831 protein-coding genes, 7 tRNA genes, 7 pseudogenes and 1 riboswitch (1 of these 846 running past the window's edge) are annotated in these 900650 nt (G+C 69.5%); of the genes and pseudogenes, 477 read left to right on the forward strand and 368 right to left on the reverse strand.

The annotated features are described in order from the left end of the window. On the forward strand, nt 1-840 hold an 840-nt coding region (gene pgk, locus ASC76_RS00005; protein WP_157615156.1), incomplete at its 5' end, for a phosphoglycerate kinase. Nucleotides 841-931: 91 nt separating this feature from the next. Beyond that, a complete protein-coding gene (gene pyk, locus ASC76_RS00010; protein ID WP_056460555.1) occupies nt 932-2362 on the forward strand; it encodes a pyruvate kinase in 1431 nt (476 codons plus the stop codon). Between the two features lie 19 nt (nt 2363-2381). Here the strand turns inward: pyk and ASC76_RS00015 are convergent, their stop codons facing one another. Continuing rightward, nucleotides 2382-3149 (reverse strand): YdiY family protein, encoded by a 768-nt coding sequence (locus ASC76_RS00015; RefSeq protein WP_056460558.1) that lies wholly within the window; start codon nt 3147-3149, stop codon nt 2382-2384. A gap of 113 nt (nt 3150-3262) precedes the next feature. Between ASC76_RS00015 and ASC76_RS00020 the strand changes: the two genes are divergently transcribed. From ASC76_RS00020 to ASC76_RS00035, 4 genes are all read left to right on the forward strand, one after another. Further along, entirely contained in the window at nt 3263-4489 is a 1227-nt protein-coding gene (locus ASC76_RS00020; RefSeq protein WP_056460560.1) for a threonine ammonia-lyase, read from the forward strand. 97 nt (nt 4490-4586) lie between these two features. Further along, nucleotides 4587-5648 (forward strand): class II fructose-bisphosphate aldolase, encoded by a 1062-nt coding sequence (gene fba / locus ASC76_RS00025; RefSeq protein WP_056460563.1) that lies wholly within the window; start codon nt 4587-4589, stop codon nt 5646-5648. A 234-nt stretch (nt 5649-5882) separates the two neighbouring features. Next, nucleotides 5883-6797, forward strand: a complete 915-nt coding sequence (locus ASC76_RS00030; protein ID WP_157615158.1) for a phosphoribosylaminoimidazolesuccinocarboxamide synthase — start codon at nt 5883-5885, stop codon at nt 6795-6797. After that, a complete protein-coding gene (locus ASC76_RS00035) occupies nt 6794-7894 on the forward strand; it encodes a hypothetical protein (protein WP_056460566.1) in 1101 nt (366 codons plus the stop codon). The genes ASC76_RS00030 and ASC76_RS00035 overlap by 4 nt, the downstream gene beginning before the upstream one ends. Before the next feature lie 28 nt (nt 7895-7922). Here ASC76_RS00035 and ASC76_RS00040 read toward each other — a convergent pair whose 3' ends face one another. After that, nucleotides 7923-8870, reverse strand: coding sequence for a tetratricopeptide repeat protein (locus ASC76_RS00040; protein ID WP_056460571.1), 948 nt, complete (start codon nt 8868-8870; stop codon nt 7923-7925). Between the two features lie 120 nt (nt 8871-8990). On the opposite strand from ASC76_RS00040, the gene purE reads away from it, so the two are divergent. From purE to ASC76_RS00070, 6 genes are all read left to right on the forward strand, one after another. Then, nucleotides 8991-9455: a 5-(carboxyamino)imidazole ribonucleotide mutase gene (gene purE / locus ASC76_RS00045; RefSeq protein ID WP_056462942.1), complete on the forward strand. Its 465-nt coding sequence runs from the start codon at nt 8991-8993 to the stop codon at nt 9453-9455. Further along, complete coding sequence (locus ASC76_RS00050; protein ID WP_056460574.1) at nt 9452-10621, forward strand: 5-(carboxyamino)imidazole ribonucleotide synthase; 1170 nt, start codon at nt 9452-9454, stop codon at nt 10619-10621. Before purE ends, ASC76_RS00050 begins: the two co-directional genes overlap by 4 nt. A 2-nt stretch (nt 10622-10623) precedes the next feature. After that, nucleotides 10624-11604, forward strand: coding sequence for an L-threonylcarbamoyladenylate synthase (locus tag ASC76_RS00055; RefSeq protein ID WP_056460577.1), 981 nt, complete (start codon nt 10624-10626; stop codon nt 11602-11604). A 47-nt stretch (nt 11605-11651) separates the two neighbouring features. Continuing rightward, on the forward strand, nt 11652-12614 hold the full coding sequence (locus ASC76_RS00060) for an SGNH/GDSL hydrolase family protein (protein ID WP_056460580.1): 963 nt from the start codon (nt 11652-11654) through the stop codon (nt 12612-12614). Nucleotides 12615-12803: 189 nt separating this feature from the next. After that, nucleotides 12804-13964, forward strand: coding sequence for an SGNH/GDSL hydrolase family protein (locus tag ASC76_RS00065; RefSeq protein ID WP_056460582.1), 1161 nt, complete (start codon nt 12804-12806; stop codon nt 13962-13964). 25 nt (nt 13965-13989) lie between these two features. Beyond that, complete coding sequence (locus ASC76_RS00070) at nt 13990-14682, forward strand: OmpW family protein (RefSeq protein ID WP_056460585.1); 693 nt, start codon at nt 13990-13992, stop codon at nt 14680-14682. 3 nt (nt 14683-14685) lie between these two features. Here ASC76_RS00070 and dacB read toward each other — a convergent pair whose 3' ends face one another. Further along, the gene (gene dacB, locus ASC76_RS00075) at nt 14686-16143 is read right to left on the reverse strand and encodes a D-alanyl-D-alanine carboxypeptidase/D-alanyl-D-alanine-endopeptidase (RefSeq protein ID WP_056460588.1); all 1458 of its coding nucleotides are present in this window, start codon (nt 16141-16143) and stop codon (nt 14686-14688) included. A gap of 106 nt (nt 16144-16249) precedes the next feature. Between dacB and tsaB the strand changes: the two genes are divergently transcribed. The 3 genes from tsaB to ASC76_RS00090 are packed head-to-tail and all read left to right on the forward strand — an operon-like array spanning nt 16250 to nt 18280. After that, nucleotides 16250-16981, forward strand: coding sequence for a tRNA (adenosine(37)-N6)-threonylcarbamoyltransferase complex dimerization subunit type 1 TsaB (gene tsaB, locus ASC76_RS00080; RefSeq protein WP_056460591.1), 732 nt, complete (start codon nt 16250-16252; stop codon nt 16979-16981). After that, entirely contained in the window at nt 16978-17505 is a 528-nt protein-coding gene (gene rimI, locus ASC76_RS00085; protein WP_056460594.1) for a ribosomal protein S18-alanine N-acetyltransferase, read from the forward strand. Before tsaB ends, rimI begins: the two co-directional genes overlap by 4 nt. Continuing rightward, nucleotides 17492-18280, forward strand: coding sequence for a uracil-DNA glycosylase family protein (locus tag ASC76_RS00090; RefSeq protein WP_056460597.1), 789 nt, complete (start codon nt 17492-17494; stop codon nt 18278-18280). Before rimI ends, ASC76_RS00090 begins: the two co-directional genes overlap by 14 nt. Here the strand turns inward: ASC76_RS00090 and glmU are convergent. Next, nucleotides 18258-19667, reverse strand: coding sequence for a bifunctional UDP-N-acetylglucosamine diphosphorylase/glucosamine-1-phosphate N-acetyltransferase GlmU (gene glmU, locus ASC76_RS00095; protein ID WP_056460602.1), 1410 nt, complete (start codon nt 19665-19667; stop codon nt 18258-18260). The genes ASC76_RS00090 and glmU overlap by 23 nt on opposite strands. Nucleotides 19668-19710: 43 nt before the next feature. Between glmU and ASC76_RS00100 the strand changes: the two genes are divergently transcribed. Next, nucleotides 19711-20577, forward strand: coding sequence for a DUF6279 family lipoprotein (locus ASC76_RS00100; RefSeq protein WP_056460605.1), 867 nt, complete (start codon nt 19711-19713; stop codon nt 20575-20577). A 10-nt stretch (nt 20578-20587) separates the two neighbouring features. Here ASC76_RS00100 and ASC76_RS00105 read toward each other — a convergent pair whose 3' ends face one another. Genes ASC76_RS00105 through ASC76_RS00120 form a run of 4 tightly spaced genes read right to left on the reverse strand, consistent with a single transcriptional unit; the run spans nt 20588 to nt 23326 of the window. Continuing rightward, nucleotides 20588-21208 carry a DUF4136 domain-containing protein gene (locus ASC76_RS00105; protein ID WP_056460608.1) on the reverse strand — a complete coding sequence of 207 codons (621 nt, stop codon included), beginning with the start codon at nt 21206-21208 and terminating at the stop codon, nt 20588-20590. Between the two features lie 31 nt (nt 21209-21239). Further along, on the reverse strand, nt 21240-22142 hold the full coding sequence (ttcA, locus tag ASC76_RS00110) for a tRNA 2-thiocytidine(32) synthetase TtcA (protein ID WP_056460611.1): 903 nt from the start codon (nt 22140-22142) through the stop codon (nt 21240-21242). Continuing rightward, nucleotides 22139-22540, reverse strand: coding sequence for a dihydroneopterin aldolase (locus tag ASC76_RS00115; RefSeq protein ID WP_056460614.1), 402 nt, complete (start codon nt 22538-22540; stop codon nt 22139-22141). Before ASC76_RS00115 ends, ttcA begins: the two co-directional genes overlap by 4 nt. Nucleotides 22541-22552: 12 nt before the next feature. Further along, nucleotides 22553-23326, reverse strand: a complete 774-nt coding sequence (locus ASC76_RS00120) for an SDR family oxidoreductase (protein ID WP_056460617.1) — start codon at nt 23324-23326, stop codon at nt 22553-22555. A gap of 18 nt (nt 23327-23344) precedes the next feature. Between ASC76_RS00120 and ASC76_RS00125 the strand changes: the two genes are divergently transcribed. From ASC76_RS00125 to ASC76_RS00155, 7 genes are all read left to right on the forward strand, one after another. After that, nucleotides 23345-24463 carry a class I SAM-dependent methyltransferase gene (locus ASC76_RS00125; protein ID WP_056460620.1) on the forward strand — a complete coding sequence of 373 codons (1119 nt, stop codon included), beginning with the start codon at nt 23345-23347 and terminating at the stop codon, nt 24461-24463. 27 nt (nt 24464-24490) lie between these two features. Next, the gene (locus tag ASC76_RS00130; protein ID WP_056460623.1) at nt 24491-24685 is read left to right on the forward strand and encodes a DUF2905 domain-containing protein; all 195 of its coding nucleotides are present in this window, start codon (nt 24491-24493) and stop codon (nt 24683-24685) included. 45 nt (nt 24686-24730) lie between these two features. Then, the gene (locus ASC76_RS00135; RefSeq protein WP_056460626.1) at nt 24731-27085 is read left to right on the forward strand and encodes a xanthine dehydrogenase family protein molybdopterin-binding subunit; all 2355 of its coding nucleotides are present in this window, start codon (nt 24731-24733) and stop codon (nt 27083-27085) included. A 207-nt stretch (nt 27086-27292) separates the two neighbouring features. Next, nucleotides 27293-28912, forward strand: a complete 1620-nt coding sequence (gene ggt, locus ASC76_RS00140) for a gamma-glutamyltransferase (protein WP_235580340.1) — start codon at nt 27293-27295, stop codon at nt 28910-28912. Nucleotides 28913-28951: 39 nt separating this feature from the next. Further along, nucleotides 28952-29572 (forward strand): carboxymuconolactone decarboxylase family protein, encoded by a 621-nt coding sequence (locus ASC76_RS00145; protein ID WP_056460632.1) that lies wholly within the window; start codon nt 28952-28954, stop codon nt 29570-29572. 16 nt (nt 29573-29588) lie between these two features. Continuing rightward, entirely contained in the window at nt 29589-30404 is an 816-nt protein-coding gene (locus tag ASC76_RS26470; RefSeq protein WP_162247043.1) for a phytochelatin synthase family protein, read from the forward strand. Nucleotides 30405-30434: 30 nt separating this feature from the next. After that, nucleotides 30435-31667, forward strand: coding sequence for a serine hydrolase (locus ASC76_RS00155; protein ID WP_056460635.1), 1233 nt, complete (start codon nt 30435-30437; stop codon nt 31665-31667). A 10-nt stretch (nt 31668-31677) separates the two neighbouring features. Here the strand turns inward: ASC76_RS00155 and paaZ are convergent, their stop codons facing one another. From paaZ to ASC76_RS00205, 10 genes are all read right to left on the reverse strand, one after another. Beyond that, on the reverse strand, nt 31678-33726 hold the full coding sequence (paaZ, locus tag ASC76_RS00160; RefSeq protein ID WP_056462948.1) for a phenylacetic acid degradation bifunctional protein PaaZ: 2049 nt from the start codon (nt 33724-33726) through the stop codon (nt 31678-31680). Nucleotides 33727-33744: 18 nt separating this feature from the next. Next, complete coding sequence (gene paaE, locus ASC76_RS00165; protein WP_056460638.1) at nt 33745-34827, reverse strand: 1,2-phenylacetyl-CoA epoxidase subunit PaaE; 1083 nt, start codon at nt 34825-34827, stop codon at nt 33745-33747. Nucleotides 34828-34850: 23 nt separating this feature from the next. Continuing rightward, nucleotides 34851-35366: a 1,2-phenylacetyl-CoA epoxidase subunit PaaD gene (gene paaD / locus ASC76_RS00170; protein WP_056462951.1), complete on the reverse strand. Its 516-nt coding sequence runs from the start codon at nt 35364-35366 to the stop codon at nt 34851-34853. Further along, nucleotides 35363-36136 (reverse strand): 1,2-phenylacetyl-CoA epoxidase subunit PaaC, encoded by a 774-nt coding sequence (gene paaC / locus ASC76_RS00175; RefSeq protein WP_056460641.1) that lies wholly within the window; start codon nt 36134-36136, stop codon nt 35363-35365. The genes paaD and paaC overlap by 4 nt, the downstream gene beginning before the upstream one ends. 13 nt (nt 36137-36149) lie before the next feature. Continuing rightward, a complete protein-coding gene (gene paaB / locus ASC76_RS00180; protein ID WP_056460646.1) occupies nt 36150-36446 on the reverse strand; it encodes a 1,2-phenylacetyl-CoA epoxidase subunit PaaB in 297 nt (98 codons plus the stop codon). Continuing rightward, on the reverse strand, nt 36443-37444 hold the full coding sequence (gene paaA, locus ASC76_RS00185; protein ID WP_056460650.1) for a 1,2-phenylacetyl-CoA epoxidase subunit PaaA: 1002 nt from the start codon (nt 37442-37444) through the stop codon (nt 36443-36445). The genes paaB and paaA overlap by 4 nt, the downstream gene beginning before the upstream one ends. Nucleotides 37445-37455: 11 nt before the next feature. Then, the gene (gene paaK, locus ASC76_RS00190; RefSeq protein WP_056460653.1) at nt 37456-38760 is read right to left on the reverse strand and encodes a phenylacetate--CoA ligase PaaK; all 1305 of its coding nucleotides are present in this window, start codon (nt 38758-38760) and stop codon (nt 37456-37458) included. A 25-nt stretch (nt 38761-38785) separates the two neighbouring features. Continuing rightward, on the reverse strand, nt 38786-39238 hold the full coding sequence (gene paaI, locus ASC76_RS00195; protein WP_056460656.1) for a hydroxyphenylacetyl-CoA thioesterase PaaI: 453 nt from the start codon (nt 39236-39238) through the stop codon (nt 38786-38788). Then, nucleotides 39231-40754 (reverse strand): 3-hydroxyacyl-CoA dehydrogenase, encoded by a 1524-nt coding sequence (locus ASC76_RS00200; protein ID WP_056460659.1) that lies wholly within the window; start codon nt 40752-40754, stop codon nt 39231-39233. Before ASC76_RS00200 ends, paaI begins: the two co-directional genes overlap by 8 nt. A gap of 167 nt (nt 40755-40921) precedes the next feature. Next, nucleotides 40922-41551, reverse strand: coding sequence for a tRNA-uridine aminocarboxypropyltransferase (locus tag ASC76_RS00205; RefSeq protein ID WP_056460663.1), 630 nt, complete (start codon nt 41549-41551; stop codon nt 40922-40924). A gap of 125 nt (nt 41552-41676) precedes the next feature. Here ASC76_RS00205 and ASC76_RS00210 point away from each other — a divergent pair, with 125 nt between their 5' ends. Beyond that, nucleotides 41677-42045 (forward strand): DUF1428 domain-containing protein, encoded by a 369-nt coding sequence (locus tag ASC76_RS00210; RefSeq protein ID WP_056460666.1) that lies wholly within the window; start codon nt 41677-41679, stop codon nt 42043-42045. 27 nt (nt 42046-42072) lie between these two features. On the opposite strand, the gene ASC76_RS00215 is transcribed toward ASC76_RS00210, so the two are convergent. Beyond that, nucleotides 42073-43200, reverse strand: coding sequence for a CaiB/BaiF CoA-transferase family protein (locus tag ASC76_RS00215; RefSeq protein ID WP_056460669.1), 1128 nt, complete (start codon nt 43198-43200; stop codon nt 42073-42075). A gap of 221 nt (nt 43201-43421) precedes the next feature. Here ASC76_RS00215 and ASC76_RS00220 point away from each other — a divergent pair, with 221 nt between their 5' ends. Continuing rightward, the gene (locus ASC76_RS00220) at nt 43422-44582 is read left to right on the forward strand and encodes an acyl-CoA dehydrogenase family protein (RefSeq protein WP_056460672.1); all 1161 of its coding nucleotides are present in this window, start codon (nt 43422-43424) and stop codon (nt 44580-44582) included. 65 nt (nt 44583-44647) lie between these two features. On the opposite strand, the pseudogene ASC76_RS00225 reads toward ASC76_RS00220, so the two are convergent. The 3 genes and pseudogenes from ASC76_RS00225 to ASC76_RS00235 form a co-directional block, all read right to left on the reverse strand. Then, a pseudogene (locus tag ASC76_RS00225) lies at nt 44648-44866 on the reverse strand (mandelate racemase); the annotation flags it as partial. Nucleotides 44867-44956: 90 nt separating this feature from the next. Then, nucleotides 44957-45613, reverse strand: coding sequence for a DUF6064 family protein (locus ASC76_RS00230; RefSeq protein ID WP_056460678.1), 657 nt, complete (start codon nt 45611-45613; stop codon nt 44957-44959). Nucleotides 45614-45763: 150 nt separating this feature from the next. Then, nucleotides 45764-46648 carry a LysR substrate-binding domain-containing protein gene (locus ASC76_RS00235; RefSeq protein ID WP_082548593.1) on the reverse strand — a complete coding sequence of 295 codons (885 nt, stop codon included), beginning with the start codon at nt 46646-46648 and terminating at the stop codon, nt 45764-45766. Nucleotides 46649-46746: 98 nt separating this feature from the next. Here ASC76_RS00235 and ASC76_RS00240 point away from each other — a divergent pair, with 98 nt between their 5' ends. The 10 genes and pseudogenes from ASC76_RS00240 (at nt 46747) to dctA (ending at nt 55968) form a co-directional block, all read left to right on the forward strand. Beyond that, nucleotides 46747-47286 (forward strand): DUF4865 family protein, encoded by a 540-nt coding sequence (locus tag ASC76_RS00240; RefSeq protein ID WP_157615163.1) that lies wholly within the window; start codon nt 46747-46749, stop codon nt 47284-47286. A gap of 121 nt (nt 47287-47407) precedes the next feature. Continuing rightward, complete coding sequence (locus tag ASC76_RS00245) at nt 47408-48769, forward strand: HD-GYP domain-containing protein (RefSeq protein ID WP_056460687.1); 1362 nt, start codon at nt 47408-47410, stop codon at nt 48767-48769. Between the two features lie 56 nt (nt 48770-48825). Further along, nucleotides 48826-49383 carry a hypothetical protein gene (locus tag ASC76_RS00250; RefSeq protein ID WP_056460690.1) on the forward strand — a complete coding sequence of 186 codons (558 nt, stop codon included), beginning with the start codon at nt 48826-48828 and terminating at the stop codon, nt 49381-49383. Nucleotides 49384-49574: 191 nt separating this feature from the next. After that, a pseudogene (locus ASC76_RS26475) lies at nt 49575-49742 on the forward strand (VOC family protein); the annotation flags it as partial. Nucleotides 49743-49774: 32 nt separating this feature from the next. Further along, nucleotides 49775-50047, forward strand: coding sequence for a hypothetical protein (locus ASC76_RS25975; RefSeq protein WP_056460693.1), 273 nt, complete (start codon nt 49775-49777; stop codon nt 50045-50047). 252 nt (nt 50048-50299) lie between these two features. Beyond that, nucleotides 50300-51160 carry a MaoC family dehydratase N-terminal domain-containing protein gene (locus ASC76_RS00260; protein ID WP_056460695.1) on the forward strand — a complete coding sequence of 287 codons (861 nt, stop codon included), beginning with the start codon at nt 50300-50302 and terminating at the stop codon, nt 51158-51160. Between the two features lie 13 nt (nt 51161-51173). After that, nucleotides 51174-52352, forward strand: coding sequence for a CaiB/BaiF CoA-transferase family protein (locus ASC76_RS00265; protein ID WP_056460698.1), 1179 nt, complete (start codon nt 51174-51176; stop codon nt 52350-52352). A gap of 1 nt (nt 52353) precedes the next feature. After that, a complete protein-coding gene (locus ASC76_RS00270) occupies nt 52354-53178 on the forward strand; it encodes a CoA ester lyase (RefSeq protein ID WP_056460701.1) in 825 nt (274 codons plus the stop codon). Between the two features lie 31 nt (nt 53179-53209). Beyond that, entirely contained in the window at nt 53210-54556 is a 1347-nt protein-coding gene (pcaB, locus tag ASC76_RS00275; RefSeq protein WP_056460704.1) for a 3-carboxy-cis,cis-muconate cycloisomerase, read from the forward strand. Between the two features lie 80 nt (nt 54557-54636). Then, nucleotides 54637-55968, forward strand: coding sequence for a C4-dicarboxylate transporter DctA (gene dctA, locus ASC76_RS00280; RefSeq protein ID WP_056460707.1), 1332 nt, complete (start codon nt 54637-54639; stop codon nt 55966-55968). A gap of 23 nt (nt 55969-55991) precedes the next feature. Here dctA and ASC76_RS00285 read toward each other — a convergent pair whose 3' ends face one another. After that, nucleotides 55992-56921 (reverse strand): LysR family transcriptional regulator, encoded by a 930-nt coding sequence (locus ASC76_RS00285; protein WP_056462954.1) that lies wholly within the window; start codon nt 56919-56921, stop codon nt 55992-55994. A gap of 93 nt (nt 56922-57014) precedes the next feature. Here ASC76_RS00285 and ASC76_RS26405 point away from each other — a divergent pair. The 10 genes and pseudogenes from ASC76_RS26405 to ASC76_RS00325 form a co-directional block, all read left to right on the forward strand. Then, a pseudogene (locus ASC76_RS26405) lies at nt 57015-58061 on the forward strand (4-oxalomesaconate tautomerase); the annotation flags it as partial. A gap of 48 nt (nt 58062-58109) precedes the next feature. Next, a complete protein-coding gene (locus ASC76_RS26410; RefSeq protein WP_305815375.1) occupies nt 58110-59081 on the forward strand; it encodes a tripartite tricarboxylate transporter substrate binding protein in 972 nt (323 codons plus the stop codon). Nucleotides 59082-59136: 55 nt separating this feature from the next. Next, entirely contained in the window at nt 59137-60231 is a 1095-nt protein-coding gene (locus ASC76_RS00295; protein ID WP_056460711.1) for a porin, read from the forward strand. Between the two features lie 111 nt (nt 60232-60342). Further along, nucleotides 60343-60603, forward strand: a pseudogene (locus ASC76_RS00300) (shikimate kinase); the annotation flags it as partial. A gap of 451 nt (nt 60604-61054) precedes the next feature. Next, nucleotides 61055-61294 carry a PepSY domain-containing protein gene (locus tag ASC76_RS00305; protein WP_056460717.1) on the forward strand — a complete coding sequence of 80 codons (240 nt, stop codon included), beginning with the start codon at nt 61055-61057 and terminating at the stop codon, nt 61292-61294. A 16-nt stretch (nt 61295-61310) separates the two neighbouring features. Beyond that, entirely contained in the window at nt 61311-61982 is a 672-nt protein-coding gene (locus ASC76_RS00310) for a response regulator transcription factor (protein ID WP_056460720.1), read from the forward strand. Then, nucleotides 61979-63310, forward strand: a complete 1332-nt coding sequence (locus ASC76_RS00315; protein WP_056460723.1) for an ATP-binding protein — start codon at nt 61979-61981, stop codon at nt 63308-63310. The genes ASC76_RS00310 and ASC76_RS00315 overlap by 4 nt, the downstream gene beginning before the upstream one ends. A 75-nt stretch (nt 63311-63385) precedes the next feature. Then, entirely contained in the window at nt 63386-63754 is a 369-nt protein-coding gene (locus tag ASC76_RS00320; RefSeq protein WP_056460725.1) for a hypothetical protein, read from the forward strand. Nucleotides 63755-63757: 3 nt separating this feature from the next. Continuing rightward, entirely contained in the window at nt 63758-63922 is a 165-nt protein-coding gene (locus tag ASC76_RS24980) for a hypothetical protein (protein WP_157615166.1), read from the forward strand. 56 nt (nt 63923-63978) lie between these two features. Further along, nucleotides 63979-64188, forward strand: a complete 210-nt coding sequence (locus ASC76_RS00325; RefSeq protein WP_056460728.1) for a hypothetical protein — start codon at nt 63979-63981, stop codon at nt 64186-64188. Nucleotides 64189-64480: 292 nt separating this feature from the next. Here the strand turns inward: ASC76_RS00325 and ASC76_RS00330 are convergent, their stop codons facing one another. Continuing rightward, nucleotides 64481-65392 carry a LysR family transcriptional regulator gene (locus ASC76_RS00330; RefSeq protein WP_082548597.1) on the reverse strand — a complete coding sequence of 304 codons (912 nt, stop codon included), beginning with the start codon at nt 65390-65392 and terminating at the stop codon, nt 64481-64483. Between the two features lie 62 nt (nt 65393-65454). Here ASC76_RS00330 and ASC76_RS00335 point away from each other — a divergent pair, with 62 nt between their 5' ends. The 3 genes from ASC76_RS00335 to ASC76_RS00345 all read left to right on the forward strand — a co-directional run bounded on the left by ASC76_RS00335 (nt 65455) and on the right by ASC76_RS00345 (nt 68498). Then, nucleotides 65455-66342 carry a class I SAM-dependent methyltransferase gene (locus tag ASC76_RS00335; RefSeq protein ID WP_056460734.1) on the forward strand — a complete coding sequence of 296 codons (888 nt, stop codon included), beginning with the start codon at nt 65455-65457 and terminating at the stop codon, nt 66340-66342. Further along, the gene (locus ASC76_RS00340) at nt 66339-67376 is read left to right on the forward strand and encodes a tripartite tricarboxylate transporter substrate-binding protein (protein ID WP_056460737.1); all 1038 of its coding nucleotides are present in this window, start codon (nt 66339-66341) and stop codon (nt 67374-67376) included. Before ASC76_RS00335 ends, ASC76_RS00340 begins: the two co-directional genes overlap by 4 nt. A gap of 78 nt (nt 67377-67454) precedes the next feature. After that, nucleotides 67455-68498, forward strand: a complete 1044-nt coding sequence (locus ASC76_RS00345) for a PEP-CTERM sorting domain-containing protein (RefSeq protein WP_056460740.1) — start codon at nt 67455-67457, stop codon at nt 68496-68498. Nucleotides 68499-68813: 315 nt separating this feature from the next. On the opposite strand, the gene ASC76_RS00350 is transcribed toward ASC76_RS00345, so the two are convergent. Beyond that, on the reverse strand, nt 68814-69245 hold the full coding sequence (locus tag ASC76_RS00350; RefSeq protein ID WP_056460743.1) for a MarR family winged helix-turn-helix transcriptional regulator: 432 nt from the start codon (nt 69243-69245) through the stop codon (nt 68814-68816). 78 nt (nt 69246-69323) lie between these two features. Between ASC76_RS00350 and ASC76_RS00355 the strand changes: the two genes are divergently transcribed. Then, nucleotides 69324-69698 (forward strand): cupin domain-containing protein, encoded by a 375-nt coding sequence (locus tag ASC76_RS00355; protein ID WP_056460746.1) that lies wholly within the window; start codon nt 69324-69326, stop codon nt 69696-69698. A 72-nt stretch (nt 69699-69770) separates the two neighbouring features. On the opposite strand, the gene ASC76_RS25810 is transcribed toward ASC76_RS00355, so the two are convergent. Beyond that, nucleotides 69771-69995, reverse strand: coding sequence for a hypothetical protein (locus ASC76_RS25810; RefSeq protein WP_056460749.1), 225 nt, complete (start codon nt 69993-69995; stop codon nt 69771-69773). A gap of 59 nt (nt 69996-70054) precedes the next feature. On the opposite strand from ASC76_RS25810, the gene ASC76_RS25815 reads away from it, so the two are divergent. From ASC76_RS25815 to ASC76_RS00400, 8 genes are all read left to right on the forward strand, one after another. Next, on the forward strand, nt 70055-70543 hold the full coding sequence (locus ASC76_RS25815) for a glycosyltransferase (RefSeq protein WP_056460752.1): 489 nt from the start codon (nt 70055-70057) through the stop codon (nt 70541-70543). Beyond that, entirely contained in the window at nt 70540-71673 is a 1134-nt protein-coding gene (locus tag ASC76_RS00370; protein WP_056460755.1) for a hypothetical protein, read from the forward strand. The genes ASC76_RS25815 and ASC76_RS00370 overlap by 4 nt, the downstream gene beginning before the upstream one ends. A gap of 36 nt (nt 71674-71709) precedes the next feature. Further along, nucleotides 71710-72438: a bifunctional 2-polyprenyl-6-hydroxyphenol methylase/3-demethylubiquinol 3-O-methyltransferase UbiG gene (locus ASC76_RS00375; protein ID WP_056460758.1), complete on the forward strand. Its 729-nt coding sequence runs from the start codon at nt 71710-71712 to the stop codon at nt 72436-72438. Between the two features lie 634 nt (nt 72439-73072). Next, nucleotides 73073-74389 (forward strand): MFS transporter, encoded by a 1317-nt coding sequence (locus ASC76_RS00380; protein WP_056460761.1) that lies wholly within the window; start codon nt 73073-73075, stop codon nt 74387-74389. A 19-nt stretch (nt 74390-74408) separates the two neighbouring features. After that, nucleotides 74409-75173 carry an aspartate/glutamate racemase family protein gene (locus ASC76_RS00385; RefSeq protein ID WP_056462959.1) on the forward strand — a complete coding sequence of 255 codons (765 nt, stop codon included), beginning with the start codon at nt 74409-74411 and terminating at the stop codon, nt 75171-75173. Next, nucleotides 75170-76600 carry a dihydropyrimidinase gene (gene hydA / locus ASC76_RS00390; RefSeq protein ID WP_056460764.1) on the forward strand — a complete coding sequence of 477 codons (1431 nt, stop codon included), beginning with the start codon at nt 75170-75172 and terminating at the stop codon, nt 76598-76600. The genes ASC76_RS00385 and hydA overlap by 4 nt, the downstream gene beginning before the upstream one ends. A 24-nt stretch (nt 76601-76624) precedes the next feature. Then, nucleotides 76625-77380 carry an aspartate/glutamate racemase family protein gene (locus tag ASC76_RS00395; RefSeq protein ID WP_056460767.1) on the forward strand — a complete coding sequence of 252 codons (756 nt, stop codon included), beginning with the start codon at nt 76625-76627 and terminating at the stop codon, nt 77378-77380. A gap of 58 nt (nt 77381-77438) precedes the next feature. Next, nucleotides 77439-78149: a GntR family transcriptional regulator gene (locus ASC76_RS00400; RefSeq protein WP_056460770.1), complete on the forward strand. Its 711-nt coding sequence runs from the start codon at nt 77439-77441 to the stop codon at nt 78147-78149. A 345-nt stretch (nt 78150-78494) separates the two neighbouring features. Here ASC76_RS00400 and ASC76_RS00405 read toward each other — a convergent pair whose 3' ends face one another. Further along, nucleotides 78495-78902 carry a hypothetical protein gene (locus ASC76_RS00405; protein ID WP_200947078.1) on the reverse strand — a complete coding sequence of 136 codons (408 nt, stop codon included), beginning with the start codon at nt 78900-78902 and terminating at the stop codon, nt 78495-78497. 280 nt (nt 78903-79182) lie between these two features. Between ASC76_RS00405 and ASC76_RS00410 the strand changes: the two genes are divergently transcribed. Both ASC76_RS00410 and ASC76_RS00415 read left to right on the forward strand, forming a co-directional pair. After that, on the forward strand, nt 79183-79989 hold the full coding sequence (locus ASC76_RS00410; protein WP_162247044.1) for an alpha/beta fold hydrolase: 807 nt from the start codon (nt 79183-79185) through the stop codon (nt 79987-79989). A 383-nt stretch (nt 79990-80372) separates the two neighbouring features. Next, complete coding sequence (locus ASC76_RS00415; RefSeq protein ID WP_056460776.1) at nt 80373-81335, forward strand: tripartite tricarboxylate transporter substrate binding protein; 963 nt, start codon at nt 80373-80375, stop codon at nt 81333-81335. 10 nt (nt 81336-81345) lie between these two features. On the opposite strand, the gene ASC76_RS00420 is transcribed toward ASC76_RS00415, so the two are convergent. The 4 genes from ASC76_RS00420 to ASC76_RS24990 all read right to left on the reverse strand — a co-directional run bounded on the left by ASC76_RS00420 (nt 81346) and on the right by ASC76_RS24990 (nt 85260). Next, nucleotides 81346-82353: a LysR family transcriptional regulator gene (locus tag ASC76_RS00420; protein ID WP_056460779.1), complete on the reverse strand. Its 1008-nt coding sequence runs from the start codon at nt 82351-82353 to the stop codon at nt 81346-81348. Nucleotides 82354-82842: 489 nt separating this feature from the next. Next, entirely contained in the window at nt 82843-83262 is a 420-nt protein-coding gene (locus tag ASC76_RS24985) for a hypothetical protein (protein ID WP_157615168.1), read from the reverse strand. Between the two features lie 124 nt (nt 83263-83386). Further along, complete coding sequence (locus ASC76_RS00425; protein WP_056460782.1) at nt 83387-84880, reverse strand: ATPase domain-containing protein; 1494 nt, start codon at nt 84878-84880, stop codon at nt 83387-83389. Continuing rightward, nucleotides 84877-85260, reverse strand: coding sequence for a hypothetical protein (locus ASC76_RS24990; RefSeq protein ID WP_157615170.1), 384 nt, complete (start codon nt 85258-85260; stop codon nt 84877-84879). The genes ASC76_RS00425 and ASC76_RS24990 overlap by 4 nt, the downstream gene beginning before the upstream one ends. Before the next feature lie 218 nt (nt 85261-85478). Between ASC76_RS24990 and ASC76_RS00430 the strand changes: the two genes are divergently transcribed. Both ASC76_RS00430 and ASC76_RS00435 read left to right on the forward strand, forming a co-directional pair. Continuing rightward, nucleotides 85479-86729, forward strand: a complete 1251-nt coding sequence (locus ASC76_RS00430) for an MFS transporter (RefSeq protein WP_082548603.1) — start codon at nt 85479-85481, stop codon at nt 86727-86729. Nucleotides 86730-86791: 62 nt separating this feature from the next. Further along, nucleotides 86792-87799, forward strand: coding sequence for a PD40 domain-containing protein (locus tag ASC76_RS00435; RefSeq protein WP_162247045.1), 1008 nt, complete (start codon nt 86792-86794; stop codon nt 87797-87799). Nucleotides 87800-87904: 105 nt separating this feature from the next. Here the strand turns inward: ASC76_RS00435 and ASC76_RS00440 are convergent, their stop codons facing one another. The 3 genes from ASC76_RS00440 to ASC76_RS00450 all read right to left on the reverse strand — a co-directional run bounded on the left by ASC76_RS00440 (nt 87905) and on the right by ASC76_RS00450 (nt 93458). Next, the gene (locus ASC76_RS00440) at nt 87905-90616 is read right to left on the reverse strand and encodes a LuxR C-terminal-related transcriptional regulator (RefSeq protein ID WP_056460788.1); all 2712 of its coding nucleotides are present in this window, start codon (nt 90614-90616) and stop codon (nt 87905-87907) included. Nucleotides 90617-90689: 73 nt separating this feature from the next. Then, the gene (locus ASC76_RS00445) at nt 90690-91754 is read right to left on the reverse strand and encodes a bifunctional nicotinamide-nucleotide adenylyltransferase/Nudix hydroxylase (RefSeq protein ID WP_056460791.1); all 1065 of its coding nucleotides are present in this window, start codon (nt 91752-91754) and stop codon (nt 90690-90692) included. Between the two features lie 3 nt (nt 91755-91757). After that, a complete protein-coding gene (locus ASC76_RS00450; protein ID WP_056460793.1) occupies nt 91758-93458 on the reverse strand; it encodes an NAD+ synthase in 1701 nt (566 codons plus the stop codon). Nucleotides 93459-93563: 105 nt separating this feature from the next. On the opposite strand from ASC76_RS00450, the gene ASC76_RS00455 reads away from it, so the two are divergent. Further along, nucleotides 93564-95024, forward strand: a complete 1461-nt coding sequence (locus ASC76_RS00455; RefSeq protein ID WP_056460795.1) for an RNB domain-containing ribonuclease — start codon at nt 93564-93566, stop codon at nt 95022-95024. A gap of 2 nt (nt 95025-95026) precedes the next feature. Continuing rightward, entirely contained in the window at nt 95027-96451 is a 1425-nt protein-coding gene (locus ASC76_RS00460; protein WP_082548604.1) for a serine hydrolase, read from the forward strand. Here ASC76_RS00460 and ASC76_RS00465 read toward each other — a convergent pair. Further along, the gene (locus ASC76_RS00465; RefSeq protein ID WP_056460798.1) at nt 96420-97478 is read right to left on the reverse strand and encodes a class I SAM-dependent methyltransferase; all 1059 of its coding nucleotides are present in this window, start codon (nt 97476-97478) and stop codon (nt 96420-96422) included. The two genes, ASC76_RS00460 and ASC76_RS00465, sit on opposite strands and share 32 nt — an antisense overlap. Before the next feature lie 159 nt (nt 97479-97637). On the opposite strand from ASC76_RS00465, the gene ASC76_RS00470 reads away from it, so the two are divergent. Together ASC76_RS00470 and ASC76_RS00475 are read left to right on the forward strand one after the other, a co-directional pair. Beyond that, nucleotides 97638-98588 carry a 2-dehydro-3-deoxygalactonokinase gene (locus ASC76_RS00470; RefSeq protein WP_056460801.1) on the forward strand — a complete coding sequence of 317 codons (951 nt, stop codon included), beginning with the start codon at nt 97638-97640 and terminating at the stop codon, nt 98586-98588. Nucleotides 98589-98605: 17 nt separating this feature from the next. Continuing rightward, complete coding sequence (locus tag ASC76_RS00475) at nt 98606-99226, forward strand: 2-dehydro-3-deoxy-6-phosphogalactonate aldolase (RefSeq protein WP_056460804.1); 621 nt, start codon at nt 98606-98608, stop codon at nt 99224-99226. Here the strand turns inward: ASC76_RS00475 and ASC76_RS00480 are convergent. Together ASC76_RS00480 and ASC76_RS00485 are read right to left on the reverse strand one after the other, a co-directional pair. Then, complete coding sequence (locus tag ASC76_RS00480; protein WP_056460807.1) at nt 99189-99515, reverse strand: hypothetical protein; 327 nt, start codon at nt 99513-99515, stop codon at nt 99189-99191. The genes ASC76_RS00475 and ASC76_RS00480 overlap by 38 nt on opposite strands. Nucleotides 99516-99633: 118 nt before the next feature. Then, the gene (locus ASC76_RS00485; protein ID WP_157615175.1) at nt 99634-100119 is read right to left on the reverse strand and encodes a hypothetical protein; all 486 of its coding nucleotides are present in this window, start codon (nt 100117-100119) and stop codon (nt 99634-99636) included. Between the two features lie 138 nt (nt 100120-100257). Between ASC76_RS00485 and ASC76_RS00490 the strand changes: the two genes are divergently transcribed. The 5 genes from ASC76_RS00490 to ASC76_RS00510 all read left to right on the forward strand — a co-directional run bounded on the left by ASC76_RS00490 (nt 100258) and on the right by ASC76_RS00510 (nt 105129). Then, on the forward strand, nt 100258-101436 hold the full coding sequence (locus tag ASC76_RS00490; protein ID WP_200947079.1) for a glycosyl hydrolase: 1179 nt from the start codon (nt 100258-100260) through the stop codon (nt 101434-101436). Then, complete coding sequence (locus ASC76_RS00495; RefSeq protein WP_056460813.1) at nt 101433-101690, forward strand: MoaD/ThiS family protein; 258 nt, start codon at nt 101433-101435, stop codon at nt 101688-101690. Before ASC76_RS00490 ends, ASC76_RS00495 begins: the two co-directional genes overlap by 4 nt. A gap of 70 nt (nt 101691-101760) precedes the next feature. Next, complete coding sequence (locus tag ASC76_RS00500) at nt 101761-102897, forward strand: glycoside hydrolase family 26 protein (protein WP_056460816.1); 1137 nt, start codon at nt 101761-101763, stop codon at nt 102895-102897. Nucleotides 102898-102951: 54 nt separating this feature from the next. After that, the gene (locus ASC76_RS00505; protein ID WP_056460819.1) at nt 102952-104031 is read left to right on the forward strand and encodes an alpha/beta fold hydrolase; all 1080 of its coding nucleotides are present in this window, start codon (nt 102952-102954) and stop codon (nt 104029-104031) included. A gap of 123 nt (nt 104032-104154) precedes the next feature. Next, the gene (locus ASC76_RS00510; protein WP_056460822.1) at nt 104155-105129 is read left to right on the forward strand and encodes a hypothetical protein; all 975 of its coding nucleotides are present in this window, start codon (nt 104155-104157) and stop codon (nt 105127-105129) included. Between the two features lie 13 nt (nt 105130-105142). On the opposite strand, the gene ASC76_RS00515 is transcribed toward ASC76_RS00510, so the two are convergent. Next, nucleotides 105143-105820 carry a DUF4286 family protein gene (locus ASC76_RS00515; protein ID WP_056460825.1) on the reverse strand — a complete coding sequence of 226 codons (678 nt, stop codon included), beginning with the start codon at nt 105818-105820 and terminating at the stop codon, nt 105143-105145. A gap of 6 nt (nt 105821-105826) precedes the next feature. Continuing rightward, nucleotides 105827-106837, reverse strand: a complete 1011-nt coding sequence (locus ASC76_RS00520; RefSeq protein WP_056460828.1) for a TRAP transporter substrate-binding protein — start codon at nt 106835-106837, stop codon at nt 105827-105829. Nucleotides 106838-107076: 239 nt separating this feature from the next. Here ASC76_RS00520 and ASC76_RS00525 point away from each other — a divergent pair, with 239 nt between their 5' ends. The 4 genes from ASC76_RS00525 to ASC76_RS00540 all read left to right on the forward strand — a co-directional run bounded on the left by ASC76_RS00525 (nt 107077) and on the right by ASC76_RS00540 (nt 111749). Next, nucleotides 107077-107310, forward strand: coding sequence for a DUF2789 domain-containing protein (locus tag ASC76_RS00525; RefSeq protein WP_056460831.1), 234 nt, complete (start codon nt 107077-107079; stop codon nt 107308-107310). Between the two features lie 9 nt (nt 107311-107319). Beyond that, nucleotides 107320-110355, forward strand: a complete 3036-nt coding sequence (locus ASC76_RS26480; protein WP_056460834.1) for a PAS domain-containing protein — start codon at nt 107320-107322, stop codon at nt 110353-110355. A 115-nt stretch (nt 110356-110470) separates the two neighbouring features. Further along, nucleotides 110471-110761, forward strand: coding sequence for a hypothetical protein (locus ASC76_RS00535; RefSeq protein WP_056460837.1), 291 nt, complete (start codon nt 110471-110473; stop codon nt 110759-110761). Nucleotides 110762-110846: 85 nt separating this feature from the next. Continuing rightward, nucleotides 110847-111749, forward strand: coding sequence for a crotonase/enoyl-CoA hydratase family protein (locus tag ASC76_RS00540; protein ID WP_056460840.1), 903 nt, complete (start codon nt 110847-110849; stop codon nt 111747-111749). A 42-nt stretch (nt 111750-111791) separates the two neighbouring features. Here ASC76_RS00540 and ASC76_RS00545 read toward each other — a convergent pair whose 3' ends face one another. The 3 genes from ASC76_RS00545 to glmS are packed head-to-tail and all read right to left on the reverse strand — an operon-like array spanning nt 111792 to nt 114246. Next, entirely contained in the window at nt 111792-112163 is a 372-nt protein-coding gene (locus tag ASC76_RS00545; RefSeq protein ID WP_056460843.1) for a glutathione S-transferase family protein, read from the reverse strand. Beyond that, nucleotides 112163-112357 carry a glutathione S-transferase N-terminal domain-containing protein gene (locus ASC76_RS25990; protein ID WP_056460846.1) on the reverse strand — a complete coding sequence of 65 codons (195 nt, stop codon included), beginning with the start codon at nt 112355-112357 and terminating at the stop codon, nt 112163-112165. Before ASC76_RS25990 ends, ASC76_RS00545 begins: the two co-directional genes overlap by 1 nt. A gap of 2 nt (nt 112358-112359) precedes the next feature. Then, nucleotides 112360-114246, reverse strand: a complete 1887-nt coding sequence (gene glmS / locus ASC76_RS00555; protein ID WP_056460850.1) for a glutamine--fructose-6-phosphate transaminase (isomerizing) — start codon at nt 114244-114246, stop codon at nt 112360-112362. Between the two features lie 134 nt (nt 114247-114380). Between glmS and ASC76_RS00560 the strand changes: the two genes are divergently transcribed. Beyond that, the gene (locus ASC76_RS00560; protein ID WP_056460853.1) at nt 114381-114869 is read left to right on the forward strand and encodes an Lrp/AsnC family transcriptional regulator; all 489 of its coding nucleotides are present in this window, start codon (nt 114381-114383) and stop codon (nt 114867-114869) included. 14 nt (nt 114870-114883) lie between these two features. On the opposite strand, the gene ASC76_RS00565 is transcribed toward ASC76_RS00560, so the two are convergent. The 5 genes from ASC76_RS00565 to ASC76_RS00585 all read right to left on the reverse strand — a co-directional run bounded on the left by ASC76_RS00565 (nt 114884) and on the right by ASC76_RS00585 (nt 119315). Then, nucleotides 114884-115849: a tyrosine recombinase XerC gene (locus ASC76_RS00565; RefSeq protein ID WP_056460856.1), complete on the reverse strand. Its 966-nt coding sequence runs from the start codon at nt 115847-115849 to the stop codon at nt 114884-114886. 11 nt (nt 115850-115860) lie between these two features. After that, complete coding sequence (locus ASC76_RS00570) at nt 115861-116559, reverse strand: DUF484 family protein (protein ID WP_056460859.1); 699 nt, start codon at nt 116557-116559, stop codon at nt 115861-115863. Nucleotides 116560-116584: 25 nt separating this feature from the next. Further along, complete coding sequence (gene dapF, locus ASC76_RS00575; protein ID WP_056460862.1) at nt 116585-117451, reverse strand: diaminopimelate epimerase; 867 nt, start codon at nt 117449-117451, stop codon at nt 116585-116587. 92 nt (nt 117452-117543) lie between these two features. Beyond that, nucleotides 117544-118419, reverse strand: coding sequence for a lysophospholipid acyltransferase family protein (locus tag ASC76_RS00580; protein ID WP_056460865.1), 876 nt, complete (start codon nt 118417-118419; stop codon nt 117544-117546). 32 nt (nt 118420-118451) lie between these two features. Beyond that, the gene (locus ASC76_RS00585) at nt 118452-119315 is read right to left on the reverse strand and encodes a lysophospholipid acyltransferase family protein (RefSeq protein WP_056460868.1); all 864 of its coding nucleotides are present in this window, start codon (nt 119313-119315) and stop codon (nt 118452-118454) included. A 174-nt stretch (nt 119316-119489) separates the two neighbouring features. On the opposite strand from ASC76_RS00585, the gene metK reads away from it, so the two are divergent. The 3 genes from metK to ASC76_RS00600 are packed head-to-tail and all read left to right on the forward strand — an operon-like array spanning nt 119490 to nt 122359. Next, nucleotides 119490-120671: a methionine adenosyltransferase gene (metK, locus tag ASC76_RS00590; protein ID WP_056460871.1), complete on the forward strand. Its 1182-nt coding sequence runs from the start codon at nt 119490-119492 to the stop codon at nt 120669-120671. Between the two features lie 17 nt (nt 120672-120688). Next, entirely contained in the window at nt 120689-121228 is a 540-nt protein-coding gene (locus ASC76_RS00595; protein WP_056460874.1) for a GNAT family N-acetyltransferase, read from the forward strand. 33 nt (nt 121229-121261) lie between these two features. Continuing rightward, entirely contained in the window at nt 121262-122359 is a 1098-nt protein-coding gene (locus ASC76_RS00600; protein WP_056460877.1) for a DNA glycosylase AlkZ-like family protein, read from the forward strand. Between the two features lie 9 nt (nt 122360-122368). On the opposite strand, the gene ASC76_RS00605 is transcribed toward ASC76_RS00600, so the two are convergent. Then, nucleotides 122369-123592, reverse strand: coding sequence for a YbfB/YjiJ family MFS transporter (locus tag ASC76_RS00605; protein WP_056460881.1), 1224 nt, complete (start codon nt 123590-123592; stop codon nt 122369-122371). A gap of 177 nt (nt 123593-123769) precedes the next feature. Between ASC76_RS00605 and ASC76_RS00610 the strand changes: the two genes are divergently transcribed. Next, nucleotides 123770-124627: a transglutaminase family protein gene (locus tag ASC76_RS00610; RefSeq protein ID WP_056460884.1), complete on the forward strand. Its 858-nt coding sequence runs from the start codon at nt 123770-123772 to the stop codon at nt 124625-124627. On the opposite strand, the gene ASC76_RS00615 is transcribed toward ASC76_RS00610, so the two are convergent. Further along, nucleotides 124614-125438 carry an HAD family hydrolase gene (locus tag ASC76_RS00615; RefSeq protein WP_056460887.1) on the reverse strand — a complete coding sequence of 275 codons (825 nt, stop codon included), beginning with the start codon at nt 125436-125438 and terminating at the stop codon, nt 124614-124616. The two genes, ASC76_RS00610 and ASC76_RS00615, sit on opposite strands and share 14 nt — an antisense overlap. A gap of 60 nt (nt 125439-125498) precedes the next feature. Beyond that, nucleotides 125499-125586: riboswitch (S-adenosyl-L-homocysteine riboswitch) on the forward strand. 75 nt (nt 125587-125661) lie between these two features. Between ASC76_RS00615 and ahcY the strand changes: the two genes are divergently transcribed. From ahcY to metF, 3 genes are read left to right on the forward strand one after another with little or no spacing between them, the layout of a single operon-like run. After that, on the forward strand, nt 125662-127101 hold the full coding sequence (gene ahcY / locus ASC76_RS00620) for an adenosylhomocysteinase (protein ID WP_056460890.1): 1440 nt from the start codon (nt 125662-125664) through the stop codon (nt 127099-127101). A gap of 3 nt (nt 127102-127104) precedes the next feature. Then, nucleotides 127105-127872: a TlyA family RNA methyltransferase gene (locus ASC76_RS00625; protein ID WP_056460893.1), complete on the forward strand. Its 768-nt coding sequence runs from the start codon at nt 127105-127107 to the stop codon at nt 127870-127872. Between the two features lie 11 nt (nt 127873-127883). Then, nucleotides 127884-128726 (forward strand): methylenetetrahydrofolate reductase [NAD(P)H], encoded by an 843-nt coding sequence (metF, locus tag ASC76_RS00630; RefSeq protein WP_056460896.1) that lies wholly within the window; start codon nt 127884-127886, stop codon nt 128724-128726. 31 nt (nt 128727-128757) lie between these two features. On the opposite strand, the gene ASC76_RS00635 is transcribed toward metF, so the two are convergent. Beyond that, a complete protein-coding gene (locus tag ASC76_RS00635) occupies nt 128758-129339 on the reverse strand; it encodes a 5-formyltetrahydrofolate cyclo-ligase (protein ID WP_056460899.1) in 582 nt (193 codons plus the stop codon). Between the two features lie 49 nt (nt 129340-129388). Here ASC76_RS00635 and ASC76_RS00640 point away from each other — a divergent pair, with 49 nt between their 5' ends. Then, nucleotides 129389-129814: a TfoX/Sxy family protein gene (locus ASC76_RS00640; protein WP_056460902.1), complete on the forward strand. Its 426-nt coding sequence runs from the start codon at nt 129389-129391 to the stop codon at nt 129812-129814. Between the two features lie 53 nt (nt 129815-129867). Here the strand turns inward: ASC76_RS00640 and ASC76_RS26485 are convergent. After that, nucleotides 129868-130263 (reverse strand): annotated as a pseudogene (locus tag ASC76_RS26485) (DUF2917 domain-containing protein); the annotation flags it as partial. On the opposite strand from ASC76_RS26485, the gene ASC76_RS00645 reads away from it, so the two are divergent. Then, entirely contained in the window at nt 130145-131101 is a 957-nt protein-coding gene (locus tag ASC76_RS00645; RefSeq protein ID WP_056460905.1) for a LysR substrate-binding domain-containing protein, read from the forward strand. The pseudogene ASC76_RS26485 and the gene ASC76_RS00645 overlap by 119 nt on opposite strands. Here ASC76_RS00645 and ASC76_RS24220 read toward each other — a convergent pair. Next, nucleotides 131098-131655: a 5-formyltetrahydrofolate cyclo-ligase gene (locus ASC76_RS24220; RefSeq protein ID WP_082548606.1), complete on the reverse strand. Its 558-nt coding sequence runs from the start codon at nt 131653-131655 to the stop codon at nt 131098-131100. The two genes, ASC76_RS00645 and ASC76_RS24220, sit on opposite strands and share 4 nt — an antisense overlap. 24 nt (nt 131656-131679) lie before the next feature. Between ASC76_RS24220 and ASC76_RS00655 the strand changes: the two genes are divergently transcribed. Then, entirely contained in the window at nt 131680-133722 is a 2043-nt protein-coding gene (locus tag ASC76_RS00655; RefSeq protein WP_082548607.1) for a lytic transglycosylase domain-containing protein, read from the forward strand. Nucleotides 133723-133829: 107 nt separating this feature from the next. Continuing rightward, nucleotides 133830-134510 carry a glutathione S-transferase family protein gene (locus tag ASC76_RS00660; RefSeq protein WP_056460911.1) on the forward strand — a complete coding sequence of 227 codons (681 nt, stop codon included), beginning with the start codon at nt 133830-133832 and terminating at the stop codon, nt 134508-134510. Between the two features lie 75 nt (nt 134511-134585). Here ASC76_RS00660 and ASC76_RS00665 read toward each other — a convergent pair whose 3' ends face one another. Next, on the reverse strand, nt 134586-135131 hold the full coding sequence (locus tag ASC76_RS00665) for a PEP-CTERM sorting domain-containing protein (RefSeq protein ID WP_235580295.1): 546 nt from the start codon (nt 135129-135131) through the stop codon (nt 134586-134588). A gap of 160 nt (nt 135132-135291) precedes the next feature. Here ASC76_RS00665 and ASC76_RS00670 point away from each other — a divergent pair, with 160 nt between their 5' ends. The 4 genes from ASC76_RS00670 (at nt 135292) to ASC76_RS00685 (ending at nt 138769) form a co-directional block, all read left to right on the forward strand. Then, the gene (locus ASC76_RS00670; protein ID WP_056460917.1) at nt 135292-136524 is read left to right on the forward strand and encodes a multifunctional CCA addition/repair protein; all 1233 of its coding nucleotides are present in this window, start codon (nt 135292-135294) and stop codon (nt 136522-136524) included. A gap of 294 nt (nt 136525-136818) precedes the next feature. Further along, nucleotides 136819-137586 carry an SDR family oxidoreductase gene (locus ASC76_RS00675; RefSeq protein WP_056460920.1) on the forward strand — a complete coding sequence of 256 codons (768 nt, stop codon included), beginning with the start codon at nt 136819-136821 and terminating at the stop codon, nt 137584-137586. Nucleotides 137587-137650: 64 nt separating this feature from the next. Then, entirely contained in the window at nt 137651-138064 is a 414-nt protein-coding gene (locus ASC76_RS00680; protein ID WP_056460923.1) for an MbcA/ParS/Xre antitoxin family protein, read from the forward strand. Next, nucleotides 138065-138769, forward strand: a complete 705-nt coding sequence (locus ASC76_RS00685; RefSeq protein ID WP_056460926.1) for an RES family NAD+ phosphorylase — start codon at nt 138065-138067, stop codon at nt 138767-138769. A gap of 3 nt (nt 138770-138772) precedes the next feature. Here ASC76_RS00685 and ASC76_RS00690 read toward each other — a convergent pair whose 3' ends face one another. After that, nucleotides 138773-140563 carry an acyclic terpene utilization AtuA family protein gene (locus tag ASC76_RS00690; RefSeq protein ID WP_056460929.1) on the reverse strand — a complete coding sequence of 597 codons (1791 nt, stop codon included), beginning with the start codon at nt 140561-140563 and terminating at the stop codon, nt 138773-138775. 116 nt (nt 140564-140679) lie between these two features. On the opposite strand from ASC76_RS00690, the gene ASC76_RS00695 reads away from it, so the two are divergent. The 14 genes from ASC76_RS00695 (at nt 140680) to ASC76_RS00760 (ending at nt 151083) form a co-directional block, all read left to right on the forward strand. Next, the gene (locus ASC76_RS00695) at nt 140680-141138 is read left to right on the forward strand and encodes a (2Fe-2S)-binding protein (RefSeq protein WP_056460932.1); all 459 of its coding nucleotides are present in this window, start codon (nt 140680-140682) and stop codon (nt 141136-141138) included. Between the two features lie 13 nt (nt 141139-141151). After that, nucleotides 141152-143368: a molybdopterin cofactor-binding domain-containing protein gene (locus tag ASC76_RS00700; protein WP_056460935.1), complete on the forward strand. Its 2217-nt coding sequence runs from the start codon at nt 141152-141154 to the stop codon at nt 143366-143368. Then, nucleotides 143368-143787: a sulfur oxidation c-type cytochrome SoxX gene (gene soxX / locus ASC76_RS00705; protein WP_082548609.1), complete on the forward strand. Its 420-nt coding sequence runs from the start codon at nt 143368-143370 to the stop codon at nt 143785-143787. Before ASC76_RS00700 ends, soxX begins: the two co-directional genes overlap by 1 nt. Then, complete coding sequence (locus ASC76_RS00710) at nt 143784-144257, forward strand: SoxY-related AACIE arm protein (protein WP_056460942.1); 474 nt, start codon at nt 143784-143786, stop codon at nt 144255-144257. Before soxX ends, ASC76_RS00710 begins: the two co-directional genes overlap by 4 nt. A gap of 11 nt (nt 144258-144268) precedes the next feature. After that, complete coding sequence (locus ASC76_RS00715; RefSeq protein ID WP_056460945.1) at nt 144269-144601, forward strand: thiosulfate oxidation carrier complex protein SoxZ; 333 nt, start codon at nt 144269-144271, stop codon at nt 144599-144601. Further along, entirely contained in the window at nt 144598-145356 is a 759-nt protein-coding gene (gene soxA, locus ASC76_RS00720) for a sulfur oxidation c-type cytochrome SoxA (RefSeq protein WP_056460948.1), read from the forward strand. The genes ASC76_RS00715 and soxA overlap by 4 nt, the downstream gene beginning before the upstream one ends. 110 nt (nt 145357-145466) lie before the next feature. Next, nucleotides 145467-146789: a C4-dicarboxylate transporter DctA gene (locus ASC76_RS00725; protein ID WP_056462974.1), complete on the forward strand. Its 1323-nt coding sequence runs from the start codon at nt 145467-145469 to the stop codon at nt 146787-146789. 22 nt (nt 146790-146811) lie between these two features. Then, nucleotides 146812-147510, forward strand: coding sequence for a GntR family transcriptional regulator (locus ASC76_RS00730; protein WP_056460951.1), 699 nt, complete (start codon nt 146812-146814; stop codon nt 147508-147510). 98 nt (nt 147511-147608) lie between these two features. Further along, nucleotides 147609-148154, forward strand: coding sequence for a hypothetical protein (locus ASC76_RS00735; protein WP_056460954.1), 546 nt, complete (start codon nt 147609-147611; stop codon nt 148152-148154). A 104-nt stretch (nt 148155-148258) separates the two neighbouring features. Further along, entirely contained in the window at nt 148259-148726 is a 468-nt protein-coding gene (locus ASC76_RS00740) for a hypothetical protein (protein WP_056460957.1), read from the forward strand. A 6-nt stretch (nt 148727-148732) separates the two neighbouring features. Continuing rightward, entirely contained in the window at nt 148733-149371 is a 639-nt protein-coding gene (locus tag ASC76_RS00745; protein ID WP_056460961.1) for a TetR/AcrR family transcriptional regulator, read from the forward strand. Nucleotides 149372-149403: 32 nt separating this feature from the next. Then, nucleotides 149404-150186: an alpha/beta hydrolase gene (locus ASC76_RS00750; RefSeq protein ID WP_056460964.1), complete on the forward strand. Its 783-nt coding sequence runs from the start codon at nt 149404-149406 to the stop codon at nt 150184-150186. Between the two features lie 93 nt (nt 150187-150279). Continuing rightward, nucleotides 150280-150471, forward strand: a complete 192-nt coding sequence (locus ASC76_RS00755; protein ID WP_056460967.1) for a hypothetical protein — start codon at nt 150280-150282, stop codon at nt 150469-150471. Between the two features lie 129 nt (nt 150472-150600). Next, nucleotides 150601-151083 carry a hypothetical protein gene (locus tag ASC76_RS00760; RefSeq protein ID WP_082548610.1) on the forward strand — a complete coding sequence of 161 codons (483 nt, stop codon included), beginning with the start codon at nt 150601-150603 and terminating at the stop codon, nt 151081-151083. Nucleotides 151084-151092: 9 nt separating this feature from the next. Here ASC76_RS00760 and ASC76_RS00765 read toward each other — a convergent pair whose 3' ends face one another. Both ASC76_RS00765 and ASC76_RS00770 read right to left on the reverse strand, forming a co-directional pair. Then, complete coding sequence (locus tag ASC76_RS00765; protein ID WP_371262081.1) at nt 151093-152079, reverse strand: Bug family tripartite tricarboxylate transporter substrate binding protein; 987 nt, start codon at nt 152077-152079, stop codon at nt 151093-151095. A gap of 2 nt (nt 152080-152081) precedes the next feature. Beyond that, entirely contained in the window at nt 152082-153635 is a 1554-nt protein-coding gene (locus ASC76_RS00770) for a class I adenylate-forming enzyme family protein (protein ID WP_056460973.1), read from the reverse strand. A 281-nt stretch (nt 153636-153916) separates the two neighbouring features. Between ASC76_RS00770 and ASC76_RS00775 the strand changes: the two genes are divergently transcribed. From ASC76_RS00775 to ASC76_RS00795, 5 genes are read left to right on the forward strand one after another with little or no spacing between them, the layout of a single operon-like run. After that, nucleotides 153917-154780, forward strand: a complete 864-nt coding sequence (locus ASC76_RS00775) for a branched-chain amino acid ABC transporter permease (protein ID WP_056460977.1) — start codon at nt 153917-153919, stop codon at nt 154778-154780. A gap of 11 nt (nt 154781-154791) precedes the next feature. Further along, a complete protein-coding gene (locus ASC76_RS00780) occupies nt 154792-155802 on the forward strand; it encodes a branched-chain amino acid ABC transporter permease (protein WP_056462977.1) in 1011 nt (336 codons plus the stop codon). 4 nt (nt 155803-155806) lie between these two features. After that, nucleotides 155807-156604, forward strand: a complete 798-nt coding sequence (locus ASC76_RS00785; RefSeq protein WP_056462980.1) for an ABC transporter ATP-binding protein — start codon at nt 155807-155809, stop codon at nt 156602-156604. After that, complete coding sequence (locus ASC76_RS00790) at nt 156591-157298, forward strand: ABC transporter ATP-binding protein (protein WP_056460980.1); 708 nt, start codon at nt 156591-156593, stop codon at nt 157296-157298. The genes ASC76_RS00785 and ASC76_RS00790 overlap by 14 nt, the downstream gene beginning before the upstream one ends. 49 nt (nt 157299-157347) lie before the next feature. Beyond that, nucleotides 157348-158505 carry an ABC transporter substrate-binding protein gene (locus ASC76_RS00795; protein WP_056460983.1) on the forward strand — a complete coding sequence of 386 codons (1158 nt, stop codon included), beginning with the start codon at nt 157348-157350 and terminating at the stop codon, nt 158503-158505. 63 nt (nt 158506-158568) lie between these two features. On the opposite strand, the gene ASC76_RS00800 is transcribed toward ASC76_RS00795, so the two are convergent. Both ASC76_RS00800 and ASC76_RS00805 read right to left on the reverse strand, forming a co-directional pair. After that, complete coding sequence (locus tag ASC76_RS00800) at nt 158569-159549, reverse strand: tripartite tricarboxylate transporter substrate binding protein (protein WP_056460986.1); 981 nt, start codon at nt 159547-159549, stop codon at nt 158569-158571. A 51-nt stretch (nt 159550-159600) separates the two neighbouring features. Further along, nucleotides 159601-161307 carry a long-chain fatty acid--CoA ligase gene (locus ASC76_RS00805; protein ID WP_056460989.1) on the reverse strand — a complete coding sequence of 569 codons (1707 nt, stop codon included), beginning with the start codon at nt 161305-161307 and terminating at the stop codon, nt 159601-159603. 95 nt (nt 161308-161402) lie between these two features. Here ASC76_RS00805 and asd point away from each other — a divergent pair, with 95 nt between their 5' ends. Further along, nucleotides 161403-162254, forward strand: coding sequence for an archaetidylserine decarboxylase (asd, locus tag ASC76_RS00810; RefSeq protein WP_056460992.1), 852 nt, complete (start codon nt 161403-161405; stop codon nt 162252-162254). Here asd and ASC76_RS00815 read toward each other — a convergent pair. Together ASC76_RS00815 and ASC76_RS00820 are read right to left on the reverse strand one after the other, a co-directional pair. Beyond that, nucleotides 162239-162661 carry a DUF3037 domain-containing protein gene (locus ASC76_RS00815; protein ID WP_056460995.1) on the reverse strand — a complete coding sequence of 141 codons (423 nt, stop codon included), beginning with the start codon at nt 162659-162661 and terminating at the stop codon, nt 162239-162241. The two genes, asd and ASC76_RS00815, sit on opposite strands and share 16 nt — an antisense overlap. Continuing rightward, a complete protein-coding gene (locus ASC76_RS00820; RefSeq protein WP_157615181.1) occupies nt 162639-163445 on the reverse strand; it encodes a HipA family kinase in 807 nt (268 codons plus the stop codon). Before ASC76_RS00820 ends, ASC76_RS00815 begins: the two co-directional genes overlap by 23 nt. Before the next feature lie 92 nt (nt 163446-163537). Here ASC76_RS00820 and ASC76_RS00825 point away from each other — a divergent pair, with 92 nt between their 5' ends. The 4 genes from ASC76_RS00825 to htpG all read left to right on the forward strand — a co-directional run bounded on the left by ASC76_RS00825 (nt 163538) and on the right by htpG (nt 167427). Continuing rightward, entirely contained in the window at nt 163538-164608 is a 1071-nt protein-coding gene (locus tag ASC76_RS00825; protein ID WP_056460998.1) for a flavodoxin family protein, read from the forward strand. Between the two features lie 55 nt (nt 164609-164663). Then, nucleotides 164664-165101 carry an OsmC family protein gene (locus ASC76_RS00830; protein ID WP_056461001.1) on the forward strand — a complete coding sequence of 146 codons (438 nt, stop codon included), beginning with the start codon at nt 164664-164666 and terminating at the stop codon, nt 165099-165101. A gap of 13 nt (nt 165102-165114) precedes the next feature. Then, complete coding sequence (locus ASC76_RS00835; RefSeq protein ID WP_056461003.1) at nt 165115-165465, forward strand: hypothetical protein; 351 nt, start codon at nt 165115-165117, stop codon at nt 165463-165465. An 81-nt stretch (nt 165466-165546) separates the two neighbouring features. Beyond that, on the forward strand, nt 165547-167427 hold the full coding sequence (gene htpG / locus ASC76_RS00840; RefSeq protein ID WP_056461006.1) for a molecular chaperone HtpG: 1881 nt from the start codon (nt 165547-165549) through the stop codon (nt 167425-167427). 18 nt (nt 167428-167445) lie between these two features. Here the strand turns inward: htpG and ASC76_RS00845 are convergent, their stop codons facing one another. From ASC76_RS00845 to ASC76_RS00855, 3 genes are all read right to left on the reverse strand, one after another. Beyond that, entirely contained in the window at nt 167446-168522 is a 1077-nt protein-coding gene (locus ASC76_RS00845) for a serine/threonine protein kinase (protein ID WP_056461009.1), read from the reverse strand. Between the two features lie 34 nt (nt 168523-168556). Continuing rightward, nucleotides 168557-169393: a DUF2726 domain-containing protein gene (locus tag ASC76_RS00850; RefSeq protein ID WP_056461012.1), complete on the reverse strand. Its 837-nt coding sequence runs from the start codon at nt 169391-169393 to the stop codon at nt 168557-168559. A 170-nt stretch (nt 169394-169563) separates the two neighbouring features. Then, complete coding sequence (locus ASC76_RS00855; protein ID WP_056461015.1) at nt 169564-170259, reverse strand: GNAT family N-acetyltransferase; 696 nt, start codon at nt 170257-170259, stop codon at nt 169564-169566. Between the two features lie 240 nt (nt 170260-170499). Here ASC76_RS00855 and rplM point away from each other — a divergent pair, with 240 nt between their 5' ends. The 5 genes from rplM to erpA all read left to right on the forward strand — a co-directional run bounded on the left by rplM (nt 170500) and on the right by erpA (nt 173002). Beyond that, complete coding sequence (gene rplM / locus ASC76_RS00860) at nt 170500-170928, forward strand: 50S ribosomal protein L13 (protein WP_056461018.1); 429 nt, start codon at nt 170500-170502, stop codon at nt 170926-170928. A 12-nt stretch (nt 170929-170940) separates the two neighbouring features. Continuing rightward, complete coding sequence (gene rpsI / locus ASC76_RS00865; RefSeq protein WP_056461020.1) at nt 170941-171333, forward strand: 30S ribosomal protein S9; 393 nt, start codon at nt 170941-170943, stop codon at nt 171331-171333. 101 nt (nt 171334-171434) lie between these two features. Beyond that, nucleotides 171435-172145 (forward strand): DUF6776 family protein, encoded by a 711-nt coding sequence (locus ASC76_RS00870; protein ID WP_056461024.1) that lies wholly within the window; start codon nt 171435-171437, stop codon nt 172143-172145. Nucleotides 172146-172180: 35 nt separating this feature from the next. After that, nucleotides 172181-172576, forward strand: a complete 396-nt coding sequence (locus ASC76_RS00875; protein ID WP_056461027.1) for a polymer-forming cytoskeletal protein — start codon at nt 172181-172183, stop codon at nt 172574-172576. Nucleotides 172577-172612: 36 nt separating this feature from the next. Beyond that, the gene (gene erpA, locus ASC76_RS00880) at nt 172613-173002 is read left to right on the forward strand and encodes an iron-sulfur cluster insertion protein ErpA (protein WP_056461030.1); all 390 of its coding nucleotides are present in this window, start codon (nt 172613-172615) and stop codon (nt 173000-173002) included. 76 nt (nt 173003-173078) lie between these two features. On the opposite strand, the gene ASC76_RS00885 is transcribed toward erpA, so the two are convergent. Further along, entirely contained in the window at nt 173079-174203 is a 1125-nt protein-coding gene (locus tag ASC76_RS00885) for an anhydro-N-acetylmuramic acid kinase (RefSeq protein WP_200947080.1), read from the reverse strand. 63 nt (nt 174204-174266) lie between these two features. Next, a complete protein-coding gene (locus tag ASC76_RS00890; protein WP_235580296.1) occupies nt 174267-175643 on the reverse strand; it encodes a M23 family metallopeptidase in 1377 nt (458 codons plus the stop codon). Between the two features lie 234 nt (nt 175644-175877). Here ASC76_RS00890 and tyrS point away from each other — a divergent pair, with 234 nt between their 5' ends. Genes tyrS through dtd form a run of 4 tightly spaced genes read left to right on the forward strand, consistent with a single transcriptional unit; the run spans nt 175878 to nt 178850 of the window. After that, a complete protein-coding gene (gene tyrS, locus ASC76_RS00895) occupies nt 175878-177137 on the forward strand; it encodes a tyrosine--tRNA ligase (protein ID WP_056461036.1) in 1260 nt (419 codons plus the stop codon). A gap of 6 nt (nt 177138-177143) precedes the next feature. Beyond that, nucleotides 177144-177515, forward strand: coding sequence for a DUF5329 domain-containing protein (locus ASC76_RS00900; protein ID WP_157615183.1), 372 nt, complete (start codon nt 177144-177146; stop codon nt 177513-177515). A gap of 4 nt (nt 177516-177519) precedes the next feature. Continuing rightward, nucleotides 177520-178410 carry a cation diffusion facilitator family transporter gene (locus ASC76_RS00905; RefSeq protein WP_256364439.1) on the forward strand — a complete coding sequence of 297 codons (891 nt, stop codon included), beginning with the start codon at nt 177520-177522 and terminating at the stop codon, nt 178408-178410. Beyond that, nucleotides 178407-178850, forward strand: a complete 444-nt coding sequence (gene dtd, locus ASC76_RS00910; RefSeq protein ID WP_056461046.1) for a D-aminoacyl-tRNA deacylase — start codon at nt 178407-178409, stop codon at nt 178848-178850. The genes ASC76_RS00905 and dtd overlap by 4 nt, the downstream gene beginning before the upstream one ends. Before the next feature lie 6 nt (nt 178851-178856). Here the strand turns inward: dtd and ASC76_RS00915 are convergent, their stop codons facing one another. The 9 genes from ASC76_RS00915 to ASC76_RS00955 form a co-directional block, all read right to left on the reverse strand. Then, nucleotides 178857-179828, reverse strand: a complete 972-nt coding sequence (locus ASC76_RS00915) for a tripartite tricarboxylate transporter substrate-binding protein (RefSeq protein WP_056461049.1) — start codon at nt 179826-179828, stop codon at nt 178857-178859. A gap of 118 nt (nt 179829-179946) precedes the next feature. After that, nucleotides 179947-181218, reverse strand: a complete 1272-nt coding sequence (locus ASC76_RS00920) for a phenylacetate--CoA ligase family protein (RefSeq protein ID WP_056461052.1) — start codon at nt 181216-181218, stop codon at nt 179947-179949. A 16-nt stretch (nt 181219-181234) separates the two neighbouring features. Further along, a complete protein-coding gene (locus tag ASC76_RS00925) occupies nt 181235-181504 on the reverse strand; it encodes a hypothetical protein (protein WP_056461055.1) in 270 nt (89 codons plus the stop codon). A 15-nt stretch (nt 181505-181519) separates the two neighbouring features. After that, entirely contained in the window at nt 181520-182332 is an 813-nt protein-coding gene (locus ASC76_RS00930; protein WP_056461058.1) for an ABC transporter ATP-binding protein, read from the reverse strand. A gap of 12 nt (nt 182333-182344) precedes the next feature. Beyond that, complete coding sequence (locus ASC76_RS00935) at nt 182345-183661, reverse strand: ABC transporter substrate-binding protein (protein ID WP_056461061.1); 1317 nt, start codon at nt 183659-183661, stop codon at nt 182345-182347. Nucleotides 183662-183686: 25 nt separating this feature from the next. Further along, nucleotides 183687-184751 carry a branched-chain amino acid ABC transporter permease gene (locus ASC76_RS00940; RefSeq protein WP_056461064.1) on the reverse strand — a complete coding sequence of 355 codons (1065 nt, stop codon included), beginning with the start codon at nt 184749-184751 and terminating at the stop codon, nt 183687-183689. A gap of 7 nt (nt 184752-184758) precedes the next feature. Beyond that, a complete protein-coding gene (locus ASC76_RS00945) occupies nt 184759-185688 on the reverse strand; it encodes a branched-chain amino acid ABC transporter permease (protein ID WP_056461067.1) in 930 nt (309 codons plus the stop codon). A 2-nt stretch (nt 185689-185690) separates the two neighbouring features. After that, a complete protein-coding gene (locus tag ASC76_RS00950; RefSeq protein ID WP_056461071.1) occupies nt 185691-186476 on the reverse strand; it encodes an ABC transporter ATP-binding protein in 786 nt (261 codons plus the stop codon). Beyond that, nucleotides 186476-188422 carry a long-chain fatty acid--CoA ligase gene (locus ASC76_RS00955; RefSeq protein WP_056461074.1) on the reverse strand — a complete coding sequence of 649 codons (1947 nt, stop codon included), beginning with the start codon at nt 188420-188422 and terminating at the stop codon, nt 186476-186478. The genes ASC76_RS00950 and ASC76_RS00955 overlap by 1 nt, the downstream gene beginning before the upstream one ends. A gap of 139 nt (nt 188423-188561) precedes the next feature. Here ASC76_RS00955 and ASC76_RS00960 point away from each other — a divergent pair, with 139 nt between their 5' ends. Then, complete coding sequence (locus tag ASC76_RS00960) at nt 188562-189290, forward strand: Crp/Fnr family transcriptional regulator (RefSeq protein WP_056461075.1); 729 nt, start codon at nt 188562-188564, stop codon at nt 189288-189290. Between the two features lie 25 nt (nt 189291-189315). Here ASC76_RS00960 and ASC76_RS25820 read toward each other — a convergent pair whose 3' ends face one another. Continuing rightward, nucleotides 189316-190569, reverse strand: coding sequence for a PEP-CTERM sorting domain-containing protein (locus ASC76_RS25820; protein WP_200947081.1), 1254 nt, complete (start codon nt 190567-190569; stop codon nt 189316-189318). 118 nt (nt 190570-190687) lie between these two features. Here ASC76_RS25820 and ASC76_RS00970 point away from each other — a divergent pair, with 118 nt between their 5' ends. The 3 genes from ASC76_RS00970 (at nt 190688) to ASC76_RS00980 (ending at nt 195560) form a co-directional block, all read left to right on the forward strand. Continuing rightward, a complete protein-coding gene (locus tag ASC76_RS00970) occupies nt 190688-191629 on the forward strand; it encodes a LysR family transcriptional regulator (RefSeq protein ID WP_056461081.1) in 942 nt (313 codons plus the stop codon). Next, nucleotides 191622-192608 carry a tripartite tricarboxylate transporter substrate binding protein gene (locus ASC76_RS00975; protein ID WP_235580297.1) on the forward strand — a complete coding sequence of 329 codons (987 nt, stop codon included), beginning with the start codon at nt 191622-191624 and terminating at the stop codon, nt 192606-192608. Before ASC76_RS00970 ends, ASC76_RS00975 begins: the two co-directional genes overlap by 8 nt. A gap of 141 nt (nt 192609-192749) precedes the next feature. Beyond that, nucleotides 192750-195560, forward strand: coding sequence for an NB-ARC domain-containing protein (locus ASC76_RS00980; RefSeq protein WP_056461083.1), 2811 nt, complete (start codon nt 192750-192752; stop codon nt 195558-195560). A 49-nt stretch (nt 195561-195609) separates the two neighbouring features. Here the strand turns inward: ASC76_RS00980 and ASC76_RS25995 are convergent, their stop codons facing one another. The 15 genes from ASC76_RS25995 to gspG all read right to left on the reverse strand — a co-directional run bounded on the left by ASC76_RS25995 (nt 195610) and on the right by gspG (nt 210318). Continuing rightward, the gene (locus tag ASC76_RS25995; protein ID WP_056461086.1) at nt 195610-196308 is read right to left on the reverse strand and encodes a PEP-CTERM sorting domain-containing protein; all 699 of its coding nucleotides are present in this window, start codon (nt 196306-196308) and stop codon (nt 195610-195612) included. A gap of 216 nt (nt 196309-196524) precedes the next feature. Then, nucleotides 196525-197418 carry a 5'-nucleotidase gene (locus ASC76_RS00990; RefSeq protein WP_056461089.1) on the reverse strand — a complete coding sequence of 298 codons (894 nt, stop codon included), beginning with the start codon at nt 197416-197418 and terminating at the stop codon, nt 196525-196527. A gap of 36 nt (nt 197419-197454) precedes the next feature. Further along, nucleotides 197455-198426, reverse strand: coding sequence for a tripartite tricarboxylate transporter substrate binding protein (locus ASC76_RS00995; protein ID WP_056462990.1), 972 nt, complete (start codon nt 198424-198426; stop codon nt 197455-197457). Between the two features lie 85 nt (nt 198427-198511). Further along, nucleotides 198512-199513, reverse strand: coding sequence for an AAA family ATPase (locus ASC76_RS01000; protein WP_056461092.1), 1002 nt, complete (start codon nt 199511-199513; stop codon nt 198512-198514). Between the two features lie 161 nt (nt 199514-199674). Then, complete coding sequence (gene gspF, locus ASC76_RS01005; RefSeq protein WP_056461095.1) at nt 199675-200889, reverse strand: type II secretion system inner membrane protein GspF; 1215 nt, start codon at nt 200887-200889, stop codon at nt 199675-199677. Between the two features lie 3 nt (nt 200890-200892). Then, nucleotides 200893-202314, reverse strand: a complete 1422-nt coding sequence (gene gspE / locus ASC76_RS01010; protein WP_056461097.1) for a type II secretion system ATPase GspE — start codon at nt 202312-202314, stop codon at nt 200893-200895. A 13-nt stretch (nt 202315-202327) separates the two neighbouring features. Further along, nucleotides 202328-204577 carry a type II secretion system secretin GspD gene (gene gspD, locus ASC76_RS01015; protein ID WP_235580298.1) on the reverse strand — a complete coding sequence of 750 codons (2250 nt, stop codon included), beginning with the start codon at nt 204575-204577 and terminating at the stop codon, nt 202328-202330. Nucleotides 204578-204579: 2 nt separating this feature from the next. Beyond that, nucleotides 204580-205476: a type II secretion system protein N gene (gene gspN / locus ASC76_RS01020; protein WP_235580299.1), complete on the reverse strand. Its 897-nt coding sequence runs from the start codon at nt 205474-205476 to the stop codon at nt 204580-204582. After that, nucleotides 205473-205985: a type II secretion system protein GspM gene (gene gspM / locus ASC76_RS01025; RefSeq protein WP_082548611.1), complete on the reverse strand. Its 513-nt coding sequence runs from the start codon at nt 205983-205985 to the stop codon at nt 205473-205475. The genes gspN and gspM overlap by 4 nt, the downstream gene beginning before the upstream one ends. After that, complete coding sequence (gene gspL, locus ASC76_RS01030) at nt 205982-207247, reverse strand: type II secretion system protein GspL (protein WP_056461104.1); 1266 nt, start codon at nt 207245-207247, stop codon at nt 205982-205984. Before gspL ends, gspM begins: the two co-directional genes overlap by 4 nt. A 117-nt stretch (nt 207248-207364) precedes the next feature. Then, nucleotides 207365-208336, reverse strand: a complete 972-nt coding sequence (gspK, locus tag ASC76_RS01035) for a type II secretion system minor pseudopilin GspK (protein WP_056461107.1) — start codon at nt 208334-208336, stop codon at nt 207365-207367. Beyond that, nucleotides 208333-208992, reverse strand: coding sequence for a prepilin-type N-terminal cleavage/methylation domain-containing protein (locus ASC76_RS01040; protein WP_056461110.1), 660 nt, complete (start codon nt 208990-208992; stop codon nt 208333-208335). Before ASC76_RS01040 ends, gspK begins: the two co-directional genes overlap by 4 nt. Continuing rightward, nucleotides 208989-209351, reverse strand: a complete 363-nt coding sequence (gene gspI / locus ASC76_RS01045; protein WP_056461112.1) for a type II secretion system minor pseudopilin GspI — start codon at nt 209349-209351, stop codon at nt 208989-208991. The genes ASC76_RS01040 and gspI overlap by 4 nt, the downstream gene beginning before the upstream one ends. After that, the gene (locus tag ASC76_RS01050; protein WP_082548612.1) at nt 209348-209854 is read right to left on the reverse strand and encodes a Tfp pilus assembly protein FimT/FimU; all 507 of its coding nucleotides are present in this window, start codon (nt 209852-209854) and stop codon (nt 209348-209350) included. The genes gspI and ASC76_RS01050 overlap by 4 nt, the downstream gene beginning before the upstream one ends. Next, nucleotides 209854-210318 carry a type II secretion system major pseudopilin GspG gene (gene gspG / locus ASC76_RS01055; protein ID WP_082548613.1) on the reverse strand — a complete coding sequence of 155 codons (465 nt, stop codon included), beginning with the start codon at nt 210316-210318 and terminating at the stop codon, nt 209854-209856. Before gspG ends, ASC76_RS01050 begins: the two co-directional genes overlap by 1 nt. Nucleotides 210319-210376: 58 nt before the next feature. Here gspG and ASC76_RS01060 point away from each other — a divergent pair, with 58 nt between their 5' ends. Further along, nucleotides 210377-210988 carry a hypothetical protein gene (locus ASC76_RS01060; protein ID WP_200947082.1) on the forward strand — a complete coding sequence of 204 codons (612 nt, stop codon included), beginning with the start codon at nt 210377-210379 and terminating at the stop codon, nt 210986-210988. A 17-nt stretch (nt 210989-211005) separates the two neighbouring features. Here ASC76_RS01060 and ASC76_RS01065 read toward each other — a convergent pair whose 3' ends face one another. Together ASC76_RS01065 and ilvA are read right to left on the reverse strand one after the other, a co-directional pair. Continuing rightward, nucleotides 211006-212079, reverse strand: coding sequence for a nicotinate-nucleotide--dimethylbenzimidazole phosphoribosyltransferase (locus ASC76_RS01065; protein WP_056461117.1), 1074 nt, complete (start codon nt 212077-212079; stop codon nt 211006-211008). A 79-nt stretch (nt 212080-212158) separates the two neighbouring features. Continuing rightward, nucleotides 212159-213727, reverse strand: coding sequence for a threonine ammonia-lyase, biosynthetic (gene ilvA, locus ASC76_RS01070; protein WP_056461121.1), 1569 nt, complete (start codon nt 213725-213727; stop codon nt 212159-212161). A gap of 293 nt (nt 213728-214020) precedes the next feature. On the opposite strand from ilvA, the gene ASC76_RS01075 reads away from it, so the two are divergent. Further along, nucleotides 214021-214443 carry an OsmC family protein gene (locus tag ASC76_RS01075; protein WP_056463005.1) on the forward strand — a complete coding sequence of 141 codons (423 nt, stop codon included), beginning with the start codon at nt 214021-214023 and terminating at the stop codon, nt 214441-214443. A 3-nt stretch (nt 214444-214446) separates the two neighbouring features. Here ASC76_RS01075 and coq7 read toward each other — a convergent pair whose 3' ends face one another. Further along, nucleotides 214447-215079, reverse strand: coding sequence for a 2-polyprenyl-3-methyl-6-methoxy-1,4-benzoquinone monooxygenase (gene coq7, locus ASC76_RS01080; protein WP_056461124.1), 633 nt, complete (start codon nt 215077-215079; stop codon nt 214447-214449). Nucleotides 215080-215301: 222 nt separating this feature from the next. Between coq7 and ASC76_RS01085 the strand changes: the two genes are divergently transcribed. The 6 genes from ASC76_RS01085 (at nt 215302) to ASC76_RS01110 (ending at nt 222139) form a co-directional block, all read left to right on the forward strand. Continuing rightward, nucleotides 215302-216339, forward strand: coding sequence for a porin (locus ASC76_RS01085; protein WP_056461127.1), 1038 nt, complete (start codon nt 215302-215304; stop codon nt 216337-216339). A 200-nt stretch (nt 216340-216539) separates the two neighbouring features. Beyond that, the gene (locus ASC76_RS01090; RefSeq protein ID WP_056461130.1) at nt 216540-217523 is read left to right on the forward strand and encodes an ABC transporter permease; all 984 of its coding nucleotides are present in this window, start codon (nt 216540-216542) and stop codon (nt 217521-217523) included. A gap of 42 nt (nt 217524-217565) precedes the next feature. Next, entirely contained in the window at nt 217566-219140 is a 1575-nt protein-coding gene (locus tag ASC76_RS01095) for an ABC transporter substrate-binding protein (protein WP_056461133.1), read from the forward strand. Nucleotides 219141-219159: 19 nt separating this feature from the next. After that, nucleotides 219160-220101, forward strand: coding sequence for an ABC transporter permease (locus tag ASC76_RS01100; RefSeq protein WP_056461136.1), 942 nt, complete (start codon nt 219160-219162; stop codon nt 220099-220101). An 11-nt stretch (nt 220102-220112) separates the two neighbouring features. Then, a complete protein-coding gene (locus ASC76_RS01105; protein ID WP_056461141.1) occupies nt 220113-221096 on the forward strand; it encodes an ABC transporter ATP-binding protein in 984 nt (327 codons plus the stop codon). Beyond that, nucleotides 221093-222139 carry an ABC transporter ATP-binding protein gene (locus ASC76_RS01110; RefSeq protein WP_056461144.1) on the forward strand — a complete coding sequence of 349 codons (1047 nt, stop codon included), beginning with the start codon at nt 221093-221095 and terminating at the stop codon, nt 222137-222139. The genes ASC76_RS01105 and ASC76_RS01110 overlap by 4 nt, the downstream gene beginning before the upstream one ends. A 6-nt stretch (nt 222140-222145) precedes the next feature. On the opposite strand, the gene lysA is transcribed toward ASC76_RS01110, so the two are convergent. Both lysA and ASC76_RS26490 read right to left on the reverse strand, forming a co-directional pair. Further along, the gene (gene lysA / locus ASC76_RS01115) at nt 222146-223420 is read right to left on the reverse strand and encodes a diaminopimelate decarboxylase (RefSeq protein ID WP_056461147.1); all 1275 of its coding nucleotides are present in this window, start codon (nt 223418-223420) and stop codon (nt 222146-222148) included. Next, complete coding sequence (locus ASC76_RS26490) at nt 223417-223602, reverse strand: lipoprotein (protein WP_157615185.1); 186 nt, start codon at nt 223600-223602, stop codon at nt 223417-223419. The genes lysA and ASC76_RS26490 overlap by 4 nt, the downstream gene beginning before the upstream one ends. Nucleotides 223603-223647: 45 nt before the next feature. Between ASC76_RS26490 and cyaY the strand changes: the two genes are divergently transcribed. Next, nucleotides 223648-223983, forward strand: coding sequence for an iron donor protein CyaY (gene cyaY, locus ASC76_RS01120; protein WP_056463008.1), 336 nt, complete (start codon nt 223648-223650; stop codon nt 223981-223983). Between the two features lie 9 nt (nt 223984-223992). Here cyaY and ASC76_RS01125 read toward each other — a convergent pair whose 3' ends face one another. Next, a complete protein-coding gene (locus ASC76_RS01125) occupies nt 223993-226383 on the reverse strand; it encodes a penicillin-binding protein 1A (RefSeq protein ID WP_056461150.1) in 2391 nt (796 codons plus the stop codon). A gap of 315 nt (nt 226384-226698) precedes the next feature. On the opposite strand from ASC76_RS01125, the gene ASC76_RS01130 reads away from it, so the two are divergent. The 18 genes from ASC76_RS01130 to ASC76_RS01215 all read left to right on the forward strand — a co-directional run bounded on the left by ASC76_RS01130 (nt 226699) and on the right by ASC76_RS01215 (nt 246421). Beyond that, entirely contained in the window at nt 226699-227736 is a 1038-nt protein-coding gene (locus ASC76_RS01130; RefSeq protein WP_056461153.1) for a pilus assembly protein PilM, read from the forward strand. Continuing rightward, the gene (locus tag ASC76_RS01135) at nt 227733-228365 is read left to right on the forward strand and encodes a PilN domain-containing protein (RefSeq protein ID WP_056461156.1); all 633 of its coding nucleotides are present in this window, start codon (nt 227733-227735) and stop codon (nt 228363-228365) included. The genes ASC76_RS01130 and ASC76_RS01135 overlap by 4 nt, the downstream gene beginning before the upstream one ends. A 6-nt stretch (nt 228366-228371) precedes the next feature. Next, a complete protein-coding gene (locus ASC76_RS01140; RefSeq protein WP_056461159.1) occupies nt 228372-229064 on the forward strand; it encodes a type 4a pilus biogenesis protein PilO in 693 nt (230 codons plus the stop codon). Between the two features lie 29 nt (nt 229065-229093). Continuing rightward, nucleotides 229094-229615, forward strand: coding sequence for a pilus assembly protein PilP (locus tag ASC76_RS01145; protein WP_056461161.1), 522 nt, complete (start codon nt 229094-229096; stop codon nt 229613-229615). Then, nucleotides 229612-231792 (forward strand): type IV pilus secretin PilQ, encoded by a 2181-nt coding sequence (gene pilQ, locus ASC76_RS01150; RefSeq protein WP_056461164.1) that lies wholly within the window; start codon nt 229612-229614, stop codon nt 231790-231792. The genes ASC76_RS01145 and pilQ overlap by 4 nt, the downstream gene beginning before the upstream one ends. A 55-nt stretch (nt 231793-231847) precedes the next feature. Further along, nucleotides 231848-232246: a hypothetical protein gene (locus tag ASC76_RS01155; RefSeq protein ID WP_157615191.1), complete on the forward strand. Its 399-nt coding sequence runs from the start codon at nt 231848-231850 to the stop codon at nt 232244-232246. Between the two features lie 55 nt (nt 232247-232301). Next, entirely contained in the window at nt 232302-232871 is a 570-nt protein-coding gene (locus tag ASC76_RS01160) for a shikimate kinase (protein WP_305814894.1), read from the forward strand. A 49-nt stretch (nt 232872-232920) separates the two neighbouring features. Then, the gene (aroB, locus tag ASC76_RS01165) at nt 232921-234015 is read left to right on the forward strand and encodes a 3-dehydroquinate synthase (RefSeq protein ID WP_056461170.1); all 1095 of its coding nucleotides are present in this window, start codon (nt 232921-232923) and stop codon (nt 234013-234015) included. A gap of 5 nt (nt 234016-234020) precedes the next feature. Further along, on the forward strand, nt 234021-235193 hold the full coding sequence (locus tag ASC76_RS01170; RefSeq protein WP_056463013.1) for a deoxyguanosinetriphosphate triphosphohydrolase: 1173 nt from the start codon (nt 234021-234023) through the stop codon (nt 235191-235193). 18 nt (nt 235194-235211) lie between these two features. Next, on the forward strand, nt 235212-235886 hold the full coding sequence (locus ASC76_RS01175; RefSeq protein ID WP_056461173.1) for a transposase: 675 nt from the start codon (nt 235212-235214) through the stop codon (nt 235884-235886). Between the two features lie 131 nt (nt 235887-236017). Next, nucleotides 236018-240793, forward strand: coding sequence for a glutamate synthase-related protein (locus ASC76_RS01180; protein WP_056461176.1), 4776 nt, complete (start codon nt 236018-236020; stop codon nt 240791-240793). Between the two features lie 36 nt (nt 240794-240829). After that, nucleotides 240830-242308, forward strand: coding sequence for a glutamate synthase subunit beta (locus tag ASC76_RS01185; protein WP_056461179.1), 1479 nt, complete (start codon nt 240830-240832; stop codon nt 242306-242308). Between the two features lie 68 nt (nt 242309-242376). Next, nucleotides 242377-243225: an ABC transporter ATP-binding protein gene (locus ASC76_RS01190; RefSeq protein WP_056461183.1), complete on the forward strand. Its 849-nt coding sequence runs from the start codon at nt 242377-242379 to the stop codon at nt 243223-243225. Between the two features lie 2 nt (nt 243226-243227). Beyond that, nucleotides 243228-244007, forward strand: a complete 780-nt coding sequence (gene mlaE, locus ASC76_RS01195; protein WP_056461187.1) for a lipid asymmetry maintenance ABC transporter permease subunit MlaE — start codon at nt 243228-243230, stop codon at nt 244005-244007. 19 nt (nt 244008-244026) lie between these two features. Beyond that, nucleotides 244027-244533 carry an outer membrane lipid asymmetry maintenance protein MlaD gene (gene mlaD / locus ASC76_RS01200; protein ID WP_056463016.1) on the forward strand — a complete coding sequence of 169 codons (507 nt, stop codon included), beginning with the start codon at nt 244027-244029 and terminating at the stop codon, nt 244531-244533. Further along, nucleotides 244530-245387 (forward strand): VacJ family lipoprotein, encoded by an 858-nt coding sequence (locus ASC76_RS01205; protein ID WP_157615193.1) that lies wholly within the window; start codon nt 244530-244532, stop codon nt 245385-245387. The genes mlaD and ASC76_RS01205 overlap by 4 nt, the downstream gene beginning before the upstream one ends. A gap of 101 nt (nt 245388-245488) precedes the next feature. Then, nucleotides 245489-246115, forward strand: coding sequence for a phospholipid-binding protein MlaC (locus ASC76_RS01210; RefSeq protein WP_056461190.1), 627 nt, complete (start codon nt 245489-245491; stop codon nt 246113-246115). Between the two features lie 12 nt (nt 246116-246127). After that, the gene (locus tag ASC76_RS01215; protein WP_056461193.1) at nt 246128-246421 is read left to right on the forward strand and encodes an STAS domain-containing protein; all 294 of its coding nucleotides are present in this window, start codon (nt 246128-246130) and stop codon (nt 246419-246421) included. On the opposite strand, the gene ASC76_RS01220 is transcribed toward ASC76_RS01215, so the two are convergent. From ASC76_RS01220 to ASC76_RS01245, 6 genes are all read right to left on the reverse strand, one after another. Continuing rightward, nucleotides 246364-247062 (reverse strand): sulfite oxidase heme-binding subunit YedZ, encoded by a 699-nt coding sequence (locus ASC76_RS01220; RefSeq protein ID WP_056461196.1) that lies wholly within the window; start codon nt 247060-247062, stop codon nt 246364-246366. The two genes, ASC76_RS01215 and ASC76_RS01220, sit on opposite strands and share 58 nt — an antisense overlap. Before the next feature lie 2 nt (nt 247063-247064). After that, entirely contained in the window at nt 247065-248057 is a 993-nt protein-coding gene (msrP, locus tag ASC76_RS01225) for a protein-methionine-sulfoxide reductase catalytic subunit MsrP (protein WP_056461199.1), read from the reverse strand. 75 nt (nt 248058-248132) lie between these two features. Next, the gene (locus ASC76_RS01230; protein ID WP_056461202.1) at nt 248133-248468 is read right to left on the reverse strand and encodes a hypothetical protein; all 336 of its coding nucleotides are present in this window, start codon (nt 248466-248468) and stop codon (nt 248133-248135) included. 21 nt (nt 248469-248489) lie between these two features. Continuing rightward, a complete protein-coding gene (ccsB, locus tag ASC76_RS01235) occupies nt 248490-249860 on the reverse strand; it encodes a c-type cytochrome biogenesis protein CcsB (RefSeq protein WP_056461205.1) in 1371 nt (456 codons plus the stop codon). Beyond that, complete coding sequence (locus ASC76_RS01240) at nt 249860-251995, reverse strand: cytochrome c biogenesis protein ResB (RefSeq protein WP_056461208.1); 2136 nt, start codon at nt 251993-251995, stop codon at nt 249860-249862. Before ASC76_RS01240 ends, ccsB begins: the two co-directional genes overlap by 1 nt. A 97-nt stretch (nt 251996-252092) precedes the next feature. After that, complete coding sequence (locus tag ASC76_RS01245) at nt 252093-252722, reverse strand: cytochrome c (protein WP_056461211.1); 630 nt, start codon at nt 252720-252722, stop codon at nt 252093-252095. 64 nt (nt 252723-252786) lie between these two features. Between ASC76_RS01245 and yihA the strand changes: the two genes are divergently transcribed. Together yihA and ASC76_RS01255 are read left to right on the forward strand one after the other, a co-directional pair. Continuing rightward, nucleotides 252787-253476, forward strand: a complete 690-nt coding sequence (yihA, locus tag ASC76_RS01250; RefSeq protein WP_056461214.1) for a ribosome biogenesis GTP-binding protein YihA/YsxC — start codon at nt 252787-252789, stop codon at nt 253474-253476. A 72-nt stretch (nt 253477-253548) separates the two neighbouring features. Next, nucleotides 253549-254454: an alpha/beta fold hydrolase gene (locus ASC76_RS01255; protein ID WP_056461217.1), complete on the forward strand. Its 906-nt coding sequence runs from the start codon at nt 253549-253551 to the stop codon at nt 254452-254454. Nucleotides 254455-254533: 79 nt separating this feature from the next. Here ASC76_RS01255 and groL read toward each other — a convergent pair whose 3' ends face one another. Together groL and groES are read right to left on the reverse strand one after the other, a co-directional pair. Continuing rightward, nucleotides 254534-256186 carry a chaperonin GroEL gene (gene groL / locus ASC76_RS01260; protein ID WP_056461221.1) on the reverse strand — a complete coding sequence of 551 codons (1653 nt, stop codon included), beginning with the start codon at nt 256184-256186 and terminating at the stop codon, nt 254534-254536. 27 nt (nt 256187-256213) lie between these two features. Beyond that, nucleotides 256214-256504 carry a co-chaperone GroES gene (gene groES, locus ASC76_RS01265; RefSeq protein ID WP_056461224.1) on the reverse strand — a complete coding sequence of 97 codons (291 nt, stop codon included), beginning with the start codon at nt 256502-256504 and terminating at the stop codon, nt 256214-256216. Nucleotides 256505-256784: 280 nt separating this feature from the next. Between groES and ASC76_RS01270 the strand changes: the two genes are divergently transcribed. The 6 genes from ASC76_RS01270 (at nt 256785) to ASC76_RS01295 (ending at nt 263090) form a co-directional block, all read left to right on the forward strand. After that, nucleotides 256785-257339 carry a GAF domain-containing protein gene (locus tag ASC76_RS01270; protein ID WP_157615195.1) on the forward strand — a complete coding sequence of 185 codons (555 nt, stop codon included), beginning with the start codon at nt 256785-256787 and terminating at the stop codon, nt 257337-257339. A 46-nt stretch (nt 257340-257385) separates the two neighbouring features. Beyond that, nucleotides 257386-258375, forward strand: a complete 990-nt coding sequence (locus ASC76_RS01275; protein WP_056461230.1) for an NAD(P)-dependent oxidoreductase — start codon at nt 257386-257388, stop codon at nt 258373-258375. 42 nt (nt 258376-258417) lie between these two features. Then, entirely contained in the window at nt 258418-259605 is a 1188-nt protein-coding gene (gene pobA / locus ASC76_RS01280; RefSeq protein WP_056461233.1) for a 4-hydroxybenzoate 3-monooxygenase, read from the forward strand. Nucleotides 259606-259748: 143 nt separating this feature from the next. Further along, complete coding sequence (locus ASC76_RS01285; RefSeq protein ID WP_056461236.1) at nt 259749-260978, forward strand: acyl-CoA dehydrogenase family protein; 1230 nt, start codon at nt 259749-259751, stop codon at nt 260976-260978. Nucleotides 260979-261057: 79 nt separating this feature from the next. Beyond that, nucleotides 261058-261909, forward strand: a complete 852-nt coding sequence (locus ASC76_RS01290; protein WP_256364440.1) for a DUF6502 family protein — start codon at nt 261058-261060, stop codon at nt 261907-261909. Continuing rightward, nucleotides 261906-263090 carry a DUF4382 domain-containing protein gene (locus ASC76_RS01295; protein WP_056461242.1) on the forward strand — a complete coding sequence of 395 codons (1185 nt, stop codon included), beginning with the start codon at nt 261906-261908 and terminating at the stop codon, nt 263088-263090. Before ASC76_RS01290 ends, ASC76_RS01295 begins: the two co-directional genes overlap by 4 nt. 24 nt (nt 263091-263114) lie before the next feature. Here ASC76_RS01295 and ASC76_RS01300 read toward each other — a convergent pair whose 3' ends face one another. From ASC76_RS01300 to ASC76_RS01310, 3 genes are all read right to left on the reverse strand, one after another. Continuing rightward, a complete protein-coding gene (locus ASC76_RS01300; protein ID WP_056461245.1) occupies nt 263115-264044 on the reverse strand; it encodes a hypothetical protein in 930 nt (309 codons plus the stop codon). Nucleotides 264045-264151: 107 nt separating this feature from the next. Further along, nucleotides 264152-265762: an amidase gene (locus ASC76_RS01305; protein ID WP_056461247.1), complete on the reverse strand. Its 1611-nt coding sequence runs from the start codon at nt 265760-265762 to the stop codon at nt 264152-264154. Continuing rightward, a complete protein-coding gene (locus tag ASC76_RS01310) occupies nt 265759-266694 on the reverse strand; it encodes a LysR family transcriptional regulator (protein WP_056461250.1) in 936 nt (311 codons plus the stop codon). The genes ASC76_RS01305 and ASC76_RS01310 overlap by 4 nt, the downstream gene beginning before the upstream one ends. Nucleotides 266695-266807: 113 nt before the next feature. Between ASC76_RS01310 and ASC76_RS01315 the strand changes: the two genes are divergently transcribed. The 4 genes from ASC76_RS01315 to ASC76_RS01330 all read left to right on the forward strand — a co-directional run bounded on the left by ASC76_RS01315 (nt 266808) and on the right by ASC76_RS01330 (nt 271970). Next, on the forward strand, nt 266808-267881 hold the full coding sequence (locus ASC76_RS01315; RefSeq protein WP_056461252.1) for a phosphotransferase: 1074 nt from the start codon (nt 266808-266810) through the stop codon (nt 267879-267881). A 78-nt stretch (nt 267882-267959) separates the two neighbouring features. After that, on the forward strand, nt 267960-269660 hold the full coding sequence (locus ASC76_RS01320; RefSeq protein WP_056461255.1) for an AMP-binding protein: 1701 nt from the start codon (nt 267960-267962) through the stop codon (nt 269658-269660). After that, on the forward strand, nt 269657-271240 hold the full coding sequence (locus ASC76_RS01325) for a wax ester/triacylglycerol synthase family O-acyltransferase (protein WP_056461258.1): 1584 nt from the start codon (nt 269657-269659) through the stop codon (nt 271238-271240). The genes ASC76_RS01320 and ASC76_RS01325 overlap by 4 nt, the downstream gene beginning before the upstream one ends. Nucleotides 271241-271271: 31 nt before the next feature. Continuing rightward, the gene (locus tag ASC76_RS01330; RefSeq protein ID WP_056461261.1) at nt 271272-271970 is read left to right on the forward strand and encodes a helix-turn-helix transcriptional regulator; all 699 of its coding nucleotides are present in this window, start codon (nt 271272-271274) and stop codon (nt 271968-271970) included. Here the strand turns inward: ASC76_RS01330 and ASC76_RS01335 are convergent. Beyond that, entirely contained in the window at nt 271948-272544 is a 597-nt protein-coding gene (locus tag ASC76_RS01335) for a DUF938 domain-containing protein (RefSeq protein WP_056461264.1), read from the reverse strand. The genes ASC76_RS01330 and ASC76_RS01335 overlap by 23 nt on opposite strands. Before the next feature lie 60 nt (nt 272545-272604). On the opposite strand from ASC76_RS01335, the gene ASC76_RS01340 reads away from it, so the two are divergent. After that, nucleotides 272605-273207 (forward strand): phosphate acetyltransferase, encoded by a 603-nt coding sequence (locus tag ASC76_RS01340; RefSeq protein WP_056461268.1) that lies wholly within the window; start codon nt 272605-272607, stop codon nt 273205-273207. Nucleotides 273208-273219: 12 nt separating this feature from the next. Here the strand turns inward: ASC76_RS01340 and ASC76_RS01345 are convergent, their stop codons facing one another. The 8 genes from ASC76_RS01345 to ispB form a co-directional block, all read right to left on the reverse strand. Beyond that, nucleotides 273220-273444, reverse strand: coding sequence for a DNA gyrase inhibitor YacG (locus ASC76_RS01345; RefSeq protein ID WP_056461271.1), 225 nt, complete (start codon nt 273442-273444; stop codon nt 273220-273222). Then, complete coding sequence (zapD, locus tag ASC76_RS01350; protein WP_056461274.1) at nt 273441-274196, reverse strand: cell division protein ZapD; 756 nt, start codon at nt 274194-274196, stop codon at nt 273441-273443. The genes ASC76_RS01345 and zapD overlap by 4 nt, the downstream gene beginning before the upstream one ends. A gap of 79 nt (nt 274197-274275) precedes the next feature. Beyond that, nucleotides 274276-274902 (reverse strand): dephospho-CoA kinase, encoded by a 627-nt coding sequence (gene coaE / locus ASC76_RS01355; protein ID WP_056461277.1) that lies wholly within the window; start codon nt 274900-274902, stop codon nt 274276-274278. Further along, a complete protein-coding gene (locus tag ASC76_RS01360; protein ID WP_157615199.1) occupies nt 274884-275738 on the reverse strand; it encodes an A24 family peptidase in 855 nt (284 codons plus the stop codon). Before ASC76_RS01360 ends, coaE begins: the two co-directional genes overlap by 19 nt. A 2-nt stretch (nt 275739-275740) precedes the next feature. Continuing rightward, the gene (locus ASC76_RS01365; RefSeq protein WP_056461281.1) at nt 275741-276961 is read right to left on the reverse strand and encodes a type II secretion system F family protein; all 1221 of its coding nucleotides are present in this window, start codon (nt 276959-276961) and stop codon (nt 275741-275743) included. Nucleotides 276962-277013: 52 nt separating this feature from the next. Further along, nucleotides 277014-278747, reverse strand: coding sequence for a type IV-A pilus assembly ATPase PilB (pilB, locus tag ASC76_RS01370; protein WP_371262076.1), 1734 nt, complete (start codon nt 278745-278747; stop codon nt 277014-277016). A 291-nt stretch (nt 278748-279038) separates the two neighbouring features. Then, nucleotides 279039-279115, reverse strand: a tRNA-Pro gene (locus tag ASC76_RS01375). Nucleotides 279116-279156: 41 nt separating this feature from the next. Further along, on the reverse strand, nt 279157-280098 hold the full coding sequence (gene ispB, locus ASC76_RS01380; RefSeq protein ID WP_056461285.1) for an octaprenyl diphosphate synthase: 942 nt from the start codon (nt 280096-280098) through the stop codon (nt 279157-279159). Nucleotides 280099-280338: 240 nt separating this feature from the next. Between ispB and rplU the strand changes: the two genes are divergently transcribed. From rplU to proB, 4 genes are all read left to right on the forward strand, one after another. Further along, nucleotides 280339-280650 (forward strand): 50S ribosomal protein L21, encoded by a 312-nt coding sequence (rplU, locus tag ASC76_RS01385; RefSeq protein ID WP_056461288.1) that lies wholly within the window; start codon nt 280339-280341, stop codon nt 280648-280650. Between the two features lie 14 nt (nt 280651-280664). Next, nucleotides 280665-280922 carry a 50S ribosomal protein L27 gene (gene rpmA / locus ASC76_RS01390; protein WP_056461291.1) on the forward strand — a complete coding sequence of 86 codons (258 nt, stop codon included), beginning with the start codon at nt 280665-280667 and terminating at the stop codon, nt 280920-280922. 106 nt (nt 280923-281028) lie between these two features. After that, the gene (cgtA, locus tag ASC76_RS01395; protein ID WP_056461295.1) at nt 281029-282102 is read left to right on the forward strand and encodes an Obg family GTPase CgtA; all 1074 of its coding nucleotides are present in this window, start codon (nt 281029-281031) and stop codon (nt 282100-282102) included. Beyond that, nucleotides 282099-283217: a glutamate 5-kinase gene (gene proB, locus ASC76_RS01400; protein ID WP_056461298.1), complete on the forward strand. Its 1119-nt coding sequence runs from the start codon at nt 282099-282101 to the stop codon at nt 283215-283217. The genes cgtA and proB overlap by 4 nt, the downstream gene beginning before the upstream one ends. Nucleotides 283218-283230: 13 nt before the next feature. Here proB and ASC76_RS01405 read toward each other — a convergent pair whose 3' ends face one another. Then, complete coding sequence (locus tag ASC76_RS01405) at nt 283231-283842, reverse strand: RNA pyrophosphohydrolase (protein ID WP_056461301.1); 612 nt, start codon at nt 283840-283842, stop codon at nt 283231-283233. A 167-nt stretch (nt 283843-284009) separates the two neighbouring features. On the opposite strand from ASC76_RS01405, the gene ASC76_RS01410 reads away from it, so the two are divergent. Further along, nucleotides 284010-285755 (forward strand): proline--tRNA ligase, encoded by a 1746-nt coding sequence (locus tag ASC76_RS01410; protein ID WP_056461304.1) that lies wholly within the window; start codon nt 284010-284012, stop codon nt 285753-285755. Continuing rightward, the gene (locus tag ASC76_RS01415; protein WP_056461307.1) at nt 285752-286402 is read left to right on the forward strand and encodes a lytic transglycosylase domain-containing protein; all 651 of its coding nucleotides are present in this window, start codon (nt 285752-285754) and stop codon (nt 286400-286402) included. The genes ASC76_RS01410 and ASC76_RS01415 overlap by 4 nt, the downstream gene beginning before the upstream one ends. Before the next feature lie 4 nt (nt 286403-286406). Here ASC76_RS01415 and ASC76_RS01420 read toward each other — a convergent pair whose 3' ends face one another. From ASC76_RS01420 to hemA (ASC76_RS01445), 6 genes are all read right to left on the reverse strand, one after another. Then, a complete protein-coding gene (locus ASC76_RS01420; protein WP_056461311.1) occupies nt 286407-286982 on the reverse strand; it encodes a UbiX family flavin prenyltransferase in 576 nt (191 codons plus the stop codon). Then, a complete protein-coding gene (gene grxD / locus ASC76_RS01425; protein ID WP_056461314.1) occupies nt 286979-287299 on the reverse strand; it encodes a Grx4 family monothiol glutaredoxin in 321 nt (106 codons plus the stop codon). The genes ASC76_RS01420 and grxD overlap by 4 nt, the downstream gene beginning before the upstream one ends. Nucleotides 287300-287411: 112 nt before the next feature. Beyond that, entirely contained in the window at nt 287412-288026 is a 615-nt protein-coding gene (locus ASC76_RS01430) for a hypothetical protein (protein WP_056461317.1), read from the reverse strand. A gap of 104 nt (nt 288027-288130) precedes the next feature. Then, nucleotides 288131-288973 (reverse strand): peptide chain release factor N(5)-glutamine methyltransferase, encoded by an 843-nt coding sequence (prmC, locus tag ASC76_RS01435; protein WP_056461319.1) that lies wholly within the window; start codon nt 288971-288973, stop codon nt 288131-288133. Continuing rightward, nucleotides 288970-290055 carry a peptide chain release factor 1 gene (gene prfA, locus ASC76_RS01440; protein WP_056461321.1) on the reverse strand — a complete coding sequence of 362 codons (1086 nt, stop codon included), beginning with the start codon at nt 290053-290055 and terminating at the stop codon, nt 288970-288972. The genes prmC and prfA overlap by 4 nt, the downstream gene beginning before the upstream one ends. A 76-nt stretch (nt 290056-290131) precedes the next feature. After that, complete coding sequence (gene hemA / locus ASC76_RS01445; RefSeq protein ID WP_056461324.1) at nt 290132-291418, reverse strand: glutamyl-tRNA reductase; 1287 nt, start codon at nt 291416-291418, stop codon at nt 290132-290134. 68 nt (nt 291419-291486) lie between these two features. Between hemA (ASC76_RS01445) and ASC76_RS01450 the strand changes: the two genes are divergently transcribed. Beyond that, the gene (locus ASC76_RS01450) at nt 291487-291768 is read left to right on the forward strand and encodes a hypothetical protein (RefSeq protein WP_056461328.1); all 282 of its coding nucleotides are present in this window, start codon (nt 291487-291489) and stop codon (nt 291766-291768) included. 18 nt (nt 291769-291786) lie between these two features. Here ASC76_RS01450 and miaB read toward each other — a convergent pair whose 3' ends face one another. Together miaB and ASC76_RS01460 are read right to left on the reverse strand one after the other, a co-directional pair. Then, nucleotides 291787-293199 carry a tRNA (N6-isopentenyl adenosine(37)-C2)-methylthiotransferase MiaB gene (gene miaB, locus ASC76_RS01455; protein WP_082548618.1) on the reverse strand — a complete coding sequence of 471 codons (1413 nt, stop codon included), beginning with the start codon at nt 293197-293199 and terminating at the stop codon, nt 291787-291789. Next, nucleotides 293157-293546, reverse strand: coding sequence for a hypothetical protein (locus tag ASC76_RS01460; protein WP_056461331.1), 390 nt, complete (start codon nt 293544-293546; stop codon nt 293157-293159). The genes miaB and ASC76_RS01460 overlap by 43 nt, the downstream gene beginning before the upstream one ends. 96 nt (nt 293547-293642) lie before the next feature. On the opposite strand from ASC76_RS01460, the gene ASC76_RS01465 reads away from it, so the two are divergent. Beyond that, a complete protein-coding gene (locus tag ASC76_RS01465; protein ID WP_056461334.1) occupies nt 293643-294257 on the forward strand; it encodes a LysE family transporter in 615 nt (204 codons plus the stop codon). On the opposite strand, the gene fahA is transcribed toward ASC76_RS01465, so the two are convergent. The 5 genes from fahA to ASC76_RS01490 are packed head-to-tail and all read right to left on the reverse strand — an operon-like array spanning nt 294235 to nt 299771. Beyond that, entirely contained in the window at nt 294235-295557 is a 1323-nt protein-coding gene (gene fahA, locus ASC76_RS01470) for a fumarylacetoacetase (protein ID WP_056461337.1), read from the reverse strand. The genes ASC76_RS01465 and fahA overlap by 23 nt on opposite strands. Continuing rightward, entirely contained in the window at nt 295554-296849 is a 1296-nt protein-coding gene (gene hmgA, locus ASC76_RS01475) for a homogentisate 1,2-dioxygenase (RefSeq protein ID WP_056461340.1), read from the reverse strand. Before hmgA ends, fahA begins: the two co-directional genes overlap by 4 nt. 3 nt (nt 296850-296852) lie before the next feature. Next, entirely contained in the window at nt 296853-297059 is a 207-nt protein-coding gene (locus ASC76_RS01480) for a DUF2783 domain-containing protein (protein WP_056461343.1), read from the reverse strand. Nucleotides 297060-297070: 11 nt separating this feature from the next. Beyond that, nucleotides 297071-298807, reverse strand: a complete 1737-nt coding sequence (locus ASC76_RS01485) for an FAD-dependent oxidoreductase (RefSeq protein WP_056461346.1) — start codon at nt 298805-298807, stop codon at nt 297071-297073. Between the two features lie 4 nt (nt 298808-298811). Further along, nucleotides 298812-299771, reverse strand: coding sequence for an MBL fold metallo-hydrolase (locus tag ASC76_RS01490; protein WP_056461348.1), 960 nt, complete (start codon nt 299769-299771; stop codon nt 298812-298814). A gap of 110 nt (nt 299772-299881) precedes the next feature. On the opposite strand from ASC76_RS01490, the gene ASC76_RS01495 reads away from it, so the two are divergent. Further along, on the forward strand, nt 299882-300721 hold the full coding sequence (locus ASC76_RS01495) for an IclR family transcriptional regulator (RefSeq protein ID WP_082548619.1): 840 nt from the start codon (nt 299882-299884) through the stop codon (nt 300719-300721). Between the two features lie 20 nt (nt 300722-300741). On the opposite strand, the gene ASC76_RS01500 is transcribed toward ASC76_RS01495, so the two are convergent. The 6 genes from ASC76_RS01500 to ASC76_RS01525 form a co-directional block, all read right to left on the reverse strand. Next, entirely contained in the window at nt 300742-301299 is a 558-nt protein-coding gene (locus ASC76_RS01500; RefSeq protein ID WP_056461350.1) for a hypothetical protein, read from the reverse strand. Nucleotides 301300-301434: 135 nt separating this feature from the next. Beyond that, the gene (locus ASC76_RS01505; protein ID WP_056461353.1) at nt 301435-301920 is read right to left on the reverse strand and encodes a DoxX family protein; all 486 of its coding nucleotides are present in this window, start codon (nt 301918-301920) and stop codon (nt 301435-301437) included. Continuing rightward, nucleotides 301917-302696: a DNA-binding domain-containing protein gene (locus tag ASC76_RS01510; RefSeq protein WP_200947083.1), complete on the reverse strand. Its 780-nt coding sequence runs from the start codon at nt 302694-302696 to the stop codon at nt 301917-301919. Before ASC76_RS01510 ends, ASC76_RS01505 begins: the two co-directional genes overlap by 4 nt. Continuing rightward, the gene (locus ASC76_RS01515; protein ID WP_056461356.1) at nt 302684-303532 is read right to left on the reverse strand and encodes a DUF692 domain-containing protein; all 849 of its coding nucleotides are present in this window, start codon (nt 303530-303532) and stop codon (nt 302684-302686) included. The genes ASC76_RS01510 and ASC76_RS01515 overlap by 13 nt, the downstream gene beginning before the upstream one ends. Before the next feature lie 17 nt (nt 303533-303549). After that, entirely contained in the window at nt 303550-303840 is a 291-nt protein-coding gene (locus ASC76_RS01520; RefSeq protein WP_056461362.1) for a DUF2282 domain-containing protein, read from the reverse strand. A 118-nt stretch (nt 303841-303958) separates the two neighbouring features. Beyond that, nucleotides 303959-305314, reverse strand: a complete 1356-nt coding sequence (locus ASC76_RS01525; protein WP_056461365.1) for an MATE family efflux transporter — start codon at nt 305312-305314, stop codon at nt 303959-303961. 150 nt (nt 305315-305464) lie between these two features. Here ASC76_RS01525 and ASC76_RS01530 point away from each other — a divergent pair, with 150 nt between their 5' ends. From ASC76_RS01530 to ASC76_RS01540, 3 genes are read left to right on the forward strand one after another with little or no spacing between them, the layout of a single operon-like run. Then, nucleotides 305465-306427: a tripartite tricarboxylate transporter substrate binding protein gene (locus ASC76_RS01530; protein ID WP_235580301.1), complete on the forward strand. Its 963-nt coding sequence runs from the start codon at nt 305465-305467 to the stop codon at nt 306425-306427. A 9-nt stretch (nt 306428-306436) separates the two neighbouring features. After that, nucleotides 306437-306919, forward strand: coding sequence for a tripartite tricarboxylate transporter TctB family protein (locus ASC76_RS01535; RefSeq protein WP_056461372.1), 483 nt, complete (start codon nt 306437-306439; stop codon nt 306917-306919). Nucleotides 306920-306926: 7 nt separating this feature from the next. Next, on the forward strand, nt 306927-308423 hold the full coding sequence (locus ASC76_RS01540) for a tripartite tricarboxylate transporter permease (RefSeq protein WP_056461375.1): 1497 nt from the start codon (nt 306927-306929) through the stop codon (nt 308421-308423). A gap of 7 nt (nt 308424-308430) precedes the next feature. On the opposite strand, the gene ASC76_RS01545 is transcribed toward ASC76_RS01540, so the two are convergent. Then, nucleotides 308431-309999: a right-handed parallel beta-helix repeat-containing protein gene (locus ASC76_RS01545; RefSeq protein ID WP_056461378.1), complete on the reverse strand. Its 1569-nt coding sequence runs from the start codon at nt 309997-309999 to the stop codon at nt 308431-308433. Nucleotides 310000-310480: 481 nt separating this feature from the next. Between ASC76_RS01545 and ASC76_RS01550 the strand changes: the two genes are divergently transcribed. Genes ASC76_RS01550 through ASC76_RS24230 form a run of 3 tightly spaced genes read left to right on the forward strand, consistent with a single transcriptional unit; the run spans nt 310481 to nt 313537 of the window. After that, a complete protein-coding gene (locus ASC76_RS01550; RefSeq protein ID WP_056461381.1) occupies nt 310481-311107 on the forward strand; it encodes a sugar transferase in 627 nt (208 codons plus the stop codon). A 21-nt stretch (nt 311108-311128) separates the two neighbouring features. Further along, nucleotides 311129-312274, forward strand: a complete 1146-nt coding sequence (locus tag ASC76_RS01555) for a glycosyltransferase family 1 protein (protein WP_056461383.1) — start codon at nt 311129-311131, stop codon at nt 312272-312274. Nucleotides 312275-312280: 6 nt separating this feature from the next. Continuing rightward, on the forward strand, nt 312281-313537 hold the full coding sequence (locus ASC76_RS24230) for a glycosyltransferase (RefSeq protein WP_082548623.1): 1257 nt from the start codon (nt 312281-312283) through the stop codon (nt 313535-313537). Nucleotides 313538-314706: 1169 nt separating this feature from the next. Here ASC76_RS24230 and ASC76_RS01570 read toward each other — a convergent pair. Genes ASC76_RS01570 through ASC76_RS01620 form a run of 12 tightly spaced genes read right to left on the reverse strand, consistent with a single transcriptional unit; the run spans nt 314707 to nt 325739 of the window. After that, entirely contained in the window at nt 314707-315936 is a 1230-nt protein-coding gene (locus tag ASC76_RS01570; RefSeq protein WP_162247047.1) for an oligosaccharide flippase family protein, read from the reverse strand. A 56-nt stretch (nt 315937-315992) separates the two neighbouring features. Further along, nucleotides 315993-318161: a GNVR domain-containing protein gene (locus tag ASC76_RS01575; RefSeq protein WP_056461394.1), complete on the reverse strand. Its 2169-nt coding sequence runs from the start codon at nt 318159-318161 to the stop codon at nt 315993-315995. Then, nucleotides 318158-319276 carry a polysaccharide biosynthesis/export family protein gene (locus tag ASC76_RS01580; protein WP_157615203.1) on the reverse strand — a complete coding sequence of 373 codons (1119 nt, stop codon included), beginning with the start codon at nt 319274-319276 and terminating at the stop codon, nt 318158-318160. Before ASC76_RS01580 ends, ASC76_RS01575 begins: the two co-directional genes overlap by 4 nt. A 20-nt stretch (nt 319277-319296) precedes the next feature. Further along, nucleotides 319297-320031 carry an SDR family NAD(P)-dependent oxidoreductase gene (locus tag ASC76_RS01585; protein WP_162247048.1) on the reverse strand — a complete coding sequence of 245 codons (735 nt, stop codon included), beginning with the start codon at nt 320029-320031 and terminating at the stop codon, nt 319297-319299. A 28-nt stretch (nt 320032-320059) separates the two neighbouring features. Beyond that, on the reverse strand, nt 320060-320728 hold the full coding sequence (locus ASC76_RS01590; protein ID WP_235580302.1) for a PIG-L deacetylase family protein: 669 nt from the start codon (nt 320726-320728) through the stop codon (nt 320060-320062). Next, nucleotides 320725-321501, reverse strand: coding sequence for a sugar phosphate nucleotidyltransferase (locus ASC76_RS01595; protein ID WP_056461403.1), 777 nt, complete (start codon nt 321499-321501; stop codon nt 320725-320727). Before ASC76_RS01595 ends, ASC76_RS01590 begins: the two co-directional genes overlap by 4 nt. Then, nucleotides 321498-321770, reverse strand: coding sequence for a winged helix-turn-helix domain-containing protein (locus ASC76_RS25825; protein WP_200947096.1), 273 nt, complete (start codon nt 321768-321770; stop codon nt 321498-321500). The genes ASC76_RS01595 and ASC76_RS25825 overlap by 4 nt, the downstream gene beginning before the upstream one ends. Beyond that, nucleotides 321659-322879, reverse strand: coding sequence for a DUF4910 domain-containing protein (locus ASC76_RS01600; protein WP_200947084.1), 1221 nt, complete (start codon nt 322877-322879; stop codon nt 321659-321661). The genes ASC76_RS25825 and ASC76_RS01600 overlap by 112 nt, the downstream gene beginning before the upstream one ends. Beyond that, on the reverse strand, nt 322830-323414 hold the full coding sequence (locus ASC76_RS01605; RefSeq protein WP_056461406.1) for a dTDP-4-dehydrorhamnose 3,5-epimerase family protein: 585 nt from the start codon (nt 323412-323414) through the stop codon (nt 322830-322832). Before ASC76_RS01605 ends, ASC76_RS01600 begins: the two co-directional genes overlap by 50 nt. 13 nt (nt 323415-323427) lie before the next feature. Next, the gene (locus ASC76_RS01610) at nt 323428-324705 is read right to left on the reverse strand and encodes a methyltransferase domain-containing protein (protein WP_371262077.1); all 1278 of its coding nucleotides are present in this window, start codon (nt 324703-324705) and stop codon (nt 323428-323430) included. Continuing rightward, on the reverse strand, nt 324702-325169 hold the full coding sequence (locus ASC76_RS01615) for a hypothetical protein (RefSeq protein WP_056461409.1): 468 nt from the start codon (nt 325167-325169) through the stop codon (nt 324702-324704). The genes ASC76_RS01610 and ASC76_RS01615 overlap by 4 nt, the downstream gene beginning before the upstream one ends. Before the next feature lie 54 nt (nt 325170-325223). After that, on the reverse strand, nt 325224-325739 hold the full coding sequence (locus ASC76_RS01620) for a glycosyltransferase family 2 protein (RefSeq protein ID WP_056461413.1): 516 nt from the start codon (nt 325737-325739) through the stop codon (nt 325224-325226). Nucleotides 325740-326065: 326 nt separating this feature from the next. On the opposite strand from ASC76_RS01620, the gene ASC76_RS26000 reads away from it, so the two are divergent. After that, nucleotides 326066-326461 carry a hypothetical protein gene (locus tag ASC76_RS26000; protein ID WP_235580304.1) on the forward strand — a complete coding sequence of 132 codons (396 nt, stop codon included), beginning with the start codon at nt 326066-326068 and terminating at the stop codon, nt 326459-326461. Continuing rightward, complete coding sequence (locus ASC76_RS01625) at nt 326383-327108, forward strand: NAD(P)-dependent oxidoreductase (protein WP_235580346.1); 726 nt, start codon at nt 326383-326385, stop codon at nt 327106-327108. Before ASC76_RS26000 ends, ASC76_RS01625 begins: the two co-directional genes overlap by 79 nt. Before the next feature lie 61 nt (nt 327109-327169). Here ASC76_RS01625 and ASC76_RS01630 read toward each other — a convergent pair. Then, nucleotides 327170-327246 (reverse strand) — tRNA-Met (locus ASC76_RS01630). 105 nt (nt 327247-327351) lie between these two features. On the opposite strand from ASC76_RS01630, the gene ftsY reads away from it, so the two are divergent. Then, the gene (ftsY, locus tag ASC76_RS01635) at nt 327352-328542 is read left to right on the forward strand and encodes a signal recognition particle-docking protein FtsY (protein WP_056461416.1); all 1191 of its coding nucleotides are present in this window, start codon (nt 327352-327354) and stop codon (nt 328540-328542) included. A gap of 27 nt (nt 328543-328569) precedes the next feature. On the opposite strand, the gene ASC76_RS01640 is transcribed toward ftsY, so the two are convergent. Next, on the reverse strand, nt 328570-329280 hold the full coding sequence (locus ASC76_RS01640) for a DUF2726 domain-containing protein (protein WP_056461418.1): 711 nt from the start codon (nt 329278-329280) through the stop codon (nt 328570-328572). 46 nt (nt 329281-329326) lie between these two features. Continuing rightward, on the reverse strand, nt 329327-330703 hold the full coding sequence (gene ffh, locus ASC76_RS01645; protein WP_056461421.1) for a signal recognition particle protein: 1377 nt from the start codon (nt 330701-330703) through the stop codon (nt 329327-329329). Between the two features lie 63 nt (nt 330704-330766). Between ffh and ASC76_RS01650 the strand changes: the two genes are divergently transcribed. The 8 genes from ASC76_RS01650 to ASC76_RS01685 all read left to right on the forward strand — a co-directional run bounded on the left by ASC76_RS01650 (nt 330767) and on the right by ASC76_RS01685 (nt 341339). Continuing rightward, nucleotides 330767-331612, forward strand: a complete 846-nt coding sequence (locus ASC76_RS01650; protein WP_235580305.1) for an inner membrane protein YpjD — start codon at nt 330767-330769, stop codon at nt 331610-331612. Between the two features lie 12 nt (nt 331613-331624). Next, nucleotides 331625-331876: a PP0621 family protein gene (locus ASC76_RS01655; RefSeq protein ID WP_056461423.1), complete on the forward strand. Its 252-nt coding sequence runs from the start codon at nt 331625-331627 to the stop codon at nt 331874-331876. Continuing rightward, nucleotides 331873-333822, forward strand: coding sequence for an ATP-binding protein (locus tag ASC76_RS01660; protein ID WP_056461425.1), 1950 nt, complete (start codon nt 331873-331875; stop codon nt 333820-333822). The genes ASC76_RS01655 and ASC76_RS01660 overlap by 4 nt, the downstream gene beginning before the upstream one ends. Nucleotides 333823-333841: 19 nt before the next feature. Continuing rightward, on the forward strand, nt 333842-335389 hold the full coding sequence (locus tag ASC76_RS01665) for a sigma-54 dependent transcriptional regulator (RefSeq protein WP_056461428.1): 1548 nt from the start codon (nt 333842-333844) through the stop codon (nt 335387-335389). Beyond that, nucleotides 335386-335979 (forward strand): 1,6-anhydro-N-acetylmuramyl-L-alanine amidase AmpD, encoded by a 594-nt coding sequence (gene ampD / locus ASC76_RS01670; RefSeq protein ID WP_056461431.1) that lies wholly within the window; start codon nt 335386-335388, stop codon nt 335977-335979. The genes ASC76_RS01665 and ampD overlap by 4 nt, the downstream gene beginning before the upstream one ends. A gap of 442 nt (nt 335980-336421) precedes the next feature. Then, nucleotides 336422-339304 carry a ribonucleoside-diphosphate reductase subunit alpha gene (locus tag ASC76_RS01675; RefSeq protein ID WP_235580306.1) on the forward strand — a complete coding sequence of 961 codons (2883 nt, stop codon included), beginning with the start codon at nt 336422-336424 and terminating at the stop codon, nt 339302-339304. Between the two features lie 178 nt (nt 339305-339482). Next, a complete protein-coding gene (locus tag ASC76_RS01680) occupies nt 339483-340661 on the forward strand; it encodes a ribonucleotide-diphosphate reductase subunit beta (protein ID WP_056461436.1) in 1179 nt (392 codons plus the stop codon). A gap of 252 nt (nt 340662-340913) precedes the next feature. Next, the gene (locus ASC76_RS01685) at nt 340914-341339 is read left to right on the forward strand and encodes a histone H1-like DNA-binding protein (protein ID WP_056461439.1); all 426 of its coding nucleotides are present in this window, start codon (nt 340914-340916) and stop codon (nt 341337-341339) included. 78 nt (nt 341340-341417) lie between these two features. Here the strand turns inward: ASC76_RS01685 and ASC76_RS01690 are convergent, their stop codons facing one another. From ASC76_RS01690 to dusB, 17 genes are all read right to left on the reverse strand, one after another. Continuing rightward, on the reverse strand, nt 341418-342323 hold the full coding sequence (locus ASC76_RS01690) for a carbohydrate kinase family protein (RefSeq protein WP_056461442.1): 906 nt from the start codon (nt 342321-342323) through the stop codon (nt 341418-341420). A gap of 59 nt (nt 342324-342382) precedes the next feature. Then, nucleotides 342383-343339 (reverse strand): zinc-ribbon and DUF3426 domain-containing protein, encoded by a 957-nt coding sequence (locus ASC76_RS01695; RefSeq protein WP_056461444.1) that lies wholly within the window; start codon nt 343337-343339, stop codon nt 342383-342385. 26 nt (nt 343340-343365) lie between these two features. Continuing rightward, nucleotides 343366-344268 carry a 50S ribosomal protein L11 methyltransferase gene (gene prmA / locus ASC76_RS01700; protein WP_056461446.1) on the reverse strand — a complete coding sequence of 301 codons (903 nt, stop codon included), beginning with the start codon at nt 344266-344268 and terminating at the stop codon, nt 343366-343368. A gap of 2 nt (nt 344269-344270) precedes the next feature. After that, the gene (accC, locus tag ASC76_RS01705) at nt 344271-345620 is read right to left on the reverse strand and encodes an acetyl-CoA carboxylase biotin carboxylase subunit (RefSeq protein WP_056461448.1); all 1350 of its coding nucleotides are present in this window, start codon (nt 345618-345620) and stop codon (nt 344271-344273) included. 7 nt (nt 345621-345627) lie between these two features. Further along, a complete protein-coding gene (gene accB, locus ASC76_RS01710) occupies nt 345628-346092 on the reverse strand; it encodes an acetyl-CoA carboxylase biotin carboxyl carrier protein (RefSeq protein ID WP_056461450.1) in 465 nt (154 codons plus the stop codon). 276 nt (nt 346093-346368) lie between these two features. Continuing rightward, entirely contained in the window at nt 346369-346893 is a 525-nt protein-coding gene (locus ASC76_RS01715; RefSeq protein ID WP_056461453.1) for a TlpA disulfide reductase family protein, read from the reverse strand. Further along, nucleotides 346890-347492 carry a hypothetical protein gene (locus ASC76_RS01720; RefSeq protein ID WP_056461455.1) on the reverse strand — a complete coding sequence of 201 codons (603 nt, stop codon included), beginning with the start codon at nt 347490-347492 and terminating at the stop codon, nt 346890-346892. Before ASC76_RS01720 ends, ASC76_RS01715 begins: the two co-directional genes overlap by 4 nt. A 22-nt stretch (nt 347493-347514) precedes the next feature. After that, nucleotides 347515-348294 carry a transglycosylase domain-containing protein gene (locus ASC76_RS01725; RefSeq protein ID WP_056461460.1) on the reverse strand — a complete coding sequence of 260 codons (780 nt, stop codon included), beginning with the start codon at nt 348292-348294 and terminating at the stop codon, nt 347515-347517. Further along, entirely contained in the window at nt 348291-349148 is an 858-nt protein-coding gene (gene aroE, locus ASC76_RS01730; RefSeq protein ID WP_056461463.1) for a shikimate dehydrogenase, read from the reverse strand. Before aroE ends, ASC76_RS01725 begins: the two co-directional genes overlap by 4 nt. Further along, on the reverse strand, nt 349145-350005 hold the full coding sequence (locus ASC76_RS01735; protein ID WP_056461466.1) for an energy transducer TonB: 861 nt from the start codon (nt 350003-350005) through the stop codon (nt 349145-349147). Before ASC76_RS01735 ends, aroE begins: the two co-directional genes overlap by 4 nt. A 12-nt stretch (nt 350006-350017) precedes the next feature. Continuing rightward, nucleotides 350018-352072 (reverse strand): ribonuclease catalytic domain-containing protein, encoded by a 2055-nt coding sequence (locus ASC76_RS01740; RefSeq protein ID WP_056461471.1) that lies wholly within the window; start codon nt 352070-352072, stop codon nt 350018-350020. 245 nt (nt 352073-352317) lie between these two features. Then, a complete protein-coding gene (gene ruvC, locus ASC76_RS01745; protein ID WP_056461474.1) occupies nt 352318-352866 on the reverse strand; it encodes a crossover junction endodeoxyribonuclease RuvC in 549 nt (182 codons plus the stop codon). Nucleotides 352867-352876: 10 nt separating this feature from the next. After that, complete coding sequence (locus ASC76_RS01750) at nt 352877-353845, reverse strand: phosphatidate cytidylyltransferase (RefSeq protein ID WP_056461478.1); 969 nt, start codon at nt 353843-353845, stop codon at nt 352877-352879. After that, complete coding sequence (locus ASC76_RS01755) at nt 353846-354463, reverse strand: 1-acyl-sn-glycerol-3-phosphate acyltransferase (RefSeq protein WP_056461481.1); 618 nt, start codon at nt 354461-354463, stop codon at nt 353846-353848. It abuts the gene before it with no gap. A gap of 10 nt (nt 354464-354473) precedes the next feature. Beyond that, entirely contained in the window at nt 354474-356069 is a 1596-nt protein-coding gene (purH, locus tag ASC76_RS01760; protein ID WP_056461484.1) for a bifunctional phosphoribosylaminoimidazolecarboxamide formyltransferase/IMP cyclohydrolase, read from the reverse strand. Then, entirely contained in the window at nt 356066-356305 is a 240-nt protein-coding gene (locus ASC76_RS01765; protein WP_056461487.1) for a helix-turn-helix domain-containing protein, read from the reverse strand. Before ASC76_RS01765 ends, purH begins: the two co-directional genes overlap by 4 nt. Further along, entirely contained in the window at nt 356302-357342 is a 1041-nt protein-coding gene (dusB, locus tag ASC76_RS01770; protein WP_056461490.1) for a tRNA dihydrouridine synthase DusB, read from the reverse strand. Before dusB ends, ASC76_RS01765 begins: the two co-directional genes overlap by 4 nt. A gap of 108 nt (nt 357343-357450) precedes the next feature. Between dusB and ASC76_RS01775 the strand changes: the two genes are divergently transcribed. Continuing rightward, nucleotides 357451-357936: a YqaA family protein gene (locus ASC76_RS01775; protein ID WP_056461493.1), complete on the forward strand. Its 486-nt coding sequence runs from the start codon at nt 357451-357453 to the stop codon at nt 357934-357936. Nucleotides 357937-357941: 5 nt separating this feature from the next. Then, entirely contained in the window at nt 357942-359426 is a 1485-nt protein-coding gene (locus tag ASC76_RS01780) for a carboxypeptidase M32 (RefSeq protein WP_200947086.1), read from the forward strand. 15 nt (nt 359427-359441) lie between these two features. Here the strand turns inward: ASC76_RS01780 and ASC76_RS01785 are convergent, their stop codons facing one another. Together ASC76_RS01785 and ASC76_RS01790 are read right to left on the reverse strand one after the other, a co-directional pair. After that, entirely contained in the window at nt 359442-360659 is a 1218-nt protein-coding gene (locus tag ASC76_RS01785) for a patatin-like phospholipase family protein (RefSeq protein ID WP_056461495.1), read from the reverse strand. Nucleotides 360660-360760: 101 nt separating this feature from the next. Beyond that, on the reverse strand, nt 360761-361303 hold the full coding sequence (locus ASC76_RS01790; RefSeq protein WP_056461503.1) for a phasin family protein: 543 nt from the start codon (nt 361301-361303) through the stop codon (nt 360761-360763). Nucleotides 361304-361466: 163 nt separating this feature from the next. Here ASC76_RS01790 and ASC76_RS01795 point away from each other — a divergent pair, with 163 nt between their 5' ends. Continuing rightward, nucleotides 361467-363464, forward strand: a complete 1998-nt coding sequence (locus ASC76_RS01795; protein ID WP_056461505.1) for an SDR family oxidoreductase — start codon at nt 361467-361469, stop codon at nt 363462-363464. Here the strand turns inward: ASC76_RS01795 and ASC76_RS01800 are convergent, their stop codons facing one another. Genes ASC76_RS01800 through ASC76_RS01815 form a run of 4 tightly spaced genes read right to left on the reverse strand, consistent with a single transcriptional unit; the run spans nt 363465 to nt 366630 of the window. Then, nucleotides 363465-364091, reverse strand: a complete 627-nt coding sequence (locus ASC76_RS01800) for a membrane integrity-associated transporter subunit PqiC (protein WP_056461510.1) — start codon at nt 364089-364091, stop codon at nt 363465-363467. After that, nucleotides 364088-365074 carry an MlaD family protein gene (locus ASC76_RS01805; RefSeq protein WP_056461514.1) on the reverse strand — a complete coding sequence of 329 codons (987 nt, stop codon included), beginning with the start codon at nt 365072-365074 and terminating at the stop codon, nt 364088-364090. Before ASC76_RS01805 ends, ASC76_RS01800 begins: the two co-directional genes overlap by 4 nt. Next, on the reverse strand, nt 365071-365862 hold the full coding sequence (locus ASC76_RS01810; protein ID WP_056461517.1) for an ABC transporter ATP-binding protein: 792 nt from the start codon (nt 365860-365862) through the stop codon (nt 365071-365073). The genes ASC76_RS01805 and ASC76_RS01810 overlap by 4 nt, the downstream gene beginning before the upstream one ends. A gap of 3 nt (nt 365863-365865) precedes the next feature. Then, entirely contained in the window at nt 365866-366630 is a 765-nt protein-coding gene (locus tag ASC76_RS01815; protein WP_056461519.1) for an ABC transporter permease, read from the reverse strand. Nucleotides 366631-366741: 111 nt separating this feature from the next. On the opposite strand from ASC76_RS01815, the gene argB reads away from it, so the two are divergent. The 14 genes from argB to tatC are packed head-to-tail and all read left to right on the forward strand — an operon-like array spanning nt 366742 to nt 375130. Next, nucleotides 366742-367677: an acetylglutamate kinase gene (gene argB / locus ASC76_RS01820; protein ID WP_056461522.1), complete on the forward strand. Its 936-nt coding sequence runs from the start codon at nt 366742-366744 to the stop codon at nt 367675-367677. A 4-nt stretch (nt 367678-367681) separates the two neighbouring features. Then, the gene (locus ASC76_RS01825; RefSeq protein WP_235580307.1) at nt 367682-368587 is read left to right on the forward strand and encodes a DMT family transporter; all 906 of its coding nucleotides are present in this window, start codon (nt 367682-367684) and stop codon (nt 368585-368587) included. Then, nucleotides 368584-369336 (forward strand): pyrimidine 5'-nucleotidase, encoded by a 753-nt coding sequence (locus tag ASC76_RS01830; RefSeq protein WP_056461525.1) that lies wholly within the window; start codon nt 368584-368586, stop codon nt 369334-369336. The genes ASC76_RS01825 and ASC76_RS01830 overlap by 4 nt, the downstream gene beginning before the upstream one ends. Beyond that, nucleotides 369333-370016 carry a nucleoid occlusion factor SlmA gene (slmA, locus tag ASC76_RS01835; RefSeq protein WP_082548626.1) on the forward strand — a complete coding sequence of 228 codons (684 nt, stop codon included), beginning with the start codon at nt 369333-369335 and terminating at the stop codon, nt 370014-370016. Before ASC76_RS01830 ends, slmA begins: the two co-directional genes overlap by 4 nt. 11 nt (nt 370017-370027) lie before the next feature. Beyond that, a complete protein-coding gene (pdeM, locus tag ASC76_RS01840) occupies nt 370028-370717 on the forward strand; it encodes a ligase-associated DNA damage response endonuclease PdeM (RefSeq protein ID WP_056461530.1) in 690 nt (229 codons plus the stop codon). A gap of 34 nt (nt 370718-370751) precedes the next feature. Beyond that, the gene (locus tag ASC76_RS01845) at nt 370752-371630 is read left to right on the forward strand and encodes an ATP-binding protein (protein ID WP_056461533.1); all 879 of its coding nucleotides are present in this window, start codon (nt 370752-370754) and stop codon (nt 371628-371630) included. After that, nucleotides 371627-372064: an NUDIX domain-containing protein gene (locus ASC76_RS01850; RefSeq protein WP_056461538.1), complete on the forward strand. Its 438-nt coding sequence runs from the start codon at nt 371627-371629 to the stop codon at nt 372062-372064. Before ASC76_RS01845 ends, ASC76_RS01850 begins: the two co-directional genes overlap by 4 nt. Beyond that, nucleotides 372061-372459 (forward strand): phosphoribosyl-AMP cyclohydrolase, encoded by a 399-nt coding sequence (gene hisI, locus ASC76_RS01855; RefSeq protein WP_056461541.1) that lies wholly within the window; start codon nt 372061-372063, stop codon nt 372457-372459. The genes ASC76_RS01850 and hisI overlap by 4 nt, the downstream gene beginning before the upstream one ends. A gap of 8 nt (nt 372460-372467) precedes the next feature. After that, nucleotides 372468-372809, forward strand: coding sequence for a phosphoribosyl-ATP diphosphatase (locus ASC76_RS01860; RefSeq protein ID WP_235580308.1), 342 nt, complete (start codon nt 372468-372470; stop codon nt 372807-372809). Further along, on the forward strand, nt 372806-373195 hold the full coding sequence (locus ASC76_RS01865; RefSeq protein WP_056461547.1) for a hypothetical protein: 390 nt from the start codon (nt 372806-372808) through the stop codon (nt 373193-373195). Before ASC76_RS01860 ends, ASC76_RS01865 begins: the two co-directional genes overlap by 4 nt. Nucleotides 373196-373202: 7 nt before the next feature. After that, nucleotides 373203-373550 carry a histidine triad nucleotide-binding protein gene (locus ASC76_RS01870; protein WP_056461550.1) on the forward strand — a complete coding sequence of 116 codons (348 nt, stop codon included), beginning with the start codon at nt 373203-373205 and terminating at the stop codon, nt 373548-373550. Between the two features lie 51 nt (nt 373551-373601). Further along, nucleotides 373602-373844, forward strand: a complete 243-nt coding sequence (tatA, locus tag ASC76_RS01875; protein ID WP_056461553.1) for a Sec-independent protein translocase subunit TatA — start codon at nt 373602-373604, stop codon at nt 373842-373844. Between the two features lie 7 nt (nt 373845-373851). Further along, on the forward strand, nt 373852-374337 hold the full coding sequence (gene tatB, locus ASC76_RS01880; protein WP_056461556.1) for a Sec-independent protein translocase protein TatB: 486 nt from the start codon (nt 373852-373854) through the stop codon (nt 374335-374337). A 4-nt stretch (nt 374338-374341) separates the two neighbouring features. Continuing rightward, nucleotides 374342-375130 carry a twin-arginine translocase subunit TatC gene (gene tatC / locus ASC76_RS01885; RefSeq protein ID WP_056461559.1) on the forward strand — a complete coding sequence of 263 codons (789 nt, stop codon included), beginning with the start codon at nt 374342-374344 and terminating at the stop codon, nt 375128-375130. Nucleotides 375131-375133: 3 nt separating this feature from the next. Here the strand turns inward: tatC and ASC76_RS01890 are convergent, their stop codons facing one another. Next, the gene (locus ASC76_RS01890; RefSeq protein WP_056461562.1) at nt 375134-376318 is read right to left on the reverse strand and encodes a trypsin-like peptidase domain-containing protein; all 1185 of its coding nucleotides are present in this window, start codon (nt 376316-376318) and stop codon (nt 375134-375136) included. Between the two features lie 103 nt (nt 376319-376421). On the opposite strand from ASC76_RS01890, the gene pdxA reads away from it, so the two are divergent. After that, nucleotides 376422-377456: a 4-hydroxythreonine-4-phosphate dehydrogenase PdxA gene (gene pdxA, locus ASC76_RS01895; protein ID WP_056461565.1), complete on the forward strand. Its 1035-nt coding sequence runs from the start codon at nt 376422-376424 to the stop codon at nt 377454-377456. Between the two features lie 9 nt (nt 377457-377465). Here pdxA and ASC76_RS01900 read toward each other — a convergent pair whose 3' ends face one another. Next, on the reverse strand, nt 377466-379991 hold the full coding sequence (locus ASC76_RS01900) for a DUF1631 family protein (RefSeq protein ID WP_082548629.1): 2526 nt from the start codon (nt 379989-379991) through the stop codon (nt 377466-377468). Nucleotides 379992-380103: 112 nt separating this feature from the next. After that, entirely contained in the window at nt 380104-380544 is a 441-nt protein-coding gene (mscL, locus tag ASC76_RS01905; protein WP_056463055.1) for a large conductance mechanosensitive channel protein MscL, read from the reverse strand. 169 nt (nt 380545-380713) lie between these two features. Between mscL and petA the strand changes: the two genes are divergently transcribed. From petA to ASC76_RS01935, 6 genes are all read left to right on the forward strand, one after another. Continuing rightward, nucleotides 380714-381313, forward strand: a complete 600-nt coding sequence (gene petA, locus ASC76_RS01910; RefSeq protein ID WP_056461571.1) for a ubiquinol-cytochrome c reductase iron-sulfur subunit — start codon at nt 380714-380716, stop codon at nt 381311-381313. A 68-nt stretch (nt 381314-381381) separates the two neighbouring features. After that, nucleotides 381382-382782 carry a cytochrome bc complex cytochrome b subunit gene (locus ASC76_RS01915; protein WP_056461574.1) on the forward strand — a complete coding sequence of 467 codons (1401 nt, stop codon included), beginning with the start codon at nt 381382-381384 and terminating at the stop codon, nt 382780-382782. Between the two features lie 25 nt (nt 382783-382807). Further along, nucleotides 382808-383578, forward strand: coding sequence for a cytochrome c1 (locus ASC76_RS01920; protein WP_056461576.1), 771 nt, complete (start codon nt 382808-382810; stop codon nt 383576-383578). 137 nt (nt 383579-383715) lie between these two features. Continuing rightward, nucleotides 383716-384327 (forward strand): glutathione S-transferase N-terminal domain-containing protein, encoded by a 612-nt coding sequence (locus ASC76_RS01925; RefSeq protein ID WP_056461579.1) that lies wholly within the window; start codon nt 383716-383718, stop codon nt 384325-384327. Nucleotides 384328-384339: 12 nt separating this feature from the next. After that, a complete protein-coding gene (locus ASC76_RS01930) occupies nt 384340-384870 on the forward strand; it encodes a ClpXP protease specificity-enhancing factor (RefSeq protein ID WP_056461581.1) in 531 nt (176 codons plus the stop codon). A 50-nt stretch (nt 384871-384920) separates the two neighbouring features. Further along, a tRNA-Thr gene (locus tag ASC76_RS01935) sits at nt 384921-384996 on the forward strand. Between the two features lie 7 nt (nt 384997-385003). On the opposite strand, the gene ASC76_RS01940 is transcribed toward ASC76_RS01935, so the two are convergent. Together ASC76_RS01940 and ASC76_RS01945 are read right to left on the reverse strand one after the other, a co-directional pair. Beyond that, nucleotides 385004-387262, reverse strand: coding sequence for a hypothetical protein (locus ASC76_RS01940; RefSeq protein ID WP_056461585.1), 2259 nt, complete (start codon nt 387260-387262; stop codon nt 385004-385006). Continuing rightward, a complete protein-coding gene (locus tag ASC76_RS01945; RefSeq protein ID WP_235580309.1) occupies nt 387259-387588 on the reverse strand; it encodes a DciA family protein in 330 nt (109 codons plus the stop codon). The genes ASC76_RS01940 and ASC76_RS01945 overlap by 4 nt, the downstream gene beginning before the upstream one ends. Before the next feature lie 16 nt (nt 387589-387604). On the opposite strand from ASC76_RS01945, the gene ASC76_RS01950 reads away from it, so the two are divergent. The 3 genes from ASC76_RS01950 (at nt 387605) to ASC76_RS01960 (ending at nt 393378) form a co-directional block, all read left to right on the forward strand. Beyond that, a complete protein-coding gene (locus tag ASC76_RS01950) occupies nt 387605-388567 on the forward strand; it encodes a M23 family metallopeptidase (RefSeq protein WP_056461588.1) in 963 nt (320 codons plus the stop codon). A 197-nt stretch (nt 388568-388764) separates the two neighbouring features. Further along, entirely contained in the window at nt 388765-391509 is a 2745-nt protein-coding gene (secA, locus tag ASC76_RS01955) for a preprotein translocase subunit SecA (protein WP_056461591.1), read from the forward strand. Nucleotides 391510-391596: 87 nt separating this feature from the next. Next, a complete protein-coding gene (locus tag ASC76_RS01960; protein WP_056461594.1) occupies nt 391597-393378 on the forward strand; it encodes an ATP-binding protein in 1782 nt (593 codons plus the stop codon). Between the two features lie 18 nt (nt 393379-393396). On the opposite strand, the gene ASC76_RS01965 is transcribed toward ASC76_RS01960, so the two are convergent. Next, on the reverse strand, nt 393397-394344 hold the full coding sequence (locus ASC76_RS01965) for a crotonase/enoyl-CoA hydratase family protein (RefSeq protein WP_056461597.1): 948 nt from the start codon (nt 394342-394344) through the stop codon (nt 393397-393399). Continuing rightward, nucleotides 394341-394988 (reverse strand): iron-containing redox enzyme family protein, encoded by a 648-nt coding sequence (locus tag ASC76_RS01970; protein WP_056461600.1) that lies wholly within the window; start codon nt 394986-394988, stop codon nt 394341-394343. Before ASC76_RS01970 ends, ASC76_RS01965 begins: the two co-directional genes overlap by 4 nt. Before the next feature lie 186 nt (nt 394989-395174). On the opposite strand from ASC76_RS01970, the gene argJ reads away from it, so the two are divergent. From argJ to ASC76_RS01985, 4 genes are all read left to right on the forward strand, one after another. Continuing rightward, entirely contained in the window at nt 395175-396404 is a 1230-nt protein-coding gene (argJ, locus tag ASC76_RS01975; RefSeq protein WP_056461604.1) for a bifunctional glutamate N-acetyltransferase/amino-acid acetyltransferase ArgJ, read from the forward strand. Nucleotides 396405-396526: 122 nt separating this feature from the next. Next, nucleotides 396527-396703 (forward strand): hypothetical protein, encoded by a 177-nt coding sequence (locus ASC76_RS25005; RefSeq protein WP_157615207.1) that lies wholly within the window; start codon nt 396527-396529, stop codon nt 396701-396703. A gap of 152 nt (nt 396704-396855) precedes the next feature. Then, nucleotides 396856-398208: an MFS transporter gene (locus ASC76_RS01980; RefSeq protein ID WP_056461607.1), complete on the forward strand. Its 1353-nt coding sequence runs from the start codon at nt 396856-396858 to the stop codon at nt 398206-398208. Nucleotides 398209-398222: 14 nt separating this feature from the next. Beyond that, a complete protein-coding gene (locus tag ASC76_RS01985) occupies nt 398223-398810 on the forward strand; it encodes a GNAT family N-acetyltransferase (RefSeq protein WP_056461610.1) in 588 nt (195 codons plus the stop codon). Here ASC76_RS01985 and ugpQ read toward each other — a convergent pair. The 5 genes from ugpQ to ugpB all read right to left on the reverse strand — a co-directional run bounded on the left by ugpQ (nt 398807) and on the right by ugpB (nt 403803). Continuing rightward, nucleotides 398807-399559, reverse strand: a complete 753-nt coding sequence (ugpQ, locus tag ASC76_RS01990; RefSeq protein WP_056463062.1) for a glycerophosphodiester phosphodiesterase — start codon at nt 399557-399559, stop codon at nt 398807-398809. The two genes, ASC76_RS01985 and ugpQ, sit on opposite strands and share 4 nt — an antisense overlap. 5 nt (nt 399560-399564) lie before the next feature. Next, complete coding sequence (locus ASC76_RS01995; RefSeq protein ID WP_056461613.1) at nt 399565-400632, reverse strand: sn-glycerol-3-phosphate import ATP-binding protein UgpC; 1068 nt, start codon at nt 400630-400632, stop codon at nt 399565-399567. A 21-nt stretch (nt 400633-400653) separates the two neighbouring features. Beyond that, nucleotides 400654-401505, reverse strand: coding sequence for a sn-glycerol-3-phosphate ABC transporter permease UgpE (gene ugpE, locus ASC76_RS02000; RefSeq protein ID WP_056461615.1), 852 nt, complete (start codon nt 401503-401505; stop codon nt 400654-400656). Between the two features lies 1 nt (nt 401506). Beyond that, nucleotides 401507-402391 (reverse strand): sn-glycerol-3-phosphate ABC transporter permease UgpA, encoded by an 885-nt coding sequence (gene ugpA / locus ASC76_RS02005; protein ID WP_056461618.1) that lies wholly within the window; start codon nt 402389-402391, stop codon nt 401507-401509. A gap of 86 nt (nt 402392-402477) precedes the next feature. Continuing rightward, complete coding sequence (gene ugpB / locus ASC76_RS02010) at nt 402478-403803, reverse strand: sn-glycerol-3-phosphate ABC transporter substrate-binding protein UgpB (protein ID WP_056461621.1); 1326 nt, start codon at nt 403801-403803, stop codon at nt 402478-402480. A 234-nt stretch (nt 403804-404037) separates the two neighbouring features. On the opposite strand from ugpB, the gene ASC76_RS02015 reads away from it, so the two are divergent. The 15 genes from ASC76_RS02015 to xrtB all read left to right on the forward strand — a co-directional run bounded on the left by ASC76_RS02015 (nt 404038) and on the right by xrtB (nt 421077). After that, nucleotides 404038-407931, forward strand: coding sequence for a DUF3683 domain-containing protein (locus ASC76_RS02015; protein WP_056461624.1), 3894 nt, complete (start codon nt 404038-404040; stop codon nt 407929-407931). Nucleotides 407932-408025: 94 nt separating this feature from the next. Continuing rightward, nucleotides 408026-408937 carry a 2OG-Fe(II) oxygenase gene (locus ASC76_RS02020; RefSeq protein WP_056461628.1) on the forward strand — a complete coding sequence of 304 codons (912 nt, stop codon included), beginning with the start codon at nt 408026-408028 and terminating at the stop codon, nt 408935-408937. A 2-nt stretch (nt 408938-408939) separates the two neighbouring features. Beyond that, complete coding sequence (locus ASC76_RS02025; protein ID WP_082548631.1) at nt 408940-410871, forward strand: HAD family hydrolase; 1932 nt, start codon at nt 408940-408942, stop codon at nt 410869-410871. A gap of 4 nt (nt 410872-410875) precedes the next feature. After that, nucleotides 410876-411121 (forward strand): acyl carrier protein, encoded by a 246-nt coding sequence (locus tag ASC76_RS02030; protein WP_056461635.1) that lies wholly within the window; start codon nt 410876-410878, stop codon nt 411119-411121. Next, nucleotides 411118-412398 carry an MBOAT family O-acyltransferase gene (locus ASC76_RS02035; RefSeq protein ID WP_056461637.1) on the forward strand — a complete coding sequence of 427 codons (1281 nt, stop codon included), beginning with the start codon at nt 411118-411120 and terminating at the stop codon, nt 412396-412398. Before ASC76_RS02030 ends, ASC76_RS02035 begins: the two co-directional genes overlap by 4 nt. Then, complete coding sequence (locus tag ASC76_RS25010; protein ID WP_157615209.1) at nt 412395-412553, forward strand: hypothetical protein; 159 nt, start codon at nt 412395-412397, stop codon at nt 412551-412553. The genes ASC76_RS02035 and ASC76_RS25010 overlap by 4 nt, the downstream gene beginning before the upstream one ends. A gap of 1 nt (nt 412554) precedes the next feature. Beyond that, the gene (locus ASC76_RS02040; RefSeq protein ID WP_056461640.1) at nt 412555-413673 is read left to right on the forward strand and encodes a hypothetical protein; all 1119 of its coding nucleotides are present in this window, start codon (nt 412555-412557) and stop codon (nt 413671-413673) included. Between the two features lie 102 nt (nt 413674-413775). After that, a complete protein-coding gene (locus ASC76_RS02045; protein ID WP_056461643.1) occupies nt 413776-414195 on the forward strand; it encodes a gamma-butyrobetaine hydroxylase-like domain-containing protein in 420 nt (139 codons plus the stop codon). Nucleotides 414196-414205: 10 nt separating this feature from the next. Beyond that, complete coding sequence (gene ubiE, locus ASC76_RS02050) at nt 414206-414937, forward strand: bifunctional demethylmenaquinone methyltransferase/2-methoxy-6-polyprenyl-1,4-benzoquinol methylase UbiE (protein ID WP_056461647.1); 732 nt, start codon at nt 414206-414208, stop codon at nt 414935-414937. After that, entirely contained in the window at nt 414918-415646 is a 729-nt protein-coding gene (locus ASC76_RS02055; RefSeq protein ID WP_162247049.1) for a Tim44-like domain-containing protein, read from the forward strand. The genes ubiE and ASC76_RS02055 overlap by 20 nt, the downstream gene beginning before the upstream one ends. Before the next feature lie 274 nt (nt 415647-415920). Further along, entirely contained in the window at nt 415921-416937 is a 1017-nt protein-coding gene (locus ASC76_RS02060) for an EpsD family peptidyl-prolyl cis-trans isomerase (RefSeq protein ID WP_235580310.1), read from the forward strand. 54 nt (nt 416938-416991) lie between these two features. Continuing rightward, nucleotides 416992-417819, forward strand: a complete 828-nt coding sequence (gene epsE, locus ASC76_RS02065) for a polysaccharide export protein EpsE (protein ID WP_056461654.1) — start codon at nt 416992-416994, stop codon at nt 417817-417819. 14 nt (nt 417820-417833) lie between these two features. Further along, nucleotides 417834-419261: a chain length determinant protein EpsF gene (gene epsF, locus ASC76_RS02070; protein ID WP_056461657.1), complete on the forward strand. Its 1428-nt coding sequence runs from the start codon at nt 417834-417836 to the stop codon at nt 419259-419261. Next, nucleotides 419258-420169 (forward strand): chain length determinant protein tyrosine kinase EpsG, encoded by a 912-nt coding sequence (gene epsG / locus ASC76_RS02075; RefSeq protein WP_056461660.1) that lies wholly within the window; start codon nt 419258-419260, stop codon nt 420167-420169. The genes epsF and epsG overlap by 4 nt, the downstream gene beginning before the upstream one ends. Further along, the gene (gene xrtB, locus ASC76_RS02080; RefSeq protein ID WP_056461664.1) at nt 420166-421077 is read left to right on the forward strand and encodes an exosortase B; all 912 of its coding nucleotides are present in this window, start codon (nt 420166-420168) and stop codon (nt 421075-421077) included. Before epsG ends, xrtB begins: the two co-directional genes overlap by 4 nt. 8 nt (nt 421078-421085) lie before the next feature. Here the strand turns inward: xrtB and epsI are convergent, their stop codons facing one another. After that, nucleotides 421086-421781 (reverse strand): exosortase-associated protein EpsI, B-type, encoded by a 696-nt coding sequence (gene epsI / locus ASC76_RS02085; RefSeq protein ID WP_082548638.1) that lies wholly within the window; start codon nt 421779-421781, stop codon nt 421086-421088. 264 nt (nt 421782-422045) lie between these two features. Between epsI and ASC76_RS02090 the strand changes: the two genes are divergently transcribed. The 13 genes from ASC76_RS02090 to ASC76_RS02150 all read left to right on the forward strand — a co-directional run bounded on the left by ASC76_RS02090 (nt 422046) and on the right by ASC76_RS02150 (nt 435804). Beyond that, entirely contained in the window at nt 422046-423569 is a 1524-nt protein-coding gene (locus tag ASC76_RS02090; protein WP_157615211.1) for an O-antigen ligase, read from the forward strand. A gap of 32 nt (nt 423570-423601) precedes the next feature. Beyond that, nucleotides 423602-424960: an oligosaccharide flippase family protein gene (locus ASC76_RS02095; RefSeq protein ID WP_157615213.1), complete on the forward strand. Its 1359-nt coding sequence runs from the start codon at nt 423602-423604 to the stop codon at nt 424958-424960. A 98-nt stretch (nt 424961-425058) separates the two neighbouring features. Next, nucleotides 425059-425973: a bifunctional 2-polyprenyl-6-hydroxyphenol methylase/3-demethylubiquinol 3-O-methyltransferase UbiG gene (locus ASC76_RS02100; protein ID WP_162247050.1), complete on the forward strand. Its 915-nt coding sequence runs from the start codon at nt 425059-425061 to the stop codon at nt 425971-425973. Then, on the forward strand, nt 425973-426932 hold the full coding sequence (locus ASC76_RS02105) for a glycosyltransferase family 2 protein (protein ID WP_200947087.1): 960 nt from the start codon (nt 425973-425975) through the stop codon (nt 426930-426932). The genes ASC76_RS02100 and ASC76_RS02105 overlap by 1 nt, the downstream gene beginning before the upstream one ends. A gap of 12 nt (nt 426933-426944) precedes the next feature. After that, on the forward strand, nt 426945-427484 hold the full coding sequence (locus tag ASC76_RS02110) for a serine O-acetyltransferase (protein WP_056461682.1): 540 nt from the start codon (nt 426945-426947) through the stop codon (nt 427482-427484). Next, complete coding sequence (locus ASC76_RS02115) at nt 427481-428470, forward strand: glycosyltransferase family 2 protein (protein WP_056461684.1); 990 nt, start codon at nt 427481-427483, stop codon at nt 428468-428470. The genes ASC76_RS02110 and ASC76_RS02115 overlap by 4 nt, the downstream gene beginning before the upstream one ends. After that, complete coding sequence (locus tag ASC76_RS02120; RefSeq protein ID WP_200947088.1) at nt 428470-429705, forward strand: glycosyltransferase family 4 protein; 1236 nt, start codon at nt 428470-428472, stop codon at nt 429703-429705. Before ASC76_RS02115 ends, ASC76_RS02120 begins: the two co-directional genes overlap by 1 nt. After that, complete coding sequence (locus tag ASC76_RS02125) at nt 429702-430913, forward strand: glycosyltransferase family 2 protein (RefSeq protein ID WP_056461687.1); 1212 nt, start codon at nt 429702-429704, stop codon at nt 430911-430913. Before ASC76_RS02120 ends, ASC76_RS02125 begins: the two co-directional genes overlap by 4 nt. Continuing rightward, on the forward strand, nt 430897-432036 hold the full coding sequence (locus ASC76_RS02130) for a WecB/TagA/CpsF family glycosyltransferase (RefSeq protein ID WP_056461690.1): 1140 nt from the start codon (nt 430897-430899) through the stop codon (nt 432034-432036). Before ASC76_RS02125 ends, ASC76_RS02130 begins: the two co-directional genes overlap by 17 nt. A gap of 4 nt (nt 432037-432040) precedes the next feature. Then, nucleotides 432041-432640, forward strand: coding sequence for a serine O-acetyltransferase (locus ASC76_RS02135; RefSeq protein WP_157615215.1), 600 nt, complete (start codon nt 432041-432043; stop codon nt 432638-432640). Beyond that, nucleotides 432637-433929 (forward strand): glycosyltransferase family 4 protein, encoded by a 1293-nt coding sequence (locus ASC76_RS02140; protein ID WP_056461693.1) that lies wholly within the window; start codon nt 432637-432639, stop codon nt 433927-433929. The genes ASC76_RS02135 and ASC76_RS02140 overlap by 4 nt, the downstream gene beginning before the upstream one ends. A 117-nt stretch (nt 433930-434046) precedes the next feature. Then, on the forward strand, nt 434047-434934 hold the full coding sequence (locus tag ASC76_RS02145; RefSeq protein ID WP_200947089.1) for a hypothetical protein: 888 nt from the start codon (nt 434047-434049) through the stop codon (nt 434932-434934). 21 nt (nt 434935-434955) lie between these two features. Beyond that, nucleotides 434956-435804: a hypothetical protein gene (locus tag ASC76_RS02150; RefSeq protein ID WP_157615217.1), complete on the forward strand. Its 849-nt coding sequence runs from the start codon at nt 434956-434958 to the stop codon at nt 435802-435804. Here the strand turns inward: ASC76_RS02150 and ASC76_RS02155 are convergent. From ASC76_RS02155 to ASC76_RS02205, 10 genes are all read right to left on the reverse strand, one after another. Further along, nucleotides 435795-436166, reverse strand: a complete 372-nt coding sequence (locus ASC76_RS02155) for a hypothetical protein (protein ID WP_056461701.1) — start codon at nt 436164-436166, stop codon at nt 435795-435797. The genes ASC76_RS02150 and ASC76_RS02155 overlap by 10 nt on opposite strands. Nucleotides 436167-436236: 70 nt before the next feature. Then, the gene (locus tag ASC76_RS02160; RefSeq protein ID WP_157615219.1) at nt 436237-437535 is read right to left on the reverse strand and encodes a DUF1996 domain-containing protein; all 1299 of its coding nucleotides are present in this window, start codon (nt 437533-437535) and stop codon (nt 436237-436239) included. A 530-nt stretch (nt 437536-438065) separates the two neighbouring features. Beyond that, on the reverse strand, nt 438066-438956 hold the full coding sequence (gene rfbA / locus ASC76_RS02170) for a glucose-1-phosphate thymidylyltransferase RfbA (protein ID WP_056461710.1): 891 nt from the start codon (nt 438954-438956) through the stop codon (nt 438066-438068). 29 nt (nt 438957-438985) lie between these two features. Then, nucleotides 438986-439882: a dTDP-4-dehydrorhamnose reductase gene (gene rfbD / locus ASC76_RS02175; RefSeq protein ID WP_056461713.1), complete on the reverse strand. Its 897-nt coding sequence runs from the start codon at nt 439880-439882 to the stop codon at nt 438986-438988. Further along, nucleotides 439882-440946: a dTDP-glucose 4,6-dehydratase gene (gene rfbB, locus ASC76_RS02180; protein WP_056461716.1), complete on the reverse strand. Its 1065-nt coding sequence runs from the start codon at nt 440944-440946 to the stop codon at nt 439882-439884. The genes rfbD and rfbB overlap by 1 nt, the downstream gene beginning before the upstream one ends. 37 nt (nt 440947-440983) lie before the next feature. Next, nucleotides 440984-442285 (reverse strand): nucleotide sugar dehydrogenase, encoded by a 1302-nt coding sequence (locus ASC76_RS02185; RefSeq protein ID WP_056461719.1) that lies wholly within the window; start codon nt 442283-442285, stop codon nt 440984-440986. A gap of 16 nt (nt 442286-442301) precedes the next feature. After that, nucleotides 442302-443750: a mannose-1-phosphate guanylyltransferase/mannose-6-phosphate isomerase gene (locus tag ASC76_RS02190; protein WP_235580311.1), complete on the reverse strand. Its 1449-nt coding sequence runs from the start codon at nt 443748-443750 to the stop codon at nt 442302-442304. Nucleotides 443751-443777: 27 nt separating this feature from the next. Then, nucleotides 443778-444800 carry a UDP-glucose 4-epimerase GalE gene (galE, locus tag ASC76_RS02195; RefSeq protein WP_056461726.1) on the reverse strand — a complete coding sequence of 341 codons (1023 nt, stop codon included), beginning with the start codon at nt 444798-444800 and terminating at the stop codon, nt 443778-443780. Beyond that, nucleotides 444797-446089, reverse strand: a complete 1293-nt coding sequence (locus ASC76_RS02200) for a hypothetical protein (protein WP_056461729.1) — start codon at nt 446087-446089, stop codon at nt 444797-444799. Before ASC76_RS02200 ends, galE begins: the two co-directional genes overlap by 4 nt. Nucleotides 446090-446168: 79 nt before the next feature. Beyond that, on the reverse strand, nt 446169-447563 hold the full coding sequence (locus tag ASC76_RS02205; RefSeq protein ID WP_082548643.1) for an undecaprenyl-phosphate glucose phosphotransferase: 1395 nt from the start codon (nt 447561-447563) through the stop codon (nt 446169-446171). A gap of 233 nt (nt 447564-447796) precedes the next feature. Between ASC76_RS02205 and ASC76_RS02210 the strand changes: the two genes are divergently transcribed. From ASC76_RS02210 to clsB (ASC76_RS02245), 8 genes are all read left to right on the forward strand, one after another. After that, nucleotides 447797-448312, forward strand: coding sequence for a hypothetical protein (locus ASC76_RS02210; protein ID WP_056461732.1), 516 nt, complete (start codon nt 447797-447799; stop codon nt 448310-448312). Nucleotides 448313-448385: 73 nt separating this feature from the next. Beyond that, nucleotides 448386-449933, forward strand: a complete 1548-nt coding sequence (gene ubiB, locus ASC76_RS02215) for a ubiquinone biosynthesis regulatory protein kinase UbiB (protein WP_056461735.1) — start codon at nt 448386-448388, stop codon at nt 449931-449933. 92 nt (nt 449934-450025) lie between these two features. Next, nucleotides 450026-450370 (forward strand): FmdB family zinc ribbon protein, encoded by a 345-nt coding sequence (locus ASC76_RS02220; protein ID WP_056461739.1) that lies wholly within the window; start codon nt 450026-450028, stop codon nt 450368-450370. A 25-nt stretch (nt 450371-450395) separates the two neighbouring features. After that, nucleotides 450396-451058: a DUF502 domain-containing protein gene (locus ASC76_RS02225; protein WP_082548644.1), complete on the forward strand. Its 663-nt coding sequence runs from the start codon at nt 450396-450398 to the stop codon at nt 451056-451058. 132 nt (nt 451059-451190) lie between these two features. Further along, on the forward strand, nt 451191-452984 hold the full coding sequence (gene aspS / locus ASC76_RS02230) for an aspartate--tRNA ligase (protein ID WP_056461742.1): 1794 nt from the start codon (nt 451191-451193) through the stop codon (nt 452982-452984). 82 nt (nt 452985-453066) lie between these two features. Further along, complete coding sequence (gene nudB, locus ASC76_RS02235; RefSeq protein ID WP_056461744.1) at nt 453067-453537, forward strand: dihydroneopterin triphosphate diphosphatase; 471 nt, start codon at nt 453067-453069, stop codon at nt 453535-453537. Further along, entirely contained in the window at nt 453534-454343 is an 810-nt protein-coding gene (locus tag ASC76_RS02240) for an endonuclease/exonuclease/phosphatase family protein (RefSeq protein ID WP_235580312.1), read from the forward strand. The genes nudB and ASC76_RS02240 overlap by 4 nt, the downstream gene beginning before the upstream one ends. Beyond that, the gene (gene clsB / locus ASC76_RS02245) at nt 454340-455602 is read left to right on the forward strand and encodes a cardiolipin synthase ClsB (protein ID WP_056461747.1); all 1263 of its coding nucleotides are present in this window, start codon (nt 454340-454342) and stop codon (nt 455600-455602) included. Before ASC76_RS02240 ends, clsB (ASC76_RS02245) begins: the two co-directional genes overlap by 4 nt. On the opposite strand, the gene ASC76_RS02250 is transcribed toward clsB (ASC76_RS02245), so the two are convergent. Then, the gene (locus ASC76_RS02250) at nt 455599-456021 is read right to left on the reverse strand and encodes a DUF805 domain-containing protein (RefSeq protein WP_082548647.1); all 423 of its coding nucleotides are present in this window, start codon (nt 456019-456021) and stop codon (nt 455599-455601) included. The two genes, clsB (ASC76_RS02245) and ASC76_RS02250, sit on opposite strands and share 4 nt — an antisense overlap. Before the next feature lie 108 nt (nt 456022-456129). On the opposite strand from ASC76_RS02250, the gene ASC76_RS02255 reads away from it, so the two are divergent. The 3 genes from ASC76_RS02255 (at nt 456130) to ASC76_RS02265 (ending at nt 459699) form a co-directional block, all read left to right on the forward strand. Beyond that, nucleotides 456130-457185, forward strand: a complete 1056-nt coding sequence (locus ASC76_RS02255) for a ligase-associated DNA damage response exonuclease (RefSeq protein WP_056461750.1) — start codon at nt 456130-456132, stop codon at nt 457183-457185. A gap of 94 nt (nt 457186-457279) precedes the next feature. Continuing rightward, nucleotides 457280-457990, forward strand: a complete 711-nt coding sequence (locus ASC76_RS02260) for a glycosyltransferase family 25 protein (protein ID WP_056461753.1) — start codon at nt 457280-457282, stop codon at nt 457988-457990. Beyond that, nucleotides 457987-459699, forward strand: a complete 1713-nt coding sequence (locus ASC76_RS02265; RefSeq protein WP_056461756.1) for an ATP-dependent DNA ligase — start codon at nt 457987-457989, stop codon at nt 459697-459699. The genes ASC76_RS02260 and ASC76_RS02265 overlap by 4 nt, the downstream gene beginning before the upstream one ends. Here the strand turns inward: ASC76_RS02265 and ASC76_RS02270 are convergent. Continuing rightward, a complete protein-coding gene (locus tag ASC76_RS02270) occupies nt 459685-460722 on the reverse strand; it encodes an asparaginase (RefSeq protein WP_056461759.1) in 1038 nt (345 codons plus the stop codon). The genes ASC76_RS02265 and ASC76_RS02270 overlap by 15 nt on opposite strands. 63 nt (nt 460723-460785) lie before the next feature. Here ASC76_RS02270 and ASC76_RS02275 point away from each other — a divergent pair, with 63 nt between their 5' ends. Further along, the gene (locus ASC76_RS02275; RefSeq protein WP_056461762.1) at nt 460786-461637 is read left to right on the forward strand and encodes a ChaN family lipoprotein; all 852 of its coding nucleotides are present in this window, start codon (nt 460786-460788) and stop codon (nt 461635-461637) included. A gap of 4 nt (nt 461638-461641) precedes the next feature. Here the strand turns inward: ASC76_RS02275 and ASC76_RS02280 are convergent, their stop codons facing one another. Further along, complete coding sequence (locus ASC76_RS02280; RefSeq protein WP_056461765.1) at nt 461642-463141, reverse strand: S10 family peptidase; 1500 nt, start codon at nt 463139-463141, stop codon at nt 461642-461644. A gap of 26 nt (nt 463142-463167) precedes the next feature. Here ASC76_RS02280 and ASC76_RS02285 point away from each other — a divergent pair, with 26 nt between their 5' ends. From ASC76_RS02285 to ASC76_RS02295, 3 genes are all read left to right on the forward strand, one after another. Next, the gene (locus ASC76_RS02285; protein WP_056461768.1) at nt 463168-463989 is read left to right on the forward strand and encodes a hypothetical protein; all 822 of its coding nucleotides are present in this window, start codon (nt 463168-463170) and stop codon (nt 463987-463989) included. Between the two features lie 69 nt (nt 463990-464058). Next, on the forward strand, nt 464059-465522 hold the full coding sequence (locus ASC76_RS02290; RefSeq protein WP_056461771.1) for a potassium/proton antiporter: 1464 nt from the start codon (nt 464059-464061) through the stop codon (nt 465520-465522). After that, complete coding sequence (locus ASC76_RS02295; RefSeq protein ID WP_056461773.1) at nt 465519-468029, forward strand: ligase-associated DNA damage response DEXH box helicase; 2511 nt, start codon at nt 465519-465521, stop codon at nt 468027-468029. The genes ASC76_RS02290 and ASC76_RS02295 overlap by 4 nt, the downstream gene beginning before the upstream one ends. 12 nt (nt 468030-468041) lie before the next feature. Here the strand turns inward: ASC76_RS02295 and rocF are convergent, their stop codons facing one another. Genes rocF through ASC76_RS02315 form a run of 4 tightly spaced genes read right to left on the reverse strand, consistent with a single transcriptional unit; the run spans nt 468042 to nt 471472 of the window. After that, nucleotides 468042-468956 (reverse strand): arginase, encoded by a 915-nt coding sequence (rocF, locus tag ASC76_RS02300; protein WP_056461776.1) that lies wholly within the window; start codon nt 468954-468956, stop codon nt 468042-468044. Nucleotides 468957-468972: 16 nt separating this feature from the next. Beyond that, on the reverse strand, nt 468973-469878 hold the full coding sequence (locus tag ASC76_RS02305; protein WP_056461778.1) for an LOG family protein: 906 nt from the start codon (nt 469876-469878) through the stop codon (nt 468973-468975). Between the two features lie 30 nt (nt 469879-469908). Continuing rightward, nucleotides 469909-470700: an inositol monophosphatase family protein gene (locus ASC76_RS02310; RefSeq protein ID WP_056461781.1), complete on the reverse strand. Its 792-nt coding sequence runs from the start codon at nt 470698-470700 to the stop codon at nt 469909-469911. After that, nucleotides 470693-471472 (reverse strand): GntR family transcriptional regulator, encoded by a 780-nt coding sequence (locus ASC76_RS02315; RefSeq protein WP_056461784.1) that lies wholly within the window; start codon nt 471470-471472, stop codon nt 470693-470695. The genes ASC76_RS02310 and ASC76_RS02315 overlap by 8 nt, the downstream gene beginning before the upstream one ends. A 119-nt stretch (nt 471473-471591) precedes the next feature. On the opposite strand from ASC76_RS02315, the gene ASC76_RS02320 reads away from it, so the two are divergent. From ASC76_RS02320 to ASC76_RS02340, 5 genes are read left to right on the forward strand one after another with little or no spacing between them, the layout of a single operon-like run. Beyond that, the gene (locus ASC76_RS02320; RefSeq protein WP_056461788.1) at nt 471592-471873 is read left to right on the forward strand and encodes a UxaA family hydrolase; all 282 of its coding nucleotides are present in this window, start codon (nt 471592-471594) and stop codon (nt 471871-471873) included. A gap of 17 nt (nt 471874-471890) precedes the next feature. Next, entirely contained in the window at nt 471891-473066 is a 1176-nt protein-coding gene (locus tag ASC76_RS02325) for a UxaA family hydrolase (protein ID WP_056461791.1), read from the forward strand. 5 nt (nt 473067-473071) lie between these two features. Continuing rightward, nucleotides 473072-473998: a hydroxyacid dehydrogenase gene (locus ASC76_RS02330; RefSeq protein ID WP_056461794.1), complete on the forward strand. Its 927-nt coding sequence runs from the start codon at nt 473072-473074 to the stop codon at nt 473996-473998. Further along, entirely contained in the window at nt 473998-475005 is a 1008-nt protein-coding gene (locus tag ASC76_RS02335) for an Ldh family oxidoreductase (protein ID WP_056461797.1), read from the forward strand. Before ASC76_RS02330 ends, ASC76_RS02335 begins: the two co-directional genes overlap by 1 nt. Before the next feature lie 14 nt (nt 475006-475019). Then, nucleotides 475020-475991: a tripartite tricarboxylate transporter substrate binding protein gene (locus tag ASC76_RS02340; protein ID WP_056461799.1), complete on the forward strand. Its 972-nt coding sequence runs from the start codon at nt 475020-475022 to the stop codon at nt 475989-475991. Nucleotides 475992-475996: 5 nt separating this feature from the next. Here the strand turns inward: ASC76_RS02340 and ASC76_RS02345 are convergent, their stop codons facing one another. After that, a complete protein-coding gene (locus ASC76_RS02345; RefSeq protein ID WP_056461803.1) occupies nt 475997-477025 on the reverse strand; it encodes a LacI family DNA-binding transcriptional regulator in 1029 nt (342 codons plus the stop codon). Nucleotides 477026-477190: 165 nt separating this feature from the next. Here ASC76_RS02345 and ASC76_RS02350 point away from each other — a divergent pair, with 165 nt between their 5' ends. The 7 genes and pseudogenes from ASC76_RS02350 (at nt 477191) to ASC76_RS02380 (ending at nt 483878) form a co-directional block, all read left to right on the forward strand. Continuing rightward, nucleotides 477191-478012, forward strand: coding sequence for an ABC transporter permease (locus ASC76_RS02350; RefSeq protein ID WP_056463084.1), 822 nt, complete (start codon nt 477191-477193; stop codon nt 478010-478012). Beyond that, nucleotides 478012-478794: an ABC transporter permease gene (locus ASC76_RS02355; protein ID WP_056463088.1), complete on the forward strand. Its 783-nt coding sequence runs from the start codon at nt 478012-478014 to the stop codon at nt 478792-478794. Before ASC76_RS02350 ends, ASC76_RS02355 begins: the two co-directional genes overlap by 1 nt. A gap of 27 nt (nt 478795-478821) precedes the next feature. Next, nucleotides 478822-479619, forward strand: coding sequence for an ABC transporter ATP-binding protein (locus ASC76_RS02360; RefSeq protein ID WP_056461806.1), 798 nt, complete (start codon nt 478822-478824; stop codon nt 479617-479619). A 27-nt stretch (nt 479620-479646) separates the two neighbouring features. Continuing rightward, on the forward strand, nt 479647-480705 hold the full coding sequence (locus ASC76_RS02365) for an ABC transporter substrate-binding protein (protein WP_056461808.1): 1059 nt from the start codon (nt 479647-479649) through the stop codon (nt 480703-480705). A gap of 80 nt (nt 480706-480785) precedes the next feature. Further along, a complete protein-coding gene (gene hisD, locus ASC76_RS02370; RefSeq protein WP_056461813.1) occupies nt 480786-482099 on the forward strand; it encodes a histidinol dehydrogenase in 1314 nt (437 codons plus the stop codon). Continuing rightward, nucleotides 482096-482848, forward strand: a pseudogene (locus ASC76_RS02375) (SDR family NAD(P)-dependent oxidoreductase); the annotation flags it as partial. The gene hisD and the pseudogene ASC76_RS02375, both read left to right, overlap by 4 nt. Before the next feature lie 28 nt (nt 482849-482876). Further along, complete coding sequence (locus tag ASC76_RS02380; RefSeq protein ID WP_056461819.1) at nt 482877-483878, forward strand: galactitol-1-phosphate 5-dehydrogenase; 1002 nt, start codon at nt 482877-482879, stop codon at nt 483876-483878. Here ASC76_RS02380 and ASC76_RS02385 read toward each other — a convergent pair whose 3' ends face one another. The 3 genes from ASC76_RS02385 to ASC76_RS02395 all read right to left on the reverse strand — a co-directional run bounded on the left by ASC76_RS02385 (nt 483879) and on the right by ASC76_RS02395 (nt 486669). Continuing rightward, nucleotides 483879-484628: a HesA/MoeB/ThiF family protein gene (locus ASC76_RS02385; RefSeq protein WP_056463090.1), complete on the reverse strand. Its 750-nt coding sequence runs from the start codon at nt 484626-484628 to the stop codon at nt 483879-483881. It lies immediately after the preceding gene. Nucleotides 484629-484693: 65 nt separating this feature from the next. Beyond that, nucleotides 484694-486139 (reverse strand): S41 family peptidase, encoded by a 1446-nt coding sequence (locus ASC76_RS02390; RefSeq protein WP_056461821.1) that lies wholly within the window; start codon nt 486137-486139, stop codon nt 484694-484696. 200 nt (nt 486140-486339) lie between these two features. Next, complete coding sequence (locus tag ASC76_RS02395) at nt 486340-486669, reverse strand: hypothetical protein (RefSeq protein WP_157615224.1); 330 nt, start codon at nt 486667-486669, stop codon at nt 486340-486342. Nucleotides 486670-486948: 279 nt separating this feature from the next. Here ASC76_RS02395 and ASC76_RS02400 point away from each other — a divergent pair, with 279 nt between their 5' ends. From ASC76_RS02400 to boxA, 5 genes are all read left to right on the forward strand, one after another. Next, complete coding sequence (locus ASC76_RS02400) at nt 486949-487725, forward strand: cupin domain-containing protein (RefSeq protein ID WP_162247051.1); 777 nt, start codon at nt 486949-486951, stop codon at nt 487723-487725. A 15-nt stretch (nt 487726-487740) separates the two neighbouring features. Beyond that, nucleotides 487741-488379, forward strand: coding sequence for a heme oxygenase (biliverdin-producing) (locus tag ASC76_RS02405; protein WP_082548649.1), 639 nt, complete (start codon nt 487741-487743; stop codon nt 488377-488379). Nucleotides 488380-488459: 80 nt separating this feature from the next. Next, nucleotides 488460-490118 (forward strand): 2,3-epoxybenzoyl-CoA dihydrolase, encoded by a 1659-nt coding sequence (gene boxC / locus ASC76_RS02410; RefSeq protein ID WP_056461830.1) that lies wholly within the window; start codon nt 488460-488462, stop codon nt 490116-490118. A gap of 12 nt (nt 490119-490130) precedes the next feature. Next, nucleotides 490131-491564, forward strand: coding sequence for a benzoyl-CoA 2,3-epoxidase subunit BoxB (gene boxB, locus ASC76_RS02415; RefSeq protein ID WP_056461833.1), 1434 nt, complete (start codon nt 490131-490133; stop codon nt 491562-491564). A 10-nt stretch (nt 491565-491574) separates the two neighbouring features. After that, nucleotides 491575-492858, forward strand: a complete 1284-nt coding sequence (boxA, locus tag ASC76_RS02420) for a benzoyl-CoA 2,3-epoxidase subunit BoxA (RefSeq protein ID WP_056461836.1) — start codon at nt 491575-491577, stop codon at nt 492856-492858. A 6-nt stretch (nt 492859-492864) separates the two neighbouring features. Here boxA and ASC76_RS02425 read toward each other — a convergent pair whose 3' ends face one another. The 14 genes from ASC76_RS02425 to bchF all read right to left on the reverse strand — a co-directional run bounded on the left by ASC76_RS02425 (nt 492865) and on the right by bchF (nt 510651). Further along, a complete protein-coding gene (locus ASC76_RS02425) occupies nt 492865-495051 on the reverse strand; it encodes a GAF domain-containing protein (protein ID WP_056461839.1) in 2187 nt (728 codons plus the stop codon). Then, nucleotides 495051-496481 carry a transcriptional regulator PpsR gene (ppsR, locus tag ASC76_RS02430; RefSeq protein WP_056461844.1) on the reverse strand — a complete coding sequence of 477 codons (1431 nt, stop codon included), beginning with the start codon at nt 496479-496481 and terminating at the stop codon, nt 495051-495053. Before ppsR (ASC76_RS02430) ends, ASC76_RS02425 begins: the two co-directional genes overlap by 1 nt. 63 nt (nt 496482-496544) lie before the next feature. Next, nucleotides 496545-497321 (reverse strand): putative photosynthetic complex assembly protein PuhE, encoded by a 777-nt coding sequence (gene puhE / locus ASC76_RS02435; protein ID WP_056461847.1) that lies wholly within the window; start codon nt 497319-497321, stop codon nt 496545-496547. A gap of 6 nt (nt 497322-497327) precedes the next feature. Continuing rightward, entirely contained in the window at nt 497328-498410 is a 1083-nt protein-coding gene (gene acsF, locus ASC76_RS02440) for a magnesium-protoporphyrin IX monomethyl ester (oxidative) cyclase (RefSeq protein WP_056461850.1), read from the reverse strand. Between the two features lie 15 nt (nt 498411-498425). Next, nucleotides 498426-498905, reverse strand: a complete 480-nt coding sequence (gene puhC, locus ASC76_RS02445; protein ID WP_056461852.1) for a photosynthetic complex assembly protein PuhC — start codon at nt 498903-498905, stop codon at nt 498426-498428. 4 nt (nt 498906-498909) lie between these two features. Further along, nucleotides 498910-499614 carry a photosynthetic complex putative assembly protein PuhB gene (gene puhB / locus ASC76_RS02450; RefSeq protein WP_157615226.1) on the reverse strand — a complete coding sequence of 235 codons (705 nt, stop codon included), beginning with the start codon at nt 499612-499614 and terminating at the stop codon, nt 498910-498912. Further along, entirely contained in the window at nt 499611-500384 is a 774-nt protein-coding gene (gene puhA, locus ASC76_RS02455; protein ID WP_056461856.1) for a photosynthetic reaction center subunit H, read from the reverse strand. Before puhA ends, puhB begins: the two co-directional genes overlap by 4 nt. Before the next feature lie 23 nt (nt 500385-500407). Then, nucleotides 500408-501862 carry a PucC family protein gene (locus ASC76_RS02460; RefSeq protein WP_056461857.1) on the reverse strand — a complete coding sequence of 485 codons (1455 nt, stop codon included), beginning with the start codon at nt 501860-501862 and terminating at the stop codon, nt 500408-500410. Then, nucleotides 501859-502560 carry a magnesium protoporphyrin IX methyltransferase gene (gene bchM / locus ASC76_RS02465; protein ID WP_056461860.1) on the reverse strand — a complete coding sequence of 234 codons (702 nt, stop codon included), beginning with the start codon at nt 502558-502560 and terminating at the stop codon, nt 501859-501861. Before bchM ends, ASC76_RS02460 begins: the two co-directional genes overlap by 4 nt. Then, on the reverse strand, nt 502560-503483 hold the full coding sequence (gene bchL / locus ASC76_RS02470; RefSeq protein ID WP_056461863.1) for a ferredoxin:protochlorophyllide reductase (ATP-dependent) iron-sulfur ATP-binding protein: 924 nt from the start codon (nt 503481-503483) through the stop codon (nt 502560-502562). Before bchL ends, bchM begins: the two co-directional genes overlap by 1 nt. After that, nucleotides 503480-507283, reverse strand: coding sequence for a magnesium chelatase subunit H (locus ASC76_RS02475; protein WP_056461866.1), 3804 nt, complete (start codon nt 507281-507283; stop codon nt 503480-503482). Before ASC76_RS02475 ends, bchL begins: the two co-directional genes overlap by 4 nt. Further along, entirely contained in the window at nt 507255-508838 is a 1584-nt protein-coding gene (gene bchB / locus ASC76_RS02480) for a ferredoxin:protochlorophyllide reductase (ATP-dependent) subunit B (protein WP_056461869.1), read from the reverse strand. The genes ASC76_RS02475 and bchB overlap by 29 nt, the downstream gene beginning before the upstream one ends. A gap of 2 nt (nt 508839-508840) precedes the next feature. Further along, nucleotides 508841-510127, reverse strand: coding sequence for a ferredoxin:protochlorophyllide reductase (ATP-dependent) subunit N (locus ASC76_RS02485; RefSeq protein ID WP_056461872.1), 1287 nt, complete (start codon nt 510125-510127; stop codon nt 508841-508843). Beyond that, nucleotides 510124-510651 (reverse strand): 2-vinyl bacteriochlorophyllide hydratase, encoded by a 528-nt coding sequence (gene bchF / locus ASC76_RS02490; protein ID WP_056461874.1) that lies wholly within the window; start codon nt 510649-510651, stop codon nt 510124-510126. Before bchF ends, ASC76_RS02485 begins: the two co-directional genes overlap by 4 nt. 294 nt (nt 510652-510945) lie before the next feature. Between bchF and ASC76_RS02495 the strand changes: the two genes are divergently transcribed. The 8 genes from ASC76_RS02495 (at nt 510946) to hemA (ASC76_RS02530) (ending at nt 518971) form a co-directional block, all read left to right on the forward strand. After that, the gene (locus ASC76_RS02495) at nt 510946-511866 is read left to right on the forward strand and encodes a B12-binding domain-containing protein (RefSeq protein ID WP_056461877.1); all 921 of its coding nucleotides are present in this window, start codon (nt 510946-510948) and stop codon (nt 511864-511866) included. Nucleotides 511867-511947: 81 nt separating this feature from the next. Next, nucleotides 511948-513405, forward strand: a complete 1458-nt coding sequence (gene ppsR, locus ASC76_RS02500; protein ID WP_056461880.1) for a transcriptional regulator PpsR — start codon at nt 511948-511950, stop codon at nt 513403-513405. A gap of 73 nt (nt 513406-513478) precedes the next feature. Beyond that, a complete protein-coding gene (gene chlG / locus ASC76_RS02505; RefSeq protein ID WP_082548652.1) occupies nt 513479-514354 on the forward strand; it encodes a chlorophyll synthase ChlG in 876 nt (291 codons plus the stop codon). Further along, nucleotides 514351-515694, forward strand: a complete 1344-nt coding sequence (locus tag ASC76_RS02510) for a BCD family MFS transporter (RefSeq protein ID WP_056461885.1) — start codon at nt 514351-514353, stop codon at nt 515692-515694. Before chlG ends, ASC76_RS02510 begins: the two co-directional genes overlap by 4 nt. 5 nt (nt 515695-515699) lie before the next feature. Further along, complete coding sequence (locus tag ASC76_RS02515; RefSeq protein ID WP_056461888.1) at nt 515700-516905, forward strand: geranylgeranyl diphosphate reductase; 1206 nt, start codon at nt 515700-515702, stop codon at nt 516903-516905. Further along, entirely contained in the window at nt 516902-517378 is a 477-nt protein-coding gene (locus ASC76_RS02520) for a TspO/MBR family protein (protein ID WP_056461890.1), read from the forward strand. Before ASC76_RS02515 ends, ASC76_RS02520 begins: the two co-directional genes overlap by 4 nt. A gap of 10 nt (nt 517379-517388) precedes the next feature. Beyond that, nucleotides 517389-517691: a hypothetical protein gene (locus ASC76_RS02525; protein ID WP_056461893.1), complete on the forward strand. Its 303-nt coding sequence runs from the start codon at nt 517389-517391 to the stop codon at nt 517689-517691. Beyond that, entirely contained in the window at nt 517688-518971 is a 1284-nt protein-coding gene (hemA, locus tag ASC76_RS02530; protein WP_056461897.1) for a glutamyl-tRNA reductase, read from the forward strand. The genes ASC76_RS02525 and hemA (ASC76_RS02530) overlap by 4 nt, the downstream gene beginning before the upstream one ends. Before the next feature lie 10 nt (nt 518972-518981). Here the strand turns inward: hemA (ASC76_RS02530) and ASC76_RS02535 are convergent, their stop codons facing one another. Next, nucleotides 518982-520298: a DUF3422 family protein gene (locus ASC76_RS02535; protein WP_056461900.1), complete on the reverse strand. Its 1317-nt coding sequence runs from the start codon at nt 520296-520298 to the stop codon at nt 518982-518984. A gap of 65 nt (nt 520299-520363) precedes the next feature. Beyond that, the gene (locus tag ASC76_RS02540) at nt 520364-520684 is read right to left on the reverse strand and encodes a high-potential iron-sulfur protein (protein WP_056461901.1); all 321 of its coding nucleotides are present in this window, start codon (nt 520682-520684) and stop codon (nt 520364-520366) included. Nucleotides 520685-520797: 113 nt separating this feature from the next. On the opposite strand from ASC76_RS02540, the gene bchI reads away from it, so the two are divergent. From bchI to bchO, 3 genes are read left to right on the forward strand one after another with little or no spacing between them, the layout of a single operon-like run. Further along, a complete protein-coding gene (bchI, locus tag ASC76_RS02545) occupies nt 520798-521814 on the forward strand; it encodes a magnesium chelatase ATPase subunit I (RefSeq protein WP_235580313.1) in 1017 nt (338 codons plus the stop codon). Continuing rightward, on the forward strand, nt 521811-523622 hold the full coding sequence (locus ASC76_RS02550; protein ID WP_056461906.1) for a magnesium chelatase subunit D: 1812 nt from the start codon (nt 521811-521813) through the stop codon (nt 523620-523622). The genes bchI and ASC76_RS02550 overlap by 4 nt, the downstream gene beginning before the upstream one ends. A gap of 15 nt (nt 523623-523637) precedes the next feature. Beyond that, nucleotides 523638-524558: an alpha/beta fold hydrolase BchO gene (bchO, locus tag ASC76_RS02555; protein ID WP_056461909.1), complete on the forward strand. Its 921-nt coding sequence runs from the start codon at nt 523638-523640 to the stop codon at nt 524556-524558. An 11-nt stretch (nt 524559-524569) separates the two neighbouring features. On the opposite strand, the gene ASC76_RS02560 is transcribed toward bchO, so the two are convergent. The 5 genes from ASC76_RS02560 to ASC76_RS02580 all read right to left on the reverse strand — a co-directional run bounded on the left by ASC76_RS02560 (nt 524570) and on the right by ASC76_RS02580 (nt 530427). Next, nucleotides 524570-525238 (reverse strand): type 1 glutamine amidotransferase domain-containing protein, encoded by a 669-nt coding sequence (locus tag ASC76_RS02560; RefSeq protein WP_056463096.1) that lies wholly within the window; start codon nt 525236-525238, stop codon nt 524570-524572. A gap of 69 nt (nt 525239-525307) precedes the next feature. After that, a complete protein-coding gene (locus ASC76_RS02565) occupies nt 525308-526111 on the reverse strand; it encodes a transglutaminase family protein (protein ID WP_056461912.1) in 804 nt (267 codons plus the stop codon). 125 nt (nt 526112-526236) lie between these two features. Beyond that, nucleotides 526237-526749, reverse strand: a complete 513-nt coding sequence (locus ASC76_RS02570) for a hypothetical protein (protein WP_056461915.1) — start codon at nt 526747-526749, stop codon at nt 526237-526239. Between the two features lie 105 nt (nt 526750-526854). Next, nucleotides 526855-529386: an excinuclease ABC subunit UvrA gene (locus tag ASC76_RS02575; protein ID WP_056461917.1), complete on the reverse strand. Its 2532-nt coding sequence runs from the start codon at nt 529384-529386 to the stop codon at nt 526855-526857. 117 nt (nt 529387-529503) lie between these two features. Continuing rightward, nucleotides 529504-530427 (reverse strand): LysR family transcriptional regulator, encoded by a 924-nt coding sequence (locus ASC76_RS02580; RefSeq protein ID WP_056461919.1) that lies wholly within the window; start codon nt 530425-530427, stop codon nt 529504-529506. 113 nt (nt 530428-530540) lie between these two features. Here ASC76_RS02580 and ASC76_RS02585 point away from each other — a divergent pair, with 113 nt between their 5' ends. Continuing rightward, nucleotides 530541-531164 carry a pyridoxamine 5'-phosphate oxidase family protein gene (locus ASC76_RS02585; protein WP_056461921.1) on the forward strand — a complete coding sequence of 208 codons (624 nt, stop codon included), beginning with the start codon at nt 530541-530543 and terminating at the stop codon, nt 531162-531164. A 12-nt stretch (nt 531165-531176) separates the two neighbouring features. Here ASC76_RS02585 and ASC76_RS25645 read toward each other — a convergent pair whose 3' ends face one another. Then, nucleotides 531177-531533: a hypothetical protein gene (locus ASC76_RS25645; RefSeq protein WP_162247041.1), complete on the reverse strand. Its 357-nt coding sequence runs from the start codon at nt 531531-531533 to the stop codon at nt 531177-531179. Here ASC76_RS25645 and ASC76_RS02590 point away from each other — a divergent pair. Genes ASC76_RS02590 through ASC76_RS25650 form a run of 3 tightly spaced genes read left to right on the forward strand, consistent with a single transcriptional unit; the run spans nt 531523 to nt 532942 of the window. Continuing rightward, complete coding sequence (locus ASC76_RS02590) at nt 531523-531828, forward strand: YciI family protein (RefSeq protein WP_200947090.1); 306 nt, start codon at nt 531523-531525, stop codon at nt 531826-531828. The two genes, ASC76_RS25645 and ASC76_RS02590, sit on opposite strands and share 11 nt — an antisense overlap. 60 nt (nt 531829-531888) lie before the next feature. Then, nucleotides 531889-532452 carry an ATP-binding protein gene (locus ASC76_RS02595; protein ID WP_056461927.1) on the forward strand — a complete coding sequence of 188 codons (564 nt, stop codon included), beginning with the start codon at nt 531889-531891 and terminating at the stop codon, nt 532450-532452. A gap of 37 nt (nt 532453-532489) precedes the next feature. After that, nucleotides 532490-532942, forward strand: coding sequence for a cupin domain-containing protein (locus ASC76_RS25650; RefSeq protein ID WP_162247052.1), 453 nt, complete (start codon nt 532490-532492; stop codon nt 532940-532942). A 49-nt stretch (nt 532943-532991) separates the two neighbouring features. On the opposite strand, the gene ccmI is transcribed toward ASC76_RS25650, so the two are convergent. Genes ccmI through ccmA form a run of 9 tightly spaced genes read right to left on the reverse strand, consistent with a single transcriptional unit; the run spans nt 532992 to nt 540083 of the window. After that, complete coding sequence (ccmI, locus tag ASC76_RS02605; RefSeq protein ID WP_056461933.1) at nt 532992-534233, reverse strand: c-type cytochrome biogenesis protein CcmI; 1242 nt, start codon at nt 534231-534233, stop codon at nt 532992-532994. After that, nucleotides 534230-534706, reverse strand: a complete 477-nt coding sequence (locus ASC76_RS02610) for a cytochrome c-type biogenesis protein (RefSeq protein WP_235580314.1) — start codon at nt 534704-534706, stop codon at nt 534230-534232. The genes ccmI and ASC76_RS02610 overlap by 4 nt, the downstream gene beginning before the upstream one ends. Beyond that, entirely contained in the window at nt 534703-535227 is a 525-nt protein-coding gene (locus ASC76_RS02615) for a DsbE family thiol:disulfide interchange protein (protein ID WP_056461936.1), read from the reverse strand. Before ASC76_RS02615 ends, ASC76_RS02610 begins: the two co-directional genes overlap by 4 nt. Further along, a complete protein-coding gene (locus tag ASC76_RS02620) occupies nt 535224-537263 on the reverse strand; it encodes a heme lyase CcmF/NrfE family subunit (protein WP_056461939.1) in 2040 nt (679 codons plus the stop codon). The genes ASC76_RS02615 and ASC76_RS02620 overlap by 4 nt, the downstream gene beginning before the upstream one ends. Continuing rightward, nucleotides 537260-537733: a cytochrome c maturation protein CcmE gene (ccmE, locus tag ASC76_RS02625; RefSeq protein WP_056461941.1), complete on the reverse strand. Its 474-nt coding sequence runs from the start codon at nt 537731-537733 to the stop codon at nt 537260-537262. The genes ASC76_RS02620 and ccmE overlap by 4 nt, the downstream gene beginning before the upstream one ends. Further along, nucleotides 537730-537918: a heme exporter protein CcmD gene (gene ccmD / locus ASC76_RS02630; RefSeq protein ID WP_056461944.1), complete on the reverse strand. Its 189-nt coding sequence runs from the start codon at nt 537916-537918 to the stop codon at nt 537730-537732. The genes ccmE and ccmD overlap by 4 nt, the downstream gene beginning before the upstream one ends. Beyond that, nucleotides 537915-538664, reverse strand: a complete 750-nt coding sequence (locus ASC76_RS02635) for a heme ABC transporter permease (protein WP_056461946.1) — start codon at nt 538662-538664, stop codon at nt 537915-537917. Before ASC76_RS02635 ends, ccmD begins: the two co-directional genes overlap by 4 nt. Before the next feature lie 22 nt (nt 538665-538686). Beyond that, a complete protein-coding gene (gene ccmB, locus ASC76_RS02640; protein ID WP_371262078.1) occupies nt 538687-539403 on the reverse strand; it encodes a heme exporter protein CcmB in 717 nt (238 codons plus the stop codon). After that, nucleotides 539400-540083, reverse strand: a complete 684-nt coding sequence (gene ccmA / locus ASC76_RS02645) for a cytochrome c biogenesis heme-transporting ATPase CcmA (RefSeq protein WP_082548656.1) — start codon at nt 540081-540083, stop codon at nt 539400-539402. Before ccmA ends, ccmB begins: the two co-directional genes overlap by 4 nt. 99 nt (nt 540084-540182) lie before the next feature. On the opposite strand from ccmA, the gene ASC76_RS02650 reads away from it, so the two are divergent. The 3 genes from ASC76_RS02650 to ASC76_RS25020 are packed head-to-tail and all read left to right on the forward strand — an operon-like array spanning nt 540183 to nt 542963. Continuing rightward, nucleotides 540183-541760: a phytoene desaturase gene (locus tag ASC76_RS02650; protein WP_056461948.1), complete on the forward strand. Its 1578-nt coding sequence runs from the start codon at nt 540183-540185 to the stop codon at nt 541758-541760. Beyond that, a complete protein-coding gene (locus ASC76_RS02655) occupies nt 541720-542820 on the forward strand; it encodes a phytoene/squalene synthase family protein (protein WP_235580315.1) in 1101 nt (366 codons plus the stop codon). Before ASC76_RS02650 ends, ASC76_RS02655 begins: the two co-directional genes overlap by 41 nt. After that, on the forward strand, nt 542817-542963 hold the full coding sequence (locus ASC76_RS25020) for a hypothetical protein (RefSeq protein ID WP_157615230.1): 147 nt from the start codon (nt 542817-542819) through the stop codon (nt 542961-542963). Before ASC76_RS02655 ends, ASC76_RS25020 begins: the two co-directional genes overlap by 4 nt. A gap of 6 nt (nt 542964-542969) precedes the next feature. Here the strand turns inward: ASC76_RS25020 and ASC76_RS02660 are convergent, their stop codons facing one another. Together ASC76_RS02660 and crtD are read right to left on the reverse strand one after the other, a co-directional pair. After that, nucleotides 542970-543785 (reverse strand): carotenoid 1,2-hydratase, encoded by an 816-nt coding sequence (locus tag ASC76_RS02660; RefSeq protein ID WP_235580316.1) that lies wholly within the window; start codon nt 543783-543785, stop codon nt 542970-542972. A gap of 47 nt (nt 543786-543832) precedes the next feature. Beyond that, the gene (gene crtD, locus ASC76_RS02665) at nt 543833-545413 is read right to left on the reverse strand and encodes a 1-hydroxycarotenoid 3,4-desaturase CrtD (RefSeq protein WP_056461954.1); all 1581 of its coding nucleotides are present in this window, start codon (nt 545411-545413) and stop codon (nt 543833-543835) included. A gap of 136 nt (nt 545414-545549) precedes the next feature. Here crtD and ASC76_RS02670 point away from each other — a divergent pair, with 136 nt between their 5' ends. The 14 genes from ASC76_RS02670 to ASC76_RS02730 all read left to right on the forward strand — a co-directional run bounded on the left by ASC76_RS02670 (nt 545550) and on the right by ASC76_RS02730 (nt 560512). Next, nucleotides 545550-546422 carry a polyprenyl synthetase family protein gene (locus ASC76_RS02670; protein ID WP_235580317.1) on the forward strand — a complete coding sequence of 291 codons (873 nt, stop codon included), beginning with the start codon at nt 545550-545552 and terminating at the stop codon, nt 546420-546422. Nucleotides 546423-546435: 13 nt separating this feature from the next. Further along, nucleotides 546436-547614, forward strand: a complete 1179-nt coding sequence (locus tag ASC76_RS02675; RefSeq protein WP_056461962.1) for a methyltransferase — start codon at nt 546436-546438, stop codon at nt 547612-547614. A gap of 109 nt (nt 547615-547723) precedes the next feature. Continuing rightward, the gene (gene bchC, locus ASC76_RS02680; RefSeq protein WP_056461966.1) at nt 547724-548662 is read left to right on the forward strand and encodes a chlorophyll synthesis pathway protein BchC; all 939 of its coding nucleotides are present in this window, start codon (nt 547724-547726) and stop codon (nt 548660-548662) included. A gap of 85 nt (nt 548663-548747) precedes the next feature. Beyond that, a complete protein-coding gene (locus tag ASC76_RS02685; protein WP_056461969.1) occupies nt 548748-549740 on the forward strand; it encodes a chlorophyllide a reductase iron protein subunit X in 993 nt (330 codons plus the stop codon). Nucleotides 549741-549743: 3 nt separating this feature from the next. Next, on the forward strand, nt 549744-551300 hold the full coding sequence (gene bchY, locus ASC76_RS02690; protein WP_056461971.1) for a chlorophyllide a reductase subunit Y: 1557 nt from the start codon (nt 549744-549746) through the stop codon (nt 551298-551300). A 73-nt stretch (nt 551301-551373) separates the two neighbouring features. Continuing rightward, nucleotides 551374-552852: a chlorophyllide a reductase subunit Z gene (gene bchZ, locus ASC76_RS02695; protein ID WP_056461974.1), complete on the forward strand. Its 1479-nt coding sequence runs from the start codon at nt 551374-551376 to the stop codon at nt 552850-552852. Nucleotides 552853-552972: 120 nt separating this feature from the next. Beyond that, on the forward strand, nt 552973-553203 hold the full coding sequence (pufB, locus tag ASC76_RS02700; protein WP_082548658.1) for a light-harvesting antenna LH1, beta subunit: 231 nt from the start codon (nt 552973-552975) through the stop codon (nt 553201-553203). A gap of 11 nt (nt 553204-553214) precedes the next feature. After that, nucleotides 553215-553418: a light-harvesting antenna LH1, alpha subunit gene (gene pufA, locus ASC76_RS02705; RefSeq protein WP_056461980.1), complete on the forward strand. Its 204-nt coding sequence runs from the start codon at nt 553215-553217 to the stop codon at nt 553416-553418. Between the two features lie 118 nt (nt 553419-553536). Beyond that, complete coding sequence (pufL, locus tag ASC76_RS02710; RefSeq protein ID WP_056461985.1) at nt 553537-554364, forward strand: photosynthetic reaction center subunit L; 828 nt, start codon at nt 553537-553539, stop codon at nt 554362-554364. Nucleotides 554365-554392: 28 nt separating this feature from the next. Beyond that, nucleotides 554393-555373, forward strand: a complete 981-nt coding sequence (gene pufM / locus ASC76_RS02715; RefSeq protein ID WP_056461989.1) for a photosynthetic reaction center subunit M — start codon at nt 554393-554395, stop codon at nt 555371-555373. After that, nucleotides 555370-556440: a photosynthetic reaction center cytochrome PufC gene (gene pufC / locus ASC76_RS02720; protein WP_056461992.1), complete on the forward strand. Its 1071-nt coding sequence runs from the start codon at nt 555370-555372 to the stop codon at nt 556438-556440. Before pufM ends, pufC begins: the two co-directional genes overlap by 4 nt. Before the next feature lie 102 nt (nt 556441-556542). Beyond that, nucleotides 556543-556710 (forward strand): DUF2256 domain-containing protein, encoded by a 168-nt coding sequence (locus tag ASC76_RS24235; RefSeq protein ID WP_082548659.1) that lies wholly within the window; start codon nt 556543-556545, stop codon nt 556708-556710. Further along, nucleotides 556703-558256: a cryptochrome/photolyase family protein gene (locus tag ASC76_RS02725; RefSeq protein ID WP_056461995.1), complete on the forward strand. Its 1554-nt coding sequence runs from the start codon at nt 556703-556705 to the stop codon at nt 558254-558256. Before ASC76_RS24235 ends, ASC76_RS02725 begins: the two co-directional genes overlap by 8 nt. 63 nt (nt 558257-558319) lie before the next feature. Further along, nucleotides 558320-560512 (forward strand): ATP-binding protein, encoded by a 2193-nt coding sequence (locus ASC76_RS02730; RefSeq protein WP_157615232.1) that lies wholly within the window; start codon nt 558320-558322, stop codon nt 560510-560512. An 11-nt stretch (nt 560513-560523) separates the two neighbouring features. Here ASC76_RS02730 and ASC76_RS02735 read toward each other — a convergent pair whose 3' ends face one another. Then, the gene (locus tag ASC76_RS02735; RefSeq protein ID WP_056462000.1) at nt 560524-561207 is read right to left on the reverse strand and encodes an alpha/beta family hydrolase; all 684 of its coding nucleotides are present in this window, start codon (nt 561205-561207) and stop codon (nt 560524-560526) included. Between the two features lie 2 nt (nt 561208-561209). Beyond that, complete coding sequence (locus ASC76_RS02740) at nt 561210-562301, reverse strand: LacI family DNA-binding transcriptional regulator (RefSeq protein ID WP_082548660.1); 1092 nt, start codon at nt 562299-562301, stop codon at nt 561210-561212. Between the two features lie 68 nt (nt 562302-562369). On the opposite strand from ASC76_RS02740, the gene araD reads away from it, so the two are divergent. From araD to ASC76_RS02790, 10 genes are all read left to right on the forward strand, one after another. Further along, nucleotides 562370-564103, forward strand: a complete 1734-nt coding sequence (araD, locus tag ASC76_RS02745) for an L-arabinonate dehydratase (RefSeq protein WP_056462006.1) — start codon at nt 562370-562372, stop codon at nt 564101-564103. Nucleotides 564104-564117: 14 nt separating this feature from the next. Further along, complete coding sequence (locus ASC76_RS02750; protein WP_056462009.1) at nt 564118-564924, forward strand: HpcH/HpaI aldolase/citrate lyase family protein; 807 nt, start codon at nt 564118-564120, stop codon at nt 564922-564924. A 2-nt stretch (nt 564925-564926) separates the two neighbouring features. Then, nucleotides 564927-566000 carry an ABC transporter ATP-binding protein gene (locus ASC76_RS02755; RefSeq protein WP_056462011.1) on the forward strand — a complete coding sequence of 358 codons (1074 nt, stop codon included), beginning with the start codon at nt 564927-564929 and terminating at the stop codon, nt 565998-566000. 73 nt (nt 566001-566073) lie between these two features. After that, complete coding sequence (locus ASC76_RS02760) at nt 566074-567354, forward strand: ABC transporter substrate-binding protein (RefSeq protein WP_056462013.1); 1281 nt, start codon at nt 566074-566076, stop codon at nt 567352-567354. 34 nt (nt 567355-567388) lie between these two features. Then, complete coding sequence (locus tag ASC76_RS02765; protein WP_056462015.1) at nt 567389-568288, forward strand: carbohydrate ABC transporter permease; 900 nt, start codon at nt 567389-567391, stop codon at nt 568286-568288. After that, nucleotides 568288-569163, forward strand: coding sequence for a carbohydrate ABC transporter permease (locus tag ASC76_RS02770; RefSeq protein ID WP_082548661.1), 876 nt, complete (start codon nt 568288-568290; stop codon nt 569161-569163). Before ASC76_RS02765 ends, ASC76_RS02770 begins: the two co-directional genes overlap by 1 nt. 85 nt (nt 569164-569248) lie before the next feature. Beyond that, the gene (locus ASC76_RS02775) at nt 569249-570379 is read left to right on the forward strand and encodes a porin (protein ID WP_056462017.1); all 1131 of its coding nucleotides are present in this window, start codon (nt 569249-569251) and stop codon (nt 570377-570379) included. A 57-nt stretch (nt 570380-570436) separates the two neighbouring features. Continuing rightward, nucleotides 570437-571549: a Gfo/Idh/MocA family protein gene (locus ASC76_RS02780; RefSeq protein WP_082548662.1), complete on the forward strand. Its 1113-nt coding sequence runs from the start codon at nt 570437-570439 to the stop codon at nt 571547-571549. A gap of 7 nt (nt 571550-571556) precedes the next feature. Continuing rightward, a complete protein-coding gene (locus ASC76_RS02785; RefSeq protein ID WP_056462021.1) occupies nt 571557-572333 on the forward strand; it encodes an SDR family NAD(P)-dependent oxidoreductase in 777 nt (258 codons plus the stop codon). Nucleotides 572334-572420: 87 nt separating this feature from the next. Then, entirely contained in the window at nt 572421-573581 is a 1161-nt protein-coding gene (locus ASC76_RS02790) for an HD-GYP domain-containing protein (protein ID WP_056462024.1), read from the forward strand. A 9-nt stretch (nt 573582-573590) separates the two neighbouring features. Here the strand turns inward: ASC76_RS02790 and ASC76_RS02795 are convergent, their stop codons facing one another. From ASC76_RS02795 to ASC76_RS02810, 4 genes are all read right to left on the reverse strand, one after another. Continuing rightward, nucleotides 573591-575279: a PAS-domain containing protein gene (locus ASC76_RS02795; RefSeq protein WP_056462025.1), complete on the reverse strand. Its 1689-nt coding sequence runs from the start codon at nt 575277-575279 to the stop codon at nt 573591-573593. A gap of 173 nt (nt 575280-575452) precedes the next feature. Further along, complete coding sequence (locus ASC76_RS02800; RefSeq protein WP_056462027.1) at nt 575453-577153, reverse strand: hypothetical protein; 1701 nt, start codon at nt 577151-577153, stop codon at nt 575453-575455. A gap of 51 nt (nt 577154-577204) precedes the next feature. Continuing rightward, nucleotides 577205-578998, reverse strand: coding sequence for an ATP-binding protein (locus tag ASC76_RS02805; RefSeq protein WP_056462029.1), 1794 nt, complete (start codon nt 578996-578998; stop codon nt 577205-577207). Nucleotides 578999-579041: 43 nt separating this feature from the next. Then, nucleotides 579042-579908, reverse strand: coding sequence for a LysR family transcriptional regulator (locus ASC76_RS02810; protein ID WP_235580318.1), 867 nt, complete (start codon nt 579906-579908; stop codon nt 579042-579044). A gap of 183 nt (nt 579909-580091) precedes the next feature. Between ASC76_RS02810 and ASC76_RS02815 the strand changes: the two genes are divergently transcribed. Together ASC76_RS02815 and ASC76_RS02820 are read left to right on the forward strand one after the other, a co-directional pair. Continuing rightward, nucleotides 580092-580958 (forward strand): sterol desaturase family protein, encoded by an 867-nt coding sequence (locus tag ASC76_RS02815; RefSeq protein ID WP_056462035.1) that lies wholly within the window; start codon nt 580092-580094, stop codon nt 580956-580958. A gap of 151 nt (nt 580959-581109) precedes the next feature. After that, nucleotides 581110-583311, forward strand: a complete 2202-nt coding sequence (locus tag ASC76_RS02820; protein ID WP_162247053.1) for an SLC26A/SulP transporter family protein — start codon at nt 581110-581112, stop codon at nt 583309-583311. Here ASC76_RS02820 and ASC76_RS02825 read toward each other — a convergent pair. Next, on the reverse strand, nt 583298-585895 hold the full coding sequence (locus ASC76_RS02825) for a fused MFS/spermidine synthase (RefSeq protein ID WP_056462041.1): 2598 nt from the start codon (nt 585893-585895) through the stop codon (nt 583298-583300). The genes ASC76_RS02820 and ASC76_RS02825 overlap by 14 nt on opposite strands. A 174-nt stretch (nt 585896-586069) precedes the next feature. Between ASC76_RS02825 and ASC76_RS02830 the strand changes: the two genes are divergently transcribed. From ASC76_RS02830 to ASC76_RS02875, 10 genes are all read left to right on the forward strand, one after another. Continuing rightward, the gene (locus ASC76_RS02830; RefSeq protein WP_056463112.1) at nt 586070-586852 is read left to right on the forward strand and encodes a SapC family protein; all 783 of its coding nucleotides are present in this window, start codon (nt 586070-586072) and stop codon (nt 586850-586852) included. Between the two features lie 19 nt (nt 586853-586871). Continuing rightward, nucleotides 586872-589535 carry an AAA family ATPase gene (locus ASC76_RS02835; RefSeq protein ID WP_056462045.1) on the forward strand — a complete coding sequence of 888 codons (2664 nt, stop codon included), beginning with the start codon at nt 586872-586874 and terminating at the stop codon, nt 589533-589535. A 208-nt stretch (nt 589536-589743) separates the two neighbouring features. Next, nucleotides 589744-613176 carry an OmpA family protein gene (locus tag ASC76_RS02840; protein WP_056462048.1) on the forward strand — a complete coding sequence of 7811 codons (23433 nt, stop codon included), beginning with the start codon at nt 589744-589746 and terminating at the stop codon, nt 613174-613176. Nucleotides 613177-613210: 34 nt separating this feature from the next. Next, on the forward strand, nt 613211-614005 hold the full coding sequence (locus ASC76_RS02845; RefSeq protein ID WP_056462050.1) for a SapC family protein: 795 nt from the start codon (nt 613211-613213) through the stop codon (nt 614003-614005). A gap of 63 nt (nt 614006-614068) precedes the next feature. Continuing rightward, nucleotides 614069-615937 (forward strand): HlyD family efflux transporter periplasmic adaptor subunit, encoded by a 1869-nt coding sequence (locus ASC76_RS02850; RefSeq protein WP_056462052.1) that lies wholly within the window; start codon nt 614069-614071, stop codon nt 615935-615937. A 13-nt stretch (nt 615938-615950) separates the two neighbouring features. Continuing rightward, nucleotides 615951-618110 (forward strand): hypothetical protein, encoded by a 2160-nt coding sequence (locus ASC76_RS02855; protein ID WP_056462054.1) that lies wholly within the window; start codon nt 615951-615953, stop codon nt 618108-618110. Beyond that, a complete protein-coding gene (locus tag ASC76_RS02860; RefSeq protein WP_056462058.1) occupies nt 618103-620127 on the forward strand; it encodes a preprotein translocase subunit SecA in 2025 nt (674 codons plus the stop codon). Before ASC76_RS02855 ends, ASC76_RS02860 begins: the two co-directional genes overlap by 8 nt. Continuing rightward, entirely contained in the window at nt 620124-620984 is an 861-nt protein-coding gene (locus ASC76_RS02865) for an efflux RND transporter periplasmic adaptor subunit (RefSeq protein ID WP_082548664.1), read from the forward strand. The genes ASC76_RS02860 and ASC76_RS02865 overlap by 4 nt, the downstream gene beginning before the upstream one ends. A gap of 169 nt (nt 620985-621153) precedes the next feature. Next, nucleotides 621154-652911, forward strand: a complete 31758-nt coding sequence (locus ASC76_RS02870; RefSeq protein ID WP_056462064.1) for an LEPR-XLL domain-containing protein — start codon at nt 621154-621156, stop codon at nt 652909-652911. Nucleotides 652912-653057: 146 nt separating this feature from the next. Then, entirely contained in the window at nt 653058-653654 is a 597-nt protein-coding gene (locus ASC76_RS02875) for a DapH/DapD/GlmU-related protein (RefSeq protein ID WP_056462066.1), read from the forward strand. A 145-nt stretch (nt 653655-653799) separates the two neighbouring features. Here ASC76_RS02875 and ASC76_RS02880 read toward each other — a convergent pair whose 3' ends face one another. Continuing rightward, entirely contained in the window at nt 653800-654615 is an 816-nt protein-coding gene (locus ASC76_RS02880) for a DVUA0089 family protein (protein ID WP_235580348.1), read from the reverse strand. Between the two features lie 28 nt (nt 654616-654643). Beyond that, nucleotides 654644-654718 (reverse strand) — tRNA-Arg (locus ASC76_RS02885). Between the two features lie 203 nt (nt 654719-654921). On the opposite strand from ASC76_RS02885, the gene ASC76_RS02890 reads away from it, so the two are divergent. Next, nucleotides 654922-655131: a hypothetical protein gene (locus tag ASC76_RS02890; protein WP_056462073.1), complete on the forward strand. Its 210-nt coding sequence runs from the start codon at nt 654922-654924 to the stop codon at nt 655129-655131. A 25-nt stretch (nt 655132-655156) separates the two neighbouring features. Here ASC76_RS02890 and ASC76_RS02895 read toward each other — a convergent pair whose 3' ends face one another. Genes ASC76_RS02895 through ASC76_RS02905 form a run of 3 tightly spaced genes read right to left on the reverse strand, consistent with a single transcriptional unit; the run spans nt 655157 to nt 662393 of the window. Next, entirely contained in the window at nt 655157-659338 is a 4182-nt protein-coding gene (locus tag ASC76_RS02895; RefSeq protein WP_056462076.1) for a translocation/assembly module TamB domain-containing protein, read from the reverse strand. Then, nucleotides 659338-661224, reverse strand: coding sequence for an autotransporter assembly complex family protein (locus ASC76_RS02900; RefSeq protein ID WP_056462080.1), 1887 nt, complete (start codon nt 661222-661224; stop codon nt 659338-659340). Before ASC76_RS02900 ends, ASC76_RS02895 begins: the two co-directional genes overlap by 1 nt. Further along, nucleotides 661221-662393: a VWA domain-containing protein gene (locus ASC76_RS02905; protein WP_056462083.1), complete on the reverse strand. Its 1173-nt coding sequence runs from the start codon at nt 662391-662393 to the stop codon at nt 661221-661223. The genes ASC76_RS02900 and ASC76_RS02905 overlap by 4 nt, the downstream gene beginning before the upstream one ends. A 190-nt stretch (nt 662394-662583) precedes the next feature. On the opposite strand from ASC76_RS02905, the gene ASC76_RS02910 reads away from it, so the two are divergent. Next, on the forward strand, nt 662584-663759 hold the full coding sequence (locus tag ASC76_RS02910) for a diguanylate cyclase (RefSeq protein ID WP_056462086.1): 1176 nt from the start codon (nt 662584-662586) through the stop codon (nt 663757-663759). 7 nt (nt 663760-663766) lie between these two features. Here the strand turns inward: ASC76_RS02910 and ASC76_RS02915 are convergent, their stop codons facing one another. From ASC76_RS02915 to ASC76_RS02930, 4 genes are read right to left on the reverse strand one after another with little or no spacing between them, the layout of a single operon-like run. Further along, complete coding sequence (locus ASC76_RS02915; protein ID WP_056462089.1) at nt 663767-665788, reverse strand: S9 family peptidase; 2022 nt, start codon at nt 665786-665788, stop codon at nt 663767-663769. Between the two features lie 40 nt (nt 665789-665828). Beyond that, nucleotides 665829-666563 (reverse strand): DUF3667 domain-containing protein, encoded by a 735-nt coding sequence (locus tag ASC76_RS02920; protein WP_162247054.1) that lies wholly within the window; start codon nt 666561-666563, stop codon nt 665829-665831. A 7-nt stretch (nt 666564-666570) separates the two neighbouring features. Continuing rightward, nucleotides 666571-667167, reverse strand: coding sequence for a GNAT family N-acetyltransferase (locus ASC76_RS02925; RefSeq protein ID WP_056462095.1), 597 nt, complete (start codon nt 667165-667167; stop codon nt 666571-666573). Then, nucleotides 667164-668006, reverse strand: a complete 843-nt coding sequence (locus ASC76_RS02930) for a MoxR family ATPase (RefSeq protein WP_056462098.1) — start codon at nt 668004-668006, stop codon at nt 667164-667166. Before ASC76_RS02930 ends, ASC76_RS02925 begins: the two co-directional genes overlap by 4 nt. Nucleotides 668007-668103: 97 nt before the next feature. Here ASC76_RS02930 and ASC76_RS02935 point away from each other — a divergent pair, with 97 nt between their 5' ends. Then, nucleotides 668104-668760 (forward strand): cytochrome c, encoded by a 657-nt coding sequence (locus ASC76_RS02935; RefSeq protein WP_056462101.1) that lies wholly within the window; start codon nt 668104-668106, stop codon nt 668758-668760. A gap of 45 nt (nt 668761-668805) precedes the next feature. Here the strand turns inward: ASC76_RS02935 and ASC76_RS02940 are convergent, their stop codons facing one another. Next, a complete protein-coding gene (locus tag ASC76_RS02940) occupies nt 668806-671028 on the reverse strand; it encodes a cation-translocating P-type ATPase (protein ID WP_056462104.1) in 2223 nt (740 codons plus the stop codon). A gap of 122 nt (nt 671029-671150) precedes the next feature. Between ASC76_RS02940 and ASC76_RS02945 the strand changes: the two genes are divergently transcribed. The 3 genes from ASC76_RS02945 to ASC76_RS02955 all read left to right on the forward strand — a co-directional run bounded on the left by ASC76_RS02945 (nt 671151) and on the right by ASC76_RS02955 (nt 674129). Beyond that, nucleotides 671151-671351, forward strand: coding sequence for a heavy-metal-associated domain-containing protein (locus ASC76_RS02945; protein WP_056462107.1), 201 nt, complete (start codon nt 671151-671153; stop codon nt 671349-671351). A gap of 104 nt (nt 671352-671455) precedes the next feature. Further along, nucleotides 671456-673048 (forward strand): ABC transporter substrate-binding protein, encoded by a 1593-nt coding sequence (locus ASC76_RS02950; RefSeq protein ID WP_056462110.1) that lies wholly within the window; start codon nt 671456-671458, stop codon nt 673046-673048. Between the two features lie 13 nt (nt 673049-673061). Further along, on the forward strand, nt 673062-674129 hold the full coding sequence (locus tag ASC76_RS02955; RefSeq protein WP_056462112.1) for an MBL fold metallo-hydrolase: 1068 nt from the start codon (nt 673062-673064) through the stop codon (nt 674127-674129). A gap of 177 nt (nt 674130-674306) precedes the next feature. On the opposite strand, the gene fliR is transcribed toward ASC76_RS02955, so the two are convergent. The 13 genes from fliR to fliF all read right to left on the reverse strand — a co-directional run bounded on the left by fliR (nt 674307) and on the right by fliF (nt 685394). After that, complete coding sequence (gene fliR, locus ASC76_RS02960) at nt 674307-675068, reverse strand: flagellar biosynthetic protein FliR (protein ID WP_056462115.1); 762 nt, start codon at nt 675066-675068, stop codon at nt 674307-674309. Nucleotides 675069-675073: 5 nt separating this feature from the next. Next, nucleotides 675074-675343, reverse strand: coding sequence for a flagellar biosynthesis protein FliQ (fliQ, locus tag ASC76_RS02965; protein ID WP_056462118.1), 270 nt, complete (start codon nt 675341-675343; stop codon nt 675074-675076). A 4-nt stretch (nt 675344-675347) separates the two neighbouring features. Then, on the reverse strand, nt 675348-676100 hold the full coding sequence (gene fliP / locus ASC76_RS02970) for a flagellar type III secretion system pore protein FliP (protein ID WP_056462121.1): 753 nt from the start codon (nt 676098-676100) through the stop codon (nt 675348-675350). Between the two features lie 22 nt (nt 676101-676122). Continuing rightward, complete coding sequence (locus ASC76_RS02975) at nt 676123-676488, reverse strand: flagellar biosynthetic protein FliO (RefSeq protein WP_056462124.1); 366 nt, start codon at nt 676486-676488, stop codon at nt 676123-676125. Nucleotides 676489-676495: 7 nt separating this feature from the next. After that, complete coding sequence (gene fliN, locus ASC76_RS02980) at nt 676496-676933, reverse strand: flagellar motor switch protein FliN (RefSeq protein ID WP_056462127.1); 438 nt, start codon at nt 676931-676933, stop codon at nt 676496-676498. Continuing rightward, entirely contained in the window at nt 676923-677927 is a 1005-nt protein-coding gene (gene fliM, locus ASC76_RS02985) for a flagellar motor switch protein FliM (protein ID WP_056462130.1), read from the reverse strand. Before fliM ends, fliN begins: the two co-directional genes overlap by 11 nt. Before the next feature lies 1 nt (nt 677928). After that, complete coding sequence (gene fliL, locus ASC76_RS02990) at nt 677929-678591, reverse strand: flagellar basal body-associated protein FliL (protein ID WP_056463116.1); 663 nt, start codon at nt 678589-678591, stop codon at nt 677929-677931. 160 nt (nt 678592-678751) lie between these two features. Next, nucleotides 678752-680020 carry a flagellar hook-length control protein FliK gene (locus ASC76_RS02995; protein WP_056462133.1) on the reverse strand — a complete coding sequence of 423 codons (1269 nt, stop codon included), beginning with the start codon at nt 680018-680020 and terminating at the stop codon, nt 678752-678754. A 16-nt stretch (nt 680021-680036) separates the two neighbouring features. Beyond that, on the reverse strand, nt 680037-680504 hold the full coding sequence (locus ASC76_RS03000) for a flagellar export protein FliJ (RefSeq protein WP_056462136.1): 468 nt from the start codon (nt 680502-680504) through the stop codon (nt 680037-680039). Between the two features lie 13 nt (nt 680505-680517). Then, nucleotides 680518-681945 (reverse strand): flagellar protein export ATPase FliI, encoded by a 1428-nt coding sequence (gene fliI / locus ASC76_RS03005; RefSeq protein WP_056462139.1) that lies wholly within the window; start codon nt 681943-681945, stop codon nt 680518-680520. Beyond that, the gene (locus ASC76_RS03010; protein WP_056462142.1) at nt 681942-682703 is read right to left on the reverse strand and encodes a flagellar assembly protein FliH; all 762 of its coding nucleotides are present in this window, start codon (nt 682701-682703) and stop codon (nt 681942-681944) included. The genes fliI and ASC76_RS03010 overlap by 4 nt, the downstream gene beginning before the upstream one ends. Next, nucleotides 682690-683688 carry a flagellar motor switch protein FliG gene (fliG, locus tag ASC76_RS03015; RefSeq protein WP_056462145.1) on the reverse strand — a complete coding sequence of 333 codons (999 nt, stop codon included), beginning with the start codon at nt 683686-683688 and terminating at the stop codon, nt 682690-682692. The genes ASC76_RS03010 and fliG overlap by 14 nt, the downstream gene beginning before the upstream one ends. A 32-nt stretch (nt 683689-683720) precedes the next feature. Continuing rightward, on the reverse strand, nt 683721-685394 hold the full coding sequence (fliF, locus tag ASC76_RS03020; protein WP_056462147.1) for a flagellar basal-body MS-ring/collar protein FliF: 1674 nt from the start codon (nt 685392-685394) through the stop codon (nt 683721-683723). 171 nt (nt 685395-685565) lie between these two features. Here fliF and fliE point away from each other — a divergent pair, with 171 nt between their 5' ends. Together fliE and ASC76_RS03030 are read left to right on the forward strand one after the other, a co-directional pair. Then, the gene (fliE, locus tag ASC76_RS03025) at nt 685566-685889 is read left to right on the forward strand and encodes a flagellar hook-basal body complex protein FliE (protein ID WP_056462150.1); all 324 of its coding nucleotides are present in this window, start codon (nt 685566-685568) and stop codon (nt 685887-685889) included. Nucleotides 685890-685921: 32 nt separating this feature from the next. Then, nucleotides 685922-686347, forward strand: a complete 426-nt coding sequence (locus tag ASC76_RS03030) for a cupin domain-containing protein (protein ID WP_056462153.1) — start codon at nt 685922-685924, stop codon at nt 686345-686347. A 10-nt stretch (nt 686348-686357) separates the two neighbouring features. Here the strand turns inward: ASC76_RS03030 and ASC76_RS03035 are convergent, their stop codons facing one another. The 7 genes from ASC76_RS03035 to ASC76_RS03065 all read right to left on the reverse strand — a co-directional run bounded on the left by ASC76_RS03035 (nt 686358) and on the right by ASC76_RS03065 (nt 691804). After that, complete coding sequence (locus ASC76_RS03035) at nt 686358-686609, reverse strand: hypothetical protein (RefSeq protein ID WP_056462156.1); 252 nt, start codon at nt 686607-686609, stop codon at nt 686358-686360. Between the two features lie 137 nt (nt 686610-686746). Beyond that, nucleotides 686747-687508: a flagellar brake protein gene (locus ASC76_RS03040; RefSeq protein WP_235580320.1), complete on the reverse strand. Its 762-nt coding sequence runs from the start codon at nt 687506-687508 to the stop codon at nt 686747-686749. Between the two features lie 13 nt (nt 687509-687521). Next, entirely contained in the window at nt 687522-687824 is a 303-nt protein-coding gene (locus ASC76_RS03045) for a flagellar protein FliT (RefSeq protein ID WP_056462160.1), read from the reverse strand. A gap of 41 nt (nt 687825-687865) precedes the next feature. Then, nucleotides 687866-688282, reverse strand: a complete 417-nt coding sequence (gene fliS / locus ASC76_RS03050) for a flagellar export chaperone FliS (RefSeq protein ID WP_056462163.1) — start codon at nt 688280-688282, stop codon at nt 687866-687868. Nucleotides 688283-688458: 176 nt separating this feature from the next. Continuing rightward, the gene (fliD, locus tag ASC76_RS03055; protein WP_056462164.1) at nt 688459-689877 is read right to left on the reverse strand and encodes a flagellar filament capping protein FliD; all 1419 of its coding nucleotides are present in this window, start codon (nt 689875-689877) and stop codon (nt 688459-688461) included. 79 nt (nt 689878-689956) lie between these two features. Beyond that, nucleotides 689957-690778 carry a flagellin gene (locus ASC76_RS03060; protein WP_056462166.1) on the reverse strand — a complete coding sequence of 274 codons (822 nt, stop codon included), beginning with the start codon at nt 690776-690778 and terminating at the stop codon, nt 689957-689959. Between the two features lie 207 nt (nt 690779-690985). After that, nucleotides 690986-691804 (reverse strand): flagellin, encoded by an 819-nt coding sequence (locus ASC76_RS03065; RefSeq protein WP_056462168.1) that lies wholly within the window; start codon nt 691802-691804, stop codon nt 690986-690988. 394 nt (nt 691805-692198) lie between these two features. On the opposite strand from ASC76_RS03065, the gene flhD reads away from it, so the two are divergent. The 8 genes from flhD (at nt 692199) to ASC76_RS03105 (ending at nt 699422) form a co-directional block, all read left to right on the forward strand. Further along, complete coding sequence (gene flhD, locus ASC76_RS03070; RefSeq protein WP_056462170.1) at nt 692199-692522, forward strand: flagellar transcriptional regulator FlhD; 324 nt, start codon at nt 692199-692201, stop codon at nt 692520-692522. A gap of 35 nt (nt 692523-692557) precedes the next feature. Beyond that, entirely contained in the window at nt 692558-693094 is a 537-nt protein-coding gene (flhC, locus tag ASC76_RS03075) for a flagellar transcriptional regulator FlhC (protein ID WP_056462173.1), read from the forward strand. A 263-nt stretch (nt 693095-693357) separates the two neighbouring features. Then, on the forward strand, nt 693358-694218 hold the full coding sequence (motA, locus tag ASC76_RS03080; protein WP_056462176.1) for a flagellar motor stator protein MotA: 861 nt from the start codon (nt 693358-693360) through the stop codon (nt 694216-694218). Next, nucleotides 694218-695171, forward strand: a complete 954-nt coding sequence (gene motB, locus ASC76_RS03085; protein ID WP_056462179.1) for a flagellar motor protein MotB — start codon at nt 694218-694220, stop codon at nt 695169-695171. Before motA ends, motB begins: the two co-directional genes overlap by 1 nt. Before the next feature lie 47 nt (nt 695172-695218). Then, nucleotides 695219-695617 carry a response regulator gene (locus ASC76_RS03090; protein WP_056462183.1) on the forward strand — a complete coding sequence of 133 codons (399 nt, stop codon included), beginning with the start codon at nt 695219-695221 and terminating at the stop codon, nt 695615-695617. A gap of 23 nt (nt 695618-695640) precedes the next feature. After that, the gene (locus ASC76_RS03095; RefSeq protein WP_056463122.1) at nt 695641-696273 is read left to right on the forward strand and encodes a protein phosphatase CheZ; all 633 of its coding nucleotides are present in this window, start codon (nt 695641-695643) and stop codon (nt 696271-696273) included. A gap of 42 nt (nt 696274-696315) precedes the next feature. Further along, nucleotides 696316-698133 carry a diguanylate cyclase domain-containing protein gene (locus ASC76_RS03100; RefSeq protein ID WP_082548668.1) on the forward strand — a complete coding sequence of 606 codons (1818 nt, stop codon included), beginning with the start codon at nt 696316-696318 and terminating at the stop codon, nt 698131-698133. Between the two features lie 125 nt (nt 698134-698258). Beyond that, nucleotides 698259-699422, forward strand: a complete 1164-nt coding sequence (locus tag ASC76_RS03105; protein ID WP_056462189.1) for a flagellar biosynthesis protein FlhB — start codon at nt 698259-698261, stop codon at nt 699420-699422. A gap of 40 nt (nt 699423-699462) precedes the next feature. Here the strand turns inward: ASC76_RS03105 and ASC76_RS03110 are convergent, their stop codons facing one another. The 3 genes from ASC76_RS03110 to ASC76_RS03120 all read right to left on the reverse strand — a co-directional run bounded on the left by ASC76_RS03110 (nt 699463) and on the right by ASC76_RS03120 (nt 701992). Continuing rightward, nucleotides 699463-700218 (reverse strand): Sir2 family NAD-dependent protein deacetylase, encoded by a 756-nt coding sequence (locus ASC76_RS03110; protein ID WP_056462192.1) that lies wholly within the window; start codon nt 700216-700218, stop codon nt 699463-699465. A gap of 54 nt (nt 700219-700272) precedes the next feature. Continuing rightward, nucleotides 700273-700419, reverse strand: coding sequence for a hypothetical protein (locus ASC76_RS25025; protein WP_157615236.1), 147 nt, complete (start codon nt 700417-700419; stop codon nt 700273-700275). 109 nt (nt 700420-700528) lie between these two features. Beyond that, nucleotides 700529-701992 (reverse strand): NCS1 family nucleobase:cation symporter-1, encoded by a 1464-nt coding sequence (locus ASC76_RS03120; RefSeq protein ID WP_056462198.1) that lies wholly within the window; start codon nt 701990-701992, stop codon nt 700529-700531. A 238-nt stretch (nt 701993-702230) separates the two neighbouring features. Here ASC76_RS03120 and flhA point away from each other — a divergent pair, with 238 nt between their 5' ends. The 7 genes from flhA to ASC76_RS25030 are packed head-to-tail and all read left to right on the forward strand — an operon-like array spanning nt 702231 to nt 709698. Continuing rightward, entirely contained in the window at nt 702231-704315 is a 2085-nt protein-coding gene (gene flhA, locus ASC76_RS03125; RefSeq protein WP_056462201.1) for a flagellar biosynthesis protein FlhA, read from the forward strand. Further along, on the forward strand, nt 704312-705820 hold the full coding sequence (gene flhF, locus ASC76_RS03130; RefSeq protein ID WP_056462203.1) for a flagellar biosynthesis protein FlhF: 1509 nt from the start codon (nt 704312-704314) through the stop codon (nt 705818-705820). The genes flhA and flhF overlap by 4 nt, the downstream gene beginning before the upstream one ends. Nucleotides 705821-705854: 34 nt before the next feature. Beyond that, nucleotides 705855-706646 (forward strand): hypothetical protein, encoded by a 792-nt coding sequence (locus ASC76_RS03135; RefSeq protein ID WP_056462205.1) that lies wholly within the window; start codon nt 705855-705857, stop codon nt 706644-706646. Nucleotides 706647-706663: 17 nt separating this feature from the next. After that, nucleotides 706664-707377, forward strand: coding sequence for an RNA polymerase sigma factor FliA (locus ASC76_RS03140; protein ID WP_056463126.1), 714 nt, complete (start codon nt 706664-706666; stop codon nt 707375-707377). Nucleotides 707378-707387: 10 nt separating this feature from the next. Then, nucleotides 707388-708734, forward strand: a complete 1347-nt coding sequence (locus ASC76_RS03145) for a methyl-accepting chemotaxis protein (protein ID WP_235580321.1) — start codon at nt 707388-707390, stop codon at nt 708732-708734. A 21-nt stretch (nt 708735-708755) separates the two neighbouring features. Next, nucleotides 708756-709514: a class I SAM-dependent methyltransferase gene (locus tag ASC76_RS03150; RefSeq protein WP_056462208.1), complete on the forward strand. Its 759-nt coding sequence runs from the start codon at nt 708756-708758 to the stop codon at nt 709512-709514. Between the two features lie 31 nt (nt 709515-709545). After that, nucleotides 709546-709698, forward strand: a complete 153-nt coding sequence (locus ASC76_RS25030) for a putative quinol monooxygenase (RefSeq protein ID WP_157615238.1) — start codon at nt 709546-709548, stop codon at nt 709696-709698. Between the two features lie 15 nt (nt 709699-709713). Here ASC76_RS25030 and ASC76_RS03155 read toward each other — a convergent pair whose 3' ends face one another. Further along, nucleotides 709714-710601 (reverse strand): alpha/beta hydrolase, encoded by an 888-nt coding sequence (locus ASC76_RS03155; RefSeq protein WP_235580322.1) that lies wholly within the window; start codon nt 710599-710601, stop codon nt 709714-709716. Nucleotides 710602-710714: 113 nt separating this feature from the next. On the opposite strand from ASC76_RS03155, the gene ASC76_RS03160 reads away from it, so the two are divergent. Together ASC76_RS03160 and ASC76_RS03165 are read left to right on the forward strand one after the other, a co-directional pair. Then, a complete protein-coding gene (locus tag ASC76_RS03160) occupies nt 710715-711416 on the forward strand; it encodes a VIT family protein (RefSeq protein ID WP_056462211.1) in 702 nt (233 codons plus the stop codon). A 60-nt stretch (nt 711417-711476) separates the two neighbouring features. Continuing rightward, nucleotides 711477-712004 (forward strand): cytochrome b, encoded by a 528-nt coding sequence (locus ASC76_RS03165; protein WP_056462217.1) that lies wholly within the window; start codon nt 711477-711479, stop codon nt 712002-712004. Nucleotides 712005-712017: 13 nt separating this feature from the next. Here the strand turns inward: ASC76_RS03165 and ASC76_RS03170 are convergent, their stop codons facing one another. Together ASC76_RS03170 and argH are read right to left on the reverse strand one after the other, a co-directional pair. After that, nucleotides 712018-712839, reverse strand: coding sequence for a class I SAM-dependent methyltransferase (locus ASC76_RS03170; protein WP_056462219.1), 822 nt, complete (start codon nt 712837-712839; stop codon nt 712018-712020). Between the two features lie 43 nt (nt 712840-712882). Beyond that, entirely contained in the window at nt 712883-714280 is a 1398-nt protein-coding gene (gene argH / locus ASC76_RS03175; RefSeq protein WP_056462223.1) for an argininosuccinate lyase, read from the reverse strand. Between the two features lie 90 nt (nt 714281-714370). Here argH and ASC76_RS26015 point away from each other — a divergent pair, with 90 nt between their 5' ends. From ASC76_RS26015 to ASC76_RS03190, 3 genes are read left to right on the forward strand one after another with little or no spacing between them, the layout of a single operon-like run. Further along, on the forward strand, nt 714371-715438 hold the full coding sequence (locus tag ASC76_RS26015; RefSeq protein WP_235580323.1) for a sensor histidine kinase: 1068 nt from the start codon (nt 714371-714373) through the stop codon (nt 715436-715438). Beyond that, a complete protein-coding gene (locus ASC76_RS26020; RefSeq protein ID WP_056462225.1) occupies nt 715435-716226 on the forward strand; it encodes a LytTR family DNA-binding domain-containing protein in 792 nt (263 codons plus the stop codon). The genes ASC76_RS26015 and ASC76_RS26020 overlap by 4 nt, the downstream gene beginning before the upstream one ends. 1 nt (nt 716227) lies before the next feature. After that, nucleotides 716228-717418 (forward strand): hypothetical protein, encoded by a 1191-nt coding sequence (locus ASC76_RS03190; protein ID WP_056462228.1) that lies wholly within the window; start codon nt 716228-716230, stop codon nt 717416-717418. Here ASC76_RS03190 and ASC76_RS03195 read toward each other — a convergent pair. Together ASC76_RS03195 and ASC76_RS03200 are read right to left on the reverse strand one after the other, a co-directional pair. After that, nucleotides 717415-717660 carry a hypothetical protein gene (locus ASC76_RS03195; protein ID WP_056462231.1) on the reverse strand — a complete coding sequence of 82 codons (246 nt, stop codon included), beginning with the start codon at nt 717658-717660 and terminating at the stop codon, nt 717415-717417. The two genes, ASC76_RS03190 and ASC76_RS03195, sit on opposite strands and share 4 nt — an antisense overlap. A gap of 15 nt (nt 717661-717675) precedes the next feature. Then, on the reverse strand, nt 717676-718575 hold the full coding sequence (locus ASC76_RS03200; RefSeq protein WP_056462234.1) for a LysR family transcriptional regulator: 900 nt from the start codon (nt 718573-718575) through the stop codon (nt 717676-717678). A 141-nt stretch (nt 718576-718716) separates the two neighbouring features. On the opposite strand from ASC76_RS03200, the pseudogene ASC76_RS25830 reads away from it, so the two are divergent. From ASC76_RS25830 to ASC76_RS03210, 3 genes and pseudogenes are all read left to right on the forward strand, one after another. Next, nucleotides 718717-719661: pseudogene (locus ASC76_RS25830) on the forward strand (hydroxymethylglutaryl-CoA lyase); the annotation flags it as partial. Nucleotides 719662-719733: 72 nt separating this feature from the next. Then, on the forward strand, nt 719734-720843 hold the full coding sequence (locus ASC76_RS25835) for a CaiB/BaiF CoA-transferase family protein (RefSeq protein WP_056463138.1): 1110 nt from the start codon (nt 719734-719736) through the stop codon (nt 720841-720843). 37 nt (nt 720844-720880) lie between these two features. After that, on the forward strand, nt 720881-721858 hold the full coding sequence (locus ASC76_RS03210) for a tripartite tricarboxylate transporter substrate binding protein (RefSeq protein WP_056462237.1): 978 nt from the start codon (nt 720881-720883) through the stop codon (nt 721856-721858). Here ASC76_RS03210 and ASC76_RS26025 read toward each other — a convergent pair. Continuing rightward, nucleotides 721830-722777: a DUF4394 domain-containing protein gene (locus ASC76_RS26025; protein ID WP_056462240.1), complete on the reverse strand. Its 948-nt coding sequence runs from the start codon at nt 722775-722777 to the stop codon at nt 721830-721832. The genes ASC76_RS03210 and ASC76_RS26025 overlap by 29 nt on opposite strands. Nucleotides 722778-722911: 134 nt before the next feature. Next, on the reverse strand, nt 722912-725743 hold the full coding sequence (ppc, locus tag ASC76_RS03220; protein WP_082548673.1) for a phosphoenolpyruvate carboxylase: 2832 nt from the start codon (nt 725741-725743) through the stop codon (nt 722912-722914). An 82-nt stretch (nt 725744-725825) separates the two neighbouring features. On the opposite strand from ppc, the gene hemC reads away from it, so the two are divergent. The 5 genes from hemC to ASC76_RS03245 all read left to right on the forward strand — a co-directional run bounded on the left by hemC (nt 725826) and on the right by ASC76_RS03245 (nt 730039). Next, nucleotides 725826-726770 (forward strand): hydroxymethylbilane synthase, encoded by a 945-nt coding sequence (gene hemC, locus ASC76_RS03225; protein WP_056463144.1) that lies wholly within the window; start codon nt 725826-725828, stop codon nt 726768-726770. 19 nt (nt 726771-726789) lie between these two features. After that, complete coding sequence (locus ASC76_RS03230; RefSeq protein WP_056462243.1) at nt 726790-727560, forward strand: uroporphyrinogen-III synthase; 771 nt, start codon at nt 726790-726792, stop codon at nt 727558-727560. Further along, the gene (locus ASC76_RS03235; protein WP_082548674.1) at nt 727557-728675 is read left to right on the forward strand and encodes a uroporphyrinogen-III C-methyltransferase; all 1119 of its coding nucleotides are present in this window, start codon (nt 727557-727559) and stop codon (nt 728673-728675) included. The genes ASC76_RS03230 and ASC76_RS03235 overlap by 4 nt, the downstream gene beginning before the upstream one ends. Before the next feature lie 6 nt (nt 728676-728681). Continuing rightward, nucleotides 728682-729929, forward strand: coding sequence for a heme biosynthesis HemY N-terminal domain-containing protein (locus tag ASC76_RS03240; protein WP_056462246.1), 1248 nt, complete (start codon nt 728682-728684; stop codon nt 729927-729929). Between the two features lie 33 nt (nt 729930-729962). After that, nucleotides 729963-730039 (forward strand) — tRNA-Arg (locus ASC76_RS03245). Nucleotides 730040-730104: 65 nt separating this feature from the next. Here ASC76_RS03245 and ASC76_RS03250 read toward each other — a convergent pair. Beyond that, nucleotides 730105-730488, reverse strand: a complete 384-nt coding sequence (locus ASC76_RS03250; RefSeq protein ID WP_056462249.1) for a 4a-hydroxytetrahydrobiopterin dehydratase — start codon at nt 730486-730488, stop codon at nt 730105-730107. A 172-nt stretch (nt 730489-730660) separates the two neighbouring features. On the opposite strand from ASC76_RS03250, the gene ASC76_RS03255 reads away from it, so the two are divergent. The 7 genes from ASC76_RS03255 to fae (ASC76_RS03285) all read left to right on the forward strand — a co-directional run bounded on the left by ASC76_RS03255 (nt 730661) and on the right by fae (ASC76_RS03285) (nt 737272). Then, on the forward strand, nt 730661-731671 hold the full coding sequence (locus ASC76_RS03255) for a beta-ribofuranosylaminobenzene 5'-phosphate synthase family protein (protein WP_056463149.1): 1011 nt from the start codon (nt 730661-730663) through the stop codon (nt 731669-731671). A 43-nt stretch (nt 731672-731714) separates the two neighbouring features. Further along, complete coding sequence (locus ASC76_RS03260; RefSeq protein WP_056462251.1) at nt 731715-732641, forward strand: NAD(P)-dependent methylenetetrahydromethanopterin dehydrogenase; 927 nt, start codon at nt 731715-731717, stop codon at nt 732639-732641. A gap of 12 nt (nt 732642-732653) precedes the next feature. After that, entirely contained in the window at nt 732654-733793 is a 1140-nt protein-coding gene (locus tag ASC76_RS03265) for an ATP-grasp domain-containing protein (RefSeq protein WP_056462254.1), read from the forward strand. Further along, nucleotides 733790-734794, forward strand: a complete 1005-nt coding sequence (gene mch / locus ASC76_RS03270; RefSeq protein WP_056462259.1) for a methenyltetrahydromethanopterin cyclohydrolase — start codon at nt 733790-733792, stop codon at nt 734792-734794. Before ASC76_RS03265 ends, mch begins: the two co-directional genes overlap by 4 nt. A gap of 30 nt (nt 734795-734824) precedes the next feature. Further along, entirely contained in the window at nt 734825-735742 is a 918-nt protein-coding gene (locus ASC76_RS03275; RefSeq protein ID WP_235580324.1) for a RimK family alpha-L-glutamate ligase, read from the forward strand. Continuing rightward, a complete protein-coding gene (locus ASC76_RS03280) occupies nt 735739-736632 on the forward strand; it encodes a triphosphoribosyl-dephospho-CoA synthase (RefSeq protein ID WP_056462265.1) in 894 nt (297 codons plus the stop codon). Before ASC76_RS03275 ends, ASC76_RS03280 begins: the two co-directional genes overlap by 4 nt. A gap of 127 nt (nt 736633-736759) precedes the next feature. Further along, the gene (gene fae / locus ASC76_RS03285; protein WP_056462270.1) at nt 736760-737272 is read left to right on the forward strand and encodes a formaldehyde-activating enzyme; all 513 of its coding nucleotides are present in this window, start codon (nt 736760-736762) and stop codon (nt 737270-737272) included. A 59-nt stretch (nt 737273-737331) separates the two neighbouring features. Here the strand turns inward: fae (ASC76_RS03285) and ASC76_RS03290 are convergent, their stop codons facing one another. Continuing rightward, on the reverse strand, nt 737332-737823 hold the full coding sequence (locus ASC76_RS03290) for a dihydroneopterin aldolase (protein ID WP_371262079.1): 492 nt from the start codon (nt 737821-737823) through the stop codon (nt 737332-737334). A 195-nt stretch (nt 737824-738018) separates the two neighbouring features. Between ASC76_RS03290 and ASC76_RS03295 the strand changes: the two genes are divergently transcribed. The 5 genes from ASC76_RS03295 to ASC76_RS03315 are packed head-to-tail and all read left to right on the forward strand — an operon-like array spanning nt 738019 to nt 743292. Continuing rightward, the gene (locus tag ASC76_RS03295; protein ID WP_056462277.1) at nt 738019-740058 is read left to right on the forward strand and encodes a sigma-54-dependent Fis family transcriptional regulator; all 2040 of its coding nucleotides are present in this window, start codon (nt 738019-738021) and stop codon (nt 740056-740058) included. After that, entirely contained in the window at nt 739991-740620 is a 630-nt protein-coding gene (locus ASC76_RS03300; RefSeq protein ID WP_056462280.1) for a flavoprotein, read from the forward strand. Before ASC76_RS03295 ends, ASC76_RS03300 begins: the two co-directional genes overlap by 68 nt. Then, nucleotides 740599-742029, forward strand: coding sequence for a DUF6513 domain-containing protein (locus tag ASC76_RS03305; RefSeq protein ID WP_056462283.1), 1431 nt, complete (start codon nt 740599-740601; stop codon nt 742027-742029). Before ASC76_RS03300 ends, ASC76_RS03305 begins: the two co-directional genes overlap by 22 nt. Beyond that, nucleotides 742022-742603 (forward strand): DUF447 domain-containing protein, encoded by a 582-nt coding sequence (locus ASC76_RS03310; RefSeq protein WP_056462286.1) that lies wholly within the window; start codon nt 742022-742024, stop codon nt 742601-742603. The genes ASC76_RS03305 and ASC76_RS03310 overlap by 8 nt, the downstream gene beginning before the upstream one ends. Next, entirely contained in the window at nt 742603-743292 is a 690-nt protein-coding gene (locus ASC76_RS03315) for a (5-formylfuran-3-yl)methyl phosphate synthase (protein WP_056462289.1), read from the forward strand. The genes ASC76_RS03310 and ASC76_RS03315 overlap by 1 nt, the downstream gene beginning before the upstream one ends. Here ASC76_RS03315 and ASC76_RS03320 read toward each other — a convergent pair. From ASC76_RS03320 to ASC76_RS03330, 3 genes are read right to left on the reverse strand one after another with little or no spacing between them, the layout of a single operon-like run. After that, entirely contained in the window at nt 743277-743876 is a 600-nt protein-coding gene (locus ASC76_RS03320; protein WP_056462292.1) for an aspartate kinase, read from the reverse strand. The genes ASC76_RS03315 and ASC76_RS03320 overlap by 16 nt on opposite strands. Continuing rightward, nucleotides 743876-744991, reverse strand: coding sequence for a hydantoinase/oxoprolinase family protein (locus tag ASC76_RS03325; RefSeq protein ID WP_056462296.1), 1116 nt, complete (start codon nt 744989-744991; stop codon nt 743876-743878). The genes ASC76_RS03320 and ASC76_RS03325 overlap by 1 nt, the downstream gene beginning before the upstream one ends. After that, nucleotides 744978-745925: an ATP-grasp domain-containing protein gene (locus ASC76_RS03330; RefSeq protein WP_056462300.1), complete on the reverse strand. Its 948-nt coding sequence runs from the start codon at nt 745923-745925 to the stop codon at nt 744978-744980. Before ASC76_RS03330 ends, ASC76_RS03325 begins: the two co-directional genes overlap by 14 nt. A 60-nt stretch (nt 745926-745985) precedes the next feature. Between ASC76_RS03330 and ASC76_RS03335 the strand changes: the two genes are divergently transcribed. The 9 genes from ASC76_RS03335 (at nt 745986) to ASC76_RS03375 (ending at nt 755939) form a co-directional block, all read left to right on the forward strand. Next, on the forward strand, nt 745986-746696 hold the full coding sequence (locus ASC76_RS03335; RefSeq protein ID WP_056463151.1) for a HisA/HisF-related TIM barrel protein: 711 nt from the start codon (nt 745986-745988) through the stop codon (nt 746694-746696). A 203-nt stretch (nt 746697-746899) separates the two neighbouring features. Further along, nucleotides 746900-748162, forward strand: a complete 1263-nt coding sequence (locus tag ASC76_RS03340) for a hypothetical protein (protein ID WP_056462303.1) — start codon at nt 746900-746902, stop codon at nt 748160-748162. After that, nucleotides 748159-749841, forward strand: a complete 1683-nt coding sequence (locus ASC76_RS03345; protein ID WP_056462306.1) for a formylmethanofuran dehydrogenase subunit A — start codon at nt 748159-748161, stop codon at nt 749839-749841. Before ASC76_RS03340 ends, ASC76_RS03345 begins: the two co-directional genes overlap by 4 nt. Next, nucleotides 749838-750761: a formylmethanofuran--tetrahydromethanopterin N-formyltransferase gene (fhcD, locus tag ASC76_RS03350; RefSeq protein ID WP_056462308.1), complete on the forward strand. Its 924-nt coding sequence runs from the start codon at nt 749838-749840 to the stop codon at nt 750759-750761. The genes ASC76_RS03345 and fhcD overlap by 4 nt, the downstream gene beginning before the upstream one ends. Beyond that, the gene (locus ASC76_RS03355; RefSeq protein ID WP_056462311.1) at nt 750758-751579 is read left to right on the forward strand and encodes a formylmethanofuran dehydrogenase subunit C; all 822 of its coding nucleotides are present in this window, start codon (nt 750758-750760) and stop codon (nt 751577-751579) included. Before fhcD ends, ASC76_RS03355 begins: the two co-directional genes overlap by 4 nt. Before the next feature lie 62 nt (nt 751580-751641). After that, nucleotides 751642-752175 (forward strand): formaldehyde-activating enzyme, encoded by a 534-nt coding sequence (gene fae, locus ASC76_RS03360; RefSeq protein WP_056462314.1) that lies wholly within the window; start codon nt 751642-751644, stop codon nt 752173-752175. Between the two features lie 7 nt (nt 752176-752182). Further along, nucleotides 752183-754003 carry an aminodeoxychorismate synthase component I gene (gene pabB / locus ASC76_RS03365; RefSeq protein ID WP_056462317.1) on the forward strand — a complete coding sequence of 607 codons (1821 nt, stop codon included), beginning with the start codon at nt 752183-752185 and terminating at the stop codon, nt 754001-754003. Then, entirely contained in the window at nt 754000-754680 is a 681-nt protein-coding gene (locus ASC76_RS03370) for an HAD family phosphatase (protein ID WP_056462320.1), read from the forward strand. The genes pabB and ASC76_RS03370 overlap by 4 nt, the downstream gene beginning before the upstream one ends. A 161-nt stretch (nt 754681-754841) precedes the next feature. Further along, nucleotides 754842-755939 (forward strand): methyl-accepting chemotaxis protein, encoded by a 1098-nt coding sequence (locus tag ASC76_RS03375; protein ID WP_235580326.1) that lies wholly within the window; start codon nt 754842-754844, stop codon nt 755937-755939. Here the strand turns inward: ASC76_RS03375 and ASC76_RS03380 are convergent. The 3 genes from ASC76_RS03380 to ASC76_RS03390 form a co-directional block, all read right to left on the reverse strand. Next, nucleotides 755888-756583, reverse strand: coding sequence for a M48 family metalloprotease (locus ASC76_RS03380; RefSeq protein ID WP_056462328.1), 696 nt, complete (start codon nt 756581-756583; stop codon nt 755888-755890). The genes ASC76_RS03375 and ASC76_RS03380 overlap by 52 nt on opposite strands. A 107-nt stretch (nt 756584-756690) precedes the next feature. Further along, on the reverse strand, nt 756691-757320 hold the full coding sequence (locus ASC76_RS03385) for a response regulator transcription factor (protein ID WP_056462330.1): 630 nt from the start codon (nt 757318-757320) through the stop codon (nt 756691-756693). Then, entirely contained in the window at nt 757317-758696 is a 1380-nt protein-coding gene (locus ASC76_RS03390; protein WP_235580327.1) for an ATP-binding protein, read from the reverse strand. The genes ASC76_RS03385 and ASC76_RS03390 overlap by 4 nt, the downstream gene beginning before the upstream one ends. 206 nt (nt 758697-758902) lie before the next feature. On the opposite strand from ASC76_RS03390, the gene pqqA reads away from it, so the two are divergent. The 5 genes from pqqA to pqqE are packed head-to-tail and all read left to right on the forward strand — an operon-like array spanning nt 758903 to nt 762080. After that, nucleotides 758903-758977 carry a pyrroloquinoline quinone precursor peptide PqqA gene (pqqA, locus tag ASC76_RS24250; protein WP_082548750.1) on the forward strand — a complete coding sequence of 25 codons (75 nt, stop codon included), beginning with the start codon at nt 758903-758905 and terminating at the stop codon, nt 758975-758977. 29 nt (nt 758978-759006) lie between these two features. Continuing rightward, complete coding sequence (gene pqqB, locus ASC76_RS03395) at nt 759007-759927, forward strand: pyrroloquinoline quinone biosynthesis protein PqqB (protein WP_056462334.1); 921 nt, start codon at nt 759007-759009, stop codon at nt 759925-759927. A gap of 7 nt (nt 759928-759934) precedes the next feature. Then, nucleotides 759935-760693: a pyrroloquinoline-quinone synthase PqqC gene (gene pqqC / locus ASC76_RS03400; RefSeq protein ID WP_056462337.1), complete on the forward strand. Its 759-nt coding sequence runs from the start codon at nt 759935-759937 to the stop codon at nt 760691-760693. After that, nucleotides 760690-760968 (forward strand): pyrroloquinoline quinone biosynthesis peptide chaperone PqqD, encoded by a 279-nt coding sequence (gene pqqD / locus ASC76_RS03405; RefSeq protein WP_056462340.1) that lies wholly within the window; start codon nt 760690-760692, stop codon nt 760966-760968. The genes pqqC and pqqD overlap by 4 nt, the downstream gene beginning before the upstream one ends. Next, complete coding sequence (gene pqqE / locus ASC76_RS03410; protein ID WP_056462342.1) at nt 760965-762080, forward strand: pyrroloquinoline quinone biosynthesis protein PqqE; 1116 nt, start codon at nt 760965-760967, stop codon at nt 762078-762080. The genes pqqD and pqqE overlap by 4 nt, the downstream gene beginning before the upstream one ends. A 10-nt stretch (nt 762081-762090) precedes the next feature. On the opposite strand, the gene ASC76_RS03415 is transcribed toward pqqE, so the two are convergent. The 11 genes from ASC76_RS03415 to ASC76_RS03465 all read right to left on the reverse strand — a co-directional run bounded on the left by ASC76_RS03415 (nt 762091) and on the right by ASC76_RS03465 (nt 771163). Beyond that, a complete protein-coding gene (locus ASC76_RS03415) occupies nt 762091-762627 on the reverse strand; it encodes a thioredoxin family protein (RefSeq protein ID WP_157615243.1) in 537 nt (178 codons plus the stop codon). Further along, a complete protein-coding gene (locus ASC76_RS03420; RefSeq protein ID WP_082548679.1) occupies nt 762624-763472 on the reverse strand; it encodes a quinoprotein dehydrogenase-associated SoxYZ-like carrier in 849 nt (282 codons plus the stop codon). The genes ASC76_RS03415 and ASC76_RS03420 overlap by 4 nt, the downstream gene beginning before the upstream one ends. A gap of 20 nt (nt 763473-763492) precedes the next feature. Beyond that, nucleotides 763493-764446 (reverse strand): MBL fold metallo-hydrolase, encoded by a 954-nt coding sequence (locus ASC76_RS03425; protein ID WP_056462348.1) that lies wholly within the window; start codon nt 764444-764446, stop codon nt 763493-763495. An 8-nt stretch (nt 764447-764454) separates the two neighbouring features. After that, on the reverse strand, nt 764455-765003 hold the full coding sequence (locus ASC76_RS03430; RefSeq protein ID WP_056462351.1) for an SRPBCC family protein: 549 nt from the start codon (nt 765001-765003) through the stop codon (nt 764455-764457). A 30-nt stretch (nt 765004-765033) separates the two neighbouring features. Next, nucleotides 765034-766005, reverse strand: coding sequence for a YncE family protein (locus ASC76_RS03435; protein WP_056462354.1), 972 nt, complete (start codon nt 766003-766005; stop codon nt 765034-765036). Between the two features lie 4 nt (nt 766006-766009). Further along, the gene (locus tag ASC76_RS03440; protein WP_082548680.1) at nt 766010-766861 is read right to left on the reverse strand and encodes a quinoprotein dehydrogenase-associated SoxYZ-like carrier; all 852 of its coding nucleotides are present in this window, start codon (nt 766859-766861) and stop codon (nt 766010-766012) included. Nucleotides 766862-766868: 7 nt separating this feature from the next. Continuing rightward, entirely contained in the window at nt 766869-767228 is a 360-nt protein-coding gene (locus ASC76_RS03445; protein ID WP_056462357.1) for a hypothetical protein, read from the reverse strand. Between the two features lie 33 nt (nt 767229-767261). Next, on the reverse strand, nt 767262-767960 hold the full coding sequence (locus tag ASC76_RS03450; protein ID WP_200947091.1) for a hypothetical protein: 699 nt from the start codon (nt 767958-767960) through the stop codon (nt 767262-767264). Between the two features lie 4 nt (nt 767961-767964). After that, a complete protein-coding gene (locus tag ASC76_RS03455; protein WP_056462364.1) occupies nt 767965-768819 on the reverse strand; it encodes a quinoprotein dehydrogenase-associated putative ABC transporter substrate-binding protein in 855 nt (284 codons plus the stop codon). Then, nucleotides 768816-769226, reverse strand: coding sequence for a cytochrome c (locus tag ASC76_RS03460; protein ID WP_056462368.1), 411 nt, complete (start codon nt 769224-769226; stop codon nt 768816-768818). Before ASC76_RS03460 ends, ASC76_RS03455 begins: the two co-directional genes overlap by 4 nt. Nucleotides 769227-769342: 116 nt before the next feature. After that, nucleotides 769343-771163: a methanol/ethanol family PQQ-dependent dehydrogenase gene (locus ASC76_RS03465; RefSeq protein WP_056462371.1), complete on the reverse strand. Its 1821-nt coding sequence runs from the start codon at nt 771161-771163 to the stop codon at nt 769343-769345. A gap of 530 nt (nt 771164-771693) precedes the next feature. Here ASC76_RS03465 and ASC76_RS03470 point away from each other — a divergent pair. From ASC76_RS03470 to greB, 11 genes are all read left to right on the forward strand, one after another. Beyond that, the gene (locus ASC76_RS03470) at nt 771694-772716 is read left to right on the forward strand and encodes an ATP-binding protein (RefSeq protein WP_056462374.1); all 1023 of its coding nucleotides are present in this window, start codon (nt 771694-771696) and stop codon (nt 772714-772716) included. Continuing rightward, the gene (locus ASC76_RS03475; RefSeq protein WP_056462377.1) at nt 772713-773357 is read left to right on the forward strand and encodes a response regulator transcription factor; all 645 of its coding nucleotides are present in this window, start codon (nt 772713-772715) and stop codon (nt 773355-773357) included. Before ASC76_RS03470 ends, ASC76_RS03475 begins: the two co-directional genes overlap by 4 nt. Nucleotides 773358-773446: 89 nt before the next feature. Beyond that, nucleotides 773447-775939: a TonB-dependent receptor gene (locus ASC76_RS03480; RefSeq protein WP_235580328.1), complete on the forward strand. Its 2493-nt coding sequence runs from the start codon at nt 773447-773449 to the stop codon at nt 775937-775939. Between the two features lie 130 nt (nt 775940-776069). Next, nucleotides 776070-777092, forward strand: a complete 1023-nt coding sequence (locus ASC76_RS03485; protein ID WP_056462381.1) for a MoxR family ATPase — start codon at nt 776070-776072, stop codon at nt 777090-777092. A gap of 1 nt (nt 777093) precedes the next feature. Beyond that, nucleotides 777094-777963, forward strand: coding sequence for a DUF58 domain-containing protein (locus ASC76_RS03490; RefSeq protein WP_056462384.1), 870 nt, complete (start codon nt 777094-777096; stop codon nt 777961-777963). After that, nucleotides 777960-778856, forward strand: a complete 897-nt coding sequence (locus ASC76_RS03495; protein WP_157615245.1) for a hypothetical protein — start codon at nt 777960-777962, stop codon at nt 778854-778856. Before ASC76_RS03490 ends, ASC76_RS03495 begins: the two co-directional genes overlap by 4 nt. Further along, a complete protein-coding gene (locus tag ASC76_RS03500; protein WP_056462388.1) occupies nt 778853-779890 on the forward strand; it encodes a vWA domain-containing protein in 1038 nt (345 codons plus the stop codon). The genes ASC76_RS03495 and ASC76_RS03500 overlap by 4 nt, the downstream gene beginning before the upstream one ends. Further along, the gene (locus ASC76_RS03505) at nt 779881-780438 is read left to right on the forward strand and encodes an MxaK protein (RefSeq protein ID WP_157615247.1); all 558 of its coding nucleotides are present in this window, start codon (nt 779881-779883) and stop codon (nt 780436-780438) included. The genes ASC76_RS03500 and ASC76_RS03505 overlap by 10 nt, the downstream gene beginning before the upstream one ends. Next, the gene (locus ASC76_RS25845; RefSeq protein WP_056462396.1) at nt 780435-782132 is read left to right on the forward strand and encodes a vWA domain-containing protein; all 1698 of its coding nucleotides are present in this window, start codon (nt 780435-780437) and stop codon (nt 782130-782132) included. The genes ASC76_RS03505 and ASC76_RS25845 overlap by 4 nt, the downstream gene beginning before the upstream one ends. 90 nt (nt 782133-782222) lie before the next feature. Continuing rightward, entirely contained in the window at nt 782223-782531 is a 309-nt protein-coding gene (locus ASC76_RS03515; protein ID WP_056462398.1) for an EthD family reductase, read from the forward strand. Nucleotides 782532-782576: 45 nt separating this feature from the next. Beyond that, nucleotides 782577-783158, forward strand: a complete 582-nt coding sequence (greB, locus tag ASC76_RS03520) for a transcription elongation factor GreB (RefSeq protein WP_056462401.1) — start codon at nt 782577-782579, stop codon at nt 783156-783158. Here the strand turns inward: greB and ASC76_RS03525 are convergent. From ASC76_RS03525 to ASC76_RS03540, 4 genes are all read right to left on the reverse strand, one after another. Further along, entirely contained in the window at nt 783155-785431 is a 2277-nt protein-coding gene (locus ASC76_RS03525) for a bifunctional (p)ppGpp synthetase/guanosine-3',5'-bis(diphosphate) 3'-pyrophosphohydrolase (RefSeq protein WP_056462403.1), read from the reverse strand. The two genes, greB and ASC76_RS03525, sit on opposite strands and share 4 nt — an antisense overlap. A 91-nt stretch (nt 785432-785522) precedes the next feature. After that, on the reverse strand, nt 785523-785726 hold the full coding sequence (gene rpoZ / locus ASC76_RS03530) for a DNA-directed RNA polymerase subunit omega (RefSeq protein WP_056462407.1): 204 nt from the start codon (nt 785724-785726) through the stop codon (nt 785523-785525). A 37-nt stretch (nt 785727-785763) separates the two neighbouring features. Then, on the reverse strand, nt 785764-786384 hold the full coding sequence (gmk, locus tag ASC76_RS03535) for a guanylate kinase (RefSeq protein ID WP_056462410.1): 621 nt from the start codon (nt 786382-786384) through the stop codon (nt 785764-785766). A gap of 14 nt (nt 786385-786398) precedes the next feature. After that, a complete protein-coding gene (locus tag ASC76_RS03540) occupies nt 786399-787343 on the reverse strand; it encodes a YicC/YloC family endoribonuclease (RefSeq protein WP_056462413.1) in 945 nt (314 codons plus the stop codon). Nucleotides 787344-787370: 27 nt separating this feature from the next. On the opposite strand from ASC76_RS03540, the gene ASC76_RS03545 reads away from it, so the two are divergent. The 5 genes from ASC76_RS03545 (at nt 787371) to hemW (ending at nt 791951) form a co-directional block, all read left to right on the forward strand. After that, nucleotides 787371-788339, forward strand: coding sequence for a serine/threonine-protein kinase (locus tag ASC76_RS03545; protein WP_056462415.1), 969 nt, complete (start codon nt 787371-787373; stop codon nt 788337-788339). 14 nt (nt 788340-788353) lie between these two features. Further along, nucleotides 788354-789268, forward strand: a complete 915-nt coding sequence (locus ASC76_RS03550; protein ID WP_056462418.1) for a PP2C family serine/threonine-protein phosphatase — start codon at nt 788354-788356, stop codon at nt 789266-789268. 89 nt (nt 789269-789357) lie between these two features. Continuing rightward, the gene (gene rph, locus ASC76_RS03555) at nt 789358-790095 is read left to right on the forward strand and encodes a ribonuclease PH (protein WP_056462422.1); all 738 of its coding nucleotides are present in this window, start codon (nt 789358-789360) and stop codon (nt 790093-790095) included. 4 nt (nt 790096-790099) lie between these two features. After that, entirely contained in the window at nt 790100-790729 is a 630-nt protein-coding gene (gene rdgB / locus ASC76_RS03560) for an RdgB/HAM1 family non-canonical purine NTP pyrophosphatase (protein WP_056462425.1), read from the forward strand. Beyond that, nucleotides 790722-791951 (forward strand): radical SAM family heme chaperone HemW, encoded by a 1230-nt coding sequence (hemW, locus tag ASC76_RS03565; RefSeq protein WP_157615250.1) that lies wholly within the window; start codon nt 790722-790724, stop codon nt 791949-791951. The genes rdgB and hemW overlap by 8 nt, the downstream gene beginning before the upstream one ends. 4 nt (nt 791952-791955) lie before the next feature. On the opposite strand, the gene ASC76_RS03570 is transcribed toward hemW, so the two are convergent. Genes ASC76_RS03570 through ASC76_RS03580 form a run of 3 tightly spaced genes read right to left on the reverse strand, consistent with a single transcriptional unit; the run spans nt 791956 to nt 794647 of the window. After that, the gene (locus ASC76_RS03570; protein ID WP_082548685.1) at nt 791956-793035 is read right to left on the reverse strand and encodes a chemotaxis response regulator protein-glutamate methylesterase; all 1080 of its coding nucleotides are present in this window, start codon (nt 793033-793035) and stop codon (nt 791956-791958) included. Nucleotides 793036-793077: 42 nt separating this feature from the next. Continuing rightward, the gene (gene cheD, locus ASC76_RS03575) at nt 793078-793749 is read right to left on the reverse strand and encodes a chemoreceptor glutamine deamidase CheD (RefSeq protein ID WP_056462431.1); all 672 of its coding nucleotides are present in this window, start codon (nt 793747-793749) and stop codon (nt 793078-793080) included. A 19-nt stretch (nt 793750-793768) separates the two neighbouring features. Then, nucleotides 793769-794647: a CheR family methyltransferase gene (locus ASC76_RS03580; RefSeq protein ID WP_056462434.1), complete on the reverse strand. Its 879-nt coding sequence runs from the start codon at nt 794645-794647 to the stop codon at nt 793769-793771. A gap of 222 nt (nt 794648-794869) precedes the next feature. On the opposite strand from ASC76_RS03580, the gene ASC76_RS03585 reads away from it, so the two are divergent. Genes ASC76_RS03585 through ASC76_RS03595 form a run of 3 tightly spaced genes read left to right on the forward strand, consistent with a single transcriptional unit; the run spans nt 794870 to nt 796787 of the window. Further along, nucleotides 794870-795598, forward strand: coding sequence for a GGDEF domain-containing protein (locus ASC76_RS03585; protein WP_235580329.1), 729 nt, complete (start codon nt 794870-794872; stop codon nt 795596-795598). Next, nucleotides 795595-796389 carry a MinD/ParA family protein gene (locus ASC76_RS03590; RefSeq protein ID WP_056462440.1) on the forward strand — a complete coding sequence of 265 codons (795 nt, stop codon included), beginning with the start codon at nt 795595-795597 and terminating at the stop codon, nt 796387-796389. Before ASC76_RS03585 ends, ASC76_RS03590 begins: the two co-directional genes overlap by 4 nt. Next, nucleotides 796386-796787, forward strand: a complete 402-nt coding sequence (locus tag ASC76_RS03595; protein ID WP_056462444.1) for a group II truncated hemoglobin — start codon at nt 796386-796388, stop codon at nt 796785-796787. The genes ASC76_RS03590 and ASC76_RS03595 overlap by 4 nt, the downstream gene beginning before the upstream one ends. On the opposite strand, the gene ASC76_RS03600 is transcribed toward ASC76_RS03595, so the two are convergent. Beyond that, nucleotides 796740-797429: a Smr/MutS family protein gene (locus ASC76_RS03600; RefSeq protein WP_056462446.1), complete on the reverse strand. Its 690-nt coding sequence runs from the start codon at nt 797427-797429 to the stop codon at nt 796740-796742. The genes ASC76_RS03595 and ASC76_RS03600 overlap by 48 nt on opposite strands. A 10-nt stretch (nt 797430-797439) precedes the next feature. Beyond that, on the reverse strand, nt 797440-798114 hold the full coding sequence (gene radC, locus ASC76_RS03605) for a DNA repair protein RadC (RefSeq protein WP_056462449.1): 675 nt from the start codon (nt 798112-798114) through the stop codon (nt 797440-797442). 93 nt (nt 798115-798207) lie between these two features. Between radC and ASC76_RS03610 the strand changes: the two genes are divergently transcribed. Next, on the forward strand, nt 798208-798657 hold the full coding sequence (locus ASC76_RS03610) for a peptidylprolyl isomerase (protein WP_157615252.1): 450 nt from the start codon (nt 798208-798210) through the stop codon (nt 798655-798657). Continuing rightward, nucleotides 798657-799622, forward strand: a complete 966-nt coding sequence (gene ispH / locus ASC76_RS03615; RefSeq protein ID WP_056462454.1) for a 4-hydroxy-3-methylbut-2-enyl diphosphate reductase — start codon at nt 798657-798659, stop codon at nt 799620-799622. Before ASC76_RS03610 ends, ispH begins: the two co-directional genes overlap by 1 nt. A gap of 6 nt (nt 799623-799628) precedes the next feature. On the opposite strand, the gene ASC76_RS03620 is transcribed toward ispH, so the two are convergent. From ASC76_RS03620 to ASC76_RS03630, 3 genes are read right to left on the reverse strand one after another with little or no spacing between them, the layout of a single operon-like run. After that, nucleotides 799629-799883 (reverse strand): hypothetical protein, encoded by a 255-nt coding sequence (locus ASC76_RS03620; RefSeq protein WP_056462457.1) that lies wholly within the window; start codon nt 799881-799883, stop codon nt 799629-799631. A gap of 3 nt (nt 799884-799886) precedes the next feature. Beyond that, a complete protein-coding gene (locus tag ASC76_RS03625; RefSeq protein WP_056462459.1) occupies nt 799887-801773 on the reverse strand; it encodes a ferrous iron transporter B in 1887 nt (628 codons plus the stop codon). Nucleotides 801774-801783: 10 nt separating this feature from the next. After that, nucleotides 801784-802038, reverse strand: coding sequence for a FeoA family protein (locus ASC76_RS03630; RefSeq protein ID WP_056462463.1), 255 nt, complete (start codon nt 802036-802038; stop codon nt 801784-801786). 181 nt (nt 802039-802219) lie between these two features. On the opposite strand from ASC76_RS03630, the gene bfr reads away from it, so the two are divergent. The 4 genes from bfr to ASC76_RS03650 all read left to right on the forward strand — a co-directional run bounded on the left by bfr (nt 802220) and on the right by ASC76_RS03650 (nt 804491). After that, the gene (gene bfr, locus ASC76_RS03635) at nt 802220-802696 is read left to right on the forward strand and encodes a bacterioferritin (protein ID WP_056462466.1); all 477 of its coding nucleotides are present in this window, start codon (nt 802220-802222) and stop codon (nt 802694-802696) included. 22 nt (nt 802697-802718) lie between these two features. Further along, on the forward strand, nt 802719-802979 hold the full coding sequence (locus tag ASC76_RS03640) for a bacterioferritin-associated ferredoxin (protein WP_371262080.1): 261 nt from the start codon (nt 802719-802721) through the stop codon (nt 802977-802979). Between the two features lie 73 nt (nt 802980-803052). After that, nucleotides 803053-804366 carry a serine--tRNA ligase gene (gene serS / locus ASC76_RS03645; protein ID WP_056462472.1) on the forward strand — a complete coding sequence of 438 codons (1314 nt, stop codon included), beginning with the start codon at nt 803053-803055 and terminating at the stop codon, nt 804364-804366. A 37-nt stretch (nt 804367-804403) separates the two neighbouring features. After that, nucleotides 804404-804491: transfer RNA gene (locus ASC76_RS03650), tRNA-Ser, on the forward strand. Between the two features lie 57 nt (nt 804492-804548). Here the strand turns inward: ASC76_RS03650 and ASC76_RS03655 are convergent. Continuing rightward, on the reverse strand, nt 804549-805208 hold the full coding sequence (locus ASC76_RS03655; RefSeq protein WP_235580330.1) for a protein-L-isoaspartate(D-aspartate) O-methyltransferase: 660 nt from the start codon (nt 805206-805208) through the stop codon (nt 804549-804551). Nucleotides 805209-805349: 141 nt separating this feature from the next. On the opposite strand from ASC76_RS03655, the gene ASC76_RS03660 reads away from it, so the two are divergent. Further along, complete coding sequence (locus ASC76_RS03660; RefSeq protein ID WP_056462474.1) at nt 805350-806195, forward strand: GNAT family N-acetyltransferase; 846 nt, start codon at nt 805350-805352, stop codon at nt 806193-806195. A 39-nt stretch (nt 806196-806234) separates the two neighbouring features. Here the strand turns inward: ASC76_RS03660 and ASC76_RS26345 are convergent, their stop codons facing one another. After that, nucleotides 806235-806360, reverse strand: a complete 126-nt coding sequence (locus tag ASC76_RS26345) for a hypothetical protein (protein WP_256364441.1) — start codon at nt 806358-806360, stop codon at nt 806235-806237. Between the two features lie 42 nt (nt 806361-806402). On the opposite strand from ASC76_RS26345, the gene ASC76_RS03665 reads away from it, so the two are divergent. From ASC76_RS03665 to ASC76_RS03680, 4 genes are read left to right on the forward strand one after another with little or no spacing between them, the layout of a single operon-like run. Next, nucleotides 806403-807437 carry a M14 family zinc carboxypeptidase gene (locus ASC76_RS03665; protein WP_056462477.1) on the forward strand — a complete coding sequence of 345 codons (1035 nt, stop codon included), beginning with the start codon at nt 806403-806405 and terminating at the stop codon, nt 807435-807437. Continuing rightward, a complete protein-coding gene (locus ASC76_RS03670) occupies nt 807434-808219 on the forward strand; it encodes an alpha/beta fold hydrolase (RefSeq protein ID WP_056462481.1) in 786 nt (261 codons plus the stop codon). The genes ASC76_RS03665 and ASC76_RS03670 overlap by 4 nt, the downstream gene beginning before the upstream one ends. Beyond that, the gene (locus ASC76_RS03675; protein ID WP_056462484.1) at nt 808216-809046 is read left to right on the forward strand and encodes a UDP-2,3-diacylglucosamine diphosphatase; all 831 of its coding nucleotides are present in this window, start codon (nt 808216-808218) and stop codon (nt 809044-809046) included. The genes ASC76_RS03670 and ASC76_RS03675 overlap by 4 nt, the downstream gene beginning before the upstream one ends. After that, a complete protein-coding gene (locus ASC76_RS03680) occupies nt 809043-810113 on the forward strand; it encodes a glycosyltransferase family 1 protein (RefSeq protein WP_082548687.1) in 1071 nt (356 codons plus the stop codon). Before ASC76_RS03675 ends, ASC76_RS03680 begins: the two co-directional genes overlap by 4 nt. Here ASC76_RS03680 and ASC76_RS03685 read toward each other — a convergent pair. The 8 genes from ASC76_RS03685 to ASC76_RS03720 all read right to left on the reverse strand — a co-directional run bounded on the left by ASC76_RS03685 (nt 810064) and on the right by ASC76_RS03720 (nt 819272). Further along, nucleotides 810064-811077: a transporter gene (locus tag ASC76_RS03685; RefSeq protein ID WP_056462487.1), complete on the reverse strand. Its 1014-nt coding sequence runs from the start codon at nt 811075-811077 to the stop codon at nt 810064-810066. The two genes, ASC76_RS03680 and ASC76_RS03685, sit on opposite strands and share 50 nt — an antisense overlap. A 64-nt stretch (nt 811078-811141) precedes the next feature. After that, on the reverse strand, nt 811142-812251 hold the full coding sequence (locus ASC76_RS03690) for a hypothetical protein (RefSeq protein ID WP_200947092.1): 1110 nt from the start codon (nt 812249-812251) through the stop codon (nt 811142-811144). A gap of 43 nt (nt 812252-812294) precedes the next feature. Beyond that, nucleotides 812295-813980, reverse strand: coding sequence for an alkaline phosphatase (locus ASC76_RS03695; RefSeq protein WP_056462490.1), 1686 nt, complete (start codon nt 813978-813980; stop codon nt 812295-812297). Nucleotides 813981-814103: 123 nt separating this feature from the next. Then, nucleotides 814104-814487: a cupin gene (locus ASC76_RS03700; RefSeq protein ID WP_056462492.1), complete on the reverse strand. Its 384-nt coding sequence runs from the start codon at nt 814485-814487 to the stop codon at nt 814104-814106. Nucleotides 814488-814503: 16 nt separating this feature from the next. Further along, entirely contained in the window at nt 814504-814893 is a 390-nt protein-coding gene (locus tag ASC76_RS03705) for a VOC family protein (RefSeq protein ID WP_056462495.1), read from the reverse strand. A gap of 15 nt (nt 814894-814908) precedes the next feature. Then, nucleotides 814909-817479: a DNA ligase D gene (ligD, locus tag ASC76_RS03710; protein ID WP_056462498.1), complete on the reverse strand. Its 2571-nt coding sequence runs from the start codon at nt 817477-817479 to the stop codon at nt 814909-814911. Between the two features lie 3 nt (nt 817480-817482). Then, the gene (locus tag ASC76_RS03715; RefSeq protein WP_235580331.1) at nt 817483-818346 is read right to left on the reverse strand and encodes a tetratricopeptide repeat protein; all 864 of its coding nucleotides are present in this window, start codon (nt 818344-818346) and stop codon (nt 817483-817485) included. Continuing rightward, nucleotides 818343-819272 carry a Ku protein gene (locus ASC76_RS03720; protein ID WP_056462501.1) on the reverse strand — a complete coding sequence of 310 codons (930 nt, stop codon included), beginning with the start codon at nt 819270-819272 and terminating at the stop codon, nt 818343-818345. Before ASC76_RS03720 ends, ASC76_RS03715 begins: the two co-directional genes overlap by 4 nt. A gap of 578 nt (nt 819273-819850) precedes the next feature. Between ASC76_RS03720 and pepA the strand changes: the two genes are divergently transcribed. Next, nucleotides 819851-820663, forward strand: coding sequence for a flocculation-associated PEP-CTERM protein PepA (pepA, locus tag ASC76_RS03725; RefSeq protein ID WP_056462505.1), 813 nt, complete (start codon nt 819851-819853; stop codon nt 820661-820663). 1 nt (nt 820664) lies between these two features. On the opposite strand, the gene ASC76_RS03730 is transcribed toward pepA, so the two are convergent. Beyond that, nucleotides 820665-821033 (reverse strand): DUF779 domain-containing protein, encoded by a 369-nt coding sequence (locus ASC76_RS03730; RefSeq protein ID WP_056462507.1) that lies wholly within the window; start codon nt 821031-821033, stop codon nt 820665-820667. Beyond that, nucleotides 821033-822553, reverse strand: coding sequence for an aldehyde dehydrogenase (gene adh / locus ASC76_RS03735; protein WP_056462510.1), 1521 nt, complete (start codon nt 822551-822553; stop codon nt 821033-821035). Before adh ends, ASC76_RS03730 begins: the two co-directional genes overlap by 1 nt. 255 nt (nt 822554-822808) lie before the next feature. On the opposite strand from adh, the gene ASC76_RS03740 reads away from it, so the two are divergent. The 4 genes from ASC76_RS03740 to ASC76_RS03755 all read left to right on the forward strand — a co-directional run bounded on the left by ASC76_RS03740 (nt 822809) and on the right by ASC76_RS03755 (nt 827016). Beyond that, entirely contained in the window at nt 822809-823597 is a 789-nt protein-coding gene (locus ASC76_RS03740) for a quinoprotein dehydrogenase-associated SoxYZ-like carrier (RefSeq protein WP_056462513.1), read from the forward strand. Further along, nucleotides 823594-824583, forward strand: coding sequence for a quinoprotein relay system zinc metallohydrolase 1 (locus ASC76_RS03745; protein ID WP_235580332.1), 990 nt, complete (start codon nt 823594-823596; stop codon nt 824581-824583). The genes ASC76_RS03740 and ASC76_RS03745 overlap by 4 nt, the downstream gene beginning before the upstream one ends. Before the next feature lie 217 nt (nt 824584-824800). Further along, entirely contained in the window at nt 824801-826609 is a 1809-nt protein-coding gene (locus ASC76_RS03750; protein ID WP_056462516.1) for a PQQ-dependent methanol/ethanol family dehydrogenase, read from the forward strand. Between the two features lie 89 nt (nt 826610-826698). Then, nucleotides 826699-827016, forward strand: a complete 318-nt coding sequence (locus ASC76_RS03755) for a high-potential iron-sulfur protein (protein ID WP_157615254.1) — start codon at nt 826699-826701, stop codon at nt 827014-827016. A 13-nt stretch (nt 827017-827029) separates the two neighbouring features. Here ASC76_RS03755 and ASC76_RS03760 read toward each other — a convergent pair whose 3' ends face one another. The 9 genes from ASC76_RS03760 to pqqB (ASC76_RS03800) all read right to left on the reverse strand — a co-directional run bounded on the left by ASC76_RS03760 (nt 827030) and on the right by pqqB (ASC76_RS03800) (nt 834138). Next, nucleotides 827030-827500 carry a hypothetical protein gene (locus ASC76_RS03760; RefSeq protein ID WP_157615256.1) on the reverse strand — a complete coding sequence of 157 codons (471 nt, stop codon included), beginning with the start codon at nt 827498-827500 and terminating at the stop codon, nt 827030-827032. Continuing rightward, the gene (locus ASC76_RS03765) at nt 827481-828560 is read right to left on the reverse strand and encodes a hypothetical protein (protein ID WP_157615258.1); all 1080 of its coding nucleotides are present in this window, start codon (nt 828558-828560) and stop codon (nt 827481-827483) included. Before ASC76_RS03765 ends, ASC76_RS03760 begins: the two co-directional genes overlap by 20 nt. 53 nt (nt 828561-828613) lie before the next feature. Next, nucleotides 828614-829747 (reverse strand): hypothetical protein, encoded by a 1134-nt coding sequence (locus ASC76_RS03770; RefSeq protein ID WP_056462525.1) that lies wholly within the window; start codon nt 829745-829747, stop codon nt 828614-828616. Next, nucleotides 829734-830510, reverse strand: coding sequence for a hypothetical protein (locus tag ASC76_RS03775; RefSeq protein WP_157615260.1), 777 nt, complete (start codon nt 830508-830510; stop codon nt 829734-829736). Before ASC76_RS03775 ends, ASC76_RS03770 begins: the two co-directional genes overlap by 14 nt. A gap of 170 nt (nt 830511-830680) precedes the next feature. Continuing rightward, nucleotides 830681-831409: a hypothetical protein gene (locus tag ASC76_RS03780; protein ID WP_056462530.1), complete on the reverse strand. Its 729-nt coding sequence runs from the start codon at nt 831407-831409 to the stop codon at nt 830681-830683. Further along, complete coding sequence (locus ASC76_RS03785) at nt 831409-831903, reverse strand: hypothetical protein (RefSeq protein WP_056462534.1); 495 nt, start codon at nt 831901-831903, stop codon at nt 831409-831411. Before ASC76_RS03785 ends, ASC76_RS03780 begins: the two co-directional genes overlap by 1 nt. Further along, nucleotides 831900-832511 carry a hypothetical protein gene (locus ASC76_RS03790; RefSeq protein WP_056462537.1) on the reverse strand — a complete coding sequence of 204 codons (612 nt, stop codon included), beginning with the start codon at nt 832509-832511 and terminating at the stop codon, nt 831900-831902. The genes ASC76_RS03785 and ASC76_RS03790 overlap by 4 nt, the downstream gene beginning before the upstream one ends. After that, nucleotides 832508-833206 carry a hypothetical protein gene (locus tag ASC76_RS03795; RefSeq protein ID WP_235580333.1) on the reverse strand — a complete coding sequence of 233 codons (699 nt, stop codon included), beginning with the start codon at nt 833204-833206 and terminating at the stop codon, nt 832508-832510. The genes ASC76_RS03790 and ASC76_RS03795 overlap by 4 nt, the downstream gene beginning before the upstream one ends. After that, nucleotides 833203-834138 (reverse strand): pyrroloquinoline quinone biosynthesis protein PqqB, encoded by a 936-nt coding sequence (gene pqqB / locus ASC76_RS03800; RefSeq protein ID WP_056462540.1) that lies wholly within the window; start codon nt 834136-834138, stop codon nt 833203-833205. Before pqqB (ASC76_RS03800) ends, ASC76_RS03795 begins: the two co-directional genes overlap by 4 nt. Before the next feature lie 297 nt (nt 834139-834435). Here pqqB (ASC76_RS03800) and ASC76_RS25035 point away from each other — a divergent pair, with 297 nt between their 5' ends. Then, nucleotides 834436-835350 (forward strand): hypothetical protein, encoded by a 915-nt coding sequence (locus tag ASC76_RS25035; RefSeq protein WP_056462543.1) that lies wholly within the window; start codon nt 834436-834438, stop codon nt 835348-835350. Between the two features lie 12 nt (nt 835351-835362). Here the strand turns inward: ASC76_RS25035 and ASC76_RS03810 are convergent, their stop codons facing one another. Then, on the reverse strand, nt 835363-837498 hold the full coding sequence (locus tag ASC76_RS03810) for a sigma-54-dependent Fis family transcriptional regulator (RefSeq protein ID WP_082548697.1): 2136 nt from the start codon (nt 837496-837498) through the stop codon (nt 835363-835365). Nucleotides 837499-837821: 323 nt separating this feature from the next. Between ASC76_RS03810 and pedF the strand changes: the two genes are divergently transcribed. From pedF to ASC76_RS03835, 5 genes are all read left to right on the forward strand, one after another. Beyond that, a complete protein-coding gene (gene pedF / locus ASC76_RS03815) occupies nt 837822-838262 on the forward strand; it encodes a cytochrome c-550 PedF (protein WP_056463188.1) in 441 nt (146 codons plus the stop codon). Further along, on the forward strand, nt 838259-839119 hold the full coding sequence (locus ASC76_RS03820) for an ABC transporter substrate-binding protein (protein ID WP_056462548.1): 861 nt from the start codon (nt 838259-838261) through the stop codon (nt 839117-839119). The genes pedF and ASC76_RS03820 overlap by 4 nt, the downstream gene beginning before the upstream one ends. Nucleotides 839120-839195: 76 nt before the next feature. Continuing rightward, nucleotides 839196-841343 carry a TonB-dependent receptor gene (locus ASC76_RS03825; RefSeq protein ID WP_056462549.1) on the forward strand — a complete coding sequence of 716 codons (2148 nt, stop codon included), beginning with the start codon at nt 839196-839198 and terminating at the stop codon, nt 841341-841343. Between the two features lie 13 nt (nt 841344-841356). Beyond that, entirely contained in the window at nt 841357-841950 is a 594-nt protein-coding gene (locus ASC76_RS03830; protein ID WP_056462552.1) for a cytochrome b, read from the forward strand. Beyond that, complete coding sequence (locus ASC76_RS03835) at nt 841947-842903, forward strand: beta-propeller fold lactonase family protein (protein ID WP_235580334.1); 957 nt, start codon at nt 841947-841949, stop codon at nt 842901-842903. Before ASC76_RS03830 ends, ASC76_RS03835 begins: the two co-directional genes overlap by 4 nt. 13 nt (nt 842904-842916) lie before the next feature. Here ASC76_RS03835 and ASC76_RS03840 read toward each other — a convergent pair whose 3' ends face one another. The 4 genes from ASC76_RS03840 to ASC76_RS03855 all read right to left on the reverse strand — a co-directional run bounded on the left by ASC76_RS03840 (nt 842917) and on the right by ASC76_RS03855 (nt 846345). After that, nucleotides 842917-843825, reverse strand: coding sequence for a lysylphosphatidylglycerol synthase domain-containing protein (locus ASC76_RS03840; RefSeq protein WP_235580335.1), 909 nt, complete (start codon nt 843823-843825; stop codon nt 842917-842919). Nucleotides 843826-843910: 85 nt separating this feature from the next. After that, nucleotides 843911-845113 carry a cardiolipin synthase ClsB gene (gene clsB / locus ASC76_RS03845; protein WP_056462558.1) on the reverse strand — a complete coding sequence of 401 codons (1203 nt, stop codon included), beginning with the start codon at nt 845111-845113 and terminating at the stop codon, nt 843911-843913. Next, entirely contained in the window at nt 845110-845871 is a 762-nt protein-coding gene (locus tag ASC76_RS03850; protein ID WP_056462561.1) for an endonuclease/exonuclease/phosphatase family protein, read from the reverse strand. The genes clsB (ASC76_RS03845) and ASC76_RS03850 overlap by 4 nt, the downstream gene beginning before the upstream one ends. 105 nt (nt 845872-845976) lie before the next feature. Next, nucleotides 845977-846345, reverse strand: coding sequence for a PRC-barrel domain-containing protein (locus ASC76_RS03855; RefSeq protein ID WP_056462564.1), 369 nt, complete (start codon nt 846343-846345; stop codon nt 845977-845979). Between the two features lie 267 nt (nt 846346-846612). Between ASC76_RS03855 and ASC76_RS03860 the strand changes: the two genes are divergently transcribed. Beyond that, nucleotides 846613-847239 (forward strand): hypothetical protein, encoded by a 627-nt coding sequence (locus ASC76_RS03860; protein ID WP_056462567.1) that lies wholly within the window; start codon nt 846613-846615, stop codon nt 847237-847239. Nucleotides 847240-847260: 21 nt separating this feature from the next. Here ASC76_RS03860 and ASC76_RS03865 read toward each other — a convergent pair whose 3' ends face one another. The 3 genes from ASC76_RS03865 to ASC76_RS03875 form a co-directional block, all read right to left on the reverse strand. Then, the gene (locus ASC76_RS03865; RefSeq protein ID WP_056462570.1) at nt 847261-848472 is read right to left on the reverse strand and encodes an MFS transporter; all 1212 of its coding nucleotides are present in this window, start codon (nt 848470-848472) and stop codon (nt 847261-847263) included. Between the two features lie 98 nt (nt 848473-848570). Further along, the gene (locus tag ASC76_RS03870) at nt 848571-850271 is read right to left on the reverse strand and encodes a DUF418 domain-containing protein (RefSeq protein WP_056462573.1); all 1701 of its coding nucleotides are present in this window, start codon (nt 850269-850271) and stop codon (nt 848571-848573) included. Nucleotides 850272-850311: 40 nt separating this feature from the next. After that, a complete protein-coding gene (locus ASC76_RS03875; RefSeq protein ID WP_056462576.1) occupies nt 850312-850680 on the reverse strand; it encodes a hypothetical protein in 369 nt (122 codons plus the stop codon). A 181-nt stretch (nt 850681-850861) separates the two neighbouring features. On the opposite strand from ASC76_RS03875, the gene ASC76_RS03880 reads away from it, so the two are divergent. The 4 genes from ASC76_RS03880 to ASC76_RS03895 all read left to right on the forward strand — a co-directional run bounded on the left by ASC76_RS03880 (nt 850862) and on the right by ASC76_RS03895 (nt 855056). Then, nucleotides 850862-851452, forward strand: a complete 591-nt coding sequence (locus tag ASC76_RS03880) for a Spy/CpxP family protein refolding chaperone (RefSeq protein ID WP_056462579.1) — start codon at nt 850862-850864, stop codon at nt 851450-851452. Between the two features lie 101 nt (nt 851453-851553). Beyond that, a complete protein-coding gene (locus ASC76_RS03885; protein WP_056463194.1) occupies nt 851554-852273 on the forward strand; it encodes a response regulator in 720 nt (239 codons plus the stop codon). 49 nt (nt 852274-852322) lie between these two features. Further along, the gene (locus ASC76_RS03890; protein WP_056462582.1) at nt 852323-853693 is read left to right on the forward strand and encodes a HAMP domain-containing sensor histidine kinase; all 1371 of its coding nucleotides are present in this window, start codon (nt 852323-852325) and stop codon (nt 853691-853693) included. A 46-nt stretch (nt 853694-853739) separates the two neighbouring features. Then, complete coding sequence (locus ASC76_RS03895) at nt 853740-855056, forward strand: trans-acting enoyl reductase family protein (protein WP_082548700.1); 1317 nt, start codon at nt 853740-853742, stop codon at nt 855054-855056. Here ASC76_RS03895 and ASC76_RS03900 read toward each other — a convergent pair. Then, entirely contained in the window at nt 855040-855498 is a 459-nt protein-coding gene (locus tag ASC76_RS03900) for a DUF3717 domain-containing protein (protein ID WP_056462592.1), read from the reverse strand. The genes ASC76_RS03895 and ASC76_RS03900 overlap by 17 nt on opposite strands. 63 nt (nt 855499-855561) lie before the next feature. On the opposite strand from ASC76_RS03900, the gene ASC76_RS03905 reads away from it, so the two are divergent. Genes ASC76_RS03905 through ASC76_RS03915 form a run of 3 tightly spaced genes read left to right on the forward strand, consistent with a single transcriptional unit; the run spans nt 855562 to nt 857159 of the window. Then, on the forward strand, nt 855562-856191 hold the full coding sequence (locus tag ASC76_RS03905) for a pyridoxamine 5'-phosphate oxidase family protein (RefSeq protein ID WP_056462595.1): 630 nt from the start codon (nt 855562-855564) through the stop codon (nt 856189-856191). 18 nt (nt 856192-856209) lie between these two features. Beyond that, nucleotides 856210-856671: a protease inhibitor I42 family protein gene (locus ASC76_RS25655; protein ID WP_056462602.1), complete on the forward strand. Its 462-nt coding sequence runs from the start codon at nt 856210-856212 to the stop codon at nt 856669-856671. A gap of 8 nt (nt 856672-856679) precedes the next feature. After that, on the forward strand, nt 856680-857159 hold the full coding sequence (locus ASC76_RS03915; RefSeq protein ID WP_056462605.1) for a GNAT family N-acetyltransferase: 480 nt from the start codon (nt 856680-856682) through the stop codon (nt 857157-857159). 16 nt (nt 857160-857175) lie between these two features. On the opposite strand, the gene ASC76_RS03920 is transcribed toward ASC76_RS03915, so the two are convergent. The 3 genes from ASC76_RS03920 to flgA all read right to left on the reverse strand — a co-directional run bounded on the left by ASC76_RS03920 (nt 857176) and on the right by flgA (nt 858883). Beyond that, nucleotides 857176-857565 (reverse strand): hypothetical protein, encoded by a 390-nt coding sequence (locus ASC76_RS03920; protein WP_056462612.1) that lies wholly within the window; start codon nt 857563-857565, stop codon nt 857176-857178. 61 nt (nt 857566-857626) lie between these two features. After that, a complete protein-coding gene (flgM, locus tag ASC76_RS03925) occupies nt 857627-858022 on the reverse strand; it encodes a flagellar biosynthesis anti-sigma factor FlgM (protein ID WP_056462614.1) in 396 nt (131 codons plus the stop codon). 108 nt (nt 858023-858130) lie between these two features. Then, the gene (gene flgA, locus ASC76_RS03930) at nt 858131-858883 is read right to left on the reverse strand and encodes a flagellar basal body P-ring formation chaperone FlgA (RefSeq protein ID WP_235580336.1); all 753 of its coding nucleotides are present in this window, start codon (nt 858881-858883) and stop codon (nt 858131-858133) included. Nucleotides 858884-859036: 153 nt separating this feature from the next. On the opposite strand from flgA, the gene flgB reads away from it, so the two are divergent. The 7 genes from flgB to ASC76_RS03965 all read left to right on the forward strand — a co-directional run bounded on the left by flgB (nt 859037) and on the right by ASC76_RS03965 (nt 864522). Then, nucleotides 859037-859441 (forward strand): flagellar basal body rod protein FlgB, encoded by a 405-nt coding sequence (gene flgB / locus ASC76_RS03935; protein ID WP_056462616.1) that lies wholly within the window; start codon nt 859037-859039, stop codon nt 859439-859441. A gap of 11 nt (nt 859442-859452) precedes the next feature. After that, complete coding sequence (flgC, locus tag ASC76_RS03940) at nt 859453-859869, forward strand: flagellar basal body rod protein FlgC (RefSeq protein ID WP_056462619.1); 417 nt, start codon at nt 859453-859455, stop codon at nt 859867-859869. 23 nt (nt 859870-859892) lie between these two features. Then, the gene (locus tag ASC76_RS03945) at nt 859893-860543 is read left to right on the forward strand and encodes a flagellar hook assembly protein FlgD (RefSeq protein WP_056462620.1); all 651 of its coding nucleotides are present in this window, start codon (nt 859893-859895) and stop codon (nt 860541-860543) included. Nucleotides 860544-860589: 46 nt separating this feature from the next. Continuing rightward, entirely contained in the window at nt 860590-861843 is a 1254-nt protein-coding gene (flgE, locus tag ASC76_RS03950; RefSeq protein ID WP_056462622.1) for a flagellar hook protein FlgE, read from the forward strand. Nucleotides 861844-861868: 25 nt separating this feature from the next. Then, nucleotides 861869-862597, forward strand: a complete 729-nt coding sequence (gene flgF / locus ASC76_RS03955) for a flagellar basal-body rod protein FlgF (RefSeq protein ID WP_056462624.1) — start codon at nt 861869-861871, stop codon at nt 862595-862597. A 73-nt stretch (nt 862598-862670) separates the two neighbouring features. Next, complete coding sequence (locus ASC76_RS03960) at nt 862671-863267, forward strand: ATP-dependent Clp protease proteolytic subunit (protein WP_056462626.1); 597 nt, start codon at nt 862671-862673, stop codon at nt 863265-863267. Nucleotides 863268-863271: 4 nt separating this feature from the next. Further along, complete coding sequence (locus tag ASC76_RS03965) at nt 863272-864522, forward strand: MFS transporter (RefSeq protein WP_056462628.1); 1251 nt, start codon at nt 863272-863274, stop codon at nt 864520-864522. Nucleotides 864523-864528: 6 nt separating this feature from the next. On the opposite strand, the gene ASC76_RS03970 is transcribed toward ASC76_RS03965, so the two are convergent. After that, nucleotides 864529-865737: an MFS transporter gene (locus ASC76_RS03970; RefSeq protein WP_056462630.1), complete on the reverse strand. Its 1209-nt coding sequence runs from the start codon at nt 865735-865737 to the stop codon at nt 864529-864531. 182 nt (nt 865738-865919) lie between these two features. Between ASC76_RS03970 and flgG the strand changes: the two genes are divergently transcribed. The 9 genes from flgG to ASC76_RS04015 all read left to right on the forward strand — a co-directional run bounded on the left by flgG (nt 865920) and on the right by ASC76_RS04015 (nt 876423). Next, nucleotides 865920-866702, forward strand: coding sequence for a flagellar basal-body rod protein FlgG (gene flgG, locus ASC76_RS03975; protein ID WP_056462633.1), 783 nt, complete (start codon nt 865920-865922; stop codon nt 866700-866702). 8 nt (nt 866703-866710) lie between these two features. Further along, nucleotides 866711-867406, forward strand: coding sequence for a flagellar basal body L-ring protein FlgH (locus tag ASC76_RS03980; RefSeq protein ID WP_056462635.1), 696 nt, complete (start codon nt 866711-866713; stop codon nt 867404-867406). Nucleotides 867407-867444: 38 nt separating this feature from the next. After that, nucleotides 867445-868575 (forward strand): flagellar basal body P-ring protein FlgI, encoded by a 1131-nt coding sequence (locus ASC76_RS03985; protein ID WP_056462640.1) that lies wholly within the window; start codon nt 867445-867447, stop codon nt 868573-868575. A 2-nt stretch (nt 868576-868577) separates the two neighbouring features. Beyond that, nucleotides 868578-869465, forward strand: coding sequence for a flagellar assembly peptidoglycan hydrolase FlgJ (gene flgJ, locus ASC76_RS03990; RefSeq protein WP_056462643.1), 888 nt, complete (start codon nt 868578-868580; stop codon nt 869463-869465). Nucleotides 869466-869475: 10 nt separating this feature from the next. Beyond that, a complete protein-coding gene (gene flgK, locus ASC76_RS03995; protein ID WP_056462646.1) occupies nt 869476-871416 on the forward strand; it encodes a flagellar hook-associated protein FlgK in 1941 nt (646 codons plus the stop codon). A gap of 17 nt (nt 871417-871433) precedes the next feature. After that, nucleotides 871434-872630, forward strand: coding sequence for a flagellar hook-associated protein FlgL (gene flgL, locus ASC76_RS04000; protein ID WP_056462649.1), 1197 nt, complete (start codon nt 871434-871436; stop codon nt 872628-872630). A gap of 24 nt (nt 872631-872654) precedes the next feature. Beyond that, complete coding sequence (locus ASC76_RS04005) at nt 872655-873860, forward strand: EAL and HDOD domain-containing protein (RefSeq protein ID WP_056462655.1); 1206 nt, start codon at nt 872655-872657, stop codon at nt 873858-873860. Between the two features lie 12 nt (nt 873861-873872). After that, the gene (locus ASC76_RS04010; protein ID WP_056462659.1) at nt 873873-875696 is read left to right on the forward strand and encodes a PAS domain-containing protein; all 1824 of its coding nucleotides are present in this window, start codon (nt 873873-873875) and stop codon (nt 875694-875696) included. Between the two features lie 130 nt (nt 875697-875826). Beyond that, nucleotides 875827-876423 (forward strand): two-component system response regulator, encoded by a 597-nt coding sequence (locus ASC76_RS04015; RefSeq protein ID WP_056462663.1) that lies wholly within the window; start codon nt 875827-875829, stop codon nt 876421-876423. Nucleotides 876424-876432: 9 nt separating this feature from the next. On the opposite strand, the gene ASC76_RS04020 is transcribed toward ASC76_RS04015, so the two are convergent. Next, nucleotides 876433-877488: an ATP-binding protein gene (locus ASC76_RS04020; protein WP_162247055.1), complete on the reverse strand. Its 1056-nt coding sequence runs from the start codon at nt 877486-877488 to the stop codon at nt 876433-876435. A gap of 452 nt (nt 877489-877940) precedes the next feature. Between ASC76_RS04020 and ASC76_RS04025 the strand changes: the two genes are divergently transcribed. The 3 genes from ASC76_RS04025 to ASC76_RS04035 all read left to right on the forward strand — a co-directional run bounded on the left by ASC76_RS04025 (nt 877941) and on the right by ASC76_RS04035 (nt 882272). Then, complete coding sequence (locus ASC76_RS04025) at nt 877941-878372, forward strand: Hpt domain-containing protein (protein ID WP_056462669.1); 432 nt, start codon at nt 877941-877943, stop codon at nt 878370-878372. Then, nucleotides 878369-880627 carry a bifunctional diguanylate cyclase/phosphodiesterase gene (locus tag ASC76_RS04030; protein ID WP_056462670.1) on the forward strand — a complete coding sequence of 753 codons (2259 nt, stop codon included), beginning with the start codon at nt 878369-878371 and terminating at the stop codon, nt 880625-880627. Before ASC76_RS04025 ends, ASC76_RS04030 begins: the two co-directional genes overlap by 4 nt. 70 nt (nt 880628-880697) lie before the next feature. After that, the gene (locus ASC76_RS04035) at nt 880698-882272 is read left to right on the forward strand and encodes a GGDEF domain-containing protein (protein ID WP_235580337.1); all 1575 of its coding nucleotides are present in this window, start codon (nt 880698-880700) and stop codon (nt 882270-882272) included. A gap of 4 nt (nt 882273-882276) precedes the next feature. Here ASC76_RS04035 and ASC76_RS04040 read toward each other — a convergent pair whose 3' ends face one another. Beyond that, nucleotides 882277-882645, reverse strand: a complete 369-nt coding sequence (locus ASC76_RS04040) for a hypothetical protein (RefSeq protein ID WP_056462674.1) — start codon at nt 882643-882645, stop codon at nt 882277-882279. A 96-nt stretch (nt 882646-882741) separates the two neighbouring features. On the opposite strand from ASC76_RS04040, the gene aroQ reads away from it, so the two are divergent. Then, entirely contained in the window at nt 882742-883182 is a 441-nt protein-coding gene (aroQ, locus tag ASC76_RS04045) for a type II 3-dehydroquinate dehydratase (protein WP_056462684.1), read from the forward strand. A 105-nt stretch (nt 883183-883287) separates the two neighbouring features. Then, complete coding sequence (locus ASC76_RS04050) at nt 883288-883686, forward strand: YXWGXW repeat-containing protein (RefSeq protein WP_056462687.1); 399 nt, start codon at nt 883288-883290, stop codon at nt 883684-883686. Nucleotides 883687-883716: 30 nt separating this feature from the next. On the opposite strand, the gene ASC76_RS04055 is transcribed toward ASC76_RS04050, so the two are convergent. Beyond that, nucleotides 883717-883998: a hypothetical protein gene (locus ASC76_RS04055; RefSeq protein WP_056462691.1), complete on the reverse strand. Its 282-nt coding sequence runs from the start codon at nt 883996-883998 to the stop codon at nt 883717-883719. A 101-nt stretch (nt 883999-884099) separates the two neighbouring features. Here ASC76_RS04055 and ASC76_RS04060 point away from each other — a divergent pair, with 101 nt between their 5' ends. Continuing rightward, a complete protein-coding gene (locus ASC76_RS04060) occupies nt 884100-885026 on the forward strand; it encodes a J domain-containing protein (RefSeq protein WP_056462694.1) in 927 nt (308 codons plus the stop codon). 20 nt (nt 885027-885046) lie between these two features. On the opposite strand, the gene ASC76_RS04065 is transcribed toward ASC76_RS04060, so the two are convergent. The 10 genes from ASC76_RS04065 to ASC76_RS04110 form a co-directional block, all read right to left on the reverse strand. Further along, a complete protein-coding gene (locus ASC76_RS04065; RefSeq protein ID WP_056462697.1) occupies nt 885047-886264 on the reverse strand; it encodes a CaiB/BaiF CoA-transferase family protein in 1218 nt (405 codons plus the stop codon). Nucleotides 886265-886377: 113 nt separating this feature from the next. Beyond that, complete coding sequence (locus ASC76_RS04070; protein ID WP_056462700.1) at nt 886378-886896, reverse strand: hypothetical protein; 519 nt, start codon at nt 886894-886896, stop codon at nt 886378-886380. A gap of 162 nt (nt 886897-887058) precedes the next feature. Beyond that, complete coding sequence (locus ASC76_RS04075; protein ID WP_056462703.1) at nt 887059-887298, reverse strand: hypothetical protein; 240 nt, start codon at nt 887296-887298, stop codon at nt 887059-887061. Beyond that, the gene (locus ASC76_RS04080) at nt 887295-887552 is read right to left on the reverse strand and encodes a hypothetical protein (protein WP_056462706.1); all 258 of its coding nucleotides are present in this window, start codon (nt 887550-887552) and stop codon (nt 887295-887297) included. Before ASC76_RS04080 ends, ASC76_RS04075 begins: the two co-directional genes overlap by 4 nt. A 128-nt stretch (nt 887553-887680) precedes the next feature. Continuing rightward, nucleotides 887681-887929, reverse strand: a complete 249-nt coding sequence (locus ASC76_RS04085; protein ID WP_056462710.1) for a hypothetical protein — start codon at nt 887927-887929, stop codon at nt 887681-887683. Nucleotides 887930-887934: 5 nt separating this feature from the next. Next, entirely contained in the window at nt 887935-888165 is a 231-nt protein-coding gene (locus tag ASC76_RS25660; RefSeq protein ID WP_056462713.1) for a hypothetical protein, read from the reverse strand. 20 nt (nt 888166-888185) lie between these two features. Further along, complete coding sequence (locus tag ASC76_RS04095; RefSeq protein WP_082548705.1) at nt 888186-890783, reverse strand: hybrid sensor histidine kinase/response regulator; 2598 nt, start codon at nt 890781-890783, stop codon at nt 888186-888188. 39 nt (nt 890784-890822) lie between these two features. Further along, nucleotides 890823-890912: transfer RNA gene (locus tag ASC76_RS04100), tRNA-Ser, on the reverse strand. A gap of 44 nt (nt 890913-890956) precedes the next feature. Next, nucleotides 890957-893098, reverse strand: a complete 2142-nt coding sequence (locus ASC76_RS04105) for a TonB-dependent receptor (protein WP_082548706.1) — start codon at nt 893096-893098, stop codon at nt 890957-890959. 126 nt (nt 893099-893224) lie between these two features. Next, nucleotides 893225-893704: a hypothetical protein gene (locus tag ASC76_RS04110; RefSeq protein WP_056462720.1), complete on the reverse strand. Its 480-nt coding sequence runs from the start codon at nt 893702-893704 to the stop codon at nt 893225-893227. Between the two features lie 160 nt (nt 893705-893864). Here ASC76_RS04110 and ASC76_RS04115 point away from each other — a divergent pair, with 160 nt between their 5' ends. The 5 genes from ASC76_RS04115 (at nt 893865) to ASC76_RS04135 (ending at nt 899178) form a co-directional block, all read left to right on the forward strand. Continuing rightward, entirely contained in the window at nt 893865-894368 is a 504-nt protein-coding gene (locus ASC76_RS04115; RefSeq protein ID WP_056462723.1) for a copper chaperone PCu(A)C, read from the forward strand. 78 nt (nt 894369-894446) lie between these two features. After that, nucleotides 894447-896696, forward strand: coding sequence for a hypothetical protein (locus ASC76_RS04120; protein WP_056462726.1), 2250 nt, complete (start codon nt 894447-894449; stop codon nt 896694-896696). Nucleotides 896697-896759: 63 nt separating this feature from the next. Further along, nucleotides 896760-897599, forward strand: a complete 840-nt coding sequence (locus tag ASC76_RS04125) for a peptidyl-prolyl cis-trans isomerase (protein ID WP_082548709.1) — start codon at nt 896760-896762, stop codon at nt 897597-897599. Further along, nucleotides 897596-898546 (forward strand): HupE/UreJ family protein, encoded by a 951-nt coding sequence (locus ASC76_RS04130; RefSeq protein ID WP_056462728.1) that lies wholly within the window; start codon nt 897596-897598, stop codon nt 898544-898546. Before ASC76_RS04125 ends, ASC76_RS04130 begins: the two co-directional genes overlap by 4 nt. Continuing rightward, entirely contained in the window at nt 898543-899178 is a 636-nt protein-coding gene (locus ASC76_RS04135) for a putative 2OG-Fe(II) oxygenase (RefSeq protein WP_200947093.1), read from the forward strand. Before ASC76_RS04130 ends, ASC76_RS04135 begins: the two co-directional genes overlap by 4 nt. A 5-nt stretch (nt 899179-899183) precedes the next feature. Here the strand turns inward: ASC76_RS04135 and ASC76_RS04140 are convergent, their stop codons facing one another. Continuing rightward, nucleotides 899184-899987, reverse strand: coding sequence for a symmetrical bis(5'-nucleosyl)-tetraphosphatase (locus ASC76_RS04140; RefSeq protein ID WP_056462733.1), 804 nt, complete (start codon nt 899985-899987; stop codon nt 899184-899186). Between the two features lie 95 nt (nt 899988-900082). Here ASC76_RS04140 and ASC76_RS04145 point away from each other — a divergent pair, with 95 nt between their 5' ends. Beyond that, nucleotides 900083-900650, forward strand: the 5' portion of a protein-coding gene (locus tag ASC76_RS04145; protein ID WP_056462736.1) for a hemolysin family protein. It continues 746 nt past the right edge of the window; only the first 568 of its 1314 coding nucleotides appear in the window; it begins with the start codon at nt 900083-900085; its stop codon lies beyond the right edge, outside the window.

Genomic DNA, 900650 nt, shown 5'->3' on the forward strand with positions numbered 1-900650 from the left:
GCCGAGGCCTCGACCTACGGCATCGCCCAGTACGCGCCGATCGCCTGTGCCGGCCCGCTGCTGGCGGCCGAGATCGACGCGATCACCAAGGCCCTGGCCCACCCGAAGCGCCCGCTGGTGGCGATCGTCGCCGGCAGCAAGGTCTCGACCAAGCTGAGCATCCTGCAGGCGCTGGCCAAGAACGTCGATCAGCTGATCGTCGGCGGCGGCATCGCCAACACCTTCATGCTCGCCGCGGGCCTGCCGATCGGCAAGAGCCTGGCCGAGCCGACGCTGCTCGACGACGCCAAGGCGGTGATCAAGGCGATGCAGGCGCGCGGCGCGGCGGTGCCGATCCCGACCGACGTGGTCACCGCGAAGGAGTTCAAGGCCGACGCCAAGGCGACCGTCAAGGCGGCCACCGACGTCGCCGCGGACGACCTGATCCTGGACATCGGCCCGCAGACCGCGAAGGCGCTGGCCGAGCAGTTGATGAAGGCCGGCACGATCGTCTGGAACGGACCCGTAGGCGTGTTCGAGTTCGACGCGTTCGCCGGCGGCACCGAAGCGATCGCGCGCGCGATCGCGAAGTCGGACGCGTTCAGCATCGCCGGCGGCGGCGACACGCTGGCGGCGATCGCGAAGTACGGCATCGAGAAGGACGTGGGCTACATCTCCACCGGCGGCGGCGCCTTCCTCGAGGTGCTGGAGGGCAAGACGCTGCCCCTGGCGGCGATCGCGAAGTACGGCATCGAGAAGGACGTGGGCTACATCTCCACCGGCGGCGGCGCCTTCCTCGAGGTGCTGGAGGGCAAGACGCTGCCGGCGTTCGAGATCCTGCAGAAGCGCGCGGCCGCATAACAATCATTCCCGCGTGCCGCGCTTGTAATCGCGCGGTAACCGCCGGGCGCTCCGATAATCCGCCGACCAGAACAATACGGAGACTCCGCCCATGCCCCGCGCCACCAAGATCGTCGCCACCCTCGGCCCCGCGTCCAGCTCACCCGAGGTGCTGGAGCGCATGATCCGCGCCGGTGTGGACGTGGTGCGGATGAACTTCTCGCACGGCAAGGCGCAGGACCACATCGACCGCGCGACGCTGGTGCGCGAGATCGCCAAGCGCTGCGGCAAGGAGGTCGCGATCATGGCCGACCTGCAGGGGCCGAAGATCCGGATCGGCAAGTTCGACGGCGACAAGACGATGCTCGTGGTCGGCCAGTCGTTCGTGCTCGACGGCGCGACCACCGCGCTGGGCACCAACGAGCGCGTCGGTCTTGACTATAAGGAACTGCCGCGCGATGTGCGCGCCGGCGACATCCTGCTGCTCAACGACGGCCTGCTGAAGCTCGTGGTCGATGCGGTGCGCGGCGACGAGGTCCACACCACCGTCGTCGTCGGCGGCGAGCTGTCGAACAACAAGGGCATCAACAAGGCCGGCGGCGGCCTGACCGCGCCCGCGTTGACCGCGAAGGACATGGACGACATCAAGACCGCGATGAGCTTCCAGTGCGAATACCTCGCGGTCAGCTTCCCGAAGACCGCGACCGACATGGAGATGGCACGCCAGCTCGCCAACGTGGCCGGCGAACCGTGGCGCCACAAGCCGCAGCTGATCGCGAAGATCGAGCGCAGCGAGGCGATCCCGGTGCTCGACCAGATCCTCAAGGCGTCCGACGGCATCATGGTCGCGCGTGGCGACCTCGCAGTCGAGGTCGGCAACGCCGCGGTGCCGGCGCTGCAGAAACGCATGATCAAGATGGCGCGCGAGATGGACCGCGTCGTCATCACCGCGACGCAGATGATGGAGTCGATGATCGTCAACCCGGTGCCCACCCGCGCCGAGGTCAGCGACGTGGCCAACGCGGTGCTCGACGGCACCGACGCGGTGATGCTCAGTGCCGAGACGGCTGCCGGCAAGTACCCGGTCGAGACGATCGAGATGATGGCCAGCATCTGCGTCGAGGCCGAGAACGCGGAGGAGATCGCACTCGACGCGAGCTTCACGAACAAGACCTTCGCGCGGATCGACCAGTCGATCGCGATGGGCGCGCTGTTCACCGCCTACCACCTCGGCTGCAAGGCGATCCTGGCGCTGACCGAGTCCGGCTCGACCGCGCTGTGGATGAGCCGCCACCGCATCCACGTGCCGATCTACGGCCTGACCTCGCAGGTGCGCAGCCAGCGCCGCATGGCGCTGTACCGCAACGTCACGCCGATGCTGATGCCCAACTTCAGCGACCGCGACCAGGCCCTGGCCGAGGCCGAGGCGCTGCTGGTGCAGAGCGGCGTGCTCGACCCCGGCGACACCTACGCGATCACCTGCGGCGAGCCGATGGGCCACCCGGGCGGCACCAACATGCTGAAGGTCTGCCGGGTGGCGTGACCCGCGCCACGCGGGTCGGTCAGTCGAGCTTGACCGAGATGCCGGTGACGAATAGGGTGTCGCCCTTCTTCAGGCCGGCGCCCGGGTCGCTGTTGTAGCGGTAGTTCAGACCGGCGGTCAGGCTCAGCGCGTTGGTCATCGCGACCGACAGGCCCGAATCGAACACGCCGCGGTAGCCGCCGCCGCTGCGCAGCGCCGGGTAGAGCGAGAGCTTCTGGTGGAAGCTGGTCGTCTCGGTCCACTGGTGGCGCGATTCCTCGGCCAGCAGCGCCTCGGCGCGGCCGTAGCGGCTGCGGAATCCGCCGTTCACGTCCGCCGGGTCGACGTACCGGTCCTCGGTGTAGCCGAGGCCGGCCGAGAGGTCGAAGGTCAGCGTGTCGGTCTTGACCACGTGCCGGCCGACGCCGCCGAACAGCGACGCGCGGGACGACACATTGGCAGGCTTGTCGCGCAGGAAGTCGGCCTTGCCGAAGCCGAACCACGCGGGCGTGATGTCTTGGTCGTACTGCGTGCCCAAGGCCAGGTTCTCGACCGTCGTGACGCCGTCGGTGCGGCCCCAGTTCGCCTTGCCGCCGAGCTGCCACTTGCTGTCGGCGGTGGCGCGCACCGCGTCGCCGCTGAGGTTGACGCTGGACGCGCTGGTGTTGCCGGAGGCATAGCTCGCCCCCGCGCCGAAGGCGGAACGGAACTGGCCGTCGGGCTTGATCGTGGCCTGAGCCTGCGCGAGTGCGAGTGTCGGCGCGAGGAGCAGCAGCGCCGTGAGCGGGAAGGCGGGACGAAACATCATGGGGTTCCTTCGATCGAACTGCAAAAGTGGTCGAGGCTACAGACGCCGCTGCCGCGCGTATGTAGGACCCCAGGCAGCGTGTGTGGCGTGAACCGGCCGCGCCACAATGCGGCATGACCGCGACCGACTCGACCCCGACGCTGACCCTCGCCGACATCCAGGCCGCCGCCGAGCGCCTGCGCGGCGAAGTGATCGACACCCCGTGCATGCCCTCGCGCACCCTGTCGGCGCTGACCGGCTGCGAGGTGTTCCTCAAGTTCGAGAACCTGCAGTTCACCGCGTCGTTCAAGGAACGCGGCGCGCTCAATAAGATGGCGCAACTGACGGCCGCCGAGCGCGCCAGCGGCGTGCTCGCGGTCTCGGCCGGCAACCACGCGCAGGGCGTGGCCTACCACGCGCAGCGCATGGGCATTCCGGCGACGATCGTGATGCCGCGCTTTGCGCCGGCGGTGAAGGTCGAACGCACGCGCGGCTTCGGCGCTACCGTGGTGCTCGAGGGTGACACCTTCGACGACGCCCGCGCCCATGGCCTGCAGCTCGCGCAATCGCGCGGGCTGACGCTGGTGCACCCGTACGACGACCTGGCGGTGATCGCCGGGCAGGGCACGATCGGCCTGGAGATGCTGGCGCAGCAGCCGTCGATCGACACGTTGGTGGTCGCGATCGGCGGCGGTGGCCTGATCTCGGGCGTCGCGACCGCGGCGCGCGCGCTGCGGCCCGACATCGAGGTGATCGGCGTGCAGACCGAGCGTTTCCCCGCCGCGTGGAACGCCCAGCACGGCCAATCGCGCGAGAGCGGGCAGGCGACGATCGCCGACGGCATCGCGGTCAAGTCGCCGGGCGCGCTGACCGTGCCGTTGATCAAGCAGCGCGTCGACGACATCGTTCTCGTCAGCGAGGACGACATCGAGCAGGCGATCCTGATGCTGCTCGAGATCGAAAAGACGGTGGTCGAAGGCGCCGGTGGCGTCGGCCTGGCCGCCTTGCTGAAGCATGGCGATCGTTTCAAGGGCCGCAGGGTCGGGCTGATCCTGTGCGGCGGCAACATCGAGCCGCTGGTGCTGGCCGAGATCATCGAGCGCGGCATGGTCAAGTCCGGGCGCCTCGCGCGATTGCGCTTCGACGTGCGCGACGTGCCCGGCGCACTGGCCGACGTCGCGACGCTGCTCGGCAAGCTCGGCGCGAACATCGACGAGGTCCAGCACCAGCGCGCGTTCACGTCGCTGTCGGTCGAGCGGGCGCAGATCGAGGTCGTGGTGCAGACGCGCGGCGTCGCGCACATCGAGCAGATCCTGGTCGCGATGCGCGCGCAGGGCTACCACGCCGAGCGCATCGGATAGCCCGCGCGGAGCGGTCGGTTGCAGGGTGCTCGGTACAATTCGCCGAGTTACGGCGCAGTTTCACGCCGGCCCCACTCATCGCTCACAGGAGACTGCCATGCTCGTTTCGTTGCGCCAGCTGTTGGACCACGCCGCCGAGAACGGCTACGGCATTCCGGCCTTCAACGTCAACAACCTGGAGCAGGTGCAGGCGGTCATGACCGCCGCCGACGAGGTCGGCTCGCCGGTCATCCTGCAGGCCAGCGCCGGCGCGCGCAAGTACGCTGGCGAGCCCTTCATCAAGCACCTGATCCTCGCGGCCGTCGAGCAGTGGCCGCACATCCCGCTGGTGATGCACCAGGACCACGGCCAGAGCCCCGAGGTCTGCAAGGGCGCGATCGAGCTGGGCTTCAGCTCGGTGATGATGGACGGCTCGCTGCAGGCCGACGGCAAGACCATCGCGAGCTTCGACTACAACGTCGACGTGACCCGCCGGGTCGTCGACATGGCCCACAAGCTGGGCGTCACGGTCGAGGGCGAGCTCGGCTGCCTCGGTTCGCTCGAAACGATGAAGGGCGACAAGGAAGACGGCCACGGCACCGAGGCCACGATGACCCGCGACCAGCTGCTGACCGACCCGGAAGAGGCGGCCGAATTCGTCAAGCGCACCCAGCTCGACGCGCTCGCGATCGCGATCGGCACCAGCCACGGCGCCTACAAGTTCACCCGCAAGCCCACCGGCGACATCCTCGCGATCGACCGCATCAAGGACATCCACAAGCGCATCCCGAACACCCATCTGGTGATGCACGGCTCCAGCAGCGTGCCGCAGGACCTGCTCGCGGTGATCCGCGAATACGGCGGCAACATGAAGGAGACCTACGGCGTGCCCGTCTCCGAGATCCAGGAGGCCATCAAGCACGGCGTGCGCAAGATCAACATCGACACCGACGTGCGCCTGGCGATGACCGCGGCGATCCGCAAGTTCTTCGCCGAGAACCCGGAGAAGTTCGACCCGCGCGACTACCTCAAGCCGGCCCGCGAGGCCGCGAAGAAGATCTGCCGCCAGCGCTATGTCGAGTTCGGCTGCGAAGGGCAGGCGGGCAAGATCAAGGCGCAGAGCCTGCCGCAGGTCGCGCAGCGCTACGCGGCCGGGGAGCTGGCGCAGACCGTCGTCTGACCCCGCGCGCTTCGCGCCGTGCCCTTCGAGACCCCGCCCCGGCGGGGTCTCCTGCTTGGGACGTGCAGTCGTGTGCGAAACGCGCGACGACAATGCAAACAATATTGAAAGCAATCGTTGTGGCGCCGTCCGCCGCGCATGATCCGGTGCCCCCGGAAGCGCGCGGACCGGCTCCCTACAATTTGAGCCTCCCCTCCACGCGTTTCCAGGCGTGCCTCGCGGCACGAACCGACCATGATCCACGACCTGACCGCCACGCCCCCGCTGCTCGAAACCAGCCTGCATTCGCTGCCGCTGCTGGCGCGCGGCAAGGTGCGGGACAACTATGCGGTCGGCACCGACCGCATGCTGATGGTCGCCACCGACCGGCTCAGCGCCTTCGATGTGGTGATGGGCGAGCCCATCCCCGGCAAGGGCGCGCTGCTGACCGCGATGGCGATGTTCTGGTTCGCGCACCTCGAAGGCATCGTGCCGAACCACCTCACCGGTGACGATCCGCTGAGCGTCGTCGCGCCCGACGAGCGCGAGCAGGTGCGGGGCCGCTCGATGCTGGTCAAGCGCCTCAAGCCGTTGCCGATCGAGGCGGTGGTGCGCGGCTACCTGGCCGGCAGCGGCTGGCAGGAGTACCAGAAGAGCCAGTCGGTCTGCGGCGTCGCGCTGCCGCCGGGCCTGAAGAACGCCTCGAAGCTGCCGGCGCCGATCTTCACGCCGGCCACCAAGGCCGAGATGGGCGACCACGATGAGAACATCGACTTCGCGCGCATGACCGAGATCGTCGGTCCGGCCCTCGCGAACCAGGTGCGCGACACCGCGATCAAGCTGTACACCGCCGCCGCCGCGCTCGCCCTGACCAAGGGCATGATCATCGCCGACACCAAGTTCGAGTTCGGACTCGACGCCGACGGCACGCTGGTGCTGATGGACGAGGTGCTGACGCCCGACTCCTCGCGCTTCTGGCCGGTCGAGGGCTACGCCGAAGGCAGCAACCCGCCGAGCTACGACAAGCAGTTCGTGCGCGACTGGCTCGAGCAGGTCCGCGTCGACGGCCAACCGTGGGCCAAGCGCCCGCCGGCCCCGGCACTGCCGGCCGCAGTGATTGCACAGACCGCCGGGCGCTACCGCGAAGCCCTGGAACGGCTCACCACATGAAATCGCGCCTCCTGAGTCGACTCGATACCGACATCAGGGAGGCGTCCCACCCGCTGGCCGCCGACAGCCTGCGCTGCGAACGCGCGGCCTACCTGGCCCGGCTCGGCGATTTTGACGAAGCGCGGCGCGAGATCGCGGCGCTGCGCGAGCGCTACGGCCCGCAGCCAAGCACCGCGATCAGCGCCTGGCTGCATCTGGCCGAGGCGCTGGTCGGCCACTACACCAATCTCGGGCCGGCCGTTCGTGACAAGCTGGCGCGTGCCCATGCGCTGAGCGCCGCTGGCGGGCTCAAGCCGTTGCAGGCGCTCAGTGCGGCCTGGCTCGCGCACCTCGACTACCTGGCCATGGATGCGACGGCGCTGGTGCGGCGTGCGTCCGAGGCGCTGTCGCTGGCCGAGGCCGACCACCACGCGGCGCTGGCCCGGGTCAAGCTCGTGATCGCGCAGGCTTACCACGAGGCCGGCCGCTACGACCGGGCTCAGCCCTGGTACCAGCAGGCGCGCCGCCACGCGACCGCCGACGGCGACGACGCGACCTTGAGCGCGATGATGTGGAATATGGCCTCGTTGCGCGTGGCCGCCTGGCGCCAGCTGGCGGCGCGTGGCACGCCAGGGGCCGACAGCGAGATGCACCTGCTGCTCGGCGCCGAATCGACGGCCCATTTCGACGCGATGGTCGGCGTGCGCAGCCTCAGCGCGCTGCAGCCGATCCTGCGCGCGCAGGTGTGCGCGCTGCTCGGTCGCGACGACGAAGCGCTGGCGCTGTTCGAGGCGCATCTGGACGATTCGCTGCGCCAGGGCATGGAGCCGGTCGCCGGCATCCTGCTGGCCGACCGGGCCTGGTGCCGGTTGCAGGCGCGGCATGCGGTCTCGGCACGCGCCGACGCGACCGCCGCGGCGGCGGCACTCGACCGGCCCGGCAGCGCCTGCGACCGCGCCCCCGGCCACACCCGCCTGGCGCAGGTATCCGAGGCGCTGGGCGATTCGGCGGCCGCCCGACGCCAGCATGCGCTGGGGGCCGCAGCGTGGTCGGACCTCGAGAACGACCAGGCCCGCCTGATCGCGGCACTGGACGCTGCCGCGTTCGTCCCGGGCTGAGATCGCACCCGGGGCCGCGGCGCCGGCGTCAGAACAGCGTCATGCTGAGCTTGCGGCGATAGCCGTCGACGACCGGGTCGGCGGGCGTCACCGCCGCCTGGCCGGCCAGTTCCAGCTTGCCCTTCGGCGCGGCGGCGGCCTCGGCCTTGGTCGGCGCCGGCTTGGTCATCAGCTCGAGGATCGCGACGAAGGTCTTGCGCGCGAGTTCGTCCTTCCAGGCCTTGTCGCGCATCAGGATCTCGAGCAGCTCGTCGAGCGCCTGGGTGAAGCGCTGGGCCGCGAAGTGGCCTTGCGCGAGCTCGAAGCGCGCGTCGAAATCGCGCTTGTTGGCGGCGATCGCGGCGGCGAGCTGGTCGGGCGAGCGCGCTGCGCCGGCCTGTTCGCAGGCCTCGAGCCAGCGGCCCGCGGCGGCCAGGCGCGCGTCGAGCATCACCTTGGTCGCGACCGGCTCGTAGGCGCGGCGGGCTTCCTCGATGCGGCCGGCGCCGAGCAGCGCGCGCAGGTAGTCGTAGCGGGCGGCGTCGTTGCCGGGGTTGACGGCGACCGCCTCCTGCAGCTTCTCGAGCGCGCTGTCGGTGTCGCCATCGGCCAGCAGCGCCTGCGCCTCCTCGACGTCCTCGGCCGCCGCGACTGCCTCGCTGCTGGGCACGTGCTTGTCGAGGAAGGCACGCACTTGCGCCTCGGGCAGCGCGCCGACGAAGCCGTCGACCGGCTGCCCGCCCTTGAACAGCACGCAGAACGGGATGCTGCGCACGCCGAACATCTGCGACAGCTGGCCGGCGATCTCGGGCTGCTCGTCGGAGTTGAGCTTGGCCAGCACGAAGCGGCCCCCGTAGTCGGTCTCGAGCTTCTCCAGCACCGGGCCGAGCGACTTGCACGGGCCGCACCACGGGGCCCAGATGTCGAGCAGCACCGGCTGCTGCATCGAGGCGGTGATCAGGTCGGATTCGAAGTTCTGCAGCGAAATGTCTTGCATGGCGGGAGGTTCCGGAGCGGCGGCACGAGGCGGGGAGATGGCGCCGCGCCGCCTACAATTCAAGTTCATCAGCACCTGGAGCGAGCCTTGAGCAGCGCCCCCGTGGTGGTCGGCGTGGTGATGGGTTCCAGCAGCGACTGGGACACCCTGCGCGCGGCCACCGAGATTCTCGCCGAGTTCGGCATCGCCCACGAAGCCCGCGTCGTCTCGGCCCACCGCATGCCGGACGAGATGTTCGCGTACGCCGAGCAGGCTGCGCCGCGCGGCCTGAAGGCGATCATCGCCGGCGCCGGCGGCGCCGCGCACCTGCCCGGCATGCTGGCCGCCAAGACCACCGTGCCGGTGCTCGGCGTGCCGGTCGCGAGCCGGCATCTGCAGGGTGTCGATTCCCTGCACTCGATCGTGCAGATGCCCAAGGGCATCCCGGTCGCGACCTTCGCGATCGGGATCGCCGGCGCCGCGAATGCGGCGCTGTTCGCGGTCGCGATGCTGGCCAACGAGGATCCGGCGCTGCGCGCGAAGCTCGATGCCTTCCGCGCGCGCCAGACCGACGCCGCGCGGGCCATGTCGGCCGAGCTGAAATGAGCGCTTCATTCATCGCGCCGGGCGCAACCCTGGGCGTCATGGGCGGTGGTCAGCTCGCCCGCATGTTCGTGCACGCCGCGCAGCGGCTCGGCTACGCGACCGCGGTGCTCGATCCGGATCCCGACAGTCCGGCCGGGCTCGTGTCGCACCACCATATCCGGGCCGACTATCTGGACGGGAATGGCCTCGACGAACTGGCCGAACTGAGCGCGGCCGTGACGACCGAGTTCGAGAACGTGCCGGCGCAGGCGCTGGCGCGGCTGGCCGAGCGGCGCCCGGTCGCGCCGGCGGCGGCCGCCGTCGCGATCTGTCAGGACCGCGCGACCGAGAAAGCCCACTTCGCCCGCAGCAACGTGCCTTGCGCGCCGTACACCGTGCTGGCCGGCGTCGGCGAGCTGGTCGGTGTGCGCGGCGACTTGCTGCCGGGCATCCTCAAGACCGCGCGCCTGGGCTACGACGGCAAGGGCCAGGTGCGCGTCGGCACGCGCGCAGAGTTGTCCTCGGGCTGGGCGGCGCTCGGCAGCGTCGCCTGCGTGCTCGAGAAGATGCTGCCGCTGGCGCACGAGATCAGCGTGATCGTCGCGCGCGGGGCGGATGGCGCGCTGGTGAATCTGCCGGTCCAGCAGAACCTGCATCGCGACGGCGTCCTCGCCGTGACGCAGGTGCCGGCGGCGGCCGTGCCGGCCGACGTGCAGCAGCGTGCGGCGGCCAGTGCGAGGCAGATCGCCACGGAACTCGGCTATGTCGGCGTGCTGTGCGTCGAGTTCTTCGTGTTGCGCGACGGCAGCCTGATCGCCAACGAGATGGCGCCGCGCCCGCACAACTCCGGCCACTACAGCATCGACGCGTGCGACATCTCGCAGTTCGAGCTGCAGGTGCGCGCGATGACCGGCGCGACGCTGCCCGAGCCGCGCCTGCATTCGCCGTGCGTGATGCTCAACCTGCTCGGCGACCTGTGGTTCGACGACCAGGGCGAGGAGCGCCCGGCCGGTCCCGACTGGGCGGCCGTGCTCGCTTTGCCCGGCGTGCACCTGCACCTGTACGGCAAGTCGCAGGCCCGCTCCGGCCGCAAGATGGGCCACCTGACGGTCACCGCGCCCAGTCTCGAGGCGGCCGACGCCGTCGCGCGCGAGGCCGCGGTGCGTCTCGGTATCGAGGGCTGGTAGGCGTGTTGCTGGACGGGCTGCTGGCGAGCGCCATCGACGCCGCCGCCGCGCGGCTGGCCGACGGCGAACTCGTCGCGTTCCCGACCGAGACGGTCTACGGCCTCGGTGCGCGCGCCGACCGGGCCGACGCGGTCGCGAAAATCTTCGCGGCGAAGGGCCGGCCGAGCGATCACCCGCTGATCGTCCACGTGACCGGCCCGGCGCAGATCGACGTGTTCGCGAGCGCGGTACCGCCGGTTGCGCGGCGCCTGATCGATGCGTTCTGGCCCGGCCCGCTGACGCTGATCCTGCCGCGCCGGGCCGACATCGCGGAAGCCGCCGCGGGCGGCCAGGACAGCATCGGTCTGCGCTGCCCGTCGCATCCGGTCGCGAAGGCCCTGCTGCAGGCCGCGGAACGCCTGGGCGTGCCGGGCGTGGCGGCGCCGAGCGCGAACCGCTTCGGCCGCGTCAGCCCGACGCTCGCGGCCCACGTGGTCGAGGAATTCGGTGCCGATCTGCTGGTGCTCGATGGCGGCGCGACCGAGGTCGGCATCGAGTCCGCGATCGTCGACTGCTCGCGCGGGCATCCGGTGCTGCTGCGCCCCGGCACGCTGACCCGCGCGCAGATCGAGGCGGCGGCCGGCGAGCCGCTGGGCGCGCCGGATGCCGATGCGCCGCGCGCCCCGGGCACGCTGGCCGCGCACTACGCGCCGAACGCCCGGCTGCGGCTGATGTCGTCCGCGATGCTTCACACGGCTTTGCAAGTCCTCGGCGATGAGCCGCTGAAGCTGGCGGTATATTCACGCGGCGCGCCGCCGGCCGCGGCCCGTGGCGTGCGGTACCGCCGCATGCCCGCGCAGGCGGCGCAGGTGGCGCATGAATTGTTCTCGGTGCTGCGCGAACTCGATGCCGAAGGCGCGCAGCTGATCTGGGTCGAAACGCCTCCGCCCGAGTCCGAATGGGACGGCGTTCGCGACCGCCTCACGCGGGCCGCCGCCGCCTGATACCTCCCCGCATCCTTGCCTGATCGCCTGACCCTCCGGAGCCCCGAATGAAGTTGAACCTGAATCGAACCGCACGCGCCGTCCTCGGCGCCGGCCTGCTGGCCTCGGCGGCATTGCTGGCGGCGTGTGGCGGCGGCGAGCAGGTGCAGCGCTTCTACCCGAGCCGAGTGCTCGCTTTCGGCGACGAGTCGAGCGTGATCAATGCCAATGGCACCAAGTACACGATCAACGCACTCGTCAGCGGCAGCACCACCCAGATCGAGTGCAGCCTGAATCCGATCTGGATCCAGTCGCTCGCCGGCAATTACGGCCTCGCGTTCCCGGAGTGTCCCGGCACCGCCGTGACTGACCCGGTCAGCCGCATCTACGCCGCCAACGGTGCCAAGGTGGCCGACATCGCCGCGCAGATCGACAATCACCTGACCAACGGCGGTGGCTTCGTCAACGGCGACATGGCCACCTTGCTGGTCGGCGCGAACGACGTGATCGCGCAGTTCCAGCAATACCCGGCCGTCGGCGAGGACCAGCTGTCAGCGAACCTGACCGCGGCGGGTGCCGCGCTGGCCGAGCAGGTGAATCGCCTGGCCGCCCTCGGCGCGAAGGTGCTGATCGTGACGATCCCCGACATGGGCCGAACCCCGTTCGCCGGAGACCGAAGCCCCGGCTCGACCGACGGCAATCCGGCGCTGCTGACGCGCCTGTCGACCAAGTTCAACGATGCGCTGCTCTCCAACATCCTGAACGACGGCCACCAGATCGGGCTCGTGCAGCTCGACCAGTACCTGCTTTCGGTCGACACCGCGACGATCAACAAGTACTCGGGCGCGAGCTACAGCAACACGACGCAAGCCGCCTGCGCGGTCGCACTGCCCAACTGCACGACCAACACCCTGGTCGCCGATGCGGTCAACAGCTTGTGGCTGTGGGCCGACGACCGGCATCTCAGCGCGGCAGGCCAGAACGCACTGGGCTCGCTGGCTGTGACGCGATCGCAGAACAACCCGTTCTGATCGCACATCGAAGCGGCGCGCGCGGTACGCGCACGCTGCGTTTGCACGCGTTTCGCGCGCGGCTGCCTGCTCTCCGGGGTTTGCCCGGACGCGACCCGGTCTGACGCCACCCTAGAGTTTCCTTTCGAGGACGGACATCGGTTCGTCGGTGCTGCCTGACAGGGCGCATGGGACCTTCAGGGGCACGGCATGAAACAGAATCGATCCTGGGCGTCGGGCGCCTGCGCGGCGCTGGTCGCCGCCCTCGTTTCCGCTTGCGGGGGCGGTGGGAGCAACACGACGCCGGCCGCGGCGATCACCTCCGTCAAGGTGATGGGCGACAGCCTCGCCGACAGCGGCACCTTCGGCTTCAAGTTCACCGTCAACGGCACGTCCTCGCAGATCTACCCCGAGCGCATCGCGGCCACCTACGGCCTCACGCTCTGCAACGCCTACGTAGCGACCGGCGCGTCGACCTTCATCCCCAACCCGGCACAGGCCGGCTGCACCAACTACGCGATCGGCGGCGGGCGGATCAACAACTACAGTGCGCCGACCTCGCCGCTGTCGATCGTGCAGCAGCTCAAGGACGCATCTGCCGCCGGCGACTACACCGCCGGTGACCTGCTCGTGATCGACGGCGGCGGCAACGACGCGGCCGACCTCGTCGGCGCATTCCTGAACGCGCCGGCGGATGGCGGCGCCGCCTATATCGCCCTGCTCGGCACGGTGCTGCCGCCGGCGACGATCGGTGCCGCGGTGAGCGCGGGGCAACCGGGTCTCGAGCGCGTGGGCGCCACCTACCTGAGCGCGCTGGCCGACAACTTCCACGCCGCGATCCAGACCCACGCACTCGACCAGGGCGCCCAGCGCATCGCCGTGCTCAACATGCCCGGCATCACCAACACGCCGCGTTTCCGGATGGTGCTCGACAGCATCGCCGCCGCGTATGGCGGCGGTGCGGCCGGCGCCTCAGCCCGCGCCCACGCACTGGGGGTGTTCGACTCCTGGATCACCGCGTTCAACACCGAACTTGCCACCAAGTTCGCCGGCAACGCGAACGTGGTCGTGGTGGATTTCCACGCCTCGTTCGACGACGAGGTGGCGAACCCGGGCCTCTACGCGCTGCAGAACGTCGCGACGCCGGCCTGCCCGATCACCGGCGTCGGCAGCGACGGCCTGCCGACCTACACCTTCCCGACCTGCACCGACGCCGCGCTCTCGGCGGTCCCGCCACCCACGGGCGCGACCGGCGGTGCCGACTGGTGGAAGTCGTACGCGTTCTCCGACGGCTTCCACCCCACGCCGTACGGGCACGACCTGCTCGCGCGCTACATCTCGCGCTCGCTCGCCCAGGCCGGCTGGCTCTGACCCGTTGCATCGAGGAGAACCCGCCATGACGCAACGTTTCCCTGCCCGCACCGTCCTCAGCGCCACGCTGGTCGCCTCGCTCGCGCTGCTCGCCGCCGGCGCCGCGTCGGCCCAGACCGCCGGCACGCTGCTGGTGCGTGCCGGCGCGACCCAGATCAAGCCGAACGTCGACAGCAGCGACCTGACCGCCCCGGCGATGGTCGGGTCGAAGGCCGACATCCGCGCCAGTTCCCGCCTGTCCGGTGGGCTGAGCTACATGGTGACCGACCACCTCTCGGTCGACGTGCCGCTCGCGCTGCCCTTCAAGCACGAGATCGACGGGGCGGGGGCGATCGCCGGCGTCGGCAAGATCGGCGAAGTCCGGGCGGCACCGATGACCGTGCTGGGCCAGTACCGCTTCCTCGAGCCGGGGTCCGCATTCCGCCCCTACGCGGGGGCGGGCCTGAGCTACGTCAAGTTCTACAAGGCGCGCGGCACCGCCACGCTGACGGCTCTGAGCGGCGGCACGCCGGCGAACCCGACCACGCTGACGGTCGAATCGAAGTTCGCCCCCTCGCTGCAACTCGGCGCCACCTTTCTCGTCGACGCGCATTGGGTCGTCGACGCGACCGTGTTGCGGACCTTCCTGAAAACCCGCACGACCCTGTCGACCGGGCAGACGCTCGACGCGACGCTCGACCCGACGACGGTGTCGCTCTCGGTGGGCTACGCGTTCTGAGGTTCAGTTCGCCGGTTCGGCGGCGGTGACCGGCAACGCCGCGTCACCGGCGGCCCACTGCACCAGCGCATCGAACGCCGGCCGCGCGGCGTTCGCGTTCGGATGGTTCGCGATCATCACGACGACGTAGCGCCGGCCCGAGTTCGCGAGCACCTGACCGGCGATCCCTGCCACGTCGCGCAGCGAGCCCGTCTTCAGGTGCGCGCGCCCCAGCGTCGCGCGCGAGCGCTTCAACGTGCCGTCGACGCCGCTGACCGGCAGCGAACTCAGCAGCTCCGGCATCACCGGGCTGGCCCAGGCCGTGACCAGCAGCCGCGCCAGCAGTTCCGCGGTGACGCGCGCCTCGCGCGACAGGCCCGAGCCGTTGTCGAGCACCAGCGCGCCGGCCGCGCTGCCCAGACGCGCGGTCGCCCACTGGCGCAGCACGTCGCGCGCCGCATCCGGCGTGCCGGCGCCGCTTTGCGTCAGGCCGAGCGTCAGGAACAGCTGTTGCGCCATCACGTTGTTGCTGTACTTGTTGATGTCGCGCACGATGTCGGCGAGCGGCGGCGAGATCGACTCGAACGTCGGCGGTGTGTCGGGTGCGGTCCCATCGCGCACGCGGCCGGTGATGCGGCCGCCGAGTTCCTTCCACATGCCCAGCAGCGCGCGCTCGTTGAAGCGGGCCGGCTCGGCGTGCGCCACCGCCCAGCTCTTCTCGCCGCACGCGGCCGCGAGCCTGCCGGCGAAGCGCGCATGCAGCGGGTCGGTGAAGTCGGCCCGCAGCGCACCGCGCCAGTCCTCGCACGGCCCGGCAGCGAGCGCCACGCTCGCGTCGTGGCGCACGCCGGCCAGCGGCGGGTCGGCCGAGACCAACGCGATGCCGCGGGCCGGGTCCGGCGTGAACGTGTAGACGACCGCGCGGTAGTTCAGCATCAGCGCATCGGCGCGCACGTTGTAAGGCCGCAGCGCTTCGCCGTCGAAGTCGCCCGCGGCCTGCTCCGGCACCGAGAAGGCGCTGCGGTCGAGCACGATGTCGCCCCGGATCTCGCGCACGCCCAGTTGCTGCACGCGCCGCAGCAGCAGCCACAGGCGTTCGACGACGAGCTTCGGATCGCCGTTGCCCTTGATCACCAGGTTGCCGTCCAGCACGCCGGCCCGCACGCTGCCCTGCAGCCACACCGGGGTGCTCCAGGTCCACGCCGGGCCCAGCAGGTCGAGGGCCGCGAAGGTCGTGAGCAGCTTCATCAACGACGCGGGGTTGACCGGCTGTTCCGTCTGCCAGGCCAGGCGCGGGCGGGCGCCGCTCACCTCCTGCACGATCGCGACGACCGACTCGCGCGGCACCTTGGCACGGTCCAGGGCGTCGAGCACGGCGGCCGGGAGCGCGTCGGCGGTCGTTGCGGGCGCCGCCGCCGCCAGCGGCGCGAGCAGCGCGAGCGTGGCCGCGGCCAACGCTCGGCGGACTCGGGAAACAGGCATGCGCGATGATCGCATGCAGGCGCGGCGGCTAAACTCGATCCATGAGCCAGAAGCCCCTGCGGCCGCGTCGCCGCGGCGCCCTTCCAGAGGCCGGCCGGCGCCGCGCATGACGGCCACCCTGCTGGCATTCGACACCGCGACCGAACACCTGAGCATCGCGCTCCTGTCCGGTGGCGGCGTGCACGTGCACGAGGGCGCGGGCGGTGCGCAGGCGTCGGCCACGTTGATCCCGTCGATCCTGGCGCTGCTCGCACGCACGGGGATCGCGCTGAAGGACCTGGATGCGATCGCGTTCGGCCGCGGCCCCGGCGCCTTCACGGGGTTGCGCACGGCGTGCTCGGTCGCGCAGGGCCTCGCGTTCGGCGCTGGCAAGCCGGTGTTGCCGATCGACACGCTGCTCGCGGTCGCCGAGGACGCGCGCGCGGGCGAGGATCGTCCGCAGCGCGTCTGGGTCGCGATGGATGCGCGCATGAACGAGGTCTACGCGGCGCAGTACGCGTGGGCGGCGGGCCGCTGGACCGTGCTGGACGCGCCGATGTTGATCGGCCCCGACGCGCTCGATGCGCGCTGGCAGGCGCTTGCGCCGGAGCATGTGGCCGGCAACGCGCTGACCGCGTTCGCGGGCCGGACCTGGACCACGGGCACGGCGCGCCTGTCGCCCGACGCGTTGCCGCGCGCCGGCGCGATGCTGCCACTCGCGCAGGCCCTGTGGGCCGATGGTGGCGCGGTCGACGCGGCCGCGGCGCTGCCCCTGTATCTGCGCGACAAGGTCGCGCAAACCACCGAGGAGCGCGCCGCCGTGCGCGCCGCGAAAGACGCGCTGGAGGCCGCGCGATGAGCGCGCTGTGGCGCGGCCCGGCGCGCCGTATCGCCGGCGATGCCCCACTGCTCGTGCCGATGACGATCGCGCAACTCGACGCGGTGATGGCGATCGAGGTGGCCGCCTACGCGTTCCCATGGAGCCGCGGCAACTTCATCGACTCGCTCGCCGCCGGCTACCCGGCGCGCACGCTGGTCGACGGGCACGGCGCACTCCTCGGCTACTTCGTTGCGATGGGCGGCGTCGACGAGATGCACCTGCTGAACATCACGGTCGCCCCGGCGGCGCAGGGACGCGGGTACGCGCGGCGCATGATCGATGCGCTGGTCGGGCTGTGCCAGGCCCTGCCGGCCCGCTCGCTGTGGCTCGAGGTGCGCGCGAGCAACACGCATGCGCGTGCACTGTACGAGCACCTCGGCTTCGTGCAGGTGGGGCTGCGCAAAGGCTATTACCCGGCGCCGTTCGGGCGCCGCGAGGATGCGATCGTGATGAGCCTGGCGATCGAACCCGCCGCCTCGGGAGGCCCCGATGCGCTGGGATGAGCGACAACGCGCGATGCTGCGCGAGATCGGCGTGCACGCTTGGTGGCCGGTCGACGACGGGGTCGCCACCGAGGAGCGGCCTGCCGTCGAGGCCCGGGAGGACGCCGCGCCCGCGATCGTCCCGGGCCGCGAACCGCCGCCCGCCGTGCCGCGCGCGGCGGCGGAACCCGGCGTCGCGGCCGGTCTCGACTGGCCCGCCTTGCGTGCGGCCGTTGCCGCCTGCACGGCGTGCCCGCTGAGTGGCAGCCGCCGCCAGACCGTGTTCGGCGTCGGCCACGAGCAGGCGCACTGGATGATCGTCGGCGAGGCGCCGGGCGAACAGGAGGATCGCGAGGGCGAGCCCTTCGTCGGCAAGTCGGGCCAGCTGCTCGACAACATGCTGCGCGCGATCGGGCTGACGCGGGGTGCGGCCGAGCCGGCACGCCAGGTGTTCATCGCCAACACGCTGAAGTGCCGCCCACCCGGCAACCGCAACCCCGCGCCGGACGAACTGGCGCAGTGCGAGTCCTTCCTGATCCGGCAGGTGCAGCTGGTGCAGCCGCGCATCATCCTCGCGATGGGCGCGTTCGCGGTGCAGAGCCTGCTGCGCAGCAGCGAGCCGGTCGGGCGCCTGCGCGGGCGCGTGCACCGCTACCAGGGCGTGCCGCTGATCGTGACCTACCACCCGGCCTACCTGCTGCGCAACCCGGTCGACAAGGCCAAGGCCTGGGACGACCTGTGCCTCGCGGTCGAGACCGCGGCGGCGACCGCCGCTACGTCGACTTCGGCACCTTGACCGGCCGCTTCCAGCCGGCCAGCGAGAGCTGCTTCGCACGCGACACGGTGAGCTGTCCGGCCGGTGCGTCCTTCGAGATCGTCGAGCCGCCGCCGATGGTCGCGCCCGCGCCCAGCGTGACCGGCGCGACCAGCACGCAGTTGCTGCCCACGTGCACGTCGTCGCCGATCACGGTGCGGTGCTTGTTCGCGCCGTCGTAGTTCGCGGTGATGCTGCCGGCGCCGTAGTTGACCCGCGCGCCGACTGTCGCATCGCCGAGGTAGGCGAGGTGGTTGGCCTTCGCGCCGCGGCCCAGCGTCGAGTTCTTGACCTCGACGAAGTTGCCGATGTGCACCTCGTCGCCCAGCACCGCGCCCGGCCGCAGCCGCGCGAACGGGCCCACCTGCGCGCCCGCGCCGACCTGCACGCCGAGCGCTTCGCCGTCGATGTGCGTGAAGGGCTGGATCAGCGCGCCGGCCGCGATGGTCGCGTTGCGGATCACGCAGTTCGCACCGATGCGAACCCCGTCGCCGAGGACGACGCGGCCCTCGAACACGCCGTTCACGTCGATCTCGACATCGCTGCCGCAGTCCAGGGTGCCGCGCAGGTCGAAGCGCGCCGGGTCGGCCAGGCGCACGCCGGCCTCCATCAGCGCGTCGGCCTGGCGGCGCTGGTAGCGGCGCTCCAGGTCGGCCAGTTGCAGCGGGCTGTTCACGCCCAGCACCTCGGTCTCGCTGGTGGCGCGTTCGGTGACCACGGCGACGCCGTCGGCCACCGCCAGCGCCACCACGTCGGGCAGGTAGTACTCGCCCTGCACGTTCTCGTTGCGCAGCGCGCCCAGCCAGCGCTTGAGCGCCGCGGTGGGCGCGGCCATCACGCCGGTGTAGACCTCGCGGATCAGGCGCTGCGCGGGGCTCGCGTCCTTGTGCTCGACGATGCCCTGCACGCGCCCGCCTTCGGTCGCGGAGCGGCCGGCCGGATCGCCGCGCACGATGCGACCGTAGCCGCTCGGGTCGTCGAGCAGCACCGTCAGCAGCGCGAGGCGCTCGCCGCCGCAGGCGGCGACCAGCGCGGCAGCGGTCGCCGGTTCGATCAGCGGCACGTCACCGTTCAGGATCAGCGTGGTGCCCGCGTCGTGCAGCAGCGGTGCGGCCTGCTGTACCGCATGGCCGGTGCCGAGCTGCGGCATCTGGCGCACGAATTGCACCTGCGGCGCGGCCACCGCGGCCTCGACCGCGTCGGCGCCGTGGCCCGTGACGACCACGATCCGGTCTGCCCCCAGCGCGGCAACGTTTTGCAGAACATGCTGCAATAGGCTGCGCCCGGCCAGGTTGTGCAGCACTTTCGGCAGGCTGGAGCGCATGCGGGTGCCTTTGCCCGCGGCCATGATCACGATGTCGAGCGCCATGTTGGGTTTCTTTCGAACGGTCGGGTCCAGGTCGTTGATTATCGTGGCGCTGTGCAGCCTCCTCGCTGCGGTGTCGGGCTGCAGCGCGCTGCGCATCGGTTATGCCACCGCGCCCGATCTCGTCTACTGGTGGCTCGACCGCTATGTCGACCTCGACGACGTGCAGACGCCCAAGGTGCGCGCCGCGATCAAGCAATGGTTCGCCTGGAACCGCCGCACCCAGGTGCCCGACTACGCGGCGCTGCTCGCGCGGGCGCAGGCCGAGGTGCTGGCGGACACGACGCCGGCGCGCGTCTGCGAGTGGCAGGGCGACGCGGTCAGGCGCGCGCACGTCGCGTTCGACCAGATCGCCCCGCAGATCGCCGAGCTGATGCTGACGATCACGCCACAGCAGGTGCGCCACATCGAGCAGCGCTACGGCAAGATCAACACCGAGTTCCGCGACGACTTCCTGCAGCCGGACCCGCGCGAGCGCGCCGACGAGGCCCGCAAGCGCGTCGTCGACCGGGCCGAGATGCTCTACGGCCGGCTCGATGACGCGCAGCGCGAGCGCATCGACGACGGCCTGAAGCGCTCGCCGTTCGACCCCGAGCTGTGGTTCGCCGAGCGCCGCTTCCGCCAGCAGGAGGTCTTGCAAGGCCTGCGCCGCTTGCAGACTCAGGAGGGCCGCGCGAGTCGCGAACAGGCGCTGACGATGCTGCGCGGCTATGTCGAACACCTCGAGCGCTCGCCCCGCGACAACTACCGCCGGTACTACGAGCGCCTGACCGAATTCAACTGCGGGTTCGCCGCCGCGTTGCACAACGCAACGACCGCGGCACAGCGCAAGACGGCAGCGAGCCGGCTTGCGGGCTGGCAGGGCGACCTGCGGGCGATCGCCACGGCCGCCGAGCCGGCCACCGCGCCGTAGCGGGCGCCGCTCAGGCGGGCGGCTTCTTCGAGATCTGCGTCGTGACGCTGCGCGGCGCCGGGCTGACGTTCGGAAAGTCCTTCAGCGCCGCTTCGAACATCGCCGGCAGCAGGTAGTCGATCGACGGCGACGGCCCGTTGTTGTTGGCGCGGGCCTCGTAGAGCAGCTGTCCGGTGCGGCGGTCGCGGATCAACAGCGCGACCTCGCGCTCGAAGCTCTGGCTCTCGTACGGCGATCCCCAGCCCCACCCCCAGCCGGGGCCCCAATAGCCGCGGCCGTAGCGCCACGGGTGGCCGTTGAAGGCGGCGCCGCGCCAGAACAGCGGGTCGTTGAAGATCCAGGGGTCGTTGCTGGTGACGCGCGCACCGACCTGCATCAGGTACTGCGCATCGTTCGGATCGGCGGCGGCGCGGAACCCCGCCGCCTCGAGTGCGCCACGGGCCGCATCCTCGAGCTGCTGGCGCCGCTCCGGATGCGCCTGCTGCGAGGGCAGGCGCTCGAACACGAAGGTCGCGGGCTGGCGATCGGCCGGCCAGCTGCCGTAGGTCGAGACCTCGTTGCTGAGGTTGTTGAACGCGGCGCAGCCGCCGAGCGCCACGGCGACAGCGGCGGCAGTGAGCAAGCGGATCATGGCGGGTCTCCTTCTGGCGAGCGCAGGCGGGTCAGGTCGACGGGCGGAACGTGATCGTCGAGGCCGCGGGGGGCGCGCAATCGTCATCGTCGTCGAAAGCGCGGTCGCCTGCTGCATCGGCCACGCCCGTGGCTTGGAGCGTCGTGAACGGGTAGAGGTTCCGGTCCATCAGGTGCGACGGGACGACGTGGGCCATCGCGTTGAACATGTTCTCGATCCGGCCCGGGAAGCGCCGGTCCCAGTCGCGCAGCATCTGCTTGGTCTGAACGCGCTGGAGGTTCTCCTGGCTGCCGCACAGCGTGCACGGGATGATCGGGAACTGCCGGTGCACGGCCCAGCGCTCCAGATCCAGCTCGTTCACGTAGGCCAGCGGGCGGAGCACGACGTTCCTGCCGTCGTCGCTGACCAGCTTGGCGGGCATGCCCTTCAGTTTGGCGCCGAAGAACATGTTCATGAACAGCGTCTGCAACATGTCGTCACGGTGATGCCCGAGTGCGATCTTGGTCGCGCCCAGCTCGCCGGCCACGCGGTACAGGATGCCGCGGCGCAGCCGCGAGCACAGGCTGCACATCGTCTTGCCCTCGGGGATCACGCGCTTGACGATCGAGTAGGTGTCCTGGTTCTCGATGTGGAACGGGATGCCGAGCGATTCCAGGTACGCCGGCAGCACGTGCTCGGGGAAGCCCGGCTGCTTCTGGTCGAGATTGACGGCGACGATGTCGAAGCGGATCGGCGCGCGCGCACGCAGGTTGATCAGGATGTCGAGCAGCGCGTAACTGTCCTTGCCGCCCGAGACGCAGACCATGACCTTGTCGCCCTCCTCGATCATGTTGAAGTCGACGACCGCCTGGCCGACCTGGCGGTGCAGGCGCTTGCTGAGCTTCTGCAGTTCGACCGACAGCTTGTTCGTCGGCGTGTCGAGCACGGCGCTCATTCGTTCTTCTCCTTGAGGCCGAAGACCTCGCAACCGACCGAGACGCAGTCGGGGTAGACATCGGGTTTCTGGGTCGAGACGCGCGCGGCGCGCACCTTCGGGTGCGCCAGCATCAGCGCGAGCAGGTCGTCGACCAGCGTCTCCTGCAGCTGGATGTGGCCGCGGCTGACGCGCTCGGCGATGCTGCGGCGCATGAAGTCGTAGTCGACGACTTCGTCGAGCTCGTCGGTCTTGGGCGTCGACAGCGCGAGCGGCACGTACAGGTCGACGTTGATCAGCACGCGCTGTTCCTTCGTCTTCTCGAACGCGTGCACGCCGATGTTGATGAAGACCTCGTAGTCGCGCAGGAACAGGCGACGGCAGTCCATCAGGCTGGGGTGGCTGAGCAGGCTTTGCATGCGGGTGTCCGGCTAGTGCTTCGCGAGGTAGAGCACGTCGCGCGGCTGTGCGCTCAGGTGCTGGCCGCCGTCGACCAGCAGGGTGGTGCCGGTGATCGCGGGCGATTCGATCAGGAAGCGCACGGCGCGGGCGATGTCCTCGGGCGTCGACGAGCGCTCCAGCGGCGTCATCCTGTGCGCCGCCGCGAACTCGTCGGCGCTCATCGGCCCCGACAGCAGCGTGACACCGGGCGCCACGCCACACACTCGCAGCCGCGGCGCGAGCGCCTGCGCGAGCATCACGGTCGCGCTCTGCAGCGCGGCCTTGGACAGCGTGTACGAGAAATAGTCGGGGTTCGGGTTCCAGAGCTTCTGGTCGATCAGGTTGACGACGCAGCCGCGCCGGTTGGCGTCGGCCAGGTGCTCGTGCAGTGCCTGCGCCAGGATGACCGCCGGCGCGGTGTTGGCACGCCAGTGCTTTTCCATCATCGCGACGCTGAAGCTCGTCGGGTCGTCGTGCTCGAAGGTCGACGCGCTGTTGACGACCGCGTCGAGGCGACCGAAGTGGGCGGCGACGGCGGGCACCAGCGCGCGACAAGCCGGCTCGTCCGACAGATCGGCCTGGAACGCCTGCGCCCGTGCGCCGGCCGCGCGCAGATCGTCGACCGTGGCGTGCGCGTCGGCCTCGGAACCGCGGTAGTGCACCGCCACGTCGAACCCATGCGCGGCCAGATCGAGCGCCATCGTGCGACCGAGCCGCCGGGCGGCGCCGGTGACGAGGACGACGGGTCGTGAAGCTGCGGTCATGGTTTCTACAATGCGGCGATGCAAGCGCCCGAAGCCGCCAGTGTATCGGCGCCCCTCTCCCGGCTGATCCATGCGGCCATCGCGCGCGACGGCGGCTGGCTGCCGTTCGACCGCTTCATGGCGCTGGCGCTGTACGCGCCGGGCCTCGGCTACTACGCGAACCACGGCCGCAAGTTCGGGCTGATGCCGCAGTCGGGCAGCGACTTCGTCACCGCGCCTGAACTGTCGCCGCTGTTCGGCCGCGCGCTGGCCCGCCAGGTTGCCCAGGCGCTGGTCGCCAGCGGAACGCGTGAACTCTGGGAGTTCGGGGCCGGCTCCGGCGCGCTCGCGGCGCAGTTGCTGGAGGCGCTGGCGGACCTCGGTCAGCCCCTCGACCGCTACACGATCGTCGATCTCTCGGGCACGCTGCGCGAACGGCAGCAGGAGCGTCTCGCCGCTCACGACGACACGGTGCGCTGGGTCGACGCGCTGCCTGACGCGATCGACGGCGTGATCGTCGGCAATGAGGTGCTCGACGCGATGCCGGTGCAGCTGCTGCACTTCGACGGCGCGCAGTGGCTGGAGCGCGGCGTGAAGGCGCGCGACGGCGGGTTCGGGTGGAGCGACCGCCCGACCACGCTGCGCCCGCCGGTCGACGGCCCGTTCGTCCCCGGCACCGTGACCGAGGTGCACCCGCAGGCCCGCGCCTTCATCACCACGCTCGCCGAGCGCCTGACCCGCGGCGCGGCCTTCTTCATCGACTACGGCTTCCCCGAGGCCGAGTACTACCACCCACAGCGCACCGGCGGCACGCTGATGTGCCACCGCGCGCACCAGGCAGACACCGACCCGCTGGTCGATGTCGGGTTGAAGGACATCACCGCGCACGTCGACTTCACCGGCATCGCGCTCGCCGCGCAGGAGGCCGGTCTGCGCGTCCTCGGCTACACCTCGCAGGCACACTTCCTGTTCAACTGCGGCGTGATGGAACTGCTCGACGGCGCCGATCTGATCGCTCGTGCGAACGCGCAGAAGCTGCTGGCCGAGCACGAGATGGGCGAGCTGTTCAAGGTGATCGGCTTCGCGAAGGGCTGCGACGCGAACTTCCTCGATGCGCCGCTCGGCTTCGCGCACGGCGACCGGACGCACACGTTGTGATCCGCTCGCGACGTTGAAAGCGCCCTCGTGATCCGCTGGCTGATTGTTGTCTTCATCGCGCTGATCCTGTTCAGCGGCCTGCGCCCGTGGCTCGAGAAGCTGGGCCTCGGCCGGCTGCCGGGCGACTTCCGTTTCCGCCTGTTCGGCCGCGAGTGGTTCGTGCCGTTTGCCAGCAGCGTCGTGCTGAGCCTGCTGGCGATGGCGTTGATGAAGTTGCTGTAGCCTGCACGCGAAGCGTCCTATCGAACATCCACGGAGAGAGTCACGATGAGCACCGTCACCAGCAACGCCACCCGCTTCGGCAGCGGCCAGGCCGTCAAGCGCGTCGAGGACGCGAGCCTGCTGGTCGGGCGCGGCCAGTTCACCGACAACGTCGTGGTCGAAGGGACGGTCCATGTCGCCTTCCTGCGTTCGCCGTACGCGCATGCGCGCATCGTCTCGGTCGACACGACCGCCGCGGCCGGGATGCCCGGCGTGATCGCGGTCTACACCGGCGCGCAGCTCGTCGCGGCCGGCGTCAAGCCGATGCCCAAGGCGGCCGGCTTCCAGCGCGCGAACGGCCAGCCACCGGCGTCGGCGGCGCGCCATGCGCTGGCGGTGGACACGGTGCGCTTCGTCGGCGAGGCGGTCGCTGCGGTCGTGGCGGAATCGCGCGACGCCGCGAAGGATGCGCTCGAAGCGGTGCTGGTCGACTACGAGGAACTGCCGGCCGTCGTCGACCCGGTGCGCGCCACCGCGCCCGGCGCGCCGGTCATCTGCCCGGACGCGCCCGACAACATCGCTGCCGAGATGCGCCACGGCAGCGTCGCCGCGACCGAGGCGGCGTTCGCGTCCGCGGCGCACCGCGTCTCGCTCGATCTGGTGAACCAGCGCCTCGCGCCGAGCCCGATGGAACCCCGCAGCATCGTCGCCGCGTTCGACGCCGCCGCGAACCACCTGACCGTGCGCCTGAGCAGCCAGATGCCGACCGGCACGCGCGGGTCGCTGGTCGATGCGATTCCCGGCCTCACGCTCGAGAACACCCGGGTCGTCGTCGGCGATGTCGGTGGCGGCTTCGGCATGAAGACCGGCATCCACCCGGAGGACATCGTCGTCGCGTACGCGGCCAAGGACTTGAAGCGCCCGGTGCGCTGGCAGGCCGAGCGGGTCGAGGAGTTCCTGTCCGCGGTGCACGGCCGCGACGTGGTCAGCCACGCCGAGATGGCGCTCGATGCGCAAGGCAAGGTGCTCGCGATGCGGGTGCGCTCGCTCGCGAACGTCGGCGCTTACGCGATGGGCGTCGGCGTCGCGATCCAGCTGCTGATCGGGCCGTGGGTCTCGACCAGCATCTACGCCATCGAGACGATCGACCTGCACTTCCTCGCGGTGATGACCAACACCACGCCGACCGGCGCCTACCGCGGCGCCGGTCGACCGGAGGCGATCTACATCACCGAGCGGCTGTTCGACGCGGCCGCGCGCGAGATGAAACTCGACCCCGCCGAGCTGCGCCGCCGCAACCTGATCGCGCCCGAGCAGATGCCGTACAAGAACGCGATGGCGCAGACCTACGACAGCGGCCGCTTCGAGCAGATCCTCGACCGCGGCCTCGCGCTCGCGGACTGGAACGGCTTCGCGGCCCGCCGCGCTGCGAGCGAGGCCAAGGGTCTGCTGCGGGGCCGCGGCCTGGCGAGCTTCCTCGAGTGGACCGGCGGCAACGTGTTCGAGGAGCGCGTGACGGTCGACATCTCGGCCGACGGCTTCATCGAGATCGTCTCGGCCACGCAGGCGATGGGGCAGGGCATCGCGACCAGCTACGTGCAGCTCGCGGTCGACGTGTTCGGCGTGCCGGTCGAGCGCATCCGCATCGTGCAGGGCGATACGGACCGTGCCAACGGCTTCGGCAGCGCCGGCTCGCGCTCGCTGTTCACCGGCGGCTCTGCCGTGCGCGTGGCCTCGGAGCGCACGATCGACAAGAGCAAGCAGCTGGCCGGCGAGGTGCTCGAGGTGGCGCCGGCCGACATCGAGTACCTGGAAGGGCGCTTCAAGGTGGTCGGCACCGATGTCGGCATCGACCTGTTCGAGCTGGCCGCGAAGCAACCCGAGCAGCACATCTTTGTCGACTCCACCAGCGCGGTCGGCGGGCCGACGTGGCCGAACGGCTGCCATGTGTGCGAGGTCGAGATCGACCCGGCCACCGGCCATGTCGACGTGGTCGCCTACAGCTCGGTCAACGACATCGGCCGCGTCGTCAGTCCGGCGATCGTCGCCGGCCAGATCGAGGGCGGCGCGGTGCAGGGCATCGGCCAGGCGCTGACCGAGCAGATCGTCTACGACCCGGACTCGGGCCAGATCCTGACCGCCAGCTACCAGGACTACGCGATGCCGCGCGCCGACATCGCAAGCCGGATGTTCACCACCGAGTTCGACACCTCGATCCCGTGCACGACCAACCTGCTCGGGGTCAAGGGCGTCGGCGAGCTCGGCACGATCGGCGCGACACCGGCCGTCGTCAACGCGGTGATCGATGCGCTGGACCATGCCGGTCACGGCCGCAAGGCCGAGCTGATCCAGATGCCGCTGACGCCGCCGCGGGTCTGGCGCGCGCTGGCCGGCGAGTTCGATCCGTCGCCGTTCGCCTGACGCCTGCGACCGGTGTAAACGCCAGCGCGCCGGGGCGCGGGCGACTCCTATAGTTCCACGGTCGGCCCTGCCGACCTTCATTCACCGTCTCAAGAGCGCCCCATGAAATTCGATTCACCCGCCCGATCGCTGCTCGCCGCAGCCCTCGTCGTCTGCTTCGCCAACGTCCACGCTGCTTCGCAGCCACCCGTGGCGGCCGAGAACGGCATGGTCGTGACCGCTCAGCACCTGGCCACCCGCGTCGGTGTCGACGTGCTGAAGGACGGCGGCAACGCGGTCGATGCCGCGGTCGCGGTCGGCTACGCGCTGGCGGTCGTCTACCCGGCGGCCGGCAACCTCGGCGGCGGCGGCTTCATGACGATCCAGCTGGCCGACGGCCGCAAGACCTTCCTCGACTTCCGCGAGAAGGCGCCGCTGGCGGCGACCGCCAACATGTACCTCGACAAGGACGGCAACGTCGTCAAGGGCCTGAGCACCAACGGCCACCTCGCGGTCGGCGTGCCGGGCACCGTCTCGGGCATGGAGCTCGCGCTGAACAAGTACGGCACGATGAAGCGTGCGGCGGTGCTCGCCCCGGCGATCAAGTATGCGCAGGACGGTTTCGTGCTCGACCAGGGCGATATCGACATGTTCCTCACGGCCACGGAGGACTTCAAGAAGGACCCGGTCTCGGCCGCGATCTTCCTGAACGGCGGCGAGCCGTTCCAGGTCGGCCAGAAGATCGTGCAGAAGGACCTGGCGCAGACGCTGAAGGCGATCAGCGACAAGGGCGAGGACGGCTTCTACAAGGGCCCCGTCGGCGCAGCGATCGTGGCCAGCAGCCAGGCCGGCAAGGGCATCATCACGCAGGCCGACCTCGACCAGTACAAGACCCGCGAGCTGAAGCCGGTCGAGTGCACCTACCGCGGCTACGGCGTCGTCTCGGCACCGCCACCGAGCTCGGGCGGCGTGGTGATCTGCGAGATCCTGAACATCCTCGAGGGCTATCCGCTGAAGGAACTGGGCTTCCGCTCGGCGCAGTCGGTGCACTACCAGATCGAAGCGATGCGCCATTCATACGTCGACCGCAACAGCTACCTCGGCGACCCCGACTTCGTGAAGAACCCGCTCGACCGCCTGCTGTCGAAGGACTACGCCGCCAAGATCCGCGCCGTGATCGACCCGGCCAAGGCCGGTGTCTCGAAGGACATCAAGCCCGGCGTCGCGCCGCATGAAGGCAGCAACACCACCCACTACTCGATCGTCGACAAGTGGGGCAACGCGGTCTCGGTCACCTACACGCTGAACGACTGGTTCGGTGCCAAGGTCACCGCCGCGAAGACCGGCGTGCTGCTGAACAACGAGATGGACGACTTCACCTCGAAGATCGGTGTGCCGAACCTGTACGGCCTGGTGCAGGGCGAGGCCAACGCCATCGCCCCGGGCAAGCGCCCGCTCAGCTCGATGAGCCCGACCATCGTCACGAAGGACGGCAAGCCGGTGATGGTGGTCGGCACGCCGGGCGGCAGCCGCATCATCACCGCGGTGCTGCACACGATCATCAACGCGATCGACTACGGCATGAACGCGCAGGAGGCGGTCGACGCGCCCAAGTTCCACCAGCAGTGGCTGCCCGAGGCGACCAACGTCGACAACTTCGCACTCAGCCCCGACACCCGCAAGATCCTCGAAGGCTGGGGCCAGAAGTTCGGCAACCCGCAGCCGGTGAATCACCTCGCGGTGATCCTGGTCGGCGCGCCATCGCTGGGCGGCAAGCCGGTGGGCAAGAACCGCTATTACGGCGCCAACGACCCGCGCCGCAACAGCGGCCTGGCGCTCGGCTACTGATCCGCGCCCCTGCGCCCGAACACCAACCGAGAGACACTGATGCACCTCAAACCGCTGGCCGCCCTGATGCTGACCTCCCTGCTCGCCACCGCCGTACACGCCGCCGAACGGCTGCCGACGATCCCGCCCGCGCAGTACAGCGACGAGCAGAAGAAGGCCGCCGAGGACTTCCTCGCCGCGCGCAAGGTGCCGGTGTTCGGCCCATTCGAGCCGCTGATGCACAGCCCGCAGGTGATGAACCAGGCGCGCGCGATGGGCGATTACCTGCGCTACAACTCGGCGATCGGCAACACGCTGAGCGAGCTGGCGATCCTGGTGACCGCGCGCGAGTGGACACAGGACTATGAGTGGTACGTGCACCAGCCGATCGCGTTGAAGATGGGCATCAAGCCGGAAGTGGCCGCCGCGATCGCCGACGGCCGGCGCCCGGCCGTGATGACCGAGGACGAGGCGATCGTCTATGACTTCTCGGTAGAACTGCACCGCAACAAGCGCGTCTCCGACGTCACCTTCGAGCGTGCCGAGAAGCGCTTCGGCAAGAAGGGCGTGGTCGATCTGACCGGCATCAACGCCTACTACGCGCTGCTGGCGATGCAGCTGAACGTCGCGCAGTACCAGCTGCCCAAGGATGGCAAGCGGCTGGTGCGGCTGCCCGAGTAGTCGCGCAGCGCGCCCGATGCCGACGATCCCGATCTGGCTGGCCCGTGCGGCCGGCGCCGTGTTGGTGGGCGCGGTGCTCGGCTGTCAGGCGCCGCGCACGATCACCGCACCGGCACCCGTTGCCGATGCGGCCCTGGTCGCGATGGCCTCGGACGAAGGCCTGGCGCGCCTCGGCCGCGCGACCGCGAAGGCGGATTTCGCGGCGCTCGCCAACCAGTTCGAGGCGCAGATCAACGGCGCGTTCTGCGGCCCGACCAGCGCCGCGATCGTGCTGAACGCGGTGAGCAGCCGCAGCGCCACGCTGCCGCGCGACCACGACCGGCTGCGGCCCGATGATCTGCGCCACCTCCCGACTGGCGCCGACCCGATCGTGCCGCGCTACACGCCCGACCTCGTGATCGCGAAGGGCGCGAAGACCCGCGCGCAGGTACTCGGCGAACCGGTCGTGATCAACGGCAGGACGACGCGCGACTTCGGCTACCAGCTGCGCCAGTTCGACGAGATGCTGCGCGCCAACGGCCTGGCCACGCGCGTCGTCGTGGTCGACGAGGCGAAGCCCGAGGCCGAAATCCGCGCCGACCTGATCGCCAACCTGATGCACGCCGACGATTACGCCATCGTCAACTACCGGCGCGAGGCGGTGGGGCAGAAGGGCGGCGGCCACATATCGCCGCTCGGCGCGTACGACGCCGCGTCCGACTCGTTCCTCGTGCTCGACGTGAACCCGGCCGCCGCGAGCTGGGTCTGGATGCCGACCGCGACGCTGGTCAAGGGGATGCGCACCTTCGACACGGTCGAGAACCGGGGTTACGTGCTCGTGTCGCCGCGCTGACGCGGCATTTCTCGCTGCGAAGGGGATCGCATGAAGTTCAAGAACATCGCGCTCGGCCTGCTGGCCGCGCTGGGCGTGGCCGCGGCGGTCGGCTGGTCCAGCCTCGACAAGGAAACCCGCGCGCTGCTCGCGACGCTGCCGACCAACCGCGACCTGCTGTTCTGGAGCCAGGCGCAGCGCGACGCCGGATTCCGCGCGCTCGACCGGTTGCCGATCCTCGCCAAGTCGCACGTCGTGGCGGCCGGCCCGACACCGTCGCCGCTGCCACCGGGACCGCCGCTGAAGCTCGCGGTCGATGTCGACGCCTACATGGCCGGCCAGCGCAGCGCCGCGCTGCTGGTGCTGCACGACGGCAAGCTCAGGCTGGAGCGCTACGGTCTCGGCTTCGACCGTGACGGGCGCTGGACCAGCTTCTCGGTGGCCAAGTCCGTGACCTCGACGCTGGTCGGCGCCGCGATCCGCGACGGCTTCATCCGCAGCATGGACGACAAGGTCAGCGACTACCTGCCGCAGATGAAGGGCTCGGCGTACGACGACGTGAGCCTGCGCCAGCTGCTGACGATGACCTCCGGCGTGCGCTGGAACGAGGACTACGCCGATCCGAACTCCGACGTCGCCCGCTTCAACAACCACCAACCCGAGGACGGCGTCGACGCGCTCGTCAGCTACATGCGCCGCCTGCCGCGCGAGGCGCCGGCCGGGCAGCGCTGGCACTACAGCACCGGCGAGACCAACCTGGTCGGCGTGCTGCTCGCCGCGGCCGTGAAGAAGTCGCTGGCGACCTATCTGTCCGAGAAGATCTGGGTGCCGGCCGGCATGGAGCAGCAGGCCACCTGGCTGCTGAGCCGCACCGGCAAGGAGATCAGCGGCTGCTGCCTGCAGGCCGCGTCACGCGACTTCGCGCGGCTCGGGCAGTTCATCCTGAACGGCGCGCGCGTCGACGGCCAGAGCATCGTGCCCGACGGCTGGCTGCTGGAAGCGACCACCGAGCGCACCGGCATCGGCCAGCCGGGCCGCGGCTACGGCTACCAGTGGTGGACCTACACGGACGGCAGCTTCGCCGCCCGCGGCATCTTCGGCCAGGGCATCTTCATCGACCCGAAGCGCAAGCTCGTGATCGCCTCGAACGCCGACTGGGGCGCCGGTGCGACCGACCGCACCGCGAGCCAGGCGCGCGACGCGTTCTATCGCGCGGTGCAGCAGGCCATCGACGACGAGCCCGCGAGCGCGGGCGCGGCGGTCAACGCCGCCGCGGCGCGTTGAGCGCGCGCGCTCAGCCCCGCTTCGCCACCAGCGTCAGGATGTCGTAGCTCGCGACGACCTCGTCGTTCTGGTTGGTGACTTCCACGTCCCACGCGACGACGCCCTGGCCCACGCCGTTGGCGTCCTTCTTGTTGCGGTCGATCTTGCGCTTGGCGGTCAGCCGCGCGCGGATCGTGTCGCCGATGCCGACCGGCTTGATGAAGCGCAGCGTGTCCAGCCCGTAGTTCGCGAGCACCGGGCCGGGCGCCGGCGAGACGAACAGGCCGGCCGCGGCCGAGAGCACGAAGTAGCCGTGCGCGATGCGCTTGCCGAACGGGCTCTCCCTGGCCGCGATCTCGTCGAAGTGCATGTAGAAGTAATCGCCCGAGATGCCGCCGAACGCGACGATGTCGGCCTCGCCGACAGTGCGGCGGTGGGTCAGCAGCGAGTCGCCGATCTTCAGGTCCTCGAAGTGGCTGCGGAACGGGTGGATCGGCGTGTCGTTCACCTTCGCGCCGCGGATGTGCTCGCCGGTCACCGCCGCGAGCATCGTCGGCGAGCCCTGCACCGCCGCGCGCTGCAGGTAGTGCTTGACGGCGCGGATGCCGCCCAGCTCTTCGCCGCCACCGGCGCGGCCCGGGCCGCCGTGCTTCAGCAGCGGCAGCGGCGAGCCGTGGCCGGTCGATTCGGCGGCAGCCTCGCGGTCGAGGATCAGCAGCCGGCCGTGCAACGCGGCGGCGGCCGGGATCACGCGCGCGGCGATCGCCGGGCTCTTCGTGACCAGCGACGCGACAAGGCTGCCCTTGCCCTTGGCGGCGAGTGCGATGGCCTCGTCGATGCCGTCGTACGGCATCAGCGTGCTGACCGGACCGAAGGCTTCGACGTCGTGCACCGCGTCGTGCGTCATCGGGTGGCGGCTGAGCAGCAGCGTCGGCGCGAAGAACGCCCCTTCGGCCACGCCGTCGCCGAGCGGCGCGAAGCCGTCGCGCGCGCCGTGGATGAGCTCGGCTCCCTGCAGCAGCGTGGCGACCCGCTCGGACACGTCGTCGAACTGCGCGCGCGAGGCGAGCGCCCCCATCCGCACGTCCTCGCGCGACGGGTCGCCGATCACCATCTTCTTCAGCCGCGCACTGAGCTTCGCGGCGACAGCGTCGAGCTGCGCGCGCGGCACGATCGCGCGCCGGATCGCGGTGCACTTCTGGCCCGCCTTGACGGTCATCTCGCGCGCGACCTCCTTGACGAACAGGTCGAACTCCTCGTCGTCGGGCGTCACGTCGTCGCCGAGGATCGCGCAGTTCAGCGAGTCGGCCTCGGCGTTGAACGGGATCGAGTGGCGCACCAGGTTCGGGTGCACGCGCAGCTTGGCGGCCGTGTCGGCCGAGCCGGTGAAGGTGACGACGTCCCGGCCGTCGAGCCGGTCGAGCAGGTCGCCGGTGCCGCCGATCACGAGCTGCAGCGCGCCCTCGGGCAGGATGCCGGATTGCTGGATCAGCCGCACCGCCGCTTCGGTCAGGTAGCTCGTCGCGGTCGCGGGCTTGCCGATGCACGGCATGCCGGCGAGAAAGGCCGGCGCGAACTTCTCGAGCAGGCCCCAGACCGGGAAGTTGAACGCGTTGATGTGCACCGCGATGCCGCCGCGCGGCACCAGGATGTGGGTGCCCTGGAAGCGACCGGTCTTGCCGAGCAGAACAGCCGGCCCCTCGTGCACGAGGTTGCCGGAGGGCAGCTCGTTGCTGCCGACGCTCGCATACGCGAACAGCGTGCCGCTGCCGCCCTCGATGTCGATCCAGCTGTCGGTGCGGGTGGCGCCGGTGTGGGCCGAGATCGCGTAGAGCGTCTCCTTGTGCTCGTTCAGGTACTTGGCCAGTGCCTTCAGGCGCTCGGCGCGCTGCTGGAAATCGAGTGCCATCAGCGCGGGCAGGCCGACGTGGCGTGCGTGCGCGACCGCCTCGCCGAAGTCGATCGCCTCGGCGTGCGTGCTGTAGACCGGCTTGCCGTTGATCGCGCTGTGCAGCGCCTGCGCAGCCTGGGTGCCGAGCCAGCGGCCGCCGATGTAGCTTTGAAGCGTGGGGGTGGTCATCATCGATTCCTGTATTGATCAGCGCTCGTCGAACGACAGCGTCACGGTCGGGGTCAGCGGATGCGCCTGGCAGGTCAGCACGAAGCCGTTCGCGACCTCGTTCTTGTCGAGCGCGAAGTTGCGCTCCATGCGCACCTCGCCGGAGATGCACTTGGCGCGGCAGGTGCCGCACACGCCCGAGGTGCACGAGAACGGCACTTCGAGCCCGGCCGCCGAGGCCGCGTCGAGGATGCTCGGCTGGTCCTTCGTGAAGCTGATCTCGCGCGACAGGCCGTCGCGGATGATCGTCACGCGCGCCGTCTCGGCGTCGCCCGGCTTCGCCTCGTGGATCACGGCGCCGACGGCTTGCGCTTGCGGCGCCAGCCCGAAGCGCTCGATGTGGATGCGCTCCTCCGGCACACCGGCCGCGAGCAGCGCCGCCTCGGCCTCGTCGTTCATCTGGAACGGGCCGCAGACGAACGCGTGGTCGATGCTCTCGGCCGGCACCACGTTGCGCAGGAACTCGCCGATCTTGTCGCGGTTCATCACGCCCATGTTGAGCGGCGCGTCGGTGTGCTCGTCGGAGAAAACGTGGTGCAGGGTCAGGCGCGTCAGGTACTTGTTCTTGAGGTCCTCGATCTCTTCCTTGAACATCGTCGACTTGAGCTGGCGGTTGCCGTAGATCAGCGTGAAGCGGCTCAGCGGTTCGCGCGCGAGCACCGTCTTCATCGTCGACAGGATCGGGGTCACACCGCTGCCGCCGGCGATGCCCACATGATGGCGGCGCGCGGCCGGCTCGATCGGCACGAAGAAGCGGCCCTGCGGCGCCATCACGCTGATCGTGTCGCCGTGCGCGAGGTGCTCGTTGATCCAGTTGGAGAACACGCCGCCCCTGACCTTGCGCACGCCGACGCGCAACTCGCCGTCGTCGACGCCGGCGCAGATCGAGTACGAGCGGCGCAGATCCTGGCCGTCGATCTCCTTGCGCAGCGTCAGGTACTGCCCTTGCGTGAAGCTGAAGACATTACGCAGTTCGTCCGGCACGTCGAACGAGACGACGACGGCCTCGGCCGTGTCGGGCAGGATCGCGCGCACGCGCAGCGGGTGGAAGATGACGCTCATCGTGGTGGTCTCCGCCGGACTTGTCAGATCGGCTTGAAATGTTCGAACGGTTCCAGGCAGGCGAGGCAGCGCCAGGTCGCCTTGCAGGCGGTGGAGCCGAACGCGGCGAGTTGCTCGGTGTTCTGGCTGCCGCAGCGCGGGCAGGCGAGGGGCTTGAGGCGCGGGCGGCCGATGAAGCGGATGGGCACGGCGCCATCGTCACGCGTCGGCGATGGCGGCGCGATGCCGTAGGCCAGCATCTTCGCGCGGCCCTCGGCGCTGATCCAGTCGGTCGTCCAGGCCGGCGCGCGGCGCAGCGTGACGCGCGCGGCGCCGAGGCCGGCCGCGGCGATGGCCTTCAGCACGTCGGCCTCAATCACCTCGGTCGCGGGGCAGCCCGAGTAGGTCGGCGTCAGCACGATCTCCAGGCCGTCGTCGTGTTCGATCACGTCGCGCACGATGCCGAGGTCCCGCACCGAGACGGCGGGGACTTCGGGGTCGAGCACGGTGGAGAGCACCTCCCACGCGCGCGCGACCCGCGACGCCGTGGACAGGTTCACCACGCGCCTCCGGGATACGCACGCTGCAGATACTGCATCTCGGTCAGGATGAAGCCCATGTGCTCGCTGTGCACGCCGCGCGTGCCGGTCGGGCGGAAGCCCGAGGCGGGGGGCAGCGCGAGGCCGGCTTCGTCGAACACCGCGGTGATCTCGGCGATCCAGGGCTCCTGCAGATCGGCCCAGCGCGGACCGAGGCCCGTGGCGAGCGCGTGGTTGTCGACCGCGTCGGCGCCGAACAGTTCGCTGGTGTAGCGCCACAGGTCGTCGAGCGCGGTGTCGACGCGGCGGCGCGCCTCCTCGGTGCTGTCGGCGAGCCGCACGACCCAGTCGGCGGCGTGCTGCTGGTGGTAACGCACTTCCTTGACGGCCTTGCCGGCGATCGCGGCGACCTCGGCATCGGTCGAATCGAGCAGCCGCTCCCACAGCAGCTTGGACCAGGTCGCGATGAACAGGTTGCGCAGCACGGTGAACGCGAAGTCGCCGCGCGGCAATTCGACCAGCGTCGCATTGAAGTAGTCGCGCTCGTCGCGCAGGAACGCGAGCTGGTCCTCGTCGTGGCCGCGGCCTTCGAGCTCGCCGGCCCGCGTCAGCAGCGCGCGCGACTGGCCGACCAGGTCGAGCGCCATGTTCGACAGCGCGATGTCTTCCTCGAGTGCCGGCGCATGGCCGCACCATTCGGCGATGCGCTGCGCCAGGATCAGGTTCGTGTCGGCGATGCGCAGCAGGTACTGGACCTCGGGCGCACGCTGGAGTTGGATCGAAGCGGTCATGGTCGGCACGCGCTCACATGTGGTCGAGCGACTTGGGCAGCTCGTAGAAGGTCGGGTGGCGGTAGACCTTGTCCTCGGCCGGGTCGAAGTACATCGCCTTGTCGGCCGGATCGCTCGCGACGATCTGGTCCGAGCGCACCACCCACACGCTCACGCCTTCCTGGCGCCGCGTGTAGACATCGCGCCCCATCTGGATCGCCATCTTCGCGTCAGCGGCGTGCAGGCTGCCGCAGTGCTTGTGGTCAAGGCCCGCCTTGCTGCGGACGAACACTTCCCACAGCGGCCATTCGTGTTGCAGATCGGCGCTCATGCGGCCTCCTTCATCGTTTGCTTGTTGGCGTGGACCATGGCCGCCTCGCGCACCCAGGCCCCGTCGTCCCAGGCCTTGACGCGCGCAGCGAGGCGCTCCTTGTTGCACGGTCCGTCGCCGGCCAGCACGCGCTTGAATTCGCTCCAGTCGATCGCGCCATAGTCGTACGACTGGCGCGCCTCGTTCCACTTCAAATCGGGATCGGGCAGCGTGACGCCGAGCAGCTTCGCCTGGTCGACCGTGGCGTCGATGAACTTCTGGCGCAGCTCGTCGTTGCTGACGCGCTTGATGCCCCAGCGCATCGACTGCGCGCTGTTCGGGCTCTGGTCGTCCGGCGGCCCGAACATCATGATCGACGGCCACCACCAGCGGTTCACCGCGTCCTGCACCATCGCCTTCTGCGCGTCGGTGCCGTGGGTCATCATCGTCAGCAGCGCCTCGTAGCCCTGGCGCTGGTGGAAACTCTCCTCGCGGCAGATGCGGATCATCGCGCGCGCATACGGGGCGTACGAGCAGCGGCAGATCGGCACCTGGTTCATGATCGCCGCACCGTCGACCAGCCAGCCGATCGTGCCCATGTCGGCCCAGCTCAGCGTCGGGTAGTTGAAGATCGAGCTGTACTTGGCCTTGCCGGAATGCAGCGCGTCGAAAAGCTGGTCGCGGCTCGTGCCCAGCGTCTCGGCGGCGGCGTAGAGGTACAGGCCGTGGCCGCCCTCGTCCTGCACCTTGGCCAGCAGAATCGCCTTGCGCTTGAGCGTCGGCGCGCGGCCGATCCAGTTGCCCTCGGGCAGCATGCCGACGATCTCGGAGTGCGCGTGCTGGCTGATCTGCCGCACCAGCGTCTTGCGGTAGTGCTCGGGCATCCAGTCCTTCGCCTCGATGAAATCGCCGGCGTCGATGCGGGCATCGAAGCGTTCCTGCAGCTGCAGTTCCTCGGCCGAACGCAGCGCCTTCGGCGCCTCGTCCTTGCCCATCGTGTCCATTGCTTGCGTATACATGGCGTCGTCCTTTACTTGGGTCGCTTGTCGATGACGCGGCGGGCCTTGCCCGTCAACGTGCGTTCGATCGAATCGGGCGTCAGCACCTTCACCTTGGTCGAGATGCCCACCAGCGTCTTCACGCGGTGCTGCACCCACACGGCGATCTCGTTCGCATCGCCGTCGGCGCCGGGTTGCATCTCGCAGTGCACCTCGACCTCGTCCATCAGCCCGTCCCGGCTCACGTGCACCTGGTACTGGCCGGAGAGCTTGTCGTGCGCCAGCACGATCTCCTCGATCTGGGTCGGGAAGACGTTGACGCCGCGGATGATCAGCATGTCGTCGCTGCGGCCGACGATCTTGCCCATGCGGCGGAATGCGCGCGCGGTCGGTGGCAGCAGGCGCGTGAGGTCGCGCGTGCGGTAGCGGATGATCGGCAGCGCCTCTTTCGTCAGCGAGGTGAACACGAGTTCGCCCTCGCTACCGTCGGGCAGCACCTCGCCGGTGTCGGGGTCGATGATCTCGGGCAGGAAATGGTCTTCCCACACCACCGGGCCGTCCTTGGTTTCGACGCACTCGCTCGCCACGCCCGGGCCCATCACTTCGCTGAGGCCGTAGATGTCGACCGCGTCGATGCCGGCCTTGGTCTCGATCTCGCGGCGCATCGCCTCGGTCCACGGCTCGGCGCCGAAGATGCCGATCTTCAGCGAGGTCTCGCGCGGGTCGATGCCGCGGCGCGTCATCTCCTCGATGATCACCTGCATGTAGCTCGGCGTGACCATGATGATCTTCGGCTGGAAGTCCTGGATCAGCTGGATCTGCTTCTCGGTCTGCCCGCCCGACATCGGGATCACCGTGCAGCCCAGCCGCTCGGCGCCGTAGTGCGCGCCCAGGCCGCCGGTGAACAGGCCGTAGCCGTAGGCGATCTGGATGATGTCGCCCTTGCGCCCGCCGGCCGCGCGGATCGAACGCGCCACCAGGTCGGCCCAGTTCGAGATGTCGTTCGCGGTGTAGCCGACCACGGTCGGCTTGCCGGTCGTGCCGCTCGACGCATGCAGCCGCACCACCTCTTCGCGCGGCACCGCGAACAGGCCGAACGGGTAGTTGTCGCGCAGGTCCTTCTTGACCGTGAACGGGAACTTCGCCAGGTCGGCGAGCTGCTTCAGGTCGTCCGGGTGCACGCCTTTCGCATCGAACGCCTGCTTGTAGTGCGGCACGTTCGCGTAGGCGCGCTGCAGCGTCGTCTTCAGGCGCTGCAGCTGCAGCGCGGCGATCTCGTCGCGGCTGGCCGTCTCGATCCGGTCGAGTTCTCCGGGCGCGGGGTGTCGGGCTGACATGGTCGATGGGTCTCCTGTGCGTGGGTCAGCCGGCGGTGCGGTCGGGGACCGCCGGCTTGCCCTTCATCGTGTACGAGCGGCCGCGGAACAGCGCGACCCGTTCGCCGCGCTGGTTCGTGACCTCGGTGTCGTAGACGCCGGTGCGGCCGGCCTTGGTGACCTCGCTGCAGCGCGCGGTCAACACGTCGCCGCCGCGGCCCGGCGCAACGAAGTCGACCGCGAAGCCGGAGGCCACGGTCAGCTCGTCGTACGAGTTGCAGGCGAACGCGAAGGCCGAATCGGCGAGCGTGGCGATCAGCCCGCCGTGGCAGATGTCGTGGCCGTTCAGCATGTCGTCGCGCACCGGCATCGTCAGCGTCGCGCGGCCGGGGGCGATCTCGACGATCGTCATGCCGAGCATCTTGGTCGCGCGGTCGTTCGCGAGCATGCCGTCGCGCACGTGCTCGGCGGTCGCTTGAGCGTCGCGCGGCTCAACCATGGAAGCGCGCGCCGGTGTGCTGCAGCCGCGACAACCGGGGCGCACGCCGGTAACGCACTTCGCCGTAGTGCGCCTGCAGGTTCGCGAGCACGGTCGCGACGCGCGCCGCGCCGAGTGCATCGGCCCAGGCCAGCGGGCCCACCGGGTACGCGGTGCCGAGCACCATCGAGGTGTCGATGTCCTTCGCGGTCGTGCCGGTCCAGGTCATCACGTCGGCGCCTTCGTTCGCGAGGCAGCAGACGATGCGCATCAGCGCCAGGCCGGCCACGTCGTCGAGTTCGATCAGCGCGATCTTCGCGGCCTGCAGCAGCCCCGCCAGGGCCGGCAGGCGCGCGGCGGCCGCCGGGCTGGCGGTGGCGCCGAGCGTCGTCGTGGTCGAGAAGTCGCGCGCGAGGTCGAGCAGGATCAGCGCGCCGCTGGCGGCGTCCGCGCTGCGCTGCGCGGCGGTGCGTCCGTCGGTGAGCGCGATGCGCAGGTCGCCGATCGCCAGCGTTTCGGCCGGCAGGTCGGTGCGGCGCACGATGTGCACGCCGGCGCCGAGCAGGCGCTCGACCAGCGGTGCGAGCAGGCCGGCCTCTGCTGCCACGTCGAGCGTGCCGTTGCCGTCCGCCGGCGCCACGGTCGCGACGACCGGGGCGGCCACGTCCTTGCCGTAGGCATAGAAGCCGCGCCCGCTCTTGCGGCCGAAGCGCCCGCTGCGCACCAGTTCCTGCTGGATCAGGTGCGGCGCGTAGCGCGGGTCGTAGGCGGTGGCCTGGAACACCGACTCGCTGACCGAGAGGTTCACGTCCAGCCCGATCAGGTCCATCAGCTCGAACGGGCCGAGTGCGAAGCCGCCGGCCTCGCGCATCAGCCGGTCGATCGCCGGCGCGGGCGCGATGCGCTCGGCCAGCAGGCGCAGCCCTTCGGCGTAGTACGGCCGCGCGACGCGGTTGACGATGAAGCCCGGCGCGTTCGGCGCATCGACCGAGGTCTTGCCCCAGGCCTTCGACAACGCATGCATCGCCGGCACCAGCGCGGGGTCGGTCTCGACGCCGGCGATCACCTCCACCAGCTTCATCCGCGTGGCCGGGTTGAAGAAGTGCCAGCCGATCAACCGCTGCGGCCGCTGCAGGCCCTGCGCGACCGCGGTGATCGAGATCGACGACGTGTTGGTCGCGAGCACCGCGTCCGGCCCGAGCGCGGCCTCGAGCTGCGCGAAGACCTGGCGCTTGACCTCGAGCTTCTCGACGATCGCCTCGACGACCAGCCCGCAGCCCGCGAGCGCGGCGATCGAATCCGCCACCGTGATGCGGCCGTGCACGGCATCGCGCTCGGCGGCGTCGAGCTTGCCACGCTTGACGGCGCCATCCAGGTCGGCACCGATGCGCGTCAGCGCCGCTGCGGCGGCGCCGGCCTGTGCGTCATGCAGGCGCACTGCGTGGCCCGACTGCGCGGCCAGCTGCGCGATGCCGGCACCCATGCTGCCGGCGCCGATGACGGCGACGGTCGTCTGCTTGTTCAACGAATAGCCCATGAAAACCTTTGCCAGCGGAAGGGGAGGCAGCCAGTGTGCGGCGCGCCCGGGAATCGGTCAAAAGGGCTTGCGAGTGCCCCGACAAAACATATTCGACCGTCCGGTCGGTAAATAATACGGTCGGACCGGGGCGATTGCAAGCGCGCATCGCCAGGGTTAACCCGGCGTCAGACGCCCGGGTGTGGGCGCCCGTCGTGCGGCAGTCGGGCCGCCACGCCGGCGACGAAGCGTCCGAACGCGTCGAGCAGGGGCGCGGCGTCGAAGGTCGGACCCTCCAGCATCGCCAGGGCGTGCACGGTCGCTTCCAGCGTCGAGACCTGGTCGGCGCGCCGTGCCGCGCGGATGGCGCGGTAGCGGGTGGGTGCCGGTGCGTCGAGCGACAGCCGCGGCAGCGCGGCCAGCGCCGGGTGCTCGAGCAACATCCGCAGGCTCTTGCGCCACGTCGCGTCGAGCACCACCAGCCGCACGGGTGTCGCGCCGGCGGTCGCCGCCGTTGCAGCCGGCGCCGGCGCTGCGGGCACGTCGGGGTACAGCAGCCGCGTGTCCCGCCCGGGCCGCCACAGCAGCGCCTGCAGCGCGTCGGGTGCGAAACGCTCGCCGACCGCGACCTCGCAGTGCGCGAGCGACAGCCGCAGCAGCGCCACGCTGTTCTTCGCCTGGCGCTGTTCCTGCGGGTGTTGCAGCACCAGCACCTCGGTGACGTGCGCGGTGGGCGCCGCCAGCGCGCACAGGCAGGTCGGCGGCGGACGCAGGCAGCGCGGGCAGGTCGCGCGAGCGGGAGTGGACGTGCGGGTCAAGCTCGCATGGTCGCACGCCGCCTGTCGGGCGGATGATGTCGATCCGGCGTCCCGTCGCTCGTCGATGAGATGCGCGGCGCCCTCAGGTGGGCGCGCCGACCGGTCAACCTCACAGGAGTGCAGACATGTCCTACATCGATGGTTTCGTGATCGCGGTCCCCACCGCCAACAAGCAGAAGTTCATCGAGCATGCGCGCCAGCTCGACCCGATCTTCCTCGAGCTCGGCGCGATCCGGGTGATCGAGGGTTGGGGCGACGACGTCCCCGACGGCAAGGTCACCGACTTCCGCCGCGCCGTCCAGGCCACGGCCGAGGAGACGGTGGCCTTTTCATGGGTCGAATGGCCGGACAAGGCCACGCGCGACGCCGGCATGAAAAAGATGATGGAAGACCCGCGGATGGACCCGTCCGCACCCGGCAACCTGCCCATGCCGTTCGACGGCAAACGCATGATCTTCGGGGGCTTCGAACCGGTGGTCGAGGTGAAGGCCTGACCGGCGCGAGGGCGGCGAGCGTTCCACTCAGCCGCCGGGCCGGCGCGGCGGCAGCTCGGCGTGCTGCCCGATGTCCGGCAGTGCGGCGAAGGTCGGCTCGTCCCACTCGGTGACGTAGGGCGGCGCCGGCACCTTGACGGTCATCCCGTGGACGTCCATGTCGCGCGTTCGCAGTTGCGGATGCTGGATCAGGTCGTGCACGGAATTGATCGCACCGAACGCCGTCTGCGCCTCGGTCAGGCGGTCGACCGCCTCGGCGTAGGTCAGCCCCGAGAAGACCTGCTGGACGCGGGCCTCGAGGTCGTCCCGGTTCGCGGTGCGCCGGCTGTTGCTGTCGAAGCGCGGATCGGTGGCGAGCTCGGGCAGGCGGACCACCGAGGTGCAGAAGCTGACCCACTCGCGCTCGTTCTGGATCGACAGCACGATGTCGCGGCCGTCGGTGCAGGTGAACGCGCCATAGGGCGCGATGCTCGGGTGCTTGAGGCCGACGCGGTCGGGTGCGCTGTTGCCGTAGCGCGCCTGCAGGTACGGCACGGCCATCAGTTCCGCCGCCGAATCGAACAGCGAGACCTTGATGCCGCTGCCGGTGCCGGTGCGGGCCAGCTGCAGCAGGGCCTGCTGGATGCCGATCAGCGCGTTCATGCCAGCCGTGATGTCGCAGATCGACACGCCGATGCGGCCCCACGGCCCGGGCGCGCCGCTGACCGCGACCAGGCCGCTCTCGGCTTGCACGAGCAGGTCGTAGGCCTTCAGGTTCTTCAGCGGGCCGCTCTCGCCGTAGCCGGAGATGTCGCAGGTGATCAGCCGCGGGTGGCGCGCCCGCAGGCTGTCCGAGCCGAAGCCGAGCCGCTCGGCGGCCCCCGGTGCGAGGTTCTGGATGAACACGTCCGCGCCGGCGACGAGCTCCGCCAGCGTCGCCTTCGCGTCCTCCTGCCGCAGGTCGAGCGCAACCGACTCCTTGCCGCGGTTGATCCAGACGAAGTACGACGACTCGCCGTGCACCGCCTTGTCGTAGCCGCGGGCGAAGTCGCCCTCGGGCCGTTCGATCTTGATCACCCGCGCGCCGGCATCGGCCAGGCGGCTCGAGCAATATGGGGCCGCCACCGCCTGCTCGAGCGCGACGACGACGATGCCTTGCAGAGGTTTGATGGTCATGGGCGGCGAAGGTTGGGGTGCCGGGAGAGTGGATCACACCGTGCGGGCGCCATCCACGGGGTGCGCCCCCACGTTGCGCCAGATTGAGCTTCCCTCCGCCGCGAGACTCCCGCATGCTCGGTGTTTTCCATCCGCGCAGGGGCATGCACGTGAGCAGCGAAGCAGGGACGCCTCGCGATCCGCGCCCAAGCCGACATCACCTCTGCCTGAACCGCCACGCCATGCGAACCACCCCCGAGAGACACCCGGAAATCCGCGACGCCATCCGCGGCCTGTGCGCCGACTTTCCGGATGCGTACCACCGCGACGTCGACGCCCGGCGCGCCTACCCCGAGGCCTTCGTCGCCGCGCTGACCCGGGCCGGCTGGCTCGCCGCGATGATCCCGACCGCCTACGGCGGCTCCGGGCTGGGATTGTCCGAGGCGAGCGTGGTGATGGAGGAGATCAACCGCTGCGGCGGCAACGCCGGCGCCTGCCACGGTCAGATGTACAACATGGGCACGCTGTTGCGCCACGGCTCCCCGGCCCAGAAGGACCTGTACCTGCCGAAGATCGCCAGCGGCGAGTGGCGGCTCCAATCGATGGGCGTGACCGAGCCCACGACCGGGACCGACACCACCCGGATCAAGACCAGCGCCGTGCGCCGCGGGGACCGCTATGTCGTCAATGGCCAGAAGGTGTGGATCTCGCGGGTGCAGCACTCCGACTTCATGATCCTGCTGGCGCGCACGACACCGCTGGCCGAGGTGCGCAAGAAGACCCAGGGCCTGTCGATCTTCATGGTCGATCTGCGCGACGCGGTCGGCAACGGGCTGACGGTGCGGCCGATCCCGAACATGGTCAACCACGAGACCAACGAACTGTTCTTCGAGAACCTCGAGATCCCGGCGGAGAACCTGATCGGCGAGGAAGGCCAGGGGTTCCGGTACCTGCTGGACGGGCTGAACGCCGAGCGCACCCTGATCGCCGCGGAGTGCATCGGCGACGGCCACTGGTTCATCGACCGGGTGTCGGCCTATGTCAAGGACCGCGTCGTGTTCGGCCGGCCGATCGGCCAGAACCAGGGCGTGCAATTCCCGATCGCCGAGGCCTACATCGAGGTGGAGGCCGCCAACCTGATGCGCTGGCAGGCCTGCGACCTGTTCGACGCGCACCAGCCCTGCGGGGCCGAGGCCAACATGGCCAAGTACCTGGCCGCCAAGGCGAGCTGGGAGGCGGCCAATGCCGCGATCCAGTTTCACGGCGGGTTCGGCTTCGCCTGCGAATACGACGTCGAGCGCAAGTTCCGCGAGACCCGCCTGTACCAGGTCGCACCGATCTCGACCAACCTGATCCTGAGCTTCGTGGCCGAGCACCTGCTTGGCCTGCCGCGCTCCTTTTGAATGAAGGCGGTTCGGCCGGCCCGGTGAGTCGCGCGGGCCGTGTTGGCATCGGCCCCGTCAGGCGATCAGCCGGCCATCGCCTTCATCTCGCGGAACAGATCCGCCTTGCCTTCGAAGCCGATGCCTGGCAGATCGGGCAGCGTGACGTAGCTGTTGTCGACCTTCACGCCATCGGGGAACCCACCGAACGGCTGGAACAGGTCGGGGTAGGACTCGTTACCGCCAAGGCCCAGGCCAGCCGCGATGTTCAGCGACATCTGGTGGCCACCGTGCGGGATGCAGCGCCTGGAATTTCATCCGGGAGATGAGACCCGCGGATCAGCGAGCGCGGCATTCATCTCTGAACCCAGCATCGCCGCGCCGTCGCTGATCCCTCACTTCAATGGTGCCTTCGTCCAGTGCAGTGGACGAGCCCGCAAGATCAGGGCAATGCCGACCGCAGCGGCGGCGAGGAGTGTCAGATCCGGAGGAACATCAAAGAAGAGCGCCGCTTGTGCTCCCACAAAACACCATGCGACAGGAACGGCGAGAGGCGCGCGCGGGTACGGAGCAGTGAGGAGCGAGAGCATCCCAACGGTAAACAACGCGGTGGGGCAAGGCAGGCCAAATGTCGGCAGTTCAGGGTAGCGATGGCCGGCAACAATGGACCACGCCGGATAGACGGCCAGGGCGAGCACGATCAAGCCCATTCCGAGCATTGGCCACGCCCCGACAGTGGCGTGGAAGCGAAGTCGTCGCTGAATGACTCCTTGCCGAATGAACACACTCGCACCGACTACTGACGCGGCCGCGAAAGCGTAGGCAAGAGGGTTGACGGCCGCAAAGAACGCGAGGTGGTAGGCAAGACCGGTCCACAGCCACAGGAAACCGAGGATTGCCGAAATGACGACACCGGAGTGGCGATGCGGTCGAACTGCCAAGTAGACAGCGAGGAGCGCGATCGCCAGGAGCAGGACTTGTGTGGGCCAGACGGCAATGTTGTATTGACGGATGACGCCAAAGAACTGGTCAATGGTGAGAGGGATGTGCATGCTCAAATCCAGGAGACCGACGAATGGCGCCAGCGATGCAGCGCGTCGCCACCACCTCTTCTAGTTGACGCGCGCACGCGACGAATTGCGCAGAATCAAGATGCACCCGTGTGCCGCGATGTAGCGCATGCGGCACTTGATACGCTGGCCTTAACGACCTCGTCGGGACGCACCGCCCTCGGCCAGGCCGCCCAGCGCGGCTTGCACCAGCGCTTCCAGGGCTTTCACGGGCTCCGCGGCCCGCAGATCGGGGCGCGTCACCGACAACACCGTGCTGCGCAGTGCCGGCAGTCCGAGATCCTCATCGACCTGCCGGGCGGCTCGCGGCGCGCCGAGGTCCATGCGGGCCGTGACGCCGACGCCGGCCGCGTCGGCCGCCCACATCGCAGTCACGCTCGCGGTACTGAAGGCGACCGTCCAGGCGATGCCAGCGCATTCGAGGGCGGCCAACGCATCGTCCCGATAGATGCACGGCCCGTCAAGCAGCACCAAGGGCAGGGGGCTTGGCCGATGCCACTCGAAGCCGCGTCGGGCGTGCCAGTGTGACCGGCGCTCCACCGACAGCGTGGCGCGGGCAGGCGCACGTCGCGAGATCACGAGGGCCAGGTCGAGCTCGCCGCGTCGCGCCAGCGTCGAGATGGTCGCGTTGCGCTCGATGACGGCCGTGACGCCCACACCAGGGTGGGCCCGGCGGTAGCGCTGGAGCGTACTGGCCAGCTTCGACGACGCGAAGTCCTGGGGCATGCCGAAGCGCACATGGCCCGACAACGCCTTGGTCCCCAGGTCCGCCTCGGCTGCCTGCGCCGTGGCCAGCAGCACCTTCGCGTGCCGCAGGAGCGCCTGGCCTTCGTCCGAGAGCCGCATGCCGCGAGCCCCCCGGACGAACAGCTTTCGGCCCAGGCGGTGTTCCAGCGCGGCGATCTGCAGGCTCACCGCGGACGGGGTACGGCTGACCGTTTCGCCGGCGCTGCTCAGCGTGCCGCCTTGGGCCAGTGCCACAAACGAACGGAGGGAAGGGTGAATCAGGTGGGACATGGCGGGGTGAGCCGTGGCTTCAGCATTGAGCTTATCTCAATGCTGAACCCGGATGTTCTCGCTGGACCTGACGGCCCCGCTCACCTAGCCTGCGAGGCATGGACCTGCTTCAGTACAGCTTCACTCTCGATCCCGGCCATCCCATGGAGGCCGTGCGCGAGCGCGTGGTGGCCAAGCGCCATCTGATCGATGGATTGCACGGGCTCAGGTGGAAGGCCTGGATGATCTCGGAGCCGCTGGCCGGCCGCGACCAGCCCAAGACCTATGCACCGCTCTACCTGTTCGACAACACGCAGGCCACTGTCGCGTTCCTGCGCGGCAGCATCTACAAGGGCGTGACGGACGCCTTTGGATGGACCTCGCCGCTGCACGGCCACGTGGAGGAAGCTGCGCTGTGCGCACTTGGCGACGCGAAGTCTTGCGCCGTTCACACCACCCAGTTGCACGATCACCAGTCGCTCCAGGCAGCAAGTGCCGCCCTTGAACCCGCGGCCGACGCGATCCTCGTCGCACGGCTGCTCGACGTCTCGCGGATGGTGCTGCGTCGCTACACCTTCCGGACCGTCGTGCCGAACGTGGTGGACGACGGGGACGCTGAACTCGTCTACGAGGTGGTCGCCGTGTCGTCCCCCGGCTGACCGGCAGGGCCGGGTCGAGGCTCGCCGCCGAAAGGCGTGGCTTCCACCAGCGGAAGGTCATTAGTGATGAGCGTCAATCATATTTCTCTCAAGGGCGCGCGCCAACCGCCGAAAGCACAGGGTGGAGAACCCATCCGACACCGTCAACCCGCACTACCTGAGCCATGTCCTCGCGACGTCGACCACTCGCGACGTCGTGGTCACCGAAGACATCGTCTCCGGAAGCGGCATGAAACTGTTGTCAAAGGGGGCGCGGATCGACGAGAACACGCGCGAACGGCTCCTGGCGCACAAGTTGCGCCTGCCGCTGGAGGACTGTGTTCAGGTCGTCGATGGCGTCATTCCGGCCAGCTTTGAGCCTGTCGCAGAGCGGCTTCTGGCGGCCCACCCGCTCCTGAAGGCGCTCTGCGCGTCGAGCCGTGGGCGCACGGTGTCGGCGTCGGTCGCATCACTGGCACTGTCGCTTCCCATGCAATCGCTGCTGACGGTGCAGTCGCAGTTTCAGCAGGCTCGCCTGGACCACTTTGTCGGCGTCGCGATCCTGGCGTTCGCGCTGGCGCGCCGTCTGTTGCCGGACCAGGTCGACCGCCACCGCATGCTGGCGACCGCCGGACTCGTCCACGACGTCGGCGAGCTCTACATCTCACCCGACTATCTGAGCAAAGGCTCACGTCTCACGCCCGAAGGATGGCGCCACATCGTGACGCATCCGCTGGTCGGGCACCGTGTCCTGTGCGACATGGTCGGCGCGGGCCGCTCCGTCGCCGCCGCCGTATTGCTTCACCACGAGCGACTCAACGGATTCGGCTATCCCCGCAGCGTGGCGGGCCATGCGTTCGCGCTGGACGGGCAGATCCTGGCCGCAGCCGAATGGCTGATGGCGCTGGTGGAGTCCGGAAAGTCGCCGCTGGCTCGGGCGCGCATGGCGGAGCGGCTCGTTCCCGGGGAATTCAGCGAGGTCTTGCTGCAGGCGGTGGCCAGCGCCGCACGCCTGCACGAAGACGAGGAAGTCGAACTGGGCGAAGCGCTTCCACTGGAGGATGCGATTCCGCGGATCGAGCGCCTCGCCGCGACGCTGTCACGTTTTCGCAGCATGCGCGAATGGATCGACGAGCGATTGACCACCGCCGACGGCGAACTTCGGGAGGTCCTCTCTTCCGGAGTGAACCGCCTGGTGCGAATCCAGACTTCCTTCTCGAGCACCGGTCTCGATGCCCAGGATCCCAAGCACCTGATGACCGAACTGGCGTCGCTCAAGCAGCCCAAGGTCTACACCGAAGTCATGACGCTGATAGGGGAACTGGAGTGGCGCATGCGCGAGCTGGAGCGCGACCAGATGCTGCGGTCCAGCCGGTTGCTCGGTCGCGACAACATGGCCGTGGTGAGCGATGTGATCGGGCGATTGAAGGGACTGGATCCCGCTGACGATCCCGTGGCCCCGGCAATCGCTGCGCTTGATCCACCGTCCGGATTCAGTCGGTAGCTCGCGTCGGGGCGCCGCACGCACAATGGCGGACTGCCGATCCCCGATGCACCCCCATGCCGCACTGTTCTCGCCGCCACCTGTTCGTGGCAGTTCTCGGCGCCGCGCTGCCGTGGCGAGCCTGGGCCGGGTTCAATTTCTGGAACAGCGAATACACGGCCACGCGATCCGAACTGCAGGCCACGATCGCGACGCGATTTCCGCTGTCACAGCGGTACGCTCAGATCATCACGGTGGGACTCAGCGACCCTCAACTCGGACTGAACGCCTCGGCCAACCGCGCGGCCATCACGGCCCGTGTATCGATTGCCAGTCCGCTGCTGCGTGCGGGCCTGGTCCGTGGCACCGTTGAGCTCAGCAGTGCGTTGCGCTACGACGTCGCAATCCGCGCCTTGCGCCTGGAGCAGCCCAACGCCGAGCGCCTGGAACTGCAGGGTGTCGGCGGCGCGGACGCCGAGCGGCTGCGGCAGGTCGGCGGCCTGGTCGCTCAGGAGTTGCTGCAAGGTCAAGTTCTTCGCACGTTCACGTCCGAGGAGCTGAGCTTTGGAGGAAAGACCTACGAGATCGGCGACATCACGGTGCTGGACGACGGCATCAAGGTCCAGCTGAAGTAGCCGGCCGGGATCGAGCCGCTGTTGTGAGGCGGCATGCAGATTCCCGAGACGTCGGTACCGCAGCGAGTGCGGCCATTCGAGCGCGCGGGTACCGTCCCCGCTGTCTGTCAGGGCAGGACACACGCCTTATGCTGCACGCGTGCATGACGATTGAATGAGAGGGACCCTCGATGGGCGCGTCGAAATTCAGAATGGGGAGGCTCGACCATGTCCACGTTCGAGTGCCCAATCGGGCTGAGGCGGCGAGTTGGTATGCCCAGCATCTCGGTTTTGAGCCTGTCGACAGATTTGACTTCTGGGCCAACAGCGTTGCAGGCGGTCCGCTGCAGATCTCCGCGGATGGTGGCGCGACCATGCTCGCGTTGTTTGAAGCCACCGAACACCAATTCCCATGGTCCCGCAGACTCAAGGGATCGCGTTCAACCTCGATGCCGATGCGTTCATCACCTTCGGCCGCTCGCTGCCCGGCGCGATCAGGGACCCGTCAGGACAGCCACTGGAGCTGCATCACATCGTCGATTTCGATCTGTGCTGGGCTTTCAATCTGACGGACCCGTGGGGCAACCACTACGAACTGAATTGCTACGAGTACGAGCGCATAAGAAGAGAACTCGTGGAAGCCCGGAACGTCGAGCCGCAGCGCTATTGGCCGCGTGGTGATTGACGCGCCGGCAAGCGGTCGCCCGCGAGACGTGATCGGAACACCGGTGACGAGGGCGCCTCGGCTCTCCGTGTCGATGCTGATTCGCTAGACCCGCGCGCGGCAGGCGGACGTCGAGTTCCCGCCCGGTCACCGGTCGTGCCAATGATGCTCCGTGCGCATCAATCGTTTCGAATCTTGCAATTCCATGTTGGGCATGGGCTGGTCAAACTGCGTGTCATGAGTTGCCGCCTCGAGGCACTACCAGGAGACGCCATGCACAACGCAGAAAGCCCGTTGACCGAATGGATCGGTCGCAGCGAGACGGTCGAAGATGCCGCCTACCCGACGCCCGCGATGGCGCTCACCGCGACGCTCGATCATCCGCCCGCCACGCTCGCAACGGGCAGCCCGCTCCCACCCCTGTGGCATTGGCTGTACTTCCTGCCGCTGCATCGGCAATCGCACATCGGCCCGGACGGCCACGCCAAGCGCGGCGGCTTCCTCCCGCCGGTGCCGCTGCCGCGGCGCATGTGGGCCGGCAGCCAGTTCGAGTTCCGCTCCCCGATCCGGATCGGGGACCGGCTGGTGCGCACGTCCACGATCGACGATGTGACCACCAAGGACGGGCGCACCGGCCAACTGGTGTTCGTCAAGGTCCGGCATGAGGTGCGCACCAACGGCGCTACCGAGCCGGCGCTGGTCGAGTTCCACGACATCGTCTATCGCGAGGCGCAACGGCCCGGTGACATCGCTCCGCCACCGCAGAAGGCCGAGGCGAACGCGCCGTGGCAGCGCGAGATCGTGCCGGACGACGTGCTGCTGTTCCGCTACTCGGCGCTCACGTTTAACGGCCACCGCATCCACTACGACCGCAAGTACGTGACCGAGGTCGAGGGCTATCCGGGCCTGATCGTCCACGGCCCGCTGATCGCCACCCTGTTGATGGACCTGCTCCGACGCGAGCTCCCGCAGGCCGAGGTGGCGAGCTTCCGGTTCAAGGCCGTTCGGCCGACCTTCGATCCGCATCCGTTCCGCGTCAACGGCGAGCTGCAGCCCGATGGCAAGACCGTGCGCCTGTGGGCGCAGGACCATGAAGGGTGGCTGACGATGGATGCCACCGCCACCTTGCGTTGAAGGAGCGACCCGCATGCAACCCCTCAAGGGCCTCACGGTCGTCACCCTCGAACACGCCATCGCCGCGCCGTTCGCGACCCGGCAACTCGCCGACCTCGGCGCCCGCGTCATCAAGATCGAGCGGCCCGGCGCCGGCGACTTCGCACGCGCCTACGACTCGCGGGTGCGTGGCCTGGCCTCGCACTTCGTCTGGACCAACCGCTCCAAGGAGAGCCTGACGCTCGACGTCAAGCACCCCGAGGCCGCCAAGGTGCTCGAACGCCTGGTGCTCGAGAAGGCCGATGTGGTGGTGCAGAACCTCGCCCCCGGCGCGGCCGCGCGGCTCGGGCTCGGCTACGAGGCGCTCGCCGCGAAGAAGCCGGGGATCATTGTCTGCGACATCTCCGGCTACGGCGGCGACGGCCCCTACCGCGACAAGAAGGCCTACGACCTGCTGATCCAAAGCGAGGCCGGCTTCGTGTCCGTCACCGGCACGCCGGACGAACCCAGCAAGGCCGGCCCGTCGATCGCCGACATCGCCGCGGGCATGTACGCCTACACCAACATCCTGGCGGCGCTGCTGCAGCGCGGCCAGACAGGCAAGGGCCAGCACATCGACATCTCGATGCTCGAATCGCTGGCCGAGTGGACGAGCTACCCGCTCTACTACGCCTTTGACGGCGCGCCGCCGCCGCCGCGCACCGGCGCCAGCCACGCGACGATCTACCCATACGGGCCGTTCCCGACCGGCGGCGACGGCACGGTGATGATGGGCCTGCAAAACGAACGCGAGTGGCTGAAGTTCTGCGAACTGGTGCTGCAGCAGCCCGGCGTGGCGACCGACCCGCGCTTCACCGGCAACGCCAAGCGCGTCGCCAACCGCGATGCGCTCAAGGCGCTGATCACCGAGGCCTTCGCGTCACTGACTGCGCCGCAGGTGGTCGAGCGGCTCGAGGCCGCCCAGATCGCGAACGCGCGGGTCAACACGATGCACGAGGTCTGGGCGCATCCGCAGCTGAAGGCGCGCGGCCGCTGGCGCGAAGTCGGCTCGCCGGCCGGTGCGCTGCCGGCGATGCTGCCGCCCGGCACGTGGGACGAGGGCCCGCGCATGGACCCGGTGCCCGCCCTCGGGGAACACACCGACGCGCTGCTGGCGGAACTCGGGCTCGACGCCGCGGCGATCCGCGCGCTGCATGCGGCCGGAGCGGTCTGACATGAAGGCTCCCGTCGCCCGCACCTACTTGTTCGTTCCCGGCAATCGGCCCGAGCGCTTCGCGAAGGCGCTCGAGAGCGCGGCCGATGCCGTGGTGATGGACCTGGAGGATGCCGTGGCTGCCGATGACAAGTCGAGCGCGCGTGACGCGGTTGCCGCCCACCTGGCCGGCATGGCACCGGAAGCGCGCGGCCGCGTCGTCGTGCGCATCAACGACATCGCGAGCAACTGGTGCGTGATGGACCTTCGCGCGCTGCTGCACGCGGGCGGAACGCGAGTGATGCTGCCGAAGGCCGAAGCGCCGGCACAGATCGCAGCGGTTCGCGGCGCGTTGCCGGATGCCGATGTGCTGGCGTTGATCGAGACCGCGCGCGGCGTCGCGGCCGCCGGGCAGATCGCCGCCGCCAGCGGGGTCACCCGCCTCGTGTACGGAACGCTCGACTTCGCGCTGGACCTCGATCTCGACATCGGCACCGGCGACGAGGGCCTGGCCTACGCGGCGGGTCGCATCGCCGTCGCATCGCGTGCGGCCGGGCTGGCTGCGCCGGTGGCCGGCGTGACGCCACAACTCGACGACGAGGCGCGGCTGCTGGCCGACCTGGCGCAGGCGCGCCGCTTCGGCTTCGGCGCGAAGCTGTGCATTCACCCGAAGCAGGTCGACCCGATTCATCGGGCCTTGCAACCCAGCGCGGCGGCCATCGAATGGTCGCGGCGCGTGCTCGCGGCCGAGGCCGCCTCACCCGGCGCGGCCCGGCTCGACGGCCGCATGGTCGATCGGCCGGTCGTGCTGCAGGCCGAACGCATCCTGATGCGCAGCGGCCACTGATTCGTACCCACTTCAAGCAACGGAGACAACCATGGCATCCACCATCATCGACTCGACGATCTTCCAGGGCATCTTCAGCAGCGATGCGATGCGCGAAGTCTGGTCCGACGAGAACCGCACCCGCAAGTACATCGACATCGAACGCGCGCTCGCCAAGGTGCAAGGGCGGATCGGGCTGATCCCTCAAGAGGCGGCCGACGAGATCATCAGCCACTGCCATCTCGACCAGATCGACATGGTGAAACTGCGCGCGCAGACCGAGCGCATCGGCTACCCGATCCTCGGCGTCGTCTCGCAGCTCAACGCCCTGTGCCGCGACAAGCTCGGCGAATACGTGCACTGGGGCGCGACCACGCAGGACATCACCGACACCGCGACCGTGCTGCAGATCCGCGAGGCACTCGCGCTCGTCGACGCCGACCTGTCCGCCATCTCGAAGACCATGGCCGACCTGGCGCGCAAGCACCGGCTGACGCCGATGATCGGCCGCAGCAACCTGCAGCAGGCCATCCCCGTGACCTTCGGCTACAAGATGGCCGGGCTGCTGTCGGCGATCGAGCGGCACCGCACGCGCCTGGAGCAACTGCGTCCACGCGTGCTGGTGGGCGAGTTCGCCGGCGCGGCCGGCACGCTCGCGTCGCTCGCCACCGGGGCCATGGAAACGCAGGCCGGGCTGATGGCGGAACTCGGCCTCGGCCAGCCCGACATCGCCTGGCACACCATCCGCGACAACATCGCCGAGGTCGGCTGCTTCCTCGGGCTGGTCGGCGGCACGCTCGGCAAGTTCAGCATGGACGTCAAGCTGATGATGCAGACCGAGGTCGGCGAGGTCTTCGAGCCGTTCGCGCACGGCCGCGGGTCGAGCAGCACGATGCCGCAGAAGCGCAACCCGATCAGCAGCTGCTACATCCACGCGCAGGTGTCCGTGGTGCGCCAGCATGCGGCGGCGTTGATGGACGCGATGATCGCCGACCACGAGCGCAGTACCGGCCCGTGGGAGATCGAGTGGATCGTCCTGCCGGAGGCCTTCTGCCTGATGGCCGGCGCGCTGAAGCAGACGCGCTTCGTGCTCGACGGGCTGGAGGTCGACGAAGCGCAGATGCGCGCCAACATCGACATGACCGGCGGGCTGGTGATGAGCGAGGCCGTGATGATGGGCCTGGGCAACTTCATCGGCCGCGAGTACGCGCACGACCTGGTCTACGACATCTGTCGCGTCGCCGTGAAGGAAAAGCGGCCCCTGCTCGACCTGCTGTGCGAGCACCCCGAGATCAACAAGCACCTCGACCGCGCGGCGCTCGCCAGGCTCTGTGATCCGTCCAACTACCTCGGCCAGTCCGGCGTGATGGTGGACCGGGTGCTCAGCAAGTTGCGCTAGCCCACCCACGCCACCGAGAGGCATCAGGCCGGCACAGACCGGCTCGCCGTCGCACGCCATCCGCCGCAGGAGACAACGCCATGAAACACCTCAAACACCTCTACGTCCAGGTCCTGATCGGGCTGGCGCTGGGGATCACCGTCGGGCACTACTGGCCCGAGTTCGGCGCAGCGCTGAAGCCGCTCGGCGACGGCTTCGTCAAGCTCGTCAAGATGATGATCGCGCCGATCGTGTTCTGCACGATCGTCAGCGGCATCACGTCGCTGAACGACTCGAAGGAGATCGGCAAGACGTTGCTGAAGTCGATGGGTCTGTTCTACGTCCTGACGATCCTGGCGCTTTTCACCGGGCTCGCGGCGGTGATGCTGCTGCAGCCGGGCCACGGCATGCACATCGACCCGGCGCACCTGGACGCGTCGGTGGCCGCCAAGTTCGGCAACAAGGCGCCGCAGGGCTTCACCGAGTTCGCGCTGCACATCATTCCCCACTCGTTCTTCGGCGCCTTTGCCGAGGGCGAGGTTCTGCCCGTGCTGCTGCTCGCGGTGCTGTGCGGCTTCGGTCTGACGCGCATCGGCCAGGCTGCACGCCCCGTGCTCGACAGCATCGACGGCTTCTCGCACATGCTGTTCGCCGCGTTCGGCTTCATCATGAAGCTGGCTCCGCTCGGCGCCTTCGGCGCGATGGCGTTCACCGTCGGCCGTTACGGGATCAAGTCGATCGGATCGCTGGGCCTCCTGATCGGCACGTTCTACGTGGCGTGCATCTTCTTCGTCGCGGTGGTGCTTGGCCTGCTGGCGCGCATGCATGGCTTCAAGCTGTGGCAGCTGATGCGCTACATCCGCGAGGAACTGCTGGTCGTGCTCGGAACCTCGTCGAGCGAGCCGGTGCTGCCGCGCCTGCTCGTGAAGCTGGAGCGTCTCGGGTGCAAGAAGGGCGTCGTCGGACTCGTCCTGCCGACGGGCTATTCGTTCAACCTGGACGGCACCGCGATCTACCTCACCTTGGCCTCGATGTTCATCGCCCAGGCCTGCGACATCACGCTGTCGTGGGCGCAGATCTTCTCGATGCTCGGCGTGATGCTGCTGACCTCGAAGGGCGCGGCAGGCGTGACCGGCAGCGGCTTCGTCGCGCTGGTCGCCACGCTGACCGTGATGCCGGACCTGCCGGTGGCCGGCGTCGCGCTGATCGTCGGCATCGACCGCTTCATGTCCGAGGCGCGGGCGCTGACCAGCACGATCAGCAACGCGGTGGCCTGCATCGTGGTGTCGATCTGGGAGAACGCCTGCGACCGCGAGACCTTGCAGCGCGAACTCGGCGTCGACTACGGCCGAACCGAGGAGGCGCTCGAGGAAGACGGCGCGGGCATCGTTCCGACGCCGGCCGGCACGCTGCCGGTCAGCGCACTCCACTGAGGTCGCACGCACCGGTTCGGCGGTCAGGCGGCGCGCGAAGCGGGAGGCTTCGCGCGCCGCTGGCCTTTCATCTCGGTGAAGAACTCGTAGATCTGGAGGGCGGCAGGCGAGAGCGATCGCCCCTTGCGCCGGATCAGTCCGATCCGCCGCGTGATGACCGGATCGACCAGCGGCACGCTGACCAGCAGCGGATGGTCAGCCGCCGGCATTGCCATCGAGGGCACCGCCGCGACGCCCAGGCCAGCCTCCACCAGCCCGAGCATCGTCGTCACGTGCTGGGCCTCGAACAGGATCTGCGGGCCGTTGGCCAGGCCGGACAGTGCCTGGTCGAGCAGCAGCCGGTTGCCTGACGATTTGCCGACCGAGATGTAGTCGTACGCGGCGAGTTCCGTCCACGAGACGCGCCGCTTCTTCGCGAGCGGGTGGTCACGCCGGCAGGCGGCGACGAACCGCTCCTCGAGCAGCGGCTTGAACTCGATGTCCGGTTCCTGGCTGCCGATGAAGTTGAGACCGAAGTCGGCCTCGCTGCGCGCGACCGCCGAGAGCACCTCGTTCGCGCTCGCATCGAAGACCTTGATGCGGATCTTCGGGTAGCGCTCGTGATAGCGCGAGATCACTTGCGACAGGTAGTAGTAGACGGTCGACGGCACGCACGCGATCGTCACTTCGCCCATGCGCGTCGCCGCGATGCCGCGGATGCCCAGCAACGTGTTGTCCAGGTCGTCGAGCAGGGTCTGCACCTTGCGGTCGAACTCGCGTCCGACGGCGGTGAGGCTGACGCGTCGCGTCGTGCGATCGAGCAGACGCACGCCCAGCGCCTGCTCCAGCTTCTCGATGCGCCGGCTGAAGGCGGGCTGCGAGATGTGGATCGCCTCCGCCGCCTTGCGGAAGTTGCTGGTCTCGGCCACCGCCCGAAAGGCCTGCAGGTCGTTCAGATCGAAGTTGATCGCCATGACGTCGGGCTCCTTGGAGTGATCGACAGTGTGCATCAATCGATCCCAATTACGCAATTCACAGGCAAGTATCTGGCCGCGATGATCCCGTCCATGAACAAGAGCCTGCCCTGTGTCCTGATGCGCGCCGGAACATCGCGCGGTCCGTTCTTCCTGCGGGAATGGCTGCCCGAGGACGACGCCACCCGTGACGAGGTGCTGATCGGCGCCGTGGGTGCGTCCGACCCGTTGCAGCTCGACGGCGTGGGTGGCGGCAGCACGCTCAACAGCAAGGTGGCGATCGTCTCCCGCTCGGCTCAGGAAGGCTGCGATCTGGATTACCTGTTCGCGCAGGTGGGCGTCGGCCAGCGCTCGGTCGACACGCGACCCAACTGCGGCAACATGCTGTCGGGCGTGCTGCCGTTCGCCATCGAGCAGGGGCTGATCGAGGCGACGGAGGGCACCACCACGGCGCGGGTGTTCAACGTCAACACCCGCTCGCGGATCGACGTGACGGTGAACACGCCGGGTCGGCGCATCACCTACGACGGGGATGCGCGCATCGATGGCGTTGCGGGCACCGCCGCACCGATCCGCCTCAACTTCCTCGACGCCTGGGGCGCCGTCACCGGCAGCGTCTTCCCGACCGGCCAGCGCATCGACCTGATCGATGGCACGGCGGTCACCTGCATCGACGCGGCGATGCCGCTGATGATCGTCAGAGCCGCGGACCTGGGTGTCACCGGCGCCGAGACGCCCGCGGAGCTGGACGCCAACACCGCGCTGCTCGTCAGGCTAGAGGCGCTGCGGCTGGTCGCCGGCGAGCGCATGGGCCTGGGCGACGTCTCGGCCAGCGTGATCCCGAAGCCGGTGCTGGTCAGCGACGGTTACGGCAGCGACAGCATCACCTCGCGCTACTTCACGCCCCGGCGGTGCCATGCCTCCCATGCGGCGACCGGCGCGATCGGCGTCGCGAGCGCATTCGCCCTGCCGGGGACGGTGGCGAGCAGCCCCGTGCCTGGGAGCGGCAAGCGCGCGATCGTGGTGCTGCATCCCGCGGGGCAGATCGACGTCGAAGTCGAGCTCGAGGGCAGCGGCGAGACCGCGACCATCCGCACGGCCTCACTGGTCCGCACCGCCCGAAAGATCTTTCAAGGGGAACTGCATATCCCCGACTACGTTTTCTCAAGACCGACCCAAGGAGACTCCATGAACCTGCAGCAACTCATTGCCCCCGCGCTCGCCGCAGGGATCACCGCTCTCACGGCGCCGGCCGCGCTGGCGGCCTTTCCGACCAAGACGATCACCATCGTCGTTCCGACTGCTGCGGGCGGCGGCAACGACGCGATGGCGCGGACCATCGCCCAGAAGCTCGGCCCACTGCTCGGCCAGACGATCATCATCGACAACCGTGCCGGCGCCAACGGGTCGATCGCCAGCGAGTTCGTCGCCCGCGCCACGCCCGACGGCCACACGCTGATGCTCGGCTACATCGCGACGCACGGAATGAACCCGGCATTGCAGAAGCTGAAGTACGACCCGGTGAACGACTTCGAGCCGATCGGGCTCGTCGGCTACTCGCCGACCCTGATGGTCGCGAATGCCGCGGTCGGCGTGAAGGATGTGAAGGACCTGGTTGCCCAACTCAAGGCGAAGCCCGACCGGTACACCTATGCGTCGGCCGGCAACGGCACGGCGCCGCACTTCGCGGCCGAGCTCTTCAAGCTGAACGCCGGCGTCGTCATGCTCGGCGTCCCGTACAAGGGCGCGGCGCCTGCAATCAGCGACACGATCGGCGGCCAGACGCAGTTCATGTTCCCGAGCCTGTTCACGGCGTACCCGTTCATCAAGAACGGCAAGCTCAAGGCCCTGGCCGTGGCGGGGCCCAAGCGCGTGGCCAGCCTGCCGGACGTGCCCACCCTCAAGGAGGCCGGCGTCGATGGCGTCGATGTGACGCAGTGGTACGCCATCTTCGCGCCGGCGAAGACGCCGAAGGCGGTGGTGGACCAGCTGAACAAGGCGCTCAACCAGGTCCTCAGCGACAAGGAAGTGATCAAGCGCATGGAGGACCACGGCGCCGATGTCTCCACCAGCACGCCCGAACAACTGCGCACGCTGGTCGCAAGCGAGCTCGTGAAGTGGAAGGGCGTCGTGCAGAAGGCCAAGCTGACGGCGGAATGATCCCGCGGTCTTGCTGGGAACCCCGTTTCGATAACAACTCAACTGGAGACAACTCATGATCGACCGACCATTCACACGCCTGGCCGTGTCCCTCGCCGTCACCGCCCTCAGCGCGCTCGCCGGGTCGGCGCGGGCGCAGTCCTCGGTCACGATGTTCGGCGTTGCCGACCTGGCGGCGCGCAGCGTGCACAACGAGGGCGCCGCGGCGATGAGTTCGCTCGTCAGCGGCAGCAACTCGACCAGCCGCATCGGCTTTCGCGGCATCGAGGACCTGGGGGACGGACTCAGCGCCGGCTTCCATCTGGAATCGGGCATGCTGCTCGACACCGGCAGCAACGTGGGCGGCAATCAGTTCTTCGACCGGCGGGCGACCTTGAGCCTTGCCAGCCGGACGCTCGGTGAAGTGCGAGCGGGCCGCGATTTCGTTCCGTCCTATGTCGGTTGGACGCGCTTCGACCCGTTCAGCTATGTTGGCGTCGCGGGGTCGAACAACCTGGTCAGCGCCAGCCCCGCCGGGCCGATCCGGTCCACCTTCGGCAGCGCTGCCAACACCACGGTGCGGTCCAGCAACTCGATCCAGTACATCCTGCCGGCCAATGCGGCGGGCATCGACGGCGGCTTGATGGTCGCCGCTGGTGAAGGCGCCCTCGCGGCGAGCGGCACGCACAGGGTCATGGGCGCGCGCCTCGGCTACGCGTCGGGCGCGATCGTCGTCAGCGCTGCGTTGACGCAGACGGAGAACAGCGCGACCGTGGCGGACAAGTTCAAGGACGCGACGATCGGTGCCTCGTACGACTTCGGCGTCGTCAAGCTGAGCGCGGCGTGGCGCCGGTTCAGCCTAGGCAGCCCGCGCCAGACAAACATGCTGCTGGCGGCGGTGGTGCCGATCGGTCTCGGCGACCTGAAGCTGTCATACCTGAAGGCCGACCTCGACGGTCGTGTCGGCGCGACGAACATCGGCACGGCGGACGCGACCCAGTGGGGGCTCGGCTACGTGTACAACCTGTCCAAGCGCTCCGCGCTGTACGCGACCGCGTCTCGCATCAGCAACGAGGGGGCCGCCACCTTCGCCGTACCCGGCGGCTCGGCTGCGCCGAAAGCGGGTGGCACGTCCAGTGGCTATGAAGCGGGGCTCCGGCACAGCTTCTGAGGCACCGGCCTCGACGGGCGGCTACTTGCGATGCTTCAGTGCGCCCGGGGTGATCTGGAGCCGACGACGCATCAGCTCCGTCCTGTGTGATGGGCTCGCAAAGCCGCACGCGAGCGCCAGGCGCTGGAGGAAGTGCTGCGAACCCATCCCGAATTCGTCATGGCCGCGCCCGGGGGCCTGGTGGCATCACCCGCCACCCTGCACATCCTGCTAACGAACTGCTGGACCATCTGGTTGCGCGCGCAACCGGAGGACCACATGAACCGGGTGATCCAGCAAGGGGACATGCGGCCGATGGTCGCCAGATCGGAAGCGATGGAGGATCTGCGCAGAATCCTGCAGGGCCGGGAGGCCTTCTATGCGAAGGCCGACTGAGCAGGGGTTTCGTTCGCCATGCGACAAGATTCTCGCGGAGGATGGGAGAGCCGCGGTGCATGGGCCCCGGCCGTCAGCACCTACGATCTGGCACCCTCAGGGCATGCCCGGTTTCGGCCACAAGCTGACCTCGGCCAGCGGCTGCTCTGCTGCAGCCCAGTTCCGTCCTCGTGCTCGTCGATGTCGAGCTAAGCACGCGACTGCGCATTAGGCAGCACGGGCGGTATCTGAACCAGCTCGTGGAACTGGGCCTCGTCCATCGCCCGCGATCCGGCATGTTTTCCGCCGGTGGCCACGGCAAGGAGGGCGTGGGTTATTGCGAGCATCCCTCGAGGCTTCATCTGAAGACGTGAGGCCGAAGCTGCGAGGCGGCTATCCCCGGCATTCAGCCTGGGTTCACGCATCCTGTGGGACGATCGGGGCCGAACCGCGAGTGCCCGGACTGCCCATGAATTTTCTTGCCAAAGCGCTGTGCGCCCTTTCGATCGCCGTGGCCGCCCCAGCCTGGGCCGACATCGGCCGCGACGAAGCCGCCGCCGTGGCGCAACGCGTTGCCAGCGGCCGCGTGCTATCGATCGACCGGACCGACGCCGACGGCCGCCCGGCCTGGCGGGTGAAGGTGCTGACCGGCAAGGGGGAGGTCCGCGTGATCTTGATCGACGCCGCGAGCGGGCGCGTCATCGGCTAAGCCCCGGGGAGCCGACATGCGCCTGTTGCTGATCGAGGATGAAGCGACGCTGCGACTCGGCCTCGCGCGCCAGCTCGAAGCCGAGGGCTACCGGGTTGACCAAGCCGCAGACGGCGCAGACGGGCTCTTCCTGGCGCGCGAATACCCGGTCGATCTGGCTATCGTCGACCTCGGGCTGCCGAAGCTGAGCGGCCTCGAGCTCGTCAAGGCGCTGCGCGCGGAGGGCCGCGCCACGCCGATCCTGATCCTCACGGCGCGCGGCAGCTGGCAGGACAAGGTCGTGGGCCTCGAGGCCGGGGCCGACGACTACCTCGTCAAGCCTTTCGAATACCCCGAGCTCGCGGCGCGCATCAAGGCGCTGCTGCGGCGCTCGACGCAGGCGACGTCCGACGTGCTGACGCTCGGCCGCTTCGCGATCGACTTCTCGGCGCAGAGCGCACGTCTGGACGGCCAGCCGGTCGAGCTGACCACCTTCGAATACCGGCTGCTCGAGCACTTGGTGCGCGAGCGCGCCCGCATCGTGACGAAGCAGGAGTTGTCGGACTACCTGTACCCGCACGACGAAGACCGCGACAGCAACGTCGTCGAGGTGTTGATCGGTCGCCTGCGCCGCAAGCTCGACCCGGGCGGCACGCTCGCGCCGATCGAGACCTACCGCGGACGGGGCTACCGGTTCAACCTCGCATGAGGGGCCCCGATTCGATACGCGGGCGCCTGATGGTCGGCGCCACCGTGGTCCTGATCGCCTTCGTGGCGAGCGCGGGTTGGGCTGTGCAGCGTGCCCACGAGCAGAGCGTGCGCACCGCCCGCTTCGCGCAGTTGCAGGGCACGGTGTACCTGCTCCTCGCCGGCCTCGAACTCGACCGGCGCGGCGCACTGGTCCTGCCGCCGTCGTTTCCCGAGCCGCGCCTGTCGTTCCCCGGATCGGGCCTGTACGCGAACATCGCCAACGTCACGCGGCGCGAGGGCTGGCAATCGCCGTCCAGCGTCGGGCTGGAGCCCCCATTCCTGCGCGATGTCGCGATCGGCCAGTGGCGCACGGAGATCGTCGCCGCCGGCGGCCGCGATTACCTGGTGATCGGATACAGCGTCAACTGGACCGAGCGCGCGCAGACGGCGGCGCTGGTGCTGTCCGTGGTCGAGGACAAGGCCGAGTTCGATCAGGAGGTCGCCGCGTTCCAGCGCACCTTGTGGACATGGCTGGGCGGTGCCGCGGTGCTACTGCTCGTGTCGCAGACGCTGCTGCTCGGCTGGGGCTTGGCGCCGCTGCGCCGGGTCGCCCACGAACTGCGCCGCATTGAGCAGGGCGACCAGACCGGGATCGAAGGCCGCTACCCGGTCGAGATCACGGCCTTGACCACCCGCATCAACACCCTGATCCACCAGGAACGCACGCGCCTGACGAAGTACCGCGAGGCCCTGAGCTTCCTCGCGCACAGCTTGAAGACGCCGCTGGCGGTGCTCCGTTCGGCGCTCGGTGAGCCCGAGCACCTGCCCGGCACTGTGAGCGACCAAGTCGCGCGGATGGACGCCATCGTCCAGCACCAGTTGGCGCGTGCAGCGGCCAGCGGTGCCTCGCGTTTCGCGCCCTGGCTGCCCATCGCCCCGGTGCTGGAGCGCATCCGTGATTCCCTGCTCAAGGTCTACGCCGAGAGGGGCCTGTCGTTCTCGTTCGATGTGCCGGCCGGGCTCGCCTGGCGGCTCGAGGAGGGGGATGCCTTCGAGATCTTCGGCAACGTGCTGGACAACGCCTGCAAGTGGGCGCGCACCCGGGTTGCGGTCAGCGCGCGCCGGGAAGGCGACGTGCTGTTCGTGAGCGTCGACGACGACGGCCCGGGGTTCGGCGACACCCGCGCCGTCCTGCAGTTGCACGTGCGTGGCGACGAGAAGATCCCGGGCCACGGCGTCGGCCTGGCGGTCGTCAACGACCTCGTGGCCGGGCACGACGGCGAGCTCGTCCTCGGCCGCTCGGCGCTCGGCGGCGGCCGGGTCGAGATGACGCTGCGCATGGCCTGAGGAATCTCGCGCTCGTTCAGGTGGCGTTCACGGGGGGTCGCGCAAGATGACCTTACCGCAACACAAGGAGCCACCATGCAGCGCCCCTTCCTCCAGAGACTCATCGCCTCCACCGTGCTGATCGGCGCCGTGCTCGGCACCGCATCGGTCGCGCATGCGAGGCCCGATGTGCAAGTCTCGATCGGTCTGCCGGGCCTCCCGGTGCTGCTGCCGCCGCCGCTGCCGCTGCCGCGCCCATTCTTCCGGGAGCAGCCGGTCTATGTTCAGCCGCGCGTCGTCTACCAGGCGCCGCCGGTGGTGTACGAACGCCCATGGCGGCCCTCGTACCGTTACGAGGCTGAGCGTGATCGCGAGTGGCGCCATCGCGGCTGGGAGCGCCGCGACCGGGACCGCCACGATCGCTGGGACCGCTCCCCCCACCACGACCACCGCGGCCGGGATTGAGCGATGAGTCGCAGCGAACTGTCCAATCAGCGCCAGCGTCTGCAGCGCAAGTTGGCTGCATGTTCACGCGGCTGGCACAGCGGGCGCGTCGACCGGCTTGAGGAAGCCCTGCGCGCGATCGAACGTGCGCTGGCCAAGACGGTGGCGCAGCGTTCGAAACCCCACTGAGCCAATTGCGTAGCAAGCCGGCCTCCACAGCAGCACTGCATATCAAGAGAACACACATGTTCAAGCGTCTGTCCCTCATCGCCCTCGGCGCAACAGTCCTGACCAGCCTGAGCGCCTGCGTGGTCGTGCCGCCCTACGGCCATGCGCCGCGCTACGTCCATGACCGTGACCGCGACGGCGTGTCGAACCGCCACGATCGTGATCGCGATGGCGATGGCGTGCCCAACCGCTACGACCGCCGGCCCGATAACCGCTACCGCCGCTGAGCCGGGCCGCGCGCGCGGCGTGGCCTGTCCGAGCCGCTGGCACCGGCTCGCCATCTCCCCGGTGCGCACCGGCAAGAGAGTTCGGCTGTACATCGCCTCGGAGCGACAGTCACAACGCGATCCAGCCGCTACAGGTTGACTGCGACAGACCCTTCTCGGCCATCCGCTGTTGTTGCAGGCTGTCGGCTTTCGGGCTTTGCAGCGCAAGCGCTGAGTGTGGGTGGTCCCGCTCCATTCCCGGCGCCGGGCCACGGTCCTGCGCAGACATCACAGGCGTCGATCGATGTTTGAATCATCCCGTAAGGATGGGCCGCAGGGCGTCGATTTCCTCGACAACGAAGTCGAACAGCGCAGACACGCGCGGCGTTCGCCGTAACTCGCGCGTGGTCAACAAGCGCCAGATACGGGACAGCTCGGCGACAGGCCCCAGCACCCGAACGAGATCGGGCTCCGCGTCGCCGATAGACAGCGGCAGCGGCCCGATACCGATGCCCGCCTTGACCGAGTAGATCAGGCCGAGAACACTGCTGCTGCGTGCTGCGAGCGGTGCATCCGGCGCCACGTTGCGCAGCCATTGTGCGATGCGGTGCCTGGTCATCGTGTCGTCGAAGCCGACGAGCGCGTGTGAGGCGAGGTCCTCGATGCCCGCGGGCTGCCCGTGGCGCTCGATGTAGGCCCGGCTCGCATAGACCGCCCAGATCGAATCGCCGATCTTGCGTCCCACCAGTTCGTCGTCGTCAGTGTCGCCCGAGCGCAGGGCGACATCGGCCTCGCCCTGCGCGAGGTCGACGTACTTGTCGCTCATCACGAACTGCACATGCAGCGCCGGATGCCGCGCATGAAAGCGATCCAGCAGCCCGGCCTGCGTGATGCGGTTGACGATCGGCTCAGGGCAGGTCAGGCGGATCACCCCAGCAGCCTCGGTGCCGAGCGTTCGCAGCTGTCGCTCGAAGGCTTGCACCGAGCGCTCGACGGCCTCGGCAAAGGGCAGCATCTCCTGGCCGAAGTCGGTCAGGCGATAGCCGCTCGGCTGGCGCTGCACCAGCGATTGCCCGATGCGGCGCTCGAGTTCGACCAGGCGGCGCTGCACAGTGGACTGGTCGACGCCTAGCGCGCGGCCGGCGGCCAGCGTGCTGCCATGCCGCGCCACAGCGAGCAGGTGCTTGAGATCGTCCCAGTCGAAGCGACTCGGGCTATGCGTCATTGCGGCCCCGTCCTGCAGTTTTGCGCCTTACGCCCCGGTGCCACGGCACCTAAGCTGGCCGCATGGACACATCGATCGACGATCACGCCACGGCCAACCATGCGTTCAAGGCAAGTATGCGCCACCAGTGGGACCACGCCGCGGCGGGTTGGAACGCCCACATGGCGGACATCGGCGCCTGGCTGCGCCAGCCGACCGAGGCCATGTGCCGCATGGCGGGGGTGAGGGCGGAGTCCCGCGTGCTCGATGTCGCCGCCGGGTCGGGCGAGCAGACCCTGCTCATCGCGCAGCGGGTGGGTGCTCGCGGCCACGTGCTCGCTACCGACCTGTCGCCGGCGATCGTGGCGCTGGCGCGCGACAACGTCGGCCGCGCCGGCCTGATCCAGGTCGAGACCCGGGTGGCCGATGGCGAAGACCTGGGCGTTCCCGAGGCCTCGTTCGATGCCGCGGTGTGCCGGCTTGGGCTGATGTTCTTCCCCGATCCGCTGCGCGGCTTGCGTGAGATCCATCGGGCGCTGCGACCCGGCGGTGGCATCTGCACGATGGTCTTTTCGCGTCCAGAGACAAACCCGTGCATCGCGATCCTCATGTCGACGGCGCTGAAGCACGCGGGCCTGCCGGCGCGCGACCCCTTCCAGCCGGGCGGGCTGCTCAGCCTGGGCCAGCCGGGCCACATCGACACGCTCTTCCGGTCGGCCGGCTTTGGCGACGTCGCGACCATGGCAGTCGATGCGGTGTTTCACCTGCCCTCGGTCGACCACTACCTCGGTTTCGTCCGCCGCTCGGCGAGCCCGATCCTGCAGATCCTCGACCGCCTCGACGCGGCCGCGGCCGAGGCCGTCTGGCGCGACTTGCGCGAGCGTTTGAGTGCCTTCAACACGACCGACGGCTGGGCGGGTCCGAACGAGTTGTTGTTGACGGCGGCGCGCCGCCCCGAGGAGACAACATGACCGCATCGATGCACGACCACGGCGAACCCGTGCGCGGGCACGGCGGCACCACCGACCGCCGACGCTTCCTGCAAGCCGGAGTGGGTGCGCTGGCCGCCCCATCCACGCTGCTGCTCGCACGCCGCGCCGACGCGGCCGGCAACGATCCGATGCGCATCCTGTGCAGCGGACCGGCCGGCAGCGTTCCCGACCTGATCGCTCGTGCGGTCGCCGATCAGCTGTGGGTCACAGCCGGGCTGCGTGCGCTGGTCGACAACCGGCCCGGCGCCGCCGGGCAGATCAGCGTCGGCGCATTGAAGGGCGCCGCGGCTGACGGGTCGACGCTGCTGCTGGCCCAGGGCGCGGTCGCCACCCTCTATCCCCACATTTACCCGAAGCTGACCTACGCGGTGTCCGACCTCGAGCCGGTGTCGACGGCCGGCGAAATGACGCTGGCGCTGGCAGTGGGCCCCGCCGTGCCGGCGTCGGTGGGCAGCATGCGGGACCTGATGGCGTGGATGCGCAGCCAGCCGCGACTGGCCAACGTCGGCTCGCCCGGCACCGGCACGCTGCCCCACCTGCTGGAGGCGATGCTGATGCGCGAAGCCGGCACCGCCTGGCAACACATCGCCTACTCCGGCGGGCCGCCTGCCGTCGTGGCCCTGCTCGGCGGGCAGATCGCCGCGCTGGTCTTGCCAGAGGGGCTGTTCAGCGAGCACCGCACCAGCGGGCGACTGCGGGTGCTGGCCACGTCGGGCGCACAACGCACGGTCTTGATGCCGGACGTGCCGACGCTGGTCGAGCAGGGCTACGCCGATCTGGCGGTGCGCGAGTGGTTCGCTTTCTTCATGTCGCCGCGGGTCAGCCCGCGGCAGGTCGTGGAGCGGTCCAAGGTGTTGCGCCTGGCGCTGGCGCAATCCGAACTGGCCGCTGCATTCGCCAACGCCGGCATCGTCTCCATGTCCAGCACGCCCGAAGTGCTGTCGGCCCGCATCGCCACGGAGCGGCGGCTGTGGGAACCGATCGTGCGGGCCCTGGACGTGCGCGTCGAATGAGGGGGCGGCCTCGCTCCACCCCCCGATCTTTCGTTCCAGGACTATTCACCATTGACTGAACGACACAGGGAGAAGGACATGCATACCGTTTCGATGGCACGCGCACTCGTGGGTCTCTGGTTCGGCGTAATGGCGACGGTGGCCCAGGCCGCTTCGCTGCGCACCGTGACCGACGTTTGGGGTGGCAACGGCACTGACAACATCGCCCAAGGCTGCACCACCTACGGGCCGATTCCTGACCTGGGGTCGTTCTTCAACGGCGGAGGGTTTCGTGTGCTGGGAGGAAACGAGGCCTGTGGTTACGTCGGCGTCACCTCCGACAAGACCGCAGCCAGCGGGCCGCTGCTGACCCAGCAGACCTTGGCCCCGGTGCCGCTGGACACCGTCGGCGGTACCTACAAGGGTGCGGCGGGTGCCCGCGCGGCCTACGGATCTCTCGGCGTGGCCTCCTCCGGCATCCACGTCGGTGCCTCCGGGAGTACGACGGCCGTCTTCTCCACCGGGGCGGCCTTCTTCCAAGACACCTTGACGGCCAGCAGCCCGCTGGTGTCACCCAGCGCCCCCGGCTTCGTGCGTTACGTTTTCAGCATGGATGGCGCGCTTTCCGCGCCGCTGGACCAACGCGGCACGGCCAGCGTGCAGCTCAACATCCAGCAGGGCAGCGGGCAGGTGCTGGGCCTGGGCCGGCTAGCGGTGCAAGCCGGCGACCTTGGCGCCTTCTCGGCCATCGACAGCAACCCGGGCGGCTGGTCGCTGGGCGTCGGCTCCGTGGCGGGCGCCGACGTCTTCGGCAGCACCGTGCATGTCCCCTTTTTCGGCGACGTCGATCTGCCAATGATCTGGGGCAGCCCCTGGGAGCTGAAGGTAGGCTTGCTGGCGCAGTCGGGCCACACGTCGGATGCGAGTTTCCTGTCCACCGCCAACCTCGTCGACGTCCAGGTGTTCGACGCTGCGCACCAGCGCATCACCGACTTCACCCTCGTCAGTTCATCAGGCACCGACTACCTGGCGCCGGTGCCCGAACCTGCGACCTGGGGGCTGTGTCTTCTCGGGCTTGTCGCCATCGGGATGCGATGCGGCCAGGCGACCGCGAACAGACCTCGGACCCGCAGCTTGTCTTGACGTCTGCCTTGCCCCGCTCAAGCATGTCCCTCCTATTCGCGTCTTAGGTGGAGATGTTGAGCTCGCGGAGTCTAAGACTGCAGTTCGTACTTCGTCAGATCCAACGACAGCTGTCGATCACGCTTGCGAAAGGGGAGTCACGGCCGGTTGCGGACGCTCGCGACAGGCGGGTTTGGGGTACCCGTGGCTCAGTAGTTTGCTATTGCGGATCGAGAAGTGCCGTCTGAACTCGACCGAAGACAACTCTTCGTTGCAGGCAAGGATCCGAGGTCTGACGCCGATGGCCGACGGCAGACAGACGGGTTAGGACCCGGCCTAAGCCGGACGTGGCAGCCGGCCGTTTCGTTCGGCATGTGAGGCCGCCATGGCCTCGAGCAGCTTCCGCGCAGCGGCGACCTGGCGCATTCCGAGTCGTTGCACCAGCGCCTGCTCGTACTTGTCGTGGAAAGACCGCGCCCAACCCAGCGCGGCGTGGCCGCGTTCGGTGAGTTCTAGCCGCTTGACGCGTCGGTCGTCCGCGTCGGCGCTCCGCGCCACGTAGCCCTTGGCCACCATGTCGTCGACGACCTTCAGCGCCCCGGGCGAGCTCATGCCGAGTTGCATGGCGAGTTCGCTTAGGTTGCAGGGCCCCTGCGCCAGCAGGCGGAAGACGTATCCGAACGAGGTGCCAATGTCATCGAATCCCGCCGCGGCGAGGTCGGCGTCGAGGGCCTCCTTGAACGCCACGAACGCCACGTTCAGCAGCACACCAAAGTCCAGTGGTTCAGGGCTTGACATCGTTAACCACGGTTAATAAACTATGGTTAATCATACAGGAGAGTTCTCATGCCCATGCTGTTTCGTAGCGACGCGCCGACCTTCGGTCTGCCTGGAATCTGCTTCACGACCTTGTCGTCCCCGCGCCGCGGGGCCCGCGAAAACGCCGTCTGGGAAGTCACGGTCGATCCCGGCGTCGCCGGCTCGCCCCATCGCCTGACGCGCGAGGAGACCTTCGTCGCCCTCGAGGGCAGCGCCGTCGTCGAAGTCGACGGCCAGCGTCATGAGCTTGCGGCGGGCAGCGCGCTCGTCGTCGACGCAGGTCAGACGTTGTCCTTGTCGAACGCCGGGCCGCAGCCGTTTCGCGCGCTGGCCGTGCTCCCCGTCGGCGGTCAGGCAGTGATCGGGGACGGGCCGGCGTTCACCCCCGCCTGGGCGGCTTGACCCAAACACGCCGATCTTCCCGAATCCGCCTCCGACGCGCCGCATCCCAATCGCGATGCGTGCCCTCCAAGGTCAAGGCATGTCCTCCATCCTCATCGCCTCGGTGCCCATCCACGGGCACGTCACCCCGCCGCTGCCGATTTCGACGACCGCATCGACCTCAACGACCGCTTCCCCGGGCGCGCGGCGCTTTCGGGCGCGAAGGCCATCGCCTTCGACGTCGTCGAGCTGTTCACGCGCCCGGCCGCAGCGCAGCACGCGGCGGTGATGCGCGCGCAGGCGGTCGACCCGGCCCATGCCCTGCTCGTCGACCCGGCTTTCGCGGGCGCGGCCCTCGAGCGCTCGCCGATGAAGACGTGCTGGTCGTCGTGTCGACCGGCGGACGCCCGCTCGCCAGCCTGCCGTCGCTGACCGCGAACGCCCGTGCCGCCGAGTACCTGCCATACGACGAGCTGCTGCCGAAGACCGCGGTCTTCGTCACGAACGGCGGCTACGGCGGCGTGCAGTACGCGCTGCGCCATGGGGTTCCCATCGTTGTCAGCGGCGGCCAGGAGGACAAGCCCGAGGTCGGTGCGCGCGTGGCGTGGTCGGGGGAGGGACGCCGGTTGCGGCTATCGCCGAAGGTGTCTGACCTTCGGGACGCCATCAAGGCGGTCTTGCAAGACGACCGATACCGGAGTGCAGCCGCTGCGATGGCGGAGCGCATGGCCCGCAGTGGTGGTTTGCCTGCGTTGGCTGCAGTCGTCGATGCGGTGGTCTTCCCGACCGCGGGCCCTGCGGCACCGGGCGCCCGCCCGGCGGCCACTGGGCCATCGAGCCTGTTTGTACCAAGGGCACCGGCATGAGTGCGAGCCGACGCCTGATCGACCGCGCTCGGTTCACCGAGCTTTCTGTGGCGCTGCTTCTGGCGGCCTGTTCGCCCGCGTTCGCGCAGATCGATTGCTGGGCCGATGCCGAGCACCCCAAGACTGCCGATCTCCGGGCGGTCAGCGACCCGGTGGTGGCCCCGCTGCGGCGCATGCTGCACTCACTCAATGCGCTGCTGCATGCACGCCCGGGACTGCACGCGCTGCCGCGCACGCGGCTGCGCAGCAGCTGGCAGATCGGCGGGCAGTGGGACGCGCCGGCGCGGCCGGCGCACTTCCTGCTGCGAGACCACCGCGAGTCGGTATGGGTGGCGGGGCGTTGCGACGTCGTCACCGGGGCGGACCGCATCGGGGCGCAGGCGACCATCGTCGCGAGCATCAACGCACCGCACGCCTTCTTCGGATCCGAAGTGCCCGAACTGAAGGACGACCAGTTCGCGGCCTGGCGCGAGCTGCCTGTCACCGGCACCTTGCGTGGGCGCCCGGTGCATGGCGGGCACATGCTGGTGTTCACCCGCCACGGGCTGCTTCCGTGGGTGCCCGTCACGACGGCCGAGTACCTCGACTTCACCGAGCGCGACCTGCAACGCAAGCGGGACGAGGCGCGCGTCAACGAAGCGGCAGCCCGCGCGGCTGCGGCGCCCGCCGCGCAGGACGAGATGCTCGAGCGGGTGACCGAGGGCCTGCGGCGCACGGACCCGGCAAACGCCGAGCGCCTGATCGCCGAGATCCGCGCCCAGCACGCCCAGGCACGTGCCGGCGAGGCGGCCGCGCAAGCGAGACGGCGCAGTCGGCAGGGCGTCGACGAGGCGCCCTTGGAGACCATGCTGCGCCGCGTGCGAGCCTGGCGGGCGGGTCTGAGCGCCGCACAACTGGCAGCACCCGCGCGCCTGGGCCTCAACGGCCTGCACGCGCCGGACGTGCCGTTGGAGCGCTATCCGCGCCTGGCCAAGCCCGATCCAGCATTCCCTTGGGACCGGGCCAACCCCGCGCAGGCGCAGATGGTGAAGCTCGAGGTCCGTGGCGTTGACAACTTCGAACAGCCGATGCAGCGGGCGATGGAAGCGCTCGACCTCGACGCCCTCGACGCGCTGGTTCGCGAGCGCTGAGCGTCAGACGCGGCCACCGCCCCGCCCATCGTCCGCATGACAGCCTGCGCCGATCACTACGAGCACCACCTCGCTCCCGTCTACCTCTGGATGGCTGGTGGGCCGCAAGCTGCGTTGCAGGCGGGTCGGGCCGAGATCGAGGCACTGGCGTTGCCGCTCGGGCCAGGCTCCTGCGTCGTCGACCTGGGTGCCGGATTCGGAATGCACGCCATTCCGATGGCGCAGGCAGGCGCGTCCGTCGTCGCGATCGACTCGTCGCCCTTGCTGCTGCGGACTCTGGACGAACTGCGTGGGGCGGAGCCAGTCCGGGGGGTCTGCGATGACCTGCTCGCGTTCCCGATTCACCTGACAGAAGCGCCCGACGCGATTCTGTGCATGGGCGACACCATCACCCACCTGCCGGATGCCGGCGCCGTCGCGTCCTTGGTCCAGAGCGCCGCGGCCATGCTGAGACGGGGTGGATCCTTCGTGGTCTCCTTGCGCGACTACTCCGAGCCCTTGCTCGGCGACCAGCGCTTCATTCCGGTTCGCGGCGACGACATGCGCCTGCTCACCTGCTTCCTGGAGTACGAGGCGACGAGCGTCCTCGTGCACGACATCCTGCACGAGAGGACGGCAGACGGATGGACCACGCGGGTGAGCCATTACCGCAAGCTGCGCTTGGCAACCGGCGAGCTGCTCGCACTGATGGAGTCGGGCGGGTTCGAGGTCAGAAGAGAAGCTGGCGTTCGAGGGCTGGTGCGGTTGGTTGCCGCCCGGCGCTGAGTTCCTCCCGCGGGACTTTCGAGGATTGAATGGCGCATATGGGACGTCGAGCCGCAATCTGCGACCGTAGCACTCGGGTCGGGTACAGCCCACCGGGGGCGTCTGCCATTCGGTCGCTCAACTTGGGCGTCAGCTTTCCGGCTGTGAGATCGCGCACCCGACTGGCGCGGGCTGACCCTACCTGACAGCTGGCAGTGGAAATTGCGCGCTGCACTGCGGTCGTTCGGGCGCGTGGAGGTGCTCTCCATTGAGCCGCCAATTGCCGAATACGCGTCGCGCAGGTACCAGACGCCTTGAAGGCGAGACCTGACACAAGCAACAAAGTCGGGAGGTGCCAAGCTGCGCAGAAGGTCTGAGCTAGGTGTCTTCCCTAATGTCGAATTTATTGTCAACATAGATGTTGACATCTGTGTCGCCAAAACTTAGATTTAGATCCACAGCCTCTGACTCACCCGCCATTGCGATACGTTTCGGGGCTGCAGTCCCGCCGATGGGGCGCAGAAGTCCGACGCGCCGAAAGAGCGCGCAGCCTTCTCTGCCAGCGGCTCACCGTGCTTCAACCATGAGATGGGGAGCGCGACCCTGCAAGGCCTTCGACGGCCGCCAGGCAACGCGCAGTCCGAGGAGACGACAGATGCAATCCACAACGGCGGCCATCCCGGCAGACCTTGCCAATCCGGCGCTCCGGCCCACAAAAGTGCGCTGGAAGATCTTCCTGATGATGTTGTTCCTCATCTCGATCAACTACATCGATCGCGCCTCGCTATCGGTGGCGATGCCGCTGATCGCCAAGGAGTTCGACATCGGCCCGGCGTTGCAGGGCCTTCTGCTCAGTTCCTTCTTCTGGACCTACGCCTTCATGCAGATTCCGGGCGGCATGCTGGCTGACCGCTTCGGTCCGCGCGTCGTGATCGCCGGTGCCACGCTGGGCTGGGGCTTCTTCCAGGCGATTGCCGCCGTCTGCACAGGATGGGTGCCGTTGCTACTCACACGTCTTGGCCTTGGTGCGGCCGAGGCGCCGATCTACCCAGCCGGCGGCAAGCTCAACGGCATCTGGATGACTCAGACCGAGCGTGGCCGCGGTGCGACCTTGCTCGATGGCGGCGCGCCCCTTGGCGCGGCGCTGGGCGCGATCCTGATCTCGGCCCTGATCGCATGGCTCGGGTCATGGCGCATGGCGTTCGTGATCGCTGGCGTCGGTACCATCATTGCCGGCTACTTCGCCTGGAGCTACATCCGCAACCACCCGCGCCAGCACCCTGGTGTCAACGAGGCAGAAGCCCGCTACATCGAAGCCAGTCATGCCGCCGATGCCGCCAAAGAGTCTCCCGACGCCAGCGGCCGGGTGCTGGACTTCTTTCGCTACCGCTCGGTGTGGGGCATGTTCTTCGGCTGGATGTGCTTCAACGCGCTGTTCTATGGCCTGCTCACCTGGATGCCGAACTATCTCTCCAAGGTGCACGGCTTCGACATCAAGCAGATGGGCGGCGCGGTGTTCATCATGTTCTTCTCAGGCTTTGTCGGTGAGATGTTCGGCGGCTGGCTGGCCGACAAGTGGATGGCCGCCGGTGCCTCACAGAGCAAGGTGCTGCGCACGCTGTTCGGCGTCTCGTCGATCATCGCCACGATCTCGATCTACATGGTGGCGCAGATCAAGGACCCGGTCGCTGTCGTCGTGCTGCTGTCGGTGACGTTGTTCTTCCTGCGCTGGTGCGGCCTGTTCTGGTGCGTTCCGTCGATCCTCGGCACGCGTGCCCGGGTCGGCTTCCTCGGCGGCACGATGAACCTGGGCGGCAACTGTGCGGGCATCGGCGTGCCCATCGTGGTCGGCCTGATCGTGCAGGCCACCGGCTCGTACTTCATGGCGCTGATGCTATTCGCAGCGGCCGGTGCCGGCCTGTTCATCTGCTCGACGATGCTGATCGACTACAGCAAGAAGCTGCCAGTCTGAGCACGCCGCGGTGCAAGCCATGATGAATCGCAAACTGATCGGCGTGCTGACGCCGTCGTCCAACACCGCGCTGGAGCCGTTGACCAGCGCGATCGTCGGCACCGTGCCGGGCGTGTCAGCACATTTCTCGCGCTTCACGGTCACCGAGATCTCGCTGCGCGATGCTTCGCTGAACCAGTTCGACGACAGCAAGATCCTCGAGGCAGCACGGCTGCTGGCCGATGCGCGTGTCGACGTGATCTGCTGGAGCGGCACCTCGGCGAGCTGGCTCGGCTTCGAGAAGGACCGGGCGTTGTGCGCTCGCATCACCGAGGCCACCGGCATCCCGGCGACCACCTCGGTGCTGGCGCTCAACGAACTGCTGGCCGCGCAGGGCGCGCGCACGCTGGGCCTAGTGTCGCCCTATGTCGAAGACGTACAGCAGCGCATCGTCGCCAACTACACCGGAATTGGCATCGATTGCGTGGCCGAGCGGCACCTCGATCTCTCGGTGAACTTCGCGTTCAGTGAGGTCGAGCCGGACATCCTGCGCCGCATGCTGCGCGAGGTGGCGCAGCAGCGGCCCGACGCAATGACCATCATGTGTACCAACTTGCACGGCGCACAGTTGGTCGACGAGATGGAGCGCGAGCTCGGCATCCCCATCTACGATTCGGTCAGCACAGTGGTCTGGAAGGCGCTGCAGAGCATTGGCGCCGACCTCGGCAGCGTCAAGGGTTGGGGCGGCCTGTTCGACCCGCTGTCCCGAGCGCGGACCGACAACCCCCTCGAGAGGCGCGCATGAGCTCCCGCGAACTTGACCTCGTGGTGCGCAACGCGCGCGTCGCGACCGCCAGCGACACTTTCGATTCGGACATCGGCATCCGCGACGGCCGCATCGTGCAGCTGGGGCTCGACCTACCCGCCGGCCGGCGCGAGATCGACGCGGTCGGCCGCTACGTGACACCGGGCGGCGTCGACGCGCATTGCCACCTCGACCAGCCGATGGAGGCCCCGGCGCGCATGGCCGACGACTTCGACACCGGCACCCGTGCCGCCGCCTGCGGCGGAACGACCACGGTGATCCCGTTCGCGGCGCAGCAGAAGGGGCAGTCGCTGCGTGCCGCGGTGCGGGATTACCACCAGCGCGCCGAAGGCCGTGCCCATGTCGACTATGCGTTCCACCTGATCGTCAGCGACCCGACCGAAGACGTGCTGAAGCACGAGTTACCGCAGCTGATTGCCGAGGGCTACACCTCGTTCAAGATCTACATGACGTACGACGATCTGAAGCTCGACGACGGCCAGATCCTCGATGTGCTGGCGGTGGCGCGCGAACAGGGCGCGATGGCCATGATCCACGCCGAAAACGCAGACTGCATCGAGTGGCTGACCAAGCGCCTCGAGGCCAGCGGCCGCACTGCGCCGCGCTTCCATGCACATGCGCGACCGATGCTCGTCGAGCGCGAGGCAACGCATCGGGCGATTGCGCTGTCGGAGCTGGTCGACGTACCGATCATGATCGTCCACGTCTCGGGTCGCGAGGCCGTCGAGCAGATCCGCTGGGCGCGCGCGCACGGCCTGAACGTATTTGCCGAAACCTGCCCGCAATACCTGTTCCTCACCGCGGACGATCTCGGCATCGACGACAGCTACCAAGGCGCGCGCTGCATCTGCAGCCCGCCACCGCGCAACCGCGAGAACCAGCAAGTGATCTGGAACGGGCTGGCCGACGGGCTGTTCACGATCTTCTCGTCGGACCACGCACCGTTCCGCTACGACGCGCCCGAAGGCAAGAGGCCCGGCGGCCAGGAAGTCGCGTTCCGCCACGTCCCGAACGGCATCCCGGGCATCGAGACGCGCCTGCCGCTGCTGTTTTCGCACGGCGTGCTCGACGGGCGCATCACGATCAACCGCTACGTCGAACTCACATCGACCAACCCGGCCAAGGCGTACGGGCTGCATCCGCGCAAGGGCACGATCGCAGTCGGCTCCGACGCCGACCTGGTGGTCTGGGGCGCCACGCCGCGCACGATCCGCAACGCCGACCTACACCACGCCGTCGATTACACGCCTTACGAGGGCATCGAGGTCCAGGCCTGGCCGGCGCTGACGCTGGCCGGCGGCGACATCGTGTGGGACGGCAGCGCCTTCCATCCGCGCACCGGACGCGGGCAATTCCTGCGCCGTGCGCGCCCCAGCCTGCTGCCCGTGCCGCGCCAACCCAGCTGAACGCAACTTCCAGACGAGGCCGCGATGAACCTGCTGCTGATCAACCCCAACACCTCGCAAAGCGTTTCCGACCTGATCGAGGCCGAGGCGCGCCGCGCTGCCGCGCCCGGCACGCAGGTGAGCGTCCTGACGGCACCGTTCGGGGTCGCCTACATCGAGACGCGCTTCGAGTCGCTGATCGGCGCCTATGCGGCCGCGACAATCGCCGCCGAGCACTGGGAGAGGCACGATGCCATCGTCGTCGCCGCGTTCGGCGACCCCGGCATCGTCGGCCTGCGCGAAGCGCTCGACATTCCCGTGGTCGGCCTGACCGAGGCGGCGCTGATGAGCGCCTGCCTGCTCGGCCAACGCTTCTCCATCGTGGCGATCTCGCGGCGCATCACGGCCTGGTACCGCGAGTGCGTCCAGGCCAACGGCTTGCTCGACCGGCTGGCGAGCATCCGCAGCCTGGACGGCCCGTTGCGCGACATCGGGCGTGTGCAGGACGACCACACGGAACGCCTGCAGGCGCTGTGCCTGTCGGCCGTCGAAGACGACGGTGCGGACGTGATCATCATCGCCGGCGCACCGCTGGCCGGTCTGGCGCGCTCGATCAAGGACCGCATTCCGGTGCCGGTCGTCGATGGCGTATCGAGCGCCGTCTGCCATGCGCAAACCCTGGTCTCGCTCGCGCCCGCGCCGGCACGCCGTGGCAGCTTCGCGCCGCCGCCGCTCAAGCCGAACCGGGGCCTGCCCGAGGCCGTGGTGCGCCTGCTGGCACGCGATGCCGGGCGCGCATGACGCTGTGCCCTGTGCCGGCGAGCCGCCCGCCAGAGGCACGCCGATAGAATCGGCCGCGATGTCCAACAAAGTCTCAGCCCGCAACGAAAGCGGCAGCGCGTCCGTCCGCGAACACAGCGTCGACGAGATTGCCGAGAAGATCTCGGCGGCGATCCTCGAGCACCGGCTCGCGCCGGGCACCAAGCTCGGCGAGGACCGCCTGGCCACGATTTTCGTCACCAGCCGCGCCAAGGTGCGCGAGGTGCTCACGCGGTTGGCGCACGAGCAGATCGTCGAACTCGTCCCGCAGCGCGGCGCCTTCGTCGCCAAGCCGACCATCGAGCAGGCGCAGGATGTGTTTGAGGCGCGTCGCCTGATCGAGCCCGGCGTGCTGCGCCGGCTCATCAAGACACTGGACGACGTCAAGCAGCAGCGCCTGCGCCAGCACCTCGAACTCGAGGCCGACGCGCGCAAGCGCGACGACAAGCGCGCCATCGTGCGGCTGTCGGGAGAGTTCCACGTGCTGCTCGCCGAACTGGCAGGCAATTCTTCGTTGACGCGCACGATGCGCGAACTGTCTGCGCTCACCTGTTTGATCATTTCCTTGTACGACGCGCCCACGGCAACCAGCTGTCGCGCCGACGAACATGAAGAAATCGTTGCGGCGGTCAAGCGCGGCGATGCAAAGCGTGCCGAAAGCCTGATGCTCCATCACCTCGACCACATCGCGCAAAGCCTGAAGCTCGATGCCGATGTCGAGGATGCCGATCTGGAGAGCATATTCCGCTGAGCCTGACCGGCGGCTGCCCATGCTGATCACGTTCCGCGCCAACTGCGGCTGCATTCGTCGCGACTTTGGCCGTCACTACAGGTGCCCACTTCCGTCAGGCGAACTCTGACTGCCGTCAAGCAGCCGTTGGGATACGTATGCTCGTGGCCGGGTCCGGATGGAGGGAGTGCGCGCCGTCAGCCGTCATGCGATTCGCCGAGACCCGAACAGCCAGTCGTCATGGACGCGAGTTCCACATCTCGACCAAAATCACAGATTACTTGCGCTGCAAGATAGCCAAAAAGCGGACGCTTGGTGTTACGCAGGCCGACCCGCGACGAGCGCCCTAGCGTGCCACGCAGCGCCCTATTCGAACAGGCCCGCAGTGCCGAGGGCCGGCCCGAGCGCACTGGCGAGAGTGGGTTCGCAATCCACGCCCGACAGCTGCTGACCGTACCGGAAGTTTGGCTGCAGCTTCATCACTGTGGCGGCCGCCTTGCGAGCTTCGATAACTTTGCCGATCTTGGCGAGCGCCGCTGCCTGCAGCATGTAGGAGATGCTGTGCGCCGGGTCGGCTTGGATCGCCCGGGTTGCAGCCTCAGTGGCCGCATGCTCATGACAGTGTCGCCACCGGGGCATGAACACTACTTCGAGGAGCTCGCTCAGCTCGCAGCAGCCGGTGCCATGCTCGACGCGACAGTCGTAGGGGATCTGCGGCTCCGTTACGACACGGATCAACTGTCTGCGCTTCAGGCCGCCGACTAAGGCCTGCACTGACCTACCTAAATCCGACGGCCAGGAAGGTCAGCTTCTGGCCGACTCGCGCATTGCAATAATGTCAATAGGGCCGTTACTGGATCCATTGCGGGGCTGCGTCGATGTCGACTTCTTCCATCGGCGAGAGGTGTTCGATGATGAATCGACAGCGCCTTGATCGGGTACTCTTGGTGCATCGACCGGGGGATCTCTGCAAGCCGGTCCAACAATGTGCCGCGGCGCACTCGCGACCTGGCAACGCAACGCAACGCAAAGTGCGCTACATCAGGAGGTTGTCGTGAGCGAGCAAATCCTTGCGTTCGACTACACCGAAGCGGGTTCTGGCCCCGCCATCCTATTTCTGCCCGGGAGCTTCGGAACGGGCGCAGGCTGGAAGGCCGTTCTGGGACATCTCGGTGACGGCTACCGCACGGTCACTACCAGCCTGCTGGGCTATGGATCGACGCCGGACACCCGGCCGGACGGCAATGCAACCATGGCGCAGCAGGTCGATCTCATCGATCGGATCATCGACCGGATTGGCACGTCGCCCCATGTCGTAGGGCACTCATACGGTGGACTCTCCGCCCTCGTGCATGCCCTGACGGGTCAGCGCAGGCCCCGGAGCTTGCTGCTCGTCGAGGCAAACCCGCTGGGCCTCCTGCGTTCGGCAGGCGACCTGGCGCACTACGCGATGTTCGAGGCGATGACGCGTCCGTACTTTGCCGACTACGCGCGGGGCGATGCCGAAGCCCCTCGCCACGTCATCGACTTCTATGGCGGACTAGGCACCTTCGACTCAATGCCGCCGAAAGTTCGCAGCTACGTGGTCGCGACCGCGGCAGTGAACGTGCGCGACTGGTCCTCCGGAACGCCCTTCGAACCCAGCCGGGAGACGCTGCAGTCGATCGCCATCCCAACGACGGTGGTCCGCGGAGCAGACGGCCATCCGGCCATGCGCAGGATCGCCGAGCTTCTCCACGATGCGATCCCTGCGGCGCGCCTCGTCACGATCGATGGCGGGAGTCACTTTCTTCCCAGCAGTCATGCGGCCGAAATCGCCGCAGTGATTCGGCAACACGTCGATGGTGTGCCGACGACGTAGAACGGAAGGTGCGCCTACTTGGCCCCGGCAGCATTGTCCCGATCCCAACCCTTCGGTCGTTCGGGCCGCGTGGGTCGAGCGTCGCTTCAGGGTCGGAGCCAATTCGCCGATGAGGCCGCTGGTTAGCGGTCATCCAGCATCGAGAGTGACCCAAAGCGGTCAGCCGAAATGCGGAAAGGCGGAAGCGCAGAGGCGACGTGAAGGCGCAACGGTCCTGCTGTCCTGAGCGGCGCATGCCCCCGCAGTCGCGCCAGATCGCATGCAAGGCACCACCAATCGCGCACCCTCTACCAAAAGTTCAGGTCAGCCCCCACGGTGGAAGCCTTGCTGACGTGCGCCACGCTCAGCCAAACTGCGCTCCATTCGCAGAAGGGAGCCTCGACATGACACGACTGACGTTGGGCCTCGTTGCCGGCGCACTGGCCCTGGTGGCAGCGTCGGCAGGTGCACAGACGCCCTATCCAACCAAGCCGATCCGACTGATCGTTCCCACTCCGGCTGGCGGCCCGAGCGACGCTGCAGCGCGCGCTCTGGCCAAGGGCATGGCCGCAGGTCTCGGCCAGGAGGTGCTGGTCGACAACCGCCCGGGCGGCAACACCGGCATCGGGGCGGGCGCTGCATTGAACGCTGTTCCCGACGGCTACACGCTGTTGTTCGCGCTGGCATCCAACGCCGGGTTGCCGCAGCTGAGCAAGGCATCGCCTTACCGATCGATCTCGGAGTTCACGCCGATCGCGACGATCGGGGGCAACACCCAATGCTTGGTGGTTCCCTCCAGCGTGCCCGCTAGGACGCTGGCCGAGTTCGCCGCGTACGCAAAGGCCAGCCCCAAGCCGCTGATGCGCGGCTCTAACAACGTCTCGGAGGACATGGTGGCAGGCCAGGTCACCGGTTCACTGGGCTTCACGCTCGAGAGAGTGCCGTACAAGGGCGCGCCCCAGTTGTTGCCGGACTTGCTGGAGGGCCGCATCCAGGCTGCAGTGCTACCGGTGGGCGCCAGCATCCCGCATGTGCGTTCCGGGCGACTGACGATGCTCGGCTGCAGCATGGCAGAACGCATCCCGGCGCTGCCGGCGGTGCCTACCCTCGCCGAGTCCGGCGTATCTGTCGCCCCCTTGATCACGGCGCACTTCGTGCTCGGCCCGCCGCGGATGCCGGTCGAGATCATCGAGCGCTTGGCGTCTTCGGTGCGACAGGCCGCGCAAGCTCCGGAGTTCAAACAGGAGATGGACCGCCTCCTGATCACTGGCAATGCGCGCTCGTCAGCACAGACTCGCGAACTGATGCTGCAGGCGGAGGCCCAATATGTGCAGTTCGTGCGCGAGACCGGCGCCAGCATCGACTGATCGAGGCGGATCAGCGGTGGGCGAGCCAACTCGAGGCGCGCCGGCTGTTGCCGTGGTGCCATGCCGGCCGGCCTTCAACGCTGGACTGCCCCTTCGCACTCGTCACCTTGGCCAATTCGGCACAGTGGGCCGCGGCAAAATCGGCAAAGACGCGCAACCGCAAGGTTCGGCGCATTTCGGGCCGAAAGTACATCGCCAGAGGCGGAGGGTCCATCAGCTCCCAGTCGAGCAGCACCTGTGCCAGGCGGCCGCTGTCCAAGTCGGCTCGCGCGGTGGCGTACGCGATGCGCATCACGCCGCCGTCCGCGAGGGTCAGTTGGAGCAGGTTGTCGCGATGGTTCGAGTTCAACCACCCGCGCACCACCACTTCCTCGATGGTCTCGCCATGCGCCCCAGCCTGCCTGTAGCGCCAGAGATCGAGCAGCTTTCCGTAGGGATTCCTGTAGCTCAGACAGTTGTGTTCGGCCAAGTCGCGTGGGTGAAGCGGGATGCCGTGGCGTTTCCAGTATTCGGGCGTGGCGGCAGTGACCTGAGCCATGACCGGCAGCTCCCGGCGCACCCAGTTGCCCGCCTCGAACCATCCATGCAAAAGCAGGAGGTCGCAGTTCTTGGCGGCCGTCTCCTCCAGATGCAAGACCGCCCGCAGGTCGAGCGTCAGATCCGGATAGTTGGCATGGAATGCGGAGAGCGCCGGCACGATGCAGTGCTGCAACAGGAACGGAGTGCCACCCACCACCAGCGTGCCCTGCGGGCGCTGGCGAGTCTGTCGCAGCCCCTCGTCAGCGGCTTGAAGTTGCGCCAAGAGCGTCGAGCAAGTTTCCGCATACTGCGTCCCGTCAGGGGTGAGCTGGAGCCCGCGACTTCCGCGCTTGAACAGCGTGGCGCCGAGTTGAGCCTCCAGTGCATTCACCAGCTTGGCAACGGCCTGCAGCGTCACACCCTGCTGGCGCGCGGCGGCCGAGAGACTGCCAGTCTGTGCGGCCGCGAGAAAGTACTGAATGGCTTTGAGCTTGTCCACAAGGAAGGAGTGTGGCGTGATCACACGGACGTTGGCAACCGTGGCCGACCATGAGCCGCTGGCCCGATCTGAGCCACCTCGAGGGCCGCTACGCGCCCCAGCATGGCGCAACCATCGACGCGCCGCAGATGTTTGATGCCGACGAGCCACTGGCCATGGCCTTGCGGGCTGGCCGTTCAGTGGCGGTCCGCGCCGACGTGCACTCGACGCTGCCGGTCGAACTCGCCATCGTCCTGACGCCGCAGCGCGAACTCCATGCTTTCGTCCTGATCGGGCGTCAGGGACGGGAGAGTCTTGCAGTCCGACGGGGTGCATCGTCCGGCGTCGCCGTCGCCGCGGCCCGAGTCCTGCAAATTGGGGCGGCTTTGCGGTGTCTATCCGCGCCAGATGCAGGGCCGCTTGGGGTCGGAAGCGGTCGGGTGGGGAAGGGCAGCTGTCGGCCAATAGCGGACACTCGCATGGGTCCGCTTTCGCGTGGGCTGGCCGACGTCACGAACTCTGATCGAGCACAGCGCGAACCATTCCAGCCAATCTTTCCGCCTGTTTCTCTATGACCACCCGAACACGCGGCAGCAAGGTGGACTCTGCGCCCGGAAAGCCCAGCGTTGCAGCCGCCACTCGGATTGGCGCATAGGGGTTGCTCAGTTCGTCAGCGACCAATGCAAGTAGCTCTGCCTGTCGGCGTCGCGCTTCCTCCGCTGCGGCAAGAAGGTCTTGCGCGCCGAGCGCGGCGAGCACCAGGCTCTCGTTGGCATCGCGCAGATCGCTTTGTCGTTGCTCCTGTTCGAACTGCGCACCTTCGTGCAGCGACCTCGGCCGTTGACGGGACACTTGTGAGTGCGTCGCCCGCATCAGAGGGTCGCCATTGTCCTCCGCACCGAGGCCCTGTCGCCTCTTGGCGGTGTACATCGCCGCATCCGCGCATCGCTGAGATTTGCCCGTTCAGCTTCGCCAGCTTCGCTTCTGCCGCGTTCAACGCGCCCGCCGATGAGTCGGGAACATCGCTCATGCAGCAACCACCTGCTGGCGTAGTTCACACATTGGGATCGTTCGCGCCCACCGGCGTCATCTGCGCGACAGGCTTTCGCGTGGGCCGACCCCCGAGCAGACCTTCCTGGTCGGCGAGCGACCGACCGATCTGTATCCCGTCGTCGCCGATGCTGAACTCCCGCAGCTGGTCGGAATGGGCGCTCGCCCGAACCTTCACGACTGCCATCACGCGTCGCAAGCGGCTGTCGACCTCGATGTAGCGTTGAACGATGATGGCGTCCGTCATGAACGCGGTACCGTAGGGACTGAAGCGTAGATCGGTGTAGCGGTCTTCGAGTTCAGAGGTCATCAGCACGGTCGCCCCAACCCCCGCGAGCGCAGTAACGAGATTCGACAGCGACTCGCGGAAATCCTCGCGGAATGTCGGTGCCAGGGCCAGTTCGAATCCCGACAGCGAATCGATCACCACGCGCGTCGCGCCCAGTCGCCGGATCTCCCGCATCAGCATGTAGACGATTTCGTCGATCGACAGATCGGCGGACCGGCTCTCGACCAGGCCCACTTTGCCGCTGGCAACCAGGTCTGCGACGACGCGGCTGCGCGAGCGATTCGGATGTTGCTCGAAGGCAGCGATCACACTGGTCTCGCCGATTCGCGCACCTTCCGCCAGAAAGGCCGCTGCCAGCATGCTCTTGCCTGATCCGGAAGGCCCGGCTACCAGGAGCGAATAGCCGCGCGGCAAGCCGCCTCCGAGCATCTCGTCGAGTTGTGCCACGCCCATCAGCGCCCTCGGCGACGAGGCTGCGGCCCGCACGCTCGCCTCGCTCGGATTCGCCACGCTCGCCGGGGAGAACACTTCGATGCCCCCGGTGCCGATGCGAAACGTGTGCAAGCCGGGTAGCGTCGGCTGCCCCCGCATCTTCATGATCTCCATCTTCCGAACCATCGAATTGCGCTGCACGCTCTGGCGCAGCCAAATCAATCCGTCGGAGACGGTGAACACCGGGTTCGCATCGGTTTCGGTGAAATACTCACCAATCAGAAAGGTCGTGGCTTCCCAACTGGTCATCAGCATGCCCAGTTGCTGCACGAACTGCTGCAGGCTGTTGTGCGGATTGCCGTGGTTCTCGCTGGCAAGAACGACCGATCTGAACGAGTCGACAAAGACCAGCGCGGGCCCGTGCGTGGTCACTTCATCCACGATTCGTTTGAGAACACGGTCCAGATCACCCGCCATCGCGTCGTCCGACAAATTGACGAAGCGAATGGTCTTGTTGATTGCCTCGGTGTCGAAGAAATCGAACTGCTGCTGGTAACGCAGCATCTTCAGCGGCGGCTCACCGAGCACCGTGAAGTAGATGGCCGGTCGCTCCGGCGTCGCGAGCGCGAACATGATCTGGTGAGCCAGCGTCGTCTTGCCACAGCCGGGCTGCCCGGCGATCAGGTTGAAGGAAAATTCAGGAAGCCCCCCACCCAGAATGTCGTCCAGACCGGGCACACCGGTCGCCAAGCGATTGATGATCACTTTGCTCTTCATGACTTCGTGTCCCGGGCGGACGAACCGCTCAAAAGGGTGGCCCAGACGGGCCGGAGCAGTCGCTCGGTGAGCGTCTCGCCAATAAGGGTTGTCAACAGAGCTTGAAAGCTCTCCAGCAACTGGGTGCCCGCCAACGCCGCTTCGGCTGAGGTTCTCTTCGAAAGGGTCGAGGCGAGCGCCGCAGCGTCTATGTCCGATCCGTTGTCTTCAAGTGTCGGAAGCCACGGATTACCGGGCCGGCAAAGGTGCAGGCTGCGTCGGTAGAGCGCGGACGTTCTGCGTCGGCCCAGGATGGGCGCCAGTTCGCTATCGAAGCCTCGAAACGCCGTCGCGACCAGCGCGGCAACGTCTTCAGACGACGCGCCATCGGAAACCGCCATCTCCAGAAGGGTCGCTATCCCGTCGCGCTCTTGCGACTTCCTCGCTTGCCTGGTGCCAGACGACGCAAGGAGATGACGAATTCAAGCATCCCGGCAGACGCGATCGAAGCGGTGCGCGAGTCGAGCAGAAGCTGCCGACGGTGGCCAGCGCTATTCTTCAGCCCCAGGCACACCAAAGAGTTCCCGATGGGCGAGTTCGCGAGTGAGGGCTGGTCGGCGTGACTTACCTGATCGACACGCAGGCCATCCGCCGCGTGCGCGGCGCGGGCTGGCGCACCGTTCCGGCGCCGGTCTATGCGCTGGGCGTGACGAGCCTGTTCACCGATGTCGCCTCCGAGATGGTGACGGCCGTGCTGCCGCTGTACTTCGTCTTTGCGCTGCAGCTCGCGCCACTGCAGATCGGCCTGCTGGATGCCGTCCACCAGGGCGCCGCGGCGCTGGCGCGATTGGGCGGCGGGTGGCTGGCCGATCGCTGGCAGCGCTACAAGCAGGTCGCGGCGGTCGGGTACGGCGTGTCGGCGATGTGCAAGCTGGGCTGGCTCGCCGCGGGCAGCTCCTGGCCCGCGCTGTCGGCGGTGACGGCGGCCGATCGCTTCGGCAAGGGACTGCGCACGCCGCCGCGCGACGCTTTGATCTCGCTGGCCAGCGATCCGGCGCACCTAGGACTGTCCTTCGGCGTCCATCGCGCAATGGACAGTTTCGGCGCGCTGCTCGGCCCGCTGGTAGCGTTCGCGTTGCTGGCCGCGCTGCCCGGCGCCTACGACGTCGTCTTCGTCACGAGCTTCTTCGTCGCGCTGGCCGGCCTCGCAGCGCTGTTTCTGTTGGTGCGCAATCCGACGGGGAGCGTCACGGCGGGTGCGCGGCCGACCGTCTTGCAGGCCGTGGCGCTGCTGCGCCGTCCTCACCTGCGCCGCGCAATGCTGGCTGCCATGGTGCTGGGCCTGGCCACGGTGGCCGATCCGTTCTTCCACCTGCTGCTCCAGCGCAGTGCGATGCTGCCGGTGTCCTGGGTGCCGCTGTTCTTCCTTGCCACGGCACTCGCCTACGTCGCGCTGGCGGTGCCGGCCGGTCACCTGGCCGATCGCTTCGGTCGAGGTCTGGTCTTCCTGCTCGGCCACGCGCTGCTGCTGGGAGCCTGCCTGGCGCTGCTGGCCGCCGCACACCATCGTGCCTGGGGCGTGCTGGCTCTCGGCCTGCTCGGTGCCTACTACGCGTGCACCGACGGCGTGCTGATGTCCGCGGTCAGTGCCTGGCTGCCCGCGCGCCTGCGCGCCTGCGGCTTCGCTCTCGTCACGACGGCCACCGGCGTGTCGCGCCTGGCTGGCTCGGCGCTCTTTGGCCTGCTGTGGCAAACGTGGACGCTGCGGACTGCCGTCGCAGTCTTCGCCGCGGCCCTGGCAGTGGCGCTGCTGCTCACCGCACGGACCTGGCTGAGCCTGGACACTTCCGCCGCCACAGTCGCACCATGACCGCCACGCCACCGCTTGCGCCAGTGGCTCCCGTGCCGTCGCCACGGCGCATCGCCGTGTTCGTGGTCGTCGCGCTGCTGTGCATCGGCGCGGCCGCCGCCTATGCCTGGTGGGCGGGTCAGCAGCGCGCGAGGTCGGGCGCCGCCCCCGCCCGAATCGAGCGGCCTTTCACTGCGCTGCCGGGTACCGGGCCCTACCTGCTGCTGCGCGTCAGCGGCGTGTCGGCGTCGCAGGGACACCTGGCACTCGAACGACTCGGCGCGACCGACGGTATGCGCGAGGTGTCGGCGGCACTGGACTGCGAGCGCGTGCACGCGTCGCGCGCCTCGGTGGGCCGTGGCATCTGCCTGGAGGCCCGACGCGGCGCCCTGACCACCTACCACGCGCACCTGTTCGACAGCCAGTTGCGCACGACCGCCACGCTCGACCTGGCCGGCGCGCCGAGCCGCGCCCGCATGTCGGCCGACGGACGCCTGGCAGCGACCACGGTGTTCGTCGCCGGCCACTCGTACTCCGCGGCGGGATTCTCGACGCGCACCTCGATCATCGACGTCGAGGCGGGCCGCATGCGAGTTCCCGATCTCGAGGTCTTTACCGTCATGAAGGACGGCCAGCCTTTCAAGGCGGCCGACTTCAACATTTGGGGCGTCACGTTCACACCCGATGGCCAGGGCTTCTACGCCACGCTGCAGACGGGCGGCAAGCAGTGGCTGGTGCGTGGCGAACTGGCCGCGCAGCGCATGACGCTGCTGCGTCCGGGCGTCGAGTGCCCGTCGCTTTCGCCCGACGGCCAGCGCATCGCATTCAAGCGACGAGTCACGCCGGCAGTGGCGGGCGTGGTGTGGCAGCTCGTTGTTCTCGACCTGGCTCGTGACCAGGAAACGGTGCTCACGAGCGAGACGCGCAACGTCGACGACCAGGTGGAATGGCTGGACAACGGCGAGATCGCCTACGGCCTGCCCGACGCGGCCCTGCCGGCCGCGACCAACACCTGGGCCCTCGCAATCGACGGGCGCAGCGCGCCGCGGCTTCTGGCGCCGCTGGCGTATTCGCCTGCGGTGGTGCGTTGACGGTATCCGCATTCACCGTGATCGCTTGAAAGCGATCACGAACAGGCACAGCAGTCGATTGCTTGGCTGGGAACCGTGCGCGCGTGCAGTCGGCCCTCGGCAGCGTCACGCGTGCTCGCGCAACCACGCACTCGCCTGCCCGCGCGACTCCAGACCCAGCTTGTCGAGGATGTTCGCGACATGCCGTTTCACGGTGTGCGGGCTGATGTCCAGTGCGCGGGCGATCAGCTTGTTGCTGTCGCCGGCGGCGATGCGTTCGAGGACTTCGCGCTCGCGGCTGCTGAGCAGGCCGTCGTCGCGGCTGTCGGCGGACGCCGCCGGCGCGGACGGCTGTTTCGCGCGGTCCGCGGGCGCGGCCGCTGTCGACTCCACGCGCAGCTCGGCCGCCAGGCGCGCGACGGCGCGCAACTCGTCCTGCAGCTCGGGCGCCAGGCGCGCCTCCCACGGCGCCTCGGCCAACGCGGCGAGCACCGCGACACCGCACATCAGCGCGTGACCGCGCTCGTCCTCGTCGCGCATGCGCTGCAGCGCGGGGCGCGCGGCGTCGGCCGCGTCGTCGAGGCGGTCACAGCGCAGGCGGGCGTGTGCGCAGCGCAGCCGCAGTTCGATCGCCTGGCCGTTCACGTCCATGTGGTCGGCGCGCGGCAGCAGGTGGTCGAACAGCGGCATCGCGTCGGCCCAGCGGCCCTGAGCCGCGGCGTAGCGGGCGCGCGTGGCGACCGCGCGGGCGTTGTCGCTGGACGGGTCCTCGAGCGGGCGTTCGAGCAGGTGCGCGGCCCAGCGGCGCAGCGTCGCGGGGTCGCCGTCGATCGCGTCGGTGACGCGCACGCCGTAGATCGCGACCTGGTGCAGCCACAGGCTGCGGCGCTCCTCGGTGCTCGAATCCTCGCGGACGAACAGCGTGTCGAGCCGGCGCGCGACCTCGTCGCGGCGGCCGCGGAAGCCGGCCTCGATCACGCGGAACAGCTCGACGCTGATCTCCATCTCGGCCGAGCAGGCGAGCCAGTGCATGTCGGCCTCGGCGCGCTCGGCTTCGCGGGCGGCGTTGTCGAGCCGGCCCGACCACAGCTCGGCCAGCGCGCGCTTGATCTGCACCTCGCCGCGCATCGGCAGCGCGCGGTCGCCGAGCCGCGCCAGCGCGCCGCGCACGTAGCGCAGGATCTGCAGCCGCATGCCGCGCACCGTGGCCCAGCTGTTCGCGGGCACGCACTCCCACCAGTCGTACAGGCTCGCGCCGGCCTCGAGCGAATCCATCACCTCGGCGAACACGCCCGGCAGCTCCGCATGCTCGCCGCGCCGGAAGCGCTGGTTCGCATCGGCCATCAGCATCACGCGGCGCGCCACCGCGTTCAACGGCGGCTGCGCCGGATCGCGCAGCTGCGCGATCAGCGTCTCGCTCTGCGCGTTGCGACCGAGCGGGTAGACGGCCAGCGCGAGATAGGCCTGTGCGAGCTGCCGTTCGGCGGTGTCGCCGGCCGCCGCCGCGGCCTGCGCGGCGTCCTCCATGCAGCGGGCCATCTCGGTCCACTGCCAGCGCAGGCAGGCGGCGATGCCGGCCAGCCGCAGCAGCCGCGGCGACGCGTTGCGCCACGCCGGCTCGAACTGCGCGACCAGCCGCTGGACCTCGCCGCCACCGCCACCCAGAAACAGCTCGGGCGCGGCCGCGACCAGCGCGGCCTCGGCACCGGCCCAGTCGTCCGCGCGCAGCAGGTAGCCGACGCGGCGCAGCGGATCGGTCTCGCCGGCGGCGGCGCGCTTCAACAGCTGCGGCAACTCGTCGGCGAAGCGGCGGCGCAGCCGCTCGTGCAGCGCGTCGCGGAACAGGTCGTGCAGCACCAGCGTGCGCTCGTGCGCTTCGAGTGCGGTGACGAACAGGCCGCGCGCCTCGATCTCGTCGAGGCGCTCGGCGGCGCGCGCATCGCCGCTGACGGCGGCGGCGCGCGCGGCGGTCAATTCAGGCAGCACCGAGCAGCGCACCAGGAAGTCGTGCAGCGCGGCGGGCATGTCGTCGAGCACCTCGGTCGCGAGGTACTCGAACAGGTGCCGGTCCATGCGCGCGCCGCTGTCCGCGGCCAACCCGCCGGCCGCGCCGGGCCGGGTGCGCATCGCGGCCAGGCACAGCTGCAGCCCGGCCGGCCAGCCCTGGGTACGCTCGAACAGCTCGTCGACCCGCTCGCGCGCCGCGGCGCTCGCCTCGGCACCGGCCAGCGCCGCGGCCTCGCCGGCATTGAAGCGCAGGTCGTCCTGGGTGAACTCGGCCAGCTCGCCAGCCACGCGCATCCGCGCCAGCGCCAGAGGCGGCGCGACGCGGGTCGACAGCACCAGCGTCCACTTCGGCGGCAGCCGGGCGATCAGCGCGTCGAGCATCGCATGGGTCGGCGCGAGCGCGACGCGGTGCAGGTCGTCGAGCACGATCACGCCGCGCGGCGCCTCGGCGCCGGCCAGCGCGTTGACCAACTCGGCGACGGCGCGGCGCAGCGTCACCCCGTCGTCGACCAGCTGCGCGACCAGCGCCTCGGGCGAGGTGCGCCACGGCAGGTCGTGCGGCTCGAGCGCTGCGGCCAGGCAGGCGAGCAGGCGGCGCGGATCGTCGTCCTCGTCCATCGAGACCCAGGCCAGCGCGGTGCCGGCCGGCAGCCGCGCCAGCTGCGCGGCCAGCGTCGAGGTCTTGCCGAAGCCGCCGGGGGCCTGCAGCAGGACGAGGCGGCAGTCGAGCAGCGCCTCGGTCACGGTGGCGTCCAGCAGCGGCCGCTCCACCCGCACGGCGCGCGAGCGCGGCGGCTGGATCTTGGTGGTGGGGAAACGCGGGGCGTCCATCGTGGGCCCCGGATTCTGCAGTGCCGGGGCCGCACTGCAAAGACCCGCATTCGTGGGCGGGGCCGCCGCGCCGTCAGCGCACGAGGCCTTCGGAGGTCAGCTGCAGGAAGTGGTCGAGCATGTGGAAGTGGTCGTCGTGGAAGCGGTCTTCGAGCGCCAGGACCGCGTCGATCGGCAGCCACTCGGCCGAGCGCGCGTCGTCGCCGCCGCGCACCTCGGGCAGCTCGCGGTCGCCCAGGTCGAAGAAGTGCGCATGGGTGATGGTGCGGCCGCGCAGGCTGCGGTCGGGGTGATCGAACACCGCGGTGGCCTGCAGGCAGCGCTGCATCGTGTCGCCGAGCAGCGCCAGGTGCGTCTCCTCGGCGAGCTCGCGCAAGGCCGATTGATAGGCCGTCTCGCGCAGGTCGATGAAGCCGCCGGGCACCGCGTACAGGCCCTCGCCGGGCGGCGCGCCGCGGCGGATCAGCAGCACGTGGCCGGCGCAGTGCACGACCGCGTCGACCGTCACGAACACCGGCGGGTAGGGCGTGCCGCGCCACGCCGCGTGATACGCGACCAGCATCTGCCACTCGCGCCGGAGCGTGGCGATGAACGGCAGCCCGGCCCAGGCACGCACGAACTCGAGCGTGCTCGCCGGCGCCTGGTCGACCAGCGCGGCCAGCGTCGCGTCGAGCCGGTCCGGCTCGGCGGCGAACAGCGTGTCACGCAGCTCGGTGCCGCCGGCGCCCGGCAGGCGCTCGACCGGCACGAACGGCCAGCCGGCGAAGCCGCGCAGGTACTCGCTGGTCGCGTCCTTCAGGTGGCCGACCAGCGCCACATTCACGTGGTGGCCGCCGGTCAGCGCGTCGATCTCGGCGCTGACCACGCGCAACCAGCGCGCCTGGTCGTAGTAGTCGCGCACCGGCAGGAAGCGCACGCGCGCGCGCTCGTCGTCGGTCAGCGCGAGGCGGATCATCTCGGCGCGCTCGGTCCACGTGAACGGGTTCTTCGGCGTGCGCGCCTGGTGCGCCGAGCCGATCACGACGATCGCCTGCGGCGCCACCGCGAGCGCGCGCCGCAGCAGCGCGAGGTGGGCGTTGTGGAAGGGCTGGAAGCGGCCGACCAGGACCGCGACATCGGGCCGCGTGGCGCCGTTCATGCGTCAGACGAACTTCGCCGCGATCGGCATCTGCCGGCCGACTCCGAAGGCGCGCGAGCGCACCCGGATGATCGGCGGCGCCTGCCGGCGCTTGTACTCGTTGCGCGCGATCATCGCGCGGATGCGCTGCACCAGCGCCTCGCCCTCGGGCCGCGCGCGCAGCTCGGTGACGAACGCGTAGGCCGCGTCGTACTCGGCCCGCGCCAGGCGCCGGCCCTCGATCAGCAGCTTCAGGATCTCGTCGAGCACCGGGTAGGGCGGCAGGCTGTCGGTGTCGCGCTGGCCGGGTGCAAGCTCGGCCGACGGCGGCTTGTCGATGATCGCGTTCGGGATCAGCTCGCGTCCCGCGGCCTCGTTGACATGGCGCGCCAGCGCGAACACCTCCGTCTTGTACAGGTCGCCGAGCAGCCCGAGACCGCCGTTGGTGTCGCCGTACAGCGTGCAGTAGCCGACCGACAGCTCCGACTTGTTGCCGGTCGTCAGCAGCAGGTGTCCGAACGCGTTCGAGTGTTCCATCAGCACCGTGCCGCGGATGCGCGCCTGCAGGTTCTCCAGCGGCAGGCCCGCGAGCTTCTGGCCGAACGAGGCCTCGAACTGCCGCGCATAGCCGTCGACCAGCGCCGCGATCGGGTGGGTCGCGAGCGGGATGCCGAGGTGGCGGCACAGCACGACCGAATCGTCGACCGAGCCGGTCGACGACCAGACCGACGGCATCGTGACGGCGGCGACGTTGTCCGCACCGAGCGCCTCGACCGCGAGCGCCAGCGTCAGCGCGCTGTCGATGCCGCCGGACGAGCCGACCACTGCCTGCCGGAAGCCGCAGCGCCGCGCGTAGTCGCGCAGGCCGAGCACGATCTGCGCGCGGTAGAACGCCATCGTCGGCAGGCCCTGCGGGTCGACCGGCGGCAGCGCGCCGCCGTCGCGGGCGAGGAAGCGGCCCTGGTCGAAGCGCAGCGTGGTCACGTCCTCGACGAAGCGGTGCGCCTCGAAGGTCACGCCGCGCTCCGGTTCGACGGCGAACGACGCGCCATCGAACACGATCTGGTCCTGCCCGCCGACCTGGTTCACGTACAGCAGCGGCAGGCCGTGGCGCCGGCTCGCGGCGCCGAAGACCTGGTGGCGCTGCTCGCGCTTGCCGACTTCCGACGGGCTGGCGTTGATCGAGACCACCAGGTCCGGCGCGGCGTCGGCCAGGCGCGCGAACGGGTTCACCGCGTAGGCCAGGCCGGCGTCGTTCCAGCCGTCCTCGCAGATCAGCAGGCCGACCTGGGTGTGGCCGATGCGCAGCACGCGCGCCACGTCCGGGCCGGGTTCGAAGTGGCGGTGCTCGTCGAACACGTTGTAGGTCGGCAGCAGCTGCTTCGCGTAGCGGCGCACGACCGCGCCGTTGCACAGCACCAGCAGCGCGTTCTGCAGCTGCTTGCCCGCGCCCTCGCGGCCCTGCGGCGCGCCGATCACCCAGTGCAGCGCGGGCAGCTCGCGCGAGGCGTCGAGGAGCGTGCCCAGGCTGTCGTCGACCCGCTGCATGAAGCCCGGCTCCTCGAGCAGGTCGGCCGGGTAGTAGCCGGTCAGGCCGAGCTCGGTGAACACGACCAGCTCGGCACCGGCCTGCGCGGCCTGCCGCGCGGCGGCGATCATCTTCTGCGCGTTGCCCTCGATGTCGCCGACGGTGTAGTTCAGTTGCGCGACGGTGATCGTCAGCATCGGGATCCTCCTGGAATGCTGCGGCCACTGTAGCGCCGCGCGGCGGCACGCACCGGGCGCGCGCTGGTGTTCCACAATCGCCGCTCCGAATCGCACCTCACGCCCATGGACTCACTCCTGAACCTGGCCCGCGAGGCCATGCGCCAGCGCGGCCTGCAGCCCGACTTCCCGGCCGCCGCGCGGCAGGAGGCCGAAGCGCTGGACGATGCGCCCGCCGCGCCCGGCCCGGCCCTGCGCGACTTGCGCGAGCTGCTCTGGTGCTCGATCGACAACGACGACTCGCGCGACCTCGACCAGCTCACCGTCGCCTTGCCCGAGACCGGCGGCGTGCAGCGCATGCTGGTGGCGATCGCCGACGTCGATGCGCTGGTGCGCCCCGGCGATGCGATCGACAGGCATGCGCGCACCAACACCACCTCGGTCTACACGGCGGCCGGCGTGTTCCCGATGCTGCCGCTGCGGCTGTCGACCGACCTGAGCTCGCTGAACGAGCACGAGGACCGGGCGGCGATCGTGATCGAGATCGATGTTGTCAGCAGCGCGGGCGAGGGCGCGCCGAGCGACCCGCAGGTCTACCGCGCGGTGGTGCGCAACCGCGCGCAGCTGACCTACAACGCGGTCGCGGCCTGGCTCGACGGCGAGGCGCCGGTGCCGCCCAAGGTCGCCGCGTTGCCCGGCCTCGAGGAGCAGCTGCGCGCGCAGGACCGCGCCGGCCAGGCGCTCAAGGAACTGCGGCGGCGCCACGGCGCGCTCGGGCTGAACACGCCCGAGGCGCGGCCGGTGTTCGACAGCGACGGCGTGCTGACCGACCTGCGCGCCGACGAAGGCAACCGCGCGAAGGAGCTGATCGCCGGCTTCATGATCGCGGCCAACGGCGTGACCGCGCGCTTCCTCGACGCACGCGGCTTCCCGTCGCTGCGGCGCTTCCTGCGCGAGCCGGCGCGCTGGCAGCGCATCCGCGAGATCGCCGCGGGCCATGGCGAGGAACTGCCGGCCGAGCCGAGTCCGCTCGCGCTCGACGCGTTCCTGACGCGGCGGCGGCTGGCCGCGCCCGAGCGCTTCGCCGAGCTGTCGCTGACCATCGTCAAGCTGCTCGGCTCCGGCGAGTACATGCTGTCGCGGCCCGGCCATCGCGCGCCCGGCCACTTCGGCCTGGCGGTCAACGACTACACCCACTCGACCGCGCCGAACCGCCGCTACCCGGACCTGATCACGCAGCGGCTGCTGAAGGCGGCGCTGCAGGGCGAGCCGCCGCCCTACGGCGACGAGGAACTCACCGAGCTCGCCGCGCACTGCACCGCGCAGGAGGACAACGCGAACAAGGTCGAGCGCCAGGTGCGCAAGTCGGCGGCCGCACTGCTGCTCGCGCCGCGCATCGGCGAGACGTTCTCCGCGATCGTCACCGGCGTGTCGGCCAAGGGCACCTGGGTGCGGACCACGCGGCCGGTGGCCGAGGGACGGGTGGTGCAGGGCTTCGAGGGGCTGGATGTCGGCGACAAGCCGAAGGTCGAGCTGGTCGGCGTCGACGCGGCGCGCGGCTTCATCGATTTCAGAAGGGCGGGCTGAGCATGGACCGCTGGCTCGCCTCGGCGCTCGACTACATCCCGCGCTGGCTGGCGCACCAGATGCGCCTGACCGAACAGCCGGGCTGCGCGATCGCGGTCGCGTACCGCGGCAAGCTCGTGCTCGAGGCCGCGTTCGGCCACGCCGACCTGGCACGCGGCGAGGCGCTGACGCCGCGCCACCGCTTCCGCGTCGCGTCGCATTCCAAGAGTTTCACGGCCGCGGCCGTGCTGAAGCTGCGCGAACAGGGCCGGGTGCGTCTCGACGACCCGGTCGGCCGGTTCGTGCCCGGCCTGCACCCGCAGGTCGCTTCGGCGACGCTCGCGCAGCTGCTCTCGCACGCCGCGGGCCTGGTGCGCGACGGCGCCGATGCGGGGCAGTGGGCCGACCGCCGGCCGTTCCTGGACGAGGCCGGCGTCCGTGCCGACCTGGCCCGCGGCCCGGTGATCGATCCGAACACGCGGCTGAAGTACTCGAACCACGGCTACGCGCTGGTGGGGCTGGCGATCGAGGCGATCACCGGCGAGCGCTACGCCGAGTGGATCGCGCGCGAGATCGTCGCGGCCTCCGGATTGCGCGAGACCGTGCCGGACGCGCCGCTGGCCGCCGGCGTGCCGTTCGCGCGCGGCCACAGCGCCAAGTGGCCGCTCGGCCGCCGCGTCGTGATCCCGGGCGACAACGACACCCGCGCGCTCGCCGCCGCGACCGGCTTCGTCGGCACGGCCGGCGACCTGGCGCGCTTCTTCGGCAGCCTGGCGCCGGACGCGTCGCGCAGCGTGCTGGCCGTCGCGAGCCGGCGCGAGATGTGGCGACGCCAGTGGCGCGACGCGCATTCCAGCCTCGACCGCTGGTACGGCCTCGGCACCATCAGCGGCACGCTCGCCGATTGGGAATGGCACGGCCACACGGGGGGCTTCCAGGGCACGATCACGCGCACCGCGTGCGTGCCGTCCCAGGGGCTGACGGTCTCGGTGCTGACCAACGCGGCCGATGGCGCCTCGCACGGCTGGGTCGACGGCGCGCTGCACATCCTGCGCGCCTACCGGCAGCACGGCGCGCCGTCGCGCCGTGCGGCGCCGTGGACGGGGCGCTGGTGGAGCCTGTGGGGCGCGGTCGATTTGCTGCCGGTCGACGGCAAGGTGCTGGTCGCGAACCCGGCGCTGCCCAACCCGCTGCTCGATGCGACCGAGTTGGGCGTCGACGCGCCCGGCCGCGGCACGATCACGCTGGCCGGCGGCTTCGGCAGCCACGGCGAGCCGGTGCGGCTGGAGCACGATGGCCGGGGCCGCGCCAGCGCGTTCTGGCTCGGCGGCACGCGCATGCAGCCGGAGGCGGCGGTCGCGAAGGAACTGGTCGCGAAATACGACGCGGCGGCGCCCGCGCCCGGGGCGCCGGCCGTCAGCCGGCGCGTGCCTCGAACACGAGGTTGAACGGCGTCTGCGCGGCGCGCCGGAAGTGGGCGAAACCGCCTTTCTTGACCACGTCGCGCAGCCGCGCCTCGCCGGCCTGCGCGCCCAGACACAGCCCGACTTCCTGCGAGCGTGACGCGGGTGTGCAGATGCAGGTGGAGGCGGAATAGAAGATGCGCCCGACCGGGTTCAGGTTGTCCTCGACGCGGTCGTTCGCGAACGGCTCGACGATCATCCAGGTGCCGTCGGGCTTCAGCGACTGGCGCACGTGGCGCGACGCGCCGACCGGGTCGCCCATGTCGTGCAGGCAGTCGAACACCGCGACCAGATCGAAGTCCCGCCCCGGGTAGTCCTGGGCGCGCGCGATCTGGAAGTCGACCCGGTCGGCCACGCCCGCCTTCACCGCGGCGAGCCGCGCGTAGCGGATCGACGGCTCGTGGTAGTCGTAGCCGACGAAGGTCGAGTTCGGGTAGCTCTGCGCCATGATCAGCGTCGACGCGCCGTGGCCGCAGCCGACATCGGCCACGCGGGCGCCGCGCTCCAACTGCGCGACCACGCCGTCGAGCGACGGCAGCCACTGCGACACGAGGTTCGCCACATAGCCGGGCCGGAAGAAGCGCTCGGTGCCGACGAACAGCGACGGGTGCTGCTCGTGCCAGCCGATGCCGTCGCCGCTGCGGAACGCGTCGATCAATTTAGGCACCGCGTGGAACATCGCCATCGCGGCCTGGAACGCGCCGGGGATGAAGGCCGGGCTGTCCTCCTGCGCGAGCGCGAACGCCTGCTCGGGCGTGAGGGAGAAGCGCTCGGTCGCGATGTCGTACTGCGCATAGCCGCCGGCGGCCTGCGCGCACAGCCATTCGCGCACGTAGCGGGGGTCGGTCTCGGTGGCCGCGGCGAGTTGCTCCGGGGTCATCGGGTCGCGTGCCAGTGCCTTGTAGAGGCCGAGCTGATCGCCGACGACGACCGTCGCGGCGTGCGCCACCGCCCCCATGTCGCGCACGAAATTGCCCATGAACTCGTTCAGCTTCGCTTCGTCGATCGCCATGGTTCGCCCCTTGATCGAGGCGTTCGGGGTCGCGCGCTGGCGCGCCGGGGCCGTGCCTCGAGCGGCATCCCGGAATGACCAACATAGTTCAGCGTCCGGACGGCGTCCAGCACATCGCGACGCGCACGCCCGGGGGGGCATGCCACACTCGGCGCCGTGATGTCCGCTGCCTCCCACTTCACCGACTCCGCGCTGCGCGGCCCCCCGGCGCTGATCGGCATCGACTGGGGCACGACCAACCGGCGCGGCTACCTGCTCGACGCCGCCGGCCGCTGCCTGGCCGAGCACGAGGACGGCGACGGCATGCTCGCCGCGCGCGGCCGCTTCGACGCCGCACTGCAGGCGATGCGCGCCGCGCTCGGGGTCGCCGACACGCCGCTGCCGGCGATCCTGTCCGGCATGGTCGGCAGCGCGAGCGGCTGGATCGAGGCGCCGTACCTCGACCTCGCGGTGCCGCTGACCCGGCTGCGCGAGCACCTGGTGCCCGTGCCCGGCGTGCCGGACGCAGTCATCGTGCCGGGCTACTGCGAACGCGATCCGACGGCCGTCGACGTGATGCGCGGCGAAGAGACCCAGTTGCTGGGCGTGCTCGCGCTCGACGACGACCCGGGCCGGCGCGACGGCTGGTGCGTGCTCCCCGGCACCCACAGCAAGTGGGTGCGGCTGCAGCACGGCGCGATCGCGGCCTTCGCGACCTTCATGACCGGCGAGCTGTTCGCGCTGCTGACCCAGCACGGCACGCTGGCCGCCGCGAGCGGCGCCGCGCACGCGCCCGCGGTGCCGGCGGCGTTCGACGCCGGCTTGCGCGCGGCGAGGGCCGGGGCCGTGCTGTCCAACGCGCTGTTCGGCTGCCGCGCGCGCGTGGTCAGCGGCGCGATGCCGGCATCCCACGCGCGCTCGTACCTGAGCGGTCTGCTGATCGGCACCGAGTGGCAGGGGCTGCGCCAGCGCCACGGCGGCCAGCTGCCGCCGCGCATCACGCTGATCGGCAGCCCCGCGCTCGCCGAGCATTACGTCACCGCGGGCGCGGCGTTCGGCGTCGAGGTCGTGCGGCTCGAGCCGCGCACCGTCTACCTCGCGGCGCTGGCGGCGCTGCGCGCGCCCGCCTGAACCTGGAATCCAGCCCCATGAAGACCGACACCCTGCCGCTCGTCGCGATCCTGCGCGGGCTCACGCCCGACTCGGCCGAGGCGGTCGGCGCCGCACTGTTCGAGGCCGGTTTCCGCCTCGTCGAGGTGCCGCTGAACCGGCCCGGCGCGCTCGCCTGCATCGAGACGCTGGCGCGCACCGCGCCGGCCGATGCGACGATCGGCGGCGGCACGATGCTCAGCGTGGCCCATGTCGACGCGGTGCATGCGGCCGGCGGGCGGATGATGGTCGCGCCGAACACCGACCCGGCGGTGATTGCGCGCGCGGCGCAACTGGGCATGTGGTGCGCGCCCGGCATCGGCACCGCGAGCGAGGCGTTCGCCGCGCTGCGCGCCGGCGCGAATGCGCTGAAGCTGTTCCCGGCCGAGGTCTGGGGGCCGAAGGGGTTGAAGGCGCTGGGGTCGGTGCTGCCGCCCGGCACACCGCTGTGGCCGGTCGGTGGCGTCACGCCGGACAGCATGGCCGAGTGGGTCGCGGCGGGCGCGACCGGCTTCGGCATCGGCGGGCAGCTCTACAAGGCGGGCGCCGGCGCGACCGAGGTCGGCGCGCAGGCGCGGAACTTCATTGCGGCCTGGGCGCGTACTGTGCCTTCGCGATGACCAGCGAGGCGGCCTCGCGGGCGTCGCGCCGGAAGTCGCTGTCGCCGGCGAGGTGGTCGATGCCTTGCTCGATGAGCACGTTGTCGGCCAGGTCGGCGATCACCGCCATCCGGCTGCGCTTGATGATCACCAGTTCGAACACGCCCATCTCGCGCAGCGCTTCGGTGATGCGGCGGGCGGACGCCAGGTACTCGGACGAATCCATGCCGATGTGCTTGTTCTCGAGCTGACGCAGCACGCCCACAGGGTCGCGGAGGGCGGCGAGGCGGGTGCGGTAGGTCGTGGACATCGGTTGATCCGTCGTGGTGATGACGGGATTTCGGCGCGACCGGCGCCGACTGAAGCCCGCGCTTGCATCCGGGCGTGACGAAGCCGACGCGCCGGGCGCCGGGTCGCCACCGCCGGCGTCAGCGCCGGATGTCGCAGGTCTTGCGGCGCCCGTCGAACGGATCGCGACCGAAACTGCGCGTGTCGCAGCGCACTTCGCGCACCACGTCACGGTAGACGTAGCGCCCGGCGGTGCCGTATCGCACCTGCGCCCGGCCGCCGACGCGGCAGACCTGGCCCTCGTCGGCGCAGCGCCGCCAGCCGGCCTGGCCGCCGCCGTTTCCGGGCGGCTGGCTGTTGCCGCCGCGCACCTGGCAGCGCTTGCGCCGCTCGGGCGCCGGGTCGCCGAAGGTGTCGTTGTTGCACGCCACCGGGCCGCTGACGGTGCGCGTGTTCCAGCGTCCCTGGTCGCCGTAGCGCACGACCGCCCGTCCGCGCACGTCGCAGGTCTGGCCTTCCTGCGCGCAGTTGCGCCACCCGTTGTCGGCGGCGCTCGCCGTGCCGGCGGCGAACAGCGCCGCCGCGGTGATCAGGAACTGGCCGGCGATCACGAACCTGACTTTCATGCGGTCTCCTCGGGTGGGTGGGCACAGTCTAGCCAGTTCGGGGGCGCGGAATGGGTATGCTTTTCCGCGTGTGTCGAGAACGGTCGCGGCCGATCGTCGTGATCGACACGCCACCGCGCGCCCACGCCGAGGAACCCCATGAGCCCAACATCCACCCCCGTCCGCGCCGCCACGAAGAAGGCGACCCCAAAGACGACCCGACCGGTCGTGCTCGTGGCCACCCGCAAGGGCGCGTGGCTGTTCCACGGCGACGCGCGACGCAAGACATGGGTAGCCGACGGCCCGCACTTCCTCGGCCACACCATCAGCCACATGGTGCTGGACCCGCGCGACCGCCGCACGCTGCTGGCCGCCGCGAAGACCGGCCACCTCGGGCCGACGATCTTCCGCTCCACCGATCTCGGCCGCACCTGGAAGGAGGCGCGCCAGCCGCCCGCGTTCGCGAATCCGCCCGGCCTGCCGGCGCGCTCGGTCGACCACACCTTCTGGCTCACGCCGGGTCATGCCGACGAGCCCGACACCTGGTACGCCGGCACCTCGCCGCAAGGCCTGTTCCGCTCCGAGGACGGCGGCGTCAGCTGGGCGCCGCTGCCCTCGGTCAACGACGACCCGCAGTTCCGCGAGTGGATGGGCTCGGCGCAGGACGGCACGCCCGACGGGCCGAAGCTGCATTCGATCATCGTCGACCCGCGCGACCCGGCGCATCTGCTGTTCGCGATGTCCAGCGGTGGCGTGCACGAGTCGCGCGACGCCGGCCGCAGCTGGTCGGCGCTGGTCGACGGGATGCAGGTCGTCGAGGGTTTCGACCCGACCACGCTGACCTTCCACGACCCGCACTGCGTGCGGCTGTGCCCGTCGCGGCCGGATCGCCTGTACCAGCAGAACCACTGCGGCATCTACCGGCTCGACCGGCCGAGCGACACCTGGCAGCGCATCGGCGCGAAGATGCCCAAGCGGGTCGGCGACATCGGCTTTCCGATGGCCGTGCACCCGCACGATGCCGACACCGCCTGGGTCTTTCCGATGGACGGCACCGACGTCTGGCCGCGCACCAGCCCCGCCGGGCGCCCAGCGGCCTATGTCACGCGCAACGCCGGCCGCACCTGGGAGCGGCTCGATGCCGGCCTGCCGGAGAACCAGGCGTGGTGGACGACGAAGCGCCAGGCGATGACGGTCGATGCGCGCCCGACCCCGGCGCTCTACCTCGGCACCACCAGCGGCGAGCTGTGGATCGGCCGCGACGAGGGCGCACGCTGGTCGAACATCGCCCGCCACCTGCCGGAGATCTACGCGGTGGAAGTGGCCGAAGTGGCATGAAGGTGCTCGTCCCGGGCGCGCTGCGTTCGTACACGGGGGTCTCGCACGTGGTCGCGGCGGGCGACACGCTGAGCGCGCTGTTCGCCGACCTGGAGCGCCAGTACCCGGGCCTGCGCTTCCGCGTGGTCGACGAGCAAGGTCAGCTGCGTCCGAACATGCGCATCTTCGTCAACGGGCGCAGCGTGCGCGCGCTCGACCACGCGCTGCGGCCCGACGATTTCGTCGCCCTCGTGCTCGCGCTGAGCGGCGGCTGACATCCCGCGAACGCGGGCTGCTGCGGGCCGACCCGCTGCGCCAGAATGGCCGACCCTCGGGAGAAGCGCCATGGTTCCCAGTTCCTCGACCGTCCGTCGCTCGATCGTTGCGCAGGCGCTGCGCGTCGCGGGAGCCGCCGTCGCGTTGCAGTGCGCAGCCACGGCGCAGGCCCAGCAGGCCCCGCAGGCGCTGCTCGGCGTTTACTACGGCAACCAGGGCTGGGCGATGGACCAGCTCAAGGCGATGGAGGCATGGCAGGGCAAGCGCCATGCGGTGGTGAACCTGTTCACCGACTGGTGCAACCGCACCAAGACGATGGACAACCTGTTCAAGCAGCAACTGCCCGCGATCTGGGCCAACGGCAACGTGCCGGTCATCACCTGGGAGCCGTTCCTGTGCGGCGCCTCGGCAACGCCGGCCGACGTGCTGGTGCGCGCTTCGCGCGGCGAGTACGACGCCTACCTCAAGACCTGGGCCGCGCGGCTGAAGACCTTCCTCGCGGGCCCGGACGGCACCCTCGGCACCGCCGACGACCGGCGCGTCTACATCCGGCTCGCGCACGAGATGAACGGCAACTGGTACCCGTGGAGCGTCGGGCTCGGCGGCAACGGCCCCGGCCACTACGTCGAGACCTGGCGCCGCACCCGCGCGATCTTCTCGGGCCTGAACATCGATGCGCGAACCGTGCAGTGGATCTGGGCCGTCAACAACGTCGATGCCCCGAATGCGCGCGCCGAGGACGCGTATCCCGGCGACGGCCTGGTCGACTGGATCGCGATCGACGGCTACAACTGGGGCACGAGCCAGAGCTGGTCGAGCTGGCAGACGCCGGCGCAGGTGTTCGATCCGATGGCCGTGCGCCTGCGCAACGCTTCGACGCGACCGCTCGCGCTGACCGAGACGGCCGCCACCACGGCCAACCGCGGGGTGGTCGACCTGGCGGCCAAGTCGACCTGGATCACCGGGCTCTTCAGCTACGCGACGAGCACCGACGTGCGCATGCTGGTCTGGTTCAACGAGGACAAGGAGACCGACTGGGCCATCTTCGGCGGCAGCAATGGCACCGAGACCTACAAGGCAGGGCGCACCAGCTACAAGGCCTACACCGCGTACCGCCAGGGCGTGCAGGCCGGCGCATTCGTGCCGGGCAACCCGGCGCCGAACGCGCGGGTGCTCACCGACACCCAGTTCCAGGGCGGCTGGTAACGCCGCGCATCGGCGCGCGCGCCGCCGGGCGGCGCACGCCACAATGGCCGGGCCATGCCGCCGCTGCGCCAGTCGATCCGCTTCGCCACCGCCGCCGACGGGGTGCGCATCGCCTGGGCCACGAGCGGCAGCGGGCCGGCGCTGGTGAAGGTCGGCACCTGGATGTCGCACCTCGAGTTCGACCTCGCCAGTCCCGTCTGGGGGCACCTGCTGAGCTGGCTCGCGCAGCGCTTCACGCTGCTGCGCTACGACCAGCGCGGCAACGGCCTGTCCGACTGGAACGTGGCCGACCTGTCGTTCGAGGCCTGGGTGCGCGACCTCGGCGCCGTGATCGACGCCAGCGGGCACGCGCGCGTCGCGCTGCTCGGCCTGTCGCAGGGCGCGCCGGTGGCGGTGGCCTACGCGGTGAGGCACCCGGAGCGCGTCTCGCACCTGATCCTGCACGGCGGCTACGCGCGCGGGCGACGCCGACGCGGAGACGAGTCCGCGCCCGCCGCGCTCGACGCCGCGGTGATCCAGCTGATCGAGCACGGCTGGGGTGGCGACGACGCGTCGTTCCGCCAGTTCTTCACCAGCCAGTTCGTGCCCGACGGCACGGCCGAGCAGCACCGCTGGTTCAACGAACTGGAGCGCATGTCCGCGTCGCCCGCCAACGCGGCGCGCCTGCTTTCCACGATGTACGAGATCGACGTCACCGCCGACCTGCCTGCCGTGAGCTGCCCGACGCTGGTGCTGCATGCCGCCGGCGACCTGCGCGTGCCATTCGCCGAGGGGCGATTGCTGGCCGGTGCGATCGCTCAGGCGCGTTTCGTGCCGCTCGATTCGCGCAACCACCTGATGCTCGAGCACGAGCCGGCCTGGCAGCGCTGGACCGAAGAAGTGGCGCAGTTCATGGGCGCCGCGGCGGACGTGCCGGCGCCGCCGTCGCAGCGCCTGGCCGGACTGACGCCGCGCGAACGCGAGCTGCTGGAACTGATCGCGCAGGGCCGGGACAACGCGCAGATCGGCGCGGTGCTCGGCCTGTCGGACAAGACGGTGCGCAACCACATCACCAGCATCTTCGCGAAGCTGGCGGTCGAAAACCGGCCGCAGGCGATCGTGCTGGCGCGTACCGCGGGGCTGGGCCGGCCCTAGGCGTCTGGGGCGGCTGCCCCGCTCGCCGGGCGCCGCCCTGGGGCTGTCGTCTCAGGCACGCGGGGCCGCTGGCGCCGATGCTTCGGACACGTCGATCCGACGCGCATCCGCAGGACCACCGCCATGCAAACCGCCACGCTTCCCACCGGCAGCGCCCGTTACGCCCGCTGCATCGAAATCTCCAAGCGCATCCGCTGGGACATCGACCGCGACGTGATCCGCGGCCGCCGCTTCGACCTCGACCACAAGTTCCTGCCCGACGGCCTGTCGCTCGCGCACCAGCTGTCGTTCCTGACGCCGGCGCAGCGCCTGTTCTACGGCCAGGTGCAGGGCCGAACCTACGCCAACATGTTCGGCATGATCGAGCGCTACATCGGCGTCAAGATGCTCGACGTGAGCCGCACCCACGGCTTCGGCGACCAGGTCGCGTTCGAGGCGCTGATCCGCCTGACGGACGAGGAGCTCAAGCACCAGGAGCTGTTCCGCCGCATCGAGCGGCTCGCGGCCGAGGCCATGCCGGCGGGCTACCGCTTCGAGCTCGATGGCAACGCGGTCGCCGCGTTCGTGCTCGGCAAGTGCAGCTGGGCGGTGCTGGCGCTGACCTGCCACATCGAGCTGTTCTCGCAGGCGCACTACCGCGCCAGCATCGACGGCGCGGTCGGCCTGTCCGACCTGTTCAAGGACGTGTTCCTGTTCCACTGGAAGGAGGAATCGCAGCACGCGATCCTGGACGAGCTGGAATGGCGGCGCGAGGACGCGACGCTCGCGCCCGAAGCGCGCGACGCCGCGGTCGGCGAACTGATCGAACTGGTCGGCGGTGTCGACGGCCTGCTGCAGGTGCAGGCGAAGGCCGACGCGGCGTACTTCTGCCGCACCGCGCACGTGGACGCGATGCACGCGGAGGCGGTCGAGTCCAACACGCTGCGTGCCTACCGCTGGCAGTACATCGTCTCCGGCGCGCTCGAGCCGCGCTTCCAGCAGGTGCTGGGCGACTTGACGACCGAGGCGCCGATGGCGCGCATCCAGACCGCGCTGGCACCGCTGGTGGCGTTCGTCGGCGCGTGCGGCGAGCCGCAGGACGTGGGCGTCCGGCAGTGAGGCGTGCGAGCCTTCAAAGATCGGCCGGGGTCAGCGCGCTCGACAGGCGATAGAGACCCGAGACGAGGTCCTTCTCTGCGCCAGCGGCGCCGAGCTGCGCCGCGCCGAGCGCGCCGGCGGCGATCCCTTGCAGCGCGAGGGCATCGTAGCCGCCCACGAGCACGATCCAGTCCGCCACGCCGTCGGCGCCGCGGATCTTCTGTTCGGTCGTGGCGGCGGCGGTCGGCGTCTGCGTCTGCAGCAGGTGCGCCCCGGTCATGCCGGGGCGTTGCGGCAAGTCGCGCAGCACGGCCTGCAGGTGCAGCCGCAAGGCGTCGGCACGCCCGGGCTGCGGCGACAGGCGGACCGTCAGCATCGCGGCGGCCAGGCCGCCGCCGTGGCTGTCGAGCACGTGGCATTGGCTGCGCACCATCCGGCTGTGGTGCGGCATCAGCTTCTGCGACCAGGGCGTCGGGTTGTTGAGCCGCGCGAAGTAGGCCGGCGAGGTCAGCGTCTCGTACGACTCGAGTTCGTACATCACGAAGAAGCCGTCGCCGCCGTCGGCGCTGGCCCAGCGCGAGCCGCGTCGGAAGCCGGGGATGGCCAGGCGCTCCCGGAAATGCTCGTGCGCGTGCCAGTCCTCGAACTCGGCACGGTGTGCTGGCGCGATGTCCCACCACATGGCCACCGCGGTCCGCCCCAGCAACGGCATCGCGGGTCAGAGCTTGGAGACGCGCTCCAGCTCGCTCTTGAACAGCGTCATCACCGCCGGTTCGTACGAGGCGGCGAACTTGTCGTGCACCGGCTTGACGGCGGCGCGCATGCGGTCCATCTCGGCCGGGGCGACGTCGTTGTAGACCATGCCCTTCGCCTTCAACTCGGTCAGCGCCTTGCCGGCCGCCTCGCGGCTGACGCCGCGCTGGTAGTTCTGCGCCTCGATCGCGGCCTCCTGCAGCAGCTTGTGCTCGACCGGCGTGAGCTTGTCCCAGAATTTCTTGCTGACCTGGATCGGGTTGGTCGCGTAGACGTGGTTCGTGCCGCTGACGTACTTGTTCACTTCGTAGAACTTGCTCGACAGGATCACCGAGTACGGATTCTCCTGCCCGTCGACGGCCTTGCTTTCGAGCGCGTTGTAGAGCTCGGCGAACGGCATCGGCAGCGGGTTGGCCTTGAAGGTCTTGAAGGTCTCGAGGAACACCGGGTTCGGGATCACGCGCAGCTTCAGACCGTCCAGGTCCTCGCCCTTGGTGATCGGCCGCTTGCTGTTGGTGACGTTGCGAAAGCCGAGGTCGAAGAAGCCGAGCACGACGACGCCCTTCTCGGCGAGCTTCGCGCTGAGCATCTTGCCGAGCGGGCCGTCGACCATCGCGTCGGCCTGCTTCGCGTTGCTGAACAGGAACGGGAAGTCGAACAGGCCGAATTCCTTGACGATGCCGGTCAGCGACGTGGTCGATGCCGTGAGCATCTCCTGCACGCCGCCCTGCAGCGCCGACTGCTGCTGCAGCTCGTTGCCGAGCTGGCTGCTGGGGTACTCCTTGACCGTGATCTTGCCGCCGCTCTTGGCCGCGACGATCTCGGCGAACTTCTTGACGCCGGTGCTGGTGGGGTGGTCGGGGTTGTTCAGGTGGCCGAAACGGATCGTGCGCTCCTGGATGTCCTGGGCCACGGCCACGCCGCCTGCCACGAGCAGCGAGACCATCGCGGTCAGCCGGATCAATGTCGATTTCATGGGATCTCCCGTAGACGAGGTGGGCGACGGCTGTTCCGTCTGTCAGAACTTAATTCCAAGTCTCACGCAGAGCGTCGGGTGGGTCAACGGGGTCAACCCGATGGAACCCCCGCGCTGCCGCGGGAGGCGGGCCGAGGCGTAGGACGGAACCGCCGGCATCACCCGGCCCCGTCCGGCTGCGCGTTTCGCGCGCCGTCATCACGATGATTGCTCCTGCAACGTCACCCACGGAGTCGACGATGGACCTCACGAATCACAGCGTGGCCGACCTGTTCGCGCAGCTCGGTCTGCCGAACGAGGAGCACGACATCCAGGCGTTCGTCGACGCGCACCGCGGCCTGCCCAACGACGCGCGGCTTGCCGACGCGCCGTTCTGGACCGATGCGCAGGCCCGCTTCCTGCGCGACGAGATCCGCGAGGACGCCGACTGGGCCGGGGTGGTCGACCAGCTGAACCTGATGCTGCACGAGTAGGGGGTCCTGATGGCGGGCGCTGCGGAAGGCGAGGGTCGTGCCGACCAGCGACTGAACGAGGAAGAGCTCCGCTTCGCGCTCGAATCCGGGCAGCTCGGCACCTGGAGCCTGGACAGGGCCAGCAGCGAACTGACGACGTCGCCCACCTGCCGGAAGAACTTCGGCCGCGACCCCGAACGCCCGTTCACGTATGACGAACTGCGTGCCGCGGTACATCCGCAGGACCGCGATCGCATGGTGGCAGCGGTCCGGGACAGCCTCGAGACCGGATGCGACTGCGACGTCGTCTACCGCGTCATCACGCCGGCCGGCGAAGTCCGCTGGCTCGGCATTCGCGCGCGCGTCTCACACCTCGCCAACGGCGGCGCCGTGCGCCTGGCGGGGGTGTCGCAGGACATCACCGCGCAACGCCAGGCCGATCGGATGCGCGTCGCCCTGGTCGCCCTGGGCGATGCGCTGCGCGATCTCGACGATGCGGCCGCGATTGCCCACACCGCCGGCCGCATCCTCGGCGAGACGCTGGACATCGACCGCGCCGGCTACGGCACCGTCGACCCGGTCGAGGAGACCATCACCATCGAGCGCGACTGGAACGCGCCCGGCGTCGAGAGCCTGGCCGGCACGCTGCACTTTCGCGACTACGGGCACTACGTCGAGGACCTGGTGCGCGGCGAGACGGTCGCGTTCGCCGATGCCGAAGTCGATCCGCGCACCCGTGCCAACGCCGCGGCGCTGGAGGCGATCAACGCCCGCGCGGTCGTCAACATGCCCGTCACCGAGCGCGGGCGGACCGTCGCGCTGTTCTATCTCAATCACGGTGCGGCGCGCGTCTGGACGCCGGCGGAACTGGCGTTCCTGCGCGAGGTCGCCGAGCGCACCCGCGCGTCCAGCGAGCGCCGCCGGGCCGAGGTCGCGGTGCGCGCGAGTGCACGCCGCCTCGCGTTTCTTGACGCGCTCGGTCGCGACAGCGCGGAGGCCACCGATGCGGACGCGATCCTCGCGCTCACTACGCGCCGGCTCGGCGAGTACCTCGGCGTGTCGATCGCGGCATATGCCGACATGGAGGACGACCAGGACGCGTTCACGATCCGCGGCGACTGGGCCGCCCCGGGCTCGGCCAGCATCGTAGGCCGCTATCGCCTGGCGGCGTTCGGGGCGCGCGCGGTCCGCGAGCTCGGCGCCGGCGAGCCGCTGATCATCCACGACAACCTGGTGGAACTGCCGCCCGAGGAGGCCGCGACCTTCCAGGCGATCGGCATCACCGCGACGATCTGCATGCCGCTCGTCAAGGAAGGCCGGCTCGCGGCGCTGATGGCGATCCACGACAAGGCGCCGCGTGTCTGGAGCGCCGAGGAGCTGGCCCTGCTGCGCGAGGTCACGGAGCGCTCTTGGGCGCACGTCGAGCGGGTCGGCGCGGTCTCGGAACTGCGCGCGAGCGAGGCGCGCCTGCGGGTGCTGAACGCCGAACTCGAACAGCGCGTCATCGAACGCTCGCGCTCGCGCGGTCGCACCTGGCAGGTCAGCCCCGAACTGCTGGGCGTGGCTGGCCTGGACGGCCACCTGGAGGAGGTCAACCCGGCCTGGCGGACCGTGCTCGACTGGCCGGCGGACGAGCTGCTCGGACGCGACGTCGCGCAGTTCGTCCATCCCGACGACGCGGCCGCAACGGGTGCGGTCTACGACCAGCTGCGCGACCCGGTTCCTCCCGCGGTGCTGCGTGTGGACAACCGCTGTCGCTGCCGCGATGGAAGCTACCGCTGGTTGTCCTGGCTGATCGTGCCGGACGATGGGCTGCTCTACCTGAGTGCGCGGGATGTCACCGAGCAGAAGGAGGCGGCGCAGGCGCTGGCCCAGGCGCAGGCGAGCCTGCGCCAGTCGCAGAAGATGGAGGCGGTCGGCCAGTTGACCGGTGGGCTGGCGCACGACTTCAACAACCTGCTTGCCGGCATCAGCGGCAGCCTGGAGATGATGAACACGCGCATCAGCCAGGGTAGGCTCGACGCCGTCGAGCGCTATTTCATGGCCGCGCGCGGCGCGGTCAAGCGCGCGGCGGCGTTGACCCACCGCTTGCTGGCGTTCTCGCGTCGCCAGACGCTCGATCCGAAGCCGACCGACGTGAACCGGCTCGTCACCGGCATGGAAGAGTTGGTGCGGCGCACGGTCGGACCATCGATCGAGCTCGAGGTCGTCGGTGCGGCGGCCGTCTGGCCGACGCTGGTCGACCAGAACCAGCTCGAGAACGCGTTGCTGAACCTGTGCATCAACGCGCGCGACGCGATGCCGCACGGCGGCCGCCTGACGATCGAGACGGCGAACCGGTGGCTGGACGAACGTGCCGCGCAATCGCACGATCTGGCGCCGGGGCAGTATGTCTCGCTGAGCGTCACCGACACCGGCACCGGGATGGCGCCGGACGTGATCGCCAAGGCCTTCGATCCGTTCTTCACCACCAAGCCGCTCGGCGAGGGCACCGGGCTCGGCCTGTCGATGGTGTACGGCTTCGCGCGCCAGTCGGGCGGGCAGGTGCGCGTGTACTCGGAACTCGGCAGCGGCACGACGATGTGCGTCTACCTGCCGCGCGGCGCGACCGACGCGCAGGCGGCCGCCGTCGAGGCGCCCGCGCCGAATCCCGAGACGACCGGCAAGGGCGAGACGGTGTTGGTGGTCGACGACGAGCCGACGATCCGCATGCTCGTCGGCGAGGTGCTCGCCGATGGCGGCTACACCGCGATCGAGGCGTCCGACGGGCCGGCTGCGCTCAGGATCCTGCAGTCCAGCGTGCGCATCGATCTGCTGATCACCGACGTGGGCCTGCCCGGCGGCCTGAACGGCCGCCAGGTCGCGGACGCCGCACGCGAGGCGCGGCCCGGCCTGCACGTGATCTTCATCACCGGCTATGCGGAGAACGCCGCGCTCGGCGGCGGCTACCTGGAACGCGGCATGTCGCTGATCACCAAGCCGTTCGAGATCGACACGCTGGCGCGCAAGATCCGCGAAGCGTTCGACGCGGCGCGGGCCTCGCGACCGGGCGAGGCCTCCAGGTAGGCGCGCGCCTACGTGCCGCGGGTGCGCCTTCCGACGCGGGCGCGACGAAGCGCCCGATCCCCGTCGCCCACGCGTGCGGTCAATGTAGGGCCATCACCCCACCGAGGAGACCCTCATGAACCACCTTCTCTCGCGCACCGGAAGCGCCTCATTGCGCGCGCTGTCCGCAGGCCTCGCGCTCGCGCTCGCACCCGTCATCGTCGTCCACGCGCAGCAGCCGATGGCCGCGGCCTCGGCCGCATCGGCGGCATCGGCCGGCAACGCCGCGTCGTCGGCCGCCGCAAGCAACAAGGCCGCGAAGCCGCCGGTCGACGCGGCCGCCTCGCGCGCCGGCGTGGCGACCAAGAAGCCGGCCAAGCCCGGCGCGCAGTCCGGACCGATGCCGGCATCGGCCCCGCAGCGCTGACGCCGCGACCGGCGCCGCGGGGCGCTGACCGCGTGCGTGCGCCCGAGCGCATAGAGTGAGGCCTTCACAGGTACGGAGGCCCGGGATGCCCAGCTTTTCCACGCTGACGATCGAGCAGGACGCACGCAGCCCGCGCATCGCGCGGCTCCTGCTCAACCGCCCCGAGCGACTCAACGCCATCAACGAGGAGATGCCGCGCGAGATCCGCGCCGCCGTCGAGTGGGCCAACGCGCAGGCCGAGGTCCACGTCATCGTCGTCGAGGGCGCCGGCAAGGGGTTCTGCGGCGGCTACGACCTGGGCCTGTACGCGGAGCAGGATCGCGACCACCCCTGCCAGCAGGAGCGCTACCCCTGGGATCCGATGGTGGACTATGCGCAGATGAAGCGGTTCACCGAGGACTTCATGAGCCTGTGGCGCAGCGCCAAGCCGACGATCGCCAAGGTGCACGGCGCCGCAGCCGCGGGCGGCAGCGACATCGCGTTGTGCTGCGACCTGCTCGTGATGGCCGACGACGCGCGCATCGGCTACATGCCCACGCGCGTGTGGGGCTGTCCAACCACGGCGATGTGGACTTTCCGCCTCGGCCCGGTCCGTGCGAAGCAGATGATGTTCACCGGTGACCTGATCGATGGCCGGCAGGCGGCCGAATGGGGGCTGGCGAACTTCTCGGTACCCGGTGCGGAACTGGACGCGCGCACGTTGGAACTGGCCGAGCGCATCGCCGGCGTGCCCAGCAGCCACCTGGCCATGCACAAGATGGTCGTCAACCAGGTGATGCTGACGATGGGCCTCGAGCAGGCCCAGACGATGGCCACCGTGTTCGACGGCATCACCCGCCACAACCCGGAGGGCCTGTGGTTCCGCCGCTTCGCGCAAGAAGCCGGCTTCAAGGCGGCCGTGGCCTGGCGCGACAGCGGGCGCCCGATCCCGGAAGGCGACGAGGCGCGCGCGCTGATCGAGGAGATGGAGCGGAAGAAGCAGCGCTGAGAACGATCCCGCGGCCGGCCCGGCGCCCGCTTCCCGTGTCGGTCAGCTGGCGTTCGCGGGGTCGAAGAAGTGCGGCGCCAGGCCGGCGCGACCGGGGTAGTACTTGAACCACGGTCGCGCCCGGTCGATCACGAGCGCGACCGCCGGGTGGGCGATCAGTCGCTCGAAGTAGGCCGCCAGATGCGTCTGCTGCGGTGCCAGCGGCACATACGTCACGGCATAGAAGAGCGCGGGCGCCGCGGCGCAGTCGGCCATGCTGAATGCATCGCCGGCCACCCAGGTCCGGCCGTCGAGGTGACGATCGATGAACGCGTAGGCGGAAGCCAGGCGGTCGCGCGCCTGTGCGACGCCGACGGCATCGCGCTCGCCGGGCACACGCAGCAGGTCGGCCGTGAGCGCCTGCATCGGGGTCATCACGTACTGATCGAAAAGCCGATCCCACAGGCGCACCTCGAGCGCCGCGTCTTCATCGTGCGGCAGCAGCGCTCGGCGGGGTCGCCCAGGTACAGGAGCCGCTCATCGACCTCGATGCCGAGCACCTCGAGGGCGATCAGCACCTTCTGGCAGTAGGAGGAGAGGGGGTGGTAGTGCAGTGTGAGCGCGGTCATCGTCACTCGACCGTCACGCTTTTCGCCAGATTCCGCGGCTTGTCCACATCCGTCCCCCGCGCGCAGGCCGTGTGATACGCCAGCAGCTGCAGCGGCACCACATGGAGGATCGGTGACAGCGCGCCGTAGTGCTCCGGCATGCGGATCACGTGCAGCCCTTCGCCGCTCTCGATGCGCGTGTCGGCGTCGGCGAATACGAACAGCTCGCCGCCGCGCGCGCGCACTTCCTGCAGGTTGCTCTTGAGCTTCTCGAGCAGCGCGTCGTTCGGCGCGACGGTGACGACCGGCATCTCGGCCGTCACGAGCGCGAGCGGGCCGTGCTTGAGCTCGCCGGCGGGGTAGGCCTCGGCGTGGATGTAGCTGATCTCCTTGAGCTTCAGCGCGCCTTCGAGGGCGATCGGGTAGTGCAGCCCGCGGCCGAGGAACAGGGCGTTCTCCTTGCGCGCGAATTCCTCGCTCCACGCGATCACCTGCGGCTCGAGCGCGAGCACGCCCTGCACCGCCACGGGCAGGTGGCGCAGGGCCGTGAGGTGCGCGGCCTCCTGTTCGTCGCTGAGCAACCCGCGCGCCTGCGCGAGCGCGAGCGTCAGCAGGAACAGGCCGACGAGCTGGGTGCTGAACGCCTTGGTCGACGCGACGCCGATCTCGACGCCGGCGCGGGTGATGTAGGCGAACCGGCACTCGCGCACCATCGCGCTGGTCGCCACGTTGCAGACGGTCAGCGTGTGCGCCATGCCGAGCGCGCGCGCGTGCTTGAGCGCGGCGAGCGTATCGGCGGTCTCGCCGCTCTGCGTGATCGTGACGACGAGGGTGCGCGGGTTCGGGACGCTGTCGCGGTAGCGGTACTCGCTCGCGACCTCGACGCTGGTCGGGATCTTCGCGATGCTCTCGAGCCAGTACTTGGCGACCGAGCCGGCGTAGTAGCTGGTGCCGCACGCGAGGATCAGCACCGAATCGATCTCCTGGCTGAACACGCGGTGCGCGCCGTCGCCGAACAGCTCGGGCGAGATGCCGGGGACGGCGTCGAGCGTGTCGGCGATCGCCTTGGGCTGCTCGAAGATCTCCTTCTGCATGTAGTGGCGGTACGGGCCGAGTTCGGCGGCGCCGCTGTGCGCGACGACCGTGCGCACCTCGCGTTGCACCGGCCGGTAGCGCCCGTCCGCGTCGCGCTGGCTGATCCAGTGCTTGCCGAGTTGCAGGTCGACGACGTCGCCTTCCTCCAGGTAGACGATCTGGTCGGTCACGCCGGCCAGCGCCATCGCGTCGGACGCCAGGAACACCTCGCCATCGCCGACCCCGAGCACCAGCGGCGATCCCTCGCGCGCACCGACGACGCGGTGCGGCTCGTCGCGGCAGAACACCGCGATCGCGAATGCGCCGCGCAGCCGCACGGTGGTGCGCTGGACGGCGTCGAACAGGTCGCCGTCGTACAGGTGGTCGACCAGGTGGGCGATGACCTCGGTGTCGGTCTGGCTGCTGAAGAGGTAGCCGCGCGCGATCAGCTCGGCGCGCAGCTCGTCGTGGTTCTCGATGATGCCGTTGTGGACGAGCGCGATGCGACCGGCCTGCGCGCTGCGGCCGCTGACGGCCACGGCCGCTTCGGACACGCCCGGGCCGCGGCTGAAGTGCGGGTGCGCGTTGTGCACGACCGGCGCACCGTGCGTGGCCCAGCGCGTGTGCGCGATGCCGGTGCCGGCCTGAACGTGGTCGCGCGCGACTTCGGCGTCGAGTTCCGCGACGCGCGCGGTGCTGCGGGCGCGGCGCAACTCGCCGTCCTGGTGGACGGCGACGCCGCATGAGTCGTAACCGCGGTACTCGAGCCGCTTCAGGCCTTCGAGCAGGATCGGGACGATGTTGCGCGTGCTGACCGCGCCGACGATACCGCACATGACGGGCTCCTTGGGATGGAATGGCGTGATGCTAGGCACCGTGGTGTGGCGCATGCATTCATAATGGAGGTCAATATGGGTGAAAGTTGCATGACTCGCTGAGTCAGAAATAATCGTTCAGGAACGTCAAATAAATGATTAAAGCAATCAACCTCGACGACACCGATCTGCGCCTGCTCGATTTGCTGCAGCGCGACGCGTCGCTTTCCAACCAGGCCCTCTCGGTCGCCGCGCACACGTCCGCGGCCACCTGCCTGCGCCGCGTCAAGCGACTCGTCGACACTGGCGTGATCGAGCGGCGCGTCGCGCTGCTCGCCCCGCAACGCCTCGGCCCAGCGCTGACCGCCATCGTCGAAGTCGGGCTCGATCGCCAGGGTGCCGAGCACCTGGAGGCGTTCGAGGCGCGCGCCGTTGCCGAGCCAGCGGTGCAGCAGTGCTACCGCGTCTCCTCCGGGCCCGATCTGGTGCTGGTGCTGCAGGTGCCCGACATGCCGGGCTACCACGCGCTCGTGCAGCGCCTGTTCACCCAGGACGCGAACGTGCGCAACGTCAAGACGTTCTTCAGCGTTCACCGCGCCAAGTTCGACCCCGCCGTGCCGCTGCCGGCCGCGCGGCGCGTCTGACGCGCCCGGCCCGCTCAGCCTTTGCGCCGGGCGCGCGGATGGGCGGCGTCGTACACCTTCGAGAGGTGGCCGAAGTCGAGCTGGGTGTAGACCTGCGTGGTCGTGATGTTGGCGTGGCCCAGGAGCTCCTGCACCGCGCGCAGGTCGCCGCTGGACTGCAGCACATGGGTCGCGAACGAGTGCCGCAGCATGTGCGGGTGCACGTGGGTCGGCAGGCCGGCACGCAGCGCGCGCAGCTTCAGGCGCGCGCGCACCTGGCCCGCGCTGATGCGTGCGCCGCGGGCGCCGACCAGCAGGGCCGGTTCGTCGGCCCGCGCCAGTCGGTCGCGGGCGCCGAGCCAGTCCCGCAGCGCGCGCAATGCCGCGGCGCCGACCGGCACGCTGCGCCGCTTGCTGCCCTTGCCGAGGACGTGCGCGGTCGCGTCGGACGCATCGATCCAGCCCGCGCCGCCGGGTCGCACGTCCAGCCCGACCAGCTCGCCGACCCGCAGCCCGCAGCCGTACAGCAGCTCGACGATGCACTGGTCGCGCGCCGCGACGGCCGGCGTGTCGGCCTCGGCGCCGTCGGCCGGGGTCGGCGCATCGGCGAGCGCCATCGCCAGGTCGACCGACAGGGCCTTCGGCAGCGGCTTCGCGGCCTTCGGGGCACGCACCCCCTCGACCGGGTTGACGGCGACCAGCCCGTCGCGCCCGAGCCAGCGGTACAGGCCGCGCCAGGCCGACAGCACGAGCGCGATGCTGCGCGGCCCCAGACCCTCGCGGTGCAGCGTGGCGGCCCAGCGCCGCACGTGATGGACTTGCGCATCGCGCAGCGCGACGCCCTGGTCGGCCGCGAAGGCCTGCAGCTTCGCGAACGCGTCGCGGTAGATCACGAGCGTGCGGCCTGCCAGGCGGCGCTCGACCTCGAGGTGCACCAGATGGCGCGCGATGTCGCCTTCCGCCGCCGGCGCCGCGACCGGGGGTTGCGCGGCGTCGGTCATCGCGCGCTCGCTCAGCCGTTCGCCGGCAGCAGCCGCGAGATGGCGGCGCCGGCGATGTCGCCGATGCGCACGAGGAACTCGGTGCCCATGTCGGCGGTGTAGCGGGTCGGGTCCGGCGAGGCCAGCACCAGCATGCCGAAGGTGGCTGCGGTGGTCGCGTCGGACGAATCGGCGCGCAGCGGGATCAGCGCCATCGACTTCGCGTCGCCCGGCACCTCGAGCCACTGCGCAGCCTCGAAGCCCGAGTTCACGCCGCAGTACGGCAGGCTCAGGCTGCCGGCGAACAGCTTGATGTCGTCGCCGACCGGTTGCGCGAAGTCCTGCGTCGCGTACGCCGCGGCGGCCCCCCAGACGCGGATGCCGGCCTGGGGGATCATGAACTGGTGCATCAGCTCGCGCACCAGCACGGTCGGCAGTTCGGCCGGTTGCGCGGTCAGCATCAGCGCGCGGGTCCAGCGGTGCAGCCGGTCGGCGATGCCGACGTTGTCCTGGCCGTAGCGGATCATCTCGATGATCTTGCCTTCGAGCCCGCGGATCTTGTCGCGCAGCATCTCCATCTGCCGCTCCTGCAGCGAGACGGCGCGCTGCCCGTGCGGGCTGGTCAGCTGGATGCTGCTGAGCAACTCGGCGTGGCGCTCGAAGAAGCCCGGCGTGTTCGCGAGGTAGTTCGCGATGTCGTTCTCGGTGATGCCCTGCACGCCGCCGCTCATGGGGCGCTGCTCGTCAGTCGGTTGCTCATAGGTCGATCTCTCCATCAAAGACTGTTTCGGCCGGGCCGGTCATCAGCACATGCGCGCCGAGGTCGCCGGCGCCGCCCTGCCATTCGATCGTCAGCCGCCCGCCGCGCGCCTCCACATCGACGCGCGCGTCGAGCAGACCGAGCCGGATGCCCGCCACCACCGCGGCGCAGGCGCCGGTGCCGCAGGCCAGCGTTTCGCCGGCGCCGCGCTCGTAGACGCGCAGGCGCACCTGCGTGCGATCGACGATCTGCATGAAGCCGGCGTTGACGCCGCGCGGGAAGCGCGGGTGCGTCTCGACGACCGGGCCGATGCTGCCGACCGGCGCGGTGTCGATGTCGGCGACGAGCTGTACCGCGTGCGGGTTGCCCATCGAGAGCACCGCCACGTCAACGTTCTGGTCGCCGACGTCGACGGGCCACATGTCGAAGCCGGCGGTCGCGCGCGGCGTGAGCCCGCTCGCATCGAACGGCACGCGCGACAGGTCGAAGACCGGCGCGTTCATGTCGACGGTGACGCGACCGTCGTCCTGCAGGCGCAGTTCGAGCAGGTTGTTCATCGTCTGCACGCGCAGCGTGCGCTTGGCGCTCAGGCCGTGGTCGACCACGTAGCGCACGAAGCAGCGCGCGCCGTTGCCGCAGTGCTCGACTTCGTCGCCGCTGCCGCCGTTGAAGATGCGGTAGCCGAAGTCCACGCCCGGCACATCGCTCTTCTCGACCATCAGGATCTGGTCCGCACCGACGCCGAAGCGCCGGTCGCCCAATTTCTGGATCTGCGCCGGGCCGAGTTCCACCGGCGTGCGGGTGCCATCGAGCACGACGAAGTCGTTGCCGGCGCCCTGCATCTTGGTGAACTTCAGCTTCATGCGCCGATTATGGCTTCGGCGGTCGGCTGCGCCGCCTTCACATCGCGTTGCGACATGAGCCTGCGCCGCGTGCACGGCGGGCACTGCGGCCTTCAGTACAGCGTGTCCTCGCCCTGCGGTCGGGTCTTGAAACGCTTGTGCACCCACAGGTATTGCGCCGGGAGCTTGCGGATCTCGCGTTCGATCCACAGGTTCATCCGTTCGGTGTCGGCGAGCGGGTCGTCGGTCGGGAAATCGGTCCACGGCGGCAGGAACCGCACGCGGTAGCCGGCGCCGCCGGGCAGCGTCTCGGCGACGACCGGCTGCACGATCATGTTCAGGGCCCGCGCCAGGCGCGACGGGGCGAGCAGCGTCGCCGCCGGAATGCCGAAGAACGGCACGAACGCGGCATCGCGCTCGCCGAAGTCCATGTCCGGCAGGTTGAAGAACGCGTCGCCGCGGCGGATCGCGCGGAACAGCGCCTTGCCGGCCTCGTCGCGCGGGAAGATCTCCGCGTTGCCCAGGCGCAGGCGGCCGCGGCGGATCGCGGCGTCCATCACCGGGTCGCTCTGCGCCTGGTAGATCGAGATGCCCTTGCGGTTCTGGAACAGCAGCACCGAAACGCCGGCCACGTCCAGCGCCATGAAGTGCGGCGCGAGCCACATGACAGGCCGTTCGCTGCGCTCGGCGAGCTTCACGTCGCCCTCGATGTGGATCAGCCGTTTCAGGCGCGCCGGCGACGCGTACCAGAGCAGCCCGCGCTCGAGGATGCTGCGCCCGAGCCACTCGAAGTGCTCGCGTGCCAGCGCTTCGTGCTCGTCGTGCGTCTGCTCCGGGAAGCACAGCGCGATGTTGCGCAACGCGATGCGGCGCCGTGCCTTGGCGAGCGGGTAGAGCAGTCGGCCCAGGCCGCGGCCGAGCGCGGCCTGCACGCCCAGCGGCAAGCAATGCAACAGCCACAACAAGGCCAGCAGGATTCGCGCGCCCAACTCTCACCCTTCGTTCTTGTTCGTGGCCCCGCTCAGGCGGCGGGGTCTTGCGAGCGTGGCTGCTTGTACCGGTTGTAGCCCCAGAGGTATTGCTGCGGGCACTGCCGGATCAGCGCTTCCATCGCGCGGTTGATGACCGCGGCGGATTCTGCCTGACCGGGATCGTCGGTCGGCAAGGGCTCGTCCAACCGGCTGACACGCACCGCGTAGCCCGCGCCGTGCGCGAGACGCTCGCCCCAGATGAGCAACGGCGTCGCGCCGGTCTGCTGGATCAGGCGCGCAGCCAGCGTCATCGTGTAGGCCGGCTTGCCGAAGAACGGCACCCACACGCCCATGCCGTCGGGCGGCACCTGGTCGGGCAGCAGGCCGACGGCTTCGCCACGGCGCAGCGCGCGCATCATCTGGCGCACGCCGCCCAGCGTGGCCGGTGCGGTGGCCAGTCCCGGGCGCGCGCGCGACTGGTCCATCACCTCCCGCAGCGCCGGCTGGCGGGCCGGCCGGTAGAGCACGGTGATGGGCCCGTGTTGCGCCGCGAACTCCTGCGCGATGGCCTGCGCGGTGACCTCGAAGCTGCCCATGTGCGGCGTCAGGAACACGATGCCGCGTTTCGCCTGCGCCGCCTCCTCGATCAGCGCGCGGCCCGCCCATTCCAGGCGCGGGCCGATGCCGGCGCCCGGCGGCCGCAGCCAGAGATAAGGCGCCTCCGCGACCATGCGGCCGGCCGCGGCGATCGCCGGACGCGCCAGCACCGGATCGATGCCGGCCTGGCGCACGTTCTCGTTGAAGCGCCGCCGGTACGACGGCGACGACCAATACGTGATCCAACCCAGAAAGGCGCCGATCACGTGCAGAAACCACAGGGGACGCCGGGCAAGCCAGCGGAACAAGCTGAGCATCTTCTTATAATCGGGCCATCGCCGAGTTAATTTGAACTACTTGCGGGCGATGCGCAGGCCTCCCGGGCCGGCGCCGGGTGGCACCGAGGCGCCGCTCAACAAATGCCGCTAAAGCGTTCGCCGCTCCTCCAGAGGTCAGGCAACGCAAGCCTTGCAACCTACCGGAGTTTAAGAGTGTCGAACGATTTCCTTTTCACGTCAGAGTCCGTTTCCGAAGGCCACCCCGACAAGGTCGCCGACCAGATCTCGGACGCCATCCTCGATGCGATCTTCGCGCAGGACCCGCGCTCGCGCGTCGCCGCCGAGACGCTGACCAACACCGGCCTCGTGGTGCTGGCCGGTGAGATCACCACCAACGCGCACGTCGACTACATCCAGGTCGCGCGCGACACCATCAAGCGCATCGGCTACGACAACACCGAGTACGGCATCGACTACAAGGGCTGCGCGGTGATGGTCTGCTACGACAAGCAGAGCAACGACATCGCCCAGGGCGTCGACCACGCCAGCGACGACCACCTGAACATCGGCGCCGGCGACCAGGGCCTGATGTTCGGCTACGCCTGCGACGAGACGCCCGAGCTGATGCCTGCGCCGATCTATTACGCGCACCGTCTGGTCGAGCGTCAGGCGCAGCTGCGCAAGGATGGCCGCCTGCCGTTCCTGCGGCCCGACGCGAAGAGCCAGGTCACGATGCGTTATGTCGACGGCAAGCCGCACTCGATCGACACGGTCGTGCTCTCCACCCAGCACCACCCCGACCAGAGCGAGACCTCGACCAAGATGAAGGCCTCGTTCACCGAGGCGATCATCGAGGAGATCATCCGCCCGGTGCTGCCGAAGGAATGGCTGAAGGACACCAAGTTCCTGATCAACCCGACCGGTCGCTTCGTCATCGGCGGCCCGCAGGGTGACTGCGGCCTGACCGGCCGCAAGATCATCGTCGACACCTACGGCGGCGCCTGCCCGCACGGCGGCGGCGCGTTCTCGGGCAAGGACCCGAGCAAGGTCGACCGCTCGGCGGCGTACGCGGCGCGCTATGTCGCGAAGAACATCGTCGCGGCCGGCCTGGCGCGCCAGTGCCAGATCCAGGTCGCCTACGCGATCGGCGTGGCCCGTCCGATGAACGTCACGGTCTACACCGAGGGCACCGGCGTGATCTCCGACGACAAGCTGTCGGCGCTGGTCCAGGAGCACTTCGACCTGCGCCCGAAGGGCATCATCCAGATGCTCGACCTGCTGCGCCCGATCTACGAAAAGACCGCGGCCTACGGCCACTTCGGCCGCGAGGAGCCGGAGTTCTCGTGGGAGCGCACGGACAAGGCGGCCACGCTGCGCGCTGCGGCAGGGCTGTAAGCGCAAGGCATCCGTCGATGGTCGAGATCCGTCAGGTCGAGACCTTCGACGAGGCCGCATTCGCGGCGCTGACCGAGCCGGTCTTCGGCAACGAGGCGCGCGAGCGGTACATGCGCGCGCTCGTCGGCGCGGAAGTCGACGACCGCAACAAGGCGCTGCGTGCAACGCTGCCGAAACCCGAACGGATCCGCATCGCCGCGCTCGACGGCGACCGGTTGGTCGGCTGCAGCAGCGGCTGGTTCGAGTTCGGCGGCGGCAACTTCTACATCGGCCTGTCGGCCGTCGACCCCGCGTACCGCCAGCAGCGCATCTACACGCGCATGCTCGGCCTGATGGAGCAGACCGTGCGCGAACGCGGCGGCCTGCTGATCACGTCGCAGCACGTGGCCACCAACACCCCGGTGCTGATCGCCAAGCTCAAGGCGGGCTATGTGATTGCCGGCACCGAGTACCTCGATCAGATGGGGCTGCTGGTCCGCCTGGTGCTGCACCTCACGCCCGAACGCAGGGCGCTGTTCGAGTCGCGCACGGCCACGCTGAGACCGCCGGCACCCTGACGGGACCGCGTGCGACCGGGCATCATCACGCCCATGACGGCCGTGACCCTCGACCACCTGCGCCACTACGCGATCGCCCGCACGCTGTTCAGGCCGACCACGCTGGGGCGCGCGATCACCCGGCTCGGTTTCGTGCAGGCGGACCCGATCCGTGCGCCGGCGCGCGCGCAGGACCTGACGCTGCGCCACCGCGTCGTCGACTACCGCGCCGGCGATCTCGAGCGCCGCTATGCGCGGCTCGGCATCGAGGAGGACTTCTTCGTCAACTACGGCTTCCTGCCGCGCGCGCACCACGCGCTGATGCACCCGCGTGCGCCGCGCCGCGCCTGGACGCCGGCGCGCGCGACGCAGGCGCAGGCGGTGCTCGAGTTCGTGCGTGCGCACGGCGCAGTGCACCCGCGCGAGGTCGACGCGCATTTCGCGCACGGCAAGACCACCAACTGGTTCGGCGGCTCGTCGAACGCCAGCACGCAGCTGCTCGACGAGATGCACTACCGCGGCCTGCTGCGCGTCGCGCGGCGCGACGGCGGGACGCGCGTCTACGCCGTGCGCCACGGCGACGCGACCGAACCCGACAAGGACACCGCTGCCGCGCGCATGGACGCGCTGGTCGACCTGGTCGTGGCGAAGTACGCGCCGCTGCCGTTCGCGACGCTCGGGCAGTTGATCAGCCACCTCGGCATCGGCGCGCCGCAGTGGCGTGCCGAGCGCGCCGGCACCCTGGCCCGCGCGAAGCAGCGGCTCGCGCGCCAGCGCATCGACGGCGTCGACTGGTACTGGCCGGCGGACGAGAAACCAAGTGCCTCCCGTTGGCGTGCGGATGAACGGGTCCGGCTGCTGACGCCGTTCGATCCGGTCGTCTGGGACCGCCGGCGCTTCGAGCACTTCTGGGGCTGGGCCTACCGCTTCGAGGCCTACACGCCGGCGCCGAAACGTCAGCTCGGCTACTACGCGCTGCCGCTGCTGTGGCACGACCGGGTGATCGGCTGGGCCAACGCCGGTGTGAGCGGCGGGGCGCTGAACGTGACGTTCGGCTACGTCGCGGGCCGGGCCCCGCGCGACGCGGCATTCCGGCGGGAACTGGCCGACGAAGTGGACCGGCTGCGCGGCTTTCTCGGGCTCGGGGGCTGAACCGGCCCGTCAGGCCGCCGCCGCGACCAGCGGCTTCTGCCCCCAAGCGATCAGCGCGCCGAGCAGCAGCACCGCCGCCGAGCACGCCAACCCGCCGCGCAGCCCCCCGGTGCCGTCGGCGACCCAGCCGACCAGCGTCGGCCCGACGATCTGCCCGGCTGCGAACACGATCGTGAACGCCGCGATCCCCGCCGGCCACGCGGTGGCCGGCAGGTTGTGCCGCACCAGCGCGGTCGTCGAGGCGACGACCGACAGGAACACGCCACCGAACAGCACGCCGGACGCGAACACCGCCACCGGGTGCGCACTCAGCACCGGCAGCACGGTCGCCACCGCGAGCAGCGCGTTCAGCAGCCGCAGCGCGCCGCCGCCGCGCTGGCGCTGCAGCAGCCCGGCCCAGACGAACGACGAGCCGAGCACCGCCACGCCGAGCAGCGCGTAGAACACGGTGATCGCGACCGCGCTCAGTTGCTGCTCGCGCAGCAGCGTCACGACGAAGGTCATGTAGCCGATGTAGCCGAGGCCGAAGCAGAAGTAGGCTGCCAGGCCGCAGGCGAACTGCGTCCAGCGGAACGGCGCCGCGGCGTCGCCACGCGCTGCCGCGCTGGCCGCGAGGCCGCGCGTCACCGCGCCGGTGATGGCCGTGGCAGCGAGGGCTGCCGCCCCGAGCGCGACCCACGCCCATTGCCACGCGTGCGCACCGGCCAGCGCGCTCAGCGGCGGCACCAGCAGCGCCGAGATCACGATGCCGACGCCGGTGCCGCCGTAGTAGATGCCGAGCACGAGGCCGGCGCTCGGCGCGCGGCCGGCGTGGCCGGAAGGCGCCCGGTTGCTCAGTTGCGCGGCGAGCAGGCCGCCGGAGACGAAGGTCGCCGCGCTGGCGATCCCGGTCAGGCCGCGCAGCAGGTACAGCGCGGCATCGGCCGTCACGGCGCCGTGGGCGGCGAGCAGCAGCGCCGAGCCGAAGCCGCCGGCCAGCAGCGAACGCCGCGCGCCGAAGCGGCGCAGCCAGCCCGGTGCCAGCAGCGCGCCCACCAGGTAGCCGGCGGCGTTGACCGTGTTCATCGCGCCGGCCACGGTGTAGCTCCAGCCCAGGTCGGCCCGCATCGGCGGCAGCAGCAGCGCGTAGGAGAAGCGCGCCAGGCCGAGCGACACGGCGGCAGCGAGCGCCAGCGCGGCGGCGACGACGAGCGTCGGGTGATCGGGTGCGGCGCTCGCGGTGTCGGTCGGCATCGGGTCGGGGCGGTGCAGGGCGGTGGTCGGGGCAGGAAGTCTTGCACAGGCGGCGCACCGTTGTCGTGCGCGCGCGGGATGCGTGCTTGTCCTACCGCGCCTCGGGCGCCGCGGCGCTGGCGAGCGACGGGTCGGCACGATTCAATGGCGGTCCGGTTCTTCCACGATCACCACGCCATGTCCGACATCCTCGCCCCCGACGCACCCATCGCCGCCGCCCCCGCGCCCGACCGCACCGCCGCACCGGCCGCGCGCACCTTCGACGTCGACTGCACGCTGGCCTACCAGGTCAACGGGCCGACCGATTTCCTGTTCCAGATCCACGCGCTCGACGGCTTGGACCAGCGCGTGCTGGACGAGTCGCTCGTCATCACGCCGCCGCTGCCGCACCACGTGTATTGCGACCCGACCGTCGGCCACCGCTTTCTGCGGCTGCACGCCGACGCGGGGCCGGTCGAGCTGCGCTACCGGGCGAGCGTCGAGCGCCGCCCGATCGCGGTCGACCCGCAGGCGCGCGAGATGCCGATCGCCGAGCTGCCGGACGATCTGCTGCACAACCTCAACCCGACGCGCTATTGCGAGTCCGACCTGCTCGGCCGCGCGGCGCAGATGCAGTTCGGCGACCTGCCGCCCGGCCATGTCCGGGTGCAGGCGATCGTCGACTGGATCTACGACAACGTCGCGTACCAGATCGGCTCGACCCAGGCGACGACGACCTCGCGCGACGTGTTCGTGCAGCGCGCCGGCGTGTGCCGCGATTTCGCGCACCTGGGCGTCACCTTCTGTCGCGCGCTGAACATCCCGGCACGGCTGGTGGTCGGCTACGCCCGCTTCGAGGAGCCGCCGCCCGACTTCCACGCGGTGTTCGAGGCCTACCTCGGCGGCCGCTGGGTGATGTTCGACGCGACGCGCATGTCGCCGGTCGACGAGCTCGTGCGCATCGCGATCGGTCGCGACGCCAAGGACGTGGCCTTCGCGACGATCTTCGGCCCGGCGACCATGACCTCGATGAACCCGTTGATCACCGCGCGCTGATCAGCCGCCGCGCCACTTCGGCGAAACCGGCGCCGCGCGCGCCGTCGGTCAGATAGGCCGGCCAGGTGGTCAACTGCGCCGCGAACTCCATCAGGTTGGCGACGCCGACGCTGAGCGGGAAGTGGCCGAACATCAGTTGGTCGTTGGTCGAGTCGCCGACGTAGACCCAGTCAGCGCGCTCGGCCTCGATGTCGCGCCCCAGCAGGCGCTGCACGATCCAGCGTGCGCCGCTCAGCTTGGTGTGCGCGCCGAACCAGCCGTTGATGTGGATCGAGCTCACGGTCGCGTTCATGCCGGCGGCGCGCATCAGCGCGACCACCGCGTCGATCTGCGCCGCCGACAGGTGCGCGAACTCGCCGTGGTCGATCGCGATGTCGGTGACGCGGCCCGGGCTGTCGTGCGCGAGCGTGGCGCCCGGCACCTCGCGCAGCACTTGCGCGGCGACTGCCTTCAGGCGCGCCGCGTTGTCCCGGCGCGTGGCGACGTCCTGCGCGTACTCGATCGCGAGGGTGCCCGGCTCGCGGAACAGCGCGACCGCGCCGTTCTCGGCCACGATCGCGTCGATCGGCCAGGCGCGTGCGAACGGCTCGCTCCAGCCCATCGGCCGGCCGGTGATCGCGATGACCGGCAGGCCGGCGGCTTGCAGCGCGCCGAGCGCGTCGAGCGCCTCTGGCGTGATCGCGCCGGCGGTGGTCAGCGTGTCGTCGATGTCGGTCAGCACGCCGCGCACGCGGCGGGCGTCGGCGGCGGGGAGTTCGGCCCACGGGCGGGTGGCAGTAGGGGCGGAGATTGCACGGGAAGTCACGCTCATGCCCGCGAGTCTTGCACAGGGCTTTTGCGCCGGCGCCGACCGTCGCCTACAATCCGTGCACTTTCCGAGGAGCGTTGCAAGGCCCGCCGCCGTGTTCGAGCGTGCGTCCCCAGGCTCGGAATTTGAATTGCAACCGCGCTCACCCGCACGATTCGACCTCGTGGGTGAGTTCCAACTTTCCCTTCGTGTCCGCGTGCGGGTTCCTCAATCTTCGGAGCCCGATATGAACGCCGTTCTCAAGTCTTCCCCCAGCGCCACTGCCGATTTCGCGATCGCCGACGCCAGCCTCGCCGCCTGGGGCCGCAAGGAAATCAAGATCGCCGAAACCGAGATGCCCGGCCTGATGGCCATCCGCGACGAATTCGCGAAGGCGCAGCCGCTGAAGGGCGCGCGCATCACCGGCAGCATCCACATGACGATCCAGACCGCGGTGCTGGTCGAGACGCTGCAGGCGCTCGGCGCCAGCGTGCGCTGGGCCTCGTGCAACATCTTCTCGACCCAGGACCACGCCGCCGCCGCGCTGGTGGCCGAGGGCACGCCGGTGTTCGCGCACAAGGGCGAGACCCTGGCCGAGTACTGGGACTTCACCCACCGCATCTTCGAGTTCGGCGCCAAGGGCAGCGAGGGCGAAGGCCCGAACATGATCCTGGACGACGGCGGCGACGCGACGCTGCTGATGATCCTGGGCAAGAAGGCCGAGAAGGACGCGTCGGTCATCGCCAACCCGACCAGCGAGGAAGAGACCTGCCTGTACGCCGCGATCAAGGCCAAGCTCGCGACCGACCCGACCTGGTACACCCGCAAGGCCGCGCAGATCATCGGCGTGACCGAAGAGACGACGACCGGCGTGCACCGCCTGAAGGAAATGAGCGCGAAGGGCACGCTGCCGTTCCGCGCGATCAACGTCAACGACAGCGTCACCAAGAGCAAGTTCGACAACCTGTACGGCTGCCGCGAGTCGCTGGTCGACGGCATCAAGCGCGCCACCGATGTGATGATCGCCGGCAAGGTCGCGGTCGTCGCCGGTTATGGCGACGTGGGCAAGGGCTCGGCGCAAGCCTTGCGCGCGTTGTCGGCGCAAGTCTGGGTCACCGAGATCGACCCGATCAACGCGCTGCAGGCCGCGATGGAAGGCTACAAGGTCGTGACGATGGAGTACGCCGCCGACAAGGCCGACATCTTCGTCACCACGACCGGCAACAAGGGCATCATCCGCCACGAGCACATGGTCGCGATGAAGGATCAGGCGATCGTCTGCAACATCGGCCACTTCGACAACGAGATCGACATCGCGTCGCTCGAGAAGTACACCTGGGACGAGATCAAGCCGCAGGTCGACCACATCACCTTCCCGGACGGCAAGAAGATCATCATGCTGGCCAAGGGCCGCCTCGTGAACCTGGGCTGCGGCACGGGCCACCCGAGCTTCGTGATGAGCTCGAGCTTCGCGAACCAGACGATCGCGCAGATCGAGCTGTACTCGCACCCGGACAGCTACGACATCGGCAAGGTCTACGTGCTGCCGAAGCACCTGGACGAGAAGGTCGCGCGCCTGCACCTGAAGAAGGTCGGCGCGATGCTGACCGAGCTGACCGACGAGCAGGCCGCGTACATCGGCGTGCCGAAGCAGGGCCCGTACAAGCCGGACACCTATCGGTACTGATCGGTGCGCGCTGACCAACTGCTGGTGCAGCGCAGCCTCGCACCCACCCGATCGGCCGCGCAGCGGCTGATCGATGCGGGTGCCGTGCGCTGGCTCGGCCCGAAGGGCTGGGCGCTGCCGCGCAAGGCCGGCGAGGAGCTGCCCGACGGCTGCCAGATCGAGGTCACCGACGACGCGGAGCTGCGATTCGTGTCGCGCGGCGGGCTCAAGCTCGACGCGGCGCTGGCGCATTGCGGCGTCGACGTGGCGGGCGCGAACTGCCTCGATGTGGGCCAGAGCAGCGGTGGATTCACCGATGCGCTGCTGCAGCGCGGCGCCGCGCGCGTCGTCGGGCTCGACGTGGGGCGCGGCCAACTGGCGGCGTCGCTCACGGGCGATGCGCGCGTCACCACGCACGAGGGTCTGAACGCGCGCGACGTGGCGGGCTCGGCATTCGCGCAGGAGGAACCGACGCACTCGTTCGGCATCGTCGTGGCGGACCTGTCTTTCATCACGCTGACCCACGTGCTGCCGACCATCGCAACGTGGCTCGCGCCCGCCGGCCATGCCGTGCTGCTGGTCAAGCCGCAGTTCGAACTGCAGCCGGAGGACATCGGCAAGGGCGGGCTCGTGAAGCACGCCTCGGCCTACCCGCGTGTCGAGAAGCGCATCCGCGACGCGTGCGAGGCGCTCGGCCTGACCGTGCGCGATTACTTTGCCAGCCCCGTCACCGGCGGCGACGGCAATCGAGAATTCTTTGTCTGGGCCTGCCCTGGGGCAGCGTCCGCTTGAGGAGAGGCGCCATGACGGCAGCCCGAGAAGTCCCCATCAGTTTCGAGTTCTTCCCGCCCAACACGCCGATCGGTGACGAAAAGCTGAAGGGCGTGGTGCAGGAGCTGGGCGCGCTCGCGCCCGAGTTCTTCAGCGTCACCTACGGTGCCGGCGGCTCGACGCGCGAGAAGACGCTCGCGACCGTGACGGCCATCGCCGCCGCGGGCTTCGAGGCCGCGCCGCACCTGTCGTGCGTGGGCTCGACACGCGCCGGGCTGACCGAGATTCTCGCGACCTACCGCGCGCAGAACATCCGCCGCATCGTGGCACTGCGTGGCGACATGCCCAGCGGCACGCACCTGGGGGGCGACTTTCGCCACGCCGCCGACCTGGTGGCGTTCATCCGCGAAACCCAGGGGCCGGACTGGCACATCGAGGTCGCGGCCTATCCCGAGTACCACCCCGAGCAGCGCTACGCGGCGCGCGACCTGGCGCACTACGTGACCAAGGTCAAGGCAGGCGCGAACTCGGCGATCACGCAGTTCTTCTTCAACGCGGACGCGTACTTCCACTTCGTCGACGCGACCACGAAGCTCGGCGCCACGGCGCCGGTCGTGCCGGGCATCATGCCGTTCCACAACTTCGCGAAGATCGCGCAGTTCGCGGCGCGCGACGGCATCGAGATCCCGCGCTGGATCGCGCTGAAAATGGAAGGCTACATGGACGACACCGCATCGATCCGCGCGTTCGGCATCGACGTGGTCACCGAGCTGTGCGAGCGCTTGATCGCGGGTGGCGCGCCGGGGTTGCACTTCTACACGATGAACCAGGCGCCGGTGACGGTGGAGATCTGCCGGCGGTTGTCGGCGCGTTGACGCGGCGCCTTCGCCGTTCAAGCCCCGGCGCTTACGGCCGCTGCCACATCACCCCATCCTCGGTCAGCATCGCGTCCAGTTGCGTATCGAGCGGCCCCGGCCGCAGCAACGGAAGGAAGCCCTGCGCGAAGCCGACGCCGACAATCAGCGGCCGCGGCTCGAGCGATGCCAGCGTGCGGTCGAAGAACCCGCCGCCGTAGCCCAGCCGCACGCCGCCCGGCCCGAACCCCAGGCACGGCACGACCAGGATCTGCGGCGCGAACTCGTCGGTGTCCTTCGGTTTCGGGATGTCGTAGGCGTCGTGTTCCATCGGGCAGCCCGGGTACCAGACGTGGAAGCGCAGTTGCCCGGTCTCGCGGTTCGCGACCGGCAGCCCGATGCGCCGCGGGGCGCCTTCCGGGCCGCCCTCGGCCCAGCGGTAGAGCGCCGGCAGCGGGTCGAATTCGCCCTTGATCGGCCAGTAGGCGCCGATCGTGTTCTCACGCCGGCCGACCAGGAAGACGCGCAGCGCGCTCTGCAACTGAACGGCCCGCTCGAGCCGGTCGGTCAATGCCAATCGCGCGGCGATCAGCTTCTGGCGCAAGGCGGCGCGGTCGGGCGCGGGGTGCTGCATGCAAGTTCGTCCGGTTGAGTCGTGCGCCGCCATTGTGCAAGACTGGCGCATGGCCGCCGTACCGAACGAATTCGTCGCGCATTGCTGCGAACTGCTGGCGCCGCTGGGCGCGGTGCGCACCCGCCGGATGTTCGGCGGGCACGGCTTCTATGTCGACGACGTGTTCATCGCGCTCATCTCGGCGGAGCGCCTGTACCTGAAGGCGGACGAGGTCACGCGGTCGACCTTCGAAGCGGCCGGCTGCACGCCCTTCACGTTCGAGAAGGCGCGTGGGGGCAGCGTCGAATCGGTGGCGACGAGCTACTTCAGCGCGCCGGAGGACGCGATGGAATCCCCGCCGTTGATGCAGCCCTGGGCCCGTCTCGCGCTGGCCGCGGCGCTGCGCGCCAGGGCCACGAAGCCGCGTGCCACCAGCCCGGTCAGGAAGGCCAGACCGCGCAAGGGCTCCTCGGCCAAGGCACCGACCAAGCTCTGACGGCGCGGGTACCAGCGCACCGACACGACCTCGCCGGTGCGCGCGGATTCGATCACCGCGTTCTCGTCGACGCCGAGTCGCACCCGCTGGCCGGGCTCGACCAGGTGGTCGCCGAGGTCGCCGTCACGCGTCAGCCAGACGCGCCCTTCGACCACGGCCAGCTCGCCGCCCAGGCGTCCGAGGTGCATGGCCTCTCCGGAAGCGAGGCGTCGAAGGGTCCGGTTCGATTGCGCATTCATCATCAATCTCCTGTGTTCGGTATGGCTATGATCGTCCTCTGGCATCGAACAATCCAATGAAACCTGCGGCGTCGATTGATGCGGATTTGATATGAGCGGCTCGACCCGTCGACCCTTGTCGCTGGGCAACCTGCGGGCGTTCGAGGCGGTCGCGCGCCGGCTCAGCTTCAGCGACGCCGCCGAGGAACTGTTCGTCACCCAGTCCGCCATCAGCCGCCAGATCAAGGGGCTGGAGGAGGAACTGGGCGCGGCTTTGTTCGTGCGCGGCACCCGCCATGTCGAGATGACGCAAAGCGGCCAGATGCTGATGCGCGCGGTGGAGGCGGGCCTGCCGAAGATCGACGCCAGCGTGCGCCAGATCCGCGCCGCGCGCAGCCGCAAGCGCGTCAGCGTGACGACCTTTGCGTCGTTCGGCTCGCTGTGGCTGCTGCCGCGGATCGAGGCGTTCCAGCGCGAGCACCCCGACATCGACATCCGCGTCTCGGCGGCCGACGCGATCGCCGACCTCGACGACCCCGAGCTCGATCTGGCGCTGCGCTACTGCAGCCCGGCCCAGGCGCCGGCCGGCGCGGTGCGAATGTTCGGCGAGGTGCTGACGCCGGTCGTCAGCCGGTCGCTGGCCGAGCAGATCCGGCTCGGCGCGGCGCCGCCGCTGTCGAAACCCGCCGACCTGACCCAGCACACGCTGGCCGAGGAGGACGACACCAAGACCAGCACGGAATACCTCAGCTGGCGCCGCTGGCTCACGCTGCAGGGTCACCCGGGGCTGCAGCCCAAGCGCTGGCTGTACCTGAACTTCACCTACCAGCAGGTCCAGGCGGCGCTGGCCGGGCACGGCGTGGCCCTGGCGCGGGTCGCGCTGGTGTTCGAGGCGTTGCAGCGCGGCGAACTGGTCGAGCCGTTCGGGCCGGCGGGGCGCATGGACAGCCCCTATCTCTATTGGCTGGTGGTCGCGCCGGCGAGCCGCGCGCGGCCCGAGGTGGCGCAGTTCTGCGACTGGGTGCTCGCGCAGGCAGCCGACACGCGCAAGGCGGTCGGCGAAGCCTAGACCACGCCGCGTTCGGTGACGATGAGCGTCAGTGGCAGGTCGTGCGCCTGCGGCTGCAGGCTCGCCTCGTCGATCTCGGCCGCCGACCAGGCGACGCCGACGGCCGTGACGCCCGGGTGCGCAGCCAGCCAGCGGTCGAAGTAGCCGCCGCCGTAGCCGAGCCGGTAGCCCGAGACCGTGAAACCGACGCAGGGCACCAGCACCACGTCGGGCACGACCGGCGCGCCGTCGCTGGTCGGAATGCGGCGTTCGTCGACGCTCGTCGGCGGCCGCCCGTCCCAGCCGCGGTAATGCATCTGCACCGGGTCGCGCTGCGCGAACGGCAGCGCCAACCGCAACTTTGCGAGTGTGGAGCCGCCAGCAACGGCCGCCACTGCGTTAAATTCGGCGCGATGTGGCCAGTAAAGCCCCAACATGTCCGGCTCGAGTGCCGATAACACGGTCACCAGATGGCGCGCGAGCGCCGCATCGGCCCCCGGCTCGGGCGAGCCGCCTTCGAATTGTTCGCGCTGTTGGAGCAGTTGCTGGCGCAGGGCCTGCCGCCCTATTGGCATGGCTGAACTCAAGATGATCCCGTGATGACGCCGAACCGACTTTCCAAATCAGTATATGGGCCCACCCGCTGGCGCGGGGCGCTCCTGGGCGCGCTCGCGCTGGTGACGCTGCTGGCCGCCGTGCCGGTCGTGCGCGCCCAGTCCGGCGACCCGACGCTGCTCGACGCCCGCGAAGCCTTCCGCAAGAAGGACCGCGCGCGCCTGGCCGCGCTGCGCAGCGTCGCGGTCGCGAACCGGCTGCCGCTGGCGATGTGGGTCGACTACTGGGAGCTGACCAACCGCATCGGCGAGGTCCAGCAGGCCGAGGTCAACGAGTTCAGCGCGCGCTGGCCGGGCACCTACGTGGAAGACCGGTTCCGCAACGACTGGCTGCTGGAGCTCGGCAAGCGGCGCGATTGGGCCAACTTCGCGGTCGAGTACCCACGCTTCCGCATGAATGACGACCGCGAGGTCAGCTGCTATGCGCTGCTGCTCGACCAGCGCGACGGCAAGGATGTCCGCGACGCTGCGCTCGCCGCCTGGCTGGCCCAACGCGACGCCGACGACGGTTGTGGCCTGCTCGCCGCCACGCTGACCGACGCGAAGCAGTTCACCGCCGCCGATGCGTGGCGCAAGGCGCGCTTCGCGATTGATGTCGGACGTCCCCGCGCGGCGCGGCAGGCGGTGGCGCTGATCGGCATCGCGCCGGCGAGCGCCGTCGCTGAACTGGCCGACAACCCGGCGCGCTACCTGGCGAAACATGCGTCCGCGTCGAGCCGCACCGGCGCCGAGTTGACGACGCTGGCGCTGATGCGCATGGCGTCGAGCGATGCCGACGCCGCGGCCACCCAGCTGAACGACCGCTGGGACCGCGCGCTCCCGGCCGACCTGGCGGCCTGGGCCTGGGCGTCGGTGGGCAAGCAGGCCGCGATGAAACTGCAGCCGGAAGCCGCCGACTATTACCAACGCGCGGCGCAGCGCGCCGCGAAGGCCGGCCGAGAGCTCGACTGGCCCGACGACACGCTCGCCTGGAAGGTGCGTGCCGCGCTGCGCGCCGACAACGGCAAGGCGCGCTGGCAGCAGGTCAGCCAGGCCGTCAACGCGATGACGCCGAGCGAACAGCGCGAGCCGGCATGGGTGTACTGGAAGGCGCGCGCGCTCAATGCGATCGCGCTCGACTCGCAAGAAGGCGACTCGATGCGCAGCCTCGCGCGCGAGCAGCTCGGCAGCATCGCGGCGCAGCTGAACTTCTATGCCGCACTCGCGGCCGAGAACCTCGGCCAGCCGGTCTGGCTGCCGGCGCGGCCGCAGCCGCTGACGCCTGCCGAGCGCGAGGCCGCGGCGCGTCAACCCGGCCTGGTGCGGGCGCTGCAGCTGATCGACGCGGGCCTGCGCAGCGAAGGCGTGCGCGAGTGGAACTACTCGATCCGCGGCATGAGCGACCGGGAGCTGCTCGCCGCCGCGCAGCTCGCCTGCGACCGCGAGGTCTGGGACCGTTGCATCAACACCAGCGAGCGCACCAAGTCCGAGATCGACATGGAGCAGCGCTTCCCGATGCCGTTCCGCAAGGAGGTGATCGCGAAGGCGGGCGAGATCGGCCTCGACCCGGCGTATGTCTACGGGCTGATCCGCCAGGAGTCGCGCTTCATCATGGATGCGCGCTCGACGGTCGGCGCCTCGGGCCTGATGCAGCTGATGCCCGCGACCGCGCGCTGGACCGCGAAGAAGATCGGCCTGACCTACACCCACGACCTGATCACCGACCGCGACACCAACCTGCGCCTGGGCACCAACTACCTGAAGCTCGTGCTCGACGACATGGGCGGCTCGCAGGCGCTGGCCGCCGCGGCCTACAACGCCGGCCCCGGCCGGCCGCGCCGGTGGCGCGACGGGCCACCGCTCGAGCCGGCGATCTGGGCCGAGAACGTGCCGTTCGCCGAGACGCGGGACTATGTCAAGAAGGTCCTCAGCAACGCCACCTACTACGCCGCGCAGCTCGGCGCGCAGGCGCCGTCGCTGAAGCAGCGGCTCGGCCGCCCGATCGCGCCGGCCGCGGCCGGCAACCCGCTCGACAAGGAATTGCCCTGAGCCGCGGTTGACGGCGACCGCGCACGCATCAATCCGATGCGAAAGCCTCAACCCGCGCGGCGGTCGCGTTGGCTAGCATGCAGGCCTTCACACCCGCGAGGACCGGCATGCAGCTCTACATCGGCAACAAGAACTATTCGTCGTGGTCGATGCGCCCCTGGGTGCTGATGACCCAGGCCGGCATCCCGTTCGACGAGGTCAAGCTGCGCTTCGACGCCTTCACGCCGGACTCGAAGTTCAAGACCGCGGTGCAGCGCCTGAACCCCGCGGGGCGCGTGCCGGTGCTGGTGGACGACGGGCTGGTGGTCTGGGACACGCTGGCGATCGCCGAGTACCTCGCCGAGCGCTTTCCGGACAAGCGCCTGTGGCCTTCGGACCGGCGCGCGCGTGCCCGCGCCCGCAGCGTCTGCGCCGAGATGCATTCGGGCTTCGGCGCGCTGCGCAACCACTTCGGCATGAACATCGAGGCGCAGCTGCCGGAGGTCGGCGAGCGGGTGCTGCGGGAGGAGCCGGCGGTGCGTGCCGATGTCGATCGCATCGTCGCGATGTGGACCGAGCTGCTCGCACAACATGGCGGGCCGATGCTGTTCGGCGCGTTCGGCATCGCCGACGCGTTCTATGCGCCGGTCGTGATGCGACTTCGCACCTATGGCGTGCCGCTGCCGGCCGCGATCTCGGCCTACGTCGATCGGGTGGTGGCGTTGCCGGGCGTTGCCGCCTGGATCGCCGACGCGCTGGCCGAGCACGATTTCCTGCCGTTCGAGGAGGCGTACCGCTCGCAGGCCTGAACTGGCCGGCGCAAAAAAGAAGGCGGGCCGAAGCCCGCCTGCCGTGCGGCCCCTGCGGGCCTCTTCAGACGCCGATCAGGCGTTCTTGCGGCGACGTGCGACGAACGCCATCGCGCCCAGGCCGGCCAGCATCAGCGCGTAGGTCTCGGGTTCCGGCACCGGGGCGGCGACAGCCATCTCGAAGGCGATCTGGCCGGTCGTGATGGTGAAGTTGTTCATGCCCGTTTCGTTGGTCACCGTGACCCACTGGGTGTTGCTGTTCGAGCTGTTGGCGGTGGCGCCGAGCAGGAGGGAGCCGGTGAAATCGACGCCGTCGATCGAGATCATGTTGCTCGCGTCCGGCGAACCCCACAGGAAGCTGAACGAAGTCGCGCCGCCGAGGTCGATCGTGGCCGAGCCGCCCGTGGCGACCTCGAGGTAGGTCCCGAAGCTGCCCAGCGGCTGCAGGTACAGGTTCGGCACGCTGCCGGTGACTTCCATCGCCAGTGCCGGCGTGGCGGTCGTGAAGATCGGCGCGGCGTAGTCGCCGTCCACGGGGGCCGAGAAGCTGAACGACTGCGCGTTGGCGCCAACCGTCGCGACGAGGGCAGCCACAGTAAACAAAGATTTGAGGAAATTCATGGGTTCACCTGATTGAATGTTTGGGAGGCCGTGCATACCGGGTTGAAGCTGTACCGCACAGTTGCGTTTATAAACAGGCGATTCAAAATTCGGTCCCCCACACGTGAGGGGTTCATCTGATTCAAGATGTAACGAAGGCGCAGGGGTTCGGGCGAGTCACATGCAAGCATTCGTGGTCGGAGGGGCAGTAAGGGACGAATTGCTGCAGCGCCCTGTCACGGACCGTGATTGGGTGGTCGTCGGATCGACGCCACAGGAGATGCGGTCGGCCGGTTTCATCGCCGTCGGCGCCGACTTCCCCGTGTTCCTGCACCCTCACACCCGAGAGGAATACGCCCTCGCGCGCACCGAGCGCAAAACCGCGCCCGGTTACAAAGGGTTTCAGTTCCACGCATCGCCCGACGTGACGCTCGAGCAGGACCTGTCCCGCCGCGACCTGACGATCAACGCAATGGCACGTGCCGCCGATGGCCGCCTGATCGATCCGTGGGGCGGGCAGCGCGATCTGCAGGCCCGGCTGCTGCGCCACGTGTCGGAGGCGTTCGCGGAAGACCCGGTTCGCATCCTGCGGCTCGCGCGCTTCGCGGCCCGTTTCCCGGAGTTCAGCGTCGCGCCGGAGACGATGGTGCTCGCGGCCTCGATGGTCGCGGCGGGCGAGGTGGATGCACTGGTGCCGGAGCGCATCTGGCAAGAGCTCTCGCGCGGCCTGATGGAGGCGCGACCGTCGCGGATGTTCGAGGTACTGCGCACCTGCGGCGCGCTCCGGCGCGTGTTGCCCGAGGTCGACCGGCTCTGGGGGGTGCCGCAGCGCGCCGATCATCACCCCGAGGTCGACACCGGCGTGCACCTGATGATGGTGCTGGACATGGCCGCGCGGCTCGATGCGAGCCTGCCGGTGCGCTTCGCCTGCCTCGGCCACGACCTCGGCAAGGGCACGACGCCGCCGGACGTGCTGCCGCGTCACCTCGGCCACGAGCAGCGCAGTGTGACGCTGGTGCGCGGGGTCTGCGAGCGGCTGCGCGTGCCGGTCGCCTGCCGCGAACTCGCCGAAGTGGTGGCGCGTGAGCACGGCAACGTGCACCGCAGCGGCGAGTTCAACGCCGCGGCGGTGATGCGTCTGCTCGAGCGTTGCGACGCCATCCGCCGGCCCGATCGTTTCGAGCAGCTGCTGCTCGCCTGCGAGTGCGATGCACGCGGCCGCCTCGGCCTCGAAGACAGCGCCTACCCGCAGCGCCCGCGGCTCGCGCGCGCGCTGCGGCTGGCACTGGCGGTGGACGCCACGGCGGTCGCGACCGAGGCAGCCGCACGCGGGATGAAGGGCCCGGCGATCGGCGAGGCCGTCCAGCGCGCGCGCTCGGATGCCGTGGCCGTCGGACTGGACGCGCCGCACTGACGTCCGCACCGGCCGTCGGTGGCGCGAGCGGGTCTCCTACACCTGACGGCGGGGTCGTCCGGTCGGCCGCGCGCAACGCGCGCCCTACGCTGGCCCCACCTCAACTCGAATCCGACCGGAGACACATCATGGGCAAGTACTTCCTCGGCTGGCTGCTCGGCGTTCCCCTTTTTGTTCTGGTGATCGCGTACCTCTTCTTCCACTGATCGACCGAGAGGCCAGGACGCGCTGGTGACAGCGCGGCGGTCGGGCGGTGCGCACAATCGATGACGACATTCATCGACGGAGACACCCATGACCGACCTGTTTTCCCTCAAGGGGCGCATCGCGCTCGTCACCGGTGGCTCTCGCGGCATCGGCCGCATGATCGCCGCCGGCTTCCTCGCCCAGGGCGCGAAGGTCTACATCTCGTCGCGCAAGGCCGCCGATTGCGATGCGACTGCCAAGGAGCTGTCGGCGCAGGGCGAATGCATCTCGCTGCCGGCCGACGTGTCGACGATGGGAGGCATCCAGGGTCTGGTCGCCGCCTACGGCCAATACGAGTCGACGCTCGACATTCTCGTCAACAACGCCGGCGCGGCGTGGGGCGAGACCTTCGACACCTTCCCCGAGAAGGGCTGGGACAAGGTCGTCGACCTGAACCTCAAGTCGCCGTTCTTCCTGACCCAGGCGCTGATCGCGCCGTTGCGTGCCGCGGCCAAGAAGCAGCCCGCCAAGGTCATCAACATCGCGTCGATCGACGGCATCTCCGTCAACCCGCAGGAGACGTACTCGTACGCCGCCAGCAAGGCCGGGCTGATCCAGCTGACGCGGCGCATGGCGCTGCGCCTGGCGGAGGACAACATCGTCGTCAGCGCGATCGCGCCGGGCGCCTTCGCCTCCGAGATGAACCGCGTCGCCCGCGACCACGCCGAGGAGACCGCCAAGCGCATCCCCGCCAAACGCATCGGCCGCGACGAGGACATGGCGGGCGGCGCGATTTACCTGGCCTCGCGCGCCGGGGACTACGTGATGGGCTCGACGCTCGTGATCGACGGCGGCGTGACCCACGCGCGGGGCTGATTCAGCCTGTTCGAACCTGGACGAAAACTTGTACTTCGTCCATGCATGAACTACCCTGCCGGGTATGAACGCCGTTCTTCAGCCGTCTGCCCCGCCGATCGATCTCTCTGCGGCCGCCGCCGCGCAGGCCGCGCTGCGGACCTTCTGGCGCATCAGCGAGGCCTGGCAGCTCGATGCGACCGAGCAGGCCACGCTGCTTGGCGTCGGCCGCAGCACGCTCTACCAGTGGAAGCAGGGCAAGGTCGGCCACGGGCTGGACCGCCATGTGCTGGAGCGGCTGTCCTATCTGTTCGGCATCTACGCGGCGTTGCAGATCCTGCTGCCGGCGGCCGAGCAGGCCGACCGCTGGGTCCGCCAGCCCAACACGGCGCCGCTGTTCGGCGGGCACTCGGCGCTCGAGCGCATGCTGGGCGGGCAGGTGGCCGATCTCTATGTCGTGCGCCACTACCTCGACGCGCAGCGCGGCGGCAAAGCCTGAATGTCGGTGCCGCTCGAGACCATTCCGGTCGCCGCGACCGAATGGCGGCCGAGCTATCGGCTGATCCCGTCGCGCTACCCGACCGTGGGCCTGTACGACCGCGTCGCCGACCCGGCCGACCTCGATGTCGTGTTCGCGATCGAAGCGCTGACCAATCCGCGCATCCGTGACGAGATCGGCCAGCTGCAACTGGTGCCGCCGGCAGAGCGCGTGACCGGCGTCGGCAGCACGATGGTGATGGCGGCCTTCACGCACCTGAACCCGGAGGGCTCGCGCTTTTCGGACGGCAGCTACGGCGTTTATTACGCGGCCCACGCACTCGAGACGGCCGTCGCCGAGGTCAGCCACCACCGGGCACTGTTCCTGTCGCGCACCGCGGAGCCGGCGATCGACGTCGACCTGCGGCTCATCACCGCGACCGTCGCCGCGGATCTGCACGACTTGCGCGCGCTCGGCGCGCAGGGCGCGACGCTGCTCGACCCGAACGACTACGGCGCGCCGCAGGCGCTGGGCCGCGAGCTGCGCGAAGCGGGCAGCGCGGGGGTGCTGTTCCCGAGCGTCCGTCACGCGGGCGGCCTTTGCGTCGGCATCTTCCGACCCAAGGCGCTGCGCCAGGCGCGTTCCAGCGCCCACATCGCGCTGCACTGGGATGGCCGGCGCATCACCCACTGGTACGAGAAGCGCGGCCCGCACGCGCTGCCTTGACGCTCAATCGGGCCGCGGCACCTCCATCGTCAGCAGCACCTGTGCGTAGGCCTTGGCCAGGTTGTCGGTGTGCAGCGAGGCCATGCCGCCGCCGCCAAGCACGTCGTGCAGCACGAAGTTGATCGCATGCAGGCCCGGCAGGTCGAAGCGCTCGACGCCGCTCGGCGCGCGGTGCGCGAAATGCGCGGCCACGCGATCCGGCGTCAGCCAGGCGGAAAGCGCCGCCAGATGTTCCGGTCGGCGCGCGACGATGCCGATGTTGGCCTTGTTGCCCTTGTCGCCGGAGCGGCCGTGCGCGAGCTCGATGAGCGGGACCATCGGCGCGTCGGCCCGCTGCGGCGCGCTGGCGTGCTGCAGCGCGGGCGGCAGCGCCGCCTCGTCGAAGCCGCCGTCGGTCGGGATCGCCACCGGCTCTCTCGTGCCGTCGATGTCGACGCTCACCTCCAGCGCGCGCTTGTCGAGCAGAAACGAGAACAGCCGCACGACCGGCGTCGGCGTCGGGCGGCCGCCGACCAGGCCCAGCGTGCCCGGCGCCATTGACGTGGCCGCCGGCGCGAACTCTCGTGCGAACAGTTCGAGGCTGTCGCGCGAGGCCCCCTTCGCGCTCATCTTCAACACGACCTCGCGCGCACCTTGCCGCGCCTGCGCACCGAACATCTCCTCGCCGCCCAGCACCTCGACCCGCGTCTCGGTGAACGGCGGCAGCCCGTGTGCCGCGAGCATGCGCTGCATGCGCACGAGCAGCGCGTCGCCGGTGCGCCGCGCCTTGCGCACTGCGTCGACCCCGGCGATCGTCAGGAAGCCGGTGTTGCGGTAGCCGTCGGCGAAGGTCGCGCTGACCTTGTAGCGCGCGGTCGGCGCGCGGCCGGTCGCGCCGCTCACGCGCACGCGGTCCGCGCCGTCGGGTGTCATGCGCACCTGGGTGAAATCGCAGGTCACGTCCGGCACCAGGTAGGCGCGCGGGTCGCCGATCTCGTAGAGCAACTGCTCGCTGACGGTCGCCGGCGTCACGAGCCCGCCGGTGCCCGGTGACTTGGTGATCACGAAGCTGCCGTCGGCATGCGCTTCGACGACGGGGAAGCCGATGTTCTCCCAGTCGGGCACCTGCTCCCAGTCGGTGAACAGGCCGCCGGTGCACTGCGCGCCGCACTCGATCAGGTGGCCGGCGAGCGTGCCTTGCGCGAGCCGGTCGTAGGCATCCGCGGCCCAGCCGAACTCGTGCATCAGCACGCCCAGCGTCACCGCGGAATCGACACAGCGCCCGGTGATCACCACGTCGCAACCCGCGTCGAGCGCGCGCGCGATCGGCAGCGCGCCGAGGTAGGCGTTGATGCTCGCAACGCGCTGCGGGAACGGCTCGCCGCTGAACATCTCGATGATGCCGGCGCTGCGGAACTCGCCGGCCCGCGCGACCAGGTCATCGCCGAGCGCGACGCCGACCTTGAGCGTGATGCCCATCTCGGCCGCGAGCTTCAGCAGTGCGTCGCGACACGCCAGCGGGTTCACGCCACCCGCGTTCGCGACCACGCGGATGCCCTGCGCCTGCAGTCGCGGCAGCGCCTCGCGCATCATGATCTGGACGAAGTCGACCGCGTAGCCGGCGGTCGGGTCCTTCGCGCGCTGCGCCGCGAGGATGGACATCGTCACCTCGGCCAAGTAATCGAACACCAGGTAGTCGACCGCGCCGCCGGCCAGCAGTTGCGGCACCGCCAGCGCGGTGTCGCCCCAGAAGCCCGAGGCGCCGCCGATGCGGACGGTGGATCGACGGGGCGCGGGCGTCGGGTGGGTCGTCATGCGAGTCATTGTGCGTGCCCGACCCAGGCTGTCGCTCAGGGTAATCGGCAGCGCGCACGCAGCTCATCGACGCGCCACATAATGCCCCGGCACCCCCCACCGCAGGAGACGGACCGATGGCGACACTGAACGTGAACGGCAGCAACCGAGACTTCCAGGCCGAGGCGGACACGCCGCTGCTGTGGGTGCTGCGGGAACAGCTCGGACTGACCGGCACCAAGTACGGTTGCGGCATCGCGCAGTGCGGTGCCTGCACCGTCCACATCGACGGTGTGCCGACGCGATCGTGCGTGCGGCCGGCGTCGACGGTCAGTGCCACCGAGAAGATCGTGACGATCGAGGGCCTGTCGAAGAACGCCTCGCATCCGGTGCAGAAGGCCTGGGCCGCGCTCGACGTGCCGCAGTGCGGCTTCTGCCAGGCCGGCATGATCATGGCGGCCGCCGCGCTGCTGAAGGAGAAACCCAAGCCCACCGACGCCGACATCGACGCCGCGATGACCAACATCTGCCGCTGCGGCACCTACAACCGGGTGCGCACTGCGATCAAGCAGGCGGCGGCCTCGGCCTCGGCCTGAACGGGAGCCTGCGATGAAGACCATCACCACCGCTTCCGCCGCTGGCGCGCGCTTGAACCGGCGCCATTTCATCGGCGCCTCGACTGCCGCGGCCGGCAGCCTCGTCGTCGGCTTCCACGTGCCGTTCGCGAACAGCGCGCAGGCGCAGGCACCGCTGGCCGTGCCGCCCGAGGTCAACGCCTGGGTCGTCATCAAGCCGGACGAGACCGTCGTGATCCGCGTCGCCCGGTCCGAGATGGGGCAGGGCACGCTGACGGGCCTGGCGCAACTCGTGGCCGAGGAACTCGACTGCGCCTGGGCCCGCGTCACCACCGAGTACCCGACCCCCGGTCAGAACCTCGCGCGCGGCCGCGTCTGGGGCAACTTCTCGACCGGCGGCAGCCGCGGCGTGCGCGAGTCGAACGACTACGTGCGCAAGGGCGGCGCGATCGCGCGGCTGATGCTGGTCCAGGCCGCCGCCGACGGATGGAAGGTGCCGGTGGCTGAGTGCGTGGCCGCCGCCGGGGTGATCACCCACAAGCCCAGCGGCCGCACCACCACCTACGGCAAGGTTGCGCCCGCGGCCAGCCGCCTCACGCCGCCGACCGAGGTCGCGCTGAAGGACCCGAAAGACTGGAAGATCGCCGGCAAGTCGGTCAAGCGCCTGGACACCGCCGCCAAGCTGGACGGCTCGCAGGTCTTCGGGATGGACCTGAAGCTGCCCGGCATGCTGAATGCCGCGGTCAAGGACTGTCCGGTGTTCGGCGGCAAGGTGAAGAGCTTCAACGCGGCGGCGATCGCGAGCCGCCCGGGCGTGAGGAAGGTCGTCGCAGTCGGCGACAGCGCCGTCGCGGTGATCGCCGACACCTGGTGGCGTGCGAAGAGCGCGCTGGACGCGCTGCCGATCGAATGGGACGAAGGCCCGAACGCCAAGGTCTCGAGCGCCACCATCGCGGCGTTCCTGAAGGAGGGCCTGGACGCGCCGCAGGCGATCGTCGGCAACTCGGTCGGCGATGCGAAGGCCGCGATCGCCGCCGCGCCGCGCAAGCTCGAAGCGGTCTATTCGTACCCGTACCAGAACCACGCGCCGATGGAGGTGATGAACGCGACCGTGCGCTACACGCCCGAGCGCTGCGAGGTCTGGTGCCCGACCCAGAACGGCGAGGCCGCGCTCGCCGCCACCGCCGAGGCCGCGGGCCTGCCGCCCGCGAAGTGCGAGGTCTACAAGCTCAACCTGGGTGGCGGCTTCGGCCGGCGCGGCGCGCACGACTGGCTGACCCAGGCGGTGCTGATCGCCAAGCAGATGCCCGGCACGCCGATCAAGATGATCTGGTCGCGCGAGGAGGACATGCAGCACGGCAAGTACCACCCGATCACGCAGTGCAGGATGACCGCGGGGCTCGATGCGCAGGGCAACGTGACGGGGCTGCACATGCGGATCTCCGGCCAGTCGATTGTCGCCGGGCTGATGCCGCAGAACCTGCAGAACGGCCGCGATCCGGTCGTGTTCCAGGGTCTGAACGCGGGCGGCGCGGAAGGCGCGTTCGGCTACAAGGTGCCTGCGCTGCTGGTCGACCATGCGATGCGCAACCCCCACGTGCCGCCGGGCTTCTGGCGCGGCGTCAACCTGAACCACAACGCGATCTATGTCGAGAGCTTCATCGACGAGATCGCGTTCGCGACCGGGCAGGACCCGCTCGCGCTGCGCCGCAAGCTGCTCGCCGACTCGCCCAAGCACCTGGCGGTGCTGAACGCGGTCGCGCAGCGCGCGGGCTGGGCCACGCCGGCGCCGGACGTCGGCGGGCGCAAGGTCCATCGCGGCCTGGCGCAGATCATGGGCTTCGGCAGCTACGTCGCGGCTTGCGCCGAGGTGTCGGTCGGCGACGACGGTTCGCTGAAGGTGCACCGCATCGTCGCGGCCACCGACCCGGGCAACGCGGTCAACCCGCAGCAGATCGAGGCGCAGGTCGAAGGCTCGTTTGCGTACGGGCTGTCGGCCGCGCTGTACGGCGAATGCACCGTCAAGGACGGGCGGATCGAACAGAGCAACTTCAGCGACTACCCGGTGATGCACATGGAGGACATGCCGAAGGTCGAGGCGATCCTGATGCCCTCCGGCGGCTTCTGGGGCGGCGTCGGCGAGCCGACGATCGCGGTCGCGGCGCCGGCGGTGCTCAACGCGATCTTCGCCGCCACCGGCCGACGCATCCGCGAGCTGCCGCTGAAGAGCCAGAGCCTGAAGAGGGCGTGATGCGCGCCGGCGTCGCCGCCACGCTGCTGTGCCTGGGCGTGGCCGCGCACGACGCGGGCGCGGCCGACGACGCGATCGAGCGCCCGCTGACCGAGGTGCCCGGCGACGCTGCGCGTGGCCGGGCGATCGTCGTCAACCGCCAGGTCGGCCTGTGCCTGCTGTGCCACGCCGGGCCGTTCCCCGAGGAGCGCTTCCAGGGCAACCTCGCGCCCGACCTTACCGGCGCCGGCACGCGCTGGAGCGAGGGCCAGCTGCGGCTGCGCATGGTCGACAGCCGACGCCTGAATCCGCAGTCGATGATGCCGGCGTACCAGCGCACCGAGGGGCTGACACGGGTGGGCGGCGCCTGGCAAGGCAAGCCGGTGCTGGCGCCGCAGCAGGTCGAAGACGTGGTCGCGTTCCTCCGTACGCTGCAATGAGGCACGACCCCGTGTCGGATCGAGGCAGCTGGACGCGGCGTACGCTGCTGGGCGCGGCGGTCGGCATGGTCGGGTCGATCGCGTGGCGCAGCGCGGCGGCGTCGCCGGAGGAACTGGCCGCCGCCGTCCGCACTTTCGCGGGCGGCGCGCCGCTGCGTACCGGGCGGGTGCTGCTCGACATCGCGCCGCTGGTCGAGAACGGCAACGTCGTGCCGATCAGCGTGACGGTCGACAGCCCGATGACGGAGTCCGACCACGTCACGGCGATCGCGGTGTTCAACGAGCGCAATCCGCAGCGCGATGTCGCGGTGTTCCACCTCGGCCCGCGCGCGGGCCGCGCCATGGTGGCGACCCGCATCCGGCTCGCGACCTCGCAGCAGCTGCTGGCCGTGGCCAGGATGAACGACGGGTCGTGCTTCACGCACACCGTCGACGTGATCGTCACGCTCGCCGCGTGCGTCGAATCCTGAAGCGAGCGGCCATGGCCCGTGCCCTGATCACCATGCCGAAGACCGCGAAGCGCGGCGAGCTCATCGAGATCCGCACGTTGATCGCGCACCCGATGGAGACCGGCTACCGGCCCGGCGAGGATGGCGCGATCCAGCCGCGCAACCTGATCCGGCGCCTGAGCTGCCGCTACGTCGACGGGCGGGAGGACGTCGAAGTCTTCAGCGCCGAGCTGTTTCCCGCGGTCGCCGCGAACCCGTTCATCTCGTTCTTCACGGTCGCCACCGGGAGCGGCACGCTGCGCTTCCAGTGGGAGGGCGACAACGGCTTCGCGCAGACCGAGAGCGTGGCGCTGACGGTGACATGAGGGTTCGCGCGTTCGCGATGATGCTGCTGGCGTCGGTCGCGACAGCCGCCACCGACCCGCGCCGCTCCGGCTATGACGACATGACGCCGCAGCTGCAGGCGATGCAGGGCGACGACGCGGCCAACCCGGCGATGCTCGGAGTCGCCGACGGCGCCGCGTTGTGGGAGCGCGTGCCGGCGGCCGGCCTGCCCAGCTGCGCCACCTGCCACGGGGACGCGAGCACGGCGATGCGCGGCATCGCGGCCCGCTACCCGGCATTCGATGCCGCGGCGCGGCGACCGGTCACGCTGGCACAGCGCATCAACGCCTGCCGCGTCGAGCACCAGCAAGCCGCGCCGCTCGCGGCCGAGAGCGACGCGCTGCTCGGGCTCGAAGCGTTCGTCGCGATGCAGTCGCGTGGCCTGCCGATCGCGCCGCCGGCCGACCCGAGGCTGCAGCCCTATCGCGCGCGTGGCGAGGCGCTGTTCCGGCAGCGCCTGGGGCAGCTCGATTTCTCGTGCGCGCAATGCCATGACGACCACGCCGGCCAGCGCCTCGGTGGCGCGACGATCCCGCAGGCACATCCGACCGGCTACCCGATCTACCGGCTCGAATGGCAGGGTCTCGGGTCGCTGCAGCGGCGGTTGCGCAGCTGCATGACCGGCGTGCGCGCCGAGCCGTTCGCCGCCGGCGCGCCGGAGTGGGTCGAGCTCGAGCTGTACCTCGCGCAGCGCGCGGCCGGCATGACCGTGGAGACGCCCGCGGTCCGACCTTGAGCGTGCGGGCCGCGGGAAATCCCTGACGGACGAATTCCATCTGTTGACTACATTGCTTGTATGCAAGCTTGTCGTCAAAGAGCTTGTCCGACCCCTCGCAGGAGAAGCTCATGCCTCGTTTCCTTCGTTCCCTGTTCGGTCAGGTCGTCCTGGCGCTGCTGATCGGCGTGTTGCTCGGGTTGCTCGCGCCCGACTTCGCAACCAAGCTGAAGCCGTTGGGCGACGGGTTCATCAAGCTGATCAAGATGATCATCCCGGTGCTCGTGTTCTGCGTGGTCGTGCACGGCATCGCCGGCGCGGGCGACCTGAAGCGGGTCGGCCGTGTCGGCGTCAAGGCGCTGGTCTATTTCGAGGTCGTGACGACGATCGCCCTCGCGCTCGGCCTGCTGCTGGCCTTCGTGTTCCAGCCCGGCGTGGGCATGAACGTCGACCCGAAGGCGCTCGACGCCAAGGCGATGAGCGCCTATGTCGACAACGCCTCCAAGCTCACCGGCGGCGGCACGGTCGAGTTCCTGCAGAAGCTGATCCCGTCGACCGTCGTCGATGCCTTTGCGAAGGGCGACGTGCTGCAGGTGCTGCTCTTCGCGATCCTGTTCGGCTGCGCGCTGGCGCTGATCGGCCCGCGCGGCAAGGCGGTCGCCGGCTTCGTCGACGACCTGTCGCACGTGCTGTTCAAGATCATGGGGCTGATCATCAAGCTCGCGCCGCTCGGCGTGCTCGGCGCGATCGCGTTCACGGTCGGCAAGTACGGCATCGGCTCGCTGAAGCAACTCGGCATGCTGGTCGCGCTGTACTACGTCGCGGTGATCCTGTTCGTGTTTGTGGTGCTCGGCGCGATCATGCGGTTCTCGGGCTTCTCGATCGTCAAGCTGCTGAAGTACCTGCGCGAGGAACTGGCGATCGTGTTCGCCACCACGTCGAGCGACAGCGTGCTGCCGCAGATCATGGCCAAGCTGCGCCGCATGGGCATCCGCGATTCGACGGTCGGCCTCGTGATCCCGACCGGCTACTCGTTCAACCTCGACGCGTTCTCGATCTACATCACGCTGGCCGCCGTCTTCATCGCGCAGGCGACCAACACGCCGGTCTCGATGACCGACCTGCTCACCATCCTGGCGATCTCGCTCGTCACCTCCAAGGGCGCGCACGGCGTGCCGGGCTCGGCGATCGTCGTGCTGGCGGCCACGTTGCAGGCGATCCCCGCGATCCCGGCGATCGGCCTGGTGCTGGTGCTGTCGGTGGACTGGTTCATGGGCATCGCGCGGGCGCTGGGCAACCTGATCGGCAACTGCGTCGCGACCGTCGCGGTGGCGGCGTGGGAAGGCGACATCGACCGCGAGCGTGCGCACGCCGTGCTGGACGGTCGGCCGGTGCCGGCGGACGAGACCGACGAGGACCTCGCACCCGTTGCCGTCCCGGTCGCCGCGCACTGACGCCCTGTTAGTCTCGCCGCCCATGGCCACGCAAACCGAAATCGCCCAGCGCGTCGTCGAGTCGATCCTCGCGCAGAAGCTCAAGCCCGGCGAGCGGCTGGGCGAGCAGGAACTGGCCGACATGTTCGGCGTCAGCCGGACGCTGGTGCGCGAGGCGCTGATGCAGCTGCAGGCGCGCGGCTTCCTCGAGGTGCGCTCGCGCAAGGGCTGGTACGTCGTCGAGCCGTCGATCGAGCAGGCGCGCGATGCCTTCGCGGCACGGCGCGCGGTCGAGACCGGCATGCTGCGCGAATCGGCGCTCGTGCGCGACGCCGGCAAGCCGCTGCAGAGCGTGATCAGGCGCCTGCGCGATCACCTGAAGGAGGAGCAGGCGGCAATCGATTCCGGCGACATCGCCGCCCGCACCTTCATGCTGGCCGACTTCCATGTCTGCCTGGCCGACTGCCTCGGCCACCGCGTGCTGTGCGACATGCTGCGCGACCTGACCGCGCGCACCACGCTGGTCGCGTCGCTGTTCCAGAGTTCGCATGACGCGCAGGAGTCCTGTGCCGACCACGGCCGCATCGTCGCCGCGCTGGCGCGTGGCGATGCCGACGGCGCGTCCGCGATGATGCTGACGCACATCGGCGGCGTCGAGGACGCGCTGGGGCAGTCGCTGGCGGCCGTCGATCCGGTCGAGCGGCTGCGCGAATCGCTGGCACCGCTGGCTCGCCGGTCCTAGGCCAGTCGTACTAGGTTTCGAACGGTTCTAGCTTTCGGCGACTAGGGGTCGTCGCGGATGATTCCGTCCATCGAATCATTCACCCCCGGAGAGAGAACATGTCCACGCAAACCTTCAGCACCGTTGCCCACACCGTCGTCGGCCAGTACAGCCAGGTCGGCAAGATCATCGTCGGCGCGTACCGCACCGGCGCGCAACGCCTGGTCAGCGGCGCGAACGCGCGCTATGTCGAGTTCCTGAACACCCGCGCGCTGCCGCTGGTCAGCGAAGAGGTCAAGGCCAGCCTGATCGACGTGCAGCAGCAGATCGCCGGCGTCGTCGTCGGTGGCATCGCCACCGGTTCGGACCGTGCCGAGCAGGCGATCGACCTGGTCGCCGACGGCGTCAACGGCAGCATCAAGCGTGCCGTCGCGACTGTCGACCGCGTCGAGACCGCGTTCGACACCAAGGCCATCACCACCGTCGGCCAGCTGACGATGCCGGTCGCGCAGGTCTCGCTCGAGATCGCCAACCGCGCCGTCGAAGGCACGAAGCGCCTGTCGGCCCGCGTGGTCGGCGCCGAGGACGAGGTCGAGCAGGTCGTCAAGACCGTCAAGCGCGTCGCCAAGAAGGCCACTCGCCGCGTCGCCAAGGCCCGCGCGTAAGAGGCCCCAGGCGCGAACCGAGCGCCATCGGTGAAAGCGAGGCCTTCGCGCGAGCGAAGGCCTTTGTTCCATCTGCGATCATGTCGTTGAACGAAGGACGCCCCATGGTCACCCCGCCCAAACGCCGCGCGCCGCGCGCGCGGCCCGAGCCCGCCGCGGCGGAGCCGGTCGCCGCTGCCGACGCCGAGACCGGCAAGGACAACCCGCTGCGCGCCGGGCTGAAGGCGCTGGGCAAGGTCCGCGACGACGTCGTGCAGCATCAGAGCCGGGTGTTCGAGGCGATTCTCGGTCTCGACGCGGGTGCCGGCTGGTCGGGCCTGGTCAAGCGCGAGGGCGGCGCCGCGAAGGTCGCGCAGGACGCCCTCGGGCTGCGCAAGTTCGAGGCCGTGTTCGACCAACGCGTGGTGCATGCGCTGGAGCGCATGGGCATGCCGTCGATCGAGGCGCTGCAGGCGCTGGGCGACGAGCTCGCGGCGCAGCGTGCCGAGCTCACGGCGCTTCGCGCCGAGGTCGCGGCGCTGAAGAAGCCGGTGCCAGCCGCGAAACCGAAGGCGACGCCGCGCAAGCGCTGATCCTGCATGACGGCGCCCGCCACCCGCACCCGCGACCGCATTCTCGAAGCCAGCCTCGCGCTGTTCAACGGCGACGGGCTGGCCGGCGTCTCGACCCACCGCATCGCCGCCGAACTCGGCATGAGCCCGGGCAACCTGCACTACCACTTCAAGGCCAAGCAACTGATCGTCGCCGGCCTGTTCCGCCGCTTCGAGGAGCGGCTCGCCTCGTGCATGGACGCCGCCGCGGACGTCGACGCGATCGACGACCTGTGGCTGTCGCTGCACCTCGTGTTCGAGGTCATCAACGACTACCGCTTCGTCTACCGCGACGTCGACTACCTGCTCAACGAGTACCCCGAGCTCGAGACCCGGGCACGCGCGTTGACCGCCCACAACCTGCTGGCCGCGAAGAGCCTGTGCACCGGCCTCAAGCAGGCCGGCACGATCGAGGCCAGCGACGAGGAGGTCGAGATGCTCGCGCTGCAGATCGTGTTCTCGACCACCTGCTGGTTCAGCTTCAAGCGGCTGACCCCGCGGCGCACCACCCAGTCGCACGCCGAGCCGGCGCTGGCCGCGTACTACACGCTGACGCTGCTGTCGCCCTACGTGGTGGGCGAGGCGCGCGATTACCTGAATTACCTGCGGTCCAAGTACCTGCGATAGTTTTCCCACAACGACAAAGCACGGAGACCACCATGCCCACTGCCCACACTGCCCACCCGTCGCACGTCCAGCCGCCGTCGCGCCTGCTGCAATTCCTCGAACTGCGCGCCGGCTGGGAACTGGCCGTCGGCGTGGCCGCGCTGCCCTGGCTGCGCCTGGCGCCGCGCGGCGACGGCCATCCGGTGCTGGTGCTGCCCGGGCTGGTCGCGAGCGATGCGTCGACCAAGTTGCTGCGCGACTTCCTGGGCCGGCGCGGCTACGACGTGCATGGCTGGGGCCTCGGCCGGAACTACGGCCCGCGTCCGGGCGTCGAGGACGCGATGCTCGCGAAGATCGACCAGTTGCATGCCCGCAGCGGCCGCACCGTCAGCCTGGTCGGCCAGAGCCTGGGCGGCGCGTACGCGCGCCTGCTCGCGTCGCAGCGGCCGGATGCGGTGCGCAGCGTCATCACATTGGGCAGCCCGGTCACCGGCCATCCTCGCTCGAGCAATGCATGGCGGGTTTACGAGTTCACCAGCGGCAAGAGCTCGGTCGACCCGCAGCGCTGGCAGCAGATCACCAGCCGACCGCGCGTGCCGACCACGTCGATCTACAGCCGCACGGACGGCGTGGTCGCATGGCAGAGCAGCCTTGAGCCGGCCAGCGAGAACACCGAGAGCATCGAGGTCGTCAGCAGCCACATGGGCATGGCGGTGCATCCGGCGGTGCTGTTCGCGATCGCCGAGCGCCTCGCGCAGCGCGAGGGTGAGTGGAAGCCGTTCGAGCGCAAGGGCTGGCGCGCGTCGGTGTTCCCGCCCGCCGCGACGACCCGCTGAGCTGCGTCTTTTGACATCCCGGGCCGCGTACGGCCCGAGTAGAGTTCCATCCCCTTCAAGAGACGAGGCGCCTGCTGGCGCCGGGACTGGACCATGGTGGAACCGCTCGACGACTCGACCTGGGTCGCACGCTGCATCGCGCGCATGGTGGAACTCGACCCGGCGCTCGACCCCGAGTTGGCGCGACCGGTGGTCGAGGACATGTGTTCACGCTTGCGCTGGCGCAGCATGGGCCCCGAGGCGGCGGCGCAGGCCGTGTTCGACCTCGACATGCGGCGGTCCTGACCGCCGATCGAACGGTGTAGGCGCCGGCCGACGTGAGAATGCTCGGTCCGCCGAGTGACGGGTTCGCATGCCGCGGTGAGGATCGGTGCTCCGGCCCCTGCGGCCAGTCATCGACCGGAAGGAACCTCCATGTCCCCCAACGACCGCCCAGCAGCCTATGGCGTGTTCAAACCCGTGGGCCATGTGATCCTAGCGTTCCCGAACGAGAGCGACATGAAGGGGGCGTACTCGGCCCTCCTGAGTGGCGGCAGCGCCCAGGCCGACATCACCGCGTACACCCCGGAGCAGATGCGCCAGCAGGCCGACATCGACATCGAGCAGGCCGGTGTGCTGGCCGGCATCGGCCAGGAGCTGAACCTCGTCAAGGCCCACCGCGAACTGGCCGTGCAGGGCCACAGTTTTCTCGTCGTCAAGGCGCCGAGCGACGACGAAGCGAACCGGATCGCCGACGTGGCCCGGCGCTTCCGCGCGGCCCGCGCGCAGCGCTACGGTCACCTGATGATCGAGGAGCTGATCGAGGTCGGCTCCGGCGAGAAGCAGGTGGCAGAGTCGCCCGAACGCGGGTTGGATGCGCAGACCCGCTCGGGTCGCGAGGTCGGCGGAGGTCGCTGAAAACCGGCTCTATTCGACCGTGACCTTCGCATTGCGGATGACCTGACCCCACTTCGCCGTCTCGGCGCCGATGAAGGTGGCGAATTCTTCCGGCGTGCCGCCGACGGGGATCGTGCCCATGCCTTCGAGTCGCGCCTTCACGTCGTCCATGCGGACGATGCGCGCGACCTCGTCGGCCACGCGCCTGACGATGTCCTTCGGCGTGCCCGCTGGCGCCAGGATGCCCGCCCAGGTGCTGCCGGTGAAGTTCGCGATGCCTTGTTCGATGAAGGTCGGCACATCGGGCGCCGCGGGCAGGCGCCGGTCGCTCGCGACGCCGATCAGGCGCACCTTGCCGGTCTTGCCGGGGTTGATCAGGCCCGAGGCCGCGTCGAAGAACAGCTGGATCTGACCGCCCATCAGGTCGGTCAGTGCCGGCGCCGCGCCCCGGTACGGGATGTGGACCATGAAGGTGTTGGTCAGCGCCTTCAGGTACTCGGTCGTCAGGTGCGCGGCCGAGCCGCCGCCGCTGGACCCGAAGCTGACCTTGCCGGGGTGGGCGCGCGCGTAGGCGATCAGTTCCGGGCCGGTCTTGAACGGTGCATCGTTGTTGACCGCGGCGATCAGTGGCGAGATGCCGATCAGCGAGACGGCTGCCAGGTCCTTCTTCGGGTCGTAGGGCAGTTTCGGGTACAGCGACGTGTTGGCCGCGTAGGCGGCGATCACCACGCCCATGGTGTAGCCGTCGGGCGGCGCCTTGGCGATCAGGTCGACGCCGATGATGCTGTTCGCGCCGGGCTTGTTGTCGATCGTCACGGTCTGGCCGAGCCGCTCCTGCAGCTTCTGCGAGATCAGCCGCGCGGTCACGTCGGTGAAGCCGCCGGGCGTGTAGGGCACGATCATGCGGATCGGCTTGCTCGGCCAGGCAGCCTGCGCGCGCACGCCCGGCGCGGCGATCAGCGCGGCGCTGCCGGCGAGCAGCGTGCCGTTGAAGCGGCGGCGGGTCGGGTGGTCGATCGTCATGCGGGGTCTCCGGTGGTGTAGCGATCGCGCAGCTCGCGCTTGAGCACCTTGCCGATCGCGCTGCGCGGCAACTCGGCCATGAAGCGCAGGTCGGCGAGGCGCTGCGTCTTGCCGACGCGCTGGTTCATCCACGCCATGATCGCGCGCGGCTCGTCGGCGTGGCCGGCGCGCGGCACGACGAACGCGACGGGCGTCTCGCCCCACTCGGTCGACGGCACGCCCACCACGGCCACGTCGGCGACCGCGGGGTGCTCGCGCAGCACGGCCTCGAGGTCGCTCGGGTAGATGTTGAAGCCGCCGCTGATGACCATGTCCTTCTTGCGGTCCATCAGCACCAGGAAGCCGTCGGCGTCGAACCGGCCGACGTCGCCGGTGCGGATGAAGCGCTTGCCGTCGGGCGCGAACCATTCGGCCTCGCGCGTCTTCTGCGGCTGTCGGTGGTAGCCGAGCATCATGCCGCCCGAGTGGCCGACGACCTCGCCGGTCGCGCCCGGCGGCAACTCGACGCCCTCGTCGTCGATCAGGCGGATGTCGTGCCCCTGCGCCGGCTGGCCGACCGTGTGCAGCTTGTCCGGGTGCTCGTGCGCCAGCAGGATGCAGGTGCCGCCGCCCTCGGTCATGCCGTAGAACTCGATCAGCCCGCCGGGCCAGCGCTCGAGCACGTCGGCCTTCAGCGCGGCGTTGAACGGCGCGCTGGTGCAGAACTTGAACAGCGTGCTCGACAGGTCGTGCGTGGCGAACGTGGGCAGCGCCATGATGCGCTGGTACTGCACCGGCACCAGCATCGTGTGGGTCATGCGGTGCTGCTGCGCGAGCGCGAGGTATGTCGCGGCGTCGAACTTAGCCATCAGCACCACGGTGCCGCCGAAGCCGAGGGTCGGGAAGAACACGACCAGCGTCGTGTTCGAGTACAGCGGCGTCGCGAGCAGCGTCACGCCCGTGGGGCCGTAGCGGTAGTTGGCGCCGCGCGCGACGTGCGACCAGCGCATGCCGTGCGACTGCACGATGCCCTTCGGCATGCCGGTCGTGCCGGACGAATAGATGATGTTGAACGGCGCCTCGGGCGGCACGTCGACGGGCAGCGGGCGCGCACCCGCCGGCATCAGCCAGGCGTCGAACGGGCGGCCGGTTGCGATGCCGTCGAGCGAGATGCAGTCGGCCTCGCTGCCGGCGCCGGCCAGCGGCTCGAGCGCGGCGGCGTCGGCGAACAGCCAGCGCGCCTGCGCGTCGCCGCGCATCGATGCGAAGCTCTCGGGCGTGACCGACGGCGCGAGCGGCACCACCGCCACGCCGGCCCGCAACGCGCCGAGGAACACTGCGGCATAGCGCGGCGACGCGAGCGCGCAGATCGCGATCGCATCGCCCGGGTTGAGGCCATCGCGCTGCAGCGTGGCGGCGACGCGGTCCATCAGCGCATCGAGCTCGGCATAGCTGAGCACGTCGGCGCCCTGCACCAGCGCGGCCTGGCCGGGGCGTGCAAGCGCATGCTCGCGAACGAGGTCGCTGAGGGTGCGGTAGCGAGCGTCGAGGGGTGCGGCAGGAGCGGTCATCGGTGGCGGCGCGGGGGTCGAATCGGTCAAGGCGGAATGATGCGCGCGATCGCGCGGCGTGCGCAGCGCCGCGTCACGAGGGTTGTCACGGAGCGGGCCTGTCACGTGCGCGACGCGGCGCACTGCAGGCTCGTGCGTGCGCCTGCGCAATGCGTCGGTGTTTGCCCTAGAAACGATCCGCAATGCCCTTGCTCTGCGGCTGGCGGCGTTGACGCTGCCGCGTGCGACCGCGAAGATCGCCGCGCTGCAACAAACGCGGATGCTCGCGAGATCCCACGACGATGGACCTTTTCCTGCAACAGGTGTTGAACGGGCTAACCCTCGGCGGCATCTACAGCCTGGTCGCGCTGGGCCTGACGCTGGTCTACGGCATCCTGCACGTCCCGAACTTCGCGCACGGCGCGTTCTACATGGCCGGCGCGTTCGTCTCGTTCCACCTGATGAAGGCCTTCGGCCTCAACTACTGGATCGCGATGATCGGCTCGGCCGCCTGCGTCGCGCTGCTCGCCACGCTGGCCGAGCGCCTGGTGTTCCATCCGCTGCGTCACGCCTCGGGTCTGCACCCGATGATCGCGGCGATCGGCGTGCTGCTGTTCCTCGAGGCCGGTGCGCAGGCGATCTGGGGCGCGGATTTCAACCGCATGCAGACGCCCTACACCGGCATCATCGACATCGGCGGCCTGACACTCCCCTCGCAACGCCTGCTGATCATCTGCGGCGCGTTCGCGCTGGTGGTCGCGCTGCAGCTGTTCCTGAAGAAGACGGTGATGGGCTCGACCATCATCGCGATGGCGCAGAACCGCGACGGCGCCTCGCTGGTCGGCATCGACGCGAACAAGGTCGCGATGCTCACCTTCGCGATCTCCGGCGCGCTGGCGGCGATCGCCGCGACGCTGTACGCGCCGATCAACCTCGTCTATCCGGCGATGGGCAATCTGGTGATCACCAAGGCCTTCGTGATCATCATCCTTGGCGGCATGGGCAGCGTGCCCGGGGCGATCGTCGGCGGGCTGATCATCGGCTTCGCCGAGAGCTTCGGCGCGTTCTACCTGTCGACCGACTACAAGGACATCGTCGCGTTCGCGCTGCTGGTGATCATCCTGTCGGTGCGCCCGCAGGGCATCTTCACGAAGGGCGCGCGGTGATGGGCGCGCTGATGAACGGCATTCAGGGCAAGTGGGGCTGGGCGCTGCTCGCCGCGCTCGGGCTGGTGTTCCCGCTGATCGCGAAGAACGACTACCACCTGACCGTGATGTCGACCGCCTACATCTTCGCGATCGCCACGATCGGGTTGAACCTGATCACCGGCTACACGGGCCAGTTCAACCTCGCGCACAGCGGGTTCATGGCGGTAGGCGCCTACACCGTCGGCATCCTGACGGTCGACCACCACTGGCCGTTCTGGGCGGCCTTCGCGCTGTCCGGGTTCACGGCCGCGGCGCTGGGCTTCTTCGTCGGCATCCTGTCGCTGCGGCTGCGCGGCCACTTCTTCTCGATCTTCACGATGTGCGTCGGCTACATCATGTTCCTGGTCATCGAGAAGTGGGAGAGCCTGACGCACGGCACCGTCGGCATCATCGGCATCCCGGCGCCGGGGCCGATCGCCGGCATCGCGTTCGACACGCCGCGCACGCTGTACTACCTGGTGTTCGTCTTCCTCGTGCTCGGGGTCTGGGTGATGAGCCGCATCGTCCGCTCGCTGCTGGGCCGCACCTTCGTCGCGATCCGCAACAGCGAGGAGCTGGCGGAATCGCTCGGCATCAACCTGATGCGCACCAAGCTGCTCGCGTTCATGCTCTCGGTCTTCTACGCCGGCATGGCGGGCGGGCTGTACGCGGGCTTCGTGCGCTTCCTCGGCCCCGGCGTCGCCGCGGTCGAGAACACCTTCGACATGACGATGCACATGCTGATCGGCGGCGCCGGCACGCTGCTCGGGCCGCTGCTGGGGGCGTTGTCGGTGCCGTGGCTGACGCAGTACCTGCAGTTCCTGCAGGAGTACCGGTTCATCGTGTTCGGGCCGATCCTGGTGCTGCTGGTGATCTTCCTGCCGCACGGTGTCGTCGGCACCTACCTGGGCTGGCGCGCGCGCCGGGCCGCGCACGCGCAGCCGGCCCCCGCGGCAACCCGCGCGGACGCCCCGATGCGCGAAGGGACGAGCCATGTCTGAGCCGATCCTCAAGGTCTCGAACCTGACCAAGCGCTTCGGCGGGCTGGCGGCGGTCAACGACGTCAGCACCGAGATCGAGACCGGCAAGGTCAACGCGATCATCGGTCCCAACGGCGCCGGCAAGACGACCTTCTTCAACCTGATCGGCGGCACGCACCGGGCCACCTCGGGCAGCATCGTCTTCAAGGGCCAGGACATCACGCAGCTGCGCACCGACCAGGTCGCGCAGCTCGGCATCTCGCGCACCTTCCAGAGCACCGCGCTGTTCGACATGGCGACCGTGCTCGACAACCTGATCGTCGGCCACCGGCTGCGCACCAAGTCGGGCCTGTGGGACGTGCTCGTCGGTACCGGCCGCCTGAAGGACGAGGAGCGCATCTGCCGCGAGAAGGCGCGCGACGCGCTCGACTTCGTCGGCCTGTCGCATGTCGCGCACCGGCTTGCCGGCGACATCTCGCAGGAGGAGCGCAAGCGGGTCGCGTTCGCGCTCGCGCTGTCCACCTCGCCGAGCCTGGTGATGCTGGACGAGCCCGCCGGCGGCGTGAACCCGGAAGAGACCGTGGGCCTCGCGACGCTGATCCGCAAGATGGTCGCCAGCGGCCTGACGGTGTGCCTGATCGAGCACAAGATGGACATGATCATGAGCCTGGCCGACAAGATCCTGGTGCTGAACTACGGCGAGAAGATCGCCGAGGGCACGCCGGCCCAGGTGCGCGCCGATCCGGCCGTGATCGACGCCTACCTCGGCGCCGACCATGCGGGCATCGATCACCTGGAGGCGGGCACCGATGCTCACGCTTGAGAACGTCTCGCTGAACTACGGCAGCTTCCGCGCGCTGAACGGCGTGACGCTGAATGCGAAGGAGGGCGAACTGGTCGTGCTGCTCGGTGCCAACGGCGCCGGCAAGAGCTCGATCTTCCTGACCACCAGCGGCATCCACAAGGCGGCGGGCGGCAGCATCCGGTTCCGCCAGACCGAGCTGGTCGGCATGAAGGCCTCGCAGATCGTCGCGACCGGCGTGGTGCAGTGCCCCGAGGGGCGCAAGCTGTTCCCGCAGATGTCGGTGCTGAAGAACCTGATGCTCGGCGCCTACGTGCACCGCGGCGACAAGGCCGGCAACCAGAAGATGCTCGACGAGGTGCTCGGCCTGTTCCCGATCCTCGCCGAGAAGAAGGACGACGCGGCCGGCTCGCTCAGCGGCGGCCAGCAGCAGATGGTCGCGATCGGCCGCGCGATGATGGGGCGGCCGAAGGCGCTGCTGCTCGACGAGCCTTCGCTCGGCCTCGCGCCGCTGGTCGTCAAGATGGTGTTCGAGGTGATCCAGCGCATCAACCGCGCCGGCACGACAGTGCTGCTCGCCGAGCAGAACGCGTTCGCGGCGCTGAAGATCGCGCACCGCGCCTACGTGATCGAGAGCGGTCGCATCGTGATGGAAGGCGACCCGCAGACCCTGCTCGACAACGACGCGGTGCGCAAGGCCTACATCGGCGCCTGACGCACCGCACCCGGTTTTGGTCCAGTCAACCCTGAAGGAGACAAGACAGATGAATCGATTCAACCGACTCGCCGCCGCCGTGGCGACCACGCTGGCGATCGCCGCGACGCCCGCATTCGCCCAGGAGGTCGTCAAGATCGGCTTCTCCGGCCCGCTTTCGGGGGGCGCCGCGCTCTACGGCAAGAACGTGCTCGACGGCATGAAGATGGCCGCCGACGAGGTCAACGCGGCCGGCTTCGAGGTGGCCGGCAAGAAGTACAAGCTCGAGATCGTCGCGCTCGACGACAAGTACAACCCGAGCGAGACCGCGATCAACGCGCAGCGCCTGGTGCAGGAGAGCAAGACCCCGGCGATCCTGGTGCCGCACTCGGGCGGCATCTACGCGCTGCAGACCAACAACGTCGCGCAGAAGTACCTGATCCTCGCGTACAGCAGCACGCCGCAGATCGCCGCGGCGAACAACAAGCTGACGCTGCGCATCCCGCCGGAGTTCACCAGCTACATCCAGCCGTTCATCAAGCATGCGATGGGCAAGTTCGGCAAGAACGTCGCGATCGCCGATGCCGACCACGACTACGCGAAAGCCTGGAACGCGGCCTTCAAGCCGGCGTGGGAAGCAGCCGGCGGCAAGATCGTCGCCGACAACCCGATGAGCTACAACAAGGCGACCGACTTCTACAGCGGCGTGAGCCGCGCGCTCGCCGGCAAGCCGGACGTGCTGTTCATCGGTGGTGCGTCGGAGCCGACCGGCCTGGTCGTCAAGCAGGCGCGCGAGCTCGGCTTCAAGGGCGGCTTCATCATCATCGACCAGGCCAAGATGGACGAGGTGCAGAAGGTCAGCGGCGGCTACGGCTCGCTCGAGGGCTCGATCGGTGTGCTGCCGGTCGTCGACGACAGCTCGGCCGACACCAAGGCCTACGTCGAGCGCTTCCACAAGCTGTACCCGGGCCGTGACCCGAGCTCCGAGGTGTCGCTGAACTACACCGCGGTGCACGTGACCGCGCTGGCGATGAAGCTGGCCGGCAGCGTGACCGATGCGGCCGCGATCCGGGCCCAGCTCGACAAGGCCTTCAAGACCATCCCGGGCAAGCTCAACCCCGGCGCGGTCGACGGCGTCGACGAGCGCGGCGGCTCGACCGCCGACCCGCGTGTCGCGGTGGTCGAGAACGGCAAGATCCGCGAGGTCAAGCTCAGCGCGATCAAGTAGGCGGATCGGCGGCCTGCAATGCAAAGCGGCCCCGCGGGGCCGCTTTTCTCATGGCGCTCCCAACTACTTCGCGGCGAGCCCGAGCCGCTCGATCAACTGCTTGTCCTTCGCGAACTGGTCCCGCGCCCACTTGGCGTAGTCGTCGCCGCTGCGGTACCAGAGGTCCTGGTTCAGCTGCGCCATCACCTCCATGTGCTTCGGGTCGTCCATCGCCTTGCGGAACGCGTCGTGCAGCGCCTTGACGACGGCCGGGTCCATGCCCTTCGGCCCGACGAGGCCGTACGGCGAGGTCGAGACGACGTTGTAGCCGAGGTCCTTCGCGGTCGGCACGTTCGGCCAGCGCTTGGTGCGCTGTTCGCCGAACGTGACGAGCAGGCGCATCTGGCCGCCATCGACGAACTTGTCCCAGCCGGTCGCGTCGCTCATGGCCATCACGTGGCCGCCGAGCAGCGCCTGGGTCAGGTCGGCGTTGCCCTTGAACGGCACGTGGGTCAGCTCGACCTTGGCGTTGCCGGCGAGCTCTTCCATCAGCAGGTGCGGCGAGGTGCCGATGCCGGTCGAGCCGTAGTCGATCTTGCCGGGCGCCTTGCGGGCCGCCTCGATGTACTCGTTGAAGGTCTTGTACGGCGAATCCGCGCGCACCGTGAAGCCGAAGGTGTAGCCGCTGACACCGATGATGAACGTGAAGTCCTTCAACGGGTCCCATTGCACCTTCTGCATGTGCGGCAGCCGCACCATGCCCATCGGGTACTGCGCGATCGTGTAGCCGTCGGGCTTGGCGGTCAGCGCCATCGAGCCGGGGCCGGTCGTGCCGCCGCCGCCGGGCTTGTTCTCGACGAGGATGTTCTGGCCCAGGTTCTTGCTGGCGATCTCGGCGAGCGCGCGCAGGTGCCGGTCGGTCGAGCCGCCGGCCGGCCATGGCACGATCAGCGTGATCGGCTTGCTCGGGAAGGCCTGCGCGTTCGCGCCGAACGGCGCGGCGAGCGCGGCGGCGCCGAGCAGCACGTGGCGGCGGCTGACGGTTGAGGCGAGGGGTGAAGTCATGGCGCGGGGTCTCCGTCGAGCGTGTTCTGGTGGTGGGGGTTCCGGTCGTGCTCAGGCGGCAGGATCGGGTTTCGCGAACTCCTGCTCCTGCAGCTCGCGCCACTGGACCTTACCGGAACCAGACTTGGGCAGCGAGGGGACAAACTCGACGATGCGCGGGCTCTTGTACGCGGCCATGTTCGCGTGCGCCCACTCGATCACCTGCTGCGCGGTGACCGCGTCGCGGTGCGAGTCCTTCAGCACCACGAGCGCCTTGACGGTCTCGCCGCGCTTGGCGTCGCGCGCACCGATCACGCAGGCCTCGAGGATTGCGGGGTGGTGGTACAGCAGGGCCTCGACCTCGGCCGGCCAGACCTTGTAGCCGCTCGCGTTGATCATCCGCTTCAGCCGGTCGACCATGAAGAAGTAGCCGTTCTCGTCGACCATCGCCAGGTCGCCGGTGCGCAGGAAGCGCCGGCCGTCGATCTCGATGAAGGCCTTGGCGGTGGCCTCGGCGTCGTTCCAGTAGCCGCGCATCACCTGCGGCGCGTCGACGACGACCTCGCCGGTCTCGCCGGGCGGCACCTCCTGCAGCGTGGCCGGGTCGATCACCCGGGCGTCGACATCGAACACCGGGATGCCCAGGCATTGCGGCTTCGGCCGGTGCATCGGGTTGATGTGCGTCGCGGCCATGGTCTCGCTCATGCCGTAGCCCTCGATGTAGTGCTGGCCGGTCAGCGCGAACAGCTTCGCCGCGACCGCGGCCGGCATCGCTGCGCCGCCGCCGCGCACCACCCGCAGGCTCGACAGGTCGTACTCGCCGAGGCGCGGGTTCGACAGGAAGTCGACCAGCATCGTCGTGATCGCCTGGAAGGTGTTGATGCGGTAGCGCTGGACGCACAGCGCGGCGGTGTCGCGGTCCCAGCGCGGCAGCACGACGATCGTGCCGCCCGCGTACAGCGGCCCGTTCATGCTGCCCGACAGGCCGGTGACGTGGAACAGCGGCAGCACGGTCAGGAACACCGAGTCCTGCGTGCGCTGGAACCAGTCGACACCGCCGACCAGCGTGCTCATCACGCTGCGGTGGGTGTGCATGCAGCCCTTCGGGTGGCCGGTGGTGCCGGACGTGTAGGGCATCACCGCCAGGTCGTCGGCGCCCTGGGTCAATGGGCCGGGGACACGGTCCAGTGCGAGCATGTCGCGCCACGCGACCGTCCCGTCGAAGCGGCGGATGCGCTCATCCACGAAGGGCGGCACGTTCAGGTCGGTCGGCTGCGTCAGGTAGTCGCTGTAGGTCGCGACGATCAGGTGCCGCAGGCCGCTGTCGCTGCCGGCCGCGCCGCCGACCAGCGGCTGCATCTGCTCGGCCAGGTCCTGCGGCACGAACGCGGTGGTGGCGCCGGTGTCGCGCACGTAATGACGCAACTCCTCGGTGCGGTTCATCGGGTTGACCGGCACGACGACCGCATTGGCGCGCAGGATCGCGTAGAACGCGATGATCCACTGCGGGCTGTTCTGCATGTACAGCAGTACGCGGTCGCCCGCCTGCACGCCGCAGTCGTGCTGCAGGTAGCCGGCGATGCGCTCGCACTCGGCGTGGAACGCCTTGAACGTGATCGGCGTGTCGTAGAAGACCAGGAACGGCTTGTCCGGGTAGCGCGTGGCCGAGACCTCGGCGTTGTAGAAGAGGTTGGTCGCCGGGATCGTCAGGTGGTGCGGCAGGGCCGGCGGCCAGTGCGCGAAATGGGCGGGGGCAGGGCGGGTCGAAGCGGCGGACATCGGGTGGTTCCTCGGGCGGTGCGGGCACTTTAGTCCAGCGCGTGCGGCGGGCCCGTCGATACAATCCCGCCCTCTGTCGCCCTCCAGCCGCCAACGTGTCCGACCGCCTGAAAGTGCTCCCGCAATACCTGCTGCCGAAGCAGGCATTGACCCGCTATGCCGGCTGGCGCGCCTCGCGCGAGTGGGGGGCGCGCACGACCAAGCTGATCGGCGGCTTCGTGACGAAGTACGGCGTCGACATGAGCGAGGCCGCCGACCCCGACATCGCCAGCTACAAGAGCTTCAACGATTTCTTCACCCGCGCGCTGAAGCCCGGCGCCCGGCCGCTCGCGCAGGCCGACCTGGTCTGCCCGGTCGACGGCGCGATCAGCCAGTTCGGCGACATCCGACGCGACCAGATCTTCCAGGCCAAGGGCCACGCGTACTCGACCACCGCGCTGGTCGGCGGCGACGCCGCGCTGGCCGCGCAGTTCGAGAACGGCCACTTCGCGACGCTGTACCTGAGCCCGAAGGACTATCACCGCATCCACATGCCGTGCGACGGCCGCCTGCTGCGAATGATCCACGTGCCGGGCGACCTCTTCTCGGTGAACCCGCTGACCGCGCGCGGCGTGCCGGGCCTGTTCGCGCGCAACGAACGGGTGGTGTGCGTGTTCGAGTCGGCGCGCGGTCCGTTCGTGCTGACGCTGGTCGGCGCGACGATCGTCGGCAGCATGGCGACGGTGTGGCACGGCGTCGTCAACCAGAAGCGGGTCGCCGGCGTGCGCGAATGGCGTTACGACGACCAGCAGGTCGTGCTGAAGCGGGGCGACGAGATGGGCCGCTTCCTGCTCGGCTCGACGGTCGTGATGCTGTTCCCGACCGGTGCGCTGCGCTTCAACCCGGCCTGGGCACCGGCGCGGCCGATCCGCCTCGGCGAGGCGATGGCGGACTACGTCGACGCCTGATCCGGCGACGTCGCGGCCGCGGGCGGCCGCACCATCTTGCGCATCAGCTGATCGAGCATCAGGCCCGGCGTCTCGCAGCGACCGGTGTGCACCGGCGAGGTCTGGATGCTCGAACTGCGCGGCGCCACGAGCCAGTGGAAGCGCTCGCGCACCGAGAGCTTTCCGAGCGGCCCCGCCGCGTCACCGCCGGCGCAGATCACCGGGATCGCCGCCAGCGCCGCGCGGATGCCAACGAGGTCGGCATTCGGGTCGAGCGCGAGCAGGCGCGATTCGTCCAACTCGATCGCGGCCTGCAGCGAGCCCTGTTCCGCGCACGAGACGATCACGCCGGCATTGACGAACTCGCCGCGCTCGACGCGCGGGACCACACGCACGATTGCGTAGTCATACGTGCAGGGCTTGGGCACGGACGGCCTCCTCGAAGAATGCGCGCGGCGCGGCCAGGCGTTCGGTCAGGAACTGCGAATACGCAGCGCGGTGCGCCGCCTTTCTCGCGAACGAGGTCTCGTCCTCGAGCCAGGTGTCGGGGATCAGCGCGACCACCTCGGCAATGCGCGCCGGCGTGATCCACTGCGTCATCCACGCGTCGGCCGCTTCGAGCCCGGTCGCGAATGGCAGCAGCACGTGGTCCTTGATCAACGCGAACGGGGCGTTGGCACGCGCCATGACGTCGCGCCAGTCGTGGTGGAAGTAGAGCGCCGCGCCATGGTCGATCAGCCAGAGCCGGCCGTGCCACACCAGCATGTTGGTGTTGCGCGCGGTGCGGTCGAGGTTGCTGACGAAGGCGTCGAACCAGACGATGCGCGACGCGAGTTCTGCACTCGGCTGCATCGCCAGCGGGTCGAACGTGACCGAGCCGGGCAGGTAATCGAGCGCGAGGTTCAGGCCGCGTCCACCGGCGACGAGGTCGGCACTGGCGCGGATCAGGTCCTGGATTTCCGGGTCGGGCTCGGTGCGCGCGAGTTCGGGGTCGAGTTCGGCGAACACGATCTCGGGCACCGGCAGGCCGGCCGCGCGCGCGAGTTCGCCCGCGACCAGCTCGGCAATCAGGGCCCGCGGGCCCTGGCCGGCGCCGCGGAACTTGAGCACATACAGCCCGTCGTCGTCGGCCTCGATCACGGCCGGCAGCGAGCCCCCCTCGCGCAGCGGCGTGACGTAGCGGGTGGCGGTGACGGTGCGCAGCGGCGGCATGCGCGCATTCTGCTGCACTGTAGGACGCAGCCAGCGCCGCGACGGGGCGGCTTCCGACTTCGGCCTTCGGCGCGGCTGCTGATACTGGGTCGATGACTGACATCCGCAAGGGCCAGGCGCCGGCCAAGCTGACGCGCGAGGCGTTCAGGGAGCGCTTCCACCGGAACTTCTATGACCCGGCGTACGGTCCCGAACGGGACGCGATCGATCGGCTCGAGGCGATCGCCTGGGAGGCGCTGGAACAGGGGCGCAAGGCGCCTGTCACGCAGCCGGCCGGCGAGGGCTTCAAGGACCCGGGCTACGAGGTGTCGGTCGAGTGGCTGGATACCCGGCAGCGGCTCAAGGCGGCCCAGCAGCGCTGGCAGGCGCCGGGGTCGCCCTCCCGCATCCTGCTGATCAACGGCAGCTCGCGCAACGACGCGACCTGCCCGGGCGAGATGTCGAAGACCTGGCGCCTCACCCAGCTGGCGCGGGAAGTGGTCGAAGGCGCGGGCGTTCAGGCCGACGTGCTCGACCTGAGCCTCGTGACGTCGGAGTACGGGCGCCAGATCCACCCCTGCAAGGGGTGCGTCTCGACCGCGATGCCGCTGTGTCACTGGCCGTGCAGCTGCTACCCGAACCACTCGCTCGGCCAGGCCCACGACTGGATGGCCGAGATCTACGAGCGCTGGGTCGACGCCCACGCGGTCATCATCCTCGCGCCGACCTACTGGTACCAATCGCCCAGCCCGCTGAAGCTGATGATCGACCGCCTGGTCTGCGCCGACGGCGGCAACCCGGACCCGACCTCGACCCACGGCAAGAAGGCCGCCCAGGCGAAGCAGATCGAGGCGGGCGGGTGGGACTATCCGAAGCACGTGGCCGGTCGCGCCTACGGCGTCGTCGTCCATGGCGACGTCGCCGGCGTCGAGGCGCAGCGCCGCAACCTCACCGACTGGTTGGACTGGATGGGCCTGATCGACGCCGGATCGAGCGCCAAGCTGGATCGTTACATCGGCTACTACGAACCGTACTACAACAGCCACGAGGCGCTCGATCGGGACGCCGCGGTGCAGGAAGAGACCCGCAACGTCGCGCGGGCCGTCGTCGCGGCCGTGCAGGAACTGCGGGCCGGCCGCCTGTCGCCGCCCGACAGCCGACTCGAGCGGCCGCGCCCGAAGTGACGCCGGCGGGCCGCTGTCACACACACGTCACGAACCACCACCGAAAGGACACACCATGATCGAGAAGACAGCGACTGTTCACTGGGAAGGCGCCGGAAAGAAGGGCACCGGCCAGATCAGCACCGAGACCGGTGCGCTGAAGGCCTATCCGTATGGCTTCGCCAGCCGCTTCGAGGGCGACGTGAAGGGCACCAACCCCGAGGAGATCCTCGGTGCCGCGCACGCCGCCTGCTTCACGATGGCGTTCTCGTTCGCCTGCGACAAGGCCGGCATCGCGACCGGCACGGTCGACACCAAGGCGGCGGTTCGTCTGGCCAAGCAGGGTGAAGGCTTCGTGATCGACCGCATCGCATTGACGATGGAGGCCACGGTGCCGGGCATCGACGACGCGAAGTTCCAGGAGCTCGCCGCGGCCGCCAAGCGCGACTGCCCGTTGTCGAAGGCGCTCGCGAGCGTGCCCGAAATCACCTTGCAGGCGACTTTGAAGAACTGAGGGAGGCACGGCCATGACCACGACCCAAGCCGAGCGCCGCGCGCTGCTCGGCCGCACGATCCGCTGGCGGTTCAACGACGGCCCGGTCGCGGGCCAGACCTTCGAGCACACGTTCAGCACCGACGGCAGCGTGGTCTGGCGCAGTGTCGACGGCCAGGACCCGACTGAACTGCACCACGAGAAGTTCGGCGCCGTGGCGCCGGTCAGCGACGACGTGGTCGTGGTCTCGTACGTCTCGTCCGGCGGCTACACGCTGACGGTGGCACTGAACCTCGAGACCTCGCAGATGGTTGGCTTCGCCTCCGGCCACGACACCTGGGCGCAGCAGAAGGGAACGTTCGAGCTGCTGCCGGAGCCGGCATGACTTGAAAAGCGGGGTCCAAGGCCCAAAATCCCGGACTTCCCGGCGGCGCGGTGCCGTCTCGGGGCGTACCCCAGAAGAGCCATGGACAAACAGACGCTTTCCTTTCAGGCCGAGGTCAAGCAGATCCTGCACCTCGTCACGCACTCGCTCTACTCCAACAAGGAAATCTTCCTGCGCGAGCTGGTCTCGAACGCGTCCGACGCGTGCGACAAGCTGCGCTTCGAGGCGCTGAACCACCCGGCGCTGCTGGAAGACCAGCCGAACCTCGACGTGCGCGTGGCGTTCGACGCCGAGGCGAAGACGATCACCATCACCGACAACGGCATCGGCCTGTCCCAGGAGGAGGCGATCGCCAACCTCGGCACGATCGCCAAGAGCGGCACGCGCGAGTTCATGTCGGCGCTGGAAGGCGACCAGAAGAAGGACGCGCAGCTGATCGGCCAGTTCGGGGTCGGCTTCTACAGCGGCTTCATCGTCGCCGACCGCATCACCGTCGAGTCGCGCCGCGCCGGGCTGCCGCCCGAGGATGGCGTGCGCTGGTCGTCCCAGGGCAGCGGCGACTTCGAGGTCGAGACGATCACCCGTCCGGCGCGCGGCACCACCGTGACGCTGCACCTGCGCGACGGCGAGGAGGAGTTCCTCAACGGCTGGAAGCTGAAGTCGATCATCGGCAAGTACTCCGACCACATCTCGCTGCCGATCCTGATGCAGAAGGAGGAGTGGGACGCCGAGGCCTCCAAGCAGGTCACGAAGGACGAGTGGGCGCCGGTCAACAAGGCGGCCGCGCTGTGGACGCGCAGCAAGAACGACATCACGCCCGAGCAATACACCGAGTTCTACAAGCAGATCAGCTACGACACCGAAGCGCCGCTGGCCTACACCCACAACCGGGTCGAGGGCCGCAGCGAGTACACGCAGCTGCTGTACGTGCCGGCCAAGGCGCCGTTCGACCTGTGGAACCGCGACAAGCGCGGCGGCGTCAAGCTCTACGTCAAGCGCGTCTTCATCATGGACGACGCCGAGGCGCTGATGCCGGTCTACCTGCGCTTCGTCAAGGGCGTGATCGACAGCGCTGACCTGCCGCTGAACGTGAGCCGCGAGCTGCTGCAGGAGAGCCGCGACGTGAAGGCGATCCGCGAGGGCTCGACCAAGCGCGTGCTGGGCATGCTCGAAGGCCTGGCCGACAGCGAGGACGTCGCCGAGAAGGCCAAGTACGCCGCGTTCTGGAAGGACTTCGGCGTCGTGCTGAAGGAAGGCGTCGGCGAGGACCACGCGAACCAGGAGCGGCTGGTCAAGCTGCTGCGCTTCGCATCGACGCACGCCGACGAGGGCGTGTCGTTCACCGACTACGTGGCGCGCATGAAGGAGGGGCAGGAGGCCGTCTACTACATCACCGCCGACAGCCTGGCCGCCGCCAAGAGCAGCCCGCAGCTCGAGATCTTCCGCAAGAAGGGCATCGAGGTGCTGCTGCTGACCGACCGGGTCGACGAGTGGATGCTGAGCCACCTGTACGAGTTCGACGGCAAGCCGCTGCAGAGCGTCGCGAAGGGCTCGGTCGACCTCGGCAAGCTGCAGGACGAGGCCGAGAAGAAGCAGGCCGAGGAGGCCGCGACCGCGTTCAAGCCGGTGCTCGACCGGCTGAAGGAGACGCTGAAGGACCGGGCCAAGGACGTGCGGGTCACGACGCGCCTGGTCGATTCGCCGGCCTGCCTGGTCGTCGAGGAAGGGGACATGAGCGGCCACCTTGCGCGGCTGCTGAAGCAGGCCGGGCAGAGCGCGCCGAAGTCGCTACCGACGCTCGAGGTCAATGCCGAGCACGCGCTGGTCAAGCGCCTGGACAGCAGCGCGCACTTCGATGATCTGGCGAACATCCTGTTCGACCAGGCGCTGCTGGCCGAGGGCGGGCAGCTCGACGACCCGGCCGCCTACGTGCGGCGGGTCAACGCGTTGCTGGTCGCCTGATCGGCCGCGAAGTCGGGGCTACTGGCCGCCCAGCGGCGGCTCGCCCATCGCGTCGATCTGCTGACGCAGGCGGGTCGTCTGCTCGGCCCAGTATTTCGGGCTGTCGAACCACGGGAACGCGATCGGGAACGCCGGATCGTTCCAGCGCCGCGCGATCCACGCGCTGTGGTGGATCATCCGCAGCGTGCGCAGCGGTTCGACCAGGCGCAGCTCACGCCAGTCGAAGTCCATGAAGGCCTCGTAGCCCTCGAGCACGGCGGCGAGCTGGCGCGTCATCGCGCCGCGCTCGCCGGACAGCAGCATCCAGAGGTCCTGGGTTGCCGGGCCCATCACCGCGTCGTCCAGGTCGACGAAGTGCGGACCGTCGGCGGCCCACAGCACGTTGCCGAGGTGGCAGTCGCCGTGCAGGCGCAGCGTGCGGGTCGCCGGGCCGCCGAAGGCCTCGGCGATTGCCGCGAGCGCCTCGTCGGTGGCCTGTCGCCAGCCGGTTTCTGCATCCGGTGGAATGATGTTCTGGCTCAGCAGCCAGTCGCGGTTATCGGTGCCGAAGGTGGTCGGGTCCAGCGTCACCCGATGCACGAACGGCTTCAGCGCGCCGACCGCATGCATCCGACCGATGAAGCGGCCGATCCATTCGAGCGTGCCGTCGTCTTCCAGCTCGGGCGCACGACCCGCGAGCTTCTCGCTGACGCTGAAGCGGTAGGCGCCGCGGGCCGTCTCGATCTGCGCGAGCGTGGCGCCGGAGAGCCCGACCCGGTCGGCGAGGCGCGCGCCGGCATCGATCGCGAGCGGCCAGACCGCGGCGACCGGGATCTCCGCCGCAGCGAGTTCGTTGGCGAACGCATGTTCCTCCAGGATCTGCGCATCGCTCCAGCGCTGCGGCCGGTAGAACTTGGTGACGACGACCCGCCCGTCCTCCAGGAACACCTGGAATACGCGGTTCTCGTACGAGTTGAGCTGGATCAGCCGGCCGTCGCCGCGCAGGCCGACGGCATCGAGTGCGTCGAGGACGGTGTCGGGGTCGAGGCCGGCGAACGGGGTATCGGAGGGGCGGTCCGATGCGGCGGCGGGGGATTCGCGATCGGGCAGCGTCATGCGCGCATCGTACGCGCCGCCCCGCGCGGGCGCGTCAGCGCTGCGAGCCGCTCGAGTAGCGCGGGTTGTCGTCGACCACGCCGCCGAGTTCCTCGGTGTCCAGGCCCGTCAACGGATCGGGCCGGTCGTCGAGGCCGGCGAAGTTGCTCGGCTCGCTGCGCCGCGACGACGAGCGCAGTGGCTTCGGGCGCGGCATCGGTGCGAACTCGCTGTTGCTGAAGCCGTCGCGCGAGTCGGGCGCGAAGAACGAATCCTGGAACACGGTCGAGTCCTGCCAGAGCGCGGTGCGCTCGGCGCGCCGCGAGGCGACCGCGTGCGAGAGCGAGTCGCGCGCCTGGTGCAGGTTGGCAGGTGGCGCGGGCGCCGGCTGCGGGCCGCGCGATTGCGCGCTGCTGCTGGGCACGAGCAACTGCAGTTCGGCGACCGACGGCAACTGGTCGACAGGGCAACGCAGGTAGCGCACGCGGCAGGCGCTCAGCACCGATTGCTTGATCTGCATCACGCGGCGCGAATTGCCGCGGTCGGTATCGAGGTCGATTGCCGCAAGCACGCGGCCATTGGCGCTGCAGACCGCAAACGTCACGTGGCTGGTGCCCAGCAGGTCGAACCAGTAGCGGACCTCGTTCGGATCGGTCGGTTGGCAGAACCGCACCAGCGGCAGCTTCGACAGCACGATGTGGTGCGGGAGCGCTTCGCGCAACAGGCGGTAGACACGTCGTTCGTCGGTGGAGAACACCGGGCGCGGCGCCAGCGCCCACTCGGTAGGGAGTTCGGCCGATTTCTTCGGATTGCGTCGCAATGCCCACGCGACCAACACGATGGCCAGCAGCGCAAGGGCGGTGAGCGCAATGATCCAGGGGAGCATTTGCATGGCGGGCAGCGCGGTTCCGCGGTTGACACAATGAACGGCAGATTCCGGGGCGTCGGAATCGATGCCGGACTGTAACGGATGCAACCCACTGCATAGGACCGCGACGATCCCCCGACATGAGGGTCATCGGCGGGCGCGAGGCACGTGCGTGCGGTATGCACGCATCGCCGTCACTCTTCCGCGACGTGCGAGGCCTTGTTCAATGAAGCCTTGACCTCGGTGATCGCGTCCAGCAGGCCGCCGACCTGGCGCGCATGCACCTTCAACCGGTAGTCCAGCTCGGCGGCGCGATGCTCGACGAGCTCGCCCATGTGCGAGGCCAGCGAGTCGGGCGGCAGCTTCAGCCAGGCGTCCGACTCGGAGCCTTCGCGGACCACCTTGGCGCCCGCATTGCGAGCGATCTTCAGCATCGCGGTGTTCTCGCTGAGCGCGTGGATCAGCAGCGTCTCGACGCCACGATTGCGCGCATGCAGCATCGCATGCTCGAACAAGCGGCGGCCGAAGCCGCGCGCTCGGGCCTGCTTCAACACCGACACGCCGAATTCCGACACCGGCGCTGCGTTGTGACCCGTCCCCGACACCGAGTGGGCGAGGTGCGCCATCGCGATCAGTTCGAGGCGGCGACTGAAGATGCCGAAGACCTCGTCCTGCTCGAAGTCGAGCATGTCGACATACTTGGAGATCTGGGCATCCGTGGCGGCATAGCCGAAGCGCAGGTAGCGGTCGCTCGGGTCGAGCGCCAGCAGGTGCGTCAGGATGCGGTCCCGGTGGCGCGGGCCGAGCGAGCGGATCGGCACCCAGGTCCAGGTCGGGACGACGGGTGCTGTGGGCGTGTGGGGGGTGTTGGTGTGGTCGGGAGTGCTCATTGCTGAGTCCTTCCTGGTTCAGGGTTAACACCAGTCTACGTGATCCGGCTAGGGGCCGCTGCCAAATTGCTGCACTGCACCACGGCAGAACAGTGCCGCCTCTGATACACTCGCGGGCTTTCCCGAAATTTGCCTCTGGGGAAGACGTGCCTGCGAGAGTCCACCGTTCGAAGTGGTAGCCGAGCCGGGCGCGAGTTCTGTGTCAAAGCAGAACGAGGCTGACCAACCAAACGACTCAACATGAAGACCTTCAGCGCCAAGCCGGCCGAAGTGGTGCATGAGTGGTTTGTGATTGACGCGACCGATAAGGTTCTCGGACGGGTGGCCAGTGAAGTCGCCCTCCGCTTGCGCGGCAAACACAAGCCTATCTACACGCCCCACGTCGACACCGGTGATTTCATCGTCATCGTCAACGCCGACAAGATCCGCGTGACCGGGAACAAGGCCAATGACAAGGTGTACTACCGTCATTCGGGCTACCCGGGCGGCATCCACGCCACCAAGTTCAAGGACATGCAGGCCAAGCACCCCGGCCGCGCCATCGAGAAGGCCGTCAAGGGCATGCTTCCGAAGGGTCCGCTGGGCTACGCGATGGTGAAGAAGCTGAAGGTCTACGCCGGTGCCACGCACCCGCATACCGCTCAGCAGCCCAAAGTCCTGGACATCTAAGGAGCTGCCGCAATGATCGGTATTTGGAACTACGGCACCGGCCGCCGCAAATCGTCGGTGGCCCGCGTCTTCATCAAGAAGGGCACCGGCCAGATCATCGTCAACGGCAAGACCGTCGACGAGTATTTCGGCCGCCAGACCTCCATCATGGTCGTGCGCCAGCCGCTGGTGCTGACCTCGAACGATGCTGCGTTCGACGTCAAGGTCAACGTGCGTGGCGGTGGCGAATCGGGCCAGGCCGGCGCGGTGCGCCACGGCATCACCCGCGCGCTGATCGACTACGACGAGACGCTGAAGTCGCCGCTGAAGCACGCCGGCTTCGTCACCCGCGATGCGCGTGAAGTCGAGCGCAAGAAGGTCGGCCTGCACGGCGCGCGCCGTCGCAAGCAGTTCTCGAAGCGATAAGACCCGGGCTGATCGCCCGCCCTGCAAAGGCCGCCTCCGGGCGGCTTTTGTGTTCATGGCGCTCCTACAATCGCGCCTCTCTCTCGAAGAGCAAGATCCCGATGCGCCTGAAGCTGTTGCGCCGCCGCCTGTCGATCAGCGCGCCGCGCATGATCGTGCGCAGCCACCTGCCGTGGCCGCTGCGCTGGGCGGTGGTGGCGCTGATGCTCGGCTTCTCGGCCGCGCTGGCGCTGTGGGCGTTCGAGTTCGGCAAGGAGATCGCCGGTTTCGACAGCCGTTCGGCCGAGGAATTGCGTCGGCTGCGCGACGAGGCGGTCCGGCTGCACACTGAACGCGACAAGGCGGTGTCGATCGCGAACACGGCCGAGAGCCTGCTGAAGGCCGAGAAGACCGTCCAGGACCGCCTGGCGCAGCAACTTCGGCAGAGCGAGGCCGACAACCTGGCGCTGAAGAACGACCTGGGCTTCTTCGAGCGGCTGCTGCCGGCGAACGCCGGGGAGGGCGTGAGCATCCGCGGCCTGCAAATCGAGACGCCTTCGCCGGGCCGCGTGCGCTTCCAGCTGCTCGTGATGCAGGCCGGCAAGGCACTGTCCGAATTCAAGGGACGCTACGAGGTCTCGCTGGCGGGCACGCTCGACGGCAAGCCCTGGAGCTTCACGCCCGCGGCGGGTCCCCAGCCGCTGCAACTGAAGCAGTACCTGCGCGTCGAAGGAATGATCGATCCACCGCCCCAGGCCGTGGTAAAAACCGCCTCAGTCAGGGTGATGGACCTGAATGGCGTGGTGAAAGCCAGCCTGACCGTCAGGCCGTAGCGGTGCGTCACGCGCCGCCCGTGGAAGGGAAATCGATGTTCGGTAAGAAAAAGCAGCCGCCGATCCGCACGCTGGTCGGCGAGGGCACCCTGATCCAGGGCGAATTGAGATTCACCGACGGGCTGCGGATCGATGGCGAAGTCGTCGGCGACGTGACCGCGCTCGGCGATGGTCCGAGCATCCTCGTGATCAGCGAGAAAGCCCGCGTGACCGGCAAGGTCAGCGGTGGCCATGTGATCGTCAACGGCCAAGTGAACGGCCCGATCCGCTCCACGGAACTGCTCGAATTGCAACCCAAGGCCCAGATCGCCGGTGACGTCCGCTACGAGGTGCTTGAAATGCACCAGGGCGCCACCATTGATGGTGAACTGCGCCCGCTGGGCGCCGCGGAAAGGCCCGGCCTCAAGCTGGCGGCGTCGAATCCGGGATAATCACGTGCATCGGCATATCGCCGCAGGAGTTTTGCCATGAGCGCAACCGCCGAAAGAATTCAAGACACTACCGCCCTCGCCTCGATGGACGAGCCGCCGGTGCCGTTGGTCTTCACCGACAGCGCCGCCAACAAGGTCAAGGAACTGGTCGACGAGGAAGGCAACCCCGAACTCAAGCTGCGCGTCTTCGTGCAGGGCGGCGGTTGTTCGGGCTTCCAGTACGGCTTCACCTTCGACGAGATCGTCAACGACGACGACACGCAGATGAGCAAGAACGGCGTCACGCTGTTGATCGACGCGATGAGCCTGCAGTACCTGGCCGGCGCGGAGATCGACTACAAGGACGACCTGCAAGGCGCCCAGTTCGTGATCAAGAACCCGAACGCGACGACCACCTGCGGCTGCGGCTCGAGCTTCTCGGCCTGAGCACCGACCGCGCGTGGTCGTCAAAGCCGCCTTCGGGCGGCTTTTTGCTGGCCGCCGTACCGGCTTGTCCTGCGCATCACGCAGGGTACAGCGCGCCCAGCAGCCGTGGCCCGGCCGCGCCCGTCACGGCTGGCAGGTTGGCGGGCTCCCGGCGCATGAACGCGTGCGCCAGCCAGGCGAACGCACAGGCCTCGACCTGATCGGGCGGCAGGCCCCGTTCGTCGCTCGAGATCACCGCCATGCCCGGCAGGTTCGCGGCCAGACGTCGCATGAGGTGGCCGTTGAACGCGCCGCCGCCGCAAACCAGCAGTTCGCGTGCAGCCCCGGCGCAGGCGGACACGTCGGCAGCGCAACTCACGGCGGTCAACTCTGCCAGCGTGGCCTGGACATCGACGGCCTGCGCCACCGGCGCTGCGGCAGCGAGCCGAGCCTGCAGCCAGGCCGGATTGAACAGATCGCGGCCTGTGCTCTTCGGCGGCGGCAGCGCGAAGTAGGGTTCGGTACGCAGGCTCGCGAGCAGGGGTGCCAGGACGTGTCCGCTCGCGGCCCACGCGCCATCGGCGTCATAGGGGTGTCCGGTGTGCAGGCGGCACCAATGGTCGAGCAGGGCGTTCGCCGGCCCGCAGTCGAAGCCGACGGTCGTGCCGTCCGTCCGCAGCGCGGTCAGGTTCGCGATCCCGCCGAGGTTCAGCACGGCGACCGCCTCGCCGGCGCGTCCGAACACCGCACGGTGGAACGCCGGCACCAGCGGGGCGCCCTGGCCCCCGGCCGCGACGTCGCGGCCGCGCAGGTCGGCGACAACGTCGATCCTGGTCAGCTCCGCGAGCAGCGCCGGGCTGTTCAGCTGCAGGGTGTAGCCCGTGCCATCGAACTCGCCCGGGCGGTGCCGCACCGTCTGGCCGTGCGCGCCGATGGCGCGCACGCGCTCGCGGGGGGTGCCGCTGGCTCGAAGCAGCGCGTCGACCACGTCGGCGTAACCGCGCGCCAACGCATTGCCGGCGAGGGCGGCGCGGTGCAGTTCGTTCGCGCCGACGCTGTTCAGCGCCAGCAGTTCGGCGGCGAGGTCGGGAGCGAACGGCCGACGCACATGCGCCGCCACCTGCGGGGCGGGACCTTCGGTGGCGTCGAAGTCGACGAGCACGCCGTCGATGCCGTCGAGCGAGGTGCCGGACATCAGTCCGATGTAGAGCGCGGTCATCACTCGATTGTGCCCACCAATTGCGAAGGGCCCGCATTGCGGGCCCCGGCGCCTGCGAAGCGGTGCTTACTCGGCGTACGCGCCCGAGCGGGCCACGGATTCGGCGACCTCGAGCTGGCTGCGCAGGCTGCCCGCGAGCTGCGCAAACGCGGCCTTCTGCGCCGGCGCGAGTTCGATCACCTCGGAGGCCTTGGCCATGATCATCGGGTCTTGCTGCACGCCGCTGACCTTGACTTCGAAGTGCAGGTGCGGCCCGGTCGCCCAGCCGGTGGCGCCGACCGCGCCGATGCGCTGGCCTTGCTCGACATGGGCGCCGCGCTTGACGTCGATCCGGCTCATGTGCGCGTACAGCGTCGAGCGCTGCGCACTGTGGCGGATCTCGACGACATTGCCGTAGCCGTTCTGCCAGCCCGCGAAGTCGACCGTGCCGTCGCCGACCGCGCGGATCGGCGTGCCGGCCGGCGCGCCGTAGTCGACGCCCTTGTGCTGCTTCCAGCTGTTCAGGATCGGGTGCATGCGCATCGCGAAGCCCGAGGTCACGCGCGAGAACTCCATCGGGCTCGCGAGGAACGCGCGCTTCTTGCTCTGGCCGTCGAAGCCATAGTAGCCGCCCTTGCCTTCGGCACCCTTGAACCAGACGGCCGAGTAGGTCTTGCCGTTGTTGACGAAGTCGGCGGCCAGCACGCGGCCGGCCACGCCCCAGGTGATGGGCTCGCCATCCGCGGTGAGCGCCTCGTACAGCACCGAGAAGGTGTCGCCCTTCTGCAGCTGGCGGCGGAAATCGACATCGGTCGAGAACACGTCGGCCAGCTGGGTCGCGACGTTGTCGGGAATGCGCGCTTCGTCTGTCGCCGCGAACAGGGACGAATGGATCGTGCCGCTGCCCATGCGAACCTGCGCGGCCAGTGGCGCGGTCTCGATCATCGCCATCAACTTGCCGCCGATCAGGCGCACGGTCAGGCGGTTGAAATGCGTGCCCAGCTGATCCGGATTGGACGGCGCGTAGCGCGCGATCAGCTCGGTCAGCGTGCCGGTCTCGTCGGTCTGGACGCGGACCATCTTGCCGCCGCGGCCCTCGAGAAGCTTCCGGCCCGTGGCATCCGTGCGCAGGAACTGCGCCGCAGCGGCGTCGCTGACGTTCAGGCGCTTGAGCAAACTGTCGACCGTGTCGCTGGTGCGGGTCAGGTCGGTGCGATACAGCTGTAACTCGTGCTCCGCCAGCGCGTCGAGCTGGGACTGGATTTCGTCCGGCGTGACGCTCTCGGTCACCAGTCGTTTCGGAATGTCAGACGCGTCGGGCGCCATCGGCGCGATGCCGAACGCCGTCACGCCGAAGCCGGCCAGCGACAGCATCACGGCCGCCGAGAGGCCGCGCGGGTGCGCCGAGACGAAACGGGCGGTGCGCGTGGCGGCTGCAGCCAGCGCGCGGTCGAGTGAGTCCAACGATTTCAATTCAATTCGAGGGCCCGGTGCCCTGGTGCGAGCGACGGCAGCGTGGCCGCGCGCTTCGATGTTGTGTCCCTACCGCCCCGAAGGGCCTCTACTAGAATCCGTGGCGCCCGACTCCGGACGGGCACGGACCGTGTTCAGATCGCATCCGCCATGCCGGGGAGCGGGCCCTGAACCGCCGCGAAGTATAACGACCCCACCGCGCGCCCATCCCCGTAAAAGCCCCGTATGCCCCCCACTTCCAGTCAAGCTTCTGCCTCCGCTTCGCCAAACCCCGGGCATCCGGTGACAGATCGGGTGCGGGAGGCGTTGGCAATCTCGATGCGTGGCTGTGACGAACTGCTGCCGCAGGCCGACTGGCTGGCCAAGCTCGCCAAGTCGGAAGCAACCGGCGTGCCACTGCGGATCAAGTTCGGTCTGGACCCGACCGCGCCCGACCTGCACCTGGGTCACACGGTGGTCTTCAACAAGCTGCGCCAGCTCCAGGACCTGGGCCACATCGTGATCCCGCTGATCGGCGATTTCACCTCGATGATCGGCGATCCGTCGGGCCGCAACGCGACCCGGCCGCCGTTGACCCGCGAGCAGATCGAAGCGAATGCGAAGACTTACTTCGATCAGATCAGTCTGGTCGTCGACATCGAGCGGGCCGAAGTTCGTTACAATTCGGAATGGAGCGATCCGCTGGGCGCGCGCGGGATGATCCAGCTCGCCTCGCGCTACACGGTGGCGCGGATGATGGAGCGCAACGACTTCCACGATCGCTTCAACGCCGGCACGCCGATCAGCGTCCACGAATTCCTGTACCCGCTGATGCAGGGCTACGACTCGGTCGCGTTGAAGAGCGACCTCGAACTCGGCGGCACCGACCAGAAGTTCAATCTGCTGGTCGGCCGATCGTTGCAGAGCGAATACGGCCAGGAGCCGCAATGCATCCTGACGATGCCGCTGCTGGAAGGTCTGGATGGCGTCGAGAAGATGTCCAAGAGCAAGGGCAACTACATCGGCATCACCGAGCCGGCGAACACGATGTTCGCGAAACTGCTGTCGATCAACGACGTGTTGATGTGGAAGTACTTCACCCTGCTGAGCTTCCGCGCGGAGGCCGAGGTGGCCCGGCTGCGGGCGGAGGTGGAGGATGGCCGCAATCCGAAGGACGCCAAGGTCCAGCTGGCCAAGGAAGTGACCGCGCGTTTCCACGGCGCCGCGGCGGCCGACGCGGCCGAGCTCGATTTCGAGCTGCGCGCCCGCGGCGGCGTGCCGGACGAGATCGCCGCGGTCGCGTTGACAGGGGCTCCTCTGGGTATCGGCGCGGTGCTGAAACAGGCTAATCTTGCGGCGTCGACCGGCGAGGCCCTGCGCCTGGTCGACGGCAACGGCGTGAAGGTGGATGGTTCGGTCGTCAGCGACCGGGGTTTGAAACTGGCCGCCGGGACCTATGTGGTGCAAGTGGGCAAGCGCAAGTTCGCGCGGGTGACGCTGGAGTGATCCACCATGTTTCGCAGAAACTTCCTGGTGAGCATGACGAGCCTGTTGGCCCTCGGTGCTGCGCGTGCCGCGCCGGCGGCGCATGAGCAGACGCGCATCGAGAAGCTGATCCGCTTCGTCGAGACCCAGAAGGACATGAAGTTCGTGCGCAACGGCACCGAGTACACCTGTGCCGACGCCGGCAGGTTCCTGCGCGGCAAGCTCGAGGCGATGGGCAGGGAAGTCACCACCGCGCGCGAGTTCATCGAGCGCATCGCCAGCAAGTCCAGCATGAGCGGGCAGCCGTACCAGGTCAAGTTCGCCGATGGCCGCACGATGCTCGCGAGCCAGTTCCTGCACGAGGAGCTCAAGCGCCTGGACAGCGGCGCGACCTCCTGACCGAGTGCAGGTCCGCACGCTCCTCAAGCTGTCGATCGCGGCGGCGGTCGCGACGATCACGATGAAGACGGCGGCCTGGTGGGTCACCGACTCGGTCGGCCTGCTCTCGGACGCGCTGGAGTCGTTCGTCAACCTCGCATCGGCGCTGTTCGCGCTCGCGATGGTCACCATCGCGCAACGCCCCGCGGACGACGACCACCCGTTCGGCCATACCAAGGCGGAGTATTTCTCGAGCGGCTTCGAAGGTCTGCTGATCGTCGGCGCGGCCGCCGGGATCATCTGGGCGGCGATTCACCGGTTCAGCGCGCCGCTGCCGCTGCAGTCGCTCGGCTGGGGCCTGGGTATGGCGGTGGCCAGTTCGGCGCTGAACGGCGTGCTGGCCTGGCGGATGATGGCCGCGTCACGAGAGCACCGCTCGATCGTGCTCGAGGCCGACGCGCGCCACCTCTACACCGACGTGTGGACCTCCGTCGGCGTCGTCGCCGGTCTGGTGCTGGTGCACTTCACGGGCTGGCTGTGGCTGGACCCGGTCCTGGCGATCGGCGTGGCGCTGAACATCCTGCGCGAGGGCGCGCACCTGGCCTGGCGCTCGATCGAGGGGCTGATGGACAGCGCCGTGGAGCCCGACGTGCGTACGCAGATCGACCGCACGCTGGCGCAGTTCGACCACCCGACGATCCGCTTCGACCACCTGGTCACGCGTCGCGCCGGCCAGCGTCGCTTCGTCGACCTGCACATGCACATGCCGGCGAGCTGGTCGCTCGGGCGCGCGGCGGCCCTGCGCACCACGGTCGAGCAGGCGCTGATGAGCGAGGTGCCGGGGCTGCGCGCGTCGATCCAGCTGCTGCCGTCCGACGTCGAGGCGCACTTCAACGACGTGGCGGACACGCCGTGATCGCAATCGCGCAACGGGTGTCGCGCGCGAGCGTGCGGGTCGGTGGCACGGAGATCGGCGCGATCGGCCACGGCTTGCTGATCCTGGCCTGCGCCGAACCGGACGACACCGACGCGATCGCCGACAAGCTGATCGCCAAGCTGCTGAAGCTGCGCGTCTTCGCGGACGGCCAGGGCAAGATGAACCGCAGCGTCGTCGACGTGCAGGGCGGGTTGCTGATCGTCAGCCAGTTCACGCTGGCCGCCGATCTGTCCGGCGGCAACCGGCCCAGCTTCACCGGCGCGGCCGGTCCCGAACTCGGCCGGGCGATCTACGAGCGTCTGCTCGCGACTGCCCGCGCCGCCCATCCGCAGGTGGCTGCGGGCGAGTTCGGCGCCGACATGCAGGTCGAGCTCGTCAACGACGGGCCGGTGACCATCCCGATCACGCTGCGCCCGTGAGACCGATCAGTCGGCGTATTCGCCGGCGGCCTTGATGATCGGGCCCCACTTGGCGATTTCCGACGCGACGAACTTCTTGTGCTCGTCCCCGGACAGCCGCGCGTCGGTGATGATCACCGCGCCGAGGGCCTCCTCGCGCTTCATGAACTCGGGGTCCTTCAGCGCGGTACGCAGCGCACCGTTGATCTTGTCGACCACCGCCTTCGGCGTGCCCTTGGGCGCGTACATGCCGTGCCAGATGCTGACGTTGAAGCCCTTCAGGCCCGCTTCGTCGAGCGTCGGCAGGTTCTTCAGTGCGGGCGTGCTCAGGCGCTTCGGCGTCGTGACCGCATAGGCCTTGACGCTGCCGGCGGCGATCTGGCTGGTCGTGTTGGTCGTCTGGTCGCACATCAGGTCGACCTGGCCGCCGAGCAGATCGGTCATCGCCGGGCCGGTGCCTTTGTACGGCACCGTCTGCATGTTGATCTTCAGCGTGCTCTGGAACAGGAGCCCGCACAGGTGCGAGGCGGCGCCAAGCCCGGCGTTGGCGAGGTTGATCTTGCCCTTGTTGGCCTCCATCCACTTGACCAGTTCGGCGTAGTTGGCAGCCGGCAGCGTGGGCTTGCCGATCAGCGTCATCGGCACCTCGTTGACCATGCCGACATACTCGAAGTCGCCCAGCGTGTCATAGGTCATCTTGCGATAGAGCGCCGGCGCCGTGCTCATGCCGATGTGGTGCAGCAGCAGCGTGTAGCCGTCCGGTGCCGACTTGGCGACCTTGGCGGCGCCCAGCGTGCCGCCCGCGCCGCCGACGTTCTCGATGATGATCGACTGGCCGCCGAGCGGCTTGCGCAGTGCCTCGGCCAGATCACGAGCCACCTTGTCAGTCGGGCCGCCGGCCGCGAACGGCACGACGATGGTGACCGGCTTGTCCGGGTACTCGGCGAAGGCCGATGTGGCAACGGCGGCGACGAGGCCGGCGATCAGGAGTTGTTTCATGGGGAATGGGCTTTCAGCGTGTGTCGACCGCGCGATTGTCCGAAAGCCGGCTCGCGACGCCATCGCGGAAAGTACGTAACCCGTGCGTTCGGCAAGGACTTGCGTCACGCCGTCGCGTTCACGCGAAGCGTCGCGCGTCGTCGATGACCTTGCCGTCGTTCGGCAAGCTGCCGGGCGCGCACAGCAGCACTTCGCCGCGCAGCTTGGTGATGTCGCGCATGGAATCGGCGAGTTTGGCGGCCAGGCCCTCGGGCTGGCCATCGACTTCGACATGCAGCGTCATCGCGTCGTTCGCCATCTCGCCGCTGACCACCAGGCGCGCCTTGCGCGCCAGCGGCTGGCGGCGCACGATCTCCGCCACCTGGCCCGGGTGCACGAACATGCCGCGGACCTTGGCGGTCTGGTCGGCGCGGCCCATCCAGCCCTTGATGCGGGTGTTGGTGCGGCCGGTCGGGCAGGCGCCCGTCAATATCGCCGACAGGTCGCCGGTGCCGAAGCGGATCAGCGGGTAGCCGGGGTTGAGCGTCGTCACGACCACTTCGCCGACTTCGCCGGGAGCAACGGGGTCACCGGTGCCGGGCCGCACGATCTCAAGGATCACGCCTTCATCGAGCACCAGCCCCTCGCGCGCCGCGGTCTCGTACGCGACCAGGCCCAGGTCGGCCGTGCCATAGCTTTGGTAGGCGTCGACGCCGCGCGCGAGCATCCAGTCGCGCAGGCTCGGCGGGAAGGCCTCGCCGCCGACCGACGCCTTCGTGAGCGAGGGCAGCGCGACGCCCGACTCGTCGGCCTTCTCGAGAATGATCTTCAGGAAGCTCGGCGTGCCGATGTAGGCGGACGGCTTCATCGCCGCGATCGCGTGGACCTGCTGCTCCGTCTGCCCGGTGCCGGCCGGAAATACCGTGCAGCCGAGCGCGAACGCGCCACTTTCCATCATCGCGCCGGCCGGCGTGAAGTGGTAGCTGAAGGTGTTGTGGACCAGCTCACCCTCGCGCAGACCGGCCGCGAACAGCGCGCGCGCCATGCGCCAGTAGTCGGGTGCGCTGCCTTCGGGCTCGTGGATCGGGCCCGGCGATGCGAACACCCGCAGCGCGCGGCGCGCGGTCGGTGTCGCGCCCCAACCCAACGCCGCGAAACCGCCGAACAGGTCGGGCGCGGCCGGGTCGCGCTGGCGCTCCAGCAATTCGTGCTTGCGGATCACCGGCAAGCGGGCGAGCGCCTCACGGCTCGTGATCCCGGCCGCATCGATGGTCGCCAGGCTCGCGGCGAACGCCGGCGCGTGCGCCTTCGCGTGCGCGATCTGCGCGGCCAGCGCGCGCATCAACGCGGCTTCCCGCACTTCCGGCGAGCGCGTCTCGAGGGCGTCGTAGTGAGCGTCTTTCGGCGTCATGGGGGTCATCGTCGCGTCATTCGTCGTCGCCGCGGTCGACGCGGCGCTTGGCGTCGTCCAGCAGTTTGCGCTGGCCGACCGGCGTGTCGACCGGGTAGCGGTCGAAGCCGCCGCGCGCGCGTTTGAGGTCGGCGATGAGCGCGCCGGCCTCGTCGTGGAAATGGATGAAGGCGCTGCCCTTCAGATAGAAGGTACCGGGCTTCATCTCGCGCAGGCCCTTGATCTCGCGCAGCTGGCGCAGCAGCGGCAGCAGGCGGGCGAGGGCGGCTTCGTCGGCGTGGGCCATCGTCGTCACTCCGTCTCAGGCGAGCCAGCGCTTCCTGCGCTTGTAGCTCTTCACGTCGCGGAAGCTCTTGCGGTCGCCGCCGCCGACGCCGAGGTAGAACTCCTTCACGTCCTCGTTCTCGCGCAGCGAGGCGGCCTCGCCGTCCATCACGATGCGGCCGTTCTCGAGGATGTAGCCGTAGTCGGAATAGCGAAGCGCCATGTTGGTGTTCTGCTCGGCGAGCAGGAAGGTCACGCCCTCGCGGGTGTTCAGGTCCTTGACGATCTCGAACACCTCTTCGACGATCTGCGGCGCCAGCCCCATCGACGGCTCGTCGAGCAGCACCATCTTCGGGTTCGCCATCAGCGCCCGGCCGATCGCGCACATCTGCTGCTCGCCGCCCGAGGTGTAGGCGGCCTGCGAGGCGCGGCGTGTCTTGAGCCGCGGGAAGTAGGTGTAGACCTTCTCCAGCGTGGCCGCCACGCCGCCCTTGCCGTCGCGCCGCGTGTAGGCACCGGTCATCAGGTTCTCCTCGATCGTCAGGTGCGCGAAGCAGTGCCGGCCTTCCATCACCTGGATGACGCCGCGGTTCACCATCTCGGCGGTGCCGAGCGACTCGATCCGCTCGCCGCGCAGCTGGATCGTGCCCTTGGTGACCGCGCCGCGTTCGCTCTCCAGCAGGTTGCTGACGGCGCGCAGCGTGGTCGTCTTGCCGGCGCCGTTGCCGCCCATCAGCGCGACGATCCGGCCCTCGGGCACCTGCAGCGACACGCCCTTCAGCACCAGGATGACGTGGTTGTAGATCACCTCGATCCCGTTGACGTCCAGAAGGATGTTCGCTGCAGCCATCTCGACCTCAGCTCAGCTCTGGCAATCGGCCGGTGTGCGACGGGTGAGCTTCTTCTCGCCCGCGTACTTGTCCGCCGCCACCTTCACCATCGGCTTGATGATCTGCTCGTCGGCCTGCAGCCAGTCGGAGCTGAAGGCCCACTTCGCGCCGTCCCAGGTGTGCACGCGGGCCCAGGTCGAGCCCATATGGTCCTGGCACGAGGTCGACAGCGGCCGCATCACGCCCGAGAAGCCGAGCGCGTCGAGCTTCTTCTGGTCGAGCGCCAGGTTCTCCAGGCCCCAGCGCACCTGCTCGCCGGTCATGACCTTGCCCTTGCCGAAGCGCTCCTGCGCGCGGCGCACGGCCTCGACGCCGAGCATCTGGATGATCAGGCCGCGGGTGTACAGCACGGTGCCGACTTCTTCCTTGGGCCCGGTGCCCTGGCCCTTGTCGTGCACGTACTTCAGGATGTCCTGGATCACCTTCGGGCTCTGGCCGGAGGTGTTCAGGTTCAGTGCGTTGTAGCCCTTCGCGCCTTCGCCGACGTCCTTCACGTCCGGCTCGGCGCCGGCCCACCAGACGCCGTACATCTTCTCGCGCGGGTAGCCGGTGGCCTGGGCCTCCTTCAGCGCGGTCGAGTTCATCACGCCCCAGCCCCACAGCAGCACGTAGTCGGGGCGCTGCTGGCGGACCTGCAGCCACGCGGACTTCTGCTCGACGCCCGGCGCCGTCACCGGGATCTTGGTCAGCTCGAAGCCATGCATCTTGGCGCGCTCTTCCAGCAGCGGGATCGGCTCCTTGCCGAACGGGCTGTCGTGGTAGACCAGCGCGATCTTCTTGCCCTTGAGCTTGTCCAGGCCGCCTTCCTTCTTGCCGATGTGCTGGATCAGCATGTCGGCCGCGGTCCAGTAGCTGCCCATCAGCGGGAAGTTCCACTTGAACACGTTGCCGTCCTGCGACGCCGACAGGCCGTAGCCGAGGGTCAACAGCGGGATCTTGTCAGCGGCGACCTTGTCGGTCAGCGCGAAGGTGATGCCGGTGGCCTGCGGATCGATCAGCGTGACGCCCGGACGGCTCTTCAGGCGCTCGTAGCACTCGACGCCCTTGTCGGTCGCGTAGCCGGTCTCGCATTCCTCGAACGTGATCTTCACGCCGTTGATGCCGCCGTCGCGCGCGTTGATCATCTTGATGTAGTCCTGCTTGCCGTTCGCCCACGGCGTGCCGTTCGGCGCGTACGGGCCCGTGCGGTAGGCCAGCAGCGGGAAGAACTGCTCCTTGGCCTGCGCGAACGCGCCGGTGGCCGCGGCCAGGAGGGTCGCGCCGAGCGCGAGAGAACGCAAATGATTCATTTGTCTGTCTCCGGTGGTGAAGGGGTCAGTGAGGAAACGGCCAGAGCCGCAGCTTTTCTTTCGCGGTCGACCACAGCCGCGCGATGCCGTGCGGCTCGACGATCAGGAAGAAGACGATCAGCGCGCCGAACACCATGAAGGTCAGGTGCGATGCGGTCGCGGTGTCGATCGGGATGCCGAACCAGTACGGCAGCCCGTCCAGGACGATCGGCAGCACGACAATGAACGCCGCACCGAAGAAGCTGCCCATGATCGAGCCCAGGCCGCCGATGATGATCATGAACAGCAGCTGGAACGAGCGGTCGATGTTGAATGCCGCGGGCTCCCACGAGCCGAGGTGGATGAAGCCCCACAGCCCGCCGGCAACGCCGACGATGAACGAGCTCACCGCGAACGCGGTCAGCTTCGCGTAGACCGGGCGGATGCCGATGACGGCGGCGGCCACATCCATGTCGCGGATCGCCATCCACTCGCGGCCGATCGCGCCGCGCACCAGGTTCTTCGCGAGCAGCGCGAACACGACCAGGAAGCCGAGGCAGAACAGGTACTTGTGCGCCGGCGATTCGATCGGCACGCCGAACACGTTCAGACCCGCGACGCTGACCGAGCCCGACGACGAATCGTTGGTCACCCACTTCAATCGCAGGCAGGCCCAGTCGACGAAGAACTGCGCGGCCAGCGTGGCGACCGCGAGGTACAGCCCCTTGATGCGCAGCGACGGAATGCCGAACAGCACGCCCACCGCGGTGCTGCACACGCCGCCGAGCAGCAGCGAGAAGATCAGCGGCATGCCCTCGATGCGCGCCTGGAAGTTGTAGGCCGCGTACGCGCCGATCGCCATGAACGCGCCGGTGCCGAGCGAGATCTGACCGCAGTAGCCGACCAGGATGTTCAGGCCGAGGGCCGCCAGCGACAGGATCAGGAATGGCACGAAGATCGCGCGCAGCAGGTACTCGGACGCGAACATCGGCACCGCGATGAATGCGACCGCCAACAGCGCCGCGATCGCCACGCGGTCCTGCAGGATCGGGAAGATCTGCTGGTCCGCGCGGTAGGTGGACTTGAACTGTCCGTTCTCTCTGTACAGCATGATTCGTTCAGACCCGGTCGATGATCTTCTCGCCGAACAGACCCTGCGGCCGGAACAGCAGGAACACGAGCGCCAGCACGTAGGCAAACCAGATCTCGATGCCGCCGCCGAGCATCGGTCCGATGTAGATCTCGGAGAGCTTCTCGCCGACGCCGATGATCAGCCCGCCGATGATCGCGCCGGGCACCGAGGTGAGCCCGCCGAGGATCACGACCGGCAGTGCCTTCAGCGCCACCAGCGCGAGCGAGAACTGCACGCCGAGCTTGCTGCCCCAGATCACGCCGGCGACGAGCGCCACGACCCCGGCCACCGACCAGACGATGATCCAGATGCGCCCGAGCGGGATGCCGATCGACTGCGCCGCCTGGTGGTCGTCGGCCACCGCGCGCAGCGCACGGCCGGTGGCGGTCTTCTGGAAGAACAGCGCCAGCAGCGCGACCAGCACCGCGGCGATCGCCGCCGCGTAAAGGTCTTCCTTGTTGATCAGCACGCCGCCCTGCAGCGCGCTCTCGAGCACGATCACCGGGTCCTTCGGCATGCCGACGTCGATCTTGTAGATGTCGGAGCCGAACAGCGTCTGGCCGAAGCCCTCGAGGAAGTAGCTGATGCCGAGCGTCGCCATCAGCAGCGTGATGTGCTCCTGGTTCACGAGCTTGCGCAGCACCAGCCGCTCGATCAACCACGCGACCGCGATCATGATCACGACCGCTGCGGCGAACGCGAGCACGTTGGCCAGCACCTTGTTGTCGAACCCGAACCACTTCGGGATCCACTCGTAGAAGCGCGCCATCGCCAGCGCCGCGAACAGCACCATCGCGCCCTGCGCGAAGTTGAAGACGCCGCTGGCCTTGTAGATCAGCACGAAGCCGAGCGCGATCAGCGAATACAGCATGCCGACCATCAGGCCGCCAAACAGTGTCTCTAGGAAGAAGCCCATGGTCAGTGACTCGTCCCGAGATAAGCGCTGATCACGTCCGGGTTCGAGCGCACCTCCTGCGGCGAACCGTCGCCGATCTTCTTGCCGTAGTCGAGCACGACCACGCGGTCGGAGATGTCCATCACCACGCCCATGTCGTGCTCGATCAGCACGATGGTCGTGCCGAACTCGTCGTTCACGTCGAGGATGAAGCGGCTCATGTCCTGCTTCTCCTCCACGTTCATGCCGGCCATCGGCTCGTCGAGCAGCAGCACCTGCGGCTCCATCGCGAGCGCGCGGCCGAGGTCGACGCGCTTTTGCAGGCCGTACGGCATCTTGCCGACCGGTGTCTTGCGGTAGGGCTGGATCTCGAGGAAGTCGATGATGCGCTCGACCACCTGGCGCTGCTCGGTCTCCTCGCGCTCGGCCGCGCCCCAGCGGATCGCCTGCTGGAACAGGTTGCTCTTCATCTTCAGGTTGCGCCCCGTCATGATGTTGTCGAGCACGCTCATGCCCTTGAACAGCGCGAGGTTCTGGAAGGTGCGGGCCATGCCCATCTCGGCCACCTGCCGCGAGTTCATGTGCTTGAAGGTCTGACCGCGGAAGCTGATCGACCCCTGCTGCGGCTGGTAGACGCCGTTGATGCAGTTCAGCATCGAGCTCTTGCCGGCGCCGTTCGGGCCGATGATCGCGCGGATCTCGTGCTCCTTCACGTCGAAGCTGATGTCGGTCAGCGCCTTCACGCCGCCGAACGCGAGGCTGATGTTCTTCACTTCGAGGATGACCTCGCCGATCTTGCGGGTGACCATCAGGCAGCCGCCTTCACGGGCGGAAAGACCTTGGTGTCGACGATCTTCAGGTCGGCCGCGACCATGCCGCTGCGACCGTCCTCGAACTTGACCTGCGTCTCGATGTACTGGTTGGTCTTGCCGCCGTAGAGCGCATCGACGAGCACCTGGTAGCGCTCGGCGATGAAGCCGCGCCGGACCTTGCGGGTGCGCGTGAGCTCGCCGTCGTCGGCGTCGAGTTCCTTGTGCAGGATCAGGAAGCGGCTGATCTGCGAACCGGCGAGCTTCTCGTCGACCGCCAGGTCCGCGTTGACCTTCTCGACGCACTCGCGGATCAGCTCGTAGACCTCGGGCTTCTGCGCCAGGTCGGTGTAGCCGGCGTAGGGCAGGTTGCGGCGCTCGGCCCAGTTGCCGACCGCCTCGAAGTCGATGTTGATGAACGCGCAGACGGTCGCGCGCTTGTCGCCGATCGCCACCGCCTCCTTGATGTGCGGGAAGAACTTCAGCTTGTTCTCGACATACTTCGGCGCGAACATCGCGCCGTCGTTCGGCCCACCCATGATGCGGCCGACATCCTTGGCCCGGTCGATGATCTTCAGGTGCCCGCCGGCGTCGAGGAAGCCGGCGTCGCCTGTGTGGTACCAGCCGTCAGGCGTCAGCACCTCGGCGGTGGCCGCCGGGTTGCGGTAGTACTCCTTCAGCAACCCGGGCGACTTGACGAGGATCTCGCCGCTGTCGGTGAGCCTGATCTCGACGCCGTCGATCGGCACGCCGACCGTGTCGGCCTTCGCTTCATGGTCCGGCTGCAGGCAGACGAACACCGCGGTCTCGGTCGAGCCGTAGAGCTGCTTCAGGTTGATGCCGATCGAGCGGTAGAAGGTGAACAGATCCGGGCCGATCGCCTCGCCGGCGGTGTAGGCGACCCGCACGCGCGACAGACCCAGCGTGTTGCGCAGCGGGCCGTAGATCAGCAGCTTGCCGATCGCGTAGTGCAGGCGATCGAGCGCCCCGACCGGCTGGCCGTCCATCAGTCGCGTGCCGACCCGCCGCGCGACCGCCATGAAGTGATGGAACAGCCCCTTCTTGATCGCGCCGGCATCCTCCATGCGGATCATCACGGTGGTCAGCAGGCCTTCGAAGATCCGCGGCGGCGCGAAGTAGTAGGTCGGGCCGATGTCGTTCAGGTCGATTGCGACGGTGCTGGCCGACTCGGGGCAGTTGACGACGTAGCCGCAGACCAGCCACTGCGCGTACGAGAAGATGTTCTGGCCGACCCAGGCCGGCGGCAGGTAGGCCAGCACCTCTTCGGCATTCGTGAGCTTGTCGAACTTCGCGCCGGCCTGCGCGCGGTCGATCAGCGTCATGTGGGTGTGGACCACGCCCTTCGGGTTGCCGGTGGTGCCCGAGGTGAAGAACATCGCGGCCACGTCGTCGGGCTGGGTCGCCTGCACCTCGGCGTCGAACACGCCGGGGTTCGCGGCATTGAAAGCGCGGCCGGCCGCGATCAAGGCGTCCAGCGGGGACAGGCCCGGCTCGTTGTAGTTGCGCAGGCCGCGCGGGTCGTCGAACCAGATCCGCGCGAGCTGCGGGCACTGCTCGCGCACCTCGAGCATCTTGTCGACCTGCTCCTGGTCCTCCACGATCGCGAACGCGACGTCGGCGTTGGTGATCGGGAACACGAACTCGGTCGGCGCCGCGTCCTGGTACAGCGGCACCGGCACCGCGCCGAGCGACTGCGCCGCGAGCATGCAGGCCTGCAGGCGCGGCCGGTTCGCGCCGACCACGACGATGTGCTCGCCGCGCTTCAGCCCGGCCTCGTGCAGCCCGCAGGCGAGCTCGCGCACCAGCGTCGCCAGCGCACTCCACGTCAGCGTCTGCCAGATGCCGAACTCCTTCTCGCGCAATGCCGCGGCGTTCGGCCGCTGGGCGGCGTGGTCGAGCAGGAGGCGCGTGAACGTCGTGGGCACCGGGGTGTCTCCGTGGTGGCGCCGGCGCGTCGCGAAGGCGACAGCACCGGGGTCTGCACGCGAATGTAGAAACAAGTTTGACGCCAGGTTGTCGTTCTGACGACAATCCTAGGGACAGTCCCCTCGGGTGTTTCCCTCGATGAACTCACGCCCTGCCGACACGACGCGCGCGCCGGCGCCGATCTACCAGCGGGCTCGCGCGCCCAACGCGGCGGAACTGGCCGACATCCCGTGGCTGGCCGCACTCGACCGCGAGGAGCGCGCGGTCGCGGTCCAGGACCTGAAGGTGGTGCAGATCGCCGCCGGCGAACTGCTGTGTCGCGTCGGCCGACCGGTCACCTTCTGGTTCGGCGTGATCGACGGCTTCCTCAAGATGAGCAACGACAGCGAGCTCGGGATGCCGATCACCTTCACCGGCCTGCCGCCGGGCGGCTGGTTCGGCGAAGGCACGGTGATCAAGCGCGAGGTCTACCGCTACAACATCCAGGCGGTGCGCACCAGCGTGGCCGCCGGGCTGGGCGTCGACACCTTCCACTGGCTGCTCAACCGCAGCATCCCGTTCAACCGCTTCATCATCCAGCAGCTCAACGAGCGCCTCGGCCAGTTCATCGGCGCGCGCGAGACCGACCGGATGATCAATGTCGATGCCCGCGTCGCGCGCAGCCTCGGCGCGCTGTTCCATCCGGTGCTGTACCCGGGCGTCGGTGGCCTGCTGCGGATTACGCAGCAGGAGCTTGGCTACCTCATCGGCCTGTCGCGCCAGCGGGTCAACGAGGCGTTGAACTCGCTGCAGGACAAGGGCCTGATCCGGATCGAGTACGGCGGCGTCAGCGTGCTCGACCTCGAGGGCCTGCGCAAGGTGGGGTGACCGGCGTCGGGCCCGCTCGAGCGCCTCAGGCGCGTGCCCGGCGCCGGCCGACCCAGCCGACCAGCCCGACGCCGCCGGCCAGCAGCGCCCAGGTCGACGGCTCCGGCACTGCGGCGGCGAAGCCGAGCTGCGTGCTCGCGATCCGCTGCAGCACCAGCGCGTCGCCGGACGCGATGCCCAGGTCGCCCGCAGCGATCTCGCCGGCCCCGAGCGAGAGCGGGTCCAGGCCGGTGATCATGCCGAACTGGACCAGCGCGTCGAGGTACGAGCCGTACTTGCTGGCGTGCAGGTAGTCGTCCCACCACAGGTTCATCAGGTCGCCGGGCTGGCCGGGCACGAACACGCCGTTGGCGTCGTAGAAGCCGCCGGCCTTCACCAGGCCCTGGTCGACCGCGCTCTGGAATGCGTCGCCGACCGGGATCACGCCGGCGAACCTCGGGTTTCCGGCCGCGACGGCGGCGAACGAGGCATGCAGGTCCGCCGTCATCGCCCCGAGGCTGGTGTAGTAGAGCAGCGCGTCGCCGCCGGTGCTGCCGGTGTCGACGATCGGCGAGCCGGTGGGGGAGGTGACGTCGGCGGTGGTGATCTTGTGCGCGAACACCATGTCGGGCCGCGCCCAGGTGTCGGTCAGGAAGACCTGGGTCGCGGCGCTGGCGTTCGTGTTCGCCGGGATCACGCGGCTGATGTTGCACGAGGTCTGCGACAGGCCGGTCGCCATGCAGGCCGCGAGGCTGCCGTACAGCTGGGTCTCGGTGTAGGTCTGCGCGCTGCCGTCGTGGATGAAGCGTTCGAACTGGTTCGCGTACGCCTGGAACTGGGCGAAGTTCGCGTTCTTGCCCCGGCCCGCCGGCAGTGCCGCATCGCTCTGCTCCTGCAGCACGACCACGCCCCAGGTCTGCGACGCGACATTGCCGCGCAGGTCCCACTGCGCGTTCGCGGTGTTCAGGAACTGGCCGCGCAGCGAAGCCGCGTTGCGGGCAGAGATCGAGACGTCGTAGTTCAGCCCGGCCTGCTCGGTCATCGCCTTGAAGATGCCCGGCACGCCGCCCCACGGGTGCGGCTCCCAGGGGTTCGCGCCGGTGGGACTGGCGGCGTAGAACGCGGCGGTCAGGTCGTGCACGTTGGCGGCGTTGTAGCTCATCACCGGGTCGACGCGGCCGAAGGTGTAGCTGTTGCCGACGAACAGGATCTTGACCGGGTCGGCGGCCGAGGCGGCGGTGCTGAGCACGAGCGCCGCGGCGGCCAGGGCGTACGGGGTGAGGCGGGCGGGGCGGGTCATCGTGAATGTCTCCATCGTGAAGTTCGCGCCGATGCAGTGCCGGCACAGGGTCGCAGCCTAGGACGCTCAACCGCAGAGGTCAAATACACTGGCGGCCCGATCTCGATATGTCTGGCATATGGAGCTGCGCCACCTCCGGTACTTCCAGGCCGTCGCCGACAACGGCCACATGACCCGCGCCGCCGCCGAGCTGGGCATCCAGCAACCGCCGCTGTCGCAGCAGATCCGCGCGCTCGAAGCCGAGTTCGGCCTGGCGCTGTTCAAGCGGCATCCCAAAGGCGTGACCTTGACCGATGCTGGCCGCGTGCTGCTGGCCGATGCGCGCCGCATCCTGACCGACGTCGCGGCGCTGCGCCAGCGCATGGCGGGCGTCGCCAGCGGCTTGCAGGGCAGCCTCGCGGTGGGCTTCACGAGCTCGGCCGCGGCGCACCGCTTCACGCCGGAAGCGCTGCGCGCTTGCCGCGGGCATTACCCGGAGATCGCGCTCGCGCTGAGCGAGAACCACGCGGCCGGAATCATCGACGCGGTCGCCGCGTCGCGCCTGGACTGCGGGCTGCTGCGCGTGCCGGTCGCGCGGCCCGCGGGGCTGGTGTTCGAGCCCCTGCTGCACGAGAGCGTGGTCGTCGCGCTGCCGCTCGACCACCGGCTCGCCCAGCCGCCGTCGCGCGGGCGCGGCCGCGCGACGGGCGCGCCCCGGCTGCGCCTGCGCGAGTTGCGGGACGAGGGTCTGATCCTGGTACGCCAGCCGGGCGCGCCCGGTCTGTACGCGAACCTGCTCGCGGCCTGCGAGAAGCAGGGCTTCAAGCCGCGGGTCGTGGCCGAGGTCGACCGGATGATGACGAACCTGAACCTGGTCGCCGCCGGCGCCGGCATCTCGGTCGTGCCGGCCTCGATGCGAGGCACCCACGCGCATGCGATCGCCTACCGGTCGCTCGCCGCCGGCGCGGCGCTCGACGCACCGCTGACGCTGGTGTATCGCGCCGACACCAATCCCGGCGCGGCGAACACCTTCGTCGCGTTGCTGCGTCGGCTCGCGGCCGGCTGGCGCGACGATGGCTGAGGGCGCGCCGCCGCTGCGCGATGACCGGCGCCGCCTGGTCGCGATGGCGGCGGCCGTGCTCGGCGCGCCATGGCCGCACGGCGTGCGCGCCGAGCCGGCCGCTGCGCCGCTGCGCCTTGTCGTCGCCTACCCGCCCGGCGGCATCAGCGACCAGGTGGCGCGCGCGCTCGCGCCGCCGCTGGCGCGGCGGCTCGGCGTCACGGTGCAAGTCGCGAACCAGGCCGGCGCTGGCGGTGCGATCGCGCTGCGGGCGCTCGCCCGTTCGCCGCCCGACGGCCGCACGCTGGTGTTCGCGGCGATCACGCCGCTGGCCTTCGACGCCAGCTTGCGGGCCCCGCTGCCGGGCGCCCCGGCGCCGGTCGTGCCCGTCGCGAGCGTGATGCTGACGCCGTCGCTCCTGGTGGGCACGCCCGCCTTCGGCGGCCGTCGTTTCGAAGAGCTGCTCGCCCAGGCGCGCGCCCGGCCGGGCGCGCTGCGCTGGGCCACGTCGGGGGTCGCGACCACCGGCCACCTGGTGCTCGAACAGGTGTGCCGCGCGTTCCGCGTCAGCGTCACCCACGTGCCTTACAAGGGCGGTGGCCAGCAGCTCAGCGATGCGCTCGGCGGGCAGTTCGAGCTGCTCGCGACCAATGTCGGGCCGGCGCAGCTCGACCATGTGCGTGCCGGCCGCTTCACGCCGCTGGCGGTCGGCGCGCCCGCGCGCCTGTCGGTCCTGCCGGCGGTGCCGACGTTCGCCGAGCTCGGCTGTCCGCGTGCCAATCTCGCCTCGTTGTTCGGGCTGTTCGCGCCCGGCGCCACACCGATGGCGCGGGTCGAGGCGCTCAACGCCGCGCTCGACCAGGCCCTGCGCGAGCCGACCCTGCGCGCGACGCTGATCGGATCGGGCAACGTGCCGACCGGCGGCAGCGCCGGGGATTTCGGGCGCGAGATCGCGCTGGCGGCCGAGGGCATGGCCGGGCTGCTCGGTCCGGCGCGCTGAGCGCGGCGGCCACGGCGCCGCTCGTCAAACGTGGGGGTGCCAGCGGGTTTCCAGCGGGGCAGGCGACCCGGCGGCGATTAGACTCACCGTTGTGTGCAAACCCATTCGGCGTGGCAAACGTCACGCTCGACAGACTCCACGATGAGTGAGATCAGGGCGCTGCTCCTGACCGATGTCGTGGACAGCACCAAGCTGTCCCAGGAAATCGGCGATGCCGCGATGGCCGTCGTCTGGACGGCGCACGACCGGGTCGCCCGTGGCCTGCTCGATCCGTGGCGCGGCCGCGAGATCGACAAGACCGACGGCATGCTGCTGCTGTTCGACAACGCCGGCGACGCCGTGGGTTACGCGATGGCGTACCACCGCGCGCTGGCCGCGCTGGAGACGCCGCTGGCCGCACGAGCCGGCCTGCACGTGGGCCCGGTGATCCTGCGCGAGAACGAGGCGAGCGATGTGGCCCGCGGCGCCAAGCCGCTGGAGGTCGAGGGCCTGGCGAAGCCGATCGCCGCCCGTGTGATGGCGCTGGCGCGCGCCGGCCAGACGCTGCTGACGGCCGAGGCGCGCGATGACCTCGGCAAGACGGCGCTGAAGGTCGTCTCGCACGGCCACTGGCAGGTCAAGGGCGTGACCGATCCGCTCGAGCTGTTCGAGGCCGGCGACGCGGGCGCCGCATTCGTGCAGCCGCCCGACGGCGAGAAGGCGTTCCGCGTCGTGCGCCTGGGCGACTGGTGGCTGCCGGTCAAGGAGATCCCGAACAACCTGCCGCACCAGCCGACCTCGTTCATCGGCCGCGAACGCGAGCTCGGCGAGGTCAAGGCGCTGCTCGGCACGGCGCGGCTCGTCACGCTGCTCGGCATGGGCGGACTGGGCAAGACGCGCCTGTCGCTGCAGGCGGCGGCGGAACTGATCCACCTGTTCCCGGACGGCGTCTGGTTCCTCGACCTGGCGCCGATCAGCGACGCGACCTTGGTGCTCGGCGAGGTCGCGCAGGCGCTCGGCGTGCGTGAGGAGCCGGACCGGCCGCTGCTGCAGACCTTGTGTGCGCACCTGAAGAACCACCGTGCGCTGCTGATCTTCGACAACTGCGAGCACCTGATCAAGGTCTCGGCGCAGCTCGCCAGCGCGATCCTGAAGGTGGCGCCGCAGGTGCGCATCCTGGCGTCCAGCCGCGAATCGCTGCGCACGCCCGGCGAGCAGAGCTACCCGGTGCTGCCGCTGCCGGTGCCGGCCAAGGGCGCGGGCATGGAGGCGCTGGCGCGCTCGACCGCGGTGCGGCTGTTCGTCGACCGGGTCCAGCTGCACAAGCCCAGCTTCGAGCTGAACGAGCGCGAGGCGCCGCACGTGGCCGAGCTGGTGGCGCGGCTGGAGGGCATCCCGCTCGCGCTGGAGCTGGCGGCCGCGCGCATCCGTTCGCTGACGCTGGCCGACATCAACACCCGCCTGAAGGACCGCTACAAGCTGCTCACCGGCGGATCGCGCGTGCTGCAGGAGCGCCAGCAGACGCTGCGCGCGCTGGTCGACTGGTCGTACGAATTGCTGGAGCCGCCCGAACAGACCGTGCTGTCGCGCCTGGCGGTGTTCGTCGGCGGCTTCGACCTGGCCGCCGCGGAGGCGGTCTGCGGCGACGAGGCCGTGGACAGCGCCGACGTGCTGGATTTGCTCGCATCGCTGTGCGAGAAGTCGCTGGTGATGCTCGAGGAGCGCGACGAAGGCTCGCGTTACCGGATGCTGGAGACCATCCGCGACTACGCGCGCGAGAAGCTCGAGCAGAACGACGACGTCGCTGCGGTCGCGGCGCGGCACTGCGGCCACTACTTTGCCGTCGCCAAGGCGGCCAACCACGGCCTGCGCGGTCCGGAGCAGGCGGACTGGATCTGGAAGCTCGAGACCGAGCTCGACAACGTGCGCAATGCCATCGCGCTGGCGTTGGCCGGCGGCGTCGATTCCTTCATCGCGGTCAAGTTCGCGGTGGCGATGCAGGGCTTCTGGATCCTGCGCGGCTATTCCACCGAAGGCCGCAACGTGGTGCGCGCCGCGCTCGCGCTGCCGGCGATCGAGGCGTCGTCGGTCGCGCAGGGGTGGGCGCTCTACGTCGGCGCCGCGCTGGCCGAGAGCCAGAGTGACCATGCCGAGGCCCGCAAGATGCTCGAGACCTGCCTCGAACTGCGGCGGCAGCTCGGCAACGAGATCGACATCGCGGCCACGCTGTCGACGCTGTCGCTGGCGCGACTGCAGGCCGGCGACGCCGTCGGCGCGGCGGCCGGCGAGACCGAGGCGCTGCAGATCTTCCAGCGCCTGGGCGACCGGCGCGGCGAGGCGATCGGGCTGCTGCACCTGGGGCAGATCGGCCTGTTCGAGGGCGACGACGCGGCGGCGCGCGCGCACCTCGACCGGTGCCTGGCGATCTCGCGCGAGATCAAGCACCAGGAGCTCGAGGCCGAGTGCGAGCTGTTCCTCGGCGCGACCGCGCTGCAGGGCGACGACCGGGACCAGGCCGGCCTGCGCTTCAAGCGCTCGCTGACGGTGTGTCGCGAGGCCGGCGACAAGCGCGGCGAGGCGCACGCGATGTGGTGGCTCGGCCACCTCGACCTGCGCAGCGGCGACCTCGTCTCCGCGCGCTCGCGACTCAGCGAGGCGCTGCGCGCGTTCCGCGCCTTCGAGGCCTGGGAGGACGTGCTCGGCTGCCTCGAGGACCATGCGGTGCTGGCGCTGGCCGAGGGGCTGCCCGAGCTGTCGGTCGGGATTGCCGCAGTCGCCGCCAAGGCCCGCGAGCGCCTGGGCCTGGTGCATTCGCCGCGCGACGAGGCCCGCTGGCAGGCGCACCTGGCCGACATGCGGCGCGCCGTGCCCGACCTGCAATACAGCGGCGTCTGGCTCGACGCGCAGGACTGGCAGATCGATGTCGCGATCCGCCACGCGCTGGCGCCCCAAAAGGAAACGGCGACGGCCTGATCGGGTCCGTCGCCGTGCAGGTGCTGCGCGGCAGGCGCGCAGCGGCTCGTCAGGCCGCGCGGCGGCGGCGCGCGACGAACCCGAGCACGCCCAGGCCGGCGAGCATCAGCGCGTAGGTGCCCGGCTCCGGGATCGCCGGGGTCAGTTCGCCGAGTGCGTAGGTCTCGGAGATCACGCACAGCTCGTTGCGGTTGAAGCAGGTGTTCGAGTACGCCGGATCGTTCGGGGTCAGGCCCATGTAGGCCCGCACGCCGTTGGCCGCGAGCGGGTCCACCGAGTCGAAGTCGAAGTACATGTAGAACGCATACGCGCCGCTGCCGGCCGCGGCGAACGAGGCGCCGGCGGGCGGGATGAAGCCGGTCGTGTAGTTCGACAGCAGCCCGGTCAGCTGGTTGTCGACGATCTGCAGGCCGGTCACGAAGGTGGCGGGGATGCTGCTCAGGATCGAGAACGTCGTTTCGGTGCCGGCCTGGTCGGCCAGGTCGTAGAACGTGACGTCGAAAGCGGTGACCTGGAAGCCCGAGCACGCGCCGGTCGCGGTGTAGTTGCCGGTCGGCTGGGCCAGGCAGCTGTCGTCGACCTGGAACGTCGCGGTGGCCGACCAACCCAGGTTCGGGACCGGGGCGCCGAATGCCGGATCCCAGCTGCCGGTGTAGACGGCGGCCTGAGCGGAGCCCGAGGCGGCGACCAAGGTGGCGCAGGCGACGGCCGCGCTGGCGACGAGGGACTTGAAACGATGGACAGACATGGGTACCGCCTTGTGTTGTTGCGTGCAAACCGATCTGCACTTGAGTCGGTGGCGCCACAAACTGGCCGCTCAACCGCCAAAGATTCACTGTTCAGGGCGCGATCATAAGGACCAATGTCAACGACGTTGTCCTGCCAATCACCCCCAGTCAGGGGGGTACAAGGGCCCGGGAAAAGGGGGTCACGCCCGGGAAAAGTCCCGGAAAGCGGTCGGTCGTCAGGCGTTGCTGACACCTGAGGCGACATGCCCCGCGGGGACGTGCGCCGCCGCGGAATCGACATGGCCGGTCTGGTCGTCGAAGAAGAAGTCGGGCTCGAACTCGCGCAGGAACGCCCCCTTCGGCAGCCCGCCCAGGAACATCGCCTCGTCGACCTCGATGTGCCAGTCCATCAGCGTGCGGATCGCGCGCTCGTGGGCCGGCGCGCTGCGGGCCGTGACCAGTGCGGTGCGGATGCGCATGCCGGCGGCGGGCTCGTGTTGCAGCCGCTGCAGGGCCAGCAGCAAGGGCTTGAACGGCCCGGCCGCCAGCGGGGTCGCCGAGTGGTCGCGCTCGTGGGCCTGGAAGGCGTCGAGCCCGCCCGACTGGTAGACGCGCTCGGCTTCGTCGGAGAACAGCACCGCGTCGCCGTCGAAGGCGATCCGCACCTCGCCGGGGTGCGCGCTCGAGGCGCGTGCCGAGTGCGGGTAGACGCGCGCCGCCGGCACGCCCGCGCCCAGCGCCGAGCGCACGTCGGCCTCGTTGGTCGACAGGAACAGGTGCGCGTTGAGCGGCCGCAGGTAGCGCCACGGCGACTCGCCGCGGGTGAACACGCCGCGCTGGATCGGCAACCCGTAGTGCTGCGCCGAGCGGAACACGCGCATTCCGGAGACCGGATCGTTGCGCGACAGGATCACGACCTCGACGCGCGGGCTCTCCACATTGAACGCCAGCAGCTTGTTGACCAGCGAGAAGGCGACGCCGGGCTTGGCGGCCCGGTCGAGCCGCTCCAGCTGCAGCTGCATGTAGGCGCGGTCGTCGTTCGCTTCGAAGTGCTGGTTCTCCTCCTCGAAGTCGAAAAGCGCGCGCGACGAGATCGCGACGACGAGCTGACCGTCGAGTGAGGTGGGCATGCGGCCGATGATACGAGCCGGGCGGCTCGGGACGGCTCAGTCCAGCTTCGCGCCCGAGTCCTTGACCGCCTTGGCCCAGACCGGCATCTCGCGTGTCAGGTAGGCGCCGAACTCCTCGCTGCCGAGGTAGGCCGGGTCGGCGCCCTGGGCCGTCATGCTCTTGCGCAGGTCCGGGTTCTCCAGCACCTGCTTGAACGCTTCGGAGAGCCGCGCGACCACGTCCTTCGGCGTGCCGGCGGGCGCCATCACGCCGTAGAAGCCGACCACGTCCATGCCCTTGACGCCGACCTCGGCGAACGTGGGCACGCCCGGCAGTGCGGCGTTGCGCTCGCGGCCGGTGATCGCCAGCGCGCGCAGCTTGCCCTGCTTCACGTACTGCGAGGCGAGCGGGATCGACTCGGCCATCATCTGCACCTGCCCGGCCAGCAGGTCGGTCAGCGCCGGCGCGCTGCCGCGGTAGGGAATGTGGACGATGAACGTGCCGGTCGACTGCTTGAACATCTCCGGCACCAGGTGCGAGCTGCCGCCGTTGCCGGCCGAACCGTAGTTCAGGCGGCCCGGCGACTTCTTCGCCAGCGCGATCAGCTCCTGCACGTTGCTGGCCGGCACGGCCGGATGGACGAGCAGCGCGAGCGGCTGCTGCGCAGTGCGCGCGATCGGCACGAAGTCCTTCAGCGTCGCGTACGGCAGCTTCGGGTAGATCGCCGGGTTGATCACCATCACGCCGGTGTTCGCGAGCATCAGCGTGTACCCGTCGGGCGGGGACTTGGCGACGAAGTCGGCGCCGACCGAGCCGCCGGCGCCGGCCTTGTAGTCGATGATCACCGGCTGGCCCAGCGCCGATTGCAGCTTGTCGGCGAGCAGGCGGCCGTGGGTGTCGAGCGGACCACCCGCCGGGAAGCCGACGATGATCTTGACGGGCCGGTCGGGGAAGGCCGCGTGGGCTGCAGGCGCCGTAAGGGCGGCCCAGGCGAGCAGGAACAGGTTCAGGACGGACAGGCGTTTCATCGGCAGGCTCGGCAAGGTCGGAAGTGCGCCGATCTTGCCCGCGCCACCGCGCGGCGCCATCGCGACTTGCCCGAACGCGCCTCGCCTACTGCATGAAGCCGATCGCCCCGCGCTTGCCGCGTGCGTCGGGCAGGTCACGGGTCTCGATGCGGCTTCGACGGTCGAGCTTGGCGTTGCCGAACGCGGTCATCCAGGCGCGACGCATCTCGCGCGGGGCCAACTCGCTCATCGCGTCCAGCACGTCGCTGGGCGGGTCGAGCTCGAAACGCTCGCCCCAGCCGTGCTCGGCGCGGATGCTCGTGTAGAGGCGCGCGGCAATGCGGCGTGCGGCGTCGCGATCGGGTGCGTGCACTTCGTACACGTTCATGCGGTTCAGGATGGGGTCGGGGATCGCGCGGCCGTCGTTGGCGGTCGCGACCCAGATCACCTGGCTGGCGTCGATCGGCACTTCGGCGAACTCATCGGTGAAGCTGCCGGCGGTGTCGTGCTCGAGCAGGCCGTAGAGCGCGCCGAGCGGGTCGTACGCGTGCTCGCCGCCGGCCTTGTCGATCTCGTCGACGACCATCACCGGGTTCGCGTACTGGCCGTCGACCAGGGTCTCGAACACCTTGCCGGGGCGGGCGCCCTTCCACTGGCTGGACGCGCCGCTGAGCACCCAGCCGGCGGTCATCGAGCTCATCGACAGGAAGCCCATGCCGGTGCCCAGCAATTGGGAGAGTTCGCGCGCGAAGTGCGTCTTGCCCACGCCCGGTGGGCCGAGCAGCAGCAGCGGCGTGATCTCGAGTGCGTCGCGGCTGTCCTCGCACAGCGCGAGCTGGCGGCGGATGTCGTCGAGCACCTCGGTGAAGTTGGGCAGCTCGTCGTAGAGGTGGTCCATCTCCGGCAGCCCGGAGGGCTTGACCTGGAAGCGCTCGGGGCCTTTTTCGAGCATGCGCTCGTAGGTCGAACGCAGGGTCTCGTGTTCCTTGTGCGGTAGCTTGTCGAGCTTGCGTCCGACGTCGTCGACGCGGTAGAGGTTGCGCATCCGCGCGATCGGGATGCTGCCGGGCCGGGACGAGACCGTCACGAGATCGTTGGAAGCGGGCATCTGGCGAACCTCCTGGTGCAACCTTGCGCTGTGAACATTCAAGCACAGTCTGCCGAACGGCGCCTCGCGGAACTGAGGGGCAAACCCGAGCTTGATGTTGCAGATCGCGTGCCAGGAGGCCGCGGGCCCAGCGCCGGGCCGCCCCAAGGCGGCCGAGGGGCTCACTTCACCCAGGTATTGAGCTGGATGATCGGCAGCAGGACGGCGAGCACGATCAGCATCACGACGCCGCCCATCGCGACGATCAGCAGCGGCTCGAGGATCGTCGCCATCTGCATCGCGCGGCGTTGCACCTCGGTGCCGAGCTGGCGGGCGGCGCGGTCGAGCATCAGCGGCAGCTGGCCGGTCTGTTCGCCCAGCCGGGAGAACATGCCGAGGATGCCGGGGAAGCGCTTCTTGCCGGCCAACGCCGATGCGAGAGGCGCACCCTCGCGCACCTGCACCAGCGCGTCCATCGCGTCGGCGCGCATCGCGCGGTTCGACAGCGTTTCGCTCGCGGCCTGCAGCGCCTTCAGGATCGGCACCCCGGCACCGGCCAGCATGGCCAGCGTGCCGGCGAAGCGCGCGGCGTTGTAGCCGCGCGCGAGCTTGCCGATCAGCGGCAGCTCGAGCCAGCCGGCATCGAAGCTCTGTCGGAACACCTCGTTGCGCAACATCGCCATCAGCAGCGCGCCGCCGGCGGCCAGCGCCAGCAGCACCGCCCATCCCCAGTTGCGCAGGAAGGCGCTGATGCCGAGCATCGCGATGGTCAGCGTCGGCAGCGCGCGCTTGGAACTGCTGAACACCGAAGCGACCTGCGGCACCACGTAGGTGACGAGGAAGATCACGATCACGACCGCGATCAGCGAGACGATGGCCGGGTAGAGTGTCGCGCCGATCAACTTGCTGCGCAGTTCCTGGCGCTCTTCCAGGTCATCGGCGAGGCGTTCCAGCACCTTGCCGAGCGCACCGCTCTGTTCGCCGGCCGCAACGACGCCGCGGTACACCTCGTCGAACTCGCGCGGCGCGCTGGCCAGCGCCCGTGCGAACGGCGAGCCGCTGTTGACCTCGCTCTTCAGGTGCGCGACGAGCTCGCGCTGGCGCGAATCCTCGGCCTCCTCGCTCAGCGCGGTCAGCGCGCGTTCGAGCGGCAGGCCGGCGCCGACGAGACCGGCCAGCTGTCGCGTCCAGACGGTCAGGCTGGTGGTGTTGAACACGCGCCGCGTGAAGCGCAAGCCTTCGGCGCGCGTGCCGGCCGACGCGACCAGCGTGACCGCCAGCGGCACCAGCGACTGCGCGCGCAGCTGGCCACGCGCGGCCTTGGCGTTCTCGGCGTCGAGCAGGCCGGTGGTCGACTTGCCGGCGGCGTCGAGGGCTTCGAACTTGTAGGCGGGCACTGCTTATTCCCGGGTCACGCGCATCACTTCTTCGGGTGACGTGATGCCTTCGGCGACCAGCCGTTCGCCGTCCTCGCGCATCGAGCGCAGGCCGGCTGCCTCGGCGGCGACGAAGATCTGCGACTCCGCGGCGCGCCCGTGGATCAGCGCGCGAACCTGGTCGTCGACCGCCATCAGCTCGTACACACCGGTGCGGCCCTTGTAGCCGGTGCTGCCGCATTCCGGGCAGCCGACCGGGTGGTAGCGGCCGCGCGCGTCGACCTTCTTGCAGTGCGGGCAGAGCTTGCGCACCAGCCGCTGCGCCAGCACGCCGATCAGGCTGGAACTCAGCAGGAACGGCTCGACGCCCATGTCGATCATCCGCGTCACGGTGCTCGGCGCGTCATTGGTGTGGACGGTGGCGAGGACCAGGTGGCCGGTCAGCGAGGCCTGGATCGCGATCTGCGCGGTCTCGTAGTCGCGGATCTCGCCGATCATGATCACGTCCGGGTCCTGGCGCAGGATCGCGCGCAGCGCCTTCGCGAAGGTCAGGTCGATCTTCGGGTTGACCTGCGTCTGGCCGATGCCGGCGAGCTCGTACTCGACCGGGTCTTCGACGGTCAGCACGTTGGTCGAGCCGGTGTCGACGCGACCGAGCGACGCATACAGCGTGGTCGTCTTGCCCGAGCCGGTCGGCCCGGTCACCAGCACGATGCCGTGCGGCTGCTGCACCAGCTTGTCGAACTTCTTGAGTACCTCGCCGCTCATGCCCAGGCCTTCGAGCGTGAACTTCGATTCGCCCTTGTCGAGCAGCCGCAGTACCGCGCGCTCGCCGTGCGAGGACGGCAGCGTCGAGACGCGCACGTCGACCGCGCGGCCGCCGATGCGCAGCGAGATCCGGCCGTCCTGCGGCAGCCGGCGCTCGGCGATGTCGAGCTCGGCCATGATCTTCAAGCGCGAGATCAGCGCCGCGTGCAGCGCCTTGTTCGGCTGCACCACCTCGCGCAGCGTGCCGTCGACCCGGAAGCGCACCGAGCTGCTGCGCTCGTAGGGCTCGATGTGGATGTCGGACGCGCCGTCTTTCGCCGCCTGCGTCAGCAGCGCGTTCAGCATGCGGATGATCGGGGCATCGTTGCTGGCCTCGAGCAGGTCCTCGATCGCCGGCAGCTCCTGCATCATGCGGCTCAGGTCGACCGCGCTCTCGACCTCGCCGATGACCGTGGCGGCGCTCGACTCGCTGCCCGCGTACGCCACGGCAATGCGGTTGGCGAGCGACGACGCGGCCTCGCGCTCCAGTGCGTCCACATCGTACAGGCGCAGCACCTCGCCGAGGGCGGGCAGGCCGACGGATTCGGGCGCCCACAGCACGAGCCGTGCGCCGTCGTCCTCGAGCAGCAGCGTGTTCGCCTTGGCGTAGGCGTAGGGCAGGGGGTGGCGGGCGCCCATCGTGGTGCTCCGGTCAGTTCGTCTTCGGGGCAGACGCCGGCACCGGCTCGGGCGCCGACGCGGGCAGCGAGGGGGCCACCACCGGCGCCGGCGGCGCGGTGTCGGTCAGCGGCCGCGGCACGCCGGTCGGGCTGCTCTCGCCCGGGCGCAACTGCGGCAACACCGGCGATTCATTGAGTTGCAGGATCGTGCTCTGGGGCGGCTGTGCGTTCATCTGCTGCCCGCGGATGAAGTCGTAACGGTCCAGCGAGATCCTGTTGCTCGCCGCCTGGTCGCGCATCACGACCGGGCGCAAGAACACCATCAGATTGGAGCGTTTGCGGGTGCGGTTCTCGCTGCGAAAGAGCGCGCCGATGTACGGGATGTCGCCGAGCAGCGGAACCTTGGAGCGATTGATCGAATAGTTGTCCTCGATCAGCCCACCCAGCACGATGATCTGCCCGTCGTCGACCGTGATGGTCGATTCGATCGACCGCTTGTTGGTGGTCGGTCCGGCGTTGTCGGTGCCGGTCGCGACGGCGCCGGCCACGGACGAGGACTCCTGGTAGATCGTCATGCGCACGGTGCCGTTTTCGCCGATCTGCGGCTTGATCTTCAGCGTTGTGCCGACGTCCTTGCGCTCGATGGTCTGGAACGGACTTGTCGTGCTGGTGCCGGTGTTTGTGTACTGGCCAGTCACGAATGGGACGTTTTGTCCAACAACGATTCTGGCCTCCTCGTTGTCCAGCGTCACTAGATTCGGCGTCGACAGAATGTTGGTGTCGGCCTGAGTCTGAAGCGCCCGGGCAATGGCGGCCAACCCGAATCCATTAGTGCCGCCAAAGTTCCGAATCAGGCCGATGTTGCCCCCCGCGCCTAAGCCGGCAAGCGCTTCGATTGCGGATGGCGCGCCCTGGTTGGCCAGGATGTTGTTGGAGGTGCCGAAATTCGTTCCAGCGCCGCCGATGAACCGGCTTCCGGGATTGCTCAGCGCCTGCCACTGGATGCCGAAATCGATGCTCTGCTCCGGATTGACCTCGACGATCAACGACTCGATGTACACCTGCGCGCGCCTCGAATCCAACTGTTCGATGACGGCACGGAGCTGCTTGTAGAAGGGTTCGGGTGCCGTGATGATCAGCGCATTGCTCGACGGATCGGCCTGCACGAAGCCACCGGTCGATGGGCCGCCCGAGGATGCCAGCGGCGACGTCGTCTGGGTCGATGCACCGGTGTTGGCGCTGCTCGTGTTGGCGCTCGCCGAAGTCGGCGTGCCCTGCGTGCTGCTGCCCGTGCCGCTCGACGATCCGCCCGCGCCCGAGCCGCCATAGGCCGCCCGCAGCACCGTCGCCAGCTTCACCGCGTCGGCGTTCTTCAGATAGACGACCCAGACGTTGCCGGTCGCTCCGGCGGAAGGCACCGGCCGGTCGAGCTTGTCGATCAGCGCGCGGATCGAGGCCATGCGCGCCGGGTTCGGGGCGCGCACCAGCAGCGAGTTGCTGCGCGAATCGATCTGCAGCGACGACGCGGTGGTGCTGCCGGCCACGCCCGGCGCCGTCGGGGCGCCGCCGGCGCCCGTTCCGGTGCTGTCGGTCATGCGCTGCACCAGCGGCGCGATGTCGGCGGCCACGGCGTACTTCAGCGGGATCACTTCGACGTCGCCAGAGGCCGGGGTGTCCATCGCCGCGATGATCTTGCCGATGCGCTGCAGGTTGTCGGCGTAGTCGGTGATCACCAGCGTGTTGTTGCCGGGGTTCGCGTTGATCGTGTTGTTCGGGCTGATCAGCGGACGCAGCACCGGCACCAGGTTGTTGGCGTTCTCGTGCTGCAGGCGGAAGACCTGCGTCAGCACCTGGTCGCCGCCGCGCGAGGTGCGCTCGCCGACCGAGACGGTGCCGGTCTGCAGCTTGGCATCGGCCTCGGGCACGATCTTGTACAGGCCACCGACCTCGACGACCGTGAAGCCCAGCCCGCGCAGTGCGGCCAGGAAGTTGACGTAGGCTTCGCGCGGGGTCAGCGCCGAATCGCTGTACAGCGTCATCGTGCCCTTGACGCGCGGGTCGACGACAAACGGCTGCTTCAGGATCGCCGACATCGCGCGCGCCACGCCCTCGATCTCGGCGTTGACGAAGTTCAGCGTCACGGTTTCGCCGCGCGTGCTGCGGGCCTTGCTGCTCTGCGCGAAGGCCATCGGCGCCGGCAGCAGCGAGGCCATCAGCACCGCCGCGGCGATCGCGGCCGGCAGCACGCGGCTGGCAGGTTTCAGGGGGTCGCTTGGCTTCATGCTCATCCGATCGAAATGACGGAGCGGGCGCCGTCGCGCCGTCCGATGATGTTCAGCAGGTTCGACAACGCCGCTTCCTCGACGGCGCCGGCCCGGGCCTCGCCACGGAAGCGCACGCCGGCGGGGCCGACCGTGCCAGTGCCGCTCAGCTTGAGCGCGCCGTCCTGGGTCGTCAACGTCAACAGGGAGATGCCGGGGTTCGCGGCATCGCCGGCCAGGCTCATGCGGTAGCTGCCCAGCGATTCGAGCGTACTCAAGCGCGACGACACGTCGACCAGTTCCAGTTCGGCGCGGCCGTCGACGAGCCAGCGGCCTTGCACGGACTCGAGTTTCAAGCCGGGCGACACGAGGCGGGCAGTCCCACCCAACTGCATCGTGTTGAACGGCGTGCCCAGGCCGCCCAGGAACGCGGTCGGCCACTGGCCGACCCAGCCGGACGGCGGCACCAGCGTGTAAGTGGTGCGACCGAACCCGGGCTGCACGCGCAGTCCGACCGTTCCGTTCAGGCAGCAGGCCTGCTCGAGTCGAAGCGCCAGGCCGAGGCCGGCCGGGCGCAGTGTCCAGGCGAGGCGGCCGGGCAGGGAACTGGCGTCGCGACTGCCCTCACCGCCGGTCAGCACGACGACGGCGCTGCCGGTCCAGATCGTCCCGCGCGCGTCGGCGAGGATCAGGCGCTGCTGGCTGGCCGAGGCGACGGCGCCGGCCAGCCAGGCCGCCGGCGCGAACACGATGAGCGCCGCGAGCAGACCCAGCACAGCGCCGGCGATGCCCCAGCGCAGGCCGGCGTTGCGCGACTTGTCCCACGAGAGTTCGGCAAAGGTCGATTCACCCCAGCCGGTCGCAGCGACGGTCGGCGCGAACAGGCCGCGCGTGCGCTTCTTCGCGCGCAGGCGAATCACGCGCCGCTCCCGAGCGCGACGGCGATCGTGCCGCTGTAGCCGCCCGGCCCGCGTTGCAACTGCGCTTCGAGCGGACGCGCGCGGGCGCCGCTTCGGGCCTCGTTGAGCCACGCGCGCAGCGCCTCGGGCGTCGCGTTCGTCAAGGTCAGCGTCGCGCGGTCGCCTTGCAGCAGCAGCTTGCCGCGGTCGCCGAGGCGGTCGGTGGCGGCGCGCAGTGCCTGCTGGGCCTGCGTCGGACCGACGCGCGGTGCGCCCCGCAGCGCGGTGCTTTCGGTGGCGACGCGCTGCATCTGCTGGGCCTGGGCGTCGAGTCGGTCGAGCTGCGCCGGCGCCTCGCGTACGGTGCGCAGCGCCGGCTGCACGAGCAGGCTCCAGATCAGGAACAGCGCGATCACCGCGCCGACGACCGCGACGGCCTGGCGCTCGCGCGGCGTGCGCGCCTGCCACCAGGTGCGCGATTGCTGACGCAGCGTCGCCAGGCCCGGGGAGGAGGCAGCGACGGTGTTCACGAGGCAGCTCCGGGTCGCATCCGGCTCATCACCAGACGGCCTTCGGCGGTCTCGACGGCCCAGCCGCCGGGCCGCAACAGGCTGCGGAACTGGGCGATCTGCTCGTCGGTCCAGCCGGTGGCCGAAAGCGTCAGGCGGCCGGGCTCGAAGCGGATCGTCTCGACCGGCGGACGATCCGCAGGCCACGCGCTGGCGGCGGCTTGCATCATCGGCTCCAGATCCGTTTCGCCCGGCTTGCCGGCGAGCGTGCGCAGCGCCTGAGCCTCGCGCTGCATCACGGCATCGGCGTCGCGCTGGATGTCCTGCGGATTGGCATTGGGAAAAGCGCTGCGGACTATGCCCTGCATCGCCTGCTGGCGGCTCTCGATCGCGCCGCGCTGGTGCCAGGCCCACAGGTTGAGACCGAGGATCTGCGCGACCACCAGCGTGGCCAGGCCCCAGCGCACTGGCCGCCAGGCCGGGCTGAAGAACTTGCGGGCCGAGTCGCGCAGCGCGCGCACGCCGCGGTTGCGGCGGGCGAGATCGAACTGGCGCAGGTTCCACAGGCTGCGCGCGGCCTGCAGCAGGCGCTGGCCGGGCGCCATCACGCGCACCGGGCCGCCGAGCCACTGTTCGGCCGCTGCGACGGCGCCGGGCGTGGCGCTCCAGCGGGTTTCGGCCGGTGCGGGTTGCGGCACCAGGGCCCGGGCCAGTCCGCCCTGCAGGCGCACGCTGGCCACGCCGTCGGCGTGCGCCCAATGCAGCGCGATGCCGTGCGGCGCGCCGTTCGGCCCAACTTCGGTTTCGGCGAAGTGCCCGATCGGCGGTTCGTCGGGCCAGGCCATCGGCACGACGCGGTCGACGAACACCTCTGCCTTCTCGAGCGCGGCCAGTTCGCCGCGCAGCCAGCGCCGCGACACGGCAGCGACCCAGGTCGGTGCCCCAGCAACGGCGTTGGGTGCGAGCGCGAGGTGCACATCTTCCGCATCCTCGAGCAGGGCGTCTTCGAGCACGCCGCCGAGCGCGGCGCGCAGGCGGGCGGCCGGGGCTTTCGGCAGCGTGATGCGGTGCCAGCTCACATCGGTGTCGGCCAGCACCGCGACGACCGAGGTGGCCTTGGGCAACAGTGAGGCGGCGCAGTGGCCCTGCGTCTCGAGCACCAGCCCGTCGGGGCTGGTCACGTAGACATAGTCTGTCGCGGTGTCGCTGTTCTCGGGCGCGACGGCGCCGACGCTGCTGCGCAGGCGCGAACGCGACGGGATCTGGACAACGAGGGTCGACATGGTGTGACGGCAGCGGGGTTACGCGCGCATTGTAGGCACGCGTGGTTTACAAATTGAAGTGAATCAACGACTTAGAGCTCGTTGTTGTAGCGTGCTGGCAGCAGGCGCGGCGGGTGCTCATGTGCCGACCTGCTCGAGGCTGGCGATGCGCTCGCGCAGCAGGACGTTGATCTGGCCGTTCGGCAGGCGCTGGACCAGCGAGCGCTCGACCAGCACCCGGTCGACCAGCCGCAAGCGGCCACGAACCTCGAAGTAGCTGGAGCGCACGTCCAGCTTGGCAGTGAGTGGGGCGAATGCGACCACCTCGTCGTTGAACGATTTGAGGTCCTTGAAGGGGGCTCGCTGCCGCATTTGCACCAGCCGTTCGGCGCTGGCCGGGTCCATGCCCTTGATGGCGGCGGCGATGACCTCCTTCGGTGCCGTGTTGACATTGACCGCCGTTGGCGCCGGCAGCAGCACCACGTAACCCTGCAGCGCCTGCACCGCCGCAGCGTCGATGCCCAGCCATTTCAGCTGGGACACACTTTGCGGCCGCAGGGGCGCGGCGCCGGTCGACGCGGCGAGCGCATTCAGCAGGCCCGTGGCGATGCGGTCGGCGATGCCGGCATCCAGGCCGATGTTCAGGCACAGCCGTTCCAGCGTCTCGAGCTCGAGCTTGTCGATCGTCGGCGGCTGTGCCGGGTCCGGGCGCGTGACGAGGTTGGTCAGGTTGTAGCGGCCCTGCGCGTCGGCGATCGTGCCGGACAGAAACGCCTCGGGTCCGTCGTCGGCGTTGGACTTGTCGATCGCGAGAAAAGTCGACAGCCGCGATTCGGCCAGGGGCGTCGCCCACGGCTCGGTCAGGGCGGTCGGCTTGCCGCTCTTCTGGTCCTCCCGCAGAATCAGGCGCGCGAAGTCGAGCGCGCCGGACAGGATCCACGCCGCCTGCGCCCGGGCGCGCTCGGCCGACTCGACCTGCACCGCGCGCCACTGCTGCCAGACCATCGCGGTGGCCAGCGTCGCGACCAGCGTGACGATGATCATCGCGGTGAGCAACGCCGCGCCGCGCTGGCCCCGCGGCGCCGGTGACGGGGGACGGGGGCGCCTCATGGCGTCAGCAGCGTGTCGCGCGTCAGGTCGCCGCTCAGCCCGCTGCCGGGCGCGAAGCTGAGGACGATCCGCACGCCATCCGGCGGCTTGATGCGCGGCGCCGGCGTGCCGGTAGTGGTGCCGCCGACGGTTCCGACGTTGCCGGTCGATTGGCAGTTGGCCCAGCCGTTGCCTTGGTAGAAGTACACCTGCCAGCCGAGCAGTCCGGTCAGCGTCTTCAGCGAGCCGACCTCCGTGCCTTGCAGTTGCAGGCTGCGCAGCCAGCTGTCCTGCAACTCGCCGGTGGTCGTGACCGACGGCCCGGCCCAGCGCACCCAGGCGCCGCCGCCGTTTTCGTCGGGCCGGAAGCTCCACGCGACGATCTGCAAGCCATCGGGCGTGCGGCGCACGATCCGTACCGAAGCCCCGTCGCAGGCGACCGTGTACGGCACGGTCAGGCTTTCCTGCATCGACGCCAGGTCCTGTTCCCATTGCGCCATCACGGTGTTCAGCCGCAGCGTCTGTTCGAGCCGGGCCTGGCTGGCGTCGCGGGTGCGGACGATGCCGTCGACACCCTGCCAGGCCATCACCGCCATGATCGCCATCACGACCATCGCGACCAGGACTTCGACAAGCGTGAAGCCCCGGAGTCGCCGGCCGGCTGCGGGGGTGCTCATTTGCGCAGCACCGTCGTCAGGTTCAGGATCGCCTGGCCGTTGGCGTCGGCGACCAGCGCATCGACGTTGACGAACAGCGGGTTCGGCGTGGGTCGCACCGACAGCCGGCCCTGGTAGGTGACGCCGAGCTCGACGCAGCTGAAGTCGGAGTCGCCGATCGGCGGCGTCAGCTTGCTCAGGCGCAGGCCGGTGAGCTGGTTGTCGGCGCACCACTGGGCGGCGCTGGTGTCGGCCAGGCGCTGGGTGTTGCCGGTCAGCGCGCCAGCCGCCTTGATGCCGGCGCCGAGGGTGATCGCGACGATTGCCAGCGCGACCATCACTTCGATCAGCGTGAAGCCGCGGTCGCGCCAGCGGATCATGACCGACCCGCCACGGGCGTGCTGTTGTCCACCACGACGAACGGCCCGAGGCCGTCGGTGGCCAGGGTCAGGGCCTGGTCGTCCAGCCGCAGCACGATGCGCTGCGCGCCGATCAGCGGTTCGGGGCCGAGCAGCACGGCGCGCGCGCCCGAGACCTCGGCGCGGACGCCCGGTACGAGCCAGTTCGAGGGAAGTTGCGAGGACGGCGGGAAGCCGACGAAGCGGAAGCCCTCCGCACCTTCCTGCGCAGGCCGAGGTTCCCAGCTGGCCGTCAGGCCGGACGCTCGGGCCTCGGTCCGCGCCGATTCCAGCAAGGCGACCAGCCGGGCGCCTTCGTGTTCGAGCCGGGTCGATGCTGGGTCGCGCAGCGCGAGGCTGGCCACCGCACTGGCGATCGCGATCAAGGCGACCACGACCATCAGCTCGATCAGCGTGAAGCCGCCGACGCGCCGCGCGGCGCGGCGCGGGATCGTCGAACGTTCGTGTTCGACGAGCGGGTTCATCACTGCCAGGAACCGATGTCGGCGTTCTTCGCTTCGCCGCCGATCACGCCGTCGGCGCCGAAGCTGTAGACGTCGATCTCGCCCTTCAGGCCCGGGTTCGCATATTGATAGGCGTGGCCCCAGGGGTCGTTCGGCAGCTTGTCGAGATACGGCTTCCAGTTCGGAGGGATCGTGCCGGCGGTCGGTTTCGCGACCAGCGCGTTCAGGCCCTGCTCGGCGCTCGGGTAGCGTTGGTTGTCGAGCTTGTAGAGCTTGAGGGCCTGCATCAAGTTGTTCACGTCGGTGCGGGCCGCGGTGACACGCGCATCGTCGGCGCGTTCGAGCACGTTGGGCACGATCAGCGCGGCGAGCACGCCGATGATGACCAGCACGACCATCAGCTCGATCAGCGTGAAGCCGCGCGGTCGGCGGCCGGCGAGGGCACGGGCGCGGCGCCGGGTGCCGAGGTGGGGAACCAACGTCATGGCAATTTCCTGCCGGCAACGAGGCCGGTGTTTGAAGTCGGTTGAATCATAATCGTGCATGCTCGCCCGTCTGTCAGCGTTCGTGATATGGGCTCTGGTCGCCGCCACCGCGGTGTTCTGGGGCTTGCGCCTGTTCGTCCGCGCGCCGGTGGCGCCGGCCTACGCCGTGCCGGTCGGCGACACCGCGGCGGTGCGCGGCGACCTGACCCGCCTGCTCGGCAGCGCGCCGGTCGCGGCGCCCGCGGCGGTGGCGACGCCCCAGGCCGCGAGCCGCTTCAAGCTGCTCGGCATCGTCGCGCCGAAATACGCGTCTACCACGGCCTCGAACTCGACGCACGGCGTCGCGCTGATCGCGGTCGACGGCAAGATGGCCAAGGCGTACCCCGTGGGCGCGCGGGTGGACAACGACCTGGTGCTGCAGTCGGTCAGCCTGCGCACCGTGTCGATCGGCCCGACCCAGGGCGCACCCACCATCACGCTCGAGCTGCCGCCGCTGGCGGCCGCCGCTACGGGCACGCTGCCGATCAACATCGGGGGTGGTGCTGGCGCGCCGCTGTCGCCGCCCACGCCGGTGCCGCAGTATGTGCCGCCCGCGCCGCCGCTGGCTGTACCGCCGCCGCCGCAGGCGCCGCCCGTCAACCGGCCCGAGTCGAACGCGCCGACGCAGTGAGCGGGTGACCGGCGCTCTCAGAGCGTCGTCGCCGGCAGGTCCGTGGTGGTGATGGAACCGGGGTGGGTCGGGCCGGGTTCTTCGCCTTCGGCCACTTCGGTCAGCAGCGCCGCAGCGCTGCGCACCAGCGGCCAGGCCAGCGTGGCCCCGGTGCCATCGGTGCTCTCCATGCCGAGTTCGAGCAGCGCGGACGCGTGGAACAGCGCCAGCGCCTGGTCCAGCCCCTCGTGGCTGTGGCTGCGGCAGTAGATGCAGTAGTCGGTGACGGCCGGCGCGATGCGCGCCGCGACCATCAGCGCCGCGCAAGCTGGCATGCCGTCGACCACGATCAGGTGCCGTTTGCTGCCGGCGACCAGCATCACGCCGACCATCATCGCCATCTCGAACCCGCCGAAAGCGGCGAGTACTTCCACCGGGTCGCTGACGTCGCGATGCCGGGCCTGGGCCGTCTGCAGCACGGCGAGCAGGTGGGACAGGTGCGCCTCCTCCATGTCCGGGCCCTCGATCAGCAAGTCGCTGAGGTTGGCGCCGGACAGGCGCGACAGCACCAGCGCCGCGCTTGCGTCCGAGCCGACGCCGATGCCGGCGCACACGACGACGTTGCCGACCAGCGAATCGGCGATTTCCATGCCCGCCCGGATGGCTGCATGGGCCTGGTCGAGCGACATCGCGGCGGTGACGCGCGCGTTGCGGGTCCCGTGGGCGATCTTGCGGGCGAGCAGCCGGGCGTGCGGGTTCACCGATTCGGCGATGCCGCAGTCGACGACCGAGAGTTCGAGGCCCTGGATGCGTGCGAAGACGGCCACCGGCAGTTGCGAAGTCAGCAGCTGGTGCGCGAGCAGCGCCGTCGACTGGCCGCCTGCAGCGCTCAGGCCCTCGACGGCCAGGCCGTGGTCGGACGCGAAGATCGCCAGTTGCGGCGTGCGAAAGCGCGGCTTCAGCGTGTTCTGGATCAGACCGAGGCGCACCGCGAGTGCTTCCAGTTCGCCGAGACTGCCGGTGGTCTCGGCGCGCCGCGCGAGCTTTTGGCGCAGGGCCTGCTCGAGCAGCGGGTTCGACGTGGCAGAGATCAGCGAGCGATTGACCGACATGGGTGCGTGTTCGAGAAGTCTCAACGACGCCAGGATTGTGAGGCCCGCACCGCGCCGCGGCAACGAGCCCGCGCCGGCCTCAGCGCAGAAACAACCGATAGACCGGGTTGTCGGTCTCGTCCTCGCACGGGTACGCCAGGGTTTCGAGGAAGGCCTTGAACGCCTTCTTGTCGGCCCGTGGCACCTGGATGCCGACGAGGATGCGCCCGTAATCCGCGCCTTGGTTGCGGTAGTGGAACAGTGTGATGTTCCAGCCCGGATGCATGCTCGACAGGAAGCGCATCAGCGCACCCGGCCGCTCCGGGAACACGAAGCGGTAAAGGCGTTCGTCCTGCGCCAGGCTGCTGCGACCACCGACCATGTGGCGCACGTGTTCCTTGGCCAATTCGTCGCCGGTCAGGTCCAGCGTGTCGAAGCCGTGGCGCTTGAACTGCTTGGCGAGCGTGATCGACTCGGCACGCTTGGTCGTCGCGAGGCCGACGAACACATGGGCCTGCTTCGCATCGGAGATGCGGTAGTTGAACTCGGTCACCGCACGCGGGCCCAGCAACTCGCAGAAGCGCCTGAAGCTGCCGCGCTCCTCGGGAATCGTCACCGCGAACAGCGCCTCGCGCTCCTCGCCGACTTCCGCGCGTTCGGCGACGAAACGCAGGCGGTCGAAGTTCATGTTGGCGCCGCAGGTGATCGCGACGAAGGTCTTGCCCTTGCACTTGTGCGTCTCGACGTACTGCTTGATCGCCGCGACGCCCAGCGCACCCGACGGTTCGAGGATGCTGCGCGTGTCCTGGAATACGTCCTTGATCGCGGCGCAGGCGGCGTCGGTGTCGACGACCACGTACTCGTCGACGAGCTCGCGCGCTAGGCGGAAGGTCTCCTGGCCGACCAGCTTGACGGCCGTGCCATCGGCGAACAGGCCCACGTCGTGCAGCTGCACGCGCTTGCCCGACTTGACCGAGCGCAGCATCGCGTCCGAATCGTGGGTCTGCACGCCGATCACCTTGATCTCGGGACGCACCGACTTGATGTACGCCGCCACGCCGGAGATCAGGCCGCCGCCGCCGATCGCGACGAAGATCGCGTCGATCGGCGCCTGGTGCTGGCGCAGGATTTCCATCGCGATCGTGCCTTGGCCGGCGATCACGTCGGGGTCGTCGAACGGATGGACGAAGGTCAGGCCGCGCTTGGCTTCGAGCTCGAGGGCGTGCAGGTAGGCGTCGGAATAGCTCTCGCCGAACAGCACGACCTCGCCGCCATGGGAGCGCACCGCGTCGACCTTGACCTGCGGCGTCGTCACCGGCATCACGATAAGCGCCTTGCAGCCCAGGCGCTTGGCGGCCAGCGCCACGCCCTGGGCGTGGTTGCCGGCCGACGCGCAGATCACGCCGCGCTTGAGCTGCGCCGGCGCCAGGTGGGCCATCTTGTTGTACGCGCCTCGCAATTTGAAGCTGAAAACCGGCTGCGTGTCCTCGCGCTTCAGCAACACCTGGTTGGCCAGCCGTGCCGAGAGGTTGCGGGCCGGCTCGAGCGCCGTCTCGATGGCCACGTCGTAGACCCGAGCGGTCAGGATCTTCTGGAGGTAGTCGGCCAGCGTCAGCGGGGTGTTCGACTTCGCGACAGGCGCGGCGGTCTTGGTCTTCGGGGCGGCCATGCGCGTTGTCTCCGGATCAGGCTTTTGCGGCGCTGCATCATACGGTCAGAAAAACGCCCAAGGCATTGCTGCCTTGGGCTGAATCCACCAATGGAGGAGGTGGAGGAGACAAACGTTCGGGTGAGAGCCGATCGGGCATCGATCACCGCATGAGAACGAGTGTAGAACGTTTTTTGCTGCGCTGCAATAAATCAGGGGATTGCATTTAGAGCGGGCGCTCCACCGGCGGCGCCCGCGTGTGCACAATCGATGCGAGGGTTCCGCAATCGGTGCCGGACCGGAAGGACAAGACGATGCATTGCACGATCAACTGGATGCCAGCCAGCGGCATGGCGTTCTCGGCCGAAACGGGCAGTGGCCACCTGCTGATGATGGACGGTGCGCCCGATGGCGGCGGGCGAAATCTGGCGCCCCGTCCGATGGAGATCGTGCTCGCGGGCACCGGCGGTTGCACCGCCTACGACGTGGTGCTGATCCTGCAACGCGGCCGCCACGATGTGCGCGGCTGCCAGGTCGTCGTGACCTCGGAGCGCGCGCCGACCGATCCGAAGGTGTTCACGAAGATCCACCTCCACTTCGTGGTCACGGGGCCGGCGCTGTCGGAGGCCGTGGTCGAGCGGGCGGTGAAGATGTCGCACGAGAAGTACTGCTCGGCGACCATCATGCTGGAGAAGACGGCCGAGATCACGACCAGCTTCGAGATCCGGGCAGCCTGACGTTCAGATGCGGTAGGCGGTGCTCGTCATGACCTTGGACGCGAGCCGCATCGCCCAGCGAACCGGTGCCGGCAGCGGCGCGGCACCGGCTGCGCGCGCTTCGGCGCCATGGCGCGCCTCGTCCTGCTTCATCTGCGCGACGATGGCGCGTGACGCGGTGTCGTCGATCGGCAGACGTTGCAAGTGGCTGTCGAGGTGCTGCTCCACCTGACGTTCGGTTTCGTCGACGAAGCCCAGGCTGATCGCGTCGCCGGCCCGCCCTGCCAGCAGCCCGATCGCGAACGAACCGGCGTACCAAAGGGGATTGAGCAGGCTGGGCCTGGCGTTCAACTCGCGCAGCCGGTCCTGCGTCCAAGCGAGGTGGTCGGTCTCTTCGCGCGCCGCGTGCTCGAACTGGCGACGCAACGCGGGGTCGCGGGTCGTGAGCGCTTGCGCGTTGTAGAGCGCCTGGGCGCAGACCTCCCCGACATGGTTGACCCGCATCAGCGCGCCGGACAGGCGGCGTTGGGCGGCGTCCAGCTCCACCGGCGCCGCCTTCGCCATCGGTCGAGGGCGGGCCGCCGTGTCGGCGCCGGAGAGCGTCCGAAGCGCGCTGTCAGCGGCGTTCAGGAGGGGGTCGATCAGGGTCTCGGTCATGCGATCAGCGAGGTAAACAGGCGGCCAGAATAACGCAGCGAAGGCGCCGGCAAGCTCGTTGTGCTGAGACAACATAAAGTCCTTTTTTGCCCGCCAAGGCTTTCCAGTACCCGGCCCCTCTGGTGCAATACGCACAACTTCCGCTGAGGGGGTTGTGCCTGATCTGCCCAACGAGGGTGATTCTTGATCGGGACCTCTTGTTCAACCTAGGAGATAGTTGCAATGAAAAAATCTCTGCTCGCTCTCGCAGTTCTGGGCGCTTTCGCCGGTGTCGCATCGGCCCAATCGTCGGTCAGCCTCTACGGAACGGTCGACCTGAACGCCAAGTACGTCAAGAATGACGGCTCTGCACGTCGCTACTCGCTGAGCCAAGACGGCATCAACAGCAGCCAGCTGGGCTTCAAGGGCATCGAAGACCTCGGTGGCGGCCTCAAGGCTGGCTTCGTCCTGCTGGCCGGTGTCAACGCTGACTCGGGCACCACGAACTCGCAGTTCTTCAATCGCCGTGCCACCGTCAGCCTGATGGGCGGTTTCGGTGAAGTCCGCCTCGGCCGTGACTACACCCCGACGTTCTGGAACAACACGATTTTTGATGCCTTCGGCACCAACGGCGTGGGCGACTCGAGCCACGTTCTGCAGCTGCCGACCGCCACGTTCGTGCGCGCCAACAACTCGATCGGCTACTTCCTGCCGTCCGGCATCGGTGGCGTCTACGGCCAGTTCATGGCCGCTGCCAGCGAAGGCGGCACGGGTCCGTCGCTGTACGGCACGACCGTCGGCAACAACCCGGGTCGTTACCTTGGCGGCCGCATCGGCTTCGCCGCGGGCCCGTTCGACATCGCTGCAGCGTATGCCCAACAGCGCTTCCAAAGCGGCGCTGCCGAGCAGAAGACCTGGAACATCGGCGGTTCGTACGACCTCGGCGTCGTCAAGCTGATGGGCTACTTCGACCGCGACACCGTCGGCTCGTTCCGCGAGAACCGCTTCTCGTTCAGCGGCGTTGTGCCGCTCGGCCAAGGCGAAATCCACGCTGGCTACGATCGCAGCAAGCTGACCGGCAGCGGCGTCGACAACAAGGTCGACCAGTTCAAGGTCGGCTATGTCTACAACCTGTCGAAGCGCACGGCCGTCTACACGACCTACTCGCACCTGAAGAACGGCAACGTCTCGCGTCTGTCGGTCAGCGCCGCGCAAACGGCAGCCCCGACCCTCGGCGGCAAGTCGTCGGGCGCCGAAGTCGGTCTGCGTCACTTCTTCTGATCGCCTGCTGGCCTCGTGCCAGCGGTCGTCAGAATCAAAAAGCCGCCTTCGGGCGGCTTTTTTTTGGGCCACTTTCTGCCGCCAACTCGAACGTTCCGATCACCGTATCGGTGCATTCCCCTTTGACGGCTGGCTCGCGTTTTGCTCTGATCGCACACCGCTTGCGTCAGTGAGCACTGCACTGAACCCGCAACTCCCCGATGCTTGTTTTCGTCCTGCGCCGCCTCTTCCAAGCTGTCATCGTGATGCTCACGGTGGCCTTCATTGCGTTCATGCTGTTCCAGTATGTCGGCGACCCGGTCAACAATATCCTCGGTCAGGACGCGACGCCGGAGCAGCGCGCGCAGTTGCGTATCGACCTCGGACTGGACAAGCCCTTCCCGCTCCAGTTCGCGCGTTTCGTCGGCAATGCGGTCCGGGGCGAGTTCGGCCTGAGCTTGAGGCAAGGGCGCAAGGTCTCTTCCCTGATTGCGGAGCGTCTGCCGGCAACGCTCGAACTGGCCTTCGTCGCTGCGTCTCTGGCGCTGCTGCTCGGCATTCCGATGGGCGTTTACGCCGCGCTGCGTCGCGGCAGTTTTCTGTCCCAAGCCTTAATGACGATCTCGCTGCTCGGCGTGTCGTTGCCGGTGTTCCTGATCGGCATCCTGCTGATCCTGGTCTTTGCCGTGACGCTGAAATGGCTGCCGAGCTTCGGCCGCGGTGAGGTGACGATGCTCGGCCAGTGGAGTACCGGCTTCCTGACCGTCGACGGCTGGAAGCACCTGATCCTGCCGTCGATCACGCTCGCGGTGTTCCAGCTGACGCTGATCATGCGGCTCGTTCGCTCCGAGATGCTCGAGGTGCTGCGCGCCGACTACATCAAGTTCGCGCGCGCACGCGGGCTGCCGAACCGGGTGGTCTATTTCGGCCACGCACTGCGCAACACGCTCGTGCCGGTCATCACGATCACCGGTCTGCAACTGGGCGGGCTGATCGCGTTTGCGATCATCACCGAGACGGTGTTCCAGTGGCCCGGCATGGGCCTGCTGTTCATCCAGGCCGTGACCTTCGCCGACATCCCGGTGATGGCGGCCTACCTGTGCCTGATCGCGTTGATCTTCGTCGTGATCAACCTCGCGGTGGACATGCTCTATTTCGTCGTCGATCCGCGCCTGCGGGTCGAGAAGTCGGCTGCTGCGCACTGAGCGGCCACCCTCCCTCGCATCCCCTTTCGTCCAGGAGACTCCATGAACTTCAAGAAAAACCTCGTGATCGCCGCAGCAGCGCTGGCTGTCGGTGCCGCCCAGGCCGTGACCTTGCGCGTGTCGAACCAGGGCGATGTGCAGTCGATGGACCCGCACTCGCTGAACGAATCGCTGCAGCTGAGCTTCATGGGCAGCGTCTACGAGTCGCTGGTCGGCCGCGGCAAGGACATGTCGGTACAACCGCTGCTGGCCACCAAGTGGTCACAGACCTCACCGACCGTCTGGCGCTTCGAACTGCGCAAGGGCGTCAAATTCCACGACGGCACGCCGTTCACCGCCGACGACGTGATCTTCAGCTTCAAACGCGCGGCCGACGCCGGCAGCGACATGCGTGGCTATGTGGCACCGGTGAAGGACGTGCGCAAGGTCAGCGACTCGGTGGTCGAGATCGAGACGGTGGCGCCGTTCCCGATCCTGCCGGACACGCTGACCGTGTTCGCGATCATGAGCAAGAAGTGGTGCGAGGAGAACAAGGCGGAGCGCCCGGTCGACCGTCGCAAGGGCGTCGAGAACACCGCCAGCTTCAAGGCCAACGGCACCGGGCCGTTTCGCCTGAAGGAGCGCCAGCCCTCCGTCCGCACGGTGCTCGTGCGCAACTTCAACTACTGGGACAAGGTCGAGAGCAATCTCGACGAGGTCGTCTTCACGCCGATCGGCAACGATGCGACCCGCGTGGCCGCGCTGCTGTCCGGCGAGTCCGACGTGATGGAGCCGGTGCCGCTCCAGGACGTCGAGCGCATCAAGGGCAGCCCCAACCTGACCGTCCTGCAAGGCCCTGAACTGCGCACGATCTTCCTGGGCATGGACCAGAAGCGAGATGAACTGTTGAACAGCAGCGTGAAGGGCAAGAACCCGTTCAAGGACAAGCGGGTTCGTCAGGCCTTCTACCAGGCGATCGACGAAGAGACGATCAAGGCACGCGTGATGCGCGGCGCAGCGGCGCCGACCGCGTTGATGATCGGCCCGGGCGTTCGCGGTTTCATGCCCGAGATGAACAAGCGCCTGCCGTACGACGTGGACGCGGCCAAGAAGCTGCTGGCCGATGCCGGCTATCCGAGCGGCTTCGAGGTCGGCATGAACTGCCCGAACGACCGCTACGTGAATGACGCGGCGATCTGCCAGGCCGTCGCCGCCAACCTCGCGCGCATCGGCGTCAAGGTGAACCTGCAGACCGAGACCAAGGTCAGCTACTTCCCGAAGATCCTGCGCCGCGATACCAGCTTCTACCTGCTCGGCTGGACGCCGAGCACCGCCGACGCGCACGACGCGCTTTACAACCTGATGGCCACGCCGACGGACAAGGGTCAGGGCCAGTACAACCTCGGCGCGTACAGCAATGCCAAGCTCGACGAGCTGACCACGAAGATCCAGACCGAGACCGACAAGACCAAGCGCGACGAAATGATTCGAGAGGCCTTCAAGGTGCACACCGACGACGTCGGTCACATCCCGCTGCACCAGCAGGCGCTGGCCTGGGCCTACAACAAGAACGTCACGCTGACGCAGCTGCCCACCAACTACATGTACTTCAAGTGGGTGTCGATGAAAGCCAAGTGATCGACTGCAGCCGCGCATCGTGAACGCTTCCTCTTCGCCCGCCACTGATGCACCCAGCGCCTGGGCGCGGTTCTTCGACGGCGATTTCTGGCACTCGTTTCGCACCTCGCCGATGGCGATCGGCGCGGCGCTGGTCGCGCTGGGTTGCATGATCGTCGCGCTGTTCGCCGGCGTGATCGCGCCGCACAACCCGTTCGATCTGGCCACGCTCGAACTCAGCGATTCGATGCTGCCGCCGGCGTGGATGGAAGGTGGACAGGCCAAGTACCTGCTCGGCACCGACGAGCAGGGCCGTGACGTACTCTCCGCGCTGATGTACGGGGCGCGCATCTCGCTGCTGATCGGGGGCGCATCGGTTCTGGTGTCGATGCTGATCGGCGTGTCGCTCGGTCTGTTGTCCGGCTATGCGGGCGGGCGAATCGACGGCTTCATCATGCGGGTCTGCGACGTGATGCTGTCGTTCCCGTCGATCCTGATCGCGCTGTTGATCGCGGGCGTCGGTCGCGCGCTGTTCCCGCAGGCGCACGACTCTCTGGCCTTCGGCGTGCTGATCCTGGCGATCGCGCTGCCGGGCTGGGTGCAGTACGCGCGCACGGTGCGCGGCTCGACGATGGTCGAGCGCAGCAAGGAGTACGTGCAGGCGGCGCGCGTCGTCGGCGTGCCGCCGATTCGCATCATGATCCGCCACGTGCTGCCCAACGTGCTGGGTCCGGTGCTGGTGCTGGCCACGATCCACCTCGCACTCGCGATCCAGACCGAGGCGACGCTGTCGTTCCTCGGCGTCGGCGTGTCGCCGACCTCGCCATCGCTGGGCACCTTCATCAACGAGGGCAACAAGCAACTGTTCAGCGGCGCGTGGTGGCTGGTGATCTTCCCGGGCACGATGCTGCTGCTGATCGCGCTGAGCATGAACCTGTTCGGCGACTGGCTGCGTGACGCGCTGAACCCGCGCCTGCGGTGAGGGGACCGCCCATGACCCAACCGCTGCTCGAAGTCCGCAACCTGCGCGTCGAATTTCCGACCCGCCGCGGCAGGCTCGTCGCGCTCGACGACGTTTCGTTCCAGATCGCGCCGGGCGAGATCCTCGGCGTCGTCGGCGAGTCCGGCGCCGGCAAGTCGTTGACCGGCGCGGCGATCATCGGCCTGCTCGACCCGCCCGGGCGGGTCGCCTCGGGCGAGATCCTGTTCGGCGGCCGCCGCATCGACAACCTGCCGTACGAGGAGATGCGCAAGGTCCGCGGCCGCCACATCGGCGCGATCTTCCAGGACCCGCTGACGTCGTTGAACCCGCTGTACACGGTCGGGCGGCAACTTGTCGAGACGATCATGACGCACCTGCCACTGAGCCATGACGAGGCCCGCAAGCGCGCCATCCACCTGTTGCAGGAGACCGGCATTCCGGCCGCCGAGGCGCGCATCGACCAGTATCCGCATCAATTCTCGGGCGGCATGCGTCAGCGCGTCGTGATCGCGCTCGCGCTGGCGGCCGAGCCGAAGCTGATCGTCGCGGACGAGCCCACCACCGCGCTCGACGTCTCGATCCAGGCGCAGATCATTTCGCTGCTGAAGCGCCTGTGCAAGGAACACGGCGCGGCGGTGATGCTGGTCACCCATGACATGGGCGTGATCGCCGAGACCTGCGACCGCGTGGCCGTGATGTACGCCGGCCGCATCGCCGAGATCGGCCCCGTGCACGATGTGATCCACGCCCCGGCTCACCCTTACACGGTCGGGCTGATGGGCTCGATTCCTGCCATGGACGAGGACCGCGAGCGCCTGCTGCAGATCGATGGCGCGATGCCGCGGCTCACGGCAATCCCGGCCGGGTGTGCGTTCAACCCGCGCTGTCCGCGCGCGTTCGATCGCTGTCGTGTGGAGCGGCCCGACTTGCTGCCGGCGGGCGCAACACGCGCTGCCTGCTGGCTGCACGCGCCTGAACTGCGGGAGGCGGCATGAGCGCTGTGCTGAAGCCCGACCCGAGCGCGCCGCTCGTGCAGGTGCACGATCTCGCGAAGACCTTCGACGTGTCGGCGCCGTGGCTCAACCGCATGATCGAACGCCAGCCGCGCCAGTTCGTGCACGCGGTCGACGGCATCAGCTTCTCGATCCAGCGCGGCAAGACGCTGGCGCTGGTCGGTGAGTCCGGCTGCGGCAAGAGCACGGTCGCGCGATTGCTGGTGGGTCTCTACGCGCCGACCCAGGGCCGGGTCGAGTTCGACGGCGTCGACACCGCAGCGACGTTCCGCTCCAAGAACGCGCTGGCGCTGCGCCGCCGCATGCAGATGATCTTCCAGGACCCCTACGCGAGCCTGAATCCGCGCTGGAAGGTGGCCGACATCGTCGGCGAACCCCTGAAGGAACACGGCCTGCTGCAGACCGCGAGCGGCTCCGGCACGGCCGCGACCAAGGATGAAATGCGGGTGCGTGTCGCACAGCTGCTGCAATCGGTGGGCCTCGCGGCGGCCGACGTCGAGAAGTTCCCGCACCAGTTCTCCGGCGGTCAGCGTCAGCGGATCTCGATCGCCCGCGCGCTGGCGACGCAACCCGAGTTCCTGGTCTGCGACGAGCCGACCTCCGCGCTCGATGTGTCGGTGCAGGCGCAGGTGCTCAACATCATGAAGGACCTGCAGCGCGAGCAGGGCCTGACCTACCTGTTCATCTCCCACAACCTCGCGGTCGTGCGCCACGTGAGCGACCAGGTCGGCGTGATGTACCTGGGCCGCATCGTCGAGCTCGCGGACAAGGCCGACCTGTTCGGCCGCCCGCGGCACCCGTACACGCGGATGCTGCTCGATGCGATTCCGGACATCCACATGAGCGGTCGCGCCCGCACGCCGGTGCAGGGCGAGGTGCCGAACCCGCTGAATCCGCCGAGCGGCTGCAGCTTCCACCCCCGCTGCCCGCATGCGAATGCGCGCTGCAAGGCCGAGCGGCCGGCACTGAAGATGTTCGGTGGCGCGCTGATCGCGTGCCACGGGGTGGAAGAAGGCCGGATCTAGCGGCGGTCAGCCGGTGGGCAGGAGGTGCTCGCCGGCGAACAGTGCCGCCACGGGCTCGCGATCGCGGATCAGCCAGGCGGCGTCGCCCGCCACCATCACTTCGGCGGCGCGGCCACGCGTGTTGTAGTTGCTGGCCATGCTCATGCTGTAGGCGCCCGCCGAGAGCACCGCGACGAAATCACCGGCCCGGACCGCGAGCTCGCGATCTTTGCCGAGCCAGTCGCCCGATTCGCACACGGGGCCGACCACGTCCAACAGCACCGCGGGCTCGGCCCGCTTCACGCACGGCACGATGTTCATCCAGGCCTGGTACATCGCCGGGCGCATCAGGTCGTTCATCGCCGCATCGACGATGCAAAAATTCTTCTGTTCGCCAGGCTTCACGTAGAGCACCTCGCTGACCAGCACGCCGGCGTTGCCCACCAGCGACCGGCCCGGCTCGAACATCACCTTGCGGTGGCCGTGGCCGCGCGCGTCGATGCGCTCGAGCAGGCTGCGCACCAGCGTCTCCGCCGAAGGCGGCACCTCGTCGGTGTAGGTGATGCCCAGTCCGCCGCCGAGATCGAGGTGGTGGATCGTGATGCCGCGCGCCTCGATCGCCTCGACCAGTTCCAGCAGGCGGTCCAGTGCGTCGAGGTAGGGCCCGGCGTCGGTGATCTGCGAGCCGATGTGGCAATCGATGCCGACGACCTCGAGGCCGGGCAGTGCGGCGGCACGCAGGTAGTTGGCCAGCGCGTCTTCGTGCGCGATGCCGAACTTGTTGCCCTTCAAGCCGGTCGAGATGTAGGGGTGCGTGCCGGCGTCGACATCGGGATTGATGCGCAAACTCACGCGGGCGGTCTTGCCGACCGCGGCCGCGATTTCGGACAGCAGCGTCAGCTCCGCCTCGCTCTCGACGTTGAAGCAGAGCACGCCGGCTTCGAGCGCGCGCCGCATCTCGGCGCGCGTCTTGCCGACGCCCGAGAACACGATCTTCTTGGCGGCCACCCCGATCGCGAGGACGCGCTCGAGCTCGCCACCGGAGACGATGTCGAACCCGCAACCGGCACGCGCGAAGGTCTGCAGCACCGCCAGGCTGGAATTCGCCTTCATCGCGTAGCAGATCAGGTGATCGCGGCCGGTGAGTGCGCGCTGGTAGCTGGCGAGCGCGTCCAGCATCGACGCCTGCGAGTAGGCGTACAGCGGTGTGCCGTGCTCTCGAGCGAGCGCAGCGACCGAACGGCCCTCGATGTACAGATCGTCGCCGCGATAGGCGATGTGCGGGGAGCCGGGCAGGGTCATCGGGCAGGGGCGGTTGGGGGGGCGGAAGCGGGTTGGGAGGCGATCACGGGCGTCGCCGGCTTGGGCAAGCTCAGCGGGCCCTTCTGACCACAGGCCGTGAGCGAAACGGTCAGCGCGAGACATGAGCCCACCGCCGACACAGCCTTCGCGGCCGCCGCTACACTGATCTTGCGCTGCAACATTCCCGGATTCTATCGACCATGCCCGCCGACTTCAGCCCCACGCCCTTGACCGACAGCGAGTACGACCAGCGCACCAGCGCTCTGCTGGCGAGCGTCGAAGCGCGCCTCGACGGGTGGCTGCAGAACGATGTGGTCGACATCGACACCCACCGCACCGGCGGGCTGCTGGAGATGAGCTTCCCGAACGGCAGCAAGATCGTCCTGAACACACAGCCGCCGCTCCACGAGCTGTGGCTCGCGGCGCGATCCGGGGGTTTTCACTACAAGTTCGTCGACGGCGCCTGGCGCAACACGCGCGATGGCGGCGAGTTTTTCGATGCCTTGTCGGCCTGTGCGAGCGAGCAGGCCGGTCAACAATTACGTTTCGCGGCCCACGAATGACAGTTTTCGTCAGCGCTTGAAGAGGTCGAGGATGCTCTTGCGCTCTTCTTCGTCGGGCGCGGCGGGCAGTTTGTCCTCCAGGCCGACGCTGGCGACACCGGCGCCCTTGGTGTATTCCTCGTAGAACCACTCGTCGCCGATGTTCACGACGCCTTCGGGCACCGGGTACTGCTCGACGGGCACGCCGTTCAGCGCGTGCTTCATGTACTCGATCCAGATCGGCAATGACAGACCGCCGCCGGTCTCGTTGTCGCCGAGCTTGCGCGGCGTGTCGTAGCCGATCCAGACGATCGCCACCAGGCTCGGCTGGAAGCCGGCGAACCAGGTGTCGATCGAGTCGTTGGTGGTGCCGGTCTTGCCGTAGATGTCGGGTCGGTTCAGCACCCGCCGGGCCGCCGCCGCCGTGCCGCGCAGCGCCACGGTATTCAGCAGCGAGTCCATCACGAAGGCGTTGCGCGCATCCAGCGTGCGCATCGATTCGTTGAGCACCGGCGGCGTGGCCTCATTCAGCACCCGGCCCTTGCTGTCGGTGATCTTGCTGATCAGCATCGGATTGACGCGATAGCCGCCGCTGGCGAACACGCTGTACGCCGAGGCCATCTGCAGCGGCGTGACCGAACCGGTGCCCAGCGCCATCGGCAGGTAGGCAGGGTGCTTGTCGGCTTCGAAACCGAACCGCGTGATCCAGTTCTGCGCATAAGGTGCACCGATGGACTGCAGGATGCGGATCGAGATCATGTTCTTCGACTTCTCGAGACCGCGGCGCAGCGTCATCGGCCCCTCGAACTTGCCGTCGTAGTTCTTGGGTTCCCAAGGCTGGCTGCCGGTCGAGCCGGCGTCGAAGAACAGGGGCGCGTCGTTGACCACGGTGGCGGGCGTGAAGCCCTTTTCCAGGGCCGCCGAATAGATGAACGGCTTGAAGCTCGAACCCGGCTGGCGCCAGGCCTGCGTCACGTGGTTGAACTTGTTTTTCGCGTAGTCGAACCCGCCGACCATCGCCCGCACGGCGCCGGTGCGTGGGTCGATCGCGACGAAGGCGCCTTCGACCTCGGGCAGTTGCGTGATGCTCCAGTCGCCGGGCTTGCCGTCCTTGCCGGTGCCCCGGATCAGTCGGATCACCGCGCCCGGCCGGATCTGCGTCTTGGGGTTGCCCTTGACCGCGAGGCCTGAGGTGACCGGCTTCAGGCCGTCGCCGGTGATCGTGATCGCATCCCCGTTCTGCAACACCGCCACCACCTTCTTCGGGCCCGCCTCGGTGGCGATCGCGGCCTTCAGTTCGTCATTGTCCGGGTGGTCCTGCAGCGCCTCGGCGATGCGGGCGTCGACTTCCTTCGGGTCGGCAGGCAGGTCGACATAGTCTTCAGGGCCGCGATAAACCTGGCGCCGTTCGTAGTCCATGATGCCGCGCCGCAGCGCGCGGTACGCCACCATCTGGTCCGCGGACTTGAGGGTCAGGTAGACATTCAGGCCGCGGGTGTAGGCATCTTCGCCGTACTGGGTGAAGATCAGCTGGCGCGCGGCCTCGGCCACATACTCGGCGTGCACTGCGACCTCCGACGGTTCACGGTAGCGCAGCGGCTCTTGGCGCGCGGCGTCCCGCTGCTCGGCCGTGATGTAGCCGTTGTCGACCATGCGATCGAGGATCCGCAGTTGCCCGTTCTTGGCCCGCTCGGGGTTGTTGATCGGGTTGTAGGCCGACGGCGCCTGGGGCAGGCCGGCAAGCATCGCGGCCTCGGCGATCGACAGGTCTTTCAGCGGTTTGCCGAAGTAGATCTCGCTGGCGGATGCGAAGCCGTAGGCCCGCTGTCCCAGGAAGATCTGGTTCATGTAGACCTCGAGGATCTGGTCCTTCGTCAGCAGGCTTTCCATCTTGAACGCCAGCAGCATCTCGTAGATCTTGCGGGTGTAGGTCTTCTCGGTGGACAGGTAGAAATTGCGCGCCACCTGCATCGTGATCGTCGAGGCGCCCTGGCTGCGCGAGCGGTTGAACTGCGCCAACCCGGCCCGAACGACGCCCTTGATGTCGACGCCGCTGTGCTCGTAGAACCGCGCGTCCTCCGAGGCCAACACCGCGTGCTGCATGACCTTGGGAATCTGCGCGAGCGGCACGAAGTTGCGTCGCTCCTCACCGTATTCGCCCAGCAGCACGCCGTCGGACGAGAACACCCGCATCGGCAGCTTCGGCCGGTAATCCATCAGCCCGCCGATCTCCGGCAGGTTGGGGTAGGCCACCGACAGCGCGATGCCGACCAGCACGACGACCGTGACGACGCCGGTCGCGATCAGGCCCACCAGCCAGAGTGCGCTGCGACTCAACCAGCGGGCCCAACGCGGGAGGTGGGTGCCGCGCGCGGCAGGTTCATCGGCAGGGCGCTTGCGCGCGCGCTCGGATTCGCTCATGTCACTCCACGTTGCAAGTTCGCATTATAGAAAAGCGTGGCGCGGCCGATCTTGCAGGGAGTGACGCTTTTCGGCCCTTCGTGGGGTGGCCCGCCGAATGCTTTCGAGAATGCGCTCGGCGACTCCGAGCAACGTTTGTTAGCGTGTGAGTTTTGCAACGAGCGCGTGTGCCGCAAACCGGATTTTTCTTTGTGGCACAAAGGCTTTACTGCTAGCATTGAAGTAACTTATTAACAATCCAGCACGTTTCTTCACAGCTGGTGGAAAGGCGTCGTGAGCTTCCTAGACACGTTGTTGGGCCGCAAACATCCGCCGATGATCGGGCTGGACATCAGCTCATCCAGCGTGAAGCTCGTGGAGTTGGGACAGTCGGCAACCGGCGAATACGTGGTCGAGCGGTTCGGCGTCGAGAGCTTCGAAAAGGGCTGGATTGCCGATGGCCAGATCGAGAAATTCGACGAGGTCGCCGAAGCCGTGAAGCGCGTGGTGTCCAAGAGCGGCACCAAGACACGGCACGTCGTGATGGCGATGCCGCAGTCTGCGGTGATCACCAAGAAGATCATGCTGCCCGCCGGCCTGCGCGAGGAAGAACTCGAGGTGCAGGTCGAGACCGAGGCCAACCAGTACATTCCGTTTTCGCTCGACGAGGTCAGCCTCGACTTCTGCGTGATCGGCCCGAGCCCGACCTCGGTGGGCGATGTCGAGGTGCTGATCGCGGCCTCGCGCAAGGATCGTGTGCAGGATCGACAGGGCCTGGCCGAAGCGGCCGGTCTGACGCCGGTGGTGCTCGACATCGAATCGCACGCGTCGCGTCTTGCGATGAGCCGCGTGATCGCGTCGCTGCCCAACGAGGGCAAGGATGCGCTCGTCGCGTTGTTCGAGATTGGCGCGGACACCACGAGCCTCAAGGTGCTGCGCGACGAAGAGATGCTCTACGACCGCGACCAGGCGTTCGGCGGATCGCAGCTGACGCAACTGATCTCGCGCCAGTACGGCTTCTCGTACGAGGAAGCGGAACAGAAGAAGCTCGCAGCCGACTTGCCGGACGATTACGAGGCCACCCTGCTGGCGCCGTTCGTCGACAGCCTGTCGCAGGAGATCGGCCGGGCGCTGCAGTACTTCTTCACCAGCACGCCGCACCACAAGGTGCATTACGTGATGCTGGCGGGTGGCACGGCCACCTTGCCCGGCCTCAAGGACCGCGTCACCGAACTGACCGGTTTCGCCTCGATGGTGGTGAACCCGTTCGAGAACATGAAGCTCGGCTCGGCGGTGCGTGAGAGCAAGCTTCGTCGCGAGGCTCCGTCCTATCTCACGGCCTGCGGTCTGGCCATGCGGAGGTTCGTGCAGTGATCCTGATCAATCTACTCCCGCACCGGGAAGAACGACGCAAGCGCCGCAAGATCGCGTTCTTCGCGGGCCTGGGCGTGGCGGCCGTCGTCGGTCTGGGCATCGTCGGCGGTTGGTACCTCGTGGTCGAGCAGCTGAAGTCGGCGCAGCAGGACCGCAACAAGTTCCTGGCCACCGAGATCGCGAAACTCGAACTCGAGATCAAAGACATCGCGAACCTGAAGGCCGAGATCGCCTCGCTGGTGGCGCGTCAGAAGGCCGTCGAGGATCTGCAGACGGACCGCAACGTGCCGGTACACATCCTGAACGAGCTCGTGCGCCAGACGCCCGAGGGGATGTACTTCACCGCCATGAGACAGGACGGGCAGATTCTGAACATCACCGGCATCGCGCAGACCCAGGAACGCATCTCCGAGTTTCTGCGCAACACCGCCTACAACTCCGAGTGGCTCGTGAAGCCGGAACTGATCGAAAGCAAGGCCACGGTCGTGACTGGCGCCAATCGCGAGCAGAAGCGCCTGTTCGACTTCTCCATGCGTCTGACCGTGAAGCGTCCGCAGGACAAGGCGGCTGCTCAGGCGATCCCCGCCAGCGCCCCGGCCAGTGCCGCGGCCGCGGCGAAGAAGGCTTGACCCGCCATGGCGACCAAAGCAACCCCTATCAATCTCGACCTGAACTCGGTGTTCGAGGGCGCGGCTTCGCAGTTCCGCGGCCTGAACCCGAACCAGCCCGGGCAGTGGCCGCTGCTGCCCAAGCTGGCCGTCTGGGCGCTCGTCGCCGTGGCGGTCGTGGTGCTCGGCTGGTTCCTGCTGCTGCAGACCTCGCACGAGGAACTCGACGCCGAGCGCGCCAAGGAGCCCAAGCTCAAGGCGGACTACCGCGCCAAGCTGTCGCAAGCCGTCAACCTGGCCGAATTGCGCAAGCAGAAGCTTCAGGTCGAAGGCTATGTCACGCAGCTGGAAAAGCAGCTTCCCGGCAAGGCCGAGATGGACGCGCTGCTGTCCGACATCAACCAGGCGGGCCTCGGCCGCGGCTTGCAGTTCGAGTTGTTCCGGCCCGGCCAGGTGGTCGTGAAGGACTACTACGCGGAGTTGCCGATATCGATACGCGTGTCGGGCCGATATCACGACATGGGCGCTTTCGCCGGCGACATTGCCAACCTGTCGCGCATCGTCACGCTGCACAACATGAACATCATCACCGCGCCTGGAGCAACGGGCGCACTCTCGATGGAAGCGACGGCGCGCACCTATCGCTACCTCGACCAGGCGGAGCTGGATGCGACCAAGGCCGCGGCGGCCGCCAAGGCCAAGCCGGGAGCGAAGAAATGAGCACGACTGGCACTCGATCGTCGCGGCTCATGATCTGTATCGCCATCGTGGCGATGGGCGCCGGGCTGGCCGGCTGCAGCGGCGAGCAAGAAGAGCTTAGCCAGTGGATGGACCAGCAGCGCCGCGAGGTCAAGCCGAACGTCGAGCCGATCGCGGCCCCGAAGCAGTTCGTGCCGCAGCCCTATGTGGCGCTGAGCGGCGTCGAGCCCTTCAGCAACCAGAAGCTGACGGTGGCACTCAAGCAGGAAGCGCGGCAGCCGAATTCCCTGCTGTCGGCCGAGATCAACCGCCGCAAGGAGCCGCTCGAGGCCTACCCGCTCGACAGCATGTCGATGGTCGGCAGCGTCGTGCGTGGCGGTCGCCAGTACGCGCTACTGCGGGTCGACAACCTGCTCTATCAGGTCAAGCCGGGCGACTACATCGGCCAGAACTACGGAAAGATCACCAAGATCTCGGAGACCGACGTGGCGCTCCGGGAAATCGTCCAGGATGCAGCCGGTGAATGGATTGAGCGCACCAGCGCCCTCCAGCTTCAGGAGAAGGCGCGATGAAGAGCAATCAGGAGAATCAGATGACCGCTAAATGGCGCGCCCGTGCCTTGACGCTCGTGTTGTCGTTGGGTGCCTGCGCGAGTGCGCTGGCCCAAAACGCGATCCAGTCGATCAGCAGCAGCCAGCAGGCCGGCTCCGAAGTGATCCGCGTGGAATTGTCGGAACCGCTGACCGCCGTGCCGGCCGGCTTCGCGATCCAGACGCCACCGCGCATCGCGATCGACCTCCCGGGCGTCTCCAACGCCCTCGGCAAATCGAGCGTCGAGATCAACCAGGGCAATCTGCGCACGGTCAACGTTGCCCAGGCCGGGGAGCGCACGCGTCTCGTGTTGAACTTGAAGAAGGCCGCCAATTACCGCGCCGAGGTGCAGGGCAAGGTGCTGCTCCTCGTGTTGGACGGTGGTCCTGCACCGGAAGCCGCCGTGGCGGCCGCGCCGGCCGCGACACCTTCTGGCAATTTCGCGCCGAGCCTGAACCGCAACCCGCTGTCGCTGAAGGACATCGACTTCCGCCGCGGCAGCGATGGCGCCGGTCGCGTCGTCGTCGAACTGCCGAACAGCCAGGTCGGCGTCGACATCCGCCAGCAAGGGCAGAGTCTGGTCGTCGAGTTCCTGCGTTCGTCGTTGCCCGACAACCTGCGTCGTCGACTCGACGTGACCGATTTCGGCACGCCGGTGCAGTCGATCACGACCACACAGAACGGCGACCGTGTCCGCATGACCGTCGACCCCCGCGGCAACTGGGAACACAGCGCCTACCAGAGCGACAACCAGTTCGTCCTCGAAGTGCGCCAGCGCAAGGTCGACCCGAACAAGCTCACGCAGGGCCCGGGCTACGCGGGCGAGAAGCTGTCGCTGAACTTCCAGAACATCGAGGTCCGTGCGCTGCTGCAGGTGATCGCCGACTTCACGAACTTCAACGTCGTGACGAGCGACACGGTGACGGGCAATGTCACGCTGCGCCTCAAGGACGTGCCGTGGGACCAGGCGCTCGACATCATTCTGCAGGCCAAGGGCCTCGGGCTGCGCAAGTCCGGCAACGTGATCCTGATCGCGCCGAAGGATGAGCTCAATGCCAAGGAAAAGGTGGAACTCGAAGCCAAGGCGCAGATCGCATCGCTCGAGCCTTTGCGCACGCAGTCATTTCAGCTGAATTACGCGAAGGCGGCCGACGTGGCGAACGGATTGACCGGGTCGAATTCCGGCGGACAGTCCACAGGCGTCACGAATACGCGAATCCTTTCGCCGCGCGGCAGTGTCATCTACGAGGCGCGCACGAATCAGATGTTCGTCAGCGACACTCCTTCGAAGCTGCAAGAGATCACGGACATGATCGCGAAGATCGACATACCGGTGCGCCAGGTGTTGATCGAATCACGCATCGTGATCGCGGACGATTCCTTCGGACGCTCGCTCGGCGTGAAGCTGGGATTGGTTGACAACCGTGGCGCTCGCGGCGGCATCTCCGGGTACAACGTCGGCGGCAGCAATTACATCGGCGTCGGGGGCAACTTGAACGCGGTCGGCACGCAAACCCAGCAACCTGGCGCCACCAGCGGCTTCAACGATACGAACTTCGTCAGCCTTCCCGCCGGCAATCCGCTGGGTGGCGACGCCAGCCCCGCGTCCTTTGCGCTGTCGCTCTTCACCGCCGGGGCGAACCGATTCCTCAACCTGGAACTCTCCGCCCTCGAAGCCGAAGGCAAGGGCAAGATCGTTTCGAGCCCCCGCGTCATCACGGCCGACCAGCAGAAGGCATTGATCGAGCAAGGTGAAGAAATCCCCTACCAGTCGTCCACTTCCAGTGGCGCGACGGCGGTCAGCTTCCGCAAGGCGAACCTCAAGCTCGAGGTCACGCCGCAGATCACGCCTGAAGGCAGCGTGATTCTCGATGTGGACGTGACCAAGGACAGTCGCGGCACGTCGGCGGGTATCGCCGGCTTTGCAATCAACACGAAGCATGTGCAGACCAAGGTGTTGATCGAGAATGGCGGCACGGTCGTGATCGGCGGCATCTTCGAGCAGAACGAACGTGAGGACATCTCCAAGGTTCCGCTGCTCGGCGATGTGCCGTACCTCGGCAATTTGTTCAAGACCCGGACGAAGTCGAGCACCAAGACCGAGATGCTGATTTTCCTCACGCCCAAGGTTGTCACGGACCGGACGGCAGCGCGGTGACGCTCCAGCCAGTCAGCCGAGCGTACGTAGAACACTATCAAAGCAGGTGCGAGCGATGAAAACAGGGATGCAGGCTGCCGTTTTTTCCGCCATGGTTGCGGCCACCGTGTTGGCTGCGTGCGGCGGCGGAGGCGACGATGAAGCAGGTTCGCCGACGGCGTTCAGCATAGTCCCGAGTACCGTGACGTTCACGGCGCCGCCGGCAGGCACGTCCGTTGGCGTGTGCCCCGGCGGCGGAACCGCCACCATATTTGTGTATGGCGGCGCCGCACCTTATCGGATCGACAACACCGTGCCGGATTTCATCGCACTGAGTACCGGAACCGTCAGCGACCGTGGGGGCAGCTTCACGATCACCACGCTGGGTGGCTGTGTCTCGCCCGGCAACATCGTCGTCGTCGACAAGCTCGGCAACAACGTCACGTTGACTGTGACGACGACGCCTGGGGCCTGACGCCAGCCGGCCTCCACTGCCCACGGATTCCAGCTGTGACGCTGGTACATCTGCCGTGAGCAGGCCTGAGCTGATTGCGTTGGTCTCGATGCCGGGGGGAGGCAAGTCCACGGTTGGCAGACAACTCGCGCGAAGGCTGAACTGGGAATTCGCAGACTCCGACGCGCTCGTCGAGCGCCAGGTGGGCTGCTCTATCAGTACTTTCTTCGAGCGCGAAGGCGAGGCACGATTTCGCGACATCGAGGAGCAGGTCATCGCGGACGTGCTGGACAAGCCCCGACAGGTACTCGCGACCGGCGGAGGGGCCATCCTGCGACAAGCGACGCGCGAACGCCTCAACCGCCATGCGACAGTCGTCTACCTGCGTTCCACGCCCGAGGACCTGTTCCGGCGCCTGCGCCACGATACCAAGCGCCCGCTGCTGCAGGTGGCCGATCCACTGACGCGACTGCGAGAGCTGTACGCGACCCGGGATCCGCTCTATCGCGAGACCGCGCACTTCAGCGTCGATACCGGCCGCCCCTCCGTCCCCACGCTCGTCAACATGATCCTCATGCAACTCGAGCTTGCCGGCGTGATCGACGCCTCCGGCGTGCCGTCGCCGATCGACGCACCGCCGCACTGAGCGGCGGCGGGGAGCGACGCCCGTTTGCCGTGGCTCGTACACTTCGCCGATGAACTCCCATGACGTTGAACGGGTCGCGATCGATCTCGGCGAGCGCAGCTATGACATCCTGATCGGTTCCGGACTGCTTGGCCGCGCCGACACGTTCGAGGGCCTGCCGGCCGGCGCTGCGGCGGCGATCGTGACCAACGAGACGGTCGCGCCCCTGTTGGCGGCGCGACTCACGCAGGCCTTGCGGCCCACCTTTGCGCAGGTGCAGCTGATCGTGCTGCCCGACGGCGAAGCGCACAAGAACCTGGCGACGCTGAATACGATCTTCGACGCGTTGCTCGGCGCGGCCTGCGACCGCAAGACCATCGTCTTCGCGCTCGGCGGCGGGGTGGTGGGCGACATGGCCGGCTTCGCCGCCGCCTGCTACATGCGCGGCGTGCCCTACGTGCAGGTGCCCACCACGCTGCTCGCGCAGGTCGATTCGTCGGTCGGTGGCAAGACGGCGGTGAATCATCCGCTCGGCAAGAACATGATCGGCGTGTTCAACCAGCCGCTGCGGGTGATCGCCGACCTCGAGGTGCTCGACACCTTGCCCGCGCGCGAGTTCAGTGCCGGACTGGCCGAGGTGATCAAGTACGGGCCGATCGCCGACGAATCGTTCCTGCAGTGGATCGAGGGCAACCTGCCCGCGCTGCTGGACCGCGACCGCGCGGCGTTGCGGCACGCGGTTCGCCGCTCGTGCGAGATCAAGGCCGACATCGTCGCGCGCGACGAGCGCGAGGCTGCCGTGCGTGAGCTTCTCAACTTCGGCCACACCTTCGGGCATGCGATCGAGAGCGGTCTGGGTTACGGCGAATGGCTGCACGGCGAGGCGGTGGGCTGCGGCATGGTCATGGCAGCCGACCTGTCGCGGCGCCTCGGGTTGATCGATCGGGCTTACCAGGACCGCATCGCCCGCGTGGTCGAACGCGCGGGGCTGCCGGTGCGCGGGCCGCGCCTCGGATCGGCCCGCTACCTCGAGCTGATGCGCGTCGACAAGAAGGCGCGCGACGGCGAGATCCGTTTCGTCGTGATCGAGTCCCCGGGGCGCGCGGGCGTTCGCACGGCGCCCGATGCCCTGGTGGCGCAGGTGATCGACGACGCCACGGCGTGAACCCGATGACGGAGCCTGTTCGCGCCCCGGCCGCCTGGGCGAGTCGGGCCGCGCATTCGCGCGGCCGCGCCCGGCCCGAGCCCGCGGCACCGACGCGCGACGACTTCCAGCGCGACCGCGACCGGATCGTCCACAGCACGGCCTTCCGGCGCCTGGTCTACAAGACCCAGGTCTTCCTGAATCACGAAGGCGATCTCTTCCGTACGCGCCTGACGCACTCGCTCGAGGTCGCGCAACTGGCGCGTTCGGTCGCGCGTGCCCTGGGCCTGAACGAGGACCTGTGCGAGGCGATCGCGCTGGCGCACGACCTGGGTCACACGCCATTCGGCCACGCCGGGCAGGATGCGCTCGACGCCTGCCTGCGCGAGGCGCATCCGGACAGCGGCGGCTTCGAACACAACTTCCAGAGCTTGCGCGTCGTCGACGAGCTGGAGGAGCGCTATCCCGATTTCGACGGCCTCAACCTCACATTCGAGACGCGCGAGGGCATCCTCAAGCATTGTTCGGCGCGCAACGCGCGAGCGCTCGAGGTCCGCGAGCCCGGGGGCGTGGGCCGGCGCTTCATCGACCACACCCAGCCCAGTCTCGAGGCGCAGCTGTGCAACCTGGCCGACGAAATCGCCTACAACACTCACGACATCGATGACGGGGTCCGTTCCGGACTGCTGGGCTACGAGCAACTGCTGGAGCTGCCGGCCTTCGCGCGCTTTCACCGCGAGTCGCTCGCGGCGCACCCGGCGCTGGCGGGGCGCCGGTTGTTGTTCGAGGCCTTGCGACGGATGTTGTCGACGCAGGTCTACGATTTGATCGACACCAGTGCGTCGCGTTTGGCGCGCACCTTGCCGCGTGACGCGGATGCGGCGCGCGTGGCGGGGCCGTTGATGGCCTGCAGCGACGACGCGCACACCGCCTCGCGCGAGGTCAAGGCGTTCTTGCGTTCGGGGCTCTATCGACACCCGCGCGTGGTGCAGACGACCCAGGCGGCTCGCCAGGTCGTGGCGGATCTGTTCGACGCGTACAGCGCCGACCCGGCCCAGTTGCCGGCGACGCATGCGCTGCGTACGCCGCAACATCGAGCCGTTGCCGACTACATCGCCGGCATGACCGACCGGTTCGCGCTGCGTGAGCACGCGCGCCTGTTCGGACCGGGGCGCAGCGGCCTGGACTGGCAGGGTTGACGCGGTCGGGACGCTGCAGTGGCACGCCTGCGCCGAATCGTCCTGCCTGGCGAACTGCATGTGGTCGTCCATCGCGGTCACAACGGACAGCCGGTCTTCATCGACGAGCATGATCGCGACGCCTACCTTGCCAGCGTACGTGAGGCGGGGCGCGAGGCGGGTGTGGCGATCCATGCGTACGGCCTGTTGACGCGCGAAGTCCGCCTGCTCGTGACCCCGCGCGATGCCGAGGGACTCGGGCGGATGATGCAATCGGTCGGACGGCGCTACGTGCGCCAGTTCAACCAGCGGCACGCGCGCAGCGGCACGCCCTGGGAAGGGCGGTTCCGCTCGGCGGTGATCGAAGCCGCTTCGCAGCTGCCCGCCGCGATGTACTTCGTCGAGGCGCTCGCCGAGCCGGGCGCCGACGACGTGCGCAGCAGCGCCGGCCACCATCTGACAGGACAGGCCGATGCGCTCGTCGTCGCGCACCCGTCGTTCTGGGCGCTGGGGAATACGCCATTCGAGCGCGAGGCGGCCTACCGGCGCTACGCCGCGGAAGGGCCTCCGGAGCGCCAGTTGGCAGCGATCTTGCATGCGGCCGCGCATGGGTGGGCGGTCGGTTCCGACGGGTTTCTCGCGACCGCGGCGCAGCAGGCCCAAAGGCGCCCCCGGCCGGCTTCGCCCGGACGACCGCGCGCTGCGCAGCGCTGATCTGTCCCCAATTTATTGAACCGGAATGATCGCCGGGTGTTAATTGGTGTCAGACCCTGATTGTTGGTGTTGAGAACTATGCTGCAGTGCAGTATCCTTCCCAGCCGATTTGAGCCTCCGGAGCGCGCGCCATGCCCCTTACTACAGCCCCCTCGTCGTCCGCGGCGCCCTCCGATGCCGAACTCACGAGCGCACAGACGCGTGGCTTGTACGACCCGTCGTCCGAGCACGATGCCTGCGGCGTCGGCTTCGTCGCCCACATCAAGGGGCAGAAGGCGCACTCGATCGTCGAGCAAGGCCTGAAGATCCTGGAGAACCTCGATCACCGCGGCGCCGTCGGCGCCGACAAGCTGATGGGCGACGGTGCGGGGATCCTGATTCAGATCCCCGATGAGTTCTACCGCGCCGAGATGGCCGCGCAGGGCATCACGCTGCCGCCGCCCGGGGAGTACGGCGTCGGGATGATCTTCCTGCCGAAGGAGCATGCGTCGCGCCTGGCCTGCGTGCAGGAACTGGAGCGCGCCGTCAAGGCCGAAGGCCAGATCCTGATCGGCTGGCGCGACGTGCCGGTCGACGCGGAGATGCCGATGTCGCCGACGGTGCGCGCCAAGGAGCCGATCCTGAAGATGATCTTCATCGGCAGCGGCCCCGACGTGATCGTGCCGGACGCGCTGGAGCGCAAGCTCTACGTGATCCGCAAGACCGCGTCGAGCGCGATCCAGGCGCTCAAGCTCACCCATTCGCGCGAGTACTACGTGCCCAGCATGAGCTGCCGCACCGTGATCTACAAAGGCCTGCTGCTCGCCGACCAGGTCGGCAAGTACTACAAGGACTTGCAGGACACCCGCGTCACCTCGGCGCTCGCGCTGGTGCACCAGCGTTTCTCGACCAACACTTTCCCTGAGTGGCCGCTCGCGCACCCGTACCGCATGGTCGCGCACAACGGCGAGATCAACACCGTCAAGGGCAACTTCAACTGGATGCGCGCCCGCGAAGGCGTGATGAAGTCGCCGGTGCTCGGCGACGACCTGAAGAAGCTCTACCCGATCAGCTTCGAGCACCAATCGGACACCGCCACCTTCGACAACGCGCTCGAACTGCTGGTGATGAGCGGCTACTCGCTCGCCCACGCTGCGATGATGATGATTCCCGAGGCCTGGGAGCAGCACGCGACGATGGACGAGCGCCGCCGCGCCTTCTACGAGTACCACGCCGCGATGATGGAGCCGTGGGACGGCCCGGCCGCGATGGTCTTCACCGATGGCCGCCAGATCGGCGCCACACTCGACCGCAACGGCCTGCGCCCGACGCGCTACATCGTCACCGACGACGACCTGGTGGTTGGCGCCTCCGAATCCGGGGTGCTGCCGATGATCGCGGAGAACCGCATCGTCAAGAAGTGGCGCCTGCAGCCGGGCAAGATGCTGCTGATCGACTTGGAGCAGGGCCGCATCATCGAGGACGAAGAACTGAAGAACCAGTTCGCGTCGGCCAAGCCGTATCGCCAATGGATCGAGAGCGTGCGCGTCAAGCTCGAAGACGTGCCGGCCGGCGCACAGCCGGCGCCGCACAGCGAATCGCTGCTCGACCGCCAGCAGGCCTTCGGCTACACGCAGGAAGACCTGAAGTTCCTGCTCAGCCCGATGGCGCAGGCCGGCGAGGAGGGCATCGGCTCGATGGGCAACGACTCGCCGCTGGCGGTCTTGTCGGACAAGAACAAGCCGCTCTACAACTACTTCAAGCAACTGTTCGCGCAGGTCACGAACCCGCCGATCGACCCGATCCGCGAGGCGATCGTGATGTCGCTCGTCAGCTTCATCGGCCCGAAGCCGAACCTGCTCGACATCAACGCGGTCAACCCTCCGATGCGGCTCGAAGTGCCGCAGCCGATTCTCGATTTCGAGGCGATGGCGCGGCTGCGCGAGATCGAGAAGCACACCGGCGCGAAGTTCAAGAGCTACGAGCTGAACATCACCTACCCGCTGGTCTGGGGCGATGAAGGCGTCGAAGCCAAGCTCGCATCGCTGTGCGCGGAAAGCGTCGACGCGATCAAGAGCGGCCACAACATCCTGATCATCAGCGACCGCCAGATGAACCGCGATTTCGTCGCGATCCCGGCGTTGCTCGCGTTGTCGGCGATCCATCAGCACTTGGTGCGCGAGGGCCTGCGCACGACGGCCGGTCTGGTCGTCGAAACCGGCTCGGCCAGGGAAGTGCATCACTTCGGCGTGCTCGCCGGCTACGGCGCCGAGGCGGTCCACCCGTACCTCGCGATGGAGACGCTCGCCTCGATGCACAAGGAACTCGCCGGCGACCTGTCGGCCGAGAAGGCGATCTACAACTACGTCAAGGCGATCGGCAAGGGCCTGTCGAAGATCATGTCCAAGATGGGCGTGTCGACCTACATGAGCTACTGCGGCGCGCAGTTGTTCGAGGCGATCGGGCTCGACAAGGACCTGGTCCAGAAGTTCTTCAAGGGCACCGCGAGCCAGGTCGGCGGCATCGGGGTGTTCGAGGTCGCCGAAGAGGCGATCCGCATGCACAAGGCCGCGTTCGGCGACGACCCGGTGCTCGAGAACATGCTCGACGCCGGCGGCGAATACGCCTGGCGCGTGCGTGGCGAAGAGCACATGTGGACGCCCGACGCGATCGCCAAGCTGCAGCACAGCGCGCGCTCCAACAAGTACGAGACCTACAAGGAATACGCGCAGATCATCAACGACCAGTCGCACCGCCACATGACGTTGCGCGGGCTGTTCGAGTTCAAGGTCGATCCGAGCAAGGCGATCCACATCGAAGAGGTCGAGCCCGCGAGCGAGATCGTCAAGCGCTTCGCGACCGGTGCGATGTCGCTCGGCTCGATCAGCACCGAGGCGCACGCCAACCTCGCGGTGGCGATGAACCGCATCGGCGGCAAGTCCAACACCGGCGAGGGCGGTGAAGACCCGGCGCGCTATCGCAACGAGCTCAAGGGCATCCCGATCAAGGCCGGGACCAAGTTCAGCGACGTGATCGGGCCGGGCAACATCCAGGTCGACTTCGAGCTGAACGAGGGTGATTCGCTGCGCTCGAAGATCAAGCAAGTGGCGTCGGGCCGCTTCGGTGTGACCACCGAGTACCTGCAGAGCGCCGACCAGATCCAGATCAAGATGGCGCAGGGCGCGAAGCCCGGCGAGGGCGGCCAGCTGCCCGGCGGCAAGGTGACCGACTACATCGGCATGCTGCGCTACTCGGTGCCCGGCGTCGGTTTGATCTCGCCGCCGCCGCACCACGACATTTATTCGATCGAAGACCTCGCGCAACTGATCCACGATCTGAAGAACGCCAACTCGCGCGCCAGCATCAGCGTCAAGCTGGTGAGCGAGGTCGGCGTCGGCACGATCGCCACCGGCGTCGCGAAGGCGAAGGCCGACCATGTGGTGATCGCCGGCCACGACGGCGGCACCGGCGCCTCGCCGTGGAGCTCGATCAAGCACGCCGGCACGCCGTGGGAGCTGGGACTGGCCGAAACCCAGCAGACGCTGGTGCTGAATCGCCTGCGCTCGCGCATCCGCGTGCAGGCCGACGGCCAGATGAAGACCGGGCGCGACGTGGTGATCGGCGCGCTGCTCGGCGCCGACGAGTTCGGCTTCGCGACCGCGCCGCTGGTGGCCGAGGGCTGCATCATGATGCGCAAGTGCCACCTGAACACCTGCCCGGTCGGCGTCGCGACGCAGGACCCGGTGCTGCGCAAGAAGTTCACCGGCCGCCCCGAGCACGTCGTCAACTTCTTCTTCTTCGTCGCCGAGGAAGCGCGCTCGATCATGGCGCAGCTCGGCATCCGCAAGTTCGACGACCTGATCGGCCGCGCCGACCTGCTCGACACGAAGAAGGGCGTCGAACACTGGAAGGCCAAGGGGCTCGATTTCAGCCGCGTGTTCCAGCTCTCGACCGCACCGGCCGAGGTCGCACGCCGCCACACCGAGGAGCAGGACCATGGCCTCGCGAAGGCGCTCGACGTCAAGCTGATCGAGAAGTGCCGCCCGGCAATCGAGACCGGCGAGAAGGTGCAGTTCATGCAGGAGGTGCGCAACGTCAACCGCACGGTCGGCGCGATGCTCTCCGGCGAACTGATCAAGCACCGCCCCGAAGGCCTGCCCGACCACACCATCTTCATCCAGATGGAGGGCACCGGCGGCCAGAGCTTCGGCGCGTTCCTCGCAAAGGGCATCACGATCTACCTGATCGGCGACGCGAACGACTACACCGGCAAGGGCATGAGCGGCGGGCGCATCGCGATCCGGCCGAGCATCGAGTTCCGCGGTGACGCGACCCAGAACATCATCGTCGGCAACACCGTGCTGTACGGCGCCACCAGCGGCGAGGCGTTCTTCCGCGGCGTGGCCGGCGAGCGCTTCGCGGTGCGGCTGTCGGGCGCCACCGCGGTCGTCGAGGGCACCGGCGACCACGGCTGCGAGTACATGACCGGCGGCACGGTCGCGGTGCTCGGCAAGACCGGCCGAAACTTTGCGGCCGGCATGAGCGGCGGCGTGGCCTATGTGTACGACGAGGACGGCAGCTTCGCGTCACGCTGCAACACCGCGATGGTGTCGCTCGGCAAGGTCGTGAGCGCCGCCGAGCAGGAGGCCGAGCGCGACCACTGGCACAACGGCCAGCCCGACGAGGCGATCCTGAAGAAGCTGATCGAGGACCACCACAAGTGGACCGGCTCGCTGCGCGCGCGCCACATCATGGACCACTGGGTCGAGTCGCGCGCCAAGTTCGTCAAGGTGTTCCCGAACGAGTACAAGCGGGCGCTCGGCGAGCGCGCGGCGAAGGCGGTGATGCTCGCGAGCGAATCGAAGGCGGTGCAAGAGGCCGACACGACGATCGCGAAGGCGAAGAACAAATCGGTGCCTGCCAAGTAAGCGGCCCTCGAACAACGAACACAGACGCACAGCATCATGGGAAAAGTCACCGGCTTCATGGAATACGAGCGCCTCGAGGAGGGCTACGCGCCCGTCGCGGAGCGCAAGCAGCACTACAAGGAATTCGTGATCGGCTTGAAGGAGGCCGACGCGAAGATCCAGGCCGCCCGCTGCATGGACTGCGGCACGCCGTTCTGCAACAGCGGCTGCCCGGTCAACAACATCATTCCGGACTTCAACGACCTCGTGTACCGCGCCGACTGGAAGAACGCGTTCGCGGTGCTCGACTCGACCAACAACTTCCCCGAGTTCACCGGCCGCATCTGCCCGGCGCCGTGCGAGGCGGCGTGCACGCTGAATGTCAATGACGACGCGGTCGGCATCAAGAGCATCGAGCACGCGATCATCGACAAGGCCTGGGCCGAGGGCTGGGTCACGCCGCGCCTGCCGAAGACCAAGACCGGCAAGAAGGTCGCAGTGGTCGGCTCCGGGCCGGCCGGCATGGCCGCGGCGCAGCAGCTCGCGCGCGCCGGTCACGCCGTGACGCTGTTCGAGAAGAACGATGCGATCGGCGGCCTGCTGCGCTATGGCATCCCCGACTTCAAGATGGAGAAGTCGCACATCGACCGCCGCGTCAAGCAGATGGAGGCCGAGGGCGTGACGATGCGCACCGGCGTGCTGATCGGCAAGATGCCCGAGGGCACGAAGGTCACCAACTGGGCCAAGGAAACGATCACGCCCGAGCAGCTGAAGGCCGAGTTCGACGCGGTGCTGCTGACCGGCGGCGCCGAGCAGTCGCGCGATCTGCCGGTGCCCGGCCGCGAGCTCGACGGCGTGCACTTCGCGATGGAGTTCCTGCCGCAGCAGAACAAGATCAACGCCGGCGGCAAGATCAAGTCGCAGCTGCGTGCCGACGGCAAGCACGTCGTCGTGATCGGCGGCGGCGACACCGGCAGCGATTGCGTGGGCACCAGCAACCGCCACGGCGCGGTCAGCGTCACGCAGTTCGAGCTGCTGCCGATGCCGCCCGAGCAGGAGAACAAGCCGCTGGTCTGGCCCTACTGGCCGATCAAGCTGCGCACTTCGTCGAGCCACGAGGAAGGCTGCGAGCGCGAGTTCGCGATCGCGACCAAGGAATTCATCGGTGGCGAGGGCAAGGACAAGGGCAAGGTCAAGGGCCTGAAGGCGGTGCGGGTCGAGTGGCAGGGCGGCAAGATGGTCGAGGTCGCCGGGTCGGAGCAGACAATGCCGGCCGACCTGGTGCTCCTGGCGATGGGTTTCGTCAGCCCGGTGGCCAGCGTGCTCGAGGCCTTCGGCATCGAGAAGGACGCGCGTGGCAACGCCAGGGCCTCGATGGACGCGGTCGGCGGCTATGCGACCAACGTCGACAAGGTCTTCGCGGCCGGCGACATGCGCCGTGGCCAGTCGTTGGTGGTCTGGGCGATCCGCGAAGGCCGGCAGGCGGCGCGCGCGGTCGACCTGTTCCTGATGGGCGCCAGCGAGCTGCCGCGCTGACCGCAACACGCCGGCGAAGGGTCGCGTGAGACAATGATTTTCGACAGCCGACCCAGAACAACGACCGCATGCCGAGTGACTTCAGCCGGACCCGCCATGACCCAAGCAGCGCCGACGCGCTGATCGAGGTCGACCACGTCACGTTCGGCTACGAGCCCAGCCGGAACATCCTCAACGACATCTCGATGAGCTTCCGGCGCGGGCAGGTCACCGCGATCCTCGGAGGCTCGGGGTGCGGCAAGACGACCGTGCTGCGGCTGATCGGCGGCGTGCATCCGGTGACGCAGGGCACTGTCCGCTTCGCGGGCGAGGCGATCGACACGCGCAACGCCGCACAGCTCTACGGCCTGCGGCGGCGTCTCGGGATGCTGTTCCAGTTCGGCGCGCTGTTCACCGACCTGTCGGTGTTCGAGAACGTCGCGTTCCCGCTGCGCGAGCACACCGATCTGGACGACACCATGATCCGCGACATCGTGCTGATGAAACTCAATGCCGTGGGCTTGCGCGGCGCGGCCAGGCTGCGCATCGCCGAGATCTCCGGCGGCATGGGTCGACGCGTCGCCCTCGCGCGCGCCATGGCGCTCGACCCGGAAGTGCTGCTCTACGACGAGCCATTCACCGGCCTGGACCCGATCGCGATGGGCGTCACCGCCAACCTGATCCGCAAGCTGAACGACGCCACCGGCGCGACCTCGCTGGTCGTCTCGCACGACGTGCACGAGTGCTTCGCGATCTGCGACTACGCCTACATCATGGCCGCGCCGGGGGTGGTGATCGCACACGGTCAGCCCGAGGAACTGAACGCCAGCCAGGATCCGCAGGTGCGTCAGTTCCTGCGTGGCGAGCCTGACGGCCCGGTGCCGTTCCACTATCCCGCGCCGCCGCTGGCGCAGGACCTGGGCTTGCAGGCGCGCTGAGCATGGGGTGGGTCGCCACGATCGGTCGCTACGTCATCGAGAGCCTGCGGGTGCTGGGTCACCACGCGTTCTTCTTCTGGGAATTGCTGCGCACCTTGCCGGTGTCGCTGCGGCGACCCTATTTCTCGGTGGCGCAGGTGCACGCCCTGGGCAACCTGTCGCTGCTGGTGATCCTGTCGTCGGGCCTGGCGGTCGGCTTCGTGCTGGCGCTGCAGTCCTACTACGCGCTCGTGACTTATGGCGCGGCCGACTCTGTCGGGTTGCTGGTGAACCTGTCGCTGGTGCGCGAGCTGGGCCCGGTCGTCACCGCGCTGTTGTTTGCCGGGCGCGCCGGCACGTCGCTGACCGCGGAGATCGGGCTGATGAAGGCCGGCGAACAGCTCGCCGCGATGGAGCTGATGGCGGTCGACCCGAAGAGCCGCGTGCTGGCGCCGCGCTTCATCGGCGGCGTCGTCGCGATGCCGATCCTGGCGCTGCTGTTCTCGGCGGTGGGCATCCTCGGCGCGTACATCGTTGGGGTGATGCTGATCGGTCTCGATCCGGGCAACTTCTGGTCGGCGATGGAGAACGGCGTCGACGTGTGGCGCGATCTGGGCAACGGCATCATCAAGAGCATCGTGTTCGGGGTGATCTGCAGCTTCGTCGCGGTCTATCAAGGTTATGAAGCCAAGGCCACGCCCGAGGGCGTGGCGCGCGCGACGACGCGCACGGTGGTGATCTCCTCGCTGACGGTGCTGGCGATGGACTTCCTGCTCACCGCGCTGATGTTCTCGACGCGCTGAACGACAAGGGGAATGAATGATGGGCAAGAAGGGCACTGAAACGCTGGTCGGCTTCTTCGTATTGCTGGGCATCGCCGCGCTGGTGTTCCTGTCGCTGCGGGCCGCCAATCTGAGCAGCTTCAACGGCGGCGACACCTATCCGCTGGCGGCCAAGTTCGACAACATCGGCGGGCTCAAGGTGCGCGCGCCGGTGCGCAGCGCCGGCGTCACGGTCGGCCGGGTCGCCTCGATCACGCTCGACCCGAAGACATTCCAGGGCGTCGTGATGCTGGACATGCAGAAGTCGGTGCAGTTCCCGGCCGATTCGTCGGCGCGCATCCTGACCTCCGGGCTGCTCGGCGATCAGTACGTCGGCCTCGAGGCCGGCGGCAGCGAGAAGAATTTCGCCGCCGGCGATACCATCAAGCAAACCCAATCGGCGATCGTGCTGGAAAGCCTGATCAGCCAGTTCCTGTTCAACAAGGCGGCCGACGCCGGCGCCGCGCCGGCGGCACCTGCGCCCGCCGCCCCCGGAGGTAAGAAGTGACCCGCTCAATCGACATGCGCTCCCTGTGCGCGCGCGCATTGCTGGCCCTGATGGTGGGCGCGTTGCTGACGCTCGGTGGCTGCGCGACCACCAAGTCGTTGGTGACCGACGCACGTGGCGGCCCGGGCGCGCGCCTCGACCCGTGGGAGAGCTGGAACCGCAAGGTCTTCGCCTTCAACGAGGGCCTGGACGAGCGCATCCTGAAGCCGGTCGCGACCGGTTATGCCAAGGTGGTGCCGCAGTTCGTGCGCCGTAGCGTCGACAACTTCTTCGCCAATGCGGCGGATGCGTGGTCGGCAGTCAACAACGTGCTGCAAGGCAAGGCCGAGCCCGCATTCACCGACGTCGTGCGCTTCACGACCAACACCGTGTTCGGCTTCTTCGGCGTCCTCGACATCGCCAGCGAGTTCGGCCTGGATCATCACTACGAAGACTTCGGCCAGACGCTCGGCCGGTGGGGATTCGGGGCCGGCGCCTACATCGTCTGGCCGCTGATCGGCCCGTCGACGGTGCGCGAAACGATCGCGCTGCCGCTCGACCGCACCGCGTCGCCGGCGCTGTACATCAGCGATGGCAGCTATCAGTTCGGCGTCGTCGGCCTGCAGATCATCAACACCCGCGCCAGACTGCTGGGCGCGAGCCAGGTGATCGACGACATCGCACTCGACAAGTACACCTTCCTCCGCGATGCCTATCTGCAGCGCCGCCGCAGCTTGGTGTTCGATGGCGACGCGCCGGAGATTCCCGACGCGCCGTCGCCGGCGGCCGTGCCGGCCTCGGGCGCGACCGCGGCCGATCCGCTGTACGCGCCGGCGCCCCCCGCCACGGCCGGCTCGGCTCCGACCAAACCGTGAACCGCTGACCCGGTTCGCGCGTTAACCACGGGGCTGCCGCTGAACCAACCGGTCGAAGCGGGCTCAGACAGGCTCACCTGTCGCTACAAAGAGGAAACCAGATGTTGCTCAAGCGAATGATTCCGTGGCTGGCTGCCGGCCTGCTCACCGTGGGTTGTGCCGTCTCGCAGGCGCAGTCCGGCAAGGCGCCCGACGCGCTGATCAAGGAAGTCTCGACCGACGTGCTCGACTCGGTCCGTGCCGACAAGTCGATCAAGCAAGGCGACGTGACCAAGGTCATCGCGCTGGTCGACAGCAAGGTGATGCCGCACGTCGATTTCCAGCGCATGACGGCCTCGGCGGTCGGCCGCTACTGGCGCCAGGCGACGCCGGACCAGCAGAAGCGGCTGCAGGACGAATTCAAGATCCTGCTGGTGCGCACCTACTCGGGCGCGCTCGCCCAGGTGCAGGACCAGACGGTCGAACTCAAGCCGATGCGCAGCACGCCGACCGACACCGAAGTTGTCGTGAAGACCGAGATCAAGGGCCGCGGCGACCCGGTCCAGCTCGACTACCGTCTCGAGCAGACGCCCGGCGGCTGGAAGATCTACGACGTCAACGTACTCGGTGTGTGGCTGGTCGAGAACTACCGCAACAGCTTCTCGCAGGAGATCAGCTCGGGCGGGATCGACGGGCTGATCGGCAAGCTCGCGGCGCGCAACAAGTCGGCCGGCGCGGCGAAGAGCTGAGCGCCCGCGCCGATGATGCTGCTGCCCGCCACCGTCACGGCCAGGGAGGCCAACGACACCCGTCGCCTGCTCGCGCAGGCGATGAAGGGCGAGCAGGGTGACGCCGTCGTCGTCGATGCCTCCAACCTGCAGCACTTCGATTCGGCGGCGCTGGCGGTGCTGCTGGACTGCCAGCGCGCCGCGGATGCGTCGGGCAAGCGCTTCACGCTGCGTCACGTGCCGCCCAAGCTGGCGGCATTGGCCGCACTTTACGGGCTCGACGCCGTGCTGATGGCCGAGCCCGAGGCGCCGCCGCCGGCCGCCTGAGCCCGCCGGCGCAGCGCCGCGATCAGGCGCCAGCCCAACAGCACGCCGATCACTGCGGCGTAGACCGCCACCTCTGCATAGTTGCTCTTCGCGGAGCGCATCCAGAAGAAGTGCAGCAGGCCCAGCAGCGCCACCGCATACACCGCGCGGTGCAGCGCCTGCCAGCGGCGCGCCCCGAGCGCCTTGATCGCGCGGTTGAACGACGTGGCCGCGAGCGGCAGCATCAGCAGCAGGGCACTCGTGCCGACCAGGATAAACGGGCGCTTCGCGATGTCGCGCACGATGTCGCTCCACACCAGCCCCATGTCCAGCCAGCTGTAGCAGAGGAAGTGCACTGCGCCATAGAAGAACGTGAACAGCCCCAGCATGCGCCGGAAGCGCGCGAGTGCCGGCAGCTTCAAGGCCTGGCGCAGCGGTGTCACGGCGAGCGTGAGGCACAGGAAGCGGAGGGTCCAGTCGCCGGTCGCGCGGATCAGCGCCTCCGCCGGGTTGGCGCCGAGCACGTTCGTTCCCATCACGCTGAGCACTGCACCGCGCAGCAGCCAGGCGAACGGCAGCAGGCACAGCGCGAACAGGAAAACCTTCGCGGCCGGGCGCAGCAGAAGCGGCAGGGGCCGCGCGGGCCTTTGCAGCGCCCGCATCGTCAGAAGTTCTTCTTCAGGTCCATGCCCGTGTACAGGGACGCGACCTGCTGCCCGTAGCCGTTGAACATCAGCGTCGGCCGCTTCTTCGCGAAGATGTTGTCCTGGCCGATGCGGCGCTCGGTCGCCTGGCTCCAGCGCGGATGATCGACCTCGGGATTCACGTTCGAATAGAACCCGTATTCGTTGCTCGCGCTCTTGACCCAACTGGTCGCCGGCTGCTTCTCGACGAAGCGGATCTTCACGATCGACTTGCCGCTCTTGAAGCCGTACTTCCACGGCACGACCGCGCGCACCGGCGCGCCGTTCTGGTTCGGCATCACCTCGCCGTACATGCCGAACGCCAGGAGGGTCAGCGGGTGCATGGCCTCGTCGATCCGCAGGCCCTCGACATACGGCCATTCCAGCACGCGCGAGCCGACGAAGGGCATGGTCTTCGGATCGGCCAGCGTCACGAACTCGACGAACTTGGCGTTGCCGGTCGGCTCCACCTGCTTGATCAGCTCGGCCAGCGAATAGCCGACCCATGGGATCACCATCGACCACCCTTCGACGCAGCGCAGCCGGTAGACGCGCTCCTCGAGCGGCGCCAGCTTCAGCAGGTCGGCGATGTCGTAGACCTTGGGCTTGCGCACCGCGCCTTCGATCGCCACGGTCCACGGCCGGGTCTTGAGCGTGTGTGCGTTCTGCGCCGGATCACCCTTGTCGGTGCCGAACTCGTAGAAGTTGTTGTAGCCGGTCGCGTCGATGTAGGCGGTAGGCGTCTCCATCGTCACGCCGCCGGCGATCGTGCTGCGCACGCCGGGCAGCGGCGCGAGCTTGCCGCCGCTGGCCGATTGCGCGTGGGCTTCGCGTGCGGCCCAGGTGGCGAGCGCCGCGCCGGCGACGCCGGTGCCGAACAACTTCAGCAGCGTGCGCCGGTCGGCGTAGGCCGCGCGAGGCGTGATCTCGGAAGGATGCGGATGGTCGAAGCCGCGGTCGCGAAGATGGTGCATGGAGGGTGCTCGCTCGGTCGATGACAGTCCGTCGCGATCGCGACGGGCCTTCTTACCTACGCACCGCCACGCGAGTCAGATGACGTCGCCAAAATCGGTCGGTGCCAACAATTGGAGCGCGCTCCTGGAGGCGCGTTCCCGAAAACTCTTGCGGGCGAACAGCTTGGCCTGCGCCTGCTCGGGCAGGTCGGTGATGTTCATGATGTTCTTGGTGAGGAGCGTGTCGATCACGTCCTCGAGCACGCGCACGAAGCCGGCGTCGAGTTCATCGAACGCGCCCGGCGCAGTGTCCGCGCCGACGAAGGCGAGCAACTCGCGATCGCCGTCGGCGACGAACTCGCGGCAGGCGTCGTCGGCATGACGTTGAACGGTCGCGATCCGCCCCTCGTCATCGCGGTGAACATAGGGCATGGTGGCACTCCGGAGACAGGCTCAAAGCGTACCGTACGAGTGCAATCCGGAAAGGAACATGTTCACGCCGAGGAAGGCAAACGTGGTCACGACCAGCCCGGTCAGCGCCCACCAGGCCGAAACCACGCCCCGAAGGCCCTTCATCAGGCGCATGTGCAGCCAGGCCGCGTAGTTGAGCCAGACGATCAGCGCCCAAGTCTCCTTCGGGTCCCAGCTCCAGTAGCCGCCCCAGGCCTCGGCGGCCCAGAACGCACCGAGGATGGTCGCGATCGTGAAGAACGCGAAGCCGACCGCGATCGACTTGTACATCAGGTCGTCGGCGATCTCGGCGCTCGGCGTGCGGGCGTTGATCCACTTTCGGGCGACGATCGTGAAGGCGAAGAACGCCATCAGTCCGGTGATCATGCGGCCGGACTTGGCCACGCTCGCCATCCCCTCTGCCGACAGGCCGCCGAACAGCGCGAACCCGAGCAGCGGCAGCGCGATCACGATGCCCGGCACGCCGAGCAGGCCGATCCACAGCGCCCGCGGCGTCGCGTTCTTCAGCACGTAGGCCAGCGCCACCATCGCCGACAGCGCGAAGCTGCCGTAGCCGATGAAGTTGGCCGGCACGTGCAGCTTCATCCACCAGCTCTGCAGGGCGGGCACCAGCGGCTGGATCTCGCTGGCCTGGCGCGCCAGCGTGTACCAGATCAGGAAGCCGACCGCGGCGCTGACGACCAGCATCACGAACGCGCCGAGCGAGCGGGTGCCGTAGTGCTGCTCGTAGTACAGGTAGAACAGCGCCGTCAGCCAGCAGAACAGCACGAACACCTCGTACAGGTTGCTGACCGGGATGTGGCCGATGTCGGCGCCGATCTGGTGACTCTCGAACCAGCGCACCATCGTGCCGGTCAGCGCCATGAAGACGGCGGCCCAGGTCAGGCCCGAGCCGATCCGCACGGCGGTGTTGTTCTCGGTCTTCGCGGCGAATCCGATCCAGTAGAACGTGGTGCTCATGAAGAACAGCACGCTCATCCACATGATCGCGCTCTGGCTCGACAGGAAGTACTTGAGCATGAAGACCTGATCCGCCTGCGCCAGGTCCGCACCGAAGCCGTCCATCTGCCGGTTGTAGAGGCTGATCGCGAGCAGCGTGGCCGCGGCGACGCCGACCATCAGCACGCGCAACGGGCCCCAGAACCAGCCGAGCAGAATCGCCACCGGCAGCGTGCCGACGAGGATGAGCTTCTCGTAGTAGTCCATCGCACCGGCGTAGCGCGAGAACGCGTAGCCGCCGCCGACGACGACGAGCAATGCGAACAGCCAGTCGAAGATCGAGCGGCCGGTCACGAAGCCGACCGGGCCGGCGCGGCGGCCGAGCGACATCGTCTCGAGGGTGGTCGTGTTCATCAGGCTTCCTTCAGGATCTGGCGCTTCAACTGCTCGAACTCGGCGTCGGCGTCCAGCGTGCGGCGGGTGGTGGACAACGCCGTGGTGATCTTGGTTCCGTTCGCGGCGGGCGTGAGCCATACCCACAGGCGGCGCTCGCGAATGTAGAGCATCGCAAAGACCCCGACGATCAGCAGGATCGCGCCCAGGTAGACGAGCTTCTTGCCGGGCGCGCGCGCGACCTGGAATACGCTCGCCTGCACCTGCGTGAAGTCGGTCAGCTGGAACAGCACCGGCGCCGGGTAGAAGAAGCTGTCGGACAGCGACAGCACCGACTGGGTCATGAACGCCTGGGTCTTGTCGTCGGCCTTCAAGGGCGCGAGACCGGCGTTCTCGCGGGTCAGGTTCAGCAACTCGAACAGGGTGCCGTTGAGGATGCGCAGCAGTACCTCGGAGATGCGCACGCGGTCCGCCTCCGGAACGCTGCCCTCGATGAAATCGGAGATCGCCTGGAGCCCGGCGCGCGGGTCGGCCGGTGCTGCGGCACCCTTGGGAAGCGCGGATTCCGCGCCGGCGAACAGTCCGAGGGCCCGCTCCGCGGTCGTCGTCAGCTGCGCTGCCATTTCGGGCTTGTCGGGCGGCGAGGCGATGGCCACGTAGCGGGCCGCCGCCTTGCTGCGCAGCGCCGGATCGAGCAGGCCCATGCGCAGGCGCGCCCAGCCGTCGATGCTGTCCTTGTCGTCGGCGGGGATGCGCAGGTAGCGCATCTCCTGCTCGGGCTTGTCGCGCGCGCCGACCAGGAAGACGCGGATGCCGTCGAGTTCGACCGGCACCATGTAGTTGTTGAATTCGCGCGCCTGCCCGGCGGCGTCGCGCAATTTGTAGCTGACCGACGGGCCGACGTTGCGCAACTCCTTCTTGCCGTTGCCCTTGGCGCCCGAGCCGAGGTGCTCCTGCAGGGAACCGACCAGGTCGACCTTGCGCACGTCGGTGCCTGCCGCGCCGGCCGGATTGCCGCCGAGGTTCTCGACGTTGATCACGCGCAGGCCGGTGAACTCGAGCGTCATCTGCGACGCCCCGTTCGAGATCTGGGTCTTGCCGCCGACCACGCCATCGATGTCGAACACCTTGCCGCCGGCGCTCATCGGCAGGCCACGCAGCTTGAGGGCCGAGCCGCCGTCGTCGAAGCTGCTCTGGTAGATCGCCACGCCGCGGTGGAAGGCCGGTTCGTTGACCTTGACCAGCGCCGGGATCGATTCGCCGCTGTCGTGGTCGTGGATCACGATCTCGCTGGCGAACAGCTTCGGCATGCCGGTGTCGTAGTAGTCGACGATGAACTTCTTGAGTTCCACGTCGAACGGCAGGTCCTGCATCACGACACCGTCCTGCAGGTTGATCACCGCGGTGCTCGAGCGCTGGCCCTCGGGGACGAACAGGTTGGCGCGGAAGGTCGGCGTGCCGGGGCCGAGGCGGTTCGCGGCCGGCACGTCGCGCATCATGCCGCCGCCGGTGTAGCTGCTCTTGCCCTGCAGCGCCATCTGCGCACGCACGATCAGGTCGCCGTCGAGCAGCCCGCCGACGCACACCAGCACGATCGCCGAATGCGCCGCGATATAGCCGAGCTTGTTGGCGGTGCCACGGCGCGCGGCGATCATCGTCCCCAGCTCGCGCTCACCGTCCTTGCGGACCTGCACCTTGGCCTTCCAGCCCGAATGCACCAGCAGGGCCGAGATGCGCTCGAACGCGGCGTCGCGGGTCTCGGCGACCTCGGCCTGGCCGCGGTGGTGGAACGCGCCCAGCGCCTGCTCCCGCACGTGCTCCTTGTAGGTCTTCAGATCGACGACGATCTTCGGCACGTTGCGCGCGATGCACAGGCTGGTCGAGATCACCAGGAACGCCAGGATCAGCAGAAACCACCAGACGCTGTAGACCGAGTACAGGCCGACCTTGTCGAGCACCTCGGCCCAGAACGGCCCGAACTGGTTGACGTAGTTGTTGTACGGCTCGTGTTGCTTGACGACGGTGCCGATCACCGACGCGATGCAGATCACCGTCAGCAGCGAGATCGAGAAGCGCATCGACGACACCAGCTCGACGACGTCGCGCACCCGGCGCGAGCGGGTGCGCAGTTCGATGCCGGTGGTGGAGGCGGTCATGGGTGGATTATCCGGGGCGGCGTGCGGGAGCGAGCGGATCAAAGGCAAAGGGCCGGTACGAGACCGGCCCTTTCCAGGAGGGGGAAGAACGCGGCGGTCAGTTCAGGCCGGCGATGTAGTCGGCCACGGCCTTGATCTCGCGGTCGTTCATCTTGGCGGCGACGCCGGCCATCGGCACGCTGTTCTTGCGCACGCCGCTGCGGAACGCGACCAGTTGCGCCTCGGTGTAGTCGGCATGCTGACCGGCCAGGCGCGGGTACTGGGACGGCAGTCCGGCACCGTTCGGGCTGTGGCAGCCGGCGCAGGCCGGCACGTTGCGATCGGCGATGCCGCCGCGGTAGATCTTCTCGCCCAGCTCGACCGTGGCCTTGTTCTTCGCGAAGCCGGGCTTGGCGACCTTGCCGGCGTAGAACGCGGCGACGTTCTTCATGTCGTCTTCGCTCAGCGTCGCGGCCATCCCCGACATCACGGCGTTCTGGCGCTTGCCCGACTTGAACTCGGTCAGCTGCTTGACCAGGTATTCCGGGTGCTGGCCCTGCAGGATCGGGTTCGCGGGGCTGCCGCGCGAGCCGTCGTTGGTGTGGCAGGCGGCGCACACGTTGGTCGAGGTGGCCTGTCCCTTCGCCAGATCGGGCTTCGCAGCGGGTTTGGCGGCCTCGGCCCCGATCGCCGACGAGGCGCAGGCGGCGAGCAAGAGGGAGGCGACGACGGAGGCAACGGACTTCATAGGAGTGCGACGTGTTTCATGTGCAAAACCCGGTGATTTTACAATGATGGCTTTGGGCGACTCCATGGCCGAGCAAAACAATTCCAATCCGGCACCGGACGCCATCGTCGACGAGGCCAGGCGCGCGCTCGGCTGGGCGCACACCGCGCGCTTCCGCACGACCGCCAGCCAGCTCGATCAGCTGCCGCAAACGGAGCTGCCCGAGATCGCGTTCGTCGGCCGCTCCAACGCCGGCAAGTCCACCGCGATCAACACGCTGACGCAGCAGAAGCGGCTCGCGTTCGCCTCGAAGACGCCCGGCCGCACGCAGCACATCAACCTGTTCGACCTCGGGCCGAAGATGGTGCCCAACGCGATCTTCGCGGACCTGCCGGGCTACGGCTACGCCGCAGTGGCGCGGGGCGCCAAGCTGCGTTGGCAGAAGGTGATGGCCGATTACCTCGACGTGCGCCGCAGCCTGGTCGGCGTGGTGCTGATGGTCGACTCCCGCCTGGGCTTCACCGATCTCGACCATCAGCTGATGAGCTTCGTCGCGCCGCGCGTCGGCAACGGCTCGGTCAAGCTGCTGGTGCTGCTGACCAAGTCGGACAAGCTCAATCGGGCCGAGTCGAACGCCGCGCTGGAGAGCGCGCAGGCCGTGCTCGGCGAGCTCGCGACCGACGAGGCCGACGTCGGCGTCGCGCTGTTCTCGGCGCTCAAGAAGTCGGGCATCGACGACGCCGCCAAGGTGCTCTACAGCTGGGTCCACGGCTGACGCCCCTGTCCCGATCGTGACGCCGGCGGCGGCGCGTCGCACCGATACTGGCGCCCCTGCAAGGAGGCCTTCATGATCGACACCTTCGACCTCACGCTCCCCCACGGCATCACGCTGAACTGCCGCGCCACAGGCCGGCCGGGTGCGCCGCTGCTCGTGTTCCTGCACGGCTTTCCCGAGGCGGCGTTCGTCTGGGACGAGGTGCTCGAGCACTTCGGCGACCGCTACCGGTGCGTCGCGCCCAACCTGCGCGGCTTCGGCCCGTCCTCGTCGCCGGCGGAACCGGAGCAGTACCGCGTCAAGCACCTGATGGCCGACCTGCAGGCGCTGATCGCGCAGCTGGGCGAGGGTGCACCGCTCGAGGCGCTGGTCGCTCACGACTGGGGCGGCGCAGTCGCCTGGACGCTGGCCGCGCTCCATCCGGAACTGATGAAGCGCCTCGTGATCATCAATTCGCCGCACCCCGCCCTGTTCCTGCGCGAGCTCAAGAGCAGCCCGAACCAGCAGGCGGCGAGTGCGTACATGAACTTCCTGTGCCGGCCCGATGCCGAGAAGCTGCTCGCCGAGAACGACTACGCCCGCATGTGGCCGATGTTCACCAACATGGGCGCGGCGGACACCGGCCGCGAGGGCGGCGGCTGGCTCACCGAATCGGTTCGGGACCAGTACCGCGCGATCTGGGACGCCGGGCTGACGGGCGGCTGCAACTACTACCGCGCCTCGCCGCTGCGCCCGCCGCTCGATGCCGATTCCGCGGTCATGAAGGTCGAGTTCCCACGCGAGTACGTCACGGTCCGGCGTCCCACGCTGGTGATCTGGGGCGAGGACGACATGGCGTTGCCGGTCGCGCTGATCGACGGCCTGGACGAGTTCGTGCCCGACATGAACCTCGTGCGCGTGCCGGGCGCGAGCCACTGGATCATCCACGAGCGGCCGGCGTTCATCGCCGCGGAGATCGACAAGCACCTGCACCGCTGACTCGGGTGCGGGCGTGAAAAAGGGCACCGAAGTGCCCTGAGGTGGTCGATCGGGCAGCAATCGCTGCCCGAACTGCCTCTTACATGTCCATGCCGCCCATGCCGCCCATGCCGCCCATGCCACCCGGCATGCCGCCGCCGCCGGCGGCTTCGTCCTTCGGCGCCTCGGAGATCATGGCTTCCGTGGTCAGCATCAGCGATGCGACCGACGCGGCGTTCTGCAGGGCCGTGCGCGTGACCTTCGTCGGGTCCAGGATGCCCATCTCGATCATGTCGCCATAGGTGTCATTGGCCGCATTGAAGCCGTAGTTGCCCTTGCCGGCCAGCACCGCGTTCACGACCACGCTGGCTTCGCCGCCGGCGTTGTAGACGATCTCGCGCAGCGGCGCTTCGATGGCCTTCAACACCAGCTTGATGCCGGCTTCCTGGTCGGGGTTGTCGCCCTTGATGACGCCCGCGGATTGCTTGGCGCGCAGCAGCGCGACGCCACCACCGGCCACGATGCCTTCCTCGACGGCGGCACGGGTCGCGTGCAGCGCATCTTCGACGCGGGCCTTCTTTTCCTTCATCTCGACTTCGGTGGCGGCGCCGACCTTGATCACCGCCACACCACCGGCCAGCTTGGCCACGCGCTCTTGCAGCTTTTCACGGTCGTAATCGCTGGTGGCTTCCTCGATCTGGATGCGCACTTGCTTGACGCGCGCTTCGATGTCGCCGGCGGCGCCCGAGCCGTCGATGATCGTGGTGTTTTCCTTGCCCACTTCGACGCGCTTGGCCTGGCCCAGGTCGGCCAGCGTGACCTTCTCGAGCGTCAGGCCGACTTCTTCGGCGATGACCTTGCCGCCGGTCAGGATCGCGATGTCTTCGAGCATCGCCTTGCGACGGTCACCGAAGCCCGGTGCCTTGACGGCCACGACCTTCAGGATGCCGCGGATCGTGTTCACGACCAGCGTGGCGAGCGCTTCGCCTTCGACTTCTTCCGCGATGATCAGCAGCGGACGGCCGCTCTTGGCGACTTGCTCCAGCGTCGGCAGCAGGTCACGGATGTTGCTGATCTTCTTGTCGAACAGCAGCACGAACGGGTTGTCGAGCGTGGCCGTCTGCTTTTCCGGGTTGTTGATGAAGTACGGCGACAGGTAGCCGCGGTCGAACTGCATGCCTTCGACGACTTCGAGTTCGCTGTTCAGGCTCTTGCCGTCTTCGACGGTGATGACGCCTTCCTTGCCGACCTTGTCCATCGCGTCGGCGATGATCTTGCCGACTTCCTCGTCGCTGTTGGCCGAGATCGTGCCGACTTGCGCGATTTCCTTCGAGGTCGTCGTGGCCTTCGACTGCTTCTTCAGCTGCTCGACCAGCGCCGTGACGGCCTTGTCGATGCCGCGCTTCAGGTCCATCGGGTTCATGCCCGCGGCCACGTACTTCATGCCTTCGCGAACGATGGCCTGTGCCAGCACGGTGGCGGTGGTGGTGCCGTCACCGGCGATGTCGGAGGTCTTGGAAGCGACTTCCTTGACCATCTGCGCGCCCATGTTCTGGAGCTTGTCCTTCAGCTCGATCTCCTTGGCGACCGAGACACCGTCCTTGGTGACCGTCGGCCCGCCGAACGAGCGCTCGAGCACCACGTTGCGGCCCTTCGGGCCGAGCGTGACCTTGACGGCGTTGGCGAGGATGTTCACGCCTTCGACCATGCGTGCGCGGGCTTCACCGCCGAAAATTACGTCTTTTGCTGCCATTTGAATGTTCTCCTTTGTGCCGTGGGATTACTTCTCGACGACCGCGAACAGGTCGTCTTCCTTCATCACCAGCAGTTCTTCGCCATCGACCTTGACGGTCTGGCCGCTGTACTTGCCGAACAACACCCGGTCGCCGACCTTGATGTTCAGGACGACGAAGTCGCCCTTGTCATTGCGCTTGCCCGGGCCGACAGCCAGCACTTCGCCCTGGTCGGGCTTTTCGGCGGCGTTGTCGGGGATGACGATGCCCGAGGCGGTCTTGGTTTCTTGTTCCAGGCGCTTGACGATCACGCGATCGTGCAACGGACGAAGTTTCATAGCATCTCCTTGATGGACTCAGAACGATATAAATCGTGGCTTGGAAGCGAAGTGGGCACTCAGCTTCCCTTGGCGGATCGCGACCTGGGGCACGCTGACCTGCCGTTAGCACTCACTCGAAGCGAGTGCTAGCAGGGCGGATTATAGGGCGACGACCCGATCTTTCAAGTGACATCGCCGGTCGTTCAGCGCCAGCCGGCACGACGGCTCCGGCGTCGCCGACTTGCCGCCCCGCCGCTTGCGAGAAAATGCTGCGCTGGAGCAAGGACGGAGATCCCGCGTGACCGATGTGCCGAATTTCCATTTCCTCATGAGAGACCTGGCGCACGAGGTGGACGCCGGGCGCGCCACCGACATCGACGCGGCCGGCCAGGTGGCCGAGCACATCCAGAAGGCGCTCGGATGCATCCACGTCACGTTCTGGAGCGTCTCCGGGCCCATCGGCCGGCGCGTGATGCGCAGCGTCGCGGCCTATGACGGTGTCAGGGGAATGGCCATCGCGGGTGCCGCGGTGTTCCCCGAGTCGGGCGGCGGCTTCTTCGGCGCATTGGTGCGCGAGGGGTGCTATGTCTGCGGCGACACCTTCGCGGATCCGGCGCTCCAGTCGGTGAAGGACGCCATGCTCGTGCCGTTCGGGATCCGCGCGTTGCTCGCCGCCTCGTATGGCGGCCAGGGCGAGGTATGGGGCATCATCACCTGCACGAACAACGTCGCACGGACGTGGCGATCCGCCGAGGTGACGGCGCTGAGGAAGTGCGCGGCCGAGATCTCGACCTTGCGCAGCCAGCGTCGGATGCTCGGGAATTCGCTGTCCACCGGGGGCTTCCTGACGTGACTGGGCGGCATGGCACCTCCGGACCGCGAGCCCCAGACTGCCCGCCATGAAGATCCTCGTCACCGGCAGCGCCGGCCACCTCGGCGAAGCGCTGATGCGCACGCTGGCCGGAAGAGTGCACGACGCGGTCGGTTGCGACGTGCGGGCGTCGCCGTACACGCGGCATGTCGGCTCGGTCGCCGATCGGGCGTTCGTCGCGCGCTGCATGGACGGCATCGACGCGGTGCTGCACACCGCCACGCTGCACAAGCCGCACATCGCGACCCACACGCGCCAGGATTTCGTCGACACGAACATCACCGGGACGCTGAACCTGCTGGAGGAAGCGGTCGCCGGGGGTGTTGGCGCATTCATCTTCACCAGCACGACCAGTGCCTACGGACACGTGCTGACCCCGGCACCCGGCGCGCCGGCCGCCTGGATCACCGAAGAGGTCGTGCCGCGCCCGAAGAACATCTATGGCGTGACCAAGCTGGCCGCGGAGAACCTGTGCGAGTTGATGCATGCGCTGCACGGGCTGCCGTGCCTGGTGCTGCGCACCTCGCGCTTCTTTCCGGAGGACGACGACAGCAAGCGCACGCGCGACGACTACTTCGACGCGAACGCCAAGGTCAACGAATTGTTGAACCGCCGTGTCGACATCGAGGACGCGGTCGATGCGCACCTGTGCGCCATCGAGCGTGCGCCGGTGCTCGGTTTCGGCCGCTACATCGTCAGCGCGACGACGCCCTTCGAGGCGGTGGATCTCGCGTCGCTGCGTCACGGCGCGGCCGGCGTCGTGGCACGCCGCGTGCCTGATTTCAGGGCCGAGTATCAGCGCCGCGGCTGGAAGATGTTCGACGGCATCGATCGCGTCTACGTCAACGCCAGGGCCCGCGCCGATCTGCACTGGCAGCCCCGCCACGACTTCGCTTCGGTGCTCGAGCGGCTGCGTTCGGGCGGCGACCACCGCAGTGCGCTCGCGCTCGAGATCGGCAAGAAGGGCTACCACCCTGGACCGTTCCTCGGCGACGGCCCGTACCCCGTCGCGCCCTAGACTACTGCGCCGGCCCGCGTCGTGGCCGATGAGGATTTCCGCATGAGCACCCAGCGCACCCAAGTCGCGATCATCGGCGCCGGCCCGGCCGGGCTGTTACTCGGTCAGCTGCTTCACCGGGCCGGCATCGACAACGTGATCCTCGAGCGGCAGACCGGCGACTACGTGCTCGGCCGCATCCGCGCCGGCGTGCTGGAGCAGACGACTTGCGATCTGCTCGACGAGGCCGGCGTCGGCGAGCGAATGCATGCCGAGGGGATGGTGCATGGCGGCTTCGAGCTTTGCTTCGGCGGCGCGCGCCACCGCATCGACATGCACGGGCTGACCGGCGGCAAGCACGTGACCGTCTATGGCCAGACCGAAGTGACGCGCGACCTGATGGCGGCGCGCGCCGCCGCCGGCCTGCCGACGATCTACGGCGCGAAGGACGTGGCGCCGCACGGCTTCGACACCGACCATCCGACCGTCAGCTACACGCTCGACGGCGTCGTCCACACGGTCGCCTGCGATTTCATCGCCGGCTGCGACGGCTACCACGGCGTGAGCCGCGCCAGCGTGCCGCCGAAGGCGCTGTCGATCTACGAGAAGGTCTACCAGTTCGGCTGGCTCGGCGTGCTGGCGGACACGCCGCCGGTCGCGCACGAGCTGATCTACTCGAACCACGAACGCGGCTTCGCGCTGTGCTCGATGCGCTCGACCACCCGCACCCGCTACTACGTGCAGTGCCCGCTGCACGACAAGGTCGAGCAGTGGAGCGACGCCGCGTTCTGGGACGAACTGCGCCGCCGGCTCGACCCGGCCGCGGCCGAGGCGCTGGTCACCGGCCCGTCGATCGAGAAGAGCATCGCGCCGCTGCGCAGCTTCGTCGCCGAACCGATGCGCTTCGGCACGCTGTTCCTGGCCGGCGACTCGGCCCACATCGTGCCGCCGACCGGCGCCAAGGGCTTGAACCTGGCGGCCGCCGACGTGCGCTTCCTGTCGCGCGCCTTCATCGAGTTCTACGCCGAGAAGAGCCGCGCCGGCATCGATCACTACTCGGAGAAGTGCCTGCGCCGGGTCTGGAAGGCCGAGCGCTTCTCGTGGTGGTTCACCGGGCTGATGCACAAGTTCCCCGAGACCGGCGCGATCGGCCAGAAGCTGCAGCGCGCCGAGCTCGACTACCTGGTCGGCTCGCGTGCCGCGTCGACGGCGATGGCCGAGAACTACGTCGGGCTGCCGTTCGAAGCCTGAGCCCCCGCGTGCCGGCCGCGTCAAATGAATTGGCGGGGCCGGCGGCATCAACAAACTGCATCGGCCCCTGTCGCCTGCCGGACACCCGGTGGGCGTCGCGGTGCGTATCTTCGACGCACGCCCAACGTCACAGGAACACCGTCATGGAATTCGAGTTCTCCCCCAAGGTCGTCGAACTGCGCGAACGCCTGCTGAAGTTCATGGACGACCACGTCTATCCGAACGAACAGCGCCGCGAGGAGGAACTGGCTGCCAATGCCAAGGCCGGCCGGCCCTACGCCGAGCTGCCGATGATGGCCGGCCTGAAGGCCAAGGCGCGGGAGCAGGGCCTGTGGAACCTGTTCCTGCCGCCGCACCCCGGCGACACCCATGCGCCGACCGGCCTCACGAACGTGGAGTACGCCCCGCTGTGCGAGATCATGGGCCGGCGCTACTGGTGCGCGGAGATCTTCAACTGCTCGGCGCCCGACACCGGCAACATGGAGGTGCTGGCCCGCTACGGCACGCCCGCGCAGCAAGCCCGCTGGCTCACGCCGCTGCTGGCGGGCGAGATCCGCTCGTCGTTCGCGATGACCGAGCCGGAAGTCGCGTCGAGCGACGCCACCAACATCCAGTGCAGCATCCGCCGCGAGGGCGACGAGTACGTGATCAACGGCCGCAAGTGGTACATCACCGGCGCGATGAACGAGCGCTGCGAGATCTTCGTGCTGATGGGCAAGACCGATCCCGACCACGCCGACCGCCACAAGCAGCAGTCGATGATCCTGGTGCCGAAGGACACGCCCGGCATCACGATCGTGCGCGACATGGCACTGCTCGGCGTCTACGACCCGCCGTTCGGTCACCCGGAGATCGTGTTCGAGAACGTGCGCGTGCCGGTCTCGAACATCCTCCTCGGCGAAGGGCGCGGCTTCGAGATCGCGCAGGGTCGGCTCGGGCCCGGACGCATTCACCACTGCATGCGTGCGATCGGCATGGCCGAGGCGGCACTCGAGATGATGTGCAGGCGCCTGGCCTCGCGCACGGCGTTCCGCAAGTTGCTGGCCGACCAGGGCGTGTGGCGCGAGCGGATCGCCGAATCGCGCATGCTGATCGACCAGTCGCGCTGGATGGTGCTGAACGCCGCTCACCGCATGGACACCGTGGGCAACAAGGTCGCGGCCAAGGAGATCGCGATGATCAAGGTGCTGACGCCGAACAACTGCGTGAAGGTGATCGACTGGGCGATGCAGGCCTTCGGCGCGATGGGGCTGAGCCAGGATACGTTGCTGACGAGCTTCTACGCCTACGAACGCCACCTGCGCGTGGCCGACGGCCCGGACGAGGTCCATAGAAACGCCATTGCCAAGCAGGAGCTGGCTGCGTACCTTTGAGTCCGCGGAGCGGTAATCGTCACGACCGCTCACACCTGCAACATTGACTGTCAAGGCGTTTGGGACAAACATCCCAAAAATGGAGGATGGTTCCCGAGCGACTGCGGCCCTGCATGCCGCCACGATGCGACTGCTGCGCCCGCTGGTGCGGCTGCTGCTTCGTCACGCGGTGCCGTTCGGCGCGTTCCAGGAGATCGCGAAGCGGGCTTACGTGGAGGTGGCGATGAACGATTTCGCCATTCCGGGCAAGAAGCCCTCGGCGGCCCGCGCGTCGATCCTGACCGGCCTGACGCGCAAGGACGTGCAGCGCCTGCTGACCGAGCCGGAGCCTGATGCTGCCGAGACGAACGAGCGCTACAACCGCGCCGCCCGCGTGCTCGGCGGCTGGCTGCGCGACCCCAATTTCCATGACGCGGCCGGCACGCCGCGCCCGCTGAGCACCGACGCCGTTGGCGATTTCCCGCAGCTCGCGCGCCTCTACAGCGGCGACATGCCGGCCCGCGCCGTGCTTGACGAGTTGCTGCGCGTCGGTGCCGTGCGGCGCCTCGACGACGGCCGCATCGAACCGGTGGCGCGCGGCTACCTGCCGATCGGCAGCTCGGTCGACAAGCTGCAGATCCTGGGCACCGACGTGGCCGACCTGATCGAGACGATCGACCACAACCTGACCGATGGCGCCGCCGACCCGCGGTTCCAGCGCAAAGTGATGTATCACCGCATTCGCGTCGGTGAGCTGCCGGCGTTCCGGCGGCTGAGCACGTCGCGGGCGCAAGCGCTGCTCGAACAACTCGACCGCTGGCTCGCCGAACACGATCTCGACGCGCCGCACGAGAACCCCCACCTGCCCCATGCCCGCGTCGGCTTGGGCATCTACTATTTCGAAGAGCGGCTCGGCGACGAGCCGCCTGCTACCAAACGAGGACAGTCATGACCACTCTGTTGCGCGCTCTCGCCGCGTCCATTGCGTTGCTCCTGTCCCTGGCCGGTTGCGGCGGGGGCGGCGGTGGAGGCGGGATCGGCGGCACCGGCTCCGCGTATGGCACCGTGCGCATGTCGATGACCGACGCGCCGTCTTGCGGCTTCGATGCGGTCAACATCACGGTCGAAAAGGTCCGCATCCACGCGAGCGCCAGCGCGGCGGACGCCGACGCGGGCTGGTCCGAGATCGTCGTCAACCCGCCGAAGCGGGTCGACCTGCTGACCCTGCAGAACGGGGTGCTGGTCGAGCTCGGCCAAACCCAGCTGCCTGCGGGCAAGTACACGCAGGTGCGGCTGGTGCTGGCCGAGAACGGCAACGGCGCGTCGGCCCTGGCGAACTCGGTCGTGCCCACCGGCGGCAGCGAGACGCCACTGACCACGCCGAGCGCGAACCAGAGCGGGCTGAAGCTCAATGCCGACATCGAGGTCGCGCCCGATCAGGTCGCCGACTACGTGCTCGATTTCGACGCCTGCAAGTCCATCGTCAAGCGCGGCAATTCGGGCCAGTACAACCTGAAGCCGGTGATCAGCGTGATCCCGCGCCTGTCGGACGCCGGGATGCGTGTGGTCGGCTACCTCGACCCCTTGCTCGCGAACGGCTCGACCAGCGTGTCAGTCCAGGTCAACGGCCAGCCGGTGAAGGCGACCGCGCCGGATTCGACCGGCCAGTTCCAGCTCTACCCGGTGCCGGCCGGCACCTATGACCTGGTGGTCACGGCACCCGGCCGCGTCACGGCCGTGATGACCGGCGTGCCGGTCACGACGAGCGCCTACACCTATGTCAACGCCGTCGGCGCGCCGATCGTGCCGCCCGCCAGCGCGGTGCCGGCGGTGAACGGCACGGTGACGCCGGTCACGGCGACGGTGCGTGCGCTGCAGACGCTGAATGGCGGGCCGACGGTCGTGTCGGGATGGGGCGCCGTCGATGCCCTCAGCGGAGCGTTCTCGTTCTCGTTGCCGATCGCTGCGCCGGTGCGCAACGCGTACGCGGCCGGCGTGACGGCGCCAGTGTTCACGCCCGACGCCTCCGCCGCCGCCCAGTACACGATCGAGGCCAACTCGGCCGGTACGCTGAAGACGCAGGCGATCAATGTCAACGCGGCAGTGCCGGCGCTGACCCTGACCATCCCGTGACGGCCCCGCGGGCCGGGCGGCGCATCAGCCGTCGGCGTTGATCGTCTTGATCAGCGCCGCCAGCGTCGCGTCGGCCTGGTCGTTCGCGACCTGGCAGGTGCCCGCGGCCACGTGGCCGCCACCGCCGTAGGTCAGCATCAGCCCGCCGACGTTGGTGCGGCTGCTGCGGTCCAGGATGGACTTGCCGGTCGCGAGCACGGTGTTCTGCTTCTGCACGCCCCACATCACGTGGATCGAGATGTTGGTTTGCGGGAACAGTGCGTAGACCATGAAGCGGTTGGTCGCATAGATCGTCTCCTCGCCACGCAGGTCGAGCACGACCAGGTTGCCGTGCACGGTGGCGCAGCGCTCGATCTGGCGGCGTGCCGGCTCGGCGTGCTCGAAGTACAGGTCGACGCGCTCGCGCACGTCCGGCAATTCCAGGATCTGGTCGATCGTGTGGTCGCGGCAGTATTCGATCAGGTCCATCATCAGCGCGTAGTTGCTGATGCGGAAGTCGCGGAAGCGGCCGAGGCCGGTGCGCGCGTCCATCAGGTAGTTCAGCAGCACCCAGCCCTTGGGGTCGAGGATGTCGTCGCGCTCGTACTGCGCGGAATCGGCCTTGTCGACCGCCAGCATCATCTCGTCGGTGATACGCGGGAAGGCGTCGCGGGCGCCGTAGTGGTTGTAGACGACGCGCGCGGCCGACGGGGCGTCGACCTCGATGATGTGGTTCAGGTGCTTGCCGTTGCGGATCGACTCCGACAGGTGGTGGTCGAACGCCAGGTAGGCGCCCGGCACGTAGGGCAGGTTGGTCGTGATGTCGCGCGGGCCGACGTCGATCTTGCCGTCCTGCATGTCCTTGGGGTGGACGAACTTGATCTCGTCGATCAGCTTCATCTCGTTCAGCAGCACGGCGCAGACCAGGCCGTCGAAATCGCTGCGGGTGATGAGACGGTACTTCTGTGGGCTCATGGTCGGGTCCTTCGGTTGGCGGGCGTCGTCCGCACATTTACGGCCCGGCGCGCCACAACTGAAGGACCGTCGAGGCCGCCGCCGTGCGCTAATGCCCGACAGGGCCGTCAGACGGGCGTGTCGATGCTCGCCAGGTAGCGCGGCGGGCGCCGGGCCCGGGTCGCCTGCTCGAACGCGTAGGCCAGCGCCAGCAGGCGCGCCTCGCTCCACGCCCCGCTGAAGAAGGTCAGCCCGACCGGCAGGCCCTGCACGAAGCCGGCCGGCACGGTGACGGCGGGCGTGCCTGCCACCGCTGGCGCCGTGGTGCTGCCGCCGCCGACGACGTGGTCGCCGACGACGAGGTCGCTGCGCCACGCCGGCCCTCCGGTCGGCGCAACGAAGGCGTCGAGTCGGTGCTGCTTCATCACGGCGACGATGCCTTCGTCGCGTGCCACGCGAAGGCACTGGGCGCGTGCCTTCACGTAGGCCTCGTCGGTCAGCGGGCCCTTGGCTTCGGCCTTCGCGAACAGGTCCTGCCCGAACCATCGGAGCTCGCGCTCGGCGTGCCGCTCGTTGAAGGCGATCACATCGGCGAGCGACTTGACGGCGGCATTCGGGCCGAGGCCCGCGAGGTAGGCATTCAGGTCCGCCTTCAGCTCGTAAAGCAGGACGGTCAGCTCGGCATCGCCGATGCTCTCGATCGCGGGCAGTTCGACCGGGTCGACGAGCACCGCGCCGGCGCGCTCGAGTGCCGCCAGCACGCCGGCGAAGACGCGGTCGGTCGGCTCGTGGAAGCCGAAGAACTGGCGTGCGACGCCGAGCCGCGCGCCCTTGAGCGCGCCGGCGTCGAGCGCGGCGGCGTAGTCGACCGCCGGGCGTGCCCCCTCGCTCATCGCGGGATCCTGCGGATCGTGGCCGACCAGTGCACCCAGCAGCAGCGCGCAATCGCGCACGCTGCGCGCCATCGGGCCGGCGGTGTCCTGGCTGTGCGCGATCGGCACGATGCCGCGTCGGGAGATGAGGCCGACCGTCGGCTTCAGCCCAACGATGCCGCAGACCGACGACGGGCTCACGATCGAACCGTCGGTCTCGGTGCCGACCGCGGCGGCGCACAGGCTCGCCGCCACCGCCGCCCCGGAACCCGAGCTCGAGCCCGAGGCGCTGCGGTCCAGCGCGTAGGGGTTGCGGGTGAGCCCGCCGCGCGCGCTCCAGCCGCTGCTGCTCTGGCTGCTGCGGATGTTGGCCCACTCGCTGAGGTTGGTCTTGCCCAGGATCACCGCGCCGGCGGCGCGCAAGCGCTGCACCACGAACGCGTCGTCCGGCGGTCGGATGTCCGCGAGCGCGAGCGACCCGGCGGTGGTCTGCATGCGGTCGCGGGTGGCGACGTTGTCCTTGACCAGGATCGGGATGCCATGCAGCGGCCCGCGCGTGCGACCAGCGGCGCGCTCCGCGTCGAGCTGCTTCGCGGTCGCGAGCGCGTCGGGGTTCAGCTCGATCACGCTCGCCAGCGTCGGGCCGCGGCGGTCGATCCGCTCGATGCGCTCGGTGTACGCGGAGACCAACTGTTGCGCACTGACGCGTCCGGCCGCGAGGTCGGCCTGCAGGTCGGCAAGGCTGCGTTCTTCGAGCGCGATCGGGGTCATCGGGTCTCCGGCGGGCGCGGTCTGCGCGTTGGTGGTGGCGGGCAGCAGCGCGCCGGTGACGGTGGCGAGCAGCAAGTGGCGACGGTTCTCGTTCATGCGGATTCGGCGGGTTCGTGATCGGCCAGGCAATTGCGGATCTGCTCGCGCAGCCAGCGGTTGCCGGGTTCGGCGTCGGCATTGGCATGCCAGTACAGGTACAGATCGTTGGCTGGCGTGGCGAGCGGGAACGGCAGCAAGCGGTTGCCGAGCGCCGCGTTCGCGCTGCCGGCGTAACGCTCGGGCATGGTCAGCAGCAGGTCGGAGCTGGCGACGAGTTGGCAGGCCGTCCAGTGGTGCTGGCAGCGCACGGCCACACGGCGCTCGTGGCCGAGGCGCTGCAGCGCCAGGTCCTCGAGACCGGGCCCGCTGCGGCGCGAGCTGGTCATCACGTGCTCCACCTCCAGGTAGGTCGCGAGGTCCAGCGTGTCGCCGACGCGCGGATGCCCGGCGCGCACGGCCACCACCATGCGTCCGCCGGCCAGCAGCTGGTACGAGACGTGCTGGACGCGTGGCAACAGCACGTCGATCACCGCGTCGAGCTCGCCGGTCGCCAGCGCGCCGTGCAGCGCGTCGCGGTCGTGGTGGGCCGAGACGATCTGGACGTGCGGCGCCTGCGCGCGCAGGCGTTGCGCCAGTGCCGGCAGGGTGGCCGACTCGACGATGTGACGCATGCCGATGCGGAACGCGCGGGTCGACGTGGCCGGGTCGAACTGCTTCAGCCGATTCAGCGAGCCCTCGATCTCCTTCAGCGCGCGCCGCACCGGGCCGATCAGCGCGTGCGCGGCCGGCGTCGGCACCATCGCGTGACCCTCGCGCACGAACAGCGGGTCGTCGACCAGTTCACGCAGACGGGCCAGCGCGTGGCTGATCGCCGGCTGGGTCAGGTTCAGGCGCTCGCTCGCGCGCGTGATGCCGCCCTCGGTGTAGATCGCGTCAAGCACGACGAACAGGTTCAGATCGACTCGGCTGACGTTGACCACGAGCGGCACGCTGAAAGGGGCAAATGCGCCCGGTGCATGACGATAACGCGCAAAGTTCATTGGCGCCGCCTGCCGTGGCAGCATACGGTCGCAGACCGACACAGAGCGGGCCAGGAGACAGGATGATCGGACAGTTCACCGGAACCGGCGAGGTTCAGGAGCGCCACCGCTTCGACAAGGGCGCGCTCTACGCCTGGCTGCGTCGCCACGTGGAGGGCTATGGCGGCCCGCTGCAGGTGCGCCAGTTCAAGGGCGGGCAGTCGAACCCGACCTTCCTGCTCACCACGCCGTCGCGCAGCTACGTGCTGCGCCGCAAGCCGCCGGGCAAGCTGCTGCCTTCCGCGCACGCCGTGGACCGCGAGTTCCGCGTGATGCGCGCGCTCGCCGGCACCGATGTGCCGGTGCCCGAGACCTGCGCGCTGTGCGAGGACGATTCGGTCATCGGCACCGCGTTCTACGTGATGGCGAACGTGCCGGGACGCATCCTGTGGGACCCGGGCCTGCCGGGCATGGCGCCGGCTGAACGGGCCGCCATCTTCGACAGCATGAACGCCGCGATCGCGGCGCTGCACCGCGTCGACTACGCGTCGATCGGGCTGGCCGACTACGGCAAGCCCGGCAGTTTCTTCGCCCGGCAGATCGGCCGCTGGACTGCGCAGTACCGCGCGTCGGAGACCGAGCGGATCGAATCGATGGAGCGGTTGATCGAGTGGCTGCCGGCGCACATCCCGCCTTCCGAGGCGGCGTCGCTGGTGCACGGCGACTACCGCCTCGACAACCTGGTGTTCCACCCGACCGAGCCACGCGTCGTCGCGGTGCTCGACTGGGAGCTGTCGACCCTGGGCCATCCGATGGCCGATTTCGCGTACCACGCGATGGCGTGGATCATGCCGGCCGGCGAGATGCGCGGCCTGGTCGGGCTCGATCTGGCGGCGCTCGGCATTCCGAGCGCCGAGGTCTACCTGGCGCGCTACTGCGAGCGCACCGGCGCCACGCCGCCGTCCGCGATCGAGTGGTCGTTCTATATCGCCTACAACCTGTTCCGGGGTGCCGCGATCTCGCAGGGCATCCTGAAACGCGCGCTCGACGGCTCGGCCGCCAGCGCGCATGCGTTCGAGGCGGGCCGCAAGGGCCGCGCGGTGGCCGACATCGCGTGGCAGCGCGTGCTGGCCGACACCGGGCAAACACCGAACTGACGCGGCCCGCCGCCACGCGATAGTTCCCGCAAGACGAACCCCCGCGGCGCATCCGCGTCCCGGACCGAGGAGCCCACTTTGGCCGACCACCCCTGGATCAAGAACTACCCCGACGGCGTGCGCTGGGACGCGGAACTCCCGCTGATGCCGGTGCAGCAACTGCTCGACGACGCGGTGCGACGCTGGCCCGAGAACCCGGCGATCGAATTCATGGGCCGCACGCTCACCTACCGCGAGTTCGGCGCGCTGGCGGACCGCGCGGCCAAGGGCTTCCAGCAGATCGGCGTCGGGCCCGGCGTGCACGTCGGCCTGTACCTGCCGAACACGCCGCACTATCCGATCGCCTTCTTCGGCGTGCTGAAGGCCGGTGGCACCGTCGTCAACTACTCGCCGCTCGACGCCGAGCGGGTGCTCGCGCACAAGATCGAGGACAGCGAGACCGACGTGCTCGTGACGCTCGACCTGGCCGCGCTCTACCCGCAGATGGCGCGGCAACTGGGCACATCGCGCCTGAAGAAGCTGATCGTCGGCAACCTGGCCGACTACGCCGCGCAGCCGGCCGGCGTGCGCGCCCACCTGCAGGCGGCCGGGCAGCTGGCGCCGGTGGCGAGCGACGAGCGCCACCTGAGCTTCGACCAGCTGCTCGCCAACGACGGCGCGTACGAGGCGCATGCGCTCGGCGACCTGCGTCAGGCCATCGTCGTGCTGCAGTACACCGGCGGGACCACGGGGTTGCCGAAGGGCGCGATGCTGACCCACGCCAACCTCACTGCCGCCTGCGCCCAGTACCTCGCGACCTCGCAGGGCAACCCGCGCGTGCTGACCGAGGGCGTCGAGCGCGTGCTGGTGGTGTTGCCGCTGTTCCACATCTACGCGCTGACCGTCAACCTGCTGTACGGCGTTCGCCTGGGCGCACTGATGGTGCTGCACGCGCGCTTCGACGTCGACGCGGTCATCAAGGACCTCATCGACAAGAAGATCAGTCTGTTCGCCGGGGTGCCGACGATGTACATGGCGCTGGCCGCGCACCCGCGGGTGCAGGCCGGCGAGCTGAAGTCGCTGCAGTTCTGCGGCTCGGGCGGCGCGCCGCTGCCGGTCGAGGTGGCGAACCGCTTCGTCGAGCTGACCGGCTGCAAGCTCAACGAGGGCTGGGGCATGACCGAGACCTCGCCGACCGGCACCTTCACGCCGGTGCACGGCATGCGCAAGGCCGGCTCGTGCGGTATGCCGCTGCCGCGCATCGAACTCAAGTTCGAAAGCCTGAGCGACCCCGAGCAGGAGGCGCCGCGCGGCGAGCCCGGCGAGCTGTGCATCCGCGGCCCGAACGTGATGAAGGGCTACTGGAAGAACGAGGCGGCCACGGCCAAGTCGATGACGAAGGACGGCTTCTTCCGCAGCGGCGATGTGGCCTACATGGACGACGACGGCTTCGTGTTCATCGTCGACCGCACCAAGGACATGCTGCTGTGCGGCGGCTACAACGTCTACCCGAGGGTCATCGAGGAGGCGATCTACGAGCACCCGGCGGTCGAGGAGGTGTGCGTGATCGGCATTCCCGACGAGTACCGCGGCCAGTCGCCGAAGGCCTTCATCAAGCTCAAGAACGGCGCGGCTGCGTTCACGCTCGACGAACTCAAGGCCTTCCTGAAGGACCGCATCGGCAAGCACGAGATGGTGCAGGCGATGGAGCTGCGCGCCGAGTTGCCGAAGTCGCCGGTCGGCAAGCTGCTGAAGAAGGACCTGGTCGAAGAAGAAGCGAAGAAGAGGGCGCAAGCATGATCCACCTCAGCGGCATGGACGCCTCGTTCCTGCACCTCGAAACGCCCGAGATGCCGATGCACGTCGGCAGCCTGCAGATTGCCGACCTCCCCGAGGGCTACGCCGGCGACTACTACGAAGATGTGAAGCGCTGGATGGCCACGCGCATGCATCTCGCCTCGGTGTTCCAGCGCAAGCTCGCGCTGATGCCGTTCGATCTCGCGAACCCGGTCTGGGTCGACGACGAGGACGTCGACCTCGATTACCACGTGCGCCACGTGATCCTGCCGCGGCCCGGCACGATGGAGCAGCTCGAGAAGTACGTCGCGCGCCTGCATTCGAGCCTGCTCGACCGCAGCCGGCCGCTGTGGGAGATCTACGTGATCGAAGGCCTGAACACCGGCCAGGTCGCGATCTACAACAAGATGCACCACGCGGCGATCGACGGCCAGGCCGGCGTCGCGATCGCCAAGGCGCTGCTCAGCGGCTCGGCCACGCCGCCGCCGACCAAGCCGCCGCGCCAGCGTCCGCGCACCAACCGCTACCAGCTCGGCGTGGCCGAGCTGGCCGGTGCGGCGGTCAGCAACGCGGTCACGCAGTACATCAAGCTGTTCAAGTCGCTGCCGGCGATGGGGCGGGCGCTGCGGGCGGTCGTCTACCCCGTCTCCGAGGTCGACGGCAAGCGGCACCTGAGCCTGCCCGAGGGCTTCCAGCTCGGGCCGAAGACGCCGCTGAACGTCGCGATCACCAACCAGCGTTCGTTCGCGGCGCGTTCGATCTCGCTGGCCGAGGTCAAGGCGATGGCCAAGCGCAGCGGTGCGAGCCTGAACGACATCGTGATGGCGACCTGCGCCGGCGCGCTCAAGCGCTACCTCGCGGACTACGACGTGACGCCCGACAAGCCGCTGATCGCCGGCGTGCCGGTCTCGTTGCGCGAAGCCGGCAACACCGACCCGAACAACCAGGTGTCGATGATGCTGGTGAGCCTGGCCACGCACCTCGCCGATCCGATCGAGCGACTGATGGCGATCAACGCGTCGGCCAACCTGGGCAAGAAGTTGCAAGGCAGCGTGAAGGGCGCGATGCCGACCGACTTCCCGTCGCTCGGCGTGCCGTGGATCATGACCGGGCTGGTCTCGCTGTATGGCCGCTCGCGGCTCGCGAACCGGCTGCCGCCGGTGGCGAACGTCGCGATCTCGAACGTGCCGGGGCCGCAGTTTCCGTTGTACTTCGCCGGCGCGAAGCTCGCGAACTTCTTCCCGGTCTCGATCCCCGGCCACGGCATCGCGCTGAACATCACGGTGCAGAGCTACAACGGGCTGCTCGAGGTCGGGCTGACGGCATGCCGGCGTGCGCTGCCGGACGTGGCCGACCTGGCGGACTACATCGTCGAGGAGCACAAGAAGCTCCGCGCGGCCATCGAGGCGCTCGACGTGGCGGCCGAGGCGACGCCGCGGGCGGCGGACCCCGAGCCGGCACCGACGGCGAAGAAGCGACCGACGGCGAAAAAGCCGGCGATGACGCGACGCCGTGCCGTGGTGCCGCCAATCGGCGTCGCCCGCAAGCGCAGCGCCAAGAGCGCTTCCGCTGCGGCGCGCTGACCTCACACCGTACTCACCACCGAGGGCTCGCATGGTCACCGCAAAGCGCACACCCGCGAAGAAGACCCCGTCGACCCGCTCGAAGCTTCCGGCGGCGAAGCGCCCGGTGAGCGACGCGGTGATCGTCGCGCCGCCGGATCAAAAGAGCCTGATGACGCTGGCCCGCGACCTGCGTTCGTGGACCGACTTCGTGCTCGGCATCGCCAACACGGCTGCCGACCTGTCGTTCCGGGTCGCCAGTTCGCGGCTGACCAAGCCCTCGCACAAGGCCGCGGTGGAAAAGGCCGGCGGGCTGTTCCGCGACCTGCGCGAGAGCGCCGGGCTGACGCTGGGCGACCTCGGCCAGGCGATCAACCTGAAGGACACCTCGCTGCTGGAGCAGGTGGAGGGCGGCAAGGTCGGGCTGCCGTTCGAGATCATCCTGCGGCTGGCCGGCGTGCTCGGTCGCAACGACCCGATCCCGGTCGCGATGAAGCTGACCCGCACCTACAACCCCAAGCTGTGGGCCACGCTCGAGAGCCTCGGAATCGGCAAGCTGGCCGTGCAGGCCGGGCGCGAGCGCGAGTTCGCCAACCTTTACCGCGCCAGCGACGCGGCGCGGCAGTTGAACGACGAGGAGTTCGCCGCCGCGTTGAAGTTCGTGCGCGCGTCGTTCGAGGCAGCGCTGGTGTTTCGCGGCGAGACGGTGAAGGCCGGCAAGACCAGGGTCAGCCCGCCCGACGCCACGTGACACAGCGGTTGTTGGCCGGCATCGCACGATCGTCGATCAGCGCGAAGCCGGCGGCTCGCGCGAGCGCGTCGACGGCCTCGATGTCGCGGATGCCGCGCTTCGGATCCGCCTGGCGCAGCACGGCGTCGAACGCCGCATTGCTGGCGCTCGTGAAGGCGCCCGCGATGTTGAAGGGTCCGTAGACCGTCAGCAGGGCGTTCGCGTCCAGCATCGCCGGCAGCAGGGCGAACAGATCCTGGACCTCGGTCCAGCCCATGATGTGCAGCGTGTTGGCGCTGAAGGCCGCGTCGTAGCGGCCCGCGGGCGGCACCTCGTTGACGTCGAACGTGAGCGGGGGCGGGGTGTTCGGCAACGCCGCCTCGTCGAGCCATTGGCGGATACCCGGCAGGTGGGCCGGCACGTCGGAGGTCTGCCAGGTCAGCTGCGGCAGCGCGCGGGCGAAGTGGACGGCGTGCTGTCCGGTGCCGCTGCCGATCTCGAGCACCCGCGTGCGATCGGCGAAGTGCGTGCGCAGCACCGCGAGGATCGCGTCCTGATTGCGCTCGCAGGCGGGCGAGAAGGGTTTGTGCTGCATCGTCCGATTGTCGTCCTGCGGGTGACAGCGCGGTGGCGCGGGTCTCGCTACAGTCGGGGGATGGCTTCCCGACCCTTGATTGCGCTCGACTGCGATGGCGTGCTGCTCGACTTCCAGCTCGGCTACGCCTCGGCCTGGGAGCGCGCGTTCGGCATGCGACCGACGGACCGCGACCCACACGCCTACTGGCCGATCGACCGCTGGGCGGTCGACCGCCTGACGCCCGAACGCAGGCCGATTTTCCGGGCGGCATTCGACGAGCATTTCTGGACCACGATGCCGCCGATCGACGGCGCGCTCGACGCCTGCCATCGACTGCATGACGCCGGCTTCGAGCTGATTTGCGTCTCGGCGCTCGACCTGGAATTCGAGGCCGCCCGGCTTCGCAATCTGCGCAATCTCGGCTTTCCGATCGAGCGGGTGATCGCGACCGGCAACCACGAGGGCGAACGCAGCCCGAAGGCCGATGCGATCGAGATGCTGAACCCGCTCGCGTTCGTCGACGACTACATCCTCTACATGCGCGGCCTGCCCGCGCATGTGCACACCGCGCTGGTGCTGCGCGCGCCGAACGGCAGCCCGAACGTGGGACCGGACCTCAAGTGGGCGAAGTCGACGCACAAGGATCTGGCCGGGTTCGCCGACCACTGGCTGAGCCGCTGAGCCGCAGGCGGGCTAATGCGGCAACGGGTCGGGTCGGCCAGTGCCGGGCTCGGGCGCGTCGGCGTCCGGCTCCGGATCAGCCGGCACGGCAAAGGCTTCGCTCGCCCATGCACCGAAATCGTTGTTCTTGCAGCGTGCGCTGCAGAACGGGCGATACGGGTTGTCGGCGGCGTACACGCTCGGCCCGCCACACCCCGGGCAGCGGATCGTCCGCGCTCCGACGGTCCCCGCGCTCATGAACAGAGCGTCAACTCGAAGTTGGCGTCTTCCAGGCTGGGTTTGAGGCGGCCCTCGGCGTCCTGCCGCATCAGGCGCACCGAGACCATCAGGCGGTGGCCGCTGATCTCGGGAACGATGTCTTCGGGCACGTCGAGGCGCACCCGCATCAACTGGTAGACACGGCCCTGCGGCAGGCTCTGCTGGTACTGGCCGGCTGGCGCGGCGACCTTGTGCGGCGTGCCGGAATCGCGCAGCAGCCCGAGCAGCACCTGCAGCGCCTCGGCCAGCGGCATCAGCGAGGCGACCCACTGCATCAGGTCGGCGCGGCGACGCTGCGGCTCGAGCTTCTGCCAGGCGTAATACGCCGGCAGGTCGAACTCGCAGGTGCCGCCCGGGATGCTGATGCGACTGCGGATGCTCATCAGCCACTCGTTGCTGTTCAGCGCCGCGCCGGCCTTGCCCTGGACCTCGTTGAGGCCATTGAACGCGTGGTCGATCTTGGCAACCACGTCATCGAGCGCGGCCTCGGAAATCGACGGATTGCCGCGGTAGCTGTTGAACTGCTGCTTGTGCTTGTCGAGTTCCTTCAGCAGGTCGGATTTCAGGTCGGCGCGGGACGACACGTCCAGGATCTCGAACAGCGTCGCGAGCGCGTAGTGGTGATCGACCGGAGCCTCGCGCGCGATCAACTGGCCGAGCCGGTCGAACAGGTGCTCGAGGCGCAGCATCGTGCGGATGCCTTCGTTGAACGGGTATTCGTAAAGGATCACTGTGGGGGTCCTGAACAGGCGAAGCGGGACCTGTCGAGGCGCGATTGTTCCACAGTGACGCGTGGGCGCCACACGAGACTCACTGCGATGGTCGGGTCCAGCACGCCCACAGTGCGCTCACCTGGCGCTCGAGTTCTTCCAGCGTGATGCCGTCGTTGAACACCACCGCATCTGCACAGGCACGCCGGCGCGCGCGCGGAGCCTGCTGGTCGACGACTGCCTGCGCTGCCGCAGGCGTCCAGCCCGAGCGCGCGACCACGCGTTCGACCTGCGTGCGTTCGGCACAGTCGACCACGAGCACCTTGTCGACGCGGGCCCGCCAGCGGCCCGACTCGACCAACAGCGGCACGTCGAAGACGATGGCTGTCGCGGCCGCCGTCGCGGCCTGGCGTTCGGTCTCCAGCCCGATCATCGGGTGCAGGATGGCCTCGAGCGCGCGCTTCTTCAGCGGATCCGCGAAAACGATCTCGCGCATGCGGTGGCGGTCGAGCGCGCCGTTGGCGTCGATGAGGTCCGCGCCGAACGCCGCAGCGATGGCCGTGATGGCCGCGCCACCGGGCAGGGTGAGCTGGCGGGCGATCAGGTCGGTGTCGACGACGACCGCGCCGTGTGCCGCCAGCCGCCGCGCCACCGTGCTCTTGCCGCTGCCGATCCCGCCCGTCAGGCCGATCTGCAGCCGGCCCGGCGTCAGACCGGCGGCATCCACAGGCGGGAAAGCTGCTCGCCGAAGAACAGCGCCGCCACGCCTCCGCCGGCGAGGTAGGGGCCGAACGGGATCGGCACGTCGCGGTCGTGGCGTCGGAAGACGATCAGCGCGATGCCGACGATCGCGCCGACCGCGGACGACAGCAGGATGATCGAAGGGATCGCCTGCCAGCCCATCCACGCGCCGAGTGCGGCGAGCAGCTTGAAGTCACCGGCGCCCATGCCTTCCTTGCCCCGGATCAGGCGGTAGGCGTGGAATACGAACCACAACGACAGGTAGCCGATCACCGCGCCCGCAACCGAGGCGCTCAGCGTGACGGGAATCCAGCCGAGCGCTGCCGAAACGATGCCGACCCACATCAGCGGCAGCGTCAGGTCATCGGGCAGGAAGCTGGTGTCCAGATCGATGAAGGCGAGCGCGACCAATGTGGCGGCAAACCCGCACCACAGCAGCACGGTGGGTTGCGCGCCGAAGTGCACGCCGCAGGCGGCGAACAGCAAACCCGTCAGGATCTCGATCGCCGGGTAGCGCATCGAGATCGGTGCCTTGCAGGCGGAACACTTGCCGCGCAACGAGAGGTAGCTGACGACCGGGATGTTCTCGTACCAGCGGATCTGGTGCCCGCACGACGGGCAGCGGGAGCGCGGTGTCGAGAGCGTGATCTCGGGCGTGGGCTCGATCGTCACCCCGAGCAGTTCGGCGCTCTCCATGCGCCAGCCGCGCTCCATCATCAACGGCATGCGGTGGATCACGACATTCAGGAAGCTGCCGATCAACAGGCCGAGCACGGCCAGCGTGAGCGGCGACAGCAGCGCGCCGACGAGTTGCGGGTCCAAGATCAGACGACTTGGCCGAGTTTGAAAATTGGCAGGTACATCGAGACGACGATGCCGCCGACCAGCACGCCGAGAATCACGATGATGAACGGCTCCATCAGGCTGGACAGGCCTTTGACGGCCTCGTCGATCTCGTCTTCGTAGAACTCCGCGGCCTTGCCGAGCATCTGGTCCAGCGAGCCCGACTCCTCGCCGATCGCGCACATCTGCAGCACCATCGTCGGAAACACGCCAGTCGTCTGCATGGAGGTGGTCAACGCCGAGCCTGTGGACACATCCTTCTGGATCTGTTCGGTGGCTTCGGCGTAGACCGCGTTGCCGGAGGCACCGCCGACCGAGTCGAGCGCTTCGACCAGCGGAACGCCGGCGGCGAACATCGTCGACAGCGTGCGCGTCCAGCGCGCGACAGCCGACTTGCGCACCAGGTCACCGAACACGGGAACGCGCAGCAGCAGCCGGTCCATGAACTTCTGCATCTTGATCGAGCGCTTCCATGATTGCAGGAAGAAGTAAGTGCCGCCGCCGAGGAAGCCAAAGATCAGCCACCAGTACTTGACGAAGAATTCGGACATCGCGATCACGACCAGCGTCGGCGCTGGCAGGTCGGCGCCGAACGATGAGAACACTTCCTTGAACGCGGGGATCACGAAGATCATGATGACCGCGAGCACGACGAAGGCCACGACGATCACCGCGATCGGGTAGATCAAGGCCGACTTGATCTTGTTCTTGATCGCCATGGTCTTTTCCTGGTAGATCGCCAGGCGATCCAGCAGTTGCTCCAGGATACCGCCGGCCTCGCCGGCCTCGACCAGGTTGCAGTAGAGCGCGTCGAAATAGAGCGGGTGCTTGCGAAACGCTGACGACAGACTGGTGCCGGTCTCGACGTCGCTGCGGATGTCGGTCAGCAGGCGGGTCATGCGCGGGTTGGTGCTGCCGCGTGCGACGATGTCGAAGGCCTGGATCAGCGGCACGCCGGCGCGCATCATCGTGGTCAGCTGGCGCGTGAAGATCGCGATGTCCTTTTGCTTGATCGCCTTGCCGCCGTTCAGGCGGCGCTTCTTCACCTTGTTGACGAGGATGCCCTGGCGGCGCAGGCTGGCGCCGACCACGGCCTCGCCGCCCGCGCGCATCTCGCCGCGAACGACTTTGCCGTTCTTGTCCCGGCCTTCCCATTCGAAGACCAGTTCCTTGATGTTTTTCGCGGCCGCTGCAGTCGCCATATGAACTTCGAGGAGTGTCCTCCCCGTCCCTTCGATGTGTTGGTATGGAGGCCTACTCGTTCGTCACCGAGATCACTTCCTCGAGTGTCGTGACGCCTGCTCGCACCTTGACCAGACCCGACTGGCGCAGGTCCCGTACGCTCTCGCGCTGGGCCTGCGTCGCGATGTCCATCGAAGTGCCTTCGTTCAGGATGATCTTCTGAATCTCGTCGGTGATCGGCATCACCTGGTAGATGCCGACCCGGCCCTTGTAGCCATTGGTGCATGCCGAGCAGCCGACGGCGCGGAACGGCTTCCACGTGCCGTCGAGGTCATGGTCGGCGAAGCCGGCCTTGAGCATCGCCTCGCGCGGGTAGTCGGCGGGTGTCTTGCAGGTCTCGCACAGCTTGCGCGCCAGCCGCTGCGCGGTGATCAACAGCACGCTGGAGGCGATATTGAACGGCGCGACGCCCATGTTCAGCAGGCGGGTCAGCGTGGTCGGCGCGTCGTTCGTGTGCAGCGTCGACATCACCATGTGGCCGGTCTGGGCGGCCTTGATCGCGATGTCGGCCGTTTCGAGGTCGCGGATCTCGCCAACCATGATGATGTCCGGATCCTGGCGCAGGAACGACTTCAGCGCGGCCGAGAAAGTCAGCCCCGCCTTGTCGTTGACGTTGACCTGGTTCACGCCGGGCAGATTGATTTCCGCCGGGTCCTCAACGGTCGAGATGTTGACGCCCGGCTGATTCAGGATATTGAGGCACGTGTACAACGACACGGTCTTGCCGCTGCCCGTCGGGCCGGTCACCAGCACCATGCCGTACGGGCGCTGGATGATCTTGAGCAGCCGGTCCTTCTCGATCTTCTCGTAGCCGAGCGCCTCGATGCCGACCTTGGCGCTGCTCGGATCGAGGATCCGGATCACGATCTTCTCGCCGAACAGCGTCGGCAACGTGCTGACGCGGAAGTCGATCGCCTTGGCGCCGAACTTCAGCTTCATCCGACCATCCTGAGGGACTCGCTTCTCGGCGATGTCGAGCCTCGAGATGACCTTGATTCGCGACGACAGCTTGTCCTTGATCGCGATGGGCGGCTGCGTGATCTCGCGCAGCTCGCCGTCGATCCGGAAGCGCACGCGATAGTGGTATTCGTACGGTTCAAAGTGCAGGTCCGAGGCGCGCATGTTGATCGCGTCGATCAGCATCTTTTGCAGGAAGCGCACCACCGGGGCGTCTTCGACGTCCGAGGAGGCCTCGTTCGATTCCTGCGGCGTGGTGACGTCGTCGGTGACATCGAATTCGAAATCCCCCGAGGACAGCGATTCGAGCGTCTCGTTGGCACTGGCGCTGCTCAAGTCGAGCATCTTCGCGAGCTTGTCGTGCTCGACGATGACCCACTCGGGTGAGAGCTGGGTGGCGAACTTGATCCGTTCGACGGCTTCCTGGTCGGTCGGGTCGGCGCCACCGATGAACAACCGGCTGCCACGCTTGCCGAGCACGACCACTTGGTACTGGGCAGCGAGCTTGCCGTCGATCACGTTGCGCGGCAGCCGCTGCGGGTCGATCGCGGACAGGTCGAGCAGCGGCAGCGCCAAGGCGGCAGACAGGGTATGCGCCAGGTCGGCCGGCGAGACCGCGCCCGCCGCGATCACCGACGCCACGAAACTGTTGCGCTTGTCCTTCGAGCTCTTGACCAGGTCCTCGGCGACCTTTGCATTCAGCTTTCCGGCATGCACGAGCACCCGTGCCACGCCGGACAGCGCGGATTGCGGAGCTTCTGCCAAGGTGTCCACGGTTCGCTGGTTCACTCCAAGATTCTCAAACGAACGATCTTCCCCGATCGATCAACGACTGTAAACGCGCTGTCGGCGAGCCAAAGCCAACAATTTGGCGCACTTATCCCGCCAATTGAAACAGTTTGAAGCCGCAAAAGGCGGCCGACAGCTGCGCCATGTCCGCGGAAAGACGCCCGACAAATCAACAGATTAGCACGCGTAGTGCAACTGGAACATTCAAAAATGCCCAATCGGGACGGCCACACCCGAACCTATGACGCGCGCGCGACGGCGAGACAACGAAAAAGCTTCTGAGGGGAAAATTGGTCGGGGTGAGAGGATTCGAACCTCCGGCCTCTACGTCCCGAACGTAGCGCTCTACCAGGCTAAGCTACACCCCGATTCACTGGCTGTGCTTGTCGCGAAGCCAACGCCGAACGACTCAGGACGAGCGTTCGACGGATCGAAAACACAATTCTAGCAGAGCTTCGCGGTACGTCGAAGGCGGCAGCACCTGCAGCGCCTGCGCGGCCTTGTCGGCTTCGGCACGGGCCGCCTCGCGCGTCGCCGCCAGCGCCCCCGTGTTGCGCACGATCTCGACGATGTCGGGCAGCCGGGCGACCTCGCCATGTTCGATCGCGTGGCGGATCAGGTTGCGCTCGTCGGCGCTGCCCCGCTCCATGGCGAGCAGCAGGGGCAAGGTGGGCTTGCCTTCACGCAGATCATCGCCGACGTTCTTGCCGAGTTGCTCCGTGGCGCCCTCGTAGTCAAGCAGGTCGTCGACCAGCTGGAACGCGGTGCCCAGCGAGCGCCCGTAAGCGGCGCAGGACTCCTCCACTTCGCCATCCGCATCGGCCAACACCGCACCGATGCGCGCGCTGGCCTCGAACAGCTTGGCGGTCTTGTAGCGAATGACCCGGAGGTAGTCGTCGACCGACAGGTCGGGATCATGCATGTTCATCAACTGCAGCACTTCGCCTTCGGCGATGACGTTCGTCGCGTCGGCCAATACCTCGAGCACGCGCATCTTGTTCACGGACACCATCATCTGGAAGGCCCGCGAATAGACGAAATCGCCGACCAGCACACTCGCCGCGTTGCCGAACAAGGCATTCGCCGTCTGGCGGCCGCGGCGCAGCGCCGATTCGTCGACCACGTCGTCGTGCAGCAGCGTGGCGGTGTGGATGAACTCCACGGTGGCAGCCAGTTCGAACCGCTCGCGCCCGCCGAAGCCCAGCGCGTTCGCAAACAGAAGCACCAGAAGCGGTCGTATCCGCTTGCCGCCGGCGCTGATGATGTAGTGCGCGATCTGGTTGATCATCACCACGTCCGAAGCCAGGCGTTCGCGGATGACGCCGTCCACCTCGCGCATGTCGGCGGCCATCAAGGCGGCGGCGGAAACGGCGGGAGCGTCGACTGGCGCGGGTGTGGAGGTGGGCGTTGAAGGCACGAGGGGCTCGACGGATAACGTTCGATTATAGAAAGTGTGTCACGCGCCACGGGGCGATGGCCACGAAAAGTAGCCGCGTGCTAGAATCACAGGCTCTGCGCGTTTTGCAGGGGCTGCTGCATTCGGTAAGCCATTCGGCCACCGGGCTCGGCGGCATACACAGAAAGGGCTGATATGTACGCGGTCATAAAAACCGGTGGCAAGCAATACAAGGTTGCAGCCGGCGAAAAGATCAAAATAGAACAGATTGCTGCGGATGTTGGCCAAGAGATCACGATCGACCAGGTGTTGGCCATTGGTGCCGGCGCCGATCTGACGGTCGGGACTCCCTTGGTAACGGGCGCAAGCGTGGTGGCCACCGTCGTGGCTCATGGCCGGCATGACAAGGTGCGCATCTTCAAGATGCGCCGTCGCAAGCACTACCAGAAGCGGCAAGGTCATCGCCAGAACTACACCGAGATCCAAATCGGTGCGGTGAACGCTTAACAAGGAGCTGATTCATGGCACAGAAAAAGGGCGGCGGTTCCACACGGAACGGCCGCGACTCCCAACCCAAGATGCTCGGCGTGAAGGTGTTCGGCGGCCAGCAGGTTCCGGCCGGCTCGATCATCGTGCGCCAGCGCGGCACCAAGTTCCATGCCGGCAGCAATGTCGGTATCGGCAAGGACCACACGCTGTTCGCGCTGGTCGACGGCGAAGTGAGCTACGCCGTCAAGGGCCCGCGCAACCGCCAGACGGTCTTCGTCAAGGCACTCTGAGCTGCCACCGCGCAAGCGGTGCGGCCACGCGACGAAGCCCCGGCACCCCCGGGGCTTCGTTCTTTCGACCGTGCCGTAACATGCGCGCTGACCCGGACATGCACCCATGAAATTCGTTGACGAAGCCACCATCGACGTCGTTGCCGGCGACGGCGGCAACGGTTGCATGAGCTTTCGGCGCGAGAAGTTCCTGCCCTTCGGCGGCCCGAACGGCGGTGACGGCGGGCGCGGCGGCAGCGTCTACGCCGTCGGCGATCGCAACCTGAACACGCTGATCGATTTTCGCTACGCCCGGCGCCACGAGGCCCGTCGCGGCGAGAACGGCCGCGGCTCCGACCAGTACGGCGCCGCCGCCGAAGACATCGTGCTGCGCATGCCGATGGGCACCGTGATCACCGACGCCGAGACCGATCAGGTCATCGCCGAACTGCTGGTGCCGGACGAGAAGGTGCTGATCGTCAAGGGCGGCGACGGCGGCTTCGGCAATCTGCACTTCAAGACCAGCACCAACCGTGCGCCGCGTCAGAAGACGCCCGGCTGGCCCGGCGAGCAAAAGAAGCTCAAGCTCGAACTCAAGGTGCTCGCCGATGTCGGCCTGTTGGGCATGCCCAACGCGGGCAAGTCGTCGCTGATCACTGCGATCTCGAATGCTCGGCCGAAGATCGCCGACTATCCGTTCACGACGCTGCACCCCAACCTCGGCGTCGTGCGCGTCGCGCCGGAGCAGAGCTTCGTGGTCGCGGACATCCCCGGTTTGATCGAAGGCGCCTCCGAAGGCGCCGGGCTCGGTCACCTGTTCCTGCGCCACCTGCAGCGCACGCACCTGCTGCTGCACCTGGTCGACTTCGCACCTTTCGACGACGCGGTCGACCCGGTCGCGCAGGCCAAGGCGATCGTCGCCGAGCTGAAGAAGTACGACCAGGCGCTCTTCGAGAAGCCCCGCTGGCTGGTGCTGAACAAGCTCGACATGGTGCCGCTCGAGGAACGCGAGAAGCGCGTGAAGGACTTCGTCAAGCGCTTCAAGTGGAAGGGCCCGGTGTTCCAGATCTCGGCGCTGACGCGCGAAGGCTGCGACACCCTGATCCGTGCGATCTACGACCACGTGGCGACGTTGAAGAACGTCGTGCCGGACGATCCGGACCCGCGCTTCGACGAGGCGCCCACCGGTTCGGCGTCATGACCTCGGCGCTGCGCAACGCGCGCCGCATCGTCGTCAAGGTCGGCTCGAGCCTGGTGACGAACGAGGGCCGCGGTGTCGATGCCGAAGCCGTCGGCAACTGGTGCCGGCAGATGGCGGTGTTGGCCGGCCAGGGGCGCGAGGTCGTGATGGTGTCGAGCGGCGCGATCGCCGAGGGCATGAAGCGCCTGGGCTGGTCGGTGCGGCCCAAGGAAGTGCACGAACTGCAGGCTGCGGCCGCCGTCGGCCAGATGGGCCTGGCGCAAATCTACGAATCGAAGCTGCGCGAGTACGGCATGGGCAGTGCCCAGGTGCTGCTGACCCACGCCGACCTGGCCGACCGCGAACGCTACCTGAACGCGCGCTCGACGCTGCTGACGCTGCTGACCCACCGCGTCATCCCGGTCATCAACGAGAACGACACCGTCGTGGTCGACGAGATCAAGTTCGGCGACAACGACACGCTCGGGGCGCTGGTCGCCAACCTTGTCGACGCCGATGCATTGGTGATCCTGACCGATCAGCGCGGCCTCTATTCAGCCGATCCGCGCAAGGATCCGAATGCGCGCTTCATCGACGAAGCGCGCGCCGGGACGCCGGAACTCGAGCGCATGGCGGGTGGCTCGGGTTCCAGCATCGGCCGGGGCGGCATGCTCACCAAGATCCTCGCGGCCAAGCGGGCTGCCAGCAGCGGTGCCAGTACCGTGATCGCGTACGGCCGCGAGAGCGACGTGCTGGTGCGGCTGGTCGATGGCGAGGCCATCGGCACCGCGCTGATCGCGCCGACGCAAAAGCTCGCTGCGCGCAAGCAATGGATGGTCGACCACCTGCAGCTGCGGGGCGCGGTGCTCGTCGATGCGGGTGCCGCGCACAAGGTACGCGATGAGGGCAAGAGCCTGCTGCCGATCGGCGTGACGGAAGTGCAGGGCGAATTTCACCGCGGGGACGTGATCGCGGTGCGCGGCCCGGACGGTGTCGAACTCGCGCGTGGGCTCGCCAACTACGGCAGCAGCGAAGCGCGACTGATCGCGCGCCGGCCGTCGAGCGAATTCGAGAAGCTGCTCGGCTACACCGCCGAGCCCGAACTCATCCACCGCGACAACCTGGTCCTCGCGTAGCGGACCCGGCGGATCACTCGGGCAGCTTGCTGACCGTCGATGGCGTGGCGATCGGCTCGTTCGACGTTGGCGCCTGCACCAGCTGCGGCATCGGCGACTCGTCGCGATGGTGTGGCCGCATGCCCGAACGCAGATAGCGGTTGTGGTGCGTGCCACGCGGCAGGAAGCGCGCGAGTTCGGTCAGCGCCATCTGGTAGACATCGCGCTTGAACTCGATCACCAGATCGAGCGGCACCCAGTACTCGTTCCAGCGCCACGCGTCGAACTCCGGGTGGTCGGTGGCGCGCAGGTTCATGTCGCTGTCACGACCCACCAGCTGGAGCAGGAACCAGATCTGCTTCTGCCCGCGGTAGTGGCCCCGGGCGTCGCGGCGGATGAAGTGATCCGGCACCTCGTAGCGCAGCCAGTCGCGCGTGCGCGCGACGATGCGCACATGCTCGGGAACGAGGCCCACTTCTTCGTGGAGCTCGCGGTACATCGCCTGCTCGGGCGTCTCGCCGTACTTGATGCCCCCTTGCGGGAACTGCCAGGAATGGGTTCGGATGCGCTTGCCCCAGAACACCTGGTTTCTTTGGTTCAGCAGGACGATGCCGACGTTGGGTCTGAACCCTTCACGGTCGAGCATAATCAACCCCAATTCATTCGTTGAATTCATTATTACACCGGCGTGACGGGATTCAACCCCTGCGGTTTCCCGCAGCAGCCGCGCCTCGCTGCGTGGCCCGACGCGCACCGCGCCGGCACGAATCGCGCTCGCATCAACCCGTTCAACACGACCAATCGGCCCGCCGCATGAAAGCATCCCGTTTCTTCATCTCGACGCTGAAAGAAGCGCCCGCCGACGCTGAAGTGGCGAGCCATCGATTGATGATGCGCGCGGGCTTCATCAAGCGGCTCGGCGCCGGCATCTACAACTACATGCCGATGGGCCTGCGTGTCATCCGCAAGGTCGAGGCGATCATTCGCGAGGAGATGGACCGGGCCGGCGGCGTCGAGTTGCTGATGCCTGTCGTGCAGCCTGCCGAGCTGTGGCAGGAGAGCGGCCGGTTCCAGAAGTACGGCGCCGAACTGCTGCGCCTGAAGGACCGCCACGACCGCGACTTCGTGATCCAGCCGACCAGCGAAGAGGTCATCACCGACATCGCGCGCCAGGAACTGCGAAGCTACCGCGCGCTGCCGAAGAATTTCTATCACATCCAGACCAAGTTCCGGGACGAGCGCCGGCCGCGTTTCGGCGTGATGCGCGGGCGCGAGTTCACGATGAAGGACGCGTACTCGTTCGATCGCGACGTCGAGTCGGCCAGCCGCAGCTACGACCAGATGTTCGCGGCCTACACGCGCATCTTCGAACGCATGGGCCTCACGTTCCGCGCGGTCGCGGCGGACAACGGCTCGATCGGCGGCGTGCGCTCGCACGAGTTCCAGGTCATCGCCGAGACCGGTGAAGACGCGATCATCTATTGCCCCACCTCCGACTACGCCGCCAACATCGAGCTCGCCGAGGCCGTCGCGCCGGCCGCCCCACGCGGCGCCGCGTCGGCCCCGCTCACCAAGACGCCCACGCCCGGAAAAGCCACCTGCGAAGACGTGGCCGAACTGCTCGGCGTTGCGCTGCAGTCGACCGTGAAGTCGCTCGTGCTCGCGACCGACAAGACCAGCGACGCCGGCGACGTGCTCGAGACCACCGTCTGGCTGCTGCTGGTGCGCGGCGACCACGCGCTGAACGAGATCAAGGCCAGCAAGGTGCCGGGGCTCGACAAGGGCTTCCGCTTCGCCACCGCTGCCGAGATCGACGCGCACTTCGGCTGCAAGCCCGGCTACCTCGGGCCGATCGGCATGGCGCAGCCGGTCCGCATCGTCGCCGACCGCACCGTCGCCCAGATGAGCGATTTCATCTGCGGCGCGAACCTCGCCGACTTCCACTACACCGGCGTCAACTGGGGCCGCGACCTGCCCGAGCCCGACCTGGTGGCCGACATCCGCAACGTCGTCGTCGGCGATCCGTCGCCCGACGGCCGGGGCGTGCTCGCCATCCAGCGCGGCATCGAGGTCGGCCACGTGTTCCTGCTCGGCTCGTTCTACAGCGAGAAGATGAATGCGACCTACCTCGACGAAGCCGGCAAGCCGCAGCTGATGCAGATGGGCTGCTACGGCATCGGCGTCACGCGCATCCTGGGCGCCGCGATCGAGCAGAACCACGACGAGCGCGGCATCGTCTGGCCGGCGGCGATCGCGCCGTTCACGGTCGTCGTGTGTCCGATCGGCTACGACCGCTCGGCCGAAGTGAAGGCCGCGGCCGACCGCCTGCACGACGAACTCGAAGCCGCCGGCATCGACGTGATGCTCGACGACCGTGGCGAGCGCCCCGGGGCGATGTTCGCCGACTGGGAACTGATCGGCGTGCCGCACCGCGTGGTGCTCTCCGACCGCGGATTGAAGGACGGCAAGGCCGAGTACCAGGGCCGGCGCGACGCACAGGCCACTGCCATCGCCATCGCCGACCTGCTGCCTTCGCTGAAGGCCAAGCTGACGGCATGAGCGAGCCCCTCTCCCGCCTCGGGAGAGCGCGGCGCAGCCTCGCCGCCGCCGCGATCGGGAGTCCGTTGGCCGCGTTGTGGCCGACGCGCGCGTTCGCCGGTGCGCAGGTCGAAGAACCGCTCGCGAACGCGGTGCGCTCGGCGCTCGCCGCGGCCGTTGCCGACGCCGCGCCGCCCAGGCCGCAGTTCGACACGATGGATGCGCGCCTGGCCTACCTGCGCTGGCTCGGCGAGATGAGCAACCGCTTGAAGCGGCGCGAGTCGGAGCACCTGCGCCGTGTCGAGTTTCTGCAGACCGCGTGGTACGAGAGCACCCGCGCCGGTCTGGAACCGGCGTTGCTTCTCGGGCTGATCCAGGTGGAAAGCGGTTTTCGCCGCTATGCAATCAGCAGCGCCGGCGCGCGGGGCTATACGCAAGTCATGCCGTTCTGGGCCAAGCTGATCGGGGACGGCGACCCGGCGCGGCTGTTCCACATGCAGACCAACCTGCGCTTCGGCTGCGTGATCCTGCGCCACTACCTCGACCGCGAGCGCGGCGACCTGTTCATGGCGCTCGGCCGCTACAACGGCAGCCGCGGCCGGGCCGAGTACCCGGACGCCGTGTTCGCGTCCCAGCGCCAGTGGCTCTACAAGCCGGCCGTGGCGTGACGGGCTAGAGACCGGCCCAGACCCTCGGCACTGCGCCGGTGATGCCGATCAGCCCCAGCACCCGCTCGACGGTGTCGTCGACCATCTCGTCGATGCTCTGCGGCCGGTGGTAGAAGGCCGGCAGCGGCGGGAAGATCACGCCGCCCATCTCCGTCACCGCCGTCATGTTGCGCAGGTGCGCCAGGTTGAACGGCGTCTCGCGCACCATCAGCACCAGGCGGCGACGCTCCTTCAACACCACGTCGGCGGCGCGGGTCAGCAGGTTGTCCGAGAGGCCGTGGGCCACGGCCGCGAGCGTGCGCATCGAGCACGGCGCAATCACCATCGCGTCGGTCGCGAACGAGCCGCTGGCGATCGCGGCACCGATGTCGGCCGGGTTGTAGGCGCGGTCGGCGAGCGATTCGAGCGCCCGACGATCCAAGCCGAGTTCATGGTGCGCGTTCAGCACGCCGGCCGGGCTGACGACCAGGTGCGTTTCCGCCCGGCAGGCCTTGAGGCGCAGCAACAGGCGCTGCGCGTAGACCGCGCCGGTCGCGCCGGTGATGCCGACGACGACGCGCGCGCGCGGCGCCGGGTTCAAGCCGGCGACAGCAGCGGTTGCAGTTCGCCGGCCTGGTACATCTCCATCATGATGTCCGAGCCGCCAACGAATTCACCGTTGACGTAGAGCTGCGGGATGGTCGGCCACTGCGCGTAGTCCTTGATGCCCTGGCGGATGCCCTCGTCCTCGAGCACGTTGACGGTCTTCAGCTCGGTCGTGCCGACGCCGCAGGCCTTCAGCACCTGCACGGCCCGGCCGGAGAAGCCGCATTGCGGGAACTGCGCGGTGCCCTTCATGAACAGCACCACGCGGTTGCCTTTGACGATGTCGTCGATGCGTTGTTGGACGTCACTCATGATGATCGGGCTCGCAAGCAGGAAGAAAAGGGGGACAGACAGGCGAGGTTATACGGCAAACCGTCCGCCGGCGGCCGCGGCGGCGCGGATGGCCCCGCCGCGCCGACGGGGTTCAGAACGCGTACGAGACGCCGAGTTGCAACAGCGGCGTCATCCGCATCTCGCGCACCGCGTCGTCCAGGCTCTGGCCGCCGGTCAGGCCGCGGCCGAGTCGCGCGCCGCTGCCGCTGCCCTGGGCCACCAGCCCCAGGTCGGCGTTGAAGCTCCAGCCGTTGCGCACCGACAGATTCGTGTAGCCGACACCGAGGTAGGGCGCCGTCGTCGTCTCCGCGGCCGGATCACCGGCAAGCGGCGCCGGCGCAAGGCCGATCGAACGGCTGCCGATGCTGAAGGCGTTGCCGCTGGCGAACCCGCCCTGTGCGCTGCCGAGCAGCGAGCGCGGGCCGACGATCAGCCCGCTGGTGGCGCGGAAGCCGCCGAGTTGGCGGGCGCCGACGAGCGAGCGGCTGAAGTAGTAGTCGCCCATCAGGCTGGCGCTGCCGAGCTTGGCGGTCGGGCTGTCGGCGCCCAGGCGCCAGGGGGTGGCGGGCGTCCCCAGGGACAGGCGGCCTTGCCATCGCGACCATGAGAGCGAGTCGGCGCCGGCGTACGGCGCGGGGTCGGCCGCGAGCGCGGCGGTCGAGACCAGAGCGAACGCCCCGGCGAACATCCACACGAACTGGCGCATTGCGGGCTCCTTTCGACGACAGGAACGGCCACCGGCCACAGCGGCAGCTTCATCGTACGCCGATGCCCGGCGCGCGGGTAGCGATCGCGCGAAAAAGCGTTGGGTCAACCCGTGCGTTCTGTCGCGGCGAGCGCTCGCCCGCCGGTGCAGCGCGGTTGCCCAGCCAGGTCGCGCCGGGTTTCGATGGCATCGAAGCCGTGTTCGCGCAGCAGCGCCTGGACCGCGTCCGCCTGGTCGTAGCCGTGCTCGAGCAGCAGCCAGCCGCTGGCGCGCAGGTGCGCCGCGGCGCCGGCGACGATGGCCCGCAATGCGTTCAGCCCGTCGGCGCCGGGCGTCAGTGCGAGTGTCGGCTCGTGGCGCAGCGCGGGCAGGTGCGGGTCGCCGCCGGCGATGTAGGGCGGGTTGCTCAGCACGAGATCGAAGCGCTCGCCGTCGAGCGCGTCCCACCAGGCGCCGCGGCAGGTGGCCAGCGGCAGGCCCAGCGCGTCGGCATTGGCGCGCGCGACCGCGAGCGCGTCCTCGGACACGTCGGTCGCGAGCACGTCCGCCTGCGGCCACGCCGCCTTGACCGCGAGCGCGATGGCCCCGCTGCCCGTGCCGAGGTCGACGACGCGCGGACGCGACGTCGCCGCGTCGGTCAGGCGATCCAGCGCCCAGTCGACCAGCAGCTCCGTCTCCGGCCGCGGCACCAGCACGCGCGCGTCGACCTGCAGCGTCAGCCCGTGGAATTCCTTGCTGCCGACCAGGTACGCAACCGGCTCGCCGGCCGCCCTGCGGGCCAGCAGTCCGCGCCACGTAAGCGCCTGTGCGGCGTCGAGTGCGGCGTCGTCATGCGCGTACAACCAGGCGCGCGGCCGCGCCAGCACATGCGCCAGCAGCAATTGCGCATCCAGCCGCTCGACGCCGGCCGCCCTCGCCTCGTGCAGCGCGCCGGCGACCGTCGTCATGCGTCGCCGCTTTCGAGCGCCGCCAGCTGCTCGGCGGCCTGCGCGGCCTGCAGCGCGGCGGTCACGTCGTCCAGGTCGCCATCGAGGATCAGCTGCAGCTTGTACAGCGTCAGGTTGATCCGATGGTCGGTGAAACGCCCCTGCGGGAAGTTGTAGGTGCGGATGCGGTCGCTGCGGTCGCCGCTGCCGATCAGGCCCTTGCGGGTCGCGGCCTCCTTCGCGGCGCGCTCGTTGCGGTCCTTGTCGCGCAGCCGCGCCGTCAGCACCGCCATCGCCTTGGCCTTGTTGCGGTGCTGCGAGCGGTCGTCCTGGCATTCGGCGACGATGCCGGTCGGCAGGTGGGTGATGCGGATCGCGCTGTCGGTCTTGTTGACGTGCTGCCCGCCGGCACCACTGGCGCGGAACGTGTCGATGCGCAGCTCGGCCGGGTTCAGCGTCACCTCTTCCGCCTCGTCGGGCTCGGGCAACACCGCCACCGTGCAGGCGCTGGTGTGGATGCGGCCCTGCGTCTCGGTCACCGGCACGCGCTGCACGCGGTGGCCGCCGGACTCGAACTTCAGCCGCGCATACACGTCGTCGCCCTCGACCCGGATCACCACTTCCTTGTAGCCGCCGAGGTCGCTGACGCTCTCGCTCATCAGCTCCGACTTCCAGCCGCGGCGCTCGCAGTGGCGCAGGTACATGCGCGCCAGGTCGCCGGCGAACAGCGCCGATTCGTCACCGCCGGTGCCGGCGCGGATCTCGATGAAGGCGTTGCGCGCGTCGTCCGGATCGCGCGGGAGCAGGGCGGTCTGCAACTCGAGGTCGAGCCGCTCGACATCGGCGCGCGCCTCGGCGATCTCCTGCTGCGCGAGCTCGGCCATGTCGGGATCGTCGAGCATCTGCCGCGCGTCGCCCAGGTCACGCTCGCGCTGCTCGTAGCGGCGGTAGCGCGCCACCAGGCCCGCGACCTCGGCATGCTCGCGCGACAGCGCGCGGTAGCGCTTCATGTCGCTCGCGACGCTCGGGTCGGCCAGGGTGGCGTCGAGTTCGGCCAGCCGCAGCGCGAGGCGCTCGAACTGGTGGCGGAGGGAATCTTTCATGCGGGCGTCGACGAGGAAGTCAGCGGAGTCGCAGCGCGCCAGGGGAGGGCGCGCAGCAGCGGCGGCGTGAGCGCCGCTAACGCTGATCGTCGACGGGCGGGCGCGCGCTTTGCCGCAGGAACAGCCGCGACACCGTCTGCGCCAACTGCGCGCGCTGGTCGCCATCGGCGGCAGCGTTCAACTCGGCCATCGTGCCGTGCAGCATCTTCTGCGTCAGGCCGCGCGACAGTGCTTCGAGCACGGCCTCGACGTTGTCGCCCTTCGCGAGCATCTTGCGGGCGCGCGCGATCTCGATCGCACGCCAGTCGTCGGCCTGGGTCTGCAGGGCCTGGATCAACGGGACCGAGCCGCGCTGGTCCAGCCAGTGCACGAAGCTCTGCACGCCGGTCTCGATGATCGCCTCGGCCTGCTCGACCGCGGCCTGGCGCTTCTCGCCGGCGGACTGCACCAGCGTCGACAGGTCGTCGACGGTGTAGAGGTAGACGTCCGACAGCCGCGCCACCTCGGGCTCGATGTCGCGCGGCACCGCCAGGTCGACCATGAAGATCGGCCGGTGCTTGCGCTGCTTGAGCGCGCGCTCGACGGCACCCAGGCCGATGATCGGCAGCGTGCTCGCGGTGCACGAGATCACGATGTCGAACTCGGCCAGCCGCGAGGGCAGGTCGGCCAGCCGCATGGCCTCGGCGCCGAAGCGACCGGCCAGCTTCTCGCCGCGTTCGAGCGTGCGGTTCGCGACGGCCATCGCGCGCGGGTGCCGCGCCGCGAAGTGGGTCGCGACCAGATCGATCATCTCGCCGGCGCCGACGAACAGCACCTTGTTCTCGCGCAGGTCCTCGAACAGCTGAGAGGCGAGGCGGACCGCCGCGGCGGCCATGCTGATCGAATGCGAGCCGATCTCGGTGGAGCTGCGCACCTCCTTCGCGACGGCGAAGGAGCGCTGGAACATCTGGTGCAGCGAGCCGCCGAGCGTGCCGGCGGTCTCGGCCTCGCGCACCGCCTGCTTCAGCTGGCCGAGGATCTGCGGCTCGCCCAGCACCATCGAATCGAGGCCGCTGGCCACGCGGAACGCGTGCCGCGCCGCGGCGCCCCCTTCGAGCACGTAGGCGTGCTCGCGCAAGGTCTGCGGCGAGACGCCGCCGACGCCGGCCAGCCAGTCGACCGCCGGCGTCACCAGGCCGCGATTGGCGCCGACATACAGCTCGGTGCGGTTGCAGGTCGAGACGATCGCGACCTCGCTGGCGCGCTGCAGCCGCTCGCGGAAGCCGCGCAGGGTGGGCGCCAGCTGCTCGGCCGAAAACGCGAACCGGCCGCGCAGATCGAGAGGCGCGGTGGTGTGGTTCAGGCCGAGGGCGAAGACGCTCATGTCCGAATTATAAAATCCGCGCCCGGCGCGCGTGTTTGCGCGCCGTCAAGCCACCGGAAAGGCACCGCTTGGGCCCGATCGACGCCGTCTGGCACCTGTTGAACTTCTTCGCGCCTGCCGTGGGCGTCGGGCTGATCGCGGCCGGGCTCGCCAAACTGCTGTGGCGGCGCGAGCTCAAGGCGGCCAGCTGGCGGCGCCTGGCGCTGTGGGCGTCGGGCGGCTGCGCGCTGGTGCTTGTCGCCGGGCTGGTGGTGTTTGGCCATGACGGCAAGATGGCGACCTACGCCGCGATGGTCGCCGCTTGCGGGCTGATGCTGTGGCTGGTCGGCTTCGGCCCGCTGCGGCGCTGAAGCACGACCGCGTGCCGTTCAGGCCGGCAGCGCCTGCGCCTGGCGCTGCAGCACCTCGCCCCGCAGCGAGTGCGAATTGGCTTCGGTGATCGTCACGTCGACCATCTGGCCGATCAGCCGCGTGGCGCCCTTGAAGTTCACCATGCGGTTGCATTCGGTGCGGCCGGCGAGCTCGGTCGGGTCCTTGCGCGACGGGCCTTCGACCAGCAGCCGCTGCACCGTGCCCAGGCGCGATTGGCTGATCGCGAACGCGCTGGCGGTGATCGCCTTCTGCAGCGCATGAAGCCGCTTCATCTTCTCGATCTGCGGCGTGTCGTCGGCCAGGTTCGCCGCCGGCGTGCCGGGGCGCGGGCTGAACACGAAGCTGAAGCTGTCGTCGAAGCCGATGTCGTCGATCAACTTCATCATCGCTGAGAAGTCCGCCTCGGTCTCGCCGGGGAAGCCGACGATGAAATCGCTCGACATCGAGATGCCGGGCCGCACCGCGCGCAGCTTGCGCACCGTGCTCTTGTATTCCATCGCGGTGTAGCCGCGCTTCATCGCCATCAGGATGCGGTCGCTGCCGTGCTGCACCGGCAGGTGCAGGTGGTCCACCAGCTGCGGCACCCGGGCGTAGACGTCGATCAGCCGCTGCGTGAACTCGTTCGGGTGGCTGGTGGTGTAGCGGATGCGCTCGATGCCGGGGATCTCGGCCACGTACTCGATCAGCAGCGCGAAGTCGGCGATCTCGGCCGTCGTGCCCATTGCGCCGCGGTAGGCGTTGACGTTCTGGCCGAGCAGCGTCACTTCCTTGACGCCCTGGGCGGCGAGGCCGGCCACTTCGGCGAGCACGTCGTCGAACGGGCGCGAGACCTCCTCGCCGCGCGTGTACGGCACGACGCAGTAGCTGCAGTACTTGGAACAGCCCTCCATGATCGAGACGAACGCGGTCGCGCCGTCGACCCGCGCCGGCGGCAGGTGGTCGAACTTCTCGATCTCGGGAAAGCTGATGTCGACCTGCGGGCGCATCTGCTTGGCGCGCTGGTTCAGCATCTCGGGCAGGCGGTGCAGCGTCTGCGGGCCGAACACCACGTCGACATACGGCGCACGCGCGATGATCGCCTCGCCCTCCTGGCTCGCCACGCAGCCCCCGACACCGATCAGCACGCCCTTGGCTTTCAGGTGCTTGACGCGGCCCAGGTCGCTGAACACCTTCTCCTGCGCCTTCTCGCGCACCGAGCAGGTGTTGAACAGGATCAGGTCCGCCTCGTCGACATCGGTCGTCGGTTCGTAGCCCTGCGCGGCGTGCAGCACGTCGGCCATCTTGTCCGAGTCGTACTCGTTCATCTGGCAGCCAAAAGTCTTGATGAAGACTTTCCTCGTGGCCCCGGTCTTGATGAAGACCTTCTTCACGGCTTGGTCCAGGTCATTGTCGTCGGGTCGAAGGTCCATGTGTTGGCCTGTTCGAGCGTCGCCGGCCAGGGGCGGATCGCCGCCTCGTCGGGCCGCAGGATCCAGACATCGCGCACCTGGCCACCGCCGATGTCGAGCGTGTAGTGCACCAGGCGCTTCGTGCCGACCAGCGCGGCCGGCAGCACGATCATGTTCTGCTCGTCCCGGACGCGCGAGCCGGGGGAGAGCGTGGTCGCGCGGCCGTTCAGCGCGATCGTGCCGTCGTCGGCGAAGGCGATGGTGCCGCGCAGTGTGTTCTGCGGGAAGGAGCGGGTCTGCGCGGCCGCCGGCGCGACGATGCTGGCGGCGACGGCGAACGCGAGGGCACAGCGGTACATGGTGTTCATCCAGTGGCTGTCGGAGTGGCGAAGCTGCGCATTTTACCGGTCGCCCTGCCGCGCGTACCATGCAAGCCCGCCACGCACTGCACACCCGGAGCCCCCATGTTCGGCATCGCTGACTACCCGTCGTTCGTCATCGCCGTGATCGTGTTCCTGATGATCCCCGGCCCAGGCAACCTGGCGCTGATCACGTCGACCGGCAAGGGCGGCCTGCGCGGCGGCTTCGCGTCGATCTTCGGGCTGATCACCGGCGATCAGGTGCTGATGTGGATGGCCGTTGCCGGCGTGGCCGCGCTGCTCAGCGCGTGGCCGCCGGCCTTCAACGCCGTGCAGTGGCTGGGCGCGGCGTACCTGGCCTGGCTGGGGCTGCGCATGCTGCTGGCCAAGGCCGGCGACAAGCCGGTGCTGAACATCAAGCCGCACCACTTCTTCAAGCAGTCCTTCGTGATCACGCTGCTGAATCCGAAGGCGATCGTGTTCTACATGGCGTTCTTCCCGCTGTTCGTCGACCCGGCGCGCCACCAGGGCCTGCTGACCTTCGGCGTGATGGCGGCGACGATCGCAGCGTTGACCTTCCTCTACGGCCTGATCGTCGTGCTGCTGACCCACCGGCTCGCCGAGCGGCTGCGCGCCAGCCCGGCGATCTCGAATGCGCTGCAGAAGGTCGCCGGGGTGTTCCTGATCGGCTTCGGCGTCAAGCTGGCGCTGTCGCGCTGAGCACCGTACCGCTGACCTCGCCGAGGCCGATTCGCGCGGCGCCGGCCCGGGCGCAATAGCCGCGCAGCGTCACGGTGTCGCCGTCCTGCAGGAAGGTGCGGGTCTCGCCGTTCGGCAGCGTGATCTGCTGCTTGCCGCCCATCGACAGCTCGAGCAGCGAGCCGCCCTGGCCGGCCGCGGGACCGGAGAGGGTGCCCGAGCCGAGCAGGTCGCCCGGCTGCAGGTTGCAGCCGTTCACGGTGTGGTGGGCCAGCAGCTGCGCGAAGGTCCAGTAGGCGGCTTCGCGGACGGAGGATTGCGACAGGCGCACGGCGGCCACGCCGGCCGCCTTCATCGCGGCGGTCTGCAGCCACGCTTCCAGCGTCATGTCGAGGGCGCCGTGTTCGCGGTTGAACGATGAGTCGAGGTAGGGCAGCGGCTGCGGATCACCGGCGGGCCGCGTGAACGCCGCACGGTACGGCGCCAGCGCCTCCATCGTGACGATCCACGGCGAGATCGTGGTCGCGAAGTTCTTCGCCAGGAACGGACCGAGCGGCTGGTACTCCCAGGCCTGCAGGTCGCGTGCCGACCAGTCGTTCAGCAGGCAGACGCCGAACAGGTGATCCTCGGCATCGGCGATCGCCACCGGCTCGCCGAGCGCATTGCCGGGGCCGACGAAGATGCCCAGTTCGAGCTCGTAGTCGATGCGCTGGCTCGGGCCGAATGCCGGCGTGGCGGCCTCGCCCTTGGTCTGGCCCAGTGGCCGCGGGAACTGCTGGCCGCTGACCCCGATCGACGAGGCGCGGCCGTGGTAGCCGATCGGGACCCACTGGTAATTGGGAAGCAGCGGGTTGTCGGGGCGGAACAGCTTGCCGACCGCGGTCGCGTGATGGATGCCGGTGTAGAAATCGGTGTAGTCGCCGATCGTGCAGGGCAGGGTCACCTGCGCCTCGGCCAACGGCAGCAACGCGCGGTCGAGCGCCTCCTGATGCGGGCTGCCGGCGGCGAGCGCGGCGGACAACTCGGCCCGCAGCGCACTGCGCGCCGCCGCGTTGCGTGCCATCACGATGGGCAGGTCGCCGAGCGCGAGCGACGCCATCATCACCTGCACCTCCGGGCTCCACGTGACCGCATCGGCGGCGAGCTTCAGGTCGAGCAGGTGGTCGCCGATCGCGACGCCGATGCGCCACGGCTCGGTCGTGTTGATGCGCCGGAAGCGCCCGAAGGGCAGGTTCTGGATCGGGAAGTCGCAGCCCGCCACGTTGGCGGAGGCGACCCAGCTCTGCAGCGCGGGATCATGGGTGGCGTTCAGAACATTCATGGCGTGAACTGATCCTTCAATCCGGCCCAGCAGTCGGCATAGTTGGCTTCGAGTTGCGGGCTCGTGAGCGCGAACTCGGTCGGAATGAACTTGTACCGGCTCTCGAACATGAACGCCAGCGTGTGGTCAAGCTTGTGCGGCGCCAGCGGCGCGTTGCTGGCGCGCTCGAAGGCCTCTTCGTCCGGGCCGTGCGGCACCATGCAGTTGTGCAGGCTCGCGCCGCCGGGCTTGAAGCCCTCGGGCTTGGCGTCGTACTGGCCGTAGACCAGGCCCATGAATTCGCTCATCAGGTTGCGGTGGTACCAGGGCGGGCGGAAGGTGTCCTCCATCACGAGCCAGCGCGGCGGGAAGATCACGAAATCGCAGTTGGCGGTGCCGGGCGTATCGCTCGGCGAGGTCAACATCGTGAAGATCGACGGGTCGGGATGGTCGAAGCTGATCGAGCCGATCGTCATGAAGTTCGCGGTGTCGTACTTCACCGGCGCCAGATTGCCGTGCCAGGCGACGACGTTGAACGGCGTCTGCTTCATCGGCGCGCGCCACAGCCGTCCGCCGTATTTCTTGATCACCTCGTAGTCGCCGGCGGCGGTCTCATACGCCGCGACGGGTGCCTGGAAGTCGCGCGCATTCGCCAGCCCGTTCGAGCCGATCGGGCCGAGCTCGGGCAGCCGGAAGTGGGCGCCATGGTTCTCGCAGACGTAACCACGCGACGGGCCATCGGGCAGCGCGACCTTGAACGCGACGCCGCGCGGCAGCAGCGCGATCTCGCCCGGCTTCACGTCGAGCACGCCCATCTCGGTCGTGATGACGAGGCGGCCCTGCTGCGGCACGACCAGCATCTCGCCGTCGGCATTGACGAACGCGCGCCGGTCCATCGAGCGCGTTGCCAGGTAGAGGTGAACGGACAGCCCGGTCTGCGCCTCGACATCGCCGTTGCCGGCGAGCGTGCGCATGCCGTCGATGAAGTCGGCATCGACCGTGTCGATCGGCAGCGGTGCCCAGCGCATCGGCTCCGGCGCGAGCGCGGTCCGCGGATCGCCGCCGCTGCGCCAGAACGCGTGCTCGTACGGTTGGTAGCGGCCGGCGACGACCGACGGCTGGCGCCGGTACAGCCAGGTGCGCCGGTTCTCGTGCCGCGGCGCGGTGAACGCGGTGCCCGACAGCAGCTCCGGGTACAGCGCGAACGGCGCGCGCTGCGGGCTGTTGCGACCCTGCGGCAGCGCGCCGGGCACCGCCTCGGTCGCGTGCTCGTTGCCGAAGCCGGTCAGGTACCGCAGGGTCGATTCGCTCATGGGTCAGGTCCTCGAAGGGGCGGCGCTGTCGCGCGCGGCGCGCAGGGCCTCGCGCAGCACATCGACATCGCCGACATGGTTGGCGAGCAGCAGCACCAGGCGCGCGTTCAGCGCATGGCTGTCGGCCGGCGACAGGTCGCGGTGCGCGTCGATCAGCGCCTCGTAGAAGTCGTCGGGCGCGCTCAGGTGCGGGGCGGTGATCAGGGACATCGAAGACGCTCTCAGTGGATCGCGAGGGCCTGCTTCAACGCGGCGCGCAGCGCCTCGGGCGAAGGCTGGCGCCAGCGTGCGCAGACATGCTGGTCGGGCCGCAGCAGGTAGACGGTGCCAGGCAGCATGTCGTAGCGCTCGGCGACAAAGCCGTCGTGGTCGACCAGGCTGGGCGCCACCTCGGCGTGGGCCGCCGCCTCGCACGGGCGGATGTGCACGACGCGCAGTGGCGCGAGGCCTTCGGCGGCCTGCGCAAGCGCTGCGGCCAGGCGGCCGGCCAACGCGTCGCCGTAGACCAGCGCGGTGAAGCCGTCGCCGAGTTCGCGAAGCAGCCAGCTCTCGCGGTCGTCGGCGCAGGTGACCGGCGCGTCGACCGCGGCCGCGCCCGGCCGCATCCGGCCTTCGAAATGCGCGGAGTCGGGCGTGTTCAGCGGCGACCGGTCGAGCGTGGCCGGCACCGAGAGCCGGCCGCTGTTGACCAGTGTGCGCGCGAACGGATGCTCGCGCGACAGGTCGAGCACCGCGTCGCGGAACAGGCGGCTGATCTCGCTCTTCGGCGTGATGAAGTCGGTGGCGCGGGTCGAGTTCAGGATGTTCTCGTCGGCGGCATCCTCGCGTTCGCGGGCGTAGCTGTCGAGCAGTGCGTCGCCGGCCCGGCCGCCGAGCACCAGCGCGAGCTTCCAGGCCAAGTTGTCCGCGTCCTGCACGCCCGAGTTCGCGCCCCGCGCGCCGAACGGCGAGACGCCGTGCGCGGCGTCGCCGGCGAACAGCACGCGGCCGACGCGGAAGTGCGCCATGCGCGTGCACGCGAACGTGTACACGCTGGCCCATTCGAGCTCGAATTGCACGTCCTCGCCCAGCAGGGCCTTGACCCGCGGGATGATGTTCTCGGGTCGCTTCTCGACTTCCGGGTCGGCGTCCCAGCCAAGCTGGAAGTCGATGCGCCAGACGCCGTCGGGCTGCATGTGGAGCAACACGCTCTGCTTCGGGTGGAACGCCGGGTCGAACCAGAACCAGCGCTCGGCCGGGCGGTCCAGCTTCATCTTCACATCGGCGATCAGGAAGCGGTCGCGGAACACGCGGCCGGTGCTTTGCTGGCCGGTCAGTTCGCGCAGCGTCGAACGGCTGCCGTCGCAGGCGACGACGTGGTCGGCGCGCAGGCGGTACGGACCGTCCGGCGTCTCGATCGTCAGCAGCGCGTGATCGGCGTGCTGCTCGATCCCGGCGACCTTGTGCTTCCAGCGCAGGTCGATCAGCGGCAGTTCGGCCGCGCGCTGCGCGAGGTAGCCCTCGACGTAGTACTGCTGCAGGTTGATGAACGCCGGCCGTTGCTCGGTAAGCCTCCGCGCTCCGCGCTCCGTTCGCCCCTGGCGCGGCCCGGCGGGCTCACCCCCGGGCTCGGCGAGCAGGTCGAACTGGTAGACCTGCGCGTCGCGGAAGAACACCTTGCCGACGTTCCACGACACGCCTTTGTCGACCATGCGCTGGCCGCAGCCGAGCCGGTCGAAGATTTCGAGCGTGCGCTTGGCGAAGCAGATCGCGCGCGAGCCGGTCGACAACGTGTTGTCGTTGTCGAGCAGCACGACGGGCACGCCACGCTGCGCCAAGTCGATCGCGAGCGTCAGGCCGACCGGCCCGGCGCCGACGACGACGACCGGATGGCGCGGCGGCTCGGCCGCGTGCTGGTCGGCGTGGCGCGTCGGGTCGAAGCGCAGCGACTGGAAATCGACATCCGCCACGGACTGCATGGCATCAGCTTTCCAGCGCGTGCCACATCTCGATGTCGCGCTCGGCGGTCCAGATGCGCGGGTCGGGGTACTTGGTGACCTCGTCGTAGCAGCGGGTCACGTCGAACGGCATGCAGTGGTCGAAGATGACCCAGTGGCCGTACTTCGGCTTCAACTTCGCGAACGTCTCCTTGTAGACCGCGTTCAGGTCCTTGCCCGCGGCGACGCCGGCCTGCACGCTGGCGCGCACGTCGGCGATGAAGCCGGCCGTGCTCGACAGGCCGGCCTGGACCTGGGCCTCGCCCTTCAACGCTGGGCCCCGGCCGGGCACGAGCGCGAGCGGCTTCAGCGCCGCGACGTTCTCGAGCGTCTTCGGCCAATCGTTGAAATACGCGTCCCCGGCGTAAGGCGTGGCGTCGAACTCGACCAGGTCGCCGCTGAGCAGCGTGCGCTCCTGCGGCAGCCAGACGACGGTGTCACCCTTGGTGTGGCCACGGCCCAGCTGCAGCAGCTGCACTTCCAGCTTGCCGAGCCACAGCGTCAGCTTGCCGGTGAAGGACATCGTCGGCCAGGTCATGCCGGGCGGCACGGTCTCGACGTTGCTGAACAGGCGCGGGAAGCGGCCGATCTCGCTGGCCTTGTCCTGCTCGCCGCGCTCGACGATCAGGTCGTAGGTGTCCTGGCTGGCCAGGATCTGCTGCGCGCCGTAGGCCGAGGCGCCGAGCACACGCACCGCGTGGTAGTGGGTCAGCACGACGTACTTGATCGGCTTGTCGGTGACCTCGCGGATCCGGCGGATCACGTCGGCGGCCATCGCGGGAGTGGCCTGCGTGTCGGCGACCAGCACTGCGTCGTCGCCGATGATGATTCCGGTGTTCGGATCGCCTTCGGCGGTGTAGGCCCAGGCGTGTTCGGAAAGCTGCTCGAAGGTGACCTTCTTCTCCTCGAGGTCGGCTTGGCTGGCGAACTTTTTCGGCTGGCTCATCGGGTCTCCTGCGGCAGCGGCGGGGTGTCTTGGCGAAAATCCGAGTCTAGTGGAATCGTTAGATGATGTCTAATACGATTTGTGATGAACTGATTCGAGGCGACCGGAAGATGGACGAGAGCGCTGACAAGATCGACCGTGCGCAGCGCGGCATCCAGAGCATCGAGGTCGGCGGGCAGGTGCTCATCGCGCTCGCCCACCACGGCCGGCCGATGGCGCTGAAGGACCTGGCGCGCGAGGCCGGCATGGCGCCGGCGAAGGCCCATCCGTACCTCGTCAGCTTCGCCCGGATCGGCCTGATCGCGCAGGACGACGAGAGCGGCATGTACTTCCTCGGGCCGCTCGCGCTGCAGCTTGGCCTGATCAGCCTGCAGCAGGCGAACCCGGTGCAGGTCGCGACGCCGTTGATCAGCGAACTGGCGCTGCAACTGGGCCACACCGTGGCGCTCGCCGTCTGGGGCACGCGGGGCGCGACGATCGTGCGCCTGGCCGAGTCGCCCGCGGCGGTGCACGTGAACATGCGCCACGGCACCGTGTTCTCGCTCGCCAACACGGCCTCCGGCCGGCTGTTCGCGGCCTACCAGCCGGCGGCGCAGGCGCGTGCCGGGCTCGAGCAGGAGCGCAAGGGCATCAAGTCGCAGCCTGCACCCGTGGTGGCCGGCATGCCCGCGCCCGCGCCATTGCCGAGTTGGACCGCGTTCGAGCAGCAACTCGCCGAGGTGCGCGCGCACGGTCTGTCGAGGTCGGTCGGTGAGGTCGTGCCAGGCATCAACGCGATGGCGGCGCCAGTGTTCGACCACACCGGCGCCATGGTGCTGTCGATCACGGCGATCGGGCCGGCGGGCGTCTTCGACACCGCGTGGCATGGTGCACCCGCACGTGCGTTGCGCGTCGCGGCGGATGCGGTCTCGCAGCGGCTGGGTGCCGCGGGGCTGGCCGCGCAGGCCTGATCAGCGCACGCGCCGCACGATCAACCCGCGCTGCTCATCTTCGCAGCGACGTCGTCCGTCGAATTGCTCCGACCGAGCATCTGCGAGCCGAGCAACGCGCCGATGGCGCCCATCACGACGGACACCCACAGCGGATTGGCGCGGGCGATGTCCGCCGCCGCGTTGATTTTCGGTCCGACCTGATCGAGCGCGGCCTGGGCCTGCTCGCGCACGGTGCTCCAGGCTTCGCTCGCCTTCTCCGCCACGTCGTTGGTGGTGCGACGCGCCTCCTTCGGGGACGGCAGCGCCGCGCTCAGCTTGCGGCCGAGATCGCTGATCTGCGCGCGCAGTTCGTCCAGTGCGTCGCCGGCGCTCTCGCGGGTCGAGCGCGGGACCGTGCGCAGCACGCTGGGGGCGGAAGGACGGTCGTCGCGCGCCGCCACCGAGATCAACGCGATGAGTCCGGCGCCGATCGCGGCCGAAGTCAACACTGCTGCCAGCGGGTACTCGTTGACGATGTCGCTGACGGCCTCGGCCGCGCTGGTGGGCACATTGGCGGATGCGTCGCTGTCGTCGGTGTAGGTCGGGTCGAGGTTCATGGCAGCTCCGGGAAAGTGGGCCGTGCGGCGCGACGGCGATGCGCCATCCTGCCCGCACCCGAGGCGCGGGGGTGCAAGTCGAAGGCGCGATGAATTGCAGGACGCGTCCGACGCCGACCGGTCAGCGGGCCGGCATCACGCGATCCGCAGTGCCCGGTCGGCCGACCACCTGCCGGCGCCGCGCCCGGTCAGGTACAGCAGCAATGCGGCCCATGACAGGTGCGTCGGCCACGCATCCGGGTACACGAACAACTGGATCGTCAGCGTCATGCCGAGCAGCGCCAGCGCCGAGAGCCGCGTCAGGAGTCCCAGCACGAGCAGGATCGGGAACAGGTGCTCGGCATACGTGGCCAGATGCGCCGCGATCTCCGGCGGCACGAGCGGCAGCCGGTACTCGGTGCGGAACAGCTCGAAAGTGCTGGCGGTGATGGTCAGCAGCCCCTCGACCTTGGTGCGGCCGGACAGGAAGAAGATCGCCGCGATCGCCAGGCGGCAGGCGACCGCCAGCAGGTCGTGGCCGATCCGGCGCGAGAGTCCTTCCGCGAGGCCGTTCCAGCGTGCGCGCAGGCCGCGGGGCGCGTTCGCGAGCGTCGTGGCGGTGGCCGTGGTCGATGGGTTCATGGGTGGTTTCCGTTGTTTGGGGTCGGGCCGACGGTCAACGCGCCGGCCGACAGGAGTTGTGAAAGCAGGGCCGCGATGTCGAGCTCGGGCGCGTGGCCGAGTGCCGCGCTGGCCGCCTGGGCCAGCGTCTGCCCGTCCGCACAGGCGTCGAGGAAGACGCAGCCGCTGGCCTCGAGCGGCTGCCGCTGCACATCGGCTGCCGGGCGCGTCAGCAACGCGCCTTCGCCATGCCAGACGAATGCACCGGGCGGATCGATGCCTTGTCGGCTGGTCGACCAGATCGAATAGACCGGCAGGTCGGCGACATGGCACCAGCGCGCGGCCGGGTGCGGCGCGAGTCGTGTCGCGCCGAGCTGCTCGGGCGACAGTTGCGCGAGCCGGGCCGCCTCGACCGCGCTCGCGTCCGCGGCAGTGTGCGCTTCGATCCAGAGCCGGTCGAGACGGGCGACGCCGGGCAAATAGGGCAGTTCGCGCGCCGGCTCGAACCCGGCGAGGAAGTCCGCGAAGCGTTCGCCGTACATCAGCAGCCGGCCATCGTGCGGCGGGTCGGTCCGGACGTAGGTCGCCGAGGCGGCGCGGAACCAGTCGCTGCCGACCAGCCGCGCCACGCTCGGGAAGTTCGCCTGCAGCGCATCGATGCAGCCGCTCATCACGGTGTTGCGGCAGACCGCGAACGCCGGTTGCGCGGCGAGCGCCGACGACGCGAGCGGATCGAACAGCGACGCGACGAAGTCGGCCTGGAACGCCGCAAGAGACGACCCGCTCACGGCGCGCATCCGCACGTTTCGGCGAGGCGCCTCAGCTCGGCGGCGGCCTGCGCGCCTTCGGCCAGCAGCACCTCGAACGCGGGCAGATTGCCGTCCCGTTCGATCAGCGTCGGGCGGGCTCCGACGCGCTCGATCAGGTGCCGGTAGAGGCGCCACACGTCGGGAGCGACCGGCGCGTCATGCGAGTCGATCAGCAGCGCCTCACCGTGCACGGCGTCCGCCGTGTGACCGGCGAGGTGGACCTCGACGATGCTGTCGGCCGGGAACGCGTCGAGGTAGGCGCGGGCGTCGAAGGCGAGGTTGCGCGACGAGACGAACACGTTGTTGACGTCGAGCAGCAGCGTGCAGCCGGTGCGCCGCACCAGTTCGCGCAGAAAGCCGATCTCGTCCCACGCGTGGCCGTCGATGCGCAGATAGTGCGACGGGTTCTCGATCGCGATCGTCCGGCCGAGCGCCGACTGCAGCTGGTCGATGTGCGACGCGATGCGGCGCAGTGCCTCGTCGCTGCGCGGGAAAGGGAGGAGGTCCGGCAGGTGCATGCCGTCCCAGGCGGACCACGCCAGGTGCTCCGACACCAGCGCCGGCTCGACGCGCCGCACCAGCGCGGCCAGCCGCGCCAGGTGCGCCGTGTCGAGCGGTGCCGCGCCGGCTAGCGACAGCGACACGCCGTGCAGCGACAGCGGATGCGCCCCGCGGAGGGCATCCAGCAGCCGCAGGCGAGGCCCGCCGGGCACGAGGTAGTTCTCCGCATGCACCTCGAACCACAGGCCTGCGGCCGTGCACGCGAGTGCCTCGTCGACGTGCTCGGGCTTGAACCCGAGGCCCGCAAGCAGGGGCGAGGTCATGCCCGCAGCCCGGTGGGTCAGGACTTGATCTCGGTCAGCGAGCCGGTGCCCTTCGGCGTCTTCATCGTCGTGCAGGTGCCGGCCGGCACGTTCTTCCAGGCGTTGCCCTGGTAGTCCATCTTCGACGTGCCCGCGCAGGTGGTGCCGGCGCCGGCCTTGCAGTCGTTCTTGCCCGCGAGAGACACGCCGTAGCACTTCTCCATGCTGGCGGCCATCTTGTCGGCCATGGGCTTGCTGTCCTGCGCCATGGCGGCGCCGGCGGCGAGTGCAGACAGGGTGAAGGCGGTGATGGCGATCGAACGGTTCATGTGAAGCTCCGGTGGTTGATGGGGAACGCGCCCGACGGCACGCTCGCCACTAACTCGTTCGAACCGGGCTTCGGGTTACACCGCCACACGCAAAATTTTTGCGCCATGATTGCCGGCTTCAGCGCAGCGCGTCGTCGGCGGCGCGGCGCAGGCCGATTGCCAGACCGACCGACACCAGCACCAGGCCGATCACCAGCCCGATCCAGAACCCGAACACGCGCATCGGCTCGCCGTCCAGGCCGTGGTACCCGAGCCAGGTACCGATCGGCACGCCCACTGCCCAGAACGCGCCCAGCATCAGCACCATCGGCATCAGCGTGATCTTGTAGCCGCGCAGCGCACCGATCGCGCAGACCTGGGTCGCGTCGAACAGCTGCCAGAACGCCGCGAACAGCAGCAGCGTGGCCGCGAGTGCACGCACCGCAGCGTCGGCGCTGTAGACCGCCGCGATCTGGTGCCGCAGCAGGATGATCGGCACGATCGCGAGCGCCGCGATCACGAGTCCGAGCGCAATGCCGATCCACGCGACCCGTTGGGCGGCGAGCGGGTCGCGCGCGCCGAGCGACTGGCCGACGCGGATCGTGATCGCCGCCGACAGGCCCATCGGCAGCATGAACACCATCGCGGCAAAGTTCAGCGCGATCTGGTGCGCCGCGATCTGCACCTCGCCAAAGCGGCCGACCAGCACCGCGATGCTGGAGAACGCCGCGACCTCCGCGAACCCGGTGGTCCCCATCGGCACGCCCAGCCGCAACAGGCGCAATTGCGCCGCGCGGGTCGGCAGCGCCCAGTCGCGCCACAGGTAGTACGGCTTGTAGGCTGCGGCCCGGCGCGTCCAGAAGAACAGCAACAGCAGGCCGACCCACATGCCGATACCGGTCGCCCAGCCGCAGCCGGCGCCGCCCATGGCCGGCAGCCCGAAGTGGCCGTAGATCAAGACCCAGTTGAGCAGCGCGTTGACGCCGAGGGCAACGAACGACAGCACCATGATCGGCGTCGTCTGGTTGATGCTCGACGAGTAGAACGCCAGCGACCGGTAGACCAGCGCAGCCGGCATGCCCAGGCCGATGCCCCACAGGAACACCGTGGTGCGTTCCGCGAGGTGGGGCTCGATGCCGGCGAAGGTCAGCACCGCCGGGGCGAACGGCACGAGCAGCAGCGGCGCGAGGCCGAACAGCGCGGCCAGCCAGATGCCCTCGCGCGCGTCGCGCACCACGGCCGCGTGGTCGCGCGCGCCCACGTGGTGGGCGATGATCGGCGAGACCGCCTGCACCGTGCTCGACAGGCCGACGAACATCGGGATCCAGAGTGCGACGCCGATCGCGACGACCGCCTGCTCGGCCGCGCCGGCGTGGCCCGACATCACGGTGTCGAGGAAGCCGACGAGGATCTGCGCGATCTGCGACAGGATGATCGGGCTCGCGAGGCGCAGCAGCGAGCGGCTCTCGCGAATGAATCGGGCAGACGGGGTCATCGGGAAGGGACGGAAGGACAGCCCGCGATGATGGCGCACTCCCGAGTCCGCGGTTAGGGTCGGCCCGGTGGCGCGCTCGGCACCGAGCACGCACAGTCCACCGGTTCTTCCATCGAACCTCCCGGAGACGCATTCATGCAGAAGAAGCCCATGCCCATCCTTCTCGGCGCTGTCGCGGCTTTCACGCTCGGCCTGTTCAGTGCCGTGGCGCACGCGGCCTGGCCGGAGCGGCCCGTCACGCTGATCGTGCCGTGGGGCGCCGGCGGCGGGACCGACGCGACGGCCCGCATCATCGGCTCGCTGCTCGAGAAGGAGCTGGGGCAGCCGATCAACGTCGTGAATCGCACCGGCGGCAGCGGCGTCGTCGGGCACCAGGCCATCGCGGCCGCCGCGCCGGACGGCTACACGATCGGCTTGATCACGGTCGAGATCGCGATGATGCATTGGCAGGGCCTGACCGAGTTGTCGGGCGCCTCGTACACGCCGATCGGCCTCGTCAACTTCGACCCGGCCGGGCTGCAGGTGCGGGCCGATGCGCCGTACAAGACGGCCAACGACCTGATCGCCGCGATCAAGGCCAACCCCGGCAAGTTCAAGGCCTCGGGCACCGGGCAGGGCGGGATCTGGCAGCTCGCGATCGCCGGCATGCTGAAGGATCTGAAGGTCGATCCGACCTCGGTGCCGTGGGTGCCGTCGAACGGCGCCGCGCCGGGGCTGCAGGATCTGGTGGCCGGCGGCGTCGAGATCGTGCCCTGCTCGCTGCCCGAGGCGCGCTCGCTGATCGACGCCGGCAAGGTCAAGAGCCTGGCGATCATGAACGACACGCCGTCGACGCTGTACCCGAACGTGCCGACGTTGAAGGCCGCGACCGGCAGCGACTGGAAGCTCGGCGCCTGGCGCGGCATCGCGGCGCCGAAGAACCTGCCGGCCGAGGCGAACGACAAGCTCGTGGCCGCCATCAAGAAGATCGCGGCGAGCAAGGAGTACACCGAGTTCATGGCGAGCCGCGGCTTCGGCGTCGTCTACCGCGGTCCCGACGACTTCGCGAAGTTCATGGCCAAGTCCGATGCCGATCTCGGCGCGACGATGAAGGCCGTCGGCATCGCGAAGTAGCCGCGCGTCGTGAAGCTCAACGACGCGCTCTGGGGCGCCGCGCTGGTGGTGTTCGCCGGGCTGCTGTTCGTGCATGCGCAGGGCTTCCCGGCGATCCCGGGCCAGTCGGTCGGCCCGGGTGCGCTGCCGAAGGCGCTCGCCGTGGGCCTGGCCGTGTGCGGCGCGCTGCTGTTCGTCAACGGCTTGCGCGCCAACGCGGCGGCCGGCGGCCTGCCGTGGGTGGTGCTGCCGGACTGGTTCGCCTCGCGCCCGCAGCTGCTCGGCTTCGCGGTGCTGGTGGCGATCAACCTGCTGTACGTGCTCGGCGTCGACCGCATCGGCTTCGTCATCACTGGCTGGATCTACCTGGCGGCGCTGATGCTCGTGCTGCGGGTGCGGCCGGTGTTGGCGAGCACGGTCGCGCTCGTGATGACGCTGCTGATCCACTACTGCTTCTACAAGCTGCTGCGCGTGCCCCTGCCCTGGGGTGTGTTGCAGCCCATCGCATGGTGACGTCCCGATGAGTGGCGCCTGGTCGCAGGCCTTCGCGATGGTGTTCGACCCGTACACCATCCTCGTGATGCTGGGGGCGTCGGTTTTCGGCCTGTTCGTCGGCGCGGTGCCGGGCCTGACCGCGACGATGGCGACCGCGCTGCTCGTGCCGGTGACCTTCTTCATGGCGCCGATCCCGGCCATCGCGGCGATGGTCACCGCCACTGCGATGGCGATCTTCTCCGGCGACATCCCCGGCTGCCTGCTGCGCATGCCCGGCACGCCGGCCTCCGCGGCCTACACCGACGAGGCCTATGCGATGACCCGCAAGGGTCTGGCCGAGACCGCGCTCGGCGCCGGGCTGGTCTTCTCGGCGGTCGGCGGCCTGTTCGGCACCGCGGTGCTGATGATTGCGGCGCCGTCGCTGGCCGAGTTCGCGCTCAAGTTCAGCTCGTTCGAGTACTTCTGGCTGGTGCTGATGGGGCTGACCTGCGCGGTCTTCATCTCGAGCGATCGCCCGTTGAAGGGCCTCGTCACCCTGTTCTTCGGTCTGCTGATCGCCAGCGTCGGCCTGAACAACCCGGCGGCGTTCCCGCGCTTCACGTTCGGCAGCACCGAACTCCTCGGCGGCGTCGGCCTGGTGCCGCTGATGATCGGGATGTTCGCGGTCTCGGAGATCATCCGCTTCGTGGTCGACACCTCGCCCTCGGCGCTGCTCGTCGAAGCGCAGGTCGGCAACGTCTTCAAGGGCATGTGGACGCTGGCCAAGAAGTACCCGACCCAGATCCTGCGCGGCAGCGTGCTCGGCACCATCGTCGGGGCATTGCCCGGCGCGGGCGCCGACATCGCGGCCTGGATGTCGTATGCGATGAGCAAGCGCTTCTCGAAGGAGCCGGAGAAGTTCGGCACCGGCCACGTCGAGGGCATCGTCGAGAGCGGTTCCGCCAACAACAGTGCGCTGGCCGGCGCGTGGATTCCGGCGCTGGTGTTCGGCATCCCGGGCGATTCGATCACCGCGATCGTGATCGGCGTGCTGTACATGAAGAACATGAATCCGGGCCCGACGCTGTTCACGACCAACCCGCAGAACATCTACGCGGTGTTCCTGCTGTTCATCATCGCGAACCTGATCATGCTGCCGCTGGGCTACCTGTGCATCAAGGTCGCCAAGCGCATCCTGAAGGTGCCGCGCGACATCCTGATGCCGGTGATCCTGCTGTTCTGCGTGGTCGGCGCGTTCGCGATCAACAACACCGCGTTCGACATCGGCGTGATGCTGATTGCCGGCGTGGTCGCCTACCTGCTCGAGCAGAACGACTTCCCGATCTCGCCGCTGATCCTCGGTGTCGTGCTCGGCGGGATGCTGGAGGAGAACCTGGTGTCGTCGCTGATCAAGTCCAACGGCAGCGCGTTGGCCTTCTTCGAGCGGCCGATCGCCGCGACGCTGGGCGTGGTGACGATCCTGATCTGGCTGTCCCCGCTGCTGCGGCGCCGGCGCGGCAGCGCTCGGCCGCGGCCGGCCTGACCTCGGCTCAGGCGCCGCTGCAGGACATCGTAGCGCCGGAGACGATAGGCGCGGCGCCGAAACAGCTGGCGTCGGTGAGCGGTGCGCCCTGGCTGGTTATGGCTTCGCAATACACGTTCATCGTCGTCGTCGGCTGGGTCTTGATCTCCAGCGGCTTGTAGCCCGTGGCGGACAGGGCGAGCGAACGCAACGACACCCGTCCGATGGCGCCGCCCGAGGCGGTTCGCGACACGGACGAGCCGTCGGCGCGCAGGCCGGAGTAGGTCGTCGACACGCCGGTTCCTTCGCCGATGCGCACGCCGTCGGCCAGGGTGCCGGTCACGGAATTGCCGTCGACCATCACGTCGCGCACCGCCAGCTGCGTCGCCAGCGTGTCCACCTTGCGCTCGTCGTCGAAGATGAAGGCGTGGATCTCGATCCCGCCGTGATACGTGCGCGAGACCGTGGTGGGCCAGCCCGCCGGGGTGTAGAGCGGCGTGGTGGTCTGCACGTCGCTGATGGAGTTGCCCTGGACCAGGACGTTCGAGACGCCCCAGGTCACGTAGTTGGCTTCGCGGGCGATCAGCACGCCGGCCGCGAGCGTGGTGCGCGCGATGCGGTTGCTGCGGATCGTGATGTCCGCGCCGCCGACGACGCTGATCCCGCGGCCCCAGTACTGGCCTTCCACGTCGTTGTTCGAGACCAGCACGTTGCGCACGCGCTGCAGGTCGACGTCGGCGGCGAAGGTCGACGACAGCGACGCGGCCGTCTCGGTCATCCAGTCGCCCGTCCTGAGGTACGAGACCATCGCGATCATGTCGTCGCCGGTTTCCCGGACGACGTTGTTGATCACGCGGCCGTTGCGCGAGCCGCCGGTGACGTGGATGCCGTCCGACAGGCTGCGCCGAACCTCGTTGCCGTCAACGAGGAAGCCGTCCGCGCGGTAGACGAAGATGCCCGCCGACGACGCGCTGTTGGCCAGCGCCGTGCCGGGGTCGCCGCCATTGATGACGTGATTGCCGCGAATGACGTTGCCCACCAGGTGCGAGGTCCGGTCGACCCGGTCGAAGATCGCGATGCGCGACTGCCACGGCGCCCCGAGGCGCGAGCCGGTGACCGCGGTCAGCGTGAAGTTGTAGATGCTGGCGCCGTCGGCGGAGAGCATGACGGCCTGGTCCTGCGCGTTGGTGGCCTTGAGGGTCGCGCCTTCCGACCACAGCACCGCACCGGGCACGCGCACGTTCAGGCGCTGCGAGTGCAGGTAGGTGCCCGCCGGGAAGACCAGCCACTGGCCGGGCTCGAGGGCGTCGAGCCCGGCCTGGATGGCGGCGGTGTCATCGCGTCCGTCGTCCGGGACGGCGCCGAAGTTGCGAACGTCGAGCGCGTCGGCGGGCTTCGCCGGCGCGGCAGCCGCGGTGCAGCTGGCGGTGCTTGGCGTCGGCGCAGGGGCTGGCGCGGGCGCGGGCGCCGGGGCCGGGGCCGGGGCCGGGGCGGTGCCGATCGGCGTCGTCCTGATGCGGCGCGCGAGCGCCTGCTCCATGCCATCGGCGGCCGGTGCGGTGCCGTCGGCACCGCCGCAGGCGGTCAGCGCGGTCATCACGAAGGGAACGAGCCAACGGCCACGGTGCTGGCTTTTGCGAATCGATTCGGGGGAAAAAGAGAGGGGGCTCATGACAGGGACCGGGAAAGAGATGTAGGTGCTGCACAGCTTGTGTTCAGGCACCTTTCCGACCCGTAAGGGGATATTGCCGGCACCTCAAAACCCACGCCACGAAGAACAAGGTTGTCAACAAAGACGGGGTCGACCAAGTGGGCTTCGGTCGTGCGGCCCCTAACGATTTACAAACTAGGGGGGTAAAAATCTGGCACGGTTCATGCCCATTCGCAACGGACCCCCCGGATCGCGGGTGGCGATGCGATGGCCCGCATGTTTCACTTGGTTGCGCGTTCCCAGGCGACCGCGCAACGGTGTTTCCACTCCCCTTCTCTCTCTCTCTCTCTGACAGGCGTCCGTCATGCCGGCCGAATCGACCCAGTTGCTCCTTGCCCGTCGGGTGACGCCTGCCCGACGGAGCGTCATGTCGGGGGGCTCCCCGATCGATCTGGCCTACACCGCGCTCAATCGGGTCCTTGCCGCGATCGTCATCCTGCTGCTGTCGCCGGTGTTCACGTATGTCGCATTTCGCGTCTGGCGCGAAGACGGCGCGCCCCTCACGTTCGGTCACTACCGCGTGGGCCGGCGTGGCGAGCTGTTCCGGTGCCTCAAGTTCAGGACGATGGTGCGCAACTCCGCGGAGGTGCTTGACGTGGTGTTGCGCGACAGCGAAGCGGCCCGGGAGGAATGGGCGCGCGACCAGAAGCTGCGCGACGACCCGCGCGTGACGCCGATTGGCCGGATCCTGCGCAAGACCAGCCTGGACGAGCTGCCGCAGCTCTTCAACGTCCTGCGTGGCGACATGCACTTCGTCGGCCCGCGACCGGTGACCGTCGAGGAACTCTCCCGCTATGGCGCCTCGAAGCGCCACTACCTGTCCGTCAGGCCAGGCCTGACCGGCCTGTGGCAGGTCAGCGGCCGCAACAACACCACCTATGGCGAGCGGGTCGAGTACGACTCGCAGTACGTCGAGTCGCGCAACCCGATCTTCGACAGCTGGATCGTGCTGCGCACGGTCAAGGTGCTGTTGACCCGCGACGGCGCGCACTGATCCCGTTCCGGACTCCCCGAGATGGCCATGCACGCGGGTCGGCCGCGCATCGTCCTGAACGGCCGCTTCCTGGCCCAGGTGCACACGGGTGTCCAGCGCTACGGTGCGGAAACCGTGCTCGCGCTCGATCGCCTGCTCGCCGCGGACGACTCGCTGGGCGCGCGCCTCGACGTGGTGCTTGCCGTACCGGACGACGCCAGTGCCCTGCCGCTGCAGGTCATTCAGCAGGTGCGGCTGCCGGGACGCGGAAGCCACCGGTGGGAGCAGTGGTCGCTGTGGCGCTTTTCGCGCGGCAGCTACCTGGTCAATTTCAACTACTCCGGCCCGCTGCTCAAGCGGCAGCAGCTGATCACCGTGCACGACGCGACCGTGCGCGCCATGCCGCAGGCCTTCTCGCGGGCTTACCGCTGGTTCCACAACGCGATGGTCAGCGTGCTGGGCCGAACGGTCGACCGGGTGATGACGGTGTCCGAATTCTCCGCGGACGAACTCTCGCGCTGGTTCGGGCTCGCGCGCGGCGCGATCCTCGTGGGCCGCGAGGGCGGTGAGCACGCGGTGCTCGCTGCCGACGACGCGGCGGTCCTGCGCAAGCACCGGCTCGAGCGCGGCAGGTTTATTCTGGGCGTCGGCAGCGTCAAGCCGAACAAGAACTTCGGGCTCATCGGCCGGGCCGTTCAGCGGATGGCGCCGTGCCCGTGGACGGTCGCGATCGCCGGGGCCAAGGACATCGGCATCTTCCGCGACGCCTCGATCCTGCCCGACGGCTTCAAGTTCCTGGGTTTCGTTCCGGACGACGAGTTGTCGGCGCTGTACCGCAATGCGGCCTGGTTCGTGTTCCCGTCGCTGTACGAAGGGTTCGGCCTGCCCGCCGTGGAGGCCATGGCCAACGGCTGTCCGGTGCTGGCAGCGCGCGCCGCGTCGATCCCGGAGGTGTGCGGCGACGGCGCCTTCTATTTCGATGCCAGCGATCCGCGCTCGCTGGCCGATCTGCTGACCACCGTGGCCGCCCGTCCGGAGCTGCGGGAGTCGCTGGTGCACGCCGGACAGCGCCGCCTGGCGTCCTACAACTGGCCCGAAAACGCGCGGATCCTGTTGCAGTACTTGCTGGAGCGCCAACTGCGTCCCGCCACCGAATGGTCTGCGCGGCTCCCGTTCCCTTCGACCTGACCCACCATGACCTCCACAGCCCCCTCGCGAGTCGTCCACGTCACCGAGTGCCTGGCGAGCGGCACGATGAATTTCCTGATGCAGGCCACGCGCGAACTGGCGGAAGCCGGCGTTCGCCAGGTTCTGGTGTACTCACGCCGGCCCGATACCCCGTCCGATGTGCAGGCCCTGTTCGACCCGCGGATCGAGCTGGTGGAGCTGCCGCCGCTCGGTCGCGCCTATGCGCGCTACTTCCGCGCCCTGGCCCGCGAACTGCGCCGACAGCTCGAGGTGCACGCCGGCACGGCTGTCCACCTTCATTCGTCGAAGGCCGGCTTCCTCGGCCGCCTCGCGTTGCGCGGCGTGAAGCCCGCGCCGCCGGTCTTCTACTCGCCGCACGGCCTGTCGTTCCTGAACCGGCGCTATCCGATGCTGGGTGGGGCGTTCACCGCCCTCGAATGGCTGGCGGCCCGCGCAGTGCCGTTCACGGCCGTCGGGTGCAGCCGCGGCGAGGCCGAACTGCTCGGGCGCCTCGGGCCGAAGCCGGCCCGGGTCCTGGAGAACGCGGTCGAGGACAGCTTCTTCCAGTTGCGTGCGGCCGCACCGTCGTCGCCGCCTTTGGTCGTGACGATGGGGCGCATCTGCTACCAGAAGGCGCCCGAGCGCTTTGCGCAGATGGCGATCCGTTTCGGGGTCGCCGACATCCCGAGCCGCTTCGTCTGGATCGGCAGCGGCAACGCCGCGGACGAGGCCCGGTTGCGTGCGGCCGGCGTCCGGGTCACCGGCTGGCTCGCCCCGGCGGCCGTGCAGCAGTTGCTGGCCCGCGCCACGGTCTATGTGCAATGTTCGCGCTGGGAGGGGATGCCGCTGTCGGTCCTGCAAGCCCTGGCGGCCGGCGTGCCGTGCGTCGTCACCAACGTGGTCGGCAACCGCGATGCGGTGCGGCAGGGCATCACCGGCTTCGTGTCCGACAACGCGGACGCGATGCTGATCGGCACCCGCCGCCTGGTGCAGGACGAGGCGCTGCGCGCCCGCTTCTCCCGCGCCGCGCGCACCGACGCGCGCGAGCGCTTCGGCAGCGGCAGTTTTCGCAGCCGGTTGCTGGGCCTGTACGGCCTGGAGGACCGGCGCGTGTCCCGTGTCGTCGCGCTGGCCGAACCGTCAGGTCGGGGCCTCGCGAAAGGCGTGATGGCGACGAGACTCCCGCATGTCGAGGCCGACAAGGATCAGGCCCCCCAGCGCGGGAACCACCCGGGACTCCGCGAAGTAGCTGTAGCGAAGTGACTCGATCAGGAACAGGACGAACACCGGGTACCCGAGAAGGCCGAACAGGTGGCCACGGCGAAACCCGGCATAGGCCCGCCCGATCAGGTAGCCGCCCAGCACGAAGTACACGATCGAGCCGAGATAGCCCCAGTCCAGCATGACGCGGAAGTAAGCGGTGGGGCTGTTGAATTCGGGCCGGGCGTAGATTTCCAGGAAGTCCTTGTACAGGCCTTGCGGTGAACCGAAGCTCGACTCGAGCAACCGGCCGAGCCCTGGCATGAGGTACGCCCAATCCAGCGAGAACGCGCCGCTGTACAGCGGCCAGTCGGGAGTTTCGACCAGCATGCCGATGCCGTTGTTCACGGCGGTGGCGTAGTACGTGATCAGACGCTCGAGCGTGAATGCCCAGACCGAGCTGTACTGCTTGCTGTAGAACTCCCACGAGCGGAGATACTCGGACGCCGTGAACACCAGGTACAGCAGGAACGGCGCGATCGCCGGGGCCGTCGCGGCCAGGCGCCACGACCGGGTGCTGGCGATCGGCAGGTAGGCCAAGCGCGCGACGGCGTAGCACACCAGCACCTCGATGACCGCGAGCCGCTCCGCCCACGCGAAGCCGCGGAAGACCGCCAGCAACACGATCAGCGCGAAGCCGAGGCGCTCGACCTTGTCGACCCGCTGCATGCCGGCGCCGCACTTGATGCCGAAGGCAATGGCGTAGGCGACACCGAACTGGGTGAATGTCGTGACGCCGGGGACCGTGGACACCGAGTCGCGAATCTCCCGCCGCAGGCCGGTGGCCACCTCCCACAGCAGTTGGGGCTGTCCGAGCAGCGGGCCGAACCACAGCGCGTAGGCGCACAGGGTCGGCACCAGCAACAGCATCATCGCCGTCTTCGAGATGCGCGGCGGGGTCAGCACCGGGCCCTCGCGACGCACCGACAGCGCCAATTGAACCCCGACCGCGATGGCCAGGATCAGGACCAGGCCGAAGCCGTACAGCGGACCGGGCACGTAGACGTTCTGCACGACCCGGGCGAAGTCGTAGGTCATGATCGCGAGGTAGACGGGCGCGATGACGAGCAGCACGATGGCGCTCGGCTGGAGCCACCACAGGTCGGCCCCGCGCCGGATTGCCGCGCCGGACGGACCGGGACGCGCGATCGCAGGGGCGGCCGCGGCGCGCATCACGGGGTGCTCGCGGCGTCGCGGCCGCCGTTGACGGACCGGGCGAGCGGCACCAGCAGGCCGAGCCATCCGGCCACCACGCCGCACGACATGCCGATCGGCCCGACGAACGCCCCGAAGCGGGGGAAGCCGGCGAAGAACACGGCCACGGCGACGACGACCGCGATCAGCCACTTCGCGGCCAGCAGGCGCGGCAGGTCGAGACCGGTGATCAGCATGTCGATCGCCTGATCGGCGAACAGCAACGTCGCGAAGCCGGCGCCCGCCAGCAGGTACGGCGCGCTCCTGTCGAACCCGGCGCCATAGACGGCGCGCAACACGGTCGGGCCGAGCAGCCAGGCCCCCAGCAGGCCGACGAGACCGATGGCCGTCATCGCTGCCACGGCGGTGAGGAATGCGTTCACGGCGGTGCGCTCGCGCATCTGCCGGTACAGGTAGGCCGTGCCGATCGAGGTGCCGACGAGGTAAGCGACCTGGGTCCAGACCTCCACCAACTGCATCGGCGCGGCATACAGGCCGAATTCGAGCGGCTCCATCCAGTTCGCGAGCACCAGCCGGTCCAGGCGCAGGAACAGCTGCGAGAGCCACAAGGCCGACACGAACCGGATCCCGAAGCTGAAGTAGCGTGCCATCCGCGACCAGCGCACGAAGCGCGCGAAGCGCCGATTCGGGAACGCCTTGCGTGCCTGGTAGGCCTGCAACGATGCATTGACCGCGGACTCGAGCACCCACGCCCCCGCGATGGCCCAGACGGGGGCGCCGAGGTAGACGCAGACCACCACCGTGATCGCGCGCAGCACCAGGCCGCAGGAGCGGGCCACGACGGTCGGGCGGTTGTGGTTGCGGCTGAGCCAGTACGTGGCAATCACGTAGAAGGGCTCGATCAGCGGCACGGCCAGCAGCAGGATCATCGACACCTGCCGGCGTTGCGGATCGCCGACCATCGCCCCGCAGAACAGCATCATCGCCGCCATCGCGATCAGGCTGGCCAGGAAACGCAGCGCGAAGATGTTGGCGATCGCGCCTGGAAAGGCCGCCTGCATGCGGCAAAACCGGGGCAGCAGCGCGACGCCGGCGCACACCAGGCTGAGGCCCAGACCCACCTGCAACAGCGCGGCGGCATAGGCGAAGTGGCCGGATCCGACGGGCCCCAGGTGGCGCGCGATCAGGCCCTGCACGCCCAGGCCGATCAGCAGCGCGAGCGCCTTGTCGCCGAGCAGCCAGGCCATGTTGCGCGCCGCGTCCCGGCGTCCGGAGTGGCGCGCCGTTGCGGAAGCCGAAAGCGTCATGTCAAGCGGGGCCCGTTCAGGCGATGGCGCTTGACCCCGTTGACCAGGATGCCCTCGAGCCGGATGCCCGCCTGCTCCAGCCGCCGCTGCGCCATCCGGGTCTCGCGCAGCAGGCTCTGTTCGGCGCGCACGACCAGCAGCACGACATCGGACAGGCGCCCGACCGACAGCGCGTCGCTCGACGGCAGCAGCGGTGCCGCGTTGATGACGATGTCGTCGTAGCGCTCGCGCAGCGTCGCCAGCGTCTCTGCGAGCGCGGGGGACAGCAGGATGCCGCCGGGGTTGTTCGTCGGTGTTCCCTGCAGGATCACATCCATCGGCAGCGCCGCATGCGGATGGATCACCCGGTCGAGCGAGCGCTGGCCCCCCAGCAGATCGGCCAGCCCCGCGGCATTCTGGTCCAGACCGACCAGGTCGTGGATGCCCGGGTTGCGCATGTCGCTGTCGATCAGCAGCACGCGCTTGCCGCCCTCGGCCATCAATGCCGCTAGGTTGGCGGCGATGAAGGCCTTGCCGGTGCCGGACGCGGGTGCGGTGATCGTCACGACCCGGCATTCGCTGCTGCGCGTTCGCAGCATGAGCGACAGGTGGACCGAGCGCAGGCCCTCGACGGCCGGGTCGTCGGGAGCGGCCCGCACCAGCAGGCGGTGGGTGCCGAGTTCCTCGAGCGCCTCGCCGTCCTTCACGCGGCTGCTCATCAGGCGAAGCTGCGCCTCGCTCTGCGCGATCACGCCGACGGTGGCCGGGCTCGTGAAGGTCTCGTACTCGTGCAGGTCGGACACGGTGGGCTGCAGCGAACGGACCGCGACGACTGCCAGCAACGCGAGCAACAGGCCGACACCGACGCCGATCGACAGCACGGCGGCCGCGTGCGGACGCACCGGCTCGAACGGCTCGACCGCTGCGTCCAGTTGACGGACGCTGATGAAGCCGCTGGCGCCGTCGAGGCGGAGCTGCTGAACGTGCGTCAGCATCGCCAGGTAGAGCTGGGTGCTGATCTGCAGTTCGCGCTGCAGCGGCAGCAGTTCGCGCTGCTGCTCGGGGAACTGGCGCAGGTTGTCCTGCAGGCGATCGAGCGCCCGCTGCACCGTGGCCAATTGGGCCGTCACCGCGGCCATCTCGGGGTGCTGCGGTGTCAGGGTCTGCGCCAGCTGCTGCTGCTTGATGCGCAGTTCCACGCTCTGGCGTTCCAGGTCGCCGCGCTGGCGCAGCGCGGATTCGGCCTCGGTGGCGAACGGCGTGGCCGAGCCGCGGCGCTGCTGGACGCGGAGGGCGTCCTCGGCGGCGCTGACGCGGCGCTTCAGCTTGGCCAGCTGAGTCTCGAGGAAGCCGAGCGCCTTCTCGCTGTCGCGACTGCGGCGGCCGACCGACTCCTCGAGGTAGCGGTTGACCAGGCCGTTGAGCACGGCGGCGGCACGCGCCGGATCGGTGTCTTCGTAGCTGAGCCGAACGACATTCGATTCGCGTGACGGCTCGAACATCTTCAGGCGCTCCAGCACCTCTTCATACGCCTTGAGCGGGTGATTGGCGCGCAGGCTGAACTGCGTGGCCGGTGCGTCCGATGGGCCGTCGATCCGCAGTTCGGCCGGCTGCCCGTCCAGCGCGAAGCGGCCGGCCTCGCCGACCCGTCCCGACCCTACCTTCAGGTCGGCGGCATCGAACAGCTCCCACCGTCCGGCATCGACCGTCAGCGAGAAGGCGATCCCGCGTTGCGAGTCCGGCACGTGAAAGGTGGTCGCGGTGAACCCGTGCCGGGTTCCGATCGGCAGGAAGCCGAAGCGCTTCGCGTTCGACAGTTGAATGTCGGCGCCGCTCGCGAGGATCACGGGCAGCAGCACCTCCCTGGACCGCAGCACTTCCATCTCGCCGCTGATGACCGGGGTCTGCATGGCGGGCGCGCCACGTTCGGCGTTGGCCAGGCTCGGAAGCAGCGGGCTGCGCAGCTGACCGCTGATCTCGATCACCGTATCGGCCCGGAAGACCGGCGCGGCGAGCACGAGGTAGAGAACGGCCAGGGTCGGCACCGCCAGGAACACGCCGAGGGCGAGCCGGCCGTGCTGCAGCACCGCGTCGGCCGCGGCGCGCACGCCGAAGGCATCACCCGGCGGCGGGGCGGGCGGGAGGCGGTTGGCGGCTCGGCGTTCGATTGCGTAGGGGGCGCTCATCGGATGATCCGGTTGTCGGTCCAGGTGTCGCGCAGGAAGCTGGCGGACGGAAGGACGTTGTTGATCAGGCGGGACCAGCGCACCACCGGCGCCGTGTCCACGTACACCACGTCGCGGGCTTGCAGCACGAACTGGTCGGCCAGCAGCAGCGCGTCGGGCGCCGCGGCGTTCAGGTGATAGACGAACGGCTTCGGTTCGCTGCTCGCCCGGATCACGAAGACCTGGCCGGCGTTCGCGGACAGCGGGTTGACGCCGCCCGCGTCCGCCAGCGCATCGGCCAGCGTCATGTCGCCGCGCGGCATCGGCAGCGCCGACTGGCGCAGCACTTCACCGGTCACGAAGACCCGCGCGAAGCGGCGCTCGGGAACGTTGACGATGTCGCCGTTCTGCAGCCGCAGGTTCGCGCGTCCGTCGCCGTTGTAGTAGAGCGCCTGCAGGTTCACGCGCAGCGTGGCGGCGCCGCGCGTGATCGTCACCGCCGACAGATCGGCCTCCGCGGTGCTGCCCCCCGACCGTGCGATCACGTCGGCGAGATCGGGCGGCACGTCCGTCACCGGCACCGCGCCCGGCGTCCGGACCTCGCCGGACACGTACACGCGCTGGCCTCGGTACTGCAGCACCGAAACGTCGACCTGGGGCGCCTTGATGACGCGCGACAGCCCCTTGACGAGCAGGGCGCGGATGTCTTGCACGGTCAGGCCGGCGGCCTGGAACTTGCCGACATACGGGAAGAACATCGAACCGTCCGAATTGACCACGCGGCCCGAGAGTTCGGTGGTCGTGTTCGCCGGATTGGTCAATTCGGGCTGGTTCCACACCGTGATGCGCACGACGTCCTGCGGGGCGACGAGATAGTCGTAGCGCGCCGTCGAAGACCTGAAGGCGGCCGGCAGCGCGGCGGCCTCGTCGGCCAGTCGGGTGCGGCGATCGCTCTGCAGTTGCCGCAGCGTCGGCGCGTCGATCGACTGGAGGTTCGCGCGCGCCTTCAGATCATCGGAGCCGGCATCGAGCGTCATGCCGGGCGCGTGGGCGCAGGCGGCCAGCGTCGCGGCGAGCAGATGAACGAACAGGAGCCTGAAATACGACATGTGGCGGGCTGGGGGCAGGGTGTGCACGGAGGGGTCCTCTCAATCAATCACAAGGGGTCGCGGACGTGCCGCCGCGTGCCGGATATCAGCGTGTCCGACAGCGCCAGGCGGACGATCGCGGCCGCGACGGCCTGCGGGTCTGCCAGCTCGCCGCGTGCATGCCGCGCGGCGAAGTGCGCCGCGTCCGGAAAGGCGTGCGGTTCGGCGCCGCGCAAGGTCGCCTGCATCGCGGTGTCCATCGCACCGGGGTCGGCGTTCACGACGACGAAGGGCCACACGGCGTGCGCCTGGTCCGCCGCCAGGCAGCGCACGAAGTGCTCCATGCCGGCCTTGGCGGCGCTGTATAGCGCCACGCCGGCGCGGGCCGAAAGCGCGCTGCCGCTCGTCACGTTGACCAGCACCTTGCGCGCTGGCGAGGACGCGAGCATCTGCAGCGCCGTCGCGATCAGCGCGACCGGCGACACCAGATTGACATGCAGGCTGCGCGCCAGCGCGTCGACACGGGACTGCTCGATCGGCCCCAGCGGTTCGATCGTGGCGGCGTTGCTGACGAACACGAACTGCTCGAGTGCCGCGAGATCGAAGGGCGCGAGGCAGCGCGCCAGCGTGGCCGCGCTTGCGACCGGATCGCACAGGTCGATCGCGACGCCCTGCGCATGGTCGGCACGGCGTGCCAAACGCAGCACCGTGAAGCCGCCGTCGCACAGCTCGTCGCACAGCGCGCGGCCGAGGCCGCCGGCGCTGCCGGTGACCAGCGCGAGCTGCCGGACCGCAGCGGTCATGCCTGCCGTGGCGATGCGGGGTCCCATGTCAGATCACGGCCTTGCGCAGGTGGAAGGCTTCCGCCATGCCGGCGGGCGCTCGGCATTCGAGGCCGCGCAGGGCCATCAGCCCGCGAAAGCTCGCGGGCCGAAACCAGTCCTTGCCACCTTGCGACGGGAAATGGCGCGCCAGGTGCCGCAGCTTGCGTTCGGCGACCGCGTCGGCCAGCGGCACGTAGAGGTTGGGTCGACCGAGGTCGCCTTCGTACTTGGCGATCTCGTATTCGAGGATCGTGTGGTTGCGCCAGGTCTGCCACGTCAGCTCGGCGACGCAGCGGTGATCCTGGTGCCGGTCTTCGAGGTGGTGGGTCAGGATCACGTCCGGTGAACAGCGGCGCGCCAGCGGGAACAGCAGATCCTTCGCGCCGTCGACCTGCTGGGGCAGGCGCGCGTCGGTGAAGCCACCCAGCACGACCTCGAGCGTGGCGCCGCGGCCGAGCAGCGCGCGCGCGCTGCGCCGCGCCTCGGTGGCCCGCACACCCTCGGCGCTGAACACGACCCAGGTGACGACCAGCGGGCACCGCTCGGCGGCCCAGCGCATCAGCGTGCCGGCACAGCCGATCTCGATGTCGTCGCTGTGCGCGCCGAGGCACAGCACATGCAGCGGTCGGCCGGTCGACCGGAAGTCGAAGGGCAGCATGGTCGTCGTCGCGCTCAACGCTTCTTCCAGACCATCCACGGACATTGCTCGCGCTCGTCCATGCTGTCGAAGGACATCTTGTCCTTGAACGTGTCCATGGCCTGCCAGAAGCCGCGGTGGCGGTACACGCCGAGCTGGCGGCGCTCGATCAGGCGCTGGAACGGCTGCTCGACCAGTTCGTCGCCATCGTGCAGCACGTCGAAGATCTCCTGCCGCAGGCAGAAGAAGCCGGCGTTGATCCAGAAGTCGCTGTCGGCGACGCGACCGAAGGACGTCACCAGGCCGTTGTCGTCGGCATGCACGCCGTGGAAGCTTTGCGGCGAGGCGACCGCCGCGAACGAGGCCACCACGCCGCGCGCGCGGAAGTCGGCGATGTGCCGATCGAGCGGCAGGTCGCTCAGGCCGTCGGCGTAGTTGGCGAGGAATTCCGGGTCGCCTTGCAGGTGCGGGCGGATCCGCTTCAAGCGCTCGCCGATGTTCGACTGCAGGCCGGTGTCGACGAAGGTGATGCGCCAGTCCTGGATGTCGGTGGTCAGGGCCTGCGCCGTCTTGCCGCCGCTGAGCACGAAGTCGTTCGACTGGCACTCGTCGTAGTTCAGGAAGTAGTCGCGGATGGCCTGGCCCTTGTAGCCCAGGGCCAGGATGAATTCGGTGTGCCCGTAGTGCGCGTAGTAGCGCATCAGGTGCCAGACGATCGGCCGGGCGCCGACCTGGACCAGCGGCTTCGGGATCGCATCCGAATACTCGCGCAGGCGTGTGCCCTGGCCACCGCAGAAGAGGACGACTTTCATGGGGATGTTCCTGGATGGAGAGCGCCGGCGACGCTGTCCTCGAGCGGCGCCAGCAGACCGGCCGCCTGGAGGGCCTGCGCGCCGTGGATCAGCGCCGCGAGCGGCGAACCGGATTTGCGCGCGATCGAGACCAGGTCGTGGCGGCCATCCGACTGGTTCAACAGCCACAGCAGCGCGCGTTCGTGGTCGCTGGGACCGGTGCCGCCGACCGCGCCATAGAGGCCCGCTTGCCCAGGCGGGGCTCGCCCTTCGGAGACAGGTTCTGCCAGCGGCGGTTCGCGTCGATGACGGCGATCAGGTCGATCAGGACGGCCAGCGCGCCTTCGATCGCCGCCGGCTTGATCAGCGTCATGTCGTCGGCGGACGAGTGGTACTCGTCGTAGCGGCCGTTCGGTGAGCGTGTGAGCCGCCCGACCGGCAGGTCGAATCCGGGTGAGCAGAACTGGCGCTCGTCGTAGCCGTACGGGTCGAAGTCGATCTGCCGCCCGCCGGCACCGGGCACGAGCAGGTCGGCGGCGCGATCGATCAGCGCATCGCCGCGTCGGCTGCGCTTGTAGGTCAGCGCGCCGCTGTCGCCGAGCAGGCCGATCACGAGACCGCTGCGCAGGTGTGGCAGCAGCCCTTCGTTGCGCGCCAGCCAGGTGAGCGAGCCGATGGTGCCGGGCGCGAACACGAAGCGCCAGGTCAGCCGTGGCTGCTCGGCCCGCAGGGCGCGGGCCAGCGCGGCGGCGACCGCGATGCCGCTGAGGTTGTCGTTCGCCAACGAGGGATGGCAGACGTGCGTGTAGATCAGCGCTTCGTCGCTCATCTCCCCGGGGACCACGCACTCGCCGTAGCTCAGGTGGCCCGGCGCGCGGGTGCTGTCGATCATTACGTCGAACGGGCCATCGCCCAGGCGCTGCCGGTCGGCGTCGCGCAGGCAGAAGCCCCAGCTCTCGCGGTAATAGCTCGTGCGGTAGGGGATGCGGTCGGGATGCTCGGGCAGCGAGTGCAGGTGCGGCTCGAGCTCGGCGCGCGTCATGCGCGCGCGCACCGGCGTGGAGTAGCTGACGATGTGCAGCGTGTGCGCCTGGAAGTCGATCAGCCGGCGGCCGGCGGTGTCGGCGACGTAGGCGTCGACGACGTTCCATTCGGCCGGCACGTCCCAGTCGAACACCGGCGTACCGCTCGGCACTTCGCTTCGCTGCAGCGGTGCCCACGCGTTCACGAGGTCTAGCGTGCGCCGCACACCGTCGCCGGTGATGCTGCGGCACAGGGGGAACAGCTCGCGCATCAACGCGACGGCCTCGCGGGCGACGTCGGCCAGGGCGTCGGGGCGCCGCAGCGCGTCAAGCAACATGGCGATCTGCCCGTGCATGGGCTCCGAACAGGCCGACATGGGCAGCCTCGTCGAAGGCCGCGCGCTGACGGTCGGCCGCCGAGATGCACGTGACGTCCAGAGGCCAGGCCACGCCGAATCGCGGGTCGTCGAAACGTGCGCCCGATGCGAGTTCGGGCCGGTAGGCCTCGCTCATCAGGTACAGCACCTCGGTGTCGTCCAACAGGGACTGGAAACCGTGAGCCACGCCGGGCGGCACGTGCAGGGCGTTGTGCTGCCCGGCGTCGAGCACCACGCTCAGGTGCTGCAGGAACTGCGGCGAGTGCGGCCGCAGGTCGACGAGCACGTCGTGAACACGCCCGCGCGTGCAGCGCACGAGCTTGGCCTCCCGCGCCGGAGGCCACGCGAAATGCAGGCCCCTGACCGTGCCGGCCAGGGCGTTGAACGAGACGCTGGCCTGCGCGACATCGAAGTCGATTCCCGCCTGTGCGAACTCGTCCCTGCACCAGGCGCGTGCGAAGAAGCCGCGTTCGTCGCGGATCGGTTCGATCTCGACCAGGCGGACGCCATCGAGGGCGAGCGGAGTGATCTTCACGACGCGTGCGCCTTCACGGTTCGATGACCTGCAGGCTCGGGATCGGCACCACGAACCGTCCGCCCCATTCGCGGATGTAGGCGGCCTGCGCGACGATCTCGGTCTTCAGGTTCCAGGGCAGGATCAGCACGTAGTCCGGCCGGGCGGTGCGCAAGGCGTCGGGCGCCAGGATCGGGATGCGCGTGCCCGGCGTGTACTTGCCCTGCTTGTACGGGTTGGCGTCGACCGTGAAATCGAGGTAGTCGGTGCGGATACCGCAGTAGTTGAGCAACGTGTTGCCCTTGCCGGGCGCGCCGTAGCCGGCGACGCTCTTGCCGGCACGCTTGGCGCCGATCAGGAACTCGAGGAGCGCGTTCTTGATGTTCCGCGCGGACGCGGCAAAGTCCGCGTACGGTGCCAGGCTGCGGTAGCCGAGCGCGCGTTCCCGCTCCCGCAGTTCGACGACGCGCGGACCGATGGCGCGCTGCACCGCGCCGGCATGCCGCGCGAAGATGCGCAGCGAGCCGCCGTGCGTCGGCAGTTCCTCCACGTCGAACAGCGTCAGGCCGTGCGCGGCGAAGATCTGTTCGACCGTCGTGAACGACAGGTAGCTGAAATGTTCGTGGTAGATCGTGTCGAACTGGCTGCCTTCGATGAGCCGCTGCAGGTGCGGAAACTCCATCGTGATCACGCCGTCCGGCGCCAGCAGCGCCTGCAGGCCGCGAACGAAGTCGTTGATGTCCGGCACGTGGGCGAGCACGTTGTTCCCGATCACCAGGTCGGCGTGGCCGTGCTGGCGCGCGATCGCCCGGCCGGTGTCCTCGCCGAGGAATTCCACGACGCTCGGTACGCCGCGCTCGACGGCGTGCCGGGCGACATTGGCCGCCGGCTCGATGCCGAGCACCGGGATGCCGCGCGCGACGAAGTGCTGAAGCAGGTAGCCGTCGTTGCTCGCCACCTCGACGACCCGGCTGGTCGACGCCAAGCCGAAGCGCGAGATCGCCATATCGGCAAACTGCCGTGCGTGTTCGACCCAACTGCTCGAGAACGACGAAAAATAGGCGTACTCGCTGAAGATGTCCGCGGGCTGCACGAATTGGCGCAACTGCACCAGAAAGCATTGATCGCAAACCAGCGCATGCAGTGGATAGAACGTCTCGCTCTGCTGCAATTGCGCCGGCTCGACATGCGTCTGGCACAGCGGGCTCATGCCCAGATCGATAAAGGTCCGAGACAGCGGTGACGCGCAGAACCGGCACGTCGGCTGCAACGGCGAGTCGAGGGGAGAGGGTTGGTTCATCGTGCCGATCATCGAAGTCCGCGCCGACCGAGGCGCAAGACGGAGCTGAATAAGGTGCTGGACCGGTCTATTCGCATCAATCTGTTGGCCACACTCATCGGTGCGAACAACACGCCCGCCGTCCAGGTGCGGATCGACAAGCGGTCGAGGAACGAATAGCCGGGACACGCCTTCAGCGAGTCGCTCATGAGCTGCAGCAGCGAGCGGGCGCAATCCGCCGGAAACGGGTGCTGCTCGCGCGACGATCGCCACGACACGACCCGGTGCCGCACATGCACGGGCAAGGTCAGCGGTGGCGGGTCGATCAGCACCCCCGAGCGCTGTCGCAGCATGTCCAGCACCAGATCCCGGCTCCGGTAGTTGAGGCGGACTTCGCTGGCCATCGACGTGGAATAGTTGCCGCGGTAGCCCGGCGCGGTCGCAACCGCCTTGCGGTGCAGGCGGTAGCTGCCGAGCGCCCGACCGGCATCGATCACGTTGCCGTGGAATGGTGCGGTGAGAAACGGAACCGTGTCGGTGCCAATCGGCCACTAGCCGGGATCGACAGGGAAGTAGGGCTGGATGGCGCTGCGACGGTACAGGTTGCCGCTGCCCGGTGGCCCCCCGTAGTGTCCGAACAGGCGGATCAGCGGCAGCACATCGCCCTGATGACGCAGGTAGGGCACCGTCCCGGGCAAGGGCCGGCCGTCCTGGTCGATGCAGCGCAGCGGGAACTGGACTTTGGCAGTGGTCGCCTTGGCGAGTTCGATGCAGGTGGAGATCGCGTCCGCGTCCAGCACGTCGTCGGCGTCGAGCCAGACGATCCAGTCACCACGCGCCGCTTCGAAACCCCGGTTGTAGCCCTGGCCCTGACCGATGTTGGTCGGCACGCGAACCACGCGCACGCGCTCGGCGAAGCGCGCAATGACCGCCAACGAGCGGTCGGTCGAGCCGTTGTCGACCACGACCACCTCCAGCGTCGGGTAGGTCTGCGCCAGCGCGGAATCGATGGCCTCGCCGACGAACTTTTCGTAGTTGTAGTTCAGTACGACGATCGTGACCAACATCAGCGCGTTCTCGGAGTCTTCGACAGCAACGAATGGCCGGCAGCTTCACGATGCCGGTCCATCGCGACATCACGTCTCACTCGCGACTGTCAGCGTTCCCACATTTTGGGTTGACGCGCATGAACTGGAACCCCCTATTCACGCGTCGGTACAACCTGAAAACCAAATATGTCGCGGTTTTATTCCCGCATGAGAAGTCGTCAGAACGGGGCCTCTCCACGAGGGCAGAATCGCCGACCGTGTGCCGATGAACTGCGATCAATCGGTCCTCTCCCGATGAAATTTGAACTAATGTCAACAATCGATCGATCGACAAGGACCGAACCGTGCGCACGATGATCGTGGGCAACCTCGGCTACATCGGCCCGGTGCTGACGGCGTTCCTGCGCAAGAAACACGGGGGCATGTCGCTGGTCGGTTACGACACTGGCTACTTCTCCGGTTGCCTGCTCGATCCGCTCGCGCCGGTGGACCACTTGCTCGACTTGCAGATTCACGCCGATGTCCGCAGCGTCCGCGCCGAGCACCTCATCGGCATCGACCAGGTGATCTACCTGGCGGCCATCTCGAAGACCCGATGGGCAACCTGTACGAAGGACCGACCGAAGAGATCAACTCCGCCGCTGCGGCGCGGTTCGCCGATCTGGCCAGGCGGGCGGGTGCCAGGCGCTTCGTCTACGCCAGCAGTTGCTCCATCTACGGTGCCGGCGGCGCCGAGATGAAGAGCGAGCACTCGACGATCAACCCGCTGACGGCCTATGCGAGGTCGAAGGTCTCGTGCGAGCAGGCACTGCGGCCACACGCCGACCCGGACTTCGTGGTCACCTGCCTGCGCTTCGCCACCGCATGCGGCGCGAGCCCGAGGCTGCGGCTGGACCTGGTGCTGAACGACTTCGTCGCCAGCGCGCTTCTGACCGACGAGATCAAGATCCTGTCGGATGGCGCGCCGTGGCGGCCGCTGATCGACGTGGAGGACATGTGCCGGGCCATCGCCTGGGCGCTGACGCGGGACGCGTCCCAGGGCGGGGCGCATCTCGCGGTCAACGTCGGCTACAACGACCAGAACTACACGATTCGCGACCTCGCCTATGCCGTGCAGGAGCAGTTGCCGACCGCGAGCGTGAACATCAACACCGCCGCACCCGCGGACAAGCGCTCGTACCGGGTCGACTTCTCCCTCTACGCATCGCTCAATGCGCAGGCGAAAGCGGGAAAACCTTTGGCGCAGACGGTGCGCGAACTGGTCGACAGCATCCAGGCCTCGGACTTTCGCACTTCGGCGTTCCGGACCTCGTACCTCGTTCGGCTGCATGCGCTGAGCATGCTCAGGCAGCGCGGGCGGCTGGACAGCGCGTTGCGCTGGACCTGACGCGTCCCGGCGACAAAAGACGAAGGGCTGAAGCATCGCTGCTTCAGCCCTTCTTTACTTCTGGTGGCGCTTCAGGGATTCGAACCCCGGACCTGCGGATTATGATTCCGTCGCTCTAACCGACTGAGCTAAAGCGCCTGAGCCCATAATTATAACGTCCCTTTGGGCGGCGCCAACCGCCCCCGGCGCTCCTGCCGGCGTTTCGCCCCTCCACCGCTTTCAACCGGGCTCCGGCCCGACCGCATGTTCAGTTTCTTCAAGAAGAAGCCGGCGACGCCCGAGGCGGCGCCGGCACCTGTCGAACCGTCTCCTGTCGAATCGGCGCCCGAGCCGGAACGCCGCAGCTGGCTGGATCGGCTGCGCGGCACGCCTGACGTGGCGCCGCCCCCCGCTGCGCCCGAAATCCCATGGGTCCCCCCGCCGCCCCCGCCCGTGGCGGCCGCGCCGTCCGCGGACCTGACGCTGCGCCAGCCCGATCTCCCGGCGACCGAGCCCGCGCCGGCCGCGGATCGACGCAGCTGGATCGAGAAGCTGCGCGGCGGGCTGCGCAAGACCGGATCGAGCATCGCCGAGGTATTCACCGGCACGCAGATCGACGATGCGTTGTACGAGGAGCTTGAATCCGCACTGCTGATGGCCGACGCCGGCATCAAGGCGACCGAGCACCTGCTGACCGACCTCAAGTGGCGTGTCAACGAGGAGCGGGCGCGCACGCCGCAGGCCGTCAAGGCCTTGCTGGCCGACGCGATCACGGACCTCCTCAAGCCCCTGGAGAAATCGCTGCAGGTCGGGGAGCACGTGCCGACGGTGATCATGGTCGTCGGCGTCAACGGCGCCGGCAAGACCACCAGCATCGGCAAGCTGACCCGGCATCTGGCCGAGGCGAACCAGAAGGTGCTGCTGGCCGCCGCCGACACGTTCCGGGCCGCGGCACGCGAACAACTGGCCGTGTGGGCCGGCCGCAACCAGGTCGAGATCGTCGGTCAGGAGGGCGGCGATCCGGCCGCGGTGACGTTCGACGCGGTCGTCGCCGGAAAGGCGCGCGGCAGCGACGTGGTGATCGCCGACACCGCCGGGCGCCTGACGACGCAGCTGCACCTGATGGACGAGCTGAAGAAGATCCGCCGCACGATCGCGAAGGCGCAGGCCGGCGCGCCGCACGAGGTGTTGCTGGTGGTCGACGGCAACACCGGGCAGAACGCGCTGACCCAGGTGCAGACCTTCGATGCCGCGCTGCAGCTGACCGGGCTGATCATCACCAAGCTGGACGGCACCGCCAAGGGCGGTGTGCTGGCCGCGATCGCCCTGTGGTCGCGCGAGCGCGAGCATGCCGGCGCGGCGCCGTTGCCGGTCTACTTCATCGGGGTCGGCGAGAAGCTCGAGGACCTGCAGACCTTCGATGCGCGCGAGTTCGCGCAGGCGCTGCTGAGCTAGCCGCGCGCGGGCGTCCTCCCGCGCCGCTCAGTTCTTCTTGAGCGGCGTCGGGCCGCTGTCGAGCTCGTCGTACCAGGTGGACGGCGGCGGCTCGAGCAGTTCGATGAATTCGTCGTGCGTCGAATCGCGGTTCGACTCGTCGAACGGGTTCGGGGCCGCGGTTGCGACCGCGGCTGCTGCGCCCGCGGCCGCGCCGGGGGAGGGCGCGGGCGACGTCGCGACGGGGGCGGGGGGCTCGGGCAGCAACTGCTCGCGCGCCATGTCCACGCCCGGCAGCGCGGTTTCGTTCCACAGGTAGAGCGGCACCTTCGCCGCCTTCAGCGTGCGCTGGATGCGCGTGAGCCGCTTGCGTTGTCGATCGGTCGCCTGCGCGCCCTGCAGTTCGACGACGGCGATCACCTGGGCCGCCATGTCGCAGATGACGAAATCGGCGCACTGGTTGCCGATGCGGCGCAGCCAGTCGGCGTAGGAATTGCGCCGCGGTACGTTCAGGAAGCGCGACAGCGGCACCTGCGCCAGCACCATGTGGTCGGGCAGTGCGCGGGTCAGCACGTTGTACGCGAGCCGCTCCTGCGTGCTCAGCACGCGCGTCGGTTGCGGCGGCCAGCCGGTCACGGTGTCGATGCGGTCGGCGCTGCCGCGTTCGCCTGCGGCGGCGCCGGCGCGCTGCCGCGTCCACCACCATGCCATCAGCAGCACGACCGCCAACAGCCCCAGCACGATCTGCAGTGTCGTCATCGCAACTTCCTTGATGCCGTGGCGGCGCGCGCAGGCGCCATGCCCTTCAACGCGGACCGCCCGGCCCGCCGAGACCCTTCATGCCGCCCATGCGCTTCATCATCTTCATCATGCCGCCGCCCTTCATCTTCTTCATCATGTCGCGCATTTGCTCGAACTGATTGAGGAGGCGGTTCACGTCCTGCACGTGCACGCCGGCGCCGGCAGCGACGCGGCGCTTGCGGGTGGCCTTCAGCAGGTCGGGCTTGCGACGCTCCAACGGCGTCATCGAGTTGATGATGCCTTCCATGCGACGCATGTCGCGCTCGGCGCGGTCCATGTCGGCCTGGCCGGGCATCTTGCCGCCGGTCATCTGGCTCGGCAGCTTGTCCATCAGGCCGCCGAGGCCGCCCATCTTCTTCATCTGCGACAGCTGCGACAGGAAGTCGTTCAGGTCGAAGCTATCGCCGGACTTGACCTTGGCGACCAGCCGCTCGGCCGCCGCCATGTCGACGCCCTTCTGTACCTCCTCGACCAGGCCGACGATGTCGCCCATGCCGAGCACGCGGCCGGCGTGGCGCTGCGCGTCGAAGACTTCGAGGCCATCGATCTTCTCGCTCGTGCCCGCGAACTTGATCGGCGCACCGGTGATCTGCCGCACCGACAGCGCCGCGCCGCCGCGCGAGTCGCCGTCCATCTTGGTCAGCACGATGCCGGTCAGCGGCAGCGCTTCCTTGAACGCCTTGGCGGTGTTGACCGCGTCCTGGCCCTGCATCGCGTCCACCACGAACAGCGTCTCGACCGGGTTCAGCGCCGCATGCAGGCCCTTGATCTCGGCCATCAGGACCTCGTCGATCGCGAGGCGGCCGGCGGTGTCGACGAGCAGCACGTCGACGTAATGCTTCTTCGCGTAGTCGAGCGCGGCCAGCGCGATGGCCAGAGGCTTGTCTTCGCCGGTGGACGGGAACCACTCGGCACCGGCCTGCTTCGTCACCAGCTTCAACTGCTCGATCGCGGCCGGGCGGTAGACGTCGGCCGAGACAGTCAGCACCTTCTTCTTGCGCTTCTCGATCAGGTGCTTGGCGAGCTTGGCGGTCGTCGTCGTCTTGCCCGCGCCCTGCAGGCCGGCCATCAGGATGACGGCTGGCGGCTGCGCGGCCAGGTTGATGTCGGAGACGCCTTCGCCCATCGTCGCGGCGAGTTCGCGGTTGACGATGCCCACCAGCGCCTGGCCCGGCGACAGCGAGCCCACCACCTCGGCGCCGAGCGCCTTCTCCTTGACCCGTGCGACGAAATCGCGCACCACCGGCAGGGCGACGTCGGCCTCGAGCAGCGCCATGCGCACTTCGCGCAGCATGTCCTGGACGTTGTCTTCGGTGATGCGGGCCTGGCCGCGCATCGTCTTGACCAGCCGGCTGAGCCGGTCGGTGAGGGTGGAAGCCATTCGGGGTCGGGCGCCGCCCGCTGCGTGCAGTCTCAGGGGCCGGCGCGAAAGTACACTGTGACGATGATTCTATCGTCGGCCCTTGCGATGACCGCGCCCGCCGCAGCCGCATCGCCTTCGGGCTGGTGGCTGGGCCTACCGAGCCTGCTCGCCATCGTCGCCTATGCCGGTGCCGCGGTGTGGCCCGAGCGCCATGGCGCCGCCCTGAGGGCCTTCCTGATGGCCGGCTTCGTGGCCCATGCGGTGGCGATCTGCGTCGACATCTCCGGCGTTGGCAGCATGTCCGACGTCGCGCGCTTCGGCTTCGCGCCCGCGCTGTCGATGACGGTGTGGCTCGTGCTCGCGGTGTACCTCGTGGAGACCCGCTTCGTGCCGCTGCCCGGTGCGCGCCGTGTGCTTGCCACGCTGGCCGTCGTCGTCGTCGTGCTGGCCTGGGCCTTCCCGGGCGAAGTGCGCCCGCAGGTCGATTCGCGCTGGGCGCCGCTGCACTGGGCATTGGGCATTGCCTCGTATGGGCTGTTCGGCGCCGCGGTGCTGCACGCGACGATGCTGAACCGCGCGGAGCGCCAGATGCGCGCCGCGCCGCGCACGCTCGAGCCCGCACGCGGCATGCCGCTGCTGCGCCTGGAACGCCTGACCTTCACCTTCGTCGGCGCCGGGTTCGTCGTGCTGTCGGCCGCGCTGGTGCTCGGCGCGTGGTTCGCGCACCCCTGGCGCTGGGACCACAAGACCGTGTTCTCGGTGCTCGGCTGGTTGGTGTTCGCCGGCCTGCTCGCGGGCCGCCGCGCGTTCGGCTGGCGCGGGCCGGTGGCGACCCGGGGTGTGTATGTCGGCGCCGGGCTGCTGCTGCTCGCCTACGTGGGCTCGCGCTTCGTGCTGGAGGTGCTGCTGCACCGCCCGCCCGCCTGACCGGAATCCGCCATGAAGTTCCTGTTGTTCCTGGTCGCTGTGCTCGTGCTGCTCTGGTTGTTGCGGGGCAGCGTGCGGCGGTTGCGGCGGCCGCCGCCGTCGGCCAGGCCGCCGACCGACGCGGAGTCCGGCCCGCAGGCCATGCTGCGTTGCGCCGAGTGCGGATTGCATCTGCCGCGGGACGAGGCTCTGCCCGGTCGCGGTGGCGTGTTCTGCGGCGCGGCGCACCGCACTGCCTACGAGCAGGCGCATCCGCTGCCATGACGGCCGCGGAACGCGCGTCCGAACGGCGTTTCGGCGACCGGCGGCGCTCGCGTCGCCCGGCCGCGGCCGACGAGTCCTGGTTCGGCGCGTTCGCCTACGACGCGGATACCCAGGTCCGCGACGACGGGACGTCCGACCTCGCGGACGCCGCCGCGCTCGACGCGCGCGACAGCGCACACCTCGAGCCCGACCCGGCGGTCGCCGCGCGCGGCGACCGGCCGGGTTCGACCGACTGGCGTTTCGTCTCGCGCACCGCGAGCCGCGTCGCGGAACTCGGCCAGACCGCGTTCGAGCGCCTGTACCGCGCGTTCACGGCGGCGCGCGCCGCGCTCGGGCTCGCGCTGGTGGCCGCGCTGGCCGTCGGCGGCGTGTTCGGTCTGCGGCCGACGCCCGCGGTCACCGCGATCAGCGTGGCGTATGCCGCTCTGGCGATCGGCTTGTGGCTGTTGCCGTTCCAGCGCCGCGCGCCGCCGCCGCGCGAGATGGCGCATCTGACCCGCACGCAGTGGATCGCGACGATCGGCGTCGACCTCGTGTGTTTCACGGCGCTGCACGTGCTGGCGACCAGTTCGAGTCTCAACTACGTGGCCCTGCTGGTGTTGCCGGTCCTGATGGCCGGGGTGCTGACGCCGCGCCTGGCGGCGCTGGCGACGGCGGCCGGCGTGACGATCGCGCTGCTGGTGGCCGCGTGGCTGAACCTCGTCGGCGGCACCGAAGGCACGGTGCAGATGACGCAGGCGGGCCTCGCCGGCACCGGCTTCTTCGTGATCACGGTGCTCGCCGGCGAGTTGGCGGGGCGGCTCGCGCGCGAAGAGCTGACCGCGCGCGGCAGCCTCGAGATGGCGCGCCAGCAGGCGCAGTTGAACCGGCTCGTGATCGAGGAGATGCAGGACGGCGTGCTCGTCGTCGACCGGCGCGGCCGCGTGCGCGCCGCCAACCCGGCGGCGCGCCGGCTGCTCGCGCCGAACGGGATGAGCCGGCCGGCCCCGTTCCAGCTGCGCGGCGTGCATGCATGGGACGCGCTGGTCAAGACCGTCGAGCGCGCCTTCAGCGAGGCCACCTGGCCCGAGGCCGGCCGCGACGTGGTGCTGCAGTTCGAGAACAGCTCGGTGAATGCGATCGGCGCGCAGCGCACCTTGCGCGTGCGGGTGCGCTTCACCCGCAAGCGCGAGCCGCAGACGATCGAGGAGTTCTGCGTGATGTTCCTCGAGGACGTGCGCAACATGCAGGCCCGCAGCCGCCAGGAGAAGCTCGCCGCGATGGGCCGGGTCTCGGCCGGCATCGCGCACGAGATCCGCAATCCGCTCGCCGCGATCTCGCAGGCCAATGCGTTGCTCGAGGAGGACGCGACCGATCCGGCTCAGCGCCGCCTGATGGCCATGGTCAGCGACAACGTCGAGCGTCTCAAGCGCATCGTCGACGACGTGATGGAGGTTGCACCCGGGGCGGTGCCCGAGGTCGGCGTGCTCGATGCCACCGCGCAGGTCGGCGCCGTGTGCAGCGAGTGGGCGCGCGCGAACCAGGTGGCGCTCGGTGCCGACAGCATCCTGCGCGTCGACCTGCCGACCGAGCCGGTCGGCGTGCTCTTCGACGGCGAACACCTGCGCCGCGTGCTCGTCAACCTGCTCGACAACGCGCTGCGCCATGCCAGCCGCAACCCCGGTGCCATCCACCTGCGGCTCGATTCCCGGCACGAGGCGCAGGCGTTCCTCAGCGTGGCGAGCGACGGCGCGCCGATTCCGCCCGATGTGGAGCCCTACCTGTTCGAGCCGTTTTTCTCGACACGCAGCCGCGGGACCGGGCTGGGCCTGTATATTTGCCGCGAGCTCTGCGAGCGCTACGGCGCAACCATCGATTACCGGTTGCGGGCGGACAACCTCGCACAGCGCAACGAGTTCTACGTCGACATGCAGCGCAAGGCACTGGGCCCGAGTCTGTTGAACTGATCAGACCCTTCACGCACCCATGACAAACCCTTCGCACTTCAGCCTGCTGGTCGTCGACGACGAACCCGACCTGCGCACCCTGTACGAACTGACGCTGCTGCGCGAGGGCTACGACATCGAGACCGCCGGCACGGTGCAAGGCGCGTTGCTGCACCTGAAGGACCGAACCTACAGCGCCGTGATCACCGACATGCGGCTGCCCGACGGCTCCGGCCTGGACGTGCTGCGCTGGATCGAAGAGGCCGGCCGGCGCGAGAAGACGATCGTGATCACCGCGTACGGCTCGGCCGAGAACGCGGTCGAGGCGTTGAAGGCGGGTGCGTACGACTACCTGACCAAGCCGGTCGACCTGAAGCAATTTCGTGCCGTCGTGGGCTCGGCGCTCGGCCGCGCAGGCAGTGCGATCGGCCCGACGATCGACCCGGCGACGCTGCCGTCCGAGACCGGTGCGCCGGCCACCGCCGTCAAGCGACCGCCCGCGGCACCGACGCCGCCCCCCGCGCCGGTCAGCCAGGCACTGAGCCGGATGGCCGGCCACTCCAGCGCGATGCAGCAGGTCCGCTCGCTGGTCGACAAGGTCGCGCGCAGCATGGCGCCGGTGCTGGTCCACGGCGAATCGGGCACCGGCAAGGAACTGGTCGCGCGCGCGATCCACGAGGTCAGCGTGCGCAGCACGCAGCCGTTCGTCGCGGTCAACTGCAGCGCGATCCCCGAGCAGCTGCTCGAGGCCGAGTTCTTCGGCTACCGCAAGGGCGCGTTCACCGGTGCGATCGACGACCGCGAGGGCTTCTTCCAGGCCGCCAACGGCGGCACGTTGTTCCTCGACGAGATCGGCGACCTGCCGCTGGCGATGCAGTCGAAGCTGCTGCGGGCGATCCAGGAACGCTCGGTGCGACCGGTCGGTGCGGTCACCGAAGTGCCGGTCAACGTCCGTCTGCTCAGCGCCACCCACAAGGACCTGGCGGCCGAAGTGCACGCCGGGCAGTTCCGCCAGGATCTCTATTACCGCCTCAACGTCATCCAGATCCGCGTGCCGCCGCTGCGCGAGCGTCTCGAGGACCTGGTCTCGATCAGCGAGCGCGTGCTCGAGCGCATCGCCAGCGATGCCGGCGTCTCGCCGGCGCCGCGGCTGACCCGCGACGCGCTGGTGCACCTCGAGCGCTATCCCTTCCCGGGCAACGTGCGCGAACTCGAAAACCTGCTGCACCGTGCGGTCGCGCTGTCGGGTGGCGAGACGATCGACGTCTACGACCTCGGCCTGCCCGAATCGGTGTTCACCGACAGCGCCGCGCAGGAACTCGATCTGATCACCGAGAACACGCGCGGCGACGTGCTGCAGGCGATCCGCGAATCGCTGCCCCCGGTTCCGGTGGAAGTGCCGCTGCCGGACGATCTGGAATTGCACCTCGACCAGGTCGAGCGCGACATCCTCGTGCGCGCGCTCGAGCGTCACCGGTTCAACCGCACCGCGGCGGGCGCGAGCCTCGGGCTCTCGCTGCGCCAGATGCGCTATCGGATGGCGCGGCTGGGCGTCAACGTCGGCGGCGACAGCCCCGATCGCGAGTGAACCGGCGCGGCGGCGAAGCAGACGACGCCTTTTCGCCGGACGGCTGGCTGGCGATGGCGCGCCATTGCCCGTCGCCGAATTTCGGGCCGCGGCCCGACGGCCTGCCGATCGACCTGGTCGTGGTCCACTCGATCAGCCTGCCGCCTGGCGAGTACGGCGGCGACGCGATCGAGCGCCTGTTCACGAACCGGCTCGACTGGGACGCGCATCCGTACTACGGCGCGATCCGCGGTCTCGAAGTCTCGGCGCACTTTCTCGTTCGCCGCGACGGCGAGCTGCTGCAATTCGTCTCGTGCGACGCGCGGGCCTGGCACGCCGGCGCGTCGTCGTGGCGCGGACGCGCGGATTGCAATGCGTTCTCGATCGGCATCGAACTCGAGGGCCTGGAGGGCGAGCGCTTCGAGCCGGCGCAATACGACGCGCTGGCGCAGTTGCTCGCTGCGCTGCAGGTGCGCTACCCGATCGCTGCGATCGTCGGTCATGAACACATCGCTCCCGGACGCAAGAACGACCCGGGCGCGGGCTTCGACTGGGCCTGGTTGCGTGCGCAGCACGCGCTTCGAGATCGGGACTTTCCCGAGACCTCCTGACGACGCCCGCGGCGCGTCTCGCGCAAGGCACGCGGGCATGCACGATGCAACCCCATTTGGCGCGCTGTGCAAGGCGTGGCGCGGGTGCGCTCCGCCAGGCCCAGCAGCGGCGCGGGCTGGCGGCCCGCGGGCCGTGCGGCGCCATTTCGGGCGGTGTTCGTCCGTGCTTGCGCACACTATAGGTAGTGGTAAAGTCGGTCCCGCACCCTAGATATGGGGTCTGAACACGAGACATCGACGCGCTCGCGTTCCGGCTCACTGCAACGCTCGCGAGCCTGATCCGTCGCACTTGCGGCGACCCGCCAACACACCTTTGACGCACTTTCCGCACAGCCGGCCCGAACCGCCGGTTGAAGCGCTTTCCCAGAACATTCGACCGAGGAATTCAATGCAACCGTCCGCCGCCACCCCCACCGTTCCTGCTGCCGTCGCCGCGAGGCCGATGGCCACTTCCGGCGCCGCCACGCCGTCGGTCTACCAGGGCTACCAGATCATCCGCCGCAACGGTGCGGTCGTCGCGTTCGAGCCGAACAAGATCGCGGTCGCGCTGATGAAGGCCTTCCTGGCGGTGCACGGCACGCAGGGTGCGGCCTCGGCCAGCGTGCGCGAGACGGTCGATGGCCTGACCGAGTCGGTCGTGCGCGCGCTGCTGCGCTCGCGCCCGGGCGGCGGCACCTTCCACATCGAAGACGTGCAGGACCACGTCGAGCTCGGCCTGATGCGCGGCGGTCACCATGAAGTGGCGCGTGCCTACGTGCTGTACCGCGAGCGCCGCACCCAGGAGCGTGCGAAGCAGGGCCACCCGGCGCCGGTCGCCGAGCCGGCGCTGACCGTGATCGACCGCGGCCAGCGCGTGCCGCTCGACTTCGCCCGCCTGCAGACCATCATCGACTCGGCCTGCGCGGGCCTGGGCAGCGAGGTCAAGCCCGAGCCGATCATGGCCGAGACCCGCCGCAACCTGTACGACGGCGTGCCGATCGACGAAGTGCACAAGGCCTCGATCCTGGCCGCGCGCACGCTGATCGAGAAGGACCCGGGCTACACGCGCGCCACCGCGCGGCTGCTGCTGCACACGATCCGCCGCGAGATCCTCGGCGAGGAGACGCTGCACTCCGACATGGCCACGCGCTACGCCGAGTACTTCCCGGGCTTCATCAAGAAGGGCGTGCAGGCCGAACTGCTCGACGACAAGCTGCTGCAGTTCGACCTGCCGCGCCTGGGCGCCGCGATGAAGGCCGACCGTGACCTGCAGTTCGACTACCTCGGCCTGCAGACCCTGTACGACCGCTACTTCCTGCACATCGACGAGCAGCGCATCGAACTGCCGCAGGCGTTCTACATGCGCGTCGCGATGGGCCTGGCGCTGAACGAGATCGACCGTGAAGCGCGCGCGATCGAGTTCTACGAGGTGCTCTCCAGTTTCGACTTCATGAGCAGCACGCCGACCCTGTTCAACGCCGGCACCCGCCGCTCGCAGCTGTCGAGCTGCTACCTGACGACCGTGGCCGACGACCTGGACGGCATTTACGAGGCGCTGAAAGAGAACGCGCTGCTGAGCAAGTTCGCCGGCGGCCTCGGCAACGACTGGACCAACGTGCGTGCGCTCGGCTCGCACATCAAAGGCACCAACGGCAAGAGCCAGGGCGTGGTGCCGTTCCTGAAGGTCGTCAACGACACCGCGGTCGCGGTCAACCAGGGTGGCAAGCGCAAGGGCGCGGTCTGCGCCTACCTGGAAAGCTGGCACCTCGACCTGGAAGAGTTCCTCGAGCTGCGCAAGAACACCGGCGACGACCGCCGCCGCACGCACGACATGAACACCGCGAACTGGATTCCCGACCTGTTCATGAAGCGCGTGATGGACGGTGGCGACTGGACGCTGTTCTCGCCCAGCACCTGCCCCGACCTGCACGACAAGTTCGGCAAGGCCTTCGAAGCGGCCTACACCGCCTACGAGGACAAGGCCGCACGCGGCGAGATCAAGCTGTTCAAGAAGGTGCCGGCACGTGACCTCTGGCGCCGCATGCTCTCGATGCTGTTCGAGACCGGCCACCCCTGGATCACCTTCAAGGACGCCTGCAACGTGCGCTCGCCGCAGCAGCATGTCGGCGTCGTGCACTCGAGCAACCTGTGCACCGAGATCACGCTGAACACCAGCGAGACCGAGATCGCGGTCTGCAACCTCGGCTCGGTGAACCTCGTGCACCACATCGCCGTCGACGCGAACGGCGTCAAGGGCATCGACCACGCCAAGTTGAAGAAGACCGTGTCGACCGCGATGCGCATGCTCGACAACGTGATCGACATCAACTACTACGCCGTCAAGAAGGCGCGCGACTCGAACCTGAAGCACCGCCCGGTCGGCCTGGGCATCATGGGCTTCCAGGACGCGCTTTACGAACTCGGGGTGCCGTATGCCTCCGACGCGGCGGTCGCGTTTGCCGACCAGTCGATGGAAGCCGTCTGCTACCAGGCCTACTGGGCCTCGACCGAACTGGCCGCCGAGCGCGGGCGCTACTCGAGCTACCGCGGCTCGCTGTGGGACCGCGGCATCCTGCCGATCGACTCGCTCGACCTGCTCGCCGAGCAGCGCGGCGGGTACGTCGAGGTCGACCGCAGCGTCACGCTGGACTGGGACGCGCTGCGCACCCGCATCCGCGAGCACGGCATGCGCAACTCGAACTGCACGGCGATCGCCCCGACCGCGACGATCTCGAACATCGTCGGCGTCAGCGCCTCGATCGAGCCGTCGTTCGGCAACCTGTCGGTCAAGTCGAACCTGTCGGGCGAATTCACCATCGTCAACGAGTACCTGGTGCGCGACCTGAAGAAGCTCGGCCTGTGGGACGACGTGATGGTCATGGACCTCAAGCACTTCGACGGTTCGCTGCGCCGCATCGACCGCGTGCCCGAGGACCTGAAGTCGCTGTACGCGACCGCGTTCGAGATCGAGACGCAGTGGCTGGTCGAGGCCGCGGCGCGGCGCCAGAAGTGGATCGACCAGGCGCAGTCGCTCAACATCTACATGGCCGGCGCGTCGGGCAAGAAGCTCGACGAGACCTACAAGCTCGCCTGGCTGCGCGGCCTGAAGACGACCTACTACCTGCGCACCGTCGGCGCGACGCATGCCGAGAAGTCGACGGTGAAGGCGGGCCATCTGAACGCGGTGTCCAGCGATGGCGGCGTGTCGAAGTCGGCGGCGCAAAACGCGGCCGCTGCGACGGCTGCGCAGGCGGTCGATGCATCGATGAGCCTGAACCATGTCGACCCCGCGACCGACATGAAGTTCTGCGCCATCGACAACCCCGACTGCGAAGCGTGCCAGTGAGTCGCTGACGCATCGCAACGCATCACGCGATGAAGAACACATCGATGTCACGCAGTGCGTGACATCGATGACGAAGAGTCGATGCGATACCGCAACAAGCAACGCGCGCGAATGTCAAGAAGTGCTTGGGGTTATCGCGCAACACTCTCATAATTGGAACGCACAGGAAAATTTCACCATGCTGGTTTGGGAAGAAGAAGTTAAGCCCTCGACAGTTCACGCCGCGACGCTGGCGCAGACTTCAATGTCTTCGGCGCCTGTCGCTCAAGTGTCTCCAGCAGTTGCCTCCGCCGCGCCGCTCACTCCGGCCACGGCGAAGGCCGAACCGGCCGCTGAAATGCGCCGCGTCAGGGCCGCCGACAAGCGCATCATCAACGGCCAGACCGATGTCAATCAGCTGGTCCCGTTCAAGTACAAGTGGGCGTGGGAGAAGTACCTCGCGACCTGCGCGAACCACTGGATGCCGCAAGAGGTCAACATGTCGCGCGACATCGCGACCTGGAAGGATCCGAACGGCCTGACCGACGACGAGCGTCGCATCGTCAAGCGCAACCTCGGCTTCTTCGTGACCGCCGATTCGCTCGCCGCGAACAACATCGTGCTCGGCACGTACCGCCACATCACCGCACCCGAATGCCGGCAGTTCCTGCTGCGCCAGGCGTTCGAAGAGGCGATCCACACCCACGCCTATCAGTACATCGTCGAGTCGCTCGGTCTCGACGAGAGCGAGATCTTCAACGCCTACAACGAAGTCCAGTCGATCCGCGACAAGGACGAGTTCCTGATCCCGTTCATCTCGGCGATCATGGATCCGCACTTCCACACCGGCACGGTCGAGAACGACCGCACGCTGCTGAAGTCGCTGATCGTGTTCGCGTGCCTGATGGAAGGGCTGTTCTTCTACGTCGGCTTCACGCAGATCCTCGCGCTCGGCCGCCAGAACAAGATGACCGGTGCGGCCGAGCAGTACCAGTACATCCTGCGCGACGAGTCGATGCACTGCAATTTCGGCATCGACCTGATCAACCAGATCAAGCTCGAGAACCCGCAGCTCTGGACGGCCGATTTCAAGGCCGAGATCGTCGCGCTGTTCCACAAGGCCGTCGAGCTCGAGTACCGCTATGCCGAGGACACCATGCCGCGCGGCGTGCTCGGCATGAACGCGTCGATGTTCAAGGGCTACCTGCGCTACATCGCCAACCGGCGTGCCACGCAGATCGGCCTCGAGGAATTGTTCCCGAACGAGGAAAACCCGTTCCCCTGGATGAGCGAAATGATCGACCTCAAGAAGGAGCGCAACTTCTTCGAGACTCGTGTGATCGAGTATCAGAGTGGTGGTGCGCTTTCCTGGGATTGATGCGGCCTTCGCGCAGCGTGCTGTGTGCGCGGGCCATGAAGTCTTTCGTGCCGGGACGGGCGAAAGCAGCAGAGTGATCAAGATTTGCGATGCGTGATGCGCCGACAAAGAAGCGGTGCACGCGGGTCGCCACTGGATTCACCGTACTGGGGCGCCCCTCCTGGGCAGACTCCGGGCGATGAATAGCTGTTGCACAGCGGCGTACGCCGATGTGCAGCGGTTCTTTTTGCAACTTGATCAAGGAGAAACGAAATGGCAACTGCGAAGAAAGCTCCGGCAAAGAAAGCCGCTGCAAAGAAGGCGGCTCCGGCCAAGAAGGCGGCTGTGAAGAAGGCGCCGGCCAAGAAGGCGGCCGCCAAGAAGGCCCCGGCCAAGAAGGCTCCGGCCAAGAAGGTCGCCGCCAAGAAGGCGCCGGCGAAGAAGGCCGCCGCGAAGAAGGCGCCTGCGAAGAAGGCTGCTGCGAAGAAGGCACCGGCGAAGAAGGCCGCTGCGAAGAAGGCGCCTGCGAAGAAGGCTGCTGCGAAGAAGGCCCCCGCGAAGAAGGCCGCTGCGAAAAAGGCGGCCAAGAAGCCTGCTGCGAAGAAGGCCGCTGCCGCTGCCCCTGCGCCGGCTGCCCCTGCCAAGACCGCCCTGAGCCCTCAGGCCGCCTGGCCGTTCCCGACGGGCAGCAAGCCCTGATCGCGATCGCGTGAGCACACAGCCCGGCTTTTGCCGGGCTGTTTTATTTGGGCGCGCGACTCTCGCGCGCCGGTTCGATCAGGCCTCGAGCTCGGCCAGGTTCACCGGGTGGTTCTGCCCGCCGCGGTAGGCCACCTTGGTCGCGCCGATCCGGTTGCCGAGCGCCACGCTGCGCTCCAGCGGCCAGCCCTGCTCGATGCCGTAGAGCAGCGCCGCGCGGAACGCATCGCCGCAGCCGGTCGGGTCGACGACGTTGTCGACATGGTGACCCGGCACCCGGACGCACTCGCCTTGCTGCCACAGATCGCACCCTTCGGCGCCGAGCGTGACGATGATGCCCTTCAGGTGCGATCGCGACAGGCTCGCAAGCGTCTCGCCGGTGCGCTCGCACAGCATCTGCCCCTCGTAGTCGTTGACCGCCACCCAGCTCGCCTTGGCGACGAAGTCGCGCAGATCGGCGCCGTCGAACATCGGCAGACCCTGGCCCGGATCGAAGATGAACGGGATCTTCGCCTGCGCCAGTTGTGCCGCGTGCTGCAGCATCGCGTCGCGGCCGTCCGGGGCGATGATCGCGACGCGGATGTCGGCGTCGGCCGGCACCTGGCTCAGGTGGGCCGACTGCATCGCGCCCGGATGGAACGCGGTGATCTGGTTGTTGTCGGTGTCGGTGATGATGATCGCCTGCGCGGTGTGCGTGTCCGCGATGTTGCGGACCAGCGCCGTGCTCGCGCCCCACGACTCGATCCGCCGCAGGTACTCGGCGCCGTCCGTGCCGACGGCCGCCATGATCAGCGGCTGACCGCCGAGCAGGCGGTGCGAGTAGGCGATGTTGCCGGCGCAGCCGCCGAACTCGCGGCGCAGCGTCGGCACCAGGAACGAGACGTTCAGGATGTGCAGTTGTTCGGGCAGGATCTGCTGCGCGAAGCGGCCTGGGAAGGTCGCGATCGTGTCGAAGGCGAGCGATCCGCAAATGAGTGCCGACATGGAAGGGCTCCGATAAGAGTGAAGAAGAAGGGTCGCGCGCCAGGGCGCGGACCGCCGGGTCAGGGGTAGAACACCTCGACGGTGTAGCCGGTGACACGTGCACCGCCGGCCGAGAACTCGAGTTGCAAGGAGGCATCGGTGCCGGGCCGGATCGGCGCGGCAGCCGCGCGGAAATCCCGCGGCGTCAGCACCTTGCGCGCGACCAGCTGGCCGGTCGTGTCGGTCAGGCTCAAGTCGAGTGACGGCATCGCGACCGGAATCGCGCCGCGGTTGCGCAACACGACCGCCAGGTGGTAGGCGTCGGGCAACGTCGACTGGGTCAAGGCCGTGCTGTCGACCGCGACATCCTCGATCCGGCGCGGCGCGGCGATCGTGCACGACAGCGCCTCGCACCAGGACGCCAGTGCCGGTGCCGTCGCGGGCCAGCGCGCGGCGATGAAATCGCGCTGCTGGTGCATGACCTGCAGGGCGAGTCCCACGATCAGCAGGGCGGCAGCGCCGCCGAACGCGGCGCGCATCGTGGGCGACTGCCAGCGGGCCTGGCGCTGCGCGCGCTGCACGAATTCGGGCGCCGGCTCGGCCGATGCGGCCTCGATGTCGTCGTCGAGCAGCGCGCTTTCATCGGGCGCCACGGTCAATGCCGCGCCCTCGTCCGGCGGCACGTCGCTGCCGGGCTCGGACAGCAGGTGGGTATCGAAGCGCGCGTCCGGAAACTCGAGTCGGTCGCGCGCGCTGACTGCGGGCGCCTGGCCGGGCTCGTCGGGCGTGCGCTGCAGTTGCGCATCGATCTTGTCGCCGAGCGCCGCGTCGATGCCCGCGGCCGGTCGTGGCACTTGCGGCGGCAAGTCGATCGGCGCTTCGAGCGGGGTTTCTCGCGTCAGGTCGAACAGGCCTTCGAGCGCGTTGAACACCTCGCTGCAGCGGCCGCAGCGCACCCAGCCTTCGGACACCTTGAGCTGGTCCTGCACCACCCGAAAGACGGTGCCGCAAGCAGTGCAGCGCGTGGCCAGGCTCATCGGCGGATCATCTCGCAGCGCTCGCTTCAGCCGGGCCGGCGCGCGGTCATCAGGATCCAGCCGTCTTCGGTGTCGCTGACTTGCAGCGCGAGCCACGGCGCGTAGGCGGTCCGGAGCGCATCCGCCTGGCGTTCCAGGATGCCGGCGAGCACCAGGTCGCCCCCCGCCGCGACGTGGGCGCAGAGCAGCGGCGCCAGCAGCGTCAGCGGCGTCGCGAGGATGTTGGCGAACACCAGCGCATACGTGCCGCTCGCCGCATCGGGCAGGCCGGCGTTCAGCGTGACGGCGTTCGCCACGGCGTTCGCGGTGGTGGATTCGACCGCCGCGGGATCGATGTCGACCGCGTCGATCCGGTCGGCGCCGTGCAGCGCCGCGCCGATCGCGAGAATGCCGGAGCCGCAGCCGTAGTCCAGCACGCGGTTCCAGCGCGCACGGCGCTCCGCGGATTGTCGCGCGGTCCAGCGCAGGCACATGCGGGTGGTCGGGTGTGTCCCGGTGCCGAACGCCAGACCCGGGTCGAGCCGGATCACGCGGGTCGCGCCGGGCGGCGGCTCGTGCCAGCTGGGCACGATCCAGAACTCGGGCGTCACGGGGACCGGCGCGAACTGCGATTGCGTCAGGCGCACCCAGTCCTGCTCGGGCACCGGCTGAATCGCCTGGACGTGGACGGCCTGCGCCCAGTCCTGCGCCAGCAGCAGCGTCGCCGCTTCGGTGGCCGCCGCGTCGTCCGGGAACAGCGCGCGCACGACCGAGCGCTGCCAGCCGGCCTTCGGAGCCGGCATGCCCGGTTCGCCGAACAAGGCGTGCTCGGCATCGGTGTCGGCGTCGGCGTCCTCGACCGAGACCGACAACGCATCCAGCTCGTCGATCAGCGCGTCGCTGACGTTCTCGACGCAGTCCTCGGGCGCGAGCAGGATCAACTCGACCATGGTCAGCGCTTGTGCTGTCCGAGCCAGCCTTCGAGGTAGTGGATGCTGGTCCCGCCCTCGATGAACTTGGCATCGACCATCAGCTCGCGGTGCAACGGGATGTTCGTCTCGATGCCCTCGACCACCATCTCCGACAGCGCGATCCGCATCCGCGCCAGCGCCTGGTCGCGGGTGTCGCCGTGGACGATGATCTTGCCGATCATCGAGTCGTAGTTGGGCGGCACGTAGTAATTGGTGTACGCGTGGGAATCGACGCGCACGCCGGGGCCACCGGGCGGGTGCCACATCGTGATGCGGCCCGGCGACGGGGTGAACTTGTACGGGTGCTCGGCGTTTACCCGGCACTCGATCGCGTGCCCGCGCATCTGCACGTTGCGCTGCGTGAACGGCAGTTTCTCGCCGGCCGCGATGCGGATCTGCATCTGCACGATGTCGATGCCGGTGACCAGCTCGGTCACTGGGTGCTCGACCTGCACGCGGGTGTTCATCTCGATGAAGAAGAACTCGCCGTTCTCGTACAGGAACTCGAACGTGCCGGCGCCGCGGTAGCCGATCTTCTTGCAGGCTGCCGCGCAGCGCTCGCCGATGCGCTCGATCACGCGCCGCGGAATGCCGGGCGCGGGGGCCTCCTCGAGGATCTTCTGGTGGCGCCGCTGCATCGAGCAGTCGCGCTCGCCGAGCCAGACCGCGTTCTTGTGCTCGTCGGCCAGCACCTGGATCTCGATGTGGCGCGGGTTCTCGAGGAACTTCTCCATGTACACGGCCGGGTTGCCGAACGCGGCGCCGGCTTCGGCCCGGGTCGTCTGCACCGCATGGATCAGCGCCGCTTCGGTGTGCACCACGCGCATGCCGCGCCCGCCGCCGCCGCCCGAGGCCTTGATGATCACCGGGTAGCCGACCGCGCGCGCCGCCTTGATGATCTCCTTCGGGTCTTCGGACAGCGCGCCCTCGGAGCCCGGCACGCACGGTACGCCGGACTTGATCATCGCCTGCTTGGCCGAGACCTTGTCGCCCATCACGCGGATCGACGCCGGCGTCGGCCCGATGAAGGTGAAGCCGCTGCGCTCGACGCGCTCGGCGAAGTCGGCGTTCTCGGACAGGAACCCGTAGCCCGGGTGGATCGCCTCGGCGTCGGTCACCTCGGCCGTGGAGATGATCGCCGGCATGTTGAGGTAGCTCTGCGCGGACGATGCCGGGCCGATGCACACCGCCTCGTCGGCGAGCTTCACGTACTTCGCGTCGCGGTCGGCCTCGGAATAGACGACGACCGACTTGATGCCCATCTCGCGGCACGCGCGCTGGATCCGCAAGGCGATTTCGCCGCGGTTGGCGATCAGGATCTTCTTGAACATGGTGGCCTTATTCGATGATGAACAAGGGCTGCCCGAATTCCACGGCCTGGCCGTTCTCACACAGGATGCGCATGACCGTCCCGGACTTGTCGGCCTCGATCTCGTTCATGATCTTCATCGCCTCGATGATGCAGATCGGGTCGCCTTCCTTGATCGGATCGCCGACCTCGGCGAACGCCTTCGAGTTCGGGTTGGCGGCGCGGTAGAACGTACCGACCATTGGCGACTTCACCACATGCCCGGTCTCGACCGGCGCGGCCGGCACTTCGGCTGCCGAGGCCGGCGCGGCTGCGGGTGCGGCGGGGGCCGGCATCGCCATCGGCATCTGCTGCACGTACTGCATGGTGGCCGGCGCGCCAGCCGGATCGGCCTTGACGATGCGCACCTTGCCTTCGGCCTCGGTGATCTCGAGCTCGGAAATGTTCGACTCGGAGACGAGGTCGATCAGCGTCTTCAGTTTGCGGAGGTCCATGGCGTGTGCGGTTCCTGTCGGGGCAGCTGCCGCGCGGGCAGCCGGGAGAATGAGTCGGAGGTGGCGTTGCGCCGGTTCACGGTCCGAGGGACCGGCTTCTTGCATTCATCGTGCCGCTAGGCGTCGTGATCTGTTCCTGACGAGTCACCCGGTGTAGTCGGTTCTTCCGACCCGGGTTTGCAACAACAAGGTGCGGTACTTTACGCGACTTGACTGAAATTGCGTGCAGTTGACAAGCGCTGAAAGACCAATGCCGAATTTCGCGGTCCGACGTGTTCACCCGACCGTCGCCGCCCAGTGCTGCAAGTCCTCGAGCGCGATGGCGCCGAGCTTTCGGTGCGCGACACGTCCGGATCGGTCGAAGACGATGCTGAACGGCAGCCCGCCGCCGCTGTTGCCTAGCCGCTTGGCCAGCACGATGCCATCGACGCCCGCCAAGCCGATGCCGAAGGAGACCGGGCGCCGGGCGAGAAACGAGACCACCGGCTCGAGATTGTCGACCGCGAGTCCGACCACCTGCCACCCATTCTTGGCCTGCTCGCGCTGGAACTGATCGAGCATCGGCAGCTCGGCGACGCAAGGGGGGCACCAGGTGGCCCAGAAGTTCAGCAGCAGCGGGCGGCCGCGCAGGGCTTCGAACGCGAGTGGCCCGCCACCGGTCGGCCGCTCGAAGCGGGCGCGCCACAGTTCGCGCTCGGCGTCGTCGCCCGGCGCGGCGGCACGGCGCTGCCAGGCCACGCCCGCGCCGACGGCCGCGGCCGCCACGGCCACGCCGCCCAGGAGTGCGCCGCGCCGGTTCATTCGGCCCCAGCCGCCATCAACTTGCGCAACGCCGCGAGATCGCCGCGCTGCGAACGGCCGCCGGCATCGGGCTTCAGTGCACCGCGCAGGTCGTCGTGGTCGAGCACGCTCAGGTGCACCGTGACGTGCTCGCCCAGGTCCGGGCAGGCATGCGCCACGCTCAGCACATCGATCGGTTCGCCGCGCGGCCCCGGTCGGCTACCGACATCGTAGTCCACGTGCCGGTCGATCAGCGCCAGCTCGGCGGCCTTGGAGTCGTCGCAGAACAGTTCGAGGTGCACGTTGTTCAGCCGGGTCGCGGTGCCGCGCCAGACCGCGCCCGTCAGGTGCGGGCGGAACTCGGCGAGGCGCTCCATCCACACCAGTGCCACGGTCCGCAGCGCAGCGAGTTCGCGCGGCTGGGTCTCGGCGCAGAAGATCGCGAGGTACTGGCGCACCTCGTCCTCGACCAGGTCGTTGCCGGGCAGTTCCGACGCCCGGGTCGATGACCGCCCGAGCGTTCGTGCGGCGCGGCGCTTGGCCGGGCCGTACTCCATGCCTTCCTCGACGACGAGGCGCGCCGCGGCGGCGGCGATCTCTTCGGTCAGCGCTGAACTCATGCGTGATTCTAGGAACAAGCGCTCAGGGCAGCTCGACCGCGCCCATCCGCGCGCTGACCGTGCCCGCCCGGCCGATCACGTAGGCCGAGCCCGGGCGCTTCTCGAAGCGCTTGGGCGCGGGCAGCATCACCGCGAGCTGCGCCGCCTGCGTGGCGCCCAGCCGGTCGGCGCCGACATGGAAGTAATGGCGCGCCGCCGCCTCGGCGCCGAAGACGCCCTCGCCCCACTCGACGTTGTTCAGGTAGATCTCCAGGATGCGCTGCTTGCTGAGCAGGCCCTCGAGCATGAAGGTGACGACGAACTCCTGCGCCTTGCGCAACAGGTTGCGTTCGCCGCCCAGGAACAGGTTCTTCGCGAGCTGCTGGGTGATCGTCGAGCCGCCGACCACCTTGGGCTGGGCGCGTGGCGGCAGCTTGACCGCCGCCGCCCTGGTCGGCGGCAGCTTTTGCAGGCGTCGGTCGAACTGTTCGTTGATCTTCTCGACCCGCGCCTCGGCCTTCTGGTTGCGCTCCCACGCCTTTTCGAGCGCGTCCCACTCGACGCCGCTGTGCTCGGCGAAGCCGGCGTCCTCCGACGCAATCACCGCGCGTTTTAGGTTCGGCGAGATGCGGGCGTAGGGTTGCCATTGCTGGCTCCAGGCGAGCGCGTGTTTCTCGGTCAGCAGCCGCCAGGCCTCGGAGCGCTGGAACGTGGTGGACTGGGGATCCACCACGGTCATCAGCGCGACGCGGGCCAGCAGGAAGAGCTGGAACGCCAGCGCCGACAGCAGCACCAGCGCGAACAGGCGCCAGGCCGATCTCACGTCGCGGCGGCCTTCGCCGCGTTGCTCATGCGCTCGCGCAGGGCCGCGAGCACCGGGGCGGTGGCCGGCTGCACGCCGCGCCAGAGCTCGAACGCCGCCGCCGCCTGCTCGACCAGCATGCCGAGACCGTCGCGGCCGCGGGCGCCGTGATCCTCGGCCCAGGCCAGGAACGGTGCCGCGGCAGCGCCGTACATCATGTCGAGCGCGAGTGCGCCCGGGGCCAGCGTGACCGGCGAGACCGGTACCGCGGCGCCTTGCAGGCTGCTCGCCGAGGCGTTGATGACGACGTCGAAGTCGCGGCCGCAACCTTCCAGCGTCGCGGCGCTCAGCAAGGTCTCGGCCGCCACGGGGCGGTGCCGCTCGACCAGCGCCTTCGCCTTGTTCAGCGTGCGGTTCGCGACCACCACTTCGGCCGGGTGCGCGGCCAGCAGCGGGCCGAGGGCGCCGGCCGCCGCGCCGCCGGCGCCGATCAGCAGCACCCGCGCGCCGGCCAGCGGCACCTCGGCATTGCGCTCGATGTCGTGGACCAGGCCGATGCCGTCGGTGTTGTCGCCCAGCCAGCCGGCCGCGTCGAAGCGCAGCACGTTCGCCGCGCGGGCCAGTTCGGCACGCGGCGTGCGCCGCGCCGCCAGTTCGAACGCGTGGAACTTGAACGGCACGGTGATGTTGCAGCCCTTGGCGCCGCCATCGGCCAGCGCGCGGATCGCGGTGACGAAGCCGTCGAGCGGGATCAGCTGGCGCCCGTATTCCATCGCCTGCCCGGTCTGGCGCGCGAACTCGCTCTGGATGAACGGCGACTGGCTGTGCTCCACCGGGTTGCCGGCGACGACGTACTTGTCCATGGGGAAACTCAATTCGACGGGGTGGCGCTGAGCGTGGTCTCGAGACCCTCTTCGCGCGTGAACTTGAAGCGTGAGGTGATCACGAGCTGGTCGGCACGCATGCGCATCGCTGCGTTGAACGGCCCGAACGGCGCCGCTGCGCGCACGATCGCGATGGCGCGGCGATCGAGCACGCGTGACTTGGAAGGTCGCACCACCTCGGTGTCGACGACGCGCCCTTCGGTGTCCACCGTCACGTTCATCGTCAGTTCGCCATACAGCTTCTTGCCCTGGTTCTCGGGGAAGTTGCGGGTGCCGCGCTCCTCGATCTTGCGGCGCAGCGCGTCGTAGTACAGCGCATAGACCTCTTCGCGGGTCGCGGGGCTGATGTAGCGCTTCTTCGGGCGCGCGTTCTCCTCGTTGACGCGCTTCTCGATCTCCGCGAGCAACTGCACCAGCTGGCGCCGCCGTTCTTCCTGCGCCGCCTCGTCCGGGTTGCCCTGCTCGCGCTGCGGGTCGGGCGCCGGCAGCAGCGCGAGCTCGCGGCGTATCTGCGCGAGCAGTTGCTGCTGCGTCTCCTGCAACTGCTCGATGCGCTTGCGTGCCTCCTCGTTCGAGTCGCCCACCTCGACCAGCGCCGACGGCGGCAGCGGGGAGGTGGCGCGCCCCGCCTCGGCCTCGCCGCCGCCGGCCAGCGCGGCCTGCGCGATCGCCTGCGCCTTCTCCGGAGGCTCGCCCGAGCGCGAGTTGACCAGGATCACCTCGAGCGGCGTGTCCTGGAAGATGCGGTTGAAGCCCTCCGGATCGACGATGCGCACCGTCAGCAGCGCCGCATGCAGACCGAACGAGACGATCAACGCGAGTTGCAGGGTCGAGAGCTTGCGCAGCATCGGCGGGGTGGGTCAGGGCGTGGTGGTGTCGGCAGTCTGCGCGGCCGCTGAGTCGGCGGCGTCGTCACCCTGAACGTCGATCGCCAGCGTCAACGGGCCGGCGCCCTCGGCGAGTTCGTCGGCATCGGGCTCGGCGGCGGTGGCGGCATCGGCCGGCACGTCATCGAGGCGCGCTGCCAGCGTCGCATGCAGGTCGAGTGTCAGCAGGTCGGTGCCGACCACGCGTGCCCGCACGTGCGCGCCGCGCGGCAGCGACTCGGCGCCACCGACGCGGAACACCAGCGGCAGCGTGTCGGCGCGCACCAGGCCGTCCTTCATCACGACCGCGTCGAGCTCGGCGATGCCGTCCTGGGTCAGCGAGCGCAGCGCCCAGTAGCGCTCGATCGACTGCTGAAAGCCGTTGTACTCGGCGTAGGCCGAGTCGAAGCCCGAGATGATCGCGAACAGCTGCACGTCCTTCGGCTTGAACGGCGCGGCCAGCGCCGCGGTGCGGCCGTGGCGCGCGCAGGCGATGATCTGCCACTGGTTCACGAGGTCGACATAGCGCCGCAGCGGCGAGGTCGCCCAGGTGTATTGCGCGACGCCCATGCCGGCGTGCGGCGCAGGCTTGGTGCTCATGCGCACCTTCACGCCCGGCGCCATGCTGGCCTGGCTGCGGTAGATGCCCGGAACGCCGCACTCGGCGAGCCAGCCGCCCCAGGTGCTGTTGGCCAGGATCATCGCCTCGGCCACGATCAGGTCGAGCGCGGAGCCGCGCTGGCGGGTCGTGATCAGCACGCGTTCGGTTCCCTGCGGCTCSCCGCCTTCGACGCCTTCGAGGCGGAAGTTGTAGTCCGGCCGGTTGAAGTTCTCCGGCTTGCCGCGCACCACCTCGCGCTGCGCCTTCAGGTGGCGCGCCAGGCGGAACGCGAACGCGAGTTCGGGCGCGAATTCGTAATCGGCCGGCGCCTCGCCGAGCAGCGTCGCTTCGGTGATCACGGTGTCGAGCTGATCGTGGCGCAGGTTGGCGGCGATCGGCACGCGCTCCAGCTTCGTCTCGGTCGCGGTGATCGCGAAGCTGGCCTCGTCCATCGTCAGGTACAGCGAGACCGCGGGGCACTCGCGTCCGGCGATCAGCGTGTAGGCCTGAACCACCTCGTCCGGCAGCATCGTCAGTTTGTGGCCCGGCATGTAGACGGTGGACAGGCGCGCCCGCGCGACCTGGTCGACCGGCGTGTCGGGCGCGAACGCCAGCCCCGGCGCGGCGATGTGGATGCCGAACACGACGCTGCCGCTGCCCAGCCCCTGCACCGACAGCGCATCGTCGATCTCGGTGGTCTGCGAGTCATCGATCGAGAACGCGCGCACCGTGGCCAGCGGCAGCGTCTCCTTGATCGCCGGGGCCTGCAGCGGCGGGAAGCCGGTGCCCTTCGGAAAGTTCTCGAACAGGAAGCGGCGCCAATGGAACTGGTACGGCGAGTCGATCGCACCCGCCGCCTTCAGCAACTCCAGCGGCGGCTTCTGCGACAGCTTCGCGGCCTCGACCACGGCCTTGTACTCCGGGGCGTTCTTGTCCGGCTTGAACAGCAGCTTGTAGAGCTGCTCGCGCACGGCGGGCGGGCACTCGCCGCGCACCAGGTCGCCGGCCCACGTGTCGATCTGCGCGGCGATCTGCTTCTTGCGCTCGATGCCGAGCAGCGCGGCCTTGACGATCTCCTCGGGCGCCTTCCTGAAGTTGCCCTTGCCGAGCCGGCGAAAGTAGTGCGGCGCCTCGAACAGGCGGAACAGCGCGCCGGCCTGCTTCTCGATGCCGGCGCTCGCCTCGAAATACTCGCGCGCCAAGTCCCCGAAACTGAATTCGTCTTCAGGTGCGAATTCCCACGCCAGGTCGAGGTCGATCTCCTTGGCGATCGTTTGCGCGGAGGCGATCAGGTCCGCCGGCTGCGGCTTGTCGAACTTGAGCAGCACGTTGGCTGCCTTGACCTTGACGCGCTTGCCGGAGTCGAGTTCGATCTGCATCGAGGTGTCGGCTTCGGTCATCACGCGGCCGGCGAGGAACTTTCCGGCTTCTTCGAAGAGGGCGTACATAGGGGGTGGATTGTCGCTGAGAGCGTGTTCCTTTTTCGCTCGGGGAGCGGCTGCGTTCAGACATGCGCGCCGAAGTCAGATGGGAAGCGCACTGCGCGCGCGGCCACACGCCCTGCGCTGCTCGACGCCTCCCAGGCACGGCGCAGCCCACCCGGGCGCGCCTTCGCTGTAACCGTCGAGGTGTTTCCGGGAAGGTGCTCACGTGGTGCCGCCTGCCGCGACGCGCGCGCGCATCGAACGAAAGACTAGTAAGTCCGCCCCCGCCGATACTGCGCATGCGCCCGCGGCGCCAGCGTAGCCCCTCGCGCCAGGGCCGCCAACGAAGACCCTGCATGCGCATGACAGATGGCAAGCCCCAGCGCATCCGCCGCATCCTTCCCCGGCAACCCCGGCAGGGACAGCAGCCGCATCACCATCTCTTGCACCTGCTCCTTGCGCGCCGCGCCGTGGCCGACGATCGCCTTCTTCATCTGCAGCGCGGTGTACTCGGAGACCACCAGGTCGGCCGTCACCAGCGCCGTCAGCGCTGCGCCCCGCGCTTGGCCGAGCAGCAAGGTCGATTGCGGATTGACGTTGACGAACACGATCTCGACCGACGCGCACGTCGGCTCGTAGCGGGCCGCGATCTCACGGATGCCGTCGAAGATCACGCGCAACCGGTCCGGCAGCGAGCCCGACACGACCGACTCGGTCTTGATCGTGCCGCTGGCGACGTAGTGGAGCTTCGAGCCGACCGATTCGATGACGCCGAAGCCGGTGGTCCGCAGACCGGGGTCGATGCCGAGGATGCGCATGGTTCGCAGCCTACAGGCCGAAGTACCAGCGCACTGCGTGGAAGAACACCGGCGCCGCGAAGCACAGCGGCGCGACCCGGTCGAGCAGCCCGACCGCGCCCGTCACCGAGGCCTTGCCGCCCCACGAGCGCACGCCCGCATCGCGCTTCAGCGCCTGCATCACGAACTCGCCGAGCGTGCCGCTGCCGCCGGCGATCAGTCCCATGATGATCGCGGCCCAGGGCTTGAACGGCGTCGACCAGTAGAGCAGGCCGCCCGCCACCGCGGCGGCGCCGGCGCCGATGGCCCACGCCCGCCAGGAGAACGAGCGGCTGATCGCGCGCGCCACCGGGCGCCGGCGCAGGCGGCGGCTCGCGGCCTCCTGCACGATCTGCGCGACGGCGACGACCACGACCAGGTACAGCACCAGGAACGCGCCGCGGTCGCGGTAGTCCGGCAGGTCGAGCAGCAGCAGCGCCGGCGCGTGGCTCATGCCGTAGACGCAGACCATGATGCCCCACTGGATCTTCGCGGTGCGCTCGAGAAAGCGCTGCGGGTCGTTGCCCAGCGCGCTGACGACCGGGATCGCGAGGAACACGTAGACCGGGATGAACACCGTGAACAGGTCGAACTGCTCGCTCGCGACGATCACGTACTGCAGCGGCAGCACGACGAAGAACGCCAGCAGCAGGCTGCGGTGGTCGCCGCGCCGCGTGTGCGTCAGCGTCACGAACTCGCGCAGCGCGAGGAAGGAGACCAGCCCGAACAGCAGCGTCGAGACGATGCCGCCGGTGACCCACGAGATCCAGAACAGCACCGAGCCAGCCCAGACCGCGCGCAGGTCGCGCTTGAACTGCTCGTGTGCGTCGAGTTCGGCGTCGCTGCGGTCGCGCAGCGTGCGCGTGAACGCGACCACGGTCACGATCGTCAGCACGCCGAACAGCGCGAGGAACAGCAGGCCGACCTGCTGCGACACGGTGAGGTTGCGCAGCGCGCCCATCTAGTGCACCGCCCGCAGCGCCATCACCGCATTGCGCGCGCGTTCGAGAAACGTGCGCTTGTCTTCGCCGGGGAACAGCGTCAGCGGCTTGCCGAAGGTCACGGAACAAAGGATCGGCACCGGCACGACTTCGCCCTTGGGCATCACGCGCTGGACGTTGTCGATCCAGGCCGGGATCAGCTGCACGTCGGGGAACGCCTCGGCCAGGTGGAACAGGCCGGCCTTGAACGGGGCAGGATCGACCTTGTTGCCGCGCGTGCCCTCCGGGAAGATCACCAGCGAATCGCCGTGGCGCAGCGCTTCCATCAGCGGCTCGAGCGGGTCCTCGTCGTCGGTGCGCTGGCGACTCACGTAGACCGCGTTGAAGATCTCCCGCGTGATCCAGTGCTTGAGCGGCGACGAAGTCCAGTAGTCGCGTGCCGCGATCGGCCGCGTCACGGTGCGCAGGTCGCGCGGAAGCGCGGCCCAGATCAGCACCCAGTCGAAGTGGCTCTGGTGGTTCGCGAAATAAATCCGCTGCTCGGCCTTGGGCGGCGAGCCGTACCAGTGGCCCTGCGCGCCGGTGATCAGGCGCGCGACGGCGGCGAGAGCGAGGCCGGCAACCTCGGGAAGTTTCATCCGTCCGAGTCTAGTGGCGGAAGTGCCGCACGCCGGTCAGCACCATCGCGATGCCGCGTTCGTTCGCTGCGTTGATCACCTCGTCGTCGCGCATCGAGCCGCCGGGCTGGATGACGCAGGTTGCGCCCTGGTCGATCACCACGTCGAGGCCGTCGCGGAACGGGAAGAACGCGTCGCTCGCGACTACCGAGCCCTGCAGCGTCAGGCCGGCGTTGCCGGCCTTGATGCTGGCGATGCGCGCGGAGTCGATGCGGCTCATCTGCCCGGCGCCGACGCCGAGCGTCATGCCGTCACCGCAGAACACGATCGCGTTGCTCTTCACGTACTTGGCCACCTTCCACGCGAACAGCAGGTCGTCGAGTTGCGCCGGTGTCGGCTGCTTGGCGGTGACGCACTTCAGCTCGGCCCGCGTCATGCCGCGGTTGTCGGCGGTCTGGATCAGCAGGCCCGAACCGACGCGCTTGACGTCCTGCGCGTTGCGGCCCTGCTCCCAGTCGGTCGCACCGCCCGGGGGCAGGGCGATCTGCAGCACCCGCGTGTTCGGCTTGGCGGCGAACGCGGCCAGCGCTTCGGGCGTGAAGCTCGGCGCCATCAGCACCTCGACGAACTGCTTGGCCACCAGCGCCGCGCCGGCACCGTCCAACTCGCAATTGAACGCGATGATGCCGCCGAAGGCCGAAGTCGGGTCGGTCTTGAAAGCCTTCGCATACGCCTCGGCCGCGTTCGCGCCGATCGCGACGCCGCACGGGTTGGCGTGCTTGACGATCACGCAGGTCGGCACGTCGAAACTCTTCACGCACTCCCAGGCCGCGTCGGCATCGGCGATGTTGTTGTACGAGAGTTCCTTGCCCTGCAGTTGCTTCGCGGTGACGAGCGAGCCCGGCGCGGGGTGCAGGTCGCGGTAGAACGCGGCGCTCTGGTGCGGGTTCTCGCCGTAGCGCAGGTCCTGCAGCTTGACGAAGCGCGCGTTCGACTGCGCCGGGAATGCCGCGCGCGAGCCATCGGGCTGCAACGACGACAGGTAGTCGCTGATCGCCGCGTCGTAGTTCGAGATGCGATTGAAGGCCGCGACCGACAGCGCAAACTTCGTCGCGGTGCTCACAACCCCCTCGGCCTGCAGCTCCGTCAGCACCTGCGGGTACTGCGCCGCGTCGGTCAGCACCGCGACATCCTTCCAGTTCTTCGCGGCCGAGCGCACCATCGCCGGGCCGCCGATGTCGATGTTCTCGATCGCGTCTTCCAGCGTGCAACCCGGCTTCGCGACCGTCGCCTCGAACGGGTACAGGTTCACGACCAGCAGGTCGATCGTCGCGATGCCGTGCTTCTCGATCGCCGCCATGTGCTCCGGCAGGTCGCGTCGCGCCAGCAGACCGCCGTGGATGGTCGGATGCAAGGTCTTGACCCGGCCGTCCAGCATCTCCGGAAAGCCGGTGTGCTCGGCCACCTCGGTGACGGGCAGGCCGGCGTCGGCGAGCAGCTTCGCGGTGCCGCCGGTCGACAGCAGCCCGATGCCGAGCGCTTGGAGCGACCTGGCGAATTCGAGGACGCCGGTCTTGTCGGAGACCGACAGCAGCGCGGTGAGTTGCGATTTTGCAGGAGCGTTCATTTGATCAGCTTGTGGTCGAGCAGTTTGCGGCGCAGCGTGTTGCGGTTGATGCCCAGCCATTCGGCCGCGCGGCTCTGGTTGCCCTCGGCGTGCTTCATCACGACGTCGAGCAGCGGCTTCTCGACCACGCCGAGGATCATCTCGTACATGGCCGCGGGTTCGACGCCGCGCAGGTCCTTGAAGTAGATCTCCAGGCTGTCGCGGATGCACTCTTCGATGTGGGTGGGTTTCTTCATGCGAATGCTTCTTCTTGTGTCGCTTGGTCTTCGGGGACGGCGCGCGGCAGCAGGCGGTGTGAGTCGGCCAGCTCGTCGAACCAGTCGGTGACGGCGCGGACCTGCGTCTCGCAGCTCTCCAGCAGGTTCATGCGGGCGCGGAACGCCTCGCCGCCGGGCAGCGCGCGCACCGCCCAGCCGATGTGCTTGCGCGCGCTGCGCACGCCGGCAAACTCGCCGTACAGGCCGTAGTGGTCGTGCAGGTGTTCGAGCAGCCAGGCCTTCGCCTGTGCCACCTCGGGTGCGGGCAGGTGCTCGCCGGTCTCGAGGAAGTGCGCGATCTCGCGGAAGATCCACGGCCGGCCTTGCGCCGCGCGGCCGATCATGATGGCGTCGGCCCCGGTCGCGGCAAGCACGTCGCGCGCCTTCTCGGGCGAATCGATGTCGCCGTTCGCGACCACCGGGATGCGCAGCGCCGCCTTCACCGCACTGACCGTGTCGTACTCGGCCTGGCCCTTGTAGCCCTGCTCGCGGGTGCGGCCATGCACCGTGACCATCGCGACGCCGGCGGCCTCGGCGGCGCGCGCGATGCGCACCGCGTTGCGCTCGGCCGCGCACCAGCCGGTGCGCATCTTCAGCGTCACCGGCACGTTGCGCGGCGCGCACGCGGCGACCACGGCCTCGACGATCGCCAGCGCCAGCGGCTCGTCCTGCATCAGCGCCGAGCCCGCCCACTTGTTGCAGACCTTCTTGGCCGGGCAGCCCATGTTGATGTCGATGATCTGCGCGCCGCGGTCGATGTTGTAGGCGGCGGCCTCGGCCATCATCTGCGCGTCGGTGCCGGCGATCTGCACCGCGATCGGCGCGACCTCGCCATCGTGGTTGGCGCGGCGGCTGGTCTTCAGGCTGTTCCAGAGGTCCTTGCGCGAAGTCACCATCTCGCTGACCGCATAGCCCGCGCCGAGCCGCTTGCACAGCTGGCGGAACGGCCGGTCCGTCACGCCGGCCATCGGCGCGGCGAAGAGACGGTTCGCCAGTTCGATGTGGCCGATCTGCATGGGAGGAGGGTGGCGCGACTGCTGAAAAAGGAGGCAGAAGTATAGCGGCGCGTCGCAGCGCCACGTCCTACGGGAAAGCGGTGTGCGCGCTGGCGATAATCCGCCGCAATGGAAGCATGGCTCGACTCCTTGATGGCGCTGCTCGCGTTGCCGAAGTTCGGCCTGAGCACCGTCTTCATCGTCGCGTTCATCTCCGCCACGCTGCTGCCGCTCGGCTCCGAGCCGGCGGTGTTCGGACTGGTCAAGCTGAACCCCGACATGTTCTGGCCCGCCGTGCTGGTCGCGACCGCCGGCAACACGCTCGGCGGCGCCGTCACCTGGTGGATGGGCCGCGGCGCCGAGGCCGCCTACGAACGCATGAGTCATCACAAGCCGCCCAACGCGCGCGCCTTGCGGTGGCTCGCGCGCTGGGGCACGAAGGGCTGCCTGTTGTCATGGCTGCCGGTCGTCGGCGATCCGCTGTGCGCCGTGGCCGGCTGGTTGAAGCTGCCGTTCTGGCCCTGCGTGTTCTACATGGCGATCGGCAAGTTCGGCCGCTATGTGACGATGACGGCTGCGATGCTCTGGTTCTGGCCGGGTCAGTTCGTACACTGACGCCCATGAACAGCGCCTACGACGAACTGACCGCGCTCTGGACGCGGATGCACCACTTCCGCCACCTGCAGTCCATCGCCAGCTGGGACCAGGCCGCGATGATGCCGCCCAAGGGCAACACCGCCCGCGCCAACGCGCTGGCCGAGATGGAGGGCCTGCTGCACGGCCTGCGCACCGATCCGAAGCTGGTCGATCTGCTGCGCCGCGCCGAGGGCGAGGGCATCGATCCGTTCGCCCGCGCGAACCTCGGCGAGATCCGGCGCGAGTGGCGCGCGTCGAATGCGCTGCCGCAATCGCTGGTCGAGGCGATCACGCGCGCCGGCGCGCGCTGCGAGCACGCCTGGCGCACCCAGCGTCCGGCGAACGATTGGGCGGGCTTTCTCGAGAACTTCCGCGAGGTGCTGAGGCTCGGTCGCGAGGTCGCGCAGCGCCTGTCCGACGAGACCGGCCTCGCGCCCTACGACGCGCTGATGGACCAGTACGAGCCCGGCACCACCAGCGCCGAGGTCGACCGCGTGTTCGGCGACCTGCAGCAGTGGCTGCCGGGCCTGGTGACCCGGGTGCGCGAGCGCCAGGCGCGCGAGGCGGTGGTCGCGCCGATCGGCCCGTTTCCGAAGGCGGCGCAACGCGCGCTCAGCCTGGACGTGATGGCACTGCTCGGCTTCGATTTCGACGCCGGCCGGCTCGACGAGAGCGCGCACCCGTTCAGCGGTGGCGTGCCGGAGGACACGCGGCTGACCACGCGCTACCGCGAAGACGACCTGATGCAGAGCCTGCTGGGCACGATCCACGAGACCGGTCACGCGCGCTACGAACAGGGCCTGCCGCGCGAGTGGCTCGGCCAGCCGGTGGCCCGCGCGCGCTCGATGGGCATCCATGAAAGCCAGAGCCTGAGCTTCGAGATGCAGCTCGGCCGCAGCCGCCCGTTCGCCGACCTGCTGGCGCCGCTGCTGCGCAAGCACTTCGGGGACCAGCCCGCGTTCGAGCCGGGCAACCTGCACCGGCTGATGACCCGGGTCGAACCCGGCTTCATCCGCGTCGACGCCGACGAGCTGACCTACCCGGCGCACGTGATCCTGCGCTACGGCATCGAGAAGGCGCTGATCGACGGCAGCCTGGCGGCCGACGACATCCCGGCGCGCTGGGACGACGGCATGCGCACGCTGCTCGGCGTCGACACCCGGGGCAACTACCGCGACGGACCGCTGCAGGACGTGCACTGGACCGGCGGCGCGTTCGGCTACTTCCCCTGCTACACGCTGGGCGCGATGTACGCGGCGCAGTGGTTCGCGGCGATCCGCCAGGCGCATCCCGAGCTGGATGCGCGTGTCGCCGCGGGCGACCTCTCACCGGCGTTCGACTGGCTGCGCGAGCGCATCTGGTCGCAGGCCAGCCGCTGGCCGACCGCCGAGCTGGCGACCCGTGCGACCGGCGAGGCGTTGAACCCGGCGCACTTCAGGCGCCACCTCGAATCGCGCTACCTCGGCTGATCCGGACGGCGCCGTTCAGGCGCCTTGTGCCACCAGCACGTCGTCGAGGTCGTCCAGCACTTCCTCGAGCCGGTGCAGCGCCTGCGCGGTGTTGCGCGTGGCGGCGCGCGCCGGGCTGAGCAGGCGGCGCGGCTGGTCGAGCACCGCCGCGTCGATCCGCACGCCGTGCGGCGCGAGCTGCGCGGCGAGCCGGCCGCGGCGCGAGCGCAGCATCCGGCGCGTCTGCTGGTACGCATGCTCGGCCAGCGTGCGGCGCTGCGAGTAGCTGAAGGTGTTGGCGAGGAACATCGCCGGGTCGCGCTGGTCCGGTTCGAACAGCACGATCGTCGTGCCGGGGTGGCTGCGCTCGTAGCCCTTCATGCCGATTTCCAGCCGCGAGTGGATCAGCGTGCGAAAGGTCTGCGACAGCACCACCGGCAGCCCGCCGTCGACCAGCCGCGGAATCGGCTCGCCGGCGCGGGACAGCACGCGCGGGTGGGTCGCATGCGTGCTGTCGAACGGCACCAGCGGGTTCAGGCAGATCAGCAGGTCCAGGCCCTCGTCGAGCAGCACCGACGCGTGCAGCGTCTTCTTCAGCGCGCCGTCGACATAGTGGTGGCCGTCGATCTCGACCGGCGGGAACAGCCCCGGCAGCGCGGCGCTGGCCTGCACCGCCTTCGAGATCGGCACGTGGTCGAAGCCGGGCTGGCCGAACGGTGCGGATTCGCCACTGTCCAGGTCGGTCGCGACCAGCACCAGCTTGCGCTTCAGCTGGCGAAAGTCGTTGGTGCGGCCGGGCGCGTCGAACTGGCGCTGCAGCTGCACGTCGATCATCGCGTTCGAGAACAGCCCGGTCGGCAGCACGCGCCCGAGTCGTTCGACGGTGCTCGACAGCGAGCGCCGCGTGAACGCATAGCGCAGCGCCGCGCCGGCAACCAGGCCGGGCAGCGTCGCGAGGCGGCGCGCGAACTCGCCCCACGCGGGGCGGATCAGCAGTGCGGGCTCGAAGATGTCGTGCGCGGCGCCGACGTTCTCGATGAACGAGGCGCACAACTCGCGCGGCGTCATGCCGTTGGCCAGGCCGGCCGCGATGAAGCCGCCCGCCGAAACGCCGACATAGCTGTGGCATTCGGTGAAGTCCAGGCCGGCCAGCGATTCTTCGAGCGCGCACAGCGCGCCGATCTCATAGATCGCGCCGAGCGGGCCGCCGCCGGCCAGCGCCAGGCCGATGCGCGGGGAAGGGGAACGGGTCATGGGGGAAGGGAGACGGGAAACAGAAGTGGGCGATCAACCGCGCGCCTGGCGGACATGAGAAGGGGCGCCGCAGCGCCCCGTCCGGTCGATCGTTCGCCCGCTCAGGCGGCTGTGGCCTTCTTGGCGGCGGCGCGCTTCACCGCCGCCTTCTTGGCCGGCGCCTTGGCAGCCGGCGTGGCGGCGGTCTTCTTCGCGGTGGCCTTGGCCGGTGCGGCCTTCGACAGCTTCGCGACCTTGGTGCTGAGTTCGTCGATGCGCGCCATCAGCGCCTCCACGTCCTTGGCCGAGGGCACGCCGAGCTTGTTCAGCGCCTTGGCGGTGCGCTCCTCGAAGATGCCTTCGAGCTTGTCCCAATGCTGACCGGCCTTGGCCTGCACGTCGCCGGCCATGCTGCTCATCCGGCTGGTGACTTCGGTGATCTTGTCTTCCGCCGCTGACGTGGTCTTCTTCTGCAGGCTCGTGCCTTCCTTGACCAGCGCCTCGAACACCTTGGTGCCTTCGGCCTGCGCGCGCGAGAACGCGCCCATGCCGGCGAGCCAGATCTGCTGCGCCGAGTCCTTCACCTGACCGGCCAGGGCGCTGTCGAACAGGCGACCGGTGGAGGCGGCTTGCTTGTCAGCCATCTGCTTGAGCTTCTTGACCATGGTGCGAGTCCTGTGTGTGTTGATCGCGCCGACTATAGGCAGCTGTCATAGGGAGCGCATCCTAATTTGCGGGGTGCCGCTCCGGGTAAATCGCAGGCAAGCCGCACTGGGGTTTGGTCAAGAATGCGCGCTGCCACTTTGAGCGCCCACGGAGGAACACCCCATGCACTATTTCGTCACCGGCGCGACCGGCTTCATCGGCAAGCGCCTGGTCAAGACCTTGCTCGAGCGGCGCGGCGCGACCGTCTCCTTCCTGCTGCGTCCGGAAAGCGAAGGCAAGGTCGCGGGGCTGCTCGAGTACTGGGGCACCACCAAGGCGAAGGCGGTTCCGGTCTACGGCGACCTGACGGCCAAGAAGCTCGGCGTCGCCGCCGACGACATCAAGAGGCTCAAGGGCAAGGTCGATCACGTCTATCACCTGGCGGCGGTCTACGACCTGTCGGCGGACGAAGCGTCGCAGGTCAAGGTCAACATCGAGGGCACGCGCAACGCGGTCGAGTTCGCGAAGGCGATCGATGCCGGCCACCTGCACCACGTGAGCTCGATCGCCGCGGCCGGCATGTACGAGGGCGTGTTCCGCGAGGACATGTTCGACGAGGCCGAAGGCCTGGACCATCCGTACTTCATGACCAAGCACGAGAGCGAGAAGATCGTGCGCAAGGAATCGAAGGTGCCGTGGACGGTGTACCGCCCGGCGCTGGTCGTCGGCGACTCGACGACCGGCGAGATGGACAAGATCGACGGCCCGTACTACTTCTTCAAGCTGATCCAGCGCATGCGCCAGATCCTGCCGCCGTGGATGCCGAGCGTCGGTCTGGAGGGCGGGCGCATCAACATCGTGCCGGTCGACTTCGTCGTCGCCTCGCTCGACCACATCAGCCACAGCAAGGCCGAGCTGAACAAGAAGTGCTTCCACCTGGTCGACCCGAAGGGGTACCGCGTCGGCGACGTGCTCGACATCTTCAGCAAGGCCGCCCACGCGCCGAAGATGAACCTGTTCATCAACGCCGCGCTGCTCGGCTTCATCCCGAAGAGCGTCAAGAAGGGAATGATGGCGCTGGCGCCGGTACGCCGGGTGCGCGCTGCGGTCATGAAGGACCTCGGCCTGCCCGACGACATGATGACCTTCATCAACTTCCCGACCCGCTACGACTGCCGCGAGACGCTGGCGGCGCTGAAGGGCTCGGGCATCGAGTGCCCGAACCTGCACGACTACGCGTGGCGGCTGTGGGACTACTGGGAGCGTCACCTCGATCCGGCGCTGCTGATCGACAAGTCGCTGCGCGGCACGGTCGGCGGCAAGGTGGTGCTGGTGACCGGCGGCTCGTCGGGCATCGGCCTGGCAGCGGCGGTCAAGTTCGCGAAGGCCGGCGCGATCACGATCATCTGCGCTCGCGATGCCGCCAAGCTCGAGGAGGCCCGCCGGGAGATCCTCGCCGAGGCCGGCAAGGACGCGATCGTGCACGTCTACTCGGCCGACATCGCCGACGAGGCGAGCTGCAAGGCCTTCGTCGCGCAGCTGCAAGCCGACCACGGCGGCGTCGACTTCCTGATCAACAACGCCGGGCGCTCGATTCGCCGCGCGATCGAGGCCAGCTACGACCGCTTCCACGACTACGAGCGCACGATGCAGCTGAACTACTTCGGCTCGCTGCGCATCACGACCGGCCTGCTGCCCGGCATGGTCGCGAAGAAGCGAGGCCACATCGTCAACATCAGCTCGATCAGCGTGCTGGTGAACGCACCGCGCTTCTCCGCCTATGTCGCGTCGAAGGCCGCGCTCGACGCGTGGACCAGCTGCGCCGCCAGCGAGTTCGCCGACCAGGGCATCACGTTCACCACGGTCAACATGCCGCTGGTGCGCACCCCGATGACCGCGCCGACCAAGATCTACGACAACATGCCGCTGCTGTCGACCGACGAGGCGTCGGACCTGATCGTGCAGGCCTGCGTCGACAAGCCGGTGCGCGTGGCCACGCGCCTGGGCATCTCGGTCGAGCTGCTGCACGCGGCGGTGCCGCGGATCACTCAGATCCTGATGAACACGACCTTCCGGATGTTCCCGGACAGCGCCGCGGCCAAGGGCGAGAAGGGCGGAAAAGCCACGCTGTCACCCGAGGCCATGGCGATGGCCGAGATGATGCGCGGCATCCACTTCTGATCAGGGTTTCGCGGCGCGGACCATCGTCGCGGCTTCGGCCGCGACCTTCTCGATCAGTGTGGAGATCGTCTGCGCGTGGCCCTGCGGGGTGTCGGCGTTCGACGGGATGTCGACGCCGAGATCGCGGGTCGCCAGCACCTTGGCCGGCGTGCCGGCGCCGCTGAGCGTGATGCGCGCCCTGGCCTGCAGCTGCTGGCCGCTGCGCAGGTAGTCCATCGGCACCATGTTGACCTGCAGCGCCAGCGCCGGCACATGGTCGCCGCAGGTGGTGTCGCACATCGTCCAGCCCGGCAGCTGCTGGCGCAGCGCCGAGGAGAACTCGCGCGATACGCCGATCTCGATGCGCTCGGCCCAGTAGGTGTTCGGCCACTCGGCCAGCGTCGCCGGGTCGGCGCGGTAGCGCACCCGGCGCGCGACCAGGTACTCGGGGATCGCGATCCGGCGCACCGCGATCAGCGCCGCAGCGGCCGACGCCGCCGGCGCAGCCGGTGCGGCGCTGCCCGCGGGCATCACCACCGGCGGCAGCGTCAGCAGCATCGGGGCGGGCGAGGGCGACGCGCAGGCGGCGAGCAGGGCAGCGAGCGAGGCGGCCAGCGCGATCGGCGCGAGTTGGTGCAGGAGTTTCATTCGCGTTTGTTCCCGAAGATGACGGCGTTCGGCTTCTCTTCCAGCAGTTCGCTCCAGTCGCGCAGGCCGCGCGCGGCCTGCGACAGGTCGCGCAGTGCGGCGTCGAGATCGGCGCGCAGCGCGGCGTCCGGCGCGGTCATCTCGGCGACGCGGTTCATCGCGACCTTGGCCGATTCCGCCGCCTCGCGCGTGCCGGCCAGCGTGCGCTGCAGGTCGGGCTGCGCGGCGATCACGGTCTGCTTGGTCGCATCCGACAGCTGCGTGATCGAGGCCAGCGTGGCCGCCGAATTGACCTGCACCTGCTTGATCGCCTCGCTTGCGACCCGCAGCGTCTCGCGCGATGCGTTGCCCGCCTGCCCGACCTCGTTCGAGGCGCTGGCCAGCACCTTCTGCGTGCCGTCGAGGGTGCGCTGCACCGAGGTCAGCGTGCCGCGCAGCTCCTTGACGGTGTCGCGGATCTCCTGCACCGTGTCGGCCAGCGGCAGCTCGGCGACCTGGTCGAACAGCGCGCCGAAGCGCTCGGCCAGCGCCGGAATCTCGGGGCGGGTGCCGCCGCCGATCAGTGTCGCGGGCGTGTTCGGCACGAAGTCGAGCTCGATCGACTTCTGCCCCGTGACGAAGCTCTGCGCCACCAGCCGCGCGCGCAGGCCGCGCTGCACCAGCGTCGGCAGGTCGACCGGCGCGCCCTTGTCGGCGCCGCTGAAATGCAGCGCGTCGGTGCGCAACCGGATGCGCACCGGCACCAGCGCCTTCAGCGTCGCGCTGTCGACCTGGATGTCGATGTTCTCGACCTGGCCGATCGACACGCCGCGAAACCCGACCGGCGCGCCGACGTAGAGCCCGGTGACGTTGCCCTTGTAATAGATCATCGCCTCCTGCTGCTTCTTGAACAGGTCGTTGCCGCTCAGCCAGAGCACGCCGATCACGACCATCGCGAGCGCGGCGATCACGAAGGCACCGATCAACAGGGCGTTGCGTTTCATGGGGTGGCGGCCGAAGGCATGGTTGCGGATGGTACGGGCGGCGGCGGCTCCTCGCGGGCGAGGAAGGCGCGCACGGTCGGGTGGGTGGCGGTGTCGCGCAGCGCGCGCGGCGAGCCGTGCGCGATCGGCGACTTGCTCTCGGCGTCGAGAAAGATGCCGTCGTCGGCGATCGCGAACAGGCTGGGCAGCTCGTGGCTGACGAACACCACGGCCGCGCCGGTGCGCTCGCGGATCATCAGCACCAGGTCGTCCAGCCGCTTCGAGCTGATCGGGTCGAGGCCGGCGGACGGCTCGTCGAGGAAGATCAGCGGCGGCTCGGTCGCGATCGCGCGGGCGAGGCCCGCGCGCTTCTTCATGCCGCCCGACAGGTCGGACGGGAAGAAGTCGGCGAACTTGGCCAAGTCGACCCACTCGAGCACCTCGCGGGCGCGCGTCTCGCGCTGCGCCTCGTCGAGCTTTCCGGCCTGCTCCAGCGGCAGGCAGACGTTTTCGAGGATCGTCATCGACGACCACAGCGCCGCGCTCTGGAACAGCATGCCGAAGCCGGTGCGAAGCTCCGCCTGGCCGGCCTCGTCGGCAGCCCAGTAGTCGACGCCGTTGTAGGTGATCGTGCCCTGGGCCGGCGGCAGCAGGCCGACCAGGTGCTTGAGCAGCGTGCTCTTGCCGCAGCCGCTGCCACCCATGATCGCGAAGATCGTGCCGGGCTCGACCTCGAAGTTGATGCCGGTCTGGATCAGCCGCTCGCCGAAGCGCATCTCGAGGTTGCTGACCGAGAGCAGGGCCGTCATCGCTCAGATCCCCAGCGCGTTCGCGCAGACCGCGAACACCGCGTCGAGCACGATGATGCCGACGATGCTGATGACGACCGCGTTGGTCGTCGCCACGCCCACGCCCTCGGCATTGCGTTCGGCGTACAGGCCGCAATAGCTGCCGACCATGCCGATCAGCGCGCCGAACACGAACGACTTGGAGAAACCCAGGCCGAGGTGCGACCAGTCGAGCGCGTCGAGCGTGCGGTCGAGGTAGGCGGCCGGCGAGATGCCCAACATGCCGCCCGCCACCACCATGCCGCCGATCAGCCCGGTGACGCAGCCGTAGACGTACAGCAGCGGCATCATCAGCAGCAGCGAGGTGACCCGCGGCAGCACCAGGAAGTTGACCGCGTTGATGCCGAGCACCTCGAGCGCGTCGACCTCCTCGTTGGCCTGCATCGTCGCCAGCTCGGCGGCGAACGCCGCGCCGGTGCGGCCGGCCATCACGACCGCGGTGATGATCGCGGCCATCTCGCGCGCCACCGCGATGCCCACCAGGTCGGCCACGTAGATGCCGGCGCCGAACTTGACCAGCTGCACCGCGCCGACGAAGGCCAGGATCGCGCCGACCAGCACGTTGACGACGGTGACGATCGGCACCGCGCGGGCGCTGCAGTCGGCCATCACGCGGCCCAGGTCCTTCAGCCGGAACTGCCAGCCGCCGCGCAACGCTTCGAATGCCGCGATCAGCACCTGCCCGAGAAAGGCAATGGGGCGGACGGGGAGGAGCGTGGTGAGGTGCATGGAGTGAGCGCGATTGTGCCGTCAAGCTCGCGCGCGCGCATCATTTCGTTAGCAGTCGTCACCGACCCCGGCCCCTACAATCGATTTTCATTTCGCCCTGCCGAGCCGACCATGACTTCCGACGCGCCGAAAACCGCTCCCGCCAGCCCTGCGGACGCCCCCGACCTGTCCCACATCTCGCCGCGCGACAAGGCCGAGATCCTGGCGCAGGCGCTCCCGTACATCCGCAAGTTCCACGGCAAGACCATCGTGATCAAGTACGGCGGCAACGCGATGACCGACCCGGCGCTGCAGCAGGACTTCGCCGAGGACGTGGTGCTGCTCAAGCTCGTCGGGCTGAACCCCGTCGTCGTGCACGGCGGCGGCCCGCAGATCGAGGAGGCGCTGGCCAAGGTCGGCAAGAAGGGCACGTTCATTCAGGGCATGCGCGTGACGGACGACGAGACGATGGAAGTCGTCGAGTGGGTGCTGGCCGGCCAGGTGCAGCAGGACATCGTCGGGCTGATCAACGTCGCCGGCGGCAAGGCCGTCGGGCTGACCGGGCGCGACGGCGGGCTGATCCGCGCGCGCAAGCTGAAGATGGTCGACCTGAAGGACCCGAACAAGGTGCACGACATGGGCAATGTCGGCGAGATCGAGTCGATCGACCCGAGCGTCGTCAAGGCGCTGCAGGACGACCAGTTCATCCCGGTGATCTCGCCGCTCGGTTTCGGCGCCGACAACGAGAACTACAACATCAATGCCGACGTGGTCGCGGGCAAGCTGGCCGAGGTGCTGAAGGCCGAGAAGCTGATCATGCTGACGAACATTCCCGGCGTGCTCGACAAGTCCGGCAAGCTGCTGACCAACCTGAGTGCGCGCGAGATCGACGAGCTGTTCGCCGACGGCACGATCAGCGGCGGCATGATGCCCAAGATCGACTCCGCGCTCGCTGCCGCGAAGAACGGCGTCAACACCGTCCACGTGATCGACGGCCGGGTGCCGCACGCGATGCTGCTGGAGGTGCTGACCGAGCAGGCCTACGGCACCATGATCCGTTCCCACTGACGTCTTGACCTCCGACCGCTCGACCGCGGCGCTGTTCGCCGCCTGCGCGGCCGGGGCGCTGTGGGGCACCGGCGCGCTCGTCGTCAACCTGCTGATCGCGCGGCACGGCTTCAGCCCCCAGACGATCTCGTTCTGGCGCTTCGTCGTCGGCAGCGTCGTGCTGCTGGCGGTGTTCGGGCGGCCGGCGCTGTGGCGCGCGGTGCGGCCTCAGATCGGCCTGGTGATCGCTTCGGGTGCCTGCATGGCGCTGTACGTGCTGTGCTGGTTCCTCGGCATCGAGCGGATCGGGGCGTCGATCCCGACGCTGATTTCGCTGTGCCTCGCGCCGGTACTGGTGACTGCGGTTGCGGTGGCGCGCGGTCAGGAGCGGCTGGATGGATCGCTGCTCGCGGTGCTGACGGCGGCGCTGTCGGGCACCGCGCTGATCGTCACGCGGCACGGCGGCACGAGCGAGGCGCTGCCGTGGGCCACGATGCTCGCCGGCGTCGGCTTCTCGATCGCGTCGGCGATGCTCTACGCGGCGTTCACGCTGGTCAGCGGGCGCATGTCGCAGACCCTGGGCGCCGGGCCGATGACGACCTGCCTGACAGTCATCGCGGCCGTCGTGATGGGGTTGTCAGGGCTGTACCGGCCGTTGGCCTGGCCGGCCGAGGTCGCGCCCGAAGCCTGGTTGCTCTACCTCGGCGTCGTCACCGCGGCGCTGGCGCTGCTCGCGTTCAGCTGGGGCGCGGCCCGGCTGACGCCGACCGCGCTGACGGTCGCGACGCTGGTCGAACCGCTGACGGCGGTCGCCCTGTCGGCGCTGCTCCTCGGCGAGCACCTGAGCGCCGGGCAGTGGCTCGGCGGCGCGCTGCTGATGGGCAGCATCTGGGGATTGAGCGCGCGCGGCTCGCGGCAGGTGGCGGCATGAAGCGCCACGCTGCCCGTCCGCGCACCCGCGTCTGGTTGTTCGACCTCGACAACACGCTGCACGACGCCAGCCACGCGGCATTCGGCCAGACCAGCCTGGCGATGAACGAGTACATGGTCGGCCACCTCGGCCTGGCGCCGGCCGAGGCCGCGCGCCTGCGCCAGCACTACTGGAGCCGCTACGGCGCGACGCTGCTGGGGCTGGTGCGCCACCACGGCGTCCAGGCCGCGCACTTTCTCGAGGCCACGCACCGCCATCCCGGGCTCGAGCAGCGCCTGCGCACCAGCCTGCACGACCGCGCCGCGCTGGCCCGGCTGCCTGGGCGCCGCTACGTCCTGACGAACGCGCCGCGCGACTACACGATGCGCGTGCTCGACACGCTGCGGCTGACGCCGCTCTTCGACGGCGTCATCAGCATCGAGGACATGTCGATGTTCGGCCAGCTGCGCCCCAAGCCCGACGCGCGCCTGTTCAGGCACATCGCGGTGCGGCTGCGCGTACGGCCGGTCGACTGCGTGCTGGTCGAGGACATGCTCGAGAACCAGAAGGCCGCGCGCAGCGTCGGCATGCAGACCGCCTGGATGCGCCGTTACCTCGAGGGGCGCTACCGCGGGCACCTGCGGGGCGGCGCCAGCAGCGGTTCCAACGCCGGTTTCAAGCCCCGCGAAGTTGGTGTTCACCCTTGCCCGAGCCCGCGGTATGTGTGTGCCAAAATTCGCTCGCTGCAACAGTTGCTCACGCTCGGATGACTTCCAACTCAGACACCGGCGAGCCCGAACCCGCGGAACCGACAGACGGCGTTGCAGCGGCCGAGGTGTCGCCCGTTGTCGTCGCCTTGGCGCCGGTCCGCAAGCGGCCCAAGCCCGGCGAACGCCGCGTGCAGATCCTGCAGACGCTGGCGAACATGCTCGAGCAGCCGGGTGCCGACCGCATCACCACCGCGGCGCTTGCGGCCCGGCTCGATGTCTCGGAGGCGGCGCTCTACCGTCACTTCGCCAGCAAGGCGCAGATGTTCGAGGGCCTGATCGAGTTCATCGAGCAGAGCGTGTTCACGCTGATCAACCAGATCCACGAGCGCGAGACCGTCGCGCTGGTGCAGGCGCAGAAGATGCTGACCGTGCTGCTGCAGTTCGCCGAGAAGAACCCGGGCATGGCGCGGGTGATGGTCGGTGACGCGCTGGTGTTCGAGAACGAGCGGCTGCTGGCGCGCATGAACCAGTTCTTCGACCGCTTCGAGTCGCAGCTGCGGCAGAGCCTGCGCGGCATGGCCGATGCGTCCGGCTCGGCGACGCCGACCGTCGACGCGAACGCGCAGGCCTCGGTGCTGAAGGCCTTCGCGGTCGGGCGGTTGCAGCTGTTCGCGCGCTCCGGCTTCAAGCGCAGCCCGACCGAGCACCTGGACACCGCGCTGCGGATGCTGGCCTCCTGAGCGACGCGGCGATGGACCGGGTGGCGACCGTCACGCTGAAAGTCTCCGGCCAGACGCTGCTGCTGCTGCCGGAGAAAGTGGTCTTCCTGCCCGAGTGCGACACGCTGCTCGTCGCCGACGCCCACATCGGCAAGGCCACCAGCTTCCGCCAGCTCGGCGTGCCGGTGCCGGCCGGCACCACCGGCGAGACGCTGAGCGTGCTGACCCGGCTGATCCAGCGGCTCGACGCGAAGCGGGTGGTGTTCCTCGGCGACTTCCTGCACTCGGCGCGCTCGCTCGCGCCGGACACGCTCGCCACCGTGCGACGCTGGCGCGAGCTGCACGGCCCGGTCGAGATGACGCTGGTGCGCGGCAACCACGACGACCGCGCCGGCGATCCGCCGGCCGTGCTCGACATCCAGCCCTTCGACGAGCCGGTCGCGCTGCGCGGCCTCGCGCTCGCCCACCACCCGCGCCCGATGGCAGGCGCCTACGTGCTCGCCGGGCACTTGCATCCCTGCGTCAGCGTCGGCGGGCGGGCGCACGACTGGCACCGACTGCCATGCTTCTGGTTCTCCGACCGGGTCGGCGTGCTGCCGGCGTTCGGCGCCTTCACCGGCATGCAGGCGATCCGGCCGCGGCCGGGCGAGCGCGTCTACGCGGCGGCGCCCGACCGGGTCTTCGAGCTGCAACCGCGGCCGAAGCTCGTCGGCCGACTCTGACCCAGCGGCGGGCGCGCCGCTAAACTGCCGCCGCATGTCTTCATCCACCGACCCCCTGCTGCACCTGATCACCCGCGCCGAGGCGCTGCTCGGCCGGCTCGAAGCGGTGCTGCCGCATCCGCTGACGGACCCCGACTGGGCCGCCTCGATCGCCTTCCGCTACCGCAAGCGGGGTGGCTCGGGCGTGATCGAACCGGTGCGCCACGTCGCGCCCATCCGGCTCGGCTCGCTGGTCGAGGTCGAGCCGCAGAAGGCGCGGTTGCTGCGCAACACGCAGCAGTTCGTCGACGGCTTCGGCGCCAACAACGTGCTGCTGACCGGCGCGCGGGGCACCGGCAAGAGCTCGCTGATCAAGGCCTGCCTGAACGAGTTCGCCGACCGCGGGCTGCGGCTGATCGAAGTCGACAAGGCCGACCTGGTCGACCTGCCCGACATCGTCGACCTGGTCGCCGAGCGCGCCGAGCGCTTCATCGTGTTCTGCGACGACCTCAGCTTCGACGAGGGCGAGCCCGGCTACAAGGCGCTCAAGTCGATCCTCGACGGATCGGTCTCGCAGGCCAGCGACAACGTGCTGATCTACGCCACCAGCAACCGCCGCCACCTGCTGCCCGAGTACATGAAGGAGAACCTGAGCTACCAGCACCTGGAGAACGGCGAGGTGCATCCGGGCGAGGTGGTCGAGGAGAAGATCTCGCTGAGCGAGCGCTTTGGCCTCTGGGTCAGCTTCTACCCGTTCAGCCAGGACGAGTACCTCGCGATCGTCGCGCAGTGGCTGCGCGGCGCCGGCGTGCCGGAGGAAGCGATCGCCGCGGCCCGTCAGGAGAGCCTGGTCTGGGCGCTGGAGCGCGGGTCGCGCTCTGGGCGCGTGGCGTTCCAGTTCGCGAAGGACTATGCCGGGCGGCACCACGCATGAGTGAGGGCGCCGAGCGTACGCCGGTGGATGTCGCCGTCGGGGTGTTGATCAATTCCGAGGGCCAGTTCCTGCTGACCTCGCGCCCCGCGGGCAAGGTCTACGCCGGCTACTGGGAATTCCCGGGAGGAAAGCTGGAGCGCGGCGAGACCGTGGAGGCCGCGTTGCGGCGCGAGCTGGTCGAAGAGATCGGCATCGAGATCGGCGCGGTGGAGCCTTGGAAGGTCGAGATCGTCGACTACGAGCATGCCCGCGTGCGGCTGCACTTCTGCAAGGTGTTCGACTGGACCGGCGCGTTCGAGATGCGCGAGCAGCAGGCGATGGCCTGGCAGGACCTCCCGGTGCGCGTGGCGCCGGTGTTGCCCGGCACGCTGCCGGTGCTGCGGTGGTTCGCCGAGGAGCGAGGCTTCACCGGCGCCACTACACTGGCTCCATGAACTGGCTGGACGACATCAAGTGGGACGCGAACGGCCTGGTGCCGGCGATCGCGCAGGAAATCGGCAGCAACGACGTGCTGATGTTCGCGTTCATGAACCGCGAGGCGCTCGCGAAGACCGCCGAGCTCGGCGAGGCGGTGTATTTCAGCCGCTCGCGCAAGCGCCTCTGGCACAAGGGCGAGGAGAGCGGCAACGTGCAGAAGGTGCACGAGCTGCGCCTGGATTGCGACAACGACGTGGTGCTGCTGAAGGTCGAGCAGCTCGGCCATGCGCCGCACGAGCCCGGCATCGCCTGCCACACCGGTCGTCATTCCTGCTTCTTCCAGCAGCTGAAGGACGGCGAATGGAAAGCGGTGGACCCGGTCTTGAAAGACCCGCAGAGCATCTACAAATGACAGCCACCATGAACGACACCCTGGAGCGCCTGGCCGGCGTGATCGAATCGCGCAAATCGGGCGACCCGGACAAGAGCTACGTGGCGCGCCTGTTCCACAAGGGCAACGACGCGATCCTGAAGAAGATCGGCGAAGAGGCCACCGAGGTGGTGATGGCCTGCAAGGACGGCGAGGGGCCGAAGATCGTCGCCGAGGTGGCCGACCTGTGGTTCCACTGCATGCTGGCCCTCAGCGCCTACGGCCTGAAGCCGGCCGACGTGCTGGCCGAGCTGGAGCGCCGCGGCGGCCAGTCGGGCCTGGAAGAATTCGCGGCCCGACGGTCGCAGCAGCGGGAGAAGGACGGGATATGAACGACATCATCGAGAACGGCAGCGGCACGGTGCAGCGCGACGATTCGCTGCGCACGATCGGCCACATCAGCTACGCGCTGCACGCGATCGTCGCGATCGGCGCGGTGCTGCCCGGCGTGCAGGCCAGCATCGTGCTGTTGCTCGCGGCGTTCATCCTCGACCTGGTCAAGAAGGACGACGCGCGCGGCACCTGGCAGGAGTCGCACTTCCGCTGGCGCATTCGCAGCGTGCTGTGGGCCGGCGTACTGTACGTCGTGACGATCCCGCTGTGGCTGCTGTTCCTGGTCCCCGGCTGGATCGCCTGGGCGGTCATCTCGATCTGGTTCCTGTACCGGGTGATCCGCGGCTGGCTGGCGCTCAACGATCGCCGGGCGATGCCGGAGTGAGCGCGTCATGAGCCATGATCCGAACTGCATCTTCTGCAAGATCGTCGACGGCAAGATCCCGGCGCGCAAGGTGTACGAGGACGACGAACTGCTCGTCTTCCACGACATCGCACCGTGGGCGCCGGTGCACGTGCTGGTGATCCCGAAGGAGCACGTCGCGACGATGTATGAGCTCGAGCAGCGCCACGCACCGCTGCTCGGCCGCATGCTGTCGATGGCGCCGGACCTGATGCGCCAGCTCGACGTGACGAACGGTTTCCGCACGCTGATCAATACCGGCGAAGACGGGCGCCAGGAGGTGCAGCACGTCCACATGCATGTCATGGGCGGCCCCCGCCCTTGGGCCAAAGGGTGATTCCGAAGCCGGTACCCTAGAATTCCTCGAAAGTCGTTTGGAGAAAAAATCATGGGTTCATTCAGCATTTGGCACTGGCTGATCGTGTTGCTGGTCGTCGTGCTGATCTTCGGCACGAAGAAGCTCAAGAACATCGGCGCCGACCTCGGCGGCGCGGTGAAGGGCTTCAAGGACGGCGTGAAGGACGGCGGCTCGACCACCACCGAGACGCCGGCCGCACCGCCGGCGCAGGTCAACACGACGCGGGCGAACGACGCCAACACGGTCGACGTGGAAGCGAAGACCAAGTCGTGATCCGGACGTGATCGACTTCGGCTTCGACAAGATCGCGCTGATCGGCGCGGTCGCCCTGATCGTGATCGGCCCGGAGAAGCTCCCGCGGGTCGCGCGCACGGTCGGCCACCTCGTGGGCAAGGCGCAGCGCTATGTCGCCGATGTCAAGGCCGAGGTGAACCGCTCGATCGAGCTCGAAGAGCTGAAGAAGATGAAGACCGAGTTCGAGGATGCGGCGCGCAACGTCGAGAAGACCGTCTCGAGCCACATGAACGAGGCCAAGTCCGATCTGGAAAGCACGTGGAACGAGGCCAACGGCGTCCTGCCGCCGAACAGCGGCCAGCACGAGACCTGGACGCCGCCACCGCCCGCGTACAAGCACCCGAAGAAGAACTGGCGCCTGAAGCGCGGTGCGACGCCGCAGTGGTACAAGCAGCGCGCGGGCGTGCGGGTGAAGGCGCAGTCGGGCGCCGCGCGCGTGGCGCGCTTCCGGCCGCCGCGCTCGACGGCTTGATGCGATGAGCACCACCCCCGACAAGCCCGACGAGATGGAGGGCACCGAGCAGCCGTTCGTCTCGCACTTGGTCGAATTGCGCGACCGCCTGGTGCGCTCGTGCATCGCGATCGGCATCTGCTTCGGCGTGCTGACGATCTGGCCCGGCCCGGCCGGCCTTTATGACCTGCTGGCCGCGCCGCTGACCGCCCACATGCCCACCGGCACCGGGTTGATCGCCACCGGCGTCATCTCGCCGTTCCTGGTGCCGCTGAAGATCACGCTGATGGCCGCGTTCATGCTGGCGCTGCCGGTCGTGCTGTACCAGGTCTGGGCCTTCGTCGCGCCGGGCCTCTACACCCACGAGAAGCGGATGGTGCTGCCGCTGGTGGTCTCCAGCTCGCTGCTGTTCTTCATGGGCGTCGGGTTCTGCTACTTCTTCGTGATCGGCAAGGTGTTCACCTTCATCCAGAGCTTCGCGCCGAAGAGCGTCTCGGCGATGCCGGACATCGAGGCCTACCTGAGCTTCGTGCTGACGATGTTCATCGCGTTCGGCGCGGCGTTCGAGGTGCCGATCGCGGTGGTGGTGCTGGCCCGCCTGGGCGTCGTCAGCATCGACAAGCTGAAGGCGTTCCGCTCGTACTTCGTCGTGCTGGCCTTCATCATCGCCGCGGTGCTGACGCCGCCGGACGTGGTCTCGCAGCTCTCGCTGGCGATCCCGATGGTGATCCTGTACGAGGTCGGCATCATCGCCGCCGGCTTCTTCATCAAGCACACGCAGGCGCCGGCGGAAGACGCCGGCACCAGCGCCTGACCCTTACTCTTCGCGGCGCAGCGCGGTGCGCTGCTGGGGTCGCTGGCCGATCGTGACGTCGACGGTCAGGGCCTGCCCCCCGCGCTGGACGCCGATGGTTGCGACGGCCTTCGGCTTCAGTGCCGCCACCGCATTGAGCAGCTGGTAGCTGTTCGCGACCGGCGTGCCCGCGACGCTGACGACCACATCGCCCGGCCGCAACCCGCCCGCGCTTGCCGGGCCGCTCTGCACGACGCCGGTGATCAGCACGCCCTGCTGGATCGGCAGGTTCAGGGTCTGCGCGATCTCGGGCGTCAGGTCGCGCTGTTCCACGCCGATGAAGCCGCGCGTGACCTGGCCGTCCTTGATCAGGGCCTCCATCACCTGGCGCGCCGTGGTCACGGGAATCGCGAAGCCGATGCCCAGGCTGCCCCCGGTGCGCGAATAAATGGCGGTGTTGATGCCGAGCAGGTTGCCCGCCGCGTCGACCAGCGCGCCGCCCGAATTGCCCGGGTTGATCGCGGCGTCGGTCTGGATGAAGTTCTCGAAGGTGTTGATGCCGAGCTTGTTGCGACCCAGCGCGCTGACGATGCCGGAGGTGACCGTCTGCCCGACGTCGAACGGGTTGCCGATCGCGAGCACCACATCGCCGACCTGCAGCTTGTCCGCGTCGCCGAAGGTGATCGTTGGCAGCCGCTCGAGCTCGATCTTCAGCACCGCGACGTCGGTCTCCGGGTCGGTGCCGACCAGCTTGGCGCGGGCCTGGCGGCCGTCCGTCAGCATGACCTCGATGTCGTCGGCACCATCGACCACGTGGTTGTTGGTCAGCAAGTAGCCCTCGGCAGAGACGATCACGCCCGAGCCGAGGCCAATCTGCGGCTCGCCGCGCCCGGGCCGCGCGCGGTCGCCGAAGAAGAACTGGAACACCGGGTCGTCGCTGCGGGCGCCGCGTGGCGGCGCCTTGCTGGCCGTGATGCTGACGACCGCGGGCGAGGCGCGCTTGGCGGCGGCGCTGTAGCTCGTCACCACGGGTGCGACGCCCTGGGCGGTGGGCAAGGCGGTCGCCGGGCTGGTCGTGATCGAGACGATGCTCGGCGTGGCCGAGCCGATCCCACGGTGCAGCCACTCGGGTTTGAGCGTTGCGACGACGAACAACACCGCGACCGCGACGGTCACGGCCTGCGAAAAGACGAGCCAGGTTTTGCGCATCGGTATGCGGGGGCCTCGAGAGTGAAGTGGGGGCGACGCCGTGCGTCCGAGCGGAGCACCGATTATCGACGAGCCCGATCGGCGATTCGCGACAATGGCGCCCATGACCACTGAATCGAATTCCGCGCCCGCGCGGCCGATGGCGATCACGATGGGCGACGCCTGCGGGATCGGGCCGGAGATCATCGCGAAGCTGTTCCGCACCGCGGACGCGACCGGCTGCCTCGTGCTCGGCGATGTGGAAGTGATGCGCCGTGCCGCGGCGTTGACCGGCGGCCGGCTCGCGGTCGCGCGCGTCGAGACGCCGGCCGATGCGCTGGCGCAGCCTCCCGGGTGCTTGCCGGTGTTGCCCGTCGCCGGCCTGCCGAGCGACCTGCTGGCCGCGCCGCTCGGCCACATCGATGCGCGTGCGGGTGCCGCCGCCGGCGCGTGCATCGCGCGTGCCGTCGAGCTCGCGTTGGCCGGCGAGATCGCCGGCATCGTGACCGCGCCGATTCACAAGGAGGCGCTGGCCGCCGCGGGCATCGGCTATCCGGGTCACACCGAGATGCTGCAGGCGCTGTCGGCGCCGGGCGTCACGCCGCCGCCGGTGCGCATGATGCTGGCGAACGACGAACTGCGCACGGTGCTGGTGACGATCCACCTGTCGCTGCGCCGTGCGATCGAGGCGGTCACGTTCGACGCGGTGCTGCAGACGATCCGCATCGCCCACCGCAGCGCCGCGCGCTGGGGGCAGCCGGCGCCGCGCATCGCGGTGGCGGGCCTGAATCCGCATGCCGGGGAGGGCGGCCTGTTCGGCGACGAGGAGCTGCGCCTCATCGGCCCGGCCATCGAGGCGGCGCGCGCCGAGGGCATCGCGGCCAGCGGGCCCTACGCGCCGGACACCGTGTTCATGCGCGCGCGCAACGCGCCGGGTCACCCGGGCGAGTTCGACATCGTCGTCGCGATGACCCACGACCACGGGCTGATCCCGGTCAAGTACCTCGGCGTCGAAGAAGGCGTGAACGTCACGCTCGGGTTGCCGTTCGTGCGCACCAGCCCCGACCATGGCACCGCGTTCGACATCGCCGGCACCGGCCGGGCCGACCCGCGCAGCCTGGCCGCTGCGCTGCGGATGGCTCGGCGCCTCGCCGCCTGACCGAGCCGGTCAGACGCGCGAGGCCGGGGCGCCGGCCGCCGGCGCGGCCATCGCGGCCAGCTGGCGGCGCGCCCGGTGGGTGGCGCGTTCCATCAGGTACGCGCTCTCGACCGCGCGGAAGCGGTTGGTCTCGCACATCCGCGCCAGCATGCGCGCGGTCATCGAGATCGTCTCCTGGTGCTTGCGGCCGCGCGTGAACACGAAGAAGCTGCGCGCCGCGCTGACATGCGCGAGCCGCACCTTCTGCCACTCGTCCTTGAGATGCATCTGGTAGGCGAAACCGAGCCGCACATGGTCCATCAGCTGCGGACCGCGAGTCGGCTCCGGCGGGTCGGCGCTGGACAACGCGATGTCGATGTCGATGCCCGGCAAATCGGCGGGTGCGGACTCCCCGCTGATCGAGTTGCCGGAATCCGGGCCGGCATCCTGGCCAAGGTCGATGTCGACGGTGCCGGACCAGTCGACCGCGCTCTCGGTGATCAGGCCGACGCGCTGCGCCTCCTCCGGAGAGAAGCGCTTGGCCAGCACCTCCGCGTCGACCTCGGGCACCGGGTCCGACGGCGACAGCGTGTTCGAAACCGGCACCGGGATGTTGAAGATGTTCTCGAGTTGCTTGACCAGCATGTTGTGGTCGAGCTCGCTCAGCGGCGGTGACTTGAGCGACGCCGCGTGCGCCGGCAGCAGGCGCGAGAAGAAATCGCGCTGTGCGGCCTCGGGCCAGCCGATCAGCGCCATGCCTTCCTTCAGGTCCTTCATCAGCTGCGGCAGCTGCATCAGGAACTTCTGCCGCTGCGGCGGGGAACCCTTGGGCTGCACGCTCATCACCAGGTCGCGCGCGGCGCGGCGGTAGCGCAGCGACCGGTCGGAGTCGGCGCCGTCGCGGTTCGAGGCGAGCACCAGCGCCTGGCTCCAGACCTGCGGCAGGAAATCCTGCAGGTAGTCCGGCAACGCCAGGGGCAGCAGCGAGGCGCGCAACTGCAGCATGTAGCGCTGCTGCAAGCGCAGTTCGGCCTCCTTGTTGCCGAGCGTCGCGACGGTACCGCCCTGGCGCACCTGCTCGTCGGTCTGGTCGGCGATGAAATCCTCGAGCGCGCCGAGCTTGGCGCCGTAGAGCTCGATCTGGTCGAAGTCGCCTTCGACGATTTCCTGCACCAGTTCGCGGACGCGGTCCAGGAAGTGCTTGCCCGGGCCGTCCTCGAAATCCTCGAACGCGCAGGCCAGCGACGCGATCCGGTTGACGAAGCGCCGCACCGGGTGGCGGCGCGACGAGAAGAACGTGGCGTCGTTCAGCGCGACGCGCAGCACCGGGAGCTGCAGCCGTGCGATCTGGCGCGCCATCTGCGGCGGCACCCGGGAGTCGGAGAGGATCTGGTCGAACAGGCTGCCGACCACGTCGATCACCATGTGATCGAGCTTGCCGGTGGAGGCCTGCAGCAACTCCTCGCGGTGCGCGCGGATCAGGTTGACCGCCATCAGCCCGGTCATGCCGTCGGACGCGACCGGGACCGTGCCGACGCCGCCGGGGCGAGGGCCGGCGGGGGCATAGGTCGATGCGCTGGCGGCCTCCGGTGCGCCGAAGCGCGAGGCGGCGAGGATGCTGTCGAGCTCGCCCGGGCGGCTCGCGGCGGCCGTGAGGTGGCGCAGCAAGGCCATCAACTGCGCGTCCGCCACCACCGCACCGGATTGCGAGGCCACACCCGAGCGGGACGAGGCACCACTGCCGGAATGTCCGCTGCCCAGTCCGGTGGTCGGACCGCCCTGGCTGGAACGCGCGCCGTAGCCCGAGGTCGACGTCCCCTGCACGCTCGACGCGCCCGCGTCGAACTGGCCGCGCATGCTGCTCAGCGTCGCGTAGCCGGAGGTCACGCCCGGCAACTGGTTGCCCGGCCCTTCGACCTGTCGGACCGCCAGCGCCATCGGCTGGATGCCGCGGCTCTGCAGCCCCTGGACGATCTGCGCGTAGCACGCCGGCATCGCCTTGGCCATCGCGTTGCCGAACTCGCGCGCCAGCAGTTTGCGGGTCTCGGGCTGGTCGGAGGTGGCCTCGATCGCCTTGTAGAGCGCAGCGCCGACGACGTCGGCGCGGAACGGGTTGCGCTCCTCGTCGGCAGTCTCGTTTTGGAGCAGCGAGGCCATGTACGCGGCCAGATCGCGGAGCTCGGCTTCGCACGCGTGCCAGATCTGCTGGCCGAGGCGCGTCGCGATCATCTGGCCTTCGACCTCGCTCTCGTCGACGAGCGTCAGCGACTGCCAGTTGGTCGACGCCAAGGTGCGCTTGGATTCCTCTTTCGGCTTCAGTTCCTGGGCGACGCGTTCGTTGAGCGACTGATCGAAGGCCGCGTGCATCGCCAGCTTGTTGCGCCGCAGGTCGAACCGGGCGGCATTCTGCAGCGCCAGATCACCGGTCGGCTGGCCGGCGTGCGGCGCGGTGCCCAGGCTTTCCGACAGCTCGGTCGCTACCGCGGTCAGCGTGGCCCGGAGCTGCCCGCAGGCAATGTCCAGGGCGGCTCGCAATCGAGGTTCGATGAAGCTCATCTCGTGCAGAAGGGCATGGCGTGGCGCTGCCGCGCAGGCGAATTTGCGGGATGGCCAGCTGCGCGGCCATGAAGTATGGCCCGAAAACGCCGCGCCTCGGCGGGCGGCGACCCTACTTCCGCAGGGCGTCGCGGATCTCCCGCAGCAACACCACGTCCTCCGGCGTGGCCGGCGCAGCTGCAGCCGCAGGCGTGATCGCTTCGGCGAGCTTCAGCCGGTTGATCTGCCGGATCATTAAAAAGATGATGAACGCCAGGATGATGAAGTTGATCGCCACGGTGATGAAGTTGCCGTACGCGAACAAGGGCACGCCGGCCTTGGTCAGCGCCTCGTAGGTCATCGGCCCGTTGTAGCCCGCGGGCGGGTTGGCCAGCATCACGAAGAAATTGGAGAAGTCGAGCCCGCCGAACACGCGACCGACGACCGGCATGATCAGGTCCTTGACGACCGAGTCGACGATCTTTCCGAACGCCGCGCCGATGATCACGCCGACGGCAAGGTCCACGACATTGCCCTTGAGCGCGAATTGTTTGAACTCCGATGCGAACGACATGTTGAGCACTCCTGGGGGTCACTGCGGTCAGAAGGCTGACGCGCAATTGTTGCGGTCAGTCGCCGCGTAGTATTCCGGAGGTCGTGATGAAGTCAAGCGCCTTGACACGTCCGCTAGAATCGCGGGTTGACCCTGCCTGAAGCCTTCAGAAGTCTCGTTGAGGATCCCTATGAGTGACCAGCAAATCGACAGCAGCAAACGCACCTGGATCATCGCTTCCAGCTGCGCCGGGGCTGTCGGTACCGGCTTTGCCGCCGTTCCGTTCGTCGCAAGCTTCCAGCCGTCGGAGCGCGCACGCGCTGCCGGCGCCGCTGTCGAAGCCGATATCAGCGGCCTGAAGCCGGGCGAGAAGATGACCGTCGAATGGCGCGGCAAGCCGGTGTGGATCGTCCGCCGCACCGAGGCGCAGCTCGCCGAGCTGCCCAAGCTCGACAAGGCGCTCGCCGATCCGAACTCCAAGCGCACCAACTTCGCCGAAACGCCGGAGTACGCGCGCAACGAGTGGCGCTCGATCAAGAAGGAATACCTGGTCGTGGTCGGCATCTGCAGCCACCTCGGCTGCTCTCCGAGCGACAAGTTCGTGCCGGGCCCGCAGCCCTCGCTGCCGAACGACTGGGAAGGCGGCTTCCTCTGCCCGTGCCACGGTTCGACCTTCGACATGGCCGGCCGCGTCTTCAAGGACAAGCCCGCTCCCGACAACCTCGAAGTGCCGCCGTACATGTTCCTGTCGGATACCCGGCTGATCATCGGCGAAGACAAGAAGGCCTGAGCGGGCGCGCGCGAGCGAGCGACGCTGATCCCAGGCACCAAGACGGCACCCCAGGAGTACATCACCACATGGCCGAATACCACGAAGCCCCCGCGAACGCGACGACGGGGCAGAAGCTGCTGAACTGGGTCGACAACCGGTTCCCGCTGTCCAAGCTCTACAACGAGCACGTCGGCGAGTACTACGCGCCGAAGAACTTCAACTTCTGGTACATCTTCGGCTCGCTCGCGATGCTGGTGCTCGTGATCCAGATCGTCACCGGCATCTTCCTGGTGATGAACTACAAGCCCGATGCGGCCAAGGCCTTCGAGTCGGTCGAGTACATCATGCGCGACGTGCCGGGCGGCTGGATCATCCGCTACATGCACTCGACCGGCGCGAGCGCGTTCTTCATCGTCGTCTACCTGCACATGTTCCGCGGGCTGATGTACGGCTCCTACCGCAAGCCGCGCGAGCTGGTCTGGATCTTCGGCTGCGGCATCTTCCTGTGCCTGATGGCCGAGGCCTTCATGGGCTACCTGCTGCCGTGGGGCCAGATGAGCTACTGGGGCGCGCAGGTCATCATCAACCTGTTTGCCGCCGTGCCGTTCATCGGCCCGGACCTGGCGCTGCTGATCCGCGGCGATTTCGTCGTCGGCGACGCGACGCTGAACCGCTTCTTCAGCTTCCACGTGATCGCGGTGCCGCTGGTGCTGCTGGGCCTGGTGGCCGCGCACATCATCGCGCTGCACGAGGTGGGCTCGAACAACCCGGACGGCGTCGAGATCAAGGCCAAGAAGAACGCGGCCGGCGTGCCGCTGGACGGCATCCCGTTCCACCCGTACTACACGGTGCACGACATCTTCGCCGTCAGCCTGTTCCTGATGGTCTTCAGCGCGGTGCTGTTCTTCGCGCCGACCGGCGGCGGCTACTTCCTGGAGTTCAACAACTTCATCGAGGCCAACCCGCTGAAGACGCCGGCGCACATCGCTCCGGTCTGGTACTTCACGCCGTTCTACTCGATGCTGCGCGCGACCACCGACCTGATGGTCCACATCCTGTCCGCCATCCTGCTGATCGCGGCCGTGCTCGCGATCGTGCGCGGCGGCTTCAGCGCGATGGGCAAGCTGATCGTCGCGATCGGCGCGCTGGTCGCGGTGGCGCTCCTGAACTACTTCGACGCCAAGTTCTGGGGCGTGGTCGTGATGGGCGGCGCGGTCATCATCCTGTTCTTCCTGCCCTGGCTGGACCGCAGCCTGGTGAAGTCGATCCGCTACCGCCCGAGCTGGCACAAGTACCTCTACGGCGTGTTCGTGTTCTTCTTCCTGATCCTGGGTTACCTCGGCTCGCAGGCTCCGTCGGACGTCGGCAACTACGTCTCGCAACTCGGCACGCTCGTGTACTTCGGCTTCTTCCTGCTGATGCCGTGGTGGAGCCGCATCGGCACCTTCCATCCGGTGCCCGATCGCGTGACTTACGCCGCCCACTGAGCCGACGCGCCGGAGCATTCACACAATGAAAAAGTTCTTTCTCTCCCTGCTCGTTTCGTTCGGTTTCATCACCGGCGCCGCCGCCAGCGAAGGCGGCTACGCGTGGGACAAGTTCCCGACCGAGAAGATGTCGGACATGGCCGCGCTTCAGCACGGCGCCCAGCTCTTCGTCAACTACTGCCTGAACTGCCACTCGGCGAACTACATGCGCTACAACCGCATGCACGACATCGGCCTGACCGACGACGAGATCAAGAAGAACCTGCTGTTCGCGGCGGACAAGGTGGGCGACACGATGAAGGTCTCGCTCGACCCGAAGCGGGCCAAGGAATGGCTGGCCGCCGCGCCGCCCGACCTGACGCTGATCGCCCGCTCGCGCGCCGACATCAGCAAGGGCAGCGGCGCCGACTACCTCTACACCTACCTGCGCACGTTCTACCGCGACGACACCAAGGCGACCGGGTGGAACAACATGGCCTTCCCCGACGTGGCGATGCCGCACGTGCTCTGGGAACTGCAAGGTCAGCAGGTCGCGAAGTTCGTGGAAGAGAAGGACCACCACGACCCGAGCAAGACGATTCACCGCTTCGAGGGCTTCGAGAAGACCTCGCCCGGCAAGCTCGACGAGCATGCCTACGATCAGGCGGTCGGCGACCTCGTGGCCTACCTGCAGTGGATGGGCGAACCGGCCCAGGAGCACCGCGTGCGCATCGGCGTGTGGGTGCTGCTGTTCCTGAGCGTGCTGACCGTGTTCACCTGGCGCCTCAATGCCTCGTACTGGAAAGACGTGAAGTGACGTCGTCCCGGCTTGCCGCCTGACCGGGCAGCAGGCACCGCGCGCAGTGGCAGGCCGAACCGGCTGACCACTGCGTTCCCGTTTTTGACATGCCGCCCCGGCGAACCCGGCGCGGCCCGACCCAAGGATCCGCCGCCATGATGGTGCTCTACTCCGGAACGACCGACCCCTACTCGCACCGCTGCCGCTTCGTGCTGTTCGAGAAGGGCATGGACTTCGAGATCCGCGACGTCGACCTGTTCGCCAAGCCCGAAGACATCGCGCTGATGAACCCGTACAACGAAGTGCCGATCCTGGTCGAGCGCGACCTGATCCTGTACGAGTCGCACATCATCAACGAGTACATCGACGAGCGCTTCCCCCACCCGCAACTGATGCCGGGCGACCCGGTGGCGCGCGCCCGCGTGCGGCTGTTCCTGTTCAACTTCGAGAAGGAGCTGTTCGCGCACGTGAACATGCTCGAATCGCGTGGCGTCAAGGGCACCGACAAACAGCTCGAGAAGGCGCGCTCTCAGATCCGCGACCGGCTCACCCAGCTCGCGCCGATCTTCCTGAAGAACAAGTACATGCTCGGCGACGACTTCTCGATGCTCGACGTCGCGATCGCGCCGCTGCTGTGGCGCCTCGACTACTACGGCATCGACATGTCGAAGAACGCCGTGCCGCTGCTGAAGTACGCCGAACGCATCTTCTCGCGCCCGGCCTACATCGAGGCGCTGACGCCGTCCGAGAAGGTGATGCGCAAGTAAGGGCGTGATCCCATGAGCAGCCCCCCGATCGCCCCGGCCACGGCGGGATCGTCGACCCGCCCCTACCTGATCCGTGCGTTGCACGACTGGTGCACCGACAACGGCTTCACGCCGTACGTGGCGGTGTTCGTCGACGCCAGCGTGCAGGTGCCCAGCGAGTACGTGAAGAACAACGAGATCGTCCTCAACGTCGGGTTCGAGGCGACCAGCGCGTTGAAGCTCGGCAACGAGACGATCGAGTTCAAGGCGCGCTTCGGCGGCAGCTCGCGCGAGATCGTCGTGCCGATCGACCACGTGATCGCGATCTATGCGCGCGAGAACGGGCAGGGCATGGCGTTCCCGATGCCGACGGAGGCGACAGCCACGCCGTCGACCATCTCCGGCGAAACGCCGGCGAGCGTGACGCCGCCGCGCGCGGCGCCGCGCCTGGCGCTCACCGACGCACCCGCGCCAGCCAAGGGCAAGGGTGGGTCGTCGGTCGACGAGCCGCCGCCCGAGCCGCCCGGCGGCGGGTCCCGCCCCTCGCTCAAGCGGATCAAGTAGGACCGCGCCTCGTATACTTTTCCCTCGCCTTCCGGCTTGACCGGAAACGCGCCGGCTTAGCTCAGTTGGTAGAGCACCCGCCTTGTAAGCGGAAGGTCGTCAGTTCGATCCCGACAGCCGGCACCATGCGCCCTCAGCGCAACACCACGTACATCGTCCCGACCGGAAAGCGGAACTCCACCTGGGCCGCGTCGCGCTTGAGCGCGACGGCGGCGACCGGCATGCCGTTCATGTCGAGCGCGGTGGCGCGGGTCAGCGCCGGGTTGCGGATCGTCACGTCGAGCTGCGCGTTCTCGACCCGCCACGGCGCCGTGCCGAACGATTTCACCTCCCAGCCGGCGACGGCCGCAGCGCCCTTGGGCGCGATCTGCACCGGCACCTGAAGCCACCCGGTCGGCCGGCTCTGCGTCGCGTACTGCACCAGGACCTGCCGCGATCGTGCCAGCGGCAACCCGTCGAGCGTGACCGCCAGCGCGGCGCCGAAGGCATTCGTCGACGCGAAGCGCACGTCGCTCAGCTGGTGCACCGGCGCGCCCGCGAAGTGGGCGGCGACACCTTGCACCATCGGTGCGTCGACGGTGCACACCCCGCGCGCCGCGTCCATCACGATCTGCTCGGACGCGGCGCGGATGATGCCCGCCGCCGCGCGCGCCGCCCACCCGGTGGTCGAGGTGGCGGCGCGATCGGTAGCGAACGCGACCGTGACCGGGCCGGCGAGGAACGCCGTGGGCGGGACCGCGCCGGCGTTTGCGCCTGACGCCGTGCGGGTCGCATCGCGGTTCGGATCGAAGGCGTTGGCCTCGACGACGGCCGGCACCTGGCGCTTCCACAGGTCGTCGAGCGGCCGGCCCTCGGCGACGACCGGCGCGGCGCGCTTCAGGTAGCCGCTGCGGTACGCCAGCGCGGCAGCCGGGAAGCTGCCGAGCACATCGGGCTCGGCGAACGACCATTTCTGCAGCGACGGCAGGTAGCCGTTGGCCGATCGCGGCGGGGCGAAGCCTTCCTCGCCGGTGCTGAACCAGTAGTAGCCGCCAATGCCGGTCAGTGACGCATACGCCGCGATCAGGAACGGCCCTTCGGCACCGTAGCCGTTCGGCGCGACCCAGCCGCCTTCGGTCACGAGCATCGGTCGCCCTTGCGTCTGGCGCAGGTTGATCGGCAACGCGGCCGGATCGCGCAACACGCTCTCGCGCGTGAACCGGTCGCCGTTCAGGACCGCCCAGCCGTTGGACGGACCTTCGTGCAGGCCGCCGGTGTAGACGTTGGTGGCGTCGACATCGCCGGCGGTGTACGACCAGCGTTCGACGTCGCCCAGCCGCGCGTTGCTCGCCGTGCGCCAGTTGCCGGCGTTGATCAGCGGCCGCACGCCGAGTTCGCGCTTCAGGTAGTCGACGGTGCGCGCGTTGAACGCCTGCATTGTCCGGGCGTAGAACTCGGTCTGATCGGCCAGCCGCGCGGCGCGTCCGCCGCGGGGCGGGGCCTGCGTGAGCTGCCACATCGGCAGCAGCGCGAGGCGGTTCGCTTCCGGCGCATCGCCCGGTGCGCGCTCGCCCGCCCAGGCCGCGAGCGCCTTCTCGAGCGAGCCGTGCCGCCCGGCCGCGAACTCTGCGAAGCGCGTCTCCAGCGCCTGGCGTTGCGCGCCCTGGATCGAGTCGACGGTCCAGAACAGCAGGCTGTCCTCGTTCTGCAGCTGGATCAGCGCGACGCTCGGATCCTGCGCCAGCGCCACGCCGGTGTACGGGTTCTTTTCGGTCAGCAGCTTCTTCAGCCAGGTGCGGTAGGCCGTCTGCAAGGTCTCGTCGAAGAACAGCAGGCCCCACGCGGCCTGCCCGGCGCCGCCGGGGATGTCCCAGGTCTTCGCGAACTTCATCCGCGCGGCCCAATAGGGGGAGATCGTCGTGTAGATCCCCTCGCGGCGCATCGCGGCGACGGTGCGCCAGATGCTGTCGCGCTCGGCCTCGTCGATGTCCGTGATCGCGGCAGTCGGGTGCGCGGCGAGGTCGGGGCTGATCTGCCGGTGCAGGCGCACCATGTTGACGCCGCGCTTGGCGAGAAAGCGTGCGTGGCGCGCCAGGTCCGGCGCGGTCTTCGGCCCGAGAGGCTTGGCGACGAACGGGCCGTGGCCGGTGTCGGTGTTGACGGCCCAGAAGCGGATCGGTTGCCCGTCGCCGCGCACGAAGCCGCCGTCCAGGCCCACCCGCACGAAGCCGGTCGCGCCGGCCAACGGTTCGTTCAGGCGGCGCAGGTCGAGCAGCGCGGCGGGATCGAAGGTGTCTGCCGGGGGGTCGAACGCCCAGGTGCCCGCGTCCTGCGCCCGCAGCGTCGGCGTCGCCGACAGGCCGAGCACCAGCGCCGCGGCGATCAGCGCGTGGCGCCGGCATCGGCCGGTCATGTCGATTGAACCTTCACCCGGATTGCGCTAACCTCCCACCCCCGTTCGCGCAGCAGGTCTTCGAGGCGCGGTTGCAACTGCCGCAGCTTCGCGGCCACTGCCGCATTGGCGGCCAGCAGCGACCAGCCGTTCTCGTCGACCGGGCCCGGCCGGACGTGTGCGGCGAGCGCGGACGGCATGCCGGCGCGGATCGCCTCGAATCGGGCGTTGGAGTCGCGCATCAGCAGTTGCAGGCGGGCGAGCGGCGCGCTTTTTGCCAGTGCCTGCTCGATGCGCAGCGCATCCGGTGTGACCGGCAGCGGTCGCGAGGAATGCTTGGGGTTCACCCGAGGGAGTGTAGCGATGCAGATTCTGATCACCCATGGCAGCCTGGCGCGCACGCGCGTGCTGCGCTTCAACCGCTGGCAACTCGGCGCCGCGCTGCTCGGTCTGGTCATCGGCCTGACGCTGCTGTCCGGCACGGTCTACAACTTTGTCTTCCTGAAGGCCGCGCGCGAGGGCTGGCCGGTCGTCAGCCAGTTGGTGCGGTTCGTGGTGCGCGACGAGTTCGCGCAGCGCGACCGCTTCATGCGCGAGAACCTCGACGCGATGGCGCAGAAGGTCGGCGAGGTCCAGGCCAAGCTGATCCGGCTCGAGGCGATGGGCGACCGCGTCTCGACCGCGGTCGGCGTCAAGCCGGAGGAACTCAAGTCGGTGCCGCGCGCCGGCGGGCAGGGTGGTCCGTTCGTGCCGCTGGCCGCCGGCGTGGCGCCATCGCTCGAGCAACTCGGCGATGCGCTCGACGCCGTCAGCATCGAGGCCGACCAGCGTACCGATGTCTTCACGCTGCTGGAATCCCGCCTGCTGGAATCGCGACTGACCGCGCTGATGATTCCCAACAGCCGCCCGGTCGACGGCGCGGTCGGCTCCGGGTTCGGATTCCGTGCCGACCCGTTCACCGGTCGCGCGGCGCTGCACACCGGGCTCGACTTCCCGAGCGACATCGGCACGCCAGTGCGCGCCGCGGCCGGCGGCGTCGTGCTCTCGAGCGAGCATCATCCCGAGTACGGCCAGCTGGTCGAACTTGACCACGGCAATGGCCTGGTGACCCGGTACGCCCACAACTCGCGGGTACTGGTGCGCGCCGGCGACCTGGTCAGGCGCGGGCAGGTGATTGCCGAGGTCGGCACGTCGGGACGGTCCACCGGGCCGCACCTGCACTTCGAGGTGCTGGTCGATGGCGTGCCGCAGAATCCCGCCAGGTTCCTCGCCGGCGGCGACGCGCCGCTCGCGGCCGCCGCCAAGTCCTCCCGCCCGCGGCGCTGATCCGCCCCCGGTCGGCCGCGGGCTGAATGTTAAAATTCACGGCTTTGGCTGCTCCGCCGCGCCGGCGAAACCTTGTTTGGCGCCCGGTCGACCGCACCTAGCCTGAACTTTCAGCGGATCTCCGCAGCGGAGCGGCGCCACGCGCTCCGCGGCCCGCGCCAGCGGCCTCGCTGCCCCGTTCCCAACCCAGACGCCGCATGTTGCCCAAGCTCCTCACCTCGATTTTCGGTAGCCGCAATGACCGCCTGCTGAAGCAGTACCGGCAGGTCGTGGCCCAGGTCAACGCACTGGAGTCGCAGTTCGAGGCGCTCGACGACGCCGCCCTCGTCGCCAAGACGGACGAATTCCGGCAGCGCTTCAAGGCCGGCGAGACGCTCGACAAGATGCTGCCCGAGGCCTTCGCCGTGGTGCGCGAAGGCGGCAAGCGGGTGCTCAAGATGCGCCACTTCGACGTGCAGTTGATCGGCGGCATGACGCTGCACAACGGCAAGATCGCCGAAATGCGCACCGGCGAGGGCAAGACGCTGATGGCGACACTGCCGGTCTACCTGAACGCCATCACCGGCCAGGGCGTCCATGTCGTCACCGTCAACGACTACCTCGCGCGCCGCGATGCCGAGTGGATGGGGCGCCTGTACACCTTCCTCGGCCTGACGGTCGGCGTGAACACGCCGCAGATGAGCCGCGAGGAGAAGCAGGCCGCGTACGCGGCCGACGTGACCTACGGCACCAACAACGAATTCGGCTTCGACTACCTGCGCGACAACATGGTGCAGGACGTGGCCGACCGTGTCGCGCGCGGGCTGTCGTACGCGATCGTCGACGAGGTCGACTCGATTCTGATCGACGAGGCCCGCACCCCGCTGATCATCAGCGGTCAGGCCGAAGACCACACCGAGATGTACGTGCGCATCAACGCCGTCGTCCCGCAACTGAAGAAGCAGATTGGCGAGCTCGACCTGCGCACCGGCGAGGGCGTGATCGAGCCGGGCGACTTCACGGTCGACGAGAAGAGCCACCAGGTGTTCCTGACCGAGGACGGGCACGAGAACGCCGAGCGAATCCTCGGCGAGGCCGGCCTGCTGGCCGAGGGCGCATCTCTCTACGACCCGGCCAACATCACGCTGATGCACCACGTGTACGCGGCGCTGCGGGCCAAGCACCTCTACAACCGCGACCAGCACTACGTGGTGCAGGACGGCGAGGTCGTGATCGTCGACGAGTTCACCGGGCGCCTGATGACCGGGCGACGCTGGAGCGATGGCCTGCACCAGGCCGTCGAGGCCAAGGAAGGTGTGCAGATCCAGAGCGAGAACCAGACGCTCGCGTCGATCACGTTCCAGAACTACTTCCGCATGTACGGCAAGCTGTCGGGCATGACCGGGACGGCCGATACCGAGGCCTACGAATTCCAGGAGATCTACGGCCTCGAGACCGTGGTGATCCCGCCGAACAAGCCGACGATCCGCAAGGACGAGCTCGACCTCGTCTACAAGACCAGCCGCGAGAAGTTCGAGGCCGTGATCAAGGACATCCGCGACTGCCACGAACGCGGCCAGCCGGTGCTGGTGGGCACCACGTCGATCGAGAACTCGGAGCTGATCTCGGGGCTGCTGCAGCAGGCCAAGCTGCCGCACAACGTGCTGAACGCCAAGCAGCACCAGCGCGAGGCCGAGATCGTCGCGCAGGCCGGCCGTCCGGGCGTGATCACGATCGCGACCAACATGGCCGGCCGCGGGACCGACATCGTGCTCGGCGGCAATGTCGAGAACCAGATCAAGGCCTTCGACGCCGACGAGACCGCCACCGAGGCCGACAAGGCGGCCTACGCGACCAAGCTGCACGCCGAATGGCAAGGGCTGCACGACAGCGTCAAGGCCCAGGGCGGCCTGCGGATCATCGCGACCGAGCGCCACGAGTCGCGCCGGATCGACAACCAGCTGCGCGGCCGCTCCGGCCGCCAGGGCGACCCGGGTTCCTCGCGCTTCTACCTCTCGCTCGACGACTCGCTGATGCGCATCTTCGCCGGCGACCGCGTGCGCGCGATCATGGAGCGGCTGAAGATGCCCGACGGCGAGGCGATCGAGGCGGGCATCGTCACGCGCAGCATCGAAAGCGCGCAGCGCAAGGTCGAGGCGCGCAACTTCGACGTGCGCAAGCAGCTGCTGGAGTACGACGACGTCAGCAACGACCAGCGCAAGGTGATCTACCAGCAGCGCAACGACATCCTCGAGGCGCAGAGTCTGGCCGGGCAGATCGCCAGCCTGCGCGAGAGCACGATGACCGACGTGGTGCGCACTTTCGTGCCGACCGACAGCGTCGAGGAGCAGTGGGACCTGGCCGGCCTGGAGAAGGTGCTGGCCGACGAGTGGCACGTCGTGCTGCCGCTCAAGGCCGAGGTCGAGAAGAGCGCGTCCATCACCGACGAGGAGATCGTCGAGAAGGTCGTTGCGGCCGCGAATGCCGCGTTCGACGAGAAGGTCGAGCGGGTCGGCCTGGAGCAGTTCACGCCGTTCATGCGCATGATCCTGCTGCAGTCGATCGACTCCCACTGGCGCGAGCACCTGGCCGCGCTGGACTATTTGCGCCAGGGCATCCACCTGCGCGGCTACGCGCAGAAGAACCCGAAGCAGGAATACAAGCGCGAGGCCTTCGAGCTGTTTTCGCAACTGCTCGACGTCGTCAAGATGGACGTGACCCGCGTGCTGATGACGGTGCGCATCCAGTCGCAGGAAGAGGTCGCGCAGGCGGCCGAGGCGATCGAGGAGCGGGCCGAGCGCATCAGCAACGTCACCTACACGCACCCGAACGAGGACGGCAGCGTCTCGCAGGAGGCCGATCCGGCGACGCTGGCCGACGAGGTGCCGAAGGTCGGCCGCAACGACCCGTGCCCGTGCGGCAGCGGCAAGAAGTACAAGCAGTGTCACGGCCGCCTGGCCTGACGGCCTGACCCAAGTGCCGGTGCGACGCAGGAGAAATCAGCGTCCGCGCGCGTCGTGTCGCACAGCGCAGGCTATGCTCGGCGCTGGATGAGCAACGACCCTGTCACCGATGTGGCCGTGCAACGCGAGTTGTTGCGGCTCTCCCTGCACAACTCGTCGCGCAGCGTGCCGTTGCAGCTCGTCGCGGTGGTCGTGCTGGCCGGTTTGGGGTACTACGCGGGCCTCTACGTGGCCGCCGGCGCGACCGCGCTGCTCGGCGTGGCGGTCGGCGTGTGGCGCGTCATGATCACGCGCCGCTTCGATGTCGACACCCTGCCGGATTCCGATCTGCCTCGCGCCACGCGCCAGCTCGAAGCCAACTCGGCGCTGGCCGGACTGATGTGGGTCGTGAGCTCGTTCGGAATCTATGCGCACCTGTCCGGGACCTCGGCCACCGCCTATGTGGTGTTCGCCTGCGGCTCGATCTCGACGGCCGCGTTCTTCATGTCGCTGGTGGGCCGCTCATTTCTTTGGCTCGCGGTGCCCGAACTGGGCAGTGTGTTCCTGGCCACCCTGATCGCCGAGTCGGTGCGATCGGTGCCTCTGGCGGTGCTGGTGGCGCTGTACGGCGTCACGATGGTGCGGGCGGCGAAGCAGTTCAGCGACACCACCGTGCGCGCCGTTCGCCACGCACTCGAGGCCGATGCGGCGAACGCGTCGCTGCAGCTGGCCAAGGAATCCGCCGAGAGCGCGAACCTCGCGAAGTCGCAGTTCTTGGCGACGATGAGCCACGAGATCCGCACGCCGATGAACGGGGTGATGGGCTCCCTCGAGCTGCTGCGGCGCTCGGTGCTGGACCCGGACCAGCGCCGCCTGGTGCGCACGGCGTCGCAGTCGAGCGCGTCGCTGATGAGCATCCTGAACGACGTGCTCGACCACTCGAAGATCGAGGCCGGCAAGCTCAGCCTCGTCGACGCGCCGGTCTCGCTGCATGCGATGGCGGTCTCGGTGATGACGCTGTTCCGCGGCAATGCGGATGCCAAGGGGCTGACGTTGAACCTGGACATCGAGCCAGATGTCGAGGATTGGGTGCTGACCGACGCGCAGCGGCTCAAGCAGGTGCTGCTCAATCTGGTCGGGAATGCGATCAAGTTCACCGAGCGTGGTGACGTGATGCTGCGCTTGTCGCCGTCCACCGTCCCGGCCCGCGACAAGCGCGTCGGCATCACGTTCGAGATCCGCGATACCGGCATCGGCATCCCGGCCGAGGCGCAGCCGGACCTGTTCCAGCCGTTCCATCAGGTCGACGGGTCGCGCAGTCGCCGGCGCGGTGGCACCGGGCTGGGGCTGGCGATCAGCCAGGCCATCGTCCAGGCGATGGGCGGATCGATCGAGGTCAAGAGCCGGCCGGGCTTCGGCTCGCGCTTCCGCTTCACGCTGAACCTGGAACGCGACCCCGAGACCGTGCACGCGCCGCCGGGCGAGTCGGCGCTCGGCGGCCTGGACGGCGAGTCGAGCCTGATGGGCGTGGTGCTGGTCGTCGAGGACAACGATGTGAACCGGATGATCGCGCGCGAGGTGCTGCAGTCGATCGGGGTCAGCGTCGTCGAGGCGACCGACGGCATCGAAGCGCTGGCGCAACTCGAACTGAACAATGTCGACGTGGTGCTGATGGATTGCCAGATGCCGGTGATGGACGGCTACCAGGCAGCGCGCGAGATCCGCAGCCGCGAGGCCAAGAGCGGGGCGCCCCGCGTCCCGATCCTGGCGCTCACCGCCGATGCATTCGAGGAAGACGCGATGCGCTCGCGCGAGGCGGGCATGGATGGACATCTGGCCAAGCCCTATACGCGCGAGCAGCTGCTGGAGCTGCTGCGCAACTGGCTCTGAACGGTCGAGGACAGGCGCTCAGTTGAGCGCCGACCACTCGGTGATGCCGGTGCGCTCCTCGCCCCAGGCCGTATCCAGCTCCATGCGCTTGATCTCGTCGACGGCGCCTTCGCGGGTGATGTCCCCGGCCTTGCGCACCTGGGCGCGCGCCAGCCGCTCCATCAGACGCAGGTCGCGGTCGCTCAGGTCCAGCGCCGAGGTCGTCCACTGGTCGACGATCGCCATCAGCATCTCGCGCGTGATCGGGGCCGCGAGGCGCCGGGCTTCCAGCGCCGCCAGCGTGCCGCGCAGCCGCGGGTGCACCTGGGCCAGCACCGCCTCGATCGCCGCCTCACCCTCGCCGTCCTCGACGATGACGTCCACCAGGTGGCGCCGCATCAATTGCTCGGCGGTGTAGAGGCGGCCCGACAGGATCATCTCGTTCGCGATCGAGAAACCCGCCTTGCGGATCACGAAGTTCCACGCGCCCATGCCCGGAAACAGGTTGAACAACACCTCGGGGAAGCCGGCCTGCGCACTGCGCTCGAAGATGATCTTGTGGAACGGCATCACCGATTCGAGCCCGCCGCCCAGGGTGTCGCCCTGCACCAGCACCGTCGTGTGCACGCCCAGCTTGGATGCGTTCTCCAGCCACCACACCATCTCCACGCAGCGCCGGCCGTACATGCGCAGAGAGTCCACGTCGCGCGCCCGGATCAGCAGCACGAACAGCGACAGGTCGCCGCCGAAGTTGAAGACGCCGGTGACGTCGGACGTGAGGACCAGGTGCTTGACCAGGCCAGGGCTGGCTTCGATGTCGTCGAGCACGCGCTGCATCTCGGCGATGCCCGCCAGGCTGTAGCACTGGATCGGCTTGACGTAGGTGCGCACGCGCAGCGCCTGCCGGTCCGGGTTCCACTCCAGTCGCAGGTACTTGTACGGGCGCGTCATCAGCGCCGTCAGCTGCGCTTTCTCGTGTGGAGTCATATCGCCGCGAAGATCCCGGTGATCTGCTGGAAGTTGACGAGGGTGGACTCGACGATGGCCTCGCGCGCCGCCTCGTCGGTCAGCGTGTTGAGCACCTGGCGAAGTTCGATCATGTGCTCGGCGTCCATCGTGGCGTGCGAGCTGATGAACGAGACGCCGCGGTCGCCTTCCAGCAGCAGCGAGTCGCGGATCGCCGACGAGAACGTGCCGCCATACACCGACGCGATCACCTCCAGGGCGTACATCATGCCGAGCACCGAGCACGGATGGCGCCGATCGGCCGACCAGTAATTGAAGCCGGTGAGCGCGAGCACATGGACCGACGGGGAGTAACCGCGGGTGTCGTCCGGCTGGACGCCCACTGCTTCCAGGTCGTTCATCACCCACTCTTCGTGTCCCGACTCCTCATGCATGTGCTCGTACAGGAAGTAGCGCACCTGGCGATGGGCATCGGTCACGCGGCTCGCGGCCGCCGCGCACACCGGGTTGAAGTGCCACACCACCTGGTACAGCTCCAGCAGCAGCTTGCGGTAGCGCTCGATCGACATGCCGTGCGCGACGGCGTCCAGCACGACCGGATGGGTCTCGAAATCTCGGCGCGCCTCGTCGGTGCGAAGCACCAGGTCAGCGAAGAAAGGCAGCATTCAATGGGTTCCCGACAACGTGATTCAGCATTCCGTGCGGCCGTCGAATTGTCGACGGACCGTCAACCTGATGCATGTTTCGGGCCGACTCTAATGCAGGTGCACGACCTTTGCCCATACGTAAGCCTTACAGGGTCGGGCGGCCGCATGCACAATCCCCCGCCATCCCCGCTCGAATCGACTGCCATGCCCGTCAATCTGCAAGCCCCCGATCCCCAATCCCTGTACGCCGTGCGCGGCGTCGAGCTCGGCATCGCGATGGCCGGCGTACGCAAGGCGAACCGGCGCGATTTGACGGTGGTGACGATCGCTCCCGGCTCGACCGTGGCGGGCGTGTTCACCCGCAACCGCTTCTGCGCGGCACCGGTGCAGTTGTGCCGTACGCACCTGGCCAGCAGCTCCGCGCCGCGGGCGATCGTCATCAACACCGGCAACGCCAACGCCGGCACCGGCGAGGATGGGCTGGCCCGCGCGTTCGCCACCTGCAGCGCACTGGCCGGCCACCTGAAGATCGCGCCCGAGCAGGTGCTGCCGTTCTCGACCGGCGTGATCATGGAAAGCCTGCCGGTCGACCGCATCGTCGCCGGCATGCCGGCGGCCATCGCCGACCTGCGCGCCGACCACTGGGCCGAGGCGGCAGAGGCGATCATGACCACCGACACCGTGCCGAAGGCCGCCTCCGCGCAACTGCTGATCGGCGGCCGTACCGTGACGATCACCGGCATCAGCAAGGGCGCCGGGATGATCCGGCCGAACATGGCGACGATGCTGGGCTTCGTCGCGACCGACGCGGTGATCGCGCCGGCACTGGTGCAGGCGCTGGTCACCGACGCGGCGGACCAGTCCTTCAACCGCATCACGATCGACGGCGACACCTCGACCAACGACTCGTTCCTGCTGATCGCCACCGGCCTGGCCGGGCATGCCGAGATCACGCAGTTCGAGAGCGGCGATGGCCGACGCCTGCGCGACGCCGTGGTTGCCGTCGCGCGTCAGCTCGCCCAGGCGATCGTGCGCGACGGCGAGGGCGCCACCAAGTTCATCAGCGTGCAGATCGATGGCGGCAAGACCGAGGCCGAGTGCCGCCAGGCCGCCTACGCGATCGCGCATTCGCCGCTGGTCAAGACGGCGTTCTTCGCCAGTGACCCGAACCTCGGCCGCATCCTCGCCGCGGTCGGCTATGCCGGCATCGACGACCTCGACCAGACGAAGATCGACCTGTTTCTCGACGACGTGGCGGTCGTCCAGAACGGTGGGCGGCTGGCGACCTACCGCGAGGAGGACGGCGCCCGGGTGATGAAGCAGAGCGAGATCACGGTGCGGATCGACCTGCACCGCGGCGCCGTATCCACCACGGTCTGGACCTGCGACCTCAGTTACGACTACGTCAAGATCAACGCTGATTACCGCAGCTGAGCGCGGCGTCCGCCCCCGCCTCATCGATGCAGTGGATGCGGCGCAACGACGACCGGCCCGGCCGGCTTGTCATCGCCCGCCGCCCGCTGCTACCATCTCGGCTCGATTTGACCCGCCCACCCATGAGCCCCGCCTTCCACGCCCACGCCCGCACCGCTGCACGCGGTGAGCCGTGCGCCGGCGCGGTCTGGCTCGACTCCGGCATCGCGCCCGGGCTCGTCGTCGTCGACTCGAACCGACCGGCCTCTCCGGCCGGCATCGCACGCGGGCTGTTGAAGCAGTTCGGCGCTGCGCATTAGTCCTCTCGGCATCCGCTTCTGACCAGGAGCTTCCGCTGAGAACTCAGCGGAAGAATCGGAAACACGCCCCTTCCTTTCGCTGCACCGGGTCCACCGACCCATCAGGGCATCCAACCCGATGCCGCGAGAAGAAGACGAAAGAGGTGAGGACCATGAGACAGGTCTTGTTGAATTCCATTCGCGGCTGGCGACGCCGCTTGCGCCTGCCGGCCGACGATCTGCTGCGCGATGCGACCTACCGGCGCCTGTGGACGTCGATCCTGATCAGCTCGTTCGGCGGGCAGGTGACGATGCTGGCGCTGCCGCTGACGGCGGCCGTGCTGCTGCACGCGAGCCCGACCCAGATGGGCCTGCTGACCGCGATGGAGATCGCGCCGTTCGTGCTGTTCTCGCTGCCGACTGGCGTGTGGCTGGACCGGGTGCGCAAGCTGCCGGTCTACATCGTCGGCGAGACGCTGCTCGCGGTCGTCGTCGCCAGCGTGCCGTTCGCCTGGTGGATGGGCTGGCTCTCGATGGGGTGGATGTACGCCTGTGCGTTCCTGCTCGGCACGGTCTTCACGATCGCCGGAACGGCTGCGCAGATCGTGCTGACGCAGGTGGTCGCGCGCGAGCGACTGGTCGAGGCCCACGCCAAGAATGCCCTCGCCGGTTCGGGGGCCGAAGTGGCCGGGCCGGGGCTGGCCGGCGCGTTGATCAAGCTGGTCGGCGCACCGCTGGCGCTCCTGGTCGACGCGGTGCTGCTGCTGGTCTCGGCCGCGATCCTGCGCGGCATCGTGGTGGTCGAGGACCTGCGGCCGCGCGCCGACGCCCATTTCATGCGCGACCTGCGTGCCGGCGTGCGCTTCGTGCTGCGGCACCGCTTGCTGGTCGCGCTCGCGCTCGCGGTGGGTGTCTGGCAGATGTGCCACAACGCCGCGGTCGTTGTGCAGATCCTGTTTGCCACGCGCACGCTCGGCTTGTCGGAGCAGGCGGTCGGGTTGAGCTACATGGGCATGGGCGTCGGCACGATCCTGGCGAGTGTCGTCGGCCGTCGCGTGAGTGCACGGGTCGGCCCCGGCCCGTGCCTGGTGCTCGGTTTCGCGGTCTGCGGCGCGGGCTGGCTGCTGCTGGCGGTGGCACCGGTCGGGCCGTTCGGGGTCGCCGCGTTCGCGCTGATGCTGATGCTGTTCTCGACCGGCGCGGTGCTGGTGTTCATCAACTTCCTGGCGCTTCGCCAGGCGGTGACGCCGCCGCACTTGCTCGGGCGCATGACGAGCACGATGCGCTGGCTGATCCTGATCCCCGCGGGCCCCGGCGCGCTGCTCGGCGGCTGGCTGGGAGAACAGTTCGGGTTGCGCGCGGCGCTCGGCTTCGCGGGCGGTGGCGCCTTGCTGCTCGCGCTGCTTGCGTGGCGCGCGCCGGTGATCCGCCGGGTGCGGGCCTTGCCCAGGCCCGAAAGCGAGCACGACTGGCTGGGCGCCGAGGCCGATGTGCGGTCCGCGCGCCCGGCGATCGAACCCGTCTGACAGGAGGACGTGTGATGGATCCTTTGCTCGAACCGGTGCCTGAGCGCATCGAGACCGACCGACTGATCGTGCGGCTGCCGTGCGGCGACGACGCCGCGGCGCTGAACGCGGCGGTCTGCGAATCGCTCGACGATCTGCGCGTCTTCATGCCGTGGGCGCAGACCGCGCCGTCGCTCGTCCAGAGCGAGGCCGATTGCCGCCGCATGCAGGGCAAGTTCCTGCTGCGCGAGGACCTGGCGCTGTTCATGTTCGAGCGGGGTGCGGACGGCAGCGAGGGCGCCTTCGTCGGCGGCACCGGCTTGCACCGAATCGACTGGCGTGTTCGCCGCTTCGAGCTGGGCTACTGGTGCCGCTCCAGCCGGCAAGGGCACGGCTACGTCACCGAGGCGGCGCGGGCGCTGACGCGCTGTGCGTTCGACACGCTGCGGGCGCGGCGCGTCGAAGTGCGCATGGACGACACGAACGTGCGCAGCTGGAAGGTGGCCGAACGCGCCGGATTCGCGCTGGAAGGCACGCTGCGCGGCGACGCGCTGAACCCGCTCGGCGAGCCGCGCGACACGCGCGTCTACGCGCTCACCGCCGCGGCGCGCGCATCGGCCTAGGCGCGCACGCCGCTCGGACCGGGCGAGAAGCGGTCGACTGCGTCGGTGATCAGGCCGTCGATGCCGAGTGCGGCGAGGCGCTCGGCGTCGGCCGTTTCATTGACGGTGTAGACCAGCGCACGCAGTTCGGCGGCGTGAAGCCGGGTAATCAACGCGGCGTCCATGATCTGGTGGTTCGTCACCGCTGCCACGCAGTGCAGGGTGTGGAGTTCGTCGAACCAGCCGTCGCGCAGCGTATCGAGCAGCAGCGCGCGAGGCAGCGCGGGCGCGGCCTCGCGGGCGGCCTGCAGTGCGTCGGGGCGGAACGAGCTGAGCAGAGGGGGCAGCGCCTGGCCCGCCCACAGGCGCGCGGCCGCCGCAGCGACCACGCGGCCCGTTTCCCCTTCGGCGCCCGGGGTGGGCTTGATCTCGATGTTCAACGCATAGCCGTTGCGGATGCAGTACGCGGCGATGGCCTCGAGCGTGGGCAGTGGCTCGCCGGCGTAGCCGCGACTGTGCCAACCGCCGGCGTCGAGGCGCGACAGCCCGCTCCAGTCGACGAGCGCCGCGGTGCCCGTGCCGGACGACGTGCGTTCGAGCGTCGCGTCGTGCAGCAGGAACGGCACGCCGTCCGCGCTCAGCTTCACGTCGCATTCGAACGCGCGATAGCCGTGCGCGGCGCCGAGGCGGAATGCCGCGAGCGTGTTCTCCGGTGCGAGCTTGCCGGCGCCCCGGTGCGCGATCCAGAGCGGGTAGGGCCAGGGCTGCATCGTGCTCACACCCGCTGGGTCGTCGCCGCGTCGAACCAATGCAGGTGCTCGGGCGTGGTCGTCAGCGCCACCGTGTCGCCGACCTTCGGCGGCACCAGCGTCGCGTCGAGCCGCACCGTGAACAGCGAATCGCCGACATGGCCGTACACCAGGCGTTCGGCACCCAGCATCTCCAGCGCCTCGACCTTCAGCGGCCAGCCGGCCGAGCCGGTCTGGCTCAGCTCGGTGTGCTCGGGGCGCAAGCCGAGGATCAACTCGCCGCTGCGCGGCGCGGCGGCCGGCAGCGACAACGTCTGGCCGCCCGCCGTGAATCGCGAGCCGTCGGCCTGGCCCTTCAGCAGGTTCATCGGTGGCGAGCCGATGAAGCTGGCGACGAAGGTCGATGCCGGATGGTGATAGACCTCGTCGGGCGTGCCGATCTGTTCCATGCGACCGGCGTTCATCACGATCATGCGCTGCGCCAGCGTCATCGCCTCGACCTGGTCATGCGTGACGAACAGCGAGGTGACGCCCAGTTCGGCATGCAGCTTCTGGATCTCGAGGCGGGTTTGTGCGCGCAGCTTTGCGTCGAGGTTGGACAGCGGCTCGTCGAACAGGAACACCTGCGGCTGGCGCACGATCGCCCGGCCCATCGCGACCCGCTGGCGCTGGCCGCCGGACAGCTCGCGCGGCTTGCGTTGCAGGTAGGGGCCGAGCTCGAGGATCTTGGCGGCCTTGTCGACGCGGACCTTGATCTCGTCGAGCGGCACCTTCGCGATCTTCAGGCCGTAGGCCATGTTGTCGAACACGCTCATGTGCGGGTAGAGCGCGTAATTCTGGAACACCATCGCGATGTCGCGCTCGCTCGGCTCGGTGTCGTTGACGACGCGCCCGCCGATCGCGATCTCGCCCTCGGTGATTTCCTCGAGGCCGGCGACCATGCGCAGCAGTGTCGACTTGCCGCAGCCCGACGGACCGACGATGACGATGAATTCGTGGTCGGCGATCTCGGCGCTGACCCCGTGGATGACCGGGTTGGCCTTCGGGCCGGTGCCGTAGCGCTTGACGACGTTGCGGAGGGAGATGGATGCCATGTGCGTGCTTCTGCTGGAGTTCTATTTTTCGGTGTCGACCAGGCCCTTGACGAACCAGCGCTGCATGAAGATCACGACGACTGCGGGAGGCAGCATCGCCATGATCGCGGTGGCCATCACGATGTTCCACTCGTTGCCGGAATCACCGCCGGCGATCATGCGCTTGATGCCGACGACGACCGGGTACATGTCTTCGCTGGTGGTCGCGAGCAGCGGCCAGAGGTACTGGTTCCAGCCATAGATGAACTGGATCACGAACAGGGCTGCGATCGAGGTCTTCGACAGCGGCAGCAGGATGTCCCAGAAGAAGCGCATCGGGCCTGCGCCGTCGATCCGCGCGGCCTCGACCAATTCCTCCGGCACCGTCAGGAAAAACTGGCGAAACAGGAAGGTGGCGGTCGCCGAGGCAATCAACGGGATCGTCAGGCCGGCGTAGCTGTTGAGCATGCCGAGGTCGGAAACGACCTTGTAGGTGGGCAGGATGCGCACCTCGACCGGCAGCATCAGCGTGACGAAGATCGCCCAGAAGAACAGCCCGCGCAGCGGGAACCGGAAGTACACCAGTGCGAAGGCCGACAGCAGCGAGACCGCGATCTTGCCGAAGGTGATGACCAGCGCGGTGACCAGGCTGACCCACATCATCCGGCCGACCGGCGCGTTCGAGCCGGCGCCGCCGCCGTGGCCGGTGAGGGCGGCGCTGTAGTTCTCCCAGAAGTGCGTGCCGGGCAGCAGCGGCATCGGCGCCTGCACGATCTCCTGGGCCTCGTGGGTCGACGCGACGAACGCGAGGTAGAGCGGGAACGCGACGATCAGCATCCCGAGAATCATGATGGCGTGGGCGAGGATGCCCAGCGTGGCGCGGCGCTCGACCATCTCAGTAGTTCACTTTCTTTTCGACGTAGCGGAACTGGAGCACCGTGAGCGACACGACGATCAACATCAGCACGACGGACTGTGCCGCCGAACTGCCGATGTCGCCGCCCTTCACGCCGTCCTGGTAGACCTTGTAGACCATGATGACCGTGTCGCGGCCCGGGCCGCCCTGGGTGGTGGCGTCGACGATCGCGAAGGTGTCGAAGAACGCGTAGACCATGTTGATCACGAGCAGGAAGAACGTGGTCGGCGTCAGCAGCGGGAACTGGATCGACCAGAAGCGACGCCACGGGCGCGCGCCGTCGATCGCCGCGGCCTCGATCAGCGATTTCGGGATCGACTGCAAGCCGGCCAGGAAGAACAGGAAGTTGTACGAGATCTGTTTCCACACGGCGGCGGCGACCACCAGCGTCATCGCATGGGTGGAGTTCAGCAGGTGGTTCCAGTCGAAGCCGAAGAACTTGGCCAGGCCGTACGAGACCACGCCGATCGACGGCGAGAACATGAACACCCACAGCACGCCGGCCACCGCCGGTGCGACGGCATACGGCACGATCAGCATCGTCTTGTAGGCCAGCGCGCCCTTGATGATGCGGTCGGCGAAGATCGCCAGCACCAGCGAGATCGCGATGCCGAGCACGGCCACCAGCACCGAGAAGATCGCAGTGACCTTGAACGATTCGAGGTAGGCCGAGTCACCGAACAGCTGCCTGAAGTTGGCCAGGCCTGCCCATTCGGTCGACAGGCCGAAGCTGTCCTGCACCTGCAAGGACTGCAGCACCGCCTGCGCCGCCGGCCAGAAGAAGAACACCGCGATGATGATCACCTGCGGGGTCAGCAGCACCCACGGCAACCAGGCGGATTGAAAGCGAACGCGCTTTTCCATGAGGCTCGGATTCTGTCAATGAAACGACCCCGCCGGAGAGGCCGGCGGGGTCGGATCGGTCGGAGGGCGACGGATCGCCCGTCAGGTCACTGGGCGGCAGCGGACTTGGTCGCCTTCTCGAACCGCTCGAGCTGCTCGTTGCCGCGCTTGACCGCGTCGTCGAGGGCCTGTTTCGGCTCCTTCTTGCCGGACCAGATCGCTTCGGTCTCTTCGTCGATGATGGTTCGGATCTGCACGAAGTTGCCGAGGCGGATGCCGCGTGATTTGTCGGTCGTCTTGCGGATCATCTGCGTCACGGCCACGTCGGTACCCGGCTTCTCCTTGTAAAAGCCCGACTTCTCGGTCAGCTGGTACGCGGCCATCGTGATCGGCAGGTAGCCGGTGCGCTTGTGGCTGGCCGACTGCACATCGGGGTTCGACAGGTACTTGAAGAACTCGGCCACGCCCTTGTATTCAGCCGGCTTCTTGCCCGACATGACCCACAGGCTGGCGCCACCGATGGCCGTGTTCTGCGGTGCGCCCGGCACGTCGGGATAGTACGGCAGCGTCGACAAGGCATAGGCAAACTTTGCGCCCTTCGCCACGTCGGCATATGACCCGGCCGAACCGGTCATCATGGCGCACTCGCCGGACACGAACGAGGGGACGGCGGTACTGGCGCGACCCTTGTAGACGAACAGCCCCTGCTTGGCCATGTTGGCCAGATTCTCGAAGTGCCGCAGGTGCAGCGGCGAATTGAACGCCAGCCGTGCGTTCGGGCCGCCGAAGCCGTTGTTCTGCGTCGCGAACAGCGTGTTGTGCCACAGCGAGAAGCTTTCGAGGTGGACCCAGCTGACCCAGCTGCTCGTGTAGGGGCACTTGCTGCCGGCCGCCTTCAGCTTGGCTGCCGCAGCGACCACCTCGGGCCAGGTGGTGGGCGCCTTGTTCGGATCGAGGCCGGCGGCCTTGAACGCATCCTTGTTGTAATAGAAGATCGTCGTCGAGCTGTTGAACGGGAACGAGAGCATCTCCCCGTTCGGGGCCGTGTAATAGGCGGCCACGGCGGGCACGTATGCCTTCGGGTCGAATGCGACGCCGCTCTGCTTCATCACCTCGCCGACCGGCTTGATCGCGCCCTTGGACGCCATCATCGTCGCGGTACCGACCTCGAACACCTGCAGGATGTGCGGCGCGTTGCCGGCGCGGAAGGCGGCCATCGCGGCCGTCATCGCCTCGTCGTAGTTGCCCTTGAAGGTGGGCACGACCTTGTAGTCCTTCTGGCTGGCGTTGAACTCCTTGGCCAGGTCGTTGACCCATTCGTTCAGGCCGCCGGTCATCGAGTGCCACCACTGGACCTCGACCTGGGCCTGGGCCGGGCCCGACAGGGCCAGCGCGAACGCGCCGCAGGCGAATGCGAGAGATTTGAATTTCATGACAGCTCCGTGAAGGTTTGGGGATGGGCTCGTGGCCAACCCCGAGTGTGCGTCCGCTTGATGACAGGCGCGTTTATCGCTGTGAAGCCCGGGTGTCGCAATTGGGATGAACCTCAGGTCCATCCGCAGCGGCGTGCTGCGGTGGTGCGAATCCGCATTGCTGCGGTGCCACATGGCCTGCGGTAACATCGGCCCTCAAGTGCCAACGCGGGTGCAAACAGGCGCCCGGTCCCCATGAACGCACCCACTCCGCTGAGCCAGATCACCGCCGCGGCGCACGCCGCGAAGCATGCGCCGCGCCTGCGCGAGATTCCGTACAACTACACCTCGTTCTCCGACCGCGAGATCGTGATCCGGCTGCTCGGCGCGCGTGCCTGGGAGGTGCTGAGCCGCCTGCGCGACGAGCGCAACACCGGTCGGTCGGCACGCATGCTGTACGAGGTGCTCGGCGACATCTGGGTCGTGCAGCGCAACCCGTACCTGCAGGACGACCTGCTCGACAACCCGCGTCGCCGTGGTCTGCTGATCGATGCGCTGCATCACCGGCTGGGCGAGGTCGAGAAGCGCCGCACACCGGCGGCCGATCCGCAGCGCGACGCGGCGGTCGGCGAATTGCTGCAGCTGGCGAGTGCCTCGGTCACCGCGTTTGCCGAGCAGTTCGAAGCCGTGGCGGACCTGCGTCGGCGGGCGGCGAAGGTGCTGGGCCGTGTCACCGCCAAGGACAACATCAAGTTCGACGGTCTGAGCCGCGTGTCGCACGTGACCGATGCGACCGACTGGCGGGTCGAATACCCCTTTGTCGTGCTGACGCCGGACACCGAGGCCGAGATGGCCGGCCTCGTGAAGGGCTGCGTCGAACTCGGGCTGACGATCATCCCGCGCGGCGGCGGTACCGGCTACACCGGTGGCGCGATCCCGCTGACGTGGAACAGCGCGGTGATCAACACCGAGAAGCTGGAGGCGATGACCGAGGTCGAGATGCGGACGCTGCCCGGCATGGACCGCGAGGTCGCGACCATCTGGACCGAGGCCGGCGTCGTCACGCAACGCGTCGCCGATGCGGCCGAGCGCGGCGGCTTCGTGTTCGCGGTCGACCCCACGTCGGCCGAGGCCTCGTGCATCGGCGGCAACGTGGCGATGAACGCGGGCGGCAAGAAGGCCGTGCTGTGGGGCACCGCGCTCGACAACCTGGCGTCGTGGCGCATGGTCACGCCCGAGGCCAAGTGGCTCGAGATCACGCGGCTGAACCACAACATGGGCAAGATCCATGATGTCGACGTGGCCAGCTTCGAGTTGCGCTACTTCGATGCCTCGGGCAAGACGCTGGAGCGCACCGAGCAGCTCGAGATCCCGGGTCGCGTCTTCCGCAAGGAAGGCCTCGGCAAGGACGTGACCGACAAGTTCCTCGCCGGCCTGCCGGGCATCCAGAAGGAAGGCTGCGACGGCCTGATCACCAGCGCACGCTGGGTCGTGCACAAGATGCCGGCGCACACCCGCACGGTGTGCCTCGAGTTCTTCGGCAACGCCAAGGACGCGGTGCCGTCGATCGTCGACATCAAGGACTTCATGTTCGCCGAGGCCAAGCGGGGCGGCGCGATTTTGGCCGGCCTGGAACACCTCGACGACCGCTACCTGAAGGCGGTCGGCTACGCGACCAAGAGCAAGCGCGGCGGTCTGCCGAAGATGGTGCTGTTCGGTGACATCGCCGGCGACGACGCCGACGTGGTCGCCCGCGCCACGAGCGAGGTCGTGCGCCTGGCCAACGGGCGCGCCGGCGAGGGCTTCGTCGCGATCAGCCCCGAGGCGCGCAAGAAGTTCTGGCTCGACCGCAAGCGCACCGCCGCGATCAGCAAGCACACGAACGCGTTCAAGGTGAACGAGGACGTGGTGATCCCGCTGCCGCGGATGGGCGAGTACACCGAGGGCATCGAGCGCATCAACATCGAGCTCAGCCTGCGCAACAAGCTCGCGCTGGTCGAGGCGCTCGAGGCGTTCTTCGAGAAGGGCGACCTGCCGCTGGGCAAGAGCGACGACGCCGGCGAGATCGCGTCGGCTGAACTGCTCGAAGACCGGGTGCAGCAGGCGCTCTCCCTGATCCGCGAGGTCGGTGCCGAATGGCAGCACTGGCTGACGCACCTCGACGTGAAGGAGCCGAACGCGACACGCACGTATTTCGAGGAACTGCAGGATCATTCGCTGCGCGCGTCGTGGAAGACGCAGATCCGCGCGCCGCTGCAGAGCATCTTCGCCGGCGCGGCGCTGAAGCCCATCGTCGACGAGTGCCAGAAGATCCACGGTCAGGTGCTGAAGGGCCGGGTCTGGGTCGCGCTGCACATGCACGCTGGCGATGGCAACGTGCACACCAACATCCCGGTGAACTCGGACAACTACGAGATGCTGCAGACCGCGCACGAGGCGGTCGCGCGCATCATGAAGCTCGCGCGCAGTCTCGACGGCGTGATCTCGGGCGAGCACGGCATCGGCATCACGAAGCTCGAGTTCCTCACCGAAGCGGAGATGGCGGAGTTCACCGCGTACAAGTTGCGCGTCGACCCGGAAGGCCGCTTCAACAAGGGCAAGCTGCTGCGCGGCGAAGGTTTGAAGGCCGACCTGACCAATGCTTACACGCCGAGCTTCGGCCTGATGGGCCACGAGTCGCTGATCATGCAGCGCAGCGACATCGGCGAGATCGCCAATTCGGTGAAGGACTGCCTGCGCTGCGGCAAGTGCAAGCCGGTGTGCGCCACGCACGTGCCGCGCGCGAACCTGCTCTACAGCCCGCGCAACAAGATCCTCGCGACCTCGCTGCTGGTCGAGGCGTTCTTGTACGAAGAGCAGACGCGCCGCGGCGTCAGCATCAAGCACTGGGAGGAGTTCGAGGACGTCGCGGACCACTGCACCGTCTGCCACAAGTGCCTGAGCCCGTGCCCGGTGAACATCGACTTCGGCGACGTGTCGATGAACATGCGCAACCTGTTGACCAAGATGGGCAAGAAGAGCTTCCGCCCCGGCAACAAGATGGCGATGATGTTCCTGAACGCGACCAATCCCGAGACGATCAAGATGCTGCGCGTCGGCATGGTCGGCATCGGCTTCAAGGCCCAGCGCATCGCGAACAACCTGCTGCGCGGCCTGGCGAACAAGCAGACGGCCGCGCCACCGTCCACGGTCGGCACCGCGCCGATCAAGGAACAGGTCATCCACTTCATCAACAAGAAGATGCCGGGCGGCCTGCCGAAGAAGACCGCACGAGCGCTACTGGACATCGAGGACAAGGACTACGTCCCGATCATCCGCGACCCGAAGACGACGACCAGCGAGACCGAGGCCGTCTTCTACTTCCCGGGCTGCGGCTCGGAGCGCTTGTTCTCGCAGGTGGGTCTGGCGACACAGGCGATGCTCTGGCACGCCGGCGTGCAGACGGTGCTGCCGCCCGGGTACCTTTGCTGCGGCTACCCGCAGCGCGGCTCGGGCCAGTTCGACAAGGCCGAGAAGATCATCACCGACAACCGCGTACTGTTCCACCGCGTCGCGAACACGCTGAACTACCTCGACATCAAGACCGTGGTGGTCAGCTGCGGCACCTGCTACGACCAGCTGCAGGGCTACCAGTTCGACAAGATCTTCCCGGGCTGCCGGATCATCGACATCCACGAGTACCTGCTCGAGAAAGGCATCACGCTCGGGGCGGCCTCCGGTGGCGGCTACCTGTACCACGACCCGTGCCACACGCCGATGAAGCTGCAGGAGCCGATGAAGACGGTCAAGGCGCTGGTCGGGCCCAACGTGCGCGAGAGCAAGCGCTGCTGCGGCGAAAGCGGCACGCTCGGCGTGACGCGCCCCGACATTTCCACCCAGGTCCGATTCCGCAAGGAAGAGGAATTGCGCAAGGACGAAGCCGCGCTGCGCGCGACCGGCGCCGTTGCCGAGAAGGGGCCGGTCAAGATCCTCACGTCCTGCCCGAGTTGCCTCCAGGGCCTGTCGCGCTACACCGGCGACCTGACCAACGGCCTGCTCGAGGCCGACTACATCGTGGTCGAGATGGCGAACCAGATTCTCGGTGCGGACTGGATGCCGGATTACGTGGAGCGCGCGAACGACGGGGGGATCGAGCGGGTGCTGGTTTAAGGGGCTGCGTGGTCGGGGATCGGGCGGGTGCGCACCACTGCACGGGATTCGCCGGATGTCGCCGCGATCTCCCACCCTGCGTCGATATACTCAAATGCTCAATGAATTCAGCAGGTTAGGAACGCGTGTGACTCCAGTATTGCCTATCGACGTTGCGGACGGACTCAAGCTCGACCCGGCCCGGGCGCGCCAGATCGGCGAGTCGCTGTCGAGCGACTACTGTTTCGCTGAGCCGTTCCCTCACATCGTGCTCGAGAACTTCCTGCCGCCGGAGCTTCTGTATGGGTTGCTCGAGCACTTCCCACAGGACAAGTTGGCATCAGACGTGGTGTTCGACGCAGGCTATGCGGGTCATCACAAGCGTCAGATCCTGCCGGCCGATTGCGATGACTACTGCCGCCGAGCGTTCGACTTCTTCAATTCGCAGCCCTTTCTGGAGTTTCTCGAGGGGCTCTCGTCGATGGAGGGCCTGCTTCCCGACCCGTACTTCGTCGGCGGCGGCTTTCATGAGATCGGTCGCGGCGGCAAGCTGGGCATCCACGCCGATTTCCGGATCAACAATCGCCTGCACCTCAGCCGGCGGATGAACGTGATCATCTACCTGAACGAGAACTGGTGCGACGAGTACAACGGTTCACTTGAACTGTGGAGCCGCGACATGAAAGCCAAGGTCAAAAGCGTGGCGCCGATCTTTAATCGCTGCGTGATCTTCAATACCGACGCCGATTCGTACCACGGTCATCCCGATCCGCTCACGACGCCCGACGGGGTGCTTCGCCGGTCTGTCGCGCTTTACTACTACACGGCGTCGAAGGCGATCTACGAGGAGGTGCCCAATCTGTCGACGATGTACGCGGCGCGCCCCGGCGATGACGCGCAGATCCGTCGCGAGGCCGCTGCGCTGCGCCGCGATCAGTATCTGGCGCAGTGGGTGCCGCCCGCGGTGCTGCGCTACTCGCGTGGTGTGATGCGGCGGGTGCGAAGGCTGGGCGGTCAGAAGGCCTGATCATGACCCTGTCGTTGCCCGCATTGCTTGAATCGTTCATCACCGCTACCTCACCCGCCGATCGAGACGCGCATGCCACATCCCTCGTGACGGGGATTCGGGAGGCCATCAAGAAGGAAGATTGGCGGGCAGCCACGGAGACTCTGCGAAAGGCAGCGGATCCCCGTCTCGACTTCACGACCGCTCAGGCGCTGGCGCGTCTGCTCAAACGGTTGACGTTGGCGGGTCATGCCGGCGCCGCCCCGAAGCGCGTGGCGGTGCTCAGCAGCTTCACCGTCGACCAACTGGTGCCCATGATCGAACTCTTCGGCTTTGCCGCGGGGGTGCCGTTTCGAATTCATCAGGTGCCCTATGGCACTTTTCGTCAGGAGATCCTCGACCCGGGATCGGAGCTTTCGGAATTCGCGCCGCAGTTCGTTTTTCTCGCGACCAACTCTCGGGACCTCATGCATGTTCCGACATTGCATTCGGACCGCGATGCGGTGGAGCAGGCCGTGGAGAGAGAGTACGCAGAGTGGGATGCCCTCTGGTCTGTCGCGCATCAACGGTGGGCATGCCAGGTCATCCAGAACAACTTCGAGTTGCCGCCGGTGCGGGCGCTCGACAACCACGAGATCCGTCACCCCGCCAGCTTCGCGGGCTTCGTGACTCGGGTCAATCTGGCCTTGGCCGATCGCGCGCCGTCGTTCGTGACGATCCATGATGTCGACCACCTAGCGTCGCGATTCGGCCGCCTTCATTGGGCTGATCCGCGCCACTACCAAGTGGCCAAGTTCCCGTGCGCTCCGGAGGCGCAGGTGGACTACGCCCACAGTGTCGCGTCCCTTGTTGTTTCGTCGGCTGGCCTGGCGAAGAAGTGTCTGGTCCTCGATCTGGACAACACGCTTTGGGGCGGCGTGATCGGTGACGATGGGCTCGGCGGAATACAACTTGGACAAGGAAATCCGGAGGGGGAGGCGTTTTCTTCCTTTCAACAGTACGCGCTGTCCTTGCGCCAACGCGGCGTCATTCTCGCGGTGTGCAGCAAGAACGACGAGCACAACGCGAAAGAGCCCTTCGAACGCCACTCCGAAATGGTGCTCGGGCTAGAAGACATCTCGTGCTTCGTCGCGAACTGGAATGACAAGGCCAGCAATCTGCGCGTCATTGCCCAGCGACTGAACATCGGGCTCGATTCGCTGGTGTTCGTCGACGACAACCCGGCGGAGCGGGCGATCGTTCGCCAGCTCGTCCCGGAAGTCAGTGTGCCCGAGATGCCGGTCGATCCTGCCGGTTACGTGTATGCGCTAGAGGGACATCGATACTTCCAGACGCTCTTCCTCGAGGCTGAAGATTTCAAGCGCACCGACTTCTACCGCGCCAATGCCGAGCGGGAGATGTTGCTTCAGGCCACGCCTGGCGACATCGGCGGGTACCTGGCGTCGCTGCGGATGACCTCGCGCCTAGCGTCGATCGACGAGCACACGGTCGACCGCTGCACGCAACTGATCAACAAATCCAACCAGTTCAACCTCACGACGCGCCGTTATTCTGTGGCCGAGGTGTTGGCCAGGTCCGGTGACCCCGAATGGGTCACGGTCAGCGCCACACTCGCGGACCGCTTTGGCGACAACGGTTTGATCAGCGTCGCAATGGCCCGCGCCGAAACGGATGCGCTTCGCATCGACACGTGGCTGATGAGTTGTCGCGTCCTCAAGCGCGGCGTTGAACGTCAAATGCTGAACCATCTGGCCGAGCAAGCGCGTCAACGTGGTTTGCGACGCCTGGAGGGCGAATACATCCCGTCGGCAAAGAACAGCATGGTGGCGCGGCATTATGAAGAACTGGGCTTTCGGCCAAACGGCAACAGCGCAGAGGGGTCGACGCTTTGGGAGCTCGAACTCTCCGCGTGGCAACCGTTAACCACGCATATCGAGGTACTGCGCGATGAGTGAAACGATGAAGCAGGTGCAGGACGTCCTTCGGAATGTCTTCGACGACGACGAGTTGACGATCGAACCGGCGACGACTTCGGCTGACATCGATGGGTGGGATTCCATGATGCACATCAACGTGATCATCGCAGTCGAGCGCAAGTTCGGCGTCCGATTCGCGGCTGCCGAGAGCAATGCGATCAAGGAGCCGGGGCAGAACCTGGGCACGTTCTGTGCGTTGGTCGATCGAAAGCTCGCGGCCAAGGCATGAGTGTTTCGAGTATCGCGTTCATCACTCTGGTCCTTCTGCTTGGTGCGATCTACTTTTGCGTTCCGGGTCGCACAGCCCGGCAGTTGATCTTCGCGTCGACCAACGCCGGCATCTTTCTGTGGGCAAGTTATATCGGCGATCAGCCGCCCAGCGCGTGGACGCTCCTCGTGTTGTCCGCCTTCCTCTTGTCCGGCTACGTCGTGGCGGTGTGGTTGCGGCGGGTGCCGAGCGCGATCGGAATCGGCCTCTATGTGGCGTTGCTGACAGGCACATTCGTCTTTCTCAAGAAGTACACGGCGTTGGAACTCGTGCTGCCGAGCGGTTGGCTGAATCACCCCATCTCGATCGTCGGGCTCAGCTACATGCTCTTTCGGCAGATCCACTTCGTGGTGGACTCAGCGCAAGGACAAATCGAGGCGCCGACGCTTTGGACCTATTTGAACTACCAGACCAATTTCACCACGTTGCTGGCTGGTCCCATCCAGCGCTACCAGGATTTCGCGCGCGAGTGGGATCGCTCCGCGCCCATGGATTTGGATGCTCGAGAGCGGCTTTTGGTTTACCAGCGCATCTTCTTGGGCGTGATCAAGGTAGTGATCTTCGCAACGGCATGCACAGCCATCTACGAAGCCTCGTACGTAGCACTGCTTCGCGTGCTTGGCGACGGCGCGCAGGGGGGAACCTCGCGCTTATACCTGGCGCGCCAGTTCCTCGCGATGTTTTATGCGTATCCGGCGTTCGTCTATTTCAATTTCTCGGGGTATTGCGACATCGTGATCGGTGCAGCCGCGTTGCTCGGAATGCGCCTGCCCGAGAACTTCGATCGCCCCTATGTCTCACGAAATATGATCGACTTCTGGACCCGGCAGCACATGACGCTGAGTTTCTGGATCCGCGACTATCTTTTCACGCCGATGTACAAGTTCATCGTCGAGCGACGCGCGACGCTGGCGCAACCAGCAGCGTACGGCTGCTACTTCGTGGCGTTCCTGCTGGCCGGCATCTGGCACGGCAGCACGATGAACTTCGTCGTGTTCGGACTGTTGCACGGGTTCGGCGTGTCGGTGACGAAAATCTGGGAGGCGTCGATCATTCGCCGCTCAGGGCGCAAGGGGCTGAAGAAGTACCTTCAGGTTGAGTGGATCAGGTGGGCGGCCATCGTCGTCACGCTGCATTTCGTCTGCTTCGCCTTCATCTTCTTCACACCTGATCTGCATGACAAGGTGCTCGTGCTGAAGGGCGTGGCACAGGGCATCTTCTTGGGAGGGGGGCGATGAGCGATTCAAACAAGCCGGACTGGCTGAAACGCTGGCCGATCAAGGTTCGGTCACGTGGCGCTTTGCTCGTGTTCACGTTACTTCTGGCCATGGTGGCCGTGGTCGGCATGGTCTACGTCGGCCAAGGACAGCTGAACCTGTATCAGGGCTTTTGAAATGAGTGTCGACGCCCCTGCCTTGCAGACGCCCCGGGCGCCGAGCCTCGCTGCACCGCGCTGGCAGCAGTTGCGCCTGTCGATTCTGTTTCTTCTGGTGATCGCAACCACTTTTGCGGGCCTCTGCGCACTGTCGAACAGTGCCGCACTGGAGTCAGCGTCGGCCCGACTGCAATTGGAGCAATGGCAGCGGACGAACGGGTTGTATGCGTACCACCCGCTCTCGAGGGATTCGGGCGAGTACCTGCTCCTGCGAGATATGCCGCGCGCGGACTTGGCGCGTGCCGGCGTGGTCTACATCGGATCATCGACCCTGCAGCACGCTGTCAAGACCTGGGACCTGCCGGCGGATGCGCGACAACGGGTTCACAACTTCGCGATCGAATCCGCCAACCTCCGCGAGCAGTACATGTGGGTGCAGTACCTGATGGATCATCGTGGACTGGGACGAGCGGGCAGCGGCAAGACATTGGTCATTCTCGGCGTCTCGCACCTCGACACGCGAGACAAGTTGCCTGGCACCCGTGACAGCAAGTTTGTCGACGAACTGTTCGCGCGCTACGGCCTGTTCGACTATGAGCCCAGTGTCGGCATTTCGCCCAAGCCGCTGTTCCCGCTGCAGCGCCGATTCGTCGAGGAGTCTGCGCGCGCAAGCGGCTTTCTGCATCAGCTGCCTACCGATCTGTTCGAGGAGCTTCGCGCCCGAGCGGGGCGAGGTAGCGTGCCATCGCGCCCTCAGTCCGATGAAGACGCCATGAAATTGCAGAGAGTGTTGATGGGTGGCGATGCGGGCTGGCGCGGTGCGATTCAACACCAGACGGGATTTCTCGAGAAGACCATCCGACTCCTGCAATCACGCGGCATCGAGGTGCAGGCGGTCGTCTTGCCGATGAAAGCCTTCAACGATCGGCAGCCCTTTGCAGCCGCGTTTTCGGACGCGGCGCGATCGATCTGCGATCGTCTGCACGTCCCGCTGAACGACAGTTCGCGCGCGCTGACCGACGCTGAGTTCGCCGACGGCACTCACCTCAACTACGTTGGCCAAACGAAGTTCAGCCCGTTCATGCTGGCGCCGGCGCTGAAGCACCTCGGGGCCGTGGATATGGTTCCTGTGCGCTAGCCCGACATTCGGTCCAGTTCAAGGCGATGGCATAGCCCTTGGCGCTTCGAGGGGTCACGGCGTCGTTACACTTACGATCCCGACACATCCGGCGCTTCAGGCATGGCTGGCCTCACCGCGAAAACACTGCAACCGACCTCGATCACCGTGCACCAGCAATCCCGCGCGCTGGAGGTGAGTTTCGAGGACGGTTCCATGTATCGCATTCCCTTCGAGTTGATGCGGGTGTATTCGCCTTCCGCGGAGGTCCAGGGTCACGGGCCGGGCCAGGAGGTGCTGCAGACGGGCAAGCGTGACGTCGGCCTGCTGGGCCTCGAACCGATCGGCAACTACGCGGTGCAGCCAAGCTTCACGGATGGCCACGACACCGGGATTTTTTCCTGGGACTACCTGCACTTCCTCGGCTCGCAGCAGGACGAACTGTGGCGCAAGTACGAAGCTCGGCTCGCTGCGGCCGGTGTGAGCCGCGATGCGCCGATGCAGACCGCGGCGACCGCGTCTTCCGGCTGCGGCGGTCACTGATGGAACTTCGATGAGCGACACGCATTTCGGTTTCCAGACGGTCGACGAGACACAGAAGGCCGGTCGCGTTCGCGGGGTGTTCGACTCGGTCGCGTCGAAGTACGACGTGATGAACGACCTGATGTCGATGGGGCTGCACCGCGCATGGAAGGCCTACACCGTTGCGATCGCCAATCTGCGAGAAGGCCAGCGCGTGCTGGACATCGCCGGCGGCACCGGCGATTTGGCGCGGGCATTCGCGAAAAAGGTCGGCCCGACCGGCACGGTCTTCCATACCGACATCAACGAGGCGATGCTGCGGCAGGGCCGCAACCGCCTTCTGGACGAAGGTTTGGTGCTGCCTACGCTGATCTGCGACGGCGAAGCCCTGCCCTTCGGCACGGCAAGCTTCGACCTGGTCAGCGTGGCCTTCGGCCTGCGCAACATGACGCACAAGGAGCGCGCGCTGACCGAGATGAATCGTGTGCTGAAGCCGGGTGGTCGGCTGCTCGTGCTGGAGTTTTCCAAGATCGCGCCGCCGCTTGCCAAGGCCTACGACTGGTATTCGTTCAACGTGCTGCCCCGGATCGGGCAGTTGGTCGCCGGCGATGCGCAGAGCTACCGGTACCTGGCCGAGTCGATCCGGGTCCATCCTGGCCAAGCCGAACTCAAGGCCATGATGAAGGATGCGGGCTTCGGGCACGTGGACGTGCACAACCTCAGTGCTGGCGTGGTGGCGCTGCATGTCGGCATCAAGTGCTGAAACAGCGCGGCTGAGCGTGCTGCGGTTCGGCCGGTCGCCGTCCTGGTGCGTCGGTGCGCTGCTGCTGCTGTGCGCCAGCGATGCGAGCGCGGCAGCGTTGAGTCGCGTCGTGACGTCCGTCGGGGCGCTCGCCGCGCTGGCGGCTCTCCTGGTGATGAAGAGCTGGCCGGCCCACCTGCCGGCGTCTGCGTGGTCGATCGCCGGCGCGTTGGCCGCTGCAGCGGCACTGGCCGCATGGTGGCGCGTTCGGAGCCCCGTGCGCGCCGTCGCTGGTTCACCGCGAGTCCGGCGGCTCGGCCAGTTCGCACCGGCCGACCCGGTCCGGCTGCCGCCGGGAATGGACGTGGACAGCCTCACGGCACTGCTGCGGCGTCAGTTCGTCGATCTGCAGTCCGCTTGGGATCGTGGCGACATGGTCGCCTTGGGTGCGCTGGCCACGTCGGAAATGCTGGACGAGTTGCGGATGGAACGGCCGGCCTGCGCGGTGGCCGATCCCTGCGACGCCTCGACCGAGGTGGTGACGGTCCAGGCGCACCTTCTCGGCTATGAGTCGCTGGGGTCGGATGCGGTGCTCAGTGTCGAGTTTTCCGGCCTGATCCGGGAGTCTGCGGGCGGGGTGGCCGTACCTTTCAGGGAACTCTGGATGCTGACGCGGTCGAACGGACAGGTTGAAGGCTGGCGGCTGGCGCGCCACCAAGCCTTGCTATGAGGTGAATCGGCCGCGCCGAGAGCGCGACTAGTTCACGTTTTCTCGTGTGCATGTGGCGTTGGGTGCCCGGATAGGGGGTTGCTGGGCGGTCATGCTTCACAAGTACACTCCAAGTGGCTTGTGCAGGTGACGTCGGCGGGCGCTTTGTCGACGTTTCCCCGTTCGCCGGGACCGCGAACGCGAGGTCGCCGGGCACACCATTTGACGGTTTGGGAGCAATTTTCGAATGACATCAAGTTTTTTCGCGTCCGCGCAATTGGCCCGTCCTCGGGTCGTGCCCCTCACCGCATTGGTGATTGCGGTGGCTGCGCTGGCGCTGGCCGGTTGCGGCGACAAGAAGGACAAGGACAAGCCCGCTTCCCAGACGGCCGCGAAGGTCAACAAGGAAGAGATCACGGTCCATCAGATCAACTTCGTGCTTCAGCAGCAGCGTGGCCTCAAGCCGGAACAGGCGGCATCTGCCAGCAAAGTCGCGCTTGAGCGCCTGATCGATCAGGAACTTGCGCTGCAGAAGGCTCAGGATCAGAAACTCGACCGTGATCCGCGCGTGGTTCAGCAGCTCGAGGCCGCGCGCCGCGAGATCATCGCGCGTTCCTACGCCGAAAAGATCGCCAACGGGGCACCCAAGCCCAGTGCGGCCGAGATCAAGGCCTACTACGATGCGCATCCGGCGCTGTTCCGCGAACGTCGGGTCTACAACCTGCAGGAGCTGATGATTCAGGCCAAGCCTGAACAGGCGGCGGAACTGCAGGCGAAGCTCGCGGCCTCCAAGGGCGTGACCGAGTTTGCCACCTACCTGCGCGAGAACGACTTCAAGTTCACGGCCAATCAGGCCGTCCGTGCCGCCGAGCAGTTGCCATTGGCCAACCTGGACAAGTTCGCGCAGATGAAGGACGGCCAGACCATGTTCAACCGTGCGCCGACCGGTGCGCAGGTCCTGGTGCTCGTCAATTCGCGGAGCCAGCCGGTGGACGAGGCGCAAGCCACGCCCGCGATCGAGCAGTTCCTGTGGAACGAACGCAAGCGCAAGGTCGTCGAGGACGACCTGAAGGCGCTGCGCGGCGCCTCGAAGATCGAATACGTCGGCGAGTATGCGAAGGGCGGGGCGCGGGAAATCACGCCGCCGGCGCCCGCATCGGAAGCGGCCCCGGTCACCTCGATTGCGCCCCCGTTGCCGTCCGGTTCGATGCCGAGCGCAGCACCGCAGATCGAAGTCGAACCCATCAACACCGGGCCGGCTTCGTCGCCGAATACCGGTACCCTGGAAAAGGGAATCAAGGGATTCAAGTGAGCGCCTGTTCGCAACGCGCCGACCATTGATTCCATTGAAGCAAGAGATTCACCTATGCGCAACTTCCTTCGCCTGCTGCTCGTATCCTTCGCGCTCTGTTCCAGTGCTTTCGCGCAGACCAGCCCATCCGCCACTGCCGCCTCGGCGCCGAAGCCGGAGGCCATCCTCGGCGCCGGCGACGTCGTCAAGATCACGGTGTTCCAGCAGCCGGACCTGACGGTCGATGGCGGGCGCATTTCCGAGGCGAACCAGATCAATTTCCCGCTGCTCGGGAACGTCGTGATCGGCGGGCTGTCGGTCTCGGCAGCCGAACTGAAGATCGCCAAACTGCTGCGCGACGGCGGCTTCGTGTTGCGGCCGCAGGTGACGATCCAGGTCGGGCAGATCCGCAGCAGCGTGATTTCGGTGCTGGGCCAGGTGGCCAAGCCAGGGCGCTATCCGATCGAAACGGTGGGCGCGAAGGTCTCGGAGATGATCGCGGTCGCAGGCGGTGTGGTCCCTGGCGGCGCCGACGTGGTGACGCTGGTGGGAACGCGCAATGGTCGCCCCATCAAGCTCGACATCGACCTGCCGGCGATCTTGCAGTCCGGCAAGAACGAACTCGATCTGCAGGTGGAGAACGGCGACATCATCTATGCCGACCGGGCACCGAGCGCGTACATCTACGGTGAAGTCCAGCGCCCGGGGATGTTCAAGCTGGAGCGGGGAATGACGCTGATGCAGGCGCTCGCGCAGAGCGGCGGTCTGACGGCGCGCGGCACCCAGCGCGGCATCAAGGTCCATCGTCGCGACGCCAACGGCAATGTGGTGATCATGGACATCGGAATGAACGATCCGGTCGGTCGCGACGACGTGATTTACGTCAAGGAGTCCCTGTTCTGACGGGGCCGGCCAACATGTCGATCAAACAACTCCTTCGCGTCGTCTGGGCGCGCAAATGGCTGGTGCTGGCGCTGCTGATCGTGGTCAGCATCGCGGGCACGGTCACGACACTGCTGCTGCCCAAGCAGTACACCGCCGAATCGGCCATGATCGTCGAGATGCGGATCGATCCGGTGCTGGGGGCGCTCGCGCCCAGCCTGGCTGCGCCCGGCTACATGGCGACCCAGGTCGACATCCTGCGCAGTGAACGGGTCGCCTCGCGTGTCGTCAAGATGCTCGGTGTCGAGCGCTCGCCGAGCGCGGTCGCGCAATGGCGTGACCAGACCAACGCGAAGATCCCGCTCGAGCGCTACTTCGCGAACCTGCTGCAGCGTGGGCTCTCGGTCCAGCCGTCTCAGGGCAGCAACGTCATCAACGTGGCGTTCTCGGCCCAGGACCCGTTGTTCGCGCAGGCGGCGGCGAACGCGTTCGTGCAGGCGTACATGGACGTGTCGGTCGAACTGCGTGTCGCACCGGCGCGGCAGTCGGCCACCTTTCTCGACGAACAGACCAAGACCTTGCGCAGCAATCTCGAGGCAGCGCAGGCCCGCCTGTCCCAGTTCCAGCAGGAGAAGGGCATCGCTGTTTCCGACGAGCGGTTCGACCAGGACAACGCCCGCTATCAGGCCTTGAGCGCGCAATTGAGCGCCGCGCAGGCTGAGCGTGTCGAGGCGACGACCCGATCGCAGAATTCGGGTGCGGAAACCTCGCCGGACATCCTGCTCAACCCCGCGGTTCAAGCGCTGAAGAGTCAGTTGGCCACCGCGCAGACGCGCTTGACCGAGATCAGCGGCGTCATGGGCAAGAACCACCCGACCCGCATCCAGCTCGAAGCCCAGATCGGCGAGTTGCGGCAACAGATCGCCGCCGAGTCGCGCCGCGTCTCCGGCGGCACCTCGACGCAGACTCGCAGCGTGAACCAGAAGGTTGCGGAACTGCAGGCGATGGTCGACGAGCAGAAGAAGCGACTGCAGACCCTGCGCGCGGACCGCGACCTCGAGGCCGTCATCAAGCGCGACGTCGACACTGCGCAGCGTGCCTACGATGCGGTGAGCTCGCGGGTGGGCCAGTTCACGCTCGAGAGCCAGAACAACCAGGCCAACACGCGTCTGCTGAGCCCGGCGGTCGAGCCGCTCGAGCCGTCGCGCCCGAAGGTCATCGTCGGCATCATCGGCTCGGTGCTCGGCGGCCTGGCGCTGGGCATTCTGGCGGCGCTGGGCTGGGAATACATTGATCGCCGAGTGCGCGATCCCGAGGACATGGTTGTCATGGCCGGCGTGCCCGTGCTCGGCGTGCTGCGTCCCGAGGGCTCGAAGCGCCCGGTCTTCCGCCGCATGTTGCAGGTCGGGGGCATGCCCTCGCCCGGTCGGCCACTGCTGTCGGCACCTGGAGCCCATTCATGAAGATGACCGTCTCCATGTTGTCAGGCGCGCCGCGGGTCAGCCGTTCGCTCGGCGGCATCCTGATCGACAGCGGTCTGCTGAAGCCGGAGGACGCCGAGCGCGTGCTGCTGGTCCAGAAGGAACACAACCTGCGCTTCGGCGACGCGGCCGTGCGCCTGGGCCTGCTGACCGAAGCCGACATCCAGTACGCGTTGTCGCGGCAGTTCGCCTATGCGTATCTGCGCAAGGCGCCCGGCGAGAAGCGCCCGGTCAGCGAGGAACTGGTGGCGGCCTACGAGCCGTTCAGTTCGCGCGTCGAAGAACTCCGGGCCGTTCGCAGTCAGCTGATGCTGCGCTGGTTCGACAAGGCCGACCAGCGGCAGGTGTTGACGGTCGTGGGGGCGGAGCGTGGCGAGGGCCGCAGCCATCTGGCGGCGAACCTGGCGGTCGTGTTTTCCCAACTGGGCGAACGCACGCTGCTGGTCGATGGTGACCTGCGCCATCCGCGCCAGCACGAAATCTTCTTCCTCGAGAACAAGATCGGCTTCTCGACGGTGCTGTCCGGCCGCTCGCGCGAGGAGGCCATCGTCCGCATTCCCGATCTGGCCGGGCTGTGCGTGCTCCCCGCCGGACCGGTGCCGCCCAATCCGCTGGAATTGATCAATCGCCTGAACTTCGACGAGTTCATGATTCAGGCGAAGTCGACCTTCGACGTCATCATCATCGACACGCCGGCGTTGAGCGAAGGTGAAGACGCCGCGATGATCGCCGTGCGTACCGGCGCAGCCCTGGCCGTGGCGCGCAGCGCGCAAACCAAGGTGGCGTCATTCTCGGACATGGTTCAGGGCCTGATGAACGCGGGCGTCAGCGTCGTCGGCTCGGTGCTCAACGACATTCCGCGCTCGAAGACGAAGGGGAAGGCCGAGTGAGCACCGTGCTGCCCGGCCACGGCAGCCGGACCGAGGGACTGAAGCTGCCCGCCGAATGGCTGCTCGCGATCGCGGGCTTCCTGGCGCTGTACGCGCCGCTCTATTGGCGCGCCGCGCACGGCATCTGGCAGACCGAGGATCACGGCCACGGCGTGATCATCCTGATGGTGCTGCTGTGGTTGTTCTGGACCCTGCGCCACGAGATCGACAACGCCCCCGTTCGCCCCGTGCCGTGGCTGGGCTGGCCGGTGTTCATTCTCGGGTTGCTGATCTGCTTCGCCGGTCGCGTCTTCGACATCTCGATCCTGGAGTTCGGCGCGCAACCGTTCGTGGTCGCGGGTGCGCTGCTGCTGCTGCGCGGCACGGCCGCCGTGCGCGTGGCGTGGTTTCCGCTGATCTACTTCGTCTTCATGATCCCGCTGCCGGGCATGCTCGTCGATGCGATCACCGGCTCGTTGAAGAGCCTGATCGCGAACATCGTCGAAAGCCTGCTGTACACCGCCGGGTACCCGATCGCACGCAGCGGAGTGATCCTCTCGATCGGACCCTATCAGCTGCAAGTGGCTGACGCCTGCTCGGGCCTGCACTCGATGTTCAGCCTGTCCGCGCTCGGCACGCTGTTCATGTACATCATGGGGCGCAAGACCAAACTGCACATGGCCATCATGCTGGCGTCGATCCTGCCGATCGCGTTCGCGGCGAACATCGTGCGCGTCATCGTGCTCGTGCTGGTGACCTACTACATGGGCGACGAGGCCGGTCAGGGTTTCCTGCACGGTGCCGCCGGCATGGTGCTGATGCTGGTCGCGCTGGTGTTCTTCTTCTGCCTGGACATGGTGCTGGACAAGGTGCTGCCTGGTCGGGCAGCACCTCCGCCGCCGAGCCCGCCGGCAACGGCCCCCAGCTGATACGTCGATCAGCTCGGCGACGCGCCGGACGCGAGGCCGCTGAGCTCCCGGCGCTCCTTGGCCGGCACCGCGGACATCATGTCTGCGACGAACTTTTGCTGCATCTGGAAGCCGCGCTCGTTGTCGTTGTCTATCGACGAAATGCGGAAGAGCAGGCCATCGGGAATCTGGCCGGTCAGGCCCAGGCGAATCTGCGCCATCCGCTTCTGCAATGGCGTCTGAATCACGGTATCGCCCAGCGTCAGCCAATAGGTGATGGGCTCGTTGCGGGCGCCGAGGCTCGTCGTCAGGCGGCGAACGTCGATCGCCCCGAACGCGGTCGGCAGCTGCCCATCCTGAATGGTGCCGAGCTTGAAACCTTGCGCGGGATAGCAGACTTCCGGCCGGTGCGCCTGTAAACCGCCGCGTTGGTCGTCGCCGTAGGCGAGCGACAGCATGATCCGGTAACCCTGCTTGTTGACGTAGCTGCGCGTCAGGATCTGGCTGTACAACGAGTCGAGGAGTGCCTGGGTTTGCGGGTTCACGACCTGCGCGCCCTGGTCGGGCAAGAGCGTCCAGTCTCCGAAGCCACGTGGGACGATGGTCTCCAGCGACAGGTTCTTGCCCTTGTCGGAGGCCTTGGCGGAAGGCCGGGATGTGAAACCGGCGACCGAGACGCCGCACATGAGGACGGCGAGCACAACGGCGATTCGATTGGATTGCATGGCGATGATCCGAACTCGGGTGAAGCCATTGTGACCGAGCTTGCTGCCGTTGGTTCAACGGCGCAGCCGTCCTGCGGCCAAGGTTCGCTGGCTCGTGCGATGTGCACTGGTTGCGGTGCCCCTATTGGGGAGAACGAGCATGGTCTGAGCCACAATCGCGGCTGCGTGCCGTTCGCACGCGCTAACTTCCAATAACACCGCCGATGCTGAGTTCGACAAACCTGGATACGAACGCGCGCTTCGCGACGGGACGAAAGGGTGACCGTGCCTGAGTATCTGCGCGCGTTCGTCGTGATTCTGTTCCTGAGCGGTCTTACGTTCGTGACGGTCCGCAAGCCCGTGATCGCGTTGGGAATGGCCGCCGAAGATTTCGCTCGGCGGCGCAACGTATGGCTGGTTGTCACGGGCGCCGCGTTCCTGGCGCACAACTTCTGGGTCTTCACCTTGGTGCTGATTCCGGTGCTCCTGTATGCCCGCCAGCGCGAGCGCCAGCCTTTCGCGCTGTACCTGTTCGTGCTGTTCGCCGTCCCACCATTCGGCTCTGCCCTGAGCGGTCTGGGCATCGTAAACCAACTGTTCGAGCTGAGTTTCCCGCGCCTTCTGTCTCTGCTGGTGCTGCTGCCATGGGCGCTCAGCCGACGCAGCGCGGACGCGCCACGCATCGGCAAGATGCTGGCCGACTGGCTGCTGCTGGGATATGTGATGCTGCAGTTGTACCAGCAGTGGCAGGTCGATACCACGACGAACACCATGCGCTACGGCTTGTACGCTTTTCTCGACGTGCTCCTTCCCTTCTACGTGGCGAGCCGGTCCGTGCGAACGACGGCGGCGAGGCGCGAGGCTTTGCTGTCGCTCGTCGTCGCAGCCTTGCTGATGGCACCGATCGCAGCCTTCGAATTCAGCAAGCACTGGCTGCTCTACAGTTCCCTTCCAGACGCGTTAGGCATGAATTGGAATGGCGGCAGCTATTTGGGCCGCGGTCAGACCTTGCGTGCGGTCGTGACGACAGGCCACTCGATCTCGCTCGGGTACGTGATGATGATCGCCATGCTCGTGCATCTGGCGCTTCGACGCATCGTGCCCCAATCCCGTGTCTGGACGTTCGGAATGATCGGGTTGCTGATCGGGCTGATCGCGTCGGTGTCCCGCGGTCCATGGGTCGGGGCTTTGGTCGGCGTGATCGTGTTCGCCGCGTCGGGCCCGCGGCCTGGCACGCGTCTGCTCAAGCTCGCTGGCGCGGGTATCGCCGTGGCGGTGGCGGTGATGATTTCGCCGTGGGGTTCGTCTTTGATCGACTATCTCCCGTTCATCGGTCATGTGGACAGCTCCAATGTCGACTATCGCCAGCGGCTGTTCGAGCTGTCGCTTCTTGTCATCTCGCAGAATCCGCTCCTCGGCTCCCCGACGTTCATGTTTGCCGCACCCTTGCAGGAGCTGCGTAACGGCAACCTTATCGACATCGTCAACACCTATCTGATGGTGGCCTTGCAAAGCGGCTATGTCGGGTTGGCCCTATTCGTTGGCGTGTTCGCCAAGGCGGGGTTCTCGATCATCGCAGCACTGCGCGTCCAGCCCGATCGAGAAGCGGAGCCGTTTCAGCAGGGACGTGTGCTGCTGTCTGCGCTGGCGGCGATCATGGTGGCCATAGCCACGCTCAGTCCGGTCGGGTTCGTTCCGCTCATGTACTGGTGCATTGTCGGCCTGAGCCTCGGATATGCCGACGCGGTGCGTCGCCAATCCCCTGCAGTTCAGGTCGGCCTGTCGCGTTTCGCGACGCGCTCGCTGTGAGCCAGGGCTCCGTCGACGCTGCGCACACGCGCATGTCCGTTCCCACCGGCTCCCTGAAGCAGCGTGTCCTGAGGGCAGGCGGCTGGACGGCCGGCGGGTTTGCAATCAGCCAGACCTTGCGGATCGTCAGTACGCTCATCATGACCCGGCTGCTGGCGCCGGAGATGTTTGGGCTGATGTCGATCGCCGTGATGGTCAATGTGATCACGGCGCTCCTGACCGACCTCGGCATCACGCAGAACATCGTTCAAAGCCGGCGCGGCGAGGACCCCACCTTCCTCAATACAGCCTGGACGGTGCAGATCGTCCGCGGATTCATTGTCTGGGGTCTCGCGCTGGTCGTCGCGATTGCCATCTACTTCGGCGGGCGCGAGGGCCTGCTCAGCCCCGACACCGTTTACGGCAACCCGGTCCTGCCCTGGGTGTTGGCCGTGTCGTCGTTTTCCATCGTGATCGCCAGTTTCGCGTCCACCAACACGGCGATCGCCGAGCGACATTTCAATCAACGGCACTTGATCAGGATCGATCTCACCTCGCAGATCGTCTCTCTGGTCGCGATGGTGGTGCTCGGCCTGTGGACAGGCTCGATCTGGTCGCTGATCGCCGGGCAGTTGGCCGGTGGGGTGTGCGGAACGACGTTGAGCCATTTGATCCTGCCCGGCGAGCGCAATCGGTTTGGTTGGGACCCGAAAGCGCTGGGCGAGATCGTCGCCTTCGGCAAGTGGGTGTTCTTCTCCTCGTTCGTCGGCGTCTTTGCGCTTTACGCCGATCGGCTGGTGCTCGGCGGTCTGGTGCAAGCGAGCGTGCTGGGCCAGTTCGCCATCGCGAGCACGATCGTCGGCGCGGTTCAGGGCGTGTTCCAGAAGCTCTATGCGACCGTGGTCATGCCGGCCCTGAGCGAAACCGCTCGCAACGATCGGCCCCGATTGCGCGAAGTGTTCTACCGGCTTCGCGTCCCGACCGACCTGGCATTGTTGTTCGTCGCGGGAATGCTCGCCGCCAGCGGCAAGCTGGTGATCGGAATCTTGTACGACCACCGCTACGGCGATGCCGGTTGGATGCTGCAGATTCTGGCGCTTTCGCTCGTGTGGGTGCGCTACGGCGCGAGCCAGCAACTCTATGTCGCGCTCGGTGAGCCGAAGTACGTCGCGTTCCTGAACTTTGCCCGTTCATTCGCCGTGTTCGCCGCCTTGTTCGTCGGCTTCCGGCTCGGCGGCGTGGCCGGCGCGATCTGGGCGTTTTCGTTGCATCAGATCGTCAACGGCCTGATGACCTACTACTTCAATGCGAGCTTGAAGCTCAATGACTTCAAGCGCGAACTGTTGGTGCTCGTCGCGTTGCCCGTCGGGTACGGTGTCGGCTTGTGCATCAATCTGCTGCGTCCCACCTGAGAATGACCACGTCCCCGCCGCCCTTTCCCGAATTGCGCAGAAGTCCCCAACCGAGCTGTGCCCTGTGCGGTGGCACCGGTCGCGAAGTGCATGCAGGCGTGCCTGACCATTACTTCGGCGTTCCAGGGCAATGGAGCCTTCGGCAGTGCGACAACTCAAGCTGCCGGCTCCTCTGGCAGGATCCGATGGTGATCGCCGAAGACCTGGTACTTGCGTACAAGAACTACTACACGGTCGCGGCGCCATCGTCCAACGGCAGTCCCGCGTCGGTAGGGCTGACCCGGACCTTCTCTCGGCTCGATCGTCTGTTCACCAGGCTGCTGCGCCTGCAACCCGAACGCGATCGACACGCCAACACCTACCTGCACGATACCGCGCCGGGCGCGCTGCTTGACGTCGGTTGTGGAAGCGGGGACTTCGCCGCCCACATGCGGCGTCTCGGCTGGCGTTGCCAGGGCACCGAATTCGATCCCGACGCTGCCCGCCATGCGCGCGAGACCCACGGCATCGAAGTGGATCTCGGCGACATCAGCCAGATTCGTTACGAGGACGAGCGGTTCGACGCGATCACCGCGCGCCACGTGATCGAACACGTTCGCGAGCCCGCGGTCTTTCTCGCGGAGTGCTGGCGCATCTTGAAGCCGGGCGGCCGCCTGGTGCTGCTGACCCCGAATGCCGACAGCCTGGGTCACCGGCATTTCGGACCGCGTTGGCGCGGACTCGAGCAACCGCGTCATTTGTACCTGTTCAATCCGACGTCGATGCAGGCACTGTTCGAACGGCAGTCCATCGCGGGCGCCGACGTTTTTTCCTCGGCACAGGGCGCAAGCTATACCCTGAATGCCAGCGCGAAAACCGCCCAGGGCCTCATGCAACGCAGCATCGATCAGTGCGCCATCTGGTTCCTGCAGGTGGGCGAGACCGTGCTGACACGGCGAGGCGCGCAGGTCGGAGAAGACCTGGTCGTCATCGCCACCAAGCCCCGTGGACGCGCCGCAGCCGCTGCGCTCTGATGATGGACGATTTCGACGTTTCGGCGATCATCGTCAACTACAACACGCAAGCGCTGCTGCAGCCGTGCGTCGACGCGCTGCGCGCGGGCGCCGTCGGGCTGCGGCTGCAGATCATCATCGTCGACAACGGTTCACGCGACGGTTCCCAAGACTTGCTGCGGCGCGACTTTGCAGATTGCGAATTGCTCTTCAATACCGACAACGTCGGCTTCGGGCGCGCCAACAATCAAGCCGTGGCGTTGGCGCAGGGTCGCCATCTCCTGCTGCTGAACACCGATGCGTTCGTCGCGCCGGGTGGTGTGACCAGCACGGTGGCCTATCTCGACGCCCACCCCGAGTGCGGGCTGCTCGGGGTGCGCTTGGTCGGTCGGGATGGCTTGCTGCAACCGTCTTGCCGGTACTTTCCGACGCCCTGGAATGAGTTCGTCGGGCGTGCCGGCCTCGATCGCCTGTTCCCGCGCACGCGGATGATCGATGACATGGACTGGGACCACGCGTCGCCGCGTCCCTGTGACTGGGTGCCCGGTTGCTATTACCTTGTGCGCCGCAAGGTCGTCAATCAGGTCGGGCTGTTCGACCCGCGCTACTTTCTCTATTACGAAGAGGTCGACCACTGCCGCGCCGTGAAGGCTGCCGGCTGGCAAGTCACCTACTGTCCGGAAACGACCGTCGTTCACATCGGCGGGGAGAGTGCCAAGTCGGAGGGCGAGCTCACGTCGGGGGGGCGGCAGATCTCGGCGCTGCAGATCGAGAGCGGCCTGCTCTACTACCGCAAGCACCATGGTCGCCGGGGCCTGTGGCTCAACGTGATCCTGGGGACGCTCGCGGACGCACTGCTCGCGGCCAAATGGTTGCTGCGGCGTCGCCCGTTGCACGGCGTGCAGGCATTCTGGCTCCATACCACCACGATGTGGTCGCTGCTGCGTCGCACCGGCTGGGCGCACCGCCCGACCCGCTGAAGGGCCTCGACCGTGTTCGCGAACATCAAGCAAGATCTCCGCGCGCAGGGTGGCGATTTCGGCGCACAGGGCTTCTGGGCGCTGGTCGTGTACCGCTTCGGGCGCTGGCGCTACGGCGTTCGGCCGGCGTGGCTTCGCAAGCCGCTGTCGTTGATCTACAAGGTGCTGTTCAAGTTCGTGCAAATCCTGACCGGCATCGAGTTGCCGTGTGAGGCGGTCATCGGGCCCGGTTTCGTGATCGATCATTTCGGCGGCATCGTGATCAGCGGGTATGCCCGCTTCGGCGCCAATTGCCGGATTCGCAACGGCGTCGTGGTGGGCTTGGGGCGAGTGGACGAGCCCACGGCGCCGGTCTTCGGCGACAACGTGGACATCGGCGCCGGCGCGAAGGTGCTGGGGCCGATCCGCATCGGCAACAACGTCGTGATCGGCGCGAATGCGGTCGTTCTCTGCGATGTCCCTGACGACTGCCTGGCCGTCGGGGTCCCGGCGGTCGTCAAGCCTCGAACCCGCCGTACGCCGGCTGCGGCTGGCGGAGGTGATGCGGCATGACGGCCTTCGCGCAGAGCATTGTCGGCGTGATCGTCATCGGTCGAAACGAGGGCGAACGCTTGCGCCGCTGCCTTGCTTCCACGCTGCCCGACGCGACTGCGCTGGTCTATGTCGATTCCGGCTCGACCGATGGATCACCCGACCTCGCGCGGGCCATGGGTGCCGACGTGGTGGCGCTCGATATGAAGCAGCCCTTTACGGCCGCGCGCGCCCGCAACGCTGGCTGCATTCGGTTGCGTGCGCTGCTCCCGAATGTCGAGCACGTGCAATTCGTCGACGGCGACTGCGAGGTGGACAAGGCGTGGATTGCTCGCGCCAGCGCATTCCTGCAAGCCAATCCCGAGGTGGCCGCGGTCTGTGGTCGGCGACGGGAGCTGTTTCCCGAGCATTCCGTCTACAACAGGCTGTGCGACATCGAATGGAACACGCCGGTCGGCGAAACCAAGGCCTGCGGCGGCGATGTCCTGATGCGCGCCGATGCGCTGCAGCAGGTCGGCGGTTACCGCGACGAGTTGATCGCCGGCGAGGAGCCTGAATTGTGTGTCCGGCTGCGCGCGAGAGGGTGGCGGATCTGGCGGCTCGACGCGGAGATGACGCGCCACGACGCGGCGATGACCCGATTCGTCCAGTGGTGGCGACGTTCGAAGCGCGCGGGCTTCGCATTTGGCGAAGGGGCCCGCCTGCATGGTGCGCCGCCCGAACGCCATTGGATGCGCGAGGCGCGCAGCGCGTGGGTGTGGGGGGCGTTGATGCCCGTCGCGACGATCGCCGCGGCCATCGCGTGGGGCCCGCCAGCATTGCTGGGATTCCTCGTCTATCCGTTGCAGGTGGCACGGCTCGGTCTGGGACTTTCGGGACTAGGCCCCGCGCGTTGGCCACGTGCCCTGTTCCTGGTGCTCGGCAAGTTCCCGGAGGCGCAGGGACTCTTTCAGTCGTGGTGGATGCATCTTCGCCAGCGGCGCGCGGTGCTGATCGAATACAAATGATGAGTTCCTCACCGCCCTCCGGGCTGCGCGTCGCGTACCTGATCAACCAATATCCGAAGGTCAGTCACAGCTTCATTCGTCGCGAGATCCAGGCGCTCGAGCGCCAAGGGCTTGAAGTCGTGCGCTTCGCCGTGCGCGGCTGGGACGATGCGTTGGCCGATCCGGCCGATGTCGCTGAACGCGCCCGAACCAGGTACCTGTTGCAGGGAGGCTGGCTGCCGCCCCTGTGGATGGCGCTTCGCCTCGCGCTCACGCGGCCGAGGTTGTTTGCCGGCGCAGTAAGCCTGGCATGGTCGATGTGGCGAAATTCCGATCGCACGCTGTTTCATCACCTCGCTTACCTGGTCGAGGCGGCGGTGCTGGTCGCGTGGTCGGCACAGGAACGCGTTGCTCACCTGCATGCCCACTTCGGCACCAACCCGGCCGAGGTGGCGATGTTGGCACGTGCGCTTGGCGGTGCGCCCTACAGCTTCACCGTGCACGGGCCGGAGGAGTTCGATCGTCCGCTCGCACTCGGCCTCGGCCAGAAAGGGAAGGACGCGGCGTTCGTCGTGGCGATCAGTTCGTTCGGCCGCAGCCAGTTGTTTCGTTGGCTGCCCTTGACGCACTGGGAGCGCGTGAAGGTCGTCCACTGCGGTCTCGAGCCGGCGTTTCACCAGGCGGTGGCGCGCTCCGGCGGCAAGTCTGCGCGCCTGGTCTGCGTAGGCCGGCTTTGCGAGCAGAAGGGGCAACTGCTGCTTGTGGAAGCGCTACATCGGGTGATCTCGCGCGGCACGCCCTGCGAACTGGTGCTGGCCGGCGACGGCGAGATGCGCGCAGACATCGAGACGCTGATCGAGCGATTGGGGCTGCAGCCCCATGTCCGCATCACCGGCTGGATCGGGAGCGCGCAGGTCCGAGACGAGATTCTCGCGTCGCGCGCGCTCGTGCTGCCGAGCTTCGCGGAGGGGCTGCCGGTGGTCATCATGGAAGCGATGGCATTGCGCCGGCCCGTCATCACCACCTACGTTGCCGGCATCCCGGAACTGGTGCAGGACGGTACGAATGGATGGCTGGTCCCGGCAGGCGACGTCGACGCGCTCGCCGATGCGATGGTCGCCTGCCTCGGTGCAGCGCCGGAGGCGCTCGAGCAGATGGGCGACGCCGCGCATGCGCGTGTGCTGGTCCGGCACGATGTCGATCGCGAAGCGGAGAAGCTGGCGGCGCTCTTTGGCGCTTCGAGGGTCGCGGCGTGAGCGCGCGCGAGTTCGTTGGCTTGGTGCTGCTGTTGCTGACGTGCGTTGCCGCGTGGCCCGCCGGTCTCCTGTGCGCGCAAGTCGTGGCCGCCGGGTGGAAGCGCGAGCGTCATGCATCTTCGCCCGCGGTCGAAAACCCGAGCCGCGTGCCCTATGCGGTGGTGATGCCCGCGCACGACGAAGCTGCCGGTATCGGCGCCGCGATCCAGGCCGTTCGCGAGCAACTGGGCGATGCGGATCGCCTGCTGGTCGTGGCCGACAACTGCAGTGACGAGACCGCAGAGATCGCTCGGGCGGCCGGTGCCGAAGTCACCGTGCGCACCGACTTGCAACGTCGAGGCAAAGGCTATGCCCTCGACCACGGCGTGCGCTGGCTCGAGCAGGCGCCCCCCGGTGTCGTGATCATCGTGGACGCGGACTGCATCGTCGCGCCGCGTGCACTGGAGCGCCTGGCTAACCGATCTGCATGCACCGGTCGTCCGGTGCAGGCGCTGTACCTGATGCATGCGCCTCCGGGTGCGCCGTTGCGGCTGCGCATCGCCGAGTTCGCGTGGCGGATCAAGAACCGCCTGCGCCCGTTGGGCAGCTCGGTCTTCGGCTGGCCGTGCCAGTTGATGGGCACGGGCATGGCGTTCCCCTGGCCGCTGATCCAGGCGGCGCCGCTGGCCACCGGCCACCTCGTCGAGGACATGCAGCTCGGGCTGGACCTCGCAGCCGCCGGTTCACCGCCCTTGTTCTGCGCACAGGCGCTGGTCAGCAGCGTGTTCCCGAGCGACTCGGAAGGCGCGCGCGCGCAGCGCACGCGTTGGGAGCATGGTCACTTATCGGTCATCGCCAGCGTGGGCCCGCGCTTGCTCTCGCAAGCCCTGAAGCGCCGCGACGGCATGCTGGCGGCGATGGCACTGGACCTGATGGTGCCGCCCCTCGCGGCACTCGTGCTGGGGCTCGTGGGGTTTGCGTTCGTCGACGGGTTGTGGTGGTGGTTCGCGGGCGACGCGCGCGCTTTCGCGCTGGCGGTATTCGCCTTGCTGGTGCTGGTCGCGGGCGTGCTGCTGGCCTGGTCGAGCGATGGACGGCAGAGCGTCTCGCTGCGCGAACTCCTTGGGCTCCCCGGGTACGTCGCTGCGAAAATCCCGGTCTATGTTCGCCTGTTCACCAAGCGCCAGATCGAATGGGTACGCACCAAGCGCGATGACCGCTCATCCTGACTCTCACGTCGAGCACGCGGTGCCGCCGCGCCGCGCCAATTTCGGCCGCACGCTGGTGTGCATTCTCGGTCTGCCGTTCGACGCAGTCGATATCGCTCAGGCCGTGCAACGCATCCGTGACGCCGCGTTCGGCGGACAACGCTGTTTCGTCTCGACGCCGAACCTGAATTTCGCGATGGCGGCTCAGCACGATGCGGCATTTCGCGACTCGGTGTTGCACAGCGATCTCAGTCTGGTCGATGGCATGCCGCTGGTGTGGATCGCGCGCGCATTGGGACGTCCGATTCGCGAACGCGTCTCGGGCGCCGATGTCTTCGAGGCGCTCGCAGCGCACGCGGGGCCGCCGGTGGACGTCTTTCTGTTCGGTGGCCCGCCGGGCGCCGCAGCGCAGGCCTGCGAGCGGATCAATCAGCGTGCGGGAGGCGTGCGCTGCGTGGGTTTCGACGCGGCAGGCTTCGGATCGATCGAGGCGATGAGCAGCGACGCGCAGATCGACCGCATCAACCGCAGTGGCGCCCACTTCGTCGTCGTCGCGCTCGGTGCGGCAAAAGGGCAGGCGTGGATCGAGCACAATGCGCCGCGACTCGCGGCCCCGGTGCTGTCGCATCTGGGCGCGGTGGTGAACTTTGCCGCCGGCACCGTCCAACGAGCACCGCGCTGGGTGCAGGCCGCCGGTCTCGAGTGGTTGTGGCGCATCAAGGAGGAGCCGGCGCTGTGGCGACGCTATGCACGCGACGGACGGGCTGTGCTGAGCGTGCTGCTGACCTGCGTTCTGCCCGATGCGATCCGCACGCGCCGCCGGGATGCGCAAGCTGTGGGGAGTCTGGACGTGCTGTGCGAACCGCGCCGCGACGTGCTGCGTCTGCAGGGCGATTGGCGCGATGGCGCGCACCTGGAGACGCTCAGAAGCGCGCTTGCGAAGCTCGCCACGAATGTCGAGCGCGGTCTGGGCGTCGATCTTGCCGGCGTGACGGATCTGGGCAACGAGTGCACTGCGCTGCTGCTGTGCGCGCGGGGTTGGTGGGATCAACGCGGCGGGTTCGCGGTGACCGCCAGCAGTGGAGCGGTGCGGGCGTCGTTGCGTCGTCGTCTGGCCGCGCGCGTGTTGTTGGGAGCCGATTGATTCCATGAACGGTTTGAACTCCAGTTCCGGCCTCGGGACTGCCGCGACCGCGGCCGCGCCGGCGCGCAGTCCGCCGTCACCGCACGCGCCCGATTGGTCGCGCGAGGCCAAGGCATTCTGGGCCTGGGATCCGTCGCGCTCATTGCTGGCCAGCCTGCGCACCTACCAGCGGGTGCGTCATTCGGCCCGACCTGATCACGTGCTGCGGCGCTGGCTTGCGGTGCTGCGCCACCGTTTCTGGAGCGTTGTCACCGGCGCGGACGTTCCGTTGGTCTGCCGCATAGACGGCGGGCTGCTGATGCCGCATCCCAATGGCATCGTCGTGCATCCCGATGCGCGGATCGGTCCGAACTGCCTGCTGATGCAACAAGTCACGCTGGGGACCGGCGGGCCGCTCACGGGCGCCCCCATACTGGTCGGCCATGTGGATATCGGCGCCGGCGCGAAGGTGCTCGGCGGCGTGACGCTCGGGGCGCACGCGCAAGTCGGCGCCAACGCCGTCGTGCTGCGCGACGTTCCGACGGAGCGAACGGCGGTCGGCATTCCGGCTCGCATCGTCGAACCCGCGGCGATCGCGCTGGGCACGCAGGACGCCGCGCCATGACGGGCGATGAACCGCGCGTGCTGATTGCCGCGGAGCACGCGTCCGCCAGGTTCGGCGGCGAGGCGGCGCTGCCGCTTCACTACTTCCGCGTGCTGCGCAGCCGCGGCGTCCCAGTGTGGCTGCTGACCCACGCGCGCACGCGGGAGGAGATGGTCGCGCTGTTTCCCGACGAACAGCGGATCCATTACATCGAAGACACCGCATGGCACCGCGCGATGTGGCAGATCGGGCGACGCCTGCCGGACCAGATCTCGTATTTCACGACCGGTTTCCTGTCGCGACTGTCCACGCAGCTGGCCCAACGTCGGCGGGCACGGCGCCTGGTGCGCGAGCACGGCATCACCGTGGTGCACCAACCGATGCCCGTTTCGCCGCGCGAGCCGTCGATGCTGTACGACCTCGGTGCGCCCGTCGTCATCGGCCCGATGAACGGCGGCATGGATTACCCGCCGGCATTCCGGCGCAACCGCGGCCCCGCCGAGCGGACGCTGCTCGGCTTGGGACGCCGCGCGGCCAGCCTGCTGAATCGGCTGATGCCGGGCAAGCGCCGCGCCGCAACCCTGCTGGTGGCCAACCTGCGCACCCGGCAGGCGCTGCCCGCCGGCGTGTGCACGCATGTCGTCGAGCTGGTCGAGAACGGCGTGGACCTGAGGCTCTGGAATGCGGCCGACCTGGAGATTTCGGACCTGCCGGCATCCGAGGTCGTGACCTTCGCGTTCATGGGGCGGTTGGTCGACTGGAAGGCGGTGGATTTGCTGCTTCGGGCGTTCGCCCAGGCGCGCACGCGAGCGCCGATGCGCCTGTGGATCCTGGGCGATGGGGCCGAACGATCGAGCCTCGAAGGGCTCGCCGCCGAGTTGCAGATCGCCGGCACCGACGATACGGCCGAAGGGCGTGTTCATTTCGCGGGCTGGATGCCGCAGGCCGTGTGCGCTCAGCGCCTTCGACAGGCCGATTGCCTCGTGCTGCCGAGCCTGCTGGAATGCGGCGGCGCGGTCGTGCTCGAGGCGATGTCCATGGGCAAGCCCGTGATCGCCACCGCGTGGGGCGGGCCGCTCGACTACCTGGATCCGAGTTGCGGTGTGCTGGTCGCACCGGGCTCGCGCGCCGACATGGTCGATCGTTTCGCCGCCGCGATGGCGGCCATGGCAGCATCGGCTCCTCTGCGGCTTCGCATGGGCCGCGCAGGTCTGGTCAAAATCAAGCAGCAATTCGACTGGGAGCTGAAGGTCGACCGGATGATGGCGGTGTACCGCGACGCCGCCACCCGCCACGCGACCCGAGGCTGACAGTCAACAAGAACAGGAAACTCCATCAGCATGACCCCTTACCAGCCATCACCCGGCGTTCGACGATCGGTCTACTGCGTTCTCAGCGCGCGGTCGCTTCCCTATGCCGACAAGGCCATGGAAAGCCTGGTTGCGCACAGCGCCGATGACATCGACCTGACGCTCATCACCGACGGCGACGGCGACAAGACCGCCCTGGTCGGCGCGATGCAAAGACTCGACGTGCCCGCGCGTCACACTTGGCGCGTGTGTGCGCAACAGGAAGCGGACGATCTGGCGAGTTCGGCGTTGACGCGTCACCCGAACATCGCCGCGTTCCGATTCGGGCATCCGTGCTGGCGCAAGATCACCGACCCGCTGCTGTTCGCTGCGCCGGGCGCCGAGATGGTGATCCTCGACCCGGACCTCTACTTTCCAAACCGCTTCCGTTTCGAGCCGACGCCTGCCACTGGCTTGTTGTTGATGCACCAGCCGCCGAGTTGTCTGTTGCCTCACGAAGTCGTCATCCGCGCGTACGACCAGGGCATCAAATTGGCGCACCACGTCGACATCGGCGTCGCGCAGGCGCGCAACAGCTTCGACCTCGACTGGCTCGACTGGCTGATCGAGAAGCTCGGCGGAAAGACGCTGCCGCGTGCGATGCACATCGAGGCCATCGTCTGGGCGGCGCTGGCGATGCGCGAGGGTGGGGGCTACCTCGACCCCGAGCACTGGCATTGCTGGCGCAATTCCCAGTGGAAGCGGCTCGCGCTGCGACTCGGCGCGTCCGGTCGCTCGGTGCTGCGGGTCGAGCACTTCGACCGCATGAAGTGCTTCCACGGCGGTGGCGTCGCCAAGTGGTGGGTGCCCGAGGCGCTGAAGGCCGGCGACCTTCCCCCGGCGACGGAGATCCGCGAGGTCCGGTCTCCGATGCCGTTTGAAGAGTTGACGCGACAGGCGTACGAATCGACCCAACGCTTGAAGGCGTTGGCGCGTCGCATGGGCTACTACCGACTGGTCAAGTGACCCTCCTGAAAAAAGTTCGCGATGAAGTTGCTGTGGAAACTGGTACGGGGCGTATTCCGTTCGGACTGGTCCAAACGGATGGCGCGCTGGGCGTTCATGCGCTCGATCTTGCCGATGGTCGACCAGGGTCCCGACATCTCTCGACTGCGCGTCCTGGTGCTCGGTGTTTACCTGGCGGATCGACCCAACACGGCCGCTCACCTGGTTCGGGAGTTCGCAGCTGGGCACCGTTTGGATGTCGAACAACGCTGGGCTGCGATGGGTTCAGCAACCGACGATCCGGTGGTGCAGCGCGTGACCGTGCTCACCGTCCAGCAACCCACCCCCAAGTTCGCACTGATCAACAGCCTGATCGCCGGTCTTGATGTCGACCGCTTCGATTACGTGCTGGTCGTCGATGACGACATCCACGTGCAACCGGGCTTCCTGAGCGCGTTCCTCCTGCGGCAACGAGCATTCGGCTTTGCCCTGGCACAACCGGCGCGCGCATGGCACAGCTATTTCGACCATTCCTTCGCGCTGCGTCGGCCCTGGCTCGCCGCACGCCAGACGCGTTTCGTGGAATGCGGGCCGCTCGTGTCTTTCAGCCGGGATGCCGCGCGCCTGTTGATCCCGTTTCACGCCGAGAGCGAGATGTGGGGCATGGATCTGGTCTGGCCCGTGGCACTCGAACGCGCGGGTCTGACGTTGGGCATCGTCGACGAAATCGCGGTGGACCACAGCGTGCGGGGCCAGGCCACCTCTTACGACCGGTCGACCGAACTGGCGGCCATGAGCGACTTCCTTGCTCGCACGCCTCACATCGCTTCGGAAGACGTCTTCAAGGTGGTCAAGCGATTCCGTCCGTCCGATCGAACGCGCTATCTCTGAGGAGGATAAAGAAAATACTTCGATACCGGGCCCCAGTCGCTGCCCGGGATCTTCCACTCCAGTTGTGCGTCCGGCGCGGCGCCTTCCACGACGATGTAGTAGGGTCGTCCGACGTCGAAATCGAGCACCGACTGCCTCGCCACGGTCAGGAAGACTTTGCCGCCGCCGCGAACCCGGAACTCATGCTTGCCCGGCAACATCGAGACGATCCAGCCCTTGCCATCCTTGAGGCCGGTGCCCGGCCCGAGGCGTCCGCACGACCCTTGCGCATGCGCGCGCTGGGCCTCCCGGTCGGTCGGTACCGGCGTCAGTGCGAACGCATTGGCCGCGACGCAGAGCAGTAGAGAAAGCAGGACTTTCATGAGGTGTGCGTCCGAGGGCACCGGCAGGTAGCCATCGAACGCATCCGTTGCGGTTCGTCAATCGGGCGTGTCAGAACATCATCCGCCCGTCACCCAGCAGGTGGCTGTGGCAGTCCTTCAGATTCTGGATGCAGTTCTTGGCCCAGGTGTTGCTGATCGTAGCGTCCCAACCGTTGAACCAGTCGGCATGCGACGAATAGCCACCCGGCAGGCTGGGGTCGTAGTTGTCGGACGACAGCCGCCAGCGCTTCGGCGCGTTCAGTTCTTTCACGACGTAAGCGACGTTGAACGTGATCGAAGGGATCGGAACCGGATGAGTCGCCGGGCAGACGCGCATGAACCAGCCTTGGGTGCTCGTCGGATCCGGAACGAGAACCCCGTAGCTCATGTGGCTCTTGTGGTCAGGCGAATCGAGATTGACGCCGTCCCAGCAGGTCGGGAAGAAGATCTCGCTCCACATCGTCGCGCCGACGTCGCAGTTCGGGATCACCGAACCGTACTGGTCGTTCGAGTTGTTCGGGCCGCCGATGCACTTGAAGCGCATGCTGAACACGTCGGGGTGAGGGGCAGATGCGTTCGGGTCACCGGCGATCATCCGCAGTCCGGTGGGGATCGGGTTGGTCGCCGCAGCGCCCATCAAGCTCATCTTGTAGTAGACGCCGATGCTGTCGGGGACGATCGGAGTGCCGTCCTTGGTGTCGATCATGGTCGGCACCCAGTAGGCTGAACGGTTGGCGATGCCGCCACGGCAGGTGGAATTGCCGCTCGTGCGAAGCGATTCTGGCGTGGAGTCGGCATTGACACCCGTGTTGCCGAAAAACGTGTGCAGGTGGGACTTGCCAGCCTGGCCGGGAAACACGATCGGATCGTCGAAGCTCATCTTCGACACCGTGCAGGTGGTACGGAACGCGCCCTCGCCAGCGGGTGCGACCTCGGTGGTCGCTGCCACATTGAACGTGCCGACGCCATTGGAGGGGGCGGCCAGCTTGCTCGTGTCGATGTACGGCATGAACGAGGAGGTCGCCGGGGCCGGGGCGGGCGCAGGCGCAGGCGCGGGAGCGGGAGCGGGAGCGGGAGCCGGCGCGGGTTCGGTGATCGGGGCGGGCGCGGGTGCCGGGGCCGGAGCGGGCGCCGGTGCCGGTGCAGGCGACGTGGTCGTCGTGGTCGTCGTCGTGTCCTTGTTGCGCCCGCGGCCGTTCCCGCCCGCGGCCTGGAGTTGGGACATCGAGCCGTCGGCCGTCAGCGAATCGACACCGAGCGACGCGGCGCCATCGCCGCCGCCGCAGGCGGACAGCACGGCGGCAAAGAGGACACACAGCGCGGTCGGCGCTGCAACGGAGGGGCGGGTGGGGCTGCGGTGCTGGTTCATGTCGGTCTCTGCTCGTCGTGAGATCACCACCTCGCGCGCGCGGCGCGCACGTGCGTTGTGGTGAAGGGCTGCGAGAGGACCGACGGAATCGGTATGGCGCGGGACGCGCGGTTCGCGGGAAAGAACCACCCGACTGGCATGCAATTCGGCTGGTGATGTCTGTATCGGAAGGGCGGGCGTGCGCCTTGAACGGTATTGAGGCCGTGAAATGTTTCGTCAGTAACATCCCGTAAGCGCAGCCCCGACCAAAGCGGGTCATGCGTGAGCGACAGGAGGGACATGGCCGTCGGTGGCCGGGGAGCCGGCGCCAGATTCAGGAACGGCTGACTCAGTGCAGGGGACGTGCCGATCCGGATCGCGTGCGGATTCGGACCCGGCGCGTCGCGTTTCAGGCGGAGCGGCGCCCGGGGCTGTAGCGGCTTCTTACATTCGCGACCGCCGCTGGCGCACCGCCGGGGAGGTCGATACCTGGGTTACGAGTCGACACAGCTCGCAACACGCCGCGCATCCCGCGCGGGCGTGTGCCCCGATCAGTAGACGCGATCGACCAGCAGCCGCTTCAGGTACTGGCCATACCCGTTCTTCAGCATCGGCTGCGCCAGCGCTTCGAGTTGCGCGGCGTCGATCCAGCCGGAGCGGTAGGCGATCTCCTCGGGGCACGCCACCTTGAGACCTTGCCGCTTCTCGAGCGTCGCGATGAACTGGCCGGCCTCCAGCAGGCTGTCGTGGGTGCCCGTGTCCAGCCACGCATAGCCGCGTCCCATGATCTCGACACTGAGCTGGCCCTGTCGAAGGTAGACCGCGTTCAGGTCGGTGATCTCGAGTTCGCCGCGGGGCGACGGCTTGATCTGCGCGGCGATGTCGCAGACCTGCTCGTCATAGAAATAGAGCCCGGTGACGGCGTAGTTGGACTTCGGCGCCTTGGGCTTCTCCTCGATGCTGAGGGCACGGCGTTGCGCATCGAACGCGACCACGCCGTAGCGCTCGGGATCGGTGACGTGGTAGGCGAACACCGACGCGCCGCTCGTGCGCGCGGCCGCGACCTCGAGCTGGCGCTGCAGGTCGTGGCCGTAGAAGATGTTGTCGCCCAGCACCAGCGCGCTCGGCTGGCCGGCGATGAACTCGCGGCCGAGGATGAAGGCCTGTGCCAGGCCGTCCGGGCTGGGCTGGACGCAGTAGCTGATGTTCAGGCCCCAGCGGCCGCCATCGCCGAGCAGCGCCTCGAAGCGCGGGGTGTCCTGCGGCGTGCTGATCAGCAGGATGTCGCGGATGCCGGCCAGCATCAGCGTGGCCAGTGGGTAATAGACCATCGGCTTGTCGTAGACCGGCAGCAGCTGCTTGCTCATCGCCAGCGTCGCCGGGTGCAGCCGGGTGCCGGAGCCGCCGGCCAGGATGATGCCTTTGCGATTGGGAGGGGTCATGGCGCAGTCAGTTGAAGTGGAAGGGGCGCTCAGCCGAGCACCTCGGTCAGCATGCGCTCGACGCCGCTCTGCCACGCCGGCAGGTGCAGGCCGAACGTCTCGCGAAGCTTCACGGTGTTCATCCGCGAGTTGCCGGGCCGACGGGCGGCGGTGACGAAGGCGCTGGTCGGCACCGGCTCGATCGCGCCCGGCGCGACCCGCAGGTCCTGCCCGTGGGCGCGCGCGAACTCGATCACGTGGCGGGCGTAGTCGAACCAGCTCGTCTCGCCGGAGGCGACGGCGTGGTACGTGCCGGCGACCTCGGGGCGCTGCGCCGCTGCGCGCAGCACATGGGCGCTGATGTCGGCAAGGAGGTCCGCGCCGGKGGGSGAGCCGATCTGGTCGTCGATGACCGTGAGGCGGTCCCGCTCGCGGGCGAGCTTCAGCATCGTCTTGGCGAAGTTGCCGCCGCGCGCCGCGTAGACCCAGCTGGTGCGCAGGATCACGTGGCGGCAACCGCTCGCGCGGATCGCGTCCTCGCCCTCCAGCTTGGTGGCACCATAGACGCTCAACGGGCCGGTCGGCGAGTCCTCAACCCAGGGCGTGCTGCCGCTGCCGTCGAACACGTAGTCGGTGCTGTAGTGCAGCAGCCAGGCGCCCAGCGCGGCCGCCTCGCGGGCGATCACCGCCGGCGAGGTGGCGTTCAGGGCGCGCGCCAGCGCGGGCTCGCTCTCGGCCTTGTCGACCGCGGTGTGCGCCGCGGCGTTCACGATGATCTGCGGCGCCACGGCGCGCACGGTCGCGGCGAGCGATTCGGGCTGCGAGAAGTCGGCGCGCAACGGCCCGGGGGTGTCGAAGTCGAGTGCGACCACCTCGCCCAGCGGCGCCAGTGCGCGCTGCAACTCCCAGCCGACCTGGCCGTTCTTGCCGAGCAGCAGGATCTTCATCAGGCGGCCCGCGCGCTGTAGTTCGTGTCGACCCACTCGCGGTACGCGCCGCTCTGCACGTGCTCGACCCAGCCGGCGTTGTCCAGGTACCAGCGCACGGTCTTGCGGATGCCGGTGTCGAAGGTCTCGGCCGGTCGCCAGCCCAGTTCGCGTTCGACCTTGCGCGCATCGATCGCGTAGCGCCGGTCGTGGCCGGGACGATCCGTGACGTAGGTGATCAGCCGGCTGTAGCTGCCGGCCGGGTCGGGCCGCATTTCGTCAAGCAGGGCGCAAACGGTGTGGACGATCTCGATGTTCGGCTTCTCGTTCCAGCCGCCGATGTTGTAGACCTCGCCCGGCCTGCCGCCGGCCAGCACTGCGCGGATCGCGCTGGCGTGGTCCTTCACGTAGAGCCAGTCGCGCACCTGCTGGCCGTCGCCGTAGACCGGCAGCGGCTTGCCGGCGAGGGCGTTGACGATCATCAGCGGGATCAGCTTCTCGGGGAAGTGATAGGGCCCGTAGTTGTTCGAGCAGTTGGTCGTGACGACGGGCAACCCGTAGGTGTGGTGCCACGCCCGCACGAGGTGGTCGCTCGCGGCCTTGCTGGCGGAGTAGGGGCTGTTCGGCTCGTAGGTGTCGGTCTCGGTGAACGGCGCGTCGGTCTTCGACAGCGAGCCGTACACCTCGTCGGTCGAGACGTGGTGGAAGCGGAACGCCGCCTTCGCCGGCGCATCGAGTGCCGACCAGAACGAGCGCGTCGCCTCGAGCAGCGTGAACGTGCCTTCGACATTGGTCTTGATGAACGCCGCCGGCCCGTGGATGCTGCGGTCGACATGGCTCTCCGCCGCGAAGTGCACCACCGCGCGCGGCCGGTGCTCGGCGAACAGGCGGTCGAGCAGGGCGCGGTCGCCGATGTCGCCCTTGACGAACACGTGGCGCGCGTCGCCCGTCAGCGACGCCAGGCTCTCCAGGTTGCCGGCATAGGTGAGGGCGTCGAGGTTGAGCACCGGCTCATCGCTGCCCGCGAGCCAGTCCAGCACGAAATTGGCGCCGATGAAGCCGGCGCCGCCTGTGACGAGAATCATGTCGAAGATCCGATGAAAAGGTTGAAGAGGGGGCGCATCACAGCCGCCACACCGTCAGGCCCGCGCTGCGCAGCGCAGCGGCGTCGAAGCCGGCCTTGACGTCGATGAAGCAGGCCTGCGGCGCGGCCTTCGCGACGATCTGGTCGCACTGCAGCGCGCGGTAGGCGCGGTGCGCTACCGCGGCGACGATCGCGTCGGCGCGCGGCAGATCGTCCCAGGCCGAGAGTTCGAGCCCGTATTCATGCAGCGCTTCGGCCGCGTCGGCCTGCGGGTCGTGCACGAACACCTGCACGCCGTAGCTGCGCAACTCGGCGACGATGTCGACGACCTTGCTGTTGCGCAGGTCCGCACAGTCTTCCTTGAATGTCAGGCCGAGCACGTTGACCCTGGCGCCCTTGACGGGGCTCCCGTTGGCGATCATCTGCTTGATCGTCTGCTCGGCGATGTACTTGCCCATGCCGTCGTTGATGCGCCGCCCGGCCAGGATCACCTGCGGGTGGTAGCCGAGCATCTCGGCCTTGTGGGTCAGGTAGTACGGGTCGACGCCGATGCAATGCCCGCCGACGAGGCCGGGCTTGAACTTCAGGAAGTTCCACTTGGTGCCGGCGGCTTCGAGCACCTCGCTGGTGTCGATGCCGATGCGCTCGAAGATGATCGCCAGCTCGTTCATCAGCGCGATGTTCAGGTCGCGCTGGGTGTTCTCGATCACCTTGCACGCCTCGGCGGTCTTGATGCTGGAACACCGGTGCACGCCGGGCTCGACGACGCGTTCGTACAGTTGCGCGACGCGCTCGAGCGTCGCTGGCGTGTCGCCCGCGACCACCTTCAGGACGTTCGTGAGCATGTGCTCGCGGTCGCCCGGGTTAATGCGCTCGGGGCTGTAGCCGACGAAGAAGTCGCGCTTCCATCGCAGGCCGGACGTCTGCTCGAGCACGGGAATGCAGATCTCCTCGGTCGCGCCGGGATAGACGGTCGACTCGTAGACGACGGTCGCACCGCGCTTCAGGTGGGGGCCGAGGCTGCGGCTCGCGCCAATCAGGGGGCCGAAGTCGGGGATGTGCGCGGCGTCGACCGGCGTGGGTACCGCGATCAGCACGAAATCGGCATCGCGCAGGACGGCCGGGTCGTCGCTGTATTCGGCGTGCAGCGCGAGTGCCATGGCCTCGTCAGGAATCTCGCGCGAGGGGTCGCGGCCGCTGCGGCACGTCGCGACCTTGTCGGCCAGCACGTCGAAGCCGATGGTGCGCAGGTGCTTGCCGAACTCGACCACCAGCGGCAGGCCGACGTACCCCAGGCCGATGACGGCAACGACGGGAGAGCCGGGCGCGGAGGTGGTCATGGATGAGCAGGCGTGACTACAGCGCGCGGCCGTAGGTGTCCTCGAAGCGCACGATGTCGTCTTCGCCCAGGTAGCTGCCCGATTGCACCTCGATGATCTCGAGCGGCACCTTGCCCGGGTTGGCGAGCCGGTGGGTCGTGCCCAGCGGGATGTAGGTGCTCTGGTTCTCGCTCAGCAGGATGACCTGGTCGCCGTTCGTCACCTCCGCGGTGCCGGACACGACGATCCAGTGCTCCGCGCGGTGGTGGTGCATCTGCAGGCTCAGGCTCGCGCCCGGCTTGACCATGATGCGCTTGACCTGGAAGCGCGCGCCGGAATCGATGCTGTCGTACCAGCCCCAGGGCCGGTGCACCTGGCGGTGCAGCGTGTGCTCGGTGCGGCCGGCGCCCTGCAGGCGGCCGACGATGGCCTTCACGTCCTGGCTGCGCGACCGGTCGGCCACGAGCACCGCATCGGGCGTCTCGACGACGATCACGTTGTCGAGCCCGACCACGCCGACCAGCCGGCTGGTCGCATGCACGAGCGTGTTGCGGCTGTCGCTGACCAGTGAATCGCCGTGGCTCGCGTTGCCGGCACTGTCCTTCGGGCTGACCTCCCACACGGCGTCCCAGGCGCCGAGGTCGGACCAGCCGGCGTTCATCGGCACCATGCGGATCTCGAACTCGGGCGACTCCGGGCAGCGCTCCATCACTGCGTAGTCGACCGACTCGCTGGGGATCGCGGCGAAGGCGGCGCGGTCGGGGCGCACGAAGCTGGCATCGACGCTGCGGCCGGTCCACGCGGCACGGGTCGCGTCGAGGATGTCAGGCCGGAAGCGTTGCAGCGCGGCCAGCCAGACCGACGCGCGCACGACGAAATTGCCGCTGTTCCAGAAATAGCCGCCTTCCGCCAGGTAGCGCTGCGCGGTCGCCAGGTCGGGCTTCTCGACGAACTGCGCGACAGTGAGCTCGGCGCCCGTACCGCCAATGCAGCGCAGGTAGCCGAACCCCGTCTCCGGGCCGGTCGGGTCGATGCCGAGCGTCACGACGGCGCCATCGGCCGCGGCGCGCACGGCGCGCTGCAGCGCGGCGGTGAACGCCGACTCGTCGGTGTACGCGTGGTCGGCCGCCGTGACGACGAGCACCGGATCGTGGCCGCCTTCCTGCGCCTGCAGCGCCGCCAGCGTCATCGCCGGCGCGGTGTTGCGGCCCATCGGCTCGAGCAGCACGGTCGCGGGCGGCAGCGCCAGCTCGCGCAGCTGGTCGAGCACCAGGAAGCGGTGTTCCTCGTTGCCGACGATGCAGGGCGCGGCCACCGCGATGTCGGGGGCGTCGAGCGAGGCGAGGCGGCGCACCGCCTGCTGGAACAGGCTCTGGTTGCCCTGCAGCACCAGGAACTGCTTGGGGTGCTGCGCGCGCGACAGCGGCCACAGCCGCGTGCCGCTGCCGCCGGCCATGATGACGGGTTGAACGGAAATGGGGGTCATCGTCGTGATCGTTGCTTCAGGGACGGCTCAGCCCGCCAGTCCGTTGGGGTTCATGCGCTGCCAGCGCCAGCTGTCAGCGCACATGGTGTCGAGATCGCGCTGCGCGGTCCAGCCGAGCACGCGGCTCGCCAGGCTGACATCGGCGTAGCTGGCATCGACGTCGCCGGGACGGCGCGCGACGAACTCGCACGGCACGCTGACGCCGCTCGCCCGTTCGAACGCGCGCACCACTTCCAGCACGCTGTGGCCGCGCCCCGTGCCGAGGTTGGCGGTGATCGACTCGCCGCTGCCGAGCAGGTGGCGCAACGCCTCGACGTGGCCGGCGGCGACGTCCTGCACATGGATGTAGTCGCGCACGCCGGTGCCGTCCGGCGTGGCGTAGTCGTTGCCGAACACCTGCAGGCGCGCACGCTTGCCGACCGCCACCTGGGTGACATAAGGCATCAGGTTGTTCGGCGCGCCGCGCGGGTCTTCGCCGATCAGGCCGCTCTCGTGCGCGCCGACCGGGTTGAAGTAGCGCAGCAGCGCGATCGCCCAGGCCGGGTCGGCGCGGCCGACGTCGCGCAGGATGTCCTCGCCCATCAGCTTGGTGGCGCCGTACGGGTTCATCGCGGCCAGCGGCGCGTCCTCGCGGATCGGCAGCGATTCGGGCTTGCCGTAGACCGTGGCGCTGGAGCTGAACACCAGCCGCTTGCAGCCGTAGCGCGCCATCGTATCGCTCAGGGTCAGCAGCCCGCCGATGTTGTTGGCGTAATACGCCAGCGGCTTTGCGGTACTTTCGCCGACCGCCTTGTAGGCCGCGAAGTGCACGACGGCGTCGATGCGCTCGCGCGCGAACAGCGCGTCCAGCGCACCGGCGTCGCGCACGTCCATCCGCTCGAACATCGGGGCACTGCCGCTCAGGGTCTGCAGGCGGTCCAGCACCTGCGGGGCGCTGTTCGAGAAGTCGTCGATGCCGACCACACGGAAGCCACTGGCCAGCAGGCTCAGCCAGGTGTGGGAGCCGATGAACCCGGTGGCGCCCGTCAGCAGGATGCGCGCGTCGTTCATCGCAAGGTGAACTGGGCGTTGCAGCCGATGACGTTGGCGTCGTACGAATAGGCGCCGGCGCTGCGAGCTTCGTGAGCGAGGTTGCAGCCGAGTTGCCAAGCGCGGGCGGGCACGTAGTTCACGCCGATCGAGGCGGTGCGGAAGTGGTCGCTCGACGACGAATTGTTGTTGTTGCCGCGGCGGTACGTCGTGTTGGCGTAGAAGTTCGTCTTCGCGGTCGCGGCGTAGTTGGCGCCGAAGACCAGCGTGTCGCTGGTCTGGTTGCTGCCGGTCTGGAAGGTGTTCTGCTGACCGGTGGCCGGATCGAAGTAGGTCGCCGACGTGGTGTTGGAGCCGGCGTCCCGGCTGATCGATGCGTTGAAGGCGAGCTTGGCGGTCGGTGCGTAGGTGGCGTCGAGCGCGCCGGTCAGGCCGGAGAAATCGCGGTTGCTGTTGTCGTACGTGACGCGCGAATAGCTCAGGCGCGCCTTGACGCTCGTCTGCGCGCTGTAGCGCCAGTCGGCCAGCAGGTCGAGGTTGTTGCTGGTGCTGCGGTCGGGGCCGTAGAGGTCCTTGTTTTGCAGCGTGGCGAGCACCTGTTGAGGAGGGGTGCCGACTGGAATGAAGGGCGCGATCCCAAAGGGAAGATCGGTGCGCGTCGTTCGCAGCGCCATACCGACGGTTGTGAGGCCGCCGATCCGGTAGTTGAAGCCGACGCTGCCGCTGTCGGTCGTCGCGTTGGAGACCAGCGACTGGTAGCCCGAATAGCGCGAACGGCCGTGTGAGTAGTTGCCGAAGAGGGACAGCAGGCCGTCGCCGCCCCAGCGGATGTCCGCACTGAACTGTTCAGCCTTCAGCACGTTCTTCTCGTTGGCTGGAGGCAGTAGCGCGCCGTCAATCTGCAGAATCTGGTTGCCGTTGAACTGGGCCAGGCTCTGGCTCGCGCTGACGTTGAAGCTGCCGGAGAGCTTCTCGAGCGTCGCCCAGTCCCAGCCGCCGCTGAGCGCGTAGCTGGTGTTGTTGAGCCGCGTTTCGTTCTGGTACTTGTTGTAGCCCACCCGAGCGTTCGCATGCACGCGCTGGCGGCTGATCTGCTGGTCGAAGCCGCCGAGCAGGCTGGTTGTCGAATAGTTGTCGGACGGGCTGCCGTCGAAGCGGTAGACGTTCGAGTCGTGCGTGAACCCCTGGCTCACGCCCAGGTACCACGGGCTCGGCTCGTCGGCCCGGGCGACGGAAGCACCGGCGAGCAGCAGCGCGGCCGCGGCCGAGACACAGGTGACGCGGTGCAGGGTGGCCTTGTAAGGTTGCATGGATGGGTCTCCGGTGGCGGACATGGACGGCAATCGATCGGCCCGGGTCGGGTCGCGGGGCGGCAGCCTGGGCAATCGCTCAGTAGGCATGCCGGTCGAAGAACAGCAGCCGGATCGTGCGCACGATGATCTGCAGATCCAGCCCCAGCGACCAGTTGCGCAGGTACTCCAGATCGTATTCGACCCGGGCCTGCATCTTCTCGATCGTGTCGGTCTCGCCACGGTGACCATTGACCTGGGCCCAGCCGGTGATGCCGGGCTTGACCTTGTGGCGGACCATGTAGGCCTTGATCAGCTGGCGGTACTGCTCGTTGTGGGCGACGGCATGCGGGCGCGGTCCGACGATGCTCATCCGCCCCTGCAGCACGTTGATGAACTGCGGCAGCTCGTCGAGCGAGGTGCGCCGGATGAACGCMYCGAACCGGGTGATGCGCGGGTCGTCCTTGGTCGCCTGGCGCACGACCGGGCCGTTGTCCTGGGAGCGCATCGAGCGGAACTTGTAGACCACGATCTCGCCGCCGTCCAGCCCGTTGCGGCGCTGCTTGAAGATGGCCGGGCCGGGCGAACTGAGCTTCACGCCGATCGCGATCGCCAGCAGGATGGGCGAGATCAGGATCAGGATGATCGAGCCGATCACGACGTCGCTGATGCGCTTGACCAGTTCGTTCGTGCCGGTGAAGGGCGTCTCGCATATGCCCACGACCGGCACGCCGTTCATGTCCTGCAGCCGGCCCTGGATGATGCTGATGCCGAACACGTCGGGCACGAAGAACAGCGACGCGGTCGTGCCCTGCACCTCCTCGAGCAGCTCGACGATGCGCGGTTGCGAGCCGAGCGGCAAGGTGATGTAGACCTCGCGCACGTTGTGCTCGGTGGCGTAGGCCGCCACGTCCTTCAGGCCGCCCAGGCGCTTGACGCTGGCCTCTTCGTGCAGGCGATCGTCGGTCCGGTCGTCGAAGAAGCCGACGAAGTCGACGCCGTAATCGGCGCTCTCGGTCAGCGCCTTGGCCACCTTCACGCCCAGCGCGCCGCCACCGACGATGATCGCCGAGCGCCTGGCCTCGGGCCGCGCGGACAGGCGCTGCACGATCAGCTTGCCGATCCAGACCGCGAACCATTGCAGCACCGGCGTGACGACCGCCCAGTTCAGCAGCACGCTGTTCTCGAAGTAGTGCAGGCTGCGGGTCGCATAGCCGCACAGCGCCAGGATGCCCAGCAACATGACCCAGGACGAGAGGATGTCGACGCCGGCGGCGATCAGGTTGTCGCGGAAGCGGTTGCGGCCCGGGAACGTCAGCGCGAACACAAGCAGGCACAGCGTCAGCGCGGGGCGGTCGATCAGTTCATCGGCATAGAGCGTCGCGATCAGGAACGTCAGCACGGTGATGCTGGGTTCCAGGAACGCAGCCACGAACGACGTCACGGACTGCGGCGCGCTGTAGAAAGTTCTCTTGTAGGTTCGGTCTTCAAACATGGGTTCTGAGGTCCGCCCACCGTCCGGCTGGAGCGACGGCGACGCTGCACGTCGTGCGGCAAGATCGCGTCGACAGCCCCTTGCGTTGCGGCAGCCGGCACGCCAACCAAGCATGCTGCGTGCCTTCCTACGCGCCGGGCCGGCAACGTGACGGGCGATTCTCCATCAAAAACCGCGCCCGTTCTGGCCTGTGAACCGGGGGAGCCCGAAGTCACCGTGCCTACAATCCGTGCATGTTTCACACTATGTATTCAGCCCTCGGACAGGCTTCGATCGAGCGGCTGACCTTGGTCGCGAACCATGTGATCGCCTCCGAAGCGGTCGCCACCGAGCGGCTGCGCGCCCATGCGGGGCGTTGCATGCAGTTTCACTTCGAGGGCTGGCCGACGTTGCTGCCGGCCTGGCCGGCACTGATGTTCCGCGTCACGCCGGCCGGTCTGATCGAGTGGTGCGGCGAGTCGCAGAGCGGCGAGCCGGCTCTGCAGGTCGCGATCGACGCGTCCAATCCGGCCCTGGCGCTGGTGCAGGCGATCGGCGGGGCGCGTCCGAAGGTCGAGGTGTCGGGCGACGCCGCGTTCGCCAACGACCTGAACTGGCTGTTCGACAACCTGCGCTGGGACGTGCAGGACGACCTGGCGCGCGTGATCGGCGCAGCGCCGGCGCGCGAGCTGGGCCGGGTGGCCGGCGGCGTGGCGGCCGGCGTTCGCGAGGCGGTGCGCACCCTCGGCGGCCTGGTGACGCGCGCATGAGCGGCCCGGTCCCAGTGCCGGCCCGCGGTTCCGTCGCGGCTCGACGCGGCGGCGCCTTGGACGCGGGGCTGCGTTGAGGCACCTCGCACGGCTCCTGGTCATCTGCGTCACGGTGCTGCGCTACGGGCTGGACGAGCTCGCGCTGTCGAGCTTCCGCCAGCGCTGGGTGCGGCTGCTGGTGCGCGTGATGACGGTCGGCCGCCAGCTCGACGCGCCGCGCGGCGTGCGCCTGCGGCTCGCGCTCGAGCGCCTCGGGCCGATCTTCGTCAAGTTCGGCCAGGTGCTGTCGACGCGGCGCGACCTGCTCCCGGCCGACCTGGCGGACGAACTCGCGAAGCTGCAGGACGACGTGCCGCCGTTCCCGGCCGAACAGGCGCGCGTGCTGGTCGAGCAGGCCTTCGGTCGGCCGATCGACGCGGTGTTCGCGCGTTTCGACGCCGAGCCGGTCGCCAGCGCCTCGATCGCACAGGTGCATTTCGCGCAGCTCAAGGACGGACGCGAGGTCGCGGTCAAGGTGCTGCGCCCGGGCATGCTCGCGGTGATCGACGACGATCTGTCGCTGATGCGCACGCTGGCGCGCTGGGTCGAGCGGGCGTCGGCCGACGGCAAGCGCCTGAAGCCGCGCGAGGTCGTCGCCGAGTTCGACAACTACCTGCACGACGAGCTCGACCTGGTCCGCGAAGCCGCCAATGCCGCGCAGCTGCGCCGCAACATGCAGGACCTGAACCTGATCCTGGTGCCCGAGATGGTCTGGGAGTTCTGCACCCAGGGCGTGATCGTGATGGAGCGCATGAACGGCCTGCCGATCAGCCAGGTGCAGCGCCTGCGCGATGCCGGCGTCGACATCCCGAAACTCGCCCGCGACGGCGTCACGATCTTCTTCACCCAGGTGTTCCGCGACGGCTTCTTCCATGCCGACATGCACCCGGGCAACATCCAGGTCTCGGTCGCGCCGGAAAGCTTCGGGCGCTACATCGCGCTGGACTTCGGCATCGTCGGGACGCTGACGGAGTTCGACAAGGACTACCTCGCGCAGAACTTCATCGCGTTCTTCCAGCGCGACTACAAGCGCGTGGCCGAATTGCACGTCGAGTCCGGCTGGGTGCCGCCGACCACGCGCGTTGACGAGCTGGAGGGCGCGATCCGCGCCGTCTGCGAGCCGCACTTCGACCGGCCGCTGAAGGACATCTCGCTCGGGCAGGTATTGCTGCGGCTGTTCCAGACCTCGCGCCGTTTCAACGTCGAAATCCAACCGCAGCTCGTGCTGCTGCAGAAGACGCTGCTGAACGTCGAGGGCCTGGGCCGCCAGCTCGATCCGGAGCTCGACCTTTGGAACACCGCCAAGCCATTCCTCGAACAGTGGATGAACCAGCAGATCGGCTGGGCCGGGTTCGTCGAGGGGCTGAAGAAGGAGGCGCCGCGCTACGTCCAGCTGCTGCCCGAGTTGCCGCGGCTGATCCACCAGGCGCTGCAGCCGCGCGCCGCGGTCGAGCAGCGCCTGCTCGAGGCGCTGCTGATCGAGCAGCGGCGCACCCGGCGGATGCTCTACGGCATCGTCTGCGTGCTGGCCGGCGGGGCGCTGGGCGTGCTGGCGTCGCAACTCTGGCTCCACTGGCGCTGAGCGTGGCGGCCGGGGCCGGGCCCGCCGCGGGCCGCGACGTATAATTCTGGGTTTTCCGTCCCATTTTTTCTTTTCAGATCAAGGGCTTGGCCATGCCGATCTATGCCTATCGCTGCAGCACCTGCGGGCACGCGAAGGATGTCCTGCAGAAGATGTCCGACCCGGTCCTCACGGTCTGTCCGGCGTGCGGGGCCTCGACCTTCGTCAAGCAGGTGACCGCGGCGGGCTTCCAGCTGAAGGGCTCGGGCTGGTACGTGACCGATTTCCGTGGCGGCGACAAGGGTGCCGCGCCGGCCGCCGGCGGCGATGGTGAATCCGCGAAGCCGGCCACGCCGGCCGGCGGCGACGCCGCGCCGGCCGCCGCACCCGCCAAGGCCGAAGCCGCGCCCGCCCCGGCGCCCGCGCCCACGCCGGCCGCGCCGCCCAGCAGCAAGTGACGGCGCGTGCCGACCGGGAATCGCCGTGAAGAAATACCTCATCGCCGGGCTGCTCGTCTGGCTGCCGCTGGCCATCACGATCTGGGTGCTGCAGGCCGCGCTCGGCCTGCTCGACGGTGTGTTCAGCTGGTTCCTCAATGCCGGCAAGGCGGTGCTGCCGGCCGCCGCCGAGCCGGCGATCGACCTGCTGCTGAAGATCCCGGGCCTGGGCGTGATCGTGATGCTGACCGGCCTGCTGATCACCGGCGTGTTCGCAACCAACATCGTCGGCCAGTGGTGGCTGCGACAGGGCAGCCGCGTGCTCAGCAAGATCCCGATCGTCAAGTCGATCTACAGCTCGGTCAAGCAGGTGTCGGACACGCTGTTCTCGAGCAGCGGCAACGCGTTCCGCGAGGCGGTGCTGGTGCAGTACCCGCGCAGCGGCAGCTGGACCATCGCGTTCGTCACCGGCCGCCCGGGCGGCGAGGCCGCGCTGCACCTGCCCGGCGAATACCTCAGCGTCTACGTGCCGACGACGCCCAACCCGACCTCGGGCTTCTTCCTGATGGTGCCGCGCTCCGACGTGGTCGTGCTGCAGATGAGCGTCGACGAGGCGCTCAAGTACGTGATCTCGATGGGCGTGGTGGCGCCGCCGCTGCACGTGCCGCCGGCGCCGGCCATTGCCGTGGCGCAGCCGGCCCGAAATTGACCCGGCTGGGCGGCCGGCATCCGCTCAGCCCAAGGCGCGGCCTGCTGCGCCGCAGAGCCCTCGAACCGAGCGCCGCGCTGTGTACCGCGTGACGCTGCCCAATCAATCTGCCGAAAGCAGAGGAGTGATCCGATGAGAACGACATACTGCGGCCTGGTCAGCGAAGCGCTGATGGGCCAGACCGTGACCCTGATGGGCTGGGCGCATCGCCGCCGCGACCATGGCGGCGTGATCTTCATCGACCTGCGCGACCGCGAAGGTCTCGTCCAGGTCGTCTGCGACCCCGACCGCGCCGCGATGTTCGCGATCGCCGAAGAGGTGCGCAACGAGTTCTGCCTGAAGATCATCGGCAAGGTGCGTGCGCGCCCGGATGGCACGGTCAACGCCAACATCACCAGCGGCAAGATCGAGGTGCTGTGCCTGGAGATCGAGGTACTGAACCCCAGCATCACGCCACCGTTCCAGCTCGACGACGACAACCTGTCGGAAACGACGCGGCTCACGCACCGCGTGCTCGACCTGCGCCGCCCGCCGATGCAGCGCAACATGATGCTGCGCTACCGCGTCGCGATGGAAGTGCGCAAGTTCCTGGACGCGAACGGCTTCATCGACATCGAGACGCCGATGCTGACCAAGAGCACGCCCGAGGGCGCGCGCGACTACCTGGTACCGAGCCGCGTCCACGACGGCATGTTCTTCGCGCTGCCGCAGTCGCCGCAGTTGTTCAAGCAGCTGCTGATGGTCGCGGGCTTCGACCGCTACTACCAGATCACCAAGTGCTTCCGCGACGAGGACCTGCGCGCCGACCGCCAGCCCGAGTTCACGCAGATCGACATCGAGACCTCGTTCCTGACCGAGGAAGAGATCCGCACGATGTTCGAGGGCATGATCCGCAGCACCTTCAAGCACGCGATCGGCGTCGAGTTGCCGGCGTTCCCGGTGATGAAGTACGCCGATGCGATGCACCGCTACGGCTCCGACAAGCCCGACCTGCGCGTCAAGCTCGAGTTCACCGAACTCACCGACGTGATGAAGGACGTGGACTTCAAGGTCTTCTCCGGCCCGGCGCTGATGGACGGCGGCCGCGTCGTCGCGCTGCGCATCCCGGGGGGGGCCGAGATGAGCCGCAGCGAGATCGACGCGTACACCGAGTTCGTCAAGATCTACGGTGCCAAGGGCCTGGCGTGGATCAAGGTCAACGACGTCGCGAAGGGCCGCGAGGGCCTGCAGTCGCCGGTCGTCAAGAACCTGCACGACGCGGCGCTGACCGAGATCCTGAAGCGCACCGACGCGAAGGACGGCGACCTGCTGTTCTTCGGCGCCGACAAGGCCAAGGTCGTCAACGACGCGATCGGCGCGCTGCGCGTCAAGGTCGGCCACAGCGACTTCGGCAAGGCGCGGCAGCTCGCGCAAGGCGCGTGGGAGCCGCTGTGGGTCGTGGACTTCCCGATGTTCGAGTACGACGACGGCGCGCAGCGCTGGAGCGCGGTGCACCACCCGTTCACGTCGCCGAAGGACGGCCACGAGGACCTGCTCGAGACCAACCCGGGCGCAGCGATCTCGAAGGCCTACGACGTGGTGCTCAACGGCATCGAGCTCGGCGGCGGCTCGGTCCGTATCCACCGCGAGGAGGTGCAGAGCAAGGTGTTCCGGGCGCTGAAGATCGACGCCGAGGAAGCGCAGCTGAAGTTTGGCTTCCTGCTCGACGCGCTGCAGTACGGCGCGCCGCCGCACGGCGGCATCGCGATCGGCCTGGACCGGTTCGTGATGCTGATGACCGGCGCCGAATCGCTGCGCGACGTGATCGCGTTCCCGAAGACCCAGCGCGCACAGGACCTGCTGACCAACGCGCCCAGCGCGGTCGACGAGAAGCAGCTGCGCGAGCTGCACATCCGGCTGCGCAACGTTCAGGCCGCGGGCAGCTGAAGCGGCGATTCGCACGCTGATGCAGAATCGACGGGCGCGGATATTCCGCGCCCTTTTTCTTGCGCGATCGAACCGCCACGCCGTGACAGCCCCACCGCCCAAGATCCCCGAATCCGTGCTCGTGGTCATCCACACCGCCGAGCTCGACGTGCTGCTGATCGAGCGGGCGGACAAGCCCGGCTTCTGGCAGAGCGTGACCGGCTCGAAGGACGCGCTGGACGAGCCGAACGAGCTCACCGCGCGGCGCGAGGTGCTGGAGGAGACGGGTATCGCGATCGGTTCGCCGGCCGTGCCGCTCGCGAACCTGCGCGACTGGCAGCTGCGCAATGTCTACGAGATCTATCCGGTGTGGCGGCACCGCTATGCTCCCGGCGTGACCCACAACACCGAACACGTCTTCGGGCTGCGCGTGCCGCGCGACGTGCCCGTCGTCCTCAGCCCGCGCGAGCACACCGCGCTGGTCTGGCTGCCCTGGCGCGACGCGGCCGACAAGTGCTTTTCGGCCTCGAACGCCGAGGCGATCCTGCAACTGCCGCGACTGGCTGGACGATGATGCTTCGACCGCCCGTTGCCAGCCACGCCCCGAGCACCCTCCACCCGAGCCACGTGCTGCGGGTGGCCACCTACAACATCCACAAGGGCGTGCGCGGCGTCGGGCCGCGCAAGCGGCTCGAGATCCACAACCTGGCGCTGGGCATCGAGGCGCTCGACACCGACCTGGTGTTCCTGCAGGAAGTGCGCTTCCTGAACCGCGCCGAAGCCAGGAAGTTCCCTGACACCGTGATCGGCTGGCCGCGCATGCCGCAGGCGGACTACCTCGCGCCGGAGGGCTATGAAGTCGCCTACCGCACCAACGCCACCACGACCCACGGTGAGCACGGCAATGCGCTGCTGTCGCGCTGGCCGCTCGGCGACATCGGTCACCACGACGTCTCCGACCACCGCTTCGAGCAGCGCGGGCTGCTGCACGTGCCGGTGCACTGGAACGGCGTGCTGGTGCACGCGATCGTCGCGCACTTCGGGCTGATCCACTCGAGCCGCGTGCGCCAGGTCGAGCGCCTGGCCCGATTCATCGAGGCCGAGGTGCCGAAAGACGAGCTGCTGATCGTCGCCGGCGATTTCAACGACTGGGGCGCCAAGCTGGACGCTCCGATGCGCGCGTTCGGCCTGCACCGCGCCGGCGTGCCCGGCGACCCGCCGGCGCGCTACAACACCTTCCCGTCGCGCCTGCCGGTGTTCTCGATGGACCGCATCTACGTGCGCGGGCTCAAGTGCCTGTCCACGTCGGTGCCGCGCGGCGTGTCCTGGGCACGCATGTCGGACCACTTGCCGCTGATCGCCGAACTGGCGCTCGAATGACCGCGTCGACCCGTGCCCGCGCGCTGCGGCCGGCACACCGGCTGACGCTGCTGAAGGGGGGTGGGGCGCTGTTCCCCGCGATGTGCGAGGCGATCGCCGCGGCGCGCGCGGAGGTGCTGCTCGAGACCTACATGTTCGAGTTCGCGTACGGCGTCGTGCCGATCGCCGAGGCGCTCGAAGCGGCGGCGCTGCGCGGCGTGCGCGTGCACGTCGTCGCCGATGGCGTCGGCACCGGCGACATTCCGCCCGAGTGGCAGCAGCGCTGGAAGGCGGCGCGGGTGCACTGGCGCATCTTCAATCCGGCGCGGGGCTGGCGACTGCTGCTGCCCAAGCGCTGGCGGCGCCTGCACCGCAAGCTGTGCGTGGTCGACGGGCGTGTCGGCTTCTGCGGCGGCATCAACCTGCTGGACGATTTCCACGATCCCAACCATGGCGCGCTCGACCAGCCGCGCTTCGACTTCTCGGTGCGCGTCGAGGGCCCCCTGGTCGAGGACATGCACGAGACCATGAAGCGCCTGTGGGCGCGCCTGCAGGTCGCGCGCGAGGCCGAGCAGCAGGACTTCGCCGCCGCATTCCAGGCGGTCATCGCGGCCGCCGACGCCGGAACCGACCTGGCGGACGAGCACTTGAACAGCGATGTCGACGACGAGAATGCACTGCCGCAGCCGCCGGGCGAAGGCGCGCTGGCCGCGCTGGTGCTGCGCGACAACGTCCGCTTCCGGCGCAGCATCGAGGGCAACTACCGGCTCGCGATCGGCCTGGCGCAGACCGAAATCCTGATCGCCAACGCCTATTTCATTCCCGGCGTGCAGTTGCAGCGCGCGCTGCTTCGCGCCGCGCGGCGCGGGGTGCGCATCACGCTGCTGCTGCAGGGCCGTTACGAGTACTTCATGCAGTACCACGCCAGTCGCGCGGTCTACGCGATGATGCTCGACGCGGGCATCGAGATCATCGAATACGAGGCCAGCTTCCTTCACGCCAAGGTCGCGGTGATGGACGCCGCCGGCGGGGCGCTCGCGACCGTGGGCTCGTCGAACCTCGATCCCCTGAGCCTGCTGCTGGCCCGCGAGGCCAACGTCTTCGTGCGCGACGATGCGTTCGCCGCCGAGCTGCGCGGCCACCTGATGGACGCGATCGCCCAGGGCCGTCGCGTCGCTCCCGACGCGATCACGCGCTGGTCGGTCGTCTCGCGCGGTCTGACCTGGCTGGCCTACGCGGCGATGCGGGTGGTGCTGTTCGTCTCGGGCAAACGTTACTAGAAGGCAGCGGTCAGGTCGGCGCCGAAACGGTTGGCGCCGCGCGTGCCGCGCAACAGACCGTTCGCGACGAGCGTCCAGATCCAGCCGATCACCGGGATCAGGTAGACCAGCACCCACCAGCCCGAATGGTCGCGGTCGTGCCAGCGCTTGACGCTGACCGCCGTGAACGGCCAGATCAGCAGGGCCGTCGTCAGCGCCTCGGCGCGCCGCTCCGAGACGCCGACGATGCCGAGCAGCATCTCGAGCATCACCGACACCAGCAGCGGCCCGAGCACGCCGTAGAGCCAGAACACCTTGCGCGGCACCCGGCCGCGGAAGCTGAACAGGATCTGCGGCGTCGACATCGCGTCGTCGAAACGCGAGCGGGTGAGGTCCGGTGAGGCGTCCAATGAGGCGGTCGGTGCGGTGGAGGTGGTCATAGGGATGCGGTGCTGCGCGCGTCGGAGCGCGCCGCTCGCGATCGTAGGCGATTGCCGCCGGACGCGGCTCACCCGCCCGGCGGCATACCTCGATCGCTACCATGCCGCATGAGCTTCGTCGACGACCTCGTGGTGCTGCGCCCGGAAGGGCTGTACTGTCCGCCGGGCGACTTCTACATCGACCCGTGGCGGCCGGTCGGGCGCGCGGTCATCACCCACGCCCATGCCGATCACGCCCGCATGGGGCACACGCGCTACCTCGCGGCCGCGCCGGGCGAGGGCGTGCTGCGCGCACGGCTCGGCGAGATCGACCTGCAGACGCTCGCCTATGGCGAAGCCGTCGACCACTTCGGCGTGCGCGTCTCGCTGCACCCGGCCGGCCACGTGCTCGGCTCGGCCCAGGTGCGGCTCGAGCACCGCGGGCGGGTGTGGGTCGCGTCGGGCGACTACTTCGTCGCCGGCGCGGATGACGATCCGGCCGAGGGCAACGCGACCTGCGCGCCGTTCGAGCCGGTGCGCTGCGACTGCTTCATCACCGAAAGCACCTTCGGCCTGCCGATCTACCGCTGGGCACCGCAGCGCGAGCTCTTTGCCGACATCGACCGCTGGTGGGCCGCCAATGCGGCGGCCGGCCGCCCCAGCCTGCTGATGGGCTACAGCTTCGGCAAGGCGCAGCGCATCCTGGCCGGCGTCGATCCGTCGATCGGGCCGATCGTCGTCCACGGGGCCGTGGACCCGCTGAATCGGGCCTACCGCGCCGCGGGCGTGGCGCTGCCGCCGACCCGGCTCGTCACCGAGGTGATCGACAAGAGCGAGCTCAGGCGCGCCCTGGTGATCGCGCCGCCGTCGGTGCAGAACTCGACCTGGGCACGCCGCTTCGGCGACGCCAGCGACGCGTTCGCGAGCGGCTGGATGCAGCTGCGCGGCGCCCGCCGCCGGCGCGCGGTCGACCGCGGCTTCGTGCTCAGCGACCACGCCGACTGGCCCGGCTTGCAGCGCGCGATCGGCGCGACCGGCGCGCAGCGCGTCATCGTCACCCACGGCTACGAGAGCGTGATGGTGCGCTGGCTGACCGAGCAGGGCCTGGAAGCGGGCGCGTTCAGCACGGAGTACGGCGATGAGAAGGAGGAGGTGGCGGAATCGATGACCACCGTCGGCGCGTGATGGGCTGCATGACGTGCACCACGTGCAGCGCGACGGCCACCTCCCTGGCCGGATGACAATCGACGCGCCCGTTCCACTTCCGATCGCCCATCGCATGAACCCGTTGACCAGTTTTGACCGCATCTACGTGATCAATCTCGCGTCCCGCAGCGACCGCCGGATCGAGATGCAGACCCAACTGGAGCGCGTCGGCTTGTCGCTCGATCGGGCGCCGGTGAGCCTCTTTCCGGCCCTGCGTCCCGCCTCGCCGGGCGATTTCCCGTCGATCGGCGCGCGCGGCTGCTTCGGCAGCCACCTGGGCGCCCTGAAGGCCGCGGCCGCCGAGGGTTGCGAGCGAATCCTGATCCTCGAGGACGACCTGGACTTCTCTCCCGCGGGTCTCGCCGCGATCGAGACCGCATTGCGCGCGTTGCAGGACCAGCCCTGGGGCATGTTCTACGGTGGCTACCGGCTTGACCGTGCGCTGCCGCTGGACGCGCCGATCCAGCAGGTGGCCCCGACGGACGTGATCGGCACCACCCATTTCGTGGGCCTGTCCGCGCCGTGGATCGGCATTGCCGCGGAGTACCTCGAGGCGATGCTCGGCCGGCCCGCCGGCGACCCGCGCGGCGGCCCGATGCACGTGGACGGTGCGTACAGCTGGCTGCGGGCCGCGCATCCGGAACTCCGGACCTGGGTCGCGACGCCCCAACTGGGCGACCAGCGCCCGTCCCGTACCGACATCCACGACCTGCGCTGGTACGACCGCTGGCCCGTCGTCCGTGACCTGGCGCAGGCAGCCCGGCGCCTGCGGCGTCGCCATTGAAAGCGTTCGCCCGCCTGTTCAACGACCTCGACGCGACCACCGCGACGAGTGCGAAGGTGGATGCGCTGCAGCGCTACTTCGCCACCACACCGCCGGCCGACGCGGCCTGGGCGGTCTACTTCCTGGCGGGTGGCAAGCCGCGCCAAGTGGTGCCCACGGCCTTGCTGCGTGCGCTGGCCTGCAAGCGCGCCGGCATCGAACCCTGGCTGTTCGAGGAGGCGTACCAGGCCGTCGGCGACCTGGCCGAGACCATCGCCCATGTGCTCCCGCCGCCGACCCATCCGAGCGACATCGGCCTGGCCGAATGGGTCGAGCAACGCCTGCTGCCGCTGCGCGGCCTTGGGCCGATCGAGCAGGCCGAGCGCATCACGCGTTACTGGGACGAGCTCGACACGGCGGAGCGCTTCCTGCTGACCAAGCTGATCGGCGGCGGCTTCCGTGTCGGCGTGAGCAAGCTGCTGGTGCAGCGCGCACTCGCTGCCGTCGGCGGGCTCGATGCCAAGATCGTCGCGCAGCGGATGATGGGCTACACCGATGCGCGGCAGATGCCCGATCCGGCCCGCTACACGGCGTTGCTCGCGGCCGGTACCGGCGGTCCGGCCGATGCGGGTCAGCCGTATCCGTTCTTTCTCGCGCACCAGCTGGACGCGCCGCTGGACGGCTTCGACGCCAAGCTCGGTGCGCCGGCCGACTGGTTCGTCGAATGGAAATACGACGGCATCCGCGCGCAGATCGTCAAGCGCGCCGGCCAGGTCTGGATCTGGTCGCGCGGGGAAGAACTCGTGACCGAGCGCTTCCCCGAGATCGCTGCCGTCGCCGCGCAACTGGCTGACGGCACTGTGCTCGACGGCGAAATCGTCGTCTGGAAGGACGATGCGCCCGCCACGTTCAACCTGCTGCAGCAACGCATCGGCCGCAAGACATTGACCAAGCGCGTGCTGGCCGACGCGCCCGCCGGTTTCATCGCCTACGACGTGCTCGAATGCGCCGGTGTCGACCAGCGTTCACAACCGCAGTCGGTGCGCCGCCCTTTGCTGGAGGCGGTGGTCGGCGCCATCGCCGGAATGCAGCTGTCGCCGCTCGAGACGCGCGCCACCTGGGCGGAGCTCGCGGCGCTGCGCGGATCGTCGCGCGAGCGCGGCGTCGAGGGGTTCATGCTCAAGCACCGCGCCGCCACCTACGGCACCGGCCGCACGAAGGCCGACGGCACCTGGTGGAAATGGAAGATCGATCCGCTCAGCGTCGATGCGGTGCTGATCTACGCGCAGGCCGGCCACGGCCGCCGCGCGAGCGTCTACACCGACTACACCTTCGCGGTCTGGAACCGCACGCCGGCGGACGCGGCCGAGGCGCAGGCGGTGATCGACGCGATCGCCGCGCGCGTGCCGGCGCAGGACGGCGCGCTGCAACTCGTCGCGTTCGCGAAGGCCTATTCGGGCCTGACCGACGAGGAGTTCAAGCGCGTCGACAAGGTGATCCGTGCCCACACGCTCGAGAAGTTCGGCCCGGTGCGCAGTGTCAAGCCGACGCTGGTGTTCGAGCTCGGCTTCGAGGGCATCAACCGCAGCGCGCGCCACAAGAGCGGCATTGCAGTGCGTTTTCCGCGCATGCTGCGCATCCGCGACGACAAGCCACTGCACGAGGCCGATACCTTGCAGACGCTGGAGGCGCTGCTCGCCAGCGGCCCGGGGCGCTCAGCGCCGCAGTGAACGCAGGATCGGCGTCGCCACCAGACGTCCCACCTCGATGCCGTTCCAGTTCCGCATCTCGGCGTCGCTCAGGGACCGCATGAAGGTCGCGTCGCCGTCGTCGAGCGTCACGAACGCCTCGATCACCGCCGCCATCACGACCTCGGCGGCGCGCGCGTTGTTGCCGTCGTCGATCTTGATCGCAACACCGAGTCCGCGCTCCGGCAGTGCGGCGCAGAACACCCCTTCCGCGCCGACCTTGCAGAACACGCGCGCGCCGAGCCGCTCCATCACGCGCGTGTCGAAGCGCCCCTGGCCCGCGACCAGGTAGGGCGCGCTCGCCACCGCGCTGCGCAGCCGCCTGGCCGCGGCGGCGTGCCCGGCGTTCAGGCCGGTGCCGGTGCCGACGCGTGCGAAGGCGTGGGCCAGGTGCCGCAGCGGAATCGCGAACGTCGGGATCGAGCAGCCGTCGGTGCCTTGCGGCGTGTTCGACAGGTCGTAGCTGGTCGCCGCCTGCAGCGCTGCGGTGACTTCGCGCATGACCGGGTGCTCCGGCTTGAGGTAGCCCCGCACGAATTGCCGCAGATCGGGCTTGCCGCCGTGGAGCGCGCAGGCCAGGCACAGGAAACCAGAATGCTTGCCCGAGCAGTTGTTGTTCAGTGCGTTCGGTTCACGACCTTGTGCGGCCAGCGTGCGCGCGGACGCCTCGTGGTACGGCCAGTGCGCACCGCATTCCAGCGCGTTGGCGTCGAGACCGGCCTTCGCGAGCATGCGCGCGGCGGTCTGCGCGTGGATCTCCTCGCCGCCGTGCGAGGCGCACGCCAGCGCGAGTTCGTCGTCGCCCAGGCCGAGCTGGTCCGCCGCGCCGCTGGCGACGAGCGGCAGCGCCTGCAGCACCTTGACCGCCGAGCGCGGAAAGATCGGCCGCTCGATGTCGCCGAGGGACGCGACGACCGCGCCGTCGGCGTCGAGCACGGCGAGCGCGCCGCAGTGGGTGGATTCGATGGCGTTGCCGCGCAGGACGTCGACGAGGATGGGGTTCATCGGCGCACTGTAGCGCGACCCTGTGCAGGCGCGGTTCGCGCGAGCCGGGCACACTGCGGCGTCATGGGCGCATCCATTCGCTGGTTCCTGTCGATCGTGGTCGCAACGCTGCTCGGCGGCTGCGCGCATCCGTCCGCGAGCGATGCCGACGCATTGTCTGCGGCGGTTCGCTCGCGCCCGCTCGTGCTGCTCGGCGAGGTGCACGACAACCCGGCGCAGCATGCGTTGAGGGCGCGGGCGCTGCGCGACCTGCTGAACTCGGGGGCGCGACCGGCGTTGCTGATGGAGCAGTTCGACCGCGAGCGCCAAGCGGACCTCGACCGGGCGCTTGCGCGTACCGACGCGACGCCCGAGTCCGTGATCGCCGCCGCCACGCCGGCGACCGCCGCGATGCAGGGCTGGTCCTGGCCCTTGTACCGGCCCTACATCGCGCTGGCCATCGCGTACCGACTGCCCCTCGTCGCCGCGAACGTCTCGCGGAACGACGCGCGCCGCGTGCTGACGGACGGCCTGCCGGCACTCGGCTTCGAGCCGCGCGTGCCGCCGGATATCGATGCAGCCCAGGCGCGTGCGATCGTCGAGAGCCACTGCGGCATGATCGATGCGCCGCAGGCCGCGCGCATGGTCGGCGCGCAGGTGGCGCGCGACCAGTTCATGGCGCGGCTGCTGGAGTCCCATGCCGCGCGGGGTGCGGTGCTGATCGCCGGCAACGGCCATGTGCGGCGCGATGTCGGTGTGCCGCGCTGGCTGAGCACGGCGGCCCGCGCGCGCAGCATTTCGATCGGGCTGCTGGAACCGGGCGATCCCGCGACCTCGGCCTACGACGTCGTGATCACCACGCCGGCCACGCCGGACCGGCCCGACCCCTGCAATGGCCTGCGTGCAACGCGTCCGCCGCCGCCGGCAGCGCGTTGAGCGCTCATCCCTTGACGAAGGCGCGCACTTCCTTGGCCATCCGCACCAGCGACGGCTGGTGGATGTACATCATGTGCCCGGCCTCGAAGTAGCTGATCTGCACGCGTTCGCGCGCCCCGTCGCGCAGGCCGAGGTGGTTGATCGTGTAGTCGCCGGCGGCGTGCGGTGTGCCGAGGTCGTAGTAGCCGCTGGCCACGTAGAGGCGCAGGTGCGGGTTCGCCTGCATCGCCTTGCGCAGGCTGCTGCCGACGTTGACGTAGCGGTTCTCGAAGCCCTTCCAGCTCCACTTGTCCCACACCGGCGCGTGCACGACGTAGGGCGCATCGGCTTCGAACTTGAGCGTGTCGCGCAGCACGCGATTGATCCCGACCGCGTAGGCGCCGAGCACCGCGTTCATGAACGGATCGACCTCCGGGTGCTCGCCGGCGTCGTCGCGGTCCTGTCCGATGAAGCGCGAGTCGAGCCTGCCGACCGTCTGGCCGCGGTGGCGCAGCAACTGCTTGAAGTAGCGGAACTCGCCGGGGCGCAGGTCGCACTGCCGCAGGTACTCGGCGCCGAGGCCGGTGAAGCGTGCGAGCTGGCTCACGATCCGGTCGCGTGCCGCGCCGGCCAGTCGGTCGCCCTGCATCAGCGCGGCGGTGTACTCGCCGAGCGCGAAGGCCTCGGCCGCGGCGATCACGTCCGCGAGCGCTTGCTTCTGCAGCTCGGGGACGAGCGCCTGGTGGAACCACGCGGTGGCCGCGTAGGTCGGCAGGAACAAGGCATACGGCAGCTCGTTGCCTTCGTCGAAGCTCAGCGTCTGCATGTCGATCGCCAGCGAGACCAGCATCACGCCGTTGAGGAAGATGTCGTGCTTGTCCTGCAGGTGCAGTGACAGGCCGGCCGCGCGCGTGGTGCCGTAGCTCTCGCCGATCAGGAACTTGGGGCTGCCCCAGCGGCCGTAGCGCGTCAGGTACAGGCGGATGAACTCGCCGACCGAATCCAGATCGCGCTGGTAGGCATGGAACTCGTTCGGCTTCTCGCCCTCGGCCATGCGCGAGTGGCCGGTGCCGACCGGGTCGATGAACACGAGGTCGCTGTCGGTCAGCAGCGTGTGCTCGTTGTCGACCAGCGCGTACGGTGGCGGCGGCGCGTGACCGAATTCGTCGCAGGCCACGCGCTGCGGGCCGAGCAGCCCCAGGTGCAGCCACACGCTGCTCGAACCCGGGCCGCCGTTGAAGCTGAAAGTGACGGGTCGCGCCGAAAGATCGTCCGGCTTCTTCGTCTTCAGCGTGTAGGCGATGAAGAAGAAGCTGGCGGTGGCCTTGTCCGGCTTCGCGGGCTGGCCGTCCTTGGTGTCGTAGTTCGGGGTGTAGTCGCGCAGCACGATGGTGCCGCAGGTGGCGGTGTACTCGAGCGTCTTCTTGCCCACCTGCAGCTTGTGCTCGGTGGTGACGAGCCGCTCCTTCGGCTCGGCCGGCGGCGTGGCGGGGGAAGGTGGTTTGCTGCTGTCGGCGTCGGCCATCGGGGTGCTCTCGTTAGAGTGGGGGCATGGATGCGCATCGACTCTACCCGCTTGCCGGCATCGATTTCACGAGCCGGCCGACGCCGGCCAAGCCGATCGTCGTCGCGCTCGGCCACCTGACGAACGGGGTGGTGCGCCTGGGCCGCATCGAGCGGCATGCCGATTTCGGCGGGTTCTCGGATTGGCTGCGCACGCCCGGGCCGTGGCTCGGCGTGTTCGATCTCCCTTTCGGCCTGCCGCGCGAACTGGTGGCATCGCTCGGTTGGCCGATGCAGTGGGCGCCGCTGATCGCGCACTACGCGGCGCTCTCGCACGACGAGATCCGCACGGCCTTCAAGGCCTTCTGCGACGCTCGCCCCGTCGGCGGCAAGTTCGCGCACCGTGCGTCGGACGGGCCGGCGGGGTCGTCGCCGTCGATGAAATGGGTCAACCCGCCGGTCGCGTTCATGCTGCACGCGGGCGTGCCGCTGCTGGTCGAGGCCGGCGTGCACCTGCCGGGATTGCACGCCGGCGACACCGACCGCATCGCCCTCGAAGGCTACCCCGGCCTGCTGGCGCGCGAACTCCTCGGCATGCGCTCGTACAAGAGCGACACGCGCGCCAAGCAGACTCCGGACCGCCTGATTGCGCGGATCGATGCCGTCGACGCCCTCGACCAGGGGCGCACCCGCCTCGGCCTGCGGCTGCGCCTGTCCCACGCGCAGCGCGAGGAACTGATCGCCGATGCCAGCGGCGACCGGCTCGACGCCGTGTTCTGCCTGATGCAGGCCGCCTGGGCCAGCACGCGCCCGAACCACGGCCTGCCGCTCGCGATCGACCCGCTCGAAGGCTGGATCGTCAGCGCGTAGCGCGGCCGGCGCGCCGGCAGCGCATCGTCCGACACGGCGCCCGCCGGCGCTCTGCTAAGGTCACCCGCGATGCATGCGTTCAACCTGCTCTTGCTGGCCGGCGGGCTGCTGGTGTTCATCAGCCTGCTGGCCGGCGTCGCGTCGACCCGGCTCGGGCTGCCGTTCCTGCTCGTGTTCCTCATCGCCGGGATGCTGGTGGGAGTCGACGGGCCGGTGGGCCTGCGCTTCGCGAACGCACAGCTGGCCGCGTGGGTCGGCAACGCGGCGCTGGCGATGATCCTGCTCGAAGGCGGCATCAGCACGCGCATGGAGACCTTCCGCGCCGGGGTGCGACCGGCGCTCGCCCTGGCAACCGTCGGCGTCGCGCTGACGGCCGCCATGGTCGGCGCGGTCGCCATGGCCGTCATGAACATCGACTGGCGTCACGGCCTGCTGCTCGGCGCCATCGTCGGTTCGACCGATGCCGCCGCGGTCTTCTCGCTGCTGCGCCAGCTGGGTGTCCGGCTGCGCGAACGGGTCTCGGCCACGCTGGAGCTCGAGTCCGGACTGAACGACCCGATGGCGGTGTTCCTGGTGCTCGCGTTGATCGCGACCCTGAAGACGGATGCCGGCTTCGGCGACATGGCGCTCCTGTTTGCGCGCCAGGCCGGTTTCGGCGCTGCGATCGGTCTCGGCGCAGGGGCGGCGGTGGCCTGGGTGCTCGGCAAGCTGCCGCTGAATGTCGAGCACGGCGGCGTGCTCTCGCTGATCGTGGTCTCGGCCGGGATGGCGGTGTTTGCGACCGCGGGCCTGGTCGAGGGTTCGGGCTTTCTCGCGATCTACCTGTTCGGACTGCGGTTGCGCGCCCGGGCCGAGGCCGCATCGCACGCGGCGTCGTCCGCACTCGACGGCTTCGCGTGGGCCGCCCAGGCGACGATGTTCCTGCTGCTGGGGCTGCTGGTCTCCCCGCACGACATGCTGCTGACGCTGGCGCCGACGCTGGCGATCGCCGCGGTGCTGATCTTCGTCGCCCGGCCGCTGGCGGTCTGGCTCTGTCTGTGGCCGCTGCGCTTCGGCCACCGCGAGCGGCTGTTCATCGGCTGGGTCGGGCTGCGCGGGGCGGTGCCGATCGTGCTCGCACTGTTCCCGCTGATCGAGAAGGTGCCCGACAGCTACCGCTTCTTCAACGTCGCGTTCGCGGTCGTGCTCGCATCGCTGCTGCTGCAGGGCACGACGCTCGGCTGGGTCGCGAACAGGCTCGGCGTCGTCGAGCCCCCCGAGACGCCGCCGCCCGGGCGCCGCGCAGTGCAGGGCCGGCTCACGCTCGATGCCGACCTGCCGCTCGCCGACGTGTTCGACTTCTTTCAGCTGCCGATGCCCGAGAGCGGCGGTGCGACGCTGCGCGACTGGCTGACCGACAACCTCGCGCGGGACCCGGCCGAGGGCGACGGGATCGATTGGCACGGCACGCATTTCCGGGTGATCGGTCTGCACGAGGGGCGAATTTCCCGGGTCGGGCTGGCGCTGGCGCAGAAGGCGAAAACGGTGCCGTGAGCGCGTCTGGCGAAGCCTGGTTCGAGCGGCGCGGCTGGACGCCGTTCCCGTTCCAGCGCGAGGTCTGGTCGGCGATGGCCGACGGCCGCAGCGGCCTGCTGCATGCGAGCACCGGCGCCGGCAAGACGTACGCGGTGTGGTTCGGCGCACTCGCCCGCGCGGCCGCACTCGGCGTGCCGTTGACCGGCGCCCACCCGCCGCCGCTGGGCGTGCTCTGGCTCACGCCGATGCGCGCGCTCGCCGCCGACACGACCCGTGCACTGCAGGCGCCACTCGACGATCTCGGTTCCGGATGGACCCTCGGCGCCCGCACCGGCGACACGGCGTCCGCCGAGCGCGCGCGCCAGGACCGACGCTTCCCGACCGTGCTGGTCACGACGCCCGAATCGCTGAGCCTGATGCTTACCCGTGAACACGCGCAGGCCGAGCTCGGCACGGTGCACACGGTGATCGTCGACGAGTGGCACGAGCTGATGGGCAACAAGCGCGGCGTCCAGGTGCAGCTGGCGCTCGCGCGGCTGAAGCGCTGGAACCCCGGCCTCGTGGTCTGGGGCTTGAGCGCGACGCTGGGCAACCTGGCCGAGGCGATGCAGGTGCTGCTCGGCCGCGCGCGCGGCGCATCGGCGCCCGGCGTGCTGGTGCAGGGCCGGGTCGACAAGACGATCCTGATCGACACGCTGCTGCCCGATCACCCGGGTCGCTTCTCGTGGGGCGGCCACCTCGGCAAGCAGATGCAGTTGCCGGTCGTCGCCGAGATCGAGCGCTCGTCGACGACGCTCGCTTTCGTCAACGTGCGTTCGCAGGCCGAGGCCTGGTACCAGCTGCTGCTGGCCGAGAAGCCCGAGTGGGCCGGCGTGGTCGCGCTGCACCACGGCTCGCTCGACAAGGCAGTGCGCGAGTGGGTCGAACTCGGCCTGAAGGAAGGGCGGCTGAAGGCCGTGGTCGCGACCTCGTCGCTCGATCTCGGCGTGGACTTCCTGCCGGTCGAGCGCGTGCTGCAGATCGGCTCGGCCAAGGGCGTCGCACGGCTGTTGCAGCGCGCCGGCCGCAGCGGCCACGCGCCGGGGCGCCCGAGCCGGGTGACGCTGGTGCCCACCAACACGCTCGAGCTGGTCGAGGCCGTGGCGGCGCGGCGCGCCGCGCAGGCCGGCCGGATCGAGCAGCGCGCGACGCCGGCCAAGCCGCTCGACGTGCTGGTGCAGCACCTGGTCACCGTCGCCCTCGGCGGCGGTTTCGCTGGCGATTCACTTCCTGGCGGCGGCTTCAGGGCCGCGCCGATGCTGGCCGAAGTGCGCACCGCGCACGCCTACCGGCAGCTGACGGCGGCCGAGTTCGAGTGGGCGCTGAACTTCGTCGTGCAGGGCGGCGCGAGCCTGACGGCGTATCCGGAGTACCACCGCGTCCGCCTCGTCGACGGCGTCTACCGCGTGCCCGACCGCGGCATCGCGCGGCGCCATCGGCTGCAGGTCGGCACGATCGTGTCGGACTCGGTGATGCAGGTCGCGTACCTGAGCGGCGGGCGCATCGGCGTCGTCGAGGAGGGCTTCGTCGCGCGGCTGCGCGCCGGCGACTGCTTCGTCTTCGCGGGCCGCACGCTCGAGTACATCCGCACCCAGGACATGACGGCCTACGTGCGCCGCGCCGACAAGCCGAAGGGCGTGCTGACGAGTTGGGCCGGCGCGAAGATGCCGCTGTCGAACGAGCTGGCCGATTCGGTGCTGGAGGTGCTCGCCGGGGTGGCCCAGGGCGACTTCGGCGAACCCGAACTCGTCGCCGCGCGCCCGATGCTGGAGACGCAGCTGCGCCTGTCGAAGCTGCCGACGCCCGGCACGCTGCTGATCGAGCGCTTCAAGTCGCGCGAAGGCTGGCACCTGTTCGTCTACCCGTTCGCCGGCCGCAACGTGCACATCGGTCTCGGCAGCCTGCTCGCATGGCGGCTCGCGAAGGACGCGCCGAACACCTTCAGCATCTCGATCAACGACTACGGCTTCGAGCTGCTGAGCGCCGAGCCGGTCGACCCCGTCCCCTTGCGCGACCACCGCCTGTTCAGCGACGACGCGCTGCTGCACGACGTGCTCGCGAGCCTGAACAGCAGCGAGCTGGCGCGCCGACGCTTCCGCGAGATCGCACGCGTGGCCGGGCTGATCTTCACCGGCTATCCGGGGCAGCCGAAGAGCACGCGCCAGCTGCAGGCGTCGAGCTCGCTGTTCTACGAGGTGTTCGCGAAATACGACGCCGGCAACCTTCTGCTGACGCAGGCGCAGACCGAGGTGCTGAGCCAGGAGCTGGACATCCGGCGCCTCGGCGCGAGCCTGGCGCGCATGCGGCGCCAGCGGGTGGAGTTCGTCGAGCTCGCCGTGCCGAGCCCGTTCGCGTTGCCGCTGATGGTGGAGCGCTTCCGCGAGAAGCTCTCGACCGAGAAGCTCAAGGACCGGCTCGACCGCCTGCTGCGCGACATGGAGCGCGCCGCCGACGAGGCGGCACCACCGGCTCGTCGGCCGCGCTGACCGCGCCGGATCTCAGCGCCGCATCAACGTGCTCTTGCCGAACAGGCTCTCGATCAGGTCGACCGCGACGATCGCGGTGCCGTTGCGCACGTCGAGCGCCGGGTTCAGCTCCATCACGTCGAGCGAGGCGAGGCGGCCGGTGTCGGCGATCATCTCCATGCACAGCTGCGCCTCGCGGTAGGTCGGGCCGCCCTGCACGGTGGTGCCGACGCCGGGCGCGATCGATGCGTCGAGGAAGTCGACGTCGAAGCTGACGTGCAGGTGGGTGTTGGCGTCCAGCGTCGCCAGCGCCAGCTCCATCGTGTGGCGCATGCCCATTTCGTCGATGTAGCGCATGTCGAACACCTCGAGACCGGCCTGGTGCACCAGCCGCTTCTCGCCCGGATCGACGCTGCGGATGCCGATCTGCTTGACGACCTTCGGGCTGATCGCCGGTACCGTGCCGCCGATCTCGGTCAGCGCCTTCGGGCCGTAGCCGCACAGGCACGCGACCGGCATCCCGTGGATGTTGCCGCTCGGCGTCAGCGTGTTGGTGTTGAAGTCGGCGTGCGCGTCGAGCCAGAGCACGCGCAGCTTCTTGCCGGCCTCCCGGCAGTGGCGCGCCACCGCGCTGATCGAGCCCATGCCCAGACAGTGGTCGCCGCCGAGCAGGATCGGCAGCCGGCCGAGCTGCAGCTCGGCGTACATCGCGTCGTGCACCGCCTGGTTCCACGCGACGACCTCGTTCAAATGGCGGTAGCCGTCGACCGGCGGCAGCCACGGGTTGGCCGGGCCGGTGAGGTTGCCGTGGTCGATCACCTCGAGGCCGTGGCCCTCGAGCACCGGCCCGATGTTGGCGACACGCAAGGCCTCAGGCCCCATGCTGGCGCCGCGGCTGCCGGCGCCGATGTCGGTCGGCGCGCCGATCAGGCTGATCTTGTCGTTCATGCGGCGATGGTAGCGATCACAGGTCGACGGCGGGCAGCTCCTTGCCGTTCTCCCGCAGCTCGAAGCCGTACTCCGCCTCGAGCAGCGCCCAGGCCTCCTCGGCGGTCTCGACGAAGCGGAACAGCTGCAGGTCGAGCGCGCTGATCATGCCGGTCTCGACCAGCAGGTCGAAGTTCAGCAGCCCGGTCCAGAACTCGCGGCCGAAGAGCAACACCGGGCGGCGCCGCGACTTGCCGGTCTGCATCAGCGTGAGCGCCTCGAACAGCTCGTCCAGCGTGCCGAAGCCGCCAGGGAAGCACACCAGCGCGACCGAGCGCATCAGGAAGTGCATCTTGCGAAGACCGAAATAGTGGAACTGGAAGCACAGCTCCGGCGTGATGTACGGGTTGGGGGCCTGCTCGTGCTGCAGCACGATGTTCAGGCCGATGCTCTTGCCGCCGCGGTCGAACGCGCCGCGGTTGCCCGCTTCCATGATGCCGGGGCCGCCGCCGGTGACGACGTAGAGCGGCGTCTCGAGGTGCTTGGACTTCTCGGTGACGAGCGCCGCGAAGCGCCGCGCCTCCTCGTAGTACGGCGACATGCGCCGGTGGCGCTGCGCGATCGCCAGCGCGGCCTCGTCGCCGGCCGCGCTGGCGTCGTCGACCAGGCGCTGCGCCACCTCGGCGGAGACGATGCGCGCGCTGCCGAAGATCACGATCGTCGACTGGATGCCCTGCTCGTCCTGGATCAGCTCGGGCTTCAGCAGCTCCAGCTGCATGCGCACCGGGCGCATCTCCTCGCGCAGCAGGAAGGCCGAGTCGGTGAACGCGAGCTTGTACGAGCTCTCGGGGCCCTCGTACCGGGCCAGGTTCTTGGCCGCATCCTTCGCCGCGTCCTGCTGCGCGGTCGGGAAGTTGCGGCCCGTCAGGTTGTGTTTCTTCATCTGCGCGAGCTTAAGCCAAAGCTCGCCCCGTCACGCCTCAGCGAGCAGGCTCAGGAACGGCTCGTACAGCGGCGGCGTGCAGGCCATGACCGACGCGCTTTCGAGCAGCGGCCGGCCATCGCGCGCCGTCACCAGTGCGCCGCTCTCGCGCAGCAGTACGATCGCTGCGGCAGCGTCCCACGCACCCATGTCGTGCTGCCAGAACGCGTCGATGCGTCCGGCCGCCAGGCTGGCCAGTTCCAGCGCCATCGAGCCCGAACGGCGCACGCCGCTGAACGCGCGCAGCATGCGGCCGAGCTCCGCCATGTAGACCGGCATGCGCGGGCTGGCGGCGCGCGGAAAGACGGTGGCCGCGAGCGACTCGGCCGCCGTGCGCCGCGAAGCCGCCCGGATCGGCTGCGCGTTGAGGACCGCGCCGCGGCCACGGATCGCGCCGAAGAACTCGTTGCGGCACGGGTCGTAGATGACGCCGACCAGCGGCTCGCCGGCCTCCACCAGGGCGATCGAGACGGCGTACTGCGGGTAGCCGCGCAGGTAGTTGGCGCGCCCGTCGATCGGGTCGACGACCCAGCACGGGCCGTCGGCCGGGCCCTTGTCGCCGAGGAAATGATGATCGGGCAGGTGCTTGAGCACCACCTCGCGGATCAGCCCGCGCGCCTCGCGGTCGATCGCGGCGACCACGTCGGCCGGCGCCTGGTGCGTGATGACGATCTCCGACAGTCGCGATCGCGAGGCCTGCAGGTGCGTTCCCGCCGCGTAGGCTGCCTGCTCGGCGGCGCGCGCGGCGCGGGTGAGGTCGATGGTGCTGCTGCTGTCAGTCATGTTTGCCTGCGGGTCGAGACAAGAGATTCACGTAGTCGTGGTGCGCGGTGTTGATGATCGAGATCCGGTGCTCGACCGGCCGATCGCCGAAGGTCAGCGCGGTGCGCCGCACCTGCATCACCGGCTGGCCGTACGGCAGACTCAGCACCCGCACCGCGTTGCGGTCCGCCGCGGCGGCACGGGCGCGCTCCTGGGCGCGCAGCACGCTGATGCCGAAGTCGGACTGGTACAGCTGGTAGATCGTGCCCGGGCGCTCGCGGAAGCGCTTCTCGGTCAGGCCCTTGAACAGGCTGGAGGGCAGCGTGAGCCGGTCGTAGATCACCGCGTGGCCCTGCAGGCGCAGGCGGTTCTCGATCTGGATCACCGGGTCGCCCGTGCGCAGTTGCAGCGCCTCGGCCGGCTCGTCGTCGGCGCGCAGCCGCTCGAACGAGACCAGGTCGACCAGCGGCGCCTCGCGCAGGCCGTCGGCGCGCTCGACATGGAAGAACTGGAACAGGAACCGGTCGGTGTTGTGGGTCGCGACGAAGGTGCCGCGCCCCTGGCGGCGCACCAGGATGTGCTCGGCGGCCAGTTCGTCGACGGCGCGGCGCAGCGTGCCGATCGACACGCCCATCGCGCCGGCGATCTCGGTCTCGCTCGGCAGCGTCTCTCCCGGGGGGCAGTGGCCCGATTCGATCGCGTTCAGCAGCGAGCGCTTGACGACCCGGTACAGCGGCATGCCGGCCGTCTCGGGCGCGATGGCCTCGAACAGCGGAGCGGACACGGCTTGCATGAAACCAAGTGTACATCCATATCAATTGTGTGACCTAAGTCATCTAGATGACACGTTTGACGTGTGCTTGCGCACGCCTAAGATCGCGCCTTGTTCGAATCGCCAAACAGGAGACGCAGATGATTCATTTCGTATTGCACGACGCACACGACACCGTCGCGGTGGTTGTCGTCGAAGGGGTGAAGGCCGGCACCGACATGACCGGCTGGATCATGGACGAGGACAAGACGATCAACGTCAAGGCCCAGCAGGACATCCCGATCGGCCACAAGGTCGCGTTGAAGGACATGGCCGTCGGCGACACCGTGCTGAAGTACGGCATCGACATGGGCAAGGTCGTCGCGCCGATCAAGGCGGGCGAGCACGCTCACGTTCAGAACATCAAGACCAAGCGCTGGTAAGCAGGAGACACACGATCATGTCCATCATCGACAAGAACACCACCTTCCTCGGCTACCGCCGCGAGAACGGCCGCGTCGGCGTCCGCAACCACGTCATCATCCTGCCGCTCGACGACCTGTCGAACGCGTCGGCCGAGGCCGTCGCCCACAACATCAAGGGCACGATGGCGATCCCGCACCCGTACGGCCGCCTGCAGTTCGGCGCCGACCTGGACCTGCACTTCCGCACGCTGATCGGCGCGGGCTGCAATCCGAACGTCGCCGCGGTCGTCGTCATCGGCATCGAGGACGGCTGGACCAAGAAGGTCGTCGACGGCATCGCCAAGACCGGCAAGCCGGTGATCGGTTTCGGCATCGAGGGCCACGGCGACCACGAGACCATCATGAAGGCCAGCAAGGCCGCGCGCGAGTACGTGCAGTGGGCGAGCGAGAAGCAGCGCGAGGAGTGCTCGATCAGCGACCTGTGGGTCTCGACCAAGTGCGGCGAGAGCGACACCACTTCCGGCTGCGGCGCGAACCCGACCGTCGGCAACGCGTTCGACAAGCTGCACCCGCTGGGCAACTACCTGTGCTTCGGGGAGACGTCGGAGATCACCGGTGGCGAGAAGATCGTCGCCGAGCGCTGCGCGACGACCGAGGTGCGCGACCAGTTCATGTTCATGTTCAACCGTTACCAGGACATGATCAACCGCCACAAGACCAGCGACCTCTCCGACTCGCAGCCGACCAAGGGCAACATCGCCGGCGGCCTGACGACGATCGAGGAGAAGGCACTCGGCAACATCCAGAAGATCGGCAAGAAGTGCACGGTCGACGGCGTGATCGACAAGGCCGAGATGCCCACGCATCCGGGCCTGTGGTTCATGGACTCGTCGAGCGCTGCGGCCGAGATGGTGACGCTGTGCGCGGCCTCGGGCTACGCGGTGCATTTCTTCCCGACGGGGCAGGGCAACGTGATCGGCAACGCGATCGTGCCGGTCATCAAGATCTGCTCGAACCCGCGCACCGTGCGCCTGATGAGCGAGCACATCGACGTCGACACCTCGGGGCTGCTGCAGCGCGAGATCAACCTCGACCAGGCCGGCGACAAGCTGCTGGAGTGCATGCTGCGCACCGCGAACGGTCGCTTCACGGCCGCCGAGGCGTTGGGCCATCGCGAGTTCGTGATGACCCGCCTGTTCGAATCAGCCTGACCGCCATGGCGCGCATCGTCATCACGGAGTTCATGGACGAGCGCGCCGTCGACGCGCTGCGGGCGAAGCACGATGTGCTGTACGACCCGAAGCTCGTCGACGCGCCGGCGCGGCTGCATGCCGAAGCGGCGGCGGCCGACGCGATCGTCGTGCGCAACCGCACCCAGGTGCGCGGCGAGTTGCTGGCGGCGCTGGCGCGGTGCCGCGTCGTCGGGCGGCTCGGTGTCGGCCTCGACAACATCGACGTGCCGGCGTGCGAGGCGCGCGGGATGAAGGTGATCCCCGCGACCGGCGCCAACGCGCTGAGCGTGGCCGAGTACGTGATCGCGACCGCGATGATGCTGCTGCGCGGCGCCTACCAGGCGACGCCGGAGGTGGTCGCGGGCGCCTGGCCGCGCGCGGCGCTGAGCAACGGCCGCGAGGTCGGCGGCAAGACGCTGGGGCTGATCGGCTTCGGCTCGATCGGGCAGCTCACCGCGAAGCTGGCCCAGGGTGTGGGCATGTCCGTGATCGCGTACGACGCGGTGATGGACTCCGCGCATCCCGCATTCGCGCAAGCCGGCGTGGCGTGTGTCGGTCTCGATGACCTGGTCGCGCAAGCCGATGTCATCAGCCTGCACGTCCCGCTGGTCGACTCGACCCGCAACCTGTTCGACGCCAGGCGCATCGCCGCGATGAAGCCCGGCGCGGTGCTCGTGAACTCGGCGCGGGGCGGGGTCGTCGACGAGGCGGCACTGGCCGCGGCCTTGAAGAGCGGCCATCTCGGCGGCGCCGCGCTCGACGTGTTCGATGCCGAGCCGATGCCGGCCGGTGGCGTGTTCATGGCCTGTCCGAACCTGGTGCTGACGCCGCACATTGCCGGCGTGAGCGCGGAATCGAACGAGCGGGTCTCGTCGCTGATCGCGCAGCGCGTGCTCGAGGAGTTGCGCTGATGGCCCGCGTCACGATGGACGAGGCGCGCGGCCTCGTCGCTGCCGCGCTGCAGGCGGCGGGTGCGAACGCCGCGATGGCGCAGGCCACCGCCCGCGCGCTCGTGCTGGCCGAAGCCCAGGGCCTCGCGTCGCACGGGTTGAGCCGCGTGCCGCAGTACAGCACGCACCTGCGCAACGGCCGCGTCAACGGCGCGGCGGTGCCGGGCGTAGCGAAGAGCAAGGGCGCGGCGGCGATCGTCGATGCGCAGGAGGGCCTGGCCTTCGCGGCTTGCGAGCTGGCGGTGAAGGAAGCGGTAGCTCGCGCCCGCGAGTTCGGCATCGCCATCGTCGGCGTCACGAACAGCCATCACTGCGGGGTCGTGATCGATCATCTGCGCGCGGCGGCCGAGGCCGGCATGGTCGGGCTCGGCTTCGCGAACTCGCCGTCGGCGATGCCGGCCGCGGGCGGCAAGCACCCGATCTTCGGCACCAATCCGATCGCGGCGATCTTCCCGCGCCGCGGCGACGCGGTGCCGCTGATGATCGACCTGAGCCTGAGCGAAGTCGCGCGCGGCAAGCTGATGGTCGCGGCCAAGGACGGCAAGGCGATCCCGGCCGGCTGGGCGCTCGACGCGCAAGGCAACCCGACCACCGATCCGAAAGCCGGGCTGGCCGGTTCGATGCTGCCGATCGGCGCAGTCTCTAGCCCCAAGGGCGCGATGCTGGCGCTGGTGGTCGAGCTGCTCGTGACGGCGCTGATCGGTGCGAACTTCGGGTTCGAGGCGTCGAGCTTCTTCGTCGACGAAGGCAATCGCCCGCGCATCGGCCAGACCTTCATCGTGATCGACCCGGGCGCGTTGGCCGGCCGCGAGGGCTTCCTCGACCGCGTCGAGGTGCTGGTGCGCGAGATGCTGGTCGACGACGGCGTGCGCCTGCCCGGGGCGCGGCGCGAAGCGCTGCTGGTCACGGCGCAGTCCGAGGGTCTCGAATTAGGGGATGCAGTCATCAAGAGCCTTCAAGGCCGTTAACGGAGACATCAACAGTGCAACGACGAGAATGGATGCTGGGCGCGTTGGCGGCCGGCACGCTGCCGAGCGCGGTGTGGGCGCAGGCGACCGACTACCCCAAGGCCGGCGCCACGCTGCGCTACATCGTGCCGTTCCCGCCCGGCGGGTTGACCGACGTGATGGCGCGCCTGGTCGGCCAGCAGCTCGGCGAACGCTGGAAAGTCAACGTCGTGGTGGACAACCGGCCTGGCGGCGGCGGCCAGATCGGCGCCGATGCGGCGGCCAAGTCGCCCGGCGACGGCAGCACGCTGCTGGCGATCACGCTGACCCACGCAGCGAACTACACGCTGTTCCCGAAGGCGCCGTACAACTTCATGAAGGACCTGAAGCCGGTCGCGCTGCTGGCCGGCTCGCCGATGCTGATCGTGGTGCCGGCGTCGAGCAAGATCAAGACGTTCGCCGACCTGGTGGCTGCAGCCAAGGGCGGCAAGCTCAATGCCGGCTCCAGCGGCAACGGCACGCCGCCGCACCTGACGCTGGCGCTGTTCAACGACATCGCCAAGACCGACGTCGTGCACGTGCCCTACAAGGGCGGCGCGCCGGCGATCACCGACCTGATCGGCGGCCAGCTCGACGTGATCTTCTCGAACTTCCCCGAGTCGATCTCGCACGTCAAGAGCGGCAAGCTGCATGCCATCGCGATCTGCAGCGCGGCTCGCAACGCGGCCGTGCCCGACGTGCCGACGACCGCGGAGGCCGGCATGCCGGGCCTGCTGGTCGAGAGCTGGACTGCGCTGATGGTGCCCGCCAGCACGCCTGACGCGATCGTCGACAAGCTCGGCGCCGAGGCGCTGAAGATCATGGCGACGCCTGAGATCGCCGAGCGCGCGAAGACGCAGGGCTTCCGCGTCGATGCGCGCGGGCCGAAGGATTTCGGCGTGTTCCTGAAGAGCGAGGTCGAGCGCTGGGGCAAGGTGATCGTCGCGGCGAAGATCACCGCGGAATAGCCCGTTCAGCGGCGCGGCGCCGCCGCTGTCGAACCGCGCACCACCAGCGCGACCTCGACCTCGGTGCGCCGCGGCACCGCTTCGCCGCGCAGCGCGGCGAGCAGGCGGTCGCCGGCCGTGCGCCACATCTCCTCGGCCGGCACGCGCACCGTGGTCAACGGGGGTTGCAGCTGGTTGGCCAGTTCCAGGTCGTCGAAGCCGACGATCGACAGCGCCTTGGGCACCTCGATGCCAAGGCGCTGCGCCTCGAGCAGCGCGCCGAAGGCCAGAACGTCGTTGCCGCAGAGCACCGCGGTCGGCGCGGGGGACACGGCCATCAGCTCGCGCAGGCCCTCGCGTGCCGCGGCGATGCCGTAGGGCCGCTCCGCCAGCCGGTTCGCGGGCAGTTTCAATCCGGCCGCCTCGAGCGCGCCGCGCACGCCGGCCAGCCGCGCCGTCGCGCGGTCGTTGTCCCGCGTGATGCCGGCCAGCATCGCGATGCGGCGGTGACCGAGGTCGAGCAGGTAGCGCACGGCCTGCGCCATCGCCGCGGCGTTGTCGAAGCCGACGTTGAGCAGCGCCGGGTCGTCGGACAGCATCATCACGTGCACGCAGGGCAGGCCGCGCTGGCGCAGGAACTCGAGCAGCTCCGGGCGCTGGCCGGTGCCGCACAGCGCCAGCGCGTCGGCACCGCGCGAAACCAGGTTGACGGCCTGGCGCATCTCGGCGTCCGGGTCGTAATCGCAGGTCGCGATCAGCAGCTGCTGGTCGGCCTCCGAGAGGCGGCGCTGCAGCGCGCCGATCGCCTTGGCGAAGATCGCGTTGTCGACGGTCGGGAAGATCGCGCCGATCGTTCCGCTGCGACGCAGCATCATCGAGCGCGCGCCGGCGTTCGGCACGTAGCCGAGCTCGGCGACCGCGCGCTCGACGCGCTCGCGCAGCGCCGGGCGCACGTCGTCGGGGCGGTTCAGCGCGCGCGAGACCGTCGCGGTCGACACGCCGGCCGATGCGGCGACCGCTTCGATCGTGGGCAGGGCGCGCGACGGCGTGGACATGGCGTGACTGTACGCGCTTACACGACCGGTTGGCGCTGCGCGCAAATGGCCGGTTTCACGGGAAAACACTGACAAATTGGTGCGTCCCGCGCCTTGACCTGGTCACGGTGGGCATCGATACTGTAAGCGCTTACAGAAATTCGCCTTGCCATGAAAGCCCTTCAGATGAACGCTCCGCCCGCGACGCCGCCGGTGCCCGCGGCGCGTGCCGCCGCCGGGCGCTCGCTCGTGACGGCCGGTCGTGCGCTGCTCGCGCTCGGCGTCGTGCTGCTGCTCTGGTACGTGTGCACGGCCGCGACGGGCTGGGTATCGCCGAACACGTTTCCGACGCCGCTCGAAGTCGGCAGCGCGCTGCGCCAGATCGCGACCGAGGGCTACGCCAACGCCGCGCTGCTGGAGCACGTGCTGCGCAGCGTGGTGCTGGTGACGATGGGCTTCGTCGTCGCGTCGACGATCGGGATCGCGCTGGGGCTCGCGATGGGGGCGAGCCGCACCGTCGAGGCGCTGGCCAACCCGATCTTCCTGGTGCTGCGGCCGATCCCGCCGCTGGCCTGGATCCCGCTCGCAATCGTCTGGCTCGGGCTGGGCGACGCGGCCAAGATCATGGTGATCTTCTTCGCCGCGTTCGTGCCGTCGGTCATCAACAGCTTCACCGGCGTGCGCCAGATCGACCGGCCGATCTTCGAGGCGGCTGCGATGCTCGGCGTGCACGGCGCGCGCTACTGGCGCCAGGTGCTGATCCCGGGCGCGCTGCCGAGCATCTTCACCGGGCTGCGGCTGTCGCTGCAGGCCTCGTGGACGACGCTGGTCGCCGCCGAGCTGGTCGGTGCGGTGGCCGGCCTCGGCCAGATCCTGAACCAGGCCTCGCAGGACATCTACCCCGCGATGATCGTCGTCGGCATGGCCAGCGTCGCGCTGTGCGGCTGGTTGATGACCCTCGGCCTGGGCTGGCTCGAGCGGCGCGTGATGCCGTGGAAGGTGCGGTGATGCTGGAGCCCCGCCTCGCCCCCGCCCGCTTCTGGACGCTGACCGCGGCCGGCAGCCTCGGTTTCCTCGCGCTGTGGAGCGGCCTGGCGCTGTCGGGCCTGACGACGCGCGCCTTCCTGCCTGCGCCGTGGGACGTGGTCACGCGTTTCGCGACGCTGCTGGTCGAGCCGTTTGCCGGCTTCACGTTGATGCAGCACCTGTGGTCCAGCTTCCAGCGCTTCGGCATGGGCTTCGCGCTCGCGGTCATCGTCGGCATTCCGCTCGGACTGACGATGGCGTGGTTCCGCTGGATCGACCGGATCGTGACGCCGGCGTTCGAGGCGGTGCGCTTCATCGCGCCGATCGCGTGGGTGCCGTTCGCCGCGCTGTGGTTCGGCACCGGCATCGGCGGGCCGGTGCTGATCATCTTCATGGGCGCGTTCCCGCCGGTGCTGATCAACACCTACCGCGGCGCGAAGCAGGTCGACCGCAAGTACATCGAGGCCTCGCAGATGCTCGGCGCGGGCAGCTTCCGCTCGATGACGCAGGTGCTGCTGCCGGCCGCGGTGCCGTCGATCGTCGCCGGGCTGCGCATCTCGGCGGGGCTGGCGTGGCAGTCGCTGGTCGGCGCCGAACTGATCGTCGCGTCGAGCGGGGTCGGCTACCTGATGGTCAAGGGTCAGGCCTCGGTCTCGACCGCCACGGTGATGAGCGGAATGATCGCGATCGGCGTCGTCGGCATGCTGATCGACATCGGCCTGCGCCGCGCCCAGCAGGCGATCGAGGCGCGCCGCGGCCTCTGAAACAGAACGAGCAAGGAAACCCGCCCCATGGCCATCATCCAATTCGAGAACGTCGAGCGCGTGTTCCACCAGAACGGGCAGGCGTTCGTCGCGCTGAAAGGCGTGAACCTCGAGGTGGGCGACCGCGAGTTCGTCGCCGTCGTCGGCCCGTCCGGCTGCGGCAAGACGACCTGCATGCGCATGGCCGCGGGCCTCGAGCATCCGAGCGGCGGCAGCGTCAGCGTCGACAACGAGGTCGTGCGCCACCCTGGGCCCGACCGCGCGGTGGTGTTCCAGGCGTTCGCGCTGTTCCCGTGGAAGACGGTCTGGGACAACGTCGAGTTCGGGTTGATCTCGCTCGGCATCGACGCGGCCGAGCGCAAGCGACGCATCGAGCACTACATCGAGCTGATGGGGCTGCGCGGCTACGAGCGCGCGTTCCCGCATCAGCTGTCCGGCGGCATGCAGCAGCGCGTCGCGATCGCCCGCGCCTACGTGCTCGATCCGAAGGTGCTGCTGATGGACGAGCCGTTCGGCGCGCTCGATGCGCAGACCCGCGTCGTGATGCAGGAGGAACTGGTGCGGCTGGCGCGCCGCCACCCGCGCACCGTGCTGTTCATCACCCACGCGGTCGAGGAAGCGGTTTACCTGGCCGACCGCATCGTCGTGATGAGCGCGCGGCCCGGCACGATCCGCGAAATCATCGACGTGAAGACGATCCGCGAGGCCGAGGACTGGGACCAGCACCCGCGCATCGAGGACGTGATGGACCTGCCGTCCTTCGTCCACCTGCGCACCCATGTGTGGAAGCTGCTGCGCGACCAGCACGGCAGCGATCTGCACTGAATTCAACGACAAGAACGGAGACTCACCATGACGAACTCATCGCTCGCGCGCCTGCGCCCCGTCGCCCTCGTGGCGCTGCTGATCGGCGGCGGTGCCGCGCAAGCCCAGCCTGCGCTGGCCGAAATCAAGGTCAGCTACCAACCGGCGTTGTACTGGGCGCTGCCGTTCTATGTGGCGACCGAGAAGAACTGGTGGGCCGAGGTCGGCCTGAAGCCGGTGTTCAGCATCTTCCCGGCCGGCGTGCCGCAGATCGCCGCGGCCAACTCCAAGTCGTGGGACGTCGGCGGCACCGGCTCGGTGCCCGCGGTGCTCGGGCACGTGCGCTTCAACATCAAGACCATCGGCCTGACCAACGACGAATCCGCCGGCAACGCGCTGCTGGTGCGCAAGGACGTGGCCGACAAGATCACCCGCGATCCGGCCTCGATGAAGGGCCAGACCATCCTGCTGACCTCGAACTCGACCGGCGACTACGCGGTGCAGGCCTGCCTGAAGCGCTACGGCCTGGCCAAGGCCGACGTGACGATCAAGAACATGGGCCAGGCCGAGATCATCTCGGCGGTCTCGTCGGGCAATGCCGAGCTGGCGGGCCTGTGGGCGCCGAACATCTACACGCTCGAGGAGAAGGCCGGCGCCAAGGTGCTGTGCAGCGGCAAGGAAGCCGGCGTCGTCGTGCCGGGTGCGTTGATCGCGCGCGGCGACTATGCCGAGCAGAACCCCGAGAACGTCGCGAAGTTCCTCGCCGTGTACCTGCGCGCGTGGAAATGGATGAACGCCAACAAGCCCGAGGCGCTGGCAATGATGAAGAAGTTCTACGAGCAGGGCGGCGTGTCGATCAGCGACGCGTCGATGAAGAAGGAGTTCGACACCCGGCCGACCTTCGACCTGACCCAGCAGCTCGCCCGGCTCGACCGCTCGCGCGGCAACTCCGACGCCGACGCGTGGTTCGGCCAGATCGCGATCTTCATGCGTTCGACCGGCGCGATCCAGACCGTGCCGCTGCCGGGCGATTTCATCACCGACACCTACCTGAAGCGCGTGCGCGCCGACGCGAAGCTGAACGAGTTCGCCAACCGCACCCGCTGAGCGGTGGGGGCGAAAGGGTGGTCGCGGCCGCCCTTTTTCGTCGCCTCGCTGTAAGCGCTTACAACCTCCGGAGGACTTCCATGACCATCACCTACCTCAAGACCGCCACCAAGACACCCGAGACCGAAACCGCCACCGCGCAGAAGGTCGTCGCCGACATGCTGGCCGAGATCCAGGCGAACGGCGAGGCGGCAGTGCGCGCCTACGCGAAGAAGCTCGACCAGTGGGACGGCGAGATCATCGTCAGCCGCGACGAGATCGAGCGTCGCGCCGCCGAGGTGCCCGCGCAGGTGCGGCGCGACATCGACTTCGCGATCCGCCAGGTCAGCGATTTCGCCAAGGCCCAGCGAGATTCGCTGAACGAGTTCTCGGTCGGCCTGCACGCCGGCGTCACCGCCGGACAGCGCGTGCTGCCGGTCAACGTCGCCGGTTGCTACGCCCCGGCCGGCCGCTACGCGCACATCGCGTCCGCGTACATGGGCGTGGCCACCGCGAAGGCCGCCGGCGTGAAGACCATCATCGCGTGCTCGGGGCCGTTCCGCGGCGGGCCGATGCACCCGTACCTGCTGTACGCCTTCGACCGCGCCGGCGCCGACGTGATCATGACGCTCGGCGGCGTGCAGGCGATCGCGACGATGGCCTACGGGCTGTTCGGTGGACAACCCGCCGACGTGATCGTCGGGCCCGGCAACAAGTTCGTCGCCGAGGCCAAGCGCAGCCTGTTCGGCAAGGTCGGCATCGACGTGTTCGCGGGGCCGTCCGAGGTCGCGGTGATCGCCGACGAGACCGCCGACCCGGCGATCGTCGCCAGCGACCTGGTCGGCCAGGCCGAGCACGGCCACGAGTCGCCGGCCTGGCTGTTCACCACCTCGAAGCCGCTGGCCGAACAGGTGATGCGGCGCCTGCCCGAGTTGATCGACGCGCTGCCGCCCACCGCGCGCGACGCCGCCGGCGCTGCCTGGCGGGACTACGGCGAGGTGATCGTCTGCGACACCCGCGAGGAAGTGGCCGCCGTCTCCGACCGCTACGCCTCCGAGCATCTCGAAGTCCACGCCCGCGACCTCGACTGGTGGCTCGGCACGCTGACCTGCTACGGCTCGCTGTTCCTCGGCGAGGAGACGACCGTGGCGTTCGGCGACAAGGCCAGCGGTCCGAACCACGTGCTGCCGACCAAGGGCGCGGCGCGCTACTCGGGCGGCCTGTCGGTGCACAAGTTCATGAAGACGCTGACCTGGCAGCGCATGACGCGCGAGGCCGCGCGCGACATCGGCGAGGTGACCGCGCGCATCTCGCGGCTGGAAGGCATGGAAGCCCACGCGCGCACGGCCGACGACCGGCTCGCCAAGTACTTCCCCGGCCAGGCGTTCGAGCTCGGCGAATCGGTGTCGGTATGACGCTGGCGGCGCAGTTCGATCTGCGCGGCAGGCGCGCGCTGGTGACCGGCGGCAACGCCGGCATCGGCGAGGCGATGGCAACTGCGCTCGGCCTGGCCGGCGCGCGGGTGCTGCTCGTCGCGCGGCGCGAAGCCGAGCTGGCGGCTGCCGCGAAGCGCCTGGCAGCGCGCGGCATCGACGCGGCGACGCTGGCCGGCGATCTCGCCGACGTGACGACCATCGGCGCGCTCGCGAAGCGCGGCGAGGCGCTGCTCGGTGGCGTCGACATCCTGGTCAATGCAGCCGGCGTCAACCTGCGCCAACCGTTCTCCGAGGTCACGCCTGCGGCCTGGCAGACGCAGCTCGCCTTGCACCTCGGCGCGCCGTTCTTCATGACCCAGGCGCTGGCCCCGGGCATGCAGGCGCGCGGCTGGGGTCGCATCCTGAACATCGCGTCGCTGCAGAGCTACCGCGCGTTCGACCATGGCGCGCCCTACGGCGCCGGCAAGGGCGGCGTCGTGCAGCTGACGCGCGCGATCGCGCGCGAGTGGGGGCCGCACGGGATCACCTGCAACGCGATCGGCCCCGGCTTCTTCCCGACCGCGCTGACCGCGGCCGTCTTCGACAACCCCGAGCTCGCGCAGCGCAACGCCGCGCAGACCTGCCTCGGCCGAAATGGCGAGCTGGACGACCTGCATGGCGCGACCGTGTTCCTCGCCAGCGACGCGAGCCGCTACATCACCGGCCAGACCTTGATGGTCGATGGCGGGTTCACCGCCAAATGAACAGGAGATTCCGATGAAGGCGCTCGTCTACACCCAGCCCGGCGAGATGCAGTGGCTCGATCGCGAGATGCCGCAAGCCGCGCCCGGCGAAGTCGTGCTCGAGATCGAGGCCGTGGGCATCTGCGGCTCCGACATGCACGCCTGGCATGGCCACGACCCGCGTCGACAGCCCGGCCTGGTGCTGGGTCACGAGTTCGTCGGCCGCGTCGTCGAGTCGAAGGCCTCCGGTGTCGAACACGGCACGCGCTGGACCGGCAATCCGCTGATCGTCTGCGGCACCTGCGAGTACTGCGTCCAGGGCCGCAACAACCTGTGCGCGAACCGCACGATGGTCGGCATGACGCGGCCGGGTGCGTACGCCGAGTACATGAGCATCCCGGCGGCGTCGCTGATCGCGATGCCGGCGCAGATGGATGCGACGACCGCCGCGCTGACCGAGCCGGCTGCAACGGCCTGGCACGCGATCAACCTGTCGATGCGGGTGCTGACGCGCCCGCTGCACGAGTGCCGCGTGCTGGTGATCGGCGGCGGCGCGATCGGCATGCTCGCGGGCTTGCTGCTGAAGCAGCTCGGCGTCGCGGCGCTGACGATGACGGAACTCAACGCGCTGCGGCGCGCCGCGATCGCACGGCACATCGGCTGCGCGGTCGTCGATCCGCGCACCGCGCCGCTGGACGAGGCCGCGTTCGACTACGTGATCGACGCGGTCGGCGCCAAGGCCACGCGCCAGCAGGCGTTCGCTGCGGTCAAGCCGGGTGGCGCGATCATGCACATCGGGCTGCAGGACTGGGCCAGCGAGATCGACATGCGCAAGCTCACGCTCGCCGAGATCACGCTGCAGGGCACCTACACCTACACGACGGCCGACCTGCGCGCGACCGTCGCGGCATTGGCGCGCGGCGTGTTCGGCGACCTGTCGTGGGTCGAGGAGCGGCGGCTCGCGGACGGCGCACAGGCCTTCGTCGACCTCGATCAGGGGCGCTGCGCGTCGGCGAAGATCGTGCTCAAGCCCTGATCAACGCCGCTGGCAGACCGGGCATTCGGGCGCGCGGGCGATCGCGATCTCGGTCCATTCCATGTGGCGCGCGTCCAGCATCTGCAGCCGCCCCGCGAGCGAGTTGCCGACGCCGGCCAGCAACTTCAATGCCTCGGCCGCCTGCACGCTGCCGATGATGCCGACCAGCGGCGCGAACACGCCCATGATCGCGCAGCGCGCCTCCTCGAACGGCGCGTCGGGCGGGAACAGGCAGGCGTAGCAGGGGTGCACGGCGTCGCGCGTGTCGTAGACCGAGACCTGGCCGTCGAAGCCGATCGCGGCGCCGGAGACCAGCGGCTTGGCATGCGCGACGCAAGCGGCGTTGACGGCCTGGCGGGTCGCGAAGTTGTCGCTGCAGTCGAGCACCACGTCGGCCTGCGCAACGAGCTCGTTCAGACGAGCCGGGTCGGCGCGTTCGCGCAGCGCGTTCACCCGCACCTCGGGGTTGATGCCGTGCAGCGTCTGCGCCGCCGATTCGGCCTTGGGCCGGCCGATGCGCTCGACGTTGTGAACGATCTGGCGCTGCAGGTTGGTCAGGTCGACCGTGTCGTCGTCGACGATCGTCAGCGTGCCGACGCCGGCCGTCGCCAGGTACAGCGCAACCGGCGAGCCCAGGCCGCCGGCGCCGATCACCAGCGCGTGGGCCGCCAGCAGCCGCTGCTGGCCCTCGATGCCGAGTTCGTCGAGCAGGATGTGGCGCGAGTAGCGCAGCAGCTGATCATCGTTCATCGGTTCGAGCATACAAACAAAAACGCCCGCGGGTGGCGCGGGCGTTCGGGTGGGTGAGAGCCGGGTCAATTGACCGTGTCGGTCTCCGGCTTGCGCTCGACCGCGGTCTTGCTGACCAGCACCGGCTTGCCCTTCAGGCGGTTCAGCGCCTGGGCGAGCTGGAAGTCCTCGGCGCTGCCGAACTCGACAGGCGGCTTGGCGGGCGCGGCCGCACGCTTGATCGCCTCTTCCTCGAGCTTCTTGCGCGCTTCGTCGCGCGCCTTCTCGCGGGCCTCGTCCTTCTGCTCGGCGCCCTGGCCGCTCTGCAGGTGCTTCTCGAGGTCGGCTTCGCGGGTGCGCAGCGCGGCGAACAGGTTGCCCTCGGCCGTCTCGTCGATCATCACGTCCGGGACGATGCCCTTGGCCTGGATCGACGCGCCGCTCGGCGTGTAGTAGCGCGCGGTCGTGATCTTCAGCGCGGTGTCGGGAGAGAGCTGGCGCACCGTCTGCACCGAGCCCTTGCCGAAGGTCTGCGCGCCCATCAGGACCGCGCGCTTGTGGTCCTGCAACGCGCCGGCGACGATCTCGCTGGCCGAGGCCGAGCCCTCGTTGACCAGCACGATCAGCGGCACCTTCTTCAGCGCTTCCGGCAGGCGGCGCAGCGGGTCGCTGCCGCCGCGGCGCAGGTAGTCGCTCGGCGAGGCCTTGAAGGTCTGCTTCGAGTCGGCGATCTGGCCGTTGGTCGAGACGACGACCGCGTCGGCCGGCAGGAACGCCGCCGAGATCGCGACCGCCCCCTCGAGCAGGCCGCCCGGGTCGTTGCGCAGGTCGAGCACCAGGCCCTTCAGGTTCGGCTCGGCCTTGTAGATCTCCTCGAGCTTGCGGGCGAAGTCCTCGACCGTGCGGTCCTGGAACTGGCTGACGCGCAGCCAGGCGTAGCCCGGCTCGATGACTTTGGAGCGCACGCTCTGGGTGCGGATCTCCTCGCGCACGATCGTCACCGGGAAGCTGCGGCTCTCGCTCTTGCGGAAGACCGTCAGCATGACCTTGGTCTGCGGGTCGCCGCGCATCTTCTTGACGGCCTGGTCGACCGTCAGGCCCTTGACCATCGTGTCGTCGATCTTGGTGATCAGGTCGCCGCTCTTCAGCCCGGCACGGAACGCCGGGGAGCCCTCGATCGGGCTCACGACCTTGACCAGGCCGTCTTCCATGCCCATCTCGATGCCGATGCCGACGAAGCGGCCGGTGGTGGCCTCGCGGAATTCCTTGAACGACTTCTTGTCGAAATACTGCGAGTGCGGGTCGAGGCCGGAGACCATGCCGCCGATCGCGTCGCCGATCAGCTTCTTCTCGTCGACCGGCTCCACGTAATCGGTCTTGATCATTCCGAACACCGCGGCCATCTGCTGCAACTCTTCGAGCGGCAGCTGCGACACGCCGTTGCGGGCGGTGGCCTGGAGCTGCATCGTGGTGAGCGCGCCGGCGACCGCGCCGACGGCCAGCCATCCGGCGACCTTGAGTTTGGCACCCATCAACGACCCCTTGTCTTGCCCGTCGGCACTGTGAAACTTGTTCAATTGAAACCCTGCGTTCAGTATATTCCGCTGTCTTTCACTCGGATGCGCGCCGGCGGGGAAAGTTGCACGATCCGCGCGCTGCAAATGCAGCCAACGGCAGCCTTCTCAAGGGAATCGGCGGCGTAAAGAAACCTGAAGCGCGAGCCGGCGGGCCATCACTCCTTCGTGCCGGGCTTCTTGTCCGCGGCGGGCGCGGGCGGCGGAGAGGGTGAAAAGAACGAGTCGAACAGCTCACCGGGCACCGTGTCGTAACCTTCGGTGACATCGGCGCCGTGGAGCAGTTCGAAGGACGAGACGACCCAGCCGCCGGACGACACGGTGGCCTCGGGCAGGGTCGGCACCGGCGCGGCGACCGATCGCGCTGCCGCCGCTGCCGCGGCGGACGCCGCCACCTCGGCCGCGTCGACGTACTCGCCCAGCGGCGCCGCTTCGGTGATGCGCCAGATCAATCGCTTCGCGGCGGGTGTCGGCTTTCGCTGAACCATGACTCTCTCTCCAAGTCCTCTGCGCAATTCATCCCGGAAGTGCGAACGGATTGTGAACTGACGATCCTAATCGCCGTCTCCCGATGCGCCAATAGCTCGACCCGGGGGGAGGGGCTCATCCGGGGACATCGCTCCCTACGCGCTGGGCAGGAGATTGGACGCAGTCACCGCGAGCGCCCGTGCGGTCGAGGAACTATCCTGCGAACGTTTGTTGTCGATGGACCGGCGGGCGCCGCCCGGTCACCAGGGACCCCGCACATGCAGAAAATGGTCGAAACCGTGTCCTTCCAGATCGCCGGCGTGTTCGTCACCCGCAAGGAACAATTGCGCTGGGTCGACGCCTCGCGACCGGGGCTGCGCGTTGCGGCTGCCCACGAAGACCGCGCGTCGGGCCGGTTCCTGGGGCTGCTCGGCTTCGATCCGCTCGCGTCGTCGGGCCTGCACCAGCACGTCGACGTGGCCTTCAGCTACGTGCTCAGCGGCGGGTTGACCGACCATGCGGGCACCACGGTGGCCGGCCAGGCCGGCATCAACCTGCCCGGCTCCACCCACGACGCGATTGCGTACACCGCGTCGCTGCTGGCGTCGCGGCTGGACGGTCCGGTGCTGTACTGGCCCGAGGAGGGCCGGGAGGACGCCCCGCACCTGCACGCCGGCGGTCGCGACGCGCGGTTCGGCAATCCCCAGCCGGAACGAGAGCCGACCGTCAGCATCACCGTGAAGGACATCGCGCCGCTGCCCACCTGGGTCGGGGGCGTGCAGCGGCGCCTGATCTTCGACTACCGCGGCACCGCGCACGATTTCCGCCACTGCGCGCTGACGCTCATCCCCGGCACGCGCATCCCGCCGTTCCGCGCCGCAGCGCCGCTCGAGCTCTTCATGATCGGCGGCGGCATGCGCCTGAATGGCAGCCTGGTGCTCGCCGGCGGGTTCGGCGTGATCGAGGCCGGCACCCAGGTCGAGATGGCGAGCGATTTCGGGGCGTACCTGCTCGCGTGGTCCGAGGCGCCGATCGCCTGGACGGACCGCGCCGGCGGCGACCTGTTCGGCTTCTGAGAGAGGCGGTTCCGCTTGATCCCGTCCCTCGCCGAGCGACTCAAGACCGAAACCCGATCCCTGCACACCGCGGCCGAGCGCAGCCACTTCATGGGCGCGCTGATGCGCGGAGAGGTCGATCGGGCGGCCTATTGCGCGCTGCTGCGCAACCTCAGCGCGATCTATGGCGCACTCGAGCCCGCGCTGGTGCGCCATGCCGGCCATCCGCTGATCGCGCCGCTCCACGCGCCGGCCCTTTTCAGGGCGACTGCGCTCGCGCGCGACCTGGGCCGCCTCCAGGGGCCGCGGTGGGCCGAGGACATGGCACTGAAGGACGCGACACGCCAATACGTGGCGCGTCTGCACGAGCTGGACGCGCGGCGCCCGGCGCTGCTGGTCGCGCATGCCTACGTGCGCTACCTGGGCGACTTGAGCGGCGGCCAGATGTTGCGGCGCGTCGTGGCGCGGAACCCGGCGCTCGGTGGCGAGCAGGGGGTGGCGTTCTACGACTTCGGCGATCCCTTGGCGACCCGCGCCCTGACCGAATCCTTCCGCGCCGGCCTGGCATCGCTCGCGCCCGACGTGTCCGAGGCCGACGCGCTCGTCGCGGAGGCCCGGCGGGCGTTCGGCCTGCACCAGCAACTGTTTGAGGAACTGACTGAAGAAATCCCTTGAACCGGCGGTAAAAATGCATTATTCTGCATCTCTTGCCAGCGCAAGAAATGCATTTCAGTGCTTATTGACAGGAGACACCCGTGACCCCAGCCCAGCGCGTCGATTACCGGACAGCCCCCGCCGATTACCGGCACTGGAAGCTGAAGTTCGAAGGGCCCGTCGCCACGCTGGCCGCGGATTTCGACGAGAACGCGGGCCTGCGTCCCGGCTACAAGCTCAAGCTGAACAGCTACGACCTCGGCGTCGACATCGAGTTGAACGACGCGATCAACCGCATCCGCTTCGAGCATCCCGAGGTCCGCACCGTGGTGCTGACCAGCGCCAAGGAGAAGGTGTTCTGTTCCGGCGCCAACATCTTCATGCTCGGCGTGTCCAGCCATGCCTGGAAGGTCAATTTCTGCAAGTTCACGAACGAGACGCGCAACGGGCTCGAAGACTCGTCCAAGCACAGCGGGCTGAAGTTCCTGGCCGCCGTCAACGGCGCGTGCGCCGGCGGCGGCTACGAGCTGGCGCTGGCCTGCGACGAGATCATCCTGGTCGATGACCGCTCGTCGGCCGTCAGCCTGCCCGAGGTGCCGCTGCTCGGCGTGCTGCCCGGCACCGGCGGCCTGACCCGCGTGACCGACAAGCGCCATGTGCGCCACGACCTCGCCGACCTGTTCTGCACCAGCGTCGAAGGCGTGCGCGGGCAGCGCGCGAAGGACTGGCGCCTGGTCGACGAGATCGCCAAGCCGGCCCAGTTCGCTGCCAAGGTCCAGGAGCGCGCGCTGCAACTCGCCGCGCAGAGCGATCGCCCGGCCGACGGGCAGGGCGTCGCGCTGACGCCGCTGGCCTGCACGATCGAGCCCGACGCGCTGCGCTACACCCATGTCGACGTGGCGATCGACCGCGCCAAGCGCACCGCCACGTTCACGGTCAAGGGCCCGAGCGGCGCGCAGCCGGCCGACGTCGCCGCCATCGTCGCGGCCGGCGCCGCCTGGTACCCGCTGCAGATGGCGCGTGAACTGGAAGACGCGATCCTGCAGATGCGCACCAACGAGCTCGAGATCGGCACCTGGCTGATCAAGACCGAGGGCGACGCCGCCGCCGTGCTCGCGAGCGACGCCGTGCTGCTGGCGAACCGGGACCAATGGCTGGTGCGCGAGACCACCGGCCTGCTGCGCCGCACCTTCAGCCGCTTCGACGTCTCTTCCCGCAGCCTGTTCGCGCTGATCGAGCCGGGCTCGTGCTTCGCCGGCAGCCTGCTCGAACTGGCGCTGGCGTGCGACCGCATCTACCACCTCGCACTGCCGGACGACGAAGCGCGCGCGCCGAAGATCACCGTCGCCGACGCCAACTTCGGCCTGTTCCCGATGATCACCGGCCAGAGCCGCCTCGGCCGCCGCTTCTACGACGAAGCGCCCGCGTTCGACGCCGTTCGCGCCCGGGCCGGCCAGCCGCTCGACGCCGACGCCGCGTTCGCGCTCGGCCTGGTCACCAGCAACCCGGACGACATCGACTGGGCCGACGAGGTCCGCATCGCCGTCGAGGAGCGCGTGTCGATGTCGCCCGACGCGCTGACCGGCCTGGAAGCGAACCTGCGCTTCAACGGCCCGGAGAACATGTTCACGCGCGTCTTCGGCCGCCTGACCGCGTGGCAGAACTGGATCTTCCAGCGCCCCAACGCAGTCGGCGACAAGGGCGCACTCAAGGTCTACGGCAAAGGCGACAAGGCCGCGTTCGACTGGAATCGGGTTTAAACGGAGTACCCCATGAGCACCACCACGATCAACTACAGCGAAAAGATCCCGAACAACGTCAACCTGAGCGAGGACCGCACGCTGCAGCGCGCGCTCGAGCAGTGGCAGCCGAACTTCATCAACTGGTGGGACGACGTCGGCCCCGAGAACTCGACCAACTACGACGTCTACCTGCGCACCGCGGTCAGTGTCGATCCGCAGGGCTGGGCCCAGTTCGGCCACGTCAAGATGCGCGACTACCGCTGGGGCATCTTCCTGAACCCCGGCGACGCGAACCGCGAGATCCACTTCGGCGACCACAAGGGCGAGAAGGCCTGGACCGACGTGCCCGGCGAGCACCGCGCCAACCTGCGCCGCATCATCGTCACGCAGGGCGACACCGAGCCGGCCTCGGTCGAGCAGCAGCGCCACCTCGGCCTGACCGCGCCGAGCATGTACGACCTGCGCAACCTGTTCCAGATCAACGTGGAAGAAGGCCGCCACCTGTGGGCGATGGTCTACCTGCTGCACAAGCACTTCGGCCGCGACGGCCGCGAGGAGGCCGACGCGCTGCTCGAGCGCCGCAGCGGCGACGAGAACAACCCGCGCATCCTCGGCGCGTTCAACGAAGCGACGCCGGACTGGCTCAGCTTCTTCATGTTCACCTACTTCACCGACCGCGACGGCAAGTTCCAGCTGTGCGCGCTGGCCGAGAGCGCGTTCGATCCGCTCGCGCGCACGACCAAGTTCATGCTGACCGAGGAAGCGCACCACATGTTCGTCGGCGAGAGCGGCGTCTCGCGCGTGATCCAGCGCACCGCGCAGGCGATGAACGAACTCAAGACCGACGACGTGGCCAAGCTGCGCGCCGCTGGCGTGATCGACCTGCCCACGGTGCAGCGCTACGTCAACTTCCACTACAGCGTGACGATCGACCTGTTCGGTGCCGACCAGTCGAGCAACGCCGCCACCTTCTACAGCTCGGGGCTGAAGGGCCGCTTCGAGGAAGGCAAGCGCGACGACGACCACCTGCTGAAGGGCCAGACCTACCGCGTGCTGGAAGCGCAGAACGGCCAGCTGGTCGAGAAGGAAGTGCCGATGCTCAACGCGCTGAACGAGGTGCTGCGCGACGACTTCATCAAGGACTCGATCGCCGGCATCAACCGCTGGAACAAGGTGCTCGAGAAGGCCGGCGTGCCGCACCGCCTGACGGCGCCGCACAAGGCCTTCCACCGCAACATCGGCGCGCTGTCGGGCGTCAAGGTCTCGCCGGACGGCCGCATCGTCAACGAGGCAGAATGGGCCGCCAAGGTGGACGAGTGGCTGCCCAGCCGCGAGGACCGCGCGTTCGTCGCCTCGCTGATGGGCCGGGTCGTCGAGCCGGGCCGGTTCGCCAACTGGATCGCCCCGCCGGCGATGGGCATCAACCGCCAGCCGGTGGACTTCGAGTACGTGCGTTTCGACTGACGACACACCCATGGACATGGCCGTTGACGCGAAGGTGATCAAGCAGCACTTGATCGATCCGGAGATCTGCATCCGCTGCAACACCTGCGAGGCCATCTGTCCGGTGCAGGCGATCACGCACGACTCGCGCAACTACGTCGTCGACGCGGCCAAGTGCAACCTGTGCATGGCCTGCATCTCGCCGTGCCCGACCGGCTCGATCGACAACTGGCGCACGGTGCCGCGGGTGAAGGCCTATCCGATCGACGAGCAGCTTCTGTGGGACGAGCTGCCGGCCGAGCTGTCGCCCGAACAGCTCGCGGTCGAAGGGGTCGCGGCCGACGCGATCGCCGTCGAGGTCGTCGAAACGGCGGCCACCGCTGCGGCCGGTGCGGTCGACGCGCCGTTCAACAGCGCGCAGTACGGCGCGACGCTGCCGCCCTGGTCGGCGGCCCACGCCTTCACCAACCTCTATGGCCCGAAGGCGGCCGACAAGAGCATCACCGCCACCGTCGTCGGCAACGTGCGGGTGACGGAGGTCGGCAGGGAGTACGACACCCACCACCTCGTGCTCGACTTCGGCGCGATGCCGTTCCCGGTGCTCGAGGGCCAGTCGATTGCGGTCGTGCCGCCGGGCACGGACGCCGACGGGCGCGCCCACCACCCGCGCCAGTACTCGATCGCGAGCCCGCGCAACGGCGAACGGCCGGGCTACAACAACGTCTCGCTGACGATCAAGCGCGTGCTCGAGGACCACCAGGGCCGCCCGGTGCGCGGCGTCGCCAGCAACTACCTGTGCGACCTGAGCGTCGGCCAGACGGTGCAGGTGATCGGGCCGTTCGGGGCCAGCTTCCTGATGCCCAACCACCCGAAGAGCCACGTCGTGATGATCTGCACCGGCACCGGCTCGGCGCCGATGCGGGCGATGACCGAATGGCGGCGCCGCCTGCGCCAGTCGGGCAAGTTCGAGAGCGGCAAGCTGATGCTGTTCTTCGGCGCGCGCACCAAGGAGGAGTTACCGTACTTCGGCCCGCTGCAAAGCCTGCCGAAGGACTTCATGGACATCAACTTCGCGTTCTCGCGCACCGTCGGCCAGCCCAAGCGCTACGTGCAGGACGCGATGCGCGAACGCGCCGCCGACCTCGCGCCGCTGCTGGGCGACCCGAACGCCTACTTCTACGTCTGCGGCCTCAAGGCGATGGAGGAGGGCGTCGTGCTGGCGCTCCACGACATCGCGCGCCAGGCCGGGCTCGATTGGGACCTCGTCGGCTCCTCACTGAAGAAGCAGGGCCGCCTGCACCTCGAGACCTACTGACCCGCGCTACGAGTCGAACAGGCGGATGCGGCCGAACAGCTGTGCCGCCCGGCGGGTCGACGCTTCGAGCTCCTCGAGCAGCGGCGCGACGCCCGGGGCGGTGCTGCCGTCGGCGATGTCCATCGCCGCCAGGCTGGCGTTCGCGAGGATCGCGCCCATCACATCGCTCGGCACGCCCATGCCGATCGTGCTCGCCTCGTCGCGCACGCCGCCCTGGGCGATCGTCTGCGACAGCGAGCGCTCGAGATGCAGGCGGGCCTCGCTGACGCGCTGGGTGCCGGTGCGGTCCACCACGATCAGGAAGAAGCCGAGCACCGAGCCGTCCCGCGCCGGCACGACCTCGGCGCGTACCGTGACCGGCAGCGTGCCGGCGTCGCCGCCGAGCCGCAGGTCGAGCTCGCCATGCCAGGGCTGGCGCTCGTCGCGCAGCATCGCCAGCACCTTGCCGGCCAGCGGCGCCTGCACGAACAGGCTCGGCACCTCGGTGCTGCGGGCGTCGCCGTGGCGGCCCGACAGCGTGCCGAACGCATCGTTGACGAACAGCACGCACCCGCGCGCATCGGCGATCACCACCGGCTCGGCCGAACTGCCGACGGTGCGCCGGATCTGTTCGATCTGGTGCTCGGCGATCAACAGCCGGACCGCGTTGATCTGCACGATGATGTCGACCAGCGAGGCACCGAACGCGCGGCCGAGCGCGAGCTCGCTGTTCGTCCACGGCAGCGCGGTGCCGCGCACGATCTCCGACCAGGCCGCGAACGAGCTGCGCGGCGACAGCTCCATCGGGTTGTTCGCGACCATCGGCTTGGACGGATCGCCGGCCCAGGTGACCGTCAGCAGCTGCTCCTTGCGGAACCACATCAGGTAGTCGGGCTTGGTCGTCGACAGCTTCACCGCGAGCACCCCGCTGGCGGTCGGCGTCAGCGGGTCCAGCGCCGGGTTCGCGCGCGCGACCGACGAGCAGCTGAACAGCCCGTCGCCCGGCTGGCCATCGACCCACTGCAGCAGCGCGCGGAGCTCGGCGGTCGAGGGCGCCTCGCCGGCCGTCAGCAGCTCGCCGTCGTAGAACAGCGCTGCGCCGGTCGCTTCGAGCGGCTGCAGCACGGTGCGCGGGTTGCGGAACAGCGCGAGTCGCCAGTCGCCTTCGGTGGACGTGGCCTCGACCAGGCGCTGCTCGAGCCGGCGCACCTGGATCGCGACTTGCGCGTGCGCATAGTTCTCGATCGCCGCGATGCGCGTGGCCGCCACCTCGGCCAGCAGATCGGCCGCCGAGCGCACCGCGAAGCGCAGGTTGCGCGGCGCGTAGTGGTGGCAGGCGATCAGCCCCCACAGCTTGCCCTCGCGCACCAGCGAGACGACCAGCGTCGCGGTGACGCCCATGTTCTTCAGGTACTGCAGGTGCAGCGGCGACATGCTGCGCAGCTGGCACATCGACATGTCCAGCTCCTCGCCGGCACCCGGCAGCTGGCGCGGCACCAGCGGCGACGGTTCATAGTGCACGTCGACCAGCACGCGCAACCGGTTGCGCAGGTAGAGCTCGCGGGCGCGCTGCGGGATGTCGGTGGCCGGGTAGTGGTGGCCGAGCAGCGATTCGAGCCGCGGGTCGCGTGCCTCGGCGATGATCTTGCCGTGGCCGTCCGGGTCGAACTTGTAGACCATCACCCGGTCGTAGCCGAGCATGTCGCGGAAGCAGCGGACCACGCTGTCGGCCAGCGTGCCGATCGCCGAGGCATTGCTGAAGCGCTGCACCGCCACGCCGAGCAGTTCGCGCAGCTGCGGGCCGGGGATGTCGACGGTCTCGGCGCTGGCGTGTTCGGCGCCGGTCGGCTCGATCTCGACCAGCAGCGTGCTTCCGCCGACGCGGTGCAGCGTGCCCTCGAAATCGCGCGGCGCGCCGCCGACCGGCACCTGGCAGCGCAAGGGCACCGGCTCGGCGAGCGGGGCCGAGTTCTCGCAGGCCTGGCGCACCTGCGCCGCCAGGTCGCCGCCGAGTTCGGTGACCGGCTGGTTCAGCAGCGCCTCGGCATGCACCCCCAGCAGCGACTCGACGTTGGCGCTCGCCTGGACGATTCGCAGGTCGGGCTCGCGCAACGCCAGCAGCAGGCCGTGCGGCTGCACCGAGCCGGCAAGGTGGATCAGCTCACGTTCGCAGTTGGTGAGATCCGCCTGGCCGAACGCGGGGCTGGTCAGCACTACGCCGCGCCCGTGTCCGAGGAAGCGCGGCGCTGCAGGCGGCGCGCGAGGCTGTCGGCGCTGACGCCGAGGATCGCGGCCGCGGCCGGGAGGTCGTCGCCGGTGCGCTGCAGCGCCAGCATCGTGAAGTGATCTTCGGCCAGCAGCGTCGCGTCGCGCACGATGTCGGCCAGTGCGCGCTCGCCCAGGCCGGCCGCGAGCGTCTCGATGCCGGCCTGCAGCGCGGCGGCCAGGCCGTCGCGCTGCGTGTCGTCGAACGCCGGCCGCTGCGAGGCGCGCGCGACGCGCCGCACCGTGAAGCCGATGCACTCCTGATCGCCTTCGGTCAGCAGCGCCGCCGCGATCTCGATCTGCGCCGCGGCCGCGCCGCTGCGCCGCACCCACGACTCGACATGCCGCGCGATGCCGTCGCGCCGCACCTTCGCGACCAGCGCGGCGAGCGGCGAATCGGCCAGGCTCAGCCAGTTCATCAGCGGGTGACCCTTCGCGTCCGACTCGGTGGCCAGGCCGACAAGCTCGAGGAAGGCCGGGTTGGCGACCTGGATGCGGCCGCTCGAATCGGTCACGACGACGCCGTCGCTCGCCGCGTCGACGAGGCGCGCGATGCTCTGGTTCAGCGCGCCCGCGGCGGGCGCCGCGTCGAGGGCGCGCAGCCGCACCAGCAGGCGCATCGCATCGTCGGCGCGGAACGGCGTCGCGACGACGCTGGTGCCTGTCTGTGTGCCGAGCAGGCGCGCGCGGATCTCGCCGCTCTTGCCGGTGGCGCGTGCGTTGCCGAGCAGTTCGTTGATCGCGCCGCGCGAATGGTGTTCGAAGCCGGAGCCGATCGGCCGGGCCTTCAGCTGCTCGGCCGGCAGGTTCCACATCGCCGCCGCGGCCTGGTTGGCCTCGATGATCTGCAGCGTGTCGGCATCGACCACGAGCACCGCGTCGGTCGCGACCTGGAACAGCAGCTGGTAGCGCGCCTCGGCCTGGCGCGCCTGCCAGTAGCCGCGTTCCATCTCCTGCTGCGATTCGACGAAGCGCTTCTGGATCGCGGCGATCGCGCGCAGGTCGCGGCCGGCGGCCAGCACCGGGCCGTCGACGCCCAGCCGGATCGCGGTGTAGGCGACCGGAATGCTTTCGTTGGTGCCCAGCGGGTGGTTGACCTCGCGGCGTCGCGCGATGCCGGTGGCGGCCACTTCCTTCAGCAGGTTCTCGATCTTCGGGCGCGTTTCTCCGCTGACCGTGTCGATCCACGCGCGGCCGACCCATTGCGCCGCGCCGGGGGCGATCGGGTCGGCGCCGCCCTGCGCCACGTTGCGGATCACGCCGTCGGAATCGATCACCAGGGCGATGTCGCTGGCCAGCGAGACGAAGGTCTTCGCCAGTTCAGGCGCCCACGGCGAGAGCGCCGCCAGGTCGGGGTGCTTGGAGGTCGAGTCGCTCACGCCGCACGTCCTTTCGGTCTCGAACAGACAGGCAAGCCGACCATGGATTTCATCCGCCGGATTCTAGGCGGGTGGCCCGGTCGCTCTTGAGCGTAAACCCCAATTCCAGAGGGCCTGCGACGGCAGCGGCAGGACCATGAACCAGTGCTCGAGGATCGCCAGGCTGAGCAGCGTCCCCGCGAAGGTGAGCGTCGTGGCGTCGAACGCGCCGATGCCGTGCGCGGCCGCGGCCTGCCACAGTTCGACCGCCAGCCAGCTCGAGACCGCGACCGAGACCGGGAACAGCGCGTTCATCGGCGCGCGGCGGAAGTAGGTCTGCAGGTAGGCCAGGTGCGGAGGCAGGAAGCTCTCGCTCAGGTTGCGCACGCCGAGGAACACGTTGAGCTTCGCGCTCTGCCTCATCACCCAGAAGATCGCGAAGGTCAGCAGCCCGGTCGGGTTGGCGCCGCCCCAGGTGAGCGCGAACACGGCCAGACCGAGCACGACCAGCGCGAGCTCGTGGTGAAGCAGCGTCTGCAGCGCGAAACCGGCGCGCCGCCAGCCGGTCGAGCCACGCGGGCAGGGCGTGCGGCGCGGCCCGGTCACGTAGCCGAGCAGGAACGCGATCTCCTGCCACGCCCAGACCATCAATGCGCAGGTGAAGGCGAGGTAGGCGCCGGTCACGCGCACGTCGTCTCTCGTGGCCGCCAGGCCAACCAGCGCGACGCCGAGCAGCACGGTTGCGGCCAGCATCGTCCACGGGTGGGTGCGGCGCGGCAGGCCGTTGAGGTACAGGATCGCGCCCGTGCTGAACCACCACGCGAACAGCGTGTAGGCCACCGGCAGCAGGTAGACGGACACGGGGTCCTACCAGGTCGGCGCGAGGCGCACGTTCTGCGGCAGCGGGTTGCGCTGCGCGGGCAGGCAGTACAGGCGCGCAAAGGTCAGGCCAGCCGCCAGCGTCAGGCCCAGGCGCCGCGCGCCGCCGACGAGCCCGCCGCGGGCGCGAGCCGCCTCGGTCGCGACCGAGATCAACCGCAGCTTCTCGAGGCCGGCATGGAAGCGCGGGTCGTCGAGGTTGAGCGTCAGCGGGAACACCTGCTTGGTGATCTCGGAGGTGATGCGGAACACGTCGAAGTCATACGCGGTCGCGTCCAGCCCCATCGCGGCGTGCATCTCGGGGCGTTGGTGGTCGCGCACGTACATCGTCGCGAACACCGCGAGCACGAAGAAGCGGATCCACAGCTTGTTGACGCCGGCGAGCAGCTTCGGGTTGGCGCGCAGCAGCAGCGCGAACGCCTCGCCGTGGCGGAATTCGTCGTTGCACCACAGCTCGAACCACTTGAAGATCGGGTGGAAGCACCGCTCGGGGTGCTTCTCGACCTGCCGGTAGATCGCGATGTAGCGCGCGTAGCCGATCTTCTCGGACAGGTAGGTCGCGTAGAAGATGAACTTCGGGCGGAAGTAGGTGTACTTTTTGGCCTTCGCGAGGAAGCCCAGGTCGACGCCGATGCCGAAGTCCTTCAGCCACTGGTTGATGAAGCCGGCGTGGCGCGACTCGTCACGCGCCATGAAGCCGAACAGCTCCTTCATGTCCGGATTGGTCACGCGCTTGCGGATCTCGGCGTACAGCACGCAGCCCGAGAACTCGGAGGTGATCGAGCTGATCAGGAACTCCGAGAACTCCTTGTACAGCGCGGGCGGCAGGTCGGAGCAGTCGGCCATCATGTCGGCCGGGCGCTGGAAGTGGTCGGTGTTGGTGTCGGCGCGGAACTCGTTCATCAGCGCTTCCCACTGCGCGCGGATCGGCTCGACGTCGATGCGGTCCATCGCCGCGAAATCGGTCGTGTAGAAGCGCGGCGTGAGCACCGTGTCCTGCAGCGCGGCCTGTGTCGCGGTATTGACCGGGCCCTTGGCGGCCACGGGGGCGGAGGCGGCGGTAGCGTTCATCGGGAACCTTTCGGGTCAGCGCGCGGGCGCGGCCATGATGCGGGCGAAGACGGCGGCATTGGCCGGGCCGAAGGAACCGAGGTCGACGCGCCGCCCGGTGCCCGGATCGACCAGCGTCAGCCCGCCGTCGGCGCGGCCGATCATCGTGAAGGGCAGCGCCGGGCTCACGTGCTGACGCATGCGTTCGCGCGCGAGACCGCGCATCGTGCCGCGCAGGAAGCCGTTGGTGCCGGGCGGGACGGTCTCGACCAGTCGCGTGCCGGTCGCGTCGAGCACGACGATGCTGCCGTCGGGCCGGTCCTCGAAGCGGAACTCGCGCGTGGCCAGGGCCGCGGCGTCCGGTGAGTGCACCGCGCCGACGCCGGTGATGCGTACCGCGGCGACCGTGACGACCGTGGCGATCACCATCGCGCCGAGCGCGAACAGCGGCGCGCGTGCGAAGCGGATCGGCGCTGCCGCCTCGCGCAGATCGCCCGGGATGACGTGCGCGTTCATCGTGTCAGGCCGCGAGCGCCGACGTGTCGGCGTGCTCGTGGCGGGAGGTCGCGGCGGTCCGCAGCGGCACCTGGATCGGGGCGCGCACCGGCCGCAAGGTGGACGCCGACGAGGCGAGTGCGCCAGCGAGGATCTGCGCGACGCCCTGCACTTGCGGCAGCGCGCGCAGCATCGGCTCGGTGCGCTTCAGGTGCCACGGCCGCGCATGCGGCCACAGGTGGATGTAGGCGATGTGGTCGCTCTCGGCGAGCACCAGCGTGATGTCGCCGGTGCCGTCGGCATTCGTCCGCAGCCCGGCCGACTCGATCTGCGCATACGGCAGGTTGAAGGTGATGCTGAGCACGACGCCGATCCGCATCACGACGCGCCGGTCGGTCACGGTGTAGACGCTGGTGCGCGCCACCAGCCACGCCAGCAGCGCCAGCAGGCCGAGCGCCGCGCCGGCCAGCGGCAGCAGCCACAGCGTCGCCAGCCCCGCGTCGAGTGCCGAGCCGCCGGTCGCCATCACGTTGACTGCGCGCGCGCCGAGCAGCACTGCGAAGTAGACCGAGAGCATGCGCAGGTGCATCGCCTCGCGCGCCAGCGCGCGCCAGTCGGGCGCGCCCTGCCACAGCAGGCGCTCGCCGCGCGGCAGCGGTTCCGGCAGGCCGAGCGCGGCCTCGAACTCGTGCTCCGGCGCGTCGGCGCGCGCCTGCCGGTTCGTGATCACAGCAGCGGCTCCTGGCGGGCCGGCGTGGCGTACAGCGTGCCGCCGCCGTAGTAGCCCATGATCTTGTCCTCCTCGAGCAGCGTCACCGCATCGGGGTGCCGCGTGGCGGGCACCTGCGCGAACTGCGCCGCCAGGATCGAGCGCACGTTGACCTGCTGATCGCCGATGCGCGCGAAGTTGATCGGCAGCAGCACGCGGCGGCCGCCGCCGGCCGCCGGCACCTCGACCTCGAGGTAGCGGAACAGCACCTCGGCGCGGTCGACCCACAGCTCCGTCACCGTGCCCGCGATCGCCCCGTCGGCGCCGATCACCGGCAGGCCGCGCGGGTCGGGATCGCGGTGCGCCACCTCGAAGCTCGGCGCGGCGCGCAGCGGCACGATCCGCAGGTCGCCGTCGACCGTGGTGTCGGCGATGTCGGCGCGGTCGGAGTACGAGCCCGGCCCGACAGCCGCGAGCATCGGATCGCCGTGCGGTTCGAGCGGTGCGCCGAGGTGCGCGGCCGACGGCGAGCCGCCCAGGGTCTGCGTCGTCTCGCGGAAGTTCGGCGACAGCACCACGCGGCCGTCGCGCAGCAGGAAGGTCTTCGGCGCCGGCACGCTCGGCCAGCCCTGGACCTGGATGCGGCCGCCGGAGCGGTCCGATTCCAGCGGGTAGCCCTCGCGCTTGTCCTCGCGGTGCAGGTAGTAGATCAGGCCGGCGAAAAACACCCAGAACGCGTAGAGGGCGACCTGCGCCACGTCGATGTAGGCGGTGATGGATCCGGTTCCCATGGTGTCTCCTGTGTGGAACGAATTCAGCCGGGGAATTCGGCGAGGCCGAATTTCCGGTCGGGTGAAGCGGCTGGCGATCGGCGCGCACTGCGCACGAGCGGCCCGATCGCGATCAGCGTCGCGAACAGCAGATAGAGCTCGAGGTGGTAGACGAAGCTGTAGCCGGTCGCCGGGCTCGCCAGCGCGCTGCCCAGCGCACCCTGGGTCGCCAGCGTCGAGACGAGGTCGCGGATCGCGCCGCCGGCGGCGATCGCGAGGCCCGCGCACGAGGCCTGCACCGCGCCCCACGCGCCGAGCGCGAGGCCGTTCAGGCCGTCGGTCTCGAGGTTCATCGCCGCGGTCAGCGTGCCGACCGAGAACAGCCCGGCGCCGAAGCCGATGCAGGTCGCGCCGAGCCGGAACAGCCAGGGCGACGCGAGCGGCTCGGCGAAGATCACGCACGAGAACGCGAACAGGCCCGCCAGCACGCCCCACGCGGCGAGCCGGTGCGGCGAGCTGCCGCGGCCGAGCGCGCGCGCCGCGAGGCCGAACGCGGCCAGCGCGCCGCCGGCCATCATCGCCGTCAACGCGGTCGTGGCGCCCACCGGCAGATGCAGGATCTCGCCGCCGTACGGCTCGAGGATGATGTCCTGCATGTTGAACGCCGCCGTGCCGAGGCCGACAGCGACGAGGAAGCGGATCGACCGCCCGCGGGCCGCGAAGCGCGCCCAGTTCTCGCGGAACGAGGGCTTGGGCTCGCCGCGCTCGCGGTTGGCGGGGTTGCGTGCCTCCTGCTTCCACAGCGCGACCAGGTTGACCACCATCGTCAGCAGCGCCGCGCCCTGCACGACCTGGATCAGCTTGATCTGGCTGAAGTCGCGCAGCGCGAGGCCGAACAGCAGGCCGGCGACGACCATGCCGAGCAACAGCATCACGTACATCAGCGCGACGACGCGCGGGCGCGTCTCGGCCGGCGCGAGGTCGGTCGCGAGCGCGAGGCCGGCGGTCTGGGTGGTCTGCAGCCCCGCGCCGACGAGCAGGAAGGCCAGCGCCGCGCCGGCATGGCCGATCCAGGCCGGCCCGTGGCTGTCGCCCGACAGCACGATCAGTGCGAACGGCATGATCGCCAGTCCGCCGAACTGCAGCAGCGTGCCGATCCAGATGTAGGGCACACGCTTCCAGCCCAGCACCGATTTGTGCGTGTCCGACCGGAAGCCGATCAGCGCGCGGAACGGCGCGAACACCAGCGGCAGCGCGACCATCGCCGAGACCAGCCACGCCGAGACGCCGAGCTCGACGATCATCACCCGGTTCAGCGTGCCGACCAGCAGCACCATCGCCATGCCCACCGTCACCTGGAACAGCGACAGCCGCAGCAGGCGCGACAGCGGCAGCTCCGCGCTCGCCGCATCGGCGAACGGCAGGAAGCGCGTGCCGACCTTCGCCCACTGGCGGGCGAGCGTCGAGTTCAGCTGCAGGGCGGCGCGTGCCGGATTCATTTTCTTGTCAGCTCCAAGGCCTGCGAGGTGTAGAAGCCGCTCGAGATGCGCTCGGTGCGCCCGCGCGCCCAGCCCTGCAGCTGCGCGTCGTGGTCGATGCGGTGGTGCAGCCAGCGTTCGGCCACCGGCACGACGGCCGGCGAGCGGTCGCCGCGCGGGAACAGCTTGCCGATCGCGCGGAACGCTTCGAGCGCCGGGCTGCTCGGCACGTAGGTGAACAGCAGCCCGCGGCGGGTGCGTTGCGCGAGGCCGGCCAGCACGTTGACGGCGTCGCCGGTCTCGTAGTGGATCACCGAGTCCATGCCGACCACGTAGTCGAAGCTGCCGAGCTCCGGCGCCAGCATGTCGCCCGAGCGGAAGTCGATCGCGCCGCCGTGGCGGATCGCGGGCTGGCGTTCGCGGGCCAGATTCACCAGCGTCGGCGACAGGTCGATCGCCAGCACCTCGGCGCCGCGATGCGCGGCCTCGACGGCGAGTGCGCCGGTGCCGCAGCCGGCATCGAGCACGCGCAGCCCGCGCAGGTCGTCGGGCAGCCAGCCGAGCAGCGTCGCGCGCATCCGGTCGCGCCCGGCGCGCACCGAGGCGCGCACGCGGCCCACCGGCGCGTCCGAGGTCAGGCGCGCCCACGCCTGCACCGCCGTGCGATCGAAGTAGGTCTCGATCTCGCCGCGGCGGTTTTGGTAGGTGAGGTGGCTCATCAGTCGAAGCCCAGCAGGTCGAAGATGTCGCGGTCCTTCATCGGGACGGCGTTGAGCGGCTCGGTGCCCAGCCACAGCGACGCGGCCAGCCGCATGTACTCCTTCTGCACCAGCTCCAGCTCGGGCGAATATTCCATCTCGAACAGCGTCGACTTCTTCAGCCGGCTGCGGCGGATCACGTCGAGGTCGGGGAAATGCGCCGCCAGCTTCAGGCCGATTCGGTCGTTGTACTTGTCGATCTGGTCGGTCGCCGCGCTGCGGTTGGCGATCACGCCGCCCAGCCGCACGTTGTAGTTCTTGGCCTTCGCGCCGATCGCCTGGACGATGCGGTTCATCGCGAAGATCGAGTCGAAGTCGTTCGCGGTGACGATCAGCGCGCGGTCGGCGTGCTGCAGCGGCGCGGCGAAGCCGCCGCAGACCACGTCGCCGAGCACGTCGAAGATCACCACGTCGGTGTCCTCGAGCAGGTGGTGTTCCTTCAGCAGCTTGACGGTCTGGCCGACCACGTAGCCGCCGCAGCCGGTGCCGGCCGGCGGGCCGCCGGCCTCCACGCACATCACGCCGTTGTAGCCGGGGAAGACGAAGTCCTCGACCCGCAGCTCCTCGGCGTGGAAGTCGACCGTCTCAAGCACGTCGATCACGGTCGGCAGCATCTTCTTGGTCAGCGTGAAGGTCGAATCGTGCTTCGGGTCGCAGCCGATCTGCAGCACGCGCTTGCCGAGCTTGGAGAACGCGGCCGACAGGTTGCTCGACGTCGTGCTCTTGCCGATGCCGCCCTTGCCGTAAATCGCGAACACCTTGGCGTTGCCGATCTTCAGGTTCGGGTCGAGCTCGACCTGCACGCTGCCCTCGCCGTCGAGGCGCAGGTTCTTCCGCACGCCCGGGCTCTTGATGTCGGGGAACGGAACCGTGGTGGTACTCATGCGGGAGATCCTTCTCTGGTGTCGATGAACACGCCTTCGAGCCGGTCTTCCAACTCTTCGCCAGCCCGACGCAACGCGGCGAGCATGGTCGCGTCGGGGTTCCAGAACTTGCGGTCCGAGGCTTCGAGCAGCCGGTTCGCGACCCGCGCCGAGGCGGTCGGGTTCAGCTTCGCGAGCCGGTCGCGCATCTCGGGGTCGAGCACGAAGGTCTCGCTCAGCTGCTCGTAGACCCACGGCTGGACCTGGCCGGTGGTCGCGGACCAGCCCATCGTGTTGGTCACGTGGACCTCGATCTGGCGCACGCCCTCGTAGCCGTGCTTCAGCATGCCCTCGTACCACTTCGGGTTCAGCATGCGGGTGCGGGTCTCGAGCGCGACCTGCTCGGTCAGCGTGCGCACCGTGCCGCCGCCGTTCGCGTCGCGGGTCTGGTCGCCGATGTAGACCGGCGCGACCCCGGCGCCCGCGCCGTCGCGCTGCGACTTGGCGCGCTGCACCGCGCGGCTGATGCCGCCGAGCGTGTCGAAGTAGGTGTCGATCGTCGTCACGCCGAGCTCGACCGAATCGAGGTTCTGGTAGGCGAGCTGCACGCCGGCGAGCACGCTGTTCAGCAGCGCGGCCTGCTGCACCGGCCGACCGGCGACACCGTACGCGAAGCCCTTGCGGCGGGTGTAGGTCTCGGCGAGCTCGTCGGCGTCGTCCCAGCGGCTGTTGTCGACCAGGCTGTTGACGTTGGAGCCGTAGGCGCCCTCGGCATTGCCGAACACGCGCAGCGCCGCGGTCTCCAGGTCGCCGCCGTGCTCCGCGAGGTAGGCCAGCGCGTGCTTGCGGATGAAGTTTTGCTCGAGCGGCTCGTCGGCCTGCGCGCACAGCAGCGCGGCCTCAGCGAGCAGCTTGATCTGCAGCGGCAGCAGGTCGCGGAAGATGCCCGACAGCGTGATGACCACGTCGACCCGCGGCCGGCCTAGCTGCCCGAGCGGCAGCAGTTGCGCGCCTGCCAGGCGGCCGTAGCTGTCGAAGCGCGGCGCCGCGCCCATCAGCGCGAGTGCCTGGCCGATCGGCCCGCCCTCGCTCTTCAGGTTGTCGGTGCCCCACAGCACCAGCGCGATCGATTCCGGGAACGCATGGCCGTCCGCCCGGTGGCGCTGCAGCAGCCGCTCGGCCTGGCGCGCGCCGTCCTGCACCGCGTAGGCGCTGGGGATGCGGAACGGGTCGAAGCCGTGCAGGTTGCGCCCGGTCGGCAGGATCGCCGGGGTACGCAGCAGGTCGCCGCCCGGGGCGGGGCGCAGGAAGCGGCCGTCGAGCGCCTGCAGGATGCCGGCGAGTTCGTGGTCCTCGGCCATCAGCGCGTCGGCCGCGGCGAGTTCGCGCAGCAGCGCGTCTTGCTCTTCGGCCGCCGACGTGCCGGCGACGATCGCCTCGATCAGCGCGCGCTCCGGACGCGCGCCGTGCGAGGCCTCGGCCAGCGAGAGCAGCAGGTCGACCCGTTCGGTCGCGGTCGGCGCCTGACCGACGACGTGCAGACCGTGCGGGATCAGCGTGTACTCGAGTTCGAGCACCGCGTCGTTCAGTTTCGCGATCGATGGGGCCGCCTCCGGGCCCCACGGCGGTTCGATGGCGGCGAGGTCGAGGTCGGCGGCCTGCGCCTGGATCAGCAGCGCCAGTTCGTCGGCCTCGATCGTCGCTTCCGGCTCCAGGCTGCGGTAGCGCTCCAGCAGCGCCTTCAGGTCGACCAGGCCCTTGTACAGCCCGGCCTGGGCGACCGGCGGCGTCAGGTAGCTGATCAGCGTGGCGGCGGCGCGGCGCTTGGCGATCGTGCCTTCGGACGGGTTGTTCGACGCGTACAGGTAGAAGTTCGGCAGGTCGCCGATCAGCCGGTCGGGCCAGCAGCCGGACGACATGCCGTTCTGCTTGCCCGGCATGAACTCGAGCGCGCCGTGGGTGCCGAAGTGCAGCACCGCGTGCGCGCCGAAGTCCTCGCGCAGCCAGCGGTAGAAGGCCGAGAACGCATGCGTCGGCGCGAAGCCCTTCTCGAACAGCAGCCGCATCGGGTCGCCTTCGTAGCCGAAGGCCGGCTGCACGCCGACGAAGACGTTGCCGAAGCGCTCGCCGTAGACGAAGAGGTGGCTGCCGTCGCTCTGCTGCTTGCCGGGCGCCGGGCCCCATTGCGCCTCGATCTCCTTCAGGTGCTTCTCGCGCCGCACGTGGTCGTCGGCGGGGATGCGGACGTGCACGTTCGCATCGGCGCCGAAGCGCTGCGCGTTGCCGTGGATGATGCGGTCGCGCAGCGCGTCCACGCTCGCCGGCATCTCCACCGTGTAGCCCTCGCGCTGCATCGCCGCCAGCGTGTTGAACAGCGACTCGAACACCGACAGGAACGCCGCGGTGCCGGTGTTGCCGGCGTTCGGCGGGAAGTTGAAGACGACGGCGGCGACCTTGCGCCCCGCGCGTTCCGAGCGCCGCAGGTCGACCAGCCTGCCGACGCGTGCGGCGAGCAGGTCGGCGCGCTCGATGCAGCTGTGCATGTCGTGGGCATCGGCCACGTGATTGAACGTGCAGGCGTGGGCGCAGCCGGTGCAGGCGATGTGCGCGGCGCTGCCGCGGCCGCCGAACACCATCGAGCCGGTCGCGCCATCGAGTTCGGGGATCGCGACCATCATCGTCGCCTCGACCGGCAGCAGCCCGCGCGGCGAACCGCCCCACTGGTCCAGGGTCTGGAACTCGACCGGCGTGACGGCGAGGTAGGGCACGTCGAGCCTGGCGAGGATGTCCTCGGCCGCCTTTGCGTCGTTGTAGGCCGGACCGCCGACCAGCGAGAAGCCGGTCAGCGAGACGACCGCGTCGATCGTCGGCCGGCCGGCGTCGAAGAAGAACGCGTCGATCGCCGGGCGCGCATCGAGTCCGGTCGCGAACGCCGGCACGACGCGCAGCCCGCGCGCCTCCATCGCGGTGATCACGCCGTCGTAGTGGTCGGCGTTGCCGGCCAGCAGGTACGAGCGCATCAGCAGCAGGCCGACGGTCCCGCGCTTGCCGGTGGTCGCGACGCGCGGCAGGTCGGCCAGCGCCGCCGACATGCGGCCCGGCATGCGCGGGTGGTAGACGCCGACCTCCGGGTACTCGACCGGCGGCAGCGGCTTCACGAGGCCGCGCAGCGCCTTGCGCGGCCCGTCGGCATAGCGGTCGACCAGGAACTGCACCATGTTGGCGACGTTGGCCTCCGAGCCGGCGAGCCAGTACTGCAAGGTCAGGAAGTACGCGCGCACGTCCTGCGCGGTGCCGGGGATGAAGCGCAGGATCTTCGGCAGCCGGCGCAGCATCTTCATCTGCTGTGCGCCGGCGGTGGCCTTCACGCCGGACTCGTTGCCCTTCGCCTCGGGCTTGCCGCGCAGCCGCTTCAGCAGCGCCATCGGGCCGCTCGCGGGCGCCGCCATGTCGAACCGCCCCATGCGGGTGAGCTTCATCACCTCCGAAGCCGACATCGCGCAGACCATCGCATCGCAGTGGTCGCGGCGCGCCTTGAGCGCCGGCAGCACCGGCTGGAAGTGCTCTTCCATGAACAGCATCGTCGCGATCACCAGATCGCCGTGGGCGATGTCGTCGTTGCAGCGCGCGAGTGCCGCCGCGTCGCCGCCCCATTCGGCCGCGGCGTGCACGACCAGCTTCAACCCGGGCATCGTGCGCGCGAGTTCGCGGTGCGCGCGCTCGGCGGCGCTCGCGAGGTGGCTGTCCATCGTGACGATGACCACGCGCATCGCCGGATGCACCGCGATGACCTCAGCGGGCGAAGTGCGCTTTGGCGTCATAGAGGGTCTCGATGGTGATCAACGCGACATGGCGTTCGAGGGCAAAGCGCTCGGTGTTGCGCTTGGCCTTGCCGCGCACGAAGAACGGGATCTTGCGCAGTTCCTGCTCGGCTTCCGGTGCCCATTCGGCGACGCCGATCTGGGGCGGCGCGTCGGACGCGGCGGGCGGTGCCGGCACCGGTTCGGCCGCGGCCACCACGGGCGACGGGTGCCCGCCCAGGTGCGACGGTGCGGCGTCCTCATGGAACTCGAAGTCGCCGCGGAACATGCCGATCAGGTGTTCCTCGAGGCCCATCATCAGCGGATGGACCCAGGTGTCGAACAGCACGTTGGCGCCTTCGAACCCCATCTGGGGCGAGTAGCGCGCCGGGAAGTCCTGCACGTGCACCGGCGCCGAGATCACCGCGCACGGGACGCCGAGGCGCTTGGCGATGTGGCGCTCCATCTGCGTGCCGAGCACCAGCTCGGGCTGCAGCTCGGCGACTCGCGCTTCCACGTCGAGGTAGTCGTCGGTGATCAGCGCCTCGACGTCGTACAGCTTCGCGGCGTCGCGCACGTCGCGCGCGAATTCGCGGCTGTAGGTGCCCAGGCCGACGACCTTGAAACCGAGCTCGGACGATGCGATCCGGGCGGCCGCGATCGCGTGGGTCGCGTCGCCGAAGATGAACACGCGCTTGCCGGTCAGGTAGGTCGAGTCGACCGAGCGCGCGTACCAGGTCGAGCGCGAAGGCAGCGCGGCCAGCGCCTCGGCGGGGTCGATGCCGGCGAGCGCCGCGACCTCGGCGACGAAGTCGCGCGTGGCGGCGGCGCCGATCGGGATCGTCTTCGTCGCCGGCTGGCCGAACTGGCGCGTCAGCCAGGTCGCGGCCAGCGCGCCCACCTCGGGGTACAGCACGACGTTGAAGTCGGCCTCGCCGAGGCGCGACAGGTCGTGCGCGGTCGCGCCCAGCGGGGCGACGACGCGCACGTCGATGCCGATCCGGTCGAGCAGGCCGCGGATCTCGGTCACGTCGTCGCGGTGGCGGAAGCCGAGCGCCGACGGGCCGAGGAGGTTGCAGCTCGGGCGCTGGCCGGCCGGTCGAGTCGCCCGCGGCGTGCCCGGAGCGGGTGCGTTCGGGCCGGCCAGCGCGCGCACCAGCTGGTAGAAGGTCTGGGACGCGCCCCAGTTCTCCTTGCGCTGGTAGGACGGCAGCTCGAGCGCGACCACCGGCACCGGCAGGTTCAGCGCTTTCGCCAGGCCGCCCGGGTCGTCCTGGATCAGTTCCGCGGTGCACGACGCGCCGACCAGCATCGCGGCCGGCTGGAAGCGTGCGTAGGCGTCGCGCGCGGCGTTCTTGAACAGTTCGGCGGTGTCGCCGCCGAGGTCGCGCGCCTGGAAGGTCGTGTAGGTCACCGGCGGGCGCTTCGGCAGCCGCTCGATCATCGTGAACAGCAGGTCGGCGTAGGTGTCGCCCTGCGGCGCGTGCAGCACGTAGTGAACATCCTGCAGCGCGGTGGCGACGCGCATCGCGCCGACATGCGGCGGGCCTTCGTAGGTCCAGAGGGTGAGCTGCATGTTCAGGCCACCAGTTTCAGCTTGCGCAGCAGAGGGCGCGCGAAGAGTTCGGCCAGGTCGCCGGCCTGGTCGTAGCCCTGGATCGGCGTGAACACCAGCTCGATGGCCCACTTGGTCGTCATGCCCTCGGCCTCCAGCGGGTTGGCGAGGCCGAGACCGCAGACCACGATGTCGGGCTGCCGGGCGCGGCAGCGATCGAGTTGCCTTTCAACGTCCTGCCCTTCCGACAGCGTCGTGCCTGCGGGCAGCAGCGCCAGCTCTTCGGCGAGGTGCTGGCGGTGCAGGTAGGGCGAGCCGACCTCGGTGAGTTGCATGCCGAGTTCGCGGGCCAGGAAGCGCGCGATCGGGATCTCGAGCTGCGAGTCGGGGAAGAAGAAAACGCGCTTGCCGGCCAGATGAACATGCTGGCGTGCCACCGCCGCCCACGCGCGTGCGCGGCCGGGCGCGGTGGCGCGCTCGAACACCTCGGCGTGGATGCCGAATGCGGTGGCGGCGGCCTGCAGCCACAGCGTCGTGCCTTCGGCGCCGAGCGGGAAGGGCGCGGCCAGGCGCTGCGCGCCGCGCGCTTCGAGAACGCGGGCGGTGTCGGCCAGGAAGGGTTGGGCGAGCAGCAGGCGCGTGTTCGGGCCGACCGCCGGCATCGCGCCGGCCCGGCGCGGTGGGAAGAACTGCACGGGGCCGATGCCAAGCGCCGCGAACAGGCGCGTGAACTGGTCTTCGACGACGTCGGCCAGTGTGCCCACGACTAGCAGCGACGCCGGCGCATCGGCCGGCGCGGCCGGCAGGCCCGGCACCAGCGCGGCCAGGCAGGCGTCCTCGCCCTGCGTGAACGTGGTCTCGATGCCGCTGCCCGAGTAGCTGAGCACGCGCACGTCTGGCGAGAACCGGCCGGACAGGCGCGACGCCGCGCGCGACAGGTCGAGCTTGATCACCTCGGACGGGCACGAGCCGACCAGGAAAAGCAGCTTGATTTCCGGCCGGCGCTCGAGCAGCCGCGTCACGACGCGATCGAGCTCGGTGTTCGCGTCGGCCAGGCCGGCCAGGTCGCGCTCGTCGATGATCGCGGTCGCGAAGCGCGGCTCGGCGAAGATCATCACGCCGGCGGCCGACTGGATCAGGTGCGCACAGGTGCGCGAGCCAACGACGAGGAAGAACGCGTCCTGGATCTTGCGGTGCAGCCAGATGATGCCGGTCAGACCGCAGAACACTTCGCGCTGGCCGCGCTCGCGCAGCACCGGGGCGTCGCTGCAGCCCGTGGCCTCGGCGCGGATGGGGATCACCGGGCTCATGCCGTCGCTCCCGCGGCGATGGCCGAGCGATCGCGCTGCGCCTGGTCCAGCCGCGCGGCGCGCAGCTTCAGGATGAACTGGGTCGCGTTGATCACGTAGGTCGCGTAGGCGACGAGCGCCAGGACCATCAGCTGCCGCGCGCCGAGCGCGCCGGTGAACAGCGCCACGAGGTAGGCGGTGTGCAACGCCAATACCAGCATGCTGAACACGTCCTCCCAGTAGAAGGCCGGTGCGAACAGGTAGCGGCCGAACACCACCTTCTCCCAGATGCAGCCGGTGACCATGATCGCGTACAGCGTCAGCGTCTTGACGACCACCGACCAGGCCGCGGCGTCGTGCCCCTCGCCCGTGGCGAGGTAGCGCAGCACCAGCCCCAGGCTCACCAGGAAGACGACGAACTGCACCGGTGCGAGCACGCCCTGCACCAGCGTCCAGCCCGATGCGTCGCGACGCTGGCGCTCGTCGGCCGTGTAGAGCGGCCGGTACGAACTCGGCGCAGTGCTGGGTGCCCCACGTGCTTGCATCGACGTCCTCGGTGTGCTGCTGAGGGCGAATCTAGACCTGACGTTCGTACGTGTCAATCGGGCTAGACGTAAATCAAACGTGACACTATATTGGCGGCAAGGCCACGCGGCGCTGTCAAAGGCGCTAACCCGATTGACGTTGCGCGGGGCCGGCAGTAGAACTTGTCCCCACGGCGCGCGCGACCACGACGTTGGCGCCCGCCGTTTTCCCGACCATCGCAAACCCAGACGCGGTGGTGGCGCCCGAGGTATCTTCCCGCGGCGCAACGCCAGAGCATCGCGAGGAGACCGTCGATGGAGAGCAGGCCGCAGGAACATCCGGCACGGGAGGGTTCGACCAGAGGCGGTGCACCGCCCGACACGAGCCCGCAGGTCTGCGAGGCCGAACCGCCCGGCTTCCGCCAGGCCGACGCGGCCAACGACATGCGCATGTCGCAGCTGGCCCGCACGATCGAGCAGGAGATCATCCCGCGCCTGATGCTCGCCCACCGCGCGGCCTCCGAGCCGGTCGCCCGGTCCGTCGCGCCGGGCAAGGCGCTCACCGCCGAGGATGTCGAGCAGTTCGCCAAGCTCGTGCTCGCGCACGACGAGGACGTGGCGTTCGCGACCATCAACACGCTGCGCGCCCGTGACGTCTCGGTCGAGAAGATCTACCTCGACCTGCTGGCGCCGACCGCGCGCTACCTCGGCAAGCTGTGGGAAGACGACCTGTGCAGCTTCACCGACGTGACGGTCGGCCTCGGCCGGCTGCAGCGGGTGCTGCGCGAACTCAGCCCGGCGCTGGGTCGCAGCGTGGAGCACCCCGTGCAGGGTCGACGCGTGCTGTTGCTGCCCAGCCCCGGCGAACAGCACACTTTCGGGCTGGTGATGGTCGCGGAGTTCTTCCGGCGGGCCGGGTGGGACGTGACCGGCGGCGCCTGGGCGGCCGGCGCTGACGCGGCCACGCTGGTCCAGGCGGAATGGTTCGACGTGATCGGCTTCTCGCTCGGCGCCGAGGTGCACCTGCCGCAGTTGACGGCGTCCATCGCGGCCGTCAGGCACGCGGCTTGCAACCAGGACATCGCGATCCTGGTGGGTGGCCCGCTGTTCGGCGTTCATCCCGAGTTCGTCGGGCAGGTGGGTGCGGACGGCATGACAATAGACGGGCGCGAAGCACCGTCGCTCGCCGAAGGCCTGATCGTCGGCCTGGCGCGGCCGCACGAGTCCCACGGTTGATGCTCGCTGCGCGCGAGAGCATCCGCCCACGACGAACCAGAACGAGGATGTGATGCGTCTGCGACCCGGAAAGCTGATTCCATGAGGGAGTTCGAAGCGCCAGCGAAGACGCTGGGCGACCTGAGCGCCGACATGGCCGGCAAGCTGATCGCGGCCGCCGCGGATGTGGCGTTGATCATCGACGACCAGGGTGTGATCCGGGACCTCGCGTTCGGCAGCGACGACCTGCTGCGCGAGGGCTACTACGAGTGGCTCGGCAAGCCCTGGGCCGACACTGTCACGGTCGAGAGCCGGCCCAAGGTCGAGGCGCTGCTGCGCGAGTCGCGCGCCAACGCCGCGCCGCGCTGGCGCCACATCAACCACCCGTCGCTGGACGGGGCCGACCTGCCGCTGTCGTATTCGGCGATCGCGCTGCCCCAGCAGGGCGGGCGCGGCAAGCCGGGCGTTCGTTCGGTGGTGTTTGGCCGCGACCTGCGCGCCAACGCGGCGTTGCAGCAGCGCCTGATCAGCGCCCAGCAGGCGATGGAGCGCGACTACTGGCGCCTGCGCCACATGGAGACGCGCTACCGCTCGCTGTTCCAGGTGGCGTCGGAGGCGGTACTGATCCTCGATGCCGTCACCGGCAAGCTCGAGGAGGCCAACCCGGCGGCGCTGGCGCTGTTCGGCGTCGAGGCGTCGCGGCCGGGCTGGCTGATCTCCGACAGCTTCGAGGTCGACCCCGGTGCCAAGAACACCGCCAGCGTGCCGGCGATGCTCGGCCGCGTCAGCGCGACCGGCCACGTCGAGAGCGTCGGCGCGCGGCTGAAGGGGCAGGGCGAGATGCGCGTGTCGGCCTCGCTGTTCCGTCAGGAGAAGACAGCCCATTTGCTGGTGCGCGTGTCCCCGCTCGACACCGCGATCCGCACCGGCGGCGGCAGCGCCGGCCAGAGCGCGCTGATGAAGTTGATCGAAGGCGCGCCCGATGCGTTCGTCGTGACCGACCTCGACGGCCTGATCATGACGGCGAATCACGCGTTCCTCGACCTGGCGGAGCTGGCCACCGAGACGCAAGTGCGCGGCCAGTCGCTCGAGCGCTGGCTCGGCCGCACCGGCGTCGACCTGAACGTGCTGATCACCAACCTGCGCCAGCGCGGCGCGGTGCGCCTGTTCGCCACCGTGATGCGCGGCGAGTACGGCGCCTCGACCGAGGTCGAGATCTCCGGCGTCGCCGTCACCGAGGGCGAGCAGCCCTGCCTGGGCTTCACGATCCGCGACGTCAGCCGGCGTCTCGTCGCCGAGGTGCGCACCACCGGCACCGGCCGCGAGATGCCGCGTTCGGTGGGCCAGATGACCGAGCTGGTCGGCCGCGTGCCGCTGAAGGACATCGTGCGCGACACCACCGACCTGATCGAGCAGCTGTGCATCGAGGCGGCGCTCGAGCTCACCCACGACAACCGGGCCTCGGCTGCGGAGATGCTGGGCCTGTCGCGCCAGAGCCTGTACGTGAAGCTGCGGCGCTTCAACATCGGCGACCTGACGCCCGTGCCGGGCGAAGAGTGACCGAAATCCGGGGTTGACACTTTGAGTGTAAATCCAGGTTGACGACTCCGGGTGTCAGGCGCAGTATGTCTGCATGGCCCGACCCGCTCTGTCCGCTGTCGCGGAGCTGCTCAAACCGATCACCTGGTTCCCGCCGATGTGGGCGTTCGGCTGCGGCGTCGTGGCGTCGGGCGTCGCCACCGAAGGGCGCTGGCCGCTGATCCTGGTCGGCGTGCTGCTGGCAGGGCCGCTGGTCTGCGCGAGCAGCCAGGCGGTCAACGACTGGTTCGACCGGCATGTCGATGCGATCAACGAGCCGCAGCGGCCGATCCCGTCCGGTCGCATGCCCGGGCGCTGGGGCCTGGGGATCGCGATCCTGTGGACACTGCTGTCGCTGGTGGTCGCCGCCTTCCTCGGCCCGTGGGGCTTTGCCGCCGGGCTGGTCGGCCTGCTGCTGGCCTGGGCCTACAGCGCGCCGCCGCTGCGCCTGAAGCAGAACGGCTGGTGGGGCAACGCGGCCTGCGGCCTGTGCTACGAAGGCCTGGCGTGGGTCACCGGCGCGGCGGTGATGGCCGGCGGGGCCATGCCGGAGCTGCGCTCGCTCGCGCTGGCGCTGCTCTACAGCGTCTCGGCCCACGGGATCATGACGCTGAACGATTTCAAGTCGGTCGAAGGCGATCGGCAGATGGGCATCGCGTCGCTGCCGGTGCAGCTCGGCGTGCAATCGGCCGCACGCACCGCGTGCTGGGTGATGATCCTGCCGCAGCTGTGCGTGACGGGGTTGCTTGTCGCATGGCAGCAGCCGCTGCACGCGGTGGCGGTGGCCGCGCTGATTGCGCTGCAGCTGGTGCTGATGCGCCGCTTCCTGCAGCAGCCGAGCGAGCGCGCCGTCTGGTACAGCGGCTTCGGCGTGCCGCTGTTCGTGATCGGGATGATGGTCAGCGCCTTCGCGCTGCGGGGCGCGGCATGACCCGCGGCGCCTTCGGCTGGGTGGCGATCGCGCGGCTCGGGCTGGTGCAGGCCTGCCTCGGCGCGGTGGTCGTGATGACGACCTCGACGCTGAACCGCGTGATGGTCGTCGAGCTCGCATTGCCCGCACTGCTGCCGGGCTTCCTCGTCGCGATGCACTACCTGGTGCAGGTCGCGCGCCCGCGCATGGGCTACGGCTCGGACATCGGTCGGCGCCGCACGCCGTGGATCGTCGGCGGCATGGCCGTGCTCGCGTTCGGCGGCGCGCTCGCCGCGGTCGCGATCGCGTGGATGGGCAGCGAACGGTCCGCCGGCATCGCGCTCGCCATCGTTGCGTTCCTGCTGATCGGCCTCGGCGTCAGCGCGTGCGGCACGTCGCTGCTGGTCTTGCTCGCCAAGCGGGTCGAGGCGCCGCGGCGCGCGGCCGCCGCGACCACGGTGTGGCTGATGATGATCGTCGGCTTCGCGGTCACCGCCGGCGTCGCGGGCAGGCTGCTCGATCCGTACTCGCCGGCGCGGCTGATCGCGGTCACCGCGGGCGTGTCGGTGCTCGCGGTGCTGCTCACGCTGGTCGCGACCTGGCGCCTCGAGGGCGCGGCCGCGCCGGACGTCGAACCTGCCGAAGCCACCGAACGCGGCGCGCCGAAGCCGGCGTTCCGCGAGGCCCTCGCGCAGGTCTGGGCCGAACCGGTGGCCCGGCACTTCACGCTCTTCGTGTTCATCTCGATGCTGGCCTACAGCGCGCAGGACCTGATCCTCGAGCCCTTCGCCGGCAGTGTGTTCGGCTTCACGCCGGGGCAGTCGACCGGGCTGTCGGGTGTCCAGCACGCCGGCGTGCTCGTGGGCATGCTGGCCGCGGCCTTCGCCGGGCGCGGCACGCGCTTCGGCTCGCTGCGGACGTGGCAGATCGGTGGCTGCCTTGTCTCGGCGCTGATGCTGCTCGGGCTGGTCGCGGCCGGCGTCGTCGGCCCGGCGTGGCCGTTCAGGGCCAACGTGTTCGCGCTCGGCGTCGCCAACGGCGCGTTCTCGATCGCCGCGATCGCCTCGATGATGCGGCTCGCCGGAGAGGGCCGACACGCCCGCGAAGGCACGCGCATGGGGCTCTGGGGCGCCGCGCAGGCGGTGGCGTTCGGCCTCGGCGGGCTGGTCGGTACCGCCGCGAGCGACCTCGCGCGCTGGCTGATCGGCACGCCGGCCCATGCGTATGCGGCGGTGTTCGCCTTCGAGGCTCTGCTGTTCGTCGCGGCGGCGGCGCTTGCCGCCCAGCTCGGACGTTCCGTCGCGGTCGCATCGTCGGCACCGCGCCGTCCCGAAGGCCAGCCGGCCCTGCAAGCAAGGTGATCGCCATGTCCGATGTAGAAACCTTCGATGTCGTCGTGATCGGCGGCGGCCCGGCCGGTGCCACTGCGGCCCACGACCTGGCGCGTGCCGGGCGCTCGGTGCTGCTGCTCGACCGCGCGGGGCGCACCAAGCCGTGCGGCGGCGCGATCCCGCCGCGGCTGATCAAGGACTTCGGCATTCCGGACGCCTTGCTCGTCGCGCGCGCGACCGCGGCGCGCATGGTCTCGCCGAAGGACCGCAAGGTCGACATCCCGATCGACAACGGCTTCGTCGGCATGGTCGACCGCGACCAGTTCGACGAATGGCTGCGCGAACGCGCGGCGGGCAGTGGCGCGCAGCGGCGGATCGGCGACTTCGACCGGATCACGCGCGATGCCGACGGCCTCAGCGTCGTGCACTTCGAGCAGCCGTCGCCGACCGACCGCCGCGCTCGCGTGCCGGCCCGCGTGCGGGCCCGCGCGATCGTCGGAGCCGACGGCGCGAAGTCGGCCATCGCGCGCCAGACGGTGGACGGCGCCGAGCGCACGAAATACGTCTTCGCGTACCACGAGATCCTGCGCACGCCGGCGGCACCGCCAAGTGGGTTCGATCCGTCGCGCTGCGACGTCTACTACCGCGGCAGCCTGTCGCCCGATTTCTACGGCTGGGTCTTCCCGCACGGCGACACGATGAGCGTGGGCACCGGCAGCGCCGACAAGGGCTTCTCGCTGCGCACCGCGGTCGGCGGCCTGCGCCAGGCGGCGGGGCTGGTGGGCGCCGAGACACTGCGCCGCGAGGGCGCGCCGATCCCGATGAAGCCGCTGCCGCGCTGGGACAACGGCCGCGACGTGGTGCTCGCCGGCGACGCTGCAGGCGTGGTCGCGCCCGCATCGGGCGAGGGCATCTACTACGCGATGTTCGGCGGCCGGCTCGCCGCCGAGGCGGTCGAGGCGCTGCTCGCGACCGGCGACGTGCGCTCGCTCGCGCTGGCCCGCAAGCGCTTCATGAAGGCGCACGGCACCGTGTTCCGCGTGCTCGGCGTCATGCAGTGGTTCTGGTATTCCAGCGACCGGCTGCGCGAGCGCTTCGTCTCGATCTGCCAGGACCGTGACGTGCAGCAGCTGACCTTCGAGTCGTACATGAACAAGGAACTGGTGCGGCGCAAGAAGCTGGCCCATGTGCGCATCTTCTTCAAGGACCTGGCGCACCTGTTCGGGGTGGCGCGTGTATGAGCCGCTGGCGCCCGATCGCGATCGCCGCGGGCGCGGCCCTGCTGGTGGCCGTGCTCGGCGCGCTGATGACCGACCTGGGCCTGTGGTACGCGAGCCTGAAGCAGCCGCCGTGGAAGCCGCCCGACTGGGCCTTCGGTCCGATCTGGACGACGATCTTCGCGCTGGCCGCCGCCGCCGGCGTGATCGGCTGGCGCCGCGCGCCGTCGCGCGCGCAGCGCGAAGGGATGCTGGTGCTGTTCGCGGCCAACGGCCTCCTGAACGTGTTCTGGAGCCTGCTGTACTTCCGCCTGCACCGGCCCGACTGGTCGCTCTGGGAGGTGCCGTTCCTGTGGCTGTCGGTGCTGGCGCTGATCCTGCTGCTCGCGCGTTTCGCGAAGCCCGCGGCCTGGCTGCTCGCGCCGTACCTGGCGTGGGTCGCGATCGCGGCGGCATTGAACTGGCAGACCGTGAAGCTGAACGGTCCGTTCGGCTGAGGAGAACCGCTTGATCGACGCCGCTGTCATCGCGCCGCTCATCGACCTGGTGATCGCGTTCACCGTCGTCGAAGGCGCGGCCCTCGCGCTCTACCGCCGCGTCAGCGGCAAGGGGGTCGCGCCGCGCGACTTCGCGCTGAACCTGGTCTCGGGCCTGTGCCTGATGCTTGCGCTGCGCAGCCTGGCACAGGATGCCGGCGCGGCGTGGACGGCGGCGTGGCTGCTGGCCGCGGGCCTCGCGCACGGCAGCGATCTGCTGCTGCGCTGGCGCCGCGACGCGCGCCCCGCGCGCACCCAACGGGTGATCGCATGACCGTCATCGCGCTCGGCCTGAACCACACGACCGCGCCGCTGGACGTGCGCGGCCGCTTCGCGTTCCCCGGCGACCAGCTCGTGCCGACGCTGCGTGCCTTCAGCGGACGCCTGCAGCGCGCCGCCGAGGTCGCGATCGTCTCGACCTGCAACCGCACCGAGCTGTATGTCGGCAGCGCCGGCGGCGACGCGCGCGGCCTGGCCGGCCAGGCGCTCGGCTGGCTCGCCGAAGCGGGCGGCATGGCGGCCAACGACCTGCAGCCGCACTTCTACGTCCACGAGGACGCGGGCGCGGCGCGCCATACCTTCCGGCTCGCGAGCGGCTTGTCGTCGATGGTGATCGGCGAGACCCAGATCCTCGGCCAGATGAAGCTCGCGGTGCGCGAGGCCGGTACCGCCGGCACGCTCGGCACCACGCTGCACCAACTGTTTCAGCGCTCGTTCGCGGTCGCGAAGGAGGTGCGCACCGGCACCGAGATCGGCATGCACACGATCAGCCTCGCGGCCGCGATCGTGCGGCTCGCCGGCAACCTGTTCGAGGATTTCGGCGAATTGAAGGTGCTGTTCCTCGGCGCCGGCGAGATGGCCGCGCCGGTGCTCGCGCACCTCGCGGCACGGGCGCCGCGGCAGCTGACGATCGCCAACCGCAGCCTCGAGCGCGGCGAGGCGCTGGCCGCCCATTTCGGCGCCGAGGCGATCGGTCTCGCCGATGCGATGACGCGGCTGGCCGAGTTCGACGTGGTCGTCTCGTGCACCGCAAGCCCGCTGCCGGTGATCGGCCTCGGCGCGGTCGAGCGCGCGATCAAGGCGCGCCGGCGGCGGCCGATGCTGATGGTCGATCTCGCGGTCCCGCGCGACATCGAGGCCGAGGTCGCCGCGCTGACCGACGTCTACCTGTACACGATCGACGACCTCGCGCAGATCGTGCAGGCCGGCGGCGACAGGCGGCTCGCCGCGGTCGGCCAGGCCGAGACCATCATCGAGTCGGGCGTGCAGGACTTCGTGCGCTGGCTCGGCACGCGCGAGACCGTCCCGCTGATCCAGGCCCTGCAGACCCAGGCCGAAAGCTGGCGCGCGTCGGAGCTGCAGCGCGCGCGCAGGATGCTGGCGAAAGGCGACGACATCGACGCGGTGCTCGAGACACTGTCGCGCGGCCTGACCCAGAAGATGCTGCACGGCCCGATGGCCGGCCTGCAGCACAGCGACGGGCCCGAGCGCGTCGCGCTGACCGACACGCTGTCGCGCCTGTTCCTGCAGTGCCCGATGCGGGCGCCGCGCTGAGCCGGGCGCGTCAGTCCAGCGGGTGGTGGACGCCGGCGCCGTGCCGCGCGCGCCGCACCGTCAGCATCACCAGCACGGCGACGACCGGGATGGCCAGGCCGACCGCCAGATCGGGATCGATGCGCACGCCAGCGGCCTTCAGCGCCTTCGCGCCGTAGCCGGCCAGGCCGGCGACGTAGTAGACGATCGCCGCGACCGACAGGCCCTCGACGGTCTGCTGCAGGCGCAGCTGCAGCCTGGCGCGCCGGTCCATCGAGCTCAGCAGCGACTGGTTCTGCCGCTCGCGCGCGATCTCGACGCGCGTCGACAGCAGCGCGCTCGCCTGGGCGACCCGTTCGGAGAGGTCATGCAGCCGCTGCGACACGGTCGCGCAGGTCGCGACCGCCGGCGTGAAGCGGCGCGCCATGAACTCCTCGATCGGCTGCACGCCGTCGATGCGGGTCTCGCGCAGCTCGGCGATGCGGCGCGTCACGAGCTCGAAGTACGCGCGGCAGGCGCCGAAGCGGAACTGGCTGGTCGCCAGGCCGCTCTCGACCTCGGCCGCGAGCTTGGTCAGCTGCTGGAGCAGCGCCTCGTCGTCACCGGCCTGGTGGCCCGCCGCGTCACGCGTGTCGCCGTTGGCGATGCGGTCGGTCAGGGCCGCGAGCGACCGCTCGATCGCGACGATGCGCGGCGACTGCTGGCGCGCGATCGGCAGCGCGAGCAGCGCCATCATCCGGTAGGCCTCGATCTCGAAGAGGCGCTGCAGCATGCGGCCTGCCTGGCGTGGCGTGAAGCCGCGGTCGAGCACCAGGAAGCGGGAGCAGCCGTCCCCGTGGATGCGGAAGTCGGTGTACGCGACGCCCTTGCCGTCGCCCACGCCCGAGCCGACGACGATGTTCTGCCCGAAATGGCGCGCCAGCAGCGCCGCATCGGGCAGCGTGTCTTCCGCCGGTACCAGCTTGGCATGCGCGCCGACCACCGTCGCGCCGGGAATCGCGGCGAGCCAGCCGGGCGGGAGCTGCGTGGTCGGCGGCTCGCTGAACGGCTCGGGGCTGCGGCCGGCGGTGAAGAAGGTGTAGCCCGAGAACTCGCCGTGCCGTTCCCACTTGGCGCGCAACGGGCCGAGCGACGCGCTGAAGTGCGTCGCCCCTTCGGGCGGACCGGCCACGCCGAACGCCGCGCACAGGGCGGTCAGGTGCGCGCGTTCGCGCTCGCGGTCGTCGGGCCCGACCAGCACCGCGACATAGGTGGCGCGCGACGGCGTCTCGAGCGGCTCGGGCGGCCGCGCGTGGACTTCGTCGGCGAGGGACAGGCGATCCGGATGATCGCGCGGCAGCAGGCGCATGGGGGGCAGGTGGTCGGCTCAGGGCCGAAGCATGGTAACCGGCCGCCCCGCGCGCCGGGGCCCGCTCAGGCCGCCTTCTTCGCCCAGGCCGAGCACCAGCCCTTGCCGGCGACCTGCTTGCCGGCGAACAGCTGGCACGGCGCCATCGCGTCGGTCGGCTTGCCCTGGAAGAAGTTGCATCCGCTGCACATCTGCGTGGCCGCGTGCTGCGGGTACTTGGCCTTGTCCACCTTGGTGTTGTCGGCCTTGTAGCCGAGCGCGACCGCCTGCGGATCGGTCTCGGACAGGACGGGCGCGGCGGCCTGGGCCGCGACCCTGGAAGCGGCGAGGGCGGTGCCGCCGCCGATGACCGTCATCACGAATGCACGTCGATTGGTAGGGCTCATGAAGAATCCTTGATCGGAACAGGTTGTACCGTCAGAATAGTCTGACAGATTGAAGTGTTGTTGCGCTTTACATTGCGCTAACCAGAGCAATCGCATCAGGTTTGGAGTGCGCCTTGGTCTTTCCCTTTTCGGCGATCGTGGGCCAGGACGACATGAAGCTGGCGATCCTGATCGCCGCGATCGACCCGCGCATCGGCGGCGTCCTCGTCTTCGGCGACCGCGGCACCGGCAAGTCCACCGCGGTGCGCGCGCTCGCGGCGCTGCTGCCGCCGATGCGCGCGGTGCTGCAGTGCCGCTACCGCTGCGATCCGGCGCTGGCGGTCGGCTGCGAGGACTGCGAGGCGCGCAAGGCGAACGGTGCGCTGAAGAGCCACCTGGTGCCGGTGCCGGTGGTCGACCTGCCGCTCGGCGCGACCGAGGACCGCGTCGTCGGCGCGCTCGACCTCGAACGCGCGCTCGCGCAGGGCGTCAAGGCGTTCGAGCCGGGCCTGCTGGCGCGCGCGAACCGGGGTTTCCTGTATGTCGACGAGGTCAACCTGCTGGAGGACCACCTGGTCGATCTGCTGATCGACGTGGCCGCGTCGGGCGAGAACGTCGTCGAGCGCGAGGGCCTGAGCGTGCGCCACCCGGCGCGCTTCGTGCTCGTCGGCAGCGGCAATCCGGAGGAGGGCGAGCTGCGGCCGCAGCTGCTCGACCGCTTCGGCCTGTCGGTCGAGGTGCGCACGCCGCAGGACCTGCCGTCGCGGGTCGAGGTCGTGAAGCGCCGCGACGCATACGAGCGCGACCCCGACGCCTTCGGCAAGGCCTGGACGAAGGATGAGGCGCGGGTCCGGCGCCAGATCGTCGCCGGCCGCGCCCGCCTCGGCGACGTGCAGGTGCCGGACGCGGCGCTCGAGCGCGCAGCACAGTTGTGCATGGCGCTCGCCACCGACGGCCTGCGCGGCGAGCTGACGCTGATCCGCGCCGCGCGCGCGCTCGCGGCGCTGCAGGGCGACGCGCTGGTCGGCAACGCGCACCTGAAGCGCGTGGCGGCGCCGGCATTGCATCATCGGCTGCGCCGCAACCCGCTCGACGACGCCGGCTCGAGCGTGCGCGTGGACCGCGCGGTGGCGGAGCTGTTCGGTCCATGAGCGACGAGGCGTCGGCCGCGGCGTCGGCCGATCTCGTCGCCGCGCTGTTCGCGGTCGACCCGGTCGGTCTCGGCGGTGTCGCGTTGCGCAGCGCGGCCGGGCCGGCGCGTGACCGCTGGCTCGCGACGCTGAACGGGTTGCTGCCGGCGAACACGCCGTGGCGCCGCGTGCCGCTGCACGTCAACGACGATCGCCTGCTCGGCGGGCTCGACCTCGCGGCCACGCTGCAGGCGGGGCGGCCGGTCGCCCAGCGCGGGCTGCTGGCCGAGGCCGATGGCGGGGTCGTGCTGCTGGCGATGGCCGAGCGGCTCGGTGCGTCGACGGCCGCGGCGGTCGCATCGGCCATCGACACGCAGGCGCTGGTCGCCGAGCGCCACGGCATCGGCTCGCGCAGCGCGAGCCGCATCGGCGTGGTCGCGCTGGACGAAGGCATCGCCGACGACGAGCACCTGCCTGCACGCCTGCGCGAACGGCTGGCCTTCCACCTGACACTGCCGCCGACGGCCGCTCCCGACGAGGCGGCGCTGTTCACGCGTGACGACGTCGCCGCCGCCCGCGACCGCTTCGCTGCGGTGCGGATCGATGGCCGCGTCGTCGAGAGCCTGTGCGGCGCGGCGCTGGCGCTCGGCATCGACTCGGTCCGCGCGCCGCTGCTGGCCTGCCGCGCCGCGCGCGCGGCGGCCGCGCTCGACGGCCGCGACGCGGTCGATGCGCGGGATGCGTCGCTGGCGGCCGCGCTCGTGCTCGCACCGCGCGCGACGCGCCTGCCCGCCACCGAACCGCCACCCGAAGCCGAGTCGCCCGCGGAGGCGCCGGACGACCAACAGGCCGCGGCGCCGCCACCCGCCGACACTGCCGCCGCGCCGCCGCCACCGCCACCCCCTGACGAGGCCGACCCCGACACACCGGCCGGTCCGATCGACGACCGCGTGCTCGAAGCGGCGCTCGCCGCGTTGCCGCCCGGCCTGCTGGCGATGCTCGCGCTGGGCACGGCGAAGACGCCACGCGCGCCCGCCGCCGGGCGTGCCGGCGCGTCGCAGACCGGCAACCGGCGCGGCCGCCCGACCGGCGTGCGGCGTGGCGAGCCGCAAGGCGGCGCGCGCCTGAACCTGATCGAGACGCTGCGCGCGGCCGCGCCGTGGCAGGCCCTGCGACGCCGCGAGGCCGAGGCCGCCGGTGCACGGAACGCCGCCCGCATCCAGGTGCGCCGCGAGGACTTCCACCTGTGGCGCTTCCGCCAGCGCAGCGAGACGACCACGGTGTTCGTCGTCGATGCGTCGGGCTCGTCGGCGCTGCACCGCCTGGCCGAGACCAAGGGCGCCGTCGAGCTGCTGCTGGCCGATTGCTACGTGCGGCGCGACAGCGTCGCGGTGATCGCGTTCCGCGGCGCGGGTGCGGAGCTGCTGCTGCCGCCGACCCGTTCGCTGGTGCGGGCGAAGCGCAGTCTCGCCGGCCTGCCCGGCGGCGGCGGCACGCCGCTGGCGGCCGGCATCGCGTCCGCGCACGCGCTGGCCGAGTCGGTGCGGCGCCGCGGCGCGACGCCGGTCGTCGTGCTGCTGACCGACGGCCGCGCCAACATCGCGCGCGATGGCACACCGGGCCGTGCGCGCGCCGGTGAGGACGCGCTCGCTGCGGCCCGCCTGATCCGCGGCGAGGGCTTCGCCACGCTGCTGCTAGACACCTCGCCGCAGCCGCAGGACACGGCACGCGAGATCGCCGCGGCGATGGGCGCGCGCTACCTGCCGTTGCCGCACGCCGGCGCCGCGGTGCTGTCGCAGGCGGTGCAAGCCGCCGGTGCGGCGCGCTGAGCCACGGACCGCGGCATGGCGGCGTCGTTGCCCTCGATGGCGCTGGACGGCATCGCGTGGCCGCATCGTCAGGCCAGCACGATGGTCCAGGTCGGCCCGCTGCGCTGGCACGTCCAGCGCATGGGCCAGGGGCCGGTCGCGCTGCTGATCCACGGCACCGGCGCCTCCACGCACTCGTGGCGCGGCTTGATGCCGCGGCTCGCGCGCGACTACAGCGTCGTCGCGATGGACCTGCCCGGTCACGCCTTCACCGGCATGCCGCCGGCGCGGCAGATGACCCTGCCGGGCATGGCGCAGGCGATCGCCGCGCTGGTGAAGGCACTCCGGCTCGATGTCGAGCTGGTCGTCGGCCATTCGGCCGGGGCGGCGATCGGTGCGCGCGCCGTGCTCGACGGCGCGTTCGCGCCGCGCGCGCTGGTCGCGGTCAACGGCGCGTTCCTGCCGCTCGCCGGGCTGCCGGGCGTGCTGTTCCCACCGGTCGCGCGGCTGATGGCCGCCACTCCGCTCGCCGCGCAACTGTTTGCACGCCGGCGCTGGGACCGGGCCGCCGTCGAGCGCCTGATCGGCGGTACGGGCTCGATGCTCGACGCCGAGGGACTCGCGCTCTACGGCGCGCTGGTGCGCGACCCGCGCCATGCCGCGGGCGCGCTGGCAATGATGGCGCGCTGGGACCTGCGCCCGCTCGCGCACGACCTGTCACGGCTGCGCACGCCGCTCGCGCTGATCGTCGGCGCCGACGACCGCGCGGTGCCGCCGCGCGATGCACAACGGGTGCGCGCGCTGTTGCCGGTCGACGCGGGGGGGTCGATCGATGTCGTCGCCGGCGCCGGTCACCTGGTGCACGAAGAACGGCCCGGCGAGGTGGCGGCGCGGATCATCGCGTCGAGCCGCACCGTGCCCGCCGACGGCGGCGCGCACGCCGCGACGCCGGCGTGAGCGCGGCAGGCTCAGCGTTTCGTCAGCGCGTCGACCAGCTTCTTTGCCAGCGCGGCGCTGGAATGCGGGTTCTGGCCGGTGAGCAGGTTGCCCTCGTGTTCGACGTGGCTGAGCATCGGCACCAGCGCGGAGTGGAAGTCGGCACCCGCGCCCTTCATCGCGTCCTCCAGCAGGAACGGAACGACGTCCTTCAGGCCGGCGAGCCGCTCTTCGGTGTTGGTGAAGCCGGTCGCTCGGCGGCCTTTCAGGAATGGCGCGCCGTCGGCGCGCTTCGCGTTCACGAGCGCGGCCGGCCCGTGGCAGACCGCAGCAATCAGCCGGCCGGCGGCGTCCTGACGGGCCAGCAGTTCGTGCAGCGTCGCGTCATGCGCGAGGTCCATCATCGGGCCGTGTCCGCCGGGGATGAACACGGCGTCGAACGCCTGGTCCTTCACCGACTCGAGTGTCACGCTGTGGCGCAGTGATTCCAGGGCAGGCGCCCATTCCTTGCGCTGCTTGTCGTTCGGCTCGGTTTTCGGATCGAGGGGCACCGCGCCGCCGCGCGGTGACGCCACGGTGATGTCGATGCCGGCGTCGATCGCGGCCATGTAGGGGACGGCGAATTCCTCGAGCCACAGGCCGGTGGGATGGTCGGGCGCGAGCGCGTCGCAACTGGTGGTGACGAAAAGGGCGTTGGTCATGACGACCATGCTACGAGCCCCATACCCGGGCGCTGTCAGCCACACCGGCCAGGACGTGTAGGAGAGCGGCTAGACCACGTTGGTCCACACCTTGAAACCGTCGAGCGTGTTGGGTCCGAAGGTGCTCGACAGCGCCACGTCGCAGGCGTCCCGTCCGCGCGCAATCAGCACGCGGCCGATGCGCGGCGTGTTGTTGCGGGCGTCGAAGGTGTACCAGCGGTCACCGAGGTAGGCTTCGAACCAGCCGGCGAAGTCCATCGGGCCGTAGGGCGGCGGCGTGCCGTAGTCGCCCAGGTAGCCGGTGCAGTAGCGGGCCGGGATGTTCATGCAGCGGCACAGCGCGATCGCCAGGTGGGCGTAGTCGCGGCACACGCCTCGGCCCTCGCGGAAGGCCTCCCAGGCCGTGCGGGTGTTGCGCGCGTGCTGGTAGCCGAACTCGATGTGCTGGTGCACGAAGTCGCAGATCGCCTGCACGCGGGCCCAGCCGGTCGGTCCGTCGCCGAAGCGCTGCCACGCCGTCTCGCTCAGCAGGTCGGTCTCGCAGTAGCGGCTGCCCAGCAGGTAGACCAGCGTGGACTCGGGCAGGTGCTCCACCGGGACCTGATGGGCCAGCGGCGCCACCGTGTCGGGCAGGCCGCTGTCGCGAACCACCGAATCGCTGCTCAGGACCATCCGGCCCTTGGGCGCGACCAGCCGGCTGCACCAGTTGCCGAACAGATCGCGGTACGCCGTCACGTCGACCGGCGGGTCGGTGATCAGATGATCCGGGCGCACCAGATCCGACGCGCGCGAGTAGTGCACGCTCAACGCCAGGATCATCGGCGTCGGCTGCGGACACTGATACGCGATCTCGAAACCGACTCGTAGCTGCATGGGGGCCTCCTGCCACGCTCGAGTGCAAGCCCGGTGAGGGGCGGCGGCAAACGTCGAGCGCAGGTGACAGGGGCCGGTGCGGGTCAGTATAGGCGTGCGCTGTCAGCCGCGATGGCGTCGGGGGCTCAACGCGGGGTGCGGTTCGCCATGCGGCCGAGTGCGATCGCCAGCGCGGCGCCGCCGAGCACCTTCACGACCTCGGGGTGCTGCGCGTAGTACGCGCCGATCTTGTCGAAGATGCCCGGGTCCTGTTTCTCGGCGGTCGCGGAGATCTCCTTCAGCTCGTCGGGGGTCACTTGTGCGGCATCGGCGGGCGAGACCTCGGGCTGGCCCGCGCCGTCCTTCGCCTGCAGGCCCTGCACGATCCGTCCGAGCGCGCCGCCGCCGATGCTCGAGAGGATCGCCGGGCCGGCGGCCCGGATCAGCTGGCTCAGCAGGCCGGCCCGTTGCTGCGGGTCGGAACCGCCGAACAGGCTGCCGACCATGTTGGCGAAGGGCGGCGTCTTGTCGGAGCGCATCGCGTCGGCGATGCCGTCGCCGAGTACCGAGGGCGGCACCGCCTTCGCGACGGCATCGAAGTCGGCCTGGGTGTCGGTCGGGCTGTCGGCGTATTGCTTGAGCAGGTCGGCAATGTTCATGGGGGTCTCCTGTCGTCGGTCGCCCATCGTGCAGCGGCGGCGCGTCGGGTCGCGACGGAGAACAGGACGGCCCGTTGCCGGTGTCGTCCGACAACGCGGCCGCGGTCAGCGCAGCGCGCTGGCCAGGTAGCGCGCGGTCGCGCCGGTTGCGGCCGCGGCGACCCGCGCCGGCGGCCCGGCCGCCACGATCCGCCCGCCCTCGTCGCCGGCACCGGGCCCGACATCGATGACCCAGTCGCTCGCCGCGACGAGCCGCATGTCGTGCTCGACCACGACGCACGTGTTGCCTGCATCGACGAGCCCGTGCAGCTGGCTCATCAGGCGATCGACATCGGCCGGATGCAGGCCGGTCGTCGGCTCGTCCAGCACGTAGAGGGTCCGGCCGTGCTGCACGCGCTGCAGCTCGGTCGCGAGCTTGATCCGCTGCGCTTCGCCGCCGGAGAGTTCGGTCGCGGGCTGGCCGAGCCGCAGGTAGCCGAGCCCGATCTGTTCGAGCAGGCGCAGCGGTCGCAGCACGGCCGCCTCGTCGGCGAAGAAGGTGCACGCCTGATCGACCGTCATCGCGAGCACCTCGGCGATGTGGCGGTCGCGGTAGCGCACCGCCAGTGTCGCGTCGTTGAAGCGGGCGCCGTGGCAGGTCGAACAGGGCGCGAACACGCTGGGCATGAACAGCAGCTCGACGCTCACGAAGCCCTCGCCCTGGCAGGTCTCGCAGCGGCCGCCGGCGGCATTGAACGAGAAGCGCCCCGGGCCGAAGCGCCGCCTGCGTGCCGCCGGCGTGGCGGCGAAGAGCCGGCGCACGCCGTCGAACAGGCCGGTGTACGTCGCGAGGTTCGAGCGCGGCGTGCGGCCGATCGGCTTCTGGTCGACGCACACGAGTCGCTCGACGAGCGGCAGGTCGCCGGTCAGCCGGCCTTCGGTCGGCGACGCGGCCGGCCGGGGCGTCGCGGCGTCGTCCTCGTCGGCCGACAGCACCTTGCCGACATGCGCGGCCACCAGCTCGACCAGCGCCTGGCTCACCAGGCTGGACTTGCCCGACCCCGATACGCCGGTCACCGCGGTCAGCACGCCGAGTGGAAACGCCGCGTCGACACCGCGCAGGTTGTTGCGGGTCACGCCGTCGAGCTGCAGCCAGCCGGTGGGCTCGCGCCGGGCGCGCACCGGCGTCCGGCGCGTGGTGCGCGAGCCGAACAGGTGCGCGGCCGTCTGCGACGTGCCGACCTGCCGCAAGCCCGCCGGCGGTCCGCTGTAGAGCACCTGCCCGCCGGCTTCTCCGGCCGCCGGGCCGACATCGACGATCCAGTCCGCGTGCCGAATGACCGCCAGATCGTGCTCGACGACGAACAGCGAGTTGCCGGCCGCCTTGAGGCGATCGAGCGCGCGCAGCAGCGCCACGCCGTCCGCCGGGTGCAGGCCGGCCGACGGCTCGTCCAGCACGTAGACGACGCCGAACAGGTTGGACTGGATCTGCGTCGCCAGGCGGATGCGTTGCAGCTCGCCTTGCGACAGCGTGGGCGTCGCGCGGTCCAGCGACAGGTAGCCGAGCCCGAGTGCCTGCAGCGTCGCTACCCGCTCGCGCACGTTCTGCGCGATGCGCTGCGCGGCGATCCGCTTCTCCGCGGTGAGCGAGCCGGCGCGTGGCGCCGCGCCGGCGCCGGCACGTGCCGCGGGCTCGAGCAGCGCGGCCAGCTGGTTCAGCGACACGCCCGCCATCGCCGCGATGTCGCGGCCCGCGAAGGTCACCGCGAGCGCCTCGCGCTTGAGCCGCTTGCCGTGGCACATCGGGCAGGTCTGGCCGGCCATGAAGCGTGCCACGCGCTTCTTCATCAACGCGCTGTGCGTCGTCGCGAACGTGTGCAGGACGTAGCGCCGCGCTCCGGTGAACGTGCCCTGGTAGCTCGGCTCCAGCTTGCGGCGCAGCGCGGCGCGCGTCTCGGCGGGCGTGAAGCCGGCATAGACCGGCGCAGTCGGCTGCTCGTCGGTGAACAGGATCCAGTCGCGGTCCTTCTTCGGCAGGTCGCGCCACGGCGTGTCGACGTCGTAGCCGAGCGTGACCAGGATGTCGCGCAGGTTCTGGCCGTGCCAGGCCGCCGGCCAGGCGGCGATGGCGCGCTCGCGGATCGTCAGCGAGTCGTCCGGCACCATCAGCGCCTCGGTCACCTCGTAGACGCTGCCCAGGCCGTGGCACTGCGGGCACGCGCCCTGGTGGGTGTTCGGCGAGAAGTCCTCGGCGTACAGCATCGGCTGCTTCGGCGGGTAGGTGCCGGCGCGCGAATACAGCATCCGCAGCAGGTTCGAGATGGTCGTGGCGCTGCCGACCGACGATCGCGCCCCGGGCGTGCCGCGCCGCTGCTGCAGCGCGACGGCGGGCGGCAGGCCGTCGATCGAGTCGACATCGGGCACGCCGACCTGGTCGATCAGCCGCCGCGCGTACGGCGAGACCGAGTCGAAGTAGCGGCGCTGCGCCTCGGCATAGAGCGTGCCGAACGCGAGCGACGATTTGCCCGAGCCCGAGATGCCGGTGAAGACCACCAGCGCATCGCGCGGGATGTCGACGTCGACGTTCTTCAGGTTGTGCTCGCGGGCGCCACGCACCTGCACCATGCCCCCCGGGCGTCCGGCTCGTCGCGATTTCATCGGCGCGAGGGGGCGACGACCGGCGTGGACAGCTCGGCGAACCCGCTGAGCGCCATCGGCGATGGGTTGCCGCCCCTCCTCAGAACCTCGGTCTGCATCGCGGTGCTCCTGCGGCCTTCAGTCCTTCCAGGGTACAGCCTCGCGCCCTTTCAGGCTTTTTCGCAGGCGGTCCAGTGCGAAGTCGATGAACGCCCGGGTCTTCATCGGCAGTCGTCCCTGTCCGGGATAGATCACGCTCGCCGGCACGGCCGGCGGCTCGGCGCCGGCGAGCACGCGGACGAGACGACCGTCGTGCAGCGCGTCGGCGACCTGGTAGGACAGCACGCGGGTCAGGCCCAGGCCGGCTTCGGCGGCGGCGATCGCGGCGTCGGCGGTCGTCACCGTCAGGCGCGAATGGATCGCCACCTGGCGTGGCTGGCCGTCCGCGCCCGCGAACGCCCAGGCAGGGGTCGCGTCCAACCCGTCGAAGGTGATGCAGCGGTGGGAGGCGAGGTCGTCTGGCGTCTGTGGCGTGCCGAAGCGTTGCAGGTAGGCCGGGCTTGCGCAGACGAGGCGGCGGATCGAACCCACCGGCGCGGCGATCAGGTTGCTGTCGGGCAGCGCGCCGATGCGCAGCGCCACGTCGACATGCTCCTCGATCAGGTTGACGTTGCGATCCCCCAGCCGAAGCTGGATGTCGACCTCGGGGTGCAGCTCGAGAAAGGCCGCGGCCACCGGCAGCACGTGCAGGCGCCCGAAGACGATCGGCGCGGCGACCACGAGCTGGCCCCTGACCTGGGCGTACGCGCCCGTGGCGGCGCGCTCGGCCTCGTCGACCTGCTCCAGGATCTGCCGACATGCGCCGAGGTACTCGCGCCCGGCGTCCGTCACCACCAGCCTGCGGGTCGAGCGCGTGATCAGGCGCGTCTTGAGGTGGGCCTCCAGGTCGGCGAGCTTGCGGCTCACGGTGGCCAGCGGGATGTTCAGGCGGCGGCCCGCGGCCGAGAGGCTGCCGCTGTCGACGACGGCGGCGAAGACGGACATGGCGTCGAGGCGATCCATTGTTCCAATTATCGAGAGGGACGTTCGCAAAACTACAGTCTAGTTGCGAGAGGCGGGAATATCTACAGTCGCTTCACCGGAATGCACCGGCCTGATCCCACCTGGAGTCGCTCATGTCTTCCTCGACCCTCCCCACCCTCGTTGCCAGCGACGTGGCCTTCACCGAGGCCGTCAAGGCGATCCAGGCCAGAAAGGGCTCGCGCGTGGCCTACGCCCGCATGGAACAGGGCGGCTCGTGGGAACACGTCATCACGCCGGACCTGAAGGCCGAGATCGAGGCCCAGACCAGCGTCTTCCTGGCCACGGCCAATGGCCAGGGCCAGCCGACCATCCAGCATCGCGGCGGGCCGGCGGGCTTCCTGAAGGTGCTGGACCAGCACACCATCGGGTTCGCGGACTTCGCCGGCAACCGCCAGTACATCACGCAGGGCAACCTCGCCGAGAACCCGCGCGCACACCTGTTCCTCATCGACTACGCGAACCGCCGTCGCACGAAGATCTGGGGCACGGCGCGGGTGGTCGAGGGGGACGAGGCGCTGACGCGGGAACTGATGCCGGCCGGCTACCGGGCGCGGCCCGAGCAGGTTCTGCTGTTCACCGTCAGCGCCTGGGATGTGAACTGCCCGCAGCACATCCCTCAGCGGTTCGAGGCCGCCGATGTCCAGGCGGCGATCGAGCTGCGGGATCGGCGGATCGCGGCGCTGGAGGCCGAACTGGCGGCGCTGCGCCGCGGGTGACGCAGTGGGGCGTCAGGACGCCGCGGGTGCGGAGGCCGGAAACACCACCTTCGAGGGCTGCGTGCCGTCGGCCTTGCGGCGCTTGCGGCCGCTGGCGGTCTTGCGGACCTGCTTCGCCGAAATGGTTCTCTTGCCCACGCGCTTCTTCTTTGCCAGTGCCATCTTGGTCCTTTCGAGTTGAGGGGCCGAGGATACAGGCGACGGCGTGGCCTGGTCCGGTCGATGCGGCCAGGCCGGAAAGCGTCGAGACTGGAGCGTCGATTCGGCGGGGTCCGATTCGTCGTCCAGGAGGGCCCGATGGGCGTCGACGAGGAGCAGCGCGGTGACACGGTACTTGATCTCTTTCGATGACGGTGCGATGGCCCACATTCCGGACGACGACTGGACCGCCGTCGCAGAGGCTGCGCATGCGGTGGTCCGCGAGGCCAAGGCTGCCGGCGTCTGGATCCACGGCGGTGGGGTCCACCAGCAGCGGGCCAGCATCGTCGGCACCGACGGCGTCGTCTCCGACGGGCCGTGGCCGGAAGTCAAGGCCGTGGTCGGCGGCTTCTCGATCATCCAGGTCGCCACGCGCGAGGCCGCGCTCGACTGGGCCGCGAAGATCGCAGTGGCCTGCCGGTGCGCCCAGGAAGTCCGCGTCCTCATGGACGACCCGGAGGTCTGAGCCCGAACGTGCGCGCCGCCGCGCGCGTGTGGAGAATCTGATCGCTCTCGCGAAATACCAGTGACTCAGTTCCCCGATCCGCTGCACGATCTCACGGCCACTGCCGTGCAGGCGCTGACGTTGTACTGCCTGGCCGAGTTTCAGTCGGGCCATGCCTCGACCATCCGGGTCACTGCCGAGGGTGCCTCCTTTAGCGTCTCAGACAATGGACGAGGCCACCCGATCGACAAGACCGTCGAAGGAACCGCGTACCTCAGGTTCATCTACACCCACTTCGACTATCCGTTCGAGTCGGGGCGCGACGCACCGATCCAACTCCAGGGAATCGGCATGTCGCTGGTCAATGCCCTGTGCAGTGAACTCCAACTGACGGTGAAGAAGCCGGACGCCGAACTCAGGCTTCTGTTCAACCATGGCCAGCTCACGCAGACCACCCGAACGGCAGGAGTTTTCGAGGAAACCGGCATCACGGTGTCGGCCAAGATCGCGCCTCACCTGTGCGGCAAGAGCGTCGATCAGGAACGTCTCGAAGCGTGGTTGGTTGGGGTGTTGGCCACCGCCCCTTCACTCAGCCTGTTCTTTAACGGCCGCCGACTGCAGCCACCGTCGCAGCGTGCCGGCTGACTTCTGGCCCAATCAGCCCTTGTTCCGGAGAACTGAAATGATCGTCAAGAAGAATCAGGTGCGTGCCGAGCGGGCCGAACGCGAGTCCTTCGGTGTGACGGATACGATCCGGTTGTCGGACGCGGGAGGGCTCTCACAGTACGGCGCGTACGTGCAGACACTTCACCCCGGGGCGCGGTCCTCCAATCTTCACTGGCACGAGAACGAAGACGAGTTCCTCTATGTGCTGTCCGGTGCGGTCACGGTCACGGAGGGTGGCGAGGCGCAGGTCCTGCACGCGGGCGACGCGGCCTGCTGGCCTGCCGGTGTTCCTACCGCCCACCATGTGTCCAATCAGTCGGACGAGCCGTGCGCCTATGTGATCGTCGGCACTCGCGCGAACCGGGACGTTTGCCACTATCCGGATACCGGACGGACGCTTCACACCGACGGCACGACTTGGCGCCTTCTCGAGGCGGATGGGAAACTCTTCAAGTCCGGCACCTTTTGAGTCGAGGTCGCCGCGGGCCACCGGCGACCGCCAGCGCCTCTGCGCCAACCTACGGTCGGCTTCGGTCGATTACCAGATCGACGCCCGCTCGGTTCGTCCCGATCGCCGCCGACTCACCCTGCAGGTCACCCGCCTGCGGCATGGCATCGCCCGAGCGCGAGATGCGCGCGCCGACGATCACGCGGGAGGCGCCGGACAGCCGCGTCTGGGGTGACATCGCCAGGCTGTCGTCGAGCGTGAAGTCGAACGGCAGGTCGGCCACCGTGCGGCGGACGATCGCGAGTGGCATGCGCGGGCCATCGGCGTTTCGCGCGAAGACGAACACCGTGTCGGTCGGTGCGACCCGCGCCGTCAGCGCCGGTGCCAGCGAGACGCGGCCGGTGATGCGCGCCGCTGCCGCGGCGGGCGCCGGGGTCGCGGTGGTTGCGGTCGGCGCCGCCTCGGCACCTCGGTCCTGGGCGGCGGCGAGACTGCGCTCCAGACCGGCGGCGAACTCGCTGCCGGTCGGCGCGAGGTCAATCGCCTGCTGCCAGTAGCGGCGCGCGGCGGCGAAGTCCCGGCGCTCGAACGCGGCGCTGCCGGCAAGCGCGAGCGCCTTGAGATTCCTCGAGTCGAGGCGCAGCGCGTCGGCGATCAACCGTTCCGGCTCGCCGGCCGTGCGCTGGCCCTGCAATACCGCCAGCACATCGGCGCGGTCAGCCAGCAACTGCGCGTCGCGCGGCGCGAGCGCACTCGCGCGGGCATAGGCGCGCTCGGCGTCGGCGAAGCGCTGCAACGCGGCATACGAGCGGGCCAGCATGGTCCAGCCCTGCAGATCGGCGGCCGGGTCGGCGGATGGCTTGTCGAGACGTTGCGCCAGGCTGGCGAGCATCGCCTGCACGGCCTCGGGCGTGACGTCGGGCTCGGGCGCTGCGCCCGTCGCGATCGGGGGCGCTTGCGCGACCAGCCCCGCCGGGTTGCCGATCGCGGCATACAGCGCGATCGCGAACAGCGGCAGCGCGAGCGTCACGCCCCACTGCATGCGCGGCGAGCGGCTCGCGTCGATCGCGGTCTCGGTTGCGGTCGATTCGTCGAGCACACGGCGCTGCAGTTCGCGGCGCGCGGCGTGGCGTTGCGCTTCGTCGGCGGCGCTGCCGACAGGCTCCTGGTCGAGGGCCGCCAGTTGATCGCGCAGCACGTCGAGGTGAGCGGGACGCGCGCGTGCGGCCGCGGCGGTCGGCCGCCACGCCGGGCGCAGCATCAGTCCGGCGAGCAGCACGAGTCCGAACGCGCCGAGCGCGAAGCCGGTCATGGCCGCACCGTCCCGGGGCCGAGCAGCTCGGCGAGCCGCTTTGACTCGGCGTCGCTCAGTTCGGCCGGCCGCGCATCGTCGCGTCGCCGCCGGATGTTCATCGCGAGCACGAAGGCGGCGAGACCGAGCAGCGCGAACGGTCCGATCCACAGCAGCGCGGTCGTCGGGCTGAACGCCGGCCGGTAGCGCACGAATTCGCCGTAGCGCTGCACCATGAAGTCGAGGATCTGCGCCTCCGATTCGCCCTGCTGCAAGCGCGTGCGGATCTGGCGCCGCAGATCGACCGCGAGCTCGGCCTGCGACGCGGCGATGGTCTCGTTCTGGCACACCAGGCAGCGCAGTTCCTCGGCCACGCGCAGCACGCGCGCCTGGAGCGCCGGGTCGGCGGCGAGCGGTGCGGCCTCGTTCGCGTGCAGCGCCGGCGGCGCAGCCAGCAGCAGTGCGAGCACGAGTCGTCGCAGCAGCGCGATCACGAGTTGAGCCTCGCCACCAGCGGCACGATCTCGTCGCGCACCGTCTGCGCCGTGACCGGGCCGACGAACTTGCGGCGGATCACGCCGGCCTTGTCGATCACGAAGGTCTCGGGCACGCCGTAGACGCCGTAGTCGATGCCGACCAGACCGTCGGTGTCCGACAGCGACGCGACATACGGATTGCCGAAGCGCGCCAGCCAGCCAAGCGCGTCGGCGCGCTGGTCCTTGTAGTTCAGGCCGTAGATCGGCACGAGCTTGAGCTTGGCCATTTCCACCATCGTCGCGTGCTCGTCGCGGCAGGCCACGCACCACGACGCCCACACATTGAGCACCCAGACCTGGCCGCGCAGGTCGCGGGTCGAGAGCGACGTGGTCGGCGTGTTCAACGTCGGCAGCACGAACGCCGGCGCGGGCTTGCCGAGCAGCGCGGACGGCAGTTCGCGCGGCTTCTGCGTCAGCCCGATCGCGAGGAACACCATCAGCACGACGAAGACGGCGAGCGGCACGAAGTAGCGCTTCATCGCGCGCCCTTCAGCGCAAGCGCGGGGCGCCCGCTCGGCGCAGGGTCGAGCGCCGGCCGGGCGGACTGCGCGAACGGGCGACGCACCACGCGGTAGCGCCGGTCCAGCACGGCCAGTACGCCGCCGAGCGCCATCAGCAGGCAGCCGCCCCAGATCCAGCCGACGAAGGGCTTGTAGTAGACCCGCATGCCCCACGCGTTCGGCCCGACCGCATCGCCGAGCGCGACGTACAGGTCGCGCGTGACGCCGCGGTCGATCGCGGTCTCGGTCATCGGCGAGCGGCTGACGGTGTAGACGCGCCGCTCGGGCGCCAGCGTGCCAATCGGGCGGCCGTCGTCGGTGACGCTGAGCGTCGCGCGCACGGCCAGGTAGTTCGGCCCGCGGTGCTCGCTCAGTCCCTCGAGCTTGAAGACGTACGGCGCGATCGTCACGGTGTCGCCGGGCGCCATGCGCACGTCCTTCTCGACCGCGAAGCCACCGACGACGGTGACGCCGACGATGAACACCGCCACGCCGGCGTGCGCGAGCAGCATGCCGTAGTAGCTGCCCGGCTGCGCCCGCAGCCTCCGCGACCAGCTGGGCGCCGGATGCTCGCGCAGGCGCGTCGCGAGGTTGAGCACCGCGGTGCTGGCGATCCATGCGGCCAGCAGCAGGCCGAAGCCGACCATCGGCGTCCACAGCGCGCGCGCGGACGAGCCGAGCAGCAGCGGCGTGAGCAACGCGGTGGCCAGGCTCACGCCCGCGGCCCAGCGCAGCCGCAGCGCGAGTTCGATCGCGCTGGCGCGCCGCCAGCGCGCCAGCGGGCCGACGCCCATCAGGAACAACGCCGGCGCCATCAGCGGCACGAACACCGCGTTGAAGTAGGGCGGCCCGACCGAGAGCTTGCCCAGGCCGAGTGCGTCGATCACCAGCGGGTAGAGCGTGCCCAGCATCACCGACGCGCAGGCCACCAGCAGCAGCACGTTGTTGGCGAGCAGCATCGATTCGCGCGACACGGTCTCGAAGCCGGCGCCCGCGCCCATCGCGGCGACACGCGGCGCCCGCCACGCGAACAGCAGCAGCGAGCCGCCGATCACCAGCGCGAGGAAGCCGAGGATGAAGACGCCGCGCGTCGGGTCGCTCGCGAACGCGTGCACCGAGGTCAGCACGCCCGAGCGCACGATGAAGGTGCCCAGCAGCGACAGCGAGAACGTGACGATCGCGAGCAGTGCGGTCCACATCCGGAAGCCGCCGCGCTTTTCGGTGACCGCGAGCGAGTGCATCAGCGCGGTGCCGGCGAGCCACGGCATCAGCGACGCGTTCTCGACCGGGTCCCAGAACCACCAGCCGCCCCAGCCGAGCTCGTAGTAGGCCCAGAAGCTGCCGAGCGCGATGCCGCACGTCAGGAAGCACCACGCGACCGTCGTCCACGGCCGCGACCAGCGGGCCCAGGCAGCGTCGAGCCGGCCCGAGATCAGCGCGGCGATCGCGAACGCGAACGCGACGACGAAACCGACGTAGCCCATGTAGAGCATCGGCGGGTGGATCACCATGCCCGGGTCCTGCAGCAGCGGCGTCAGGTCCTGGCCGTCCGGTGCGGCGGGCAGCAGGCGCAGGAACGGGTTGGACGTGAGCAGCGTGAACAGCAGGAAGCCGGTGCTGATCAGGCCCATCACGCCGAGGATGCGCGCGACGGTGCGGTCGTCGAGCTGGCGCGAGAACAGCGAGACCGCGAGCGTCCAGCCGGCCAGGATCAGCACCCACAGCAGGATCGAGCCCTCGTGCCCGCCCCACACCGCGGTGAGGCGGTAGACGAGCGGCAGCGCCGAGTTCGAGTGCTGCGCGACGTACAGCACCGAGAAGTCGTTCGCGACGAACGCGTTCGACAGCGCCGCATAGGCCAGCGCGATGAACACGAAGTGCGCGCGCGCCGCCGGCCGCGCCAGCGCGATCAGCGTGCCGTGCCCGCGCGCCGCGCCGATCAGCGGCAGCACGCCCTGCACCAGCGCGAAGCCGAGCGCGACGATCAGCGCGAAATGACCGAGTTCCGGAATCAACGCGGGTCTCCGTCCGACGGCATCTTCGGTGCGATGGGCAACTCGCCCTTGCGCGCGTCCGCCAGTGCTTGCGCGGCCTCGGGCGGCATGTAGTTCTCGTCGTGCTTGGCGAGCACCTGGTCGGCGTGGAAGACGCCGTCGGCGCCGAGCCGGCCCTGCGCGACCACGCCCTTGCCTTCGGTGAACAGATCCGGCAGCAGGCCGGTGTAGGCGACCGGGATCTTCTGCACCAGGTCGGTGACGACGAAATGCACCGTCAGGCTGTTCGGCAGGCGGCGGATGCTGCCGGCCTCGACCAGCCCGCCGAGCCGGAACGGGTGGCCGCGCGGCACCTCGTTGGCCGCGATCTGCGTCGGGCTGAAGAAGAACACGAGGTTGCTGCGGAACGCGTTCAGCACCAGCGCGCAGGCGATGCCGAGCGCCGCGAGACCGCACACGATCGCGAGGCCGCGTCGGGCACGCGGCTTCATGCGGCGCCCTCGCGGTAGTCGACGGGCGCGTGCGCCGCAACGTCTTCGCCGCGCAGGGCCCGGCGCCGCGCACGCAGCGAGGCCATCTCACCCAGCATCGCGATCGCGGTGACGCCGAACGCGCCCCACACGTACAGCCCGTAGCCGCCCATTGCGGCGAACTCGCTCCAGCTCGACCAGTTCATGCCATCTCCTCCACGGCCCGGCGCGCCCATGCGGTGTGCGGCTCGCGTTCCAGCATGACGACGCGCACGCGCGCCAGCGAGACCGCGATGCAGTACGCCCAGAAGCCGAGCGCCATCACCAGCATGCCGAGCAGCATCGGCGTGGCCATGCTCGGCGCCTTGGCCAGGCTGACCGACGCCCCCTGGTGCAGCGTGTTCCACCATTTGACCGAGAAGTAGATGATCGGCACGTTGACGACGCCGACCAGCGCCAGCAGCCCGGCGGCGCGGTCGGCGCGACGCGGGTTCTCGATCGCGGCGTGCAGCGACAGCACGCCGACATACAGGAACAGCAGGATCAGCTCGGAGGTCAGCCGCGCGTCCCAGACCCACCACGTGCCCCAGGTCGGCTGGCCCCACAGCGCGCCGGTCCACAGCGCGATGAAGGTCATCAGCGCGCCGGTCGGCGCCAGCGCGTTCGCGAGCATGAACGCGAGCCGCGCGTTGAAGGCCAGGCCGATCGCGGCCCAGAACGCCATCGCGACGTAGATCACCATCGACATCCACGCCGCCGGCACGTGCACGAAGATGATGCGGTAGGCCTCGCCCTGCTGGTGGTCGGTGGGCGCGACGAGCAGCCCGATCGCCAGCCCGGCCGCGATCAGCACCGCGGCGAGCGCGCCGAGCCACGGGATCGCCAGCCCGGCCAGGCGGTGGAAGCGTGCCGGGGCGGCGAAGCGGAACCAGTTGCTGCGGGTCGTGGTCATGCGGGTCGCTCCGGCGCCGTGGTCATTCGATTGAGATCCGCAGCGCCGCGGCGGCTGCCAGCGGCGCCAGCACCAGCGCGAGCGCGAGCATCGCGCCGAGCAGCGACAGGTGCGCGCCGCTGCCCAGCCCGGCCTCGGTGGCGCCGACCGCGCCGGCACCGAAGATCAGCACCGGCATGACCAGCGGCAGCACGAGCAGCGAGAGCAGCACGCCGGCGCCGCGCACGCCGACCACCAGCGCCGCGCCGATGCCGCCGATCAGGCTCAGCATCGGCGTGCCGATCAGCAGCGAGCCCGCGAGCACGGCGATCGCGCCACCCGATAGATCGAACTGCAGCGCGAGCAGCGGCGAGGCCAGCGCCAGCAGCAGCCCGGACGTGAGCCAGTGCGCCGCCATCTTCGAGAGCACGAGCAGTGGCAGCGGGGTGGACGACAGCAGCAGCTGCTCCAGCGTGCCGTCCTGGTGGTCGTCGGCGAACAGGCGCGCCAGCGACAGCATCGACGCGAGCAGCGCGGCGACCCAGACCACGCCGGGTGCCATCGTGCGCAGCAGCGCCGGATCCGCCCCGACGCCGAGCGGGAACAGGCTGACGACGATCGCGAAGAAGACCAGTGCCGCGACCGCATCGGTGCGCCGCCGCAGCACGCCGCGCAGGTCGCGCACGAACACGCAGCGCATGCCGTGGAGCAGCCCGGGCGGGCGGGCCGGCGTGGGCAGCGTCAGCACGATGGCACTCATCGGCCCATGCCCATCATGCGGCCGATCTGCGCGTCGGCATTCGATCTGGGCGGCTGCAGCGTGAGGGCGACCTGCGGCTGGGCGGCGTCCCAGCTGCGGCCCTGGTGGCTCGTCATCACGACGACGCCGCCGCGGCCGAGCTGCGTGCCGATCAGGCCCTGCAGCCAGGCGCACGCGACCTCGTCGAGCGCGCTGAAGGGCTCATCGAGCACCCACAGCGCCGCGGCCGTGCTGAGCGCCAGCCGCGCCAGGCCGACACGCTTGCGCTGCCCTTGCGAGAGCACCCGCGCCGGCAGCCGCACCTGCGTGCGCAGGCCGGCCTGCGCCAGCGCACCGGCCGCGGCCTGCTCCGAACAGGCGAGCCCGGCGAGCCCGCCGCTGGCGAGCAGGTTCTCCAGCGCGGACAGGTCGTCCTTCAACGCCGGGGCGTGGCCTAGGTAGACCAGCTGAAGGTTGAACTCCTCGCGCAGCCGCGCGATGCTGCGGCCCTGCCACAGCACCTCGCCGTGATCGGGCGAGGCCAGGCCGCAGACCATGCGCAGCAGGCTGGTCTTGCCGGCGCCGTTCTCGCCTTGCACGCGCAGCATCTGGCCCGCCCGAACGCTGGCCGACAAGCCGCTGAACAGCACGCGCTGGCCGCGTACGCAGCGCAGGTCGCGCAATTCGAGCGCTGCGTTCACGCCAGCGCTCCGTTCGACGGGCAGGGGGTCGAGGGCATCCGGGATTGCCTGTGGTCATCCGATGTTGTCAATTTACGCTGACACTCTTACGATGGCAATATGTTTACACCCGCAGCCGCCGTGGACTCTGCCGGCCCGCTCCTGAAGGACCGGCCGCACGCGATCGTGATCGGCAGCGGCTTCGGCGGGCTGGCGGCCGCCGTGCGGCTCGGTGCGCGCGGCTACCGCGTCACGGTGCTCGAGAAGCTCGACGCGCCCGGCGGCCGGGCCTGTGTGCACCGGCAGGACGGCTTCACCTTCGACGCCGGCCCCACCGTCATCACCGCGCCGTTCATGTTCGAGGAGCTGTGGGCGCTCTGCGGCCGGCGCATGGCCGACGACATCGACCTGCGGCCGGTCGCGCCGTTCTACCGCATCCGCTTCGACGACGGCGAGTGCTTCGACTACAGCGGCGACGCGGCCGCGATGCGGGCCGAGGTGGCGCGCTTCGCGCCGGGCGACGTGGCCGGCTACGAGCGCTTCCTGAAGGCGAGCGAGGCGATCTTCAAGGTCGGCTTCGAGGAGCTCGGCGACCAGCCGTTCGACTCGTGGACCGACATGGCGCGCGTGCTGCCGGCGCTGCTCAAGCTGGAAGGCTACCGCACCGTCTGGACGCTGGCCTGCAAGCACGTGAAGGACGCGCGGCTGCGCGTCGTGCTGACCTTCCAGTCGCTGCTGGTCGGTGGCAACCCGTTCTCGACGACATCGGTGTATTGCCTGATCGCGTTCCTGGAGCGCCGCTGGGGCGTGCACTTCCCGATGGGCGGCACCGGCAGCCTCGTCAAGGGACTGGTGAGCCTGATCGAAGGGCAGGGCGGGTCCGTGCGCTGCAATCGCGGCGTCGCGCAGATCACGGTCGCGAACGGGGCGGCGAGCGGGGTGCGGCTGGAGAACGGCGAGACGGTCGCCGCCGACGTGGTCGTCTCGAACGCCGATTCGGCCTGGACCTACCGCCACCTCGTGCCGGCCGAACACCGCCACCGCTGGACCGATGCGCGGATCGAGAAGGCGCGCTATTCGATGAGCCTGTTCGTCTGGTATTTCGGCACGAAGCGCCAGTACCCCGAGGTGGCACACCACACGATCGCGCTCGGCCCGCGCTACCGCGAGCTGCTGACCGACATCTTCGATCGCAAGCTGCTGGCCGACGATTTCAGCCTCTACCTGCATCGCCCGACCGCCACCGACCCGTCGCTGGCACCGGCGGGCTGCGATGCGTTCTACGTGCTGTCGCCGGTGCCGCACCTGCAGAGCGGCACCGACTGGGCCGCGCATGCCGAGCCGTACCGCCTGGCGATCCAGCAGCGCCTGCAGGCCACGCTGCTGCCGGGCCTGGCCGACGAGATCGTGACCTCGCGGCTGCTGACGCCGCAGGACTTCCAGGATCGGCTGTCGTCGTTCCGCGGCGCCGCCTTCTCGCTCGAACCGGTGCTGACGCAGAGCGCCTGGTTTCGCCCGCACAACCGCAGCGAGGAACTGGATCGCCTGTACCTCGTCGGCGCCGGCACACATCCCGGTGCCGGGCTGCCCGGCGTGCTTTCCTCGGCCCGCGTACTCGACTCGGTGGTACCCCATGCAGACCAGCTCGCCGCTTCCCGTGACCCCACTCGCGACGGTGTTCGGATCGCGCCCGCCTGAACTGGCCGCCGCCGCGCGCGCCGACCTCGCGGCGTGCCGCGCAGCGCTGCGCAACGGCTCGAAGACCTTCCTCGCCGCGTCGTTCCTGCTGCCGCGCGGCGTGCACGAGCCGGCCTCGGCGCTGTATGCGTTCTGCCGCCTCGCCGACGATGCCGTCGATGCGGGCGACGAGCGCGGCGACGCGGTCGTGCGCCTGCGCGAACGCCTGCGCTTGGCCTATGCGGGCACGCCGCAGGACGATCCGGCGGACCGGGCGCTCGCGCTCGTGGTCGCCCGCCACCACATCCCTGCCGCGCTGTTCGCTGCGCTGCTCGAAGGCTTCGAGTGGGATCTGCAGGGGCGCCGCTACGACACGCTCGACGCGCTGCACGAATACGCCGCCCGCGTGGCCGGCACGGTCGGCGCGATGATGGCGCTGCTGATGGGCGTGCGCTCGGCCGAGGGGCTGGCGCGGGCCTGCGATCTGGGCGTCGCGATGCAGCTGTCGAACATCGCGCGCGACGTCGGCGAGGACGCGCGCCTGGGTCGCCTGTACCTGCCGCGCGCCTGGATGCTCGATGCCGGCCTCGACCCCGATGCGTGGCTCGCGGCGCCGGTGTTCAACCCGGCACTGGCCGGCGTGGTGCGGCGCGTGCTCGATGCGGCCGAGGCGCTCTATGCGCGCGTCGATGGCGGCGTCGCGCGGCTGCCCCTGGCCTGCCGCCCGGGCATCAACGCGGCGCGCTTCATGTACGCCGAGATCGGCCGCGAGGTTGCCCGGCGCGGGCTCGATTCGGTGAGCGGGCGCGCGCGCGTCTCGGCCGCGCGCAAGAGCTGGTTGCTGTTGCGCGCGGCGCTGCAACTGGCCCCGTCCGCCGCGGCTGCGGCGCTGCCGCCGCTGCCGGCCAACCGCTTCCTCGTCGACGCGGCGGTCGCGGCATCGCCGCGGCCCGAGCCGATGCCTGCGAACCGCAGCATGGTCGAGCGCGTGGTGTGGACGTTCGAGCTGTTCGCGCGCCTCGAGCAGCGCGACCGGCTGCGCGCGTCGGGCCGGTCCGCCGAGGCCGACCTCGCGACATGAGCTCCGCGATGATCATCGCGGCCGAGATGACGCTGGTCCTCGGCGTGGTGCTCGGCCTGGCGGTCTGGGAACTGTGGCGACTCAAGCGCGACCGGGCTGCGCGCAAGCCGCCGCCGGCCGAGCCACCGGCTCCGGACCGGTGACGCCCTTCAACCCGCGCGGCGCGGCATCCTGAACGGCAACATCGCCTGCACCCACGGGCTCGCGAAGCGCGGCAGCGACAGGCTCTCGTGCATCGCCGTCACGCGCTCGCCGAGCCATCGCGCGTCGAGCAGCGAGCGGGCGTAGAACGGGGCGTCGGTGAGCGTCTGCACGACGCGGGTCGTGCTGCCGGCATCGGTGCGCCCGCCGCGCGCGATCCGCCACAGCGTGGGTGGCAGTGTCGCGGCGGGCGGCGGATCGATCGCACACACCTCGCCGGCGCGCATGTCGAAGCGCAGCCCGAGTCTCAGCGGCGTCAGGCCGATGCGCGCGACGTCGTAGAGCACGACGCTGTCGCCGCCCGCCAGATGGGCGCGCGACCAGTCCCAGCGCTCGAACGCGCTTTCCAGCGGCGCGTCGCCATGGTTCGCGTCGAGGTAGCCGGGACCGGACCAGCAGGTGTCGCCCAGCGCGACCTCGACGCGCGCGGCCGGCGCGATCGGGCACCAGCGGTGACCGGGCGCCAGCGCGACCGGGTGGTCGAAGCGCCGCGGCACCTGCACGGTGACCGAGCCGCGAATGCGAGATGGCCACGGCACCGCGAGCTCGTCGAGCACGATGTGCAGCGCATCGCCCGACCAGCGCAGCCCGCTCGGGCCGACCTGCAGGTGCGTGGCGTCGCGCGAGACCCGGCCGCGCCCGCGCTCGGTCATCGCCCAGCGGCCGCCGCCCCGCCCGTACAGCGCGACGTTGACGGCGCAGTGGTTCAGCGGGTCGGCGCTGCGGCCGCCGCGCCGCGCCTGCGCGTAGTACGGCGAGAACACGCTGCCGATGAACGCGATGATCGTCAGGCCGTGCTCGCCGTCGTCGCTCAGGGCGTCGAGGTACCACCAGGCGTAGCCGTTGGCGCCGACGTGGAGGTCGAAGGCCGGCGCGAGCGCTGCGGCCCCGTCGCCGTGAGTCGCGCGATGACGCTGGCCGCCGCCTGCCGGCCCGAGAGCGCCGCCATCGGCACGCCCGGCCCCGGATGCACCGAGCCGCCCGCGAGGAACAGGCCCGGCAGCCTGCTGCGTGCGCCCGGCCGGCGAAACGACGCCGCCCACCCGTGCGAGGCCTGGCCGTACAGCGCTCCCCCGGTCGCCGGGAACAGGCGCTCGAAGTCCTGCGGCGTCGTCCGCACCGTGCGCTCGGGGTGGCGCGTCACCTGCAGGCCGCAGCGCGACAGCGTCCGGAAGGTCTGTGCTTCGCATCGTGCCAACTCCTCTTGGGTGAACGGCCGCAGGTCGCCGACCGGCGGCGCATTGACGATCAGCAGCAGGCGCTCGGCGGTGCCGGAGGCGGGTGTCGCGCCGATCTCGTCGCCGCCGCGGTCCTGCGCGCAGACGTAGACGGTCGGCGAGGCGGGCAGCAGGCGGTCGCGGAAGATGTCGTCGAATTCGCGCGCCGGATCGTCCGCGAAGAACACCGTGTGACGCGACAGCGGGAAGCCGTCGGTCGGGGCCAGCAGGTTCAGGGTCAGCGCGGACAGCGAGCGACTCGTCGGCACGGCTGGCGCGCAGGCGTCGAACACGGCGCCACCGAGCAGCCCGCTCGTCAGCGCGGCGACGTCGCCGTTGAACACGACGGCGTCGGCGGCGAGTGTCTCGCCGTCGGCCAGACGGACGCCGCAGGCCGCGTCGCCACGCACCAGGATCTCGTCGACCGGGGCGTCGAAGCGCAGCGTCGCGCCGCGCTGGCGCGCGAGCGCGGCCAGCGTCTGCGCGATCCGGTGCATGCCGCCGTCCACCAGCCACACGCCGTCCTGCTCGACATGTGCAACCAGCATCAGCGTGGCCGGTGCGAGAAACGGGGAGGAGCCGCAATAGGTCGCGTAGCGGCCGAACAGCTGGCGCAGCCGCGGATCGGTGAAGTGGCGGCCGAGCTCGGAGGCCAGCGTCGCGAACGGCGAGATCCGCAGCAGCTCCGGCAGGCCGCGCCAGCCGGCCCGGCGCACGAGCGACAGCGGGGTCGGCCGCGTGCCGCGCAGGAACGGCATCTCCAGCGCCCGATAGATGCCGCGCGCGCGTTCGCAGAAGGCGAGGTAGCCGCGGCTCTCCGCGGCGCCGGCGAAGCGGCCGATCGCATCGGCCGAGCGCGCGATGTCGGCGAACAGGTCCAGGCGCTGATCGCCGCGCCACGCGTGCCGCGCCAGCACCGACACCGGCTGCAGCGCCAGGTGATCGGCCAACCGCAGCCCGAGCGCGTCGAACAGCTCGTCGAAGACCCAGCGCATCGTGAAGACGGTGGGGCCGGCGTCCATCGCCACGCCGCCGGGCGCCACCTCGCGCAGCTTGCCCCCCGGGCCGCCGGCGCGTTCGAGCACCGTCACGTCGACGCCGTTCGAGGCCAGCTCGAGCGCCGTGACCAGGCCGCCGATGCCGGCGCCGATCACGACGACCCGCGCCGTGCTCATGGGCCGGAGCTCCGTCGAGTGTCAGGTTGACGCGTCAAAAGCATGTGTCTATGCTACGTGACACTCGACGACGACGCGAGCCCGTTACACCCTCCCTCAGCTGCCACGCCGGCAACGGCGGAATCTCATGAAGCCTATGACGCGCATCGAACAGGCCCTGGCCACCGCCATTGCATCCGGCGAGTCGGCCGAGTGCCCGCCCAAACTCGCGGGGGCGATCCGGCATGCCGTGTTCCCGGGCGGCGCTCGCATCCGGCCGCAGCTGTGCCTCGCGGTCGCACAGGCCTGCGACGACGACGACCCCGCGCTGTCGGAAGCGGCGGCCTCGGCGATCGAACTGCTCCACTGCGCCTCGCTGGTCCACGACGACCTGCCGTGCTTCGACGATTCGCCGACCCGTCGCGGTCGCGCGTCGGTGCATTACGCGTTCGGCGAGAGCCTGGCGGTGCTCGCCGGCGACGCGCTGATCGTGCTGGCGTTCCAGACGCTCGCGGTCCACGCCGGCCAATCGCCACAGCGGCTCGCGCCGCTGCTCGCGACGATCTCGCGCGGCGTCGGCATGCCGTGCGGCATCGTCGCCGGCCAGGCCTGGGAATGCGAGCCGCGCGTGTCGCTGGCCGACTACCAGCGCGCCAAGACCGGCGCGCTGTTTGCCGCCGCCACGATGGCCGGCGCGCAGGCTGCTGGCGCGGAAGCCGCGCCGTGGCGCGCGCTCGGCGAGTGGCTGGGCGAGGCCTACCAGGCGGCCGACGACATCCGCGACGTGGTCGGCGACCCGCGCGTGATGGGCAAGCCGATCGGCCGCGACGTGGCGCTGCTGCGCCCGAGCACCGCCAGCGAACTCGGCCTGGACGGCGCCATCGCGCACTTCGACCGACTCGTCGGCTTCGCGATCGCCGCGGTACCGGAGTGCCGCGGCGCGGAGCAACTGCGCCAGCTGGTGCGGCTGGAGGCCGAGCGGCTGGTCCCGCAGACGATGTCGGAAGATCTGGTGCGGGTCACGGTCTAGACCGGTCCCGGACATGAGCAGCGTCCCCGGTGCACTCGCGATGTCCCGGTGGAGCGGCTGGCTCGACCGCGGGCTGGCCTGGCGCGACCGCCTGCTCGCGAGTCCGCTGTTCCAGCGCCGCGCCGCCGCGTTCGCGTTGACGCGGCCGGTGGCCCGCCGGCATGCACGCGAGTTGTTCGACCTGGTCTCGGGCTTCGTCTATTCGCAGGTGCTGCTCGCCTGCGTGCAGCTGCGCATCTTCGAGATCCTGGCGGAAGGGCCGCAAGCGTTGGCGCAGCTCGCGCCGCGCCTGGGCCTGCCCGGGGAGGCCGCGCGCCGCCTGCTCGACGCGGCGGTGGCGCTGCGCCTGCTCGAGCATCGCAGTGGGCAGCGCTACGGCCTGGGCGAACTCGGCGCGCCGATGGTCGGCAACGCCGCCGTCACGGCCATGGTGCAACACCACGCGGCGCTGTATGCGGATCTCGCGGACCCGGTGGCGCTGTTGCGGTCGACGCCGCAAGAGCGGCGCGCCAACGCGCTGGCGCGGTACTGGGCGTACGACGATGCGCCCGCGCCCGATCCGGCCGCTGCCGAACGCATCGCGGCCTACTCCGCGCTGATGGCGGCGTCGCAGCCGCTGGTCGCCGACGAGATCCTCGATGCGTATCCGTTGCATCGACACCGCTGCCTGCTCGATGTCGGCGGCGGCGATGGCCGCTTCCTCGCGACGGTCGGCCAGCGCTACCCGTCGCTCGAACTGCTGCTGTTCGACCTGCCCGCCGTCACCGAGCGTGCGCGGGCGCGCTTCGCGGCCGCGTCGCTGGGCAACCGGGCCCGCACTGTCGGCGGCAGCTTCCTGACCGATGCCTTGCCGCGCGGCGCCGACATCGCTGCGCTGGTGCGCGTGATCCACGACCACGACGACGCCGACGCGCTGACCGTGCTGCGCGCCGTGCACGACGCGCTGCCGCCGGGCGGCACGCTGCTGCTGGCCGAGCCGATGGCCGGCACGAACGGCGCCGAGGCGATGGGCGACGCGTACTTCGGCTTCTACCTGCTGGCGATGGGCCGCGGCCGCCCGCGCCGCGCCGCGGAGCTGCGCGCAATGCTCGTCGCGGCAGGCTTCGAGTCGGTGCGCGAGCAGCCCACCCGCATGCCGCTGCAGACGCGCCTGCTGGTCGCCCGCCGTCGAGGCAGTGAAAACCCTGTGTGATTTTGATGTAAATCAAGATTGACACTACAGACAGTAAGCATAGGATGACACTCGACATGACAACGCGACCTGACACTCCCCCGAACCCGCGGTCCACGAGGCGCGTCGCATGAACGCGCTGGCCGTCGTGCTGCAGCAGCCGGAAGTGCTGACCCTGAGTCGGCTCGACCTGAGCGCCGCGACGGACGAGGACGTGGTCGTCGACATCGAATGGAGCGGCATCAGCACCGGCACCGAACGCCTGCTGTGGACCGGCCGCATGCCGTCGTTCCCCGGCATGGGCTACCCGCTGGTGCCGGGCTACGAATCGGTCGGCCGCGTGCGGCAGGCCGGCGCGCGCTCCGGCGCGGCGGTCGGTGATTGCGTGTTCGTGCCCGGTGCCAAGTGCTTCGGTGACGTGCGCGGGCTGTTCGGCGGCGCGGCCTCGCGCGTCGTGCTGCCGGGTGCGCGCACGGTGCGGATTTCAGAGCGACTCGGCGAGCAGGGCGTCCTGCTGGCCCTGGCCGCCACCGCCCATCACGTTGCCGGCGGTGCGCTCGAACGGCAACCCGACCTGATCATCGGCCACGGCGTGCTCGGCCGCCTGATCGCGCGCCTCGCGGTCGCGGCGGGCGCCGCGCCGGTGGTCTGGGAGACGAACGCCGCGCGGCGCGACGGGGCGCTCGGCTACCGGGTCGTCGACCCGTCGACGGACCCGCGCCGCGATTACCGCTCGATCTGCGACGTGAGCGGCGACGCCGCGTTGCTCGACACGCTGATCGCCCGCCTCGCGCCGGGCGGCGAGGTCGTGCTCGCCGGCTTCTACGAGAAGCCGCTGTCGTTCGTGTTCGCGCCGGCCTTCATGCGCGAGGCGCGCATCCGCGTCGCCGCGCAGTGGCAGCCGGCCGACCTCGTCGCGGTGCGCGACATGGCGGAGTCCGGCGCACTGTCGCTGGCCGGCCTGATCACCCACCGGCACGACGCGCTCAGCGCCGATGCCGCCTACCGCACCGCCTTCGGCGATCCCGCCTGCCTGAAGATGACCCTAGCCTGGAGAGACTGCTCATGAGCACGTTGATCGACCACCTCGTTCGCGTCTGCGACGGTTTCGCCCAGCTCGTCCATCTCGCCGATCTCGACTGGAGGGCCTGCTCATGAGCACCGCCACCACGATCATGATGCGCGACCTGCGCGCCGAGGCCGCGGTCGAGCCGCCGCCGGTGTCCACCGCCAAGCCGACCAAGGAGACGCAGATCATCGCGATCTACGGCAAGGGTGGCATCGGCAAGAGCTTCACGCTCGCCAACCTCAGCTACATGATGGCGCAGCAGGGCAAGAAGGTGCTGCTGATCGGCTGCGACCCGAAGAGCGACACGACCAGCCTGCTGTTCGGCGGCCGCGCCTGCCCGACCATCATCGAGACCTCGTCGAAGAAGAAGCTGGCCGGCGAGGCGGTCGCGATCGGCGATGTCTGCTTCAAGCGCGACGGCGTCTACGCGATGGAGCTCGGCGGCCCCGAAGTGGGCCGCGGCTGCGGCGGGCGCGGGATCATCCACGGCTTCGAGCTGCTCGAGAAGCTCGGCTTCCACGAGTGGGGCTTCGACTACGTGCTGCTCGACTTCCTCGGCGACGTGGTCTGCGGCGGCTTCGGCCTGCCGATCGCGCGCGACATGTGCCAGAAGGTCATCGTCGTCGCGAGCAACGACCTGCAGTCGCTCTACGTCGCCAACAACGTCTGCAGCGCGGTCGAATACTTCCGCAAGCTCGGCGGCAACGTCGGCGTGGCCGGCATGGTGATCAACCGCGACGACGGCACTGGCGAGGCCACGGCCTTCGCCGAGCAGGTCGGCATCCCGGTGCTGTCGGTGATCCCGGCCAACGACGACATCCGCCGCAAGAGCGCCAGCTACGAGATCATCGGCCGGCCCGGTTCGCCGTGGGGCCCGATGTTCGCCGAGCTGGCCGAGAACGTCGGCACCTCGGTGCCGATCCGGCCGAAGCCGATGACGCAGGACGCGCTGCTCGGCCTGTTCTCGGCCGCGTCGGTCGGCCGCGACGTGGTGCTCGAACCCGCGACGCAGTTCGATATGTGCGGCAAGACCGAGGTCACGAAGCAGACCCTCGAAGTGGTCTACGACGAGGTCTGAGCCGTGAGCACCGCGACCACGATCCCCATCGTCCCGCTGAAAGTGACGACCGCCATCGAAGGGGACGGCATGGGCTGCCACTCGGGCGGCGAGGCGATGATGGCCGCAGCGAAATCGGCGGGCAAGTCCGAGGTGCTCGATCGCTACGCGGCCGACTATCCCAAGGACCCGAAAGCCGGCCCGCACGACCAGCCGCAGAGCATGTGCCCGGCGTTCGGCGCGCTGCGCGTCGGCCTGCGCATGCGGCGCACGCAGACGATCCTGTCGGGCTCGGCCTGCTGCGTCTACGGCCTGACGTTCACGTCCCACTTCTACGGCGCCAAGCGCAGCGTCGGCTACGTGCCGTTCAACAGCGAGTCGCTGGTGACCGGCAAGCTGTTCGAGGACATCCGCGAGGCGGTGCACCAGCAGGCCGATCCGGCCAGGCTGGATGCGATCGTCGTCATCAACCTGTGCGTGCCGACCGCCAGCGGCGTGCCGCTGCAGATCCTGCCGAAGGAGATCAACGGCGTGCGCATCATCGGCATCGACGTGCCGGGCTTCGGCGTACCGACCCACGCCGAGGCCAAGGACGTGCTCGCCGGCGCGATGCTGAAGTACGCGCGCGCCGAGGTGCTGGCCGGACCGGTACAGGCACCGCGCGCAGGGCGCTCCAGCAAGCCGACGATCGCGCTGCTGGGCGAGATGTTCCCGGCCGACCCGGTGATCATCGGGATGATGCTGGAGCCGATGGGCCTGGCCGCGGGCCCGGTGGTGCCGACGCGCGAATGGCGCGAGCTCTATGCGGCGCTCGACTGTTCGGCAGTCGCGGCGATCCATCCGTTCTACACCGCAAGCATCCGCGAGTTCGAGGCGGCAGGGCGGCCGATCGTCGGCTCCGCGCCTGTGGGGCACGACGGCACCGAGGCCTGGCTGCAGGCGATCGGCCAGTCGGTCAACGTCGCGCAGGACAGGATCGATGCGGTCAAGAACCGGTTGCTGCCGGCGATCAAGGGCGCGCTCGCCGCGCTGCCAATCAAGGGCCGAATCACGCTGAGCGGGTACGAAGGTTCGGAGCTGCTCGTCGGGCGGTTGTTGGTCGAGAGCGGCGCGGACCTGCGCTATGTCGGCACCGCCTGCCCGCGCACCGCGTGGAGCGACGCCGACCGGCAGTGGCTCGAATCGAAAGGCGTGCACGTGCAGTTCCGCGCCTCGCTGGAACAGGACCTCGCGGCGATGCACGAGTGGCAGCCCGATCTCGCGATCGGCACCACGCCGATCGTGCAGGCCGCCAAGGAGCTGACGATTCCGGCGCTGTACTTCACCAACCTGATCTCGGCCCGACCGTTGATGGGGCCGGCCGGCGCCGGCTCGCTGGCGACCGTGATCAACGCGGCGATCGGCAACAAGGCGCGCTTCGAGCAGATGAAGGACTTCTTCGGGGGCGCCGGCAGTGCCCATGCCTCGGGCGTCTGGGAGGCGTCGCAGGGCGTGCCCCAGGACCGCCCCGAGTTCAAGGCGGAGCAGCGCCGCCTGGCGCTGAAGGCCGCGAAGAAGCGCAAAGCCGAGGAGATGGTCTGATGATCGCCGCACGGCCGCTCCGAAGGCGATCGCTCCCCCTTGAGGGGACGGCGCGCAGCGCCAAGGGGGCCTCATGCTGGTTCTAGACCACGATCGCGCGGGCGGCTACTGGGGTGCGGTGTACGTCTTCACCGCGATCAAGGGCCTGCAGGTCGTGATCGACGGCCCGGTCGGGTGCGAGAACCTGCCGGTGACCTCGGTGCTGCACTACACCGACGCGCTGCCGCCGCACGAACTGCCGATCGTCGTCACCGGCCTGGCCGAGGAACAGCTCGGCCGCGAAGGCACGGAGGGCTCGATGCGCCGCGCGCACGCCGCGCTCGATCCGGACCTGCCGTCGGTGGTCGTGACCGGCTCGATCGCCGAGATGATCGGCGGCGGCGTCACGCCCGAGGGCACGAACCTGCAGCGCTTCCTGCCGCGCACGATCGACGAGGACCAGTGGCAATGCGCGAACCGCGCGATGTTCTGGCTGTGGTCGGAATACGGCCTGAAGAAGGTCCCGGCACGCAAGCCCTTCGCCGAACGGCCCGCCGGCGAGAAGCCGCGCGTCAACATCATCGGCCCGAGCTACGGCACCTTCAACTCGCCGAGCGACCTGGCCGAGATCCGCCGCCTGGTGCAGGGCATCGGCGCCGAGATCAACATGGTGTTCCCGCTCGGCAGCCACCTGGCCGACGTGTCGCGCCTGGTCGAGGCCGACGTCAACATCTGCATGTACCGCGAATTCGGCCGCATGCTGTGCGAGGCGCTCGAGCGGCCGTACCTGCAGGCGCCGATCGGCCTGCACAGCACGACCAAGTTCCTGCGGTCGCTGGGCGAACTGCTGGGGCTCGACCCCGAGCCCTTCATCGAGCGCGAGAAGCACAGCACGATCAAGCCGATCTGGGACCTGTGGCGATCGGTGACGCAGGACTTCTTCGGCACCGCGAGCTTCGCGGTCGTTGCCAACGAGACCTACACCCGCGGCATCCGCCACTTCCTCGAAGACGAGATGGGCCTGCCGTGCCAGTTCGCGGTCGCGCGCAAGCCCGGCGCGAAGACCGACAACGACGCGGTGCGCCGGCTCACCAAGGACAAGACGCCGCTGGTGATGTACGGCAGCTACAACGAGCGCATGTACCTGGCCGAGATCGGCGGGGGCGGGATGATGAAGACGAGCTTCATCCCGGCGTCGTTCCCGCTGCCGATCATCCGGCGCGCGACCGGCACGCCGTTCATGGGCTACGCGGGCGCGACCTACCTGATCCAGGAGTTCTGCAACGCGCTGTTCGACGCGCTGTTCCACATCCTGCCGCTCGGCACCGACCTCGACAAGGTCGATCCGACGCCAGCGCGCCTCGGCGACGAGCCGGCGCGCCCTTGGGACGACGACGCGCAGGCGCTGCTCGGCGAGTTCGTCGAGTCCGAACCGGTGCTGGTGCAGATCTCGGCCGCGAAGCGGCTGCGCGATCGCGCCGAGCGCGACGCGAAGCGCGATGGCGAAGAGCGCGTCACGGCCGCGCGCGTCGCGAAGTCGCGCGACGCCCTCAGACAAGGGGAGCCCGCGTGAGTCGCGCGCCCTCATCGAATTGCCGCGGCACCCGCTGCGTCAAACCCCGCCGCGGGGGAATTTTCGCGGTGTTGGCCGAAAGGCCGAACAGGGTCGTACCGGCCCAGAAGGAGAAAGAGCATGGCTGACAGCAGGCAAGGCTCCCTGTCCGGACTCACGGAACAGGAAGCCAAGGAGTTCCACGGAATCTTCATGACGAGCTTCATCATCTTCACGCTGATCGCGGTCGTCGCGCACTTCCTGGCGTGGCAATGGCGGCCGTGGCTGCCGGGTGCGAGCGGCTATGCGTCGATCGTGCACGACGCCAAGGAAGTCGCGATGGCGTACATCGCGGTCGGCTTTACCGGCTAGGAGGACACAACATGTGGCGCATCTGGATGCTTTTCGATCCGCGCAGGACGTTGATCGCCCTGTTCACCTTCCTGTTCGTGCTGGCACTGGTGATTCACTTCATCCTGCTGAGCACCGACCGCTTCAACTGGCTCGAGGGCCCGCGCAAGGCCACGGCCGTCGCGGCGCAGATGTCACCGATGCCGGCACCCGCCGCGGCACCGGCGAGCAAGTAGCGACGGCGGTTTCCGTCCGAGCAGGCAGGGCGCGGCGTGACGCACCGCACCCGGCTGCGATAACGAGTCTGAAGATGCGCGCGCCGGCAACGGCCGCGCATCGATCGGGGACAAGACCATGGCGATGCTGAGTTTCGAGCGCAAGTACCGAGTCCGCGGCGGCACCTTGACCGGGGGCGACCTGTTCGACTTCTGGGTCGGGCCGTTCTATGTCGGCTTCTTCGGGGTGACGACGTTGTTCTTCGCGACCGTCGGAACGCTGCTGATCGTCTGGGGTGCGTCGCAGGGACACACCTGGAACCTGTGGCAGATCTCGATCGCGCCACCCGACCTCAAGTACGGCCTGCGCATGGCGCCACTGATGGAAGGCGGCCTGTGGCAGCTCATCACGGTCTGCGCGATCGGCTCGTTCGTGTCGTGGGCGCTGCGCGAGGTGGAGATCTGCCGCAAGCTCGGCATCGGCTACCACGTGCCGTTCGCGTTCTCGATCGCGATCCTGGCCTACGTGACGCTCACGGTGATCCGGCCGGTGCTGCTCGGCGCCTGGGGCCACGGCTTCCCGTACGGGATCATGAGCCACCTGGACTGGGTCTCGAACACGGGCTACCAGTACCTGCACTTCCACTACAACCCGGCGCACATGCTGGGCGTGAGCTTCTTCTTCGCGACCACCTTCGCGCTGTCGCTGCACGGCGGGCTGATCCTGTCGGCCACGAACCCCGCGAAGGGCGAGACCGTCAAGACCGCGGAGCACGAGAACACCTTCTTCCGCGACACGATCGGCTACTCGATCGGCACGCTGGGCATCCACCGGCTCGGGCTGTTCCTGGCCCTGTCGGCCGGCTTCTGGAGCGCCGTGTGCATCGTCATCAGCGGCCCGTTCTGGACCCGCGGCTGGCCCGAGTGGTGGAGCTGGTGGCTGAACCTTCCCATCTGGGCGAATTGACCGAATACAACAGCCCAAGGAGACCCTGATGGCTGAGTACCAGAACATCTTCACCCGCGTGCAAGCCTATGCGCCTGCGTACGCCGGCATCCCGCTCGCGCAGGGCAACCAGGAGCGCGAGGGCCCGCCGGTCCACGTGCACTGGCTCGGCAAGCTCGGCGACGCGCAGGTCGGGCCGATCTACCTCGGCTGGCTCGGCCTGGCCTCGGCGCTGTGCATGTTCATCTGCATCGAGATCATCGGGCTGAACATGCTGGCCTCGGTGAACTGGAACCCGATCCAGTTCGTGCGCCAGCTGCCGTGGCTCGGTCTCGAGCCGCCGCCGCCGAGCATGGGTCTCAAGCTGTTCCCGCCGCTCAACCAGGGCGGCTGGTGGCTGATGGCCGGCTTCTTCATGACCAGCTCGGTGCTGCTGTGGTGGGCGCGCATGTACCGGCGAGCTCGCGCGCTCGGCATGGGCACGCACATCCCGTGGGCGTTCGCGGCGGCGATCTGGCTGATGCTGGTGCTGGGTTTCATCCGCCCCATCCTGATGGGATCGTGGGGCGAGGCGGTGCCGTTCGGCATCTTCCCGCACCTGGACTGGACGGCGGCGTTCTCGATCCGCTACGGCAACCTGTTCTACAACCCGTTCCACATGCTGTCGATCGCGTTCCTGTACGGCGCGACGCTGCTGTTCGCGATGCACGGCGCGACCATCCTCGCGGTCAGCCGCTTCGGCGGCGAGCGCGAGATCGAGCAGATCGTCGACCGCGGCACCGCCAGCGAACGCGCCGCGCTGTTCTGGCGCTGGACCATGGGCTTCAACGCGACGATGGAATCGATCCACCGCTGGGGCTGGTGGTTCGCGGTGCTGTGCCCGCTGGTCGGCGGCATCGGCATCCTGCTCACCGGCACGGTCGTCGACAACTGGTACCTCTGGGCCGTCAAGCACCACGTCGCGCCGATCTACCCGGCCGTGTTCGCACCGGTGATCGACCCGGCCACGCTGCAGGGAGTCAAGCCATGATGCGTCTCGTCCGAGGGTTCGCCGTGCTCGTCGCGGCGACATTGCTGGCCGCCTGCGAGCGCCCGCCGATCGACTCCGTGCAGCGCGGCTACCGCGGCACCGGCATGGACCAGGTCTACAACCCGCGCCTGATCGCCGCGGCGGCGCCGGCCAACGCGCTGCCGGCCGATTCGCCGATGGTGCCGCCCGGCGGCCCGGCGGCCTCCACCGTGTTCAAGAACGTCAAGGTCGTCGGCGACCTGGGCGTCGGCGAGTTCACGCGGCTGATGGTCTCGATGACGGCCTGGGTCGCGCCCGACCAGGGCTGCACCTACTGCCACAAGGCCGGCGAGGATTTCTCCAGCGACGCGCTCTACACCAAGGTCGTCGCGCGCCGCATGCTCGAGATGACGCGCCACATCAACACCGACTGGAAGACCCACGTCGCCGAGACCGGTGTCACCTGCTACACCTGCCATCGGGGCCAGCCGGTGCCGTCCAACCTGTGGTTCGCGCCCCCGGTCGACACCCATGCGGCCACGATGCTGGGCAACCGGGCGGGGCAGAACGCGCCGGCGCCGTCGGTGGGCGTCGCGTCGCTGCCCAACGACCCGTTCACGCCGTTCCTGGACCAGGGCAACGAGATCCGCGTGATCGGGCAGACGGCGCTCGCGTCGGGCAACCGCCAGTCGACCAAGCAGGCCGAGTACACCTACGGCCTGATGATGCACATGTCGAAGTCGCTCGGCGTGAACTGCACCTATTGCCACAACTCGCGCTCGTTCGCCGAGTGGGACACGAGCACGCCGCAGCGCGCGACCGCGTGGTACGGCATCCGCATGGCGCGCGACCTGAACACCACCTACCTCGATCCGCTCGCCGGCGTGTTCCCGGCGAACCGGCTCGGGCCGACCGGCGACGTACCGAAGCTGAACTGCGCCACCTGCCACCAGGGCGCGTTCAAGCCGATGTACGGCGCGAGCATGCTGAAGACGCATCCGGAACTCGCCGGCGTCCGGGTCGCGCTGGCCGCGCCCGCGGCGGCGGCCTCCGCGGCAGACGCGGGCGCCAGCGCACCGGCCCGCTGACGGGCGCGCGGCGAGTTGCCCGCGCGGTGACGGCCGGCCGCGCGTGGGGCCAATCGGCGGCGCGCCGGCAGGGCCGGTGCCGCTGACCTTACGATCGTCGCCATGAGCCAGCACCCAGCCGGATTCCGCGGCAACAAGGCGGCATTGCCGAGCAAGCCGTGCGCGGCCTGCGGCTTGCCGATGACCTGGCGCAAGCGCTGGGCGAAGAACTGGGCCGAGGTCAAGTTCTGTTCCGAGGCTTGCCGGCGCAAGCCGGCGCCGCGTGGCTGAGTTGCGCACGCTCGTCGTCGTGCTGGGCGACCAGCTCGATCTCGCGGCGTCGGGGTTCGATGGCTTCGATGCGCGGACCGACGCGGTCTGGATGGCCGAGGTCGCGGACGAGTCCACGCATGTCTGGTCCGGCAAGCCGCGCATCGCGATGTTCCTGGCAGCGATGCGCCACTTCGCGCTCGCGCTGCAGGCGGCGGGCCTGCCGCTGCACTACACGCGCCTCGAGGCACCCGGCAACGCGGGCAGCCTGGCCGCGCAGCTTCAGGCGGACATCCGCCGGCTGCGCCCGACGCATCTCGTGATGACCGCGCCGGGCGACTGGCGCGTGCTGCAGGCGATCAAGGCCGTGGCGGCGGCCAACGACCTGCCGCTGGACATCCGCGAGGATCGCCACTTCTTCACCACGGTGCGCGAGTTCGCCGTGCATGCGCGCGGTCGGAAGTCCTTGCGCATGGAGTTCTTCTACCGCGAGCAGCGCGCCCGCCACGGCGTGCTGATGGACGGCGGCGCGCCGGCCGGCGGCCGCTGGAACTACGACGCCGAGAACCGCGAGTCCTTCGGCAAGAACGGGCCGGACGGGGTGCCGCCGCGTGCCACCTTCGCACCGGACGAGGTCACCCGCGAAGTGCTCGACATGGTTGAGCGGCGGTTCGCATCGCACCCCGGCCGGCTCGACGGCTTCGCCTGGCCGGTGACGCGCGCGCACGCCCGGCTCGCGCTCCAGGCGTTCATGCGCGAGCGCCTGCCCTTGTTCGGCCGCTACCAGGACGCGATCTGGCCCGGCGACCCCTGGCTGTACCACGCGCAGCTGTCGGCGGCGCTGAATCTGAAGCTGCTCGACCCGCACGAGGTCGTCGCCGCGGCCGAGGCCGCGTACCGCGACGGCCACGCGCCGCTGGCGAGCGTCGAGGGCTTCGTCCGCCAGATCCTCGGCTGGCGCGAGTACGTGCGCGGCCTCTACTGGACCCGCATGCCGGACTACGTCGAGCGCAACGCGCTCGATGCGCAGCAGGACCTGCCGGCGTGGTACTGGACCGGCGCGACCGACATGGCCTGCCTGCGCGACGCGCTCGCGCAGACGCTGACGCACGGCTATGCGAACCACATCCAGCGCCTGATGGTCACCGGCCTCTATGCGTTGATGCTCGGCGTGCAGCCGAAGCAGGTGCACGCGTGGTACCTCGCGGTGTATGTCGACGCGGTCGAGTGGGTGGAGCTGCCGAACACGCTGGGGATGAGTCAGTACGCGGACGGCGGCCTGATGGGCAGCAAGCCCTACGTGGCGACCGGCAAGTACATCCAGCGCATGAGCCCGCACTGTGCCGGCTGCCGCTACGACCCGGCGCAGCGCAGCGGCGAGCGCGCGTGCCCGTTCACGACGCTGTACTGGGACTTCCTGATGCGCCATGAAGCGCTGCTGGCCGGCAACCCGCGGATGGCGCTGCAGGTGAAGAACGTCGCGCGCCTGGCCGACGCGGAGCGGGCGGCGGTGCGCGAGCGCGCGGCGTCGATCCGCCGCGGCGAGATCGGAGCCGTCGGCGCCTGACGCGACTTCGGCGGCTCGTATGATCCGCTCACCGTCCACGCCCACCGAGCATCGCATCGCGCCTTGAGCATTCGAACCCTCCTGGTCCTGTTGGTCATGGCCGTCTGGCTGCCCGCACTCGCGGGCTTTTCGTTGCTGGCGCGGATCACCTACCTGCGCGAGGTGGCGGACGCGCGTCACGCCGTCGAGCAGCTGGGCGAGAGCATCGCCTCGAGCGTCGAGCGCGAGCTGGACAAGCGCGTGTTCATGGCGCGCGCGTTGAGCGCCTCCTCCGCGCTGGCCGACCCGGACCTGCGCCGTTTCCACCGCGAGGCGAGCGGGGCGCTGAAGGGGTCCGGCGCGTGGGCGGTGCTGGTGGACGAGCGCATGCAGCTGGTCAATACGGTGTTGCCGTTCGACGCCCAGACGCTGCGCGAGCGACCGCCCGGGCTGCCGCTGCTGCGCGAGGGGTCGGCGATCCTGTTTGCCGCCCGGGGCGCGGCGACCGGTCGGCCGGTGCTCGGCGCCTTCGTGCCGGAGGCGCAGGCGACGCCGGTCGTGCGCAACGTCGGTGTCGTGTTCGAGATGGCCGCGATCCAGGGCATTCTCGACAGCCAGAACGCGGCGCAAGGCAGCCTGTCCGCCGTCGTGAACCAGGACTTCGTGATCATGGCCCGCAGCCGCGACCCGCAGAAATGGGTCGGCGCCAAGGCGGGGCCGGAGATCCAGCGCCGCGTGCGGGACAAGGAGGTCGGCTTCGGCGAGTCCGTCACGCTCGATGGCGTGCCCTCGCTGACCTTCATCACGCCGGCCAACCGGTTCGGCTGGACCATCGTGCTGGCGCTGCCGAAGAACGCGCTGACCGCGGCCGCGCAGCGCCTGACGATGCAGGTGCTCGCGGCCAGCGCGGCGATCCTGGCGATCGGCCTGGCGGCCGTGCTGTACCTCGCGCGGCGCGTCGGCGCGCCGGTGATCGCGTTGCGCGACGACGCGATCCGGCTGGGCGACGATTCGGTCCCGCCCGAACGCCCGTTTCCGGTCCTCGAGGTGCGCGAGGTCAGCCGCGCGCTGCATGCCGCCGGCCGGCGCTCGCACGAGGCCAAGCAGCTCCTCGAGACGCGGGTGCGGGAGGCGGTCGTCGATGCCGAATCGGCGCAGGCCAAGCTGCTCGAAGGGCAGAAGCGCGAAGCCATCGGCCGGCTCACCGGCGGGCTCGCGCACGAGTTCAACAACCTGCTGCAGACGATCAGCGTCGCGCTGCAGGTGCTCGAACGCGATGCGAAGGAAGGCCGCAACGCGCGGGTGCTGCAGTCGGCCAAGCAGGCCACGCGGCGCGCGGCCGACCTGGTGCGCCAGATGTTGAGCTTCGGCCGCGACCGCCCGCTCAAGCGCGAGCCGGTGCAGCTCGCGCGGCTGCTCGGCGGCAGCCAGGAGCTGACGGACAAGGCGGTCGGCGAGAAGATCGTGCTCAGCGTCGACGTGCCCGCCGACCTGCCGCCGGTGTACGTCGATCCGGCGCAGCTCGAACTCGCGGTGCTGAACCTGGTGTTCAACGCGCGCGACGCGATGCCGAACGGCGGGCGGATCGCGATCGGTGCGACGCTGCACGCGGCCGCGTCCAATGCGCTCGACGCGACCGACCAGGTCTGCCTGAGCGTCGCCGACAACGGCTCGGGCATGGACGAGCTGACGAAGGTGAGGGCGTTCGAGCCGTACTTCACCACCAAGCCGATCGGCGCCGGCAGCGGGCTCGGGCTGGCGCAGGTGGCGGCCTTCGTGCGGCAGAGCGAGGGCCATGCCTCGATCGACAGCGTGCCCGGTCGCGGCACCACGGTGAGCCTGTGGCTGCCGGTGGCGGCGGCCGACGCGAAGGCGCCGGCCTCGGCCCCCGCCACCGCGCCGGCGCCGCGCGTGCTGCCGCTGCAGATCCTGATGGTCGAGGACGACGATCTGGTCTCCGCCGTGGTGGTGCCGGCGCTCGAACGGCTGGGCCACGCGGTGCGCCTGTGCACGTCGTCGGACGCCGCCCGGCAGCTGCTGCAGGACGAGCGCGAACGCTTCGACGTGCTGTTCACCGACATCGTGATGCCGGGCGGCAGCTCCGGGCTGGATCTGGCGCGCTGGGCGCGCGTGCATCGGCCGTCGCTGCCGATCGTCGTGGCCACCGGCTACACCGTGCGGGAGGTGCCGAGCGACCTGGAGCTGCTGCGCAAGCCCTACGAGATCGATGCGCTGATGCTGTCGATGCTGCGCGCGATCGAGGCCGCGCCGCGCTGACCGGCGCCGGCTCAGCCCGCGCGCACCGTCTCGCGCATCCAGCCGGCGAGCGCGTCCAGCACCTCGGTCATCACCTCGGCGGGTTTCCGGCCCGAGCGCACGAGCACCTCGAAACCGTGGTCGGCGTGGTCGATGAGCCGCAGCGTCGCGCCCGCGCCGAGGCTGCCGACGACGCCGGTGATGAGCGACAGCTCGGCGAGCTTGTCCCGCGTGCCCTGGACGAAGAGCATCGGCACGCGGACCTCGGTCAGGTGCTTGGCGCGCTCGATCGACGGCTTGTCCGGTGCATGCAGCGGGAAGCCGAGGAACGCGAGGCCGGCCACGTCGGCGAGCGGCTCGATCGCCTGGGCCTGCGAGGTCATCCGGCCGCCGAAGGACTTGCCGCCGGCGATCAGCGTCAGCCCGGTCTGTGCGCGCGCGAGGTGGCAGGCCGCGCGCACGGTCGCATAGGCCAGTGTCGGCGTATCGGGCCGCCGCGAGCCGTTCTCGACGTACGGAAACTGGTAGCGCAGCGTCGCGATCCCGCGCGCGGCCAGGCCGTCGGCGACGGCCGCCATGAACGGGTGGGTCATCCCGGCGCCGGCGCCGTGCGCGAGCACGTAGCAGGCCGCTGCGGACGGCGGTCGTTGCAGCAGCGCGGAGACCGACCGGCCGTCGTCGAGCAGCACGCGCAGGGGAGTGGCCGAGGTCGTCATGGTCAGGTGCTCGCTCTCGGGATCAGCTGCCAGGGCAGCGACTGCGGCGTCAACGGCGCGCCGTCCTGCAGCGCCGCCAGCAGCAGCGCGGCCGCCCGGCGGCCGATCTCGTAGCGCGGCGGGCGGATCGTCGTCAATGCCGGGCGCAACTGGCGGCCGATCTCGAAATCGCCGAAGCCCATGATGGCGATTTGCGCCGGGATGTCGAGCCCGCGCTGCTGCGCTTCAAGCAGCGCGCCGCAGGCGAAGTTGTCGTTGGCCAGCGCGATTGCGGTGACGGGCCGGTCCGGGTGCCCGTCCAGCAGCAGTGCGAGCGCGTGGCGCCCCGCGTCGAACGCGTCGCCGGGCTGCGCGGTCAGGTGGCGGACGTCGGCGCCGGCGGCGCGTGCGGCGGCCACGAAGCCCTTGCCGCGCTCGTGCGCGCGAAAGTCCTCGCCGACGCCGCTGTCGACATAGGCCAGGCGCCGGTGCCCCCTCTGCAGCAGGTGCGCCGCCATCGCCGCGCCGACCTCGGCGTGGTTGAAGCCGACCTGCGCAAAGCCGTTGCTGAGGTCGCGCGGCTGCTGGTCCCAGATCTCGATGACCGGCGTGTGCGCGGCCTGTGCGGCGCGAAGCAGCGCGAGCGCGGCGTCACTGTGGTGCCGGCCGGTCACGACCAGCGCACTCGGGAACCAGCCGAGCACCGCGCGCACCTGCGCCTGTTCACGCTCCCGTGAGTAGCCGGTGGAGGCCAGCAGCAACTCGTAGCCGGCCTCCTGCAACCCGTCGGACAGGCCCTGCACGGTCTCCGCGAAGATCGAGTTCGCGATGCTCGGGATGATCGCCGCGACCATCTTCGAGTGGCCGCTCGCGAGCTGCCCGGCCTGCTTGTTCGGCACGTAGCCGGTCGCGAGCAGGGCGTCCTCGATGCGCTGCCCGGTCTCGGCCGCGACGACCTCCGGCGCGCGCAGGTAGCGCGAGACGGTGATCGCGGTCACCCCGGCCTGCTGGGCCACGTCCTGCAGGGTCGCGCGGCCGTGGCCGCGCCGGTGGCGCGCGGGCGCAGCGGGCGTCGCCAATGCAGCGGCACTAGGGTTTCTCTTGATGGTCGACATCGGTTTCCGGCCTTAATGTTAGCGGTAACACGTTAGCGCTGACACCTGATTCTTCCACGCCCGCCGCCATGACCAAATCGCTGTCCGAATTGCGCAGTCGCCGCTGGTTCGCCGACACCGGCATGCGCGGCTTCGCGCACCGCCAGCGCATCCAGCAGATGGGCCTGCGGCGCGAGGACGTGCTCGACCGGCCCATCGTCGCCGTCATCAACACCTGGAGTGACCTGTCGCCGTGCCACGCCCACCTGCGCGAGCGCGCCGAGAGCGTCAAGCGCGGCGTGCTGATGGCCGGCGGCTACCCGTTCGAGCTGCCGGCGATGAGCCTCGGCGAGGTGATGGTCAAGCCCACGACCATGCTCTACCGCAACTTCCTCGCGATGGAGGTCGAGGAACTGCTGCGCTCGCTGCCGGTCGACGGCGCGGTGCTGCTGGCCGGCTGCGACAAGACGACCCCCGGCACGCTGATGGGCGCGATCAGCATGGGCCTGCCGACGATCTTCTGCCCGGCCGGCCCGATGCTCAACGACCGCCACGTCAGCGGCGGCCGCTCGCAGACCGTGGGCGCCGGCACCCACACCCGCATGTTCTGGGACGAGAAGCAGGCCGGCCGTGTCGACGAGGCCGAGTGGATCGCGCTCGAGTCGCGCATGACCCGTTCGCCCGGCACCTGCAACACGATGGGCACCGCCAGCACGATGACCAGCATGACCGAGGCGCTTGGCCTGGCGCTGCCGGGATCGACCAGCATCCCGGCGATGGACGCGGCGCACTCGCGCATGGCCACCGGCACTGGCGAGGCGATCGTCCGCATGATCCGGGACGACCTGACGCCCCAGCGCATCCTGACCCGGGGTGCGTTCATGAACGCGGTCGCGGTGCAGATGGCGCTCGGCGGCTCGACCAACGCGGCGGTCCACGTCATCGCGCTGGCGCGCCGCGCCGGCGTCCCGTTGACGCTCGACGACCTGGACGCCGTCGGCCGCCGCCTGCCGGTGCTCGCCAACCTGTTCCCGAGCGGCGACCGGCTGATGGAGGACTTCCACTACGCCGGCGGGCTGCCCGCATTGATGAACGTGATCCGCGACGAACTGTCGCTCGGCGAGATGACCGTCACCGGCCGCAGCGTCGGCGAGAACATCGAGGGGCTGACGGTCCGCGACCCCGAGGTGATCCGCCCGCTCGACCGGCCGGTCAGCTCCGGCGGCGCGCTCGCGGTGCTGCGCGGCAACCTCGCGCCGAACGGCGCGGTGATGAAGCCCTCGGCGGCGAGCGCGAAGTTCCTGCGGCACCGCGGCCGTGCACTGGTGTTCGACAGCCAGCCCGAGATGCAGGCCGCGATGAACGACCCCGACCTCGACGTCGACGAGAACACCGTGCTGGTGCTGCGCAACGCCGGCCCGGTCGGCGCGCCGGGGATGCCCGAGTGGGGCAACCTGCCGATCCCGAAGAAGCTGCTCGAACGCGGCGTGCGCGACATGGTGCGGCTGTCGGACGCGCGCATGAGCGGCACGCACTACGGCAGCTGCGTGCTGCACATCTCGCCCGAGGCGGCGGTCGGCGGCCCGCTGGCGCTGGTGCGCACCGGCGACGTGATCGAGCTCGACGTGGCGGCGCGGCTGCTCGCGCTGGTCGTCGACGACGCCGAGCTGATGGCGCGCCACGCGCACTGGAAGCCGCCCGCCCAGCCCTATGCGCGCGGCTACGCCCGGCTCTACACGCAGCACGTGACGCAGGCGCACGAGGGCTGCGATTTCGATTTCCTGGAAGGCACGGCGCCCACGCCCGAGCCGCCGATCTTCTGAAGGATGAGCGCACGATGAACGCCTTTCAACACCTGCTCGCGCAAGCGGACGGCCACCCGCCGCTCGGCACCTGGGTCATGTCGGCGAGCCCGATCGTGGCCGAGGCCGTCGGCTGCGCCGGCTTCGACTGGGGCGTGCTCGACATGGAGCACACGCCGCTCGACCTGATGGACGTGGTGCACCTGCTCCAGGCCACCGCCGGCACGCCGATGCTGCCGGTGCTGCGGGTGCCGTGGAACGACACCGTGATGGTCAAGCGCGTGCTCGACGCGGGCGCGAAGTCGCTGCTGTTCCCGTTCGTCCAGAACGCCGACGAGGCGCGCCGCGCCGTGGCCTCGACCCGCTACCCGCCCGAGGGCGTGCGCGGCATGGCCGGCATGAGCCGCGGCTCGCGCTTCGGCACCGTGCCCGACTACTACCGCGTGGCCAACCGCTCGATCGCGGTGATCGTGCAGCTGGAGACGCCGGCGGCGATGGACCAGCTCGAGGCGATCGCGGCGGTCGAGGGTGTCGACGCGATCTTCCTCGGCCCGGCCGACCTGTCCGGGGCGATGGGCCACGTCGGCAACCTCACGCACCCTGAGGTGATGGCGGTGATGTCCCAGGCCGTGACTCGCTGCCACGCCGTCGGCAAGCCGGTCGGCACGGTCGGCGGCACGGTCGAGGTGGTGCAGCAGTACCGGGCGGCGGGGTTCGACTATGTCGCGATCGCCTCCGACCTGGGCTTGCTGATGCGCGCGGCGCAAGGCGCGGTCGGTGCGCTGAAGAAGGGCGGCGGGGCGCCGACCCCGGTCGCCGCAGCGTCGTCGTCGGGGTACTGAGCATGGCTGCCGTCGAACTGCGTCAGGTCGCGAAGTCCTACGACAACAAGGTCAAGGTCATCCACGGGATCGACCTCGACATCAAGCACGGCGAGTTCGTCGTGTTCGTCGGCCCGTCGGGCTGCGGCAAGAGCACGCTGCTGCGGATGATCGCCGGGCTGGAGCCGATCACGAGCGGCGAGGTGCGCATCGGCGACACCGTCGTCAACCAGCTGCCGCCGCGCGCGCGCGACATCGCGATGGTGTTCCAGGACTACGCGCTCTACCCGCACAAGAGCCTGTTCGACAACATGGCCTTCGGGCTGCGGCTGCGCAAGACGCCGGAGGCCGAGATCCAGAAACGCGTCAACGACGCTGCGGCGCTGCTGCGCATCGACCACATGCTGCAGCGCAAGCCCCGCGAGCTGTCCGGCGGCCAGCGGCAGCGCGTCGCGATCGGGCGCGCGATCGTGCGCCAGCCGGCGGTGTTCCTGTTCGACGAGCCGCTGTCCAACCTCGACGCGCAGCTGCGCAACGAGATGCGCACCGAGATCAAGCGCCTGCACCAGCGGCTGGGCGCGACGATCATCTACGTCACCCACGACCAGACCGAGGCGATGACGCTGGCCGACCGCATCTGCGTGCTGCAGGCCGGCCACAAGATGCAGTACGACACGCCGGACGCGATCTACAACCGGCCCGCGGCGCTGTTCGTCGCCGGCTTCACCGGCGCGCCGCCGATGAACCTCTCCGCCTGCACGCTGGGCGCCGGCCGCGCCGATCTGGGCGGCGCCTCGATCGCGCTGCCGCCCGCGCTCGCGCGTGCCACGGTCGCCGACTGCCAGCTCGGCATCCGCCCCGAGAACATCGGGCTGGCGCCGGCGGGCGCCGACGACCTCCGCGTCCCGGCCGAAGTCATGTTGCTCGAGCCGCTGGGCTCCGAGACGCTGGTGACGCTGAAGGTCGGCCGGGCCGAATGGATCGCGCGCTGCCCCGCGAGCTTCAAGCAGGCGCCGGGGCACCGGCTCGACGTGTTCGTGCCGCCGGCGGCGCTGCGGCTGTTCGACAACGCGAACGGCCAGGCCGTGGTGCATTGACGACGAGACCGGTTCGACCCACGGAAATGCCCGCATCGACGGGCACCACGACATCCATCCAAGGAGACATCCCATGACCGCATCGACTTTCCTCTCCGGCCGCCGCACCTGGCTGGCGGTGGCGGCGCTGGCCGCCGCGCTCGGCAGCACCGGCGCGCTCGCCGACACTGCACTGCGCGTGTTCTCGGGCGGCGCCAACCAGCGCCCCGACCTGATGCGCAAGCTGTTCGACCAGTACCAGGCGCAGAACCCGGGCGTGAAGATCGAGATCGAGACCGGCGGCGCGACCAGCGACCTGCAGCGCCAGTACCTGAGCACGGTGCTGAACGCGAAGGACTCGGCGATCGACGTCTACATGATCGACATCGTCAACCCGGCGCAGTATTTCGGCGCCGGCTGGCTGGAACCGCTGAACGCCTACGTCGGCGAGCCCGCGGTCGCGCTCAAGCCCTACCTGCCGGTGTACGGCACGGCCAACGTGGTCGGCGGCAAGATCGCCGCGATGCCGGCCTTCGCCGACGCGATGTTCATGTACTACCGCAAGGACCTGCTCGAGAAATACAAGATCGCCGAGCCGAAGACCTGGGCCGAACTCTCGGCCGCGGCGCAGAAGATCCAGAAGGGCGAGGGCGACGTGAACCTGCAGGGCCTGTCGATCCAGGGCGCGCCGATCGAGGGCGCGGTCTGCACCTTCCTGCTGCCGTACTGGAGCCAGGGCAAGGACTTCAACGACGCCGCCGGCAAGATGACGTTGGACAAGCCGGCCGCCGTCAAGGGCATGAAGGAATGGCTGTCGATGATGGACGCCGGCGTGATGAAGAAGAACATCGCCGAGGTCAAGACGCCGGACACCGTCAACGAGTTCAAGGCGGGCCAGGTCGTGTTCGCGGTCAACTGGGGCTTCGCCTGGGACCGCTTCAGCCAGGACAAGGACAGCAAGGTCGCGGGCAAGGTCGGCGTGATGCCGCTGCCGGCGATGACCGGCGGCAAGAGCGCGACCTGCGTCGGTGGCTGGCAGTGGGCGGTCAGCGCGTTCAGCAAGAGCAAGGCCGAATCGGCCAAGCTGGTCAAGTTCCTGGCCTCGCCCGAGGCGAGCAAGTTCCTGGCCGCGCAGGGTTCGCTGCTGCCGACGATCCAGAGCGTCTACACCGACCCCGAGGTGCTGAAGGCCTCGCCGTGGTTCAAGGACGCGGCCAACGTCGTGATCGCGGGCCGCAGCCGCCCGCAGTCGGACCGCTACGGCGAGGTCAGCGACGCGATCCGCACCACCACCAGCGCGATCCTGGCCCGCACCAAGAAGCCCGAAGACGGCGTCGACGAGATCGAAGGGCGGCTCAAGCGCGTGATGCGCTGAGGCCGGGACCCACCGACAACCGCGGGAGCCGCCGATGAACCCCCCGAGTGCCTGGGATCGCCTGCGCGATCCGAGCGAGAAGACCCTCGCGGTGCTGCTGCTGGCGCCCGCGTTCGTGCTGCTCGCGCTGATCGTCGTCTACCCGATCGGCAAGCTGATCTGGAACAGCTTCTACGACCTGCGGCTGTCCGGCGGCAGCGGCGCGATCAAGTTCGTCGGCCTGCAGAACTACATCGACGTGATCCACGACAAGGACTTCTGGAACGCCGCGAAGAACACGCTGCTGTTCACGCTGATCACGGTGCCCGGCGCGCTGGTGGTGGGCCTGGGCCTGGCGCTGCTGGCCAACCTGCCGTTCAAGCGGCGCTGGCCGGTGCGGCTGGCGTTGCTGCTGCCGTGGGCGCTGCCGCTGTCGTTCGTCGGCTTGATCTTCGCGTGGTTCTTCCACACCGAGTACGGCGTCGTCAACGACGTCGCGCGCCGCCTGGGCTTCGCGCCGCAGACGATGTGGCTGCTGAGCCCGGGCTACGCGTTCGCCGCGATCTGCGTGGCGATCATCTGGAAGACCTCGTCGTTCATGGCGCTGATCCTGCTCGCCGGCCTGCAGATGATCCCGCGCACGCTGTACGAGGCGGCCGAGGTCGACGGCGCGAGCCGCTGGCAGCAGTTCTGGCAGATCACGGTGCCGATGCTGATGCCGTCGATCATCGTCGCGCTGATCTTCCGCACCATCACCGCGCTGCAGACCTTCGACATCCCGGTCACGATGACCCACGGCGGGCCCGGCAACGCCACGCAGACGCTGGCGATGCTGATCCACGCCACCACGATCGACTACCTCGACGTCGGCTACGGCTCGACGCTGGCGGTGTTCATGTTCGCGCTCTCGCTGTGCGTCACCGCGGTCTACCTCCGACGCATCGGACGCGAATGATGGCTGCCATCCCCCGCTTCGACCACCCGGCCGACAAGAGCCTGTTCGCCTCGCCGCTCGAGGGGCCCGGGCTGCGCCTGATCGCCGCCGCGATGGTGGTCTTCAACGGCTTCTTCCCGGCGCTGTGGATCCTGCTGACCTCGCTGAAGGGCGAGGCCGAGCTGGTCAGCAAGCCCATCACCTACCTGCCGGCGAACCCGACGCTGCACAACTACGTGCAGGCCTTCACCGACCAGCCGCTGCTGCGCTACCTGGGCAACAGTTTCTGGGTCGCACTGCTGGCGACGATCAGCTCGCTGGTCGTCTCGGCGCTGGCGGCTTACGCGATCGCGCGCCTGAACCTGCGGCACCGGCAGCTGATCCTGACCGCGATCGTCGCCTCCAGCATGTTCCCGCTCGTGACGCTGCTGGTGCCGATCTTCGAGACCATGCGCTCGTTCGGCCTGCTCAACACCTACGTCGCGCTGGTGCTGCCGTACACGGTGCTGAACCTGCCGGTGTGCACGCTGGTGCTGGTCAGCTTCTTCCAGAGCATCCCGAAGGACCTGGAGAACGCCGCGATGATCGACGGCTGCACCCGCATGGGTGCGCTGGTGCGCGTCGTGCTGCCGCTCGCGGCGCCGGGCGTGTTCACCGCCGGCATCCTCGCGTTCGTCAATTCGTGGGACGAGTTCCTGCTCGCGCTGTCGCTCAACTCGAGCGCGGCGATGCGCACGCTGCCGGTCGGCATCACGCTCTACCAGGGGGAGTTCACGTTCCCGTGGCCGATCATCTCCGCGGCGCTGATCGTCGCGATCGTGCCGGTCGCGGTGCTGATCGCGATCTTCCAGGAGCGCGTCGTCGGCGGGCTCACGCAGGGCGGGCTCAAGGGATGAGCGCCGCCCGCCAACAACACGCCCGTCCGGGCATGTCATCCGTGGTCGTCGCAACGACCCCTTCAACCGCAACCCAGGAGACAACATGAACAAGGTGACCGGATTCACGGCGCTGGCGCTCGCCGCAGCCGCCTTCGCAGGAACGGCGCAGGCGCAGAGCGGCGTGACGCTCGCAGGGCGGGTCGATGTCGGCCCGCAGTACATCGACGACGGCACCAACAAGCTCAAGCGCATCGACAGCGGCACCTACACCGCGTCGCGGCTGATCTTTCGCGGCACGGAGGACCTGGGCGACGGCCTCAAGGCCGGCTTCTATCTGGAGAACCGCTTCAACGCCGATGTCGGCGCGCAGCAGAGCGCCAAGTTCTTCAACGCCGGCGCGCAGGTGTACCTGTCGAGCCCGACCTGGGGCTCGGTGACGCTGGGGCGCCAGTACGTGCCGATCTTCTGGTCGTTCCTGTTCGCCGACGACACCGGCCCGCTGCGCCTGCACGGCTACAGCGCGGTGCAGTCGGTCCAGCGCAGCGCGTTCGCGCGGGTCAGCGCCGCGGCCGCGCCGGTCAAGGCGGCCGGCTCGCTCGACACGATCGGCGGCGGTGTGTATCAGTTCGGCATCACGTCGGCGTTCGAGGACAACATGGTGGTCTACAAGACGCCGAGCCTGGGCGGCGCCACCGTGATGCTGGCGGCAGGCGCGTCCGAAGGCGCGCCGGCCGGCAGCGGTCGCGTGCTGGGGGCGAATGTCGAATACCGCGGCGGCCCGTTCTACGGCTCGCTGGCCTGGAACCAGAAGCGCGGCACGGTGCCGGCGGGCGGCTCCGGGGCGTACCAGACCGCGACCGAGGCGCTGGTCTCGGGCATGTACACCGTCACGCCGACCATCAAGCTCTGGGGCAACTACCACCCGTGGAAGCTGGACACGACCACGGCCGACTTCAAGGGCCACGACTGGATGCTCGGCGCCTCGTACTACTTCTCGCAGAGCATGGTGTGGCTGAACTACGCGGCCAAGACACCCGACAACTGCGTGGCCTGCAAGTCCAGGGGCTTCGGTCTCGGCTACCACTACTTCATGTCGCGCCGCACCGAGCTGTACGCCTCGATCGCCGAGGTCCGCAACGATGCGAACTCCGGCAACGCGCTGAACGGCTTCGCGCCGGCCGTGATCGGCGACAACGTGCGCGGCGTCGCGGTCGGAATCGCCCACACCTTCTAACCACTTCGACTCCGACGTGCCGCGCGTCGCGCGCGCGGCACCTCTCGGAACCACATCATGAGCAAGATCCGCTACGGCATCATCGGCTGCGGCAGCATGGGCCGCGAACACATCGAGAACATCCTGGCGCTCGACGGCACCGAGGTCACGGCCCTGGTCGATACCGACGAGAACAGCCGCGCCCAGGCGCTGGCGCTGTGCCCGCAACCGCCGCGCGTGTTCGACTCCCCGGCCGCGCTCTACGCCAGCGGTCTGTGCGACGCGCTGGTGATCGCCACACCGAACTACACCCATGCCGAGGTGCTGCGCCCGGCGCTCGAGACCGACCTGCACATCCTGGTCGAGAAGCCGCTGTGCACGACCATCGCCGACGGGCTCGACGTGGTCGAGCGCGCGCGCGGCCGCCATGCGCTGGTGTGGGTCGCGCAGGAGTACCGCTACATGCCGCCGGTGGCCGAGATGATCCGGATGGCCCACGCCGGGCGGGTCGGCCGGCTGCACCAGGTGGCGATCCGCGAACACCGCGAGCCGTTCTACCCGAAGGTCGGCGACTGGAACCGCTTCAGCGCCAACACCGGCGGCACGCTGGTCGAGAAGTGCTGCCACTACTTCAACCTGATGGACCTGGTGCTCGGCGAGCGACCGCTGCGCGTGTTCGCCTCCGGCGGGCAGCGCGTGAACCACCTCGACGAGCGCTACGGCGGGCGCACGCCCGACATCCTCGACAGCGCCTACGTGATCGTCGAGTACCCGAGCGGCGCGCGCGCGATGCTCGACCTGTGCATGTTCGCGGAGAACTCGGTAGACAACGAGCACATCACCGTGGTCGGCGACGAAGGCAAGCTCGAATCGCTGCTGCCTTCGCTGACGCTGCGCTACGGCCGCCGCGAGGACTGGGGCACGCGGGCCGCGTGGGGCGCACCGAGCGGCACCGAGCGCGGCGTGTCGGTGCGGCGCGTCTGGGACTCGACGGTCAAGTACGCCGGCCAGCATTTCGGTGCGTCGTTCATCGAGCACCGCCAGTTCGCCGCGGCGATCCGCAACGGCACGCCGGCCGAGGTGTCGCTCGAAGAGGGGCTGCGCAGCGTCGCGACCGGCCTGGCGGCGCATCAGAGCATCGCCACCGGGCGCGCCGTCGAATTGCGGGACCTGCTCCCGGCCGGCTGGTGAGCGCGCCATGACGCGCTATCCCTCGCTCGCCGACCGGCACGTGTTCATCAGCGGCGGCAGCTCCGGCATCGGGGCCGACCTGGTCCGCTCGTTCGCCGCGCAAGGCGCGCGCGTCTCGTTCTGCGGCACGCGCGCGGACGGCGGCGACGCGCTGGTGGCGGAGATCGAAGCCGCCGGCTTGCCGACGCCGCACTACGCGATGTGCGACGTGCGGGACGTGCCGGCCTACCAGCAGCTGCTGCGCGACCTGATCGAGCGCCACGGGCCGGTCCAGGTCCTCGTCAACAACGCCGGCCGCGACGACCGGCACGCGATGGAGGAGGTGACGCCGGACTTCTGGGACGACCGGCTGGCGCTGAACCTGAAGCACTACTTCTTCGCGATCCAGGCCGTCGCCCCGGCGATGGCCGAGGCCGGCGGCGGCTCGGTCATCAACATGGGTTCGGTCTCGTGGATGCGCGGGCGGCCGAACCTGGCCGGCTACACGACCGCCAAGGCCGGCATCCTCGGCCTGACCCGCACGCTGGCGCGTGAACTCGGCGCCCGCAACATCCGGGTGAATGCCGTCGTGCCGGGCGCGATCGTGACCGAACGCCAGACGGCGCTGCACCGGGACAGCGCCGCGGACCAGGCCTTCCTCGACGCGCAGTGCCTGAAGATCCGGCTCGATGCCGGGCACGTCTCGCGCGTGACGCTGTTCATGGCGGCCGACGACAGCAACGGCATGACCGGCCAGCATGTGCTGGTCGACGCCGGAATCGCGCAGTGTTCCGTGATCGGCTAGGCGTTCGGGCCCGGTCGGCGTAGGGAAATCCGGTGCCCGCCGCGCCGATCGCGGGAGCAGACTGTGCGCTGACGACACCGCGGCACCATGAACGACCTCTCCGAACGTGTTCCGTTGCCGGCCGTGCGCGACCTGCTCGCGATCGGCCAGCCGCTGCCGTTCCGCATCCTCGACGCGCAGGGCCGCCTGCTGCTGAACGCCGGGCACCTGCTGGTCGAGGAAGCGCAGTACGAGAGCCTGCTGGAACGCGGCGCGTGGGCCGAGCGGCCCGCGGTCGAGGCCGAACGCAAGGCGCGCGCGAGCGCGGCGAGCGCGGTTCCCTCGCTGCATGCGCCGTCGCTGTTCGACCACTGGTCGCGCCTGCTGTGGCGGTTCGAGAAGCTGGCCCGCCAGTTGGCCGCGCGCCAGGCCGGTCCAGCCGAGCTGACCGCCTTCCTCGACGACCTGCGCGCGCTGATCGAGGCGGATGCGGACGTGGCCCTGTTCCTGTGCGTGCGTCAGGACGACCGGCGCTTCGCGCTGTACCCGCTGACCCACGCGCTGCATTGCGCCGCGATTGCGGTCATCAGCGGCAAGCAGCTCGGCTGGAGTACGGCCCAGGTCGATGCGCTGGCCAGCGCCGCGCTGACGATGAACCTGCCGATCTTCGAGCTCCAGGCCGCCATGGCCGAGCAGGGCGAGCCGCCGACCGCCAGGCAGATGCGCGAGATCCGCGCGCACCCGGTCGCGGCCGCCGAGCTGCTGCGCGGCCTGGGCGTGACCGACGAGAGCTGGCTGCGCACGCTCGCCGAGCACCACGAGCAGCCCGGCGGGCAAGGCTATCCGCACGGCATCGCGGCACCGTCCGATGCGGCGCGCGTGCTGCGCGCGATCGACGTGTTCATGGCCAAGATCAGCCCGCGCGCCCACCGGCCGGCCATGACGCCGCAGAACGCGGTGCGTCAGCTGTTCCAGCAGAACGCCGGCGACCCGCTGGCGATGGGAGTGATCAAGTCGCTCGGCGTGCATCCGCCCGGCAGCCTGGTGCTATTGCGCTCGGGCGAGGTCGCGGTGTCGATTCGCCGTCCGGCGAGCGGCCTGCATCCAGTGGTCGCGACGCTGAGCGATGCGCGGGGGCGCCCGACGGCGCAGACGCAGCGGCGAGACTGCGCCACGCCGGCGTACGCGGTGGTCGGCGCGCCCGACAACGCCGCCGAGTTCCAGCGCGTGCTGCCGGAGCGGGTCTACGGCGTCGTCGCGTTCCCGTGAGGGGCGAGATCAGCGCGTGAGCGGCGGCTTGGTCGCCTTGGCGAGGTACATCTGCGCATCGGCCTTGCGCAGCAGCGGTTCGGCGCTCGTGCCGTCGGCGGGGTACCTCGCGGTGCCGATCGAGGCGCCGACGCGCACCTCCTGACCGTCGACCTCGATCGGGCGGCAGATCTCCGCCAGGATCCGGTGGGCCAGGCCCTCCGCGGCGTCGGGGTGGGTGTCGCCGCGCTGCAGCACCGCGAACTCGTCGCCGCCCATGCGCCCGACGACGTCGCCTTCGCGCACTGCGCGCCGCAGGCGGACGGCGACCTCGGTCAGCACCGCGTCGCCTACCGCATGGCCGAAGCGGTCGTTGACCGGCTTGAAGCGATCGAGATCGATGAAATGCACCGCGAACTGTTCGCCGCTGCCGTCGCCCGCGCGGGTGAAGCCTGTCAGCGCCTCGAGGAACGCGTCCCGATTGACCAGCGAGGTCAGTCCGTCGTGCCGCGCGACGTGCCGCACCTGGTCCTCGGCGCGCTTGCGTTCGGTGATGTCGGTGTAGGTGCGCAGCACGCCGCCGCCATCGATCGGCACGCTCTGCACCTCGATGATGCGACCATCCGGCCGCGGCCGGTCGTAGCGATGCGGTCGATCGAGAATGCCGCCGGCTCGCACGAACTGGAGGATGTCGTCGGGGGTGTGGGCGAACTCGTCGTGCTGCCACTGGTGCTCGAGCACCTCGGTGAACGTGGGCCGGGACGCCATCAGCGCGGGCGGCAGATCGAGCAGTTCCATCGCGCGCCGGTTGCAGACCTCGACGATGCGCTCGGCATTGACCATCATCACGCCCTGTTCCATGCGCTCCAGCGTGGCCTCGAGCAGCGCCGACTTGACCCGCAGCGTGCGGGCGTTCTCGCGCGCCTCCTGCTCCGCGACGCGCAGACGCTCCTGCTGCTTCTTGAACACCGTGATGTCGACGTGCGCGAAGAAGCTCTTACCGTGCGCATTGCGGCGCTCGACGACACGCGTCCAGCGGCCCTCGGGCAGCGGCAGCTCGAACGGCGCGCCGGCAAAGCGCAGGTTCTCCTGCAGGACGCGCAGGCCGTCGCGAAAGTCCTCGTTCTCGGGCTCGGCCTCCCAGACGCGCCGAAACACCTGCTCGAAGCTCAGTGCGAACGCGGCCGCGCGGTCGGCGAAGCCGTACATCTGCAGGAAGGGCGCATTCGCCCAGACGATGCGATGCAGCCGGTCCGTGACCATGACGCCGTCCGCCACGTCGTCGAGCGCATTCGTCGTCAACAGGAACCGCGCGGTCGATTCGTCGGGCGAACCGGCCGCCTCGGCCCGGACGTCGAGTTCCTTCCAGAGCCGCACGCGGCCGAGTTCGGGCAGCGGCACGGACGTCACCCGCAGCCACCTGCCGTCATGGAAGAACTCGTACGGCGCCCGCTGCGTCCGGTGGCGCGCCAGGCCCTCGATCACGTACTGCTCCGTGTTCGGCGCTTCCTCGGGCGACAGACGGGAGGCGTAGAAGCGGCGCAGGTTCGCGGCGTAGGGTTCGCCGGCGTGCACGTGGCCGTCATGCTCGGGGAAGAAGCGCAGGAAGCTGCGGTTCCAGCAGAGCGCGCGGTCATCGTCGTCGAAAGCGCACAGCGCGGTGTCCAACCCGTCCAGCGCTGCGCCGATCGCCCGCAGGGTCTCGAGTGGCTCGCTCATGGTGGTCCCAACGTGGCGATTCGATTCAAACAGGCACCAGGGTAGCAACATGCGGCCGCCCCGGCCAGACCGCTGGGGCTGAAGGGCGAACGGCGCCTCGCGCCACGGCGCTTCCGATGTGAACCGGGCAGTCTATCGTAGAAATGACCACTAGAGTCACATATGAGCGACAGCTAGCGACGGGTGCGCAGCCCCTCATCCGCGGACACCCAGGCCGCGTCGAGCGACGCCTGCAGCCTGTGCGCGTCGGCGACCTTGCCCTGGGCCTGCAGCGCGCGCGTCAGGCCGTCCAGTGCCCAGCCGCTGCCGGGCTGCATCGCGAGGTCGTCCCGGAATGTCTGCTCGGCCTGCGCGTGGCGGCCGGCGCGCAGCTGCATCTCGCCGAGCGCGAGGCGCGTGCCGGCGCCGAGCATCGGCGGCTCGCTCTCGTCGGCGCGGCGCGACTCGAGCACCGCCTGCGCCTGCAACGCGAGCGCCGCGTCGTGCCGGCCCTCGGCGAATGCGATCTCGGCGCGCAGGCGGTCGGCGCTCGCCGCGACCATGTCGCGCAACGTGCGGTCGAATGCCTTGTTGGAGGGGTGCGCGCGGTTGACCAGCGCCGTGCCGGCGTCCACCTGCACCAGCGCCGCGCGCGCGTCGGCCAGGCGGCCGGTGCGCGCCAGCGCCACGCCGCGCGCCTGCGCGCCCAGCACCTGCGCGAGGCCGCGGGTGCCGGCGGGCGGAGGCTCGGCAATCAGCGCCTCCCAGCGCTGCAGGCGCAGCAGGGCGAGCACCGGCAGGCTGCGGCGGTACTCGGCGAAGATGCTCTGCGACTTGGCGGCCCGCTCGGCGACCCCGCGCGCAGCCGCCAGCGCGACATCGCCGCGGCCTTGCATCAGGGCCGCGAACCACAGGAAATGCTGGTCGTGGTTGCGCCAGTCCTTGCTGATGTCGAAGCCCTGGGCCTGCTGGGTCTGGCGCAGAACCGCCTCGGCGCCGAGCGCCGCTTCGTTGACCCGCGCCGCGTCGCCATAGCGACCGACGCGGACGTAGGTGTGCGACGGCATGTGGACCAGGTGCGGCGAGCCGGGCGCGAGGGCGCCCAGGCGGTCTGCCGCCCCAAGCGCGCGGCGCGCCACGCCGGGCGTCCCGGCATCGGTCGCGTGGATCAGGTAATGGTTCAGGCCGATGTGATGGGGGTGCCTGCGCAGTGCGTTCTCGAGCGCCGCCGTCAGTTCGCCGATGTGGCCGGCCGGCGCGCCGGCGGCGGACCACCAGTCGTCCCGCGTGGCCACCATCTCGGCTTCGGCCCAGAGCGAGAGGATCTCGGGATCCTCGGGATCGGCCTGGGCCAGCGCGCGCATGCGGTCGGCGTAGGCGATGTCGAGCGGATCGGCCGGTTCGTCGTCGCCGCCCGGCGCGCAGCGTTCGGCCAGCAGCGGCGCCGTCTCGCGGGCCTGGCTCGCATGCGCGTAGCGCAAGGCCATCGCCTCGATCAGCGCGCGCTCGCGCGGCGTGGCGTCGCCGGCGTGGCGCAGCGCGATGTCGAGGTAGCGCAGCGCCTCGGGGACGCGGGTGCGGTCGGTGTCGTTGATGTTCGGGCCGAGCTGCCAGGCCACGCCCCAGGCGCACATCGCGCATGCCGGGTCCTGTGCCAGCGCCACCTTGAACATGCGCACCGCTTCCACCTCGTCGAAGGCATAGGCCAGCAGCACGCCTTGCGTGAACCAGTGCCGGGCTTCGGCCGAGCGGGTGGTGACCGGCACGTCGAGCTGGCCGAAGCCGCTCAGGGTCGGCGCGCGCGCCGACAGGTCGGGCAGCCGGGGTTCGACGGCGCAGGCGCCGATGGCGAGCAGCACCGTGCTCGCGAGCACGCGACGGGACAGGCGGTTCATGTCGTTCCTAGCGCCGAGAACGTTTCGTTCTACGGGAAAGAAACGCGAGCGTCAATCCGGCGGCTTCAGCATCCGGTCGACGCAGCCGAGGAATGTCCGGACGTTCAAGGGCTTCGTCAGGTAGGCCTTGAAACCGGCCCGTTCGGCCGCGGCGATCGCCAGCGGCATCGCGTCGGCGGAGACGGCGACGCACGGCACCTGCGCCAGCACCGGATCGGCCGCGAACCGCTGCAGGAGCTGCACACCGGTCATGTCGCCGAGGTGCATGTCGAGCAGCATCAGGTCCGGCGGGTCGCGCTGCGCGACCTCGAGCGCGCTGCGCCCGCTGCGGGCCACCAGCACCCGGAGATCGGCCCGGGTCTGCAGGATGGCCAGGGCCACTTCGACGTTGAGGGCGTTGTCGTCCGCGTAGAGGACGGTGCGCCGCGCCACTTCAGGGCCGGTGGCCGCCTCCGGCACCAGCGCACCGGGCTCGGTCGGCGGACTGCCGGCGGCGGACGCCAGCGCGGTCGGCAGCAGCACCCGGAACCGACTGCCGACCCCCGCCACGCTGCTGACCTCGATCTCGCCGCCCATCGAGTGGACCAGCCGACGCGAGATGACCAGCCCGATGCCGGTGCCGTCGACCTTGGTGCGTTCGGCGCCGAGCCGGTTGAACGGCTCGAACAGGTGCGCGAGCTGCTCGTCCGTCAGCCCGATGCCGGAGTCCCTCACGTCGATCGCCACCTGGCGGGATTCGTCGAGGCAGGACCACTGCACCGAGATGTCGCCGCCGCGTCGGTTGTACTTGACGGCGTTGCTGAGCAGGTTGACCAGCACCTGGCGCAGGCGAAGCCGGTCCGCTCGAACGAGGCCGCACGGGCCTTCCTGCGCCTGCGGCCCGGCGACCTCGAGCTGGAGGCCGGCGTGCGCCGCCGCCGGCGCGACGAGTGCGATCGATTCCTGCACCACCTGCTCGACCCGCACAGTGTCCATCGCCATCGGCAAGTTCCCGCTCTCGATGCGCGAGAGGTCGAGCACATCGTCGATCATCGCCAGCAGGTGACTTCCGGCGCGTTCGATGTGCCCGACGTGCAGCGCCTGGAGCGGGCTCAGCGGCGTCTTGGCGTCGAGCTGCAGCAACTGCGCGAAGCCGAGGACCGCGTTGAGGGGCGTGCGCAGCTCGTGGCTCATGCGGGACAGGAATTCGGTCTTCGCGGCATTGGCGCGCTGCGCGGCCTCGGCCGCGACCAGGGCCACGCGGTTTTGCAGCACGGTCTGCTCGGCGATCCGGCGGGCCGCTTCCATCCGCACCGCGCCCAGGATCGAGCCGACGCTGGAAAACAGCGGCTCGAGAAAGCGCGCGAGCCCCTCGTCGTACCCGCCCGGCCGGTTCGACAGGCCGACCACGCCGACCATCTCGCCGCCGTGGAAGAGCGGCGCGCCGAGAAACGAACGCAGCGGCGGGTGCTGCGACGGCCGGCCGCCGCTGCGCGAGTCGGTGGCCGGATCGTTCGAGATCACCGTGGTGCGGCCGGTCACGGCCGCGCCGAACAGCGTGGCCATGTTGTGGAATTCGACCGGGCGCTTGCCGGACTTGTGCTCCGCGTAGAGCAGCCGGGTCGGCTCGTCCCAGCTGATGTCCGTGAGCACCTGGATGCGCAGGAACGGATGCTGGTCGAGCGGGTCGTGCAGCAACTCGGCAATGAAGCCGTATTCGCTTTCGGTGAAGCCGAGCAGGTCGGTCAGCAGCGGCTCGAACACCTCGCGCGGCGGTGCGCGCAGGATGAAACGCGACTGCACCTGGGCAATGATGGCACCGAGCCGCCGATAGGCGTCGTCGCTCAGTGTGGTCGCGCTGTCCATCGCTGGTTATCGGCAGCAACCGGCCCGACCAAAGTGCGTCACGCTAGACCGCGGTCGGCAGGCGCCGGATGATCAGGTCCGCCATCGGGGACGGGGTGCGGCCGCGCAGGGTCACGATGCCCATGTTCGACTCCAGCTTCGGCAGGCCGGTCACGGACAGTTGGCGAAGCGTTCCGGCCGCGATCTCCGCGGCCAGGGCCGATTGCGGCGCGGCCAGCACGGTGTCGCTTTCCAGCGCGACCGCCTTCAGCAAATCCACGTGGTCGCATTCCAGCGCCAGCGACAACGCCGCGGGCGACGCCGGGTCGAGCATCCGGCTCACGACCAGGCGCACTTCCTTCGGCAGCCGGACCGTCGCGACGCCGTAGCGCCAGATCTGCGCCAGGCCGACCGGCTTCTTCACCGGCAGCGGGTGGCCCGACCGGACGTAGAACCCGCCGGGCTGCCTGCGCAGCGGCCGGAGCTTGAGCGTTGCATCGGTCGGCAGGTCGCGCGTGTCCGCGACGAAGAACTCGATGTCCTCGTCGCGCAGCCGCGCCAGCAGCAGCTCCCAGTTGCTGACCTTCAGCCGCAGGTTGATGTGCGGGAAATCGCGGCGCAGGCCCGCCAGCAGCGACGGCATGAACGTCGCGGCGGGGAACGGGCCGCAACCGAACGCGGTGTCGCCGAGCTCGCGGTTGGCGTACAGCTCGACATCGCGCTCGAGGCAGCGGCTGTTGAACACCAGTTCCCGTGCGCGCGCCACGACGAACTCGCCGGCGGGCGTGGTCAGCACTTCCTGGGTGCCCCGGTCGAACAGGCGCAGGCCCAGTTCCGCTTCGGCCGCCTGGATGCTGCGGGTCAGCGCGGGCTGGCTCACGTGCACCTGTTCCGCCGCGCGCGCGAAACTGCGCCGGTCGGCCACGACCACGACGTGATTCCAGCGCTTGATGTCCAGGCCGCACCTCCGGCTGCTGTTGCAGTGCTTGCATCGATATTAGCTCTGCAATGCATTGGACTCAATGATCATCGGTCGTGAGAATCCGTCCGCACAGTCACATCGCGCCGATCACAGGCGCACGCCCGGCACCCCCGACCGGGACAAGGAGACCTCATGCCCCTGATCCAGAACATCGTCCTCGCGGCGATCATCGCCACGTTTGCCGGGCTCGAGATCGCGTCGGGCCGGCACAAGGACTTCCACGCCACGCGCGACGACACGAAGCTGGAACTGTTCATGTTCCTCAGCCTCGTCGCGGTGTCGCAGCCACTCATCTTCGCGCTCACCGGCCAGCTCTGCGAGTGGCTCATGCCGGCGCAGCGCAGCGCGTGGGCGCATTGGCCCTGGTGGGCGATGGCCGGCGTGCTGCTGCTCGCCGATGACCTGACGCAGTACGCGTGGCACCGGGTGTCGCACACGCCGCTGTTGTGGCCGCTGCACCGGGCGCACCACACCGCGCACTACATGAGCATCCGCGTCACCTACCGCAACAACTTCTTCTACTACCTGATGATGCCGGGGCTGTGGGCGTCCGGCGTGCTGATCTACCTGGGGTTCGGCACGGTCTACCTGGTCTACATCGTCGTCAAGCTCACCGTCATCCTGGGCGCGCACAGCGCCGTCCGCTGGGACGAGCCGCTGTACCGCATCCGGTGGTTGCACCCGCTCGCCTGGGTCCTGGAGCGCACGATCTCGACACCGGCGACGCACTGGGCGCATCACGCGCTGACCAACGACGACGGCATCGGCCACTACAAGGGCAACTTCGGCAACCTGCTGTTCGTCTTGGACATGCTCTTCGGCACCGCCAAGATCACGCGCCGCTACCCCGCGCACGTCGGTCTGCAGGACGATCGGGTGTACGGCAAGGAGCGCTGGTTCGTCGAGATGTTCTACCCGCTGATCCGGTCGCGACGCGCCCAGTCCGCGCTGGCGACCGGCGGGGCCGCCTCTGCGGAAGCGGAGGTCCGGCGACGGTGAACGCGGGCCCGGCGCGTCACCGCACGCGACTATCATCCGCTGCAACGAAGCAGTAACCGCCCGCATCGCGGCAGATTCGATGGTCCAGCGTGCGGACGATTCAGCCGATCATGCGCGTCGGTCGCCCTGGCCGGCACGCTGGCAAGCCGGCATGGCCGTCCTGTCGAACGCCGTGGCGCACGCGCCCGAGACCGCCGCCTACGGCTTGCTGGCGTTCGCGCCTCTCGGTGTCGCCTTCGCACCGGTCGCGATGGGTCTCGCGCTGCTTGGCAGCGTCGTGGCCAATGTCGTCGCTTCGGCGCTCGGCGCTGGCCGGCTCGTCAGCGGGCCGCGCGCGGCGCTCGCGCTGCTGACCGCGGCGTTGGTGGCGGCGCTGGTGGCCGCGCTCGAGTCGCGCCACGTCATGTCGACCGCGCTGGTCCTGACGCTGTGCGCGATCGGCGTGGTCGGCGCCGGTGCACTCCAGGTGGGGTTCGGCCTGCTGCGGCTCGGCAACATCGTCAAGTACACGCCGCATCCGGTGCGCGTCGGCGTGACGAGCGGCGTCGGGTTGCTGCTGATCATCACGGCGCTGCCGGTGATGACGGGCCACGGATTCGGCACGGGCTGGCGCGCGGCGTTCGACGCGCCGCAGCCCGGCGCCATCGTGGTGGGACTGTTCGCGATCGCGGTCAGCAGCCTGGCGGGGCGCCTGCAGCAGCGCGTGCCGGCGGTGTTGCTCGGGCTGGGCGCCGCGGGACTGCTGCACGCCGTGCTCGTCGCACAGCTGCCCGGCGGCGGCTTCGGCGCGCTGCTGGGCGTGCCGGCGCTGCCCGCGCTCGCCTTCAGCACCACCGAGCTCGGCGCCGCGTGGCACAGCCTTCGGCTCGGCACGCAGCTCGCGGCGCTGCTCGGCGCCTACGCGCTGACGGTCGCCGTGCTGTGCAGCCTCGACTCGTTGCTGGTCGTCTCGGTGATCGACGGCCGGCTGCGGCGCAGTCGCGACCCGAACCGCGAGCTCTGCAGCCAGGGTGTGGCGAACATCTTCGCCGGGCTCGCGTCGGGCCAGCCGTTCTCGCCATCGATGCTGCGCACGCTCGCGCTCGTCGTGCCGAACCCGAACCGGCGCCATCTGGTGCTGGCCTACGGCATCGCGGTGCTGGCGCTGCTGCTCGGCGCGCCCGGCCTGATCGCGCTGATCCCGGGCAGCGCGATCGGCGGCGTGCTGCTGTTGCAGGGCGTGCAGATGGTCGCACCGGCGTTCTGGCGGGCGCCGCTCGAACTCTGGCGGCTGCAGCACCGGCGGCGCGCGCCGGGTGGTGCCGCGGCGTCCCCGTCGCAGCTGCGCGGGGGCGACTGGGCCATCGAACTGGCGGTGGCGTTCAGCGCCGTCTTCCTCGGCCTCGGCCCGGCGGTGGTGATCGGTGCCTCGTGCGCGGTGCTGCTGTTCGTGCGCGCCAACATGCGCGATGTCGTGCGGCACGAATGGACCGTGGCGACGCGGCGCTCGCTGAAGGCCCGCCCCGCGGTCGTCGTCGAGGTGCTGGTGCGGGCCGGACCGCGGATCACCCTGCTCGACCTGGAAGGGCCGCTGTTCTTCGGCACCGCCGACGGCCTGCGCGCGCGGCTCGACCTGCTCGAGGACCGCGCCGACACAGTCATCCTCGACCTTCACCGCGTCACCGACATCGATGTCACCGCCGCGCGGATCCTGTTCGAGACCGCCGAGCATTGGGAGCGGCGGGGCAGGCACCTGGTGTTCTCCGAAGCGCCGGCCGGCGATCCACGGCGCCTGTTGATCGAGGCCGCGGGGAGCGCGCCGCACGCGCCGTCACGGCGATTCGTCGATCACACCGACCTGGCGTTGGAGCAGGCCGAGGAGCGCCTGCTCGCGAGCCTCGAGCCGACGAACGCAGGCGGTCGGATCTTGACGTTGGCCGAGACGATGCTCGGTCGCGGCCTGGACGGCGGCGAACTCGACTGGCTGGGCGAGCAATTGCGGACGCTGCACATCCCGCGCGGCGAGCTGCTGTTCAGGCTGGGCGATCCCGGCGACGGCCTGTACCTCAGCCTGGCCGGCGACATCGGGTTGCGGATGCCGGGGAGCGAGCGCCGGCTCGCCTCGTTCGCCCCCGGCGTCGTGATCGGCGAGATGGCGACGCTCACGCGCGGCACACGCTCCGCCGAGGCCTACGCGGAGTCGGATGTCACGGCCCTGAAATTGTCGGCCGACGATTTCGAGCGCCTGATGATCGAACGTCCGGTGCTCGCCGCCAAGTTGCTGAAGAGCATGTCGCTGCACCTGGCCGATCGGGTGCGCACGCTCACCGGCGATCTGTCGCACTGGGTGTCCCGGCCGGTCACGGGCGCATGAACGGCCCCGACGACACCGGCCGCTGAGCGGCCTGCAACTCGGCCAGCAACGCCTCGGCGGCCGGCGGGTCGGTGGCCGCGAGCGCGCGGGCCATGCGCCGCAGCGGTTGGGCCGCCGGGCGGAAATCGGCGCTGATCCGCACCACGTCGAGCAGCGGCGCGCGCACCTGCGCGAGCATCGCGCGCACGTCCGGCGACGGCGTCACGTCGCGCCCGGCGACGATGAAGCGGTCGCGCGCGAGCCAGTAGTCCTGCAGCCGGCGCAGTTCGTCGGCGCCGTCGGCGCCGGCCAGCACCTCGCGCGGCGCCACGCGCCACGCCTCCAGCAGCGCCAACAGCCGTGCGCGCGGCGTCGAATCCGGCGCGTAAGCCAGCCGCGGCGCCTGGTAGCTCACGACCGGCCGGTCGTCGGTGTTCGCGGGCGCGCCGGCCGCGAACTGCGCGAGCGCGGCCGGGCCGGCAACCAGGCTGCCGAGCAGGGCGTACTCGTCGTCGAGCCCGAGCTCCGACAGCGCACCGGGCCACGTCGATCGGGCCAGGCGCTCGCGGGCCCGGGCGAGGCCGAGCGCGCCGGCGCCGCGGTGGCCGATCAGGCCGATCACGGGCGTGTCCAGGCTGTTGCTCGCGAGCATGGCGGCGCCGTCGGGGTAGACCTGGAGGAACGACTGCACGATGCTGCGCAGCGACGACAGGTCGAGCTGGTGGAGCGGCAGCCATTGGCAGAACAGGCCGCCGTCGGCGAGCCGGTCGCGCACCGCACGGAAGTGCTCGGTGGTGTACAGGGCGCCCGAGCCGCTGCGTGCCGGGTGGAAGTTGTCGGACACGATCACGTCGTAGCGGTTCGGGCTGACGCGCACGTAACGCCGCGCGTCCGCGGCCATCACGTGCAGCCGGCTGGTGGGCGCTTGCGATCCGTTGTCGGGGTGCGTGAACTCGGCCGAGGCGGCGATCACCTCGGGCAGCAGCTCGACCGCGTCGACCTGCAGGGTGGGGTCTTCCGCGGCGGCCGACGCCGTCACGCCGGTGCCCAGGCCGAGGAACAGCGCGCGCTGCGGCCCCGGGTGCAGCAGGAGCGGCAGCAGGGCCTGGCGGGCGTCGACGAAGCGCGACGCGCTCGAGCCTTCCTGCTGGCGGTTGTTGATGCGCAGGCGGGCGACGCCTTCGGCATCCTCGACGACGCTGACCGCCGCCATCGCCCCGTCGCGGTAGCTGAGGACGCGCCCGCCCGCCGGCACGTCGACGAACGCCAGCGGTGGCGCCAGCACGAGCAGCGCGATGGCGGCGAGCGCCGGGCCCCACGCGGCCGGCGCGTGCCACGCCCGACGCCGCACCAGCAGCAGGTAGCCGGCCACGATCAGCAGCAGCGCCGCCTTCGGGCCGAGCCATGGCGCGATCAGCACGCCGAACACCAACGGCGCGAGCGCCGCGCCGAGCGTGTTGGCGGCGAGCGCATCGCCGAGGCTGGCGCCCGCCGACCGCGCGGCCGCGGCCAGGTGGCTGAACAGGGCACCCATCGCGATCGTCGGCAGCGCGAAGGCCGCGATCGCCAGCATCGCCTCGGCGCCCAGTGCCGATGTCATCCCCGGTCCCAGCGCTTGCCGGACTGCGTCTTGCAGGGCCTGCGCGCCCCACAGGCTGGCGGCACCGAGCAGGCACGCGGCGGCGAGCGCGCCCAGCAGGCGATCGGACGTCCGATCGGGGTCGGCCGCATCGGTGCCGGCGCGCCGCGCGTACCACGCCGCCCCGAGCGCGCTGCCGACGAGGTAGATGGCCAGCAGCATCGCGAAGGTGTAGACCGTGTCCTCGTCGACCTGGCTCAGCACCCGCACCACCAGCACCTCGTAGCCGATGCCGAGCAGCCCGGTCGCCGCCAGGCGCAGCAACGCACTGCGCCGCGCCGCGGTCGCGGTCGCGGCGTGCCCGGCGGCCTGCAGCGGCGCGACCTCCCGCGGCAGCGCCCACCAGGCCGCGCCGGCGCAGGCGAGGTTGATCGCGACGCAGACCGCGGCGGTGCGGAGCAGTCCGATCGCCGGCACCAACCAGAACGCGCTCGCCAGCACGCCGAGCACCGCGCCGGCGGTGTTGGCCGCATAGTGCGCGGCGATCGAGCGGCCCTGCGCGTGCAGGCCCGCGCCGATGCGCTCCATCGCGGGCAGCGTCGCTCCCATGGCCGCCGTCGCGGGCAACAACAGGACGAACGTGCCGGCGAACGCGATGCTCCACTGCCAAGCCGCCGAGGGCTGCGGGCCGATCAGCGCCAGCAGCCCGCGGCTGACCGGGTCGACGCCCGCCATCAGCACGAGGCTCCACGACGCGATCGTCAGCTCGCAGCCGACATACCAGCGCAGGGCCTGGCGGCTGCGCGCCAGCCGCGGGCCGGCGACCCGGGCGCCCAGCGCCAGGCCGGCGAAGAACGCCGCGACGACGGCGAGCACCGCCGCCGATTCATGGCCGAGCCAGAGCGCGCATTGCTGCGTCCAGACGATCTGGTAGCCCAGCCCGGCGAAGCCGGACGCCGCCATCAGCGCGAGCGAGGCCGGTCCGGCCGGGTGGGGCCGGCCGGCGGCGGGGGAGTGCGTGGGCATCGTGCGGTCGACGCTGGACGAAAGCGGCGCATGGTCGCCGCGTCGGGTGACAGGCGTGTGACGCGCGTGGGTGGGGAAACATGGGTATGGCGAGGTACTCATGTTGGTATACGATTTGCCTCGGTAACGATTTGTTGACACTTCCAGTCGCCGCCCACCCCCAGGAGGATGAAGATGACGAAGCAGTTGCTCATCTACGAGAGCGCCATTCCGGTATCGAGCGCGCGCCACCGCACCGCGTCGGTGCAGGCGACCTCGGGCTACGGTTTCAGCGCCGGCATCAACGCCGTGCCGCTGATGGCGGTCGAATTCCTGCGCGCAGCCGCCGAGTACGCGATCGTGTTCACCGCGGCGGGCGACGAGGTCGTGCCCGCGGTCGTGCTGGGCATCCGCTCCGACCAGAACCTGTACCTGTCGCAGGACGCGCAGTGGAAGGCCAAATACATTCCCGCCTTCATCCGCCGCTACCCGTTCGTGTTCTCGACCAGCACCGACGGCAAGACGCTGACGCTGTGCATCGACGAGTCGTACCCCGGCCTGAACCGCGACGGCCTCGGCCAGCGCCTGTTCGGCGACGACGGCCAGCCGGCGCCGTATGTCGACGCGGTGCTGAAGTTCCTGCAGGAGTACCAGGCCCAGTTCGAGCGCACCCGCCAGTTCGGCCAGCGCATCAAGGAACTCGGCTTGCTCGAGCCGTTGCAGGCGCAGGTGGTCTCGCCGCAGGGCAGCAAGTTCACGCTCAACGGCTTCCTCGGCGTGAACCGCGCCAAGCTGCGGGCGCTCGATGCCGAATCGCTGGCCACACTGGCGAAGACCGACGAGCTCGAGCTGCTCTACCTGCACCTGTACTCGATGCGCAATTTCGACGAGGTCAAGGACCGCCTGTTCGGCACCCTGGCCGCGAGCGAGGAGGCGGCCGCTCCCCAGCAGGCGGAGGCCGCAGACCACCCCGCGTGATCCGCAGGCGCGCCGCCGGATGGGCCTGCTGGAGCGCGAAACGCCGTTGCGACTCGCCGCCGAGGCGGTCGAGCAGGCGCGCCGAGGCCGCGGCGGGACCCTGCTGGTCTGCGGCGAAGCGGGCATCGGCAAGTCGACGCTGATCGAGCACCTCCTCGCCGCCCTGCCGCATGGCCCGCTCGTGCTGCAGGGCCGCTGCGAGGACCTGCCGTCCCCCCGGCCGCTCGGCCCGCTGCACGACATGGCCGTTGCCCGGCGGCTGCCGGTGCCGCTGCGCGAGCGGCTGGACGACATCGCCTCGGCCGACGCCGTGTTCTCGTCGTTCCTCGATTTCGTCGGCGCGGCGAGTGGCGGCGCCGTCGTCGTGATCGAGGACGTGCACTGGGCCGACCAGGCCACGCTGGACCTGGTGAAGTACCTGTCGCGGCGCATCGGCACCCTGCCGGTCCTGCTCGTCCTGACTTTCCGCGACGACGGCCTCGGGCCCGAGCACCCGCTGCGCCAGGCCTTGAACGACCTGCCGCCCTGGTCGGTAGCGCGCCTGGCGCTGGAACCGCTGTCGGCCGCGGCGGTCGCGGCGCTGGCGCGGGTCGCCGGGCGGCCCGCCACCGGTCTGCATGCCGCCACCGGCGGCAATCCGTTCTTCGTGACCGAGGTGCTCGCCAGCGGCGTGGTCGACCCGCAGCACGGCGTGCCCAGCACCGTGCGCGACGCGGTCCACCGCCGCCTGGCCCGCCTGACGCGGGTGCAGCGCGAGGTGCTGGTCGCGCTGTGCGTGATTCCCGGCTGGGCCGAGCTCTGGCTGGTGCATGCATTGCTGCCGCGCGAACAGGACGCCCTGAATGCCTGCATCGAGCGCGGCGTGCTGGCGGCGCACGACGGGGCGCTGGCCTTCCGCCACGAGCTGGCGCGCCGCGCCGTGCTGGACGCGCTGACGCCGGCACAGCGCCGGGCACGCCACACCAGCGTGCTGGCGGCGCTGGCCGCGGCGCCGGCCGGGATGGCGGTGTCGCTCTCGCGCCTGACCCATCACGCGGCCGAGGCGGGCGACGCCGCCCAGGTGCTCCAGCTGGCGCCGCACGCCGCGACCGAGGCGGCGGCCGTCGGCTCGCACCGCGAGGCGGCGCTCCAGCTCGCGGTCGCGCTGCGCTTCGCCGACGAGGCGCCGCCGGCCATGCGCGCCCAGCTGTTCGAGAGCTGGTCGTACGAAGCCGGCCTGTCGCTCGCCATCGACGACCAGGTGATCGACGCCCGGCACCAGGCGATCGCGCTGTGGCGCGCCGAGGGCCGCATCGACAAGATCGGCCTGAACCTGCGCTGGCTCGCGCGGCTGCACTGGTACCGCGGCGAGAGCGGGCTGGCCGAGCGCTACGCCGAGGAGGCGGTCGCGACGCTCGAGCCGTTGCCGCCGGGGCCGGAGCTCGCGTGGGCGTACAGCGTGCGGTCGCAGCACTACATGCTGCAGGACCAGACCGATCTCGCGGTGCACTGGGGCGAGCGCGCGATCGTGCTGGCACGCCAGCTCGGCCAGGCCGAGATCCTGTGCCACGCGCTCAACAACGTCGGCACCGCGGAGATGTTCGCGGGCCGGCCCGGCGGTCAGGCGCGGCTCGAGCAGAGCCTGGCGCTGGCGCTGGACAACGGCTTCCACGAGCAGGCGGCGCGGGTCTACACCAATGTCAGCGAGCATGCCGTGGTGTTCAAGGACTATGCCCGCGCCGAGCACTGGCTCGCCGAAGGCATCGCCTTCGACCGCCGTCACGACCTGGACGCCTGGACCCACTACCTGGTCGGCTGGCTGGCGCAGTTGCGGCTGGAGCAGGGGCGCCTGGCCGAAGCCGAACGCATCGCCGACGAGGTGCTGGCGACGCCGCGCCTGACCGCGGTGATGCGGCTGCCGGCGCTGACCGTGCAGGCCAAGGTGCACATGCGCCGCGGCGACCCGGACGCGGCCGAACTGCTCGAGCAGGCGCTGGCCCTGGCGCTGCCCACCGGCGAGGTCCAGCGCATCGCGCCGCTCGTCTCGGCGCTGGCCGAGGCCGCCTGGTTGCGCGGCGACGATGCGGCCTGCGTGGCCGCGCTCGAGCGCGTGCGCGGCCTGCCCGGCGCCGGCGTGAACGCCTGGGAAGCCGGCGAGTTCGCGACCTGGCGCCGCCGCGCCGGCGACGCCACCCAGGTGCTGCCGGCGCACGCGGCCGCGCCCTGGCGTCTCGAACTCGACGGCGATCCCGCCGCCGCCGCCCGGGCCTGGCTGCGGCTGGGCGCGCCCAACGAAGCCGCGCTGGCCTGGCTGCACGCGGCGCAGCGCGGGTCGGACGCCGACGCGGACGCGGCGCTGCGCCAGGCCCTGGAGATCTGCCAGCGGATCGGCGCCGGCGCCGCCGAGGCGGCGGTGCACCGCCTGGCCCGCGCGCGGGGCGGCGCGATCGCCCTGCCCGGCCGCCCGCGCCCCGCACCGACCGGTGCCCGGGGTGCGGCGAACGCCTTGTCCGCGCGCGAGCGGCAGGTGCTCGAACTGCTCGCGCACGGGCTGAACAACACCGAGGTCGCGTCCCGGCTCGGGGTGGCGTTGCGCACGGCGGAGCACCACGTCTCCGCGGTGCTGCACAAGCTGTCGGCCAACGACCGGGCCGACGCCGTCGCGATTGCGCGGGCGAGCGGGCTGCTGACGGTCAGCCGGTAGGGACCTGCCGCGCTGCGCGGCGCACCCGGCCCCCCTAGTTTTATGGCCGGGTACCTATACCCCGCCCGTTAACAGGAATTTACATTGATGCCAACTGTCGCCCGCACGGCGCGGTGATTCGTGCTCGACGAAACGCGGCTGTGAGGGCCTCGACCGTCGCGAGTCGGACCGCCGGCCGGTGCCGCAGACGACAGCAGAGGAGGTCGTCATGCAGCAACCCGCACCCGCCCCGCGGTCGTTCCGCCCGTCCGCCCTGTTCGGGCACCTGCAGGACGCCTATCGCGCGATGCGTGGCGACGAGGCGGCACCGCCGCGGCAGCGGCGACGCCCGGTGGTGTTCGAGCCGGTCGAACCGCGCGTGCTGCTCAGCGGCGACCTGCTGCCCGGGCTGGCCGGGGGCGTGGGCTACTCGCCGGCCCCTGTCCAGATCTTCTACATTGACGCCGACGGCGCCGAGCACGTGGACTACCGCGGCCCGGTGCGGGTCGAGGGGATCGACGTCGCCGCGTTCACCACCTCGGGCGCGCTGGCCGGCCAGGAGAGCGCGGTGCTGGCCGCCACGCTGGCGACGCTGGACGACCTCGACTTCGGGCCCAACGTGCGCTTCACGACCGATCGCCCGACCGACGGCGCGTTCTCGACCATCTACCTGGGCGGCGACGGCGCGTCGTTCGCGCCGTGGGGCCAGTTCTACGGGCTCTCGGAAGCCGAGGACCTCGGCAACCTGAACCCGGAGGACAACGCGTTCGTCTTCAGTGCCAGCATGACCTGGGCCGAGCTCAGCCTGCCCGATGTCGCGACGCAGCTCGCCACCACGATCGCGCACGAAGCCGGGCACCTGCTCGGCACGCTGGCCGCGCACGACGCGGATGGCGACAACCTGCTGGCCCCGCTCGCGTTCGACCCGAAGGTCCATGTGGCGATCGCGAGCGACGCGGCCGACGACGCGGTCGACAACGGCAAGGTCTCGATCGACATCGACGGCACGTCGTTCGAGTACACCGTGCACCCGCTGATCGTCGACGCGCTCAAGAACTGGCGCTCGTACTACAACGCCGGCGCCGTCGCGGGCGACGGCTTCCCCGACGCGCTGATGGGCCAGTTCGCGATCCACCCGATCGACCACGCGACGTGGCTCACCCGCGTGCTCGACATGGCGTGGAAGGCGCAGGGCGCCGGCTCGCCGTTCGACGCCGACGAGAAGTCGCAGATCCTGGCGTGGAGCTACGGCTTCCTGACCCACTCGGCCGCCGACCACTGGGCGCACACCCTGGTCAATTCGTTCACCGAGGGCGTGGCCCCGGGCTTCGGCGCCGCCGCGGTATCGCTGCCGGGCGACCAGCGCGACCTCGGCAACATGGTCCGCCACTTCCTGACCGAGGGCTACATCGCCGACTCGCTGCCGGGCTTCGACGCCAACAAGGCCGAGCGCACCCTGATCGACGACAAGGGCACGGCGGACCCGAACGACGACGACTACAGCGACGACAGCACGCCGGCGATCGCCTACGACGCGCCGGCCCGGTTCATCTACGAGACCTTCCTGCGCGCCTTCCCCGACGATCCGACCTCGGTGGTCGAGATGGACTGGGACAAGGGCACGCTGACGGCCGGCAGTACCGGCCCCGGGTCGGGCACCTTCACGCGCTCGGACATCGGCCTGCTCGGCCTGGCGGGATACAACGGCTTCGAGAACGACGGCTTCAAGGTCGGCCACAAGATCACCGTCACCGGCTTCGCGAATGCCGCGAACAACGGCACGTTCCTGATCACCGCGGTGACGCCGACCCAGCTGACGGTGAGCGGCGCGCTCGCCGACGAGGTGGCCGATGGCGACGAGAAGATCGTCGTGCGGCCCGCCAAGACGGCCGCGTTCACGGCCGGCCAGCTCGTCGCCGATGCCGAGACCGGCACCTTCACGCGCAGCGACGGCGGCGGCAGCTTCCTGGCCGACGGCTTCGTCGCCGGCATGCGCTTCGACGCGCTCGGCATGAACGCGAACGGCAGCACCTACGTCGTGAAATCCGTGACCGCCACCGCGATCACGGTGGTCGGCGGCCTCGCCGACGCGACGCACCGCGGCGAACTGGTCGACGAGGTCGGCGCGGCCGGCGTGCAGCTGGTGGGCATCGGCAGCCGCGGCCCGCTGCTCGACGGCATCTACAAGATCCGTACGTCGGTGCTCGACAAGGCGGTGGAGAAGGGCGCCCGCAGCACCGACACCAACGACCTCGGCACGCTGGCCGCCCAGCTGATCGACAAGCTGGTGAACGGCGACCCGGTCAGCGACACGTTCAAGACCGACATCTTCCGCGCCTACCTCTACAACTGGGTCGACGAGATCGACGAGGGCGTGCGCCACTGGGGCGAGTTCGGCCTGGCGGTCACGAAGGCGATGTTCGACGCCGGCAGCCGGCGCGAGCTGCAGGAGAAGGTCGGCGCCGCCACCGGTTTCGTCGACACCGCCGATTCGGCCTCGATCCGCTCGAAGGCCGAGGACAGCGTCGGCCTGCTCGACGTGATCATCGCGGAGCTCGACGACCCGGACGGCGACGGCTCGACCCGCGACTCGTTCCTCACCCAGCACCTGCTGCCGATGATCGGGATGCCGGCCGAGCTCGGCCTGCTGCGCAGCGCGCTGAAGGACTTCGCGAGCGGGCTCGGCGCGATCCTGGCGCCGGTCGACGCCACGCTGAACCCGGCCACGCCGGCCGCCGACGACTCGAAGGGCTTCATCAAGAGCTTCCTGAAGGGCCAGATCGAGAAGCGCTTCGGTGTCGACTTCACGTTCTTCGAACAGCTGCGCGGGTTGTCGAACAAGATGGACCTGGAGTCCATCACGCTCGCCGGCAAGCTGGTGCCGATCTTCAAGCCGGGCGACCACGAGCGGCTCGACGCGCTGCTCGGCCTGCCCGCCGGTCACCACGGCACGGTGATCCCGCAGAACGTCGACAGCGGCCCGTTCCAGCTGAAGTTCTTCGACGATCCCGAGGGTGGCCTGAACGCCACCGCGGTGATGGACAAGGCGGCGTTCGACGCGTACGCGAACGCGGTCACGCTGTCGAAGATGGCGCTGCTGATGGAAAGCCCGGCCGGCGACGCCGTGGCCGGTGCCGGCGCGGCCGCCGGGCAGCTGAGCAAGCTCTACAGCGACGCGCTCGGCAAGCTCAACGGCGCGGCCACGCCCTACGACTTCAGCACCCTGAACCTGAACGGCGCCCACGGCGGCAACGTGCTGACCGCGACGCTGCCTGGCGCACCCGGCAGTGCCGAAGGCCGACCGTGGCTGACCTCGATCGACGCCGACCAGATCTGGCGCGCCGACAACTACACCGTCAACAACACGCTGTTCCGGATCAGCGAGTTCACCGACGGCGCCAACTCGCCGAGCCTCGTCGAGTACACCGCCACCGGGCTGGCGGCGGGCGACTACAGGGTCTACGCGAGCTGGCAGGGCAACGTCACGCAGGACCTGGACAACCTGACGAACTCGGCGTTCCCGGACCAGAAGATGTCGCCGACCGACAAGGCGCAGTACAGCGTCTCGATCGCCGGCGGCAGCGCCGTCACGTTCCAGATGAACCAGAGCCAGTTCGCGAATGACGAGAGCGACGGCGACCTGGCGTTCGAGCAACTCCGAACCGCCGCCGAGGCGACGGCGAAGACGGACCACGTCTTCACGATCGCCGCCGGCCAGGCGCTGAAGGTGACCCTGAGCAACGTGACGGGCAGCGGCGACAAGCACGTCATCGCCGGCCCGATCATGCTGGTGCGGGTGTCCGACGGCGCCCGCTTCCGGATCGAGAACAATCGCGGCCCGGTCACGCTGGCCCCGGTGGCCACGCCGGGCTTCACCTACAACGAGACGGTGCCGGCGGCGTGGAGCGACGTCGTCTACGGCGGCGGCAGCGGCAACGACCCGCTGTGGGAGAGCGCCACGCTGCGCCCGGTGTTCCGCGCGCTGTTCGACGACTGGCAGAACGGCGCGCTCGAGTTCCCCGATCTCGGCGACGGCGCGACCGCGCAGGCCGTGACCGACGCGGCGGCGAAGAACGAGCTGGCGTCGCACGCCACTGCCTTCGCCCCGACGATCCCCGACCACACGCTGCAGGTGCCGATCAGTCCTGAGCTCGAGGCCGCGATCCTCGCCGGCCTGCAGGGCGTGGTCGACTTCGCGCACAGCATCGAGACCGCGCCGCCGCTGCAGGTGAAGATCCCCGGCATCGACAAGTCGATCGCCGACCTGGTCAACCTGTCGGGCACCGTGCAGAGCGAGGTCCGCCAGCCGATCGTCGACTACTTCGCCGCCAACCCGAACCCGACCTTCGAAGGGCTCTTCGCGATACTGCCGCCCCTGCTCGGCAGCTTCAACGCGAACGACGGCTCGTCGTTCGAGTTCGACATCGACCTGCGCCAGGCCTTCGCCGCGAACCTGCCGCTGCACCTGGGCGACGGGGCCGGCGGCCTCGGCCTCGAGCTCGACGGCCAGCTCGACGTGGGGGCGCTGTTCGCGTTCGTCGACAGCGCCGCGTCGCAGCTGCCGCGCTTCGGGTTCGGCGTCGACCTGACGCAGGATGTCGCGAGCAGCTTCTACATCCGCGCCGAGACGCTGCTGCTGCATGCCGAAGCCCACTCGGCCGATCTCGATTTCGGCGCGCACCTGGGCTTCCTGTCGGTCGGCGTCAACGACGGCACGATCGACTTCGATGCCGACGTCACCGTCGACCTGAGCGTGCTCGATGCCAACGCCGACCAGCGCATCACGCTGGCGGAGATCGCCGCCCACATCGACTCGATCGACGTGGCCACCAGCGGCACACTGGCGGGGGAACTGCCGATCACCATCGAGGCGCTCTCGGGCGTCACCGATCTCGACGCCGGCACGGTGACCTTCGGTGCCGCCGACATCTTCGACACCACGACCTACACCTTCGACTTCAGCGGTCTGGACACCACGGCCCTAAATTTCGGCAACATCGACGCCGCCGGCGTCGTCAGCCTGATCGGGCGCCTGGCCGACGAACTCGACAAGCTGCGCAACAGCGGCTTCTTCGACCAGATCGACGTGCCGCTGGTGAACGGTGCAATCGATGGCGTGCTCGGCTTCGCCGACGTGCTGACCAGCGGGCTGCTGTACGACAAGGGCGCCGACGGCGTCAAGGACGGCGCCGACCGCCTGTCGTCCGACCTGAACGCGGCGCTCGACACGGCCGGGCTCGGCTCGGTGCTGATCGTGCAGGGCACGGGCAACACGCTGGCCAACACGAACAAGCTGCTGTTCCAGATCGTCGATCCGACGGTCGATTCGTTCAAGGTCGAGCTCGCCAGCGGTGCCGCCGCGGACTTCGGCGCGGCCGGTCTGGGCTTCGCCGCCCTCGCGGCCGCCGTGTTCAAGACCGAGCACGAGGCGACGCCGACCGACGGCATCATCGCGGGCGACGTGCAGCTGCGCGTCACGCTCAAGCGCGGCACGGTCGAGGAGCAGGTCCTCGTCACCGTGACGGCCGCCGCCACGGCCAACAACCTCGCGGTCGCCAACGTGCACAAGGGCATCGGCGACGACACCATCAAACTGCTGCGCGCCGACAACTCGGCCACCTTCGACACCGCGCAGTCGCTGGTCTTCCGCCTCGACACGATGCTCAACCTCGGCGGCGCACTCGCGTACGACCCGACCACCGAGGCGCTGACGCTCAACCTGGGGACGCTGCTGCCGCAGCTGGCCTTCGCCAAGGAACTGCCGATCGATTTCAACCTCGATCTCGGCCCGCTGATCGGCATCCAGAGCGACACCAAAGTCAAGGTCAGCGCGAACGTGGGCTTCGACGACGGTTTCACGCTCGGCGTCTACCTCGGCAAGACGGTGCCCGGCGCGCAGGCCAGCCTGTCCGACGGCAGCGGCGCGACACCGGCGACCCTGCTCGATGCGTTGAACGACGGTGCCGGCGTCGCGGTCCAGACCGCGCCGGCGGTGACCGCGCCGGACTCGGTCATCAGTGCGATCCGTCAACTCACGGGCGACGCGACCTTCGAGATCAGCTTCGGCAACGAGGACGCGGGCGCCGCGCAGGCCGCCAGCACACCGACCTCGCTCGTCAATGCGGCCGCCGGCCACAGCTTCGTCGGCAAGGTCGGTGTGGGCGACACCGTCTTCAACCTGACCGACGGATCGTCGGCTCAGGTGGTCAAGGTCCTGGCGACCCAACTCCTGACCACTCCGCTGGTCGGCGGCACCAAGAACACCTGGGAGGCCGGCAACCTGTACCGCACCGCGCACGTGGTCACGGTCGACGCGCTCGGCGACCAGGGCGGCCAGGACGTCAACGTCTCCCGGGAGGGGGGCGACCAGTCGGAGACCGCGATCGCGGTCAACCCGCTGAACACCCAGAACATCGTCATCGGGGCGAATAACCTGAACGTGTCGAACACCGACTTCGTCTGGGTCAGCACCGATGGCGGCAAGGTCTGGACCCGCAAGTCCATCCCGACGCCGGCCGGCAGTTCCGGCGTGGCGCGCGGCGATCCGGCGCTGGTGTTCAGCCGCGACGGCAGCCGCCTGGTCTATACCCACCTGCTCGAACGGGCCGACAGCAACTCCCAGGTGATCGCGAGCGCGGTGTCGCTGGACGGCGGCAACACGTGGACCGTCGCGAACACCGGCGTTCTGGGTCCGATCGCCAACGACGCCGATGGCGACGGCTTCAACGACAAGGACGACAAGAACTACATCGCGGTCGGTCCGAAGTTCGGCAACCTGAACCAGGACCAGTACGTCGTCAGCTTCCAGCGCGGCAACGTCATCTACGCCTCGGTGTCCGACGACGGGCTGGCGTGGAGCACGCCGGTCGTCGTCGGCGGCCTGCTGTTCGGGTCGTCGACATTGCGGGCCGAGGGGCGTTCGATCGACGCGATCCCCTCGTACGGGTCGGACGGCAAGATCTACATCGCCTGGGAGGACTTCGGCACGCCGGGCTTCACGCAGGTGAAGTTCGATGTCTCGGTCGACGGCGGCAAGACCTGGGGCAACGGCCAGGACGTGGCAGTGCTCTTCGACACTGCGGAGTCGACCCTGGACGCGACCGATCGCGCGAAGCTTGACGCCCTCGTGAACGCGATGGCGAGCAACCCGCAGCTGGTCGCCACCGTCGCCGGCTATACCGACACCGCGGGCGTGGCCACCGACAACCAGACCCTGTCGAACGACCGGGCGACCTCCGTGTTCGACTACCTGGTGTCGCAGGGCATCAGTGCGACCCGGCTGACCAAGCTCGGCTTCGGCGAGACCCATCTGAAGGTGCAGACCGCCGATGGCGTCGCGAACGCCACGAACCGCCGCGTCGAGGTCACGCTCGACCAGGTGATCTACACCGGCAACGTCAACGTCTTCCAGGACAAGTTCAGCACCACCGCGACGGCTGGGCAGGGCCTGGACGGCACCATCGAAGGCGCGTTCGCGCCCGATGGCGGCGAGTACGAGATTCCCGCGCAGCCCGACCGCGGCATCTGGATGGGGCTTTCGATGGACGTCGACCGCAGCGGCGGCGTGCACAACGGTCGCATCTACCTGTCGTTCACCGATCAGGGCGATCTGGACAACAGCCCGGACAGCCTGCCCGCGGATGCGGTCGACCACCACGACACCGACATCTTCGTCATCGCCTCGGACAACCAGGGCGCGAGCTGGAACGCGCTCGGCGCCAAGCCGACCCGCGTCAACCACGACGCCGGCGACGCCAGCCAGTTCTTCAGCTGGCTCGATGTCGACGACGCGACCGGCGTGGTCGCGATCTCCTGGTACGACGCCCGCAACGACATGGACACCGTCCAGGACGCCGGCGAATTCGACGCGTTCGCGAACACCGACGTCCAGTATTTCGCCTCGATCAGCCGCGACTTCGGGCTGACCTGGGGCACCGACATCCAGGTCAGCGACGGCCGCTCCAATGTCACCGCGGGCGTGGCCGGCGCCAACACCGCGCTGAACCAGTACGGCGACTACTCCGCCCTGGCGCTGGTCGGCGGCACCGTCTTCATGGCCTGGGCCGACAACTCCGACAGCACCGGCGACCATGTGCCGGTGCCGGTCGCGGGGACGCGCTCGACCGAGGTCTACTTCGACCGCATCGAACTGGCCAACACCTCGGTGCAGGACCTGCTGGACGACATCAACGCCGCGATCGGCCAGCTGGCCGCACTGGACGGCAAGATCGAAGCCGTGGCCAACGGCAACCGCCTCGGCCTGCAGGCGGCCGACATCGGCGTCGGCGGCTTCACGCTGAGCGCCGCGCAGGCCGACCCGGCCGTCAAGGACCTCGGCTTCAACAAGGCCCAGGCTTCGCAAGGGCCGCTGGTCGGCGACGCGCTCGACACCTTCGCGCTGACCACCGGCGACGCGGTGTTCACGCTGAACATCGGCGGCACCGACCATGTCGTGACCGTGACCAAGCTCGCCACCGCGGGCCTGACCACGATCGGCGGCCTGGTGGGGGTCGTCAACACGGCGCTCGCCACCGCCGGTGTCGCCGCGCAGGTCGAGGCCTTCGGCATCGGCAATGCGCTGGCGCTGCGCATCAAGGACGCAGCGGTCCCGCAGATCGGCTTCATGGCCGCGATCGACAACCCGGCCGTGCTCGAACTCGGCCTGACCAACGAGGCGACCCTCACGCGGCCGCGGATCGTCGCCGTCAAGGATGTGCCGGTCGTGGTCGGCCGGCTCGCGCAGGACGCGACGCTCACGTTGAACACCACCGGCGGCCCGTCCGGCACGGTCACGCTGTACGCCGACGACACCGCCAGCAACACCAGCATCGTCAGCCTGGTCGCCGACCTGGACAAGGCGCTCGCGACGCCGACGCTCAAGTCGGGCGTGCTGAGCAGCTTCGCGCCCGGCTCGATTGCGTTCTCGATCGGCATCAATGGTGGGGCGGCGAAGAACATCGTGATCGGCGCCGCAGCGCTCGCCGACAACGAGACCTTGTCGGACCTGGTCGAGGACATCAACGCCGCGCTCGCCAGCGTCGGACTCGACGCCGCCGTCAAGGCCAAGTCTTCGGGCGCAAGCTCGGACCTCGGCAAGGCGCGCGTCAAGTTCGAGGCCGCCAGCGCCACGTCGCTGACCATCAGTGCACTGGCCGGCAACGGGCTGGGCCTGGGGGCCGGCACCGTCTCCGCCACCAACTTCAGTGGCAAGCTGGTGGCCGACTCGGTCGGCAGCCGGCTCGTGCTCGCGGTCGCGCCCAATGCGGCGATCACGGCCTTCACGGTCGCGGCGGATGCCGGCGCCCTGGCGCTCGGCCTCGCGGCCGGCCCGCAGGCGGCCGACAGCGTCGACTTCGTGATCCAGGTCAGCAACGGCACCTCCTACGACGTGACCCTCGACGCGGTGACCGACATCGCCGGCGTCGTCTCGGCCATCGAAGCGGCGACGAGCGGCAAGGTGCAGGTCGAGGTCAACGCGGCCGGCACCGGCCTCACCCTGATCGACACCACGTTCGTGGCCGGCGGGCCAAATTCGGCCCGCTTCACCGTGAGTCCGGTCAACGGGTCCGGCGCGGCCACCGGTCTGGGCATCGCCGGCGTCGATTCGACCGTTCCCACCGAGCTCGATGGCCGCATCGACGGCGGGCAACTGGTCGGCGTCCAGCTGACCGACCGCTTCTTCATGAACCACGCCACGCTGAAGGCGTCGTTGAACATCGCCACGGTCGGCCCGGTCAGCGCCGATGCCAACTTCGGTTTCGTCGGCATCCACCTGGGCGGCAACGCCGCGTTCAGCGCCGAGCTGAGCGTCGGCCTGAAGGACCCGACCACCAGCGGCGCTGGGGCCGACGGCAACATCTCGCTGCGCGAATTCATCAACGCGCTGCCCGACTTCTCCAGCAAGCTGCTCGCCACGCCGACCCTGACGGGTGGCGGCGAGGTCACGCTCGACGTCACGGTCAGCGGCCTGGACTTCCTGAACCTGCCGGCGCCGGGCTCGCCCGACGCGCCGACCGTCACGCTCGACCTGCTGAACCTGGGCGACGTGTTCGACACCTTCGCCGACGGCCCGGTGGCGCTCGCGGGCGCGGTGCGTGCCGCCGACGGCAAGTCGTTCACCGTGAGCGGCGACCGCACCCACGACCTGACGCGCGGCTCGCGCATCCAGATCGGCACCGGTGACAGCGCCTACAGCACCTTCGCGACCGAAGTCGTCTACGTCGCAGGCGTCGGAACGACGGTCAAGGTCGCCACCCACGACGGGCTGCTGCCTGCGTCCTTGGTCGGGCTGACCGCGGCCACGCCGCTCGCGCCGGCCGTCGACTTCCAGTTCGACAACTTCGACAAGCTGCTGTCATTCGACAACGTCAATTTCGACTTCGCGTCGATCGTTGACGCCCTGCTGCTGATCCGCGACCTGCTGAGCCAGATCGACGGCGTCTCGGGCGTGCTGAACACGCCGATCCCGCTGGTCGACGTCAGCATCAACGACCTGCTCAACTTCGTCGACACCTTCTCCGAGGCGCTGAAGCAGGCGCAGAAGAACCCGGCCGGCTCGCTGCAGCTGCTCGACCAGGTGATCAGCGATGCCTTCGGCGTCGTCGCGCACCCGGCGCCGGGGCAACCGGACCTGATCGACTTCGAGATCGACGACCACCTGCTGCTCGGCGACCCGAGCGACGACCTGGTCAAGATCAAGCTCGACCTGGGCGCCGCGTTCAGCGAGTCCCTGAACGTGCGCATCCCCGACCTGAACCTGCCGTCCGGCCTGGTCGACTTCGGCGGCGCGGCCACGCTCGCGGCCGAGGGGAGCGGGCACTTCTACCTGGACCTGGGCATCGGCCTGAACGACCCGTCGCAGGTCTACCTGTACGACACCAGCAAGCTCGAAGCGCACCTCGGCCTGAGCGGCAGCGACATGGCGTTCAAGGCCGGCCTCGGGCCGCTCAGCCTGTCGATCATCGACGGCGAAGCCAGCATCGACGGCGACCTCAAGGTGTTCTTCGACTTCGCCAAGACGGGGGACTCGGTCGTCGCCGACGCCGGCGGCCGCGTGCTGCTCACCGGGCAGCTGGGCGCGGTGCTGGGCACGCTGGACGCGAGCTTTGCCGCGCCGGTCGACGTGACGCTGCCGATCTACTTCCCGACCGAGTCGCACGGCATCGGCGACATCACGCTCAAGGGCGACCTGAAGAACATCGCCAACGGGCTGGCACTCAAGACCGACGGCGCCGCGCCGCCCGCCGACACGATCGTGCTCGACGTCTCCAATGTGCTGGACGGCCTGACCAGCGGCCTGGCGAACCTGAGCCTGCTCGACCAGATCCTGTTCATCGTCGATGGCGTCGACGTGGTGCTGGGCGGCGTGCAGGACACGCTCGACGGCGAGGTGATGGGCCTGAGCCTGCCGCTGATCGGTGACAAGCTCGCCGGCGCCGCTGACGTGGTCGGCGACTTCCGCACCGGCTTCCTGAACAACTTCCGCAGCGAGGTCGAGAAGCTGGCCGACCCGAGCGAGAACGGCATCAAGGACATCCTGTTCAAGCTGCTGGGCGAGAGCGGCCTGCTGATCGCGGTCGACCAGAACGGCGACGCGGTGAAGCAGGGCGGCAAGTTCGTCGCCGGCACTGCGAACGACATCCGCAGCTTCAACAACCTGGCGGAGGTCAACAACATCGCCGACGCCGAGATCTGGTGGAAGGTCAAGATCGGCCAGAACCTGGTCGACGCCGGCGCCGACATCGGCCTGGACATCGGCATCCCCGGCCTCGGCCTGGAGACCGACGGCGAGATCAAGCTCAACATCGACTGGGAGCTCGACCTCGGCTTCGGCCTGAGCGGCAAGGACGGCTTCTTCCTGTTCGTCGACGACCCGGACGAGCTTCTGCTCGACGTGGGCGTCACGCTGCCCGGCGGCAGCCTGAAGGGCACGCTCGGTTTCCTGCAGTTCACCGCCCTGAACGAGGACGTGAATGGCGACGGCGACCAGACCCACCTGAACGCGAGCTTCGCGATCAACATCGAGAACGGCGACAACCCGGCCGACACCCGCCTGGGCCTGTCCGAACTGGGCCGCATGAGCTTCGACGTGCTGTTCGCGGCCGAGGCGTCGGTCGAACTCGCGATGACGCTGGGCATCGCCGGGGACGACGGCGGCTTCCCGCAGATCCAGGCCGACTTCCTGCTGGACTGGAATCTGCCGCAGTTCAGCTTGCTGAACCCGAACGACGGCTTCGAGTTCGGCAGCGCGATCCAGGACGGCCTCAAGCTCGTCGAGTTCAGGAACGTGAGCCTGGATGTCGGCTCGTACCTGAGCAACGTGGTGAGCCCGCTGGTCGACAAGATCCAGGAGATCACCGAGCCGATCCAGCCGATCATCGACATCGTGACCACGCCGCTGCCGGTGCTGTCCGACCTCGGCCTGGACATCACGCTGCTGGACATCGCCAAGGCCACCGGCAGCGTCGACCCGGCGTTCATCGACGCGCTCGAGACCATCCTCGACGTGATCTCGGTGCTGAACTCGATCGACATCCCGGACGACGGCTCGCTGCTGGTGCCGTTCGGCGACTTCAAGGTCTACGAGAGCGGCAATTCGCTGTACGACAACTTCGGCGATCTGGGCTCGGGCGACTTCGACGTCGCCGGCTTCGCCAACAAGCTGTTCGGCCCGAACGGCAGCTTCAACGACTACATCAGCGGCCTGCCCGACGGCCTGCAGGACGTGCTCGGCGAGGTCGCCGGCGTGGCCGGCGAGGTGCTGGGCGGCCTGGCCGACCAGGAGGGCGGCGGCACGAACCCGAAGCCGTTCCGCCTCGACATCCTCGAGGACCCGGCCCAGGTGTTCGGCCTGCTGCTGGGCAAGCCGGCGAAGCTGGTGTCGTACGACATGCCCAAGCTGCATTTCGACGCCGAGTTTTCAGCGTTCTTCTCGATCTTCGGGCCGCTCGGCGTCTCGATCAACCTCGAAGCGGCGCTGAACATCGACTTCGCGTTCGGCTACGACTCGAAGGGCTTCGCCGATTTCGCCGCCAGCGATTTCAAGAACCCGCTGCTGCTGGCCAACGGCCTGTACATCGACGACGACCCGACCCCCTCGGACGCCAGCGACGGCACCGACCCGCCCGAGCTCACCTTCGACGGCGGGCTGTGGGCCGCGGCCGAGCTGAACCTCGGGATCGCGCGCGGCGGCGTCGGCGGCGGCATCTTCATCGGCGTCGACTTCAACCTGTTCGACAACGACCACGACGGCCGGGTGCGGCTGGACGAACTCTTCACCAACTTCAATAACCAGCTGAAGGCCCCGAACGAGGCCGAGCGCTTCCTCGCGCCGCTGGCGGTGTTCGACGTGAGCGGCAAGGTCACGGCGGAGCTGTTCGCGTTCCTGAAGATCGACTTCGGCTTCTTCGAGTTGGACAAGAAGTTCAACATCACGCCGCCGGTGACGCTGGCGGACTTCGATGTCGACTTCTTCCGCCCGCCGGTGCTGGCCAGCGAACTCGACAACGGCGACCTGATCATCAACATCGGCGACTTCGCCGGCCAGCGCAAGCTCGGCGACCTGACCGACTTCGGCGAGCACATCTTCGTCAAGAGCGCGGGCGCCGGCAAGGTGGAAGTCTGGTCCGACAACCTCGGCGACGACGCCAAGCCGCACCAGACCTACAGCGTCACCGGCCGGATCATCGTCGTCGGCGGCGAGGGCGACGACACGATCGATCTGTCCGGCGTCGACGGATCGGTCAAGTTCGACATCGACGGCGGCGTCGGCAACGACACCCTCCTGGGCGGTGCCGGCGGCGGCATCATCCGCGGCCGCACCGGCGACGACCTCATCACCGGCGGCGCAGGCGCGGACCTGATCTTCGGCAACGAAGGCGGCGACACGATCGATGCGATGGGCGGCAACGACATCGTGCTCGGCGACAACGGCGAGGTCACCGAAGGCCTGATCGACATGGCGGTGCGCCACGGCTACGTGCGCGCGCTGATCGGCGTCAGCGACGGCGCGGACACCATCCGCGGCAACGACGGCGACGACATCGTCGCCGGCTCCGGCGCGGCCGACAAGCTGCTCGACGGCGGCAAGGGCAACGACATCGTCGTCGGCGATGGCGCGCTGTTCACCTACAACAGCCCGGCGGTCGTCAGCGACACCGAGGTCGGCGTTGGCTTCGCGGACCTGCTGATCAGCGGCGGCGAGGGCGACGACTGGCTGTACGGCGGCAAGGGCAACGACACGATCCACGGCGACGCCGGCAACGACGTCGTCTTCGGCGGCTCGGGCCTGGACACGATCGACGGCGGCATCGGCGACGACACGCTGTTCGGCGACTTCGGCACCTTCATCGGCGGCGACCTCGCGAAGCCGACCGTGACCGTCGGCGGCGAGGCCGACACGATCTTCGGCGGGATGGGTGCGGACAAGATCCTGGGCGGCGCCGGCAACGACGTGGTCCACGGCGACGACGGCTCGGCCAGCGTTGGCGACGGCGACGTCATCTGGGGCGGCACCGGCGCCGACAGCCTGTACGGCGACGGCGGCAACGACACGATCTACGGCGAGTCCGATCCCGACAAGCTGTTCGGCGACGACGGCAACGACTTCCTCGAAGGCGGCAACGGCAACGATGTCGTCAAGGGAGGTCTCGGCAACGACCTGCTCGTCGCCGGCTACGGCTCCGACGTGCTCGACGGCGAGCAGGGCAGCGACACCTACCGCATCACCGCGCGGGGCGGCAACATCACCGACCTGAGCACCGCCTACGACAGCGGCCCGGACAAGAACGACACCGACCAGCTGGTGCTGATCGGCACCCCGCGGGCCGACACCGTGCTGCTGCGCGGCATGGCCGACTTCTATTTCCCGACGTTGCTGAAGCTCGTCGGAAAGGACGCGCCGGCACCGAAGGACGTGGTCGAGGGCCTGACCGACAAGATCTTCAACTCCGAGGAGCCCGACAAGCTGCGCTCGGTGCTGCAGGCGCTCGAGGATTCCTACGGTCCGCACGACATCCCGGCCGGGCTGGTGCACACCCTCATCGGGCTCTACACCGCCGCGGTGCAGACCGGCGTGCTGGCCGCCATCGACGCCAACCCGGGCGGCGCCGGCACCCCGAGCGCCGCCGCCATCAAGACGCTCGTCACCGGCCTCCTCGCGACCGACACCGGCCAGTTCCCCGGCAAGCTGGAGGAAATCTACAAGGCGATCACCGCGGCCTATGGCGTCAAGCCGTTGCCGCCGCTGCTGCTCGACGCCATCGGCACCGCATGGGACGCGGTCGGCGATCCGCTGAAGGCACAGATCGAGGCGGCGATCACGGCCGCCTACAAGACCGAACTGGAGGTGCTGGGCAGCGACACCGACACCGGCTTCGTCGCGTTGATCAACAACGGCGGCGCGAACGTCGAGCGGTTCAACTACCGCAACCTCGAGGGCCTGACACTCAACACGCTCGCCGGCGACGACATCGTCGCCCTCGACGACGTGCTCGTGCCCACGACCGTCAACCTCGGCCTGGGCGCCGACAAGGTGCAGGTCGGGCAGGTGTTCCGCTCCGAGCGGGTCAAGGACTTCGCGGGCCAGCCGGCGATCACCGGCATCACGGCCGAGGATGTGTTCACGTCGCTCGAGATCACCCGCGGCTGGCTCTCCAACGGCGTCAGCGCGGCCACCACGGTCAACGGCGGCGACGGCGCCGACCAGTTCACCGTGTTCCACAACATCGCCGTGCTGAACCTGAACGGCGGCGACGGCGACGACGTGTTCACGGTGCGCGCGTTCGCGCTGCGCGGCTCGACCGACAACGAGCGCGCCCGCACCGACATGAAGGGCGACGGCGGCGCCGACACGATCCTGTACGTGGTCAACGCGCCGGTCGGCATCGACGGCGGCGACGGCTTCGACACGGTGCGCATCGTCGGCACCGAGTTCGGCGACGACTTCGTCATCACCGACGCCGGCATCTTCGGCGCCGGCCTGAACGTCAGCTACGTCAACATCGAGAAGATCGTGGCCGACGGCGCCGAGGGCGACGACCGCTTCTTCGTGCAGTCCACCGGCCTGGAGGTCGTGACCGAGATCGACGGCGGGCTGGGCAGCGACACCTTCTTCGTCGGCGGCAACCCGTCGGGCGCGCCGGTGGCCGTGATCAGCAACGACTTCAAGGGCCACAGCGGCGTCATCCTGCACAGCGTGGAAAGCGCGCCGAACAGCGACCCCGACTGGAGCGGCGTGCCGATCGAGGGCGTGTCGGCGAACGTCGCCGACAACGAGGAGAGCTTCGTCATCGTCACCGAAAGCGGCGGCAGCTCGCGCGTGGTGGAGGACTCGAGCGTGGCCAGCGCCGGCTGGGCCTACGACTACTACGGCATCCGGCTCACGCGCGCGCCCACCGGCACGGTGCGGATCAAGGTCGTTCCGGCCGGCATGTCGCCCGAGGATGCGGCGAAGAACTTCAAGGACCTGGAGTTCTTCTTCGACGGCGTCGTCAGTTCGGTCGAGGACTATTCGAACCTCGGCCTGCTCAACACGTCGCTGGGATTCGACGACCTGACCGGCGCCGCGAACGTGCCGACGCTGACCTTCGACGCGAGCAACTGGGACAAGGTGCAGTACGTCAAGTTCGCGGCCGCGCACGACACCGCCAGCGAAGGCCGGCGCTTCACCTTCATCAACCACAGCCTGAAGAGCAGCGACAGCAGCGACCCGAACTACCAGGCCGCGCAGACGCTGAGCGTCAAGGTGCTGATGGAGGACGACGACCGCGCCGGCGTGATCATCACGCCGACCGGTCGCGACAATACCGTGCTCGAGAACGGCCCGAGCGTGCCCGGCTTCACCGACACCTTCGACGTCGTGTTGACGAAGGCGCCGACCGCGAACGTGACGGTGACGATGAACGTGCTGAACGGCCAGGTCGTGCTGTCGGGGCCCTCGGTGACGACCGTGGGCGGGAAGCCGACCTTGACCTTCACGACGGCGAACTGGAACGTTCGCCAGCAGATCACGATCACGGCGCCGAACGACGCGGTCGTCGAGGGCTTCCACACCGACTACATCAGCTACACCGTCGCCAGCGCGGACGCCGAGCAGACGCTGCCCTCCGGCGGCGGAGCGGCCGGCACGCCGCCGGTGTTCGTCGCGGTGGATGGCGACTTCGACAAGCTCGGCATCGACCTGGAGATCCCGGCGACCAAGCCGACCACGTATCTGCTGCTCGAGCACAAGCCGATCGTCGACAGCGTCGCCGTCAAGCTCGACGGGGTGCTGCTGGATGTGGCGCGCTTCTCGGTCACCGGCAACACGCTGAGCTTCTTCGACGCGAACGGCCAGCCCGAGTTCGTGACCGGCTTCGTGACCGTGGCCTACAACTACAAGGAGGCCGGCTACCAGGGTGCCTTCGTCAAGGACAGCGTCGTCGACATCTACGACGAGGACACGCCGAGCGTGATCGTGCAGATGCCGGACGACGGCTCGATCGACGTGATCGAGGGTGCCGCCGGCAACAGCGACAGCTACACGGTGCGCCTGTCGCAGGCGCCGACCGCCGGCCAGGTCGTCAGGATCAAGGTCGACGCGGTCGACACCCGCAGCACCTATGGCCGCACCGCGCTGTTCCAGGAGCAGGTGACGGTCGGCGGCGCCTCGCAGATGTTCCTGACCTTCACCTCGGCCAACTGGAACACGCCGCAGACGGTCACGGTGCGCGCGATCGACGACACGGTGTTCGACGGCAACGAGACCCAGGTCTTCGCGCCCGACCTGCAGACGGTCAACAAGATCCGCGGCCCGCTGATCATCGAGGGCGCGGCCGGGGCCGGCTCGCTGAGCCTGCCGACGCCGCTGATGCTGCCTGGCGAACTGAACATCCTGCCGCCGCACGGCGCGGTGCAGGGCTTCGTGCCGGGCACCGGTGCCGGGGCCTTCGAGACCATGACGGTATTTAAGTCCGACCTGTTGAAGGCGCTCGCCGAACTGCATGCCGACGACTCGACCGTCTCGCTCACCGACATCCAGGTGCTGCTGGACAAGACGCTCGAGCTGAGCAGTGGTCCGGGGACCGGCGTCGTGCTCGACCCGTCCCGCCCGGACGACAGGTTCGACCGCTTCTGGCAGATCACCGAGCTGACCGAGATTGGCGGCGGCCTGGTGCGCCTCAAGCTCCTGAACCCGAGCATCGTCAACCCGGGCACCGCGAACGTGACCGCGCCGACGACCGACAGCCAGTACGCCATCACCTCGCTGAGCGCGAACTTCTTCGCCAAGGAGAGCGAGCAGGTCGACTACCTGTTCGTGTACGACAACGACAGCGTCGCCAACGACAACGGCGCCCTGACCTCGGCCGACGGCGTGGTCCGCGGCTTCGACGCCGCCAACCTCAAGCTGCTGGTCGAGGCGGCGGCGCTGGATGCCGTGGCGAAGCTCGATCCGGGCGTGCCGCTGGTCGGCCGCCGCATCGAGATCAGCGTCGGCCCCGGGCTGGGCCGTTCGTGGGAGATCGAGAGCATCGGCGCCGGCACCGACGGCGACACGCGCTGGGTCAAGCTGAAGAACCCGACGGTTCCCGCCGGGTCGGTCGCGCCGACCGACCGCAGCGAGTTCCGCATCGCCGGCGGCGATACGCACGGCCGGATCACCGGCTTCGGCATGGGCCCGAGCATCCTGTTCAACGGCCGGCCGCAGCCGGGCGGCGTGAGCTATGGCGACATCGAGGTGGTCCAGGTCAGCCTGGGCCGCGGCGACGACACCGTGCGCGTCGACTACACCACCAACGCCGAGGACCACACTACCGCGCGCACCGGCGATTTCTACACGCTGACCCTGCTCGACACCGGCGCCGGCAACGACAAGGTCACGGTGAACCTGCAGAACGGGGACGACGGCGCGTTTGCGCTGAACCTGAACACCGGCGACGACATGGCCGACGGCAGCGCATCCAGCCTGCCGCTGGTCGTGTTCGGCTGGGACGGTGCCGACAAGATCACCGGCGGCAGCGGCGACGACATCCTGTTCGGCGACCGCGGCCGCGTCGACTACGTCAAGACGGTGTCGGTCGATCCCGACCGTGACCCGACCACCGACAACAACGTGCTGGTCGACGAGATCGTGACGCGGCTCGGCCACTCGGTGCCGCTGAGCCCGACGAACCCGCCGCTGACCGGTTCGACCGTCAACACGCTCACCGATGCGAACGCCACGTTCTCGCAGCTGTACGGCGGGCTGGTCGGTCTGAGCGTGCAGGCGATCTCGCCGCAGGGCCATGTGCAGTACCGCACCATCACCGGCAACACCGCCAACACGCTGACCGTCGACCGGACGTGGGACGCGCAGCCGGTGGGGAACTACCCGCTGACGACCCCGGTGCAGAAGAACAACTACTTCTACCGCGTCTCGGCCTTCCCCGAGGACCAGACCGACGGGCTGTTCCGCGGGCCGCGCGTCGTCTGGTCGATCTACGAGACGATCGGCGGCGACGACACGATCTATGCCGGCGGCGGCGCCGACCTGGTGATCGGCGGGGCCGGCAACGACGAGGTGCATGCCGGCGCAGGCGCCGACATCGTGGCCGGCGACGACGCGCGCATCGACTTCGCGCGGGTCGCCGGCAACGATGGCCCGACGCAGTTGCTGAGCATCGTCACGCGCCTGGTCACGGGTGACGACAAGCTGTATGGCGACGCCGGCAACGACCTGCTGCTCGGCGGGCTCGGCGCCGACCTCGCCGACGGCGGGGCGGACAACGACATCCTGGTCGGCGACGCGGCGCGGATCGACTTCGCGCCGGTGGCCGGTCTCGGCAACGTCATCGTGCGGGTCGAGACCATCGACCGTGCGTCCGGCGGCGTCGACACCCTGCGCGGTGGCGACGGCGACGACGTGCTGGCCGGCGGCGCCGCCGGCGACCGCCTCGACGGCGGCGCGCAAGACGACCTGGTGTTCGGCGACAACGTGCTGCTGGACTTCAGCAAGGGCTCGCTGAACGCCATCAAGCCGCGCTTCACGACGGCGGCCGCCGGTCTGTACGACCTCAACGGCGCGCCGCTGGTCGGCGGGCAGGTCGCGCCGCCGTACGCGGCACCGGCCTGGGCCGACTGGACCCTCACGCTCGACCCGACCACGCTGGCGGCCAACTTCGGCAACGACTTCATCGCCGGCGGCGCCAACCGCGACACGATCTTCGGCCAGCGCGGCTACGACACGATCCAGGGCGACGGCTCGATCGACATCGCCGTCGCGGCGGTGCGCGACGCGAGCGGCCTGCACGTGACGCAGGCCTCGGTCGAACTCACCACCGACGGCGACGACTACATCGAGGGCAATGCCGGCGCCGACCTGATCTTCGGCAACCTCGGCCAGGACGACATCGTCGGAGGCAGCTCGACGATGTTCAGCCTGAACCTGCGCAGCCAGCGCGACGACGAGGCCGACCTGATCTTCGGCGGCGCGGGAACCGATGTCGCGCGCGACCACACCGGCGACGGCCTGCACGGCCGCGACTCGGACATGATCCTCGGCGACAACGGCAACATCCGCCGCGTCGTCGCCGTGGGCGCCGGCGGCGCGACGACCTACCGCAGCTTCACCTACGACGACGCCTATGCAGGCATCGCGGGCGACTCGCCGATCGTCGTGCGCTCGGCCGAACTGCTCGACTACACCCCGGGCGGCATCGACCAGGTGCCGGGCGCGGTGGACATCGGCGCCGCCGACGAACTGCACGGCGAATCGGGCGACGACTTCGTCTACGGCATGAGCGGCAACGACGTGCTGTTCGGCGAGGGGCAGGACGACGACCTGATCGGCGGCTGGGGCCACGACTGGATCTCCGGAGGCACCGGCGACGATGGCGTGCTCGGCGACGACGGCCGGCTGCTGACGACCCGCAACGGCACGACCGAGCCGCTCGCGGGCCTGACGGTCGCGACCGTGCAGACCTTCATCAGCACGCCGGGCTCGGTGCAGAGCGCGACGATCAACGTCACCGGCCAGCTGAAGAAGACGGCCGACATGACGCCGTTCGGCAAGGGGCTGGACACGCTGTTCGATCCGGCGCTCGCCGACGACATCATCTACGGCGGCTGGGGCAACGACTTCCTGCACGGCGGCTGGGGCGACGACGCGATCTCGGGCGCCGAGGCGTTGTCGGGCTTCTATGCGGCCCCGGCCAATGCCGGCAACGTGCTGGCCTACAACCCGGCCACCGGCGAGTTCCTGAAGTACGACGAGTACGCGCCGATGACCCGCATCGTCGGCTTCCTGCTCAACTTCGACGCCAACGACGGCGCGCCGCTCGACACCTACCCGGCGGCGAACACGACGACCCACCGGCCGACCGACGGCGAGGACCGCATCTTCGGGGACTACGGCAACGACTGGCTCGTCGGCGGCACCGGCCGCGACGACCTGTACGGCGGCTGGGGCGACGACCTGCTGAACGCCGACGACGACCAGGGCCTGGACGGTGCGCCGAACACGACGCCCGACACCCACTACAGCTACGAGGACCGCGCCTTCGGCGGCGCCGGCCGCGACGTGCTGATCGGCAACACCGGCGGCGACCGGCTGATCGACTGGGTCGGCGAGTTCAACAGCTCGCTGCAGCCGCAGCTGGCGGAGTTCCTGTACGCGCTGTCGGCCAGCGACGGTGCCGATCCGACGCTCGGCAGCGCCGGCGACGTGCGCAACGGCGAGCCGACCGGCGAACTCGGCGTCGTGCGCCAGCAGGACTTCGCGTGGCAGGACCAGACCGGCGCGCCGCGCGACCCGCAGGCCGGCAACGTGCCGGGCGGCAAGCGCGACGTGCTGCGCTCGGCCGACCTGAACGACGGCACGCTGCAAGGCCTCGCGGCCGACAGCGGCACCTGGCAGGTCTCGGGCGGCGCGCTGCAGGTGGCCTCGAACTCGTCGATCTCCGACGCGGTGGCGGTCTACCAGGTCGGCGATGCACTGCCCACGTACTACGAGGTGCTGGCCAAGGCCAAGATCATCAAGCCGACCGGCGGCTGGGACGCGAACAGCTACATCGTGTTCGACTACCAGAGCAAGACGAACTTCAAGTTCGCCGGGATCGACGCGGGCACCAACAAGCTCGTGATCGGGCAGCGCACGGCGGCCGGATGGCAGGTGCTGAAGCAGACGGTGTTCACCGGCAGCATCAAGTCGGAGAACTGGTACAACCTGATGCTGTCGGTCAACGGCCTGACGGCGACGCTGTCGGTCGACAACGGCACGTTCATCAGCTATGTGTTCCAGGCCACCGTCGTCGACGGCTTCAGCTACGGCCTGAACTGGGGCCTGGTCGGCTTCGGCGCCAACAAGTCGCGCGGGGCGCTCGACAACATCGCGGTGCAGATCGTGCCGCCGAGCTCGACGGTGGCGTACACCAACGACTTCGCCGCCGGCGCCGGGGCGATGTTCGACACCTTCTCCGCCGGCACCTGGACGGTCGCCAGCGGGCGGCTGGCGGCCTCGCCACCGGCCGGCAGCGACACGGCGGTCGACCTGGTCGACCTGACGAACGTCACGAACCTGCAGACCGCGTCGCTGCTGGAACTGAGCACCACGCTGCGCACCGCGGGCCGCGCCGGCTACGTGTTCGACTGGTATGGCAGCACCAACTTCAAGTTCGCGGCGATCGACGTCGCAACCCAGCAGGTGTTGATCGGCCACCGCACGGCCGCCGGCTGGTTCGTCGACGCGGTGGCGTCGCGCGCCTTGAATGCGACGACGGACTACACCCTCGGCGTGACGGTGCGCGGCGCGAGCGTCAGCGTCACGCTGAACGGCCAGGCCACGATCGGCTTCGTCTACAACGCGGTCGCGGCGGACGGGCGCTTCGGCCTGTTCGGCAAGGGCGCGGCGGGCGCGAGCTTCGACGCGGTGACGGTCAAGACCAACGACCCGGCCGTGCCGGCGCAGCAGACCGCCGCGACGACGGCCGACGTGGCGCGCACCGACGCGGCGATCAGCGCCGCGCAGGCGCAGCCGCTGCTGGCCGAAGCGGTGCGCCGCTGGTCGCTGGTCGAGGACGCCTCGCTGACGGCGCGGCTCGGCCGGATCGAGGTCGACGTGGCCGACCTGCCGGGCGCGTCGCTGGCCGAGTACCTCGACGGCCGCATCACGATCGACGTCGATGCCGCCGGCATGGGCTGGTTCATCGACCCGACGCCGCGCGACGACCGCGAGTTCCGCGGCAGCGGCGCGGTGCTGGCCGCCACCGCGAGCGGCGGGGCGGCCGGGCGCATCGACCTGCTGTCGGTGCTCGCGCACGAACTCGGCCACGCGATGGGCTTCGGCCACAGCGCGGGCGGCGTGATGGACGAGCAGCGCCTGCCGGGCCAGCGGGCCTTGCCGGACGGCTGGTTCGGCATCGCACCGAGCGTGCCGTTGCCGACGTGGGCGGCGCAGGCGGGCACGACGCCGGCGGCACCGGACCTGCGGCTGCCCGATGTCACCGCGGCGCAGATCGACTGGAAGGTGAGACCGTCGACGCCGGCCGCCGTCCAGCGCAGCCCCGCCGCCGCCGACGCGGCGGGCCGTGCGACCGACCGCTGGCAGCAGAGATTTGTCAACCATCTCGGCGCACCTTCGGACCGCCTCCACGTGAATGCGGGGCTGAAAGTGCAACTACCTGTTGCGCCAATTGTTTCCAGGCTTTAGCCTGAACGCTCGAAAACCAGGGGGAGAGGCCACCATGCCCAAGCAGTTGCTGATCTACGAATCCGCTGTCCCGGTCTCCGCCGCACGCCACGGCAAGATGTGCCTCGACCCCGACCGGACCTACGCGTTCAGCGCCGGCGTCAACGCCGTGCCGCTGATGGCGGTGGAGTTCATCCGCGCCGCCACCGAGTACGCGATCGTGTTCGCCGCCACCGGCGAGGACGTGTTGCCGGCCGCAGTGCTCGGCGTGCGCCCGGACCAGAACCTGTATCTGTCGGCCGATGCGCACTGGCAGGCCAAGTACATCCCGGCGTTCATCCGCCGCTACCCGTTCGTGTTCTCGGCCAGCGACGACCGCAAGACGCTGACCCTGTGCATCGACGAATCGCACCCCGGCCTGAACCGCGAGGGCCGCGGCCAGCCGCTGTTCGGCGAGGATGCGAAGGCCTCGCCCTACACCCAGCAGGTGCTGAAGTTCCTGCAGCAGTACCAGGCCCATTTCGAGCGCACGCGCCTGTTCTGCAAGCGGCTCAAGGACCTCGGGCTGCTCGAGCCGATGCAGGCCCAGGTGGTCACCCCGGCGGGCGAGAAGCTGACGCTGGGCGGCTTCATGGTCGTGTCGCGGTCGAAGCTGCGCGCGCTCGACGGCGAGGCGCTGGCCGCGCTCGCGAAGACCGACGAGCTGGAACTGCTCTACCTGCACCTGTACTCGATGCGCAATTTCAGCGACGTGAAGGACCGGCTGATCGGCGCTCTGGCCCCGGATGTGTCCGAGCCCGCCGCCTCCGACGCCGAGGCCGCGCCGGCCGAGGCCCCCGCAGTCCACTGAAGGCGGCTCGCGTCGCCGGGGCGGCGCATGGGCGCACCCCGGCCACGTGGCCGACGCTGAACCATGTCCGGACAACCCGCCTCGGTCTATTCGATCGCCGACGAGCAGCGCACGCGCGCCGAGTCGACCGCCTGGACGCATTTCATCGGCGCGGCGGACAGCGCCGAATTCTTCGCCTCGTGGCTGGCGCTGCTGGGCACCCGCATCGAGCGCGCGCGGGCGGCGTTGCTGCTGGTCGGCGACGGCGTGGGCGGGGCCTACGGCGTGGCCGCCGCCTGGCCCGACCCGCAGCGTGACCTGCAGTACCTCGGCAGCGTCGCGCAGCGCGCACTGACCGAGCGCAGCGGCGTCGTCACCGCGCCGGGCGGCGGCGAGCCGGGCGCGGACGGCGCGGCGCACGTCGGCTACCCGGTCGAGATCGACGGGCGGCTGGTCGGTGCGGTCGTGCTCGACATGGGCGCCGGCTCGGTCGGCGGCCTGCAGAACGCACTGCGCCAGATCCATTGGGCCAGCGCCTGGCTGATCGACCACTTCCGCCAGCAATTGCTCGGCGAGCGCGAAGCCGAGCTCGCGCGCGTGGGCTTGCTCAACGAGCTGATGGCCAGCGCGCTGCAGCACCGCCAGCTCCAGCCCTCGGCCCTGGCCGTGGCCAACGAACTCGCGATGCTGATGCAGTGCGACCGCGTGTCGATCGGCTTCGAGGACCGCGGCGAGGTGGTGCCGATCGCGCTGTCGCACACCGCCACCTTCGACCGCCGTTCCGACCTGGTGCGCACGATCGCGGAGGCGATGGACGAGGTGCTGGACCTGGGCGTCGCGGTCGTGCTGCCGGTGGCGGACGACGACGAACTCGGCGCGATCGCCCATGCCGAAGTCGCGCGCGCGCTGAAGGTGCAGGCGCTGCTGTCGGTGCCGCTGCTGCACGAGGCGCAGACGATCGGCGTGATCACGCTCGAGCGCAACACCGGCCCGGCGTTCAGCGAATCCGAGCAGCGCACCGTGCGCGCGCTCGGCGTGATGCTGGCGCCGCTGTGGGTGCTGGTGCGCCAGCAGGAGCGGCCGTGGTGGCAGCGCGCCCGCGACGGCGGCCGCGCCGCGTTGCAGGCCACGTTCGGGCCGAGCCACCCGGGCGCCAAGCTGATCGGCGGGCTGGTCGGCGTCGCGCTGCTGGCGCTGGCGCTGATCCACGCCGACCACCGCGTCGCCGCGCGCACCGTGATCGAGGGCTCGACCCAGCTCGCCTCGGTGGCGCCGTTCGACGGCTTCATCGCCGAGGGCCTGGTGCGCGCCGGCGACACGGTCCGCGCCGGCCAGCCGATGGCGCGACTCGACGACCGCGACCTGAAGCTCGAGCGCGCGAAGTGGAACTCCGAGCGCGAGCAGCTGCAGCGCAAGTTCCAGGTCGCGATGGCGCAGGCCGATCGCGGCACGATGGGTGTGATCGAGGCGCAGATCAACCAGACCGAGGCCCAGCTCGCGCTGGCGCAGGACAAGCTCGCCCGCACCACGCTGATCGCGCCGTTCGATGGCGTCGTCGTGTCCGGCGACCTGAGCCAGAGCATCGGCACGCCGGTCGAGCTGGGCAAGCTGCTGTTCGAGGTCGCGCCGCTCGCCGGCTACCGGGTGGTGCTGCAGGTCGACGATCGCGACATCGCCCACCTCGCGCTCGCGCAGCGCGGCGAGCTGGTGCTGTCCTCGCTGCCGGACCGGGCGCTGCCGTTCACCGTCAGCGCGATCACGCCGGTCGCGACGCAGGTCGACGGGCGCAACGTGTTCCGGGTCGAGGCGCTGATCGACGGTCCGGTCGCCAGCCTGCGGCCGGGCATGGAAGGCGTCGGCAAGGTCGTGGTCGGCGAGCGCAGCCTGCTCTGGATCTGGACCCACAGCTTCGTCGACTGGGCGCGCCTGGCGCTCTGGAACTGGATGCCCTGAGCGGCCGCCCGGGATGACCGCCTCCAACGCGCCGCTGCAAAGCACGCTGTGGTACCGCGTGGCGACGCTGCAGCCGCACCTGCTCGCCCGCGCCAAGCTGCACCGCCACCGCTACCGCGGCGCGCTGTGGTACCTGCTGCAGGACCCGGCCTCGGGCCGGGTGCACCGCTTCACGCCGGCCGCGCGGCTGATCCTCGCGGCGATGGACGGGCGCCGCACGATGCAGGACCTGTGGCGGCTCGCCCAGCGTCACCTCGGCGCCGATGCGCCGACCCAGGACGAGCTGATCCAGCTGCTCGGCCAGCTGCACAGCTGCGACCTGCTCGCGACCAACGTGCCGCCCGATGCGCTCGAGCTGTTCGACCGCGGCGAGAAGACCGCGCGCTCGAAGCAGCGCCGCTCGTGGATGAACCCGATGGCGGTGCGCATCCCGCTGTGGGACCCGGGGCGCTTCCTCGACCGCTTCGCACCGTGGTGGCGGCGGCTGTGGAGTCCCGTTGGCGGGCTGCTGTGGCTGGCCGTGGTGCTGCCGGCGCTGGTGCTGCTGCCGCAGTCCTGGCCCGAGCTCACGCACAACCTCTCGGACCGGGTGCTGCAGGCCGACAACCTGCTGCTGCTCGGGCTCGTGTTCCCGGTCATCAAGGCGCTGCACGAACTCGGCCACGCCACCGCCACGCGCGCGGGCGGCGGCGAGGTCCACGACATGGGCGTGATGCTGCTGGTGATGATGCCGGTGCCGTATGTCGACGCGTCGGCCGCCACGGTGCTGCGCTCGCGCTGGGCGCGCGCCACGGTCGGCGCCGCGGGCATGCTGGTCGAGGTGTTCGTCGCCGCGCTCGCGTTCTACGTCTGGCGCGCGGCCGAGCCGGGCATGACCCGCGCGGTCTGCTTCAACGTGATGCTGGTCGCCGGCGTCTCGACACTCGTCTTCAACGGCAACCCGCTGCTGCGCTACGACGCCTACTACATCCTGGCCGACCTGACCGAACTGCCGAACCTCGCGCAGCGCGCGACGCGCTACTGGGGCTACCTGGTCGAGCGCTACATCCTGCGCGGCCGCGACGCGGTCTCGCCGGCCGAGACCGCCGGCGAGCGCGTCTGGTTCGCGTTCTACGGCCTGGCGTCGACCGTGTACCGCCTGTTAGTCACCGTCGCGATCGCGCTGTTCATCGGCTCGCGGTTCTTCTTCTTCGGGGTCGTGCTGGCGCTGTGGGCCGTCGCGATGATGGCGATCGCGCCGCTGTGGCGCGCGGTCTCGCAGATCCAGCGTCGCCCGGGCCTGCGCGAGCGGCGCTCGGGCATCCTGGCCGCGGCCGGGCTGGGCGTGGCGGCGCTGGCGCTGGCCGCGGTGTTCGTGCCGCTGCCGTACCGGATGCAGGCCGAAGGCGTGATCTGGCTCCCCGAGCAGGCGACGCTGCGGGCCGGCGCGCCGGGCTTCGTCAGCCGGCTGCTGGTGGCGCCGGGCGAGACCGTGGCCGCCGGCACGCCGCTGGTGCGCAGCGTCGACCCGGCGCTCGATGCGCAGCTGCGCCTGGGCGAGGCCCGCGTCGCCGAACTCGAGGCGACCTACGGCAACGAGTTCGTCGTCGACCGCACCCGCGCCGACCTGGTGCGCGACCAGCTGCTGCTCGAGCGCGAGTCGGTCGAGCGCACGCGGGCGCGTGCCGCCGAGCTGACGATCTCGGCGCGCACCGCCGGCGTCTTCACGGTGTCCCGGCCGAACGACCTGCCGGGCCGTCACCTGCGCCAGGGCGAGGTGCTCGGCCATGTGCTGGACGGCGCCACGCCGGTCGTGCGCGTCGTCGTCGACCAGTCGGAGATCGACGGCGTGCAGGCGGCGGTCAAGCGCGTCGGGCTGCGGCTCGCGGACGACATCGGCCGGGTGATCCCGGGCCGCGTCGCGCGCGTCGTGCCGGCCGGCACCGCGGAGGCGCCGAGCCGCGCGCTGCTCGCCTCCGGCGGCGGGCGCATCGCCGCCGATCCGCGCGATCCGCAGGGCAAGAAGACGCTCGCGCGCATCTTCGAGATCGATGTCGAGCCGCTCGAATCGCTCGGCCGCTCGGCTGCGTTCGGCCAGCGCGTCCACGTGCGCTTCGAGCTGCACGACGCGCCGCTCGCCACCCAGGCCTACCGCGCGCTGCGGCGCCTGTTCCTGACCCACTTCGATGTCTAGCACCCGCCTGCTGCGCCTGCAGGCCCGCGACATCGCGACCGGCCGCCCGTATGTCGAGCGCGACGACCCCGAGCCGCCGCTGCACGACCGGATCGCGACCGGCGTATGGCGCACCGCCGTGATGCCGTTGCTGCGCGGCAGCGGCCTGCAGCAGCGTCGGGCGCGGGCGCTGGTCGCGCGCGTCGACGCGCTCGGCGCAGAAGCGAGCGCCTGCGACGACGCGCAGCTGCGCACGCAGGCGCGGCAGCTGCGCGCGATGCTGCGGCGCGAGGGCTTCGCGTTCGAGCCGGTGGCGCGTGCCTTCGCGCTGGTGCGCGAGGCGGCCAGCCGCGTGCTCGGCCAGCGCCACTACGAGACCCAGCTGATGGCGGGCTGGTTCCTGCTCGGCGGCTCGCTGGTCGAGATGGCCACCGGCGAGGGCAAGACCTTCGCGGCGACCCTGCCGGCCGTGACTGCGGCGCTCGCCGGGTTGCCGGTGCACGTGATCACCGTGAACGACTACCTGGCCGAGCGCGACGCGGCGACGATGGCGCCGCTGTACGAGTTCTTCGGCCTGAGCGTGAACGCCGTCGTGCACGACATGCCGAACCCGCAGCGCCGCGCCGCCTATGCCGGCGACGTGACCTACGCCAGCAACAAGGAACTCGCGTTCGACTACCTGCGCGACCGCGCCGCGCTCGGCGACCGCGCGAGCCTGCTGCACCTGGCGGTCGAGGGCGTGCGCGAGGGGCGGCAGCGCGCCGGCTCGGTCGTGCTGCGCGGGCTGGTGTTCGCGATCGTCGACGAGGCGGACAGCGTCTTCATCGACGAGGCGCGCACGCCGCTGATCCTGTCGACGACGGTCGATGCCGGGGCCGATGCCGAGCCCTGCGGCATCGCGCTGGACATCGCCGGGGCGCTGGCCGAGGGTGCGCATTTCGTCGTCGAACGCACGCATCTGCGGATTCGCCTGACCGACGCGGGCCGCGAGGAGATCGAGCGGCTCGACGCCGAGCTCGACGCGTCGCCATGGGAGTTCGCGCGTGACCGCGAGGAGAGCGTGCAGCGCGCGCTGGCCGCCGTGCACCTGTATGCGCGCGACCGCCAGTACGTGGTCGTCGACGGCAAGGTGCAGATCGTCGACGAATCGACCGGTCGCATCATGCCGGACCGCGCCTGGGAGCGCGGCCTGCACCAGATGATCGAGGCCAAGGAAGGCGTGGCGCTGACCGGCAAGCGCGAGACGCTCGCGCGCATCACCTACCAGCGCCTATTCCGCCGCTACCTGCGCCTGGCCGGCATGACCGGCACCGCCACCGAGGTGGCCGGCGAGATCGCGCGCACCTACGGCCTGGCGGTGGCGCGCGTGCCGCTGCACAAGCCGTCGCGCCGCATCGCCGCCGCAGCGCGCGGCCTGCCCGACGCGGCCAGCAAATGGCAGGCGGTGGCCGAGGCGGTGCGCCACAAGGCGACGCACGAGCAGCGGCCGGTGCTGATCGGCACCCGCACCGTCGAGGCCTCGGAGGCGATCAGCGCGGTGCTGCGCGAGCGCGGCATCGAGCATGTGGTGCTCAACGCCAAGCAGGACGGCGAGGAGGCGCAGATCGTCGGCGCCGCCGGTGCGGCCGGGCGGGTCACGGTGGCCACCAACATGGCCGGGCGCGGCACCGACATCGGGCTCGACCCGGGGGTGGCCGAGCGCGGCGGGCTGCACGTGATCCTGACCGAATACCACGACTCGCGCCGCGTCGACCGGCAACTGCTCGGCCGCTGCGCGCGCCAGGGTGACCCGGGCAGCTGCGAGTCCTTCGTCGCGCTCGACGACGAGCTGTTCCGCACCCAGGCGCCGCACCTGACGCGCTGGCTGCGCGCGCGCGCGGCGACGGCACCCGACGGGCTGCCGCCGTGGGCGACCGAATGGCTGCGGCGGGTCGCGCAGTCGGCGGCGGAGCGGCGCCATGCCGAGGTGCGGATGCAGACATTGAAGCAGGACCGGCAGCTGTCGCGCCTGCTGGCGTTTTCGGGGAGAGGCGAATGAACACACGGATGACGCTGGCGCTGGTCGCCTCGCTCGCGGCGCTGCCGCCCACGGCCGCCCGCGCGGGCAGCTTCGAGTGCCTGATGGACGCGTGGCAGACGGTGGAGATCCGCAGCCCGGCCGAGGGCCTGATCGACAAGGTCTACGTGCAGCGCGGCGACGCGGTGCGCAAGGGGCAGCCGCTGGTCGAGCTGGTCTCGAACGCCGAGCGCTCGGCGGCCGAGTCGGCGCGCTACCGCTCGCAGATGCAGGGGCCGGTCAACCAGTCGCGCAACCGGCTCGACTACGCGACCAAGAAGCTCGCCCGCGCCACCGAGCTGGCGCAGCAGAACTTCACCTCGGCCGAGTCGCGCGACCAGGCCGAGGCCGAGCGCCGCGTCGCCGAGAGCGAACTGCAGGCCGCGACCGAGAACCGCGAGCTCGCGAAGATCGAGCACCGCCATGCGCTCGACCTGCTGAGCCTGCGCACGATGAGCAGCCCGTTCAACGGCGTGGTCGTCGACCGCATGCTCAACCCCGGCGACATCGCCGAGGCCGGCACCGGCCGCAAGGCGATGCTGAAGATCGCGCAGATCGACCCGTTGCGGGTCGACGTGGTGTTCCCCGCGGCGCTGTTCGGCCAGCTGAAGCCGGGCATGAAGGCGATGGTCGTGCCGCAGGGCCTGGGTGGCCGGCACGCCGCCAGCGTGAAGCTGGTCGACAAGGTGATCGACGCCGCCAGCGGCACTTTCGTCGCCCGCCTGGAGCTGCCGAACCCCACGCTGGCGCTGCCCGGCGGGCTGCGTTGCCAGGCCGAATTCGACGGTCTGGCGGCGCCGGCGCCGACGGCTCGCGCGCCCGCCCGTCCAGCCCCCTGAGACGTACGCGTTTGCCATCCGGAGTTACGTCACCCCCAAACTAGGGGGTACAAGAAAAGTTAACTTCCGTGAATTAGTTCATGCGGTTACAAACTGTGAGCGTCCGGTCTCGGTATACCTGAGTGTGTTCCAACGGGGGTTCCGGCGCGCCTCGAGCCGGAGTCCGTCCATGAAGCGCAAGAACACGCCGACGCGCCAAGCGTCCGTTTCCGCGATCCTCGCCCGCCTGCTGCAGCGTGGTCTCGGTGTCGTCTCGGTCGCATCCCCCCGGGCAACGGGCGACGCCAAACCCGGGACCGTGTCGACGCGTCGATCGACGATCGCGCTGGAGGCGCTCGAGCCGCGCCTGCTGCTGTCGGGGTCCCCCGGCGACCTCAGCGCCGGGGTGCTGACCGGTCACCTCACCGACGCCTCGGACGCCGTCGTCGTCGCGCTGAGCTCGACCAACGGCGGCGTGGCCGCGGACGGCGGCCTGATCATCGACCTGACGGTCAACGGCGAGATGCAGACCTACGGCACCGCCCTGACCGGGGTGCAGAGCATCGTGCTCGACGGCCTGGCGGGCGATGACAGCTTCCGCGTCGACGCGGGCGTGACCAAGGCGGTCGCCATCACCGGCGGCGAGGGGATCGACACGCTGTTCGGCGCCGACCAGGCCAACGTCTGGGTCGTCTCGGGTGCCGACGCCGGCACGCTCAACGGCAACACCGCCTTCACCGGCGTCGAGAACCTGACCGGCCGCGGCGCGGCCGATGCGTTCAGCTTCGGCGCCGCCGGATCGATCAGCGGCGAGCTCGACGGCGGCAACGGCGACGACACGCTGACCGGCCCGAACGCGGACACGGCGTGGACGCTCTCCGCCGAAGGCGCGGGCACGCTGAACGACAGCCATTTCGTCGCGATCGAATCGGTCATCGGCGGCAGCGGCAAGGACGAGTTCACGGTCCAGTTCAAGGACCCGACGCTGGCCTCGATCGCCGGCGGCGGCGGCGCGGACACGCTGATCGGCAACAACATCAAGAACATCTGGACGCTGACCGGCCTGGGCGCCGGCGTGCTGAACCACGACACCGTCAACCTGCTGCCGAACGACACCGTCTTCACGGGCATCGAGAACCTGACCGGCGGCAGCGACGACGACAAGTTCCTGCTGACCAGTGCGACGGCCGGCGTCACCGGCGCGATCGACGGCGGAGTCTCCGACCCGGCCGCGCCGACGACCGACGTGCTCGATTTCTCGGCCCAGGGCGGGCCGGTCGTGGTCGACCTCGCGCTGGCGAACGCAACCGGCATCGGCAGCTTCACCGGCATCGCCAGCTTCATCGGCAATTCAGGCGCAGGCGACGAACTGATCGGCCCGGCCGCGCTGGCCGACCAGACGCGCTGGAACATCACCGGCGCGAACATCGGCGAGGTCGAAGGCACCGCGTTCGCGGGCTTCGAGTTGCTGACCGGGCAGGCCGCGTCGAGCGACGCGTTCGTCTTCGGCACGGGCGGCAGCCTGAGCGCGGGCAGCCAGATCCGCGGCGGCAGCGGCGGGCTCGACGGCTTTGCGGTCGACGGCGGGGGGGACATCCTGACGGCGTTCCAGCCCGTCGGGGCCGATGCGGCCGGCACGACCACCGTGCTCGGCAAGAGCATCCAGTACGCCGGGATGGATGCCTACAACCCCTTGAACGCAGCGGGCCCGAACCGCGTCTTCACTGGCTCGATCTTCGACCGCGACATCGCGGTGACGATCGGCGCCGCCTCGACGACCGTGAGCTTTTCCAAGTTGCTGTTCACCACCGGCAGCAGCACGTACGCGATCGCGAACCCGACCGGCTCCCTGACCGTCACGACCGGCTCCGGCGACGACCGGGTCACGGTCGCGCCCGTCGATCCGGCATTCGCCGGCGCGCTCGTCACCTACAGCGGCGGGGCGCTGACCGCGACCCTGACGAACAACGCCGACACGGCCACGGTCGACCTGACTGCGCCCGAGGCCTCGCTCGACGAGGGCCTGACGATCGGCCTGACCGTGAACGGCTTCGCGCAGAGCTTCGGCAGCGTCGCGCAGGGCGTCACGAGCATCGCGCTCGACGCCCGGGGCGGGGCCGACGGCCTCACCTTCGATGCGGCGCTGCCGATCACCGTGACCGTCGCCGGCGGCGCCGGCACCGACACGCTGACCGGCCCGACGCTCGGCACCGAATGGACGATCGCCGGCGCGAACAGCGGCTCGGCGGTCGGCATCAACAGCTTCACCGGCATCGAGAACCTGATCGGCCGTGACGGCGACGACGTCTTCGGCTTCAAGGTCGGCGGCTCGATCAGCGGGCTGGTCAGCGGCGGCGCCGGCGACGACACGGTCATCGGCGCCGACAGCAACAACACCTGGAACATCACCGGCAGCGGCGCGGGCACGCTGAGCGCGGCGGCGACTTTCACCGGCATCGAGAACCTGACCGGCGGCGACCGCGACGACACGTTCAACCTCCAGCCCGGCGGTGCGCTCGTCGGCAAGATCGCCGGCGGCTTCACCCCCGATGTGGTGAGCCCGGCCGTCGACACGCTCGACTTCTCGGCCTACGGCTCGGCGATCACGGTGGACATGCTGGCGAATTCCGCCGGGCCGGTCGCCGAATACGAAGGCATCGAGGCCATCGTCGGCAGCGCCACCGCGGCCGACGTGCTCAAGGGCCCGGGCGAGATCGGCGACTCGATCGGCTGGTCGATCACCGGCGCCAACGAGGGCGAGGTCCAGGGCCTGAAGTTCAGCCAGTTCGAGAACCTCACCGGTCGCGACGGCGTCTCCGACGCGTTCTTCTTCGCCACGGCGGGCAGCCTGAGCGGCCTGTTCGACGGCGGGGGGTCCGCCGGCGCGGTGGCCGGCGCCGACGGCTTCGCGGTGGCGCGCGCGAGCGACTATGTCTCGGTCGCGCCGCCCTCGAGCGGGGGCACGACGACGATCGACGGACGCGTCTTCCACTATGCCGGCATGGAGCCGTTCACGCCCTTCGGCGGCGACGCGGCGAACCGGGTCATCACCGGGTCGGCGATCGCCGACACCGTGGTGATCGAGGACGACGGCATCGCCAACAACGGCCAGATGCGGGTCCGCTTCACCGGCATGACGATCTGGAACGGCACGTCCTTCTCGGCGGCGGACTACCTGCTGTCGAACCCGGTCGCGGCGCCGGGCGGCTCGGCTTCGCTGACCGTCGTCACCGGCGCCGGCGGCGACACCATCACCGTCAACTCGCTCGACGGGCTGTTCGCGGCCGACCTGCTGCTGTACGGCAGCAAGTCCGGCACGCCGAATCCGGAAGCCGATGCCGCGCACGACAAGATCTTCTTCAACGGCAGCATCGCCACGCACGGTGGCTACCTCGAAGCTTTCGCCGACGACATCGTCGTCGCCCCGAACGTCACGCTGTCGACGCTGAAGACCGCCACGCTCGGCCCGGACGGCAAGCCGATCTTCTCGCCCGACGACGACAACGACATCGTGTTCCGCGCCCGCCGCATCGGCACGCCGGAGATCGAGAACCTGCTGCCCTCGGGCTACCTGAGCAAGGGCGTGTCGATCGACATCGGCACCCACGCCAACCTGTTCGCCGGCAGCATCTACCTGGTCGCGCAGGCCGAGGACCGTGACATCGCGACCCAGAGCGGCGTGACCTCGGTGTTCCTGCAGCAAGGGTTGATCGACCCGGTCAAGGACTTCCTGACCGACCTCGTCTCGTTGCCGGTCAAGGTGCTGGTGAAGGACGCGAGCGCGCACGTCACGATCGGCGAGTATGCCCAGCTGCTGGCTGGCGACGTGATCGGCGTCTATGCGAATGCCGGTACCGATGCCTCGGCCCAGGCCAAGAGCCGCACGATCAGCATCGGCTACTCGCAGGCCGGGGCGACCGCGACGATCGACGTCAAGAGCTACGCGCTGGTCGAGGGCGGAGGCGCCGTCAACATCACCTCGGGTGCGGACGCGACCGCGCAGATGGCGACCGAGACCTCGCGCGAGGAGCAGGGCAGCGTGCCGGGGCGCTCGGCACAGGAGAACAAGGGCAGCGCGTTCGCCGCCTCGCTCGCCGTCGCGTATGCGAACGTGGTGTCCAGGACCACGGTGTACGAGCATGCGACCGTGCACGGCGGGCGCACGGTCAACGTGCGGGCGCTGGGCAACGTGGAGTCGGCGGCCGAGGCCGAATCGGGCCTGTTCGCCGACGGCACCGCCGCGATCGCGATCGGCCTGCAGTTCTCGAAGGCGGACATCACGACGACGCTGTCCGGCACGGTCACGGCCGACATGAATACGGAGGGCGGCGAGGTCGTCAAGTTCGAGTTCGACCCGACCGTCAAGGCCGCGGTCTACACCAGCGACCAGACCATCCCGCGCCTGAAGGCGGGCGACACCGTCGTGCTGACGGGCGACCTGTCGGACAGCATCGGCCAGACGGGGCGTCCCGGCTCGATCGCCGCGGCGGACTGGGAAGCGCTGAAGATGCACCGGGGCACGGTGCTGGTCTATGTCGGTCCCACCAACTACGACAGCGACGGCAACGCGGCCAACGGCAACCAGGCGTTCGATCTCGGCATCACCGCCGCCAACGAGATCAACTACCGCAACCGCACCCTGTGGCAGGTCACGACCGAGCCGTGGGGCTTCGTCGACGACGTCAACAACCGCATCACCGTCTTCAACGTCGACAACGACGCCGCCAACTGGGTCGCCGTCACCGAGGACACGGTCGACTACTCGCCGCGCCGCGGCACCAGCATCGGCGGGCTCGACGCCGGCAAGACCTACGTGGTGATCCAGCTCGAGGACGACCCCGAGACCGCCACCGACGAGAGCCACTACATCCAGCTCGCCACGACCGAGCGCAATGCGATTGCGGGCGTGGCCATCCCGCTGAGCAAGAGCGGGGTCGACGTCAACAAGCTGACCTTCGGCGGCGCCGACATCCAGGGCGACAAGATCACGCTGCACAAGACCGGCCCGGTCTTCAACGCGATCGAGCTCGGCCAGGCGGTGATCTACCGCGAGCCGGACCGCACCGACGACGACAAGGTCGTCGACGGACCCGATGGCTACAAGGTCTGGCAGAGCCCGAACGCGGCGATCGACGGCACCCGCTACATCCCGCTGATCGGCGGCGCGGACGGCCTGGCCAAGGGCGAGGAGTACTACCTCGAGCACGGCGGCACGTACTACGTGATGGCCGGCACCGACCAATTCAACCTGATAGGCGACCAGCGCCTGGTCAACTCGCAGCTGGTGCAGCTCGGCACGCTCGAGAACGAGACCCGCGGCGGCATCGCGCGCATGAAGCTGGGGCCGGTCGACGCCTCGGTGACTGGCTTCACCCTCAGTAACGACCACATCCTCGATTCCACGTTCCTGACGTTCGGCGGCGTTTCCGCCCTCGACGCGGCCGACACCGTGGCCGCGGTGGCCGGCTTCTCCGCCGAGGACCAGTCCGACCCGCAACCCGAGACCAAGCTGCAGGCGGTGAACAGCGCGCTGTCGTCGACCGCGTTCGACAGCATCACCTCCAAGCTGGTCGACAAGTACAACGCGAAGAACACGGTCGGCCCGAGCCAGCAGTCGTCGAAGGCCACCGTGCAGATCGGCGGCGCGTTCGCGTTCTCGTACACCGACCACAAGACACTGACGCTGATCACCCGCACCGCGGACCTGAACTCCAACGACGACATGGAGCTCACGTCCAACATCACCGAGAGCCTGAGCCTGACGGCCCAGAGCACGACCAAACCGCAGCCCGGCCGCAAGGATGCGGCCGGCAAGCAGGCCGCGGACAGCTCGGCCGACGTGAGCGTGAGCGTCGCGATCGCGGTCGGCGTCGTGAACAACTCGGCGCGCGCGATCATCGAGGGCGACGATCCGCTGACGGTGGCGATCGAGTCCGGCCCCACGCTGGATTCGATGCGCGCACTGCGCCTGCTCTCCGGCGTGACCTATCCGTTCCTGACCCGGCCCGACGAGTTCGTCCCGCTGTCGGCCGGCGAGCTGAGCGACAGCATCACCACCGACGGCTTCGACGCGGTCAACAAGTACCTCGACGGCTTCGGCGGCCTGACCTCCCTCTTCAACACCTGGGTCCGCAGCACCTCGGAGGCCGAGAAGCTCGCGATCGCCGGCTCGATCAACGTGCTGGTGTTCAACAACAACGCCGAGTCGATCATCCACAGCGGCGCGAGGATCAACCAGGATCCGTACTACCGGCCCGGCACGCCGGGCGACGGCATCGTTCACAGCCCGAACGCCAACAACGACGACCGGCATGTCGTGTCGGTCGAGGCGACGAACTACATGCAGTTCATGAACCTGACCGGCGTGTTCGGGTTCCGGCTGCCGCAGGCCAGCATCGGCGTGCCCAGCCCGGGCGGCGTGATCGACATCGTCGAGAGCATCAACGAGTTGCGCGCCAAAGGGTTCGACAAGATCAAGGAGTCGTTCGACGACTACAAGAAGGACCAGAGCGCCGGCGGCACCTCGCAGAGCGGTGGCGTCGGCGGCGCGGTCGCGCTGCAGTTCCTGAACAACACGACCCATGCGATCGTCGAGAACGGCGTGCTGCTCTACAGCGGCAAGGACTCGGGCCTGAACATCAAGGCCGAGGAAGCGATCCTGAACCTCTCGTTCTCGCAGGCCGGCGCCAACGCCGGCAAGCTCGCGATCGCCGGCACCTTCTCGTACTTCGGCCAGGACAGCGACACGCTGGCGCAGCTCGCCGCGGGCGCGGGCGTGGCCTCGCGCATCGAAGGCGGCCGCGTCGACGTCTACGCCGGCAGCCTCGAGACCGAGATCAACTGGGCCGGCGGCGTGGCCAAGGGCAAGGCGGTCGGCGCCGGCATCGCGGCAGCGGTCAACGACACCGACCGCAAGACGCGCGCGGTGATCGGCGAGATCGACCCGGTGGCCCATGCCACGACCCAGCCGATCACGATCGACGTGGCCGGCAGCGTGACCGCGCGCGCCAGCGTGGCCGGCGGTGTCTACACCTTCACCGTCGCCGGCACGGTCGTCAACACCGAAGCCGAGAAGGACGACCCGAACAAGACCCAGAAGCAGGAAGAGGCCAACACCGGCGTCGGCATCGCCGCGGCCGCCTCGGTCAACATCGTCACCGACCGCACGCAGGCCTCGATCTCGGACGCGATCGTCGTCCACCGCGATGCGGCGACCGGGCTGCGCAGCGGCGGCGCCGACGCGATCGACGTCAAGGCCAACAACCAGAACCGCATCGTCGCCGCCACCGGCGGCCTCGCGGCCACGACCGCCAGCTCCGGCACCGGCTCGGGCTCGAGCAACAGCAAGACCGCGGTCGCGCTGGCCGGCGCACTGAGCGACAACCAGATCGATTCGACGGTCGACGCCTTCGTCCAGGATTCGGACATGATCCTGCGCGGCGGCCCGCTGCAGAACCTCGTGGTCGAGACCGCCGACCGGCGCTTCTCGGTCACCGCCGACAACGCCGGCGACATCTGGGCGCTGGCGGCCGGCGGCGCCGGCGCGCGCGCCAAGAGCGGCAGCAGCAGCGCCACCGCGGTGGCGGTGGCGGGCTCGGTGTCGTTCAACACGATCGAAGGGCACACCCGCGCCCGCCTGATCGACAGCCAGGTCCTGATGGAGGCGCCGACGGCCGACATGCTGTCGACCGACACGGTCGCGCGGGTGCTCAGCGGCCAGACGGTGCGGATCGTCGGCGGCGCACATGCCGGCGAGGTCTACGAATACATCGGCAACGCGTACGCACCGCTGAACGGCGCGGCCATCGTCGGCAACGCCAACTGGAAGCTGCTGACCAGCGACGCGCTGGTGCGCGCGACCGACAGCTCCACCGTGTTCGCGATCGCCGGCAGCGTGGCGCTCGGCATCGCCCAGGGCGGCAGCTCGGGCAGCGCCACCGCGATCGCCGCGGGCATCGCGCTCGCGTTCAACGAGGTCACGACCGACACCGAGGCGCTGGTCGAATCGTCCAACGGCATCGCGCTCAGCAGCGTGCGCTGGCAGGACGGCGCTGCCGGCTCCATGGAGGTGAGCGCGCAGTCGACCGGCAGCATCAAGGCCTTCACGGTCGCCGGCGCGGTGGCCGTCGGCATGGCGCAGCAGGGCAGCGGCACGGCCGTGGCCGGCGCCGGCTCGGGCTCGCTGAACCAGATCGATGCCGACACCACCGCGATCGTGCGCAACAGCACGATCGACGCCGGTGGCGGCGTGACCGTTCTCGCGAAGAACGACTCGGACATCATCGCCGGGGCCGGCGCGATCTCGGTCGCCGTCTCGACCTCGGGCAACAGCACCGCCGCCGCGGTGGCGGTCGGCGCTTCGTTCGCGGTCAACACGCTCGGCGGCGACACCGACACCGATGCGAACGAGGTCTGGGCCCTGGTCGACAAGTCGACCATCACGGCGCACGGCCCGATCGCGGTCGAGGCCGACATGTGGGCGCGCATCTTCGCGGTCGGCATCGGCGCGGCCGGGGGCATCGCCAATTCCACCAGCGGCTCGGCCGTCGGCGTGGCCGGGGCCGGCTCGGTCGGCCTGAACAAGATCCGCAACAGCACCCAGGCGCGGGTGAAGGGCGGCAGCACGCTGACCACCGATGCCGGCACCGGCGCCGGCATCCGCGTGACGGCGCACGACGATTCGAAGATCAACTCGACCGCCGGCGCCGCCGCGCTGTCGATCGCGGTCAGCCAGAAGACCTCGGTCGCCGCGTCGCTCGGCTTCTCGCTGACGAAGAACGAGGTCCGCAACGAAACGCTGGCCCGGATCGAGGACTCAGGCGTCGCCTCCGACGGCACGCTGACCGTCGCGGCCGACAGCCACGCCGAGATCGACTCGCTCGGCTTCGGCATCGCGATCGCGGTGGCCGCGTCGCTGGGCGGCAGTGGCGCCGCCGTGGGCGTCAGTGCGACCGGCGCGCTGAGCTTCAACGACATCGACAACAACGTCGACGCGACCATCGCCAACGACGAGCTGCCGGCGACGCCGCTGCGCTCGGTGGCCTCGCACGGCGCGCTCAGCGTGACCGCCAGCGACGACTCGAAGATCCACGCGATCGCGGTGGCCGCATCGGCCGCCATCACCGGCACCTCGAGCGGCGCCAGCGTGGGCGTCTCGCTCGGCCTGTCGCTCGCCCACAACCGGATCGACAAGGACGTCGCCGCGGCGATCGTCAACATCCCGAGCGTGCTGACGAACGGCGGCGACGTCGTCGTCAACGCCCGCGATTCGGCCGAGATCGACGTCACCTCGTTCGCTGCGGCGGTGTCGGTCGCGTTCGGCGGCGGCACCAGCGTCGGCGTGGCCGGCGGCGCGTCGGAGTCGACCAACATCATCATCTCGCGCACCAACGCGACGATCGACCGCAGCCGGATCGGCACGGTCGCGCAGCCGGTCGGCAAGGTCGATCTCGACGCCAGCAGCACCTCGTCGATCGACGCGACCGTGGCCGGCGTGGCCGCGGCCGTGGGCATCGGCGCGGGCGGCGTCGGCGCGGGGGTCGCGGTCGGTATCGCCGTGGCGCGCAACTTCATCGGCTACGACCCGACCGCCACGGTGGTTGCGGGGGCGGTGGACAGCACCGTGCCGCAGGCCAGCCTGACGACCGGCATGAAGGTCCGCATCGCCGACGGCGCGCTGCAGGGCGAGGTCTACGAGTACATCGGCCCGACCGTGACCGACAGCATTCCGGAGACGACCGCGCACGACGACTTCGATCTGCGCGTCCAGCAGTACCGCGATCCGAACGCGTGGAAGCTGGTCAGCATCGGCGAGAACGCGGCACAGGTGCGTGCCCGCGTGCTGAATTCCAGCATCGACGCCGTCGGCGCGATGACGGTCGACGCGCACTCGACCCAGGGCATCGACGCGATCGTCGTCGCCGCGGCGGTCGGCATCGGCGGGGGCTCGAGCACGGGCCTCGCGATCAGCGGCGCCGGCTCGTATGCGGAGAACAAGATCCGCACGGTCGTCCAGGCGACGATCGACGGCGACGGCAGCGACACCGCGACCGACGGCATCCGTGCCGGCAGCGTCGCGTTGCTGGCCGACGATTCGTCGGGCATTCACGCGGTCACGGTCGGGGCGTCGCTCGCCGCGTCGTTCGGCGCGACGACCGGGGTGTCGGTGGCGATCGGTCTGTCGCTCGCGTTCAACGAGATCGACAACGATGTGGACGCCTCGATCCTGCATGCCGACCAGGGCGTCAAGACCGCGCCGGGCGGCAGCGTCTCGGTCACGGCGCTGACCCAGGGCGGGCAGCTCGCCAACCTCGGCAACACGATCACCGCCGCGATGCTCGACGATGCGGCCACCGCCGACACCGACAACCCGAACGACCCGACCAACCCGGCAGACAACGTCGACAACCCGCTCGACGACGCCGTCAACGAAGCGCGCGTCGACGCCGTCGGCGACCACGCGATCCTGTCCGCGCTGCGCGCTGCCTTCCAGACCAACGGCGTGACGCTGGCGAGCGCGGGCTCGCTGGGCGCCGAATCGGTGCTGACCACCGACTCGGGCCGGTTCGGCGTCGATGCGCTGCTCGGCAACCAGATCCGATTCGCGACCCCGCACGTGTTCAACACCGGCGATGCGGTCGTCTACGACAACGGCGGCGCCACCAGCATCGGCGGGCTGGCGAACGGCACCTACTACGTGATCCGCGACAGCGACAAGCTGATCCGCCTCGCCTCGTCTCTGGCCAACGCCAAGGCCGGCACCGCGATCGCGCTGTCGGCCCCGGCCGGCGGCCTCGACGGCCACACCGTGCGCCAGTTGTGGGACCTGAGCCTGGGCCTGACCGTGAAGGTGCAGGACGGCCACGTCGGCAACGGCACCGAGGGTCAGGTGTACCAGTACGTCGGTGCCGACCGCACCGATGTCGACCTGCGGACCGAAGACTTCAGCTCGGCCAACTGGCTGCCGGCCGAGAAGCTCAAGGTCTCGACGATCGCCGCCGGCCGGCGCTGGCTGGTCGTCTCGCCCGACGGCAAGACCTACGTGCTCGAGCGCGACGCCGGCAGTGGCGCGATCGGGGTGTCGCGCAACACCATCAGCGCGGTGTCGGTGGCCGCGTCGGTGGCCGTGGGCATCGGCGGCAGCGGCGTGGGCGTCGCGGTCAGCGGCGCCGGCGCTGTCGCGCAGAACGTGATCCTGAGCCAAACCGTCGCGCGGGGCGACGACAGCGTGATCGACAGCGGCGGCAGCGTGACGCTGACCGCACTCAGCTCGTCCGACATCGATTCGACCGTCGTCGCCGCCACGGCCGCGATCGGCGGCGGCGCGTCGGTGGGCGTCGGTGCGTCCATCGGCATCGCGGTCGCGCGCAACTTCATCGGGTCGTCGCCGTACAACGCGTCGGCGGGTTCCGCGGTCGAGGCGAGCCTGACGAACACCAGCGTGCAGGCGACCGGCGCACTGAGCCTGGACGCCGAGGCCGACCAGAACATCAATTCGATCGTCATCGCCGGTTCGGCGGCCGTCGGCATCGGTGCGATCGTCGGCGTGGCCGTCAGCGGCTCCGGCGTGTTCGCCGAGAACACGATCGGCATGGACGTCAAGAGTGCGATCGACGGTGACCGCACGGCCGGCATCCACGCCGGCAGCATCAGCGTGACGGCCGACGACAACTCGACGATCGATGCGCTCGCGGGCGCGGTCTCGCTGGCGGCTTCGTTCGGCCTGACCGCGGGCGTGTCGGTCTCGATCGGCGTGTCGCTGGCGTTCAACACCATCACCAGCACGGTCGAGGCGTCGATCCGCGACGCGGACGACGTGTCGACCACGGTCGGCGGCATCACGGTCGCGGCGAACGAAAACGCGGGCATCCACGTCGTCGCGTTCGCCGCGTCGCTCGCCGCCGGCTTCGGCGGCGGTGCCGGCATCGGCGTCAGCGGCGCGGGGGCGGTCTCGACCAACGTGATCCTGACCGGCACGCATGCGCTGGTGCAGGACAGCAACCTGGTCAGCCAGGCGGGCGTCACGATCGGCGCCGACATGGGCGGCGACATCGACGCAACCGTCGTGGCGGCCTCGGTCGGCGTGGGCGTGGCGGTCGGCGCCGGTATCGGCGTGTCGATCGGCATCGCGGTGGCACGCAACTTCATCGGCGCCGACCCGCACCTGGTCGGTTTCAACGCGACCCGCTCCAGCCTCGACCAGCCGCAGACGCTCGCGCCGCACCAGACCGTGCGCGTGGCCGACGGCGTGCGCAAGGGCGATGTCTACGAGTTCATCGGCGATGCGAGCGAGACGCGCTGGAAGTACACCAGCGCCGACGCCGCCGCCGGCGACCTGAACAAGAACGACCTGGTCGAAGTGACGGGCACGGTGAACGTGCGCACGCTCGACCAGTCCACCGTCGTGAACGCGGCGACCGACACGCTGACCTTCGGGCGCGACCACGGCTTCGTCACCGGCGACGTGGTCTCGTTCACCAGCTCGAGCGGCGCCATCGGTGGCCTGGCCGAGAAGACCTACTACACGGTCGAGAAGGTCGACGACCGCGCGCTGAAGCTGCACAAGGCGGACACCAGCCTCGTCGACCTGACCGCGGCCGACTTCACCACCGGCCAGTTCATCCTCGCGAAGACGACCCCGGGCATCTACCGCTATGTCGGCAGCGACAAGGGCGGGGCGGTGTCGCTGAGCGATGCCACGCAGCACTACGCCACCAGCGACGACTGGGTGCTGGTCGGCGCGAATGACCTCTCCGACCAGGACTATGGCGACGTCTCGCGCTGGAAGCTGCGGCTGGTCGATCCGGCGACGCCGGCGCAGGTGGCGGCCGAGATCGTGAATTCGAGCGTCCACGCGGACACCGGTGCGCTGAAGGTCCATGCCGAAGCGGCGGCCAGCATCGACGCGACGGTGATCGCCGTGTCGGTGGCGCTGGCGGGCGGCGTCGGCGTGGGTGTCGCGGTCAGCGGCGGCGGCGTCTACGTCTCGAACCAGATCGACATCGCGGTCAAGAGCACGATCGACGGCGACGGCGCGACCGGCATCTCGGCCGGCAGCGTCACGGTCGAGGCGATCGACTCGTCAGGCATCAACGCCATCGCGGGCGCGGCGGCGATCGCCGGCGCGATCGGCGGCGCGGGCGGTGCGGTGGCGGTGTCGATCGGCCTGTCGATCGCCTTCAACGAGGTCGGCAACCAGGTCGAGGCGTCGATCGTCGGCGCCGACCAGGGCGTGAACTCGAAGACCGGCAGCATCACGATTTCGGCGCTGTCGCAGGGCAAGCCGCTGATCACGCCGTTCAACCTCGCGGGCGCCGGCTTGTCGGCCGCGCAGCTGAACGACGCCACGCTCGCCGATGTGAACGAGTCCATCGACGCCAACCACGACAACGTCGACGATGCCAACGAGGCCACCGTCGACGCGACCGGCGACCGGGACATCCTCGCGGCCCTGCGCGTCGCGCTCCAGGCCCACGGCCTGACGCTGCCGCAGAACACCAGCGTCGCGACGGCGGCGATGTTCAAGACCGACGTCAAGAACGACCACGGCAACCACATCGAGAACCTGGCCGAGGGCAACACCGTCCAGGTCGGGGCGGGTTACGACGCTGGCAAGGGCGAGGCCGGGCGGGTCTACCGATTCATCGGGGCCGCGCAGAACAATGTCAACCTGGCGAGCGAGAACTACAGCGACACCTCACGCTGGCTCAAGACCGAGTCGCTCAAGCTCTCGCAGCTCGTGGCCGACAAGACCTGGTCGCTGCTGTCGCCGGACGGCAAGGCCTATGTGCTGACGCTGGACGACGCCGGCAATCTGAACATCGCCGCCAGCACGATCAACGCCGTGTCGGTCGCCGCCGCGGTGGCGGTCAGCATCGGTGGTCGCGGCGTGGGTGTCGCGGTCAGCGGCGCCGGCGCGGTGTCGCAGAACGTCGTGTCCAGCCAGGCCCTCGCGTTCGCGCAGGACAGTGTGCTCCAGAGCGCCGACGACGTGACGCTGAGCGCGACCAGCGCAGCCGACATCACCGCGATCGTCGTCGCGGTCGCGGTCTCGGTGGGCGCGGGGGCGTCCGCGGGGATCGGTGCGTCCATCGGCATCTCGGTGGCGCGCAACTTCATCGGCGCGCAGCCGGACGGCTCGTCCACGCCGGTCGACGTGCACGCCTACCTGCAGGACACCAGCGTGCTGGCGACCGACGACCTGCGCCTGACGGCCCTGTCGAACCAGACCATCGGCTCGATCGTGATCGCCGGGGCGGTCGCGATCGGCGCCGGCGGCGTCGGCGTGGCCGGCGCCGGCTCGGGCGTGTTCGCCGAGAACACGATCGACGTCGACACCGAAGCCGTCATCGACGGCGACGGCGCCACCGGCGTCAAGGCCGACAGCGTCACGCTGGAAGCCTCGGACCACTCGACCATCAACAGCCTGGCCGGCGCGATCGCGCTGTCCGGCGGCTTCGGCGGCGTCGGCGTGGGCCTGGCCATCGGGGTCTCGCTGGCCCGCAACACCATCACCAGCGACGTCGACGCGCACATCGCGAACGCCAACGGCGCCCTGGCCGACCTGACCGACGACGGCGTCACCGCCACCGGCAGCGACGGCATCACGGTCCAGGCGACCGACGCCGCGTCGATCCAGGCGGTGACTTTCGCCGCCGCGCTCGGTGTGGGCATCGGCGGTGTCGGCGTCGGCGTGGCCGGCGCCGGTGCCGACGCGAACAACGTCGTGCTCACCGGCACGCACGCCTATGTCGACAAGAGCGCGCTGCGCAGCGCCGGCAAGGTGCAGGTCTCGGCCGCGAACACCGGCGACATCGACGCCACCGTGGTCGGCATCGCCGCCGCGGTCGGCGCCGGCGCGATCGGTGCCGGTCTGGCGATCGGCGTGGCCATCGCCACCAACGATATCGGCTGGAGCCCGGACCGCGAGCAGCCCGCGACCTTTACCACCGCGGACCAGCCCGCCAGCGTGGTCCAGGGCCAGACCGTCAAGATCCTGTCCGGCCCGAACGCCGGCACGGTCTACGAATACCTCGGCACGACCGCGCTCTCGCGCCCGGCCGCCGACGCGAGCCGCAATCCGAACTGGCTCGGCCAGCTGAACTACGCCGACCGCTCGCTGTGGAAGCAGGCGAACCTGACGAAGCAGCCGGCGAAGATCGAGGCCTTCGTGCGCGACAGCAGCGTGCAGGCCACCGGCGCGATGACGCTGGATGCCACCTCGACCCAGACCATCGACGCGAGCGTGCTCGCCGGCGCGGTGGCGGTCTCGGCGGGCATCATCGGCGCGTCGCTCAGCGGCGCCGGTGCGGCGGCGGAGAACCGCATCGCGGTGCTGGTCGAGAGCTCGATCCAGGGCGACAAGGACAGCCGCGGCATCGCCGCCGGCAGCGTCGCGCTGACCGCAGACGACCGTTCGACGATCCACGCCAGCGCGGAGGCGGTCTCGGTCGCCGCGGTGTTCGGCCTGGCCGGCGCCTCGATCGCGATCGGCGTGGGCATCGGCTACAACACCGTCGACAACATCGTCACCAGCAGCATCTCCGGCGCGCACGCCGGCGTGACCGCGAACACGGGCGACGTGCGCCTGGTCGCCAACGAAGCCGCCGGCATCGACGCCCGCGCCCAGGCGACCGCCGTGGCCGCCTCGGTGGCGATCTGGGGGATTTCGCTGGCCGGCGCCGGCACGTCGGCGCGCAACGTGATCGGCGGCGGGACCAGCGCCACCATCACCGACAGCACCGTCACCAGCCAGGGCAGCGTCTCGCTGCGTGCGGACGACGACGCCACGATCCACGCCAAGCTGCCGACCGTGGCGGTCGCGGTCGGCGCGACCGCGCTGGCCGTGGCCGCGTCGGTCACCGAGAACACGATCACCAGCACGGTCGACGCCCACATCACCGATGCGACCGTCACCGCGACCACCGGTGGCGTGAGCGTCATCGCCGACTCGAGCGGCACGGTGACGGCCGAGACCGTGACCCTGGCGATCGCGATCGGCCTCGGCGGTGCGGTCGCGGTGTCCGACGCCAAATCGACCGTGACCGGCACGACCCAGGCGTACCTGGGCCTGGGTGCCGACGTGACGGCGCTGGCCGGCACCGTGAGCATCACCTCGACCTCGACCGCGGCGGCCTCGGCCGACATGCAGACCGGCGCCGGCAGCATCGGCATCACCGTGACCTCGGCCTCGGGGACCGCGACCGTGGCGACCGATACGCTCGCCTACGTGACCGGCGGCGCCAGCGTGACGGCGGGCAACCTGCGGGTGCAGACCATCGACGAAGCGGCCGGCAAGCAGACCACCCGCTCCGCCACCGCGACGATGAAGCTCGGCGCCGTCGGCATCGCGGCCGCGGCCGTCGCCGGCTCGACCGCGCTGGTGAGCGGCACGGTGCGCGCGTCGATCGGGCCGGGCGCCCACATCGACACCACCGGCGGCAGCACGACCGTGCAGGCCGATTCGTCCTCCACGGCCTACGCGAAGTCCGAGGGCGGCGCCGGCGGGCTCGTCGGCATCACCGCGTTCAACGCGATCGCCAAGGTCGGCACCGAGGGCGTGGCCTCGGCCACGTCGGCATTCGTCGACGAGGGCACCATCATCGACACCGATGGCCTGGCCATCCGCGCCAGCGGCGTGGGCAGCGCGACCAGCGAGATGACGACAGTCGGCATCGGCCTGGTCGGCATCGCCGCGGGCCAATCGACCGCGATCTTCAACACCACGGTCGACGCGCGTCTGGGCCCGCTGGGCGCGGCCACGCTGCCGGCGGCGCAGCGCACCACGGTCAACGCGACCGGCGCCGTGGTCGTCGACGCGACCTCCGCGCGCCTGGCCAAGGCCAGCGCGGCCGGCGGCGGCGGCGGCGGCGCGGGCATCTCGGACGTCAAGGGCACGGCCCAGGTCAGCGGCGCGACCAACGCGTTCGTCGGCGACGGGGTGAACATCGCGAGTGCGAACAACGTGGCCGTCGGCGCCGAGTCGAAGGGCGCTTCGGCGCTCGCGACCGTGGTCGTCGGCACCGGCGGGTTGATCTCGGTCGGCACCAACAAGGCCACCGCCAGCAGCAACCCGAGCGTCGATGCGCACCTCGGCAGCGGCGTCAACATCGTCACGCACAAGCGGGCCGGGGTCGTCGCCGGCGCGCCGAACGGCGACATCACCGTCAGCGCGATCGGGCGCGGCGAGGCCGACGCCACGGCCGAAGCCGATGGCGGCGGCGCGATCCAGGTCGGCGTCGCGAATGCGTCGGCGGCGATCAACCCGACGGTCAGCGCCACGGTCGGCACGCTGTCGACGCTGGCCGCGGCCGGCAACGTGAAGGTCAGCGCCGATCTGAAGAAGATCCCGAGCACGCCGCCACCGAGCGACCTGATCAAGGACGGCAGCGATGGCGACAACCTCGCCGTCGACACCGGCGCCGACACCGTCGACTTCGACTTCCCGCTGCGCAACGGCGACACGGTGGTGTACGACGCACCGTCGCCCGCGGCCGCCATCGGCGGCCTGGTCGACGGCCGCGAATACAACGTGATCAATGCCGGTACCGGCAAGATCCAGTTCGGCAACCTGTTCGACGCGGCCTCGACCGCGGTCGACGGCCTGACCGACACCCTCACGTTCGCGCAGCCGCATCACTTCGTGGCCGGCGACGCGGTGCGCTACGACGCCCTGGGCGGGCTGTCCATCGTCAATGCCTGGCAGACCACGCTGGCCGCCGGCGACCCGATGTACGTGAACCCGGCCAGTCTGCTGTACGTGCGCACGATCCCGCTGAATCCGGCCGACCCGTCGGCCGGCGTCGACCCGTTCAGGATCAAGCTGGCGCGCACCTTTGCGCTGGCCACGGCGGCCGAGAGCAGCCTGCTGAAGACCTTCGACGCGGCGACCGTGAACGCCGGGGCGGACACCATCGGGTTGACCGGCCACGGCTTCGCCGACGGCCAGTCGGTGACCTACCGTGCCGACAAGGTGCTGCGCTTCTTCACCGAATCGGTGGACGTGTCCGTGGTCGACCGCACCGTCGACGTGAACGGCACCAACCAGACCTTCAAGGACATCACCCGCGACGCCAGCGGCACCGGCCTGCACGTCGACAACAACAACATCTTCCTGGCCAACCACGGCCTCGCGGCGGGCACCGCGCTGACCTATCGCAACACCGGTACCGGCCCGGCGATCGGCGGCCTGGTGAGCGGCACGACCTACTACGTCATCGTCGTCGACGCGAACCAGATCAAGCTCGCGTCGACCTACTTCAACGCGGTCGGCCGCGCTGCGGACGGCAACGGCACCTCGACCACGACCGACGACATTCCCGCGATCGCGGCGGGTCAGGCGATCGCGCTGTCGGCGAGCGGCACGCAGGGCGGCACGCATCAGTTCGAGAAGAACATCAAGGGGCTGCAGGACGGCGTCACCTACTACGTCAACCGCATCGACGCCGACACCTTCCAGCTGATGACCACGCGGGCAGACGCGATCGCCAACACCGCGCCGGTCCAGATCGACAACACCGACACCTTCGCGCTGAGCCAGACCGAAGGGGGCACCCGCAATGTCTCGGTGGTCACGCGCACCGGCAATCATCTCGTCGGCACCACCGGCATCGACCTCGTGGCCGGCAGCGGCACGCAGGCCCTGCTGATCCCGCTGACCTCGCAGCCGGGTGCGGGCGATCACCGCCTGCTGGGCGAGGGCGGCGTCGCGCTGGCCGGCATCTCGCCGCCGCCGGGCGACGGGCAGTCGGGAGTCCGCGCGGTCGGCGGCTCCGGCGGCGGGGCGGACTTCGCGTTCCCGTCGGCCGTGCTGACCGGCAGCTTCAGCGTCATCACGCATGTCGACGCGACCAGCGTCACCGCCGACGGCGACGTGGGCATCATGGCCACCTCGGCCAGCGGTGTCTCGACCTACGCCAACACGACCAGCGGCGGCGGCCTGTCGATCGGCAAGGCCAGTGCGGACACGCGCATCTCGGCCTCGCCGACCCGCGCCTACGTCGGCACCGGCACGCACATCATCGCGGGCGACGACGTGCTGCTCAGCGCCGCGTCCGATCACGCCGTGAGCGCCACGGCCAGTTCCAGCGGCGGCGGCGGCATCGCCGGCAAGATCGCCTTCACGACCGCACGCCTCGACACGAGCACCGAGGCCTACACGCAGAACAACGTCAACATCATCGCCGGCGACGCGCTGGCGATCCGCACCAGCAGCCAGTCGACCGGCCGCACCTCGACCGACACGCTGGCGATCGCGGTCGGCGCAGGCGCCGACTCGGACGACACGAACGGCGACCGCGGCGTGATCATCAAGGCCGCCTCCACCGTCACGGTGGGCTCGGGCTCGGTGCTGTACGGCGACTCGATCGACATCGACGCCGGCATCGACAAGATCGACGGCTACGCCCACGCGCGCAGCGAGGCCTACAGCGTCATCTTCTTCAGCGTGGCGACCGCGTTCTCGCGCGCCAAGGTGGACATCGACGCCGACGCCACCGTCAACCTGAACGGCAGCACCACGCGCCTGACCGGCGTGCAGGGCGTCGACGTTCAGGCCCACGTGAGCGGGGTCACGATCACCCGCGACGCGTCGCAGATCGCGGTCGCGCTGATCCCGCCGCAGAACTCGTTCCGCGAAGGCTCGGCGCTGCTCGACGCCACCGTCAACGCCGCGGCCAACCTGCTCGTCACGGCCGGCGCGCGCAACGCGTCGCGGGTCGGCGAGAACCTGGACGCCGGCCAGTCCGGCCTGGTCGGCAACGCCGCGCTCGGGCAGCCGATGGCGCTTTTCGGCTCGGCCCGGGTCTCCCCGGCGTCCGTCAATGGCGGCGACGCCGCGACGCCGCATGGCGAAGTGCACTGGGATTCGGATGTCGTGATCCTCGGCGGCCTGGCCGGCTCGCCGGAACTGGTGGTGGACGCGAGCGGCAAGGTCGTGCGCTCGAACGCGGTGCTGGTCGACGGCGCGGCACCGGTCGTCGGCCTTGCGGCCGACAGCAACGGCGACGGCACGATCGAGGTCGGCGCGATCGGCAACGGCGGCAACGGTGGGATCCTGTTCTACGCCGACAACGTGATCAAGAACGTCGCGACGCCGGGCGCGTTCGGCTGGCCGCTGTTCGACTTCCGCGCCGGCCTGTCGGGCGTCAGCATCATCGACGCGTCGGGCAAGATCCTCAAGATCAACGGCATCGACGTGATCTCCTCGGCCCTGGCCGCGCCGCCGCTGGTGCGCATGGTCACGCAGGCCGACCAGACCAACCCGGTCGATCCGGGCACGCCGTACACGCTGCAGTTCGACCTGCAGCGCAACGCCGGCACGACGCTGGTCGACATCCAGAAGCGCGGCGCCAACACGCTGCAGCTGAACGGCACGATCAACAACCCCACCGGCTGGACCCACATCCTGAACACGCTGGGCGACATCACGTCGACCAACGCGGCGGGCTGGGTGTTCACCAACGTGCTCGACATCGAGGCGACGGTCGGCCAGATCGGCACGACCGCGAACCGCGTCAACGTCGGGCTGGTGCAGAGCATCGACCGCGGCGAGGCCCGTTCGGCCGCCGATGACAAGATCCGCACCACGCGGCTGTACGCCAATGCGGCCAAGGACATCGACCTGCGCCTGAAGGCCTACGACCGCGTGCCGGCCGACCACCCGCTGCGCCCCGCGGCGCTGACGGTCTACATCGACCGCGTGCAGTCGACCAACGGCAGCGTGGACCTGCAACTCGACGCGAGCGTGGAGCAGTCCGCGCCGCCGTCGACCGGCAACGTGCAGGTCCAGGTCTTCGACAATGCGCCGTCGACCAAGACCTACGACGCGCTGCATTCGCGCCACTTCCTGCCCGACGGCGGCAGCCTGTCGCTGGACCCGGCCGCGTACGCGAGCGGCGGCACGCCGGTGGCGAGCACCTACCGGTTCGAGGAGCGCCAGGCGCGCCCGACCGGCACGGTGCGGCATTTCGCCGGCACCACGGTCGACTACCTGGCCTACGACCCGGTCGTGCTGGTGCCGCTGGCACCGCCGGCATCCTTGCCGGTCACCAGCACGGCCGGCCTGCGCGCCGGGGTCGACATCATCGTGACGGCGACCGACTCGACGCCGGCCGCGACCCGCCTGAACGTCACCGGCTTCACCGACATCACCGGCAGCGGGCACATCGACGTGCTCGTCAACGGCTTCATCACGCTCGAGGAGCAGGCCGGCGACTTCCGGGTCGGCGACATCCGCTCGACCGACGACGACGTGATGCTGACCTCGCCCGGGTCGATCCTCGACGCCAACCCGGCCGACGATGCCTTCGGTCTGCTCGATCCGGCCGACGTGACCGGCCGCAACATCACGCTGATCGCGAAGAACGGCGGCAGCATCGGCACCGCCGGCAACTTCCTCGAGACCAACCTGCTCGACAACTACCTCGGCGTGCTGCGCGCCGATGCGCCGGCCAGCATCTTCATCGAGGAGACCTCGGGTGACCTGCGGGTGCATCACGTCGATTCGACCGCCGGCGATGTCACGCTGGTCGCTCGTGCCGGCTCGATCCTCGACGCCAACGACGACGTCAATCCCGATCCGGCCAGCGACGGCACGTTCAGGGACGCGCAAGGCCGCGTCCGCGACGCGATCAACGTCACGGCGCTGAACATCGCGCTCGACGCGCGCGGCGCCACCGGCAGCATCGGCGTCGACGGCGACGACCTCGACATCGACTCGCGCACCGGCGGCCTGCTGTTCGCGCAGGCCGGGCTGAACCTGTTCGCGACCGAAGTCAAGGGCGAGCTCGACGTGATCGCCGCGCGCGCCCTCGGCGGCGTGCTGCGCCTGACCGTGCCCGACACCGGCGCCTTCGACACCGAGAACCTGGTGCTGCTCGCGGGCGGCAGTGCGCGCATCTTCGAGAGCAGCGACACCGCCGTCTCGCTCGGCGAGATCACCGCGTTCGCGACCATCGCGCTGTGGGTCGGCGACAACGTCTCGACCCACGCCAACAGCCGCATCGCGGCCGGCACCGGCATCACGATCCGCGGCGACACGCGCCGCGTCGGCAAGACCAACAACGTCGACACCACCACCGGCAGCCACGACGGCAATGCCGCCACCGACCCGGTCGACATCGGCCGCGGCACGCAGATGGACCTGCGCGGCACGATCGGGCGGCTCGGCGCGCCCGTCTCGCTCGCGACCTTCAACGCCAATGCGAAGGACTTCACGCAGATCTTCGGCCACGACGAGGTCGACACCTTCACGTTCAACCAGACGAAGCTCGATGCGAACACCCGCGTCTACGGCGGCTTCGGCACCAGCGCGGGCGTCGCGCATGACGGCGAGGACCGCTTCATCGTCAACCAGCTGCAGTCGATGCACGTCTTCGCCGACGGCAGCGGCGACACACTGACGCTGGACGGCCAGGTGGACAACGACAGCTACACGGTCAACACGACCGGCAGCCAGACGATCGGCAACGGCAATGACGGCGGCAACAACTACGTCATCAACGTGCTCGACAGCGGCCCGCGCACCGACGCGGAAGACCGCCTGTCGGTCTTCGGCGTCGACGGCAGCGAAGCCGCGGGCGCGGTCGACGACATCTTCCTGCTGCGTCGCGCCGCCACGATCCCGAACGAGCCGGGCGCCGACACGCCCGCCTTCGTCGCGTTGCTGCACGGCTCGCTGGCGCAGGCGCGCGACGGCAGCGGCAGCACCGTGACCCGTCCGCAGGGCGTGGAGCGTGTCAACTACGACGCGCGCCTGAACGGCCGGCTCGAGGTCTACGGCCTGGGCGGCAACGACTATTTCGCGATGGACGACAACAGCGCCATCACGACGCTGGACGGCGGCAGCGGTGCCGACCAGTTCCAGATCGGCCAGCTCTACGGCTCGCAGCGCATCGTGCCGAACGTGCCGGCCAGCGACGCCTTCGGCCTGATCGCGACGACCCGCGGCTACCTGAGCCGCGGCGCGACCATGCCGGTGGTGGTGCAGGGCGGCGCCGGCAACGACACGATCCAGGTCTACAGCAACAAGGCCGAACTCCGCCTCGAAGGCGATTCGGGCGACGACCTGTTCGTCGTGCGCGCCTTCGCGCTGGCGCAGACCGACGCCAACGGCGTGATCCTGAAGGACGCCGCCGGCGTCGCCATTCCGCTGACCACGCGCGACGTGTCCACCGCCGGTCAGATGGACGTGCGCCCCGGCGACGGCAACGACACGGTCCAGTACAACATCAACGCGCCGGTCTCGGTCGACGGCGGCACCGGGTTCGACAAGGTGGTGGTGCTGGGCACCGAGTTCGCGGACAACTTCGTCATCACCGAGCAGGGCGTGTTCGGTGCCGGCGTCAACGTGCGCTACCAGAACATCGAGGTGCTGGAGGTCGACGGGCTCGAGAGCGACGACGACTTCTACATCCTGAGCACGCCGGTCGGCGTGATCACCCGCGTGATCGGCAACCTGGGCAGCGACACGATCAATGTCGGCGGCGATGTCGCCGAGCCGATCGTGATGTCGCAGCTCGACGGCGCCTCGGCCGCGCTGACCCATGCGCTGACGTCGGCCGACGTGCTGTACGACAACCTCCCGGTGGACGGCATCGACCTGACCGTGGCGAAGGCCATCACCGGCGCCGTGATCATCACCGAGAGCGGCGGCAACACCGTGGTGCAGGAAGGCGCGACGACCGATCTGCTCGCCGTCGACAGCTACACCGTGCGCCTGGCCGTGGCACCGTCGGCCGGCACCAAGGTCTACGTCACGGTCTCGGCGTCGCGTTCGCAGCGCGACGAGGAGAAGGGCACGCCGGGCGGCGATTCGATGTGGCTGTCGAAGACGCTGCCGTCGAGCTTCACGCACAGCGTCACCGTCGACGGCCTGCCGACCACGGTCGACGACCGGGCAGTCGTGCTGACCTTCGATTCGACCAACTGGAACACCGCGCAGACCGTCTACGTCTACGGTGTGGACGACACCCGCCCCGAGGGCGAGCGCACCGTCACCGTCAACCACAGCGTCGCCGCGGTGGTCGAGGTGCCGGCCGCCGCCGGCGACGCGGCGGCGCTGGCCGCGCAGAACGCGACCATCGCCACCTTCAACCAGGTCAAGGTGCGCAATGTCGAGGTGCGCATCATCGACAACGACCAGGCCGACCTGGTCGTGACACAGACCAACGGCTCGACGGTCGTGCTCGAAGGCGCGCTGCCGCAGGGCATCCAGGACACCTTCAACCTGAAGCTGGCGAAGGAGCTCACCGGAACGCAGACCGTGACCGTCACGCTCGCGCCCAAGCCCGGCCAGCTGACGCTGTCGACCACCAGCATCGTGTTCACCAAGGACAACTGGAAGCAGGGCGTCGACGTCACCGTCACCGCCGTCGACGACGCGGTGCGCGAGGACTTCAAGCGCTCGTTCATCGACATGGCGGTGACCGCCTCGAGCGGCACCACCGACTACAACGGGCTGAAGAGCCAGCTGGCCGTCAGCGTCTACGACAACGACAACCCGGGCGTGCTGATCGTCGAGAGCGACGGCGCGACCCGCGTCGTCAACGACGACCTGAGCACCGCCGCGAACGAAGGGGTCAGCGACACCTACACGGTGCGCCTGACCTCGGCGCCGACTGCTGACGTCACCCTGACGATCGGCGACGACGGCCAGTTCACGACCACGCCGACGACGCTGACCTTCACGACGAGCAACTGGTGGATCGCCCAGACCGTCACCGTCACGGGCAACCCGAACTATGTGCCGGCGGCCGACAGCCTCGACACGACCACGCAGAAGGTCTGGGCGCCGCGCAAGCACCTGCTCACGCAACTGGGCGGGCCGCTGGAGATCGTCGGCGGCTCGATCGGCGAGCGCGGCCTGACCGATGCGGTCGTGCTGCCGCGGGAACTGAACGCACCGCTGCTCGGCTTGCCGGTCGGCGTGCAGCCGGACGAGCGCGACCAGATCGACACGCTCAACATCTTCGACGACGGCAGCCGCGAGGACAAGGTCGGCATCCTCACCGCGACCACGTTCACCGGGTTCGAGATGGCGCCGGCGCTGAACGTGCCGACGAACGCGTTCGGCGAGGTCTCGATCGGCGGCGGCATCACCTTCGGCAACGTGGGCACCGGCAAATCCAGCATCGAGGTGCTGAACCTGATGATGGGCGAGGGCAACGACACGCTCAGCATCACCGGCACGCTGCAGCCGGCCGACGAGGGCACGGGCGCGAGCCGCGGCCCGGCCCGCCACGGCAACCTGACCGTCGTGCACGGCGGCGGCAACCTGGCCATCAGCGCCACGAATGCGGCCATCGGCGGCGACCGGATCACGATCGCGACCACCGGTCTCACGAACGGCGGCTCGGCGTCGCCGCTGGTCGTCTACGGCGACACCTCGCAGGACGGCCTCTGGTACAGCGGCCTGCCGGCCGTCACCAGCCGTTCCGACAACCTGGTGCTCGGCGCCAAGCTGTTCGACCAGATCGGCACCGCGGACGACTTCTTCCGCTTCCCGCGGGCGAACCCGTTCGACTTCGCCGGCCACGACATCATCGACGCGAGCGCGATGTTCGCCGGCGTGGCGGACGCCGACCTGCCAGGCGTCGGCATCACGATCTACGGCGGCGCCGGCAACGACACGATCACCGGCTCGCGCGCCGGCGACCACCTCGCCGGCGGCTCGGGCGACGACACGATCAGCGGCAACAGCGGCAACGACCTGATCTACGGCGACTCGGGATTCAACGTCGACCCGATCACGCGCACGCTGCTGGTGCCGACGATCGACGGCGGCTACGGCACGCTTCCGTTCGGCCCGGTGCGCGACGAGATGATCGCCGGCCGGGACACGCTGAACGGCAACGACGGCGACGACGTGATCTTTGGCGACCACGGCACGGTGCAGCAGGACGTGCCGCGCGGCCGCGTCTACGGCGGCTACGCGCCGGCGATGGCCGCGCGCGACGCGGTGTTCGGGTACGCGACCGGCAACGCCACCAACTCGCAGCTGTCGTTCGCGGCGAGCGACAAGCTGCTGACGGTCGGCTTCATCCAGGACATCCGCAGCGCGCAGCCGGGCAACGGCGCCGACGACATCATCCACGGCGACGCCGGGCGTGACCGCATCCTCGGCGGCAACGGCAGCGACACGATCACCGGCGATGCCGGTTCCGACCTGATCTTCGGCGACCAGGGCCACCTCAGCTACCTCGGGCCGGACTACTTCGGCACGACAGAGACAGGGCTCGCCGGCCTGGGCACGCTCGACCTGGTCGAGAGCGTCGACACCGGCGCCGCGTACGGCAAGGCCGACACGATCACCGACGACGCCTCCGACGACATCGTCTTCGGCGGCCAGGGTGCGGACGTGATCGACGCCGGCGCGGGCCAGAACATCGTGTTCGGCGACCACGGGCGCATCCTCGGCGTCGACACCGGCGTGAACCGCCCGGTCGGCGACCCGAACCCGACCAAGGTCGACGACGACTACCAGGTCCAGGTCCTGGGCCTCGTCACCTCGATCGACGCGGGTACGGTGAACGGGCTTGGCAACGAGTTCGGCAACGGCAACGACCGGATCACGACCGGCATCGGCCGCGACATGGTCTTCGGCGGCGGCGGGAGCGACACGATCAACGCCTTCGCCAGCAGTGGCGGCGCGGCCGCGCTCGACGGCAACAACATCGTGTTCGGCGATCACGGGCTGGTCGACTACCTGGCCGAGGAGGTGGCGCAGGCCAGTGCATCGAACCCGCTGCGCACCGACGACATCGACCGCATCTGGTCGCTGGATTCGGCGACCGCGATGGGCGGCGACGATACGATCGTCACCGGCAACGCCAACGACATCGTGCTGGGCGGTACCGGCGGCGACACGCTGCTGCTGGGCAACGGCAGCAACATCGTGATCGGCGACAACGCACGGCTCACCAGCGACGAACGTGACCACCGGGCCACCGATCCGGCCTTCGTGTACTCGGTGCACGAATTCCTGCTCTGCAAGATCGACACGATCGGCTTCGAGGACGCAGACGGCGGCGCGGACACGATCGTCGGCGGCAGCGGCAACGACGTGCTGTTCGGCGGCGGCGGCGACGACACGATCTACGCCGGTGCTGGCGACGACCTCGTGTTCGGCGACCAGGGTCGCATCGAGTGCAAGAACGATCACCCGTTCGATCCCGAGACCAGCCTGCGGCCGATCTGCTGGGAGGACTTCCCGCTGCAGGGCTTCCTGCTGTTCGAGGCCATCAACGTCGACAAGTCCACCGGCGCCGGCAACGACCTGGTCTACGGCCAGGATGGCAGCGACCTGCTCATGGGCCAGCAGGGCCGCGACACGCTGTACGGCGGCAACGGCGACGACATCCTGATCGGCGGCAGCAACGTGGCCGGCGCGCTCGACAGCGACGACCGGCTCGATGGCGGCGCCGGTGCCGACGCGATCGCCGGCGACAACGCCGACATCTGCTTCCGGCCGGACGACATCGACGTGCGCATGCGCAACCTCGACGGCACCGCGATCTACGGCACGACGGTCGGCGTGAACGACGGCCAGGTGCTGGTCGGCAACGGGGTCGCGAACGCGAACAATGCGATCGATCCGCTCCACCCGGACGCGAACGCCGCGCGCGATCCGCGTTACGTGGCGCGGGCCGTCGACATCTACGGTCACGTGATCGACAAGAACAGCGGCCACGCCGAATACCACATCGAATTGCTCGACCATGTACAGAACGACGGACTCGTCGCGAGCGACACCCTGGTGACGACGCCGGCCACGATGTACGGCAACGACTACATCGCCGGCGGCGCCGGCGAGGACGAGATCTTCGGCCAGCTCGGCAACGACACGATCCAGGGCGATGGCACGATCGGCGTCGCGGCCGGCGCGACCGGCGAAACCGGCGTGCAGCGCCAGGCGCGCATCGACGCGGCACAACTGTCCGTGGCGATGGCGGCTGGCGGCAGCTTCCTGGTCCCGACGACCGGCTTCACCACGTTCTTCGCTGCGCGCGGCCTGGCCACGGCCGGAACCGCGGGTGACCAGGCGATCGGCGTGGGCGATCTCACCGTGGTGGCGTCGTTCGAGGGCGCGGGCGACGGCGACGACTACATCGAGGGCAACGGCGGCGCCGACGTGATCTTTGGCAACCGCGGGCAGGACGACATCGTCGGTGGCAGCTCCGACCTGTTCGGCTTCATCGCACGCAGCCAGCGCGCGGACGGCAGCGACCTGATCTTCGGCGGCGCCGGCACCGACATCACGCGCAACGACATCGGCGAGGCGACCACCGGGCGCAGCGCCGGCCTGCCGGCCGCATCGGCCAACGACCTGATCGTCACCAACCTCGGCGGCCACGCCCAGGACGCGGACGTCATCCTCGGCGACAACGGCCGCATCCTGCGGCTGGTCGGCGTCAACAAGGCCCAGCGCGGCAGCGGCGACACGCTGGCCACCACTGCCAATGCGACGACGACGTTCGGCGTCTCCAGCACCGGCGGGTTCCTGAACTTCAACTACGACCTCAACGGCGTGTCCGGGGACGGCTACGGCAGCGACGGCAACGCAGCCACCTATGACCGCATCATCGTGCGTGCGGCCGGCTTCCTCGACTACACCGAAGGTGGCATCGACTTCAAGTCGACCGCCGCGCTGGACCGCGGCGCCGCCGACGAGATCCACGGCGAGTCCGGCGACGACCAGATGTACGGCATGAAGGGCAACGACGTGCTGTTCGGCGAAGGCCAGGACGACGACCTGATCGCCGGCTACGGCAACGACTGGATCAGCGGCGGCACCGGCGCCGACGGCGTGATCGGCGACGACGGCCGCATCATGGTCAGCCGCAACGCGACCGGCTACGGCGAGGCGCTGTACGGCGTGCTCGCGCTGCTGCCGGACAACGGCGACACCAGAACCTTCAACGGCAACATGATCAACGAGGCGATCGCGACGCCGGGGTCGATCCAGCAGGCCGTCTCCAACCCGGGCGGCCAGCTCAAGAAGGCGATCAACCTGACCCCGTTCAGCCAGGACCCGCTGTTCAACGGCAACTGGGACGAGTTCACCAGCGGCACCAAGAAGACCCTCGACGATCAGGGCCGACCCGGCGCGCACAACGCCGACGACATCATCTTCGGCGGCCTCGGCGACGACTGGCTGCACGGCGGCTCGGGCGACGACGCGATCTCCGGCGGCGAGGCGCTGGCACAGTCCTTCACGCAGGTCTATGGCGGCGCCGACGGGACGACGCTGCTGGGCATCGCGCGCAGCGACTACGCGCGTCCGTTCAACCCGGTCGACGTGCTGCGTTACCACCCGGACGATCCGAACGGCTGGCACTTCGACCGCACCAAGCGCGCCGGCGAGTTCGAGCTCTACAACGAGTACGACCCGCTGCGCCGGATCTCTCTGACCACCACCGGGCTCCTGAACACGACGGACGCGGGCGGTCTCGCGTGGTTCCTGAACTTCGCCACCACCGAGGGCACCTACGTGCCGGCCGGCACGATCCCGGGCGCAACCGGCCAGCAGGCCACGAGCTACGGCGCGGCCTACAACGACGGCAATGACCGGATCTTCGGCGACACCGGCAACGACTGGCTGGTCGGCGGCACCGGCCGCGACGACATGTACGCCGGCTTCGGCAACGACCTGTTGAACGCGGACGACAACCAGACGACGAACTTCAACCGCAACGACGTGCCCGACACGCAGCCGACCTACGAGGACCGCGCCTTCGGCGGCGCCGGCCGCGACGTGCTGATCGGCAACACCGGCGGCGACCGGCTGATCGACTGGGTCGGCGAGTTCAACAGCTGCATGGCGACCGTGAGCCGCACGCTGCAGCCGCAGCTGGCCGAGTTCCTCTACACGCTCAGCGCCAGCGACGGCGCCGACCCGACGCGCTTCGCCGACACCAACGGCGACCCGGCGCTGCGCTACCGCAACGGCGAGCCGATCGGCGAGCTCGGCGTGGTGCGCCAGAAGGACTTCGCCTGGCAGGCGCAGACCGGCGCGCCGACCGATCCGCAGGCCGGCAACATCCCCGGCGGCAAGCGCGACGTGCTGCGCACCGCGGGCTTCGACGACGGCACGCTGCAGGCGCTCGCGCCGGACAGCGGCACCTGGCAGGTGACCAGCGGCGCGCTGCAGACCGCGTCGACCTCGAAGATCGACGATGCCGTCGCGGTGTACGAAGTCGGCGACGCGCTGCCGTCGTACTTCGAGGTGCTGGCGACGATCAAGGTGATCAAGCCGACGGCCGGCTGGAGCGCGAACAGCTACGTGATCTTCGATTACCAGAGCGCGACCAACTTCAAGTTCGCGGGCCTGAACGTGTCGACGAACAAGCTCGAGATGGGCATCCGCACCGAGGCCGGCTGGCAGGTGCTGAAGCAGGCCTCGTTCCCCGGCAGCATCAAGAACGACACCTGGTACAACGTGATGCTGTCGGTCAATGGCCTGACCGCGACGCTGATCGTCAACAACACCAACGTGTTCAGCTACGTGTTCAACGCGACGGTGGTGGACGGCTGGAGCTACGGGCTGAACTGGGGGCTGGTCGGCTTCGGCTCCAACAAGTCGCGCGGTGCGATGGACAACATCGCCGTGCAGGTCGTCCCGCCGTCCGCCACGGTCGTGCGCACCGACGACTTCACCACCGGCTTCGGCGCGATGGAGACGGCGGTTGCCGGCTCGAGCACCGGCGCCTGGAGCGCGTCGGCGGGCCGCGTCACCGGCACACCGGCGGCCGGCAGCGACGCCGCCTTCCAGTTGCTGAACCTGTCGGGCGTCACGCAGATGCAGGCGTCCTCGCTGCTCGAACTGAGCACGGTGCTGAACACGACCGGCCGCAGCGGCATCGTGTTCGACCGGTACAGCGACACCGACTTCAAGTTCGCCGCGATCGACGTGACGACCAAGCAGGTGATGATCGGCCACCGCACGGCATCGGGCTGGACGCTCGACGCCGTCAAGGCGGTGTCGACCCTGGTGGCCGGCACGGACTACAAGCTCGGCATCTCGATCAAGGGCTCGTCGGTCAGCGTCACGCTGAACGATCAGGCGGCGGTCGGCTTCATTTACAACGCGGTCGGCGTCGATGGCCGGTTCGGCCTGCTCGTCAAGGGCGGCACCGGCAAGTTCGACACCGTGACGGTCAAGACCAACGACCCGACCGTGCCGGCGACGCTGAACCTCGCCGAGCTCGCGCCGGATGCGCTGCGCAGCAGCGCGCCGACGCCCTCGGCCGACCAGGTGCAGATGCTGCTGGCCGAGGCGATCCGCCGCTGGTCGACGATCGAAGACGCCGCCTTGATCGCGCGACTGCGCGATGTCGAGGTCGATTTCGCCGACCTGGACGGCGGCGAACTGGCCGAGTACCACGATGGCCGCATCACGCTCGACGTCGATGCCGGCGGCCGCGGCTGGTTCGTCGATCCGACTCCGCGCGACGACAGCGAGTACAGCGGCACGGGCAGCACGCTGACGGCGCGCGGCGGCGACGCGGCGCGCGGCGTCGACCTGCTGTCGGTGCTGGCGCACGAACTGGGCCACGCGATCGGCTTCGAACACAGCGCCACCGGCGTGATGGCCGAGGGCCTGCTGCCGGGACAGCGCGCGTTGCCGGACCGGTGGCTCGGTGCGTCGAGCGGCATGGCGCTCGCGGTGGCGGCGCCGCTGGGCGCGGCCGAAGGCGCAGCGTCGGCGTCGGTCGCCTCGACGGCGCCGCTGATCGACTGGAGCCGGGCACCGGTGGTGGCCGCCGCGGCGAGCCCGCGCACCGCCGCCACGACGGCCGAGCGCGTGCGAGCGCCGGCGCCGTGGCAGTCGCGCTTCGTCAATCACCTGGGCGCGACGCCCGAACGCATGAACCCGAATGCGGCGCTGCGCCTGCATGTCGACGTCACGCCCCGCGTCACCGCGGAGCTGGCGACGGTGGAGGTGTCGTGACGGTCGACGATGACCGTTTGATGAATTCGAGGCGACGCGATGGTGAGTCCCCTGTGACGATGTCACAGGGGAAGTAACGTCACTTCGCGAGTTCTGCTCCGCTCACCAGAATCGCCGAGTCCCAGCAGGCACCCGAGGAGCAAGAGATGTTGAAAAGGCTCTGCCGCTACATCGCCCACCGCCATGGACGCGGGATTGGCCTCTATCGCGCCGTGTGCCAGCCGAGCGGCGAGGAGTGGGCGGCCTACCTGCGTCGACACGGTGGCCTGCACGCGATGGGCGAGGATTGCTCGATCCAGACCAACGTGACCATCACCGACCCCGCCTACGTCACGCTCGGCGACAACGTGCGGCTGTCCGGCTGCACGCTGTTCGGGCACGACGGCGTGGTCAACATGCTGAACCGGGCCTATGGCCGCAAGCTCGACCGGGTCGGCCGGATCCGCATCGGCAACCACGTGTTCATCGGCCACGACTGCGTCGTGATGCCCGATGTCACGATCGGTGACTGCGTCGTCGTCGCGACCAACTCGGTCGTCACCTCGGACCTCGACGGCGGATTCGTCTACGCCGGGTCGCCGGCCAGGCCGATCGGCCGAGTCGACCAGTTGGTCGAGAAGCTGCAGCGCGACAGTGACGCCTATCCCTGGGCCCCGCTGATCGCCACGCGTCACGGTGGCTTCGACGCGGCGATGGAGCCGGTGCTGAAGCAGATGCGCGTCGCGCATTTCTACCAGGGTTGAGTACTGGTCCCGCGGACAGATTCGAGCCTTTACGGCCGTACTCCCGCTTGTCCGGCTCTCTGGCGAGGGGATCCCGCCGCGCTCCAAGGAACAAGGGCCTCGACGGGCCCTTGTTGAGATTGCCGCGTGCAGCGGCTCGGCGGGATCAGATGGCCTTGCGGCGACGCACGGCCCAGGCGGTAATGGCAAGACCAGCCAGCATCAGCGCATAGGTTTCAGGTTCCGGAACGGGCGGCGTTGTCGGCGGAACAGTCGCACTATCGACACCTGACAGGCGCACGCTCCAGAAGGTGCCCTTTTGATTCAGCCTCGGGGCGTTGCAGTCGGCGGCTGCCGGTTGGCACCAATCCGCGATCGCAATTGGCGTCGTGCCGTCGAGCTGGAAACCTTGGCTGAGCGTGTTGCCGGCAGCGAAGTTGGGGAACGCTGCGACAGTGAACAGGTAGTCCCCGGCGGCGAGCGACGGAAGCACGAAACCCGAGTCATAGTAGGTCTGGGTGCTCGGGTCGATCGAGGCGTTGTCGTCGTTCTCACCCATGAGCGTCCCGCCCGCGCTCACATTCCAGAGCGCGGTGATCGGGTCGAAGTTGATCCCGTTCAGGAAGGAATCCGTCCAGACCGCGACGTTGGTCGCCGCGTTGTCGAGGTGGAACGCCACCTGGATAACGTCGGTGTTGTTGGTGATGTTGCCGGTGAAGTGGAAGTCCGAGGCGTTTGCAGATGTGGCAAAGGCGGCGAGTGCGAAGGTGGAAAGTACAGACGCGAGCGATTTCATTGTTTTCCCTGGTTTTCGAGCGATTGAGGAAGTACTTCGCAGGTGCATGCCAAGTTGTTGGCTCTCGGCATCAAGCGAAAGTCTCTTCGTGCACAAATGCCGAGACCATCCCGTGAATGCGGGTATCTCGAAGGCTTGCCGCTTCGCGGCCAGAGCGCGTGTGTTGGCGTGCGCCTTGAGCGTCATCACGTCAGACGCCCGGCCTTCTCGGAGCTGGTCCCGCCGACAGGAATCGAACCTGTATTTGCCGCTTAGGAGGCGGCCGTTCTATCCATTGAACTACGGCGAGGGAGGCGAGCGCTTGCCCGCGGCGCCGATTGTCGCCGACCGGCGCGATCCGGCCGGCGGACGCCTGGCACGGCGCTGTGGCGTGCGACTGTCACCGCAGTTAACAGTCGTCGACTCCTACACGCTGCCGGGCAGCTGTTACTTCGCTGCAACGCGGGAACCGGGCAAGATGGCCTCATCGAACGCACTGAAAGGCGGCTCCCGATGAACATGCAGACCAAATCCAGCGCAGCGCACCAGAACGTGCATGGGCGGGCTGCGCGTCAATCGAGCCGCCAGGCCGGGTCGGTGCCGCTGACCACGACGCGCCGCGCTCGCATGCTGGGCTGGGTCAACGGCAGCGAAGGCGAAAGCCGCGAGCAGTTCCTCGACAGCGATGCCGCCGGGCTGCACGAGGCCGGCGAGCGCCGCTGACTGCACTCGCCCCTGAGCCAGCCCGCTACTTCCAGCGCCAGGTCCAGATCACGTCGAACGAGTTGTCGTCGCCCGATTGCGCGCGCAGCGTCAGGCGTTGCGCGACTCGGTAGATGAGCTGGAAGCTCCCGGTCGTGGCGTTCAGGCCGCGCTCGTAGCCCACGTACCAGCGTTTCGACAACTGCTTGCCGAGCGCGATCACCGTCTCGCGCACTTCCCCGTCGGTCTGTCGCACCGAAATCTCGTCCAGGCCCAGCGCCTTGGTGATCTGATCGGTCGGCCCGCCGCCTTCGCCGGCCAGCAGCGCCAGCGCGGCGCGTTGCAGCAGCGCGGTGTCGGCGCGGCCGAGGCCGTCGCCTGCACGGCCCATCACCAGCCAGCTCAGCTTGTCGATCTCGGACAGTTCGGGTTCGGAGAACAGGCGTACACGCGGGTTCGCCGCCGTGCCGCTGACCGCGACGCCGACGCGCACGTCCAGGTTCGGCCGGGTGGCCTCGATGTCGAGCCTCGGGTTCTCGATCGGGCCGCTGAACGCGATCAGACCGCGGTCGATCGTCAGCTTCTGGCCGTACGCGGCGTAGGTGCCGTTTTCGGCGCGCACGGTGCCGACGACCGCGAGCCGCCCACCCGGCGCGGTGACGTGGAGTTCGCCGCGCAGCCCGGCGTCCAGCCCGCGACCGCGCACCCGCAGCGCGTCGCCGAGCGTCACCCGCAGATCGAGGTTGACGGCCCGGGCCGGCGTCACGGCGGGCAGCGGTGATGGCGTCGGCGCGGCGGCGGCCGACGCGGCGGCCGCCGGTGACGCCGCGCCCTGCGCGCGCACGACGCTGACGTCGCTGGCCAGCGCGGGCGCGTCGCTGCGGGTGAAGTCGATCAGGCCCTCGTCGACGTTGAAGCGGCCGTCGAACGCAACGGTCTTCGCGTCCAGGTTCAGCGTGCCGGCGCCGCTGGCAACGATCCGCCGGTCGACGCGGCCGAGCAGCTGGAACTTCTCGGCCTCGACGCGCAGCACGGCCTTCGGCGCCTCGCCCAGGCTCGCGTCGCCCGTCAGCCGCAGCGTGCCGCTGCCGCCCTTGGCGGTGAACCGCTCGATGCGCGCGGTGCTGCCCTGCAGGCGGATCGCGACGTCGCCGTCGCTGATGTTCACGCCCTCCAGGAAGTTGCGCACCGCCAGCTTCGATCCCTCGATCTGGCCGGTGTACTCGGGCGCGCCGAACCGGCCGCCGAAACTCGCGCTGGTGTGCAGCGTGCCGCCGAGTCGCCAGCCCGGCGGCACCCAGTTGCCCCAGGCGCCGAGGTCGTCGACGCGCAGCTCGAGCACGCCGCTGAGCGGCGCGTCGGCCGTCGGCCAAGTCGCCTGCGGCGATGTGCGCACGACCTCGGCGCCGGCGACGACGCCGAGCGCGCTGCCGGCCAGGCCCTGCGTGAAGCTCCAGGTGCCGTCGGCCGCGTTGAGGCCGAAGCGCAGGTCGGTCAGGCCGAGGGCGCGGGTGCCGAGCTCGTCGGTCACGGTCAGGTCGCCGCTGCGGCGTTCGATGACCACGTCGGCGCTGAACCCGGGCGCGCTGCGGATCTTCGCGTGGCCGGCGATCGCCAGGTCGCCGCCCCAGCCGAAGTCGGGCTGCGCGCGGGCCAGCAGCGGGGCGATGCGCAGCGGCTCCAGGTCCGCCTCGGCCTCGATCTGCGCGAAGCCGCCGGGCTGCGCCGCGGCCTGCCAGGCGATGCGGCTCCAGCGCAGCGCGCCGCCGAGCATCTCCACGCGGCCCGGTTGCACGGTCGCACGCGCCGGCCCACCGCCCCACAGCACCTCGAGCGCGACGTTCTGGGTGTGCACGAGCGGCGCGCTGCCGGGACTGCTGTTGCGCAGGTCCAACTGCTGCAGCGTGCCGCGCCAGCCGGCGAGGGCTGCGCCGGCCGTGTCGACGAGGCCGCCCTGCGCCTGCAGGACCGCCACTGTCCGCGAGCCGGCCGGGCTCGCGCCGCCGCCCTGCATCGATTCGGCCCAGGCCGGCGGCCGCGCCTTCGATTCGGCGCGCACGGCCAGCGTGTGGGCGCGGCCGGTGCCCTGGAGCTGCAGCGTCAGGCTGTCGAGCGACGGGCCCGCTGCGCCGCCCTGTGTCAGCGCCATCTGCGTCACGCTGCCGTTCGCGACGACCGGCGCCGTCGCCGAGGTGCCGATCGTCCAGCTTGCCTGCGCGCGTTGCAGGCTCAGCGCGCCGGCGCGCAGCGCGCTCGCGTCGAGCTCGCCCTGCGTCGACAGCGCGGGCCAGCGGCCGGTGATGCGGGCCTTCGCGTTCAGCGCGCCGGCGAGCGTCGTGTCGGCGCCGGCGGGCTGGAAAAGCTGGAACACCGGCGCGAGCCGGGCGAGGGCGGGTCCGTCGACCCGCACGTCCCAGACGTCCGAGGCGCCACTGCCGCTGGTGGCGACGCGGCCCTCGGCCCGCAGCGCGTTGCCGTCGGCATCGAGCGTCACGCTGGCCTGCGCAGAGGCGCCGGCGCCGGTGCGCAGGTTCGCCTCGCCGGTCATCGGCACGCCGCCCAACAGGCTCCTGGTGAGCTTGACGCCGCCCTGTCCGCGCAGGGCGGCCAGCAAGTCGGTCGGTGGCAGCGATGCGGCTGCGCTCGGCAGCTCCACCGCCACGTCGCCGGTCGCGTTCAGGCGCGTGACTGCGCGGCGCCACGGTGAATCGTCGCGCCCCGGCCACCACACCGCGGGGTCGAAGTCGACCAGCGTCGCCTGGGCCTTGATCGCCCACGGCGCCTCCGGGCTCGCGTGCGTGACGATCCCGTCGAGCGTCGCGCGCGCGCCGCCCGTGGAGGCGACGAACTTGCGCAGTTCGATGCGCTGCGCGTGCACGCGCGCGTCGAGCTCGAGGCGCACCGCGCGGCTCGCGCCGCGGTCGCGCACCTGGCCGGCGAGCGTCGCGGCGATGTCGACGGTGGGATCGCGAGACGCGCCGCCGGCCAGCGTCAGCGGGCCGTTCAGCTGCATGACCGGCGCGCGCGCGTCGAGCAACGCGGGCTGCAGCGCGCTCATCGTCGCCGCGAGATTCCAGCGCTGCGGGGGCCAGCGACCCGTGCCGGTGAGTCGGCCCGCGCTCGCTTGCGGCGTGCCGAGGTCGGCCTCGAACGCGCGCAGGTCCAGTTCGCTGGGCTGATCGGGCCGCGCCGCGAGTTCCAGCTTCAGCGTGCGCAGCGGCAGGCGGCCTTCGTTCCAGCGGCCGGGCAGCGCGTTCGAGAGATCGATCGACACGTCGGCCGGGCGATCCGCGGCGGTGCTGGCCGCGATGGCCCGCATCGTCAGTGCCGTCGCCGGGGCGGCGCTCGCGAAGGCGGAGAGGTCGAGCGCCTGTGCGCTGGCCTGCAGCTCGCCGAGCGGCCACGCGGCGAACGGCCGAAGCGCGGCGCGCACGTCGAGCGCTTGCGCCGCGTGATCGGCCGACGGCGCGGCGCGCAGCGTCGCCTGCAGCTGCGGCGAGGCGAGCGGGCCGGCGAGCGTGGCGTTCGCGTTCCACGCGGGCATCCCCTCAGCGGCCTGCTGCGCGAGCGCGACCCGGGCGTCCAGCGCCAGCGGTCCGCCGGTGCCGATGCGGGCATCGCCGCTGGCTTTCAGCCGGTCCCAGCTCAGCGCGAGGCGGCTGACGCGGTGTTCGGCACCGTCGTTCGCGCCGAGGTGGACCTGCGCCGACACGTCGCGAATCGGCTGCGCGCCGAGCGGGGTGGCGCGCAACTCGCCGATGCGCAGCGCGCGCAGCTCGAGCTCGATCGGCAGGCGCAGGTCGGTGGGCGCCTGCGCCGGCTCGGCGCGGGTCGACGGCGCGATCGCGATGTCCACGCGCTTGACGTCGAGCGCCTCGATCGTGATGCGCACCCAGCGCGGCGCCGCGGCGCGCTCGATGCGCAGGCCGCGCCAGGTGGGCTCCTGCAGCGTCAGCGTGTCGCTTCCGTCAGGCAGCGGGATGGTCACGCGGCGGGCCGCGAAGTCGCCGATCAGGCTGCCGCGCGGCCCATCGATCCGAATGCCCGGCACCACGGACGCGAGCCAGGCGCTCCCGCGCTCGCTGCGCACCGCCCACCAGCCGCCCGCGACGAGCGTGAGCACCAGCGCCACCACGACGCCCAGGATGCAGGCCGCGATCAGGCGGCCGCGGCGTCCGCGCCGCGGCGCAGCGGCCGGCGCGTCGCGCGGCGTGCTCGGCTCGTCCATCAGAACGCGACGCCCACGCTGAGGTGCACACGCACCTGCTTGACCTGCTGGCCGTAGGCCACATCGACGCGCAGCGGCCCGACGGGGCTGCGCCAGCGCAGGCCGACGCCGTAGCCGACAGCCGGCTTCATGTCCGTCCAGCGGTCGGCCGCGTTGCCGGCATCGACGAACGCCGCCCACCAGTACGCCGGGTACTTCGGCGAGATCGGGCGGGCGATCTCGACGCTGCCGGTCAGCAGCGTGCGGCCGCCGACCGTGATGCCGCGGATCTCGGGGCCGAGCGTGCGGTAGCCGTAGCCGCGCACAGAGTCGTCGCCGCCGGCGCGGAACAGCAGCGTGTCGGGGATGCCGACCACGCTCTTCGCGAACACCTGGCCCGCCTCGACCCGCGCGCTGCCGTACCAGCCGTTGCCGAACGGCTCGTAGTAGGTGAGCCTCGCGTAGGCGCGGCCGAACGGTCCCTTGCTGGTCTCGAGCGGATCGCCGAACACCGAGCGGCTGCCACGCGCAACCCCGAGCGCGGCCTGCGCCGAGGTGGTCAGCCCCTTGGTGGGCAGCAGCACGTTGTCGACGTCGCGGAAGATCCAGTGCGAGTTGACCGACACGGCATCGCCCTGGCTGGCCAGGTCGGCGGCGTCGACGCGCGCGTGGGCGATCTCGGCGAACAGCAGGCGCTCGATGCGGCCGGTGTCCTGCGCGCGGCCGATGCGGGCGTTCCAGCCGAGCTGCTGCTGGTCGTCGACCGTCAGCTTCGAGGCCGACCCGGAGACGAGGTTGCGGTACAAGCCCTCGAGTGGGTAGGTGCTCAGCTCGCCGTCCCAGCTCTTGTTCTCCGGACCGTACTGGACCTTGTTCTTCGCGATCAGCGGCCGGTCGAACACGCGCCGGTTGGTGTGCTCGACGGACACGCGCGGCCCGGTGTTGGCGCTGTAGCCGATGCCGATCGTGGCCTGGTGCTGCGTCAACTCCTTGACACGCACCAGCACCGGCGCGGCGCCCGCGGTGGCCGGGTCGGCATCGAGCTCGACCGAGGCACCCTCGAACAGCCCGAGCTTCTGCAGCCGCTCCTGGAAGTCCAGCAAGGTCTTCTCGCTGTACGGGTCGCCCGGACCGAAGGTGGACAGGCGCCGGATCGCGTCCTCGCCGTAGCGTTTCGCGCCCTCGATGCGCAGAGTGCCGAGCTGATAGAGCGGGCCGCTGTCGAGCACCACCGCCAGGTCGGCGCGGTTCTCCGGCGCATCGACCCGGGCCTGGGTGCTGCTCCAGGTCGCGGCGGCGTAGCCGTCGGCGCGCAGCCGCGCCAGCGTCGCGTTCTTCGCGTCGGTCCACGCGCCTTGACGGAACGGGTCGCCGGGTCGCAGCGGCCACTGCGCGCGCAGCGCGGCGATCTCGCGTTGCGCCGCGACGTTGCCCGCCACGTTCGCCGTCTGCAGCGGGCCGCTGGCCTCGACGCTGACCGCGTGCACGGTCGCGCGCGGGCCGGGCACCACCGTCACCCGCAGCAGCGGCAGGCCGGCCTCGCTGCCGGCGCGCTCGGCGGTCACGACGGCATTGAAGTAGCCCTCGGTCTCGAGCAGTCCGCGCGCCTGCGCCGGGGCGGCGCGCAGCAGGCGTTCGAGTTCGGCGGCGTTGATCGCGTCGGTCGCGGGCGCGTTCTGGAACCGCGCGAGGTCGAGGTAGTTCAGCAGCAGCGCGCGCAGCGGGCCGGGCGCCTGCACGTCGAGCCGGTACTCGGCGCGGTCGACCGGCGCGGAAGCGGCGCCGGCAGGCGCCGCCGCAGCGTCGTCGCGCGCGCCGCCCAGACCGAACGGCAGGCTGGCACAGCCGGCCAGCACCGCGGCTGCGCCCGCCAAGCACGCGGTGCGCAGCACGCCCGCCAAGGTCATTTGCTGAGCAGGCGCATGGCCCCTTCCAGCCCGGCCAGGGTGAGCGGGAACATGCGCTGGTTCATCAACTGCTGGACCACCGCGATGCTCTGGCGGTAGCCCCACACGCCTTGCGGCTCGGGGTTGATCCAGGCGAACTTCGGAAAGGCCTGCGTGAGCCGCGCGAGCCATTCGGCGCCCGGCTCCTCGTTGTTGTATTCGACGCTGCCGCCGGGCTGCAGGATCTCGTAAGGGCTCATCGTGGCGTCACCGACGAAGATCAGCTTGTAGTCCTTGTTGTACTTGCGGATCACGTCCCAGGTGCTGAATTTCTCGCTGTAGCGACGGCGGTTGTTCTTCCACATGAAGTCGTAGACGCAGTTGTGGAAGTAATAAAACTCCAGGTGCTTGAACTCGCTCTTCGCGGCGCTGAAGATCTCCTCGACGCGGTGGATGTGTTCGTCCATCGTGCCGCCCACGTCCATCAGCAGCAGCACCTTCACCTTGTTGTGGCGCTCGGGCACCATCTTGATGTCGAGCCAGCCGGCGTTCGCGGCGGTGCTGCGGATGGTGTCGTCGAGGTCGAGTTCCTCCGCCGAGCCTTCGCGCGCGAAGCGGCGCAGGCGGCGCAGCGCGACCTTGATGTTGCGCGTGCCCAGTTCGAGGCTGTCGTCGTAGTCCTTGAACTGGCGCTGGTCCCAGACCTTCACCGCGCTCTTGTTGCGCGACTTGTCCTGCCCGATGCGGATGCCCTGCGGGTTGTAGCCGTAGGCGCCGAACGGGCTGGTGCCGCCGGTGCCGATCATCCGGTTGCCGCCTTCGTGGCGCTCCTTCTGCTCCTCGAAGCGCTTCTTCAGCGTCTTCATCAGCTCGTCCCAGCCCATCTTCTCGATCGCGGCCTTCTCCTCGGCGCTGAGCTCGAGCTCGAGCTTCTTCTGCAGCCAGTCGAGCGGCACCTCCTGCGTGAAGTCGGTCAGCATCTCGACGCCCTTGAAGTAGGCGGCGAACGCGCGGTCGAACTTGTCGAAGTTGGCCTCGTCCTTCACGAGCGAGGTGCGGGCGAGGTAGTAGAACTCGTCGACGGTGTTGTCGATCACGCCGGCCTGGATCGCCTCGAGCAGCACCAGGTACTCCTTGACGGAGACCTTGAGCTTGGCCGCGCGCAGCGTGAAGAAGAAGTTGATGAGCATGGGCTTCCCCCGGGGAGACCGCTCTATTGTGGCGGCAGTCCCCGCGGCCCGCGCGCGCAGGGGCGTTGCAAGGTCAAGCCCTCTTCGGGGGGACAGGAAAGCCCGGGTCCGTGGCGCGGTGCAGCGCTCGCCTGGCGCAAGCGCCGGCGCGATACTTCCGCATCGCCTTTCGCGCCCCCTTGACCACCACGTGCAAGACATCCGGACCGTCCTGCTGCTGATCGCCTTCCAGCAAGGCCTGTGCGCCTTCAGCTGGTGGGTGGGCGGCTGGCGCCTCGGTCTGCCGCGGTTCGTGGCGCTCCACTGGATGATCGCGGCGATGTCGACGGCGGTCGGTCTGGCGCTGATCCTGCAGCGCGGGGTGTGGCCGCCGTTCCTGACGCTGGTGGTCGCGAACCTGGCGATCATGTTCGCCTTCGTCGTGATGCGCCGCGGCGTGCAGCTGTTCCTGCGCCTGCCGGTGACGGATGGCGAGCACGTCGGCCTGCTGGCGTTCGACGCGATCCTGCTGCTCGGCTTCGTGGCGGGTGAACACACCACGGTGGCCGTCGTCGGTGCCTCGGTGCCGATCGCCTGGACGCTGCTGCGCGCCGCCTGGGAAAGCCACGCCGCCTTGCTGCGGGAGGGCTCGCGTGCGACGGCGCACGTGGTGGCGACGCCGCTGACGATCCTCGGCGCGCTGTTCGCGCTGCGCGCGATCGTCGGCCTGCTCGCGCCCGAGGTCGCCGCGCGTCCGCTGCACGAGGCGAACGCGTTCAACGGCGTGGTCGTGATGGTGTTAATGCTGGTCGGCCTGTTGCTGAACCTGGTGCTGGCGCTGATGGTCGTCGGCCGCTTGGTCAGCCGGTTGCAGCATCTGTCGGAACGCGATGCGCTGACCGGCTTGCTGAACCGCCGCGCGATCGCGCCGCTGCTGGCCCGTGAAGCGGGGCGCCTGCGCCGCTACGGCGAGAGCTATGCGCTGCTGATGGTCGACGTGGACCACTTCAAGACGATCAACGACTGCCATGGCCATGCCGCCGGCGACGCGGCGCTGGTGCAGCTGGCGCGGGTGCTGCGCGAGGCCGCGCGCGAGGTCGACAGCATCGCCCGCATGGGCGGCGAGGAGTTCTGCATCCTGCTGCCGCATTGCGACCAGGACGGTGCGATGCGGCTGGCCGAGCGCGTTCACGCGGCGATGCATGAAGCGGTATGGACCGGCGCGACGCAGCGGCTCACGGTGAGCGTCGGCGTGGCGGTCGCGCTCGCGCCCGAGGAAACGCCCGAGGCCGTGCTCGAGCGCGCCGATCAGGCTCTGTATCGCGCCAAGAACGACGGTCGCGACCGCGTGGTCGTGGCCGAGCCGCGCCGGCTGGCGGTGGCGTGACGCGGCGTCAGCGGCGGCCGTGCGGCGCGGCCTTGCGCGCGTGCGGGTCGTGGCGCCGCAGCCAGTCGAAGAATTCGGCGTACCAGAGCTGCGAGTTGCGCGGCTTCAGCACCCAGTGGTTCTCGTCCGGGAACCACAGCAGCCGCGCGTCGACGCCCTTGGCCTTCAGCGTGTTGTAGTAGGCCAGGCCCTGTTGATCCGGCACGCGGTAGTCGCGCGCGCCGTGGATCACCAGCGTCGGCGTCGCCATCGCGGCGACGAAATGGCTCGGGCTCTGGGCCTGGATCTTCAAAGGGTCGTCCCAGTACCAGCAGCCGAGTTCCTTGGCATGCCAGGTGTAGGCGTCGTCGCTGAACATCGCCTGCCAGTCGAAGCAGCCGGCGTGGCAGACGTAGGCGTTGTAGCGGCCGGCCTTCACGTGGCCGTTCATCCACGCGACCATGAAGCCGCCGTAGCTGCCGCCGGCCGCGAACAGCCGCTTGCGGTCGGCCCACGGTTGCTTCAGCAGCCAGTCGCTGCCGGCCTCCACGTCCTGCAGTTCCAGCTCGCCCCAGCGGTGCGTGATGCTGTCGAGAAAGGCCTGGCCGAAGCCGCTCGAGCCGTGGTAGTTGACGCAGGCGACGACGTAGCCCTGGGCCGCGAACGCGTGGGTGTTCCAGCGGTAGTGGAAGGTGTCGCCGGCCGCGGCGTGCGGGCCCCCGTGGATGCTGTGCAGCACCGGGTGCTTCTTCTTGCTGTCGAAGCGCGGCGGGTAGGTCAGCCACATCTGCACCGGCTCGCCGAGCGCACCCTTGAACGTGACCTCCTCGCAGTCGCCGAGGCGCAGCGTCGCGAGCAGCGCGTCGTTGAAGGTGTCGAGCCGCAGCGGTGCCTGGCCGTCGCGCACCGCGTGCACGCGCGCCGGGTGCATCAGCGTGTCGGCGCTGGCGACGATCACGCCGCCGGCGACGTCGAAGGCCTGGACCCAGCCGCCCTGCAACGCGACGCTCGCGGTGCGGCTGGCGATCGCATAGCGGTAGAGGTGGTTGCGCCCGCGGTCCTGGGCGCAGAAGTAAAGCGCCGCGGCATCGGCCGACCAGCGCAGCGGCGCCTCGACCGCGTGGTCCCACGCGTCGCTGAGCAGTGACCACGCGCCCCCGCGTTCCAGCACGGCGGCGAGCGCCGGCGCGGTGTGGCGCTGCGCGGTGTGCGCCGCCAGCATCGCGATGCGCCGGCCGTCGGGGCTGTAGCGCGGTGCGTCGAAGTCCCAGTCCGGGTCGGCGGTCAGCGCGGTGAACTTGCCGGATCGCAGCTGCAACTCGACCAGCGTCTTGCGGTTCTCGATGCGCTTCTCGGCCTGCGGGTCGTGCACGAACGCGAGGTGACGGCCGTCCGGCGCGATGTCGAAGAAGCCCGCGCCGGGGTCGGCGCGCGGCAGTTCGTAGGCCGTGCCTTCGAACAGGTCGGTGATGCGACCGCTGGCGAGGTCGAGCACGTGCAGGTGCGGCACGCGGCCCATCGGCAGGTTGTCGTCCCAGAAGCGGTACTGCGCCTCGCTGGTGACGTAGCCCGTGGCCTTGCGGTCCTGGAACTCCCGCCACCGCCTGGCCTGCGCCTTGGTGCCCTTCAGCTCCGGCCAGACCCAGGCGACGAACGCGAGCCGCTTGCCGTCCGGGAACCACTTGAACGCGCCGACCCCGGGCGCGAAGTGGGTGGCGCGCCGCGCCTCGCCGCCGTCCGGCGCGATCAGGTACAGCTGCGCCGATTCGTCCTTGCGGCCCTCCTGCTCGCGGCGCGCGATGAAGGCGATCTGCTCGCCGCTGGGCGACCACTGCGCCTGGCCGTCCTTCTCGCCGCAGCTCGTCAGGCGCCGCGGCGCGCCCCCGAAGGTCGAGAGCAGCCACAGGCTGGCGACACTCTTGTTGTCCTCCATCGAGAAGCTGCTGACCGCGCACACCGCCTGCGCGCCGTCGGGCGCGAGCGACAGGCCGCCGATGCGCTCGAATTTCCAGAGGTCGTCGATGGTGATGAGTTTCTTCTTGTCGGGCATGGTTTTCTCTCTGTGGCGACAGCGGAACGCGTGAACGCGATCAACCCGACAACAGCGCCGCGTGCGCGCGGGCGCCGACGCCGATCAGGAAGATCATCGACAGGTAGGCCAGGGCGGCCGCAGCGGCGGCCTTCAGCGCCGTGAGCCACGGACGACCCCGGTAGAACTGCGCGCCGGCCCACCCGAAGTACGCGAACCAGGCAGCCCAGAACAATTGCACCGCCATCTGCGACGGCACCAGCGATGAGCTGGCGAATGCCACCGGGATCACGACGAGCAGCAGCAGCCCCCGCACGCTGAGCGCATAAGCCGCCAGCACCATGTGCTCGAACAGGTTCAGGCGCGCCGAGCGGAACATCAACGCGCAGCAGCCGCCGAGCAGCGGAACCTGCGCGATCTGCAGCAGGTTGAAGTGACGCTGCAGCAGATCGGTGGGTGCGGCCGCGAGGCCGTCCTGCGCAAGCACCTGGTAGCCCGTGAGCTGGATGGCGAGTGCGCTCGTGCCGACGATCACCGTCAGCGTCGCGAACGGACCGTAGTGGCGCCGCCGCCGGCCGTCGACGAAATCCCGCGCGACCCGGCCCGGCCCGCTCAGCAACGCCCACAGGAACGCGAGCGGCGTGCGTTCGACGTTCGCGAAGGCGTGCAACAGGTCGCGGATGACGTCGACGAAGCGCAGGCGCGTGGTGTCGGCGCGCTGCCCGCACTGCCCGCAGAAGCGCTCGGTGCCGGCCAGCGCATTGCCGCAGTTCAGACAGCGCAGGCCCGGCGTCACCACCGCGTCAGGCCAGACGCGGCTTGTCGAGTTGCCAGCGCAGGTGCGTCTTCACCGTCGGCCACTCGGACTCGATGATGCTGTAGACGACGGTGTCGCGCAGCGTGCCGTTGGCCGCCCGGCCGTGGTTGCGCAGCACGCCGTCGAGCTTGGCGCCGAGCCGCTCGATCGCACGACGGCTCTGGTGGTTGAAGAAATGGGTGCGGAACTCGACCGCGATGCAGCCGAGCTGCTCGAACGCGTGGCCGAGCAGCAGCAGCTTGCACTCGGTGTTGAACGGGCTGCGCTGCATGCGCATCGCGGTCCAGGTGGAGCCGATCTCGACCCGCTTGTTCACCGCGTCGACGTTCATGTAGGTCGTCATGCCGACGATGCGCCCGGCGGCGTCGAAGCTCGTGAACGGCAGCATCGACCCCTTGGCCTGCAGCTCGAGCCGGCGCTCGATCTCCGCCCCCATCGCGTCGGGCGCGGGCACGTTCGTGTACCAGATCTTCCACAGATCGCCTTCGCGCGCGGCCTCGGCCAGGCCGGGAAGATGGTCCTTCGCGAGCGACTTCAGCGCGCAGTGAGCGCCGCTCAGTTCGACCGGGCTCAACCAGCTCATCGGTTGTTGCGCTGCATGAACACGAGCTTCTCGAACAGCGACACGTCCTGCTCGTTCTTCAGCAGCGCGCCGACCAGCGGCGGCACCGCGACCTTGTCGTCCTTGCTCTGCAGCACCTCGAGCGGGATGTCCTCGGCCAGCAGCAGCTTGAGCCAGTCGAGCAGCTCGCTGGTGCTCGGCTTCTTCTTCAGGCCGGGCAGGTTGCGCACGTCGTAGAAGTTCTTCAGCGCCGCCGACAGCAGTTCCTTCTTCAGGTTCGGGAAGTGCACATTGACGATCGCCTTCATCGTCTCGGCGTCGGGGAACTTGATGTAGTGGAAGAAGCAGCGGCGCAGGAACGCGTCCGGCAGCTCCTTCTCGTTGTTCGAGGTGATGAACACCAGCGGGCGGTGCGTCGCCTTGACCAGTTCGCGCGTCTCGTAGACGTAGAACTCCATCCGGTCGATCTCGCGCAGCAGGTCGTTCGGGAACTCGATGTCGGCCTTGTCGATCTCGTCGATCAGCAGCACGACCGGCTGCTCGGCGGTGAAAGCCTGCCACAGCACGCCCTTGACGATGTAGTTGTGGATGTCCTTGACCTTCTCGTCGCCGAGCTGGCTGTCGCGCAGCCGGCTCACCGCGTCGTACTCGTACAGGCCCTGCTGCGCCTTGGTCGTCGACTTGATGTGCCACTGCAGCAGCGGCATGCCCAGCGCCTGCGCCACCTCCTCGGCCAGCATGGTCTTGCCGGTGCCGGGTTCGCCCTTGATCAGCAGCGGGCGCTTCAGCGTCGACGCGGCGTTGACGGCCAGCATCAGGTCGGGCGTGGCGACGTAGTTTTCGGAGCCTTGGAACTTCATGGGGGTGGGCGGTGCGGCTGTGGTGTCGGGGTCTCGGATCAGTATAAGGGGGCCCCTATAATCGGTGGTTGGACTGAAATCACCGCCTGCTGAACCCATGAAAAATCTCGTCCGTTCGATGATCGCGCTCGTGGCAGCGCTCGGCTCGCTGGGCTTTGCGATGGAAGCAACGGCCCAGGACGCGAAGGCCGGCGAAAAGAAGGCCGCGATGTGCATCGGCTGCCACGGCATCCCCGACTACAAGGCGAGCTTCCCCGAGGTCTACCGCGTGCCGATGATCGCGGGCCAGAACGCGAAGTACATCGTCTCGGCGCTGACCCAGTACAAGAAGGGCGACCGCAAGCACCCGACGATGCGCGGCATCGCGGCCTCGCTGAGCGATCAGGACATGGCCGACCTGGCGGCGTTCTACTCGACCGAAGCCAAGTCCGAGCCGGTGACCGCCGCGCCGGCCGACGTGCCCGCGAACGTCGCCGAGCTGCTCAAGAAGGGCAACTGCGCGTCCTGCCACGGCGCCAACTTCAACACCCCGATCGACCCGAGCTACCCCAAGCTGGCCGGCCAGCACGGCGACTATCTGTACGTGGCGCTGCGCGAGTACCAGACCGACAAGAACGCGCTGGTCGGCCGCAACAACGCGATCATGATGGGCATGGCCCGCCCGTTCACGCATGCCGAGGCCAAGGTGCTCGCGAACTATTTCGCGACGCTGCCGGGCGAGCTGAAGACGGTGCCGCAATCGCGCTTTCGCTGACCGTCCCTCGCTCGCCTGAAAAGCCGCTGCCCGTCAGCGGCTTTTTCATGGCTGCTCGGGGCGCCCCTTCTCGATCGTGCGGCGCAGCAGCAGCGCGTTGGTCAGCACGCTGACGCTGGACAGCGCCATCGCCGCACCCGCGACCACCGGGCTCAGCGCGCCCGCCATCGCCAGCGGGATGCCGACCACGTTGTAGGCCAGCGCCCAGAACAGGTTCTGGCGGATCTTGGCGTGGGTCGCGCGCGCGATGCCGATCGCCCTGGCCACCAGCGCCAGGTCGCCGCGCAGCAGCGTGATTCCGGCGGCCTGCATCGCCACGTCGGTGCCGCCGCGCGCCGCGATCGCGATGCCGACATCGGCGGCGGCCAGGGCCGGCGCGTCGTTGATGCCGTCGCCCACCATCGCAACGGGCCCGTGCGACTTCAGCGCGTCGATGATCGCGGCCTTGTCGCCGGGCAGCACCTCGGCGCGGGTGTCGGCGTCGATGTCGTCGATGCCGAGTTCCCTGGCGATCGCGCCGACACTCGCGCGCGCGTCGCCGCTGACGATCAGCGTGCGCAGGCCGAGGCGGCGCAGGTTGTCGAGCGCGGCCCGCGCCCCCGGACGCAGCGAGTCGCCGAACGCCAGCAGCCCCAGCAGCTGCGCGGGGCGCTGCGGATCGCACTGGGCGAGCCATGACACGGTGCGGCCGGCCGATTGATACGGCGCCGCCTGTGCATCGAGCACGGCGCGGTCGACGCCGAGTTCGGTCATCAGCCGCGCATTGCCGAGCCGCAGGTCGCGGCCCGCGGACACGCCGGCGACACCGCGGCCGGGCAGGGCGCGCAGGTCGCCTGCCGGAACGATCGGCGAGGCCGCGGCGTCGAGGACCGCGCGCGCGAGCGGGTGTTCGCTCCCGGACTGCAGCGCCGCGGCCAGCTCGACCAGCGCGGGCGCCGCGAGACCACCGCCCTGGTCCGGCACCGCGGCGACGAGCGACGGGTGGCCGACGGTCAGCGTGCCGGTCTTGTCGAACACCACGGTCGCGAGCGCCTGCGCCCGTTCGAGTGCCGGCGCGTCCTTGATCAGGATGCCGAGCCGCGCCGCGGCGCCGGTCCCCACCATGATCGCCGCCGGCGTGGCCAGGCCCAGCGCGCACGGGCACGCGATCACCAGCACCGAGACGGCATTGATCAGGCCGGCCGGCCAGTCGCCCGTCGCGAAGCCCCAGCCGAGCAGTGTCAGCAGCGCGAGTGCCAGCACCACCGGCACGAACACCGCGCTGATGCGGTCGACCACGCGCTGCACCGGCGCCTTGCCGGCCTGCGCCGACTCGACCAGCCGCACGATGCGCGCGAGTGCCGATTCGGCACCGATCGCCGTCGTGCGCACCACCATCAGGCCCTCGCCGTTGACGGCGCCGCCGGTCACCGTGTCGCCCGGGTGCTTCGCGATCGGCAGACTCTCGCCGGTCAGCAGCGATTCGTCGACATGGCTCGCGCCCTTGGTCACCACGCCGTCGGCCGGCACGCGCTCGCCGGGGCGCACGACGACCAGGTCGCCGACGACGAGCGCGCCGATCGCGAGGGTCTGCTCGACGCCGTCGCGGCGCACGGTCGCCGTCGCCGGCCGCAGCGCCTGCAGCGCGCGGATCGCATCCGTGGTCTGGCGCTTGGCCCTGGCCTCCAGCCACTTGCCCAGCAGCACCAGCGTGATCACGACCGCGGCCGACTCGAAGTAAAGATGGCCGGAGGCGCCGCGCAGCAACTCGTACACGCTCAGGCCGTAGGCGGATGAGGTGCCGAGCGCAACCAGCAGGTCCATGTTCGCGCTGCCCGCCCGCACCGCGCTCCAGCCCGCGCGGTAGAAGCGCGCGCCGAGCCAGAACTGCACCGGCGTCGCCAGCAGCCACTGCAGCCAGCCGGGCACGAGCGCGTGCGCATGCGGGTCGAACGGTGCGGCCAGCATCGGCAGCAGCAGCGGTGCCGACAGCAGGGCGGCCAGCACAACGGGCCAGACGCCGGCGGACGGTGAGGGGACGACGGGGGCGTCCGGCGTGTCCGGCACGTCGTGCGCCTCGTAACCAGCGTCGTGCACGGCACGGATCAGCGCGGTGGTGTCGATCACGGTGCGGTCGTGCACCACCTCGGCCTGTTCGGTCGCCAGGTTCACGGTCGCCGAGGTGACGCCCGGCACCTTCGACAGCGCGCGCTCGACCCGCGAGACGCAGGAAGCGCAGGTCATGCCGTCGATGCGCAGCGACAGCGGTGTGCTTGAGGGAGTGTTCATGCTGCGCAGCTTAGACCTTGCCCTCGTGGCAAGGTCAACCCGGCCCGTCATGACCCGGCGCTTGACCTTGCCACCGGGGCAAGGTCGATACTGCCGTCATCCCCACGAACCGGAGCCCTTCGATGATCGAACTGACCGTTCCCACCATGACCTGCGGCCACTGCGTCAAGACCGTCACCCGCACCGTTCAGCAGGTCGATCCTGCAGCCCGCGTCGAAACCGACCTGGCGCTGCACCGGGTGCGCATCGAGTCCGCGTTGGACCCGCACGCCTTCGATGCCGCGCTGACCGACGAGGGCTACGCGCCCCAGGCCGCGGCCTGAAACTTGCTCGCTGCGCCGGCACGCGGCTGAGGTTTTCCCTGCCCCTGGCGCGTCGGGTGCCGGCCCTAAACTGCCGGTCTTCACACTTGCCGGAGCAAGACAGAATGAAACGAGCATCCTCCGCCGCGCTGACCGCGGTCGCGCTGGCGCTGGGCCTGTGCAGTGCAGGCACCTATGCGCAGACCCTGCGCTGGGCCTCGCAAGGCGACCTGCAGACCCTCGATCCCTACTCGCGCAACGAGTCGCTGACCAACTCGATCAACGGCCAGGTCTACGAGACGCTGACCGGGCGCGACAAGCAGCTCGCGATCGTGCCGATGCTCGCCACCGAATGGCAGCAGACCGGCCCGCTGCAGTGGCGCTTCAAGCTGCGTCCGAACGTCAAGTTTCACGACGGCACACCGTTCACCGCCGACGACGTGGTGTTTTCGTTCAAGCGCGCGCAGCAACCCAGCTCGGACATCAAGGTCTACGCCAATGCGATGGGCGAGCCGAAGAAGATCGACAACCTGACGGTCGAGTTCAACCTGAAGGACGTCGACCCGATCTTCCTGCAGCACGCCAACTCCGTGTTCATCATGAGCAAGGCGTGGGCCGAGAAGAACAACGCCACCAAGACCCAGGACTTCAACGCCGGCGAGCAGAGCTACGCCGCGATGAACGCCAACGGCACGGGCCCGTTCATGGTCGTCTCGCGCCAGCCCGACGTGAAGACCGTGTACAAGCGCAACCCGAACTGGTGGGGCAAGTTCGACGGCAATGTGCAGGACGTGGTCTACACCCCGATCAAGAGCAACTCGACCCGCGTCGCGGCGCTGATCTCCGGCGAGCTCGACTTCGTGCTCGACCCGCCCCCGACCGACACGCCGCGCCTGCGCAACACGCCCGGCGTGAAGGTGATCGACGGCCCCGAGAACCGCATCATCTTCATCGGCATGGACCAGGGCCGCGACGAACTGCTCTACAGCAGCGTCAAGGGCAAGAACCCGTTCAAGGACCAGCGCGTGCGCCAGGCGCTGTACCAGGCGGTCGACGAGGACAGCATCAAGACCAAGCTGATGCGCGGCCAGGCGGCGCCGACCGGCGCGACCATGGTCTCGCCGATGGGCACCTACAACGACCCGGCGCTCGAGAAGCGCCTGCCGTTCGATCCCGAGGCCTCGAAGAAGCTGCTCGCCTCGGCCGGCTATCCGGACGGCTTCGAGTTCACGCTCGACTGCCCGAACGACCGCTATGTCAACGACGAGGAGATCTGCAAGACGCTCGCGTCGATGTGGTCGAAGATCGGCATGAAGGTGCGCGTCAACGCGATGCCGCGCTCGATCTACTTCGCCAAGCTCGGCAACCTCGACACCTCGATGTACATGCTCGGCTGGGGCGGCTCGGTGACCGACGCCGAGACCACGCTGACGCCGATCTACCGCACCCGCGGGCCGGGGGGCGTCGGCAGCTTCAACTATGGCCAGGTCAACAACCCGAAGATGGACCAGCTCGCCGCGCAGTCGAGCAAGGAGGCCGATCCGGTCAAGCGCGAGGCACTGATCAAGGCCGCGATCAAGGAGCACAACGACCAGGTGCACCACATCCCGCTGCACCGCCAGTTCATCCCGTGGGCGACGCGCGCCAACGTCGAGGTCGCGCACCGTGCGGACAACTGGCTCGAGTGGGCCTGGATCAAGGTCAACCCGGCCAAGTAAGGGGCCCGTTTCCTTGCGTCTCGCGCTCGTCGCCTGCTGTCTGATCATCGCGGGCTGCGCCAGCGGCGGTGATTGCAGCAGCCCCTACGCGAACTCCCCGCAATTCAGGAGCTGCCAGTTCGCGAACCCGCCGAACCCGACCACGCCGCCCGGCGCCGGCACCTGGACGATCTGGTCGCGCTTCGTCTTCGCCACCAAGGTCGGTACCGTGCCGGTCGACCCGATCCCGGTGCGGCCGCTGACCGCGGCGCAACTCGATGCGCTCGATCCGCAGGCGAACCACGTCGTGCGCCTCGGCCACTCGTCGCACTTGCTCAAGCTGCGCGGCAAGTTCTGGCTGATCGACCCGGTGTTCGGCGAGCGCGCCTCGCCGGTCAGCTTCGCAGGCCCCAAGCGCTTCCACGCGCCGCCGCTGACGCTGCAGCAGCTGCCGCCGATCGAGGGGCTGATCCTGTCGCACGACCACTACGACCACCTCGACGTTCCGACGATCGAATACCTTGCGCAGCGCGTGCAGCGCTACTTCGTGCCGCTCGGCGTGAAGGCGCGGCTGGTCGAGATGGGCGTGCCGGCCGATCGCGTGCAGGAGTTCGACTGGTGGCAGGGCGCCGCCCATGCCGGCGTGCAGCTCACCGCGACGCCAGCGCAGCACTTCTCCGGACGCAGCCTGACCGACCGCAACCGCACGCTGTGGGCCTCGTGGGTGATCGAGAGCGGCGGCCAGCGCATCTTCTACAGCGGCGATTCGGGCTACTTCGGCGGCTTCGCGCAGATCGGCGAGCGTTTCGGCGGATTCGATCTGGCGCTGATGGAGAACGGCGCCTACGACGCCTACTGGCCCGCCGTGCACATGACGCCCGAGGAGTGCGTGCGGGCCTTCACCGACCTGCGCGGCAAGGTGCTGTACTCGGTCCACAACAGCACCTTCGACCTGGCCTTCCACCCCTGGCAGGACCCCCTCGAACGGCTGGCCAACCTCGCCGCCGCGAAGCACATCGAACTCGCGACGCCCGAGATCGGCGAGCCGATGACGGTGGGCGTGCCGCGTGCGAACAAGCGCTGGTGGGTGGGCTTGAAGTAGACGCGCGCTCAGGGTCTGCCGAATCCCACCTGCCGCGCGAACGACAACGCGAGGGTGGAGAGCAGGGTCATGGGAGGGACTCCGTCATGGCAGGCAGTCGCGCTGAAGACGCCGACATGGCCACAGCCGCAAGGGCTCAGGGGGCGCCGCACCGATCGCCCGATCGACCGCGATTCCTCAGCGGAAGTGCTGCAGCATCTGCTCCAGCGCCATCGTGAACGGCATCTGCATCATCGGCAGCGTCAGCAGCATGCCGATCAGGCCGACCGAGACGGTGATCGGGAAGCCGATCGCGAAGATGTTCATTTGCTGCGCGACGCGCGAGATGATCCCGAGCACCAGGTTGACGAACAGCAGCATCGCGATCATCGGCAGCGCGATCCACAGGCCGAGGCGGAACACCTCGGCGCCCCAGACCTGCGGTTGCACCGCGCGCAGGAACGCGAAAGGCTCCGGTCCGACCGGGAAGGCCTGGAAGCTCTGGACCACCGCGGCGATCAGCATCAGGTGCCCGCCGGTCACGATGAACAACCAGCTGACCGAGATGCCGAAGAAGCGGCTCGTCACGGTCGCCTCGCCGCCGGTCATCGGGTTGAAGAAGCCGGCGAAGTTCAGGCCCATCTGCAAGCCGATGACCTCGCCGGCGAACTCGACCGCGCTGAACACGATGCGCACCGCGAACCCGAGCGACAGGCCGATCAGCAGCTGCTGAACGACGGCGAGCAGCGCGATCGACGAATCGAGCGGAATCACCGGCATCGTCGGCAGCGTGGCCTGCGCGCAGAAGGCGATCAGGAACGCGAGCGCGATCCGCACCCGCGCCGGCACGCCGCGCTGCGCGAACACCGGCAGCGCGCCGAACAGCGCCAGCACGCGCAGGAAGGGCCACAGGATCGGCGTGATCCACGCGAGGACCTGGCCCTCGGTGAAGGTCAGCATCGGTTCTAGCCGACGGCGGAGGGGATCGCCTGCAGCGTGCGCTGCAGGTACTCGACCAGCGTCGTCAGCATCCACGGCCCGGCGATCGCGAGCACGACGACCGCGCCGACGACCTTGGGCACGAACGACAGCGTCGCCTCGTGGATCTGCGTCGCGGCCTGGAAGATGCTGACGAGCAGGCCGATCGCCAGCACGCTGAGCAGGATCGGTGCCGAGACCAGCAGCAGCATGTACAGGCCCTGCTGGCCGACGGTGAAGACTTGGGTGGCGTCCATGGGGTCAGGTCGAGAAGCTGGCGGCGAGCGAGCCGAGCAGCAGATTCCAGCCGTCCGCGAGCACGAACAGCATCAGCTTGAACGGCAGCGCGATCAGCACGGGCGAGAGCATCATCATGCCCAGGGACATCAGCACGCTGGCGACGATCATGTCGATGATCAGGAACGGGATGAAGATCAGGAAGCCGATCTGGAACGCGCTCTTCAGCTCGCTCGTGACGAACGCCGGCACCAGCACCTTGAACGGCACGTCGGCGGTCTTGACCGCGGGGTCGATCTTCGCGAGCTTGGCGAACAGCATCACGTCGGCCTGGCGGGTCTGCTTCAGCATGAACGCGCGCATCGGCACCTCGCCGCGCTTGAGCGCCTCGTCGAAGGCGATCTTGTTCTCGCTGTAGGGCTGATACGCCTCGGCATAGACCTTGTCGATCGTCGGGCTCATCACGAAGAAGGTCAGGAACAGGCTCAGGCCGATCACCACCTGATTCGGCGGCGCGGCCTGTGTGCCGATCGCCTGGCGCAGCAGGCTCAGCACGATCACGATCCGGGTGAAGCCGGTCATCAAGAGCAGCACCGCGGGCAGGAAGGACAGCGCGGTGAAGAACAGCAGCGTCTGGATCGGCACCGAGTAGCTGGTGCCGCCCGCGCCCTGGCCGATCACCAGCGGCAGCGCCGCGCCGCCGGTGGCCTGCGCTTCAGCCAGCGCCGGAACGGCCGATAGCACCGTGAAGGCGGCGAGCGTGCCGAGGCGGCGCACGCCGGGCGAGAAAGAAGATCGCTCAGCGTTCACCGGCCGTCCCCTTGTCCTGGCGGAACTTGCCGAGCAGCTGCGCGAACGCCGGCAGCGGGGCTGCGGGGAGCGCATCGCTCGCCGCGTCGCCTTGCGGCGCCATCGTGTGCAGCGTGGTGATCGATTGGGCCGTGACGCCGAGCACCAGCCAGCGGCGCTCGTCGCCCTGGCCGACCTCGATGGTCACGATGCGCTGGTTCGCCGACAGCGGCAGCGCCGCGATGCTGCGCATGGCGTTGCCCGCCGCGCCGCCGCCCAGCGGGGTGCGCTTGAGCAGCCACAGCGCTGCCGGGATCATCACGATGACCGCTACGAACCACAGCAGCGAAGTGAACGCGCCGGAAGAAGCTTGCATGTCGGAATCAGCCCCGGCTCAGGCGGCGCATGCGCTCGCTCGGCGTCACGATGTCGGTCAGCCGGATGCCGAACTTGTCGTTGACCACCACGACCTCGCCCTGCGCGATCAGGTAGCCGTTGACCAGCACGTCCATCGGCTCGCCGGCCAGCGCCTCGAGCTCGACGACCGAGCCCTGCGCGAGCTGCAGGATGTGCTTGATCGGAATCCGCGTGCGGCCCAGCTCCACGGTCAGCTGGACCGGGATGTCCAGGATCATGTTGATGTCGTTGCCGGCCGTGCTCGCGCCGGTGGGCGTGAAGTTCTGGAACGACGCGGGCGAGATCTGGTCCGCGGCGGCATGCACCTCGGAGGCCGTCTCGGGCTTGGATTCGGCCAGGGCCGCGGCCCATTCGGCGGCCATCGCGTCCGCGTCTTCCTGCGGCGCCGTGTTGTCAGCTGACATGTGAGTCTCCCAGCCAACCCTGTTCGGCGTTGGTCAGCAGTTGATTGACCTTGAGGGCGTACTTGCCGTTCGAGGTGCCGTAGTGGCAATCGAACACCGGCACGCCGACGACCTTGGCCTGGATGGCCTGTTGCAGATCCAGCTCGATGAAGTCACCTACCTTGAGCGACAGCAGCTGCTCGACCGTGGCCGGCGCCTGCGCCAGCTCGGCGATCAGTTCGACGTTTGCCGACTGGATCTGCTGCTTCATCAGATTGACCCAGCGGCGGTCGGGCTCGGCCGCGTCGCCCTGGATCGTCGAATACAGCACGTCGCGGATCGGCTCGAGCGTCGCGTACGGGATGCAGAAGTGGATGGTGCCGCTGGTGTCGCCGATCTCCAGCGTGAAGCTCGTCGCGACGACGATCTCGCTCGGCGTCGCGATGTTCGCGAACTGCGGCTGCATCTCCGAGCGCTGGTAGTCGAGCTCGAGCGGGTAGATGCCGGTCCAGGCCTTCTTGTACTCGGCCGTGATCACGTCGACCAGTCGGCCGATGATGCGCTGTTCGGTCGGCGAGAAGTCGCGCCCCTCGATGCGGGTGTGGTACTTGCCGGCGCCGCCGAACAGCGCGTCGATCACCGCGAACACCAGCGTCGGGTCGCAGACGATCAGTCCCGAGCCGCGCAGCGGCCGCACGCTGACGATGTTGAAGTTGGTCGGCACCACGATCTCGCGCAGGAAGGCGCTGTACTTCTGCACCTTGATGCTGCCGATCGAGATCTCCGGGCTGCGGCGGATGAAGTTGAACAGGCCGATCCGGATGTTGCGGGCGAACCGTTCGTTGATGATCTCCATCGTGGGCATGCGCCCGCGGACGATCCGCTCCTGGCTGGCCAGGTCGTAGTTGCGGATCGCGCCATCGTCGACCGCCTCCTGCTCGAGCTTCTGGCTTTCGCCGGTGATGCCCTGCAGCAGCGCGTCGACTTCGTCTTGCGAGAGGATCTGCTGGTTCATGTCACTGGACGATGAAGTTCGAGAAGTGCACGTGCTTGATCGGGTTCGGCTCGGCGTCGGCCTTCTTCCTTTTCTTGGCCTTCTTCTTCGTCGGCGCGGGCACCTCGTCGTCGATGACCTCCTCGCCCTCGGTCTTCTTCGCGGCGACCGGCTGCTCCGGCTCGTCGACCTCGATGCCCATCGTGCGGGAGGCGTCGCGCAGGATCTCGGCGGCGAGCTCTTCCTTGCCGGTGCGGTCGAGCAGTTCCTTGGAGCTCTTGTGCGCCAGGATCATCAGGATGCCGTTGCGGATCGCCGGCATGAACAGCTTCATCTGTTCGGCGAACTTGGCATCGACCACCTCGATCGTGATGCCGACCTGCGCGTAGCGGTCGGTGTCCTTGTCGGCCAGGTTGACGACGAACGGGTCGAGCGGCAGGAAGGTCGGGGGGTGCTTGAGGTCCGGCTTGTCGCTGTGGTGGGCGGCGTCGGCCTGGGCGGTGGTCTCGTCGCCGTTCTCGGCGGCCTGCGCGGCGGCGCGCTTCTTCAGGAAGAACGCGGCCCCGCCGCCCGCGATCAGCAGCACCAGCAGCACCGCCACGGCGATGATGATCAGCTTCTTCTTGCCCTTCTTCGCGGGCACGGCAGCGCCGGCGGTCACGGTGGGGGCAGCGGCAGCGGACATCGTCACTCCTTCGGTTCGCGCCGTCTGCGTGACGCGAAACGACTCGCGGCCCACGACGGCATGAAGGAAATTGTGGAAGCGCGGCGCCGGATCGAAGCGGCGATAAGCGGGCGTTTAGGCGCCCAGTAAGCCGCCTGGCGAGGCGGCCGGCCGGGTCGCCTTACGCGAAGGTGTCGACGCCGCCGGCACGCACCAGGCGGCGCGCGGCCGTGGTCACGCGCTGCAACTCCGGCGCGGCGACAGCGCGGCGCTCCTTGCCGGCACCGTGGTCGCCGGACTCGCCGCCCTCGCGGCGGCCGCCGGCGTGCTGCGAGACACCGCCGCCGGCGAGCGTGAAGCCGGCGTCGCGCAGCGCGCTGGCCAGTTCGGGCAGGCCGGCTTCGATGGCCTGGCGGGTGGCGGCCACGTCGGCGCCGAAATCGATCCGGGCCTGGGTGCCGTCCATCACGATCTGCACCGAGACCGGGCCCATGTCGGTCGGGTTCAGGTGCAGCTCGGCCTCGTGCACGCCGTCGCGCGCCAGCACGCTCAGGCGCAGCCCGAGTTCCTGGGCGAAGTCGGGCGTTTGGACCGGTGCGGCGATGGCCACGGCGGGGGTGGCGGCGCGGGGCGTGGTGTCGGGCGCCGCGATGGCGGCGGCGCTGCTGGCGCCCACGGCGTCGGCGCCGCGGACGGCACCGCGCTCGGCTGCGACCGGTTTCTCCGCCGCACGCTGCTCGGCCAGCGCGGCGGCGAATGGGGCGGTCGCCGGCAGGTCGGTGGCGCGGACGTGCGGCGTGGCGGGTTCGGCGTCGCGCTCGGCGACCAGGCCCCTGGCAGGACGCGCGCGACCGAGGCCGTCGGTGGCGGTTTCCGGCGGGGCGTCCTTCAGCGTCGCGTCGGCATGGTCCGCGTCGCCCTGGCCGCGGGCAGCCGGGGCGTTGGGCAGGCGTTGCTGGTCGGCCAGCCAGTGCATCACGGCCGGGTCGATCGGCGCGGGCGTCGGGTCGGCTTGGCCGGGCGCTGTCGCGGTGTCGTCGGTCGCGGCCGCCGCGGCCTCGGCGCGGGCCGAGCCCGGCGCCGCATGGGTGCTGGCTGGCGGCGTGGCGCGGTTCGCGTCGCCGCGGCCTTCCGCGGCGCGCAGCCGGGTGCGTTGCAGCGCGCGGGCGCGGCCCGCGGTGTCGGCCTCCGGTGCCGCGTCGCTGGCTTCGGCGGTCGACGCGTCGTCGTGCTCGGGGGCCGATTCGGGTGCCTTCGCTTTTGGCGCGTCGTGGGCCGGAACGGCCGCCTGCGGCGCCGGTGCAGGGGGCGTAGCCGGCATCGGCGGCGCGACGTTCCGGCTTTGTCGGAGCAGCGACGCGAAACCGGCGGGATCGCTGCTGGCGCTCGTCAGCGGCAGGTCGGCCGGCGTCGTGCCAGTGCGCAGGGAGGCGGGGTGCAGGGTCAGCATGAGGTTCGTTCCGGGCTCACATCAAGGGGGCGGGGCGGGTCGCGCCGATGCGCGTCCAGGCCGCGCGGCTGGCCGCTTCGTCGGTCTGTTTCTGGTCGCGGCGTTCGAGCTGCAGGCGCTGCTCGGCGAGCCGCCGTTCGATCAGCTTGCGCACCGAGGCGCAACGCAGTTCGGCCTCGCGCACCGCGAGCACCGCGCGTTCCGCGCCTTGCGCTGCGTGCTCCGCGATCCGCGTCTGCTGCTCCACGGCCAGCGTCAACCGCTCCATGAAGCTTTGGTAGCAGTGCACCAGCTCGATCTTGCCTTCGCGCTTGAACTGCGTGCCCCAACGCTGCTCGTAGTCGCGCCGGTAGTGGCGCAGCTGCTCGGCCTGCGCCTTCGCAGCGTCGGCGGCGCCCTGAGCGCGCTGTTTCTCGGCGAGCGCCGCGTCGCGCTGGCGCTCGTTCTGGCCCAGGAGGATCGTTAGCGTCTGGATGTCGGTCACGGGGTTCTCTGGTTCAAGCCGCGATCACCGCGCGCAGGTGCTGGACGCTGTTGCCGATCGCCGCGCTCTCGTGCATGCCCTGCTGCAGCAGCGCGACCATCGGCTGGTGCAGGCGCACCGCGGTGTCGAGTTCGGCGTCGTGCCCCGGCGCGTAGGCGCCGAGCTGGATCAGGTCGCGGGCCTTGTTGTGGCGTGCATGCAGCTGGCGGAAGCGCCGTGCGGCTTCGACGTGCTCGCTGCTGGCGACGCTGGTCATCACCCGCGAGACCGATTTCTCGATGTCGATCGCCGGGTAGTGGCCGGCCTCGGCCAGCTCGCGCGACAGCACGATGTGGCCGTCCAGGATGCCGCGTGCCGCATCGGCGATCGGGTCCTGCTGGTCGTCGCCTTCGCTGAGCACGGTGTAGAACGCGGTGATCGAGCCGCCGCCCTTCAGGCCGTTGCCGCTGCGCTCGACGAGCTGCGGCAGCTTCGCGAAGCAGCTCGGCGGGTAGCCCTTGGTCGCGGGCGGCTCGCCGATCGCCAGGGCGATCTCGCGCTGCGCCATCGCATAGCGGGTGAGCGAATCCATCAGCAACAGCACGTTCTGGCCGCGGTCGCGGAAGTGTTCGGCGATCACGGTGGCGTAGTTGGCGCCTTGCATCCGCACCAGCGGCGGCGCGTCGGCCGGGGCGGCCACGACGACCGAGCGGCGCATGCCTTCCTCGCCGAGGATGTCCTCGATGAATTCCTTCACTTCGCGGCCGCGCTCGCCGATCAGCCCGACGACGATCACGTCGGCCGCGGTGTAGCGCGCCATCATGCCGAGCAGCACCGACTTGCCCACGCCGGTGCCGGCGAACAGGCCGATGCGCTGGCCGCGGCCGACGGTGAGCATCGCGTTGATCGCGCGCACGCCAGTGTCGAGCGGGATGCGCACCGGGTCGCGGTCCATCGCGTTGATCGGGCGGCGCGTCAGCGGCTCCTTGTGCACATGGTCGATCGGGCCCTTGCGGTCCATCGGGTGGCCGTGCGAGTCGACGACCCGGCCAAGCAGGCCGTCGCCGACCGGCAGGTGCAGCGTGCGGTCCTCGTTGCGGCGCCACGGGTGGCGCGCGGCGCCGAGCTTCATCGGCACGACCGGCGAGGGCCGCGGCACGACGCGCGCGCCGCTGGCCAGGCCGGTCACGTCGCCGGTGGGCATCAGGTAGGCGCGGTCGCCCGAGAAGCCGACGACCTCGGCGATCACCGGCGACTGGCCTTCCATGCGCACTTCGCAGACCGAGCCGACCGGCACGCGAATGCCGGCGGCCTCGAGCACCAGCCCGGTCACGCGGACCAGCAGGCCCTGCGTCTCGAGCCGCACCTTGTCGGCCGAGAAGCTGCGCATGTCGGCGAGGTAGCGTTGCCACTTGTCGGCGGCGGCGGGCGGCACGGCGCCCGCTTGCGGCATGGGGGTCATGCGTCGGTGTCCGGTTCGACCGGCTCGGTCGCGTCCCAGCCTTCGTCGCAGCCCAGCGACGCGGCAGCTCGGCGCCAGCGGGTCTCGAGCGTCGCGTCGATCACGCCGATGTCGGATTCGACCAGCACGCCGCCGCGCGCCATCGTCGCGTCGGACAGCAGCCGCGCGCCGCGGGCGGCCAGCACGTCGGCCGCGCCCTGCGCGACGAACGGGTGGTCGTCGGGGTGGACGCGCAGCGTGATGTGCTTCGCGCTGAGCAGCAGCGTGTCGATGGCTTCCTGCGCCACCGCGGCGACCAGCGCCGGGTTCGATGCGAGCTCGCTGCGCACGATCTGGCGCGCCAGGTGCGTCGCGGAGATCGCCAGCGTGCGGGCCATGTCCTGCTGCAGCCCGCCGAGCTCGTTGCCGAGCGATTGCAGCAGTGCGCCGATCTGCGCGGTGGTCTGCGCGGCGTAGCTCTGCTTGAAGCCGTCGAGTGCGACGAGACCGTCGCGGTAGCCGTCCTGGTAGCCGGCCTGGCGCGCGGCGCGCAGCTGCGCGGCGAGCTGCGCCGCCACGTCGGGTTTCGGGGCTTCGTCGGGTGCGCGCTGCACGTTGGCCTGCGGCGGCGGGCCGCCGGCCAGATCGCCCGGCTGCCAGGCCTTGACGTCGTTCAGCTCCTCGCGCGGGATGAAGCGGGCGTAGGCGCGGGCCGCGTCGTTCCGCGACGGGATGTTCTTGGCGCCGCGGAACGGGTCGCGCGGTTCAGAGGAAGTCATCGTCGCCTCCGCCGCTCAGCACGATCTGGCCTTCGTCGGCCAGGCGGCGCACGACCTTCAGCATTTCCTTCTGCTCGGCCTCGACCTCCGAGACCCGGACCGGGCCGCGCGATTCGAGGTCCTCGCGCAGCGTCTCGGCGGCGCGCGTGGACATGTTCTTGAACACCTTCTCGCGCATCTCCGGCGTCGCGCCCTTCAGCGCAATCACCAGCGATTCGCTCTGCACTTCCTTCAGCAGCGCCTGGATGCCCTTGTCGTCGATCTTCTCGAGATCGTCGAACGTGAACATGTTGTCCATGATCTTCTGCGCGAGATCGTTGTCGGCTTCGCGGATGTAGTCGAGCACCGCGGTCTCGACGCTCGTGCCCATCAGGTTGATCATCTCGGCTGCGGCCTTGACGCCGCCCAGCGTGGTCTTGCGGGTGCGCTCGCCGCCGGCGAGCACGCGGCCCATCACCTCGTTCAGGTCCTTCAGCGCCGAGGGCTGGATGCCGTCGAGCGTGGCGACCCGAACCAGAACTTCATTGCGCTGGCGCTCGGAAAAGGTTTTCAGCACATCCGCCGCGTGGTCGAAATCCAGGTGCACGAGGATCGCCGCGACGATCTGCGGATGCTCGATGCGCAGCAGCTCGCCGACCGAGGTCGGGTCCATCCACTTCAGGCTCTCGATGCCCGCCGTGTCGCCGCCGCCCTGCATGATCCGGTCGATCAGCAGGTTGGCCTTGTCGTCGCCCAGCGCCTTGCGCAGCACCGACTTGACGTACTCGTCGGTGTCGCTGACCAGCATGCTTTGATCGGCCGCCGAGTTGTTGAACATCTCCAGCACGCCGTCGACGCGCTCGCGCGAGATCGACTTCATCTTCTGGATCGTCTCGCCCAGGCCCTGCACTTCCTTCGGCGTCAGGTGCTTGAAGACGCCGGCGGCTTCTTCCTCGCCCAGCGACATCAGCAGGATCGCTGCGTTTTCCAGACCCGTGTCGTCCACCGTACTGCTCCTTGTGTTCTTGTTCGATGCCGTCAGCTCTTGGCCGCGACGGTCTCGCCGCTGACCCAGCCGCGCACGATGCCCGCCACCGCGGCCGGGTTGTCCTTGGCGAGCGCCTTCGCGTTCGCGAGGTGCTCCACGCTCTTCGGGGCCGGCAGGGCCGGCAGGTCCTGCGCGTCGTCGACGACCGCGCTCAGCTTGGCACCCGGTGCGGGCGCGGGCGGCGGCGCAAGCGCGGCCTTCAGGGCCGGGCGCACCAGGCCGAAGAACACCAGCAGCGCGACCAGCGCCAGGCCCGCGGGCACCGCCAGGCTGCGCAGCGTGTCGATCACGTCCGGGTTCTTCCACAGCGGCACGTCGACCGTGTTGACCGGCTCGACCTTGAACGGCGCGTTGATCACCTTGACCGAATCGCCGCGCTCCTGCTTGAAGCCGATGCTCTCGCGCACCAGGGCGGTCAGCTTGTCGATCTCCTCGGTCGACAGCGGCACCTGGGTGGTCTTGCCCTTGGCGTCGGTGACCGAGCGGTTGTTGACGACGACCGCGGCGTTCAGGCGCTTGACGTTGCCGCTGGCGTTGCGCGTGACGCGCACGGTCTTGTCGACTTCGTAGTTGGTGGTCGCATCACGCCGGCCGCTGGCACCGGCGCCGGCGGTGCCGCCCTGCGCGGTCTGCAGCGGCTGCGAGGCGCCGGTCAGCGGCGCGGTGGCGGCCACCGGCGGCTGGTTGGAGGCCGCACCCGGCACGCCGCTGGGCTGCGCGCCGGCGCCGCCGGGCTGCTCGGAGACCTGCTGGCTGCGGATCGAGACCTTGGCCTCGGCGCCCTGGTTGGGCTTGAATTCTTCCGAGGTCGCCTCGGTCTGCGAGAAGTCGATGTCGGCGGCAACCGTGGCGCGCAGGTTGTCGCGGCCGACGATCGGCTCCAGCAGTTCGAGGATGCGCTTCGAGTAGCCGCTCTCGATCTGGTTCACGTACTGCAGCTGCTGCGCGTCGAGCCCGGCCGAGGGCTGACCGTCGCCGCCGCTGGTCAGCAGCGCGCCGGTCTGGTCGAGCACGCTGACCGACTTCGGGTCGAGCTCGGGCACGCTGCTCGAGACCAGGTGGACGATGCCGGCGACCTGCGCACGGTCGAGCGAGCGGCCGGGGTGCAGCGTCAGCAGCACCGACGCGCTGGGCTTCTGCTGCTCGCGGAAGAAGCCGTTCTGGTTCGGCAGCGCCAGGTGGACGCGGGCGTTTTGGACCGCGGCCATCGAGGTGATCGAGCGGGTCAGTTCGCCTTCGAGACCGCGCTGCGCGGTCAGGCGCTCCTGGAACTGGGTCTGGCCGAAGCGGGCGCTGTCCATCAGCTCGTAGCCCGAGACCGAGCCCTTCGGCAGCCCCGCGGTCGCGAGCTTCAGGCGCAGGTCGTGCACCTGCAGCGCCGGCACCAGGATCGCCGCGCCGCCTTCGCTCATGCGGTAGGGCACGTTCATCTGCGAGAGCTGGGCGATGACCGCGCCGCCGTCCTTGTCGGACAGGTTCGCGTACAGCACCTTGAAGTCGCCCTTGCTGCTCCACATCGTCATCGCCAGCACCACCCCGGCCAGCGCCGCCACGCCCAGTGCCATGCTGAGCTTGCTGCGCATCGGCAGCGCGGCCATGCGGCCGGCGAAGCTCGCCGGTTCGACGAGCGGGAGAGCGGGGTTGATGGCGACTGCGTCGTTCATGGGTCGTCAGGTTCCGTTCCGGGGCGGAGTTGTCCCGGTTGAAAGCGATTGTTCGGGAACTTGACCCCGACGAAAGGGGCGAACAGCCGGACAAAGCCGCCTCAGTTCCCGACTTGGCGCCGGCCCGGGCTGCCTACGATGGCGACATCCCCAATCACGGGAGCACGCCTCATGAACGTCACCCTCAAACCCTTCGATTTCGCCCAGGCCGTCGCCCGCGCCGGCCTGGCCACGAACGGCCAGCCGCTCCACAAGAGCGGCCCCGTCGAGGGCGCCGGCTTCCAGCACGCGCTGAGCCAGGCGCTGGGCGCGGTGAGCAAGTCGCAGACCGATGCGACCGCGATGCAGCGCGAGGTGCAACTCGACAACCCGACCGTCAGCATCGAGCAGACCATGGTCGCGATGCAGAAGGCCCAGATCGGCTTCCAGGCGACGCTGCAGGTGCGCAACAAGATGGTCCAGGCCTATTCCGACATCATGTCGATGCAGGTCTGATCCATCGAACGCGGCGCGGCTAAGCTGCGGCCATGAGCAACGACCCGACCGACCTGATCCGGCGCCTGAGCCTGGCCCCGCACCCCGAAGGCGGCTGGTACCGCGAGACCTGGCGCGCGCCCGCCGGTCCGGACGGCCGCGCGGCCGGCACCTCGATCCTCTTCCTGCTCGAACACGGGCAGCGCTCGCACTGGCACCGGGTCGATGCCGCGGAATTGTGGATCTACCAGGCCGGCACCCCGCCGACGCTGCGCGTCGCGGACGAATCGGGCACGCGGGCGATCGTGATCGGGGTGGACGCCGCGGCCGGTCAGCAGCCGCAGCACGTCGTGCCGCCCGGCCATTGGCAGGCGGCCGAAGCCGGGGAGGGCTGGTGCCTGGTGGCGTGCGTGGTGGTGCCCGGCTTCGAGTTCGCCGGCTTCGAGCTGGCGCCGCCTGGTTGGGCACCGCCGGGCTGACGCGCGCGGTTCAGACCTGCTGGTCGACGTGGTCGCCGAGCAGCGGCGCCGGCGAGAACGCCGGGCGCTGGCCCGAAGCCGACTCGAGCTGGTGCGACAGCCGGCTCAGCCACGGAAAACGTGGCGGCAGCGGCTGCTGGGTGATTTCGTCGATCTCGACCGGGAGCGCCTGCGGCGGGCGCGCCGCGGCGCTGGTCGTGGACGGCGTGTCCGCGCTCGTGACCGAGACGCGGCCGACGCCCGTGATGCTGGGAATGGCCATGATGCGCTCCTTGCCCCCTTGCCGGAGAGGCTGTTCCGCTGCTATCGGCAGCGGACGCGGGAACCTTGAGGCCCGATTGCTCGAACTTGCGTCGAAATGTTGTGCTTTTCTCGCGATCGCCCGTTTCGGCGGCGTTCTCAGCCCAGCGACAGCAGCTTGCCGCGCTTCTGGGTCTGGTCGATGAAGCGCTGCAGCGCACGCTGCGCGGCCGGGTCGACCCGCACGAATTCACACCCCAGCCGCACGCCGTTGGCATCGGTGTTCAGCGAGGTGACGTGCTGCAGGCGCAGGTCCACGTGGAAACGGGTGTCGGCGTCGAGCTCGATCTCGACCTGGTTGATCAGCCCGCCGACCTGCATCGGCGGCACGTCCTCGGGCAGCAGCAGCGCGCAGCCGCCGATGCTGACGTCGAGCACGCGCAGCGCGAGCTGCATCTCGGCAATGTCGGTGTGGCGCACGCGCGCGACCGGTTGCCCGCGCAGCAGCGGGCGCACGCGGTAGGCGCTGCGACGCTGGAAGCGAAAGACTTCGCGCGGGTAGCCGGCGCTGAGCACGCAGGCGCGCGCGCCGCGGACCAGCATCAGGCGGCTGAGGTCGAACTGGACCTTGACGCTGTCCAGGTAGCCGACCGCGACGACCTCGTCGCTCTCGAGCAGCGCGTTCAATGCCGGATCGGCGGCATCGACGCTGAAGCCGATCGAGCCGCGTCCGGCGTCGGTCGTCCACACCGTCGCCGCCACGCTGACGCCTTCACCGGCGTGCAGGTTGAGCTCGGCGTTGCCGTCGTACAGGCGGCGCAGCAGCGTGGCGATCTCGCCGGGCGCGGTGACGCGGAACTCGTCCAGCCCACCAGGCGCAGCGCCCAGCGCGTCGAGCGGCATCGGCAACGTTTCGAACACGGCCGTGCGCTCCTCAGTGGAAGGTGGGGGTGCGGCCGGCGAGCAGCTCGTTCAGGTCGTCGAGCCACGGCTCGGCGAGCTGGCGCACCTCGGCGTCGTTGACGAGGATGCGCTGCATGATGCGCGACTTGAACTGCGCCTCTTCCTGCCCCAGCGGTTTCTCGCCGGCGGCGGTCTGCTTGAGCTGCGAGATCAGCAGCGCGCAGGCGCCTTCGAGCTTGAGCACCTCGTCCCAGTTGCCGACGCGGGCGGCGGCCAGCATGTCCTGGCTCGCCTTTTCGATGGCCTGGTAGTAGTTCAAGAGGGCGTTCTTCATGGTCGCGTCCCGGGTGACTGAAGCGGAAGGGGAAGTCGTGTTCATGCCGAGCCGACCTGTCCGCCGATCGCGGTCCAGGCCGAGTAAATCGGGCGCATCAGGCGCTGGCACTCGTCGACCGCCGCCTCGTCGTTCTGCAGGTTGGCATGGGTCAGTCGCACCGTGACGTACGCGTACAGGTCGCGCAGGTCTTTGGCGAGTTCGCCGCCGGCCTGCAGGTCGAGCGGGGCCTTCAGGCCTTCGTCGACGATGCGCGCGGCGCGGGCCAGCGAGCGGCACTTCTGTTCGACGTTGCCGGCGCGGATGTGGCCGCGGGCCTGCGAGCACGAATCGAAGAACCCTTCGAACAGCATCTCGACCAAGCGGTGCGGCGAGGCGGCGTCGACGCCGGTGTCGGTCTGCACCTTGTGGTACATCGTGGACATCGATTGCTGATGCGGGCGGCTCTGGGTGAACATCGGTACTACTCCGGGGCAGGGTGGTGCGTCTGCGATGGTTCTTTATCGGCTGCGAAGCACGTCCCTTTAGAGGTGCGCGGGCCTGCTTTTCATGCGTCTGCGCGGGCCGGGCGCCCAATGCAAACCGCCCGGCGGGACCGGGCGGCATGGCGGGCGATCCGGTGCGTGCGCACCGCTCAGGCCGTGCTCTTGTTCCAGTTCGTGATCTGCTGCTGCACGTAGTTGGAGAGGCCGTTCAGCGTGTTCATCTGGGTGTCGAGCGCTGAATACTGGGCCCGCAGGCGTGCCTCGGTCCGCGTCACGCGGTCCTCGAGCTGGCTCTGCCGCGTCTGGTTCAGGTCGAGCCGGTGCTGCAGGCCGTCGGTGCGCGATTGCAGCGTTCCGTCGAAGGCCAGCATGCGGTCGGTCAGCTTGCGCATCTGCAGCACGACGCCGTCGTTGGCCGGCGTCACCGGGTCGCTGTTGGCGAACACCTTGCGCAGCTGGTCGAGGTTGGCCAGGCCGTTGTTCAGCTTGGTGTCGTTGACGCTGATCGAGCCGTCGGACTTGACGTCGAAGCCGATGTCCGAGAGCCGTCCGAACATCGACGACGCGCCGCTGGTGGTGCCGAGCATATTGCGCAGTTGCGTGCGCAAGCCCCACGCGGCGCTGTCGCCCTGCAGCGCACCGGCGGTCTTGGTCGCGGCGTCGTACTTGGTCTGCGCGGCCAGCATGGAGTTGACGTCGTTGTACGCCGTCACGAAGGCGGTGATCTTAGTCTTGATCGCGTCCGCGTCGTTGGCGGCGACGATCTGCACCGGCGCAGTCGTGACCTTGGACAGCGTCAGCGTGACACCGTCGATCACGCCCGACAGCGTGTTGCTGGCCGAGCGCACCGGCAGGTTGTCGATCGTCGCGATCGCGTCGGCGGCCGGCCGCGCGAGCGTCATCGCCGAGGTGCCGCCCGGGTCGTAGGCGAGGGCGGACAAGCCGCCGCCGCCGGTGTCGGTCACGCCGATCTGGAAGCCGTTGACTTCGCCGGTGGCGCTGGAACGCAGCACCAGCCGGGTGCCGGTCGAATCGGTCAGCACCGAGGCGGTGACGCCGGCGTTGGCGTTGTTGATCGCGTCGCGCACCTGCGCGAGCGTCTTGGCGCCGGGGCCGATCGTGATGTCGACGGCCGTTGCGCCGGCCTTGGCCGCGAAGCCGCCGCCCGCCCAGCTGCCGAGCTGCACGTGCAGCGTGCCTTCGCCGATCACGGCGTCGGCCGAGGCGTAGCTGCTCGCCGTGGCGACGGACTGGCCCGACGCGAGCGACGTCACCTGCACTTGGTAGCTGCCGGCGCGGGTGGTGGAATCGGTGGCGACGCCGACCGACGCGGGATCGCTGGACGTGCCGGCGGTCTGCGTCCAGGTGGTGGACTGGCTCAACGCGGCGCTCGCGCTCTGCAGCGCCGAGAGCTTGGACTGCAGTTGGCCGTAGACCGACAGCTGCGACTGGACGTCGGTGGCCTGCTTCTGCAGCGTCGTGATCGGCTGCCGCTCGATGGCCACCAGCTGCGTCACGATGCTGTTCACATCGAGGCCGCTGCCGATGCCGGGCGATGACACTGCCATGGGATTCTCCTGTTACGTCTCCCCACTATCGGCCGGCAAGGCGCCGGCTTGAGGCGTGTCTTCAGCGAAACTGCGTCGATCAGTTACGCAGCAGCGTCATGACCTGGCTCGGCACCTGGTTCGCCTGCGCGACCATCGCGGTGCCGGCCTGCTGCAGGATCTGGGCGCGCGACAGGGCGGCGGTCTCGGTCGCGAAATCGGCGTCCATGATCCGGCCGCGGGCGGCGGAGGTGTTCTCCGAATAGGTCTGCAGCTGGCCGATCACGGCCTCGAAGCGGCCCTGCAGCGCGCCGGCATCGGCGCGGGCGGTGTTGACCAGGTCGAGGTCGGTGTCGGTGGCGGTCAGCACGGCGGTGGCGCCCGCCTGGGTGCTGATGTCGGCGGCTGCGTAGGCGGTCAGCGCAGTCATGTCGAAGCTGACCGAGGCGTTGATCACGTCGCCGGCGTCGGCGCCGACCTGGAAGTTGGCCGAGGTCAGGCTGCCGTCGAGCAGGTTGACGCCGTTGAACTTGGCGCCGTCGGCGACGCGGGCGATCTCAGCCACGAGCTGGGTCGCCTCGGCGTTCAGGTTGGTGCGGTCGGCGTCCGAGATCGAGCCGTTGGCGGATTGCACCGCCAGTTCGCGGATGCGCTGCAGGCTATCGCCGATCTTGCCCATCGCGCCTTCAGCGGTCTGGAACATCGAGATGCCGTCGTTGGCATTGCGCATCGCGACGTTCGAGCCGCGGACCTGGGCGTTCATGCGCTCGGCGATGGCGAGGCCGGCGGCGTCGTCCTTGGCCGAGTTGACCCGCAGGCCGGAAGACAGGCGCTGCATCGCGGTCGCGAGCGAGCTCTGCGAGGTCGACAGGTTGCGCTGAGCGTTCAGCGAAATGGTGTTCGTGTTGATCGTCATGGGCATGGTCGTGACTCCGGAAATGTTCCAAACGCTTCCGGCGACTCGCCGGCGACTTCAGGCCTGTGTCCACAGTGGGCCCGTGATCGCCATTCTTCAGCAGCCCGCGCCGGCCCGATCGCCGGAAACACGCCGTGAAAACACCCCAGATCCAGACACGAAAAAGCCGCCCCGGAGGGCGGCTCGTACTGGACAGCGCGTTCTTGCGGTCGATCAGCGCAGCAGCGACATCACGGCGTTCGGCAGCTGGTTGGCTTGCGCGATCATCGCGCTGCCGGCCTGCTGCAGGATCTGGGCGCGCGACAGCGAGGCGGTTTCCGTCGCGAAGTCGGCGTCCATGATCCGGCCGCGGGCGGCCGAGGTGTTCTCGGCGTAGACCTGCAGCTGGCCGACGACGGCTTCGAAGCGGCCTTGCAGCGCGCCGGCATCGGCCCGGGCGGTGTTCAGCGTGTCGAGGTCGGTGTCGGTGGCGGTCAGCACGGCGGTGGCGCCGGCCTGGGTGCTGATGTCGGCGGCGGCATAGGCGCCCAGCGCGGTCATGTCGAAGCTGACGGTCGCGGTGATCACGTCGGTGGCATCGGCGCCGACCTGGAAGTCGGCCGTCGTCAGGCTGCCGTCGAGCAGGTTGACGCCGTTGAACTTGGCGCCGTCGGCGACGCGGGCGATTTCAGCCACGAGCTGGGTCGCTTCCGCGTTCAGGTTGGTGCGGTCGGCGTCCGAGATCGCGCCGTTGGCCGATTGCACGGCCAGTTCGCGGATGCGCTGCAGGCTGTCGCCGATCTTGCCCATCGCGCCTTCAGCGGTCTGGAACATCGAGATGCCGTCGTTGGCATTGCGCATCGCGACGTTCGAGCCGCGGACCTGAGCGTTCATGCGCTCGGCGATGGCGAGGCCGGCGGCGTCGTCCTTGGCCGAGTTGACCCGCAGGCCGGAAGACAGGCGCTGCATCGCGGTTGCGAGCGAGCTCTGCGAGGTCGACAGGTTGCGCTGAGCGTTCAGCGAAATGATGTTGGTGTTGACGGACATGGTCATGTGGAAATCTCCGAAAGTGGTGGTGAGACGGGTTGCCTGATGCCCGGCGTTTCGTCTGACTCCGGACCCCGGTTCGGATTGCTCGTCCCCGTTGGCTGGGTTATCGGGCAGGCTGTTTCGATACTTGAGGGGCCGTGTCAACAGAAATTTGCGACGCCATTCGCCGGCTGTTCAAAGCTTCACGCTATGGCGGCCTGTCCGGGCTCGAAAACCGTGTCCGACGAGGGCGTGTAGGAAGTTCCCTGACAAGGTCCGCAGAAGAACATGGACTGAAGCGACAGAACTGACCCGATGTTTCGGTCCTGATCGTGTCTTCACAATTCGCTTCACGTTGAGACACAAGACCGAACACGGCGACACAACGTCCACAGACACACACCACCCGGAGCAGACCATGAACGCAGACCAGATCCTCACCGAAATTCGCGAAGCCAACCTGTCGTACCTGATGCTGGCCCAGAGCCTGATCCGTGCCGACAAGGAACAAGCCCTGTTCCGCCTGGGCGTCAGCGAGGAAAGCGCCGCGATGATCGCGCTGCTGACCCCCGCCCAGATGATGAAGGTCGCCTCCGGCAACACGCTGCTGTGTCGCTTCCGCATGGACGACGACCTGGTCTGGGGCCTGCTGACCAACCACGGCAAGGGCGCCGCCAACGACACCACCTCGCGCCTGCACGCTTCCATCCTGATGGCCGGCCGCCACCAGGAAGCCGCCTGATCCTACTAATACGAAGCAAAGCCAGGAGCACGATCATGCGCGTCAAGAGCATCCTCACCGAAGCCAAGCAGATCAGCCGTGCGGTCACGCTGATCAACCTCGGGGCCCGCCTGCAGGTCCTCGAGTCCGAGACCGACCTGTCCTACGAGCGCCTGCTGCGCCTGTACAAGGAAGTCTCGGGCAAGTCGCCCAGCAAGGGCCAGCTGCCGTTCTCGACCGACTGGTTCATGACCTGGCAGCCGAACATCCACGCCTCGCTGTTCCTGAACATCCACGAGTACCTGAACAAGGTCGCCGAGATGGACGAGATCGACACCGTCATCAAGGCCTACCAGCTCTACCAGGAGCAGACCCAGGCGCAAGGCCTGGAAGCGCTGCTCTCCGTGACCCGCGCCTGGCGCCTGGTCAAGTTCGTCGACAACGGCATGCTGACGATGACCAAGTGCTCCAAGTGCAGCGGCCACTTCGTCACCCACCCGCACGAGATCGCCAAGCACTATGTGTGCGGCCTGTGCAGCCCCCCGGCGCGCGCCGGCAAGGGCAAGGCGGCCGGCGGCATCCAGATGCACTGATTCCGCTCAAGTCTGGCGGCCGACGGCCGATAGACCTGACAACGTTTCGATTTTCATTGCTTGTCTCCTCCTGGCACATTCATGTGTCTTTTCAAACGGGCCTCTCGGGGCCCGTTTTTTTATTGGGCGGTCAATTCGGCGTTGATGTGCGGTTCGTGTCCGGGGCGCCGGCACCACACTCAAGACCGAACATCCCGCGCCGATAAAAAGGCAGGGCAGGGCACGCCGAAGTTGGTGTGTCTCCACATTCGGACCTTCACACCATGTTTGTTCTCGTCGGCTGGGGCCTCGCGCTGGCCTGCATCTTCGGGGTCTACATCGCACACGGTGGCAACATCGCGGTGATCCTGCATGCGTTGCCGTTCGAGCTGATCACGATCCTCGGCGCCGCGCTCGGCGCGTTCCTCGCGAACAACCAGATGAAGGTCGTCAAGGCGTCGCTGGCCGGCCTCGGGCGCTGCTTCAAGGGCAGCAAGTACAGCAAGGCGCGCTACATGGAAATGATGGCGCTGCTCTACGACATCCTGCAGAAGGCCCGCAAGGAAGGCCTGATGTCGATCGAGAAGGACGTCGAGGAGCCGCACAACTCGGCGATCTTCCAGAAGTACTCGGTGGTCGGCAGCGACCACCACGTGGTCGAGTTCATCACCGACTACCTGCGCATGATGGTCTCGGGCAACCTGAACGCCCACGAGATCGAATCGCTGATGGACAGCGAGATCGAGACCCACCACAACGAGGAACACGCGGCCGTCGCCGCGATCGCGCGCCTGGCCGGCGGCCTGCCGGCGTTCGGCATCGTCGCCGCGGTGCTCGGCGTGGTCAACACGATGGGCTCGGTCGGCCAGCCGCCGGCGGTGCTCGGCGGCATGATCGGCTCGGCGCTGGTCGGCACCTTCCTCGGCATCCTGTTGGCCTACGGCTTCGTCGAGCCGCTCGGCGGCCTGCTGGAGCAGAAGGTCGAGGACGGCTCCAAGGAACTGCAGTGCATCAAGACCACGCTGCTCGCCAGCATGCAGGGCTACGCGCCGCAGGTGGCGGTGGAGTTCGGTCGCAAGGTCCTGTACTCCGGTGATCGGCCCACCTTCGCCGAGCTCGAAGGCCATGTGAAGGGCAAGAAGTAATGTCCGGCGATTCCAAGAAGCTCCAACCGATCATCATCAAGAAGATCAAGAAGGGCGGCCATGCGGCCCATGGCGGCGCGTGGAAGATCGCGTATGCCGACTTCGTGACCGCGATGATGGCGTTCTTCCTGCTGATGTGGCTGCTCGGGTCGACAACCGAAGGCGACAAGAAGGGCATCGCCGATTTCTTCAACGCGCCGCTGAAGGTCTCGATGATGGGCGGCGGCACGACCTCCGGCGATTCGTCCAGCGTGGTCAAGGGCGGCGGGACCGACCTCACGCGCACCGACGGCCAGGTCAAGAAGGGTGATGTCGAAGCCAAGAACCGCACCGTCCAGCTCAAGGCGCTGAAGGCCGACCAGCGGCGCGCCGAGGCGGCCCGGCTCGAAACGCTGAAGAAGCGGGTCGAGGACGTGCTGGCGGCGAACCCCAAGCTGGCGGCGATGAAGTCGCAGATCCGCCTGGAGATGACGCGCGACGGGCTGCGCATCCAGATCGTCGACGAGCAGAACCGGCCGATGTTCGACAGTGGCAGCGCAGTCGTCAAACCCTACATGCGCGACCTGCTGCGCGAGATCGGCGGCGTGCTCGCCGAAGTGCCGAACCGCCTGACGCTCGAGGGCCACACCGACGCGCAGCCGTTCGGCGCCGGCGAGCGCGGCTACAGCAACTGGGAGCTCTCGAGCGACCGCGCGAACGCCTCGCGCCGCGAGCTCGGCACCGGTGGGCTGCCCGAGGACCGCGTGCTGCTGGTGCAGGGCCTGGCCTCGAGCGTCCTGTTCGAGCCGAACGAGCCGACCAGTCCGGTGAACCGGCGCATCAGCATCATCGTGATGAACCGCGAGGCCGAGGACCGGCTGCTGCGCCTGAAGCCCGACGACGTCGAGGAAGCCACGGAGACCCTCAAGGAAGCCGTCGCGACGCCCTCAATTACCCCCCCGATCACCCGATAAGGACCAGGTGCCCATCGCGGCACCTGAACGACCCCGCGAGGAGCGCCATGACCACATCCACCGATATGAAATTCCTGATCGTCGACGACTTCTCGACCATGCGCCGCATCGTGCGCGGGCTGCTGAAGGAGATCGGGTACAACAACGCCGACGAAGCCGAGGACGGCTCGGTCGCGCTGAACATGTTGAAGAACTCGAAGTACGACTTCGTCGTCAGCGACATCAACATGCCGGTGATGAACGGCTTCGAGCTGCTGTCGGCTGTGAAGGCCGACGACACGCTCAAGCACCTGCCGGTGCTGATGGTGACCGCCGAGGCGCGCAAGGAAGACATCGTGCGCGCCGCCAAGGACGGGGCCGCCGGCTACATCGTCAAGCCTTTCACCAAGGCGACGCTGGAAGAGAAGGTCCAGAAGATCATGCAGAAGCTCGCCGCGACGGCTTGAGCGCGACCCCGGAGCAGAACAACATGAAGATGGACAACCTGGAGACGCTCGCGCCGCAGATGGCCGCGGGTGCCTCGCCCGAGGTGTTTCACCAGCTCGGCCTGATCACCCGGCAACTGCACGACACGCTGAACCAGCTCGGCGTGATGCCGAAGCTGCAGACGGCCGCCGAGGGCCTGCCCGATGCGCGCAGCCGCCTGTCGTACATCGCCCGCAAGACCGGCGACGCCGCCGACAAGGTGCTGAACTCGGTCGACAAGGCCAAGGCCGAGCACCTGAGCATCAGCGCCGAGACGCGCCGTATCGCGCAGGCGATCATCAGCGACCCGGTCAAGGCCGTGGCCACCGGCGCGGTGCTGAATTTCGCCGGCGACGTCGAGGCCGCCACCGCGCGCATCGACGCGCACCTGACCGACATCATGATGGCGCAGGACTTCCACGACCTGACCGGCCAGGTGGTCGCCAAGGTCGTGGCGCTCGCCAGCGACCTCGAGGACAGCCTCGTCAAGCTGCTGGTGCAGGCCGCGCCGGCCGAGCAGGCCCGCGCCGTCGAATCGACGATCCTGAACGGCCCGGTCGTGAACCCCGAAGGCCGCACCGACGTGGTCGCGGACCAGGGCGAGGTCGACGACCTGCTCGCCAGCCTGGGCTTCTGAGCAAGGCTCGGCCCGCCGGGCATCCCGCCCCTCGTTCGTCAGATGCCTGCGGTTCCAGCGCCGTTGCCGGCCGACGAGGCCGAGCGCCTCGCGGCGCTGCACCGCCTGCGCGTCCTCGACACCCTGCCGGAGCAGGTCTACGACGACATCGTCCACCTCGCCTCGCAGATCTGCGGCACGCCGATCGGCCTGGTCACGCTGATCGACGGTGAGCGCCAGTGGTTCAAGGCGCGCGTCGGCCTGGCCGCGCCGCAGACGCACCGTGACACGGCGTTCTGCGCGCACGCCATCGTCGGCGACGACCCGCTGCTGATCGTCGAGGACGCGGCGCTGGACGCACGCTTCGTCGACAACCCGCTGGTCACCGGTGACCCGCACATCCGCTTCTACGCCGGCGCCCCGATCGTCACCGCCGACGGTCACGCGCTCGGTACCGTCTGCGTGGTCGACACCGAGCCGCGCCGTATCAGCGCGGCGCAGGCCCGCTCGCTGCAGGCGCTGGCGCGGCAGACCACCGCGTTGCTCGAGCTGCGCCTGCGCACGATCATCTCGGAAGAGCAGGCCGAAGCGCTCGAACGGATCGGCGCCCAGGCGCGCGAGGAGCGCCGCCGCAGCGCCGAGATGCTCGAGCTCGTGCTGCGCGGCGGCAACCTCGGCCTGTGGGACCTGCACGTGCCCACCGGCCGCTTCCAGGCCAGCCCGCGCGAGTGCGAGATGCTCGGCTACGACGCCGCCGCGGCGCAGCAGCTCCCGTGGCGCGCGCTGCTGCATCCGGACGACCGTGCGACCGTCGACCGCGCGATCCTGACGCACCTGGCCGGCGACACGGCCTACTGTCAGATCGAACACCGCATGCGCCACCGCGACGGACGCTGGATCTGGGTGCTGAGCCATGCGGTGATCGCCGAACGCTCGGCCGACGGCCGCCCGCTGCGCATCGTCGGCACCCACCTCGACATGACCGAGCGCAAGGTCGCCCAGCAGGCGCTGGAGGACAGCCAGCGCCGCCTGCGCCTGATCACCGACAACCTGCCCGCGCTGGTCGCCCACGTCGATCGCGAGCAGCGCTACCGCTTCCTGAACGGCTACATCCAGCGCACTCACGGCACCGACATCGGCACGGCGCTGGGCCGCACGATGCGCGAGGTCCGCGGCGAGGCCCTGTATGTCCAGCTGCAGCCCCACGTGGAGGCGGCGTTGCGTGGCGAGCCGGCGGCGTTCGTCTACACCGACACGGTCGACGGCCGGGCGCTGCAGTACCAGTCGAACTACATCCCGGACATCGACGCGGCCGGTCTTGTCCAGGGCTTCTACGCGATGACCTTCGACATCACCGAGCTGCGCGAGACGCAGGTCCGGCTCGAACAGCTGGCGCGCGTGGATCCGCTCACCGGCCTGCCGAACCGGCGTCAGTTCGAGGAGCGCATCGTCCAGAGCATGGCGCGGTCACGGCGGTCGAACCAGCCGATGGCGGTGATGTTCCTCGACATCGATCACTTCAAGTCGATCAACGATTCGCTCGGTCACGCCGGCGGCGACGCGGTGCTGTGCGAGGTGGCGCGGCGCCTGCGCGACAGCGTGCGGGTCACCGACACGGTCGCGCGACTGGCGGGCGACGAGTTCGTGCTGCTGCTCGAGGGCGTGGCCGGCCCGGCCGACGTCGACGCGCTCGCCGACAAGGTCATCGCCAGCATCCGCCCGGCGTTCGTCGTGGCCGGGATCGCCCGCTCGGTCACCACCAGCGCGGGCGTGGCGGTCTACAACGGTGACGCGCTCGATGCGCCGGCCCTGCTGGCGCAGGCCGACGCGGCGCTGTACCGCGCCAAGCAGCGGGGCCGCGACCGGTACGCGATGGCCTGAGCCGCGCGACGGGCCGCCCGGGAACGGGCTCGGAAGTGGCCTGCGATCACCCCGCTTATCCGCCGCGTCATGCCGGCGTGCGCCGGAACAATCGACGCAGTGCCCTCTAGCGCGCCAGCGCCGTCATGTCCGAGCAAAGTTCCCAAGACCGCAACCTGCCCGCCTCCCAGCGCAAGCTGAAGAAGGCGCGCGAGGACGGGCAGGTCGCGCGCTCGCGCGATCTCGGGCATTTCGTCGCGATCGCGGCCTGCGGCGCGCTGCTGGTCGCCGCCGCGCCGTTCGCAGCCGACTGGCTGAAGCAGACGCTGATGCAGGGCCTGCAGTTCGACCGCGGCATGCTGCAGAACCCCGGCGCGATGGGCGAGCGCCTGCAGGCCCTGACGATCCGGATGATGTGGATCGTCGTGCCGTTCGGCCTGGCGATGATGGCCGCGGCCATGGCGAGCAGCCTGGCCATCGGGGGCTGGAACTGGACGCTCAAGCCGCTGATGCCGAACTTCGGCAAGCTCAACCCGATCACCGGGCTGCCCGGCATCCTGTCGAAACAGAAGCTGGTCGATGCGCTCAAGGGCAGCGTGCTGGCGCTGATCCTCGGGGGCATCGGCGGGCTGTTCCTGAAGGGCCACGTCGACCAGTTCGCCGGCCTGCTCGCGCTGCCGCTGCCGGCCGCGATCCAGCAGACGGCGGCGTCGATGGTCGGCGGCGTCGGCCTGCTGCTGATCGCGCTCGGCGTGTTCGCGATGATCGACGTGCCGCTGCAGCGTTTCCAGCTCGCGCAGAAGCTCAAGATGAGCCACCAGGAGCAGAAGCAGGAGCACAAGGAGCTCGAAGGCAACCAGGAAATCAAGGCCAAGGTCCGCGCCCGCATGCGCGAGATGACCCGGCGCCGCATGATGGCCGCCGTGCCCGGCGCCGACCTGGTCGTGATGAACCCGACCCACTATGCCGTCGCGCTCAAGTACGACGACAAGAAGATGGGCGCGCCGCGCGTCGTCGCCAAGGGCGCCGACCTGATCGCCATGGCGATCCGCGACCTGGCGAAGGATTCGAAGGTCCCGGTGCTGCAGGCCCCGGTACTCGCCCGCGCGCTCTACGCCCACGCCGAACTCGACCGCGAGATCCCCGCCGCGCTGTTCGGCGCCGTCGCGCAGGTCCTCGCCTACGTCTACCAGCTGCGCGCCGCGCTCGCCGGCCAGGTCGCGATGCCGAACGCATTGCCCGATCTGGACGTGCCGGCGGAGCTCGATCCCCACAACAAGCCGGTGCCGGGAATGGACGCGTTCGATTGATCTGTAACGCGGCGCGCGAGCGCGCCGTGCCACCGCCGGATCAGGAAACCCAACGCCGCGCCGCGGCCTCGACCAGCGCCGGCAGCACCACTTCGGCGCCGCCACGCAGCACCGCATCGGCCCGCCCGTCTTCCACCGTCTCTTCGACGTTCACGACGACCAGCTTCGCGCCGCGCGCCTGCGCGCGCTCCGCCAGCCCCGCGGCGGGGTGAACGAGGGCGGTCGTGCCGACCGAGAGGAACAGGTCCGCCTGCCTGCTGGCCCACTGCGCCTGGGCCAGGATCTTCGAATCCAGGGACTCGCCGAACATCACCACCGCCGGGCGCACCGTGGGCCTGGTCGTCAGGTGGCACACCAGGCAGTGCCCGCGTTCCTGGGCCGGGTCCGGGGCGCCGCAGTGCGTGCAGAAGCTGCGGTCGAGCGCGCCGTGGAGTTCCAGCACCGTGCCCGCGCCCGCGCGCGTCAGCAGCCCGTCGACGTTCTGCGTCACCAGGGTCGTCGCGGGGCGGCGAGACTGAAGATCGGCGAGCGCACGGTGCGCCGCGTTGGGCTGCGCCCGCATCAGCTCGGTGCGCCGTGCGTCCCAGAAGGCGAGGAAGCCCTCGGGGTCGCTCTCGTACGCGGCGGCGTCCGAGAACCTGAGCTGGTTACCTTCCGTCCACAGTCCGCCAGCGTCCCGGTAGGTCGGGATCCCGGAGGCCTTGGACAGCCCGGCGCCCGACAGCACGACCGTGCGGCGGGCGACGCCGAGCCAGTTCGCGACCTGGTCGAATGTCGAGACGGTGGTTCGATTCATCGGCCGACGATAGCGCAGCACACGTCAGACCTGACGTGTTACGCGTGGCCGGCGTCATTTCTTCATCGCGTCGGGCGCCATCGCGTCCTTCTTCATGGCGTCGGGTGCCATCGCATCCTTCGCGGTCGCGGCCTTCTTCATGCCGTCCTTGGCCATGTGATCCTTGGTCATGGCGTCCTTCTTCATGGCGCTCTTGCCCATGGCGATTTCCTCGGGATAGGGTTGATGGGGTGTCACGGCCGATCCCGGCCGCCCCCTGTCCGTCGGTTCCCGCGCGCACTTCGTTCATCGCCGCCGCCGGAACGTGCAGTCACCTGCCGGCCGCCAGCGCTGCGGCTGCCGTCCGCGGCCGCAGCAGCGCCAGCATCCAGTAGGTCGCCCCACCGATCGCGACACCGAAGAACCAGCCGTAGGTACCCCACCACGGCGGCAGCAGGCTGGTGAAGTTGGGCAGGATCGTCGAGAAGATCGAGCCGACGCCGGTCGCGATCAGCGCGTTGATGTTCCAGCCGCCCTGGTAGCGGTACTCGCCGTGCTCCTGGTACAGCGCCTCGACGTTCACGCGGCCCTTCGCGACCAGGTAGAAGTCGACCAGGATGATGCCCAGCAGCGGCCCCATCGTGGCGCCGATCGCGTTGACGAAGTGCGCCGCGTTGCCCTCCCACGGTGCGAACGGATACAGCACCAGCGCGATCCCGGCGGCGATGTAGCCGCCGCGCTTGAAGCTGATCGTGCGCGGGAAGACGTTCGAGATGTCGAATGCGGCGGAGACGAAGTTCGCGACCACGTTGATGCCCAGCGTGGCGGCGGCAAAGCTGATCGCGGCGATCAGCGCGAGCACCCAGCTGTCGAACTTGGCCGAGATCTGCTCGGGGTGCAGCAGCACCTCGCCGTAGACCTTGAACGCGGCGATCGTCGTGATGCCCGCGACCAGCGAGAACGCGATCAGGTTGACCGGCAGGCCCCACAGGTTGCCGACCTTCACCGCCTGCTTGTTCTTGGCGTAGCGCGAGAAGTCGCAAAAGTTCAGGTACAGCGCCGCGAAGTAGGTGACCCAGGTCGCGCCGACCGCCATCAGGGCCCAGAACGAGCCCGGCTCGCCGCTGACGCCGGCGTCCTTGGTCTTGTCCAGCAGCACGTCCATCGGGATGCCGTGGTCGAACGAGAAGCCGCCCGCCTTCACGCACAGGCCGACGGCGAGCACCAGCATCGCGACCCAGACGGCCGGCCCGGCCCAGTCCTGGAACTTGCGCACCGTCTCCATGCCGCGCTGGATGATCAGCAGCTGCAGCGCCCAGATCACGACGTAGCAGATCAACTCCAGCCCGGAATGGCCGAGCAGGTGGGTGTTCTTGTGGAACGCCATGATGCTGTCGCTGCGGATCAGCAGCGCCACCATCGCGCCCGAGGCCGCGGCCGTCTGCGCGCCGTACCAGAAGCAGGCGACGACGGCCCGCACCATCGCCGCCAGGTTGGCGCCCCAGACGCCGAACGACGCGCGCGCCAGCACCGGGTAGGGCACGCCGGTCTTCTCGCCGGCGTAGCCGATCAGGTTCATCAGCACGAAGATGATCAGCGAGCCCAGGCCGATCGCGATGATGAAGTTCAGGAAGCTGCCGCACAGCAGGAACAGGCTCGCCGCGAGGTAGTAGCCCCACAGGCTGTGCACGTCCGAGGTCCAGACGTTGAAGATGCTGAACGCGCCCCAGGTTCGTTCCTTGGCGGGCGCGAGGTCCTCGTTGTAGAGGTCGGGCGAGGGGTTGCGGATGTCCATGGCAGCGTCTCCTGAGGCGGGTCGCGGGCGGCCGTCCGCCGGCACGGCCCGACGTTAAACCCGCGCAGGCGCCTCAGCAAGAGTCGCGCCCGGGGGTTCTCCCCCCCCGGTTCTCGGGCGGCTGCGGCCGCGAACTGGCGGCGCTTCACCCCGCTTATCCGGCTCAAGTTTGCGGCCCGGCCCGGAACAATGGCGCATCACGTTGCGGTGCGTCTGCACCCCGTCCGGAGACCCCTGAATGAACCCATTGCAGCAGCTGCAAGCCTGGCTCGGCCCGAACGCCAAGGCCGTGCGCTCGATGGCCGCGCCGCTGGTCGTCGTGATGATCCTGTCGATGATGGTGCTGCCGCTGCCGCCGTTTGCGCTGGACCTGCTGTTCACCTTCAACATCGCGATGGCGCTGATGGTGATGATGGTCGCGGCCTACATGGTCAGGCCGCTCGACTTCGCGGCCTTCCCGTCGGTGATCCTGCTCACGACCTTGCTGCGCCTGTCGCTGAACGTGGCCTCGACCCGCGTCGTGCTGCTCGAGGGCCACACCGGCGCGGGCGCGGCCGGCGCGGTGATCGAATCCTTCGGCCACTTCCTGATCGGCGGCAATTTCGCGGTCGGCCTGATCGTGTTCGCGATCCTGGTGGTGATCAACTTCATCGTCGTCACCAAGGGCGCCGAGCGCATCGCCGAGGTCGGCGCGCGTTTCACCCTCGACGCGATGCCCGGCAAGCAGATGGCGATCGACGCCGACCTGAACGCCGGCCTGATCGACGACAAGGAGGCCAAGCGCCGCCGCGCCGAGGTCGGCGAGGAGGCGGAATTCTTCGGCTCGATGGACGGTGCCAGCAAGTACGTGCGCGGCGACGCGATGGCCGGCCTTCTGATCCTGTTCATCAACATCATCGGCGGCTTCGTGATCGGTGTCGCGCAGCACGACCTGTCGGCCTCGCAGGCCGCCAACAGCTACATCCTGCTGGCGGTCGGCGACGCGCTGGTGGCGCAGATCCCGGCGCTGCTGATCTCGGTGGCGGCGGCGATGGTCGTCTCCCGCGTCGGCAAGAGCGAGGACGTGGGCAGCCAGATCGCCCGCCAGGTCTTCAATTCGCCGAAGACGCTGGGCATCACGGCTGGCGTGATCGCGCTGCTGGGCGTGATCCCCGGCATGCCGAACATCGTGTTCCTGCTGCTGGCGTCGGGCTTCGGCTACGCCTCGTGGTGGATGGCGCGGCGCGACAAGCGCGCCGCCGAGGCCGTGCCGCAGCGCCCGGCCGAGGTCGCGCAGGCCAATCCCGAGGCCACCTGGGACGACCTGATGCCGGTCGACACGCTCGGCCTCGAAGTGGGCTACCGCCTGATCTCGCTGGTCGACAAGGCCCGCCAGGGCGATCTGCTCGGCCGCATCAAGGGCGTGCGCAAGAAGTTCGCGCAGGACGTCGGCTTCCTGCCGCCGCCGGTCCACATCCGCGACAACCTGGAACTCAAGCCGAGCGCCTACCGCCTGACGCTGCGCGGCGCCGTGGTGGGCGAGGGCGAGGCCTTCCCCGGCATGTTGCTGGCCATCAACCCGGGCGGCGCGACCACGCAGCTGATCGGCACCAAGACCACCGACCCGGCCTTCGGCCTGCCGGCGGTCTGGATCGAGGAGCGCCAGCGCGAGTCGGCCCAAATGGCCGGATTTACGGTTGTTGATTGCTCGACCGTGGTGGCGACCCATCTTTCACACTTGATGCAATTGCACGCGGCCAAGTTGCTGGGCCGCGTCGAGACCCAGCAGCTGGTCGAACACGTGACGAAGCTGGCCCCCAAGTTGATCGAGGACGTGGTTCCGAAAATGGTTGGCATCGCCGCACTGCAAAAGGTCCTGCAGCTTCTCCTAGAAGAAGGCGTGCACATCCGCGACATGCGCTCGATCGTCGAGAGCCTGGCCGATGCCGCCGCCACCGTCACCGACCCGGCCGAACTCGCCCGCCGCATCCGCATCCACCTGGCGCCGAGCATCGTGCAGCAGATCTACGGCCCGGTGAAGGAGCTGGACGTGATCGCCCTCGAGCCCGAGCTCGAGCGCCTGGTCACCCAGGCCCTGAACTCGCCGCACGGCGCCGCGCTCGACCCGGGCGTGGCCGACACGCTGGCGCGCAGCGCCGCCGATTCCGCCAAACGCCAGGAAGACCTGGGTCACCCGGCCTGCCTGCTGGTGCCCGACATGATCCGCGCCCCGATGGCGCGCCTGCTGAAGCGCGCGGCGCCCCGCCTGCGCGTGCTCGGCCACAGCGAAATCCCTGAAACGCATTCGATCCGCATCGGTTCGATCATTGGAGCCCACTCATGAACGTCAAACGTTTCACGGCGCGCACGTCGCGTGATGCACTGGTTCTCGTGAGGCAGGCGCTGGGCGAGGACGCGGTCGTGCTGTCGACCAAGCCGAGCGTCGACGGCGTCGAGGTGCTGGCGATGGCGCCCGAAGGGATGAAGCAGATCGAGCGCATGGCCGCCGCGACGCCGGCCGCCCCGGCCAAGCCGGCGGCCCGGGCCGCGGTTCAGGCCGAGCCCGCGCCGACCGAAGTCACCGACGACGTGGCGCAGCTCTCGATGAGCACGCTGTCGTTCCAGGATTACGTGCGCGACCGCATGCTGCGCCGCCGCTCCGCTGCGCTGGCCCCCGAGGCCGCCGCCCCGGTGCGCGAGGAGCCCCGCGCTGCCGCCCGCCCCGCACCGTCCACCGAGCGCCACAGCGTGCTCGAGCAGCGCATGAGCGCCCCCGCGCCGGCCCCGCTGCTGCGCGAGCCGCCGGTGCTGAGCGACCCGATGCCGGTGTTCGCCGACCATGCCGTCAACGCGGCGGCGTCGCAGGCGGCGCAGGTCGCCCGCCGCGACCAGGAAGACATGATGAGCGAGCTGCGCTCGATGAAGGGCCTGATCGAAGAGCGCTTCGGCGCGCTGGCCTTCATGGAGAAGCTCAACCGCCAGCCGGCGCAGGCCCGCCTGACCCAGAAGCTGCTCGACTGCGGCTTCTCGCCGGCGCTGATCCGCAAGATCGGCGACAGCCTCCCGATGGACGTGACCGACGAGGCCACCTGGGCGGCCGGCGTGCTCGAGCGCAACCTGCTGACGGCCGAGGCCGAATCGCCGCTGGAAGACCAGGGCGGCGTCTACGCGCTGGTCGGCGCCACCGGCGTCGGCAAGACCACCACCACCGCCAAGATCGCCGCCGCGTTCGCCGCCAAGTACGGCGCCAACAACCTCGGCCTGATCACCCTCGACGCCTACCGGATCGGTGCCCACGAGCAGCTGCGCGCCTACGGCCGCATCCTCGGCGTGCCGGTGCACACCGCGCACGACCGCGCCTCGCTCGAGGACCTGCTCGAGTTGCTGGCCGGCAAGAAGATGGTCCTGATCGACACCGCCGGCATGGCCCAGCGCGACACCCGCACCCGCGAGCTGCTCGACATGCTCAGCCACCGCGAGATCCGCAAGCTGCTGGTCATCAACGCCGCGTCGCAGGGCGAGACGATCGAGGACGTGCTGATCTCGTACCACGCGCCGGTCTGCGCCGGCATCGTGCTGTCGAAGATGGACGAGGCCGTCAAGCTCGGCCCGGCGCTCGACGCGATGATCCGCATGAAGCTCAAGGTGATCGGCGTGGCCAACGGCCAGCGCGTGCCGGAAGACTGGCACCGCCTGTCGGCCAACGCCCTGGTGCACCGCGCGCTGCGCGCCGGCGGCAGCAGCGCCTACAAGCTCGACGCGAGCGACGTGAGCCTGATTTTCACGGCGCCGCTGGGCCAGAACCAGAACCAGCACCGCGGCGCCGCGCGCCCGCTGCTGAACGCCTGAGCCCATCCACCGAACCCCGGACGACGACCCGCCCATGTCCCGATCCCTGCCTCTCGACCAGGCCGACGGCCTGCGCCGCCTGTTCGCCCACGCCCGCGTCTGCGTGCTGCCGGTGGTCTCGAACCCGAACGTCGCGTTCGGCGGCGTGATACTGGAGCGCCTGTGCACCGCGTTCGCCGAGCACGGCAAGCACACGCTGGTGATCGACGCCGCCGAGCGCGCACCCGTTCACCACGAGATGGCGCTGCTCGACCTGGCCGAATGCATCGAGCCGCTGTCGGCCCAGGTCTCGTACCTGGCGGCGCGCGGGCTGCCGCTGCGCTTCGTCGACTCGACCGGCTCGACCAACAACTTCCTGAAGGCGGTCGGCGAGGCCGCGCCGCACGCCGACGTGCTGCTGGTCCATGCCAGCGCCTCCGACCTGTGCCGCCTGTTCTCGCGCAGCGCCGACATCGACCGGGTGCGACCGCTGCTGCTCGCCGACGACCGGCCGACCAGCGTGACCCACGCCTACGCCGCGATGAAGCTGCTGACGCAGCGCGCCGGCCTGGTCGTGCACGACCTGTTGCTCGGCGCGGCCGCGCATTCGCCTCGCTCGGAGCGCATCGCGATGCAGATCGCGACCTGCGCCGACGACTTTCTCGGCGCGGTGTTGCGCGACTGGGTCCAGATCGACCCGGCCTGCGACGCCACGGAAGCGCCGACCGCAGACCTGCGCCGCCTCGTGCGGGAGCAGTTGCGCACGGCGCAGGGCGAGTCCCTGCATGACCTGGCCCCGTCGGCCATCACCCCACACGGAGCCGCACGCGCATGGGCCCACAACTGACCACTTCGGAGCACTCGATGTACACCGCCAAAGGCCAGCTCGACCTGAATTCGACCTTGAAGCAGTACAGCGGGCTGGTGCGCCGCCTGGCCCACCAGATGATCGCGAAGCTGCCGGCCAACGTCGAGGTCGACGACCTGATCCAGGTCGGCATGATCGGCCTGGCCGACGCGATGACGCGTTTCGACGCGGCCCAGGGCGTGCAGTTCGAGACCTTCGCGACGCAGCGCATCCGCGGTGCGATGCTCGACGAGCTGCGCGGCAACGACTACCTGTCGCGCGGCACCCGCAAGCAGCAGCGCACGATCGAATCGGCGGTGCACAAGCTCGAGCAGAAGCTCGGCCGCGCGCCGGTCGAGAGCGAGATCGCCCGCGAGATGGGCGTCACGCTGGTCGAGTACCAGGAGTTGCTCGGCAAGGTCCGCGGCACCCAGCTCGTGTACCTGGAAGACATGTCCGGCGACGAGGGCGACAACGACTTCCTCGACCGCCACGTCGGCGACGAGGAGAGCAACCCGCTCGCGCAGTTGCAGGACCACCGCATGCGCGAGGCGCTGGTCGAGGCGATCAAGGTGTTGCCCGAGCGCGAGCAGTACGTGATGAGCATGTACTACGAGCACGACATGAACCTGAAGGAGATCGCGGCCGTGCTGAAGGTCACCGAATCGCGCGTCTGCCAGCTTCACAGCCAGTCGATCGCGCGGTTGCGCGTCAAGTTGCGCGCTTACTGAGATGGGCGTGATGCAGCTGATCAGGCGCCCGCGCGCTGCGGCGATCCCGGTGGACCCGCCGCAGGCCGCCGTCGCGCAGCCCGACCTCGACGCCGCGATCCGCTCGATCAGCCGCCAGGCCTCGACGATCGGACGCGAATCGGCCGAGGTGCGCGGTCTGATCGACGACACCACCAAGGCATCCGAGCGTGGCGTCGTCGCGGTCGCGTCGCTGACCACGCAGGTCAAGGACATCAATGCCGCGCAGGCCGGCATCGGCAGCGTCTCGACGGCCGGCCTGGCCGCGGTGGACCGGGTGCGGGTGGCGGTCGAAGGCGTCGGCAACGAGGTCGGCGCGGTCGTCACGACGCTGCGCGACGTGGCGCGCGCGGCCGAGAGCATCTCGCAGATCGCCTTGCAGACCCGGCTGGTCGCGTTCAACGCGTCGGTCGAGGCCAAGCGTGCCGGCGATGCGGGCCGCGGCTTCGGGGTCGTCGCCGATGCGGTGAAGGACCTGGCCGGCAAGGTCGAGTTCTCGTCGAAGGAGATCATGCGCACGGTCGGCGAGCTCGACAAGCGCATCGCCGCGCTGTCGCGCGAGATCCGCGTCGATCCGAAGCGCGCCGAGCGCGGCGAGTTCCACACCGCGCTGGCCGACGTGCAGGGCGCGGTCGCCAGCATCATCGAGGCGGCAGAACGCAGCCGCGCGATCTGCGGCGGGCTCGACCAGCAGATGGCGTCGATCGCCGCCGAAATGGGCCAGACCGGCCGCTCGCTCGGCGCCGCGATGAAGCGCAGCGAGACTTTTCTCGATGTCTCGGAGCACCTGATCGAGCTGGTCGCCGAATGCGGCATCGAGACCGAGGACACGCCGTTCATCCGCGCCGCCATCGACGCGGCCGCGCGCATTGCCGCGCGTCTCGAGGAGGCGCTGGCCAATGGGCAGATCCGCGCGGCGGCGCTGTTCGACGAGGCCTACCAGATGATCCCGGGCACCAACCCGCCACAGCACACGACCGGCTTCGTCGCGCTGGCCGACCGGCTCTTCCCCGACGTGCAGGAAGGCGTGCTGGCGCTCGACCCGAAGGTCGTGTTCTGCATCGCGGTCGACCGCAACGGCTACGTCGCGACCCACAACCTCAAGTACAACCAGCCGCAGCGCGGCGACCTGGCGTGGGACAGCGCGAACAGCCGCTACCGGCGCATCTTCAACGACCGCACCGGACTCGCCTCGGCGCGCAACGAGCGGCCGTTCCTGCTGCAGACCTACCGCCGCGACATGGGCGGCGGCCAGTTCATCGTGATGAAGGAAGCGGCCGCGCCGATCCGCGTCGCCGGTCGCCACTGGGGCGGCCTTCGCCTCGCCTTCAAGTTCTGATCTTCAGATGAGCGGCGCGAGATGAGCGGCCTGCGCATCGTCTGGCCGCTGCCGGCGCTGCTGAGCTGGGCCAGTGGCTGGGCCGTGTTCGCGCTGCTGCGCGCCGCCGGTGCGCCGCTCGCTGCGGCGATCGCGGCGGGGGTCGGTCTCGGCGCGGCGCTCAGCGTGCTCGGCACGACGCCGTGGCGCCGCGTGTTCATCGCCGCCGGCTTTCCGCTGTCGCTGGCCGCTTCGGGCGTGGCGGGCGCGATGCCGGCCTGGGGCTGGCTGCTGCCGCTGGCGCTGCTCGCGCTGGTCTACCCGCTCAATGCCTGGCGCGATGCGCCGCTGTTCCCGACACCGAGCGATGCGCTCGACGGCCTGGCGCGGCTCGCGCCGCTGAAGCCGGGCGCGCGCGTGCTCGATGCCGGCTGCGGTCTCGGCGATGGCCTGATCGAACTGCGCCGCGAGTACCCGAAGGCCGAGTTGCTCGGGCTGGAATGGAGCTGGCCGCTGCGGGTGCTGTGCGCCTGGCGCTGCCGCGACGCGCGCGTGCGTCGCGCCGACATCTGGGCCGCCGACTGGTCGGCCTGCGACCTGGTCTACGTGTTCCAGCGCCCCGAGAGCATGGACCGCGCCGCCGAGAAGGCGACGCGCGAGCTGCGCCCGGGCGCGTGGCTGGTCAGCCTGGAGTTCGACGCACCGGGCTTCGCGCCGACCAAGGTCATCGAGTGCGCCGACGGCCGGCGCCTGTGGCTCTACCAGGTGCCGTTCCGCGCCCGACCCGCTGCGCTATCGTGAGCGCGCGGCGCCGTGCCGCTGGAGCCTCGTCATGATCATCGTCACCGGAACGCTGCACGCCCGCCCGGACACTGTCGCCGAGCTGCTGGCGCTCAGCCGCGAACACGTCGCGCGCTCGCTCACCGAACCGGGCTGCCTGGAGCATGGCGTCGCGGTCGACGCGACCGAGGTGCCCGTGCGCTGAAGCGTCCGGCGTCGGTCAGGGGCGCGGCGGCGTCGTCGCGATGAACCCGAGCACGTCGTCGAGCACCGGTGCGATCCAGCGCAGCGGCGGCGCGAAGGCGCCGATCAGCGTGGCGTGGGTGGCGCGTTCGTAGAGGCGCAACGTCACCGCGGTGCCGGCCGCCTCGAGCCGCGCTGCAAGGGCGCGCGTGCTGCGGGTCGGGCTGACGAGGCGATCGTTCACCGGCGCGCCCAGGAACGTCGGCAGGCCCTTCATGGTGCCGAACTCGATCGGTTGCGCGTTGGGCGGATAGTTCGGATGGAAGAACACGGGTTGCGCGTCCGGGTTGTCGGTCGGGAAGAAGTCGTACGGGCCGGCCAGGCCGATCCAGCCAGCCAGCGCCTGCGGGCGTTGGCCGGTGGCGGCGAGCCAGCGCGGGTCGAGCGCCAGCATCGCCGCGTTGTAGCCGCCGGCGCTGTGGCCCATCACGAACACGCGCCGCGGGTCGCCACCGAGACGCGCCGCGCTGCGCAGGCCCCAATCGAGCGCGAGCGCGCTGTCGTTCAGGAACTCGGGATACCGCACCTCGGGGTAGAGCCGGTAGTCGGCGACGAGCGTCAGCACGCCGCGGGCGGCGAGCGCCGCGCCGACGAACCGGTAGTCGGCCCGCTCGCCGCTGTTCCACGACCCGCCGTAGAAGAACACGACGACCGGCCAGCCATCGGCGGGCCGGTCGACCGTTGGCGTGTAGATGTCGAGCCGCTGGCGCGGGAGCGCGCCGTAGGGCTGGTCGGCCGCCACCGCGTAGCCGGGACTCGCGCTCGCGACCGCGTTGAGCACCCGCACCGGCGCACAGGCGGCCAGCCCGCCGGCGAGGAGCACCGGCACGAGCACGAGGACACAGAAGGTTTTGATGCAGGTCAAGGGAACGGGGCGCAGTGGCGATCCCGGAGCCTACGCGGCGGGCTGCGGGGTGGATGCAGCCCGCGGCGCGCTTATCCTGTGCGGCCGCGCCTACGCGCCGATCACCGCCTCGCATGCACCACTTCAGCCGCCACATCGAACGCCATCGCACCGACCGGATCGGCTGGTTGCGCGCCGCGGTGCTCGGCGCCAACGACGGGATCGTCTCGACCGCCAGCCTGCTCGCCGGCGTCGCGGCGGCGAACGCGAGCCATGCAACGATCCTGACGACCGGGATCGCGGGCCTGGTGGCCGGGGCGATGTCGATGGCGGCGGGCGAGTACGTCTCGGTCCACTCGCAAGCCGACACCGAGGCGGCCGACCTGGCGCGCGAGCGCCGCGAACTGACCGACGACCCGGCCGGCGAGCATCGCGAGCTGAAGGCGATCTACGTCGGCCGCGGGCTCGATCCCGACCTCGCCGACCGGGTCGCGGAAAGCCTGATGGCCCACGACGCCATCGGTGCCCACTCGCGCGACGAGCTCGGCATCTCGGCGACGCTGCAGGCGCGTCCGGTGCAGGCCGCGCTCGCGTCGGCCGCCAGCTTCGCGGCCGGCGCCGCGCTGCCGCTCGCGGTGGCAGTGGTGGTGCGCGGCAGTGCGTTGCTGCCGTGGCTCAGCGTGATGTCGCTGCTCTTCCTCGCGCTGCTCGGCGCCACCGCCGCGCGGGCAGGCGGCGCCGGGGTGCTCGTCGGTGCCTGGCGCGTGACCTTCTGGGGCGCGCTCGCGATCGGCATCACGGCCGGCGTCGGGGCACTGTTCGGCGCCGTCGTCTGACCGGCGTCGTCCTTCCGTCTTTACTTCCTTCCCTTCACCCGCCTCCGAGCGCCGCTTGCCATGCCGTCCCTTTCGTACGACCGCCGTTCCATCTTCTTCCATTGGCTGACCGCCGGCCTCGTCTTCGCGCTGTGGCTGGCGGGCCAGACCATCGACTGGTTCCCGAAGGGCGATGCCCGCGTCGCCGCCCGCAGCCTGCACATCGTGTTCGGCGCGCTGCTCGCGCTGGTGATTGCGCTGCGGATCGTCTGGCGCCTGTCGCCCGGCGCCGCCCACCCCCCGCCGGCGGGCGCCGGCGCGCTCGACACGGCGGCAGGACTGGCGCACCGCCTGCTCTATCTGCTGCTCGTCGTCACGGTGGCGCTGGGCGTGGCCAACGCCTGGGTCCGGGGCGACAGCGTCTTCGCGCTGTTCACGATCCCCGCGTTCGATCCGGGCAACCGCAACCTGCGGGAGATGGTGGAGGACTGGCACGGCCTCGCGGCGAACGTGCTGCTGGGCCTGGCGCTGTTCCACGCCGCGGCGGCGCTGCTGCATCAGTTCGTGCTGAAGGACGACCTGCTGCGGCGCATGTGGCCGCGGCGCTGACTGCGCGGCGGCCTCAGTCCTGGCGCACGACAGCCACGTGGGCGCGGATTTGCGCGTCGATCGGCCCGGTCCCGAAACGCCGGGTCAGCGCGGCGGCGCAGAACTCGGTCGCCGCGGCCAGCCCCTCGGGTGACCGGGTGGCGATTTCATTGCGCAGCGGCGTGCCCTGGCAGTAGGCGATCGCGGCCGCGAGCGCGGACGGCGCTCGGCTGCGCGCGGACACGATCTCGAACCGCGCGGGCGCGACGAAGCCGGCCTTCGCCAGGTCGGCCGCGAGCGGGGCGTGCTCGTGGTGGCCGTGCGGCGTGCGCGCCATGAAGCGCGGCGGGTCGGCGGGGTAGAGCTCGGCGAGCGCCTGCGTGACCGCGTCGGCGATCTCGTTGGTCTCGATCCGGTCCCAGACGTTGAACAGGAAGCTGCCGCCCGGGCGGAGCACCCGCCGCACCTCGGCAAACGCGCCGGGCCGGTCGGGGAAGAACATCACGCCGAACTGGCAGACCACGGCATCGAAGCCGGCGGCGTCGAACGGCAGCTGCTGCGCATCGGCCGGCTGCCAGTGCACCGCGCGCGCGGTGCCGATCGCCTCGGCCCGCGCCAGCATCGGCGGGTTCAGGTCGGTCGCGACGATGTCGGTCGATGCGGGCAGCGCCCGCGCCAGCGCCCGCGTGACCACGCCGGTGCCGGCCGCGGTCTCGAGCACGCGCGCCGGATTCAGTGCCGCGACCCGCGCCGCCATGTCCACGGCGTACGGCTCGAAGATCAGCGGCACCATCAGGGTGTCGTACAGCTCCGGGATCGAGCCTGCGAAGACCGTGTCGGTCGCGGATCCGTCCATGCCGGGCTCCTTCGTGTGCGCCGCGCGGGCGCCGGAAGTCGAACTATGCCAGCCGCGCCCGGTGTCGCGCCACCTGCGCGCGCACCTGCGCCGGCGCGGTGCCGCCGAGCAGGTTGCGGGCGTTCAGCGAGCCGCGCAGGCTCAGCACCTCGTAGACGTCGTCGGCGATCGTCGGGTTGAACGACCGGAGCGTGTCCAGCGGCAGGTCGGACAGGTCCATGCCGCGCTGGATCGCAAACTTGACCGCATGCGCGACGACCTCGTGCGCGTCGCGGAACGGCAGGCCCTTCTTGACCAGGTAGTCGGCCAGGTCGGTGGCGGTCGCGTAGCCGCGCAGCGCGGCGCGCTCCATCGCCTCCGGCTTCACGGTGATGCCCGCGACCAGCTCGATGAAGATGCGCAGCGTGTCCTTGAGCGTGTCGACCGTGTCGAACAGCGGCTCCTTGTCTTCCTGGTTGTCCTTGTTGTAGGCCAGCGGCTGGCCCTTCATCAGCGTGATCAGCCCCATCAGGTGGCCGACCACGCGGCCGGTCTTGCCGCGCGCGAGTTCGGGCACGTCGGGGTTCTTCTTCTGCGGCATGATCGACGAGCCGGTACAGAAGCGATCGGCCAGGTCGATGAAGCCGAAGTTCTGGCTCATCCACAGCACCAGTTCCTCGCTGAGGCGCGAGAAGTGGATCATGCACAGCGCGGCGGCCGAGGTGAACTCGATCGCGAAGTCGCGGTCGCTCACGGCGTCCAGGCTGTTCTGGCAAACCCCGTCCATGCCGAGCGTCTTCGCGACCCGCTCGCGATCGAGCGGGTAGCTCGTCCCGGCCAGCGCCGCGGCGCCGAGCGGCAGCCGGTTCGTGCGCCTGAAGACATCGCCCATGCGCTCGGCATCGCGCGAGAACATCTCCACGTACGCCAGCAGGTGGTGCCCGAAGCTCACCGGCTGAGCCACCTGCAGGTGCGTGAAGCCGGGCAGGATCACCTCGGCGTTCTTCTCGGCCACCTCGACGAGCGCGCGCTGCAGCTCGTTCAGCAGCCCGCCGATCGCGGTGATCTCGTCGCGCAGCCACAGCCGCACGTCGGTCGCGACCTGGTCGTTGCGCGAGCGGCCGGTGTGCAGGCGCTTGCCGGCGTCGCCGACCAGGCTGGTCAGGCGCGCCTCGATGTTCAGGTGGACGTCTTCCAGGTCGAGCTTCCATTCGAAGCGGCCGGCCTCGATCTCCTGCGTGATCTGCGCCATGCCGCGCTGGATCGCCGCCAGGTCGTCGGCGCCGATGATCTGCTGCGCCGCGAGCATCTCGGCGTGCGCGAGCGAGCCGGTGATGTCCGCCTTCCACAGCCGCTGGTCGAAGCCGACGCTGGCGGTGTAGCGCTTGACGAGGTCGCTCATCGGTTCGGAGAACAGCGCCGACCAGGCCTGGGATTTTTTGTCGAGTTGGTTGGAGGACATGCGTGCGGCGCTGGACAATGCGGGTCAGCCGGATTCTATCGAGGCCCCTCCTTGATTCGTCGCTCGTTCCCGCCCGACACCCCCGCGCCCGTGGCTTCGCGGCCCGGCGAACTGCGCACCTCCGGCTTCGGCACCACCTTGTTCGACGCGCTCGCGCCGCCCCCGGCCCCGGCCGCGCCGACATCCGATTCGGTCTTCGATGTGTGCCACGTCGGCGTCGTGCTGCGGGCCTTGCTGTTCGTGCACGGCGTGCTCGCGATCGGCGCGCTGTTCGTCGCGCCGACCTGGGCCAGCTGGCTGGTCGCGTTCGCGACCGGCTCGAGCGCGGCGCTGCCGGCGGTGCTGGTCTGGCTGCTCGTGGCCTGCGCCGCGCGTCGGCCCTTCGGCGCATTGCCGGTGGCCGGGCAGTGGGCGGTGGCGATCGGCCTGGGCGCACTCAGCGGCGCGGCGGGCTCGGTGTTCGTCTGGCTCGCGGCCGGCGACCCGGCGGGCGTGCCGGCCTGGCTGGCGCCGGCGCTGGCCGGTGCCGCGCTCGCTGCGGTCGTGTTCCAGTGGCTGCAGCTGCGTGCCGAGGCGCTGCTGCCGGCCGACACGACGGCGCGGCTCGCGGAACTGCAGTCGCGCATCCGGCCGCATTTCCTGTTCAACACGCTCAACACCGCGCTGGCGCTGGTGCGCCACGACCCGGCCCGCGCCGAGGCGGTGCTCGAGGACCTGGCCGAGCTGTTCCGCGTCGCGATCACCGAGAACGCCGAGTCGGTGTCGCTGGCCGAGGAGGTCGAGCTCGCGCAGCGCTACCTGGCGATCGAGCAGGTGCGCTTCGGCGACCGGCTGATCGTGACCTGGGAACTCGATCCCGACGCCGGCCACGCCCGCGTGCCGCCGCTGCTGCTGCAGCCGCTGGTCGAGAACGCGGTGCGGCACGGCGTCGAGCCGGCCGACGGCGGCGGCGTGATCCGGGTGCGCACGCGGGTCAAGCTCGGGCGCGCGCTGATCTCGATCGTCAACAGCGTGCCGCCGAACGGCTCCGAACCCGGCCACGGCATCGCGCTGCGCAACGTGCGCGACCGGCTGCGCCTGATGCACGACGTCGCGGCCCAGTTCGAGACGCGGCGCGATGCCGACGTGTTCCGCGTCCAGATCGTGGTGCCCTTGTGAGCGCGGCCGCTTCCGTCCTTCGCGTGCTGCTGGTCGACGACGAGGAACTGGCGCGCCTGCGCCTGCGCGGCCTGGTGCACGACTGCGTCGAGCCGAAGGCCAGCGTCGTCGGCGAGGCCGCGAATGCGCTGCAGGCGCTGGCCTGGCTGGCCGGGCACGCGTGCGACGCGGTGCTGCTCGACGTGCAGATGCCCGGGCGCGACGGCACGCAACTCGCCGCCGAGCTCAAGCGGCTCGCCAATGCGCCGGCGGTGGTGTTCGTCACCGCGCATGCGCAGCACGCGCTGCAGGCCTTCGATCTGGAGGCCGTCGACTACCTGACCAAGCCGGTGCGCCGCGAACGCCTGCACGCGGCGCTGCAGCGGGTCGCGCAGCGGCGCGCGCTGCGGCAGGCGAGCCCGTTGCCGGTTGCGGCTGCCGACGAGGCGCCGGCCATCATGGTCACCGACCGCGGCCGCGTGCTGCGCGTGCCGCTGGCCGAGGTGTTGTATTTCAAGGCCGAGCTGAAGTACGTGACGCTGCGCACCGCCGACCACACCTACGTGCTCGACGAGGCGCTGAGCGACCTCGAACAGCGCCTGGGCGACGGCTTCCTGCGCGTGCACCGCAATGCGCTGGTCGCGCGCAACGCGGTCCGGGCGCTGGAGCGCCGCACGCTGGCCGGCGAACGTGACGACGACAGCGGCGAGGGCTGGGCCGTGCGCATGGCGCCGGTCGACGAATGGCTTGCGGTGTCGCGCCGTCAGGTCGCGGCGGTGCGCGACGCGCTGGTGGCCCTGGGGCGTTGAGATGGTCGTCGACCTGCCGCGGCGCTGGCGCTGGACGATCGTCGGCGCGTGCGCGGTGGTGGTGGCGCTCGGGCTGGTCTTCGTCGGCCTGACGCGGTTGGAGGCCGGTGCCGCGAGTGCTGAGACGCCGGCGATCGCACGGGCCGCGGCGGTCGCACCGCCGATCGCGGTGGCCCGCCCCGAGCCGCCCGAGCCGGCCGCGTCCGCCGCCGAGCGGCACGCGAGCGACGAAGTCCAGGTCTGCGGCGGCGCCTGGGTGCGGACCGAGCCCGACGGCTCGTTCGACCGGGCCGAGTTCGATCGCGCGACCGGGCTGCCGCGACAGCGCGAGCGCGTGCTGGCGGCGCTGCGTTCCAGCCCGAGCGAACTGGCGCGCGCCGCGGCGCTGTTGCTGGCCGGGGCCGACACCGCGGAGCCGGCGGCGCGGCCGGCACGCGTGGCCGATCCGCTCGCGCGGATCGCGCTGGCCTCGACCGACCCGCGCGTCTATGCCCTCGCGTTCAAGGCCTGCGGTGGACTGCGCGAGCGCGGCGAAGGCGCCTGCCGGATGCTGAGCGCCGAGCAGTGGGCGCGCCTGGACCCGGACAATGCCGCCCCGTGGCGCTTCATCCACGCCGCCGGGTCGGCCCGCGGCGATGTGGCGGCGCAGGAGGAGGCGCTGTTCCGACTGGCGCGCGCGCGCCGCAGCGCGAGCGGCTTCTTCGACGTGGCGGGCGCCGTGCTGGCCGTCACGCCGGACGACGAGGCCGCGCTGCTGGCGGCGTCGACGCTGGTGACCGAGGCCATCGGCATCGAGGCGGCGGTGGCGCTGCCTTCGATGCAGCCGCTGGTGCAGGCCTGCCGGGGCCCTGCGTTGCGCGATCCGAACCGGGCCCAGACCTGCAGGCTGCTCGCCGAGGCGCTGACCGAGCGCGCCGACACGCTGCTCGACCGCATGATCGGCGTCGCGGTCGGCCGGGAGATCGGCTGGTCGGTGCAGCGCACCGACCGGATGCGGGGCGAGTACACGGCCTACCTGGCCTCGCTGGCGGACTCGGGCGTGCCCGAGCGCAGCGCTGAATCGCTGGGGTGCGCCCGCATCCGCCGCGATCTCGATCGCCTGCGTCGGACCGCTGCGCTCGGCGAAGTGGGTGCGATGCGCGAGTGGGTGACGGCGTCGGGCAAACCGGCCTGGGTGGACCCGGTCCGCTAGGGCCGCTCGATGAACAACGCCGCGCACAGCGCGACGCCCACGAGGTACATCAGCCAGGTCCGCGAGACTGCGTACGGGTACAGCATCAGCGCCACGCCGATCCACACCTTCAGCGGCTGCGCGTTCTTCCGCCCGTAACGGAACGCGCCGAGCCCGACCAGCCCGAACACGATCGCGCCGAAGATGTAGGCCGGGCTCGGCAGCGTGAGCCCGAGCGCCTGCAACTGGTTGAGTTCGTCCATCGCTGCCGATGGTACTCAGGTCGCGGCGGCGGCCGACAGGTGCTCGACCAGCCGGCGCGCCGCCGCCTGCAACGCGTCGAAGCGGCGGTAGCAGACCACGAACTGGCGGTCGGCCCACGCGTCGCGCAGCGCCACGACGCGGATCCCGAGCCCGGCCGCGTTCGCTGCCACCTGCGCGGGGATCACGCTGACGCCGAGGCCGGCCGCGACGACGCGCAGCGCGGCGTCGAAGTTCGAGACGATCACCCGGTAGCGCACCGTGTGGCCGCTGCGCGCCGCGGAGCGCCGCAGCATCGTGTGCACCGCGGTCGATGGCGCGAGGCCGACATGGTCGTGGTCGAGGGTCTGCTCGAAGCGCAGCGCGCGGTGTGTCGCCAGCGGGTGATCGGCCGGCACGGCCAGCGCGAGCCGGTCGCGCCGGTAGGGGCGTTGCTCGAGGCCATCGAGCGGGGTGTGGTCCCAGCAGACGCCGAGCGCCGCGCTGCCGTCGCGCAGTTCGCGCACCAGGTCGGTCGAGATGCGCTCCTCGATGTCGACCTGGATGTCGCGGTTCGACGGCACGCGCATGAACGCGGCGAGGTCGTCGAGCAGCGATTCCGCGATCGCCGAGGCCGAGGCCAGCAGCCGCACCTGGCCGCGACCGGCGACGCCGAGCGCGGCGACGTCGCGCTCGATCCGGTCGACGCTGAACAGGATGCTGCGCGCATGTTCGAGCAGCGCCGCGCCGGCCGGCGTGACCTCGACGCCGCGGCGATGCCGCGCCAGCACCGGCGTGCCGAGCGTCGCTTCGAGCTGGGCGATGCGCTTGCTGATCGCCGACGGCTCGATGTGTTCCTGCTCGGCGGCGCGCGCGATGCTGCGCAGGTCGCTGACGGCGACCAGCAGGCGCAGGGTCTTGAGATCGAGGTCGGGCATGGGGCGTACAGACATTCCGGTTCGGAAGCATAGCCGTTCCGAATTACCACTGGTGGTTCCCGTCGGAATGTCTACAGTCGCGGGCAACGATCGATCCCGCCGCACCGGCGCCGACCGGCGCGCACGCCAGGAGATTCTCGAATGACCCGCTTTCCCCGCACCGCGATCGTCCGCGAAGTCGGCCTGCGCGATGGCCTGCAAAGCATCGCGACGATCATGCCCACCGCCCGCAAGCTGGAGTGGATCCGGCGCGCGCATGCGGCGGGCCAGCGCGAGATCGAGGTCGGCTCGTTCGTGCCCGCGCGCCTGCTGCCGCAGCTGGCCGACACCGCCGAGCTGCTCGCGTATGCGAAGACGCTGCCGGGCCTGGTCGCGTCCGTCCTGGTGCCGAACCTGAAGGGCGCCGAGCGCGCGATCGCCGAAGGCGCCGACTGGATGCTGGTGCCGCTGTCGGCGAGCCGCGCGCACAGCCTGGCGAACCTGCGCAAGACGCCGGACGAGGTCGTCGCCGAGGTGGCGAGGATGCGCGCGGCGCGCGACGCTGCCGGCTCGCGCACCCGCATCGAGGGCGGCGTCGGCACGGCGTTCGGCTGCACGCTGCAGGGCCGGGTCGAGCCCGACGAGGTGCTGCGCCTGATGCAGGCACTGCTCGACGCCGGCGCCGACCGCGTCAGTCTGGCCGACACCGTCGGCTATGCCGATCCGCGCAGCGTGCGCGAACTGTTCGAGCGCGCCCGCGCGTTGGCCGGCGAACGCTTTGCCTGCGGCCACTTCCACGACACGCGGGGGCTCGCGCTGGCCAACGTGGCGGCGGCGCTCGAGGTCGGCGTGAACCGCTTCGACGCGTCGCTCGCCGGCATCGGCGGCTGCCCGCATGCGCCGGGCGCGAGCGGCAACGTCGCGACCGAGGACCTGGCCTTCACGCTGGAAGCGATGGGCTGCGCGACCCACCTGCAGATCGAGCGGCTGCTCGACCTGCGCGCCGATGTGGCGGGCTGGCTCGACGGCGAGGCGACCCACGGCACGCTGTGGCGCGCCGGGCTGCCCAAGACCTTCGCGGGGCGCGCGACGTCCGCCGAAGCGGCGCCGGCAGCATCCCCCGCGCCGGCCGAACGCCCGCTGCCGCTGGCCGGCGTGCGCGTCGTCGAGTTCACGCACATGGTGATGGGACCGACCTGCGGGATGATCCTGGCCGACCTCGGCGCCGAGGTCATCAAGGTCGAGCCGCCGGGCGGCGACAAGACGCGCCAGCTGCCGGGCCTGGGCATCGGCTTCTTCCGCAGCTTCAACCGCAACAAGAAGAGCGTGGTTCTCGACATCGCGACGCCGGAAGGGCACGCCGCGGCGGTCGAGCTGATCGGCGCCAGCGACGTGCTGATCGAGAACTTCCGCCCCGGCCTGATGACCGCGCTGGGGCTGGACCACGCCGGCCTGGCGCCGCGCTTTCCGCGCCTCATCGTCGCCTCGCACAAGGGCTTCCTGCCGGGGCCGTACGAGCACCGCCTCGCGCTCGACGAGGTCGTGCAGATGATGGGCGGGCTGTCGTACATGACCGGGCCGCCCGGGCGGCCGCTGCGCGCCGGCACCAGCGTCAACGACATCATGGGCGGCATGTTCGGCGCGATCGGCGTGCTCGCCGCGCTGCGTGAGCGCGAACTCACCGGTCGCGGCCAGGAGGTGCAGAGCGCGCTGTTCGAGAACTGCGTGTTCCTGTCCGCGCAGCACATGCAGCAGTTCTCGATGACCGGCGAGCCGCCGCCGCCGATGCCGGCGCGCGTCTCGGCCTGGAGCGTCTACGACGTGTTCACGCTGGCCGGCGGCGCGCAGCTCTTCGTCGGCGCGGTCAGCGACAAGCAGTTCCTGACGCTGTGCCGCGTGATCGAGCGGCCGGACCTGGCCGAGGACCCGGCGCTGGCCACCAACGCCCAGCGTGTCGCGGTGCGGCCCGAGTTGCTGCGCCGCCTCGGCGAGACGCTGCAGCAGTGGGACATCGCGGACCTGTCGGCGCGCCTCGAAGCAGCCGGCCTGCCGTATGCACCGATCGTCCGGCCCGAGCAGCTGCTCGACGATCCGCACCTGCGCGCCAGCGGCGGCCTCGTGCCGATGGACACCGGCGACGGCGGCAGCACCGACGTCGTGCTGCTGCCGCTGTTGATGGGCGGGCGCCGCCCGGCGGTGCGCCAACCGCTCGCGCGCATCGGCGAGCACACCGACGAGGTGCTCGCGCGCTTCGCGCCGGCCGACGCGCACGCCTCGACCCCTTCTTGACCCACAACGAAGCGGCGCCGCCGCTCAGGAGACTCGCATGACCCGATTCACTTCGTCCCGCCGCCAGGTGCTGGCCGCCCTCGGCGCCCTGGCGTTGCCCGCGCTGGCGCAGACACCGAATGCCGACCGCCCGATGCGCGTGATCCTCCCGGTCGGCGCCGGCTCGGGCGTCGACACGATCATGCGCGCCGCGAGCCCGGCGCTCGCCAAGGCGCTCGGCCAGCCGGTCGTGATCGAGAACCTGCCCGGCGCCGGCGGCATCACCGGCACGACCGCGCTGGTGCGTGCCGCGCCGGATGGCGCGACGATCGGCGTGGTCTCGAACAACCACGTCGTGAACCCGAGCGTCTACAAGAAGATGCCGTTCGACGCGCTCGCCGACATCACGCCGATCAGCGTGATCGGCGAGACGCCGTTCGTGCTGGTGGTCAACCCGGCGCACGTGCCGGCGAAGAACGTCAAGGAACTGGTCGCGTTCCTGAAGGCGAAGCCCGGGGCGTACAACTACGCGTCGTCGGGCAACGGCACGATCATTCACCTCGCCGGCGCGATGTTCGTCGAGGCCGCCCAGGCCGATGTGAAGCACATCCCGTACAAAGGCGTGGGCCCGCAGATCGCCGACCTGATCGGGGGGCAGGTCGAGCTCGGCGTGGTGGCGGTACCGGCCGCGCTCGGGCATTTGAAGAGCGGCGCGCTGCGCGCGATCGGCGTGATGGGCAAGGCGCGCGTGCCCTCCTTGCCCGAGCTGCCGACGATCGCCGAACAGGGTCTGCCGGACGTGGACGTCGGCGGCTGGTTCGCGGTGATCGCCCCGCCGAAGCTGCCGGCGGCCGAGGTCAAGCGCCTGCACGCCGCGGTGCTCGCCACCTTCGCGTCGCCCGACGTGAAGGAGGCGATGGCGCGGCAGGAGAACCTGATCCACCCCAGCACGCCGGAGGCTGCGGCGCAGTTCTTCCGCAGCGAGCAGGAGCGCTACGCGAAGATCGTCAGGAAGTCGGACATCCGGCTCGACTGACCCGGCGCCGGCCGACCAGACCGATGCCGAGCAGCCCGGCGATCATCAGCGCGTAGGTGCCGGGCTCGGGCACCGCGGCGACCGTCAGGCCGAGCAGCGGCGGCGAGATGGCGGTGTTGCCGCCGATGCCGAAGTCACCGATCAGCGTCGCCGCGCCGGTGCCGAGGTTGATCGCATACAGGCCGCTCTTGCCGGTGTCGGTGCCGTCCAGCGTCAGGCCCGCGTACGCCATGTTGGCCGCGCCGGCGATGTCGAAGCCGAGCACGCCGGTCGTGTTGAAGCCCAGGCCGCCGACGAAGCTCAGCACGCCGCCGCCCGGCGCGCCGGTGAAGTACAGGCCGTCGGTGGCCGAGTCGATGTAGTACAGGCCGACGCTGCTGGTCGCGGGGTTCGCATCGTTGTCCTTGTAGGCCGCGCCGGCGGCACCGATCGTGCCGCCGCTGAAGCTCAGCATCGTCTGCGCGGTGGCCGCGCCGGTGTTGGCGTTGACCGCGAGGTTCTGGCCGGTGTCGCTGGTGATGCGCAGCGAGGCCGCGCCATTGGTGTCGGCGACCGGGTTGAAATCGAAGCCGAACGCGGTGCCGTTGAGCGCGATGCTGAGGTTGCCGACCTTGGTGGCGACCCCGGTGCTGGCGTCGAGGGTGTAGAGCTTCGAGTCGGTGCTGACGCCGTAGATCAGGCCGTTGGTCGGGCGCGTGTCGATCGCCAGGATGCGCTGGTTCGTGCCCTCCAGGCCGGTGATGGTCGTCAGCGCGGAGCCGTTCTGCGGCGTCGCGGCGCCGAACGAGATCAGCGCGTTGGTGGTCGTCAGGCCGATGACCTGCTGTGCCTGGGCCGGCGCCGCGAACGCGAACGCGGCGCAGGCGACGGCGCTGAGGGTGGCACCGCGCAGCGCGGCGGGGAGGGCGGGGTGTGGCATGGGTCGGGCTCCTGGAGTGGGTCGTCGGCGGCGTGAGAAATGCCACACCGCACTCGGACTACGCCGGCCCCCAGACACCGGATGCGCCCCGCAGCAATATCCCTTTACATCGCGGGTGAATCCCGACGCCGGGATCAGCCGGTGTTGCGCAGCCCGGCGGCCACGCCGTTGATCGAGATGTGGATGCCGGTCTGCACGCGCGCGTTCTCCGGGTCGCCTTCCTTGCGCTGGCGATAGCGTCGCATCAGCTCGACCTGCAGGTGGTTCAGCGGATCGAGGTACGGGAAGCGGTGCTCGATCGAGCGCGCCAGCGACGGGTTGGACGCGAGCCGGTTGGTCTCGCCGGTGATCAACGCGAGCGCGTCCGAGGTGGCCTGCCACTCGGCCTTGATCAGCGCGAAGATCTTCTTGCCGAGCTTCTTGTCCTCCACCAGTTCGACATAGCGCGCCGCGATCGCCAGATCGCTCTTCGCGATCACCATGTCGAGGTTGGACAACAGCGTGCCGAAGAACGGCCACTGCTTGTGCATCTTGCGCAGCAGCGCAAGGCGCTCGGCGCGCTGCCTCGGCTCCTTGCCGAGGTACTGCGCGATGGCGCTGCCGAAGCCGCACCAGCCGGGCAGCGCGACGCGGCACTGGCCCCAGCTGAATGACCAGGGGATCGCGCGCAGGTCCTCGATCGCACGCGTCGCCTTGCGCGAGGCCGGGSGSGAGCCAATGTTGAGCTCGGCGATCTCGCGGATCGGCGTCGCGCTGAAGAAGTATTCGGTGAAGCCGGGGGTCTCGTAGACGAGCTTGCGGTAGGCCTTGAAGCTGCCGTCGCTGATCGCCGCGGCGGCCTCGAGGAAGGCTTTCGGCGCGCTCTTGGTCGGGTTCAGCAGCGTCGCTTCCAGCGTGGCCGCGACCAGGGTCTCGAGGTTGCGCCGACCGATCTCCGGGTGCGCGTATTTCGACGCGATCACCTCGCCCTGCTCGGTCAGGCGGATCTGCCCGTTCACCGTGCCCGGCGGCTGCGCGAGGATGGCCTGGTAGCTCGGGCCGCCGCCGCGGCCGACCGTACCGCCGCGGCCGTGGAACAGGCGCAGCGTGATGCCATGGTCCTGGCGCAGGCTGCCGAACAGCGCGACCAGGTCGATCTCGGCGCGGTACAGCTCCCAGTTGCTGGTGAAGCTGCCGCCGTCCTTGTTGCTGTCGGAGTAGCCGAGCATGATGTCCTGCTCGGCGCCGCTTCTCACCATCATCGCGGTGATGCCGGGCAATGCGTAGAACGCCCGCATGATCGGCGCGGCGTTGCGCAGGTCGCCGATGGTCTCGAACAGCGGCGAGACGATCAGGTCACTGACCGCACCGTCATCCAGCGTGCCGCGCAACAGGCCCACTTCCTTCAGCAGCAGCATCACCTCGAGCAGGTCGCTGACGTCCTCGGTGTGCGAGATGATGTAGTGGCGCATCGCGGCGCGCCCGTAGCGCGCCAGCATCACGACCGCGGCCTCGAAGATCGCGAGTTCGCCGAGCGTGTGCTCGCTGTACGCCGCGGCGCGCACGCGCAGCGGCCGGGCGTCGTTGAGCTGCTGCACCAGCAGGGCGCGACGCGCGTCCTCGCCGAGCCCGCTGTAGTCGGCCTCGACCCTCGCGACCTTCAGCAGCTCGGCGACGACTGCCTCGTGCTTGTCCGAGCTCTGCCGCAGATCGACCGTCGCGAGGTGGAAGCCGAACACCTGCACCGCGCGCATCAGCGGCTTCAGGCGCGGCGCCGCCAGTGCCTGGGCGTGGTGCGCGGCGAGCGACGCGTCGATCACCTTCAGGTCGGCCAGAAACTCGTCGGCCGAGTCGTACGGGTGCTGCGGCGCGACCGCGTGGCGCAGCGCCTCGGTGCCGGTGAAGAGTTCGAGCGTCGCGGCCAGCCGCGCGTACATGCCGATCAGCGCGCGGCGGTAGGGCTCGTCCTCGCGATGGACGCTCTGGTCGGGGGACTGTGCCGCCAGGGCCTGCATCGGCGCGGTGACCGGTGCGAGCGACGCCGAGATCGACAACTCCGCGCCGAGCTCGTGGGTCTCGGTCAGGTAGAAGCGCAGCACCGTCTCGGCCTGCCGTGCCAGCGCCATCTGCAGCGTGTCGGCCGTGACGAACGGGTTGCCGTCGCGGTCGCCGCCGATCCAGTTGCCCATGCGGAAGAACGACGCGATCGGGTGGCCGGGCAGCGCGTTCTCGAGCTCGCGGTACATCTTCGGGATCTGGCGCAGGAAGGTCGAGCGGTAGTAGCTCAGCGCGTTCTCGATCTCGTCGCCGACCGTCAGCTTGGCGGTGCGCAGCATGCGGGTCTGCCAGATCTGCGTGACGCGGGCGCGGATCAGCGCCTCGTTCTCGGCCCGCTCGCGCTCGGTGTGGAGCGCGTCCCGCTGCTCGACCAGCTCGGCGATCGTCCGTTCGGCGTCGAGGATGCTCTTGCGCTGCACCTCGGTCGGGTGCGCGGTCAGCACCGGCGAGATGTAGGCGTGCGACAGCGTCTGCGCGATGTCCGCGGCGCGGATGTCGGCGGCGGCCAGGCGCTCCAGCGTCATCGCCAGCGAGCCTTCCTGCAGGTGGCCCTGGCGCTCGTGGTGGTCGCGGCGCCGCACATGGTGGCGGTCTTCGGCGATGTTGGCCAGGTGCGAGAAGTAGCTGAAGGCGCGGATCACGCTGACGGTCTGGTCGCCGGAGATGTTCTTCAGCAACCGGTCCAGCGCGCGGCCCGCCTGCGCGTCGCTCTTCAGCCGGTACGCAACCGACAGCTGGCGCACCCGCTCCACCAGCTCGAAGGCCGCCTTGCCCTCCTGCTCGCGGATCACGTCGCCGAGGATGCGACCGAGCAGCCGGATGTCGTCGACCAGCGGGCGGTTCTTCTCGGCGGCGTCGGCGGTGGAGGTCTTGCGCTTCGCCGCGGCCTGGCGCGTCAGGGTGGTTGCGGCAGTTGCGGCTGTGGCCATGCGGGTCTCGGTCGTGTAATTTGGTTACGGAGGATGAATCCTAGCAGCCACTGCAAGAGGCGCGCCTGCTAGCATGCCGCCCATGCCCCAAGCCGCTGCCGACACCACCCTGATCGCTACCCGCGAGAGTCGCCTCGCCCTCTGGCAGGCCGAGCACGTGCGCGATCTGCTGACGCGCCGGTTCGGGCTGCGGGTCGAGCTGCTCGGCATGACGACCCGCGGCGACCAGATCCTGGACCGAACGCTGTCCAAGGTCGGCGGCAAGGGGCTGTTCGTCAAGGAACTCGAGACCGCGCTCGAGGAAGGTCGCGCGCACCTGGCGGTCCACTCGTTGAAGGACGTGCCGATGGACCTGCCCGAGGGCTTCGTCCTCGCAGCCGTCCTCGACCGCGAAGATCCGCGCGACGCGTTCGTCTCGTCGCGCTACCGCACGCTCGACGAGCTGCCGCAGGGCGCGACCGTCGGCACCTCGAGCCTGCGGCGCGTGGTGCAGCTGCTCGCCGCACGGCCCGACCTCGTCGTTCAACCGCTGCGCGGCAACCTCGACACACGGCTGCGCAAGCTGGACGAGGGCGGCTTCGACGCGATCGTCCTCGCCGCCGCGGGCCTGATGCGCCTGGGCCTGGCCGAGCGCATCGCCTCGCGCTTCGAGCCCGAGGCGATGCTGCCCTGCGCCGGGCAGGGCGCGCTCGGCATCGAGGTGCGGGCCGACGCGACCGCGCTGCGCGAGCAGCTCGGCCAGTTGACGCATCGCCCGACGTGGCTGGCGGTCCAGGCGGAGCGCGCCGTGTCGCGCGCACTCGGCGGCAGCTGCAGCATGCCGCTCGCGGCGCACGGCACCTGGCATGGCGAGACGCTGACGCTGCGCGCCGCGCTTGGCGACGGCGAATCGCCGACCGCGCCGCTGCTGCGTGCGCAGGCGAGCGCGTCGGTCCACACCGACGAGCAGGCCCGCGCCCTCGGCGAACACGCGGCGCAGACGCTGCGCGACGCCGGCGCCGCTGCCTATCTCGGCGTCAAGCCCTGAGCGCGCGGGACGTGCTGCCGTGCGGGTGATCGTGACCCGGCCCGCGGCGCAGGCGGCCGACTGGGTCGACCATCTGCGCGCCAGCGCGATCGATGCAGTCGCGCTGCCGCTGATCGGCATCGCGCCGGTGACCGATCCGTCGGCGTTGCTCGCCGCCTGGCGCGGGCTCGCGCAACGCGATCTGGTCGTCTTCGTCAGCCCGAACGCGGCCGAGCAGTTCTTCGCGCTGCGTCCTCACGGCGTGACGTGGCCGGCCGGTCCGCGAGCCGGCTCGCCCGGGCCGGGCACGACGCGCGTGCTGGTCGGGCTCGGCGTGCCGGCCAGCGCGATCGTCGAGCCCGCCGACGATGCGGCGCAGTTCGACAGCGAATCGTTGTGGGCGCGCCTGCGCACGCAGGACTGGCAAGGCAGGCGCGTGCTGATCGTGCGCGGCGATGGCGGGCGCGACTGGCTCGCGCAAACCTTGCAAGCGGCGGGCGCGCAGGTCGAGCATGTCGCCGCGTACCGACGCCTCGCGCCGGCCCTGGACAGCGATCACGCGGCGCTGCTGCGCGCCGCGCTCGAGCGCCCCGAGGCTCACCTCTGGTTCTTCAGCAGTTCCGAGGCGATCGACAACCTCGCCGCGGCACCGCTCGTCAGCGATGCGCCAACCGATTGGGCCCGTGCCCGTGCGCTGGCCACGCACCCCCGCATCGCCGCGCGTGCGCGGCAATTGGGGTTCGCACGCGTGACCGAGGCACGACCGTCGCTGGCCGCCGTGATCGCCTGCATACAATCGATCGGACCGTGACCGACGACCTCTCGAACGCCCCTCCGCCGCCGGCCCCGCCGGCCCTCGTCGCGCCGCCGCCCGCTGCTGCGCCAGCGCGCGCGTTGTGGATCGCGCTGGCCGTCATCGGCGCGTTGTGCGTCGCGAGCCTGGTGCTGGCCTGGAAGGCCGACCAGCGCGGCAGCAGCCTCGAGCAGGAACTGGTGCGCCGCCAGCAGGACAACAACGGCAAGGTTGCCGAGGCGCGCGCGCTGTCCAAGCAGGCACAGGAGAACGCCAGCGACACCGCCGCCAAGGTGGCGCTGCTCGAGGCCCGCGTCGCCGAGGTGGCGGTGCAGCGCGGTCAGCTCGAAGACCTGATCCAGTCGCTCTCGCGCTCGCGCGACGAGAACGTGCTGGTCGACATCGAGGCGGCGATCCGCGTCGCCCAGCAGCAGACCGCGATCACCGGCAGCGCCGAGCCGCTGGTGGCCACGCTGAAGCAGAGCGACGAGCGCCTCGCGCGCTACAGCCAGCCGCGCCTGGAGGGCGTGCGCCGCGCCATCGTGCGCGACCTGGAGCGCGTGCGCGCGACCAGCGTCGCGGACATCGCGTCGCTCGGCATCAAGCTCGACGAGGCCATCCGCGTCGTCGACGACCTGCCGCTGCTCGGCATGGCCGATTCGCGCAGCGTCAAGGAGCCGGCGCGGCCGGCGGTCGCCAAGCCGATCGTCACGGCGAAGGCGGCGGCGTCCGCGGCGAGTTCGCCGGCCGGGTGGGGCGGGCCGGTCCTCGATACCTGGAACGCGTTCGGCGAGAAGGTCTGGAGCGAGGCGAAGTCGCTGATCCGCGTGACCCGCATCGAGCACCCCGAGGCGATGCTGCTCGCGCCCGAGCAATCGTTCTTCGTGCGAGAAAACCTGAAGCTGCGGCTGCTGAACGCGCGGCTCGCGCTGCTCAGCCGCCAGTTCGACACCGCGCAGGCGGACCTGCAGGCTGCGCTGGTCACGCTCGACCGCTACTTCGACCGCGGCTCCAAGCGCACGCTGCTCGCGACCGAGCTGATCCGTCAGGTCGCCGGGCAGGCGCGCCAGGTGGTGGTGCCGAGACCGGACGACACGCTCGCCGCGTTGACCGCCGCTGCGGCCGGCCGCTAGAGCGCCATGCGCAACATCATCTGGTTCGTCCTGTTGTTCGGCGTGGCGGTGCTGGCCGCGACCACGCTGGGCACCAACGACGGGCTGGCGACGTTCTACTGGCGCGGCTGGCGCCTCGACGTGTCGCTGAACCTGTTCCTGATCGCGTTGATCGGCAGCTGCTTCCTGATCGTCGCGGCGATCCAAGGCATCAGCGCGCTGGTCGGCCTGCCGCGGCGGGCGCGCGAGTGGCGCGTCGCGCGGCGCGACCGCAGCGCGCAGGCCGCGCTGCGCGACGCGCTGGCGCAGTATTTCGGCGGCCGCTACAGCCGGGCGCAAAAGTCCGCGCAGCGCGCGCTCGTGATCCAGGCCGACACGCCCGAGCTCGCGCAGGACAACGAGTTCACCGTGCTCAGCCACCTGCTCGCCGCCGGCAGCGCCCACCGCCTGCAGGACCGCGCCGTGCGCGACGAGCAGTTGCGCCATGCGCTCGAGCTCTCGCGCCGCAGCGCCGCCGCGCGCTCGGCCGAGGAGGGCGCGCGGCTGCTCGCCGCCGAATGGGCACTTGACGACCGCGACGCGCCGCGCGCGCTCGAACTGCTCGGCGAACTGCCGCAGGGCGTCGCGCGCCGCACCCACGCGCTGCGCCTGCGCCTGCAGGCCACGCGCCTGGGCCGCCAGCCGCAGGAGGCGCTCAAGACGGCGCGGCTGCTCGCCAAGCATCAAGGGTTCTCGAAGGTCGCCGCGCAGGGCCTGCTGCGCTCGCTGGCGTTCGAATCGCTCGACACCGCCCACGACATCGACCAGCTCAAGCGCGTCTGGGCCCAGTTCGACCCGGTGGATCGGCGCGACGGTTTCGTCGCCGCGCGCGCTGCCGACCGCGCCGCCGCACTCGGCGCGCACGAGGACGCGCGTTCGTGGCTGCGACCGTTCTGGGACGCACCCGCCGAGATCGGTCCCGAGGAACGCGCCGCCGTGTCGTTCGGCCTGGTCAGCGCCATCCCCGGCATCGGGCCCGAGTGGCTGCCGCGTCTCGAGGCGGCCGCGACCGCGTTCACCCGCGAGGGCGCGGTCGCGCTCGCCGTCGGCAGCGCGCTGGCCGAACGCCAGTTGTGGGGCAAGGCACGGCTGCTGCTCGAGCAGGCCGCCAACGACACTGCCCTGGCCGCCGGCCCGCGTCGCAAGGCCTGGCTCGGCCTCGCGAACCTGGCCCGGCAGGAGGGCGACGAGAACCGCGCCGCGCGCTGTTTCGAATCCGCCGCGCGGCTGGCGTGACGCCTCGCCAAAACTGCTATACTGCGTGGCTGCGCGGCTGTAGCTCAGCTGGATAGAGTACTTGGCTACGAACCAAGGGGTCGTGGGTTCGATTCCTGCCAGCCGCACCAGAACAATTCGTTCTAGAACGACAGCCTGGAAACCTCGGTTTCCAGGCTGTTTTTCTTTGGGGCGATCACTCGTACTTCAGGTACTTGAACCGCGGGTCGTCCGGCGTGCCCTCGAGCGCCGAGTCGGCGCCGGGCCGCCACATCACCACGTCCTCGATCCGGGCCGCGAGCTCGAAGTCCTTGTCGGTCACGCCCTTGGCGGCGTGGTTCATCAGCTTGACCGTCACGAAGGCGTACGACACCGTCAGATCGGGGTGATGCCAGGCGGCTTCGGCCAGATGGCCGACGGTGTTCACGACCATCAGCGTCGACTTCCAGCCGCTCGTCTTGAACTTGCGGCGGATCCAGCCGTCTTCGTAGTGCCAGTTCGGCAATTCGTCCGCCAGCCTCGCGTTGATCTCGTCGACGGTGTAGACCGCGTCCTTCGTCTGCTTGCGCCAGGTGGTCATGGGCGTCTCCGGGTGTTTCGATGACACAGTGTCCTCCGGGCGATACAGTTCTGCAGGGGAATGGCGATTTCCCTGCGGGAACAGAGCTTGCTCCCTCGACCCGCAGCATTCGCCATCTTCCGGGCGGTGCGCCACCACCATGGGCCTTGTCGCCACCCACAATCCGCTGCGGATGGACACCGAACGCCACGACACCGTCACGCTGCGGGCGCCGGCACGCCTGCACCTCGGTTTCCTCGACCCGTCGGCCTCGCTCGGGCGCCGCTTCGGCAGCGTCGGGCTGGTCATCGAGGGCTTCGAGACCGAGGTCGAGCTCGGTGCCGCAGTGGTCGATCGCGTGACGGCCGACACGCCGGAAGGCGACGCGCAGATGGAGCGTGCGAGCGCCTACCTGCGGACCTTGCGCGAGCATAGCGGCCGTCTCGACACGCTGCACCTGCGGCTGCTGCGCGTGCTGCCGGCGCACGGCGGCTTCGGCTCCGGCACGCAGTTGGCATTGACGATCGCGCGCGCGTTCGCGCAGTGGCACCGTCTGGACGTGGGCACGCCCACGCTGGCGCACTGGCTCGGGCGCGGTCAGCGCTCCGGCATCGGCATCCACGGCTTCGACCTCGGCGGGCTGATCGTCGACGGCGGCCCGGCGGCCGATGGGCGCCCGGCGCCGCTGCTCTCGCGCATCGCGTTGCCCGAGGAGTGGCGCATCCTCGTCGTGCAGGACGAGCGGAAGCAGGGCCTCGCTGGCAACGACGAGAAGGGCGCGATGGCGGCGCTCGGCGCCATGCCCGCCGCGCGCTCGGCGGAGATCTGCCACGAGGTGCTGATGCGCGTGCTGCCGGGTGCCGCGAGCGCGGAGTTCGGCATCTTCGCGCGCGGCATCACGCACATCCAGCAGTTGCTCGGCGCGTACTTCGCGCCGGTTCAGAACGGCCGCGCTTACACCAGCGGCGCGGTCGGCCGCCTGATGGACTGGATCGGCGCCAGTGGCCACGAGGCCGCGATCGGCCAGAGTTCCTGGGGCCCGACCGGCTTCGCGATCGTCGAGTCGCAGGCGCGTGCCGAGGCGCTCGAGCGCACCGTGCGCGCGGCGGGCCTGGTCGAACCGGGCCTCGCGCTGCGCATCGTCGCGCCCCGCAACCACGGCGCGCAGGTCATCGATCGCCGCGCGATGCGGCGGGTGCGCTGAGCGCCGCCGATACTCCTCATTCACGGTCCCCACCCGACACGCCATGGAACGTCCGTACATCCTCCATCTGCTCACGCCGGGGCACCAGGCGAGTCCCTTCGACGTCAACATGGCGGCCGACGCCGGCTACCAGGTCATCACGCCGTACACCGATGTCGGCCTCGACCAGGTCACCGCGCTGACGCAGGACGCGATCTTCTCGCGGGGCCCGAAGGGCGTCGCACGCACCGGCATCTTCGTCGGCGGGCGCGATGCGCTGCTGGCGGCCGACATGCTCGAACGCGCGAAGGCCGCGATGTTCAAGCCCTTCGTCGTCTCGCTGATGGCCGATCCGAGCGGCGCCTACACGACCGCCGCGGCGATGGTCGCGTGTGTCGAGGCGGCGCTGCAGCGTCACCACGCGGCCGCGCTGAGCGGGCAGCAGGTGCTGGTGGTCGGCGGGACCGGCCCGGTCGGCCGCATCGCCGCGGTGCTGGCGGCGCAGGCCGGCGCGAACGTGCGCATCGCCAGCCACAGCGGCCTGGCCGCGGCGCAAAAGGCGGCGGCGGACACCGGCGCGCGCTTCGGCGTCGAACTGCACGGCACCTCGGGTGCCAGCTCGGCCGAACTGCGCGACGCGCTCGCGCAGACCGGTGTCGTGCTCGCCTGTGCGGCGGCCGGCGTGCAGGTGGTGTCGGCCGGCGACCTGGCCATCGCAAGACAGCTGAAGGTGGCCGCCGACGTGAACGCGGTGCCGCCGGAGGGCATCGCCGGCGTCGGCGTGATGGACGACGCCGAGCCGCTCGCCGGCGCGGCGGCCGGCGCGGTCGGCATCGGTGCGCTCGCGATCGGCAACGTCAAGTACCAGACCCAGCATCGCCTGCTGCTGAGCATGGTCGGGGCCGAGAAGGCGCTGGTGCTGAGCTTCCACGAGGCGTTTGCCGCAGCCCGCGCGTACCTGGCCGAGCAGGCGGCCAAGCCCGTCGGCTGAGCACGCGTTGCGATGAGCGTGCTGGCCGTCGCGGCCATGTCCGCGCGCCTGCTGGCGGAGGCCGCCGCGCTCGATGGCCACCGCGTCGTCGCGCTCGATCTGTTCGGCGACCTCGACACGCGCCGCGCGTCGCAGCGCTGGTTCCAGATCGGCGCCGCGAGCGGGCTGCAGCTGGACGGGGCGCGCGTGCTCGATGTCCTCGGCGAACTCGCGAGCGGTGATGCCGGCGACGCCGTGTTTGGCTGGGTCCCCGGCAGCGGTCTCGAAGGCCTGCCCGACGTGCTGGAGGCGGGCGCGAACCTGCTGCCGCTGATCGGCACGTCGCCTGCCGCGGTGCGGCGCGTCCGTGATCCGCGCGCGTTCTTCGACATGCTGGACGCGCACGCGATCGGCCATCCGCCGGTCAGCTTCGAGCCGCCGGCCGATCGTACCGGCTGGCTGCTGAAGGACGCTCGCGGCAGCGGCGGCTGGCACATCCGCGCCGCGGCTAGCGAGGATGCGGTCCGGCCTGACGGCTCCTGCTACTTCCAGCGCGAGATGGCCGGCGTGCCGATGTCCGCGACCTTCCTCGCCGATGGCGCGGAGGCGGTGCTGCTCGGGCTGAACGAGCTGATCGTGCGGACGTCGGGCGCGCGGCCGCACGTGTACGCTGGCTGCATCGGGCCGGTCGCGGTGCCGGCGGCACTCGCGCGGGAGGTCCACGCGGCCGTGCGCCTGTTGACCCGATCGTTCGGCCTGCGCGGCTGGTGCAGCCTCGATTTCATGCGCGGCGAGGACGATGCGCTCGGCGTGCTCGAAGTCAACCCGCGCCCCCCGGCCAGTCTCGCGCTGTATGCGCAGCGCGGCCTGTTCGACGCCCACGTGCGCGCCTGCCTGCACGCCGAACTGCCGCGCGCCGATGCCTTCTCGCGGCAAGGCGTCGCAGGCACCGAAATCGTCTACGCGCGCCGGCCGCTGACACTTTCGTCGCACGCCGCGCAAGCCCTGGCCCGCCGCGCCGACGCGCACGACCTGCCGGCCGCCGGCGCGGTGTTCGCGTCCGGCGACCCGGTGTGCAGCCTGAGCGCCAGCGGCCACGGCGCGGCGCAGGTGAGGGCGCTTCTCGCCCAGGCGTGCGACGATCTGCTCAAGACCCTGGAGACCTCCCGATGACCGATTTCCGATCGCCGCTGGCCGGCTCGCCGCTGAGCGTCAACCGGCTGGCGCGCCCGCTCGTCGACCGCCTGCTGGCCGAAGCCGATGCGCTCGCCCTGACGGTCACGCACGACGCGAGCGGCGCCTGCCTCGTGGATGCCGGCATCGCCGCGCGCGGCAGCATCGAGGCCGGTCTGCTGATCGGCGAGATCTGCATGGGCGGGCTCGGCCGTGTCGGCGTGCGCAGCGACGGGCTGGAGGGCTGGCCGACCTGGATCGAGGTGCGCAGTGCGCAGCCGGTGCTCGCCTGCCTCGGCAGTCAGTACGCCGGCTGGAGCCTGGCGGCGAGCAAGGAAGAGACGGGCGGCAAGAAGTTCTTCTCGCTCGGCTCCGGCCCGGCGCGGGCGCTCGCCGCCAAGGAGGCCCTGTTCGGTGAACTGGGCTACCGCGACCAGGCGGCGGCCGGAGTGCTGGTGCTCGAGGTCGATCGCGTGCCGCCGAAGGTCGTCGTCGACAAGCTGCTGCGCGACTGCGGCCTCGAGCCGGCCGGGCTGACGCTGATCCTGACGCCGACCACCAGCCTCGCCGGCACCACGCAAGTGGTCGCGCGGGTGCTGGAAGTCGCGCTGCACAAGGCGCACGAACTCGGCTTCGCGCTCGGTGACATCGTCGAAGGCGTCGCGACCGCGCCGTTGCCGGCGCCGAGCCCCGACGGCGTGATCGCGATGGGCCGCACGAACGACGCGATCCTGTACGGCGGCCGTGTCCACCTCGGCGTGCGCGGCGACGATGCCGCGGCGCGCCGGCTCGCCCAGCAACTGCCTTCGCGCAACTCGCGCGACTATGGCCGGTCGTTCGCCGAGATCTTCAAGGAGGTCGAGTACGACTTCTACAAGATCGATGGCGCGCTGTTCGCGCCGGCCGAGGTCTGGGTCAGCAACCTCGACAGCGGCAACACCTGGCACGCCGGCGCGCTGAACATGCCGCTGTTGCAGGGCCTCTGGCTGCAGCAGGCCTGAGCCGGGCGCGCGATGGTCCGCGTCGCGATCATGACCGACGAGACCGGCTGGCACACGCGCCAGTTGCAGGCGGCGCTGCGTGCGCGCGGCGTGAGCGGGCGTTGCATCGACCTGGCCGCCTGCGACATCGACACCGCGCATGCGCCGCACGGCCTGGCGATTCCCGGCTTCGGCACCACCTTGCCCGACGCGGCGCTGGTGCGCGGCATCGCCGGCGGCAGCTTCGAGCAGGTGACCAAGCGTCTCGGCGTGCTGCATGCGCTGCGCGAGCTGGGCGTGCCGGTCTACAACGACGCGCGCGCGATCGAGCGCAGCGTCGACAAATCGATGACCAGCCTGTTGCTGCACGCCGCCGGCATCCCGACCCCGCCGACCTGGGCGACCGAGTCGCTCGCGCAGGCACGCCGCATCGTGATGCGCGAGGACGCGGCCGGGCATGCGCTCGTGCTCAAGCCGCTGTTCGGCTCGCAAGGCAAGGGGCTGCGGCTCGTCGGCCGGATCGACGGCGTGCAGCAGCCGCTGCCGGAACTCGCCGGCGAGCACGGCGGGCTGGCCTATCTGCAGCGCTTCGTGCCGCCCGTCACCGAGCCGGGCTTCGACTGGCGCGTGCTGGTGATCGGCGGCCGTGCAGTGACGGCGATGCGCCGGGTCAGCGAGGGCTGGATCCACAACGTCGCGCAAGGCGCGCGCTGCGAGCCGGCCCCGCTGACCGCGTCGCTCGCGGAACTCGCCGAGCGCGCGGCCGCGGCGCTCGCACTCGACTACGCGGGCGTCGACATGATCCCGAGCCCGGCCGGCGCGCAGGTGCTCGAGGTCAACGGGGTCGCCGCATGGCGCGGCCTGCAGCGCGTGACCGGCTTCAACATCGCGCGCGCCCTCGTCGACGACCTGCTCGATCGGCGGCTCGCGAGCCGCCGGCAGACGCCGGGCGCGGAGCGGGTGGCGTGAGCGCCGCGCCGCGCGATCCGGCGGCGTGCTACCTGGCGGCCTGCGAGCTGGACGTCGCGGTGCGCAAGCCCGGCAACGTGAGCCGGTTCTCGGCCGGCCACCGCATGGAGGCCGCGATGTTCAGCGCCAGCGCGCGCGCCTCGGTCGGGCCGCTGTTCCGGCGCGGCACGCGTGTCGGCGAGCGGGTCGAGGCGGCGGTGGCGGCCACGAGGGACGTCGTCGGCTGCAACACCAACCTCGGCATCCTGCTGCTGTGTGCACCGATCGCGCGGGCGGCCGAGTTGCATCCCGGGGCGACCGATCCGCCGGCGCTGCGCGCCGCGGTCGAGGCGGTGCTGGGCGACCTGGACGTCGGCGACACGCGTGCCGCCTACCGCGCGATCGCGCAGGCGCGGCCCGGTGGCCTGGGATCGGCGGCGGAACAGGACGTCCACGCGCCACCGAGCATCGACCTGCGCGCCGCGATGGCGCTTGCGGCCGAACGCGACTCGATCGCGCGCCAGTACCGGGACGGTTTCGCGGACCTGTTCGAGGTCGATCTGCCGGCCCTCGCGACGGCGCTGGCAGGGTCGCACGCGGCGCCCGCGACACCCGCGTCCGCTGCGCCGAGCGCGGCTGTGCAGCGCATCTACCTCGGGTTTCTGGCGAGCCGGCCCGATTCACACATTGTTCGGAAACACGGCGCCGCGCTGGCACACATTGTCATGGCCGCGGCGCAGCCGTGGCACGCCCGGGCGCTGGCCGGCGAGCCCCTCGACGCCGACGCCACGTTCGCCGCCTGGGACGCGGAACTGAAGGACACCGGGCTGAACCCCGGAACCAGCGCCGATTTGACGGTCGCGACGCTGTTCATCGCGGCCCTGCTGAGCCCGCGCCCCACGCGCCCCTGAGCCCGCGTGTTTTCCGCGCCGCCAGCGGCCGGCGGATGGCACGGATCGTGTTACCCACTAGGCCGCGCTGGTGGTTTGGCCAGTGGCGACGACTACCCCCCAAGAACTGAAACAGGAGATAGAGGACATGGCAAAGATTGATCGCATGATGGTTGGCGAGTCGCTCGTCGGCGACGGCAACGAGGTGGCGCACATCGACCTGATCATCGGGCCGCGCGGCAGCCCCGCAGAGTCGGCCTTTGCCAACGCCTTGACCAACAACAAGGACGGCTTCACCTCGCTGCTGGCGGTGGTCGCGCCCAACCTGCTGACCAAGCCGGCGACCGTGATGTTCAACAAGGTCACGATCAAGGGCGCCAAGCAGGCGGTCCAGATGTTCGGCCCGGCGCAACGCGGCGTCGCGATGGCGGTGGCCGATTCGGTCGAGGACGGGACGATCCCGGCCGACGAGGCCGACAACCTGTTCATCTGCGTCGGCGTGTTCATCCACTGGCTCGCCGAAGACGACAAGAAGATCCAGGACTACAACTACAAGGCCGTGCGTGAGTCGATCCAGCGTGCGGTTGCCGGCTCGCCGACGGCGGCCGAGGTCGTCGCCAAGAAGGGCAGCGCCGCGCACCCGTTCGCCGCTCACCAGTGAGTTGAATCGACGGGCCGCCGCCGGCGGCCCGTGTGCGACGAGCCGTGCGTCCGGAACGCTCAGCGCTTGCCGGGGAGCATGCCGCTCGCGAGCAGTTGGATCACCGCCGCGCTGTGCCCGGGGCGGCTGGGTTCAGGTTCCGGCGCGACGCGCTCGATCTGCACGCCCACCGCGCCGACATCGGCGAACTTGCGCGGCTTGACGACCTTGACGCGCACCCAGCGTGCGCCGAACTCGCCGATCAGGATGTCGGCGATCGTCTCGGCGAAGGCCTCGAGCAGCGTCAGCCGGTGCTCGGCGAGCAGCCGGCGCAGGCGCTCCGCGACGACACCGTAGTCGATCGTGTCGTGGATGCGATCGGTCTCGCAGGCCCGCGCATGCGGGACGCCGGCGTGCACGTCGATCACGAGCGGCTGCGGACGATGCAGTTCCGACTCGTGGATGCCGATGATGGTCTCGCCGGTGAAGCCTTCGATGAAGATCAGGTCCATCGTCGGCGGCGAAGCGTGTGGAGCAACCCGCTCGGCGGGAAGGGCGTGGCGTTCGATCATGCGCGTGGCGCCGAAGCGCGTTCAGTGGACCGCGAAGTTGCGGTGTCGTCGGCGAAACGCAAGCCGCATGCCAGTAACCGGATGTCGCAATCTGCCCGGGTGGCCTCAGCGTTTCGCCTGTTGTGCGCGGGCTGCAGTTGGATGAAGATTGGCGCACCTCAGAGCCTTCAAGGCCGGGAACATTTGGAGACATCGATGGGATTGCCCGTGCAGGACCCCGACCGGCACGCCGAACGCATCATGGTCATGGTGCAGAACGGCGTGCATGAGCAAGGCAACGAGGCGATCACGCGCTCGTGGAGCCGTTGCCTCAACGAATACCGCCTTCATCCCGATCGGCCGCGCAAGCCGGCGATCATCGAGCGCGCCGCGCTGGAGAACCGCTGCGAGCGCAAGGCCGATGTGATCGACTGCGCGCGCTACGAGATGACGACGCTGTACCAGCAACTCGCCGATGCCGAATCGGCGGTCGTGCTGACCGACACCGACGGCGTCATCATCCACATGGTCTCGTCACCGGCCTTCGCCGCGGAGGTCGCGCCGCTCGGCCTGCGCACCGGCGGCATGTGGAGCGAGGCCGAGGCCGGCACCAACGGCATGGGCACCTGCATCGCCGCCGCCGCGCCCGTGGCCATCCGCCGCGAGGACCACTTCTTCACGCAGTTCTCGCAGCTCACCTGCTCGGCCGTGCCGGTCTACGACCCGTCCGGCGAGATCGCCGCGGTGCTCGATGTGTCGAGCCGCTCCGGCCAGATGCAGCAGCACCTGCTGGTGCTGCTCGGCATGACCGCGCGCATGATCGAGAACCGCCTGATCGACCAGCGCTTCCGCAACGCGCACCCGCTGCATTTCCACAGCCGGCCCGAGTTCGTCTACACGCTGCACGAGGGCAAGCTCGCGGTCGGGGACGACGGCTACATCGTCGCGGCGAACCGCAGCGCGCTGTTCCAGCTCGGCCTGCAGTCGATGGACGAGATCCGCTCGCGCCGCCTCGAGGACCTGTTCCAGACCTCCCTCGAGGACATGCTGCAGCGGAGCATGTCGTCCTCGTTCCACCCGGTCGTCACGTACCGCGCCAACGCGGCGCTCCGCTTCTTTGCGGTCGCGCGCCGGCCGGCGTCGAGCGCGACAGCCTCGGTTCACCCCATGTCGGTGGCGGCCATGGCGGGCGGCGCCGGTGCGGGGCACGTCGCACTGGTGTCGAAGGGGCTCGGAAGGCCGGCGCCCGCGCGCCCGGCGGCGCACAGCAACGCGACCTTCAAGGACGCGCGGCTGATTGCCCACCTCGAGACCGCCCGCCGCGTCATCGCACGCCAGACGCCGGTTCTGCTGTGGGGCGAGACCGGCTCGGGCAAGGAGGTCTTCGCCCGTGCGACGCACGACGCGAGCCCGCATGCCGACGGCGCATTCGTGGCGGTCAACTGCGCCAGCCTGCCCGAGACGCTGATCGAATCCGAGCTGTTCGGCTACCGCGCCGGCGCCTTCACCGGCGCGCAGCGCACCGGCCGGCGCGGCAAGATCCTGCAGGCCGACGGCGGCACGCTGTTCCTCGACGAGATCGCCGACATGCCGCTCGACCTGCAGGCCCGCCTGCTGCGCGTGCTCGACGAGCGCCAGGTGACGCCACTGGGCACCGAGGACACCCACCCGGTCGACTTCCAGCTGATCAGTGGCAGCCACCAGAACCTGCCGGCGCTGGTGCGCGAAGGGCGCTTCCGCGAGGACCTGTACTACCGCCTCGCGGGCATCGAACTCGAACTGCCGTCGCTGCGCGAGCGCACCGACAAGCGCGAGCTGATCCACGACGTGCTGAAGACCGAGGCCGGTGCCGCCGGCAGCCTGAGCGCCGATGCCGAGCGGCTGCTGCTCGATTACCCGTGGCCGGGCAACATCCGCCAGCTGCGCCACGTGCTGCGCAGCGCCGCCGCGCTGGCCGATGGCGCGGTCATCACGCGTGAGCACCTGCCGGCACTGATCCTGCATCCGGCTCGCCTGCAGCAGACGCCGGCGCCGGTCGCAGGCACCGCCGACGCGGTCGGTGCGACGCCCGAAGAAGACTCGGCGCCGCCTGTCAAACTCAACCCGATCCAGGCCAACGAGCGACAGGTGTTGCTGCAGATGCTCGAGCAGCACCGTTGGAACGTCAGCAATGTCGCCAAGGCGCTCGATGTCAGCCGCAACACCCTCTACCGCAAGCTCCACCGACTCCACATCGAGGTCTCCCACCCCGAGTGAGCGGATGCGCTCCCGCTTCGCCTGGTGCATCACCGGTTCGGGGCACTTTCTGGAGGAATCGCTGGCGCTCGCGGCGCGGCTGCCGGACGTTGATCTGTTCCTGTCGGCCGCGGCCGAAGAGGTGCTGCCGATCTACAAGATCGGGATCGAAGATCTGCGGCCCGATTTCCGGATCTTCCGCGACAAGACCGCCAGCGCGGTGCCGGTGGGCACGCTGTATGACGACGTGTATCACACCGTCGTCGTCGCGCCGGCCACCAGCAACACCGTGGCGAAGTGCGCGTTCGGTATCAGCGACTCGCTGCCGACCAACATGTTCGCGCAGGCCGGCAAGCTCGGCATCCCGGGCATCGTGTTTGCATGCGACACCGAGCCGGTGGTGGTGACGAAGTCGCCGCACGACTGGGTCACGCTGCGGCCGCGGCGCATCGAGCTCGAGAATGTCGAGCGGCTGCGCACGATCGATTTCTGCCGCGTCGTGGCCTCGCCCACCGAACTCGAAGCGGCGCTCGATGCGCGCCTGAAGGAACTGTCGCTCGCATGGACCACCTCGTCTTCCTGACCGGACGCCTCGCGCAGGCCAGCCTCGCGCGCGTGCTCGGCGGGATCGCGGCGTTGCCGTTCACGTGGGAGGTGCGCGAGATCGGCCTGCAGGTCGCCGCGCTGATGACGGCCGAGATGATCCGGCGCCGCGTGCCGACACCGATCGAGGCCGACCGCCTCATCGTGCCCGGGCGCTGCCGTGGCGACCTCGACGCGCTGACCCGGCATTACGGCATCCCGGTCGTACGCGGGCCCGAGGAGCTGAAGGACCTGCCGCGCTTCTTCGATCGCGCCGCGGCGCCGATCGACCTGGCCGAGTACGAGGTCGCGATCTTCGCCGAGATCGTCGATGCGCCGCAGCTGAGCGTCGCGCAGATCGTGGCGCGCGCTCGCGCGCTCGCCGCGGACGGTGCCGACGTGATCGACCTCGGCTGTCTGCCCGCGACGCGGTTCGCGCACCTGGAAGAGAGCGTGCAGGCGCTGAAATCCGAAGGGTTCAGGGTCAGTGTCGATTCGATCGACACCGACGAGCTGCTGCGCGGCGGTCGAGCCGGTGCCGACTACCTGCTCAGCCTCACGATCGACACGCTGTGGGTCGCCGATGAAGTCGCGGCCGTGCCGGTGCTGATCCCGCGCGTGCCCACCGACGAAGCTTCGCTGTTCGAGGCGGTCGAGCAGATGCAGCGGCGCGGCCGACCGTTCCTCGCCGATTCGATCCTCGACCCGATCCCGTTCGGCCTGACCGCCTCGATCGTGCGCTACCACCGCCTGCGCGAGCGCTTCCCCGAGGCGGCGATCATGATGGGCGTGGGCAACCTGACCGAGCTGACCGAGGCCGACACCAGCGGCATCAACGCGCTGCTGTTCGGCATCGCGGCCGAGCTGAACGTCGCCGCGGTGCTGACCACGCAGGTCAGCGCCCATGCGCGCCGAGCGGTCCGCGAGGCCGACTGGGCGCGCCGCATCATGCATGCCGCGGCGCGCCACCAGACGCTGCCCAAGGGCCTGAACGACGCGCTGATGACGGTGCACGCCAAGCACCCGTTCCCCGACACGCTGCAGGAGATCGAGCAGGTCGCCGCGCAGGTGCGCGATCCGAACTTTCGCGTGCAGGTCTCGCAGCAGGGGCTGCATGTCTACAACCGCGACGGCCTGCGCACCGGCCAGGGTGCATTCGAGCTGTGGCCGCAACTGCAGCTCGAGCACGACGCGAGCCATGCGTTCTACATGGGCGTCGAGCTGGCCCACGCCGAGATCGCGTGGCGGCTCGGCAAGCGCTACGTGCAGGACCAGCCGCTCGACTGGGGCTGCGCCGTTGCGACCGACGCGCAGGATCTGACCGCCTGGTGCGCACCCGGAACGACCCGCACGACCGGCCGGGCGCGCGCCGCCACCGCTTCACCTTCCACGGACGCCGGCGATGAATGACGTGATCTACGAGACGGTGGTCAGCACGGTCGCCGCAGACGGCACGCCGCATGTCGCGCCGATGGGTGTTCGCTACCGCGGCGCCGACGTGGTGCTGATGCCGTTCAAGCCCTCGACCACGCTCGCCAACATCGTCGCGAGCGGCCATGCGGTGCTCAACATCGTGCTCGACACGCGCGTGTTCGCCGGCTCGGTGACTGGCCGCCGCTCGTGGCCGATGCAGCCGACCGAACGCATCGAGGGCCTGAGGCTGGCCTGCGCGCTCAGCCATGTCGAACTGGCGCTGGCCGAGCTGCAGGACGACGCGCAACGCCCGGTGCTGCGCATGGCACGCCTGTTCGAGGCGAGCCACGCGCCGTTCGTCGGCTTCAACCGCGCGCAGGCCGCGGTGATCGAGGGCGCGGTGCTCGTGAGCCGGCTGCACATGCTGCCGGCCGAGAAGGTGGACGCCGAAATGGCCTACCTGCAGATTGCGATCGACAAGACCGCCGGCCCCGAGGAACACGAGGCCTGGGGCTGGCTGACCGAGGCGGTGGCCACGCACCGCGCCGCGACGCGCGGGAGGGCCTCGTGATGCGCATGCTCGTCAGCGTGCGCGATGTCCCCGAGGCGCTGCTGGCGGCGCACGGTGGTGCCGATTTGATCGACCTGAAGGAGCCGCGCGAAGGCGCGCTCGGCGGCCTGCCGGTCGTGACGATCGCGGCCATCGTCGAGGCGCTTCGCACGCTGCGGTCGCGCCACCGCGGCCTGCTCGTCAGCGCGACGATCGGCGACCTGCCGATGACCGAACGCGCCGCGATCCTGGCGCGCGTGGGGGCCGTCGCGGCCTGCGGGGTCGACTACGTCAAGGTCGGCATCGAGCGCACCCCGTACGCCCCCGCGGTGCTCGATGCGCTGGCCGGTACCGGCCACGCGGTCGTGCCGGTCTTCATCGCCGACCGCGGGCTCGACGACGCGCACGTCGACCTGGCCTGTGCGTTGAAGTTTCCCGCGCTGATGGTCGACACCGCCGACAAGCGGGCGGGCAGCCTGTTCGATCTGATCGCGACGGATGAGCTCCAATGCTTCGTCGCCCGCGTGCGCGGCAGCGGCGCGCTGGTCGGCCTGGCCGGCGCGCTGCGCCTGCCGCAGCTCGCGGCCTTGCAACGGCTGGCGCCCGACTTCGCCGGCTTCCGCAGCGCCGTGTGCGCCGGCGACCGCAGCGGTGCGCTCGACCCCGCGCGCCTGCGCACGCTCGCGCAAGCGCTTCAGGCGTCGAGGTGACGCCCTTCGCCGAGCAGCAGCGAGCGCATGCGCGGCAGGTCGCCCTTGTGGATCAGCTCGATCGGGAACGCCGCGCCGCGCGCCTGGTCGCCGAAGCCCTCGTCCAGCACGCCGGCTGCGCCCAGTTCCGCCAGCGTCTGCAGCGGATCGATCGCGCACGATTTGACGACCACCAGGCGCTCCGCGTTCAGCTCGCGCGCCAGATCGAGCGCGATCGTGTCGGAGGTGGCGCCCCAGTGCGTGCGGTGATCGGGCGCGTCGCGCTGCAGCTCGAACGGCAGCCAGATCGCCGCGCGGCCCTTGTGCAGCACGTTCGCGATCTCGGCCTTGCTCGCTGCCAGTTGCAGCGTCGGGTTCATCGCGTGCAGCTGGTAGCCGGTCTGCGCCATCGCCAGCACCGCCATGTTGTGCGCGGCCAGGTCGTTGAACTGCCACAGCGCCTGAGCGCGCCGCACCTCGTCGGCCAGCGCGCCGCCGCCGCAGACGATCGTGACGCGCCCGCCGCCGAGCTGGGCGAGCAGGTCGAGCCAGTGGGGCAACGCCGGATCGGCCGTCAGGCTGCCACCGAGCTTGACGACCCACATCAGCGCTGCCCCCGGTCGAGCAGCGTCGCGACCGCGACGCTGGGCGCGCACACCTGGGCCCAGTTCGACAGGGCGGTGCGAGCGGACGGTGTGCCGGCCTCGACGGGGGCGATGTCGTCGCCATACCGCAGCAGCCGGGCGTGCCGCAGGCCGGCGCGTTCGAGGATGTCGGCGACCAGGAAATCGCCGCAGCCGGCGCTGACGACCACCGTCGAGCCGGACAGGCGCTGCGCGTCCGCGACGCGCCGCAACTGACCGGCGAGTTCGTCGACCTGGCGCGTGCGCCAGGTGCGGGCGAACGCGAGCCAGTCGTCCGTCGCGGCGTCGCGCGCGTCCAGGCCGATCATCCGGGCCAGGCGCCGGCGCGTGGCCGGCAGGTCCTTGGCGGCGCCATCGGCCGGGGGGTGCAGGTCATGCGTCGGGTCGAGCTCGCCGGTGAGCCGGTACACGTCCGCGGTGGTCGCGAAGAACTCGTTCATCACGTTCATGTCCGCCCCGCGCCACGCCACGCGCGGGCCGAGCGAACACAGCGGCGTGCGCACCGCGCCGTGGTAGACCAGCTCGCCACTGGCCAGCCGGTCCGCATCGGTGCGGCTGTGACCGAGCACGCGGCCGGCGCGGAAGGCGATCAGGTCGGTGGTCGTGCTGCCGATGTCGATCAGCACGCCTTCGAGGAGGCGCTGCGCCGCATGCGCCGCCGTCGCGCGCCAGTTGGCCGACGCGATGCGCTCCCAGTGCGTACCGACCTCGGCGACTTCGCACCAGCGCGACTCCCCGGCGAAGAAGCGCATCGCCTCGGGCGTGCCCGGCGACAACGCGTCGGCCAGCGTCGAGGCGATGCGCTGCACGCCGTCCTCGCGGTGCTCGAACAGGTCGGTCATCTCGCCGGTCATCGTCACGCCGTGCATCGCGGTGGCGCGGTGCGCCGGCTCTGCCAACTGCGGCCAGCGCGCCCGCGCGAGCTGCAGCACGCGCTCGAGGTGCTCGATGCCCTGCCACAGCGGGCAGGCCCACTGCGCGACGTCGACGACGCAGCCGTCGCGCAGCAGGCAGGCCTTGACATGCGCGCCGCCGATGTCCCACCCGACCACGCGGCGGTGATCAGGCGAGGGCATCGGAAAACTCCTGCCGGTGCGCCGCGAGCACGGCGCCCGCGAGATTGCGGCCGAGCGCCGCCGACAGGCCGACATACGCCATCGTCACGCGCGGGTTGACCTCGATCAGCACCGGCCCGTGCTGGCGATGCCAGACCAGGTCGACGCCGACATAGCCGCGCAGGCCCGGGAACGCGGTGACGAGCGTCTGTGCCCAGGGGCGCAGCGTGGCCAGGCGCGCATCGTCGCCGGAGAGCACGTTCACCTGCACCCCGTCGAAGCCGACCGTTCCGAACGCATCGACGCTGAGCGCCTGACGGTTCACGCACAGCAGTTCCGTGCGCTCGGCACTGCACAACAGCGACAGGCTCAGCGCCTCGCCCGCGACCCAGGGTTCGAGCACGGCGACCTCGCCGCGGGCGTGCCGCGCCTGCAGATCGTCGCGTGCGGCGGCATGCGTGTTGTGGAGGCGGGTGGCGAGCGCTCCGGCGCCGTCGTCGGGCTTGACGACCCAGCGGCGCGTCGTCGGCGACGCCGCGAACATGCGCGGCGTCGCGATGCCGCGCTCGGCCGCGTGCGCCAGCGTCGCGCGCTTGCTCGACGCGATGGCGATCGACGCGGCGTCGCACCCGACCCAGCGCCCGGCCTCGACGACGCGCTGCAGCCGGCCCAGCACGCCATCGGTCTCGGGCGCGATCACCCAGACGACGTCGTGCAGCCGCGCCTGCTGCGCGACGAACTCGGTGTCGGCCGCATCGGGCGGAACGACGAGTGCGCGCGCGCCGGCCGGCACCGGCGTGTGCGGCGCGGTCGCGACCGAGACCGCCACGGTGCCGGTGCGCAGCAGGTCCTGCGCGACCGCATCGCGCATCGCGCAGCCGGCGGCGCGCAACTCGTCCGGCGCGTCCGCGACAGCGCCGGCGCTCAGCGATTCGTAGACGAATGCGCGCATCATGTCGGGTCCTTGAGCAGCCAGCGCGGCAGCGATGACGACGTGAACGACGATGCAAGCAGCATGACCCTGATTCCGGTGATCGATCTGTTGAAAGGCCAGGTGGTGCGTGGCGTGCGAGGCGACCGGCAGGCCTACCGGCCGATCGAATCGGCCCTGTGCGCGAGCAGCGATCCGGTGACGGTGGCCCGCATCCTCGCCGACCATTGCGCGGCGACCCGACTGTACGTGGCCGACCTCGACGCGCTGATGGGCGGCGCCCCGCAAATGGCGGTGCTGCGCGCCTTGCTGGAGGCGTTGGGCGGGGTCGAGCTCTGGGTCGACGCCGCCTTCGCGAACGCCGACGCAGCCCTCGCGCTGCGCGCCGAGCTGGCGCCGCACGCCGACCGGATCGTGCCGGTGATCGCCAGCGAATCGCTCGCCTCGCGCGCTGCGCTCGAGGACTGCCACCGGCGCTTCGGTCCGCAGGGCGCGGTGTTGTCGCTGGACCGGCGCGACGGCCGGCGCCTCGACCCGGCCGGCTGCTGGGACACGCCGGCGCTGTGGCCGCAGCGCGTGATCGTGATGACGCTGGAGCGCGTCGGTTCCGGCGCCGGGCCCGACCTGGAAACGATGACCACGCTGCGGCGGCTGTCCCCCGGAACGACGCTGGTGGGTGCCGGCGGCGTGCGCAGCCCCGCCGACCTGGCCCACGCCGAGGCCGCCGGTGCCGGCGCGTGGCTGGTCGCCAGCGCCCTGCACGATCTGCAACTGCCGCGCCAGGCAAGCCCCTGACCGCTGCTCGGAATTGTCCCTGCCATGGCCTTGCCGCATCACGAATCGTGCCATCCCGGCCAGGCCGAGGCCGGGGGCCGGACCGGCCAAAACCGCCACACTGTGTTCCAGATGTGGCCACCGACCGGCCCGTCTGCGCCCGCGCCCGAGGCTGGCGCCCGCGGTGCGCCGGAATGGCACATCGCTTGCGTGCCGAGGGACGAATGACTGCCCTCGAATCGTCGTCCGTGCCCGTGGCGGCCGCCTGGACCTGCCCGTTCTGCCCCTTGCTGTGCGACCGCTTCGCGGTCGCGGGCGGCCCGGAGGGCTGGGCCTTGCAGGGCAGCGACTGTCCCCGCGCCCGTGCCGCGCTGGCGCGATTCGACGCCCTGGCGCTGTCCTCCGCCCAACCGCTCATTGACGGCGCCGCGTGCCCGCTGGAGGCCGCCGTCGACGCGGCCGCGCGCCTGCTGGGGACGAGCCGCCAGCCGCTGTTCGGCGGCCTGGGCACCGACGTGGCCGGTGCCCGTGCGCTGTACCCGCTGGCCTGCCGCACCGGCGCCATCTGCGACCCGGCCGGCGGCGCCGCGCTGTTTCACGGGCTGCGCGCGATGCAGGACCGCGGCGCGTTCACGACCACGCTGGCGGAAGTGCACACGCGCGCCGACCTGATCGTCTGCGTCGGCACATGGCCGGGCGCCCGCTACCCGGAGTTCCTGCGGCGTTGCGGGGTGGGCGAGGGCGGTCAGGCGCAGGTGGTGTTGCTGCAGCCCACGACCGGCATGGTGCCGGACGCGCCGCCGGCCGGTGTCGAGACGGTTCGCTTCGACGGCGACCTGTTCGACGCCGCCGCGATGCTGGCCGCCTGCGTCGCCGGCCGGGCGGTCGTCGGCGCCGGCGGGCTGCTGGCGGCCCTGGCCGAGCGGCTGCGCGGCGCGCGCTACGCGGTGCTGGCCTACGAGTCGGCGCGATTGCCGGCGCAGGGCGCGCTGATCGTCGAGGCGATCAACCGCACGGTCGCGACGCTGAACCAGCGCAGCCGCGCCGCCGCGCTGCCGCTGGGCGGCGGCGACGGCGCGTCGACGGTCAACGCGGTCTTCACCTGGCTCTCGGGACTGCCGCTGCGCAGCCGCGCCGCGCCGATGGGGCTGGAGCACGAACCGCTGCGCTTCGATGCGCAACACCTGCTGGCCGAGGGTGCAGTCGACGCGCTGCTCTGGATCGCCAGCTTCGGCACCGAGCCGGCCCCGCCGGCCGGCGCGCTGCCGCGCATCGTGCTCGGCCATCCGTCCTTTGCCGGCGCGGCGCAACTGCGTGGCACCGTCTTCATCCCGGTCGCGACGCCTGGCATCGGCACGGCCGGTCACCTGTTCCGCACCGACAGTTCGGTGCTGATGCCGCTGCGTGCGCTGCGCGACGACGGGCTGCCGACGGTCGCCGAAGTGCTGCGGCGCATCACGCTCGCGCTGCCGGAGGGAGCGGCATGACGACCTTGCGACTGCGCGGCGGGCGCGTGATCGACCCGACGAACGGTGTGGACGGCGAGGTGCGCGACCTGTTCGTCCGCGACGGCCGCCTCGTCACGCTCGCGCCGAACGAGGCCGCGACCGACGAGCTGGACATCGCCGGCTGCGTCGTGATGGCCGGCGGCATCGACATGCACACCCACATCGGCGGCGGCAAGGTCAACCTCGCGCGGCTGCTGCTGCCCGAGATGCAACGCGCCGGGCCGAACCCGATCGCGTTGCCGACCAACCCGCTCGAACTCGCCTCCTGCGGCGGTTGCACGCCGGGCACGCTGGCCACCGGCTACCGCTATGTCGAGATGGGTTACACGGCCGCCTTCGAGCCGGCGATGATGGCCTGCAACGCGCGCCACACCCACATGGAGATGGGCGACACGCCGATCCTCGACCACGGCGCCTACGTGATGCTCGGCAACGACGAGCTGTTCCTGCAAATGCTGAGTCGCGGCGACGACCCGCAGCGCATCCGCGATTACGTCGGCTGGACGATCAACGCCTCGAAGGCGATGGGCGTGAAGGTGGTTAACCCGGGCGGCATCTCGGCCTTCAAGTTCAACCAGCGCAAGCTCGATGTCGACGAGGACCACGTGCACTGGCGCGTCACACCGCGCCAGGTGGTGCACACGCTCGCGAAGGCGCTGCGCGAGCTCGGCGTGCCGCACCCGCTGCACATCCACGGCAGCAACCTTGGCGTGGCGGGCAACATCGAATCGACGCTCGAGACCATCGCCGCCCTCGAAGGCCTGCCGGCGCACCTCACGCACATCCAGTTCCACGCCTACGGCACCGAGGGGCCGAAGAAATTCTCGTCGGCCGCGTTGCAGCTCGCCGAGGCCGTCAACGCCAATCCGAACATCAGCATCGACGTCGGCCAGATCATGTTCGGGCAGACCGTGACGGCCTCGGGCGACACGATGCGCCAGCACGCGCAGTCGGGCCTCGCAAGCCCGCGCAAGTGGATCGGCGCCGACATCGAATGCGAGGCCGGCTGCGGCGTCGTGCCGTTCCGCTACCGCGACCAGAATTTCGTCAACGCGCTGCAGTGGGCGATCGGGCTGGAGATCTTCCTGCTGGTCAACGACCCGTGGCGTGTGGTGCTGACCACCGACCACCCGAACGGCGGCCCGTTCACCAGCTACCCGCACCTGATCCGGCTGCTGACCGACCGCACCTTTCGCGCCGAGCAACTCGCCAGGCTGCACCCGGACGTGGCGGCCCACGCGGCGCTGAACGCGATCACGCGCGAACTCTCGCTGTACGAGATCGCGATCATGACGCGCGCCGCGCCGGCCCGCCTGCTCGGGCTGACCGACCGCGGCCACCTCGGCGCGGGCGCCGCGGCCGACATCGCGGTCTACCGTGAGGACGCGAACCGCGAGGCGATGTTCGCGACGCCCGCCTTCGTGTTCAAGGACGGCGCGCTGGTCGCCCGCGCCGGCCGCATCACCGCGGTGCCGACCGGCGGCACGCACTTCGTCGCCCCCGAGTTCGACCGCGGCATCGAAACGATGCTGCGCAAGCACCACGCGACCCACGGGCTGGTCCAGTTCGACCAGGTCGCGATCGGGCATGACGAGCTGTGCCACTGCTGCAACGGCGGGCGCCTGCTGCCCGCCGCGTGCTTCGAGGTCAGCCCGTGAGCGACGCGCGCGTCCTCAACGGCGTCGCGATCGACGACACCTTTGCCGAGGCCTTCCCGATGAAGGCGACCCGGCTCGTGATCACCGCGCACAACCCGACCTGGGCGCGCCACGCGGCGGTCAGCGCCAGCGGCTTCGCGACCTCGGTCATCGCCTGCGGTTGCGAGGCGGGGATCGAGCGCGAGCTCGGGCCCGACGAGACGCCCGACGGCCGGCCCGGCATCGCGCTGCTGATCTTCTCGATGTCGGGCAAGGAGCTCGCGAAGCAGGTCGAGCGCCGCGTCGGCCAGTGCGTGCTGACCTGCCCGACGACGGCCGTGTTCGCCGGTGTGGCCGAAGGCGAAGCCATCGCGCTCGGCAAGAACCTGCGCTTCTTCGGCGACGGCTGGCAGATCAGCAAGGTGATCGAGGGCATCCGCTACTGGCGCGTGCCGGTGATGGACGGCGAGTTCGTCGCGCAGGAGACGACCGCGGTGACCAAGGCGGTCGGCGGCGGCAACCTGCTGATGCTCGCGACCGACACCGAGTCGGCCCTCGCGGCCGCCGAGGCCGCGGTCGTGGCGATGAAGCGGCTGCCCAATGTCATCATGCCGTTCCCCGGCGGCGTGGTGCGCTCCGGCTCGAAGGTGGGCAGCAAGTACGCGGCGCTGAGCGCGTCGACCAACGACGCGTTCTGCCCCGGGCTGTATGGCCTGGCGAAGAAGAGCGAGCTGACACCGGAGGTGCACTGCGTTCTCGAGATCGTGATCGACGGGTTGACCGAGGCCGACGTCGGCGCGGCGATGTTGGCGGGCGTGCAGTCGTGCATCGCGATCGGTTCGACGGGCGGCATGCTGCGGGTGTCCGCAGGCAACTACGGCGGCAAGCTCGGGCCCTATCACTTCCACCTGCACAAGTTGCTCGACGGAGCCGGGTCATGAGCCGCGTGCGACTGGCGCTCCGGCAGTCGCCGCCACTGCGGGTCGATCTTCGCGCGATCACGCCCACCGCGCTGGCCGACCTGGCGCCAGCGCAGATCGAGCAACTCGCCGTGACGCACGGCACGCAGACGCTGCCGCTGGGCGAGTTCTTCGCCGTTGCGCGCGAAACGACCGACGGCGGCGACGACGAGCTCGTCTTCGACGGCGACCTCACGCGCTTCGACCGCATCGGCTGGCAGCTCGCGGCGGGAAGCATCCTCGTCCAGGGCTCGGCGGGCGATTACGTCGGTGCCTGCATGACCGGCGGCGCGCTGCGCGTGCAAGGCGATGCCGGGCTGCTCGCCGCCTGCGAGATGGCCGGCGGCATGCTGGCGGTCGACGGCGACGTCGGCGACCACGCCGCGAGCACGCTGCCCGGCAGCATGGACGGCATGCGCGGCGGCACGTTCATCGTTCGCGGCCGCGCCGGCGACCGCTTCGGCGACCGCATGCGGCGCGGCACCGCGCTGGTGTTCGGCGATGTCGGCGATTTCCCCGCGTCGCGCCTGGTCGCCGGCACGATCGCGATCGGCGGCAGTTGCGGCGCGCATGTCGGCTACGGCATGCGGCGCGGCAGCGTGATCTTCGCGGGCGCGGCACCGCGCATCGCGCCGACCTTCGTGCCGGCGCAGGCGGATGCGGCGGTCGCGTGGCAACTGCTGGCCCGCGCCATCGCGCGCCACGGCGGGCCGTTCGCGGGCCTGCCCGCGCGGCGCATCGTGCGCCACCTCGGCGACCTGTCGTCGGACGGCCGCGGCGAACTGATCGTCGCCGTATAGGCTCGCGGGCGCAGGTGCCGCGCGGCATCGAACCCATCTTCCTTTTTCACGAGAGACCCACGATGAACAACGACTACCTCTTCCACGCCGGCGAGGCGACCGTGCTGGCCCGCGAAGGCCAGTTCACCGACGCGATGCCGGAGATCCTGATCGGCCGCACGAGCGGGCCGGTCGGCCAGGCCTTCGCCAACATGATGGCGCAGAGCAAGGGCCACACCGCGATGTTCGCGATCCGTGCCTGCAACCAGCTGGTGCGGCCGGCGACGATCGTCGTGCCCAAGGTCACGCTGAAGGACATGGCCAACGTCGACCTGTTCGGCGGCGTCGTGCAGAGCGCCACCGCCGATGCGGTGGTCGACTGCCTGATCGACGGCACGATCCCGCGCGCCATCGCGAACGAGCTGTGCATCATCAGCCTGGTCTGGATCGACCCGCGCTGCGCGAAGGACCCGAACCTCGACAAGAAGGACATGTACCGCACCAACCACGAGGCGACCAGGCTGGCGATCCGCCGCGCGCTGAACAACGAGCCGTCGATCGACGAACTGATCGCCAACCGCCACCGGATCAAGCACGACATGGACGACTGGTCCTGAACCGACCGTGGACTGTTTCGCGCTGCTCGACGACCGCGACGCCACGCACGCGCGGCCGCTCAGCCGCCTCTACGAAGGCTTCGAGCGCGAGCACCGTTGCCTCGCCCCGGCCGATCTGGAGGCCGTGTGGGCCCAGGTGGACGCCGACCAGCGCGCCGGCCTGCATGCGGTGGTGCTGGCCGATTACGAATGGGGCGCCAAGCTGCTGAAGGCCGGCGTGCGCGCCGGCGATGCGGGCTCGGCGCTGCGCGTGCTGATGTTCCGCACGCTGCGGCGGATGGCGCGCGACGAGGTCGATGCGTGGCTGGCCGCGCGCGACGATTGCGGCGTCGACGCACCGGCCGGCGTGATGAACCTCGAATCCAGCGTCGATCGCGCCGAGTTCACCCGCGCGATCGCCGCGATCCATGAGGCGATCCGCAATGGCGAGACCTACCAGGTCAACTACACCTACCGGCTCGACGGGGCCGCGTACGGCTCGCCGATCGCGCTGTACCGCGCGCTGCGCACGCGCCAGCCGGTGAGCTACGGCGCGCTGATCGCACTGCCGGCCGGCGGCACGGTCACGCACGTGCTGTCGTGTTCGCCGGAACTGTTCGTGCGCCATGACGCCGGGCTGCTGACCGCGCGGCCGATGAAGGGCACCGCGGCACGCGTCGCGGCGCCGGAGAGCGACAGCGAATCGGCGCGTCTGCTCGCGATCGACGTGAAGAACCGGGCCGAGAACCTGATGATCGTCGACCTGTTGCGCAACGACCTCGGCCGGCTCGCGCGGACCGGGACGGTGCGGGTGCCGGCGCTGTTCGCGATCGAGCCGTACTCGACCGTGTTCCAGATGACCTCGACGATCGAGGCGCAGGTCCGCCCGGAGGTCGGCATGCCCGAGCTGCTGCGCGCGGTGTTCCCGTGCGGCTCGATCACCGGCGCGCCCAAGCACCACACGATGGGGCTGATCGCGCAGTTGGAGACCACCCCGCGCGGCCTGTACTGCGGCGCGATCGGCTGGGTCGAAGCGCCGATCGGCGAGGCGCGCCTCGGCGACTTCTGCCTGTCGGTCGCGATCCGCACGCTGACGCTGGGAGCGCCAGCGTGCGGCCTGCGCCCGCTGCGCCTCGGCGTCGGCGCCGGCATCGTGATCGACAGCCGCGCCGACGACGAGTTCGACGAGTGCCGCGTGAAGGCGCGCTTCCTGACCGGACTGGACCCCGGCTTCGAGCTGTTCGAGACGATGCACTGGGCACCGGGGCCCGGCGTACGGCACCTCGACCGCCACCTCGCGCGGCTGGCGCACAGCGCGTTGGCGCTCGGCTTCGCGCTCGACGAGGCGGCGGTGCGTGCGGCGCTCGCGACCTTCGGCGCGCCGGCCGTTTCGCGGCTGCGCCTCGCGCTCGCGCACAACGGCCGCTTCGAGCTGACGAGCGCGCCGCTGTCCGCATGGCCGCCCGGCCCGGTCCGCCTGCTGATCGCGAGCACGCCGCTGCCCGAATCGAACCCGCTCGCCGCCCACAAGACCACGCTGCGCGGCGCCTACGACGCCGGCGTGCGCGCCGCCGAAGCCGTCGGCGCGTTCGACAGCCTGTTCTTCGACACCGCCGGCCGGCTCGTCGAAGGCGGCCGAAGCAGCGTGTTCGCGCGTCTCGATGGCGAGTGGTGCACGCCGCCGCTGCGCGACGGCGCGTTGCCCGGCGTGATGCGCGGGGTGCTGCTGGACGACCCCGCCTGGGCCGCCCGGGAGCGCAGCCTGACGCGCGGCGATCTCGCGCGCGCGGACGCGATCGTCGTCTGCAACGCGCTGCGCGGCGCGCTCCCGGCGGAGATCGCGCGATGAACCTGGCACTGTTCGACCTCGACCACACCCTGATCCCGTTCGACAGCGGGATGGCGTGGACGCAGTTCCTGGTCGCGCGCGGCGTACTACCCGCCGATGCCGAGGCCGTCTACCTGGACTATTGCCGCCAGTACGTCGCCGGCACGCTGGACATCCACGCGATGCACTTCGCCAGCGTCGCGCCGCTGGCCAGCGTGCCGCGCGCCGAACTGGCCCGGTGGAGCGGCGAGTTCGAGCAGGCGCTGCACCCGCGCGTGCCCGCAGCGATGCGCGCGCTGGTGCGGGGCCACCGGGACGCCGGCGACCTCTGCGCGATCGTCACCGCGACCACGCGCTTCATCGCCGAGCCGTGTGCGCGGCTGTTCGACGTGCCGCACGTGCTCGCCACCGAGGCGGCCACGGCCGACGGATCGCCCACCGGCGCGCTGACCGGCGCGATCGACGGCCTGCCGTGCTTCCGCGAGCACAAGGTCACGCGCGTGCGGCAGTGGCTCGGGCAGCGATCGCCCGGCGACGCGATCGCCCTCGAGGGGTTCGAGCGCAGCTGGTTCTATTCCGACTCCGTCAGCGACCTGCCGCTGCTCGCGGCGGTGTCCGATCCGGTCGCCGTGCGTCCGGACGCGCGGCTGCGGGCGCACGCGCAGGACCGAGGCTGGCGGATCGTCGACGCGGTTTAGTTCACCTTATTTGACAGTTGATTTGTCCGCCGGGCCGGCCGGGGTATTCAACTCGGTGCCTGCCTGCCGATATTCCGGCCAGTCTTCATGGCGACTGCCGCCGCGTTGGGTGCGCAGGGCCTGTTCTACCGGAGAGACCCTTCATGGATTGGATACGCAGAGTGAGCCTGGTGCGCCGGGTCACGATCGGTTTCGGCGCCTGCGCCGTGACCACGGCCGGGTTGGGGGTCATGGCCGTCTGGGCGCTGCGCGGCGGCGTCCCGGCCGCCACCGCGACCTGGCTGCTGGGCGGGATCGCCGCCACGGGCTGCCTGTTCGCGCTCGCCGCGATGTGGGCCATCCGCGGCAGTGTCCGGGATTCCGTCGAGCCCACCGTGCAGTGCGTGATCCGCATTGCCGGCGGCGATCTCGAGACCAAGATCGAATCGCCCGGCAAGGACGAAGTCTCCTGGCTGCGGGCCGAGCTGAACTCGATGCGCAAGAAGCTGCGCAAGATGGTGCTCGACGTGCGCGAGACCGTGGTCCACGTGAACACGGCGTCGGAGGAGATCGCCAGCGGCAACCTCGATCTGTCCACCCGCACCGAGAACCAGGCGACCGCGCTGCAGCAGACGGCCAGCTCGATGGAGCAGCTCGCCACCACGGTGCAGAGCAACGCCCGGAGCACGAACGAGGCGCGTCAGGTCGTCACGCAGTCGAGCGAGGTCGCGGCGCGCGGCGAGAAGACGATGCGCGACGTGATCGGGCGCATGGCCGAAATCAACGGCAGCGCGAGCAAGATCTCCGAGATCATCGGCGTGATCGACGGCATCGCGTTCCAGACCAACATCCTCGCGCTCAACGCCGCGGTCGAGGCGGCCCGCGCCGGCGAACACGGGCGCGGCTTCGCGGTCGTGGCGTCCGAGGTGCGCGGCCTGGCGCAGCGCAGCTCGACCGCAGCGCGCGAGATCAAGACGCTGATCGACGACTCGACCCAGAAGGTCGAGGCCGGTTCGAAGCTGGTCGACGATGCCGGCCGCACGATGCAGGAGATCCTCGACAGCGTGAACCACGTGTCGCGCCTGATCACCGACATCGCCGATGCCGGCCAGTCGCAAAGCAGCGGCATCCAGCAGGTCCACCAGGCGATCGCGCAGATCGACACGATGACGCAGCAGAACGCCGCGCTGGTCGAGCAGCTGGCCGCCGCCGCGCAATCGCTGCAGGGTCAGTCGACGCGCTTGACCGACTCGATGGGCTCGTTCCGCGTCGCCGGCTGAGCAACGGCACCGGTCAGGGCCGCCTCGGCCGCCCGCAGCGAGGCCAGACGCTTGCGCGTGCCTGGGTGGGTGGGCGTGTCGCGGGTCACGCCCAGGTGCATGAAGACGCTGAACGCGTCGTGGGTGTCGCGCCCGAGCGCACGCAGGGCGTGCAGCGCGAACGCATCGGCCTCCAGCTCGTGGCGGTGTGCCTGGCCGGAGGCATCGCGGCCGAGCATCGCGGCCACCGGCTCGGTCTGCTGCGGCGTGACGGCGCCGGGCACCCACTTCAGGTAGAGCTGTTCGGTCTGCGCCCAGTGGTGCAGCGCGATGTGGCCGAGCTCGTGGGCGAGGATGAACAGCCTTTCCCCTTCGTTCAGCTCGGCGAGGCGCTCGTTGGCCAGCACGATGTGGCCCTGCAGCGATTCGGCGAGCGTCTCGCCCCGGATCACCCGCAGCTCGGCCGGCGGCTGGATCGCCAGCGCGCGCACCAGGTCGTCGAAGCTGTGGCGCACCGTCTGTGCGCGGGCCCCGGCCGGATCGGCGGCGGCGGTCGCGTCCAGCCGGGCCAGCTGCGACCGGGCGAGCACCGCGACGATCCCTTCCTCGCCACGGGCGAACGGGACGGCGAGCAGCAGCGAGAGAGTGATGATCCACCGGTGCATGTCAGACGCTCCCGACCAGGATCGCCTGGCCGTCGAGGGTTGTGCGGTGCAACAACCGTGCCAGATTCGCGGGTTTACCCGCACATCGGCCGCACCGCGTCCAAGCCTCAAGCTTCTATCAAACCCCAGCGGAGCGCCACCAGGGTCAATTCAGACTGATTGCCGGCGCCGAGTTTCTGCTTGACGTGGAACAGGTGCGTGCCGACCGTGCTAGGCGACAGCTTCAGGTTCTCGGCGATCTGCGCAACGCTGAGGCCGCGCGCCAGTTGCACGAAAACCGAGAACTCGCGCTCGCTCAAGGTGTCGGCCGGGCTGGCCTCGCCGTTGACCTCGGCGACGGCCAGCGCCTGCGCGGTGTGCGCGTCGACGTACGGCCTGTTCGCGGCGACCGAGGTCACCGCGGCGATCAGCGCCTCGGGCGCGCTGCGCTTGGCCAGATAGCCGAGCGCACCGGCGCGCAGCACGCGGCGCGGGTGTGCGGTGTCCTCGTGCGCGGACAGCACCAGGATGCGCGCCTTCGGGTCCTGCGCGAGCAGGCGCCGCACCGCCTCGAGCCCGCCCATGCCGGGCATCGACAGGTCCATCACGACCACGTCCGGCTGGACGCGCGGGTAATCGGCGCAGGCCTGCTCGCCGGTGTCGGCCTCGGCGACGACCTCGACCTGCGCATCGGCCAGCAGCATGCGAAAGCCCATGCGCACCAGCGCGTGGTCGTCGACCAGCATCACGCGGATCATCGTGCGGTCGCCTCCACGTCCTGCGCCAGCGGCAGCCGCACGGCGAGCACGACGCCGCGCGGCGCGCGGTTCGACACGCGCACGCTACCGCCCAGGCCCTCGCTGCGCTCGGCGAGCCAGCGCAGGCCATGGTGGCCGGCGGGCTGCACCTCCGCCGGCAGGCCCTGGCCGTCGTCGGTGACGGTCAACGTCGCCTCGTCGCCGGCCTGCTTCAGCGCGATGGCGATGTGCGCGGCGCGCCCGTGGCGCAGCGCATTGGTCATGCCTTCCTGCGCGCCGCGGTAGAACGCCAGCGCGGTGTCGGGCGCGAGCGTCGCGTCGCCGAGCGCGACCTCCAGTTCGACCGCCACGTCCGGATGGCTGCGCCGGGTGCGCTCGACGAGATCGGCGAGCGCGTCGGTCAGGCCCAGGTTGTCCAGCACCAGCGGCGCCAGGCGCGGGATCATCCCGTGCATGGCCTGATAGAGCCGCGACGATTCGTCGGCGATCGTGCGCGCCGCCTGTTCGGCCTGCGGGTCGAGCCCGCGCACGCGTTGCGTGATCGAGACCGCCATGCTGTGCATCGCGGTCACGGACTGGCCGAGCTCGTCGTGCAACTCGTGCGCGATCAGCCGCCGCTCCTGTTCGAGCTGGCGTTCGATCCAGCGCGCCAGTTCGCGGCTGTCCGACAGGCGAGCCTCGGCCAGCGCCGCGCGCCGTTCGGTCTCGAGGTTCTGGCGCAGGCGACCGACCATGCGGTTGAATGCCGCGCCGATCAGCGCCGCCTCGGTGCCGGGCAGCGGCGGCAGCACGGCGTCGAAGCGGCCGGCTTCCAGGTCCTCCAGCGCACCGACGATCCGGCCGAACGGCCGAACCGCGCGCCCGACCAGCCAGAACACCAGCGCGTTGACGACGCCCAGCAGCACCGCGCCGCCGGCGCCGAGCACCAGCAGGTAGTCCCAGGCATCGAGCACCGCGCGCGTCGCGTTGGACTGCGTCACCAGCTTGCCGCCCGGAAACGCGATCGATTGCACCAGCGGTTCCGGCGCCATCACCCGCTCGAACCAGTCCGGCGCATCGCGGCCGGCCTTGTAGGTCGACGCGGGCGAGCGGTAAAGCACCTGGCCTTCGGCGTCGTACAACACGATGTCGTTCGAGCGGACGCGGCCGATGCCCTGCAGGTAGGCCAGCATCGCCGGCGTGCCTTGTGCCGCGTACAGCCACGCATTGCGGCTGAGCAGCTGGGTGGCGACGCGGTTCGCGGCCACCACCTCCTCCTGCACCGACTCGCGCATGCTGCGCAGCTGCAGCGCCAGCATCGCCGCGACGAACAGGACCGTCAGCGCGCCGACGATCAGGTTGATCTTCAGGCGCAGCGTCATGGAATCGGTCTTCACGCGCCGATGGTAGCGAGGCGCCTGCCCGCGGCCGGGCGCCGGGGGACGACCCGCGGTGCGAATCATGAAAATCATGAGGTCCGATTCATGGTCGGACCGCTGGCCCGCGCCCGTCGCGCGGGGGACGATGCACTGCGGGATGCGACAGACGCGTCCCTGCGCAGGCCAACCGGCTTGCGTGTGTCGTTCACTTCAGGAGACTCGCCATGCAATGGACCACCCCGACCGCCTGTGACTTCCGCTTCGGCTTCGAAATCACGATGTACGTCAGCGCCCGCTGATCCCCACGCCGCCGGCCCGGAGACCAATCATGCGCATCAGCGTGCTCGGCTCCGCGGCCGGCGGCGGCTTCCCGCAGTGGAACTGCAACTGCCGCAACTGCGCGGGCGTACGCGCGGGCAGTGTTCGCTGCAAGCCGCGCACGCAGTCGTCGATCTTCGTGCGGCCCGATAAATCGGCCGACGGCGTGTTGTTCAATGCCTCGCCGGACCTCCTCGAACAGATCCGCGCCCGCCCCGAGCTGCAACCCGCGCGCGCGTTGCGCGACACCGCGATCGCCGGCGTCGTGCTGATGGACGGCCAGGTCGACCATGCCACCGGCCTGTTCATGCTGCGCGAGCGCGGCACGCCGCTGCCGCTGTGGTGCACCGACCCGGTCCACGACGACCTGACCCAGGGCAACCCGATCCTGCGCGTGCTCGGTCACTACTGCGGCGTCGATCGGCACCGCATCGGCCTGGACGGCACGGCCTTCCGCGTGCCGGGCGTCGAGGGGTTGAGCTTTCGCGCGCTTGCGTTGTCGAGCAAGCCGGCGCCGTACTCGCCGCACCGCGAGCAGCCGGTGGACGGCGACAACATCGGCATGCTGATCACCGACCTGGCCAGCGGCGCGACCGCGTTCTACGCGCCCGGGCTCGGCGCGATCACGCCGCCGGTGTTCGACGCGATGGCCGGCGCCGACGCGGTGCTGGTCGACGGCACGTTCTGGACCGACGACGAGATGCCGCGGCTGGGCATCGGCCACAAGACCGCACGCTCGATCGGCCACCTGCCGCAGTCCGGCCCCGGCGGGATGATCGAGTGGCTCGCGAAGCTGCCGGCGCGCACGCGGCGCTGCCTGATCCACATCAACAACACCAACCCGATCCTCGACGAGGACTCCGACGAGCGCGCGCTGCTGACGCGCGAGCGCATCGAGGTCTGCGAGGACGGGATGCTGATCCCACTCTGAGCCCGCGATGAAACCCGAGATCCTGCAAGCGCGACCCGACCCCGTTGCGTCGACCGAGCCCGCCTGGGACATCGGCGAGTTCGAGGCGCAACTGCGCGAGCGAGGCCGCGCGTACCACATCCACCACCCGTACAACCTGATGTTGAACGGCGGCCGCGCCAGCCGCGAGCAGGTGCGGGGCTGGGTCGCGAACCGCTACTACTACCAGATCGCGATCCCGATCAAGGACGCGGCCGTGCTGTCGAATTGTCCCGACGCCGCCGTGCGCCGCGGCTGGGTGCAACGCATCCTCGACCACGACGGCTTCGAGCTGAACGGCGTGCGCGATGCCGGCGGCATCGAGGCCTGGCTGCGGTTGGCCGAGGCGGTGGGGCTGACCCGCGAGGAGGTCACCGACCTGCGCCACGTGACGCCGGGCGTGCGCTTCGCGGTCGACGCGTATGTCAACTTCGCGCGCCGCGCGCCGTGGCAGGAAGCGGTGTGCTCGTCGCTGACCGAGCTGTTCGCGCCCGAGATCCACAAGCAGCGCCTGGCGACCTGGCCCGAGCACTACCCGTGGATCGAGCCCGAGGGCCTGAACTACTTCCGCAGCCGGGTCAGCCAGGCGCGGCGCGACGTGGAGCAGGGCCTGGCGGTCACGCTCGCGCACTTCACGACCCGCCCCGCTCAGGAACGCGCGCTCGAGGTTCTGCAGTTCAAGCTCGACATCCTGTGGACGATGAACGACGCGATCGCATTGAAGTACGGCGTGGGGGCGGCGGCATGAACGGGGCGCTCGCCACCTCCATCTGCCCGCGCCTGGGCAGCGGCTTCCGGCTGCAATGGGAGCCTGCACAGAACTGCCACGTACTGCTGTACCCCGAGGGCATGGTCAAGCTCAACGGCAGCGCCGGCGAGATCATGGTCCGCTGCGACGGCGCGCGCAGCCTTGCTGCGATCGTCGGCGAGCTGGAGACGGCGTTCAACGCGTCGGGGCTGCAACCGGAGGTGCTGTCGTTCGTCGAGATCGCCGGCCGGCAGAAGTGGCTGACGTGGGAATGAATCCTCCCGGGCCGCCGCTGTGGTTGCTGGCGGAGCTGACCTACCGCTGTCCGCTGCACTGCGTCTTCTGCTACAACCCGATCGACTTCGCGACCCAGCCCGAGGAACTCTCGACCGACGACTGGCTGCGCGTGCTGCGCGAGGGCCGCGAACTCGGCGCGGTGCAGTGCGGCCTGTCCGGCGGSGAGCCGCTGCTGCGCGACGACCTGGAAGTGATCGTCGCCGAGGCGCGGCGCCTGGGCTACTACACCAACCTGCTGACCTCGGGCGTGGGGCTGACGGTGGAGCGCGCCCGTGCGCTGAAGGCCGCCGGGCTCGACCACGTGCAGCTGTCGTTCCAGGACTCGACCCGCGAGATGAACGACTTCCTCTCGCACACCAAGACCTTCGAGTTGAAGAACCGGGTCGCCCGGATCATCAAGGACCAGGGCTGGCCGATGGTGATGAACGTGGTGCTGCACCGCCTGAACATCGACCACATCGACCGCATCATCGGCATGGCCGCCGAGTTCGGCGCCGAGTACCTCGAGCTCGCGAACACGCAGTACTACTCCTGGGCCTTGCACAACCGCGACGCGCTGCTGCCGACACGTGCGCAACTGCAGCATGCGGAACGCGTCGCCGACGCCTGGCGCGCGAAGCTGGGCGACGCGATGCGCCTGTTCTTCGTCGCGCCCGACTACCACGAGGGCCAGGCGAAAAAGTGCGTGAACGGGTGGGGCAGCATGTTCCTGACCGTCACGCCGGACGGCACCGCGCTGCCGTGCCACACCGCGAAGATGCTGCCGGGCCTGGCATTCCCGAACGTGCGCGAGCACTCGGTGCGCGAGATCTGGTTCGACTCCGAAGGCTTCAACCGCTACCGCGGCACCGGCTGGATGAAGGAGCCCTGTTCGAGCTGCGAACACCGCGAGGAGGACCTGGGCGGCTGCCGCTGCCAGGCGTACATGCTTGCCAACGACCCCGCTGCCGCCGACCCGGTGTGCGTGAAGAGCCCGCAGCACGGTGTGGTGCTCGACGCCGTGGCGCGCGCCGAGGCCGGGGTGGTCGAACACCCGCTGGTATTCCGCGACCCGAAGAACTCGCGCCGTCTGAGCGCGGTGCCGTCGTAGCGCGCAGCCGCTACTGGACGAGGTTCAGGATCTCCAACTGCTCGTCGACGGTCTCGAAGGTACCGGTGCCGGCCGGCATCTGCATCAGCGGCTTCATCTGCGGGTCGAACAGCCAGACGCTCGGATAGACCAGCATGCGCACCCGCTGGTCGCCGATCGAGCGCTGGAACTCGGTGTAGTTCAGCGAGGTGTCGCCGACGCGGAAGAACAGCTGGTTGGCGGTGTTCATCAGCGCGCTGCGCAGGTCGACCACGATCCACGGCTTGAAGTGCTGCACCAGCTCGCCCGAGTTCTTGGCCAGGAAGTTCTCGTAGCGCCGGCAGTACGGGCAGTCGCTCGCGCCGAGGTAGACGTACAGACGCTTGTTCTCGCGCTTGGCGCGCGCCAGCGCCGGGCCGAGGTCGAACTCGGCGCGGCCAGGGGCGACGACCGGCTCGACGATCAGCGGCGTGTAGGCCGGCGGGATGCCCAGTGCGTGCGCCGCGCCGGCCAGCGCGATCAGGGTGGCGGCCACGACGGCGCCGGCGAAGCGTCGGGGCGTCATCATCCGACCCGCAGCGACCCGGTGTAGTGCTTCTCCTTCGAGTCCGCGACCTCGGCGCGCAACTCGCCCGGCCCGTGCGGCACGAAGTTGAAGCGCCAGCTCGGGTTCTCGCTGATCGAGAAGTCGAGGTCGGCGTCGAAGATCCGACGGCCCGCATAGCTGACCGCGATCGTGCGCACGAAGTACGACGGGATGTACATCACCGTCACGTTGTTCAGCTCGAAGCCGGTGTCGTTCGGGTGCAGCACCGTCAGATCGACGGTGGTCGGCGCGCCCATGGTCGGCGGGGCCGGCAGCTTCAGGATGGTCTTGCCGATCAGCTCCGGCGAATCGCGGTTCGGCGGCGCCGAGCAGCCGCCGGAGGTCTTCACGTAGCGCGAGTCCATGTGCAGCTCGCCGTTGGAGAGCTCGCTGACGACCCGCACGTGGCTGTATTCGTCGACCCGCAGCCGCGTCTCGAAATCCGCCTGTCCGACTTCGGGCGTCAGCTCCAGCGTCGCGGCCAGGGGGGACGGGTTCTTGTCGACCAGCAGGTGCATGCGCTTCACGTACAACGCCGGCGTCTGCGGCAGCAGCGAGACGATCTTGACCGGCACCGAGGCGCCGTACGGCGCGCGCAGCGGCGCGATCAGCTGGACGCGCCCGGCGCCGACAGTGATCGGCGTGCCGCCGAAGATGCGGCCGCGCAGGACCTCCCATTCGGGCGACAGGTCGCCGTGGCCGGTGTTGCTCGGCAGGCCGCCGATCGCGGCGCGCGCCAGCGGCGTGGCGGCGAGCGGCAGCGCGCCTGCGCCGAGCATGAAGCGGCGGCGCCGAAGCAGCGTGGAACGGGGCGTGGTGGTGGACATGACTCGGTCTCCCGGCGCGGCTATTTGACGAGTTGCTCGCGCTCGTAGCGCAAGTAGACGATGGCGGCGTTGCGGCGGTGGGTGGTCTCGTACTGATCCCATGTCGCGAACTCGGGCATGGCGGTCGCGTCGGCCACTTCGCTCAGCGGCGCGCCGGCGTTCACCAGCGCCCGCGCACGGGCGGTCAGCTGATCCAGGTAGCGTTCCACCTGCGTGATGAGGCGCTTGTCGCCGGCCGGGCCGTGGCCGGGCACGATCACCTCGACCGGCAGCGCCTGCAGGTTGCGCAGCGCCTCCCGCCAGCGCGGCAGGTCGCTGTCGCCGACGTCGGGGATGCGCCGCGCCTCGAGCAGCCCGCCGGCGAACAGCGTGCGGGTGCGCGGGTCGTAGACCGCGATATCGCCCGGGCCGCTGGAGTGGCCGTAATGCAGCAACTGGATCGGGCGCCCGATCAGCGCCGCGGCGTCGAGCGCGAGCGGGTCGGTGAAGACGATGTCGGGCGTGAACATCGCGCTGCCCTGCATCGCGTCCTCGCCGAGCAGGGAGCGTAGGGTCTTCAGGCAGGTGTCGCAGCGCGTGGCCATCAGGTCCGCTGCGGCCTGGTGCATCGCGACCGGGATCTTCTGCTCGCGGAACGCGGCGGCGCCGAACAGGAACTCCTGGCGGGTGTGGGTCACGATCGCCAGCCGCACCGGCTGGTCGGTGACGCCGCGGATTGCCGCGAGCAGCGCCTGGCCGTGGCGGTACGAGGTGCCGGTGTCGATCGCCAGCACGCCGCGCGGCCCGACGATGAAGCCGGCATTGCCGGTGCGCCCGAGGTTGGCCGGGTCGGGTTCGCCACCGGTGCCGGGCACCATGTAGACGCCGGCGGCGAGCTCGATCGGCGCGGGGTCGGCCGCCTGCACCGCCAGCGCCGCACCCGCCAGGAACGCGGCGGCGAGCCAGCGTGCGGTCGTCTGTCGCAATGAACGCATGGCGGCCGCTACTTGCCTTCGACGAGCTTCTTCAGGTTCGCCAGCCCGCTTTGATAGACGCCGGTCACGGCCTTCACCGCGGCCTCGTCGTTCTTGTCGGGCGGCGGATCGTTGTTCGGGTAGGCGCGGTAGAACGCCCCGCGCCACTCGACCGTCGCGGTGGCGCCGGTGCCGCTGACGCTGATCGTCGAGGTGTAGTTCGTGACCGGCAGCGCGCCGCCGTCCTTGGCGCGGTAGCTGTAGCGCATCGCGGCGTCGTCGTAGCGTTCCAGCGACTCGACCAGCGCGCCGCCCCCCTTCAGGCCGACCTGGCGCACCGAGCCTTCCGCATTTCCCTTGTCGGCGGGGCTGGTCGCGACGGCCGGGTGCCAGTCCTTCAGCGCGTCGAAGTTCTTGATCCTGGCCCACACCGTCGCGGCGGGCGCGTCGATCGTGATCGTCTCGACGACCTTCTGGCGCGTCGGGCCGTGGGCTTGCGCCGGCCACGCGACGAGCGCGCCCAGCGCGAGGACGGTCAACAGCCGAGGCCACCAGCCGGCAGTGAGTCTGTTGAGCATGCGGGACATCTCCTTGTTGTCGTGGGAATCTCAGGGCGGGTCCGGCGCGCCGATGAAGGCGCCGAAGCCGCGGCTGTTCTTGCCGGTCGCGATGCGGGTGAGGGTGCGGCCGCTCGTGGCGTCGAGCACGCTCACGTCGTCGTCCATCCAGTTGACGACGTAGACCCGGTCGCCGTGCGCGGCCACTCCCTCGGGGTAGCCGAAGCCGGGCAACGTGCGCACGGTGGCGAGCCGTTCGGCATCGACGACGCTGACGCTGTCGTCGTGCTGGTTGGTCACGTAGAGCAGGGCGCCGGCGTTCGCGAGCGCCGCCCCGTACGGCGCCTTGCCGACCTTGACCGTCGCGATCACCGCGAGGTCGCGGCCCGAACGGGTGTCGACGACCGAGACGTCGTCGCTGAGGACGTTCAACGCATACAGGCGCTCGCGGCGTGCATCGAGCAGCAGCGCGAACGGGTGCGTGCCGACCTTCACGCGGGCGCGCACGCGGCCGGTCGCGACGTCGACGGCGGCGACGCTGTCGTCGTCGCGTTCGGCCACGTACACGGTTGCGCCCGCCGCATCGACCGCGACGCCCGCCGGCGCGCGGCCGAGCGCGACCGGCGGCAGCGCGCTGGCCGTCGCGGCGTCGAAGGCCAGCAGCTGGTTCGCGTACCAGTCGGCGACATAGAGGCGCGTCCCGTCGGGCGAGGCGTCGATGCCGACCGGGCCGCTGCCGGCCGGCAGCGTCGCGACAACGCGTTGGGTGTGCATGTCGATGACCGAGATGCTCTTGCTGTCGGGGTTCGAGACGTAGACCCGACCGGTGCGGCTCGCCGCGACGACGCCGGCCGGCGCGCGCCCGACCGGCACGGTCGCCACGACCTTCTGCGCCGCCAGGTCGATCACGGAGACGTCGTGGCTGCCCTGGTTGGTGATGTACGCGAACGGCGCCGCCGCGGCGGCGCCGGCCGCCAGCGCGCCGGCCAGCAACGCGATGCCTGCGCGGGCCCAGGCGCGCATCGGCTCAGGCGCCCGGCGTGACGTCAACGCTGCTCTTCCACGCGGCGAGGTTGCTGTCGACCACCTCGGCGGTCAGCCGGCCCGGGCCGCGCGGCACGAAGTAGAAGCGCAGGTTCGGGTTCTCGCTGATCGCGAAGTCGAGGTCGGCCGAGAGCACCGGGGCGCCGGCGTAGGCGACGTTGACCGTTCGCACGAAGCGGCGCGGCGTGTACTGGCGCGTCAGCTGGTCCATCGCCATGCCCGAGTCGTTCGGGTGGCTGATCAACAGCTGCACCAGGGCCGGCTTGCCGGCGACCACCTCACCGTCGACCTTCATCACGATCTTGCCGAGCGAGGCGAGCGCAGCCTGCGCATCCTTGCCCGGTGGCGCCGAGCAGCCGCCCGAGGCCTTGACGAAGCGGGTGCGCATCAGCAGGCGGCCGTCGTTCGTTTCGGCGATGGCCCGCACGAAGCTGTACTCGTCGACGCGCACGCGGGTCTCGATGTCGGCCCTGCCGCTCTGCGGCGTGAACGTGAAGATCGCGGCGATCGGCGACGGGTTGCTGTCGATCACGAGGTAGAGCTTGGCGACGAAGTTCGACGCGGTGTGCGGCAGGCGCGCCTGCATCGCGATCGGCACGACCGCGGCATCGGCGGCGCGGATCGGGGCGTCGAGCCGCAGCACGTCGTCGCCGACGTTCTCGATCGGGCGCCGCTCGAACAGGCTGGCCCGCACCTTCTGCCAGATCTCGCTGGCCTCCGGGTTGTCGCCCGACTTGATCTGCGCGCCGGCGCCGCGCGGCAACCCGAGCGCGGCCCCGACCGCCAGCGCCGTGCCGGCCACCGTGACCTTGCGTCGAGCGAGCTGGGCGTTCATCGCGGGCCTACTTCGCGTCGTTGATGAAGCAGCCCTTCTTCACCTTGGCCTGCAGCTCGCGGTACTTCTTGAGCTCGGGCTGCAGCGTGGGCGTGTCGCGGATCGAGTTGCCGCGCTCGCCGCCGATCGACATGCCGTTGCTGATGGTCTGCATGGTCGTGTACTCGTCGTACCTGACCTCGGCCGCGAAGGCGTCGGCCGCGCACGAGCACTTGTTGACCATCTCGAAATACGGGCCCGGGTGGGCACGGATGCAGTCCTCGACGTAGAGCACGCGGGCGACGGTCGGGAAGTCGTTCGCGTGCGCGGCACCGGCGGCGAGCACCAGGGCGGCGAGCATCGAGGAACGCAGGGCGAAGGGTTTCATGGAGGTATCCGCAAACGTGGAGGGGCGGCGGCGTCAGGTCCCGGCCCTGGCAGGGGCGCTGTCGGCGCCCTCGATCAGCAGTTCTTCGGCGAGCAGCGGCGAGGCCGCGGCGCCGTTGGCCGTGTCGGCGACCTGGGCGCGGATCGCGTAGATGCCGCCCGGCACCGCATCGGACAGCGTGAACACGTAGCGCTTGTTCGCCAGCCGTTCGAAACGCGGGCGGTTCGGGTCGTCGACATACGGCGTGATCGTGAACTCCTGGCCGGCCACCGACTTGCCGCGGTAGCGCAGCGTCACGTCGCGCTGCTGGGCGCCCTTGTAGACCGCCATCCGGATGCGCTTGCGGAAATAGGCGGCCTTGCCCTTGGTCAGCCGCTCCATCTCGCGGATCTCGCGCTCGAGGAAGAACAGCGTGACCGGATTGCCCGAGGCGCCTTCGACCGGCGGCAGTTCGATCTTGCGCTCGCCGCTCAGGAACTCGCCGCTGGCGTCGCAGCACTTGCCGCTGGCCTGCGGCTTCAGCGCGATCGTGACCTTGTCGTCGAATGCCGGCTCCAGGCTGCCGCTGCGCCGGAACTGGTAGCGCAGCGTCATCGGCGGGCGCAGTTTCGCGAACTGATCGGTCATGAACAGCGCGCGCTCGGCGGGCGAGAAGTCCTTGGCCGGCTCGTCCGCCCGCGCGGTCGCCATCGCCAGCGTCAGCCCGAGCGCCGCCAGCGTTGCGAGGGTCACGTGCTCAGTTCTTCGGTGCGGCATAGGAGGCGTCGACCAGGGGCACGCCGTATTCCTTCAGGATGGCCTGGATGTCGGCCTGGCGCGATTCGAGCAGGCCCTCGACCTGCTGCTTCCATTCACGTTCGCCGTAGCGCACGCCCATCGCCATCTGGTAGTCGAGCTTGACGCCGGGCTCCGACTTGAGCGGCAGCACCACCAGTTGCGGCGTCTTCACGCGCTGCGCGAAATAGCCGGCGATCGGGCCCCAGACGATGGCCGCGTCGAGCTTGCCGCTGGCCAGGTCCTTCTCGATGATCTCGCCCGGGTACTGCTGCGGGTTCGGGTTCATGATCGGGTAGGGCACGCCGCTTTCGAGCAGCTGGTGCTTCGACAGCCATTCCGAGGCCGGCGATCGGTCGTAGATGCCGATGCGCATCGCGCGCAGCCTGGCCGGCTCGAGCGCGAGGAAATCCTGCACCGTGGCGACGTTGTCCAGCCCCTTGCCTTTCGCGAACACCAGCGCGTAGGTCGACCGGTAGTACGGCTTGGTGACGGACACGCCTTCGTCGAAGCCGACCGGCACGCCGATCACGATGTCGCACGGGTAGTCCTGCCCCGGCAGCTTGTAGCGCAGCGTGTTGCGGATGAACGCGAGGCGCTGCGGGAACGAGTAGTAGGTGACCGGCAGGTTCAGCGCCTTGCCGAACACCTCGGCGATGCGGTTCTCGATGCCCTCGCCCTTGGTGTTGGAGAACGGCAGGTTGTTCGGGTCCTGGCAGACCCGCAGTTCGGTGCGTTTCGGCGGCGCGTCCTGCGCTCCCGCCAGCGGGCAGACCGACACCAGCGCGCACGCCAGCGCCAGTGCCGCCGATTTCATTGCGCGGCCTCGACGCGCGCCTTGGTGATGGCGCCGTCGGAGCGGCCCTTCAGGTAGGCGTAGAGGTTGTCGAGGTTCTTCATCACCTCGGCGTTGCCGGAGAACGCGACCATCTGGGTGTTCGGGCGGCCGCTGGTGACCGTCTTGACGAACTCGTCCTTCGACAGCGTCTTCAGGCTGGTGATCAGCGACGGGCCGACCAGGCCTTCCTGGTTCGCGCCGTGGCAGCGGTCGCAGGCGGCGGAACGCCAGGTCTTGAATCCCTGCAGCGTGTTCGCGTCGACCTTGTAGCCGTCGACGACGGTGTAGGGCGCGGCGCCGGGTTTGGCGGACGGCGTCGCCTGGGCGACCGCGGCGATGGCCGGAACGGCGAGCAACAACGAGCAGAGGGTCTTGGAAATCTTCATGGGATGAGTGAGAGATCGAGATTGAAAAAGCGGGGACGGCCTTCCCAACGAATGCCGTCCCCCCGGTTCCCTCAGGCGCCGCGATCGATCGCGGCTGCGTTGTTATCGAGACGTGATCAGTTCGGCAACGCGAACACGGTCAGCGAGCCACCCAGTTCGGTGTACTTCGCCAGATCGCGGTAGCCGCCCACGGCACCCAGGCCATCCTGGTCTTTCTCGAGACCTGCGGCCATGCCGATGCCGGCCCAGCCGCCGATGCCCGAGAATACGCCGATGTACTGCTTGCCCTTGTGCATGTACGAGAACACGTTGCCGATGATGCCCGACGGGGTCTTGAACTTGAAGAGCTCCTTGTTGATGTCCTTCTTGTCGACACACTTCAGGTAGCCCTCGAGCGTGCCGTAGCAGGAGATCCCGCCCGCGGTGTTGAGCGCGCCGCTCCAGACCGAGAACTTCTCGGCGTGGCTCTGCACGATTTTGCCGGTGCTGGCGTTCCAGGTGATGTAGTTGCCCATGCCGCCGTGGCTGCCCGGCGCCGGGAACATCGACAGCGTCGCGCCGACGTACGGCTGGCCCGCGGTGTACTCGACCTTGAACGGCTCGTAGTCCATGCAGACGTGGTTCGTCGGCACGTAGAAGAGCTTGGTCTCCGGATCGAACGAGGCCGGTTGCTGGTCCTTGCTGCCGAGCGCCGCCGGGCAGATGCCCTTGGTGTTGACATCAGGCCCGCCCTTGGCGGTCGAGTACTTCGCGACCACCTGCGGACGACCCGTCTTCATGTCGACGTGGGTGGCCCAGTTGACCTGCGGGTCGTACTTCTCGGCGACGAGCAGGGCACCGGTCACGCGGTCCATCGTGTAGGCGAAGCCGTTGCGGTCGAAGTGCACCAGCGCCTTGGTCGGCTTGCCCTTGACGTCGATGTCGGCCAGGATCATCTCGTTGATGCCGTCGAAGTCCCACTCGTCGTACGGCGTCATCTGGTAGACCCACTTGGCCATGCCGGTGTCGACGTCACGCGCGAAGATGGTCATCGACCACTTGTTGTCGCCGGGGCGCTGCGCCGGGTTCCAGGTCGACGGGTTGCCGGTGCCGTAGTACATCAGGTTCAGCGCCTTGTCGTAGCTGTACCAGCCCCAGGTCGTGCCGCCGCCGGTCTTCCACTGATCGCCCTTCCAGGTCTTCAGCGAGGAGTCGGCGCCGACCGGCGCCATCTTGCCGTCGGTCCAGGTCATCGTCTTGGCCGGGTCGATCAGCATCTCGGCGTCGGGACCGACGCTGTAGCCCTTCCAGGCCAGCTTGCCGTCGGACAGGTTGTACGCCGCGATGAAGCCGCGCACTCCCCACTCGCCACCGCTGATGCCGGTGATGACCTTGTCCTTGAAGATGTGCGGTGCGTTGGTGTTGACGGCGCCGAGCTTCGGATCGCCGTTCTTGACGCTCCAGACCACCTTGCCGGTCTTGGAATCCAGCGCCACCAGCGTGCTGTCGGCCTGCTGCAGGATGACCTTGCCCTCGGCATACGCGACGCCGCGGTTGACCGTGTCGCAGCACATCTGCGGGATCACGGCCGGGTCCTGCTTGGGCTCGTACTTCCAGACGATCTGCTGGTTGTCGAGGTTGACCGCGTACACCTTGTTCGGGAACGGCGAGGTCATGTACATCATGCCGTCGATCACCAGCGGCGAGCCTTCGTGGCCGCGCAGCACGCCGGTCGAGAAGGTCCAGGCCACCTGCATCTTGCCGACGTTGGAGGTGTTGATCTGCTTGAGCTGCGAGTAGCGCTGGTTGTACATGTCCCCCGCCTGCATCGCCCAGTTCCCGGTGTTGGCGATGTTCTTCTCCACATCGGCGTTGGCGAGCGCCAACGCCGGTACAGCGAGCAACGCCAGCCCGAACTGGCGGACCAGTCTCGCGCTCGATTGTCGAGAAACTCTCATTGATGTCTCCTTGCTTTTAAGGTGGTCTGTGGTGTTGCGAAGGTCGCCACCGGATCCCCTCGCGTGCTGTCGCAACAGGCCCTCGTCCGCAACATCCATGCCCATCCGGAAACGCGGGCCAACGCCTCGCTGCGGACATCGAAGCACCCCCCTTCGCGCGGCCTTTCAAGGCCGACAACCTTGGTGAAAACCCTTTCTTTTTCGACTTGAAAATCGGTGAGCGGCAACTCTTTCCGGCGCGAAAAGTGGGACCGCTCGGGCGTGGCGTTGCGCGCCTCGGGGAAATCCCTCGCGCGTGGCATGGTCGCGGCGGTCGCACATCGCGTCGAGCGTGTCGTCAGCCTGAAGTCGGCGCAACGCTTCAACTCACTTTTGGCGCAGAGTGTTCCACTCGCCGAGAGTGGGCGCGCCGCGCAGCCACGATGCGAACGTGCCGGCGAGCGCAGACGGCGCAGAAGTTGCTGTACCGTCCGCGCTGCACCCACCCAGACGCGCGTCGAGCGACGCGCGCTCGCGGACCCGACGACCCCATGCTGCGAACCTCCGATCTGACTGCGCGCGATGCGCCCGCCGGCCGCGGCGGACGGGCGTCGCGCTGGCGTCGCGACGTGGCGCTGGTCGCGGCGCTCACCCTCGTCAGTTACCTGCTGGCCTCGGCCTTCGAACTGCAGGAGGCGCTGGGGCGCGCGCTGGCGCGCTTCGAGCGCTGGCAGGTCGACGAACTGCCGTTCGCGCTGCTGGTGCTGGCCGGCGGGCTGGTCTGGTACGCGTTCCGGCGGCGCCGCGAGAGCGTGGTCCAGCTCGCCCTGCGCGAGCAGGCCGAGGCGCGCGTCGCCGAGCTGCTCGCGCGCAACCGCGAGCTGGCGCAGCAACTGATCGCGCTGCAGGAGAGCGAGCGCCTGGCGCTGGCGCGCGAGCTGCACGACGAGTTCGCGCAGGGCTGCAGCGCGGTGCGGGTCGAGACCGCCTACCTGCTGCATTGCGCTGCCGACGACCACGCGGGCCTGTGCGCCAGTGCGCAGCGTGCCGACGCGGCGGCCCAGTCGCTGTACCGGCTCGTGCGCGACATGCTGCGCCGGCTGCGCCCCGCCGATCTCGACGCACTCGGCCTGGCGGCCGCGCTGGAGGCCCTGTGCGAGGGCTGGCGGCAGCGCACCGGCATCGCCTGCGATCTCGACACGGGGCGCGCGCCCGAGGCCGTGCTGCAGGGGCTGGACGATGCGACGACGATCGCGATCTATCGCATCACCCAGGAGGCGCTGACCAATGTCGCGCGCCACGCCGACGCGACGCGCGTCCGGGTCATGCTGGCGGTCGTCGCGGCGCCGGCCCGCGGCCTCGAACTCGAGATCCAGGACGACGGCCACGGCATGGACACGCGCGTGGCCCGGCGCGGCCTGGGGTTGCTGGGCGCGACCGAGCGCGCCGCGATGATCGGCGGCAGCTTCGAGATCGGCAGCGCGCCCGGCGCCGGTGTGCGGCTCGTGTTGCGCGCGCCGCTCCCGGCGGCGCGCGCCGGGGCCGTGTCGCCGGTCGCGGCGGTGGCGGCATGATCCGCGTGCTGCTGGCCGACGATCACCCGGTGGTCCGCACCGGCTATCGGCGCCTGCTCGAGCAGGCCGGTGACGTGCAGGTGGTGGCCGAGGCCAGCGACGGCGATGCGGCCTACGCCGCGTTCATCGCGGCGCCGCCCGATGTGCTGGTGACCGACCTGTCGATGCCCGGGGGCGGCGGCATGGAGCTGATCCGCCGCGTGCTGTTGCGTGCGGCGGCCGCGCGCGTGCTGGTGTTCAGCATGCACGACAGCCCGCTGCTGGTCCGGCGCGCGCTCGAGGCCGGCGCGCGCGGCTTCCTCACCAAGGCGAGCGCGCCGGACGGCCTGGTCGTCGCGATCCGCGCGCTGCATGCCGGCCAGCGCTACCTCGGCCCGGAGCTGCCGGCCGCGCTGCTGCAGCCGCGCGAACCGCAGCCCGAGACCGAGCGGCTGGCCACGCTGAGCGCGCGCGAGTTCGAGATCTTCAAATTGCTCGCGCAAGGGCACAGCTCCGCCGAGTGCGCGCAGGTGCTGCGGCTGAGTCCGAAGACCGTGGCCAACCACCAGACGCTGATCAAGGAGAAGCTGGGCGTCGTCACCTCCGCAGCGCTCGCGCACCTGGCGCTGCGGCACCGCGTGATCGACGCCGCCGGTGCCTGACCGGTGCGTCGTCGGGAAGTTTTCCCTGGGCCGTCCGCGCCGCCGCCGGTAGGGTGGCGACCACGTTGGACAGCAGCACGGAGACACCCTTGAGAAGAATCGCTGCCGCGGCCCTGGCCGCCCTCGCGCCCGCCGCTTTCGCGCAGGGCGCGCCGGTCGCCACACTGCCGAGGGCCGAGGTCGTGGGCACCACGCCGGTCGCGGGCATCGGCCTGCCCAAGGACCAGATCCCGGCGAATGTGCAGACCGCCAGATCGGCCGACATGGACCGCAGTCACGCGCTCGACCTGAGCGACTTCATGAGCCGCCGGCTCGGCGGCGTGCATGTCAACGAGGTCCAGAACAACCCGTTCCAGCCCGATGTCAATTTCCGCGGGTTCACCGCGTCGCCCTTGCTCGGCACGCCGCAGGGCCTGTCGGTCTACGTCGACGGCGTGCGCATGAACCAGCCGTTCGGCGACGTGGTCAGCTGGGATCTGATCCCGCGCGGCGCGATCGCCAGCATCACGCTGATGCCGGGCTCGAACCCGCTGTTCGGCCTGAACACGCTCGGCGGCGCGTTGTCGGTCGCGACCAAGGATGGGCTCACCTATCCGGGGTCGTCGGTGCAGGTGTCGGCCGGCTCGCATGGGCGGGTCGCGCTGGAATTCGAGAGCGGCGGCAGCCGTGCCGACGGGCTGGACTGGTACGTCAACGGCAACCGCTTCCACGAGCGCGGCTGGCGCCAGGCCTCGCCCACCGACGTGAGCCAGTTGTTCGCCAAGGTCGGGTTCAAGTCGGCCGACACCCGGCTCGCGTTGTCGGCCGCGCTCGCCGACAACACGCTGATCGGCAACGGCATGCAGGAGCAGCGCCTGTTGGCGGCGGACCGCGCGAGCGTCTACACCTCGCCCGACCGCACTGCCAACCGCTCGGCGATGCTGAACCTCGAAGCCCGCCACAGCCTGGACAACGCGTTCAGCCTCTCGGGCAACGCGTACTACCGCCGCATCCGGACCTCGACGCTGAACGGCGACGTCAACGACGAGGCGCTCGGCCAGGCGATTTACCAGCCGAACGCCAACGAGCAGGCGGCGTTGACCGGCGCGGGCTACAGCGGCTTCCCGACCAGCGGCGCCGATGCCGGCAACACGCCGTTCCCGACCTGGCGCTGCATCGCCAACGCGCTGCTCAACGACGAGCCGGCCGAGCTGTGCAACGCCGTGTTGAACACCACCCGCACCCGGCAGGCGAACTACGGCGTGGCGGGCCAGCTGAACTGGGACGGCATGCTCGCCGGGCGCAGCCACGTCGTCGTCATCGGCGCCGCGCTCGACATCAGCCGGGTCGCGTTCACGCAGGGCTCGGAGCTGGGATTCCTGAATCCCGATCGCAGCGTGAGCGGCGTCGGCGCGTTCGGCGACGGCGTCAGTGGTGGCAGCATCGACGGCGAGCCGTACGACACCCGCGTCGACCTGAGCGCGCGCACGCGAACCTGGAGCGTGTTCGCGACCGACACGCTGGCGCTGAACGACCAGACCCACCTGACGCTGTCCGGCCGCTACAACCGCACCGCCGTGACGAACCGCGACGCCATCCTCCCCGGCGGCGGGCCGGGCTCTCTGGACGGCGATCATGTGTTCGGTCGCTTCAACCCGGCGATTGGGCTGACCTGGTCGCCGAGCAATCTGATCGGCGGCTACCTCGGGTACAACATCGGCAGCCGGGCGCCGTCGGCGATCGAGCTGGGCTGCGCCGACCCGGCCAACCCGTGCAAGCTGCCGAACTCGTTCGCCGGCGACCCGCCGCTGAAGCAGGTCGTCACCCGCACGCTCGAGGCCGGCCTGCGCGGCGGCGTGGCGGAGCAGTTCACCTGGAACCTCGGCGTGTTCCGCGCCGACAACCGCGACGACATCCTGTTCGTCGCCGACAACCAGGCCGGCTTCGGCTACTTCAAGAACTTCGGCAAGACACGGCGTCAGGGGCTGGAGGCGGGCGCAAGCGTGCGCGCCGCGGCGGGGCTGAACATCGGCTTCAACTACACCTATCTCGACGCCACCTACCGCAGCGCCGAAACCGTCGACGGCTCGGCCAACAGCAGCAACGACGCGGCGGCGGCCGGCTTCCCCGGTCACGAGGGAACGATCGCCATCGAGCCCGGCAACCGCATCCCGCTGATCCCGCGCCAGATCCTGAAGCTGTTCGCGGACTACCAGCCGAGCCCGGCGTGGACCCTGGGCGCGGACCTGTCGGCCGTCGGCAGCTCGTTCGCGCGCGGCAACGAAAACAACCGGCACCAGCCCGACGGCGTCTACTACCTCGGCAACGGACGCAACCCGGGCTACGCGGTGCTGAACCTGAGCGTCGACTACCGACCCACGCCCCGATGGAGCGTGTTCGTCCAGGTCAACAACGTGTTCGACCGCCATTACGCGAGCGCGGCGCAGCTGGGCGCGACGGCGTTCGACGCGAACGGCAACTTCCGCGCGCGCCCGCTGCCGGCCGACGCCAACGGCGACTGGCCGCTGCTGAACAGCACGTTCTATGCGCCCGGCGCGCCGCGCAGCGTCCGGGTCGGGGTGAAGTACGCCTTCGGCGGCTGAGCCGGGCAGCCGACCATTCGGCGTGCGTCTTGCTTGACGGGCCAGGCGCTCGCCCGGACGCGCTGCGGGTGTTCCACGGGCGGCGCAGAGTGTCCCGCAGAAGGCATGCGGGTTTCAACCGAGCTCCCGCATGAACCGAAACGACGAACTGCTGGCCGACTGGCGTGACCGGGCCCTGACGCTGGAACACGAGGTCGGCCGCGCAGTGATCGGCCAGGCGCGCGTGATCCGCCTGGTCAACACCGCGGTGTTCGCCCGCGGCCACGTGCTGCTGCAGGGCGATGTCGGGGTCGGCAAGACGACCCTGCTGCGCGCTTTCGCGCGGGTGCTCGGCGGGGCCTATGCGCGCACCGAGGGCACGATCGACCTGATGCCCAACGATCTCGTCTATTACACCTACATCAGCGCCGAAGGCCGGCCGGCGGTCGAGCGTGGGCCGCTGATCGAGCACGGCGAGGACCTCGCGATCTTCTTCTTCAACGAGATCAACCGCGCCCGCCCGCAGGTGCACTCGCTGCTGCTGCGCGTGATGGCCGAGCGCAGCGTGCAGGCCTTCAACCGCGAGTGGCGCTTCCCGCACCTGCTGGTGTTCGCCGACCGCAACCGCGTCGAGCGCGAGGAGACCTTCGAGATCGCCTCCGCTGCGCGTGACCGCTTCATGATGGAAGTGACGATCGACGCGCCGGCCGACGAGGACCAGCGCCGCGCACTGATGTTCGACCCGCGCTACCACGACACCGATGCGCTGATCGCCGCGCTCGCGGGCGCGCTGCTCGACCACCGCGAACTGAACGACGTGGCGGCGCAGATCCAGCGCAGCGTGCAGGCCTCCGAGGCGCTGCAGAAGTACGCGCTCGACCTGTGGCGCGCCACCGCGGCGCCGGCCGACTTCGGCGTCAAGCTGGCCGACCTCGACACCGCCCAGCTGATGCTCGCCGGCGCCAGCCCGCGCGGCATGAGCATGCTGCTGCGGGCTGCACGGGTCACGGCGTGGCTGGGGGGTCGCGACTACGCGACGCCCGAGGACGTCCAGGCGGTCTTCGACGTGACGATCGCCCACCGGCTGTGCTTCCAGCCGGTCTACGAGATGCGCCGCCAGGAGATCGCCGCGCCGCTGATCGCCGGCATCCTGGGCAGCGTGGCGGCGCCCTGAGATGGCGGGCTCGGCGGTGTCCGGCAGCGCCGCGGTCCGCGAGGTGCACTACCGCGTCGGCGCGCCGGTGCTCGGCCACTTCCCCGGCCATCACCGCAGCACCCGCGGGCAGAGCGGCTTCGAGTTCCGCGGCCACGCGTCGCTGCTCGACGCGCCCGACCCGCGCCGGCTCGACCTGCACGCGAGCCTGCGCGATCCGTTCGGCGACTGGCGGGTGCGCATCTACAGCCAGCGGCAGTCGATCCCGGTCACGGTCGTGGCCGATCTGTCGGCGTCGATGGGCTTCGCCGGGCGCACCCGCAAGCTCGCGGTGCTCGCCGACCTGGTCGAGAGCCTGGCCTGGTCGGCCTGGCGGACGGGCGACAGCTTTGGCTTCGTCGGCTGCGACACGGCGGTGCGCGCCGACCTGCTGCAGCCGCAGAGCCGCCAGCGCGCGGCCGGCGGCGAGACCGCACGGCGCTTGCGCGCGCTGCAACCCGCGGGCCGCGATGCGCGCGGGCTGCTCGATGCGCCGCGCCATCTCGGGCGCCGGCGCGCGCTGCTCTTCCTCGTCTCCGACTTCCACCTGCCGCTCGACCAGGTCGTCGCCGTGCTCGATGGCCTGAGCGCGCACGACGTCGTGCCGACGGTGCTGTGGGACCCGCTGGAGTTCGGCCTCGGCGCCGCGCGCGGGCTGGCCCAGGTGATCGACCCCGAGAGCGGCCGGCAGCGCCTGGTCTGGTGGCGCCCGGCGCTGCGCGCGCGCTGGGAGGCGGCCCACGTGGCACGCCGAGCGGCCTTGCTGCAGCTGTTCCGTGCCCGTCGGCTCAAGCCGCTGTTCATCGAAGGCGGGTACGACGCCGAGGCCGTGACCCGGCACTTCCACTCATGAGGCGCGCCGTTGCGTTGGCGACGCTGGGCCTGGCCGCGGCCGTCCGCGTCGCGGCGGCGCCCGCGGTGCTCACGGCCGTCAGCGACACGCCGCGTGCGTTCGGCTACACGGTCGGCGACGTGGTCTCGCGCCGCGTGGCGTTGCAGGTGCCCGACGGCCTGACGCTCGACGAGGACTCGCTGCCGCGCGCCGGCAGCCGGGGTCGGGCGCTGGAGCTGCAGCGGGTCGTGCTGCGCCGCTCGCTGTTCGGCGTGCCGCAATCGCTGCAGCTGGATTACCAAGTGTTCCTCGCACCGCGCGAGGTGCGGGTGCTGGAGATGCCGGTCGTCGAACTGCGCTTCAGCGGCACGCCGCGCGCGCAGACGCTGCGCATCGATGCCTGGCCGGTCACGGTCGGTCCGCTGGCGCCGGCCGAGGCGTCGCCGCGTGACGGCCTGGGCGAGATGCGGCCGGATCGCGCGCCGCCGCTGCTCGATACCGCGCCGACGCGCACGCGCCTTGTCTTCGAGCTGGTCGTGATCGCGCTGCTGCTCGCCTACCTCGCGCAGGTCTACCTCGTGTTGCCGTGGTCGTCGCGGCGGCGCCGACCTTTCGGTCGCGCATGGGCGGCGTTGCGCGCGCTCCCGGCCCAGCCCGATGCGGGGCAGCGCCGCGCGGCGTTCGAGCGCCTGCACGCGGCGCTGAACGAGACCGCCGGGGAGGTGCTGTTCGAGCCCGGTCTCGACGACTTCGTCGCGCGCCGCCCGCGCTTCGCGGCGCTGCGCGAAGACCTGGCGCACTTCTTCGCCCGATCGCGCGCGGAGTTCTTCGGCGGTGGGGGTGGGGCAGGTGATGCGCGGTGGCTGGTCGAGCTGTGCCGCCGCTGCCGGGATGTCGAGCGGGGCGCTGCATGAGCTTCGATCAGGCCGCCTGGCTTTGGCTGCTGCCGCTGGCGCTGCTGCCGCTGATCGCGCAGCCGCGCGGCGCGCTGCCGAACGCGTGGGCCGCGCTGCTGCCGCGCGACGCGGCCTCGCAGGCGCTGCAATGGATACTGCGCGCGGCGGCGGTGCTGGCGATCGCGGCGATCGTCGTCGGGCTGGCCGGGCCGTACCGGCCGGAGTACGAGGTCGAGCGGGTCGGACGCGGGGCCGAGATCGTGCTGCTGCTGGACCGCAGCCGCAGCATGGACCAGAGCTTCGGTGGCGCCCGCAGCCCGGCCGTGCGCGGCACCGGGCCGGAAGCGCTCGACTATTACTCGAAGCTGCGCGCGAGCGAGGCGCGCGAGACCAAGGGCCTGGTCGCGCGGCGCGTGCTCTCCGAGTTCGCGGCCAAGCGGCCGGACGACCGCTTCGGCATGATCGTCTTCAGCACGCTGCCACTGCGTCTGCTCGAGTTCACGCAGAAGAACGAGGTGATCCAGGCCGCGATCAACGCGGGCAACATCGGCCGAGGGCTGTCCGAGACCAACATCGCGCTCGCGCTCGAATCCGCCTTCGGCTATTTCGTCGACCGGCCCTACACCGGCTCGCGCATCATCCTGCTGGTCTCCGACGGCGGTGATCGCATCGACCCTGCCGCGCGCGAGCGGATCGCGCAGACCGCCCGCCAGACCCGCGCCGCGATCTACTGGATCTACATCCGCTCGGCCCGCAGCCCCGGCCTGCTGCCCGACCAGGCCGAGCCCCCCGAGAACGCCGATGCGGTGCCGGAGTATTTCCTGCACCGCTACTTCCTGTCGCTCGGCACGCAGTACCGCGCCTACGAGGCCGGCACGCCCGAGGCCCTGCAACAGGCGGTGGACGACGTGAACCGGCTCGAGAACCTGCCGATCACCTACCAGGACACGGTGCCGCGGCGCGATCTCTCCGGCGTCGGCTACGCGGTCGCGCTCGGCGCCGTGCTGGCGCTGCTCGCGGCCAACCTGCTGGAGCTGCGGCGATGGGCCTAGCCACGCGTTCGCGGACCCGCCTGGTGCTGGCACTCCTCGCCGCCGCGCTGCTCGCGGTGCTGTTCGATGCCGCGGCCCTGTGGCGCGCGGCGCAGACCAACGCCCGGATCGAGAAGGCCGACAGCGCCGCCGACCAGCCCGGCGAGCCGCCAGAACTGCGTTTCGCGCGCGCCCATGCGCAAGCCCAGGACGCGGCCGCCAGCAGTGCGCGCGACGCCGCGCTGAACCGCTACCGCGCGCTGCAGGGCGATCCCCGGCTCGGCGCGGCGGCGCGCTACAACAGCGCCAACCTGCTGGTGCGCCAAGCGATCGAGGTGCGCGCCAGCGCGCAGCCGGGCCAGGCCATCGCGCTGCTCGAACTCGCCAAAGAGTATTACCGCGATGTGCTGCGCGACGACCCGACGAACTGGGACGCGCGCTACAACCTCGAGCGCGCCCAGCGCCTGCTGCCCGACCCGGACGACGACGACGCCGGACCGGTCACGCAGGAGCGCAACCGCGAGCGCGCGGTGACGACGATGCGCGGCTATTCACCGGGGCTGCCATGACGACGATCTCCCACTTCATCGACCGCGTGACCGCGTCGTGGCGCCCCCATGGCGCCCGCTTTCTGCTTGCGGGCGCGGCCATCGCACTGGCGGCCTGCCTGCTGCGGCCGGGCTGGCCGGTCGAGCGCGCGCGCTTCGACCACGTGGTGGTGCTCGACATCACGCAGAGCATGGACGTGCAGGACGAGGCGCTTGCCGGCAAGCCGGCCTCGCGCCTGGCGTTCGCGAAGAGCGCGCTGCGCGAGGCCTTGCTGCGCCTGCCTTGCGGCTCGAAGATCGGCTGGGCGGTATTCACCGAGTACCGCTCGTTCCTGTTGTTCGAGCCGGTCGAGGTGTGCGCCAACCTGACCGAGTTGCGCGCGACGCTCGCGCGCATCGACGGCCGCATGGCCTGGAGCGGCAACAGCGAGATCGCCAAGGGCCTGCACAGCGGCTTCGAGCTGGCGCGCCGCCTGCCCGGCAGCCCGTCGCTGGTGTTCGTGACCGACGGCCAGGAGGCGCCGCCGCTGATCGCGCAGCACCGGCCGCGCTTCGACGACAAGCCCGGCGACGTGGCCGGCGTGCTCGTCGGCGTCGGTGCCGCCCGGCCGTCGCCGATCCCGAAGAGCGATCCGAGCGGGCGCCCGCTCGGCTTCTGGCAGGCGGACGAGGTGGCGCAGGCCGACGTGTACGGCAGCGGCCGCGCCACCAGCGTCGGCGGCGAGCGCATGACCGACGACGCCGCCGCCGTACCGCTGCCGGCGCTCGGCGCGACGCCCGGAAGCGAGCACCTGTCGGCGTTGCGCGAGCCGTACCTGCGGCTGCTGGGGCGCGAACAGGGGCTGGCGTTCGTGAGGCTCGAGTCGGTGGACGCACTGGTCGACGCGCTGACCGCGCCGGCGCTGGCCAAGCCCACGCCGGTGCGTGCCGACCTGCGCGCGCTGTTCGGCGGCTTCGCGCTCGCCCTGCTGCTGGCGCGCTACGCCGGGCCGCTGGTGCGCCGCGGCGGGGCCGGGCTGGCGCTGCACGGCACCGTCGCGATCATCGCGCTGGGCGCCTCGCTGTCCGTGTCGCCCGCGTGGGCCAACGATCGGCCGTTCCAGGTCGCACGGACGGCCGTGCTCGAAGACGAGGAGCAGGTCTGGTCGTTCGAGTCGTGGACGCAGCGGCTCGGCAGCGTGCGCGGGCTGTCGTTCGAGCCCGAGTACACCTTCGGCGAGGGCCGGTCGGTGCAGTTCGAACTCTCGCGCTTCGTCGATCGGCGCGACGCCGAAACCGGGCACGAGGCCGAGATCGAGTTCAAGCAGTTGTTCAACAACCTGGCCAGCGACGGCTGGGGCGTCGGCGTCAGCGCGACGCTCGGCGTGGAACGCACGCGTTCTGGCGGCACGGTCCCGTACCTCGGGGTCAAGGTGCCGCTGACGATCGCCCTCGGCAAGAGCGGCGCGCTCCTCCACCTGAACGCCGGCATCAGCAAGGCGCGCGACGAGCGCCGCGTCTGGACCGGCGCGGTGGGCGTCGAGCGCGAACTGTTTAGGCGCACGACGCTCTTTGCGGAACTGGCACGCGAGGGCGAGGTCACGTTCACGCAGATCGGTGTGCGCCACTGGTTGAAGCGCGAGAAGCTCGCCATCGACTTCAGCCTGCAACAGCAGCGAGCCGATGGCGGCCGGGCCTCCGGTTTCATCCTCGGGCTCGGCTGGTACGACTTGTAGGCTTGCCCCTCTGTACGTGTGCGACGCGGCGTTGTACAAGGCAGGCCGAACCCTTCCCGTTCCCTATCCCATTCGACAGGAGACATCTTCATGGCCAAGCTCGTTGCCCTCTACAAGAAGCCCGCCGATGTGGCGGCGTTCGACGCCTACTACTTCTCGACCCACGTGCCGAAGGCCAAGAAGATCCCCGGGCTGAAGAGCTACGAGGTCAGCGACGGCCCGGTGGGCTCGGCGCAGGGCGAGTCGGCCTATCACCTGGTCGCGATCCTCGGCTTCGATTCGCTGGCCGCGATCCAGGCGGCGTTCGGCTCGCCCGAGGGCCAGGCGACCGCCGGCGACCTGGCGAATTTCGCGCAGGCGGGCGTCGAACTGCTGATGTTCGACACCAAGCCGGTCTGAGGCGCCGCGTTCAGAATCGCGGTTGACGAACACCGCAGCGATTCGATGAACAAGGCTTTCACCCGCGAGTCCGACAACGCCGGCGACGAGGACGATGACGACATCGCGCCGCCCGCGTTGCCCGCCGGGACCAAGAACTACCTGACGCCGGCCGGCTACGCGCGGCTGCGCGCCGAGCTGCTGACCCTGCTCGACGACGAGCGGCCGAAGATCGTCGAGATCGTCTCGTGGGCCGCGAAGAACGGCGACCGCTCGGAGAACGGCGACTACCTGTACGGCAAGAAGCGGCTGCGCGAGATCGACCGGCGCATCCGCTTCCTGACCAAGCGGCTCGACATCGCCGAGGTCGCCGACCCGTCGCTGCACTACGGTCACGACCAGGTGTTCTTCGGCGCCACGGTGACCTACGTGAACCAGCGCGACGAGGAGCGCACCGTCACGATCAAGGGCATCGACGAGGTCGACAACCTGAACGGCGAGGTCAGCTGGATCGCGCCGATCGCCCGAGCGCTGCTGAAGGCGCGCGTCGGCGACGAGGTGCAGCTGATGACGCCGGGCGGGCTGGAGCAGATCGAGGTGATCGACGTGCGCTACCCCGCGCCGCCGCAGGCCGGCGAGGAACGCTAGGGCTTGACGCGGGCGACGCGCTGCACCGACGGCGCGCGCTTCAGCGTGCGCATCACGTCGGCCAGGTGCAGCCGGTCGCGCACGCTGAGCAGCAGTTGCAGCTCGGTGGTCTCGGCGGCCGGCTCGTTGCCCATCTCGATGTGGGTGATGTCGGCCTCGGCCTCGCTCACCGCCTGGGCCACCTGCGCCAGCACGCCCTTGCCGTTGGTGACCAGCAAGGTCACCGCGGTCTCGAACGGGCGCGAGGGCTGCTCGGCCCAGTCGACGCTCATCCAGTGCTCGCTGTCGCGCTCGAACAGCCGCTTGCCGACGCTGCACTCGACGGTGTGAACCATCAGCCCCTCGCCGCGGCCCAGGTAGCCGACGATGGCGTCGCCCGGGATCGGCCGGCAACACGGTGCCAGCTGGACCGACGCGCCCTCGCTGCCGTCGATCAGCACCATGCCTTGCGCCGGCGCGGCGTCGTCGGCGGCGTAGCGGCCCATCGTCAGCGTCAGCGCGTCGGGCTTGGTACCGTGCTCGGCCAGCAGGCGCGCGAGCCGCTTCGCGACGATGGTGGCGATCTTGCGGCCGAGGCCGATGTCGGTGAACAGGTCGTCGCGGGTCTTGTTGCCGCTCCAGCGGGTCAGCTGCTGCCACAGCGTGGCCTCGGGCGGCTCGCTGCCGGGCAGCTGCATGCCTTCCGCGCGCATCGCCTGCGCGAGCATCTTCTCGCCCAGGTCGCGCGACTCTTCCTGCTCCATGTTCTTCAGGTAGTGGCGGATCTTCGAGCGCGCGCGGCCGGTGCGCACGAAGTTCAGCCACGCCGGGTTCGGCCGCGCGCCGGCGGTGCTGACGATCTCGACCACGTCGCCGCTGCGCAACTCGGTGCGCAGCGCCACCGGCTCGCCGTTGACCTTGGCGGCGACGGTGTGGTCGCCGACGTCGGTGTGGATCGCATAGGCGAAGTCCACCGGCGTCGCGCCGCGCGGCAGCGCCAGGATCTTGCTTTTCGGCGTGAACACGTAGACCGCGTCGGGGAACAGGTCGATCTTGACGTGCTCGAGGAACTCGTTCGCGTCGTGCGTCTCGTCCTGGATGTCGATCAGCGACTGCAGCCACATCGCGCCCAGGCGCTGCGCCTCCTGCACCTGCGCGCCGCCGCTCTTGTAGAGCCAGTGCGCGGCGATGCCCTTCTCGGCGACCGCGTGCATCTGCTCGGTGCGGATCTGGAACTCGACCGCCGTGCCGAGCGGGCTGACCAGCGTGGTGTGCAGGGACTGGTAGCCGTTGGCCTTCGGGATCGCGATGTAGTCCTTGAAGCGGCCGGGAAGAGGTTTGAAGAGCTGATGGAGCACGCCCAGCGCCATGTAGCACTGCATCAGGTCGGCCACCACGATACGGAAGCCGAAAATGTCGTTGACCTGCGCGAAGGTCAGGTGCTTCTCGCGCATCTTCTTGTAGATCGAGAACAGCGTCTTCTCGCGGCCGAAGACCTGAACCGGCAGCTTGGCCTGCAGGAACGCGCGCTCGACGTCGTGCTGGATGCGCTCGACGATGTCGCGCCGATAGCCGCGCGCCTTCTGCACGGCCTTCGACAGGGCGGCCTGGCGCCACGGGCGCAGGTGCTGGAACGACAGCTCCTGCAGCTCGCGGTAGGTCTGGTTCAGGCCGAGACGGTGCGCGATCGGCGCGTAGATCTCGAGCGTCTCGCCGGCGATGCGGGTGCGCTTGGACGCGGCCATCGCGTCCATCGTGCGCATGTTGTGCAGGCGGTCGGCGAGCTTGATCAGGATCACGCGCACATCGCGCGCCATCGCCAGCAGCATCTTGCGGAACGACTCCGCCTGCGACTCCTCGCGGGTCGAGAACTGCAACTTGTCGAGCTTGGTCAGGCCGTCGACCAGGTCGGCCACCGGTGCGCCGAACTTCTCGATCAGCTCGATCTTCGTGATGCCGCAATCTTCCATCGCGTCGTGCATCAGCGCGGCCATGATGGCCTGCGCGTCGAGCTTCCAGTCGGCGCACAGGCCGGCGACCGCGATCGGGTGGGTGATGTAGGGTTCGCCGCTGGCGCGGAACTGGCCGAGGTGCGCCTCGTCGGCGAAGCGGTAGGCCTCGCGCACCCGCTTGGTGTCGGCCGGGTCGAGGTAGTCGAGCTTGTGGGTCAGGGCGGCGAAGGACGCGGCGGCGGCGTCGACCGCGGCCGGCAACGGCTTGGAGGGCGGGGCGCGCTTGCCCGCGGCGGCGGAAGGGGCCGGGTCTCGCAGGGCGTTGGGGGCGCGGGCGGTCATGACCCGAATTTAACGTGGATCGACCGTGAGGGTCGGTAGGGGGCTACCCGCCGGGCGGGCGGTGGCGTGCCGCGCCACCGGGGACGTCAACTCAGACGGGCACCTTGCGCAGCATCTCGATGCCGATCTCGCCGGCGGCGATCTCGCGCAGCGCGGTCACGCCGGGCTTGTTCTTGGTCTCGATCTTCGGGGCGTGGCCCTGGCTCAGCATGCGCGCGCGGTAGGTGGCGGCAAGCACCAACTGGAACCGGTTCGGGATCTTGGTGAGGCAATCTTCGACGGTGATGCGGGCCATGATGTCTTTCGGTGTTCAGCTGTCGTGTCCAGCCAGATCAGCTCAGGTCGAGTGCGGCAAAGACAGCGGGCTTGCTTCTTTGGAGTGCAGCGTACTTGAGCCGCTGCGAATGAACGATCGCCTTCAGATCGAAGAGCGCCGTTTCAAACAAGGCGTTGATTATAACGAAGTCGAACTCGCGGGCCTTGGACACCTCGATGCGGGCGTTCTCCATGCGCTTGGCGATCACCTCCGGCTTGTCCTCGCCACGCCGGTTCAGACGCTGCTGCAGTTCTTCCCAGCTCGGGGGCAGGATGAAGATCAGGATCGCGTTCGGGAACAGCTTTTTGATCTGCAGCGCGCCCTGCCAGTCGATCTCGAGCACCACGTCCTGACCGCCGGTGATGCGGGTCTCGATCGCGTTGCGCGAAGTGCCATAGAGGTGGCCGTGGACCTCGGCCCACTCGAAGAACTCGCCGCGCGCGATCATCGCGCGAAAGGTCGCCTCGTCGGTGAAGTGGTACTCGCGGTCCTGCTGCTCCTGCCCGCGCGGCGCCCGGGTGGTGTGCGAGACCGCGACGACGAGGTGCGAATCGACCTGCAGCAGCGCGCTGACCAGGCTCGACTTGCCGGCCCCGCTGGGTGCGGCGACGACGAACAGGTTGCCGGGGTAGTCCATGGTCAGTCCGATTCCTACTCGATGTTCTGCACCTGCTCGCGCAACTGCTCGATCGCGACCTTCATCTCGACCGAGATGTTCGTCAATTCGAGCGCCGAGGCCTTGGAGCCAAGCGTGTTCGCCTCGCGCAGCAGCTCCTGGATCAGGAAGTCGAGCCGCTTGCCGACCTCGCCGCCGGCCTTCAGCAGCCGCGCGATCTCGTCGAGATGGGAGCGCAGCCGCGCGAGTTCCTCGGCCACGTCGATGCGGATCGAGTACGCGGCGGCCTCGTTCAGCGCGCGCTCCTGCAGTGCCTCGCGCGAGATCGTGTTGGCGGCGCCCGTGGCCTCGAGCGCTTCGGTCCAGCGCTCCAGGAAACGCTGCTGCTGACGCTTGACGACCGCCGGCACCAGCGGCTCGGCCTGCAGTGCGAGTTCGCGCAGCCGGTCGACGCGTTCCATCAGCACCTTGACGAGCCGCTCGCCCTCACGGGCGCGCGCTTCGCGGAGGCCGGCGATGCAGCGCCTGGCCGCGTCGAGCGCCGGCTCGTCCAGCTTCTCGCTGGTGGCACTGCCCTTGCACCACTGCAGCACTTCATGAACGGACAGCCCGGCGGCGTTCGGCAACCAGCCGCGCACCGTGCTTTCCAGGCGCACCAGCCGGTTCAACTGGTCGGTCTGCGGCTGGGGCCACTGGGTCTCGCTGTCGCTGCGCGTGTTCAAGCGCAACTCGATCTTGCCGCGCTTGAACGCGCCGGCGATCAACTCGCGCAGCGTCGGTTCCAGCGAGCGGAACTCGTCGGGCAGCCGAAACGAAATGTCCAGAAACCGATTGTTAACCGAGCGCAGCTCGACGTGGATGCTGGCGGCCGCGGCACCGGCCGCGCGGCTTGCCAAATTGTCCGCAGCGCCCGCTGTTTCCGAGGCGGGACGAGGCCCGGCGGAGGCGCTCGCGAAGCCGGTCATGCTGTAGACTGCCATTCACAATTACCGAGAGAAAACCGGATTATGTCAAAGCCCAAACCCGCTCCCTTGCCTTCCGGCACGGTGGTGGGTGGCTACCAGGTCATCAAGAAGCTCGCCGCCGGTGGCTTCGGTGTGGTGTACCTGTGTGAAGACGCCGACCGGCACCTGGTCGCGCTGAAGGAGTACCTCCCGTCCTCGCTGGCCGAGCGCTCGCCCGGCGAACTGACGCCGCGGGTCAAGCCCGAGAAGCAGCCGCTGTACCGGCTCGGCCTGAAGAGTTTCTTCGAAGAAGGGCGCTCACTGGCGCAGATCAGCCACCCGAGCGTCGTCTCGGTGCTGAACTTCTTCCGCGAGAACGAAACCGTCTACATGGTGATGAACTACCTGCAGGGCGACACGCTGCAGGATTTCATCGTCACCGCGCGCGACCTGAAGCGCGACAAGGTGTTCCGCGAAAGCACGATCCGCTCGCTGTTCGACGAGATCCTGCGCGGCTTGCGCATCGTCCACCAGCACAAGATGCTGCACCTGGACATCAAGCCGGCGAACATCTTCATCACCAACGAGAACAAGGCGGTGCTGCTCGACTTCGGCGCCGCGCGCGAAGTGCTGAGCAAGGAAGGCAACTTCATCCGCCCGATGTACACGCCCGGCTTCGCCGCGCCCGAGATGTACCGGCGCGACGGCTCGCTCGGCCCCTGGACCGACATCTATGCGATCGGCGCCTGCATCTACGCCTGCATGCAGGGCTACCCGCCGAACGACGCGCCGCAGCGGATCGAGAAGGACCGCCTGGCGCTGAGCCTGTCACGCCTGCGCAATGTCTACTCGGACAACCTGATCGAAGTGACCGAGTGGTGCATGTCGCTCGACCCGCTGTCACGCCCGCAGAGCGTGTTCGCGCTGCAGAAGGAACTGGCGCGGGAGACCGAGCGCCGCTACACCAAGCTCAGCTTCAGCGAGCGCCTCAAGCTCCAGCTCGAGAACCTGACCACCGGCGCCAAGGCCTGAGCGGGAGCACCACGATGCGCTTCTCCGTCTACCAGGTCAGCCGCAAGGGCGGCCGCGAGAAAAACGAAGACCGCATGGGCTATTGCTACACGCGGGACGCGGGGCTGTTCGCGCTCGCCGACGGCATGGGCGGGCACCCCGAAGGGGAGGTCGCTTCCCAGCTCGCGTTGCAGACGCTCGCCGCGATGTTCCAGCGCGACTGCAAGCCCACGCTGGCCGACCCGCTGCGCTTCCTGCAGGAGGCGACGATCGCCGGCCACCACCAGCTGCTGCGCTACGCCACTCAGAAGGCGCTGATCGATACCCCGCGCACGACCGTCGTCGCCTGCCTGCTGCAGGGCAACGCGGCCTACTGGGCGCACTGCGGCGACTCGCGGCTGTACCTGGTGCGCGGTGACAAGCTGATCGCCCGCACCCGCGACCACTCGTATTCCGAATTGCAGCAGACGATGAGCCATGTCGTGCCGATGCCCGACCGCTTCAATCGCAACGTGCTGTTCACCTGCCTGGGCAGCCCCGGCAAGCCGGTGATCGACACCGTCGGGCCGCTGCTGCTGCAGGCCGGCGACCGGCTGCTGCTGTGCTCCGACGGGCTGTGGGGCACGGTCGAGGATGCGGTGATCGTCGAGCAGCTCTCGAAGAACGTGATCTCCGACGCGGTGCCCGAGCTGGTCGAGCAGGCGCTGCGCAACGGCGGCGCGAAGAGCGACAACGTCTCGGTGCTCGCGGTCGAGTGGGAGGCTGCGGAGGACAACGACAGCACCACCGGCGTCTCGACCCAGCAGCTGGGCGAAGAAGTGTTCGCCTCGACGATCCAGGCCAGCGTGCTCGGCAGCGACGCGCCGGACGAGCTCGACGACGCCGAGATCGAGCGCTCGATCCGCGAGATCAACGAAGCGATCCGGCGCTCGTCGCAGAAGAAGAGCTGATTGTCGGAGCGCCGGCGCGGGCCGAGCGCCGGGCCGCCTCCGCGGGGGTGACTGCCGGACCCGGCGGTCGGGGGCGCCACAATACGCGGATGACATTCAACCGCTCAGACTCCCGCGCCGCGGACGCCCTCCGCCCCGTCACCATCACCCGCCGCTACACCAAGCACGCCGAGGGCTCGGTGCTGATCGAATTCGGCGCGACCAAGGTGCTGTGCACCGCGTCGGTCGAAGAGAAAGTGCCGCCGCACAAGCGCGGCTCGGGCGAGGGCTGGGTCACCGCCGAATACGGCATGCTGCCGCGCGCCACCCACACCCGCAGTGACCGCGAGGCCGCGCGCGGCAAGCAGAGCGGCCGCACGCAGGAGATCCAGCGCCTGATCGGCCGCTCGCTGCGTTGCGTGTTCGACCTGAAGGCGCTGGGCGAACGCACGATCTCGCTCGATTGCGACGTGATCCAGGCCGACGGCGGCACGCGCACCGCGGCCATCACCGGCGCGTTCGTCGCCGCACACGACGCGGTCACGTGGCTGCAGGCGCAGGGCAAGCTCAGTGCCGCGGCCGGCGCGTCGCCGATCAAGGAATTCGTCGCGGCGATCTCGGTCGGCATCGTCGATGGCACGCCGCTGCTCGACCTCGAATACATCGAGGACTCGGCCTGCGACACCGACATGAACGTGGTGATGACGGGCGCCGGCGGCTTTGTCGAAGTCCAGGGCACCGCCGAAGGCGCGGCGTTCTCGCGCGACGAGATGGGCACGCTGATCGGCCTGGCCGACAAGGGCATCCGCGAACTGGTGGCGGCGCAGCGCCAGGCCTTGGGACTCTGATCCGATGCGGCTGGTCCTCGCATCGAACAACCGCAAGAAGCTCGGCGAACTCCAGGCGCTGCTGGTACCGGCCGGGGTCGAACTGATGGCGCAGGGCATGCTCGGCGTGGCCGAGGCCGACGAGCCGTTCCACACCTTCGTCGAGAACGCGCTGGCCAAGGCGCGACACGCAGCCCGGCAGGTCGGCGGCGCGGCGATCGCCGACGATTCGGGCCTGTGTGTCGACGCGCTGGGCGGGGCGCCGGGCGTGTACTCCGCGCACTTCGCCGAACTCGCGACCACCGAAGTGGATCGCGAGGACCACCGCGCGTTGCAGGATGCCGCGAACAACGCGCTGCTGCTCGATCGGCTGAACGGCGTGACGGACCGACGCGCACGCTTCATCAGCACGCTGGTGGCGGTGCGCTCGGCCGACGACCCCGAGCCGCTGGTCGCCGTCGGCCGCTGGTTCGGCGAGATCCTGCACGCGCCGGTGGGCAGCGGCGGTTTCGGCTACGACCCGCTGATGTTCATTCCCGCGCTCGGTCGTGCGGTGGCCGAACTCGACGCGCCGACGAAGAACGCCCACAGCCACCGCGCCATCGCCGCGGCGCAGATGCTGACGCTGATGCGCGAGGCCTGGCACCGTGGCTAGCATTCCGATCGCGACAGCCTCGGCTGCGGCCGAACCCGTCGCGGAACGGCTGGCCCGCTACATGCGCCCCGGCACGTTGAGTCTGGCCGCGCTGCCGCCGCTGTCGCTCTACGTGCATCTGCCGTGGTGCCTCAAGAAGTGCCCGTACTGCGACTTCAACTCCCACGAGCAGCGGGGCGAAGCCGATCACTCCCGCTACCTCGACGCGCTCAATGCCGATCTCGAAGCCGCGCTTCCGTTCATCTGGGGCCGCCGCGTGCACACGATCTTCATCGGTGGCGGAACACCGAGCCTGTTCACACCGGACTCGATCGCCCGGCTGATCGGCGACATCCGCGCCCGTCTGCCGCTCGAGCCCATGTGCGAGATCACGCTCGAGGCCAACCCCGGCACCTTCGAGCGCGAGCGCTTCCACGGCTATCGCGCGGCCGGCGTCACGCGGCTGTCGGTCGGCGTGCAGAGCTTCGACGACGTCAAGCTCGCCGCGCTCGGCCGCGTGCACGACGCGGCGCAGGCGCGCGCGGCGGTGGACGAGGCGCGCGCCGCGTTCGAGACCTTCAACCTCGACCTGATGTACGCACTGCCCGGCCAGTCGATCGCCGAGTTCGAGCGCGATCTGCAGACCGCACTGGCCTTCGAGCCGCCGCACCTGTCGGTCTACCACCTGACGCTCGAGCCGAACACCGTCTTCGCGAAGTACCCGCCGGCCTTGCCGGACGACGACACCGCGTTCGAGATGCTGGACCGGATCACCGCGGGCTCCAGCGCCGCCGGGATGACGCGCTACGAGGTCTCCGCCTTCGCGCGCCCGGGTCACCGTTGCGAGCACAACTGGAACTACTGGCAGTTCGGCGACTACCTCGGCATCGGCGCCGGCGCGCACAGCAAGCTCTCGTTCCCGCACCGCGTGGTGCGCCAGGCGCGCTTCAAGGAGCCGGTGCAGTACATGACCCGCGCGCTGGCCGGCCACGCGATCGCCAGTGACGAGGAGGTGCCGCGCGACCAGCTGCCGTTCGAGTTCATGCTGAACGCGACGCGGCTGCGCGACGGCTTCGAGCTTGCACGGTTCAGCGAGCGCACCGGGTTGTCGCTGGCCGCCCTCGCCGCGGGCCTGGACGCCGCCGAGCGCAAGGGATTGATCGAGCGCGACTTCGCGCGCGCCTGGCCGACCGAACGCGGCTTCGACTTCCTCAGCGATCTGCAGGCCTTGTTCCTGCCCTGACCGATCAGACGCGGTTGCTGGACAGGCCCGACGTGCTGCGCAGCCGTTCGATCAGGCGCGGCGCGATCTGCGTCAGCGGCAGCACCTCGTGCGCGGCGCCGGCCGCGATCGCCTCGCGCGGCATGCCGAACACGACGCAACTCGCTTCGTCCTGCACCAGGTTGTAGCTGCCGGCCTCGCGCATCTCGCGCATCGCCGTCGCGCCGTCGGCGCCCATGCCCGTCAGCATGATGCCGAGCGCGTTCGGCCCGGCCACGCGCGCCGCCGACTTGAACAGCACCTCGACCGAAGGGCGGTGCCGGTTGACCGGATCGCCCTCGACCACGCGGGCGACGTAGTTCGCACCCGAGCGTTCGACGCTCAGGTGCGCCGTGCCGCCGGGCGCGATGTAGGCGTGGCCGGGCAGGATGCGCTCGCCGTCGCGCGCCTCGGCGACGCGGATGCGGCACAGGCCGTCCAGCCGCGCCGCGTAGCTCTTCGTGAAGCCGGCCGGCATGTGCTGCGTGATGACGATCGCCGGGCAGTCCGGCGGCAGGTTCGTCAGCACTTCCTTGGTGGCCTCGGTGCCGCCGGTGGAGGCGCCGATGAAGACGATCTTCTCGGTCGACAGGCGCCCGATCGCGCTGACCGGCGCGGCCGGCTTGTCACCGGCGCGCGTGCTCGCAGGGGCAGGGCGGCGCAATTGCGCCTTGGACGCGACGCGGATCTTGTCGGTGATGTCGTCGGCCAGCAGTCGCAGGCCGTCGGCGACACCGATCTTCGGCTTGGCGACGAAATCGATCGCGCCGAGTTCGAGCGCGCGCAGCGTGACCTCGGCCCCTTGCTCGGTCAGCGTCGAGACCATCACGACCGGCGTCGGTCGCAGCCGCATCAGCTTGCCGAGGAAGTCGATCCCGTCCATGCGCGGCATCTCGACGTCGAGCGTGATCACGTCGGGGTTCAGCGCGCGGATCATCTCGCGCGCGATCAGCGGGTCGGCCGCGGTGCCGACGCATTCCATGTCGGTCTGGCGACTGATGATGGCGCTCAACAGGCTGCGCACCAGCGCCGAGTCGTCCACCACCACCACACGGGTCTTTGCCATCTTGTCGGCTCCAGCTTGTCTCTCTCGGTCGCGGCGCGGCGGTCAGAACAGGTCGACCGATCCGCCGCCGGTGCTCTGCGGCACGGCCTGCTGCACCGCGGCGCGGTCCTGCGCGACGAGCGCGGCGCTGTTGGTGGCGGCCAGGCGCTTGACCATGGCCTTGCCGCTGGCGGGCAGGAAGCACACCTTGCGCGCGTGGATGCCCAGCACGTCCTTGGAGACGATCGGGATGCGCTCGGTCTTCAGGTAGTCGGTGATGAACGCGGTGTTGCGCTCGCCGATGTTCATCGAGGTCATGCCGTCGACCACCTGACCGCCGCCGAAGACCTTGGCCTCCATCGTCGCGCGGGTGGCGCCCTGCTTCATCATCTCGTTGATCAGCAGTTCCATCGCATACGAGCCGTAGCGACCCGAGCCGGCGTCGCCTTCGGGCAGCATGAAGTGGTTCATGCCGCCGACCTTGGCCTCGCGGTCCCACAGGCACGCGGCGATGCACGAGCCCAGCGTCGTCATGATCAGGATGTCCTCGTGGTACACGAAGTACTCGCAGGGCAGGATCTTCACGGCATCGTTGTTGAAGTACGCGTCGTGGAAGAAGAACGAGGCCTCGCCGGGCTTGCGTGGCTGCGCCTTGAGCCGCTGCAGGCGCGCCGACGAGGTGCCGAGCGCCGGTTGCGGACGCGCGGCGGAGAAGGTGGTGGAGGCGAGGGCCATGGCGGGTGCGGCGCGGCGGTCAGACGCGCTCGTAGATCGTCTTGCCGCGCAGGCGGAACAGGTCCTTCATGTCGGTGAAGTTCTCGGAGTGGCCGACGAACATCAGCCCCTTCGGCTTCATCGCCGCGTGGATCTGGCCGAGCACGCGGCGCTGCGTCGGGTTGTCGAAATAGATCATCACGTTGCGGCAGAACACGATGTCGAACGGCTCGCCGAGCGACCAGCGCGCATCCATCAGGTTGTGCGGGCGGAACTCGATCATCTTCGCCAGCTCGGGCTTGACGCGCATGAAGCCGGCGTTCGCGCCGGTACCGCGCATGAAGTGGCGGCGCTGCAGCTCGGGCGACAGGCCGCGCGCGTCCACCGGGTAGACGCCGCGGCTCGCGGTCGCGAGCACCTTGGTGTCGATGTCGCTGGCGATGATCTTCGCGTCGGCCGTGGTGCCGAGCGCGTCGGCCACCGTCATCGCGATCGTGTACGGCTCCTCGCCGGTCGACGCGGCGTTGCACCAGATGCGCAGCGGCTGGCGGCCGCGCGCCTTCAGTTCGGCGCTGAGGGCATCGAAGTGATGCGACTCGCGGAAGAACGAGGTCAGGTTGGTGGTCAGGCAGTTGACGAATTCCTGCCACTCGTCGTCGGCGGCCGGGCCGGCGGCGGCCTCCAGCCACTGCAGGTAGGAGCCGAACGAGCGGTGGCCGGTCTCGCGCAGGCGACGCGACAGGCGGCTGTAGACCATCGCCTGCTTGCCGGCGTGCAGGCTGATGCCGGCACGCGCATAGATCAGGGCGCGCACGCGCTCGAAGTCCCGCGCGTCGAAGCTGAACTCGCCGCTGGGTTCCGCCGGACCGGCGTCGGCCAGCGGTCTCGCCGGTGCGATGGACAGGGCTGCGGCGTTCATGGGGGTCTCCGGGTCGGGTGCGGCAAGGGCGGGCCGGTCGGCGATCGGATGCCGGCCCAGAAGCTTTATCGACCGGTTCGTCCCCGTCTTGAGCGGCAGCTCGCAGTCGCCGCGCTTGGCGCGCGGCGGGCATGAAGGGGCCGTTTTTCCGGGGCCGCATGCCGGCGGGCCGCTGCTAGACTTGTCGCGTTACTGTCTTTTACCCCCGCCGACCTCTGATTCGTGCACGCCACGCCCGACCCTGCTCCCGCCGCCGCCGTGCCGCTGCGCCTCGCGCCGGCGCTGCAATTGCTGCGGCAATCGGGGTTTGAACTTCCGGACCGCCATGCCGTCGGTCAGACGGCGTGGATGCAGGCGGTGCTCGACGCGCTGTGCGAACTCTCCAGCCGCGATGCGCTCACCGGTCTGTCGAACCGCCGCCAGTTCGAGATGGCGTTGACCAGCGAGATCGACCGCGTCGCCCGCGCCGGCGAGCCCGCGCTGATGCTGATGATCGACATCGACCACTTCAAGCGCGTCAACGACGGCTTCGGTCACCCGGCCGGTGACCTGGTGCTGCGCAGTGTCGCGCAGTCGCTGCAGGAGTGCATCCGGCCGATGGACACGCTCGCGCGCGTCGGCGGCGAGGAGTTCGCGATGATCCTGCCCAACTGCCCGCCGTCGTTCGGCCTGGCGGTGGCCGAGCGGGTGCGCGCGCGGGTCCAGCGGGCGCCGATCGCGATCGCGCCGGGCCAGCAGATCACCGTCACCGTCAGCATCGGCGGCGCGTTCGCGCCGCAGTGGGTGCGCTCGTCGGCGCCGCTGTGGCTGGAGCGCGCGGACCAGCAGCTCTACCGGGCCAAGACCGAGGGGCGCGACCGTGCCTGCCTCGAGCAGCCCCCCGTCTCGCTCGTCAGCGCCGAGGAAAAAGGCCTGCTGTTCGGCACCTCGAAGTTTGCGGAGTTCGAATGAGCGTCCCTGTTCCCAACGCGCCGGTGCGCCGCGCGCGCACCATGGCCATCACGAGCGGCAAGGGCGGCGTGGGCAAGACCTTCCTGTCGGCCAATCTGGCCGCGGCATTGGCCAAGCGCGGACAGCGCGTTCTCGTGCTGGATGCCGACCTCGGCCTGGCCAATCTCGACGTGGTGCTGAACCTGTACCCCAAGGTCACGCTGCACGACGTGTTCACTGGCAAGGTGGCACTCGAGGACGCCATCCTGCCGGCGCCCGGCGGCTTCTCCGTGTTGCTCGCCGGCTCCGGGCTGGTCGAGTACTCGCGCCTGACGCCGGAGGTGCGCGATCAGCTGCAACGCATCATCGAGACGCTGGCGCCGCGCTTCGACCACATCCTGCTCGACACCGGCGCCGGCATCTCCGACGTGGTGCTCTACGCCGTCTCGCTGGCCGACGACGTGCTCGTGATCGCGACCCCCGAGCCGACCTCGATGACGGACGCCTACGCAACCATCAAGGTGCTCGCGACGCAGCAGCAGCGCCGCGCGATCCGCCTGGTCGTCAACCAGGTCGGCCGGCTCGGCGAGGGCAAGGTGATCCGCCACCAGTTGCAGCTCGTCGTCGACAAGTTCGTTGCGCCGATGCTGCCAGAGGGCAGCGACCCGCCGGTGCTCGATCTGGTTGGCGAAGTGCTGCTCGACCCGAGCGTGCGCGAGGCGGTGCAGAAGCGCCAGCTGCTGCTCGAGATCCTGCCCGGCTGCCCGGCGGCGCAGGCCGTCGATGCGATTGCCGCACGGATCGCGCCATGATCGACGAACCCGCGGCCCCGACGCCGTTCGAGCGTCTCGGCGGCGAACCGGGCGTGCGTGCGCTGGTCGACCGCTTCTACGACCTGATGGACCTGGAGCCGGGCTGGGCCGAGCTGCGCGCGCTGCACCCGACGACGCTCGAGGGCTCGCGCGACAAGCTCTTCTGGTTCCTGTGCGGCTGGCTCGGCGGCCCGTCGCACTACACCGACCGCTTCGGGCACCCGATGCTGCGGGCGCGGCACTTGCCGTTCAGCATCGGCATCCGCGAGCGCGATCAGTGGCTGGCGTGCATGCAGCGCGCGATGAGCGAGCAGGCGGTCGACCCGGCGCTCGCGCAGCGCCTGGCCGAATCATTCTTCGGCACCGCGGACTGGATGCGCAACCGCGCCGGCGCGTGAGCGCGGCGCTGTCGGCCCCAGCAGGACCAGCAGCGCGCCGGTGCCGCCGTCGCTGGCACGCGCCTGGGTGAAGGCGATCACGTCCTTCTTCTGCACCAGCCAGGTCTTGACCTTGCTCTTGAGCACCGGCTCSCGCCCCGGCGAGCCATTGCCCTTGCCGTGGATCACGCGCACGCAGCGCAACCCGGCCCGGCGCGCGTCGTGGACGAACAGCGCCAGGCGCTCGCGGGCCTCGTCGCGGCGCAGGCCGTGCAGATCGAGCTGGGCCTGGATCGCCCAGACGCCGCGCCGCAGCTTGCGCACGACCTCGGGGCCGATGCCGGGGCGGCGGAACGACAGCGCCTCGTCGGTGTCGAGCAGCGATTCGACGTCGAACTCGTCGGAGATCGCCTCGAGCATCACCGCCGCCTCGTCGGCCTCGCGCTGACGGGCACGAGGCTCGGGCGGGCGCGCGTCGCTCGCCGCGCGCGCGACGGCACGCAGCGGCACCACCGTGCCGACGGTGAACGCGAACAGCTCGCGCTCCCGCTTCTCGCGCGCGCGCTCCTCGCGTTCGCGCTCGGCGGCCTCCGCGGCAGCGCGCTGCGCCTCGCGCAGCGCCTGGCGGATCGGGCCGAGTTCGGCGAGCGTTCGCGCCCTCATCGCCGCGTTCTCACAGCAGGCCGCGCTCGGCGAACGACAAGGTCGCGCCGTGGCCGACGACGAAGTGGTCCAGCACCTGGACATCGACCAGCCGCAGCGCCGCCTTCAGCGCCTGCGTCAGCGTCTCGTCGGCCCGCGACGGCTCGGCCGCGCCCGAGGGGTGGTTGTGGGCCAGGACAACGGCCGCGGCGTGGCACTCGAGTGCGCGCTTGACCACCTCGCGCGGGTAGACGCTGGTCTGGGTCAGCGTGCCGTGGAACATCTCCTCGAAACGCAGCAGGCGGTATTGCGCGTCCAGGAACATCACCGCGAACACCTCGGCCCCGCGCCCACCCAGTTGCAGCTGCAGGTAGTCCTTGATGGTGGACGGGGCGTCGAACACCGGCCGCTCCGCGAACTGCTGCGCGATCGCGCGGCGCGCCAGTTCGATCACCGCGCCGAGCTCCGCGCGCTTGGCCGGGCCCAGGCCCTTGACGCGCTTCAGGTCCTCCGGGCGCGCCCCCAGCAGGCCGCGCACGCCGCCGCAGGCGTCGAGCAGCTGCTGCGCGAGCTGCAGCACCGAGACCCCTTTCAGGCCCGTGCGCAGCAGCAGTGCGACCAGTTCGGCGTCGGCCAGCGCGGCGGCACCGCTGGCGAGCAGCTTTTCGCGCGGTCGCGCGGCGGCGGGAATGTCCTTGAGCACCACGGCAGGGTCGATTGGGGGCAAAAACGGAGAAGGGGCGGGGGCTCGTAAAATCACGACCAGTCTATCGGCACTCGCGCCGCACCGGGATCTCCCTTGAATCACGTCCAACCGGGGTCGTTCCTGACCCTGCACTACCGCTTGTCCGGGCCCGATGGCGCGGACCTGATCAACACCTTCGCCGACAAGCCGGCCACGCTGTCGCTGGGCACCGGCGAACTCGCGCCGGCGATGGAAGCGCGCCTGATCGGCCTGCCCGAGGGCACGCGCCGCTCCTTCGAGCTCGCCGCCGGCGAGGCCTTCGGCGAGCGCAATCCCGAGCTGCTGCAGCGCGTCAAGCGCAGCCTGCTGAGCGAGTTGGGCGACCCCGACGAGCAGTACCGCGTCGGTGACGTGGTGCAGTTCCCGACGCCGGACGGGCAGGGCGCCTACGCCGGCGTGGTGCGCGAGGTCGCGGACGAGGGCGAGGTGCTGGTGTTCGACTTCAACCACCCGCTGGCCGGCCGGCCGGTGACCTTCGAAGTGCAACTGATCGGGGTGCTCTGATGAACTCGCTGCTCGAAGAGATCGTGCTGGCCGAGCCGCGCGGCTTCTGTGCCGGCGTGGACCGCGCGATCGAGATCGTCGAGCGCGCGCTGACGAAGTTCGGCGCGCCGATCTACGTGCGCCACGAGATCGTCCACAACACCTATGTCGTCAACGACCTCAAGTCCAAGGGCGCGATCTTCATCGAGGACCTGGACGACGTGCCGCCCGGCGCGACGCTCGTCTTCAGCGCCCACGGCGTCTCGCAGGAGGTGCGGCGCGAGGCGGCGCGGCGCGGCTTCAGCGTGTTCGACGCGACCTGTCCGCTGGTCACCAAGGTGCACGTCGAGGTCGCGAAGCTGCACAAGGAGGGCTACGACTTCATCATGATCGGCCACAAGGGCCACCCCGAGGTCGAGGGCACGATGGGGCAGCTGACCGAGGGCATCTACCTGGTCGAGGACGTGGCCGATGTCGAGACGGTGCAGGTCGCGCAGGCCGACAAGCTGGCGGTGGTGACGCAGACGACGCTGTCGGTCGACGACGCGGCGGAGATCCTCGCGGCGGTGAAGCGGCGCTTTCCGAAGGTGCGCGAACCGAAGCAGCAGGACATCTGCTACGCGACCCAGAACCGCCAGGACGCGGTCAAGGTACTCGCGCCGACGGTCGACATCGTGATCGTCGTCGGCAGCCCCACCAGCTCGAACAGCAACCGCCTGCGCGAACTGGCGCAGCGTCTCGGCACGGATGCCTACATGGTGGACGCGCCGGACGACCTCCAGCCCGCGTGGTTCAAAGGCAAGGCGAGCGTCGGCCTGACGGCGGGCGCGTCGGCGCCCGACATCCTGGTGCAGCAGGTGATCGAGCGGCTGCGCGCGCTCGGCGCGGTGTCGGTGCGCAAGCTCGCGGGCGTCGAGGAGACGACCCACTTCCCGCTGCCGATGGGCCTGGGCGACAAGGCGATGGGCCTGGCGCCCAAGACCTGACGCGGTTCAGCGCGGCGGGCGGGGATGGAAGGTCACGACCTGCGTCTTGGCCTGGACCTTGGCCGGCGCGTGATCGCAGCCGTCGCAGCCGCACCCTGACGACGCCGTCGCGGCCCGGCGCAGCCGGGTGGCGGCGAACGCGGGCAGCGGCCACTTCAGCAACTTCGACGCCAGCGCGCGACGTGCCGCCGCGGGCATCAGCGTCCACGCCGCGTACACCGCACAGCCGATCACCAGCAGCGAGACGATCAGGGCTTGCATGCTTCAGCCTCCCAGCGCCAGGGTGACGCGGTAAGTGACGAACGCCGCGATGTAGGCCAGCACGAACAGGTACGCCGCCATCAGCAGCGGGTAGCGCCACGAGTTGGTCTCGCGCTTCACGACCGCGAGCGTCGAGATGCACTGCGGCGCGAACACGTACCAGGCCAGCAGCGCGTAGGCCGTGGCGAGCGACCAGCCCTTGGCGATCACCGGCGACAGCGCATCGGCCACCTCGCCGCCGGCCGCCGACATCGAATACACCGTCCCGAGCGCGCCGACCGCGACTTCGCGCGCCGCCAAACCCGGCACCAGCGCGATCGAGATCTGCCAGTTGAAGCCGATCGGCGCGAACACGTGCTGCAGCGCCTGGCCGAGCCAGCCGGCGATGCTGTACTGGATCGCCGGGCCCGTCGCGCCGTCGGGAGGCGCGGGGTAGCTGGACAGGAACCACAGCACCACCATCAGCGCGAAGATGATGCCGCCGACCCGTGCCAGGAAGATGTGCGCGCGCTCCCACAGCCCCAGCGCCAGGTTGCGCAGCCCGGGCGCGCGGTACGGCGGCAGTTCGAGCATCAGCGGCTGGTAGCGGCTCTTGATCCAGATGCGCTTGAACAGCCAGGCCACCGCCATCGCCGAGACGACGCCGGCCACGTACAGGCCGAACAGCGTCAGGCCGCGCAGGTTGAACGGGCCGACGCTGCGGTCGGGCACGAACGCGCCGATCAGCAAGGCGTAGACCGGCAGCCGCGCGGAGCAGGTCATCAGCGGCGCGATCATGATCGTCGCGAGCCGGTCCTTCCAGTTCGCGATCGTGCGCGTGGCCATGATCCCCGGGATCGCGCACGCGAAGCTGGAGAGCAGCGGGATGAACGCGCGCCCCGACAGCCCGACCTTGCCCATCAGGTTGTCGAGCAGGAACGCGGCGCGCGGCAGGTAGCCCGAGTCCTCGAGGATCAGGATGAAGAAGAACAGGATCAGGATCTGCGGCAGGAACACGATCACGCTGCCGACGCCGGCGATCACGCCGTCGACCAGCAGCGAGCGCAGCGGACCGTCGGCCATGTTCGCGGTGACCTGCTCGCCGGCCCAGGCCATGGCGGCCTTGATCGCGTCCATCGGCAGGTTGGCCCACGAGAACACGGCCTGGAAGATCAGGAACAGCACGGCGGCCAGGATCACCAGCCCCCACACCGGGTGCATCACCACCGCGTCGAGCCGGTGATGGAAGCGCTTCGCGTTCGCCGCCTCGGTGGTGATGCCGGGTTCGACGATCGCCAGGATGCGGCGCACCTCGCGCTGCAACTCGGCCGGCGCGCTCGGCGAGAACGGCGCGGCGGTCGTGCCCGCGGGCCGCAAGGCGTTGAATTCCCGCTCCATCAATCCGAGCAGCGCGGCGTGGCCATCGTGCTTGACGGCCACCGTCTCGACGACCGGGCAGCCCAGTTCGGCCGAGAGCTTCGCGACATCGATGTTCAGCCCCTGCGCCCGCGCCATGTCCGCCATGTTCAGCGCGACCATCATCGGCCGGCCGAGGCGCTTCAGCTCCAGCACCAGGCGCAGGTTCATGCGCAGGTTGGTCGCGTCCACGACCGCGACGATCGCGTCGGGGGCGTCCTCGCCGCGGCGCCGGCCTTCGATCACGTCGAGCGTGACCTGCTCGTCCGGCGTGGCGGGCGTCAGGCTGTAGGCGCCCGGAAGATCGATCACCGAGACCTGCGCGCCGCCGGGCAGCCGCGTCGTGCCGACCTTGCGCTCGACCGTGACGCCGGCGTAGTTCGCGACCTTCTGGCGGGCACCGGTCAACAGGTTGAACAGCGCCGTCTTGCCGCAGTTCGGGTTGCCGACAAGGGCAACGCTCCAGGGCAGGGCGGGGTTCACGGACGCGGTCATTGCGGTGACCTCAGGCGGCCCGGGCCTCGACGCTGACCTCGACACACTGCGCTTCGAGCAGGCGCAGGCCGAACATCGTGTCGCCGATCAGCACGGCCAGCGGTTCGCGCCCGCCCGGCCCGCGGCGCAGCAACTGCACTGGCTCGCCCGGGATGAAGCCGAGCTCGGCGAGCCGTCGCAACGACACCGCGTCGACCTCTTTCGAGCTCGACACCACGCGGGTGACGGTGGCGTGGGCGCCGTCGGGCAGATCGTTCAGCAGCATGGGCGTGTGAACCGGGGAAGTGGCCGTTGGAATGAATGCAAATGAGATTGTCTCTCATTTGAAACCGTGAGGTCTTTCATTGCAAATGCGAATCATTGTCAGTAATAATAACGCATCGGGTCGGTTCGGAAGGCACGCGATGACAGTCAGAATGGCTTCCTGAAGCACCCGAGGAGCACCCATGAAAAGCGATCCCAAAGTCGTCGAACACCTGAACGCGCAGCTCAAGAACGAGCTGACCGCGATCAACCAGTACTTCATGCACTACCGCATGCTCAAGCACTGGGGCTTCGACAAGCTGGCGAAGAAGGAATACGAGGAGTCGATCGGCGAGATGAAGCACGCCGATCAGCTGATGGACCGGATCTTCATGCTCGATGGCCTGCCGAACCTGCAGGACCTGGGCAAGCTGATGATCGGCGAGAACGTGCCCGAACTGCTGCAGTGCGATCTGCAGTCCGAGACCGGGGCACAGGCGACGATCAAGGACGGCATCGCGTACTGCGAGTCGGTGCGCGACTACGTGTCGCGCGACCTGCTGCAGCACATCCTGGACGACACCGAAGAGCACATCGATTTCCTGGAAACCCAGATCGATCTGGTCGGCAAGGTCGGGTTGGAGAACTATCTGCAGTCGCAGATGGGTGAAGTGAGCTGACGCGCCACGGCGCGGCGGCTCGATGGCAGCCCGCAAGGGCAGAGGACGGACGGACATGATCGTTTGCGTGTGTCGCAGGATTTCGGATCACCAGATCCGGCAGGCCGCCGCGGACGGGGCGCACAGCCTCGAATGCCTGCAATTCGATCTGGGCGTCGCGACGCAATGCGGCCGCTGCGCCGATTGCGCCTCGCGCGTGCTGTGCGACGCCCGCGCCTCGGGCAGCAACCACCAGCAGCACCTGATCACGATCAGCCGACCGCAACAGGCCCAGCTCGCCTGAGTGGCCGGGCGGCGCACGCTGCCTACAATCCGCGCTCCATCGGCTCATCCGCGCGCACGTTGCGCGCCCCGTCATGCTCGACATCACTTTGCTGCGCAAGGACCTGGCGGCCGTCGTCGCCGGCCTCGACAAGCGCAAGTCGCCCCAGCCGTATCTCGATGTCGACCGGTTCTCGTCGCTCGAATCGGAGCGCCGCACGATCCAGGTGCGCACCGAAGAGCTCCAGGCCCGGCGCAACAGCCTGTCCAAGCAGATCGGCCAGCTGAAGGGCAAGGGCGAGGACACCACCGCGGTGATGGCCGAGGTCGCTGGCATCGGCGATGAACTCAAGGCGTCGGCCGAGCGGCTCGACGGCATCCTGACCAGCCTGTCGGCGCTGCTGATGGGCGTGCCGAACCTGCCGCAGCCCGATGTGCCGGTCGGCGCCGACGAGAACGCCAATGTCGAGGTGCGCCGCTGGGGCACGCCGCGCAGCTTCGACTTCCCGGTCCGCGACCATGTCGATCTCGGCGCCCCGCTGGGGCTCGATTTCGACACCGGCGCGCTGCTGTCCGGCTCGCGTTTCAGCTTCCTGCGCGGTCCGGTCGCGCGGCTGCACCGCGCGCTCGCCCAGTTCATGCTCGACCTGCAGACCCAGGCGCACGGCTACACCGAGTGCTACACGCCGTACATCGTGAACCGCGAGATCCTCGAGGGCACCGGGCAGTTGCCCAAGTTCAAGGAGGACATGTTCTGGGTCAGCCGCGGCGGCGACGAGAACCAGCCCGAGCAGTACCTGATCTCGACCTCCGAGATCTCGCTGACCAACACCGTGCGCGAGCGGGTGCTGCCGGCATCCGAGCTGCCGATCAAGCTGACCGCGCACAGCCCGTGCTTCCGCTCCGAGGCCGGCAGCGCCGGACGCGACACCCGCGGCATGATCCGTCAGCACCAGTTCGACAAGGTCGAGATGGTCCAGATCACGCGCCCCGACCAGAGCAACGCCGCGCTCGAGGAGATGGTCGGCCATGCCGAGGCCGTGCTGCAGAAGCTCGGGCTTCCGTACCGCGTGGTGCTGCTGTGCACGGGCGACATGGGCTTCGGCTCGGAGCGCACCTACGACCTCGAAGTGTGGGTGCCGGCGCAGAACACATATCGCGAGATCAGCTCGTGCTCGAACATGGGCGCCTTCCAGGCGCGCCGCATGCAGGCGCGCTACAAGGGTGCGGACGGCCGCAACGAGTTCGTGCACACGCTGAACGGCTCGGGCCTGGCGGTCGGCCGCACGCTGGTCGCGGTGCTCGAGAACGGCCAGAACGCCGACGGCTCGATCACCGTGCCCGAGGCCCTGCGACCGTACCTCGGCGGCCTCGAACGCCTGACCCCGGAGGCCGCTCCTAAAGCCTAGGCTAGAATGCGAGACTCGGCACAGACCAGCCGACACCGGAGAGGTGGCAGAGTGGTCGAATGTACCTGACTCGAAATCAGGCGAACCGTAAGGTTCCGAGGGTTCGAATCCCTCCCTCTCCTCCAGACAAGTTCAAGCCCGCACGCGTTGCGGGCTTTTTCTTGCCCGGTGTCGTCCGGCAGTCATGCCAACAGCGAGAACCGCACCGCGAAAATCTCGCGCGAGATGATCGTCCCGTCCGGGGACTTGTCCAGCACGGTGAGTTGCTGCTCGTCCGGCGGACCCGCGGGCAGCACCATGCGGCCACCGGGCTTCAGCTGCTCCACGAGCGCGGGCGGGATCGACGCGGGCGCCGCCGTCACGATCACCTTGTCGTAGGGCGCATGGACCGGCCAGCCCTTGGCGCCGTCGCCGACGTTGACCTCGACATTGGCGCAGCGTTGCCGCGCCAGCCGGTGGATCGCCTGCGCCGCGAGTTCCTCGATCAGCTCGACGCTGTAGACGCGCCCGGCGAGAGCCGCCAGCACCGCGGTCTGGTAGCCCAGGCCGGTGCCCACTTCGAGGACCCTGTCGGTCGGTTGCAGGTCGAGCAGGTCGGTCATCACGGCGACGATGAACGGCTGCGAGATCGTCTTGCCGCAGCCGATCGGCAGCGGGCAGTCCTCGTACGCGTAGGGCTGGATGGCCGGCGGCACGAACTCGTGGCGCGGCACGGTCGCCAGGGCCTCCAGCACCCGCGGGCGCAGCGCCGCACGGCCCAGCTGCGCGCACGAAAAGATCGTCTTCGCGGCGATGACCTGGAGCATGCGTTGCCGGAGTTCGGCGAAGGGATCGTTGCTCACGCCGAAAGATATACACCTTGAACTACGCGCTCGCAAGCCGGGCCCAGGTCATGACCTGTCATCGATCGGTCACGCGGCGCTCGTCGGCGCGTCACATCGTGCTTTCACCATTCGCGCATCAGAGCTTCCCGCGTTTGGCCCATGCACGAACTGCCCATGCCCACCTTTCCGTTCGCCTCGCTCACCCGGTTCGAGCGGCCGCAGCGGTCGGCGTCGCCGACGGCGCTGCGCCAGCCCGAGGCGAAGCCGGCGCGCGTCGAGTTCGATGTGTCATGGGCGCGGGACGAGGCTGACGTGCGCCTCTCGCAACGCCTGCGCTACCAGATCTTCGCGCTCGAGCTCGGCGCCAATCTGACGGTGCCGCGGGGCTCGCCGCCCGAGCACGACATCGACCTCTTCGATCCGTTCTGCGAGCACCTGCTGGTGCGCCTGAAGCGCGCCGACGGCACGCCGGGCCTGCTGATCGGCACCTACCGGGTGCTGACGCCGGCGAACGCCACGCGCATCGGCGGCCTGTACAGCGACGGCGAGTTCGACCTGACGCGACTGCAGCCGCTGCGCAAGCGCATGGTCGAGTTGGGGCGCTCGTGCGTGCACCCGGAGCACCGCTCCGGCGGCGCGATCCTGGCGCTTTGGGGCGCACTCGGCGAGTTCATGCAGCGCAACGACCTCGACACGATGATCGGCTGCGCCAGCGTCAGCATGGCCGATGGCGGGCACGTGGCCGCGAGCCTGTGGTCGCAGCTGCGGCGGACCCATCTGGCACCGATCGAATGGCGCGTCGAACCGCGCCTGGCGTTGCCGGTCGACGACCTGCGGCAGGACCTGCCGGTCGAACCGCCGCCGTTGATCAAGGGCTACTTGCGCTGCGGCGCCAAGGTGCTCGGGCCGCCGGCCTGGGACCCCGACTTCAACACCGCGGACCTGCCGCTGATGATGCGCCTGGCCGACCTGCCGGCGCGCTACAAGCGGCATTTCCTGTCTTGAACGGTGGGGGCGTGCGCCCCACGCCGCTTCGCGCCGGCCTCAGAGCCGGCGTTTCAGTTGCACGCTGCGCAGCAACGCGAGGCTTTCCGCGATGCCCCACACCAGTGCCGCCAGCATGGCGCGCGGTCGCAGGCCGAGACGAAGGGAAGATGAGCTGCTGTTCATGCCCCGCACCCTATCCGCGCCGTGTGACCGCGCGGTGACGCGGTGAGTGCCGCGGCGCTGCCCGAACTGCGGGAGCTGGATGCCCTCGTCGATGCGGCCGGCGGCCTGCTGACCCGGCGGGTGCCGGCCGAGGTGGTCGTCGGTCATCACCGCCTGCCGCTGACCGTGCTCACCCTGGGCAACCCGGATCGGAACGTGCCGGCCGTCGGCATCTTCGGCGGCGTGCACGGCCTGGAGCGGATCGGCACCGAAGTCGTCATCGCCTTCCTGCGCGCACTGACGATGCGGCTGCGCTGGGACGGTGGCCTGCACCGCCAGCTCGAATCGCTGCGGCTGGTGTTCATGCCGATCGTCAATCCCGGCGGCATGCTGCTCGCGACCCGCGCCAATCCGAATGGCGTCGACCTGATGCGCAACGCACCGGTCGACGCGCGCGGGCCGGTGCCTTTCATGGTCGGCGGCCACCGGCGCAGCAACCGGCTGCCATGGTTCCGCGGCCCGGCCGGTGCGCCGATGGAGGCCGAGAGCGCCGTACTCTGCCAGGTGGTGGCCGACGAACTGCTCACGCGCGACTTCAGCATCGCGATCGATTGCCACTCCGGCTTCGGCGTGCGCGACCGGCTGTGGTTTCCGTACGCGCACTCGGCCGAGCCGATCGCGTGCCTGGCCGAGTTCCATGCGTTGCGGCAGATCCTCGACGAATCGCAGCCGCACCACCGCTACATCGTCGAGCCGCAAAGCGCGCAATACCTGGCGCATGGCGACTTGTGGGACCACCTGCACCTGCAGTCGCTGCGCGACCCGTCGCGGCTGTTCATGCCGCTGACGCTCGAGATGGGCTCGTGGGGCTGGGTCCGCAAGAACCCGCGCCAGCTGTTCTCGCGCCACGGCATCTTCAATCCGCTGATCGAGCACCGCCGCGAGCGCGTGCTGCGCCGCCACATGACGCTGCTCGATTTCGCGATGCGCGCGGCCGCCAGTCATGCGCGCTGGCGGCCGACGGGCGCCGCGCGCGCCGAGCACGAGCGCGAGGCGCGCCGGCACTGGTTCGCGCCGCCCGCGCTCCCAGGACGATGACCACGCCCTGCACCTGGGTGCTGCTGCGTGGCTGGACGCGCGACGCGCGCCATTGGCTCGATGTCGGCGATCGGCTCGCTGCGGCATCGCCCGGCGCCCGCGTGCTGGCGATCGACCTGCCCGGCACCGGTCAGGCGCAGGCGCTGCGCAGCCCCTGGACCGTTCGCGCGATGGCACAGCACGTTCGCGGCGCGCTGCGCGCGGCGGGCGCGGAACCGCCGTACGCGCTGCTGGCCGTGTCGATGGGCGGCATGGTGGCCACCGCCTGGGCGAACGAGTGGCCCGACGAGATCGACGCGGCCGTGCTCGTCAACACGAGCATGCGCCCGTTCAGCCCGGCATGGCAGCGGCTGCGACCCTCCGCGTACGGCCGCCTGATGCGGGCGATGGTGTCGGGCGCCGCCGCATCCGAGCATCTGGTCCTGCAGCTGACGAGCCGCTTGCGGGCCGACGATGCGGCGCTGCTCCACCGCTGGACCGCCCAGCGCATCGCCCGACCGGTGCGGCCGATCGATGCGCTGGCGCAGCTGGTGGCAGCGGCCCGTTTCAGCGCGCCGCGTCGCAACCCGTTTCGCCGCGTGCTGTTGCTGACCAGCGCGTCCGACGAACTCGTCGACACGCGCTGCACGCTGGCCCTGGCGCGCGCCTGGCGGTGCGAGGTGCGCAGCCACCCGCACGCCGGCCACGATCTGCCGCTCGACGATCCGCAGTGGGTCGTCACACAAACCGCATCGCTCGGTCACGGCGTCATCACGAAGGGTCGTCACGATGCCGGTTCATGAAGCGTGATCTCGATGCCCAGGTGACATCGGCCCTCGAGCCGGGCGGCCTGCACTACCGCAGCGTCTGGATCTCGGACCTGCACCTCGGCACACCGGGCTGCCAGGCCGCGGCGCTGCTCGACTTCCTGAAGACCGTCGAGTGCGACACGCTGTTCCTGGTCGGCGACATCATCGACGGCTGGCAACTCGGCCGCAGCTGGTACTGGCCGCAGTCCCACAACGACGTGGTGCAGAAGCTGCTGCGCAAGGCGCGCAAGGGCACGCGGGTGATCTTCGTCCCCGGCAACCACGACGAGTTCGCGCGGCGCTACCTCGATCACAACTTCGGCGGGGTCGAAGTTGTCGAGGAATGGATCCACGAGACGGCCGATGGCCGCCAGCTGTGGGTCACCCACGGCGACCTGTTCGACGGGGTGGTCCAGTGCGCCAGGTGGCTCGCCCATGTCGGCGATTCGCTGTACGAGATCACGCTGCGGCTGAACCGGCATCTGAACGGACTGCGCGCCCGCCTGGGCCTGCCGTACTGGAGCCTGTCCAAGTACCTGAAGCACAAGGTCAAGCGCGCGGTCAGCTACGTCAGCGACTTCGAGGTCGCGGTCGCGCGCGAGGCGCGCCGCCGCGGGGTGGATGGCGTCGTCTGCGGCCACATCCACCACGCCGAGATCCGCACGATCGACGGCATCCTCTACTGCAACGACGGCGACTGGGTCGAGAGCATGACCGCGCTGGTCGAACACCCGGACGGCCGGCTCGAACTGCTCGACTGGTCGACCCGCGCGCGAGTCCGGGCGCACGCGCACGCGGCACTGGCGCTGTCCGCCGGATGAAGATCCTGCTCGTGACCGACGCGTGGTGGCCGCAGGTCAATGGCGTCGTCACCGCGGTGCAGGAGCTCGTCACCGGACTGGGCGCGCTCGGCCATCGGGTCGAACTGATCGAGCCCTCGACCTTCCGGCGCTTCAAGTGCCCGGGCTACCCCGAGATCGAGCTGGCGTGGCGGCCCGGTGCGCGGGTCGCCAAGACGATCGACGCGGCCGCTGCGGACGCGATCCATATTGCGACCGAAGGGCCGCTCGGCAGCGCGGCGCGGCGCCACTGCCTGCGTCGCGGACTTCCGTTCACGACCGCGTTCCATACCCGCTTCCCGGAGATTCTGGCCAAGGCGCTGCATGTGCCGGTGTCGTGGGGTTACGCGTGGTTCCGGCGTTTCCACGCGCCGGCGGCGGCGGTGATGGTGCCCAGCGAGGGCATGTTCCGGCTGCTGCGGCAACACCGCTTCACGAACCTGCGGCAGTGGTCGCACGGCGTCGACTTGCGGCTGTTCGAGCCGTGCGCGCCGCTGCCGCTCGACCTGCCGCGGCCGGTGTTCCTGTACGTCGGCCGGGTGTCGTACGAGAAGAACCTCGAGGCCTTCCTCGGTCTCGAGCTGCCGGGCTCGAAGCTGGTCTACGGCACCGGGCCGGTGCGGGAGCGCTTGCAGGCCGCGTTCCCGCAGGTGCACTTCCGCGGCATCGTGCCGCGCGCCGAGCTGCCGGCGATCTACAGCGCGGCCGACGTGTTCGTCTTTCCGGGGCGCAGCGAGACCTTCGGGCTGGTGATGCTGGAAGCGATGGCTTGCGGCACGCCGGTCGCGGCGTTCCCGGTCGCCGGCCCGCTGGACGTGCTCGGCGATTCGGACGGCGGGGTGCTCGACGACGACCTGCGTGCCGCTGCGCTCGCCGCGCTGAACGTGCCGCGCGAGCGCGCCCGCGCCCGAGCGCTGGGATTCGACTGGACGCGGGTCTGCACCGAGTTCGTCGCGTTCCTGGCGCCGATCGGCGCCGGCGGCGCGGCGGATGCTGCGCTCATCGCTCCCGCGCGCGGCGCCGCGCCCACCACGCCACGAGCGACGTGACACCGGCGATCACGCCGAGGACGATCCAGAAGCCGTGCGCATGCTGCGCCAGCGGAATGCCGCCGACATTCATGCCCAGCAGGCCCGCGACGATGTTGATCGGCAGGGCCATCACCGTGACCACCGTCAGCACGAACAGGCTGCGGTTGTTCTCCTCGGCGACCTGCGCGGCGATCTCCTCCTGCAGCAGCTTGATCCGTTCCTGCAGGGCGCTCATGTCGCGCAGGGCCACCGAGAACTCCTCGGTCGAGGCGCGCAGTTCCTCGATGTCGATCTCGCTCGCCCAGGCCGGCGGATGCTGGAGCAGGCGGAACAGCGCCGCCGGCTCGGGCGCCAGCAGGCGCTGCAACCGCACCAGCAGGCGACGCAGCCGGCCGAGCTTGACGCGCTTGTGGTCGAGCTTGCCGGCGAGCAGATCGTCCTCGGTGTCGTCGACGCGCGCCGTCACATCGCGCACGATGCCCACCAGGACGTCGGCCTGGTAGCGCAGCAAGTGTTCCAGAAGGTCGACGGTAGAGCGCACGGCCTCGCCGGCGTTGACCGCCACCCGCAGGCGATCGACCGAGCGCAGCGGCTGGCGCCGGGCCGTGACGACGAGCGTGCGCTCGACGTTGATCCACAGCGTCGACAGGTCTGACGGCTCGAACGAGAACTCGAAGCGCACGTCGTTGACCACCGCGATCAGCGACTGGTCGAAGCGCTCGATCCGGGTCGAGTGCAGGCCCTCCTTCAGCATCTCGAAGAAGGTGCCCGGCAGCACCGCGTGGCGGGCAAGCCACGGCTCGGCGCCGCCGTGCGAGAGGTTGAAGTGGAGCCAGGCGAATCCCGATCGTGTCGGCTCCGGCGCCGTCAACCAAGCCGCCGCCTGGGCCGAATCGATGAGTTCGCCGCGCGGCTCGCCGGACCGGAAGAGATAGCCCCAGACCAGTCCGCTGTCGTCTGCGCCATACGAGGTGCTGTTCAAGGAGGTCGGGTCCAGAGCAGCTCCGCCCTCGCGAGGTGACGCGGATGAACGAGTTCGCCGATCCTCAAGGTGCCGGCACGGCCACGCGGTTCGCCGGCACGATCTGCGCCTCGTAAGAGAACACCTCGCGACTGCGCGGATCGACCGTCACCTTCAGCCAGTTCACGTCGTTGTTGCCGTTGGCCTGGTTGTCGCCGAAGGTCTCGACGCGCGTGAAGTTCTCGAGGCGACGGCCGGCCGCGTCGAGGAACGGCTTGTCGATCCGGTGGTAATGCGAGTCGCCGTGCACGTAGGCGACGGGCTTGCGGAACGCGACCACCTCGTCGCGCAGGGCCAGCAGATAGTCCTTGAATCCATCGAGCTGGCCATCGGTCTCCACCAGCGTCTTGGGATCGCGCAGCGGCGCGCGCGTGCCGTCGGTGGCGTCCCAGCCCGGGTTCGCCTGCGCGATGATCATCACCGCCGCCGACTGCCGCGCCGCCGCGAAACGGAAGCTCTCGCGCAGCCACGCGATGTTGGCCAGATTGCGCGCCGCGAATTCCGCCGGGTCCGGCGCGGTGTCGCACAGGTTGTTGCACGAACCCTGGACATTGAGCGTCACGTAGGTCACGCGGCCATGGGTCCAGCGGCGGTTCTCGACGCAGGGCACTGCACCATTGACGCCCAGGCACAGCGCCGCGGTCTGCACCTCCTGCCGCATGCGCTTCTGCCCGAGCGAGAAGGGCGTGTCGAAGAACACCTTGCGCTGATGATCCAGGCGCTCGCGCGACGAGAAGCCGCCGTTCGCCGGGCGGTCGCAGTCCGTCCAGTCGTTGTCGCCGGGCGTGAACATCGCCGGCGCCTTCAGCGCGGCGAAGAAGCCCAGCGCCTGAAGGTACATCGCGTCGCTGCAGGTCGTCGGCGTCACCGAGCCGGGTGTGCCGCTGCCGGCCTTGAGGTCGCCATCGTGGATCGTGAACGCGAGGTCCTGACGGTTCATGTCGGCGATCAGGTTCGGGACGCCCTTGAGCGCCTGCGCGTCGGAATACGGCATGTCGCCCCACAGGCCGATCGCATACGGCGCGTTGCGGCCGCGCGCGTCGTCGCTGTCGTCGTCCGCGATCGCGATGTTCGTCGCCGCAAGCGCGAAGAATGCGCTGACGGCCGACAGGGTCAGGATCTTGTTGAGTCTCATGGTCGATCTCCGGAAAGTTGCTGGGGTCTGACGCAAGGGGAAGTCACGGCGCGAGGAGCGGCGGGGACACGCGATTCGGCGTCTGCACCGACGCGATCAACCGGTTCTCGCCGTCGCGCACCTCGAAGGCGACACCAAAGGTTTCGATGTTGCTGACGCTGGCCACGGTGTCGACGAACCACCACTCACAGACGCAGCGGCTGGCATCCGCGTCGATCAGCATGTAGCCGCGCCGGTTCAGGTCGATGTACTTGAAGTGCGGATTGGCGGGGCGCAGGCTGTTCGCGACCGCGCCGCTCGGGTCCGACACGCCCGGCGACGACACCGACGTGCCGACGAACTCCACCGCACGCGAGCCGGCGCCGCTCACCGGGTCGTAGCCGCCCTGCGCCGGCAACGGGTTGTTCGGGTCGGGCGTCAGGTCGGCAGCCCAGGAGCTGTGGATGTCGCCGGTCAGCACGACGACGTTGCCCACCGGCGCGTGCGATTCGTCGCCCTTCAGCACCGCGTAGACGCGGTCGCGTGCCGGTTGGTAGCCGTCCCACTGGTCCGAGTTGATGAACACGCCGCCGCCGGCTGCATTCGGTGCGCCCACGGCCTTGAGCTGCGCGAACATGACGCCCTGGCCCAGGAACTTCCATTTCGCGCTGCTGGTGCGCAGCTTGTCGAACAGCCAGGCTTCCTCGGCGGCGCCGAGCAGCTGGCGCGTCGGGTCGGCATAGGCGCCGCTCTGCACGAAGTAGCCGCTGGCGTTGCCGATGTTCGATCCCAGCTGCAGCGAGCGCGCTCCGAGCCGCTCCTCGAGCATGATCAGGTCGACCAGGTTGCCGAACGCATAGCTGCGGTAGTTGCGGCGCGGGTTGGCGGCGTCGACCTCGCGCACCGGCATCCACTCGTAATAGGACTGCAGCGCGGCGGCGACGCGCGCGTTCCAGTCACCTTCGCTGCCCGGCGTGTGGTTCTCGGCGCCGTCGCGATAGGCGTTGTTCGCGGTCTCGTGGTCGTCCCAGATCGCGACCAGCGGGTGCTGCCGATGCATGGCCTGCGAATCCGGGTCGCGCTTGTACTGCGCATGGCGGGCGCGGTAGTCGGCCAGCGAGACGATCTCATGCGCCGGCTCGCTCGGGCGGACGTTGCCGTACTGGCCGCTGCCGTACTCGTAGAGGTAGTCGCCCAGGTGCACGACCATGTCGAGGTCCGCCCGCTCGGCCAGGCGCCGGTAGACGTTGAAGTACCCGTAGGCGAAGTTCGAGCAGCTCACGACGGCCATGCGCAACTGGCGCGTGCCGCCGACCGGCAGCGTGCGCGTGCGGCCGATCGGCGATTCGACGCCTTGCGCCGAGAAGCGGTAGTAGTGCGTCGTGTTCGGGCGCAGGCCCGACGGATCCACCTTCACCGTGAAGTCCGCGCTCGCATCCGTCTTCGTGCGGCCCCGCGCGACCACGCGATCGAACGCCGGATCGAGCGCGACCACATAGTCCACCACGACCGTGCTGGCTGCGGCGCTGGTCGGCGAGACCCGCGTCCACAGGATGACGCGGTCGGCCAGCGGGTCGCCGCTCGCGACGCCGTGCTGGAAGACGGCGCCGGGTCGCCCCGCCGCCTGCGCTGATCCGAGTGTCAGCAGCGGCGTCGACGCGAGCGCGACCGCGGCCGAGCCGGAGCGCTTGAAGAAGTCGCGGCGGTTGGCGCCGACGCGGACGGGTTGGATGTGGCGGGGACGGCCCATGGTGTTTCTGTCCTGGTCGATCGAGTGGAATGACTCGACGGGACGGTACGGGCGCCATGTGACCGCCGCGTGTCGCGAGGCCTGCCGCCGGCCCATGGCGACCGGCGCGTCCCCGGGGGCGCGCTACGCCGGCCGCACCTGCGTGCCGCCGCCCCGGGTCACATGCAGCATCCGGCTCGGCGCGACCCGGACCTTGGCGGTGTGCCATACCCCGCGCGGCACGACGACCGCGCCGCGGCCGGCGAGCGTCACCGACTGCAGCCCCGCAGGCGTTTCGAGCAGGAGGTCGACTTCCCCCGACAGCAGGTAGACGAACTCGTCGCCCTCCGGGTGCATCTCCCAGGTCGGCCAGTCGGCGACGAACTCGTACTCGGACACGAGCCAGCCCGCGCCGTAGCGCGCCGACTCGGCCGCCGCCAGATGCCAGAAGGCGTCGCCGCCGGGCAGCGCGGTGGCGCTGCCATCCGCGGCCAGGTGAACGTAATCGTGCTGCGGATTCAGGGGCATGGGGTTCCTTGCGTGGTCAGGGCAGCCTCGCGTAGCTGACGGTCAGGATCTCCCAGACGTGGCCGTCGGGCTCGCCCCAGTAGATCAGACAGCCGCCGCAGGCCTGATTCACCTGGCCGTCGTCGGTGCCGTGCGGCAGGCTGCGAAACGGAATGCCCGCGGCGCGGATGCGCGCGAGGATCGCGTCGAACTCGTCGGCCTGGACCCGGAAGGCATAGTGCAGCCGCGGCAGCGGGCCGCTCCACTGGTCGAAGTCGAGCGTGAGGTCGTCGTTCACGTAGACCGGCGAGAACGGGCCGGCCGCGCCCTGGGCCGCCCAGGGGACGTCGAGCAGGTGCGCGAGCCGGCGCGCGGCCGCGACGCGGTCGTGCGACGGGACGATCAGGTGGTCGAGTCGGGCGGGCATGACGGGGGTGCGGTGTCACCGCGCCGGCGTGGGCTTGGCGGGCCGGTAGCCGAGCGCCTGCATCGCGGCACGCAGCTTCTGCCGGGTCGTCCAGTAGTCCGCCCACGGATCGACCCGCTGGAACGACAGGTGTTCGCGCGCGTCCGCGATGGTCCATTGCGCGCCGCTTTTCAACCCGGCCAGATCGTCCCACGACACCGGCATCGAGACGCCGAGCCCGGGGCGCGCGCGGGCCGAGAACGCGGCCGCGGTGGTCGCGCCGTGGCCGTTGCGCAGGTAGTCGACGAACAGCTTGCCGACCCGGTTCGACCCGCCGCTCTTCGCGACGAAGCGCGACGGCACGACCCGGGCGAGGTGCTCGACCACGGCCTTCGAAAATCCCTTGACCGTGTCGTAGTCGGCCACCGGCGCGAGCGGCACGACCACGTGCAGCCCCTTGCCGCCGCTGGTCTTGAGCCAGCACTTCAGGCCGAGCTCCTGGAGGAAGCCGCGCACCAGCAGCGCCGCCTCCTGCACCTGGGGCCACGCCGTGCCTTCGCCGGGATCGAGGTCGTAGATCATGCGGTCCGGCTGGTCGATGCGGCGCGCGGTCGAGTTCCAGGTGTGGAACTCGATCACGTTCATCTGCGCCGCGCCGGCCAGCGCGAGCGCGCTCGGGATCTCGAGCAGCGCGTCGTGCTCGGGCCACAGCGCCGGGTCCATGATCTTGATGCCGGGGATCGCGGTGCGCTCGGCGTGCTTCTGGAAGAACAGCTGCCCGCCGACGCCGGTAGGGCCGCGCACCAGCGAGCACGGCCGCCCCTTCAGGTGCGGCAGCATGTACTCGGCGACCGACTCGTAGTAGCGCACCAGGTCGAGCTTGGTCAGGCCGGTCGACGCATCGATCACGCGCTCGGGGTGGGTGACCTGCACCGCGTTCGCCCGGCGCGGCGCGGGCGCGGGCGGCGCGAACTCGGCGCTGCGCGCCTGCTCGCGGCGGATCTCGGTGGCGGGCTTGTCCGAGCGCAGCGCGACGTAGGTCGCGTGGCGGATCTGCCCGTCCGGCGTCATCTCGGCGTACTCGACTTCGGCGACCAGCTTCGGCTGCACCCAGCGCTCGCTGCCAACCGCCCGGCGCGACCAGCGACCCGGCGCGCTCGCGCCGGCCGCGAACGGCGCGCGCGGCACCTCGAGCTTCGCGAGCTGCTTCTTCAGCGCCGCCGCTTCGGCCGCGTCCCAGCCCGTGCCGACGCTGCCGACCGAGACCAGCTGGCCGGCGTCGTCGTACACGCCGAGCAGCAGGCTGCCGATCTGCGCCGCGCCGTCGCTGCGGTCGGTGTAGCCGGCGACGACGAACTCCTGGCGCAGCTTGCACTTGAGCTTCAGCCAGGTCTCGGTGCGGCGCGAGGCGTAGGGCGCGTCGGCGCGCTTCGCGATGATGCCTTCGAGCTTCATGCGGCAGGCCGACTGCAGTACCGAGGTCGGGTCGCCGGCGAAGTCCGCGCTGTAGCGCACATGCGTCGTGCCCTTGTCGTCCAGCAGCGCCTTGAGCAGGCGGCGCCGCTCGACCAGCGGCAGCTCGCGCAGGTCGTAGCCTTCGAAGAACGGCAGGTCGAACAGGAAGTAGTCGATGCCGGCGCCGCTGCCCTGGCGGTCGAACGCCTTCTGCAGCCGGTTGAAGCTCGGCAGGCCGGCCTCGTCGAGCACGACGATCTCGCCGTCGAGCCAGGCCGAGCGGATCTTCATCGATTCGAGTTCGGTGACGAGCTCGGGCATCTTGCCCGACCAGTCGTGGCCGCCGCGCGTGATCAGCCGGGCCCCGCCATCTTCGATGCGGGCCATGATGCGGTAGCCGTCGAACTTGATCTCGCACAGCCACTCGCCGCTGCGCGGGATCGCGGCGGCCAGCGTCGCCAGCTGCGGTGTCATCTTCTCGGGCAGCTTGGCCTTGACCGCGCCCGCGATGGCTTCGTCCTTGCCGCGCCGACGCGTGACGGTGTCGGGGCTGGCGACGGGTTGCTTCAACGGCCTGGCGATCACGCTGTCGGGCAGGGCGGTGAGCACGTCGTACTCCGCCTTCGGCCGTGCGTAGGCATCGCCGCGCTTCTTGAACAGGATCCACAGGTCCTGCTTGTCGCCGGGCTTCGCGATGCGCACCAGCTCCCACAGCCCCATCAGCTTCTGGCCATGCAGCTTGAACAGCAGCTTGCCCTTCGCCAGGCCCTCGACCGGGTCGCCCACCGGCTCCCAGCGGCCGTTGTCCCACACGATCACAGTGCCGGCACCGTACTGCTTCGGCGGGATCGTGCCCTCGAAGCCGCCGTAGCTCAGCGGGTGATCTTCCACATGCACGGCGATGCGCTTGTCGGACGGGTCGAAGCTCGGCCCCTTGGGCACCGCCCACGAGACCAGCACGCCGCCGAGCTCGAGCCGGAAGTCGTAGTGCAGGCGGCTCGCCGCGTGCTTCTGGACGACGAACGAGCGGCCGTCGGCTGCTTCGGCGTGCTCGCCGCGTGGCTCCTGCGTGACCGCGAAATTGCGCTTGGCCCAGTAGGTCGACAGGGGACCGGTGGGTCGGGCGGCCTCGGCCGCCTTCCGCGCCGCCATGGGTCAGCGCCCTTCGGTCCGGTGCAGGCGCCGGTAGGCGCTGAAATGGCGGATCGCCGCCTTCTCGTCGCCGAGCGACTCGAGCAGCATGCCGGCGTTGTAGTGCGCATCGGCCAGCGTCGGTTCCAGCGCGAGCGCACGTTCGTACGCGGCGAGCGCCTCGCGCTGCTGGCCGCGGTCCTCCAGTGCGATGGCGTGGTTGAAGTGGATCAGCGGCTCGTGCGCGAGCGCGCGCAAGGCCTGGTCGTACAGTGCCAGTGCCTCGTCGGCGCGGCCGTCCTCGCACAGCAGCGCACCCAGGTTCAGGTAGGCGGCGGTGGCGTTCGCGTCGAGCTCGACCGCGCGGCGGTAGGCCGCTTCCGCGCCGCCGCGATCACGCGCTTCCAGCGCCTCGCCCTGGCGGAACCAGTCGGCCGCCGTCGACGCCGCGGCCGTGGCCGAGCCCGGCGTCGGGGTCGCTGCGGCGGCCGACATGAACGACACCGTGCCGCCGACCTCGGCGACTTCGAAGTCGAGCACCAGCTGGCCCGATTCGGCCGTCCACTGGCCCGAACGGTCGCGCACGACCACGTCGGCGCCGACTGCGGTGATGCGCAGCCCGGTCAGCGGCAGCTCGGCAGGCAGCTCCGCCTTGAGCTTGGTCAGCGAGCGCAGGATCTTGCGCGGCGGGATGCGGGCCTGCTGCAGCGCGTGCGCGGTGCGCAGCAGCATCAGGTCCTGGAACGAGAAGCGATGCTCGTTGCGCTGTCCGCGCACCGGCGTGACGAAACCGGCGGAGATCAGCTTGGTGACCGTCGCGCCCGACAGGCCGAGCATCTCCTGCACGCGCTTCAGGGTGAACGGTGCGTCGATCGCCGTCGCGTTCACTTCTTCGCGCGTGACCTGGCGGATGCGGCGACGACTTCGGGCTCGGCGGCCGGGGCGCGCTTGACGGCCTTGCGGACCTTGGTCTCGCCGACGGCCGCGAGCGTCGCGCCGGCCTTCTGCGGCGCCGCGCCCTTGGCCGCGGCCGGCTGCTTCTTGCCGAGGCTGGCCTGCAGCGCGGCCATCAGGTCGATGACCTGGGCGCCGACCGGGGCCTCCTCGGTGTGCGTGGACGCGATCACCTGCTGGCCGGCGATCTTCGCGTCGATCGCGGCGAGCACGCGCTGGCGCTCCTCGTCCTTGAACTGCGCCGGGTCGTAGGCGGGCTCGGAGATCTGGTCGATCAGCTGCAGCGCGAGCTGCAGTTCCGGCGGCGAGATCGTCACCGGCTCGATGTTCAGCTCCTTGAACGAGCGGACCTCTTCGGCATACAGCAGCTGCTGCAGCACCAGGCCCTCGTCGGTCGCGCGGACCTGGACGACGTACTGCTTGGCCTTCCACGACCAGCGCGCCAGCGCCGACTTGCCGCTCGAGCGCATCGCCTCCAGCAGCAGCGCGTACGGCTTGCCGCCGCGCTTGTCCGGAGCGAGCAGGTAGGCCTTGTCGTAGTAGCGCGGGTCGACCGACTTCTCGGGCACGAACGCGACGATCTCGATCACGTGGCTGCCGCCTTCCTCGAGCTGCTTCAGCTCCTCGGCGGTGAACAGCACGAACTTGTCCTTCTCGACCTCGTAGCCCTTGACCATCTCGGCGCGCGGGACCACCGACTGGTCCCGCTCCGAGACGTATTGCTGCTTCACGCGCGAACCGTCCTTGGCGAGCAGGTTGAACTTGACGGTGGCCGAGCTTTCGGTCGCCGAGTACAGCTTGACCGGGATCGACACCAGGCCGAAGCTCAAATTCAGGGACGCGATGGAACGTGCTGCCATGGGCGGTCTCCAGTGCTCGGGGAGTCGTGGATGGTACGTGGGCCGGGCCGTGGCGTCACCGTGGCGGGCGTAGGACGGCGGCGCGTGTCGCATTCAGGCTGCGCCCGACCCGCCCGAACCCGGGGTGTCGCGCGGACGAGAGAATCGTTACCATTTGTTTCCACAACCAATCCGGCCACGCAACATGGTGATCACGACGATGGCCCTCTGGGCGCTGCTTTCGCTGGGCCTGGCGCTCTGCCCGCGGGACTCGACGCTCGACGTCGAGGAGTGACCGTTGCGACGCGCGCTCAGGGCGCGCGCGGACGCGCCCGGTCTCGAACTCGCTCTGCGCACACGACAGCTCGCGTCAGGCGGTCGGTCGGGCCGAGCTAGCGCACGTCGCCTCGATCGGTCTGCCCACGGCGCGCAGCCGCAACGCGTCGAGCCGTCGGTCGATGCGGGCAAGGCGCAAGGCGTCGCCTCGCGCTTACGAACGGAAACAATCGCCGCGATGTTGCACCGGGCTTTGCCCTAGCGCAAGCCGGCGCAGGAGGGGGATGCTTTGCGGGCTGCGCAATCCGCGCCGGGAGGATCCCATGACGAGCAAGCCCATCATCGCCGCGACCCGCATGTTCCGCGCTGCCGCAGCCCTGGCGATCGCTGCGACCGGTTCGGCGGCGCTGGCGGCGGACCCGCCATCGTTCACGTTCGACCCGGGCGCGGTCGGCCTGACCGGCACGAGCGTCACCGCGAACAACATCCTGATCTCGGATTACTCGAAGGTCACGTTCACCAGCGCCACCGAGTTCACCGAGACCGGCTACCTGGTGATGACCGGCTTCCAGTCGGCGAGCGATCCGAACATCGCGGTGCCCGGCCTGGGCATGTACGTGTCCTTCACCGCCAGCGGCACGACGGTGGGCACCGACCCGGCCGCATCGCCCACCGTGGCCACCTTCAGCCAGCTGAGCTACACGATGTACGGCTACAACGACGTCGGCACCGCGACCTTCGGGTTCGACGCCGGCGGCAATGCGGTGGAAACCGCGGCGAACGAAATCGTGCTGGCCACCGGCTCGCTGCTGTCCGGCGGCGGCTCGACGCTGCCCGATGCGCTGACCGGCAAGTTCTACGCGTTCGCGGGGGCCTCGCTCGGGTTCGTCGTCGACCCGACCAACGCCGCGTTCTTCGCGGCGCCCAATCCGTTCTACGACGTCGCGCTGACCACCTTCGCGAACACGCCGGACACGATCACGCCGTTCGCCGAGGGCGGCGGGTTCTTCATCACCCAGGGCGGCGGCAAGATCAGCTTCCAGGCCCCCGTGCCGGAGCCGGGCACCTATGCCCTGATGTTCGCCGGGCTGGCCGCCGTCGGCTACGTGACCCGCCGTCGCCGTTCCCCGGCCTGACCTACTGCGCCGACAGCACCTGCCACTCGGCGTCGGTGTAGAGCCGCGAGCGGGTCAGGAAGCGCAGGCCTTCCGGCCCCTCCAGCGAGAACATCCCGCCGCGGCCGGGCACCACGTCGATGATCAGGTGCGTGTGCTGCCAGTACTCGAACTGCGAGCCGCTGATGTAGAACGGCGCGCCGCCGATGTGGCCGAGCAGCCTGTCGTAGTCGCCGACGATGAACTCGCCCGCGGGGTAGCACATCGGCGCGCTGCCGTCGCAGCACCCGCCCGACTGATGGAACATCAGCGGGCCGTGCTTCGCGCGCAGCCGCTCGATCAGGGCGACCGCCGCAGCGGTCGCCGTGACCCGGAGCACGGGCTCCGTCATCAGAAGAACCCGAGCTTGTTCTCGCTGTAGCTGACCAGCAGGTTCTTGGTCTGCTGGTAGTGGTCGAGCATCATCTTGTGGTTCTCGCGGCCGATGCCCGACTGCTTGTAGCCACCGAACGCCGCATGCGCCGGGTACTGGTGGTAGCAGTTGGTCCAGACGCGGCCGGCCTGGATGCCCTTGCCCATGCGGAAGGCCGTGTTCATGTCGCGGCTCCAGACGCCGGCGCCCAGGCCGTACAGCGTGTCGTTGGCGATCGCGAGCGCGTCCTCCTCGTCCTTGAAGGTCGTGACCGAGACCACCGGCCCGAAGATCTCCTCCTGGAAGATGCGCATCTTGTTGTGGCCGCGGAACACGGTCGGCTTCACGTAGTAGCCGCCTTCGAGGTCGCCCTGCAGCGTGTTGCGCTCGCCGCCGATCAGCACCTTCGCGCCTTCCTGGCGGCCGATGTCGAGGTAGCTCAGGATCTTCTCGAGCTGCTCGCTCGAGGCCTGCGCGCCGATCATCGTCTCCATGTCCAGCGGGCTGCCCTGCTTGATCGCGGCGACCCGCGCGACGGCGCGTTCGATGAACTTGTCGTAGATCGACTCCTGCACCAGCACGCGCGACGGGCAGGTGCAGACCTCGCCCTGGTTCAGCGCGAACATCGCGAAGCCTTCGAGCGCCTTGTCGAAGAAGCCGTCGTCCTTCTCCATCACGTCGGCGAAGAAGATGTTCGGCGACTTGCCGCCGAGCTCGAGCGTGACCGGGATCAGGTTCTGGCTCGCGTACTGCGAGATCAGCCGGCCCGTCGTCGTCTCGCCGGTGAAGGCGATCTTGCCGATGCGGTTGCTCGACGCGAGCGGCTTGCCGCACTCGAGACCGAAGCCGTTGACGACGTTCAGCACGCCCGGTGGCAGCAGGTCGCCGATCAGCTCCATCAGCACCAGGATCGACACCGGCGTCTGTTCCGCCGGCTTGAGCACCACGCAGTTGCCGGCGGCCAGCGCCGGCGCGAGCTTCCACACCGCCATCAGGATCGGGAAGTTCCACGGGATGATCTGGCCGACCACGCCGATCGGCTCGTGGAAGTGGTACGCATAGGTCTCGTTGTCGATCTGGCTGATGCCGCCTTCCTGTGCGCGCACGCAGGCCGCGAAATACCGGAAGTGGTCGATCGCCAGCGGCATGTCGGCGAAGGTCGTCTCGCGGATCGGCTTGCCGTTGTCCCAGGTCTCGGCGGCGGCGAGCATCGCGAGGTTCTGCTCCATGCGATCCGCGATCTTGTTCAGGATGTTCGCGCGCTCGGTCGTCGAGGTCTTGCCCCAGGCGGCCTTGGCTGCGTGCGCGGCGTCGAGCGCGCGCTCCACGTCGGCCGCGGTCGAGCGCGGGATCTCGCAGAACACCTTGCCGGTGACGGGCGTGATGTTCTCGAAGTACTGGTTATCGACCGGCGCGACCCATTCGCCGCCGATGTAGTTGCCGTAGCGCTTCTTGAAATGCACCGCGGTGCCGAATTTGCCGGGTTCGAGCATGTCCATGTCTTGTCTCTCCAGTGTGCGGGGTTGGTGGTGGCGTCGGTGGCCGACGACTCCCGCTTCTGCGCATGCCACGTGCCAGCGGCGTTGGAGCACACCGGCGGCACTGCGCGCGGTGCAAAAGCACGGGAAAGTACCGACAAGGGTGTCCCGCGCCGTGACAGTGCCGTCCCGATTCGAATCGATCCGTGCTGCGCACGACGGGCGGTTGTTCGATGCACGGAACTTGCTTGAAGGCGATGCAAGGAGACAGATCACATGGACCGTCGAACGGTACTCGGCACGCTGTGCGGTGCAGCGTCCGCAAGCCTCGCGCCGCGCCTGGCGCGCGCGCAAACCGACACCGATCCCTTCGGCTCGATGCAGTGGCCGGCGCTGCGGCGCGAATTCCTCGGCACCGACCGTGTCGTGTTCGATCCGCGCGTGCAGGTGCAGGGACCCGCGTTCGCGGAGGACCCGATGAACGTGCCGATCAGCGTCGCGGCCGACGGCCTCGCGGAGGTCGAGCGCATCACCGTGATCGTCGACCGCAACCCGATCCGCAAGGTGCTCGAATACTTTCCGCTGGCCACGCTGCCGCGCGTGAGCTTCCGCTTCAAGCTCGAGCAGGCGAGCCCGGTGCGGGCGGCCGTGCGCACCCGCGACGGGGTGTGGCATGTCGGCGGCGTGTGGGTCGATTCGGCCGGCGGCGGCTGCACGGCGGCCGGCGAGACCCGGCGCGACGGCAGCTGGGCGCGCACGCTCGGCGAGGTCAACGGCCGCGTGTTCCCGCACAGCGCCGCACCCGCCGGCAGCACCGCCGGCGCACGGTTGCGGCTGCGGGTGATGCACCCGATGGACACCGGCCTGGTCGGCGGCATCCCTGCCTTCTATGTCAACCGCCTGTCGCTGCGCGACGGCGAGCGTGAGCTGCTGCGGTTGAATGCATTCGAGCCGCTGAGCGAGAACCCGGTGTTCAGCTTCGACTTCGCCGGCGTGCCGCACGGCCGGCTGCAACTCGTGGGCACCGACAACAACGGCAACCGCATCGCCGGGTCGATCGAATGAGCACGCTCGGGCGGATGTTCGGTTGGGCGCTGCTGCTTGTCGCGCTGTGCGCGCTGCCGGCGCTGGTGCTGGCGCAGCCGGCCGACCCGCTGCTGGCGCAGGCGGCCGACCCGAAGACGCTGGACTACCAGCTGCGCGCGCGCGAGCTGGCCGCAGGGGTCTACGTGGTCGAGGGCGCGAACGCCGACTTCAGCGTCACGAACGGCTGCAACATCATCAACACCGGCTTCATCGCCACCGGGGCCGGCGTCGTCGTGATCAACACCGGGCCGTCGCGCCGCTACGGCGAGCAGCTGCGGGCGCTGATCGCGCGCACGACGCGCGAGCCGGTCGTTCGCGTCGTCCACCTCAACCTGCACCCCGACTACTTTCTCGGCAACCAGGCCTTCGCCGACGTGCCGCGCGTGGCCACGGCGACCACGCGCGCCGGCATGCAGCGCGAGGCCAGGGGCTACGAGGACAACCTCTACCGGCTGTGCGGCGAGTGGATGAAGGGCACCGAGGCGCTGCTGCCGTCGGCCGACGCCGTGCCCGGCCGCGAGCGCGTGGGCAGCCACGAGATCGAGCTCGTCGAACTGCGCGGCCACACCGACAGCGACCTGGTGCTGGTCGACCGCACGCGCGGCGTCGTGTTCGCCGGCGGGCTGGTGTTCGCGCAGCGCGTGCCGACCACGCCGCATGCGCAGCTGCCGGCGTGGCGCGCGAGCCTGCAGCGGCTCGCCGGCTGGCCGTTCGCGACCTGGGTGCCGAGCCACGGCCCGGTGGGCGGCGAGCGCGCGCCCATTGCGGCGACCGACCGCTATCTCGCCTGGATCGACAGCGCGTTTCGCGACGCGGCCGAACGCGGCTTCGACATGAACGAGGTGCTGCGCCTGCCGCTGCCGGCCGAATTCCGCGGCTGGGCGGCGCGCGATACCGAGTATGTGCGCAACGTGGCGAACCTCTATCCGCGCTACGAACAGCAGGCCTTCTCGAAGCGGCCGTGACACGCCGCGCGTGGACGTGTCACACGCTGGCGCGGCGGCTGTTCGACGATGTAGCAGTGCGAGGGGAAACCCGCGCGGCGGTCTGCCGAAACCGCGTCGCGTCGCCCGCGCGAGTGCTCCAACACACGGCTGCGCGGATGGCATGCTTGTTGCCCTCTGAGGTCTCCTTGAGACAGCGCGACACGCTGTCCGACATCCACCATCGAGGAGACCTCCCATGCGCCTGAAGCTATTGCCCCTGTCGATCATCCTGGGCCTCGGCTCGTTCGCCGCCTCGGCCCAGACCGCCGTGACCGACAAGATGATCGAAGACTCCGCCAAGACCGGCAACCAGGTCCTGTCCTGGGGCCTGGGCACGCAGGGCCAGCGCTACTCGGCGCTCAGGCAGGTCTCGACCGCCAACGTCAACAAGCTCGTGCCGGCCTGGGCCTTCTCGTTCGGCGGCGAGAAGCAGCGCGGCCAGGAATCGCAGCCGCTGATCCACAACGGCAAGATGTTCGTGACCGCGTCGTACTCGCGCATCTTCGCGCTCGATGCCGCGACCGGCAAGAAGCTCTGGAAGTACGAGCACCGCCTGCCCGAAGGCATCATGCCGTGCTGCGACGTGGTCAACCGCGGCGCCGCGCTGTTCGACAACCTGGTGATCTTCGCGACGCTCGACGCGCAACTGGTCGCACTCGACCAGGCCACCGGAGACGTCGTGTGGAAGGAGAAGATCGACGACTACGCGGCCGGCTACTCCGCCACTGCGGCGCCGCTGATCGCGCAGGGGCTGCTGCTGACCGGCGTGTCCGGCGGCGAGTTCGGCGTGGTCGGCCGCGTCGAGGCGCGCGACCCGAAGACCGGCAAGCTGGTCTGGTCGCGCCCGACTGTCGAGGGCCACATGGGCTACACCTACGACAAGGACGGCAACAAGAAGGAGAACGGCGTCTCCGGCACCACCAACAAGAGCTGGCCCGGCGACTTGTGGAAGACCGGCGGCGCCGCCACCTGGCTCGGCGGCACCTACGACGCGAAGACCGGCATGGCCTACTTCGGAACCGGCCAGCCGGCCCCGTGGAACAGCCACCTGCGTCAGGGCGACAACCTGTTCTCGTGCTCCACCGTCGCGATCGACGTCAAGACCGGCCAGATCAAGTGGAGCTACCAGAGCACGCCGAACGACAGCTGGGACTTCGACGGCGTGAACGAGTTCATCACCTTCGACCAGGACGGCAAGCGCCTGGGCGGCAAGGCCGACCGCAACGGCTTCTTCTACGTGCTCGATGCGACCAACGGCAAGCTCGAGAACGCGTTCCCGTTCGTCAAGAAGGTGACCTGGGCCGCCGGCATCGACCTGAAGACCGGACGCCCGAACTTCGTCCCCGAGAACCGCCCGACCGACCCGACGACCGGCGCCGACGGCAAGAAGGGCAATTCGGTGTTCGCGGCGCCGAGCTTCCTCGGCGGCAAGAACCAGATGCCGATGGCCTACAGCCCCGACACCAAGCTGTTCTACGTGCCGTCCAACGAATGGGGCATGGAAATCTGGAACGAGCCGGTCACCTACAAGAAGGGCGCGGCCTACCTCGGCGCCGGCTTCACGATCAAGACGCTCAACGACGACTACATCGGCGCGATGCGCGCGATCGACCCGAAGACCGGCAAGATCGTCTGGGAAGTGAAGAACGGCGCGCCGCTCTGGGGCGGCGTGCTGACCACCGCCGGCAACCTGGTGTTCTGGGGCACGCCGGAAGGCCTGCTGAAGGCTGCCGACGCGAAGACCGGCAAGGTGATGTGGGAGTTCCAGACCGGCTCCGGCGTCGTCGCGCCGCCGGTGACCTGGATGCAGAACGGCGAGCAGTACGTCAGCGTCGTCTCCGGCTGGGGCGGTGCGGTGCCGCTGTGGGGCGGTGACGTCGCGAAGAAGGTCAACTTCCTCGAGCAGGGCGGCATGGTGTGGGTCTTCAAGATCCCGAAGGGCGCGACGCAGACCGCGGCCGCCGACGCGCCGCTGAAGACCACCAAGGTCGCTGCCGTCAACTGAGCGGCCGGCACTGCGGCCACGTGGCGCACCGTGCGGTGCGGCACGTGGCCGTCTTCATGTCCGATCCCCATTCAATCCTGGAGACTCGAATGAATCCATCCTCACGCCGCCGCTTCGTCGGGCAGCTCGTCGTCGCCGGCAGCGCGGTCGTCGCGACGCGTTCGTTCGCGCAGGCCGGCGCCCATGTCGACGAGGCCGACGAACAGGCCGTCACGCTCGGCTACCGGCACGACACGACCAAGGTCGACGCCAAGAAATACCCCAAGCACGCGGCGACGCAGCACTGCGCCAGCTGCTCGTTCTGGCAGGGAAAGCCGAACGATGCCTGGGCCGGTTGCGCGATGTTCGGCCGCAAGCACGTGGCGAACGCGGGGTGGTGCCAGGTCTGGGCCAAGGCGCCGGGGTGAGCTGTCGGTCGCCTCAGCAGGTCTGTGCGCGCGTGTCGGTCTGGCCGCCCGCGCGGGTCAGCGTCAGCGCCGGCAGCGTTGCGGTATTCGGGGTGAGCTCGATGGTGTTCGCGCCGGTGAACCGGCCGCTGTACTTCGTGGCGATCAGCGTCGAGGCGACGCCGCCCCCCGACGGCCCGACGTTCAGGGTCAGCGTGCAACCCGAGTAGCTGCCCGTCACGTCACGCGAGTCGGCGTCGATGCGCAGCGTGCTGAAGGCCTCGAAGTTGCCGCTCGACGTGGTCGGTGCGTTCGGGTTGAGGTTCAGGAACACATCGTGATCCGCGCCCGCGACGGTGCCGGTGAACGAGAAGCCGAACGTGAAGAACGGCACCAGCAGCACTTCGCCGCCGCCGCATCCGGCCAGCACGGCCGCGAACAGCCAGGCCGCAGACCCTCGGCGTGTGGCACGCACCGCGCGGCGATCAAGGGGTTGGGTTTGCATTGACGAGTCTCCTTTGACTGAGCAGGCGCAAGAACTGCGCGATGGCGCCCTGGAGCGCATCAAGCTCCGGGTCGAGCGCCTCCATGCGATCGCGCACCGCCTTCGGCACGCGTTCGGTCTCCACGATCTGGCGGGCCTGGCTGTTGACTGCCAGAAAGTTGTCGTGGACGGCTTGCAGGCGGTCGCGCAGCGCGAGCCACTGGGGTGCAACGTCCGGTTGCCAGTGGCGCACGAGGGTGCCTGTGTACTTGTCCTTCGCGGCCAGAAACCGTTCGGCGGCCTGGTCGTACTCGGTGACCGTGCGGACGAAATACTCCCGTTTGACGGTCGGCTGGCGCAGCACCGTCTGGGCATCGCGCAGCTCGCGCAGAAAGCCGCTCAGCATTTCGGCCAGCGCCAGCTCGGCGGCTTGCGGGTCGTTGGGAGGTTCGTTGCGTGCGTCGACGAGGTCGAAGCTCGCGCCGACGGCGCGCACCCGTCGCGCGATGTGCGCCATGTCGAGGACGGTGATGTTGGCGTCGTCGGAGTCGGTCGTGATGCCGATGATGCCGCGCCCGGTGGCCACGGGCGCGCCGGAACTGCCGCCGAGCACGCCCGGCATGTCGACGCGCCACGCCGTTCGGACATCGGGCGGCGCGGCGACCGCGCCGCTGCGTGGCAGCACCGCGCACACGTCGTCGCGACCGAGCAGCCATGCGGGGTCGCGCACCGCGACGCGGGCGGCCGGCGCCAGCGCGCGGACAGCGAGCGTGTAGTCAGGGGGTCGCGCCACGCGCAGCAGCGCGAGATCCTCGGTCGTCGCGGCCATACCGCCGACTCGCTCGGCCACCGATCCGGCCGGCAGGGCCCCGAGGCATCCATGGACGACGACCGGCGCGTCGACGCCGACCACGTGCTGCGCGGTGGCGATGTAGACGAAGTCCCGATCGGCGCCGACGACGACACCGAAGCCGTGCTCGTCGGCGTGGATGCGCACGACGCCGGCGAGCAGACGGTCGGCGAGCGTCGGTCCATCGTCGAACGTCGTGTCCTGGGCGGCGGCGCCGACGCCCAGCAGCATGCCGAGCGCGACGCCGGCGATCCGGCGCGACCGCGGCGCCGCACCCGGTCGGCTCAGCGCGTCGTCGCGTCGAACTGGTTTCGCAGCCATGCAATGGCTCCCCACAACATCAGCGCCGAACTCCACAACAGACTCACCGTGTGGTGGCGAGCGAGGAACTCGAGCAGGCTGGGCTTGAGCGAGCGCTCGAAATCTCCCGTGCGGGTGGCCAGCACGCGCGCGGTCCCCGCGAGCTTCAGGACGATGCTGTCGCCCGCGGTCATCTCGAAGCGCTCGAGGCTGAGGCCGCTCATCTCGAGGCGATCTCCCGCGCCCAGGTTGACCTCGGCGTTGGTGGCGGGCAGCTTGAGCTGCGCCTGCTCGATGCTCGACGCGACGATCGGCGCGCCGCCGGCCGTCGCGCCTTCGCGGCGAGCGACGAAGCGGAGCTCCACGGGTCGCAGGCCGGTCCAGGCAAAGGACCGACCGTCCGCACGCCCGAGCCAGAGATCGAGGGGCGGTGGCCCGCGCTCCGGCCGCGCCGGATCGCCTGCGCTCGCCCGCAGCCACTCGGCATGCGCGAGGTCGGCCGGTGGTGATGCGTCGCCGTCGCCGATTCGCCAGACGGTGCGCCCGGCGAACTCGACCTCGGCGACCAGCGGCGACGTCGGCGCGTCGACCCCGAGCTGCAGATGGCGCCCAGCATTGACGACCATCGTGCTGCCAGCCGGATAGGCGAGGCGCCGCAACGTCAGCTGCGACGCACGCAGCACGATCCCGTCGCTGCCCGCCGCAGCGGCGTCCCGTGAGATCGCGGGCGCAGGCGACTCCAGGCGCGTCTGGCCCTCGATGCGCAGTTCACCGTCGATCGTCTGGGCGCCGAGTTCGCCCGGGGTGTCGAACAGCAGGGTCGCCGACTGGGCACGCAGCTCGAGGGCGAACGGCACCGTCCGCACGGGCACCCACGCCGCCAGGGACACCAGCGTGCCCACGGCCAATGCCGGCCAGAACGCGGGTGGCCAGCGGCGCCGCGGGGTCGGGGTCGCCTGTCGCGCGGCCAGCCCGGCGTCGATCAAGCGCAATCGCTCGCCGAGATCGCGCAATTCCGTCAGCGGGACCGCAGGGTCGGCGGCACGTTCCGCGAGGCGCCTGGCGGCCCCGGCGCGCGCGCCTTCGAGCGGCGACGGCGGCGTCTCAGGAGCCGACATCGGCGGGTCCGCGCACGTTGAAGCGCAACAACGGCAATACCTTGCCGTCGGCGTCGGTCGCCTGCACTTCGACCCGCATGCCGTGGCCGTCAGCGGGCATCTCGAGCGCCAGCGGCACGCGTTCCCACGCGAATCGGGCCGGGCCCGGAATGTCGCGCCACGTCCCGGAGCCGTCGCTGCCATCGAGCCGAAGGCTGCGCCAGGCCAGGCGCGCCACCGGCACCGATATCCGCAGCACGGCCTGCGGCGGCGTGCGCGCCTCGACCGGCGACGGCGCGAAACCGACCGGGACGACGGTCAGCGTGCCATCCAGCTCGGGGGCGAGGGCCAGGAAGCCGAGGTCGCGCAGTCGCAGGCGCGCCGCATCGAGCATCGTGGCGGCGTCCCAGCGCACCGATTGATCGGCGCCGATCGGTGCGTCGACGCGGTAGAACGGCGCCGGCCGGAGCGGCTGCACGATCAGTTGGGTCGGCCAGCGGCGCGATGCGCTGATCTCCAGCGTGGTACCGACCTGCGCGATCGGCGGCGCCGCCGTCAGGGACACGAGTTCGACGAAGGGCTGCGACACATTGCGGTCGTAGAAGCCTTCGCAGCGCAACTGCCCGGCCGCACGCTGGTAGGGTGGTTGCCGTGATTCGCTCGGCTTGAGTTCGGCACAGCGGAATTCGGCTGCCTCCAACACGCTGCACGCGAGCACCGCACCCAACCCCAGCAAGGTGGCAGCCGCGAATCGGGGAGTCGCAGCGGGCAAGCCGTTGACCATGGGTCGCCTCCTGGCGCGCCAGGACGCCAAGCCAGTCGGGCGCGCAACGTTCTGGTCGCAGTGTAGCGACCGCGCCTCCAACAGTCGTGCCGCCGACGGCTGCAATCTAGGGAGGAGAACGGCGCGTCGATCCCGGCATCAGCGGCGCGCTCAGGCGGACCGGAACGCGCTCATCGCCACGACTCGAGCTCCAGCGTGCGCGTGCCGCCGGTCAGGAATGCCGAGCCGGCCGGCTCGCTGCGTTCCATGCGCGCGAGCCCGACGCCGGGGCAGTACCACTCGAGCGTCGTGAGCGGCATGTCGCGCCAGCCGCTGGCCGGGTCGGCGTAGATGCGCACGCTGGCGCTGCCGCGCACGCGCAGGCAGCGGTCGAAGTGGCCGGCGGGCACGTCGAGCGATTCGGCGAGCGCTTCGATCTGGTAGGTCATCGGCACCTTCGGGTGGGTGTGCCGGATCTCGCGCGGGAACTCGCTGCGGCGCATCAGCAGGTAGGCCGTCGTCGTCGCCTGCCACTGCGTGCCGACGACGAATGGCGCCTTCAGCACGAAGCGCGGCGGCTTGTCGGGCACCGGCTCGGGGTCGAGGTCGCTCTTGCTCGCGACGCGGTAGATGCCGCTCGCGTCCGCTTGCAGCCAGTAGTCGAGGCCGCTGTCGCTGCGGCGCCGGAACGCGGCCACGTCGCCGAGGGCGGGCACCGCTTCGCGGCCGATCGTGCGCAGCGTCAGCGTCTCGCGTTCGCTGGCGTCGTCGCCGAGGCGGGTCGTCACGCGGTAGGTCCAGCGGTGGCCGGCGTCGAGCGGGAACAGCGCATCGGCCGACGGCGCGCGCTCGCAGCCGGCGAGCACGGTCGCGACCGCGGCCGCGATCACGACGTTCGCGAGCGCAGTGCGCGACGTCATCACTTCTCCGGCAGCTGCGGCACGGGCATGTCGCGCAGCTTGACCGAGCGCTCGTCGTTGCCCGGCCGCAGCCACGACAGCCCGTTGCGGCCGGCCTTCGGCTCGCTGGTGCCGACCTGGCTGACCCCTTCGCGGATCTTCTTCATGCCCTCGTTGAGCAGCGCGTGCAGGTCCTTCGCGTAGGGCAGCTGGAAGGCGCGCGGCTGCGCGCTCGGCTTGCCGTCCTCGAGCGCGTTGACCCACACGTACAGCGCGCCCGGGCGCTTGGTGTTCGGCTCCTCGATCACTGCGGCGAGGAGCACGAAGCGCTCGGGCAGCGCATCGCTGCTCGGCCAGCCCCACATGCCGTGCACGACCTCGTTGGCGAAGAAATAGAAGACGGTGACGCCGACCACCAGCACGCCCTTCAGCCAGCCCGGCCAGCGTGACCAGAGCAGCGCGAGCAGGGTCAGGAAGGCGAGGGCGGCCAGGCTCAGCACGACGGGCAGGGTCATAGGCGTTGCACCAGTGATTTGGGCAGGGTGTTGACGTTGACGACCTGGCCGTCGGGCAGCACCGTGAAGCGCGCGGCGGTGGCCTCGTCGCCCTGGCGGGCGAGGCGCAGCTGGCCGTAGAAGACGACCTCGGCGCGTGGGTTGACCTTGATGACCGAGACGGTCACGTCCACCGGCTGGCCGTCGCGCGACTGGTAGTACTGCACGTTGACGGTGAACTCGCCCGGCAGGATGCCGCGCACCGTCACCACCTCCTGGCGGAACGGGCTCTGGATGCGCTGGCCGTTGATGACGATCGCGTCGTTGGCGTCGCCGCGGTCGTCGCGGTCCAGGTACATCAGGCCGGCCTCGCGGGCGCGGAACCACACCAGGTTGCCGCCCGGATCCTGGACCCAGGTGTCGATGTCGTTCGGGTTGCGGTCGGGCCAGCCGACGTTGACGATGTACTCGGCCTTCGACGGGATGTCGCCGGCCTTCAGCGCCTTCGGGTTCATCGCCAGCAGCGCGACGATGAAGCAGAACACGAAGGCGATCAGCATGTTGAACAACATGTCGTAGAACGGATCGACCTCCGCCTCGCGCGCGCCGCGACCGCGCCGCCCGATCATGGCGTCGGCTCCGCGCCTCGCGCCGCGAGGCCGAGCCGCTGCACGTCGGCGACCAGCAGGTCGGCATAGCGGTCCAGCCGCGTCAGCTGCAGGCCGAGCAGGATGTTGCCGACGAGTCCGACCATCGTCGTCAGCAGCGCCACGCCCAGGCCCGTCGTGAGGCTGCGCAGCAGCTCCTGCGATTGCGACGCGTCGAAGCTCGGCGCGTTGCCGATCGTCAGCGCGAGGATCGAGAAGCCGATCACCTTGCCGAGCAGGCCGAGCTTGAGCTGGATGCCGTTGACCCACCAGGCGGTGCCGTGCGGGCCGTGGGTGCGCTCCAGCAGCAGGTCGAGCGCGGTGTCGTGGTCGGGCGCGGGGCCGGCGAGCGCGGCCAGATAGTCGGCGGCCCAGCCGGCCCCGGGCGCGTCGTCGGCATGCGCGAGCGCCCGGCGTTCGCGCTGCAGCTGGCGGCTGCGCGTGCCGCACCACAACGTCGCGGTCGCGAACACCACGATGATGACGAGCGTGATGCCGGTCGGGTCGGAGCGCAGCAGCAGCGCCCAGACGCCGCGCGCGCCGAGCAGCCAGGTCGCGAAGCCGAGCACGCCCGCCAGCGCCAGCCATTCGAGCCAGAGCGGCTCGGACAACGCCGCGGCCTCCTCGCGCCGGCGCGTGGCGCGCCCCGTGTTGATCGAAGCTGTCAGTGCCTTCACAGCTCGATCACCATGCCGTCGTGCGCGACCTCGATGCCGTGGTCGGCCAGCGTGCGGCGCTGCCGGCCATGCGCGTCGAGGATCGGGTTGCTGTTGTTGACGTGGGTCAGGATCTTGCGCGGCGCGTCGGTCGCGTTCAGCGCGTCGATCATGCCGGCGCGCCCCTCGAACGCCATCTGCGGCAGGTGGCCGAGCTCGGAGGCGCTGGGTCCGCCCAGGCCCGCATCACGCAGCTCGTGCTCGTCCCAGAAGGTGCCGTCGACCATCAGGCAGTCGGCCGCGCGCATCCAGTCGAGCTCGGCGCTGCCGACCTCGGCGAGCGCCGGCGAGAAGAAGAAGCGCTGCCCGGTGCGCGTGTCCTGGATGTGCAGCGCGATGCATTCGCCGACCGTCTCGCCACGCTGGCGCGCATGGCGCGGCGCCTTGCCGGGCACATCGACGGCGCAGAACGCGAGGTCGGGGAAGCCCTCGATGCGGAACGGCGCGACCGCCGCGTTGCCCGCGACCGGCAGCATGTGCCAGTGCACCGCGGTGTAGTGGTCGAGCGCGCTGAGCAGCGGCAGGCCGGCGGTCAGGTCCTCGAACACCAGCGGCGTGGCGAACACCTCGAGCCGCTGGCTCTCGCGCAGGCTCAGCAGGCCGGCGACGTTGTGGAGCTGGGAGTCCGTCAGCACGACCGCCTTGATCGGCGAGTCGCGCGGGCCGGCGTGTTGCGTCGGGTGCAGGAGGGTGTTGGCGCGGATCTGCTGCGCGATGTCGGGCGAGGCATTCAGGAGCACCCAGTCCGCGCCGTCCTGCGAGACCGCGACCGAGCTTTGGGTGCGCGCCGCGCCGTCGAGCTCGCCGCGGCGGAACGACGCGCACTGCCGGCACCGGCAGTTCCATTGCGGGAAGCCGCCGCCCGCGCCGGAGCCGAGCACGAGGATCTTCATTCGGCCTCGCCGGCGCGCTGCGGTGTGCGGTTCATGGTCTCCTCGTTCTTGTCGTGATCGGACTGCGGCAGGGAGCTTGCTTGGGAGCAAGCCGTGCGAATCGAACCCCTTCAGCAATACGCATGCCGGTGCGCCGCAGGTCCGTGGCACGCTTCGCGAGCCGCCGGGACGTCATGGAACACCCTGATTTGCTCCATGGCGGAGCAGTGCGGTGGAGCAGTGGTACAGGGAAAGCCCTCTGTCGAATTTCGCGCTCGATCGGCGGCTGCGAGGGGCTGGATCGCGGCGCTGCTGGCGGTGTCCGCGGCGCCGGGCGTGGCCGCCGAGGCGGCCTGCGACGGGCTGGCCGAGGTGCCGCTGGTGCCGGTGGCGGCGCAGGTCTGGCGCGTGCCGGCCGCGCGCGGCGAGAGCGACGCCGCCAACGGCGGTGTGGTCGCGCAGTTGGTCGTCGTGCAGGACGGTGCGCGCGTCTGGCTGGTCGGCAGCGGCCCGACACCGGCCTTCGGCGCGGCACTCGGCTGCGCGATCCAGCGCCGGCTCGGCCGGCCGGTGAGCGACGTGGTCAACACCCGGGCCGCGCCCGAGCTGGCGCTCGGCAATGCCGCCTTCCCGGCGGCGCGGGGGTGGGCCCTGCCCGACGTGATCGCGGCGATGCGCGCGCGCTGCGGCACGTGCCTCGATCGCCTGAAGGCGCGCATCGGCGCGGCCGGCAAAAGCCTGCGTCACGACCGCATCCGCGTGCCGACGCAGCCGGTCGGCGGCGCCGGCGCCAGCCGCGGCGCACTCGGGCCGTTCGCGTGGCGGGCGCTGCCTCGGGCGCGCGGCGAACGCACGCTGGTGCTGCGCCACCGGGCCACGTCGATCGTCGTCGCGCAGGGCCTGCTGTGGACCGACGACGTGCCCGACCTGCGCGAGACGGACAGCGCCCTCCTGCTGGGCAGCCTGCGCGCGCTGCAGCGCTTCGCGGTGGGTGCTCGCCTGCTCGGCGAACAGGGCGACGTGGCCGACGCGCACGCCGTCGCGCAGCAGGTCGCCTACGTCGATGCGCTGCGCGGCGCGGTGCGCTCGCACCTGGAGCGCGGCGATGTCGACGGTGCGGCCGGCATCGGGGTCGACGTGCCAGGGTTCGCGGCGCTGCCCGGCTACGCGCGGCGCCACCCGCTCAACCTGCAGCGGGTCTGGCGCGAGCGCGAGGCGGAGCTGATGCGCTGACGGCGGCGACCGTCAGGTGGTGCCGTCGGTGACGTTCCAGCGCAGCTTGCGGTAGATCGTGTTGCGGCTGATGCCGAGCTGCTTGGACGCGGCGGAGATGTTGCCGTTCACGGCCTCGAGGACGTTGCGGATCATCTCGATCTCGACCTGCTCCAGCGTGTGCGTCGGCGCGGGCTCGGCCGGCATCACGCCGCGGTGGGTGCGCACCGCGACGTCCGCAGGCGGCGTGGCGATCGCGCAGGCCGAGCCGGGGGTCGTCTCGACCGTGAACGGCGGCTGGTAGGCCGGCCCCGGCATCGCCGGCGGCGCGGCGGTCGTCACGGCGCGCTGCGCGTCCTCGAGGAAATCGTCCGACAGGTGGGCGCTGGTGATCTCGTGCTCGCCGGCGGACATCACCGCTGCGGTGCGCAGCACGTTGGCCAGCTGGCGGATGTTGCCGGGCCAGCGGTAGCGCCTGAACAGGTCGAGCACGCGCGGGCTCAGCGCCGGCGTGTCCTGCGGGCGCTCGGCCTGCAGGATGCGCCGCGCGACCGCTTCGAGGTCGGTGCGTTCGCGCAGCGCCGGCAGCCGCAGCGCGAGGCCGTTGAGGCGGTAGTAGAGGTCTTCGCGGAACTCCTGGCGGTCGATCATCTCGCGCAGGTTGCGGTGGGTGGCGCCGATCACCGCGATGTCGACAGGGATCGCCTTGGTGCTGCCCAGCGGCGTCACGCAGCGCTCCTGCAGCACGCGCAGCAGGCGGGCCTGCAGCGGCTGCGGCATGTCGCCGATCTCGTCGAGGAACAGCGTGCCGCCGTTGGCCTGGACGATGCGCCCCGGCGCGCCCTTGCGGCGGGCGCCGGTGAACGCGCCGTCTTCGTAGCCGAACAGCTCGGCCTCGATCAGCGACTCGGGGATCGACGCGCAGTTCACCGCGACGAACGGCTGCCGCGCGCGGTTGGAGTCGTGGTGCACCGCGCGCGCCAGCAGTTCCTTGCCGGTGCCGGTCTCGCCGAGGATCAGCAGCGGGATGTCGCGGTCCAGGATGCGGCGGATCTTCTGCACCAGCACGTCGACCTGCGGGTCACCGGTGCGCAGGTACTGCAGGCCGGAGAACGGGCTGCCCTCCGGTCGGCGGTCGGTCGAGGAGGGCCCGGCCAGGCGCGGGCTGGCCGCGGGCGCGAGCACGTGGTCGGGCGCGGCGTCGTCGCCGTGGCGGCCGGCGATCACCGGGCGCGACGGCCAGTCGAAGCGCGCGGTTGCGTGGAACAGCTGGCCGCTGGGCAGGCTCAGGTGCATCGGCGCCGACATCGGCATCCGGAAGTGGTCGTAGATCGCCGACGGCGTGGTGCCGAACAGCGTGGTCACGCTCTGCATGCGCAGCGCGGCGCCGCTGATGCCTAGCTGGTCGAGCGCGCTGCGGTTGGCGCCGAGGATCTTGCCGTCCGGCCCGACGACGACGATGCCTTCCAGCAGCGTGCCGATGAACTCGGCGCGGCTGTGGAAGTGCAGGCGCAGCCGGTTGTTGAAGTCGTCCGAGAGCCAGTGGTTCTCGATCATCCGCGCCGACATGCGCACCAGCCCCATCGTGTGCTGGTGGTAGCTGCGGTGGTCGCCGGTCACGTCCAGCACGCCGAGCATGTTGCCGCGCGGGTCGAAGATCGGCGCCGCCGAGCAGGTCAGGAAGTGGTTGGCGTGGATGAAGTGCTCGTGGGCGTGCACGAGCGTCGGCGCGGCCTCGAACAGCGCGGTGCCGATCGCGTTCGTGCCCTTCGAGTGCTCGGCCCAGTTCTCGCCGGGCGCGAGCGCGACCTTGTCGGCGCGTTCGAGGAAGTCGTCGTCGCCCACGGAATGCAGGATCGTGCCCTGCGCGTCCGTCAGCACGATCATGCTTTCGGTGTTGACGATCTGCTCGAACAGCATCTGCATCACCGGCGCAGCGTGCACGTAGAGGCGGTGGTTGCGTTCGCGGGCGACGTTCAGGTCGCTGCGGATCATCGGATCGAAGTCGCGCTTCTCGCCGCGCGACAGGCCCAGCGCTGCGCTGCGCTGGTGGGAGCGTTCGATGAACTCGACGCGCGGCGGGCTCACGGTGCCGGCGATGGCGCGGTCGTCGCCGCGCTTGGTCGGCAGGCCCATCGGACCGTTCGAATCTCGAGCGGATGTGGTCATGGTCGTCTCCGCCTGCCGTGCAGGTTGTCTCTGTCGTCGTCGCAGGTGTGTGTGCCCTCTCCAGGGACTGTCACCGCTCGTGAAAGGCGCTGGTACAGCCCGCCGCGGCGCGATGCTGTTCCAAAAGGGCTCTATTGTCCATAGGAACTCCGGGCCTGTGACAGGCCGAGTGCTCAAGGCTGGAACACTGGGCCGTGGCACAGCGTTTGCACAAATGCCGGCAACGAACGCTTTCTCGATTCGACACCGGAGACAACCCCATGAAGACCTCGATCCGACAGCGGCTCGGCCGCGCCACGCGCCCGGGTGGCGTGCAAACCCTGATGGCCGGCGCTGCCGTCATGGCCAGCGCCTTGGCCTGGGCCCACGGCGACGTGACGCCGCAGGCCGTCGACACCTCCAGCCTGCCGAAGGTCGGTGCCGCATGGCGCGCCGAGAACCCGTACCGCTCGAACCCCGCGGCGGTGCAGGTCGGCAGCTCGGCGTACAGCCAGAACTGCGCGCGCTGCCACGGCATCGATGCGGTCTCGGGCGGCATCGCGCCCGATCTGCGCAAGCTCGACAACGACTGCGCGACGACCAAGGACGCGGCGCGCAAGGCCGCCTGCGTGAAGGACAACGACGAGTATTTCCTCACGACGGTGCGCCACGGCCGCACCCGCAACGGCGCCGTCTACATGCCGCCGTTTGAGGGCACGTTCGACCAGGAGGCGATCTGGGCGATCAAGGCCTACCTGGAAACCCGCCGCGAGAAGGCCCTGTGACGCGCGCCGGCGTGCGGCCGGGCCGACGCGCGGCCCTCGGCCGGATCGCCGCGGCCACGGCGCTGCTCGGCCTGGGCGGCGCGGCGATGCGCGCGGGCGCGGCGACGCTGGTCAAGGTGCGCGAGCGCGGCAGCCTGATCGTTGGTGTCTACAACGACATGCCGCCGTTCCATGTCGCCGGCAAGGGGATCGACGTCGAGCTGGCGCAGGCCCTGGCCGACGGGCTGGGCGTCAAGCTCTCGCTGCTGCCGTTCAACGCCGACGAGAACATGAACGACGACCTCCGCAACATGGTCTGGCGCGGTCACTACCTCGGCTACGGACCGGCCGACGTGCTGATGCACGTGCCGGTCGACCGCCCGCTGATGGACGCGACGCCGCAGGCGACGATCTTCGCGCCCTACTACCGCGAGCGCATCGTGATGGCCCGCGAACTGGCGAAGGTGCCGGCACTCGACACGATGCAGCAGCTCGCCGGCCAGAAGATCGCGGTGCCGGGGCAGACGCTCGCCGGCTGGCTGCTGCTGGGTGCGGACGGCGGCGCCTACCGCAGCCAGCTCAGCACCCAGTGGAAGGACGGGACCGAGTGCGCCCGGGCGCTGCAGCGTGGCGAGGTCAGCGTCGCGGCGGGCACCAGCTCCGAGATCGAATCGGTGCTGCGCGGCGACGCGCGGTACGCGATCGAGCCGATGCCGTCGCCGCGCGCACCGCGCAGCGGCTGGGCCACCGGCCTCGCGGTGAAGCGCGATGCCGTCGATCTGGCGCAGGCACTTCAGACCGTGATGAACGGTCTTGCGGAGTCCGGTCGCCTGAAGGATCTGTTCGTGCGTTACAACGTGGGCTGGCGCACGGCCTGATCCGCCGCTCGCCTCGGCCCGCGCGCCGGCCCGCCACCGGCGGGCCGGGCGACGCACAACGACAGACGGAGACACGATGAACCCGACCTTCCCGGCGCGCCTAGTCGCGGCCTTCTGCACGACCACGTCGCTGGCGTGGGCCGCCGAGGGCGACGCCCCGCGATCTCCGGCCGCGGCGCAGCTGGCGCCGGTGGTGGTGACGGCGACGCGGATCGAGGCGCTCGCCGCCGACGTGCCGGCGTCGATCACGCGCATCGACGGCGACGACGTGCGCAACGCCCACGCGCTGGTCAACATCTCGGAGAGCCTGGGCGCCGTGCCGGGCCTGCTGGCGCGCGACCGCCAGAACTATGCGCAGGACGTGCAGATCTCGGTGCGCGGCTTCGGCGCGCGCTCGACCTTCGGCATCCGCGGCGTGCGGCTGTATGTCGACGGCATCCCGGCGACGCTGCCGGACGGCCAGGGCCAGATCACCAACGTCGAGCTCGGCTCGGTCGAGCGGATCGAGGTGCTGCGCGGGCCGTTCTCGGCGCTGTACGGCAACTCGTCGGGCGGCGTGATCCAGGTGTTCACCGCCGAGGGCCGTGGCGCGCCGACGCTCGGCTTCGGCGTCTCGGGCGGCAGCGACGGCGCGCTGCGCTACGGCGTGCAGGCGAGCGGCGGGACCGACGGCGGCTTCGGCTACAACCTCAGCGCGAGCCGCTTCCAGACCGACGGCTACCGCGACCACAGCGAGACCGAGCGCACGCTGGGCAACGCCAAGCTCACGTTCCGGCCGGATGCCGACAACAAGTGGACGCTGATCGCGAACAGCGTGGCGCTGCCCAAGGCGCAGGACCCGCTGGGCCTGAACCGTGCGCAGTACGAGGCGAACCCGCGCGGCGTCGACCCGTCTGCGCTCGCGTTCGACACCCGCAAGACCGTCAACCAGACGCAGCTGGGCGTGATCTACGAGCGCCGTGTCGATGCCGCCAACTCGTTGCAGGCGATGGTCTACGGTGGCCACCGCGGCACCGAGCAGTACCAGTCGATCCCGGTGGCCACGCAGCAGAGTTCGCCGCGCCAGCCGGGCGGCGTGATCCTGCTCGGCCGCGACTACGAGGGCACCGACCTGCGCTGGACCAGCAAGCTGCAGCTCGGGGCGACACCGCTGACGCTGGTCGGCGGGGTCGCGTACGACGTGCTCGCCGAGCACCGCCAGGGTTACCAGAACTTCATCGGCAGCACGCTCGGCGTGCGCGGCGCGCTGCGCCGCGACGAGGGCAACGACGTGTCCAGCTTCGACCAGTACCTGCAGGCGGCGTGGCAGTTCGCGCCGCAGTGGTCGCTGAACCTCGGGGTACGCCACAGCCGCGTCAGCTTCACGTCGACCGACGCGTACATCGTCGGCACCAACCCCGACGACAGCGGTCGCGCCGCGTACAGCGCGACGCTGCCGGTGGCCGGGCTGATGTTTGCGGTCAACGACAACCTTCACCTGTATGCGACGGCGGGTCGCGGCTTCGAGACACCGACGCTGAACGAGCTCGCCTACCGCAGCGGCGGCCAGACCGGGCTGAACTTCGGGCTCGAGTCGTCGACCAGCACCAGCGTCGAGGTCGGCGTGAAGGCCAGGCTGGACGGGTGGGGCGAGGCCACGCTCGCGGCCTTCCGCACCGACACCGCGCACGAGATCGTCACGCAGACCAATCTCGGTGGCCGCACGACCTATCAGAACGCGGGCGCGACACGGCGCACGGGTGTCGAGGCGAGCTGGACCGCCACCTGGTTCGAGAACCTGCGCGCGCAGGTCGCGGCCACGCTGCTGAACGCCACCTACCGGGACGGGTTCCTGACCTGCACGGCCGTTCCGTGCGCCGCCGCCAACGTGCAGATTCCGGGCGGCAACCGCATCCCCGGCATCGCGCGCGGGTCGCTGTTCGCGGCGCTGAACTGGGCACCGCCGGCAGGATGGCGCGCCGGCATCGAGGCACGCTACGTGACGGGCGTGTTCGTCAACGACGCCAACAGCGACATCGCGCCGCGCTATGCGATCGCCTCCGCTTCCGTTGGCTACGTGCTGCCGCTCGGCCGCTGGGAACTGAACGGCTTCGTGCGCGGCGACAACCTGTTCGATCGGCGCTATGCCGGCTCGGTGATCGTCAACGAGGGCAACGCGCGCTTCTTCGAGCCCGCGCCGGGCCGCACCTGGCTGGCCGGCCTGTCGGCGACGGTGAAGTTCTGACGCTGCCGCCGCCATGAGCCCGACCGACCCCACCCGTTACGACCGCGTCGCCAGCCTGCTGCACTGGCTGATCGGCATCGCGCTGCTCGGGCAGATCACGTTCGGCTTCCTGCTCGACGACCTGGCGCCGCGCGGCACGCCGGCACGCGCGGCGACGATCAACCTGCATAAGTCGGTCGGCCTGGTGCTGGGCGCGCTGATCGTGCTGAGGCTGCTGTGGCGCCTGCGGCACCGGCCACCGCGCTGGCCGGCGAGCCTGCCGCTGTGGCAGCAGCGCGCCGCGCGCCTGGGCCACCACGCGATGTACGCGTGCATGCTGACGATGCCGCTCTCGGGCTACATCGCCTCCAACTTCAGCAAGCACGGCATCAAGTTCTTCGGCCTCGCGCTCAAGCCCTGGGGGCCCGACATCCCGGCCGTGTATTCGGCCTTCAACCTGCTGCACGTGGCGACCGGCTGGCTCTTCACTGCGCTGATCGTCGGCCACGTGCTGATCGCGCTGAAGCACGGCCTGGTCGACCGCGACGGCATCCTCGCGCGCATGTGGCCGTGGTCGGCACGGCGCGGCAGCCCCCACCCTGTGACCGATTCCGGAGGTTCCCGATGACACGTTTCTCCCACTGCCTCGCCGTCGCCGCCGTCGCCGCGGCCTGTTCGTTGCCGATGGTGGCTGGCGCCGCGCCGTTCGCCTATGTGCCCAACGAGGGCTCGGGCACGCTGAGCGTGATCGACACCCAGACCGACAAGGTCGTCGCCGAGATCGCGGCCGGCAAGAAGCCGCGTGGCATCGTGGTCGGCACCAGCGGCGCGTTCGTGTACGTGAGCGATCAGCCCGCGAACCGGCTGACGATCATCGACACGGACAAGCGACGCGAGTCCGGCAGCATCGCGCTCGGCGAATCGCCGGAAGGCCTGGGCCTGTCGCCGGACGGCCGCTGGATCGTCGCGGCGATCGAGGAGACGAACGAGATCATGTTCGTCGACACGCGCACCAACGCCAAGGTCTTCGCCGTCAAGGTGCGCGGCAAGAACCCCGAGCACGCGATGTTCAGCCCGAACGGCCGGCTCGTCTTCGTCAGCGCCGAGGAGGGCGGCGCGATCGACGTGATCGACGTGGACAAGCGCGCGCAGATCGCGCAGATCCCGGTCGGCGACCGGCCACGCGGCATCGGCTTCTCGCCGGACGGTCAGCGCGCCTACGTCGGCGCCGAGAACTCGAGCGAGGTCTACGTGCTCGACGCCGTCGCGTTCCAGGTCGTCACCAAGCTCAAGGGCGGCGTGCGCAGCAACGGCATCGCGGTGCATCCGGACGGCAAGCGCGTCTACATCTCCAACGGCGGCGACGCCACCGTGTCGGTGCTCGACACGGCCACCAACACGATCGTCGCGACCATCGGCGTCGGCCAGCGGCCGTGGAACATGGCGCTGACTCCGGACGGCAAGAAGCTGTATGTGGCGTGCGGGCGGTCGGGCTCGGTGTCGGTGATCGACACGGAGCGGCAGGTCAAGATCGCCGACATCGGCGTCGGCAAGCTGCCGTGGGGCGTGGCGATCCGTTGACGCCCTGGACCGATCAGGCACTGTTGATTCTTTGCCCTGCCACGGCGGGTCGATCGATCACCAGGAACACGCCACACGCCAGCGCCAGCGGCCCGAGGTAGTAGACCGCGCGATACGCGACCAGCGCCGCCAGCAGTTCCCCCTGCGGCACGCGGTGCGCCAACAGCGCGACGAACACCGCTTCGAGCACGCCGAGGCCCGCCGGCACGTGCGTGATGACGCCGGCGACCGCGGCGACGAGCAGGACCGCAAGCACGGTCGGGTACTCGATCTTGTGCTGCAGCAACGTCCACACGACCGCGGCGATCAGCAACCAGTTGATCGACGAGACGGCGAGCTGCAGCACGGCGATCCGAGCCGAGGGCAAGCGCAGGTCGCGCCCGCGCACCCGCCACTCGCGGCGCGTCGCGAACGTGCAGGTCGCCAGGTACGCGCCGGCGGCGGCCAGCATCGCGGCGCCGAGCACGCGCAAGCCCTCGCTGCCCAGGCGCCAGTCCGGTGGCAATGGCAGCGGCGCGAGCGCGAACACCAGGCCACCGACGACCAGGTAGCCGAGCCAGTTGGTCAGCATGCTCAGCGCCAGGATCTGCGTGATCACGCCGGTCGCCAGGCCATGCCGCGAATAGAGGCGGTAGCGGAAGGCGATGCCGCCGACCAGGGAGCCGAGATTGAGGTTGAACGCGTACGACGTGAAGCCGATCGCGGCGACCTGCCAGCGTGGCAATTCATGCTTCGTCTGGTGACGGCCGATCAGATCGTAGCTGCAGTACACCGTGAAGCTCGCGAGTGCGAGCGCCGCGGCGGCCAGGAGGGTCGACAGCGGGTAGGCCAGCAACGCGGTGCGCACCGCGCTCCAGTCGACGCTGCGCGCCTGGTGCGCGACCAGCCCGAGCACCAGCACGAAGAACGCGATGGTGAGCACGCGCCTGGCCGGTGCCCACCATCGGTGCGATCTGATGCCGTGCAGCGCGCCGCCCGATGGGCCACCGGATGCGCGGGCCGCCGCGTCAGCCGACACGCCGGCCCCCCGGCGACGGCGACATCTCGATCGGGCCCGGTTCGCACGCGGCCAGGGTCGGCCGGTGGCGGGGCAGTCGGCTGGCCCAGCCGGGGAAGCGGCGCAGCACGTGGAAGACCACCGCCGAGCGCAGGTTGACCCACCAGCGCCAGCCGGTGTGCTCCAGGTGCTTCACCTGCGTGCACTCGTGCGCGATCAGGTGCTCGAGCCGCCCCCGCAGGTGCTGCGCGAATGCGCGGTCGCGCAGCACGACGTTCGCTTCCAGATTCAGCGAGAGGCTGAGCGGGTCGAGGTTGCTGGAGCCGACGGTCGCCCAGTGCTCGTCCACCACCGCCACCTTGCCGTGCAGCGGCCGCTTGCAGTACTCGTGGATCTGCACGCCGGCGCGCTGCAGGTGCTCGTAGAGCAGCGCCGCCGCGGTCTTGACGATCGGCATGTCGGGCTCGCCCTGCAGGATCAGCTGCACGTCCACGCCGCGGCGTGCGGCGCGGCGCATCTCGCGCAGCAGGCGGTAGCCGGGGAAGAAGTACGCGTTCGCGATCAGCACGCTCTTGCGCGCGCTGCGGATCGCGGCGCGGTAGTGGCGCTCGATGTCGTTCGGGTGGTCGATGTTGTCGCGCGTGACGAGCAGCGCCTCGACATCGCCCGCCGGCGCGCTGCGGGCCGGCTGGCGGCGCGCAGCGGGGACGCCGATCGCGGTGCGCGCGAACTGGCGGATCTCGTCGACGATCGGCCCGCGCAGCTCGACGGCGTAGTCCTGCTTGGCTTGCGGCCCGAAGTCGGCGAGGTGGTCGGCGGAGTAGTTGATGCCGCCGACGAAGGCACGCTCGCCGTCGACGACGACGATCTTGCGGTGCATCCGCCGCAGCACATTGACCCGCACGCCGAACAGGCGCGAGGTGGGGTCGAACGTGCGCACGCGCACGCCCGCGCCGGTCAGCGCGCCCAGGTACTCGCCGCTCAGGTCGGACGAGCCGAAGCCGTCGACCATGACGTCGATCTGCACGCCGCGCGTCGCGGCATCCAGCAGCGCGGCGTGCAGTTCCTTGCCGACCTTGTCCTCGAACACGATGAAGGTCTCGAGGATCACCTCGCGCCGCGCATTGCGGATCGCCTCGAACACGGCGGGGAAGAACTCCTCGCCGTTCTCGAGCAGACGCGCGTCGTTGCCACCGGTCCAGCGCGAGCTCATACGCGGATCTCCGCGGCGAGCGGGGCGTGGTCCGACAGGCGCGACCACGGATCGCGCGGCAGCGGCACCGGCGTGTCGCCCTTGGTGTTGCGCACATAGATCCGGTCAAGTTCGAGCATCGGCAGGTGGGCCGGAAACGTCTTGGCCGCGCGCCCGGTCGCATGCACGAACACTTCGCGCAGCCCGGTGCTGCGTTCGAGCGTCGCGTGGGCGCGGCGGCGCCAGTCGTTGAAGTCGCCGGCGACGAGCAGCGGCGCGTCAACGGGCACGTGGGTGCGGATCACCTCGCCCAGCAGGTCGAGTTGGCGCAGTCGATGCGATTCCTTCAGGCCGAGGTGAACGCAGATCGCATGCAGTGCCGTGTCGCGGCCCGGAATGCGCAGTGTGCAGTGCAACAGGCCGCGCGTCTCGTGGCCGTCGATCGAGACATCGCGGTTCTCATACGCGACGATCGGGAACTTGGACAGCACGGCATTGCCGTGGTCGCCGTGCGGATAGACCGCGTTGCGCCCGTACGCGAAGTCGGGCCAGATCTCGTCGGCGAGGAATTCGTAGTGCGGCACCTCGGGCCAGCGGCCGATGCGGGTCGAGTGCAGGTGGTGCTCGCCCTGGACCTCCTGCAGGAAGACGACGTCGGCGCCGACGACGCGCACCGCGTCGCGCAACTCGTGCAGCACGAACTTGCGGTTCAGGAAGGCGAAGCCCTTGTGCGTGTTGACGGTGAGCACGCGGAACGAGATGTCGGCGGTCGGTTGCATGAGACCGTACCGTACCGGTCCCGCAACCCCCGATCTGTAGGAGAAGGGATGCGCGCGCTGCAGGCCAAGCGCGAGGCCCGCAGCGCTGACGACGCCGCCCTGCGGCTACAGATATCCGCCGTAGTAGTCGTTGACACGGCGGCTGTATTCCGGCGTGTAGGTCGGCACCTCGGTATCCGGGTAGCGCGGCGCATCCGACAGGCGCTCCTTGTCGAGCGGGACGACATAGCCCCCGCGGTCGGTGTCGTACTTCAGCACATCCCAGGGCAGCGGGTAGCGGTCGGTGCCGATGCCGAGAAAACCGCCGAACTCCAGCACGGCGTAGCGCACCTGGCCCGAACGCTTGTCGATCATCAGGTCGTCGATCGATCCGAGCCGGTCGCCGGCTTCGTTGTACACGGCGGTGCCCTCGACCCGCTCGGACGAGATCACGTCGTGGGTGCTCTGCTCGGTCGCGGTGGTGGTGGTGTCCATGATTCTCCTTCGCTGTCGATACGAGGTGCGGCGCGGGAGTGCGCCGCACAGGACCAATGTTTGGCGACGGTTCGCACTTCAGCGATCGGCCCAACGGCCCTCGGCTTGTAGGACCAGTCCGTCCGGCCGCATCGTGGCCGGTGGCCGTCAGTCGGCTGCGTGCCTTCCGATCTCCGCGTATCGCGGTCTCCTACAAGCCGGCAGTAGGCCGCGAGGGAAAGTAGGGTCACCTTCGTTCCTGGCCTGTGAACACTCGCAGACGCATGCATGCTGCTCACACCCCCTTCGATCGACGCGCACGAGTTCCGGGCTTCGCTGCAGCTGCGCACCCCGCGGCGCGTGCTGTTGCGCCACGGGGAAGTCCATGCGGATCCGCAGAGTCCGCCACCGGTGATCGCCACCGAGGTCTGGCAGGGCCGGTGGATCCGGCGCCGGGCGGGCGACCAGCGCCCCGGTGACGCAAGCTTCCCGCCCCATCTGTACGAGCGCGTCGCCACGGACGCGGGCCGGGTCGAGCCCTGCAACTACCTGCCGTTCCTGTTGGCGGTGCGAGCGGTGGTCGAGTCCGCAGGCGAGGTCGGCGATCGACGTCAGGCGCTGGCGAAGGAGCTCGGCAATGAGGACTGGCGCGGCTTCGTCACCAAGCTGGGCGGCGCGGCCGACATCCTCGATCGGTTCTTCCCGTCGTTCATCAGCACGCTGGACATCCGCAACGCCACGCAGGCGGGCTTCCGGCGCCGCGGCTTGCTCACCGCGGCGCAGATCCTGGCCGCCTCCGATCACGAACTGCTGACCGTCTCCGGCATCGGCGAACTCACCGCCGCGAAGTGTCGCGCCCAGTGCGCACAGGCGGCCGATCCGTACGCCGAGTACGTGGACCACGTCGCCCGCTGAGGAGAGCGACAAGGGGGGCGGTCAGCGCAACGGCCGCCGGGTCGCCTCCGCGCGCGGAATCCAGTAGGCGAGTTGTGCGGCGGCGGCGAGCGCGATCACGCCGGTGATGGCCACGCCGGCGCCGAGCGACAGCGTCGCTGCCACGAACGACAGCAGTGCGGGGCCGCAGGAGGCGCCGATGTCCGACATCAGCCGCCACACGCCGAGGAAGTGGGCGCGGCCGATGCGCGGCGAATGGTCGGCACCGAGCGTCATCACCATGCCCGAGCCGATGCCGTTGCCGAAGCCGATCACGCAGGCGGCGAGCAGCAGGCTGGCGGCGCCGGTCGTCAGCGGCATCAGCAGCAAGGGCAGGCCCATCACGAGCATCGACGGCACCGCGACCCAGCGCCGGCCCCTCACGTCCATCACCTTGCCGGCGGGGTAGAACACCAGCAGCTCGACGCCGCCGGCGACGCCATAGATCAGCGCCGCAAGCGACGGCGCGAGCATCAGGTGGTCCGCCCACAGCGGGATCACCACCTGGCGCGTGGCGCGCACCGCGCTGACGAGCAGCACGCCGATGCCGAGCGTCACGAACAGGCGATGGTGGTCGCGCAGGATCGAGCGCAGGGAGGGCGCCGCGCCCGGCGCAGTCGCCACCTCGGTGGCCCGCTCGTCCGGCGGGGCGACGAGGTCGGGGATGCGCGCCGCGACGACGGCAGCCACGAGCAGCGCGACGACGCCGACCGCGAATGCGCCCAGCAACCCGTACCCGTGGATCGCCACCGCCGCGATGAACGGGCCGATGAACAGGCCGACGCGCATCGAGCCGCCCAGCATCGACATCGCCCGCGCGCGGAACTCCGGCGGCACCGCCTCGGTCAGGTAGCTCTGGCGTGCGAGACCGAACACGGCCTGCGAGATGCCCACCATGAAGCAGCCGAGCGCAAACACGGCGAGCTGGCTGGTCCACGCCGACAGCCCGATCGCCAGCGCGCACCACACCGCCGCGGCGACGATCGCCCAACGCTCGCCGCGGTGCATCGTCAGCAGCGACGCCGGGATGTTGCTGAGCAGCGAGCCCACGCCGATCAGCGTCACCACCAGCGCCGCCTCGGCCACCGAGCCGCCGAGATCGCGGGCGCGCAGCGGGATGACCGGCAGGATCGCCCCTTCGCCCAGTCCGAAAAGCAGCGAGGGCGCGAACGCCGAGACGGCGATGCGGCGGAACGAGAAATCGGCGGGCGTCATGCAGGGCGGGGGCGGCAGGGCGATCGTAGCGGCTGCGCCCGGCCGGCGTGCCGCAGGCCGTCCGAGCGCCCCGTGGCCCCGTGGCCCGACGGATCCCGTCAAGCCGGGTGCGGCGGCTGCGGCGTCCTCGCGTCGATCCGGAACGGCGGCACCTGGCGGTACGTGAAGCCGCGCCAGAACCACTCCATCGGTCCGTAGCGGAAGCGCGCGAGCCACCAGTGGCTGAACGCCACCTGCAGCGCATAGACCAGCACGACGAACACCAGCTGCTGCGCGCGCGGCATGCCCCAGTGGCCCAGGGCGAAGCCGTAGAACCAGGTCATGCAGATCAGCGATTGCATCAGGTAGTTCGTCAGCGCCATGCGCCCCATCGGTGCAAGCAGTCGCACGTGCGACCACGGGCCCCGGCTGTGCAGCATCACGACGATCAGGCCGACATACCCCAGGCACGCCGGCAGGTTGCCCAGGAACAGCAATCCGCTGGCGATGCCCCAGCCATCCAGGCGGTCGCCAGGCGTGTGCGACATCGCGATGGCACTGCCCAGCAGGCCGATGCCGATGCCGACCGGCAATCCGTAGAGCGCGAGGCGGCGGAACAGCGGCAGGTGCGCCGCGGTGTTCTCCATCAACCCGGAGCGGACGAACCAGGTGCCGAGCAGGAACATCGCGGTCAGCAGCACCGCGAAGCCGGCATCCCCCGCGGCCTTGTCGATGAAGCGGTCGGCGCGCCAGTACACCGTCTCGGCGTAGCTGCCGTGCGTGAACAGGGCAAGCTCCTCGGCGTTGCGACGTCGGTTGCGCTCCAGCTGCTCCTCGCGCTTGGCGCGTGCCTCGGCCACGCGGGCTGGCACGGAGGCGGCGGCCGCCGCCGGTGCAGGAGCGGTTGCCGCGGATGTCGGCACGGGCCACTGGAGCGGATCGGGGCCGAAGCGCTGGAGCACGCCGCCGGAGATCATGGCGGTCGAGATGAACAGGTAGATGCCGACTGCCGTGCGCAGCACGCGAAGCCGCGCGGGCCGGCGGTATTTCCACGACAGCCAGCCCGCCAGGAACAGCAGCGGCCCCATGATCGTCAGCGGCAGGCGCGGCCCGATCGGTCCGTTGGGGATGACCCACACCACCAGCGCCGCGAGCGAAACCACCGGGCCGGCGGCCATCAGGATGAACGAGAACAACGGCCAGGATCGCCCACGCCATCGCACGCGCCACGTGCCGCGCAGGTACAGCGCGACGGCGCCCGCGATGGCCACGCCGCCCGCGAGCGCGAAGCAGCCGTCGAGGCCCGGTATGAACCCCAGTCCGGCGAGCGCGGCACAGCCGATCAGGATCGGACGCGGCCTGCCGTACAGCACGATCAGCAGCGACAGCGCGCCGACCGCGTAGCTGAACAGGATGTCGCCTTCCCAGATGAAGATGAAGTGCACCGCGCCGATGACCGCCAGCGCGAGGATGCGTCGCAAGTACAGGCGGATGAACTCGCGCCCCGCGCGCTCGGCCCGCACCAGCATCACCGCGAAGCCCATGCCGAACAGCAGCGAGAAGATCGTCCAGAACTTGCCTTGCACGAAGTACGCGACGAACCAGCCGGCCCACCAATCCAGGCCGCTCAGGTTGCGCGGCAAGCCCTGGCCGATGGTGCCGATCGTGCGGTTGAAGAACTCGACGTTCATCAGGAAGATGCCGAGCAGGGCAAATCCACGGATCGCGTCGAGCGCTTCGATGCGCTGGCCCGCGTCGACGGGCGCGAATGCCTTCGCTGGCGCGCCCGCGGGCGCCGGATCGGTCAGGGGGGCATCCATCGTGCGCGATTGTGGCGCCGTGACGCCAGCCGGCGTCAGGTCACGGGCAGACTTCCATCCGCCGCGTCACGCCGCGGATCACCTCGTCGCTGAACCAGAAGAAGTAGCGCGTGACGGTCACGGTCGCGCTGTCCTTGGTGCGGGTCTTGTACTCGACCGGGACGACCCAGCCGACATAGCCGCCGCTGTTGCCGCCCATCGGGCAGGCGCCGCGCTGGGGCGTGCCGATGATCAGCTCGCGGTTCGGATCGATGCCCTTGGCGGTCGCGTCGAAGTAGTTGGTGATCGAGGACTCGTGGTTGCGCGGCGGGATCGCCCGGACGATCGTCTCGCGCGGGGCGGGGTCGTTCCAGGCGCAGCCGCCCACCAGGAGGGTGGCGGCCAGAAGTGCTGCGGCGGTCTTCGTCATCTTGGGTTCCTGCGATGTCGTGGCGCGTGGCCGTCGTGTGGCGCGATCTTGCCACGGCCCGGGGTCGCCACGGATTCTGCCGTTGTTCACAGTTCTTTACGTCGTAGCCAAGCCGTCTTCACCGGTCCGGCCGAGCATTCGTGCACGGGCCATCTGCCTGCAATCCACGGGAGAATTTTCGATGCGTGACATCAAGGTGGCCGCATGGCCACACCAGGGTTCGATGAAGCTGTGGCGTCTGCTGGCGTTCGGCGTGCTCGCGGCGGCCGCGGCCAGCCTGACGCTGCCGGCGCTGGCGCAGGGCCACCATGGTCCTGGCATGGGCGCCGGGCCTGGCGGCGGGATGATGATGTTCGGCGGTTCCCCCGAGCATGTCGCGCGCGCCGTCGACCGCATGCTGGACGGCCTCAATGCCACCGACGCCCAGCGCGCCCAGATCAAGCAGATCGCCACGTCCGCTGCGGCGGACATGAATGCGCAGCACGACGCCGGTCGCGACTTGCACGAGCGCGGCCTGCAGATCTTCACCGCGCCGGTGGTCGATGCGAACGCCGCCGAAGCGCTGCGCCAGCAGATGACTGCCCACCACGACCAAGCCAACAAGCGCATGCTGCAGGCGATGCTCGACGTCGCCCGCGTGCTGACGCCGGAACAGCGTGCCAAGCTCGGCGAGCGCATGAGGGTGCGGCAGGCGAGGATGAAGGACCGCATGCAGCGCATGCAGAGCGAGCACTCGCCGCGTGGCCAGCAACAACCCCCGGCGCCGAAATGAATTCGTCCAAGGCTATGCTCGCCCCCGCCAGTGGCCTGGCCGCGCTCGCGTTGCAGAGCGCGGTCATGTCAAAGCCCCAACCGACCCACGCCGCCCACGCCATGACCGCCCGCCTGCTGCTGATCGACGACGATGCCCGGCTGTCCTCGATGGTCGGCGATTACCTGCGCGGCTCCGGCTTCGAGGTCGAGACCGCCGGCTCGCTCGCCGCGGGACGCGAGCGCCTGGCGGCGGAACCGTACGACGCGCTGGTGCTCGACCTGATGCTGCCCGACGGCGACGGCCTGGACCTGTGCCGCGAGCTGCGCGGCGACAGCCGCCATCGACACCTGCCGCTGCTGATGCTGACCGCGCGTGGCGAGCCGATGGACCGCATCGTCGGTCTCGAGCTGGGCGCGGACGACTACCTGCCCAAGCCGTTCGAACCGCGCGAGCTGCTGGCGCGCGTGAAGGCGTTGCTGCGCCGCGCCTCGCCGCAGCCCGCGGGTGACGATGTGCTGCGCTTCGGCCGGCTCGAGGTCGACCTCGGCGCGCGCGTCGCGCGGCTGGACGGCACGATCTGCGACCTGACCGGTCACCAGTTCGACCTGCTGGTCGTGCTCGCGCAAAGCCCCGGCCGGGTGCTCTCGCGCGACCAGATCATGGACTCGCTGAAGGGCCACCCGCTGGAAGCCTTCGACCGGTCGATCGACGTGCACATCTCCCGCATCCGCGCCGTGATCGAGGACGACCCGAAGCTGCCGCGGCGCGTGCTCACGGTGCGCGGCGCCGGGTACGTGTTCGCGCGCAAGCAGGACGCCGACGAAGCGCGCGAGTCCTGATGGCGAGTGCGGCGGCGAGCGTCGTTCGGTCCGCCGCGCCGGGGCTTCGGTGAACAACCTCTACCTGCGCATCTACGCTACCGTGGTGGTGGTGCTGCTGCTGTTCGCGGCGGCCTCGGGCTGGGTGTTCCAGCGTCACATGGAGCAGGAGCGGGTGCGCGCCGAGGGCGTGCTCACCGAGCGCATGGGCGCCTGGGGCGAACTGATCCAGCGCTCGCTGCCGGGTCACGACATGCCGGCCGAGGACCAGGCCGCGGCGTTGCGCGAATGGTCGCAACGCCTGCGCCTGCCGCTCGCCCTGGACAGCGCCAGCGGCGAACGCATCGCCCAATCCGAATCGTTCGAGCGGCGCCTGGCCGAAGGCGTGCAGCGCGGTCTCGCGGTGCGGCTGGAGGACGGCCGCACGCTGTGGATGATGCGCCCGGGTTTCGTGCGGCAGCGCGGCGCCATCGGCCACGGCGGTCCGCCCGAGCCGCCGGGCGCGGAGCCTTCGGGGCGCCCGCCGTTTTTGCCGTTCATCCCGCGGGCCTGGCAGGGCGTGGGTCTCGTTGCCGTGCTGGTGATGCTGTTCATCGCGGTCGCCGCGGGCGCGTACCCGGTGGTGCGCCGCCTGACCCGCCGGCTTGAGGCGTTGAAGCAGGGCGTCGAGCAGTTCGGCGCCGGCGAGCTGCATCACCGCGTGCAGGTGACCGGGCATGACGAGGTCGCCGCGGTCGCGTCGAGTTTCAACGTCGCCGCCGCGCGGGTCGAGGCGCTGGTGCGCTCGCACCAGTCGCTGCTCGCCAATGCGAGCCACGAGCTGCGGTCGCCGCTGGCGCGCATGAAGATGGCGGTGTCGATGCTCGAGAGCGCCGGACCGGCGCAGCGCGCGCTGCTGAAGCAGGAGATCGACACCAATGTGGCCGAGCTCGATGCGCTGGTCGAGGAAGTGCTGCTGGCCAGCCGCCTCGATGCCGCACCCACGCCCGGTCAGGACGAACGGGTCGAGCTGCTCGGCATGGCCGCCGAGGAGGCCGCGCGCGTCGATGCCGCGGTCGACGGCGAGCCGACCAGCGTCGACGGCGACGACCGGCTGCTGCGCCGCGCGCTGCGCAACCTGTTGGAGAACGCGCGCCGCTATGGCGGGCGCGAGGTCGAGGTGTGGATCGAGTCGCGCAGGGACGGCCCGGCCGCGCGCGCCGAAGTGCGCGTCTGCGACCGCGGGCCGGGCGTGCCCGAGGCGATGCGCGAGCGCATCTTCGAGCCGTTCTTCCGGATGCCCGGGCATGCCGAGCAGGCCGGCGGCGTGGGCCTCGGCCTGAGCCTGGTCAAGCAGATCGCCGAGCGCCATGGCGGCAGCGTGCGCTGCGAAGGGCGCGACGGCGGCGGCAGCTGCTTCGTGCTGACGCTGCCGCTCGCGGCGGCTGCGACACCCGGCTGATCGCGCTGCGCTAAGCTCGTCGCCCGACCCCCCGCCGAGCGACACCATGGCAGCAGCTGCGAAACCCTATGACGTGATCGTGTTCGGCGCGACCGGCTTCACCGGCCGCCAGGCCGTGCTGGCGCTGGCGCGCCGCGCGGCCGAAAAGCCGCTGCGCTGGGCGGTGGCCGGCCGCAATGCCGAGCGATTGCAGGCCGTGGTGCGCGAGCTGGTGCCGCCGGCCGCACTGCAACCGGGCATCGTGGTCGCCGATGCCGAACAGGCGGATTCGCTGCAGGCGCTGGCGGCACAGACCAAGGTGCTGCTCAACCTCGCCGGTCCGTACGCGCTGACCGGCGAATCGGTCGTGCAGGCCTGCATCGCGCACGGCACGCATCACCTCGACCTGACGGGCGAGACCTTCTGGGTGCGGCAGCTGATCGAGCGCCACCATCGCGCCGCCCAGCGCGCCAAGGTCAAGATCATCGCGTGCTGCGGCTACGAGGCCCTGCCGTTCGACCTGGCCGTTCTGTGGGGCGCGCAGCAGCTGCAGCAGCGCACCGGCGAAGCGTGCCGCGAGCTGAAGCTGGTGGTCAGCTTCACCGGCAAGCGCATCACCAGCGCGCGCGATGCGGTCAGCGGCGGCACCGTCGGCTCGATGCGCATGCTGCTCGAGCTCGACACGACCGACAGCGTGCGCAATCCGGCCTGCCTGCTGCCGCGCGACGCGCCCGATGCGCCGGCCGTCGCCGAGCGCAACGCCTACCGCTTCGTGCCGCAGTACGACAGCGACGTGCAGGCCGTCGTCGCGCCGACGATCCCGGCGCCGTTCATCAACCCGCCGGTCGTGCTGCGCTCGGTCGCGCTCGCCAACGACCCGGCGCTGTTCGCGCCGGATTTCCACTACATCGAGGCGACCGACATGGCGAGCCTGGTGCCGAAGCTCGCGCTGGTGCCGCGGGCCGCGACGCTGCCGATGCAGTGGGCCGCGGCGGCGTCGATCGCGGCGCCGCTGGCCAGCCTCAGTGCCTCGGTCTCGGGGCCGCTGAGCTTCCAGCGCGGCGTGCTGCGCAAGCTGATCGACGCGTTCGCGCCCAAGCCCGGCGTCGGCCCCAGCGAGGCGATGCTGGCCGGCAGCGGCTACGCGTTCGACCTGTTCGCCACCTCGACCAGCGGCCAGCGCCTGCGCGGCCGGGTCGAGGCGCAGGGCCACCCCGGCTACCGCTCGACGCCGGAGATGATGGTCAGCGCAGGCGTCGGCCTGGCGCGCGGCGAGCTCGGGCGCACGCCGCACTTCGGCATCGTCACGCCCGCCACCGGGCTGGGGATCGAGGCGGTCGCGGCGCTGCGCAGCGCCGGCGTCACGTTCAGCGTGGTGGCGTGAGCGGCGCGGCGGCCGGCTCGGCCGGTCGTTCGGCTGCACCTTCGGCAGCGCGCTCGGCATAGCGGTTGAAGCGCCAGGCGCTGCCTTCCATCGTGATGCGGCGCCAGGTTGCGCGCTTCTCGGCGGGCGTCATCACCGGCCAGTGCTGCACCTCGTCGAAGCGCCGGCCGCAGCCTTTGCAGATGTCGTCGCCCTGGCTGGTGGAGCAGATCGCGATGCACGGTGCGTCGGGCGTCGTCGCGTACCAGCCCAGCCAGGCGTCGCGCGCCTTGGCGGGCATCGTCGCCTCGTCGCACTCGGTCTCGTGGTAGTAGACCATCAGGCCGTACACCGTCGCGAGGGCGCGCACCTCCGCACAGGCGGTGATCCCGTCGGGCGAGGGCGAGCGCTCGCGCCACCAGTTGATGGCGGACTCGATGTCGGTGATGTGGATGGCGGCCATGGGGTTCCAGCGGGGCGCCAAGGATAGCGCGCACCGCCGGCAATGTTTGATACCCTTTGACCAATGACCCCGACGCCCGCCGAACACCGCATCGACGACCTGGACACGCTGGCCGCCCTGTATGGCAGCCCGGGCGAGACGTCGATCCGCAACGAGACCGATCACCTTCACCCGCACTACCGCGCGCTGATCGAGGCCTCGCCGTTCGTCGCGGTGGCCAGCGCCGGGCCGGAGGGGCTCGATGTCTCGCCGCGCGGCGACGCGCCGGGTTTCGTCGTCGCGCCCGATGAGCACACGCTGTGGCTTCCCGATCGGCGCGGCAACAACCGCACCGACACGTTGCGCAACGTGCTGCGCGATCCGCGGGTCGCGCTGCTGTTCCTGGTGCCGGGCGTCGGCGAGACCCTGCGCGTGAACGGCCGCGCGCACCTCAGCATCGCGCCCGAACTGCTGGCGCGCTTCGAGGTGGACGGCCAGCGGCCGCGCTCGGTGATGGTGGTGCAGGTCGAGACGGTCTACTTCCAGTGCGCGCGCGCACTCGTGCGCTCCGCGCTGTGGGATCCGTCGCGTCACGTGGCACGCGACAGCCTGCCGACGCCCGGGCAGATGCTGGCCGCGCTGACGCACGACGAGATCGACGGCGCGGCCTACGACAGCGCCTTGCCGGCGCGCCTGAAGACCAGCCTTTATTGATTCGATGGAGAAGTCCGAATGACGATCATTTCGCGCGCCTGGCGCCCCCTCGCGCTGTGCGTGCCATTCGTGCTGCTGGCCGCCTGCGCCAGTGGCGACAAGCCGAAGCTGCCGGTCGCCCCGGCGACCGTCGAGGCGCCCGGCAAGAGTGCCGTCACGGTGACGAGCGCGAACGATGGTGCCCGCGTCGTCGTCGCGCAGGCCCAGGAGCTGCGCGTCGAGTTGCCGAACTCGGCCTGGTCGATCGCGCAGAACTTCGAATGGTCGGTGGTCGACCTCGGGCCCGGCGTGCTGGTGCCGACCGGCTCGCGTTTCGAGCGCACCGCGCGCGACGTGAACCCGCTCGAGTCGGACGGCACGACGGTCTTCCGCTTCCGGCCGCAAGCGCCGGGCGCGGTGACGTTGAAGCTCGCGCTGCGCCGACCGCATCGCCTCGACGCGCCGTTGCAGGCGGTGAGCTTCGACGTCACGGTGAAGTAGGGCGGGGCATGACGGCCGCGCTCGTCCTGCGCCCGGCCGAGCGGGCTGACGCGCCTGCGATCGCCGCGTTGTCGCGCGATCGGATCGAGCAGGGGCTGGGCTGGAGCTGGATCGCGCCGCGCGTGTTGCGCTGCATCGCCGACGCCGCGACGAATGTCGTCGTCGCGCCCGAAGCCGGTCACCTCGCCGGCTTCGGCATCATGAAATACCACGACGACGAGGCCCACTTGCTGCTGCTCGCGGTGCGCGCGAACGCCGGCCGCCGCGGCATCGGCGCGGCGCTGGTGGGGTGGCTGGAGGCGTCGGCGCGGGTGGCCGGGATCGGGCAGGTCTACCTCGAGGCGCGGCTCACGAACCAGGGCGCGCGCGCGTTCTACGCGCGGCTCGGCTACCGCGAGATCCAGACCTTGCCGGGCTACTACCGCGGCGTCGAAGCCTGCGTGCGGCTCGCGAAGGACTTGTGGGTGGCGCCGGTGGCGCCGGATTGAGCCGGCGCGCGGGCCGTCAGGCGAGGACCGAACCGCCGCGCGCGGCGCGATCGGCGCTGCCTTGCGTCGAATACAGCGAGGTCGAGTTCTCGCGCGGCATCAGCACGTCGATCGCACGGTCCAGCGCGGCGGTCGCGCGGGCGAGCGATTCGCGCTGCGCAGCGACCTGCCCGCTGGTGCTGACCAGGCGCAGGCGCAGGTCCGGCGGCACCGAGCCACGGCGCGCCGCGATGGCGAATTGATCGACCGCCACCGCGAGTGCGCGGTGCAGTTCGGTGGCGTGCAGGTCGATGCCGACGGTGTCGCGCACGCACAGGGCCATGCCCAGCGCGCTCAGCCGGTGTTCCACGGCGGCGAGGGCGGTTTCGAGTTCGGAAGCAGGTCGATCGGGGACCAGTGAGGTCATGAGGGTGTGGGTCCGAGGTGAGATGGATCCAGATCGGAAAAGGGCGGTTGTGGTCCGGGCGTCAGGCCTGGACCTGGGTCAGCACTTCCTGTGCGTTCGCGATCAACTTGTCGGCGATGGCCTCGGGGTTGATCTGGAACGTGCCGTCCTCGATCGCCTTCGAGATGCGGGCGACCTTCTCGGCGTCGAATTCGGGGGTCGAACCGGTGGTGAGCAGCGTCGATGCGGTGTTCGAGAGGGCCAGCGTCGTGCTCGGCTCGGGTGCCACCGGCGTCGTCACCGGCGTCGTCACGGGCGTCGTCACGGGCGTGGTGGCCGAAGGCTCGGTCGCCACCGGTGCTGCCGAGCCCCGGGTCCCGCGGGCATGGGCGATGCCGTTTGCCGACGCGTGGCTGTTCGGAACGCCGTGGGTGGCGTTCGTCTGGGCGGGCTTGTCTGCGGGATTGCCGATCTTCATGGTGCTCTCCAGGGGCCGGGTGGATGCCGGGCCGTTCAATGTGCACCTTGTATCGGCCCGGGTCGAGGGCGACTTTAGAGTTTTCTGAGAATCCGCGGGAAAGTGAGTTCACAAACCAAGTTCCACCCGGCGCTCGCCCACCGGTTGACCCGTCAGAACGCGCCCACTTTCGGTGCGTACCCGGACCGGCTGGCCTTCGATGCCGGGGTTCAGCGCCTGCGCCTCCCCGGCGACGCTGAAGCCGTCGCCCTGTGCCAGCACCGTGACGGTTTCGCCGGCGGCGAACCACTGGCGCGCCTTCAGGTGGGACTGGCGCAGGCCCTGGCCGGGCTGGAGCGAGCGGGCCAGCGTGCGGCCCACGGCGAGTTCGGTGCGGGTGATCGGCGCGGCGTTGTCCTCGGCCAGGTCGATTTCCGCGGTCACCAGGTCCGCAGCGGTCAGCACGCTGCCGGCCGCGACGCCGCTGGTCGCGGTCAACGCGGTGCCGAACACCTTCACGGTGATCGGCAGATAGACGTTCCATTTGGTCGTTCCCTGCACGCAGCGCAGGCCGATCCGGCTCTTGCCCCACAGGCGCGTGCCTTCGGGTACATAAGGTTGCACCTGCTGACAGGGCGCCAGGCGCAGTCGCGGGTCGAGCTGACCGACCTGCACTTCGATGCGCACGGCGCCGGGCTGGGCCGTCTGGCTGCCGGCGAGCGCGAGCTGGCGCACCTGCTGTTCGAGGCCACCGGCGAGCCCGCTGGCGTTCGGCTCGACCGGCGCGGTGGGTTGGGCCAGCGCGAGCGTGGCGCAGGCGCCCATGGCCAGCAGCGCGGCGACGCGGCGCAGGGCGAAGGCGAGGGCGGGCCGGAATTGCATGGGCTGAACTCTAGGGGCACACGGTCGGCGACAGGGCCGCGAAATGAAGGGTCAACCGGCGCTTATTCGCGCTTATGTCGCGGCGGACCGGCTCTGACAATCCGCTCACATCGCCGCCGTGCGACCACCGCAGACCACCGCCGAGAGGCCGACATGCTGAACCGACTCACCGACTCGCTCGACTTCCAGGCCCAGGCCCTCAGCCTGCGCTCGGAGCGCCAGCGCCTGATCGCCAGCAACATCGCGAACGCCGACACGCCCGGCTACGTGGCCCGCGAGATGAACTTCGCGCAGGCGCTGAAGGAAGCCACCGGCGCCGGCCAGCCCGCCGCCCGACTGGCCGCGAGCCAACCCGGCCACATCGTGGCCGGCGCGAGCGGCGGCACCTACAGCACGCTGGCCTACGCGGCGCCGAGCCAGACCAACCTCGACCGCAACACCGTCGACATGGACCGCGAGCGCGCCAGCTTCGCCGACAACACGGTGAAGTACGAAGCCACGCTGCGCTTCATCAGCGGCCAGGTGAAGACCACGCTGTCGGCGATCACCGGCCAGTAAGGGAGCACGTCATGTCGATGATGAACATCTTCAATGTGTCCGGTTCGGCGGCGAGCGCCCAGAGCCAGCGCCTGAACGTCGTCGCGAGCAACCTCGCAAACGCCGACACGGTCGCCGGCCCCGACGGCCAGGCCTACAAGGCGCGGCAGGTCACGTTCCAGACCCAGCTGATGGGCGCGAACGCCAACGACCCGACGGCCGCCGGCGTGAAGGTCAGCACGATCAGCGAGGACCAGACGGTCGGCCGCCGCGTCCACGACCCGAAGCACCCGAGCGCCGATGCCGATGGCTACGTGACCTACAGCAACGTCAACGCGGTCGAGGAGATGGTCAACATGATCTCCGCGTCGCGTTCCTACCAGAACAACATCGAGGTCATGAACACGGCGAAAAGCCTGCTGCTCAAGACCTTGCAGATCGGCCAGTGAGCCGCTGACAACCGGTAGCCCCCATGGCCATTTCCTCCGCGACCCTGAGCAACATCAACGGCACCGACACCACGGCCAAGGCCGGCGGCGTCGACGATCCCGGCAGCCAGGACCGCTTCCTGAAGCTGCTGGTCACGCAGCTGCAGAACCAGGACCCGCTCAGCCCGATGGACAACGCGCAGCTGACGAGCCAGATCGCGCAGATCAACACCGTCACCGGCATCGCGACGCTCAATACCAGCGTGCAAGGCCTGTCCAGCCAGTTCCTGCAGATGCAGACGCTGCAGGGCGCCTCTCTGGTCGGCAAGAACGTGATCGTGCCCGGCAACAAGCTCGATATCGCCGACGGCGTCGCGCAGGGCGGCTTCGAGCTGACGACGCCGGCCGACGCGGTCAACGTCGAGGTGCTGAGCCCGGCCGGCAAGGTGATCGACACCATGAACATCGGCGCGCAGAGCAGCGGCGTGCACGGCTTCGCCTGGGCGCCCGGCACCTACGACAACAGCAGCAACCTGAGCTTCCGCGTCACCGCGACCAGCGGCGCCACGTCGCTGACCGCGACGCCGCTGATGCGCGACACCGTCAACGCCGTCAGTGCCTCGGGCAGCAACCTGCAGCTCGAGCTGGCCCGCAACGGCACGATCGACTACAGCACCGTCAAGGCGATCAACTGAGCGCGCGCCGCGCCACCGTTTCACATCCTGTCCCGAGGAACATCCCATGAGCTTCCAGCAAGGTCTCTCCGGTCTGAACGCATCGAGCAAGAACCTCGAGGTGATCGGCAACAACGTCGCCAACGCCAACACGATCGGCGCCAAGTCGTCGCGGGCCGAGTTCGGCGACATGTACGCCAGCGCGATCAACGGCACCAGCATCGGCATCGGCGTGAACCTGCAGGCGGTGACGCAGCAGTTCACGCAGGGCAACATCACCACGACCGACAGCCCGCTCGATCTGGCGATCAACGGCAACGGCTTCTTCGAGGTCAGCAACGGCTCGCAGACGCTCTACACCCGCAACGGCCAGTTCCAGGCCGACAAGGACGGCTACCTGACCACCAACACCGGCCTGAAGCTGGTCGGCTACCCGGCCTCGAAGGACGGCACGATCCAGCCCGGCGCGGCCGTGCCGCTGCAGCTGCCCACCGGCGGTGTCGATCCGAACCCCACCAGCGGCATCACGGTCGAGATGAACCTCGATTCGCGCAAGGCGACCACGCTGCCCGCGACCGCGCCGCAGATCGACTTCACCAACGCCAAGACCTACAACGACGCGACCTCGGTCACCGTGTTCGACGCCAAGGGCCAGGACGTGGCGCTGACCTACTACTTCCAGAAGTCCGCCACCGACACCTGGAACGTCTACGCGACCGCGAACGGTGCGTCGGTCAACGTCGACGGCGCGGGCAACCCGCTGCCGATCACGACCATCAACTTCCCGCCGGACGGCGGCACGCCGACCTCGCCGGTGGGCACCGTCGCGTTCGACGTGCCGTCGACCACCAATGCCGCCGGCGCCGCGACGCTGCCGATCACCGGCATCGCGCTGAACCTGACCGGCGCGACCCAGTTCGGTTCCGGCTTCGGCGTCACCAACATGACCCAGGACGGCTACGCCGCCGGCCTGCTGACCGGCGTGACCGTGGAGAAGAGCGGCATCGTGATGGCCACCTACTCGAACGGCCAGGCCAAGGCGGCCGGCCAGCTCGAGCTCGCGACTTTCCGCAACCCGCAGGGCCTGACCCCGCTCGGCGGCAACATGTGGGCGCGCAGCTACGCCTCCGGCGACCCGACGGTCGGCACGCCGAGCACCGGCAACATCGGCGCGCTGCAGGCCGGCGCGCTCGAGGAATCGAACACCGACCTGACCGGCGAGCTCGTCGACATGATCACCGCGCAGCGCGTCTACCAGGCGAATGCACAGACGATCAAGACGCAGGACCAGGTGCTGCAGACGCTGGTCAACCTGCGCTGATCGATCAATCGACTGAGGGCTCGCGATGGACCGCATGATCTATCTGTCGATGTCGGGCGCGAAGGCAACGATGCAGCGCCAGGACACGCTCGCCAACAACATCGCGAACGTCTCGACGCCCGGCTTCCGCGCCGAGCTGCAGGCCTTCCGTGCGGTGCCGGTGGAGGGCAGCGGCGCGAGCACGCGGGTCTACGCGCTCGAGACGACGACCGGCTACGACGCCAGCGCCGGCCCGGTCACCGCGACCGGCCGCAACCTCGACGTCGCCGTCAAGGGCAACAGCTGGCTCACCGTGCAGGCGCTCGACGGCACCGAGGCCTACACCCGCGGCGGCTCGCTCGAAGTCTCGAACGACGGCACGCTGACGACGCGCAGCGGCCTGCCGGTGCTCGGCGACGGCGGCCCGCTGCAGGTGCCGCCGAACGCGGCGGTCAGCATCGGCGCCGATGGCACCGTCAGCGCCAAGGGCACGGACGGCAAGAACACGGCGATCGGCAAGTTGAAGCTGGTCACGCCCGAGACCGCGCTGAAGCGCGGCGACGACGGCCTGTTCCGCGGCGCGGACGGCGGCTCGCTCGCCGCCGACGACACCGCGCGCGTGCAGGATGGCGCGCTCGAAGGCTCGAACGTCAGCGCGGTCGAGTCGATGGTCTCGATGATCGCGGCGGCGCGCCAGTTCGAGGCCCAGATGAAGATGATCCAGACGGCCGAGGCCGACGAGAAGGCCGCGGCCCAGCTCTTGTCCACGACCTGACGCCACCCTCCTGGGAGAGCCGCCTCTCGAGGCGGCTTAAACTCGTCTGCACAGACCTCTCCAGGAGCCAGTCATGACGTTCATCAACGCTGCCGAAGACAAGCAGCCCAAGGCCGACACCAAGGTCGACAAGCTCGAAGACCAGCTCGCGTTCAAGTCCCGCTTCGTGCTCGTGTTCGGCGAGATCGACGACAAGGTCGCATACGCCACCTGCCGCCGCCTGCTGGCCCTGTCCGAGGAATCGGAAGCGCCGATCACGATGCTGATCTCGTCGCCGGGCGGGCATGTCGAATCGGGCGACGCGATCTTCGACCTCATCCGCTTCGTGCGCGCCCCGGTCACCACCGTCGGCAGCGGCTGGGTCGCCAGCGCCGGCGCGCACATTTTCCTGGCGCCGCCGAAAGAGCGTCGCCTGTGCCTGCCCAACACGCGCTTCATGATCCACCAGCCGGCCGGCGGCGCCGGTGGCCAGGCCACCGACATCGCGATCCAGGCCAAGGAAATCATCAAGGCCCGCGAGCGCCTGGCGCGCGTGGTCTCCAAGCAGACCGGTCAGCCCTACGAAAAGGTCGCCGCGGACATGGAGCGCGACTACTGGATGAGTGCGGACGAGGCGATCGCCTACGGCATCGTCGCGCGCACGATCGAGCGGCAAAAAGACCTGGCCTGATCCTGTGACGGGGGAGGGCACCGCCACTCACGCGGCAGATTCGCGCTACGCCTGGACGCGCCTGGCGGTCACGCTGGCGCTGATGACGCTCGGCAGCGGCGCGATGTACGTCGTCGCGGTCGTGTTGCCGGCGGTGCAGGCCGAGTTCGGTGTCGCGCGCGCCGACGCGTCGCTGCCCTACACGCTGATGATGGTCGGCTTCGGGCTCGGCGGCGTGGCGATGGGCAAGCTGGCCGATCGTTTCGGCGTGATGTGGGTGGTGTTGATCGGCGCGTTCGGCATCGGCTCCGGCTTCATCGCCGCCGGGCTGTCGGGCAGCCTGACGGGCTTCGCGCTGGCGCACGGGGTGCTGCTCGGCGCGGTCGGCAGCTCGACGACCTTTGCGCCGCTGGTGGCGGACACCTCGCTCTGGTTCGTGCGCCGGCGCGGCATCGCGGTGGCGATCTGTGCCAGCGGCAATTACCTCGGCGGCGCGCTCTGGCCGCCGATCGTGCAGCATTTCGTCGAGACCAGCGGCTGGCGCGCCACCTACATCGGCCTCGGGATCTTCAGCGGCGTCACGATGGCGGCGCTGGCCGTGCTGATGCGGCCCCGCCCGCCGATCGCGGTGGCCACCGCCGCGGCCCGCCAGACCGGCGTCGTGCCGTCGACGCGCCCGTTCGGCCTGTCGATGGGCCACGCCCAGACGCTGCTGTGCATCGCCGGTGTCGCCTGCTGCGTCGCGATGGCGATGCCGCAGGTCCACATCGTCGCGTACTGCAGCGACCTCGGCTTCGGCGCGGCGCGCGGCGCGCAGATGCTGTCGCTGATGCTCGCCGCCGGCATCGTCAGCCGGCTCGTCTCGGGCCTGATCTGCGACCGCATCGGCGGGCTGCGCACCTTGCTGCTCGGCTCGGTGCTGCAGGGCCTGGCGCTGCTGCTGTTCCTGCCGTTCGACGGGCTCGTGTCGCTCTACGTGATCTCGGCGCTGTTCGGGTTGTTCCAGGGCGGCATCGTGCCGAGCTACGCGATCATCGTGCGCGAGCACTTCCCCGCCGCCGAGGCCGGTGCCCGCGTCGGCACCGTGATCATGGCGACGCTGTTCGGCATGGCGCTGGGCGGCTGGATGTCCGGCAAGGTCTTCGACCTGACCGGTTCGTACCATGCCGCGTTCCTGAACGGCATCGGCTGGAACCTGCTGAACCTGACGATCGCGGTGTTCCTGCTGAGCCGGGTGCGGGCCCTGGCACGCCGCGGCGCGCCGGCGGCGGCGTAGCGCCGCTCAGGTCGGCGCGAGCGCCCGGGGCCGCCGAAACTCGGTCGCGTAGGCGGCGAGCGCGAGCAGCGCCAGCACGCCGCCGAGCAGGCTCAGACCGTCCCAGCCGTGGAATGCATAGATCGCCGCGGCGGAGCCCGACGCGATCGCCGCGCACAGGAACACGAAGGTCATGAACAGCGCGTTCAGGCGGCCGCGCAGTTCCGGCGCGAGCATGTAGAGGCTGCGGATGCTCAGGACCTGGCAGACCTGCACGGCCGCGTCGACCAGCAGCGCCGCGACCACCAGACCGGCGAGCGAATGCAGGTGCACCGCCACCGCGCCGATCGCGAACGACACGGCCACGGTGGCCATTGCGACGCCGGTCGCCACGCGCGTCAGGCCGCGGTCGGCCAGCCGTCCCGCCCAGGGTGCGGCGAGCGCGCCGGCCGCGCCGGCCAGTGCGAACAGCGCAATGCCGGCCTGGCCGAGCCCGTACTGGTGGGCAAGCACGAGCGGCACGGCCGTCCAGAAGGCCTGGAAGGTCGCGAACATCAGGCCCTGGTAGAGCGCCCGACGGCGCAGCAGCGGCGTGTGCCACAGGATGCCGGGCAGGGATTGCAGCGTGCGCGCATAGCCGACCGACCCGTGCGGCACCCGTTCGGGCAACGCGCGCGCGATCACCACCATCAGCACGGCCATCAGGGCCGCCGAGACGGCGAACACCGCACGCCAGCCGAATGCAGCGGCCACCAGGCTCGAGAACGGCCGCGCCAGCATGATGCCCGCGAGCAGCCCGGCCATCACGTTGCCGACCACCTTGCCGCGCGTCGCGTCGGGCGCCAGGTGCGACGCGAACGGCACCAGCACCTGTGCGGCGACGGCGCACGTCCCGACGACGAACGATGCCGCGAGGAAGGTCAGGGCCGACATGGATGCGGCCGCGCCGACCAGCCCGGCCACCGCGCCGCCCATCGCGAGCAGGATCAGGCGCCGATTCTCGATCACATCGGCCAGCGGGACGAGCAGGATCAGACCCGCGCCGTAGCCCAGCTGGGTCAGCGTCATCACCAGGCCGGCGAGCCCGGCGTGGAGGTCGAGCGCGGTCGAGATCGGCTCGATCAGCGGCTGCGCGAAATAGATGTTGGCCACGCACAGCCCGCAGCCGATGGCGAAGAGCCAGGTCAGGCCGGCGGACAGGCCGTCGGGTGCGGAGGTCGAGGTCTTGGCGTTCATGGGCGGACTGCGAGGCAAGGCGATGGCGCCCGGATTGTCGATGCGCGCCGGCCGATCCGTCGTCCCAGGGCCATTGCGGCGAGTCGCCCGCGGGCCGGAAGTGGCTGGAAAACCGCCCGCTTATCCGCTTATCCGGCTCCCCGGCGGCGGCCCATGATCGCCAGCATTACCGGAGCACCGCCATGATGCGTTCCCTGTGGATTTCGAAGACCGGCATGGAGGCCCAGCAGACCCAGCTGGACACCATCTCGCACAACCTCGCCAATGCCTCGACCAACGGCTACAAGAAGTCGCACGCGGTGTTCGAGGACCTGATGTACCAGAACCTGCGCCAGGCCGGGGCCAACAGCACCGACCAGTCCACCCTGCCGACCGGGCTGCAGCTCGGCCTGGGCACGCGGGCGGTCGCGACCTCGCGCAGCTTCACGCAGGGCAACCTGCAGCAGAGCAGCAACCCGCTCGACGTCGCCGTCAGCGGCCAGGGCTTCTTCCAGGTGCAGATGCCCGACGGCACCACCGGCTACACCCGCGACGGCTCGTTCCAGGTCAACGCCACCGGCCAGCTGGTGACGAACAACGGCCACACCGTGCAGCCCGGCATCACGATCCCCGCCAACGCGACCAGCGTGACGATCGGCAACGACGGCACCGTCAGCGTGGTGCTGCCGGCGCAGACCACGCCGCAGGCGGTCGGCAAGATCCAGACGGCGACCTTCATCAACCCGGCCGGTCTCGACCCGCTGGGCCAGAACATCTACGCCGAGACCGCGGCCTCGGGCACGCCGAACCCCGGCACGCCGGGGCAGAACGGCCTGGGCATCCTGCAGCAGGGATTCGTCGAGACCTCGAACGTGAACGTCGTCGAGGAACTGGTCGGCATGATCCAGACCCAGCGCGCCTACGAGCTGAACTCGAAGGCGATCAAGACCTCGGACGAGATGCTCGCCCGACTGACGCAGCTGTGAGCGCGCCCATGACCCGTATTTCGCTGGTCGCGCTGGCCGTCGCCACCCTCGCCTTTGCCGGTTGCGAGACCGCCAGCGAGCGCCTGAACAAGCGCCCGCCGGTCGACGTGCTGAAGACCGAGGCGGTTCGCCCCGAGCCGGTCGTCGTCACGCCGATCAGCAACGGCTCGATCTTCCAGGCCGGCCAGTACCGGCCGCTGTTCGAGGACCACCGCGCGCGGCTGGTGGGCGACACCTTGACGGTGCAGATCGTCGAGAAGGTCAGCGCCACGCAGAAGAGCACCAGTTCGATCGACAAGTCCGGTGGCCTCGCGGCCGGCGTGACCGCGATCCCGGGCTTCGCCGCCAATTCGTTCACGCCGGCGCGCGCGACGCTCGGCGCCACGTCGAGCAACACCTTCGCCGGCAAGGGCAGCACCGAGAACAGCAACGATTTCTCCGGCACGATCACCGCGACCGTGCTCGAGGTGCTGCCGAACGGCCACCTCTTGATCTCGGGCGAGAAGCAGATCGGCGTCAACCACAACGTCGACGTGCTGCGCTTCTCCGGCCAGGTCGACCCGCGCGCGATCCAGGCCGGCAACAGCGTGGCCTCGGCGCAGATCGCCAACGTGCGCATCGAGCAGCGCGGCAAGGGCCAGCAGGCCGATGCGCAGGGAATAGGCTGGTTGGGACGCTTCTTTTTGAACGTTCTCCCGATCTAGCGTTCTTCAGAATCGGGTTCATCAACCGATGGCCCGCCATGATCAACACCGACAAAATCGTTCGCCGACTGATCGCCCTGACCGCGGTGCTGGCCTCGGCCGCCGTCTGGTGGCCCACCCCGGCCCAGGCGATGCGCCTGAAGGAAGTCGCCTCGGTGCAGGGGGTCCGCACCAACCAGCTGGTCGGCTACGGCCTGGTCGTCGGCCTTGACGGCACCGGTGACCAGACCACCTCCACCCCGTTCACCACGCAGAGCATCAACGCGCTGCTGCAGCAGATGGGCGTCACGGTGCCGGCCGGCACCAGCATGCAGCTGAAGAACGTCGCCGCGGTGATGGTGACGGCGCAACTGCCGCCGTTCGCGCAGCCGGGCCAGCAGGTCGACGTGACGGTCTCGTCGCTCGGCAACGCCAAGTCGCTGCGCGGCGGCACGCTGATCGCCACGCCGCTGAAGGGCGCCGACGGCCAGATCTACGCGCTGGCCCAGGGCAACCTGGTGGTCGGCGGCGCCGGCGCCTCGGCGGCCGGCTCCAAGGTCCAGATCAACCACCTGAGCGCCGGCCGCGTGCCCGAGGGCGCGACCGTGGAGCGCGCCGTGCCGACGCCGCTGAACCAGGGCGAGTACCTGCAGCTCGACCTGAACGCCAACGACTACAACACCGCCCGCGAAGTGGCCCGTGCCGTCAACGCCAAGATGGGTGCCGGCGTCGCACAGGCACTGGACGGCCGCGTGGTGCGCGTGCGCATGCCGGCCAGCACCGATGCGCGCGTCGCCTTCATGGCCGACATCGAGAACCTGCCGCTCGAACTGGCCGCACCAGCCGCGAAGGTCGTGATCAACGCGCGCACCGGCTCGGTCGTCGTCAACCAGACCGTCACGCTGAACGCCTGTGCGGTCGCGCACGGCAGCCTGTCGGTCACGATCAACTCGACGCCGATGGTGAGCCAGCCCGGCCCGCTGTCGAACGGCACGACCGTCTCGCGCGACAAGGCCGACATCACGATCAGGCAGGAGCCCGGCTCGCTGATCCAGCTGCCGGCGGGCACCAAGCTGGCCGACGTCGTCAAGGCGCTGAACTCGCTCGGCGCGACGCCGCAGGACCTGCTCGCGATCCTGCAGGCGATGAAGACCGCCGGGGCACTGAATGCGGAAATCGAGGTGATCTGACCATGGCGATCTCCGGCCTTTCCGCGACGACCGGCGACGCCGGCGCACTGGATCCGACAGGCAGCGCCTTGCGGGCGCGGGCGGCGAGCGACCCGAAGGCCGCCATCCGCATGGCTGCCAAGCAGTTCGAGGCGATGTTCATGCAGCAGCTGATGAAGAGCATGCGCGAGTCGTCGCTCGGCACCGGGCTGCTCGAGAACTCGGGCACGCAGATGGGCACCGAGATGCTGGACACCCAGTTCGCCAACAAGATGAGCGGCGCGCCCGGCGGTCTGGCCGACGTGATCGCGCGCCAGCTCGAGCGCCAGATGAACGGCGTCGCGTCCGCCGTGCAGGCGGCGATCCCCGCGGCGAGCGCGGCCGGCGCGCCGATGGGTGGCGCGGCAAGGATCAATCCGAGCCAGGAAGAATTCCTGCGGATACACCAGCAATCGGCCGCCGGCGCGGAGGCGCAGACCGGCATTCCCGCGACTTTCATGGTCGCGCAGGCGGCGCACGAGTCGGGCTGGGGCAAGCACGAGATCCGCAACGCCGATGGCAGCAGCTCGCACAATCTGTTCGGCATCAAGGCCGGCGCGAACTGGAAGGGCCAGGTCACGCGGGTCGTCACGACCGAGGTGATCGACGGCCAGCCACGCAAGGTGGTGGCGAAGTTCCGCGCCTACGCGAGCTACGACGAATCCTTCCGTGACTACGCGCAGCTGATGAAGGACAACCCGCGCTATGCGCAGGTCGTCGCCGCCGGCAACAACGCGCAGGGTTTCGCGCAGGGCCTGCAGAAGGCCGGCTACGCGACCGACCCGGCCTACGCCGCCAAGCTGACCCGCGTCATCAACACCACGCTGCGCTTGCAGCAGGCCACGCTGCGCGCGCCGCAGACGCTGGCATGAAAGGCCTGCGATGAGCGTCCTGATGTCGATCGGCAAGACCGCGATGTTCGCGAGCTACGCCGCGCTGCAGACCGTCGGCAACAACATCGCCAACGCGAACACCGCCGGCTACTCGCGCCAGACCACGGTGCTGGCCGATGCGCCTGGGCAGTTCACCGGTTCGGGCTTCTTCGGCCGCGGTGTCGACGTGACGACCGTTTCGCGTTCGTACGACAAGTACCTGACCAACCAGGCCGTCGGCACCGGCTCGGTGGCCGCTGCCGACGCGGCGCGGGTGGACAAGCTCACGCAGCTCGAGAACGTCTTTCCGATCGGCACCACGGGCGTCGGCTACGCCGCCGGCGAGTTCCTGAACTCGTTCGTCGACCTGTCCAACAACCCGGCCGATTCGTCGGCGCGCCAGGTCGTGCTGAGCCAGGCGCAGGATCTGGCTTCGCGTTTCCGCGCGGCGGCCGACCAGCTCGGCGCGCTGCAGGCCGGCGTCACGCAGGACGTGAAGACCTCGGTCGCGAGCCTGAACACGCTGGCGCAGCAGGTCGCCAAGCTCAACGAACAGATTGCCGCGCTGCAGGGCGCCGGGCAGCCGCCGAACCAGCTGCTGGACGAGCGCGACCGGCTCGTCAGCCAGATCGCGAGCACGATCAACGTCACCACCATCCAGGCCGACGACGGCAGCGTGGGGCTGTTCATCGGTGGCGGGCAGAACCTCGTGCTGGGCGCCAAGGCGAACACGGTCAAGGCGGTGCCCGACACCTTCGACCCGGCCAAGGTGATGCTCACGATGGCCGAGGGCGGCTTCGACCGGATCATCCCGCCGGACAGCCTGGCGGGCGGATCGCTCTCCGGCCTGCTGAGGTTCCAGAACGATGACCTGACGGCTGCCAACAACCTGCTGGGCCAGATGGCCGCCGGCCTCAGCGGCGCGATCAACGGGCAGCAGGCGCTCGGCCTCGACCTGGGTCAGCCCCCGGGCGCCGGCGCCCCGATCTTCGCGGTCGGCGCGCCGCGCGTGCTCGATGCGCGCGCGAACGCCGGCACGGCCGTGCTCGGCATCACGATCGACGATTCGTCCCAGGTGCAGGCGAGCGACTACGAACTCGCATTCGACGGTACCAATTACTCGCTGACGCGCCTGAGCGACAACACCGCGGTGGCCGGCAGCCCCTACACGCCGGCGCAACTGACGGCCGGCGTGCAACTCGACGGCATCACCTTGCAGCTCACCGGTGGCACCGCCGCGAACGGCGACCGTTTCCTGCTGCAACCGGTGGGCAACGCCGCGCAGAGCATGCAAAGCGTGCTGGGCAGCACCAAGGGCCTGGCGGCCGCGGCGCCGTTCACCGGCAGCACCGGCATCAACAACACCGGCACCGCGACGATCGCGTCGCTCAGCGCGGTCGATCCCGCCTACAACGGCACGCTGAGCACCGCGATCACGTTCACCTCCGCCACCGGGGACTACGCGTGGACGATGAGCGACGGCTCGTCCGGCACCGGCACCTGGACGGCCGGCAGCCCGATCACGCTGAACGGCTTCGCGCTGAACCTGAACGGCGTGCCGAAGAGCGGCGACACGCTCGGCGTCGTGCCGACCGTGTCGGTCGGCTCGAACAACGGCAATGCACTCGCGTTCGCGCGTCTGGCGGACCAGGGCATCGTCGCGTCGGCCGGCGGCGCCGGCACGAGTGCGCCGGCGCAGTCGATCACCGACGCCTACGCGAGCGCACTGGCCAACATCGGCGTGCGCGTGCAGGGCGGCAAGACGGCGGCCTCGATCTCGAGCGCGACCGCGAGCGAGGCCGAGTCGGCACGGGCCAACAAGGCCGGCGTCAACCTCGACGAGGAAGCCGCCAAGCTGATCCAGTACCAGCAGAGCTACCAGGCCGCCGCCAAGATCCTCCAGGTCGCACAGTCGATCTTCGACACCATCCTGCAGACGGCAGCCCGCTGAACGAGACGGACACCCCCATGCGCATCAGCACGACCAACAGCTACAACACCTCGCTCGATTCGTTGATGGACCGCCAGTCCCGGCTGGCCGAGACGCAGGAGCAGATGACGACCGGCAAGCGCGTCAACCGCGCCAGCGACGACCCGGCCGCCGCGGCGCGCGCGGAGCGCGCACTGGCGTCGGAGCGGCGCAGCGTCGCGAGCCAGCGGGCCGTGGATGCGAGCGACAACGCGATGCGCCTGACCGAAGGCGCGCTCGGCGACGCCGGCGACCTGCTGCAGACCGCACGCGAGGCGCTGGTTTCGGCCGGCAACCCGACCTTCAGCGACAAGGAGCGGCTCGGCGTCGCGAACCAGCTCGCCGACCTGCGGGCGCAGCTGCTCGCGGTCGCGAACCGCACCGACAGCGCCGGCATCCACCTTTTCGGTGGCCAGGGCGCGAGCCAGGCGCCGTTCACCGACCTGCCCGGCGGCGTGCAGTTCCAGGGCGCGTCGGGCCAGACGCAAGCCGCGAGCAGCGATGCGCTGCCGCTGACCATCGACGGCGAATCGACCTGGATGCAGGCGCGCAACGGCAACGGCGTGTTCGTTGCCCGCGCCGTCACCAGCACCGGCAGCGCGTGGATCGGCTCCGGCAACGTGATCGATCCGTCGGCGCTGACCGGTTCCACCTACAGCCTGCAGTTCAGCGTGAGCGGCGCCAGCACCACCTACTCGGTTCTGAAGGACGGCCTGCCGACCGCACAGACCAACGTCGCCTACAGCAGCGGCCAGGCAATCCAGGTCGACGGCATGTCGACCAAGATCACCGGCCAACCGGCCGACGGCGATGCGTTCCAACTCGCGCCGTCGAACTCGAACCTCAGTGTCTTCGACGCGCTCGACAAGGCCATCGCCGAGCTGAAGACGCCCGGCCGCACGGGCACGCAGATCGCGCAATCGAACGTCGAGAACCTGTCGAACATCGACGCGGTGATGGGCCAGGTGGCGGCGGGCCGCAGCCAGGTCGGCGCCACGATGAACCGCGTCGACGCGGTGACCGAGCGCCTGTCGGCGCTGAAGCTGTCGAGCCAGACCGAACGCGCCCACGCCGAAGACCTGGACATGACGCAGGCGATCTCCGATTTCTCGAACCAGCAGACCGGCTACGATGCGGCCCTGAAGGCCTATTCGATGGTGCAGCGGCTGTCGCTGTTCAACTATCTCAACACCTGACATGAATTCTCCCGAGCCGGTGGCATGAGCGACATCACGATCCTGGGGCAGGTCGCCCTCGGCTATTCACCGTTCATCGACCGCCAGCGCGCGGTCACCGCCACCCGGCTGACCGTGTTTCCCTTGCGGCCCGACGCGGTGCTGGATGTCGGGCAACTGCTGCACGAGGTCGGCAACGTCTGGCCGGCGAGCGGCGCGCGCGTGTCGCTCAATCTCGTCAGCGAGAGCCTGCTGCAGGAACTGCTGCTCGCTCAGCCGACCGCCAACCTGATGGTCGAGGTGCCCGCGTTCATGGCCGCGGACGAGGCCAATGTCGACGCGCTGGTCGCGCTGCACAAGAACGGCAGCACGCTGCTGCTGAAGGGCCGCCCGCTGAAGGAACTGCCGCGCGCGGTGCTGCCGTGCTTCAAGTATTCGATCATCGACCTCGCCGACGACCGGCGCGTGAACGATCCCCACGCGCCTACCGGCGTGACCCGCAGCATCGCGCACGTGCAGTCGGGCGTGCGCACGGTGGCCGACATGGAAGGCGCGTTCGCGCGCGGCGCCGAGGCCGTGCTCGGCTGGCCGATCGACGATGCCGTCACGACGACCGCCGCCCGCAGCGGGCAGGCCGTGGCCGCGCCCGGCATGCAGACCATCGCCGAGCTGATTCGCCAGGTCGACAAGGAAGAGCCGATCGAGAAGCTCGAGACCACGCTCAAGCGCGATCCTGCGCTGGCCTTCAAGCTGCTGCGCTACATCAACTCGCCGGCGTTCGGGCTGCGCGTCGAGATCAGCTCGTTCCGCCACGCGATCATGATGCTCGGCTACCAGCGCCTGAAGCGCTGGCTCGCGCTGCTGCTGGCCACCGCCAGCAAGGACGTGAACCTGAAGCCGGTGATGTTCGCGGCGGTGCGCCGCGGGCTGCTGATGGAAGAGCTGGTGCGCGGCAGCGGCGACGAGGAGATGCGCAACGAGATGTTCATCTGCGGCGTGTTCTCGCTGCTCGACCGGATGTTCCAGCAGCCGTTCTCGAAACTGCTCGAGTCGATCCCGGTGCCCGAGCGGGTGCGCCAGGCGCTGGCCGACGGTGACGGGCCGTACCAGCCCTACGTGGAGCTCGTGCAGGCGATCGAGAACGAGGCGCTGTTCGACTTCCGCGAGGCGGCCGACCGCCTGATGATGAGCGTCAGCGAGATCAACCGCGCCGAGTTGCGCGCGTTGATGTCCGCCAGCGAGCTGGAATAACCTGGCCTGAGCATGGCATCGGCCCGGCCGTGGTTCGGCGCCGCGGCGTGGCGGCGGCTTCGCGATCTGGGGCCCGCCGCCCGGCGCGAGCGCGAGCGGGCGGTCGCTCGCCTCGCGCGCGACTGCGAGCTGATGTTCGGCCTGCCCGGCGTCGGCATCGCCTTTGTTCGCGACGATCGGATCCAGCGGGCCAACGCCGCGCTGGCGGATCTGGTCGGTTGCCGCGCGGACGAACTGGCCGGCGTGCGCCTGGCCGACCTGTTCGCCCAGGCGGCTCCGGAGGCCGACGGCGGCTGGCGCGGCGAACGGCCGCTGCACTGCCGCGACGGCCGCGTGCTGTGGGTGCAGGCGCGCCAGCGCGCGGTCGTCGCCGGCGAATCCGGCGGTGAATCGATCGCGTCGTTCGTCAATGTCGATGCGCGGCATCGCGCCGAGCACGCCGTCGCGCGGCAGGCCGAGCGCACCCGCGCGATCCTGGATTCGGCATTGGTCGGCATCGTCACAGTCGGCGCGCAGGGCATCGAGTGGATGAACCGCTCGGCTCGGCGGATGTTCGGCGGCGACCTGGCGACGTTCGTGAACCTGCCGATCTCGACGGTCGCGACCGCGGATCCCGACCACCCGCTGCGGCGCAGCGACGCGTGGGGCGAGCTGGTCGAAGGCGAGACCGAGACCTTCGAATGCCGGCTCCAGGCGCGCGACGGCCGCCAGTTCTGGGTCGTCGGCAACGTCGTCTCGACCGCACGCGATGCCGGCGATCGCCAATTGACCTATGCGCTGCTCGACATCGAACGCCGGCGCGACGCCGAGGCGCGCATGTCGCAGGCCCGGGCGCAACTGCAGCGCATCATCGAGGCGGCGCCGCTCGCGATCGCGCTGCGCGACGCGCAGAGCCTGCGGGTGTTGCAGGTCAATGCCGTCGCGGCCGCGAACGCGCACGACGCACCCGGCGGGCTGATCGGCTGCACGCCGGAGGAAACCCACGCCCCCGACGTCGCGGCGCAGCAGCGGGCCGACATGCAGCACGCGCTCGCCGCGTCGGAGGTGACGACTAGGGAATACCGCGTCGAGCGCGACGGCGCGGTCCGCCTCTGGGACACGCGCTACCTGCCGCTCGCCAGCCATCCCGGTGCGCCGCCGGACCAGCTGCTGACCGTGGCGACCGACGTGACCGAGCAGCGTGCCGCGCAGGAAGCCCGCCTTGCCGCGGCGATCGAGCAGCGCGAGATGCTCGTGCGCGAGGTCCATCACCGCATCAAGAACAACCTGCAAGGGGTGGCCGGACTCCTCGAACAGATCGCGCAACGCAAGCCCGAGGTCGCCGAGCCGATCGCCGAGGTCGTCGGCCAGGTGCACGCAATCGCACAGGTCTACGGGCTGCAGGTGGGGCAGGGCGGGCCGCTGCAGTTGACGCGGGTGGTCGAGGCGATCGTCGCGTCGGTGCAGCGCACGTTCGGGCGTTCGATCCGCGTCGAGGCCGGCGGTGCGACGGTGGCGCACTGGGCGCTGCCCGAGGCCGAGGCGATCCCGATCGCGCTGACGCTGAACGAGTTGCTGACGAACGCGATCAAGCACTGCGCGCCGTCCGCCGGCGCCGGACTGGCCTGCGCGTTGACGGCCAGCGACGACGTCCTGCAGGTGGTGATCTCGAATCCGGCGACCCTGGCGCCCGGCTTCAGCCTGGCGCGCGTGCCGGGGGGCGTTTCGGGGCTCGGGCTGGTTCGTGCGCTGCTGCCGCGCCGCAGTGCCCACCTGACGCTGGAGCAGCAGGCCGAGCGGGTCGTGGCGACGCTCGCACTTCGCCCGCCCTGCATCGTTTCCACCAACTATCAGTAAACGATTGCAAATTCACCCGCGCGGTGGCGACCTGTCGTGATGAACCGCACGTCGTTTTGACACCCACGCATCGCTTGCAGAAACGTCACGCTGCGCGTCGTTCGTCGCATCGCCGAAAATCGACTCGCACATGACAAATGACGATTCCGACACGATCCTGGTCGTCGACGACGACCGGTTGGTCCTGGCCACCCTGGCGCACGGGTTGTCCCAGGCGGGCTACCGGGTCATCGACGCCGACAACGGCGACGACGCGATCCTGCTCGCACGCGAGCATCGACCCGATCTGGCGCTGCTGGACATCCGCATGCAGGGCATGAGCGGCTTCGATGTCGCCGCCTGCCTGCGACAGACGAGCCGCGTGCCGTTCATGTTCCTGTCGGCATTCTGCGATGCCCAGACCACCGCGCAGGCGGCCTCGCTGGGTGCCATCGCCTGCCTGACCAAGCCGCTGGACATCCGCCAGATCCTGCCCGCCGTGGCGCAGGCGCTGGCGCAGTTGCGGTCGGCGCGCCACGCCGCACCTGTGGCGCCAGCTGCCGACGCGGTCCGCTCGCCCGAGGTGCTGATGGCGGTCGGCGTGCTGATGCATCGCTATTCGCTGGCCCGCGAATCCGCGCTCGAACAGCTCCGCCACATGGCGGCAGCCGAGCGGCTGTCGCTCGACGAGCATGCCCGGCGCCTGGTTCGCGCGGTCGAGATGCTTGCGTTGCCCGTCGCGGCCTGATCGGCGCCGTCAGCCCGGGGCGGTCCCGCCCCGGGGCAGCGAGAAGTGGAACCGCGCACCGCGGTTGACCTCGCCCTCGGCCCACACGGTGCCGCCGTGGCGACCGACGATGCGGCGCGCCGCCGCCAGTCCGACGCCGGCGCCCGGATAGTCGCTCGCGCTGTGCAGGCGCTGGAACACGCCGAACAGGCGGTCGGCGAAGCGCATGTCGAAGCCGGCGCCGTTGTCCTGCACCGTGAAAGTGTCCGGCAGTTGCGCGTGTCGGCCGAAGTCGATGCGGCCCTGGGCCGTCTTGGCGGTGTACTTCCAGGCGTTGCCGAGCAGGCCGTCGATCAGCGTGCGCAGCATCGCCGGGTCGCCCAGGGCCTGCAGGCCGGGCTCGATCGCGATCTCCACCTCGCGCGTCGGCGCGGAGCGACGCAGGTCGTCGGCCACGCAACCGGCCAGCTGCGAGAGATTCACCGATTGCGGCGCGAGCGGCTGCGACGACAGCTTCGACAGCGCGAGCAGCGCGTCGATCATGCCGTTCAGGCGCGTCGCCGCGCCGAGGACGCGTTCGAGGTGATCGTTGCCGACGCGGTCGAGCAGCGGCCCGTAGTCTTCCTTGATGATCTTCGTGAACCCTTCGATGACGCGGATCGGCGCGCGCAGGTCGTGCGAGATCGCGTGGGTGAAGAAGTCGCTGTCCGGCGCCGACGGCGGCTTCGGGGCTGGCGCGGGACCGGCGGCCCCGGTGTCCTCGCGGAACGTGCCGTGGTAGCCCGCGAAACGCCCGTCGGCATCCCGCAGTGCCCGCCCGTCCAGCAGCCCGGCGCGACCTTCGGCAGCCAGGCCTGCGAAGCGGACCGGCAGCGCCTCGATCGGCTGCGCCGCATCGAGGCAAGCACGCAGCGCTGCCGGGTCATCGGTGGCGCAGCGTTCCCACAACGCGGCGGGCAGCGTGCCCGAGTCCGACCGGGCCGACGGCGCACCCTGCAACAGCTGCACCGAACTCAGCCGGTGGTCTGCGCCGCTGCGCCAGAGCCAGACCCGAACGGCGGCTCCGTCGGTGGGGGGACGAGTCATGCGAAACATTGTACGGAGGCCGCTTTGCCACCCCCGACTGCAACGAGACGGAACAGTGCGGGTCAAGTTCGGCGGCCGGCTGCCGAAATCGTGGAACACCTCGCACCTGCCGCGAGCCTGCGCCCCTGCGGCCCCATGCCCGATGACGTCGACGCGCTCTGCCTGCCCCGCTGCCCGACCATGACGCCGCGCCTGCCCTCCCGTCCCATGGCCCCGAAAGTGTTGGCCATTGCAGACACTGCATGGGCGCGAACACGCGTCACCGGCCTCCCTGGACGGCTGCGCAGGCACGCGGTCCCCGCGTCTGGCATGCTGGATGCCCGTACTTGTCTTGGTAGTGGACAATTCGAACTGGTACCGTTCGACCTCAAGAAGATGGGAAACGATGTTCCCTGCGGTGTCGCGAACCGGATTTCGATGACCATCCTTTCAACACGTTGCGTCAAGGGCAGATGCTCGCCATGCTGAACCGGCCGTTTCAGGCGCTCGCGCCCGACAGCAGCGCTGCCGGCAGTGGCGGATCGCCGGCGTCGGTCCTGGACCCGGCGGCGCTCGCGCGGCTGGCCGAGCTCGACCCCAGCGGCGCCAATCGCCTGCTCGAGCGCGTGCTGCAAGCCTTCCAGACGTCGGTGACGCGCCTGCGGCCGCAACTGTCCGAAGGCCGGGCCGCCGACGACCGGTCCGCGATCCGGCTCGTCACGCATACCCTCAAGTCGTCATCGGCGAGCATCGGCGCCATGCGCCTGTCGCAACTGTGCGCGGAGATCGAGACCGCCATCCGTCTCGATCCGGCCGCCGAACTCCACGCCAAGCTCGATGCGCTCGATGTCGCGCTCGACGACACGGTCCGTGCCATTGCGGTGCGCCTGGGAGACCGCGGGTGAATTCGCGCCCGATCGGCGCCGCCGACGACGACCTGCCGGAGCAGCCGAAGGTGCTGCTGGTCGACGACGACGAGGTCAACCTGCTGCTCACGTCGATCGCGCTGCGCGAACGCGGTTTCGCGATCACCGAAGCCAGCAGCGGCGAGCAGGCGATCACGATCCTGGCCCAGTGGCTGCCCGACGTGGTCGTGCTCGACGCGCTGATGCCCGGCCTCGACGGGTTCGAGACCTGCCGCGAACTGCGCGTGCTGCCCGGCTTCGAGTCGCTGCCGGTGCTGATGCTGACCGGCCTGGACGACGACGCCTCGATCACCCGAGCCTACGAGGCCGGCGCCACCGACTTCTTCGTCAAGTCCACCCAATGGAGCCTGCTCGCCGGGCGCCTGCGCTACCTGTTGCGCGCCTCGCGCACCCGGGTCGAACTCGAGCGCAGCAAGTCGCGTCTGGCGCGCGCGCAGGACCTGGCGCGCATGGGCAGCTTCGACTGGCGGCGCGACCATGGCGGTCCGGTGTTCTCGGTCGAGGGCCTGCGGGTGTTCGGCCTGGGGCCGAACGACAACCTGGCGTTCCGCCCGCTGCTGCGCATGCTGTCGGACGACGACCGACGCGGCCTGATGCAGGTGCTGCACGAGGTCATGAAGCACAGCACCGTGCTCGCCACCGACATCCCGGCCACGCTGCACGATGGCCGCCAGCGCATCGTTCACGTCGAGGCCGAGCCCGAATTCAACGAACACGGCAACCTGATCGGCTACTCCGGCATCGTGCAGGACGTGACCGACCGGCGCCTCGCCGAAGACAAGATTCGCCACCTCGCGAACTTCGACGTGCTGACCGGCCTGCCGAACCGGCGCCAGCTGATCTGGCGCGCCGAGCGCGCGCTCGAACACGGCCGCCGCTTGAATCACCAGGTGGCGCTGCTGCTGATCGACCTGGACCGCTTCAAGATCATCAACGACACGCTCGGCCACGGCGCCGGCGACGAGCTGCTGATGGAGGTGGCGCGGCGCCTGCGCTCGTGCGTGCGCCACTCCGACCAGGTCACCGAAAGCTCGATCGAATCGCTCGGCTCGCGCTCGCACCGTTCGCTCGAGGCGGTGGGGCGCCTGGGCGGCGACGAATTCGTCGCGCTGCTGCCCGAGGTCGCGGACGAGCGCGATGCCGAGCGCGTCGCCTCGCGCATCCTCGACCTGATGCGCGAGCCGATCTTCGTCGGCGGGCAGGAGTGCTTCGTGACCGCCAGCGTCGGCATCGCGCTGTACCCGCGCGATGGCCTGTCGGTCGCGGACCTGATGCGCAACTCGGACGTCGCGATGTACTCGGTCAAGTCGGCCGGGCGCAATTCGGCGTCGTTGTACCGCCCGGCGCTGGCCGGCCAGGGCCGCGAGAAGCTCGAGCTCGAAAGCGCGCTGCACAAGGCGATCGAACGCGACGAACTGGTGCTGCACTACCAGCCCAAGGTCGACGTGCGCGGCGCCAAGATGGTCGGCGCCGAGGCGCTGATGCGCTGGCGGCGCAACGGCGTGCTCGTGCCGCCGGGCGATTTCATCCCGATGGCCGAGGAGACCGGCCTGATCGTGCCGCTCAGCGAATGGGCGATCCGCGAGGCGGCGCGCCAGGCGCGCGTCTGGCAGGACAGCTTCGGCTTCGCCGACTCGATCGCGGTGAACCTGCCGAACCGCATGTTCGAGCGCACCGACCTGGTCGAGTACATCCACAACGCGGTCACGACCTACGGCGTGCCGCACCACGCGATCGAGCTGGAGATCACCGAGACGGGCCTGATGAAGGACCTGCAGAACGTGATCCCGTCGCTGCACCGGCTCAACGAGATCGGCGTCGAGATCTCGATCGACGACTTCGGCACCGGCTACTCGTCGCTCGCCTACCTGACCACGCTGCCGATCAGCGAACTGAAGATCGACCGCAGCTTCGTCCGCGATCTGGGCATGACGCCGCAGAGCTCGGCCGTCGTCACCGCGATCATCGCGCTGGCGCGCTCGCTCGGCCTGCGCGTGATCGCCGAGGGCGTCGAGAACCTGCGCCAGATGGAGGTGCTGCACCGCCTCGGCTGCGGCGTGATGCAGGGCTTCCTCTTCAGCCGCCCGCAGCCGCCGGAGGACATCGAGACCTGGCTGCAACAGACCATCCTGCCGCGCAAGGCGCCGTGGATCGGCAAGGCCGGCGACGCCGAAATTGCCGAGGTGTTGCGCTTCGCCGAGGGCCGCGACCCGCGCATCAAGCCCGCGGTCTGACCGGGCCGGTTCCGCCATGGAAGCGACACGACCCGCTGCGCTCTCCGGCGCCGCTCCCGACAATGCCCAATTGGCCAAGGCCGCACTTCGGCGCCTGGCCCTCGACAAGCTCGAGCCGACGCCCGAGAACTACGCCCGCGCCTGGCGCCAGGAGGCCGGCGAACCGCCGGTGCCGGTGTCTGAAGGCGCGGTCATCGCGACCCTGATCGAGCGCGCGGTGCGCGGCATCGAGCGCGGCAGCAAGGGGTGGACCGCGGCGCGCAAGAAGGACAGCCTGCAACGCGTGCTGGACGGCAGCCGCAGCGATGCCCGCCGACTGCAGCAGCGCCTGACGCAGCTGTTCGCGAGCTGGGACTCCGAAACCGTTCCCGTCGAGGCCGGTGCCGAACCGCAAGAGACGCTCTTCGAGCCGCTGCCCACGGCCCCCGCGCCACTCGAGCCCGGCGTGACGACGCCGCCCTGGGGCCGCGCGCTGCAGGCGCTCGGTGGGACCGTGCAGTGCGCGCTGCCGCCCCAGGACGAGGCCCCGCACGAGATCGCCGCGGCGCTGGCCGCGATCACCGAGCGCATCGATCAGGCCGGCGCGACGCCCGACTTGATCGACGACCTGGAGGCGCTGTGTCGACGCGCGGTGCCGGTGCTGCAGCACCGGCACCACCTGGTCGATCAGCTCGGCGCGCTGTGCGGCGAGCTGACCGCCAGCCTCACCGACCTGGCCGAGAACGACAGTTGGGCGCAGGGCCAGTGCGAGGCGATGCAGGCCAAGATCGACGAGGGCTTATCGGCCCGCGGGATTCGCGCGGTCAGCGAACTGCTGCGCGACACGCGCGCGCGGCAAGGCCAACTGCGCGAGGAGCGCGAGCGGGCCCGCGATTCGCTGAAGGGCCTGATCAACCGCATGCTCAGCGAGCTCGACGAGCTCGGCTCGCAGACCGGTCATTTCCACGACAGCGTCGGCCGCTATGCCGACGTGATCGAGAAGGCCGACACGCTCGAAAGCCTGACCGGCGTGGTGCGCGAGATGGTCGAGGAGAGCCGGACCGTGCAGGCGCTGGTGCAGCAGACGCAGGCGCGCCTTCAGGCCGAGCACGGCAAGGCGCAGGGGCTGACGCAGCGCGTCAACGAGCTCGAATCCGAGATGCAGCGCCTGTCGAACGAGGTCTCGACCGACCAGCTGACCCAGATCGCGAATCGGCGCGGGCTCATGCAGGCATTCGATGCCGAGCGCGCGCGCCTGGAGCGATCGGCCACGCCGCTGGCGGTCGGTCTGCTCGACATCGACAATTTCAAGCGGCTCAACGACGAACTCGGCCACGGCGCGGGCGACGAGGCGCTCAAGTCGCTGGCGGCCGTCGTCAGCAAGACGCTGCGGCCGACCGACCACGTGGCCCGCTACGGCGGCGAGGAGTTCGTCGTGCTGCTGCCCGACACGCCGCTCGACGAAGCGCAGCAGATCCTGACGCGCCTGCAGCGGTCCCTCACCGGCGGCTTGTTCATGCACGAGCAGAAGCAGGTGTTCGTGACCTTCTCGGCCGGCGTGACCGCCTACCGCGCCGGGGAGCGCATCGAGGACGCGCTCGAGCGCGCCGACCAGGGCCTGTACGAGGCCAAGCGCAGCGGCAAGAACCGCACCTGCGTCGGCTGAGGCCTCAGCAGCCCTTCAGTTCCGAGGCGCTGACGCCGGCGCGCGCCTGGGCCAGCACGGCGACCACGGCCTCGCGGTCGCTCAGGCGGTCCTTGCGGGCCAGTCGGGCGGCCTCGGAAGCCTGCGCTTCCAGCACGTTCTTGCCGGACAGTCCGCTGCAGGCGAGCAGGTACACCACATGGCGGGAACTCCCGAGCGTCACGCCGCTGGACGCCGCCACGCGCGGGCCCATCGCCATCAGATCCTCGTAGCTCATGCCGACGCGGGGCGCGACTTCGGTCAGGTGCTTCGACTCGGTGCGGCCGATGAAGAAGACGACCACGAACGCCACCGCCAAGCCCACCCCGCCCATGGTCGCGATGTACTTCAGCATGCCGCGTTCACCCCCTGATGTGATGGCACGATGTTACAGGGAGCCCGGGGATCGCGCTTTGCGACAATGCCGGCTCCAGAAACCGCGAGACCCGAGATGACCCAGATCCTGCTGCTCAACGGACCGAACCTCAACCTGCTGGGCACGCGCGAACCGGAGATCTACGGGCGCGAGACGCTGGCAGACGTGGAGGCGATGGTCACGGCCGTCGCGTCGGCGCGCGGCGCGACCGTCGCGTGCCTGCAGAGCAACCACGAGGGTGTGCTGATCGACCGCATCCACGCGGCCCGGCTCGACGGCACGCGCGCGATCGTCATCAACCCGGGCGGCCTGACCCACACCAGCGTCGCGCTGCGCGATGCGCTCGCTGGCGTGGCGCTGCCGTTCTTCGAGGTGCACGTGTCCAACGTGCACCGCCGCGAGTCGTTCCGCCATCATTCGTACCTGTCGGAACTGGCCGCGGGCATCGTCATCGGGTTCGGCGTGCGCGGCTATGCGATGGCGGTCGAAGCCGCGATCGATCGCTTCGGCGCCTGAAAATTTCTGTAAAGGCGGCACGCCGGCGTCAGCCCGGGCCGGCGCTCGGCAGTTAGGAGGGAAGGGCCGACGCGTGCGGCTGCCATCCTCCCACGGAGATTCACCATGCTGAACCCGAGACTGCTGATCCTCCCGCTCACCGCTTCGTTATTGACCGCCTGCGTCGTGGCGCCCTACCCGGCGCGGCGCGTCGTGTACGCCCAGCCGGCCCCGGCCTACCCGCAGCCGCAGCCGCAGCCCGGCTACGGCCAGCCGGTGCCGTCAGACGGCGACGAGGTCGTCGTCGACGTGGCGCCGCCGGCGCCGTATGTCGAAGTCGTGCCGGCGATCCCGTTCGCGGGAGCGATCTGGATCGGCAGCTACTGGGGCTGGCGCGGCGGCCGGCATGCCTGGGTGCCGGGCCGCTGGGAGCATCCCCGCGCCGGCTATGGCTGGCGACCGCATGCCTGGGTTCAGCAAGGCGGCCACTGGCACCTGCGCGGCGGCGGCTGGGTCCGACGCTGACCCGGCTCGGCGGAATGCCGGCCGCGCGGGCTAGTTCTGCAGCGCTTCGTAGACCGCGGCGGTGGTGTTGACCGCGTGCTGGGCCACCTGCGCGGCGCTGCTGGCGAGCACCGTGAGCGGGTAGGTGCCGGAGACCACGCCGCCGCATGCCACCTCCACCGCCCTCACGTCCGGCGGCAACCCTTCGACCGCGCCGACCAGCGCATGCACGACCGAGCTGAAGCCGGCGTCATCGAACAGCACGTCGCCGTCGGCGAGCACCCGGTATTCGTAGTCGTCACCTTCGCGGTGGATTTCGATGCGAACGATCATCGGCCCATTCTCGCCGATCGGCCCCGGGGCCGGTCCGCTGCGAACAGGCCGGGCAAACTTGGCATGATCGCGGATGTCCAGCCTTCGGCCGGTCCCGCCCCATGCCCAAGGTTCACAACCACTACGACAACCTCAAGGTCGCCCGCGATGCCTCGCCCGACGAGATCCGCGCGGCATATCGCGCGCTGACCCGCAAGCACCATCCCGACCGCAATGCCGGGGTCGCGGACGCGCAGCGCGTGATGTCAGTGATCAACGTCGCCTACGAGGTGTTGTCGGACCCGGCCCGGCGCCACGAGCACGACGCGTGGATCGCGCAGGCGGAGTCGCCGCGCGCGCGTCCGCTGCTCAGCCCGCACACGCTGCACTCGCCGACGACCGCCGGTCCCGCGGCGCCGCCGGCCCCAGCCGCACCGCAGCGCGACTGGCCGCGGCGCCTCGCGCGCCAAGCGCATCGGCTGCGCGCCCACGCGCTCGGCCACCGCTGGCAGTACGGGCTCGCCGCGACCCTGGCGCTGGTGCTGCTGGGCAGCGGCGTGCGCAGCCTGTTCGAGCCGACGATCGGCCAGCATCTGGCGGCAACGCCCCGCGATGCGGCGGCGCGCAACGCCGGATTCGTGCGCCCGACGACCGCGCCGAACGGCCAGCCCTGGCCGGCGGGGTCCGGCTACGTCGCCGGGTACGAGTTGCTCAACGATGGCGGCCTGTCCGAGATCACGGTCGACAACGCGAGCAACGACACCGACATGTTCGTCAAGCTCTTCTCGCTCGATGGCGTCACCGCGCAGCCGGTGCGCACGTTCCTCGTGCTGGCGCGCAGCCGCTTCACGCTCGTGCACCTGACGACCGGCACGTACGACGTGCGCTATCGCAACCTCGCCAACGGCGCCCTGCTGCGCTCGCCGGCGCTGATCCTCGAAGAAGTGCGCAGCGACCGCGGCACCCAGCACAGCACGCCACACGTCCGGCTCTACCAGCCGGGCGAGGGCGCGATGCACACCTACGCGCTCGGCGAAGCGGACTTCTGACGGCGAGCGCCGCCACTCGGTCAGGCGACGATGCCGCGGCTGCGCAGTTGCGCGATCTGCGCGGCCGACAGGCCGATCTCCGCCAGCACGCGGTCGGTGTCCTCGCCGAGATGCGGTGCAGCGCTGCGCAAGGTGCCTGGCGTGGCGGACAACTTGGGCACCACGCCGGGCACCTCGAGGTCACGGCCATCGCGGGTGCGCTGGGTGACGATCATGTCCCGGGCGCGGTAGTGCGGGTCCTCGCAGATGTCCTTCGCGGTGTAGACCTTGCCCGCGGGCACGCGGGCGCGGGCGAGCACCTCGAGCGCCTCGTCCACGGTGCGGCTGCGCGTCCACTGCTCGATCGCCGCGTCGATCTCCGCCACGCGCGCCACCCGCCCCGGGTTGTGCGCCAGGTCCGGTGCGGTGCCGAGGTCGGGGCGGCCGATCGCCTCCATCAGGCGGCGGAAGATGCTGTCGCCGTTCCCGGCGACGAGCACATGCCCATCGCTGCAGCGGTACGCGTTGGAGGGCGCGATGCCCGGCAGTGCGCTGCCCGCCGGCTCGCGCACCGCGCCGAACGCGCTGTACTCCGGCACCAGGCTTTCCATCACGTTGAACACTGCCTCGTGCAGGGCCACGTCGATCACCTGGCCCGTGCCGCCGTGGACGCGGCGGTGGTACAGCGCCGCGAGGACGCCGATCGTGCCGTGCAGCGCGGCGAGCGTGTCGCCGATCGACACGCCGACCCGCACCGGCACGCGGCCCGGCTCGCCGGTCAGGTAGCGCAGTCCGCCCATCGCCTCGCCGATCGCGCCGAAGCCGGGCAGGTCGCGGTACGGTCCGGTCTGGCCGTAGCCGGAGATGCGCAGCATCACCAGCCCGGGGTTGAGCGCGGAGAGCGCGTCCCAGCCCATGCCCCAGCCCTCGAGCGTGCCGGGACGGAAGTTCTCGACCAGCACATCGGCTTCGGCGACCAGGCGTCGCGCGATGTCCTGGCCCTCGACAGACCGCAGGTCGAGCGCGATCGAACGCTTGTTGCGCGACGACACCTGCCACCAGACCGAAGTGCCGTCCAGCGTCAGGCGCCACTGGCGCAATGGATCGCCGCCGTCGGGTGCTTCGATCTTGACGACATCAGCGCCGAAATCGCCGAGCGTCTTCGCCGCGAACGGTCCGGCGATCAGTTGGCCCATCTCGATGACGCGCAGGCCCTGCAGTGCGTTCGGCGGCAGGGGCAGGGAAGGGATGGCGGACACGGCGAGTCCTCGGCGACGGCGGGGCCGTGATCATCGCCGAACACCTCGCCGCGCGGGAACCGCTGCGCGGCGAGGGGCTGCACGGTACACGTGCAGCCGGGGGCTCGGCAGCCTTACTTGCCGTCGCGGTCGGAGTCGCCCGGAACGGCGCGCTCGATCGAGTCGCTGACGCGGGTCCACGCGTCGCGGGCCGCGCCGCGCGCGCGATCCCACTCGAGCGTCGACGGGCCTCGCGCGTCGTTCCAGCCGCGCGCGAGGTCGGGTTCGGCCTCCTCGAACGTCGAGCCGGCCAGACGCTGGTAAGACGACACGCCGTAGCCGTAAGCGGGGCCGTAGTCGTCGTAGGAGTCGCCGGTCTGCACGTACGGGCGGCCGGTGTAGTTCTCGCGCCAGTAATCGTCCTCGACCGTCGGGTCGATCTTCTCGGCGACGCCCTTGCCGGCGAGGCCGCCGACGATGGCGCCGACGGCCGCCCCGATGATCGTGCCGACCGGTCCGGCGACCGTGCCCGTCGCCGCGCCTGCCGCAGCGCCGCCGACGGCAGCGCCCACGCCGGTCCCGACGGGGTGCGCGCCCGGCGCGCCTGTCAACGGATCGCGATTGGCCTGGGTGGTGTCGATGGTCTTGTCCATGCTTGTCTCCTTGAATGGAGGGCGGAATCTGCCCGAAACCAATCTACGGCGCAGGTCGTCGCGCGCTTGTCAGCGCGGCGGCGCGCCGGGTGTCGGACAAGCGGTGAAACAGGTGTGTCTTAGAGCACGGTCGGCGCGGTCTGGCGTCGGCGGCGGGTTCGCTCAGGGGCGGCGCCGGTCCCCGCGAATCCGCTCGGACGCGCACCCACCCTCGAGGTCGGGCTTGCGCAGCATGCGGATCTGAACGACCAGCTTGGCCGCCACTTCGGGCGGCAGCACGAACAGACTCTGGTAAATGCGCGGCGCGATGGCCTGCGCCTGCAGCGTGGTCACGGGTGCCTGCTGCACCAGCAGCATCGCGAACCGATCGATCCACTCGTCGCGCGGCGGGCCGACACTCATGGCCCGGCCTGCGCCTGCCCACGACGCTCGGCCGACGCCGGTGGCGGCGGAACGCTTCGCAGACCGCGGTCCTCGCGCCGAATCAGGCCGGTCGACACGACGATCGCGGCGGCTTCCGACGGCTCGAAATTCCGCAGCTCGGCGAAAAACCGCGGGGCCATGCCGGTGGCGTCGCGCAGCGTGACGCCTGCCTCCTGCGAGATCATCATCGCGAACTCCGCCATCCACTCGTTCCTGTCGCCCACCGTGCCCATGATCGTCTCGACTCCTTGGGCGTGACCTTAGCGGTTTGTCACGTATCAGGCTGTAGGAGAACGGCTCAGAGCGCCCCCGCAGGTGCAGGGGACAGATGCCGGGGGCGACCCGACGGATGCGGACGCGGTCAGTCGCGGGCCGTGCCGCCCGCCTCCGGCAGCGCGGTCGCGCCACGCATCCAGGCGTCGATCGAGACGCTCAGCTCGGCGTCCTTCGACTGCTCGACATCGCGGTACTCCAGGCTGCCCGGCACCCGCACGGCGCCGGGGTGGATGGACGCGGCGTCGTCCGCCGTCATGCGGTGACGCGTGACCCGCACCTTGCCGGTGAGGTCGTCGCGGATGGTCCAGAGCCACAATTCGATGCGCTTCATCATCGGCGTCAGTCGCCCCAGGTCGACCAGCGTTCGCGCTGATCCTCGCGCTTGGCGGGCCAGGTCAGGGTGCCGCGCAGCATCGTGCGCACGGCATCGGCAGGCGTGGACGCGCCGGCGTTCGGGTAGGCCGCCCGCGCGACTTTCATCGCTGCACGGCGATCGTTTTGGGTCTCGAACGCGTAAAGCGCCGCGAAGGTGGCGCACCACACCAGTTGGCCTCGGTCGACAGTTTCCATCTTGGGAAAAATCTACCAAATCAAGCCTCCCCCTTCAAGGTCGGTTGTGTAAGACATTGCCGCGTCAAATCAGCCAGCGCTTCGATCAGGGCGCTCGCATCGATCGGTTTGGCACAGACCGCGACGATGCCGATGCCGGTGAAGTCCGCCGCTTCCAGCCGCTCGGCCGACACCATCAGGAAAGGCACGCGGTCGAATCGGCTCAGGACCAGCGCGGCGACGTCGTGCGCGGTCCGTCCGCCCGGAAGCCGGTAGTCGCAGAGCACCGCGTCCGGGGTGCGCTCGATGGTGTCGATGTCCGCTTCCAATGCATCCGCCGACGCGTAGGCGTCGGTCAGGATCTGGAACGCGTGGAGCATGTGCACCAGAGATTCGCGTACCAGGTAGTCGTCTTCGACCACGAGCACATAGCAGCCGGCCAGTTGCTGCGCGATCGCCGGCGCCAGCCCGTCGTGCCGGATCGGTGGCGCGGGGGATGTTGCGGCCGCCGGCAGCACCAGCGTGAACGTGGTGCCTTCGTCCGGCGCGCTGGCCAGGCGAAGGTGATGTTGCGGCAGCAGCCGCATCGCTGCGGTCACGATCGACAAGCCCAGCCCTACGCCCTTGATGTCTTCGGGAAGGTGGTTGTAGCCCTGGAAGAAGGGCCGGTAGATCGCGCCGCTGGCCGACTGGCCGTCCGGAATGCCCAGGCCGTTGTCCGCGATCGTCAGCGTCGGCCCGCTGGCGCCGGCTTCGGCCCGCAAGGCGACCCGGCAATGCGGCGCGCGTCGCGTGTCGCAGTACTTGATGCCGTTGGTCACGAGGTTGCTAATCACGCGGGCCAGCAACTGCGGATCGGATTGCACGGTCAGGTCGGGCGGAATGTCGACCTTCACCTGGACCCCCAGGCGGCGGGCAAGCGGTTCGAACTGCGGGCACAGGTCATTGACGAGCGCCGCCAGCACCAGCGGCTGCAGCTTGGTCGGCTCCATGCCCGATTCGAGTCTCGACAGGTCCAGCAGCGCGGTCAGCTGGTTGGACATGCCCTGCGTGGCCTGCCGCGTGAGCCCCAGCATCTGCATTGCGTGGGTCTGGTCGTGCCGGGCCACAGCATGCTCCAGCGGCAGCAGCAGCGCGCCGATGGCCTGCAGCGGCTGCTTCAGATCGTGCACCGCGCTGGCGAGGAAGCGCAGCCGTTCGCGGTCACGCGCTTCGGTGTCCAGGCGCAGCCGGTCCTGCAGGCACGCCAGTGCCGCCAGACGCTCTTCGGCCAGCTGGCGCGAGGTCGTCAGCGCGGCATTGCTCTCGGACAGGCTCTCGTTCAACGTGGCCAGCTTGACCGCGGACGCCGCCAGCTGGCGCGCATGGATCAAACGTTCGCCGAGCGCCAGCGACAGCAGGATGACCTCGATCGCCGAGCCGACCATGGTCCAGTGCTGCGTCAGCGCGGTGTAGTCGGTCAGGCCGAAGCGCTGCGTGGCGAGCACCGCGCCACCGAGCGACACCGACAGGAACGCCACCATCAGGATGCGGGCCGGCCGGCTGCCGCGGAAGACGGCGATGCCGATCATGATCTGCGCGCGCACGACGCGCGACAGTGACAGCGCGATGACAGCGCGAATGCCGATGCTGTAGGGCAGGTACGTGGCGACCAGCACGGCCGGCAGCAGCCACATGGCTTCGCGCGCTGCCGTGAGCGCCAGCGGCGGCGCCTCGTTGCCGACACGCAGGAAATCGTTGATGAAGCAGTTGCCCATCACGACGCCGGAGCCGAGCAGCAGCACAAGGACGCGGTCGTTCCACTGCGTCGCCTGCGGCCACAGGTACTGGAAGGTGAATCCGTCCAGGCTCAGCACGAACAATGCGAAGCAAAGGATCCAGCCCACGTACCAGCCGTATTGCCGCTCGCGCACCACGGCCCAGATCACCAGGTTGTAGATGAACAGGCCGGTCATCAGGCCGCCGTACGCGCCGAACAGCAGGCCGCGCGTGCGCTCGCTCTGCTCGAAGTCCGCGACGGCGAGCAGGCGCATCGGCACCTGCATCGAGCTCGTCGTCGACACCCGGATGTAGACGCGCAACGTCCGGAACGCGGGCGCGCCGTCCGGCGCGTTGGCGAGGGGCAGCGCGAAGTGCTGGGCCGTCAGCGGTCGCTGGTCGAACGGCAGCTTGTCGCCCACCGCCCAGTGTTGCCAGGGCCCCGGCTCGTCCTGCGGTCCCAGCCCTTGCACCCAGACCTGCGCATCGTCGAGCACGGGGTTGGCGATCACCAGCACCCACCGCTGGCCGGCCGGCGCGACCGGCATCGACCACTGTGCGTGAAACCAGATCACCTCGGGCCGGTAGCCCAGCGAGCCGTTCGGGGACATCGATTGCCACTGCGACGCGGGGGTGGCCAAGGCGGCCGGCAGATCGAGCAGGCCTGTCGTGTCGAGGCGATAAAGCAGAGGGCCGGAGCGTGCCGCCGGCGCGACCTGCGCCTGGGCGCTGGCCGCCCAGCCTGTCAGGGCGACAAGCCAGAGGACGGTCCCGAAGCCCCGGCGAATCCAGGCCAGCCGTATTGCCAAACGTTGCCCCAGTTGCCGACGGTGCCATGGCCCATGGGCGGCACTATCGGGGCGGGGTCGGTTCCGGACCATCCGACAGTTGTCGGGTGCTCCGCGGCGCTGAAGGAGGGCTGGTGGAAGCGGTGAGATTCGAACTCACGGTGGAGTTGCCCCCACGGCAGTTTTCAAGACTGCAGCCTTAAACCGCTCGGCCACGCTTCCCGGAAAAACGGCGAGGCTCGATTGTATCGAGCGCCCGCCAGCGGTCAGAAGTTCGCGATCAGCGATACCCGCACGCTGCGCGGCTCGACCGGGTGGAAGTGGATGTCTTCGACGCCTTGCGCCGGCTCGCCTTGCAGGCGCGACGCGTAGTAGTAGTCGATGTCGCTGCCCCGGCGATCGAACAGGTTGAAGACGTCGAGGGTCAGCTTGACGTTCCTGCCGACCCGGTAGCCGGCGCGCAGGTAGGCGAGCGTGGTGGCGCGGGAGCGCTGGGTGTTGTTCTCGTCGAGCGCGCGCGGGCCGAAGTAGCGCAGCTGGGACTGGCCGAACCACGGGCCGAGGTCGGTGATCGTCGCGCCGAACGACGCGACCGTCTGGATCGATCCCGGAACGTGGCTGCCGAGCGCCGGGTCGGCGCGATCGGGCTCGGTGAAGCGGGCGCGGGACACCGCGAGATCGGCATCCAGCAGCAGCCACTTGTACGCGACGTAGTGGTTGTTCCATTCCACGCCGTAGCGCCGGCTCGCGCGGCTCGGTTCGGTCTCGCCCGCATCGCCGACGAACAGCAGCTCCGAATCGAGCTTCAGCGCCCAGAGCGACAGCGAGCTCTGCAGGCCCGGGACGAACTCGGTACGCAATCCAAGCTCGGCGCCCTTCGACCGCACCAGCGGATCGACCGGGGCGATCGCCGACCCGGCCGGATCCTTCGCCGCGACGGTCGCGACGGTGCCGCGCGCGTCGTTGCTGTGGAAGCCGTAGCCCGCGTTGACGAAGAACTCGGTCCGGGTCCACGGCCCGAGGATCAGCGAGAGCTTGGGCGAGGCGATGCTCGCGCTGCGCTTGCCGCTGTTGGCGGCGATCGAGCTGTGCACGTCGAAGTCGAACCGATCGGCGCGCACGCCGGCCACGCTGCGCAGCCACGGCGCCCACGCGGTCGCGTTCTCGGCGTAGAGGCCGAGGCTGGTCTGGCGCACGCTGCTCTCCTGCGTCGTCGCGGTGCGCTCGCGAGCCACGGTGCTGTACAGGCCGACGGGCGCGAGGCGGTCGTGGCGCAGCTGCAGCCCGACGGTGTTGGTGCTGTCGCGGCCGCCGAGCGTCGTGTTCCAGCGGCGGCTGGTCGCGAGGCCGGCGACGCGTCGCTGCTCGGCCTGCTCGAACTGGTCGCCGCGCAACGGGTTCTCCTGGAAGAACGTGAAGTTCGAATACAGGTCGAGACGCGACTGGATCGAGTACGCATTGAACTTGAACTGGCCGTTCCCGAGCGTGCGCTCCAGCTCGTATGACAGGCTGGCGCGCGAGGTCGATCCGCCGTCGGTCGGATCGATGGTGCCGAACCGGCCCACCAGGCCGGCATCCACGGCGCGCTGCGGAACCTGGTCGGTCGCGTTCCAGCCGGCCGTGTAGCCCATCGCGGTGAGGGCCTGCCGCGTGCCGCCTTCGGCGCGGCTGTAGCGCAGCACGGCGTTGGCGCGATGGAACTTCTCGGGGTTGTCCCAGGGGCCGTCGTTGTGCGCGGCTTCGACCGCGTAGAGCAGTTCGCCGTTCCGGCCCGCCGACCCGAGCGAGGTCGAGTTGGCCAGCAGCCCGCGGCGGTACCCGTGCTCGCCGAACGTGAGCGATGCGATGCCCTGCGGCAGCTGGTCCACCAGCCCAATGCGCGCGGCGCCGGCCGACGAGAAATCGCCCTCTTCGGCGAAGTACGGGCCCTTCTTGTAGGCGATGCGGTTGACGAGTTCGGGCAGCAGCCAATTGAGGTCGCTGTAGCCGTGACCGTGCGCATGCGTGGGCATGTTGACCGGCATGCCGGCGACCCAGGTCGCGAAGTCGGTGCCGTGGTCGAGGTTGAAGCCGCGCAGGAAGTACTGGTTCGCCTTGCCGTCGCCGCTGTGCTGCGTGACGATCACGCCCGGCACGAACTCGAGCAGCTCGGCCGGCCGCAGCGTCGGTCGCGCGGCGATCAGTGTCGCGGTCACGCTGCCCTGGCTGGCGGCGTCGGACGTGCCCAGGGCGTTGTCATAGTGGCCGAGCACCGTCGTCGGCGCGAACTGCGCGACGATCTCGGCCGGCGCCGCGCCGTCGGCGTGTGCGCGGCCGCCGACGAGCGCCAGCAGCGCTGCGGCGGCGAGCAGGGTGGGAGCAGAGGGCGCGCGTCCGGAGGGGACGGGCCGGCGAGAGACTGTGGACATGGCGATTCCGGCGACACGGCCGCGCGCACGTCAGTGTGCGAGGCGGCCGTTGAACTGAGGGGCAGCCCGCGCGGCGACGGCGTCGCGCACGGGTCAGGCGGTTCGGAGCGGGCGCCGTGCGCCCGCTCAGGCGCGCGGTGGCCGCTCCAGTCGACCGGCCTCGAGGCGGTCGATGCCGCCGGTCGCGATGTCGCGCCAGCGCGCCGCGTCGGCCGAGCGCGCGGGGTCCGCGAACGGTGCCACGATGGACAGCAGGCCGAGGAGCGTCGCGCCCGGCGAATTCGGCGCGTCGCCGCTGGTGGCCGCGCCACCGGGCGCGTCGAGGCTGGCCAGGCTCGTGTCGCCGGCGCCGTGGTGATGGCGCTGGTACAGCGCGTGGCCATGCGTGCGCGTGCTGCTCACGCCCGCGAGATGGGCGGCGCGGCGGAAATCCTGCCAGCCGGCCATCGCCTCGTCGACCGCGGCGGCCCGCACGTGCGTGTGGTTCGTGCCCAGCACTTGCACGCGCACCGACCAGAACCCGCAGGACGCGAGCGCGCACGCCAGGCACCACACGATCAGGCGTGCGGCGCGGCAGTGCTGGCGAGGATCCAGGGCGAAGGACATGGCGCGCGATGCGAGGGGGTGGACGACACGGACACTCCTACGCGCGGCGGCGCCTGTCGGATGCCGGGCCGGATCATGCCGCAAGGTTGTGACACCCCCGTGTCCCGCGGTCGCCGGTCGCGTCACGAAAGTTTCACGGGTGCCCGATAGCGTCGGCGGGATGAAAACGAACCTTGTCCTTCCTCCGCTCGGACGCCGCACGCTCCTGCGCACCGGCTGTGCGCTCGGCGCCGCGCTCGTGCTGCCGCCGGCACGCGCCTGCGAATTCTTCAGCACGCACCTGCGCGTGTATCGCCCGTGGTCGCGCGCGACCGTCGAAGGTGATGCGTTCGCCGTGCTCTGCATGCGTTTCGACGAGGTGCGGCTTGCCGACCGCCTGATCCGCGTCGAGACGCCGGTCGCGAGCGGCGCCGAGATGAGCGGCCCGGCCAGCGGTCGCAGGATCGATGTGGTGATCCCGGCCGGCACCGAAACCGAGCTCACCGAAGCCGGCACCTTCATTCGGCTGACGGGTCTGAAGCACCCGCTCGAAGTGGGTCGCAGCTACCCGCTGCGGCTGGAGTTCCGGCACGGCGGCGTGGTCGACGCCGACATCGACGTGGACTACGAGCGCCTGCCCGATCCCGTCACGGGCGCGTCATCAGCGCTGCCTAGCATGGGCTGAATCCGGCGCGGCGCTCCGCTCTTGCGCCGGCCCTTCCTGCATCTCGAACACCAAAGAACCACCCAGGAGTACCTTCGCATGAGATTTGCATTCACCCACAGCCAGATCGCGCTCGCCGCAGCGGCCGCGCTTGCCAGCCTCGCCACCGCACCGATGGTGGCCAGCGCCGCCGGCAAGGCGCCCGGCCAGTACGTGACCGGCGACTTCCACAACCACACCACCTGCTCGGACGGCGCGATCTCGATGCAGAAGCTGGTCAAGAAGGCGACCGACAAGAGCGAAGGCACCTACGGCCTCGACTGGTTCGTGCAAGCCGGCCATGGCGGCAACGGCAACCGCAACTGCACGCTGGCCGAAGACGCCACGTTGTCGACACCGGCCTATCCGGCCGTCGCGGGCCAGGGCCCGACCACCACCTGGACCAACAGCATCGGCGCGGCCGCGATCAAGGGCGACGGCGGCGGTGTCGGCGGCAACGGCAACATGTGGCGCTGGCAGTCGATCCAGGAGTTCCAGTACCCGCTGATGGAGTACCTCTCGGCCTACAAGAGCCAGCCACTGTTCATGGGCCTGGAGTCGGTCGTGGCCGGTCACGAGCACAGCTCGATGTCGGTGATCACCGGCCAGATGCCGCTCTCGGTCGACGGCGCGACGCTGCCGACCACGGCCGGCTACACCGCCCTCGGCAATGCCAATGCGCTGGCGCAGTGGTCCTACTGCTTCGACCGCGGCGACACCGACAAGAGCCGCGGCAACGTCACCGGCTCGGCGATCGGGAACAACTGGAACTGCGCCGTCCCGGGCAGCAACAGCGCCGCCGACGCGAGCTGGAACGCGACCGCCCAGAAGCTGATTCCCGCCGGCGGCGCGGGCACCGGCACGCGCGGTCACCTGAAGACCGTCGAGGCGATGAAGTGGATGGCGCAGTACCACCCGAACGGCAGCTACTACGTGCCGGCGCACCTGGAGCGCGCCGGCCCGTTCAACCCGGACGGCAACAACGGCTTCAACATCGAGCACCTGCGCAACTTCAACAACGCGGCGCCGAAGGTCGCGTTCGGCTTCGAGACCCAGCCGGGCCACGGCGCGTCGTCGAACCGCGGCGAGTACCAGGTCAAGCGCAACAACTTCGGCGGCGTGCTGGTCGACTCGGTCGGCGGCACGACCTACGGCGGCACCGGCGTCTACGGCGCGCAAGTCGGCGGCGTGTGGGACGCGCTGCTCGGCGAGGGGCGCAACTTCTGGTTCTTCGCGAGCTCCGACTGGCACAACCGCGGCAGCTTCGGCCCCGACGATCGCCGCTCGACGCAGGACTTCCTGCCGGGCGAATACCAGCGCGACCACGTGATGGTCCGCAACGCCGGCGACAAGCTGCGCCCGCAGACCATCGTCGACGGCCTGCGCACCGGCAACAGCTTCGCGGCCAGCGGTCAGCTGATCGACCGCCTGTCGTTCGTCGCCTGTGCGTCGTACAAGGGCGGCGGTGGCTTCCGCCCCGACGCGTCGGCCGAAGCGCTCGCCGTCAACGCCGCGACCAAGAACACCGACATCGACACGCCGCGCTGCGCGACGATGGGCGAGAAGCTCGTCGTCAAGCCGGGCGCCGAGATCGTCGTCGCGATCGTGCTCCGCGATCCGGCCGGCACCAACAACTCGCCGTACACCTTCGCGAACCCGTCGCTGGCGCAGATCGGCGTGAACCAGCCGCTCAACAAGCCGGTGCTGGACCACGTCGACCTGATCCGCGGGATGGTCAGCGGATACAAGGCGCCGGGCTCGCTCGACTACGCCGGCGAGTGGCCGCGCAACGCCGCCTGGCTGAAGGAAGACGGCTCGACTACCGGCCTGGCCGCCGTGCCGGCTGCGGCGAAGAACACGACCGCCACCGTGATCAAGACCTTCAACGGCAGCGGCAGCACGCCGTGGGCGGCCGCGCACTCGGGCGAGGACAACAGCACGTTCCTGAAGATGAGCTACCGCATCCCGGCGGTGACTTCGTCCCAGTACATCCGCCTGCGCGGCAGCAACCTGCCGGCGGCGGTGCCGTACGAGACCGACGCGGCGGGCAACCCGCTGAGCGACCTGTTCACGAACGCCAGCGACACCACCAAGCTGCGCATCCCGTGCACGGTGGTCGGCGCCAACGTCCCGGCGACCGGTACCAACTACACCGGCACCGCGATCGACGGTTGCCCCGCGCACCTGCCGGTGGTCGGCGGCGTGAAGTACGTGGCGTACGACGTCGCGGCCTGGGCTGACCTCTGGTTCTACAGCAACCCGATCTACATCGAGGTCGAAGGCTCGACGACGGTCGCCGGCGTCAAGTAAGGCGCCGACTCGCCCACCAGCGCCGCGCGGCCTCGCGCGGCGCCTTTTTCGTTTGAGGAACCGATGTCCGCTGTCCTGCCCATTTCCACCACCCGCCGTGTGCGCCTGCCGGCCTGGTCGCGCGAGCCGCTGCTGCATTTCGTCGTGCTGGGTGCGCTGCTGTTCGCGCTCGACCACGTTCTCGTCGGCCGCGCCGACGACCCGCGCACGATCGTCGTCGGCGCCGAGGTCGATGCCGAGGCGAAGCAGGTCTTCAAGGCCGCCCGCGGCCGCGAGCCCGATGCCGCCGAACTCGCCGCGCTGCGCGCCGTGTGGCTCGACAACGAGGTGCTGTACCGCGAGGGCCTGGCGCTGCAGGTCGACAAGGGCGACACCGCGATCCGCGAGCGCGTGATCTTCAAGGCGCTGAGCGTCGTCGACGCCAACGTCAAGCTGCCGCCGGTCGACGATCGGGTGCTGCGCGCCTGGTTCGAGAGCCACCGCGCGAAGTACGACGATCCGGCCCGCTACGATTTTCAGGAAGCCGTGCTGGCGGGCGAGGCGTCGGAGACGGCGGTGCGCGGGTTCGTCGACGCGCTGAACGCCGGGCTGCCGGGCGATGCGAAGGCCGGCCTGCGCGTGTTCAAGGGGCGGCCGCATGCCAATCTGGCGCAGAGCTACGGCGCCGGGTTCGCGCAGGCGCTCGAGGCCGCGGCGCCCGGCGAGTGGCGCGCGCTGCAGGCCCAGGACGGCTGGCATGCGGTGCGGCTGGATGCGATCACGCCGGCGCGGCCCGCGGCGTTCGAGACGCTGCGCGGCGTCGTCCAGCAGGACTGGACCGACGCGACGCTGTCCGCGCAGCGCAGCGCCGCCGTCAAGGCGCTGGCGCGCCAGTACCGCGTGAAGAACGAGGCACCGGCATGAAGCGTCTGCTCCGAAGCCTGATGCTGCTCGCGGCGACGCTGCTGCACGCCGGCGTCGGTGCCCACGAGATGAGCATGGCCGAGATGCAGCTGCGCGAGACCTCGCGCGGCGAGTTCCTCTGGCAATGGACGGCCAGCGAGAAGCGCGCCGCCAGCGAGGACCTGACGCCGGTCTGGCCCGAGGGCTGCCAGGCCGACGCAGCGATGTTGCGCTGCGGCGCGGCCGGCCTGACCGGAACGCTGGCGATCGACGGCGTCGGCAAGCGCTACTCCGCCGCATTGGTCAAGGTCTATTGGCTCGACGGCCAGTCGCACGTCTACACGATCACCGCCGGGCAGCCCAGGGTGCAGCTCTACGGCGCCGCCAACGATCCACGCGACAGCGCGCAGATCGCCTGGGCGTACGTGCAACTCGGCGTCGAGCACATCCTGAGCGGCGTCGACCACCTGCTGTTCGTGATCGGCCTGCTGTTCCTGGTCGGCTTCAACCGCCGCTTGCTGTGGACGATCACCGCATTCACGGCCGCCCACAGCCTGACACTGGCCAGCAGCGCGCTCGGCTGGCTGGTGCTGCGCCCGCCGCCGGTCGAGGCGACGATCGCGCTGTCGATCATGCTGGTCGCCGGCGAGGCGCTGCACCGGCGCGAGACGCTGGCGCGGCGCTGGCCGGCGCTGGTCGCGTTCCTGTTCGGGCTGGTGCACGGGCTGGGCTTCGCCGGCGCGCTGAAGGAAATCGGCCTGCCCGACGACCACCTGCTGGTCGCGCTGTTGACGTTCAACGGCGGCGTCGAGATCGGCCAGCTGATGACGGTCGCGGCGGCGTGGCTGCTGTGGCGCGCCAGCGCGCGTTTCCCGCGGCTGGCGCTGGCGCGCACCGCGGCGCTGTACGGCATCGGCACGCTGGCCGCGTACTGGTCGTGGCTGCGGATCGCGGCGATCTTCGCGTGAGCGCGCCGATGGACGAGGTCGTCGGGCTGTTCCCGATCCCGCTGCAGCGCTCGCGTGCGGTGCTGCCGCGCCCGCTCGTCGACGCGCTGGTCGCGCACTTCAGCGCGGCCGCGGTGCGCGACAACAACGCGTCGACGCAGCTCTCGCACACCGCGATGCTGCGGCCCGGCGACAGCCCGTTGCTGGTCGAGGCGGCCGCGCGGATCACGCCGAAGCTCGCCGAGTTCGGCGCGCTGCTGTTCGGCGAGGCGCTCGGCTGGGGCTTGAAGGAGATGTGGGTCAACGTGCTCGACACCGGCGGCCGGCAGGCGATGCACAACCACGCCAACAGTTTCGTCTCCGGCGTCGTCTACCTGACGCCGACGCATCCGGAGTCGCGCACCGTCTTCATGAAGTCACCCGGCGGAACCGAGTTCGTGTTCCGCAACGACCATGCCGGCACGACGCCTGGCGCCTACAACGCGGACAAGTGGGTCAGTCCGTTGCCCGATCCGGGCGACATGGTGCTGTTCCCGAGCTACCTGATGCACGCGGTGCCGCCGAACGTCGGCGCGCGCCGGATCACGCTGTCGTTCAATGCGATCCCGACGCGGCTCGATTCATGGGGCTACGCGGTGACCTTCAACGGCTGAGGGGTTCAGCCGCACTCGACCTGCACGATCTCGCGCCGCCTGCCGTCGATGCGCGCCGCCGACAGCTGGCGGCCCCAAACGCAGCCGGTGTCGAGGGCGAGCAGATCGGGGCGATCGACCAGACCGAGCGAGGCCCAGTGACCGCACGCGATCGGCGTGCCCGCGGTGCGCCGGCCCGGCGCCTCGAACCAGGGGTAGAAGCCCGGCGGGGCGCCGTCGGCACCGTCCTTGGTGACGAGATCGAGCGTGCCGTCGGCCGCGACGAAGCGCGTGCGCGTCAGCACGTTGATCACGAAGCGCAGGCGCTCGACGCCGGCCAGCGTGTCGCTCCAGCGCACCGGCTGGTCGCCGTACATCTGCGGCAGGAAGTCACGCAGCCCGTCGCCACGCAGCAGCGCCTCGACCTCGCCGGCCAGCGCCAGCGTCTGCGCCGCGTCCCATTGCGGCACGACGCCGGCGTGGACCATCAGCCAACCTTGCGCGCTGACTGCCATGCGGCGCTGCCGCAGCCAGTCGAGCCAGGCGTCGCGGTCGGGCGCATCGAGGATCTCGGCAATCGTGTCGGTCGGGTGGGGCCGCCGCACGCCCTGCGCGACCGCGAGCAGGTTCAGGTCGTGGTTGCCCAGCAGACACACGGCCGCGTCGCCGAAGCCGCGCAGGCGCCGCAGCGTCTCCAGCGACGCCGGGCCGCGGTTGACCAGGTCGCCGAGCAGATAGATCCGATCGCGCGACGGCGAGAAGCCGATGGTCGCCAGCAGGCGGTCGAGCGCGTCGCAGCAGCCTTGCACATCGCCGATCAGGTAGTCCATCGCCCGATGCTAGCCCGGCGGGCGGGGCCGGTCCCGGGCGGGCGCGCGAACGGATTCTGCTACCCTGCCTGCTCCCTCATTGCCGCGCGCCCCGCATGGACGTTGCCCTTCTGTTCTGCCTGATCGTTTTGAACGCGCTGTTCGCCATGTCCGAGATGGCGCTGACGGCGAGCCGCAAGGCCAGGCTGCAGGTGATGATCGAGGCGGGCGAGTCCGGAGCGCAGGCGGCGATGGACCTGCACGAGAACCCCACCAAGTTCCTGTCGGTCGTGCAGATCGGCATCACGTCGATCGGCGTGCTGAACGGCATCGTCGGCGACGCCGCGTTCTCGGCGCCGTTCTCGCACTGGCTTCACGATCACTTCGGCATCCAGGAGCGAGTGGCCGAGATCAGTGCCACCGCGATGGTGGTGGTCACGATCACCTTCGTCACGATCATCTTCGGCGAGCTGGTGCCCAAGCGCATCGGCCAGACCCACCCCGAGTCGGTCGCCCGGCTGGTCTCGCGGCCGATGGAGTGGCTCTCGCTGATCGGCCGGCCGTTCGTCAAGCTGCTGACGGTGTGCACGAACACCACGCTGAAGCTGCTCGGCATCAAGGACGGCCCGGGCCGCAGCGTGACCGAGGAGGAGATCGCCGCCAGCCTCGAGGAGGGCCTGGACG

Origin of the sequence: Rhizobacter sp. Root404, from assembly GCF_001425865.1 — a bacterium.
GTDB lineage: Bacteria > Pseudomonadota > Gammaproteobacteria > Burkholderiales > Burkholderiaceae_C > LMDS01.

Excerpts from the sequence above, each read along its gene's own strand:
- mch (WP_056462259.1), top strand. The coding sequence starts at position 733,790 with ATGACCGATTTCCGATCGCCGCTGGCCGGCTCGCCGCTGAGCGTCAAC.
- ASC76_RS02945 (WP_056462107.1), top strand. The coding sequence starts at position 671,151 with ATGATCGAACTGACCGTTCCCACCATGACCTGCGGCCACTGCGTCAAG.
- ASC76_RS01365 (WP_056461281.1), bottom strand. The coding sequence starts at position 276,961 with ATGGCGACTGCAGCGGCCGCGAAAAACATCAAGGAACTGGTCTTCGAA.
- ASC76_RS00915 (WP_056461049.1), bottom strand. The coding sequence starts at position 179,828 with ATGAAACAACTCCTGATCGCCGGCCTCGTCGCCGCCGTTGCCACATCG.
- ASC76_RS01510 (WP_200947083.1), bottom strand. The coding sequence starts at position 302,696 with ATGCGCGCCGTGAGCGGGTCGTCTCTTGCGGCGTTCCAGGCCGACTTC.
- ASC76_RS02190 (WP_235580311.1), bottom strand. The coding sequence starts at position 443,750 with ATGACCCCCATTTCCGTTCAACCCGTCATCATGGCCGGCGGCAGCGGC.
- ASC76_RS00660 (WP_056460911.1), top strand. The coding sequence starts at position 133,830 with ATGCAGCTCTACATCGGCAACAAGAACTATTCGTCGTGGTCGATGCGC.
- ASC76_RS03315 (WP_056462289.1), top strand. The coding sequence starts at position 742,603 with ATGCGCATGCTCGTCAGCGTGCGCGATGTCCCCGAGGCGCTGCTGGCG.
- ASC76_RS01410 (WP_056461304.1), top strand. The coding sequence starts at position 284,010 with ATGAAAGCATCCCGTTTCTTCATCTCGACGCTGAAAGAAGCGCCCGCC.
- purE (WP_056462942.1), top strand. The coding sequence starts at position 8,991 with ATGGGTTCCAGCAGCGACTGGGACACCCTGCGCGCGGCCACCGAGATT.
- ASC76_RS02950 (WP_056462110.1), top strand. The coding sequence starts at position 671,456 with ATGAAACGAGCATCCTCCGCCGCGCTGACCGCGGTCGCGCTGGCGCTG.
- ASC76_RS02900 (WP_056462080.1), bottom strand. The coding sequence starts at position 661,224 with ATGACCTTGGCGGGCGTGCTGCGCACCGCGTGCTTGGCGGGCGCAGCC.
- ASC76_RS01155 (WP_157615191.1), top strand. The coding sequence starts at position 231,848 with ATGAAAACAGGGATGCAGGCTGCCGTTTTTTCCGCCATGGTTGCGGCC.
- ASC76_RS03695 (WP_056462490.1), bottom strand. The coding sequence starts at position 813,980 with ATGGGCCGTCCCCGCCACATCCAACCCGTCCGCGTCGGCGCCAACCGC.
- ASC76_RS03010 (WP_056462142.1), bottom strand. The coding sequence starts at position 682,703 with ATGACTTCCTCTGAACCGCGCGACCCGTTCCGCGGCGCCAAGAACATC.
- ASC76_RS04130 (WP_056462728.1), top strand. The coding sequence starts at position 897,596 with ATGAAGCGTCTGCTCCGAAGCCTGATGCTGCTCGCGGCGACGCTGCTG.
- ASC76_RS01845 (WP_056461533.1), top strand. The coding sequence starts at position 370,752 with ATGTCTTCATCCACCGACCCCCTGCTGCACCTGATCACCCGCGCCGAG.
- ASC76_RS02270 (WP_056461759.1), bottom strand. The coding sequence starts at position 460,722 with ATGAACCCCATCCTCGTCGACGTCCTGCGCGGCAACGCCATCGAATCC.
- ASC76_RS00315 (WP_056460723.1), top strand. The coding sequence starts at position 61,979 with ATGAGGGGCCCCGATTCGATACGCGGGCGCCTGATGGTCGGCGCCACC.
- ASC76_RS00040 (WP_056460571.1), bottom strand. The coding sequence starts at position 8,870 with ATGCAAGACATTTCGCTGCAGAACTTCGAATCCGACCTGATCACCGCC.
- ASC76_RS02200 (WP_056461729.1), bottom strand. The coding sequence starts at position 446,089 with ATGCAACCTTACAAGGCCACCCTGCACCGCGTCACCTGTGTCTCGGCC.
- fliI (WP_056462139.1), bottom strand. The coding sequence starts at position 681,945 with ATGACCCCCATGCCGCAAGCGGGCGCCGTGCCGCCCGCCGCCGCCGAC.
- ASC76_RS02515 (WP_056461888.1), top strand. The coding sequence starts at position 515,700 with ATGTCCGATGTAGAAACCTTCGATGTCGTCGTGATCGGCGGCGGCCCG.
- accC (WP_056461448.1), bottom strand. The coding sequence starts at position 345,620 with ATGTTCAAGAAGATCCTGATCGCCAACCGCGGCGAAATCGCCTTGCGG.
- pyk (WP_056460555.1), top strand. The coding sequence starts at position 932 with ATGCCCCGCGCCACCAAGATCGTCGCCACCCTCGGCCCCGCGTCCAGC.
- ASC76_RS03170 (WP_056462219.1), bottom strand. The coding sequence starts at position 712,839 with ATGGACGGATCCGCGACCGACACGGTCTTCGCAGGCTCGATCCCGGAG.
- ASC76_RS02025 (WP_082548631.1), top strand. The coding sequence starts at position 408,940 with ATGACCCTGTCGTTGCCCGCATTGCTTGAATCGTTCATCACCGCTACC.
- ASC76_RS01285 (WP_056461236.1), top strand. The coding sequence starts at position 259,749 with ATGGAATTCGAGTTCTCCCCCAAGGTCGTCGAACTGCGCGAACGCCTG.
- ASC76_RS00015 (WP_056460558.1), bottom strand. The coding sequence starts at position 3,149 with ATGATGTTTCGTCCCGCCTTCCCGCTCACGGCGCTGCTGCTCCTCGCG.
- ASC76_RS04125 (WP_082548709.1), top strand. The coding sequence starts at position 896,760 with ATGTCCGCTGTCCTGCCCATTTCCACCACCCGCCGTGTGCGCCTGCCG.
- hydA (WP_056460764.1), top strand. The coding sequence starts at position 75,170 with ATGAGCTCCCGCGAACTTGACCTCGTGGTGCGCAACGCGCGCGTCGCG.
- ASC76_RS02890 (WP_056462073.1), top strand. The coding sequence starts at position 654,922 with ATGAACATGCAGACCAAATCCAGCGCAGCGCACCAGAACGTGCATGGG.
- ASC76_RS03945 (WP_056462620.1), top strand. The coding sequence starts at position 859,893 with ATGGCCATTTCCTCCGCGACCCTGAGCAACATCAACGGCACCGACACC.
- ASC76_RS00020 (WP_056460560.1), top strand. The coding sequence starts at position 3,263 with ATGACCGCGACCGACTCGACCCCGACGCTGACCCTCGCCGACATCCAG.
- ASC76_RS04025 (WP_056462669.1), top strand. The coding sequence starts at position 877,941 with ATGCTCGCCATGCTGAACCGGCCGTTTCAGGCGCTCGCGCCCGACAGC.
- ASC76_RS03540 (WP_056462413.1), bottom strand. The coding sequence starts at position 787,343 with ATGGCAGTCTACAGCATGACCGGCTTCGCGAGCGCCTCCGCCGGGCCT.
- ccmE (WP_056461941.1), bottom strand. The coding sequence starts at position 537,733 with ATGAAGCCGCGTGCCCGACGCGGCCTCGCGATCGTGTGCGGTCTCGCG.
- ASC76_RS00870 (WP_056461024.1), top strand. The coding sequence starts at position 171,435 with ATGCGCCTGAAGCTGTTGCGCCGCCGCCTGTCGATCAGCGCGCCGCGC.
- ASC76_RS03260 (WP_056462251.1), top strand. The coding sequence starts at position 731,715 with ATGGAACGTCCGTACATCCTCCATCTGCTCACGCCGGGGCACCAGGCG.
- ASC76_RS25005 (WP_157615207.1), top strand. The coding sequence starts at position 396,527 with ATGAGCCCCGCCTTCCACGCCCACGCCCGCACCGCTGCACGCGGTGAG.
- boxB (WP_056461833.1), top strand. The coding sequence starts at position 490,131 with ATGAGCACCACCACGATCAACTACAGCGAAAAGATCCCGAACAACGTC.
- ASC76_RS02150 (WP_157615217.1), top strand. The coding sequence starts at position 434,956 with ATGAAGTTGCTGTGGAAACTGGTACGGGGCGTATTCCGTTCGGACTGG.
- ASC76_RS00960 (WP_056461075.1), top strand. The coding sequence starts at position 188,562 with ATGAACTCACGCCCTGCCGACACGACGCGCGCGCCGGCGCCGATCTAC.
- ASC76_RS01570 (WP_162247047.1), bottom strand. The coding sequence starts at position 315,936 with ATGGCCTGGCTGCTCGGCGACAAGGCGCTCGCGCTGCTGATCGGCCTG.
- ASC76_RS00340 (WP_056460737.1), top strand. The coding sequence starts at position 66,339 with ATGACCGCATCGATGCACGACCACGGCGAACCCGTGCGCGGGCACGGC.
- flhC (WP_056462173.1), top strand. The coding sequence starts at position 692,558 with ATGCGCGTCAAGAGCATCCTCACCGAAGCCAAGCAGATCAGCCGTGCG.
- ASC76_RS00240 (WP_157615163.1), top strand. The coding sequence starts at position 46,747 with ATGGACCTGCTTCAGTACAGCTTCACTCTCGATCCCGGCCATCCCATG.
- ASC76_RS02495 (WP_056461877.1), top strand. The coding sequence starts at position 510,946 with ATGGAGAGCAGGCCGCAGGAACATCCGGCACGGGAGGGTTCGACCAGA.
- ASC76_RS03060 (WP_056462166.1), bottom strand. The coding sequence starts at position 690,778 with ATGCCCATGACGATCAACACGAACACCATTTCGCTGAACGCTCAGCGC.
- ASC76_RS00400 (WP_056460770.1), top strand. The coding sequence starts at position 77,439 with ATGTCCAACAAAGTCTCAGCCCGCAACGAAAGCGGCAGCGCGTCCGTC.
- soxX (WP_082548609.1), top strand. The coding sequence starts at position 143,368 with ATGCGCGCCGGCGTCGCCGCCACGCTGCTGTGCCTGGGCGTGGCCGCG.
- ASC76_RS00145 (WP_056460632.1), top strand. The coding sequence starts at position 28,952 with ATGCACCTCAAACCGCTGGCCGCCCTGATGCTGACCTCCCTGCTCGCC.
- ASC76_RS00760 (WP_082548610.1), top strand. The coding sequence starts at position 150,601 with ATGTCCCCCAACGACCGCCCAGCAGCCTATGGCGTGTTCAAACCCGTG.
- ASC76_RS00950 (WP_056461071.1), bottom strand. The coding sequence starts at position 186,476 with ATGGTCACCCGCAAGATCGGCGAGGTCATCCTCGAAGTGAAGAACATC.
- ASC76_RS00600 (WP_056460877.1), top strand. The coding sequence starts at position 121,262 with ATGACGGCCGTGACCCTCGACCACCTGCGCCACTACGCGATCGCCCGC.
- ASC76_RS00675 (WP_056460920.1), top strand. The coding sequence starts at position 136,819 with ATGACCGACCTGTTTTCCCTCAAGGGGCGCATCGCGCTCGTCACCGGT.
- flgK (WP_056462646.1), top strand. The coding sequence starts at position 869,476 with ATGAGCGTCCTGATGTCGATCGGCAAGACCGCGATGTTCGCGAGCTAC.
- ASC76_RS02310 (WP_056461781.1), bottom strand. The coding sequence starts at position 470,700 with ATGACTGACAGCAGCAGCACCATCGACCTCACCCGCGCCGCGCGCGCC.
- ASC76_RS02740 (WP_082548660.1), bottom strand. The coding sequence starts at position 562,301 with ATGTCGACCATCAAGAGAAACCCTAGTGCCGCTGCATTGGCGACGCCC.
- ASC76_RS00320 (WP_056460725.1), top strand. The coding sequence starts at position 63,386 with ATGCAGCGCCCCTTCCTCCAGAGACTCATCGCCTCCACCGTGCTGATC.
- ASC76_RS02585 (WP_056461921.1), top strand. The coding sequence starts at position 530,541 with ATGTCTTCCTCGACCCTCCCCACCCTCGTTGCCAGCGACGTGGCCTTC.
- ASC76_RS01785 (WP_056461495.1), bottom strand. The coding sequence starts at position 360,659 with ATGACCCGTTCCCCTTCCCCGCGCATCGGCCTGGCGCTGGCCGGCGGC.
- ASC76_RS00235 (WP_082548593.1), bottom strand. The coding sequence starts at position 46,648 with ATGTCCCACCTGATTCACCCTTCCCTCCGTTCGTTTGTGGCACTGGCC.
- flgC (WP_056462619.1), top strand. The coding sequence starts at position 859,453 with ATGTCGATGATGAACATCTTCAATGTGTCCGGTTCGGCGGCGAGCGCC.
- soxA (WP_056460948.1), top strand. The coding sequence starts at position 144,598 with ATGAGGGTTCGCGCGTTCGCGATGATGCTGCTGGCGTCGGTCGCGACA.
- ASC76_RS02055 (WP_162247049.1), top strand. The coding sequence starts at position 414,918 with ATGTCGGCATCAAGTGCTGAAACAGCGCGGCTGAGCGTGCTGCGGTTC.
- ASC76_RS02805 (WP_056462029.1), bottom strand. The coding sequence starts at position 578,998 with ATGGACAGCGCGACCACACTGAGCGACGACGCCTATCGGCGGCTCGGT.
- chlG (WP_082548652.1), top strand. The coding sequence starts at position 513,479 with ATGGCCCGACCCGCTCTGTCCGCTGTCGCGGAGCTGCTCAAACCGATC.
- ASC76_RS00270 (WP_056460701.1), top strand. The coding sequence starts at position 52,354 with ATGAAGGCTCCCGTCGCCCGCACCTACTTGTTCGTTCCCGGCAATCGG.
- ASC76_RS02670 (WP_235580317.1), top strand. The coding sequence starts at position 545,550 with ATGACGCGCATCGAACAGGCCCTGGCCACCGCCATTGCATCCGGCGAG.
- ASC76_RS00490 (WP_200947079.1), top strand. The coding sequence starts at position 100,258 with ATGAGCCCAACATCCACCCCCGTCCGCGCCGCCACGAAGAAGGCGACC.
- ASC76_RS00755 (WP_056460967.1), top strand. The coding sequence starts at position 150,280 with ATGGTGGAACCGCTCGACGACTCGACCTGGGTCGCACGCTGCATCGCG.
- ASC76_RS01545 (WP_056461378.1), bottom strand. The coding sequence starts at position 309,999 with ATGACCGCGCTGACCGCCTGCGGCGGTGCCGACGGCACCGCACCGGCC.
- flgF (WP_056462624.1), top strand. The coding sequence starts at position 861,869 with ATGGACCGCATGATCTATCTGTCGATGTCGGGCGCGAAGGCAACGATG.
- ASC76_RS00220 (WP_056460672.1), top strand. The coding sequence starts at position 43,422 with ATGCGAACCACCCCCGAGAGACACCCGGAAATCCGCGACGCCATCCGC.
- tatA (WP_056461553.1), top strand. The coding sequence starts at position 373,602 with ATGGGTTCATTCAGCATTTGGCACTGGCTGATCGTGTTGCTGGTCGTC.
- greB (WP_056462401.1), top strand. The coding sequence starts at position 782,577 with ATGAACAAGGCTTTCACCCGCGAGTCCGACAACGCCGGCGACGAGGAC.
- ASC76_RS01295 (WP_056461242.1), top strand. The coding sequence starts at position 261,906 with ATGACCACTCTGTTGCGCGCTCTCGCCGCGTCCATTGCGTTGCTCCTG.
- ASC76_RS04055 (WP_056462691.1), bottom strand. The coding sequence starts at position 883,998 with ATGATCGTTCGCATCGAAATCCACCGCGAAGGTGACGACTACGAATAC.
- ASC76_RS25655 (WP_056462602.1), top strand. The coding sequence starts at position 856,210 with ATGACGATCATTTCGCGCGCCTGGCGCCCCCTCGCGCTGTGCGTGCCA.
- dctA (WP_056460707.1), top strand. The coding sequence starts at position 54,637 with ATGAAACACCTCAAACACCTCTACGTCCAGGTCCTGATCGGGCTGGCG.
- ASC76_RS00375 (WP_056460758.1), top strand. The coding sequence starts at position 71,710 with ATGACAGCCTGCGCCGATCACTACGAGCACCACCTCGCTCCCGTCTAC.
- ASC76_RS03275 (WP_235580324.1), top strand. The coding sequence starts at position 734,825 with ATGACCGACGAGACCGGCTGGCACACGCGCCAGTTGCAGGCGGCGCTG.
- ASC76_RS03625 (WP_056462459.1), bottom strand. The coding sequence starts at position 801,773 with ATGACCGCGTCCGTGAACCCCGCCCTGCCCTGGAGCGTTGCCCTTGTC.
- fliL (WP_056463116.1), bottom strand. The coding sequence starts at position 678,591 with ATGTCCGCTGCCGCTGCCCCCACCGTGACCGCCGGCGCTGCCGTGCCC.
- paaZ (WP_056462948.1), bottom strand. The coding sequence starts at position 33,726 with ATGACCACCCCCACGCTTCAAAGCTACATCGGCGGCCGCTGGCTCGGC.
- ASC76_RS01345 (WP_056461271.1), bottom strand. The coding sequence starts at position 273,444 with ATGAGCGCGGGGACCGTCGGAGCGCGGACGATCCGCTGCCCGGGGTGT.
- ASC76_RS01495 (WP_082548619.1), top strand. The coding sequence starts at position 299,882 with ATGGACGAGAGCGCTGACAAGATCGACCGTGCGCAGCGCGGCATCCAG.
- ASC76_RS03035 (WP_056462156.1), bottom strand. The coding sequence starts at position 686,609 with ATGGCCATTCCCAGCATCACGGGCGTCGGCCGCGTCTCGGTCACGAGC.
- ASC76_RS01460 (WP_056461331.1), bottom strand. The coding sequence starts at position 293,546 with ATGAACACCATGTACCGCTGTGCCCTCGCGTTCGCCGTCGCCGCCAGC.
- pepA (WP_056462505.1), top strand. The coding sequence starts at position 819,851 with ATGACGAGCAAGCCCATCATCGCCGCGACCCGCATGTTCCGCGCTGCC.
- ASC76_RS02675 (WP_056461962.1), top strand. The coding sequence starts at position 546,436 with ATGAGCAGCGTCCCCGGTGCACTCGCGATGTCCCGGTGGAGCGGCTGG.
- ASC76_RS03640 (WP_371262080.1), top strand. The coding sequence starts at position 802,719 with ATGGCAGCCCGCAAGGGCAGAGGACGGACGGACATGATCGTTTGCGTG.
- ASC76_RS26480 (WP_056460834.1), top strand. The coding sequence starts at position 107,320 with ATGGCGGGCGCTGCGGAAGGCGAGGGTCGTGCCGACCAGCGACTGAAC.
- ASC76_RS25820 (WP_200947081.1), bottom strand. The coding sequence starts at position 190,569 with ATGACCCGCCCCGCCCGCCTCACCCCGTACGCCCTGGCCGCCGCGGCG.
- ASC76_RS00030 (WP_157615158.1), top strand. The coding sequence starts at position 5,883 with ATGATCCACGACCTGACCGCCACGCCCCCGCTGCTCGAAACCAGCCTG.
- ASC76_RS02145 (WP_200947089.1), top strand. The coding sequence starts at position 434,047 with ATGGAAAGCCTGGTTGCGCACAGCGCCGATGACATCGACCTGACGCTC.
- hmgA (WP_056461340.1), bottom strand. The coding sequence starts at position 296,849 with ATGAGCGAATCGACCCTGCGGTACCTGACCGGCTTCGGCAACGAGCAC.
- ASC76_RS03515 (WP_056462398.1), top strand. The coding sequence starts at position 782,223 with ATGGCCAAGCTCGTTGCCCTCTACAAGAAGCCCGCCGATGTGGCGGCG.
- ASC76_RS02780 (WP_082548662.1), top strand. The coding sequence starts at position 570,437 with ATGAGCAAGATCCGCTACGGCATCATCGGCTGCGGCAGCATGGGCCGC.
- ASC76_RS01920 (WP_056461576.1), top strand. The coding sequence starts at position 382,808 with ATGAAAAAGTTCTTTCTCTCCCTGCTCGTTTCGTTCGGTTTCATCACC.
- ASC76_RS00665 (WP_235580295.1), bottom strand. The coding sequence starts at position 135,131 with ATGAATTTCCTCAAATCTTTGTTTACTGTGGCTGCCCTCGTCGCGACG.
- pufM (WP_056461989.1), top strand. The coding sequence starts at position 554,393 with ATGGCTGAGTACCAGAACATCTTCACCCGCGTGCAAGCCTATGCGCCT.
- pufC (WP_056461992.1), top strand. The coding sequence starts at position 555,370 with ATGATGCGTCTCGTCCGAGGGTTCGCCGTGCTCGTCGCGGCGACATTG.
- ASC76_RS25995 (WP_056461086.1), bottom strand. The coding sequence starts at position 196,308 with ATGTCTGTCCATCGTTTCAAGTCCCTCGTCGCCAGCGCGGCCGTCGCC.
- acsF (WP_056461850.1), bottom strand. The coding sequence starts at position 498,410 with ATGAACGCTACCGCCGCCTCCGCCCCCGTGGCCGCCAAGGGCCCGGTC.
- ASC76_RS01860 (WP_235580308.1), top strand. The coding sequence starts at position 372,468 with ATGAACGACACCCTGGAGCGCCTGGCCGGCGTGATCGAATCGCGCAAA.
- ASC76_RS02635 (WP_056461946.1), bottom strand. The coding sequence starts at position 538,664 with ATGACCACGACCCGCAGCAACTGGTTCCGCTTCGCCGCCCCGGCACGC.
- ASC76_RS00060 (WP_056460580.1), top strand. The coding sequence starts at position 11,652 with ATGAAGTTGAACCTGAATCGAACCGCACGCGCCGTCCTCGGCGCCGGC.
- ASC76_RS00715 (WP_056460945.1), top strand. The coding sequence starts at position 144,269 with ATGGCCCGTGCCCTGATCACCATGCCGAAGACCGCGAAGCGCGGCGAG.
- clsB (WP_056462558.1), bottom strand. The coding sequence starts at position 845,113 with ATGAGCTCGCGCTGGACCGGTGGCAACGACGCGCGTCTGCTCGAGAAC.
- ASC76_RS01000 (WP_056461092.1), bottom strand. The coding sequence starts at position 199,513 with ATGCCCGCTTCCAACGATCTCGTGACGGTCTCGTCCCGGCCCGGCAGC.
- paaB (WP_056460646.1), bottom strand. The coding sequence starts at position 36,446 with ATGAGCGCCGATCTGCAACACGAATGGCCGCTGTGGGAAGTGTTCGTC.
- ASC76_RS03980 (WP_056462635.1), top strand. The coding sequence starts at position 866,711 with ATGACCCGTATTTCGCTGGTCGCGCTGGCCGTCGCCACCCTCGCCTTT.
- ASC76_RS01325 (WP_056461258.1), top strand. The coding sequence starts at position 269,657 with ATGATCCACCTCAGCGGCATGGACGCCTCGTTCCTGCACCTCGAAACG.
- bchZ (WP_056461974.1), top strand. The coding sequence starts at position 551,374 with ATGCTGGTTCTAGACCACGATCGCGCGGGCGGCTACTGGGGTGCGGTG.
- gspI (WP_056461112.1), bottom strand. The coding sequence starts at position 209,351 with ATGATCCGCTGGCGCGACCGCGGCTTCACGCTGATCGAAGTGATGGTC.
- ASC76_RS01530 (WP_235580301.1), top strand. The coding sequence starts at position 305,465 with ATGCCCATCCTTCTCGGCGCTGTCGCGGCTTTCACGCTCGGCCTGTTC.
- ASC76_RS00820 (WP_157615181.1), bottom strand. The coding sequence starts at position 163,445 with ATGCCGCCGCTGCGCACCGTCACCGCCACCCGCTACGTCACGCCGCTG.
- ASC76_RS03100 (WP_082548668.1), top strand. The coding sequence starts at position 696,316 with ATGCCTGCGGTTCCAGCGCCGTTGCCGGCCGACGAGGCCGAGCGCCTC.
- ASC76_RS02975 (WP_056462124.1), bottom strand. The coding sequence starts at position 676,488 with ATGCAAGCTTCTTCCGGCGCGTTCACTTCGCTGCTGTGGTTCGTAGCG.
- paaI (WP_056460656.1), bottom strand. The coding sequence starts at position 39,238 with ATGGTTGAGCCGCGCGACGCTCAAGCGACCGCCGAGCACGTGCGCGAC.
- flgA (WP_235580336.1), bottom strand. The coding sequence starts at position 858,883 with ATGCAATTCCGGCCCGCCCTCGCCTTCGCCCTGCGCCGCGTCGCCGCG.
- ASC76_RS03090 (WP_056462183.1), top strand. The coding sequence starts at position 695,219 with ATGACCACATCCACCGATATGAAATTCCTGATCGTCGACGACTTCTCG.
- ASC76_RS03310 (WP_056462286.1), top strand. The coding sequence starts at position 742,022 with ATGAATGACGTGATCTACGAGACGGTGGTCAGCACGGTCGCCGCAGAC.
- ASC76_RS25835 (WP_056463138.1), top strand. The coding sequence starts at position 719,734 with ATGGTGATGGGACCGACCTGCGGGATGATCCTGGCCGACCTCGGCGCC.
- ASC76_RS01680 (WP_056461436.1), top strand. The coding sequence starts at position 339,483 with ATGCTGGTTTGGGAAGAAGAAGTTAAGCCCTCGACAGTTCACGCCGCG.
- ASC76_RS01965 (WP_056461597.1), bottom strand. The coding sequence starts at position 394,344 with ATGACTCCACACGAGAAAGCGCAGCTGACGGCGCTGATGACGCGCCCG.
- ASC76_RS03740 (WP_056462513.1), top strand. The coding sequence starts at position 822,809 with ATGGACCGTCGAACGGTACTCGGCACGCTGTGCGGTGCAGCGTCCGCA.
- rpmA (WP_056461291.1), top strand. The coding sequence starts at position 280,665 with ATGGCACAGAAAAAGGGCGGCGGTTCCACACGGAACGGCCGCGACTCC.
- ASC76_RS01790 (WP_056461503.1), bottom strand. The coding sequence starts at position 361,303 with ATGGTCAAGAAGCTCAAGCAGATGGCTGACAAGCAAGCCGCCTCCACC.
- ASC76_RS03765 (WP_157615258.1), bottom strand. The coding sequence starts at position 828,560 with ATGCTGCTGGGCGTCGGCGCCGCCGCCCAGGACACGACGTTCGACGAT.
- fae (WP_056462314.1), top strand. The coding sequence starts at position 751,642 with ATGAACAACGACTACCTCTTCCACGCCGGCGAGGCGACCGTGCTGGCC.
- ASC76_RS02360 (WP_056461806.1), top strand. The coding sequence starts at position 478,822 with ATGGCCATCATCCAATTCGAGAACGTCGAGCGCGTGTTCCACCAGAAC.
- ASC76_RS02330 (WP_056461794.1), top strand. The coding sequence starts at position 473,072 with ATGGCGCGCATCGTCATCACGGAGTTCATGGACGAGCGCGCCGTCGAC.
- ASC76_RS00305 (WP_056460717.1), top strand. The coding sequence starts at position 61,055 with ATGAATTTTCTTGCCAAAGCGCTGTGCGCCCTTTCGATCGCCGTGGCC.
- ASC76_RS01915 (WP_056461574.1), top strand. The coding sequence starts at position 381,382 with ATGGCCGAATACCACGAAGCCCCCGCGAACGCGACGACGGGGCAGAAG.
- ASC76_RS02855 (WP_056462054.1), top strand. The coding sequence starts at position 615,951 with ATGACCGCCTCCAACGCGCCGCTGCAAAGCACGCTGTGGTACCGCGTG.
- ASC76_RS00565 (WP_056460856.1), bottom strand. The coding sequence starts at position 115,849 with ATGACCGACGCCGCGCAACCCCCGGTCGCGGCGCCGGCGGCGGAAGGC.
- ASC76_RS04075 (WP_056462703.1), bottom strand. The coding sequence starts at position 887,298 with ATGAGTGTCGGCCCGCCGCGCGACGAGTGGATCGATCGGTTCGCGATG.
- ASC76_RS02765 (WP_056462015.1), top strand. The coding sequence starts at position 567,389 with ATGAACCCCCCGAGTGCCTGGGATCGCCTGCGCGATCCGAGCGAGAAG.
- flgG (WP_056462633.1), top strand. The coding sequence starts at position 865,920 with ATGATGCGTTCCCTGTGGATTTCGAAGACCGGCATGGAGGCCCAGCAG.
- ASC76_RS02540 (WP_056461901.1), bottom strand. The coding sequence starts at position 520,684 with ATGAGCCCTACCAATCGACGTGCATTCGTGATGACGGTCATCGGCGGC.
- hemC (WP_056463144.1), top strand. The coding sequence starts at position 725,826 with ATGCCCCAAGCCGCTGCCGACACCACCCTGATCGCTACCCGCGAGAGT.
- ASC76_RS03785 (WP_056462534.1), bottom strand. The coding sequence starts at position 831,903 with ATGACCCTGCCCGTCGTGCTGAGCCTGGCCGCCCTCGCCTTCCTGACC.
- ahcY (WP_056460890.1), top strand. The coding sequence starts at position 125,662 with ATGAACGCCGTTCTCAAGTCTTCCCCCAGCGCCACTGCCGATTTCGCG.
- ASC76_RS02930 (WP_056462098.1), bottom strand. The coding sequence starts at position 668,006 with ATGAAGTTCCAAGGCTCCGAAAACTACGTCGCCACGCCCGACCTGATG.
- ASC76_RS03875 (WP_056462576.1), bottom strand. The coding sequence starts at position 850,680 with ATGACGAAGACCGCCGCAGCACTTCTGGCCGCCACCCTCCTGGTGGGC.
- paaA (WP_056460650.1), bottom strand. The coding sequence starts at position 37,444 with ATGTATACGCAAGCAATGGACACGATGGGCAAGGACGAGGCGCCGAAG.
- ASC76_RS02570 (WP_056461915.1), bottom strand. The coding sequence starts at position 526,749 with ATGAACATTGCCGACCTGCTCAAGCAATACGCCGACAGCCCGACCGAC.
- pdeM (WP_056461530.1), top strand. The coding sequence starts at position 370,028 with ATGGACCGGGTGGCGACCGTCACGCTGAAAGTCTCCGGCCAGACGCTG.
- ASC76_RS01330 (WP_056461261.1), top strand. The coding sequence starts at position 271,272 with ATGGTCACCGCAAAGCGCACACCCGCGAAGAAGACCCCGTCGACCCGC.
- ASC76_RS03045 (WP_056462160.1), bottom strand. The coding sequence starts at position 687,824 with ATGAAGAACGCCCTCTTGAACTACTACCAGGCCATCGAAAAGGCGAGC.
- groES (WP_056461224.1), bottom strand. The coding sequence starts at position 256,504 with ATGAAACTTCGTCCGTTGCACGATCGCGTGATCGTCAAGCGCCTGGAA.
- ugpE (WP_056461615.1), bottom strand. The coding sequence starts at position 401,505 with ATGGTCGAGCGCCGCGCCACGCTGGGCATCCTCGCCCACGCCATCATG.
- ASC76_RS00295 (WP_056460711.1), top strand. The coding sequence starts at position 59,137 with ATGATCGACCGACCATTCACACGCCTGGCCGTGTCCCTCGCCGTCACC.
- ASC76_RS02155 (WP_056461701.1), bottom strand. The coding sequence starts at position 436,166 with ATGAAAGTCCTGCTTTCTCTACTGCTCTGCGTCGCGGCCAATGCGTTC.
- ASC76_RS02580 (WP_056461919.1), bottom strand. The coding sequence starts at position 530,427 with ATGGATCGCCTCGACGCCATGTCCGTCTTCGCCGCCGTCGTCGACAGC.
- ASC76_RS00725 (WP_056462974.1), top strand. The coding sequence starts at position 145,467 with ATGCCTCGTTTCCTTCGTTCCCTGTTCGGTCAGGTCGTCCTGGCGCTG.
- pqqD (WP_056462340.1), top strand. The coding sequence starts at position 760,690 with ATGAACGGGGCGCTCGCCACCTCCATCTGCCCGCGCCTGGGCAGCGGC.
- ASC76_RS02130 (WP_056461690.1), top strand. The coding sequence starts at position 430,897 with ATGACCGCTCATCCTGACTCTCACGTCGAGCACGCGGTGCCGCCGCGC.
- ASC76_RS03545 (WP_056462415.1), top strand. The coding sequence starts at position 787,371 with ATGTCAAAGCCCAAACCCGCTCCCTTGCCTTCCGGCACGGTGGTGGGT.
- ASC76_RS03455 (WP_056462364.1), bottom strand. The coding sequence starts at position 768,819 with ATGAAATCGGCGGCACTGGCGCTGGCGTGCGCGCTGGTGTCGGTCTGC.
- ASC76_RS03755 (WP_157615254.1), top strand. The coding sequence starts at position 826,699 with ATGAATCCATCCTCACGCCGCCGCTTCGTCGGGCAGCTCGTCGTCGCC.
- ASC76_RS02590 (WP_200947090.1), top strand. The coding sequence starts at position 531,523 with ATGGCCCACATTCCGGACGACGACTGGACCGCCGTCGCAGAGGCTGCG.
- ASC76_RS01210 (WP_056461190.1), top strand. The coding sequence starts at position 245,489 with ATGTTGCTCAAGCGAATGATTCCGTGGCTGGCTGCCGGCCTGCTCACC.
- ASC76_RS03120 (WP_056462198.1), bottom strand. The coding sequence starts at position 701,992 with ATGGACATCCGCAACCCCTCGCCCGACCTCTACAACGAGGACCTCGCG.
- ASC76_RS02040 (WP_056461640.1), top strand. The coding sequence starts at position 412,555 with ATGAGTGTCGACGCCCCTGCCTTGCAGACGCCCCGGGCGCCGAGCCTC.
- ASC76_RS02935 (WP_056462101.1), top strand. The coding sequence starts at position 668,104 with ATGAAAAATCTCGTCCGTTCGATGATCGCGCTCGTGGCAGCGCTCGGC.
- ASC76_RS02355 (WP_056463088.1), top strand. The coding sequence starts at position 478,012 with ATGCTGGAGCCCCGCCTCGCCCCCGCCCGCTTCTGGACGCTGACCGCG.
- ASC76_RS02870 (WP_056462064.1), top strand. The coding sequence starts at position 621,154 with ATGAAGCGCAAGAACACGCCGACGCGCCAAGCGTCCGTTTCCGCGATC.
- ASC76_RS00455 (WP_056460795.1), top strand. The coding sequence starts at position 93,564 with ATGGACTCACTCCTGAACCTGGCCCGCGAGGCCATGCGCCAGCGCGGC.
- ASC76_RS02795 (WP_056462025.1), bottom strand. The coding sequence starts at position 575,279 with ATGAGCGAGCCACTCGAGACCCTGCGGGCGATCGGCGCAGCGCTGGAC.
- ASC76_RS04095 (WP_082548705.1), bottom strand. The coding sequence starts at position 890,783 with ATGGTCCGGAACCGACCCCGCCCCGATAGTGCCGCCCATGGGCCATGG.
- ASC76_RS02035 (WP_056461637.1), top strand. The coding sequence starts at position 411,118 with ATGAGTGTTTCGAGTATCGCGTTCATCACTCTGGTCCTTCTGCTTGGT.
- boxA (WP_056461836.1), top strand. The coding sequence starts at position 491,575 with ATGGACATGGCCGTTGACGCGAAGGTGATCAAGCAGCACTTGATCGAT.
- ASC76_RS26490 (WP_157615185.1), bottom strand. The coding sequence starts at position 223,602 with ATGTTGCAGCGCAAGATCAGTGTAGCGGCGGCCGCGAAGGCTGTGTCG.
- ASC76_RS04010 (WP_056462659.1), top strand. The coding sequence starts at position 873,873 with ATGGCATCGGCCCGGCCGTGGTTCGGCGCCGCGGCGTGGCGGCGGCTT.
- ASC76_RS00800 (WP_056460986.1), bottom strand. The coding sequence starts at position 159,549 with ATGACTTCACCCCTCGCCTCAACCGTCAGCCGCCGCCACGTGCTGCTC.
- ASC76_RS01130 (WP_056461153.1), top strand. The coding sequence starts at position 226,699 with ATGATCGGGCTGGACATCAGCTCATCCAGCGTGAAGCTCGTGGAGTTG.
- ASC76_RS00380 (WP_056460761.1), top strand. The coding sequence starts at position 73,073 with ATGCAATCCACAACGGCGGCCATCCCGGCAGACCTTGCCAATCCGGCG.
- ASC76_RS01985 (WP_056461610.1), top strand. The coding sequence starts at position 398,223 with ATGGATCCTTTGCTCGAACCGGTGCCTGAGCGCATCGAGACCGACCGA.
- ASC76_RS01665 (WP_056461428.1), top strand. The coding sequence starts at position 333,842 with ATGACAAACCCTTCGCACTTCAGCCTGCTGGTCGTCGACGACGAACCC.
- ASC76_RS02315 (WP_056461784.1), bottom strand. The coding sequence starts at position 471,472 with ATGCAAGCCGTGTCCGCTCCGCTGTTCGAGGCCATCGCGCCCGAGACG.
- ASC76_RS01275 (WP_056461230.1), top strand. The coding sequence starts at position 257,386 with ATGAAGATCCTCGTCACCGGCAGCGCCGGCCACCTCGGCGAAGCGCTG.
- aroQ (WP_056462684.1), top strand. The coding sequence starts at position 882,742 with ATGACCCAGATCCTGCTGCTCAACGGACCGAACCTCAACCTGCTGGGC.
- ASC76_RS02995 (WP_056462133.1), bottom strand. The coding sequence starts at position 680,020 with ATGCTGACCCTGCACCCCGCCTCCCTGCGCACTGGCACGACGCCGGCC.
- ASC76_RS00855 (WP_056461015.1), bottom strand. The coding sequence starts at position 170,259 with ATGAGCACTCCCGACCACACCAACACCCCCCACACGCCCACAGCACCC.
- ASC76_RS02760 (WP_056462013.1), top strand. The coding sequence starts at position 566,074 with ATGACCGCATCGACTTTCCTCTCCGGCCGCCGCACCTGGCTGGCGGTG.
- ASC76_RS01255 (WP_056461217.1), top strand. The coding sequence starts at position 253,549 with ATGATCGACACCTTCGACCTCACGCTCCCCCACGGCATCACGCTGAAC.
- ASC76_RS01805 (WP_056461514.1), bottom strand. The coding sequence starts at position 365,074 with ATGAAACGCAACGCCCTGTTGATCGGTGCCTTCGTGATCGCCGCGCTC.
- ASC76_RS00710 (WP_056460942.1), top strand. The coding sequence starts at position 143,784 with ATGAGGCACGACCCCGTGTCGGATCGAGGCAGCTGGACGCGGCGTACG.
- ASC76_RS02560 (WP_056463096.1), bottom strand. The coding sequence starts at position 525,238 with ATGACCAACGCCCTTTTCGTCACCACCAGTTGCGACGCGCTCGCGCCC.
- ASC76_RS03835 (WP_235580334.1), top strand. The coding sequence starts at position 841,947 with ATGACACGTTTCTCCCACTGCCTCGCCGTCGCCGCCGTCGCCGCGGCC.
- ASC76_RS02550 (WP_056461906.1), top strand. The coding sequence starts at position 521,811 with ATGAGCGACGAGGCGTCGGCCGCGGCGTCGGCCGATCTCGTCGCCGCG.
- ASC76_RS01610 (WP_371262077.1), bottom strand. The coding sequence starts at position 324,705 with ATGATCGGCACGATGAACCAACCCTCTCCCCTCGACTCGCCGTTGCAG.
- ASC76_RS03430 (WP_056462351.1), bottom strand. The coding sequence starts at position 765,003 with ATGCTCAACAGACTCACTGCCGGCTGGTGGCCTCGGCTGTTGACCGTC.
- ASC76_RS03915 (WP_056462605.1), top strand. The coding sequence starts at position 856,680 with ATGACGGCCGCGCTCGTCCTGCGCCCGGCCGAGCGGGCTGACGCGCCT.
- ASC76_RS03140 (WP_056463126.1), top strand. The coding sequence starts at position 706,664 with ATGTACACCGCCAAAGGCCAGCTCGACCTGAATTCGACCTTGAAGCAG.
- ASC76_RS00645 (WP_056460905.1), top strand. The coding sequence starts at position 130,145 with ATGAGCGGCTCGACCCGTCGACCCTTGTCGCTGGGCAACCTGCGGGCG.
- ASC76_RS01925 (WP_056461579.1), top strand. The coding sequence starts at position 383,716 with ATGATGGTGCTCTACTCCGGAACGACCGACCCCTACTCGCACCGCTGC.
- ASC76_RS00750 (WP_056460964.1), top strand. The coding sequence starts at position 149,404 with ATGCCCACTGCCCACACTGCCCACCCGTCGCACGTCCAGCCGCCGTCG.
- ASC76_RS01550 (WP_056461381.1), top strand. The coding sequence starts at position 310,481 with ATGTCGGGGGGCTCCCCGATCGATCTGGCCTACACCGCGCTCAATCGG.
- ASC76_RS00330 (WP_082548597.1), bottom strand. The coding sequence starts at position 65,392 with ATGACGCATAGCCCGAGTCGCTTCGACTGGGACGATCTCAAGCACCTG.
- fliS (WP_056462163.1), bottom strand. The coding sequence starts at position 688,282 with ATGTTCACCCAGAGCCGCCCGCATCAGCAATCGATGTCCACGATGTAC.
- ASC76_RS00495 (WP_056460813.1), top strand. The coding sequence starts at position 101,433 with ATGAAGGTGCTCGTCCCGGGCGCGCTGCGTTCGTACACGGGGGTCTCG.
- ASC76_RS01075 (WP_056463005.1), top strand. The coding sequence starts at position 214,021 with ATGCATTGCACGATCAACTGGATGCCAGCCAGCGGCATGGCGTTCTCG.
- ASC76_RS01525 (WP_056461365.1), bottom strand. The coding sequence starts at position 305,314 with ATGACCCCGTCTGCCCGATTCATTCGCGAGAGCCGCTCGCTGCTGCGC.
- ASC76_RS01595 (WP_056461403.1), bottom strand. The coding sequence starts at position 321,501 with ATGAAAGTCGTCCTCTTCTGCGGTGGCCAGGGCACACGCCTGCGCGAG.
- ASC76_RS25030 (WP_157615238.1), top strand. The coding sequence starts at position 709,546 with ATGATCATCGTCACCGGAACGCTGCACGCCCGCCCGGACACTGTCGCC.
- ASC76_RS03380 (WP_056462328.1), bottom strand. The coding sequence starts at position 756,583 with ATGCACCGGTGGATCATCACTCTCTCGCTGCTGCTCGCCGTCCCGTTC.
- ASC76_RS02280 (WP_056461765.1), bottom strand. The coding sequence starts at position 463,141 with ATGGCCGACGCCGACAGCAGCAAACCACCTTCCCCCGCCACGCCGCCG.
- ASC76_RS00385 (WP_056462959.1), top strand. The coding sequence starts at position 74,409 with ATGATGAATCGCAAACTGATCGGCGTGCTGACGCCGTCGTCCAACACC.
- erpA (WP_056461030.1), top strand. The coding sequence starts at position 172,613 with ATGAGCGCAACCGCCGAAAGAATTCAAGACACTACCGCCCTCGCCTCG.
- ftsY (WP_056461416.1), top strand. The coding sequence starts at position 327,352 with ATGTTCAGTTTCTTCAAGAAGAAGCCGGCGACGCCCGAGGCGGCGCCG.
- ASC76_RS03305 (WP_056462283.1), top strand. The coding sequence starts at position 740,599 with ATGGACCACCTCGTCTTCCTGACCGGACGCCTCGCGCAGGCCAGCCTC.
- ASC76_RS02335 (WP_056461797.1), top strand. The coding sequence starts at position 473,998 with ATGGCCCGCGTCACGATGGACGAGGCGCGCGGCCTCGTCGCTGCCGCG.
- pilQ (WP_056461164.1), top strand. The coding sequence starts at position 229,612 with ATGAAGAGCAATCAGGAGAATCAGATGACCGCTAAATGGCGCGCCCGT.
- pufA (WP_056461980.1), top strand. The coding sequence starts at position 553,215 with ATGTGGCGCATCTGGATGCTTTTCGATCCGCGCAGGACGTTGATCGCC.
- ASC76_RS01500 (WP_056461350.1), bottom strand. The coding sequence starts at position 301,299 with ATGAACCTCGACCCGACCTACACCGACGACAGCGACGCATCCGCCAAT.
- ASC76_RS00065 (WP_056460582.1), top strand. The coding sequence starts at position 12,804 with ATGAAACAGAATCGATCCTGGGCGTCGGGCGCCTGCGCGGCGCTGGTC.
- flhA (WP_056462201.1), top strand. The coding sequence starts at position 702,231 with ATGAACCCATTGCAGCAGCTGCAAGCCTGGCTCGGCCCGAACGCCAAG.
- ASC76_RS01415 (WP_056461307.1), top strand. The coding sequence starts at position 285,752 with ATGAGCGAGCCCCTCTCCCGCCTCGGGAGAGCGCGGCGCAGCCTCGCC.
- ASC76_RS01555 (WP_056461383.1), top strand. The coding sequence starts at position 311,129 with ATGGCCATGCACGCGGGTCGGCCGCGCATCGTCCTGAACGGCCGCTTC.
- htpG (WP_056461006.1), top strand. The coding sequence starts at position 165,547 with ATGGACAAACAGACGCTTTCCTTTCAGGCCGAGGTCAAGCAGATCCTG.
- rocF (WP_056461776.1), bottom strand. The coding sequence starts at position 468,956 with ATGAACGACAAGATCAGCCTGATCGGCGCGCCGACCGACATCGGCGCC.
- ASC76_RS02160 (WP_157615219.1), bottom strand. The coding sequence starts at position 437,535 with ATGAACCAGCACCGCAGCCCCACCCGCCCCTCCGTTGCAGCGCCGACC.
- ASC76_RS01585 (WP_162247048.1), bottom strand. The coding sequence starts at position 320,031 with ATGACCGCTGCGGTCCGGCAGCTCGCGCTGGTCACCGGCAGCGCCGGC.
- ASC76_RS00980 (WP_056461083.1), top strand. The coding sequence starts at position 192,750 with ATGAGTGAGATCAGGGCGCTGCTCCTGACCGATGTCGTGGACAGCACC.
- ASC76_RS01650 (WP_235580305.1), top strand. The coding sequence starts at position 330,767 with ATGATTCTATCGTCGGCCCTTGCGATGACCGCGCCCGCCGCAGCCGCA.
- ASC76_RS01800 (WP_056461510.1), bottom strand. The coding sequence starts at position 364,091 with ATGAAACTCCTGCACCAACTCGCGCCGATCGCGCTGGCCGCCTCGCTC.
- tsaB (WP_056460591.1), top strand. The coding sequence starts at position 16,250 with ATGACGGCCACCCTGCTGGCATTCGACACCGCGACCGAACACCTGAGC.
- ASC76_RS00105 (WP_056460608.1), bottom strand. The coding sequence starts at position 21,208 with ATGATCCGCTTGCTCACTGCCGCCGCTGTCGCCGTGGCGCTCGGCGGC.
- ASC76_RS04020 (WP_162247055.1), bottom strand. The coding sequence starts at position 877,488 with ATGACTCGTCCCCCCACCGACGGAGCCGCCGTTCGGGTCTGGCTCTGG.
- ASC76_RS04140 (WP_056462733.1), bottom strand. The coding sequence starts at position 899,987 with ATGGACTACCTGATCGGCGATGTGCAAGGCTGCTGCGACGCGCTCGAC.
- ASC76_RS01480 (WP_056461343.1), bottom strand. The coding sequence starts at position 297,059 with ATGTCCCTGATCACCGCCCCGCACCTGAGCGCGCCCGACGACTTCTAC.
- ASC76_RS00805 (WP_056460989.1), bottom strand. The coding sequence starts at position 161,307 with ATGTCCGCCGCTTCGACCCGCCCTGCCCCCGCCCATTTCGCGCACTGG.
- ASC76_RS03675 (WP_056462484.1), top strand. The coding sequence starts at position 808,216 with ATGAAGCGTGATCTCGATGCCCAGGTGACATCGGCCCTCGAGCCGGGC.
- gmk (WP_056462410.1), bottom strand. The coding sequence starts at position 786,384 with ATGGACTACCCCGGCAACCTGTTCGTCGTCGCCGCACCCAGCGGGGCC.
- ASC76_RS02735 (WP_056462000.1), bottom strand. The coding sequence starts at position 561,207 with ATGACGACCTCGGCCACTCCCCTGCGCGTGCTGCTCGACGACGGCCGG.
- ASC76_RS02815 (WP_056462035.1), top strand. The coding sequence starts at position 580,092 with ATGCCCCTGATCCAGAACATCGTCCTCGCGGCGATCATCGCCACGTTT.
- ASC76_RS04015 (WP_056462663.1), top strand. The coding sequence starts at position 875,827 with ATGACAAATGACGATTCCGACACGATCCTGGTCGTCGACGACGACCGG.
- paaK (WP_056460653.1), bottom strand. The coding sequence starts at position 38,760 with ATGTCAGCCCGACACCCCGCGCCCGGAGAACTCGACCGGATCGAGACG.
- ASC76_RS01660 (WP_056461425.1), top strand. The coding sequence starts at position 331,873 with ATGACGGCCGCGGAACGCGCGTCCGAACGGCGTTTCGGCGACCGGCGG.
- ASC76_RS00215 (WP_056460669.1), bottom strand. The coding sequence starts at position 43,200 with ATGACCATCAAACCTCTGCAAGGCATCGTCGTCGTCGCGCTCGAGCAG.
- ASC76_RS01755 (WP_056461481.1), bottom strand. The coding sequence starts at position 354,463 with ATGAAACTTCCCGAGGTTGCCGGCCTCGCTCTCGCCGCCGTCGCGCGC.
- ASC76_RS03905 (WP_056462595.1), top strand. The coding sequence starts at position 855,562 with ATGACCCCGACGCCCGCCGAACACCGCATCGACGACCTGGACACGCTG.
- ASC76_RS03145 (WP_235580321.1), top strand. The coding sequence starts at position 707,388 with ATGCAGCTGATCAGGCGCCCGCGCGCTGCGGCGATCCCGGTGGACCCG.
- ASC76_RS00670 (WP_056460917.1), top strand. The coding sequence starts at position 135,292 with ATGCAAGCATTCGTGGTCGGAGGGGCAGTAAGGGACGAATTGCTGCAG.
- ASC76_RS02395 (WP_157615224.1), bottom strand. The coding sequence starts at position 486,669 with ATGGTTCAGCGAAAGCCGACACCCGCCGCGAAGCGATTGATCTGGCGC.
- ASC76_RS02390 (WP_056461821.1), bottom strand. The coding sequence starts at position 486,139 with ATGGGTGCCAAACTCAAGGTCGCCGGATGGCTGGCCGTCGGCGCGGTC.
- ASC76_RS00835 (WP_056461003.1), top strand. The coding sequence starts at position 165,115 with ATGACCACGACCCAAGCCGAGCGCCGCGCGCTGCTCGGCCGCACGATC.
- ppsR (WP_056461880.1), top strand. The coding sequence starts at position 511,948 with ATGAGGGAGTTCGAAGCGCCAGCGAAGACGCTGGGCGACCTGAGCGCC.
- ASC76_RS03580 (WP_056462434.1), bottom strand. The coding sequence starts at position 794,647 with ATGAACGCCGCAGCCCTGTCCATCGCACCGGCGAGACCGCTGGCCGAC.
- rfbA (WP_056461710.1), bottom strand. The coding sequence starts at position 438,956 with ATGACCCCTCCCAATCGCAAAGGCATCATCCTGGCCGGCGGCTCCGGC.
- ASC76_RS02750 (WP_056462009.1), top strand. The coding sequence starts at position 564,118 with ATGAACGCCTTTCAACACCTGCTCGCGCAAGCGGACGGCCACCCGCCG.
- ASC76_RS02030 (WP_056461635.1), top strand. The coding sequence starts at position 410,876 with ATGAAGCAGGTGCAGGACGTCCTTCGGAATGTCTTCGACGACGACGAG.
- proB (WP_056461298.1), top strand. The coding sequence starts at position 282,099 with ATGACCTCGGCGCTGCGCAACGCGCGCCGCATCGTCGTCAAGGTCGGC.
- accB (WP_056461450.1), bottom strand. The coding sequence starts at position 346,092 with ATGGACCTCCGCAAACTGAAGACGCTGATCGACCTCGTCTCCGAGTCG.
- ASC76_RS03335 (WP_056463151.1), top strand. The coding sequence starts at position 745,986 with ATGACCCTGATTCCGGTGATCGATCTGTTGAAAGGCCAGGTGGTGCGT.
- ASC76_RS01065 (WP_056461117.1), bottom strand. The coding sequence starts at position 212,079 with ATGTCGGTCAATCGCTCGCTGATCTCTGCCACGTCGAACCCGCTGCTC.
- ttcA (WP_056460611.1), bottom strand. The coding sequence starts at position 22,142 with ATGAGCGCCGTGCTCGACACGCCGACGAACAAGCTGTCGGTCGAACTG.
- ASC76_RS00510 (WP_056460822.1), top strand. The coding sequence starts at position 104,155 with ATGCAAACCGCCACGCTTCCCACCGGCAGCGCCCGTTACGCCCGCTGC.
- ASC76_RS03810 (WP_082548697.1), bottom strand. The coding sequence starts at position 837,498 with ATGACCACATCCGCTCGAGATTCGAACGGTCCGATGGGCCTGCCGACC.
- ASC76_RS02255 (WP_056461750.1), top strand. The coding sequence starts at position 456,130 with ATGAGCTTCGTCGACGACCTCGTGGTGCTGCGCCCGGAAGGGCTGTAC.
- galE (WP_056461726.1), bottom strand. The coding sequence starts at position 444,800 with ATGAACGACGCGCGCATCCTGCTGACGGGCGCCACCGGGTTCATCGGC.
- paaE (WP_056460638.1), bottom strand. The coding sequence starts at position 34,827 with ATGAGCGTCATCTTCCACCCGCTGCGCGTGCGCGCGATCCTGCCCGAC.
- ASC76_RS02460 (WP_056461857.1), bottom strand. The coding sequence starts at position 501,862 with ATGAATCCGGCACGCGCCGCCCTGCAGCTGAACTCGACGCTCGCCCGC.
- ASC76_RS01110 (WP_056461144.1), top strand. The coding sequence starts at position 221,093 with ATGAGCGCTGTGCTGAAGCCCGACCCGAGCGCGCCGCTCGTGCAGGTG.
- ASC76_RS01515 (WP_056461356.1), bottom strand. The coding sequence starts at position 303,532 with ATGACCTCGCCCCTGCTTGCGGGCCTCGGGTTCAAGCCCGAGCACGTC.
- ASC76_RS02275 (WP_056461762.1), top strand. The coding sequence starts at position 460,786 with ATGGGCGCATCCATTCGCTGGTTCCTGTCGATCGTGGTCGCAACGCTG.
- ASC76_RS03110 (WP_056462192.1), bottom strand. The coding sequence starts at position 700,218 with ATGAATCGAACCACCGTCTCGACATTCGACCAGGTCGCGAACTGGCTC.
- ASC76_RS03465 (WP_056462371.1), bottom strand. The coding sequence starts at position 771,163 with ATGAGAGTTTCTCGACAATCGAGCGCGAGACTGGTCCGCCAGTTCGGG.
- ASC76_RS00610 (WP_056460884.1), top strand. The coding sequence starts at position 123,770 with ATGTCCGACATCCTCGCCCCCGACGCACCCATCGCCGCCGCCCCCGCG.
- ASC76_RS02905 (WP_056462083.1), bottom strand. The coding sequence starts at position 662,393 with ATGCTCATCAACTTCTTCTTCACGCTGCGCGCGGCCAAGCTCAAGGTC.
- ASC76_RS00850 (WP_056461012.1), bottom strand. The coding sequence starts at position 169,393 with ATGCAAATGCTCCCCTGGATCATTGCGCTCACCGCCCTTGCGCTGCTG.
- hisI (WP_056461541.1), top strand. The coding sequence starts at position 372,061 with ATGAACTGGCTGGACGACATCAAGTGGGACGCGAACGGCCTGGTGCCG.
- ASC76_RS01930 (WP_056461581.1), top strand. The coding sequence starts at position 384,340 with ATGAGCAGCCCCCCGATCGCCCCGGCCACGGCGGGATCGTCGACCCGC.
- ASC76_RS00475 (WP_056460804.1), top strand. The coding sequence starts at position 98,606 with ATGAAGACCGACACCCTGCCGCTCGTCGCGATCCTGCGCGGGCTCACG.
- ASC76_RS02250 (WP_082548647.1), bottom strand. The coding sequence starts at position 456,021 with ATGACCACCTCCACCGCACCGACCGCCTCATTGGACGCCTCACCGGAC.
- ASC76_RS01850 (WP_056461538.1), top strand. The coding sequence starts at position 371,627 with ATGAGTGAGGGCGCCGAGCGTACGCCGGTGGATGTCGCCGTCGGGGTG.
- rph (WP_056462422.1), top strand. The coding sequence starts at position 789,358 with ATGACATTCAACCGCTCAGACTCCCGCGCCGCGGACGCCCTCCGCCCC.
- ASC76_RS03460 (WP_056462368.1), bottom strand. The coding sequence starts at position 769,226 with ATGAAGATTTCCAAGACCCTCTGCTCGTTGTTGCTCGCCGTTCCGGCC.
- ASC76_RS03760 (WP_157615256.1), bottom strand. The coding sequence starts at position 827,500 with ATGCAAACCCAACCCCTTGATCGCCGCGCGGTGCGTGCCACACGCCGA.
- flgM (WP_056462614.1), bottom strand. The coding sequence starts at position 858,022 with ATGAAGATCGGCAATCCCGCAGACAAGCCCGCCCAGACGAACGCCACC.
- ASC76_RS00505 (WP_056460819.1), top strand. The coding sequence starts at position 102,952 with ATGCCGCCGCTGCGCCAGTCGATCCGCTTCGCCACCGCCGCCGACGGG.
- ASC76_RS01040 (WP_056461110.1), bottom strand. The coding sequence starts at position 208,992 with ATGAGCACCCCCGCAGCCGGCCGGCGACTCCGGGGCTTCACGCTTGTC.
- ASC76_RS03885 (WP_056463194.1), top strand. The coding sequence starts at position 851,554 with ATGACCGCCCGCCTGCTGCTGATCGACGACGATGCCCGGCTGTCCTCG.
- flgB (WP_056462616.1), top strand. The coding sequence starts at position 859,037 with ATGCTGAACCGACTCACCGACTCGCTCGACTTCCAGGCCCAGGCCCTC.
- pedF (WP_056463188.1), top strand. The coding sequence starts at position 837,822 with ATGGCCGGCGCTGCCGTCATGGCCAGCGCCTTGGCCTGGGCCCACGGC.
- ispH (WP_056462454.1), top strand. The coding sequence starts at position 798,657 with ATGAACTCGCTGCTCGAAGAGATCGTGCTGGCCGAGCCGCGCGGCTTC.
- ASC76_RS03660 (WP_056462474.1), top strand. The coding sequence starts at position 805,350 with ATGCACGAACTGCCCATGCCCACCTTTCCGTTCGCCTCGCTCACCCGG.
- epsE (WP_056461654.1), top strand. The coding sequence starts at position 416,992 with ATGCGCAACTTCCTTCGCCTGCTGCTCGTATCCTTCGCGCTCTGTTCC.
- ASC76_RS03370 (WP_056462320.1), top strand. The coding sequence starts at position 754,000 with ATGAACCTGGCACTGTTCGACCTCGACCACACCCTGATCCCGTTCGAC.
- ASC76_RS04115 (WP_056462723.1), top strand. The coding sequence starts at position 893,865 with ATGAAAACGAACCTTGTCCTTCCTCCGCTCGGACGCCGCACGCTCCTG.
- ASC76_RS03190 (WP_056462228.1), top strand. The coding sequence starts at position 716,228 with ATGGTCGTCGACCTGCCGCGGCGCTGGCGCTGGACGATCGTCGGCGCG.
- ASC76_RS02865 (WP_082548664.1), top strand. The coding sequence starts at position 620,124 with ATGAACACACGGATGACGCTGGCGCTGGTCGCCTCGCTCGCGGCGCTG.
- ASC76_RS00920 (WP_056461052.1), bottom strand. The coding sequence starts at position 181,218 with ATGACGCCGAAAGACGCTCACTACGACGCCCTCGAGACGCGCTCGCCG.
- ccsB (WP_056461205.1), bottom strand. The coding sequence starts at position 249,860 with ATGAACACGACCACCCTCGAGACGATGTCGCTCGGCCGCCGCGCCGGC.
- ASC76_RS03330 (WP_056462300.1), bottom strand. The coding sequence starts at position 745,925 with ATGATGCGCGCATTCGTCTACGAATCGCTGAGCGCCGGCGCTGTCGCG.
- ASC76_RS03630 (WP_056462463.1), bottom strand. The coding sequence starts at position 802,038 with ATGCTGCTGAACGATCTGCCCGACGGCGCCCACGCCACCGTCACCCGC.
- ASC76_RS01465 (WP_056461334.1), top strand. The coding sequence starts at position 293,643 with ATGTTCGGCATCGCTGACTACCCGTCGTTCGTCATCGCCGTGATCGTG.
- ASC76_RS03495 (WP_157615245.1), top strand. The coding sequence starts at position 777,960 with ATGAGGCGCGCCGTTGCGTTGGCGACGCTGGGCCTGGCCGCGGCCGTC.
- ASC76_RS02875 (WP_056462066.1), top strand. The coding sequence starts at position 653,058 with ATGTTGAAAAGGCTCTGCCGCTACATCGCCCACCGCCATGGACGCGGG.
- ASC76_RS00975 (WP_235580297.1), top strand. The coding sequence starts at position 191,622 with ATGGCTGAGGGCGCGCCGCCGCTGCGCGATGACCGGCGCCGCCTGGTC.
- ASC76_RS03970 (WP_056462630.1), bottom strand. The coding sequence starts at position 865,737 with ATGAACGCCAAGACCTCGACCTCCGCACCCGACGGCCTGTCCGCCGGC.
- ASC76_RS02020 (WP_056461628.1), top strand. The coding sequence starts at position 408,026 with ATGCTCAATGAATTCAGCAGGTTAGGAACGCGTGTGACTCCAGTATTG.
- ASC76_RS01085 (WP_056461127.1), top strand. The coding sequence starts at position 215,302 with ATGAAAAAATCTCTGCTCGCTCTCGCAGTTCTGGGCGCTTTCGCCGGT.
- ASC76_RS01715 (WP_056461453.1), bottom strand. The coding sequence starts at position 346,893 with ATGAACCGGCGCGGCGCACTCCTGGGCGGCGTGGCCGTGGCGGCCGCG.
- ASC76_RS00345 (WP_056460740.1), top strand. The coding sequence starts at position 67,455 with ATGCATACCGTTTCGATGGCACGCGCACTCGTGGGTCTCTGGTTCGGC.
- ASC76_RS01095 (WP_056461133.1), top strand. The coding sequence starts at position 217,566 with ATGAACTTCAAGAAAAACCTCGTGATCGCCGCAGCAGCGCTGGCTGTC.
- ASC76_RS00355 (WP_056460746.1), top strand. The coding sequence starts at position 69,324 with ATGCCCATGCTGTTTCGTAGCGACGCGCCGACCTTCGGTCTGCCTGGA.
- ASC76_RS03780 (WP_056462530.1), bottom strand. The coding sequence starts at position 831,409 with ATGACGTCGCGCACTGCGCTCGCGAACGTCGTGATCGCGGCCGCGGTC.
- ASC76_RS01865 (WP_056461547.1), top strand. The coding sequence starts at position 372,806 with ATGAACGACATCATCGAGAACGGCAGCGGCACGGTGCAGCGCGACGAT.
- ASC76_RS03880 (WP_056462579.1), top strand. The coding sequence starts at position 850,862 with ATGCGTGACATCAAGGTGGCCGCATGGCCACACCAGGGTTCGATGAAG.
- ASC76_RS03440 (WP_082548680.1), bottom strand. The coding sequence starts at position 766,861 with ATGAACGCCCAGCTCGCTCGACGCAAGGTCACGGTGGCCGGCACGGCG.
- ASC76_RS01540 (WP_056461375.1), top strand. The coding sequence starts at position 306,927 with ATGAGTGGCGCCTGGTCGCAGGCCTTCGCGATGGTGTTCGACCCGTAC.
- bchO (WP_056461909.1), top strand. The coding sequence starts at position 523,638 with ATGGCGGCGTCGTTGCCCTCGATGGCGCTGGACGGCATCGCGTGGCCG.
- serS (WP_056462472.1), top strand. The coding sequence starts at position 803,053 with ATGCTCGACATCACTTTGCTGCGCAAGGACCTGGCGGCCGTCGTCGCC.
- ASC76_RS02925 (WP_056462095.1), bottom strand. The coding sequence starts at position 667,167 with ATGAGCTGGTTGAGCCCGGTCGAACTGAGCGGCGCTCACTGCGCGCTG.
- bchF (WP_056461874.1), bottom strand. The coding sequence starts at position 510,651 with ATGCAAGCACGTGGGGCACCCAGCACTGCGCCGAGTTCGTACCGGCCG.
- ASC76_RS00200 (WP_056460659.1), bottom strand. The coding sequence starts at position 40,754 with ATGGGCTATTCGTTGAACAAGCAGACGACCGTCGCCGTCATCGGCGCC.
- ASC76_RS03670 (WP_056462481.1), top strand. The coding sequence starts at position 807,434 with ATGACCACGCCCTGCACCTGGGTGCTGCTGCGTGGCTGGACGCGCGAC.
- ASC76_RS25810 (WP_056460749.1), bottom strand. The coding sequence starts at position 69,995 with ATGGGCCGGGTCGACCGCCTGCGCGCGCATCACCGCCGCGTGCTGCGC.
- ASC76_RS03865 (WP_056462570.1), bottom strand. The coding sequence starts at position 848,472 with ATGACGCCCGCCGATTTCTCGTTCCGCCGCATCGCCGTCTCGGCGTTC.
- ASC76_RS00070 (WP_056460585.1), top strand. The coding sequence starts at position 13,990 with ATGACGCAACGTTTCCCTGCCCGCACCGTCCTCAGCGCCACGCTGGTC.
- ASC76_RS00990 (WP_056461089.1), bottom strand. The coding sequence starts at position 197,418 with ATGCCCACCTCACTCGACGGTCAGCTCGTCGTCGCGATCTCGTCGCGC.
- ASC76_RS25025 (WP_157615236.1), bottom strand. The coding sequence starts at position 700,419 with ATGGGCAAGAGCGCCATGAAGAAGGACGCCATGACCAAGGATCACATG.
- paaC (WP_056460641.1), bottom strand. The coding sequence starts at position 36,136 with ATGACCGCTTCGATCCAACTCCAGCGTGCGCCCGAGGTCCAGTACCTG.
- motB (WP_056462179.1), top strand. The coding sequence starts at position 694,218 with ATGTCCGGCGATTCCAAGAAGCTCCAACCGATCATCATCAAGAAGATC.
- ASC76_RS01620 (WP_056461413.1), bottom strand. The coding sequence starts at position 325,739 with ATGTTGGTCACGATCGTCGTACTGAACTACAACTACGAAAAGTTCGTC.
- pufL (WP_056461985.1), top strand. The coding sequence starts at position 553,537 with ATGGCGATGCTGAGTTTCGAGCGCAAGTACCGAGTCCGCGGCGGCACC.
- ASC76_RS00480 (WP_056460807.1), bottom strand. The coding sequence starts at position 99,515 with ATGTCCACGACCTACCGCACCCGCCTCGCCGCCCTCCGCGACCCTGTG.
- ASC76_RS02575 (WP_056461917.1), bottom strand. The coding sequence starts at position 529,386 with ATGAAATCGCGACGAGCCGGACGCCCGGGGGGCATGGTGCAGGTGCGT.
- cgtA (WP_056461295.1), top strand. The coding sequence starts at position 281,029 with ATGAAATTCGTTGACGAAGCCACCATCGACGTCGTTGCCGGCGACGGC.
- ASC76_RS03355 (WP_056462311.1), top strand. The coding sequence starts at position 750,758 with ATGAGCCGCGTGCGACTGGCGCTCCGGCAGTCGCCGCCACTGCGGGTC.
- ASC76_RS01430 (WP_056461317.1), bottom strand. The coding sequence starts at position 288,026 with ATGCGCCAGTTCGTGTGGATGTTCGCCGGGGCGTTCGCTCTGGTCTCG.
- rfbB (WP_056461716.1), bottom strand. The coding sequence starts at position 440,946 with ATGATTCTCGTCACAGGCGGCGCCGGCTTCATCGGCGCCAATTTCGTG.
- ASC76_RS00335 (WP_056460734.1), top strand. The coding sequence starts at position 65,455 with ATGGACACATCGATCGACGATCACGCCACGGCCAACCATGCGTTCAAG.
- ASC76_RS03850 (WP_056462561.1), bottom strand. The coding sequence starts at position 845,871 with ATGCAACCGACCGCCGACATCTCGTTCCGCGTGCTCACCGTCAACACG.
- ASC76_RS03470 (WP_056462374.1), top strand. The coding sequence starts at position 771,694 with ATGCTGCGAACCTCCGATCTGACTGCGCGCGATGCGCCCGCCGGCCGC.
- ASC76_RS03030 (WP_056462153.1), top strand. The coding sequence starts at position 685,922 with ATGAGCAACGACCCGACCGACCTGATCCGGCGCCTGAGCCTGGCCCCG.
- fae (WP_056462270.1), top strand. The coding sequence starts at position 736,760 with ATGGCAAAGATTGATCGCATGATGGTTGGCGAGTCGCTCGTCGGCGAC.
- dusB (WP_056461490.1), bottom strand. The coding sequence starts at position 357,342 with ATGCAGATCGGCCACATCGAACTGGCGAACCGTCTCTTCGCCGCGCCG.
- motA (WP_056462176.1), top strand. The coding sequence starts at position 693,358 with ATGTTTGTTCTCGTCGGCTGGGGCCTCGCGCTGGCCTGCATCTTCGGG.
- ASC76_RS04005 (WP_056462655.1), top strand. The coding sequence starts at position 872,655 with ATGAGCGACATCACGATCCTGGGGCAGGTCGCCCTCGGCTATTCACCG.
- ASC76_RS00120 (WP_056460617.1), bottom strand. The coding sequence starts at position 23,326 with ATGACCGCAGCTTCACGACCCGTCGTCCTCGTCACCGGCGCCGCCCGG.
- ASC76_RS00460 (WP_082548604.1), top strand. The coding sequence starts at position 95,027 with ATGGACCGCTGGCTCGCCTCGGCGCTCGACTACATCCCGCGCTGGCTG.
- slmA (WP_082548626.1), top strand. The coding sequence starts at position 369,333 with ATGACTTCCAACTCAGACACCGGCGAGCCCGAACCCGCGGAACCGACA.
- ASC76_RS00775 (WP_056460977.1), top strand. The coding sequence starts at position 153,917 with ATGGACCTTTTCCTGCAACAGGTGTTGAACGGGCTAACCCTCGGCGGC.
- ASC76_RS01575 (WP_056461394.1), bottom strand. The coding sequence starts at position 318,161 with ATGAGCGCCCCCTACGCAATCGAACGCCGAGCCGCCAACCGCCTCCCG.
- bchB (WP_056461869.1), bottom strand. The coding sequence starts at position 508,838 with ATGCAGCTCACCCTCTGGACCTACGAAGGCCCGCCGCATGTCGGCGCG.
- rdgB (WP_056462425.1), top strand. The coding sequence starts at position 790,100 with ATGCGGCTGGTCCTCGCATCGAACAACCGCAAGAAGCTCGGCGAACTC.
- secA (WP_056461591.1), top strand. The coding sequence starts at position 388,765 with ATGTTGCCCAAGCTCCTCACCTCGATTTTCGGTAGCCGCAATGACCGC.
- ASC76_RS00770 (WP_056460973.1), bottom strand. The coding sequence starts at position 153,635 with ATGACCGCTCCTGCCGCACCCCTCGACGCTCGCTACCGCACCCTCAGC.
- ASC76_RS03105 (WP_056462189.1), top strand. The coding sequence starts at position 698,259 with ATGTCCGAGCAAAGTTCCCAAGACCGCAACCTGCCCGCCTCCCAGCGC.
- ASC76_RS03435 (WP_056462354.1), bottom strand. The coding sequence starts at position 766,005 with ATGCGCGCCTGGGCCCGCGCAGGCATCGCGTTGCTGGCCGGCGCGCTG.
- ASC76_RS01490 (WP_056461348.1), bottom strand. The coding sequence starts at position 299,771 with ATGAGCCAGCCGAAAAAGTTCGCCAGCCAAGCCGACCTCGAGGAGAAG.
- ASC76_RS01290 (WP_256364440.1), top strand. The coding sequence starts at position 261,058 with ATGGAGGATGGTTCCCGAGCGACTGCGGCCCTGCATGCCGCCACGATG.
- ugpQ (WP_056463062.1), bottom strand. The coding sequence starts at position 399,559 with ATGCAGCCCTGGCCCTACCCGCTCTGGATCGCGCACCGGGGCGCCGGC.
- ASC76_RS04070 (WP_056462700.1), bottom strand. The coding sequence starts at position 886,896 with ATGGACAAGACCATCGACACCACCCAGGCCAATCGCGATCCGTTGACA.
- ASC76_RS03590 (WP_056462440.1), top strand. The coding sequence starts at position 795,595 with ATGAGCGTCCCTGTTCCCAACGCGCCGGTGCGCCGCGCGCGCACCATG.
- ASC76_RS03385 (WP_056462330.1), bottom strand. The coding sequence starts at position 757,320 with ATGATCCGCGTGATGCTGGTCGACGACCACGCGCTGGTGCGCATGGGC.
- ASC76_RS01750 (WP_056461478.1), bottom strand. The coding sequence starts at position 353,845 with ATGGGCGCGCTGCGCAACCTCACCGTGTCGCAGCAGGTCGGCCTGCTG.
- ASC76_RS02475 (WP_056461866.1), bottom strand. The coding sequence starts at position 507,283 with ATGACGCCAAAGCGCACTTCGCCCGCTGAGGTCATCGCGGTGCATCCG.
- ccmD (WP_056461944.1), bottom strand. The coding sequence starts at position 537,918 with ATGAACTGGTCGAGCTGGAGCGAGTTCGCCGCAATGGGCGGCTACGGG.
- ASC76_RS00310 (WP_056460720.1), top strand. The coding sequence starts at position 61,311 with ATGCGCCTGTTGCTGATCGAGGATGAAGCGACGCTGCGACTCGGCCTC.
- cheD (WP_056462431.1), bottom strand. The coding sequence starts at position 793,749 with ATGGCCCTCGCCTCCACCACCTTCTCCGCCGCGCGTCCGCAACCGGCG.
- miaB (WP_082548618.1), bottom strand. The coding sequence starts at position 293,199 with ATGGACCTTCGACCCGACGACAATGACCTGGACCAAGCCGTGAAGAAG.
- coq7 (WP_056461124.1), bottom strand. The coding sequence starts at position 215,079 with ATGACCGAGACCCTGATCGACCCCCTCCTGAACGCCGCTGACAGCGCG.
- ASC76_RS00640 (WP_056460902.1), top strand. The coding sequence starts at position 129,389 with ATGGCCGCCGTACCGAACGAATTCGTCGCGCATTGCTGCGAACTGCTG.
- ASC76_RS04110 (WP_056462720.1), bottom strand. The coding sequence starts at position 893,704 with ATGTCCTTCGCCCTGGATCCTCGCCAGCACTGCCGCGCCGCACGCCTG.
- pqqC (WP_056462337.1), top strand. The coding sequence starts at position 759,935 with ATGAAACCCGAGATCCTGCAAGCGCGACCCGACCCCGTTGCGTCGACC.
- ASC76_RS03960 (WP_056462626.1), top strand. The coding sequence starts at position 862,671 with ATGACGTTCATCAACGCTGCCGAAGACAAGCAGCCCAAGGCCGACACC.
- rpsI (WP_056461020.1), top strand. The coding sequence starts at position 170,941 with ATGATCGGTATTTGGAACTACGGCACCGGCCGCCGCAAATCGTCGGTG.
- ASC76_RS03150 (WP_056462208.1), top strand. The coding sequence starts at position 708,756 with ATGAGCGGCCTGCGCATCGTCTGGCCGCTGCCGGCGCTGCTGAGCTGG.
- rplU (WP_056461288.1), top strand. The coding sequence starts at position 280,339 with ATGTACGCGGTCATAAAAACCGGTGGCAAGCAATACAAGGTTGCAGCC.
- flhD (WP_056462170.1), top strand. The coding sequence starts at position 692,199 with ATGAACGCAGACCAGATCCTCACCGAAATTCGCGAAGCCAACCTGTCG.
- ASC76_RS00465 (WP_056460798.1), bottom strand. The coding sequence starts at position 97,478 with ATGGCGATCGACGAAGCGAAGCTGAACGAGTTCATGGGCAATTTCGTG.
- ASC76_RS03680 (WP_082548687.1), top strand. The coding sequence starts at position 809,043 with ATGAAGATCCTGCTCGTGACCGACGCGTGGTGGCCGCAGGTCAATGGC.
- ASC76_RS25645 (WP_162247041.1), bottom strand. The coding sequence starts at position 531,533 with ATGTGGGCCATCGCACCGTCATCGAAAGAGATCAAGTACCGTGTCACC.
- ASC76_RS02820 (WP_162247053.1), top strand. The coding sequence starts at position 581,110 with ATGGCCGTCCTGTCGAACGCCGTGGCGCACGCGCCCGAGACCGCCGCC.
- ASC76_RS03505 (WP_157615247.1), top strand. The coding sequence starts at position 779,881 with ATGGGCCTAGCCACGCGTTCGCGGACCCGCCTGGTGCTGGCACTCCTC.
- ASC76_RS00325 (WP_056460728.1), top strand. The coding sequence starts at position 63,979 with ATGTTCAAGCGTCTGTCCCTCATCGCCCTCGGCGCAACAGTCCTGACC.
- ASC76_RS03700 (WP_056462492.1), bottom strand. The coding sequence starts at position 814,487 with ATGCCCCTGAATCCGCAGCACGATTACGTTCACCTGGCCGCGGATGGC.
- ASC76_RS03775 (WP_157615260.1), bottom strand. The coding sequence starts at position 830,510 with ATGGTCAACGGCTTGCCCGCTGCGACTCCCCGATTCGCGGCTGCCACC.
- ASC76_RS01775 (WP_056461493.1), top strand. The coding sequence starts at position 357,451 with ATGGAAGCATGGCTCGACTCCTTGATGGCGCTGCTCGCGTTGCCGAAG.
- flgJ (WP_056462643.1), top strand. The coding sequence starts at position 868,578 with ATGGCGATCTCCGGCCTTTCCGCGACGACCGGCGACGCCGGCGCACTG.
- ASC76_RS02015 (WP_056461624.1), top strand. The coding sequence starts at position 404,038 with ATGAACGCACCCACTCCGCTGAGCCAGATCACCGCCGCGGCGCACGCC.
- ASC76_RS00635 (WP_056460899.1), bottom strand. The coding sequence starts at position 129,339 with ATGCAGCACCCCGCGCCCGACCGCGCCGCCTTGCGCCAGAAGCTGATC.
- ASC76_RS02210 (WP_056461732.1), top strand. The coding sequence starts at position 447,797 with ATGTTTCACACTATGTATTCAGCCCTCGGACAGGCTTCGATCGAGCGG.
- hemA (WP_056461897.1), top strand. The coding sequence starts at position 517,688 with ATGACCGTCATCGCGCTCGGCCTGAACCACACGACCGCGCCGCTGGAC.
- ASC76_RS25650 (WP_162247052.1), top strand. The coding sequence starts at position 532,490 with ATGATCGTCAAGAAGAATCAGGTGCGTGCCGAGCGGGCCGAACGCGAG.
- ASC76_RS00260 (WP_056460695.1), top strand. The coding sequence starts at position 50,300 with ATGCACAACGCAGAAAGCCCGTTGACCGAATGGATCGGTCGCAGCGAG.
- ASC76_RS02185 (WP_056461719.1), bottom strand. The coding sequence starts at position 442,285 with ATGACCACCTCCGCGCCCGGCTCTCCCGTCGTTGCCGTCATCGGCCTG.
- ASC76_RS02860 (WP_056462058.1), top strand. The coding sequence starts at position 618,103 with ATGTCTAGCACCCGCCTGCTGCGCCTGCAGGCCCGCGACATCGCGACC.
- ASC76_RS01900 (WP_082548629.1), bottom strand. The coding sequence starts at position 379,991 with ATGAGCTTCATCGAACCTCGATTGCGAGCCGCCCTGGACATTGCCTGC.
- ASC76_RS03195 (WP_056462231.1), bottom strand. The coding sequence starts at position 717,660 with ATGGACGAACTCAACCAGTTGCAGGCGCTCGGGCTCACGCTGCCGAGC.
- ASC76_RS01405 (WP_056461301.1), bottom strand. The coding sequence starts at position 283,842 with ATGCTCGACCGTGAAGGGTTCAGACCCAACGTCGGCATCGTCCTGCTG.
- ASC76_RS00730 (WP_056460951.1), top strand. The coding sequence starts at position 146,812 with ATGGCCACGCAAACCGAAATCGCCCAGCGCGTCGTCGAGTCGATCCTC.
- ASC76_RS00395 (WP_056460767.1), top strand. The coding sequence starts at position 76,625 with ATGAACCTGCTGCTGATCAACCCCAACACCTCGCAAAGCGTTTCCGAC.
- ASC76_RS01300 (WP_056461245.1), bottom strand. The coding sequence starts at position 264,044 with ATGAGCCCACAGAAGTACCGTCTCATCACCCGCAGCGATTTCGACGGC.
- ASC76_RS03920 (WP_056462612.1), bottom strand. The coding sequence starts at position 857,565 with ATGACCTCACTGGTCCCCGATCGACCTGCTTCCGAACTCGAAACCGCC.
- hemA (WP_056461324.1), bottom strand. The coding sequence starts at position 291,418 with ATGAGCGTCTTCGCCCTCGGCCTGAACCACACCACCGCGCCTCTCGAT.
- ASC76_RS26345 (WP_256364441.1), bottom strand. The coding sequence starts at position 806,360 with ATGAACAGCAGCTCATCTTCCCTTCGTCTCGGCCTGCGACCGCGCGCC.
- ASC76_RS25990 (WP_056460846.1), bottom strand. The coding sequence starts at position 112,357 with ATGACCGCGCTCACACTGCACTACCACCCCCTCTCCTCCTACTGCCAG.
- ASC76_RS00615 (WP_056460887.1), bottom strand. The coding sequence starts at position 125,438 with ATGAGCGTGACTTCCCGTGCAATCTCCGCCCCTACTGCCACCCGCCCG.
- ubiE (WP_056461647.1), top strand. The coding sequence starts at position 414,206 with ATGAGCGACACGCATTTCGGTTTCCAGACGGTCGACGAGACACAGAAG.
- ASC76_RS03570 (WP_082548685.1), bottom strand. The coding sequence starts at position 793,035 with ATGGCAAAGACCCGTGTGGTGGTGGTGGACGACTCGGCGCTGGTGCGC.
- ASC76_RS02135 (WP_157615215.1), top strand. The coding sequence starts at position 432,041 with ATGAACGGTTTGAACTCCAGTTCCGGCCTCGGGACTGCCGCGACCGCG.
- ASC76_RS00925 (WP_056461055.1), bottom strand. The coding sequence starts at position 181,504 with ATGGCCCACGCCGACGAAGCCGCCCTCGCCCGCCTGCTGCCGCTGCTG.
- adh (WP_056462510.1), bottom strand. The coding sequence starts at position 822,553 with ATGGACATGCTCGAACCCGGCAAATTCGGCACCGCGGTGCATTTCAAG.
- ASC76_RS01340 (WP_056461268.1), top strand. The coding sequence starts at position 272,605 with ATGGCTTCCCGACCCTTGATTGCGCTCGACTGCGATGGCGTGCTGCTC.
- gspE (WP_056461097.1), bottom strand. The coding sequence starts at position 202,314 with ATGGGCGCCCGCCACCCCCTGCCCTACGCCTACGCCAAGGCGAACACG.
- ASC76_RS02320 (WP_056461788.1), top strand. The coding sequence starts at position 471,592 with ATGATTCATTTCGTATTGCACGACGCACACGACACCGTCGCGGTGGTT.
- ASC76_RS01795 (WP_056461505.1), top strand. The coding sequence starts at position 361,467 with ATGCACTATTTCGTCACCGGCGCGACCGGCTTCATCGGCAAGCGCCTG.
- ASC76_RS01305 (WP_056461247.1), bottom strand. The coding sequence starts at position 265,762 with ATGAACGAGAACCGTCGCCACTTGCTGCTCGCCACCGTCACCGGCGCG.
- ASC76_RS03705 (WP_056462495.1), bottom strand. The coding sequence starts at position 814,893 with ATGCCCGCCCGACTCGACCACCTGATCGTCCCGTCGCACGACCGCGTC.
- ASC76_RS00125 (WP_056460620.1), top strand. The coding sequence starts at position 23,345 with ATGCAAGCGCCCGAAGCCGCCAGTGTATCGGCGCCCCTCTCCCGGCTG.
- ASC76_RS00485 (WP_157615175.1), bottom strand. The coding sequence starts at position 100,119 with ATGAAAGTCAGGTTCGTGATCGCCGGCCAGTTCCTGATCACCGCGGCG.
- araD (WP_056462006.1), top strand. The coding sequence starts at position 562,370 with ATGACCAAATCGCTGTCCGAATTGCGCAGTCGCCGCTGGTTCGCCGAC.
- pdxA (WP_056461565.1), top strand. The coding sequence starts at position 376,422 with ATGACCACTGAATCGAATTCCGCGCCCGCGCGGCCGATGGCGATCACG.
- ASC76_RS02520 (WP_056461890.1), top strand. The coding sequence starts at position 516,902 with ATGAGCCGCTGGCGCCCGATCGCGATCGCCGCGGGCGCGGCCCTGCTG.
- ASC76_RS24985 (WP_157615168.1), bottom strand. The coding sequence starts at position 83,262 with ATGTACACCGCCAAGAGGCGACAGGGCCTCGGTGCGGAGGACAATGGC.
- ASC76_RS01170 (WP_056463013.1), top strand. The coding sequence starts at position 234,021 with ATGACGGAGCCTGTTCGCGCCCCGGCCGCCTGGGCGAGTCGGGCCGCG.
- ASC76_RS01090 (WP_056461130.1), top strand. The coding sequence starts at position 216,540 with ATGCTTGTTTTCGTCCTGCGCCGCCTCTTCCAAGCTGTCATCGTGATG.
- ASC76_RS02535 (WP_056461900.1), bottom strand. The coding sequence starts at position 520,298 with ATGCGCCTGCTGCCGCGCGATCATCCGGATCGCCTGTCCCTCGCCGAC.
- ASC76_RS01735 (WP_056461466.1), bottom strand. The coding sequence starts at position 350,005 with ATGCTGCGCAAGCTCTCGACCCTGCAACTCGCGTTGATCGTCTCGTTC.
- fliN (WP_056462127.1), bottom strand. The coding sequence starts at position 676,933 with ATGTCAGCTGACAACACGGCGCCGCAGGAAGACGCGGACGCGATGGCC.
- ASC76_RS00540 (WP_056460840.1), top strand. The coding sequence starts at position 110,847 with ATGCCCAGCTTTTCCACGCTGACGATCGAGCAGGACGCACGCAGCCCG.
- ggt (WP_235580340.1), top strand. The coding sequence starts at position 27,293 with ATGGTCGTGACCGCTCAGCACCTGGCCACCCGCGTCGGTGTCGACGTG.
- epsG (WP_056461660.1), top strand. The coding sequence starts at position 419,258 with ATGAAGATGACCGTCTCCATGTTGTCAGGCGCGCCGCGGGTCAGCCGT.
- ASC76_RS02325 (WP_056461791.1), top strand. The coding sequence starts at position 471,891 with ATGTCCATCATCGACAAGAACACCACCTTCCTCGGCTACCGCCGCGAG.
- pcaB (WP_056460704.1), top strand. The coding sequence starts at position 53,210 with ATGGCATCCACCATCATCGACTCGACGATCTTCCAGGGCATCTTCAGC.
- ASC76_RS00450 (WP_056460793.1), bottom strand. The coding sequence starts at position 93,458 with ATGCTGACGATCACCGTCGCGCAACTGAACTACACCGTCGGCGACATC.
- ASC76_RS01765 (WP_056461487.1), bottom strand. The coding sequence starts at position 356,305 with ATGAAGAAACCCACCCACATCGAAGAGTGCATCCGCGACAGCCTGGAG.
- ASC76_RS01520 (WP_056461362.1), bottom strand. The coding sequence starts at position 303,840 with ATGAACCGTTCGATCGCCATCACCGCCTTCACCCTGTCTGCACTCGCC.
- ASC76_RS25010 (WP_157615209.1), top strand. The coding sequence starts at position 412,395 with ATGAGCGATTCAAACAAGCCGGACTGGCTGAAACGCTGGCCGATCAAG.
- fliD (WP_056462164.1), bottom strand. The coding sequence starts at position 689,877 with ATGGCAGTGTCATCGCCCGGCATCGGCAGCGGCCTCGATGTGAACAGC.
- ASC76_RS03165 (WP_056462217.1), top strand. The coding sequence starts at position 711,477 with ATGCCGTCCCTTTCGTACGACCGCCGTTCCATCTTCTTCCATTGGCTG.
- rimI (WP_056460594.1), top strand. The coding sequence starts at position 16,978 with ATGAGCGCGCTGTGGCGCGGCCCGGCGCGCCGTATCGCCGGCGATGCC.
- ASC76_RS03730 (WP_056462507.1), bottom strand. The coding sequence starts at position 821,033 with ATGACGGAGCCCGTGCTCCGGGTCACGGCGACCGCTGCGGCGGTCGCC.
- hisD (WP_056461813.1), top strand. The coding sequence starts at position 480,786 with ATGACCATCACCTACCTCAAGACCGCCACCAAGACACCCGAGACCGAA.
- ASC76_RS00695 (WP_056460932.1), top strand. The coding sequence starts at position 140,680 with ATGGCGACACTGAACGTGAACGGCAGCAACCGAGACTTCCAGGCCGAG.
- ASC76_RS01655 (WP_056461423.1), top strand. The coding sequence starts at position 331,625 with ATGAAGTTCCTGTTGTTCCTGGTCGCTGTGCTCGTGCTGCTCTGGTTG.
- ASC76_RS02685 (WP_056461969.1), top strand. The coding sequence starts at position 548,748 with ATGAGCACCGCCACCACGATCATGATGCGCGACCTGCGCGCCGAGGCC.
- ASC76_RS00900 (WP_157615183.1), top strand. The coding sequence starts at position 177,144 with ATGTTTCGCAGAAACTTCCTGGTGAGCATGACGAGCCTGTTGGCCCTC.
- yihA (WP_056461214.1), top strand. The coding sequence starts at position 252,787 with ATGGCCGAGCAAAACAATTCCAATCCGGCACCGGACGCCATCGTCGAC.
- ASC76_RS01870 (WP_056461550.1), top strand. The coding sequence starts at position 373,203 with ATGAGCCATGATCCGAACTGCATCTTCTGCAAGATCGTCGACGGCAAG.
- ASC76_RS00585 (WP_056460868.1), bottom strand. The coding sequence starts at position 119,315 with ATGCTCAGCTTGTTCCGCTGGCTTGCCCGGCGTCCCCTGTGGTTTCTG.
- ASC76_RS03425 (WP_056462348.1), bottom strand. The coding sequence starts at position 764,446 with ATGCGTTCATTGCGACAGACGACCGCACGCTGGCTCGCCGCCGCGTTC.
- fliF (WP_056462147.1), bottom strand. The coding sequence starts at position 685,394 with ATGAACGACGCAGTCGCCATCAACCCCGCTCTCCCGCTCGTCGAACCG.
- ASC76_RS03200 (WP_056462234.1), bottom strand. The coding sequence starts at position 718,575 with ATGCCCGACCTCGATCTCAAGACCCTGCGCCTGCTGGTCGCCGTCAGC.
- mlaE (WP_056461187.1), top strand. The coding sequence starts at position 243,228 with ATGGGGTGGGTCGCCACGATCGGTCGCTACGTCATCGAGAGCCTGCGG.
- ASC76_RS03860 (WP_056462567.1), top strand. The coding sequence starts at position 846,613 with ATGCTGCTCACACCCCCTTCGATCGACGCGCACGAGTTCCGGGCTTCG.
- ASC76_RS01685 (WP_056461439.1), top strand. The coding sequence starts at position 340,914 with ATGGCAACTGCGAAGAAAGCTCCGGCAAAGAAAGCCGCTGCAAAGAAG.
- fliR (WP_056462115.1), bottom strand. The coding sequence starts at position 675,068 with ATGCTGACCTTCACCGAGGGCCAGGTCCTCGCGTGGATCACGCCGATC.
- flgE (WP_056462622.1), top strand. The coding sequence starts at position 860,590 with ATGAGCTTCCAGCAAGGTCTCTCCGGTCTGAACGCATCGAGCAAGAAC.
- ASC76_RS02790 (WP_056462024.1), top strand. The coding sequence starts at position 572,421 with ATGAACGACCTCTCCGAACGTGTTCCGTTGCCGGCCGTGCGCGACCTG.
- ASC76_RS00940 (WP_056461064.1), bottom strand. The coding sequence starts at position 184,751 with ATGCTGTACAGAGAGAACGGACAGTTCAAGTCCACCTACCGCGCGGAC.
- ASC76_RS01145 (WP_056461161.1), top strand. The coding sequence starts at position 229,094 with ATGATCTGTATCGCCATCGTGGCGATGGGCGCCGGGCTGGCCGGCTGC.
- puhC (WP_056461852.1), bottom strand. The coding sequence starts at position 498,905 with ATGAACGCGCACGTCATCCCGGGCGATCTGCGCGAGGCGGCAGCGCCG.
- ASC76_RS02365 (WP_056461808.1), top strand. The coding sequence starts at position 479,647 with ATGACGAACTCATCGCTCGCGCGCCTGCGCCCCGTCGCCCTCGTGGCG.
- ASC76_RS01050 (WP_082548612.1), bottom strand. The coding sequence starts at position 209,854 with ATGAACCCGCTCGTCGAACACGAACGTTCGACGATCCCGCGCCGCGCC.
- ASC76_RS00560 (WP_056460853.1), top strand. The coding sequence starts at position 114,381 with ATGATTAAAGCAATCAACCTCGACGACACCGATCTGCGCCTGCTCGAT.
- ASC76_RS00545 (WP_056460843.1), bottom strand. The coding sequence starts at position 112,163 with ATGACCCCGATGCAGGCGCTCACGGCCGACCTGCTGCGTGTGCCCGGC.
- ASC76_RS04050 (WP_056462687.1), top strand. The coding sequence starts at position 883,288 with ATGCTGAACCCGAGACTGCTGATCCTCCCGCTCACCGCTTCGTTATTG.
- ASC76_RS01810 (WP_056461517.1), bottom strand. The coding sequence starts at position 365,862 with ATGACGGCCCTGCTCTCGGTCAGCAACCTCGAGATGCGCTTCGGCGAG.
- ASC76_RS01695 (WP_056461444.1), bottom strand. The coding sequence starts at position 343,339 with ATGAGCCTGGCCACGCGCTGCACTGCTTGCGGCACCGTCTTTCGGGTG.
- ASC76_RS01780 (WP_200947086.1), top strand. The coding sequence starts at position 357,942 with ATGAACAGCGCCTACGACGAACTGACCGCGCTCTGGACGCGGATGCAC.
- argJ (WP_056461604.1), top strand. The coding sequence starts at position 395,175 with ATGCCCGTCAATCTGCAAGCCCCCGATCCCCAATCCCTGTACGCCGTG.
- purH (WP_056461484.1), bottom strand. The coding sequence starts at position 356,069 with ATGAACGCTCCTGCAAAATCGCAACTCACCGCGCTGCTGTCGGTCTCC.
- groL (WP_056461221.1), bottom strand. The coding sequence starts at position 256,186 with ATGGCAGCAAAAGACGTAATTTTCGGCGGTGAAGCCCGCGCACGCATG.
- ASC76_RS00735 (WP_056460954.1), top strand. The coding sequence starts at position 147,609 with ATGTCCACGCAAACCTTCAGCACCGTTGCCCACACCGTCGTCGGCCAG.
- ASC76_RS00050 (WP_056460574.1), top strand. The coding sequence starts at position 9,452 with ATGAGCGCTTCATTCATCGCGCCGGGCGCAACCCTGGGCGTCATGGGC.
- bfr (WP_056462466.1), top strand. The coding sequence starts at position 802,220 with ATGAAAAGCGATCCCAAAGTCGTCGAACACCTGAACGCGCAGCTCAAG.
- ASC76_RS26410 (WP_305815375.1), top strand. The coding sequence starts at position 58,110 with ATGAACCTGCAGCAACTCATTGCCCCCGCGCTCGCCGCAGGGATCACC.
- ASC76_RS03900 (WP_056462592.1), bottom strand. The coding sequence starts at position 855,498 with ATGGCCGCCATCCACATCACCGACATCGAGTCCGCCATCAACTGGTGG.
- dacB (WP_056460588.1), bottom strand. The coding sequence starts at position 16,143 with ATGCCTGTTTCCCGAGTCCGCCGAGCGTTGGCCGCGGCCACGCTCGCG.
- ASC76_RS02510 (WP_056461885.1), top strand. The coding sequence starts at position 514,351 with ATGACCCGCGGCGCCTTCGGCTGGGTGGCGATCGCGCGGCTCGGGCTG.
- ASC76_RS01675 (WP_235580306.1), top strand. The coding sequence starts at position 336,422 with ATGGCCACTTCCGGCGCCGCCACGCCGTCGGTCTACCAGGGCTACCAG.
- ASC76_RS00210 (WP_056460666.1), top strand. The coding sequence starts at position 41,677 with ATGTCCTACATCGATGGTTTCGTGATCGCGGTCCCCACCGCCAACAAG.
- ASC76_RS02345 (WP_056461803.1), bottom strand. The coding sequence starts at position 477,025 with ATGTCCACGCCGTCGCGCGCCCTGCCCACGATCGAAGCGGTCGCCGCA.
- ruvC (WP_056461474.1), bottom strand. The coding sequence starts at position 352,866 with ATGCGCATCCTCGGCATCGACCCCGGTCTGCGGACCACCGGCTTCGGC.
- ASC76_RS01640 (WP_056461418.1), bottom strand. The coding sequence starts at position 329,280 with ATGACGACACTGCAGATCGTGCTGGGGCTGTTGGCGGTCGTGCTGCTG.
- dapF (WP_056460862.1), bottom strand. The coding sequence starts at position 117,451 with ATGAAGCTGAAGTTCACCAAGATGCAGGGCGCCGGCAACGACTTCGTC.
- ASC76_RS00740 (WP_056460957.1), top strand. The coding sequence starts at position 148,259 with ATGGTCACCCCGCCCAAACGCCGCGCGCCGCGCGCGCGGCCCGAGCCC.
- ASC76_RS00535 (WP_056460837.1), top strand. The coding sequence starts at position 110,471 with ATGAACCACCTTCTCTCGCGCACCGGAAGCGCCTCATTGCGCGCGCTG.
- lysA (WP_056461147.1), bottom strand. The coding sequence starts at position 223,420 with ATGACCCTGCCCGGCTCCCCGCACATCGCCTATCGCGGCGACGATCTG.
- ASC76_RS01995 (WP_056461613.1), bottom strand. The coding sequence starts at position 400,632 with ATGGCATCCATCTCCCTCCGCAACGTCGTCAAGCGCTACGGCACCGGC.
- ASC76_RS04060 (WP_056462694.1), top strand. The coding sequence starts at position 884,100 with ATGCCCAAGGTTCACAACCACTACGACAACCTCAAGGTCGCCCGCGAT.
- ASC76_RS00795 (WP_056460983.1), top strand. The coding sequence starts at position 157,348 with ATGAATCGATTCAACCGACTCGCCGCCGCCGTGGCGACCACGCTGGCG.
- ASC76_RS02485 (WP_056461872.1), bottom strand. The coding sequence starts at position 510,127 with ATGAGCCCGGTGATCCCCATCCGCGCCGAGGCCACGGGCTGCAGCGAC.
- ASC76_RS03295 (WP_056462277.1), top strand. The coding sequence starts at position 738,019 with ATGGGATTGCCCGTGCAGGACCCCGACCGGCACGCCGAACGCATCATG.
- ASC76_RS03345 (WP_056462306.1), top strand. The coding sequence starts at position 748,159 with ATGACGACCTTGCGACTGCGCGGCGGGCGCGTGATCGACCCGACGAAC.
- ASC76_RS02305 (WP_056461778.1), bottom strand. The coding sequence starts at position 469,878 with ATGAAGAAACACAACCTGACGGGCCGCAACTTCCCGACCGCGCAGCAG.
- ASC76_RS03250 (WP_056462249.1), bottom strand. The coding sequence starts at position 730,488 with ATGACCACCTGGCGCAAGCAGACGAAGGACGCGGTCTACACCGTCGAC.
- ASC76_RS02140 (WP_056461693.1), top strand. The coding sequence starts at position 432,637 with ATGACGGGCGATGAACCGCGCGTGCTGATTGCCGCGGAGCACGCGTCC.
- ASC76_RS03095 (WP_056463122.1), top strand. The coding sequence starts at position 695,641 with ATGAAGATGGACAACCTGGAGACGCTCGCGCCGCAGATGGCCGCGGGT.
- clsB (WP_056461747.1), top strand. The coding sequence starts at position 454,340 with ATGACCGCGTCGACCCGTGCCCGCGCGCTGCGGCCGGCACACCGGCTG.
- ASC76_RS00875 (WP_056461027.1), top strand. The coding sequence starts at position 172,181 with ATGTTCGGTAAGAAAAAGCAGCCGCCGATCCGCACGCTGGTCGGCGAG.
- ASC76_RS00690 (WP_056460929.1), bottom strand. The coding sequence starts at position 140,563 with ATGACGACCCACCCGACGCCCGCGCCCCGTCGATCCACCGTCCGCATC.
- ASC76_RS03255 (WP_056463149.1), top strand. The coding sequence starts at position 730,661 with ATGGACACCGAACGCCACGACACCGTCACGCTGCGGGCGCCGGCACGC.
- flgL (WP_056462649.1), top strand. The coding sequence starts at position 871,434 with ATGCGCATCAGCACGACCAACAGCTACAACACCTCGCTCGATTCGTTG.
- epsF (WP_056461657.1), top strand. The coding sequence starts at position 417,834 with ATGTCGATCAAACAACTCCTTCGCGTCGTCTGGGCGCGCAAATGGCTG.
- ASC76_RS00525 (WP_056460831.1), top strand. The coding sequence starts at position 107,077 with ATGGACCTCACGAATCACAGCGTGGCCGACCTGTTCGCGCAGCTCGGT.
- ASC76_RS03445 (WP_056462357.1), bottom strand. The coding sequence starts at position 767,228 with ATGAAACCCTTCGCCCTGCGTTCCTCGATGCTCGCCGCCCTGGTGCTC.
- crtD (WP_056461954.1), bottom strand. The coding sequence starts at position 545,413 with ATGAGCACGGCGCGGGTCGTCGTGATCGGCGCCGGCATCGGCGGCCTG.
- bchL (WP_056461863.1), bottom strand. The coding sequence starts at position 503,483 with ATGAGTACCACCACGGTTCCGTTCCCCGACATCAAGAGCCCGGGCGTG.
- ASC76_RS02915 (WP_056462089.1), bottom strand. The coding sequence starts at position 665,788 with ATGCCCGACAAGAAGAAACTCATCACCATCGACGACCTCTGGAAATTC.
- ASC76_RS02220 (WP_056461739.1), top strand. The coding sequence starts at position 450,026 with ATGCCGATCTATGCCTATCGCTGCAGCACCTGCGGGCACGCGAAGGAT.
- ASC76_RS00515 (WP_056460825.1), bottom strand. The coding sequence starts at position 105,820 with ATGCCGTTGCTGGGGCGGACCGCGGTGGCCATGTGGTGGGACATCGCG.
- ASC76_RS00780 (WP_056462977.1), top strand. The coding sequence starts at position 154,792 with ATGAACGGCATTCAGGGCAAGTGGGGCTGGGCGCTGCTCGCCGCGCTC.
- ASC76_RS02260 (WP_056461753.1), top strand. The coding sequence starts at position 457,280 with ATGAACCCGTTGACCAGTTTTGACCGCATCTACGTGATCAATCTCGCG.
- fliQ (WP_056462118.1), bottom strand. The coding sequence starts at position 675,343 with ATGGACGCCACCCAAGTCTTCACCGTCGGCCAGCAGGGCCTGTACATG.
- ASC76_RS02755 (WP_056462011.1), top strand. The coding sequence starts at position 564,927 with ATGGCTGCCGTCGAACTGCGTCAGGTCGCGAAGTCCTACGACAACAAG.
- ASC76_RS01980 (WP_056461607.1), top strand. The coding sequence starts at position 396,856 with ATGAGACAGGTCTTGTTGAATTCCATTCGCGGCTGGCGACGCCGCTTG.
- ASC76_RS00655 (WP_082548607.1), top strand. The coding sequence starts at position 131,680 with ATGACGCCGAACCGACTTTCCAAATCAGTATATGGGCCCACCCGCTGG.
- prfA (WP_056461321.1), bottom strand. The coding sequence starts at position 290,055 with ATGAAAGATTCCCTCCGCCACCAGTTCGAGCGCCTCGCGCTGCGGCTG.
- ASC76_RS00825 (WP_056460998.1), top strand. The coding sequence starts at position 163,538 with ATGACTGACATCCGCAAGGGCCAGGCGCCGGCCAAGCTGACGCGCGAG.
- ASC76_RS01830 (WP_056461525.1), top strand. The coding sequence starts at position 368,584 with ATGAAGCGCCACGCTGCCCGTCCGCGCACCCGCGTCTGGTTGTTCGAC.
- ASC76_RS03500 (WP_056462388.1), top strand. The coding sequence starts at position 778,853 with ATGAGCTTCGATCAGGCCGCCTGGCTTTGGCTGCTGCCGCTGGCGCTG.
- ASC76_RS02800 (WP_056462027.1), bottom strand. The coding sequence starts at position 577,153 with ATGAACCGCCTGTCCCGTCGCGTGCTCGCGAGCACGGTGCTGCTCGCC.
- bchC (WP_056461966.1), top strand. The coding sequence starts at position 547,724 with ATGAACGCGCTGGCCGTCGTGCTGCAGCAGCCGGAAGTGCTGACCCTG.
- ASC76_RS01335 (WP_056461264.1), bottom strand. The coding sequence starts at position 272,544 with ATGCAGCACAAACCCTTCTCGCCCGCCTGCGAGCGCAATCAGGACGCG.
- ASC76_RS02290 (WP_056461771.1), top strand. The coding sequence starts at position 464,059 with ATGCATGCGTTCAACCTGCTCTTGCTGGCCGGCGGGCTGCTGGTGTTC.
- ASC76_RS02825 (WP_056462041.1), bottom strand. The coding sequence starts at position 585,895 with ATGCCCACGCACTCCCCCGCCGCCGGCCGGCCCCACCCGGCCGGACCG.
- ASC76_RS01720 (WP_056461455.1), bottom strand. The coding sequence starts at position 347,492 with ATGAGTTCAGCGCTGACCGAAGAGATCGCCGCCGCCGCGGCGCGCCTC.
- metF (WP_056460896.1), top strand. The coding sequence starts at position 127,884 with ATGACGGCAGCCCGAGAAGTCCCCATCAGTTTCGAGTTCTTCCCGCCC.
- ASC76_RS03750 (WP_056462516.1), top strand. The coding sequence starts at position 824,801 with ATGCGCCTGAAGCTATTGCCCCTGTCGATCATCCTGGGCCTCGGCTCG.
- ASC76_RS00440 (WP_056460788.1), bottom strand. The coding sequence starts at position 90,616 with ATGGACGCCCCGCGTTTCCCCACCACCAAGATCCAGCCGCCGCGCTCG.
- mscL (WP_056463055.1), bottom strand. The coding sequence starts at position 380,544 with ATGTCGTTCGCATCGGAGTTCAAACAATTCGCGCTCAAGGGCAATGTC.
- ffh (WP_056461421.1), bottom strand. The coding sequence starts at position 330,703 with ATGGCTTCCACCCTCACCGACCGGCTCAGCCGGCTGGTCAAGACGATG.
- ASC76_RS01315 (WP_056461252.1), top strand. The coding sequence starts at position 266,808 with ATGATCGGACAGTTCACCGGAACCGGCGAGGTTCAGGAGCGCCACCGC.
- ASC76_RS02785 (WP_056462021.1), top strand. The coding sequence starts at position 571,557 with ATGACGCGCTATCCCTCGCTCGCCGACCGGCACGTGTTCATCAGCGGC.
- ASC76_RS01140 (WP_056461159.1), top strand. The coding sequence starts at position 228,372 with ATGGCGACCAAAGCAACCCCTATCAATCTCGACCTGAACTCGGTGTTC.
- ASC76_RS02940 (WP_056462104.1), bottom strand. The coding sequence starts at position 671,028 with ATGAACACTCCCTCAAGCACACCGCTGTCGCTGCGCATCGACGGCATG.
- ccmI (WP_056461933.1), bottom strand. The coding sequence starts at position 534,233 with ATGACCGGCTTCGCGCTCGGCGCGTTCGGACTCGTGCTGCTCGCCGGA.
- ASC76_RS03985 (WP_056462640.1), top strand. The coding sequence starts at position 867,445 with ATGATCAACACCGACAAAATCGTTCGCCGACTGATCGCCCTGACCGCG.
- ASC76_RS03265 (WP_056462254.1), top strand. The coding sequence starts at position 732,654 with ATGAGCGTGCTGGCCGTCGCGGCCATGTCCGCGCGCCTGCTGGCGGAG.
- ASC76_RS01230 (WP_056461202.1), bottom strand. The coding sequence starts at position 248,468 with ATGCCCTATGTTCACCGCGATGACGAGGGGCGGATCGCGACCGTTCAA.
- ASC76_RS03415 (WP_157615243.1), bottom strand. The coding sequence starts at position 762,627 with ATGATGACGCCCCGACGCTTCGCCGGCGCCGTCGTGGCCGCCACCCTG.
- argB (WP_056461522.1), top strand. The coding sequence starts at position 366,742 with ATGACTTCCGACGCGCCGAAAACCGCTCCCGCCAGCCCTGCGGACGCC.
- ASC76_RS00570 (WP_056460859.1), bottom strand. The coding sequence starts at position 116,559 with ATGAGCGGCGGCGTGCAGGGCATCACCGAGAACGACATCGCGAACTAC.
- ASC76_RS03825 (WP_056462549.1), top strand. The coding sequence starts at position 839,196 with ATGAACCCGACCTTCCCGGCGCGCCTAGTCGCGGCCTTCTGCACGACC.
- ASC76_RS02840 (WP_056462048.1), top strand. The coding sequence starts at position 589,744 with ATGCAGCAACCCGCACCCGCCCCGCGGTCGTTCCGCCCGTCCGCCCTG.
- rpoZ (WP_056462407.1), bottom strand. The coding sequence starts at position 785,726 with ATGGCCCGCATCACCGTCGAAGATTGCCTCACCAAGATCCCGAACCGG.
- ASC76_RS24980 (WP_157615166.1), top strand. The coding sequence starts at position 63,758 with ATGAGTCGCAGCGAACTGTCCAATCAGCGCCAGCGTCTGCAGCGCAAG.
- ASC76_RS00035 (WP_056460566.1), top strand. The coding sequence starts at position 6,794 with ATGAAATCGCGCCTCCTGAGTCGACTCGATACCGACATCAGGGAGGCG.
- ASC76_RS00425 (WP_056460782.1), bottom strand. The coding sequence starts at position 84,880 with ATGAAGAGCAAAGTGATCATCAATCGCTTGGCGACCGGTGTGCCCGGT.
- ASC76_RS25975 (WP_056460693.1), top strand. The coding sequence starts at position 49,775 with ATGGTCCCGCAGACTCAAGGGATCGCGTTCAACCTCGATGCCGATGCG.
- ASC76_RS02835 (WP_056462045.1), top strand. The coding sequence starts at position 586,872 with ATGGGCCTGCTGGAGCGCGAAACGCCGTTGCGACTCGCCGCCGAGGCG.
- ASC76_RS02770 (WP_082548661.1), top strand. The coding sequence starts at position 568,288 with ATGGCTGCCATCCCCCGCTTCGACCACCCGGCCGACAAGAGCCTGTTC.
- ASC76_RS02775 (WP_056462017.1), top strand. The coding sequence starts at position 569,249 with ATGAACAAGGTGACCGGATTCACGGCGCTGGCGCTCGCCGCAGCCGCC.
- ASC76_RS01970 (WP_056461600.1), bottom strand. The coding sequence starts at position 394,988 with ATGCTGCCTTTCTTCGCTGACCTGGTGCTTCGCACCGACGAGGCGCGC.
- ASC76_RS00090 (WP_056460597.1), top strand. The coding sequence starts at position 17,492 with ATGCGCTGGGATGAGCGACAACGCGCGATGCTGCGCGAGATCGGCGTG.
- ASC76_RS01950 (WP_056461588.1), top strand. The coding sequence starts at position 387,605 with ATGCAGATTCTGATCACCCATGGCAGCCTGGCGCGCACGCGCGTGCTG.
- rplM (WP_056461018.1), top strand. The coding sequence starts at position 170,500 with ATGAAGACCTTCAGCGCCAAGCCGGCCGAAGTGGTGCATGAGTGGTTT.
- fliE (WP_056462150.1), top strand. The coding sequence starts at position 685,566 with ATGAACGTCACCCTCAAACCCTTCGATTTCGCCCAGGCCGTCGCCCGC.
- ASC76_RS00250 (WP_056460690.1), top strand. The coding sequence starts at position 48,826 with ATGCCGCACTGTTCTCGCCGCCACCTGTTCGTGGCAGTTCTCGGCGCC.
- ASC76_RS26025 (WP_056462240.1), bottom strand. The coding sequence starts at position 722,777 with ATGCCACACCCCGCCCTCCCCGCCGCGCTGCGCGGTGCCACCCTCAGC.
- ispB (WP_056461285.1), bottom strand. The coding sequence starts at position 280,098 with ATGGCCGCCGACATGCGCGAGGTGGACGGCGTCATCCGCGAACGCCTG.
- ASC76_RS00845 (WP_056461009.1), bottom strand. The coding sequence starts at position 168,522 with ATGACGCTGCCCGATCGCGAATCCCCCGCCGCCGCATCGGACCGCCCC.
- bchM (WP_056461860.1), bottom strand. The coding sequence starts at position 502,560 with ATGAGCCACCTCACCTACCAAAACCGCCGCGGCGAGATCGAGACCTAC.
- ASC76_RS25845 (WP_056462396.1), top strand. The coding sequence starts at position 780,435 with ATGACGACGATCTCCCACTTCATCGACCGCGTGACCGCGTCGTGGCGC.
- ASC76_RS03325 (WP_056462296.1), bottom strand. The coding sequence starts at position 744,991 with ATGCCCTCGCCTGATCACCGCCGCGTGGTCGGGTGGGACATCGGCGGC.
- glmS (WP_056460850.1), bottom strand. The coding sequence starts at position 114,246 with ATGTGCGGTATCGTCGGCGCGGTCAGCACGCGCAACATCGTCCCGATC.
- ASC76_RS01485 (WP_056461346.1), bottom strand. The coding sequence starts at position 298,807 with ATGCAGTCCGTGGCGGATGTCGATTTCCAGTCGCTGCGCTTCGACCCG.
- ASC76_RS02240 (WP_235580312.1), top strand. The coding sequence starts at position 453,534 with ATGATGCTTCGACCGCCCGTTGCCAGCCACGCCCCGAGCACCCTCCAC.
- ASC76_RS03620 (WP_056462457.1), bottom strand. The coding sequence starts at position 799,883 with ATGCAAGCCCTGATCGTCTCGCTGCTGGTGATCGGCTGTGCGGTGTAC.
- ASC76_RS01190 (WP_056461183.1), top strand. The coding sequence starts at position 242,377 with ATGCCGAGTGACTTCAGCCGGACCCGCCATGACCCAAGCAGCGCCGAC.
- ASC76_RS04085 (WP_056462710.1), bottom strand. The coding sequence starts at position 887,929 with ATGATGAAGCGCATCGAATTGTGGCTCTGGACCATCCGCGACGACCTC.
- tatC (WP_056461559.1), top strand. The coding sequence starts at position 374,342 with ATGAGCACCACCCCCGACAAGCCCGACGAGATGGAGGGCACCGAGCAG.
- puhA (WP_056461856.1), bottom strand. The coding sequence starts at position 500,384 with ATGGGAACCGGATCCATCACCGCCTACATCGACGTGGCGCAGGTCGCC.
- ASC76_RS00500 (WP_056460816.1), top strand. The coding sequence starts at position 101,761 with ATGGTTCCCAGTTCCTCGACCGTCCGTCGCTCGATCGTTGCGCAGGCG.
- ASC76_RS02650 (WP_056461948.1), top strand. The coding sequence starts at position 540,183 with ATGTTTACACCCGCAGCCGCCGTGGACTCTGCCGGCCCGCTCCTGAAG.
- ASC76_RS01220 (WP_056461196.1), bottom strand. The coding sequence starts at position 247,062 with ATGCGGGCGCTGCAAAGGCCCGCGCGGCCCCTGCCGCTTCTGCTGCGC.
- argH (WP_056462223.1), bottom strand. The coding sequence starts at position 714,280 with ATGTCCTCCAACCAACTCGACAAAAAATCCCAGGCCTGGTCGGCGCTG.
- ASC76_RS02615 (WP_056461936.1), bottom strand. The coding sequence starts at position 535,227 with ATGAAGCGCTACTTCGTGCCGCTCGCCGTCTTCGTCGTGCTGATGGTG.
- ASC76_RS01815 (WP_056461519.1), bottom strand. The coding sequence starts at position 366,630 with ATGCACCTCACCACGCTCCTCCCCGTCCGCCCCATTGCCTTTCTCGGG.
- ugpB (WP_056461621.1), bottom strand. The coding sequence starts at position 403,803 with ATGAAATTCAAATCTCTCGCATTCGCCTGCGGCGCGTTCGCGCTGGCC.
- ASC76_RS01245 (WP_056461211.1), bottom strand. The coding sequence starts at position 252,722 with ATGAAGTCCGTTGCCTCCGTCGTCGCCTCCCTCTTGCTCGCCGCCTGC.
- ASC76_RS03870 (WP_056462573.1), bottom strand. The coding sequence starts at position 850,271 with ATGGATGCCCCCCTGACCGATCCGGCGCCCGCGGGCGCGCCAGCGAAG.
- ASC76_RS02880 (WP_235580348.1), bottom strand. The coding sequence starts at position 654,615 with ATGACGCTCAAGGCGCACGCCAACACACGCGCTCTGGCCGCGAAGCGG.
- ASC76_RS00680 (WP_056460923.1), top strand. The coding sequence starts at position 137,651 with ATGAACGCCGTTCTTCAGCCGTCTGCCCCGCCGATCGATCTCTCTGCG.
- ASC76_RS24220 (WP_082548606.1), bottom strand. The coding sequence starts at position 131,655 with ATGCCAATAGGGCGGCAGGCCCTGCGCCAGCAACTGCTCCAACAGCGC.
- msrP (WP_056461199.1), bottom strand. The coding sequence starts at position 248,057 with ATGCACCATCTTCGCGACCGCGGCTTCGACCATCCGCATCCTTCCGAG.
- ASC76_RS01240 (WP_056461208.1), bottom strand. The coding sequence starts at position 251,995 with ATGACCGCCTCCACCACCGGCATCGAACTGCGCACCCGCTCGCGCCGG.
- ASC76_RS00230 (WP_056460678.1), bottom strand. The coding sequence starts at position 45,613 with ATGCACATCCCTCTCACCATTGACCAGTTCTTTGGCGTCATCCGTCAA.
- ASC76_RS02285 (WP_056461768.1), top strand. The coding sequence starts at position 463,168 with ATGGATGCGCATCGACTCTACCCGCTTGCCGGCATCGATTTCACGAGC.
- ASC76_RS02350 (WP_056463084.1), top strand. The coding sequence starts at position 477,191 with ATGAACGCTCCGCCCGCGACGCCGCCGGTGCCCGCGGCGCGTGCCGCC.
- ASC76_RS24230 (WP_082548623.1), top strand. The coding sequence starts at position 312,281 with ATGACCTCCACAGCCCCCTCGCGAGTCGTCCACGTCACCGAGTGCCTG.
- ASC76_RS00415 (WP_056460776.1), top strand. The coding sequence starts at position 80,373 with ATGACACGACTGACGTTGGGCCTCGTTGCCGGCGCACTGGCCCTGGTG.
- gspK (WP_056461107.1), bottom strand. The coding sequence starts at position 208,336 with ATGAGGCGCCCCCGTCCCCCGTCACCGGCGCCGCGGGGCCAGCGCGGC.
- ASC76_RS01505 (WP_056461353.1), bottom strand. The coding sequence starts at position 301,920 with ATGAACCCATCGACCACGGCCACCGCCACGACGCTCGCGAACGCGCCC.
- aspS (WP_056461742.1), top strand. The coding sequence starts at position 451,191 with ATGAGAACGACATACTGCGGCCTGGTCAGCGAAGCGCTGATGGGCCAG.
- ASC76_RS03720 (WP_056462501.1), bottom strand. The coding sequence starts at position 819,272 with ATGGCAGCACGTTCCATCGCGTCCCTGAATTTGAGCTTCGGCCTGGTG.
- ASC76_RS02095 (WP_157615213.1), top strand. The coding sequence starts at position 423,602 with ATGTCCGTTCCCACCGGCTCCCTGAAGCAGCGTGTCCTGAGGGCAGGC.
- ASC76_RS03490 (WP_056462384.1), top strand. The coding sequence starts at position 777,094 with ATGGCGGGCTCGGCGGTGTCCGGCAGCGCCGCGGTCCGCGAGGTGCAC.
- ASC76_RS00830 (WP_056461001.1), top strand. The coding sequence starts at position 164,664 with ATGATCGAGAAGACAGCGACTGTTCACTGGGAAGGCGCCGGAAAGAAG.
- ugpA (WP_056461618.1), bottom strand. The coding sequence starts at position 402,391 with ATGGAAAAGCGCGTTCGCTTTCAATCCGCCTGGTTGCCGTGGGTGCTG.
- ASC76_RS03160 (WP_056462211.1), top strand. The coding sequence starts at position 710,715 with ATGCACCACTTCAGCCGCCACATCGAACGCCATCGCACCGACCGGATC.
- ilvA (WP_056461121.1), bottom strand. The coding sequence starts at position 213,727 with ATGGCCGCCCCGAAGACCAAGACCGCCGCGCCTGTCGCGAAGTCGAAC.
- ASC76_RS02115 (WP_056461684.1), top strand. The coding sequence starts at position 427,481 with ATGACGGCCTTCGCGCAGAGCATTGTCGGCGTGATCGTCATCGGTCGA.
- ASC76_RS01060 (WP_200947082.1), top strand. The coding sequence starts at position 210,377 with ATGCTCGCCCGTCTGTCAGCGTTCGTGATATGGGCTCTGGTCGCCGCC.
- aroB (WP_056461170.1), top strand. The coding sequence starts at position 232,921 with ATGAACTCCCATGACGTTGAACGGGTCGCGATCGATCTCGGCGAGCGC.
- ASC76_RS03830 (WP_056462552.1), top strand. The coding sequence starts at position 841,357 with ATGAGCCCGACCGACCCCACCCGTTACGACCGCGTCGCCAGCCTGCTG.
- pufB (WP_082548658.1), top strand. The coding sequence starts at position 552,973 with ATGGCTGACAGCAGGCAAGGCTCCCTGTCCGGACTCACGGAACAGGAA.
- fba (WP_056460563.1), top strand. The coding sequence starts at position 4,587 with ATGCTCGTTTCGTTGCGCCAGCTGTTGGACCACGCCGCCGAGAACGGC.
- ASC76_RS00605 (WP_056460881.1), bottom strand. The coding sequence starts at position 123,592 with ATGCCGACCGACACCGCGAGCGCCGCACCCGATCACCCGACGCTCGTC.
- ASC76_RS00930 (WP_056461058.1), bottom strand. The coding sequence starts at position 182,332 with ATGGCTGCAGCGAACATCCTTCTGGACGTCAACGGGATCGAGGTGATC.
- ccmB (WP_371262078.1), bottom strand. The coding sequence starts at position 539,403 with ATGAGTGCCATCGTGCTGACGCTGCCCACGCCGGCCCGCCCGCCCGGG.
- ASC76_RS25660 (WP_056462713.1), bottom strand. The coding sequence starts at position 888,165 with ATGGAAACTGTCGACCGAGGCCAACTGGTGTGGTGCGCCACCTTCGCG.
- ASC76_RS00285 (WP_056462954.1), bottom strand. The coding sequence starts at position 56,921 with ATGGCGATCAACTTCGATCTGAACGACCTGCAGGCCTTTCGGGCGGTG.
- ASC76_RS00945 (WP_056461067.1), bottom strand. The coding sequence starts at position 185,688 with ATGGGCTTCTTCCTAGAGACACTGTTTGGCGGCCTGATGGTCGGCATG.
- ASC76_RS02385 (WP_056463090.1), bottom strand. The coding sequence starts at position 484,628 with ATGAACGATGATCAGCTGCTGCGCTACTCGCGCCACATCCTGCTCGAC.
- ASC76_RS00445 (WP_056460791.1), bottom strand. The coding sequence starts at position 91,754 with ATGAACGGCGCCACGCGGCCCGATGTCGCGGTCCTGGTCGGCCGCTTC.
- ASC76_RS00970 (WP_056461081.1), top strand. The coding sequence starts at position 190,688 with ATGGAGCTGCGCCACCTCCGGTACTTCCAGGCCGTCGCCGACAACGGC.
- ASC76_RS03525 (WP_056462403.1), bottom strand. The coding sequence starts at position 785,431 with ATGACCGCCCGCGCCCCCAACGCCCTGCGAGACCCGGCCCCTTCCGCC.
- ASC76_RS03595 (WP_056462444.1), top strand. The coding sequence starts at position 796,386 with ATGATCGACGAACCCGCGGCCCCGACGCCGTTCGAGCGTCTCGGCGGC.
- ASC76_RS24235 (WP_082548659.1), top strand. The coding sequence starts at position 556,543 with ATGAGCCAGCACCCAGCCGGATTCCGCGGCAACAAGGCGGCATTGCCG.
- ASC76_RS26470 (WP_162247043.1), top strand. The coding sequence starts at position 29,589 with ATGCCGACGATCCCGATCTGGCTGGCCCGTGCGGCCGGCGCCGTGTTG.
- ASC76_RS03065 (WP_056462168.1), bottom strand. The coding sequence starts at position 691,804 with ATGACCATGTCCGTCAACACCAACATCATTTCGCTGAACGCTCAGCGC.
- ASC76_RS00265 (WP_056460698.1), top strand. The coding sequence starts at position 51,174 with ATGCAACCCCTCAAGGGCCTCACGGTCGTCACCCTCGAACACGCCATC.
- ASC76_RS03790 (WP_056462537.1), bottom strand. The coding sequence starts at position 832,511 with ATGATCGGGCGGCGCGGTCGCGGCGCGCGCGAGGCGGAGGTCGATCCG.
- petA (WP_056461571.1), top strand. The coding sequence starts at position 380,714 with ATGAGTGACCAGCAAATCGACAGCAGCAAACGCACCTGGATCATCGCT.
- ASC76_RS01180 (WP_056461176.1), top strand. The coding sequence starts at position 236,018 with ATGCCCCTTACTACAGCCCCCTCGTCGTCCGCGGCGCCCTCCGATGCC.
- ASC76_RS01185 (WP_056461179.1), top strand. The coding sequence starts at position 240,830 with ATGGGAAAAGTCACCGGCTTCATGGAATACGAGCGCCTCGAGGAGGGC.
- ASC76_RS00790 (WP_056460980.1), top strand. The coding sequence starts at position 156,591 with ATGCTCACGCTTGAGAACGTCTCGCTGAACTACGGCAGCTTCCGCGCG.
- ASC76_RS03475 (WP_056462377.1), top strand. The coding sequence starts at position 772,713 with ATGATCCGCGTGCTGCTGGCCGACGATCACCCGGTGGTCCGCACCGGC.
- ASC76_RS00115 (WP_056460614.1), bottom strand. The coding sequence starts at position 22,540 with ATGCAAAGCCTGCTCAGCCACCCCAGCCTGATGGACTGCCGTCGCCTG.
- ASC76_RS02105 (WP_200947087.1), top strand. The coding sequence starts at position 425,973 with ATGATGGACGATTTCGACGTTTCGGCGATCATCGTCAACTACAACACG.
- ASC76_RS02845 (WP_056462050.1), top strand. The coding sequence starts at position 613,211 with ATGCCCAAGCAGTTGCTGATCTACGAATCCGCTGTCCCGGTCTCCGCC.
- epsI (WP_082548638.1), bottom strand. The coding sequence starts at position 421,781 with ATGCAATCCAATCGAATCGCCGTTGTGCTCGCCGTCCTCATGTGCGGC.
- ASC76_RS00135 (WP_056460626.1), top strand. The coding sequence starts at position 24,731 with ATGAGCACCGTCACCAGCAACGCCACCCGCTTCGGCAGCGGCCAGGCC.
- ASC76_RS03240 (WP_056462246.1), top strand. The coding sequence starts at position 728,682 with ATGCGCAACATCATCTGGTTCGTCCTGTTGTTCGGCGTGGCGGTGCTG.
- ASC76_RS03895 (WP_082548700.1), top strand. The coding sequence starts at position 853,740 with ATGGCAGCAGCTGCGAAACCCTATGACGTGATCGTGTTCGGCGCGACC.
- ASC76_RS01940 (WP_056461585.1), bottom strand. The coding sequence starts at position 387,262 with ATGACCGGCCGATGCCGGCGCCACGCGCTGATCGCCGCGGCGCTGGTG.
- ASC76_RS03135 (WP_056462205.1), top strand. The coding sequence starts at position 705,855 with ATGTCCCGATCCCTGCCTCTCGACCAGGCCGACGGCCTGCGCCGCCTG.
- ASC76_RS00935 (WP_056461061.1), bottom strand. The coding sequence starts at position 183,661 with ATGAATCATTTGCGTTCTCTCGCGCTCGGCGCGACCCTCCTGGCCGCG.
- ASC76_RS02120 (WP_200947088.1), top strand. The coding sequence starts at position 428,470 with ATGAGTTCCTCACCGCCCTCCGGGCTGCGCGTCGCGTACCTGATCAAC.
- prmA (WP_056461446.1), bottom strand. The coding sequence starts at position 344,268 with ATGGTCGAGTTGATCCTGCTCGCGCCCGAGGACTGCGTCGAGAACGTC.
- ASC76_RS03300 (WP_056462280.1), top strand. The coding sequence starts at position 739,991 with ATGTCAGCCGCAACACCCTCTACCGCAAGCTCCACCGACTCCACATCG.
- ASC76_RS00995 (WP_056462990.1), bottom strand. The coding sequence starts at position 198,426 with ATGAAACGCCTGTCCGTCCTGAACCTGTTCCTGCTCGCCTGGGCCGCC.
- tyrS (WP_056461036.1), top strand. The coding sequence starts at position 175,878 with ATGCCCCCCACTTCCAGTCAAGCTTCTGCCTCCGCTTCGCCAAACCCC.
- ASC76_RS02565 (WP_056461912.1), bottom strand. The coding sequence starts at position 526,111 with ATGCAGCTACGAGTCGGTTTCGAGATCGCGTATCAGTGTCCGCAGCCG.
- ASC76_RS01690 (WP_056461442.1), bottom strand. The coding sequence starts at position 342,323 with ATGTCGGCACTCATTTGCGGATCGCTCGCCTTCGACACGATCGCGACC.
- ASC76_RS03320 (WP_056462292.1), bottom strand. The coding sequence starts at position 743,876 with ATGTGGGTCGTCAAGCTCGGTGGCAGCCTGACGGCCGATCCGGCGTTG.
- ASC76_RS00595 (WP_056460874.1), top strand. The coding sequence starts at position 120,689 with ATGGTCGAGATCCGTCAGGTCGAGACCTTCGACGAGGCCGCATTCGCG.
- gspD (WP_235580298.1), bottom strand. The coding sequence starts at position 204,577 with ATGAAGCCAAGCGACCCCCTGAAACCTGCCAGCCGCGTGCTGCCGGCC.
- ASC76_RS00700 (WP_056460935.1), top strand. The coding sequence starts at position 141,152 with ATGAAGACCATCACCACCGCTTCCGCCGCTGGCGCGCGCTTGAACCGG.
- pqqB (WP_056462334.1), top strand. The coding sequence starts at position 759,007 with ATGCGCATCAGCGTGCTCGGCTCCGCGGCCGGCGGCGGCTTCCCGCAG.
- grxD (WP_056461314.1), bottom strand. The coding sequence starts at position 287,299 with ATGAGTGACGTCCAACAACGCATCGACGACATCGTCAAAGGCAACCGC.
- ASC76_RS00685 (WP_056460926.1), top strand. The coding sequence starts at position 138,065 with ATGTCGGTGCCGCTCGAGACCATTCCGGTCGCCGCGACCGAATGGCGG.
- mlaD (WP_056463016.1), top strand. The coding sequence starts at position 244,027 with ATGGGCAAGAAGGGCACTGAAACGCTGGTCGGCTTCTTCGTATTGCTG.
- pqqB (WP_056462540.1), bottom strand. The coding sequence starts at position 834,138 with ATGAAGATCCTCGTGCTCGGCTCCGGCGCGGGCGGCGGCTTCCCGCAA.
- ASC76_RS02380 (WP_056461819.1), top strand. The coding sequence starts at position 482,877 with ATGAAGGCGCTCGTCTACACCCAGCCCGGCGAGATGCAGTGGCTCGAT.
- ASC76_RS03420 (WP_082548679.1), bottom strand. The coding sequence starts at position 763,472 with ATGTCCACCACCACGCCCCGTTCCACGCTGCTTCGGCGCCGCCGCTTC.
- fliM (WP_056462130.1), bottom strand. The coding sequence starts at position 677,927 with ATGAACCAGCAGATCCTCTCGCAAGACGAAGTCGACGCGCTGCTGCAG.
- ASC76_RS03690 (WP_200947092.1), bottom strand. The coding sequence starts at position 812,251 with ATGAGACTCAACAAGATCCTGACCCTGTCGGCCGTCAGCGCATTCTTC.
- ASC76_RS24990 (WP_157615170.1), bottom strand. The coding sequence starts at position 85,260 with ATGGCGGTTTCCGATGGCGCGTCGTCTGAAGACGTTGCCGCGCTGGTC.
- ASC76_RS00520 (WP_056460828.1), bottom strand. The coding sequence starts at position 106,837 with ATGAAATCGACATTGATCCGGCTGACCGCGATGGTCTCGCTGCTCGTG.
- ASC76_RS03745 (WP_235580332.1), top strand. The coding sequence starts at position 823,594 with ATGAGCACGCTCGGGCGGATGTTCGGTTGGGCGCTGCTGCTTGTCGCG.
- ASC76_RS02045 (WP_056461643.1), top strand. The coding sequence starts at position 413,776 with ATGGCTGGCCTCACCGCGAAAACACTGCAACCGACCTCGATCACCGTG.
- ASC76_RS02830 (WP_056463112.1), top strand. The coding sequence starts at position 586,070 with ATGACGAAGCAGTTGCTCATCTACGAGAGCGCCATTCCGGTATCGAGC.
- ASC76_RS01600 (WP_200947084.1), bottom strand. The coding sequence starts at position 322,879 with ATGTCGGCCTGTTCGGAGCCCATGCACGGGCAGATCGCCATGTTGCTT.
- ASC76_RS03210 (WP_056462237.1), top strand. The coding sequence starts at position 720,881 with ATGACCCGATTCACTTCGTCCCGCCGCCAGGTGCTGGCCGCCCTCGGC.
- ASC76_RS00745 (WP_056460961.1), top strand. The coding sequence starts at position 148,733 with ATGACGGCGCCCGCCACCCGCACCCGCGACCGCATTCTCGAAGCCAGC.
- ASC76_RS04105 (WP_082548706.1), bottom strand. The coding sequence starts at position 893,098 with ATGTCCACAGTCTCTCGCCGGCCCGTCCCCTCCGGACGCGCGCCCTCT.
- ASC76_RS04080 (WP_056462706.1), bottom strand. The coding sequence starts at position 887,552 with ATGGGCACGGTGGGCGACAGGAACGAGTGGATGGCGGAGTTCGCGATG.
- ASC76_RS01960 (WP_056461594.1), top strand. The coding sequence starts at position 391,597 with ATGAGCAACGACCCTGTCACCGATGTGGCCGTGCAACGCGAGTTGTTG.
- fahA (WP_056461337.1), bottom strand. The coding sequence starts at position 295,557 with ATGAATGTTCTGAACGCCACCCATGATCCCGCGCTGCAGAGCTGGGTC.
- ASC76_RS03855 (WP_056462564.1), bottom strand. The coding sequence starts at position 846,345 with ATGGACACCACCACCACCGCGACCGAGCAGAGCACCCACGACGTGATC.
- glmU (WP_056460602.1), bottom strand. The coding sequence starts at position 19,667 with ATGGCGCTCGACATCGTGATCATGGCCGCGGGCAAAGGCACCCGCATG.
- ASC76_RS03485 (WP_056462381.1), top strand. The coding sequence starts at position 776,070 with ATGAACCGAAACGACGAACTGCTGGCCGACTGGCGTGACCGGGCCCTG.
- ASC76_RS03550 (WP_056462418.1), top strand. The coding sequence starts at position 788,354 with ATGCGCTTCTCCGTCTACCAGGTCAGCCGCAAGGGCGGCCGCGAGAAA.
- gspL (WP_056461104.1), bottom strand. The coding sequence starts at position 207,247 with ATGTCGACCCTCGTTGTCCAGATCCCGTCGCGTTCGCGCCTGCGCAGC.
- flhF (WP_056462203.1), top strand. The coding sequence starts at position 704,312 with ATGAACGTCAAACGTTTCACGGCGCGCACGTCGCGTGATGCACTGGTT.
- ASC76_RS01890 (WP_056461562.1), bottom strand. The coding sequence starts at position 376,318 with ATGCGCAAAACCTGGCTCGTCTTTTCGCAGGCCGTGACCGTCGCGGTC.
- ASC76_RS25020 (WP_157615230.1), top strand. The coding sequence starts at position 542,817 with ATGAGCTCCGCGATGATCATCGCGGCCGAGATGACGCTGGTCCTCGGC.
- ASC76_RS01105 (WP_056461141.1), top strand. The coding sequence starts at position 220,113 with ATGACCCAACCGCTGCTCGAAGTCCGCAACCTGCGCGTCGAATTTCCG.
- ASC76_RS02895 (WP_056462076.1), bottom strand. The coding sequence starts at position 659,338 with ATGGACGAGCCGAGCACGCCGCGCGACGCGCCGGCCGCTGCGCCGCGG.
- ASC76_RS00155 (WP_056460635.1), top strand. The coding sequence starts at position 30,435 with ATGAAGTTCAAGAACATCGCGCTCGGCCTGCTGGCCGCGCTGGGCGTG.
- pobA (WP_056461233.1), top strand. The coding sequence starts at position 258,418 with ATGAGCACCCAGCGCACCCAAGTCGCGATCATCGGCGCCGGCCCGGCC.
- ASC76_RS03290 (WP_371262079.1), bottom strand. The coding sequence starts at position 737,823 with ATGATCGAACGCCACGCCCTTCCCGCCGAGCGGGTTGCTCCACACGCT.
- ASC76_RS00470 (WP_056460801.1), top strand. The coding sequence starts at position 97,638 with ATGTCCGCTGCCTCCCACTTCACCGACTCCGCGCTGCGCGGCCCCCCG.
- ASC76_RS01125 (WP_056461150.1), bottom strand. The coding sequence starts at position 226,383 with ATGAGCGAATCCGAGCGCGCGCGCAAGCGCCCTGCCGATGAACCTGCC.
- ASC76_RS04120 (WP_056462726.1), top strand. The coding sequence starts at position 894,447 with ATGAGATTTGCATTCACCCACAGCCAGATCGCGCTCGCCGCAGCGGCC.
- ASC76_RS03340 (WP_056462303.1), top strand. The coding sequence starts at position 746,900 with ATGACTGCCCTCGAATCGTCGTCCGTGCCCGTGGCGGCCGCCTGGACC.
- ASC76_RS02850 (WP_056462052.1), top strand. The coding sequence starts at position 614,069 with ATGTCCGGACAACCCGCCTCGGTCTATTCGATCGCCGACGAGCAGCGC.
- prmC (WP_056461319.1), bottom strand. The coding sequence starts at position 288,973 with ATGACGACGGTCGCCGGCGCGCTGCACGAGGCGAGGGCGGCCGGCGTC.
- ASC76_RS04040 (WP_056462674.1), bottom strand. The coding sequence starts at position 882,645 with ATGCTGAAGTACATCGCGACCATGGGCGGGGTGGGCTTGGCGGTGGCG.
- ASC76_RS00370 (WP_056460755.1), top strand. The coding sequence starts at position 70,540 with ATGAGTGCGAGCCGACGCCTGATCGACCGCGCTCGGTTCACCGAGCTT.
- ASC76_RS01215 (WP_056461193.1), top strand. The coding sequence starts at position 246,128 with ATGATGCTGCTGCCCGCCACCGTCACGGCCAGGGAGGCCAACGACACC.
- ligD (WP_056462498.1), bottom strand. The coding sequence starts at position 817,479 with ATGGCGGCGCGGAAGGCGGCCGAGGCCGCCCGACCCACCGGTCCCCTG.
- ASC76_RS03770 (WP_056462525.1), bottom strand. The coding sequence starts at position 829,747 with ATGTCGGCTCCTGAGACGCCGCCGTCGCCGCTCGAAGGCGCGCGCGCC.
- gspG (WP_082548613.1), bottom strand. The coding sequence starts at position 210,318 with ATGACGTTGGTTCCCCACCTCGGCACCCGGCGCCGCGCCCGTGCCCTC.